Raw genomic sequence first — 702,203 nt, 5'->3', positions numbered from 1 at the left:
TGTCTGGCAAATGCCTTGAAATCAAATTCATCTCCGTTTTCTTTCATAGTCAAAATTTAATAAATTAAACATTGACACAGTTAATTGAACAGTCTCATCAGTCCCGACAACCCGACAACTTGATAACGCGCAGCTGACAACAATTACAACCACTAAAACAATTACAACCATTAGAACCTAGAGATTCTTCGCTACACTCAGAATGACGCATCCCAACCCGATAACCCGACAACCCGACAACGCGCAGCAGTCCACAATTACAACAATTAAAACAACTACAACAATTAAAACCAAGAGACCCTTCGTACCTCAGGGTGACGGTTCCCAACCCGACAACCTGACAACGCGCAGCAGACAACCACTACAACAATTACAACTATTAGAACCTAGAGATTCTTCGCTACACTCAGAATGACGCATCCCAACCCGACAACTTGACAACCGACAACCCGACAACGCAAAGCAGACAACAATTACAACCATTAGAACCACTACAACCATCACAACCTCTTCCACCATTTTTTTTCAATTGGTTGCTAGATAAGTGAATAATAATATCTTTGTCGCATCAAAAATTTTAGGGTTAACCCAAGATAATTTATGGAACAAGCAATTGTATATCTCGTCCCCGCTATGGGGATTATCGGCCTCATCGTGATGGCCATCAAATCGGCCTGGGTGGTCAAACAAGACCCGGGAGATGCAAACATGGTTGAGTTGGCGGGTCACATCGCCAAAGGTGCCATGGCATTTTTAAAGGCAGAATGGAAAATTCTCTTCTATTTCGTAGTCATTGCCGGTATTATTTTGGCATGGTCAGGAACATTGGTTCCAAATTCCAGCTGGATCATTGCCGTATCCTTTGTGATCGGAGCGGTGCTTTCCGCTTTTGCCGGATACCTTGGAATGAACATTGCCACCAAGGCCAATGTCAGGACTACCCAAGCTGCCAAAACAAGTTTGAAAAAAGCACTTGATGTCTCATTTACAGGAGGTTCTGTGATGGGTATCGGTGTTGCCGGTCTAGCCGTTTTAGGTATGGGCTCGCTCTTTATCGTGTTCTACAACATGTTTGTAGTCTCTACCGGAGGAGATGTCAACGGTGCTGCCATGGCAACAGCCTTGGAAGTATTGGCAGGATTTTCCCTGGGTGCTGAATCCATTGCCCTTTTTGCAAGAGTCGGTGGAGGTATCTATACCAAAGCAGCTGACGTTGGCGCTGACCTCGTAGGAAAAGTAGAAGCAGGTATTCCTGAAGATGATGTAAGAAACCCGGCAACCATTGCGGATAACGTTGGTGACAACGTCGGTGACGTGGCAGGTATGGGTGCTGACCTTTTCGGTTCTTATGTAGCTACAATTTTGGCCTCCATGGTTTTGGGAAGAGAAATTGTTTCCAATGATAATTTTGGAGGAATCGCTCCGGTATTGTTACCATTGGTAATCGCCGGTATGGGATTGTTGTTTTCCATCATTTCTACCTTCTTTGTCAAAATCAGCAAAGACACTGACAGTGTACAGGGTGCTTTGAACAAAGGAAATTGGATTTCTATATTATTGACTGTATCAGCATCTTATTTCTTGATTGACTATATGTTGCCTGCAGGTGAATTGGTACTATCCAGAGGTGGATCCATAGCATTTACCAAAATGGGTGTTTTCGGAGCAGTGGTGATCGGTTTGATCGTAGGTGCACTGATGAGTGCGATTACTGAATATTACACATCTATGGGCAAGCGTCCTGTGAATTCAATTATCAAGCAGTCTTCCACAGGTCATGCAACCAATATTATTGGGGGTCTTTCCTTGGGTATGGAATCCACTGTTGCTCCGATTTTGGTATTGGCAGCAGGTATTTATGGTTCTTTCTTGAGTGCCGGTCTTTATGGTGTGGCTATAGCTGCTGCCGGCATGATGGCTACTACCGCGATGCAATTGGCTATCGATGCATTTGGACCAATTGCCGATAACGCAGGTGGTATCGCTGAGATGTCAGGCTTGCCAAAAGAAGTAAGAGAAAGAACAGACATTCTTGATGCTGTAGGTAACACCACTGCAGCAACAGGAAAAGGTTTTGCCATTGCCTCAGCGGCATTGACTGCTTTGGCCTTGTTTGCAGCTTACGTGGGTATGGCAGGAATTGATTCTATCGATATTTACAAGGCAGATGTATTGTCAGGATTGTTTGTCGGGGCGATGATTCCGTTTATCTTTTCTTCCTTGGCCATAGCGGCAGTGGGAAGGGCAGCGATGGACATGGTCAACGAAGTGAGAAGACAGTTCAGGGAAATTCCCGGTATTATGGAGTACAAAGCCAAGCCGGAATATGAGAAGTGTGTGGAGATTTCTACCAAAGCTTCTTTGAGGGAAATGGTTGCTCCGGGAGCAATTGCCTTGCTATCTCCGATCATTGTTGGTTTTGCCTTTGGCCCCGAAGTATTGGGCGGGATGTTGGCAGGTATCACTGTTTCAGGCGTGTTAATGGGTATCTTCCAAAACAATGCCGGTGGTGCATGGGACAATGCCAAGAAGTCCTTCGAAAAAGGAGTCATGATCAATGGAAAAATGGAGTACAAAGGTTCTGACGCCCACAAAGCTTCAGTTACGGGCGACACTGTGGGCGATCCTTTCAAAGATACTTCAGGCCCTTCGATGAACATCCTGATCAAATTGACTTCGATCGTCGCTTTGATCATCGCGCCACATATTTCTGAAGGAGATGGTCATGGTCATGTTCAGATCAAGGCTGAGGATATCAAAGTAACCCAAGAAATTACGCATGAAGACGGCAAGGAAATTGAAAAAATCGTTACCGTGACGATCAACAAATAAAGAAAATTATCCTATTTAGAGGGAAGCCACCTGTGTGAAACGGGTGGCTTTTTTGTTTTTTTTTTTAAAGTCCAAATACGGACATTTTTAAGTTTCTAAAAAGTAATTCTGAAAACGAAATAATTTTTGGGTAATTATCGGTTAATAGAAACATGCTTCTGTAGTTTTTTTTATGTTAAAAGAATCTCTTGAATTTAATTTTTTTTAATTAAAAGTATAGGCTTTTTGTCAATTTATCGATAATATGAGTAATCAAAAGGTGAGATAAACCAAAGCTTATAGAGTAAAAATCTCATTTTTGGACCTTTTTTTAAATTAATAAATAAATAGACTCAAAATAACCAAATAATCGAAATCGATTAGTAATTCGGTCCAGGCGACTGGTATTGGCATTTAATTAAATCAACTTATTTAACCATTTTAAACCAAACTTTATGAAGAAAAGAATTACTCTTATGGTTACTTTTTTCATGTTCATTTTGTTGTCACATCCTATGATTGCGCAGCAAAATACAGTAACAGGTAAAGTAACGACAAAGGAAGACGGACAACCCCTTCCAGGTGTGACGGTATTGGTGCAAAATACCACGATAGGTACGGTAACAGACATTGATGGGGAATATTCCATCAATGTACCTAGTGGCCGTAATGTATTGCTTTTCTCATTTATCGGCTTCAAGGAGCAGGCTGTAGAAATCAACAACCGTACTATCATAGACCTTGGGATGGAGGCAGATATTGAACAATTGTCAGAAGTAGTTGTCACTGCTTTTGGAATTGAAGTAGAGAAAAAGGGCTTGGGTTATTCCGTCCAAAAAATAGGTTCAGAGGATATCATGCGAACCAAGCAGCCCAATCTGGTCAATGCCATGCAGGGACAGATTGCAGGTGTGCAGGTAACCAATTCTGGCGGTGCTCCGGGCCAAAGTGCGAGGATCATCATCAGGGGTGTGACTTCCCTGAATCCGGGTGCAGATAACCAGCCGCTCTTTATTGTAGATGGTATTCAGATTGACAACTCTACCGTCGAATCACCTGGTACCCCAAGGGGATTGTCCAATAGGGTGGCAGATTTAAACCCCGATGATGTAGAATCCATCAACGTCCTCAAAGGTGCTGCTGCAACTGCTCTATATGGCGTAAGGGCTGCAAACGGTGCGGTAATCATCACAACAAAAAAAGGAAAGGCAGGATCAACAAGTGTAAATGTGACTTCTTCAATTGGTTTTGAACAAATCAATAGATATCCTGAATTTCAAGACCAATTTGGACAAGGCTTCAGTGGGGTATATGACCCAAGCAGTTTTTGGCCAGCATGGGGAGCACCTATCTCAGAGGTGAGGCAGACAGTGCCGGATCACAAATACCAAGACAATTGGAGAAGGGCATTTGAGACCGGATCCCAAATCAATAACAATGTCAATATCTCCGGAGGAAATGAAAATGCTACTTTCTTTGGTTCATTTGGCAGACTTGACCACAAAGGTGTCATTCCTTTCAGTGACTGGAACAGGACTTCCGCTAAAGTCAACGGTCAGGTAAAAGTCTCTAATAAATTTGACTTTTCGAGTTCATTGAACTACATCAACTCAGGAGGAAACAGGGTTCCTCATGACAGGTTTATGGAAAGGATGGTATATTGGTCTGAGACAACAGACATCAGGAATTATATCAAACCGGATGGCACGATGGTCAGCGTCGGGGGCAATACCAACCCGATTTATGATGCGCAGTTCAGTACTTTCGAAGACAATGTTAACCGCATTTTGGGAAATGTCACTTTGAATTACAAGCCTGCTGATTGGATCAATTTTACCTACCGGGTGGGAATGGACGCGTATTCAGATAGCAGAACAGAAATCACACCTGGACCTAAAGGAATTGACGGAGAAGCCCCGTTGAGTTCCACAGGTTTTATCAGGGAAATCAGAATCAACAGCAGGGACTTGACTTCCACCTTTATCGTGTCCATGCAAAAGAGATGGAATGAAAACTGGAATACTTCTTTAAGATTTGGCAATGACATCTTCGAAAGGAAATTTGACAGGCTTTCTTCCTTAGGTGAAAACTTCGTGATTCCTGAGTTCTTTAACCTCAACAATACCAGACAGGTATTCAGTGACCAAGGCAAAAGCATCAGGAGATTGGTCGGGTTTTACGGGGATGTGACAGCAGATTATAGAGGGACAGTATTCCTGAACATCACAGGAAGAAATGATATCTCATCCACTTTGCCTACAGAAAACAACTCCTTTTTCTATCCCTCATTCAACTTAAGTTACCTCTTTTCAGAGTCATTTGATTTACCTGCATGGATGACTTTTGGGAAATTGAGAGCTTCCTATGCCGAGGTTGGTAAGGATACCGATCCGCATCTCTTAGGCGCCACTTATCTATCACCTTCAATTTATCCATTGAACGGACAAGTGGGTTTTACCAGAAACGGAAGATTTGGGGATCCAAACCTCAGACCTGAAAGAACGAGTTCCATAGAATTCGGTACCCAGATCGGTTTATTTAAGAATAAGATAGAGCTCGATATTGCCTACTATAAGAACAATACAAAAGACCAGATCATACCTGTTCCGGTTTCTACCACAACAGGTTTTTCCTCTTATGTGACCAATGCGGGCGAAATCCAAAATGAAGGAGTGGAATTCATCCTAAAGGCAATGCCTATCCAACGCAATGATTTCTCTTGGACTATCAATTTCAACCTTTCCTATAACAACAACACCGTAAAGTCTATCAGGGAAGGAATTGACGAAATCATAGTAGGAAGTCAGTTTGGCTATGTCGGATCCACAGTAACCATGAAATTGATAGAAGGAAGACCTTATGGAGACATCTATGGTAGTTCTTACCAGAGGTACTATCAAGGAGGAGTCCCTGAAGGATTGACTACGCTAAACAGAGACCAAGACTTGCTTATCGGGGCAAATGGTTTTCCAATTAGAAACGGTACGCAATTGATCTTGGGAAATGCCATTCCAAAATGGATTGGAGGAATCAGGAATGATTTCAATTACAAAAACTGGGATTTATCTCTGCTAATTGATGGAAGGACAGGCGTTCAGCAATACAACCAATTTGACAATTTCTTGGCTGCATTTGGTATCGCCGGATATACGGCCAACAGGAATGAGACGAGGGTTTTTGAAGGATTCCTTGCTGACGGTTCTGCAAATTCCCAAGAAGTGTGGCTGGGGCAGGGTGTAGGGCCGGACAACAGAAATTATGGAGCGGGATTTTATAGGAACACCTATAGGAGTGTCAGTGAAAACTTTGTTCAGGATGCTAGTTTCCTGAAGTTGAGAAACATCACATTGGGATATACCTTGCCCGCAAGAATTTTGGAAGGAACCTTTATCAAGTCCCTCAGGGCATCTGTTGCTGCCAACAATATCATCCTATATACACCTTGGGACGGATTTGATCCGGAATCTTTCAGTGCCGGCGCCGGTGGAAATGCCATTGGATTTACCGGCCTAGGGTTTCCCGGAGTGCAAAGCCTATTCTTTACTTTAAATCTTGGTTTCTAAATGAAGACGATCATGAAGAATATATCAAAAATCAAAATATTAATGATGTCAGCAGTTATGCTGCTAATAGGAGCATGCGATTCTTGGATTGATGTCAATGAAAATCCAAATAATCCACAGGATGCTCCAATACAGGGGTTATTGACCAATATTACTTTTGAATCTACCCTCAATGTCTACAGGGCAGGTTCTATTTCAAGTAATTATGTCCAACACCTGGCCTCACCCAATCCAGGTTCTTCATCAGATATCATGGAGCCATTGGATTACAGTGGGACATGGGGATCATTTTATTCAGTAATGTCAGACATAACAGATCTAGTAAGAAAATCTGAAGATCTGGGTGCAACCCATTATGCCGCAGCAGGTCAGACATTAATGGCTCTAAACCTTGGTATGGTCGTGGATATGTGGGGAGAGGTTCCCTATTCTGAAGGCTTTGACTTCTCAACAGTCACTCCGGCATACGACGACGACCAGGCTTTATATACTGAAGTGCTTTCACTTTTGGACCAGGCTATTGTTAATTTTGGACTGACTTCTACAGTAACTATTGGTACCGATGATTTTATTTATGGAGGAAATATTGAAAAATGGGTAAAATTTGCTAATTCCCTTAAAGCCCGATACCTGCTTCATACAAGCGGTACTCCGGGTTATAACCCTGCAAATGTCTTGGCAGCAGCCGCAGCCGGTATGACAAATAACCTTGACGATGCCAAAATGAATTTCTTTGACCAAAGGTTTAATCCTTGGGCTCAGGTTGCGATAAATAATGAAAACTTATTGTTGGGAGGTTGGATTTCAACCCAATTCATTGAGGCCTTGGACGGAACTTCTTACCCAACAGTTGATCCAAGATTACAGCTTATGGTTGGAACCACAGATGCAGGAGAATATATCGGCGTAGAAAATGGAGCAGGCAGGGGAAATGCACCTGAACAAGGGGCCAGGTCTACACTCATTCCCGGCCAATATTATACATCAACATTGGGCCCTGTCCTGATCATGACCTATTCGGAATTGAAATTCATTGAAGCCGAAGCGGCATTTTCCACCGACAAACCAAGAGCATATGCAGCTTATCTTGAAGGAATCAGGGCCCATATGCAAATGTTGAGTGTACCCAATGACCAAGTTGTGGCTTATTTGGCTGACCCTTCGGTAAGTATGGGAGTCGGTGCACTAACCATCAATGATGTTTTTAAAGAAAAATGGATAGCAACTTTCCTTCATCCAGAGACTTGGAATGATGCGAGGAGATTTAATTATGCATATAAGGACATGACTCTTCCTCAGAATTTAAACCCGGATTTGAACAATCAATTTATCAGGAGATTGCCTTACCCTGATTCAGAAGTCAGTAGGAATGGAAACAATGTTCCTACTGTCACACTTCTGGATAGGATTTGGTGGAATCAGTAATTTCAACCATTCTTAAAGTCCTCTGCAACTGCGGAGGACTTTTTTGTTTTGGATATAGATGAATTTGATTACCTTAAATAAATCTAACTGCGATATAATGAAAAAGATTTTGATGTGCTTGCCCTTCTTGTTTTTGGGACTGATTTTCAGAATTTATGCCCAATCTTTCACCATGGAACAGGTGTCTTCCTTTTCTTTTCCTTCCGAATTGGTGACTTCAAAGAAAGGAAACAAAATGGCTTGGGCCATGAATGAGAAAGGTCTGAGGAATGTATATGTTGCTGAGGCCCCCGATTTCAATCCCAAAAAAGTCACCTCTTTTGACAAGGACGATGGTCAGGAAATCAGCAGTTTACAGTTTTCTCCGGAAGGTAATTGGCTGCTCTTTGTAAGGGGAGGGGAACATGGCAGCAATTGGGATCCGAATGCTGGTTTCAATCCGGCAAACAATTCAAATATTCCTAAAGTAGAGATTTGGACTGTTTCCCTTGAAGGAGGCAATGCCAAAGCACTGACTGAGGGAGACTATCCCACGATTTCACCTGATAACAAAACCATTACTTTCCTCAAAGGTGGACAAGTTTGGACTGTCGATTACCAAGAGGGAAAAGCTTCTCAGTTGTTTGAGGCCAAAGGAAATATGAACGCCATTGCCTGGTCTCCCGATGGAAAAAAACTATTGTTTGCTGCCAACAGGGGTACCCATTCATTAATCGGAATCTTCAGCGGAAGTGCTAATCCGATCCAATGGATTGCCCCTTCATTCAGCAGGGACGTCAGTCCGAGATGGTCTGGGGACGGTCAGAAAATTGCTTTTGTGAGATTACCCGGTGGAAAGGGTGAGGCTTTGCCTTTATTGGAACCAAGACACAGTCCTTGGGAAATCTGGGTGGCAGATGTCGTTACTGGGATTGCCTCCAAGCGATGGAAAGCTCCTGAAACCCTCAGAGGTTCTGTCCCGACAACCAACGGCGGGTTTAACCTTAATTGGGCAGCTGATGACAAAATAGTTTACCTATCTTATGAGGATGGATGGCCACATCTCTATGCGATGAACGCTGACTCAGGACCATCCATGCAATTGACAAAGGGCAACTTTATGGTAGAGCATATCAGCTTAAGCCAAGATAAGAAATTTCTGGTTTTTTCTGCGAATACAGGACCGGATAAAGCAGACATCGACAGAAGGCATATAGGAATGGTTGCTGTAAATGGAGGGGAAATGACACTCTTAACCCAAGGGGAAGGCATTGAAGCCATCCCAACTGTTTTTGCTGACAACAAAGCAGTTGCCTATTTTTCAGCCACTGCAAATAGATCACTTCTACCTTCGGTGGTGGAGATTAAAAGTAAAAAATCAAGATTGCTGGCTGAAAATCTTATACCTAATGATTTTCCTGCAAAGAGTCTTGTTGTGCCAAAACAGGTAACTTTTAAGTCCCCAGATGGCTTAACTGTCCATGGACAGCTTTTTGAAAAAGAGGGAGGACCCACCAAAAAAGCCGCAGTACTTTTTGTCCATGGAGGGCCACAGCGGCAGATGCTTTTAGGCTGGAGTTATATGGACTATTATTCCAATACTTATGCAGTGAACCAATATCTGGCTGAACTTGGGTTTGTGGTATTGTCAGTCAATTTCAGGTTGGGAATCGGCTATGGCTATGAATTTCATAAGGCGCCGCGTACCTATTGGCAAGGAGCCGAAGAATACCTTGATGTAAAGGCGGCAGGGGAATATTTGGCTGATTTACCTCAGGTGGATAAAAACAGGGTTGGGATTTATGGGGGTTCCTATGGAGGATATCTGACAGCCTTGGCTTTGGGTAAAGATTCAGGACTTTTCAAAGTCGGGGTGGATATCCATGGTGTCCATAACCTGTCTGGCAGGTTGGAAATGCCTGAAGGATATGAAAAGGCTCCTGATTATGATGAAGCGGTAAAGACAGCTTGGTTTTCTTCTCCTCTGGCCTACATAGAAACCTGGACCTCCCCGGTTCTTTTTATCCATGGCGACGATGACAGAAATGTACAGGTCAGTCAGACAACTGATTTGGTCAGGAGATTTGAGGAGCGGAAGAAGCCTTATGAATACCTGATTATCCCGGGGGATAGCCATCATTGGATGGTATTTTCCAATATGGTCAAAGTCAACAGTGCCACAGCTGATTTTCTCAAAAAACACCTTAATCCCTGATGAAAAAAGCATTTTTACTTGTCTTTCTGTCTGCTTTGTTTTCAATACATGCATCAGAAGCACAGAAACTAAACACAAGAAAAGTCCGAAAGATGTTTGAGCAATCCGACATCATGCAGGAGCATTTCGTGGGATTTATCCTTGAAGAACAGGGAGGCAAAATCATTTATGAACAGAATCCTGACAGGTATTTTGTTCCGGCTTCCAATACCAAACTTCTGACATTGTATGCAGCATTAAATATCCTTGGGGATTCAATTCCCGGATTGAAATACCATGTAAACGGAGATTCATTGGTAATTTGGGGTACAGGAGACCCTTCTTTTTTACATCCAAAACTTGATAACCGCAAGGTATTTGATTTTTTGGCAGACAGTCCCTATTCGATATACTTGGCAAAAGATCCTGATGTTGAATTTGAACCAAGTCCCTGGCGTGCGGATTTGAGCCATTTCCCTATTTATGGTAATGAAACAATAATTAAATCAGATTCTAGCCATAAATTGATAGTAAGTCCAATAGGCATATCAAACTATATTAAAATCGATTCTACGCTTATAACCAACAGATTTGCACTTCGCAGGTCCAAATCCGGAAAGGAATTACTGATGCCAAGTCTTCCGGTTCCTGTTGGTTTTGAAAGCCAAATACCATTTCCTATGGATTTGGAGGTAACCAGAATTTTGTTACAGGATACTTTAAAACGCGATGTCACGCTGATCAGAAGGCATAGGCCTGCAGGTATCAAGACCCTTCTGAGTATTCCTTCAGATAGCTTGTACAGGCATATGATGCTGCCGAGCGATAATTTTCTTGCTGAGCAGATTTTACTTCTTTGTTCAGGTCAATTGGGAGATACTCTGGATGTGAATAAAACAATTGAGTATAGCCTTAAAAACTATTTGGTTGATCTTAAAAACAAACCGATTTGGGAAGATGGGTCAGGTTTGTCAAGATTTAATCTTTTTACTCCCAATACGGTATTGGAGGTATTGCATAAACTCGAACAAAAAATAGGAGATGCCGAAAGGTTAAAGACTTTCTTGCCTGCAGGAGGGGTGTCGGGAACGATTAAGAATGCCTATAAAACTGACAATGGAAAACCTTTTGTTTGGGCCAAAACAGGTTCGCTCAGGTACATGCACCTTCAGAGTGGCTGGATAGAAACCAAGAAGGGGAAAGTCTACCGATATGTCTTTATGAACAATAATTTTATCAGACCAACTTCTGAAATAAGAGCCGAAATGGTAAGGTTGATGACAGAAATCCATGAAAAATATTGAAAGAAGAATATTTGTTTAACCCTCCATATATTGAATTTTTTAAAATCAAACTTTGACTTTTACCATCATTTTTTATATCTCTTTTTACTTTTTATGAAATAAATACCCAGTTCTGGGTATTGTTTTGAACTAAAGGGTAAATTAAATTTACCATAATTAGTTATTAAGTTATTGTTTAAAATTGACTTTTATGGATCTGGAAAAAAAGCAATGCTACTATTGTGGTAAATCAATTTTAGGAAGAATAGATAAGAAATTCTGTGATGACTACTGCCGCAACAGCCACAACAACCAAAGAAGGATAGGTGACAGTACTGAAGTCAGAAACATCATGGGATACCTGAAAATAAACAGGAATATTCTTGAAAGGATTCTTGTAGATGGAATTGAAAAAGTAAAGATTCCAAAAGAAAGACTCCAACAATTAGGTTACCATTTCAAATACCATACCCACACGTATATCAATTGGAAAGGAAATGTTTATACCTATAGTTTTGAATACGGATTTGTGGAAATGGAAGGAGGCTGGATTTTAGTGGTAAGGGATTTGGGAGACAATCTTTCGAGAATAGAGAAAAATATTGAATGATTGAAACTTTCAGGTTTTTAAAAACAAATTTCATAAATAGAACCCTAAGGCATCTGATTATGTATACATAAGGGTAAATAAACAATACTATGTCTCAATCTTTGTCAAAATCAATGTATGATGACATTGCCACAGCCGAACTTAATGCATGGCTTGTAAAAACCAGAAAGAAACCTGGGTTTATCAATAAGCTGACAAAAAGCACTCAGGAAGGCATAAATAGCATGATCCCTGAAAAAGTCCATCAGGTTATCACCTATGCGATTGAAAAAATGGTAAAAGGTGTATTATTTGGAACCAAATATATTACCCCTTCACCTTTGATTGGTTCATCATTGGAACAAAGGGAAATTAAAGTAAAAAAAATCATTAAAATATACCAAAACACTGCCTCTGCAGAGGGGGCGATTACCGGTGCCGGAGGAATTTTATTGGGTTTGGCTGATTTCCCTGCATTTCTCACCATCAAAATGAAGATGCTCTTCGAGATTGCTGCAGCATATGGTTATGATGTAAAAAAATTTGAGGAGCGGCTTTACCTCTTGTATATCTTCAAATTGACATTTTCAAGTCAGGAAACCCGAAATCAGACTTTATCCCTACTTGAAGACTGGAATGATTATATCGCCAAACTCCCTGCTGATGTCTCCGATTTTGATTGGAGGGATTTTCAGCTACAGTACAGAGATTACCTGGATCTCGTAAAACTTGCCCAACTAATCCCCATCATCGGGGCAGGTGTTGGAGCAGTAGCCAACTATCAATTGGCAAATAAACTTGGACAAAATGCCATCCAATGTTATCGTTTAAGGTATTTTGATTGGGAAATTTAGAGGATGAAATACTTTAAGGGTTTTCCAATATCTTGAAATTGTTGATTTTAAGTTCTTTTATATTAACTTTGTGGTTATTCAGCAATGTCTTGTTGATTAGCTTAATACCCACCTAAATTAAAATTAGTATGTTAAAGCCCGTGATATTATCGTCAAAATCGGTACTGCCTTTTTTGGTATCTTTATTTATTATTTTCTCTTCATGTGTGAAAGAAGAGAGTCCTGAAAACGTTATTGTAGGTGAACCTTATCAAGGTGGAGTTGTGGCACATATTTTCGAGCCAGGAGAAGAGGGATTTGTAGAAGGTAAGAAAACAGGAATAATCATTGCCCCTGTAGAGGAAGTATTTCAATCGCAATGGGGTTGTCAAGGAACCGCTGTAGGCGGAACTTCCCCGGAAGTTGGATTTGGTAGATCCAACACTGAATTAGTATTGGCGTTTCATGATGCTTTACCGGACTACTACAACAATCCCACCCAATGCCATCCCGAAAATGATGGGTCCGTAGCGGCACGAGTCACTTTGGATTTTAATGTGGGAGGATACGATGACTGGTTTATGCCAAGTCAGGAAGAAATGAATTACTTATATAAAAACAGAGATTTGATTGGCGGTTTTTCTTCAGTTGAATATTGGAGTTCTTGTGAAAGTAATGCTACTAACGCCTGTGTGATGTCTTTTGTAACTGGAGAATTGTTGTCAAAACCTAAGAGTGAGGTTTTGAATGTCAGGGTAATCCGATTCTTTTGATTTGAAAAAAATAAGAAAAACCTGTGGGTAAATCTCACAGGTTTTTTTTTGTCAAAAAATGGGTTAAAATTCATAAAGTATAAGCTTATGTCATTTCAAATTCCCGATTGCTTTTACAGGGTGTCTGTAAAAGCCCTTGTGGTGGATGCTTCACAAAGGTTTCTTCTTGTCAGGGAAGAAAATGGTCTCTGGGAACTTCCCGGAGGTGGATTGGATTTCGGAGAAAGCCCACAGGAAGGGTTACGAAGAGAATTGAAAGAGGAAATGGCTTTGGAAGCAAAATACATTTCAGACCATCCCCATTATTTTTTTTCTGTAATCAATCCTAAAGGTCAATATATTGTGAATGCCGTTTATCCAACATCGCTTTTTCACCTTGAATTCAAACCTTCACCCGAATGCCAGGAAATCAGATTCTTTAGTCCTTCGGAAGTATTTGAAATCAAAGAATGGATGTATCCTAATGTATTGGAGTTTGCCAGGCTATATAAAATCCATTAATTGAAGAATTAGAAATCTGTTCCCATTTCACCAAGATCAGTGGCTTTGATCCAGATATTCCTATATAGCACATTATGTCCTTCAGCTTGTAATTTGATACCTCCCGGACGGTCTGTAATTCCTTTTCCTCCGTCATTTCCTCCATCCTGACCTGAATTTGGACCTCCCCATACCTGGCTAATTGATTTGTCTTCATGGATTTTTTTGCCATTGAAGTAGATGGTCACCCTTGCCTTTTCTACCAACTTCCCTTCTTTGAACCTTGCAGCCTTGAAGTTGATGTCATAGGCATTCCATTTCCCCAATCCATTGTAAGCCTGTACTGTAGGTATGTGCTCGTTGATAATTGCCGCCAATCCATGGTCGCCATAGTCTCCATCGAGAATCTGGATTTCATATCTGTTTTGTAAGTAAACTCCCGAGTTGCCTCCTGCTTCTTGGATTAAAAATTCGACATGTAACCTAAAATCCCTGAATTCCTCTTTGGTGACGATATCGGCAGCACCATACAATCCTCCTGCGGCTGCCGGGTCATTACTGTTCATCGCTGTGCCTTTGTCTACCGGATCTCTCACGATTTCCCATTTGATGGGTAGCGCTGCTTTGAATCTTGGGCCTTCCCAATAAGTCCATTTTTGATCCAGCATTTTCCTGCTTCCATCAAAAAGTTGCTTTGCACCTTTGGGTTTTTTGGTTCCCACGCCTGTTTGGGAGAAAGCCAACATCGGGGTCATAAGGCACATTGCAATAATTGTTATTCTTTGAAATACGTTCATGGTTATTTTGGTTTGAACAATAGATCAAGATACTTACCATTCAGTTCAAATCGAAAAATTTTTATTCAGCTGGAAATTATTTGCTGTCATCACAGTTTCAATCAGGTTAATTTTTTTGGCTAGATGTTTTTGGACGATAAGATTTTTAAATTGCCTTGAAAACCTAGCATACAACCTATGAAACTATCCCGATTCTTATTGATTTTAGCCTATTTCACTTTTGTTTTTTCTTGTGGAAAAAAAGAATCCCAAATCAATCCCGAAGAGCATGCCGTAGAGGTGGAAGCTTGGTACCAGGATCGTGTTAAATCTCTAAAATCAGAAGAGGGTTGGCTCAACCTGATCGGACTACATTGGCTTAAGCAAGGTGAAACCACTTTTGGAACAAGTACTGAATCTACGTTCCGATTGGAATCCGAAGGATTTCCTGATTCGATCGGGGTATTTCTGCTTGAAGAAGGAAAAGTTTACTTCACGCCCCAAACAGACAGTATTTTCTTGGGAGAAAATGAGTTAAAAGAGAAAGTAAAGATTTTTGATGTGGAAACTCAGGAGTTTGAAAAGCTATCATTTAAGAGCCTTAGATGGAATATTATTAAAAGGGCTGATGCCTATGGAGTCAGGTTGAGGGATTTAGAGACGGCTGCTGTCACCCAATTTGAGGGCATTAAAAGGTACCCGATAGACTTGGAATGGAGGCTCGAAGCTAAATTCATACCCTATTCCCCGATTAGGGAAATCCCGATTACGAACGTTTTGGGACAGACAACACCAAATCCATCACCAGGCTACCTTGAATTTCAAAAAGATGGCATAACCTACAAAATCGATGCTTTGGATGCTGAGGATGAATTATATCTGATCCTAGCTGACAATACGAGTGGGGGAGAGACCTATGGTGGAGGAAGGTATATGTATGTCAAAAAGCCTATGTCGGGAGATCTAGTGATTTTGGATTTTAACAAAGCCTATAATCCTCCCTGTGTATTTACGCCACATGCCACTTGCCCACTGCCACCACGACAGAATATGCTTGATCTGGCAATTACAGCTGGGGAAAAGACATTTGGAGAACATTAGTAGAACCGGGAAGCGAGAAGCAAGATGCAAGACATGAGACATGAGAAATGTTTAAACTTTTTGATAAAACAATGATTCCTATTAAATGAAGAAATCGGAATTGCCAACCAAGACTTGCCCTGTCTGCAATCGTCCATTTACTTGGAGAAAAAAGTGGCAGAAGAATTGGGAGAATGTGAAATACTGCTCCAAAAAATGTGCGGGGACAAAAAAGTAAGAGAATTAAAAACCCGGCTGAAATTGAGTTCAGCCGGGTTTTGTTTTTTTTAATATTCAAAGTCACATCTCAGATCGGTAGTTCCGATAGGAGCTCCATCAGGTATAGCAAGTTCCGATGGGATACTGAATTCTTCTTTTTCGTCGAAGAAATGGTTGATTTTGTCAGCCAAGTATCGGTGGAAGTCGTCAGAAGTACTTTTGGCCGCAGTGGATTTGGATGGTCCAGTTTTGTTTTGACCTTTATTCCAATTCCAGTAAGCAATCTCCCTCAATTGGTTTCTTGTGATTCCTTTCACTGTTGCCGTAGCTCTTGGGTCTTTGGCAAGATTGATCAGGTGTTCTGTCAGCTTGTTTTGAACCATCAAGCGGATTTCCCCCTGATAAGTCCCATCATAGCCACTCCCAAAAACCTGTGCGGTAACTTTTTCCAAAACATTTGAAAAAGAAGGTAAACTTGCATCAAACAATTGCTGCTGATGTAATCGGTTTGCTCTGCCTGCTTCAAAAAGTAGTCCGAAAGTCAGGTCGACCACATTTTCTCCCGGAGCCAAAGGATCAAAGTTCAGTCCGTTTCTGGAAGGGAAAGTTTCACGGTTTCTTGAATATCCCATAGGACGTGGAGGCATCCGGTCCAGAATCTGGGTAGGAATGGCAAGCTGTTCCGGCTGAACAGCATAAAGCAAGGCCTCCAATGCTCCGTTTTGCTTGGTAGCTTCCAGCCTGGATTGTACTCTTTGGTTATCTCCTTTGACTTTATAGGTGTAATCCAATCCTCCGACAAGCTTGGTCGTAGCTTCCAATTGATACCTGTGCATCAAGAAAAGGGGAGCCAAAACTTCCTCCATCAATGCTTCGGGTTGGTTTTCATCAATTGAATTTAACCCAAATGAATTTAGCTTTTTGGACCGCATGGCCATCATCCTCATCAATTCATCAGGTGCTGAGGTGCCATTGTCCCAAAGATGGGATGTAGGGTGGCTTCCGCTCGGATGCCTGGAATCCATGTCTGAAATAAATGTATGTCCTGCCGCATAGGTATCTTCTAGGAGCTTGTTCAGGTGGGCTTTTTCTGATTGTCCGGCTGGAATGGTTTCATAACCATAGCGGATTGCCCATTTGTCCCATTCTCCGATTTTGTCATCATAGGCATCAGAGATATCAATGTTTCCATTTTCATCCATCTTGATCATAGGATAAGGATAATCCATGACAGAGGCACGGTTGGTGGGGGAGGAAGCATAAGCATGCGCCAAACCCAAAGTATGTCCGATCTCATGTGCAGAAAGTTGTCTCAACCTTGCCAATGCTAATTCAAGCATCTTAGGGTTTTTTGGTTTTCCATCCTCATATGGTTGAATCAGTCCCTGAGCAATCAGAAAATCCTGTCTTACCCTGAGGCTTCCCAACGTCACGTGGCCTTTGATGATTTCGCCTGTCCTTGGGTCTGTTACCGAAGAACCATAAGACCAACCTCTTGTCGAGCGGTGTACCCATTGGATGACATTATACCTCACGTCCATCAAATCAGCACCTTCAGGCATCAATTCCACACGGTAAGCATTCTTGAATCCTGCAGCCTCATAAGCCTGTGCCCACCAGTTACCGCCTTCAAGCAAAGCAGAACGGACAGGTTCTGGAGTGCCCCTGTCAAGGTAATAGACGATGGGTTCAACTACTTCTGACACTGCGGCTGTTGGGTCCTTTTTTTCTAACCTATGTCTTGAGATATACTTTTTGACCATCGGTTCGCCTATTGGACTGGTGAAATCCATGTAATCAATATGGAAATATCCTGCCCTTGTATCGAATTCCCTTGGGGTATATTTATTGTCAGGCAGTTCAATGAAAGAATGACGCTGCCTTACAGTTACAGATTCCGGAGAGGGGGTAACAGACCTGATATAAGCTCCGGTAGGGGTTCCGGTCAGTGTTACGATTGCTTCCACTTCTGTGTTTTTTGGAAAGTTTTTAGTCATTGGAAAATGAAGTGCACTGCGGGAAGGATCAGGCTTATAAGTCCCTTGTCTCGCTGAACCCAATTTCTCTCCAACCATATGGGCGTCCTGCATGTAGAAGGAGGTTGCGTCGACAAGGTATTTGCCATTTTCACTGTTTGCGATTTCAAAGCCCCAAAGGACAGACTCTGCGAAAGCGTCTCTTACTGATTTGACTTCTGAAGGATTGTCGCTGTAAGCCCTGAACTCGTAATTTTTGTGAACCAGCAAAAGTTTGTTGCCCGCTTTTCTGAATTCTACGATGCGTGTCCTTCCTAATTGACCACGGTCGAGACCAATGTCATTGGATCCAATGCCGGCAGGCATGGAATTCACATAAAGAAATTCAAAGTCTAGCTTATCTACTTCCAGGTAGATTTTTCCTTTGTCTTCATCCGTGTAAAAGGTAAAGAAACCTTCATTTTTGCTGAATTTGCTTTTATCTACTATCTGACCAAAAATAGGTGCAGAAAGGAGGATCAAACAAAATAATTCTAGTAAAAACAGTTTTTTCATATGATGGTGGTTTGATGTCTCAATTTATCAAAAACCCATATGAAGGTTGTACCGATGGTGGAAATTATCTATTGAACTGGTATTGAAGTTGAAAAACCGTTTCTGTAATCTTGTTGCCATTTATTTCTTGTAGGCCACTTCCTATGACTTCTCGATCAGTAAAAATTGTTCTGCCTATTCTTGCCCAAAAAGTCAGTTTGGGATTGATTTTATATTGACCCAAAAGATAATACCGCATCCCCTGACCGTTAAGCGCAGGAATAGAGAATAGCCACAAGACATTCCTTTCATAAATAAATTGCCTGTTGTCATAGTCTTCTGTATCAAAAAGTACGATTCTTCCCGAGAGCCTCCATTTTTCATAGTCAACATTGATATCTTGACTGATGGCAAAACCTCTTGTGGTTTTATTGTTGAAGTCAAACCTGCTAGACATGATTCTAGATTTGATACTCCAATGTTTGTCTAGACTATAATCCAGGTTGAAGGCATAATTCCATTTTTTGCCTTGGGAAAGTTGGTAGCCTGATTGAAAATTATTTTGGAGTTCTGAAATATTTCTTGCTTTGGATTCTTCACGGATTTGGGCAAAAAGCAGAATTTTCCTGGATGGTGAGTAAGTGAACCGAGTAAGCCACTCGTTTCCTGCTGATGGTGCATATACCCGGTATTTAAGCCATGGAAACCTGAAATAGTCATAATAAACTGACCAGGTTATCTTTTGATTGGGTTTGTAATTCAAGCCAAAATAGAGTCCATGTTCGTTGATCGGTCTCGTTCCTTCGGAAAAGGCATTGCCGTAAAAGCTGTGGAAATCTCTGTCAAAACGTCTCCACAATACCGAAAATCCAAGCTTTGGATGCAGGCTGCTCATCATTCCTAAAACCGAACCTTTTCCTCCGCTTTTCGATATTGCAGTTTCTCCGAAGAAAAAATAATTTTGATAGTTGTATGCAAAATAGAGACTTTGCAGGTGGTTTGCTTTACCGTAAAACTCATATTGGTTATAAACCTGCCTGTTTCTTTGAAATGCCTGTCCAAATTGGGTATAAAGGGAATTGACCCCAATTTGAAAATCCCGCTTCCTGCTTTGGTAATGGATATTGGCTCCGAGATTTTTCTCACGGATCCTGTTTTTGTAAGTGATCTCGGTAGCTGTGCGATGGAGCCCGCTGCTTTGCAATGAAGTGATGATTTCCTCCGTAGTTTCTATGGTGTCAATTTGGGCCTGAAGATTTCCATCCCGTGGCGCATTTGAAGCCATTAAGGTAACATTCAATGGGCCTGCTTTATAAGTGGCAGCCATGCCCCTGAAAAAGCCAAATTCTAAGGCTGCAGTGTAAGGTCTTATGCCTATGGCACTTCGCCTGACTGTAGTGATGGTTTCGGCTCCTTTTCCCACCCCAAATCCTGCACCAAACACCAAACCCTGCCCGGTCTGCATCTGAAAATCTCCCAGCGAAATTGCCTTAAAATTACCTTGGTTGTATAAAGTAAAATGATATGACAAAAAATTGAAGCCAAACCTTTTTGAATTGGGATTCCAAATGAATTGCTCCCCGGAATCTTTGTCAATCGTAAATCCAAGACTGAAATCTTTTGAATGTTGGATTCTAAACCTGCCGTAAAGGCTATTGGGATCACCAAGATACCTGCTTGTCAGCTCCCCATTTCCCAAAGTATCAGGAGGCGTATACCCCTTTCGGGTTTCCCAAACCATATTTTGCCTGAAGATAAAATATGCATCTTTTGAAGACAGAACCCTTTCTTTCAACGAGCCCTGCATCTTTTCTGAATCATCCAAAACGACAAATGGTAAGAGCTTATAGATAGTTTCCAGGTCAAAATCAGGAATGGCTTGTAATTCATAGATTGAAATAAATTCCCCAAATTGATTTTGGTATGCAATAAAGCTATTGACCTGTGAAGGCGTCAAAATGAATATCGACTTTAATTCCTCTGCGTTTGTTTTGTTCAGGTTTATGGGATTTAGAAATACCTGCAAAAGACTTTCATAAAGATCCTCATAATTCTCATCTGACCTTTGCATTCCAAAAAGCTCCTCTATAAAATTTTCGATATTGATCTCGTCCTTCCGGTAGGTCTGGGACTCGCTTTGATGGACTACCATAAGCACCAAAATTCCTATGGAAACCAAGGTTTTCATTTGGCTAAAAACAGGTAGCTGAATGAAAAATGATGCGTATTTCCCAGACTGGAATGCTGGGTCAATGCATAATCGATGTGGTATCTTTTGGGACGGAAACCTATACCAAAAAAGAATTTATTGGGTTGTGTATTCATTCCAACCCTAGCCCATACCCTTTCCAAAATATTATATTCCAATCCTAATTTCAATAATGGGTCTAGGAGGATGTCTTTTTCGGCTTCAAGGTTTACCATGACCTTTGAGGCAGGTCGATAAGAAATCCCCGCTTTGATGGTAGTAGGCAAGCGGTCATTCGAATTTTTGCCATATTTCGCACGGGTGATATTGTAGGCATGGGCTCCAAAAAACAATTCAGGTGTCAATTCTGCCACCCCTCCAAATTCTATGATTGCTGCCACGCCCCTTCCAAATCCCTCAATACTCGTCTGTAAATAATTTACTTTTAGCCCAAGACTTGCAATTCCCAATTGATTTGAAAAACCAATTCCGATTTGATTTTGGGAAAAATTCTCCGATCCAAAACTTGAAATTCCTAACCCATAAGCCTTTTGATTACCTTTAATAACAACAGCAGCGCCCAATGTTGTGAGTTCATTGATGCCGAGACGATGGTCATATGAAAATGTAGCTTGGGTATGATCAATCTTTGAGAGTCCCCCAATGTTATTAAAAATGCTCCAAACATCTCCGATTGTCACATTGGAATTTCCCAAACCCATGCTTCTTCCGCCTCTAGGCAATGCTTCTGTACCGGTTTGTCCTTTAGCTTGAGCACAGCCTAAAATCAGACTTAAGAGAAACAAAAATTTGAGAGGACTTGTCATGTCATTAAAAAAACCGAAGGAAAATCGATTCAATTAAAAATACAAGTACAAAAGGAAAGGAAAAAATAACTATCCGATCTTAAACGTTTAAATTCGACTAACTCAAAAAGGTGCCCTGAAGTTGACAAAAAATGCCTGTTCACCTTGGTTGTTGAGGGAGTATTCAAACCTGAATACCATGTCATAAAGCGTCACGATATCGAGGCCTGCTCCATAGCCAAAAAGGTATTTATTCGTCAGACGGGCATTGTCAGGCAGGTTGTTTCGGTCATTGACAAATCCATGGTCAAAATTAAAACCAAGATACATTTTGAGCGGTAGGTAAGAAAATTCCTCCAATGGGACATATTTTCCAATATCATATCCCACGTCAATAAATTTGAATCTGAAGCTGTTTTTGTGTACAAGGATCTGCTGACCTTCCACCACATTCAGTTCATAACCCCTGATAAAATTGGGATTATATCCGATTCCTCTTACCAAAGTGAAAGGCTGTCTTTTTTGAATAAATGAATTGAGTGACAATCCGGAAACAAAATTGAATTTATCGCTTACTTTGATATACTTATTGGCATTGATAGAGATTTCGGTATCATCCATATCATCTGATGCAAAGATGCCATACTTTGTCACACTGATGTTCAATAATTCACCCTCGGTGGCATATTGGATATTATTCCTTTTATCGTGTCTAAAAGTATATCCTAGTACAAAGTAATTGAGTTTGTTGCTTTCATTCAGTAAATAGTCAGGATTTTGGACAAAAACGTCAGGGTTGATAGTTGTATTGTTGTATCCAAAAGTTACAAAATGAAAATTGTAATAACTCCCTCTATAACTATATCTGAAATAGGCGGAAGAATTTTTTCTTAAAACTTCTTCATTTTCGTTGGTATAAAAAACCTGTTTGTTAAATGCTGACTTAACGGGAATGGTCTTTTGGGTGAAATAGGTAAATTGGCCGGAGATGCCATGGTTTTGATTTTTGTCCAGATAAGGGATGCTGTACAGTACTTCAAATGCTTTAACAAAACCAAATTGTGCTCCGACTTTCAGCTTTTCATTCCTGCCGCCAACGTTGTTGTGAACCAACCTTGCTCCGTAATTTACCCTGGAAAAATCCCGGTTTTGGTTAGTCCACCATTCTGCAATGTTACGGTCAGCAAGGTTGAAAATGATGTTTGGGATGATATACCACCTTTCGGTTACTGAGACCAATAGTTCAATCTGTTCATTGTCCGTGATGAGTGGTGTGATTTCCACACTGTTAAACAACTGCAGGTTATAGATTTTTTTTTGATCAGCCTGTATCATCGAGATCAATTCATCCCAATCATAACTGACTCCTGTTTTAAGGTCTATTTCCCTAAGGATTATATTCTTTCGAGTCTTTTCATTTCCTACAATAAAAATATTATTGATGACCACCTTTTCCGGATGGCTGACCGTTGTTGTACTGTCTTTTTCTACTGCTTCAGTCTGGGCAACAGCATAATTTACCTCAAAAAATCCAAGCAATGGAAGGAGGAAAAGAAAGCTATATTTGCGAAAATCTTTCAAGTTAGACAGTACTTATTTTAAATTAAATGAACTTTAGCTTGCTATATTTTTTTATCCCTGAAATATCACTGCTTTGAAAACAATTATCCGAAAGATCGCCATATTTCCGGTTTTGGTGTACCAATATGTGATTTCTCCACTTTTTCCTGCTTCATGCAGGTATACACCCACTTGTAGCCAATATACCAAAGAAGCCATATTGAAACACGGAATATTCAAAGGAGGTTGGCTAGGAATCAAAAGAATAGCAAGTTGCCACCCTTGGGGAGGTCATGGACACGACCCGGTTCCTTAGCTTATTTTACCTTTGAAGCCTTTTTTTAAAGCCAATCCCACTAATATAAAGCCACCGATCACCAATGGAATGCTCAGCCATTGGCCCATGTTTAGAGAAAGTCCCTGCTCAAAGTCAACCTGATTTTCTTTCAGGTATTCCCAGACAAAGCGCATTCCAAATACCAAGATCAAAAACAATCCCAAAAGCAAACCATCAGGAAGCCTTGACTTGTAAGTCATCCATAGCCAAAGTAAAACAAGGAAGATTATAAAATAAGATGCCGATTCATAAATTTGGGTAGGATACCGGGCTATACCAAAAGTATAAATTGTAGCCAGAAAATGGTCTCCCTTATCAGAAAGATCAAAATTCAAGGGAGTATCGGGGTTTTCCGCCATGTATTTCTGAGAACTCTTGAATTTGGTCAAAACATACTTGACATCGGTATTCAATGTAGCCTTGAGATCACCCTCACTGAATCCTCCCTTATCTATTTTAATATCAATATTGACAGGAACTATTCCGGTCCCGGTAAGTTCAGATTCTCTGTTATCAGGTTTGTACGAGCTGACTTCTAAAACCGGAATGCGTAAAGTTTCCAAAATTTCTTCACTATCTCTAGCATATACAAAACCACTATCAGTACCGGTCGGTTTTCCACCTATTTCAGAATTCATCAGGTTTCCCATTCTGATCATGGCACCTGTCATGGCTGTTACAATCACAATGCGGTCTACCACCCATAAATATGTTTGAGTGGGAACCTTCCTTGCATACAGGTATAAGGAAAACAATATTGCAATGGCTGCCCCATGACTCGCAAGTCCTCCTTCCCAAACTTTTAGGATTTCGAGGGGATTGCTGAGGTATTTTTCGGGTTCATAAAAAAGTACATGGCCTAATCTTGCACCGATAATAGTGGCCAATACCATGTAAATAGTCAGCTTGTCAACAAGCCTATCATCCTGACCTTCCTTGCGGTAGATGTAGATCATCACCTGTTGTGATATTATAAATCCAAAAGCAAACAATAGGCTGTACCACCTTAACCTTTCAAAACTTGGAAAAACCGCCGGGTTGGGACTCCAAACGATATAGTCTACTATCAGTTGTAATGTCATATTGTTGTTTTTTTGGATCAGGTGATTTTATTTAATTCAATATTCATCCAATTCTTTCAATTCTTCCGCATATCCTCCTGATAATATCGGGAATCTGTACCAGGTTTTTGGATCGACATTGAATTCATCCAAATGAAAAGAAGGCGCAAAGCGTTCTCTTTTCCATTGGTTTTGGGACCAAAGCCGAAAGAATTTTTTGATATAACTTTTTAGCAATTCTTTTTCTACGTTCAATTCCTCCTTTAGGATTAAAAAGATGTCAAGCGGTGACCTTTTGTCCCGAATAGCTAGCCGCTCGATTTCGACAATTACAGCATAAGGCATGAGGTCAGTCTCGTCTGTCTGTTGGTTTTCAGAAGGTCGGAGTTCAGCTGTAGGTTGGAGACCATTCACTTTATTCAAGCCGGAATAATTAAGTTCTGTTTCGGCCCAACGAAGCCATTGGATGACAAAATGCTTGTCAACCCCAGCTATAGGTGAGATGCTTCCACTTGTGTCTCCGTCCATGGTTGTATACCCTACATCTCCTTCACTTCTGTTTGAAGTGCTCAAAAGAAGGGCGTTTTTTATGTTGGCAAGCATCCAAATGATCGGGGATCTGGTCCTTGCCTGAATGTTTTGAAGCGCTATGTCATCTTCTTTCCAGGTAAGTTTCCTTCCAATGGCTTTTTCTATTTTTTCTGTGTAAGATTTGACTTCATCTGTGATTTCCCAATGAAGGAATTCAGCGCCTATACTTTCGGCTAAGAACTTTGCACTTTGGAAAGTGACAAATGAAGAATTGTCGGACGCCTGATAAGCTGTTGTAAGTAGCTGTCCGGTGATTTCTTTGACCGGATTATTTGTCGATGGCACAAAGGATAATCCCGATTTTTGAAGAAAGAGAGTAATCCCCAGTTCTTCAACCCCACGTCTGACCATTTCCGATACCAAAACTGCAATGGTGGAAGAATCCGCCCCACCGCTAAGGGATAACACAAAGCCTTTGCTTTTACTTTTTCGAAGGTAATCAAAAAGAGCCAAGGCTGAGGCCTTTACAAATTCCTCGTTTTTATCATGCAGGCTTTTAATTTCAAGGTATTCTTCCTTTTTCTTGTCATAGTCAAAAACCAAAACCTGAAAATCTTCAAAGGAAAGAAGCTCGTTTTTTAAAATCAGCTTTCCATGTTTTGAAGCAAGGATTTCTCCATCAAAGATCATTCTTCCTGCTTCATTGCCAAGGAGATTGACATAAAAATAAGTAGCTGCAAATTTCTTGGAGCTTTCATTGACTAGCTGTTCTCTAAGGATACTTTTGCCCATGGCAAAGTGACTTGCACTTGGATTGAAGATAAGGTCTACATTTCTGTCTTTGAGTCTAAAGCCCGGTCTGAGGTCTCCTCTCCAGGCATCTTCACAGATTTCAAAACCATATTTTATCCCGTTTTTCTCCAGGACAAGGTCTCCAAAAGGAATCTGATTTCCCTGAAATTCAAACTGGATCACTTTCCCGTGTTCCCAAGGCGTAAACCAGCGAAACTCATAATGCACCCCGTCTATGGCCATAAATTGCTTGGCTACAAAACCCATAACTTTTTGGTTTTCCAGGACTGCCACACAATTGTAAACCTTTTCTTGGATCCTGACAGGCAAACCAACAGCTATTGTAATTCCTTCTGAATAGGGAAGGAGGTGTGTCAATTGACTGATTGCTTTTTGGGGATACCAATAGCTTAAAAAAAGATCTTCACTACCGTAGCCTGTGATTGCTAATTCAGGAAAACATACAAATTCTACATTCAGGGATTTTGCCTTTATTATCGCCTGCTTGATATGATCAAGATTTCCTGTCCAGTCTAAAGGTGTTTGGTTGACAGTTGCACAAGCGATTTTTAATGTTGACATTTTGCTGATATAAATACTATAAACTGACCCCAAAGATACATTACTATACTGCTATCTTGAGAATTTCACAAGCATTTTTAGCAGCTTCTTGCTCTGCTTTCTTTTTGGTGGCTCCTTTTCCTTCTGCCAAAAGTTTTCCGCTGACATGGAGTTCGACTATAAATTCCTTGAACCGTTGTTCTCCATTTACAGAAATTGTTTTAAAATCAATTTCAGCATTTTCTCTTTGACCCCATTCGATGATTTTACTCTTAAAATTTGTCGTGGTGCTGATAATGTTGTCCAGATCAAAATGGATAATAATCCTTTTTAAGATGAATTTTTTACAAAAATGGAAATCTCTGTCCAAATAAATCGCGCCAACCATTGCTTCCAACGCATCTCCGTACAAAGATTTATGAGCACTTAGATTTTTGCCTTTGTATTCCTCACTAATGATTTTCGAAAGTCCGATTTTGATGGCGATTTGATTGAGGGCTTCCCTGTTTACCATCCGGCTTCTTGTTTCTGTAAGAAAGCCCTCATCTCTGTAGGGATACTTAATAAATAAAAATTCTGCAACTACTGCTCCCAAAACTGCATCGCCGAGGTATTCGAGCCTTTCATTGGAAATTTTCATCCCGTTGATGGATTCCTCTGCCACAGAAGCGTGTTTGATGGCAAGTTTATAAAGAGTCAAATTAAAAGGCTTGCTTCCGACCATATGTTTGATGGAGGAAGCAAGCCTTTTTTCGTATTTATTATAAAACAGAGATCTAAGCCTAAGTAATCTTGACAGTTTCAAAATTATCCTGTTATTTTTTTGAAGATGATGGAAGCATTATGCCCACCAAATCCAAAGGTATTACTCAATGCTGCCCTGATTTCTCTTTTTTGGGCTTTATTGAAAGTCAGGTTCAATCTAGGATCAAACTCCTCATCATCCGTAAAGTGGTTGATGGTAGGGGGAATGAGACTATTTTTAATGGCAAGGATGGAAGCAATCGCTTCAATGGCACCTGCCGCACCCAAAAGGTGACCTGTCATCGATTTAGTGCTGCTTATATTGATGTTATAAGCATGCTCACCAAATACCTTTTGAATCGCTTTTACTTCGCTGATATCTCCGAGTGGAGTGGAAGTACCGTGTACATTGACATAATCAATATCTTCAGGCTGCATTTCTGCATCTTCTAAAGCATGCTTCATCACATTGCTTGCTCCTTCTCCTTCAGGGTGGGGAGCAGTGATATGGTAAGCGTCCGCAGTCATTCCGCCACCTACCAATTCAGCATATATTTTTGCTCCACGTGCTTTGGCATGTTCATAATCTTCTAGGATCAAACACCCGGCTCCTTCACCAAGAACAAAGCCATCTCTGTCTTTATCAAAAGGTCGGGAAGCAGTAGTAGGAGAATCATTTCTTTGGGAAAGTGCTTTCAAGGCATTAAACCCGCCAACACCTGCTTCAGTAATGGTAGCTTCAGTGCCCCCGGTGATGAAGATGTCCGCTTTATTTAACCTGATATAATTGAAAGCATCAATGATGGCGTTTGTGGCAGAAGCACAAGCCGAAACTGTTACAAAATTTGGCCCTCTGAATCCATATTTAATTGAAATGAAGCCTGCGCAGATGTCAGCTATCATTTTGGGGATAAAGAAGGGGTTGAACCTCGGGGTACCATCACCTCTGGCAAAATCAGTGACCTCATCCTGAAAGGACCTGAGACCGCCGATACCTGAACCCATGATTACTCCGGCCCTGTGCAAGTTGATTTTTTCAAGATCAAGACCCGCATCTTTGATTGCCTCATCTGCAGCTATAAGCCCCATTTGAGTAAAAAGATCCATTTTCCGGGCTTCTTTTCTGTCAATAAACTGTTCGACTTCAAGATTCTTGACCTCGCATGCAAATTGGGTTTTGAAAAGGGAAGCATCGAACCTAGTAATAGGCGCAGCACCGCTTACACCATTTGATAGACCATTCCAGAATTCGGGAACGGTATTTCCAATCGGTGTAAGGGCACCTAAACCAGTTACTACAACTCTTCTTAAATTCATAAATGAATTTTGAATGAATATTTTATTTTACGTTTGCCTCCAGGTAGCTGATAGCTTGACCAACGGTGCCGATTTGCTCAGCCTGGTCATCTGGAATAGAAAGGTTGAATTCTTTTTCGAATTCCATAATGAGCTCAACTGTATCCAGTGAGTCTGCACCAAGATCATTAGTGAAGCTAGCCTCAGGAGTTACTTCAGATTCTTCTACGCCTAATTTATCAACGATAATGGCTTTAACTTTTTGTGCAATTTCAGACATTTTTCGAACAGTTTAATTTAAAACACTTCGCAAAGAAATAGATTTAAAACCTTATTGCCAAAAAAATGCCTCACCTAAATTGAAGATATTATTTAGGGTGTCAGAAGTTGATAGATTATTTTTAATTTTGTTTGAGCAAATTCTTCCCCGAATGAAGAGAAATAAATTAGTTGTCGAACACCTGTATGAGTTTGAACTTCTTGGTTTTGTAGCCCCTGTTAAAGACTATAAAATGGCCTGGATCATCAATAATGCTTTGGATTTAAAATTAGCAAAAACAGATGATTATGAGTTGGAATTTATCAGCAGCACCCGCCTTTGCATTTCTCAGTATAAAAGTGAAAAGGAAAATGGATTTATCCAGTTGCTAAAAAACAAATCCTTTGGCCTTGATACCAATTCATTATACCTGATTCCCGAATTAAAAATCATTGACTACTTCCTACTCATCCAAGATTTTACTTCCGAAGTGGATATTAATGACTATATTGAGCGCCTTTCGGGGAATGGATTAATCCAAAATGTAGTCAAACTCGACATCGACAAAATCAAATCAAAAGAAAATCTATTAACCTATTAAAACCCAATATTCTATGAGTATTGCTCTTTATAATAAGACAAAAATATTAGCTACCATCGGTCCAGCATCAAACAATATTGATACTTTAAAAAGTCTCGCCAACGCAGGAGCCAACGTATTCAGACTTAATTTTTCGCATGGTACTCACGCCCAGCATGCTGAAGTCATCAAGATGATACGCGAAATCAATGACAAACTCACCGTCAAAATCGGTATTCTTCAAGATTTACAAGGCCCAAAAATCAGGGTGGGTGAGATGGAAAACGGGGGAGTCCAAATAGTGCCTGGAGGTAAAATCACCATTACCAATGATTCCTTGGTAGGAAACGCTGACATAGTGAGCACAGTCTATGAAAACCTTCCCAATGATGTGAAATCAGGAGACCGAATTTTGATTGATGATGGGAATATTGAACTTGCTGTGAACAGCACAGATGGCAAGAATGTCCGATGCGTAGTAATTCATGGGGGAATATTGAAATCACGAAAGGGTATAAACCTACCCAACACCAAAGTATCGGCACCTTCCCTAACTGAAAAAGACCTTGAAGACCTTGAATTTGGTTTGGCAAATGATGTGGATTGGATTGCACTTTCTTTTGTAAGGTCTGTGGATGACATCATCGACTTAAGAGAAAGAATCACCAAGGCCGGGAAAAACTGCAAAATAGTAGCGAAAATAGAGAAGCCAGAAGCTTTACAAAATATTGAATCCATCATTGAGGCGACCGATGCGATCATGGTAGCAAGAGGAGACCTTGGTGTGGAAATGCCTATGGAAACTGTTCCGCTTTGGCAAAAGAAAATGGTTTCGCTTTGTAAAGTTGCCTGCAAGCCGGTTATCATCGCCACACAGATGCTTGAAAGTATGACCACGCATCCAAGACCTACAAGAGCTGAAACCAATGACGTCGCTACAGCAGTATTGGATGGAGCAGATGCAGTAATGCTTTCTGCTGAAACCGCCTCAGGACAGTTCCCTGTCAATGCTGTTAAAGCCATGAGTACCATTATCAACTACATTGAAACGAACGAGGATGTTTTCCATCACCTTTATAAAATAGAAGAAAGCGATCCGAATTTCCTGAGCAAAAACCTCACTTTAATGGCTGCAAGGCTTTCTAGAAATGTGAAAGCCAAAGCTTTGGTCGGAATTACAACTTCAGGTCAGACTCCTTTGAGATTGGCTTCATTCAGACCTCTTGCCAATCTTTTGATATTTACCAGAAACAAAAACCTGTTGACCCAATTGAGTTTAGTTTGGGGAGTTAGGGCTTATTATTATGAGAGCAACACTTCTACAGATGCCACTTTTATGGATATCCAAGACCAGTTGAAAAAGGACGGCTATGTTAAAAACGGTGATATCATCATCAATACTGCCAGTATGCCTTTGAAGGAAAAAGGAAAAACCAATATGCTTAAAATCCACCTGGTGGAATAAATTAATCAGATTACATCAAAAAAGGCTTCCACCTCGGAGGCCTTTTTTGTTTGTCTTAATGCCGAATTATTTTCTTTCTGATGTTAATTATTGTCTTCTTTTGGTCCGGTAGGCTTTACCATTAGCACATTTTCTTTTTCAACCATTACTGCTCCAGGTGGTGTTCCTTTTACTTTTCTCACAAATTTTGCCGGAGTATACATCACAGGAGAAAGGCTTTCGTTTTTGTTTTTTGAATAATAAGCTGCCAATTCAGCCGCCCTTTCTAAAACTGTTTTCGGAAAATTGATGCCTGAACGGTATTTGATCAGCACATGTGACCCGGATACGTCTTTGGCATGAAGCCATAAATCTTCCTTCCAGGCAAAATTGCGAAGCATATCGTCATTGGATTTTGCTGATTTTCCGACAAGAACCTCAAATCCTTCGATTTCAAATCTCTTGAACGGTACCTGTTCCTCCTGTTCCTTTGATTTTGGAGTCAGGTGGTTGTTTTTGATAAAATCCCGAAGGCTCCTAAAGTCTTTAAACCCTTCGATTTCTTCTAGCCACGAAGCTGTATGTTGGGATAGTTTTTCTTTTTCCGCAAGGTTTTGGGAAAGTTGTTCAATTTCTTTCTTTCTGTTTTTGGATTTGCGATAGAGGTTTTCGGCATACTTTTGAGGACTTTGTCCCAACTTGAGTTTGAAAATTTCCTCTTTTCCTGAGTAGAAATTAAAAAGCGCTATCTGTTCGGCATTGGGTTCTATCGCATGGAGATTGGCCATGATTACATCTGCCACTTGAGAAGGCGGTGTTTCATGGAGAATTTGTTCCAATCTTTCCCCGGTCTTTTGGATGTAGGACTTCGTTCTCTTTTGTTGTTCCTGAAGCTGCTTCAACCAAGCATGTTTTTCTTTTTCAAATGACTGGATGACTACCCTATATCTGAAAAGTTCATTACATGCTTTGATAGGATCAGAAGTCGTAAATATTGCTTCCTTCTCAGGGAGCAAAGACAGGAGATATTCATTTTCATCGCTGATGATGGCATAAAGCGGGCTTTCCAACATATCCAAAAGTTCCTTCATCAACTCCCATTTCTCTTCTAATCCAGCCTCTATATAGCCTTGTTTTTTGAGCCATTCTCTTGGGATTTTTCCCAGAGTCGGCAAGAATTTTGAGGCATTTCCTTCCACTGAGGAGAAAGTGTTCCAGTCTAAATGAAGGTTTTTTGAAAGATCGGAGACCAACAGGTTTTTGTCATCCCTCAGTTCATTTCTAAACAACAAAGACGGTAAGGTTTCATCTTTAGGATAAAAAAGGATGTTACTTCTCGTTCCGTGAATCTTGAAAACTATATTATCACCGGAATCCAAATAGGCTATAAATGCCCTTTCAAAATTGACGACTTCGATCTTGTTGATCTTTTTTCCGATGATTTGAGGGAAAAGGGAGACAGTATTTCTTTTGCTTCTTTTGAAATTGTCGGGAAAAGAAAGACAGGAAATTGAAGGAAGCAGGTTGGCTCGGATGAAAATATCCCCTCCATCTTTGGTACAGCCGATTACCAATTCGTCTTTATTTTGGGAAAAACATTCCACAATCTCAGCGCTTGAAAAGGTTTTATCCAGCTCTGGGCAAAGGAATTTTAAAAAGTGGAAATTGAAGTGCATTGTTAAAGGGAGATTTTCAATCCATCAAAAGCGAGATGGATATTTGGAGGTAATGTTTTTTCCACCTCTTGGTGCGTCCCTAGGCGATGGCTGATGTGTGTAAAATAGGCCAATTCAGGTTTGATCAGGTGCACGAGTTGGATGGCCTCCTCCAAGGTAAAGTGAGAAAGATGGTGTGATTGCTGTAGGGCATTCAGCACAAGGACTTTGGTTCCTTTTATTTTTTCAAGTTCAGTGTCATCGATGTATTTGGCATCTGTGATATAAGTAAAATCTCCAAACCTAAACCCAAATACAGGTAATCTATAATGAAGCACCTGAATCGGGACGACCTGGATTCCTTCTGCGGAAAAAGGTTCGTTGACGATTTCATGGGTAATCACCGAAGGTACTCCCGGGTACCGCACTTCCTCAAATATGTAGGCAAATTCACGCTTGATCTGATTGAGGACTTTTTTGGTCCCATAGATTGGCATGTCTTTTTTCTGAAGGAAATTATAGGAGCGGATGTCATCCAGTCCGCCCGTGTGGTCTTTATGCTCATGTGTAAAAAGTACCGCATCCAGATGATGGATTTTTTCCCTGATCATCTGTTGTCTGAAGTCGGGACCTGTATCGACGACAAGGCTTTTGCCTTCTATCTCAAGATGAATAGAACTCCTTAGTCTTTTGTCTCTGTAATCAAGTGAACTGCACACAGGACAATCACAGGCTATCACGGGTACGCCCTGGGAAGTGCCGGTACCTAAAAATGTGACTTTCAAAGTTTTAGTTCAGTTTGTTGTAATTCAGATATCAAATCCTGAAGTTTTTTATCAGAAAAATCTTTGGGGCTGAACCCCAACTCTTTGATAATTTCCAGTAAGGCATTGATCTTGCCTTCTAAGGTATAATATTTATTGACGATGACGATTTTGTTTTCTTTGAGAACACAATATCCTGATTTGAAATTTCCTTTTTCATACCTCAAAATATATTCTGATGAGGCAAAGAGATCTTCGATTTTGTCCAGAAAATTTTTTGTGTATTTGACTATCATTCCGGTTCTTTCTTTTTAAGAAAGGTGTTTTCTTACAGTTGCAAGTAACAAATCATAATCCAAAGGTTTTTGGATATAGTCATTGAGACCCGCTTTTTTGAAGTCATCTAAAGTATAATTCTTATAATTCCCTGTAATCGCAACAATCGGGATGCTTGCTTTGCTTTTGTTTTCTAGGACTCGGATGGCTTTTGTACATTCTATACCATCCATGATTGGCATATTGATGTCCATCAAAATCAGATCAAAATCCTCATTATTCAATTTTTCCAGCACTTGTTTGCCGTTTTTTACGGCCGTTATTTTGTATTTCTCAAAAAGGAGTACATTTTTAGTAAGATTGATAATAACCGAACTGTCTTCAGCTACCAAAACTTTCTTATTTTCCGTCATGGATTGAGTAATTGAGATGAGATGATTTTTAAGCGAAATGATTGAACTATACTCTTCAAATATATATAATCTTCTAAGGTATTCTCAAAATTGGAAGATTTAATGCTTTTTTCAAAATTCTGACAAAAATTGTAAATTTTCAATGCGCCTAGGGTACCGGAATTACCTTTGATAATATGTATTTTCTCTCCGATTTCGGGATAGTTTCCTGAATCAATTAAGGATTTGGTTTCAACCAATAAATTAATACATTCTTCAATAAACTCCTCATATACTGAACGGATGTTTTCGGCATTGTTAAATTTCAATAAAGTATTTACCACTTTAGGATCCAGTTCTATTTCGTTTGGATTATCAATTCTAATCGGCACTTCATTTTTCCGTAAATGTCTGTCGATGGTTTCTAACAGATTTCGAGGCTTGATAGGTTTGGAAATAAAATCATCGAAACCCGTAGAAATAAAGTAATCCCTGTCTTTTTCATTGGCAAAGGCTGAAACGGCGATAACAGGGATATTAGCAATTTTTTCGTTTTTGATAACATTCAGGGTGTTGATTCCGTCAAGTACAGGCATTTGTATATCCATTAATACTAGATCAAACTTCCCGGTTTTGATTTTTTCCAATGCCTCCCTTCCGTCAGAAGCAGTTCCAAATTCGTAGATTTGGCCGATGATATGCTCAAAAACTTTCCTGTTGAGAGAATTGTCATCTACAATAAGTACTTTTTTGGCTTTCATTGTTTATAATTGATAATTTTGAAATTTACTTATTGCCTTTCTGACACACGCTTTGGATTCTAAAAATAAACATTTATTGGTAATTGCAGGCCCTACTGCTGTGGGCAAAACTGAAATCTGTCTCAAACTCGCTAAAATATTTCAAACCGAAATAATTTCTTCGGATAGTAGGCAGTTTTACAGAGAAACTGAAATCGGTACCGCCAAGCCTACCGTCAATGAAATGGCAGAGGTCAAACATCATTTTGTCAATTCACTTTCAATTTTTGATATGTATGATGTCCGAAAATTTGAAATAGAAACACTAGAGTTGTTGGAAAAGCTTTTTGCCAAACACGATTTGGTAATCCTGACAGGAGGTTCAGGATTATACATTGATGCCATTTGTTTTGGATTTGATGAAATCCCGAATGTAGACCCTTCCATTAGGGAGCAATTGATTTTGGATCATAAAGAGAAAGGAATCCAAAATTTACAATCAAGGCTCAAAAACCTTGATCCTGTATACTTTGAAGAGGTCGATATTCATAATCCCCAAAGGCTGATGAGGGCTTTGGAAGTCTGTATAGGTACAGGTAAGCTTTACAGTTCATTCAGAAAAAAGAAAAAAAATACCAGATTTTTCAATTGTATTTTGGTAGGACTCGAAAGAGACCGAGAAGACCTCTATGAAAGAATTGACAGGAGGATGGACTCCATGATCACAGAGGGGATTTTTGAAGAAGCCGAAAAATTATTTACCCACAGACATCTGAATGCACTTCAAACTGTGGGATATTCTGAGATATTTGGATATTTAGAAGGAAAATACGACAGGGAAGAGGCTGTAAGGTTACTCAAAAGAAATTCTCGGAGGTATGCCAAGAGACAAATGACTTGGTTCAAAAAATACAGTGAAATGAAATGGTTTCATCCTTCAGATCTTCAAGGGATACTGGCTTTGGTTGCAAATACCAAAGAATAAGAAAACCGGTTTAGGGCTTTTGGAAATCAAGAAGACCATTAATTGAGAATTTTAAAATTATACAATCATCCAAGCTGTTTATGCCCCATTCCTTTTGCCACAAAGCTATAGGGTTTTTGGACAATTAGTTTGTTGTATTGGGAAACGGTGATTTTCAATGATTGGTAGATAGGCTTGATTTCCTTTTGAAACGTGGGTTCTGTCTTTGAAGTAAGGTTTGATTTTACCTTTTGGTATTCTGAATCAATCAAACGTAGAGATTCTTTGCTGAGGTTGGCATTGTTTTTTGTCAAAGAACCTGACTTTTCCAAACCATCAAAAAAAGCCTGTTGGAGTTGCAAGATGGATTTTTTCTTGGCTAAAATAGATTGGTTGACCACAAGCCAAAACAATCCTGAAAAACCGGCAAGCATAATTATGATAGGTAGATACCCCATGGTAATTTTAAATACTTAATATTTCGATTAATTTCAAATGGTCGGGATTTAAGGCTTTGCTTTTCCCGATACAATCAGCAAATGGGGTATAGACGACTAGACCGTTCATGACACCTGCCATGCAATTGGATTCTCCTGCAATCAAGCCATCTACTGCAGCCATACCACACCTTGAAGCCAATACCCTATCCCGGGCTGTAGGACGCCCACCTCTTTGGATATGTCCCAATGTGGTGACTTTAAATTCCTTTTCGGGGTCATTGACTTTTTCGCGGACTTTCTGCATTATTTCTTCTGCACCGCCTTCAACATCACCTTCAGCTACGACAATGATACTTGAAGACTTGGATTTTCGGAGATTTTTCAGAGATTTTACCACTGCTTTAAGGTTAGTGGAAGTTTCAGGAACCATTACAAATTCCGCTCCTCCTCCAATACCACATTCCACGGCGATGTAGCCACTGTCTCTTCCCATTACTTCTATGAAGAAAATCCTATCATGAGCCGCTGCGGTATCTCTGATTTTGTCTATGGCATCCAAAGCAGTATTGACCGCGGTATCAAATCCTATGGTATAATCAGTACCGTAAATGTCATTGTCGATAGTCCCGGGACAACCTATGACGGGAATTCCATATTCTTCAAAAAAAATCTTTGCTCCGGTAAAGGTACCATCTCCCCCAATCGCTACCAAACCTTCTATGCCGTTTGCTTTCAGCTGTTGATATGCTTTTGATCTACCTTCCTTGGTCCTGAATTCTTCACTTCTTGCGGATTTTAAGATGGTTCCTCCGCGCTGTATAATATTGCTTACCGAATGGGATTGCATCCTTTTAATGTTACCATTGATCATTCCATCATAGCCGTATGAAATTCCAAATACTTCCAAATCTCTAAAAATCGCTGTTCTGACAACAGCCCTGATGCAGGCATTCATACCCGGGGCATCACCTCCCGATGTGTATACTGCTATTTTTTTCATGTTTAATAGGTTTTCCAAAAGCCAAAATTACTCATATTTGGATGTCATGGTAATACAATCCGAAAATCTTTTGATTTGTTTTAGATTATCTTACAAATAGGGATTTCCTATTCTGACATGAATTAAAAATTCAAAAACCTTGATTTTGTTTTCTTACTTTTTGGGCATTATTCTCTTTTATTTAAAAAATAAGCCGGCATCCTTTTCATTGATTTTGCCAGGATGCCGGTTTGAGGTCATGCGGAGGTCACTTTTTCTCCCAAAAGTAATACCTCTTCAGCTACTACCTCAGTGATGTATTTTTTTGTACCGTCTTTATCTTCATAAGTACGGTTAGAAAGCTTGCCTTCAATCGCGATTTCAGAACCTTTATCAGTGTACTTCTCTACTATTTCTGCGGTTTTTCCCCATGCGACGATATTATGCCAAGTGGTTTCTTCCACTTTTTCACCTTTCGCATTTTTGAAAACATCCTTGGTGGCAATGCTGAAAGTTGCTTTTGCTTTTCCTGAATCAAAATGTTTTGTTTCTGCTTTGGCACCCAATCTTCCGATCAATTGTACCTTGTTTCTCATGTTGCTCATATTTTTTTGTTTTGGTTAAATGAAAACTGCCTGTTTATCAAGCAATAGTTCAAATTTCCGTAATAAGCTTTCTGTTAGTCGGTAGTTTGTCGTTTCTAATCGATTATAAACGTTTGTGAAACGGCTTTGAACATCAACATCTCTGAATTTCTGCCTCTTGGATTTAAAATTTTTGTTCTGTTCTTATTTTGCCTTTAGATTTTATTAGCTTGCTTTTCGAATCAATTCATTTAAAAACCACCCCAAAATGAAAAAATCCATACTATTTGTCTATGTTTTTGTTCTGTTTGCATTCCCTATCAATGCACAGGAAAAACCGGCTGAAAAACCCATACCTGAAGGTGAGGTATTCACTTCTACCCAAACTGTCAAAATCAACGGTACCACCCACAGCCTCAAAACAAGGGCAGGCACACTTCAGCTTAGAGATGAAAACAATGAACCAATTGCCTTGCATGGCTTCACAGCTTATTTCAAAGAAGATGGACCATCTAAGAGACCGATTATTTTTTCATTTAACGGTGGCCCAGGTTCCTCTTCCTATTGGCTGCACATGGGTGTGATGGGCCCAAAAAGAATCGTTGTCAACGATCCGGGATATACCCCGGCTGCACCTTATGAATTGGTCAACAATGATTATTCCATTCTCGATGTAGCTGATGTGGTGATGATGGATCCTATTGGAACAGGGTTGAGCATGCCGATCGGAAAGGCGGAGGGAAAGGATTTTTGGGGGGTGGATCAAGATATCAGATCTACTAGTTTGTTCATCATGCAGTTTTTGAAAGAATATGACCGGATGCAATCACCAAAGTATTTGTTGGGTGAAAGCTATGGAACATTCAGAAATGCCGGAGTCATGAGTTATTTATTGGACAAAGGATATGCCCTCAATGGTGTGGTCATGGTTTCTTCGGTATTTGATATCAGGTCATTGGCTTTTCCTGTCCAAGAAAGTACTTCCTACCTTATTCATTTCCCATCCTATGCTGCTACTGCTTGGTATCATGACAAGATTCCCAACAAAAACCCCAACTTGGAAGCTTTTGTCGATGAAGTGAGAAAATTTACCGAACAGGATTATTTGCCGGCTTTGTTTAAAGGAGGAAGACTCAGTCCTGCAGATAAAAACAGTGTGGCCGAAAAAATGGAAAATTATACAGGAATATCAAAGGATATTTGGAATAGAAATAACCTAAGGATGACAGCCAGTGAATTTTTCAATGAATTGCTCAGAGAAGAGGGCATGACAGTCGGCCGATTGGATTCCAGATTCAAAGGCATCAATCCTATGCCTCAAAATCAATATGCTATTACGGATCCTCAAAGCGATGCCATTTCGCCTGCCTATACCACAGGATTCTTGGATTACTTGCACAGAGATTTGGGTGTAAGCAAAAAACTGACCTACAAAACTTCCGCCTATGCTTCACCTGGATTTAAATGGGATTGGTCACACCGAGGGAATGAAGGTTGGGGCAGTATGATTTCAGTGAATACGGCCATCGATATGGCGGATGCCATGAACAAAGACCCAAATGTAAAAGTGCTGCTTATGAACGGCTACTACGATTTGGCTACTGTGTTTTATGGAGTGGAACACACCATTGACCAAATGAACCTGAGACCTGAAATCAGAAAAAACATCATCATGACGTATTATGAGGGAGGTCATATGTTCTATACCCACATGCCATCGCTCCAAAAATTCAAGAAAGATTTGGCGGACTTTATCAAGGATACGACTCATTGATTTGGGATTTTGATTTTTGATTAAAAGGAGGGCGAGAGATCGCTCTCTTTTTGTTTGTTATGTTTGTAAGGTCAAAATTAAACCCAAGGAATTTTAACATTTAATGATGAAAAATTTTCTTCTTTTGAGTTTATATTTTGATTATTTTTTTTGTTAACTAGCTGACTATAAACCTTTTTAACCATGTCCCTACAAACCACCACCGAAACTGAATTGGTTGACCAATCAGCAAAACCTTCAGTCCTTATTGACCGGATTGACATTATTGACATCATCAGGGGAGTTGCACTTTTGGGAATTCTGATTTTGAACATACCCTATTTTGCCATGGCGGAGTACTTTGATGAAGCTTGGGTGCAGGATACTTCCAATACCAACTTTTGGGTAAATGCTGTCAATACAGTGTTTTTTGAAGGAAAGATGCGTGCGCTTTTTTCAATGGTTTTTGGGGCCGGAATCATACTTTTTACCTCCAACAAAGAAAAAGCAGGGAAATCTGCCACCTGGCTTTTTTACAAAAGGATGATCTGGTTGACCATATTCGGATTGATCCATGCGCATATTCTACTGTGGATCGGAGATATCCTTTATTTCTATGGAGTAATTGGGATGCTGGCTTTTTTGTTTAGGAAAATGAAACCCAAATACCTTGCCTTGGGTGTTCCGATTGTGGCGATTATCGGTTTTGTTGCCAATACCCTATTTATGCAAAATATCAGGGGAACATACCTGGAATACAAAGAAGTGAAAACACTGCAGGACCAGGGAATTGCACTCAGCCCAACTCAGGATTCCATCGTCATGGAATGGACAGAAATCCAGAAAGAGTTTATCCCAAACAAGGAAGAGGCGGCCGAACATACCGCTTTGATGAAAGGAAGCTACCCAGAGGTCGCGAGCTACATCAGGCCAAAATCCTGGGATGGTCAGTTCAAATACCTGATTTTTAGTATTTGGGACATGTTGGCGTTGATGATGCTGGGCATAGCGCTTTATAAATGGGGTTTTCTGACACTCAAATGGACCAAAGCGCAATACAAAAAGACTGTTTTGATTGGTTATGGAATCGGTCTTCCTTTGGTAATTTTCGCCTTTGTTTACAATACAATCCATTTTCCGAATGTCGAGTCGGGATTAAAACACATTGAGGAGCATGCGGTTAATTGGGTTTCTTTAATTTACGATTTTCAACGGATCGCTATTATGATGGCTCATGTTGCTTTGGTGATGTTGATCTATCAGGCCGGTTATCTAACGAGGTTGATGAATGGGCTGAGGGCAGTGGGTCAGATGGCATTTACCAATTATATCATGCATACTGTGATTTGTAGCTTGGTGTTTTTCGGATATGGATTGAACCAATATGCCGAATGGGAATATTACCAACTCTATTATTTGGTCATTGGAATCTGGATTTTTCAATTGATCGTCAGCCCAATATGGTTAAAATATTTTCTTTTCGGACCCTTGGAATGGCTATGGAGGTGCCTCACTTATAGCAGGATTCAGCCTTTTGTAAGAAAATAGACAGCCCAAAAATAGCGCTGTATCCCAAATATCATTTTCCTATATTTGCGCACTATTCTCCAGCAGCTATGAATAAATCAATCCAAACCATTTTAATTATCCTCACAGGAATGAGTATCGCATGTTCCCCGGAAAAACCGGAATCAACTTTACCTGATGTAGCACCGCCTTTGGCTACAGTCAAACCGTTTGAAATCACAGCCAAACACGGACACAAAAGAGTAGACAATTATTATTGGCTCAATGACCGTGAAAACCCTGAAGTCATAGATTACCTGAATGCTGAAAATGCCTATATCGACACCATGATGGCGCACACCAAAGGTTTTCAGGATCAGTTGTTCAATGAATTGCGCGCAAGGATCAAAGAGGACGATTCGTCTGTTCCGTACAAGCTGGATGATTATTATTACTATACCCGCTATGTGGAAGGGGGAGAATATCCGATTTATGCAAGGAAAAAAGGCTCTCTCGAAGGTGCTGAAGAAATCATCATGGATGGCAATGAATTGGGAAAAGGAAAATCTTTCCTCAACTTTTTTTCTTCAGTAAGCCCTGACCATAACCTCGCCGCCATCATCATGGATACGGTGGGTAGAAATTTCTACACCGTGATGATCAAAGACCTCCGTACCGGAGAAATACTTCCTGACAAAATCGAAAACATCAGAAGTTCGGCAGTCTGGACCAATGATAACAAATCCTTTTTCTACTCTATTCCTGATCCGGTTACGCTGAGAAATTTTCAGGTGAAGCGGCATATCCTTGGTCAAGACTCCTCCAAAGATGAGGTAGTGTTTGAGGAAAAAGACCAGACTTTGAGTTGCGGCGTCGGAATCACCAAATCCAAGAAATACATCATTATCGGTTCAGGCCGTACGGATGCCTCTTATTCCCTCTTCATGGATGCAGATAATCCCGGCAAGCCAAAGCTTATCGCTCCGGTGCAGGACAATGTACAATACAGCGTGGACCATGCTATTGGCGATAAATTCAACATCTACACCAACTTGAATGCAGTCAATTACCGATTAGCAGAAGCACCTGTTGCAGATCCAGCCGTCGCCAATTGGAAAGATTTGATCCCACATAGGGCAGATGTTTTCTTAGAAGGCGTGGAATATTTCAAGGATTATTACGCTGTCCAGGAGACCTTAGAGGGCCTTGCCAATATCCGCATCATCAAGTGGGCTGACAATTCGGAACATCAGATGGTATTTGAAGAGCCTGCTTATTCTGCAGGGATCGGTTATAATCCTGAGTTTGAAACTAAGACTTTGCGGTATTCCTATACTTCAATGACCACGCCAAATTCCACTTACGACTATGACATGGAAACCAAGGGAAAAAATCTGATGAAAGAGCAGCCTGTCTTGGGGGATTTTAACAAAGCAAATTACAAGACTGAAAGGATCATGGTTCCTTCCCGTGACGGAAAGCGGATCCCGTTGTCCATTGTTTATAGAATAGATCAATTCAAGAAAGACGGGACCTCTCCAGGATGGATTTATGGTTATGGCTCTTATGGAGCTTCCATGGATGCTTACTTCAGCAGTTCAAGATTGAGTCTGTTGGACAGGGGTTTTGTCTATGCCATTGCGCATGTCCGAGGCGGTCAGGAAATGGGTGGAGATTGGTATGAGGATGGCAAGATGATGAATAAGAAGAATACCTTCAATGACTTCATCGATTGTTCCAAATGGCTTCAGGATAACCAATATGTGGCCAAAGACAAACTCTTTGCCTCGGGTGGAAGTGCAGGAGGATTGCTTATGGGAGCGATCGCCAACATGGCACCTGAGCTTTACCGTGGTATCATTGCCCAAGTAGCTTTTGTCGATGTCATCACTACCATGATGGATGAGACTATTCCATTGACCACTTTTGAGTGGCAGGAGTGGGGAAATCCAAACATTCAGGAGCAATACGAATATATGCTTTCCTATTCTCCTTATGATAATGTGGAGGCAAAGGATTATCCAAATATCTTAGCCACTACCGGTCTTCATGATTCACAGGTACAATATTGGGAACCTGCAAAATGGGTAGCTCTACTCCGAACCAAAAAAACTGACAAGAACCGACTTTTCCTCAAAACCAATATGGATGCGGGACATGGGGGTGCGAGCGGAAGGTTTGAAAGCCTAAAAGAGTTGGCTTTGGAGTATGCTTTTGTGTTTGATATTCTTGGGATTACAAAATGAAATAAGCTCAATCAGAGCGAAATACATAGAAATACGCCTTCGGCGAAATAGTTGTAGCATCAATCCTTTTTATGGGGATTGATGCTTTTTTATTTCAATTTTTTTCTACCTTATTTTAAATTTTAATCCTAGTCAGTCTCATGTCTTAAGTCTTAAATCTCATATCTACAAAAATGTTCCAAAACCAAGTCATCTGGATAACAGGAGCTTCCTCAGGATTGGGGAAGTACATGGCCTTTGAATTTGCAAAGCAGGGGGCAAAACTAGCCCTAAGCGCAAGAAGGGTTGATAAGCTTGAAGAAGTTCTGAATCAAGTAAAGGCATTAGGAGCCGAAGGTTTTTTGGTTCCCTGTGACGTACTTGAGGAATCTGAAATCGAAAAAGCTGTTCAGGAGGTCATCCACCATTATGGGCGTCTGGATGTGGCTGTTGCCAATGCAGGGTTTGGTGTTTTTGGCAAGATTGAAGACTTGTCTGCAAAAGAATGGCGGAGGCAGATGGATGGCAACGTCACGGGACTGGCGATGACAGCCAAGTCTGCGATTCCTCATTTGAAAGCAAGTAAAGGAAGGTTGGTGCTTATTGGGAGTGTGGCCGCTTATGTACCCAATCCCAAAACCGGTGCCTATGGTGCATCTAAAGCTGCCGTCCGTTCTATCGGACAGACTTTGCAGTTGGAATTGAAAGGCACGGGTGTAAGCTGTACGGTAATCCATCCGGGATTTGTAGATTCCGATATCACGAGGGTGGACAATGCCGGTGTGTTTCATCCTGAAATTAATGACCCAAGACCGAAAAATCTCATGTGGCCAACGGACAAAGCCGCGAAGGTTATGGTCAATGCAATATTAAAGAGGAGAAAATCCTTTGTCTTTACCGGACATGGCAAATTTATCGCTTTTATCGGTCAGCATTTTCCAAAATTGGGCGAGTGGATGATTGGGAAAATGGGGAATTAAGAAAACTGCATTAAATATTATTCACAATAATCCTGTAAATTGAGGTCATCAAACCTGTCTCATATGAAATACTTTATTATTATTTTTTTAAGTTGTATAGCGGTTTTTACTTTTTCGTGCCAATCTTCAGAAGAGACCATTAATCCAAAAAGAGAAAGTATCTCGGAATCAGTCTACGCCTCCGGTCTCATCAAAGCTAAAAACCAATACCAAGCTTTCGCCAATGCAAACGGAATTGTTCAGGAGATCTTTGTCAGTGAAGGTGACTCCGTAAAAATTGGAAGCCCGATTTTGGTCATTTACAATGAAACTGCCAGGCTGAATAGGGAAAATGCCGAACTGACACGGGCATTTGCAGACCGAAAAGCGAATCAATCCCGGCTACGAGAATTGGAAAACAACATTGAAAATGCCGAAAATAAATGGCGGAACGATTCCCTGCTTTATGAAAGGCAAAGAAGGTTGAAAGAACAGGGAGTGGGATCCGCTGTTGATTTGGAACAAAGACAACTGGCCTTCGAAAATTCACGAAATGCCTACCAAAGTGCCAAGCTGATCTATCAGGATGTCAAAAGGGAAATAGAATACAACGAAAAAAGCGCTGCCAAAAACCTCTCTATCTCCAAAGCCCTGGAAAGTGACCTTGTCCTGAAAAGTGAGGTAAACGGAAGGGTTTATGATTTGCTCAAAGAAAAGGGTGAAATGGTCAATGCGCAGACCCCCTTGGCTGTGTTGGGAAGTGCTGATGAGTTTGTTTTGGAAATGCAGGTGGATGAATACGATATCGTCAAAGTCAAACATGGTCAAAAAATAATTGTGACCATGGATAGCTACAGAGGAGAGACATTCGAGGCGGTAGTGTCCAAAATCAATCCTTTGATGAATGAATCTTCGAAGAGTTTTTTGGTGGAAGGGGTTTTTGTAAATGCACCTCCTGTTTTGTATCCCAATCTCACCCTTGAAGCTAATATTGTGATAGAAGTAAAGGAAGACGCGCTGATTTTGCCAAGGTCTTTTATCCTGAATGATGCTTTTGTGATCAATGCTGCAGGTGATACCTTACCGGTCAAATTGGGACTCAAAGATCTACAAAAAGCAGAAATACTGGAAGGGATAGATGAGACAACCTCAGTAATCAAACCTGTCAAATGAAAGTTTCCCTCATCATAGAAATAGCCAAGGCGCTGATGCTTGCCCGGTTCAAACAAACCATGATTGCCGCCATCGGGGTGGTTTTTAGCATTACGATGTTTGTGGCTTTGCTGGGATTTATGAATGGCTTGAACAAACTCTTGGATGGCTTAATCCTCAACAGGACTCCGCACATCCGATTTTACAACGAAATCAAACCATCGGTCAACCAGCCAATCGACCTTGCCGATGAATTCAGCAATTTTTACAATATCATCAGGTCGGTCAAACCCGCTGCCAGCCGCTTAAGCATTTATAACAATGAGGCCATTATCAGGACACTTGAAGAGGATCCAAGGGTTTTGGGTGTGGCACCAAAGTTATCCGCACAGGTTTTTTACAATGTCGGAACCATTGATATCACCGGTGTCATCAACGGCATAGATGTCGAAGCTGAAAGCAAACTTTTTGCCTTCACAGATTATGTGACAGCAGGAAATTATATAGACCTTAAAAATACATCCAACAGCATCATTTTGGGAAAAGGGGCAGCGGACCGGATGATGGCCGAAATAGGAGATGTCATTCAAGCGACTACTTCACAGGGCAACAGGGTTCAATTGAAGGTGGTGGGTTATTACCAGTCTGGCTTGGGAGATTTGGACAATGTCCAATCTTATGCCTCCATAGGCACCGTCCAGAAAATGCTTGGAGAAACCGCTTCCTACGTGACTGATATCCAAGTCAAATTGAAGGATTTTAACCTTGCTCCCGAAATGGCAAGAGACTACCGAGATATCTTTGGGATAGATGCGGATGACATTCAAACAGTCAATGCACAGTTTGAAACAGGAACAAATATCAGAACTTTGATCAGCTATGCCGTGGGGATTACGTTGCTGATTGTTTCAGGATTTGGGATTTACAATATCCTGAACATGATGATTTATGAAAAAATGGATACCATCGCCATCCTGAAGGCCATTGGCTTTTCGGGTAGGGATGTGAATAATATTTTCATCACCATCGCCTTGACCATCGGTTTTGTTGGAGGATCCATTGGATTGATACTCGGCTTTATGGCAGGATTAGGGATTGAGCGGATACCTTTTGAAACTGAGGCCCTTCCCACCGTCAAGACCTTTCCGGTAGATTTTAACCCGAAGTATTATATCATCGCGGCGATATTCAGTATTGTGACGACGTATTTTGCCGGATATTTCCCTGCCCGCAAGGCGAGTGGGGTCGATCCGGTTGAGATAATTAGGGGAAAATGAGGGGAGGTGGGAAGAGTAAATTCTGAATTAATAATGAAGAATGGAAAAGAGGCGAGAAACGAGAAAAGTTGGCAGTCGCAGTCAGCAATAACAGCGTTAAGTCAAGAAAGAGCCTACACTAGTCATTTCGAAGGAGGTACGACTGAGAAATCTTTTAATAAATAAAAGAAATGTAAAATAGACCTCTCCTTCGTCGAGGTGACAAGGTAAAGTCTTTGTTGATAAGAATCATTTTCATTTAGATTGTCCGCTTCTCGACCCGATAACCCGACAACGCGAAGCAGACAACAATTAGAACCACTACAACAATTATAACGACTACAACCATTACAACAACTACAACCACTACCATGCAGGAAAAACCTGTCCTAGAAGCACAAAAAGTTAACAAATACTTTTTCAGCCCTGATAAAACCCAGGTGCTCAAGGAGGTAACTTTTAAGGTGACCAGGGGAGAATTCGTGTCCATCATGGGAAAATCAGGCTGTGGCAAATCAACCCTCCTTTATATCCTCAGTACCATGGATACAGATTATGAAGGTAAATTATTGATTGACGGAGAGGTGATCAGTGGGAAAAGCCCAAGCTTCCTTTCCAAAATCCGGAATGAAAAAATCGGATTTGTTTTTCAGTTTCATTATCTGCTCAATGAATTTTCGGTTTTGGAAAATGTCATGATTCCCGGCCTCAAACTCAACAAAAAATCCCGGCCCGAACTCGAACATATCGCCATGGAAAAACTCAAAATCTTTGACATGCAGGACCATGCTTTGAAAAAAGCCAACCAACTTTCCGGAGGACAAAAGCAAAGAGTCGCCATCGCACGATCCCTGATGAATGATCCTCTCATTATCATGGGTGATGAACCCACAGGAAATCTTGATAAGAAAAATTCGGATATTGTATTTAATATTTTTAAAGAATTGGCGCAAGAATTCAAACAGACCATGCTCATTGTCACCCACGATCCTGAGTTTGCAGCCGGAACAGACAGGATCATTGAAATGGAGGACGGCTATATCATAAAACAATAAAATTGCTTTTTTAAACCTTTTAACGCCTGTTTTGTCTAAATTTCAGTTTCATTTTTATCAAAATCTATCTCCATATCCTATGAAAAATTTTCTCTTTTTGATTCTTTTTTTTGCAATCTATTCATGCCAAGAAAAAGAATCTCCCGATCCCAATCCATCTTCATTGTATTTTCCTCCTTTGTCCGGTAATACCTGGGAGACCACCACACCCGCTTCCCTCAATTGGGACTTGGAAAAATTGGAAGACCTCAAGGAGTTATTGGAAAACAACAGCTCCCGTGCTTTCATCATTCTCAAAGACGGGAAGATCGTCGTAGAAGAATATTTCGGAACCAAAATCAGTGGTGGACAGCCTTTTGACCAAAGTTCTCTGTGGTATTGGGCATCTGCAGGGAAGACCCTCACTGCAACCTTGACTGGGATAGCCCAAGAAGAAGGTAAGCTGGATATCCAAAAACCAAGTTCTGATTATATGGGGAAGGGTTGGACTTCACTTACCACGCTACAAGAAGATAAAATCACGGTTTGGCACCATCTCACCATGACCACAGGTCTAGATGATGGAGTGGCAAATAAGGATGATTTTTCGAAGGAAAGTTTGGTTTTCAAAGCTTATCCCGGAACCCATTGGGCATATCATAATGCTCCATATACTTTATTGGACAAGGTGATAGAAGGGGCAACCGACAAATCTTTCAGCCAATATTTCAATGAAAAACTAGCTTCCAAAATCGGAATTAACGGAACTTGGCAGCGGGTTGATTTCAATAATGTTTTTTTTAGTGATGCCAGGTCCATGGCTAGATTCGGGCTTTTGTTTTTGGCAAAAGGTGACTGGGATGGACAAAGCATCATTAATGATAAAAATTACCTGGACGACATGATCAATACTTCCCAAAGCCTCAACGAAAGCTACGGATATCTTTGGTGGCTCAATGGTAAGGGAAGTTATATGCCGCCTGGAGTTCAGATCAAAGTTCCCGGTTCCTATGCCCCGAATGGTCCTGATGATATGTATTGCGGTTTGGGAAAAAACGGACAGTATGTTTGTGTGGTACCTTCCCAAAATCTTGTCTTGGTAAGGATGGGCGAAAGCCCGGATCAGGCTTTGGTTCCTTATGCTTTTTTGGATGATATCTGGGCAATCCTGAGAAATATCATTCCCGCTAATTAAGGACTTCAGTCAAATGATTTGTATCTTCGGGGCGTAACCAAAATACCAGTTTTTATGAGCAAGAAGACCGAATACAGTTTGTTTCAGGATGTTTGTGGGTTTGTGGATGAGGCAGCTAAGCACATGGATATTCATCCCGGATTATTGGAGCAGATCAAAGAGTGTAACAGCATATATAAATTCCATTTCCCTATCCGAAATGATGATGGAACCTATGAAACACTCACAGGGTATAGGATACAGCATTCACATCATAAGCTTCCCTGCAAAGGTGGGATAAGATTCAGCGATCAAGTAGATGAAGAAGAAGTTAAAGGTCTTGCTTCACTCATGACTTATAAATGTGCTTTGGTAAATGTTCCCTTTGGTGGTGCCAAAGGTGGGGTAAGTATAGATCCAAAAAAATACACAGTAAACCAACTTGAAAAAATTACACGGAGGTATACTTCTGAATTGATCAAGAAAAAATTCATAGGCCCTGCCATCGATGTGCCCGCCCCTGATTACGGCACGGGAGCACGCGAAATGGCTTGGATTGTAGATACTTATGAGGCTTTCAATCCGGAGGTTATCAATGCAAAAGGCTGTGTAACCGGGAAGCCACTTTCCCAACACGGAATCGACGGCAGGACTGAAGCGACTGGTCAAGGTGTGTTTTTTGGAATCCGTGAGGCGGTGAGTGTGGAAGAAGATATGACCGCTTTGGGTCTTTCCACAGGTCTGAGGGGAAAAACCGTAATTGTACAGGGGCTTGGAAACGTGGGTTTTTATTCTGCCAAATACCTTAGCGAAGCTGGAGCAAAAGTGATTGGGATCGCTGAATGGAATGGGGGAATCTTCGATGAGAAGGGAATCAATGTTGAGGCATTGAAGAAATACCAAAATCAGACAGGAGGATTTAAAGGATACGGATCAGGAGAATTTATAGAAAAAAGCAAGGAACTGCTGACCTATCCATGCGATATCCTAATTCCCGCTGCCTTGGAAAACCAGATTACCAAAGAAAATGCGGCCAAGATCCAAGCCAAGATTATCGGAGAAGCGGCCAATGGTCCGGTTACCCAGGAAGCGGAAAGAATTTTGACCGAAAATGGAAAAATGATCATTCCTGATATGTATCTCAATGCAGGAGGGGTGACGGTTTCTTATTTTGAATGGCTAAAAAATCTTTCACGTGTGTCTTTTGGCAAACTGGAAAAAAGATATGACCAAGAAAAATACAGGAAACTTCTCGGCACTATCGAAAATGCCACTGGGGAGGAATTTACAGACGAGGAAAAAGCACAGCTGATCCAAGGAGCTTCCGAAAGGGATTTGGTTCTTTCCGGTTTGGAAGAGACAATGGTCAATGCCTACCATGCCATGAATAAAGTGAGGCAGGAAAAAAACATTAAAAGCCTTAGAACAGCCGGTTTTATATTGGCATTGGAGAGAATTTCGGTCAGCTATATGGATCTTGGAATTTTTCCTTGATTAATTTTGGTTAAAAGAAAAAGTTCGAAAGGTTGGAAGGTTTTAAGGTTGAAAAGTTAAGGTCGACCAATATGCTGGCTCTCACGCCTTGGATCTTTTGTCTCCCGTCTCAAATCTCATGTCTCAAATCTCCCATCTAAATAATGTTAACAAAAAGAATAATCCCCTGCCTGGATATCAAAGATGGCAGAACAGTCAAAGGAGTAAATTTTGTTCAGTTGCGCGATGCTGGAGACCCAGTGGAATTGGCAAAAATCTACTCAGATGAAGGTGCCGACGAACTGGTTTTTTTGGACATCACCGCTACTGTCGACAAACGCAAAACTTTGGCTGAACTGGTTACAAAAATTGCAAAAGCCATCAATATTCCCTTTACTGTAGGTGGGGGTATTTCTACCGTGGAGGATGTAAAAGTACTGCTCAATGCAGGTGCAGATAAAATCTCTATCAATTCTGCGGCAGTTCATAACCCGCAGATCATCAATGACATGGCACAGGAATTTGGCAGTCAGTGTGTCGTGGTAGCCATAGATACACGTAATGTCGATGGAATAGACTTTGTTCATACTCATGGAGGAAGGAAACCGACTTTACTCCAAACCCAAGCTTGGGCTAGGGAAGTCTGTGACCGTGGCGCAGGAGAAATCCTCCTTACTTCCATGGATCATGACGGTACCAAAGGAGGCTTTGCCAATGAGATTACGGCGGAGATTTCCTCCATGCTTTCCATTCCTGTCATCGCTTCAGGTGGTGCCGGAAACAGCGAACATTTCAAAGATGTGTTTACCTATGGCAAAGCAGATGCTGCATTGGCAGCAAGTATCTTCCACTTTAAAGAGATCCCAATCCCTGAACTCAAGACTTATTTGAGTTCAGAGGGGATATCAATTAGGAAGTAAAAACTGAAATAAGGTTGAAATATACTGGGTGAAATATTTTGAAATAAGCTTCTCCTTTCGGCCTTATTTCCATTTAAATCAACCTTATTTCCACTTTATTTCAACCATCTTTCTTTTACCTATAAATCACATTGGAATTAAAAAATGAATAACCTCAATATAGATTTTGACAAAGTAGACGGGCTTATCCCTGCCATCATTCAGGATGAAGTGACAGGTGCTGTCCTGATGCTTGGTTATATGAACCAAGAAGCTTTGGACATGACCATTTCTACCCAAAAAGTCACTTTTTATAGCAGGACTAAAGGGAGGCTTTGGACAAAAGGTGAAACATCCGGCAATTTCCTGATGCTCAAATCAATCAAATTGGACTGTGACAATGACACGCTTTTGGTCCGCGTAAATCCTGTTGGGCCTGTTTGTCACAAAGGTGATGATACCTGTTGGGCGGAGAACAACAGCAGTAAAACACTGTTTATCGACAAACTCAGGGACATCATCAAAGACCGCAAAAACAATCCAATTGAAAAATCCTACACCGCATCACTCTTTGCAAAAGGCATCAACAAGATCGCCCAAAAAGTAGGGGAAGAAGCGGTTGAGATTGTCATTGAAGCCAAAGACGACAACAAAGACTTATTTTTGGGAGAAGCGGCCGATTTACTTTTCCACTACCTTATCCTCCTCGAAGCAAAAGAAATCGAACTTGACGAGGTGATGGAAGTGCTGATCAAAAGGCATAAGGGAAACTGAAATTCAAATTTGGAATTTGAATTTTTGATTTTATTAGGAGAGGTATTTATTTGGGTTTATTCTTTAGTTCAAAGGAATCTTGAAGGACAATTACTAAAAACACCAACAATCCTAATATTCCAATCGGTAAAGTGATGAAAGTGAAAAAGGGGAGAACCATCCAACCACAATTGCTTTCATTGCAGGGTTCCCCTGTTGAAAGTTCTGTAAGGTAACTTCCAAGGACTCCTATGAGATAGGGAGAAAGTGCGAAAAAAATAATTACAAAAAACCAAACTGGGAATCGGGTAATGTATTGTCGTTTTCTTTTTATGATTTTTGCCATAAAACGAGTTATACAATTTTAGCCTTAGAATTTTCAGTTTTTCTTACAGAATCCCATCTAAGGTTTTTTTTAAAATTCAAATATGCTTAGGCCAGAACAACCTATCGATTTTACCAATCCCAAGCTACAATAATCCAAACTTCACCGTCTTCATTGGGATAGCGGCTGAGTTCACGGAAGCCGACCCGGTAGTGGGCGGCAAGTGACCGGTAGTTACGCTCGGAGATTTCTGTGATGGCAAAGTCAAAATTTTTGCCGTGAACTTCATGGTATAGTTCGTAGCATTTGTCAAAAATGCCCATTCCACGATAATCCTTTGCAACAGCAACCTGACCAACAACGATGTAATTGTAATCTGAAAGTGGGGTGCCGTTTACTTCGATTTGGTCAAACTGCTCAAACATCGGGATTAACATCGAAATATCGTACCTGCTTTCGACTGTCATGCCGAGGATGTAAGCCACAACTAGGTCGCCATCTTTGGCTATGATATGCGGTGCAAATGAATTCATTTTGGCAAGGTCTTCTACGCTGTGCTCCGCAAAGACAAACCCCTGATCCAAGGATTCTAGATTTTTGATATGATTTTCTTGTTGGAGTTCAAGGATGCCGACAAATTCCTCGTAGGAATCAGCTGTTTTGAATTGGAGTGACATAGGAAAAAACCACGGACTTCTAGCTGTCAATGGTACTGTGAATTTACATCAAAAACCCATTCTCAACGGGGTATGGCTTGGGAATATTTTCATCATCAAGCATTTCCCTCAAATCGATTTCTATGCCACGGGTGATAGATGAAATAGGTACATCATTGTATGCGCCTTCAAATGGATTTTCGGAATAATCTCCAATTTTTTCCATCAGGAAAAATATCCAGATAATCATCCCGGAGAAAGGGATGGTCATCCAAATCCACAATTCATCAGATGTCAAAAAAATGTCCAACAGGCCAAAGGGAATCAATAGGCAAAATACCCAAGTCATCCACAAAGCTACAGATGCATACTGACGGGGAAGAGGGAAATTCTTGATCCGCTCTGACATACCCTGATTGTCATAGAGCCGCCCGATCAATTGGTGAAACCAGACCTGCTTGAAATCACTGATCAATCCTTTGTTTTTTATTTCATTGATGACTTCAGATTGCTTTTTCAAAATCTGCGAAGGTATATTGGATTTTGTTCTGAAATGCGCCAACTCTGATTCAGAAAGATATTCTTTCAATTCTTTGTCCAGTCCGTTGTTCAGTATTTCAGCATATGTGGGAACAAATACAATGTTTTGGGGACCGAACTTGTGTTCCCAAGACTTGGGAATTCGCATCATATACCGCAGGGAAATCACCCAAGCCAAGTGGCGGTAGATGAGACTTTTTTTCAGAATTTCTGTTTCATGGTCGGGATTTTCATTCAGAAGACTGATGACAGCAGTGGCAAAAGTCCGGCTGTCGTTGACTATTGCTCCCCAGATTTTGCGTGCCTCCCAAGTCCTGTCATAGGAGGAGTTGTTTTTGAAACCAAGGTAAAAAGAGACTGCAATACCGATAATGCTGATTGGTTGCCAAGGCAGGGTAAACTTGATTTCTGTGACCTGATAAAGAATGGTAATGATAGCGGCATAGACGAGTCCATAATAAAAAGGTTTTTTGGACCACTTGAAGGTCATCAAAAAGCTGTAATTCCTGTTTACGTACATATCGGTTAGACTTTATTTCTTTCAAAAATCAATTTATTGCCAAAGAATCTTTATTCAAGATGGGTTTTGTGCCTTTTTACTCCAGAATTCTTTCGAATAATTCACGGCATTTGGTCTCTACTTTGGCGGTATTTATCTTTTTATTTTGCTGCAAAGAAGCCAAGAGGTCAATGTATTTTTTGGAAATATCTTCTTTGTCAGTCAAAAATCCGGTCAGGTGCTGTAAAAAAAGCTGATTTTGATACCAAACCAACAAGTCCTTTTGAAGCTCACTCATCCTAACATGGACTTCTTTCACAAAAATAGAATTGAAACCTGATTCTATCCTGAGATTTTCCAAAGCTATAATTACCCGTATTCCTTCGTATATGTCTTTTAGTGCCTTGGTATCGAGTTTCGTTTTGTTGTCAAGGTTAAAAAACTCCAGCTCCTCACTGATTATCTGGGTCGTGGAGGTATTGACCATGAGTGGCTTGAGGCCTCTGCTGTATTGGTAGACTTCATTGTAAAGTTCATCCCAAATCTGAAGCGGGGTGGATACGATAAGGTCATAAACCTCAGCATACACTTTGTTTTTTTCTGATTCAAGGGCTTTGGTGTAGGAATTGAATACGACATTGTCTCTCATCTTGACTGATTCCACCTGCTTCATAATCATCTTCAGGTGTTTGGTTTTCTTAAGTCCTTTAAAGATTTTTTTGAAGGGTGAAAAGAGCTGGAATTTGAGGTTTTCTTCTTTAAAATGAATTCTTGAAAGGAAGTCTACATAGATTTCAAGGAATATCAGCTTCTGTTCCAATTCCATGGATTTTTTCCCCCTATACCTTTTGCTCAATGATAAAAAAGCTGATTTTGCGTCTTCAAACTGCTGTGTGAACAACCTGAAAATAGGGGAAACCTTTCCTTGCATGGCTTAAGAGATTCTGACCAATGTAGCGCCGTATCCAAACCGGCTTTTTTGTGTGTCCTGAAAATACTTAATATTTCCTAAATGACTCAAATACTTGTGGATTTCTTTTCGGAGTACGCCGTTGCCGATGCCGTGGATAAAGGTGATTTCATCCATTCCTGAAGCGATGGCGTAATTGAGGTTTTTTTCGAAGGTTTCCATCTGAAGGCGAACCATTTCACCGTTGCTCATCATCGAGAAATCTTTGGTAAGCTGCTCAATGTGAAGGTCGATTTCTCTAGGAGGCTTTTGAAACTTCAATACAGGAATGGTTTTTTCGGTATTGAGCTGTTCGTTCAATTTTTGAATATCTATTTCTTTGGTTTGATCAGAAAGTTTGAATACATAGCCACTTTTGTCCAAAATTGGAGCAGTACCCCGGCTTTTGAAAAAGGAAGAAGCTTTGAATTTGACTCTTCTCTCGAAAGATGGTTCCATATTTTCTATCTTGGAATGAATGGGGAAAAACTGGACCAAAAGCATCGGCCACTCCTCAAAATCATGTATGGATTTTTCTCCCAGTTTTTGGGTAGTTTTCTTTTTGAGCATCCCTGCAAAAATGGTTTGACCATTGCTGCCATAGACTTCCGTAGCCATCAGGATATAATCACGGTCAGTATTGTTGCTGATGTAAATGCTGTGGTCTTTGTCGTTGAGTGGGATATAGGCTAGGAAAAGACCGCCTTCTTTGGAGGTTTTGACCTTGGAGAATGAACTTGGCTGGTCTGTTACGGCTTCTTTGGACTCGCCAAAATATTGCTTCTCGGCACTGGAAATGACAACGATCTCGTTTTTCATGGCAGGAATCCGGAACCCGTCTTCTATCTCCACTTCCACTCTTCCGCTCCCGGATATTTTTACAATTACTCCTGATTCGTTGCCGTGAAGCAAACGGACTTTGTCTCCTATGTTCATGTGTTCAATGCGGTTTTGTATGTTTCTATGGCCCTTTCTCTTGCGAATTTGTGGTCGACCATAGATTCTGGATAAGCGGATGTCCCGTATTCGGGCACCCATTTTTTGATGTATTGAAGGTCTTTGTCAAACTTCTCGGTTTGGGATTCGGGATTGAATACCCTGAAATATGGCTGGGCATCAGTCCCTGTCCCTGCAGCCCATTGCCAACCCCCGTTGTTAGAAGACAGTTCAAAGTCGAGTAATTTTTTTGCAAAGTACGCTTCTCCCCATCGCCAATCAATCAAAAGATGCTTGGTAAGAAAACTCGCTACAATCATCCTTACCCTATTGTGCATAAATCCGGTAGCGTTGAGTTCCCTCATACCTGCATCTACGATCGGATATCCGGTCATTCCTTGGCACCACTTTTCAAAATCACCTTCATCTGTCCGCCAAGGAATATGGTCGTATTTCGGCTTGAAAGCATGCTCGGTCACTTGGGGATTATGATGGAGGATCATCATGTAAAATTCCCTCCAGATCAATTCGTTGAGGAAGGTATCATTGAGCTTTGAAGCCTCCAAAGCAAGTTTCCTTACACTGATGGTACCAAATCTTAAATGAATTCCCAATCTGGATGTTCCCTTTATTCCGGGAAAATTTCTTTGAGAATCGTATTTCTGGATCAGGGGTTTGTCAATTTCAAGAGGAGGGATTTGGATGTCTGATTTCTCAAAACCCATTTCTTCCAAGGTCGGAACAGGCAGGGGAGAAGTCTGGTGAAAATTGTTCTTTTTGGTATCAAGGTTAAGAAGTTGAATGGATGCTTTGCTGAATTTTTCCAGCCAAACCTTGCTGTAAGGGGTGAAGACTTTGTAAAATTCCCCGCTTCCATTGACGATTTCTTCCTTTTCAAAGATGACCTGATCTTTGAAATCCAAGAACTGGATTCCTTTTTCTTTTAACAAATCCTTGATGGCTTGGTCCCTTTCTTTGGCATAGGGTTCATAGTCCCGGTTGGTATAGACATTTTGGATGTCATATTCGCCGAGTAACTCCCTGTAAATCTCAATCGGTTTACCGTATTTGACCAAGATTGAACTTCCGAATTCCTTCAGGGATTCGCTCAATTTTAAGATTTGGGAATGGATAAATTCTACCCGAGCATCTTTTTTGTCATCAAGTTTGTCCAAAATATCCCTGTCAAAGATGAATAGCGGCAGCACATTTTTTTCCTGTGAATAGGCATAATACAGGCCTGTGTTGTCCTCGAGTCTCAGATCCCTTCTGAACCAAAATAGGCTGATTTTTTCCATACTGTTTGTTTCATTTCAGGTATCAATATCCTGCAGGCAAAATTGTTTTAATCTTGCTTCCCTTTTGGCGTATTTTTTACAGGAAGATCCATCTGATAATCCAAAGGGCTTACCTTCCTTTCCAGGCTGTCCAAAGGAATTGGTGTCCAATTTTCTTTGCCATCATTGTATCTCAAAAAATCATCTTGATCATTGATCCTGAGGCGTTGATTTTCTTTGTTTCTGATTCTGTCCCAAAGCTCACCAAAGGTATTGAAAGAAAGGTTTTGGGAAACGGAGACCCCGTATGTCGCCACATTCCTTGCAAGGGAAAGGGAAGTGAAGGTATTGAAATTATTTCTGTTATACACCCGGACCCTATACCGCCCATCTTGCGTGACAAGGTATTCGGCTTGCCAATCTCCTGCTATACTGTTTAGGTCTGCATTGCCCTGCAAATCGGTAAATCCTCCGTCCCTGGTGACTCTCAGTCTTCCATCCAAAAAAGTATAGGCTACCCTTAGCTGGAAAGTCTCAAGTGCACTTTGGTCTAGGTTGGCCAGGTCTATGTCGACCTCTAGGTTTTGATCCACCTGTGCGATAAAGCTGTTGAGTTGGGAAGAAAGCAGCTGACTCAGGTTAGACGTGGCGATGTTGCTGACGCCGCTGAACTGGCCTTCAGGAGATAGCGACCGCATCATGATGACTGAAAAAACCTGCCTGTTTTTTTCTTGCTCATCATTTGCTATTCTGTTTTGGAATGCTGAGATGTAAGTTTGGATGTTTCCTTCTGTAGGAAATTCCGCAAAGTCAAAATTGAAAGTAATCTCAGGAGAAAGAATCTGACCTTTCAGGTTCATCAGGACCTTAAGAGGGAATCTCCGCCGCATGGCAGGATCTTCCAAAGCTGCATTTTGATTGGTCTGAAGGCTTTGGAGTGATACACTTTCCAAATAATAGGCATTGATGTCCATGATGCCTTCATAGGGATCTCCAAACCATGAAATCCTACCACCGGGCTGCACGATAAATTCCTTTCTCAGGATGTTATACAACGAAAAATTGTATTTGGCTTCAGTGATTTCATAGTTGCCCGACATCGAAAAATTACCTTGGGTATCAATGTTCATCGTCAGCACACCCTTTCCTCTACCTTGAATGGTTTCCCCTGTCCTAGGATCGATCTGAATTTCGGTGTAGGCATCAGGCGTCACATCAAAGGTGAAATTCATCCGCACATTGTTGATGTCAAGTTTTTCGACAGTTTCCTCTAAGGATATTACCCTTGCCGTATCACGGACATTAATGATTTTGATAAAGTCCTCTTGGGCTTCATAGCTTTTAGATCCTAAAGGAATAAATATTCTCGTGTTTTTCTGCGAAGTCGCTCTTGCAGTAATATCCAGGTTATTGGCTGCGCCAAAAATATTAAGGTTCCCGGTCGCATAGGCAGTACCATAAAACTGGTCATTGTCTTTGGAGCCTGTGTTGAGAACTTGGAAATTTTCCAAGTTGGAAGAAATATCCAGGATAAAATCCGAAAAATAATCGTGTGAAATACCGCCCCGCATCCTTGCCCGGTTTCCATTGATATCTCTTACTGTAAGTTCTTTGAAGCTGATTTCATTGGTATTGAAAATCAGATTGCCATCGACAGTGTATTGGGTTTTAAGATAGTTGACGAGTAGTGTGCCTCCTGTGACGATTCCACTCCCCATCACAACAGGAAATGCCAAGGATCCACCAATGTCAAAATCACCTGAAACAGTACCTCCCATTCTGGTGATATAGTTGGATAGAAAAGGCTCCAAAACAGACAAATCCGCCTCATTCAATTTGGCATTCAGGTCAAGTTGGTCATCCGTACTTCCTAAAATTCCATTTATGGCGATCACATTTTTACCGTTCCTGATATTATTGATTTCGACATTGATTACCTTATCTGCGATGAATGTGGCGGCATCGATGTTCCCCACCAAAAAGTTATTGATATTCAATTCATCAATATTCACCTGTCCGTTGATACCAATAGCACCATAGAAATCTGTGAATCCAAAATTCCCGTTTGCAAGCCCTTTGAATTCTTTCGTGCTGAGTGTGTTGAAAAAATCAAGGTTGACATTGTGGATTTCCAAACCGAGCATTTCATTGGGATTTGGGGAAATGGTTCCGTTGAGCGCTATGAACTGATCCTCATTAAAGAGTTTGATGTTGTCAAAAAGAAAAGATTTTTGGGCTATATAGATGCTGTTTTCTGGATCAAAATTCCATGTTTTATCAAGAATTTTAAGTTCTGAAGGCTCAAATACTACTGTCGTATGATCCGGATAAATGGTGATATCGTTTTTGACCCGGACATAGCTTCCTGTTTCCAATTGATCTTGGTCATACCTGAAATCAATACTTGATTCATTCCATATGGCCTCTATCGCAAGGTTGTTGAATTTTAGACCAGTGTTGAGTTCCTGTTTTTTGGAGAAAATATAAAAGGAGGCCAGGACGTCTGAGCTATTGATCAGTTTGGAAGTATTAAAATCCAAATTGGTATCATAAAGGAAATTTCCATCATAATAAATGGTATCGATACTGGAGAAAAAGTTGAAAATTGTATTGTCCGGGGTCTGGTAAAAAGCCCCTTCAATGATTGTGTTTTTAGATATCGAAGCCCTAGGCTCCAGAAGGTTGATGATGGGGTTGATGTCAATAAATTTCAGGTTGAGGTCGATGTTATATGGTTCCTCGTTAGCATCTGCTCTCAATGCAATTTTTTCTTCAGAATTTGTCAGAATTGAAAAATATTGCTGACTTAAATTCTGTATATCGTCGAGGAGTTGCCTCACTTTGAAATTTCCTTGGATGCCTGCTACAAGCAAATCAGAATTCAGTGAGATGAGCCTTGATTCGTCTGTGTATAAAGATTGGAAATAGAAATTGTCCACAAATAGATTTCTTCCCTCATAGCTGAGATCCACATCACTGAACCTTGCGATTCCTTCAATATTATCCAAGGTTACACCTTTGGTATCAATTACTATTTTTCCGCTGACAAAGGTATCTTTGTCCAAAAATTTCAATTCTTTCAGGAATGCGGTGTCAACCTTAACCGTCATTCTAATGGAGTCTTTTCCCTCCCGGACATCCAAAACTCCACTGAGCTCTCCTTTGAGATTGGGGTCATCTACTTTAATGTTTCCACGAAACAAATCTTTGCCATAGGTGGCGTCAGTCACAATATTGGCGTAATTATAGCCATTGATCCCTGCGCTTTTGATATCAGCATCTACTTGAAGTAGGGCTGTTTCCAAAGTCAATCCTGTCCCCTTGACCTGTCCTGTCATGGTTACTTTTTGAAATCTTTCAGGATCTTCGACCAATACACCTATATCAAGGTTTTCAAGCTGAAGCCTGCCAGTGTAGGTAGGTTGACCTTTTTCTGTTTTATAACTGAGGCGGCCGATGATATTCCCGATGCCGGTTCTGAAATTTCCGTTTGCAGTAAAATAATTGAGATATCCTGAAAAGTCAGTGTCAAAACGGACATCTCTGAATTTGTTGATTTCCTTTCTGGCATTTTCGCCGATATAGGGAGAAAGATCGTTGCTGTTCAGCACTGAGTTCATCAGCGACATCTCAAAGAATGTACTGTCGATATTGGGTAAGCCATCGATTTTGAATTTTCCAAAAAGTGCACTTTTTTCCCCAAATCTGATGAGAAGCTCATCAGAGGCAAGGTCATCTACGGTACCTTCGATTTCTCCGCTGATAAATATCCTGTCCTCGATGTTGTTTAGCCCTTCAGTAAAATACTTCAAATCCTGAATATCCAGAGCCGCCTCATCCAACCTTGCTAAAATATTGACTTCATGGATGAAGTTCGAAAGTCCTTTTGTGGATGTGTAACTGAATTTGAGGTAGTCCTTGATTTCGGTATCATTGGATCTCAAAAACAAGTCATCAAATTCCATGAAGGTAGGACTGTATGTAAAATCAGTCTTCAGCTGTTGGAATACTAGTCCTGAAGTGGATTCCAAACCTCTAAAGTAATTCACCTTTATCCCTATCGTCTGACCTTGGAAATAAAAGTCGTCGGCATCAGCTATAAGATCTCTAAACTGAAGTTTATTAAAATCAAAACCGCTTTCGATAGGAATACTTCCATAATTGATGATGTCCAATGAAGTCTCTTTGAGGCTGACATTACCGATATCAAACCTTGAAGCTTTTTGGTTTGGATCCTTTGGCCCACTTGGAAACAGGAGGTTGATTTGATAAAAAAATTCTGCAATGTTGATAAAATCTTCTTCGGGGTGGAAGAGTAACCTTACATTTCCCCTTTCCAGTTTGACCTGGTCCAGTCCGGGGTTCTCACTGTTTAAGAGTCCCGAAATTGAAAAATCTATGTAAACATCCTTTAAATCTACCATCAAACTGTCATGATGGTCATAGATGAGTACATCCTGAAGGCTGATAGCATCCCACCACCTGATCCGCACTTTGGCAATACTGGTTTCGAATCCGGTGTTTTTACTGAGGTAAGAGGTGAATGATTTTGTGATTCTGGTTTGGACTGCAGGGATCTGCAATGCGATCACCAGAAGAAAAAATGCCAGAAAAAGTAAAAGAACCAACCTGAAGACGACCCTTAAGGCTTTCAGTAATTTTTCCGTAACTTTGGGGTTCTTTTCCAAGAGGCAAGCGAAATGAAGATAAATATTCTGGCTATTGAATCATCTTGTGATGAAACGTCGGCAGCGGTCATTTCTGATGGCAAAATACTCAATAATATCATCGCCACGCAATCGGTACACGAAAAATATGGGGGTGTAGTTCCTGAACTTGCCTCTCGTGCCCACCAACAGCACCTTATTCCCGTAGTCCATGAAGCAATAGCCTCATCAGGAATTAGTAAAGAGGAACTTTCAGCTATTGCCTTTACCCGTGGGCCGGGATTGATGGGCTCGTTGTTGGTCGGAGTGTCGTTTGCCAAATCGCTTGCATTTGCTTTGGGGATACCATTGATAGATGTCAACCACATGCAGGCGCATATTTTAGCCCATTTCATCGAAGAACCAAAACCTTCATTTCCATTTATTTGTCTGACTGTAAGTGGTGGGCATACCCAATTGGTCTTGGTCAAGAACTATCTGGAAATGGAAGTGATAGGAGAGACGACAGACGATGCTGTGGGTGAAGCATTTGACAAAACCGCCAAACTCCTTGGGCTACCTTACCCTGGCGGGCCGTTGATCGACAAATTTGCAAAAACAGGCAATCCAAAAGCTTTCAAATTCCCTGTTTCTGATATGCCTGAGTTAAGCTTTTCATTCTCAGGTATCAAAACTGCGGTTCTTTATTTCCTTCGGGACAATCTCAAAGAAAACCCGGATTTCATCAGCGAAAATCTTAACGATATCTGTGCCTCTGTCCAATTTACCCTGATCAAAATGCTTACCCAAAAACTGATAAAAGCAGCCAAAGAACATAAAATCAAGGAAATCGCAATTGCCGGTGGGGTGTCGGCGAATTCCGGATTAAGAGAGGAATTGACACAACTTTCTGCCAAATTTGGTTGGAAAGTATTTGTTCCAAAATTCGAATACTGTACTGATAACGCAGCTATGATTGCCATGGCGGCACATTACAAATACCTTAAAGGGGAATTTTGCGGATTGGATGTCGTGCCAGAAGCGAGGATGAAGATTTGAGGATAGTATCAAGTACTAAGTGTCAAGTATCAAGAACCGAGAGACGAGAGCCGAGAAGCAAAGAGGCGAGAAAATAGAAGAGAGATAGACTGTCAAAATTCATGTTTCAAATACCTGAAGCGTAAGGCAAGCCCTTCGACCTCTACTTTGCTCAAGGGTCGTTTAATCAACAATTAACCAAATAACCATTAACCAAATAACTCAATAACAATTACAATCACTACAACAATTACAACCACTACAAGCATCACAAATAGTAGAACCAAGCATGGCAGTAACCAAAAAGAATAAATTCGATAAAATCATCAACATCAGGAACAAAAAGGCAAGTCATGAATTTGAGTTTCTGGATACCTATACAGCAGGCATTGTCTTAAGCGGGACCGAAATCAAATCTGTGCGTGAAGGCAAAGTTTCGCTTACAGAAGCATATTGTTATTTTCAAAGAGAGGAATTGTACATCAAGCAGATGCATATTGCCCCATATTCTATGGCTGCAAGTTATAACCACGAGGCAGTCCGGGAGCGAAAGCTTTTGTTGAACAAAAGAGAACTGGAAAAAATAGAAACAAAATTTTCCGAAAAAGGCCTTTCTATCATTCCTATCAGGATTTTTATCAATGACAAAGGATTGGCAAAAATTGAAATCGCAGTGGCCCGGGGTAAAAAACTTCATGACAAAAGGGAAGATATCAAAGAAAAAGATGTGAAAAGAGAACTTGCAAAAATGAAGTTTTAAAACATTTGAATTCTACAACAGGTTTTTCCGACCAAAGATTTTATATTAGTGGACTATGGAAAAACGTGTTTTGGTTTTAAATCTTGATCATTCTCCCGTTGCCGTTGTTTCAGTTCAAAAGGCATTTATCCTGACTTATTTGGAAAAAGTAAGCTGCCTGACTTTTTATGAAGACCTCACTATCAGGACTGTAACTAAAAGTTTTCAATATCCCGCCGTCATCAGATTGAACGAATACAAAAATATCCCCTACAAGGGAGTTTTGTTGAATAGGGCCAACATTTTTAAAAGGGACAGTCAGGAATGCCAATATTGCGGTTCTAAAAAACAGCTTACTTTGGACCATGTATTGCCAAGATCAAAAGGAGGAAAATCCAATTGGATCAATCTGGTGACAGCCTGCCACCGATGTAATGTGTACAAAGGAGACAAAACTCCCGAACAAGCAGGTATGCAACTCAGAACCCAACCTTTCAAACCAAGCTTGGGGTATTTTTTGGCAGAATATGCAGAGAGGCATGCCGAGGAGTGGGTCCCTTATCTCGAGTTGAGGCCGGTTTAAAGTAAATCGCTCTCTGATTTTTTTTAAAAAGAATATGGAACGGTTATTGCCTTTTTTGATCCAAAAAGGGACTGATGCGGCTGAAAGGAAAATATCTGGTCAGAAAAAAGGTTGTCTTTGGTTTTGTTTTAGCTTTTATTTTGGTTCTTGGTGTAAGCACGGTTACCTATTTCAGCATCCGTAACTTACTTGATACTGTAGAGGATCTGACTCAACCAAATGAAAAACTCCAGCAGCTTAATGGCCTTATGGCCGATGTTTATGTATTGGACTTTACCAAAACTGAGCGGACTTCGGATAAAGATTCTGTTGCCGAACTCGCTAGAAAAAGGGTCAAAGAAAGGCTGGTATGGCTTAAATTGAACTCTACAGATTCTGCAGAAATAGGGACATATGAAGAGCTCAGCTTGACTATTTCTGAACTGATGGTCGTATTTGCAGGATTGGAAGAAGTCCGGAATTACCTTGCCAACAGGAATTTCAGTGCAGAGGCTTTGAAAGGGATTGAGATCCGGATCAAAAGGCAGCAGGAATTGAGCGATATGCAGTTTTTGGGAAAGCTAAGAACGAAAGAATTACTCTCCTCTTTGTCACCAAAAACCTTAGCACCCGATTCTGTTGGTCCAGAAATCAATGATCTTGGTGAAGAAATTGAATTTGATATTCAGAATGAATTGATTGAAATAGCCGATGACATCAAAAAGTCTGAAAAAGTTTCATTCGAGTCCCTGCCCATTCAGTACAATGACCAAGATTCCACACTTTTGGCCATCCGAAAGTCGGTTGAGATAATTTTCAAAGATGAGCAACGGCTTCAAAACAGGTTTTTAAGATTAGAGGCTAACCTCATTGAAAAAAATACAGCCGTATTTTCACAAATCCAATCCATTGTTTCTGACCTTCAAACGGAAGTGTTGGATGGATATAAAAGCCAAACAAATTCTGCCTACAAACTCACTTATTCCGTCTCATGGATTCTGGGAGCATTGGTTTTTTTGGGTGTAATAGGCTCATTGGGGTTTGCCTATAGTATCCTAAAGGAGGTAGACAAAGAAAACCTTTACAGAGAGAAATTAGAAGAAGCCAAAAAGTATTCAGATAAACTTGCCAAAGCCAAGCAGGATTTTCTCTCCAATATGAGTCATGAAATCCGAAATCCGCTTCATGTTATCCAAGGCTATCAAGAAGCTTTGGGAAAATCCAATCTCATCGGCCAACAAAAAGAGTTTGTCAAGAGAATAGGTTTTGCATCTGATACGCTCAAGTCAGTGGTTAATGATATTTTAGATTTTTCGAAACTGGAAGCCAGTCAGATTAAAATCGTTCAGGAACCTTTTGAACCTGTAGGTTTATTTCTTTCCATCAAAAATTCTTTTGCCTTAAAGGCGGAAGAAAAAACCCTTTTTTTCAATTGGAAACTAGAGATCCCACAAGGTAAATGGCTTCTTGGAGACGAGTTGAGAATCAATCAAATTATGAACAATCTTTTGGGGAATTCCTTCAAATTTACCCAAAACGGAGGTATAAATGTTCATGTCATTTGGGAGAAAAACAATCTCTATATCAAGATTGCCGATTCTGGCATGGGAATGACCCAAGAAATCAGAAAGAATATTTTCAAGGAATTTAATCAAGGTGATTCAGCTGTAAACAGGAAATTTGGAGGAACAGGATTGGGTCTGGCGATTGTCAAAAAACTCGTAGATAAACTTGAAGGAACTATCCTGGTGGAATCAGAAGTGGATAAGGGAACTGTTATTTCGTTTGTACTTCCATGCCCTAGTGTCAATCCTCGTTCTGTAGAAGCAGACCAAACTTCCGATTATTCACTCCGGGGATTTAATGTTTTGTTGGTAGATGATGACCCGCTTGGATTGCAACTGCTCAAATTGGTATTTGAAAACCATGGAGCAAATGTGACGGATATTCAGGGAGGGGAAGTGTTTTTGGAACAATTTATTCCCTTAGAATTTGATGTTGCAATCATTGACATCCAAATGCCTAAAGTAAGTGGTTTGGAAGTAATCAAACTGATCAAATCAAACATAAAATACAAGAACCTTCCGGTTATAGCCATTACTGCCAATGTTTTTGTAGAGGAGGAAAGAAAACTATTGGAGCATGGATTTGATGGTCTGCTATTAAAGCCTTTCAATGAAACCGAAATAATCAACAAAGTCGGGTTAGTGTTGGGTCTTTCCCCGATACCTTCAAAGCAAATCAGCAAGGTTAAGGTTGATCCGGATTTGGTACAAGATGACTATGACCTGTCGGATTTGATGAGGTTTTGTATGGGTGACAGGGAAATGTTGATTGAAGTTATTCAGGATTTTGTCAATGCAACCAACGGTGATTTGAGAGGGTTAAAATCATCATTGCAAAAATCGGATTTCGAAAAAGTGATGGAAATAGTCCACAGGATGTCAAGCCGTCTGGGACAGCTGAAAATCCGTACCTGCCAATTGGCAATGGAAATAGAAAGAGATCTCAAACGAGGAAAAAACATTGAAACAGCCCTATCAATTGAAAAGTTGGTCATGGAAACCAATCAGGTTTTGGTCAAAATTCAAGCTGATTGGCTATTAGAAGCAGCCCAATAAATTATTTGAGACCGTATTTTTCCATTTTGTTATACAGGGTCTTTCTGTCCATGCCCAACAATTGGGAAGCTTTGGATTTATTGAACCTGACTTCTTTCAAAACCTTGTCAATCATTTCTTTTTCTTGGATAACCAGATTGTTTTTATAGTCAAAAACGTTCGGTTCGGATTCCTGTTTGTATTCGAGCAAATCCTGCGGTAATAAATCTTTGGTGATAATCTTATTTTTACACAAAAGAACTGCTCTTCTGACAATATTTTTCAACTCTCGTAGATTTCCTGGCCAAGAATATTCCATAAAAATCCTTTCTACTTCTGCATCAATATCGCTGACATTTCGAGCCAACTTCAAATTACTTTGGTGGATGAAATGAGATGTGAAAAGTTTGATATCTTCTTTTCGGTTTCTCAGTGGCTGAAGATCAATCGTAAATTCATTCAACCTGTGGTAAAGGTCCTCTCTGAAATTTCCATCCTGACTTCCTGATTTAAGTTCATCATTGGTCGCAGCTATAATGCGGACATCAATATCAGTTTCTTTGTTGGCACCGATTTTTCGGATTTTCCTTTCCTCAATGGCCCTGAGTAATTTGATTTGAATCTCATAGCCTAGATTGCCCACCTCATCCAGAAAAATGGTTCCACCATTTGCCTGTTCAAAATGCCCAGTTTTGTTATCCAAAGCCCCTGTAAAAGATCCTTTTATATGGCCAAAAAGTTCGCTTCCCGCAAGTTCAGAAGACAATGCGCCACAATCAATCGCTACAAATGGCTTGTCCCTTCGATTTGAATTTTGATGGATTTTCTTCGCTATGTATTCTTTTCCTGTTCCTGTTTCTCCCAATATCAGAACACTCAGGTCTGTAGGAGCAACAAGACTTATAAATTCCTCCATCTTTGTAGCATTGTGGCTTTTTCCTTTGACATAATCAGGTTCCTTGCTTTCCAAATTTGTTGGGGTAGATTTTGAATTAATAGCGCCTTTTAAAGATTCATTTACTGTTACTAGCAATTCATCTGGATTGATCGGTTTTGTGATGTATTCAAATGCACCCATTTTCATCGCTTTGACAGCTATTCTAATGTCAGAGTAATTGGTTATCAGGATGACATTTATTTCCGGGTTATTCTTGGTGGATTGTTCTAAAAGCTCAAGGCCGGTACCGTCCGGAAGCCTATAATCTGTGATGATAAGGTTGGGCCAGTTGGATTGGATCACCGGCATTGCTTGCGAAATGCTGTTGGCCGATTGGACTTGAAAGTTATTTTTCTCTAAAAAATTTCTGATAATCCTAGAGTAGGTAATGTCATCTTCGATCAAAAGTATTTTTTGCATCTCTATCCTTTCAAGTTTGAATAGAGAGTATAACAAAAAAGACACCAGAATATTTCCGGTGCCTTTTTAATCTGACAATTTAAGATTGATTAGTCTTCAATCACTTCTCCTAGGGCTGTATACTTTTTGACAAGTTCTTCACCTGCATTGTCAAACTTTATCACAAAATGATTCGGTACATTTTCGCCGCTCACCTGCCATGCTTCGCTGATTTTCAAAGCTTTCAAAGCCTCATCTTTTTCGATGGCTTCTTTGACGGGAGCAGGAAGATTAGCCGGATCCACTTTTACTTTTTCTTGTTCTTGCGACATGACCATTCCAGAATTTGCATCTGTAGCGATTGTCGGGTTTGCCATTAATGGAGCTGTAGCCAGTCCGATTGCAAACATTGCGGGGATAATAAATCTGGTTTTCATAATAAATTGGTTTTAGTTAAAATTGATAATTGGTTTTATTTTTTTAAATTTTCTCTTACTAAGCATTTGGCATAGAAATAGACTTTTTTTAATTCTTGTTTTTTTAATTATTAATCGAATTTCACACCGCCGAGGCTTTCTAGAGTCATCATTACCGGACCTTGAAAAGATGCTTTTAATATCGGTTTCATGTTTACCCTATTTGCACATGATGTGCCAAAGGGAAAAATGGTCTTGATTGGCTCAAAAAAAGGTTTTCCTGATTTAAATGTGGGGAGGGTCTTACCCAAACTGTAGAAAAAATCCCCAAACATTGGGGAAATGACCATTTGCAAATCAAGTTACCTACAATTTTCTTTCCTTTATTTCCCATGGTTTTGGTGGAAGATTTGCATGCAGGAATTTTTTAATCGAAAAAGAGGTGAGTGGGCAATACTTTGGCAGGTAACAAAATTTTATATAAACCGAACTTTATTTACTTCTATATCCTTCTAAAAAAGATTTACCTTTGCTTTTCCAGTAATTACTCGTGTTCAAATCCAATGAGTGACCAAATCAAACATGAATGTGGTATTGCGATGATCAGGCTTCGAAAGGAGCCCCAATACTATATAGAAAAGTACGGTTCTCCGCTGTACGCTCCCAACAGGTTGTATGTCCTGATGCAAAAGCAGATCAACCGAGGTCAAGATGGCGCAGGTGTTGCCAACATCAAGCTTGACACCAAACCCGGCACGCGATATATCAGTAGGTACAGGTCAATCGAACCCCAAGCTGTCAATTACATCTTTGACAAAATTTACAAGAAATATAAAAAAGCCAAAAAATTAGGCGGTAAAAAAGGCCTCAACAGTGCCAATTGGCTGAAGGAGAATGTGGCTTTTTCCGGTGAAGTATGGTTAGGTCATCTTCGTTACGGAACCCATGGTGAAAATAGCATTGAAACCTGTCATCCATTTTTAAAGCAAAACAACTGGAGGAGCCGTAACCTAGTCATGGCGGGTAATTTCAACATGACCAACGTGGAGGAGTTGTTCAGCAAGCTGGTTCAACTCGGGCAGCATCCTAAAGAAAAAACGGATACTGTCACCGTCATGGAAAAAGTCGGACATTTTTTGGATGAGGAAAACCAACGGATTTTTGACAAATACAAACACCAATATTCCAACGAACAGATTACTGCCGTCATCGAAAACGAAATCGACGTAGCACGCATTCTGAGGAGATCCTGCAGGGATTTTGACGGAGGATATGCGATGGCAGGGATTATAGGCAACGGATCAAGTTTTGTCGTTCGTGATCCTTCAGGAATCAGGCCTGCTTATTATTATGCTGATGAGGAAATTGTCGTAGTGGCTTCAGAAAAGCCGGCCATCAAATCTGCATTCAATGTAGATTACAAGCAGATCAAAGAAATCAAACCGGGACACGCTCTTGTAATCAATAAAGATGGATCGTATGCCGAGCATGAAATCCTTCCTGCTAGGGAAAAGAAATCCTGTAGTTTTGAAAGGATTTATTTCTCAAGAGGAACTGATCCTGATATCTACAGAGAAAGAAAATCGCTTGGTAGAGCACTTGTGCCTCAGGTACTCAAAGCTATAGATTTTGACCTCAAAAACACAGTTTTTTCATATATTCCAAATACTGCAGAAACAGCTTTTCTCGGAATGATTGAAGGTCTCGAAGATTATTTGAGTGCCAAAAGGAGGGAAGTGCTGTTGGAAGGAAAGCCGCATCTTGAAGACCTTGAAGAACTCCTCAATTTCCGCCCAAGGGTAGAAAAACTTGTAAGCAAGGATGTGAAATTAAGGACTTTCATTACCAATGATTCCGACAGAGATGCCATGGTAGCGAATGTTTACGATACTACCTATGAAGTTGTAAGGGCGGGAATAGATACACTTGTGGTCATCGATGATAGCATTGTCAGGGGAACAACATTGGAAAAAAGCATTTTGACGACTTTGGACAAATTAAATCCCAAAAGGATCATCATCGTGTCTTCTGCACCTCAAATCCGATTTCCGGATTGCTATGGGATCGATATGTCAAAGTTGAAGGAGTTTATTGCTTTCCGTGCTACTGTTGAGTTGCTCAAAGACAAAGGGATGAGTTACCTCATGGATGAAGTTTACGAAAAGTGTAATACCAATCAGATCCTAACGGAAAACTATGTAAAAGCACTTTATGATCCTTTTACTGACCAAGAAATTTCTGATAAAATAGCAGCCATCATTACCACAGAGGAAATCAAAGCTGAAGTTAAAGTCATCTACCAAACAGTCGATAACCTGCACAAATGTATTCCTGATCATTCTGGAGATTGGTATTTTACAGGAGATTTCCCTACATCCGGAGGAATGCGTGTTGTAAATAGGGCTTTTGCCAATTATATGGAAGGGAAAGTGGTCAGGGCTTACTGATATTTTCCAACACATTTTCAAATGACCAAATTTCAAGTCGGCCAAGCCCTTGTTTTTGGTCATTGTTTGTTTTATTAGATATCCAATTGAAAACCTACAATAATCATGGAAGTAAACGTACCCTTGTTGAAGCAGATTTGTGAGATTGCCGGAGCCCCTGGGTTTGAAAAAAGAATCAGGGACATGGTTATAGAACTTGTCACCCCACTTGTCGATGAGGTCAAAATCGACAATATGGGAAGTGTCATTGCCATCAAAAAATCCAAAAAAAATCCTGATTCAAAGAAAGTCATGGTGGCAGCACACATGGATGAGATCGGGTTTATTGTCACCCATATTGATGAAAAAGGATTTGTCAGGTTCCATACACTTGGAGGATTTGACCCGAAAACTCTGACTGCGCAGCGGGTGATTGTCCATGGCAAAAAGGATTTGGTAGGCGTCATGGGTAGCAAACCCATCCATGTCATGACAGCTGACGAAAGGAATAAATTACCTCAGATCACCGACTTTTTTATTGATTTAGGCATGAGTAAAGAAGAGGTTGAAAAATATGTCACAATAGGTAATCCTATCACTAGAGACCGGGAATTGATAGAAATGGGTGCCTGTGTCAACTGCAAATCAATAGACAATAGGGTGGCGGTATTTATACTTTTAGAGACACTGAAAGTGTTGGAAAATCCTGCATTTGATGTATATGCCACATTTACTGTTCAGGAGGAAGTCGGAATTCGTGGAGCAAATGTAGCTGCCCATGGAATCAACCCAGATTTTGGGATAGCTTTGGATACTACCATTGCCTTTGATGTGCCCGGTGCCCAGCCTCATGAAAAAGTCACTGAGCTTGGCAAAGGAACTGCGATCAAAATCATGGATGCTTCAACAATTTGTGACTATCGGATGGTGGCTTTTATGAAGCATACCGCCGATCAGCATCAGATCAAGTGGCAACCCGAAATCCTAACTGCGGGTGGAACCGATACCGCCGGAGTGCAGCGTATGGGCAAGCAGGGTGCTATCGCCGGTGCGATTTCCATACCTACCCGCCACTTGCATCAGGTGATAGAAATGGCGCATAAAGAAGATATCTCCAACAGCATCCTACTTCTGAAGGCTTGTTTGGAGGATATTGATACCTTTGATTGGAGTCATTGAGAAGGTTCTTTAAAAAAATATAATTCAATTCTGAGGTCTGATTAAATCAGACCTTTTTTTTTGTAAAAAATCAGTGGCTCCGTCAAAAGTGATTATCAAGGTTTGAATTTTAATATATCGCATGCGATATAAATTTAATCCCTATATTTGTGTCGCTTACGATATAATAGAAATCAACAATGCGATTTATGAAAAACAGGTTTTATGATTTTTCTGCCAATAACCTTCAGGGCAAAGAAGTATCCATGTCAGAATTTAAAGGTAAGACGGTTCTGGTGGTGAATACCGCAAGCCAATGTGGCTTGACTCCGCAGTATGAAGGTTTGGAAAAACTCAACCAAAAGTACAAAGACAAAGGATTAGTGATTCTTGGATTTCCCTGCAACCAATTCGGAAATCAGGAACCGGGAGATTCCAAAGATATAGCAGAAGGATGTCTTCTCAATTATGGAGTAAGTTTCCCCATGTTTTCTAAAGTTGAAGTCAATGGAAAGAATGCCCATCCTGTATTCAAATACCTCAAAAAGGAATTGGGAGGGATTTTTGGATCTAGGATAAAGTGGAATTTTACCAAGTTTTTGCTGGACAGCGAAGGAAAACCTGTCAAGAGATTTTCACCTATCACCAAACCTGAGGAAATCGATAAATACCTTTCCAAATTCCTCAAAAAGTAATTTTAATTCTACCTATAAATGACAAAAGAAAATCCGCTAAACCTTCCATTTACTCTTCCAAATGGAGTCCTGATCAAAAACAGGCTCTTCAAATCAGCTATGAGTGAAGGACTTGGCAATAAGGATGGTTCGCCCAAGCCAATGCTCGATCTCCTTTATCGTAAATGGGCGAATGGAGGAATTGGTCTATGTGTCACGGGAAATGTCATGATTGACAGAAGGGCACTTGGCGAACCGGGAAATGTTGTCATTGAAGACGCTTCAGGATTGGAAGGATTGAAAACTTGGGCCAAAAACGCCACTTCCAACGGGACACACTGTTGGGTTCAGTTGAACCATCCCGGGAAACAGGCTCCGAAAGGATTGAACAAGGAAACAGTTTCCCCGTCTGCCATTCCTTTTAGAAAGGACATGCAGTCCTTTTTTGATACCCCTAAGGAGTTGACCGAAACAGAAATCCAAGACTTAATCCAAAGGTTTGCATTCGCCGCAAAACTTGTAAAAGAAGCTGGATTTTCAGGTGTTCAGATTCATGGGGCACATGGATATCTGGTCAGTCAGTTTCTTTCCCCCCATCATAATCAACGTACCGACCATTGGGGAGGTGATCCGGAAAGACGCAGAAGGTTTGTTTTGGAAGTTTATCAGGCAATGAGAAATGGAGTAGGAATTGATTTCCCTATCGGTATTAAGCTTAATTCAGCGGATTTTCAGCGGGGTGGTTTTACAGACGAAGAATCCTTGGAAACAATCAAAGCTTTGGAAGCTGCGGGGATTGACCTCATAGAAATCTCCGGGGGAACGTATGAAGCTCCTGCGATGATGGGAGCAAAACGAAAAGAAAGTACGATAAAGCGGGAGGCTTATTTCATGGATTTTGCTGTCAAAGCAAGGCAGGCCGTAAAGACGCCGTTGGTAGTGACCGGAGGATTCAGAAGTTTTGAGGGAATGGCAGAGGCGATCCAATCAGGAAATGTTGACTTTGTAGGCTTGGCTAGGTTAATCGCCGTAGAACCGGATGCATCTCTCAGACTTCTGAATGGACAATCTCCCAAGATATCTATCCAACCAATCAAAACCGGAATCGGACCCATCGACAAAATGGGTGTCATGGAGACGGTGTGGTACCGCGAGCAGTTGGAAAGAATGGGCAAAGGAATGGAACCAAAGCCAAACTTATCAGCCTTTGTCGTATTTCTGAAATTCGCTTATAAACTCATATTCAAAAGAAAAGGGGCACTTAAGGAAAGAGCATCCTGATTTTTATTTTCAATCTAAAATCTCCAATAATTATGGAATCAATTTTCAATCCCACCATTCAGCCCAAAACCAACATCGGACAGACCATCGTCAGGGTCCTGCTAGGCAGTTTTTTGCTTTTTGCAGGCATCAGCCATCTTTCCTTTAATCGGGCAGAATTTTTGGCTCAGGTACCGCCTTGGGTTCCCATGGATCCGGATCTAGTTGTAATCCTATCAGGAATAGTGGAAATCCTCCTTGGAGCATCCTTGCTTTTCCTTGCCTCCAAAAGGGCGCAAGTCGGTTGGGTGGTAGCGCTTTTCTTTGTGCTGATTTTTCCAGGTAACATTTCGCAGTATGTCAATGGGATTGACGCCTTTGGGTTGGATACTGACCGTGCACGGTTTATCCGTTTGTTTTTCCAGCCGGTCCTGATAGTCATGGCATTGTGGTCTACAGGCGCTTGGCAGGCTTGGAGGAAAAAAAATAATTAAAGAAATGGATCAGTTAAAACTTGATAACCAGATTTGTTTCCCGGTATATGCCGCCTCAAGGTTGATTATCAGGGAATACCAGCCCCATCTGGACAAACTTGGGATTACTTATCCCCAGTATTTGGTGTTGTTGGTTCTTTGGGAGGAGGATGGAATTTCTGTCAATGACATTGCCCATAAGTTGATTTTGAATACCAATACAGTGACGCCGCTTTTGAAGCGGATGGAGACATTGGGATTGGTTTCCAGGATTCGATCTGAAGAAGATGAGCGGAGGGTTATCCTCACGCTGACAGCAAAAGGGAGTGCCATGAAATCAGAAGCTGCGCATATTCCATTCAGTTTGATGGCGGACATTTCCCCTGATGCCCTCAAGATGGAGGAATTGGTAGCCATGAAAATTAAACTGGAAGAATGGATTGGTTTTTTAAAAAAGAAATCTGAAAAAGAGTTATAGAATCAATATTCGCTTCTTTGACGGTAAACCAAGAATTTGCTTCCGTCGGGACGGAGGGCGATATACAGGATATATAGGCAAAACCCCGGAGATTTCAAAATCTCCGGGGTTTTGGTTTCTTGGATGTAGTATTAAAGACCGAACCTATATTGGATCCCCGTCATCAACTGGGTTCTGGAACCCAAAAAGCCAACTTCGGCACGAAACATCAGACTTTTATTTAATTGGTATTGAGAACCGACAATAAAATTCCACAAATCAGCAGGTCTTCGTTCCATTGAATATTGGACAGTACTTGATTCCTCATTATTAAGCGCACCGTCCACAGCCACAAGAAAGGTACTGGCTTTTTCAATTGCTAGATTGGCGGCGGTAAACTTTGCAATATTGACAGGATTCAGTCTTTCTACTCTGGTAAGTCCTTCCCACCATTCATCGACCCTTACTTGTGCAAGTTCGACTTTTTCAAAACCCAGATCTACTTTTGGCTGGAGTTGATCAACAGGAAGTACTTCATTTAGGTTTACTGATCCACTTTGTTCATTATTGATGTCTATTCTGAATCCTCCTACCCATACTGCTAGTGCGCTCTCAGGTTTGTTGAGTTTAAAGTTTTTGCCAAACCTGGGGCCAAAAACAAAAGTCCTCGTTGGTACCTGTAATTGCGGTACATCAGTCCAGGTGATATTCAAATCCAAAGCTAAAAACCCACCGCCAACCCCAATAGTTGGGGTCATGCCAATTCCAAAAGTTCCGGCATTGAAATCAACCTTGGAACCCGCCGAGAATACTTCTGAATTGATATTGAGTGAATCAGGTAGCCATACCCCAAATCCAACTTCGGTTGACGCTTGAGTTCTTGCCAGAACACCATAAACATTCAAAAATGGGAATAACCAAACATCCGGCCTTACCGAAATAGCACTCGCCCTCGACACAGCTGTATTGAACCTAACGATGTCATCCACGTCAAGTTTTTGTCCCCCATTAAATCCAACCATCAGGTTTTCCAGGATAAGATCTGACTCTTGCCATAAATAGTTTACACTTACTCCGGCGGAATAAGGGAGAGAAAATCCTGCTTTGGTAGCCCTGTCTCCCCAGATTGGAAGAGCATAAGGGTATTCGGCGGATTTGAGGGAATCAATATAAGATTGGTTTTTTTGACCTACTTCTCGATTTGTAAATACCTGGGAGAAGCCGGTGGTGATGGAAAAAAGAAATACAAACCAAGTAAATAGGGAATGCTTCATAATGGAAAATCAATTTGATTGTTTATAATGATAATATGCTGAGGAAGTTCTTCACTTGTTATTTGTAAACTGAATGGCTAATCGAATCAGGTTATAAAAGGATTGGGGTTAGGATTTGAATCATTTTCCGGTTCCAATAGGAATTCGGAGGTAAACGTTGAGTGAAGAATTTTTCACTATGGCATCGGTATTTTTTTTGACATCGACGAGACCATAATAGTAAAGAACTCCTACGCTCATACTTTTCAATTCATTTTTAAGTTTGTATCCCATTCCTCCCACAAGTCCAAAATCCAATCTTGTGAAATCATCGCTCACATTCTTTCGAAATTCAAGATCACCACCATTACTTTCCAAATTGAAATAGTCAAATGCTCTCGAACGCAACCCCGGTTGAATCCCTCCCTCCAATAACATTCTATTTTTAATCCGATGATGGTACATGATCGGAACATAGAAATAGTTGACTTTGGTGGTCAAAACACCATCCTTGAAGACTTCATCAAAACCCGGGTCGTCTAGCATATAAGTAGGCATTCCTGTGGCACCGACATTTGATCTGATGAGAACCCCGGTACTGACGAAAGAATTTTCTTTGAGCATGACATGAAAGTAAAATCCCAAATTGAAGTTATTCAACCCTTCTGATTCATTGTATCCATTAAAATTTGACCTGTTTAAGCCTCCTGTTAATCCAAATTCAATTTTCTCGGTATTGAGAGCCTCTCCAAATAATAAACCAATGATGATCTGGGCATTGCCCTTGATTGAGGTTAAAAAAAACAATAACAGAATGGAGATTTTTATTTTGTTTGGCATGATGAATTGACCCATAGGAATAAGAATCAAGTTCACCAAAAAACAGATTACATTTTGTGACCAAATAACTTAATTTGCCTCATTTAATGGAATATTTGCAGGTTAATCCCAAAAATAATTTAACGGGGAGTGATAGTGGCTCCTAAAAAACAAGAATCAAAACATTGGTGATTATTCTATACCCTGAAAGACAAATGGAGAAGTAACCTTAAACATTGCAGAAGATTCGCCTGCATAGGTTTCGTTTTTTTCTACACTGAGCTTTTTTGTTTTTGCTCCAGGGTTAAAGTCTAATTTCTTCAGGTCTACCCAAAAAGTATTTGGGGTCAAGGCAGTTTCGAAATAGTAAACGAGGTTTTTTTGATCGGAAACAGACCTCCATCGGGTGGAGGAAATGTTAGGTTCATCAGGCGTCGAAATCCCAAAAGGAACTGAGCAATTCCTGATGACACTGAAGACTGAAGGGATCGCGATTTCCATTTTGTCGGTTTTTGGAATAGCATCGATGTAATAGGAAGCCCTCACAAACCTGTCCGCAGCACGGTTTGTACCCGGCAGCATGATGGTGCCCGGAATGCTCTTCCAGTATTTATTGAGTCCAAGCTGTTCTTCAAAAATAGGGGAATTTGTCATAACGGTATAGGACGGGTCATGGTGGATGACAAGTTTGCCTCCGACATATTCAAAGATAGCATTGTCTCCTGTCGCATCTGAAATTGAAAGGTGGACGGTGGTAAACATTTTTGTTCCTGGAATATAATCAGATACCAAGACAACATTTCCAAATCTGAAATGGTCGACAGCTTCTTTGACGGTAGCAAAATTATCTAACGCATATTGCGCCCAAAGCGAGATTGCCAATCCTTTTTTGCCGGATTTTGGGTCATATTTCGGATATTCAGATTCTACAAGCCACAAAAGATTGGCAACAAGACCTTTTTCATTCATGCCGTCAGCAGATGCAATATCCCAGGCTGTGGTAACAATACTTCCATATTTTGAAGTCCACTCTATTGAGTTTTCCCCTGCACTTCCAGAGCGTTTCGTTGCCCTTGGGAGAACCCATAGGTTGGCAGGGATTTCAGTTTTCCAATCCATGGACCTGGCAGTAATAACGGTTTGGCTTGGGCCTTTGTAAACCACCCTAGTGCATGCATTACCGAAGAAATGATTTCCCAATAATAAAGATGTCACTAGGAATAGGATGATGTTGGTTTTGTGGAACTTAATCATATAAAGCGAATTTAAAGGTTAGTTTTGCCAAATTTTAAAAATTATATTCAGTCATATTTTCGATTCCATCTCTATGGAAAGTGAAAAGATTCCTGATAAAGGAAAATTGAATATACTTAACAATATAATAATTCAATTTTTAAATGGAATGTTTTAAATCAAACCGTTCTATTGATTGTGAATTTGGAATAAAAAGCAATCAGTTTTGTCTATGTTCTAGATTAAAAAACAGCATAAATAATTAGCAATCCGATAACCATTGAAAAAGGTGAAATGATTTGAAAATAGATTGGTTTCAAGATCTCAGCACTTTTTAGGGAATAGCTATGGTGCCATTTTCTTGGTACAAAATAAAGAACAACAGAAGTGCCCAAGATAAACCAACCCACAACACTGAATACCTGCGGAAATCTGGAGTAGTCCGCATAGCCTATCAATCCCATTGCAGGAATCATCCTCACCGTTATTTCAGTATAATTGATCAGGTTGGTGCTTCCGGCTTTTTTTAAGATTTCTCTCGCCTTTTGGGGTGCAAACAGCATCAATAAACCTGTGGCAATGAAAAACAAACCAAAGAGAAGTACAATCCATTTTGAAAGAATTTCAACCATAGTAAATGTTTTGTTTAACAGATAAATATCAATTTAATTGGATTAAAACTGTCATTCAAGTAAAGTCAGTTCACCTCTAAAAATCAGCTTTGGATTTAAAAAAAAGGAAATCCCCAATGCTTTTGAAAATTTGATTTTAATTATGAACCGAATCTCCTGATCAAAATCATTTTTTGACAAAAAGTTTTTAGGTAAGTTGACACCGTATTGGATTTGTATAAGAGTCATAGATTTTATCAATCAAAAAATAAATTCAATAATCCCTATATTTTGTAAATTCGCAAATACATCAAAATAATCAAATCAATCATGGATCATAATACAAATCAAAATGGTGGCGATTTGAGTAAGTGCCCATTTCACAATGGTCAACTCTCTCAAGCCGCGGGTGCAGGACCTAGAAACCGGGACTGGTGGCCCAATCAATTGAAGCTCAATATACTGCGTCAGCATTCCTCTCTTTCCAATCCGATGGAAGAGAATTTCAATTATGCTGAAGCTTTTAAGTCCTTGGATCTTGCCGAGGTAAAAAAGGATATTGCAGAATTACTTCAGACTTCACAGGATTGGTGGCCAGCGGATTATGGCAATTACGGACCATTAATGATCAGAATGGCTTGGCACAGTGCAGGCACTTACCGTGTTCAGGATGGACGTGGAGGCGCAGGATTCGGGACCCAACGTTTTGCTCCGCTAAACAGTTGGCCGGATAATGCCAACTTGGATAAAGCTCGTCTTCTTCTTTGGCCAATCAAGCAAAAATATGGCAAAAAACTTTCTTGGGCAGATTTGATGATTCTCACCGGAAACGTTGCCCTTGAGACCATGGGATTTAAAACTTACGGTTTTGCCGGTGGCAGGGCCGACGTTTGGGAACCAGCAGAGGACATTTATTGGGGTTCCGAAGGACAGTGGATGGGAGATGATAAGAGATATAGTGGAAAAAGAGAATTAGAGCAGCCACTCGGTGCTTCCCATATGGGTCTAATATATGTCAATCCCGAAGGTCCACAAGGTCAGCCTGATCCACAGGGAGCAGCATATGACATCAGGGAGACTTTTGGCCGTATGGCAATGAACGATTATGAAACTGTTGCCTTGATCGCAGGTGGACACACCCTAGGAAAGACTCACGGCGCAGCCGACCCAACCAAATATGTCGGTCCTGAGCCTGAAGGAGCGAGCATTGAAGAGATGGGTATGGGTTGGAAAAATTCTTTTGGTAAAGGGAATGCCGGTGATACCATTACTTCTGGACTGGAAGGTGCATGGACGACTACTCCTACCAAGTGGAGCAACAACTATTTTGAAAACCTATTTGGGTTTGAATGGGAACTGACCAAAAGCCCTGCCGGTGCACATCAGTGGAGGCCTGCCAATAATGGGGGAGCTGGGACTGTACCTGATGCCCACGATCCTAATAAAAAACATGCTCCATTCATGCTTACTACCGACATAGCATTGAGAGTGGATCCGATTTATGAGAAAATCTCTAGGCATTTCTTGGAAAATCCTGAGGAATTCAACGAGGCTTTCGCAAAAGCTTGGTTTAAACTGACCCACCGTGATATGGGACCAAAGTCCCGCTATATAGGACAGGAAGTACCTGCCGAGGATTTGATTTGGCAGGATCCGATTCCTGCAGTCAACCATGAATTGGTAAATGAATCTGATATTGCAGAATTGAAAAAAAATATCTTGGCCTCAGGCTTGACGATATCTGAACTGGTTTCCACAGCTTGGGCTTCGGCATCAACCTTCAGAGGGTCAGATAAGCGTGGTGGAGCCAACGGTGCACGTATCCGTCTTGAACCAATGAAAAATTGGGTAGCCAATAATCCTGCACAACTTTCAAAAGTATTGGGCATACTTGAAAGTATTCAGGAGGAATTTAACAGCCTACAATCTGGAAACAAAAAAGTTTCCCTTGCAGACCTGATTGTATTGGCTGGATGTGCTGCTATTGAAAAAGCAGCAAAAAATGCCGGAAATGAAATCTCTGTACCATTTACTCCTGGAAGAATGGATGCTTCTCAGGAAGAAACAGAAATAGACTCTTTTGCTTTCCTTGAACCTAAAGCAGATGGTTTCCGCAATTATTTCAATGCCAAGAACATGGCTTCTGCAGAAGAAATGTTGGTAGACAAAGCACAACTTCTGAATTTGACTGCACCTGAAATGGCTGTTCTGGTTGGCGGTCTTCGTGTCTTGAACACCAACTTTGACAAATCCAGACACGGTGTCCTTACCAACAATCCTGAAAGTTTGACCAATGATTTCTTCTTGAACCTTCTGGATTTGAGAACTACCTGGAGAGCGACTTCTGACGCACAGAATTTGTTCGTGGGAAGTGACAGGATGACTGGAGAACCTAAATGGTCTGCCACCAGAGTGGATCTTATATTTGGTTCTAATTCAGAATTGAGAGCGGTTTCAGAAGTGTATGGATGCGCAGATGGCAAAGAAAAATTCTTACATGACTTCGTAGCAGCTTGGAATAAGGTAATGAACCTTGACCGTTTTGATCTAGCCTAATTTTAGGATAAGTTTTATTTGATTGAAAAGGTGGTCTGGAAACGGGTCACCTTTTTTATTTATTCAGGTTTTTCCTTAGTGGTATGCGCTATAAACCGCTTTTCAAAACCAGCATCTTCTGTCTTCATCCACACATCCCAAAATGTGAAATACAGGCCGTAATTACAGCGGTACCTCAGGTGGTGCAGGTCATGGTGTGTCGCACCTACCATCCATCTGGCAAGTGGGGAGCGTAAAGTCGAACTTGAGTAGACCTCCACTCCAGCATGATTGATCACGGCGGTAATGGACATGGTCACCAACAAAGCCAACAAGACTATAAAATGCATAGGAAGAAAAAGGACTAAAACCGGTAAAAAGATTGCCTGAAGAAAAGCTTCTATTGGGTGAAAGGAAAAGGAAGTAAAAGAACTTGTGTAAAGGCTATTATGGTGGATATTATGGAAATGCCTGAGGACTTTGGGTCGATGCATCCATCTGTGAAGCCAATAGTAATATGTCTCATGGACAAACATCGCCAGGAAAAAGCTGATTGGAAGCCAAAGGATATCCCAAGTGGTGAGCGCCGTATATAGCTTGGTGTATCCCCGCTGCCAGAAGATCAGCATGACCGTTCCTGAAACAGCAAATATGATCGCCCCGAGAAATGAATACCAGATTTCCGTCTTGACCTGAGGGACTTTTACCTGTTGGTGAAGCCTGCGGTAGGGAAGGGCATCTCCTAGTTTTTTATAGACCAACTCATGGTACACCCAAGCCAAAAGGAGGTATCTACCGAAAATTCCGGCCAATAAAATCGAAAAAATGATGATAAAATTCCCGGGTTCAGTATAATCCGTATCCAAGAGCCAATCGAGGTTGAAATCCATTCTTTGTAATGCGTTAATGCGTGAATTTAAAGAAAAAATGGATGGACATTGTTTTGGGAAGAATTAAAAAATCAAACTTCTTCTTTGATAGTTCTGCTATTCTTTTTTCAAAATCAATCAGGATCCTTCACCTGTTAAGGGCTTACCAATTATAAAACCCAATCAGTGACTGCCAAACTGCCTTAAATGATGATCAAGATGCTTGTATATCATCCTTGACCATTCCTTGCGACTGAGTTCCCAAAAGAATGGATGGGGGAATAACTTGGCTTGGGCTTTTACTTTTTCGAGATAATGCAACAACTCTGTTTTTTGGTTTTCTATCTCAGTCAATAAAAATTTATTTTTTTCCACATTCATTTCGTCTGGCGTAGCGGCTCCTTTGGGCCAAGGAATAGTGGAAAATATGAGCCATTTGCCCAATCTTGTCCGCATAAATGCAGGACCTTGGGCCTTGGAGGGAAGTTCTCCCAACGACATTTTCAATTGTGTGGTGCAATGGACAAGCATTTGCTGTAAGTTCATTTTGCCCCATTTCCTCGGACTTGAGCTTGAAAGTGCCAATATCCTTTTTCTGAGTTCGGTATAATCTGAATCGGTTTGGATATTTTTCATGTCTAAGATATGTCAGTAACTTTCAAAAGTTTTGGAATCAATAATATTTGAAAGTCATATGTTATGGTTTGATTTTAGTTCTCATTATTTTTTATCATTTTCTTTTTTTATTTAATTCTAATTTTGAAAATAACCTCGACGCATTTGAAATAATACGTCTATGGAATAGATAAAAAATGTTAACGAAATATAAAATTCCTTGTATTCTGTTATTTCCCATAAGCGGTCGAAGTTTTCCCCTTTTAGTAAAAACAGAACTTGAGAAGTTGCAATAAGGACTATTGTAAAGAGTAACAGGTACGTTTCATTCTTTACGCTACTGAAAATAGCAAATACAATTAAAATAACGAGGCTCCCCAAAAATGTCATTTGGATGAAAATGATATTCCACATATCGAAGTTATAAGCGCAGGCAATAGATCCGATTACAGCTATAAATGGTCTTGCGATAAAAATTTTCAGATAATTATTGTCCGATATAAATGGGAACAAAAAACGGAAAAACGGAAATAAAACTAAAAAAACAAATGACCCGATGTAGTATAAATTCTCGACAGTGCTTGTAGCAAAATTATGTAAATTCATTTCATTTTGAACATTGCTTTCGAATCCTTTTGGGGTTTCAATTTCCAAAACGCGTTGGAACCAAGAAACCTCTTCCATGGCCATTATAAAAAAAGTGAATGATAAAAACCCTAATGAAACCCTAGTCAACATTGAATCCTTGATTTCATTCTTATATTTTAATAATGCATACAGGGTAATAAAACAACTACCAAAAAGAAAGAGGGCCGAGGCCTGTTCTATCAGACCATCTTCCTTGGATATTGAATTGAATATTGGTGGGTGAAAACTAAATAGGAATATCGTGATCACTGAAAAAAGCAGAACCAATCCTATACTTATCCGCTCCGCCCCGATATTTTCAATTAAAACCAACTTTGGACTACGGTCACTTACCAAACTCCAGAAAATGCCAATGGTAGAAAAAACAACGATTATTAAACGGACCGTGCGGCGAATTGAGAAATTAGGCCATCCTTCATAGAAAATCGGACTGCCCCAGAAGAGTTTCTCAAACGCCATTATGGAGATAATGCAAAGACAGCTGAAAAGAAATACTGCTACCTTGATGTTATCACCTTTGATCAGATTTTTAGTTTCCATATCGCCTATTTATGAATTTGAATAAAAAAGACTTTGATTTTTTCATTCTCAGGTTTAATCAACCATTTAAGAATGATGAATCATTAAAAATTTTACTTAAAGCATATTAATTGGCCACTTAATTAACTTCGCCAGAAGCAATTCTGTAGAAAGTGTTGGGGTGAAACAAAGGCCAATCGGGAGATATTAATGGTGCAGCTACGAACATTATATTCCTGTAAGAGAAAAATAATAATTTATAATTAAAATAAAAATTATTTATGAATTCTATCCCTTTATTCAGTTCTTTAATTGAGGTGATGCGGTCTTTCTTAATACCTAATCTTTGATTTTTAGAAAATAATTACTCAAAAATATTGTAAGAAATTGTAATTATAAGGATTTATAACTTTAGCAAATTCTCATCCACCATCTCCGGCAGCGTCACCTTCAATCCCGGGGTTCTTTCCATTTCTCTTTTTATCGCAAACAATGCTTCTTCATTCCTTGCCCAGGCACGGCGGGAGATGCCATTGTTGACATCGTAGAATAGCATGGATTGCAGCCTGCGGTTGGCTTCTTCGCTTCCGTCAAGTAGCAGCCCGAATCCTCCGTTGATGACTTCACCCCAACCGACACCGCCACCGTTGTGGATCGAAACCCAAGTCGCGCCACGGAAACTGTCTCCAATCACATTGTGGATGGCCATGTCTGCGGTGAATTTGCTGCCGTCATAGATATTGCTCGTTTCCCGGAAAGGCGAATCTGTGCCACTGACATCGTGGTGGTCTCTTCCAAGTACAATTGGGGCAGAGATTTCACCTGATTGGATGGCGGCATTGAAGGCTTTGGCGATTTCGATCCTGCCTTCTGCATCTGCATAAAGGATTCTTGCCTGAGAGCCCACCACCAATTTATTTTTTCCAGCTTCCTCGATCCAGGTAATGTTGTCCTGAAGCTGTTGCTGGATTTCTAGAGGGGCAGAAGATTTGATCTGTTTGAGCACCTTGGCTGCAACTTGGTCGGTCTTGGCAAGGTCTTCGGGATTGCCCGAAGTACAGACCCAACGGAAAGGACCAAATCCATAATCAAAGCACATCGGTCCCAAAATATCCTGTACATAGGAAGGGTATTTAAAATCAATACCATTGGCAGCCATCACATCGGCTCCGGCACGGGAAGCTTCTAATAAAAAAGCATTGCCATAATCAAAAAAGTACGTGCCTTTTGCAGCATGCCTGTTGACTGCAGCAGCATGTCGGCGTAGGGATTCCTGAACTTTGGTTTTGAATATTTCGGGTTCTTTGGCCATCATTTCATTGGCTTCCTCAAAATCCAAACCCACAGGATAGTATCCGCCTGCCCAAGGATTGTGGAGGGAAGTCTGGTCAGAACCGAGTTCTATGGGGATATTTTCCTGATCAAATTTCTCCCAAACATCCACGACATTGCCAAGGAAGGCGATTGAAACCACTTCCTCTTTTTGCTGAGCCTGACGCACCCGGAGCACGAGATTATTCAAGTCAGTTATCAATTCATCCACCCAACCTTGTTCATGGCGTTTATATGCAGCTTTGGGATTGACTTCGGCGCAGACCGTGATGCAACCTGCAATATTTCCTGCTTTTGGTTGGGCGCCTGACATGCCTCCCAAACCTGCTGTCAGGAAGACTTTACCTTTGGGATTTATAGCAGGGCCAAGTTTTTTGCGGAAAGCATTCATCACCGTAATGGTGGTACCGTGGACAATACCCTGAGGACCGATATACATATAAGAACCTGCGGTCATCTGTCCATATTGTGTCACTCCAAGGGCATTGTATTTCTCCCAATCATCCGGTTTGGAGTAGTTTGGTATCATCATGCCGTTGGTGACGACAACTCGCGGAGCATCTTTGGAGGAAGGGAAAAGTCCCATCGGATGGCCGGAATACATGTGAAGGGTTTGTTCCTCGGTCATCTCCGAGAGGTACTTCATGGTAAGGAGGTACTGCGCCCAATTTTGAAAAACCGCACCGTTGCCTCCGTAGGTAATGAGTTCATGAGGATGTTGGGCCACGGCAGGGTCGAGGTTGTTTTGGATCATCAACATGATCGCCGCAGCTTGTTGACATTTAGCAGGATAGTCAGAAATAGGCCTTGCCCGCATCTCATAATCCGGCATAAAGCGATACATGTAAATCCTCCCGTATTGCTGTAATTCTTCGAAAAATTCCTTTACCAATTCCTCATGCCAAGCCTTCGGGAAGTACCTTAAGGCGTTTCTCAAAGCCAATTTCTTCTCTTCAGGGCTTAAAATATCCTTTCTTTTTGGCGCGTGGCTAAAACTAGGATCAGGTGATTTTCTTGCAGGAAGGGTAGAGGGGATGGCTTGGAGGATTTGGTCTTGGAAGGTCATTGGTTGATTTGGTTGTAATTGTTGTAATGGTTTTAATTGTTGTCAGGTTGTCAATGTTGGAGGGTTTTCGGGATTGTCACCCGGAGTTATTAAAATTGGCATTTGCAGAAAGCAGATGTTAATTGGAGTTGCGTCATCCTGAATCTGAGGAACGAGGATGAAGGATCTCAGAATAAAAGAGACCCTTCACTACACTCAGGGTGACGCCCTAGAAATTTGTCATTGGTAACGTAGAGAGAAATCATTTTCTAAAATTGGGATCAAAGACTTCTCCTTTCGTCGAAGTGACAAGGAAAGGTCTTTAGATAGTCTTTAAATGCAATTTTGGGATTGTATGCTTCACCTTTGCGGTGAATATCCATCAATATCCAATATCAATTAATATCTAAATTTTTATTCCCCTTTTAAATACCATCTTCGGTTTCAATTTCCCTTGATGGTAGGTGATTTCCCGGTAGTCCGAAGTTTGGAAAAGAAGGATATCCGCCAAGTTTCCCACGGCAATACTTCCTCTATCCGATAAACCGAGTGCAGCTGCGGCCCGGCAGGTAATTCCGGCGAAAACTTCCGCATTGCTGAGTTTCTCAAATGTTCCCAATATGGATGCCTGCATCAGCAAATCTCCCATAGGTGCCGAACCCGGATTCCAATCTGAAGCGATTGCTAAGGAAGCGCCGGCGTCCAGGAGTTTTCTGGCAGGTGTAAAAGCCATTCCCAAACCGATCGATGCGCCCGGCAATGCCACAGCAACGGTATCCGACTGGGCAAGTAATTCAATTTCCTTTTCGGTACTTGCTTCCAGATGATCTGCTGAAATGGCACCAAATGCCACCGCCACCGCCGAACCGCCAACATGAAATTGGTCGGCATGGACTGTGATATCGAATCCAAAGTCTTTGGCTTTATGGAAATATGCTTCAATGTCATCTGCACTGAAGGCAGAATCTTCTATAAAGGCATCGATCCTGTTGCTGAGGTTTTCAGATTTCAAGATTGGGAACAATTCATTGCTGATTGTTTCAAGGTATTCTTTTGCTGAACCCTCAAAATCCTTTGGGCAGATATGGGCAGCAAGGCAGGTAGGAATCAAGTCTGCTGCAGTTTCCAAATTTGCCTGTTTGATGGCTTGGAGCATTTTAATTTCTTCAGCCACAGAAAGTCCATAGCCGCTTTTGACCTCCATGGTGGTGACGCCATCAGTGAGATGGCGGTTGGCCCTTTTGACAGTGAGTTTTACCAATTGTTCCAAGGCTGATTTCCTCGTTTGGGTCACGGTATCCCAGATTCCTCCTCCCGAATTGGCGATTTCTAAGTAAGATTTTCCGGTATTGCGCATGGCAAAATCTTTGGCCCGGCTTCCGGCAAAACAGATATGCGTATGGCAATCCACAAACCCGGGAAGCGCCACAAAGTCGCCCTGCAAGGTTTCCATTTTGGCACCGATGGACTGCGCCTCAGGATAGATGTCCCAATAACTCCCGATTTCATGGATCTTTTCATCCTTCAAAAATATCCCGGCTTCTGTGATAATTTCAAGTTGGCTGTCTTGCAAAGGGCCTTTTGCTTCCAATCCACGCATGGTCAGGAGTTGTCGTATCGGGCCGATGAGGGTGTAGATGGGCATTTTTTGGTTAATTGTTTATTTGGTTAACTGGTTTGGTTCAAGTTTCAGATGGTTCAAGTCTCTGACTTGGACCCATAAAATGCAGTCTTGGACTGCGAAGTAGTGAGTCCGAGATCCAAGTCTGAAGACTTGAACCAGATTTGAGTCCAAGTCCGAAGACTTGAACCAGATTTGAGTGCAAGTCCGAAGACTTGAACTATTTGGTCGAAGGGAAGTCCAAGTCCGAAGACTTGAACTATGTGGGACTTGAACTAGTACCTATCAAACTCCTCCGACCACTTTGTCTCCAATTCCAAACCTTCTCTTGCAGCTGTTTCTTTGGCTAAAGTTAGCAATTCTCCACTTCGGATGATGTCAATAGCTGTCTCCATGTCTTCATACATGATCTGATCTTCGGTGACATGGTGGATTTTGGTTCGGACGTGTTCATAAAGTGCGGTCATGATTTTGCCCGATTTCAAAGGTGCATGGAAATCCACCGCCTGTGCAGCGCACAAAAGTTCGACCCCTAGAATTTTTTCCACATTCTCAATCACCTGCAATGCCTTTCTCGCGCCGATACTGCCCATACTTACGTGGTCTTCCTGACCCAAGGAAGTTGGAATGCTGTCAGCCGAGGAAGGAAAACACAGCCCCTTGTTTTCACTAGCCAATGCCGCCGTGCTGTATTGGGGAATCATAAACCCGGAGTTCAACCCTGTTTCTTTCAACAACAGTTTTGGAACAACCGGGGTATCGCCTTCCAAAGAAAGGTAAATCCTGCGGTCGGAGATATTGCCGATTTCAGAAGCGGCCAAACAGGCATAATCCAATGGCATGGCAATCGGTTGTCCATGGAAATTCCCCCCACTGATGGTATGGTTTTCGTCAAAGACGACGGGATTGTCCGTGACGGAATTGATCTCAGTTTCGATCATTTGCTTCAGGTGAAGCCATGCATTGCGGGATGCACCGTGAACCTGTGGCATACAGCGCAAGGAATATGGATCCTGAACCCTCGCACAGGCCGCATGGGAATGTACAATTTCCGACTCATGAAGCAAATTCAAGATCGATTGGGCGACATGTTGGTTTCCGGCGTATGGGCGGAGTTGGTGAAGGTCTGCACTGAATGGCTTGGTAGAACCCAACAATCCCTCCAACATCATTGCTCCGGTGATGTCGGAATGGGCAAGGATATTGTAAAATCTGTCCACGACCATCACTCCAAAAGCTGCAATGAATTGCGTTCCGTTGATCAGGGCTAACCCTTCTTTTGGTCCAAGGTGAATGGGTTCCAAATCAAGTTGTTGAAAAAGTTTAGCTGTTGATATTATTTCACCTTTGAAATGGACTTTTCCCAATCCGATCAAAGGCAAAAATAAATGTGAAAGCGGTGCCAAATCCCCTGAAGCACCCACAGAACCTTGTTTTGGCACAACAGGAACAATATTGTTTTCAATGAAAAAAAGGATCCTGTCCAAAGTACTTTCTTTTATTCCCGAAAATCCCTGCGCCAACGCATGGGTTTTCAGCACCAACATCAGTTTGGCGATTTCGATGGGGATGGGTTCGCCGAGACCGACAGCATGGCTTTTCAGGATGTTTTCCTGGAGTTTTTTGGTTTGCTCCGGAGAGATCATCGTGGTGCACAGCGGCCCAAAACCGGTATTGATGCCATATACAGGTTGGCCTTTGCTGACTATTTTTTCGACAGCCTGACTGCTTGCTTTGATTTTTTCCCGGCTTTCAGTTGAGATGAAGCCTTTGACATCTCCCCTGCAAATGGCGAGTGCAAGTGATGCAGTGAGTCGGTCTTGTCCGTAATGGAATGAATTTTTCATTATTCAGATTTTTGTCTCCCACAAAGACGCAAAGGCGCAAAGTTTAGGAGAGTTTCAATTACAAAAATAACTTCTTGCTTTGATAAGTATTGATACCAATTTTATCAATAACTGATAACTTTGAGTTATTAAAAAATTCCTTTTGAATTTGACTTAGAATGCAAAACAGAAAAGTGTTGGAATACTGATTGGGTACAATCGATAGTAATTCAAATTTTGGCGAATGAATATCTATTTAAAAATCTTTGAGACTTTTGGTCTTTGGGAGGAAGAATATGAATTTAGAACTCAGACACTTGGAATATTTTCGAGCCGTGGCCGACGAACTGAACTTTAGAAAAGCTGCTGAGCGGCTCTTTATCTCGCAACCGGGACTCAGCAGGCAGATAAGGCAGATGGAGGAGATTTTGGAGGTGGAGCTTTTTTACCGTACCAAAAGATCTGTGACCCTGACCGGTGCCGGAGAATTTCTCAAAAGTGAGGTTGATTTCATTTTCAACCATTTGGAGCTAACTACCCAACAGGTCAAGAACATCGCATCGGGCAAGATAGGGGAGTTGCGGATCGGATTTTTGGGTTCGGCAGCCCATCAGGTTATACCGGATTTGTTGGTTCGCCTGAGCAGGGAATTTCCCGGAATTCAGACCAATCTGGAAGAATTGAGCAACCACCTTCAGGTGGAAATGCTGGAAAAAGACAAGCTCGATCTGGGTTTTGTCAGGTTGGCTCGGGTACCAGATGGACTCAGCATGAAGGCAGTGAATCGGGATACTTTTTCATTGGTCTTGCCACTTAGCCACCCAATAGATGCGGCTACTTTTGAGCATGTCGGCCAACTTCAGGAAGAGCCATTCATTTTGTTTTCAAGTAATTACAGCAGCATTTATTTTGATAAAATCATGAGTATCTGCGAGGACAGGGGATTTACACCAAAGATTTCGCACAAATCGGTCCATGCCCTGACCATTTTCAAGTTGGTAGAAGCCGGGCTTGGTGTGGCGATTGTGCCGAGTTCGCTGAAGGAAGGTTATGATCTGAAAGTGAAGTTTATCGAGATCAAGGGGATTCCGCAGCATACAGAACTTTTTGCTGTTTGGAAAACCGAAAACCGCAACCCGGCATTGAAGCATGTTTTGGGGATATTGTAAAAGAGAAAAAAAGACACAATTAATTCCGGTTTTTTGATTTTCAGGTTTTTTTAGTTGAAAATTTCATTTAATTTTTACATCAGACATAATTTATATGGAAAATTTTTAATCTATGAAATACAAGTATTTTAAAACCGCCAAAATCTTGACTTCACTTATTATTTGGGCTATTTCTTGCACAGGTCCTGATAAAAAAACTTCAGGATTAATTTCTTTAAGCAAATCTGAAGAGGCTCTGCAACTCGGAACCTATTTTTCAAATTTTGAGACTGTACTTTTTGATCAAAACCAACTCATAGGACAGATCGATAAATTGGTTGTGACCGATTCTTTAATTGTCCTTACTGATTTTGATTTGCTGAAATCCATTAAAGTGTTTAACCGGCAAGGTGAATTCATGGCAAGCAAGGATGATTTCGGAGATGATCCTTTGGCAATGGGTTACTTTGATGATTTTGAGGTATTTGAAGGAAAAATCTATGTTTTGGATGGTAACAAGAGAAAGATTTATGTCTTTGATCTTGGACTTAACCTATTAGATGAAATTGCTATTTCTAATCCGGCATCTGCTTTCTTGATTAATCGCAATGGAATTTTTCTATACCAAATGATCGGGAATCCCGATTTTCCTTTCCAACTGTCATTTTTATCTCATAGTGGAAAAGAGGCAAAGGGTTTGATTTCGTTCAACCCTAAGTTAGCTGAATCACCTTTTTCGGGTAGTTTTTTTGTCAAAATGAATGAAGAACAATTTGTCCACTACAATCCCGGCCTTGATTCTATCTATCTTTTTTCAGGAGAAAAACATGAATCATTCAAAATAGATTTTGGTACTCAATTTATTGACCTCAATCAATCGAAGGATTTACATCCCGTGGAAAGGTTGAGGTTTTACAATGACTTTGAAGGATACAAACAGCTTTCTTTTGGAGTAAAAGTTGGGGAGGGATTGATTTTGTTTGGGCTGAGTTATGAAAACAAGCCCCATTACCTCTTGGTGGATTTGGAAAATCAAAAGTCTACTCTTTTTAAGACCATCAAGAACAACCTAAAGCCATTGCCTTCTACAATTTTCTTTGCCGCCAATTCAGACAAGCATGCTTGGTACTATCAATCTGCGGAACAAATTGAAAAATTTTATGAATTGAATGAGTCAAAAATATCCTTAGAAAATAGAATAGAACTGCCTGAGGATATTGAATCAAATGTTTTGGTATTACTTGACTATTGAAAGTCAAAACAACCTCCCATCCCAATAAAAATCTTCCAAACCGATAAGTTTGACATGGGTGGAGAATACATCATGCTTCGTGTTGATGACAAAATTATGCTCTTGAGGGATCAGTGCTGAAGGGACTTTGAGTATCAGACTTTCTCTTTTTTCAAACCATCCGCTTCCGATTTCCTGAATGCGGGGGTAGGATTGTAGGGTATTCCAATTCGGTGGAAGGTCGGAAAGTTTTATTTCTCGGACCATTTCCGGATTTTCAGTTGGGATTTCTATTACCATTACTTTATAAGTTTCGGATTGGATTATTGCTGACCGATGAACCACCAATTCCAAACTTGCCAAAGCCCTACTTTCCGAAGCATAGATTACAAATTGCCCGGCTTTGTTCCATCTGTTTGCTGCACCCGAAGCTTCAAGTTTTTCGGCATATTTTGCCTTGCTGATTCGATAAGCCAACATATCTACACGTTATCGCCATATTCCATGGCCGTCAACCTGTCATCTGTAAACCTGATTCCGGACGAAGTGCTTAGAAAATCCTTTGGAGCAAGGTTGTCAAAAAAGTAATTCTTGGTATCAAGCCATTTGTCGAAGTTTTCAGCATTTCCAAAAACATCTGTTCCGTGTTGGTACAGGGACAAAAGCAAAACCAAATGTTCTTTTAAGCTTTCTTTCAGTTCAGATTCAGATTTGCGGTAATTCCTTAAGGTCTTGACACTGACATCCAGCCAATGGGCTATCACCTCATCGCTGAATGAAGTAATCTCCTTTAGGTAGTTGAGGTATTGTAGATCCACTTCCTCATTTTTGATAAAAAACAAGATGTCGATGTCATTGCCAATGGCAGGAATATGCGATATACTGTATTTCCGAAATGTAGTCTGGCCCATGTCATAAGAAATTAAGATTCAAATATAGGGAAAATATACCGTTTTTAAAAGGTAAAAATACCAAATTAAGTATATCATCCTCATTTGATAATAAATGACAATTGAAAAGATTTTCAATTCTATGAATTTAGAATTTTTCAATTATTGTTATAACAAGTTATTACATTTTCGTATAATCGTACATGGAAACAAAAGTCAGAAAGATCGGAAACAGCAGTGGGGTGATTTTGCCTAAAACACTGATAGAAAAATATAACCTTACTGATGTGGTCATCGAAGACAATGGAGATGGAATTGTGATCCGACCTGCCAATACTTCCATATTTCAGGTAAAATTGGCAGAGGTCAAAAGGAACAAAGAGAAAATTTATGCAAAAATGGGGGAACAGGCAGGAGAGGAGCGAATTAAAGATTTCTATTCCAAGGAGGAAATTGAATTGGGCAGTATTGACCTCGAAATCCTCGATTTATGAAATATGGGGAAGTTTGGCTTGTCAATTTTGAGCCTCAGGTTGGACAAGAGATTAGAAAAACAAGACCTGCCATCATCGTCAACCATGATTCAGTAGGCAAACTCCCCTTAAAAATTGTAGTTCCGCTTACCGATGCATTAAAAACCAAACAGGAGTGGATGGTGGAATTGAAACCAAGTCAAAGCAACGGGTTAGAAAAAGAGTCTTTTGCCGATTGTTTTCAAATCAAAAGTTTATCAGAACAAAGACTGATTAAGAAAATCGGAATTTTAAATGAAGATGAAATTTCTGAAATTCAGGTCACTTTAGTCAAAGTGTTGAATTTAATCTGATTCGAAATTTTAGAGAATCTCACTTCTCATATCTCACGTCTCACGTCTCAAATCTCATATCTCAAGTCTCATATCTCACATCTAAATCTCAAATGCCGTGTAAATGTCGGGTTTAATCCTCCCCAAATTCGGATTGGTTTTCTGAAATTCAACCCAAATTGTGATGGTAAAACAAAACCCTATTATCATGAAACAGCCGGAACTGGGCCAAAAGATTCTCGAACTGAGAAAGGCCAAAGGATTGACACAGGAAGAACTTGTGGAGCTATGCAACATCAATGTGCGTACTATACAGCGCATCGAAGCAGGGGAAGTGACCCCAAGGAGTTATACGATAAAGAGCATTTTGGAAGTTTTGGGATATGATTTTAAAGAAATCCAATACAACAATGAAGAGCCTGTATCCATCAGTCCTGAAATAATTGGAAAAGCAGCATTTCTAAGAACAGCCTTTTTTGTAGGAATAGTTTATTTCCTATTGGCTTTTGTAGAAGGTGTGTTTGATTACGGACTTTGGGAAGCAGGAGAGAAGATCGGCACTGAAGCAGCACCTTGGTATATCGCCGTTAAGATCGGTATCATGCTCACTTTTGGAGTTTTTACTTTCGGGTATTATAAGTTAAGCATGATCAAGCCAAACATTATTGTCAAAGCTGCCAGTATTTTGTTGATCATTGCTACTTGTTTTGGGGTTGTGGCCGACATTTATGGATATAACAATGCCTCTGTCTGGCAGTCGGTACAGTTTTCCAAGGCCATACTTTTTGGGGCGCTTTATATCGTTTTTGGTTTGGGACTGATCAGGTATCAAACTGAATTCGGGTCTTTGGCCTTGGTCACAGGAATATTAAGCATCATTTCGGGAATCGCTTTCTTGAGTATCATATTGGCTATTCCCGGATTGTTTGTATTCACCATCTTCGAAATCCTCCAACTTGTTTTGCTTTATAAAGCTTATGAATCCGTTTCCGGAAAAAGTCCAAGTCCAAAAAATTTGAATATCCACGCTTTTGGGTGAAAGGAGAGTATTAGGTTATTGAGTTATTGGTTATTATTGTCAACAGACTACTGACGACAGCAACCTCTTCCTAGTTTTCATCCATAATATTGATAAAATCAGCAAAATTTAAAGTGTGGAGAACAGGTCTTAGAATTCAGAATGATCAATTCTTAATAAATATTCCCTTTAATAAATCCCTGCTCTGAAAACCGGAGCAGGTTTTTTTTGTCTCAAATCTCAAATCAAAACTTCAATATAAACTCCTGAAGATTTGCTGTCCTTTCAAGCTGCATTTTTTTGCGAAGGCGGTATCTGGCGATTTCAATACCTCGTGTAGAAATATTCATCAGATAGGCAATTTCCTTGGAGGAAAGGTTCATACGCAAATAAGCACTTAGTTTGATTTCCTGTGGGCTAAGATCTGGGTATTGTTTTTTGAATCTATTCATAAAATCTCCGTGGACCTGATCGAAGTGGATTTCAAACTGTTCCCAATCCTTGTCTCCGGCAATGTTTTTATCAATACTGTTGATGACTTTTTCGATTTCACTTTTGACTTCCTGATTTTTGCTTTTTTTGATGATGGAGTTCAGGTGGTTTTTGGTTTGGTCGATAAACCCGTTTTTATTGATAAGGTGCATGGTTGCGGATGCTAGTTCCTTGTCTTTAGCCTGGATTTCAGATTCTAATTTTTCATTCCTTAATTTTTCCAATTCTTCTTGGGAGGTTTTGAGGGCTGTTTCCTTTTGAATAAGTGCCTTCCTCTGTGAATCTGTAATTCTGATAGTTTTCTTGTGGTATCTTTTTTCCACCAACCTATAAGTTGCAAAGGCTGTGCCTATCACCAATATAAAATAAATCAGGTACGCAAATGCCGACCTGTACCAAGGTGGTAAAATCCTAAAGGAATAGGCATTAGCTTCGCTGATTTGACCATAAATGTTTTTGCTCCTGACATGAAAAGTATATTTTCCTTCCTTCAGATTGGTATAAGCTTTATCTCTTTTGTAGGTCCATTCTCCAAATCCTTCTTCGAATCCTTCCAACCAAAACTGGAATTGGGTGGAGTTTTCATTGTTTGGGATAGGATTGCTGAATTCAAACCTGATATTTGCCAAATCATATTCAAAAGATGGGACTTTTTGATTTTCCTCTCTTTCGGGCGTTATGGGCAAAGGCCTATAGTTTCCATTAAAAACCAGAGAATCTGATTGACCTGTGAGATAAACCGCTCTGATAATGGTTGGAAATGAAGGAGTCGAAGGTGTTTTATTTTCCAATTTGTACCAAATAAAACCGTCATTGGCTGCAAAAAGGACCTCGTTGGACCTGATCAATGAGATGTTTTGTAAGTCATCATTGAGGAAGGGGATGATTTTGTTGAAAATTTGATGGTTTTTGACATAAGTTCCATTGATCTGTTTTTCCAAAACCCCAACTTCTTTGTCCCCGATATAGAAAATATTTCCCAATGGATCTTCCACCATACTTGTTGCCAAAAAATCAAAATCAAAATATTTGGAAAAAAACGAATCTGCTTCAAACTTGTCATTCTCGGCATTGTAGCTGTATATTCCATATTCTGTGGAAAAAATCAATCGGTTGTTGATTTTCCAGACTGAAATAAGCAAGCTCGTGGGTAGTCCGGATTCCGTTCCGTAATATTTTACGTCCAATGAATCAAGTTCTGAATTTAGTCGGAGTCTATAGACTCCTTTATACCCATGGGTCATCCAGATTGTTCCGTCCATATCCTGTTCAAATATCCTCGATGATTCATCAAAACCTTTGAGTTTTCTCAAAAATTTCAACTGATCCCCTTCAAATCTGAAAAGCTGCAAGCCACTGTAGCTTCCTGCAATAACCAAGTCGGGATTGTCCTTTAAAGATTGGAAATTCCAAATCCCGCCCATTCCCCCTGCCGGAATTGCATTAAAATCTTTGATGGTAAATGCCCCGTCATTATGCGCCATCAGCAGGTTGTTCTGGATTTGGTTAATTCTGTAGACCTGCCCGGAGGACCCTGGGACGGCTTCGATTGGCAAACTTTTCCCCTCATCAAATTTTTGAACCGAAAGGCCATTGTTTGTCCCATAATAAATCGCACCCATATGGAAAGCAGCATTGTAACCCGTCCCGGGAAGTCCTGCATATTGATCGATTAGCCTAAATGGTAAGCTGAGTTCTAGCAATGTGATGCCGTTGTTATGGCCGATCCAAAGGTTTCCTGATATGTCTTCAAAAAGGGAAATAATGGAGTTGTTCTGAAGTCCGTTTTCCTTTTCCATCTGCAAAACAATATCACCTGAATCATCGATAACAAAAAGTCCGTTGCTCTGTGTCCCTATGGCAAGGCTTCCGTTTTTAAGCCTGATTGCCTCGTTTATTTTTGCAGGAAAGGGTATTTCATTTTTCCAAGGCACAACACCTGCTGAGCTTGAAGTGTAAATGCCATGATCTCGGGTAAACACCAGTTTTTGGTTATTTCCCTGGGAAATGATACCTGTGACCAGTTTGCCTTTAAAATAATCTCCAAAGTCTTCTGAAATGAATTTTTCATTTTCAAAAATATAAAGGCCATTTTCCAGTTGATTGGCAAAAACTCTGTTATTGGATAAGTGAAAGCTCTCGAATTCGGGTTTGTTTTCGGTGATTGAAATCAATTCATATTTATCTGAAAAAGTAAAAACTTCCTGAAAAGTACAGAAAATGATTTTATTGTGAAGCAGAAAGATTTTCCAGATTTCTTCTAGGTTTTTGTAAGATTCCGGAAGCAGATTCAATAGGGAGTGATATTGCAAAAAACCTTGTTCATCGGGCTTAAAATAGCCAAATTCACCTTGACCTGCCACATAAATTATCCCATTTTCATCGATGGAGACATCCCTGATTTTAGTACTGTTCGGAAGCGAATACCTTCTCCATGTCGTGCCGTCATATTCCAACAGACCAAAGTTGTTGGCGACATAGATTAAACCAGATTCGCTTTGTGATATTGCAAAGTTTTGGATTCCTCCTTGGTATTCTTTGCTGGAATAAAATTTTGAAATAGGAAGGCCGGGTATCTGGCCTGAAAGATCCAAAGCAATCAAGCAAAGGATTGATATTAGACAAACGTATTTCATATTTTGGGCATTGTTAAAACCAAGATATGAATTTTCTGAATGATGTATGTTTTTTTTTGATTTGGTGAGTTGGTATTAAATTTATATATCATGGTCCATTTACTCAAAATTGATATTTTTTATTATGAAGTTGAGTTTTTGTGAAGTAGGTGAAGTAATGTTGATGTAGTATTGATGTAATGCTTTTTTTTGCTTATCTCTTAATTATGACGTGATTTGAGCTAGTTGACATTTAAATCCAAAGTATGTTTATGAAAAAAGTTTTATGGTTGAGTTTTGCCATGCTTATTCATTTTTGTGCAATCGCACAAACGGGGATGATCAAAGGCAAAGTCGTTGACGAAAAGGGAGAAACACTTCCCGGAGTCAACATTTTGAAAGTAGGCACCCTCCTCGGGACCATTTCCGACATGGATGGTAATTTTACCTTAGAGGGTAAAGAAGGTGATGAACTCAAGTTGAGCTTCATAGGTTTCAAAACACAATTGGTCAAGGTGGGTTCTAGCCTACAGGTAGAAGTGACCATGCCCTTTGAAATCAGTTCTCTCAATGAGGTCATTGTAGTAGGCTATGGTACAGCGACAAAAAAGGAACTAACAGGCGCAGTATCCCAAGTCAAAGGGGAAGACATTGCCAAAATGAATATGCCTCGGGTAGATCAGGCACTTCAGGGACAATTGGCCGGTGTCAGTATTTCCACCAATTCCGGGGCTCCGGGTGGAACGTCCAATATTCGAATCAGGGGTATAGGTACTTTCGGCAACAATAACCCGCTTATCTTGGTAGATGGGGTTATCTATGATGCAGCGGGACTCAATGCCTTGAATCCTGATGATATCGAATCCATCAACGTTTTGAAAGATGGAACGGCAGGTATTTATGGCGTTAGGGCTGCAAATGGTGTTGTTTTGATTGAAACTAAAAAAGGTTCAGTTAATACCAAAGCTTCTTTGGATTTTTCTGCCTTCTATGGAGTTCAGCAGACAGCAAGGAAACTTGATCTATTGAATGCAAGAGAATATGCAATCCTTAAAAATGAAGCCTTTGCGGCGGGTGGTCAAGTACCTCCTTTCAATAATACCAACCTTGGTGAAGGTACAAACTGGCAGAACGAAATTTTTGAAACTGCTCCTATCCAAGATTACAACCTAACTGTAACAGGTGGGTCAGCAAAATCTTCTTACTCAATTGGCGGATCTTATTTTTCTCAACAAGGTATTGTAGGCGGGCCAAAAGCGAATTTTCAAAGATACAATGCGAGGTTGAATTTCATCACCGAATTGGCTCCAAAGGTAAAGCTTACGAATGTGTTGTTATATACGCATGAATACAGCAATGGAATCGCTCAAGGTGGAATCGGGTCAGTGCTTTACAACACGGTCAATGCTTATCCTACCGAACCTGTTTTTATTGACGGCAGGTTCTCTTATCTCGACAATGTGGCAGATATTATCAACCCATTGGCACAGTTACAGAATACATACAACGATTCTTGGGTCAACAAACTGGTAGGTAAGGAAGAAATATCTTATGAAATCGATGAGCATTTCACCTTAGTGGGTAGAGCCGGCTATAATTTTGCTATGGTTGACTTCAAAGCTTTCAACCCTTTAGTTTGGTATGGAGCGGGTAAATTTGCCAACTCTGCAGCTAACGCCAATTTGGATCCTGTGATTGTGAATATCGGAAACATTGCGGTCGAAAGAGGTGCAAACGTATTTGAATCAAGAAACACATTTTTGGATTACAACTTTGAAGCATTTTTAAATTACAACAGGACATTTAACAATGTCCACAGGATTAGAAGTACAGCCGGGGTTTCTTATCTTGGAAATAGAAGTCTTGGATTGAATGGCACAGGATTCAATATCCCTAATAATTCTTTGGATTATGCAGATATATCAGCCAATCAGGCTCAAGGTGGATACCTTAATAATGTTGGATCTTTCCAAGGAAGACAGAAGCTCACTTCAGTTTTTTTAAGAGGAGAATATGACTATGAGCAGCGGTATATTTTCTCAGCCATTATCAGAAGAGACGGTTCAACCAATTTTGGTGAAAACAATAGGATCGGTTACTTCCCTTCTTTTTCAGGGGCATGGGTACTTTCTGAGGAATCGTTTTTCAGTTCAAAAGTTATTGACTTTGTAAAATTAAGAGCCAGTTTTGGTATTTCCGGAAACGACCAAATAGGTCTGTTCAGATATAGGGGTCTGCTTAATGGAGAGGGAACCTACGTTTTCAACAATTCGCTTCAAAACGGTGCCGCTATCGGTACGACGAGCAATCCTGATTTGAAGTGGGAGACGACCTATCAGACTAATATCGGAGTAGATTTCACGGTCTTGAGAAATTTTGATTTTACAACAAATTATTTCATCAAAAATACAAGGGATTTACTTTTTCAACCTGAAGTTTCATCACTTATCGGTTCTTATGGTCCGGGAGGGGCACCACCTATCATCAATGCCGGCGATGTTTTGAACAGAGGTTGGGAATTGGAATTGGCATATGCATCAAGCAGGCAGACCGGAGTCAATTTCAGGATGGATTACAATGTTACTTTCCTACACAATGAGGTCACCAAGGTTCCGGAAGGATTTGACTTCATCCCGGGTGCAGGATTTAGCGTAGGTGGTAACGTAGCCACAAGATTCCAAAAAGGCTTCCCAATCGGATATTTTATAGGATATCAGACAGATGGTATTTTCCAGTCAGCCGAAGAAATTGCAACTAGCCCTGTCGTGCAGCAAGGTGCCCAACCTGGTGATTTGAGATTTGTAGATCAAAACCGTGACGGACAGATCAATTTTGGGGATGATTCTGATAGGGCATTTGTAGGTTCTCCAATCCCTGATGTGATTATGGGCTTTAATTTCGGTTTGGACTTCAAAGGTTTTGATTTCTCGGCAAATATTTTTGCGGCATTAGGTCAGGAAATCATCAGAAACTATGAAAGACAACAGCCCTTTGCCAATCAGTTGGCATACAATATCAACAGATGGACAGGACCGGGAACATCAAATGAAGTTCCAAGATTGACCACAGGAGCAACCCGAAATACCGTTTTCTCTGATTTTTATGTAGAAGATGGTTCTTATTTGAGGTTGAGAAACGTGCAGTTAGGTTATACACTTCCTACAGAGATTACAGGAAAAATCGGTCTCAGTTCATTGAGATTTTATGTTGCGGCCAACAACCTCCTGACTTTGACCCGTTACATGGGTTATGATCCGGATGTGGGATCTGGCAACCCTCTTTTTGCAGGTGTTGATGGAGGTATCTATCCTCAAGCAAAAACTATCATGGGCGGTATAAACATTAAATTTTGATTGACATGAAAAAGAAATTTATATTGATTTTGGTAGGCATGAGTATGTTTTTCTCATGTGACCAGTTATTGGACATAGAGCCAGAATATACCCAAGATGCAGAAAACTTCTTCAATACACCGGAGGACTTCAATAGGGCATTGACGGGAGCGTACGATTTGATGCAGGCTTCATACCTTATCCAATGGATAGGAGAGGTCGCATCTGACAATGCCATAGCAGGAGGTGAAAGTGTGAATGACTCACGTGGTTTGCATGAAATAGAGACTATGACCCATGGAGGTGTCAACTCAGAACTTCGTGACCTCATGCGGTTCAATTATGCAGGAATAGCAAGGACCAATTATATCTTTGAAAACAAAGATAAAATCAACTTTGATGGTAAAGATCAAATTTTGGCAGAAGCCTCATTCTTAAGGGCCTACTATTATTTTGTGTTGGTCAGTTTTTTTGGTGATGTTCCTCTTGTAGTGGACAAGAGATTATCAATCAGCGAAATCCCAAATACTGATAGAGCTCCAAAAGCCCAGGTTTATGAACAAATTGAGAAGGACCTTCAAGTAGCGGTGGAAACACTTACTTGGACTAATCCGACCATTGGAAGGATAACCAAAGGAGCTGCTATGGCTTTGATGGGCAAGGTATTGTTGTATCAAGGAAAATATCCAGAGGCTGCTACAATTTTGGGAGACCTGATCACCAACAATCAGGCAGGGTACGGGCTTTTCAACGATTACAGCAGGTTGTTTTTTGTGGCAAACGAAAACATCAATGAAGATGTCTTTACCATCCAATATACAGGATTGGAAGGAGGGGGATATGGATGCCTTGTCTGTCTTGAAGGAAATGCGGCAGTAGGTTTTAATGGAATCCGCCAATACAATGGCCCACTTTACGGTGATGGAAACAGTTACAACCTTCCTACTCAGGATCTATATGATGCATTTGCAGACAATGATCCAAGACGGGCAGCCACATTGTTAGACATAGATGCATTTATCGCTGCCCAGCCTAATGCTGATGACATTACTTATGCCATTGGTGGTGGAGGTCATACAGGATATTACAACAATAAGTACATCAAAAGATTGGATGAAAGAGGATTGCCTGATGATGACCTTACAAGTCCATTAAATTACCGTGTAATCAGGTATGCAGATGTTTTGCTAATGGCAGCAGAGGCATTCCAAAGAACAGGAAATGATGGAAGGGCAAGAACTGAACTCAATAAAGTCAGAGCAAGGGTGAATATGCCTGCGATTACAAGTTCAGGGCCACAGCTTTTGGAAGATATCCTTACTGAAAGGAGATTGGAATTGTCAGGTGAAGGATACAGGTTTTTTGACTTGGTCAGGACAGGAAAAGCAGCCCAAGAAATCCAAGGATTTGTTGTAGGAAAGCATGAATTGTTTCCAATTCCACAAGTAGAAATTGACTTGGCAGGCGGCAAATGGAGACAAAACCCAGGATACTAAAATTGAATCAAACATGAAAAAATATTTAAATTATCTCATTTTATTATTGCCTCTGATCATATTGGGGGCATGTATTGAAGAATATTCTTTGGATGCCTTGCCACCCACAGAAGAAGATGCAGCGTTTACTTTCCAAGCTAGTGCCGAAAGTGATAACATTATCAATTTCACGGCCAATTCGGAGTTTTTTATCATGAATTGGGATTTGGGAAATGGATCCACCGGAACGGGTAAAACAGTGACAGGTACTTATCCATTGAAAGGAACTTATACTGTAACCCTCACCATATTCAATGCAGGTGGGAATGTGACTTCTTCAAGAACCGTGGTTATTGAAGAGACAGATCCTGTTTTATTAGATAAGCCACTTTATAATTTCCTTACAGGTGGTCCTTCGGCAGTTGATGGGAAAATCTGGGTAGTTGATTCAGCATCTGCTGGCCACTTTGGAGTCGGTCCCGACCCTATTCAGGCAGGATATTTCCCTGAATGGTATCAGGCCAAAGCCAATGAAAAAGCTGGTGGTGGAATGTACGATGACAGGTATACTTTCAAACTGGCAGGTTTTGGATTTGATATGAAGACTAATGGAGATGTTTATATCAATGCTGCTCAGGGACCTAATTTTCCGGGAGCTGTTGATTCAGGTGTTGGAGATTTGCGTGCACCGTTTACTGCACCATCGGGACTTTCTTGGACTATCGTCGAACCTGAAACAGGTTTCCCAACTTTAACCATCGCATCGAGTGGATTTTTGGGATATTTTGCTGGGAGCAGGACCTATCAGATCTTAAGTATAGATGATGACCAGATGTTTTTGAGGTATATTGATCAGGCAAATGCAGGTCTTTCATGGTACATTAGACTTATCCGGGCCGGTTACGACAGTACTGCCGGTGGAGGAGGTGGCGATCCTGATCCCGATCCCGATCCAGACCCAAGTGATGGGACACTCACTTTACAGGATCTCATCGGCAATGGCAGCAAAGCTTGGAAATTAAAGCCTGCTGCAAAAGCATTTGGTGTAGGCCCATCTCCGGGAAGTGATGAATATTATCCAAATGGAGAAGATCTTTCTACCGCACGTGCCTGTCTTTTCAATGATGAGTTTATTTTCAATGATGGGGGTGTATTTGAATATGATGCCAAAGGAGATTTCTTCGGGGAGTTTTATATGGGGGTAGATACTGAAGGATGTCAGCCTGAAGCCAACTTGACAGGTAAACCCGGAGAGGCATGGAAATCAGGTTCTCATACTTTTACCTTTGCGGAAGGAAATGAATCCACAAGGTCAAAAATAACGGTTACAGGGACAGGAGCCTTTATTGTTTTGCCTAAAGCATTCAATGGTGGTGAATATACAGCAGGTCCCCCTACAGCAAACAAATCAGTGACATATGACGTTCTGAACTATGTCAAAGATGGGAATAAAGAGGAACTGACAATCATTATTGATGTATCAAATAATGGCACTGTATTCTGGTCATTTATTTTGATTCCTGCTTAAAATTAAATGATTTTAATAATGGCAAAAGTCAAATTGATCTATCTTCTGTTTTTAGCTGTATTTGCATCAGCTTCTTGTTCGCAGGAAGAAGTAGACCAACAGGTGTTGCTTCCAAGTAATCTGCAGGTAACGGTTGAAAAAACCGGTAAAGGTGCTGTGAAGATTGATTTTCAGGCAGTTGATGCTAACTTTTATAAAGTAAGCTATGGTCTTCCAAATCAAGTGCCTGAGAGGGTAGTAGGTACATCTGTAGTATATAATTATAATGCCGAAGGAACCTATACGATCAGGGTGCAAGCTCATTCCACAGAATCGGATTTTATTTCTTCGACTAAAAGTGTGGAAATCACAGGTGCGGAACTTGGAGGGGAGATTCCATTGACAGGATTTGAAAGTCCGCTGACCTATAACGGCTACAATCTGGTCTGGAACGATGAATTTGGAGGTTCAAGCCTTTCTTCAGACTGGGTGTTTGAAATCGGAGATGGATGTCCAAATCTTTGTGGATGGGGAAACAATGAGCTTGAATATTATAGGCAGGAAAACGCTGAAGTGAGAGATGGATACCTTATCATCAAAGCAAAACAGGAAAATTTTGGAAGCAGAAACTATACTTCCTCCAGAATCAAAACCCAAGGTAAAAAATCATTTACTTATGGTAGGATAGATGTCAGGGCTGCTTTGCCAAAAGGACAGGGGATTTGGCCTGCAATCTGGATGCTTGGTGATAATATCACGACTGTCAATTGGCCTGCTTGCGGTGAAATAGATATCATGGAGCTGATTGGTGGTAATGCTGATGGTAGGGATAATACCATTCATGGCACCGTTCACTGGGACAATAATGGAAACTATGCCCAATTTGGCGGAAGTAAGAAAAAAAGCTCTGGCATATTCAACGGTGAGTTTCATGTCTTTTCCATTATTTGGGATAAAAACAAAATTGTCTGGTTGTTGGACAATGTTCCATATCACGAAATAGACATTACTCCTGCTGCATTGGATGAATTTAGAAAACCTTTCTTTTTATTGCTCAATGTAGCAGTAGGGGGTAACTGGCCCGGAAATCCTAACGGGACCACGGCATTTCCACAACAGATGGTAGTGGATTACGTCAGGGTGTTCCAAGAAAATTAGAAATTTATAAGAACATAAAAACCGGAATTTCTTCCGGTTTTTTTTTAAAATAACTCGTTGATTTTAGATTTAACCCATTTTAGGATTTCCGCATTTTTAGAGCTTTCGGATTGGATTTCAAGGATTTTTGGGCTGTCAGATTTGGTATAGAAATCAACGAGACCAATTTTAAGGCTTTCCACGTTTGTTGAAATGTGATACCCAAATCCAAATTCATGTGCCAGACTTTTCCCATCCAACTTCTGATTGGTTTCAAAATATTCCTCTAATTCGGGTTGCTTGGAAGGTCCTTCAATTAGCCTGAATATTCCCCCGGCATGGTTGTTCAATAAAATGATTCGGAGATTGGAGATGCGGTAATTATGCCAAAAAGCATTGCGGTCATAAAAGAATGCCATATCTCCCGTCACAAGGGTAACAAATTCCTCCACGGCAAATGCACATCCAACCGCTGTGCTGTTGCTGCCATCTATGCCGCTTGTGCCTCTGTTGCAAAATATTTCATGTTCTCTCTTTCCGAAAAAGTTGACATACCTGACAGCCATGCTATTGGCAAGGTGGATTTTGGATGATGGTGGAATTGCTTTTAGGCAAGTTGAAATTGCTCGATATTCTCCAAATTCTGCATTTTCCAATATGTTGTCAAAATTTTCCTGAACCGTGTTTTCCAATTTTTTCCAGGAAGAAACAAAACTGAATTCGGATTTTAAGGTTTGATTCATCAAATTCAAAACCTCCAAAATCTGACAATGGATTATTTTGGTCAAACCCCTGTAGGTGTCAGGAACATAGCCTGCAGGTTGAATGTGCCAATGTTCAGCTTTTGAGTTTCTTAGAAAAACCTTTAAATTTTTGGATATGATTGATTTGCCAAAAGTCAAGACCATATCAGGACTCAACAGCTGATTGAGATTCCCAATTCCGATAAAATGATCATGATAATTGATAGTATCATCGGATTGCATATTGGAAATGGTATCAGCTATTACTACGGCTTTACCATTCCTCATCAATTTATCTAAGATATTTTGAATCGCAGCATCAGGCTTTTGCTGGCCTAGCACAATCAGGATTTTTGTGAAAGTTGAAAGCGATGAAACCAAATCCTGTTTATCTTTTTCTGACAAGTTAGCTTTTGAAAAAACGGGCTCTATGATTCTTGGAGTTTTCGAAAAATCAAAAGATTCGGAGTTTTCAGGATAAAAAGGTTCACGTAAAGGGATATTGATGTGCACCGGTCCGGCTGGAAATTGATTTGAAAGATTGATGGCTTCATTCATTATCCTATTTGCATGCCAAACCTTGTCAGGATGCCCAAATTCATCGGGAAACTGAAAGAATCCCTTTACATGCTTCCCATAAATCTCATTTTGTCGGATCGTCTGACCGTCCCACTGATCAATCCACTCAGGTGGTCGATCTGCAGTGATGATAATTAATGGGACATGTTGAAAAAAGGCTTCAGCGATGGCCGGAGCATAGTTGTATGCAGCAGAACCTGAGGTACATACCAAAACAACAGGTTGCTCTAATTGCTGGGCCATGCCAAGGGCGATGAAAGCTGCTGATCTTTCATCTGAGATGGTTTTGCAATTGATATCTGGATGTCTGGAAAAGGATAGGGTGATGGGGGCGCATCTTGATCCCGGGGAAAGGATTGCGTTTTTGATACCCTTTAATGCGCAAACAGAAGCGATATCAATGATGGGCTGAAGGACCAATTTTTTGTTCAGTTAAGGTGTTTTGCAATGATGTCACATTTCATTTCTGTTTCTTCCCACTCATTTTCTGGAATCGAGTCTTCAGTCACTCCAGCACCGGCATACAGTATGGCATTTCCTTGTACCAGCCTGGCTGTCCTAAGATTGACATAAATGGAAGTTTCTTCCTCTACGTTGACAGGACCAATGAATCCTGCATAGAACGACCTGTTGAAAGGTTCGTTTTTATGAAGAAATTCTAGTGCTTTATGTCTTGGCATGCCGCAGACAGCTGAGGTAGGATGCAGAAGTTGAAGCATCACAGAGCCAAGTTGAGGAAAATTTGTCGATTTCATATTGACTTTAAAATCCGACCGTAAGTGAAGGAGATTTCCTGCAAGGACGGTTTTTGGCCCATGTTCATCATATTCCCTCAGCCGGATTTTTTTGAAGCAATCTACTATGTACCTGCTTACTAGTGCCTGTTCCTCAATTTCCTTTTGTGTCCAAGCTGCTGATTTGAGTGGATTTTCTCCATGGGCTTTTTGGGTACCTGCTAGGGACATGGTATAGAATTCATCACCTTGGGTTTGGATCAAAATTTCAGGTGAAGCACCTATCCATGTTCCTACCTCAGGGATATGGAAGAAATTGACAAAAGCATTTGGGTAGGACCTTACAAGTAGGTTGAATGACTTAATCAAATCAAATTCAGGATTCAATTTGATTTTTTTGATCCTGGCAGGGACAATTTTGTGAAGCTTGCCGTCTTCTATGGATCGGATTCCTTTTTCAACCAGATCCATGAAGTCATCTTTGCTTGTTTCCTGAAAAACTTCATTTTGAGCCCCTATGGCTGTTATTATTTTCCTGATTTTTCTTTTCAAATCAGGAATTGGAGAGGAAAACCCAACTTCCTCCAAAGCCCCGCTTTGCTCCTCGAATGGAATGGAAATATCGATTTTGAAATAGGAATCAGCTTCCAAAAAATAAGCTTTTTGATCTAATTGGTCCTCGAATGGATGCACGATAAACCCTGCCGGCAAATCTTCTAGTTGGGGAGACACTCTTTTTGTTATTCCTGATTTATCAATCAAAATTTGGATAAAAGAGGATTTTGGCTTCCTCCAAATAGCTATTTGGTTGCCTTCTTCCATATTTTTGGAAAGGAGACTGACGAGATAGTGCTCCAGATTTTTAAGATGGGTATCTAAAATTATATCCATTTCATCTTTTGTCAATGACGGCCATGGTGATTCTGCTGATACATGAAAGATCTCCTTGGTCTGTATAAATTTTCACTTCCCAAACTTGGGTTTTTTTTCCAAGATGGATAGGTTTGGTTATACCGGTAACGGAACCTTCTTTTACGGATTTGAGGTGATTTGCATTGATTTCCAATCCTACACAATATTGCTTCGTAGTATCGATGGTAAGTGTTGCCGCCACACTTCCCAGGGTTTCTGCCAGTACTACATTGGCTCCTCCATGTAACAGTCCAAGGGGCTGTTTGGTTTTAGCGTTGACAGGCATTGTGGCTTCGAGGTAATCTTCTCCTATTTTTGTAAAATTGATATCCAAAAAATCCGTCATCGTATTTTCTCCCCAACTGTTGAGAACTTCAAGGCTAATGTTTGGTTCAAATATCATGTAATCCGGGATAAAAGTTTTTTCTTTGGACTCAGAAACAAAAATAAGTAATCTTGCTAACTAAAAAAATCTACCTTGTCCGCCATGGACAAACTGATTATAATCTCAAAGGTGTAGTTCAGGGAAGCGGAATTGATGCGCCATTGAATTGGAATGGCCACAAACAGGCTCAAGCTTTTTTTGACTTTTACAAAGATGTCCCTTTTGAGAAGGTTTTTTATACAGGTTTACAGCGGACTAAGCAATCTGTTCAGGGCTTTATTGATTTGGGAATACCACATGAGGCTGTTCCCCAGCTTAATGAAATATCTTGGGGAAGATATGAGGGTGTGCCTATGACTCATGAAGAAAATCATTATTACACAGACATGCTTGAAAGGTGGGCTTCAGGAGATTTGGATTTTGCTATTGAGGGAGGTGAGAGTCCAAATTTAGTGGCAAAAAGATTGGAAAAAGGAATCAAATATATTCTTTCCCAGCCGGAGAAAACAATACTTATCTGCATGCATGGAAGGGCAATGCGCGTTTTGTTGAGTTTGCTGCTAGGTTATGACTTAAAGTATATGGATGTATTTCTACATCAAAACCTTGGTCTTTATCTTTTGCACCAAAATGAAATGGGATTATTCAGGATCGAAAAATACAACAGTGCCGATCACCTTATGGTGTAGGGGTTGCTTTAAGTGCTTTATTGGATTTTTTGAGTTTAAGCATCCTGTCCTCGTATGAAGACAACATTGTGGAATAAGCAGTTTTGCTTTCATCGAGATCGATGATCTGTACTGCTATTTCGCTTAGTGGGGATATCCTTTTGTCATTAACCCTGATGAATAAATCACCAAGCTGTTTTTTATCTATTCCGTCATATGGGATTTTGACCATTATGGCAGCATCAGAATTGCCATTATATGCTTTGGTGGAGAAAAGGTGCATCAGGCTAAGCTCAATAAAATCTGTGGAGGTTTTGTTGGCTTTTAATTCTGCTTTATCAAAAATAAGTAAGAAAGTCTTTCCTTCGGGGTTTTTGGAAAAACCCGAAAAGGTCAAAAAACACAGAAAAGCGATAATAATTCCTTTTTTCACAGAAGCAAACTATAAAAATTATAACTTCTTTGCAACCCCAAAAAAATCTTTAATCGAATATTTTGTATAATCAAAAAAGCCCGAATAAATCGGGCTTTTTTTATGATTTTATGCTCTACTTCTTTTTTTCTTCAAGCCTTCTTCTTCGATCTCATCTTCAACACCGGCAAAAACCCTACCGCAATGTTCGCAGACAATGATTTTTTTCTTTTCTCTGATATCAGCTTGTCTTTGTGGAGGCACTACATTGAAGCAGCCACCACATGCACCTCTTTTTACCATTACTACTGCCAAACCATTTTTGGCATTAGTGCGGATCTTAGTGTAAGATTTTACAAGTCTATCTTCAATTTTCTTGATAGCCTTCTCTCTTTCACTTTTTAATTTGGACTCATCATTTTCGCTTTCGGAAACAATGGTACCCAATTCATCCTTTTTGTTGTTGAGGTCTTTTTGTCTCTCTTTCAAAATTTCCTGAAGTTCATTCACCTCACTGTTTTTGAATTCGATTTTGGCTTGTGCCTCTCCGATTTTCTTCTTGGAGACCTGGATTTCCAAATCCTGCAATTCAAGTTCCTTGGTAATGGCGTCATATTCACGGTTGTTTCTGACGTTCATTTGCTGTTCCTGATACTTCTTGATGAGTTTCTCGGATTCCTTGATGTTATCTTTGAATCTTTTGATATCCTCCTCCAGAGCTACAGTATCCGTATGGAATTTTTGTAATCTGGTTTCGTATCCTGCTATTTCATCTTCAAGGTCTTGGACTTCTTCGGGGAGTGCTCCTCTTACTTTAAAAATCGAATCAAGTCTGGAATCTATTTTCTGAAGGTTTAGTAAGGCTTCAAGCTTCTGTGCAACTGTACTTTCCATTTACTACAGATAAGTTATGGGATTTGTGATGACTTTTGTCAAATAGAGTGCAATATTAGTAAATTTTTGCGACAATACATCCCTGAGTAATTCTTTTGTATAAATTTCACTTTCATAATGACCGATGTCGCAAATAATGATCTGATTTTCAGCATCAAAGAATTCATGGTATTTGATATCTGAAGTAATAAATATATCAGCACCGGATTTTTTGGCATCAGGAAGCAAAAAAATCCCGGCCCCACCACAGACAGCAACTTTCCTGATTTTTTTTCCAAGAAGGGAGGTATGCTTGATTGTACCAAGATTCATCTTTTCTTTTAACATTTTCAAGAAAGCCATTTCATCCATAGATTCTTCCAATTCAGCGACCATCCCTGCACCGATTTCTTGATTTTCATTTTCTAGTTTTTGGAAATAATAGGCTACTTCTTCATAGGGATGTGATTCGCGTAGCGCATGGAGTACTTTTTTTTCCAGGTAACTTGGCAATAGGACTTCAATCCTTGTTTCGGGTTCCCGATGAGCGGATTCTGGAATCCCCTTATGTGGATTGGCTTGTGAAGATGGCGTAAAAGTGCCGGTGCCATCTGACAGAAAACTGCAGCCAGAATATTCCCCTATTTTGCCTGCACCTGCATCGAACAAGGCCTTTAATACTTTTTCTGAAGCTTCATGTGGCACAAAAGTCACTAGCTTAGAAAGGAGATCTTTCTTTGGTTGTAAAATGCGGGTATTGGTCAAACCGATGACCTCACAAATTTTTTTATTTACTCCGTGGGAAACATGATCAAGATTAGTGTGAATGGCATAAATTGCAATATCGTTTTTGATTGCTTTGATGACCGTCTTTTCGACATAATTCCTTCCAGTCAAACTTTTTAATCCTTTGAAAACTATGGGATGATGTGCCACAATCAGGTTGCATCCAAGAGAAATTGCTTCTTCCACCACCTCTTCAGTGGCATCGAGTGAGCAAAGTACACCTTTGAGGGTATCGTGCGGATTTCCTGTGATCAGTTGGGCGTTGTCATAAGATTCTTGATAGGATGGTGGAGCAATTTTCTCCAGATAAGAAACAATATCCTTGATCTTGTAAACCATATTTTTTGTTTTACTTTGTCCAAAACTAAGGAAAAATAGCCAATGCGCTGGTATGAACCATTTCTTTATCCTTTCTCCTTGTTATATGACGGCATCACCCGATACCGCAATGACATGTTTGACACACAGAAAAAGAAAAGTACTGAATTTTTGATCCCAACGGTGGTAGTTGGAAACCTGAACCTTGGTGGATCAGGAAAAACTCCCATGGTGGAATTTTTGATTGAATACTTAAGGGACAAATACCGATTGGCCACTTTGAGCCGGGGATATGGGCGAAAGACCAAGGGGTTTTTATTGGCCGAACCAAAACTTGGACCAACAGACATTGGGGATGAGCCTTTCCAAATTTATTCCAAATTCGGCAAAGATGTTACAGTGGCAGTTGGGGAAGAAAGGGTACTGGCTATCCCACAGATTATTTTCCATAGACCTAAAACGGAATTGATATTGTTGGATGATGCCTTTCAGCACCGATATGTGAAGGCAGATTTTAATATTCTGTTGACAACCTTCCAAAATCCATTTTTTAAGGATAAAGTATTGCCTTTGGGCACGTTGAGAGAAAATGCCAAAGGCGCAAAAAGAGCTGACATTATCATTGTAACCAAATGTCCAGCATCACTTTCTGGTACCGAAAAATCTTTTTTTGAAGCAGGGATCAGGAAATATTCCGAAGCTCCCGTTCTTTTTGCGGGGATAAAATATGGAAATCCTGAGCCATTGTTTCATACAGGTGCAAAAACAAAAAAGAAGGTTATTCTTGTTTCTGGAATTGCAAATGACAGTCTGTTCAAAGAAGCTGCAGGAAAAAAATTTGAAGTGGTAGAAACAATAACTTTTGCAGACCATCATCGGTATACATTAGCTGATGTTCTAAGAATTCTTGAAATGGTCAAAAACAATGGTGAAGCTATGGTGTTGACCACCGAAAAAGACGCTGTCAAACTTAAAGATGCGTCTTTTCATGAATATTTGGTGGAAATTCCGATTTTTGCCTTGCCTATCAAAGTTGATCTGAAAGAATCCGATAGCCAATACCTGATTGAGCGCATCACCAAAACTGTCAAGGACAAAGCCTATATCCGTGAGATTTAAAATTATTCTGTTTCTTTTTTTATTTTCCGGTATTTGGAATTTAAGCCTTCAGGCGCAGGTCAGGCCGAGGATTCCTCAGACGGGTAACCCAACGGGTTTTCCGCCTCAACAAAATCAGGAAGGAGAACAAGAGCAAAAAGAGGAATCCCAAGGCAGGAAAAAGCTGATCGATGACAGTACCAAAATGGTTTTTGGACCAAAGACCAGTCTTTATTTTTTAGAAAAGGATGTCAAGAGAAACCGAATCAGAAAAATTGAAGGGGATACCTCTTTGTATAACTTCCACTATTTTGAACCAATACCAAAGTCAAAGTGGATGTATCAGGATCTTGGAAATGTAGGAAGCGCAGCAAAGCCGATTTTTTACCAAGTACCGGAAATGATAGGGACGACTTCGGGGTTTGAGGTATATGACCCCTATTATTTTGGTCCTGACAGCATGCGGTATTACGATACCAAGTCGCCTTACACGCAGATGAATGCTTTTTTTGGTGGTGGAAACAGAAATATGCTAGACCTGGTTTTTGCGAGAAATGTCAATCCACGGTGGAACATCGGCTTTAATTTTAAGACCATAAGGGCTAGAAAAACCCTTAACCCCAATGCAAGAGATGATAATTTGACTGAGCAAAATGCCTATGCCCTTCATACCAATTACAGATCTGAGGATGGGAAATATTTCCTTATGGGGAGTTTTTCAAGAATGAGGCACCTGGTCAATGAACAGGGAGGCATAATTTCTCCTGACATCGATTCCACTTCTTTACTTTTTGCCTATGAAGATGCTAAGGTATGGTTGAGAGATTCCCGAGCCATTGATTTGCGGCAGGATTATCACCTGTACCATGAGTACGAACTAATCAAAGGTTGGCAGATTTACCATGTTTTTGATAGGAGGAAACAAGAGGTTTCATTCTTTTCGCCTTTGGCTACCTCCTCTGATTCTGCTTTTTTTAATTTAATTTCTCCAATTAGGATTTTGGATAAGGACACTACTTACAATAGAAACAAATTTACGGATTGGAGAAATGAATTTGGGTTTAAGGGCGATTTAGGACCGGTTTATTATAATACCTTTGTAAAATTCAGAAGTGGCAGGATGATATCTCCAGATTTTGTCGAACAGGGATCATTCAGTGAATTTTTTATCGGAGGAGCGCTTCGTGGAGATATCAGTGAAAAATGGCGGTTTGAGGCTGAAGGAGAATATGCATTGCCGGACGCGTTCAGGGTAAAAGGCACTTTTGTATCTCCCTATTTGGAGGCAACTTATACCAAAGCTCTTTACAAGCCTACCGCCGTGCAGCAATTTTATGTAGGAAACCATCACCAATGGGAGAATAATTTTGACAATATTGGAGTTGACCAAATCCAAGGTGTATTGAAGGCTGACTTTAAGAGTCTTTCTCTCCGGCCAAATATCACCTTGAACAGAATTAACAATTATGTTTTTATAAATAACCAACAAGTGGCAACCCAAGCATCAGGAGAAGCTTTTATGGTAATTCCTGGACTGAAGTTTTCTGCAAATCTCAATAAAAAATTGTTTGTGGAAGCCGAAGCTTATTACACCCTTATTACGGGAGATGGAAAAGACAATTTCAGAATACCTGAAGTATTGGTCAATTCCAGGCTCTTTTATGAAAGTCCCATGTTTGATGAGAATATATTCGTTCAGATTGGGTTGGAGGGCAGATATAGGAGCGATAACCTTGCTGACTTCTACAATCCTGCTATTCAGCAATTTCATATACAAAATGTATTCAATGTCTTTGCCTATCCGGTTGTGGATTTTTTCTTGAATGCAAGAATCAACAGAACAAGAGTATTGCTGAGAATGAACCATATCAATATGAATATGATGGATCAGCCGGGGTATTTCGTGACCCCATATTTCACAGGCTTGAGAAGGACCTTGGATATCGGTATCAGTTGGCCTTTATTTGATTGATGATGAATTGGGAAGAAAGCACCAAACAAAAAATGCTGCATTTACAGCTGCCCACAGACCCTAGGTGGGTGAATATAGCCGAAATGAATATTGGTGATATTTTGGTTGACCATGCCTATTGCGAGCAAAAAGCTGCTTCGTCTTGCATTTCTCTCATTGTGAATTTTCACGGTTTCACCGACTTGGTGGATACCTTGACACCTGTAGTAGCAGAAGAATGGAGCCATTTTGAAAGGGTTATGGAACAACTCAGAAAGAGAGGGATTCCATTTGACAAACCTCGCAAAGACGAATACGTAATCAAACTCAGTCAGTTTGTGAGAAAAGGTGGAAGCAAAGTGATGCAACTGACTGAATATTTATTGATGAATGCACTGATTGAGGCAAGAAGCTGTGAAAGGTTTAAGCTGCTTTCCAAAGAAATCAAAGATGAGGAACTCAAAAAGTTCTATTATGAACTGATGGTATCGGAAGCGGGTCACTATGTCAATTTTATTGAATTGGCGAGAAAGTACCAAGACGCCGATAAAGTCAATGCGAGGTGGAAAGAATGGTTGGAATATGAAGCAGAAGTTATCAAAAACCTCGAAATCAGGGGAGATAGGATGCATTAGAATCCCGAAACTTGGGAGAAAGGATTTTTAACAGAAATTATTTTCAGTTTGGGTCTGTTTTTTTCATCATTATGATTATTATTAAAATTGCAATTCAAAAAAAATTATTGAAATTGTTCTAATTCGTACAAATCATGAATCTGGTCGAAAATATTAAAGAAGCTCTAAGGTCTGTCAAAGTAAATCTTTTGAGAACAGTCCTGACAGGAACCATCATCGCTATAGGTATTATGTCTTTGGTGGGAATGTTGACAGCAATAGATGGTATCAAGGCGCAGATAGAAGATAGTTTTTCCGGTTTGGGAGCCAATAATTTTGATATCAGGTCTAAAGGCTTTTCCGGAGGGAGAGGTGTGCAACAAGGCGTTTCTGAAAAAAATTATCCAATAGTAAGATACAAAGAGGCTTTGAGTTTTCAGGATGCGTTCAACTCAACAGGACCTTCCACTGTTTTTTCAACCGTTTCAGGTGCTGCCGAAGTTAAAAGAGGATCAAAAAAGACCAATCCCAATGTCAGGGTTACAGGAGTGGATGATCTTTATTTTAATATGAAGGCTTTAAAAATTGAAAAAGGAAGAAACTTCAGCAACACTGAAGTTAGATATGGTAATAATGTCTGCATCATCGGATTGGATATTGTTGAAACCCTATTTGAAAAAAATGAAAATCCTTTAAATGATTACATTACAGTTTTTGGAAGGAGATATACAGTGGTTGGAATATTGGAAAAGCAAGGAAGTGTAGGAGGTGGTTCCGGTGCAGACAGGGCGATTTTTATTCCTGTTGAAAACGCAAGTAAACTGGACGCAAATGGAACTTTTCGTTTTTCTATTACGGCAAGTGGTTCTGATCCTTTGAAACTTGAATACGAAATGGGACAAGCTACAGGAATGATGAGAAAAATCCGTCAGGACAGGGTTGGACAGGAAGATTCCTTCGAATTGGTAAAAAGCCAATCTGTTGGTGAAAGTTTGGAGGAAGTCGCGGGATATCTTAGAATTGGAGGATTTGGAATTGGTTTTATCACCTTGCTTGGTGCGTCAATTGGTTTGATGAATATCATGTTGGTCTCCGTTACCGAAAGGACGAGGGAGATCGGAATCCGAAAAGCTCTTGGTGCTACACCGCTGAGGATCAGACAGCAATTCCTGATTGAGGCTATTGTTATCTGTATTTTGGGTGGAATATTGGGTGTAATTATTGGAATCGGCATTGGAAATGTCGTAGCTAATTTTATCGGACCGGGAGGGTTTTTGATCCCATGGCTTTGGATCTTTGTTTCATTTGGTATTTGTATTTTCGTTGGATTGGCATCAGGTTATTTCCCGGCTAGAAAAGCAAGTAAACTTGATCCCATAGAATCACTCCGTTACGAATAATTTTTGAAGGGGTATGGAAAACACATTTGATGCAATTGTCATAGGTTCTGGAATAAGTGGTGGTTGGGCTGCAAAGGAACTCTGTGAAAAAGGCCTTAAAACCCTTGTGCTCGAAAGAGGAAGAAATGTAGAGCACAAAAAAGATTATCCTACCATGACTTCGGCGCCGTGGGAAATGCCTCACCGCAATCAGATTCCTTTGGCGGATAAACTGGAAAATCCCGTTGTCAATAAATGTTACGCTTATAAAGAAGATACAGCCCATTTTTTTGTAAAAGATACAGAGCATCCTTACATCCAAGAGAAGCCTTTTGACTGGGTTAGGGGTTATCAAGTTGGGGGAAAATCCCTGATTTGGGCGCGTCAGACCCAAAGGTGGAGCAAATATGATTTTGAGGGTCCTGGCCGAGATGGTTTTGCGGTGGATTGGCCGATCCGGTACGATGACATAGATCCATGGTATAGTTATGTGGAGCGTTTTGTGGGGATCAGCGGTAACAAAGACGGAGTCGACACTTTACCTGATGGGGAATTTTTGCCCCCTTGGGAAATGAACTGTGTGGAAAAGGAAATCAGAGACAAAATAGTGGCTGAATTCAAAGACCGACATGTCATGATCGGGCGATGTGCCCATTTGACCAAACCCCAAGAGCAACATCTCAAGCAGGGAAGGGGACAATGCATGGCGCGCAACCAATGTTACCGGGGTTGTCCGTTTGGTGCCTATTTCAGTTCCAACTCAGCCACTTTACCGGCAGCCGCTGCCACCGGAAATCTTACTTTAAGGCCGGATTCTGTGGTGCATTCCATCATTTATGATGATCAGAAAGGGAAAGTCACCGGTGTCAGGATAGTGGACAGGAATACCAAAGAAGTGAGTGAGTATTTTGCCAAAGTCATCTTTTTGAACGCCGCAGCACTGAATTCCAACCTGATCCTACTCAATAGCAAATCGGCAAGATTTCCAAATGGGTTAGGCAATGACAATGGTTTACTTGGCAAATACGTTGCTTTTCATAATTATAGGGGCAACATATCCGCTTCCTACGAAGGCCATGAGGATTCTTTTTATTTTGGAAGAAGACCTACGGCTGTCATGATGCCTAATTTTAGGAATGTGAAGGCACAGGAAATGGACTTTCTTCGTGGTTACATGACTTTTTATACTGCCGGAAGAGGTGGTTGGGGCGGGGCAGGAGATGTACCATTTGGTGAAGAATTCAAAGAGAAGAATTCAGTTCCGGGTCCATGGGGTGTTTTTATGATGATGCAGGGGGAAACTATACCCAAGGAAACCAATTTTGTCAGCCTGAGCGATACAGAGAAGGATGAATGGGATATACCTCTTCTGAAAATAAAAGTCGATTACGATGAGAATGATGAAAAGATCCTGCGGGACTTTTTTGAACAGGGAACAGCAATGCTAGAAAAAGCAGGTTGTAAAAATATCCGGACTTCAGATTCCATGCAGGCACCCGGTCTTGACATCCATGAAATGGGAGGAGTAAGAATGGGAAAAGATCCCGAAACATCCCTGCTAAATGGCTGGAATCAGATGCACCTCTGCAAAAACGTATTTGTAACCGACGGTGCCTGTATGACATCCACCGGGACCCAAAATCCTTCCATAACCTACATGGCTTTGACGGCCCGTGCGGTAGATTATGCTGTAAAAAGTCTAAAGGATGGTTTGCTTTAATCAGTTGAAGAAGGATAAGGATTTTGTGTTTCAGGCATTATTTTGCATTGGCTGATACCCTATTGTTTGAAATCTAAATTAAAGAAACAATCTTCCCTTTTTTGGGTGAAAACCCTTTTCTCCACTTTACATTTTTACTTCCAATTCCAATAGTAATCGGGACCGTAGACATCGCATTTTTATTACGCAGTCTGATTACAAGTCATCACCCTTTTCGAAAATCCTGAAAATTGTTGAAGATAAATTTTTTTCTCAGTATTCTTTTTTAGATTTAATCTAAATAGATATCTTTGTGTCGGTGTTGATTTTGAATAAACCCTTGATATCAGGATTCAATACCCATTTGATTTTAACACCGATAAATGTTGTTGACAATGACAAATTCCAATAAACCTAAATCCACCTGGGAAAAGACGAGAAAGTTTTTCAATGACATCCACCTTTGGGCTGGACTTATCAGTGGGCTTGTTTTGGTAGTGGTATGTTTCACAGGTACTGTTTATGTATATAATACTGAAATCAGGGAATCTGCTGCCAAACATCTTTATCAGGTTTCACCAGAAAAGGGAGCAGCAAGACTAGGATTAACTTTCATTTTGGAAAGCACCGCAAAGCAGGTTGAAGGCGAAGTCATTTCTGTTACTGTTCCTTTTGAAGCAAATAGGTCAGTGCAGATCAATGTCAAAAAGGAGGGAGACCAAAGCCGTTCGGGTACAACTTATTTTGTGAATCCATACACAGGAGCAATTTTGGGGAATAATTCAGAACCCACTTGGGCGGATAATTTGATGAAGGACTTGTTCAGCCTTCACAGGTGGCTGATGTTGGACAGGATCGAAAAGCCTTTGATAGGCGAACTTCCCAATAGAAATCTTGGGAGCTATATCACAGGTACAGCAACCATTCTTTTTACCATTGGAGTGATTACAGGGATGATTATCTGGTTTCCAAGAAAGATCAAAAACTGGAAACAGGGATTGAAAATTAAAACTGGGAATTGGAAAAGAACAAACCATGACCTGCATAATTCACTTGCTTTCTACTCGATCATTTTCTTGTTTATGATGGGTGCGACAGGTCCATTTTGGTCATTTCCATGGTATAGGGAGGCTTTACAGAGATCACTTGGGACTTACAAAGAACAGCCAACTGAAAACCGTTCTGGTAATGTAAGTACAAAAATGGATTCAGACGGAGAACAATCAGAGGCTTTAGTACCTTTAGATCTTGAAAAAATTGTTCAGGTATCAGACAAAGTCCTTGACTATGAGGGAAGTTATAGAATATCCTTTCCACAAAAACCTGAAGACCTGATCAGTATAAGTAAGTATAAAGTTGGTTTTTTTGCTCCCGCAGCAGCTGACAAAATTCAAATGAAGTCTGATTTGGAAATTGATGAAGTTCAGATATTTAAGGGAAAGCCCTTTAATGAAAGAATTTCTTCCTCGATTAAATCAATCCATATCGGGGACGTCTATGGGTCATTTTCCAAAATCCTCTACTTTTTAGCCTGCTTGGTAGCTACCAGCCTTCCTTTTACCGGCACATTGATATGGATCAATAAAATGAAAAAGAAGAAAAAAACTTCCCGTACAGCAAAAGAGGTCTTGGCATAAGGTTGATTGGCGGGTAAAATTTTTTTTAAGCATGAATCAAAAGCACTATATAATCTCAGAAATCTGAAAATTATCATAGAATGTAATGACTCCTCCTATGAATTAAAAATTATCAGATTATAAATCAATCAGTTATAATTGAGGATCAAAAAATACCCTGTTCTGGGTATTTTTTGTGAACTAGTATGTTTCTAGTTTTCATAGCATATAAATCACCCCATGCTATGAAAAAACTAAGATTTACCTTTTTGGTAATTTTTCTGTCCATGACAGTGTTCAATTCTTTTGCTACTATAAATGAAGGATTGAAGTTTGGTAAAATCCCTGATGAATTAGTAACCATGAAAGTATATGAAGCCGATCCTGATGCAGAGGCGGTCGTGCTTTCCGATATTGGTGATACAAAAATTGCTTTTTCGGCAGGGGCAGGTTTTCAGATTACTTACAGGCTTCATAAAGTAATTAAAATACTGACAAAAGGAGGAGTTTCCTACGGGGATTTCCAGATTCCCTACTATTCCATTCCAGGAAGGACGGACTTGGTTGGTGGTATTAAAGGGTTTGTTTACAATGAATCCAATGGTAGCATTGTCAAGGAAAAAATAGGGAAAGACCATGTGTTTGAAGAGGAGGTTTCCAAAACCTACCGTATCAAAAAAATATCAGCACCTAACATCAAAGAAGGTTCTGTAGTGGAGATTTCTTATGAAATCACATCGGATTTGTTCAGCTATTTGAGAGAATGGGAATTTCAAAACGAAATCCCGACAAGATGGAGTGAATATTCTTTGGAATATCCAGAGTATTTTTCTTTTAGTCAAAGTGCTCAAGGATTTGAGCAATATGCCATCAACGAGCAATCTGAAGGAACAGGAAGTGCAAACTGGTCTGAAACTGAAAGATCCGGAGGAAGGGTTGCACAAAGTACAACCACCAATAATTCAGTCAATTTTTCGACAAAGAAATACCATTGGGCGATCCAAAATGCGCCTGCACTCCGTCCTGAACCCTATATCGACAACCCCCAAAGCTATTCGACCAAAATTGAGTTCCAACTCCAATACTTACAGTTTCCAAACAGTCAGAGACAGACTTTTTCGGGTAGTTGGAATACCATGTCTGAAGAACTGCTCAAAGATCCTGAATTCGGAAAATACCTTGAACGCAATAAGTTCGTCCAGGAAATCGTCCCACAGTTGATCTCCGCAGAGCAAAGTGAACAAGAAAAGCTGATTGCAATTTCGGACCATTTGACCAAAATGGTGAAGTGGAACGGAAGTTATAGCATTTATCCGACTCAATCCTTAGAGAAGGTTTATAATGGAGGGAAGGGAAATTTGGCAGACATGAATTTTTTGTTGATCGCGTTTTTGAGAGAAGCGGGCTTTGACTGTCATCCGGTCGTAGGTTCTACAAGGGGAAGCGGTTTCGTGAACCCCGGAAACCCAGTCATGTACAAGTTAAATTATTTGAGTGCTTTGGTAAAAACCGCTGACAAAGAATTTTTAATGGATATTTCAGACCCTTCTTTACCATTTGGATTTTTGCCCATTAATGGGATGAATTTTAGAGGATGGGCAGTAATCCCCAATAATGCTTCCCGTTGGGTAGACATTTTTAATACCATTCCAACTACCGAGACAGCGATGATTACTGCCAAAATGGAGGATGACCACATGCTATCATCCATTCAAAAAACTACCAAAGGTTATCAATCTTCCCTTATAAAAAACAAAATCAAATCAACAGGCGAGGATAAATACAAGCAAGAAATTACCGATGAATTTACAGGCGGTGAATTGATCTCGATCCAGTTTGAAAATCTTGATGCCAAAGAAAAAGGTATTGTCGAAAAGTATGAAATCAAAACCAACGAAGGAGTGGTCCTTTCAGGTGACAATATTTACCTCAATCTTTTTGAAAACAGTTATCTCTACGAAAACCCCTTTAAACTGGACAATAGGGTTTTTCCCATTGATTTTATCTATCCTCAAAAAAGACAGGTGATTTTGAATTTTGATATTCCGGAAGGCTATGCTGTGGAGGAAATGCCACAATCTATCATGACCCAATTCAATGAAAAGGCTATTGTTTATTCCTTTAGGACAGCCCCACCTTCAAATGGAAGAATCACCATTATGCTGAGTTATCAGGTAAATGAAACATTATTCAAAGCAGAAGAATATCAAAATCTTAAGGAGTTTTTTGACCTGATAGCCAATAAGCAGAAGGAAGCAATCGTCCTTAAAAAGATCTAGGCCATGAAAAGAAATTCGTTTTTAGGTGGTGTTATTGTTTCTTGTATTTGTCTGTTTGCAGGAAATCAGGATTCTTTTGGTCAGAAATATGCAACAGCCACGATAAATCCCGAACAGATTATCAACGCCCCGGCTGTCATCAGGGAAGACATTCAGGAGGTGATAGTGGGAGCATCAGGCGAATTCATATTGAAAAACAAATTAGTAGTCACCATATTTAAGAAAGAGGCCAATGACTTGGCTGTCCTTCAAGTGGATTACGAACCAAAAATCAAAATAAAAAGCATCAATGGCAATGTGTATGATTTGATAGGAAACACTATCAAAAAAGGAAGTAAGAGCGATATCAGTGATTACAGTAATTTCAATTCATTTTCAATATATGAGGATAACCGGATCAAAGTGATGGATCTCCGTCAATTGAATTTTCCATACACAGTGGAGTTTGAATATGAAGTGGAATATCCGAATTTGTTTTTCCTCCCAAATTGGTATCCCCAGTCTTACCCCAAAATCCCTGTAGAAATAGCCCAGGGCAAATATATTTATCCAAAAGCCAGTAAGCTTAGATTTTTCACCCAAACCATCGATGAAAAATACCTCAGTACAAAGGAACTTGAAGGTGGAATGGTTGAGAAGTCTTGGAAAATTGAAAACATTGAAGCTTTTGAACCTGAAATAATGCTACCTCTTGATGAAAATCCAACAAAGGTATTATTTGTAGGAGCTTCGGAATTTGAGTATGAAGGGTTCAAAGGTGACCTGAGTTCATGGGAATCCATGGGAAAATGGATCGGTTCCCTGAATTCTGGCAAGGATGTTTTGACCCCACAATTAAAGTATAAGGTAAATGAACTGGTCGCAGGTCTTGAAACCACGGAAGAAAAAACAAAGGTGATTTATGAATACCTGCAAAAAAATACACGGTATGTGAGTATTCAGCTAGGCATTGGTGGCTTTATGCCTTTTGAGGCGCTGACTGTAGAAAAATATGGTTATGGGGACTGTAAAGCCTTATCCAATTTTATGGGTGCTATGCTGAAAGAAGCAGGAATCAAAAGTAATTATGCCTTGATATATGGTGGCGAAAGCAAGCGCAAGGTTTATGAAGAATTTCCGAGAAGTTACTTCAATCACGCCATTCTAGCAGTTCCTGACGGGAAAGATACCATTTGGTTAGAGTGCACTTCTCAGACCAATCCTTTTGGATACCTTGGGAATTTTACCTCAGACAGGCATGCCTTATTGATTACCGAAAACGGAGGCAAATTGGTGCGAACACCAAAATATGGCAAAGAACAAAATACCCTGTTCCAAAAAGCTGATTTTGAAGTGGATGAAACAGGAAAAGCAACAGGGAATTTACACTTCGAAAATAGTGGTCTTCAGACTGAAAATGGAAGTTTGCTGACTGTGGCAGGATTGTCAGCTACTGAGAAAAAGGATTGGCTGCTGACCAATTTGACACTTTCATCTTTTGACGTTGTCGATTTTAATTTCTCACCTGAAATGAGTTCTCTGCCCACTGTCAAAGTCGATGCGAAGATTATGGTTAAAAGCATAGCCAGCAAATCCGGCACCCGTATTTTTTTACAGCCCAACCAATTGAATGTGTATTCCATGAAGATTTCATCCAAACCAGAAAGGAAAGCCTCTTTTGAAAGGCGCATGGGTTTTATTGACGAGGACTTGATTACCTACAAATTACCTGAAGGTTACAATCCTGAGTCTGTTCCTTCCAAGATCTTATTGGAATCCGATTTTGGGATTTATTCTGCCGAATACCATCTTGAAGAAAGAAGTCTAGTCTACAAAAGAAAACTGGAAATGAATGATGGTGTCTATCAGGCAGGTCAATTTGCTGCTTTTGTGGATTTTGTGACCAACATCGAAAAAGCCGACAAAACCAAGGTGGTATTAAAGAAGGCTCAATAGGCTAAAAAATTCAATGCCTCTCGTACATCATCTCCGGTTCGACGGCTTCCACATTCCCTTTTTCATTGATTTCGCTGAGGGTGACAGTCTTCAGTTCGTTGATTAGAATAGGATCATACTTGGCTGCTACCCTGATATAATTTTCGGTGAAGCCGTGCATTTTTCCGTCTTCCACATCCTCTTCGAATAGGACGGTAAAGGTTCTTCCTAGATTCTCCTGATAAAACTTCCTCCTTTTCTTTTCTGAAAGAATCCTGAGCATTTTGGAACGCTCATTTCTCTTTTTGATTGGGACGATCCCGTCCAATTCTACTGCACGTGTATTTGCCCTTTCGGAATAGGTGAAAACATGGAGATAAGAAATATCGAGTTCATTCAGGAAATTGTATGTTTCCAAAAACAGTTCGTCTGTTTCACCCGGAAATCCCACAATCACATCCACGCCGACACAGCAATGCGGCATCAGGGATTTGATTTTGGAAATCCTGTCTTCGTATAATTCCCTAAGGTACCTTCTTCCCATGCTTCGGAGAATGGTATTGCTGCCGGATTGAAGGGGAATATGAAAATGAGGGACAAATCTTTTGGAAGTCGACACAAATTCAATTACCTCATTGGTAAGCAAATTGGGCTCAATGGAAGAAATCCGGAACCTTTCTATGCCTTCAATCTCGTCAATCGCCATCACAAGGTCTGCAAACCTTTCTTTTCTTTTCCCTTCCTGAATACCAAAATCCCCGATATTGACTCCTGTCAAAACCACTTCTTTTACTTCTGTGGCGGCAATTTCTCTTACTGAAGTCAGGATGTTTTCGATGGTATCGCTCCGGCTTTTTCCCCTTGCCAAAGGGATGGTGCAAAAAGCACATCCATAATTACAGCCATCCTGAACTTTCAAAAAAGTCCTTGTCCGGTCATGCATGGAGTAGGCATTGTTAAAAATATTCGCTTCTTGGATTTCGGAGGCCAAGACTTTGGTTTCCTGTTCTTTGGCAAAACCATCCAAAAGCTCAATCAGCCTGAATTTTTCTGCAGCTCCCAATACAGCGTCTACACCTTCTATTTCAGAGATTTCCTGCGGCTTCAGTTGCGCATAGCAGCCAATTATGGTTACATAAGAGTTGGGAGAAATCTTTTTTGCCTCCCGGACGATTTTTTTACACTTCTTGTCTGCGTTTTCAGTCACAGAACAGGTATTGATGATAAAAATATCAGGCGTATTGTCGAAGTCGACCTTTTGATAGCCTTTCGCTTCAAACATCCTGCTGATGGTGGAAGTTTCTGAATAATTTAACTTACAACCTAAAGTATAAAATGCAACTTTTTTCACGCTAACCTTTCTTTTTACCGATCGCAAATTTAATTATTATCATTCAGTTTTCAATTTTCTATTTTTTGAGATGAAAATGCGATTTTTTCAGCCACATTAAGGATATTTTGAGCCATTTAATTAAAAAAAATGTAAATTTTTCAAAAAACTACCTCATTTGAAACCCTTTTGCTTTGAAATTGATATAATTTCATATTTTTGTGGGTATATAATCAAACCACTTATTGTAGAAAATGGCAACTTTAAGACAAAAAGCGCTACTAATGGCCCAAGGCAGGTCAAAAGTTACTGTAACACCACCTTCGAGCAAGATTTCCGATTATTATGGAAGTAATGTTTTCGGCACCAAGCAAATGAAAGAGTCTTTGGCCCCATCCGTATTCAAAAAGGTAATGGAGGCGATCGACAAAGGCAGCAAGATTGATCCCTCTACTGCAGAAGAAATTGCATCTGCAGTGAAAGTATGGGCGCTATCCAAAGGAGTTACCCACTATACCCACTGGTTTCAGCCTCTTACAGGTTCGACTGCAGAGAAACATGATTCTTTCTTTGATGCCCATGCAGGATTAGAAAAATTCAAAGGTTCGGCTTTGGTTCAACAAGAACCAGATGCATCCTCATTCCCTCATGGCGGTATCCGTTCGACTTTCGAAGCAAGGGGGTATACAGCTTGGGATCCATCCTCACCGATTTTCATTTTTGATAAGACATTGTGTATTCCTACCATATTTGTCTCTTTTACAGGAGAAGCTTTGGATTATAAGACTCCATTGCTGAAATCCATGGAAGCCATTAATTCTGCTGCGGTGGAAGTATGTCAGCTATTTGATAGAAACGTAAGAAAAGTGAGCCCTTCCTTGGGTGTGGAGCAGGAATATTTTGTGATTGACAAAGCCTTGTTTGCTACAAGACCTGATTTGGTGATGTCCGGACGTACAGTTTTTGGACATAACCCAGCTAGAGGCCAACAGTTAGAAGATCACTATTTCGGATCTATCCCTACCAGAGTGAAGGATTTCATGATGGATTTTGAGATCGAAGCCCACAAATTGGGAATTCCTGTCTCCACCCGTCACAATGAAGTAGCTCCGGGTCAATTTGAAGTTGCGCCTCTTTTCGAAGAAATCAACAAAGCCATTGATCACAACCAGTTGCTGATGGATTTGATGGATAAAGTTGCAGAAAAGCATAATCTGAAAGTGTTGTTTCACGAAAAACCATTTGCAGGTGTAAATGGTAGCGGAAAGCACAATAACTGGTCTTTGATCACCGATACAGGGGTCAACCTGTTCCAGCCAAGCAGTTCGGCAAGAGAAAACCTTCAGTTCCTGACTTTTGTGGTCGCTACTGTAAAGGCGGTGTATGACCATGCAGATTTGTTGAGGTCAAGCATCGCTTCTGCCAGCAATGATTTCAGATTGGGAGCAAACGAAGCGCCTCCTGCTATCATGTCTGTGTTCCTTGGCTCGACATTGTCATCTGTTTTGGATGAATTGGAGAAAAATGGAAATGTTAAAATCGAGAAAGGTGATAACATGTATATGAAATTAGGTATCTCTAAGATTCCTGAAATCATATTGGACAATACTGACCGTAACAGAACTTCACCTTTTGCCTTTACAGGAAATAAATTTGAGTTTAGAGCGGTTGGTTCAGGTGCAAATTCTGCAGGACCAATGACGGCTTTGAACGTGATCGTAGCCGAGACATTAAGGAACCTTCTGAAAGACATAGATAAAGAAGTCAATGCTGGCAAGGAAAAGAAAATTGCCATTGTCAATGTATTGAGAAAGTATATCAAGGACAGCAAAAAAATAAGATTTGAAGGTGATGGCTACTCAGAAGAGTGGGCCAAAGAAGCTGAGAAAAGAGGTTTGTCAAACTTAAAAAGTACTCCGGCCGCTTTGGATATTTACCATGATAAGAAAGTAGCTGAGTTGTTTTCCCGACACAATGTTTTGAATTCCAAGGAGCTTCATGCAAGACATGAAATCATGTTGGAAAATTACATTAAGAAAGTTCAGATCGAATCCAGAGTTATGGGAGATCTTGCTTTGAACCATGTAATTCCAACTTCTATCCTGTATCAAAACAAACTGATCGAAAACGCAAATGGGTTGGCAGGACTTGGCTTGGACAATACTGCTGCCATTGAAACCATTAAGGAAATCAGTAAGCACCTTGAATCGATCAATAAGAACGTTCACGACATGACTGAAGCAAGAAAGCAGCTGAATAAAGAAGAGGATATTGTCAAAAGAGCCAAAGGATATTGTAATGATGTCAAAGAAGCTTATTTCGATAAAATCAGGTATGCTGTTGACAAACTTGAATTGGTTGTCGATGATGAATTGTGGCCTTTGGTCAAATATAGAGAGATGTTATTCATCAAATAATTTTAAAAAACCGCCGAAGGGCGGTTTTTTTTTTGTCTTAATCGAGTCAAAAAAAACTACAATTCAAAAAGAAGTCAAAGTTCTTTTTGAATTTTTTTTATAAAGTATATAAAAACCTAGATTACCTTTAAATTGGATATTTGAATTGAAAACGATAGTTGGGCGTAATCAATTGGTTTTGAGCGGGTATTTGACTTTTTAAATGGAGAAAAATAAACAGAAGTATTCCATGTACAAACAGCCCTGCTTAGTAAAGCATATATAAATTTATTTGCTAAACCGATTTATTAAATATAATAAATCGTAAAAGTCTTTGAACTTAATTAAAAAAAATATTTAAATATTTTTAACAATAATTTTTTTTAGATACATTTACAGATAGCAAATCTTTCATTAATTCGATTTTGGCATATAATATTTTACTGTTTGATTGAAAAATATCAGATCATTCTAATTAATACCTAAATCCATTCAAAATAAAAATTTTATAAAAGAAATTAAACAATTATCCAAATACCCTAAACCAATAAAATGTAACCTTTAAATAATTCCTATGAACAGAGTTGTACTATTAATGTTAGCGATGGTCATGATTTTTGCCTCAGGTTTTGAGGCATATGGCCAAAGCCGAGTTCTTACCGGTAGGGTAGTGGATTCTACCGGAGAACCGATTCCAGGGGTAAACATCCTGGACAAGCAAGTAAACACAGGTACTACCACCGATTTGGATGGTAAGTATTCTATCTCGGTGACCAATACATCCGTGTTGGTATTTTCTTTTATAGGGTTTTCCGCCCAAGAGTTTGTGGTTGGTAACAGGACTTCCTTAGATGTTAGCTTGCAAGAGGATATGTCTGATCTTGCCGAAGTTGTTGTCACTTCTTTTGGTATGGAAAAAGACAAAAAAGCACTTGGCTTTTCCGTAACCCAAGTAAGTGGAGACAAATTTACTGAATCAAGAGCGGTTAACTTGGGTAACGCTTTGACAGGTAAAATCGCAGGTGTGAACGTTTCTCCTCCTGCTTCAGGTGCCGCAGGTTCTACCAGGGTAGTGATCAGAGGTGGTTCTTCTTTGACCGGCAATGACCAGCCTTTGTATGTAGTAAATGGTATGCCTATTGAAACAGGTAACCTCGGAAGTGCAGGTATGTGGGGTGGAAATGATGCCGGTGACGGTCTTGCTTCTATTAACCCTGATGATATTGAAAGTATTTCTGTTTTGAAAGGTAATGCTGCGGCTGCACTATATGGAGCTAGGGCTGCTAATGGTGTCGTTTTGATCACTACCAAAACCGGTAAAGCGAGAAAAGGTATTGGTGTAGCATTGAATTCTAATATCACATTTGATAACGTTCTTGACTTTACTGAGTACCAAAGATCATATGGTCCAGGTATAGACGGGGTTATTCCGGCTTCTTCAGGTCAGGCATTGGATGCAGGAAATATTCATTGGGGTGGAAGATATAATGGAACCAGTACTCCTCAGTTTGATGGTGTATCAAGACCATATTCTCATACAGGTGAAGGTTTGAATGCTTTTTATGAAACAGGTTATACCCTGAATAACTCAGTGGCTCTAAGTGGAGGAAATGAAACCGGCACTTACAGATTTGCTTATTCAAACTTGAATAACAGTGACATCATGCCTAATGCAGGATTCAAAAGAGACGTTATCAACTTGAATGTCAACAGTAAATTGAAAAAACTTACTCTTGATATGAGTGGTCAGTATTCAAAGCAAAATGCGCAAAACCGTCCAAGGCTTTCTGATTCTCCTGGGAATGCCAATTTCTCAATGATGACAAGACCTGGAAACCTTCCTCTTTCAGCAATGAGAGGTACTACAGACAAATTGGGAGCTCAAGAAGATGGGTTTGAATTGAGATATCAGCCAAACGTTTTCCAAACCAACCCTTATTGGGCAGCTTATCAGTTCTATAGAGAAGATGTGACTGACAGGATTTTGGGTAAGGTGTCTTTGAGATATGACATTACAGATTGGTTATATATCATGGGTAGAGCAGGTACTGATTATCAAGCAAGAACAGATGACTCATCTGAAGCATATGGTACAGCCTATAAGCCAAGAGGTGACTACAATGTAAGCAAAAGAACAATCAGGGAAGATAACATGGATTTGTTCATCGGAGCTCAAAAACAATTCGGTGACATCTCTTTAGATGCATTGGTCGGTGGAAACAGAATGAGAAGATCATTTGAAAGCCTTTCAGGTGGAGGAAATGACCTTGTTGTTCCATTCTTCAGAAGTGTGAGAAACGTAGCTGCACCTCAAGTAGGTTATGGCTTTAATGAGCAAGGAATCAATTCAGTATTCGGTTATGCTAACGTTGGATACAAAAACTTCCTATTCTTAAACCTTACTGCCCGTCAGGACCAATTCTCAACCTTGTCGCCCGCCAACAGCAAATTGTTTTACCCATCAATAGGTACAAGCTTTGTGCTATCAGATGTAGTTGAATTGCCAAAAGCATTCACTTTTACAAAATTCAGAGCATCTTGGGGTCAAACAGGGGGCGGTGCTCCAAATCCTTATGCGCTTAACTTGACTTATGGTCTTGTTGGATCAGGTCACTTAGGTGGTAGTTTGGGACAAATCAACAACGGTTCAATCCCCAATGCAAACCTTAAGCCTTACCTATCTACCGAATATGAATTCGGTGCTGATTTACGATTCTTCGAAAACAAGATCGGCTTGGACGTGGCTTATTATAGCAGAAACACTACAAATGATATCCTTGCAACCGGTATCTCTGCAACTTCAGGTTTTGGATCTACTATCATCAACATCGGTGAGTTGACAAACAAAGGGGTTGAATTGTTATTAAACGTAGTTGCTTACCAAAGGAAAGATTTCCAGTGGGACTTCTCTTTGAATTATGCCAACAACCAAAGTAACGTAGTAAGCCTTGGAACAAACGCCAAAGGAGAACCAATCGATTTCATCAACCTTGATGAATCCAGATTGAGAAGAGAAAGAATCCGTCACATTGTAGGTCAGCCTTTAGGTATGATTGCTGGTTTCAAACAACTGACAATCGATGGTCAAAAAGTATATGACGACAGAGGTCTTCCTGTACCTACCAATGGATTAGAAACTATCGCAGAAGGTCGTCACCCTATTTCAGCTGGGTTTGTTAATAATTTCAGCTACAAAAATTTCAGGTTGATGGTATTGCTTGATGGTAGATTTGGTGGACATTTGGTTTCTGGAACAAATTATTTTGCCTACAACAACGGATTACATGAGGAAACTTTGGCAAGCCGTGAGAATGGTTTGACTGTTTCCGGTGTAGATGCAAACGGTGAGGCAAGGACTTGGAATATTCCAGCAAATTCTTCTGACCCTACTCAATTCTTGATTGACGATTATTTCAACAGATATGCTCAGATTACTGAGAACATAGTGTATGATGCCTCTTTTATCAAGTTGAGAGAATTCTCTTTTGGATATTCACTTCCTGGAACACTTTTGAGCAAAACACCTTTTACTGCTGCATCGGTTTCATTGGTGGGTAGAAACCTTGCTTTGATTTGGTCAAAGGTTCCTAACATTGATCCTGAATCTGCCTACACTGTCGGAGGTAATTCCCAAGGTTTGGAGTTCTTCGCTATGCCTACAACCAGAAGCTTTGGATTTAATATCAACCTTAACTTCTAATAGGGATGTTTAACAAACTAATTCACGGAAAAATGAAAAGTATATATAAAATAACTGGACTCCTTCTCGCTTTCACTTTGACATTCAGTTCTTGTGATGAGCAGAATTTGTTGGATCTGAATACAGACCCAAATGCAGTTACGGATATGGATATGGCATTCTTGTTTTCTCTTGCTACCTTAAGAATTGGTGGAGAGTATGAGAACACCAGAGCCAACATGCTGTATGCTGCCACAATGATCCAACATTCATCTTCGTTGGCGGGCTATTTTAGCGGTGACAAGTATTTCTATAATGCCCAATATAGTGGTGCTTATATGGAAAGGCACTACACGGATGTGATCAAGCTTTATTCACATGTAATCGACAAAACCAAAGATAGTCCGGAGGATGCTAACCTGAATGCAGCAGCAACTGTATTGAGGATTTATGACCTTCACAGAATGACTGACCTTTATGGAGATATCCCTTATTTTCAAGCAGGTAGAGGTTTGGAAGATGAAGCAAATTGGTTCCCTACTTATGATAACCAAAAGGATATTTACTTTGACATGGTGGATCAGCTTAAAGCCGCAAGGGATAAATTCAGTCCAAGTGCAAAAGGTTTAGGCGTTCAAGATTTTGTTTACGGTGGTAACCTTGATCAATGGAAAAAATTCACTAATGCGCTATTAATGAGAATCGCGATGAGGATGTCCAATAAAGATGCAGCGAAAGCAAGAGAAGTCTTTATCGAGGCAAACAATAGCGGAACTTTCAGTTCTGTTGCGGACAATGGTTATATCCAATACACTACAGGCCCAATCGGAAATAACAGAAACGGTCTAAATGATGGCTATTGGAATACTTACAAGTATTCTCAGGATTGCAAAATCAGCAAAACCTTCATTGATTGGATGAAAGCCAACAATGATCCTAGATTGATGATTGTGTCAGGTGGACTTGGTGACCCTACTGCTTCAGCAGATACTTGGAATACCGATCCTGCTGCTCAGCGTGGTATGCCAAATGGTTACAATACCCAAACGCTAAGGACAATCCTTTCCCCTTCTGAACTTGCTGAATTTGAGGCCCTTCAGCCTAGAGGAAACAGAATGTTTGCTATGCTTAACTTGAAGTATTTAGATTGGGAAGATCCGTATGTATTGATTACCTATGCTGAAACCGAACTTATGAAAGCAGAGGCATCAATTAAAGGTTGGATAACAACTGACGCCAATACCCATTTCAGAAACGGTGTATCAGCAGCTATCACCTCTTGGGTTGATTTCGATCCTACATTTGCAAGATCAACTGCTGAAATCAATGCTTACATTGATGGAAGAGGTTTTGTTGCAGCCTCTGATGCTGATAAATTAAGGATTATCGGTGAAGAGTATTGGGCAGCAACTTGGTTGAACGATATCGAGTCCTGGTCAAACTGGAGAAGAACAGGGTATCCTGTGTTGACTCCAACCCAGGATCCAAACAGATTTGAAGCCAACGAAATCCCAAGAAGGTTACGTTATTGGGAAGCTGAAATCGGTGGAAATCCTGCAAACTATGAAGCTGCCCGTGTAAGAATGGGTGGTGATAACCTGATGACCAAAATGTGGTGGGATGGTGGAAATTGATTTTCCAATAAAAATAAACTTTAAAAAGGTGCCTCTGGGCACCTTTTTTCATTATAACAATCAAGTCATGATTAACATAAAAAGATCATTTCTCTTCCTTCTTTTAATCGGACTTTTTTCCTGTGAATCAAACAATACAACAGTCTCCCTTGTAGCAGGTGAAGAACATAAATATAAAATCATTGGATACATCGCAGGATGGAAAGGTGTCGATACAGCGAAGATAGATGCCGCAAAAATGACCCATATCAATTATGCCTTTGCAAATGTCATTGACGGAAAAGTAATGGAAGGGGAAGGCAGAGAAAAGTCAGACAAAGAAAATCTTACCAAACTGAATTCCCTAAAAAGCCTTAATCCTGATTTAAAAATATTGATTTCAATAGGAGGTTGGACTTGGTCCAAAGGGTTTTCAGACGCAGCCCTGACCGAGGAGTCCCGAAAAATATTTACCGCTTCGGCAATTGATTATCTTGTACGTCATGATCTCGATGGATTGGATTTTGATTGGGAATATCCGGGTTTACCAGGGGATAATAATCCATATAGACAGGAGGACAAAGAAAACTTTGTGCTGATGCTAAAATCAGTAAGAGAGGCTTTGGATAGCCTTGGCTCTATCAATGACACCCATTATTTGAGTACGATTGCTTCGGCAGGATTTAAGGAATACTTAGATGTCAATGATCTCGGTCAGGCCCAGAAGTACCTAGACTTTATCAATATTATGACTTATGATTATATCGTCCAATTTAGCAGTGATACAACAGGACACCATGCCAATTTGTATACAATGAAGCCAAACGAAAGGTCAACTGAAAAAGCTGTTAAAGACCATATCGCTGCTGGTGTTCCTGCTGAGAAATTGGTTATGGGTATGGCATTTTATGGAAGAAGTTGGGAAAATGTTGCTCCAGAAAATAATGGACTTTATCAATTTGGGAAAGGGTCAAAAGGTTATCCTTTTAGTGCAATTTCGGAATTGATGAAAGATTCATTATTTGTAAGACACTGGGATGAAAATGCCAAAGCGCCATTTCTTTGGAATGAGAAAGAGAGGGTTTTTGTAACCTTTGAAGATGCAGAATCAATATCTGAAAAGACCAAATTTATAAAAAAACACAAAATGGGTGGTGCCATGTTTTGGGAATATAGTGAAGATACGGAAGATCATACCTTGCTCAATGCCATTTATGAAAACCTGAAATAGCCATTTTATTTTCAATAGGAAGGATAAATAAACAAAAATCGAGATATTGTCGTCTTGATCGAATGTTAGGGTAGAGTAAAAATGGCAAAGAAAAAGATATCAATTAAAGATATTGCTAAGTCTCTGGGAATATCCATTACCACTGTTTCATTTATTCTCAATGGCAAAGCCAAAGAAAAGAGAATCAGTGATGAGCTGACACTCAGAGTGGAAGATTACATTAAGGCAGTAGGATATAAACCCAGCCATTTAGCTCAAAGCCTACGACTTGGGAAATCGAAAGTAATTGTCTTTATGGTGGAGGATATCTCCAATCAGTTTTTTGCTTCAATAGCCAGAGAAATCGAAGAAAAGGCTTATAAAAATGGATATAAAATCATCTATTGCAGTACAAACAATGACCCTGAAAAAGCCAAAACGCTGATTGATACATTCAAAGTCCGCAGTGTGGATGGCTTTATCATCACACCGACTCCAAATCTTGAAAACACCATTATTGATCTTATCGAGGATGAATTTGCTGTTCTTTTATTTGATAGGTGGATTCCTTCAATTGACTGCAATTATGTGGTTGTGGAAAATGAAAAAAGTGCTTTCGAAGCTACCTTACATTTAATAAATAACGGGTGTAAGAATATTGGATTCATTACAGTGGAATCTGATCAAATCCAAATGAAAGACAGGTTAAAGGGGTACAATGAAGCCATTGAAAATCATGGATTGAAAAGTAATGTTTTAATGTTACCGTTTCAGAATCCTTCAGATCAGGGATTAAGCCAAAAAATACAGCTCTTTATTCAACAGAACGCTGACCTTGACGGCCTGTTTTTTGCCACAAATTACCTTGCTTTTGAGGGTTTGCAAGCATTAAACACTTTGAAAAAACGTATTCCTATTGACTTATTGGTTGTTTCTTTTGATGACCATTATTTTTTCACACTCTTTCAGCCAAATATCTCCGCAATTGAACAACCTTTAGAATCCATAGCCGAAAAATTGATGGAGGGAATGTTGAGAATGCTTGATGGAGAAGGAACCTACCTCAAGGATTTTAAAATTACTTTGCCGAATACCCTTCATGTAAGAGCTTCTTCTGACGCCAAAAAGTAAACTAAATTTTTCGATGTAGTAATATGGGAGAATTTCGATATTTTTGATAAATCCTTTTAGCAGCGTAATTTTATAAATTAATTTGGAACATAGGATTGAGTATTCCGGATTTGAAAAATTGGTTTTAACCTAAGAATGGCAAATAGATGGATAATTTCTGCGGATATAGGTGGTTCGCATATTTCTGTCGCCTCCTTTGTTGAGAGGGAGGATGGATTTGCCTTGGGGCCAATTCATGAAAAAAAATTGGATTCTGGACAATCAAAGGATTTTATCCTTGAAGAATGGGTTTCCCTTTTCAAGGAATTGTCTTTAGATCTTACCAAATGCTGTATTTCCTTGGCTATGCCTGCACCTTTTGATTATTTAAATGGAATTTGTCAGATCAAGGATCAAGGTAAGTTCATTCACCTTTTTGGTGTTAATTTAAAAGATGAACTCGCTGGCAGGATGGGTATAATGCCGACACAAATCCATTTTGTAAATGATGCAAAGGCTTTCTTGATGGGCGAAGCGAAATTTGGGAAGGTATCAAAATTTAAAAATATTTTGGGTATGACTTTGGGAACTGGCCTAGGTTCTTCCTTGAAATTTAATGGAGAGATCGTTGATGCTGCTCTTTGGTCTTCAAAATTCAAAGAAGGTATTGCAGAGGATTATTTGGGCACAGGATGGTTTGTCAATTGGTTCAGACAAAATTTTTCTATCCAAGTCAATGGGGTAAAAGAGATTATTGAAAGCGAGGATTTGCTCCAAATGGCCATTCCTGCTTTTGAGGAATTTTCCTCCAATCTTGCAGACTTTATACTAAAGAGGTCCGAAGAAGTTCCCTTGGATGCTGTTGTCATTGGAGGCAACATCGCCAAAGCACATGGTTTTTTTCTGAATAATACTATTTCGACTTTAAAATTAAAAAATAACCAAACACCTGTTTTCATCAGTGAATTCGGAGACAAAAGCGCTCTTTTTGGGGCCGCGTCTAAGTTTTTTGATCAAAAAGTTTTATTGGGTTTGGATCAAGAATTGTAACTTGAGCAATTATCTCTTTAAAGCAGTATTATATGAAATCCATTTTATCTTTTTTTCTCATCTTCTTGTGTATTTGTGTTAACAATAGGGTCTTTGGACAAGAAGAGACCCAGTTATTGATCATCGGAGGAGGTGCGAGCGGAATATCTGCAGGGATCCAGGCATCTAGAATGGGTGTCAAAACGGTTATTTTGGAAGAAACTCCATGGCTCGGAGGAATGATTACTGCAGCCGGTGTTTCCGCCATTGATGGCAACCATCATATACCGTCCGGGATTTGGGGAGAATTTAGAGAGAAGTTATACGAGTACTACGGCGGGCCTTCTGCGGTAAATACTGGTTGGGTCAGTAATACCCTTTTTGAGCCTTCAGTAGGAAATAGAATTTTTCAGGATTGGATAAAACAAGAACAGAATCTCAAGGTACATTTTGAGGTTCTATGGCAAAACGCTGTTTTTGAATCCGATAGTTGGACGGTTTCCTATCTCGAAAAAGGAAAAAAGAAAATAATAAAGGCAAAAATGCTCATCGACGCCACGGAACTTGGTGATGTTATGGCCTCACTTGGCTACAAGTATTATGTTGGGATGGATAGTCAGGATCGTTTTGGAGAAACATTTGCCCCAAGTCAAGCAAATGATATCGTTCAGGACTTGACCTATGTGGTGGTTTTGAAAGATTATGGAATAGGGAATGACAAAACCATACCAAAACCAAAGGGATATGATCCTGAGATATTTGCCTGTGCCTGCAACCATGCAGACCCGATTTCCTTTGACAGTCCACAAAATGACTGTCAGAAAATGCTCAATTATGGAAAACTTCCTAATGGAAAGTACATGGTAAATTGGCCCAATTGTGGCAATGACTTGTATATGAACATTGTCGAAATGTCTCAAAAGGACAGGGACATGGCACTTGAGGAAGCCAAATTGCATTCTTTGAGATTTATCTATTATATCCAAAACGAGCTTGGCTACAAACATCTAGGCTTGGCGGATGATGAGTTCCCAACTAAAGACCAACTGCCTTTTATTCCTTACCATCGGGAATCGAGGCGTGTTGCTGCTGAATCGATGTTTACCTTACCTTATGTTCTTTCTCCTTATAATCAAGAAAAACCATATTACAGGACAGGAATTGCGGTTGGGGATTATACCATTGACCATCACCATAAGATGAATCCAAATGCACCCGAAATTGACTTCATCAAAATCAGAGTACCTTCTTACAACATCCCGTTGGGAAGCCTTATTCCGAAAGGATCTACACATTTTATCGTGGCCGAGAAAAGTATCGGAGTTTCAAATATTGTCAATGGGGCTAGCCGATTGCAGCCTGTTGTTTTGGGGATAGGTCAAGCAGCAGGAGCTTTGGCAGGAACTGCCATTCTCAATGAGCAAAATTTGCAAGAGGTAAAAATCAGGAATGTTCAGGAAAACCTTTTGGTAAAAAATGCCTATTTAATGCCTTTCAGGGACATTGATGCAAACCACCCACACTTCTTGTCAATCCAAAAAATAGGAGCGACGGGAATATTAAAGGGATTTGGTGTTCCATATAAATGGGCAAATCAAACTTGGTTTTATCCTGAACGGGAAATTTCAGAATTTGAGTTGGTTGAAGGTCTTAGGCCTCTTTATTCACAATATGCTCAATATTGGGACGCTTCTGGTGAGCGGTTGACACTTGGGAGGTTTTTGGACATTATGAAAGTCGTCCGTCCGGAATTAATTGAAAATGACATTAAGTTAATTTGGAAGAATCAAAATCTTAGCGGGACACCTGCGGCAACGAATTTTCTTGATAGGTTATCTGTTGCGGTTTTATTGGACAGCATTTTGGACCCTTTTTCTATTCCTGTAGACTTTAATGGATTGCCGTCAAAACCATAATATTTTCAGCGTTTAGACTCTAGGCTTAAATCAGCCCTGTTCAGTATATATCGGCCGATTTTATCCCCTTGTTTGACACCTTCCTCTATAGCATCCCGGAAGTGGATTCCACCATAAAGTCTTGAAATGGCAGCTTCATCCGCAGCTTGTGAAAAAGATTGGAAAGGTCGTTCGGGTAATCCAAAGTAAACTTCTGAGTTATCGATAAAATCAAAATTTTCACCAAAGTAGTCAGTTAGGATAACGGCACTTGTTTTTGAAATAACACTGTGACCGCTTGTATATTCAGGAAAAGGGGGTGTTTGCAACAAAGGCTTCCAAGATGGATTTAAGTGTCTTTGAATTGCAGACTCTGGCCTGATTCGGTCTGAATCATACTTTTCTTCCCAACAGCTTATGAATGCATCGTGTAATCCCAATGCCACAAGAGCGTGAATATAAATTGTTTCTCTCCAAGGTATTTTAGCTTTTTCAGCTGCTATTCCTGTGATTCCAATCCAATGGCCTCCAGGAGAAATCTTTTTCAATCCTATGGCCATATGTCCTGAAAAACTCACTTTAAACGGGTTACAATCCCAAAAATTAGCGATCAACTGCTGTTCTTCAGAAAGTGAAGAGGTAACCTGAAAAACTTCATCAAGTTGGGTTTTGAATGGGCTTCCTTCGGTTAGATCAAATTTAGCCGGAGGTAAAGGTTTGTAGGATTTTAACTCCTTTAAAAAGAATGTCCTGATTGTTCTCCATTCAGGTTCAACTGCTGCCATGTAAGCAGGAGGAGTAGGATACCAACTTCCTTGATTTTTTTTAGGGCTATATCTCGTCAAGGAGCTCAATTGTTTGTAACCATCCTTATTGGCCAATTCCAAAACCTGGGAAGAAACCTTTTTGGCAAATGCAATATTGACTTCTAAGTCTTTTTTGGAAATCCATTTTGACTTGAGAAATTTACTGGTCAGGGTTTTTTGATTTTCCTCAAGTAGCTTTCCGGAAGGCATGATATTTCTCCCTGTTTCCAACATAGCATACATCGCAACAAACTCCGGAGAAAGGTTTTTTTCTGTTTCCCCAAAGAATTCAAAATTCTCAATATTGGTTTTGGTCAACAAGTTTTCCTCCATTGAAAGCCCAAGCGCTTGGTCCCAAGCAAGGTGTGCTGCTAAGGTGGTATAGGCATAAAATCTGGCTGCAGCAGGAGGAGAGGCTACATCGGTAACCATAATTTCAGTGATGTGAAAAAGATTTTTAGCAAAAAGTTCGGTTGGAGGATTAGCAGTTTTCTGAGAATAACCTTGAAATGTAAATCCACATAAAATCAAGGTGAATATCCCAATCTGACTTAATCTCCTGCTGTTTTTCACAATATTCATTTCAATCTATCATTTGATAAGTGACAATGCCCCGGTTGTTTATACCGAAATAAAGAAGGGTAGGCTGGGAGGGTAGTTGAAGGATAGACTTAACATCCCCCAAAATCGATAATCCGGATACTTTCTGGCTGATATAGTGAAAATTACCTCTTCCATCTCCTCTAAACAATTGTCCAAAATTGGCATCTATCATTCCGAGTCTCAGCCTAGTATATGTCTGATTTCCCGCCAAAAGTAAATCCATATTGCCATCCCGGTCATAGTCAAACACATGAATGGCATGTATCGGGGCAAATTGAGCCTCGATGGGTAATTGATGGGGAATTAACCTTTCAGATTGGTTTTCAAAATACATGCTCCTCAATTCAGTAGCCTCTAATTTTGATGCATTTGCCAACTGGTCTTTAGTCAAAACTTCTGCTATGGTTGCATTGGAATAACTTTCATAATCAGTGAATTTGCTTCTAAATCCGTAAACTTGATCCAATAATTCATCTCTACTTGGAAATGGATAAGGTTTACCTTGCAAGTAACTGACCAAAATGGGATCGGTGGAGGAATTTTCGTCGAAATCCCCAAAGTATAATCTCAATGGTTCGGAACTATTGGTTTTGAATTGTGAATTCAATCCAAAATTTCCAGCCACTATATCCATGTCGCCGTCATTGTCAAAATCCCCGATTTCAAGACTTGACCACCAACCTTTGGTATCATTGCCAACCCATTTTTCGGTCACATCTGAAAAATAAATACCGCCTTCGTTGAGATAAACAGTAAGCGGCATATATTCTCCGACAAGTACCAAATCCTGAAACCCATCCTTGTTTAAATCCAATGATACAGCATCGGTAACCATTCCGATTTTTCCTTCAGCAGGAAGGTATTGACTGGATAAATCTGAAAATTTACCATTCCCATCATTGATCAATATATAGCTTTGAGGGGTTTGTGGATATTTTCCGGGAATGACGCGGCCCCCAACAAAAAGATCCAAATTACCATCATTGTTAAAATCAGCTGTTGAAACTGCAGAAGAACTTGTCAGCATTTTTGGAAGGGAATTGGTACTTAGGTGAAGGTTTCCCATACCGTCATTGATGTATAACCTGTCCTGAAGAGATTCCTCATTGGACAAATAATCATGATAGCCTCCGCTGCAAATGTAAAGATCCTTAAATCCATCCTTGTTGGCATCAAAAAAAACAGCATCTGCATCTGTAAATTCACTTTCAGATTTAAATGAATCCAAGGGTTGCCAAGTTCTGTTTGAAAATTGGAATACTTTTCCGGGAGAGCCTTTTGTTCCCCCCACAAAAATCTCCTCCATTCCATCTGCATTGAGGTCAGCCGCTGCCATTGTAGGGCCTACATATGATGGCATTTCTAGAAGTAAAGGTTGACGCTTGAAATCATTGAAACCATATTCTTGATGAATAAATGGAACCTGACGAGTTATTGGGGTGAAAATTGGATCCTGTTTTGTTGTAGGAATTCTTGTTTCTGACAAGTTGGTTTCTTCAATTTCCGAAATGCGATTTATTGCTATTTCCTGTACTTTCTGGACATTTCCTTTTGGCCAGGTAACCACTACTGAATCTACTTTTGATTTTTCACCCAAACCAAAATGCAACTTTGGAGAAACAGAAGATTGGAAACCACGGGTTGGCATTTGTTCGAGGTATTGAACCTCTCCAGCACTATAGACCGCAACTTTTGCTCCTATTCCCATAGTGTTTGGTGCAATGCCTTTCAAATTGATCTGAATCCAGTTTTGATTTTTTCCACTGTATTCGCGGTATTTGTTTTCGTAGACAAAGGCAGCATGATTCTGATTATTTACCACAAGATCAAGCTGACCATCATTATTCAGATCGGCATAAGCTGATCCACTTGAGAAATTTGGAGAATATATTCCCCATTCTTTTGATTTGTCTTTAAAAATCAGATTTCCCCCATTTTCAAAGATGTAATTCGAAACAGGAGTAGAGGTCATGCTAGTAACAAGTTGAAGGGTATCCGCTTTTTCTTTGGCAACTGCAGATTTGAAATAATAATCTCCCTTGTACTTCAAAAAATCGCGGTTGGTATAGTCTCTATAATAACCATTGCTGATAAAAAGGTCCTTATAGCCGGAGTTAGTGGCATCAAAAAACAAAGCAGACCAACTCCAATCTGTATTGGAAATACCGGAAAGTTGACCGATTTCACTGAATAAGCCATTTCCATGGTTGAGGTGAAGCATATTCCGCATGTGTTGGTGATAAAAACCTCGGTTTACCATCAATGCGTATTGCTCGTAGTTTTCAGGGCCGTAAAGCAGTTTTTGCCTTTTATTATCTTCAGGAAGCATGTCCAAAGTAAAAATATCCATCAACCCATCATTATTGACATCTGAAATATCGGACCCCATAGAAAAATGCGAGATATGCTGAAGCATATCAGTCATCCGGTCAGAAAATGTGCCATCCCCATTATTGATATAGAGATAATCAGGCTCTATATAATCGTTGCTGACATATAAGTCCATCCATCCGTCTCCGTTGATATCTGAAGCAGCGACCCCAAGTCCAAAACCTAAGGCTGTACCCTTGATTCCTGCCTCTTCACTGATATCCTTGTACTTCCCTCCGTCATTTCTATACAGCTTATCCCCGGCAAAGGGATGCCTTACCGCTCTGGCTTGGTCAAATTCAATTTCATTAATTACTTCGATGTGATGATTCAGAAGAAACATGTCCAAATCACCATCTTTGTCAAAATCAAAAAACAAGGATTGGGTACTATTGGAGGGATCGTCTAAGCCGTAGGCGGCAGCTTCCTCCTTAAAAGTCAGATCTCCTTGATTGATATAAAGTTCATTTCTTCTACTGTCAAGATTACCGTTACCCGAATAGCAGACATAAATATCCAGCCAACCATCGGCATTGATGTCTGCCATAGTAACACCTGTTGTCCAGGATTTTTTTCCTTTGATACCTGATAATTTGGAAATGTCTTTGAACTTGAAGTCACCCTGATTGAGATAAAGGACATTGTCGGTCATATTTCCGGTGAAAAATATATCTTCAAGACCGTCATTGTTGATGTCTCCTACAGCGACCCCGCCACCATTGTAAAAATATTCATAGGTTAAAATATTGTTTTTTTGGTCTTCCTTGAGGGTATTTGAAAAAGTCACTCCGGTTCTCTTTTGCGGCAATAGTTCAAAAGCACCTGTTTTGTTTTTTTCTGTTCCTGAAAAGAAAAAAAGACCTACGCCAAAAATCATAAGCAACAAAAACATGACGGATTTTGACATTTCCTGCATCATATTTCTTCTCAAGTAATTCATACTTCCTGTAACTTAATAAGCAAATGGAATTGACACGGTCTTAGAGGAGTACATCGTCAAAGATTTTCTCATTGACCACAGCCACGCCTCCCAGCAGCCCCACTTCCTTACCGAGCTTATACAGTGCCAATTCGGTATTTTCCCTTGCCTTGGCCATGCTGTATATGTTCAAAGCCTGCTGAATCGGGGTAATAAGGTATTGTTTTGCCTCTGCAACAGATCCTCCAATGATAATCATTTCAGGATTAAGGAGCTGAATGAGAATGGAAATTCCTCTCCCAAGATCCAAGCCAACTTCTGACAAAATCGTGATTGCTCTTTGATCTCCTGCTAAGGCCGCATCTACCACTAAGAAAGGTTCTATCTCATTGTTGTTTTCCCTTACCATCCGAGACAATATGGAATCGCTGTCAGTTGCAATTGCTTCTTTGGCCATTCTTACGATGGCTGTACCTGAGGCAACGGATTCTAGGCAGCCTTTTTTTCCACAAGTACAAGAGATGTCGCTTGAATCAAAAATAGGGGAGTGGCTAAATTCTCCTGCAAAACCCGAAGCGCCCTGGTAGATTTTTCCGTCGATGATAATCCCCAAACCAATTCCCCAACCGATAAATATTCCTAGGACATTTTTGTAATTGTCTTTCTGGCCAAATTTAAATTCGGCCAAGGTCATGGACCTGGCATCGTTTTCCAAAAATACCCTTCTTTCAAGTTTAGCCTCAAAGTTTTCCACAAGGCTTTTCTTTCCAAACTTCAGGTAAGTATGGTTGATTCCATGGATTGAATCGATCAGACCTGGCATTGAAATGCCAATGGCAATGATTTTTTCATCAGGAATCCCGGATTTATTTTTATGGGCCAAAATGAAATCACAGATCTGATCAAAAGTTTCCTTTTCGTTATTGAGTGTGATTTTTATGGTTTCAGCTTCAGTGACTGCTTCATTGGCACTGTTATAAATGGACGCTCTAACCCTGAATTTGTTGATATCCACAGACAAAACGTAAAAAGCATCTCCAGCCAATTGGTATAGGTCTGGTTTCCTGCCGCCTTGTGACTCTGCCCTGCCATTTTTGATCACTTCTCCCGAAGACATCAGATCTCCAAGAAGGGAATTGACTGTGGGTAAAGAAATTCCTACTTCTACACATATTTCGCCCGCAGTATTACTTCCTTTTGTATAAAGGTTTTTTATCAATTTTAATTTGTTGGTATAACTTTTAGTCTCTACCACACCCTGGATTTTTTCCAGGTTTTTTTTAGGGTTTATTAGGTTCATTGTTTGGCGTTAAGAAACCCAATTAAATGATTTTTTAAAGCATATCAAAAGGGCTTACTATAAAAAATCAATTATCAATGGTAAATTGTTGTAATTTCTATTCAAAATTGTATGATTTAGATGGTGGGTTATAGAACTTTTTGTTTTATGCCCTTATTTATGGAATCCCCTTTTTCAAAATGAAAATTTTATAATACATTCAAATTTTAAAACTTTACTCATTTGAACTAAGAAAAGATGCAGCAACTGGATTTAAATGCAAAGTCAAGCCCAAAGAAAATTTTTGAAATGCTTGAAAAGGAAGTAGAAGAAATGGGATTTGAAATTGAACAAAAGGATTTAAACAGACCTTGGGGCGGATTTTTTGTTATTTCTGAGAAGCAAATAACCGAATTTAAAAAAAGGTTTTTTCCTGAACTTATCTTGACACAAAGCCAGATAAATCAAAAGCTTAGTCCAAAATTTCTGATAGTGGCTCCTGAAAAAAGGCTTTCATGGCAATATCATTTCAGAAGAGAGGAAGTCTGGAAATTGGTTGCAGGTACTTCGGGCCTTGTCAGAAGTAATACTGATGAACAAACAGATCCTTTGGAAATGAAAATTGGGGAATTGGTGATTTTGGATAAGGGAGAAAGGCATCGGCTTTTGGGAAAAGACAATTGGGGTGTAGTTGCTGAAATCTGGATGCATACAGACCCACAAAATCCCTCTGATGAAGAAGATATCGTCCGATTGCAAGATGATTATGCAAGAAAATAAAAAGAGGCCTTAAAGGCCTCTTTTTATTTTGGTTTAGTTTCCACCTCGGCCACCACCTCTAGATGATGAAGCAGGTCTACTGCCCGAATTCGACTTTTCATCTGAACTTCCCGCCGGCTTGGTTTCCTGTCTTGAATTTACAGCAGGAGCACTTTGTCGACTTGGAGTAGGTTGTCTTTTTATGACTTCTTGGCTTCTTTGGTTAACCTGTTGTCTTGTTGACTCTGCTTGCCTTTTTGAATTTTCTATAGATCTGGAAACATCAGGTTTTTGAGATTGCGAAGCTTGGGACGATCTGGAATTTCCATTTGCTATAGTTGGTGCCGCATTTCTTGATCTTGTAACAGCATTAGGAGCTTGTTGAGGTCTACTTTGAGTTCTTGGCTGAGGTTGTTCATATGAATTACTTCTGCCTGAGTTCTGACTGGTTCTAGATGGACCTGTGGTTTCATATTGGCCAACATTCGAGTTTTCTTGGGTATTTCTTTGGATTCCTCGATCTTGGGTCACCTTCCCTCCATTTGATCCCCGTGAAGATTGTTCTTGAATACCCCTAGGTGAGGTTGAAGCAGACCTATTGCCCATGATGGATTTTTCCTTGTATTCCTCTGCGGTAAATACTCTGGAAGGCCTTGGGCTTTCCCTTTGTTCTTTGACTTCCCTTACTTCCGGTCTGTAGACGCTTATCCTGTTGTTTTGTACAACTGTTCTTCCTGGTTTGGCAGAGTCACTTACTTGGTATACAGGTACTACTGTCCTTGTGGATCTCTCAATATCTCTTCTGGAAGGTCCTGAATAATAGGTGTTATTGTTATACACATAAGTATTTCTGATAACAGTCGTTCTTTGGTAGATATGAGATACATAATAGGAAGGTGCACAATACCTGAAGAAATTACGTGATCTAAACCTTCTCTGTGGGACAAACACCCAATAGTTTGAAGGAATATAAAAGGAGACATTTACCTGAAGTCCCGGACCTAAAGGTGCCCAACCATAATAACCTCCGCCTGTTCTCCAATTGACCCAAGCTGGTCCCCATTCATAACCCGGAACCCAAGCCCATCCTAAATAATCATCCCAAAACCACCGGCCATAATGAAAGGGTGCCCATCCCCATTGGTAGTTTGATACCCATGTATTTCCGAAATTTGTCATTTCCCAATACCCATTTGTTCCATATGGGTGAAATCCTTGTTCTACAAAAGGTACCCATACATATCCATAAGTTGGATCCATGACCCAATCACCGTATGGGCTCAATTCATTGTAAAACACCTGAAAGGAAACACCATGGAAAGGAGTAGCTTTGGATTCCTGGTTTAAAACCATTCCCAGCCCAATTAGGGATAGGAAAAATAGCCGGTAAATAGTTGACCTTTTCATAATTATTTGGTTTAGTTACTTGCTGGGTTTTACGGCAGTTAAAAGAATTAAGTTTTACAATTCAGTGTATGTTAAAATAAAATATTTTAAAAAATCGTTTTAGCAATTTTTTATTTTATTGTCACCAAATAAAAATCACCAGAAAAAGTAAAAAAGTAATTGAAAGCAGTCAAAAAATAAAGCCTGATAGAATCCTATCAGGCTTTATTGACTATGCTTTTTTCTTAAGTAAGTCAATTTTTTTAGCAATTTCTTCGGCTTCTGCAGCCATCTTATCTGCCAAGGTCCTATTGCTATGAGATATTTTATGGGCTTTCTCTAGCATTTCCTTATAACTGTCCTGAAGTTTTTCTAACTCAGTTTTTTTCTTGAATAGTCCAAACATGCTTTTTCTTTTAAAACTGTCAGAACTCAAAAGTGTTTGATAAAATCAAAAATTGAATCCTGATACAAAAGATTCCTGATTTTCAACCACAATCTCGTCTTCTTTATAGTTGATGACTTGCTCTAGTCGTCCGCTGATGTTGTAGTATTTCCAAGGTCCATCTTTTTTACCATCTTTCATCTGTCCTTCCGAGGCTTTTTTTCCTGTATCATGATAATATATCCAAAGCCCTTCAGGCTTTCCGCTAAGGTATGTTCCTTCGGATTCTTTTGTGCCATTGATATAATAGGTTATTCTTGTGCCGTTTCCGTCTTTGAGAGTACCTTTTTCCAATGTTTTGTCCCCTTCATAGGAAAAGTAATCCCCGACATTGTTTAACCTGCCGTTTGTCCAATATTCTTCTTGGGTCAGCTGTTTATTATCATAAAACAAGCCCCAAGTTCCATCTTCAAAACCTAAGAAATAACTTCCCACAGATTTTAATTGACCGCCGTCATAGTAATAAAACCATTGTCCGTTTTCAGAGCCTAAAGTATATTCACCTTCAGCAATCAAAATCCCGATTTTATTGAAATACTTCCAAAGACCTGTTTTTAAATCATTTTTGTATTCACCTATTGAGTAAATAGCTCCTTCAGGGAAATAGCTTTTCCAAAGACCGTCTTTGCCTCCGTTTTGATATTGTCCCTGTACAGAAACATTACCATTGGGGTGATTTTCGATGTAAGTACCTACAGGAAGGCCCAATTCATATGTTTTTCTTTTGGAAAGGGCCCTATTTGGAAAATATTCCTCCCAAGTCCCTACTGGAAGGTCATTTTCATATTTTTCTATTCTTGCCGTTCTTTTGTTTTCGTAATAAAATTTCCATTCACCAGACTTGTTCCCAAGATCATCATAGAACTTTTCAGATTCAATGGTTCTTGTTCCCGGGAAATATGTCAACCATTTCCCAATTCTCCTTCCATTGGCAAATTCTCCTGTTTCTTCAACTATTCCACCAAAAGAATACCTCGTAAATTGACCATGCGGTACATCGTTTTTATAATTGACCTGAAGCATGATATCTCCATCAGGAGAATATTCTATATGTGGCCCTTCTACTTTCCCGTTTTCATAAGTCTGTATGACTGCAAGGTCTCCGGTGTTGTAAAATGTAACCCATTTTCCGTGTCGGTTTCCATTGACATATTGCCCTTCAATTTTCACTTGTTTGGGATTGACAAAATCAGGTTGACCCTCTCTTCCATAAAACTCCCGGTAGGGACCGACTCTGACACTGTCATTAAATACCATTTCTGTTTTTAGGTTGCCTGTCCTATCGTATTCTTTATAAAATCCATTCAGCCTGTTAGCACGATATTCAGCTTCGATATGTTTGTTGGAATTGGGATGAAAACTGACCGTGACACCTTCCCTAAGACCTTGGCTAAAAGTTATGGTTTGAACAAGGTTTTTTGTCTTGGTGTTTTGAAATCTCCAAAGACCTTCCATTTTCCCATCTCTCAAAACACCCGTTCCGATCAATGAGGAATCTGAGTTGAAAAGCGATACCAGATTCTGATTGTCTTGGGCAGTGGTACTTAGAGAAATAATGAGGAAAATAATTCCAAAAATATATTTCATATAGGTTGGCTTCTTGTTTTTGTTGACTAACGGTATCCTCACAAATGAGGTTCTAAATTAGCGCTAATTGTGAAATAAGGAAAGTTTTAATTATGATTATCTAAGATAAACCTAATTTCCCTTTTTAACATTAAATGGCTTTTGGAAAATTCCTGATCTAAGTCAATCTGTTTAAAGATTTGATAAAAATCTTTTTTTTCAGAATCAGCTTGAATATTTGAGGATGAAAGTATTCCGTGATTTCCAATGATTTGTCCATATGCCCAAGGTGAAGGGTGGTTACAATCCGCAAAAGTTTTTAGAAGCGTTTTGATTGATCGGGAATTTTTAACAAAAGTTAGGTTTCCGAAATAGATAAAAATAAAAAGACCATTTCCCCACCAATTTAAAACCCTGATATTGAATCCTGTTTGGTCATCAAAATCCCTTACAATATCAAGAACCTGATAGGGTAAATTTTCCAAATTATAGCCTTTGGAAACTTTTGTTCCTTTGGAATCCGCATGAAACTTTAACAATTCGTTTTGCGGAAATTCATTTGCAAGGTCATGAAAGAGCTCTTCTATTAGACTTGATTGTGCATTGATTTTGTGAAACAAGGTTTTGTTTGTTAACAAATCAAGATCAAATTCCCTTGCAGACATTTTCTTACCAGTTCAGCAAAGCCGAAGCCCACGTAAATCCACTTCCGAATGCTGCCAAGCAAACCAGGTCACCTTCTTTAAGTCTTCCTTGTTCAAATGCCTCACTCAAGGCAATGGGAATGGTTCCAGCAGTTGTATTGCCATAATACATGATATTGTTGAACACCTTTTCGTCAGGCAATCCAAGTTTGTGTTGAATATAATTGCTGATTCTTAGGTTGGCCTGATGGGGAACAAGGAGATCAATATCTTCTTTGGACTTCCCATTTGCTTCCAATGCTTCATTAATTACTTCCGAAAACCTCACCACAGCGTGTTTGAAAACAGCATTTCCATTCATTTTGAGAAAAAAGTCACCCCGGTCAATCATTTCAGTTGAGATTCTGACTTCTTGACAACTACTTGGAGAGGAGCAATATAACTCTTCAGCATGGTCCCCGTCTGCATGAAGGTGGGTAGAGAGAATTCCGGATTTTTCAGAATTAGTTCTGCTCAAAACCACTGCACCTGCGCCATCTGCAAAAATTACCGCACTTGACCTGCCTTCGTCACTTTTGTCCAAAGCCGAAGACTGGATCTCACCGCCTACCACGAGGATGTTTTTATACATTCCTGTTTTGATAAATTGATCTGCTATCGAAAGAGCATAAATAAATCCTGAACAGGCATTCCTTATATCCAAAGCTCCGATTCCCTGCATGCCAAGTTCTCTTTGTAACAATACACCCTCTCCGGGAAGAAAGTAATCTGGCGTGATAGTGGCAAAAACAATAAAGTCAATGTCTTTATTTGTGAGTCCGGCTCTTTCTAATGCAATCTTCGAGGCATTTACTGACATACTGGCCAAAGTGTCTTTTCCGGGAGTAAACCACCTTCTCTCCTGTATTCCGGTCCTCTCTACTATCCATGCATCATTAGTATCCATGATGGTGGATAGGTACTCATTGGTGATGATTCTATCCGGAACATAATGTCCTACTCCTGTTATTTTGGATTTATACATAGCAGTAAAAGTATCTTGGGTTTTGAGGAAAGTACTTAATTGGTACAGGCAAATATCCTACTTCCTTTTTTGAATACCAAAAAACAAAATTTAAACCGCCTTAGAGAAAGTAAATCATACATGAATGGAAGAAATGTGGGATTATTACAGCCTTCCCTGTGCCTTTAATTTCCAGTACCTGTACAACCCAGCCACTGACATCCAGCTTGGGTTAGCATATTCATAGGTATGTATCAATTCAGGGGAACATCCCTCTTTCAAAAATTGTGAATTGGAATATTCCATAAAAAGTGGTACAACTTCCGCCTGGTCCACATTTTTCTCATAATATGGTTTTATCCATTCCGCCCAGTCGTCAAGCTTGTAGGAAAGGCTATCCAAATGGTAGTCTACTGCATCGATGATTCCAAAATGAGTAAGGTACAATTCCTTTGGCTTTTCGCTTTTGATGATGGCAAGGGACTTTTTCCATTCTTCCAGATTGATATCAGGTGGAGGGCAGGGAGGCATCACCGGGCCTCCGGCGATCTTGACGCCTGCCACATCGCCTGTAAATATGATATCACCCATTTTCCAGGCTATGTGGTGGACAGCATGTCCAGGAGTGTGGAGGGATTTAATTTTTGTGGTACCGAATTCAAGTTCTTGCTTGTCTTCTACGCTGACCAATTGGTTGGTTGGGATAGGTTTCATTTTCCCCCAAAGCCTGTCCATGTCATCGCCATAAATTTGGGAAGCAGAATTCCAAAGTTTTTCCGGAGAGCCTAAATGTGGCGCGCCAAAAGGGTGAACATAAATTTTTGCCCCGGCTTCGGCTAGCTTCCACGCAGCTCCTGCATGGTCAAAATGGATATGTGTCAACAATACATGCTTGATATCCTCGAGAGTATATCCGCACTTGGATATCCCGCGGCTAAGTTGGTCAAATGTACTCGCCGGGCCGGTTTCAATGAGTATAGGACCTTCTGTGGTTTCTACCAAAAAGCTTGCGATGGCATCTTTCGTCTTTTGAAAATGCAGGTCAATGATTTTAATTTTTTCCATCATCCGAATAAGGTGTAATTCCCAAATTGGTCCATTGGGGATGTTTTGCGGATTATTCCGGGACTGTCGTTTGTGACCTGATTTACAAGCGGAGATACTGTGTAGCTCAACATGTCATCTGCCGAGTAGGTTGTCAGCATTTGAAGCAGGTTTGATTCCGAACTGTATTTGTCAAGCCACTTTTTCTCGTCTTCTTTTTTCAGAATAACAGGCATCCTGTCATGAACCTCGGAAACAAGCCTGTTGGGTTCGGTTGTCAAAATCAAAAAGGTATGGTTAATTTCCCCTTTTTCGTTTTCATATTCTTCCCAAATACCCGCAAAAGCGAAGGCTTCATTGTTGGCCATGGTGAAGCGATACGGGACTTTGGTTTTCTTCCCCAATTTTTTCCATTCATAAAAACCGTCTGCAGGCACCAGGCATCTTCTTTTTTCAAAAGAAGATTTAAAAGAAATTTTCTCATGTACCGTTTCTGCCTTGGCATTGATAAATTTTTGGGAAACAGGTTTGTTTTTAGCAAAATCCGGGGTAATTCCCCAATAAAAAAATGAAAATCCTTTTGGGCTTTCGGAAGTGATGACCGGCACAAGCTGGGTCGGAGCGATGTTGAAACGCGGTTTGAAATCGACCAGAATCTCTGCCTGAAATCTTTCTTCCAATTCAATTTTACTTTTGCTGAGGGAATATCTGCCGCACATGTTAATGGTTTTTCTGAAAATTACTGATCTGATGTGATAAATTCAAACGCCCTTTTTTCGGACCAATAAATATCGGCCTTCTTTCTCGGACTAAAGCCAACATGTCCACCATATTTTGGAAAATCCATCCATACCTGTTCTAACTTTCTTCCCAAAGATATTGGGAAGCATCGGTCACTTAGAAATGGATCATTCTGGGCATTCAGAATCAAAGAAGGGACTTCAATTTGATCAAGGAAATACAAGGAAGAATTCTGCTCATAATAATCGTGGGCATCATCAAATCCATGCAATGGGCCGGTATAATGATCATCAAAATCCTGAAGTGATTTGATCTTTCTCAACATGCCGGTAGGGATTTCATCAGGAAATTTCATTGCTTTTCTGATAACTTTTTCTTTTAAGGTTTTCAAAAATCTCTTGGCGTACATGATATTTTCTCCTGTAGAGATTTTAATGCATGCGGATTCTAAGTGCAGAGGAACAGAAATAGCCACGGCTTTTTTGATTTTTGGAGTTCTGGCTCTTTTTTCTCCAAGGTATTTTAAGGTAAGATTTCCACCCAAACTGAAACCGATCAAATAGACGGATTCATATTTTTGGGAAGCATGTCCCACCACAAAATCCAGGTCATAAGTGGCTCCTGAATGGTAAAAAATAGGTTTGTTGTTCAATTCTTCACTGCATCCGCGGAAGTTCCAATTAAGCACATCAAATCCATTTGCAAAAAAATGTCTTGCCATTCCCGTCATGTAAGGCCGCTGACTATTTCCCTCCAATCCATGGCTTATTATGATCAGTTTTTTGGAGGAATTTCTCAACCAATCCAAGTCCAAAAAATCCCCATCAGGGGTATTAACTCTTTCTCTTTCAAAAGGTAAGGAGCGTGGATCTCTGAATAAACTTGGGATTATGGTCTGCAAATGACCATTGAAAAGCCATTTTGGATATTCGTAATCTGTTTTTTTTACAACAGGCATTTTAAAACAAAATCATCAATTCTGAACTTATCAAACCTGAAAATACTACTATTATATTTGAATCTAGACATTTTAAGAACTATTTTTGGACTCCTTAAAATTTGACTAGGATATAATCAACTTATGGCCGAGATAATACGAATGCCCAAAATGAGCGATACCATGGAAGAAGGGGTGATCGCAGCGTGGTTGAAAAAAGTAGGAGATGCAGTAAAGCCAGGAGATATACTTGCTGAAGTGGAAACCGATAAGGCCACCATGGAACTTGAATCTTATGAAGAAGGTGTTTTGCTATACATCGGTGTTGAGGAAAAAAACGCTGTGGCAGTCAATGGGGTAATTGCCATTATTGGAGAAAAAGGTGAAGATATAGATTCCTTACTAAAGGATATAGAAGGTGGTGATGCACCCACTCCTAAAGCTGAAGAGAAAAAAGAAGAAAAAACTGAAACTCCTAAGGAAGAAAAAGCTGCCCCTGCTCCTCAAAAAGCTGAAGCTCCAAAGGAATCTATCGATGTCTCCGGGATCAATGCGACCGTATTGACCATGCCTAAGATGTCTGATACCATGACCGAGGGCACGATAGCCTCTTGGTTGAAAAAAGTAGGAGATACCATCAAATCCGGTGATATCATAGCAGAAGTAGAGACTGATAAGGCCACGATGGAACTTGAATCATACGATGATGGAGTATTGCTTTATATCGGTGTGGAAGAAGGTAATGCTGTCGAAGTTGATGGTGTTATAGCTATTGTTGGTGAAAAAGGTGCTGATTATGAGAAATTGCTAAAGGCTCACAAAGCAAAATCCGGAGGTGCAGAAGCTCCTGCTCCTGAGGAGAAGAAGGAAGAAAAGCCTGCTGCTACTGAAGCAAAAGCTCCTGAAACCAAGCCATCAGAAACCAAGCCTGCTGAAGCTTCTGCTCCAACCTCATCATCTGAAAACGGACGGGTTATAGCTTCTCCCTTGGCCAAGAAAATGGCTTCTGACAAGGGAATAGATATTGCTTTGGTAAAAGGAAGCGGTGAAGGTGGAAGAATTATCAAAAGAGATGTGGAATCCTTCGATCCAGCCTCCGTAAAACCTGTCGCTTCTCAAGCAACAGCTGCTACTAGTGCCGCAGCTTCAGCACCTGCATTGGGTCAGGAATCTTTCAGAGAAGAGAAAGTTTCCCAGATGAGAAAGGTCATTGCCAAGAGATTGGCTGAAAGCAAGTTTGGCGCACCGCATTTTTACCTTACCATGGAAATCAACATGGATAAGGCCATCGCCTCAAGACAGAGTATGAACGAAGTTTCTCCGGTGAAAATTTCCTTCAATGATTTTGTGATCAAAGCTTCAGCAATGGCTTTGAAACAACATCCAAAAGTGAATTCTTCTTGGTTGGGGGATAAAATCAGATACAATGACCATATCCATATCGGCATGGCGGTAGCCGTGGAGGAAGGATTATTGGTTCCTGTGATCCGATTTGCGGATATCAAGTCATTATCGCAGATTTCTACCGAAGCCAAGACATTGGGAGGGAAAGCCAAAAACAAAGAATTGCAACCGAAAGATTGGGAAGGGAATACATTTACCATTTCCAACTTGGGGATGTTCGGAATCGATGAGTTCACAGCCATCATCAATCCACCTGATGCATGTATCCTAGCTGTCGGAGGGATCAAAGAAACCGTGATCGTGAAAAACGGTCAGATGCAGATCGGAAATATCATGAAAGTGACGCTTTCCTGTGACCACAGAGTAGTGGACGGAGCTGTCGGTTCTGCCTTCTTGCTTACTTTGAAAGGTCTGCTCGAAGATCCCGTCAGGATGTTGATCTAACAGAAAAAACAAATACTGTCAAAAAGTCCTGTTTTCACGGGACTTTTTGCTTTTGTATGGTTGTTGAGGTTAGAAGGTTTTAAAAGTTAATAGGTTGAAAAGTTGTCGGGATGCCACCTTCGCTCTTCAATCTCATGTCTCACGTCTCATATCTCTTGTCTAATAAATAATGGAAAAAATAAAATCAACAACCGTAGTCGCTATCAAACACAACGGGGAAGTAGTCATCGGTGCAGACGGTCAGGCTACCTTAGGAAATACAATTGCAAAAAGCACGGTCAATAAAATCAGAAAATTACAGGGTGGAAAAATCGTCACAGGATTTGCAGGTTCTACCGCAGATGCATTTACCCTATTGGAGAAGTTCGAGGAAAAGATGGGTGCTTATGGCAACAACATGAAAAGAGCTGCTGTAGAACTCGCCAAAGAATGGCGGACAGACCGCATGCTCAGCAAACTTGAAGCCATGATGATAGTGGCTGATGCGGTGGATATTCTCATTATTTCAGGTAACGGTGATGTGATCGAACCGGACATGGAGATCGCTTCCATCGGTTCGGGAAGCATGTATGCCCAATCTGCGGCCAGAGCCCTCAAGAAATTTGCTCCCCAACTTACTGCAGAAGAGATGGTCAGAGAAAGCCTAGGCATCGCTGCCGATGTCTGTATCTACACCAACCATAATCTGGTGGTGGAAAAAGTGGTGAAATAATTTCTTTTAAATTTTGCCCTTCGACAGCGCTCAGGGAACGCATTTCATAAAAAAAAGTAAAGGAGGAGAATGGAATGGGCTTCGCCCTTTTATTCTCCCCCCTCATTGAATTATAATTGGACCCTGAGCGAAGTCAAAGGGATATTTTTTGAATTTTTGTTTAATATCTATAAAGTGTCGTAAGTCTAAAGGCACATATCGAATTGGATTACCATCCTTTCATGCGAGTTTAACAAAGTTATCTTCAAGTTTTACGTTAAAGTTTATCTCTGCTTTCAAAGCTTTAAACACTTTCAAAATGGTATCAATTGTAGCACTGTTGGCACTGCTTTCAAGTTTGGAAATTTGGGCTTTTTGCACGCCAATAAGCTTCCCAAGTTCTTCTTGTGTCAAATTCCGTTCTTGCCTAGCTGCTTTGATCATTTTCCCCAAAACATCCATACGAAGTTCATATTCGTATTCGTCACGGTCAACCGTTCCTACTTTACCGATATACTTGTCCTTCATTTCGGCAAGCGAGTATGTCTTGATCTGTTTGGTTGTCATATGATTAATTTTTCTATTTGTTTCGAAAATAATTATCCTTTAATCTAATTGCTCTGTCGATTTCGCTTTTTGGCACTTTGTCAACCTTTTTTATAAAACCATGGGTCGCAACAACCAAAGTTTTTTTGTTATTTGATTTATCCCAAAAGGCAAGAAGCCTAATTTGAAGTCCTGCGTATTTTGTACGAAACTCCCAAATGTCATTTTGAAGTTTCTTTAAAAGTTTTGGGTCATTGGTCTGTTCAGCAAGGTCAATATTGTAAAAGATTTTTTTGATGGCCTTAAGATCAAGTCCTGAAATGAACTCGTTTGCTTCTTCTAAAAATTTTGTCTCGAAATACCTCATTAAATATTTGTTAAACATTACAAAAATACATAATGTTTCCATATTTAGAAACCTTAATTAAAATTATTTCTCTCAGCTTTTAATTTTCGAAAGACCTTTTGAATGTGATCATTCAGAATGTCTTTTTTTTGGTTTTTGGAAATTTCTGTCTTCTCAACAATGTCCTTGGAAAATCAACAGGTTTCGTTGTCAAAAGTTGAGGAAATTGTTTTTTTTATTGAAAGAAAGAGAATTAAAAGGATACCAATTCTTCTAGTCAGGAACAAGTTGAATAGCTATTTGCGCAAAGGCTGTCCCTGTGAATCCAACCTTTTTTTCTTACTCCTTCGTAATTAACAACTATAAGAACCCACTCCTTTTTAAAATCTAAAATTGTGATAAATCCTGGATTCCAATTTTTCAGGAGAATTTTATTTTCTTCCTCTATATTCGGATGAGAATACAATAACAAATCCATTGGAAAACGTTCACTCTTATGGTACGCTCCCACATAATCGGCAGATTTTATCCAACCATTTAATTGTTCCTCACTCATTTCTAATCCTATTTGCACTCGGAAAAAGTCCTTCTTAACCTCAATAATTTTAAGGATAATTAGATTTTCGGATATCGTGTCGTTTTGGATTGTTTCAATGAATTTGCCTTTCGGATTATCATAGATTTTTACTTTATCGATAAATTTCCAATTAATAACTGCATCCAATCCTTCATTTTGAGAGAAAGATAAGAAGCTGTGAATTAGAAAAATTGTTATAAAACTGATTTTCATGAGCGCTTTGTCTTCAACTTGCTTTCTCTTGACTATTGGAAAAGCCCTCCAATTTAAAAACCCTTTCCCCATTTCTATAGACCCAACCCCATAAAACTAAAATAATTTTTTATAATCCTGTTGGATTTGTGCTGCTTTTCTAAACTTCATATCCCTTTTCTAGGTTATGTCTCCAGTAAACAATACCAACCATGGAAAAAGCACCCGCCAAGAAAACTGCCAAAGTAGATCAAAAGACAAAAATCATAACCGGATACGTCGAATACGTATTGGAACACGGTAAGCAACCGGCTTCGGTATTCAAGTTTGCCAAGGAATTGAAGATGAAAGAGGAGGAATTTTACACCTACTTCACTTCTTTCGAATCCATCAAATCAGCCGTTTGGGCAAAGCTTTTTGACGACACCATCGGAAACTTGGAATCTCAGGAAGTTTATAAAGAGTATAGCGCCCGTGAAAAACTGCTTGGTTTTCTGTTCACTTTGGTGGAAGAACTCAAGAAAAACAGGTCATATCTGCTGTCTCTGTACGGAGGCAACAAAGGCATAAAAAATATCCTTCCCACTGAAGCCAAAACTTTCAGGCATAAGTTCAAGGACTTTGCCAATGAGATCATTTTGGAAGGAAAAGAAACGGAAGAAATCGCAAGCAGACCGATCATTTCAGACAGATACGATGAAGCACTTTGGCTTCAGGTTTGGTTTGTGTTCCAGTTTTGGATCAAAGACAGTTCCCCTTCATTCGAAAAAACAGACGCGGCCATTGAGAAATCCGTCAACCTTGCTTTTGACCTTATGGGAAAAAGCGCCATTGATTCTTTCATCGATTTTGCCAAGTTTTTGTACCAAAATAAGTAATCAGTAACACCATGGAAAGCAAAGTGAAGGAGCAACAGAGTATCCCAACATCCAAAGTACAGCGTGCGGCGAAGTTTATCAGTACAGGTGCCAAAGTCGGAGGCAATTACATGAAGCATTATGCCAAAAAGGTCGTCAACCCTTCGATGACGAAGGAGGAGCTTCATACCAACAACGCCACCGATATCTACAATTCTCTGAGTGAATTGAAAGGTTCTGCTCTCAAAGTGGCGCAGATGATGTCCATGGACAAGAATATCCTCCCAAGGGCTTATCAGGATAAGTTTACCATGGCGCAATACAGTGCACCGCCTTTGTCTTATCCTTTGGTAGTGAAGACTTTTCAAAAGTATTTTGGAAAAAGTCCGGAGCAGATTTACGATACATTTACCCGGTCAGCGGTCAATGCCGCCTCCATCGGTCAGGTGCACCAAGCGATCCAAAACGGCAAAAAACTCGCAGTTAAAATCCAATATCCCGGTGTGGCGGATTCGGTAAGTTCTGATTTGAAATTGGTTCGTCCTTTTGCCTTGCGTCTTCTCAATATGAATGAAAAGGAACTCGACCACTACATGGCGGAAGTCGAGGAGAAATTGTTGGAGGAGACAGATTATGTACTCGAAGTGCAGAGATCTAAAGAAATCTCCGGTGCCTGCAGCCATATCGAAGACCTCGTTTTCCCGACATATTATGAAAACCTGAGCTCTGACCGCATCATCACGATGGATTGGATAGAAGGAAAGCATATCAAAGAATGGCTTGAAACCAATCCTACCCAAGAGCAAAAAAACAGAATCGGGCAGGCACTTTGGGACTTTTACCACCATCAGGTGCATAATCTGATGCAGGTTCACGCCGATCCACATCCTGGAAACTTCATCATCCAAAACAATGACAAACTCGGAATCATCGATTTTGGCTGTGTCAAAGTCATACCTGAGGATTTCTATAAAGGCTATTTTTCATTGATCAAAAGGGAATTATTGATCAATGAGGATGAATTGAATGAGATCTTCTACGGGTTGGAATTTATCAGTGACAAGGATACTGACGTAGAAAAAGTTTATTTCAAGAATATATTCAAGGACATGATCTCTTTGTTGGGGAAACCTTTCCATGTGGATACTTTCGATTTTGCGGACAACAGCTATTTCGAGCAGATTTTCCAATTGGGAGACAGGATTTCCAATGACAAGATGTTCAGAAAATCCCGTCAGGCCCGCGGTTCACGTCACGGTTTGTATATCAACAGGACTTATTTTGGAATTTATAATCTGTTGAATCAATTGGAAGCCAATATCGTCACCACCAAGCCGGAATGGCTGAAATAATGTACATTAGTTTTCTTTGAATTTCAGTAAAGGGGATTATCTCGAAAATATCGTCAGCTTTTTCATGGACCAAGGATGGTCTCCTTTACTGTTTGTTTCTATTTTTAGGAAGCTTGATTTTCCCTGAGGTTCCCAAGTCAATGTATTTAACCCAGGTCTTCCTTTTTCCTCTGCGACTTTGGTCCAAGAATTCCCATCAGAAGAAATAAATACTGAATAGCTTATAGGGAACTCATCTTTTCCTGAGTCAAATTGAACCTCCGTCAGGGGTTGGGGATTAGGCAACTGGACTATAAACCACATCCCCGGTTCTTGTGAAGTTTCTGTTTTCCAGCCTTTAAATGAAAATGCATAGGATGGATCTTTTGTCGAACCCACCCCTGACAAAGCTGTGCTACTTGCCTTTATTTTCCAGTTGTCCTTATAGTTTAATGACTTAGGAATTTCCCCCATCAACTCCTCAAAGGTATATGGGTTTTTTCTTTTTGCTGTTTCCGTTCTGATTTTGGAGACGAATTCGGGAGTCACAAATGTCCCTGTGTTTCCAAAATCATTTCTAATATAGGAAACAACCGATGCGATATACGCATCGTCGTTGGAATCCATAGCAATCATCACCCCTTCGTATTCTTTGGAATCAATTGCGCCCTTTAGCCCATGCAGCATTACTTTGACGGCATATTCGGGATGACCCAGGATTCTTTGCGAACCTGAAAAAGGAGGTGCGATCAATCGGCCTTCTCCGGCTGGCGATCCCAAACCTTTTGGCCCATGGCAGGTCGAACAGTAATTGTCATAGATAGATTTTCCTTTTACAAAAAGAGCCAACTCATTTTTCTCAAATCTTGTTTCCGATGCTTTTTTGGCCTCCTCCATTTTCTCCAAGAGTTGACTTCCGATAATCTGGATCCCATTAGAAGTATTTTTTTTCATTGTTTCTTTGATCAATTTCTCCAATTGATCAATATTGAGGACATTGGCACTCAGTAGGGACTGAATGGCCACCTCCGGATTATTATCCATAGAGGCATTTACATAAAGTTCAGAAATACTTTTGTCTCCATATTTATAAAGTGTCTCTGAAGCACGCAGTCCTTGCATCCTTATTTTGGGATTTGGATCAAGCCAAAATTTCCTGACCAAGTCAGATTTTAATTCCCCCAACCCTTCCAAGGTCCACAGTGCATGAATTCTAGCCAATTCATTTGATGAAGTGCTTGCGATTTTGATCAAATCTGGAACAATGGATTTGTCCTGATTGAGGATAAGAGTTTGTTGGGCCATGTCCCGCCACCATCCATTCGGATGCTCCAAATGACGGATCAATTCCTTGGATGATTCCTCATACATCCTTGGTTTTTGGGTGTTTCTTGGCATGCCTTCAAAGGAAATCCTCCAAATCCGGCCATTGCCGACGATATCATCCATTTGATATTGTTGGATTTTTGTCCGCAGGTAGCTGCCTTCCTGTGTCCATTCTCCTTCTTGGATTATTCCCCGATACATATCCACGATGTAAAGTGTACCATCAGGTGCGGTTGCCATATCCACAGGTCTAAACAATGGATCTGTGGACTGTATAAATTCTGAACTTTCCTCAACATACCTATTTTGTAGATAAGAAAGCCCATCCACTTTTTCTGTTCCAATTCTTCTCACCAACCTTCCTACAGGCTCACCATATATATAATCTCCCACCAGGTCTTTGGGCAGTCGGTCTCCTCTGAATACATCATTTCCGGCTGCTCCTGTCACATTTGACAATGAACCATCCGGTTTTGCTTCCTGCATTCCCGGCTGAAAATCCGCCAAACGAACAAGACTGTAAGGAATTCTAAATCCATCTTTCAGTGCTCCTTTTACCTGGAAGTTTCCATAGACTATTGGAAACTGAAATCCCTGTAAAACCCCACCTGCTCCATCTTGGAAAAAAACTGTACCGTAGTCATCTTGTGTGACTCCCCATTGTCCCCATGGATTTCCGCTTGGTTCCTGTATCACTCCGGTTGGCGTCCACCGAATCCGCTTATTGTTGTAAGTGCTGTACATCCAATTGTCCAAAGCCCAAGTCATAAAGCTGATCTGATGCTCGACATTGCCTGACCTTCCCAATCCGGATGCAAAAAGTTCTTTTTTATCAGCCTTACCGTCTGCATCAGTATCGGTATATCGGTACACATGGTCTTCATTGGATTCCATGGACAAAATGCTGTTTGGGCCAAAAGGAACCACAAACCTTGGAAATACAAGGCTGTCCAAAAAGACAATACCCGTTTCATAAACCCCATCTTCATCCAAATCTTCCCAACGGGAGATGCGTGAGGTAGGTAAAAGTTCTCCAGTGGCATCCAAATCCTGCATATAGGACCTGAGTTCTAGGACATACATCCTTCCATTTCCATCAAATTGGATAGCAGCAGGTTCGCGTATCTGTGGTTCAGATAAGACAGGATTTATTCTGTATCTCGGTTTTAGGATAAAAGATCTCTTTTGTTCATTGGCGGAGACCGGGACGATTGGTGGTTTTGGGCTGAGGTCTATACCTTTCCAAATTTTTGATTCAAGATCTGCCCCTTCAGGAATGCTGATAATAGGGTAGGGCTCAGATAAGCGCTTTGGATCCATGGATTCAGCGGGAGAAACATCAAACGGTGACCTTTCTGGTTTTTGACATCCAAAAGTAAAACCAATCAGAAGAACACTTGAAACAATTATTTTATTCAGATATCCCATAAATGCCAAACATGAAAGCGGTGAATTTTATTTGTAAAATCCTCATGAATCAATCCCTTGTGGAGAATTACCCAAAACTTATTTCAAGTTATTCCAAGATTTGATAGATAACAAACTTAGATTTTACATCCATTTTATATTCAATAGAAATGTTAAAAGTAAAAATATTTGCTTTTTCTTAATTTTATGATTTTTTTCATAAAGTTATTTAAAGTTTATTAAAAAATTCGATCAACCTATTATCACTTATGATTTTCAAAACAAATTCGATTTTGGCTTTCAGTTTGGTTTTTATACTGCTTTTGGGATGTGAATCCAAAACCATCGAGGAAGAAGCTTCCGAAAACCAAAAAACGGCAGTGATGGCATACTATGTGCCTGAGAAGGATTATAAACCCGAACTGATTCCTGTTGAAAAATTGACCCACATCATTTTTTCATTTACCAAAGTAATTGATGGGGAAATGAAATTCAGTAAACCGGAGATTTCAGGGCCTAAATTGGAAGCTTTGGTCAGACAAAAGGAAAGGAATCCGGGCCTGAAGGTGATGGTGGCTTGTGGAGGTTGGGGTGCCGATGGATTTTCGGATATGGCCTTGACTGCCGAAAGCCGGACAAAATTTATCCAAAGCACCAGAGATTTGATAGAGAAATTCCAAGTGGACGGGATCGATATGGATTGGGAATATCCGGGTATTTCTGGAGCAGGAACCAAAGCAAGGCCTGAAGATACCCGTAACTTTACCCAACTGATGAAAGGGCTCAGGGAAATGCTTGATACTTTTGATGAACCTAAGGTCTTGACATTTGCTTCAGCAGGTTGGGAGCGATATTATGATTTTGTAGATGTAAGTGAAGTCATGAAATATGCTGATTTTATGAATGTGATGACTTATGACCAAGTTTCGGGTGAGTCCATTTATACAGGACACCACACACCCCTAGGCCACGTATCCAATGATGACATCAATGGAACTCCTTTTCAGGCACATTTGGACAGCTTGTTTGAGGCAGGTAAAAGTCCTGACAAAGGACCCCGTTCGGTGGAGAAGATTGTTAATTTCTTGATTCAGAAAGGGGTAAGACCTGAACAGATCATCATCGGGGCAGCTTTTTATGGAAGGGTGTGGAAAGGTGTGCCACCAATAAATCAAGGTTTATACCAAAAGAGCAAGGGTATCCATATAGGTTGGCTCGCTTATCATCAGATCCGCAACAGGTATGAATCTGATAGTAGTTTTCAAAGATTTTGGGATGACAAGGCAAAGGCCCCTTACATGTATCAAAGCTTGGATAGCCTGTTGGTTTCCTATGACGATACCGTATCCGTAGCTCTCAAAACCCGTTTTGCCATGAATAATAAACTTGGTGGCATTATGTTTTGGGAACTTGGAAATGACACCAAGGAGTCAGGCAGTCTTTTGGATGCCATCTTTGTCGAATCCCAAAAATAAATAGGTCAACACACCGTTTGAATTGCTTTAACCGGTATTCCATCCTCTTGATCATTCCAACGGGTTTTCATTGGGGCTTTGGGTTAAAGCTGATTCAATTCAAAATGGATGGATGCTAAAACATATTGGACCTCTCAGGGAGATATATTTATACTTTAGCATCCATCTTTTTTACTTTCCTGAATAGGTGATTTTATAAATGCAATTTGCCATATCATCTGATACCAACATGCTGCCGTCAGGCATCTGAAGGACATCTACAGGTCTTCCCCAGACATCCTGGGAGGCATCATCGAGCCAACCTTCAGCAAAAACTTCCTGCTTTACCACGTTTTGGTTTGCATCCAAGACAACTCGGGTAAGGTTGTAACCCGACTTTTTGCTTCTGTTCCAAGAGCCGTGTTTGGCTAGGATGATGTTGTTTTTGTAGGTAGCCGGAAATTGGTTGCCTGTATAAAACCGCATTCCCAAAGGCGCAGTGTGGGCTCCTAATTTGGCTTTGGGAGCCGTATAGGCAGATTTGTCTTTTCCTTTACTTCCAAACTCAGGATCTTTGACATCTCCGGCATGCCAATACGGGTATCCGAAGTGCATGCCTTTTTGGGGAGCGTGGTTGAGTTCACAGTCAGGCACATCGTCACCCATCATGTCACGTCCATTCTCAGTAAACCAAAGTTCCTTGGAAGTCGGATGCCAAGCAAATCCCACTGAATTTCTAACTCCTTTAGCAAAAATTTCAGGTTGGATATTGGTTGATTTGACATCAATACGCGTGATTGAGGCGAAGATCTCTTCCGGTTCGCAGATGTTGCACGGAGCGCCAATCGGCACATAAAGCAAGCCATCCGGACCAAAAGCGATGAATTTCCATCCATGATGGGCTTTGTCGGGAAACTTGTCATAGACCACTTCAAAAACAGGTTTATCCAGCGTTTTTTCAATATTTCTAAATCTCAAAACCCTACTGACTTCCGCTACATAGAGGTCGCCATCCTTGAAAGCGACACCGTTTGGCATCCGCAATCCTTCAGCAAGGGTATATTTTTTATCAGCCTTTCCGTCCTTGTTGGTATCGATCAAGGCATAGACATTTTTACCTTGTCTGTTGCCTACGAAAATGATGCTGCCGTCGCCATTCATTGCTAGTGAGCGCGCGTCAGGAACATCTTCAGCCCAAACACTGATCTGAAATCCTGCCGGAAGCTTGATTTTTTCCAGTTGGATATCACTTTTTTTGCTGCTTTGGGCATTGCAGGACAGGCTGATGACTGAGAGGCAGAGTATGATGATTATTTTGCGCATGGTGGTTTTGGTTTTTTGGTTAACCCTCCAAGGATTTTGAACCCTTTGGACGTTTTCATTTACAACCTCCAAGTTATCGAAAATTAAAAGTCCAGACACTTTCTCAGTAATATTTGCAACGAAATCATTTATAAACGGGAGTTTGGTTATTTTTGCAGCATGTTATCAATTAATAATCTTTCTTACTTTATCGGAGGCCGGGCGCTTTACGAAAATGCCGCTCTCCATATCAAACCTAAAGACAAAATCGGATTGGTCGGTCTCAACGGAACCGGCAAGTCGACTTTGCTCAAAATCATCAATGGAGATATCCAGCCGAGTTCAGGGGAAGTCCAAAAAGCCAAGGATTGTACCATCGGTTTTTTGAACCAGGATTTGCTTTCTTACCAATCAGAAGACAGTATTTTGGATGTGGCTTTGGAAGCTTTCAAAGAGACACTCCAACTCGAACAAGAAATAGAAAATGTACTCCATCAGATGGAAACGGACCATTCTGATGAGATTATCAATAAATTGGCAAGGTTGCAGGACCAGTTTGAAGCCAATGAAGGCTATACCATCAAGGCCAAAGCGGAAGAGGTTTTGGAAGGGATCGGTTTCAACACAAAAGACCTCGGAAGACCGCTGAAAACTTTTTCCGGGGGATGGAGAATGAGGGTGATGCTTGCCAAGTTGCTTTTGGAAAAGCCTTCTTTGCTGATGCTCGATGAACCTACCAACCACTTGGATTTGCCTTCCATCCAATGGGTGGAAAATTACCTCAAAAATTATGAAGGTGCTGTCGTTGTGGTTTCCCACGATCAGGACTTTTTGGACAATTGTGTCGATATCACTGTGGAGGTGTCAAATGGATCGTTGACGTCCTATTCCGGAAATTATTCTTTCTACCAAGAGGAAAAGAAGGAAAGGATGGAAATTCAGCAAAACGCCTACGAAAACCAGCAGCAGATGATCAAGCAGACGGAACGTTTTATCGAACGCTTCCGTGCCAAAGCCACCAAATCCAATCAGGTGCAATCTAGGATCAAAGCCTTGGACAGGCTCGACCGGGTCAATGAAGTGGTGGATGACAATATCTCTGTGAATTTCAAATTTAAATTTTCCCAAAAATCAGGAAGGGATGTGGTTGTTTTGGACCACGTGTCCAAAGCTTATGGGGACTTGGTGATCTTGAAAGACACCACTGCAAGGATAGAAAGAGGGGATAAGATCGCTTTGATCGGAGCCAATGGAAAAGGTAAATCCACGCTTTTGAGGATTGTCGACGGTACCGAACCGATCAAAGGAAAGCGCGAACAGGGACACAATGTCATCAAGTCGTTCTATGCGCAGCACCAACTCGAGGCATTGAATGTCGACAATGAAATCCTTCAGGAAATGGTGCAGGCCGGTTCCAAAAAGACCGAAACCGAACTCAGAAATGTGTTGGGTTGCTTTTTGTTTACCAATGAAGATGTGTTCAAAAAAATCAAAGTCCTTTCGGGAGGAGAAAAGTCTAGGGTTGCTTTGGCCAAAACGATGATTTCGGAAGCGAACTTTCTACTTTTGGATGAACCGACTAACCACCTTGACATCCAATCTGTCAACATCCTGATCCAGGCGATGGAGCAATATGAGGGAACTTTCATCACCGTTTCCCATGACAGGCACTTTATCCGTGGTGTGGCCAACAAAATCTGGTATATCGAAGAAAACAAGGTCAAAGAATACCCCGGAACTTACGATGAGTTTGTCTATTGGAAATCCCAACAGGTCCCTTCAACAACCGAAACCAAGCAAGATTCCAAACCAAAACAGGATACCCGAAAAAAGGAATTGAGTATCACTGAGGTGAATGAGGCAAAGAAAAACCTGAAGAAGAAAGAACAAGAGCTTGCCTTTATCGAGGAAAAAATCCTTCAGATCGAAACAAAAAAATCAGAGTTGGAGAAAAAAATGGCCGATCCAGTCGTTTTTTCAGACAATAAAAAAATGGAGGAAGTCAATCAATCCTATCAAAAACTCAAAAACCAAGAAGCTGAACTCAACCAAAATTGGGAGACTTTGGTAGAGGAGATTGGTTCTTTGCAGGAGGCGGCTTCTTTGGCATAATTTTTTATATTGAGTCAAAAAAACCAAAGACCATGCGTAAGCCTATCGCCCTTCTGATTTTCTGTTTTACTTTTCCTTCTTTCCTTTTTGCCCAAAAAGTATTCGAGGACAAAGTATTTGAAGAAAATATCCAATCGGTGAGGCTTTTTCCGGCTTCTTCGGAATTTGGAGCGCAGATGACTTCACCAGTGATTGAGTTGAATTCGGGAATGGCAATGCAGTTGGTCTTTGATGATTTGGCCTATGACCCGGATCAGTATTCTGCCAAAATCATCCATTGCAACTTTGATTGGACACCTTCGGACCTCAAAGAACCGGAATACCTGACCCAATACAATGAATTCAATATTCTTGATTTCAGCTATTCAATTGACACAAGAATTCCCTATCTCCAATACAATTTTGTTTTACCCAAGGTTACCAAGTCAGGTAATTATGCCATCATGGTTTACAGAGGGAGAGACCAAAAGCAGGTTGTGTTAACCAAAAGGTTTATGGTATTCCAAAGGATTTTGACCGTAGCTGCAAAGGTTGTTCCGCCAAGCCAAACTGAAAACCGGCGTGAAGTCCAACAGATCAATGTCAATATCAATTATAAAGCTAGGGAATTGTTTGATCCAAAAAACAACCTGAAAGTCATGATCCGGCAAAACCAACGTTGGGACAATACCAAATTGCTTAAAACGCCAACAATGATCCGGGAGGATATCAAAATGATCGAATACCAGCTTTTTGACGGCAGCAATGTGTTTTGGGCAGGGAATGAATTCAGATTTATTGACTTGAGATTTGTCAGGTCAAAAGGCCTGAATGTCAAAGCCATCAAAATGGAGGAGGATGTCGTCTATGCCGAAGCAGGAATTGATAAACCTAGGCCTCAGGGCGTTTATTCAGAATACCTTGACCTCAATGGCCAATATGGTGTAATGAACCTTGAGAGGAGAAATTACGAGCTTGAAAGCGAATATATGTTGGTGACTTTTAACCTACAGGCTGAACCAGGCAATGAAGCTCCATTTATCGTCGGATCAATGACTAAATGGGGAAATGATCCCACTTCAAAAATGGTCTATAATAAGTCCACCAAAAATTTTGAGGCAACTTTACTTTTGAAGCAAGGATGGTACGATTACCAGTATGCCTATAAAACCACGGATGGCTGGAACATGACGCCGTTTGAAGGAAACTACTTCGAAACAGAAAACGAGTATGAGGTATTTATCTATTTCAGAGACATGGGCTCGAGGTATGACGAACTGATCAGCTACACCAACCTCAATCCAAATAAGAGGAGGCTTTAGGGATCAAAAAGTTTAAAGGTTGGGAAAGTTTTAATGTTGGCGAAACAATTGAGTTTTTTTTGAAATGATGTAAATTTCCCCATCTTACGAAGCATTACACACCTTCTGCCAACAACAATCCAATGAAAACCCAAGGCATAAAAGTAAAACCACGTCTAATCCGTGGCCTTTTTTTAGCAATATTTTTTGCCTTATTATTTGGCTGCAAAAATGAAAATACCGGCCAAACTGAGGAGAATAAGCTACCAAACATTGTCATCATTTACATGGATGATTTGGGATATGGTGATCTGGGGGCTTACGGTGCCACCGAATTGCAGACTCCCAATATGGACAGGTTGGCCAATGAAGGTATGAAGTTCACCAATGCCTATGCTACCTCCGCCACCTGTACGCCCAGCAGGTATGCTTTGCTCACCGGAATCTATCCATGGAGAAATGAAAATGCCAAAATCTTGCCCGGTACCGCCCCCTTGTTGATTGGGGTTGATCAGATGACGATTCCAAAAATGTTGAAAACCAAAGGCTATCATACCGGAATTGTAGGCAAATGGCACTTGGGCCTGGGTGAAGGAAATGTGGTTTGGAATCAGCGCGTTTCACCCGGACCCAATGAGGTTGGGTTTGATTATGCCTATATCATGGCTGCGACGCAGGATCGGGTGCCGACCGTTTATATAGAAAATGGGCTTGTAGTCGGTTTGGAAGCCGATGATCCCATTCTGGTGGATTACGACAAAAACTTTGAAGGTGAACCAACGGGTTTGGACAATCCTGAACTGATCAAAATGAAATGGCATCACGGCCATAACAATAGCATTGTCAACGGTATCCCACGGATCGGTTTTATGAAAGGAGGAGAAAAAGCCAAATGGGTAGATGAGGGTATGGCAGACCATTTTCTGATCAAAGCCCAGGAGTATATCCGTGAAAGGAAAAATGAAGAAAATCCATTTTTCCTTTATTTCGCGATGCAGCAGCCACATGTGCCCAGAACTCCTCACCCGAGATTTGTAGGAAAATCAGGAATGGGTCCAAGGGGAGACGTGATTTTGGAAGCTGACTGGGCCATTGGAGAATTGCTGAAGACTTTGGGAGAAGCTGGGATTTTGGAAAATACCTTGGTGATTTTTTCTTCAGACAATGGCCCTGTTCTGAATGATGGTTACTACGATGATGCCGTCGAGAAAATAGGAAATCATAAACCTGCAGGAATCCTGAGAGGGGGGAAGTACAGCCTTTTTGAGGCAGGAACCAAGGTTCCATTTATGACTTATTGGAAAGGGAAAATCAAACCCGGGGTATCAAATGCCCTGGTGTCCCAATTGGACTTGTTCACTTCCTTGTCCAAGCTTGTAGGGAGTGAAATTACCACCGATGACAGCAAGGACTTGCTGTCAGTCCTGATGGGAGAATCAGATCATGGAAGAGAAGAATTGATTTTGGAGGCTACCACCAAGACAGCCCTTCGCAGCGGGGATTATATCATGATACCTCCTTATCAAGGTCCTGCAGTAAATCAATCCGTCAATATAGAACTGGGAAATGATATTGAATACCAACTCTATAACCTCAAGTCAGATCCAGGCCAAAAAAATAACATTGCTGCGGTAGAACCCGAAATGCTTGAGAAACTGAAGAAAAGATTTGAAGAATTGAGAGGTGTTGGATCAGGAAATATTGAACAATTGGAATTGAAATAAACCTTCGATAAAAAAAATTAAGGGCCAAGGATAGCGTACTCTCATCCACTGTCAATGGCCCTCTCGGGAAAATATTTCCCTATTGCCTTAATTGGATTCCAATGGTGAAAGTTCGAAATTCAAACCTTCAACATAATCCCCTTCAGCAAGGGCCTTGATTTCAAACTCGAGGACTTTTTGGACTATTCTTGCCTGCATGAAATCCAACTGTGCTTCGTCAATTTCTAGTGTGTATTTGCCAGGAAGGAGTGAGTAAGTATAGAATCCACCATCAGAGAAGGTCCGGATTGTTTCCAAAATATTCTCTTCCCCTGATTTTTTGAGGTGTATTCTCAAACCCCCAAGACCCTCTTGCCCTCCGTTCTTGTGAATGATTGCCATTCCTTCAATCATTCCTGTTCTATACAAAGGGATATCTATTTGCTTATATCTGTTGGGTTCAGCCACCAAATTAAAGCTGGTTACTTTTGGGGCAAGCGTTGGGTCAGGCAAAGCATTGATATCTATAGTCATCTTATAAGTCCAATAGTTTTGGAGTTGAGACATTCTCAGGATACCATCTGATCCTAAAAGCATATTGGCAGATCTATCTAATTGTACCGCTTTTGCTGGTATGATTTCTTCGCCTTTGTCATATTTTTCATTGTTGTTTTGGTCAATAAACATCCGGACGGAAATACCCGATCTTCCCACCTGATCCCTGTTTGAAGGCAAAAGGATTTTTCCCGCAGGATCGAATCCCAATGAACCACTAAAGCTTTGCCTTGCAGAATAAGTATTACCCCTTTTGTTAAATTGTGAGGATGTCCGGACAGCTGTAAAATCATACAGGAAACCAATCTGCATTTGACCTAGTCCTTTTACTAAATCCCGGTCATATCCCAGAGTTAACCTGCCGAACTTGAACAAGGTTTGGGATAAAAGCATGTTCAAAGCCAAGGGTGCATTTCTGTTGAAATCATACCTCATCTGACCTCTTAAAAACATCCCTCTTACAAAAACCGGCAGACTTGGGCTTCTTGGGAGCATATATGTGAGGGAAGATGTAAGCAAGCTTTTGGCATTCCAAGATTCATCTTCGCTGATTTTGTAGGCTCCGCTGAGGTCACCCCGATAATTTAATCTTGCACTTACTCTGCCAAGCTGTGTATTGAAATCACCCTGAAAATTGCTTCTAAAGCCACCTTCAAGCCAAATTTTTTCTCCGGAAACTCTGATTCCGGTAAACTTTCCAAAAAGTTTGAAAGGTAAAAAGACATTTAGATTGGCATCCCGGAACTGGCCTTCCCGTGTAAATTCGCTTTGACCTTTATATTCTGTAAACTGGGTGCTGATATTTACATTGTTGGCATAAAAAACACTTCCTGAGGCCCTGTAATATCTGTCGGGAATTACATCCACATTGAATAAATATTGTTGGAAAATACGTGTTGAAATTCCATAGTAATTGGATTTCTTTTTTTCGCCAAATGCATTGCCATAATCTATCCCTGCCTTAACTGTTATGGCATTGGACAGGCCTATTGCAATATCTCCATGTGTTGCCAAAGAGGTTGACAGGCTATCCAAACCATTTCCTAGGTATCCAGTCTGGAGATTATAGGTTACAAATCCTTTTGGAAGAAATGTAAATGGAATCTGATACTGCCTGTCTTGTATGATTACATCGCCACTTGGAGTATAGATCCTGATGGATAGAAAGGTAGTTCCAAAGGAAATTGGGGCATTGAAACGGTAATATCCAACCTCATCTGCTCTGGTGAAATCGACTAATTGACCGCCGATCAGCAATTCAACTTCTGAATCCGCTTCTGTATACCCATCAATAATAAAAATGTCAAGTTCCTGACGGGGGACAACAGGATTGTTACTAATCGATATTCCAGTAAGAGCCATGCTATTGGTTTGACTGCTTGTGTTGATCTGTCCTGCAGTGACAGTAGTCAGCAATACATTTTTTTCAGGTTTCAAAGCACCAGGCAATACATACCTCCATCTCAGACCTGAATAATCTAAGTTTATGTTTCTTCCATTTTTGATTCCGGAAATTGATCCTTCTAAGTCGCCTCCCAAAAACTCCATTCCTGTCCTTAGTTGAAAAGAGGTATTGGATCCTTCATTGGATTTGTCATAATTTATGACATAATCTAATAGACCAAGACTCAGGAATTTTCTGTTTCTATCAAAAAGCATGGGGACTGACTCGTCCACTCGTCTTCCTGATTCCAGTTTTTTTCTGATCATTTCTCTTTTCTGTCTTTCTTCAATTGGAAGTGGATATTCAGATTTAAAGCTGGCAGAAAGGTTTATGATATTGACCATAAAGCGGAGTCCAAAGATCCTTAGAAAATAATCGGGGTGGATATATAGATCCATCTCCGCAAAGTAAAATTTGTCAGCAGGTAAGGTTTCTTCCAGACCTTTGATGATGATTTTATTTTCCAAAGGATCTATGGTCCATGGATTTTTTTTATCTGGAAAAAATCCTTGAAGACCTTTGCCAGAGGGTAGCCGTTCGCTTGGAATATATAATAAGCTTAAAACTTCACCAACCGGCAAATAGGCCTCATCTCCAAAAAAGAGGGCATTCAAATAGACTTGTCCGGTAGAAGGATGGGAAAGAATAAGCAAAGCTTCTCCATCTGGTTCTCGCTGAGCTAATATCGGGCTAGAGAAACCCAATATCAGAAGAAGCAAGGATACAAGAGTGACAGGCTTTGAAATCTTCCACAACCATGTTGTGAAGGTTTTCAAAATCAAAAGGATTTATATTCGGGGCTGGGTGACTAAGAGTAAGAATTGATTTAAATAATTCCTAAAATCAAAGGATTTGTACAGAAAACGTTCTGACCAGGGGTGCTGACTGTACCAGGTCTGCAGTGGGGATATCTGACCTTTCAGTTTTGAATAAAACTTCTAAGATATAATTACCCGGCTTGATTTCCTCGGGAAGGTTTATTCCAAATGATCTTTTGCCTTCAAAATACAATGCAAGTGTTTGTTGTTGTTCGGTGACGATTTTGCCAGAGGGATCTTTTAGTACAGCATTGAAGCTACCTAGATATGGGGAATTACCTGCAACTTCAAACTCCGAATTAATCAAAATTGATCCTGATGTTACCTTAGGTTCTATGTGTTTGATATCAAGTCCGGTTGATACTGTTCCTGATTTGTAAAACATGGCTATTACCTGCTCAAACTGAAAGGTAACCTGTGTGGCGATTTCAGCTGTGCTTGTTTGACCAATGTCTGCTGATTGCGCATTGGAAAGGACTTTTACTCGGGTGAAATAAGTGCCTGCTGCTTTGGTTCTGTCAGGCTTTACCTGCAATCTGACCGTTCGTTGTTGGCCTGGGGCCAAGATAAATGATTTTGGAAATGTTCTTACTCTTTCAGTAAGTCCGTATTGTCCTTCTTTGATGCTGTCAGTATAGACCATGGATACATTTCCCAATGAATCACTGGCGGGATATCCAAACAAGAAACTGATGTTAACTTCTTGGGGGGTATCAGAACTATTGGACACAAATAGAGTTCCGACTCCATAAGCATCGGTAAACACCGTTGTTGGGGCAAGAGATACCTGTGCTGTAGCTCCGAAAGCGAGAAAAGACAGGATGAGCGAGTAGAATAATTTTTTCATGAGAGTATTGAAAAAGAACCGGTGGCAATGCTGGATTGCCACCGGGGAGTTGATAAATTAGTTGTAAGTAGCAGTAAGGGTTACAGTACCTGTATATGTTCCGGAAGCTTGATCAGAAGCTGCAGTCACTTTGGCACCCACGTATACAACAATTCCATTCTTGGAATCTATAGTGTTTGTTGGGAACTTGTTTGCAGTTACTCCATCTGCCACAATAGCTGAAAGACTAGAAAACCTTACAGCTGCGGAAGCGTCATCCGGGTCAAGGCCATAACCCACCAAATCATTGGAGCCATCATTGAAAGTGATTGCCATAGTGTTTGAACCTCCATCACTCAAAGTACTGATGTCGGTAAAATCCAAGGTAACATCTGAACCTGCACCGGCAAAAACTTTGAATACACCGACTTGGACACCTGAACCGGATATACCTGCAGAACCTGTGATAGTTCCGTCTATATCTACCGTCTTGACGGTGTTGATCATAACTTGTCCGATTTCAAGGTTCCTAAATCCATCTACTGAAATTTGGTCATAAACCTTAGCTCCAACTGATATAGTAGCGTTATCAGTTTGGGCATTTGCTGAGAAACCAATTGCTGCGAAAAATGCAACTACGAATGAGAATTTTACTAGATTTTTCATGATTTTAATTGTTTTGTTTGTTTTTAATTGTTTTAAATTGTTTTTGTTTTAGATAATTTTTAATTATGATTTATTTTAAGGGTATTCGATTTTAATTATTAAGGACTTGTTACTTGGGATTCCCAACCACGCTTGGAGAAAGGAAACCTTTGGACTGATATTTCTAATCAAGAGGTGCCGGTTATCGATCGTTAGCTGATTTGGTCCTGGGAATAATTCCCTTGCTTCCGACAAATCCCAACCCCTCTGATTGATATAGAATCCTTTTGGTACTTGGCCCTGATTGGTATCCTGATTTTCTATCGAAACCAAAAAACTGAGGTTTTCCATAGATTCCATCGCTATCCAGGTAATCGGGATTTGGTCTTGATTGGCATTTCCGGTCATACCACCAAACACTTTTTGTCCGGGATTTTCAGAAAACATCATTCCGGCAGGTATATTGATCCTGATATTCAGGAATTGGGCCTGTACCTGAAAGCATAATGCACAAGTCAGGAGAATCATGAGAATGCCAATTTTCATATCAGTTTTCATAATTTGAGAAATAAACATTCAGTTGGGCTTCAGCTACATAATCCCCCGCCGGGACATCACCGACCGGTCCAAATGAACCATAGATGTACAGGTAAGCTGTTCCTTTTGGTTTTGCAAAATTTTCATATTCTGGCGTGATGGGAATAGGTGGTGTACCAGCTAGCCTCCTATTGACGGGGAATGTTGCATTGTTGAACCCGTTTGGGATTTCTACCACATTTTGTTTGCCTTGGAATTCATTTTGAGCTCCTTGATTGTTGTATGCCATCCTGAAGGAAACCGGAATTGCTCCTTTATTGGGATCTCCGTCCTTGTACAAATGGGTAGGTGTGTTGATTTCAACTGTCAAATCATAATTTAAGGGAGCCTCAATCTTGAAAACCAGAGCTTGGTCATCGGAAAGCGCTATATCGATTTTTTCAGTTCTGGCTACGATTACTCTTTTTTTGGCATTGAAGGATATCCTGGGATTGACACCGCTTAAAGAGGTTATGATTATATCCTCGCTACCTGTCCAGGTGCTGAAGCTGATTCTCTGTGCACAAGCACAATCTATAGCATTAAAGATCATCATAATGCACAGGCTCATTATTTTCATCATCGAGGCTATATTTTGTTTTTTTGTGGTCATGGGTGCTTCAATCATTTATATTCTTCTTGAGATCGGTTCTTTTTATTTCTGCTGCATTTGAATTGCGGATGTCGCTTACTTGCAGTAGATCTTTGAAAAGCTTTTTAAAATTCTGATACTTTGAGAGATGTTTTGAAATCTTTTGAAATACAAAATTTGTTATGTAAAAGTATTTTTCATTTATTTGAAGTACAAATTATATTTTTGAAAATGCATTTATTTGTATATAAAATGCTTTTATTAAAATTTTTCTTATTTTTTTCAATATATTTATTGACCTCAGCCGTCTATTTTTCATTTGTTGATTAAAGCGCTGTTAAAAAACCAGCCTCTTTTGATCTATTTGCAAGCTTTTTTAATTTCTTTTGGTTTTTTAGATGTATTCGAACTCCAAAACAAATTCAGATAAATACAGGCCAGGGGTTGCTTCACTGACATCCAGTTCTGACCCCAACCAAACGAAAAGGATCCCACTTGTATTTAGGGTGACAATAGCTTCCCCGGGGGTGAGTAAGAAACTCTGGGTTTGATTATCTTCATATCCGGCGCTCAAGGAATATTCTGCTAAGATTTTGCCCAGGCCTTCGTTTTGTTCCTCCAACCATTCAGTTCTCAGGTAGTTTATTTTTATTCTTGTTCCCGGGCTCCCGACGATTTTGAATAATCCCGCATAGCTTGAGAAAATAGGAGACACAGAAATTTTTTGATCTATGATCGGAGGGCTTATCAGGTCTAAATCTCTTATTGAAACCATCTGAAGGTTATCCAAGACAGTCGCCGTTGCTTTGATTTCAACTTTTGCAGTTTGAGCTTTGCTTTGCAGGAAAGCAAGTGGCCCAATGATGAATACAATGAAAAGGGTTAATTTTCTCATGTTTATTTCTTTAAAAGTTTTTGGGTGAGCACATTTTCTTCTGTTATAAGCTGGAGAATGTAAATTCCTGCAGGTAAGGTGTTGGTGGCGGGTGCCCAATCCAACTCATGGATGCCTGAGGGATACTCAGCAGCATCAAATTGTCCCACTGTAATTCCATTGGCATCGAAGATTTTGATTTCTGCTTTTGCAGTAACCGGAAGGTAGAACCTGATGCGGGTCTGGTCTATAAATGGGTTTGGATAGGGTGGGTATATTTTTGGCAATTCAGGCCTGTATTCAGGTTCTGTATTATTGCCTTGGTACCCGATCACTACAGAAAAAGGTCGCTTGGGACTTTCAGGATTGACCCGGGCATTTGGATTGCCGGATTCATATGGACTGGAGAATACCACTGCCTGAGGGTTTTTCATTCCCTGGCCATCAATGCGAAGGTTTGGATTTGAAGTGGAAGGCGCCTTAAAATTGAAGCTGTATTCTGACACCTTTGTCATGTCGATGGCTTTTTCGGAAATGTGATCCATCAGGACGACTTTCTGGTTGGATGGCCATTCTACAGGCAGTTCCCATGTCAGCAAATAATCATCCTTAAAAGTTTTCCCTTCCCATGCTGCGGCAATGTTGAGCGGGATTGTTTTTTCTTCTTTTTCTCCCGGCAGGTTCAGGTGATTGATCGCCAAAGGAGTTTTTTCTTTTGGAGAGCCATAGGAATAAAGTAAAAGCCAGTTATTGCTCAAAGATTCCAATTGATAAGCATCCCACTCGTCTTTTTCATCTTTACCTTCGGGACTGAACCTTAGAATGGATTCAGCATCCATATTGGAACCTGAAATAGTAAACTTGATTTTCAGAGGTTCCTCAATCGGAATATCTTCTATTATTCTTCCATAAAATGAACTTGTCTCAAATGATTTGGCTTCACTGTTCATGGTCAGGACAGGATTTGGTGCATTGGCTTTTATCCAAAATGCCTGGAAAGGAGCAATACTATTGGCAGGGTTGTCCCCCTGAAAGAGCTCAAAGCCTCCGTTGCCGTTGTTCTTATTTTGATTCCATATGTAAATGGTCTGGTCGATGTTGGTTTTTTCCCACCCGGTGGCCTTCTGAAAATCAATGTAGCTGGCAGTAGGATTGGAAATAAGGTTGAAACCTGCATCTGCCATGGAAGCCTCCGTGAAGTTGTTATTCCCTGAGGTCACCTGCTCATTCCTTTGGGTGTAAGAAATATCAAATGTGAATCCTCCTGAATTCAGGTTGAATTCTTGGCCTGTGGTCGCTACGGTCAATGGCAGTACATCCGAATATGATTCGGGACTGCCTCCGGGAAGTTTTGCTCCCCCAAAGACAAAAACATAATGCCCTCTGCCCGGATCCACCTGTTGGCTGATAATTCTTGGGGTTCTCCACCCTTGTGCAGTTGTGCCTCCATCGGTTTCATCCCACCAAAGGACATTGGGCTGAAGATTTGGTCGGGCTGATCCGGGAAATCCCTGACTTTCTATTTCTCCGAGAAAATCCTGATAAGTCGTTTCCCTAACAGGTGCACCGATCATTCTCCATCCACGTGCTCCTGTAAGATCTTGGCGTACTTCTAATCTAGGTGTGCTGATACCGAGATTAAAATATTTGGCTCTGGGCTGTAGGATGATTTTTGAAATTTCATTGGTACTGATATTGGAAAGAAGATCAGCTTGGAGGGTTTTTCCTGTGTTTACAATGAGGTTTGCAGATCCATTGAGGGTCAGTGCCATGTCAACAAATAGGTTTTCTCTCAATTCAATTGTGCCTGAATTCAAGGTTAGGTTCATATTAACCCTTAAGACTTTGTCTATAATCAGATTGCATAATCCTTCTTTGACTAAGTTGCCTACGACAGAGGGAAATCCATCTCCTAAAATCTGTTCTGATGTTCCATTATAGATTATTGTGGCATTGGTACTAAAGGTCCTTGTTCCGGTATTTTGGATAGATCCTGCAGCAGCCGTAGCTTTAATGCCATCAGGTGAGGCGATTTTCATAGTTCCTCCGCCATTCAGTATAAAATTTCCCTGACCTTTGACCGCACTTGATTCTGTCATGCTTAAAATCCCTTCATTGCCGGTAGTCAGGGTTGATCCTAAGGAAAGAATAAAATCTACATTCTGACCCAAAACCAATTCTGCACCGGATACTATCTGAACATCACCTGAAAATGATTGGTCTTCATTGACCAGAACCCTGAGATTGGTTCCCGAAAGAATTACCTGAGAGTTAGTACCCGGCTTTGAATTGATTCTTACCCATTGGCCATTTGTCATTCTCTGCTCCCAAATAGAAGCATCTTCCCAATTTCCGGATGATATTGCTTGAAATTGGTTTACAGGTATAGGATAAGTAATTATTATTTTGCCCTGACCTCCTGATCCACCTGCAAAATCACTTCCGCTTGTGGATAATCCTCCGCTGCCGCCACCGCCCGGTAGACCTCCTGTATTTCCGTTTCCTGCTGAAGTTCTGGCTGAGGCACCAATTCCTAATAACCCACTATTCCCGCCTTTTCCATTATTACTACTATTATTTTCGCTGCCATTTGTACCTGAAAATCCTGCCATCACCACATCGCCTTTAGATTCAAATATCCTTCCTCCTATACCACCGAATGTCGAACTGTTTCCTGAATAGCTTATACCTCCAAATCCTCCTTCTGCATAAATCAAGTTTTGGTATTGGCTGATATATGTTGATTCTCCATTCAATCCGTCTTCATCTATATCAGATGAGCCGCCGTTTCCGATTACCAGGTTCAGAATTTCTCCTGGACTGACCGCTAAAGTTTTTTTGGCATAAGCACCTCCGCCTCCGCCTGCACCATACCTGGTTCTACCGGATCTGCCATTGACACCTCCGCCTGCGCCTCCTGCGCCCCAAGCTTCAACAACAATGCTGGTTACCCCATCGGGAACAGTAAATGTGGAATTGTCCGTGAAAACCGTTTTTTCGTCCTCAGAGCCTATAGCTGTGAAAATTTTGGAGTCCAATCCTTGGGAACTTGCAGTGAGCGTATTTTCACCGGGACTGCTTCCCAATATCCAAGAACTCAAGGCAGCGATACCTTCAGTGTCTGATAAAACATCATTGGTCGGAATGATGCTTCCTCCCCCAGAGTTAACTGAAAAGGTGACAGAAACCCCCGAAACTGGGTTTCCAAAAATATCCATGATGCTAACTGCGGGAGCAATATCTACTGCTTCTCCGACTTGGGCCAGTTGTTGGTCGCCTGTATAAACCACCAACCTGGAAGCTTCTGCTGCAATTATGGAAAACGTCCCGCTTGTTGCAGGGCTCAAGCCATCCGCTTCTGCAATGATAGATTTGTTTTCTCCAATCAGATCAACATTCAATCCTGAAAAAGAAACTATGCCATCAATAGCATTCAATGAAATGGTTCCTCTAAGGTCTCCTGTTCCCTCGGCAATACTTAAACTGACCAAAGTTGTGGCACTTTGAACCCGATTTCCATCAATGTCCCTGACTTCAATTATTGGTTGGCCTTGGAAAGGTTGTCCTGCAATTGTACTTCCAGTTGGGGATTGAATAAAGGCCAATTGTGTTGGCACGGCATCCACAGTGAGAATTTCAAGTGAGGTTCCAAATAATCCTCCGGATCCCGAAGCGGTGATTTTTGTACTTACACCGACTGTGGGAGATGTTGTAAAATCCACTGTTGCAATTCCATTCGCATCTGTCACCGAAGTAGGCGCTGAAAAGCTTCCTGTTGCATTTCCCAACTCGGACCAGGTCACCGTTCTTCCCGCTTCAGGGATGGCACTCCCATTCTCATCTGCCAATTGGGCCGAGATAGAAATTACAGTTCCTGCTCTGGGATTTGTGGCGCTTGAGGTTACAATGTATTGTGAAGGATTAGACCTGATTTCAAATTGAATGCCTGCAATAAACTCTAGGCCGTAATTCCCGCTGGTCGAGCTTACAGTACCCAATGTAATCGGGTAGAAACCTGCAGTTTCTCCCTCATTTCGTGAGAGTTTCCCTGTGAGTAATGAACTGTTGTCTGAGAATTCAAATCCCGTGGCTTCGTAGCTTATGGTTTCAGGATCGGGTTCTCCCATCAATTTAAATTGACCGGTAATTGGTGTAATGGTCAATGTTTTGGGAGTTATTGAGAAATCAGCCGAAGTGAACTCAAGGCTGTAGCCTTGGGCATCTAAACTTCCTAAGGAAATCACATATGTACCGGTATTTTCTCCCGTTTCGCGGATTAGAGAACCTGTCAAAATACTTGCATCGTCACCATTTTCAAAACCGGTTACCGAATAGGCTAACATTGGGTCTGGCTCTCCATATACCTTAGATACTGAGTTTGCCGAAACTGTCAGCTTTTTCTTTTTGCCTTTGATTCCAATAGTAAACGAAGTAGGGTTGGCACCCCCTGAAGAAAAAGAGGAAGGATCCTCTGAACCTGCTGAAGAAAACTTTTGCACTATGCCCACCTCAAAGTATCTATTGCTTCCATTAGAAGTATTTGCGGCAACTATCAGATTTGAAAATCCCGTTGGTGTACCAGAAATGGATTGATCGGATTCCCGGAAAGTTAAGCCCGCTAAATAGAGAGCAGGTGATGCTGCCCATCCAGGATTTAGATTAGGTGGATTTGTTCCACTGCTTGTGACAGCTACTTGTGGTGTGTCCTCCCAATTTGAAATTCGGTAGGAAACCGCAGCAATTCTTGATGATCCTGATAGTCCAATCGAAAAATTTTCAGAGGATCCTTGGGCTGCTTTGTAATAGACATAAGTTCGTCCACTATTATTTGCATCTACTAATTTATTCCAACCTGAGGGTTCTGATGTAACGGTTCTTCCATCCCGGATCCTGAATGTAACCAGGATCAATTCTCCCATTTGGATACCTGTTGGCAATGAAATAGTATGAGAGGAAGTTTCGGAGTTGTTTACGTGGGTCCGTGTTCCTTCAATTACCGGGTACTGGGTATTTTGTAATGTTGAATTAATTGCAATCTGTTGTGCTACCCAAACTGCCGATGAGGAGGAAGTAGCAATTTTATTTCCTGTTGCCCCCTTGTTGATTTGAATATAAGTGGCCAGCATATTTGAAGGTCTGATTCCACTGCTACCGCCAGTATAGGGGTTATCATACCGCTCAGTACTTCCTGAGGGGCTAGTGAAAGACCCTGCGTTTCCATTTGCAAAAAATGATATTACTAACTGATTGTTTTCTATGGTGTTAATTGAAGGTGCTTCTACAGAAGTAGATGAAGAGCCTGAAGAACTCTCATTAAAGATTGTAATTGGTGTATCTGCCGATGCCCCCGTAATCCTTGATATCCCAAGACTCCACCTATTGTTGCTTGTGTATACGCCCCAGCTATAGGAAGATGGCTCCGTACTATTTGCTATTTTGTAATACGTGGCCAGTCCTAAGTTTGAACCTTGATCGGTCCTTGATATAAGCTCCCATCCCTCGGGATTGGTAATAGACAATCCGCTGACATCCAATCGAAAAGTAAGGGAAGCGACAAGTAAATCACCGGAATTGGTGTTATCAGGTCTATTTGCAGATGCGCTTGTTGAAAATCCTGTATTTGTAGTAGAACTTTGCCATACCGCTTGTCCAAAACCATTTTCTGTACTTACAATAAGCAGAATAGCGACTATGCCAATTAAGGTTTTGGACTTACCGGCTACCAAGAAAAATTGTCTTGCCAGTCGGACGCTGTATTTTGAAATATCTGAACCCATTTGATGTTTAAAAATTTACCTGCGAGTAAAATATGGGTCAAAACTTGATTTTTATTATTTATAAAACAATTTAAATGTATTTAAATGCTTTTTTATGTATTTAAAATGTATTTTAGAATTTTTTTGATTCAATTTCTCTTCAGGTTTTTTTATCTGATTACAAAAAATCGACAGAAAGAATATGAGTAATTGTCAGTTAGATCCTAAAAAATCTAGGACTAAAAACCACTAAAAATGGAAAAGGTTGATAGAAGAAATAAAGCAAAAGCCCATTTCTTTCTACCAACCTTTAAACTCTTTTATTTCTTAAACTTAATTTTTCAATCTTCTAATTTTTCAATCTTCTAATTACCTCACTCAAACTTTCCTTTCAAATACCCCAAAGCCATGCCATATGCCTCTTTGGTCAATTCAGGATCATGTTTTGGGTTGGAAGGATTTGAAAATCCATGTACACCGGGGAAGATCTTGTATTCCAGTTCTTTTCCGGCTTTGTCCATCGCACCGGCAAATTCTTCGATGACTGCTTTGGAGATGTATTCTTCAGTGGCAAATAGACCCAAAACATCAGAATTCAGTGTTTTCAATTGCTCCACATCCCTTACAGGCATGCCGTAATAGATGATGGAACCCACGTTTTGTTTGCCTAGTAAAAGTGCCGATTTCAATGACCATCCACCTCCGAAGCACCAGCCTACATTGGCGATTTTAGCATCTTTACCTGCAAAATCCCTAGCACCAAGGACGATAGCCTCCAGTCTTTTTTCGTCAGTTCCACGCATAAATCCGCCGGCTTCCTGTGGATTGGAAGTTACCTTGCCATCATACATGTCGATGGCGATCACGTTGACATTTCCTCCAAGGTCAGTGTAAAATTTGTCTGATTCGGCTTTGATATTGTCATTGAGACCCCACCATTCTTGGTAGACAAAAAGCCAGTTGTTTGATGGTTTCTTTGCTTTGATCAGATATCCATTTGCTTTTTTACCATCGGATGTTGGGAAAGTTGTCATTTCACCCAATGGATCAAAGTCAAAAGGAACAGGTGACGGATGGAATGCCACGAACTTGGGATCGTCAAGGAACGCGATCATTTCGGAAGGACCTGTGTGGCACATGGTGATTTCGTCAGAAACGATTACGGTTTCTTTTTCGGATACTTTCCAGCCAATGAGGCCGATAAGGATCAGATTGAGGTAGATGATGATTTTGTACATAGGGTAAGTTTTTGGTTAGAACAGTATATAATAGATTTTGTTGGCCTTACGGTTAGGAGAAAAGATGCCTACTGCAATGAAAGGAAATAGTAAGATCAAATTTAACCAATTTGAATTTGGAATATGACCAATCAAACCTTTTTCTTTCCGATTACAATCCCGCTTTTGGTTTGGAAAAAGGTCTGTGCTAAATTGAAAAAAATACCTAACAGAAGATACTTATGAGAAAATTTTACTTCTTGTGGGCAATAGTAGGTTTGTTGACCTTTACTACCGCCTTTTCCCAAAGCATCCCCACCCCGAAGGAACATTTTGGTTTTGAGATAGGGGAAGACTACAAATTGGCCACTTATACGGCTACGGATGCTTATTTCAGAAAACTGGCTGCCCTTTCAGACCGAGTAAAGTTCGTCGAAATCGGACCGACGGAGGAAGGAAGACAAATGCCGATGATGATCATCACCTCCCCCGAAAACCATAAGAAATTAGACCGGTATAAGGAGATTTCCCAATTGCTCGCAAGGGCCGAAATCACTGAAGAGGAAGCCAAAAAGCTATCTGTTGAAGGAAAGCCTGTAGTTTGGATTGATGGCGGTCTTCACTCGACAGAGACAGTTGGTTCTCATCAATTGATTCCGACTTACTACGAATTGGTCAGCAGCAATGATCCTGAAATCCTCCGCTTTCTTGACGACCTGATCATCCTTATGGTACAGGTCAATCCTGACGGACAGGAAATAGTGACCAATTGGTACATGGGTCCTTCTGACGTCAAAAAAAGAAATATGAACAGCCCTTATATGTACCAAAAGTACGTGGGTCATGACAATAACAGGGATTTTTTCATGATGAATATGAAGGAAACCACTAACACTTCGCTTCAGCAGTATGTGGAATGGCTTCCCCAAATCATATACAACCACCATCAGACTTCACCTGCAGGTACTGTCGTAGCCGGACCGCCATATAGAGATCCTTTCAACCACGTCTTTGATCCTTTGATCATGACGAGTTTGGATGGAGTCGGTGCCGCGATGATCAACAGACTCAATTTGGAAGGAAGACCCGGTTATACACGTCTCGGTGGATCTGTGTTTTCATCTTGGTGGAATGGTGGCTTGCGTACCACCCCGTATTTCCACAACATGATCGGAATCCTAACCGAAATCACCGGCGGCCCAACACCTTCAGTCATTCCTTTGGTACCCGAGAGGTTGATTCCGACCCATGCGACACCATTTCCTATCGAGCCTCAGCCTTGGAATTTCAAAAGATCCATTGACTATTCTGTTTCGCTCAACTTTGCGATTTTGGATTTTGCAAGCAGAAATGACGATGCCATTCTTTACAACATCTACAAAATGGGTAAAAACAGCATCGAGCGAGGTAATATGGATTATTGGACAAAGTATCCAAAACGATCTGCAGCTGTGCAGGCCGCCTATGACAAAGCCAAAGAAAAGAAGTCAGCCGACGATCCTGAAATGGCATTTTATGGTATGAGAAGCGGATTGCCAAAGCAATATTTCGATTCGGTTTTTCAGGATATGGACCTTCGCGATCCTCGGGGATTTATTCTCCCCTCTGACCAGGCCGACTTTCCAACTGCTGTTAGGTTTGTCAATGCCCTGATTAAATCTGGAATTTTGGTACACAAAGCAACGGCAGATTTTACTGTAAATGGCAAAAAATATCCTGCCGGTTCCTATGTCGTAAAGGCTGCGCAGGCTTTCCGCCCGCACGTTTTGGATATGTTTGAGGCCCAAGATCACCCTAACGATTTCGAATATCCCGGAGGTCCTCCAAAGCGTCCTTATGATGCGGCAGGTTGGACATTGGCATTTCAGATGGGTGTGGAGTTTGATAGAATTTTAGATGGTTTTGATGGACCATTTGAAAGAATAGCTTACGGTGAGATCCAAAGTTTTCCTGCGATGAAAGTCCCTACCGGTTCAGGGTTCTTGATAGATTCGAGAGCTAACAATTCATTTATTGCCGTCAATGATTTATTGAAATCAGGGGTAGATGTTTCAAGGACAACTGCTGTTGCTTCAGGTTTGCCTGCAGGAAGCTTCTATGTTACCGGTGGCAAAGCAGTTTTGGATAAAGCGGCAAAAGAATTTGGAGTCAAATTGGTAGCAAGTTCTAAACCTTCCGGTTCAGTCAAAATCAAGCCTGCAAGAATTGCCTTGTTTGACCATTATGGAGGTTCTATGCCATCAGGTTGGGTGAGATGGATGATGGAGCAATACCATTTTCCTCTCCAAGTTATCTATCCTCAGGATATTGACAAAGGGGATCTGAAAGCCAAATATGACGTTATCTTATTTATAGGTGCAGGAGCACCGGGTACCATCAGAAGCTGGGGTGGCATGCCAAAAGCAGAAGACATCGATGCACAATATCACAAACTCCTTGGCAACCTGACCAAAGACAAGTCAGTACCTGAATTGAAAAAATTCATGGAAGCCGGTGGAAATGTGGTGGCAGTTGGAGCAAGTACTTCACTTGCTTACGACCTTGGCCTTCCGGTGACGAATGCATTATTGGAAAAACTTCCAGATGGCAGAGAAAGACAATTGACAGGTGAAAAATATTACATTCCAGGGAGTATCCTGAAAGCAAACCTTGATCCATCTTCTCCAGCAAACTGGGGAATGGGAGAATCTGCCAACATGGTATTCAACAACAGTCCGGTATTCAATCTAGCCCCTGATGCACTGATAAAAGGCATCAAACCTTTGGCTTGGTTCGGAACAGAATCACCATTGGTGTCTGGATGGGCTTGGGGACAATCGTATTTGAGAAACGGTGTGGTAGCTTTTGAAGCACCGATTGGAAAAGGAAAGCTCGTAGCTTTTGGACCTGAGATCACTTTCAGGGCACAGGCACACAATACTTTCAAGTTGTTGTTTAACCAGCTTTACGTTAAATAGTATTTCTAAAAAAAAAATGAAAAAAGAGGGAAGGGGAACAGGTTTCAGGCTTGTTTCCCTTCTCTATTTAGATTGCTTTTTATTGATTCATATAATTCAAAATAAAAATTCCTTAAATCAAGAAAATTGACCAAAACTGCCTGCTTTTGAAGTTAAACAGATAAGATCAATAGGTATACCAACAATATCCTTAAATTGAGACTGGAATGATACGATCAATTGGAATTTGTAAAATGTGTTTAATTGATTGTCGTTGAAGAACAAAAGCTTAGTATTAAGAATTTCAACTGATTTACTCTTAAATTCTAAAAAGAATAAAATTCCAACTGTCGGGAGATTGACACAAATGACTTGTCCAAACTGCGTAATTCATTTCATTAAACCTTATAAATTCATGAAATCCAATTTGATACCTTCGCTGCTCCTTCTTGTTTTATGGTCTTTTCTCCAATCCTGTAAGCCTGTATCTGAGGCCCAACAAATAGTTGATCGATCAATTGAAGCACATGGAGGAAAGTTATTTGAAACAAGTAATATTAGTTTTGATTTCAGAGACCGGTATTATGAAATCTTCAAAAACCCTTCCAAATTTCAATATTTAAGGGAATTCACAGACTCCACAGGTCAGGTCAAAGACGTATTGAATAATGACGGATTTGTCAGAACAATCAACGGGGAGGAAGTAAGCCTACCAGAAGATAGGGTTAAGGCATTTTCCAACTCAGTCAATTCTGTAGCTTATTTTACTTTTTTGCCTTATGGACTGAATGATGCGGCGGTTTTTAAATCTTATTTGGGTGAGGCTGAGCTGGAAGGAAAAAAGTACCACAAGGTCAAGGTGACATTTTCTGAAGATGGGGGAGGAGAGGACTTTGACGACGTGTTTATTTATTGGTTCAATCAGGAAACCAACCTTATCGATTACCTTGCTTATTCCTACCATACTGATGGTGGTGGGGTGAGATTCCGCAAGGCGATCAGACAGCACAATGTTGGAGGTATTGTCCTTCAGGATTATGAAAATTACCAACCGGCGGATAAAAACACCCCTGTAGAAGATATGGAAAACCTGTTTAAAGAAGGTAAATTGGAATTACTTTCTGAAATCATTTTAGAGAATGTGGTGGTGGAACTACCCGTTACCAAACAATAGCAAAATGAAAAGACCTCTGATCTTGCTTGTGTTGATTTTGCTGAGTCTGGCCATCTGGACTTATCAAAATCAGGCTGCCGAAGAAAATATCGGCATTGTTATCGCCGATAAACACAAGGGAGTATGTTGGGTTGGAAGCAGGAATCCTCTCGAAGGATGGGAATTGGATACATTGGGGAGTTTTGGTGTGAGCCATATTTCCCAAACACCATTTGGATGGCAAGGAGATCCAAACCTTCCTGAAATCAAATGGGAGGAGCATTCTGATAAAATGTGGTGGGGAGAATCTCTCAAGGGGATGAATACAACCACCTCCATTGGCAGGGAAAAGGGAATTGAAAGTATCCTAAAGCCACATCTTTGGGTGAGAGGGAGTTGGCCGGGAACCATCAGCATGAAGACTGAGGCAGACTGGGAAAAATGGTTTGAGCAATACACCGCCTTCATCCTTTATTTTGCACGGTTTGCTGAAGAAAATCAGATCCCGATTTTGTGTATCGGAACAGAATTGGAGATGACAAGTGAGCGTGAGGAGGATTGGAGGAAAGTCATTGAAGAAATCAGGTCTGTGTACAAGGGAGAACTCGTATATGCTGCGAATTTTACAGAATACCAACATATTGAATTTTGGGATGCATTGGATTATATCGGCATACAGGCTTATTTCCCCTTGAGTGACAAGACTAATCCTGATCTTGACGAATTGATTTCTTCTTGGGAAAAGAAAAGTAAAGAAATAGAAAAGACCGTGAGGCAATATCGTAAGCCGGTCATTTTTACAGAAATCGGCTATTGCAACACCGAGGATGCGGCTATCCAACCATGGGTTTGGCCAAATGAAAGAAAGGAAATCCCGCTGTCGGAAGAAGTTCAGGCGCTTTGCTATGAGGCTTTCTTTCAGACAGCTTGGAAAAAGGATTGGTTGGCAGGCGTCTATTTTTGGAAATGGTATCCGCAACCCCGTGAACGGGATCCGGATTTTACCCCGCAAAACAAAAAGGCGCAATTGGTGATGAGAAGTTATTTTTCAGAATAAGACCCATAATTTTTGAACAAGAACTAGCAAAATCAAATAGGCATGCGGTTAAGAAATCTTGGTCAAAAACTCAAAGGGCTACTGAAACAGGGGCTTACACCCAAGGAACTCGCTTTGAGTATTTCCATCGCAGTGCTGATCGGGGTTTTTCCTATTTACGGAACCACTACTTTTATTTTGGCTTTTTTGGCTTTGAGATTGAGGCTGAATTTGCCCATCATGATTGCCGTCAGTTATGTTTTGACGCCGGCCCAAATCTTACTTATTATTCCTTTTGCTAGGTTGGGTGAATTTTTGTTTGGGTTTGAGACTTTGGGAATGGACATGGAAAGCTTGCAAAATGCCTATACTGAGGGTTTTTTTGCAGTCATTTCCAAATATTCCGGGAGGTTGATCTTGGCGGTTGGAAGTTGGCTTATAATTGCTGTTCCGGTGGCAGTTTTCCTCTACATTTTTTTATTCCAGGTTTTTAGGGCAATAAAATCAAGTCGGAAAGGATCTGAAAATAAAATAAGTTCCGAAATAAAATGAAACAGTTTTGAAGATTTTCACCAAGCCTACAAATACCCAAAAACATACCCTTTATGGGTCGGGGTTGTTTGTGGTCCTGTTTTTGGTTTTTGCTTTTTGGTTTCCTGAAGCTTTTAGAGAAAAACTTGGTTTATGGACTTTTCATATTCTTGAGATTTTTGGAACCTTCAATCTGCTGTTGGGTTTGGGTTCGGTTTTGATATTGTTGACCATTGCTTTTTCTCCTTTTGGAAAGAGAAAACTGGGAAAGGAAAAGCCTGAATACTCTTGGTTTTCCTGGATTGCTATGCTCTTTAGCACGGGAATGGGTGCAGGATTGCTTTTGAGGGCAGTTCAGGAACCTGTTTTCTATTATACCCATCCTCCTCGAGAATCAGTGCTTTCACAGGGGGAGTTTGCACTGCAATACACTTTTTTCCATTGGGGGCTTACCCCTTGGGCATTTTATGGATTGTTTGGATTGGTGATTGCCTATAACCTGTATGAAAAAAACGGGACCATCCTCAGTTCCTCAGTTTTAGAAAAGCGCTTTCAAAAAACCATTTGGGCCACAATGATGGATATCCTGACCATCATCTGTACGCTTTTGGGCGTAGTGGCTGCGGTAGGATTGGGCAGCAGGCAATTGCTTGATGCGGCAGCGTATTGGATGGGCTTGGAAGAAATACCTTCCAACCTTACCATTTGGCTGGTCCTTTTGGTTTGCGCTGTTGCTACATACTCGGCTTTCTTGGGCTTAAGCCGTGGAATCAAAATTATATCCAATGTCAATATTGCTCTCGCTTCCCTTTTATTGTTTTTCATATGGATAGTCGGAAGCGAGTGGATGGTGGTCGGGATGTTTTTCAAGTCACTCGGAATCTATTTGTTGGAATTCGTCCCCATGAGTCTCAATATCGGAGATCAAAAAGTTTCGCATTCCTTTCTGACAGATTGGACATTTTTCTATTGGGCATTTTGGTTGGCGTGGGCGCCGTTTACCGGGGTTTTTATAGCGCGGATTTCTAAGGGAAGGACTATCCGTCAATTCATTACCGGAACCTTAATTGTACCCGCTTTGGGTACTTTCATTTGGTTTACTGTGTTTGGTTCCGATGCTTTTGGATTGATCGAAAGCGGCAAAACCACTGCCGAAAGCTTCAGTTCCATTTACAGTGCCCTGTTCAATTTCTTTTCTATTTTTCCCTTTTCCTCGTTCAGTAATACCGTTTCTACGATTCTGATTTTCACTTTCCTGATTACCTCAGTGGACTCAGCCATATATGTGTTGAGCATGTTTACCGACGAAGGAAAGGCCGAGCCAATGAGAAGGTACAGGATATTTTGGGGTATTAGCATTGCCTTGTTCACGGTTGTGGTGATTTTGATGGGCAAAGACAGCCTACTTCAATCTGTCAGTCAGTTGCTTATCATTTTTGCGCTGCCGTTCAGTTTTCTTTTTGTCGGTATGGTTTTTTATTTTCTGATTTCAGTAATTTTCGAAAAGAATAAGGAAGGTTAGTTTTTTGTGTGACAAAAGTCATAAGAATGTAGGTGTGGTTTGATTTAAATTTAATCCAATGAAAACCGCTTTAAAATTGATTGCTGTCTGCACCATTTGCCTGTCAATAATTTTTGGATTGGTTTTTTTATTTCACTCCTAAACACACAAAAATCATGAAAAAGAACATGGGATCTGCGGACAGAATCATCCGTACCATCATTGCCCTTATTGCGGCATACCTCTATTTTGGCGGAATTGTAACCGGCACATTGGGCATTGTACTTGTCGTTGTTGCGGCTGTTTTCTTATTGACCAGCCTTGTAAGTTTTTGCCCGCTGTATTCTATTGTGGGACTCAATACGTGCTCCGTTAAGAAATAAAATCTTGTACTACGTATTTATTGAAAGCAATCCTTTTTTGGATTGCTTTTTTATTTTTTACCAATTTTTAGCTTTGGTTCTTTTTCAAAAAGGAATAAACCCTAAATTCAAATTCTAAACTTGTAACCGCTAATTAAAAATTATCAATGAGCAATAACCGTAGAGATTTCCTCAAGATTGCAGGTCTCGGTTTGGTAGGGTCTGCTTTGCATGATTTTGCTAAAGCTGAAACCCCCGAGCAAGTCCTTTTTCAAAGCCTGAGGACCCATTCCCAGCATTTCAATATGTCAGGATATGCAGCCCCAAAACTTCCAACAGTCCGGATAGGGATTGTTGGTTTAGGTCAAAGAGGACCCGGTGCTGTAGACCGTCTGAGCAAAATCGAAGGTGTGGAAATCAAGGCACTTTGTGACTTGATGCCCGATAGGGTGGAAAAAATGAAAAAGGAGCTTGAAGGGACCAAGCATAAACCCGAAGGGTATTCCGGTTCTGCATATGCCTGGAAAAAAATGGTGGACAGACAGGATTTGGACCTGATTTATATTGCTACGCCATGGGAATGGCATACCCCGATGGCAGTTTATTCCATGGAAGCAGGCAAGCATGCGGCCGTGGAAGTTCCTGCAGCAAGGACTTTGGAGGAATGCTGGCAGTTGGTAGAAACTTCCGAGCGTACAAAAAAACATTGCATGCAGTTAGAAAACTGCTGCTATGACTTTTTTGAGTTGATGACACTCAGCATGAAAAGAGACGGATTTTTTGGTGAAATTATCCATACTGAAGGAGCGTATATCCATGATTTGCTTTGGCTGAATTTTATGAAAACAAGCGATGGTGGGTATCAGGATATGTGGAGATTGAAAGAAAACTACCGCAACGGGAATCTCTATGCCACCCATGGATTGGGACCGATCTGTCAGATCATGGACATCAATAGAGGAGACCAAATGAATTACCTGACCTCATTGTCAAGTGCGGATTTTCATATGGGTGCCAAAGCCAAAGAATTGGCTGAAACAGATGATTTCTTTGCGCCTTTTGCAGAAAAGAAATTTGGGGGAAATATGAATACCACCATCATCAAAACCCAAAAAGGACGCTCCATCATGATCCAACATGACGTGACTTCACCGAGACCTTATTCCCGTTTACATACAGTCAGCGGAACCAAAGCTTACGCACAAAAATATCCAGAGCCAAAAGTCGCACAGGGGCACAGCTGGATGAAGACAGAAGAAATGAAAGCTTTGGAGGAAAAATATACTCCTGAAATCGTCCGGAAAGTTGGGGAACTAGCCAAGCAGATAGGGGGACATGGAGGTATGGATTTTATGATGGATTGGAGATTGATTGACTGCCTGAGAAATGGACTTCCTTTGGATCAGGATGTGTACGATGCAGCGCTTTGGTCGGCTGTTTCGCCTTTGAGCGAATGGTCGGTAGCCCACCGTTCCAACTCCATTGATGTTCCGGATTTTACCGGAGGAAGCTGGAAATCCAATAAACCTGTTGATATCACCCTCAAAGGCGGCGGAACAACCAAGGTAATTGTGTGATTTTCTTAAAACCTATGAGGTTTTTTGAACCTCATAGGTCTTGAATTTTATTTACCATATAGTCATATAGAACACATAGTTTTCCTTTTCAATTACTTTTGATTGAGAAAAGAGAAAAATGATTTCACTATGTGATCTATATGAACTATGCGATAAAAAAAGTTTTACAAATCCTCAAAAGCAGGTTTGATGTTCGCCCAAAAAGCGTCCAAAGCGATGATTCTTGGCTTCAAAAAACTGATGATCGCCGGCCAATCATTTTGGTCAAATACATTCAGCCTGATTTTGACTTTTTGGATGCGAGAAACGACTTTTCCCAAATCATCAAATTGGTGCAGTTGCCAATCCCAAGGTTCTTCAAGCTCAGCTTCCAGAAGTTTGCGGAATTCCACAAATTGCTCAAAGTAAAGCTGCTGCAGTTCATCGTCTTTGTGGCAGATTTCTATACCGATGGAAATGAAATCCCGCTCGGTTTTCATGCGGAAATAGACATCTTTCACCCCGGTTTTATAATTCTGCCAATTGATCCGATATCCTTGGGCGGAAGGTACGGGCTTCATGTATTGGCCAAAAGTAGTCCAAAAATCCTGTCTGATTTTAGAGGATTCGGCAGCAGAGTACATCGGAGGTCAGTAGCTTTTGGGACTATCCATTGGCAATACGATGATGAAATCTGCGATGCCTTTTGATTTTTCTTCCAATTCTTTGATACTTTCCTGTTCCACAGTGGAGATGGTCAGGATCTTGGTTTTTGGGTATGCTTTATTTAGGTACCAAATGATTCCCTCATAATTGTTGGAATGGTAGGAGCCATTGATGTGGAGAATGGAATTGCCTTTTTCAAGATAGTCAAATAAGGAATAAGCCATTGTAGCATCTTTCAGGGCCTGTGCCTCTACCATATAGTCTGCATTCATGCCTGAACCGTGCATCATGTCTTTCATGCCCACGTAACCAGGAAGGGTTTTGTCTACTTCTATCGGCAAAGGTGCAATAGATTTTTTGGCGTCATCCGAGAGGCTGTCCAAAACCAAAAGCCCTTTTCTGCTGACCATGGAAGCATACTTTCGGGGAACATTGGTACCCACAAAAGGAATCTGGTTTTTCTTCGCATAAAGCATCAAGGGCTTATAGTCCACCTGATAATTGGTCCAAAGCTTGGCTTCGGCCTCAAAATTTTTATCCGTCATTTTTCCTGCAAACCATTCCTCTATATTCAATTGGTCATCTCTTTCAAAAAATTCTCCGGCAAGGATTACCCTATTTCCATTTTCCTGAAGGTTCTTTAAAAGCTGCAATTGTAGCCAATGGGCCAGGCTGTTGTTATGGAGTTCACCGAAGAAGATGACCTCAGACTTTTTGGAGTCTTTGACAATATTTTCAAAAGTGACTTCCTTTCCCTTGCCATCAAAGATTTTATAAGGCTCTATTTGGGCAAAAGACGCTTGGAATGCCAATAGGAATAGGAGGGCTAGGATTCGTGTTTTAAACATAATCTTCTGGATAGGTCACTGTCACTACGGAGAAATTGACTACGCCTCCGAGGGCAGGATTGTGTTTTTTGATGGTGACGATTACCGATTTGAGGTCGGGATATTCTTTGAGAATATCCAGGATCATAAGGTGGGAAAGGTGCTCTAATAATTTGACAGGCTCAAGCATATGTGCTTTGGCTATCTTGTACAGCTTGGCATAATCTACCGTGGAACGCAAGTCATCATCCAACATTGCTTTGCGGAAATCAGTCTGCACGTGAATGTCCACTGTAAATCTGTTGCCCAATTTGGTCTCTTCGGAAAAGACACCATGGTAAGCATGAAATTCGATACCTTCAAGCGATACTTTTCCCATCAATCAAACTGGTCAAAAAATGAGCTTCCTTTGTCAGGCTTTGCTTTGGGCTCAGTGGATTTTTCATCCTCCTTCACTTCTTCCAACTCTTCAGCTTTGGATTCTTCCACGACCGTTACAGATTCCTGTATTGGTTCTACAGCATTTGTTTCAACTTGTGCTGTTGCTGATTGGATGGTTTCTATGGTTTCTTCCTCTATGGTCTCTTCGACTGTTTCCTGTGGTTGAATAGGGGAAATTTCTTTTGGTTCCTCGGGCAATACCTGCTTGGTCATCGGCGATTCATCCACATGGACCGAGGAGATGTTGGCAAAGGTAAATGCTTTTGCCCTGCTGAGTTCATCGACTATCTTGGCATGAACCTGCACGTTTACTTTCTTGAAAGACTCATTGGATGTGGTGATCTTGTCATCCAAATCCTCGGAAAGCCGCTTCATGTTTTTGATGATTAGCTCTCTTTCTTTGATGAGTTTTTCATAGCTTTCTACGAGGCTTTTTACATTTTCCTTCAATTCTTCCATGATCTGTTTTGCCTTGGCCTCGGCAGTTTCGATCAGGTTTTGGGAATTTCTTTTCGCCTCATTGACCATTGAATCTGCATTGTGGTGCGCATCGGCCATGATTTCTGAAGCCGCGACACTAGCCTCTTCGATGATGCTGGCGCCGGTATCTTCAGCTGTTTTTAAGGTTCTGAAAAGGGACTCTTCCACGTCTTTGAGTTTTTTTGCCTCCCGTTGACTGGTTTCAAGGGCCCTTTCCAGGTCTTTTTTCTCACCCTGCAATTTATCCCATTGGTCTGCCAATACGCTCAAAAAAGCGGTTACTTCGTCTTTGTCGTATCCCCGAAAGTTTTTTTCGAAGGACCTTTGGCTAATTTCTTTAGAGGTTATGTTCATGTTTTTCAAAATTCTAGGTTCCAGATGGAGATTTTTCTATCGTCACTGATGGAAATAATGTTTTGGTTGTACCGGCTCCAAGCCACTTTGTTGATGGAAGTGCCATGTCCTGCATACCTTGCTTTGTCGATGACTTTGAGGAGTTTATAGGATTCAGCATCCCATACTTTGATGGATTTGTCCATACTACAAGTTACAAAATATCTGCCATCTTCTCGGAAAGCCAAATAATTAATGGCATACAAATGCGCGACGATGCTTTGTTTGAGGCTGTAATCAACAGAATCCCATATTTTGAGGCTTGCATCTCTTCCGCCACTGATCAGGACTGAGTTGTTAGGTTGGTATCCAAGGGCAAATACTGAATTGCTGTGGGATATTAAGTTATGGATAGGCTCGAGTGTATTCAGATCAAAAACCTTGATGCTGTGGTCGCTTAGACCAGCAGCGATGCGGTAGCCATCTGGGCTTAGAGCAAGTACCCTGACACTTTTTTCGGAGATTTTCAGATGTCTTTTGACCGCTTTGGTTTCGGTATCAATGACGATGATCATGCCATCAGCAGTTCCTACAAAAATATTGTTGCCTGAAATCTTGATATCAAATATGGATTGATTTGTAATATTCAAAGACCAGAGTTCCTTTTGGTCAACTAAGTCAATCACATGGATTCCCTCAAAATTATGACCGACAATCAATTGATTTCTTTGTGAATCCACCTCCAAAGCATAGACAGAATGGTTTACCTTGGCAATAAGCTTTCCGTCCTTTGGATCATCCAAATCCCATAAAACAACCATCCCATCTCCTGAACCCGTAAAAAAATACCTTGGGTCAGGTGCTTCTGCCAAGGCATATATACAATCGTTGTGGCCGGTCAATGTATGCAGTTTATTTACTTGGATTTTTACCATATTTTGCTGTGATTAGCGCTTCTTCCCATAATGGGTCTATGCAAACAAAAATAGAAAAAATAAGTCCTTTATCTGCCTTGGCGATAAAGAATATTGATGAAGTTTCCCAAAATGGGACTGATTTTTTAAGCTTTAGGGAAAAACTTTCATTTGCAAATATTTCTCATCCTGAAAAAAAAATGGAATGGAAAGGGGCAAGAATTGCCATCAAAGATGCGCTTGATTGTATTTTATTGCCTTACCCGGGTTTTTATAAAGATGAAAATGGCAAATCCCATCCCATGGATGGCTACGGCCATGTATCCATGACACATACCAAGGGCTTGGCTGCAGCCATATTTCACAAAGAAATGCCAGTCGGAATTGACCTTGATTATGTGAGAGAAAAGGTTGTCCGGTTGGGTCCCAAATTTCTTGACCAACATGAAATTGATTTCCTCGGCAATGACCCACTTATCAATACCATAGCTTGGTCAGCCAAAGAATCCATCTTTAAATGCCAAGGCAGGAGAGGTGTCAGTCTCAAAAACAATATCAGGCTTAATCCTTTCACTTTGGAGGATAAGGTTATCTCAGGAAGGGTTGAAAATACGGAATTTTCGGACCATCACTACAAGGTGAAAATTGAATGGCAAAATGATATTGTCCTCACATATACGGTCTGGTAGCTAGTTTGTCCGTATATTTATTGAATCACGCAATTCATACCCGAAAATGAAAAATACATTTCTGATTTTCCTCGCTTTTATTTTGGTTTCCTCATCTTTTGCCCAAAGGGTAGAGAACTTTAAGCTAAAAGATGCAGTATCAGGAAACGAATTTTCTCTTGAATCCCATGGGGAGGCTAGAGCTGTTGTTTTGATTTTCACAAGTCTCAATTGCCCGTTTTCCAAGTTGTATGAGGAAAGAATCGTCAACCTCAACACTCAATTTGGATCAGAAGGTTTCGTTTTTGCCTTGATTAATCCTCATATCGGCATAGAGGAAGAAGAAACTTCCGCAGGAATGAAGGCGCGGGCTTTGGAAAAAAAGATAGCATTTCCATTTCTAGAGGATGGTGATCAAAAGGTGACTCAGCAGTTTGGAATCACAAAATTACCGGAAGTTGTGGTAATTACTCCTGGTCCAACAGGCTTTGCAGTGGCTTATAGGGGAGCAATAGATAACAATCCCCAAATGGCGCAAAATGCGAATCTCAGGTACCTGGAAAGTGCTTTGACTGCCATCCAAAACAGGCGTAGTCCTAGCCCTGCTTCAAGTCGTGCAGTGGGATGTAATGTTAAGCTGAATTAACCTTCAATAATTTCAAGCAATTCCTTGATTTCTTCGGATTTCTCTATTTCTCCCAATTTTTCGAAAGCCACTATCAGGTTTCTAAGTACCCTGGTGACAATGTCAATATTGGAACAAGGTTCAAAAAACACCTCTCGGGATTCGATGTTGAGATGTTCAAGGTAGTTTACAATATCTTTTCTTGAAAAAATCAAACCTTTGTTAAATGCATTGATGTAAAATGAGGCATCAGATGATTTGTAAGTCAGGACAAACAAATTGGGCAAATTGACACCGTAAATAGGAAGGCCGAGTTTTTTGGCTACTAAGAGGTAAATCGAACAAAGACTGATGGGATTTCCTTTTTTGGTTTCGAGGACATTGCTCAGCATGCTGTTTCCCGGCGAATGAAAATTTTTGGTATTTGCGGAAAACCTAAGTGAGTTGAACAAAACCCCATTAATGATTCTGACCTGCTCGTAAGGCAAAAGGTCGTTTTTGAAAGCTGTCCACACCTCAAAATAAATCTGATGCATGTCTGCATTCAGTTTTTCAAATTCCAAATCGGGATACTGATAGGTATTGATGATCCAAAGTCCTGTCAAAAGGTCTTGGTCAGGAGAGTTTTTCCAATCGACAAGTCTTTCCTTAAGTTGTAAGAATTGAAGCCTGTGGACGAGGTCTTCAATTTCTTTCTGAATTGATGGGTTGAAGCTTTCTTCCCACTTTTTTTCCAAAAACGGAATCACAGGATGGCCAATGGATATCAGCCTGTCAATCACATGGCTTTTCACTTCCCTGTCGGTATCATCCAAAAGGGAAACCAAAGCATGAAGTTCTTTTTCACTGAGTTTTTCCATGGGCAAAATTGATATCCAATTTAATAAAATTTAGCGTGAATGTAAACCCTAAAAAGCTTTCAAATCTCAATTCTCAAGTCTCAAATCTTAAATCTCATGTCTCAAGACTTAAGTCTGTATTACCCCTACATTATACCGCTCTGTAATCGGCGCATGATTTGCAGCTTCGATTCCCATACTGATGACTTTTCTTGTTTCCAAAGGATCAATGACCCCATCCACCCAAAGTCTTGAAGCAGCATAGTATGGACTCAATTCCTCATTGTATTTGTTTGTGATTTCCTGTAGCAATTTTGCTTCGTCCTCAGGTTTGATTTCTTTTCCGGATTTTTGAAGGGTACTGACTTTGATCTGAAGCAAGGTTTTTGCAGCCGAGGCACCGCTCATGACGGCCATCTGTGCTGTCGGCCAAGAATAAATCAATCTCGGGTCATAGGCTTTGCCACACATGGCATAGTTGCCTGCTCCGTAAGAATTCCCAATAATGAAGGTGAATTTTGGTACAACCGAGTTGGCCATGGCATTGACCATTTTTGCACCGTCCTTGATGATGCCTCCATGTTCTGCTTTACTTCCGACCATAAACCCACTGACATCCTGCAGGAATACCAATGGGATTTTGCGTTGGTTACAGTTCATGATAAAGCGGGCAGCCTTTTCTGCCGAATCTGAATAGATTACACCCCCCATCTGCATTTCCCCTTTTTTGGTTTTTACGATTTTGCGTTGGTTTGCGACGATGCCGACAGCCCATCCGTCGATCCGGGCAGTGGCGCAGATCAAAGTCTTACCGTAGTCTTTTTTGTATTCGTCTATTTCAGAATTGTCAACCATCCTCACAATGAGGTCTAGCATGTCATAAGGTTTTACCCTATCAGCAGGCAATAATCCATAGATTTCAGCTTCTGGTTTTGCTGGTTTTTGTGGCTCTATACGTTCAAAACCTGATTTTTCGAATGATCCTATTTTAGAGAAAATCTTCCTGATGGCGTCAAGGCATTCTTGGTCATTGTCGTATTTGTTGTCTGTGACACCTGAGATTTCACAATGGGTACTTGCCCCTCCCAAGGTTTCATTGTCAACCGTTTCTCCGATTGCGGCTTTGACGAGATAGGATCCTGCCAAAAATATAGAGCCTGTTTTGTCTACGATCATTGCCTCGTCTGACATGATCGGGAGGTAGGCACCTCCTGCCACACAACTCCCCATGATGGCTGCCACCTGTATGATTCCCATGGAGGACATGCGGGCATTGTTGCGAAACTGACGTCCAAAATGCTCTTTGTCTGGAAAGATTTCATTTTGCATAGGAAGAAAAACTCCCGCACTGTCTACCAGGTAGATGATAGGAAGTCTGTTTTCCATAGCGATTTCTTGTGCCCTAAGGTTCTTTTTGGCAGTCATGGGAAACCATGCGCCAGCTTTCACCGTGGCGTCATTGGCGACGATCACGCACATTTTTCCGCTTACATATCCAACCCCGGTAACAACCCCGGCTGACGGACAACCCCCTTCTTCCTCATACATACCATCGGCGGCCAAAGCCCCTATTTCTAGAAAATAGGATTCTTTGTCAATCAGGTAATCGATTCGTTCTCTGGCGGTAAGCTTGCCTTTTTCGTGTTCTTTGGCAATCCGGGATTTGCCACCGCCGAGTTTGACGGTGTCTGTTTTACTTTGAAGATGAAAAAGCAGCTGTTTGATCTGATCTTCGTTTTTTTGGAATTCACTGTCCATAAAGTCACTTGGGTTTAGTTTTCTGTGAATGCTAAATAACTTAATTAACCCACAAGAATCAAATAGAAGTTTTTATTTCATTAAAGCTAAAAATTTTAGAAAAGTCATCAGTAACAGTGATCAGTGGCAGTGTTCACTGAAAAAATTCAGGATAAAAAATCAATATGGATTTAGAAACAAAATCAATTTGCGATTATGAATCTAGGTTTTTTGATATCAAAGGGAGTGAAAAGATTTGCGGTAAAAAGAAATACCTTGAGGAGGTAAAGTCTCAAGATACAAGTAGATTGAAGAAAAACCGCTTAAGGGACTTTTCAATAACCAATAACCCAATAACCAATTTACAAAGCCTCTATTTCTTCCTTATACGCCTTCACAGAACGATATATCGCAGAAGAAAGGTAAGTCTGACCGTCTTTGGTATTGAGGTACTTTTCCTCGTTGGTATTGGAGAGAAAGCCCAATTCGATAAGCACACTTGGCATACTTGTCGTCCAAAGTACATAAAGCGGTGCCTGTTTTACACCTCTTGAGTACCTGTTGACACGGTTGCTGAAATCATCTTCCACTTTCGAAGCAAGGGAAAGACTGTTTGACAAAAAAGCTTTCTGCATGAGGTTGAACATCATGTAGGATTCGGGAGAGGAAGGATCAAAACCTTCGTACTGTTCCTCAAAGTTTTCCTCTAGGAGAATCACGGAGTTTTCCCTTTTGACAATATCAAAGTTTGCTTCAAAGTTTTTGGTTCCCATCACAAATGTCTCCGTCCCATAAGCTGCTTTGCTTGGGGCAGCATTGCAATGGATGGAAATAAAGAGATCCGCTTTATTTCGGTTGGCAATGTTTGACCTTTCTTTGAGCTCTATAAAGGTGTCGGTTTTTCTGGTATAGATGACTTCTACACCTGGTAGGTTTTCCTGAATATATTGCCCGACCTGAAGGGCTACTTTGAGTGCAATGTCCTTTTCTTTTGAAATGGCTCCAACTGTACCGGGGTCTTTTCCGCCGTGGCCTGCATCGATGACGATCCTTTTGAGTTTGAATTCGGGGGCTTTTGGTCCTGTGGAACTAAATCCTGAAAGCAGGAAAGAAATCGTCAGGACCGAAATAATAAGAATATTTTTAACTTTGGGGCGTTTCATGCGTGTTAATACTATTAACTTTGCTCAGGCAAATTTTACAAATTTTTAAATTAATTAAAATCACTAAGTGCGGAATAACTGCTTTCTTTTGCTACTCTTTTCACTCTTGTGGGCAATGCCTCACGAAGGCTATTCACAAAAAAAGAGCCAAAGAAATGTAGAGAACAGAATAACTGCGCCGGATTCAGTGCTCATTACTCCAACGTTGAATCCTTTTGTTTTGGATACTTTGCCGGCAATAAAATCCGATACCATTCCTGATAGTGACAGTACAAAGATAGCACCCAAAGGGGATATCCAAACGGAAATCAAGTATTACGCCGAAGATAGTATCATTACAGATTTTGAAACCAAAAAAGTCTACCTGCACAAAGGTGCTTGGTTTGAATATGGTCTGATCAGGTTGGATGCCGATTTGATTATTATTGACTGGGAGAAAAGCGAGATTTTTGCCTCAGGCGTCACCGATTCGCTTGGGAATATTGAAGGAAATCCCTTGTTTAAAGAAGGTGCTGTGTCCTATGAAATCCGCAAGGAAATGCGGTACAATTTCAAAAGTCAAAAGGCGATTATCAAAGATGTAGTCACTGAGCAGCAGGATGGATTACTACGCGGTCAGACTATCAAAAAAGACCGGGATGGCAGTATTTACCTTGACCATGGATTCTATACCACCTGTAATCTCGCCGAACCCCATTGGCATATCAATGCAAACAGGATCAAATCCATACGCGGAAAGCAGGTGGTAACCGGCCCTTTCAACCTATATTTCAATGATATTCCCACCCCGTTTGGACTACCATTTGGAATCATTCCCGATACGCCGGAAGAAAAGGCCTCAGGAATTGTCTTCCCCTCTTATGGGCAAGAACAGGTGCGTGGGTTTTTCCTAAAGAATTTTGGTTACTATTTTGCCTTCAATGACTATATCCATACGAGGGTGACCGGAGATATTTATTCCAATGGTGGTTGGGGTGCAAAAGCCTCTACCATGTATAAAAAGAGATACCGCTTCAGTGGTGGATTTAATGTGGACTACCAAAAATTCAAAAGTCCTGAAACTGAATTGAACAAGGTGGAATACAATACAGTTTGGGTCAATTGGAGCCATTCGCCGGAGTCAAGGGGCAATTCCCGATTTTCTGCTTCAGTCAATGCCGGTACTTCCAACTACAATAACGTGGTCGTCAACCCGAACAGTTTTGTCCAAAATGTCAAATCCGAATTTTCCTCGAATATTTCTTACAGCAAAACATTTTCAGGTACGCCTTTCAGTATGTCTGCCAACCTCCGGCATTCCCAAAACATTCAGTCCGGTGAAGTGAATCTGATTTTGCCTGACATCGCGGTCAACATGAACAGGCAGAATCCTTTCCAAAATGCAAAGTTTGAACCGATCAAAACGCTGAACGTAGCCTGGAATTTCAACCTTCAGAATACCATTACCAACCGGGTAACGCCTCCTTTTGGGGTGTCAAGCGAGGTAGTGGATCAGAGTCAGGGAATCAGTAACAGTCAGAATAACATTCCTTTCAACTTAGCCAATTTGCCTCAACTCCTTAGAGATGCCAACAACGGAGCAAAAAATACCATCCCGATTTCTTCCAATTTCCGATTGTTCAAATACTTCACCGGTACTGCTTCAGCCAATCTGACTGAACTTTGGTATTTGGAGAAAACCAATTTTTTCTACAATCCTGTGGAGGAAAGGGTGGATAAAATTCTGGAGTCAGGCTTCAATAGAGTGACCTTCTATAATTCTTCCTTTGCGATGAACACCAACCTTTATGGATTTTATAATTTCAAAAGGAATAAAAAAATAGAGACTATCAGGCACCACATGCAGCCGTCATTTGGATTTACATTCAGTCCTGATTTTTCCGATCCTTCTTTTGGCTACTACCAAAATGTCCAAATCGATTCTGCAGGTAGGACACAGTTCTTTTCAAGACATCAGGGTTTTGTTTTTGGCGGTGCGCCATTGGGAGAGTCCAAATCCTTGAATATGAATATCAGGAATACATTGGAAGCAAAGTTGAAAAAATATGATGAGTCAGGGGAGATGGAAACAAAAAAAATACCATTGCTGCAAACCCTGAATATCAGTACGAATTACAATTTTGCGGCAGATTCTTTCGAATTGGCCCCGATAAGGATGGATACCCGAACCTCATTTTTTGACAATAAACTGTCACTGAACATCGCGGCCACCTTGGATCCTTACGCCGAATTGGTAAAAATCAACCCTGAAACAGGTGTAGTCACTGGCCGTCGGGTCAACCAATTTGCATGGAAAAGCGGTCAAGGAATCGGGAAATTCAGAAATGTCACCATGAATATCAACGGTAATCTCAATCCCGCCAAGCAGGGCGGACAGGCGGGAGAAATGCGGGACCAAATGACCGACGACTTTTTACAGCAGGGCGGACAGTTGAATGAGTTTGTGGAAAATGAAATCAACCAAATCATCAATGACCCTTCTCAATACATCGAATGGAATATTCCATGGTCTTTTGGATTTGGGTTCAATATCGCTTATAACCAACAGCCTGGCCGCGAGTCAAACATCACTTCTGCCATCAACATCAACGGAGACCTCAGTATCTCCGAAAAGTGGAAAATCACCTACAGTGGCGGCTATGATTTTATGACGGCCCAACTTACCCAATCCATGATCGGTTTGGCAAGGGATCTCCACTGTTGGCAGATGAATGTCAGTTGGATTCCTTTTGGGCGCTTTACCTCTTATAACCTTGATATCCGCGTCAAATCTTCCATTCTTCAGGATTTGAAAGTATCAAGAAGAAGGTCTTTCTTTGATTAGAAACAAGTTTTTTTTAAAAGCATGGGATTTTTTGATCGAAATAATCAGGTACTTTACTACCTTAAATAACAAAAATTTAATCACTGATTTCATAGTCAAATAAAAACTAAAGTTTATATTTGATCGTAGAACTTTTTAAAAGAAATTTTAAAAACCATCCGTTATGAAATCATCTAAAATATTTTTTCTTGTAATTCTTTCAGTTATTGGTTTTCATGGCTGTTTGCCAATGGACGATTTTCAGTTTCCTAAAGTGGAAGAAGATGCTTTGGTGGTTCAAGATACAGTTTACCGGGATTCATTTGTTTGGCCTGATTTTTCTGAACCTACTGATCCGAATCTGGATACAACTTGGACTTGGATGGATGGATTTTACCTAGAAGTTTTTAGCTATCCTCAGAATATTGGCAGTTCAAATAAAATCACCTTTCCCTGGTATACACAGGGAAATCCTATGAATATAAACAATCCTGATATGAAGCCTGAAGATGGATGGCAATTTGCTTTCAGAGACTTCGGAAATTCATCAAGGGTTGTTCCTATGCCATACTTTGCTTTGTATAATTCCGGGCAAGGGATGCTTAAAGTCTTTATTTATAATGCCCAGAACATAAGCACAAGTTATTTTTTGGGGAACATTGCTTTGAAGGTTGGGCCTCAGATTTTCTTCGTATCGGAGGCATCAAGAGCCAAAGCAAATCAATTTGACGGATGGATAAATTTGGAATTCAGCATTCCCAATCTCAAGTTACCTTTCGAAAGTGAAAGTACTTTTGTTCAGGTTACCTTGACAGGAATTCAGGAAAGTGTTGTGTCGATTTCTTCTTCACAATAGGAAAATTCACTTTCCCTTTTTCTCTGATTTTTATTAACTTCCTCTTTATGAACGGAGGAGAAATCATTTCCAGAGTTTTGGTCAATCAAGGAGTAAAGTTCCTTTTTACCCTTTGTGGAGGCCATATTTCACCGATTTTTGTTGGGGCAGAGAAAGCCGGAATCAAGGTCATCGATACACGACATGAGGCCACAGCGGTATTTGCTGCTGATGCGGTGGGTAGATTGACGGGGATTCCAGGAGTTGTTGCGGTCACTGCAGGTCCTGGGCTGACCAATACCATTACTGCCATCAAAAACGCCCAAATGGCACAATCTCCACTAATCTTGCTTGGAGGTGCTGCGGCTACGATGTTGAAAGGTAGGGGAGCACTTCAGGATATCGATCAACTCTCCATCATCAAGCCCATCGTGAAGTGGGCAGTCAGCATAAAAAAAGTAAAGGATATAGGACCGACATTGGAAAAAGCCTTTAGGATTGCACAGGAGGGAGTTCCCGGCCCGGTGTTTATAGAATGTCCGATAGATACATTGTATCCTGAATCCATGGTCCGAGAATGGTATGGCACCAAAAGTAAATCAGGAACCCGATCCCTGAAGGACAATGCACTTCAATGGTACATTGAGAGACATGCCAAGAAGCTTTTTGAGGACAAGGACAAGACTATTTTCAATTCACATCCCGCAAAGCCAAAATTTCCGCTGCATTCTGATTCACAATTGGCGAAAGCTGTTTCCCTGATCCAAAAAGCCAAACGCCCGCTGATGATATTGGGAAGCGGTGCTATGTTACAGCCTGAGTTGGCAGGGCAGCTTTCAGTTGCCATTGATCGCTTGGGAATCCCGGTTTATTTGAGCGGAATGGGCAGGGGATTACTTGGAAGATCTGGAAAACTTCATATTCGGCACAAAAGAAAGGAAGCCATCAAAGAGGCAGACCTGATCATCCTTGCCGGAGTACCAAATGATTTCCGCTTGGATTATGGCAGCCATATCGGTAATAGAAAATTCATCTCCATCAACAGAAGCAAAGCGGAACTTTTTCTCAATAAAAAGCCATCCCTTCCGATACAGGCAGATCCCTGTGGCTTTTTGATAGCCCTTTCTGCTCATTTGAAAATCAATTCACAGGAATGGCTAGATACTTTGCGGAAGAGGGATTCGATGAGGGATGAGGAGATTGGCAAACAGTCTGAAGAAAACATCAATGGTTTAAATCCTTTGAAGTTGCTTTGTGAGCTTGAGCATTTATTGCCCGAAAAAGCGGTTCTCGTGGCAGATGGAGGTGATTTTGTAGCGACTGCTTCTTATACTTTGCGGGTAAGACAACCCTTGTCCTGGCTTGATCCCGGAGCTTATGGAACCTTGGGAGGAGGGGCAGGATTTGCTATCGCGGCGGCTTTGGTCTATCCGGATCGGCCTGTTTGGATATTGTATGGAGATGGGAGTGCAGGATACAGCCTAATGGAATTCGATACTTTTCAAAGACATGGATTGGCCATCACTGCCCTCATCGGAAATGATGCCTGTTGGACCCAGATTGCCAGAGATCAGGTGGAGTTTTTGGGTTCGGATTGCGCGGTGAGGTTGGAAAATTCAGATTATGAAAAAATTCCAATTGCCTTTGGTGTTGAAGGTCAAAAAGTTGAGAATTTCGAGGTATTCAAGTTTGCTGTAAAAAAGGCTTTAGAAGTCAACCAACTAGGGAAATCCTTTTTGATCAATGCCATTATTGGGAAGACGGACTTTCGAAAAGGGTCGATTTCGGTTTGATTTTCATTCCTGTCACCCTTTTTTTTATGTCTTGTTGTACGAAATCTTATCAAGGATAGGGGAAAGTCATTAAATAATACTACTTTTTTAAATACCGACTTTGCCTTATCTTTTGCTTTCAATCCCCAAATACCCACCTTCCTATGAAAAAGCAACTTTCTCTTTTCGGTTTCCTTTTTGTATTACCAATCCTTCTTTTTGCCCAAGGAAAAAGAGCAATCGATTTGGATGCAGTCACCGAAAAAAATTTCCTTTCAGGAATTGCTATCCTTAATGACCTGATTTCCATCCCCAACAATTCCAATATTCCGGCAGAGCTTGTGCCAAACATTGCCTGGTGTGAGGATAATTTTGACAAGCGGGGATGGGAAATAGAAAGGCTGGAGACTTCAGGGTTTCCCATGCTATTGGCTGTAAAAACAGCTCCAAAGGCCCAAAAGACCGTTTTGCTTTATTTTCATGTGGATGGACAGCCTGTGGATAGAAAGCGTTGGGAACAGGAGGATCCTTTCAAGCCGGTATTGAAAAAAATGGCAAACGGCAAATGGGAAATCATTCCAATGGAAACCCTTCAATCCTCTTACGATCCTGAATGGAGGATTTTTGCACGTTCCGCTTCTGATGACAAAGGTCCTTTAGCGATGTTTTTGACAGCTTGGGATGCCCTGGTAGCGGAAGGAAAATCTCCGAATTACAACATCAAAGTTATTCTCGATTTCGAAGAGGAGATAGGTTCGCCAAATCTTCCGGCTGCGGTGGTCAAACACAAAGAAAAGTTAGCGGCAGATATGATGCTAATCATGGACGGACCAAGACACCTGAGCAATGAACCTACTTTGAGTTTTGGTGCAAGGGGAATCTCAGAAATTACGCTTACGGTTTTTGGACCAAGGGCAGCACAGCACAGTGGGCACTATGGAAATTATGCCCCAAATCCGGCATTTAGGTTGGCCCAATTGCTTGCTTCTATGAAGGATGACGAGGGAAGGGTGACCATCCCGGGATTTTATGATGGGATTAAGTTGACAGAAACTGAGAGAGAGATCCTCACTAAGGTTCCAGACAATGAATCCGATATCAAGAAAAAACTTGGAATCGGTAGTACAGACAAAGTTGGCACGACCTATCAGGAATCTTTGCAATACCCATCCCTAAATATCCGTGGAATGTCCTCCGGATGGATCGGGAATGAAGCAAGAACCATCGTGCCTGCCGACGCTAAAGCAGAAATCGACATCAGATTGGTTCCGGAAAGTGATCCCGAGAGACTCTTTGGACTTGTCAGAAAACACATCGAAAACCAAGGTTACCATATTTTGGATAGGGTTCCTACAGACGAGGAAAGGGCAAAATACCCAAAACTGTTGATGTGGAAAGGGAGTATTTCCTATCAGGCTTTCAGGACGCCGTTTGATTCCGAACCGGGTATTTGGCTGAACAAAGCCATGATCAGGGCATTTGGCAAAGACCCTATCAAAATCCGGATCAGTGGAGGTTCGCTTCCTATTTCACCATTTGTGGATGCATTGCAGATTCCTGCTGTGACCGTGGTGACGGTCAATTCTGACAACAACCAACATGGTCCAAACGAAAATATCCGCTTGGGTAATTATAAAGAAGGCATCAAGACGGCATTGGCGATATTGACCCAAGAATTGTAAAAGAGAAGCGAGAATCGAGTATCAAGAAGCAAGTATCAAGAGGTGATAAGCAAGGTGCGAGAAACGAGAGGCGAGAAACGAGAAACGAGATCCGTGAAAATTGAAAACCTGACAACCCGACAACCCGACAACGCGAAGCAGACAACAATTACAACCACTATAACAATTACAACCAATCAAAGGAGAGATTCTTCGCTTCACTCATAATGACGGATTCGCCAACTTGACAACCTGACAACGCGAAGCAGACAACAATTAGAACCAATACAACAATTACAACTAATCAAAAGAGAGATTCTTCGCTTCACTCAGAATGACGGATAAGAGACCCTTTGTCCCTCAGGTTGACGACTCCCTAAATATACCCCACCACCCAATACACCGTAATTCCGATCCATTCTTTGAAGAGTTTGTGCCACATGAAAATGGAATAAGGATCAGGTTGGAGCAATTGTGGGATACTGAATCGGGTGTCTTCAGAATAATAATCCACAGGGAAAGTATCGGTCAATACTCCGGCTTTGTCAAAGCAGCCTTTGGAACGTGGCATGTGAAAAGCGGAGGTTATCAATAAAAAGTTTTGGTCTAAGTTGAATCCTTTTTGGATCAATATTTCTTTGGAGAAAAGCGCATTCTCCCGGGTATTTTTTGCCGCAGGTTCTACCAGAATATCCTGTTCAGGGATCCCTGTCATTACCATAAAACCCCTTAGCAATTCGGCTTCAGTATTGGGATTAGCAGGATTAAGGCCCTGACCTCCTGTGATGAGGATTTTTTTGATTTTACCCAATTTATATAGTTGTACGGCATGTGTGGCACGGTCGGCACCTTTGTTGAAAAAAGTGCGGTCATAGGCGGTTTTGTTCAGGTTCGTTACGCCTGTCAGCACAATGCCGACTTCATACTCAGGTAGTTTGTCAAAGGCTTTGAAATCCGGTTCCCATGCTTTCATGGCTACATTTGCCAAAAACTGATTTGAGAAAAGAAGCAACAGAATGATCCCACTTCCCATTAATTTCTTGCCGTACTTCTTTTTGCGGAGCCAAAATCCTGATATCAATAAAATCAGGATAATGGTCATTGGCATGGCCAGAAAACTCAGAAACTGGGAAAGGTAAAAGAACATGCGGATGGGTTTTTGGGAAAAGAAGTTTTGCTTAAAGAGCAAACCTAATATGTATTTTCGAATTTATTAAAATGATTCTTAAGGCTGTGAGAAAAACAGTTGAAGTTTCTAAAGCTACTTTTTTGCTTGACCAAAAAAGTAGCCAAAAAAGTCAAGACGGCGGAATCCTATCCACCCACAAGGCCGGAGCCGGCCCGGTCCGCCGTCGTCCTACCCACCTCAAAAATACAAGATTCAGTATTAAGTTAAGATTTATGAAAAAAGTAAGATTTGCCTACAGATGGGCACAGAACAATTAACCAATTAACTAAATAACCCCTAACCAAATTAACCAACCCTTCGACAAGCTCAGGGACATAACAACAAATAACCAATAACCAATTAACCATCCAATCACCAGCCTTTATCCAGATTGTTATAGTACTTGATTTTTTCATTCAGCATTTTGTAGTCGAGTTTTCCTTTCACATCTTTTAGGTGTTCGATAATGGCAAGGGACTTGTTGAGCCGTGAATTGGTGTTTTTGACTTTGGTGACAATGTAGATCAGTCCCCGCTGTTTACCTTTGGTCAGTTCATAAAAATAGCCGCTCCCCACTTCATCTTGATCGAGGAGCACCTGCAATTCCTCAGGCATTTCATGTCCATATTCCGATAGGTCCTTTTCCAAGGTCATGGTGATTTTGTCTCCCTCGGCGATTTTGAGCTTTTCCCGGTTGGGCTTATTGAGCAGGATAAACCAATATTCCTTGGTTTTCATCAGGGCAGCAGGGAAGACCGGGATTCCTTCCAAGTGAACCCTGACCCGTCTGTTGTCTCCTTCAATAAACTGCACCGCAATGTCATCCGGCACGGGCAGGTGAAATCTCCAAAGATTGGTATGGAAATCTTCCAATGTGGATAAAAATGAGATCATTTCAGAGAATATTTTTCTCTAAATATCGCAGTTTTTCGGTTAAATTAACAGCATGACAAATGATCCCAAATCCAATTACTCGGTTTCCAAGACGGCCATAACCAAGCTCAAAGACCGGAGCAATGGAATGCCATTACAGGTAATGTCTGAGGCGGACTGGGATTTTTGGATCCACAACGGCTATGTGATTATCAAAAATGCTGTTCCAAAATCACAGGTAAAAAAGTTGGCGGATTTCCTTTGGGAATATGAAGGTAAAGATCCCCAAAACCCGGAGACTTGGTACCGAAAAACCAATCCGGATATGGAGATGAAGGAATTGGTCAATACCGGAATGGTCGAAATCTACCATCACCAATACCTTTGGGACAACAGGCAGACACCCAAAGTCCATCAGGCTTTTTCGGATATTTGGGGTACCGAAAAACTGTGGGTAACCATCGACCGGGCCAACCTCAACTTCCCCATCCGGCCCGGATTTGAGTACAAAGGTTTTATCCATTGGGATTATGACCCCGAAACCAAACCCCAAAATGTGCAGGGTGTCCTTGCCCTCGCAGACCAAACCGATGAAGAAATGGGCGGCTTCCAATGTATTCCGGAGCTCTATCGGACTTATGATACCTGGAAACTTACCCAAGCTGCCGACCGCAATTATTTCCAACCCGACATCAGCGGATTTGAACTGACCAAAGTCAAACTGGAGGCTGGGGACTTGCTGATCTTCAATTCCCTTTTGCCGCATGGAATCCGTGCCAACAAAAGCAAAGACAAAGTCCGCATTGCCCAATACCTCTCCATGATGCCCGCCGAACCCGAAAATGAATCCCTCCGTCAGTGGCGCATCCAAAGTTGGCAAAGCCGTGAAGCACTGAAAGGATATGCCTTTCCCGGTGACCCTTTAAAAAGGGAAAAACAACATCCTGTAGCTGAATTGACAGATTTGGGGATGAGATTATTGGGATTGGAGGAATGGTAGGGGAAGTACGAGAAACGAGAAACGAGATGCGAGATGCGAGAGAGAGTGCCGAGATGAGGATTCAATTCTAAATAAATAATGATGAATGAATTTCTTTGGAAATATAGCTATCACCTACCTTAAGCTGCTTTAGTGAACGGCTCAAAGGTACCTAAGGTGTAACGCAGACACGGAGTATGGGTAGGAGAGACACGGAGTATGGGTAGGAGGGACACGGAGTATCCCTAGGGGAAGGTGGGTGGAACTGTAGCGGGACCTTAGGTAAAGGGTAGGAGATCCTAAGGTGAGAAACAAGGTTGTTTCCCAATATTCTGACATTATTCCTAAATTTAATGGGTTGGCGTTTACAAACTTTAATGGGTAGAATATGATGACTCGGCTTTTTCTTTACATGCTTCTTGGGCTCCACCTTTTTCTGGGTTTGGGAGCATTAGCCGGAGGGGGAATGTTGGTCCTGCAACCGGATGGTTCCTTACTTGGTATGGAACCGGGATGGCTTGCTCAATCGCCATTTAGTTCCTACCTCATTCCCGGTTTTATACTCTTTACTTGTAGCGGCTTGCTTCCTCTGTTTTCCTTTGTTGGGTTACTTTTTAAGCCAAGATGGCGATGGGCAAATGCGCTCAATATCTACCCAAACAGGCATTGGGCTTGGACATATTCCCTGTATTCGGGCATTATTGTGATTACCTGGATTACGGTTCAGATGGTTATGACACAGTATTTTTGGTTGCAACCGGTTATGATTTTCACCGGGTTGCTGATTGTTATTTTCACTTTGACGCCTTCCATCGTGAAAAAATTCGAATTGGAATGAGCGGAAAAATCAATAAAGATTCCCTGATAAGCCTACAAGGCCGAAAAACCCCGTGAGGGATTAATCCCCCAAGTTTATGTGTGCGGAAGTTATCCTTTGGGAAATAAAGGTCATCCAATAAAGTCCGTTTGGGGTTGAAATATTTTTTTAAGATTTAATTTTAAGCAAATGGCGGGCGAGGATTGGGTTCTTTTGAATTCATGAAGAGGACAAAAGTCTTGTCAGCTAAACTTTAAGGTTTTTTCTTTATTTTCGTCCGGATTACCAAATAAAGATATTAAGTTGAAAATTAAGAGCGGAGAGATAGTTCGGAAATATTTTCATTGCTATGCCACGGCAAATGAGTCCCGTCTTTATTCAAAAGACATTCAAAACTTAATGCGCATCAAGAACTGTAATCCGGGATTGGATAAAATAGTCTTGTTTATTGCCATCAGTAAGGTGAAGGAAATCAGTTCTTATGATGAGTTTTTTGTGAAAACTGTTAAGAAAATCTTTCTCGGACATCCTTCCATAGAACTGAGGGAAATCTACTTTAAAGATAATACCGGACGTGATTTCAGTTCATTTCAATCACTGTTTGAAAAAGTAAAAATCACTGCCGATCCTGAGGATTATATCCTGTTCCAAAATAGAAGTGGTTATGGTCCATTTCATGAAAACTGGTACAGCCAATTTGTAAAACAGTTTGAGAAATTTGATTCAATAGCCCTTTGTGGCAGTACCATAAATTTCCTTGACCACCCAAAAAGGAGTTTAAGGAATGATTTACCACATGTACAGACATATTCTTTTTTAACAAAAGTTTATTTCATGGATATGCTTGGAAAGGCCTTTCCTGCTTCAAATGAAACCAAAAAACTGGATATAGTCCTCAACGGAGAAATAGAAATGAGTCAATTTTTTTTAAGAAATAACATTAAAATAACCTGTATGGAATGGCCTGATTTAGCGATTTCAAACCAAACTATCCCCCCTATTTCATCCGACATTAAAACCAAGGTTAAGGCAAGGCATTATTTCTACCACAGGATGTACTTTAGAAAAAACAAAATTAAAAAACTCGGTCAAATATTTCCCGGAATGGTCCTTTGGATGAATTTTGTAAAACAGGGGTTATAAAATTCATTTGAGGTGATTTCATTTATGCATTTTTTTCATCTGTGGAAGTTTTTTTGGTAGTAGTTCTTTTGTTTTTTTAGCTATAGCTGAATCCCAAAAAGGTACCACAATGCCTTCTGAAGTTGGTTAACTTGATTCTTGCTCATCCGTTATTCCATTGGACTACTTTACAATTATTCAGGCCACAACCAATTTCCATAAATTATAATTGTGGAAAATACCCCGTATATTTTTTTATAAGGGTTAATTATTGATTAGTTTTAAGAAAATAAATGATTTATGGTAATTTTTAGAATAAAAATTAGCCCTTTAAAATAGATTTTGATAATAAAAATAAATAAAAGGGTTGTATTATTAACCAATCAGCAACATAAAAGACAAGGCAATTTGGTATTTCTACCAAAAACAGAGAGATAAACGCAGTTGCGGTTATTTTTTGAAATCAGCATTCATTAAAAAGAAAACCATGGGAGGAATTAAGTCAAAACTTACAAAAGTTATTTATAGGAATAAATTCCCTATTCAAGAATACAAGCCGGTTAAAAAAACAATTCCGGATAAAACCATCCAAGTCGCATCTGCATGGAAAGGATTGGAATTAATTATTGAAGATATCTTGGATCAATTTAATATTGAAAGGGACAGTTGTATCGAATTTGGTGTAGAATTTGGATTTTCGGCCGTGGTCTTCTCCAATTATTTTAAAAATGTAACCGGTGTTGATATATTTCTTGGGGATGAGCATACGGTATTTAAGGGAGATCATTACGATAATACCAAGAAATCCTTATCTGAATTTGAAAACATTAAATTGGTTAGGTCTGATTATAAAGAATGGATTAAGAAAGATAATGATCAGTATGATTTTGCCCATGTCGATATTGTCCACAATTATAAAGAAACATATGAGTGTGGCTTATGGGCAGTAAAACACAGCAAATGTTGTATTTTTCATGATACAGATAGTTTTCCTGAGGTGAGACGTGCCGTTTTTGATATTGCCAAAATAACGGGGAAGAATGCATACAATTACCCTTATCACAATGGGTTGGGTATCATAGTTTAATTAGCGCAATATGAATTGTATGAATAAAAATTGTTGGGATGCCTTAAAACAAAATGAATACTCAAGGCAGGATTTCAAAAATGGATTGTAGCGACAACAAAAATCGAATTCAAGTAGGAATTGCAAAATGATTTTGAGTCAGCCAAAATGCATTTGCTCGTAAATAAATCAAGCAAGACTATTTTTACATTAAATCCTTCATTCATTCCTTTTTCCACGCTGCCCTTGTTTTTTATATCGAATGGGATTTCAAAAAATGGACTTCCATGACCGGCTTGATCATTGGCAGCTTGGTTCCTGATTTTGAAAAATTCATCAACATGAGACCGGGAAATACCTTCAGCCATACTTGGGAAGGTATTTTTTGGTTCAGTCTGCCGGTAGGTTTATTGCCCTGATTTTTTTTTGATGGGCTTTTGGCGACTTGTTTGAATTACCAAAAAGAATTAAGTTTAAATAGTTGAAACTTATCCGGAACTTTCGTGCCATGTATGTCATAGGCGAATATGGCGCCATGATTTTGGGTAGCAAACCGGTAATATCTAACCTAACTTCAAAACCACACTGATATGGAAAAAAAGAGCTTCACAGAGATGACTGAAGACGAATTATTGGTAGAAAAAGACAAACTGAAAAAATCGAAAATTTTTCACGCCACCATGATTGGCTTTCTTGCCGGAATCCTCATTTTCGGATTGGTAGGTTGGGGTCTATCTGAAGAAAAACGATTGGGATTTTTTATACCCATGGTAATTCCGATGGTGATCATTTACAGGTTGGTTAAAAACCCAAAAGTGAACAAGGATTTAGAAGAAGCCCTGAAAGAACGTAGGCTGAATTGAGGCTGACCGGTCAAAATACGACCAAGCCTTTTCCTAAGCAGTTTTTTTGTGGATTTCTCTTGAGGGTGAAGTGGATAAATGGGAATTGATTATCACGACCATTTCAGCTTTTAAGATAGGGCTGATTGGTTTTTCGATTTGGAATTAGGTTTTTTATATAGCAGCAGTCAAAAATCTTAAGGATTAACAAACTTAGAAGCTACCACCTTTGAACTGCCATATTTTGATTTAATTTTTGATGAGCTAAAAAGCCTCTTGCTTGAAAAACTAAAAAGGATTAAGTTTAAATAATTGAAATATATCCGCAACTGTTGCGCTATGTATTCCATATGGCATACAAAGCGCAATGATTGCGTGAAGCAAATCGTTACAAGCAAGCCTAACAGACGACACAGCAAGAAATGGAAATTTGGCAATACTTTGAAATTTTAAGACGACCTAACAAGACTTGGTTTTTCTCAAAGGACAACACCGAAGAGAAAATTAACGCCTTGACCAAAATCGCCAATGACGGTTATCCAAGTATTATTTCCAACTTGACAGATTTTCTAAAAGACGACAACAAAGAATTAAGAGAAACCACTTCAAAGACAATTACTCACTTGTTCAAAAAGATTGAAAGCAAAAAAGGATATTACGACACTCTTAAACATTGCGGAATTTCAAAAAGTGATATTGACTTTTACGAAACCAATTTTCCCAAAGAACAATTTGTTGAGTTATTGGCAATAAGTTCATTAAACGGAAGTGGATACGTAAGAGAAAAAGCGGTTAAAAAACTTTCACAGGTTGACAGTTCAAGAGCTATACAATTCTTAATCTATCGTTTAGCCGATTGGGTTTTGCCAGTTCGACAAGCTGCACTAAAAGGGATTGACAACTATAAAACAACTGACTACATTGATAGCTTAATTGAAAATTTACCAATTTTTGAGTGGCTTCAAAAAGTTGAACGGACAGACCTTGGCGGTATTTACCAAGACATTGTTGAGTTCATTGCTTCCACAAACAGGGCATATGTAATTGGCAACTTCAAAAAATATCCAGACAAACTAAGAATTTTATTAGCAAGGCACATTTCAAATTCGCTTAGCGATAATCCACAAGAATTAAAATTGTTCTTAACCGACAAACATTTTTTGATTAGGAACTTATCAATACAGCATTTTGATAAACTTGGTCAATCAGAAATCGAACAATTATTGAATGACAAATCAGCGAATGTTCGACTTCAAACACTTTATTGCTTAAAAGAACAAAACGGCTTTGAAACAATTGCAAAGAAATTTTTAGCGGACAATTCCGCTACAATAAGACATTTTGCAAGGTTCACGCTTAAACAATCAATAAATGACTTTTCTCAATTTTACAATGACAACTTACAAGAAAGCAAACAAGTCATTGGGTCATTAAGCGGACTTGCTGAAACGGAAGGTAAACAGTATTCGGAAACAGTTCAGGCATATTTGAAAGACAAAAAAATAAGAGTTAAAATGACAGCGTTTTTAGCTCTTTGCAAACTTGATGAAGTAAGTGCTTATGACTTTGCATTTATGAACCTTGATAGCCAATATCTTGGACTTAGAAACGTAATCATTGAATTTTTATCACACATTCCGAGACAAGAAGTTTTGACAAAGGCAAAAAGCATTTACGAAACAGGCAATTATGACCTAAAAAAGTCAATGCTAAAACTCTTCAACAAAGTTGGCGGTTGGACAGCAATTCCCGACTTGATGATTGGAACAATTGATGAAAACGAGAACATAAGAAAATTGGCGTTTGGCTATTTACAAATTTGGAGAACACAAGCAGTAAGACTATTCTCAACACCAAAACAGGGGGAAATTGAAAGAGCAAAACAGATTTTCAGCTTCGTAAACGATACACATCAGGACAAACAATATTTTAAAACAAACCCAATAGATGGACTTGACTTTTACTTCAAATAACAGAAGGCCTGCTTGTAACATCACCTATACGCAAGCAGGGGTTTCGTGCTTCGTAGGACAGGAAAGTGCTAAATTTGAAGTTCAGTTCTTCGTAGGAAGTTCAGTGGTAAAAATCCCTGCCTGCGTATAGCTGCAAACCGTTGTGCACAAGCTAAAATGAAGACACTAACGACAATATTATCCCTATTGATTTTGATTGGTTGCGGACCCAAAAACCAAGACCAAAATCAGACAGATAAAAGAACTGAATTAATTCCTGAACCAGACAGGGACACGCAAAGCCAAACAAAGAAGGGTCAGTACGGAAATGAACCGAAAACTAAGTGTAATTGTGACGGACTTGTAGATTGGCGAAAAGATGTGAAGGTCAAACTATTCGACCAACCAAATGGACAAGTAATCAACACCTTAACACATGACATTCAAGGCGAAGACTTTTTGACTTTTACAATTTACGACTCCCAAGATGAATTCTTTAAAGTAAAAATTGGTCGTGCAATCAAAGGACAACAACAAACAGGTTGGATTGAAAAGGAAGATTATCTTGGGACTTATGCAAGAAATTACTCCGACAATGACACCTTGTTTCTATTTACCAACCCTGACCTGAAATCAAAGCCGACTGACACAATAAGTAAATATTACACAGAGCTTTACACAATTACTGACTGCGAAGGAAAATGGGCAAATGTGATTATGAAAACGACTGACAAAGAATTCAAAGGATGGATTGAACCTGAAATGCAATGCTCAAGTCCATACACGACTTGTAATTAAGAAAATGAAAAAAGCCAGTGCACAACATTGTATAAGCGTAATGCGGGCTGAACGTGGAAAATTGAGCATTTTTGCTCCTAATAAACATTGCGGTAGGCAGACAGTGAATCGCTCCGAAACCCCGCACTACGCTTATACTTTACCGTTATGCCCAATGCTAAGAGGACAGTCCGACTAACAAAAACAACTAAAGAATAAAATTGACAAATGTGTTTTGCAGTATACATAGGGACAAATAAAGAATTAGAATTAGGAACTTTCGTTGCTGAACAGACAGACATATATTTTGAGAAACTTAGTGAAGAAGAAGAAATTGCTTTACGACCAAAATTCTCAAAGACAAACATTTATTACGTTGGTTCAGACACAAGTTGTTCTTGCGGACTTGTTTTTGAAAGTGAAAATTTTGACAACCCTGACGAACAAACAAATAAAAAATCACCACAACGACTTATTGACCTTTTAAATGAGTTGACCTTAACAGAGAATATTGAATACTATTGTTGTTGGGAGGGTGATTGGAGTTTGCCGACCGAACATAAAAGAGAAATTGACATTAGAGAAATTTCATTGGACAAAAACTATTTTGTTGGGACAGAAAAAGAGTTTATAAATTTCAGACAACAAAAATGAGACGTATGAAAAGAAGCACAGGGCATAACAGCACCTACCCAAAAGGCGGGGTTTCGTGTTCCAAAGACAGTTTTGTGGTTAATGGAAGTTTAGCCTTTCAAATCAAGTATTGTGGTAAAAGTCCCGCCCTTCGGGTAGCTGCAAAACGTTGTAGGCCATTGTTAGGGAAAGAATAGAATGATCAAAATAGAATTTGAAGAACCCCAGATTGAAAAATGTGATTGTTGCGGACAAGAGATCTTTCGACTGACACGGTTTGTATATCAGGACAACGATGCGTTTGGAGTTTATTACATAAATTTTACACGCGGACATTCTCCAAAAGTAGCATATGGACTTGTGGGACTAGGAGAATGGGGGGATGGTTCGGAACCTAATGACAGAATTGCTTTCCCCTTTAAAATCTGGACAAATGAATCACACTATCAAGTGGGACTGGTTGACGCTGACGAGTCACCGTGGAGTCACGTAACATTTTTAGGACAAATTCTCAACAGAGAAGAAGGATTGAAACATGACTGGATTAAAGATGTTTTTCATGTGACTGACCACATTGTAGCGGATGACAAAATTGTTGTGGATTTCTTTACTGAGCATGATGAATGAACAACGGCCTACAACAACGGCTATAAAGCATTACTTTTGATTAATTATTTTTTAAGGATAAAAGTCACGAATTTATAGCCAGGCGTTAGCACCAATTTTATGACGAAACGAGCAAAGACATTATTTACAATTCTAATTCTGACTGTAACGACTGTTTACGGACAGACTTATGAACCTTTGGACCTAGCAAAAAAGATATTCGGCAAGGACAGTTTACCAAACATGGACAATTTTATCACAGGAGAATATAAAGGGCGACCAAACGGACAAGATTTGCAAAGTGGCTCAACGACAAAGTTCACGTTACTCGGACAGGAAGTGAAAACAGCGGTTGTAGCAATGACAATTTTAGACTCATTGGGCAAAGGACTTGACACTTATTTACATTTTGAGAAGGACACAGTTTGGAAAATGAGTGCATTCAGAGCATTAGCAATGACAGGCATAATTGAAGAAGTAAAAATTGAGCTTGAAAAAATGACTTTACAACAAGTGGACGACATTATTGCCAAATCAAAAAAGAAGAAAAAGGACGACTTCGCAATGTTTACTTCAAGAGAAGATTATAATTTTCAATTAGGCAATACAAAGCTGACACTTGAATTAGACGACAATATTGCTAAACATTTTGTAACTAATCAGTTAGAATTTGAAATACTTAAAAATCTTGCATTGACGCAACTTGAAAAGGAAAAAGTAAATGAAGAGAGAAGTTTAAAACTTATTGAAAATTTAAAAGCTGACTATCAAAAACTCTTCATTTCTTCTTTATCGACAGGTGGTTATGAATTTGGAAACTGCATCAATTTTATAATTGGCGGTATGGTTGACAATTCTGTTGGATACATTTACGTACAAGACAAAAAGGACTTACCCGAAATGAATTCTGACCGAGTAATAATGATAAAAGAAATTGGAAACGGCTGGTATATCTACAAGACGACATAATGACGACAGAAAGAAAAACTGGTGCTAACAGGCGTTTGGCAAAAAAGCGGGTTCAGTGGTTAATTGAACATTCTACCTCATATCAACTTTTGTGGTGAAAGGCAATTTCCTCATCCTATAGCTTAAGAAATAGCCCAAACTTTTCCCCCTCCCTTCCTTGTAGTTTTGACAATAGGCCTTAATATTGTAAAACTAAATTTCAAATTTTAATGAAATCCATCTATCTCCAATCCATTGCCCTATTCTTGGCTGTTGCTATTTTCTTTGCGAGTTGTGGCAGTACGACCATGATCCAATCTATCCCATCAGATGCCAAGCTGTATATGAACGGCGAGTATATGGGGAATACGCCCTACACTTACCGCGATACCAAAGTAGTGGGCAGTTCCACCTTGGTTAAATTGGAAAAAGAAGGCTACAACCCCTTTAATACCTCTTTTTCAAGGGATGAGGAGTTGGATGTCGGCGCTTTGATAGGAGGGGTCTTTTTGTTGGTTCCTTTTCTTTGGATCATGAAATACAAGCCATTCAGGACCTATGAGCTTCAGCCTGCTGCAGAAGGATTTGATACCAACTACTATTCCATCCCAAGCGGTTTGGATAAGACCAAGGCAGATAAATTAAGAGAACTGAAAAAACTGTTGGACGAAGGTGTCATCACCAAGGAGGAGTTTGATGCTGAGAAAAAGAAGATCCTAGAAAGTTAACATTCCTTTTTTTACATAAAATCCATTTTCAAAAAGCGGTTATCCTGAATGGTTTCGGGTAGCCGCTTTTTCTTTTTAGCCTGCCATCCCTCCGCTAAGCGTAGTTTGTAACTACGCTTTTCTATAAAAATGAATTTGTAATTCAAATTATCAGGAATTATCTTTCGTTTGAGCATTTAGTCGGATGGTCCACTTACATCCCGATGGCTATCGTGGATGGTAAGGATAAAAGGGTAGGACATGGCGTTTAGAAATGATCCCTTAAGTTCCGATAGCTATCAGAATTAGCCTTGGGCCAGGTGCAGTTTAGGCAAATTCCACCAAGTCCCAGTATCAGGCGTTTGCCTTCACACAGGTGGAGTAAATGATATTGCACCAAGAGACGAATACCAAAGCCACACATTGATGAATATAAAGAAGGTAACAAGAATAGCTGGAAAGTATTTATTGATTTTCTTTGGAGGATTAATTACACTTTTTTTGTTAGCATTGCTTTTTTTGCATTTACAAAGCCCAGGAAAAGCTAATCCATTCGTTGATGAGAATGGAGAGATAATAAGCAAAAGTATTTCCACGATAGAAAGAATTGAACTTGGAGGAATAGGGCAATATCTAATAATAGGTGGTATAGATTCGACCAAACCTGTATTGCTATTCCTACACGGAGGACCGGGAAGTCCGGAATTAGCCCACGTAAAAAAGTTCAACCCCTATTTAGAACACGATTTTGTGGTAGTACATTGGGAGCAAAGAGGTTCAGGAAAATCATACAATAAAAATATTTCGGTAGAAAGTATGACTGTTGACCAACTTATATCAGACACCAAAGATTTAAGTGAATATCTGATCAATCGCTTCAATAAGGACAAAATCTATTTGATGGGACATTCCTGGGGTTCTTATCTGGGAATAAAAACTATTGAAAAACACCCAGAATTATTCCATTGTTTTATTGGGATTGGGCAAGTAGCAGACCAATACAGAAGTGAAAGAATATCTTATGAATGGGTAAAATACCAGGCAGAGAAAAAAGAAGATAAGAAAGCCATAAAGGAACTGGGGGCGCTTGATTTTCCTGACATCAATGCGAGTAGTGAAGAATGGATTAAGTTTTTAATGGCAGAGAGAAGTTATGTTGATAAATTTGGTGGAGGGGTTTTTCGTGATTACCAGGGTTCTCTGTATATGCTATTGCCAGTCATAAATGCCAAGGAATACACATTACATGACAAAATGAATTATGGATTAGGTGCATTATTTTCATTAGATCATTTATGGGATGACATAATTACCGACAACCTTTTTGAAACCATCGACAGTGTTCAGATTCCTGTTTATTTCTTCCAGGGCGTGTTTGATTATCAAACATCATATATTGTTGCAAAAGAGTTTTATGATCAATTGGAAGCCCCCGAAAAACAATTTTTTACTTTTGAAAACTCTGCACATTGCCCAATTTTTGACGAACCGGAAAGATTCAACAATATATTAAGAGAAATAGTGAGGAAAGAATGAAAAGACAACCCACAACATTTGTTTGAATAATGGCAGGAGAAAATGCTAAATATCAAACTTTGAAACCAGTTCATAATATCAACCACTCAATCTGCCACTACTGATACCATTTGCCGTTAAATTTTATTTTTTTAACAACCCAACACCCACCCAAAAAAATGATCCCAATTGATTTCCTGATCGAACTACAAACAAACAAGGAAACGAAAAGGCTTTCGCTTGCGACAAGGTATTTGGTTCAGGTTAATTTCTTTAAGAAATAAGATTGGGAATCAATAGTATTAACCTTACGAGCGAAATCAAAGTGACTCCCCAAAACTTATTGCCTATTTTTCCCCCTCCCTTCCCTGTATTTTTATCAATATCCCCTAAGACTGTTTTTACATAAATACCATTTTCAAAAAGCGGTTATCCTGAATGGTTTCGGGTAGCCGCTTTTTCTTTTTAGCCTGCAATCCCCCACAAATTCACTTCCTTTTTCCATTAGGGCACGGTTAATGCACTAGTTTGATGCGGTCATTGCGTTCCATGGGCCGGAATGGATTTTTTTGGCCTTAAGAAAACTAGAAAGACAGAGGGAATGATAGTAGATAATAAATTCAGGATCAGACACCTGCCCAGGCTGTTGTGGGAGGCGGGGAAGCTTTGGAATAAAAACAATCCATGGAGATTGGGGGCTGTCGTGGCCTACTATGCGGTACTGTCCATGCCGGGATTGCTTGTGTTGATTATCAGTGCCGTTGGGGCATTTTGGGGACAGGAGATCGTGCAAGGGGAGATTACGGGGCAGATTTCGGAGGCCATTGGTCCGAGTGCTGCAGAGTCTGTCGTCTCCATTATCGAAAATTCGAGTAAAGATAAGAGGACTGTTTTTGCTACCATCATGGGTGTCGCAGTATTGGTATTTGGAGCCACCGGGGTGTTTTACCAGCTTCAGATTTCCATGAATGAGATCTGGAGTGTCAAGGTGGACCCTGAAGCCGGTTGGTGGAAAGTCGTCAAAGACAGGGCATTGAGCCTTGCCTTTGTGATGGTCATTGCTTTTTTGTTGATCATCAGTTTTGTGGTTTCTACAGCACTGACGCTGTTGAGCAGTTTTCTGGCCGGGCTTTGGGAGCCTGCTTACCTGTTTATAGCCCAGTTCTTTGATTTTGCGCTGTCCACCTTTGTCATTGGGCTTTTGTTTGTGTTGATATTCAGGTTTATGCCTGACATGAAGATCAGGTGGAGGTCGGTATGGTTGGGAGGATTTATGACGGCCCTGTTGTTCAATCTGGGGAAGATTTTGCTCAGCCTCTATTTTGGGGCTGCAGATCCGGCTTCAGTCTATGGTGCGGCAGGTTCTGTGGTGCTGATTTTACTTTGGGTATCTTATTCTTGTTTGATATTGTTCTTTGGGGCGGCATTTACCAGGGTGTATGCGGAGAAGTATGAGGCAGCGGTTCATCCTTCTGATTTTGCGATGAAAGTCGTCGAAAAGGAAATCATCATCGAGAAAGGAAACGAGGAAATAAAAACCGAAGGTTGACAATTTGAACTATACAGGTATATATTACCTTATGGTAGAATAGTGATGTTTTTTCGACTCCTTCTTTATAAGGAACATTTTTTTCCAAATATTTTACCATACAATAGCAATGAAGGAGATAGGCAGTAGAGGAATGGGGGCCATCGTAGGCTTAGTAGGCGTGACCTTCAGGGTTTGGGCGCCCAATGTCAACAGTATTTTTGTCATGGGCAGCTTCAATGGCTGGAGAGATAATGAATACCCATTGGAACATGAAAATGACGGCTATTGGGCGGTACATGTAGATCTGGCAAACAATGGTGATGAGTATAAATTCGTCCTTTACAACGGAGAAAACAAAATCACTAAAAACGATCCCTATGCCCGGAAACTGACCAACAGCATGGGTAATTCCGTTGTCATAGACCTTAGAAAAGACAGGGAAGAGCATCATTTTCAAATATCTTCGTTCAATGAGCTGGTCATCTATGAGATGCACATCGGTACATTCAACAGGGACGGGGTTGAAAATGGGGGTGTTGGAAACTTTTTTTCCGCAGTACAGAGATTGGATTATATCAGAGATCTGGGTATCAATGCCATAGAAATCATGCCGGTGATGGAATTTGCCGGGGATAATTCCTGGGGATATAATCCCGCCCATCCATTTGCCGTAGAGTCGGGTTATGGCGGTCCGGAAGGTCTGAAGCATTTTATATCTGAAGCCCATGCCCGAGGAATTGCGGTGATCATGGATGTGGTTTACAACCATTTCGGCCCTTCAGATATTGATTTATGGCAGTTTGACGGTTGGCAGGAAAACGACCTCGGCGGCATTTATTTCTATAATGATTACAGGGCAAAGACGCCTTGGGGTGAAAACCGCCCCGATTATGGCAGGAAGGAAGTCCGAAATTACCTCCGTGACAATGCGCTGATGTGGCTCGATGACTATCAATGTGATGGCTTGAGGTTTGATGCCACAGCAGTCATCAGGTACCTAGATAGCGAAAACACCAACAACAAAGCAGAATTGGAGGAAGGATATCGATTCTTGCAGGAGTTGAACGGGGAGATCCGGGATATTTTTCCCCACAAAATCCTGATTGCGGAAGACCTTAAGGCAGATCCTGTGGTCACTTCCGGGGTCATGCTCAACGGCCTCGGCTTCCATTCTCAATGGGGTTTGGGCTTCGCAAACCAGATCAAAAGGGTTTTGTTGGAGTTAGAAGACAAACACCGAAACCTTCAGCTCGTGGTGGAGTCACTCTTTTTTGCCTTCAACAATGATGTGTTCCAAAGGGTGATTTTCACAGAGTCCCATGATGAGGTAGCCAACGGTTCGTCCCGGTTGCCGGAGGAGATACAGCCCGGAGATGCCAACGGTGAATATGCCAAAAAGAAATCCACTTTGGGAGCCATTGCGCTCCTGACAGCGCCGGGAATCCCGATGTTGTTTCAGGGTCAGGAATTTATCAGTTATGGGCATTTCTCGGATACGGTGGGTTTGGATTGGGAAAGACAAACGATGTTCAATGGGATTTCGGGCATGTACCGGGACTTGATCGGCATGCGAAACGGAAGGGATGAGGCGATGGTGGGGCTGACAGGTCACTTGACCGAGACCTTGCACTTCAACCAAGACACATTGGTTTTGGCCTACAGTCGAAGCCATGCAGATCACCGTGAGCGACCCGTAATCATGGTCCTTAATTTTTCGAATCAGACTTACTACAATTATAAATTCGGTGTCCCGATCGGTGGCAAATGGAGGGTGAAATTCAACAGTAGTTGGAAAGGTTATGACGAGAATTTCTCAGGGACGGAGGTTACCTCCGTTTCTGCAAAAGGACCTTTTGAAGGCAAAGCCCATTCGGTTTTGGTGGATGTCCCTGCCTTTGGGGGGATCATTTTGATCAGGTAATGAGCCAGTTCCTTCATGTTTTTGGAAGAAATAGCGGATTATTGGAAATATTTAGGTGGTATTTATATTATATATTGCAAATGGTTACCAATCGGGTCAAACAAATGGTACCTTGATCCTGTAGAGTCTGCCTACATCACACTCGTTCTTGCTGATGCTGAATATTGCTACCGAAATTAAATCGAAAAAACGGCATGGGACAATCCAAAAAAGACAAAACAGAAAAGGATTCACCCTCGGAACCTACTCATAAAGCTGATTTTCCCATTGTTGCTATAGGCGCTTCGGCGGGAGGATTGGAAGCGGTGTCCGAATTGTTGAAATACCTTGCCCCTGACACGGGCATGGCATTTATTTTTGTACAGCATCTCAGTCCCGACCATAAAAGCATGCTAACGCCATTGTTAGCCAAAATCACCTCCATAGAGGTAAAGGAGGTTGAAAACAAGGTGCAGATCAAGCCCGATACATTTTACATCATTCCTCCGGACAAGGAGATAGCGGTGGAAAAAGACCACATAATCTTGTCCCCTCGACCCGAAACTCCCAAATTCAATTTTCCCATAGACATTCTTTTTACCTCGCTGTCAAAGACCCATAGGGAAAACGTGATTGGGGTAATTCTAAGCGGAAGTGCCACGGACGGTACTATTGGCATGAGGTCAATAAAGCAAGAAGGAGGACTGACATTTGCCCAGGATTCCTCAGCAAAATTTGACAGCATGCCCAAATCTGCCATTACAGCAGGTTTGGTTGACTTTATATTGTCGCCTAAGGATATCGCCCTGGAGCTGAACAGGATCAGCCAAAACCCCTTGATTAGGATATCAGGCACAAAACACAGGGAAGAAGACCTCATAGACGATGCAAACCCTGACTTGGTAGCCATCATCAATAGCCTTTTAAAATTCACAGGCGTGGATTTTTCTGTCTATAAAATGAAGACAATCAAGAGAAGGATCCTCAGGCGGATGCTGCTCAATAAGGTAAAAGACCTCAAAGCATATGTAAACCTCATCGGTGAAAAAAAGGAAGAATTGGATATTCTTTACCAGGATTTGCTGATCAATGTGACCAGTTTTTTTAGGGATTCGGATTCTTATATATACCTGAAGGAGGATCTTCTTCCCAAACTTCTGAAGTCAAAAAAGGGTGAAGAGACCTTTCGGATTTGGGTTCCTGCCTGTTCTTCGGGTGAGGAGGCATTGTCCATTGCCATGATGATTCTTGAAATTCAAGAAAATTCCGGGACCCATATCCCCATTCAGATGTTTGCTACTGACCTGAGTGAAAAGGCAATCAGGAAAGCGCGTGCTGGTGTCTACACCAAAGATGAACTGGAATCTGTTTCACCAAAACGGCTGCAGCGGTTTTTTACAAAATCAGGAAACAACTACAGGATTTCGAAAACGATCAGGGACATCTGTGTCTACGCACCGCATAATGTACTGAAGGATCCTCCATTTTCAAGGATAGATTTTATCAGCTGTAGGAACCTGTTCATTTACCTTGATTCAGCAGCCCAAAAAAGAGTATTGTCAACTTTCCATTATGCCTTGAACGAAACGGGCTATCTGATGCTGGGAAAAGCAGAGACCATCAGTTCTTCGGCAAATCTATTCTTAGAGGTCAACAAAAAGTACAGAATCTATTCAAGAAAAAGCAGCGCCGATGGACGCCTATTATCATTACCGACTTCAAGAATGACTAAAGGAGAAACACAACATACAAAACATGCAATGGATGCTGATACCAAGATCAGTGCAGCCAAAACCACCGCACTTCAAAACAGCAAAAACCTTGACCAAGCTATTGATGCAGTGATAGTCTCTGAATTTTTACCTCCAAGTGCAGTCATCAATCAACAGATGGAAATCCTCCAATTCAGAGGAAAAACAGATTTGTATTTGAGCCATTTTTCCGGAAAAGCTTCCCTGAATATCCTGAAGCTTGTACGCAAAGAAATCGCTTTTCACCTGAGAAGCCTGATTTCCAAATGCATCAAAACCGATCAGCGTGTACGGAAAACCGGAATTGAGATGAATGTCGACAATACTGCCTTTGTCGTCAGTATCGAGGTATCGCCGCTGCTTGTTGAATTTGAAGAAAAGTTGATGCTTGTTGTTTTTTCACAACACGATCAAGTTACTGGATCCCAGCAAGTAAAAGGAAAGGATGAGATCCAAGATTCAATTCTCAGTATTAAGGAACAAAAAATAAAACAGCTTGAGGACGAACTGGCTTTGTCCCAAAAGGATGCCATGGAGCTGTCCCAAGAGCAGGAAGGATTCATAGAGGAGCTCCAAAGTGCCAATGAGGAGGTAGTCTCGAGCAATGAAGAATTGCAGACCGTCAATGAAGAACTTGAAACCTCCAAAGAAGAACTTGAATCATCGAATGAGGAGCTTGTCACCACCAACCAAGAACTCCAAACCCGAAATGACCTGCTCAATGAATCCTATGACTATTCCAATGCCATCATCTCTACCCTTCATGAGCCTATGATTGTTTTGGATAAAAACCTGCGAATCAAGACCGCAAACAAATCTTTCTACAGGATATTCCAACTCAAAGAGGATCAGATAGACGGGAAGAAGTTGTTTGATTTTGAAGAAAAGAGATGGAATATCCCAAGTTTAAGGGAATTGCTTGAGCATATTATTCCCAAAAACTCCTCTTTCAGCAATTTTAAAATAACACATAACTTTCCAAGGATTGGCGAAAAAGTTTTTTTACTTAATGCAAGCCGACTTATCCAAAAAAGCCACGGGGAGCAATTGATTTTACTTTCTTTTAATGATATAACCGATGCCATGCTGACCCAAAAAAATGAATTGGAAGAATACACCAAAGACATAGAAAAAACCAAAAACTACAATATCGAGCTTGAAAAGGCGGTGTTGGAAAGAACCAAACAGCTTGACCTTTCCAATAAAGCCCTGTCTGAAAAGAACAACGAGCTGGGAAAAATGAACAAAGAGCTTGAAGCTTTTGCCTACATATCAAGCCATGATTTGCAGGAGCCACTCCGAAAGATCCAGACCTTTGCTGACCGGATTCTAGAAAAAGAAATGGTGAATTTATCAGCTTCAGGCAAGGTCTACTTCCAGCACATGCAAAAGTCGGCCAATAGGATGCAAAAGCTGATAGAGGAGCTGCTTACTTTTACCAGTCTCAATTCTGCCGAAAGAAAATTTGAAGCATTGCCGCTTGCGGACATTATCAAAGACGTACAGAATGAAATGAAAGAAGCGATAGAGGCCAAAAAAGCCAAAATCACCATCAATAAGATGTGTGATGTCAGTGTCATTCCTTTTCAGTTCAGGCAGTTGATCAATAACCTGATCAGTAATTCTTTGAAGTTTTCCAAACCGGAAATCCCCGTCAAAATCTCCATCTCAGCAGAAATCGTAAAAAAGGATGCTATCAAAACCATCGAAGATCTGAGTCAAAAACTTTATTGTCATATTCAGTTTTCAGATAACGGTATAGGATTTGATCAGGAGTACAGTAAAAGGATCTTTGAGGTGTTTGAAAAACTGCACAGTAAGGATGAATATCCCGGAACGGGAATTGGATTGGCCATTGTCAAAAAAATTGTAGAAAACCACAATGGTTTTATAAGTGCAACAAGTGAACTCAATAAAGGAACAACCTTCGATATCTATTTTCCAGCCAAAAAATGAACGAGAAATCCATTAAAATCCTATTAGCAGACGATGATGAAGCAGATAGACTGTTGTTTAAGGAGGCTTTTGATGAATTGAATGTCGGCACATCTGTAGAAACAGTCAATGACGGCGACGAACTCATGCACCTTATGCAAAATACCGAAGCCGAAAATCTTCCGCAGATCCTTTTTCTCGACATCAACATGCCCAGAAAAAACGGCTTGGAATGTCTTAAGGAAATCAGGGCAGATGTAAAATTCAAAGAAGTATCTGTTGCGATATATTCAACATCTTCTTCCGAAAATGACATGCAAGAGACTTTCCTCAACGGGGCAAATGTTTATATCCATAAGCCCAATGATTTTCAAAAATTAAAGAAATTATTGGAAAAAGCCATCATCTACGCAAATGTGTACCAAGACCCGCCCTTCAATAAGGATAACTTTCTTTTAGTGGCCGAATAATTGCCTATCTCTCAATTAAAGTGGAAAAACACAAGATTCATATTAAGTATATGGTCAGCTATCGCTGCATCATGGTGGTCAAGGAAGAACTGAAGAATCTGGATATACGCTATTCCAATGTCAATTTGGGCGAAGTTGAGGTATCGCAAAAAATCACTGCTTCCCAAAAGGAAGCTTTGAGGCTGAATCTGAAGAAAATCGGACTCGAACTTTTGGATGATAAAAAAAGCATTTTGATCGATAAAATTAAGAATGAGGTGATCAAAATGATCCACCAAGCCGAGGCTCCTCCGACAATCAATTACTCTGAGCATATCAGCGAACAGCTTGGCTATGACTATACCTACCTGTCTAATGTTTTTTCGGAAGTTCAGGGAATCACCATTCAGCAATTCATCATCTTCAACAAAATCGAAAAAGTAAAAGAATTGTTGCTTTACAATGAACTTAACCTGACAGAGATTTCCTATCAATTGGACTACAGCAGTGTGGCCCATCTTTCCAATCAGTTTAAGAAAGTCACGGGGCTGACTCCTTCATTTTTCAAAAGAATGAAAGAAATGAGAAGGAAGATTTCATAAATAGTGGGGTTGTTGGTTTCGGTTTTTACTGACATTTTCGTACTGAAGATCTTCAGCCCCATTATTTTTTATACAGTTTTAGTGGATAGTTGCAAGAGTTTTTGATTTGAAAGAATATCCAAAACATGGTCTGAATGTTGGGCTAAGTTATTTGGTAAATTATTCCAACAATTAAAAAACTTATCATGACACATTTAGAAGAATTGACAAGTACCCTCAATGACCTTGTTTTGATCAATAATGACAGGATCGAAGGTTATCAGAACGCCATCAACTCATTGGAAACTAAGGATGCTGATTTAAAAATGCTGTTTGCCAAAATGATTTCAAACAGCAGAGACCACGTCAGTGTCCTTGGTGACTTAATCCTCGAAGCAGGTGGAGAAATAGAAGAAGGGACTACAGCCTCCGGTAAGATATTCCGTTCTTGGATGAGTATCAAATCTTTATTCTCGGGCAGCGACAGGACAAGTATCCTAGAATCATGTGAAGGCGGAGAAGATGCCGCGCTAAAAGCATATGATATGGCACTTTCTTCAGATGTAGAGATGAACGTGGGAGTCAGACAAGTGCTCATGGACCAAAGGGTATCCCTCAGTGGAGACCACAATCAGGTCAAGAAAATGAGAGATTTAAACAAGACCTTGGCTTAAATCCTTGATTTAAAATCTATACCTCATGTAGGTATGGATTTTATTTTTTTGGAAAAGGCCGGTTAATAAGAAGAATATGAGAATCAGAACTTTTGAACCATTTTGGTTAGTTAAAAACGGCCTTCTGAATAGTTATCCCTCCCTGCAAAAAAACATTGAAACAGAAATAGTGGTGTTGGGAGGGGGTATAACAGGTGCTTTGGTGAGCTATGCCTTGATGGAGGCCGGGCATAAGGTAGTATTGATAGACAAAAGGGATATCGGTCAAGGCAGTACCTCCGCGACGACCAGTATGCTTCAATATGAAATCGATGAACCGCTTGTAGAACTCTCAAAAAAGATTGGGGAAAAGGGAGCTGTTACCTGCTATAAAGCAGGAATCAAAGCAATCCGGACGATCGGCGATTTGGTGGGTAAACTGAACTTGGATTGTGGTTTTGAACTTAAAAAATCACTTTACTTAGCCCATGATATAAAAGCTGCTGATTGGTTAAAAGAAGAATTTGAGATGCGCAATAAGCACCGGATGGGAGTGAGTTGGCTCTCAGACGAACAAGTTTTGAAAACCTTTGGGGTCAGGTCATTTGGTGCGATACTTTCTAAAACAGCAGCAAGTGTGGATGCTTACCAATTGGCGCATGGATTGATCCGCCACAGTTTCAAAAGGGGGATGGAAGTTTACGATCAAACCGAAATTTCCAAAACCGAGCACTGCAAAGATGGGGTAGTACTTCAGACTGCGGAGGGTTTTTCAGTTCAATGCAAGAAAGTCATCTATTGTACCGGGTTTGAATCCACAGACCTATTGAAAGAAAAAGTAGCCAAACTCTTCTATACCTATGCTTCGGTAAGCGAACAGGGAATTGCTTGTGCCAAGCAGCTAAAAGATATCTTGGTATGGGACACAGCAGACCCATATCTCTACATGAGGACCACAGAAGACGGCAGGTTGTTGGTAGGAGGAGAGGATTCTTCCACCAATTTTCCTTTTTTTCAACAGCAGATCAAGGAAAGAAAACATTTAAAATTACAGTCCAAACTTGATGAACTCATCCCCGAAAATGGATTTATTGAGGATTTCAGTTGGGGAGGAACTTTCGGATCGACCAAAGATGGATTGCCATACATCGGAGCCTCTCCCGAATATAAAAACGCATTGTTTGTACTGGGATTTGGAGGAAATGGCATCACGTTTTCTATTCAGGCGATGGAGATCATAGTGTCTATGCTGAAAGGGAAAAAGCATAACCTAGAAAAGTATTATAAATTTGGCAGGTAGGTAAAATCACTTCCACAGTCCCTTCTTTTTATCCCTTGCTTCTTTTTGGAGTTTGACAAATAGGTCAGCATACTTGACGTTGGGTGGGACTGTCATTACCGAAGCATAGCCGTTTTTGATCAGGAAGGCATTGAGGAAAGTCCCGTTTTCAAGATACACATAAGCCAAAGTTCTTTTGTACCTGTCGTATTTGCTGACATCATATTCCAGGCGGACTTTATTGCCTGTTAGGATTTGTGTGAGGTATGCTTTGGATTCCTTGCCATAGTAACCGATTTCTTTTTTGCCGGATTTTCGGGATTCTGGCGCATCTACTCCGATCAAGCGTATTTTTTCTTCCTGCCCATTGGCATTGATGATCCAAAATGTGTCACCGTCTATAATTTTTGAGACAGGGTACCATTTGGAATCGGTCTGAGCAGGTGAGGGGATTATGGAAAAAAAAAGAAAAAAGACGAGTAGGTGGTAATGTTGGGTTTTAAGCATGGGTGAAAATAAGGAATTTAAGTATTAAGTGTCAAGTATCAAGAGGTGAGAGGCGAGATATAAGACACAAGACGCAAGACATAAGACCTAAGACACAAGACTTAAGATCCTAGAATTGATTCACCGAAGGTTAATACATCTTTAGAAATGAGAAGCGAGAAACGAGACTTGATTTTCCAAAAAATTAGGTTCCAGGGAAAAGGGTAGATTTTCTGGTAGAAATCGGTTTATCAATTAATCAATTAACCTGTAATCCCCGATTCTCCGCTTCTTTGCCGATAATTAAGGCCAGAAAAAATGGGGATTGTTTTCAAATGCTATTTCCATAAATATTTTATATTTTCAGAAATCAAACTCCAGACTATGTCCCATAAGCACCATTTCATTCGATTAAATTCTTTTCTTACAAAGCAAATTAAAATGGTAATGCCTGGGAAAAGGGCATTTAATGGGGCTTCAGTTGGCCTTTTGATCGGGTCTTTTTTAATATTCGTGCTCGAGGTAATAGGCTTGATAAACAACTACAGAGATCCGTGGCTTTTAGCCTTGGGAGTGGTGATTTTGTTGGGATCTGTTATTGCGGCCATACTAATCGTTTGGCTGATCGAGCAATCCAATGAAATACCAAAGGGATTCAAAATAGCCCTTTTGATTTCCGTACCGCTTTTGATGATGGTCGGACTATTGGAAAAGAGAATTGGACTGATGTTGATAGTGATCTTTTCGCTGTTGGGAGCAGGAGTTTCTATTTTTAATATTGCCCATTTCCGAAAATTAACTTTGCCTAGAAAGACGATTGCCTTATTGGGTTTTGGAATTGGATTGTTTGGGGCAGGGGCTGCTCTCTATTTTTTGATGATCAGGGGTTTGGAGGTAAAGCCGATCCTCAATGCAGCAAAACTTGTTGAGGACAAAATCACCCCACTTCCTTTCGAATCGCCGGCGACCCCCGGACAATATGAAGTGGAATTTTTTACCTACGGATCCGGCAAAGATCGCCTTAGGGAGGAATTTAGAGAGGGAGTGAAATTTGAGACCAAGTCTGTGGATGGAACTGCGTTTTTGGAAAACTGGAATGGGATTTTAGGCAAGTATAGAACCCATAAATGGGGTTTTGATTTTAAAGAATTGCCCATCAATGGCCGGGTATGGAAACCCAAAGGGGAAGGTCCATTTCCTTTGGTCCTGATTGTCCATGGCAATCATCCCATGCTGGATTTTTCGGATACCGGGTACAAATATCTCGGTGAACTTCTGGCTTCCCGAGGTTTTATTGTTACATCAGTGGATGAAAATTTTCTCAACTTCTTCTCTTTAATTCGCAGAAGGAAGGTTTTGGAAGACGAAAATGATGCTAGAGGCTGGATGTTATTGGAGCACCTGAGGCAGTGGAATGAATGGAATGAGGATACGGCACATCCTCTTTTTGGACAAGTTGACTTTGACAAGCTGGCCTTAGTCGGACACTCCCGAGGAGGAGAGGCTGTGGCGCATGCAGTCATGCTGAATGGACTGGACTATCACCCGGACGATGCTACCATCCCGCTGGGATATCATTTCAACATTCAGTCGATTGTAGCTATTGCACCAGTAGACGGGCAGTATAGGCCCGGAGGAAGTCTCACCAAAATTGAAAATGTAAACTATCTTACAATGCACGGAGCACAGGATCAGGATGTTTTTTCCTATGAAGGCCTCAAGCAATTTGAGCGTGTTTCCTTCACGGATTCTGTATATAGGTTCAAGGCAGGACTCTATATCTCCGGTGCCAATCATGGCCAGTTCAATTCCGGTTGGGGAGACAACGATGCCCATGCTTCGTTTTCAGGATTGCTTAACAAAAAGCAACTCATGGAGGCAAAAGATCAAGAAACCATTGCCAAAGTCTATATCAGCGCGTTTTTAGAAACGACAATTCATCAAATAGACGACTATCTTCCCCTCTTTTCAGATCCAAGAAAGGGTCGAAACTGGTTGCCGGAAACTATTTATCTCAGCCAGTTTCAGGATTCAAAGAGTCAGTTTTGGGCTGGATTTGAGGAGGACTTTGATGTTCTGACTTTGTCCAATGCGCAATCAGCAAAGGGAAAAAATCTTTCTATCTGGCGAGAAGGAGAAGTTTGGCAAAGATATGGTTCAAGAGGAACCAGAGCGCTGTACTTGGGATGGAATTATGGAGAATTCGGTACCGAAAGTCTCGATTGGGATGCTCCAAATAAGCCGATTCTCCCAGAGACTATTCTTGCCAACTACACAGTAATGCTTGGTCAAGGAACCTTTATGCCGGATTCCAGCTCAGTCCTTATTTTCTCTTTAGCAGAATCCGGTGAATCCCCCAAGCCAAGAGGCAAAGGGAAAAAGATTGCAAAAAGTAATGAAAAAGGCGATAAGGATTCCAAAACCAAATTAGAAGCCATGAACAAAAAAGAAGCCTTAAAAGAAGATGAAATACCCTTACCTGTCCTTGATTTTACCCTGGAGCTTGTGGATGAACAAGGCCAACGGATTACTTTTCTTGCAAGTGAATTCTCTCCCGTCCAGCGCCTTATTAAATCCCGTGTGCTTAAAATACAGTTTTTGGACGAAAAGGATGACACCGAACCAATATTTCAACTTTATCAGTTTGATCTGAAAAAATTGGCCTCCAAAAACCCCAAATTCAGAGTTGAAAGTCTCCAACAGATTCGGTTTATTTTTGACCAATCAGAAAAAGGTGCTCTTATGATTGACCAAATAGGACTGATGCCGAGTTTTGAAATGGGCAGGTATAATGACTATTAAAAGAATCCCTAATGATGAATATGTAAGGAAGGATTACTCCAATGACGTGAATATTTGGGTTCTCCCACTGAATGCAGTGAAGTGTCTAGGTTTTGGGAATTTTTTCATCTTCCCAACCTGCGGTTACCAATTACATGATAATCCGGGTCGTCACTCTGATCCGCCGAGGCGGAGAAGAGTCTCTTTTATTCTGAGATCTTTCATCCTCGTACCTCAGGTTCAAGATGACGCAACACCAACCGTCATTACCTTTCTGAACACTTAAAAATGTTGGGCACCACCAATGAAGTAAATCTAAATTACCTCTCGGCATGCTCGGGGAACGGAATATTGGGCCTTTGAGGGTGGGGAGGAAAAAGCGGCGCAGCCGCTTTTTCCTCCCCACCCCTTAACCTAAAAAAACTCGGTGGCCGAGCTTGCCGAGGCCAAATTAGAAAAATCTCAAAGTCATTCCTTTTCTGAACACTTAAAAATGTTTGGGAGTCAGGGTGACGCTTGACAATTGACAATGCGCAACAGACAACAATTACAACTACTACAACCATTACAACATTTCCAACCACTACAACTTTCCTCCAAGAGACCCTTCTTTCCTCAGTGTGACGGTTCCAACTACACCGCCCACTTTCTGTCATTGGTAAAGGCGACGTTGAGCCATTTTTTGAGGGAGATGGGCTTCATTTTGCTCATAATTTCCTCCCGGATATTGTCCTGTTCGGCCAAAGTAGGTTGCCAACCTTCCGGAGATACCACAAAATCAATTTCGATAAAAAGCTTGGGTCCTGATTTAGATACCCTCAAAAAAGACTCTATGAATTGGTATTCTTTTTCAATGTCTGCGACGATCTCCTGACAAAGGTCTAGGTATTTATCATCCGCTTTCATATCGAGTACTTCTCGGATTTGTAATCCCATATTGGTGATCGGCACTTTGAGAAAATATCCCGACACCACAATCACCATTAGCGGATCCATGTAAGGCATCAGGTGGCTGTACTTGGTATAACCCAATCCGATTGACAATAAAAAACCCACCAAAACCGCAAGACTGAGGAAAGTATCCATGAGCCATTGTTTGGATTCTGCATCAATCAAACCTGAAGGAATGGTTTTTTGTTTCTTTTTCAAAACCAAATGGACCGCATAGCAGCTCAATGTTGCAATAAAAGCATAAATCAAACCCGAACCTGCATTGACCTCTTGTCCTCCAGAAAGCAGTGTAGATATCCCTGAGAAAAGCGCAAAAAGACAGAGGATCGTGATGACAAGAAACTTGCCAAGGATGATGATGGGTTCGATCATCTCTTTGCCATAAGGGAAGTGGTCAAAATCCTGCCGTGCCATAAAGGAAGCTGTGATCAATGAAATCATTGAAAGTCCGACACTGATCAAAGAATAAATGCCATCAAAAAGGATGATTTTGGAGTTTTCAACGATTCCCCATACGACCGCCAATAGTGCCGAAAGTAGTGCACCGTAAACAGAGAACTTCAACAGTTGTTTTTCTGTGTTCATAATTTTTATCTGTAGTTTGAGTCTAAAAATTTGCAATCTGGCAGAACCTAAAGGTATTGTATATCCAAAATGAAATCAAGTGGAGGGTTTTTTAAAATTAGAAGTTATTTCGCCCCTTCAGGGCTGACCTGACACAATTGATTTTTTTGGGATGGCCTGCACCCATTCCTGAGTTATCTTGCCCTTTCAGGACTAAGATGAAAAAATGAATTTTAGAAAATTCCACTTTTCTCCTCTTCCCTTGACTCATTTTTCGGTATTGGACCTTCCTGATTATTAAAATCTTGAATTAAATTTTAATTTTGGTGAAATAGAAAAAATTCCCCCAAACACCTCTATGAAGAAATTTTTACTGTTCCTGATCGGTATATCCGTAGTTTTTGTACTGCAGGCCCAAGAAAAAGCAAATACCGACAGACCCAAAATCGGACTTGTTCTCAGTGGTGGAGGTGCCAAAGGAATGGCCCATGTGGGAATTTTGCGGTACATGGAAAAGGCCGGCATCCGACCGGATTTTATAGTCGGAACTTCAATGGGATCGGTTGTCGGAGGTTTGTATGCTTTGGGGTACAGTGCGGATGAATTGGAGCAGATTATCCTGAATATCGATTGGGATATTTTGATTACCAACCGGGTTGGATTCAACGATATTGCTTTTGAAGAAAAAGAATATTACAACAGATATTTGGTCGAATTGCCGGTGATCGAAGGTAAAGTTTCGCTCCCCTCCGGACTGATTCATGGTCAGATGCTTTCTGAAACTTTGCATTATTATACCTGGCCTGCGAATAACATAAAAAGCTTTGACGATTTCCCTATACCGTTCAGGTGTATTACCACCGATGTGAAGACTGGGGAAGGTATTGTACTTAAGGATGGCTATCTCCATGATGCATTGCGTTCGAGTATTGCGATTCCGACTTTTTTTACCCCATTTGACATGGACAGTACTTTAGTGGTCGATGGTGGCGTGGTCAATAATTTTCCTGTGGATGTGGTCAAAGAAATGGGCGCTGACATCGTCATAGGTGTCAATGTGGGAGATGAAGACTTTCTTAATCCCAAAGATATCGGCTCATTTTCAGGGATCTTGATGCAGATCGCCATGTCAAAATCATACAGCAGACTCAGGCAAAATATTCAGGATACGGATATTTACATCAAGCCGGACCTGAAAAACTATTCAACAGGTAGCTTTAGCAAGTTTCGCGAAATCCTGGAATTGGGGGATTTGGCCGGACAAAAGCATGCCCAAAGATTCAAAGACCTTGCTGATAGTTTGGGCGTTTTTGTAGAAACTCCAGGTATAGGACTTGAAGTAGAACCCATCACTATCAGTGATATAGACGTGAGTGGAAATTACCTGTTTTCTGATGTCCTGATTAAATCCAAGCTGGATATCAAGGAAGGTGAAACCGTCTCCCGAAGAGAATTGAGAGAAGGTATGTCGCGGGTTTTTGGGATCAACGGATTTTATAATGTGGATTATTCTTTGATCAAAATTCAGGATGATGAATACCGCCTTGTAATCAGGGCAAATGAGAAACCTAAAAGTTTACTGTTTGCCTCTGTCCATTATGACAATCAATTTTCGGCAGGCATCCTCCTCAACCTGACCATGAGGGATGTTTTGGGCAAATCATCCCGCTCTATCATTTTGGCAGACATTTCCCAAAATCCTAAGTTCAGGTTTGACTACTATAAATATATCGGTCAGCAGAAGCAGTATGCCCTAAATATGAAATTGAATTACCTCAACCAAGAAGCTCCTGTGTATGAGGAAGGTAAAGTGACCGATATCAATGTCAACAGGGAAAGTAGGGTAAGTGCACATATCATGTCTACCCAATCCCTGAAAGAAACCTTTGTTTTTGGAGGATTTTGGGAAAACAACCAATCAAAATCCAGATTCAATGTTGCGACTCCATCAGATATCAAAAACGCCACTAGAAATTTTTTGGGACTGAGGTTTATGTATTACAGAAACTCCTTGAATGACAGAAACTACGCTACCCGTGGTGCAGAGGCGATTGTGGAACCTGTTTTCATGTTCAATAACAATATCAAGATCAACCTCAATGCCGGGGTTGACACCTTGTTTTTGGGTGAGGGAGAAGGTCAGTTTGGGATACCTGCCAACCAACTTCCGTTTTTTGTTGATCTCTTGACTCCAAAAGGATATTTCGCATTTTATTTCAAGTACCTCAAATATTTCCCTTTGGCAAGAAACTTTCAGGTCATGCCGACAGCGGCCACAGGTCTGACGCTTTCCAATGAAGGTGCTTTTAAGGTATTTGACGGTTTTATTGCAGGAGGGCATCAGCGGATCAGGTTCAATGACACCAGGATTTGGGGATTGAACTACCGGGAATTGGAAACTCCCAACTTTGCCAAGTTGGGACTTGAATTACAATTCATCCCGGTTAATAATATCTTTCTCAGGACAGGGGCCAATATTGTCGGGTATAGCGGGCATGTTCCCTTAAAAGGAGGGGAAGGTACCATCATTTCTGAAATGCAATCAAACAATATTTTCGGTTATGGGGCAGACATTACATATAAATCCATTTTGGGACCCATTGTAGCGGGAATCGGGAAGAACAATTCAGATAAAAATCTTAGGGCATATTTTTCTATAGGATTCTCATTTGGATATTCAGACCGTTAATTTTTTATTACTTATTTAATTCCTTTTTGGGTTCTTTGATTTTTTTATCATTTTTGTGTCATTATGAAGGCTTAATTTTTCTCCGGTTTGTTTTGGCCCAGCCCTTTTAGGGATTGCTGCCTATAATTTTCACCTCCCTACGGGATAGCTATTTCATATATGACCATCAAGAACTTTATCCATCATTTCCGTCAGGCTGTAAAGGGCCTTGAAGAAGATTTTACCAATATCAGTATCAAAAAAGCGATTTTCTACCTTTCCATTCCGATGATTTTGGAGATGGTGATGGAATCCTTGTTCGCAGTAGTGGATATCTTTTTTGTAGGAAAACTGGGCGTGCATGCAGTGGCCACTGTTGGGCTTACGGAATCTTTCCTCACCATTATTTATTCCATTGCAATAGGACTCAGCATGGCTGCCACTGCGATAGTAGCCCGGAGGATTGGAGAGAAAAAGGCTAAAGAAGCCTCCGCAGCTGCTTTTCAGGCCATTTTGGTTTGTTCCCTTTTTGCGGTAGCAGTGGCAGTTCTTGGGGTAGTGTATGCCAAGCAAATGCTTGCCTTGATGGGGGGAGAACCGGAAGTGATTGAGCAGGGCTACCGGTATACCCAGATAATTTTTGGAGGTAATGTCTGTGTGATGTTGCTTTTTCTGATCAATGGAATCTTCAGAGGAGCCGGTAATGCTGCAGTAGCCATGCGGACGTTATGGATTGCCAATGCTATAAATATGGTTTTGGATCCCATTTTGATTTTTGGGTTGGGACCGATTCCGGCTATGGGATTGGAAGGGGCGGCCTGGGCGACTACTACAGGCAGGGGAATCGGTGTGATTTACCAGTTTTATATCTTGTTCAATGGTAAATCCATCATCAAGTTCTATTGGGACAGCCTCAAGATGAATTGGAAAACCGTCCTAACGATCATCAAAGTAGCTTCCGGTGGAATGGGTCAATTTCTAATCGAATCAGCATCTTGGATTTTCCTGATGCGGATTATTTCTGAATCCGGTTCTGTTGCTTTGGCAGGCTACACGATTGCGGTGAGATTGATTATCTTTGCACTTTTGCCTGCCTTTGGACTTTCAAATGCCGCTGCGACCTTGGTAGGACAAAACCTCGGTGCCCTTCAACCAGGTCGGGCTGAAAAATCTGCTTGGTTGGCGGCCCATCTTACAGCCATATTTCTTGGGTTTTGTGCCATTATTTTCATCGCCGGAGCAGGGTTTTTTATCGGGATTTTTAATCAGGAAGAAGGAGTTATCGCTGTTGGGACAATGGGTCTGACCATCATTTGCTTGGGGTATGTTTTCTTTGGCTATGGGATGGTGATGAGTCAGTCGCTCAACGGTGCCGGAGATACCAAGACGCCTACGATCATCAACTTGGCCATACTTTGGGGCTTTCAGATTCCCTTTGCCTACCTGCTTGCCAAGACTTTCGGATTCGGAGCAACCGGGGTTTTTATCGCCATTGCTGTCAGCCATTCATTGCATGCTGTCGTGAGTACTTGGGTATTTAATAGAGGAAAGTGGAAGTTGGTGCAGGTTTAGGTTCGGTTCAATAACCTCAAACAAAATGTGGCGTGATAAATCCGAGAATCTCTAAGTCTCAAAATGTCGTTTATTCTACAAAGTAATTTTGTAAATTGGAGTTTCTAAATGAAGCGGAAATGGAAAAGATAATGATTGAGGTGGATAAAGTTTCGGAGAAGGCATATAACCAAATGAGTCCTGAAGCTAAAAAGCAGTTTAATTTTGCTATAAACCTTCTCTTGAAGAAAGCCGTAAATAAAAGCAACTATCAAGAATACCTTGCATTTTTAGATGAAATTGCGAGCGTGGTAGAAAAGAATGGTTTGACAGAAGCTAAACTTCAAGAGCTCTTAGAGGACAATGGTTGATATTTTTGTTTTTGATTCTAATTTATTGAGATAAGTTTCGATAACTCTTTCCTATTTCAATCCATTGCTAATATTTTAAGGCTTCTTTCTCGTGTCACTTTTTGTCTTGAAACAAAAAGTAACCAAAAAGTTCAAGCGCAATAATCCTCCCCCACACTAGGCTACCGCCGTCCCGGAATTGCGCTTCCTCCCCGCGGATGTTCCAGTTGAGGGTTATTTTAAAGTAGGAGATTGAAGAAAAGTACGCTTACCAATTAAAATCCTACGAAGGAGAAATTTCACTTAAAAATCTTTTTTCTTAAATACCCTCATGGCTGCGGAAACAGGCAAAATCATCCAAACAAACATCACTGCGGATGACAGTAGGATTCCCTTTGCTGAACCAAAGAAATCCTGAAAGAAGGCTCCGGTATATCCCATTAAAGCGGAGATGTCCAATTGCATTAACATGATGATTCTTCCCAAATCCACTGGATTCAAAAATACCAAAGCCAAGGTCGGTTTTTCCAATGGGTAATCCGCCAAGCTATAAATCAGGTACAAAACAAATCCATCATAAACCAAAGAGAAATAGATCCAAAACGACAGGCTGATGCCAATGGCTTTGGCTTTGTCTCTCGTCAGAACGGAAGCTAAAAATGCCAATCCGGCAAAAACTATACTCAGACCGATGCCGATTCCCAGCAAGATCAACACCGAAGCATCCGCTCCCCACAGGATCATGGGAACTCCAAAACCTATTACAATGGCCAAGCTCAAGACAAACATGACCGCAAGGATCTGACTCAGAAAAACATCCCTTCTTTTGACAGGTTGGGCGAGCATAAGCTCGGTAAACTCCAGGTTATTGAAAAAATGGGTCGTGGCAAAGATGGCCGAAATCAGAGGAACGATCATCAGCATGATGTTGAGCAGACTGAGGGAAACCTTGCTCATGTCTTCCGAAACCTGGTAAATGGAGATCGCTACCAATACCATAAACAGGGTATAAAGTAAGGCAAACCTAGACTTTACAATATCATACAGGGCATATTTCAATAACTTAAACATGGCTCAATTCAGTTTTAATTTGCTTTTTTTTTAAACTCCATTCCATCAACCTCGCGATGGCGGTGGTGAACTTGGATTCTCCTGTGATATCCTTGAGGCTTTCAGTCGTGTCATTGAAGAATACCTTCCCTTCATGAATATAGATGGCATGGTTGGTCAGTTCATCCAATTCACTCAGGATATGGGAAGTGATCAGGATGAGTTTTCCTTTTTCCCTTTCTTGGATGATTTTGTTTTTCAGGATTTCTACAGCGATAGGATCTAGTCCGGCAGTAGGTTCATCGAGAATCAGAATATCCGGACGAAACATAAAAGCCAGGGAAGCACTCACTTTTTGGCGTGTTCCCCCGCTAAGGGTTCGCATGGGTTTGTCCAAAATGTCCATCAAGCCAAACTCAGAGGCCAATTCCATATCATATTTTTTGATATCCGGCCGCATGTCCTGCATCATCGAGAACAGCTGGCCGATTTTGATATTGTCGGGATACCTTCCGATCTGTGGCATATACCCGATATCGGATCGGTAGGCAAAGCTACCTTTGATGGAATTGCCTTTGACGAGGATGTCTCCCGCATTTGGGATGACCATGCCAAGGATGATTTTGATCAGTGTGGTTTTTCCCGAACCATTAGGACCCATCAGTGCATAGCTTTTTCCCGATTCAAATTCCAGGTTAAAGTCCTTCAGGACTTCAAGCTTGCCAAATTTTTTATGTATTTGCTGTACGGAAATCATAAGGTCTCATTTTTGGGGAGTTGTCGATCATGTTTTCGGGAGTGATGGAAGGGAGCACTTTTTCCATCCTGTCAAGGAGCGTCACCAGAAAACTTCTCCATAGAATCACTGCAGAAGGGATTTTTTCTACGATGACGCTGAATAAACTAATGGGACGGTAGGGGATATCACCTATTCTGTTTTTGTCCAGGTCATAGCCTTCGTATTTATCCCAATAATTATTTTGTAAAGTATTCAAGACTACACTGCCGTTGGTGCTGATGTCAAAGGTGTTGGCTATAAAATTATTCTCTTCGAAAGTGTTTTGGTCACAGCTTGCCATGAGTTTGATGGCCCAGCCATTTTGTGAAAAAGCATTGTTTTTGAATGTGCTCCGGCTGCATCCTTCCATGTAAATCCCGATGGTGTTGTTCCTGAAAATGTTGCCGACTACTTCGCTGTCGGTAATGTCTTTGAGCAAAATCCCATAAGAACTTGCCCCTTCGCCTTGTTCAAAGATGTTTTCCTTCATGAGGACATTTCGGGTGTACATGACAGCCACGCCTGCGCCGTTTTTTCGGAAAGTATTTCGGATATAACTGTTGTCATGGGAAAACATAAAGTGCAGCCCGTACCGTTTGTTTGCCTCGATCATGTTGCTGGTACTGACTGTATTGGTCACAAACTCCAGGTATATGCCATCCCGGTGTCCGCTTACTGTGTTTCCCTCAATGAATGAATCACGACATTTCCAGAGGTGGATGCCGTTGCCGGTTTGGTATTCCCGCTCGGCATGGGAGGAAAGCCTGTTGTTTTTTATGGTTAGGTTGGAGGAATTGGAAAAGTGTAAGCCGAAGAATGTTTCTTCCAGGATGTTGTCTTCCACAGTGCAGTTTTTGGAATCAAAAAACTTGATTCCTGCAGAATCGTCCATATTTGACATTCCGGTATTGATGATTTTAAGACCCCGGATATGCACATTTTCTGATGCTATCAAAAAAACGTTTCCTTTTGCTCTTCCATCAATAATTGGATAGGACTCGCCAATCAGTGTCAGGGGCTTTCGGATGGTAATTTCATTTTCAGCGAAAGTTCCTTTTTCGATGATCAAGGTATCACCTTCAGCTGCGAGAGTGACAGCAGATTGAATGGATTGACCGTTTTTGACCCTGATGGTTGAAGCTTCCAAGGAAACTGTCATCAGGATAAAAAGGGTCAGGAAAAGGAGTTTTACAGTTTTCATTTTTTTGGATTTAAAGTCCGAGTAATTTTTCACTTGAATTGTGTGACCAATTCGCCCCAAGCCAAATACACTCCTCCATGTTCGGATTTGTATGACTCTAAAGTCTTATAATCGGAAAAGGCGATGATGTTGCTTGCCATTGGTGTTTTGAATTTGTCAGACTTCAGGTAAAAAGCAACTGTAGCATCAGTCAGGCTTTCGGGTTTGGTATAGTCAGCGACGAGGATATGTTTGATGTCTTCCTGATTGACTTCATCGGATTCTAAAAATGACATCAGGCAATTGACATCGTCGAAGATGAAGATTTTCCCTTTTTGAGTCACAACTTCAGCCCCATGGACAGGATCCATAAGCTTCATTTTGCAGTGGTGACAATTGTCTTTTCCATAACTGATGGGTCTCGGTTCTGCATTGCAAGACCAGATCAACATAGAGATCAAGAGTATTTTGAGTGCATTTTTCATGATCGGTGTGGTTTATTTTTTTTAGAATGTATGAGTTTTCTTTTTTTTCCTCCATTCGGTAAATACCGCAATTGTCAAAAGCAAGGCAGAAACTCCAAGAATCCATCCTCCCGTATCAGGACCTGAATAAGCTAGGAAGTTGAGGAGTTCTTTGTATCCGAGCAGCGGAGGTTGGTAAGCCATTCCTGGAACTTTGATCGCAGCTGTTTGGTCAAGGTTGTGGCCATAATCATATCCCCATAGGTACATGTCGATCAAAACCCCGATTCCAAGCAGGATGATCATCACAAAGAAGGAATAAAGAGCCCATCTTTTGGCTATGGCAGCCGTCAGCATCCCAAATCCGATAATGAATCCAAAGACATAGATCAGGTAGGTAAATTCGGGAAACATCTCCTCTCCGATATGCTGCATGCCGATGTAGTGGTTGACTCCATTGATGATTTCGACATCTCCGCTGAGGCGGTCTATCCATATTTTCATATTCAATCCTTCGGGGTATTGCGGAGCCCAAAGGCTGATCTGCCACAAAGGAGTAAAGTACGCGGAAACCATCAGGGCAGCTGCGATGAGTGTCAAAATCCGGTTTGTTGGGCTGATATTGTTCATCTTTTTGGATTTTAATCACCGCCGGTTTTGATCCCGGCGGTGAGGATAATGAAGCAATTATTCTGCAATTCCTGTAGAAAACTTGAGAGGCGTATTGCTACCTGCGGGTGATACCCTGAGGTAGCCTTGCATTTCTTGGTGCAATGCCGAGCAGAAGTCAGTACAATAGAATGGGAACACTCCTGTTCTGTCTGGGACCCATTTCAATGTGGCTGTTTCACCGGGCATGACGAGCAGTTCAGCGGTGTTTGCACCTTTGATGGCAAGTCCGTGCGGTACATCCCAATCCTGTTCGAGGTTGGTCATGTGGAAGTAAACCTCATCTCCAACTTTGATTCCTTCGATATTGTCAGGTCTGAAATTGGATCGGATACTTGTCAGGTAGATGTGGACTTTGTTACCATCTCTTTCGACCCTTGCATCATTGATGCCTTTGAGTACGTGTGGGTGATTGTTTTCTTCCAATTTATAAAATTTCACCTGCTTGTCTTTGATCAGAGAAGCAGGGAAGGCTTCTGCGTAATGGGGTTCACCGATGGTAGGGAAGTCAAGAAGCAACTGCATTTTATCACCTGAGATGTCATAAAGCTGTGCGGAGTGGGCCAATTCCGGTCCGGTTGGAAGGTATCTGTCTTTGGTGATTTTGTTGTAAGCGATCATGTATTTGCCATGAGGCTTGCCTGTCGGTCCACCGGGGATGCTCAAGTGTCCTACCGAATAGTAAGTAGGTACCCTGTCTACCACTTCCAATGTTTCGATGTTCCACTTCACGATTTCAGAAGAGACAAACATGGAAGTGTAAGCAAATCCTTTTCCGTCAAACTCGGTGTGCAAAGGTCCAAGACCTGGCTTTGCGACTTCACCGTGCAATACTGATTCATATTTCAAAACCGGCATGCCATCGATGTTTCCTTCAAAATCCTGCTTTTCTATCGCTGCCAGCATTTTGGTAAAGGAGAACACGGGGATGATTGCAGCCAATTTTCCACTTCCGATGATGTACTCACCCGTAGGGTCAGTGTCAGTGCCGTGCGGAGATTTTGGACATGGGATAAAGTAAACGATGTCCTTCAATTCTCTTGGGTCTAAGGAAAGCACCTCGGTCCTAATAGTAGAAGTAGCGGTGTGGGTACTTTCATCCCATTTATTGTGTGCATATTTCACAGGGACTTTTTTCCCTTTGCCTGCTGCAATGTATTCCTCGGCTTTTTTCCAGTTGACCGCCATGATGAAGTCCTTGTCTTTTTGCGAAGCATTCACTTCCAAAAGCGTATGAGCCATTTCGGTATTGTAGGTGGAGAAGAAAAACCAGCCATGTGATTTTTTCTTTCCTGCCCTTGCCAGGTCAAAGTTGAATGGAGGTGCTTCCAATTGGAAAGCAATGTCCATGTCCCCATGGTCTTTGTCAACGCTGATGAAAGAAATCGTACCCCGGAAATTGTCCTTATAAGTGTCTATCCCCACATCCCTGTCATTATCATTTCCTGTCGGAACAGAGAATCTGGTACCTGCTACCACATATTCGGTGTTTTCAGTAATGAAAGGGGAAGAGTGGTTACCGCCTGAATTGGGGATTTCGATGATCTCAACGGTTTTGAAACTTGTCAGGTCCACCCTTGCGATTCTGGGAGTATTGTTTGCATTTCCAAAAGCCCATCTGGCATCATGCTCTGCATTGGTCGTAGAGATGGCGATATGGTGCAAATCATCCCAAGGAACGAACCCATGGGAAGTGTTCAGCATCGGTTTTGTTTCTTCCGAAAAGCCCCATCCATTTTCCGGATGAACCGAAAAGACAGGAAGGATCTTCAATACCCTTCCCGAAGGAAGGCCCATTACGGACATCTGTCCATTGAAACCACCCGAAACGATGTTGTAAAATTCATCATGCTGTCCCGGTGCTACGTATACTTTGGAGGCAGCGTCTCCCGAAATGGCGGTTTGGGCACCTTTGGGTTTGCAACCATAGGCAAAAGCTACTGCAACAGCTACTCCTGCCATCAACCATAATCTTGTTTTCATTTTCTTTGGGGTTTGGATTGTTTATTGTGCAGCAGCATCCATGCTGCCGGTTTTTTCTAAATCATTTTTTCTCATGAATTCCAAAATGTGCCTGGCTTCTTCCTTAGAGATATTTTGGTTTGGCATTCGGGTAAGACATTCCTCCAACAAAGCCTGTGCGGTAGGATCTTCATCCAGCATCACATCGACATTGGTGATCATGTTCATGATCCATTCCGGTCGCCTTCTGTTGGTTACTCCTTGGAAACCCGGTCCTACAAGCCTCTTGTCGTTTAGCTGATGGCAGGCAGTACATTTGAGGTCCAATATGGCTTTGCCTTTTTCGGCCAAAGCCTCATCCACAGTTGCACCCAGTTCTACACTTTTGATTTCGCCTACACCTTTTGGATCGGCTTCTTTCACTTTTTCCTCTGCGCTGGGTGGGGTATAAGTACCCTGGTTTTCACCGCCACCGCCGCAACTTTCCATCAGGAGCAAAGCTGCTCCCATGGTCATGATCATCGTACTTTTCATAGTTTTTGTGTTTTTATGTAATTGGGTTTTGATAGTATTCTCAATTGTGATTTCGGTCTCGTTGAAAGCCGGTTTGCGCCACAATCCCACCCAAATCAGCAACAGACCAAATGGAAATAAGGAAGAGGCTATGAATAGAATCAGGGGGAAGTGGGGGATAAATCCAAGCTGCGCCCAAAGCAAGGTGCCTTGTCCAAGAAGTAAAATCTCCGAAGCCAGGAATGCCAAAGCCAGAAAGTGCCAACCCAAACCTGAAAACCTGTCTGTGGTAAGCCAGTTGTTTTTCAAAGCAAATGCTCCAATGCCAAAAGTGATAGAACCAAGCATTACCAAATGGACAAATCCGATGACATACATGCGGATGGTATAGGCGATAGTAGCCACATCAGGGATGATGAGCGCAGCCTGAATCAAAGCCTTAGCCACCAAACTCATCATTCCGATGTAAAGCATCCTGTCTATCCAGTTTTTGGGAAATTTGAGTCCCTGAAAGAGTTGGGTGAAAGCAGGATTCAGGATCCGGGAATAGGCGATGACTTGGAGGATTACACCTGCAGCATTGATGAAAAACAGGGCTTTAATAGGGGTGCTCCAAGAAACTGCCAAAGCATAAGTCAGGAATAGGGATATATGAAGGATCCATTCGCTTTTTTTGGAAACAGGAATGCTCCATCCGTTTTTTAGCAGGTAAGCAGCCAACAATCCCAAAAATCCATAGACAAACCAGCCATTGAGTTGGAAGTGCAGAAACCATTGCACACTCATGAAGTACAGGGGATGAAGCCTGCCCAACACAGCTCCCAAAGGTCCGATCGCCCAAAGTCCAAGGCTTGAAACAAGCATCCAAATGATGGAAAATCTTACCAATCGGGTAGGGGTAGTTTCTTTGTGCCGGGAAAGGTCCTGGAGGAAGAAGAAAGCAAAGAAATAGCTTGTAATCAGGTGCAGGGATGAAAATGTGATACTATAAAGGCCATAACCTTGGAAAGGAAAACTCAGCATCATGCCTAGCGTGCTCAGGACCGAAATACCAAGAATGACTTTATAAGTCAGCAGCCTTTTGGCATCTTTTACATAGGTGAAAACCAAAGACCCTGTGACCAGTAAATATCCCCAACCCAACAAAGCCAAGTGAGAATGGGTGTGAAGTACATGCTTGTACTCGAAGAAATTGACTTCACCGATATGGAAATACCTCATCAAAAGCCCAAAAAGCGATGCCATCAAAAAGAAGAAAACCGCCCAGAACATCCACGGCTTTGCCAATTGCCGCTCTATGGGAGAGGCAGTAGGTTTTTGGCTTATAAGTTCCGGTGCGGTTTTCATTTTATCAGGGATTCAATTTGTGAAAGAGTTCGGTAGCTTTGGGAAACAGGATGTTGTTTTCCAGATGGATGTGTTTATGTAAATCCTCTTCAAATTCCTGAAGCATGGCAAAGGCTACTTTGTAAGTCTGACAGCCGTCGGCAGGAGTCATATATCCACCTGTGAGTTCGGAAATAAGGCGGAACCTTTCACCTTCTGTATCATGCTCATCTTCCATCATGTGGATAGGATTCTCGATGGTTCCAAAATGAGGTTTTGAAAGGTTGAAGTGGCTGGATTGGGCTTCTTCCATGGCTTTGACATAGGGGAAAAGGATCAATTCTTCTTTCTTCATATGCGATGTCAAAGCATCGGCTGCCTTGAAAAATTCATCCTTTATTTCAATCAATTCCGGATGCTTTCCACCATGTACCAAGACAAGTTTTTGTAGATAAGTCTTCAGCGCAGGAATGCTGTTTTCGACATATCTGTGGTGGGTAGTGGTGATGTGGTTGATCAGGTCAGTCAATCCAAAATCTGTGAAATGAACTTCCTCCGGTGTTTTCACAGCGTTCTTAAGATCCTGCAGGATGTTACCCATAGATACATTATTGACTTCACATGCTTTTTCTAAAGTGATTCCGCCTTTGCAGCAAAAGTCAATTCCATACTCGCTAAAAACTTTTGCCGCACGGAAGTTTTCAGCTACGATTCCTCCAACTTTTCTTTTCGATAGATTTTCCATTTTTATAATATTTAAAGACACTTTTATCCTTTAATTCATTAAATTTTTTTCAATACTTCAAAAAGCTGATTCCGATATTCACCCTGTATGCCACATCTCTCAGGCTTGTTGTCATCAGCATGCCAGTCAGGTGTTCTCTGATAGCCTTGAACTTGTGGTGAACAGGGCAGGGATGGTCTTCTGAGCATTTTTCCAATCCCAATGCACAGCCTGTGAACAACATTTCCCCGTCTATTGCTTCTACAATTTCTGAAAGGAAGATCTTGCTTGGATCACCTTGAACATGGAATCCACCATTTGGTCCTTTGACTGAATGGAGCAAGTTATGCCTGACTAAGTCCTGTAAAATTTTTCCTGTAAATGCTTCCGGGGAGTTGATTGCTTTGGATATTTCCTTCAATCCTGCCCTTTCTTGTCCTTGTGGTAGTGTTGCCATATAGATCATGGCGTTGATGGCGTATTTACAGGCTTTCGAAAACATACATTCTTTAATACAGGACAAATATATCCTTTTTATATTAAAGACAAAAATATCCTTTATTAATTTTTTAAAAAATTGGAATAGTGTCCAGGTGGGAGCTGAGGGATTTAATTTCGGAAAGGGCCTGTTTGAGGTTTCATTACTTATGATTCTTCACGAAATTCTGGATTTGGAATCAATTATTATTTGGGGTGATAAATTTTTGGAACAAATACATAATTATTTAGATTGAATATAAATAAATTATGGGTTTCTTTGATAAAATCCATTAATTTTCGCCCTCTTAAAAAAGAGTAATAAAATGACCGCAGCAAACCTCACCTTACAGCAATCAGCCTTCATAGATAGTATCGGAGATACTGATATTTCCATTAATTTCTTGGAGTTGGGGATATTGCCCGGAAAAGAGATAAAATTGTTGAAGAAAGCTCCTTTTGGTGGACCCATGGCATTTTTGATTGAAGAAAACATCATTGCCCTTAGACAGCAGGAAGCCATTTTGATCAATTTAAAATCCTAAGCTGAATGGAAACTATCCTTGCCACCCAAACAAAAACCATCGCAATTATCGGTAATCCCAATGTGGGAAAATCCAGTATTTTCAATCAGCTGACAGGATTGAACCAAAAAATCGGAAACTATCCCGGAGTAACTGTGGACAAGACGGTTGGTTTTATCCGCATTGGAGATAAAGAGTTTAACCTGATTGACCTACCGGGTACTTACAGTCTCTACCCAAAGTCAGAAGATGAAGTCATTGCTCACAGGGTACTGAATGGTTTGGGTCAAGAAAAACCTGATTTTGCATTGGTTATCCTTGATGCCTGTAATTTGGAGCGGAGCTTGCTGCTTGGTACACAGGTGATGGATTTGGGTATTCCGATGGCTTTTGTGGTGAACATGAAAGACCTGGCCCACAAAAAAGGCATACACATCAAGACTTTTGAATTGTATAAATCCTTGGGTGTACCCTTGGTTTTGACAGATGCGAGAAACAATGAAGGGATGGATTCCATCCGTCAGGTGATGTCTGAAGAAAAATTTGAATCACCCAAACCGCTATTGGTTTCAGCGGATTATGCCAATCCGGAACTGCTCAATCAAGTAAAGCAAAGGTTTGGTTTTGAAAATTCCTATCAGGCATTTCAATTGTTGGTTTTCGGCGAATTTGACAAGACCCTTTCCATCGCAGACAAAGATTGGCTGAATGAAAAATCCAATGTTTTTGACTTTGATAGCAAAAAGCAGCAAGTCCGGGAAACAGAGGCGAGGTATGTGAAAATATCGGAAATATTAAAAAAGGCTGTTTCAAGGGACAAAGTCAAATCCAGCAATGTGACGATTTCTTTAGACAATGTTTTCCTGAGTCCTGTTTTTGGCTTTGTTATTTTTCTTGGAATCATGCTTTTGATATTTCAGGCGATTTTTGCTTGGGCGTCTTTTCCGATGGATTTGATTGATGTGGGATTTGCGGGACTGAGTGGATGGATTTATGAAAATCTTCCCGCGGGAGTTTTGACGGATTTGCTGGCAGAGGGGATTGTCCCCGGCATAGGTGGTGTTGTGATTTTTATTCCTCAGATTGCCATGCTCTTTGGATTTTTGGCCATTTTGGAAGATACGGGATACCTGTCTCGGGTTGTTTTTTTGATGGACAGGTTGATGCGTCCTTTTGGCCTTCATGGCAAAAGTGTCGTACCGTTGATCTCCGGTATGGCCTGTGCCATTCCCGGTATCATGGCGGCAAGGAATATCAGCAATTCCAAAGAAAGACTAATCACCATTTTGGTGACTCCTTGGATGAGTTGTTCAGCAAGGCTTCCTGTCTACATTATTTTGATTGGCTTGACTGTTCCTGATACCCTTTGGATGGGAGTCAGCCTTCAGGCAGTGGGATTATTGGCCATGTACCTTTTGGGTGTGGTTTTTACTTTATTGGGAGCTTTGGCCTTGAAGTTTATTTTAAAGACAAAAGAAAAGAGCTATCTGCTTACCGAATTGCCGATTTACAGGTTGCCGAGATGGAAGACAGTCCTGCTCACCATGTTTAATAAATCCAAGATTTTTGTGTTGGAAGCAGGTAAGGTAATTTTATCCATATCTATTGTTCTTTGGGTTTTGGCGAGCTATGGCCCTTCTGGAAAAATGGAAGCGCTTGAAAATGAAAAAACAGCAATCTTGGAAAATACTCCCGAAGCGGGATGGTCCACTGTTGAGGAGATCTATGCCTCCAAAAAACTCGAGACTTCCTTTATCGGAATTATGGGCAAAGCCATAGAACCTGCAATCAGACCCTTGGGATATGACTGGAAAATCGGGATTGCTTTGTTGACATCCTTTGCAGCAAGGGAAGTTTTCGTCGGAACGATTGCAACGATATACAGTATTGGAGGAGATGTCGAAAACGAGCTGACCATTCGTGAAAAACTTGCAAAAGAAGTCCATTCAGATACCGGAGAAAAGGTTTTTGATAAGGCAACTGGATTTTCACTAATGGTTTTCTATGCCTTTGCGATGCAATGCATGAGTACCTTGGCAGTCGTCTACCGGGAAACTAAAAGCTGGAAATGGCCTATCCTTCAGACTGTGGTCATGACCGGAATTGCGTATTTGGCAGCATTTATCACTTATCAGATTTTCTCTTAATTATGTGGCAGGAACTTGTTGTTTTCGGATTGTTTGCCTTTGTTTTGGGAACTTGGGTTTTCAGGACTTTTATACGAAAACCAAAAAAATCCCAATCCGGTCCAGGTTGCGATAAATGTGGGGTTTGATTTATCCTTTTATACTTTACTGAATTGTGGGTTTAAATGATTTTTTCATAAATATATTTTATATATAAGATTATAAATATAAATACTTACTAATGAATAGTTCTTCGCAATTTTGTAATGTCAAAAGAATCAGACCTTAAACGTTACAAAAATGAGCAGGAATAAGAACATTACTTTGATCAAAGGGGAATTTGAAACCGAAGAGGCAAAAGATATTTTGAGAAACCTGCTCGATTTTAAGATCAGATTTCATCAGATCAAAAGCTTCAATTCTGAATTGAAATACGGAGAAAAAGATGCTCGCTCCCAAGCTAGGATCCTTGAACTGAAAGAAAGCATGCAAAAAATGCTTGAAATCATGGAGGAAGCTGAAGAAAACGGATATAGCTTAAATATTGACGCTAAAATTGAAATTGAATTTCAGCAACAAAAAACAAAGGATTTAGAAAAAGTGGTAATTACCCAATAAAGTAAACATTCAGACCTTTTCGAATAAAAAAAACGGGGAAATTAATTCCCCGTTTTTTTTATTCAGATTTTTTATTCGTCATGTCTTGCCCCTTCCATGACTTTGAAAATATGAAGAACAGCAGGGAAAATGGCATCCATAGATTCTGCAGCTCCTTTTGTCGAACCGGGTAATGCCAACACTAAAGTATTACCAATCAAACCCGCCACACTTCTAGACAACATGGAATAGGGAGTCCGCTGTTGTCCATAGGCACGGATTGCCTCCTCGATGCCCGGAACTTCCTTTTCCAAAAGCGGCTTAATCGCTTCCGGAGTGACATCCCTTGGAGACAAACCTGTTCCCCCTGTGAAAATCACCAAGTCCATTCCTCCGGCACAATACAGCTTCAATTTTTCCTGAATGATGGCAGTTTCGTCAGGAATCACAATATAGTCTCCAATGATGACACCTTGTTTTTCCAACTTTTCGATAATGGCCTTTCCTGCCATGTCCTCTTTGGTTCCCTTTGATATAGAATCCGAACAGACCACCACGGCAGCATTGAGTCCTTGATTTTCCTTTTTGGCAAAATCCGTCTTGCCTCCTTTCTTTTCCAGCAATTTTATCTGATTGATGCTGATACCCTTGTCGATAGGCTTGAGCATGTCATACATCGTCAGTGCTACTACAGAAGCGGCATGCATGGCTTCGACTTCCACGCCTGTTTTGTAGATGGTGTGGATCTCCGCATGGATGTGTATATCCAATCCTTCGATTTTATAGCTGATGGAAGTAAACTCGATCGGGAGAGGATGACAATCCGGTATCATGTCCGAAGTCCGTTTGGCAGCAAAAAGTCCCGCAGTCTTTGCCATTTCGAATACATCACCTTTGGGTACCTTCCGCTGTACGATGGCATCGATGGTTTCCTGTGAACTCACTGAGACAATTGCCTGGGCAATGGCTTTGCGGAGAGAAGGGGATTTGTGGGTAATGTCGACCATTTTTTAGAGTATCAAGATTTTAGTATCAAGTAAACAGAAGCGAGAAACGAGAGCCGAGAAGCGAGATTCTGGAGTCACAGTTGGCAGTGGCAGTTGGCATTGGTTAAGTTTTAAGAAGCGGGAAGCGAGAGCCGAGAAGCTAGATTTTGGAGTAAAGTATGAAGCCTAAGCATCAAAAATTACAACACGAAGCACACAAGCCTTCAACCATTACAATTCGACTGGTTTCAGGTAATGGTTTGGAAATCAGTTAATCAAATAATCAAATAACCAATTTCAACAACCCGACAACCATTACAACCACTACAACCATTATAACCCTTCAAACATTCTCCTTCCAGACCGAGCTGTCGTTGTCTATCAGTTCTTTTCCCCAGACAGGGACTTCTTTTTTGATCCGTTCCACCAATTCTTCACAGGCATCGATTGCTGCTTTGCGGTGCTTGGAAGAGGTGAATACAAAGAGGCAGATTTCACCGACTTTCACCTCTCCGAGACTGTGGTAGATATGCATACAGCTCAAAGGGTATTTGGCAAATATAGCTTCCCTGATCTCAAAGGCCTTTTCCAACGCCATATCTTCATAGGCTGTATACTCAATCGCAGTGACTTTTCCACTTTCTTTTTCATCGGCCCTTACCTGACCGAGAAAGATGCTGTGTCCGCCGATATCTGTTTTGGAACTGTGGTTGGCGATAGACTTGGCGATGGATTCTGGGGAAATAGGTCCCTGAACAAAGATGTTTTTTGGGCTTCTTTTGGTTTCCATGTACTTATTTATAAATCGGTGAATCAGGGGCTTCTATGCCACCTGATATTGAATGAATCTTTTTTCCCGGAAAATATTTCTCCAACATTTTGACTGCTTTCAAACTTCGGACTCCGCTTTGACAAAACAACAGAATCAATTCCGAATTGATCCACTCTTGGTGCTTTTCATCCAGTAAATCCAAAGGAACTGATTGGTATTGATATCCTTTCAGCTTTGGAATTTCATCAGCTTCTCTGACATCGATCAAAGTCCCGTTTTTAGATTTGCCCAATAAAGTAAATGCTTCTTCCCAATCAATAGAGTCACCATCTCCACAAACTACGGCATAATCTGTTGCCTCCAAAGCTTCCATCGAGGAAGGAATCCCCTTCTTTGAATCCGGATTTTTGCTAAGCTCCATTGTGTAGGATTGATGGCTGAGAAGGTTGTAAAACAGCATTTTGCCGACCAAAGTATCTCCGTAACCGGTGATGAATTTAATGGCTTCAGCAGCTTGTAGTGTGCCGATGATACCAGGTAAAACACCCAAAACTCCTGTTTCGTAGCAATTTGGGATCTCATAAGCTGTTGGAGGATCAGGGAAAATATCCCGGTAATTGATGCTCCCTTGTCCTTTGCCATTCAAAATAGCGACCTGCCCCTCATTTTGATACACGGCTCCAAATACCAATGGTTTATCCATCAGCACACAGGCATCATTGACCAAATATCTCGTGGGGAAATTGTCGGAACCATCAATGACGAGGTCAAATTGGGAAAGGATGGCCCTGATATTATCTGTACTGATGAATTCCGGGATGCATTTGATTTTAATGTCAGAATATTTTGACTTGAGAAAGTGGGCGGATGTTTCCGCTTTGTTCAACCCAAGGTCACCTTCTCCAAATAGCACTTGTCTGTTGAGGTTGGACATGGAGACCAAATCTCCATCAATGATGCCAATCTTCCCGACTCCGGCTGCGGCAAGGTAGAGTAGGGCGGGGCAGCCCAAACCTCCTGCGCCGATCACCAAGACTTTGGCCTGCAACAGTTTTTCCTGTGCTGCTTTTCCAAATCCCGGTAAGATGTGTTGTCTTTCGAAGCGGTCCATATCATCTTTTTATTAACCTCCGGAAAAAGGAGGGAGGAGTGCAACTTCTGCACCGACAGGAATGGCTGTCTTTCCGACTGCCATTTTTTTATTGATTGCAATGCTAAACTTGGTATGCTGAAGGTCGGGGTATTGTTGGTAGAGATAGCCTAACAGGACTTCTGTGTCCGGCATGTATTCCAATTCCAATTGATTGATTTTGATTTTTTCGGCAATCATTCCGAATGCAACCACACGGATACTTGTAAGTGTCATAGGTTCTAATTTACATATTAGAATTGGAATAATTAGATTTTCAGCCCGGCCAGATCAACTTTACCGCTGCAATGAACAATACTACGGTAAGGAGGTATTTGATCATGACGGGATTGAATTTTTTTGCACCAAGGTAAGCGCCTAATGCTCCTCCTGCAATGGTCAGCGGCATAACGATCCAAAGTTGTCGGTCGATCTCCACCTGAAAACCATCTGCTCCAAGGAACCCCGATACAGAGTTGAAAAAGATGAACAGCGCTGAAACGGCGGCGGTTTCTTTCATATTGGTCCAACCCAGCATCAGCAAGATAGGAGAAAGAATGATTCCGCCTCCTATGCCTATCAAACCGGAAAAGAAGCCAATAACCAAACCCAAGACTGGTCCCATCCACCACTGCCTTTCCGTGGCAGGACGGTCAGATACTGGAAAAACATTCAAGAATCTTAGGATGGGGAAAAACAACAATACCCCCAAAATCCTTTTGTACAAAACAGTATCCACCAATATACTTCCACCAAAATAAGCAGCGGGTATTGAGAAAATGACCAATGAGATAAACAGGGAAGTCGGGAAAGTGCTTGCCTTCCGAAAAGAAAGAAAAGCCATCAGCGAGACAAACATATTCATGATCAGCGCTGTGGGACGGATTTGTTCAGGTGCAAAATTCAACAAAGCCAACACCATCAGGTAGCTGCTTGCACCACCATGACCCACGGAGGCATACAAAAAAGCCACGATGGGAAGTATGAGGTAAAGTATAAGTTCATTCAATCCTTCTGTCATACTTTACCATTCATAGATATTGACCTTGGTACCTTTCTCCAAAAACTGCACTTCCTCTCCGACTTCAGAGATGCAGTTGGCGGAACCATACGAGATCAGGTTAAAGGATTCCTGACCGGGCAGGATGATCACTTTTTCGTTTTCAAGCTTTGCTTTGAGGAAAAAAGTGAGGCCTTTAGTTTTTTCAAAATTATCAGCCAAGGGATAGGTACCGCTTGGTTTCCAAATATCTGTTTTTCCCATCCATGCCTCAATGCAGGGTTTGACATATTGGTTGAAGCAGGTAAGGGTAGAAGCGGGATTTCCCGGCAAAGCAAAAATCCATTGGTTTTTCCGCTGCCCTACAAAAAGCGGTTTACCGGGCTTTTGCTTCACTTTATAGAAAAGTTCCTGCACTCCAGCTTGGCGCAATCCTTCTTTGACATAATCATATTCACCCACCGAAATACCTCCCGATAGGATCAGGATGTCATATTTCCCTAAATAGTCATTGATTTTTTCCTGCAGTTTTTCAGGTTCATCGATGGCTTTGCCGATTTGAATAGCATGGATTCCAAGCTGATGGAGGTAAGATTCGAGGATGGGTCCATTGGCGTTGTAGATTTTTCCAAACGCCAAAGGCTTTCCGATTTCCTCCAATTCATCACCTGTAAGGATTATCCCAATAGCAGGCGGACTGTAAACGGGGATTTTTTCCATTCCGACCGATGCCAACAAGCCTACCATTCCGGGAGTAATGGGACTACCTATTTTGGCAATGAGGTCGCCAGATTTATTTTGGGCTCCTTTTGCCCGGAAGTTGGCGCCTTTTTTGAATTTCTCAGGATCAAATACCAATTGTCCGTTTTCTGTTTTTACCCACTCCTGAGGAATAACCGTGTCTGCGCCAGAAGGTACAGGGGCCCCGGTAAAGATGCGGATGGCCTCATTTTGATCCAAAGTCAACACCTCCATATCTCCGGCTTTGCTTTTGGAGATCGGACGGAGGTTTCTTATGGGATTGCCTTCCTGCCAAAAAATGGCATAGCCATCCATGGCTGAATTGTCAAAAGAAGGAATATCTATAGGGGAGAAAATATCCTCCGCCAATACCAAACCGTTGGCAGCGCCAAGGTCAACAAAAATTCTTTTGCCGAGAATCAGGTGGTTGTTGAGGATTTTTTTTGCTTCGCTTACTGAAATCATACATAAAGGCTAACCGCCGATTTTGATCATGCTGCGGTTTTCGATTTTGTCTGCTTCGGCTTTGAGGTAGTCAGGTGAAAACTGTCCTCCGAGCATGGCATGTTTTCGGAAAATGGAAAGCCTGATCAGGGGCAAGATGTCCTCACCTTTGCGAAGCGTCCCCAATAGGTCCATTTCCTCTTTGCCAAAAAGGCAATTCTTCATCTTGCCGTCTGCCGTGACCCGCATCCTGTTACAGTCGCCGCAGAAGTGTTCACTCATCGTGGTGATAAAGGCAAAAGTCCCCTCATAACCTACCACTTTATATTTTTTGGCTGTATCATGGACCTGATCCTGCAGTTTGACGACCTCCATTTCGGCCTGCACCACCTCGAGCATCTGCTTAGCGGTGATGACTTTTTCACTTTTCCAATGGTTGCCCGAAAAAGGCATAAACTCGATGAAGCGGACGTGAAGTGGAAGTTTTTCAGTGATCCTTACAAAGTCCAAGAGTTCATCTTCAATGATTCCATTGAGAGCTACGGCGTTGACCTTGACTCGGAAACCATGCTCAAGTAACAGAAGGATGTTATCCCAAACCTGTTGGAATTGGTTTCTTTTGGTTAGTTTGAAGAATGTTTCGGGATTCAGGGTGTCAAGACTGACATTGAGGGAACGGATTCCGGCATCCTTAAAAAGCTGCAAATGCTTGTGCACCAAAACACCGTTGGTGGTCATGGTGAGTTCTACCGGTAACTTGGAAAGCCGCTGTACAATATCAGGAAACTCTTTTCTGACCAAAGGTTCGCCACCTGTCAACCTGATTTTCTTAACTCCGAGGTCCACAAAAGTCTTGGCGATCTGTTCAATCTCTAAGGTGGACATGAGTTTGGAATTGGGCAGGCACTCGATTTCCTCATTGGGCATGCAATAGGCGCAACGGAAGTTACAGCTATCGGTCAGCGATATCCGGAGGTAATTGTGGATTCTGTTATGTTGGTCAATTAGCTTTTCCAAAAGAGGAGTCTTTTTCTGTCAGATTCAAATTTGCCAAGATTTGATTAGAATAAAAAGGAGAATTATATCAAGTATCAAGAACCAAGTTTCAAGAAGTGAGAGACGAGAGACGAGAGGCGAGAACCGAGAAGCGAGAATGAAAAGTATCAAGTTTCTAGGAAGTCGCCAGTCTCAGCAGGCAGTGATCAGTCGAGATTCAATCGTCAATGCGAAGCAGATTATCAGAAAACTGAAAACCTGATAAGACGAAGCATACAACTATTACAACCACTAGAACAATTAGAACCAATCCCCTAGAGACCCTTCGACTTCGCTCAGGGACCACCCTTCGTGCTTCAGGGTGACGGACTCGAAAACCCGACAACCTGACAACGCGAAACAGAGAACCATGACAACAAATACAACCAATAGAACAATTAAATCACTTTGCTAACGAATTGATCCAAGCCGCAATCTTCAAAGCTTCCTCTCTTGGAACCTGAGGCATCGCTGCCATCGGCGTGGCATAATCCGGCCAATTCTCTGGTTTTGGGTTGTAGATCAGTTCCACGATTTTCTCATTGGAATATTTCCTTTTGGCTATTTCTGCATAAGCTGGACCAACTTGTCGCTTGGTGGCATTGTGGCAGGCGGTACAGGTATTTTTAGCAAGCAAGGCATTGATAACCTCAAGTGAAGGAACTTCATTGGCCGCTGCTACCGGTTTGGCGGCAATTGCAACAGGTGCTTTCTTTGGAGAAGCGGCGGCTTTCTTCGCTGCTTCAGCTTCCTGTTTTGCTTTCTCGGCTACGGAGTTGTACTTACTGAGTTCATCCTCTGCCAACTTTGCCCCTTCGGGAATATTGTTCAGTGTGTAATATGCCGTACCATGAACCAGCGAATGGGATTCGATACTCTCCCGGACGCCATCCAAGGATATTTTGTGGATGTGATACCTTCTCAAGCCATCGACTACAATCCTTACTTTCATGCGATCAGCCGATACCTTTACTCCCGAGATGACATTATCCTGAATATTGACAGGAGGACTTCCATAGACCGGATGGTATTTGTAGGTAAAGCTCTGAACGGCATACGAAGCCAAGTCCTCTGCTGAATTGATATTGACAGGCTTGGTAAATTCTATCTCAAAACCATCAGGCATGGCCTTGACGGTTCTCATTTCGAAAGGGATTTCATTGTTCCATACCATACGCTGCAAGCCTTCATTGGCTTCGCCTGCGGAACCCCAACCCCTGTTGGTCTCGCCCACAAAAAGCGACTTGTCCGCTCCGAAGGCAATTCTCATCACGCCGGATTGGAAGCCTGCCCTGAAGTCAATGGAAGCACCCTGATATTGACCGTTTACTTTCTCCAGCATGACACGCATGATCTTGCTCTGACCCTGATCTCCTACGAGGACCTGACCTTCGAATGGACCCAAATGTCCTTTTGGAATCTGCAATGGCTCAGAATTCGAGATGCCGTGGATGCCATGTGGCAACCAAACTGCCGGAAGCTTGATGGATGGGATTTTTTCTTTGGCCTCAAAGAGTGTGATGAATTCCTCGTCCACCACATTTTCAGGCTTGATATACCGGCCGTAAGTGTTTTTGATTTTCCTTGGATCGACTACTGCGTCAAATTGCTCAGATGTCAGCTTGAAGGGTGGTCCCGCCAATCCTGTCCAGGCCAAGCCTGCAGGGTGTCCGGTAAAATCTCCCTTTTCCAAATGCCACAAACCACCTGAAGCCATGTAATCACCCTGGTTGTCGGTGTAAAATAATTCTCCGTCTATGATGCCCAATCCTGCGGGAGAGCGCATGCCTGTGGCCCAAGGCTCCATTTTGCCATCAGGGGAGATTTTCATCACCCAACCTCTGTACGGCACGCGGCTTTCACCTCTCCACCATTCTTCATTGCCAAAGGCCACATTGCCGGAAACAAAGTAATTTCCATCGGTGCTGACTTTGGGCCCAAAGCTATATTCATGGTAATGCCCTGAGATGTCCCAAGCATAGATCGTCTCGTATTTGTCTGCGTATCCGTCTTTGTCTGTGTCGGTGACTTTGGTGAGTTCACCCCTTTGGGCACAGATCCATGAACCGTCCTGATAGGTCAATCCGAGGATTTCGTGAAGCCCTGAAGCAAATTTCCTGAAGTAAGGTCTTGGACTTGTGGGATTTTCTACGATGAAAATATCACCTCTTCTGGTAGCCACGCCAAGGTTACCATTTGGCATCAGAGCCAATCCGCCCACCTCAAGGAGCGTTCCTTCCGGACTGCTTACCTTCATGATTTTGTAATAATCCTCCTCTAATGGAGACTCCTGTGCCATGGCCGGACGGGAAAACAATCCCAAAATTCCGAGTGCCAAGACAGTAATATATGTTGAATAAATGGTCTTCATATTCTAATTGTCAATAAGTTAAAATAAGATGGCATATTGGATTTGGGAATTGAGAGAAACCAAAAGCTGCTGCTTGTCACCGCTGCTTTGGATTACTGGTTTGTTGGCTGACTTGGGGTCTACCTGGATGTAGAAGCCTTTGTCCGTTACCCAATACAATCCGTCTTTGATCAGCTTGATGTCTGCACCTTCTGCGATCGCATATTGCTTGTTGGCCGTGCCTCCGCTGGCGGAAAGTGTCCTGTCCAATCCCTTGCCGTCAGCCCTGCTGATGATAAAGTCCTTGAAGGCAATCCCCTGCATGTCATAAAGAAACTCCACACCCCCGTTTTTAGTTTGGTAACCTTGCGTATCAAAGTTTTGATTGTTAGACTGGAATTCTATTCCCTGAAGGTTCTTTTCAGGATTGCCGATGAATACGACTGCTCCGAGTGGAACGGATGCGCCGTTTCCACGATCATTCCACATAGGCGTGGCATCTAGGAAACCACCTCTCCATACCTGCAACAGGTTGCCTTTGCTCAGGTCATAAGAGTAATGTACCTGCTGCGGACTGGAAACAGACAAAGCATGCGTGATTCTTTTGCCGTCAGGCAGATCCATAAAACTCCTCAGCATTGGCACATCCTGTTGGTCGACGAGGATCGGGTCTACCATCCATTGCTGTCTTGTGGCACTTGTGGACAAAGGCATTTCGCGCAGTCCCGGCCCTGATACATAAAGGTTAAGTCCCGTGTCGGACCAGTCTTTGGTCTTGGAGACAAGTATCTGAACAGGAACTGTTCCTTTGGTCAGGGAGACATTTGCCCTTTGGTATTCTTCGCCCATCCCTGTGACTTTTTTGCCGTCGATGGTAAGCTGACCGGTACCTGAAGAAACAAGAAAATGGAATGTATATTCACCAGTTTCGGGAACGTTTAAATTTCCCATATACCGGGTCAGGTTCTGCCCTGTCGGGGTTTGGATTGGGTCTTTGATGTCTTTGATGATACCTATTGATGCCACATCAATTTTTGAAAAATCAGGTTCTTGGTTAAAGAATCCTTTGTAAGTCTCATACTTCAGGTCAGAAAGGGTAGGCGCCGGTGTATCAAATCTCGTGATTTCGATATTGCGGAAAGCCACCGCTCCATGGTCGCCTTGGATCCGCAGCGGACCTTTGGCAATGTCGTTGGGCATCAGTGAACCGCGGGTAGGACCGAAGAGTTCTAGGTTTTCGTGAATGGTCACGCCATTGAGTTGGATGTAGAGAAACTTCGCATTTTGGGTTTTCTCTCCCTGAGCATTGAACCTAGGGGCTTGGAAGGAAACTCGAAGCTGCTGCCAGATTCCCGGTGCTCGGGCTACATTCTGCCTTGGAGCATAGCCTTCATATCCTTTTTGTCCTTCGGGTTTGCTGTCATCCCATCGCTCATAGACGCCGCCCATGTCTCCGGGTTTGACGGTGGTTTTGGTCCAACTGTCTAGGATCTGAATTTCGTATTGGCCCATGAGGTATACGCCGGAGTTGGAATGGGTAGCCACCATGACCTCAAGCTCGAGGTCGATGTCTCCGAATTCCTCGATGGAGATGAGATCTTGTCCGTTGTTCTTTTTGGTGGGGAGGTTGACAATGATGGCCTCACCTTTGGAGACCTTAAGGAAGTTATCTTGGTTCGGGTCGCCCGAGACATCGCCTGCCATCTGCCAGGTGCCGTTGTTGGGTTTGAAAGCGGAGAGGTCTTTCAGCATGACGGTCTGCTGGGCAAAAAGGGCAGTATTGCCAAAAAATCCAGTCAGTAATACACAGCCTAGGAGGGCTGCGCATTTTTTGAAATAGGAATTGGTCATTTTAATGTTGTGATGGTTAGTAATGGAAGTAGTATGAAAGGGTAAATATGTCCCAAATGGGGTGTTTTTCCAAATGAATGTTTAATTACCGCAATGGACGCGGAGGTTTCGCAATGGTCGCAAAGGGTCTTTAATTTTAACACAGAGCACACAGAGGGCACAGAGAAAAAGGATTCATTTTCTCCCGCAGATATCGCAGATTTACGCAGACCGGAGCTTAAGGCGAAGAAGGGTAAACCCCTCCTGAAATGATCAGAAAATCAATAGAACTTAAGATAATCGATCCACAAATTGAAAGTACCTTCCTGCTTGTCAGCCAAAATAAACCCAATCCGCTGAATTTCTTTTAAGACCTCCGGGTCAATTCCCTTTTGGACCGTGGTACCCATTCTGCTGATTTCAAAATCCCGAAGCGGGATGGTGACGGTTTCCCAATCCTTACCTTTGGCACCAAACTTTACCCTGAATTTTGGAAGGTAAAATGGAGTGTCTTTTTCAATCAACACCTCAAACTTCCTTTGGGTATCTGATTTGAAACGGATTTCACAATACCCGTAAGACGAAAGGTCGTAGCTACCCAATGGACTGCGAAGGGAAACGAATCCGCCATTGTTTTCAAGGGAAACATTTCCTGTAAAAAGTAGTGCGTCTGTTTCCAGACTCGCTTTGGATTGGGAAAGTCCACCCATGACACCATCGTTGACGATGGACCAATTTCCGAAATCCTTTCCTACCCCAAAATCAAATAATAAAGTATCTTTTTTCATAAAGGGATTCGAATAAAAGTAAAATACCAAGAAAAAGACAAGTTGCCACATATTGTAAGAAGTGAATTTGGCAGGTTAATGTTTTAAAATGGATTGGAAAACTTCCTCCAATCCATCATCTTTACCCGTATATGAATTCTGAATTCTTAATTTTGAATTAATAATTAAAGAAAATGACCAACAACGATATCCTCCGCAGCCTGCGTTATACTTTTGATTTTGGAGATGACAAGATGATTGCGCTTTTTGGCTTGGGCGGCAAGATCGTCACAAGGGCTGAGGTGAGTAATTGGCTGAAGCGAGAGGAAGACCCTGAGTACAAGGGGATTTATGACAAGGACTTGGCGTATTTTCTAAATGGCCTGATCATTGACCGCCGTGGCAAGCGGGAAGGCGTGGAGCCGGTGGCAGAGAAGACCCTGACTAATAACATGATCTTCCAAAAGCTCAAGATTGCCTTGAATATGAAAGATGATGAGATCCTCGAGATATTAGCCAAGGTAAATGTCAATATCAGTAAGCATGAACTGAGTGCTTTTTTCCGCAAACCTACGCAAGACCAATACCGCCTGCTCAAGGATCAGATTCTGAGGAATTTTTTGAGAGGAATTCAGATGAAGTTTAGGCCGGATTGATTATTTGGTTAATGGTTAATTGGTTAATGGTTAATTGGTTAATGGTTAATTGGTTAATGGTTAATTGGTTAGGGGTTGTTTGGTTAATGGTTTATTGGTTGGGATGTTTGAATTTTGATTTACGAATTACGATTTACGAGGGGGTCTACACAAATATGGAAGATTCAGATTTTTCTTGGCGGCTTGGCAGGAGGTAAATTTTTTTAACCGCGATGGACCCGAAGGTTTCGCAAGGGACGCGATGGTTTTTCTTTCTGGGTTTTAGGTTTTTTTCTTTGTGGCCTTGCGGGAGTTTAAGGTTTGTGTCTTTGTGGGACAGGGTCTTTTAGTCAACCGAATTGGTCAATTTCTTTAAGCTTTTTGGATTCCTTCTTCTAATTTCAAGCCCCCTTTTATTGAGTTTTTTCTTCAGTAATTGTCTACTTCCATTATTTCTTAAATCAGAAATATCTTGCTGTCTATTGATATTTTATTGATATTGTATCATGAAATATAAGTAAAGTTCAATAGATACATCATTTTGTATTTGTAAATCTGAAAAAAGTATTTTGTAAGTACCTTCTTATTGCGTTAATCACCCGATTCCAATGAAAGGCTTATCTATCTCCTATATTACGCTATTACTGTTGTTCGTTTCTAGTCCTTTGCTTGGACAGACTTACACCTACAATCCTACCAAGACAGGATGTTCCAATTCCTGGACTGATGGCAATTGTTGGGACAAAGTGAACATCGTTGGCTGTTCGTTCAATTCCGGTAGCACCTATCCTCCTTTGGTTTCCTCTGCCTCTTTGCCCGGATACAATTCCATCAAAAACAATTGTACTGTAAATGTGATCATCAATGAGCACCTTACCCTTGACCCCGGATTTGATTTTGCTTTTTTGGGCCCGGCCTATAACATTACCCTTGCGGAGGGGGTCAGCCTCAATATCCCAAGGCATGTTTACCTATTGGAGCGAGGTGTATTGACTTTTCTCCATGCTTCAGGTACAGGTGCGGCCCAAATCAACATTGACGGAAATATTTACTATGAAAAGCAGGCCAATCTGAATCTGAGAGACGGGACAACCTTAGAAGTAACCAATGTCCTCAATCCATCAACTAACCAATATGAAGGGATACTTTTTCAGGTAGATCCACAAGCTACCTTAAGGATAGGCGGTACACTTTCGTTTACCAACGGAAACAGCAATAAGGTGATCGTCGAGGGAACTTTTGAAGTCATGCAGCTTAATCTCGATGCCGGAAACTCTGGGACTACGCCGACAGCAATCGCTTCAAAGAATGCCCTTGTAGTCAAAGGAAGCGGAAGTTCCAATGTATGCTCCGGAATCAATATCAAGGGAGATTCCTATCTCCTCGTGGAGGCAGGAGGAGCTTTGAACCTTGTGTCTTTGGAATTAGCTGGATCTGCTCTGTTTGACATTTACGGGACAACCCAAATCAAATCAATGACAGTATTGGGCGATTCATGGATGCGGATGTTTGCAGGATCTCAGTTTGACAATCAGAGTTTTACGAAGACGTCAGGATCTGCAAAGATTTTTAAATGTGGAACAGAAGTAGCGCTGCCTACTACTGCCGTCGGAGGCTGTACAGCGGGATATACTTTGATTTCGGCCGAGGAGGATTGGGATGAATTTACAGGGGATTGGTGTTTTCGGAAGTTACCGATCAAACTGTTGGAAGAAGAATTGTTGTATCTAGAAGAAAGCAACACTGTCAGGTTAAATTGGGTTACTACAGCAGAGTGGGAGAACAGCCATTTTGAGATAGAAAGGTCTGTAAAGGGGATCGAAGATTTTGTTCAGATCGGAATTGTCAAAGGAGCAGGTTGGTCCAATGAACAAGCCGATTATAGCTTTGAGGATAAGGATTATCCCATGACAGGAGACAAGCTCTATTACAGGATTAGACAGGTGGATGCAAATGGAAGGCATTCTTATGGAAAACTCATGACTGTCACTCCTTTAAGTCTTCACAAAAGCTTCTCGAGTTGGTACCTCTATCCCAATCCCAACAATGGGATTAAGCTTATGGTGAGATTAGGGGAAATCTTGCCCGGCAAGGAGATATCTATACGGTTTAGGATCATCAATACTTTTGGAGGTACTGAAGAATACTTTGTCTCGAGTGAAGGGGAAATGAACGAGGTGCTTTCAGGACTTGTGAGCAATTTGCCTAAAGGAATCAATATCCTTGAGGTTCAAGTGGGAGAGCGCTTTGAAATGATCAAATTCATTGTGGATTGATGTCTGATTTTTAAAAGTTCATGCCAATGTTGATTATGTTTGGTGGTATTGGATTTTCAATTTCCTCATTTTTAATGATCAATACCTATAATTGTCCTGTCACATTGCAGGGATTTCCTGTTTTTTTTGGCGAAAAAAATGTGTTTGACAAAAGATCCGAGCTCTCCTTTGAGACCAATCAGAATTGGTCTAAGGTTGATTTTGAAAGCTATTTTTTTTCCGATACTCCGGATTTATTTTAACATTGATCAGTCTGTTTTTTTAAACTCTCTCCATTCCGAAATCCATTCTTGGGAGGAAAGGTCGTGGTCATAGATGTAATTGACGATGATGGCCAAGTCCTTTTGGTCAATGGACAGGGGAGGCATCAACCTAAAGTTCCGGATGGCTCCGGGCATTTTGGATTTGTCCTGATCGGGATGCTGTACATAGGCAATAATAGGATCGACAAAATCCTCCCTCGAAATCCCTTCCCTGAAATAATGTTCTCGTACTTTGAACATCGGCGGTCCTGTTCTTGAGGCAGGTCCTCCGGTCATTTCGGGATGATGACAGGTAAAGCAATACCGGTCCATCAAGACCATGCCATCTAGGTTCTGTTTGGTATTTTGAAGAGGAATATGGATTTCTTTCTTTTTTTCCTGATTGAAATAGAAGAGAATGACGACCCACAGCAAAGCAGGCAGTAGGGAAAGTATGATTTGTTTTTTGGTAATCATAGACAGAATCATTTACATGGAAAATGGATGTCGGAGTAAGAAATATTATTTGATCAGCTTCAGTCCTTCCAAGGCGGATTCGTCACCGGGATTGTTCAGCAGTACTTTTTGGAACATGACCTTGGCTTCCCTGGATTTCTGCAGGCTGAGTTTGTTCCAAGCTAGGAGCAGCAGTCCGTCATAGTCAAAGGGATAGAGGTTGACGACTTTCTCAAGGAAGGGATCAGCCTTGGCAAAATCCGAACGGTTGTAGTAAATCAATCCCACGCGGTAATTGACAAGACTGTTTTGTGGATCAGTCTGTAGGATTTGTCGGTAGATATCAAGGATTTCGTCCCATTTGCCCTGTACGGAGAGCGGGAGAACCAAGCCAAGCTTGGGTTCGATGGCGTAAGGTTTCAGGGCCACTGCTTTGTTGTAATATCCTGTGGCTTGGTCAAGCTTGGAAGCCTGGTAGTGTAGCCAACCCAACCTGAGGTTGAGTTCATAGGAATCCGCCTGATAGACTGCCATCAATTTGTCAATGGCAGCATTGAAGTTTTGGGATTTTTCGAGGGAGTAGCTCTCTCGAAATGCCTCGGTGACCTTGTCCTGTGCCTGCGCATTGAATGCAGTGAGGAGTGCGATCAGAAATGCCAAAACAAGAATTTCTGTTTTTAGGATCCAATTGGTTTTGGGTCTTGGTTGTTTTGCTAAAATCTCCATGATAAGATGCCGGTTAGGGATTGAATGTTGTATTCCTGTAAGTTGAGGGGTTCAGATTCGGACCCTCCTGTTTTGAATTCACTTTGGTTGGTGAAGAGGGTATAATCCAGGGTAATGCTCCATCGGGGATTGGGGAGGATAATGGCTCTAGCACCGATTCTTTGGGTGATTTTGTCCAGCCTGTTGAAAACGACTATGCCGTCATTGAGCAGGAAGTTTTCCATTTCACCAAAACTGCCATATGCTTCCAGCCACAGGTTGTCGTTGAACTTGGTTCCGATTTGCTGTTCAAAGACGAAGTGGTTGGTCGTCGGCTGCGTGGCGGTTTGCTGTCTTTGGTGGGACAAAACCGAAACTGTGTAGAGATTCAGGTTTCCCTTGGGATAGAGGATGAGTTTGAGGTCCTTTTGGTCCTGCCGTGCATTGGCTAGGGTGCCGTAATAATAGGATGCTCCTAGGGTAACAAAGGACCATCTCTTGTAAAGCGAGCCAAAGTACACCATGTCGGTGTCGGTTTGGTTTATTTCTTGGGTAATCACATTGGGACCTTGACCCACCTGACTTTGGACCGGAAGGGAGTAGTTGATATTGATGTAATGAAGTCCGCCCATCAGGCTGAGTCCTTTTGCCAAAAGCACATTGGCAGCTGCGTAATATTGAAACAGACTGGATTGATAATCCCTGTTAAGCAGGATTTCTCCTTCGGATTGGCTGTAAAGCAGGTGGCTTACCTGAAGGGCCGAAATACCGTGATACAGTGTCAGCCTTGGACTGAATCCATGCTGAAGACCTGCGTAGAAATAGTGGTGCTGGTTTGGGATAAACTGACTTCCTTCCAAATCGGGGCTAAGGGAAGCGGTAAATCCATCTGTCACATTTTGGTCGGAAAGGCCTGTATAGTTGTAGGCGAGATCGAGCTTTTCGATGAATTTGACAGTGCCGATTTTTATCTTTTGCTTCATAGCAGGAGAAAAATCTGCTGCAACGATTTTTGCTTCCGCGGACCTTCCCGCTAAGAGGTAGGCATAGAAAAGGTATTCCTGAAGGTACTCTTCACTTCTGTTCATTTTGATTGCCTTTTCGAAATGTGTCGAAGCCAAATGGTAATTGCCGGTTTCATAATAGGCAATCCCCATCCTGACCCGCAGGTAGTAATAGTCGATGCCGTCCTGAAGCGCTTCATTGCCTTCCTTGATGAGGCCTTGCCATTCCTTTTTTTGGAAAAGGGAATAGGTCTCAGCATCCACTTGGGAGAGGCTTTTTTGCTGTTGGGCATGTGCCAAAGAAGTACAGACCAAAAGCAAAATGATTCCGGGCATTAACTGTCGTAAATACATGTTGCCAGAATTTGGTTTTTGTTGTTTTTAAATCTGAATGTCCTGAGTCCGCCGCCGTCCAATACAAATTCAAACTCCGAAACAGCCAAGGTTTTTCCCCATGATTTTTTGAGGATATGGCCTTTGAGAGAAAGGGGTTTTGAGGAAAATCCTTTGTTTTTTTCAGGATAGGTCAGGGTAAATTCCCCTTTGAGGTATTGGTAAAAAGGGGCGATAAAATCCTGAAGGAAAATGGTGTTGATATTGAATACCATCTGGACCGGAAAGCGGTCTTTGAGTTTGAGTCCATCTGTAAAGCCGAAGCTTACCTTGAAGGCAGAGAGATAGAAGGCATAGAGGAGGGATTTTCTATCTCCCTCAAAGTGTGTGAAGTGAAGCATCGCCTCATCGAGTTTGAAGTAGGCTTTGGAGCCTGTCTGTTGGCATTCGAGGTATTTGTTCAGGCTATAATCCCTTTTGACTTCCCATTCATGCCGCTTTCCGTCTTGGGTTTCGAAGAGGAGTCTGTTTCCTACGACAAAGGAAAAAGCTTTCTTCAGGTCATTTTCAGGCATAAGCGAACTGACCACAGCATCCACCGGTGGATTGGCGGCGGACATCAGTTTTTCTTCGCCCTTGACCCTCATCCACACATCAGTAATCCGGTAGTCGATGGTCTTTGACCCGATATAGGGGGTTGCCTGGATCTGAAAGTGGAGGTGGGGATAGGGTGAATTTCCGGAGTTGCCGCACTTCCCGATAACTTCTCCTTTTTTGACCTTGTCCCCGGGTTTGGGTAATATGGAGCCCTGTTTGAGGTGGCTCAGTTTGCTGTAAAGGAAGTCAGCGTGCTTGATGATGATGGTGTTCCCCCAGTTTTTCTCCAGGTTATTTGCTCCAATGGGATTGTCGGGAATGTCGTTGACCACGGCTTCCACGGTCCCGTCGGCAGGAGCGAGGATGTTTTTGTCAAAGCAGTAATAGTCTGTAGGGAAATCTCCTTCTTCCTTGAAAGTCTTGTTTTGCTCGTCCTTGATTTCAAAATCCCATGCATATCGCCAGGCGTCTTTGTGGGTATAGGCACCATTGTGTCCTTGGGTGACAGTCCATTCTCCAAAGAAGGGAAGGTAAATGGGCACCGGGCTGTCATCCCCAAACCTTTTCTGAAAATTGCTGAAGCTGTAAAGGTTTTTTTCGGGAGAGTTTTGCTGCCAAAAGATCGTGCTGAGACCGATCCTGTTGTCCACCCGGAACTTCAGCGCATAGAGGAAAGTCAGGGTTGCGAGGTTGAATGGAAAAGAGTGGATCGGTAGGTAAATCAGGTTGAAAACCTGCTGCAGTGCAATGCTCAAAATCGTGACCACGGGGATAATGGCGATCAGGCCAAGGTAAGAACTGCGGCTCGGGATGATGAAATATCCCCCGAGGGCAATGGCTGTCAGGATGTAATTGAATCCGATATAGCTGAAGGATACTTCGGAAAATGGAATTCCTAAAAGCAGGTAAAAGACATAAGCAAGGTAAAATCCCCACAGGGAGAGTGTGAAGGCGATGCGGGAATAGATCAGGGTTCCCAAGGCTGCGAGGACTCCTGCAAAGACATTGCTCTGGAAAAATATGGCTCCAAGGGAAAGGAAATAGGCTTTGAGGGAAAGCGGCATGGGGAGTTGGTTCCACCATTCGTACATGTTGACGAGAGATCTGCCACCTAAGAGATAGAGGTCATTCAGGACATAAACTCCTCTTTCACTCAGTCCCAATTCCCCAAACTCCCGCGTGGCGAGCCTGACCATCCAAAAAACAAGGATAAAAGGGATACTCAGGTAGGGGAGGCCATATTTGCCCAAAACCCCTTCCATCGTCACAGCAATAAAGACAGTCAAAATCCCTGCTATCAATACTAGAACAAAGAGCAGGAGTCCTGGCTCAAAGTAAATTCCAAGTCCCACCCCGACAAGGAGGGCATTGAATCCATAATATCCCTGACGGATGTTTGGCTCATACAGTCCGATAAAATAGGCAGTCAACAAAGCAGCCAAGACCGATGTCAACCCAAAGAACCCGACATATACATCCACGAAAGTGATGAATAGCAGGATGATCCCAAACCATTTGTTGTTGGAGAAAAATACCTGCGCATAACTGTTGAACAGGGACTGACCTAACCACTCAAACTTTTTCATGGAAGCTGATTTGGCTTTTTGAGGAAACTTTTAGAGTTTGAATTGCTTCAGGTGCTCGGGCATCACTTCCTGAGAATTGATGGTCTCGAGCACTTCTCTTTTTCGGATCAAATGGGGATTGCCTTTGCTATCGAGCATGACCACATTTGGCCGGAGGGTGATGAATTGCATCCATTGGGTATTGTTGTAAGCGCCCACTCTTTTGATCACATATTGGTCACCTTTTTTGAGAAGGGGAAACATCACATTGCCACGGATGACATCAATGTTCATACAGAGTGGACCGTACAGGGTCGTGTCTTCGGTTTGGTCGGATACCGGTTGGACAGGCCTGACGTCATGCTCATACCAAAAGGCGGTGAAGAGCAGGTTTACCCCGGCATCCAGGATGGTGGCCCTTCTACCGTCTGCAAGTCTTTTATTGGCGATGACTGTGCCGACAAGGTAGCCGGCATCATCGATCATGGCCCTGCCCGTTTCGAGGATCAGCATAGGAAGATGGTCGGGCTTGATGTCTGAGCTCATGAGGACGGAGGTGATGGCCTCGGCAAAATCATCAAAAGAAGGTGCTGTGTCTGTACCCGGATAGTAGGCACCGCGAAGCGTGTTTTTGGAAGCAAAGCCTCCGCCCATGTCGATGTATTTGAGGACATGGCCATGCTTTCGCTCCAGTTTGATGGCAAGGTCTGCCAATTTGCCTGCGGCAATCCTGTAAGCGTCGACACTCATCATGTAGGTACCGATATGGGTATGCAGTCCCATCAGGTCGAGGTTTTTGTTGGCCATGATCCTGTTGAGCGCATCCCAAGCTTCCCCGTTTTCATAATTGAATCCAAACCTGTCCCATTTGGGGTAGATGCCCGTATCCATGTTGACACGGATGGCGACTTTGGGCCGCTCGGTCATTTCCTTGCTGAGGTGGATGATTTCATACAACTCATCAAAGTGGTCGATATGGATCAAGGAATTGTTACGGATGGCTTTTTGGAGGTCTTCGGTACTTTTGTCCGGACCATTGAGGAGGATAAGTTCACCCGGAACACCGTTGGCGATTGCTTTGTCATATTCAAATCCTGAGACCACTTCCGCCCAAGCGCCTTCCTGATGGAAGACATTGCAAACGGCATTGAGGTAATTGGTTTTGTATGACCAGGCAAACTGCACATTGGGGTATCGGCTGCTGAAGGCACGGTGGGCTTCCTTGTAGGTTTTGCGGATTGTGGATTCAGAGAGGACAAATAGCGGAGAACCAAACTCCCCGATCAGGTCCTTGATCGGTGTGCCATCGATGTGGCTGAGCGGTTCCAAGCGGTGCGACATACCGTATTTGCTTGGCAAACCGGCATTGATCCGCTGTATAATCGGTCTTTCAAAAGCTAACTTTGTCATGGGTTTTTAAGTCTTATTGATTCAGAGTTCCCCTTTGGTGGACAACTTTTCAAATTCATTTAATTCAACAATCAGGTCAAATGAGTAGCGGATAAACATTTTGCCGATATCGTATTTGGTGAAAGGTGCAACAGGAATGTCCATGGCCAATTTGACCAAGGCCTCAGGGAGATTTTGGCCCGCTGCCACGGCGAGGTAAACCCAAGCCGGAAGTCTCGGGTTGATTTCTATCATGTAGAGTTCGTTCTTGTTGGTACGGATAAGCTCCAGTTCCATTCCTCCACGCCATTTGGTCTTGGAGATGATCTTGTAGGTGAGGTCCATCATGGTCGGGTCTTCCAAAGTGATTCCTCCCCAGGCTTTTCCTTTGTCCGTGATGTAAGTTTTACGCATGGGAACTGCACCAATGGTATTGCCCTTACCATCCCCCAAAGCGATCACGTTTACTTCGGTACCCCGGACAAATTCCTGGATGACGATGGGAAGACCCCATTTGGCAGCTATTTTATTGAAATACAGCGCCACCTGATCCATGTCATAAGCAATGTAAGCATCATAGAATTTACCTTTGACTACGACGGGGAACTCAAACTTGTCCTGCATTTTCCTGAAGTCTTCCACGCTTGTAATCGGTGCGCTGAAGGGAACATTGACTCCATACTTTTTGCCGTATTCCGGAAGGTTGGATTTGTGTCTTTCTTCGAATTGCTGCAGGGTAGGGAGAAAAGTGCGGATGCCCATTTCGCGCAGGATTTTTTCGGATTTCATAAAAGTGAAAAGCTCCGAATCAAAATTGGGAATGAGGACATCGATCTTTTCTACCTGATGGACGTAGCGGATTCTTTCCAAAAATGGCTCTACCCCATCAGAAGGATAGGGTACTTTGTAGGATTTGTCCACCAAGTCATGCATGTAGGGACCCGGCTCGAGGTTGTCGTAGACCAATCCGATGATTCTCGCATCGATTTCCTTGGAATCCCTCAAGCCCCTGACCACTGGAATTCCGGGACCTGGGCTGTCGATATTGTTCAGTCCCGAGAGGGCGATGGTAAGTTTAATCTTTTCCATTTGGATCGGTGAGATGCAGTTGGTCCAAAGTGGCAACAAAATCATAGTAATACCTTTCGAAACTGTCGCTGTCCACTTCGTACTTTTCGGTAACAGTTTCCAATATTTCCTTAAAATCCTTACCGGATTTGATCAGATGGACAATTTCCAGTCCACTGGGATTCAGTGAATAAGAATCTCCCGAACCGGGATCAAACACAAATCCCGAATCACTGATGGCGATGTTTTTCTTGATTTTTACCATGGTATTTTTGCAATTATTTTGCTTTAACCCAACTACTAAAGCTACAAAAACCATCTCCGGCATTTTATGACATTTATCACCCAATAGATTATAGCCATTATTAAAATTTCACCAATGAGCTAACTGAGAATAGTAGGTTTTTATTTTCTCCCACAGAAATCGCAGATTGACTCAGAAGGCTCCTCCGCCCTTGTTTGTGTCCTCACAAACATTCTTATCTTCTGCATGAGATAATTTTTCTTTTACCGCTAAGGACACGAAGGTTTCGCAATGGGTCCCAATGCAGATTAACTGATTTTACCATAGAGCGTACTGAGGCCGCAGAGAATAGTAGATCATTTTCTCCCGCAGATATTGCAGATTGACGCAGAAGGTCTACAAACAAACAGTCCGCCGCGGCGGAGCGAAATATTAGAAGCCATGGGTAAGGTGCTAAAACAATCTTCATAATACCTGGAATTGCCATGCACCTCAGCCCATGGAAAAAAGAAGTGCATTAGCGCGTTATTTCGGTCACGGATTTTGTAAATAAGAGAATCTTCAATACCGAAATGGTAGGGGTAATCTAGGATGGGACTACAAGGAATAGTGAAGATGGGAAGTAGCTCAAGGGTAACCCAGAGGCGGAGTATCCCTAGCTAGGACACGGAGTATGGGTAGCTAAGACACGGAGTATGGGTAGGGGGAGTATAGGACATGGTGGGCGGGACTATACCTGAGGGGTAGGGGAAGATGACCTGATACCATGAATTGAATAGTCTCCCGGGAGGAGTTTCATATCCATTAATTCTAAATCCACCCTTCCCACATAAAACAAAAAAAGGAGAACCTTTCAGTCCTCCGTTTTGGTTTTGGGAATTAAATTATATTAAGCCGTCCAGTCGTTGTAGCCGCCGGAGTAATTCAGGATATTGTCAAATCCGTTGGCTCTCAGGATGGAGTAGGCAATAGCTGCCCTAGCACCGCCTTGGCAGTGGATAATGACCGGTTTGTCTTTGGATACTTTGTCAAGGTTCAGGTTGAGTTTACCTACAAACAGGTTATCTGAAGAATCGATTTTTCCTTTTTTGTATTCCGCTACCCCTCTGACATCGACTACCTGCACGTTTCCTTTTTCAAGTTTGGCTTTGACAGTTTCTTTGTCGATAGGATTGTAGCTTTCCAGATTTCCTGCTTCGAAGGAAGCCAATTGATCAGGAGTGATAAATCCGTGGATATTGTCCAAACCGATCCGCATCAATTTTCTGGTCAGGTCTTCGATTTCGGATTCGTTGGCGATAAGAACAAAATGCTCTTCATAGTTCAGGTACCAACCCATCCAAGTGGAGAAAGAGTTGTTGTTGCTGATGTTCAAGGTACCTTTTAGGAATCCTCTTGCGTAATCCTCCCAAGGTCTGGCATCGATTATTTTTAGGCCTTCTTTCTTGGCTTTCACAAATTCATCCTTTGTCAGGTTTTTGATCTTTGGTACTTCAGTCAATAGCTTTCTGTCCACCTTGTTGAGTTTCTTCATCATAGCGAAGTACTTTGGTGGTTCGGGCTGGTCAGCGAGGAGTTCCTTTGAAAATGCTGCTTTGTCGTCCAAAAGGTTCAAGGCCCAGTTTCTGATTTTCTCATAGCCGACAGTCGTCATCGGTACTGCACCCAATGCTTTGCCACAGGCCGAACCGGCGCCGTGACCTGGCCAAACCTGAATATATTCCTGGAGTTTGGAGAAAGACTGTAAGGAATCATACATCTGTGCGGCTCCGATATCCTGGGTGCCTTTGATACCTGCTGCCTGCTCTAGGAGGTCTGGTCTTCCTACGTCTCCCACAAACACGAAATCCCCGGTAAAGAGCATTGCAGGTTCGGTGGTAGCCGGTCGGTCAGTCAACAGGAAGCTGACACTCTCAGGTGTATGACCTGGGGTATGGAGTACCTCAAAGGTGATGTTTCCCAATTTGATGATGTCTCCGTGCTTGATTTTGTTGTGTGGAAATTCATATTTCCAGTCCTTGTCACCTTCATCCGATAGGTACATCTCGGCCCCTGTCAATGCAGCAAGTTCTCTTGAACCGCTCAGGAAATCTGCATGGATGTGCGTCTCCAGGATGTGGGTGATTTTAAAATTATTGGCTTTGGCAATGTTGAGGTAAGTGTCCACGTCTCTTTTTGGGTCAATTACAGCTGCAATGCCGCTCGCCTGACAACCGATCACGTAACTCGCTTGCGCCAGACTTTTGTCATAAACTAATTCGAAGAACATATTTCTTTTTATTTTTTTTAATGTTTTGAATAAAAGAAGAGGGAGCAGGTTTTTGATACAGGTCCATCTTTTAATAAAGTACAAGTTTACGGACAATTTAACCTATTTGGTGTGACTAATGGCACGAAACAAATTTTTTGGAATTTGGGTTTAGTGGATTTTTAATAAAAAAAATTAAGCCGCAACCATTAGAAATTCTCAGTTGATTGGTTGGAGATTTCTAAAGATTGCGGCTTTCTTGAGTTTTAGAAATTTCTTTTAAGGATTTCAGGTTGGGAATAAGAATTTTTTAAAAAGCCAGTTTCAGGTTGACCAAAGGATTCGAGATATTGCCATTGGGATTGAGAATACCGGCAGGAACAACCATTTGTTGGTTGACAAAATAGTTTTCAGGTGTCACTTTCATGGAAAATCTGTAAGGTTTATCCTTGTTGATTTTGCCAAGTAAGTTGCCGGCTAGGTTGTCTTTCTTATACTTGTTGAATAGAATCTGTTGTGTCGCCAAAGCCAATACAGAAGGGATACCAACCCACAGAGTAGGGGAGTCAGTTTCGAAGATCGCTGCAAGTCCAAGACCTACCAAAGCTGCGCCACCTGTGGAAAGTCCAATAGTACTTCCCTGCTTTTTGTTGAGGTATACTCCTTTTACGGCTTTTTGACCTAGCATGGTACCGATGACAGTACCTGCAGCGGGAATGAGAAGGACTGCACTTGAAACATCATTTTGAAGGGTTTCGGCAAAAATCGCAAAACCGACTCCCGTTGTGGCCAGGGACAATGCCGAAATGTTATTTACATCCCCTTTGGTATAATCATATTTACTAGAAACTTTATTTGCTATAAGTATTCCGCCTACACCACCTGCCAAGAAGGCGGCACCATAAAGATTGGGATTTTCGGATCCTGCAGCTCCTAAAGTAGCCCCGGCAATCCATGGACCTATGGTTCCATAATGACTGACCAATTCTATATGTCCTTCAGAGAAGTTTCTTTTCTTCTGTAATTTAAAACCCACTTCTCCCAAGGCAATACTTCCCAAAGAAGAAAGAATTAATGCTGTTTGGCCAATGTTATCAGATTCGCCTGCAACCAACAATGCCAATGATCCACCGTAAACAAGTCCCAGAAACTTTCCAGTATTGCTTGCGCGGATGACAGAGCGGTTGATATTTTCATATTTTTTCGGGACTATTACCGGTCCTAAAGCCCATAGTCCTCCTGTCAATAAGGGAATACCGACTGCAGCGGCACTGCTGATTTCCGTAACGGCTACCAAACTGGCGCCATAATAAGCACCATATAAGATATTTGTAGCATAATCTCTTCCTCTCCATTCAAATTCCTCTTCGACTATGGCTGTTTGTTGGGGTCCAAATATCTCCCTGTCCCATTGGGGTTTCATTTTTTCATAAACCGACTTTTCATCATCCGTAAGCCTAGAGAAATAATTGGAAAGGTAGGTTTCATAATCATTCAGGTAAGAGGATTCATCAGCTGATAGGACGATGCCTGTATTGCTTTTTTGTTTGATGATCCTGTAAGTTTCCTTGTTGGATTCTTCCCAATACCCCCTGGCAGTATAAATGCCCTGTGCATTTGCTTGGGAAAAAAGTGAAAGAGTCAAGATGAAAAGAAAAACTGCAGAGGAAAGGAGGTGTTTTGCTTTCATAGTTTTGATTGAGTGTGGGATTGGGGTTCAAATAAAAGAACAATTTTGGTCGAATAAACAAATGAAAATTAAGAATAGCCAAAAATGATACGGAGTTTTTACATTTTAGGTTTTTGATTGGATAGACTGCCTTTTTTTATATCAAAAGCTTTCAGTTTTTAAAGGGTTTTTGATATGCCTGCTTGGATTGGGTTTGATTTATTTCTCAATTTTTATGACCAAAATCATATAGGGAGATGATCCGGGTTTCCTAATCGGGCTGTCAATGCTTTTAGCTTTGCCAGCTTCAATTGGTCTTTACAATTAAAAAAAATAGAAAAGTACCCGCTTATGTTCAATTCCCACACCACTACGCACAGTTTCCATATCCCTGTTATGGGATTGGGTTTTACCGCTGATACACCGATCAAAGTAGCCAAATATGGTATTTCCTCGGTAGTCTCGATCATGGATGACCACATGTTGGAAGACCTTAGGCGCATTTACAGCAGAAAATTACAGATTCCTTACCTACCGATTTCCGACAAAACCGATGATTCCCGTGCCAACAGGATCAAAGCCTACCTCAATTTGATACACGATGCTGTGAGTAAGCAAATAGAAGAACTCAAATCCCAATCATTTGATTACGGTGTAGCCATCAATGAATATTTCACTCTGCTACCAGAAAACCATGGTCTGAAAGTGCTTTATGAAAGAATGAAGCAAGAGGTCGGAGAAGCCAAAGAAGCCATCCAAAACAGGTTGAAAGCCGCCATTTCCCCCGGCAAAATTGATGTCAACATCATGACCAAAGTGGACAAAATCAACTTTGACAAAGAAGGAAATGAACTGCCAAGGGAATATTCAGATGCCCTCTCTGCCCTTAGGGGATTTGCAGAAAGTGATTTGGAATCTTCCGTTGTATTTTCTGCAGGGATGAATCCTGCGCTTTATGGCTATGCTGAGCAGTTCGAAGATTTTTTTCCTGACGAAAATGGAAAAATCAAAAAAGGCATCATCCTGAAAGTAAGTGATTATCGTTCCGCTTTGATTCAGGGAAGGTTTTTGGCAAAGAAAGGATTGTGGGTATCGGAATTCAGGATAGAATCAGGACTCAACTGTGGGGGTCATGCCTTCGCCACAGACGGTCTGTTGATCGGCCCGATTTTGGAGGAATTCAAAAACAACAAGGAGGAATTGAGACAGGTATTGTTTGATACTTGCCAAAAGGCTTTGACTGATAAAGCAACCCATCTTCTTCCTGAAGCTATCATGCCGAAAATCACCTATCAGGGTGGCATTGGTACTGCAGCTGAAGACAAATTCCTGATGAATTATTACCAACTCGATGGTACAGGTTGGGGAAGCCCTTTTTTGCTCGTACCTGAAGCGACGAGTGTGGACAAGGATACTTTGGACAGGTTGATCCAATCCCGAAAATCAGATTATTACCTGAGCCATGCTTCGCCTTTGGGTGTGCCTTTCAATAACCTCCGCAACAGCAGCGGGGAGGAACAGCGGCTTTCGAGGATTGAAAAAAACAGACCGGGAAGCCCATGTTATAAGAAGTTTCTTTCTTTCAGTACCGAATTTTCTGCGAAACCCATCTGCACTGCATCGCGCGAATACCAAAACCTCAAGTTGAAACAATTTGCGACCGGAGACACTACCTTACCGGTATTGGAGGAGGTATTGGAAAAAGACTGTCTTTGTGAAGGGCTAAGTGCTTCAGTCATCCTAAACCAAGGAGAAGAACCAAAAAGAAACCTAAGGGCTGTAACCATATGTCCGGGTCCCAATCTGGCTTATTTTAAAGGGGTTTTTAGCCTTAAAGAGATGTTAGATCACATATATGGGAAAGCCAATATCATACTTGATCCTGAAAGGCCACAGGTATTTGTAAAGGAACTGCAATTGTATGTACAACACCTTCAACATGAAATCAGCAAATCCCTTCCCGAAAAAACGCAGAAGTTTGAATCCTATGTGGATAAATTCAAAGCAAACCTTTCTCAGGGAATTGCCTATTACCAGGAATTGATTGCTTCTTTTCCAATTGATACAGAAGAGGTAGTGGAGAAAATGAGGAATCAGCTTTCAGAATTGAAAGAAAAAATAAGCTCCATGGAATTGGTCAAAGCATAGTAAAAATAATAAAGGATATATTTGTCCGATAATATTTTTCTTTTATATTTGTCTAGCAAAATGGGGAGCAAAAGCTCCCTTCATTTTCCAATAATAAAGGATGGTTATATCCTTTTATAAACAGGTTAATTATGAAAAATTTCAAAGAATTTAAAATGAGGGAGATAGTCAAGACAGACTTGAGAGCGATGGGAGTTTTCAAAAAGCTTGGAATTGATTATGACAATTGTAAAGAAAAAACATTGCAAGAGGTATGCGGCAAGAATCAAATCAATCCCGAATTGGTATTGGACTACATGGCGGAAGCCATTCTTAATGACCTGACTTGGGTAGATCACAAAGGTCCAAATCAAATTCATTGACCACTAGCGGACTTAATTTTCTCCAAAAATCCGACTTAATAATGAAGCTGATCAAACCCATTTATCTTTTTCCTCTTGTTGTTCTAGCCCTGTTGATGGGAGTCGCAGGTGGATGGATCAGAATGGGGTATGTAGGATTTCCCATCCCCGGTACTGCAGCAAGCCATGGGATTTTGATGGTAGGAGGGTTTTTGGGTACGCTGATTTCTTTGGAGCGGGCAATGGTCATGAAAAACAGAATATGGTTGCTTATTCCCTTCATTAGTGGGCTTTCCATCCCGGTTTTGTTGTTGGTACCGGGATGGCCCGCTTTTGGCCACAGCCTTTTATTTGTGGCGAGTCTCGGTTTGATGGCCATTATGTATCTCCAATCCCTTAGGCATCCGGTTATCTATCAGTACGTGATGACGATGGGGGCTGTACTTTGGATGGCGGGAAATTTCATGCTGCTTTATTCCGGATTTGTACCGGCGGCTGTTCCTTGGTGGATTGGGTTTATTTTGTTTACGATAGTGGGAGAGAGGCTGGAGTTGAGCAAATTCCTTCCCACGCCCAACCTTGCAAAAAGTGGATTATTGCTGTTGTTGACTTTGTTTTTTATCGGGATATGGATTCCATTCCATCGGTATGGCAATTGGCTTATGGGTACTTGTGCCATGATGATTTCATTTTGGCTACTCCATTTCGACATGGCCAAGATCGCTGCCAAAAAAGCCGATCAATTCAAATACATAGGCATTGGTCTTCGGGTAGGATATGTTTGGTTGACCTTACACGGGATTGCACTATGTTTCCTTGAGCCGCATGCCCTGTATTATGATTTGTACATCCATACTTTCTTTTTGGGATTTACATTTTCGATGATTTGGGCCCATGCGCCAATCATACTTCCAATGGTCTTGAATATTAGGCATACTCCCTATCATCCCATTCTGTGGGTAGGATGGATTGTTTTCCAATTGAGTTTGTTGGGCAGAATCCTAGTCAGTCTGATAGGTTTACCCGAGTGGAGGACTTACTTTGGAATGATCAATGGATGGACCATTTTGGGCATGTTTGGTTTGATGGCTTTTGTCATTTCGGTTAAAATGGTTTCAGGTCTCAGAGAAATGAAAGGAATATAGTTTGGTCATCAAGGACTTTGATCCTAGGAAAATTCCTTCGCTTTTAAGTATTATTTCAAGAAAATCTAGAGCTGTTTGATTGGTTTGGAAAGAAGGTTTTTAAATGAACCGGTTTCTTATTTTTCAATATTTTCTGAAAGAACAAAAAGTATAATGTTGCCTTACGCCTCCGGGGGTGATATGGTCGGTTTGGAAGCAATTGGTTTTTTGGAAATATGGACTGAAAACTTCCGTCAATTTCTCGATAGAATATTGGGTGACCGGAAGTCCGCTGCAATGTGTAGGGCCCTGGTCAGAGAAAGTCCCGATAAGCATCAATCCGTCTTCGGAAATGGACTCATTGGCTATTCGTACATAGTTTTCTATTTCTTTTGATTCAAGCAAAAAGTGGAAAGCTGCCCTGTCATGCCAAACATCAAATTTTTGCTTTGGCTCAAAGTCTAAAATGTCTGTATTGATCCAAGTAACCTTTGAGGCATCTTTTCCCAATCTTTCTTTGGCTTTTTCTATGGCTTTGGCAGATAAGTCTAAGACATGCACATGCAAGTAACCCAAATCCAAAAGGTGGTCGACTAAAAAGCTATCTCCGCCACCAACGTCCAAAATCTTGGCCTCTTTATGGATTTTGAATTCTTCAAAAAAGGAAAGAGAAACTTTTGGTGTTTTTTGGTACCAACCCACTTCGGTAAAATCCTTTGTTTGGTAAATTTTCTCCCAATGTTTCAATTTATCTAAACTCGAGATGACTTGATTTTGGTCATATAGGTTTTTTCCGGTTTGATTCATATTTCGAAATTCTAAAAAAAACCCAATCAGTTCTGTAATAAATATTACCGATAATAAGATTAAAATATCTTTTATTTGGGTTTCAATTCCTATTCTTGTCACCTGCATTAAATTCCTTCAGCATATGTTTTCAAAAACCTGTCAGTACGCCATCAAAGCAGTAATTTATATCCACAAACAATCTTTGGAGGGTAAAAAAGTAGGAGCAAAAGAGATCGGTCAGGAGATAGATGCGCCTGATGCATTCACTGCCAAGATTCTTCAGATTTTGGTCAGGCAGCAGGTGGTAGGTTCCTTCAAAGGCCCTACAGGAGGTTTTTTTGTTGACAAGAGCCATGAATCCAAAACCTTGAAAGATGTTGTTATGGCCATTGACGGTGACGGTTTATTCCATGGTTGCAGTTTGGGGCTGAAACAATGTTCTGAAGTAAACCCATGTCCCCTGCATTTTGAAATCTCAAATGTCCGTACCAAGATTATCCACATGCTGACTGTAAAAAGTCTGAAACAGCTAGCTGAGGAAGTTGGTGATGGCACGACTGTCTTGGCGAGGTTTGCCTGATATTTTTGTAAATTTTTGATTTAAGGTGATTTAAAAAGTTTTTTGATTTAAAGCCACTTTTAGGGAAATCATGATTTTTATCATAAAAGACAATATTATCCTTTATTATTTTTGTCCTACATTCAAAACCCAAAACATTATGAAATCGATAATTAAATATTTTCCGTTATTGGTCTTGACGCTTATGATTGCGGGCTGCGGCGGTTCCGGTGAGCAGCAACAAAGTACCCCTGATACATCTGCCATGTTATCAGAAGGACAGTCAGCTGTAAAAGATGATATCTCCAATCCCAACATCGTACAGGTGGCAGTGGGATCAGCCGACCACTCCACTTTGGTAGCAGCTCTCAAAGCAGCCCAATATGTGGATGCCTTGACTAACGTTGGTCCTTTTACAGTTTTCGCACCTACCAATGCCGCTTTTGCCGCATTGCCAGCAGGAACATTGGAAACCCTGACCAAACCCGAAAATCAAAGGACTCTGCGGGATATCCTAGAATACCATGTGCTGTTAGGCGTTTACAAACCTGAAACCTTTCTCAATGATAAAAAGTTGGGAACAGCGGATGGCAGGTCACTGATGGTGGAAATGACAGCAGATGGAAGCATCCTGATCAATGGGGGCAAAATTATCGGAACTGTTTCGGCCTCCAATGGTATCATCCACGTAATTGATAAAGTTCTGGTACCGGAAGACAAATAGATAAAGGTTGATTGGATTTTGAAAAGCTGGGTTTCTTGTGAAATCCGGCTTTTTCTGTTTAGTGTTTCTTGATCAAAATTGTAATTTTGGGTGAACAGCCGGTACAGGGACAGCCTATGAATTCACTTTTAAAAATGTTTGTATTCAGTATTTTGACTGGGTTCTTTTTTGTGGCTATCGGACAGGATATTTCACTTTTCGTACTGTTTGGAAGATGGGAGTTTTATTTTGATTGGTTTTGTGTAGTGCTAATAGTATTCTTGGTCACATACCTGATGTCAAGGATCAATACTTACCTGGAAAGAAAATATCCCTGGAACAGTGACTTCAAAAAGAGATTGCTTTTGCAATTCCTCTTCAATGTACTCTTGGTCACTGGAGTGTCTTTTTTTCTGGTTTTTGTGTATATGGAGTTTGTATTGTGTCTGTCTATTGTGGAGACTTCTTACTTTGAATATGAGTTGCCGATCAGTATCGTGGTTATACTTGTAATTAACCTGATTTTTGTAATCCAATATTTTGTAGACAAAGAAAAGTCTGCTGTAAGCCGGGAAAATGCTGTAGTTATGCCCCAAAAAATTATTGGTTTTTCAGGAAAATCCAGGATAGCCATAGATCCAACAAGGATTATTTATATAGAAAAAGAAGGATCCATTTCTTTTCTTTACCTTGAAAGCGGGGATAGGTATGTCTACTATGGTACCTTGGAGGAACTTGAAAGTAAACTGGCCCCAAATAATTTTTTTAGGTCAAACAGACAGACCATCGTGCACCGTGACAATTGTATGGGGTATGATACCGAAAGGTCAGGACAGGTGAACCTGACTTTAAAAATCCCGCATCAAAAACAAGTGAAGATCAGTCAGAAAAAAGCGAAGGATTTCAAAAACTGGCTCTTGGAGTGAAGTGATTTTTACCTGACTTCAGCCCATATTTTCCATGATTGACAATTTTTGTTTAAAAATATGGAAGCAAATGGAAACCTGAAGACGGAATTTTGCATCCTTTAGCAAATAGGAATCGGGCAGTTTTTCATACTTGCTTGATTGCGGTGTGAGTTGTCATTTTCACCATTGGCCAAACTATTATTATGAGAACCTTTTGTATGACTTTCGTGCTTTCCTGTTTTTTGGCATTCTTTGCTTACGGTCAGGAAAATGAAAAGAAAAATGATATTACCATTTATTTTGGGCCCAGCCATCTGATCAGGCAGGACTTGATATTTTCCCCTATGGTTCATCGGGACATGACCTTTCCGGCATTTGGAATTGAATATTCGAGGAGGGGTAAATTTTATCAAAATATTGGGATCCAATATGCCGGATTTGATCCGATGGTATCGGAGCCATTTACTTTCATTTTTGATGGTGAAGAAGAAAACGCATATCCCCATTACTTTACCTTTATAGATCTGGATTATCTGTTGGGAAAGGAGAAAAAATTGGATGGAAAATCAAGTTTTACCTATGGTGGCATGTTTGGTTCCAAAGTTCAGGTGCTGAATTATGTCTATGGAAGGATCAGCAGTTTCGGTTATTTTGCTTCTTTTGGGTTGGGAGGATTTGGGCAATTCAGGTATCGGCTTGGGGAAAAAAGTACCTTGACAGCAGGGCTTCAGCTGCCGGTTTTCTCTTGGGTAGCCCGGTCGCCATATCTTGTCAATGATGATGAATTTATCGATAACATCAGTTCGCATTCGGGGCTGAAGACATTTCTGGCCTTTATTGGAGATGGAAAATTTGCCACTTGGAATAGGATCCAGTATTTTGATTTTGATCTGACATATGATCTGGAGCTTAACCCAAGATGGACTTTTGGTGCCAGGTATTGGTTTGAATTTATCCATTTCAGCAAACCCCGCCCGCTCACATCTTTTAGAAATTCCTTACAATTTCAGGCCACTTACTCCTTTTGAACCATGAAAAAGCTGTTAATACAAATTGGGGCATTGATAGTATTTACTTCCTGCGAATCCATGATGGTGGATCAACCTGCCACCAATCCCGAAGCAATATTTGAAAATATCTGGCAGACTTTCGAAGAAGAATATGCTCCCTTTGATGAAAGAAATGTCGATTGGGAGGCAGAATACCAGAGGTTCCGGCCTATGGTCAGTTCTGCAACTTCTGAGGATGAGCTTTTTGATATCATTTCAGGGATGTTAGAGACTTTGGATGATGGGCATGTGACTTTGACAGCGCCTGACAAAAACCTTTTTGTGTCCAATAAAATCAGAAGAGAAAAAATTGATGATGGCTTATTTGATACTGAAATGATCAGATCCAATTACCTGGAGCCGGGTTTTAGGGTAGGGGATGAGGAAAGCTTTATTTATGGCAAGATCAAAGGGCAAAATATCGGTTATATATTTTTTGATTATGTATCCGACAACCTGTTTGTAATGGATGATTTTTTGGCTGAAAATGAAAACGCTGATGGACTGATCATAGACATGCGGCACAATGACGGGGGAGATTTTACCTATGCATTTTCAGAAATCGGAAGATTGGTGGATCAGACCCGGTTGGTTTTTAGAAGTAAAACCAAAAATGGGAAAGGGCAGAATGATTTTACTCCATGGTTTGATTGGAGTATCCATCCTTCAGGAAATTTTATAGACATCCCAATTGTGGTATTGACAGACCGGTTTACAATCAGTGCAGGGGAGAGGATGGTGATGGCATTTATGACATTGCCCAATGCATTGACTATGGGTGACACCACCAATGGGGCACATGGGACCATGATCGGAAGGGAACTGGCGAATGGATGGTTTTATTCATTAGTTCCCCAAAAAGTGGAGTTGTTTGATGGCAAGTCTTATGAGGGTATCGGCCTCGCACCTGACGTTTTTGTCAAAAACAATCTTCCTGATGTATTGGCCGGAAAAGATGAAACTTTAGAAACTGCCATCGAGGAAATCAATAATTAAAGGATTGGGAACTAAAGGAATTATTTGAATTAACCCGCTGATTTTTGGCAATCTGATATTTTAATGAGATTTGATATTGAGACAAACGGCATAGTAGGGAGTAAATAAAATTTTGTTTATATTTTGGTTGTAACATCCAAACCCAAATACCCATGAACCAATATTTGTCGAAATTGATTTTTAAGGCTTTTGCCGTATCCTTGATTTTAGGGGCAGTCAGCAGCAGCTGTCAGACCAAGCAGGAGGAAGTGGTCGCTAATTCAGAAAAATCAGATACTGTTCTCCAAGATTATGTCCATGCACCCGATTCTGTTTTCCGCTACGAAATCATTCATACTGCCGAGGGAGAAGGGTATGATTACCATGTCATAAAGATGTTTTCCCAGCATTGGCTGACCAAAGACATTGTCGACGAAACAGAGTGGTGGCATTACGTATCAGTGGTGATTCCCAAAGATACACCGTTTGACACCGGAATGATGTATATCGGTGGGGGAAGCAAAAACTCCAAGATGCCTATTGAACCAAATGAGTTGATTTTGGCAGCGGCCATGCAAACTAATTCTATAGTAGCTCAGATCCACAATGTTCCTTTTCAGCCTTTGGTTTTTGCCAATGACACCTTTGGTGAAAGGTATGAAGATGCCATCATTGCCTATGGCTGGAGAAAATTTATGGAAGGTGGAGCAAAAGATGAGGACGCTTTTTGGCTGTCACGCCTGCCGATGACTAAAGCTGTTAAGTTGGCGATGGATGTCGTCACAGAAGTTTCTCAAATAGAGCACAACAAAAAGCTTGACAAATTTGTGGTGGCCGGCGCCTCTAAAAGAGGATGGACCACTTGGACCACAGCGGCAGTTGATGACAGGGTAGTGGCTATTGTACCGATAGTGATTGACCTGCTCAATGTCGTCCCGTCCTTTCAGCACCATTGGAGAAATTATGGAGAATGGTCTCCTGCGGTGGAAGATTATGTAAGAGAGGGAATCATGGAGTGGCAGGGCTCAGCAGAGTATGATCGACTTCTTGAAATCACAGAACCTTATTCCTATCGGGAGCGGTATGATATCCCAAAATTGATGATCAATGCAGCCGGGGATGAATTCTTTTTACCTGACAGCTGGAAGTTTTATTGGGATAGCCTGCCGGGAGAAAAGCATATCCAATATGTGCCCAACTTTGGGCATGACCTGAGTGAGTCAGATGCTTTGCCCAATATGATTTCTTTTTATGCATCGGTTTTGAATAAAACCACACGTCCAAAATATGAGTGGAAGATTGATGGAGAAAAAATACTGATTACCACAGACCCAAGCCAAAAACCTGTATCCATTAAACTTTGGTCTGCCCACAATGAAGAAGCCAGGGATTTTAGGATTTATGCCTTGGGACCAAAGTGGACCTCGACTGAAATATTGGTGAATGAAAGTGGTAGGTATGAAGTGGAAATCAAGGAACCTGAAAAGGGATTCAAAGGATATTTTGTGGAAATCACCTATCCGGGTGAGGCTCCGATCAAAGTTACAACAGGTGTGGAGGTTTTGCCAAGAAATTACCTGTATGAACCCTATGTGGCGAAAGAACCGAAAGGAACCATGTGAAGTCAAAACCAACAACATTTAAGCAAAAAAAGCCGGGGATGTCCCCGGCTTTTTTGATTTTAATTGTGGTAAATGGTTTAGTTTTATGTAGCGTCTCAATTCTCAATCATAGCAAAAAACTTGTCCATGTCCGGAATAAGGACGATTCTGGTTCTTCTGTTTTTTGCCATGTTTTCTTTGGAGTCATTTTCCACCAAAGGAATATAGCTTGCTCTTCCTGCTGCGATCAATTTTTCAGGAGCAACATTGTATTTGGTTTCAAGAATTCGGACAATAGAAGTTGCTCTTTTGACACTCAAATCCCAATTGTCCTGGAGTACGCCTGTCTGAATGGTTCTAGGGTCAGTATGCCCTTCAATCATTACTTCAAGTGAAGGTTCAGAATTGATGACTTCAGCCAATTTCTTGAGCAGACCATCTGCGTTTTTGGACACCTGATAGCTTCCAGTGTTAAACAATAGCCTGTCTGACACATTGATCATGACAACCGTTTTGTCTACTGTGATTTGAATGTCGTCATCCTGTTCGGATGTGCCATCAGAGATGGATTTTTTCAGGTTATGCGAAATCGCCACATTGATAGAATCTTCCAGGTTGTTTGCCCCCTGAAGTTCTTCTGCAGATACATTTGCCAAAGTCGCATTGAGCTTACTTTTAGTATTGGTAGACATTGGAGTTTTTCCGTCCAAAGTGAATTTGGAATCGCTTTCGTCCTTCAAAGAATTGATTCTGTTGTTGTATTCAGCCACTCGGGCTTCAATCCTTCCCATTTTGTCTTCCAAAACTTGCTTTTCAGCTTCCAAGGCTTCTTTTTGCAACTTTGTTTCTGCCAAAGCGGCTTCAGTTTGAAATTTGTCATTCTGAAGTTCTACATATTTCTTTTTAGAAACACATGAAACACTTAAAGTGGCTACAGCCAATGATAATAAGATGATTTTTTTCATAGTTGGAACAGTTTTTCTACCTTACTTCCAAAAATGAAGCCACTGAAAATGCCAATATTGATTTTCACTAAAAATAGGGCTCATTTTCTGGTATTTAGTTTTATATTACTTAATAAACCCCTAAAAATGAAAAACCTAACCTATTTCCTAACACTCACCTTGTTCTTTTGCATGGCTTCCTGCCAAGCGCCCAAGGAACAAAAGACAGAAGAACAAATCAAATTTGAAGTCATGGTAAAAAATATCAAAATGGACGGCAAAGATGCCAAGGTTTTTAACCTGAAAAACGGTAATGGTATGGAAGTGGAATTGACCAATTATGGTGCAACAATTTCAAGGATTCTCGTGCCTGACCGGGATGGCAATTCAGGAAACATTATGCTTACCTATAATAATGTAGAGGACTTCCTCACTGACAGTTACTTTTTTGGAGCCACTGCAGGAAGATATGCCAATAGAATCGCAAAAGGTAAATTTGAATTGGATGGGCAGGCCTATTCATTGGCCACCAATAATGGCGAAAACCACCTGCATGGAGGAGAAGTCGGTTTCAATCAAAGAATCTGGGATGCAGAAATGATGGAATTGGAAAATGCCGTAGGAGTCAAAATGACCTATGTCAGTCCCGACGGGGAGGAAGGTTATCCCGGTACATTGACGACCACGATGACTTTTGTCCTTGCAAAAGACAATAAGCTAACTATTGATATTGAAGCAACTACAGACAAGCCCACCATTGTAAACATCACGCAGCATGGATATTTTAACCTGAGTGATATGAAGGAAGATATCTTAGGTCATGAAATGACGATTTTTGCGGACTACTATACACCTGTGGATGCCGGTCTGATACCGACGGGAGAGATTGCACCTGTTGCGGGAACGCCATTTGATTTTACTACTTCTCACAAAATCGGAGAAAGAATTGCAGACACAGGAAGCGGCTATGACCATAACTTTGTGGTGAAAAAAGAACATGATGGTCAGTTGGCAAAAATGGCTGAGGCTTATCATGCGGGCACAGGAAGGGTATTTACCATGTATTCCAATATGCCAGGAGTACAGTTTTATACAGGTAATTTTCTTGATGGCAAGCAGACTACCAACGGGGTGACTTATGTAAAAAATTACGGATTCTGTGTTGAGCCTCAATTTTTTCCCGATTCTCCAAACCGACCTGATTTTCCATCAGCAAGGTTGAATCCGGGAGAAACTTACAGCCATAAGATTGAGTATGTTTTTGGGGTAAGGTAGATTTGTGAAATCGGAAAAAATAATATCTAATTATAGTTTATGAAAACCTTCAAAGAAATCATGGATGCTTTACAAGGCAAAAAAAAGAGTTTGTTTGAAAGGTATCCAATTGAATCACTTGCTGTTTTTGGATCTTTTTCCAGAGAGGAGCAAACGGAATTAAGTGACATTGATCTTTTGGTGGAATTTAATAGTAAAATTGGTAGTCAGTTTATCGATTTGGCTGATGAATTAGAGTCTTTCCTGGGAGTAAAAGTAGACCTTGTTTCGAGGAAAGGAATAAAGGATAAGTATTTCAATATCATTAAAAATGAATTGAAATATGTCTAAAAGAGATTCAATATTGCTGCTTCAGGATATGATTGATTCGGCTTTAAAAATCAAAAGATATACCCATTGATACAAGTTCGAGGATTTTGTAGAAGATGACAAAACGGTAGATGCAGTAACTAGGAATTTTGAAATAATTGGAGAAGCTGCAAATAAGTTGGAACCGGATTTCAAAAATTTGCATCCTGAAATAGAATGGGAAAAACTAAGGGGATTTAGAAACAGAATTGTGCATGAATATTTCGGTATTGATTATGAAATAGTTTGGACAATTATCGAAGAGGAAATAGATAAATTGATTTATAAATTAGAATCGATAGAAGACTTGAAAAATTAATCTGTTTTTCAATTTGTTTAGTATTCCTGAACGTTTCTTCCTCTTTTGAATCCTTATTAAAACTGCTTTTTCTTCGTTGATGTATCTTCGGGGAGAAAGCAGTTTTATTTTTTGGAGTATTGTGCAATCAATAGCCCATCAGGAGTATCATTTGAAATTCCAACCACTATTGATGCTATTGTCTGATTATTCGAAAAGCAAAAAGCCCAAGCTTGAAAGCATGGGCTTTTTTTCTAATCAAATTGGATAAGTTTTCTAAACTTCTTTAACCTCAGCAGTCAATTTCTGAAGTGTAGCTTTAGCATCACCAAAAAGCATTCTGGTTTTAGGATAGAAGAAGAGTTCATTTTCTATACCGGCATAACCTGCCGCCATCCCTCTTTTGAGGATGATGACGTTTTTTGCCTGATCGACTTCGAGAATCGGCATGCCATAAATAGGAGAGGAAGGGTCATTTTTCGCAGCAGGATTGACCACGTCATTGGCCCCAATAACTACTACTACATCGGTATTGGCAAACTTAGAATTGATCTCTTCCATTTCCTGCATCCTTTCATAAGGCACATCAGCTTCTGCCAAGAGCACGTTCATATGTCCCGGCATACGTCCTGCCACAGGATGGATGGCATAATTGACTTCCACACCTTTTTCCTCTAATAGTTTTTCAAGCTCATGGCAGATATGTTGCGCCTGCGCCACCGCCAAGCCATAGCCAGGGACGATTACCACACTTTGGGAATAAGAAAGCAATACAGCAGTATCTGAAATATTGATTTCCCTTACTGTCTGGTCTCCACTTGCAGATTTTGCTCCACCGGCTGTTGCTCCTCCAAATGCCCCAAGCAACACATTGGTCAGTGACCTGTTCATTGCTTTACACATGAGAATGGTTAAGATTGTGCCTGCTGAACCTACCAAAATACCTCCTGTCAACATGGCTTTGTTTCCATAAAGAAAACCTCCAAAAGCCGCTGCCATACCAGTAAAGGAGTTGAGCAAGGAGATGACCACAGGCATGTCAGCACCACCGATCGGCATTACAAACAATATCCCATATACCAAAGCAATTGCTAAAAGGGCATAAAATAAGAGGGGATCTGACCCGCTGACCATCTGGTAAACAATCAGAACCACGATGGCTCCCAAAATGACCATATTGATCACTTGGTTCATGGGCAAAACTTTGTCCTGGATTTTTCCTTCCAATTTGCCATAGGCAATGATAGAACCTGAGAAAGAGACAGAACCGATCAGCAAGCCCAAAAGCATCACCAACAATTCACCATCAAAACCAGTCACAGTACTGTGTTGGTGATGTTGGAATTCTATGATGGCTATCAATGCCGCACAGGCACCACCCATTCCATTGAAGAAAGATACCATCTGAGGCATAGAAGTCATCTGAACCCTTTTGGCCATAATGGTACCGATAACAGTACCGATGATCAATCCCAAAAAGATCAAACCATAATTGACCAGCTTTTCCGAATCAAAATCCTGATACAAAGTGATAGTAGCAATGATGGCGATCAACATGCCTGCTGCTGCTATCAGGTTTCCCTTTCTTGCAGAATCAGGATTGCTGAGCATTTTCAATCCCAGAATAAAAGTCAGGGATGCAATGAGATAACTGATTTCCAATATGTTGAGGCTCATGATTTCTTAGGTTTTTTCTTAAACATCTCCAACATTCTGTCGGTCACTACAAATCCGCCGATGACATTCAATGTCCCCACCAAAACGGCAAGAAAGCCTACTGACAAAGCAAGGTAATTGTCAGGGGAAGCTTGTAGCATCACGATGATCGCGCCAACTACCACCACGCCGTGGATCGCGTTGGCTCCGGACATGAGCGGGGTATGTAGGATGGCGGGTACATTGGAAATCACTTCCACTCCCAAAAGGATGGCTAATAACAGAAAATATACCATTTCCATGTTTTCACCTATATAACTTAACACTTGTTCCATGGTCAGTTGCTTTGCATTTGAATAATTCTTGGACTTATCGGATTACCGGCATGACACACGCATGTTCCGGTGACAATGTCATCCTCAAAGTTAAGGTGGAGATTTCCGTCTTTGATGATCAGTTTGAGGAAGTTGAGGTAGTTTTTGCCATACATTTTACTCGCATCCTGAGGCATGCTTGCAGCTAGGTTACCTACCCCGACGATACGAACACCGTTGACCTCTACAGTTTGTTCTGGTTGGGAGAGAGCACAGTTGCCTCCTGAAGAGGCAGCAAGGTCGATGATGACCGAACCGGGTTTCATGGCCCTTACCGTCCTTTCTTCTACCAATTGAGGCGCTTTTCGTCCCGGGATCTGGGCTGTAGTGATGATGATATCTGCCTTTAAAGCATGTTCATGAATGGTGTCTTTTTGTTTTTGAAGGTATTCCGCAGATTGTTCTACAGCATATCCTCCTGCACCTTTATCTTCTTTGGCACCTTCCACATCTACAAACTTTGCTCCTAATGAAAGCACTTCCTCTTTGGCAGCCTGCCGGACATCGAATGCAAACACCGAAGCTCCCAATCTTCTTGAAGTGGCGATCGCTTGCAATCCCGCCACCCCTGCTCCGAGGATCAATACCCTTGCAGGGGTGATGCTTCCCGCAGCAGTCATAAACATCGGGAAAAATCTCGGCAAGAGATTGGCCGCCATCAGGACTGCCTTGTAACCGGTAACAGTGGCCATGGAGGAAAGCACGTCCATGGATTGCGCCCTTGTTGTTCTAGGTACCAATTCCATACTGAATGCAGTCTTTTTCTCCTTGATTAGATATCCTGTGAGTTCAGGGTTGAATAAGGCACCCATTTGCCCCATCAGGACAGCCCCTGATTTCAATCCACTGATTTCCGATTGGGAAATCGGCTGGATTCCGATCACCAAATCTGATTGCATTAAGAGTTCTTGTCTGCTGTGGATTTCTGCCCCGGCCTCTTTGTAGAGTTCATCCGATGCATAGGCTCTTGCGCCTGCATTTGTTTCTACCCAAACCGAGACTTTCCAGCTAAGGAGTGTTTTTACCGCTTCCGGCAAAAGTGCTACCCTTGACTCGTCTTGGGGTTCTTTTAAAATCCCTATTATCATTGTATGGAAATGTGATGGCGATAAATATATGCTCAAAAGATTTGAAGACCTGAAACTATCAAAAAGATTGTAAAAATAAAGTGATTTTGATCAGGCGGTGGTTGTTTATTTTGATTTAACCGAATTTATTGGAATATTGTACGAAATCTCGCAAGTAAATTAAAATCACCCCAAACAATTCATTTAGCAATGACTGGTTTTTAGTTCCGACTGTATGACTTCTATGGAAGATACGGTTATTTCACATCAATTTAAACCACAATTAAATTCCTGTTCAATGCCAATTGGACAGGGTATGGCTTTTGGAATAATCCCAAATAGCACCACACCAAGCCCTAGCAATCATGAGCACAAAGTCAGTCATCTCAGGCCTTTTCATGGCAATCATTCTTTTTTTCTTTCAGAAATCCTTTGGTCAAAACCAATATATACACGATGGTATCGTCCGGGGCGACCAATCCAAAAAACAGATTTCCTTAGTCTTTACCGGCCATGAATATGCAGAGGGAGGATGGTATATCCTTAAAACTTTGGAGAAAAATAAAATAAAGGCCTCATTTTTTTTCACAGGGGATTTTTACAGGAACCATGATTTTGAAAGCCTGATCAAGTCACTCAAAACCCAAGGTCATTATTTAGGAGCCCATTCTGACAAGCACCTTCTTTACTGTCCATGGGATGACAGGTCCCAGCCATTGATTGACAGGTATACATTTTCAAAAGACCTGTTAGATAATTATTCTGAAATGAAGCGATTCGGGATCGAACAGGAAGATGCCCAGTATTTTTTACCTCCTTATGAATGGTATAATGAAAATATCAGCGAATGGGCCGGAAAACTTGGCTTTGACCTGATCAGTTTTACGCCGGGGCCAAGGACAAATGCCGATTACACAGATCCGGAGATGGAAAATTACATCGGCTCGGAAGAAATTTTGCAGACTATCTGGCAATGCGAATACAAAAATCCAAATGGATTGAATGGTTTTATTATCTTAATTCACATTGGGGTGGGGGAAAAGCGCACAGATAAATTCTACGAACTCCTTCCCGATTTGATCAAAGGCCTGCAAAAGTCAGGATACGAAATCGTGGATTTGGATCAATTGCTGAAATAAGATCAACGCAATTATTTCTCAAACAAGCCAATTGTACCGCCTACCCAATCTTTGTCCTTGTTGAATTTGACACCGATCATTTCTCCTCGGCTTAGCCTTACCAAGTTACCGATGAGGGTTGGGTTTTCATCCTTTTCAGGCCAAACAGCCAACATCCTCACTTCAGCTTTCACTTTTCCTTCAATAGCTTGAAGCACAGGGACATATTTGGCTTTTTTCTGAAGTATATAAAGGTCTTTGTCCACCACTTCCTCAATGTCTGATTTTTTTACATTAAAAATCACCCCGCTTCCCGAAAAGGAGAACAAAGGTTTCAAAACATAATTTTCCAAATCTTCAGGAATTTCCTTCAGGTCGCTCAGTAAAGTAGTCTCTATAAAATAAGGTCCTTTGAGGTAAGGAAGGATAAATTTACTGATTCGGTAAAACCAATTTGGATGGCCTGCCCATTCTACATCCAATTCCTCCAAAAATGAAAATTCCATCTTAAGGTCTTTTCTTGCCTCAAGTTCATCAAAAATTACCCGATTATAAATTCTTTTGATGCGGATTTCACGGCCTTCTTTGTTGGTGTAAAAAAGCTGTTTTCCTTTTTTGGTCACTTCCGTTACACAGACAAAAGGCACCCCAAGATCTCTTTGGCAGTAATAGAAGTCAATTTTTGTATTTTGTTTTTCGGGTTCAATCTCTAAAAGGATGACCTCTTCAGGAAGGTGGCCTTTCAGGACTGTTTCCTTGAATATAGACAGATAACTATCAGGATTCAGGCTGTTGAAATATGGGGTAAAATTACTGAGATAAGGATAGGCCTTTTTTAATTTTTCAAAGAGATTGTATTGGAAATTAAATACAGATGGAAAACCCTGTACTTCGATCAGTTTTGGAATAATTTTCCCCTCCTCTTCGCAGATTCCAAAGTCGATGGCGAGAAATTGGGTATGGTGATCCTGATTGGGGACATTGAAATTGACACTCAGTGATTTTTCAGTCAGGGAATTGAAATCCTCCCTTTTTATAAAATCAATTACATGCTGACACCCTTCCAAAAGCTGTTGACTGAGTTCCTTTGGAATGAAAAAAGGGGATTCAGCCACTCTGAATGTCGGTAAATAGTCAAAATCTGAGGCAAGGTCTTTTAAAAAAGCCTGGTATTTTTCCACATTGAAGTTTTGGTTAAAAAACTCCCGGTGCTTATGAATCATAAGTTAGAGATTAATGTAATATGGCTTGTTGTTCCTTTATGAAGCCAATAGATTGGCTTAGAAAATTCGGGATCAGGGTTTCATTGGTCTTGTAGATGGTATGTTCCTCTACAATATGTTCCAACATGGCGAGATATCTGGCTTTTCCCCTCAAGTCAATGATTTCATCCCGTACCTCATGTTTTTTGAGGTGGCTTAAAAAACCGACAGGATCGGCTTCTGGATGAAACTGCGTTCCCACCATTTCAGGTGAAAATCTAATTGCCATGATGGCCCTTTCGTATTCTACATGGTTTCGGATTTTTTCCAGAGCGATGATTTCAGCGCCCAATTCTTTGAATCTTTTTTGATGGGGTTGGACAACCTGATAATCCCTGGAATCTATTGCCCAAAATGGATTGTCCAAACTCTCAAAGAGTGGATCGGTGAAACCTGAATCGGTTTTGTGTATCGTCATCACCCCAAAGGAAGTGGATTTCCTTCGAGTCACGTTTGCCAAGCCAAAATGCTGTACCGCCATCTGATAAGAATGACAAATGAAAAGGACATACTTTTTCCTTTCATTGGTTTGGTTCCAAACCCAAATATCATCAATCAGTTGGTAATATTTAGTATCCCAAATCCCATCACCCTCCAAAGGATTTCCTGGTCCACCAGAAGAAATGTAGACGTTGAAGTCTTCAATATTGGGAACCTCGGCGTTTTGCCTTACATCAAAAACCTCAAGGCTGAGTTCGTCTGCAAATCTTCCTACAATATCATGGATACATCTCATGCCCTGATTGGCTTTTCCATTGTACATATCCAATACGGCAACTTTGATTTTTTCTTGCATGGTGATTGTTGGATTTTTTGGGCTGAAAGTTAAGGATTATTGAATGCAGACAGGAGAAATATTTTTCCTGACTTACATTCAATATTCCTCTTGCATCAGATTCCCTTGGTGAATTCTCCCACGATGAAGTCCACTACTTTGGACAAGTCATGGTCATTTTCTTCATATACAGCCAATTGTTTGTCTGCTCCGGTTCCGTTTTTGAGGATCTCGTAGACATAATTGATTTCCTGCCTGCTGCCAAGTTCATCGACTACATCGTCGATGAATTCGAGGAGCTCTATCATGAGTTCCTTGTAAGCGACTTCTTTTTTCTGACCAAAATCAATCATCAGACCGTCGGTACCGTACCTTGCCGCCCTGAATTTGTTTTCACGGATCAAGGCAATTCTGTAGATATTGAAGCTCGTGTTCATCATACTCATTTTGTAGAGTTTGGCGACTACAGCTTGGATCAATGCCGTGATACAGATCGTTTCATCCACAGTGAGACACATATCACAAATCCTGAATTCAATGGTACTGAAGAAGGGGTGCATCCTCAGGTCCCACCATATTTTTTTTGGATTGTCGATACAGTTTGTCTTGACCAAAGTCTCCAGGAAATTATCATAAGACTGTACCGAATCAAAATACTCAGGCAAGCCGGTTCTTGGGAATTTGGCAAAAACGTGCGCTCTAAAGGCCTTGAAACCTGTATTTCGACCTTCCCAAAAAGGAGAGTTGGTCGAAAGTGCGTAAATATGCGGAAGAAAATAGCAGGCTTGATTCATGATTTGAAGGGCCAACTCTCTGTTTTCGATCCCCACATGTACATGCAATCCGAAAATCAGGTTAGACCTTGCGGTATCCTGAAGTTCTTTGACAATCATATGGTAGCGCGGATCGTCAGTAATGGGCTGTTCCTGCCATTTTGAAAAAGGATGGGTTCCTGATGCCCCGACAATCAGGTTTTGTTCGGAGGCAAGGTCTACGATTTTCTTTCTCAAATAAGAAACTTCATTTCGTGCATCTGCGATGTTTTGACAGATATTTGTTCCTACTTCGACTACAGACTGGTGCATTTCTGCTTTGACCTGTTCTTTCAGTATGATTTTGGCGCCATCTACAATTTTTGACATATGGGACCTCAGGTCCCTTGTGTTGGGGTCAATGATTTGGTATTCCTCCTCTACGCCCAATGTAAAAACAGGTAGTTTTCTCATAGATCAGAATCTTTTTGCCGAACTCACTGCATCTTTCATAAAAGTCCCCCAGGTAAGGTTGATCTTTCCGGGTTTATGGGATTTGGCATAGGAGATCGCCATTTTGGCTGCTTCTTCTACTACCCAATCAAAGTTGGCCTGACCTACTGAGTTGATATCGGCGTCCGGTGCAGGGTTTCCAAAATCAATTGCATAAGGAACACCGTCTTTGACGGCAAATTCTACGGTATTGAAATCATACCCAAGACCATGACAAAGTTTGAGGGTATAATCCTTTACTGTTGCCAATAGCTTTTTGGAAGCGGGAGGCCCATCTATCACATAGCGGAGATGGTGGGGATTGCGGGGTTCATATTGCATGATCCTCACTGCTTTTCCACCAAGGCAGTACACCCTAAAATATTCCTGAAATACGATTTCTTCTTGGAGCAGCATGACCAATTGGCCTGTTTCCCTATGTTTTTGAAAAAATTCCTCTTTATTTTCCAAGCGGTAGACATTTTTCCAGCCACCTCCTGCATAGGGTTTCATGTAAGCCGGAAATCCGACATAATCAAAAATCCCCTGCCAGTCCAAAGGCATTTTTAAATTTCTAAAAGACTTAGCCGTTGTGTCGGTGGGGTGTTCCGCGGAGGGCAAAATCACTGTGTTGGGAAGAGGGACTCCCAATTGGTCCGCGAGGGCATTGTTGAAAAACTTGTCATCTGCACTCCACCAAAAGGGATTGTTGATGACTGCCGTGCCTGTCAGGGCGGCATTTTTGAGATAAGCCCTGTAAAAAGGTACATCCTGAGAAATTCTGTCAATGATGACAGCATACTCAGAAAGCTGGTTTTGGATTACCTTATCGATCAAAACAGGTTCTGCAACAATTCCTTTTTCATTTTTTTCATTGACTCTTTCTACAAATGCATGGGGAAAAGTGTCTTCCATGCCAAACAGAATTCCTATCTTTTTCATATATGGTTGGTATTTGGTTAATTAAATTTGATTCTTGATAAATAATGGGGGAACATTTCTTTCCAGATCGGCCAATCATGGTGCTTGTCTTTGCGGACGTCAAGCCAGTGGCGTATTCCCTTTCCTTCTAAAGAATCGCTCAGCTTCACATTGGCATCATAGCAAATATCCCAATTGGAAGTACCCAGGACTATGTCCATTTTCCACAGATCCCCATCATGGTTTCCGGGTAAAAATTCAAGTGGAGAATTATAAAAGATATCTTCGTGGTTATAACCATTCATGAAATTTCTGATTTCAAAAGCCCCGGACATCGAAAACATGTGGCTGACATAACCTGGATAACGGAAGCCGAAATTAGCAGCATGGTAACCTCCAAAACTGCATCCTGCCATCACCACTTTTCCTACTGAAGTATTAAATCTGATTTTTTCTACGATTTCATGACGGATCATGTGGTCATAGGCAATGTGATTTTGAATTCGCTGATGGGGGTGGATTTGCTTATTATAAAAGCTGTCCCTGTCATTACTTTCCGGACAGAATATCTGAACCAAGCCTTGTTCTATAAACCAACTCGCAGCACCTATCAATCCCATGTCTCTGTTTTCGTGAAATGATCCCATGGAAGTTGGGTACAAAACAACAGGATATCCCGCATGACCAAAAGCAAGCATTTGCACATCTCTGTGCAGATGTGGGGAGTACCACTTAAAATATTCCTCTTTCATATACAAAATTTTCTTATCTGAATAAAAATAGTCCGCTTTTGGTGAATCACAAAAAAATATGGTCAAAGTTTTCTGACAGCAACCAAATAAATAATCAATCGGGAAATTTTAAATCTTATGCTTCCACTGAACTGATTTTGAAATGAAGGGATTTACTTTCAGGATTTTTTTTCCAAAGTCTTTTTTCCAAATCCAATTACAACAAAAATCAAAGTAATGGCCGTAAAGAACCATTTTAAACTTGTAGAGATACCTGCCAATGTTCCCCAAAAAATGGATTTTTCGGGAAACAAACCCAGCATGGTGATGATGGAAAAATTTTCGATAAAATCGAATACAAGAATCGTAAAAGGCAAAAGTGCAATCATTTCATTTTGCCAAAGTTTAAAAATGATAAAGGAGAAAAGTAAACTGTAAACTATCGGATATATCATGTCCGAAACCATCAGACCCATCCTGTAGCTTTCGCGGATTTCTTCCGAGAACCGACTCAGTCGTGAATAAGCTTCTTCTGCAGTATAATTAATCTCCAGGTCAAGGGGTTTTTCTCCCGTCATCATGCCGGGCAAGATCCAAAGATTAAATCCCAAGAACAGTACAAAAAGAAAAAAGATGTTTTTGTAGCTGCCGAATCGGACCAAGAACTTCCTCATTTTGTATCGCTTTCTTGAAACCATGTAGCATACATGGGGTAATTTCGCGCTGTTCTTTCAATAATTTCGAGCATTTCGGGACCGGTATCCTTTACTTTTTTGGCTGGCATGCCTGCATAGATGGAATTAGGCTCCACTATTGTTCCCGCCAAAACCACCGCTCCTGCAGCGATAACTGCACCGGAATGTACCACGGCATTGTCCATAATGATTGCACCCATACCGATCAGCACATTGTCGTGTATGGTACAGCCATGTACCACTGCATTATGGGCGATCGAAACTCTGTTTCCTATAACTGTCCCGGATTTTTGGTAGGTACAGTGGATTACCGCGCCATCCTGGATATTGGTGTCATCCCCGATCCTGATGTGATGTACATCACCCCGGACCACGGCATTGAACCAAACGGTGCAATTTTTACCCATGATCACATCTCCTACGACAGTGGCATTTTCTGCCAGCCAGCATTTGTCCCCAAAACTTGGGCTAAATCCCCTTACACTTTTAATCAATGCCATTTTTTTTTGTTTTTAAATCTGATGGTGTACAAATACCTGAAGATCAAATTTATTTTTTTTTGGATTATCTGAACTTTTTTATCTGAAAATAGTTTTACGTGTATATACATCAATGTGTATACATATAATCTATTTAAAAAATCAAACCATTCCCACAGTATGAAATTATTACAACAAACAGGTTTAATTATTGCGCTTGCACTGATTGTCGTGTCTTGCGGCAAACCAAGTGACACAGTTGATGCTACTGAAGCTGCTGAAGTAGCTGAGGCAACAGGCAAAACACTCGCTATTGACCCTTCTACCAGCACAATCAACTGGAGAGGTTATAAGCCGACAGGTCAGCATTATGGAGTCATCCCTGTTACTACAGGTGAAGTGACTGTTCAAGGCGAAGAACTTACCGGTGCCAAATTTGTATTTGACATCACAGGATTGAAAATCCAGGATATGGAAGAATCGAATGAATTTTATGGAAAACTTTGGGGTCACCTTCAGTCTCCTGACTTCTTTGATGCGGCTAACCACCCACAGGCTACTTTTGAATTGACTTCTGTAGAGCCTTATGCTGCAGGTGCCATTGCTGACAAAGAAGAATTCGCTTCTGAAAATACACCAAAGAAAGATTCTGAAGTAGCTCCTTCCAATCCCACCCACTTGATTTCTGGAAACCTGACGATCAGAGGTACTACCAAAAACATCAAATTTCCAGCTTCTGTGTCTATTGTAGACGGTGCAGTGAATGCAACTGCAGGTTTCAATATCGACAGAACGGCTTGGGGATTGTCTTATGGTGATGAAGCCACTGCAGTGGACAAAGCCAAAGATCAGTTTATCTACAATACAGTTTCTGTAGGTTTTGATATCAAAGCAAACTAATCCAACTCAGTATATATATCCTGAAGAGGAAGCCGAAAGGTTTCCTCTTTTTTTTGTGCCAATGCGTTACTTTTGTTGCATGTCAGAAAAATTTGAATTCCCAATTCCTGATTACCCTGATTGGAAAAACCATTTGCTCAGGTGGTTTGACTTGAATTATAGCTACTTTTCTTTTTTTCAAAACAATCAAATATCCTATCCCTACGGTGGTTTTTCAAATGAGATTTTGGGAGGACAGCAGACGATGACTTTGGAAGAAGCAGACCAATATTACGGCAAAAAAGAGCTGGTGGGTATCATCAGCTATGATTTCAAAAACAATGTTGAAAAGCTATTCAGCAACAATCCCGTTCCGGTTGATTGTCCCGAATCACTGTTTTTTATTCCTGAAATCAGCATAAAATTTGATGAGCTTCACTTCACGGTATTTCATCCTGAAGGCAAAAGAATAGGGGAAGAAATCATCAAATCCTTCTATCCTGATTCCTCCAACCCAAAAGTCAAATTCAGCCCCTCGACCGATCAGGAAGCCTATTTTTCTGCAATCCATGCTATTCAAAACCATATCGAAGAAGGAGATATGTATGAGTTGAATTATTGTATGGCATTTACATTTGAAGACAAAAAGTGGGATCCGATTATCGGTTTTAGTGATTTGATGAAAAAATCCCCGATGCCTTTTTCCTCCTTATTCAAAGCAAAAGAGAAATACCTTATCGGAGCCTCTCCTGAGAGATTTCTCAAAAAAGCAGGAAATCAAATTATCGCCCAACCCATCAAAGGAACCATAAGAAGGGGGAAAGATGCTGAAGAAGATCTTTCTTTGAAAAACCAACTTCTCAACTCTGAAAAGGAGCGGGCGGAAAACCTCATGATCGTGGACCTCATGCGTAATGACCTCTCCAAAATCTCTGAAACAGGATCAGTGGAGGTGGAGGAGCTTTTTGGCGTGTATCCTTTTGCCAAGGTCCATCAGATGATCTCTACTGTGACTTCTACCATCAAGAATGATGTTGGACTGAAAGAAATTTTCCATGCCACATTTCCAATGGGAAGCATGACAGGCGCACCAAAAATCAAGTGCATGGAGTTGATTGAGAAATATGAGAATTTCAGGCGTGGATGGTTTTCAGGGACTTTGGGTCATATTCAGGTCAATGGCGATTTTGATTTCAATGTGATCATTAGGAGTATTGTTTTTGATAAAAATTTCGGAAAGGGATACTTTGCGGTAGGTTCGGCGATCACCTATGATGCCGATCCAGCCTATGAATATGGAGAGTGCCTGCTCAAAGCCTCAGCCATCATGGAAGTATTGGAAGGGAAATGACGATGGAAAACGTCAGGAAAATCATACATGTCGACATGGACGCATTCTATGCATCCGTGGAGCAGATGGACAATCCTGACCTCAGGGGAAAGCCCCTTGCAGTTGGCGGCAACAGTGAAAGGGGAGTGGTGGCTGCAGCCTCTTACGAAGCAAGGAAATTTGGTGTCCGATCGGCTATGTCTGGCAAAATGGCTGCACTGAAATGTCCACACCTTATATTCGTTCCTCCCAGATTTGATCGATATAAAGAGATTTCCAATCAGATCAGAGAGATTTTTTATGCTTATACAGATCTGGTGGAGCCCCTTTCTTTGGATGAGGCTTTTTTGGATGTGACCGAAAACAAAGTGAACAACCCATCTGCAACAAGAATTGCCCTTGAAATCCGAAAACGCATCAAAGAAGAAGTTGGATTGAATGCCTCGGCGGGAATTTCTTACAACAAGTTTTTGGCAAAAACAGCTTCTGACATCAACAAACCCAATGGTCAGGCCGTTATCTTGCCCAAGGATGCAGAAACATTTTTGGAGAAGTTGCCGATAGAACGGTTTTTTGGAATTGGGAAAGTGACTGCCGATAAAATGAAAGCATTGGGCATCCACAATGGGTTTGATTTGAAACAATTTTCCCTGCAATACCTAACCAAAAGGTTTGGTAAATCAGGACTCCATTTCTATAATATCGTCCGTGGCATTCACCTGAGCGAGGTCCAACCCAACCGAATCCGGAAATCCCTGAGTGCAGAAAATACTTTTGAAACTGATCTGGCAAAAATGGAAGAATGGCTTACTGAACTTGAAGAGATTTTCGAAGAACTCAAGCGACGCATCAGCCGAAGTGGGATCAAAGGAAGAACGGTCACCCTCAAGATCAAATACCACGATTTCACGGTTCAGACCCGGAGCAAGACCTTTGAGCAGTTTACCGAACCTGAAAAAATCTGGGAAACCACCTTGGAACTCCTCAATCAAGAAGAACTCAAATCCCCAGTCCGCCTCTTCGGCATCGGCATCTCCAACCTCAATGTCGAAGAAGAAAGTCTCTATGAAGGCAAGCAGTTGTGGATTGAATTTGGGGAGGTTTGAGTAGACAGTTTTCAGTCGCAGTTGGCAGTGAACCAGTAGTTTGTCCTAAGTCTCAGGTGGCCGTGAAAAGAGTTATGGGTTCTCTCAAAACTGAAAAATATAAGACTGCAGTATTTACCAGTTTCAATTTTAACAAATGATTATCAAAATTCTTTTTTTGTTTTCATTTTGAAAACTTTATGTTATATTTAAATGTTAAAAATATAAGCCTTTGAAAAACATTATCGCTTTAAGGAATCTGGTCAGCTTTTACAATAGGCATCCTGATGCAAAAGCAGGTATTGAAACTTGGCTTGCAATCACGAAAAGTTCTGTTTGGCAGAAGTCTTCAGATGTTGTCAGAGATTTTCCTGATGCTGATCCTGTAAAAAATAACAGAGTGGTATTCAACATTGCAGGAAACAAGTACAGGTTGATTGTTCAGATCAGTTATGTTAGGCAATGGGTCTTTATAAAATTTATTGGAACACATGCCGAATACAATAAGGTTGACGCGAACACCATAGATCAGTTTTAAACCTTTAAACAATATTTTAAAAAAATGAAATGGGATAAAATAATTACCACCGAACAAGAATATGAAGCTGCCTTGAATAGGTTGGCCAAGGTTTTTGAAGCTCATCAAGATAGCCCTGAGGGAATGGAAGCGGAATTGTTGGTTACACTGATTGAAAAGTTTGAAAAAGAACACTACCCAATCAATTTACCAGACCCAATTATAGCAATCAGAGAAGCTATTGAAATGAAGGGTTTAAAAGAAAAAGACCTAATTCCTGCAATAGGCAGTAAAACTACTGTTAGTCTTGTACTCAATCGCAAGAGGGCAATGACTGTAGATATGATCAGAAATCTCAAAGAATTACTCGGACTGCCTTTGGAAGTCCTCATCCAACCCTATGAACTGAATGGTGAGCGGGAATTGGTGAAATGAGGATAAGAAAACTTGATTTATTTTGAAATCAGAATTGTGTCCTTAAATCCTTAAATCCTTAAATCCTTCCAATCTTCGAATCTTCCAATTTTTCAATTTTCCAATTCAAACCCATAATCCCTTTCGACCAAACAAATCCTTGTTTTGTAGGAGGAATACCATTTTTCCCTACCCATTCGCTGTGCAAAGAGGTGTTCACTGACCATTTTCCAGTTGCGGATGGCATCGAGGCTTTCCCAATAGCTGACCGTGATGCCAAGTCCATCTCTCGCGGATTCGTGCCCGAGATAGCCTGATTGCTTTTTTGCAAGTTCGACCATTTGATCCGCCATTTCACCATAACCATCATCCACCTCTGTACGGAGGCTGGTGAAAATAACTGCATAGTAAGGCGGGGAAGGTGTATAGGCAATAGCGTTTACTTCTTTATTCATTTCAGAATCTGGGATGTTTTTTCCCAAATTTGGATATTTAATCATGAAATTTAATCTCTTAATCGCTTTGTTTTTTTCATTAGGCTTTTATTTCAAAGCCCAAAATGTCCATTCGATGTGAATGGAAGTAAGTTATGGGTTTATCATCCCTCATTCCCCGGAACTCAGTCAAATTTCCCAATCCAAGTCTTTTGGATTCCCGGTTCATTACTAAAATCTGAATTAAAAGGAATTGAATTTATTCTAGTTTAGTTAATATTTATCACCTTAAAAGTAAGTCTTTTCTGGTATGATTAGATTTGAATTTTTTTCTAACAAAACCGAGTATTACAATGGTCTTTACAAAAAAAATCATTTCGTCTATTAGATTAATGAAAATAACTAATTGTTGGGTTATTCAATTTTCATGGTAGTATAAATATCACATACCTGATACCATGAAATTCATTTCACATTCAGAATGCTGTAAGATTATTTTACTTTGGCACATAGTTTTCATATATTTAAAGAAATCGATTTATCTTTTTGATTATAAAAATTTTTATTGGAGTAAACTAAAGCCTTTACAGATATGAGACTATCCCTCACTTTATTCTTTACTTTCCTATATTTCTTTGCCAATGGGCAGGAAATTAAAGGAAATATCGCAAATCATGAAAAATCCGAAATGGATATGGTTTTGATGCTTTTTGGGATGGATTATCCGATTTCAATAGGGTCTGTTGATAAAAAAGGTCAGTTTACAGCAAATCTTGAAAATATCAGCTTGGATCAAATTCCTGAAGAAAACAGGTCAATGTCAATAGGGCCTCTCTATTTTAATTTTCATTTTAATTGTAATAGTCCTGAGGATTTTGGTGGAAATGCTGAAAAACTGGCAGCAAGACAGGATTATGTCAGGTTGACAGAAAAGGGAGATTGGTCAGGTACAGTTTTTTTAGTTTCTGATGAAGGGATTAAATCCTGGCTTGAAGACCCCGGATATATTAATGCTGTTAAAGGGTCTTTTTATGAAGTGATGTATGTAGATGAGGATATAAGTTTAAATGTAACTTGTAAAAGCAGTGTTTATGCTGCCGATGATGAGGAAGTTGAAACTGAATACAGTTTTGATATCGAATTGAAAAAGGGCTTTAATTGGGTTGAATATACCATTCTTGAAGTGCATGAAACCGACCCTAACATCAGGGCTTCATTTCCTTCCAAAGTAACTATCACCAACATGAGAGATCCTTCCAAGATGATGTGGATAGGCAAGTATTACTGAGATCCAACCCAATTATTTTTAAATTACCTGGAATGGTCTTTAATCAAATAATCTGCATTCAAAGTAATTTTTGCTTTTAGGTAGTAGCCTTTTTTCTATTTTTAGCGCTAGTTTAATAATTTGTCCAAATCATGCAAGGAAAATTCACTTGGATGAGCATTTTCTTGCTCTCCCTTTCATTTCAAATAATAGCTCAAGAATCTCCAAAATGGCTGCGTTATCCTTCCATTTCTCCGGACGGTTCACAGATTGTTTTTACTTACAAAGGCGACTTATACAGCATTCCTTCCTCGGGAGGTAAAGCAATCCAGTTGACTTTCCATGAAGCGCATGATTTTATGCCTGTTTGGAGCAAAGACGGCAGCAAGATCGCTTTTGCGTCGGATCGGTATGGTAATTTTGATGTCTATGTTATGAGTTCTACAGGAGGAGATGCGAAGCGTCTGACCTACCATTCCAATGATGAGATGCCCTATACTTTTTCCGCTGATGACAAGAATGTAATCTTTGGAGGTTTGCGTCAGGACCTTGCTGAACACAGACAATATCCTACAGGTTCGCAGGCAGAACTCTATCAGGTAGCTGTCGGAGGCGGAAGGGTGGATCAGGTGTGGACCATTCCTTCAGAATATGTGCAGGTCAGCGCCGATGGCAGCAAGATGATCTACCATGACAAAAAAGGAGGTGAAAACGAATGGCGCAAAAGACACCAATCAGCCATCACCAGAGATATTTGGATGTATGACGCTGCAAGCAATACCCACAAAATGATTACTGATTTTGGAGGAGAGGACAGAAATCCTGTTTTCGCTCCGGGAGAAAAAGCAGTCTATTACCTCACAGAAGAGAAGGGAAGCTTCAATGTCCAAAAAATGAGTTTGGACAATCCCACCCAAAAAACTGTTTTGACCAGCCTAAAGGATTTTCCTGTCAGGTTCCTGAGTATTTCCAAAACTGGTCTGATGAGTTTTTCTTATGACGGAGAACTCTACACTTTGAAAGAAGGAGAGCAACCTAAAATAGTGGCTGTTTCCATTACCACCCAACGTATTTCGAATGCTGACAGCTACATCAGTATCAATGGCGGCGTAAGGGAAATGTCTATTTCACCTGACGGAAAAGAAATCGCCTTTATCTCTCGAGGAGAGGTTTTTGTGACTTCTGTAGATGGTTCTCTGACCAAAAGAATTACTAATACACCGCAACAGGAGCGTTTTGTACAGTTTGCACCGGATGGCAAATCAATCCTCTATGCAAGTGAAAGGGATGGAAGATGGCAGATTTTCCAAACCAAAAAGATAAGAGAGAAGGAGGAGATGTTCTTTTTCGCAAGTACCTTATTGAAAGAGGAAGTTTTAGTGAGTTCAGAAGTTGACAATTACCAGCCTGTCCTTTCACCTGACGGCAAAAAATTGGCTTTTGTAGAAGGAAGAAGAACGTTGAAAGTCATGGACATGGCTACGAAAACCTCTGTGACCTTGATGACTCCGGAGCAGCTTTACCATATGGGAGACGGTGACCAATATTTTACCTGGAGTCCTGACAACAAGTGGCTTTTAGCAGAATTCAATCCCACCATGGCCAATGGTGAAGTGGTGCTTTTGGATGCCTCAGGCAAAAAAGCCATGGAAAACCTGACCCAAAGCGGTTATGGTGACAGCAGACCCAAGTGGGTCAATGGCGGAAAGCAGTTGATCTGGTTCAGTAACAGGGACGGTTTGAAGAGCTTTTCAACGAGTGGTGCTGCTCAAAACGACGTCTATACCCTTTTCCTGACTAAGGAAGCTTACGACAGATTCCGTTTGAACAAAGAAGAATTTGACCTGTTAAAAGAAATTGAGAAAGCTGGGAAAGAGGAAAAGAAGGACGAGAAAAAGGAAACTCCCAAAGTGGAAGACATCAAAATTGATTGGGAAGATCTGAGGGAAAGGAAAGCCAAATTGACAATCCATTCGTCTTCTTTGGGTGATGCGGTCATTGATAAAGAGGGTGAGAAACTATTTTATCTAGCCCGTTTTGAAAAAGGGATGAACCTTTGGAGTACCGATCTGCGCACAAGAGATACCAAGATGGAATTGAAACTTGATGCGGGATTTGGCAGGTTGGAATGGGACAAAGACATGAAAAACCTGTACCTCCTTGCGGATGGTAGCATCTCCAAAATTACCGACAAAGGCACCAAAAGAGAGCAGATCAAAATCGCCGGGGAAATGACCTTGGATACCGATGCGGAGCGTGCAGAGATGTTTGAGCATATCAAAATTCGCACAAAAGGAGCTTTCTACACCCCGGATTTCCATGGGGTGGATTGGGATGCCTTGACTGCCCAATATGAAAAATACCTTCCTTATATCGGAAACAGCTATGAGTTTGCCGAGATGGTTTCAGAGTTGATCGGCGAACTGAATGTCTCGCATGCCGGAGCGCGGTATAGCCGAAGCATACCTCAGGCTGATGCGACGGCATCTTTGGGGATTTTTATGGACTATTCTTTCAAAAATCCCGGAATCAAAATCGTTGAAGTGCTCAAGGGCGGACCTTTGGACAAATCCGGCATGAACATCCAAAGCGGCATGGTCATCGAGAAAATTGATGGTGAGACCATTGCCTTGGACAAGGACATTGCCCAATACCTCAACAGAAAATCCGGCAAATTCACTTTGATCGAAGTATTGGACCCAAAGACAAATACCCGTCGACAGGTCACTGTGAAGCCGATCAGTTTGGGTGAGGAGAACCAATTGCTATACAAGCGATGGGTAAAGAAAAACCAGGAAGAAGTGGACAGGTTGAGCAACGGGACTTTGGGCTATGTCCATATTCCCGGAATGTCAGATGGGCCATACAGAACCACCTACGAAGAAATGATGGGCAAATACCATGACCGAAAAGGAGTCATCGTGGATACAAGATTCAATGGTGGGGGAGATTTGGTGGCGGATTTGGCCATGTTCTTTACCGGAGAAAAATTCATCACCTATGCCACTGAAAACAGGGAAGTAGGTTATGAACCAACATTCCGTTGGACCAAACCCACCTTGGCGATGTTCAATGAAAGCAATTATTCCGATGGACATTGCTTTGCCTGTGGTTATACCGATTTGAAAATCGGCAAAACCGTCGGAATGCCTACTCCGGGAACCTGTTCTTTTGCAGGTTGGGAAATGTTGCCGGATGGCGGCAGATGGGGAATGGTTCCGATTTCTGCCAAAGACAAATCAGGCAATTGGATGGAAAACAACGAAACCAAGCCGCAGTTCCAAGTCAAAAACATGCCGGGACAAATCGACAAAGGCAAAGACCAACAGTTGGAAAAAGCCGTGGAGGAATTGATGAAGGATGTGAAGTAAACTTTGAGAAGCGAGATGTAAGAAGCGCGACGTACCCGTCATTCTGAGGGAGGAACGACCGAAGAATCTCTGACTAAAACCGAGTGGAAAGACATGAAAAATTAAGTAAACAAACATTATCTATCAATTCCTCTTTTAGGGTTTTAGAGCCCTTCCTAACCATTCGTGCTTACATAGATCCCCTTTCAAAACCTTGGTTAAACAGTGGTTTTGGAAGGGTTTTTTATCAAAAAATAAAGAAGCACCATCAATACCTGAGTATTAAGTATACCTGATTAGAATTGTTTTTTTGGTGAAAAGATGTTGATTTTAAGTTGGTAAATTGATCCCCTGCATTAGGATAAATCTCCCTGATCTATTTCCTCCTCTACCGATTTCAAAAGTTTATACAATGGAGCACTTGAAAGAATGGTTGACAATTGCCCAAGAAGGAGTTTGAATTCCTGTTGGAGCATCCGGTCTTCTTTGCCATAATCCCAAATCGGGAAGATCACCCTTGCAAAGAGCTCATCAAAGCTCAGTTCCTTGCGATAAACCATATGAGGAATATCATTCCGACTCAAGGCAGAAGGAGGGAAATGTTTGGCACGGTAACCCAGCAAATTAAACAAAGCCCTAAGACTGATGATGGCAGTTCCCGGGTCATTGATTCCTGGACTGAGGGCTTTGATTGCGATTTCTGAAAGCTGTCTCAATCCATATTCGTAATTGCGGCTTACGGATTCCTGTTGGCTCAGAATGACCCCTTCCTGTGCATCTTCCGTTTTGGATTCTGCCAAAACGCGGCTACAGAGGAGGATTGGCTGCCCCCGGAGGACAAAAGTACCCATAGGATAGATAGCTGATAGACTGCACGCATTTTCTTTACAAAAATCCATGATTTCTTTGGTGTCAAAACCTTCAAATATTCCTGATTTGGAAGTTTTGATTACCGATAAAGCTGAAAATCCAATTTTTTTATCTTCCTCAACCATTTCTATGCAGAATTCCTTTAGCCCGTCAAAAGTTGCAGATTCAATGCGCGAAATCACTACATCATATTTGACCGATTGGGTAATAAAATGTAAGAAATAAATGAACAGGAAAATGTCAAAAACGGTGATTGCAGTAAGAGTAATAATGCTTATTGATGGAATCTGGAATGACCCTCCTGTGTCCCTGATAGTACTGAAAAGGAAGAAGGAATAGACTATCGTACCTATATAGACCCCGAGAACAGTTTGCTGAAATCGGTTGCCGATGAGCTTGTCCAATACCCGGTTGCTCATTTGTGAGGCCGCTTGATTGAGTACGATCATCACCATAGAAAAACTGAAAACCGTAAGCGAAATCACCCCTCCGGCTATGGTACCCAATATGCTTCTCGCCGTAGAAGGATCTTTTAATGTCAACCAAGGAAGATCGGTTTTTAGCTGACGACCTGCTTCCGAAAATTCAACTATTAAGAGTAAGATTGCAAAAACCAAAAATAATATACTGATGATTCCCGGTATAAAAGCGATGCTTGAAACAATGAGCCTGTACCTAGCTATCAACCATAACCTGATTTTATCCATAAGTTTAAGGTAATAAATGAACAGCATATTATCTTCAAAATCTCTTGAATTTATTATCTTCGATAAGTTGCAGGAGAACAGGATATATGGCAATTTTCTTGATCGGAGACCGAGGGTGTCAAGAGGACAGGTTTTTGGAGTTCCAATCGGAGGCTTACAATATTGAAATCTTCACCGCTTAAACAGAGGGATAATTCTATTGTTTTTCATTTTCAGCAATTTGAATTATTTTTTCTTTTTGGAATTTTAAAAAGAATTTTTTGAAAAATCCCCAAACAATTTATCACATCTCACCCGAAAACCTGATTATTCAAATTTTTATTCTATATTCAAAGTACATTTTTATAAGTAAAAGATAAAGATTTTAAGATGTTTTAGCCTATGAAAATCAAAAATCTTGCCCTCAAAGGTGGTGGAGTCAAAGGAATCGCTTATGTAGGAGCCCTAAGGGAAATGGATCGTGCCGGCCTGCTTTCGGGAATCGAGAGGGTAGCAGGGACATCGGTTGGGTCTTTGTTGGCAGGGATGATTTGTGCAGGCTATTCAGTTGATCAGGTTGAAAATTTGCTCAAGCACCATTTTGACCTTAAGAAATTTAAAATAGGTTGGAACCCGCTTCGGATTTTCAAATTTTATGGGCTTTACTCAGGAAAATATATTTTGGATTTTATCCATTCTTATCTTGTTGGATCTCCAAAAAACCTTCCTCCCAATGTTACCTTCCGTCAGATGAAGGAGGCAGGCTGCAAAGAACTTTATGTTTTTGCCTGCGACCTCAACCTCCATACGATTCAGGAATTTTCTTTCCTTAAAACCCCTGAGGTGGTTGTCGCAGAAGCAATCCGTGCTTCGATGTCCATTCCTATGTTTTTCAGGGCATGGAAGTTTAGGGATTCCAATCCTAATGACCATATTTTCGTTGACGGCGGCATTGCTTTCAATTATCCTTTGGGATTTTTTGACAATGAACGATTTGCTCCTTCCCCGGATTTCATATGTGAGGAAGCTATCGGGCTGTACCTGCATGACAAATCAAGCGACAAAGAAGTTGACCTACGTTTTTCCCACCCCTTGAATTTTCTAAAGCAGTTGTTTGAAACACTACTGAATGTCCAAAACATCGATATCGGGTTTGAAACGGCCGAAGGAAACCGGTCTGTCAGGATTGACGGATTGGGGATTCCTTCCACAGATTTCAATCTTTCCCTGCATGATATGGATAGGCTGATCCGCTCAGGTGCAGACCATACGAGGGATTTTTTGAGAAAAAATACAATCATAAATTAAAACATACTTTATGAGGCAAAACTCCATCACCACCATTGTCCCTGTTAAAAAAGATAAGATAGAACTCTTATTGAAATTGCTTGACGGGATAAAAACCGATCTTGATCTTGGAAATCCACCCGAATTTGAAAAACTGAATGTTATCCATTATGCACGATGGGTAGTCATCGACTATGGCAAATCATGGATCGATGATCTCACTCCACGGATTCCCAAACTAGTTTTTGTGGTGGATTTTGATGGAGATGTGGATGTTTTTTTAAAGAGCTTTTGCTCAGATACCTCGGATATCTTGGACAAGGTTTATGGATTTTGTGAAGGATTTCCTGAGGGAGAAAAAAGGACTCCGGAAAGTAGGTTTTCATTCCTTAAAAATAATGTGGTAAAAGACGCGGCCGTTTATATCGGAGCCCCCGGAAGGACAGTGCAACAGATTAAGGACGAAAATAACCTAAGGAATTTTATCAGGAATTACCTTGATTCCAGGGATTGGAAGGATGTTTCAGCGCATACCATCCACAAAAAAATCAAAGAGGAAGTGCTCAAAAAAGAGGAGTTTTTATTTCTCCGAAAAAAAACCAAAATGCCCGGGATCAATTGGCTTGGACTTGTTTTTCTCGGTTTGGTTCTGATTGTATTACTTCCTTTGATTATCGTTTGGCTGCTTATTGTCCATTTTTTCTATGAAAGGAAAGATGTGAACTTCACCAAAAAGAGGAGTGGACTGGACAGTGCCTATTTGGACGAACTTGAAAAATATGAGGACTGGAAAAACCAAAATCAGTTTACCCAACTCGTGGACATGAAGGAAGGAAAAGTAAGGCTGATTACCATCAAGGCTATGTTTGCCCTGTCAAAAGGGTTGATAAAATTTGTCTTTGTCCAAGGAAAACTGATGGGGATCCCTACCATCCATTTTGCCAAATGGGTGATGTTTGAAGACAACTCAAGGGTTTTGTTTTTCAGCAATTTTGACGGAAGCTGGCAGCAATATCTTGGGGACTTTATCGACAATAGCGGGTGGGGTCTGACCGGGATTTTTTCCAACACCAAGGTATTTCCGAAAACCAATTTTTTATTGACTGGAGGGGCTTATGATGAGGAACATTTCCTGGCTTGGAGCAGGAATTCAGAACTGATTACCAATGTCTGGTATTCTGCCTATCCGGATCTTTCGATCAAAAATGTCAATAACAATACTAAAATCAGGGTACAGCTCATGAAATCCCTTTCAGAACGAAAGGCTGCCAAATTCCTCAAACTCATTTGATATTCTTATGACAAAATTAGAACTAGAAGATATTCAAGGCTATATCATCCGCGGTTATGCACATATGATGTATTCGCGATTTGTGTACATCAAAATTACAAACCGCAAGGCTGCCAAAAAATGGCTTGCCAAATCTTGGGCATCCATGACTACTGCAGTCCATGTCCATGACAAATCCAAGATTTCAAGCACCCATTTGAACATAGCTTTTACACACAATGGTCTTGGAGCTCTTGGGATGTATGAGGAAAACCTTAATGCCTTTTCAAGGGAATTCCGTCAGGGAATGATCACCCCCCACAGGACAAGGCTTTTGGGTGATTCAGGTAACAGTGATCCTATCATGTGGAATTGGGGAAATGAAAATATAAAAACCCAAAACCCAGAAATAACCGACCAAGAAGATAAAACCATTCACCTTTGTTTGATGATTTTTGGTAATGACAAAGGAAGTGTTGATGACATTGAAAAAGATAAAATTGTCTGCCTTGATTATTACAAGGAGTTAGAATCACAATTTGAAGAAAATGGTTTGAAGGAACTGTTTTTTATAGATGGGGTTACACAGCCGGAAAACAAGGAGCATTTTGGGTTTAGGGATGGGATTTCGCAACCGATCATAGAAGGTTCGGGAAGGGTAGGTTCCAAAGATGATGTGGTAAAGGCAGGTGAGTTTCTCTTTGGCTATCAAAATGAATTTGGTGTGTATCCCGACACCCCGCTAGTCGTCAAAGATCAGGGAAACCTCAACTTCCTTGCATCCGATGCAGGAGGAAGCGGATTGAAGGATATTGGACGAAACGGGTCTTTTCTAGTAATGCGACAGCTTGAACAGGATGTGAATGGTTTTTGGACCTTTATGAATGAAAAGACAAAGCATCCTGATGGTACTATCAATGTGGAAGAAAGTCTAAAGTTGGGGGCAAAAATTGTGGGAAGATGGCAAAGTGGGGCGCCAATCACACTTTTTCCTGATAAAGACCCCGGAGTCATCAGTGATATCAATGATTTTGGCTATTCCAAATTTGATCCTGACGGATTGAAATGTCCCTTCGGTTCCCATCTTCGGCGTTCCAATCCCCGAGACAGCGTGGATGACCATGGTGTAAAGGAATCGCTCAAGCTAAGCAAACAGCATAGGATTATCAGAAGGGCAAGGCTTTATGGACATGTTTTTGAAGGTTCTCCTACCAATAAAAACCCGAAAGGAGAAGTCGGATTGCTGTTTGCCTGCTTCAATGCAGACATCAGCCGGCAGTTTGAGTTTCTCCAATATACTTGGGGAAAGCTCCCCAAAGTCAAAGAACTCTATAATGATCCCGATCCGATCATTGGAGTTAAAGAAAATCCCGAACCTGGAGAAAAACAGAATTTTACTATCCAAGATTGTCCTGTCAACCGGACCATCTCCGACCTGCCAAGATTCATTACTGTCAAAGGCGGTGGATATTTCTTCTTTCCTTCTATTAGCACACTTAGGTATTTGGCTACGATTTAATGGGGATTTTAAACTTTGGGTTGAATTTGAAGTATTTGGAGTGTACAGCAATTAGAAATTGCTCAGATAGGGTAATGGCGGTTGTTTATCCATCAATCTTAACCGCAGCCTGCGAAAGTGAGGAATCTCTACCGACAGAGACACTTCACCTCATTTCATCGGACCTATAATCAAAATAATCTTTCAAAAAATCAATCCTCCAAATAAGCCTTTGCATTGTTCAAGCCGTTTTGGAGGTATTTTTTGAGAAATAGAGGAATGAAAAGCATTAGAAACAGTTTGGCAAAAATATTTTTGTAAGTGAATGTATATACCCACCGCAGCCTTGTTTGGTCATCTATGGTATCGAACCACATCTGTCCGTAGGTTTTATTGGTCAGGCGCTTGAAAATGTCACTGAAGTCTGTGGTCTGGTACGCATAATGGGAATATTTGCACACTGTGATTAATTCCTCCACCAGCTTGGCAGAATCACCTCTTTCGATTCTCCTGTTGTCTCCTACGTATTCCCAATTTCCTCTCAGTGTGGTCACATTGATGACGCCATATATGGGCCCTGTTTTCAAAAGCCAATTGGGAAGTTCCTTGACACTTGATACATACTTATAGGCTTTTTCTTTGTTGCAGTTGACGATCACTTCTGCGGATGTCTGAAGTATTTTTTTGCTTGGAACCTTCTGGACAATGGTTACTTTTTCGTTTAACTTATTAAGGTCTGAATAAAAATCATGAGAGTGTTTGGGTTCAAGAACAGGCAATTTGTTTTTGTCGTGACGGAATTTGGACATGACTTCATACACCCTTTTTCTTACCCTGTTGAAACTTCCCAACGGTCGGTGCTCGGGCAATGAATGCCATGGGTTGAAAGAAAGGTTGTCCCCAAACTCCATCCGTGCATTGGAATCAAAAGTCTGTGGATGGATAGTAAGGGAAGCTACTTTGATATATTGCGATGTCCATACCACGGTCGGATCTTCGATCGGCATGGCTTCCGCATCAGTTTGGAATTGGACAAAAAAGTCAAATTTGGCTTCATTGCTGTATAGAGTTTGTGCTAGATTGTAACGCAGGTAATCATAATCCTTGGTGTTTTCTACCACAATAATATTGCTTGGAGAGGGTCTGAGGTGGTATTTTACAGCCCTATCCACTGTCCCAAACTGGTAAGGCTGTGTACTCCAATAAGGAATGCTGAGCGGATTGTCGCAGGCTACCATACTTTTCTTTATCCGCATAAGGGTAGGTAAATGAAAGGGATTTAGAAAGTAAAACAATGACTTGATTTTACTCGCTGAGGTGATAGCAGCTAATAGGGTGTTAAGTTCTTTGATGGTTTTTGCAAAAAAAGTCTCGCTGCTCATCAGCAAAAAATCCTGAGTTTCCTGAAAATGGGCATCGTTTAGGATCTTTTCTCCCGTCACTCCCATCAGTTTGATGGCGGCACCTCTGATATCTTTTTTCTTGTCTTTTTGTGTTTGGGTGTTGCCATTAGAAAATCTAACCCATGCTTGGTATTCTTTTTCATGCTTAAATACTCCAACTTTCAATTCTTCAGGCAGGTCTTTCTCTACCTTAAATGTAGCTTTTACACATCCATGCATTTTGGTATGGACTTGTCGCAGCATTTTTTTGTCCTTATACATTCTGGTGACTTGGGCTTCAAATTCGTTGACCATCTGAGCGGCAATGCTGTCTTCGTCAGCAGTCACATATTCATGCCCTAATTTTTTACCTGAAAGTAGATCTGACATAAAATTTAAGAGTTTTGTAATTGAAATTTCAATAAAACTGTGAAATGAAACCATCTGAAAGTAATTAAAAATAAGGTAAAGTTTCTTGAAAACAAAATATTATTAGGTAGTTTGGATATTAAAAAATGTATTATATTTAAGACAAAACCTATTGATGCCTTTTGAAGATAATTACCCGATTTCCTTGAAAATAATTTCTTTTCAAATTACCATCAAAAATTTATCCTAAATGGAGTGGCATGTTTTGTATGCAGGAAAAATTCATTCTATTCTGAGGTCAGAATCGTTTTTTGAGCAAAATTTTGTCATCAAAAAAGCTTCCCTTACTTCCTTATCCCAAATAGATTCTCTAAAATCAGGAAATGAAGCCTCTTTTGTAGACGAGTCAATAGAAGGATTCAGAAAGGTTCTGGCAATTGAAAACAGTAATGCAGAATCCCATCTAAAATTACAGTTTATAAAAGGACAAAATCTTAAGGAGCATAATTCGAATTCGCTAAGCGTTATCGATAAATTAAAAATCTGTATTGCCATCACCAAAAGACTTGCCGAAGTTCACCGTCAAGAAATTGTTCATTTGAACCTTAATCCCGAGCATATCCTTATTGAATCGGGGACAAACAAGATTTTCTTTATCAGTTTAGGATTAGCTACCAGGATTCAGAGAAAAATAGGGGTACAGAGTAGGTTGATTTTTTCGGAGGCAGACTATGATTTTATAGCGCCCGAACAGACAGGTAGAATCAGTACCGACATCGGTTATTATACAGATATCTATTCATTAGGGGTTGTTTTTTATTGGTTGTTTACCTCAAAGCTTCCATTTGGATCGAAGGAAGGTTCCTCCAAAATCCACGCCCATATCGCCCTGACTCCAAGAAGTCCCGCAGATATGGCAGATATCCCAAAAATCATTTCAGACCTGATCCTGAAAATGCTTGAAAAAGATATTCAGACAAGATATCAGTCTGCAGCAGGTGTTTTGTATGATCTGGAATTGATCTTGAATGGTCTTCAAAGAAAGGGAATTGCACCCAACTTTGAACTTGGAACCAATGATTCTTCAGGCGTGCTCAGATTCTCAGATGAGCTATATGGCAGAGAAAATCAAATTCTTCAGCTGAAAGATGCATTCCAACGGGTTTTGGAAGATGAAAAAATCCTCATGCTTGTCTTTGGGAATTCCGGAGTGGGGAAGTCAGTTTTGGTAGACCAACTTTATAGGCCTGTAATCAAAGACGGAGGATTTTTCATTTCCGGTAAATTTGACCAATTGAGAACAGATGTGCCTTATTCTGCTTTTTCCCAGGCTTTGGGAAGGCTCGTAAGTCAGATTTTGCTATTGAATGAAAAAGACCTTGGACATTGGAAGCATGAGCTTCATAGATTGCTCCATCCTATAGGGAGGGTTTTGTTCGACATCATTCCGGGGCTTGAAAAACTCCTTGAAAATGAGCCCGAATTGCCAGTACTCAACGGTGTGGAGGCACAATTGAGATTTAACTATGCCCTTAACAATTTCTTTCAGGCTTTTTCAGATTCGAGCAAACCCCTCGTTATTTTCATTGATGACCTTCAGTGGTGTGATCTTTCATCTCTTAATCTCATCCGGAATATCCTCACCAACAAAGACCTAAAAAACATCTTGATCATCGGGGCTTACCGGGATAATGAAATCACTACGGGCCATTTATTTCTTCAATTCAAAATGGAAATCGAAGAACTTGGAATCCAACCCGAAGAAATCTATCTGGAAAATCTTCAGTATGAGGACATACAGAGGCTTATTTCCAATACTTTGGGAAAATCCAAAAGCCCTTTGGATGAATTGGTGAAGATCGTAGATAAAAAATCCGCAGGAAACGCATTGTTTGTAAACCAGTTTTTGAGAGCCGTTTACAAAAATGAAATGCTTCATTTTGACAGTGCTGAAGGGAGTTGGAAATGGGATGCGGATGAATTGATGGGGTATAATGTCGAAGGGGATATTGTCAATCTCTTTTTGGAAACCATCAATAAATTACCCACAGCATGTATAAATGTCTTAAAACTTGCTTCCTGTATCGGGAATAAATTTGGCTTGGGAGAATTGGCGATCATCACCCGAGAGGGCAAATACAATGTCTACCAAGCACTAAAACCTGCACTTGATCTTGACTTGATCATAGAAAGCCGTGATGGTAACCTTTATTTTGTTCATGACAGGGTTCAGCAAGCTTTTTATTCATTGAATGATGACCTTGGCAGGCAGGAATACCACCTCAAGATTGGCAGACTTCTTTTAGAAAATACGCATGAGGAAGACCTGAGGGAAAGCATATTTGATATTGTAAACCAGTTCAACTTTGCAAAGGATCTGGTCTCGGACCCTTTGGAATCTAAGAAACTTTGCGAGCTCAATATCATCGCCGGTCAGCGGTCACAAAGTGCCACCGCTTATTTGCTAGCAATCCAGTACTTTGAAAATGCCATCCAGTTTCTTCCCGCAGATGCTTGGGAAAAAGATAAAAAATTTACTTACAACCTGTATTTGAATGCCGCCATCGCTGCCAACCAATCCAACAAGCGGGACCGATTCAAAGAATTTACACTCCTCCTTGATGCCAATGCGACGGATATTTTGGACAAGCTACGCTTGGCTGAACTCAAAATCCAAAATGCAAATGTTGAAAATGATCAAAAGCGGGTCATTGAAATCGGACTTGAAGCACTTCATTTTGCCAATATCCATTTAAAACTTCACCCAACTCAGCTTGATGTGCTTTTTGGATACCTGATGACCAATTCGCGCTTGGCTTTTTTTAAGGAAGATGCCATCGAAAAACTGCCCAAAATTGAAGATGAGAAGCTGATCATCAGCATGTCCATCATGCACCATATGTCTTTGGCAGCATACTTTTTAGAGCCCAATATGGTACCACTTATCATGTTCGAGTTAATTCGGCTTACACTCAAATTTGGTTTGGGTCCAAAGACTCCCTTTGCATTTGTGGTTTTTGGCTATATCAATATTGCCTTTATGGGTAAAATGGAGAAGGGACTCAAAATGGGTCAGCTTGGTAACCGACTTGGCGAAATTCTCAATAACGAAGATCAGTTTGTATCCCTCAAGCAGGTCTATGTCATGTTTATTTCCCAATGGCTGACGCATTTGGCAGGCACAATTCCTGATCTGGAGGAGGCTTTGAAAAAAGGTCTTGAAACCGGAGATTTTGAATTTACCTCTATCATTGGGCAGCTGATCATTTATTGGAATTTTTACGGAGGTGAGCCTGTCGACAAAGTCCTCAAAAGAGGAGAACTCCTCAGCATGCAAGTAGCCCCTCTCAATCAAATCATGCAGATCAAACGGATTGACCTGTTCAGGCAATCCACTTTGGGTCTGGTGGATGGAGTAAGAGACTTCGAGGTCTTGGCTGGCGAAATTTTTGATGAGCAAAAAATAGATTTTCCTAATGAACCGGCTTTTGGACTTTATTTCCATAACCTGTATGCCCAGAAAAAATTTCTGGCAATGGTCTATAACCAAAATGAGGCCGCTTGGAAATTCTGTTGCAAGGAAAAAGAATACCTGATTCCGGTCAAAGGTTCAGTGACAGAGATGTTGTTTTATTTCTATGAAAATCTCTGCATTACTCCCATTTATGCTTCCAAAGAATCGGAAGAACGTAAAAAATTACTCAAAATCTGCAGGAAAAACATCAAATTGATCAAAGGTTTGTTGAAATATTCAGAGGTCAATTACCGGCACAGGTATGAATTGATGAATGCAGAGTACGAAAACCTGAAAAATAACTTTGACACAGCAGTCAAAGCCTATACCTATGCTATCAGGTATGCGCGCCTCAACAAGTATATCCATGAAGAGGCCTTAATTTGGGAGAGGGCAGGATTGTTTTTCAAATCACAAAACCAACCCGAGGCCGCCCAATTCTATTTTTCCAATGCCTACAAGGCCTATGCAAAATGGGGTGCTAAAGGAAAGCTGGAGCAGATGAAAGAGGAATATTCAGGTTTTATTTCGCTTGAAGAAATCGGACTCAAATCCAATAACCTCGACTTGGATACCATCTTAAAGACCATTAATCTTATTTCAGGAGAAATGGTATTGGAAAACATCCTTACTGGACTGATGAAACTTGTAACCGAAAATGCAGGAGCTGAAAGGGCATTTTTGGTCACCCGTGAAAAGGACAGAAAAGTCATCAAAGCATCTTTGGATATTTCAAACAATGAAATACAGGTTTTGCAGGATATTTCTTTTGATACGTTTGATGAAATAAGCCATTCGGTAGTCAATTTTGTCATGAGGACAGGGGAGACCCTCGTCTTGGAGGATGCTAGTTCAAGACTGCCTTACTCAAATGACGAATATATTTTGAGGAATAAAATCAAATCTGTCGTTTGCCTGCCTTTGAAGCATGCAGGTGAAGGATTTGCATACCTATATCTGGAAAACAGGCTGCTGTCCGGAGCATTTACCAAAGAAAGAATCGAAATCCTTCAGGTGATGGCAACCCAAACAGCTATTTCACTACAAAATGCCATGCTTTTGGATCAGACTACCCGACTCAACAGGGAATTGAAACAAGAAGTAGAAGTAAGGAAAGCTGTCGAAGAAAATCTCAGGATCAATGAAAAAAGGCTGGAAGAATATAATGCCAACCTAGAATATAAAGTCAATGAAAGGACAATAGACCTCCAATCTGAAAAAGAGAAAACAGATGAATTGCTGTTGAACATTCTGCCTTTGGACATAGCCCGGGAACTCAAGGAAAATGGGACCGCACAAGCCAAAAAATTTGAAAGTGTCAGCGTGCTATTCACTGATTTTGTCGGGTTTTCGATCATAGCAGAAAACATGAGTGCAGATGAGCTTGTTTCAGAGATCGATTATTGTTTCAAAGAATTTGACAGGATTATTCAGAAGTACCCCATTGAGAAAATCAAAACGATCGGAGATGCTTACATGGCAGTGGGTGGTCTTCCTGTAACCAATAATTCCCATGCGGTCGATGTCATCAATGCAGCCTTGGAAATAAAGGATTTTATTGAAGCCTACAAACAGAAAAAGATAGCTCAAAACAAACCGGTTTTTGAAGTCCGAATCGGGGTCCACACGGGAAATGTGGTCGCGGGAATAGTGGGACTCAAAAAATTCGCCTATGACATTTGGGGAGATACTGTAAACCTTGCTTCACGGATGGAAAGCAGTAGTAAACCCGGTAAAATCAACATTTCGGGAACAACATATGAACTTGTCAAGGACAGGTTTGATTGCACCTATCGGGGAAAAATCATGGCCAAAAACAAAGGGGAGGTCGATATGTATTTTGTGGAGGGAGTTAAATAAGCCACTTTCCTTCTTATTGAAAGAAGTCTTCGATAAATAAAGATTCCTTAGAAATCCACAATTTTCATTAACTATTTCCAAGACCTTTATAATTGCTTCCAAAAGGGGTAAATTGTTTCAGGTTTTTATTCAAAATCAAATCAAAAAAATATGAAATGGCAAGGAAGACGTAAGAGCAGCAATGTCGAAGACAGAAGAGGACAATCTTCCGGAGGTGGGGGAGGAATAAATCCGATGTTACTGGCCCCATTGGTGAGGTTGTTGTTTTCTAAAGCCGGAATAGTAATAGTTGGTGGTTTTTTCTTGCTGATGTGGATTACCGGAACCAATCCGATACAGTTAATTTCACAATTTACAGGAGGGGGACAAATGTCCCAAGTCGCCTCTGACTATGCTCCGAGCGCAGAAGAAGAGCAGCTTGCAGAGTTTACCGCTGTGGTACTAGCCGAAACAGAGGATGTGTGGCATAGGTTGGTGGAGGATTACAGGGAACCCGGCTTGGTATTATTTACAGGTCAGGTCAGTTCTGCCTGCGGCAATGCTTCAGCTGCTACCGGGCCTTTTTACTGTCCGGGAGATGAAAAAGTATATATCGACCTCAGCTTTTTTCAGGATATGGGAAAGAAATTGGGTGCACATGGAGATTTTGCCCAAGCATATGTTATTGCCCATGAAGTAGGCCATCATGTCCAAAGATTGGATGGGACTTTGGAGCGTGTACAGTCTCAGCGTGGTAATCTCCCCGAAGCGGAATTTAACAGACTGATGGTCATGTTGGAATTGCAGGCTGATTTTTATGCAGGAATATGGGCACATCATACCCAAAAAGTAGCAAAAATACTGGAGCCAGGAGATCTGGAAGAAGCGCTGAATGCCGCTAGTTCTGTAGGTGACGATAGACTTCAGAAGCAGGCAACAGGAAGGATTGTCCCTGATTCATTTACCCATGGAACTTCCGAACAAAGGGCAAGATGGTTTAAACTTGGATTTGATACAGGCGACGTAAGCTTGGGGGATACATTCAATGCAAGAAGACTGTGACTTCCTTGAGTTTATTTTTTCATCAGCCTTTGAAATTAATGGGATTTCAAATGGTTCTTGTGGTTGTGTTTTCCATGGGGAATTTCAGCTTTGCCCAAGATGCGGACGAAAATTTCAATATCCTTTTGATCCATGTAGATGATTTGGGTTGGACCGATATTGGTGTATTAGGGAGTGATTTTTATGAAACGCCAAATATTGACAAGTTGGCTGCGGAGGGGATATTGTTTACGAATTCTTACGCAGCTGCTGCAATCTGTTCACCAACTAGGGCAGCTTTGCTGACAGGAAAATATCCGGCAAGGACAGGTATCACGGATTGGATCCGAGCAAAATTTCAAGGTGGAAGCGGGATGGCCCTCCCCTCTGACTATGAAGAAAACGAGGGAAAAGAATGGAAGACACCAAAAAATCAGGGCTTTCTCGTCCATGAGGAAATCACATTGGCTGAGAGGCTGCTGCCATATGGCTATACCAATCTTCATGTGGGCAAATGGCATTTGGGAGAAGAAGGGTATTATCCGGAAGATCAGGGCTTTCATTTCAATATCGGCGGTAATGATTTGGGACAGCCACCGAGTTACTTTGATCCCTACCTTCCCGAAAATCTGGTGGAATATTATGAATTCAAAAATCTTCCACCCAGAAAAACAGGAGAGTTCTTGATGGATAGAGAAGGCGATGAGGTGGTGGCTTTTATTCAAAAACAAGGGGATAAAAAGTTTTTTATCCATTGGGCACCCTATGCTGTCCATACACCGATTATGGGTAAAGGTGGACTGATTGAAAAATACAAGCAAAAGGAAAAAGGAAATCAGGGCAATCCTGTCTATGCGGCCCTTGTAGAAAGTCTTGACCAAAACATAGGTAAGGTAATTGGAGAGCTGGAAAGATTGGGTTTGACAAGAAAAACAATGGTCATTTTCACTTCTGACAATGGTGGATTGATCGGGAATCCAACACAACCTATTACCAACAATTACCCTTTACGCTCACAAAAAGGATATCCTTATGAAGGTGGAATCCGAGTTCCGACGATTGTAAGGTGGCCTGGAAAAATCGCACCGGGTCAGGTAAGTAATACTCCCATCATCTCAATCGACTGGATACCGACAATCATGGAGTATGTGGGAGAGAAAACCACCAAAAGGACTTTGGACGGAAAGAGCTTGGTTGCTGTTTTTCAAAACCCCGAACATACCATTCCAAGGGATTTATTTTGGCATTTTCCACATTATAGAGGTTCAGATGTGGTTCCTTATGCCATTGTCAGGTCGGGCGATTTTAAATTGATTCATTATTTTGATGGAAGTGAAGCTGAGCTATTTGATCTGAAAAAAGATCCAAAGGAAAGCCAAAACCTGATCAATTCCGATCCTATAATAGCGGAGGAACTTATTGGGAAATTGAATACCTGGTTAGCCCAAACAAATGCGAGGCTTCCTGTAAGGCTTGACTGAATTACAGAATTCCTTTTATCCTAGATCTCTGGATAGATTTCAAGCTTGGTTCAACTTTTGCATTTGGATCCCCGATGATGACTTTCATAAATTTCTTTAATCAAATATTCCCAACTCTGTATAACTTCGCACGTCTTATTGGCTCATTCTAAACTAAACCACACATGGAAATCTTTCTTCAAACCGAAACCTGGATTGCATTATTGACTTTGACCTTTTTGGAAATAGTCCTCGGGGTTGACAATATTATTTTTATCTCCATTGTATCCAACAAACTTCCGGAATCCCAACAGGGAAAAGCTAGGACCTTGGGTTTGGCATTTGCATTGGTTTTTAGGATTTTACTCCTTTTGGGGATTTCCTATATCATTCAATTTACCCAACCACTTATTTCGGTTCGGGGTTTTGACATGAGCGGCAGGGATTTGATTCTTGCAGGTGGAGGATTGTTTTTATTGTTCAAATCTACCCTCGAAATCCACCATAAGATGGAAGGCAAAGCAGAGGAAGTCAAACCGAATTCAGCCAATAATTTTGCAAAAGTGGTTTTTCAAATCATCCTATTGGACTTGGTGTTTTCCTTCGACAGTATTTTGACAGCTATTGGATTGGTCAAAGAAGTGCTGATCATGATCATAGCAGTGACCATTTCTATTGGAATCATGATGGCATTTGCAGGGAAAATCAGCCGATTTATCAACAAACACCCGACGTTACAGATCTTGGCGCTTTCCTTTCTGATCTTGATTGGATTTATGTTGCTCGTAGAAGGTTTCCATGTAGAAGTGCCTAAGGGCTATATCTATTTTGCTGTTTTCTTCTCCTTGGCTGTAGAAATTATCAATATGAGAATGAGGAAAAAAGGAACCGAAAAACCGGTCAAATTGAATCCACGACTCAAAGAAGGGAAATAGCAGTAGGCGGTCTCAGTGGGCAGTTTTTGGTTCAAATAGATGACAAGTGAATTATGGAAATTGAGAAAAATGAACCAAGCATTATGTACCAAGTACCAAGCCTTTATTTCCTCAACCTTGATATATTTTATTTAAAGATGCTTTTTGAAGCTGACAACAATTAAAACCAATACAACAATTACAACAACCTTTCCCTCAAATGAAAGTCCTAATTATCGATGAAATGCACCTGAGCATTATTCCATTGTTGGAAAAAGAAGGGTATTTGGTGGACTATAAGCCTGTGATCAAAAGAGAGGAGATCATGGAAATTGTCCATGAATATGAGGGATTGATCATTCGGTCCAAAACCCCGATGGATCGACCATTGTTGGAAAAGGCTGTCAAACTCCAATTTATCGGCAGGGCAGGTGCAGGTTTGGACAAAATAGATTTGGAATATCTTAAAGAAAGAGGAATCCACTTGTTTCATGCAGCTGAGGGAAATAAAGACGCCGTCGGGGAACAGGCCATCGGGATGCTATTGGCTTTATTTAACCATATCGGTAAAGCAGATCTGGAAGTAAGAAAAGGAATCTGGAAAAGGGAGGAAAACCGTGGGGAGGAACTTCAGGGTAAAACAGTTGGCATCATTGGCTATGGCAATATGGGTTCGGCAATGGCTAAAAAACTGACCGGATTCGATGTCAGGATTTTGGCCTATGACAAATACAAAACCGGTTTTGGAAATGAATTCGTGGAAGAAGCTGATTTTCAGTTACTCCTTCAGGAATCAGATATAGTCAGTTTACATGTGCCATTGACACCCGAAACAAGGATTTTTTTGACTTTGGAAGTCCTCAAGAAGTTCAGAAAACCCATTTATCTGATAAATACAGCGAGGGGAGAAATCATTTCCTTTGAGACCTTGAACCAAGCCTTGGATCTTGGGATTTTGAAAGGTGCAGTACTCGATGTATTGGAAAACGAGAAATTCAACACCTTTACTGTTGACCAAAAAGCGGAATTTTCAAAACTGGCTGCCCGGGACAATGTGATTTTCAGTCCCCATATTGCAGGATGGACACATCAGTCCTATGTCAAAATCAATGAGGTGCTGGTGGAGAAGATAAGACAATCATTGAAATAGAAGTTTTCATTTATAAAATCCAAAAAGTTTTCTTTTTGCTTATGGATTGCTTTCTCTGACTGATTTAATTACATTTGTATCATCACATAAGAAATTAGATTAGAAGCAACGGTTTCAGCAATGAGACCGTTCTTTTATTTTTCATAGGCATAGTAAAATTTAGAATACCATGGGACAGATACAGTATTACACTGAAGAAGGCTTGAAAAGGCTAAAAGATGAGCTTCAGGAATTGAAAACAAAAGGCAGGACAGATATTGCCAAGCAGATCGCTGAAGCAAGGGACAAAGGGGATTTGAGCGAAAATGCAGAATATGATGCCGCCAAAGATGCGCAGGGATTGCTTGAGCTGAAGATTGCTAAATTGGAGGCTGTTGTCGGCAATGCCCGTGTCATGGATAATTCCAAAATGGATGCTTCCAAAGTTGGGATTCTCAGTACTGTAAAAATCAAGAATATCAAAAACGGCATGACCGTTTCTTATACATTGGTATCAGAAGAAGAGGCAGACCTCAAAGCGGGTAAGATTTCTTTGGCTTCGCCTTTCGGAAAAGGATTGAATGGAAAAGCTGTCGGAGAAATAGCCGAAATCAAGGCGCCGGCGGGTGTATTGCAATTTGAAATCCTGGATATTTCCTATTAAAAAAACCAACTCCCGATGGATTCTCCTTCGGGATTTTTTATTTTTATCCCATGGCAACCATCTTTACCAAAATCATCAACAGGGAAATCCCTGCAGAAATCATCGCTGAAGATGAAAATTATATTGCATTTTTGGATATTATGCCCTTGGTCAAAGGACATGTGCTAGTCGTCCCAAAGCTAGAGGTGGATTATATTTTTGATCTCGATGATGAGACGCTTTCCGGATTACATATTTTTGCAAAGAAAGTAGCCCAAGCCATAGACAAAACCATCAAATGTACCAGGGTGGGCGTCGCAGTGATCGGGTTGGAAGTGCCACATGTTCATATCCATCTTGTCCCGCTACGAACGATGGATGATATCAATTTCACAAGGCCTAAACTTAAGCTAAGCAAAGAGGAATTGGCAGAAATTGGGGAGACAATCAGGAAGGGGTTTTGATTCAGTGATCACTGATTTCTTACCACCCTCCAAACCTCACTCTCCTCATACCTCGGAGTTCCACCTTTTTTGGTAGCCACAAAAGCCCCCATGGCACAGGCAAAATCGAGTATCTCCTTGGGCGATTTACCCTGCAGATAGGTTTTGACAAATCCCGCAAGGAAAGCATCTCCCGAACCGACAGTATCTTCTACTTTGACCTTGTAGCCTGGATGTTTGATGATTTCTCCGTTTTGGTAGATCATTGCCCCTTTAGACCCTAGGGTCACGCATACCATCTTGATCGGGAAGTAGGTTGTCAAAAGCTTACAGCAACTTTCGACATCAGAAGGTACGCTAAAATAGTCAGAGACAATCTCCAATTCATCCTCATTGATTTTCAGGATATCCGTAAATCCAAGTATGAGTTCGATTTTCTCAAAATCAAAAAACGGTGCTCTGAGGTTGATGTCAAAAATTTTCAAAGTTGGCAAATGCAGAAGTTGGTACAAAGTTTCCCAACTCACGGTATTTCGGACAGCCAAAGATCCAAATATAAATGCATCGGCATCTTTTACGGCGTTTTTGTTATCGTCAGTCAAACTGATGAAATCCCAAGCAACCGGGGAAACGATGGTGTATTTGATATTTTCCGGGTCTTCATTATGGACCGTCACTGTCCCTGTCTTGTGCTCCAAATCTTCTTGGACCAATGTTGTGGGGAAATCATACGAATTGATGAAATCAAGGTACTTTGTTCCATAATCATCTTTTCCCAATCGGGAGATCATCTGTACATCAAGTCCAAGCTGATTGAGATGAAGGGCGACATTCATAGGTGCGCCACCTGGGATATCGTGGTCAGGAAAGCAATCCCAAAGCATTTCCCCAAAACATATGACTTTTTTAGACATGGCTTTTTTGTAGTTCTTTTTGAATTTCTTCCAATGATTTTCCTTTGGTTTCAGGCATTCTAAAGAAAACCCACAGCAATTGTAATACCATCATCAAGGCAAAAAAGGCGAAGATATTTCCTGCTCCGTAGGTGTTGGCAAAATACGGGAAAACATTAGCAACGACAGCAGCCAAGATCCAATGGGTAAATGACCCCAATGACTGACCAAATGCCCTGAGTTCGTTGGGGAAAATCTCCGCAATAAACACCCAAATCACTGATCCTTGGCCTATGGCATGCGAGGCAATAAAGCCAAAAACGAAGTAGGGGAGGAGCTGTGGGGGAATGAACCCACCGAAATAGCTGTATGCCATCAATGAAAGTGAGATGATATAGCCCACTGAACCGATGTACATCAACATTTTTCTTCCTATCCGGTCAATAAGATAAAGCCCAAGCATTGTTGCCACAAGATTGATAACGCCAATCCCGATTGTGGAAAATAATGCATCTTCAGTAGAAATCCCTGCTGATTCAAATACCCGTGGGGCAAAATATATGATCGCATTGATTCCTGACATCTGATTGAAAAAAGCCATCAGGAAAGCGAAAAATGAGATTTTCCTAAACTTTGAATTGAAAAGGGCAGAGACGGAGATTTTTCCTCTGATTTCTTTACTTTTGGCGATAGCGAGTTCCATGGCTTCATCTACACCTTCAGGGTCCGTCCTCGTGAGAATTTCTCTAGCAGCTTCATAATCCTGCTTTTTGGCGATCAGCCACCTTGGGCTTTTGGGTACTTTCAAAATCAGCACGCTATAAATCAAAGCAGGTATGGCTTCCACTCCAAGCATCCATCTCCACGCTTCATTGAGATTGGCGGTACCGATCAGGTAATTGGAAAAATAAGCCATCAGGATTCCGAAGACAATATTGAATTGGTACAAAGCAACCAATTGTCCTCTTCTCTTAGCAGGGGCGATTTCTGATATGTACATAGGGGCAACAACAGAAGATGCACCTACTCCCAAACCACCAAGAAAACGGTAAAACATAAATGTGTTGACATCGTTTGCCAATGCCGAACCTACCGCTGAAACAAAATAAAAGACACCGATCCAAATCAGGGAATTTTTACGGCCAAACTTATCAGCCGGGATTCCACCAAACAAAGCTCCGAAAACTGTCCCATACAGCGCGACAGCAACAGCCATTCCATGGCTCCAATCGTCAAGGTTCCAAAGTTTTTGGATATCGCGCTCAGCTCCTGAAATCACCGCAGTATCAAATCCGAATAAAAATCCACCCAATGCTGCAGTGATGGATAAGAACAATACGTAGTTTTTACTTTGCATAAATAGGTTGTTGGGTTTGCTGTTTAAAACTAAACAGAAGTATGGGATTTCAAAAGGTTAATCAAATCCTGTCTTCTGGATTTTTTGGTGGATTTCAGGAATTATAACCAAAGCCGCCGATCCATACCATTCTTTCAATTCCATTTTCAATACTCCGGCCTTGATGGCAGGGTCGGTATTGGTGAGCGATTCTGCTTCCTCGATGGAAGTGACATCAAATATAAAAATACCCCGCATGGCGTCGGTCCCGAAAAATGGACCAGCCAAAATAAGTTTGCCCATATCTGCCAATTTGGTAATATTTGCCATATGTCCTTTTTGGATTTCAGCCCTTTCTTCTTTGGAATATTCGGATACTCGATCTCCGGAATAAAGGAATGCCATGACATATTTTTTCATTCCGAGATCATCTGCCTTGAGTTTTTCGGCTAGTTGGGCATCATAATTTCCAGTTTGGGCCTTCAGTTCTGTATAAAGCACAGAAAAAAAGAGAATGAATAGAAAGAAGCAGTATTTTTTCATAGCTGTATTTTTTTATTGGATGATGAGTGAAATGGTATCTGCTTTAGTTCTTAATTTAAGCCAAATCAGAAACAGGTTTTTTTCTTGAGTCGAAGGGGCTTTATTGAATTTGGCAACTGCCAAAAGCAAGGTGTCCTGCCTATTGTCTTTGAGGTTGGCTATGATTGACCTGTTGATGGTAAAATGGTCAAGGTTTGTATAATGTACTTTTGCTTCTTTAGCGATGTCCGTCACCTGCCTGTTGCTAAAGCTATATTCATTCAATTCTCTTTCCAACAAAGCGATTCGCATATCCTTATCTTTAATCAAGGCTTCGTTTCTTTCGTACAAATCCTTGAGGATGTTAGAACGAAGGATATTGATGTCCATTCCTTTATCTCCACTTTGTCTTACTTTGAGGAAAGTTCTGTCAAGTTTGAAGTTATGTAGCTTTTTTTCGATCTCGGCGATTTTTTCCTCTTCGATTCTTTCACCGATCAATGAAACCTCAATCAAGCTGCTGTCTGAATTGTAGAAATAATCGCTGGCAATCACCTGTGTCCCAGATAGGTCAAATTCAGTTTTAACAAATTGAGTGGCGGATTTTTGCCAAATGGTCCTTGTGACAATATTGTAGGCAAGGTAGATGCTTGGAATAATTGTCAGCAATGTGAAGATTGAAATATAGGTTCGAACTGTTTTTTCTCTTTTGGCATCAATGAATTCCTTTTTGGGGAATTTCATAAACCTTACAATCAAATAAGTAGAAAGACTGATAAAAACAGAATTGATAAAAAAGAGGTAAAATGCCCCAAAGAAGTAATAGACATTACCGGTTGCCAAGCCATAACCGGCAGTGCAGAGTGGGGGCATAAGGGCCGTTGCTATGGCCACTCCGGGAATGGCATTACTTTTTTCTTTTCTTGAACCTGCGACGATGCCGGCCAAGCCACCAAACAAAGCAATCAATACATCCCAAATCGAAGGTTCAGTCCTGGCAAGAAGTTCAGATTGAGCATCATTCAAAGGGGTAAATGAAAAGTAAATGGTGGAGGTGATGATACTTATGGCAATAGCTATTCCAAGATTTTTCAGTGATTTTTTGAGCAGTTCAAAGTCGTTGATTCCTGCCGCAAGACCAACACCCATGATCGGTCCCATCAATGGGGAGATGAGCATGGCGCCGATGATGACAGCAGTGGAGTTGACATTCAAACCTACAGAAGCTACAAGAATTGCAAAGATCAAAATCCAGAGATTGGCACCTTTGAACTCTACATTTTTACCAATATAGTCGATGGTTTCCAGTTCATCCTCCTTGCCTTCATGGAGGTCAAACCTGTCTTTAAAAAAAATCAGAAGCGAAAAAATCCTGTTCCTTCGACTGGTAGGTTTTGGGCTTTCTTCCATAATAATGGGGTTGATTTAAAGAGCAATCTAAGAAAAATAAATTAAGGAAAATGGATTTATTTCTTTTCATCTGAGTGAATTCAGAATTTCGCTTCATATAAAAAATAATTCGAAAGCACTAAAATATGGGCGTTAGTGGGGATAGCAAAATTGAAATAATAAGATTACATAAAATAATGTAAGTATCTCATTTTAAATGTAATAAAACAAATTTAGATTTATCTAAATTTGTATACCCTAAAAAAATTAGATTAATCTAAAAATTCAATTTATCAAAATCTTTCCATGACGAGTAGATTATGTTGTTATATTTGTGCATAACCCAATCCGTTTCCTGACACTGTCAAAATTTCAATGACTCGCGTAGTTTGGAAATCGGATTTGTAATGGTTAATTCTTGTTTAGATTAATCTTTTTACCAAATGACGAAGCCAATTAGCAAATTGATTTTTGTGGATGATGACAAGATCCAGCATATGATCAACCGCAAAAATATTTTAAGAATCAACCCTGAAATCGACCTCCTATTTTTTGAAAATCCTTATGAAGCTTTGGGCTGGCTCAAGGACAATGACACAGACCTTTTGATTTTGGATGTAAATATGCCCGAAATGCAAGGTTGGGATTTTCTCGACGAGCTCAACAAGATGAACAAGACCACCAAGGTAAAAATGCTAACCTCCTCGATGGATCCAATGGATGTGGTGAAAAGCCAAGTTTATCCACAGGTTTCAGGTTTCTTGGTCAAGCCCTTGAGCAATGAGGTATTAACCGAAATATTGGGAATTTAATCTTAAGATCCGATTGGATTTGTTTAGATTAGTCAAATGAATTTTAACTGTTTATGTCAAAAATCAAAAAGGTAGACAAACCTGTAATTACCAAAAATCTGGATGAGTTTTTTAATGGCTTGTCAAAGGCTTTTGCATTCGTCAAAAGGTTTTTTAAGGAGGTATGGTTTCCACCGTATGAGTTTAAGGAAGTGTTGAGACAGTGCTATGAAATCGGCTACAGGTCCCTACCTCTAATTTCTCTTACCGGATTTATCATTGGCATTGTATTTACCAACCAATCAAGGCCATCGCTTGCGGAATTCGGGGCTACATCTTGGTTGCCTTCTTTGATTTCCATTGCTGTGGTCAGGGCATTGGGTCCATTGGTGACAGCTTTGATTGCCTCAGGTAAAGTAGGTTCAAGTATCGGGGCCGAAATCGGTTCCATGAACGTGACCGAACAGATCGATGCCATGGAAGTCTCCGCTATCAATCCCTTTAAATTCCTGGTGATTACAAGAACTTTGGCAGCGACATTCATGATACCTGTATTGGTCATGTACACGGATTTTGTGGCATTGATGGGATCTTTTGCAAGTGTCAATGCCAATGAGTTGGTCAGCTTGTCAACTTTCTTTGTACAGGTATTCGAGGCCGTTTCCTTTTTGGATATTTTCTCTTCGGTGATTAAGTCCGTGGTTTTCGGGTTTACAATTGGTATTGTTGGTTGCTACAAAGGATATAATTCATCCAGGGGTACTGAGGGGGTAGGACAGGCGGCTAATGCGGCAGTTGTCATGTCGATGTTTTTGATTTTTGTGGAAGAACTTTTGATCATGCAAATTGTAAATGCGATCCGATATGCTTAGTGAAAGAGAAAAAGTTGTTGAGATCAGGGGCTTGGTCAAATCTTTTGGAGAAAACCATGTGCTCAGAAATGTGGATCTGGATTTATATAAAGGAGAAAACCTTGTCGTTTTGGGCAAATCAGGAAGTGGTAAATCAGTTCTGATCAAATTGATGGTGGGTTTGCTCAGGCAAGATGAAGGAAGTATCAAAATATTCGGCATTGATACCCTTAAGCTCAATTTGAAAGAACTCAACAAACTCAGGTTGAGAATAGGGTTTTCTTTTCAGGCGTCTGCTTTGTACGACAGTATGACCGTAAGGGAAAATCTTGAGTTTCCATTGGTACGAAATGTCAAAAACCTGACCAGGAAGGAAATTGACTTCAAGGTGGAAGAATTGCTTGATGCTGTTGCCTTGCCCAATACAATCAATCAGATGCCGTCGGAACTTTCCGGAGGTCAGAAAAAAAGAATCGGCATTGCAAGGACACTGATACTGAATCCTGAAATCATGCTTTACGATGAGCCTACGGCAGGTTTGGATCCTGTGACATGTATAGAAATCAACAACCTCATCAATGAAGTGAGGGAAAGATATAAGACTTCCTCTATTGTAATCACACACGACCTTACCTGCGCCAAACAAACAGGAGACAGGATGGCTGTATTGATCAAAGGGCATTTTAAAGCAGTCGGAACTTTTGAGGAAGTTTTTGAAGAAGCCACCGACAAACAAGTGAAATCATTTTACGACTATAATTTTATCAGGTAATGAGAAATGACAATAAAAAATCTGTGATCGTTGGTGTGTTTGTCCTGATCGGGATCATCATCTTTATAGCAGGGGTCCTTACCATGGGAGGGCAACAGAAGAAATTTGTTAGAAGTATCAAATTGAATGCGGTTTTTGATGACATCGGCGGATTGCAGACTGGTAACAATGTCTGGTTTTCGGGTGTCAAAATCGGAACAGTCAGGAAGATCAATTTTTATGGGGAATCCCAGGTGGAAATTGTGATGAGTGTGGAGGAAAAGGTAAAAGACTACATCCGCAAAGATTCCAAAGCTACCATCGGTTCTGATGGTCTTATCGGTAATAAAATCATCGTCATCTATGGAGGGACTACCAATGCACCCGCTGTAGAAGATGGGGACAGACTCACAGCAGAAATGCCTCTGGATACAGACAAAATGATGGAAACTTTACAGGAAAACAATAAAAATCTTGTTACTATCACAGAAAACCTAAAAGTATTGACTACCAAAATCGCTGAGGGGAAAGGTATTGTAGGGGCTGTCATGACGGACAGTGTCATTGCTGAGAATTTCAAAAATACACTTTCCAACCTTGAGGCCGCTTCAGCCAAAAGCAATAAAATGATGGGAGATATTGGGAAATTTACTTCCGGATTAAATCAAAAAGGAACCTTGCTTTATGATATTACCAATGACAGGGAAACTTTTGCCAATATGAAGACTACAGTGACTGAGCTTCAGGCTACCGCCGAAAATGCCAAAGTGCTGACAGAAAATCTTAATAAAGTGTCAGAAAAGCTCGAAAGTAAAGACAATACATTGGGTCTGCTTTTGAACGATCCTGCCTTTGCGGATAACCTTAAAAGCACCATGGTCAATGTGGATAGCTCAACTATGAATCTGAATAGAGGTTTGGAAGCTTTGGAATATACCTGGCCTTTTAGAAAAGGTTTCAAAAGAAAAGCCAAAGCTGAAGCAAAAGCTTCAGGGAACAATTGAAAATCAATAAAATATTCTAAAACAGCTCTTCTGAGATATACTCGGAAGGGCTTTTTTTTACTGGTCGATCTGCATCTCCTCCATCAGTTCCAAACCATAGTTTCTAATTACTTCAATTACCGGTATGGCTTTCAGTCCCCTTTCGGTGATGGAATATTCTACTTTTGGTGGAATTACGGCGTAGACTTTTCTAAAGATAAAACCTTCTTCTTCTAATTCCCTAAGTTGACTCGTCAGCATTTTGTGGGTTATGTGTGGAATGTCTTTTTTAAGTTCTCCATACCGCATTGTTTTTTCTTTCAGTCTCCATAAAATCGGCATTTTCCAAGTTCCACCTATCCTGTCCATAGCAAATTCCACAGGATTGTAATAGAGTTTTTTGTTAAACAGAAAATCAGGCATGTTCGTATACGTTGAAATTTCCCATTACTTTCCAAAAAGTGTGTATGGTTCTTATTGGTAAGTATATTGATTTAAAGACTATATAAAATCAAATTTGAGACATAATTATTAAAATCAAAATCCATACAAATAATAATCTTATGTCACAGGTAAAAGAATTACAGCATTATGTGCACAGTCACGGTATGCCAACTAAAGGTAGAATCCTGTTGGTAGCAAGCAGCCCTTCTGTTTCTAAGCAGACAGGTTGGCCTATTGGTTTTTGGGCTGCAGAATTGACCCATCCCCTCCACGTTTTTCAGGAAGCTGGTTATGATGTAGAATTGGTTTCCACGGCAGGAGGTCCTCTTGAGATGGATGGCTATTCCAATCCAACTGATCCGAGCGGTTATTCAGCACATGATGTGATTTCATTGGGCTACATGCAAAAAGATTGGTTTAATGAAATGTTGTCTGAAACCAAAAAACTTACGGAAGTCAACCCCGAAGACTATGCAGCTATTTTTTTGGTTGGAGGTCAAGGCCCTATGTATACTTTTAGAGCCAATCCTGAACTTGAGCAACTCTTCCTTGTTTTTTACGAATCTGGGAAACCTTCTGCAGCAGTTTGCCATTCTACAGCCTTGCTTTTGGATTTAAAAAAATCCAATGGAGAGCTTTTGGTCAAAGGCAAAACCTGGACAGGATTTGCTGATGCAGAGGAAGAATATGCAGATCAGGCTGTGGGTATGAAAATCCAGCCATACAGGATTGAAGAAGAAGCAAGAAAGATTTCCGGGACTATTTTCAAAGTTGCTTCTCCATTTTCCTCTTATGCGATACAAGACGGGAATTTGGTGACAGGTCAGCAACAAAACTCCGGCGCTGCGGCAGCGGAATTGGTTGTGGGAATGCTTGATGGTAAACCATAATTATGAGGCCATGGTTTTTGTTTCTGATTCTGTTTTGGTGTTTTGTCAATATATCCCAAGCCCAATTGGATGAAAGCGACTCTGCAAAAAACCAGGTAAGGCTTGTTTTGAACGGCAACAGACAAAAAGGAAATGTAAATATGGCAATGGTTAGGGGGAGAATGGATTTTCTTTTTCGGATCAATCCTGACTTCATTTTCAAAACCCAAAACAGCCTGCTTTACCAGGAGTTTTTTGAGAAAAAAGTCGACCGGGATTTTTTCAGCAGAAACTATCTTTATTTCAAACCCCAAAACAGATTTTATCCCTATGCCATCGGTTATGTCTCCACCAATTTTCGAAGAAGGATCGACCACAGGTATTTTGCCGGAATAGGTGTTACCTGGCAAATGATTCTGACTGGATTGCATTCGGTCAAGTTGTCGACCAATACCATTTATGAATCGACTGTTTTTGACAGCCAAGTTTTCAATTTCCCGGAATTTGACGGGAAGGATAATATCCGGCTTTGGCGTCAGTCGATTTATTTGAGGGGAATCCACCGGGTTTTCGAAAAGAAGCTGACGGTGTTTTATGATGCTTTTTGGCAACCACATTTGCTAAGAAGTAAGAATTTCAGGTATCAGGCCAATATCGGTCTAGACTTTCCTGTATGGAAAGGTTTTAATCTGAATGCCAATTACCTCATGACATTTGAAAATGTGGTGGCTGAAAAAGTCCTTCAAAGAGATTCAATTTTCAGCTTTGGATTAAGCTACCAAATAAAAAAATTATAGAAAATGATAGTAAAGAAGAATTTCAGCCCTTTCAAAATATGGCAATACATCAAATCCCCGATGTATTTTGTCTTATTTTGGTCATTTGCAGTTTGGATGTTCTTTTTCGTTTTCGATTGGAAATTTCTCACCCTGAACTTTGCCCCGATTGGAATATTAGGGTCAGCTTTGGCGATTTTTATAGCATTCAGAAATAATTCCTCCTATGCCAGATGGTGGGAAGCCCGCACCATCTGGGGAGGAATTGTCAACTCCAGCAGGGTTTTGGCGAGATTGGTAATCACATTTACAGACAGCCATTCCCATCAGCCCAATTATGAAAAACAAAGGAGTGAGGACTTCAAAAAAGAATTGGTCAAATTATCCATCGCATGGGTACATTCTCTGAGGCTTCATCTCCGCAACCAACACGATTGGGAGCAATTGGAAACCTTTATGGATGAGGCTTATTTCCAGCAATTGATTTCTGTCCAGAACAAGCCTAATTTCCTTCAATTGCAGATTGGGAGAAAAATCTACGGAGGGATGGCAAATGGCATTTTGGGCGGATTTGACAGTTTTCAGATGGAAGGACAATTACTCGCATTGGCCAACTATCAGGGAGGCTGTGAAAGAATCAAAAACACCCCTCTTCCGCGGCAATATGATTTTTTCACAAGGATGTTTGTTTTGGTATTTTCAGCTTTATTGCCATTTGGAGTAATGGGTTTTTTCACAAATACTCCAAATCTTTCCTGGTTAGTGATCCCGCTTTCTGTGATTATTTCAGGGGTATTTATCATTATGGAAAAAACAGGTGCTGCCAACGAAAACCCATTTGAAAATCAGATTACCGATATTCCCATGAGCGCTTTGTGCAATACCATTGAAAGGGATTTGTTGGAAATGCTGGAGGAGAAAAAATTGCCTGAAAAGCTTGTTCCTAAAAATGGATACCTTTTCTAGAAATTGAGGATTTATGTCTAAATTAATTGAAGTAAAATAATATAACACCATGAATATAGCCATCATAGGAACAGGAAACGTAGGCGGCACTTTAGCTACCAAATGGGCGAAATCAGGCCACAGGATTTATTTGGGAGTCAAGGATACATCAAATTTTAAAGGGAAAGAACTGCTTTCCAATCCAAATACTTCCTTGCATAGCATCAAAGAAGCTGTCTCAGCAGCTAAGGTCATTTTGGTTGCCGTACCGGCAACAGCAGCGGTGGAAGTCGCGCAATCACTCGGAGATACAGAAGGAAAGGTGATCATTGATACAATGAATGTGGTGATGGGAAGAGGCCCACAGGGGTTTTCCAATACTGCGGATGCCATCCTTGCACATACGGCGACTAAAGATGTGGTAAAAAGTTTCAATACGACAGGATTCAACAACATGACCGATCCCCGTTATGGTGACATGACTTTGGATTTGTTTACAGCAGGTGACAGCATAAAAGGAAAAACCATGGCTATTCAATTGGCAAAAGACGCCGGATTTGCAGCTTGCTACGATATCGGAGGCAATGATAAATTTGGACTGATGGAGCAGTTTGCATTTTTTTGGATCAACCTCGCCATGATGCAGGGACAGGGAAGAGAAATAGGGTTCAAACTTTTGAAAAGGTGAGGTATTGGCCTATCTCGAATTAGTTAAGGGCAAAAAAGTCAAAGACCTCCTGTGATTTGGGTATTGGATTCTGAATTCAAACCTGATCCACAGGAGGTCTCTTGATAATTAAGAAAACGAGATTGATAAGTATCAATATCAAAAATGGAAAGCAAATCGGATAGCTCTTAGTGGGGACATAGACAAGCCAACACTATTGAAGTTTTCATTGATGGTAGGAAAGTTGGGCCTTTCGATTCTGTTTGTTCCAGTATTAAAATTCAAAGCAACCGAGGTCTCAGCTGATAATGAGAAGTGTTTTGAAAAATGATATCGCATACCAAGAAAACCTGTCGAGTTCAAATTGAAGGAAGTGCTATTGATCGTATTGTTGCCTTGGTATGTATTCCTGATTTCATTCCGTCCAAATCCAGCCCCAAAATCCACTCCGTAATAGCCTATAATTCTTGGATGAAATGTTTTTTGCCATTCTTTTCCAACATAGAGATTGATCCCTTGATTGTTTCTGTTCAAATCATTTAGGCTTCCAGTTCCAGTTGTTGAACTGAAATCAGCATTAATGATAGCACCCAACCTTAAAGCCACATTTTTGCCATTCTCACTTACATAATGATTTCTATAGAGAAGGCTACTGGGGTAATTCCCTTGGATAATCGGAGCAATATCTAAGGAAAATTCATGTTTGGTTTCTGAATAGTCAAAAACGGTTTTTTCTTTGGATTCCTGTGCAGAGACTTGGGTGAGGAATGTGCAAAGGAATAGGAATAAAATAGACAATTTCTTCATAGAAGATAAGTTTTAGTGAACAATACCCCGTTTACGAATAAATTGATTGTTTAGTTTTTTGCTTTTGGTTTTGACTTTTTAAGTGTTTACAAGCCAAAGGATTAATTTTGACCGGTAAGGAAATTTCTAAATTCTTCCGTATCGAAATTGCTCATTCCTTCCTGATAAAAAATGATTTCTCCTTTTGGGTTGACCACCAAAGTGGTAGGGATTGATTCGCTTTGAAGAGAATTATTGATGCCATAGCTCGCATGGACGACAGGGAAAGTAAAACCTTTGTTATCAATGAATGACTTGCTTTTTTCCAATTCTTTGTCAAGAGCAATCATCAGAAACTCTAGGTTTTTGGTGTCTTTGACTTTGGCATACATGTCTTCAATATGTGGCATTTCTGCCCTACAGGGTGGACACCAAGTGGCCCACAGGTTGATAAAAACGGTTTTTCCCCGGTAATCTTCCAGTATGACGGGATTCCCTTCCATATCGACAAACCTTCCAGCATAGTCAAAAGTCTGGTTTTCCTTATTGACCAAAGTGATTTTTGGTTTTTTGATTCCTGTGGCCAAAAGAAGCGACTGCAGTCCTCCCATTATCGGTGTAATCAACCCTGTAAAATAAAGGAATGCAAACACTGAAAGTATCAATCCCCAACTTTTCAATTCCTTTTTCCAATCCATTTTTGGTTTTTCTTTTTATCCGACTCTGCAAAAATAAAATCTACAGAAAGGAAAGTTTGTGATTATGAACACAAAGTTTTTAGGGATGATGGGTCTTTTTTATTTAATGGCCTGTTTAATTTGGGTCTTTTGAATTGTTGATTTCCAGCAAGGTAAATTAATCCGGTTTGAAATCTGGTTGAAGGTATTAATTATTCAATTATTGGGCCGAAGAAATAAGAAAATTTCTAAAATGGTCGGTATCAAAATTATTGGTTCCGTTGAGGTAATAAATGACTTTTCCCTCAGGGCTTACCACCACAGTCGTAGGGATTGCTTTGGTATAAAGTGAGGAATTCAAACCCTCATCGGCGTGGTAAACAGGGAAAGTGTACCCTTTGTCTTGGATGAAAGTTTTGCTTTTTCCAAAGTCATTGTCAGTAGCTACCATCAAAAAAGCAATTTCTTGGTTGTCTTTCAGTTTATCATAAAGACTATGAATATATGGCATTTCTATGCGGCATGGACCACACCAAGAAGCCCATATATTGATGAACAAAGTTTTTCCTTTAAACTGATCTAAACTCACTCTGTTACCATTCATGTCCAAAAATGTTCCTGAGTAGTCAAATTCAGTTTCTTTATCCTTTTGCGGTTCATTTTTTGGACCGATTAAGTTCATTCCCACAAGTTCCAACCTGACTCTCCTTTTGATCGATTTTCCTCTTTCGGTAAAGTAGAAAAAACTGATTCCCACCAATAAAAACCCTAAAACGAGCCATAAAATCTTCTTATTGAACATAACAAAGTGAATTTTTGAGATACTACTAATTGAGAATTCAATTAAATATTCATTGCAAATTTATGCAATGACAATTGAAATACTTAGTGACTTGCGGTACAAAGGTAGATGATCTATTTTCCGGGTAAGCCAGTAGCAGTATTTTAATATTTATTTGATAGTTGCTAAGTTGAAAATAATATATATTTTTATCTAATTCTTAAATAGCCAATAAGAGTTGTTCTTGGGATCAATTGGCGTGAAAATCAAAATTTCAAATTTGGAACAATCAAATCATATTGTTTCCCCAAAAATGTTTTTAGATAGATTTTCCAATTTTTTCAACCGAACCAATCTTATTTCCTTACCAAAGAATTTTTAAATGTTTATCAATTAATTTAACTATTAAAAAAATGAAAAACAAATTGATGATTGCCACAGCTTTAGGAGCAATGACTTTGTTTAGCTCCTGTAACCCTCAGCCGGAAACCAAATTGGAAGTTACAGTTAATGAAGTAGCTGAGCCCACCTTGACAGTTGCAGAAATAAACGCAGCGCAGCAGGCTTGGTGTGATGCATTGGTAGAAATTGGCAGGTTGCATTCTACAGGTGGAGATTACAAGGCTTTTGCAGAACAGGTTTTGACAGATGCTTATGATTACGACGAAGGAAGGGTATTTTTCAAACCTACTTTGACTACAGGAGATCAAGTATTCAGAAAAACAAAAAAAGGAGCTTTGGCTTACTTTGTAGGAGGTGATCCGGAATACCCAAATGACAATGGATTTGCTTTGAAGCCTTGGGTTGAAGTCAGGTATGACAATGATGAAAGAGGTGCAGAAGAGGTGATGATTTTGGGCAATATCGGTATTGCTATGGGATCTGTTTACTTCAAAGACAAAGACGGAAATGAAATTTTTGTTGACAAGACCTTTGTTTTCAAAAAGGGAGATGACGGAAAAATAAGATTGATCCTTCATAAATCAGCACTTCCTGTAATGTGATAATTGCCAAAGATTGACAGTATAACTAAATTTGATATTTTATGCATTTGGGAATGAAAAAAAATTCTAATCTTTGTTTATACAGCAATTAAAATCTGACTTCTGCTATGAAAAAATTATTGATTTTATCCTTTCTAATAGTAATCTCTATCATGGAGGTCCGGGCACAAGGTGTCGAGATCACGCCAATTACCGGTTATACTTTTCCTGCATCTTACCGCATCAGTTCAGGGACTGCTAGGTTAGGTGATGGCCAAAATTGGGGAGGTAATCTTGGATTTTCACTTAATGAATTTATGGAAATCGAAGTTTCCTATAACTACATGGCTACTAGGGCAACAGCCTCCTCACCTTTGTTAAATGACAGGGTTGATGTAAGGACTCAAGTTCACTATGCAATGATTGGAGCAAACAGGTTGTTTCCGACTTCAGATGCCATGACATTTTTTGCGGGCATGAAAATGGGAACAGGTACATTAGCATTCCCTGACGGGGAATACCGAAACATCACCAAGTTTTCAATAGGACTTCAAGGAGGTATGAAATATTTCGCTTCAGAAAGGGTTGGAATCAGGTTGCAGGCAAACTTAATGATGCCGGTATTGGCTGCAGGGGGTAGTTTGTGGTGGAGCCCGGGAGGAGGGACAGCAGTAGGTGTTTCTACATTTTCGCCGATAGTTCAGTTTGGATTTACAGGAGGTATTATTTTAAGATTACAGAAAGAATAAATGAGGTACATCTCTGAAAAACCTGCTTGGTAACAAGCAGGTTTTTTTATTGTCCAAGAAAAAAAAACATTCTCCCAAAGTATCAAAAACTTAGAAGAAGGAAGGCCGTATTTTATGAATCATTCATAGGAGTATTTTTTAAAGCTTGCTACTTTGCAGGCTTATCTTCATTTTCGAAACAGTAATGCTTTCAAATCATTTTGTTCAAGTTGCCGAGGAACTCGGAATCAAAGTCAAACAAGTCACCGACACAATAGAATTATTGGATGAAGGAGCCACAATTCCTTTTATTTCCAGGTATAGAAAAGAAGTTACCGGAAGCCTCGACGAGGTTCAAGTGGCTGCTATCCGCGATAGAATTCAACAATTAAGGGACTTGGAAAAACGCAAGGAGGCAATCCTAAAATCAATACAGGAGCAGGGAAAACTCACTCCCGAACTGGAGAAAAAAATTCTTGCAGCAGAAACCATGTCGCTTTTGGAGGATTTGTATCTGCCTTACAAACCAAAAAGAAGAACGAAAGCCACAATCGCCAGGGAAAAAGGATTGGAACCATTGGCATCCAAGATTTTTGAGCAAATTCCATTTGACCTTGAGTCAGAAGCAGCCTTATATATTGATACAGAAAAAGAAGTAAATTCTACAGAAGAAGCACTTCAGGGAGCGAGAGATATCATTGCCGAATGGGTAAATGAAAATGTAGAGCTGAGGAAAAAGATGCGTGACCTTTTTATCAAGGAAGGACAGTTTGTTTCCAAAGTAATTCCCGGCAAAGAAGAGGAAGCAATCAAATACAAGGATTATTTCGATTGGACTGAGCCTGTCAAATCTGCGCCTTCCCATAGGGTTTTGGCAATGAGAAGGGGAGAAAAAGAGCTTTTCCTGATGTTGGATACCTGTCCTGATGAAATCTCAGCCATAGCATTGATGGAAAAAGAGATTCTTCAAAATGCCGCAAACTCCTCGGTCGAGCAAGTGAAATTTGCCATCAAGGATTGCTACAAAAGATTATTGAAGCCGTCGATGGAAACAGAAGTAAGGCTTTTTACCAAAAAGAAAGCCGATGAGGAGGCTATCAAGGTTTTTGCGGACAACTTAAGACAATTGCTATTGGCAGCACCTTTGGGAGAAAAATCCGTTTTGGCACTTGATCCCGGATTCAGAACAGGCTGTAAAACCGTCTGTTTGGGTCCGCAGGGACAGTTGTTGAGTTATGATGCTATATATCCCAATGAACCACAAAAGAGGACTGCTGAAGCCGGCGCAACCATCAGACATTTGGTAGAAAAACACCATGTGGAAGCCATCGCCATTGGAAACGGTACCGCAAGCCGCGAGACTGAAGCTTTTGTCAAATCATTGGGTTTGCCAAAAAATGTCATAGTTACCATGGTCAATGAAAGCGGTGCTTCTATTTATTCCGCTTCCGATGTGGCAAGGGAAGAATTTCCGGACCACGATCTTACCATCCGCGGAGCAGTTTCTATCGGACGCAGGTTGATGGATCCCTTGGCAGAACTGGTGAAAATCGATCCAAAGTCAATCGGTGTCGGCCAATACCAACATGATGTAGATCAGGGAGCGTTGAAGAATTCATTGGACGATACTGTGATGAGTTGTGTGAATGGCGTTGGAGTGGAGGTCAATACCGCATCCAAGCAATTGCTGACTTATGTCTCGGGTCTAGGTCCGGTTTTGGCACAGAACATTGTAAGTTACCGAGAGGAAAACGGTCCCTTTAAAACCAGAAGTGAAATCCGTAAAGTTCCTAGGTTGGGCGAAAAGGCATTTGAACAGGCGGCAGGATTCCTGAGAATCCGAAATGCCAAAAATCCATTAGATGCTTCCGCTGTTCACCCTGAGCGCTATGAGATGGTCGAGAAAATGGCAAAAGACATCGGTGCCAAAGTGGCTGATTTGATGACCTCAGTGGAACTCAGGTCAAAAATCATTTTGAAAAATTACGTTTCTGAGACAGTTGGTTTGCCGACCTTGCAGGATATCATGGCTGAACTTTCCAAACCAGGAAGAGATCCAAGGGAAAGTTTTGAGGTATTCAATTTTCAGGATGGTGTCAATGAAATGAAGGACTTGAAAGTAGGTATGAAACTTCCGGGTATCATTACCAACATCACCAAATTTGGTGCTTTTGTCGATATAGGGGTTCATCAGGATGGTTTGGTGCATTTGAGTCATTTGGCGGATAAGTTTGTAACTGACCCTGCAACGGTAGTCTCTGTCAATCAAAAAGTACAGGTCACAGTCATGGAGGTAGACATTTCCAGAAAGCGGATTGCCTTGAGTATGAAATCGGATCCATTTGCTGCTAAGGGAACTTTCAGCCCAAAAGAAAAACCTGAAGAAAAGAAAAAGAAAGAAGTGGAAGTAGATGGTGATTTGGCTGCAAAGTTGGCGCTTTTGAAGGGAAGGTTTCGGTAGGAATGGAAAATTGAAAGATTGAAAAATTGAAAAATGGCCTCTGGAAGCAGAGGCTTTTTTGTTTCAAAAGATCCGTAATCCATGAAAGTAGCTACTTCTGTGGATCGTAATCCATAAAAGTAGCTACTTTTGTGGACCGTATTCCATAAAAGTAGCTATATTTGGAATAGCATGATTGGCCACTATATAAAATCCCGGGAATAATGGATATTGAAAGGTTACAAAAACATTGGATTGGAGAAAAGCTTCATAAAGGGAAAGTCATAATTGTCATTGGTCCAAGACAGGTTGGAAAAACCACCTTGGTCAATGAATTATTGAAATCCGAGAGCTTTTTGTTTTTGGATGGGGATGACCCGACCGTTCGGGAACTTCTTAATTCTCCTAACACTGAACAATTGAAGAGTATTTTGGGAAATTATTCCTTGGTTTTTATAGATGAGGCGCAAAGAATCAAAGACATTGGAATTACCCTTAAAATAATCCATGACAGGTTTAAGGATGTACAGTTATTGGTCAGCGGGTCCTCTTCTTTTGAGCTTTCAGGATTAACCCAAGAACCTTTAACCGGAAGAAAATGGACATTTTTTTTATATCCGATCAGTTGGGAAGAATGGGAAAAACAAGTAGGCTATGTGAGGGCTGAGCAGAGTATTGAGGAAAGATTGGTATTTGGTATGTATCCAGAGATCCTCACAAACGTGCCTGACCAAAAGGAGTTGCTTTTGGAACTTTCAGAGAGCTATTTATATAAAGACATTTTTTCCTTGGGGCTTATCAAGAAACCTGATGCCATTCATAGATTGCTACAAGCCTTGGCCTACCAAGTTGGAAATGAAGTTTCATTCAATGAGTTAAGTAATCTTTTGAAAATTGATGTCAAGACTGTTATCAGTTATATAGAATTATTGGAGCAGGCTTTTGTGATTTTCAGATTAGGAACCTTCAGCAGGAACCTACACAATGAAATAAAAACAAATAAAAAGATATATTTCTATGACAACGGAGTTAGAAATGCTTTGATAAATAATTTCCAACCTGTTTCACTGAGAAATGATATCGGTGCACTATGGGAAAATTTTCTGATAAGTGAACGGGTAAAATTGTTGGAATACCATAAAATGAACAGGGATATATTTTTCTGGAGAACCAAATTTCAACAGGAAATAGATTTTGTCGAAACATTTGATGGAAAAGTGCTTGGATTCGAATTTAAATGGAATCCCAAACAAAAAGTGAATTTTCCTGCCTCATTTATAGAAACCTATCAGGCAGAGACTAAAGTCATCCATAGAGACAATTTCAGAGAATTTGTGATGGGAATTTGAAATAATAGGAATTTTAATTTATTTAGATTGTTTTAGTTGATTAAATCATTTTATGTTACAAAACACAGATTATCTCAAATCAACCATTCTTTTAACAATTATTTTTTCGTTAATTTTAATTATTTGTCCTGTCAAAATATACTCTTTTGAATCCATTGATTCCATTAAACCAGAACTTCAGGCTCATGATACTACTTTCCAAAAAGAGGATTTGGATACTTTGGAAATAAGCGAAAATGGTTTCGATTCAATAGTAAAAGACAAGTTTATTGAAGGGCCTGATTTAGGAATGTATTTTAGGTTAGGGATTCTTATTGTAATCCTTTATTTGGGTTATCGAATGGTAAGGAAAGTATTCTCTAATAAAACCTAACCATCATTTCTACAATTTTTCCAATCCCAATCTTCCAATTACTCCGACAGTATATGTCGAATAAAGGTTATTTTTATGAACATGTATATGTTATTTAAAATAACATTTTTATATTAGCTCCTGTTAAATCGCTATGGACATGGAAGCTATCGACAAAATCAGTGTAACTCAAAAAGAACTTCCTTCGGGAAATTGTCAGGTGAAGTTTTTTATCGAAGATGAGAGGAAGCCTCAATACGGTTACCTTTTGGTCAACGAACCCAAGCCGGTAGGGGAGATCATCGCCGAAATCCAAGAGCGGTTAGAGAGGAGAAGGATGGCAACATCGGGTTTGAATCCATTCTCGGTAATGCACCAACAAAAAGAGGATAACAATTTTTATTTGTATTCAGCTTAAAAGAATTCATATGATACTCGCCAAGAATCTTAGATTTCTCAGGACAGAAAAGGGATTGACCCAAACTGACCTCGCCGAAAAGCTTGGTGTGCAGCGCACCATGATTTCAGCATATGAAGACGGAAGATCCGAACCAAAGCTTTCAGCCTTGGATATCATTTCGGAACTGTTTGCGGTTAGTATAGATGAATTGCTCCACCACGATATCCAACAGTTTGGAAGAAAGGCATCAAAAAACAAAGAAATCAAAATCCTGACAATTGCTGCCGATGAAAGCGACCGCGAGAACATCACTATGGTGGGACAAAAGGCATCAGCGGGATATCTGAATGGTTTTGCGGATCCTGAGTACATGGAATCTTTGCCGCAGTTTCATATTCCGACCCTCTCGAGAAGTGCGACTTACCGGGCGTTTGAACTCAGCGGAGACAGCATGCTTCCCTTGGTCGCCGGCACGGTGATTATCGGTTCTTATATCGAGCAATTGAGAGATATCAAAAGCGGCAAAACATACGTTCTTGTCACTTCTTCCGAGGGGGTGGTTTACAAAAGGGTGTTCAATTACCTCGAAGAAAATGGCAAATTATTTTTGGTTTCGGACAATGAACATTACAAGCCTTATGAAGTCAAAGCCGAAGATGTTGTTGAAATATGGGAAGCGAAGGCATTTATCAGTACAGACTTCCCCAATCCAAAAGACAAAGCCAAGCCGGTAAGCTTGGATGATATTTCCCAGATGATCCTGGATTTGAAGTCTGAAATTATTCGATTGAGATAGGTTTTTTTTTATCCTCTTTAAATCAATCCTAAACAATTGGTTCAAACACCAAACACTAGTCTTCATAGGTTTTTGAAGAATCCGCAATTAATCTGTTCACTTCAGCCATTTCTTTTTTGCTCAGGTCGCGCCATTTGCCGATTTGCTGATCGAGGATGATGTTCATGATGCGGATGCGCTTGAGTTTGGTGACTTTATAGCCAAGATAATCGCACATTCTCCTGATCTGCCTGTTGAGGCCTTGGGTCAAAACAATATTGAATTTGTAAGTATTGATCTGCCGAACTTCACATTTATTGGTGATGGTGTCCAAGATGGGAATCCCACTCCCCATTTTATGGATAAAAGTTTTGGTAATGGGTTTGTCCACTGTCACCACATATTCCTTTTCATGGTTGTTTTTGGCGCGGAGGATTTTGTTGACAATATCTCCATCGCTCGTCAGGAGGATAAGTCCTTCACTTTCCTTATCCAACCTGCCTATCGGAAAAATCCGCTTTGGATGGTTGATATAATCGATGATGTTGTTTTTCTCGGCTTTGATATCCGTTGTACAGACGATGCCGATTGGTTTGTTGAATGCAATGTAAACATGTTCTTCCTCCGGCTCGGAAATCAGCTTCCCATCTACCCTGATTTGGTCTCCAGGATTGATCTTTGTTCCCATTTCAGGAACTTTTCCGTTGATGGTCACCCTTCCCGCATCAATGAGTTTGTCTGCTTCCCTTCTAGAACAAAACCCCACTTCACTAAGGTATTTATTGATGCGCGTGCCGTTGGATTCGGTCATTTTAGCTTTGATTTGAGTCTGCAAAGAACAGGCATTTAGAATAAAAATGAAAGTCAGAAGCCTAAGTGATTTCTGTCATATTATTTTTTGGATATACAAAGTAAATTATCCTCATCAATACACCAACTTAAACAACCTGACCATGAGGTACGCCATTCCTTTTAAAGATATCCGAAACAAAGATATTGCAATAGTAGGAGGTAAAAATGCCTCATTGGGAGAGATGATCCACGAATTGGGTCCGCTTGGTATCAGGATTCCGGATGGCTTCGCGACGACAGCAGAGGCATTCAGGCTATTTTTAAAAGACAACAACCTGATCGATTCCTTGAACAAGGAATTGGAAAAACTTGATACCAAATCCTTGGATAATTTACCCGAGATAGGAAAAGCCTGTAGGAAACTGATGCTTTCAGGAAAGATTCCGGAAGCAGTGAAGCAAGATGTTCTTTCTGCTTTTAAAGAATTGAACAATGGTCAAGGGTTCTCTTTTGCTGTCCGTAGTTCTGCTACGGCAGAGGATTTGCCGACGGCGAGTTTTGCCGGGCAACATAGCAGTTTTTTGAATGTGGCCGGTGAAGAAAAAATCCTTGAGGCAATTCATATTTGTTACGTTTCCCTTTTCAATGATAGGGCCATCAAATACCGAATTGACAATGGTTTCGACCATATGCAGGTGGCCTTATCCGCCGGTGTGCAACGAATGGTCAGATCGGATATCAGCAGTGCTGGCGTTGCTTTCACCATTGACCCCGAGTCAGGATTCGCAAATGTGATTTACATCACCTCAGCTTGGGGATTGGGTGAAAACATTGTTCAGGGCGCGGTCAATCCCGATGAATTTTATGCCTTTAAACCTTCTATAGAAAAAGGTAAAAAGGCCCTTTTTACCAGGAGATTGGGGGCAAAAGAAAACAAGATGGTCTATTCTGTCGGTACTGAAAGGCCTATCGTCAATGTCAAAACCAGCCCGATGGAGCAAAACATTTTTTCTCTTTCCGACCAGGAAGTAGAGTCATTGGCCAAATGGTGTTTCCAAATTGAAAAACATTACAAGCTTCCCATGGATATCGAATGGGCAAAAGACGGTCTGACAGGCGAGATGTTTATAGTGCAGGCCCGGCCCGAAACCATCCATGGAAAGGATCAAAAAATCACTACCAAAGAATACAAGTTGCTTTCCAAAGCTGACCCGATCACGAAGGGAAAGGCAGTAGGAAGGTCCATTGCAAGCGGACCCGTTCGTATCATCCATTCTGTCAAGGATGTGGGTAAGGTAAAGGATGGCGACGTCATCGTGGCCGACATCACCAATCCGGATTGGAATGCCATGCTTAGAAAGGCAATATGTATCGTGACCAATAAAGGAGGACGAACAAGCCATGCATCCATTGTGGCAAGGGAACTTGGAATCCATGCCGTGGTGGGGACGGGAGACGCTACCCAAAAACTGAAAGATGGGCAAATGATTACCGTTTCATGCATTGAAGGAGATGAGGGAATGGTGTATGATGGGAAGTTGGAATGGTCAGAAAAAATTATTGACCTTCAGAAAGTGCCGCCGACTAAAACCAAGCCGATGTTTATCTTAGCCGACCCTTCCAAGGCTTTTCGGTTCTCTTTTTTTCCCAATGAGGGAGTGGGACTGCTCAGAATGGAATTTATCATCAGCAATGAAATCAGGATTCACCCCATGGCTTTGGCCGATTTTGATAAACTTCATGATTCCAATGACAAAAAATCCATCGCCGCCATCACCCAACAATATCCCGATAAAAAGAAATATTTTATTGAGAAGTTATCCGAATCTGTTGCGATGGTGGCCGCGGCTTTTTACCCCAAAGATGTGATTGTCAGAATGAGTGATTTCAAATCAAATGAATATGCGCAGCTGATTGGTGGAAAGGTTTTTGAACCGGAAGAAGAGAATCCCATGATCGGATTCCGCGGAGCGTCCAGGTATTATAATGAGCGATACAAAGCAGGGTTTGGATTGGAATGTGAGGCGATGCTTGTCATCAGGGAAGATATGGGTTTCACCAATGTCAAGCTGATGGTTCCATTTTGCAGGACTGTGGAGGAAGGAAAAAAAGTCCTTGAGACCATGAAAGAATTTGGATTGGAAAGAGGCAAAAATGGATTGGAAGTCTATGTCATGGCAGAAATTCCAAGTAATGTCATCCTTGCCAAAGATTTTGCGGAGATTTTTGATGGATTTTCCATTGGTTCAAATGACCTTACCCAACTGACTCTTGGGATTGACCGGGATTCAGAAATAGTCTCTGACATTTTTAACGAGAACAATGAGGCCGTCAAAAGCATGTTATCTATGGTAATCCAAGCAGCCAAAAAAGCCAAAGTCAAAATCGGTCTTTGTGGGCAGGCACCGAGTGATTACCCGGAATTTGCAGGTTTTTTGGTGGACGAAGGCATAGACAGCATTTCTTTCAATCCTGATGCGCTTTTGAAAGGAATAGAAAATATTGCACTTGCAGAGTCAAAAAAACACACGAAAATCAAAAATTAAGAGCTTCAATTTAAAGGAACATTGGCCCTAAAACAGTAACTTAAACTCGGGATTTAAAATAAATTTAAAACTGAGAAATGAACATTTATATCAATAAAACCCAAATAATATGAACAGCAATTCATTTAAACAAGTAGGCGTGTGGATAGACCACTCTAAAGCACATTTTGTTGGATTCAATGAGGGGAACACCGTTTTGATCGAGACAATTGAATCCCCTTTTGAAAGCATGAAGCGGGAAGTTGGGGAAGGAAGTGACAAAACTAGATTCTCTTCCTCAAATCTCCATTCCTCCAACAATGAACACCGAAAGCATAACATTTCCCAAAAGGAACTCAATGAATATTACAAAATGATGGAAACCAAACTTCATTCTTTTGATGATATTCTTCTGTTTGGTCCTGGTGTAGCCAAAGAACAAATGCGGAATCGCCTGCGCGAAAACAAATCTTTTGATGGGAAATGGCTATCTGTACAGACGAGTGATAAGCTTACCGATAACCAACTCTTGGCCTTTGTGAGGGATTTTTACATCAATGCCAATCCTGATTTCAAATCAGTCTGAGAAAGCCTTGTTTAATTTTACTTACTGCATCAAAGGAGTCGTCAATATTGAAGACTCCTTTTTGCATATCATGCCAATACCCATCTCCGCACTCGATAAAATGACCTTTTTGGGTTGGCTTTGAATCGGTTGCGATTCCATAATCATAGTCAGGTAAAAAAATAAAGGAAAGCAATTCTTTGGTTTGGTCCCAATCGGCTTCTTTGGTTTTTCCATTCACAGTTGCCTCAATTTTTCTGATCGAAAATTTCACTGTCAAACTGATTTCATATGACAAGTCTTTTTCCCGGATCAGGTAATGAATGGTAAGTGGGGCTTCTTTTTGGGTGATTTCATAAATAGCCTGAATGTAATCTTGTGAAAGAAATTGCCATTCTTCCTGATTTAGAGGTACGGTCCGAACAATTTGTCCCTGCGAATCTTTTACCAGGAGTTTGATGCCACCCTCTTCGTCCAGTTTTTTATTGGACCATTTGGACTTTGCATACAAGTCCCTGAGTGGTTTTTCCCACACTTTTGGAATTTCTCCCTGAAAATGAAAATCATCATCTATTGAAAAACCCTCATTAAGAATTTCATCCTCGGTGATATCTTCACGGTCGGTATACACCAAATCCAATTGGGTATCCATAAAATTCTTTCCAAAACCGATTTTTAACTTGAATATATGACTGTATGGCGGGGGCATTACGCCTGAATCATATTCAATTTCGATTCTTGTCAAGTCTTCTGTTCTGAGATGCATTGCTTTTGGATTCAATTTAGGGATTTACTTAACTCCAAAATTAAGGGATTCTTTTGATTTTGGGTATGAAGGAAATAACCCTTAATAAAAATGAATTGGTTCAATAGCACATTTATTCCTTGATTTTTAATATTTCTATGATAATTTCTTGTCAATATTTATCAGAAAGATTATGCCAACAGTTCTTTGTTTTTGACCTCCGGTTTGAGTTGGATATATTTTTTGAGATCTGAATGAAGAATTTCTGTCAGCTCGGATTCATTTCCCTCAGAAGTTTCGCTAAATAAAAACCCAAAAACGCCGAACTTGTCCAAGTCGATTTTTCTCAGGTGCAGCGGGTTTTCAAAATCTGACAGTAGCACATCATAATCAAATCCTGCGATTTCTTGAGGCTCAAAGCCGGTTGTATTGTCCAAAAGGATCAAACTGTATTTTTTTCCTTTTCTTGTTTTGAAGATGGCTTCCCAATCCGGCTTTTTGGAGTAAAAAAAATGTTCATAGGAATTGATTTCATATGCAAACCATGAAAGGTCTCCGGTAGTGCACCATCCTCCAAATCTCATTGGATTGACTTCAATAGGAAAAAGTTTTCCCTCGTCGTCAATCCTGATTTCAATATGCAAAGGGAAATTTCTGAGTTTCACTTTTGACCCTATAACTCCGAGAAAGTCCAAAATAGGACTTTGAAGTTTTTGGATGATTTCGGGGGAACTTGAATAAACCCGATCGCTGACGTCATTTTCTGAAGTGAAGACATGGTGCAGAATGTTTAAAACCACAGGATTGCCTTCTCCATCAAAATAACAATCAAAAGCATATTCTTCTCCCCTGATGTATTGTTCTATGATAAATTCGGTATTGTCTATGACCTCCTTGGGATATAGAGATTGAGTCCTGATAATGTCATGTTCAATTTTTGCAATTGTGCCTGTCCACGCTTCGGGGCTATCCACTTTGTATACCGCAATGCTGAAAAAACCCACTGCAGGCTTGATGATAAACGGAAATTTGAATCCGGAAACATCCATACTTCTCAGATTTTCCGCTGCCACAGCTTCGAAAAAGTAATCAGGATAAGCCGATTTTATAAGGTTTCTAAACTTATACTTGTTTTTGAAAAGGTCTATGATTTCGGGAAGATCCGTTCCTTGGGTATTTTGTTGGATCCAACTGATGCTGTTCTCCGAATTCGTGTAGATAGGAGTGTGGGGATTATCCTTGAGAATGCGGGCCGCATCTTCCTCAGCCACCCAATTGATGGCTTTGTTGCCTCCAATTTGCTTTGCTTCTTTGGTGGCGATGACCGGGAATTTATTTTCAATAATCGTCTGTAGCAGGAAATCTGATACATAAGGGTAATCAAGCAGGATCATTTTGAAAGGGTTTATTGACGCAAAAGTAATTTCATCTCAGCTTGATGCTGACATTATTTTTACCGGCGGTTACTTTAAAGGCAGCTTTTTCAAAATGAGGTGGTCCAAACATGCCCATCGCGTCATTTGAAAAACCATATCCATCCCTTGGGATTCCAAATGCATTGGTTCTCAATTTGCCTGTATTCTGACTGTCATGAAATACCGAAAGTGCATAAGTCCCTTCCGGAACAGGTCCAAAATCAACCACCGCCTTCCCGTCTTTGATCTTGACAGAGGCACTTTTGAAGGCTTTAGCTTCATCATCAGGAAATCCTGACTCACCTTTGAAAAGCAAGACCCTGACTAATCCTTGGTCGCTTTTGACGTGGGTGACCTGAAGGGAAAGTGTTGTTGGATTTTGATTTACGAGCAAAAATGGGAACATGATCAAAAAAAGAATTAGCAGTTTCATTTTGCGGATTTAATGGTTTCTGATTTATTGATTTTTCCGGAAGGGGTCTTAACAAATTCCTTAACGAAGATGACTTCTTTTGGGATTTGGTATTTGTGGACCAAGTCGGAAATGGAATACAGCAATTTTCCTGCCTTTTCATTATCTGTCCGGTTAGATTCGATGACCAAGACCAATTTTTGACCCAACTTCTCGTCATCCAGTCCGAAAAGAAAAAACTCTACCTTTCCATAATAGGCTTCAATAGTAGGAGCAATTTGGGACTCCAAGTTTTCCGGTTGGATTTTGAATCCTCCGGAATTGATGGTGAAATCTGATCTCCCGATCCACATGAAATGCTTCTCATCCACGATATCTACCAAGTCATTTGTTTGCAACCTTTTTTCTTTTGACATGGGCGCTTCTATCCAAAGCCTTTTGTCCAGATCTATACCAATGGTTACCCCGGGAAGTGTTTCATAAACCAACTCAGTTCCTGCTATTTTGGCCAAAGCAATATGGGAAACAGTCTCGGTCATTCCGTAAGTCTGGAAAGCAGAGATATTTTCCTTCGAAACAAGTTCAAGAAGTGATTTAGGAGAAGGTGCTCCGCCGATCAGAAGAGTTTTGATTTTTCTCAGTTTTTGGAGGGAGGGGTTTTGGGAAAGGCATGAAGCTACCTGCATCGGGACCATTGCCACTAAGTCAAATTCGCCATCCACCAATTCTTCTTCGAGAGGATTTTCTTTTGGCTTGGTCAATATCAAGTCCGCATCCCACATCATTGCCCTCACCAACATCATTTTGCCGGCTATCATTTGGGTATTGAGGCAGCAAAGCAGGCGGGGATTTTTTGCCATTCTGAAGAATTTTCTTGTAGCTGTTGCTGAATTCTCCATCTGTATCCGGTCTACAGTAATGGTCTTTGGGATTCCTGTCGAACCTGAGGTTTGGAGCAAAAAGGAATCCTGCCCCTGCAACCAACTTTGGCAAAAGTGAAGTGCTTCATTAAAATAAGTATCCCCTTCCTCCCAATTTCCTTTTAGGATTTGGTCAAAACTGTATGCATTTTTTTCAAGAATGATTTTTCCCATTGTAAGCATTGCCTTTTCAAAAATCAACAAAATTCCTTTAAGGCTGTTATCTTGCGTAAAATAATTAAACCAAAAAACAGCATGGAGATCAATTGGAAAACCGCTAAGGTATACGAAGACATAACCTATAAAAAATGTGATGGCGTGGCAAGAATTGCTTTTAACCGGCCTGAGGTAAGGAACGCTTTTCGCCCAAAAACCACCAAAGAACTTTATGATGCTTTTTATGATGCTCAGGAGGATACCTCGATAGGTGTGATTTTACTTTCAGCGGAGGGTCCTTCTCCAAAAGACGGGATCTACTCTTTTTGCTCTGGTGGTGACCAAAGGGCCCGTGGTCAGCAGGGCTATGTCGGGGAGGATGGCTACCACAGACTGAATATCCTGGAAGTTCAGCGTTTGATCCGGTTTATGCCAAAAGTCGTCATTGCCGTAGTCCCCGGTTGGGCGGTAGGAGGAGGACATAGCCTACATGTGGTCTGTGACCTGACTTTGGCGAGTAAAGAACATGCTATTTTTAAGCAGACCGATGCGGATGTGACGAGTTTTGATGGTGGATATGGTTCGGCGTATCTTGCCAAAATGGTGGGACAGAAGAAAGCCCGCGAGATATTTTTCCTCGGCAGAAACTATTCTGCACAGGATGCCTATGATATGGGAATGGTCAATGCCGTGATTCCACATGCCGAATTGGAGGATACCGCCTTTGAATGGGCGCAGGAAATATTAGCCAAATCTCCCACTTCCATCAAAATGTTGAAGTTTGCGATGAACCTGACAGATGACGGTATGGTCGGACAACAGGTTTTTGCAGGGGAAGCGACGAGGTTGGCCTACGGCACAGAGGAAGCAAAAGAGGGAAGAAATGCCTTTTTGGAAAAGAGAAAACCGAATTTCAAAGACATCAAATGGATCCCTTAATGAAACATCTGGAGACAAGTTATTCGACACATGATGGCTTGAAGCTTTACCTACAGGCTTGGATGCCGGAATTACCCAAAGCAGCAGTCCTGATTGTTCATGGTTTGGGGGAACATTCTTCCAGGTATGCCCATTTAGCCAAAAAGTTTGCAGATAAAGATATTGCCGTTTTTACTTTCGATGGGAGGGGACATGGCAAATCCTGTCTTCCAAAGCCGGATGCCTACTTTTCCGATCATGAGGATTACCTCAAAGACATCGATGCTTTGTTTGGTAAAGTAAAAACTTACGTTCCCAATGTCCCTGCATTTATTTTTGGACACAGTATGGGTGGCGGATTGGTTGCCGCCTTTGTGTTGAAATACCAGCCCAATGCAAAAGGGATTGTCCTAAGTGCTGCTGCTTTGAAGCCTGCTGATGATGTCTCCAAATTACTTATAGCAGCTTCCTCGGTGGTCAGTAAATTAGCTCCAAGGTTGAAGGTTTTGAAATTGGATAGCAGCAAAGTTTCACACGATCCTGCAGAAGTTAGAAAATATGATGAAGATCCGTTGAATTACCATGAGGCAATTCCAGCAAGGACAGGCTATGAACTGCTCAGGATGATGAAAGAAATTGATCAAAAATCGAAAGAATTCAAACTTCCGGTTTTGTTGCTCCACGGAACAGGAGACATGCTGACCAATCCAAAAGGATCGGAGGAGTTTTTTGGGAAAATCTCATCTCATGATAAATCCTTCAATAAATATCCAAGCCTTTTCCATGAATTGGTCAATGAATATGAAAAGGAGGAAATCATGGGAGATATTGTCAAGTGGATTGAGGAGAGGGTGGATGCTTAATTCTTGGATAAAGATTATTGGTTAAAATGGTAAGAAGTAAAAGGTAAGAGGTAGAAACCGATTACCTTTAACCATTCACCTTTTTCACTTGATCACCAAAAGCGGAACATGGGTATGGTAAGCCATCTCCAGACTCGTGCTTCTGTTGAATAGGTATTCAAAAAAAGATTTGTTTTTGTAAAACATCACCAAAATAGCGCCTTTGTTTTTGTTAAGGTAAGATTCCATTCCTGTATTGACATCGGCAGCAGATTCCACCATAAAGTTGATTTCTTTACCCCCAAATTTTTCTTTTAACAACTCCTCAAGTCCAATCAATCCAAGATCTTTTTCAAAACTATTTTCAGTCTTGACATGAAAAAATTCGTAAGGCAAGTTCATGTGACCTGTAAGGTTGAACAATAAATTGAAGAATTTTTCATCTTCTTTATCCAACTCAAGAGCTATAGAGAATTTTGACCAGTTTTCCCATTTCGCATTCTGGGGGACCGCCAAAATTGGTACTTTACTTTCCTTGATGACATGTCCTGTATTTGATCCGATAAGTGCTTTTTTTATTCCGCTGGCTCCTTGGGTTCCCATTACAATAAGGTCGAAATCATCCCTATACGCCAAGGCAGTTACAGTAGATGCCACAGTTCCCTGGACAATTCTATAATCAAATTCAATTCCTTCTTTTCGACCTAATTCGGAGGATTTTTTTAGGGCTTTTCTTGCATCTGCTTCTATGTGGCCTACTATTTCGGTCGCCTGAGCAGCAAAATCATAAACAGCATAAAAGGCAAACATCAGCGTGATCGAAGCCTTCTCTTTCAAAGCAATTTTCTTCGCAAATTCGAGCGCATTGTTTGCATTATCTGAAAAGTCGGTGGGAACAAGGATTTTCATGGCCATGTCAGGTTAGGGTTTAGCTATTGTAAGCTTTATGGGCTTTTATTTGGTCTCAATTTAAGAGAATTTAAAAAACAAAAAGCTGATATTCATCAGTTTATAATTTGATTTTTTTCCCTACCAATCTGATAACATGTGCCTCACCGACGTGGCCGATACCTTCATTCAGTTGGATTATCCCGTCAAATTCGACTTCCCATTTTAGGTTTTTAAAAATTGATTTTAAACTTGAAAGTTCATAAAGCATGTCAAGATTTTTTGGACCACCTGATTGGTATTGGAGCTGGTTTTTCCCAAAACCTTCAATGATCAATGTACCGCCAACTTTCAGGGCTTTTTCAAATTTGGAATAAACTTTAGCCAAAATCTCCTTTGGAAGGTGAAAATACACCAAGGCCATAACATCAAAAGATTCCGGTTCGGGCATATAGACCAAAGCATCACATACATAGTAATCGATCTTAAGTCCGAGTTTATCAGCTTTTTGCAGACAGTGTTTTTTTCCGATCTCACTTTGGTCAATTGCCGTTACCCTCCAACCCAATGAAGACGCATACAGGGCATTCCTGCCTTCTCCTTCACCCGGAAAAAGGATTTTGCCAGGTACGATAGAAGCGATATTTGATTTTACAAACTCATTGGGATGTTCTCCGTATAAATTAGGAGATTGTAAAAATTTATCATTCCAGAAAATATTGTTCATTTTTAGTTTTTGCCCAAATAACTCCAAAAATTTTCATGAGTTCAGTAATAAAAGGTACTTTTTCGGATTAAAATCATGAATAAATGTAACATTCGTCACATTTTTTTGTGGTGCTTGTGATTACTTTTGAATTGTAATAATAAAACAGTTAATATTTCAGACTCTGAGTTTTGGGTAATTGGAAATTGGCTTTTATTATTTCCGAATAAGTTAATTGGAATTCTAAGTTGGTCAAAAAAAAGTAAGCTTGGGAAAAAGGTGAAAATCCCTCCAAGCCGAAAACAAAGATAATTAGTTGTGGTTTATGGGAGTATCGAAAGAGGGCAATCATGTGGATTGTCCTTTTTCTTTTAAATGAAAAAAGCTAGAATATGGAATTGGAGAAATACATCAAAATCATCGGGGATTCCTACTATGGTTATTGGAATTACCTCATCAGCGAAATGTTTTACCCTTCCTGGCACAATTACTTTTGGTGGTTATTGGGACTATCGGTAGGGGTTTGGCTATTGGAAATTTTTCGTCCCTGGAGGGAAAATCAATCAGTCTTCAGAAAGGATTTTTGGCTGGACGGATTTTATATGTTTTTCAACTATTTCCTGTTCTCCCTGATTGCCTACAATGCCATTTCCAATGTTGCGGTAGAAGCATTCAATGACTTCTTGGGATTATTCGGGATTGAAAATATGGTGGCCTTACATATAGAAACCTGGCCAAGATGGTCCCAATTTTTGCTGCTATTCTTGGTTGCGGATTTTATTCAATGGAATGTCCACAGAGTATTGCATAGGGTTCCGATCCTTTGGGAGTTTCATAAAGTCCATCATTCTGTTGAAGAAATGGGTTTTGCGGCACATTTGAGATTCCATTGGATGGAAACAATCCTGTACAAATCAGCCATGTATATCCCTTTGGCCATGATTGGGTTTGGATTAGAGGATTTTTTTATCGTGCATATTTTCACAACAGCCATTGGCCATCTGAACCATGCCAACCTAAGAATCACGTATGGTCCACTGAAATATATTTTCAACAATCCCATCATGCATTTATGGCATCATGTGAAAGTTTTGCCCAAAGACAGGCCTTACGGAGTCAATTACGGCATCACCCTCAGTGTTTGGGATTACCTTTTTAGTACCAATTATATTCCCCATGAAGGCAGAGATGAACCATTGGGTTTTGAAGGAATGGAAGAGTTTCCCAAGACTTTCTTCCAGCAGATCACTTACCCATTTATAAAGAAAAAGCAACATGAAAGCAACCATCAATAATTGGCGATTTGTCATTATCCTCAGCCTGACGTTGGGTTTGGCCCCATTTGTCCCTGAGCCACATATATGGGGCAAGATCAAATGGATAGCAGGTGGTGCCAAAGGGATGGCTGCTTTAGATTGGTTTGATTTTTTATACCATGCCATTCCTTGGGCATTGTTGATCAGACTTTCCATCCTCCAACTGACCGGTAAGCTCCCAAAACCGGTAGAGAATCGAACAGAAGCAAAGAATCCTATGTGATTTTGGTTACGGTTTGGCAATATTTCTGACCATAACTTTGTAATCATAATAAAACGAAAAAAACATGTTTGATTTCTTTAGAACTAAACCAAAAAAATATACAGACCTATTTTGTGAAGATTTCCAAAAAGGTATGACTGCCAAAGATGCTGTTATCCTTGATGTAAGGACAGCAGGAGAGTTTCACTCCGGAAAATTGAAAAGCGCAAGGAACATTGACATGATGAGTCCAAACTTTATGTCCCAAATCCAAAATCTTCCCAAGGATAAAAAGTATTATATCTACTGCCGAAGTGGAAACAGGAGCGGACAGGCTTGTGAAATCATGAGTGAAATGGGATTTGAACACACTTATAATATGGCCGGAGGAATTATCAGATGGCCTTACGAAATCGTTTAAAATATTGATTGGGTTGAATGGTGTTAAAGTCCATCGGCAGGCAACTGACCGATGGATTTTTTTTTCCTTCAATCTGTCATTGCTCTTCCCATCCATTTTTGTTGACTGAGAATCCGAGTTTTTCCAAGCCTGATGAGATTTCGGGAGCCTGCATGAAGAGCTTCCAACCCAAGCCTGTGCGGTAATTTTCGATCATGCCTACTATTGGTCCTTGGTCAATTGCAAGATATCTTTTTGGGAAAAATTCATGTTCCAGACTCATGGCATCATAGAAACCATATCTTCCAAAAACCTTGTCACCGTAGTTGAAATATAGGTTTTTCAAGACTTTCATAGATTCTTCATAGGAATAAGGAATGGAAGAAAGTGCCGCAGTCGGAGAAATAACCCCCGTATCATTTCCCGGATGGTGGGCATTATAGCCATTGATAGAGTAGGAGGCAGTCAATCCCCAAAGATCTTCTCCATATCCTTTAAAGTTTCCTGGATTTGCTATACACCAAGCCCGATTGATCAGGGTTTGGTTTTGGTTTTCCTGCCAATAATCGGCATACTCATCATTCAATCCCCTTGGATCCAAGCCCATGTAAGAGTAATGGGCCCAAAACAAAGGACCTCCCATTTTTTCTGCATAATTGTGTCTGAGCTGTAAAGGAAATCCGAATGCTTCTACTGGGTTTTTGATACTTCCGGACCGTGCCCATCCTTCATGGTATGCAGCAGAGTCAATGGAAAAAGTAGGGGAAGCTGCCGCCAGGACATAGGTGATCAGACATTCATTGTATCCTTCCAAGGGGAAATTCATTTCCCAGCCAAAGTTGGGGGACCAATGCCAATACAATTTGTTTTCCCCGTTTTTGGTATGAAAATTCCATTGCATCTCTTCCCAAAGTTTGTTGATTCTTTGTGATAATGCTTTCTCGTCGTCACTCCCGTTTCGGTAATATTCCCTTACCGCTAGGAGTCCCTGCATCAGGAATGCGGATTCCACCAAGTCTGCGCCATCGTCTTTTGGGGAAAAAGGTTTGGTTTTGCCTGTTTGGCCATCGATCCAATGTGCCCATATACCGTGGTATCGGTCAGCTTTTTCCAAAAAAGTGACCATTTTTTCAAAGTGTGCTAGTCCCTGTTCTTTGCTTATCCAACCTCTTTCAATTCCTGCGATTAATCCAAAAATCCCAAATCCCGTTCCACCTGTGGTGACAATATGGGCATCATTTTCAGGGTATTCGCCATCGATATGAATCCTTTCAGGCGCCATGCCGGAGGTAGGTTCTGCACCGTAATAAAAATACCTAAAGGTGTAAAATTGAACCATGTCCAATAATTCTTCCTCATTCATTTCACGGGTTTGGGTGCTTATCTGAGCGATTTCCTTCTTCCCATTGTTGGTGACTGCTTCAATTTTATAGTCTATTGGCTTTCTTCCATCTTCCTTATTCATCCAAAAATCCATCAGCAACGTGTCCGAAGTTTCTGCCCTTTGGGCAAATTCGCTTCCTTCGGTTCTGGCAAAAATCAAATAAGAATTTGCTCCTTCAATTTTTGGCCATTGGAGTTCAATGTGGCTGTCATATGGAAAAACAAGGATTTCAACCTCTTTTTGATTGCAAGAATAGAAACCAGATAAAGCAAGCAGGCAGCTGATAAAAATATGTCGGATTTTCATGGGTTCATTGGTTTTAAGTAGATTCGCTCCATTGCATTTTTTTTGATTCTATCGTATCCGAAAGGTATATTGACAACCTCGTCTGCCGCCCAAATAGGAAATAGATTTCTATAAAATGGACTATTTGGATTCCCAGATTGTCCGGGAGTATTGATGCCAATGGTTTTTTCCCAATCGCCGGTATCGACTACAATCCTGAATGAAGCACCTGAAGTATTTTTGTCTCCATAGGCATTTGCACCGGGGGTAAAACTGTAGCCTCCTCTCGCCACCGGACCTGCATCCAATTTTTCCTTCCATTCATCCGACAAGGCCGGGCTCAAAGGATGAGTGATGTAGGCGTGTTTGTAGGAAGTCTGACCGTATTGCCAGTTGTTACTGTTTTTTCCAAGTTTTGACTCGAGTTCCTGAATTGCCAACTCAAAGCAATTTACGAGAAACTTATCCCTTTCAATATCAGCATTCCTTGAAAATAAGTGGTCAGGATGCTCTATCCAACTTATCACACGGGTCATCTGTATACTGCCCACCAAATCCATCACCTCTTTGGGAACTGATATTTCCTTTATTTTTTCTCTGATTTTTCTTTCCCACATGACATAAATTCCTGCGGGAATAGAGTTCTTTTCCAACTTATAATCCCAATCTAATAGCATACCCCTCAATTTCCCAGCTTCATTTTTCTCGAAAACAAGATCCTTTAAGTAGGGTACCAAGGTTCTTGCAGGAAGCGACAGGTAGTCATTTTGAAGCTTTCCCATTTCTTCAACAGAAAAATTGGTTCCTTTTCCGAGAACTTCTCTGACCCGGTCACCGCGAAACGAGTCAGACCATTCATAACCTAGGGCATTTTTGTGTGGATAGTCCGCCGGAGTTACGTTTTCATTGGCGGTGGCTATAAAACCATTTTCAGGGTTATAATCATGTGGTCTCTCCGAAATGGGTAAGTAGCCGTCCCATTCCTTACTGCCATCTCCCAACGTCACAACCAGACCTGAAAAACCATTTCTGACCGGAGTGATTCCTGTTGCCTGCCAACCGATATTCCCTTCCCTGTCTGCCCAAATCATATTTTCGGCGGGAATGTGGTTGTAAGTACAAGCATCCCGAAACTCCTCCCAAGTAGTCGATTGGTCCATTCTCAGGCTTGCCAAATAGGGTGCACCTCCTTTTTCTAACCAAGCACATTGCACTGCCACTGCTTTTTTCAGATCCAGGTCTACGAATGTCACCGGACCATGGATAGTATAGAAATGTTTCACAACAGCATCGGATTTCCCTTTTACTTTGATAGTGTCGGTAATTACTTCCATCTCATGCCATTTTCCTTTATGGAAATATAGTTGCGGGTTTTCGGGATGAATGTCATAGATGCGCATGTCCTCGTTATCTGTTTCGAAAATCGTCAGACCCCAAGCTCCAAATTGGTTATGACCTATCGATACTCCGGGAATCACAGGTTCTCCGGCGCCCACCACATCCCAACCGGGCGCATGAAGGTGAACCATATACCTAAGAGAAGGAACTGCGATCAGTCTATGGGGGTCATTTGCCATGATGGGATAACCACTTTCAGTTAATTTGCCACTGACTACCCAATTGTTGCTTCCTATGGAGAATTTCTCAGTCTCGAGGGTTTCCTGAATATCTGTTTCATATTCCAGTAATTGGGTCATGAATTTTTCGGGATTGTTTCGGGCTTCCGGGATGATGTATTCAGGATAATAGGTCAGGCTTTTGCGAAAAGCATTGTAGGGAGCAAGAATATCCTTGAACAGTAATTCCTTCGGGATAGACTTGTCAAGATCCAAAATGGGTTCATTGGGGTGGAAATAGTGGATTTCTTTTGTTTTTTCAGCGCCGATTAGACTTACTATCCTGCTAAAATTCAGTTCATCCCTGACGTTTTCGAGCAGTCCTTGATGGCGGGAAATGACTACTTCCCAAGTCCATAATTCAGGCAAAATGCCCAAAAGCCTGAATTCGAAAGGAAGGTTTTCCGGCGATTGGAGGGCTTCTGCAATGTAGGCGTTGACTCCTTCCACAAAGGAATCAATGATCAATTCACCCCTTGGATGGTAATGGGCCAATTCGGATTTTTTATCTCCTCGAAATTTGAAAAGCCTGACTCCTTTATCCCGATCCAATTCTTTTTCCCCGAAGATTTCTGCCATGGTTCCCGTGGCCTGCCTTCTCCAGATTTCAAACTGGAATAAGCGGTCCTTGGCAGCCATGTAGCCTTGGGTGAAAAAAAGGTCATGCTCGTTTTTGGCAAAAATATGGTTGATCCCGCTACTGTCCCGAAATACTTCGACTTCCCCGTGCAGATTTTTTATGCTGAGTTGTTGTGAAAAAGAATTTTGGTTTATTACTATGAAGAGGAGAAGTATAAATAAGATGTTTGGTTGTTTTTGGAGTTTTCTCATTGTTCTTAATTTCTTGCCTGATACAAATAAATGGTCAGGGAGTTTTAATGTCATTTTTAAGTTCTGAAAATATTTTGAATCCAATAAGAAAATTGGATAAACGGTCGAAACCATTCATCTTTATTTTTCAAATTGCCACCATAACCAAAAACCTTCAACCATGAGAAACTTAATGATTTTGGCTTTTTCGCTGCTGTTGTTTGCAGCTTGCCAAGCTCCCCAAAAAGAAGAGAAAATTATTGAAAAAGTAATCGAAAAAGAAATAGTGACTATGGACAAAGCACTGCGACATGTTGTTTTATTTAAGTTCAAAGATGGTACCGCTGAGGAGGATATTCAGAAAGTGGTAGATGCCTTCACCGCACTTCCATCAAAGATTGATGTCATCAAGTCAATCGAATGGGGAACCAATAACAGTCCTGAAGGATTGGATCAAGGCTTTACGCATTGCTTTTTTCTAACTTTTGCCTCTGAAGCAGACAGAGACATTTACCTTCCACATCCTGACCATAAGGCTTTTGGTGCAGTATTGGGGCCACATTTGGACAAAGTATTGGTAGTGGATTATTGGACTAAATAGTCAGAATGTAGAAAAATAAAAACTCCAACAGGTTCATTTCTGTTGGAGTTTTTTATTTGATTTTTTTGGAAAATTTAGATTCTCAGGTCAGTTTTTATTCATGGGCAACTCGGTATTGACCTCGCCCCTTCCGCCTATTTCGATGATTTCATAGACTACAACTTCGCTTGCGCCTCTCCAAGGTAATGAATTGAGGTATTCCTTATAACGCAATTCTACAAATTTTCCACCTGCACGCTCAAGCTGCTCAACAAGAGCTTCATTCTGAACACTGAATCTAAACTCGTTGCTTTGAAGGGCACCGGCAGTAGGACTTTGGAAACCTTCCTGAACGATACGGCCTTCCCAGGTTTTGAAGACGTATCCTTTTTTCTCAAAATAATTGAGCGTGCCGCCTTTGACACCTTCACTGAACACAAAGTAATACCTCCAATAGAATACTCCTGCAAGGATAATGATGAGGGCAAAAATGCCGATTTTTACGAATTTGTTCATGTTGGTTGGTTTTTAGATGCTTTAAACAATTACAGAAATTGTGCAATTTAAACTATAAATCTGAAAACCAATTTCTCATAAATGCTTCAATTAAACAACAATTTGTTTTGGCATTTATTTTTACATCATCCAAAGCCAAAAATCATTAATCCCTGAGCATAGAAAGGTGATCTCTAGGTGTAGACTCTGCCTATACCTTTTTATTTAGTAGAATTTGCAATTCATTTTACCAAGAATTACCTTTCGTTTGCTTGGTTGGTAGATTAGTCCAATTGCAAATTGGTAGGGATAGAAGGGTTGAATTACAAATTCATACCAGTCGCAGCATCAGGCATTAAACTACACCTAGTTGGGGTCGAAAGAATGATACTTAAATCTGGCCTAGACGAGCCCACTATATTCTTGATGCCCAAATAAAAAAAACTCAATTCTGGCGTCAAATTCGCGGTAGATCAATCTAAAAAGACTAAAGGTTATGAACAAGATAATTGGAATTATTATGTTAGTGGGAGTTTACTTTTTGGCTAAGGATGTTCTAAAAAAGGTCAAACCAGAAGATAAAAGAGAAGGTATAAAGATCGAAAAAATTAGAACTGCAGGAGGAACTATTATGTTGGCATTTTTAGCGCTGCTGCACCTATTTACTAAAGAGCCCTTTTGCGAATATTACCCTTCTTTTTGTGATCGGTTTCCAGGCTTCTGTGAGAATTTTCCCTATTTGTGCCGATGATTGTCCCATTCTGGGAGTAGAGTGGCTTAATCTCTAAGGGTAGGCAAATTCCATCCAGTCGAAGCATCAGAGGTTTGACTACTTCAAGGGTGGGCAGGAAATCAAATAGCTGACGGAATATTTAATTATAAAGAAACCAACAAACGATGAAATACACACTAATCATACTTTTGATTTTTCATGTGAATGCGGCATTCTCTCAGAAGGTTTCCACCTTAGATGAAGCAACACAATTTTTTATTTCTCTGCTAATGTTGCATGAACTAAACCCGATTGAGACATATGAGTCTCAAAAAATTAATGAAATCCTGAAAAATTCAGCCAAACAATATTTAGAAAATGAAAGCGCAGTCAATGAAGAAAAAGAGAAGATTTTATTAACTCTCTATGAGAACGGAAGGTCTGAATATGATGATTCAATTGATGAAAGAAGAATGAGAACAAGACGAGCAATATGCTTTATAGCACTGGCTTTCCAATCAGATCCATCTTGCAGGGATATTTTTGTCGAGTTTGCAAAATTTTCATTATCCTCGTGCGATCAATTTTCCGAAGACAAATTGCTGGCAGAGGAGAAGCTGGGAATACAATTGGTTGAATTGTTGTTTAAATTCGAGAACAATCAGCTTCAAAGACAGGATGTAACTAGTGTTGAAGAATTTCTAAGGGCTAACTCAACCAACTTAGCTTCAGATGTGAAACATAGAACATCATTATTTTTGGAGTATTTTATTGACAATTTAGCTAGGCATTAATTCGCTTCCCAGTTAGGGAATCCCACATTTTAGTAGAATTCTTAATTGAAACACTAGTGGGGAAGATCCGCCGCGGCGGACCGAGCCGGCGATGGCACTGTGTGTGGGAGGATTAAAATTTCTTGTCCCGATAATTATCGGGATGGTTACTTTTTGTGGCAAGACAAAAAGTGACTTGAGAAGGAAACGTAAAGAAAATCCTTTGGAAAAGATATTGAATTGAATTCTCAACCTTCCCCCTTTGGGCTAGAAAGGCGTAGCCACTAGGAGTAGATTGTATCTACTCCCTTCCATCAACCATAAAATGCTTTGAGTAGAGGGGAAGTTATAACAAAGGCTAACAATTTGGAAGCTTTTGGTTTATTCAGGTATATTTTTTAGGAGCTCGTCAAGTTCTTTATCGGAAAGGGTTTCTTTATCAGATTTATCATAAATAGAGAGAAGGAAAACAGTCTCTTCTGCAATGACAATATTTGTTATAACCCTTGAACCCCCACTTTTACCTTTGCCTTTTGAGGATATTGAAAGACGTATTTTATAGCAATTTCTACCCAAAGAAGTTCCTTGAACAGGATTTTCTTCCAAGCTTTCAAAAAGTATTGCTAAATCTGTTTTTAAAGAAGGATATTTCTTTGCCAACTTTTTCAACTCTTTCCTAAAAGTAGGAACAGCAATAATATTATAGCTCATCTAATAACTGCTTTGCGGGTATGCCTTTCAGTTTGCCTTCTCTTACTAGTTTGAGTTCTTCCACTGCTTCTTTAATCTCTTCCATGAGTAAAGCCTTCTCGTCAGATATTGTTGTGGCTTTTACATACGATAAGCCTTTAAGCACTTCGAGTAAGGGTTTGGCCTTATCGTCTTTTATGTCTAATAAAACTTTCATATTTCAAATTTTGAAGGATTGACACTCATTGCCTTGTTCGTTTTTGTTTTGAACGTCTGCCGGCAAGAATTGCTTCAAAGTTACATAATAAGCCGAGATACTCAATTGAATTGAATTCTCAACCTTACCTGTTTTTGGTGTAAACACAATTCCAATCTTGACCTTTTTGCTCCCAATCCCGATATTAACCGGGACCAACAGACTCTATTTTTCAATACCCCGGGCGGCGGTGCATGGGGATTTGTTGAAATATAGAAATCAGAGAACCACCTTGTAGGGAGCGATTATTATTTCGCTCCGCCTCGGCGGACTATTTGTAGAAGATGAGTTAGAATTTAAAATATGGAATGACTGAGGAATTCGGAATTTTTTACTCTAGAATAAAACTTAAAATGAAACACCCACAGGGAGGAAGAATTCTCCCTCCTTTGTGCTGGTTATTTTTAATCGACTACCCAAAGCCAATCTTTGTAACCTTCTTTTTCCATGTCCTTTTTTGGGATGAATTTCATGGCAGCTGAATTCATACAATACCGAAGTTTGGTAGGCTCAGGTCCGTCATTGAATACGTGCCCAAGATGGGAATCACCGAGTTTGCTCCTCACTTCCACACGCATCATTCCGTAGGCGGTATCGGTCGGTTTGCCGATGACGCGGGCATCGATCGGTTTGGTGAAACTCGGCCAACCTGAATAGGACTCATATTTATCCGAAGAACTGAACAAAGGAACTCCCGAAACAATGCAGACATAGATTCCTTCTTCTTTGTTTTCATTGTAATCGTTGGTAAAAGCCCGCTCAGTTTCTTCATGCATGGTGACTTGGTATTGAAGTTCTGTGAGTCTTTTCCTTAACTCTGAGTCAGAAGGTTTTTTGTATTTGTCTTCCAATTTTACGGGCCAATGTTTTGCAATAAATGCATCCCTTCCCGAACCTGTTCTGTAAGCATAATATTCTGTCGGGTTCTTCTTATAATAATCCTGATGGTAATCTTCCGCAGGATAGAAGTTAGTAAACTTGATCAAAGGAGTGACTATGGGTTTATCAAATTTACCTGATTGGGAAAGCTTTTGAAGGGAAGCTTCTGCAGCCGCTTTTTGGATTTTGTCATGGTAAAATACCGCAGATGTGTATTGAAATCCCCTATCATAAAAGGAACCACCTTCGTCCGTAGGGTCAAACTGTTGCCAGAAAATTTCCAATATCTCCGAATAACTGATGATATCAGGGTTGTAAGTAACTTGTACAGATTCTCTGTGGGTTGTTTTTCCTCCTGATACATCCGAATAGGTTGGATTTTTTTCTTTGCCACCGGCATAGCCGGAAACCACAGATACAATACCGTCAACTCCCTCAAAAGGAGCTTCTATACACCAAAAGCATCCACCTGCAAAAGTGGCCAAAGCTGTAGGTCCATCATAAATTTCTTCAGGAACATCGGAATTTTCACTTTTTTGTTTTCCATTTTCTGCCTGTGAGCAGGAAAACACCAAAAGACTGAAAGTAGGTATTAATACCAGATAAAGGATTTTTTTTGAAAAGGCCATGATCTTATTGACTGTTTTGACTATTGAATTTGAATGGGGCATGATTTTAGATAATTGACATTCTTAGGATTCTGTAAATGTCTATGGAGACGATTGAATGACGGACATTTTATGGACATTCAAATTATACAAGAATCCGGAAGATATACGTTTACTAACAGCAAATCAGATGAATGTGTTTGCAAAGATTAACAATTGCTCAAAAAAGAATTGTCAGATATGCGTCAACCATGACATCATTTGCAGAAAATATATTTCAATTCACATAAACCAACTATTATGAAAACTACATTGAAAGCCAGCGTAATCATGTTTGTCTTGATGGTATTTTGCCACTCAGGGTATTCTCAAACCGGTGGAGGGTTTGGGATCAAAGGAGGAATGAATTACAATTCAAACGGACAGTATTTTAAGGATGCTGAGGCGATTTGGGGATCTCCAAAAAATAACCTTGGTTACCATTTGGGATTATTTGGGAAGGTAAATGCAGGACCTGTTTTTCTCAGACCGGAACTCAATTATACCAATTTAAAATCAGAAATCAATTCAGTCCAACTTCAAACCCAAAGACTTGATGCTCCGGTTTTGGTAGGAATCAATCTTCTCGGGCCTCTGGTTTCGGTATTTGCAGGGCCTTCTTTGCATTACTACATAGAAGACGAGTTGCGGGACTTCGAATATGACAAATTCAATGCAGGGTATCAATTTGGAATCGGACTCAATCTTGGGAATGTCGGATTGGATCTCAGGTATGAAAGAGTTCTAAACGGGCAAACCGTAGACATTGATAATGTCTTCACAGGAGATGGTGATTTCAGATACCAACAATTGATGCTCGGTCTGTCATTTAAATTTTAATTACTCCAAAATCCATTTGTTAAATCCCCTAGCCTCTAGGGGATTTTTTTATTTGTTTAAACCTTATTTTCTATATCTTGGTCTTATCTCAAACCATTAAGGCCCATGAAACCACTTTTACCCACAATTCTTTTTTCAGCGATGGTTATTGTTTTTGCCTCCTGCCAAACTGAAGAGGAAAAATTTGTCACCGAAAAGCCGGAGGATAGCCGCTTTACCAAAATCGCCTTGGTGGAAAAACTGGATGAACCCATGGAATTGGAAGTTCTCAGTGATGGCAGGGTAATTTTTATTGAAAGAAAAGGCAAAGTAAAAATGTATGAGCCATCAAATGGCGCCACCAAAGAAATAGGCTTTCTTGATGTTTTTTATGAAAGCGAGGATGGATTGTTAGGTTTGGCCAAAGATCCTGGATTTGATAAAAATCAGTGGATCTACCTTTATTATTCGCCTTCAGGTTCAATCAGTATCAACCGCCTGTCGAGATTTACGCTTGTAAATGACATGATTGATATAGCTTCAGAAAAAATCATGTTGGAGAACCCGCATTATAGAGGTTGTTGCCATAGCGGTGGATCCCTTGAATTTGATAGTAAAGGAAATCTTTTTCTTTCTCTTGGAGATGATACTACCCCTTTTGAATCTGACAATTACAATCCCATTGATGAACGAAAAGGAAGACCTGAAAATGTGGATGCGCAGAGAAGTTCCGGCAATAGCAATGACCTGCGTGGAGGTATTTTGAGAATCACACCTCAACCTGACGGTACTTACACCATTCCCGAAGGCAATCTTTTTCCCGTTGGAACTCCGGATACCCGTCCAGAGATTTATGTCAAAGGAAATAGAAACCCATTCAGAATCTCGGTAGATCAAAAAAACGGGAATTTGTATTGGGGAGAAGTTGGACCTGATGCATCTAATGATAGCCTTCAAAGGGGGCCAAGAGGTTACGATGAAGTCAATCAAGCCAAGAAAGCAGGATTCTTTGGTTGGCCTTATCTTATCGCCAATAACAAACCTTACTGGTATTACGACTTTGAAAAACAGGAGAGTATTTTTGAATATGATCCCAATGCACCGGTCAACAATTCTCCAAACAATACCGGAGTCAAGCAACTTCCACCTGCCCAACCGGCATTTATCTGGTATCCCTATGCTGATTCTGAGGATTTTCCACAATTGGGTTCAGGAGGTCGAAATGCCATGGCAGGACCGGTTTATTACCACGATATGTTTCCAAAAACTGAAGTGAAATTTCCAAAATACTACCATGGTAAACTGTTTATCTATGACTGGATGCGGAATTGGATCTTTACTGTCACAATGGATGAGAATTCCGATTTGGATTCCATGGAAAGATTTCTTCCCAATGTAGTTTTTGATAAGCCGGTGGACATGCAGTTTGGGCCTGATGGTGCACTTTATGTGCTTGAATATGGCACGTATTGGTCTGCTCAAAACGATGATTCAGGATTGTACAAAATAGAATTCAGTGCCGGAAACAGAAAACCTATAGCGAAAGCTTCTGTTGAAAAAAACCAAGGTGCAGCGCCCTTTACCGTTCAATTCTCGAGTGAAGGAAGCATGGATTTTGATAAGGAGGATAGTTTGTTGGTATATGAATGGGATTTTGAAGGAACAGGCAAAGTGCAGTCCCGTGACCCTAATCCATCATTTACCTTTGAAAAAACAGGGATATTCAAGCCGATTTTAACTGTCCGTGATGGTGATGGCAAAACTGATACTTATCAATTGGAAGTAACAGTTGGCAATGATCCTCCTCTAATTTCGGTAAAAATGGACCATAACCAATCGTTTTATTGGGGAAATCCATCGATTGATTACAAAGTAATGGTTACGGATAAAGAGGATGGAGAAATCCAAGAGGAAAAGATCTTGGTAACTTGGGATTATTTAGAAAATGGTTTCGATAGGGTTGAGGCCGCAGAAGGGCATCAAATAAAATTACCTTCAGCTACTTTGATGGGACAAAACCTTACCGTAAAGAGTGGCTGCAACGCCTGTCATGGTATCGATAACCCATCCATAGGACCAAGTTATGTTTCGGTGGCGGTCAAATATGAAAGTGATCAGGAAGGGAAAAATTACTTGATTCAAAAAATCACAAATGGTGGGGGCGGAGTATGGGGTGAGCGCCAAATGCCAAGCCACTCCCATCTTCCAAAAGGAGACATTGAAGCGATGGTAGATTATGTGCTTTCCCTATCTCCAAATAAGCAATCAAGTCCCAAAAACCGAATTGCGGCTCAGGGTAGTTTAAAACTAGACCAACATTCCAAAACGAATCAAAACGGGACGTATTTATTGACAGTGAGCTATCAGGATAATGGTTCAAAAGGGATTTCGCCAATTTTGAGAAGGGATCAGATAGTGCTGAGAAATCCGATGCTTCAGGCTGCTGATGCTGATTATTTCAAAGGAACTGCAAAAGCCAATTGGGAGGATTCAAAATTGGTCAAGTTTACAGAAAATCTTTCCTATATCGGATTCAGTGGAATTGACCTTAGTGAGGTAAAAAATTTGGTTCTTTCTCTTGATCCGAATAAGAAATCAGGGTGGTTTGAGGTGAGAGTCGGTAATGTAGATGGGAAATTAATTGGGAAAACTCCGGTTCTCAGCGAAGAAAACAGGCCAAAAAACAAACAGAATAAATGGTTTGATTATAGTCTGCAAATAGAAGAAACGAATGGAAGGGAAGATCTGTACATTATTTTCAAGACCGAAACAGGCGTAGATATTTGGGGGTCATTTCTGATGAACACAGTCAGTTTCACATCAGATTGAAAAATTAGAAAAGAAGCTGTTTGAAAAGTAAGTAAACAATAAAACCGGCTTGCGGCCGGTTTTATTGTTTTAAAGTTCCTCTTGTCCTTCTTCCATTTCCCCGGACTTAGGTCTGTCTTGGGCTTTGTAAGGGATGAAACCTTCTCTTTTGAACTTATATGGTTCAGCACGTTGGTTAGGAGCGTGGTTTGCAAGGTCTAGCATACCAAATCCTTTGTGGGTGAAAGCACCCAAGCCGCACTTAAACACGAAGTCTTGTACCTCTGGAGCGGCATACAAAGTAAAGGGAAGTGTATACCCTCGTACCTCATATTTCACATCCATGTCGTAAACGGAGTAGATTCTGGCAAATTTCTTTTGCTGCTCTCTCAGCTTATTAACATAATTCATGTCAGGTACAACTTGGAATTTGTAAAAAGATTCCATTTGTTCTTGGTTGTACCATCCTGATCTTTCCATCCTAGTAAGGGTAGATTCATACAAAAGATCAGAAAATTCATCTGTATCCGGGTTGATAAATCTTTTCCCTGATTCATCATTGAAAGCAGGAGTCAACAATACCAAAGGAGAAATACAAACAAATTTGTTTGATACCTCTAATGTTGGTTCTGTTTCCTGTTCAGTGTACTCAGGGGAAAGGATTAGGTTTCCTAACTCAATTTTAGGAGTTTCGAATACCTGCTCCAGCAAATAGTCCATAAATTCTTCATTGGGTGATGAAAGCACTAGAGTGACTAAGCTCGAGTAGTAGTGAAGTCCGCTTCGACTAACTTTGGTCTGACCTTTTAGACCAGAGAAATTGAAGTAATTGTAGTTAAAAAACTCCTCCCTTCCACCTTTGACAATCAATCCCTTCAGGAATTGGGCCAAGATGTACTGGTGGTGAAAGGGTAAGTAAGCCCCTTTGTTTTTTAACGAAAATATTAATCTTATTCTCACGGTTTTAATAAAAATAGAAATGAAACAATAATTTAAATTTTGCTTTTATTTGATATTCACACTAATCACGGTTCTTGCAAAAGTACAAATTAATTTTACAAATTTTGTTATACATTGAATCTAAAATGCATGATATCCCCGTCCTGAACTACATATTCTTTGCCCTCAATCGATATTTTTCCATTTTCCCTGCATCCTGCTTCTGATTTATACATTTCGTAGTCCGAAAGTTTGATTACTTCAGCTTTTATAAACCCTCTTTCAAAATCAGTATGGATGACACCGGCAGCTTGAGGGGCTTTCCATCCTTTTTTGATGGTCCATGCCCGGACTTCTTGGACACCTGCAGTAAAATATGTGATCAGGTCAAGTAATTTGTACGCTCCTGAGATCAATTTGTTTAAACCGCTTTCGTCTAAACCATATTCGCCCAAGAACATTGATTTTTCTTCTGCATCATCCAATTCAGCGATTTGGGACTCAATGGCGGCACAAAGAATGATGACATCAGCATATTCTTCCTTTACTTTTTCTCTTAATTGATCCACATATTTATTGCCGGTCAACAAACTTTTTTCATCTACATTGGCAACATAGAGTACAGGCTTGATGGTCAAAAGATGAAGGTCTCTTACAGCTTCGAATTCTTCTTTGTCAATTGAAACCGCTCTTGCATTTTTTCCGGCTTCGAGTTCAGATTTGAATGTTTGGAGGACTTCAAGGTCTTTTCTTGCCCTTGCATCTCCGGATTTTGCTATTTTTTCAATCCTTGCTATTTTTTTATCTATTGATTCCAAATCCTTGAGCTGCAATTCAGTGTCAATGACTTCCTTGTCAAATTCCGGATCCACACCACCTGCCACATGGACAATGTTTTCGTCATCAAAGCATCTGATCACATGGATGACAGCATCCACTTCTCTGATATTGGCCAGGAATTTATTTCCCAAGCCTTCACCTTTACTTGCGCCTTTGACCAAGCCTGCAATGTCCACAAACTCGATGACTGTGGGAACGACACGATTTGGTTTGACAAGTTTTTCCAAAATGGTCAATCTTGCATCAGGAACAGTCACTACCCCGACATTGGGTTCTATTGTACAAAAAGGAAAATTAGCAGCTTCAGCTTTAGCAGAAGAAAGTGCATTGAATAAGGTTGATTTTCCAACGTTGGGTAAGCCAACGATGCCACATTGTAAAGCCATTAATATTTTTTTTACATTTTAAAGATTCGGTATTCTCGGTAACCTCTATAAAATTCCAATACAGATACCCTGAATATGGTATAAACCGGTATTGCAAAGATCATCCCAAGGATACCGGCGATTTTCGCACCGGCAAAGATAATCACAAAAATTTCAAGCGGATGTGCTTTTACAGATTTGGAGAAAATCAATGGCTGCAAAATGATGTTATCTGTTAATTGAACAACTCCAAATACGGAAAGAATTTTAACAACCATAAAGGTAATCTCGTTTGAATTTTCAAAACTTCCAGTCGAAAGTCCGACGATTACCCCAAATGTGGCACCCAAGATCGGACCTGCATATGGAATCAAATTGGCCACAGCAGCAAACATAGCTATAGTCAATGCATAATCAATTTCCATCAATGTAAGCCCAATTGCTGCCAGGGAAAAAATGCAGGTGATCTGTATCAAAAGCGCTACAAGGTAATTGGAAAGCAATCTTTCAACCTTATTGAAGGTGGAAACAGATAATTCAAAATAAGGATTGGGAATCAAATCCATGATATTCCTTCTCAAAAGTCCATTTTCTAGCAATAGGAAAAAAGAAATGAAACCAACCGCCATGATTCCTACCAAAAATGAACTTGTGGTATTGACAATGGTATTGACTATCCCTTGATAATTAATTGATCCAAAACTTGAAATCAGTGTCTCCCGCACCTGCAAAATCAAAAATCCCGGATCACTTTTTACAATTTCATATTTGATCAATAAATCCTCAACTTTTCCAACAGGATTTTGGATTTGTTCATATAGGTAATCAAGGTCGTAGGATGAAATGACTTTTATTTGGGCACTTATCAAGGGAATGAAAAGTAAGCTTATCAGAAAAATCAATGTTAGGACCATCCCAAATGACAATAAAATTGCAAGCCACCTGGGAGTATGCTGTCCGATGACATGAAATGAATTAATCCTATTGGTCAAAGGCCGAAGAATGGCCGCTAAAACCAATGCAAAAATGAAATAGAAAGTGATGTTTGAAAAATACCAGCCAACAACGCCTAAAAGGGCTATAAAAAATAAAATGATAAAAACAGGCTTTTTCATATGTAGACGAAAGATAGGAAAAAGAAACAACCACTAGGGCATCTGCAATTATGGAATAATGCAACCGATTTTAAATCCCACTAAAGTTGATTCTTTTTCCTTTTAATAAAAAAGTTGGGACTATTCCCACTTTAACTCGTCATCTAATTCGGTTTCGGATTCCTCGACATCATATTGTGAGAAATCAACCTCAGGCATCAAATCATGCTTGACATGGTCTACGGCATTTTGCAAAGCTTCAATGAACTTCCCGAAATCTTCTTTGTAGAGAAAAATTTTATGCTTTTCAAAAACAAAGTTATCACCCTGCATTCTTCTTTTACTTTCAGTAATCGTAAGGTAATAGTCGTTTGACTTTGTTGACTTTACATCAAAAAAGTAAGTTCTCTTACCTGCTTTTACTCTTTTTGAGAAGATTTCTTCTCTGTCATTTCCTCTGTGATCTTCCACTTGTCAAAGTTTTTGTTTGATTAAGCTGTTATTTTGAGGACAAGTTAAATCAATTCAAAAATCATATTCAAGGGATTATCTAGATTTTTTTAACAGAACCCTACCATTATCTGATTATTTAGGCAGTTTCAGGTGATTCTTTGCTTCGAAATTAAATTGCCAGGGTTTATCAAGATGGCTTTGGCCGCCCAGTAATGAAAAGTTGTAGCGATTTATTTGAATATTTCTTCCGGGAAGTTGATAAACTTTGAGTATTTCTTGAACAAAAAAAGAGGGAATCTCCCTCTTTTATTCACCATGCATGAAAAGTTTTTTAGACATCAGATCTTCCTCTGATTCTCTGTGATCCGGATCGTCTACACAACAATCTACCGGGCAAACTGCAGCACATTGAGGTTCTTCATGAAATCCTGTGCATTCTGTACATTTTTCAGTGACTATATAGTAAAACTCATCTGATACGGGTTCTTGCTTTTCATTGGCATCTACTACAGTCCCATCGGAAAGTGTGACTTCCTTTAACTTGGTACCGCCTGCCCAAGTCCATTCAATTCCACCTTCGTAAATGGCAGTATTAGGACATTCTGGTTCGCATGCACCGCAATTGATGCATTCATCGGTTATCATTATAGCCATAATCCTTATTTTTTGTTGCCCAAAATTAACAATCAAATAACCAATCCTGCAATAAAAAGTTGTTATGCTAAGTAATTTATTTTCAATCCGGCCAAAATCATTTTTATAATGAATTGGATATCTTTGCCAAAATTACCAAAAACAATGACCCTCGAGGAGAGAATTGACGCATTTGCAAGGCTGGGAGATTTTATCGAAAAAATTTCATCAGAGGAATTATCCGATTTATACAGAAGGGTAGAAAACAACAACAATTGGTTTACTCCTGAGCAGGTAAAAAATTCGCTTGACGCTCTTTTGCTTTTTCTAAATAAAGAAAAATTAGCGGATTGGCTTTTTAAATATGACCTGTCTGAAGTAAGAAATCCCAAATCTGTAGGAATTCTTATGGCTGGAAATATACCTGCAGTTGGGTTTCATGACATGATGTGTGTCCTTTTAAGCGGACATCGTGCAAATGTCAAAACAAGTTCTTCGGATCAAATACTGATAAATTGGTTAATTAATAAGCTAATTTCAATTGAACCAAGATTTGGACAATTTATTCTTGTAGAAGAAATGCTTAAGAATAAAGATGCTTACATCGCCACAGGTAGTGATAATTCTGCTAGATATTTTGATTATTACTTTGGAAAATATCCCAATATCATCAGAAAAAACAGGATATCTGTAGGAATCTTGGATGGAAGTGAGACAAAGGAGGAATTTCTTGAATTGGCCAAAGATGTCTTCCAATATTATGGCTTGGGATGTAGGAATGTTTCCAAAATCTTTGTTCCCAACCGGGAAATTCTTATCTCATTCTTGGATTCAATTGAGGATTTTAGAGAAGTTGCAAGCAACCATAAATACTTTCATAATTATGAGTATAACAAGTCCATTTTGCTGGTTAACAGAGAAATGCACCTAGATAATGGATTTCTAATACTTCAAGAAAGCAAAGGACTTGTTTCTCCTATTTCGGTTCTTTTTTATGAAGTTTATGAGAGTCAAAATGATCTCAATGAGTTGATTTTTTCTGTAAATGACAAAATTCAATGCATTGTGTCCAACAACGGTTGGTTTCAAGGTAGTCTACCGTTTGGCAAAGCCCAATGTCCTGCTTTGGATGAATATGCCGATGGGATTGATACCATGGCGTTTTTGAAAAATCTATGAATTTTCATTTTTGGGGAGGCTGAAGCTGAATTCACTTCCTTTTCCATGTTGGCTTTGAATTTTTAATTCCCCTCCGTTTTTTATGACATAATCATGCACCAATAGCATCCCAAGACCTGTTCCTGATTCTTTGTCTTTTCCGATCGTAGTAAACGATTCACGGTTTCTAAGTTTTTGCAGATTTTCTTCTGAAATACCAAGACCTGTGTCTTTGATTTTTACTGTGACATTATCCTCATTTTCTTTTAGAAAAACAGTTAACAAATCACCTTTGCCTGAAAATTTTATAGCATTACTGATAAGATTTCTAATAGCCAAATCAATCATGTTTTTATCAGCATATACCTGAAGGTTACCATATTTTTGAAGTGAAAGTGTGATCCCCTTTTCTTGGGTCTTTTTCTCAAAAAGAGAAACCTGTTGGTCCACTAATTTGTCAAGTTCAAAAATCCTTTTTTCTAAAAATTCCCCTTTCAGTTGACTGCTTGTCCATGCAAGCAAGTTTTCCAAAAGAATGGAAACTGAATCCATGTTTTTATTGATTTCGGGAAGAATGTCTAAAAATTCCTTTTGACTGATGACACCTTCAAATGAAAGCTTGATCAATTCTCTGATTCCGAAAATTGGACCTTTTAAGTCGTGAGAGATGATTGTGAAAAGTTTGTCCTTAAGCGAATTTAAATTTTTGAGTTCTTCAGCTTGGTTTTTTATTTGGTTTTGGATTGATTTTTTTTGGGTGATGTCCTCAAAAATAATCATCATTCCCAATGAATTCCCTTTTTTATCGTTTATAGGCACATATTCTACGGAAAGGTCTTTTTGCCCGGAAGTTAAACTCAAAGAAGATTCTATGCTGATCTTTTTTTGCTCATTCAGCTGGATTTCAAATTGAGAATCTTTTCCAAAAATATCTTCAAGCCTTTTTCCAATAAAATTTGAAACGGGACGCTCGAGAATTTTTGTCATGAAGGGATTGAAATCTATGATTCGGGAATTAGGATCTAATACAAGTATTCCTTTGCTGATTACTTCAAAAACCTTGTCCCTTGCAATCGGTTTTATACTGAAAAGATCAAATCTGATCAGGCCTATCCCGACAAAAATATACATGATCAAGAAAGCATAAGGTGTAAGGTCTATGTGGCCGAAAGGTCTAAATCCAAGCAGATAAAAAATATTGAAAGCCCATGGGAAAAGACCGGCCAAGAGTAAAAGGTTGTTTTGTTTCTTGAAAACCGGATCTGCATTTTTGAATTTGTAAAGCAGAATAATTATTCCAAAGAAAAGAGAGATATAAAAAAAGGAAAGATGTATGAAATACCATGGTCCCGGCTGTATAGCTAACAATGGAAAAGGACCAGAATTATCCACCATTACATTCCTGTAGTGCAAATGATGAAAAGAATTGGTAAAGACCATGAAGTAGGTAATTACCGGTATTCCAAAAACCAGTAGAGCAAACTTTGTGTGGGTATACCTTTCCAATCCGGTATATTTCAGACAAAACCAAAGCCAAGCCCCCGGAGCCAAAGCAATCCCTATATATTCGATTTTTATCCAAAAAAGCATGGTTTCGAGGTTTTTGCTTGATAATTCAAAACCATATGCAAGCGCCCAAATGGACACAAACAGCATCGTAAAAGCAAACCACCTCACAGAATCCCCCAACCTGTAAATGATTACAGTTGAAATTGCTGCTACAATGATTCCCGAAAACAGGAGGCTAACAGAAAAAATATTTAATTCCAAAATTATTTGGATTTGATTTTACTAGAAATGTAAACATTTTTAGAACCAAAGGACAGGACTTTTTCAAACCTAATTTTAGATTTATTATTATCGGGCAAGATATTTAGTTAGGTATGTTTGGCAATTTTTTGACAAAATGCATTTATCCAAATACTAAAAAGGAATTTTTTAAATCAAATGCAAAACCTCATTCTTTGATTTATTCTCATTAGGAGATAGAATTTATATAAAAAATTTGATAAACGGGAAAGAGATTTTGTCAAAAACTTAAAAACTCAACAACGAACAAAGTTTACCACCGTAAGTATGGTAACGCTTGGATAGTAGACAGGCCAAAACCTAATTCAGAAGGCACCCGGTGTTTCGAATCTTTTTGGCTAAATAAAAAGAACAGCTTACATGAAAACACTTCCAATTTTGCCCTGTTTTTTTATCTTTGCGAACGATTCAAATAACCTTTTCAACATTTAAATACAATTCCCAATGGCATTTGATATAGAAATGATCAAGGCGGTCTACTCCAAATTTCCTTCAAGGATAGAAGCTGCCAGGAAAGCAGTAGGAAAACCACTTACCTTGACCGAAAAAATATTATATGCACACTTGACTTTGGGCGAAGCAAATTCGTCTTTTGAAAGGGGTGTGTCATACGTCGATTTCAACCCTGATAGGGTAGCCATGCAGGATGCAACTGCTCAAATGGCACTTTTGCAGTTTATGCAAGCAGGGAGAGATAAGGTTGCTGTCCCCTCCACGGTACACTGTGACCACTTGATCCAAGCAGAAATCGGAGCTTTGGCCGACTTAAAAAAAGCAAACGACAAGAATAAAGAGGTATATGACTTTCTTTCTTCTGTTTCCAATAAATATGGTATAGGATTTTGGAAACCTGGAGCAGGAATTATACACCAAGTGGTTTTGGAAAATTATGCTTTTCCCGGTGGAATGATGATCGGAACTGATTCACATACTCCGAATGCAGGTGGTCTTGGGATGATCGCAATAGGGGTAGGTGGTGCAGATGCCTGCGATGTCATGGCCGGATTGCCTTGGGAGTTGAAGTTTCCGAAGTTGATTGGAGTGAAATTGACTGGAAGACTTTCAGGTTGGACTTCAGCCAAAGATGTTATCCTTAAGGTAGCGGGTATTCTTACAGTAAAAGGTGGAACAGGTGCAGTAGTAGAATATTTTGGAGATGGTGCAAGGTCGCTTTCTGCAACTGGAAAAGGTACAATCTGTAACATGGGAGCTGAAATCGGTGCTACGACTTCAATTTTTGGTTATGATGAAAAATCAGAAGCATATTTGAGAGGTACCGAAAGAGGCGATATTGCTGATATGGCAAATACCATTAAGGCTCACTTAACAGGCGACCAAGAGGTGTATGCCAATCCTGAGAAATATTTTGATCAAGTGATTGAAATTAACCTTTCTGAACTTGAGCCTCATGTCAATGGACCATTTACTCCGGATTTGGCTTGGCCAATTTCAAAATTTGCGGCAGCTGTAAGAGAAAATGGATGGCCTTCCAAATTAGAGGTTGGTTTGATTGGTTCATGTACCAATTCCTCTTATGAGGATATTTCTAGAGCAGCTTCATTAGCCCAACAAGCAGTAGATAAAAAACTAAAAGCCAAATCTGAGTACACCATAACTCCGGGTTCGGAACAGGTTAGATTTACAGTTGAGAGAGATGGATTCCTAGGTATATTTGAAAATATGGGTGGAGTAGTTTTGGCTAATGCTTGTGGGCCATGTATCGGTCAGTGGGCAAGACATGGTGCTGAGAAGCAAGAAAAAAACTCCATTATAACCTCTTTTAACAGAAATTTTGCTAAAAGAGCGGATGGCAACCCAAATACACATTCATTTGTAGCTTCTCCTGAAATAGTAACTGCATTGGCCATTGCAGGTGACTTGACTTTCAATCCAATGACAGATTCACTCGTCAATGAAGAAGGAAATTCAGTCAAATTGGAAGAGCCAAGCGGACTTGAATTACCTACCAAAGGTTTTGCGGTAGAGGATGCAGGTTATCAAGCTCCTGCAAAAGACGGTTCAAAAGTAAGTGTCCTTGTAGATCCAAAATCTGAAAGATTACAGTTGCTCGAACCATTCAAAGCATGGGAAGGAACTGACCTGAAAGGTTTAAAGCTTTTGATCAAAGCGAAAGGAAAATGTACCACTGACCACATTTCCATGGCCGGACCTTGGCTTAGATTTAGAGGTCATTTAGACAATATATCTAACAACATGCTTATAGGTGCAGTCAATGCTTTCAACCTAGAGACAAACAAAGTTAAAAATCAACTTACCGGAAAGCATGGTGAGGTTCCGGCCGTACAGCGTCATTACAAGAAGCATGGGATTGGCTCAATAGTAGTAGGAGATGAGAATTATGGAGAAGGATCTTCAAGAGAGCATGCTGCCATGGAACCAAGGTTCTTGGGTGTTAGGGCAATTTTGGTTAAATCATTTGCCCGTATTCATGAAACTAACCTCAAAAAACAGGGAATGTTGGCCTTGACATTTGCCAATCCATCTGATTATGATTTAATCCAAGAGGATGATGCGATCGATATTGTAGGTTTGGCTGATTTTCAGCCTGGTGTTCCATTGACAGTTGTGTTAAATCATTCTGATGGAACCAAAAATGAAATTGAAGTCAATCATACATATAATGAAGGTCAGATTGGTTGGTTTGTTGCAGGATCTGCATTGAATTTGATTAAGGAAGAAATTTGATCTCAAAAAATTAAAATAAAATAAGGCTGTAGATTCAATTCTACAGCCTTTTTATTTGTCAAAATTTCCTCAAAAATCAAGGCAAATAAATGCTTGAAACAAATCAAGTAAAGCAGTAAATTTTCTGGTCTATTTGTTTTTAAATTGAGGAGGTAGAAAAATGGGATTTTTTGTAAATTCATGTTTGATTCTGTAAATGTCAATCTAAGAATTTCCAAGTAATGCAACCGACGGTTATGTTGTAATTAATTATTCTAAGCTTAGCAATTGAATATTGATGCTATGAAATATCGATTATAGATGGCTAGTAGAGCTTTTAGCCTCTGAATGTTACAAGATCCTTGATTTGGTTTGTTCCGAAAATATTTGTTACTGATGTAAACAACATTTTTTTATATATTTAATTACAATTTACTTGTGTCAAAAAACAATTTAATGTATGTTTACAGCATGAGTTCCAAAAGAGCTTAACACCCATTACAAAGAAAAATTATTTAAGTTTCCAGCGCATTGTTTCTCATGAAGGAAAGAGGTATAAACAATACATTCAAGAAGATTATATACGAATCCTCGGAGATGGTTTTCTTGGCTGATGATACTTACCCTTACAATATTTTTTATACCAATGAAGCATTTGATAAAACAATTGGAGAAAAATTAGAGGACAATACTTTGGTCGGTTTGGGATTGGACATCAACTCTTACATTTTCAGTGAGGAAATGATCATCAATTTTCTAGATCAAGAATTTGTATTCAATATAGAATTGCCTCAGGAAAATGGGTCAAATTATTTTCTTTTTTACAAAGGAAAAGAAATGAGGGCTCAAGGAATGCCTACTAAAAAGCAGACAGGATTATTTTTCAAAAACGTTCAAGACCTTATTGGGATTGGCCAAGAAAATTTTCTGACATGGATAAGCAATTCAGTAAAAGACATTCTTGGATATTCTCCTGCTGAAATGACCAACGTAGAATTATGTCAATTTTTTCATCCCGAAGATTTACCAAAGGTTCATCAACTGGTATTGGCCGGTAAAAATGAAATCACAAATAGTCATTTTGAAGCGAGAATGCTTTCATCGCGTGGAGATTATAAATGGATAGACTGGAATGTCAATTTTGTTGCGGGTGAATTTTATGCAGTAGGAAGGGATATCACCGAGGAAAAACTTGCCCAAGAAAAAAATGATTGGAAAAATGAATTGACCAATTTAGGTGAAATTGTTTCTAAATCAGGTGTTTGGGAGATAGCTATACCTGAAAACAATGTAATTTTAAGTGATGGACTTTATGCGATTTTTGAGACTGAAAAGGGGCGAAACTTTAATATAGATCAAATTATTACTTTTTTCTTACCGGAATTCCGGTCTGTTTTTCAAAAATCATTAACCGAATTAATGGCAATTGGAAAGGATTTTGACTTAAAACTCAAGATAAAAACCAATTCATCAACTGAAAAGTGGGTAAGAATTATCGGTAAGGGGCAGTTCAAAGAAAATTCCGTTTCCAAAGTATTTGGCACAATAAGAGATATTTCTGATGAAAATGACTTATTAACAGAACTTGGGCTATATAAGGAAATGTTTGAACATTCACCTGAATCAATTTTGATATCCAACATTTCTGGAGAGATTATTTTTACAAACCAAGAAGCCAATAAAAAGCTGGGTATTGTTCCAAAATCGGGATATTCCTTTAAAATTGGAGATTTTGAAACCAAGTTTAGTGTAGAGGCTGATTGGGAGAGTCATATTCACCAATTGACAAATGAAAATAACCTCATTTATAAAACCCAATATACCAATCTGGACAAAACAGAAATTCACATGGAGGTGAACTCCTGTCTTGTGGAAATCAACCAAATAAAATATATTCTTTCATTTGCAAGAGATATCACTGAGAGGGTAGGTTTAGAAAAAACACTCCAAGAGTCTTCTGAATTTTTACTTCATTTGACAGAACAGGTTCCGGGAGCTCTATATCAGTTTGTTCTTGATAAAGAAGGACAGATGAAATTCTCTTACCTGAGTCCGGGCATCAAAGAGTTGCTTGGTATAAAGGAAGGTGAATTGAAGGATTTCAGCGATATCAGTCTTGCTATCAACAAAGTTCATTCGGAAGATATTGCTCTTGTCCTGACATCGACAGTTACTTCAGCAAGGACCTTAAAGCCATGGAATTGTCAATTTAGAGTAAGGGAAAAAACCGATGGTCAATTCAAATGGGTATATGGTGCAGCTAAACCAGAGCAATTGGAAAGTGGAGATGTGGTTTGGTACGGTTATCTGACAGACATCACCGATCAGAAAAAATTTGAAGAAAATCTAAAAAGTGCCCGTGAACAGGCAGAAAGAGCAAGTCAGATCAAATCGGAATTTTTATCGATGATCAGCCATGAATTGAGAACTCCACTCAATGCAATATCTGGTTCCGTATATACCCTACTTCAGGATGACCACACTTCCCATCAGGCCTCAGCATTGAATACGATCAATTTTGCGGTCGATAACTTAATCATTATGATCAATGATCTACTTGATTATCAAAAAATCGAAGCTGGGAAACTTACCTTAGAAAACAACCCGATGAATTTGAAAGAGGTTGTCAATCAGGTGGTCAAAGGTCTTGAATTCCATGCAAAAGATAGTAGAAATAAGCTTGTTTTGAACATTCAGGAAGAATTGAATCAAGATGTCAAAGGTGACAAAGTAAGGCTTGCCCAGGTTTTAAATAATCTGGTGACTAATGCCCTAAAATTCACCAATAATGGAGAAGTCGAGATAAATGTAAGGCTCAGTGAAAATTCTGAAGAAAAAATTAAAGCATATTTTTCTGTAAAAGATACAGGAATAGGAATTGCCAAAGAACATCAGTCCAGAATTTTCAATCAGTTTGATCAAATCCAACATTCATTCAGCAAGAAATATGGTGGTACTGGTTTGGGGCTTTCCATCACCAAAAGATTGCTTGAACAGATGGATAGTCAGATAGGGCTTGAATCGGAATTAGGTTTGGGATCTACTTTCTTCTTTGAAATTGTTTTTGAAAAAACCAAAAAACAGTTAATTCCAATACAACAGAAGGAAAACGTTTCCTTATTGCCTTTCAGTAAAATCAAATTATTGATGGCTGAAGACAATGATGTAAACGCTCTTGTGCTCGGGAAAATCATCAAAAAATGGGGCATTGATTATGATAGGGTAAATAATGGTCAAGAAGCTGTGGATGCTGTCAAAAATGAAAAATATGACTGTGTTTTAATGGATATTCAAATGCCTGTCATGGATGGTTTTGAAGCAACCAAAATCATTAAAACTATTTCCAATATTCCAGTTCTTGCACTTTCAGCCGCAGCCAAACAGGATTTAATTGAAAAAATTGACCAAAGTGGATTTACGGGGTATGTTTCAAAGCCTATCGATGCCTCTGAATTATTGAAGAAAATAAAAGAGGTCTTAAATCAATCTTGATTACATTTTGCAATATATTCTTTGACCATTTCCATGTCAGGATCTTTTTTATTTACCTCATCAAAATAAGTTAAAGCCAATTCTTTTTGACCTTTATAAAAATAGTAAATCCCTTTATTTCTAATGGCATACAGGTTTTTGGGATTTTGCTTCAAACTGTAATTGATGTCTTCTAGCCCTTTTTCATATTCCCCCAAATATATATGATACAGTCCACGGTTATTAAAATAAAAAGCTTCTTTTGGATTTAAGCTGATAGCTTTTTCTATCCATACCATTGCCTTTTCAAAATCTTTTGATTCAAAAGAAAGCATAGCCCTGAGGTTATAAATGTTTGGTTCTTGGGGATTTAGTTTTTCTGCTCGATCCAGAGCAAAATAGGAAGCATCAAATTCTTTTAAATAATAATGGAGTGTGGCTTTGTTGATCAAGACTTCATAATTTTCGGGTTGCAGTTCAAGTGATTTCTCGAATTCCTCAAGTGCAGCATCGTAATTTTTCATTTTTTCCAATATCAAACCAGTTAAAAAATGACCTTTCCAACTTTTTGGAATAAATGAGAGAAGATTTTTACTGTCTTCCAAAGCTTTATAATATTCACCATTATCCATAAGGCTTACTCCACGCTGAAAAAGGGCCAAAGAGTCGCCGGGATTTTTCTCTAGTATTGCCGAAAAATCATTGATTGCCTCATCAAACTTGTTGAGCTGTTGAAAAACCAAAGCTCTGTTATACAAAGCGTCTTTGTATTCAGGGTCAATCAATAGTGCTTCTGAATAGAAATCGATGGCAGTTTGAAGGTCATTTTCCTTCAGTTTTTCATTCCCTTTAAGTAGAAACCTTCCTTTTTTGGTTTCTACATTATCACATGAAAACGCTAGCAACGTCCCCAAAAGAAAGATGGTGGTTATTTTGAGTTTATTCTTTAATGGATTCAATGTTGTTTTTTTCTTCGCCCAATAATAAAGCATAAGGTTTTGTTGCATCAGTAAGTTCAAATATTTCCCTTAAAACCGCCAAAGAAGGTATAATAAGAATCATTCCGACTACACCCCAAATTGATGCACCCACCAAAAGACCCAAAAAAGTAGCAAATGCATTCAGGTTGACATTTCCACCTACAATTTTTGGGGTTAAGAAATTTGCTTCGATTGTCTGGATCAATTGGAAGCTCACAACTATAGCAATTGGGTAAAATAGGCCATCTTTGGTTAAGAATGCAAAGACAACAGGTAAAATCAAAGCAATAAAGGGTCCCAAGTAAGGAACGATATTAAGTACCGCTGCAAATACCCCGAAAAAAATCGCATGCTTGATTCCTAGTCCAAGTAACACTGACGTGTTTAAGATGGCCAAAATCACCATTACTTTTAATACGCCAACTACATAACTCTGAACAACTTTTCTCAAAATTAGTATTTCCTTTTTCACTTTTTCCTTATCGTGTCTTGGGAAGAGCCCTGCTAGGAACAAAGTGAGGTGGTCACGATAAAGAAGGAAAAAGAAGCTGAAAACAGGTAACAAAATTACTATAGACAATGACCCAATCGTTCCGAACACAAATTCAGCTAAACTTGAACCATGGGATTGTATCCAATCTATCAAATAATGTTTGTCTATTCCATTTCCAATTCCGGATTCTATTTGAAAATTCTCCAAAATATACTTGTCAATCTGAGTAAGGTAAACATTAAGCTTTTCCCTTACATTTCCAATGTCTTTACTGAAAGAACCAATTTGAAAAACGATAAAAACCATTAGCCCTAAAAACAAAATCAAGCCCGATAACAATGAAATGACGGTACTAAATACCCTGGAGATCTTTTTTGTTTCAAAAAAATCTGACATCGGTGTAAGTAGAATGGATATCAGTCCCGCTAAAAACAAGGGCACTAAGAGACTTTTTCCAATTATCAAGATAAAAACTATAACTACTATCAACAGCAAAACTGCAAGTGCCTTAAGGTAGGGCGGTAAATTTATATTGCTTTGGCTCATAAAATATTATAAATGAAATAATTAAAAGATTTAAATAAAGCATATGGCAGTTTCTTTTCATGAAATTCTATCAAATCAATTATGAAAATGAAAACCGATTAAATTTAATTCTATTTTTAACAGTTCAAAAACATTGAAGTGGAAAGAGAAAAGACTATTTGGATCAGGATTTCGTTTATTGTCAGTTTTGTACTCTTGATAATTAAATTTTATTCCTATTACATTACCAATTCTACTGCGATTCTTACCGATGCTTTGGAGAGCATTGTAAATGTAGTGGCGGCAGGATTTGCAACATATAGCATTTATCTTAGTTCGAAACCAAGGGATGAGAATCATCCATATGGACATGGAAAAATTGAATTTTTTAGCGCAGGTGTTGAAGGAACCCTAATTATATTAGCAGGCCTATTTATTATTTATCAATCGATTTATAGCATTTTTTTTCCAAGTACTTTAGACAATTTGTTTGAAGGTATTTTACTGATTACGATTTCCGGTACAGTAAATGGAGTTTTGGGTTTGATTCTTCAGAGAAGAGGAAAAAGCCTCAATAGCATAACTTTGGAGGCAAGTGGCAAGCATCTAATGACAGATACTTTGACAAGCTTTTTATTGATATTGGGGGTTTTGGTTATCTTAGTGACAGGTTATCAGTTTTTGGATTCGATAATTGCTGTGGTCTTTTCTTTATACATATTGTATTCGGGATATGGCTTGGTAAGAAAATCTGTGGCAGGATTAATGGATGAGTTGGATCCAACGGTAATTGACTCTACGGTGAAAACAATCAATCAAAAACGAAAGCCAAGTTGGATAGATATTCACAATATGAGAGTGCAGCAATATGGTGGGGATAGACATATTGATTTGCATCTGACATTGCCTTACTATTATGACCTTAAACAAGTGCATGATGAAGTTGAGGAGCTAGAACATGCTTTGGAGGATGCCTGGCCAGGAATCATGGAAGTGTTTGTTCATGCTGACCCTTGTATTCCGGATAAATGCTGCCATTATTGTCAAATCAAAGATTGTCAAGTTAGAAAAATCCCAATTGACACAAAAATTGAATGGACTTCTTTGAATATGTCTAAAAATCAAAAGCACTACCATGACATAATCAAACAATAAAATTCTAAAACGTAAAAAAAAATAAAATATTTTATCTCTATTTTCAAGATTACAATTAACTTAGTATATTCAACAAAAAAAAAGCTATGAACGAGGACAAACAATTTCGGGTACTGTTAGCGGTAACTTCCGTCGTATGGTTAATTCTAGTTGGAGTTCTAATCATAATCTAACGAGATATTAAGGTTTTAAGCTGTACCTACTCATACAGCGAATGCTTTTCAAATGGATTAAGGAGTTTAAAAAGGGATATGTATAAACATATCCTTTTTTTATTTTTTTATTTTGGCGATTTCTGTTTCGTTTTAATTCCCCTATACTTATTTTTAAAATACTTAATCAAAACAAATTTTATATAAACATAATCGGTATGAAGAGAATATTACTTGGATTATTTGGGCTAATAATTTGGTTTCCAATTCTAGCTCAAGAACCATCACATGAAGCATTTATTGTAAAGCAATTGGATGCAAATACTGAAAGGTTTTCCAAAGCAGCCAGGGAGATTTGGGAAAATCCCGAATTGGGGTTTTTGGAAGTTACTAGCTCAAAGGTTTTGATCGACGAATTAAAAGCTTCAGGTTTTAACGTTGAGGTTGGTGTTGCAGGAATGCCTACGGCTTTTGTTGCAACATATGATAAGGGCGGTCCTGTCATTGGTTTTTTGGCTGAATATGATGCACTCCCCGGATTGTCTCAGGATGCAGTTCCCTACAGGTCAGTCATTGTGGAGGGAGGTAATGGGCACGGATGTGGTCACAATCTTTTCGGGACCGCAGTAGTTGCTTCAGGTGTGGCTTTAAAAGAATGGATTGATGCAAACAATATCAAAGCAACCATTAAAATCTTTGGTACCCCGGCTGAGGAAACTGGAGGAGGGAAAGTCTACATGGCCCGTGATGGCATTTTCAATGGTGTGGATGCTGTCATCAACTGGCATCCGTCCGATAGAAATGCAGCTAACGCCTCTACCTGTAATGCAGTAATCGGTGGCAGATTCAGGTTTTACGGAGAGACAGCCCATGCCGCAGGATCGCCACAAAGAGGAAGATCAGCCCTAGATGCCGTAGAGGCTATGAACATGATGGTAAACATGATGCGTGAGCATGTGGATCAAGAAAGTAGAATCCATTATATTATTTCGAGTGGAGGGTTAGCACCAAATGTTGTTCCTGATTTTGCCGAAGTGAGGTACATGATCCGCCATCCTGATATTACAGAATTGAAAGATATGTGGGCGCGAATCGGAAGAGCTGCCGAAGGTGCAGCAATGGGTACAGGTACAAGGGTTGAAATTGAATTGGCGTCTGGGCTTTATGGCTTACTGCCAAATGAAACTTTGGCAAAGCAGATGCATAAAAACCTGAGCTCACTCGGAGGAGTTGAGTATGATGAGGAAGAAATTAAATGGGCTACAGAAATCCAAAAAACCTTTAACTCCCCCAAAGTACCTTCTTTGGATGTCGCAAAAAAAGTCCAGCCTTATGCACTGAATTTCTTTCCCGCATCCACTGATGTCGGTGATGTAAGTTATGTAGTGCCGACAGTCGGTTTGGGAACAGCTACCTGGGTGCCTGGAACTGCCGCACATACCTGGCAGGCTGTTGCTGCCGACGGAATGAGCATAGGATTTAAGGGAATGATGCTTGCAGCAAAAACCATGGCCTTGACAGGAAAGGACTTGATTTTAAATCCGCTGATCATCCAAGAAGCAAAAAAAGAGTTTGACGAAAGATTGGGAGGTCTGAAATATGAAGCGCTAGTTGGCGACAAAGTGGTTCCTCTTGATTTTAACGTGACTAAGTGACGATAAAAATTTTTTCGAATTTTATCCTAAAACTTTATTTGTATTAAGGTAAATTTTCAAAAAATCCATTAAATATTAAGCCTGCCCTCAATTCAATTGAAGGCAGGCTTTTGCTTATTTAACCAATCCTGCTCTTTTGAGCAAGGCATCAGGTTTTGGTTCTCTTCCCCTAAATCGCTTGTATAGTACTGAGGGATGTTCCTTTCCTCCTGCTGCTAAAATATTTTCTTTAAATGATGTAGCTGTTTCTCGATCGAAAATCCCTTTTTCAAGAAACATTTCGAAAGCATCTGCATCCAATACTTCTGCCCACTTATAGCTGTAATATCCGGCTGCATATCCCCCTTGGAAAATATGGGAAAAGGATGTACTCATCAAAGTGCCTTCCACCTCAGGAAGAAGGGATGTCGGTTTTAGGATTTCTTTTTCAAATGCGAAAATATCTGAAATCAAAGATGGGTCTGTTCCATGATAAGCCATATCAAGTAGGCCAAAACTGATCTGCCTGACTGTCTGATAACCTTGTTGGAAATTGGCTGCGTTTTTTATTTTTTGGATCAACTCAGAAGGTATAATTTCTTCTGTTTCATAATGCTTTGCAAAAAGATCCAAACATTCTTTCTCGTAACTCCAATTTTCAAAAATCTGGGAGGGAAGTTCTACAAAGTCCCAATAAACACTCGTGCCTGTCAGCGATTCATAATTGCCCTTTGCCAGCATGCCATGCAGTGCATGTCCAAATTCATGGAAAAGGGTAGTCACTTCATTGAATGTCAAAAGGGAAGGCTTGGTTTTGGTAGGTTTGGTAAAATTGCAGACTATCGAAACATGAGGTCTTGATTCTTTTCCGTTCACTGTTTTTTGTCCCCTGAAACTAGTCATCCACGCTCCGTTTCTTTTTCCTGCCCTTGGAAAAAAATCAGCGTAAAAAACCGCCACATGATTGCCTTCGGTGTCAATGACTTCATAAGTTGTCACCTCAGGATGGTATTTTGGAATGTTTTGGTTTTCTATGAAATGGATGCCATATAATTTTTCGGCTGTAAGAAATACCCCTTCAATTACATTTTCAAGTTTGAAGTAAGGGCGAAGTAACTCATCGCTGACCTCATATTTTTGATTCTTGAGTTTTTCAGAATAGAAGGAAAAATCCCATTTTTCAATTTTCTCCAGACCATCAAGTTCCTTTGCAAAATTTTCAAGTTCTTTGATTTCTGCAAGTGCTTTCGGTTTGGCCATTTCCAGAAGGTTGTGAAGAAAATCCATCACTTTTGGAGCACTTTTGGCCATTCTCTCTTCCAGGACAAAATCTGAAAATCTTGGATATCCAAGCAGATTTGCCCTTTCATTTTTGAGTCTCAACATATCTTTAATATGCTGTTGGTTGTCCAATTCGTCTCCCTTGCAGGATTTTGTACTTGAAGCAATGAACATTTCTTTTCTCAAATCCCTATTTTCGGAATACATCATAAATGGGATGTAGCTTGGATAGGCTAGTGTAAAGACCCATTTTCCGGGTTTGCCTTTTTCTTCAGCAGTTTGCGATGCAGCCTCTTTGACAGCGTCCGGCAATCCTGCAAGATCTGATTCTTTGGTGATTACCAATTCATATTTGTTTGTTTCGGCTAATACATTTTCACCAAACTTTAAACCTAATTGGGAAAGTTCCCTGTCAATTTCCCTAAGTCTTTCCTTTTGACTTACATCAAGTTTGGCGCCATTTCGAACAAAACTTTTATATGTCTTATCCAGCAAAGTTTTTTGATCTTCACTGAGTGTAAGGTTCTCTTTTTGGTCATAGACCAATTGGATATTGGCAAACAAGGCTTCATCCAACAATATATCATTGCTGTGTGCTGTCAAAAGAGGTGAGATTTCTCTTGCCAAAGCCTGGATTTGATCATTGGTTTCGGCACTGTTGAGGTTGAAAAATATGGAAGATATGACATTCAGTTTTTCACCGGATTGATCCAAAGCAACTATCGTGTTTTCAAAAGTAGGAATCGGGCTATTTTTTATTTCCTGAATTTCCTCTTTTGCTTTTTTTATGGCTTCCTGAATGGCAGGTAGATAATGCTCAGGGTTTATTAAGTCAAATGGTGCGGTTTCAAAGGGAGTATTGAATTTGTCCAATAATGGATTCATAGATTTTTTGGTTTTTGAATTCAAGGAATTAGTAACAGCAAAGGTAATCAAGTTTAAATCCCTGACGGAAGATACAAATCTTAAAAAGTGTCAATAATCAGATGCTGGATATTGTCGAGTAAATTATTTGTACACCAAACTGTAAAACAACAACCATAACAAAAACATCAAAACATAGCTGAAAAGAATCACAAAGGTAGATTCCGCGATTGTTCTTCTGCTTACTGTATGAAATCCAAAGATCAAAAACACAATGTAGATAACTTCGAATAAATTGATTGCCCTCAATGGGTAATGATATTTGGGAGCTACATTTTCGGGGTCAACCAACGAAAAAAGAGAAAGCGGGTAATAATCTCTTATTTCTTCATAGCTGACCGAATCTGATGGTTTGATATACACCAGCATTTTGATCAGTTCAGGGAAAATAAATATAAATTCTGCTACCATCACAAATTGCCATAGCCTGATAAAAGGAGCTTTATAGCCAAAACCAAATGCCCCTAACCAAATCACAAATGAGGTTGCGGTAAATTTCCAGAGTAAAGCAAAAGGAGTCCACAAATAGTTCAGTGCATTGAAAATATGAAAAATCATGAATGACCCTTCAGATTCCAATTTTTCATATCCAGGAATAGACTGCAGAATCAGGTCATTTGTCACATACCGGACCAAGAGATACAAAATGACCAATATCAAAAAAAACAACCTTTTATCGAAATCTAAATTGGCTTCGATACGTTGGGAGATAGGACTTGAAGTCTGTGACATGATTTGAAATAATTATAGCCAAATCTAAATGATTGTTTGGAATTGCATATAATTTTGGAGGAAATTTAGAATAAGAATGCGAAAAGGAAGATTTTCAGCTGTATTGATAGTGATGTTGCTTGCAAACTTAACATATGCGCAAGATCAGCCTTTGGATCAGGTTGGCAAGAGCCAATCTCCCTATTTATTATTGGACAAAGGACTGCAGTTCAGGATCACAGAAAATGTAAACGCCTTATACAATTTTGATTTTGAGACAGCTGAACGCGGTTTTAGGGTCATGCAGTACCAATATCCTGATCATCCGCTACCATATTTTTTGTTGGGATTGAGCACTTGGTGGAAGATTGCACCTGATGTCGAAAATGATAAGTATGATGACCTCTTTATCGAGCAAATGGATGTCGTCATCGATAAGGCGGATGAATTATTGGATAATGATCCAAAAAACAAAGAAGCGGCTTTTTTCTTGGCCGGAGCATATGGATTTCAGGGAAGGCTTTATAGTGAGAGGAAAAGCTGGACCAGGGCAACTTTTGCAGGGAAAAACGCACTCAAATATTTGAACCTGAGCAGGGGAGAGGAAGAACTTGGGCCTGAATTGCTTTTGGGAGATGCTTTGTTCAATTATTTTTCAGTCTGGATTCCTGAGAATTACCCTTTGTTAAAACCTGTGGTGGCCATGTTTCCAAAAGGGAATAAGGCCCTTGGGCTAAAACAATTAGAAGATGTGGCCCAAAACGCGTTTTATGCCAGAATTGAAGCACAATATTTTCTGTTCAGACTTTATGCTTCAGAAGAAAAGCAACCATATAAAGCACTAGCGATAACAGATTATTTACACAGTAAATTTCCTAATAATCCATATTTCCATAGGTCGTATGCCAGGCATCTTTATACTGTAGGAAGAATTACCGAGGCCAAAGAAATGTCAGAGCAGATTCTCCAAAGGATCGATGAAAAGTGGACAGGTTATGAATCAAACAGCGGAAGATATGCGGCATTCTATATTGCCCAATATTATGATAGGATTGGAGACCAAAGAGAAGCAAAGAAGTATTATCTCAAAACCCTTTCCTATGGCGAGGAATCTGAAAGTCAGGAAAGCGGGTACTATCTATATTCATTGATTGCTCTAGGAAAGATGGCAAATCAGGAGAAAAACAAACCTTTGGCAAAGAGCTATTTCAATCAGGTAAAGAAATACGCCAAGCGAAAACACCCCGCCCACAAGGAAGCAAGAGATTATATCAAAAAGAATAAACTTTAATAAAATTTTTCCGTATAGGTTTTATCAAATTCAGGAGATAATTTGAATAACTTCGCTAAGTTGAAAACAATTCAATGCAAATATTCTGAAAAGTTGTTAATTGTTAAACAATATTTTGCAAACAGGGGTTTATTTTGTAATTAATTGTTTTAAAACAATATCAAATTATATTAACTTTGCACAACATAAAATTTTGAAAATTCAAGAATCATGGATAATAGCATCAAAGTGAAATTCGACAAAATAGACCGCAAGATACTAGAGATACTTCAGGCTAATGCCAAAATAACCAATGCCCAACTTTCAAAAGACATCGGTCTTTCACCTGCTCCGACATTGGAAAGGGTTAAGAAATTAGAACAATCAGGAATCATTAAAAGCTACCATGCCAAGTTGGATCCCGAAAAAATCGGACTTGGTGTGAGTACATTTGTTTTGGTAAGCCTTATCGGTCACAACAAAGGAAACATTGATGCTTTCATGAAAGAAATCAATGAAATCCAAGAAGTGATTGAATGTCATCACATCACCGGAACAGGTGACTTTATTCTGAAAATTATTGCAAAAGACATCACCGCATACCAAAAACTGATGCTTGAGAAAGTCAGTGAAATTAAAGAGGTTGATTCTATGCAATCCATGGTGATTCTTTCTACTTTTAAGGACAGTAAAGTTTTGCCTATCCCTGCTTAATATTTATAAAACATAAATCAAAAGGGTGGCCAAAAGTCACCCTTTTTTTATTTAGAGCGATATATGGAAAATCCCTGGAAAACTAAGTCCAAAGCCACAATTTACCAAAATCCATGGATCAAGGTGGAGGAACATCAGGTAGTGATTCCTTCAGGAAAAGACGGGATATACGGTAAAGTAATCTTCAAGAATAAAGCTTTGGCAATTGTTCCTGTAGACAATGATCTCAATACTTGGCTTGTGGGTCAGTTCCGATATACTTTAGATGAATATTCCTGGGAAATCCCTATGGGTGGTGGACTTCTGGAGGTAGATATTCTTGAATCGGCAAAAAGAGAATTGAAAGAGGAAACAGGGCTGTCTGCAAATAAATGGACGCAAATAATGAGAATCCATACTTCCAATTCTGTGACAGATGAGGAAGGTTTTGTTTTTTTAGCCGAAGACCTTGCGCAGGGCGAAACAGAATTTGAAGAAACAGAACAACTCCAAATTATAAAATTACCATTGAAAGAAGCTATTCAGAAAGTAATGGATGGTGAAATCACAGATGCAATTTCTGTGGCAGGTCTTTTGAAAGTTGCAAGAATTCTTAATCTCTGACATGCGATATATTTAAAATGGTCATTTCAAATTTCAAGGATAATTTTTCAAAGACTTTTTACCTAGCCTACCCGGTGATGCTGAGTCAGTTGGGGCAGGTGTTGGTAGGAGTGGCTGACAGCATGATGGTTGGCCGGCTTGGTGCAGTCCCTTTGGCCGCTGCCTCCTTGGCTAACAGTATTTTCTTTGTGGTTTTGATGTTTGGAATAGGGATATCTATGGCAATGACACCATTGGTAGCGATGGCAGATGGGAAAAACAAAGGAAAAAGGATTGCCCGTTTGTTCAACCATGGTTTTACCATCAATATGGTCGGTGGGATAATCCTGTTTTTTTTGATTTTGATGACCTCTCCTTTTCTCAAACATCTTAATCAGCCGGAGGAAGTTGTCATCTTGGCCATCCCATATCTGGCAATCATCACTTTTTCATTACTTCCATTCATGTTTTTTCAAACATTCAAGCAATTTGCCGAAGGCTTATCGCAAACCAAGCAAGCCATGTACATTACAATTTTCTGCAATGGAATCAATGTCTTTCTGAATTGGGTAATGATCTACGGAAATCTTGGTTTTCCTGCCTTGGGATTAAACGGAGCAGGATGGGCTACTTTGATTTCCAGGATTATGATGGGATTGATGATGGCATATTATGTTTGGAATTCGAAGAGATACAGCACGTACAACCTAAGTTTGGGATTTAAAAAATTAAGCTTCCCTATGTTTTCCAAGCTGATCAAAATCGGTGTGCCAACCGGATTTCAGTTTATTTTTGAAGTAGGGGCATTCAGTGCAGCGGCTATCATGATGGGATGGATTGGGGTTACTGCATTGGCGGCACATCAGATTGCCATCAACCTTGCGTCAATCAGTTATATGATGGCTTCAGGGCTTTCTACCGCAGCGATGGTAAGAGTTGGTAATCAGTTGGGTCGAAAGGACATTAAAACTCTCCGGGAAGCTGGATTCACTGCTTTTGTGATGGTTGCCATTTTTATGAGTGTGTCAGCAGTTATCTTCATTTTATTTAGAGAATTTTTGCCTTCTCTCTACATTGATGATGTCTCTGTGATTCAGATGAGTGCTACTTTGTTGGTTATTGCCGGTTTTTTCCAATTATCTGATGGAATTCAGGTAGTTGGACTTGGGGCACTCCGTGGCATGTCTGATGTAAGGGTTCCTACCATTGTGACTTTAATTGCATATTGGGTAATTGGGTTGCCTTTGGGCTATATATTGGCTTTTTCACTTGGAATGCAAGAAATTGGCATATGGGTCGGACTTTTGATAGGACTTACAGTAACAGGAATAATGTTGCTTTATAGATTCCATAAACTCAGCCAAAGGATATTGGACAAGCAGGAAAGCAATATTTCTGTCAAATAGTTTGTCTTTTTATTATTGAGATTTCTTCCTATTTTCCGAAATTAAATTTGGAAACTGACATGAATAAATTCTTGATTGCCCTTGTATTGTTTGTTAGATTCGGCGGAATCCTATTTGCCCAATCACCACATATCTTGAGTCAAAGAGAACAGGCAGCCGTCATCGATCAATGGTTGGAGGAAAGGATACAGACGCTTTTGCCTTCACTGATGGACAGGTCCGAGATAGATATGTGGGTAATCATTTCTAGGGAGTACAATGAAGATCCGGTAATCAAAACTTTTTTGCCTGCAACATGGCATGCTGCAAGAAGAAGGACCATGTTGGTATTATACAAAGCTCCTGGCTCATCGACTGTTGAGACGTTTGCAGTGGCAAGGTATGATGTGGGCAAATCTTTCAAAAAAGCTTGGGATCCAGATACCCAGCCAGACCAATGGATGCGGCTTTCAGAATTGATCGTCGAGAAAAATCCAAAGAAAATCGGATTGAATATCGCCAAGGATTTTGGTCATGCTGATGGACTCAATGTTACAGAATATAATACCCTTAAATCCTATTTACCAGAGAATTTTCACAGTAAAATTACTTCCGCACAAAATCTGGCAGTGGGATGGTTAGAGACAAGGACACCTTCCGAAATGGCCACTTATCGCCATCTCCAAACAATTGCCAATGACATCATCGCAGATGGTCTTTCTGAGGAAGTGATTACGCCTGGTGTTACCACAACTGATGATGTGGTATGGTGGTATCGGGAAAAAATAAAGGAACTGAAACTGGATACTTGGTTTCATCCTTCTGTTGATATCCAAAGAGCGGATCCTGCATCTCAGGGGCAATTGAGGTCATTTGCTGTGAAGGCGGACTCGGAAGTCATCATGCCCGGCGATATGCTTCACATTGACTTTGGGATTTCTTACCTGAGGTTAAATACTGACACCCAACAACTCGCTTATGTTCTCAAACTTGGAGAAAATGAGGTACCGCAATATCTCAAAGACGCAATGAAAGTCGGTAATAGACTTCAGGATATACTTACGTCTCAGTTTGTGACAGGACGGACAGGAAATCAAATCCTTAGAGAAACAAGAAAAACAATGAATACGGAGGGGATAAAGGGGAGCATTTACTCGCATCCCCTAGGCATGCACGGACATGCTTCAGGACCTACTATCGGCATGTGGGACAATCAGGGAGATACTCCCGGAGCAGGGGATTATCCATTGTATCCCAACACTGTTTATGCCATTGAATTAAATGCAGTCGTTTTCCTAAAAGAGTGGAATAAGGAGTTAAGGGTTCAGCTAGAGGAAGGAGCTTTTTTTGATGGGGAAAAAGTAACCTACCTAAACGGAAGACAAGTTGAGATCATGCCCATTCCGAGGAAAAACGGTTTTTTGAACAATCCTTAAGATTTACTCAAAAATAGATTTTACCGGTATTTCTTTTTTAATAATCTCTCCAATTTGGGTTAGGATGCCGTAGCTGCAAAGGTAATGTCCTCCGGAATAAAAGAGGATTGCCACTGCATATCTGATTTTATTGGTTGCGTATAGATCAAATCCTGTAAGTGAGGCACTTAGAATAAACATAAAAGCTCCAAAAATCACCAAAACAAAACTACGTCTACTTACAAAAAACCTTCTGTTAATAGCCAATACAAACGTAGAAATGCCGAAGAAAGAGTAAAGTAATCCAGGTAAGAAAAACTCGTTGGTATATTTCAAAACAATGGCGGCATAAATTCCCAATAAAACATAAGTGAGAATTTCAGGCCACCTTTTCAAGAGGGTTGGTTTTATTTTAATTTCAGTGAATTGAGTAGAGTAGATATATAATAATCCATAACAAGTTTGGGCTACTATAAATGTGCATATACCTATAGTTTTAAAAAGGCTTTCTTCAATATCGAGCAACATCAAAAAATCTCCTGAAAATGAAAAAACCGAGGCAACAATCATCAACGGCATCAAGGGATGTGGATGCTTCTTAAATTTTAACCATAGTCCAAAAATAAGGATCGGTAATGTCAATAAATTGAACAAAAAGAAAAAAGCTTTGATGTCCAACATTAGGAATGTCAAAGCTAGGATTACGGTAGAAAAATAAAAGGCGGTAAACTTTTTGTTCCAGACAAACATTCAGAGATTCAATTATTAACCAATCCTAAAAATAATCTTAAAAAACAAAATTAAATACTTTAATTGTAAAATAAATTGTTAAAAAATTTTATAATTTACATTTTACCAATAAATTATATTTTTATATACTATTTCAAAATTTATGGCACTTTTTAAACTTAGGATTAGAATATTATTAGTATTTATTTTTGGACAAGTCTTTCTGCATATTTCTCAAAAAAACCAAAATGCCGAAAGCGGCCACTGAAAATATCCCTGCAATCGAAAAAACCAATGGGAAATTCTCTGATTTGTTGGCGTAGACAAATCCCGAAATTAATGCTCCAACACCTATTCCGGATTCCATTGCAATATACATAGTAGCCAAAGCCCGTCCCCTGAATTTATCCAAAGAAAGATCAATAGTCCATGCCGAAATGGTGGGAGAATTCATTCCTACAGAACAACCAAAAACCACAGCAGCAAAGAGAAACATAGTTTTTGATTCGGAAAAACCTATCAGAAACATAGATAAAGCCATGAAAAAAGTAGCTATCAGCATTACAGGAATTCTTCCAAATTTATCAGAGGCTCTTCCGGCTATGATTCTGATTCCTAAAGAAGAAAGTGTAAATACCGCAAAGAACAACCCTTTGTTAAGAATCCCCAAATGCTCAGAAAAATCAGGGATAATCGTAAGAACAGCTCCGAAAGAAAAAATGGTTAAAAACAAAACGAGAGATGGGGCCAATACCCTTTTTTCGATCAATTCATCACGATTCAATTTCAATAACTTCGGATGGAATTTTTCGGGTTGGGCGACGGTTTCTTTGAGTCTGGACAATATCAAAATGGAAAGTATAGCTGTAAATGCTGAAGTATAAAACAGTGGCTGAATCCCCCAAATTGATCCGATATATCCTCCTGTTGCAGGACCGGCTGCCATTCCCAATGAGCCAAATAAAGATTGGATTCCCATAGCCTCGCCTCGTCTGTTGAAGGGTACGATGTCTGCCACGTAAGCAGAAGTGCCAGTAGGAGTGAACCCTGTAGAGAATCCATGCATAAATCTCAAGAAAAGAAATCCTGCCACTGAGGTGACAATAGGATAAGCCAAACTTGCGATGATGCAGACTACGGCGCCAAAAACCATTACCGGTATCCGGCCGATTTTATCTGCCAACTTACCGCTAAATGGACGAGAAAGTCCCGCTGAAAGTGTGAATAAGGCAATAATCAATCCTTTGTAATCCTCACCGCCCAAAGAACTCAGGTAGGAGGGGAGCTCAGGGATGATCATATTGAAACTTGAAAAAAACAAAAACGAACTCAGGCAGAGGAGAAAATAATCCAACGTAAAGAATGGAGGCAAAAATCTCATGAAGGAGTTCGGTTAGAAATAAAACAATCCTGATCCAGAACAAGTCTGAATCAGGATTTTGTAATCAAAAAGATCAATCTTGGTTGGCTTCTTCTTCGCTTTGGGCAAGCAAAAAAGCCTTTATGAATTCATTGATATTGCCATCCAAAACACTTTGTGTATCTGAAGTTTCATATCCCGTTCTGGCATCTTTTACCAGTTTGTAAGGATGAAGGACGTAGTTTCTGATTTGTGAACCAAAGTCAATCCTCAATTTTCCGGATTCAACTTTCGCCCTCTCGGCATTCCTTTTTTCCATTTCCATTTGGTAAAGTCTAGACTTCAACATCTGCATGGCTTTTTCCCTGTTGGCTAGCTGTGAACGCTCAATCTGACAGACAACCACGATGCCCGTAGGCTTGTGGGTAAGCTGAACTTTGGTTTCGACCTTGTTTACATTTTGTCCACCTGCTCCACCTGAACGTGATGTATGAAGCTCCACATCTGCCGGATTGATGTCAATCTCGATAGTATCATCAACTTCAGGATAGGCATATACAGAGGCAAATGAAGTATGTCTTCTTCCATTGCTATCGAAAGGCGAAATTCTTACCAAACGGTGAACGCCTATCTCAGATTTTAAGAAACCGTAAGCCAATGGACCCTCAAATTCCAAGGTACAGGATTTGATTCCAGCGACTTCACCTTCCTGCAAATCCACCTCACGAACTTTGTAACCATTTTTTTCACCCCACATGATGTACATTCTCATCAAAATGGAGGCCCAATCGTTACTTTCTGTTCCGCCTGCACCGGGATTGATTTCAAGTACGGCATTGAGTTGGTCTTCCTCGCTGCAGAGCATTTTTTTGAGTTCAAGGTCTTCCACCTCTCCCAAAACTTTTTTGTATTCGGACTTCATTTCCTCTTCAGAAACTTCGTCCATAGAATAAAAATCAAAGAGAACTTCCAGATCCTGAAGGCTGGTTTCTACTTTTTCGTATGGAGCAGTCCATCCTTTTTTGGACTGGATTTGCTTCATGGTCTTCTCCGCTTCATCAGAATCATTCCAGAAACCGGGCTGTGACGAAACAGCCTCCAAATCTTCTATTTCTGCTTTCTTCTTATCGTAGTCAAAGATACCTCCTCAAAGCCGAAACGCGGGCTCTCAAGTCTTTCAACTGGTCTGATGTCATAATTTATTTAGTTTTTGAGGTGCAAAAGTCGTAAAAAATCCCCGCTTTACCTATTCCTTTTCAATCTCCATATAGAATTACAATTTGGATTTTGTTATCCCCTTTGTGGCGGAATTCTTTGTACTTCAGTTTTGAAATAACATATCCCCCTGCCAAAAGCCCTGCGGATAAAGCCCAAGACTGTTCTAATCGTGACAGGTCCCTTTCCTGATACAAACTATTAACAGTGTTTACCAAAAGAAAAACCACTCCTGCACCCATACTTAAAAATGAAAGGTTTTTGATCGTTTGGTTTCTTGGGTCTTTGTTGCGGATGTCGACAACGGTGATATCCTTTGGTTGGAGCACATTTTCAGAAAGGACAATAATATCTGTTTTGATATCTACGATCAAATCAGTGACATAATAATCAAACTTGGTGGATTTGTAGGTAATTTCTTCACCGACCTGGAACCTGAGTGCTGTCTTGGTATTTGAACCCTTTTGAAGAAGGAGAAATTTTTGGGCAAAGGAATTATTGGCTATTGAAATCAATAAGATCAAAGTCATCAAGAGTACTCCCGATTTTGAAAAAGTGCCTTTCATATAAATAGCTTTCTTTGCGGTATTTGGTAAAACGATGAAACCAACATTAGTCTTATTTTATATAGATGATTTTAAGCTAATATAAGTAAATGAAAGAGATATAGATTCCTGAATAATTTTTGAAACAAAAATTGGTGAAGTATCAATGTTATACTTCTTAAGTAGTGATTTTTTCCCCAAAAAATTTTGAAAGATTATTTTTTTCGGTTTGGCTAAGATGGCTTTCAGATATCCTAACCTTAGGCTAGATGATTTTTTTTCGCATAAAAAAACCACCCGTTGGTGGTTTTCAAATTATGATTTAGCATAAAACATCATCTAAAATTTTATGATCCATCCATGGTTATCTTCTTTTTTGCCATACTTGATGTCATCGAGGGTTTTTAGTACCTGATTCGAAAAGGCGTTTGAAGGTTTTTCAGGAAGAAGATAATCCTGTCCATTTATATTGATCTTAAAGATGTGCGCAATTGTTGCTGCGGTACCCGTACCAAAAGCATCCTGAAGCTTTCCTTCAACAACGGCTTTTTCAAGTTCTGTTACACTCAAAAACCTTTCTTCAACACCATATCCCATTTCTTTGGCCAAAGTCAAAACAGAGTCTCTTGTGATGCCTTTCAGGATGGTACCGGTGTGAGTTGGGGCAGTGATGAGGGTATTGTTGATCATAAACATCACGTTCATTGTGCCGCTTTCCTCGATGAATTGATGGGTTTTTCCATCCGTCCAAAGCAGTTGGTCGTAGCCTTCCTTTTGAGCCAAAAGAGCGGGATAAAGCGAACCGGCATAATTACCAGCAGCTTTTGCCTGACCTGTACCGCCTTCAATAGCCCTTGTATATTTCTGCTCCACTTTTACTGCCACAGGCTTGGAATAGTAGTTTCCAACAGGGCAGGTAAAGATCATGAACTTATATTTTTCTGATGGTCTGACACCGATATAGTCATCCGTGGCAAATACAAAAGGCCTGATGTAAAGTGAATAGCCGGGTTTATTCGGAATCCAGGATCTGTCCAGATCCAAAAGTGTCATCAGTCCTTCCATAAAAATCTCCTCAGGAACTTCAGGAATGCACATTCTTCTTGCCGATTCATTCAGCCTTTTTTGGTTGGCATCTGCCCTGAAAAGCAATATTTCTCCTTCTTCATTTTTGTAGGCTTTCATTCCTTCAAAAATTGATTGGCCATAATGGAGTGTAGCATTGGATGGATTAAGCAAAAGTGGTGCATATGGCTCAATGCGCAGGTCTGTCCACTCGCCATCTACATAATCAGCCACAAACATGTGGTCGCTGATGGTTTTTCCAAACACCAAATTGTCAAAATCAGTCTCTTGGAGTCTGGATACTTGAGTTTTGGTAATGTCTATTTGAATTGTTGTTTTCATGGTATTAGATTCTAGGCTTCCAAGTAACCTCCTCAACTCCTAATTCTTGGGCAATTAATCTTCCCAAAACAAAAAGATAATCAGAAAGCCGGTTTAAATATTTTACGATTATTTCATCTACATGCTCTATCTCCATAAGGTCTATAACGCAGCGCTCCGTTCTCCTGCATACTGTTCTGGCCACGTGGCAAAAGGATACACTTTGGTGTCCTCCGGGTAATATAAAATGCCGCAATTGTGGCAATTGGGATTCCATTTTGTCAATTTCCTTCTCCAACAAAACCAGATCATCTTCATGAAGATCAGGTTTTTTAACATTTTCTTTTCCCGGTTCGGAGGCCAAGGTAGCACCGATAGTAAAAAGCCTGTCTTGGATTTCTTTGAGAAGAGCCTCTCTTTTTTTGTTGATTTCCTGATCCCGGAGCAATCCGATGAAACTGTTGAGTTCATCTACTGTGCCATAAGCATCAATTCTTAATTCTGCTTTTGAAACCCTCCGGCCTCCCAACAATGAAGTCTTTCCTGTGTCTCCGGTTTTGGTATATATTTTCATGGAAGCAAGATTGTATTTAAGTTGACCTTTATTCAATCAAGCCACAAAAATAACATAAAGAATTTATAAAATCTTAAGGAATTTACTCTTGGACAAGCATGGAAATTCCTCTGGTCGGATTGGGGTTCAGAGTATCCGATTCTACAAGTCCGTCTCTTAATCTGATAATCCTGTGCGCATAATGTGCAATGTCATCCTCGTGTGTCACCATGATGATGGTATTACCTTTTTGGTGGAGTTCGTGGAAAAGCTCCATAATTCCATAAGAAGTTTTGGAATCCAAGTTACCGGTAGGTTCATCGGCCAAGATGATACTTGGGTTATTGACCAAGGCACGGGCGATGGCGACCCTTTGTCTCTGACCACCTGAAAGTTCATTTGGCTTATGGTGGACGCGGTCACCAAGCTCTACATTTTTCAAAGCTTGATTTGCCATTTCCTGTCTGTCAGACTTATTATAACCCGCATAGATCAGTGGAAGGGCCACATTATCTAGGCAAGTTGCGCGAGGCAGAAGGTTAAAAGTCTGGAAAACAAATCCTATTTCTTTGTTTCGTATTTCGGCTAGTTCATTTTCTGTCATGTCACTGACATCTTTTCCATTCAAAACATAGGAGCCGGTAGTGGGAGAATCCAAACATCCTATAATATTCATCAAAGTGGATTTACCTGATCCTGAAGGTCCCATAAATGCAACATATTCACCTTTGTTGACCGTGATTGAAATGGATTTGAGCGCTTCTACTATCTCTGCGCCCATTTTATAGGTTTTACTGATTGCGGTGGTTTCAATTATCTTAGTCATCGGTGGAATATTTTAAAGTCTTAAATTAATGGAAAAGATTTAGAGCTAAAAACTTTACTTTCAAATTACGACAAAAGGTGCTATAAGTTTTCGAATTGCAGTTTTTCAATTTCAGAAATTGTCAGCCATCCTTGCATTTCCATCAATGCATTGCTTGCATAGCTGTCTAATCCCAGTTTCCTGCTTTGCTTTACATATTGAATCCAAAGCATTGGATCTTTGGAAAACTGTATAGCATCCTGAAGGATTTCATATTTTTTCAGGTCATCAGGTTCAGCATTGACTTTTTTCAAAACCAATGGCACCCAATAGGCATTTCTCCCTAGATCGAGTTCGGGTTTGATCAAAGCGTTGATTTTTTCGGTAGGTTTTGTGGCTTCTTCTTTTGTCACAAAAGAATACCAAGAGTCCAGATCTTCTGTAGTCCAAACCTCTCCCGGTTTTTGAAGGATGATTTTTTTGACTTTGCCAAAATCATTGACATCTAACCAATGCATTTTATGGAGTGCGATTTTGAAAGCGAATTCTGATTGTAGATTTGGATCTTGAATTTCTTCAAGGCTTTTCATGAAATCTTCAGGCATCATTCTGTGAAGATTTGCTGATTTTTGAAAATATACTGTCTTTACATTCTCTTCCAAAATTCCATTTTCATCCAAAATCATCCAATCCGGAAACCTAACATTTAATCTTTGGTGGATTGAGAGCGCTTCTCCAGGTTTTCCTCCAAAATAAAGAATAGCCAAATGAATGGGTTGAAAGTTTTGAAAACCTCTTTCCTGAGCAACCATAATATCAATAGCAGATTTTTCAAAATCCAATTCTCCAAACAAAATTTTCGCTGAAAGGGAATGGTAATATCCTGCAGCATTTGGAAGTGCCATAGCAGTCCCATTGAGGTATTTCAATGTTTCATTGATGTAATTATCCTGAAGTGTCCTCAGAATTCTTGTTTCGCGAAAATTCATCTCTTCAGCACTTATCTGCGATTTGACCACAAGCGAATCAATGATGCTAAGGTCTGATGACAATGGCGTGGTAACCTTATTGGTCCATTGGTTTCTGAGAATAGCTGTTTTCAAGGAATAATTTTCAGAAAGGTTTTCTGTGCTCAATTCAAAAGGAGCAAAATTTCCTTTCTTATTTTCAAAAACCAAGTAATTGATTCTAAAAATCTGATCTTCCGGAATTGGTTCAACCTCTTCTTGCCCGGCATGATGTTTGACTTTTAAAGCAAGAAGATTGGACTGAAGCACCGTATTTTTATCAGCAACGGCATCCATCATGGATATTGCTTCGGCAGGTTTGTTGAGTTTGGAATATAGGAGGGAAAGGTTATTGACCAGATAAGGGTTGTCAGGGAAGTAATTCAAAGCCCTTTCCAAATAAAAAACAGCATCAAAGATTTTTTCCTGTTGATGAAGTTTTGAGGAAAGCAATAAGGTATTGATTATGGAAGGAGAATTGTCAAATGCTTGGTAAAGATTTTCCATTCCGAGGTTGGTTTGGTTTAGGGAAAATCTCAGATGGGCAGCTGTATTTTTGGCTTTGTCGTTTTTTCGGTATTGTGTCCATGAACTTTCATAAAGAATGGCAGCCTGAAGCGGACGATCAGTTTGGTAATAATATTCTGCATTGATGTTAGAACTTCCGGATGCCAACTGCACCCCAATAATTCCATCTGCATATATTGTCAAAACAACCACAGCCATGATCGCTCCGATCCGCATGTGGAAATAGGCGAAAAACTGAGGTTTGAAAATTATTTTCTCAATATCCTTACCGGAGTTGAGTATTTCAGAAAAGTTAGCCATTAAGTAAAGAAAAAACAGCAAGCTAAAGGCCACCTGCCCATAGATGAAAACATGGTTAAAAAATTCAATCATGGATTGGTTTTCTTTAAAAATTACCCAAGCCCAAGTCATTGTCGAAAGTGCAAAACCGGTCCAGAAAAAAGATTTTCCGATGTCAGGATGGTTATAGAATTGATCTGTTTGGTCAATTTTGTAGCTTAAAACATAATAACCCAACAAACCTCCTAAAAGCATCAAAACTGCAGGTGGGAGAATAGGGAAGGGGAGTTGCACTTCTCCTGTAAGGTCAAGGAATGAAAAGAAGACCAAAGAAAAATAGATAAGAAAGATAAACAGGATATGCCAAGTAATTTTGATTCCTGTGCCCTTGTTTAATTGGATCAGGAGAATTGAACTCCCTGAGATAAATGCATGGCCAATATGCAGAAGGAAAATAACCGAAACCATTGTCGCTGGGAAAACACTGTTTTCACCCAACCAAAGCCATGGAGAAGGTATTTCGGAAATTTCTGTCAAAAGGAATAGTGTGACAGATCCTGAAAAAAGGATTAGGAGGAACCTTTTCAAAATCCCCCATGAGGGCGCAAAGAATGATATTCCTATCAATGGTGTCAAAATACCAACCATTAATCCAATCAAGGCATAGTTACTGGAAATACCTCCGATATTCAATCCGTTGATCCCGCTGAATGCAAGTAAAAAAATCACCAATGCTGATGCAGCGGTAAAATAAAGTTTTTTGAGGGTGCTGATCAGCGCAAGCCCCAAGGCAACCAGAATCCATACCAAGCCTCCAAAAAGGATACTGAGAGAAGGATAGGACAAAGCGGGCAGGGATTCAAAGTTTTGGAACAAAAGGAAATTGTCCATTTCAATCCTTACCAATTCTCCTCCCACCTGCACCAATTTCACCGGAACAGAAATGGTTTCGGAAAATATTCCCGGCAGGACGGGCATGATTGCTCTGTCCCAAATGAAGCTGCTGTACAATAGGAAAAGGCCTCCTGCCACTGCTAGTGATATCGGAAGGCCTTTCAAAATGAATGTGCTGATTCTTAAGTCGCTTTTTGCAGGCATTATTCAAGCACCTTTGGAACCCTGAAGTAATCCGAATCCCGCTGTGGGGCATTGAGCAAACCTGCTTCATGCGAAAGGTGCTCGCCAACGACATCTTCTCTCATGACATTGACTTCTGAAGACATGGTGGTGATAGGCTCTATTCCGGTTGTATCGACCTCATTGAGTTGCTCGACCCAATCAAGGATCTGAGTCATGTCTTTTTGGATTTTTTCTGCTCCCTCTTCGTTAAACTCAAGTCTCGCAAGGTGGGAGATTTTCTTTACGGTATTCAAATCAATTTTCATAAAGTCTGAATTATTGTTTTTTCAGAATCCAAGAGGTTGTTGTCCTTCCAAAGTTGGTCCTGAATGGTATAATAACTTTTGTTTTTTATGCTTGGAAGGTCTTTGACAGTCAATCCAATTGTTTGGATGGGAGGATGGATTACGATTTTTCCTTTTTTGAAATTCAATAAGAGCTTTCCATCGTCGGGCAAAATTAAATGATTAAACGATAAAGTGACAGGAATCAATGGTATTTGTTTGTCTATTGCGAGACTAAATGCGCCATCTTTGAACATATTCATATGTGGAGGCATTCCTGTGGTGATTCCCCCTTCAGGAAAAATCACAATACTGCTTCCTTTTGAAATGGCATTTTTTGCCCTTACTAAAACCTCACTTCGGCTTTTGATACTAGATCTGTTGACAGCGATATGTAGTTTCTTAAAATAATACCCAAAAAGAGGGACTTTCCTGATCGAACTTTTGCCGACATAGACCACATCTCCCGGGATAAAACCCATCATAGCAATATCCAGGTAGGAAAAATGGTTAGCTGCGAAAATATAAGGTTGGCCGGGTTTGATATTTTCCTTTCCTTCCACTTTGATGGGCATCAAGATCAGGAAGAAAAAAAGATTTGCCCAAAACTGATTGATTTTCCGACCGTATTTTTCCCAATTAGGAACCCAGATACAAACCAGAAAAAGAGGGAAAAGGAATAGAAAAGTAAGCATGAAAATCAAAAAAGCATAAATAGAATATAACCTCTTCAGTATTGTCATAGCTTATTGATTGATCATATGGTTAGCAACTTTGACAAAATATCCTTGCATTGCTTCTTTTATCTCTGTTTCCATTTCTACCTTATCCAAAGCTGATAGCATACAGTTAAGCCAAGAATTTCGCATTTCACTGTCAATAGGCCATTGGAAATGTCTTTTTCGTAACATTGGATGTCCCCGCTGCTCCAAATAAGTATGTGGTCCGCCAAAAACATGGATGAGAAACAAAAATAGTCTTTCTTCTGCAGGTGCCAAATCCTCAGGATATAGCTTTCTCAATCCATCACTATTCTCCACATTCCTGTAGAAATTATGTACAATAGATTTAATTTTTTCCTCACCGAGGGCTTCGTAAATAGATTGTTGAGAATTCATTAGGAAACATAATTAAAAAGGTCTGAGAATCGATAAAAACCGGTTCCCAAACCAAAAGTAATCAAATGGAATACTATTCTTGGGCCTGTATTGCGGTGATGACAACGGTGTTGAACACATCATCAACAGTACAACCACGGCTGAGGTCATTGACAGGTTTGTTCAGACCTTGAAGCATTGGGCCTATGGCTACAGCTCCTGTTTCTCTTTGGACGGCCTTATAAGTATTGTTTCCTGTGTTTAGATCCGGGAAAATCAGCACAGAAGCATTTCCTGCTACTTCCGAATTTGGCATTTTTTGGCGGCCTGTTACAGGATCAACAGCAGCATCATATTGGATAGGTCCTTCAACTTTGATATCAGGCCTTTTTGATTTGACGATTTCGGTGGCTTTCCTTACTTTCTCTACGTCTTCCCCCGAGCCTGATGCTCCGGATGAATAGGAAAGCATGGCTACTCGTGGTTCTATTCCAAATCTTTTACTTGTATCTGCAGAGGAAATGGCTATTTCTGCCAATTCCTCAGAGGTTGGGTTGATGTTGATCGCACAATCCCCAAAAACTGTAACCCTGTCAGGAAGGCACATGAAGAATACGGAAGAAACCAACGAGATGCCCGGCTTGGTTTTGATAAACTGGAGTGCAGGCCTGATGGTATGTGCGGTGGTGTGGATTGCTCCTGAGACCATTCCGTCTGCATGCCCTTTATGAACCATCATTGTGCCGAAATAAGCTCCGTCAGTCATCAGGTCTTTGGCAACTTCCAAAGGCATGTTCTTGCCTTTCCTTAGCTCATAGAGTGTGTTGCTGTAATCCTCATAATAGGAAGAATCCTGCGGGTTGATGATCTGACAATTGTCTTTGTTGAGGTTTAGCCCGAGCCTGCTGATACTTGCATTGATCTCCTGCACATCTCCAAGGAGGGTAATTTTCACGATTTTTTGCTTGACAAGCCTATCTGCGGCTTTTAATATCCTATCGTCTTTGCCTTCTGGCAGTACAATGTGTTTTTTCTTGTTTTTTGCCCATTTGACTAACTGAAACTGAAACATCCTTGGCGTCATTCCAATCCCGACGAAATTGATCATTTCTTTTTCGAGGGCTTCAGTATCGATGTATTTTCTAAAAGTATTGATTGCCCCCAAGATTTTGTCAGGACAATCAGGGCTTATCTTTGAATGAATACCTGCTACTTTGGTCGCCGCATAGAATGAAGGATCATCGACTGTCAGCACAGGAAGGTTCACATCCGAACCATCGATCAGTTTGATCACTGATTCGGCAATTTCAAAACCTCCTGTAAGTACCATGCCTGCTATCCTCGGAAAGTTTTTAGAATGATTGGCCTGCAAAGAAGCCAAAATGATATCAGCCCTATCTGCAGGCGTTACGATCAATACGTTTTTCTTGATATGTTTTAGAAAGTTTGAAATCTGCATGGCACCAAAGATGAAATGGTCCGCAGGATTGGAGAGAAAATTTTCGCCAAACATGACCTCTGCCCCGAGATGTTCTTTGATTTCTTTCATTGAAGGGCTTTTCAATTCCTGGATTTTCGGAATTACTGCCAAGATGATTTCTTTGTTCAACTGGTTTTGAAGGCTCTTTTTGATTTCTTTTCTGTCCCCTTCTTCCACTTTGTTGATGACCACAGCCAATACTTTAACTTTCCTGTCAAGAAAATTATTGATTGTCACCACAGCGGAAGTGACAGCTTGAGAAACTGATTTGCCATCTCCTGACAAGACTATGATTACCGGGGAACCTAGATTTTTCGCGATTGCCAGATTGGCATCAAATTCAAACGCCGTCCCTTCTCCCAAAAAATCACTTCCCTCTATGATGGTAAAATCATTTTCTTCCTCTAGAACCTTGTATTTGCTTATAATGGTGTCTATTATTTCTCCCTGCAATCCCGATTCAATGAGCTGATTTGCCTGATCTTTGGTATAGCCATATGATTTCTCATATTGGATAGGCAGTTTGAAATGTTGGATCAAAGTTTCAAAAGGGGAGTCTTTTTTTACCTCGGGAGGGTTGTTGATAATGGGCTTGAAATACCCGATTTTATGTGCTTTGGCGAGTAGCATATCCACCAATCCAAGGGCTACTATTGATTTTCCGCTAAAGGGCTGAGTCGTGGCAATAAAAATACTTTTGTTGGTTTCCATAGAAATCGGTTTTGAATCGGTTGCAAAATTAGAACGGCGGAAGGACTCCAAACTTGATGAAAATGTCATTCAATCATGATAAAAATCATGAATTTTCTTCAGAAGATGATTTGGTCACAAGGTGCCGTCCGGCAGCTTTGTCCAGACTGACATTTATTTCGAAGCTTACCAAGATGATCAGGGAAGTGATAAAAAGCCAAAGCATAACCGCAATCATGGCTCCTATGGATCCATAGAGTTTGTTGTATGTGGCAAAATTATTCAGGTAAAATGAAAACAGGTAAAACCCAAACGTAATCAAAATACCTCCTGTAAGCGATCCTGTAGAAAAGAACTTCCACTTGTCATGCACTGCCGGTGCAAACCTGAATATAAATGCCGTAGCGATCAAAAATACAGAAAGCAAAACCAGGAATCTAAAAAATGTCAACATATAAACATATAGATTGCTCGATACCATGTCCCATTCCGAAATCCGGTAAAGAATACTTCCCCCAAGAATCATAATCAAGACTGCACCGCATATCGCCAAAACCAAAACCAAAACGATACTTACTGCTATCAGCCTAGTCACCCAGAAGGATCGGTTTTCTTTGGTCCTGTAGACTGCATTGAAGGCATTCATCATAGAAACCACGCCATTGGTCGATAAGAATAATGCAAGAAAAAAACCCAAGGACAATAAACTTTGTCGTGGCTTGCTGACAATATCCATAATGGTAGCTTCAGCTTCCTGATAGACACTCGATGGAATAAATTCTGCGATGAAAAGCAGGATGTTTTGGGTAGTTACATTGGGAAAAAACAACCCCACATAGGGGATCATGTTCAAAAGGAATAACAAAAGCGGAAACATCGCAACTGTAAAGCTAAAAGCCATGGCACCGGCTCTTTCAGTAATTTCATCCTTCCGCATCTGAAACATGAAGATTCTGCCCACATCGTACAGGTTTTGGTCAGGATTTCCAAGGTGGAATTTTCTAAGAAACTTAGCTTTTCTTGTAAATCTGATTGAAAGTAAGCGGATCCTCTTTTTCACTTAAAAATGGATTACTGGAAATATGGACGTAATAAATCTAACAAATATTGGGATGGTCTGCAGGGTTTGTGACTTTCTTTTTTCAAAAAAGTCAGTGTAGTCCAGCCTTTGGTAATTACCTCATTACTTTCATTTACTACTTCATATTCAAATTTTATTCTGATTCCGGGCATTTCCGGAATACAGGTTTTAATGGTCAGAAGCTCATCATATTTTCCCGGTTTGAGGAATTGGGTATGGAGGTCCAATACAGGCATGATGATTCCATCATCTTCCATTTGCTTATATGAAAAGCCTGCTGTCCGGAGTGCTTCGACCCTGGCTACTTCAAAATACATGGCGTAGTTTCCATAATAAACATATCCCATTTGATCTGTCTCTGCATACCGTACCCTTACTTTTGTTTCTGCTCGGAACATTTCAGTATATTTTTGATCTATTCAATGCTGCCTGATACCTTCGGGCATTGTTCATGTGTTCATTGTAATCTTTTGCAAAAGCATGATAACCTGAAAAATCTTCTTTTGCGCAGAAATACAAATAGGCATGATCTTCATAATTCAATACTGCCTCGAGGGCTGATATCTCAGGCAGATTAATAGGTCCGGGTGGTAATCCGGGATACTTATAGGTATTATAAGGGCTGTCGATTTCTTTATGGACATTCAATACTCTTTTGAGATTGAAATCTCCTACGGCAAATACCAGCGTGGGATCAGCCTGAAGCGCCATATTAATTCTAAGTCTGTTGATATAGACGCCTGCTACCTTGGGTCTTTCATCTGCTTTTTGGGTTTCTGCCTGTACGATTGATGCCAATGCCGAAACCTCATTTTGGGTCAAACCCAAATTTTTGGCTTTTTGCAACCTCGCTTCCGTCCAAAAATTCCCATATTCCTTATACATTCTGTCAAAGAGATTTTCAGCACTGGTATTCCACCAGATTTCATAGGTATTTGGGATAAACATTCCCATTACAGTTTCTTCCTCAAATCCAAATTTGCGGATGTAAGCCGAATCTTTTAGCAAAGCAAGAAACGTTTCAGGGCTGATTTCAAGGTTTTTGGTGATTTTTTCTGCTAAATCTTCTTTTGTTCTTACATTGTTGAAAGTCAGTTTTACAGGCGTCTGTCTGCCGGACCTTAGGAGCCTTACCAGGTTGAGGTTACTCATTTTGGCAGGGATGGTGTATAATCCAGGCTTTACAGCTTCTTGATAACCCAAGACTTTTGCTACAAAGCTGAAGGTGATCAGATCATGGATTACCTCATTTTGGTAAAGGCTGTCAGAAACCATCTGAAAAGTGGCATTACTTGGGATTTTCAAGGTGTATGAATCTTCTTTGTCGGTAAGGGCATTGGGGCTGAAAAATGCCTGATAAAAATAAAAGGACAAAGATGTGAGAAGTACCGAAAAGGTTACCACCGCGATGAGATAATACTTTGTTTTGTTGTCTTTGAACATAAATTTTGATACTAATTACAGTATAACCGCAAAAATAGAGATTTTTGTTCAAGGGCTGGTAATTCCTTTATACCTATGGCAAAAACCATTCGAGTGACATGTGCAATCATCCATGATAAGGGTAAAATCCTCGTTGCTCAAAGGGCTGAAAATATGGATTTGCCTCTGAAATGGGAATTTCCCGGCGGTAAAATAGAGGCGGAGGAGTCTCCTGAAGCTTGTTTGATAAGGGAAATCAAGGAGGAGTTGAATCTCCGAATTACAGTAAAAAAGGCTTTCAAAAGTAATTTTCATTCATATGTTGAAGGAAAGGAAATTGAACTTATTCCTTTTCTTTGTGGCTATATAAGTGGACATTTGGTCATCAGAGAGCATCGCAAGATACTTTGGGTTGAACCTAAAAATCTTACAAAATTAGATTGGGCTGATGCAGATGTTCCGATAGTAATTGACTTCATAGATTGGTTTAATGAAAACCAAGAACCTAACCTTTGAATTCCCTTGATGCCATGGCAGCCGAATTTATTAAGCTATATCCCGAAAATCCTGACCCACGGAAAATCCAGAAAATCGTCAACGTTCTTCTTGATGGCGGGGTGATCATTTATCCCACAGATACAGTTTATGGGATGGGTTGCAATATCCATAACCTTCGGGCTGTAGAGCGGATTGCCCAAATCAAAGGAATCAAGGTGAAAAAGCATAATTTTTCATTTATCTGCTATGACCTGAGTAATATTGCTGAGTATACCCGAGCATTGAGTACACCGGTTTTTAAAATGATGAAAAAGGCATTGCCGGGACCTTATACCTTTATTTTGGAAGCCAACAATTCTGTTCCAAAAATCCTCAACAGCAACAAGAAAACCGTAGGCATCAGGGTTCCTGATCATGCCATTCCAAGACTTTTGGTGAAGGAGTTGGGATCTCCCATATTGACTACATCCATTCATGATGAAGATGATGTGATAGAATACAGCACTGATCCGGAATTGATCTATGAAAAATTCAGGGATTTAGTCGACGTGGTCATTGATGGAGGATATGGAAATAATGTGGCTTCGACGATATTGGATTGTACCGGAGATGAAATAGAAATAGTACGGCAAGGTTTGGGATCTGTGGAGGATATCATGTGATCCATGGATTCATCTAAAGGATTGGAAAACATGCCTGAAATTTACCCAATGAACTATCAAACCTTAAAATCCGGGATCTTTTGAATCAGGAAAAAGCAATAATTACCGATCTTTTTTATTTGCCCCCCATCGAATATTTCGTTGCTACTTTGGGTTTTGAAGAAATTCAGATAAACCAAACAGAGATATTTCAAAAACAGACTTTAAGAAACAGGACAAATATTTTATTGGCAAATAAAATAGAAGTGCTATCTGTTCCTGTCATGGGAAGCAGTAAAAAACAGTTTTATAAAGATGTAAAAATAGATTATAACCAAAAGTGGAAAAATGTCCATCTGAGGGGAATTCAAAGTGCTTACGGAAAGGCTCCCTTTTTTGAATATTTCTATCCGTATTTTGATCAGATTTATGAAAAAAACCTGACGTTTTTGTTTGACTTAAATCATGACCTACTGACAGTTTGTCTGAAACTGTTACGGGTGAAAGCAAATTTGAAATTGGTTGGGGATTATGATTTGGAGCAGGAATCGATCGATTTAAGATGGGTAATACGCACAAAGGAAGAATTTACCCAAAGAGACATCATGACACCCTACGATTACCCTCAAATGTTTGGCTTAGACTTTGTTCCAAACCTCAGCATATTGGATTTGTTGTTTTGCATGGGTCCGGAATCTTTACAAGTACTCATGCATTCAAAAAAAAATCATTGAACATTCTGCAAATAGATTGTGTTTTTAAAACAAATTCGGTAACATTATTACAGATTTAAAATAAAATTTAGAAAGGAAATACATGGAAGCAAAATTTTCAAACAGGGTCAAAGAGGTGATCTCTCTCAGTCGTGAAGAAGCATTGCGGTTGGGACATGATTACATCGGTACAGAGCACCTCTTGCTGGGTATGATTCGAGAAGGGGAAGGAGTGGCTGTTTCCATATTGAAGAAGTTGGGTGTACCACTTGATGAGCTTCGCAATTCAATTGAAAGGGCTGTCAAGGGAACCGCAACGCATAATGTAAAAAACCTCGCCAACATACCGTTGACAAGGCAATCTGAAAAGGTTTTGAAGATCACCTATTTGGAAGCAAAAATATTTAAGAGCCAACTTATCGGAACTGAGCATTTGTTATTGTCTATTCTCAGGGATGAAGACAATATTGCTACCCAGATCCTTCATAAGTTTGATACCAACTATGACTCTGTGAAAGAGATGTTGGAATTCCAGACAGATTCTGCACCCCGAGCCAAAGCAGAAGCAGATGATCCGGATGAGGATGGATCAAAACTGTTTGGCTCATCATCAAGCGGTGCCTCAGGAGTATCCAAAACCACAGGTGAAAAGTCAAGAACTCCTGTATTGGATAATTTCGGAAGAGACCTTACCAAAATGGCTGAGGATGACAAGCTAGATCCAATCATTGGCAGAGAAAAAGAAATAGAAAGAGTGGCTCAGATTCTTTCAAGAAGAAAGAAAAACAATCCAATCTTAATCGGTGAACCCGGCGTTGGAAAGACAGCCATTGCAGAGGGACTTGCTTTGAGAATTGTACAGAAAAAAGTCTCCCGCGTATTGTTCAATAAGCGCGTAGTTACTTTGGACTTGGCATCGTTGGTGGCAGGGACAAAATACAGAGGTCAATTCGAAGAGAGAATGAAAGCCGTTATGAACGAGCTTGAGAAATCTCCCAATGTGATCTTGTTCATAGATGAGCTTCATACCATTGTGGGTGCGGGTGGCGCTAGTGGTTCATTGGATGCATCCAATATGTTCAAACCGGCTTTGGCTCGCGGAGAGATTCAATGTATAGGTGCTACTACCTTAGACGAATACAGACAATATATCGAAAAAGACGGCGCATTGGCCAGGAGGTTCCAAATGGTGATGGTAGATGCTACTACACCTGAGGAGACGATCCAAATCCTCAATAACATCAAGGACAAATATGAGGACCACCACAATGTAATCTATACTCCTGAAGCTATTGAAGCCTGTGTGAAGCTTTCTGACAGGTATATATCCGACAGGTTCCTTCCTGACAAAGCCATCGATATTCTTGATGAAGCAGGTGCGAGGGTTCACATCAACAATATCCATGTCCCGGAAGATATTCTCCGACTTGAAGAAGAAGTTGAGAAAATTAAGGTCGAAAAAAATCGGGTAGTCAAAAGTCAGAAATACGAAGAGGCTGCGCAATTGAGAGACAAAGAGAAAAAACTCCTTGAGCAACTCGAAAATGCCAAAGTCAAGTGGGAAGAAGACAGCAAAACTAAAAGGTATACCGTTGAAGAGGACAATGTAGCTGAAGTGATAGCTATGATGACAGGTATTCCTGCCAAGAGAATTGCACAGAACGAAGGTTTGAAACTTCTCAATATGAACGAGGAACTTCAAGCCAAAGTAATCGGTCAGGAAGATGCCATCAAAAAACTTTCAAAAGCTATCCAAAGAACTAGGGTGGGATTGAAAGATCCTAAAAAGCCTATAGGTTCATTCATTTTCCTTGGCCCGACAGGTGTGGGAAAAACAGAGCTGGCAAAGATGTTGGCCACCTATCTTTTCGATAAAGATGACGCACTGATTAGAATTGACATGTCCGAATACATGGAGAAATTCAGCGTTTCCCGACTTGTGGGAGCTCCTCCGGGATATGTAGGATATGAGGAAGGTGGACAGCTTACTGAAAAAGTCAGAAGAAAGCCATATTCAGTCGTTCTACTTGATGAAATCGAAAAAGCACACCCTGATGTATTCAATATACTTCTTCAAGTGTTGGATGACGGTATTCTGACGGATGGTTTGGGAAGAAGGGTAGATTTCAGAAATACCATCATTATCATGACATCCAATATAGGTGTCAGAGACTTGAAGGATTTTGGTGCGGGCATTGGTTTTGCTTCCAAAGCTAAAACAACGAGTATGGATGATGTGATGAAGTCTACTATCCAAAGTGCATTGAAAAAGGCATTCAGTCCTGAATTCTTAAATAGGTTGGACGATGTGGTAGTATTCAATTCGCTTGATAAAGAGCACATCCATAAAATCATTGATATCAGCTTAAGCAAACTCTTCAAAAGAATCACTGATTTGGGTTATTCCATACAGTTGACTGAGAAAGCAAAGGATTTCTTAGCTGACAAAGGTTATGACCAACAGTACGGAGCAAGACCACTGAACAGAGCTATCCAAAGATATTTGGAAGATGCATTGGCTGAGGAAATACTCAAAGGAGAGCTTTCTGAAGGGGATATTATTATGGCAGATTATTCCGGTGAAGGTGATGAATTGACCATCACAGTTGATAAAAAAGAGAAAGCTGGATAATACTAAATAACTTTAATTTTGAATAGGCGAACATTTTGATGTTCGCCTATTTTTTTTGGAAATACCTAATTATCAGAATAAAATCCACAGAAAGTCACTGGAATTTATTTCATACCTTGCATTTATAATTCTACTTGAAAACCCGATGAAATTCAATTTTTATTTAACACTATTGGCAATTCTTGTTTTTTCATGCAATGATAAAGAAGCTCCTGAAAATGATACAAATGGAAATTTTCCATTCAAAACAGTTTATAAATTAAGTGAATTAGAAACCGCTGAAATTTTTGAATCAACACCTGAAATAATGGGAAAAGTTGGATTAAGAGAAGCTTCAGGATTGGCATTTAGTAGAAAAAACCTTGGATTTGTTTGGACTCTTCAAGACAGAGGAAACAATAACAGTATATATCTTCTCGATGCCAATACTGGCAAAACTGTCGCGGAATATACAATCAAAGGTACGAAGAACAGGGATTGGGAGGATATCGAAATCAGTATTGGCCCCGAACCGGGAAAAACCTATTTATACATTGGAGATACAGGCGACAATAACCTTGACTATGAAGATTATACCATTTATCGAATAGAAGAGCCTAAGTTTGAAGAAAATCATAGAAACCAAACGCTTGAATTGGAAACCGCTTTTGATAAAATAGTTTTTGAATATCCTGATAAAAGCCATGATGTGGAAGCTTTGTTGGTTGATCCAAAATCAGGAGATATTTTTATGGTTACTAAAAGAGACCTTTACTCCTTGCTTTTTACCTTGCCGTATCCCCAAAAGACAGATGGATTGAACAATGCGGTACTAACAGGTACATTTCCTTTTAGAATAGCAACTGCAGGATCAGTCTCTGGAGATGGAAATGAGGTTTTGATTAAAACTTACGATTTGATTTTTTATTGGAAAAGATCATCTGATCAGTCTTTTTCTGATCTATTGGCTACAAAACCATTAATCGCTCCTTACCAAAAAGAAGAACAAGGTGAGGCAATTTGTTTTGATGACCAAGGTGGTTACTTCACTCTTAGCGAATTAACCAATGACATCATTCCGGATCTGAATTATTATAAAAAGAAAAATCCTTAGGATTGGTTGAATTAAATTCAAGAGGTTTTGTTAAAGGGTAAGCATTAGAAGGATTTTGTTAAACTATCCTACAAAACTTATTTAAAACATAACAATAATTAACTTTGCAGTACCCCAAAAAGCCTGACCTTTGTTAACATCAATTAAGAAAGACTGAAGAAATGAGTCATTACATGAAATTGCTATTGTTTTTATATTTTTTCCCATCCATGCTGATGTTGAATATTCCACAACCTGATTTGGTCCAACTTGAAAAAAAATCTGTCCAAAATATATTTACCAACCAAATCAACATTGGGCTTTTAGAAAACAAAGAAATAGATGAAGCAAGTGGTATGGCCTTTTCAAGGACTCATGATGGTTTGATCTACACGCATAACGACAGTGGGGGAGGAAGAAGGGTTTTTGTCATTGATTCATTAGGAAAGGGTTTAGGTGTATTCAAACTCAAAGGAGTTTGGAACAGAGATTGGGAAGATATAGCCGTAGGTCCGGGTCCTGACCCAAAGCTGAATTATGTTTATGTGGGGGAGATTGGTGATAACCAAGAGAGATACACGAATATATTCATTTATCGATTTCCTGAACCAGAGCAATTTTTAGAAGGAATGGAAGTGGCACCTGAAATTTTGAAGCTGACTTACCCTGATGGCGCAAAAGATGCAGAGACTTTAATGGTAGACCCCATTTCAAAAGATATCTATATTCTTTCAAAAAGAGACAGTTTGAATATCCTATATAAGACTACCCAAGATGCATTTGAAAAGAAAGAGGCTGTTTTGGAGAAATTGATGGAGCTGCCCTTTACCATGTCTGTTGCAGGGGATATTTCGGTAGATGGCCGTGAGATTTTGATCAAAAATTACTTCACCGTTTATTATTGGACAAGAAATGAAAATGAGACAGTTGAGCAGGCGCTGTCCCGTGACCCTTTGATTTTACCCTATAAACCTGAGCCACAGGGGGAGGCAATCGGATTCCATCCAAATGGAAAAAGTTATTTTACACTCAGTGAGAAAAGATTCAATATCGAACCGGTTTTGTATCGATACAACCGAATGTAGTTTTAATAAAAATACCTTTATGACAAATCAAACTACTTCCCACATCTTAATGGTCAGGCCGGCCAATTTTGGGTTTAATGCTGAAACAGCGGAAAATAATTTTTACCAACAAAAAGATGACCGTAATTCAACTGAAATAAATATTCTGGCTAGGAAGGAATTTGATGCTTTTGTTGGGCTGCTTGAAGAAAAGGGGATTGATGTTTTGGTTGTCGAGGATACAGATTTGCCAAAAAAAACTGATGCTGTTTTCCCAAATAATTGGTTTAGTACCCACCAAGATGGCAGATTGGTTCTTTATCCTATGTTTTCACCTACGAGGAGATTGGAACGGAGAAAGGATATCATAGAAATATTGATTAAGAAAGGATTTAGGATCAGTGAAATAGTGGATTTGACTTTTTTTGAACAGGACAATCAATTTCTTGAAGGTACGGGAAGCTTGATTTTGGATAGAATAAATAAAGTAGCTTATGCCTGCAGGTCACAAAGGACTCATCAAATACCCTTGGGATATTTTGGAAAATTAATGGGATTTGAAATTGTTGACTTTGACTCAACTCAGGTAATCAACGGTGCAGTTTCACCTATTTATCATACCAATGTCATGATGCATATCGGCACTGAAATATCTGTGGTATGTCTTGACAGCATTCCGCTTGCTTCTGAAAAATTGAAAGTACAGCAATATCTTGAAAAAACAGGAAAGAAAATGATTCCGATTACTGCTAAACAGAAATTTCAATTTGCCGGGAATATGCTAGAAATCCAGAACAATAAAGGAGAAAAATTTACAGTGATGTCAGATTCAGCTTTTCAATCCCTTGGAGATGTTCAGATCAATACTATAAGGAGGTACTCAGAAATCATTATTCCAAAAATACCTACTATTGAAAAAATCGGCGGTGGAAGTGTCAGGTGTATGATGGCAGAGATATTTCTCCCTTTAATGTAACCCCTTTGATTTGATTGATTTTATTTTGATGGTATCCACATCTATTTTTCGGGAACCGGCATTGGTTTTGAAATTTTCAATTACCTCCAAAACATCATAATCGATAACCCTTGATTTTGATCCGTCAATAATTACATGTTTTCCTTCAGGGATTTCTTCAAGGGCTTTGATCAATGCACCTTTATTGAGGAAACTCACCTCTTCTGAAAGCACTATTCTGATGGAGCCGTCAAGTTCTTCCTTTTTATCATCGAGTAGATATGAATTTTGATAATTTCTTAAAAGGATAAATACCATAGCTATTCCCATCCCCAATCCTATTCCTATCAGTAGGTCGAATAGAACGATTCCCAAAATGGTAATGATAAAAGGGAGAAATTGGTCCCAACCTAGTTTGGCCTGATGTCTGAAAAGGGAAACTTTTGTAAGCTTATAACCTACCATCAGCAATATCGCAGCCAGGCAAGCCAATGGGATCAGATTGAGTAGTCCGGGGATAAATATGACACTTGCAAATAGCAGTATCCCATGAAATACTGCCGATATTTTTGTCTTGCTTCCTGCTGTTACGTTCGCAGAACTCCTGACAATGACAGCTGTTACAGGTAGTCCGCCTATAAATCCATTGATTACATTTCCCACGCCTTGTGCCAAAAGTTCTCTATTTGGTGGAGAAATCCTTTTTAACGGGTCTATTTTGTCAGCAGCTTCCAAGCTCAACAATGTTTCTAAACTCGCTATGATCCCTATAGTTACTGCCGCAAGCCAAACATCGCTGTTGCCCAATTGTGAGAAATCAGGAAATGTGAACAAATCGGTGAACCCAACAAAGGAATCAACAACGGGAAGGACCACTTTATCTTCATTGCTTAAGTACAAAGTGGGGACAAAAAATTTAAAATATTTATTTAGACCAATGCCCAATAAGACCACTACCAAAGGACCGGGAATCAATTTGGTAAATGAAAGTTTTTTGATGAATGATTGTTCCCAAAATATCAGGATGCCAATGGATACAGCTGAAATGATTATTGCCCCAAAATCAAATGTTTTGGATAAATTTCCCAAACTCAGGACAGTATCCCAGTCATTTACAAAAGGGATATACTTTTCTAAATCTTTTGTTTCATTGACTCCAAAAGCATAGGGTATCTGTTTTATAATCAATATAATACCTATGCCTGCAAGCATACCCTTAATCACCGAAGTCGGAAAATAGTATCCGATTACCCCTGCTTTCAATATTCCAAAACCAATCTGTATAATTCCTGCCAAAACCACCGCCGAAAGGAAAACTTCAAATGTTCCAAGCTCGGTAATGGCATTGAGAACTATGACCGTCAATCCTGCGGCAGGACCTGATACTGAGGTGTGCGAACCTGATAATGAACCAATAACAATCCCTCCGATGACCCCTGCAATTATCCCTGAAAAAAGTGGCGCACCTGAAGCAAGAGCAATCCCAAGACACAGCGGGAGTGCTACCAGAAAAACGACCAAACCTGCCGGTATATCATTACCTAGGGTTGAAAAAATATTTTTTTGCATTGGATTGGGATGAATTTTTATAACCTTAAAGCTAAAATAGCATTTTTAGCTAAATCTCAATGTACATTTTTGATTAAATGAACCGCTAGGTCGTCTAAAGAAAATACTTGAAAGTTAAAATCCAATCTCAATTACCAAGACAAACATCTTTTTACTAATACTTTCCTGTAAAATTAAATGGACTGATTTCATACAATTCAGATTTGATTGAATCAGAAACATTAAGCCCTCCGATAAATTGTTTGATCGAAGCTTCGGTTATTTTTTCGTTTGTTCGGGTTAATTCTTTGAGGGCTTCATAAGGTTTTGGATATCCTTCTCTCCTTAGGATTGTTTGGATTGCCTCAGCTACTACAGCCCAGTTTTCCTCCAAATCCGCGTCGATAGCAGCACGGTTTAGCTGGAGTTTACCAAGTCCTTTCTCCAAAGATTCCAGGGCAATCAACATGTGTCCCAATGGAACGCCGATTATGCGCAGCACTGTGCTGTCAGTAAGGTCTCTTTGTAAGCGGCTGATGGGGAGTTTGGCTGCAAGATGCTCCAATAATGCATTGGCAATCCCAAGATTTCCTTCCGCATTTTCAAAATCGATCGGGTTGACTTTATGAGGCATGGCAGAAGACCCGATTTCGCCGGCCTTGATTTTTTGCTTGAAATAATTCATTGCCACATACTGCCAAATATCTTTTGAAAGGTCTAAAAGGATAGTATTGATTCTTTTTAGCCCATCAAAAAGTGCCGCCAGATTATCATAATGCTCGATTTGGGTTGTTGGATAACTTCTTTCCAAACCCAGATAATTTGACACAAAATTATCTGCAAACCCATGCCAATCTGTCGAAGGATAAGCCACAAAATGTGCATTGAGGTTTCCTGTCGCTCCACCAAACTTTGCCGAATAAGGAACTTGACCAAGTAATTCCAATTGTTTTTCCAATCTCACTGTAAATACCCTGATCTCTTTACCCAATCTTGTCGGAGATGCAGGCTGACCATGGGTTTTGGCAAGCATGGGAATATCTTTCCAATCGTCTGCCTGTGCAGCCAATTTGGAAATGACCCGATCCAAAGAAGGTAAAATGACTTCATTGAGTCCGTTTTTTAACATCAGAGGAGTTGCAGTATTATTGATATCCTGGGAGGTCAGGCCAAAGTGAATAAATTCTTTGAATTCCTGCAGTTGCAGATTGTCAAACTTTTCTTTGATAAAATACTCCACGGCTTTTACATCGTGGTTGGTGGTCTTTTCTGTTTCTTTGATGACTTCAGCATCTTCCATCCGAAATCCTGAAACAATATTTCTCAAGGCAGGAAAAAGTGATTTGTCAAAATCTTTCAGTTGGGGCAGGGGCAGTTCACATAGCGCGATGAAGTACTCTATTTCCACATGAACTCTATATTTTATCAAAGCAAACTCAGAAAAATAAGGACGCAAGGTTGCAGTTTTGTTTCCATACCTTCCGTCAATAGAGCTTACAGCTGTCAGATTTGTCAATTCCATAAGGGTTGTTTTTGAATTAGGCTTGCAATTTAGGTTTTCAGCATGAAATACTCTTTTTATTTTTCAATTATTGGTTTTACATCAGCATCAAAGGCCGGATTTTGCTATATAAATTCACTTTATTTTGAAGTAATTTAAATTCTTTTCAAAATCCAGCTGGCAGAATCGAACCTGTTTCCCATTAATTTGTTGTGATGTTGGTGATTATTCAGTCATGGAGTTACATTAATACCAAACAGTAGCTTAATTTTGACCGAGCCAAAATATTACGTTTTTAAACAGAATTAGAGAATGTTTAATTTATTTAAGAAAAAGAAAGAGGATAATAAAAGGGGGGACCATTATTTATCTTTGAAAGTAAGGGAAGTAGTCAAAGAAACCCCTGATACTGTCACTATCTATTTTGAGCAGCCTGAGCCTTATTTGGACTATAAGCCTGGTCAGTACCTCACGGTGATTTTGGAGTTGGGGGGTAAAGAAGTCAGAAGGTCATATAGCCTTTGTACCTCTCCATTTACAGATCCGCATCCGGGAATTACTGTCAAACGAGTCAGTGGTGGCTTGGTATCCAATTACCTCAATGACCAAATCAGACCGGGAAAAACCATTGAAATTATGAAGCCTTTGGGGAATTTCACCACTGAGTTTCATTCCAAAAATAAAAACCATTTCGTAATGGTGGCAGGTGGTAGTGGCATAACCCCGATCATGGGCATCGCCAAATCGGTTTTTGTCAATGAACCTGACTCAAAAGTAACCCTGATTTATTGCAGCAGGTCCGAAGAGCAGATTATATTCAAAAAAGAACTCGATGCGTTGAAAGAAAAGTATGGAGAGAAATTGAACCTGATCCATAACCTTAGCCAACCGTCTCCTCTTTGGACCGGATTAAAGGGACGTTTAAATGAAGAAAAAGTCAAAACTATCCTTTCTGAATCAAATTTTTCCGAGTTGGCAAATACTAAATATTTTGTCTGTGGGCCTGATGGCGTGATGGAAACAGCTCTCTTGGCCTTGGAAGAAATTGGTGTTGATCAAAAAGCTATCCATAAGGAAAGTTTCTACCTAGACTTGGAGGCAAAGGAAGAAGAGCTCAAATCTAAAGGCAAATTATCTCCCGAATTAACAAGGGAAATTGAAGTTGTTGTAGAAGGCCAATCATATTCTTTTGAAGTTCCCGCCGGTAAAACCATATTAGAAGCAGGTCTGGACAAAGACATCAATATGCCATATAGCTGCCAAAGTGGACTTTGTACAGCCTGTAGGGGAAAACTGATCTCCGGTAAAGTGGATATGATTGAAGATGCAGGTTTGAGTGCGAGCGAAATAGAATCAGGATACATCCTATGTTGCTCCTCAAAACCGGCAAGTTCTGATATCAAAATTGTAATCGAATAGGCTCTTGGAAAATTCCCAAATAAGAAAAATATATGATAAAATGGAGCGGAATGTGCTGATAATGATCGCCATTCCGATTCCATTTTTTGGTTTTGTTTACTTAAATACCGAGAATCCCATCTTTTTTTTTGAAGTGCCTCAGTTAACGGGTTTTTGGGAATACTTCGGACTGGGCTTGGTTTTTACTTTTTTGATTGCCCAATATTTTGCTTTTCAAAAAGATTCAAAAAATATCGAAAAATCTTCCTTTGGTCTTGAAAAAAAGCTTGAAGCTTACTCCAAAGCTTCATTTAATAGGTTTAGGATTTTATTTGTTTGTGGATTGGTCGCTGCAGCAGGTTTGTTTTTGTTTGGCAATGCAGGCTATACGATTGCTTTTGCGGTGACTTTGGTGTTTTTTTCAGCAGCCAAACCTACACCTGAAAGGATAATCAGGGCTTTGAAACTGAAAGGAGAGGAAAAAGACCAGGTGATGGGTTTAAAAAGAAGGGAATAAGAATTTTTTAACAATAGTTATTTATTTTCCGCATCGTGTCTTTTGGGGATATCCGGATTGACAAAAGTAAAACCCCTTGCTTCATCCCCTTCAAAAAAATCAACCTGCATTCCCATCAAAAACATGTAATGCTTTTTTTCAATCAATACCCGAATTCCGGCTACTTCAAATTGTTGGTCGCCTTCCTTAGGCTTATCAAATCCCAATAGAAAGGACATGCCTCCGCATCCGCCCCCTTTGACACCCACTCGGAGAGAATAATCCATGGGTATGTTCTTATTGGCAATGATATCTTTGATCTCAGCTTGTGCTTTTTCAGTGATATGTATTGGAATCAACATGCCTATTTAATCCGAATTTTGATTGGGAAGTTCAAATTTAAGTTTTAAAAATATCAATTGTCAATGTTTTATTGCGTCTATTAATTTCTGATATTCGGATCAAATTATTGTAATTATATGGCGTATTTCGCAGATTTATTAAAAATAGTATTGCCGGCTGGTTTGGTTATTTATGGCATGTACCTGACGATCATGTCTTTTATGAAAAAAGAGAGGGAAAAAATGCTCTTGGATTTAAAAACCCAAAATACCAATACGGTTCTTCCCATCAGGCTTCAAGCCGGGGAAAGATTATGTCTTTTATTGGAAAGAATCACTCCAAACAACCTGGTCAGAAGGATAAATAATCCTGAATATTCTGCCAAAGAATTTTACAGCCAACTGCTTCACGAGGTTAGAGAGGAGTTTAACCATAACTTATCGCAGCAGGTTTACTTCTCTGATGAGACTTGGGAAAGTGTCCGCCGGGCAGCTGAAAGCGTCGTGACTATTATCAATACAGCCATGCAGGATATGCCGGAAGAAGCGAGAAGCATCGATCTTGCCAAGCGGGTTTTTCAGCTAACATTGGACCAGAAAAATGATGCCATCCAAATGGCCTTGAAATCCGTTAAGTCTGAAATAAGAATATTCTTCTAAAAACATGGCATCATTAAGGGAAAAGACAGTTGATTTTTTTGGTAAGGCCAAAATCCTTTACCTCGAAAAAGCAAACCAAATAGCAGGGGAGGACAGTAAGCTTCAAAAGCTTCTAAAAAATGTCGGAGAAAGATTAAATGCGGTTTCCCAAAACCCTAAAGTTCAGACAGCTTTGGAACCGATCTTGATTTTCAAAAGGATGATCCAGGCCCACAGAAGTGGAAAATTTAAAGTTTCATCCAAAACCCTAGGTCTCATCGTTTTGGGTTTGGTGTATTTTGTCACCCCAATAGATATTATTCCTGACTTTATGCCGATTTTGGGTTTTACCGATGACCTTTCAGTGATTTTAGCTGTTTTTAATTCGGTAAAGCACGAAGTGGAAGATTTTTTGAATTGGGAAAAGACGCAGGCTTAATGACCTTGAACTTTTGCTTTTCATCTTTTTGGGCGTACTTTACCTGATATGAAAAAAATAGCATTTCTCGCAGGTACATCGGGTTTGATCGGCATGCAGCTGCTTCACCAATTACTACAAGATAATTCTTACGATTACCTCATTTCGGTTGGTCGACGCAAGCTTGCTTTAAAGCATCACAAGTTGGTACAGGTTGAAGGCGATTTCAGCAAAATTCAGAGTTGGGACATAGAATCCAAACTCCGGGAGGAGGACTTGGGCGGGGTGTTTTTTCCCATTGTAGATGCCATCAATAAAAAATCCTGCGAAATGCATGCTTTCTGTTCCTTGGGAACCACCATCAAAGTTGCCGGATCAAAGGATAAATTCTACGAAATTGACCATGATTATGTCATAGGATTTGCGAAATGGACCTATGGTTTGGGAGCGAATAAATTTTTGTATGTGAGTGCCATGGGGGCCAATCCCCAATCTTCGGTTTTTTACAACAAAGTGAAAGGTGAAGTGGAGGAAGATCTGAAAGTCATCCCTTTTGATTATTTAGGTCTGTTTCAGCCATCCTTATTGGTTGGAAACAGGAAGGAATTCCGGTTTGGGGAAGAAGTTGCTAAAATATTGACAAAGCCTTTGGTATGGCTAAAGATTGGAAAATCTTTCCGACCCATCAATGACAATCAGGTTTCGAAGGCAATGATTCATCATGCCAACCAAACCAAACCGGTAAAAGTTGAGGTTATTTCCTCTAAGAAAATGCAGGATTTTTGAGGTATGATAGCAGTGATTCAACGGGTATCTGAGTCCACAGTCAAAATAGAAGGACAGATCAAAGGCCAAATCGGGACAGGATTGATGGTCTTATTGGGAATAGAAGAGGCAGATGGCAGTGAGGATATAGAATGGCTAAGTAAAAAAATCGTTAACCTCAGAATTTTCCCTGATGAAAATGAGGTGATGAACAGAAGCATTCTTGAGGCCTTAGGAGATATTTTGCTTATCAGCCAATTCACACTCCATGCAAGTACCAAAAAGGGCAACAGACCCTCTTATATCAAAGCCGCAAAACCTGACATCGCCATTCCGCTTTACGAGAAGTTTATCAGTTACCTTGAAAAGGATTTGGGAAAACCTATCCAAACAGGGGAATTCGGTGCCGATATGAAAGTAGCCTTGGTCAATGACGGTCCGGTCACGATCATTATGGACAGCAAAAATAAAGTTTGAAGAAGTAAGAATTAACGGTTAACAGTCGCGGTAGGCAGTTTGGCAAAACCCAAAAACTCGACAACGCGATAACTTGACAACAATTACAACCACTACAACCAACACAACCCCCTTCATGTCCTCGCTAATTTCCATCCAAAAAGCCACTGTCAGACAATTTGATAAAGTAGTTTTTGAAAACCTGGACTTTGAATGGGAGAGGGGGCAACATTGGGCAATTTTGGGTCAATCTGGTGTAGAACTCACAGCATTTTTAGATACGATATTAGGCAAAACCATGGTGACATCTGGTATTATCCAAAGGGCCTTTGCCAAAGAATACCAAGAGCAAAAGTCAGAAGCAGGCGAAGTAAACTCATTCAGGGATTTGATAGCGACTGTTTCTCAGCAATACAGTTTCAAGAATAAGTCCAATATTCAGAATTTTTATTATCAGCAACGATTCAATTCCATGGAGTCGGATGAGGCCCTGACTGTGGAAGATTATCTTAAAAGCATAGAAATAGAAGTAAAAGTGCCCGGTTCCTGGAACTTATCAAAAGTAATCAGGTTCATGAATTTAGAGCATCTTAAAGACAAATCCCTTATCAAATTGTCGAATGGAGAGACGAGGAGACTTTCTTTTGCCACTGCTTTGATCAAGAATCCAAAAATTCTTTTGATGGACCAACCGCTTACGGGTTTGGACAAAGAAACGAGAGGTGATTTTGGAGGTATGCTTTCTGATATCATTGCCTCGGGGATTCATGTCTTGATGAGTACCCACCATGACGAGATTCCATCCGGAATCACCCACGTAGCTATATTGAGCGAAAATAAAATCTTCAATGCCGACAAAGCGGAAACAATAAAAGGAGTGCACCAAAGCATGCGGTTTGAGAATGACGTTGATCCTGAATTTGTAAAAAGGCTTTTGGTTAAGAATTTGGCATTTTCTTGCCAAAAAATCCTGGAGTTTAAAAATATTGCGGTAAGGTATGGGGACAAACAGATCCTGGATGGCATCAATTGGACGATTCTTCCCAATGAAAAGTGGGCTTTAAAAGGAGAAAACGGTGCAGGAAAATCCACTCTTCTCAGTTTGGTATTGGGTGAAAACCCTCAAGCCTATGCCAATGAAATATGGCTTTTTGACCGAAAAAGAGGATCGGGAGAGAGTATTTGGGATATCAAAAGACAAATTGGATTTGTAGCGCCGGAGCTTTCGAGGTTTTTTCCTCCCAATCAAACATGTATCAAGGTGGTGCTATCGGGATTATTTGATACCATAGGTTTGTTCAAAAAAGTCACTCAGGATCAGGAAAAATCGGCAATGGATTGGTTGGGATTGTTTCACTTGGAAAATATAGCCAATCGATTGTTAAGTCAGGTTTCACTCGAAAACCAAAGGTTTATCTTGCTTGCCAGGGCTTTGATCAAAAATCCCGAATTATTGGTTTTGGATGAGGCTGCCCAGGGAATGGATGACTTACAAAGGGTCAGATTCAGAGAAACTGTCGATCTTGTTTGCAAAATCCTACCGGTTTCTATGATTTATGTGAGTCATTATGAGGAGGATATTCCAAAATGCGTAGATAAAATTTTTAGATTAAAAGGAGGAAAAGCGGCTTTTTGATCCTTAGAGAAGGTCGCTGGCTTCTGTTGGAATTGAAATAGTCTCTATGAAAGTGCCATCATCTTCCAATCTGATTCCTGTCAGGCAGACACCGCCATAGGCTCCTGTGTCAATATTCCAGGAATTTGATTCCTTGCTGTATTTGGGAACTCCGTCCCAATTTGGTGTATGCCCGATTATCTGAATTTTCCCCGTATTGATCAATGGCTTTCTGTTCCATAAAAGTCCGTTTGTATTGGATTGGTCGTAGGGATCCCCAAGTCCTGAAAATCCAGCGTGTGAAACCTGAACATAGTCATTTTCCCAAATTAAAGGGAAATCTGTTAACCAAGTGGAGTAGTTGTCCAGATCTATTTGGTCTACTTCAAATTGCCTTAGGGTTTTGCCACCTCCGTTGGAAAGCCAAATACCCTTCGGATCTTCTCCCTTCATATAGTTGATCATCAACTGCTCGTGATTCCCTCTCAAAAAGTGGGCTTCCTTTTTAAAATTCATCTGCAACTCAAAAGCCAGATGAATGACCGAGGGAGAAAATGCCCCTCTATCTACTAGATCTCCTACCTGAACTAAGGTTTCAGATTTTGGATCCCAATGGTCCAAAAGGTTCAAAAAGGTATTGAGACATCCGTGGACATCTCCTACAATAAATATTCCCATATACTTAGAACGAATAAAAATTAGCCGACATATTAAAATTGTAAAAAAACCAATAAATGATTCAATTATTTACTTGTTCTGTTCAATATATTTAATTATAATCACTTCATAATCAATTTTATATCTATTAAACATTCTTTACCAAATTAAGTTTTATTGTGACTTCATTATTAATCAAAAATTAATTCCCAACCAATAAACATTAAACGTCTTCAATTCCACTAAAGGTTGTTTGTTATGAAAAATTCCGTTTTTATGCTCTTCCTCCTTGCATTGGCGTTTTCTGCCTGCATGAGCCAAAAAGATTACCTTGCAGAGTACGATTTTAATTATGCAGGAAATTTCAAAAAATACAAAACTTTTGGTTTTGTAAACAATCCGTTTCCGGATACGACATCCCATCATTTAGCGATTGAAAGGACAATTACCAATAGACTCGGCTCTCAAGGCTTTAAATTACAAGCGGATAAACCGGATATTTTGATCAACTATAAACTTTTCCTGGATGAAGTAAAATACCGTGGCTATGAACAGCCGAATTTTGATTATTGGGTTCAGAGAAGAAGTGCCGACTTTGAACTTACTGAGGAGGAAGAAAAGAAAAACCGTGAAAAAGATGAGAATTATAATCAGGTCAAATTCACTGAAAACAACGGGATGTTGGTCATTTTTGTAATTGACAACAAAAGAGGAAACACCATTTGGCAGGGATATACAGCAGCAAGTTTTGATTTGTTTTCCCCAGAAGTCAATACAGAATTGACCAAAGCCACTTACCGTGTCATGGACCAATTTAAGTTATTGACAAGAAATTAGACAGACTCAATCCAATTTGCCCTCGGCTTCCATATTTCCCTGGAAGTGGAGGGCACTTACTTTTTGAGCAGAATCAAAAGTTTGGAAAGCACAGATGATTCTACTGAATTTTTGAAAATTGCCGATTTCATTCAGTGATAGGGGAGACCCGAACAGATAGAGTTGACAGTTTTTATTTTCTATATGGTTCAAAAGCTTTTTGATCATTTCGATGTCCATCCCAAAATGATTCACAGGCTTGGCCGATGGCACAAAAACCGCGATCAGAAGGGAGTCAAAATCCTTTAATCTTTCCCAGCTCGGATCTGTGGAGGAAGTCAAGCCAATTGATGGAGACGAAGTGACTTTGTCCAATTCTGAAAAGAAAACATTTTCATTTTCTTGAAATAAAGAAACCTTCGCAAACTTGGCTTCTGATAAATCAAGGGAGTTTTGAAGGTTTTGGTTGGAAATTTCAGTGATATAATGGCGTGGAAGCTTGTCATTGAAAGCAATATGATCTGACCAATTGAATTCTATTTCTTTTGGAAGATGATCAGAATAGATACCGAGTTTTTCTTTAAGTAGGATCACTTTTCCAAAACTCTCCAATATCTTTTCTTCTGTTCCATTTTTCAAAATCATTTCAATTCCTTGCTCTACATTTTCTGAAAAACAGAGCAAGTCATTTCCTGCCTTGAATGCTTCCCACTCCAACTGTCCCGGTTCGGGAAAAAGGTCAGAGACACTTTTCATATTCAATGCATCAGAAACCACGATTCCTTTAAATCCCATCTCTTCTTTTAACAAGTCGGTAATGATTTCTTTTGAAATGGATGCGGGAATAGTTTTTCCGTTGGAAAGTGCCGGTGCAGCCAAATGCCCCACCATGATCATGTCGATACCTGCTTTGATCCCATTGGCAAAAGGATAAAGTTCTTCGGAAATCAATTCTTCTTTTGTTTTGTTTATCACAGGAAGTCCAAGATGGGAATCAGTGTCTGTATCTCCATGTCCCGGAAAATGCTTGTAACACGCCCCAATTCCGGCTTTCTCCATACCTTGATACATTGCCAAGGCAAATCTGCTCACCTTCTTTTTGTTGGGTCCAAAGGACCTGTATCCGATCACAGGATTTTTGGGATTGGTATTGATATCCGCTACCGGGGCGAAATTCAGGTGAATTCCAGTCTGCTTGAGGTCTTTTCCCATCCGGTAACCTGTTTCAAAAACCAAATCCTCATGTTCAATCGAAAGTGCTCCCAATGTAATGGCGTAGGGATATTGTGGCGTATTTTCTATCCGCATTGCCAATCCAAACTCCGCATCAATACTCATCAAAAGTGGTTGTCTAGAAATGGATTGGTACCGGACGATCAATGCCCGAAGTTTTTCAAGCGTATTTTCGTAAGTCAGCTTTTCCTGTCTTTTCTCAAAATTGGCTGCGGCACTGTGGCGGCTATGGAAAAAAGTAAGGCCACCAATGTGTTGGTTTTTGATCAATGATTCAATCGCAAGGTAATTTTCCTCCGTATCATGGATAAATGCCGCCGGCGAAAAAAGCTGTCCTATTTTTTCTTTTAAAGTCATTTTAAATAATTTCTAATTAATTCATCATTTTTCATTCTGAATTTCCTCCACTTTCTTCTTCCCATATTCCTTCGGAAATTTCACATACCTGATCATCAGAATTCCAGGAACTGCTGCAGCTACAACCCAAAGGAAAAACCCCTCATATCCCAACCATTCCTGCACAAAACCACTTGCCATTCCCGGTAACATCATACCCATTGCCATAAAACCCGTGGCAATAGCATAATGGGAAGTTTTGGAAGGACCTTCAGAAACATATATCAAATACATCATAAAAGCCGCAAACCCAAACCCGTACCCCAATTGCTCTACCACCACCACAAACCCAGCCCAAAATGCAGATTCAGGTTGGAAATAAGCCAAAAGGTAATAGAAAAAATTGGGTACGTTCAATGCTAAAATCATGGGCAACATCCATTTGCCCAAGCCATCTTTTGAAATGACAATTCCCCCAATTATTCCTCCGATTGAAAGTGCAATGATGCCAAAAGTTCCATAAATCCAACCCACTTCCGATGTGCTGAGTCCAAGTCCGCCTTCAGGCCGGCTGTCTAAAAGAAAAGGGGATGCCATTTTTACCAATTGGGATTCTCCCAAACGATAAAAAAGTATAAAGGCCAAAGCTGCCCATATCTCTTTTTTCCGAAAAAAGGAGCTAAATACTTTTCCAAAGGTCAATTGAACTTCTTTGACATAAGTACTGCTCTTTTCGATATTGGGAGTTGTCCATAGATTGATCAGCGTCAAAATAAACATTAGACCTGCTACAATGACCATGGTCAAGGACCAAGCTTTGGTATTGTCCCCGTATTTGACTTCAAGGTATCCGGCCACTATTACAAACAATCCCTGACCGGTTACCATCGCAACGCGATAGAATGTACTTCTCAGACCGATGAAGAACGATTGTTGTTCTTCCTTCAAAGCCAAGAGGTAAAACCCATCCGAAGCAATGTCATTGGTCGCAGAGGCAAAAGAAGCCAACCAGAAAAAAGCCAGAGTCAGTACAAAAAATTGATCTGTAGGTACACTGAGGCCTATGCATAGAAAGGCAAAAGACAATACCAATTGCATTGCCAAAAACCATTTTCGTTTGGTCCCATAAAGGTCCACCAATGGACTCCAAAGTGGTTTGATGACCCAAGGGAGATAGAGGAAACTGGTGTAAAGGCCAATGTCTGAATTGTCAACACCAAGCTTTTTGTACATGATCACAGAAACCGTAATGATCAACACGTATGGGATTCCTTCGGTTAGGTATAGTGGCGGAATCCAATACCAAGGGTTGTTTTTGATGGTTTTGCTCATGGCTTCTTTCTGATGAGGTTTTGGTAAATGCTGATTTCAGAACCTTCGATGATACTTGCCCCAACAGTATTTTTATAAAAATCAGCAGGTCCCACACCCCCGATGACGGCATAGGCATATCCCATTTCCTTCATGGATTGAAGGCTTTTGACCAAAAGGACTTTTCCTATTCCTTTTCCCCTCATGGCTTCCAGAGTGCCTGTTGGCCCAAAAAAGTTCTTTGCTGTAGATTCAAAACAGGCAAAACCCAAAATCTCATATCCATTTTGGGCAATCCAACAATTTACAGGAAGCTGACTAAAGGCGGATTCAACTTCATTAGCCCAATAAATCCCAAAATGCTCAAATACCCAATCCCTAACAAATGACTTTTCCGGAGGTATCGGTTTTCGAAACACGATATTCTCCTTTGCCAAAATGGCTTCATTGGCTGAAATATCCGGAAGTTCCATCAACCGGACAAGCATGTCTTTCATGGGGTCTGCGTTTTTGGGTTTGCTTGAATTTCGAAAACTTGTGGGTTTGTTTCTTTGCCAAATCGGTCCAGAAAACTGATGGCCACGAATTTTTGGTTGATTGAATTCAAAACCGGAAGCAACATCCTGTTGCTTTCATCCAGATATATCCTTTGGGAGGAAACATTCTCTTTGCGTTTTTGCAGATCAGGGAGGGTCGGCGCGGTGTAGATCAATGCAAACCGAAAATCCGGCTGTATACCCCGCTCAAACTGAAAAGCAAATCCGTCGCCATGTGGGATAAGAATCGGAGTTTGGCCTGTTGGATTGCCATTGGGATTTGGAAGTACATCAGGAGGCAATGCCGTGAAGTGGTAGTGGTTTTTGTGCAGCAAATCGGCGACATCCTTATTTTTTACATACATCGATTTGGCGCTGAAGTAAGCGTTGCCGGATATGTTTGGAGTGATCTTGGACAGTCCCACCTGATTGGAGATTTCCATAGGGTTTTCCCAGGCTTTGTCTGCATTGTCCCGGATTTTGTAGGGGCCGTTTCCGATATAAATTTTGGTGTTGTAGTGGTTTTTGGACCACCAGTTTACCAATTCCCTGTGCGAAGCAAGGTTATAATCCATGCTCCAATACAATTGGGGAATAAGGTAATCGATCCATCCGTTTTTCATCCATGTTAGGACATCGGCAAAAAGATCGTCAAAGTTGGTCTGTCCGGCCCTTGTCTTGGATCCTGATGGGTCTTTGTCGATGTTTCTCCAAACCCCGAAAGGACTGATACCGAATTGAACCCAAGGCTTTTCTGCTTTGATTGTTTCATTTACTTCTTTGACCAAAAGATTGACATTTTCCCTTCGCCAATCATCGAGTTTTTGCCCGGGCTTCCCATACTTCTTGAAAGAAGCGGCATCGTTAAAGACTTCCTTTTCTACTTTGTAAGGATAGAAATAGTCATCAAAGTGGATGGCATCAATATTGTAATTTTGGACTACTTCTTTGATGATTTCTACCAGATGAGCCCTTACTTCGGGCAAGCCGGGATTGTAATAGTACTTCGTGGCATACTTGATCATCCAATTGGGATGCTTGACAAAATCATGGTTTGGGCTGAGGTCTTTGGTTTCCATGGTCATGGTAGCCCGGTAGGGATTAAACCATGCATGGAATTCCAATCCCCGTTTGTGCGATTCCAATATCATCCAGGAAAGTGGATCTTCCATGGTGTTTGGTTTTTGGCCTTGTTTCCCTGTCAGGTATTTGGACCATGGGGAATATTTGGATGGATAAAATGCATCGCCGGCTGCACGAACCTGCACAATCACCGCATTGAAATTGAGTGATTTGTAATATTCCAGAAGTTTGATGAATTCTTCTTTTTGCTTTGAATAAGGGTCTGTGGAAGATGTTGGCCAATCAATGTTGGCCACCGTTGCGATCCAAACTCCTCTGAATTCCCTTGGACTCGGTCCCAATTCAATTTCCAAAGGTTTGTAAAAAGAAGAAGGACCTGGTGCAGTAACGGTTTTGGGAGGATAGTTGCTGTTGCCGTCAGGTTTAGCAGGAACAGGGACTTGCGGACTTGTTTTCGTTCTGGAAGTGGGGACCGGTGTCACTGTCTTGCAGGACTGTATTCCCAGAACGATGGCAAGAAAGAAAGCTAAATGAAATATTCGGGATTTATTCAATTTGAAAGGAGGCTTCATGTTTGGTTAAGGATTGCTTTTGAAATTCAGATCTGCCAGTTTTTTTCTTAGCTTTTTCATGAATTTTGGTCCTGGATCCTGTTTTTGGGTCAGGTAGTTGGGGTCAGTTTCTTTCCAAATGGATGTTCCCTGAAAGGCATAATATTCGTGGTGTCCGATGACATAGGTCAGCTTATATTTTCTGTTGAGGTACCTGATCAATGCAGCATTGGATTTGACTTGCGCTTTGGTCAGCGGCGCATCCGGGCCTCCGATATTTTCGATACCTATTGCAGTATAGTTGAGTCCAATGGTATGTCTTGCAAAGGTCGTGTCAGGAAGTAACCTGAAGATTGTTCCGTCCCGGTCAACCAAAAAATGCGCCGAAACATTGAGGTTGCTCGCGGCAGTCAGTTCGGGTCGGCCACCAAGATAGACCGGATTGAAAACATCAAAAGTCGATTCCAAGGAATTGATTGCAGTCCAATGCACTACGACCATGGTCGGAACAATTGTCGCGGTTTCCTTTTCAATCCCGTGTCTGTTTTTCAGGTATTCAATAGAGAGTTTTTCTCTTTCCTCGTCCAAAATAATGGGCTTGTCAAAGATCCGAAAAGTCTGCGCTTGGACTCCTGATACCAAAGCAGTAATGAAAATGACCGATAAATAGACCAAAAGACCTTTTTTATTCATGGTTTTTGTTGTGAGGGTGTTGAATTTCAATTTTTACTCAAAATAAAGGAATTTATTGGTAGGTATATTCCAATCATCAAAACTTTGGACAATACAACACTACTCCATAAACAAAAAGCCCCAGCCTTTGGGGACTGGGGACTTGCATACGTAGGAAAAAATCTTAACCTACCGAAATGGCTTTTTTGGGTTTGTCACTTTCAATAACCTTCTTGGGGAGGACTACATTCAAAATACCGTTGTCATATTTGGCATCTATTTTTTCGTCCATCACATTCTCAGGAAGGCTGAAAGAACGCCTAATACTTGAATAAGAGAATTCTTTCTTACGGTAATTTTCTTTTTTCTCCTCTTTCTTTTCTTCTTTTTCGGCGCTGATATTCAGCATTCCATCTACTACTTCGACTTTAAAATCTTTTTTGTCAAAGCCCGGTGCAGAAAGTTCAAGTTTGAACTCTTTGTCATTTTCAATCACATTGGTGGAAGGAATTTCCACCCCTTTTTCAGGAAGCCAGAATTTTTCATCCAAATCAAAAGGGTTTTCTGTTCCGAAGAAATCCTGGACCAATTTTGGCCAAGCGCTTCCGTTTTGCTTAGTTAGTAATCCCATGGCTATAAGAATTTAGGGTAAATTGGATTTATTTAACAGTACCAAATTAATATTGTTCCAATTAAAACCACATGACAATAGTCACATTACCAACTGATTGTGATCAAAAAATGCAATTCAAGAAAGCTTTCTTACAATATATTCAATACATTTTGAAGCCAATCTTGCTGTGCTGTTGTCTTTATCAAAAATCGGATTGAGTTCGACAATATCCATGCTTATCAGCTTACCTGTTTTGGCCAAATAATCGAATATCCTGAAGGCCAACTCAGGTGAAAATCCCAATGGAGAAGGCGCACTCACCCCGGGCGCATAGGCTGATGAAAAACCATCAAGGTCTACACTGAGGTATATTTTATTGACCTTCAGACAAAAATCATCCAAGGTCTGGGCAATGGTTTCCCAATTTGCCAAAGTGAATTCCTCCATTTCCATCCATCGGACTTTATGTTTTAAGGCAGTTTCAAAAAGCACTTTTGGATTGGATGATTGTTGGATACCAAGGCATAGGTAATGGAATTGGCTTTGGTAATCATTGGCCAACTGAAAAAATGGTGACCCTGAATGTCCTTTGCCGCTGTTCAATTCCCTGAGGTCAAAATGTGCGTCCAGATTGATGATGCCTAATTTTTCTCCTTTGGGAATCAAATACTCCAATATCCCGCGACCATGGGCAAAAGCAAGGTCGTGTCCACCGCCCAATAAAACCGGGAAATAGTGGTTTTGGAGTAATTCGGTGACGGTTTTGGAAATGAGGGCATGGCTGGATTCCATGTCTTCCCCTTCTGTGAAAATATTCCCCAAATCATTAATCCCAACTTCCTCAGGCAGGTGAAAGGCCATCGGACCCATCATTTTCCTGATAGCTTTCGGACCTTTGGCTGCACCCGTTCTTCCCTGATTTCTACGTACGCCTTCATCACCTGCATATCCTAGGATTGCAATCCCTTTTCCATTTGCAGGTTGATCGATGTGCAGATTATCTGCACAGGTCACAGCCTGATACCAATATTGAAGGGAATCAGAGGGACGTCCTGTCCAGATATGGGGTGGGGTAGGATGGTGAAGAAGAGTCATTTTTAAGGATTGAAACCGGTTTTCTTTTGAAGTTTTTTCAAAAATATCGGTTATGATTTGGCAAGATAAAGGTTGAATTCCAAGGCATTGCCGGCTACAAATTCATCCACAGCGAGGTCTTCCATGATTTCATCATCAAACTCCATTTCGGTTTTTTCCACTTTTCCGTCAGGATGGATAATCAGTTCAGTCCCAGTCCAATCCTCAGGATTGACCTTGACCAAAACCTGGTAATCGTCAAATACCCTTTTGAAATATTTTGGCATCGTACCCATAGCGTCAATTTTTTTATTCAAAATTACCGATAATTTTTATTCAATAATTTTTTGTTAAGCAAAATGCATTTTTAACTTTGTCCCACTGAAAAAAATGAAAACAACTCAAAACACATATTGGTGGTGGCATTGGACTTCTAAAATAGAAGAACCAGTTGTTGTTGCCTAAATTTTGTGTTGCTATAACATATCGATAGGGCTTACTGGTTTTTCCAGTAAGCCCTTTTTTTATTTCTTAAAAACCGATTGACATGGAAAACTTCAAAATCATTACCCATCATAAAAAGCGCTTGGCTGATACCATCACGCCGGTAAGCATTTACCTTCAGATCAGGGACAGGTTTGCCAATCCCATTTTGTTGGAGAGTTCTGATTACCATGGGCAAGAGGACAGTTTTTCCTATATCTGTTTCAATCCGATCGCATCATTCTCTTTCAATGCCGGTCAGGTGAAGGAAACACTACCTTTTGGCGAGTCCATATCCTATCCTGTTGGGCCTGAATTGAGTCTTGTGGATGCACTGCGAAAATTCTCAGGTAGATTTCAGGATGACAACGGGAAGCACAAATTTATCAGCAATGGCCTTTTTGGGTATATGCAATATGATACATTGGCTTATTTTGAAGATATCAAGCTGGAAAATTCTTCTCCGGATTCGGTTCCGATGCTGCATTATGCGGTTTACCAAAATGTGATCGTAGTTGACCACTTCAAAAATGAAATGCATCTTTTTGAACATCAGGTGGAGGGAATCGAAACAGAAGTGCAGCTTCCGCTTTTGGAGACGCTTCTTAATAACAAAAACCTTCCTTCATATTCCTTCAAATTGGTGGGAGAGGAATCTTCCAATTATACCGATTCGGAATTTTTGGATATCCTCAAAAAGGGTCAGGAGCATTGCTTCCGTGGCGATGTATTCCAGATAGTGCTTTCGAGGAACTTCTCCACCCAATTCAAAGGAGATGAATTCAATGTCTACCGCGCACTCCGTTCGGTGAATCCTTCGCCTTATCTGTTCTATTTTGATTATGGATCTTACAAGGTTTTTGGGAGTTCACCGGAGGCGCAGATTGTGGTCAAAAACAACAAAGCCACGATTTATCCTATTGCCGGAACCTTCAAGCGGACAGGAAATGACATGGCTGACGCAGACTTGGCAAGGAAACTTTATGACGATCCAAAAGAAAACTCCGAACATGTCATGTTGGTAGACCTTGCGAGAAATGACCTCAGCCGGTCTTCCGAAAAAGTGGAGGTGGAGGTTTTCAAAGAAATCCAATACTATTCACACGTCATCCATTTGGTGTCCAAAGTGACCGGTATCCTTCCCGAAGGCACCAACCCACTGCAATTGGTGGCCGATACATTCCCGGCAGGCACGCTGTCCGGCGCTCCCAAGTACCGAGCGATGGAGCTCATCGACCAACTTGAAAACACTTCCCGTAAATTCTATGGAGGTGCTATCGGATTCTTAGGGTTCAACGGTGACTTTAACCATGCCATTTTGATCCGGTCATTTGTTTCCCAAAACAACAGACTGCGGTTCCAAGCCGGTGCCGGAGTCGTAGCCAAATCTTCCATTCCTTCCGAACTCCAAGAAGTCGCCAACAAACTCGAAGCACTCAGGGTAGCGCTCAAGACGGCGGAGGGGATATAAAGAATTTAAACAAAGAAAGATCAGAATAAACGGAATTTAAATTTTCTAATTTTTCAGTCTTTCAATTTTCCAATCAAAAAAATGAAAATCCTCGTCCTCGATAATTACGATTCATTTACATATAACCTGGTGTACATCATCAGAGCTTTGGGCTATGGTCCAAAGATGGATATTTTCCGGAATGATAAAATCAGCCTTGAAGATGTTGCTGCCTACGATAAGATTTTGCTTTCACCCGGCCCGGGAGTTCCGGCTGAAGCTGGGATTATGCCGGAGTTGCTGAAAACATATTCCGCTACCAAAGATATCCTCGGGATCTGTCTTGGACATCAGGCGATCGGAGAGGCTTTTGGTGGGACTTTGATCAACCTTTCTGAGGTAGTACACGGACTTGCTTCTGAGGTAAAGGTCGCAGAAGACCTGATCTTCAAAGGCCTTCCCGAAAAATTCAAAATAGGCAGATACCATTCTTGGGTGATCAATGAACAGACTCTTTCTCCTAATTTGGAAGTAACTGCACGAACCCCAGATGGACAAATCATGGGTGTGAGGCACAAAGAATTCAAAGTCCGAGGTCTTCAGTTCCATCCCGAATCCGTATTGACAGAACACGGCGTAGCCATGATGAAAAATTGGCTGGAAAGCTAAGGGAGGTGGGAAGTCGGGAAGCCGGGAAGTAGGATGTACCAAGTACCAAGTAAAAAGTACGAAAAATCCAAAAAGAGACCCAAAACCATTAACCCATTAACCAAATAACCAAATAACCAGATAACCAATAACCTATTAACCACCAAGCATGAAAGACATACTCAACCACCTGATAGAACACCGGAGCCTTTCGAAAGACCAGGCAAAGGAAGTTTTGAAAAAAATCACTTCAGGTTCATACAACTCCAGTCAGATTGCGGCTTTCCTGACCGTATACCTGATGAGAAGCATCACCGTAGAGGAATTGGGCGGATTTAGAGAAGCGATGTTGGAGTTGTGCATTCCGGTGGAGATATCCGAATACGATGCCATGGACCTTTGCGGCACAGGCGGTGACGGAAAGGACACTTTCAATATCTCTACCCTTGCCTCTTTTATCGTAGCAGGTGCAGGACAAAATGTAGCCAAACACGGAAACACCGGCGTGTCTTCGATCTGTGGTTCTTCAAACCTTTTGGCGTACTTTGGCTATGAGTTTACCAATGACATCGGCAAGATCAGAAAGAGCCTTGATGAAGCAGGAATCTGTTTTCTTCATGCGCCGCTTTTCCACCCTGCCATGAAAAATGTCGGTCCAATCAGAAAAGAATTGGGTGTCAAAACATTTTTCAATATGTTGGGTCCGATGGTCAATCCGAGTTTCCCGAAAAAACAATTGGTAGGGGTTTTCAGTCTTGAGTTGGCTAGACTCTATGCCTACCTCTATCAGGAGCACGATGGCAACTTTAGTATTTTACATGCCTTGGATGGCTATGATGAGATTTCCCTCACAGGGGATTTCAAGATGATTTCCAATTCGGGAGAAAAACTCCTCAGTCCGGAGAGTATTGGTTTGCCCAAAATATCTCCCGATTCCATCTTGGGGGGAGAAACCGTTGAAGAGTCCTCCAGAATATTTGACAACATTTTAAAAGGAAAAGGTACAGTTCCGCAAAACTCTGTTGTCCTTGCCAATGCCGCTGCAGCGCTGGTAACGGCAGATCCTGAATTGGGATTTGAATCTGCTTTGGAAAAAGCAAAGGATTCCCTTTATGGAGGTAGTGCGCTGAAAGTTTTCAATGCCTTGGTCAATCCAAAAACAACTGTTTCATTTTCAAACTGATCATGATGAATATTTTAGATAAAATTATTACGCACAAAAAAATAGAAGTTGCTGAAAAAAGCAGCCTTGTACCTGTAAAGTTGCTTGAGCAAAGTGTCTACTTTGACAGCAGTGTCGTGTCGATGACAAAGTATATCAAACACGAAGACAAAACTGGCATCATCGCCGAATTCAAAAGGAAATCCCCTTCCAAAGGAGCAATCAATACCACTGCCTCGGTGGAGACAGTCAGTATTGGTTATATGCAGGCAGGTGCTTCTGCATTGTCCATTTTGACTGACAAAGAGTTTTTTGGCGGAAAAAATGAGGACCTGACTACTGCTAGAAAATTCAATTTCTGTCCAATCCTTCGAAAGGATTTTATCATCGATGAATACCAGATCATCGAAGCCAAGTCAATTGGAGCAGATTGCATCTTGTTGATAGCGGCGGCATTAGAACCAAAAAGACTTAAAGAATTGGCAGTTTTTGCGCATTCTTTGGGATTGGAAGTGTTGATGGAAGTACATGATGGCGAGGAATTGGATGCTTCTCTGAACGAGCATTTGGATCTGATCGGAGTCAACAACAGAAGCTTAAAAACCTTCGAAGTTTCTTTGGAAACATCCTTTGGTCTTGTGGATAGAATTCCTTCAGAATTTATCAAAATCTCAGAATCTGGCATATCACAGCCCGAGACCTTGATATCGCTGAAAAATGCCGGATTTGATGGATTTCTTATTGGGGAAAATTTTATGAAATCCGCGCGACCTGAGCAGGCTGCTTATAATTTCATGCATGAATACAGAAGGTTATTGTTAGAAAATCAAGCAATTTCTCAATAAAATGAAGCTAAAAGTCTGTGGCATGCGAGAATCCGCCAACGTCCGAAATCTGTTGGGCCAAGTCCAACCGGATTGGATGGGGCTGATTTTCTATCCGGCTTCACCAAGGTTTGTGGACGATATCCAAGCTGATTGGATTAGGGACACAGACATCAGAAAAGTAGGTGTATTTGTTGATGCCTCTCTTTCAGATATTGCAGACAAGGTTCAAAAGTTTGGACTTTCAACAATCCAGCTTCATGGAGATGAAAGTGTCGAGGGGGTAAGAGAAATAAAAGAAAAAACCCGTCTGGAAGTTTTCAAGGTATTCTCCATCGACAAAAACATCGATTGGAAGCATATGGAGGGTTATCTTACACAGGTGGATTATTTCCTTTTCGATACATTCACCCATGCCTATGGTGGTAGTGGTAAAACTTTTAATTGGCAAATCCTCCTAGATTATCCTTTTGACAAACCCTTTTTGCTCAGCGGTGGTTTAACCATAGGACACATGGATGCAATCAGGGATTTGAAATCCAAAGTTCCCCAATTGACAGGTTTGGATATCAACTCCAAATTTGAAATTGAACCAGGACTCAAGGATATCGACTTGGTCTCTGAATTCAAAAAAAAATTAAATGGAGAAATGGGAAATTTAGGATGATCTTTTACCTTCTCATGTCTCCCATCTCATATCTTATGTCTCACGTCTCATATCTAAAATAAAATGATCAAAATCGACGAAAAAGGCTTTTATGGAAAATTCGGCGGGGCGTATATCCCCGAGATGCTCCATCCCAATATTGAAGAACTCAGGGAAAATTATGAGCCAATAATGGCCACACCAGAGTTTCAGAAAGAATTTAGAGGCTTACTCAAGGACTTTGTCGGTAGACCGACTCCTCTGTATTTTGCTACGCGGCTCTCAGAGAAGTATGGCGCAAAAATCTATCTCAAAAGAGAAGACCTTTGCCATACCGGAGCTCATAAAGTGAACAATACTGTTGGGCAAATCATTATGGCCAAAAAGCTCGGGAAGAAGCGTATCATCGCCGAAACCGGTGCCGGCCAACATGGTGTCGCCACGGCAACGGTCTGTGCGCTGATGGGGATGGAGTGCACGATCTATATGGGCGCCGTGGATATCCAAAGACAGCGACCGAATGTCGAGCGGATGAAAATCCTTGGAGCCAAGGTAGTGCCTGCGACATCCGGAAGCCAGACTCTCAAGGATGCCACCAATGAAGCAATGCGCCAATGGATCAACAATCCTGTCGATACACATTATATCATCGGTTCTGTAGTTGGACCACACCCGTACCCGGAGATGGTCGCAAGGTTCCAGTCTGTCATATCTGAGGAAATCAAATGGCAGCTCAAAGAAAAAGAAGGTACCGAAAACCCTGACATTGTCATCGCTTGTGTAGGTGGTGGAAGCAATGCTGCGGGGACATTTTTTCACTATTATAATGTTCCCGAAGTAAGATTGGTTGCGGCAGAAGCTGCAGGATTGGGCATAACCTCAGGAAAATCCGCAGCAACAACTGCATTGGGAACTTCAGGAATCCTTCATGGCAGCAAGACGCTCCTGATGCAAACAGAAGATGGTCAGGTCGTTGAACCCCATTCAATTTCTGCAGGATTGGATTATCCGGGAATTGGGCCTGTGCATGCTCATTTGTTTGATATTGGAAGAGCTGAATTTGTCGCTGTAGAGGATGAAGACGCCATGAAGGCGGGGATCGGGCTGAGCCGTACGGAAGGGATCATTCCTGCTATCGAATCTGCCCATGCTATCCATGCATTGAACATGATCGAATTCAGCAAAGATGACATCATCGTTATCAACCTTTCGGGTAGAGGAGACAAGGATTTGGATACGTATATCAAATGGGGAGGTTATTAAGAAGGATGAAGGAGGAAGGAAGAAGTATGAAGTTCGGAAGACGAATAGTCATAAGTTTTTCATCCCTCATCCCTCATCCTTCCTCCTTTTCAAGTCTCATATCTCATATCTCACGTCTCAAGTCTTAAAAATGAATCGGATAGATAATTTATTTCAAACCAAAAAAGAGCGTGTGCTCTCTATATATTTTACTGCAGGTTTTCCAAAACTTGAAGACACTCTGCCGATCATGCAGGCTATTGAGTCTGCCGGGGCTGACATCATAGAAGTGGGAGTTCCCTATTCCGATCCGATTGCTGACGGGCCTACGATTCAGGACAGCAATCAAATTGCCTTGGACAATGGCATGAGCCTGAAGAAGCTTTTTGAGCAATTGCAGGAAATGCGCCAAACTGTTTCTTTGCCGGTAATCCTGATGGGCTACCTCAATCCGATAATCCAATACGGAATGGAAGCTTTTTGTAAAAAGTGTCAGGAAATCGGTGTGGATGGACTGATTCTCCCTGACCTTCCAATGCAGCAATACCTGGATGAATTCAAGGAAATTTTTGATAAATACGATCTGCGTAATACTTTTTTGATTTCTCCACAAACCAGTGAAAAAAGAATCCGGGAAATTGATACCCACTCCAATGGGTTCATTTATATGGTTTCTGCCCATAGTATCACCGGCGCAAGGACAGGGATTTCCGAGGAACAGATTGCCTATTTCCAACGAGTGGAGGCCATGAACCTTAAAAATCCGAGATTGATTGGATTTGGGATTTCCGATTCAGAGACATTTACCACCGCTTCCAAATATGGAAACGGAGCCATCATTGGCAGTGCTTTTATCAAAAAAATCAAAGACAGTCAGGATCTAAAGTCCGACATTGAATCTTACATCCAGTCCGTAATCCATTGAACATATGATTGTCCAGTTAAAAGAAGAAATTACCGATTTGCAAAAAGACAAACTGATCAACGAGATCAGCCAGATCGGTTATAAAATCACCGAAGTCAAAACCCAATTGGGAGATTACCTGATCGGGATCGGAAAGAATGATTTTGACATCCGCAAAATCGGTCAGCAGGAGGGTATCAAAGACATCCATATCGTTTCGGACGAGTACAAGCTTGTCTCCAAAAAGTGGAAAGTCAAACCGACTTCGATTGACCTTGGCGATGGCATATTTATCAAAGATGGCGATATGGCGATCATGGCCGGACCTTGTTCCATTGAGTCGGAGGATCAAATTGTCAAAATCATCAACCACCTCAAGGCTACCGGCATCACCATGATGCGTGGCGGTGTCTTCAAACCAAGATCAAGCCCTTATGCCTTTCGGGGTTTGGGAATTGACGGTTTGAAATTATGGTATGGTTTGGCGAAAGAAGCCGGAATCAAAATCGTCACCGAAGTCATGCAGGTTTCACAGATCGAGGAGATGTACCCTTACGTCGATGTGTATCAGGTAGGGGCGAGAAATACCCAAAACTTCAATCTCTTGGATGAATTAGGAAAAGTGGACAAAGCCGTTATGATCAAAAGGGGTATTTCCGGTACCATTGAAGAATTGCTCCAATCTGCGGAATACGTTTTTTCCGGTGGAAATGAAAAACTGATTCTATGCGAAAGGGGGATCCGAACCTACGAAAGGGCGAGCAGGAACACTCTGGATCTGAATGCAGTTCCGATATTGAAAGCAAAATCCCATCTTCCTGTGATTGTTGATCCTTCGCACGGGATAGGAATAAGGGAATACGTTCCCCAAATGGCACTTGCAGGTGTAATGGCAGGCGCAGACGGGATCATCTATGAAACCCACGAGATTCCTGAAAAAGCCTATTCAGATGGTCAACAGACTTTGGATTTTGCACAAAGTACCTTGTTGGCAGATTGGATCAGGAAGACATTTGCTATGCGGAAATCCTTTACCTTAATTTGATTGGTAATAGTTTCTGATTTTGAGTAAGGTTACATGTTTTGTTAATTTTGAAAAATAGGAATCAAACAGAGGTTTTGAATCTTATAACCACGGGCAGTCGACTGTCGTCTATTGACTATGGACATTTTATCCGCTAATTAATCGATTGAATTTCTTTTAATTTAATGCGGATAAAAAATTAGAATATACAACCCAAATATAGAATAATGAATAAACCCAAAGATTGGGTCTTTTCAGACCCGAGATTGCAAAAGTTGGAGCAGGACTATGCAGCATACAAAAAGGAGGATTTCGAAGTATGGAGGATCCTTTTTGAAAGACAGATAGTCAATCTTCCAAAAGCAGCTTCCAAAGCCTATTTGGAAGGGATCAAAGAAATCAACTTCACTGCAGACAAAATTGCTGACTTTGAAGACGTAAACAGGAGACTGGCCTACACCACAGGCTGGCAAATCCAGGTAGTTCCGGGCTTGATTGACGATGACCTTTTCTTCGGCCTGATGAATAACAGAAGATTTTGTTCTTCTACATGGTTGAGAAAAATGGAGCAGCTTGATTACCTAGAAGAGCCCGACATGTTTCATGATGCCTTTGCGCACATGCCGATGCTGACAAACCAGCCTTATGTGGATTTTCTTGAAAATCTCAGCGGATTGGCACTTAAGCATATTGATAACAAATGGGCGATTGAATTGCTATCGAGGATCTATTGGTTTACGATTGAGTTTGGATTGATCCGGGAAGAAGGCCAACTCAAAATTTATGGTGCAGGAATTTTGAGTTCCGCGGGAGAAACCAAATACAGCCTTTCGGATGTACCCTCCCATTATGAGTATGATGTCAAAAAGATTTTGAATACGCCTTATTGGAAGGATAAATTCCAGGACAAATACTTTATCATTGAAAGCTATGAGCAGTTGTTCGAATCATTGCCTGAGATTGAAGAAGTCTTAGAGGAAATGGTGTCAGAAGAAATGAATAAAAATTAAGAATGATGAATTCTGGATTTTGGAAAGAAGTGAAAAGTAGGACGAAATAAGTAAAATGGTAAGAGGAGGAAGGTAATAGGAATTAATTCAGTGGAAGTTAAGAATTCGCCTATCAATGAAAAAAACCAGTCCTTGTCACTTTAAACGCAGAGTAAATTCTTTGGTGTTTTCCTCAAGAATATAAATCTAATAAAATTAAAATTTAGGCTCAGGTTAGGGATGTCTCACATCTCAAATCTTATGTCTCACATCTCAACATGAAAGTAGCAGTCATTAAGTACAATGCAGGCAACGTGCAGTCCGTCCTTTATGCTTTGGAGCGGTTAGGGGCGGAGGCTGTCCTAACAGACCACCTCGAGGAAATAGCAAAGGCTGACAAAGTCATTTTTCCCGGACAGGGAGAAGCAAGTACTGCCATGCGCTACCTCAAGGAAAAGCAATTGGATAAACTTATCCCAAACCTTACCCAACCGTTCTTTGGCGTTTGTCTTGGACAGCAGCTGCTTTGTGACTATTCAGAGGAGAATGACACAACTTGTTTGGGGGTATTTCCTGTCAAAGTCAAAAAGTTTATACCCGAAAGCTATGTAGACTTTAAAGTCCCTCATGTGGGTTGGAACAATCTTTCTGATTTGAAAACCCCATTGTTGGAGGGTTTGAATGACGAATCTTTTGTCTATTATGTACACAGCTTTTACTGCGAATTGAGCGATTTTACCATTGCCAAAACCCATTATGTACTTGATTTTGCGGGATTGATGCACAAGGATAATTTCTACGCCATGCAGGCCCATCCCGAAAAAAGCGGTAAAGTCGGGGAAAGGATATTGGAGAATTTCTTGAGGATTTGAAAATTGAAAGATTTGAAAATTGAAAAACTGTAAGATTGGAAAATTGAAAAATTGACACTTTTACCCTTAACCTTTAACCTATTTCTATCCTTTTGCCTCTAACTTTCCACTTCTCACTTCCCAACTTCCCACTTCTGACTTATTACCTTTAACTTCTTACATCCTTACATCCTTACTTCCCACTTCCCAACTTCCCCATGAAAATCATCCCAGCCATTGACATTATCGGAGGCAAGTGCGTCCGGTTAACCCAAGGAGATTACAGCCAAAAAAAAGAATACCATGATAGTCCTTTGGAGATGGCAAAGCGATTTGAGGGAGTCGGGATCGATCGTCTTCATTTGGTTGATCTGGACGGCGCAAAGGCAAAAAAAATCATCAACCTTGAAGTTTTAAAAAGTATTTCAGAGGGAACTTCCCTCAAAGTGGATTTCGGTGGAGGTATTCAGTCCGATTATGATATTAATCAAGCATTTGAATCAGGTGCAAATCAGGTCACAGGTGGAAGCATCGCTGTCAAAAACCCTGCAATGTTCGAATCTTGGATAGCAAATTTTGGGGGAGAAAAAATCATTTTGGGCGCAGATGCCAAGGACCGGAAGATTGCAATCTCAGGTTGGGAGGAAACCACAGCGATGGACCTGATCGAGTTTATCAAATCATATCATGCCAAAGGAATCCAATATGTAATCTGTACTGATGTGGCGAAAGACGGATTATTACAGGGTCCCTCAGTGGAATTATATCAGGATATATTGGCTGAAATTCCTAGTATTAAATTGATTGCAAGTGGGGGAGTGGCCGGAGTAAAAGACTTGGAAGAACTTCAAAAAATAGGAGTTTATGGCGCTATTGTCGGGAAAGCTTATTATGAAGGAAGAATTACTCTTGAGCAATTAGGGAAATTTGGTAGATGAAATTGAAGAATTTGGAATTTTTTACCAAATTTAGGTACCTGTTTATTTAATATTCTTTTAAATCCTCTAATCCCTAAAATTTCTATGAAATCCAGACTCTTAGCTTTTCTCTTTTTAATATCCCTACACAATGCATTTGCGCAGACAGATGTCAGTTTCCATGCAAAAGGAATAGAGGGTTGTTATACTGATTATTACATTGCCTTCACCGAAAGAGGCGCGAATCCTGTAACAGATGGACAGCATGATGTAGTCGTAACTGTAATTCACCAAGGAAAGAGTGAGTGCTATCTTGGTAAAGCAACAGTAAAAGGAGGAAAATTTACCAATCCAGTAATGATCCAAAAAGATGATATGACTTTTGTACCCTTAAATACCATATTCAAAAGTCTGGATCAAAACTGGCTTGAAGAGCAGGACATGGCAACCATCAATGATATTACTGATGGCATGAGTAATGTTTTTGTTACAAAAGATAATTATGAGTTGAGGATGTTCTTTTACACATTTGTTCATCCCAATGTCAGGGCAAACAGGAAAGCACCTCCTGCTGATGTATTATTGAAAAAGTAAACCTAGGAGAGTGCTCAGCTTTTAAAACAAATTCCCTGCTTCTAAAATATGAGGCAGGGAATTTTAGTATTATTTCTTTTCAATTTTTTCATAGGAAGCCAACACTCCCCGCACCATGGCTGCAGAAAAACCTTGGTGCTCCATTTCATTTAATCCGACGATGGTGCAGCCTTTAGGCGTAGTGACTTTGTCGATGGCTTCTTCGGGATGGATGTTTTTTTGGATCATTAATTCCGCGGCGCCTTTCACTGTTTGGTTTACAATTTTGCTTGCAGTCTTGGCATCAAATCCAATTTGGATTCCTCCCTGAATCATCGCCCTCATAAATCTCAGTACATAAGCAATTCCACAGGCACCAAGGACAGTAGCCGCCTCCATCAGACTTTCATCAATGGTGATACTGAACCCGACACTGTTGAATAAATCCTTCACTTGTGTTTCAGTCGATTCGGTGATATTCCTTCCGCAGATGCAGGTTACGGATTCTCGGATATCGGCAGCGATATTGGGCATGGCCCTAAATGCAGTCGTCTTCGGGTCTATTTCTTGAAATATTTCATCCAAAGTGATACCTGTCGCGACGGATACAATAATCTGTATTTTGGGGTCAAGTGCCGGTTTGATTTCTTTCAAAATAGCCGAGACATTATATGGTTTCACGCCAAGAATTACAATGTCCGATTCCTTGGCAGCGATCAAATTATCCGAATGAACCCGTACACCTTTGTCTTGGAGATAAAGGAGGTTGGCAGGGTTTCTTTTGGTGACGTGGAGGTTTTGAGGCAAAAAATCAGCCTGTTCCAGCAAGCCGTTGGCGATGGAGGTCCCGAGATTTCCGCAACCGATGATTGCGATTCTGATATCTTTCAGCATGTGGTGTTTTCGGTGTTTTAGGTTTGATTATCAAAGGTAACTAGGAATACGTGTTTTTTTGGTGTTTTCCTTTCAATTAAAACAGACGATCGGCAAATATCCTATTTGATTTTTTTCTATTTAAATAATTTCATTTAAAAATATTTATCAAATTTGTTTGACTATATGTAAAACAAACTTTACATTTGGTAAAAATATCTTTACAATTATGAAAAATGATGATTTAATGTATGTACCGATGTTGGAAAGGAAGTGGAGGCCTTTGTCGTTTCTCTTTTTTCCATTGCCGGTGGTTATCGTGATTGTCTTGGCTTTGTTGCAATTGGGATTGAGTCCTGACAATGCAGCCGAAATTATCTATGGAAGTTGGGCGGTGGGTTTTACGCTGTTGAACCTTACCAAAGAAAAAATAGAGGATGAGATGGTCAAGACCTTTCGGTTGCAGGCATTTCAGACCGGTTTTTTTTGGTTGATGTGTGGCTTGGTCGCTATCATGGTGGTCAATTACCTTCGGTTTGAAGATATTAGACAAGAAATATTTTCAGCGCCATTGGTCTTGTTTCTTCTCAACGGCTATGTATTTGCAGCATTTGAATACCAAAAATGGAAAGCATCTAAAGAACTTTAAAAACCTTAAGACCATGTTGACGAAAATATTATTACCCCATAAGTTTCAGTTGATAGGATGGATCCTCTTTTTCCCTTTGGCCATTCTATTGATATTGAATAGCTTTTATGACTACGAAATCGAATGGCTGACTTGGGAGGGATTTAGGATCGGAGATATTTTTGCTCCGAGTAATGAGAATTTTACAAATGAAGTTTCAATTGTAGGAACATTCCTAGCCTTATTTTTTGTCGCTTTCTCTAAAGAAAAACAAGAAGATGAATACATTCAGAAGCTCAGGTTGGACAGCTTGCTGATCGCATTTTATATCTATGGACTGCTCACTGTATTGGGAACTTTGGTTTTTTACAGCACAGGTTACCTCGAATTCATGGGATTCAACATGTTTTCGATCCAATTGGTGTTTATAATCAGGTTCAGGTGGGTGATGTATAGACAACAGGAAACCCTCACTTTGATTTAAACTTGGCAATATGAAAAACACAGTCAAAGTAGAACGTGCCAAGAAAGACATGACCCAACAGGACCTTGCGGATAAGATCGGTGTTTCCCGGCAGACGATCAATTCCATAGAAGCGGGAAAGTACGTTCCTTCTACTGTCCTTGCGCTCAAAATAGGGCGTGTGTTTCAGACGCCATTGGAATTGATTTTTGAATTGGAGGATGGGGATTGAGGAGGAGGAAAGTTAACTTTAGTGAAATAAGTAAAAATCTTGGTAGCTTTTTTTGACATTTAAATCCGAACTAAAAACAATAAAAAGTTATATTTGGCATTTTAAACGCAAAAAACTGAATGTCAAAAATCATCCGAATCACCACAGTACCTATTTCATTAAAGCTTTTACTTTCAGGACAAATGAAGTTCATGAAGGATGCCGGATGGGAGGTATTGATGGTCAGTGCTGATGGCAAAGAAATAAATGAGGTAGTCAAAAAGGAAGGATGCCAGCATGTTGTGATTCCTTTTACACGAAAAATTACCCCCTTTCATGACCTTGGCTGCTTGTGGCAGCTATATAATCTGATCAAAAAAGAAAAGCCTGACATTGTCCACACCCATACACCCAAAGCAGGATTGCTTGGGATGTTGGCAGCAAAGATGGCAGGAGTCAAAACAAGGATTCATACTGTGGCCGGCTTGCCGTATATGGTGGCCGAAAAGCAGAAAAAGAGCCTTCTTGTCAATATCGAAAAGCTCACCTACTCATGGGCTACCCAAGTATGGCCTAATTCGCCTTCTTTGAAAAAATTCATTGTCGAGGAAGAATTGGTTGGACAGGAAAAATTGAAGGTGATTGGATTTGGTTCTTCCAACGGCGTAGACTTAAATAACTTTAACCGCGGTGTATTGAAGGAAAATCACCTTGTGGCAGCTACCATGAGAATTATGCCCGGAGACAATGATTTTATCATTTTAAGTGTAGGGAGGTTAGTGAAAGATAAAGGCATCGAGGAACTCGTCACTGCATTTTTGGAATCAAAAATTTCCGAAAGGTCTAAGCTTGTATTACTCGGTTCTTTTGAACAGGAACTCAATCCAATAGATGAGGAAATAGTCCGAAAGATCAAAGACCATCCAAGAATTGTCCAAATCGAATGGACAGATCATGTCGCGCATTACCTTGCATTGGCTGATGTTTTGGTTCACCCTTCGCACAGAGAAGGATTTCCCAATGTGCTTTTGGAAGCCGGTGCCATGCAGGTTCCGATTATTTGTTCGGATATTATCGGAAATACCGACATCGTGACCAACAAAAAAACAGGATTGGTATTTCCTGTTAAAAACAAAGAGGTTTTAAAAGACGCTTTGGAATTTGCCTATGTCAAGCGTGATTTTATGCAGCAATTGGCAGATAATTTGTACGCTGAAGTGGAGGAAAAGTATCAGAGGAAGAAAATGCATCAGTTGATTTTGAAGGAATATCAATATTCTTTGCACTTAATCGAAGGAAATTAAATTTGTCAAAAGTAAAAATCCTTAGAAATAAAGAGGACTTAGGTAAATTAATTTAAATTTTATTCGTTTTTTAGCAATTAAATTAAGCAAAAGGAAATGAAATATCTTGTTACAGGTACTGCAGGTTTTATCGGCTTCCATGTCGCATTGTATCTTCTTAATAGGGGAGAGTCTGTAGTAGGGGTTGATAATATCAATGATTATTATGATGTCAACCTGAAGTATCAAAGGCTTGCCGAATGTGGAATCGACAGGGGAAATGTTTCTGATAACAAGAAAGCAGTCTCTTCTAAATATCCTGAATATTCATTTTATAAAATGGACCTTGCAGATAAGGCTGTTTTGATGGATATTTTTGAAAAGGAAAAAATTGATGTAGTCATCAATCTTGCTGCACAAGCTGGAGTAAGATATTCACTGACCAATCCTGATGCCTATATCACCGCTAACATTCAATCATTTTTGAACATACTTGAAGCTTGCAGGGCTTATCCTGTAAAACATTTGGTATATGCCTCTTCAAGTTCTGTGTATGGAGCCAATACCAAGATGCCTTTTTCGACTTCTGATAATATAGACCATCCTGTCAGCCTCTATGCCGCCACCAAAAAGTCAAATGAACTGATGGCGCATACCTATAGCCACTTGTTTAATATCCCGACTACAGGACTGAGATTCTTTACGGTTTACGGACCTTGGGGCAGACCCGATATGGCTTTGTTTTTGTTTATCCAAGCCATTGAAAAAGACCAACCGATTCAGGTTTTCAATCATGGAAAAATGAAAAGGGATTTTACTTACATTGATGACATAGTGGAAGGAATCATCAGGGTTGCTGACCGACCTGCAAAGCCAAATCCGGCATGGACAGGCCAAGATCCTGATCCGGGATCTTCATATGCTCCTTTTAAGGTGTATAATATTGGTAATTCCCAGCCCGTGGAGTTGATGGATTATATAGGTGCTCTGGAGAAAGCCATGGGAAAAGAAGCCATCAAAAACATGCTTCCTTTGCAGCCGGGTGATGTGCCTTCCACCTATGCTGATGTCACCGATCTTAAGCGTGATACCGGATATCAGCCACAGACCTCTGTAGAAGATGGCGTTGCAAAATTTGTAGCTTGGTATAAAGAATCTTACGGGAAATAAGCCGCTACAAGTAATTCGCTGATAGTCAAATTGCTTTGGAGTAAAAAACTGTTACTTCTTCAATTTTCCATCTTTTCAATTCGCAAGTATGAAAAAAAACATCCTCATCACAGGAGGTGCGGGATTTATTGGCTGTCATGTTGTTCAGCTTTTTGTCCAAAAATACCCCGAATACCATATCATCAATCTGGATTGCCTGACTTATGCAGGCAACCTTGAAAACCTAAGCCAAATCGAAAATGCTCCAAATTACACTTTTGAAAAAGTCGATATTTTGGATGTAGAGGCTTTGACTTCTGTTTTTGAAAAATATCAAATTACAGACGTGATCCATTTGGCAGCAGAATCCCATGTAGATAGGTCTATTACCGATCCTTTGGCATTTGTCAAAACAAATATCATCGGCACCGTCAATCTACTGAATGTCGCAAAGTCATATTGGAAAGATCTGGAAAACCACCTTTTCTACCATGTCTCTACAGATGAGGTTTATGGATCCTTGGATCATGGAGGATTCTTTACAGAAACTACACCTTACGATCCTCAATCTCCTTATTCAGCTTCAAAAGCAGCCTCGGATCATTTTGTAAGGGCTTACAGCAATACTTACAAATTAAAAACCGTCATTACCAACTGTTCCAATAATTACGGGCCAAACCAATTTCCTGAAAAGCTGATTCCGCTTTGTATCAACAATATAAAAAATAACCGACCGCTCCCGGTGTATGGAAAAGGTGAAAACATCAGGGATTGGTTGTATGTCGTGGACCACGCAAGAGCCATTGACATGGTGTTTCACAAAGGAAAAAGCGGGGAAACATATAACATTGGGGGTTTCAATGAATGGATGAATATTGACATTGTGAAACTTCTCTGTCAAAAGATGGACGAAAAACTCGGAAGGGAAATAGGGACATCTGAAAAGCTAATCACCTATGTCAAAGACCGCGCAGGACATGACCTGAGGTATGCCATAGACGCTTCCAAAATCCAAAAAGAGCTAGGATGGGAGCCAAGTCTACAGTTTGAAGAAGGAATCAGCAAAACCATAGATTGGTATTTGGAGAATGAAACTTGGCTTGATAATGTGACTTCGGGGAATTACCAAAAATATTATCAGGACCATTATGGTAAATGATTTTCCCATTTGACTATAAACGAAAAACACCCGGCCATTTGGCCGGGTGTTTTTCGTTTTAAGGATAAGTTGCTTTTACTTTACCTCAACTTTTTCGATTTCCTTGAAGATATCAATCTGAGTGGCTTTTGCTTTTTCCTCAAATTGCTTCCAGTCATTTTCGAAGAAATCAGTCCAGACTTTCATTGCGGACTCTGCACTTTCTTTAGCCTGTTGCAATAACCTCATTTCAGTTGGTCCAGGAGCAGAGTTTGAAGAATTGGCATAACTTCTTGGAGCAAAAAGTCTTGTCATGGTGCTTGGATAAAGGTTTCGCACAATTCCCTGGCCTTCTCTTGTTGGTCCGTAGAATTCTTCCCTTGTAGAATCCACTTTCTTTTTCGTTTCATTGGCTAATTTGACCAAAGCTTTCACTTCCTCATTATCCACATCTTTGGCATAAGCCAATAGCTTGTCTATAGTTTTTTTGACATCATCCAATTGTCTGGTTGCTTTCATGACCTCTCCAGTAAGGGCCTCGGTCTGTTTGATAAATTCCTCTCTTGCTTTCAGGTCCGCCAAGTTTGGTTGGATTCTAGGGTCTGAATACACCATGATAGAAGTTTCGGCCGTGTCTTCTCCATATTTGAATACTATTTTATATTTGCCGGGTAATGCATCGCCGCCACTGGCTTCATAGAATCCACGGGACCTACCACCTTGGCCTCCGCCACCGCCACCAAATGAAGGTGTTTCAACTGAGGACTTTCTGTCAAGATTCCAAGAAACCCTATTTACTCCTTGATTTGGAAGTCGCTTGATTGTTCGGATCTGTTCACCTTGTTCATTGAAAATAGATACTACTACTGAATCAAGTTTTTCTTTGCCGGGATCATTGAGAATAAAACTCAACCTTCCGCCAAAATCCCTGTTTTCAGCTGCATATTTACCATCAGCAGGAAATCTTTCCCCATGAGGTTGATGGATTTCTGCTTGGTAGGCATCAGGTGAGGAGATAGCGGTAAGCTTATTTGTAGGGGTTTTTCCCATATTTTTCGCAAATTCCCTTAAAGGTCTGATATCATCAAGGACATAAATTGACCTTCCAAAGGTTCCGATCACCAAGTCTGCTTCTCTTTCCTGAATGACTATATCATAGGTAGAAACAGCATTTGGATAACCATGCCTCCATTTATTCCAGGTTTTGGCATTGTCAAAACTCACATAAAGTCCGTATTCAGTTCCCAAGAAAACCAGGTTTGGTTCTACCGGATCCTGGACTATTGATAGAGTATAGCCCCAAACTTTGGTATCATCTGCTATCCTTTCATAAGTACCTCCATAGTTTTTGGTTCTGTATGCATAGGCAGAAAAGTCATTGTTCCGGTAGTTGTTTGCAATGATCCAAGCTTCACCTGCATCGTATTTGGATGCCTGAATTTGTGGAATCCAACTTGCTTTGGGAAGTCCCGTCAACTTAGCGGAGGTATTGGTCCAGGTTTTTCCACCGTCTTTGGTTACCTGTACATTTCCGTCATCTGTACCAACCCATATCACATTTGGATCCACCGGGCTTGGAGCGATGGCAATGATGGTGGTATGATTTTCCGCGCCGGTTACATCAAAGGTCAAACCTCCAGTTTCTTGTTGCTTTTGTTTTTCAGGATCATTGGTGGTCAAATCAGGGGAGATAATCTCCCAGGTCTCACCACGGTCTGTACTTTTATGCAAAAACTGACTTCCATAATAAATCGTAGTCTGACTGTATGGATCCTGTGCGATGGCAGCATTCCAGTTGAATCTCAAAAAGACATCCTTGTCAGGATGGGTCGGTCTGACGGTTCTTGTATGCCCTGTTTCTTTGTCATATCGTCCTACATTTCCTCCTTGGGACATGGCGTATCCATATCTGGAATCAGCAGGATCTGGTACTACATCGAATCCATCGCCAAACATGATTTCTTGCCAGTAAGTGTTTCTGATCCCATCTCTTCTCCATACATATGAAGGGCCAACCCAGCTCCCATTGTCTTGAAGGCCACCATAAATATTATATGGAACTTCATTGTCAACATTGATATGGTACCATTGTCCTACCGGGATATTTTCGGCAAAATACCAGGTTTTTCCTCCATCCCGGGTGATATTCAATCCTCCGTCATTCCCGTCGATCATCAATTTTGGATCATTGGGATTGATATACCAAGCGTGGTGATCCGGATGAACACCCTCATAAGAAAGCATTTGGGTAAAGGAACGTCCGCCATCCTCGCTCATTCCGACTCTTGAATAAAGCGTATATATTCTGTCAGCATTTTTTGGATCTGCATGGATTTCAAAATAATAGAAAGGCCTGTCTCCAATTTCAGGTTTGTCGTTGACTAACTTGAAATTACTTCCTCCATCCTCAGATACATACAATGCATTTTTGGAAGATTCGATCAATGCATATACCTTTTGGCTGTTTGCCTGGGACATGGCCAATCCCATCCTTCCAAGATCACCTTTAGGCAATCCGTTTTTATCATCCAGTTCTTTCCATGTTTCCCCTCCGTCTATGGTTACATGAAGTCCAGAACTGGGACCTCCGGATTTGAAAAACCAAGGATACCTTCTGTGTTCCCACATATTGACAAAAATCTTGTTGGGGTTGTTAGGATCCATGATCATTTCACCTACACCTGTTTTGGCATCGATGTAAAGTATTTTTTTCCAGATTTTACCTCCATCAGTAGTTTTGTATACGCCACGGTCCTCTTGCTCTCCCCAGGGAGAACCGATGGCACCGACGTATACTGTATTGGGATCATCAGGATGCACGATGATTCTGTGGATGGCTTTGGTCTTTTCCAAGCCCATTGACTGCCAAGTTTGACCGGCATCCATGGAACGGTATACACCAAGACCCATGTTGAGTGAGTTTCTTGGATTTCCTTCTCCTGTTCCTACCCAAATGATGTTTGGGTTTTTTTGATAAATGGAAATTGCGCCGATAGAATGTACTTTTTCTTCATCAAATATCGGAGTCCAGGTGATTCCTCCGGATGTGGATTTCCATAGCCCACCGGACGCTGAACCGGCATAAATAATTTGAGGATTTTCATCAACCGCATCTATGGCTGTGATCCTACCGCTCATGGCAGCAGGCCCCACACTTCTGGCTTTCATGGATTTGAACTGATCCATGTCCACCTTCTGGGCAAACAACGGCGGTTGAAAGGGGAACATCAGCAGTATCAACAAACTCAGAAAGCCCATTTGGGTTAGTATTCTTTTTTTCATAGGGACAAATTTTGTTTTCTAGATATTAAATAAATCCAAATCATTCAGGTAAAATATTCTTTTGATACAAGGGGGGTAATGGTTTGATGGATGGAGGATTGATTTTTCCGTTGCCAAAATAATTACCGGCGGATTTCTTTGATCAAGGATCATATACAGGGAAATTGAATTTTGAAGGATTCCTAAACAAGTTTTTATTGAAGGAAAAAGATATTCCATTTTCATTTTTTTTGCCTTTATTCCTATAATAAACCTAAGTTTAACCGTTGATGATCCATGGGAAAGATTGTCCTTGGCAAGTGAAAGTTTCCTTGCAAATGAAAAAATAAATCTGAACTTTGTACGCAAATAAGTAGGTTACACATACATGAAGAAGATTGCAATTTTAGGATTTTGTCTGGCTTTTGGGTTTCAGGTCAATGCAAAAGAATTAGTATCAAGAGATTCCGTAGGGATTGAAAAGGTGGGAAATAAGACTTTTATCATCCACCAAGTTGAAGAGAAAGAAACACTTTTTGGGATATCAAGAAGGTATCAGGTAGCAGTCAACGATGTTATCGAAAGCAACCCGCTTCTTTCTGAAGGAATAAAAATAGGTCAACGGATCAGAATTCCTTTTATCACAAAATCAGCAATTCCTTCAGGTTCAACACTTCATAAAGTAATTCCCGGAGAAACAATGTTTTCTATTTCAAAAAAATACGGCGTATCTGTAAATGATATTTTGAGCTGGAACAGCCTCCAAGGAGCTGACCTGAGTGTGGGACAATCTCTCGTAATCAAAGGTGTAGAGCAAAAACCTGCGCCTATACAAGCGGAAACTTTACCTGCCGCACTACCCAAGGAGCAAAAAACAACTCCTGCTGTTACCACGACTCCTGCTCCGGCAAAAACAATAGCAGAAGCAAAACCTGAAGTAAAAAAAGAACCAACAACTGCTACGACAAACTCGACGGCTCCTGTAAAGACGAATGTTAATACAAATTTGCCGGGAGATTGGATAACCCATACAGTGGTTCAGGGCGAAACACTTTTTTCCATTTCTCAAAAATATAATGCCAACGTAAAGGACATCCAATCTTGGAATGGTTTGGGCTCAAACAGTATTTCGATAGGGCAAAAACTCAAAGTGGGTAGAGAAGCAAATTCAAACGTTCCTGTGGTCACTTCCTCCGTTCCTGTTATCATCAACAATGAGAAAACCAATGCCACATTGAATACTACAAAATCTTCGGAAAGTAACTCAGAGGCAAGTACTGCTTATAAAAACATCAAAGAAACAGGATTAGCTGAAGTTATAGAGGGAACGGCCAACCATAAAAAATACCTTGTCTTACACAAAGAAGCTCCCGTAGGTACCATCATGAGAGTAAGGAACGAGGAAAATGACATCACTATTTTTGCAAGGGTGGTGGGAAAACTTCCGGATACAGGCGACAACAGCAAGCTAGTGGTGAAGTTGTCAAAAGCAGCATATGACCAACTTAGAGCGGTTAATCCAAGATTTCCCGTTGAGGTTTCTTATTGATATTGCATGAACAAATTCCAACTGATATTCCATCACTTTTTCAGGTTTATATGGAACACAATATTTGTGTTGACATACCCCATTTTGGCTTCATTTGGATTGGTCTTTATCGGGATAACATACATTTTTTCCTTATTGTCGCGTATTCTTGCCGGCATTAGAAAGGGCAAAAAAACAGAAATTCTAATGAATTCAGATTGGCTTGTTTTGCCTCAGACAGATGGTTTGTTGGAGGCTAAAATGTATAAACAAATCATGTTTGGACCATCTTGCTTTCAGTTGAGAAGGATAGATGGAGTACCCTCAGTCCTTCAGGACCATTATTTTGGAAACAAGGTCAGGTTTATTGAAGAGGGAATTTTACTTGAGAAATGGAACAGCACTGATTCCAAGGAATTGCCTGATTTTGATATCTGCCTTTATAATCCTGATGAAGACAGCCTTACTTCCCTGACCAACATTAAATGTTTTGATTGGCATCTATCCGAAAAAGAAAACAATAATCTTTCTTTTAAATGGTTTGATGGTATTCAGGGCGGAGAGGTCAAAGTGGCACTCTAAGATGGATCTAAAATCTTTTTTGGATCAAAAAACAGATCAATACAATAGGTTGGGATTTATTGAGCTCGACCCTATTTCTATCCCACACCGATATACTGGCAAACAGGACATTGAAATAGCGGGATTTTTTGCAGCCACCTTGGCTTGGGGCCAGCGAAAAACCATCATCAGCAAATGCCTTCAGTTATTGGAAATGATGGATCATTCGCCATATCAATTCATGATTCATCATACTGAATCAGACCTGAAGCCTTTTTTGAATTTCAAGCACCGAACTTTCAATGATCTGGATACGCTGTATTTTATTCAGTTTTTCTCTTCGTTTTACAAAGAACATCAATCATTAGAAAGTGCTTTTGTCATTGGATGGAATGAAGATGTAGAAATCATGTCAATTCTTTTGAAGAATTTTCATCAGTATTTCTTCCGGCATCCATTTGCTCCTAACAGAACAAAAAAGCATGTCGCCACTCCTGATCGAAATTCTGCTTGTAAGCGGTTGAATATGTTTTTAAGATGGATGGTGAGAAAAGATGAGAAAGGGGTGGATTTTGGACTTTGGAATACCATCCAACCCTATCAGCTGATTTGCCCTTGCGATCTACATGTAGATAGGGTAGCAAGAAAATTGGGATTGATTACCAGAAAGCAGACGGATTGGGGTACTGCCTTGGAACTTACCAAAAAGCTCAGAGAATTTGATCCCGTGGATCCTGTAAAATATGACTTTGCTTTGTTTGGATTGGGAGTAGAGGAGAAGTTTTAGGTATCTTCCCCTCTAATCTATTTTTATTTAGGCCATTCTGATGGATTTTTTCTCCATTCTACCAGAGATGCTAATGTATAGTCATCAATAAAATCATCTGCAAGGGCCTGGGGAAGCATTGAAGAATAATCACTAAGACAAACCAATTTCACTCCTGCCTCCTCAAAGTTTTGCTTGGCTACATCAAATCCATATGTGAAAATCGCCATCATTCCCAAAACCTCAAAACCGGCAGCTTTCAAGTCTGCCACAGCCTTCAAAGAGCTTCCGCCGGTGGATACCAGGTCTTCGATGACTACTACTTTTTGACCAGGAGTGACTTTACCCTCAATCATATTTTCCATTCCGTGTCCTTTGGCCTTGGATCTCACATACAAAAAGGGAAGATCCATTTTGTCGGCAAGAAGGGCACCCTGTGGTATGCCTGCTGTGGCCACTCCTGCAATGGCTTCCACGTTGGGGAAATATTCCTGTACCGCTTCAATGAGCTTGTTTTTGATGAATTTCCTGACCTTCGGATAGGACAAGGCTAGCCGGTTGTCACAATAGATGGGAGATTTCCATCCCGAAGCCCATGTAAAGGGATTGTTTGGCTGAAGTCTGATTGCCTCAATTTCCAAAAGCTTTGCAGCCACTTCTGAGGCTGTTTTTTTGTCAAATATTTCCATGGTCTAAAATTAAGGTATAAATTCTAAGTGGGGATTGTGCAGGCTTAAAAATTTTATGCATTTTTGGCCAACTTACATTCAAAACCGAGGAACAGGATTTTCATCAAATGAGAATTTTCATCAACGACAAACCACTTGAGCTTTTTACTCCTGAGGAACTGCCAAAAGACAGAACTTTTGAAGTAGTATATGACCACCCCGCTGATATTCCCGGTACAGGAGAATTTCACGATGATGTATTGATTGTTGAGCCATCCAAAGATGTGATCATCAAATTACTTTATCTGCTCAGAACACGAAAACTCAAAAACCTGGATTCTGTCAGCCTTGTCTGTAAAGATAAACCCGGAATGAAATCATTTATCAAAAGCAGGTTTACTGTCATTAAGGCTGCAGGAGGTATCGTGGTCAAAGATGACAAGGCACTTTTCATTTTCAGGTTGGGCAAATGGGATTTGCCAAAAGGAAAATTTGACAAAGGAGAAACTCCCGCTCAATGCGCTCTCAGAGAAGTAGAAGAGGAGTGTGGTATCAAAGTCAAACTTGGACCCAAAATCATCAATACTTGGCATACCTATACCCAAGACAGGAAAAGTATCTTGAAAAAGACATATTGGTATGTTATGGAAAGTACCAATGATTCAGGCATGAAACCTCAGAAAGAAGAGGGAATCGTTGACATAAGATGGATGGGACATCAGGAAGCAAAAACAGCCTTAGTCAATTCCTATCCTTCTATGCGGTATTTATATAAGCAATTTTTGAAAATTATCCCTAAAATTCACAATTGATAGGGAAGATATTCTGATACATCCCCATTGTATCGGTGGACTTCACGGATGATGGTAGAACTCACAGCAGCATACTTGGATGAAGTGATCAGAAAAACAGTCTCCAAATCAGGATTGAGGTTGCGGTTCATCTGGCTGATAGTATTTTCATATTCAAAATCAATTATATTTCTTAATCCTCTGACCAAAAAATTTGCTCCTTGGGTTTTTGCAAGTGATGAGGTGAGTTCATTATATACCAAAACTTTTACCCTATCATTTCCAACATAAAGACTGCTGATTTTTTCCACCATTATGTCAATTTCGAAATACCTGTTTTTTTTGGCAGAATTGTAACCGATAGCAACGATTACCTCATCAAAAAGCTTCAGACTCCTTAAAACAATATCATGGTGGCCTTTGGTAAAAGGATCAAATGAACCTGGAAACAGGGCAATTTTTTTCATCTGTTGTTAGTTTAGGGTAATTCCCAATAGGATTCAAATATCTCAGGTTTTTGAAAAATCTCGGCACCTTCATGGTACTGGATATTTGAAAATGGGGTAGAGATTTTAAAATTTTTGAAATATAAATTCCCCCAAAGTTCATCAATGCCATAACGCATAGAATCACCAAACACTGAAATCCGACAAAAAGCCCTATTGAAATTGAGTTGATGTACCACTCCAAATAAGTATTTTAAAAAATCTTCTTTGTTTTGAATTTCAAATTTATTGAATAACGATAGTTCTTGATTGGTGAAAGCTATCAGGTAGAAAAATCCTTTTTGTACCAAAACCATGATTTCTTGGTTAAGTAAGTTGAATTTTTCTTTTACTGCAAAGGAAAGGAAGGAGGAAGCACCGTGGTGGAAAGTGATATCTGATTTGTCTTGAGACAATATATCAGCCAAGTCTTTATGAATGCTACCTACTAAATGGAGGTTATTGCTCGAAAGTGTGGTTTCGAATACATGGGTGTTTTCCTTTGGTTTTTCGGCAAAAAAAAGAAAAATCGAAGACAAAGAACTTTCAAACACTACTCCAGGTACCAAAGAAAATGAGGCAAGGTGATTAAAAACTTTGATTGGAACGTCAAGTTTAAGTAGTTTTTCGTCCTTCAGTTTGAAAGCCAAAAGCCTTGGACTCTCGAAAGATTGGCTATGAATGGCTAAAATCTTCCCGTTTTGGTCTTTGGCAAAATAAAAATAAAAACCATCAAATAAGAAAAGCGATAAACTTGACACCGCTTGGGCATCAAATTTATCGCATTGAATTTTTTGTTGGATACTATATTCAGTCTGGATGGCCAAAATTACTCCCAGTTACCTGAAGTAGAAGAATCAGTTCTAGATCCAACTCGAAGTGCTTTTTCTTTGTTGTTCAGTCTTCTTTTGGGGTTGATTGGATCAGGATCCCTAATTTCGAATACAGGGATTTCTCTTTGGGTTCTTTCTACTTTGTCAGCAAAAAACTCGAACTGCTTTCCGCCTGAACCCGGCACAATATGCATGTTATCAATATTGAAATTCGGATATTTCCTTTCATTGAACAAGGAATCAATTACTTCCACGGATCCTAGGGTGTCATATTGAACCGAAATTTCTTCTTTACCGTATTCAAGAAGTTTGGTTGTTTCGGTTCTTTGAACAAGCCAGATTTTACCCTCTTCGATAAATTTCTTTAAATCATTCCAGTTTCCGGCATATACGCCGTTTGATGCCAAATATGCGACTTGGGCATCTCTGAGCATCTGAAGTTTTTCGATAATCCTAGCTTCGGTAGCTATGATCAGTTTTTCTTGCTGCATTACATCGTCCACACTTTTGTAGAGGAAATACCCAAGGGCAAGAGCGGAAATTAAGAAGACAATCGATAAAATTCTGGATAGTGTCATTTTTTGGATTGATTAGAACTTTTAATTAGGTTGATGGTGTATAATCAAGATGCTATTTTATAGAATTATTTTCAAAATTAAAATAACCTTTCCATAATCTCGCATCATTCACGGATTTTATTCCCCAAAAAAGGCGGTGTTTCTCCTCATTTTTGATGGATGACAATATATCGATGTCGAGAAACTGTATTTCAGTGATCAACTGCTTGTCATTTGGCAGCTCCGGATCTTTGCCAATTATCAGTTTTCCTCCTGTTTGCCTCACTTCAAAATAAAGTTCAACCGCATGGAGTGGTGGATTTAAATATTCGTAATTGCATAAAAAATTTTCAACAGATATTTCAATACCTGTTTCTTCAAGAAATTCCCGCTTTAAGTTTTCGCTGCTTGAGCTACCATATTTCATTCCTCCTCCAGGGACATTCCAAAAGTACTTTCCGTTACCCATGTCGTGTTTGATCATCAGGATTTTTTCATCATGTATCAAAACCCCATTGACTCTTGTCCTCAACCTGCCCCCAAATTTCTCATGAAGTTCCTTTTCCGAAATTGTCATATTAGCCTTAGCTTCGTCTCTGATGATGGGTAAAGATAATCAAGACACTTTAAAGCCTTCCGCCTTATTAAAAAGAAATTTTCCTTTTGAGCCTACATCGGGTCAAATGGATTTTTTCATGCATATGGATGGATTTTTAACCCTGAAGTCTGCCGGAAGTAAGACTTTTTTGCTAAGGGGATATGCCGGTACGGGAAAAACATCCCTTGTTTCTGCCTTGGTCAAAACCCTCCCGAGGATCAAACTCAAATCACTTTTGCTTGCACCCACAGGAAGGGCAGCCAAAGTTATGGGAAACTATAGCAATAAAGCAGCATTTACCATCCACAAAATCATCTATAAGCCAAAAGGGGAGGCGGGTGATTTGGGACAGGGATTTGTGCTTCAGAAAAATTATTTCAAAGATACACTGTTTATAGTCGATGAGGCTTCCATGCTTTCCGATGATTCCACCTCAGGGCGGAGTTTGTTGCGGGATTTGATACAATTTATATTTCAGGAATCAAGCAATCTTTTAATATTGGTTGGAGACATTGCCCAATTGCCCCCTGTGGGAAGTTCATCAAGTCCTGGATTGGATAAAGATTACTTAGTCAGAAACTTCAGACTAGAGGTAAATGGAGTGGAGTTGAAGGAGGTAATGCGGCAGCAGTTGACTTCGGGGATTTTATATAATGCCACACAACTTAGACAAACACTCACCAAAGAAACACCTTCTGTTGAAATGGTGACTTCAGGGTTCAGGGATTTTTACAGGATGACCGGGGAAAGATTGGAAGATGGCCTTCGATATGCCTATGAAAAATACGGGATCGAAAATACAACGATCATTACCAGATCAAATAAATCAGCCGTCCAATACAATCAATATATAAGAAGGACCATTCACTTTTACGAGGATGAAATAGCTGCCGGAGACATGCTCATGATAGTCAAAAACAATTACGTGTATATGGCAGAATCCGAGAAAGTGAACTTTCTTGCAAACGGCGATTTTGCTGAGGTAGTCAAAATCAGGTCATTTGAAGAAATGTATGGTCTGAGATTTGCTACCTTGGAATTGAGGCTTATCGATTATCCCGATGAACCTTATTTTGAAGCAAAAGTAGTCCTCGATACTTTGTATAGCCCACATCCCGCTTTGAGTCCGGACCAATACAGGGAATTGTACAGACAGGTTTCGGAAGATTATGCAGATGTTGCAAACAAGACTGAAAGAATGGAATTGATAAAAAAAGATTCTTATCTTTCGGCCTTACAGGTCAAGTTTGCGTATGCATTGACGTGTCATAAAGCACAGGGTGGACAGTGGGATGCCGTATTTGTAGATCAGGGTTATCTGACCGAAGACATGGTAAATCAAGACTATATCCGATGGCTTTATACAGCAATGACCAGGGCAAAGAAAGAGCTGTTTATGGTGAACTTTCACCCGAAATTTTACCTTAATGTAAATGATTTAGAAGTATAACACCTAAATACAATCAAAAATGAAAAAGACCCTTTTATTCGTGGTGGCTGTCCTGATGACATTCACCGTTTACTCGCAAGATCAAAAAGGACCCGTAATCGAGTTCCAAGTCAAAGAAAAAGACTTTGGCAGCATTACCCAAGGTGACAAAGTGGAGCATGTCTTTACTTTTAAGAACACGGGGGATTCACCTCTCAAAATCCAAAATGTGGCAGTCACTTGTGGCTGTACCGCTCCAAACTGGCCTAAAGATGCCATTGCTCCGGGAGCGACAGGAGAATTGAAAGTAGTCTACAACTCAGCTGGCAAAATGGGAACTCAGAATCCCATAATCAGGATCTATTCCAATGCCTCAGAACCTATCGAAAAGGTATCTTTGAAAGTAAATGTGCTTCCTAAAACTTAAGTGATTTAAAAATCAAATGTAAAGCCGATAACAAAAAATGTTGTCGGCTTTTTTTATGATTTTTTAATCCACATTGCGTAATATCATCAAAGGAGTGCCGTCATTTGTGGACAAATAAAGCCTGTTGTTTTCAATCTTGTATTTTTTGATTTCACTAAAAGCCTGCGTCACTCCCCTTTCCAAAATCATTTCAGCTTGGGGACAGGCCATCATCGTACTCATCAGATTTCCGAATTCAATTTCTGTTTCTGTCAGTTTTGTGATGGGTCCCCTTACCGTGTTGCAACCCGAAAACCCAAAAATACCCCCTTCTTCAGCATTGAATTCGAAAATCAAGGGTTTGTCCATTCCTGTGGGATTTTTCATTTCACCAATACTTTCCAACCTCCAAATATTCGTTATCCGCAAGGTCAAGTCGGGTTTTTCAGAAATCACTTCTATTAAAGTGTATCTTAGACTTGATGCATCAGCAGGAATGGGAGGAGGGAGTTGCTCTACATTGACTTTGATGCGGTAAATGTTTCCGAGTTTGTAATCAAATCCTTCGATATTACTGAAAAAATTCAACCATTTTCCTTCCTCGATTTCTGCACCTTCCTGGATCTGAAGGCAAGTCATCGGGCCAACTCCCTGACAGGGAAGTTTTGTGCTGTTTATCCAAAATACTTTTTCTTCCATATTCTGGTTTTCAGATAATTTGGTTGATTTGCAGGAATACATTATGATTAAAAATATTCCAAAAGAGAAGATCAGAAGACGTTTCATTTTTATACTATTTGGTTTGTTCTTGATCCAAGACGAAGGTTAACACTCTTTTGATTGAAGATTTTACCCTTCAGAAAGTTAAAAAGTCCTAAATGCGATTTTCCTTAGAAGGTCATATCAGTGAGAATCACATTTACCAGTTTCTCCGCCCAGGATTTGTAAACCAATTCACTTGGATGGAGCTTGTCTTCGACGACCATTTCGGGCAAAGCACCGACTTTTCTGTATTCTTCCGTGATATCGATGTAATACACGCCTAATTCTTTGGAAATTCGTTCCTTGGCTATATTGTAAGCATCAATTTCCTTGGCTACTTTTTCCCTGTCTGTACCCCTGTCAGTTGCAAAAGGAGTAACTCCCCAATCGGGAATGGAAATGACCACAACACGCTTTGGGTTTCCTTTGGCAAATCGAATGGTTTTGGTCAGCATTTTCCTGAATTCAGTCTCGTAATCAGAGACAGGTCGCCCCCTGTATTGGTTGTTGACTCCGATCAAAAGCGTGACCAAATCATAGGTTTTGCCTTGGATCCCTGCTGCCTCAATACCTTGGTCCAATTCGTCGGTCGTCCACCCGGTTTTTGCTATGATGGTTGGTTTTTCAAAAATCATGCTTTTTGATTTCAGGATTTCTACAGCTTGGTTAGGGTATCTTCCTGATTCTTCGACCCCCTCACCGATTGTATAGGAATCTCCCAAAGCCAGATAGGTGTATGTTTTTTCTTCCATTATGTCAGTTTTTTCTTTTTCTATGCAGCCTAGATAAAGGCCTGAAATCATTAAAATAATGAGTGCGAATGGTTTCATGTAAAGATTATTTAGATTTAAAAATACCTTCAGTCAAGGTAAATGTCCCAGCATCAGCATCCATTTCTACATTTGCGCCGCAGGGAACAATAAACTGCTTCGCAACATGCCCGATCATCGCACCCCGGTAAGAGGGGATATTCAGCGGGAGAATGTAATCATCCAAAATATCATCCAAAGTCAGCGAACCATAACCTCCGCCGGGATTGCAATCCGTACATTGCCCAAAAATAAATCCTTTGATCTTGGCCAATGTCCCGTTGAGTTTTAATGTGCTAAACATCCTGTCAATCTTATAAGGATCTTCTCCGATATCTTCCACAAAGAGGATTGCATCTTTGAAATCAGGATAATAAGGTGTCCCAGACAAGGAACTCAACACGGTCAGGTTTCCTCCCAGGATCTTTCCTGAAGCTTTTCCACCTATTAATGTCTGGATCCGGTTTTGCTTTACTATCAAATCATCTCCTTTGACTTGTTCATTCTGAAAAACAGGCAATGTTTTGTCAAAGAACAGTTTTTGAAATTGGCTTACATTGAAATTGTTCCAGCTTCCGGTACCGTTAGGTCCGTGGAAAGTGATCAAACCTGTCTGTGAATGGATGGCACAATGTAAAGCGGTTATATCGGAATAACCCAAAATCGGTTTTGGGTTCTTTTTGATCAAGTTATAATCGATCAGATCAAGAATCCTCGCAGCGCCTGAACCTCCCCGAATGCATATGACCGCTTTGACTTCCGGATCGGCAAACATTCTGTTGAGGTCATCCGCGCGCTCCTGATCTGAACCTGCAAGGTGGCCACGCCTGTTTTTAAGATTTTCCCCAAGTTTAACCTGAAGGCCTAAAGCTTCTAAAGACTCTTTTGCAAACTCAAACTGAATACGCTCTGAGGTAGCGGCAGAAGGACTGATCAAACCGACCAAATCACCTTTACCAAATGGCATTGGATGAAGACTTTTTTTCGGGTCCTCAGATTTGGGAAGGAAAGAAACAAATGGTAAAGTACCGACACCAAGAAGGGCTGATTTTATAAAGTGGCGTTTGTTCATTTGATTTTTCTATTTAAACTAGTTTTAAATCTCAAATTTCAACCTAAGAAAAGCGAATTTTATTCCAATGTTGCTTTAATGCAGTAGTAAAACAGGGTATTCTAGAATTAGAATTTCTCCTTGATATATAGCATGACCTTTTCCATCTCTCTCCGTACTTCCGGGGCTTTGTTGAGGTAGTTGTTATTCATAAAGGCAAATGAATACACCTTTCCCGAGTCAACTTTGATATAGCCCACAAGGGCATGGTTGTTGGCCACGGTACCTGTTTTTGCAAAGATGTAAGGAGTTCGTGCTTTGTAATTGTTTTTTAAAGTGCCGCTGATGCCACCCTGTGGGAGGAGTTGCATTACTTGATTCCGGGGTATCTCTTTTTCTATTTTGACCAAAAGGGAAACCATGGACCGCGGCGTAATCAGGTTATGCCGGGAAAGTCCCGATCCATCTACCCATTTTGGCCGGTCAGCAAGATCCGACAAATAAGTTTTTTGAATGTATTCAATGATTCTTTCCGAATTGAGTTCCAAAAACTGTTTGTCAGACATCATCAAGAGCAGCTGCTCGGCAATGAAATTGTCACTTTCCTGAAGCATTTCTATCCAAAGCGGTTCAAGGGCTCCTCCATAAAAAACCTGATGATCCATTGGGAGACTTTCATCCGCAACAGTGATGTTTTTTTTCAATTCTTCCCCAGCCAAAAATGCAAATGTCACAGCCGAAGTGATAAAAGGGATTTCAGACTTGGTTTCTGTATAAGTGTCAGGATTGAAATAAAAGGCATTCTCATGCAATTGCCTTTCTACGCCTTTGTTTGTTTTGTCCGGGTTGATGGAGACTTTCCCGAAATATGGGATATTGGCTTTGGGAACCCTCTTTTGGTTGGTGAAGGTGACAAAATTCCCATAGATGGGAAATGGGGATTTCTCGGCAGAATAGTAATAATAATAATCGTCCCACTGCCAACCGTAGCCAAAAGCTTCGTCTTTCCAGTTTTTGTCAGAGAATTGGATGGTTTCAAATTTTTGAAGAAATCCATCAATATCAGGTTGCGGGAGTTTACTGTATTTCCATCCCGGATATCCTGTTCCCCAAATTGTAATTTGCTTTCCGTTTTCTACATATCGGAATGCAGGTAAGCTGTCGTTCAGCATCATGATGCTTCCATAAAAAGTCAGGAGTTTTGTGGTGGAAGCCGGGATGAAATTCATGTGGCTGTTTTTTTCAAAAATGACCCTTTGGCTGTCCGGTTCAAAAAGAATGAATCCTGTCAGGTGATTTCCAAAAAATGATTTCTCATTGAGAAGACTATCCAAGCCTGCATATTTAGCCCTGAAATCAGCTTCCTGTCCCCAAAGAGGGGAGAGGAAGAAAAATGCGAGGAATAAGGGGAGGATGGTTTTTTTAATATCCATTGAAATCAGATTCCTTGTTTTTTTCCAGCCCAAAACAAAAACAACCAACCCACAATAAACGCAACTCCGCCCAAAGGCGTAATGGCGCCAAGCCAAGTGATTCCGGTCAGTGAAAGGACATACAGCGAACCTGAAAAAATGAGGATTCCTAATAGAAAGGACCACATGGCTTTCACTAATATTTTTCTTTCGGGCTGAAAATGATACCAAACAGCTACTGCCAACATGGCCAAAGCGTGGTAAAAATGATATTTGACGGCCGTTTCAAAAGTTTCCAACCTTCCATTGGATTCCAAAATCGGCTCCAAACCATGTGCCCCAAAAGCACCTACTCCCACTGCCGTCGCGCCAACAATTGCTGCTATTTGAATAAAATTAACCTTCATAATCTATTTGTATTCTCTTTCGCCAAAAATGGCAGTTCCGATCCTGACCATGGTACTGCCTTCTTCTTGGGCTATGATGAAGTCCCCGCTCATTCCCATGGAAATCTCTTTCAGGTCAAAGTTTGGCGGAAGGGCTTTGTTTTTTAATTTGTCGAATATTGATTTCAAATACCGGAATTCCTGTCGGACAATTTCCTCATTGTCAGTAAAAGTAGCCATTCCCATCAAACCTACGACTTTGATGTTTTTCATATTTTTTACAGCTTCACTCTGAACCAGTTCCTCCAGTTCTTTTTCGTCTAGACCGAATTTGCTTTCTTCTTTTGCAATGTACACCTGCAGAAGACAATGGATAACCCTGTCTGCTTTTTCAGCCTGTTTGTTGATTTCTGTAAGGAGCTTCAGGGAATCCACGCCATGGATCAGATAAATGAACGGGGCAATGTACTTTACTTTGTTGCTCTGCAGGTGTCCGATAAAATGCCAACGGATATCCTTTGGAAGCGCAGCCTGTTTTTCTTCCAATTCCTGTACTTTGTTTTCGCCAAAATCCCTGACTCCAAGTTCATAGGCTTCCCTAATGGCATCTACGGGATGGGTCTTACTGACTGCCACCAATAGACATGCGGGATTTACAAATGTATTTTTTAATGATAGGAGGTTTTCTTTGATACTCATTCTGTATTTTTGGCCTATTCAACTCAAACAAAGATATGGCGATATTGGGTACATTGCTAAAAAAAGGTATCAGATTAAGGGATTCTTTGGTTCAGGAATACAGTTCTCCTTTGGACCTTCAAAAAGAGGAACTCAAAAAATTACTGATCAAAGCCAAGGATACCGAATTTGGGAGAAAATATAATTTTGACCTTATTTTGAGGGAGTTTAAAAAAGGCGATACTGATTTTTATAGCATATTTTCCAAGCAGATTCCGATTTACAGTTACAATACAATATACAATGAATGGTGGTACAGGCTCAAAGGAGGGGAAAAGAATGTCACCTGGCCTGGAGCAATCCGTCATTTTGCGTTGACTTCGGGAACCTCGGGTGCTGCTTCCAAATATATCCCGATTACCAAGGATATGGTAAAAGCCATCAGGAAAACCGGAGTTCGGCAGATTTTGTCTCTTTCTAAATATGACCTTCCTGACAAATTGTTTACCAAAGGGATTTTGATGTTGGGTGGCAGTACTGACCTGGAGTTTAACGGCACTTACTTTTCGGGAGACCTCAGCGGAATCACGACAGGCAGGTTGCCGATATGGTTTCAGCGCTTTTATAAACCCGGAAAAAAAATTTCCAAAAATAAAAACTGGGGTGATAAGCTCGATCAAATAGTAGAAAAAGCGCCTGATTGGGATATTGGTATCATCGTAGGTGTGCCAGCTTGGCTTCAGATTTTACTGGAAAAAATCATCAAGCGGTATAAGCTCAAGACCATACATGACCTATGGCCAAACCTCAAAATCTTTGTTCATGGCGGGGTTTCCTTTGAGCCATACAAACACGGGTTTGAAAGACTTCTTGAGAAACCTTTGATATACATGGAGACCTATCTGGCTTCTGAAGGTTTTTTGGCTTTTCAGGCTTTACCCGACAGGAGAACAATGAGGCTGGTCCTGAACAATGGGATTTTCCATGAATTTATACCCTTCAACGAAGATAATTTTGATGCTGACGGAGAAATACTTCCAAATGCCAAAACACTTAAAATCGATGAAGTAGAAGAGGAAGTCGATTATGCTTTGCTCATCAGCACATGCGCCGGTGCATGGCGTTATTTGATCGGTGATGTCATCCGCTTCGCGTCCAAAGATGAATGTGAAATTTATATCACAGGTAGGACCAAGCATTTTTTGAGCCTTTGTGGGGAGCACCTTTCGATGGACAATATGAACAGGGCCGTAGAATTGGTCTCCGAAGAACTCAACTTGAATATCAGAGAATTTACCGTGATCGGTCTGCCACATGGTTCGCTCTTTATGCACCATTGGTTTGTGGGGACTGATGACCTGATAGATAAGGCATTGCTTCTCCAAAAGATTGATGATAGCCTCAAGCAACTTAATGATGACTATGTTGTAGAGAGGAAGCATGCCCTGAAAGAAGTGAAGCTGACGATGCTGTCTCCTTCTGTTTTTTACGATTGGCTCAAATCCAAAGGAAAAGAAGGAGGACAGAATAAATTTCCGAGAGTATTGAAAGGGGAGAAGGCGGAGCAATGGATGGGTTTCTTAAAAGAAAACGGCATCATAAAATGAGTCAGGCGCTTTGGGAAGGCATCAGCATGGGGCTGGTATTGTCGGCAATGATAGGTCCGGTATTTTTTGCTTTGGTCCAAAAAAGCCTTGAAAACGGCTTTAGGTATGCAGCTATCATGGCGCTGGGAATTCTGCTTTCAGATTTGATTTATGTGTTGATTACCTATTTCAGTGTTTCTTTTTTTGCGCAATATCCTTACTTCGAAATCATCCTCGGTTATGCCGGCGGGACGGTGTTGATAGGCTTTGGGATTTCCAGTATCCTGAAAAAAAACCAAAACCGGCCCAATACAGGAGGCATTCCATTGCCCAAAGCCAAAAAAAGAAACGGATTTATGAAAGGTTTTGGCATAAACGGCATCAATCCTTTTGTGTTACTTTTCTGGGTCTCGATTGCCAGTCTTGTCAACCTCAAACAGGAGTATAGGAGGATTGATATTTGGTTCTACTATGCAGGGATCTTACTGACGGTATTCAGCATTGACCTGCTAAAATCCTTTATCGCCAAGCAGCTTTCCGGTTTTGTCACCCCAAAACTGATGTTCAGGCTAAATATCTTGGTAGGATTTATCCTGATTTTCTTCGGAAGTAAATTGGTAAAGTTTGCTTGGGACAAACAGGTTTTGATGGGTTGAGCTGGATTTTTAAATTTCTCAATCCACTTCCACATCAAAAGCCCCGTTGACGATTTTTCCATCGATTTTTACCTGTACCCAGATCCTGTAATTGCCGGGTTGGGGAAAGGCATAGGGGAAGCTTACCATTCTGTGTTCGATATGTTCAGGATCGGTAGGGTCAAGGTGGACCATATTTCCCATCAGAAGACTGTCACGTTCCTGTTCAGGCATTTGGTTCAAAACCTTGATTACGCCGTCAATGCTGTCCTTAAAGCTTAGCCCTGTCGGCAAGTTTTGGAAGCCTATTTTGCCTGATTCAAATCTATCGAGCAACATCTGCTGCGAACCCATGGAATAATTACCGGTGGGATGGAGATGGATATAAACAGATCCGTCGTGTTTCAAAACCACAGCATGACCCATCATCCCAAGGTAAGGCTCAAGTAAGGCCGGATTTCCTTCGTCATCAAAAAGTGCAAAATCAAGGTTGTAGAGGGTGCCGGTTTCAAAATTTTCTCCATCAGTTTCCCAAACTGCCGAGTATCCTTCAGGCAAATCGGTTTTGATTCCCGGCTTGCCACAGATCATGATATCTCCATCCAAGGAGGTCTTTTTGCCCGAAATAGGATTGGAAAAGGTATAGGTATCGTCCCGTCCCAATGCGACATCTGTATTGGATATGAGCTGGAAATTTGAATTTTCAGGAATGGTAAAATCTGAGATGATCGTCTCTGAAAAACCTGTGTAGCGTGTGATGTCTGCATACACATGGTAATCCCCAGCAGGGATGGAAGGCAATTTTACCTTGAAGTTTAGGGAGTCAATCCGCTCCGGATGCAGGTGTGCAAACACATCCAAATCTCCCTTTCTGATCAAAAACAAATGCATCAACTTGCCATGGTCAGGCACGATAAAGCTGAGTTTTCGTGTTGTTTTACCTTGGCTGAGTGTATTGGTATCTATTTCGAGGTGAAGGTAATTTCCATCGGATTCAGGTTCAAGGCGTGATTTGGCTTCGATCGGTTTAAACAGGAAATTGTTGTACTGCTCGGATTCTGTGTCCCACCAGGTTTTTCCGCCCCAAAGGATCAATAGCATGATTGTGGATCCGATGATAATGCCAATTTTTCTTCTTTTGTCAGCTGCAGGGTTTCTTTCTTTACCAGGATCATTGATGCTGTCACTCATGGCGGAAGAGATGATGGTCACCATCAGGATGACCAAAAATATTCCCAGGATTGTCAGCGGAATGCCCAATTCGGAGGTCATGGAATTCTTGGCTGTAGGCCAAGCCATAACCGGAACGATTGCTTCAAAAATTTGCCCATTGGCTTCCAACATCACCTGCACGCTGGAAGTACCCGAATTCATAAACCACAATTCGCCTTCATATTTTCCCGGTTCTCCGACAACAGGGGTCATGGGGTCGGCTTTGGGCGTACCTTTGAGACCCGCAGACCAATAGACAGGCCGAACCTCAAGGGTAATATTTTCAGGATTTTCGGGAATGATGATAGTCACCCTCGCGATTCCGGGGACAACTTCAGCCGGTTGGATATTGGCGAGGATTATGTAGGGTCCCAAAAGACCTTCATAGATGACTCCAGGACTTCCAATATGGCTGCTCGACAAATACCAAAGCAAAATTAGAATAGGAAATACTGATTTTCTTTTCATATTCTATCTCTTCACCTGCTTCATCCAATTTCCCCATGAAAGTCCAACCCTTGAAGTCAGCGTTCCTATCCCTACCGCTATCAACAAACCTTTGATCAAATCCCAACCCTGAGATATGGAATCGGGATGAAACCGGAACCTGAATTCATAATCCGGATTGGCAAAATAAGGCCAGGAGAACCTTCCAAAGAACCAACCCCTGCCGATTTCAGAAATCAAAACTTCAGAAAAGTACCATTGTACAGGGGTGAAACTGACCACAAAGATCAGGGAAAGCAGGACTGCCAAAAGCCACTTGTGGGAATTTCTCCATTTTTCGATGGCATAGTCAATAGCTATCGCCGGCACAATCAAGAGGATAGGAAAATGAAAAGGCTGGAACCGCGTGATGTAATTGAAGACTGGGCTGAGCTTGGGTTCGGCAGGAAACAAAGGCATGATCCATACCATGGCAGCCATGACAAAGGTGTAAATCAATGCCATTTTAGTAGCGGCAAATCGATAAGGGGAGGCAAATGATATAGAAATCAAAAAAAGCGGAAACATCAAAGCGGCGATCTGATACGGCAAGACCCCATGCAGCATATTCAAAAAGTAATACTCAGACACCAAGGTATAGACCATCACCAACAAAAACCCTGCGGACAAGGCGTACATCCATTGGAGGTGGGATTTGGTGCGGGCATCCATTTTTTCTCCCAATTTGTTTTGGGCTGCAATCACCGAAATCATAGCGCCGAATTGGATCATCATCATCCCGAGTCCCAACAAAGCATGGGGAGGGGAGAGGATTTTGACATCAAGACCATAGGTATTGTGCCACCAATCGTCAAAAGGAGCGGAGGTCAACATCGCAAATGCCCCCCACACGCAAAACATCGCTCCCAAAGATCCATGGAAAACCCCCCAAAATCTGATGCTTTGGGACTTTTCTTCTTTGGAACCCCAAAAGCTGGTTTTCAACACTTTGATCCCAGAAAACACCCCCGCAATCACTGCACCCAAATAAATCAGGATATGTGGCGGAGAAAACAAGCCATCTCGGCCCACACTCATGTGCCATGAAATGTCCCACTGCAATCCCACCGCGATGCACAGGGAAGCAAAAACGGTCGCATAGACATAAGTCGGAATCACTCGGGTGACCGTGGCGGTGTCAAATGCCGCCGACTCAGTCAGGGTGGTGGAGGTGAAGTTTTGGTTCATAAAAGTCTGATTTTGTTCTAAATATAGAAGTATTGGTTCCTAGATAGAAATATTCTGATGTTAAATTTTCTATGCAAATTGGTAAAACTACCTTCTTTAAATACAGGTTTCCAAGACTTTGATTTGGAAGAATTATTTGACTGACAAAAGATTAATCAAGCACTTGGCGAAATATGAAAATACGCCTTGCTATCTTTTTGAGTTTTAATCCAATTTTTTAAAGTTAGATGAGGAATTGTCTAGATACTGCCAACTGCAACTGGCAACTGATAACTACTCCATCACACCCGGTCTATACCTTTTTCTCGCATTTTTCAGCACATCTTCCCGATAGAAATTGACGTCTTTGAATTCGCCTTGGCTGTATCTTTCGGCTTGGTCTACAAAGTGGGGGGAAAAGGGATTGCCGCTTTGTCCTCCGGCAAGGAGGCTTTTGGCTTTGACTTTGTCTCCGAATTCGACTACTGCCACAAAGCTGTTGCCTACATTTCCGTACCATCTCTTCGTATTGGGATATGCCCTGCTGCCATAGGCCGCCAATGAACCCCAAAGTGAAGAATTATAGCCGATGGGGAGGCTTGGGAGCTTGTCGTCATACCTTCCCTGAATGTCATTGGTAACCCGCTGAAACCTGTTGATCTCTCCCCAAGGGGTATTCCATGTTCCAAAATCTTCTGTCAATTTGTCCACGGCTTTTTCAAAAGCAGCAATCTTCATGTTATCAGGAGCTTCTTTGGCAAGCAGATCAAAGATATAAGCATCCCAAGGTCTGTCCATATCTCGGGCTTCCATCAGGAGTTGGTTTCCCCAAAATACCGCCAAGGACGTTCCCACAGAACCCACTCCGGTATTTCTATCCCAATCGGAAAGGACTTCCATAGGCTTTTTTAGCTTCTCCTTTCGTGGATCAGTATCCGGCAGATTCCTATAAGCCTGCTCCAAAGAAGGGATCAAAGGTTCAAATGCCATCAACTTAGGGTCATAGGCAGTGGCTATCAATGATTCCAAAGTGAAATCTTTTTTGCCAGTCAAAACTCTCACTGCATTCAGTCCCCGTGCATTTTCTACATCCCATGCCATGTAGGCAGGAAAGCTTTCCCTCTTTGGAGAAAAGGGTCCTGCGGCAGTAAAAGGATCTGAGTTACAGTTTTGAATCCATCCGTTTTCAGGATTCTCGATCAAGAGCATTTCGTCGACTTCATGGAGTCCTTTCCAATCTGTGGAAGGATTGCTGCCGTCGACAGTATTTCTCCAATCAAATTTCGGGTCCCGTTTTGGGATAAAATTACCGTGGTAGTAGGCGATATTTCCATCCCTGTCTGCATAGACGGTATTGTTGGAGGAGTTGGTTTTGAGTGCCATGGTGGCTTTGAACTCTTCGTGGTTTTTCGTTTTTGTCCTAGAATAAGATTGGATCAGTGCTTTTTCTCTTTCTACCATCAGGGCTATTGCGATCCATTTTCCGTTTTCTTCCTTGATTACCGGACCATGATGGCTGTAATAAGCGGTGATGGAATGTTCCTTTATTTGATCACCTTCTTTGTATTTGAGTTTGATTTCTTTCTCAGTCAATGGCAACCACTTTTTACCAAACTGATAATGGTATTTTCCTTTTCTGTTTTCCACCGTTAAAGCGAAATGGTCTATCGCATCTGCTTTGCTGGAAGTATGCATCCAACCGTTGTATTCATTGAATCCCTGGTAGATAAAAAACTGTCCCCAAGTCACCGCGCCGTAGGCATTGAGTCCTTCTTCGCTGACCATATGGACTTCCGGACGGAAATAAAAGGAAGTGTGTGGATTGATCAAAAACAGCGCATTTCCGCTTTTCGAAAGCTTTGGTGCGATAGCAAAGCCATTGCTGCCTCTTGGTTCAGTATCCCAATCCCTTTCCTCCAACACAAGGTCGGAAAGCATTTCTTTCCCGTAAAATGCCTTGAGTTGGTTGGTAGAAATGGTTTCAATATCACCTCCGATACTGCCTTCACTGAATGCCAAAGCCATCCAAGGTTCGAATTTGGTCAGTAATTTGGGTTTGACCTCAGGATGGGTATGCAGGTAATAATTGATCCCATCAGCCCATGCATTCATCAATTCCTTAAGCCAATCAGGGGAGTTTTGGTATTCTGATTTTAATACTTCCTCATCAATATACAGTTTCATCCTAAAATCATTGTAAAGCAGGTTGATTCCTTCCACTTCCGCCATTCTTCCCATGGCATTGATAAAGTTGACTTCCACCCGGTTGAAATCGTCTTCACATTGGGCATAAACCATCCCAAAAACCGCATCTGCATCTGTTTTTCCATAGACATGGGGAATGCCCCATTGATCCCTGATGATTTCAGTATTTTGGGCCCTAAGCTGCCATTTTGAAATATCGTTTTGGGAGAAAGAATTAAAATAAAGCCCAAAGAGGGAAATAATCAGTATTGCTTTTTTTATCATTTTGGGGTTTATTTTTAGAAAAGCTAAAATAGGTAATTGACTTTTTCTATCAATGATAAAATGTATGAATGCGAAAAACCTTTTTTTGTTACTTTCAAAATTATTCAACATTTGCGAGAGAAATTTTGAAAAACAATAAATGTTCGATTGATAAAATTAATCTTGTTAATTTTTTACTTTATATAATCAATTTAATAGTTAAATTATCATTTAAAATCAATGATGATGAGATCGTTTTCTTAAGAGGAAATCAGTTAAAAACGAACAAAAAATATGGCTAAAGCTAAAAAAGGAAGTTCTGATGTGATTCATTTACTGGATAATTTGTCGGGTGGAATTTTGTTGTTGGATAACATAGGGGAAATTATTTACATCAATAAAACAGCTGCTTTTTTTCTGGGGATTGATCCAATATCTTCTCGTGGTTTGGATTTTAATACCCTGAAAATAAATGGGTTGATCTATAATTTGGTTGAAGAATTTAAAAGAGATTTTTTGCCTTCATGTACTGAGCTTCAGATTGAAATTGATCAAAATCTATTTTGGATTGAGGTTAAAATCCATAGTCAGGAAGAAGCTTTGATTCTTTATTTAAGGAACATAACAAAAAGAAAGGAAGTTGAGGAAAAGTATAAGGCCTCATACGAATCCATCAGAAATCTGAATTCTCATTCCCAAAAAATCAGAGAGGATGAAAGGTCTTTACTTTCGCGTGAGATTCACGATCAATTAGGGCAACGGCTTACGGGGATGAAGATGGAAGTTGAATATATTTTGAAAAAAAGTAACCATCTGGATGATTTTGCAAAAGAGAAACTTCAGGTAATCCTCAAGCAGATAGAAAGGACCGTCGGAACTATCCGGAATATATCAAGAAATTTGCGTCCAGGCATTCTTGATGATTTTGGTATTTTGGCAGCATTGGAATGGCAGGCAGATGAATTTACCAAATCAGCAGGTATTCCGGTTTTCTTTAAATATAAGGGTGAAGAAAGATCAATGGAAAATCAAAAAGCAACTGCGGTTTTCAGGATTTTTCAGGAATGCATGACCAATATCATGAGACATTCAAAAAGTACCCATGTTAATGTCGAGGTGGTATTTGATTCTGAATCGATAATGATCACCATTATAGATGATGGGGCAGGTTTTGATCAAGAAATCCTAAAAAACACAAAATCACTTGGTATTTTGGGAATGCGGGAAAGAACGGAAAGTTTTGGGGGAAATTTCAATATTCAAAGTGCTCCCGGTAAAGGAACAACAACCATTTTAACCATACCTTATTAATATTCAAAAATGAAAGCATTGATCGCAGACGACCATCCGATAGTAAGAAAAGGAATAGTACAATTGTTGAAAGATGCTTTTCCAAAGATAAAAACCGAAGAAGTAAATTCCGGTATTGAAGCTGTCAAAAAGATAAATGGGGAAGTATGGGACCTTATTGTTCTTGATATTTCCATGCCGGGAAGAAATGGAATCGAAGTTTTGAAACATGCCAGAAACTCGGGAGTCAAGACTCCAATACTTATTTTGAGTATGCAGGCAGAAGAGCATTATGCATTGAGGTCATTAAAAGCCGGAGCTTCAGGATATGTGAGTAAAGAAAGTGCCGGAGATGAATTGGTAAAGGCAGTAGAAAGGGTGATGAAAGGTAAAAAATACATCAGCCCAAAAGTAACTGAAATTCTCGCGGAAAACCTGGGGGAGGAGCCTGAAATTATCCATGAAAAATTATCTGATAGGGAAATGGAAGTAATGATGCTTATAGCTTCCGGAAAAGCAGTGTCAGATATCGCCAGTGATCTTAATCTAAGTGTCAGTACAGTAAGCACATATAGATTGAGGATTTTGGATAAACTCCACCTTCATAATAATGCTGAAATTTTGAGGTATGTTTTTGAAAATGGGCTGAAGTAATTTTTTGTAGTACAAACCACTACATAAGAATAGCTTTTTTAACTATAATGTAGGCTTAGGTCATGGCGTAATTTTGAGTTCATAAAATAGCTCATATGTTACAAGCCAACGAATCTCGCATCAAAGCAATTGTTTATGATTTTGCCCCAAGCAATACGGTAAAAATTTTGGACATGATTAATAATTTGCCTTTTGTGGAAAATCTGGGGACAGTCTACTCTCAGGATTCTATTGAAGAAAAAATAATTGAGCATAAAGCCAATCTGGTTTTTGTTAATATATGTTACAAAATGAGATCAGGAAAATTTTCACCGGATCAGGTTATCGAAAGAATTAAAACACTGAATCCATTGGCGAAAATCATTCTTTGCAAATCACATATAGGTCCCTTATTGAGGCAACTTTACCTCCACCAAGGATTTGACTTCGTGATAGACAAGGTAAATGACTTTGATAAAATCCCTGATCTGCTGCATAGTATATCAGCAGAAAAAGAATCACAAAACGCAGCTATGGTTGCTTAATCAATACCCGATTGATGAATAATAAGTGGTAAGGTAAGGCCTCGGTCCAATACTGCCAGGTATGTGCGCCAGGTCTCTCGGTATATTCGTGAGGAGTTTGGTTTTGAAGAAGCAATTGATGAATCTGTCTGTTAGTTTCCAACAAAAAATCATCCACCCCACAATCGATTATCAAAGAGATCCCATTGTCTTTCATTTTTTCTACCAAGCCTACCACCGTGTACTCAGTGAAGGGGGAATCATAGTTGATTTCCCCCAACATTGCTTTTTGACCTGAAAGCCTAAGTTTTCTGAATTCATCACTTACCTTCCACATCCTCGTATCAATATTCATTACACCACTCATACTTCCTGCTGCAATGAATAACTCAGGATGTTTTGCACTCAGCATCAAGGAACCGTGGCCTCCCATAGACAAGCCGGTAATGGCACGTGAATTCCGGTTATTAATTGTCCTATAGTTTTTGTCGATAAATGGGATCAGTTCCTCAATGAAGTAAGTTTCATATTTGACAGAATCAAGAATCGGACTATCATAATAATAGGATGAAGGACCTACACCCGGAGTCACGATAATCACTTCATATTGATTTGCCAGCTTGTGCAAGAGATTGGGCTCAGTCGTTTTTTTATGCCAATCAGAAAAACTTCCGGAACCTCCATGTAGTAAAAATATTGTTGGATATGATTTGTTATTTTCTGAGTATCCTTCAGGCTTAACGACAGCAGCTTTAAGTGATTTGTTCATTGCCTGGCTAAAGACCTCAATGGTGTCAACCTGTGAAAAAAGAATGTTTTGGAAAAGGAGAAAGATCCAGCTTGTCAAAGAAATTTTTTTGATCATGATTATGGGTAGTTTTTCTGAAAAGTACCTTAGAGAACCAAAAAATCAAAAACATTTTACATAAGGAGTAAAATCAAAAATAAAAACAAAGAAAAAAGCATCAGGATCTAAAATGGTTTCCTGAGGCTGAAGTGAAGTTTTTAATGGAATTTTTTGATTTTTTCTTGTTCGGCCACCGAAGAAACACCTTTGCTCAACCTTTCTGCATAATCATCCAGCAATTCCCTTATCCGGGCATGTTTTTCTGATTTGACTATCATTCCTGCATGGTAATCTAAGGGAACTCTAAAGCAAACTTCCGGATCGTTGAATGAGGAAAGGTCCGGATCCTGAAACTTGGATAATGTCAGTACAATTCCGGCATAACCTTTTTTCACTTTTGGCAAAGTATATTTTTGACCTTTAACTACAGAATCTTCGATTTTTGCCCATTCAGTCCATAGGTTGATATCGGTAGCTCCTTCTACCATTTCGGCAAGGTGGGCACCGCCTACTCTTGAAGAGGTCTCTAGAAAGTAAACTTGGCCATCATCCCGCCCTTTGATGAATTCTGTATGGCTTGCTCCATTTTTCATCCCAAATGCCTTCATTACTTTTTGATTGGCTTCCCGCATCGAATTGTCATCTTCTGAGCCATAAGGAACATTGGCGCTTCTGAATATTCCTCCTCCCTGAGAGATTTCCATTGGTGTTGCTAGGTATTTTGAAACTGTACAAAAAAGGTTTTTCCCGTCAAGATTCAGTCCATCAGCGTGGTAGACATCTCCGGGTTTAAATTGTTCTACAAGGTACCTTAATCTATTATCACCCATTTCATGGATGTTCTGCCAAAGACTTTCTTTGTCGTATACTTTAATAATTCCATGCGCAGAGGCTTCGGATCTAGGTTTCAATACCCAGGGTGGAGGCACTGTGTCGGCAAAGTGGTTGATTTCCTCATCATTGAATAGAGCTGAAAAAGAAGGTACCAAGACCCCGGCTTCTTGCGCTCTCATTCTCATGGCAAGTTTGTCTCTAAAATACCTTCCTGTAGTCTGGCCCATTCCCGGAATGCGGAGATTTTCCCTCAAAAAGGTAGCTTTTTCCACATCATAATCATCCAAAGCAACAATGGCATCTATTTTTACGCCTTTCATCAATCCGCCTACCCCAACCAATAATGTTTCAAGATCCCAATCAAGATCTTGTCCGGGCATGAAAAAAATCTCATCGATATATTCCCTCGGCCAATTGTTTTCTTTCAGTTTTTCTGAAGTGATCAAATACACCTGATTACCGGCTTTTTTCAGAGCAATCAAAAAAGCGCTTCCCTTGAAATAATTGGAAATGCACAAAAAGGTTTTGTGATTATCTACCATAGTTTAAAGATTTTCTATCAATTTAATCAATAAATGTACGCCGTAAGCGGTGGCATGCTTTGTTTTTGCAAACTCAGAATCTCCAAATGCGGTGCCTGCTATGTCTATATGGGCCCATGAGGGATGGTTTTCAGTAAAGAACTCAAGAAATTTCGCTGCGGTGATAGCACCGGCAAAGGGTTTTCCATGGTAGTTTTTGATGTCAGCGATTTCTGAATCCATCTCAGTTTTGTACTCATCCCACATCGGAAGGGGCCATAATCTTTCGCCGATGAATTCTCCGCTTTGTTGCAGTCTTTTTGAAAGTTCTTCGTTTTTGGAAAATAAAGCCGCGCATTCATAGCCAAATGTCCCCACTGCACTTCCGGTCAAAGTTGCAAAATCAATAATAGTGTCAGGTTTGAAATTTTGGATCAAGTAGGAGAGGCCGTCTGCTAAAATCAGCCTTCCTTCTGCATCTGTATCTATGACTTCTATGGTTTTGCCGCTGTAGCTACCTATGATATCCGAGGGCAAAAAGGAATTGTTATCGACTGCGTTTTCAACACAAGGAACTACCGCAGTAATGTTTATATCCAATCCAAGGTCTGCGATAAGCTGCATAGCGCCCAAAACGGTAGCGGCGCCTCCCATATCACATTTCATATGGACCATCCCTTGGGTTTTGATATTTAGACCTCCGGTATCGAAGGTGACTCCTTTTCCAACCAATCCAACATGCTTTTCAGCTGCTTTGGACCTATATTTCATGACAATAAACTGGGGTTCCCTTTGACTTCCCTGACCGACAGCCAAAAATGCCTTGAGGTTCTCTTTTTCTGCTTTCTTTTTATCCAAGACTTTGACATCGAAACCGAATTTTTTTCCCGCATCAGATGCCCAATCAGCAAGGTATTTAGGTGTTACTTTATTGGGTGGAAGATCTACCAATTGGAAAGCCTCAATCTGAGCATTCGCAATTTTTTGGGCTTTTTCGATGGTTTTTTTTGGTTCTTTAATTCCCGACAATATTGAGATGTTGACCTTTGACCAGTTTTTTGGGGATTTATCTGGAGTTTTGTAATGTCCAAGGCGGTAAGTGCCAAGCAATAATCCCGAAACTGCAGCTTCTAATAAGTCAGCATCCATTTTGTCTTCCAGCCAAACCAAAACTTTTTTTTCAAAAAGCATTTCCTGTTTGGCAGTCAGTCTGCGAAATGATGTTTTGACTGTCTTGTAACTAGGCTCTTTTCCAAGTCCTACCAAAAGAAAAATCCTATCTGAATCTTTATCCTCAAAAACGAACTGACTGTCTTTTTTGCCCAAAAACAGATTTTTTGAAATGGAGTATGATTCAAAATTAATAGCAGGATCACGTTCTCCTACTTCAAAAAAAGGGATGACTACCAAGCCCTTAAATTGTTCAGGAGATTTTATTGGGGATATTTTCATATGTAAATGGGAAAAATATGATTATGGAAATAGAGGATTTTTTAGGAAAATCTGATGTCAGTTTTGTTTTGAACAATAGAAACAAGATAAATTGATTTTTCAGGATAATAAAATATTCAAGTAATTCTTCAATATTATTTATCCTGATACCGTTTTTTAAGCTTTCCTAAACATCCCCTTTTCGGTTGCTGAAGAAGAGCCATTCTATTGCTTTTGGAAATTCATCACTCCAGTAGGTTTCATTGTGCCGGCCTTGTTCGTTGATACTGAGTTGTATTTCCATTTTTTCACGGAGGGAATCTCTTTTGAGGAGTCTTTTTTTGAATTTTTTTATATGAGCGACCATTGTAGCACTTTCTTCTCCTCCTGCATATAAGTAGATCTTAGTTTCTTTAGGTTCGAAAAAATCCAAAAATGAAAATTTGATCTTTGGAATTACCCAAAGAGAAGGGGAGAAGATCATAAGTTTTCCATATACCTCGGGGTATATCAGGCCGCTAAAAAGGCTTACCAAACCACCCATAGAACTCCCTCCGATACCTGTAAATTCCCTTTCAGGTTTGGTCCGGAAGTTTTTGTCAACGAATGGTTTGAGAGTATCTGTTAGGAACCGGATGTATTGTTTTCCTTGGCCTTCACCAAGTAATGTTTTGCCTACATTGTATTCCAAAACCCTTTCTTTTTCAGCATGTTCTATGGCAATGATTATGATCTTTCCAATACCATAATCAGACATCACAGCGAGCTTTTTGTCAATTTGCCAATTGCCGAAAGGTGATTTTTCATTGAAAAGATTTTGGGCATCCTGAAGATAAAGGACAGGGTATGTTTCTTCAGATGTATTATAATCATGGGGTAGTAGAGCCCATACTTTTCTGGTTTTATTGAGCTGAGGAATCTCAAATTCTTCTGAAATCAAGTGCACCTGTGGCAGTTGGCTTGCTCGGTAGGGAAGCCAGTTTTGACGCCATTTGGACACATGTTCTTTTTGTATTCCTGATCTTTTCTTAGAATGCCTGTTTGGGGTTTTGTTTTCGAATTTATCAATTTCGACTTCTGACCAATCCCCTTTGGTAAATTTGTAAATCAGTTCTTCAGGGTACGAAAAGTCTGCAGGAAAGGTGAATGTATACTTTCCTTTTGCCTGTTTTGACATCTGATATTTCCTGTCTTGGGTTATCCATTGGTTGAAATTCCCTGAAAGGTATACAGGCCGGTCATCGTCTTCATCCGTTGAGAGTAATATCGTCAGGCCTTCTAACTCTTTGGCTTCTTCCTTCTTCACTATCGTATTTTCATCACACTCCATCCGAGTTGTTTTAATTATTTTCTTTTGATCTAAATTAGTAAAAATAGGTTTTTGAATGGGGCAATTAAAGAAGAATTTTCATTTTTCTTGTATAGAATTCTTCCTTTTCACTCAAAATATTTTATCGGATATTGAGATTGGAATTGATCATTTTGTTTCAAGTCCATTGAGTAATTGCAAAGTGTGGACAGCTGTTAAACCTGCAGTTTCTGTCCTCAATCTACTTTTTCCTAATGAACAGGGGAGAAAGAAATTTTTGAATGCAAGGTCGATTTCATGGGAAGAAAAATCCCCCTCAGGCCCAATAAGTACTATATAAGCTGAATTTGGTTTAGCCTTTTCAAACAAATGTTGGCGGTTTTCACTATCTACATATGCAATAAACCTTTGGTAACTGTCAAATTTTTTGTCGCAAATTAAATCTTCCATTTTACAAATGGGATTTAATTTTGGGATTCTCGTTTTTAAGCTTTGCTTACAAGCCGCTACAATTTTTTTTTCTAATCTGTCAAGTTTCAAAAAGGACCGCTCCGAATGTTCAGATTCCATCAAGGTGATTTCGTGGACTCCTATTTCCGTGATTTTTTCAATCATCCATTCCATTCGATCCGGATTTTTTGTAAGACAGATTGCCAAGTGGATATAATAATCGTCTTCCGGATCAAAAAAACTTTCAACAACTTTAATCTCGGCTTTTTTTTGGTTTGCATCCAATATGATACAGTGGTACAAAAATCCTAGTCCATCTGTGAATACCACTTTGTCTCCCTGATTTTTTCTCAATACCTTGATCAAATGTTTGGATTCTTCCTGATCTAGGTGGAAGGTATCTTCGGTGATATTATCGTGGAAAAACAGCTGCATTGAAGAAGTTTGGAATTATTTGCTAAAGTACATATTCATCTTGTGGGCTTTATAAATATCAATAAAAAAAGCGCAATCTCGTGGAGACTGCGCTTTCAATTTTTGAATTTAAAGCTTTTGATGAATTGTATAATTAAGCTTTAGAGATTTCCATATTTACAGTAATACCTTTGATGGTATTATTTTTCATGACTTTGATTACGTGTTCTGCATCCTTCGAAGGTACATCAACAAAAGAGAAGTTGTCAAATATATCGATTCCACCAATGCTTCTTCCCGGTACACCGGTTTCACCTGCAATGGCACCGACGATATCGTTTGGTCTGATTCTGTCCTTCTTACCAAGATTAAGGAAAAGACGGGCCATTCCCGGCTCTCTAACTCCTTTTTCTCTTGAAGCACCTCTGTCAGCACCTCTTTCGCCTCTGTCACTTCTGTCAAAAGATCTTTCGCTTCTTTCGCCTCTTTCAGGTCTGTCTCCGCGATCGCTTCTTTCAAATCTTCCTCCACGTTCTCTGCTGCCGCTTCTTCCTGAATCTCTTTCTCTACCTCTTCCTGAATCCCTACCGAAATCTCTTCCTTCTCTTCTTCCTCTGTCTCTGTCACCACTTCTTTCGCCACCTCTTCCGAGGTCAAGATCGAAGTTTTGGTCTTCCATTTCATGGACAGCATCTGCCATTTGGATTTTTGCAAGACCAAGGACAATCTGCTCCATGGTTAAGCCTTCAGTGAGCATCTGACCAATAGTATCTTCATAGAAGCTATTGTCTTCAGTTTTATTTAACTGACGGTATACGTCTTTGATCAATTGGTTCTTTTTCAACTCAACCAAATCAGCAACAGATGGCGGAGCCATTTTTGTGATTGAGGTTTTGATGAATTTTTCCAAATCACGTATCCTGAACATGTCTTTTCGGCCTGTTACAAAACTGATAGCAGCTCCCGACTTTCCAGCACGGCCTGTTCTTCCGATTCTGTGTACGTAATTGTCCTCATCCAAAGGAAGGTCAAAATTGAAGACAACTTCTACATTGTCTACATCAATTCCTCTTGCAGCCACATCTGTAGCCACCAAAACAGAAACCTGTCCTTTTCTGAACTTGTTCATTACTTTGGTTCTCTGTGCTTGGGAAAGATCTCCATGTAGTGCTTCAGCAGTGATGCCACGGGCTAAAAGTTCTTCAGTAACTTCGTCGGTTACCCTTTTGGTGTTACAGAATACTATGCCAAGGTTGAATTGGTTCAAGCTAATCAACCTTGTCATCAATTCAATTTTGAGAGGTGATTTTACTTCATAATAGACCTGAGAGATGTTTTCTACAGTCAGTTCTTTTCTTAAAACCTTGACGATTTCAGGATTCTTTTGATATTTTCTAGTCAAATCCATGATAGGCTTTGGCATTGTCGCTGAGAAAAAGATCGTCTGTCTTTCCTCAGGACATTCGCTTAGGATGTTTTCGATATCATCTCTGAAGCCCATGTCAAGCATCTCATCAGCCTCATCCAATACGATGATACCGACGTTTTCTAATTTTAATGTACCACGGTCCATATGGTCCATGATTCTACCCGGAGTACCGACCACGATTTGAACACCTCTTTTGAGGTCTCTTACCTGTCTGTCCATCGAATCACCACCATAGATACAAGTTGAGGAAATCCCTCTTTTGTACTTGGCAAGTTTTACGATTTCGCCTTCCACCTGAACAGCAAGTTCACGAGTAGGGCAAAGGATCAAAGCTTGTGGTTTTTTGATGCTCGCATCAACCTTGTCGATTATTGGAATACCAAAAGATGCAGTCTTGCCGGTTCCCGTCTGGGCCTGTCCGATGACGTCTTTTCCTTCCAATAAGAAAGGGATAGATTGTGATTGAATGGTAGAAGGTTGGGTATAACCCATATCTTCCACCGCCTTGAGGATTTCTTCTGAAATCCCAAGGTCTGAGAATGTTAATTCTTTTTCCATGAAATGTTTCCTTACTTCTTCTAGACCATGATTTTCTTTGAAGCAACCCAAGTCAAGCGACAGTAAGGAAACCCACGGTTAGAAAAATGTTATATAATTAATTCGGGTGCAAAGGTAAAATAAATAATATTGATTTGCAAGGATGGATTGAATATTTTTAGAATATCCTTAAAAAAATCAACTGTTTTTTAATTTTTTATTCTGTTTTTGGAGTTATTCTTATCCGTTACATATACTTTGTTGCAAGCTGATTTACTAAATTAACATACTCTAAGGAGGCGTCGTCTTTTGATTTTCCTTTTAATGCCAACCAAGAATTATATTTAGCAGCAGCTACAAAGTCAAATCCTCCGGGACGGTCTTCATGGTTATCTCCTTCTGTTGCTTGCTTATACAGGCTATATAATTTTAATAATTCCTCATTTGAAGGTTTACTTGTAAATTTTTTGGTCAAAGCGATCGCTGATTCTAAGGTATTTGCTTCCATATGTAAACTCAATTTTGATTTTTAGTTTCCAAATATAATTAAAGAATCTATACTTGAGAGGTGATTTGGAAAATTTGACGTAACAACAATTTGATTTTTCTCAAAAAAAAACCAGACTCAGGGATAAAACCTAAGTCTGGATTATTTAATAATTATGAGGGATTGTTAACCTCTCTTATTCATAGAAACATAATTTCTATCTACAGCACCGGTATAGATTTGACGTGGTCTACCGATAGGTTCACCGTTTTGCCTCATTTCTTTCCACTGTGCAATCCAACCCGGTAGACGTCCCATGGCAAACAGCACTGTAAACATATCTGTAGGAATGCCTAATGCCCTATATATAATGCCTGAGTAGAAATCAACATTCGGGTAAAGATTTCGCTCTACAAAATATTGATCATTTAGCGCTGCATATTCAAGTTCTTTGGCAATTTCCAGAACCGGATCTTTTACCCCTAGTTTAGCAAGTACATCATCAGCCGCTTTTTTGATGATTTTTGCCCTTGGATCAAAGTTTTTATAAACCCTGTGGCCAAATCCCATCAATCTGAAAGGATCGTTTTTGTCTTTTGCTTTGTCAAGGAATTTTTTGGTATCCCCTCCGTCCGCCTTGATGGCTTCCAGCATCTCAATTACAGCCTGATTGGCACCACCATGAAGTGGTCCCCAAAGGGCATTGATCCCGGCAGAAATAGAAGCATAAATGCTAGCCTGTGATGAACCTACAATTCTCACTGTTGAAGTTGAACAGTTTTGCTCGTGATCAGCATGTAAAATAAGGAGTTGATCCAATGCTTTTGATACTATTGGGTCCACATCATATTTTTCAGCAGGCAATGCGAACATCATTTTTAGGAAGTTGGAGCAATAATCAAGGCTATTGTCAGGATAGTTTACAGGATGTCCCACTTCATTTTTAAATGCCCAAGCTGCAAAGGTTGGCATTTTAGCCAATAACCTAATGATGCTCAGATTTACTGCATCTTCGTTTCTAGTTGGATCCAAGGATTCAGGATAGAATGCAGTCAAAGAACAAATCAATGAAGAAAGCACCCCCATAGGATGAGAATTGGAAGGAAAACCATCAAGGATTTTCTTGATATCTTCATGTACCAAAGTATGGGTAGTAATTTCTCTTGTAAATTTCTCGAATTGATGCTGTGTAGGAAGGTCACCATAGATCAACAGATAAGCTACTTCAAGGAATGTAGACTTCTCAGCAAGTTCTTCAATATTATATCCTCTGTACCTTAAAACGCCAAGCTCACCATCCAAAAAAGTGATCGAACTGGTTGTTGAACCTGTGTTTTTAAATCCTGGATCTATTGTAATCAATCCGGTCTGAGCCCTCAATTTTGCTATGTCAATAGCTTTTTCATTCTCAGTTCCTTCAATAATTGGGAGTTCAAAATCTTTTCCTCCGTATGAAAACTTAGCGGTTTCGGACATAAGTATTGTTTTTAATTTATCTGTTTATAGATTCAAAGTGATTAACTTCTTTTACTGCGCTTAAGTTAGTAAAAACGTGTATTTTTTACATGTTTAATTACATCAATAGCGAATTAAAGATTATGAGTTTATTAGATGCTTTCTTTTTTGAAATTTAAAAACTTCAAAGGTTTTTTTAAATTTATATTCGAAATACGTAATTTTTATTGCTCAATGATATATTACTCAAATTAATATTTTTTTCACTTTGTTTGAAGGTCATTTTTTTTAACAAAAAAAAAGCCCCGAAGGGCTAATTATTATTTACAGAAATGTTCAAAAACTTCAACGAGGTGTTCGCCTATCATTTTGGCATTTCTTCCTTCGATGTGGTGTCTTTCAATGAAGTGTACTAACTCCCCGTCTTTGAACAATGCCATAGCAGGTGAGGAGGGAGGGTAAGGTAAATGATGTTGACGTACTTTTGCGACAGCAGCGGCATCATTACCCGCAAATACCGTGGCGAGCACATCCGGTTTGACGTCACTTTGGTCCAATGCAAATCTGACACCTGGTCTAGCTGCGCCAGCTGCGCATCCACATACTGAATTGATAACAATGAAAGTAGTTCCTTTGTGGTCTTTCAAATGATTTTCTACTTCTTCGGCTGTTCTGAATTCTTGGAAGCCAACGTTGGTCAATTCAGAACGCATGGGAGCAATTAATTCCTCTGGGTACATATGTTTTGATTTTTTATTTTAAAGAAAACCTAATTCAAGTTTTGCTGCTTCGGACATCATGTCCTGAGAATAAGGAGGGTCAAAAGTCAGCTCCAACTCAACATGGTTGATGCCCTGAATCTGTTGGATTTTATTTTTTACCTCCGAAGGAATGAATTCAGCAGATGGACAATTGGGCGAAGTAAGTGTCATCATGATATATACATTGTTGACAGGATAAACACTGATTTCATAGATCAGTCCCAATTCGTAAACATCTACAGGAATTTCAGGATCATACACTTGCTTGATGGCATTGATTACTTTATCCTTAAGTTCTTGCGAAGGTATTTCCTTTATTTCTTCTGTGGTTTCTGACATATTTTTATACATTTTGCTTCGCCTGATAAGCCAAAGCGTATAATTTCATCTGTTTGATCATGGCTGTTAAGCCGTTGGACCTTTGGGAACCAATGATGTTTCCCATTCCTATTTTGTCAATAAAGGCAAGTTCGGCCTTAATGATTTCTTGGGGAGTCCTATCCGAAAGAACTCTTATCAATAAACTGATTAATCCTTTGGTAATATCGGTATTTGAATCAGCCAAGTACTTGATTTTATCTCCGTTTTCCACCGTAGTCAGCCACACTTTGGATTGGCATCCTTTGATGATATTTTCTTCCACCCTTTGATCTTCCGGAAATTCAGGAAGTTGGCTGCCGAGTTCCATGATGTAGTATATGGTTGATTCTTTGTCATCCCCCAAAATGCCGAATTCTTCTATGATTTCGTCTTGTATTTCCTTTATACTACTCATTTATTTTTGATTTTGGCTATTTTGGAAAGGCTTATCGCCATTTGATCAATCTCTTTTTTGGTATTGTAAACAGAAAAAGAGGCCCTGACAGTTCCTTCCAAACCTAATCTCTGCATTAACGGCTGTGTACAATGGTGTCCTGTCCTCACAGCGATTCCATTAGCGTCCAACATCACCCCCACATCAAAAGGATGCATCCCCATTATGTTGAATGACAAGACACTTACTTTCTCAGCAGCTGTTCCCACAGGAACAAATCCCTTAATCTGTCCAAAAGCAATATTAGCATGGTCAAGAAGTTCATCTTCATGCTTTTTGATATTTGCCTTTCCAAAGCAGGAAATAAAATCCAAAGCTTTCTGAAATGCTATTACATCAGCTATGTTTGGGGTTCCTGCTTCAAATTTGAAAGGGATATCATTGTATGTAGTTTTGGCAAACGTGACTTCTTTGATCATTTCACCACCACCTTGATAAGGAGGCATTGTTTCAAGAATACTTCTTTTTCCGTATAGAATCCCCAATCCTGTTGGTCCGTATAATTTGTGTGCAGAAAATGCAAGAAAATCACAATCCAAATCCTGAACGTCAATTTCCAAATGATTGGTAGATTGAGCACCGTCTAAAAGCACTTTTGCACCAACTTGGTGCGCCAATTTGATTATTTTTTTGACTGGATTGATTGTACCCAAAGCATTGGAAACATGAACAATACTGACAAATTTTGTCCTGTCAGAAAGCATTTTGTCAAATTCCTCAAATAGGATTTCGCCTCGATCATTGATCGGAATTACTTTCAATATTGCTCCTTTTTCCTCGCATAGCATTTGCCAAGGAACGATGTTGGAGTGATGCTCTAGAGTAGAAATAATGATTTCATCTCCCTTGGTTATGAATTTTCTACCGTAAGAGGAAGCGACCAAGTTGATACTTTCTGTAGTACCTTTTGTAAAAATTACTTCCGCTGTTTCTTTGGCGTTGATAAAATCCCTTACACCTTCCCTTGTTTCCTCATAAAACCTTGTTGCACGATCTGCTAAGGTATGTGCACCTCTATGGATATTGGAATTGTCATGTTCATAATATCCCGTAAGTGCATCTAATACGGATTGGGGTTTTTGGGTGGTGGCAGCATTGTCAAAATAAATCAAAGGTTTGCCGTTGACCTCTTGATGGAGGACAGGAAACATTGCTCTGATTTCTTCGATATTCAATGACATGGATTGATTTAGAAGTTACTGCCCAACCTATTTTGAACGATACTTACAATATGGTTTTGAAAAGCTTCATCTGCGATATGGTCCATGACTTCACCTGTAAAAGCATATAGCAACATTCCTTTAGCCTGTTCTTTTCCCAATCCTCTTGCTCTTAGGTAGAACAAAGCTTCTTCATCCAATTGACCTGTGGTACAGCCATGAGAGCATTTGACATCATCCGCCCAGATTTCCAATTGCGGCTTGGTATTGACAATTGCATCCTCTGACAAAAGGATATTGTTGTTTTGCTGGAAGGCATTTGTCTTTTGAGCATCCTGTCTTACGAAGATTTTACCATTGAAAACCCCTCTTGAACTATCAGCCAATACTCCTTTGTACAATTCATTAGATTGGGCATGTGGCTTGGTGTGATCCACGTTTGTGTGGTTATCTACGTGCGTTTTCCCATTCAAAAGATAAAGACCATACATATTTCCTTCGCAACCTGAGTCGAGAAGATTTAAACTGAGGTTATTTCGCACCATATCTCCTGAAAGGGAAATAACCACAGAAGTAAAAACTGCATCTCGGTGGATATCAGTTTCAGTATTATTCACAGAAATTGCGTTTTTGCCTTCATTTTGAAGCCTGTTGTAATGGACTTGTGAATTTTGTCCAACTTTAATTTCAGTAACTGTATTGCTGAAATAAACATTGTCATCCAATGAAATGCTGTTCTCCAAGAATGTCACCTCAGCATTATCCTCAACTTCAATCAAAATCCTTGGTTGAATAACCTGACCTTCATTTGATTGGTTTAGGAAAAAAAACAAGATCGGCTTTTCTACTTTTTGGTTTTTTGGAACTTTAATATAAATACCGGCCTCAAAAGAAATGTTATTAAGTGCTACAAAAGGGTCTTTTTCTGAAGAGGCAATTTTTCCCAATAGTTTCGGATTGGATTCACTGATCAATGAAAGTACATAGCCTTTATTAGAGAGGGAGGAAAGCTCCGTTTCGAAAAAACCATTGTTAAACACAACAAGATCTCCCTCAAATCCTTCGAAAACATGTGATTTTACAAGGTCAGAATCCAAATTGGTCTTTTTTGCAAAAGAAAAATCAGAAATTGAATTCTCTAATTTCTTGGTGATCGAAGTAAATTTGTACTCCTCATTTTTGATAGCCGGAAGTCCTGTTCTTTGGAGTGATTCGATACTTGAATTTCTCATATCCATGAAAGATGGCTTGCCGGATACTTGGCTTAAAATAGTGTCAAGTATTTTATTTTTTGATGTTGTCGTCATTGATTTTAAAAGATTTTGGTAAAAAAATGGATTTAAACAGAAGCGGCATTCACTTCCTCTTTGATCCAATCATACCCTTTTTCTTCTAATTCCATCGCCAGTTCCTTGGTTCCTGATTTTACAATCCTACCATTGTAAAGAACATGGACAAAATCAGGTACAATGTAATCTAACAACCTTTGGTAATGAGTTACAACTATAGTAGCGGTCTTATCTGATTTTAATTTATTTACACCGTTAGAAACAATTCTCAATGCATCAATATCGAGTCCGGAATCAGTCTCATCTAATATAGAAAGTGTCGGCTCCAACATGGCCATTTGAAATATTTCATTCCTCTTTTTTTCGCCTCCGGAAAAACCTTCGTTCAAAGAACGGCTCAATAGTTTTTGATCTATTTCTACCAATTTCATTTTTTCTTTCATTACAGAAAGAAACTTGACTGCATCTAAAGCAGGCAAACCTCTATATTCACGGACTTGGTTTACTGCAGTTCTCAAAAAATTGGTTGTACTCACGCCGGGGATTTCAACAGGATATTGGAATGCCAAAAATACACCTTCCCTTGCCCTGTCTTCGGGAGCCAATTCCAAGAGATCTTTACCTTGAAATATAACCTCACCTTCGGTTACTTCATATTCTTCTCTTCCTGCCAAAACAGAAGCCAAGGTTGATTTTCCTGAACCATTTGGACCCATGATGGCATGAACTTCACCTGCTTTTACTTCCAGGTTTATACCTCTTAATATAGGAGTGCCTTCAATAGAGGCATGCAAATTCTTGATTGTTAACATTGGTGATTTGAAGTTTGAAATTTGAAATCTTTTATCCGACGCTTCCTTCTAAAGTTAATGCAAGTAGCTTTTGTGCCTCTACTGCAAATTCCATTGGAAGTTGGTTTAGCACTTCTTTTGCATAACCATTTACAATTAGGGCTACTGCGTCTTCGGTACTAATTCCTCTTTGGTTGCAATAGAATAATTGATCTTCTCCGATTTTGGATGTAGTAGCTTCGTGCTCAACCTTAGCTGTCGGATTTTGAATATCTATGTATGGGAATGTATGCGCCCCGCAACGGTCACCCATTAATAATGAATCACATTGGGAGAAATTCCTAGCATTGGATGCCCTTTTCATTACCTGAACCTGACCTCTGTAAGAATTTTGTGATTTACCTGCTGAGATGCCTTTGGAAACGATCCTTGATCTTGTATTCTTTCCGATATGGATCATTTTTGTACCCGTATCAGCCTGTTGGTAATTGTTGGTGACAGCTACGGAATAGAATTCACCGATCGAGTAGTCGCCTTTTAAGATGCAGGAAGGATATTTCCATGTCACTGCGGAACCGGTCTCGACTTGCGTCCATGATATCTTAGAATGGTCGCCTGCGCAGATTCCTCTTTTGGTTACAAAATTGTAGATACCGCCTTTTCCTGATTTGTCGCCTGGATACCAGTTTTGGACTGTGGAATATTTCACTTCTGCATTTTTGGCAGCATATATTTCAACCACTGCTGCGTGGAGTTGATTTTCATCTCTTTGTGGTGCTGTGCATCCCTCTAGATAGGAAACATAAGAACCTTCGTCTGCCACTATCAGCGTTCTTTCAAACTGTCCGGTGTTGGCAGCATTGATTCTAAAATATGTGGAAAGTTCCATGGGGCATCTTACACCTGAAGGGATGTAGCAAAAAGATCCATCAGAAAAAACAGCAGAATTAAGGGCTGCATAATAATTATCTGTCATTGGGACTACTGATCCCAAATATTTTTTGACCAGTTCGGGGTGTTCATGGACAGCTTCGCTGAATGAACAAAAAATAATTCCCAATTTGGATAGAGTTTCTTTAAAAGTCGTTCCCACCGAAACCGAATCCAATACCGCATCTACAGCAATTCCCTGAAGTCTTTTTTGTTCGTTGAGATTGATTCCGAGCCTTTCATAGATTTGAAGCAGTTCAGGATCAATTTCATCCAAGCTTTTTGGCTTGTTACTTTTTTTAGGTGCAGAATAATATCTGAGTCCCTGAAGATCGATTTTGGGATAATGCACATTGGCCCATACCGGTTCGGTCATTGTCAACCAATTATTAAAAGCTTTTAACCTCCATTCGAGAAGCCATTCCGGTTCTTCCTTTTTTGCAGAAATCCAACGAATGATATCTTCATTTAAACCAATTGGAGCTTCATCCGCTTCTAGATTGACCGACCAGCCGTGTTCGTAGTCTTTGGAGGTTAATTCTTCTAATATCTTATTGTCCTTGCTCATTTGTTTGAGTAATTTAGACTAATTATAGTTTGTGAGGCGAAGATACAACATTAAACCAAAATATAATGTTCAAATCAATAGGAAAAATTGATCATTCAAGCTGAATAGTGAGCTTATTTCTCAGAAATTCAACTATTTAAAAATGAATATAGCTGAGATTTACCTTCTCAGCTATATGATAAAAAGCAAAGTATATCTTGTTTAAGTTATAATTTTTATTAAAATGGATTTAATCTAAATAATGAATTTATATGAGGAATATCATTTTTTTGGGTGTTTTAGCAATTATTTTTCAAAAAACTGAATGGGCCTATTGATACTTTCTTCCAAGACAATCAAGGTTTCTGTTCTGTCTATCCCATCGACTTTTTGGATTTTGTCCAATACGGTTCTTAAGTGATTCGTGTCTTTGCAGATAATTTTTGCAAAAATACTATAGTTGCCCGTAGTGTAATAGGCATTGATTACTTCCGAAATTTCTTTGAGCCTTCCTATGACAGTATCATATAGAGAACTTTTCTCCAAGTAAATTCCCAAAAAGGCAGAAATATCATATCCAAGTTTTGAAAAATCAATATTGAGTGTGGCGCTTTTCACGATTCCCATGTCCTCAAGTTTTCTCATTCTCACATGCACTGTTCCCGAAGAAACGTAAACTTTTTTGGCTATTTCTGTATATGGGGTTTTGGCATCATCATTCAACAATGAAATAATCTTAAGGTCAACATTGTCAATATCTAAAATTTTGTCCATTTTTTTCGGGTTAATTTGAGGCTATGTTAATATATGTGGTCACAAATTATGAAATAGTTAAAAAATTGCAAAATAAATTTTTCAATTTGTAAAATTCGGTAAAATGAAGTTACTTTGGTGCGTTCGATTACAAGTTATATAATATTTGGTTATTATATCCTTTGATCAAATAAATGTTTGAAAATATAATTTTTACTTTATTTCGGACAATCTTCACATCGAAACTTTTAATCTCTAAAGTTATATTTGGGTTTATATTCTGAAAAGGGTCTTGCTGATGGCAAGACTTTTTTGTGCCCTTAGAAAAATTTAAAATGCAAAAATTTGCATATAAAAAATATTTATCTGTATATTTGAAAAAAATATCTCGCATATGTACAGACTTTCTTTCATCCTCGCATTATTCGTAAGTGTTTCACTAGTTGGATCACAGGTTCAAGCCGAATCTCTTTTTTCTGAAAAAGAAAATGATAAAGAAATAAAAAGCCTTGCAAAAGAAAATGAAAAGGCTCTTGTCACTTTAAAACCTTTTGTTGGGGTTTCCGGAGAAAATCAAAATTCAGGATTGTCTAGTGATTTGATTATAGATGTCCTTGATCCTGTTGAAGGATTCGGTTCTGACTATGCCCCTTGGTTTTGGTCCGAAGAGACATTTTCAATGCTCGATGGTTATGCTCCATTTATTTTTAGGACAAAAAAGAGTTCATCTGCGATTGATGAACTGAGAGTTGTGATTACCATCAATGAATTTGGAAAAGTTATTGCCTACAAAATCCTCAATGAGTCAGTTGATAAAGGGTTGAGAGAAAGGGTTGCCCACGTTGTAAGAAAAATGCCTGATGCCATACCTGTTCCCGGATTCAATTCATATGAATCTATGGAATTTGAGCTTGTCATGGGTTATTGATATTTGTTCAGATTAACTCTTCGGTTAATTTTTCCCCGTCAATTATTTGACGGGGATTTTTTTTGAGCGGTTAGGAATGGGGTGCTTCATATCCTAATTTTAACCTGATCATCAACTTAATTAGAAATGAAAAAGAACATATTCATGCTTGCTTTTGGGATGCTTGTTTTGACAGGCTTTTTGATGGCACAGGAAGTATCTCTGTCCCCTGAAAAAAAATGGCCTGAACAGGATAAAAAGTCAAAATTCTATACAATTTCCGGAGAAAGACATGGACAGTCTTTTTTTAAGAAATATGAGTTTCCGGAGGTACAATATACCCCGGGCGAAAAACTTACTTTCGATATCTATCACACTCCGGATGTAATGTATCATTGGTACAAATTATGGTCTGAAAAATATCCTGAAATTACAGAACTCTACGACGTGGCTAAATCCTACGAAGGACGGCCAATTCTTCAAATGACCATTACTAACAAAAAAACAGGAAAGCACACCGACAAACCAGCGGCATACTTTGAAGGAGGAAGGCATGGTGGGGAAGTGACCGCTAGTGAATCGGTTTTTTGGTTGACACAGTATCTTCTTGAGAATTATGGAAAAGACCCGGAAGTCACGAAGCTCATAGATACAAAAACTGTTTATGTAAGGCCTCAAAATAACCCTGACGGGACCAATATGTATCTCTTTTCTGAGCAGAGAAACAGAAGTACTGTTCGTCCTCATGACACAGATCGCGATGGTCTGCTGGATGAAGATCCTGAAGAAGATCTAAACGGTGACGGTATTATCCATATGATGAGAAAAAAAGCTGTAACTGAGAAGGAAAAGGAACAGGCAAACTTAATCATTGACCCAAGGGATCCAAAAGGGCGCCTAATGAAAAGGGTTTTTGAAGGCAAGGGTGAATACCTGATGTATAGCGAAGGAATCGACAATGACGGAGATGGTAAATATAATGAAGATGGTATTGGTGGATTGGACTTGCACAGAAATTATCCTGAAAATTGGAGACCTGACACAGGCGGTGATGAGACGGGTAGGGGATATACACAGTTTGGGGCAGGTGAATATCCATTAAGCGAAATAGAGACCCGCTCAACAGTACTTTGGTTGCTTTCTCATCCAAACATTTCTGTGGTCAATTCCTTGGATACGAGGGTTCCTATGCACCTTAGACCGCCTTCCACATCTTCAAGTGCAGAGTCTATGTTCCTCAAGGACAGGTTGATTTATGAATATTATGACAGCCTTGGAATGACCATAACAGGGTATCCTTGGGCAGGTGATGTATACGAAACATATAGCACTCGTGGCGGTACAAACCGACTCACAGGAGATCCTTTGAAGCCAACTCCTTTGTTTGGCCATGGACCTGACTTTGGTTACTTCTACTATGGTGCTGTTTGGTATGGTGATGAGTTGTGGAATAACGGGGCCATGAAAGATTATGACGGTGATGGACAGCGGGATGACTATGACGGGATGAGATGGGATGATGAAGAAAACGGCTCCAAAGGTTTCAAGAATTGGGAAAAGTTCAACCATCCTCAGCTAGGCGAAGTTGAAATAGGGGGATCTCATCCTAAGTTTTTCAGCCAAAACGGACCCCCTTGGCAACTTGAAAGTTGGATCAAAAAGCAATCTCTTTTCAATCTTGCGATGGCGATGGACCTTCCTCAGATTGAAATCAAAAATGTAAATATTTCAAAATCCGGAGATGTCTATGAAATCAAAGTTTCCTGGACCAATTCAGGCAAACTTCCTGTGGCATTAGATCAGGCAAAAAGGGTCAAAATCGTACAGGAAGATAGGTTGATGTTAGAGTTTGACAAAGAACTTACCAAGGGTTTTGAAAATGCAAAAGTTCAGATAACGACCCCTGAACTATATGAAAAAACAATTTATTCAGGATATACTGAGGCAGGAGAGACTAAAGAAGCAGTATTTAAAGTAAAAGTCAACCAAAAAGAGCCTGTAAAAGGAAAGTTGAAACTGATGTCAACCAGAGGAGGATACCTTGAAAGAGAATTTACTTTAGGGAACTAACAGTTAGTTTAATTTGAGTTTAAATTGCCACAAATTACGAGTGAATTGGAGTTTTTCTCTGCTTCATTATCTGATTTGTGGCTTTTTTTATAACATCAGTATTCCATTGGAATAAAACTTAAGTAATCCTTTCTTGTTCTTTCTTTTATTTGAATCAAATCAAATTTCGATTATAATGAAAAACCTTATCAAATTTCACTTCACCATACTTCTTTGCTGCATCTCAGCTTTTGCTTTAGCTCAGGAAAAAAGAGCTCTTAACCATCAGGATTATGATAGATGGGAATCAGTTTCTTCTGAAAAGATCTCCAAATCCGGCAAATGGATAGGTTATACTGTTAATCCTCAAGATGGTGATGGTAGGCTGGAAATAGTATCCCACCAAAATCAGGATCAAAGATTCATAGTTCCAAGAGGCAGCCAATGGGTTTTTTCTAATAATAGCCAATTTGCCATAGGCAAAATCAACCCACAAGCGGATACGGTACGTTTTCTCAAGTTGAAGAAGAAAAAATCAGATGAATTGCCTAAGGACAGTGTTTTTATTATGAACCTGGCAAGTGGGGAATTAGATAAACTAGCTCGGGTTAAATCATTCGCTATTCCTTCGAAGAAAGGAAATTGGGTAGCTGTCCACTTTGAAAAGGATTTGCCAAAAAAAGCAGAAAAGAAAGAGACAGGCGATACCACAAAAGTAGATGGGCCAAAACCCGAAAAGCCTAAGAAAACTGATGGCACAAAATTATTGGTAAAAGATCTTGACGGAAGTCAACCTTATGAATTTGACCGGATTAAATCTTACGGTTTCTCTGAAAACGGTGATTATCTATTCTATACAAAAGCCCAAGAAGATACCCTGAAAAATGCAGGGATTTTCTTGCTGGAATTAAAAACCGGCGTTTCTAAATTAATAGATGAAGGAAAAACAGAATATGTTTCTACGGTTTTTTCCCCCGAAAACAAGTACTTGGCATTTTTGACAACTGAGGATTCCGCCAAATCCAAAAAGCCATATTACGACCTTTATCTTTTTGATATTGTCAAGGAAAAGAATCAGAAAATTGCATCAAAAGGAATGACCGGGATCAATGGAATGGTAAGTAAAAATGGCCGATTGTTCTTTTCAAGTGATGAAAACCGATTGTTTTTTGGTAGTGCACCGGATTACCTAGCTTTTGAATATGAAGATGACACTACCATTTTGGATGAGGATAGAGTCAGTTTGGATATATGGGGATGGCAAGACAACGAGATTCAGCCAATGCAGTTGAAGAATAAAGACAGAGATCAGAACAAATCTTTTCTCACTATTTACAACATTAAATCCAAGTCTATCACAGCGGTTGGGGATGAATCCGTTTCTCAGTTTGCTATTGATAAAAAAGTTAAAAATCAATTTGCACTCGGTTTTGACGATAACCCATACCGAAGAAATTACAGTTGGGACATCCAGATAGGAAGTGATTTGTATTTGGTGGATTTGACGACAGGATCCAAAAGTCTCATTAAAAAAGATGTATCCGGAAATCCAAGGCTTTCTCCTGAGGGTAAATATGCCTATTGGTATGATGAGCGGGACAGTTCTTGGGTGGCATACGATATCAAATTAAAATCTTTCAGTAACCTGACGCAAACCATTGAAAGCAATTTTTATGATGAACTCCATGATTCCCCGTCTTTGCCTTCCAGCAATGGTGCGGCGGGATGGGTCAAAGGCGATTTGGCTTTTTTGGTATATGACAGATATGATATTTGGAAAATTGATCCAACAGGCAAGTCGACCCCCATCAATTTGACAAAAGGTGAGGGAAAAAAGCAAAAGATTATTTTCAGAAGAGAACAGGTTGACAATGAGGAAGAAAGCATTGATCCCACAAAGCCTCTGATACTATCTGCTTTTCATGAAATAAACAAAAAGAACGGTTTTTTTAGAGGAGATATCAACGGAACAAATTCTCCACAATCGATCATTTTCTCTGACCATAGGTATTCAGGTCTGACCAAGGCAGAGGAAACAGACAATATTATCATCAGGAGATCTACGTTCAGGGAATATCCGGATATCTATGCTTCTGATTTGAACTTGACCTCTTTGAATCGTGTCTCGAATGCAAACCCTCAACAAAGCCAAGTTAAGTGGGGATCGGTAGAATTGGTCAATTACCTCGCAAATGATGGTGTTCCGCTTCAAGGCCTCCTATTCAAACCGGAAAATTTTGATCCGAATAAAAAGTATCCCATGTTGGTTTATTTCTATGAAAGGAATTCTGACGGATTGCACTCCTATAGAGCACCCGCACCAAGTGCGTCTACGATTAACATTCCTTATTTTGTAAGCAATGACTATCTGGTTTTTGTACCTGATATTAAATACGACTTGGGATTGCCGGGACCAAGCGCTTATAATTGCATCATTCCGGGCGTTCAGGCTTTGGTATCAAGGGGATTCGTGGATGCCTCAAATATGGCCATTCAAGGCCAATCTTGGGGAGGTTACCAAGTCGCCTATTTGATTACCAGGACCAATATGTTCAAAGCCGCAGGCGCGGGAGCACCTGTTGTGAACATGACTTCGGCTTATGGTGGCATCAGGTGGGGTACCGGAATGAGCAGGATGTTTCAATACGAGCAAACCCAATCAAGAATAGGAGGGACACTATGGGACAAGCCACTCTATTATATTGAGAATTCTCCGCTGTTTACCATGGATAGGGTAAATACACCTGTTCTTATCATGCATAATGATGAAGATGGATCAGTTCCATGGTACCAAGGTATAGAAATGTTTATGGCTTTGAAAAGATTGAATAAGCCTGCTTGGCTACTCCAATACAACGGCGAAGATCATAACCTCAGATTGAGAAAAAACAGAAAAGACCTTTCTATCAGGTTGTCACAATTCTTTGATTATTATTTAAAGGGAGCCCCGGCACCGCTTTGGATGACTGAAGGGCTTCCAGCAGTAGAAAAGGGTAGAACCTTAAAATATGAGCTTTCAGGAAACTAGAATGTTGCTTACTCCTGATATCGAAAAAGCCATTGGATAAATTTCCAATGGCTTTTTTCTTGGTAAAATGATTCATTTATCTATTGATGTATCTTCTGACAATGAATTGAAAATTGACCATTACATCAGGATAGATTAATTTGTTTTGCATGTTGTTTCCATCCACATTTGAGTTTGTAAGGAACATTGATGAGACCTCAAGACCCAAATCCCATTCGTATTCAAAATTGGAAATAAAACCAAATTTCAATGGCACATAAGCTGCCACGGTGTTTTGGGTGCTTCTTTCTACAAATCCCTGAACATACATTCCGTTTTCAAGAACTCCATCTCGCATTACTCTTTGGGCTCTTTCTGAATACATTGCACCAAGACCCAATCCAAAATAAAAATTAACCGGCTCACCCACTCCGCCTGAAGTATTGGGGTTGAAATAATAAACCGGCATCACATCTAGAAAATATCCCACACCTTTGAAGTAATACGCTTGACCATTATCTCCCCATTGGATAATGATTGGATTGTTTAAAGGTCTAAATTCACCGCTGTTTAACATTTGCGCACCGGCAGTGACCCTTAGATCAAATCGTTCAGAAAGTTCTTTGCTATAAGATACAGAAAATGTCGGCTCTAATTTGAATTCCATGTATTTGTAAATTCCTGCGTTTTCGGCATAAATCATTCCCCAACCAAATCCGCCTGTGATATTATCGCGCGAGCCTTGGGCATTTATCAACCCAATTAATGAAAAACTTAAAATAAGAGTAAAAAGAATTCTTGGCATAAATAACCTCATGTTGATTTTGACCACGAATATACAAGATTTGAATTTCATAATCCAAAGTAGTTCGCTAAGGCTAGGTTTATCAATGTAAACCCCTGAGTGAAAATTCAGATTAACATACAAAAGTGTTTTTCTGAAATACAAAAAAATACTTTTTTAAAAATTCACAAAAACACCCCAACTGCTTCATATTTAATTGATTTACTTCGGTAATTCCTGTTTTTCTAGTGTGAATCGTGCCAATGGTGCCATTTTGGCTTTTTGAATTGACAATGTACTGTCTCCAACACTATAATTGTCTACCATTCTCAAAACTTCCAAAAATTCCTTTTCAACCTGCATATCTAGGCAAGCCATCATGGTTGAGGCTGTATTTCCGAAGGCAATCTTGTTGCCTTCCAAAAGTTCATAAGGACCAAAGAAATTGTTACAGGATCCGTTGCCATTGAATGATGCAGTTTCCATTTCAAATAATATAAAAGCTTCTTTTAAACCTTGTCCTTTTGTTACCGGAACTCCCCTTACCTCTTCCAAAACCCATTTTTTATCCTCAAGGCTAGGGTCAGTCAGATTTTTTAAAAGGCGGTATTTATCTTCCAAATCGCCGGTAATTCTATTTCCTTGTTTATCCAAATGGTACAATGCATTTTCACCTACAAGATACAATTGGCTGTCTCCTTCTTCAGGCTGTAGTGAAACTTTCGAACCATTTTCATTCCACTTAAATGCTCCTTCGTCTGAAAAAACCCCATTTTCTTTTCCAAGATAATTTAGGGATCTCCTAAAAGTATCATCCGATTTCAGAATGATAGTCGTTTCTATTCCTTCGCAATCTGCACAGGGCAAAGTTCCTTTATACACGCCTTTCCAATCGAGGCTTGTTTGACTGTTGTCACCTAATGGAATCGAAGAAGATATTTCCACGGATTCTCCCTGCTCGATTGATTTTTCTGAACTACAGGAAATGGAAGATGCTATGAATATGGCCATCGAAAGTAAAATCAATACTCTTTTCATAATAGTTGATTTGATGAGTTTAAAATTTCCAAAATGCAAAGTTTAAAACAAACCGGTAATATTTCCATCTGCATCAATATCAATACTTTCTGCGGCAGGTTTGGAGGGAAGACCCGGCATCCTCATGATTGTCCCTGCTATCGGAATGATAAAACCTGCGCCTGCGGCAATGTCAAATTCACGTATTTTTATGGTAAACCCCGAAGGCCGGTTGGTGAGTTTAGGATCATCAGATAGGGAATATTGAGTTTTGGCGATACAAACTGCAAGCTTATCCAATCCTATTTTTTTGAAAAGCTTGATTTGCTGTTTTGCTTTTACGCTATATTCAACCTCCGCAGCGCCATAGATTTTTCTTGCAATGATTTCTATTTTTTGCTCTATGCTCCATTCAAATCGGTAAAGAGGAGTGAAGTTGCTTTTTCCTGATTCTGCAGCTTCTTTTACAGCCAATGCAAGATCTGTTGCACCTTCTCCGCCTTTTTCCCAAGCTTCACAGAGAGCAACTTTTACACCTAATTTTTCACATCGGTCAATAACCACCTGGATTTCTTCTTCAGTATCAGATGCAAACTTATTGATCGCCACCACAGGCATAAGCATAAAATGCCGCATGTTTTCGATATGCTTTTCGAGGTTAGGGAGACCGAAAGCAACTGCATCAGCATTCGGGATTTTCAGATCTGGGAAAGGGATGCCCGAATGGCTTTTTAAGGCCCTGATCGTTGCCACAATTACTACAGCATCGGGTTTAAGATTTCCATATTGGCATTTCAGATCAAGGAATTTCTCACCTCCAAGATCCGAGGCAAAACCGGCTTCGGTCACGACATAGTCCGCCAGAGAAAGCCCCATTTTAGTCGCAATGATCGAATTAGAACCTTGGGCTATATTTGCAAATGGTCCGCCATGAATAATTGCAGGATTTCCTTCTATGGTTTGTACAAGATTTGGCATGATGGTATGCTTCATCAATGCAGTCATAGCACCTTGTGCTTTGAGTTGATAGGCCCTAACCGGTTCATCGTCATAAGTATAACCTATGATGATATTTCCAAGTTTCTGTTTTAAGTCCATCAGGTCATTGGAAAGACATAAAGCAGCCATAACTTCCGAAGCAGCGGTGATGTCAAAACCCGACTCTCTTGGAATTCCTTGTGCCGATCCTCCAAGTCCAATCACAATGTCCCGCAGGGCACGCTCATTCATGTCCATTACCCTTTTCCAGATTATCTTTCTAGGATCAATGTTCAGGGTGTTTTTTTGATTGTGGATATGGTTGTCCACCAGAGCTGACAAAAGATTATGTGCTTTTTCGACAGCAGCAAAATCACCTGTAAAGTGGAGGTTGATGGATTCCATAGGCAGCACTTGGGCATAACCGCCACCTGCAGCTCCACCTTTCATCCCAAAGACAGGCCCTAAAGAGGGTTCGCGGAGTACGACTGCTGTTTTTACACCGATTTTGTTGAGTCCTTCTGCCAACCCTATACTTGCGGTAGTTTTGCCTTCCCCGGCCAAAGTAGGGGTAATGGCAGTGACAAGGATCAGTTTCTTTCCTTTGATTTTGGATTCATTGATTAGCCTGAGAGGAAGTTTGGCTACATATTTCCCATAGGGGCGAAGGTCATCTTCTTGGATACCAAGCTTGGCAGCAATTTTGGAAATCGGTTGCATTTTGGATGCATGGGCAATTTCAAGGTCGGATTTGGTCATCATCATTCTCTTTTTGGTATAATTTGGGTTTTAGCAGATTCAAAATTTCCGAAACATTTTATTATTTAATTATGGCTTGATTTATTCCGAATTTTTGAAAATTGGATTTGCTTATTTAGGGCTAAAATAGTGATTTTCGGTTAAGGAGCTTGAGAATGGGCTGTAAAAACAATGAATAAAAAAAGTCTCTGAACAATTTTGTTCAAAGACTTTTTTTTAAAATCAGAAAGATATTTCAGAAGGCTATTTTTCAATAAAAGTTGCAAAATCATCCAAAATCAAATTTTCGATGTTGGCACTTTTGGCATATCTAAGAAGATTTTTTTCGTGTTTGGAAATAGTGGTAGTAAATTTATTTTGCGACTCTTTCAGTTTTTCATTCAAGGTATTTTTGTTTTCCTCCTGAATAATGGATGGCCTGTCAAAGTTAGCGATCACAACACCATACAATTGAGATATTTTTTCCCTTAATTCAGGTTCTGCAGTATCTACATAATTATCACCGGTTGTAATGACCAATCTTTCTTTGAGTTTATTTAGTTCATTGATGAATGCAGTCATAGATTTGCTTGATTTTGGATCTGAAGCTTTGATTTTTTCTGCATAATCCAGGTAACTATCCACCTGATAGACCAAATAAGCCAGATCCTGAGTCATATCAAACAGTTCCTTGGCCATTTTCCCTTGGGCTTTTCTACTTTCTAGAGAAATCCCTGCCCTTTCGTCATAAACCAGTTCTAGGGTGGTTTCAAATTGTTCCTTTCCTTTTTTCATCACAACTTTATAGGTGCCTGCAGGTACTCTTGGTGCTCCAAATCCTCCAAAAGAGAAAGTTTTTCCTTTGGCCACTTTGGGAGCTTTTCCTGTAAAACCCCACCTGACGATGTTTATTCCTTTTTGTTTGCCCGGGTCCAGACTGATGATCTTACTATCATTTTCATCAAAGATTTCAAGCGTCATTGCTCCAAACGTATGTCGCTTCTTGAGGTAATAGATGATTTTCCCGGATTTGTCAGGGTTAGGCCCAACGAAAGTGACGGCCTGACTTGATCCACCGAAATCACTTTCTTCCCACATCACCATAGGAGGAGATTTGAGAAAATAAACCTCTTCATTAAGCATTTCGGGCCTAATCTGCCTTAATGGGCTGATATCATCTATAATAATGATTCCTCGACCGTGAGTGGCTAAGACCAAATCATTGGTTTTTGGATGAATGGCCATATAGTGTACAGAAGCAGAAGGCATATTATTGGTGAATTTTGACCAATTTTTTCCTCCGTCAATACTTATAAAAAGGCCCAATTCAGTTCCTAAGAACAGAAGGTTTTCATTTTCAAGATCTTCAAGGATATGTCTTGCAAAACCATGTATATCTTTGCTGATCACAGAAGTCCAGGTCAATCCAAAATCCGTCGTTTTGTAAGCATAAGGCTTAAAATCATTTTGGGCATGTCCATCAAATACCGCATAAGCAGTTCCTTTACCAAAATTTCCAGGCTGGATATGATAAGCCCAAGTGTTTTTTGGTAAGTCCGGAATATTGGCAACAACATTTGTCCAAGTCTTACCCCCATCTTGAGTGACCTGTACATTGCCATCATCGGTGCCTACCCAAATAATATTTTCGTCAATTGGTGATTCTGCAATGGTAAATATGGTGTTGTGATTTTCTGCACCTGAATTATCCGTGGAAATCCCCCCCGAAGACGACTGATTTTGTTTAGTAGGATCATTCGTAGTCAAATCGGGAGATATCCTTTCCCAATTGTTTCCCATATCATTTGACCTTAACAAAAACTGACTGCCGACATAAATCCGATCTGGATGATGGGGGCTTATTTGTATTGGGGTGTTCCAGTTGAAGCGGTATTTAGGCTCATCTTTTCCCGGAAAAGGTCGGATATTTTTGATGGTGTTTTTTTCAACATCATAGCGCCAGATATTGTCAGCTCCCTGCATTTCGGAATAAACAATTTTTTTGGTTGGATGTCTGTACACTCTAAATCCATCCCCTGCGCCCACTGACACCCAATCTCCTGGCTCAATTCCTCCGGGACTTGAAGATGGGCCAAACCATGAACCATTATCCTGAAGCCCTCCATAAATCTTATAAGGCTCATCATTGTCCAAACTGACATGATAAAACTGTGAAACCGGCAAACTCTCGACCATTTCCATGGTCGTTCCTCCGTCCCATGTCCTATACAATCCACCGTCGGTAGCTACATAAAACCTGTCAGAATCATGGATATCAAACCATACATCATGAATATCTGAGTGCATGGCACCTAGATTCTTGAAAGTTTTTCCTCCATCTCGGCTAATACTTCCTGACAAACCTGCTTTGACCAGTACATCAGAGTTTTTAGGGTCAACTACTATTCTTGAGAAATAAAATGGCCTGACAGCAAGTTCAAAATCCCCGTTCATAAATGTCCAGGATATACCGGCATCTTCTGAGCGGTATAGGCCCTTTTTCTCTTTGGATTCAATGACGCTATATAAAATATTGGGATCTGAAGGTGCTACTCCAATTGCTATTCTTCCCAAATCCCCACTTGGGAAACCATTGTGGATTTTGTCCCAGGTTTTGCCCCCGTCTGTTGTTTTGTACAGGGCACTTTTAGGTCCTCCCGAACTAAAGGAATATGCCGTTCTCCTTACCTGCCAGAAAGCAGCATATAGGGTGTTGGGATCTTTTGGGTCCATAAACAAATCAGAACAGCCGGTATCTTTCATTCCTGCGAGGATATTGGTCCAAGTCTGACCTCCATCGGAGGTTTTGTATACACCACGGTCATCACTGTCACCCCATAAAGCTCCCAACACCCCCACATAAACCTCATCTGAATTATTGGGATTGATGGCAATACCACTGATTCTATCGGAGTTTTCTAATCCTATTTTGTTCCAGGTATTTCCTCCGTCGACAGTTTTGTAAAGGCCATCTCCGTACGAAACACTGTTCCTTACCCATGTTTCACCTGTTCCAACCCATACCACATTATCAGGGTTGTTTGGATCAACTTCAATAATTCCAACAGACTGATTGTAATCATCGAAAATTGATTTGAAGCTGGCACCACCATTTGTTGATTTCCAGACTCCGCCACCTGCTGTACCTGCATAGATAATTCTGTTGTTGGAAGGGTGACCGGCAATGTCAGTGATCCGCCCACTCATCACAGCAGGTCCGATTTGTCTAGCTGACAAAGACCCAAATAGCTCATTTCCTTTTAAAGTAATGCTCTCTTGCCCATATGAAATGCTCGCAATTATGAAAAAGCAGACCGATAAGAAACTGTAAATAAATTTCCTTGTCATGATATATCTTCAAATAATTAATAAGATCAATCCTTGAAGGCAAATGCAGAAGGATCCAAAGTGGGATTCAATTCTACTTTGGTGATATTAATGGCCTGACCTTGAGGTGTACCTTTAGCTTTTTCTGTGATGGAGAAAGGGAAATATAATCCTTCGACTTCTTGATAATCACTCATCAAAGTCTGGGTTGTTATACCTTTTGCAGGACCGGTTTTCATTTCTTTTTCTACCATGATAGGAACGAAGTTTTCGGTATCAAAAAAATAAAACGAGATGTTTTCAACTTCCGCACCATCCACCAATAATGGTTTTTTTGTCAATTTAACTTTGAAACACTCTGTTCCCTCTACATTTTCTTTTCCCAACAATTCGGCTTTGTATCCTTTGCTTTTAAGGTTCAAAAAAGGATCAGGGAAATCGCCTATTTCACGCTTCATGTTTTCGGTAGTTTCACTGTCGCTTTTTTCAGGTTTCATTGTCATAAAATTGACTCCCCATGCTTCTTTGCCATCAAAAGCCTGCTGAACCATTTCCTGGCCTTGAAGCTGGAATTTCATATACATTTTACCCTCCTTGGTTTGGGCAATTTCTATCGGAATATCCATTCCTTGGGTGCTTACCTTGCCCTCCATTTTTATTGAGGATAATTTGGCCCATTCTGATGCACCTCCTGTATTCTCAAGATATTGTGCAATGATCTCATCGACAGTTTGTGCTTTTACAATGCTTGAAAAGCAGAATAATGCAAGAATCAGTAATGTCTTTTTCATTTGGTTGTAGTTTTTTTTAATGTTAGTAAGTTTTTTTATAAAAATAAAAGTATTAAAATTTAATATCCAAGTATTTGATCTTTTTTGATCTCCTAATTTTACTGATGAATAATGATTTTTATTGATGATTTTTATTTTGCTCAAAGAAAGCCTTGAAAAATTGTTATAAACGTGAATTCTATTCTGAATCCAAGGTGGGACTAAAGGAAATTGTGACAGTGTTTTTGAAATTCTTATGAATTTTTATTTTTTATTCTATATTTGTAGAATAACCTCTATATATATAGAACATGAACCTTTCCAACGGTGAAGAACAATTGATGAATATAATTTGGGAAAAAGGAAAAGCATTTATGAAGGATCTTTTGGAATCCCTTCCTGAACCAAAACCAGCAGTTACTACTGTTGCTACCCTTCTCAAAAGACTTTCTGACAAAGGAGCAATAGGATACACCGTATTTGGTAATTCGAGAGAATATTACCCCCTCATCCAGAAGAAGACCTATTTTTCGACCAAAGTAAATGAGTTGGTAAAAAACTTCTTCAATGATTCCCCTTCTCAGTTTGCCTCATTCTTCGCCCAAGAAACTGATATGTCACAAAAGGAATTAGAGTCCTTGAAAAAAATAATTGAGGATCAACTTAAAAACAAAACAACATGATTTCTTTTCTCATTAGCTCGACGATTTGCCTTTCTGTTTTGCTTCTTTTTTATCATTTTGTGCTAAGGAAGGAAAGCATGTTTGTATTCAATAGGTTTTTTCTCCTTGGGAGTTTGGTTTTTTCTTTGATGATTCCCTTGATTAATTTGCCTCCTATTTTTCCAACCTTAAATTCCTCCAGCCAAAATGCAGGTGTCGAAATTCAACAGGCTTTTTTGAAAACAGTTATTCAGCCTTCCGATGAAAAAAATCCTGTCATCGCACCAAATTCTGTTCAGCCAAAACATGAAAAGCAAGTTCTAGATTGGTCTTGGTTTTTGGTTTCGGTTTACCTGGTTGGTTTGGTGTTTTTTATAATGAGGTTCATATTTCAAATCTTCAGCTTATCCGGATTGGTAAAAAAAGGGGCTGTAATCCAAAAAGAAAGGTATCGATTGGTTTTAATTGGCCTTGAAACTATGCCCTTTACTTTTTTGGATTACCTTTTTGTAAATGAAATAACCTACCTCACTGATGGCTTAGAGCAAGAAATTCTCCAACATGAATTGACCCATATTAAGGAAAAGCATAGCATAGATATTCTTTTTGTAGAGGCTTTAAAAATCATTTTCTGGTTTAATCCAATTTTTCTTTTCTACAAAAAAGCCATTCAGCTTAACCATGAGTTTTTGGCAGATAGAGAAGTTGTTGCATGTTCTGATGATGTGCTTCCTTACCAAAAACTCCTGATTTCGAAGGTTTTGGGAAAAGAATTTGTGTACAATCTAAGTAGCCCGATCAATTATTCGGTGACAAAGAATAGGTTGATCATGATGAAAAAATCCACTTCAAAACAAAAATCCTTTCTCCTTCGCATTTCCCTGATTCCACTTTTTGGGTTTTTGCTTGGGTCTTTTAGTCAAACCACCGCAAGCCAAAGCAACAATCTTTTTTCTCAGGGCTATCCTGTTAAAGATTTTGAAAGTTATATCCAAGAGGCTTTGAGCGAAGAATCTGACTTTGTGGTTGCATTGGAAAAATTGGACATAGAGGGTGCCAAAACGGCTTATTTGAAATTGACTGAAGATGAAAAAGCCAAAGTTACCGAGTTTCCAATCTTAGAGGATGGTGCATTGACCTATTTGATAGGACTTCAGAATGCAAAAGACAGCATCAAGGTTAAAATCAACTTTTCACCCCCTCCCAAAAAAATGAGCATTTCTGACGAGGTTTGGACCAATTGGATAAAGTCTAAAAATGTGGAATTAATAGTTGATGATAAGAAGGAGGATATTTCCAATCTCAGCAATTTTTCACAAAATGATTTTGCATTATTTGAAGTTCGTGGAATTGAAAAAAAGAAATTTTTAAAGCCTGAGAAATATCAACTGACTTTGACAACTCACGATCATTTTGAAAACAAGTTTGTCACCTCAAGGAAGAAAATACAAACAATTAGTGCATCCTATCCCAACGGTGATATCGCAGAAATTCCCTATTTTATGAAATATGTGTTGATGAATCAAAAAGGGGAACTGGAAGAATATTTTCCTGAAAATTACCTTCAGCGCGCACTTGAGGCTATTTTGACCCAAGAGTTTAAAGATTTGCCAAGCGCAAACGCAATCATGGATATCAGAAAAAGTTTCTGGATCAATGTCACCAGAAACGGACAAAAAGAAATGGTGGTGGTATCATACAATTGATCGCAGGTAACTTGAAATGAGAAAATTCCTAAGGAAGTTTCAGATTGCCTGAATCAAAATTAATTGAAGGTTAATAGGCAAAGGTGGTCAAATGCGTAGCTGAAAATGTTTCGAACACTTTTTCCATATACTCACATTGTTGCCCATAGATGCCCGGATTGGTGCAGTCCAAACCTCCCAATGTAGCTGTGAGGATGATGAATTCCGCAGGAATCGGGATTGTGGCTATGGACATAAAAGTTTTTTCACTTGACATCAATACAGTCATGTAGACATAAACAACGTAGGTGAGCCCATCCTGCCCTGTAATTCCTTCATTAGCTGCAGAAAGCACCCAAGCGATTTTTCTGTCAGGGCCAAAATCCAAGGTGTAGGAATATTCTTCATCTATTGTGAATCCGCTCAAACCATACCGTTCCGCAAAATTTGTATTGATCAGCGCTCCGACAGAAGTAAGCAATTCGTCGAAATCAGTCTCTGAAAAATCATCTTTCAAGCCTATATGATAAATATTAATGCCGTCATCAATTCCCGAAACAACCTGAAAAGCTTCTTCTTCATTACTGTAGATCAGTTCCTGTTCTTCCGGAATAGCTAAGACTACGCCGTTATTGATGTCTTCAAATATATTGAACCGCATACCTTCATAATCGAGGGTAATTTTGATGTCCTCTTCCAATTCATCGGCAAATTTCATCAGGTTTTCGGGATCATCGGAAGTTTCGACCATTTCCATCAACGACCTGTTTTTGGTAGGATAAAATTCAAATTCATCCGTTTCTATAGGTTCTGCAAAAGTTTGATTGAATAATTTTTCTTCAATAACATCAGTGTTTTCAGCAACAGTTTCAATCCTCACATCTGCAGAAAACAACTGTGACAAAGTCTCAAAATTAGGAGGGAGGGAAGTGATCGTAGAGCTTTCAAGTTCCGTAATGTATTTGGCCGGGATGATCCAACTGACATTGCTTGCTCCTTTTTCCAAACCTCCGTCTCCTACACCGATCAACCGCCCCTGAGAATCAAATACAGGTGCTCCTGAAAATCCAGGTAATAAACTTCCTTCAAGGTAGAGAATGTTGAGGTCCAAAGCAGGAAATCCAATTTTTGCCAAGGCAGCTTTATCTTTTGCCGGTATGAGACTATTTAATGTTTCGGGACTGACATCTCCTTTCCTGAGAATTCTCGAAGAACTTCCCGGAGCTCCACTGTTATATCCAAAAGCATACACGTCTGAGCCAAATTTGATGGGTCCAACGTGGAAATTGTTGATCGGAGCTACCCCGATGGGGACGGCAGGCTCGCCTGGCAGTACTTCAAGCAATACCAAATCGGCTTTTTGGTATACCTTTTTTATTTTGACTTTCCTCCAGGCCTGATTCATATAAAGCACTTTTATACTCCCTGTCTTGCTCATCCCATGAAGAGAGGTCACGACTTGGTTGGGTGTTTTCCAAACAAAGCCTGTCAATACTTTAGATTCTCGTTCATTGACTGTGACCACCACCCTCACAAGGGAATTTTTGATCTGGTCAGGATCAAACTGTTGTCCCTTGGAAAAAAATGAAAAGGACATGAGGATCAGGAAAATTTGTGTTGCTTTTTTCATCACTCAAAAACTTTTTGAATTGCCTTATAAATTTGGAGTCTTTCGGATTCAGAAAACTGACTTTGGGCCATTGAAACAAGGTTTTTCCAATTTTCACCGGAAGCTGAAATTTGTGTTTCCATTTCTTCAAGTGAAAATTTTGGATTGATTGCTTTGATTTTCTCAGTATTTGAAATCGTGTATGGTTCCGAAGAAGAAGAATTACAAAAACTGTCTCTGACCAATAGAAGAGATTTCCCTTTCATTTCATCCGGAAGTTCGGTTTGAAAAGTATCAGCAAATTTTCTCCAAATCCCCTCAGTTGACCTGAATGTGTTGACCATTTCCGGTACGGGGGTTTCAGCTGTCATGTAGTAAAGTACGTCGCAATCCGAAGAATTGACAATGGTCGAATACAAGAGACTTGCCTCTCGTTGGGCTTTGGAGGTATCGGACTTGATGAATCCTATAATCAGATTTCGTGCTTCTTCGTCCGAGAATCCTATGGACTTGTATTCCTCCATTTTGTCTTTTAGGGTTGGGGCAAAGGGATTGTTTGCCCTCAGGTAAAGTCCCGCAATGATCCCCGCTACCGTGAAAAGCCCAAAAGACCCTATCCTGAGGCTTTTGATCGGATCCAAATATTTCTCGTTTAATCCTATCAAAACTGCCAATAGAGAAGAAACCGTCGCAATGACTCCACTGACAACAGGCGATAAAGTGGTGGACAACAATATTCCCAACAACAGGCCTATTCCCAATCCATTGAATATTGCCGAAAAGGCATTCAGGAAAGTCATTTTCTTGGGTTCTGCATTTTCTCCTCCAGTAATGAGTTGACTTCCGGATTGAAAGGTTTCGATGATCGAACCTACTTTTGAGTCATTTTCTTCCATAAATTTTAAATAGAAACGGTTAGTGAAAAAAATCGATTGAAGCTTTGTCGAAGAAAGACCATAGAGAATCTTTCATTTTTTTGAACGGATTGGAATCATTGCTTAAGTTCATAATTCTAAATAGTTGGCTATACTATTCGAATCAGAGTTAAAGTTCCTTATTGTAAAGTGTTACTTTAATGAAAAAATCAGAATAAAATTTGATTATTCCTAGTACTTAAAAATGTATTGTTTTGTTTAATCTTCAATTGATTGCATAAAAATGGGGATTTGGCAAAATTGATTTTGCCAAATCCCTTCTAAAAATTTGTACCTAATCTGAATTCCTCCAATAGGAGAATTGGTAATTTACGATCAGCGGACCGATCTGCTTTCTATGATTTCCTTGATAACATCAGATTTTTCATCATAATTTCTATCAAATGGCAAGGGATAGGCAGTTCTTCCTCTCATTGGCCAATTATTTAACCAACTTCCTCCATCATGGATTCCCCAAAAGGTTATTCTGGTGATTTTGTCACTGTGTTTGTTAAAAAGTGCAAACAATTCCCCGTATCGCTTGGCAAGTTTTTCCTGCATTTCCTGTGGAAGACCATCTTTAAACGGATTGTATTTCTCATCTGAAGCAAAAGTAGCGTCTATGTCGGCACCGGATCTGTTGGCGGGATTGGGTAGCACATCGATGTCCAATTCTGTAAACATCACTTTAAATCCCGCTTCAGAAATTGCTATGATAGAAGCCTCTATCTGTTCAATGGTCGGAGATTCAAGTCCATAATGTCCCTGCATACCTATCCCATCTATCCGAATCCCCTCGGCACGGAGTTCTTTTGCCAGTGCGATTGCAGTGTTTCTTTTTTCAGGTTTCCACATGTTGTAATCGTTATAATACAGTTCTGCTTCAGGATCTATTTGGTTAGCTTTTGTAAAAGCACGTTTTATAAAATCCTTTCCGGCTGCATTATACCATTTGGAAGTTCTCATTTGACCATCATCAAATATGGCCTCATTGACTACATCCCAACCATGAACCTTACCTTTGTATCTTCCGACCACGGTTTCAATATGATCTTCCATTTTTTTTATCAATGCTTCTTTCTCCAGGAGATTTTTATCAGCATCCTCAAATACCCAATCAGGGGTTTGATTGTGCCATACCAAAGTATGACCCACCACAAAGGCTTTCATTTTATCACCTAAAGCCACAAATTTGTCTGCAGGCTCAAAATTATACTTGTCGGGTTCGGGGTGAATTGGGCCCCATTTCATAAGATTCTCTCCTGTGATACTGTTAAAATGCTTTTCCAAAATATCCAAAGCTTTTGTTTCCTGTCCATTGACTTGTCTGTAATTGAGGGCGGCACCGACATGAAAGTATTTTTCAAAAGCATCCTTCATTCCCGATTGGGCTTGGGAGGATAACTGAAAGACAAACAAGAAGATCGCAATTAGAAGTATTGGTTTCATGGTAAAATGGTTTAGATTCCGGGTACAAAATTTCTTTTAAAATTCAGATAGTATTTCAGGACATGTTTTGGTTTTTCAACTCCTGGAGGTAATGGCATTTTGGAAAACTGCTGAAAATAAAGCAGACAGGAATCTCTCCACCATTCTGCTTCGGATACCTGGATTTTAAAAAATGAACTGATGTGTTCATATCTTTCTTGGTCTATCTTTCCTTCCATTTTGGCCCATTGGGATTGCATCCACCTAGCACCTTCCACTCCTTTTTGGTAACGCAAAGCCATTTCTGTCCAAAGGTTATTTCCTGTCGAAAGTTTTTTGTCCCATGAAACACGGTGAAACCATAGCAAATATTCTAAGGGAATCTTGTCGGCATCTCCCCATGTTTTTTTCCATTCAGGCGCATATTGGGCCAATGCATTGCTGCCTTTTTCGGTCCTGTCAAATCCAATCTCTTCTTCCGAAGCTTTGTGATAATAGGTGGCTGTCCAATCTTCCCTTCCGCCACCTGTCACCCAAGGACCCGGCCCCCAATGGTGGCTTCTTGCCATGATGTGGTGCAATCCCAAAGGAGTCATGTAATTGACAAGTATTTCATGAGATTGAAGCATGATTTCTTTGGAGGTGGCGACAAAATCAACATCATTGGAAAATGTCATTTTTAACCAATTTTCAGCGATTTCATCAATGTTACTATCCGGATTCCAAGCGAGTTTTCCAAAAGCATACCAATCCGCCTGCGCAGTCTGATGCCCTGTCCAATTTCTGTCTGTTCCTATATTGGCAACGCCGGCTATTCCTGTTAGTTTATATCCGTGAAGACTTCCGTCAATCACTTTGCTGACGGTACTTCCTTTTCCTTTGGCATAAGTATCAGATTGTAGGATTTCTCTCCACATCGTAGCGAGGTTGACCCAATGCGTCTCTTGGCCTAGGTATTCTTTTGTAATCTGGAATTCCATCATCAGAGGAGTTTTTGGCATGGCTCCGAATAATGGATGAAATGGTTCTCGGGGTTGGAAGTCCAGAGGACCGTTTTTGACCTGTACGATTACATTATCCCTGAATTTTCCATCCAATGGCTTGAATTCATCATAAGCCTGTCGGATCCTGTCTGTAGGCGTTTTTTCATTATAAACAAAAGCACGCCACATCACAATACCTCCAAAAGGTTTGACTGCATCCGCCAGCATATTTGCTCCGTCTGCTTGGGTACGCCCATAATTATGAGGACCGGGCTGTCCTTCGGAATCTGCTTTGACCAAGAATCCTCCAAAATCAGGGATATAAGAATATATTTCCTCGGTTTTCTTTTTCCACCAGATCTGCACGTCAGGATCCAAAGGGTCTGCAGTAGGCAAACTGTCCAAGATCATCGGAGCATTGAATCTTGCTGTTAGGTATATTTTGATCCCATATGGCCTGAATGCATCTGCTAAGGCTTTGGCTTTTGCGAGGTATTCAGGCGTCAAAATCAATGCATTGGAATTCACATTGAAGATCGAAGTCCCGTTGATTCCAATCGATGCATTTGCACGGGCATAGTCTATGTATTGTTGGTCGATATGATTGGGAAGCCTGTGCCAGTTCCAGATGCTAAATCCTGCATATCCTCTTTCCACCGTTCTGTTGAGGTTATCCCAATGGTTGAGAAGCCTTTTTTGGATTTTTGGATTTTCTAGCCGGTCAAGGTTTTCCAGTTTTTCTCTTGTCTGAATGGCCTTCAAAAAAGCAAATGTTCCATAAAGCAATCCGATATCTGTTTTGGCTGTGATGATGATTTTTCCCTGATAGGATTTCAACCAATATCCTTCTTCTTTGACTTCAGAAAGTTTGGTCCCTAGCTTACCTTTGATTTCTTCGGGCAAATCTTCTGACCGGATGATCCAAGTCAAATTGGAGTCCGTGGTTTTTGAAAATTCGGGTAGGACTTGTTGGTCAAAAAAACCTTCCGATGCAATAATCAATTCTTTTTGTATGATGTCTAGGGTAGGGGACTCTCCTGATATGGATATGTTTTCTAGGTAATCTCTGTAATAGTCACTGACTGCTTTGTTTTCAAATGGAAGGTATTGAAGCCAAAGCTTATAGCCATCATTGGCATAACCAACACTTATCAATATAAAAAATACAATCGTGGCCCCGGATTTTTTGATGCTCATTTGTGGAATAATAGGTTTAATTGGTTTCTTGGATAGAAAGCTAAAAAAAATCCCACAAAAGAAATCTACAATCTTGATAAGCGGAGTTCATTTTATCCGGCCAAATGAGTCTTTGTCTCTGGAAACTCATTGTCCATGTTCAAAATTTATTCCTTCCGATGCACATATTTGTCTAATGACCTCGCGGCCTGAATAAGCAGCCGGTGGCAAGCCACCTCCTGTTGCTACCCAATGCCCTGCCATATAAAATCCCTTAAGGTTTTCAAAATGGCTTGAGATTTTGGTTTTGATAGACCCGGGGGTAGGAAGCCAACCTTTATAGCTGCCATTGTGATTTCCGGTCCAGTTTTCAAAAGTAATGGGAGTGGCAATATCCATGAAGTCCACATTTTTTGATATTCCGGGAAATTCTTTCTCTAAAGTTTTTAGTAATTCCCTTTCGATGTGTGACCTTTCCTCCCTGTAAGGTTTTTCTCCCTTTTGATGGAGTTTTTGCCAAAATTCAAAATCGGTATCAAGCATGGCAGTAACTAAAGTTTTTCCAATGGGAGATATTGTATTATCAAAATTATAAATCTGAAAAGAGACCCTTTCGTGCAGAAAATTCCCCACCTGAAGCTTTTTGTCAAACGGGATGTTGAGTCCAATAATAGATGATCTAAGATCATCAAAGGTCCTGTTTAACCCTGCGGAAAAAAATACCAGAGATGGGAAAGTTTCTAAAGTCCTGTAGGCGTCCAATGTCTCATTGTCAATATAGCCCGGATCCAACAACTTGAACAGTACACTGTATCCATCGCAGGCAGAGACCACAAAATCAGAATAATGGAATTTTGAATCAGCGCTTTGGATACCAACGGTTTTATTTTTTTCAACGATGACCTTGCTGATTTTTTGTCCCAATTCCAGTTTGCCCCCAAGGTCCAAATAACGTTTGGTAAGTGCATCCATAAATTTACCGGAACCTCCGATAGGATACCCTCCAATTCTGTTTGCCGCATAGCTCAGCTGGAGCAACAAAAAACTCATAGACATATCGGGTGACCAAAAATTCCGGAAAGCTTTTCTCAGAATTTTGGACTTGAATTTTTTTGCAAATTCCCATACCGACATGTTGTTGTATTTTCCCAAAGCAACCACTGCAGGCATGTTGTCCATGAAGACTTTGCTCCAATCCCATGCATGTAGCAAGCCGAATGCCCTGTCCATCGTGAAATTGGCATTTGACAGTAATTTGATATGGTGGATCAACTCTCCGATCAACCTTGAGTCTACAGGTGAAATACTCAATAAATGCTGCTGAAGTTTGTTTGGGTCGGTATAGAAATGAACCTCGACACCATCAATGTCTTTGAATTCAATAAAACTATCATGATAATAAAAGTCAATTTCATCCAAAACTCCAAGATCGGACCACATACTATAAAAATCAATCCCTGGAGCTGAACCGATCAGCCAATGAATAGACCCATTGACTTTAAATCCGGCTTTTTTCCAAGAAGTACAGACCCCGCCGGTACGCTTTCCCATTTCAAAAACGGTAACTTCAAATCCGTTTAGCCTTCCGTAAATTCCGGCAGCGAGGCCTGCGACACCACCGCCTATGATGTTGACTTTTTTTGAATCTCTCATGGTATTTTGGGTTTGGTAAAAGATGCAAAAAGTTGTGGCAGAGGGTTAGTATAAAGTTAACCTGAATCGTAACCAGTAAAAATTATTTGGGGTAAAATATCTATTGCTTTCAATGATTTTTAAACCTTAAAAATTTATCGTGTTTGAGAAGGCTTAAAAATGAAAAAACTGGATCAAAAAATATCTTTTTGATTCAGTTTTGCTTTGATACGTCCTGAAAATTGATTTGCTGCGCTTTATCTACCACATCTTTGATGATTTCATCCAGTTCATATGCTGAATTGATAATATGACCTAGATATTCCTTGATCTCCGATAACTCTATATCTTCCCTTTTTATCATTTCTATGATGCCCATCATTCTCGAAAGAGGCGCTCTTAGTATGTGGGATTGGACCCAGGCTATATCCCTGAGTTTTTCATTTTGGGTTTCTATGGCTTCAAGGTATTTAAGCTTGGATGTGATATCATTGGCTAAAATGATTCTACATTTTCGTCCCTGAAATTCTATTGGATTGGAAAGAACTTCAACCCTTATTTTTGTCCCATCTTTTTTAATGTGATTGAGAATATATTTTAAGTGGCTGGGATTTTCAATTCGGATAGAATTCAGAATTTTTTCTGTAAAAGACCATTCTTCCACAGGCCTTATATTCATGATAGTCATTTGCATAAATTCTTCCAAACTGTAACCATAATGTTGGATTGCAGCCTGATTGACATTCAAAAAAACCAAAGTCTCCATATCAAAAACCCACATGGGTTGGGGACTAAGTTGAAACAAGTCAGCGTACCTTTGCTCGGATTCCTGCAGCCTGACAATTGTTTTGTTTCTCTCGATATTATAAACAATACTTTTGTGGAGGATGGGTGGGTTCAATTCATCTTTTAGCAGATAATCCGCAACCCCCATATTTAAAGACTTGATGGCAAATTTGGCGTCAGAATAGCCGGTCAGCACGATGACAGGTACATGTACTGCTATGTCCATCATTTCAGAAATCAGCTGCTCACCGCTTTTGTCAGGGAGGGTGATGTCAAGAAGAATGACATCAAATACTTTCTGAGTATCAGTCAAAACCTCTTTGGTTTCTTTGAAATTTTCTGTCCTGTAGATTTGTGGGTCAGAAATCATATCATCCAAATATTCCTCGACAAGTACATAATCTCCAAGATTATCCTCAACCAACAAGATTCGATATTTCTTTTTGTCCTTTTCCATTTACATCATTTAATGGGAGGAAGGGAAACAATACTCAACCAAAACTCCTCTATAGAAGTGATGGCTTTCATGAATTCATCTGCCTCTACCGGTTTGGTAATAAAACAGTTCGCACGGTTTTGATAAGATAATGTAATGTCTTTCTCCGAAGAGGATGTCGACAGCATGATAACAGGGATGTGCTGGGTTTTTGGATTTTCTTTTATAGATTTCAAGACTTCATGCCCGCTCTTTTTAGGCAGATTTATATCCAAAATTACCAAATCCGGTTCTTCAATTTCCTTGTATTTGTTCTCTTTCAAAAGAAAATCAATAGCCTCTTTCCCATCATTGGCTACAGAGATTTTGTTTTTTATCTTGAAGTCTTCAAATGCCTCCCGAATCATAAAGATATCCCCTTCATTATCTTCGACTAATAGTATGTGGATGGGTTTCATTTTGTTTTAGGTTTTTATATTTGGGTAATAAATTTTATTTGATTTTTGGAATAGTGAATTTGAAGGTGCTTCCTTCGCCGAAATTGGATTCAACCCATATTTTGCCTCCCTGTTTTTCAATTATTTTCTTCACAATGGAAAGCCCCATACCGGTACCGCTATATTCATTTTTTTTGTGTAGCCGTTGGAACAATGTGAAGATTTTATCAAAATAATCTTTTTCAATCCCAATTCCGTTGTCACTGACGGAAATCTCCCATTCATTTGCAAATTCTTTGCCTGAAATATGGATTTCAGGTTTTATTTCATTTCGCGAATATTTGACTGCGTTGTTAATCAGGTTATTGAAGACTTGGGTGTATGGCAAGGAATAGGAAATGATGGTTGGGAGATTTTTTGTACTGATTACTGCCCCACTATCAGTGATTATTTTCTTTTGAAGTAAAAGGACTTCGCCTACCACCTCTTCCAAGTTGATTTTTTGGAGTTTTAAGTCATCCTTCCCGATTCTGGAATACTCCAAAAGATCTAAAATAATCTGTCTCATCCGTGTGGATCCATCCACAGCAAAATCTATATATTGAATTGCTCTGGCGTCAAGCACATTGGAATATTTTTTTTCCAGAAGTGTCAAAAAACCCGATACCATTCTCAAGGGTTCTTGAAGGTCATGCGATGCGATATAGGCAAATTGTTCAAGCTCGGAATTTGAAACTTCCAAGTCTCTGGCTTGTTTTTTCAGGTTTTCATTTAATAGTTGTAATGATTCTTCATATTCTTTTTGTTTGGTCAAATCCGACATCGCTCCGACCATTCGGATTGCCTTGCCTTTCGGATTTCTGATGATTATTCCTCTATCGACTACAAAGGCATATTTTCCGTTTTTCTTTTTGTATCGATATTCCTCTTTCCATTTGAAGACATCTTTGTCGTCGAGTGCATTTTTAAGACTTGATTGAACAAAGGGATAATCAACAGGATGAATACTATTGATCCAATTTTCTACTTTTATCTTATCCCTTGCTGTTTCCTGTCCAAAAAGTTTCTTAAATCCTTCTCCCCAAAACCTTTTTCCACCTTCAATATCCCAATCCCAAATAGCATCGTTAGTTGCTTCGGCAACTTTTTCAAACCTGCTGTTTGACTCTTTGATTTCCTCAAGATAATTTTTTTGTGGGGTAATATCCCTAAGGTAGACAGAAAGTCCTTTCTTGTTTGGATAGACACTGACTTCAATCCATAAATTTAATTGATGGAAGAAGTGTTCAAAATGAAAGGTTTGTTGTTGATTTTTTGAATCCTTTAGTTTTTCTTTTACTCCCAGATCAAGTGCATCCGGAAATTCACTAAAAATATTTTTACCCAAGATTTCCTCCCTTTTGACTGAGAAAATTTCTTCTGACTTTTTATTCCAATAAGTAATATTCCAATCCTCGTCCAAATTAAAAAATGCATCACCGATACTTTCAAGAATATCTTCTTTTTCTGCATAGGATTTCAAAAGAGATTCTTCTGCTATTTTCTTTTCGGTAATGTCTATCCTGATAGCAAGATATTGCTTGATCTTTCCTTTTTCATCTTTCAAGGGTGCAATAATGGTATCTACCCAATATTCATCTCCCTTTTTGGTTTTGTTTTTCAAATCTCCCCGCCATATTTCTCCTTTCGAGATTGTCTGCCACATCTCTTTGTAATATGACTTGGGATGGTATTCGGACTTATTGATTCGGGTATGGGTTCCGATGAGCTCTTCACGGGTATAACCTGACAGAGTGCATGTATGGTCGTTTACCTCAAGAGCAATTCCCTGAAGGTCCGTTACGGTTACGTTGAAGGATTGGTCAAGGGCAGTTTTATAATCCTTGATGGCTTGTATGGATTTATTAAGATTGATTTCAGCCATTTTTTGAGTATGGATATCCTGAAAACTTCCCAATAACCTAACACATATTCCATTTTTGAATTCAGGTCTTCCTATCGCACGTACCCATTTTTCATTTCCTTTGGCAGTAATTAAAGGGAATTCAAATTGGAAGGGTATGCCATTTTTTATAGTTTCTTCCAATATTTCAGAAATCTGTTTCCTATAGGCAGGATGATAAAAATTGACACCGGCTTCAATGGTAGGAGGTACATCATCACTTTCCAATTCGTGGATCTCTTTGGTCATTGATGACCATACTATTTTTTGCTTGATCAGGTCTACCTCCCATCCCCCGATTTTTGATAATTTGGTGGCATTTTCAAGTAATTCCTGAAGATCCTTTTGCTTAGAAATGTCTTTTGCGACAGCGTATATAAGACCCTCTTCCTCAGAAAGTATCGCTGACCAACTTAGCCAGATTGGTTTTTCAGATTTTGAAATTACCCTTATTTCAAAATATGGATTCGTTTTTGATTTATATAAACCTTCAAATTCACTTTGGAATATTTTTAAATCCTCGGGATAAACAAATTCTACAAAAGGTCTTGCCAATAATTCTTCCTCGGTGTATCCGGTCAGTTCAACTGCTGCAGGATTGATTTTTTTGAAATACCCATCTGTACCCGCAATACAAATGATGTCTGGGGAAGCATTGAATACCCCGCTGAGTTGATGTTCAACCTGTTTTCTCCTAAGCTCAGATCCAAGAAAAGTTTCTAATTTTGCGAACAAAGAGGTAAAAAATGTGATTTTTTTAAAATTTTCACCCCCGGCAAACAGAATCACACCGATAACTTCGTTGTTGAATTTTACCGGGATTCCCAATGCCTTATTCAAACCTGTTTTTTGCGCCGCTTCCTTCCGTACAAAGTTTGGGTGCTTATCTAGATTATCCCAAATTTCTGATTTTCCTTGTTTCCAGATTATCCCCGGTAATCCTTGACCAAAATCAAAAGATTTGATTTTTCTGGTATCTTCCCGGAATATGTCATATTCATCTTTTATAGGAAAGGTGGACACGAGATTTACTGTTTGTTTGTCTGATGAAATCAGCCAAGCTTCAGAATAGCCAAAATTTCCAAAATTTGTAAGGTGCTCCAAAACCATGTTGAGGGTAATCAACAAATTTTCATTTTTATTAAAAATAAGTCCAAGTTCTGAAAACAAGCTTTTTTGAATGAGTTCGTTTTGAGTTTCTGTAATGTCTCTTTGAATAAATATCCATTGGGAAATATTACCGCTGTCATCCCTTACAGGACTGGCAGAAAGGTTATTCCAAAATTCATCCCCATTTTTTTTAAATGAAATTATAGTGGTTTCGAAAGGTTCCCCACTTTTCAACATTTCCCTTAATGTTTCTTCTTCCGACTGATCGAGACCTTTATCTATTATTAATTTTGGTGATTTACCAATAACGTCCTCTGAGGAATATCCGGTCATTTTGGTAAAAGCAATATTGGAATAGATGATTTTTATATCTTTTCCTTCATAATCTCCTACGTCCGTGATCACCACAGCATCGCTTGTATTTTTGACAACACTTTCGGCCAATCTCAACTGCTGTTCTTCCAAGGTCTCCTTGGTAATGTCACTCAAAACTCCGATCATTCGCACTACCTTGCCTTTTGGTTCTCTTACGGCATAGGCTCTTTCTTCCACAAAGGAATATACACCATCAGACTTTTTGAGCCGGTATTTTGAATTCCAGTTTTCCTGCTTTTTATCTGAAAAAAAACTTTTCAATGATCTGTTGACTTCATCAAGATCTGCAGAATGAATCAGGTCTTCTTTTTGGTTGATTTCAAAAGGTGTAGAATCTAAAGTGTATCCGAACAGGTCTTGGAATCCTTTACCCCAAAGAATGTTGCCGGTCAAAATATCCCAATCATAAATGGCATCCTTTGTAGCAAGGGTGACATACTTATATCTTTCATTGCTTGACTTAATCTCATTGGTTTTTTGGTGATTTTCCAATATCAGGCTCAGTAAAGAGGCAGAGCGGCTCAAAATATCCAATTCTTCTTCGGATGGGGTCCATACCTCGGAGGTATAGCAGGCAAATGTCGCTATTACATTATCTTCAGAATTGAAAACAGGCTGAGACCAACAGGACTTCAAACCGAAAGACGAAGCCAAATCTTTGTAATCTTCCCAAAGTGGATCTTTGCTGATATCAGATACAATTATTCTCTTTTTTAGGTAGGCTGCTGTACCGCATGAACCGGCTTTTTGGCCAATCGGTGCCCCATGGATGGCATCCATATAAGCTTTTGGTAATGTTGGAGCCACCAGGTTCCATACTTTTCCATCTTCTACTTTGAGTAAAGATGCCCTGATGTAAGGGAATTCGATTTCCAATCCTGCCAGATAATCAAAAAGGTAATTTTGATTGTTTGATTTTTGGGAAATGGACCTCTCCAAAAGATCCATTTCAAGTTTGTTAAGATTTTTCTGACGCTCTTTTTTGGTGACATCATGACAGGAAACCATCCTGCATTTTTTACCAAGGTATTCTACATATTGGCTGCTAATTTCAACTTTGATCTTGCTGCCATCTTTTTTTAAATGGGTATATACTCCAAAATTTTTGTTGTCCCCTTCTCCATTTCTATTTTGAATAGCTGAAAAAAGCTTTGGGTATTCTTCTTTTGGTCTCAAATCCAAAAGTGTCATATTTAAAAATTCCTCTTTGCTGTAACCGTAATGAGCTATTGCAATATCGTTTACTGTGAGAATCCGCAAAGATTCCGTTTCATAAATCCACTTGGGCAAAGGGCCGGCATTGAATAATCTTTTAAATTCTTTTTCTGATGTTTTTAAAGCCTCCTCTATTTTTTTTGCCTCGGTGATATCGTTGACTACAACAATGCAGGATTTTACTCCTTTATACTCAATGATGTTTGCTTTTATTTCTACATGGATCTTTTGTCCGTTCTTTTTCTGATGGGTCCAATATCCTTTATGTGCTAAACCGCCCATGTTTGAAAAGGCTGATTCATCAGAAATAATGGATTCAATTTTATTAATTTCCTCTTTTGGACGGATGTCTTTCACGTTCAAAGACAAAAATTCCTCCTTTTGGTATCCGTAAAGAAATAGGGCTGCATGGTTGCATTCCATAAAATTGCCTGAAGAAAATTCCCATATAAACATGGGTGCAGGGTTGTCTTGAAAAAGTAATTCAAAATTCACCTCAGATTTATTTGTTTTCACCTTATGAAAATTTATGGTGATTTGGTTTTGATAATTTCCCAAAATTTTAAAAGCGTATTTCAGACTTCCCTTAAAACTATAAATATTTTATTAAAATTCTATACCCTTAAAGCAAAAAAATGATTGAATTTTGCAAAAAAATTCTCGGGTTTCTAAACAATAAATTAATTTAATATTACTAAGATTTAGTTTAAAATGATTTTTAGACTAATTAAATGAGTAAAAAAGTAAACAAAAAGTAAAATAAGAGATATTTTTGTCTGAATTTGGATTCTAATAAAATTTCAGGTAATCCGTTTTTCTCATTAATAAAAAAATTAAAATTAAAAATTAGTTATTTTAGAGCTAATGGGAATTTTAATACTTCGGTCTCCAAAAGCTTTTCATTATTTGACAAAGGAGGAAGAAACAGACAACCTAACCTTTCCTTTTGCCGCAGGTATAAATATTCAAAAACAGTATTGAGATTGGCCGAAAACATTATATTTGAAATTAATTCGCTTAAAAATTGAAATTATCTTCTGCAATCGATTACGAATAAAAATCATTTACAATAAACCATAACCTATGTTATTAGAACCCTTAGACCTCGCCGTATTTATCGGATATTGTTTGCTGATAGTTGGCATGGGCCTTTTTGTTTCCCGGGAGAAGAAAGGCCATATCAAAGATTCAAAAGATTATTTTCTTGCCTCCAAAGCGCTGCCGTGGTGGGCAGTAGGGGCATCCCTTATTGCCTCAAACATATCTGCTGAGCAGTTTATCGGTATGTCAGGCTCTGGATTTGCTTTGGGATTGGCAATATCCACCTATGAATGGATGGCTGCAGCTACACTTGTGGTGGTGGCTATTTTCTTTTTACCTGTCTATATCAAAAAAGGGATTTACACCATGCCGGGCTTTTTGCTTGACAGGTACGATACCAGGGTGAGGACCACTATGGCCATATTTTGGTTGTTGTTGTATGTATTCGTTAACCTGACTACAGTACTTTATCTGGGTGCTTTGAGTTTGAATACCATCCTTGACGTTCCTATGACCTATGGAATTATAGGATTGGCTTTGTTTGCAATGGTCTACTCTATATATGGGGGATTAAAAGCGGTTGCTTGGACTGATGTGGTTCAGGTAGTTTTCCTGATCGCAGGTGGTCTTGCCACAACTTATATAGCCCTTCAAATCGTTGGTAGCGGTGATGCATGGGACGGTTTGAGTTTATTGAGAAGAGAAGTCCCAGGTCATTTTTCCATGATTTTGTCCGAAGGTGAAATGATGGTTTCCGATGGTAAAGGTGGCATGAGAGATGCTTATCTTGATCTTCCAGGTATCAGTGTTTTGGTAGGTGGAATGTGGATTACCAACCTGAGTTATTGGGGATTTAACCAATACATCACCCAGCGTGCTTTGGCAGCAAAGAATCTTGATGAAGCCCAGAAAGGGATGATTTTTGCCGGTTTTCTTAAATTACTCATGCCATTGATCGTCGTGATTCCCGGAATCGCTGCTTGGGTAATTGTAAAGAATGGAATTGATGCAGATTTTATTGCATCTATGAATGACCCTGTTACGGGGTTGATCAAATCAGATAGGGCTTATCCTACCTTGCTTCAGATTTTGCCTGTTGGTTTGAAAGGTTTGGCATTTGCAGCATTGACTGCTGCTATTGTTTCTTCCTTGGCTTCAATGGCCAATAGTACATCGACGATATTTACGATGGATATCTATAATCAATATATTAATAAAGGTGCATCTGAAACAAAGCAGGTAAAGGTCGGCAGGATAACTGCTTTGGTCGCGTTTGTGATAGCTGCCATTGTGGCCCCGGCATTGGGGACACTTGATCAGGCATTTCAGTTTATTCAGGAGTATACAGGATTTGTTTCTCCGGGTGTTTTGGCGATTTTCTTCTTTGGTGTTTTCTGGAAAAAAGCCACTTCAAATGCAGCATTGACAGCAGCTGTTCTGACTATTCCATTGTCCACTGCTTTGAAATTTGGAATGCCAAACCTTCCATTCTTAGATAGAATGGGCGTGGTGTTTTTGATTATTTCTGCCTTGATTATTATTATCAGCTTAATAGAGGGTAAAGGAAAAGACCATCCAAAAGGTATTGAGATTACCAAGGAACTTTTCCGAACAAGTATGGCCTTTAAAATCGGTGCAATACTTATAGTGGGAATCTTAGCAGCTCTTTACACTGTATTCTGGTAAAAACTATAAAGTATGAGAAGATTATTGATTGGGTATGATATTGGAAGTTCTTCAGTAAAAGCAACCCTTCTGGATGCGGATACAGGCAAAGTCGTTGCCTCAGAAGGTTTGCCTAAAGTTGAATTGACCATATCCGCCCCTCAAAAAGACTGGGCGGAACAAGACCCTGACATGTGGTGGAAGTATATTATTGATACCACCCATGCCATAGTCAAGGGAGGAAATATCCAAAAGGGAGAACTGAAAGCAATCGGAATTTCCTATCAGATGCATGGATTGGTTTGTGTGGATAAAAATGGAAAAGTTATCCGTCCTTCCATCATTTGGTGTGACAGCAGGGCTGTAGGGATAGGAAACAAAGCCTTTGAGGAATTGGGAGAGGAATATTGCCTTCCCCATTTGTTGAATTCTCCGGGAAACTTTACGGCATCTAAGCTGAAGTGGGTCAAGGAAAACGAGCCTGAGCTTTTTGCCAAAATTCATAAAATCATGCTTCCCGGTGATTACATCGCCATGAAGCTTTCCGGTGAAATCAAAACTTCGGAGACAGGTCTTTCAGAAGGGATTTTCTGGGATTTCAAGTCAAATGGATTGTCTAAAAAGCTATTGGAATACTACAGGATCGACGAATCCCTGATCGCAGACGTGGTACCTTCTTTCTCTTTTCAGGGAAAGGTGAATTCCGAAGCTTCGGAAATTTTGGGAATAGAATCGGGCGTACCGATTACCTACCGGGCCGGCGACCAACCCAATAATGCCTTTTCTCTAAATGTATTGGAAGAAGGCGAATTGGCAACGACTGCAGGTACAAGCGGGACAGTATATGGAGTAAGTACACGAGCGGTATATGACCCGAAATCCAGAGTAAATACCTTTGTCCATGTCAATCACAAGCAGGAAGATCCAAAATATGGTGTTTTGCTTTGTGTCAACGGTACAGGAATTTTGAATTCCTGGCTCAAAAAACTACTGGGAGGTGAAAGTATTTCCTATCCTGAAATGAATGACATGGCAGCGCAGGTTCCGATAGGATCTGAAGGTCTGAAGTTCATTCCATTTGGAAACGGTGTGGAAAGGATCATGGAAAACAAATCCGTGGATGCGCATCTTTCAGGCATCAATCTTCTCAAGCATGACAAGAGACATGTTCTCCGGGCAGGGCAAGAGGGGATAGTTGCTTCGCTGACTTATGGTTTTAGCATCATGAAAGACATGGGCCTAAATCTGAACACTGTCAAAGCGGGAAGAGCAAATATGTTTTTGAGTCCATTGTTCAGAGAGGCTTTTGTCAATATGAACGATGTCACTCTAGAACTCTATGATACTGACGGTTCGCAAGGTGCAGCCCGAGGTGCCGGGATCGGGGCTGGAATTTATGCCTCTCCAAAAGAAGCATTTCAGGGTCTTGAAAAATTAGCATCAAAAGAACCTGACCCTTCTTTGGGCAGTGCCTATAAGGAAGTCTACGAAAGTTGGTTGGATGCATTAAAAAAAGTGCAGTGATCGGTTTTTGCAGTTTACAGTACATAGTTTACAGTGTGCAGTCTCAGAGTTTATTGAGTACATACCAGTTACTGAATACTGCTTACTGAACACTGCCAACTGACCACTGAATACCGTACACTGCTTACTCAAATCTCACGTCTCAAATCTCAAATCTAAAAATAACCTATAAATACCATGTCAAAAACCTATTTTCCAAACATCGACAAAATAAAATTTGAAGGAAAAGGATCAAAAAATCCATTTGCTTTCAAATATTATGATGAAAATAAAGTTGTTGGAGGAAAGACCCTCAAAGAACATTTTAAATTTTCGATTGCCTATTGGCATACGTTCTGTGCCACCGGTGCGGATCCTTTTGGTCCGGGAACAATGGTCCGCCCTTGGGATGCCAACGCAGATGCAGTCCAGAGGGCCAAAGACAAAATGGATGCTGCGTTTGAGTTCATCACCAAAATCGGCGCTCCTTACTATTGCTTCCATGATATTGATTTGATAGATGAAGGAAATTCCCTTTCGGAATATGAAAACAGGATGCAGATCATCACTGATTATGCCAAGCAAAAACAAGCTGAGACTGGAGTAAAGTTGCTTTGGGGAACTGCAAATGTATTTTCCAACCCAAGGTATATGAATGGTGCATCCACCAATCCTGATTTCAATGTGGTGACTTGGGCAGGAACACAGGTGAAGAACGCCATCGATGCGACTATCAAACTGAACGGTGAAAATTATGTTTTCTGGGGAGGACGTGAAGGATACATGTCATTGCTAAACACTGACATGAAGCGGGAAACTGAACACCTTGGAAGATTTTTGACCATGGCAAGGGATTATGCAAGAAAGAACGGTTTCAAAGGAACATTCTTCATTGAGCCAAAACCGATGGAACCTACCAAACACCAATACGACTATGACTCCGCGACAGTGATCGGTTTCTTGAGACATTTTGGATTGGATAAAGATTTCAAATTGAACATCGAAGTCAACCATGCTACTTTGGCTGGACATACTTTCCAACATGAATTGCAGGTAGCAGCTGATGCAGGGATGTTGGGGTCCATCGATGCCAACAGAGGAGATGCGCAAAACGGATGGGATACCGACCAATTTGCCATCAACCTTCAGGAATTGACTGAAGCGATGTTGGTGATCCTTCAAGGCGGAGGCTTACAAGGTGGAGGAGTAAACTTTGATGCGAAAGTAAGAAGGAATTCCACAGACCTTGAAGATCTTTTCTTGGCACATATTGGCTCCATGGATGCTTTCGCAAGAGGCATGTTGATCGCCAATGATATTTTGGAAAACTCAGCTTACCTAGATCTGAGAAAGCAGCGTTATGCTTCTTTTGATGCTGGAAAAGGAAAAGAATTCGAAGAAGGAAAGCTGACTTTGGAGGATTTGAGAAGCTTGGCAGTTGCCAACGGCGAACCAAAACAAACAAGCGGCAAGCAGGAATTGTACGAAAATATCCTGAATGAATTCATTTAGGATTTAACCCATCATACATGAAAAAACCGTCTAGTGTCAACTAGACGGTTTTTTTATTTGGTGCTAGGCGTAACCGATAGGCGGATCCGCGAAAATTGTCGGGATGCAATTAAGCCCCGAGAATAGAAGTTTCAATGGTTTACTAATAAAGAATCTTATACTTCAGGGAAATCTTTTATTGGAACAACTGTGGGGAGGAGGTCGGCGGACCGGGCCGGCGGTGGCTCTGCGCGCGGATAGGATTCCGCCGACTTGCCTTTTTTGGTTACTTTTTGTGGTAAGACAAAAAGTGACACGAGAAAAGATCGTCGAGATTTAGTAAAATAATTGAAAAAGAAAAAGGCGACCTTCCAAATTAATTGAACCTTCCCTGTTTTTGGTGCGAAGCCAATTCCTGACTTTCCCTTTTTGCTCCCAAAAACTAACGACATCCATTTTCTATAACCCCGAGCTGCGGTGCAAGGAAATTGGTTTGAGTATAAAAATCAGAGAAGCACCTTGCACGGGGCTATTATTATTCAGCCCGCTTCGGGGCTATTGTTGGTAAAAGGAGAACCGAGAATAGGAATTTCATTGGTTATACAATTCATGAACCTTATACTTCAGGGAAATCTTTTATTGGAACACCTGTGGGGAGGAGGTCGGCGGACCGGGCCGGCAGTGGGACTGAGCGTGGATAGGATTCTGCCGACTTGCCTTTTTTGGTTACTTTTTGTGGTAAGACAAAAAGTGACACGAGAAAAGATCGTCGAGATTTAGTCAAATAATTAAAAAAGAGAAAGGCGACCTTCCAAATTAATTGGAATCTTGACCTTCCCTGTTTTTGGTGGGAAACCAATTCCAATATTTTCTTTTTTGCTTCCAAAAGCCAAAGGCAACTCATTTTCTGAAACCCCGAGCTGCGGTGCATGGAAATTTGTTTGAGTATAAAAATCAGAGAAGCACCTTGCACGGGGCTACTGATATTCCGCCCGCTTCGGGGCTGTTTGTCGAAGGAGCTAAAATCAGAATATTTCCCTCCCATTTGATTGTTGAAAAGTGCAATCATAAATAAAAAAACACCGTCAAGAATCACTTGACGGTGTTTTTTTCTCAAATCTCACGTCTCACATCTCAAATCTCCATTACTTCCTCATCGGCTCAATGGTCTGGATCGTGCCATCTTCATTGTGTACCAATTCGGTCATTTTGATATTGCGGAGGTGAGTTTTGTTTGCGAGTTCGGTGTCATGGTAGAAGAGATACCATTTGCCTTCGAACTCTACTATCGAATGGTGGTTGGTCCATCCCTGAACAGGATTAAGCACCACTCCTTGGTAGGTGAAGGGTCCATAAGGATTGTCACCTGTTGCATAGGCAATGAAATGGGTATCCCCTGTTGAGTAGGAGAGATAATATTTTCCATTATACTTGTGCATCCACGCTGCCTCAAAAAACCTTCTGTTGTTATCTCCTGCCAAAATTGGATTTCCCAAGGAATCCAAAATCTGAACAGGTTTTGCTGCCTCTGCTAGTTCCATCATGTCATCAGCCAACTTTGCCATTTGGGGCATGAGCGAAGGTTGGTCAGGAGCAGGAATTCCATCTGTAGGTCCTGCCCCGACAGGTTGGTGCTTACCGTCCCGATATTGCTGCAATTGTCCACCCCAGATTCCTCCCCAATACATAAAATAGCTGCCATCGTCATCTTTGAAAACTGCAGGGTCTATACTGAAGGTACCTTTCATCGGTTCGGGATTGGCAACAAAAGGACCATAAGGTTCATCAGAAACTGCGACTCCGATTTTGAATATGTCATTGGCATCTTTTGCAGGAAAATAGAGAAAATACTTTCCGTCTTTTTCCGCTGCATCAGGGGCCCACATTTGTCTTTTTGCCCAAGCCACGTCTGCCACATCCAATACTTTGCCATGATCTGTGATCACCCCACCGGGCTTTTCCATAGAATATACATGGTAATCCACCATGTTAAAGTGAGCACCCATATCATCCTCTTTTACATCAGATTCTACATCATGGGAAGGATAAATGTAGATTTTTCCCTCAAATACATGGGCAGACGGGTCAGCGGTAAACAAATCACTAATTAATGGTGGATTTAAAAATTTGGAGGTTTCTGTTGATTCTACTGCCTTTTCCTCTGTTTTTGGTCCACAAGAAAAAATCACAAAAGGAAGTAAAGCGGTAAGTAGAAGGGTTTTTTCTAATCTTGTTTTCATAGGTTATAGGTTTTTTGTCCTCTAAAAATAGGGATAAGCATTGATATTCTTTGATGTTTTTCAATAATTTCAGGTATCTTGATTGTAAGATCCAAAACCTGAATGACCATGAAATTCACGCCCTCATTATGTTTTTTACTTTTGTTTGCTTGGTTATTCTTCAGTTCATGTCAGGTAAAACCCACCCCTCCAAAACCTAATGTTTTACTCATCATCACGGATGACCAAGGTTGGGGAGATTTATCATTCCATGGCAATAAGCTGATCGAAACCCCCAATATTGATTCTTTGGCTTCCCAATCCATAGTTTTTGACAGGTTTTATGTTTCTCCAGTCTGTGCACCTACAAGGGCAAGTCTTCTTACAGGAACATATCATCCTGCAACCGGTACCACTTGGGTGACACACAGGATGGAAGTGATGAGGGAGGAAGAGGTGACGATTGCTGAGATCCTTCAGTCCAACGGGTATAGGACAGGCTTATTCGGTAAATGGCATCAGGGGAAACAATTCCCGCATGACCCAATCGGTCAGGGTTTTGAGGAGTTTTTGGGATTTACAGAAGGTCACCTTAACAATTACTTTGACAGCAAACTCACTCATAATTTTGAGGAAATTTCTTTCGAAGGTTATTTACCTGATTTCTTGACTGACAAAACGGTGGATTTTATGCAAGGAGAAGCTCCTTTTTTTGCGATGCTTGCCTTCAATACTCCCCACAGTCCTTTTCAGGTTCCTGACATTTATTTTGACAAATACAAAGTCAAAGGCCTCAGTGACAAGGACGCTGCGGTTTACGGAATGGTTGAGAATATTGATGACAACATCGGTAAGCTGATGTCTTTTCTCAAACAAAGCGGGAAACTTGACAATACCATAGTCATCTTTATGACAGACAATGGACCCAATGGCGTGAGATTCAACGGCGGCATGAAAGGTACCAAAGCCCATTTGGATGAAGGAGGGGTGAGGGTGCCGTTTTTTATGCGGATTCCGGGTCGAGATACCTTATTGATCAAACCTTGGGCAGCACACATTGATGTGCTTCCGACTTTGATGGATATTTTGGAAATAGAGATCGCTAAAGAAATTGAAGTTCACGGCAAAAGTCTATTGCCGTTGATCAAGGGTAATCCGCTATGGGAAGACAGGTACTTTTTTACACATCATGTCAATCAGGAATTTGATACGATTCCTGGAGCGATCCGAAATCAAAAGTATCTTTTGACCCTGCAAAAAAACAAAAAAGAGCTCTATGACCTGGAAAACGATTATTCCCAAACCCAAAATATTATCGCTGAAAATCCCCAATTGGTGGAAATGATGGAGCGGGAATATTTGGCTTGGTTTCAAAATATAACAAAAAAAGGCATAACTCCGCCTTTGATCCAAGTTGGACATCCCCAAGTTCCGAATATCGAACTCCCTGCACCGGATGGAAAAATGGAGGGAGGAGTCATGTTCAAAGGAAAAATGGGCTGGGCCAATGATTGGTTTGTGGGATTTTCCTCTGAAGAGGATCGGGTATCTTGGAACATTGAGACAGTGGTGGAAACTGACTATGAGATTTATCTCCAACTTTCAAATACTTCTCCTTTCGAATTATTCCTTGAAATGAATGAAAAAAAATGGGTTATAGAGGTCCCTGAAGTTCATATTGCTCAGGAGATTTCAAGTCCGGATCGGGTGCTGAGGGGAGAAGTGTATGAAAATACATGGCCGTTGGTCCCTTTAGGTAAAAAGAGGTTTGAAAAAGGACCGCTGAAACTTACCTTAGGGACAAAAGGCGGAGCGGATGCCAGCCTTGAGATAAAGTCAGTTATTTTGAAAAGAGTAGATTGAAAAAAAACAAAAGATGCTATGAATAAAATATTTGCCTTGTTGATTGTAGTCTTGATGGTAACGGAAACAACCGCAAAGATGGACAGCCTTGGGTCCAATCAGGAAAAAGGAAGACCAAATATCATCTTTATCATGTCGGATGACCATGCCTATCAGGCCATCAGTGCCTACGATGACAGGCTGATCCAGACCCCAAATATTGACAGGATTGCCAATAATGGAATGCTTTTTTCCAATGCCTGCGTGACCAATTCCATTTGTGCACCTTCTCGTGCGACGATTTTGACAGGGAAGCATTCCCATCTCAACGGCAAAACTGACAACCATTTCCCCTTTGATACGACCATGGTCACTTTTCCCCAACTGCTAAAAGCCAATGGTTATCAGACTGCCATGTTTGGGAAACTACATTTTGGTAACAATCCAAAGGGCTTTGATCAATTCAAGATTTTGCCGGGACAGGGGGCTTATTACAATCCGACTTTTATCACCAAAAACGAAGGTACCATCGAGGTAGAGGGCTATGTCACTGACTTGATTACAGACTTTACTTTGGATTGGTTGGAGAATGAAAGGAAGGAGGAAGAGCCGTTTTTTTTGATGTATCTCCACAAGGCCCCTCATCGGGAGTGGCTACCTGCTGAGCGCCATCTAGAGGAATTCTCCAAAAAAACATTTCCTGAGCCGGCCACCCTTTTTGATGATTATTCTGGAAGAGGTTCTGCTGCAAAAGAGGCTGAAATGAATCTTTTGACCCATATGAATTGGTCAGGGGATTCCAAATTGTATCCGGAAGTGATGGATCAGTTGGGAATTCCGGATGCATCGGGTTGGGACAAAGGAGCTTTTCAAAGAGAGGTTGGGAGGATGAGTCCTGCTCAAAGAGCCAATTGGGACAAAGTTTATGGCCCAATGAATGATTCATTTGTCAAATCATATCACTCTATGAATGAGGTAGATAAAATGAAATGGCGGTATCAAAGGTACATGCAGGATTACCTTGGAACCATTGCCGCTGTCGACGAAAATGTCGGAAGGGTTTTGGACTACCTTGAGGAAAATGGTTTGATGGAAAACACCATCATCGTCTATACTTCGGATCAAGGATTTTATCTAGGAGAACATGGTTGGTTTGATAAGAGGTTTGTCTATGATGAGTCTTTCAAAACCCCATTGATGATCTCATGGCAAGGAAAAATCAAGCCTGCGAGCAAGTCAGATGAAATGGTTCAGAACCTTGATTTTGCGCAGACTTTTCTCGAAGCAGCCAATATCGAAGCACCATCAGACATGCAAGGAGAAAGTCTGATGCCTTTGCTAACAGGGCAGTCGGATAAGTGGGACAGGGATGCCGTGTACTATCATTATTACGAGTACCCCTCTATCCACATGGTCAAAAGGCATTACGCCATTGTGACCAAGGAGTATAAGTTGATCCATTTTTATTATGATGTGGATGAATGGGAATTATATGACAGGAAAAATGATCCAAAGGAAATGAAAAACGTCTATGAAGATCCTGCCTATGCTTCTATAAAAAAGACGCTTCATGGACAATTGAAAGCCCTTAGAATTAAATATGGCGACTCTTCCCAAATCAGTCAAGAACTGCTAGAAAGGTATCTCAAAGAAGTAGGCAATACACAAGGTTCTTTTGTACGGTCCTTTAAGAAAGTAGGGAATGAATGAGGTTAATTTCTTTGCTTTAGTGCTAATTTTATAACAATCATGAAATGATCCTTTCCATCAATTTGATAGATGTTATATCAGTGTTTATGAATTGATTTTAAATGATTTATCAAAGGATTTTGAATTATACCTGCTCATTTATTTTTAAGCCTCAGCAAAATGGATTGACCTTTATTCCAAAAAATATCATTTTTTTGCCGGAGACTAGGGTTGATTATCCTGAATAATTTGCTTCTTTTTCATGGAACCCGCATTGTGTTACTCCTGAACCAAAACGATCCTGACTAAATTGAACCATCAATGGAAACCCAAAAGTAAAGACATATTTGCCAAGAACAAGTCTTGCATATATAATGGTAAGATTCTTTGAAATATTGTTGCAATATGGATTAAAAGAAAAACCAGTGTTTCATTTGAACAGTGGTTTTTTAGTTGATTTTATGGCCAACTTTATCCAAAAGTCTTTATATTTATTTAAACTAAACCAAAAATAGCTTATGGAACAGGTAGGAGAATTTATTTCTAAACTATTTTCCGCTGAGGATTGGCCTGCGAGGTGGGTTTGTGGAAAGTGGTCATCTTTTCATGGTTGGATTTATATTACAAGTGATATAGCAATCTGGTTGGCATATTTTGTAATTCCGGCTATCATTATTTTTTTCGTCCAAAAAAGACACAACCTTCCATTTTTACCTGTTTTTTGGTTATTCGGGGCTTTTATCATCCTCTGTGGAAGTACACATTTGATGGATGCCGTGATGTTTTGGTGGCCTGGATATAGACTAAGTGCACTCTTGAGGGTAATGACTGCCCTGGTAAGCATGGCAACGGCGCTTATGCTCATTAGAGAATTACCAAAATTAATAGAAGAAAGACCGGAGGATGAGTTGAAAACTTATCAACTGGAAAAACAATTGAAGCAGTATGAAGCGGAGATTTCTGAGTTAAAAGAACTGCTGAAAAATAGGCCAAAATAATGCTTTCCAACCGCCAATCAATGTTGTATTTACAAAACGCTGCTTTGATTTTCATTGCTGGAGTGATTGCAGGTATAGTGTTCATTGTGGATTTCAACACAGACCTAACAATAGCGGTAGCGAGTATGTATTGTATGGTGATTTTATACAGCTGGTTATTGCCTGGAAAATACTCGACGATTTTTGCTGCATTGATATGTACTTTGCTCACTATAATCTCTGCAATTCATACAGATGGGATAGGTAGGAGCGATAATGAACTATCAAAATTGAATGTTATTATTTCTTTGGTTGTAATTTGGGTATGTGTAATCCTTGTTTTTATTGCCAAGAGCAGTTTTTCAAGTATTGAAAAAATCAACAAACAGTTGTCAGAAAATGCCTATAAGCTTTTTGAAACTGTGAAAGAATTAGATGTCCAAAAAAAAGAGCTGTCAGAGCATAAAATCCAACTTGAAAAACTAAACACCCATCTTGAAGTTAAAAACAGAGAATTGGAGCGGTTTACCAGTATTGCAAGCCATGACCTTCAAGAGCCACTTAGAACTATTGGAAATATGAACCAGCTGATCAAGAAAAAGTACTATTCAACTTTTGATGATCAAGGAAAAAAAATTTTAGAATATGTATCAACGGCTACCGTAAGAATGATCAACCTTATTAAAGGGCTTTTGGAATTTAGCAGAATAGGAAATAAAAGGGAATTAACAGATGTAGATATTCACGAACTTGTACATATGATTACTTTGGATTTTGGAATGGCGTTGAAAACAGTCAATGGAAGTATTGAAGTTGGTGAATTACCGGTGGTTCAAGGAAATCAAGTGGAGCTCAGGATGCTTTTCCAAAATTTAATAGGAAATGGTTTGAAATTCAATAAACCGGATGTTCCGCCAATAGTTCAGGTTTCTTTTACAGAATCAGGTTCTCATTATCAGTTTTGCATAAAAGACAATGGCATCGGAATAGATAAAGATGATTATGAAAAAATATTTCTGATCTTCCAAAGGTTACATTCTGTGGAAGAATATGAAGGTACCGGACTGGGTCTTGCCTACTGCCGAAAAATAGTTGAATTGCACGGTGGAAGAATTTGGGTTAACTCAAAAAAAGATGTTGGGAGTTCTTTTAATTTCACAATTGAGAAAAGAAAATGAGTAAAAAAATCAAAAATTTGGATTGCGTATTGTTAATTGATGACGATCATGCCACAAACTTTTACCATACGCTTATAGTAGAGGAAGAATGGGCTGGGTTGCCTGTACAATCAGTGTCCTCTGCCAAAGAAGGACTTGACTTTCTGCTTTGCAAAGGTCGATATTCAAATTGTCCAAGACCGGGCATTATATTTTTGGACATCAACATGCCAGGCATGTCAGGCTGGGATTTTATGGAAAAGTATAATGAACTATCCAAAGATATTCATGACAGGGCTGTTGTAGCCATGCTTACGACAAGTATTAATCCAGATGATCTCAATAGGGCTGCAAAAGTCCCTAGAGTTAAGGAATTTATTTCTAAACCTTTGACTCCTGAAATTTTTTGGAAGGTGGTCAACGAAAATTTCATTTGAAAAGAAGATTAGATATTTGGAAGATTTTTCTGGGTTGTAAAATTGATTGATTTATGGTTTTGATTTTTTCTGTAACAGCAATAGCTATGTGGTTTTTTATTTAACCCCAATAATTATTTGGTAATGCAGTTCCTTTCATTTACCAGAAATTTGATGTTTTGAAATTTTTTCAACTATGGACAGCGGTTATTTGACGATACAGATTCAGTTCTCATTCTGGTTCTGTGTTTTTTCTGAATCCTTAATACTCGGTGCTTTAGTGACTTTATTTTTGGATCAAAAGATTTAGCGGTCTGCCTGCTTATCTTATTCCGAAACCAACATTGATCAGAGAAATCGTTGGACTATTTATTTCGCCTTCGGTCAAAAACAATAAACCAATCGAAAAATATTGTTTTCCGAGCCGGTTAATTTGGAATAATTTGAACCATATATTCCCTTTATGAGCATTTTCAATTTTAAGGTGTTGAGGGACAAAATTCGTGGTTATCGATTCTTTCCATATGGCGCTTCTGATTCCTTATTTAAGTAAGACCGCAAACCATGATGTTGAAGTTCAGAAACAGGATTTGCTATCAATAATGCCTCTGAAATAAATTTTGTATCTTCTCCCCAAAACCCCAACAAATGAACAGGTCAATAAATCTTACTTTATCTTCAATAATAATTATGACCGTGTTGTCATGTGGAGAAAGCAAAACCAATGAAAGTGAATCAGAATCATGGCAATCCCTCTTTGATGGAGAAAGTCTAAACGGATGGATTCCTAAATTCCACAAACATGAGGTAGGCGACAATTTCGGTGAAACCTTTAGGGTCGTTGATGGATCGATTCAGGTTAACTATGACCAATATGAAGTTTTTGAGGAAAAATATGGACATCTATTCTACAAAGAGCCCTTTTCATCCTTTCATCTCAAATGGGAATATCGGTTTACCGACCAATGGATGGCTGATGCTCCGGATTTTACTTTTCGAAACAGTGGTGTCATGTTTCATTCCCAAGATCCCAAAACCATACTCAAAGATCAAGATTGGCCTGTTTCGGTAGAGTATCAGATGTTGGCCGATGCCGAAGATGGCAAACCTCGACCAACTGGAAATATGTGTTCTCCCGGCACCCAAGTTTATTTTGAAGGAGAGTCCGATCCGCGACATTGCATCAATTCCAATTCTGCCACTTTTCCCTGGGACGAATGGGTCAAGGCAGAACTTATTGTTTATGGGGATTCTTTGGTTTTTCACCTGGTCAATGGCGATACTGTTCTTCAATATACAAAACCACATCAAAAGCTTTCCGGAGGTGTGGCCAATGGATATCAAAGTGATTTATTTGAAGAAGACAGGCCTTTGAAATCCGGATATATAGGATTGCAGGCTGAAGGCCAAGGAGTTGAATTCAAAGAAATCAAAATCAAAAAACTGTAATCCAATTAACCCCTAAACATTTAACCAATTACTTGTTCTGAGCGCAGTCGAAGTAACCATTAACCAATAACCTAATAACCAATGTCCAAAACCCTCAATCTCCTAATAGCAATTCTTCTGATAGTGTTTTCTGGCTGTAAATCAGAAAACGATTCTTCTTACGAAGCCGATCTTATCATTTACGGTGGTACTTCGGCAGGAATCACTGCGGCTGTTCAAGCAAAAAAGATGGGAAAAACAGTGATTGTAGTTTCACCTGATATTCACCTTGGAGGATTGTCAGCCGGCGGATTGGGCTTTACCGATACAGGGGACAAATCTGTGATCGGAGGTTTGTCAAGAGAGTTTTACCATCGGGTTTATATGCACTACCAAAATGATTCGGCTTGGAAATGGCAAAAAAGGGAAGATTATGGTAACAAAGGACAAGGAACTCCGGCCATCGATGGCAATGCCCGAACAATGTGGATTTTTGAACCGCATGTAGCGGAGATGGTTTTTGAAGATTTTGTCAGAGAACATGAAATCACTGTCCTAAGGGATGAATGGCTGGACAGGGAAACCGGTGTCGTAAAAGAAAAAGGAAAAATCATTTCCTTCAAAACGCTTTCAGAAAAAACCTTCAAAGGAAAAGTATTTATCGACGCGACTTATGAAGGAGATCTGATGGCTGCGGCAGGCGTCAGTTATCATGTAGGAAGGGAATCCAATGAAACCTATGGCGAAACATGGAATGGAGTTCAGGTCGGAGTATTCCAACACAGGCATTATTTCAAGGAACCTGTGAGTCCTTACGTCATCCCTGATGATCCCAATAGTGGACTTTTGCCTGAAATTTCTGATTTGCCACCTGGAAAAAACGGTGAGGGGGATCAGCGCCTACAGGCATATAATTTCCGCATGGCGCTGAGTCAGCATCCCGATAACCGGGTTCCTTTTCCAAAACCGGAGAATTATGATCCTAAACGATATGAGCTTTTAGCCCGGGTTTTTGAAAGTGGCTGGGATGAGACTTTTGACAAGTTTGATGACATTCCCAATCTAAAAACCGACACCAATAACCATGGTCCTTTCAGTACTGATTATATCGGGAAGAATTACAGCTATCCTGAAGCCAGTTATGAAGAAAGGAAAATGATGATCAAGGAGCATGAAGATTACCAAAAAGGATTGATGTATTTCTTGGCAAATGACCAAAAAGTACCTGCCAAGGTGAAGGAAGAAATATCAAAATGGGGATTGGCAAAAGATGAATTTATGGATAACGGAAATTGGCCACATCAGATTTATGTCCGTGAAGCAAGACGCATGATCGGAGATTATGTGATGACCGAACATGATGTGTTGGGAAGAAAAGAGGTGCCAAAATCTGTAGGCATGGGCTCTTACTCCCTGGATTCACACAATGTACAGCGTTTTGTGACCGAGGAGGGATTCGTTCAGAACGAGGGTGATATCGGCGTTCATCCCGAGAATCCTTACAGCATTTCTTATGGAACCATTGTTCCTAAAAAACAAGAATGCGAAAATCTTTTGGTTCCTGTCTGCGTCTCAAGTTCCCATACCGCATTCGGCTCCATTAGAATGGAACCTGTTTTTATGATTTTGGGACAATCAGCGGCTACAGCGGCAGCATTGGCGATTGACGGAAATATGGCGGTTCAGGATTTGACTTACGAAAAAATCCAAGCTAGACTGAAGGCAGATGGGCAGGTAATGGTCTTGGAAGAAAGATTAAAATAAGCCTAACTTTTTTAATCTATATGAATACCTTTAACTTTAAATATTATTCAGAGTAAACCCAAAATGCAAGACCTCCAAAATAGCAGAGAATTTGAAAACCCTTTCTCCTTTTCCAAGGACAATGGGCATTTAGCTGATGATGCTTCAATTTGGAACCTTTTTAAATCCGGAAATGAGTCTGCATTTATAAAAATATATGAAAGCAATTTTGATCGGCTTTATGCTTATGGGCTGAGGATTACCAAAGACAAAGACTTGGTCAAGGATTCTATTCAGGATCTTTTTATTGAATTGCGAAAAGGAAGAAATAACCTTGGAAACACCGATAATATCAAGTTTTACCTTTTCAAATGCCTCAAAAGAAAGATCATCAAGGAATCGGGTAAATGGTACTCCAACCTTGAAGACATCAATGACAATTATTTTTTTTCATTCAACTTTTCTCATGAACACCATCTGATCAACAGACAGATAGATGAGGAACAGGTTATGAAATTGGACCTTGCTGTCAAAAAACTCAGTCCAAGAAAGAAGGAAGTGATTTATTATTTTTTTTATGAAGGATTAAGCTACCAACAGATTCAGGAAATCATGGGTCTTGAAAATATCAAATCCGCAAGAAACCTGATCTATAAGGCATTGGATTTTTTGAGAGAGGTGTTAAAATAGGTTTTTTGAGGAATAACAGAATTTTTACCAAAGTAAATCAGTGATTTTAGTAAGAATAATCCCAAAGATTATAAGCACATACTTTTTGTATTTAAGTATTTTTAGTAATTGGTTGGTGGCATATGTTCCTAAAAAAGGTTAAACCTTCGTTCAAATTTTTTTAATTTTTTTAGGAAAGATAGGTGTCATTTGAGCTTTTTTTTTCTTTTGGTTTAAAGTAGGGATCATCAATATGAGCAAAATTGAATTTTTCTTGACCAACCCTGAATTCGTTCGATGGGTCAAGGAATCTGATAAAGATTTGGATGAATATTGGGAAATGTGGATGGAGGCCAATCCTGAAGCATTTCAGGATATTTTGGCAGCAAAGGAAATCATATCTTCAATAGATTTTGGGAAAATCAAACCTGAGGCCGGTGTCAAGGAAGATATTTTATCCAAAATTTTGAAAGACAACGAGATTGAAAGCAAAAAGCAAATGTCTGTTGGAAGCGTTCAGAATACACAGAAGAAGGGACTTTGGGACAAGTTTGGTCAGGTGCCGAGAATCGCGGCTATCTTGTTTATTTCCCTTTCGATTCCAATGTATTTTTTGAAATCAAACCTCGAAAAGTCAGAAGAAATAGTTGAGGAAGTCATTCCGACTTTGGTAAAAAACATAGCCAAAGGAGAAAAATTGAGTTTTACACTTCCTGACGGGACAAGGGTCTGGCTCAACTCAGGTTCGACCATAGCTTATCCCGAAAAATTTGGTGCAGATCAGAGGCTGGTAAAAATGGAAGGTGAGGCTTTTTTCGAAATCGAGAAAGACAGCTTAAGACCCTTTCGGATTGTGGCAAACGGTTTTGTAACCACCGCTTTGGGGACATCCTTTAACCTAAAGGCCAAAGAAACCTCAGGCTTACAAGTTTCTTTAATCACTGGAAAAGTGAAAGTAGAGGAGGAGATTTCTAGAGTGGAATTCTTTCTGGAACCCGGATTGGAGTTTCTCGATGACCGAAAATCGGGAAAAAGGACAGTCAGAAAATTCAAAGCTGAAAATGTTCTTGCCTGGAAGGAAGGGAAAATCATTTTTCAGAATGCGGGTCTTCCTGAGGTTGTTAGCGCATTGGAGGATTGGTATGGTGTAGAGATCAAGTTGGTCAATTCAGATAAAGTGACCTGGAAGTTTTCCGGCGAATACCAAAATCAAATATTAGAAAATGTACTCAACAGTATGGCATTTATTGAAAAATTCAAATACAAAATAAATGGTAAAAATGTAGAACTGATATTTTAACAAATTATGGTAAAAAAAGACAGCTCATAAAAAAAGCCGACAGATTGGGAAATCTATCGGCCCGATTTGGTTTTTTGATGTAAAACATTGGGGAATGAAACCATCAAATCACCATGCTTAGTGAATAGTTCAATTCAATAAACCTTTCAATAATATGAAAAATAATCTACAGAAGATAATATATATGTTATCCAAATTCTTCCTATACGGGTTTATTGTCCAGTTGCTTGTACTCAATTTTACATTTGCTACAAATGCCAACGGACAATACAAAAGCATAGATGAGGTAAGTATCAATTTCCAAAAGAAGTCTTACAGCCTCGGTCAGTTTTTTAAGCAAATAGAAGGTCAGACTTCTTTCAGGTTTTCTTTTGACAAAAGAGATGTTGATGCTTCGATTCCAATTGTCCTCACCCAAAAGGAAGGAACAGTTGAAGAGTTTTTAAAAGAAGCAGCAGTACAGACAACCCTTTCTTTTCGTCAAATCAATAACAACATAGACGTCAGAAAGGAGACCACGCCAAAGCCGATGGTGAGTTCCGAAAGAGTGGAAATTACTGTTTCAGGGATTGTATATGATGATTTAGGGTTGCCATTGCCCGGTGTGACCGTACTACTTGAAGGAAAAGGAACAGGGACGGTTACCGACATTGATGGCAAATATTCCCTCTTGGCAGAGCAGGGTGATGTTTTGGTTTTCTCATTTGTGGGATTTGTCAAGCAATCAGTTACCATCGGCACTTCCAATATTATCAATGTCAATCTTGTCCAAGACACTGATTCTTTGGAAGAATTTGTAGTCATAGGTTATGGTGCATTGAGGGAAAAGGACCTTACCTCTGCCATCACCACCATCAAATCAGATGTGATCGTAAAAACGCCTGCAGCCAATGCTATGCAATCTTTGCAGGGACGTGTGGCAGGTGTTCAGATTGTCAGCAATGGAGCACCGGGTGCAAGTCCGACAGTTAGGGTTAGAGGGGTAGGTTCCTTTGAAGGTAATGCAGCACCACTTTATGTGGTAGATGGAATGTTTTTCGAGAACATTGACTTTCTTAATCCAAATGACATCGAAACCATTTCTGTTTTGAAAGACGCTTCTGCTTCAGCAATCTATGGTGTCAGGGCTTCTAACGGGGTGGTTTTGATTGAGACCAAATCCGGCGGATATAACCAAAAAACCGAAATCGTCTACGATGGCTACTATGGGATGCAGGTTCCTCAGAATGTATTGAAAATGGCCAATACACAGCAGTTTGTCCAATATGTAAATGAAACAGGGGCACCTGCGGACATCGCTTTCGTCAACAATGCCATGCAACGATATGGCAGAAGCCGTATCGATCCCAACCTTCCTGACGTCAATACAGATTGGTATGCGGAAATCATGAGTCCGGCCGCCATCCAAAATCACAATCTTTCTTTCAATGGAGGTGGTGAAAAGACAAGGTACTCCATAGGAGCAAGTTATTTTGACCAAAAAGGCCTTCTTAACGATACAAGAAACGAATTCAAAAGGATCAATTTTAGAACAAAAATTGATTCAGATATAAATGACCGTTTAACTGTTGGGACTAATTTCAATTTCAGCGTCGCCCAACAATTCAATGGAGATGATGGAGCATGGTTTAGGTCTTATTTTGCTGTTCCGATCATTCCTGTTTTTGACCCCCTCAATGCGAATGCATCACCATTCCAACTGTCGAATGCGCAACAGATCGGATACAGGGGAAATCAAAACCCATTCTATAGCTTATTGTATTCGGACAATAGAAATCAAATCGGAAAGGTTTTGGGAAATATTTATGGAAACATAGAGATTATCCCAAGCAAGCTTTCTTTCAAAACTGCATACAATTACAGTTTGGAAGTAGTCAATACCAGGAATGTCGGATTTGATTATAATGATGGAGTGACAGCTTTTCAATCTTCCATCAGAAGACAGAATTTCTCAGGCTTTGATCAGATTTGGGATAACTTCTTCACTTACACCGATAACTTTGATAAGCACAATATCACCGCTGTGGTAGGTCAATCATTCCGGAGTGAATACAGCGAAATCCTCTTTGCCCGAGGTACAGGCATCACGCCAATTCCGGACAGAAGCCGGGAGCACTTTTGGTATATTGACAATGCCACAAATATCGACATCAACGATGTAGGTGATGGGGGTGGAAATACCATCAATTCCCGTTTATTCTTCATGTCTTATTTTGCTAGGTTAGCATACAATTTCGATGACAAGTACTTGGTCTATGGAACTTTCAGAAGAGATGGTAACAATAAATTTCAAAAGCAATGGGGTAATTTTGCCACTATAGGTGCCGGTTGGGTATTGTCCTCTGAGGATTTTTTCAATGTCAGTGGTATAGACTTTCTCAAGCTGAGAGCATCTTGGGGACAACTTGGAAATGATGGCATCCGACCTTCAGTAGGTGCACCGACATTGGGTGAAACCAACACAGCCATCAACGATGTATTGACTATCGGTAGAAATCTGAACCCAACTTTTGACTTGATCGATCAATGGGAAACTACTGTGGAGCAGAACTTTGGATTGACTTCAAGATTCTTTGAAAACAGACTTTCTCTTGAGATGGATTATTTTATCCGTGACACTAGAAACCTTGCTGTCAGTATCATTCCGCCTGTTTTCAGAGCTACCGAAAGAAGGTCAGTAGGTGAAATCAGGAACCAAGGAATAGAAGTAACCCTTAATTGGGAAACCAGAGTGAACGAAAATTTCTCTTATTTCATTGGTGGTAATTTCGCCACATTGAAGAATGAGGTCCGGGGACTTGGTGGAGCAGATGGCTTGGATGGCGGTTCTGCCGAATTCCGACAGAGATCGATCATCGGTCAGCCTTTTCAAGCCTTTTATGGTTATCAGGTCAATGGTGTTTTTCAAAATCAAGAGCAGATCAACAACAGTGGCTACACGCCTGAATTTATCGCTTCTACCAATTTGGTACCAGGAGATTTCAATTTCAAAGACCAAAACGGTGATGGAGTCATCAATGACCAGGATAGGGTGGTGTTAGGTTCCTTTTTACCAAAATTGACCTATGGCTTCAATATGGGTTTCACCTTCAAAAACTTTGATTTTGCAGCTTTGATCCAAGGACAGTCAGGTTATGATATCCTTAACAGGAAAAGAGGGGAAATCATATTTACAAACGATACCAACCTTGATGCCGAATTGATCGAAAACTTGTGGAGAGGCGAAGGTACTTCAAACAAATACCCTTCAGCAGCAGGTTTGAGAAAAGGTTGGAACCAGAATATGAGTGAGTATTTTGTTGAAGACGGTTCATACTTCAGAATCCAAAATGTCAGATTATCCTATTCTATTCTAGAAAAGCAGCTTTTTGGCCTGTTGATGCCAAATACAAGGGTGACCTTTACCGCAGAAAGACCGCTGACGATCTTCAATTACAACGGGTTTAATCCAGAGGTGGCAAATGGAATTGACCGTCAGGTGTATCCGATTCCTGCCATCTATACTTTGGGTCTGAATATCAAACTCTAAACCGAAAAAATCATGAGAACTTCAAAACATATAAAATATATACTGTCCATGGCAATGGTGATTTTCTTCACCACTTCCTGTTCAGATCTCTTGGACGAACCCCTAGAAAACCAGATTATAGCAGAGAACACTGACTATACTCAGTCTGAAAATATGGTCTTGATGCTATATGGTGCCTATGCTGAATTGAATTCACTTCAGTGGGAAACACTTCCTATCATAGCTGTAAGAGGAGATGATGTCAATGCAGCTGGAGATCAGTTTCCATTGCTAGAAACAGATGCATTCAGATACAATAGAAATTTTTGGATGTACAATTCGACTTGGCTAAACCTTTACACTGATCTGCTTTATTGGCATGGTGCCATGGAAGAAATTCAAAAATACCAAGACGCTGGTGCAAGTGCCACTACTGCGCAGCAGTACATTGCTGAAATCAAAGTAATGAGGTCATTTGAATTGCTTCAGCTGGCAAGACTTTGGGGCAATATCCTGATTACAAGATCTTCCCAGCCAAGTGATTTGTTCAACGTGGAGGTGTCTACATTCCAGGAAGTAATGCAGCATATTTCGGAGCAGATGGATGAAGCTATTCCACTGTTGCCTGCAGTCCATCCCAATCAGCGTTCTGATGTAAGAGGTGGTATCACCAGATTTACAGCTTTGGCGGTCAAGGCAATGGCCAATCTGGAATTGAAAGATTACCAAGCTGTGGCAGATGCCACCGGACAGGTCATCAGTAGTGGTTTGTTTGCACTGGAGCCTGATTACTACCAATTGTTCAAAATTCCGGGAAAATTAAATAATGAAAATGTTCTGGAACTTCAATACTCTGATTTTGGGACACCGACAGGTACTTCGACACGTTATCTATGGGATTTCTTTGGACCGGCAAGCTGGACTCCGGCAAGATCAGGTGCAGGTGGAGGATGGGGTTTCTGGGAGCCAAGCCAGAAATACATCAAGTTTATGCTTCAGAGAGGAGAACAGGAAAGAATTCAGACTTCAGTCTTATTTACTCCTGCCGGCATGGCCGCCATTCAGGCAGATCCAAACTTTGCCACTTTGCCAAGCTGGGTTTCCAATGTGACACCTGATGGTGATGTATTCAACAACCACCCAAGGTACCTTTTCTTAAGTGGAAAGTTTTATTTGCCTTCTACCCAACTGACCCAAGGAAGATTTACCTATGGTGAAAATAAAAATCTTCCTGTCATCAGGTATTCGGAAATCTTGCTGATGCATGCAGAAGCATTGGTCAGCGGAGCAAACAGTTCGGTGAGATCAGCTGATGCCGCCGTCAATGAGGTAAGGGCGAGAGTAGGGTTGAATCCCATTTCAGGAGCAAACCTTGACGTAGTTTTGGATGAAAAATATGCGGAGTTTGGTACAGAGTGGGGTATCAGATTCTATGATCTGGTAAGACATGGACGTACTACAGAGTTGAATTATGATGGCAGAAACTTCCAGTTGAATATCCATAGGTTCCTGCCTTATCCTCTTGAGCAGCAAGATATATTGCCGCAAATCAAAGGAGCTTCAAATCAGGGATAGAAATTTGTCAATCAAAAATCTAAAAAAATGAAAAATATAAAATTATCAATCATAGGATTGCTTTTGGTCAGCTTTGGCTGTACCGATAGTTACATAGATGAAATAGTAAGGGTTGATCCGGGACCGGATGTAACTGCTCCGGAGGTGAATATCAGTTTTCCTCTTGAAGGTACTTTGATAAGGGTAGTGGAGGACGTCACTCCGATAAACATCAATTTTGAAATCTTGGATGACATCGAAATCGAATCTATCCAAGTAAGTTTGGATGGGACGCAAATTGCTTCATTTGAGGAATTCTTGGATTTCAGAAGATTTGTCAAAACCTACACTTATCCAAATCTTTCCAATGGCAACCATGTCCTGACCATTACAGGAAAAGATACCTCCGGAAAAACGACCACCAAAACGGTCAATTTTGAAAAAGTGGAACCTTATACTCCTGTATATGATGGGGAAATCTTCTACCTTCCATTTGATGGAGATTACACGGAATTGGTCACTATCACCAATCCGACTGTAAACGGTAATCCGGGATTTGCCGGAGGGGTAATTGGAATGGCTTATTCAGGAGCTAACAATGCCAATATCGCATTCCCAACTACAAACTTGCAGAACCCTGAATTCAGTGCTGTATTTTGGTATAAAGTAAATGGATCACCTGACCGTGCAGGGATCATGGTGATGGGTCCACCGGACACTAATAATCCAAATAATATGAACAACAGAACAGGAGGTTTCAGATTATTTAGGGAAAATGCGGGTGGCAAACAAAGGGTAAAACTGAATGTAGGCAATGGTTCATCAGACAATTGGTTTGATGGAGGTCCTGCTGCAGATATCGATCCTGCAGCCGGAGAATGGGCGCACGTGGCATTCACCATCTCAGGAAGCAGTTGTGCTGTATACATCAATGGACAGGTGGCTAGCCAAGGTAATTTTTCAGGTGTGAGTTGGGCAGGATGTAATATCCTTTCTATAGCTTCCGGTTCACCCAGATTTACTGAATGGGGACACTTGTCAGATGGAAGTTTGTTTGATGAGCTCCGAATTTTCAATAAGGCGCTTACCCAAACAGAAATCCAAACCATCATCGCAGCCGAAAAACCATAATCTTAACACAAGTTTCTATTAATTGAATGAGGATTCCTAAAGTCAGGAATCCTCATTTTTCTGTCTTCGTTTATGAAAAAGCTCCTTTTTTTATTTTATGTCCTTTTGATTTTCAGTTGTGATGAAAAAGAAACGGATGCTACAGCATTAACACTTGATAAAGTAGAAATCGGAGACATACAGATTAATCTGACTGGGACAATCTCCGAGAATCTACCTTTTGACCGTCCCATTACTTTGGGTTTTTCTTTACCCATAGATCCATCTACGACTGCAAATTCTATTTTTCTTCTTGAAAATAACCAAGCAGTAGACATTAGCATTAGCTTTAATTCCGGGAATAAAAACGTTGTGATTTTCCCTGTAGGTATCCTGAAAACAAACACAGAATATACCATTTCTATATCAGGAGGTATTAAAGGAACTAACAATAGTACATTTGCTGGTAAAGAAATCAAATTCAAAACCAATGCAGGAGACCTTCAGATTCTTTCTTTGGTTTTTGAAAATTCCGAACAAACCAAAACAGGCAAGACAGTCAATGTTCCCCTGGATTTTTCTTTGACCATAGATTTTTCCGGCCCGGTCAGCCGACAATCTCTAATTTCAGCCACCAAAATTACAGGGGTATCATTACCCACTCTCCAATTTACATTTACGGAAAATGACCAAAAAGTCAAAGTTGTAGCATCATCACCATTAACAGATCTTACGAAATATTCGATTGAGATTTCCAATGCCTTGAAAGGCGTGGAAGGTCAAAGTTTTGCGGGAATAAAAAAAGAATTCTTCACCACCTTTCGCTCAGACAATGCTTTTCCTGTCCTTTCTGAGGAGGAACTGCTAACCAAAGTTCAGGAGCAAACCTTCCGGTATTTTTGGGATTTTGCCCATCCCAACAGCGGTATGGCAAGGGAAAGGAACACCTCAGGAAATCTTGTGACTTCTGGAGGAACAGGATTTGGCTTGATGGCTATTTTGGTAGGGATAGAAAGAGGATTCATCACCCGCCAACAGGGCATTGAAAGGATTGTCAAAATCATAGATTTTCTTGGGCAGGCAGACCGCTTCCATGGCGCTTGGGCCCATTGGATGGATGGGAATACCGGAAAAGTAATCCCTTTCAGTGCCAAAGACAACGGAGGGGATTTGGTAGAAACAGGATTGTTGGTACAGGGATTATTGACTGTCAAGGCCTATTTGAATCCAGGTATTCATTCGGAAAATTCTTTGACCGAGAAAATAGATGTGCTATGGCGGGGTGTGGAGTGGGATTGGTACACCCGCGGAGGTCAGGATATTTTGTATTGGCATTGGTCACCGGAATTTGGTTGGGACATGAACCTACCCATCCGTGGATACAACGAATCACTCATTGTCTATGTTTTGGGAGCAGCTTCACCGACGCATCCCATTGATTTGTCAGTGTATGAAAAAGGCTGGGCAAACAACGGGGCCATGAGAAATGGAAAAATGTTTTATCAGATTCCTTTGCCATTGGGATATGATTTTGGCGGGCCACTTTTCTTTGCCCATTATTCGTTTCTCGGATTGGATCCCAGAAACCTTTCTGACCAATATGCCAATTATTGGACCCAGAATGTAAACCATTCCCGGATCAACCAAGCCCATGCCATCAGCAATCCACTTGGTTTTGCAGGATACTCGGAGTCAAGTTGGGGATTGACAGCAAGTGATAACCATCTCGGGTATAACGCCCATTCTCCGACAAATGACCTTGGGGTGATTTCGCCCACCGCGGCTTTGTCCTCTTTTCCTTACACGCCGACCGAGTCCATGAAGGCGCTCCAATTTTTCTATTACAAAATGGGAGAAAAGCTTTGGGGACAATACGGATTTTATGATGCATTCAACATCACCGAACAGTGGTACGCCGATTCGTATTTGGCCATAGACCAAGGTCCGATTATCATCATGATAGAAAATCACCGATCTGGTTTATTATGGGATTTGTTTATGAAGGATCAGGAAGTTCGTGCTGGATTGGATAAGTTAGGTTTTACATACTAATAATTTACCCTCATTTATTCCTTTATATCATCTTATTACTGTCTATAATTTCCGAAATTAGACCTTGATTCATAAACCGGGAATATTTTAAAGACCAACCCAAATAACTATCAACATGAAAAAATTACACCAATTTTTAGTTTACATGGTATTGCTTTCATTGGTTTTGGCTTGTAATCCATCCAAAGAAAATATGTCCTTGGAAGAATTGTATACTTACAAAGCAGATTCCATCATTTCCATCATGACTTTGGAGGAAAAAATCGGACAGCTGAATCTTCCCGCCTCAGGTGATTTTACCACAGGTTTGGCTTCAAGTTCCAACATCGCAGAAATGATCAAAGCAGGAAGTGTAGGTGGATTGTTCAATATCAAAACCGCTGAAAAAATAAGGGCTGTTCAGAAAATTGCGGTAGAAGAAAGCCGACTGAAAATCCCATTGATTTTTGGGATGGATGTCATCCACGGATACGAAACCCTTTTCCCGATTCCGATCGGAATGTCAAGTATTTGGGATATGGAATTGGTTGAAAAGTCCGCACGGATCGCTGCCATTGAAGCTAGTGCAGATGGGATCAACTGGACTTTTTCGCCGATGACGGATATTTCCCGTGACCCAAGATGGGGAAGGGTGTCTGAGGGTAGTGGTGAGGATCCATACCTTGGTGCACAGATAGCCAAAGCCATGGTCAAAGGCTATCAGGGAGATGACCTCAGCCTGAACAATACGATTATGGCCTGTGTCAAGCACTTTGCCTTGTACGGTGCACCGGAAGCTGGAAGGGATTACAACACAGTCGATATGAGCCGCATCAGGATGTATAATGAATACTTTTTACCCTACAAAGCTGCGGTGGATGCTGGCGTTGGGTCGGTGATGACATCATTTAATGAAATCGAAGGCGTCCCTGCCTCAGCCAATAAATGGCTGATGACGGATGTCTTGAGAGACCAATGGGGTTTCAATGGTTTTGTGGTGACTGACTACACTTCTATCAATGAAATGGTAGAACATGGAATTGGTGACCTGCAAAAAGTATCAGAACTTTCACTCAAGGCAGGTGTAGACATGGACATGGTGGGAGAAGGTTTTTTGACCACGCTAAAGAAGTCATTGGACGAAGGAAAAATAACAGAAAAACAGATAGAGAATGCTTGCCGGAGGATACTGATTGCCAAATACAAGCTTGGTTTGTTCGATGATCCATACAGGTATGCAGATCCTGAGCGTGCAAAGAAGGAAGTGTTTAATGCGGAACACCGTCAAGTTGCAAGAGAAATTGCTGCCCAATCTTTTGTTTTGCTCAAAAACAAAGACAAAATTTTACCTATCCAAAAGAAAGGAACCATCGCCCTCATCGGGCCGCTTGCCGACAACAAGGAGAATATGGCCGGAACCTGGAGTGTGGCAGGAAGATTTGACCAAGCTGTTTCTTTGTCTGAAGGATTGAGGAAAGCTGTCGGAGACAAAGCCAATGTCATTTATGCCAAAGGTGCCAATGTGGTGGTCGATTCTTTATTGGAATCCAGGGTCAGCATTTTTGGAAAACCAACTTACCGGGACAACCGCCCGGCAGAGATGCTCATTCAGGAAGCTTTGGCCGCTGCAAAAAATGCAGATGTCATCGTGGCAGCTTTGGGTGAATCAGCTGAGATGTCAGGCGAATCATCCAGCAGGACTGATATCGAACTTCCCGAAAATCAAAGGGATTTATTGAAGGCATTGCTCAAAACGGGCAAGCCGGTAGTGATGGTCTTGTTTACAGGAAGGCCTTTGGCTTTGACTTGGGAAGAAGAAAATGTGCCTGCGATCCTGAATGTATGGTTTGCAGGAAGTGAGGCGGGGGATGCCATCGCCGATGTGTTGTTTGGAGATGTCAATCCATCCGGTAAACTCTCCGCTACTTTCCCCCAAAATGTCGGTCAGATCCCAATTTATTACAACCACAAGAATACCGGACGTCCGCTTGCTGAAGGACAGTGGTTCTCAAAATTCCGGTCCAATTACCTTGATGTTTCCAATGAACCGTTATATCCTTTTGGATTTGGTCTTAGCTACACCGATTTCAATTATGGTGAAATCAAATTAAGCGGAACTGCCCTTCAAGGAGACCAAACATTGACTGTAAGTGTGGAACTCACAAATTCCGGTAAGTATGATGGTAAAGAAGTGGTCCAATTGTACATCAGGGATGTCGTGGGTTCAGTGACCAGACCTGTCAAGGAATTGAAAGGTTTTCAAAAAGTGCTGTTGAAATCCGGTGAAACCAAAACCATAACTTTTGAAATTACACCTGAAGACCTCAAATTCTATAATTCTGACCTGAATTTTGTCTGGGAACCGGGTGAATTTGAAATCATGGTGGGAGGAAATTCACGGGATGTGAAGAAGGCTAAGGTGGATTGGAAGGAGTAGGTGGAAGTATTCAGTGGTCAGTTTTCAGTGATCAGTCGCAGTTTGCAGAACAGTTACTTTTGAGGTTTTTTTTGAACCTCGTAGGAATTTAGGAAGAATGAAGTCACTCTCAATAAACAGTCTCAGCGGTGGCTTAGGAGTCTCTGCGAGAGGAACAAACTTATTTCCTGTTCTAAATAAAAATTGAATTAAAATCCTGCCCAATATCCGAATGGATAAAAAGGCAGGATTTTTTATTGTTTGTTTTGCACTTGTTTATTTTCAGTATTTGACGGATATTATTGCTTTACAAACCCAATAAACCATGAAAATCCGTCTTTTTTTATTAATCCTATTTTTTCACTTTTCTCAAATCTCATTTTCCCAATCTCCCGAAAAGCCCAATATACTTTGGATTTCGGTGGAGGATATCAGTCCTCTGTTGGATGTGTATGGTGACAACAGCATCAAAACACCCAATATCAGCCGATTAGCCAAGGAGGGGATTGTGTTTACCAATGCATTCGCTACAGCGGGGGTCTGTGCACCAAGTCGGAGCAGCATCATTACGGCGATGTACCCTGTGAGTATCGGAACTCATAATATGCGCACAGGCCCTCATTATGCTTACCGGGAACCTGAGGCTGAGGTATACCAGACCTACTACAAACAGAAAGACATCAATGGAAAAAATGTCCCTGAATATGCAGCTGTTCCCCCTCCATTTGTCAAAGTTTTTACAGAATACCTTCGTGCTGCAGGTTATTTCACCACCAATGCCGCCAAGACCGATTACCAATTCAACTCTCCAATGACCGCTTGGGATGAAATCGGAAGGGAGGCACATTACAAAAACCGCGCTCCCGGTCAGCCATTCTTCGCTGTTTTCAACCATGAAATAACCCATGAGTCGCGGGTTTTTGGAAAGAAAGCCGATCCAATGCTTTCAGATACTCAGAATATCAAAATACCCACCTATTTCCCGGATTTGCCTGTGGTGAGACAGGACGTCGGGCGTGTTTATTCCAATATCATGGAATTGGATCAGCAGGTCGGAACATTGCTGAAGGAACTCGAGGATGCAGGATTATTGGAAAAGACCATCATCTTTTTTTGGTCGGATCATGGCGGACCTTTGCTGAGGCAAAAGCGAGCCGTCGGGAATTCGGGACTGCGTGTCCCGTTGATCGTCCGCCTACCAAATGGGCAAATGGCCGGTACAAAAGTAGAAGACATCGTTTCACTGATGGACTTGGGACCCACGGTGATGTCATTGGCAGGAATTGAACCGCCGGATTACATGCATGGGAAGGCTTTTTTGGGAAAATACAAAAGCAAAAACCCACACCAATATGCCTTTGGTTCTGCTGACCGTTTTGATGAAGCAGTGGACATGAGCCGCTCCGTGATGGATGGGAGATTCGTTTATATAAGGAACTTCCGGCCGGAATTACCGCTGATTTACCGGAATGCTTACCGGGAGCAGATTGACATGACCAAGGCTCTGATTGAAATGGACCAGGAAGGGCAGCTGACAGGAGGAGCAGCTTATATCTTTATGAAAACCAAGCCGCAGGAAGAATTGTATGATTTGGCCAAAGATCCCTACGAAATTCACAACCTCGCCCAATTGCCTGAATACAGGGAAAAGTTGATGGAAATGCGTACTGCATTGAGCAAGTGGCAATTGGAGGTAAAGGATTTGGGATTTGTACCGGAATCTGATCTAGTCAATATGATGTGGCCGGGGATGGTGCAGCCTGAGACAGCAAAGGTTGAATTTGAAAAGTCAGGAGGAAAAATGACCTTGACTTCTGCCACTGAAGGAGCAAGTATCGCCTATCAGGTGGATGATGAAATTGGAGGGAAGCGGTGGAGGTTGTACCATGAGCCTATTCCTGAAGCCAAAAACATTGCCGCTAGGGCAGTTAGAATCGGATACAAAACCTCTGAAATCAGCCATTTTAAATAAGCCAACATGAAATCGAAAATCAGTTTTTTCCTTTTGCTTCTTTCTTTAACAATGAACCTTATGGCACAGATCCCCGCTAATTATGACGAAAGCAAAGTTCCTGACCTGATCTTGCCTGATCCATTTGTCAGCCTTAAGGGAAATCCGATACTGACTGTCAAGGATTGGGAAAATATCCGAAGACCTGAGATTTTGATGCTTTTTGAGCAAAATATTTATGGACAAGTTCCAAAGGATTTTGAAACGATTTCTTTTTCTGAAGTAAAGGAAAAGGATAATGCGTTTCCTGATATAGCAATTTTTAAAGAGATTGATATTCTGGTTATGCGTAATGGCAAAAGCCATAAGATGCGTTTGAATGTATATATCCCCAAAAAAGGAAAAGGACCTTATCCGGTTTTTATGCTGATCAACCACAGGTATCAAGAACCTTTGAGCGAACTGGTTGAAACAGGATTTTGGCCGATAAGGGATTTAATCGAAAAAGGATATGCTACTGCTTCATTTGATGTAGATACAGTTGCCCCAGATGATCCTGAAAAATTTACAGAGGGAATTCTTGAGACACTTTATCCTGAACAATTGAGTAAGAAAGACGGAATGCGAGCATTGGGAGCATGGGCTTGGGGAGCAATGCGGGCGATGGATTATTTTGAAAAAGAGGCAATGATTGATGCTGCCAAAGCCATTATAGTAGGACATTCCCGGGGAGGAAAAGCCGCACTTTGGGCAGGAGCAAATGATACCCGATGGGCAGTTACTGTCTCAAATGAATCTGGTTGTGGAGGAGCGACATTGTCCAGGAGAAAGTTTGGAGAGACTGTCCATTTGATCAATAACGGTTTCCCCTTTTGGTTCAGTGAAAATTTTAAAGCATTCAATGGCAAAGAAGAGATGTTGCCTGTCGATCAACACATGCTTGTTTCCCTGATTGCACCTCGGGCGGTTTATTTTTCCAGTGCAAGGGAAGACAGGTGGGCAGACCCCAAAGGTGAGTACCTTTCTATCAAATTGGGAAGTAGGATATATCCATTGATTTATGGCAAAGAAGTAAATTTCCCTTTAGATTTTAAGGAACAAAAAGAGCCAATAATTCAACCATATGCGGGCTACCATATCCGTGAAGGTAGGCACAACCTTACCTTGGAAGATTGGAGTAGTTTTATGGATTTTGTGGAAATGAATTTTGGGAAAAAGTGAGTTTTTAAAAACCATAGTAGGTAGTCCATAGTCCATAATTCGTCAGGGTCTTTGCACTTTAGCGTGAAACAAATCCAGCTTCTGGAGAAGCAGGATAGTAGAAAACCTTCCTTAGTGGCTCTGTGTCTTAATGAGCTTTTTATCGTTTTGCGTCTTTGAGTCTTTGCGAGAGACATTTATAATTTTCCTTTGTGCCTCCGTGTCTTTGTGGGCTGTATTTTCTTTCTTTGTGTCTACCTTATGAAAAACCAAAAACACCTTTTCCAGATCCCTGAGGACATCCATTACCTAAACGGCGCTTACATGTCGCCAATGCTCCGATCAGTGGAAGAAATCGGCATTGAGGCCTTGATCCGAAAAAGAAATCCCACTAATATCCAACCAAAGGACTTTTTTGAAAATGCCGAGATTCTTAAAAGCAATTTTGGGAAGTTGGTAAACTGTCCGGCAAAACAAGTCGCCATCATCCCCGCTGCTTCCTATGGATTGAGTACAGCGGTCAAAAACCTTCCAAAAGACAACGGAAACACAGCTTTGGTCGTCTCTGAGGAATTTCCGAGTGGCTATTATGCGATTGAGAAATGGTGCAGAGACAACCATAAATCCCTCCAAACCATCAAAGCACCGGAAACTTTGGAGAAAAGAGGTGAAAAATGGAATGAGGCAATCCTCGAAGCCATCAATGAAGACACGGCTGTCGTCCTTATGTCGACAATCCATTGGACAGATGGAACACTTTTTGACCTTGCCGAAATAGGCCGGAAATGCAAAGAAAACGACGCATTCTTCATCCTGGACGGAACACAGTCTGTTGGCGCTTTGCCGATCGATGTGGAAGCATGTCAGATTGATGCGCTGATTTGCGCCGGGTACAAATGGTTGATGGGACCATATTCGATCGGGTTGGCGTATTATTCGGAGTATTTTAATAATGGGATACCATTGGAGGAAACTTGGGTCACTAGAAGCAATGCACAAAATTTTTCCGGCTTGACCAATTATGTGGATGATTATGCACCCGGTGCAGGAAGGTACAATGTAGGGGAATACGGCAACTTTATCCTGCTGCCGATGATGAACGCGGCCATTGAGCAGATTTTGGAATGGAAAACAGAAAACATCCAATCTTACTGCCATGAACTTACCCAACCTTTGATAGCCTACCTGAGAGAAAATGGCTATTGGGTTGAAGAGGATGAATTCCGGGCAAAGCACCTGTTTGGGTTTTTGTTGCCTCAGTCAATTTCTCAAGAAACCTTGCTTCTTAAGCTGCAGGAAAACAAAATCTACGTCTCAGTCCGCGGCAAAGCCATCCGCGTTTCTACCCATTTGTACAATACAGAAGAGGATATTGCCATGCTGATCGAGACATTGAAAGGACTTTGATCAGCTAAAAATTATTTTGACTTTTATTTTAAAGGGAAAAATGACTTTGTGACTTTTGTCCGCAATTGTCAAATAGGTTTTCAAGTATCTTTGGTATCCAAAAATCTCAAACACTATGAAACAAATTTTCATTTTCCTTTTTTTAGCGGCCATTTTGGTAAGCTGCAATTCAAATACTTCGGATACTTCATCTGTTTCCGGTAAGATGGAAGAAGTCGACGCAGCCACCTTCAAAAATCTAATGGCTTCCGGAAATGGGATTGTTTTGGATGTGAGAACTCCTGAGGAAGTGGCACAGGGAATCATTCCTGATGCTTACGTGATCGATATTTACCAAAGTGGTTTTGAAGAAAAACTCCAAAGCCTTCCCAAAGACAAGGAAGTCTATGTCTATTGTGCAGTAGGGGGCAGAAGCAGACAAGCTGCCGAAATCCTTTTGAACAATGGATTTACTAAAGTCTATAACCTCAGTGGTGGAATTGTGGATTGGAGAAGAAATGGGTTTGAAGTGGTGAAACCGGATTAGAGAAACGAGAACCAAGGAGAGAAGCGAGATACGAGAAGCGAGAGACGAGTGGCAAGATCCTACAGTCGAGTGCCCTGGTCCCATTCAAAAACTCTAGAGTAATCCCCTTATTTTTTTCTAAACAAATATCCTCTAACCAATTAACCCAATAACCATTAACGCAATTACCCAATAGCCACCTTCCAAAATCGGCCTCCCAAATAAATTCCCCCTTTGGGTTCTATATATTTTTTGTAGCTTGATATTTCATTTAAATCCAACCACCATGAATAGATTTTATCGCCTTGGGGTATTGCTTTTTTTTATAGCAATACTTCCCCTGAAGGCACAAAAAATCGATGAAGTTTACAACCAAAAAATCAGGGAATTTACCACAGACAAGCGCTTTCTTCCCGAATTCCTTTTAGATGTAGTCGACCATCCCACGATTCCTTCCCCACTCAAGCATTTTGGACATATCATCGGTGCCGAAGGTCATGTTCACCGCTCGGACGAGATTTACGGTTATTACCAAAAACTCGCGGAAACTTCCCCTTTGGTACACATGCAGGAGATGGGAAAAACCGAGGAGGGTAGGCCTTTTTACCTGATTGTGATTGGAAATGAGGATGCCATTCAGCGGATCGATCATTACAAAAGCCAACTCGCAAAGTTAGCCGATGCAAGGAAAACCGATCCCAAGCAAGCTGAAGCCATTATTTTGGATAGCAAGCCGGTCTATTATGTCAGTGGAGGAATGCACGCTACCGAGATGGGTTCTCCGGAAATGTTAATGGAACTTGCGTACAGATTGGCAACATCCCAAGCTTCAGACATCCAAGATATCAGGAACAATGTGATCACCGTGATCAATCCAATTTCTGAACCGGATGGCTTGGACAAGCAGGTCGATTGGTATTACCGCTATTCCAAAGGAAGAAAAGAATTTGATGATGGGTTTCCAAGGTCTTCTCCTTATTGGGCCAAATATGTCTTCCATGACAATAACAGGGATGGTTTGCAGGTTTCACAGGAAATCACCAAATCCATCTTCAAGGGCTTCTTTGAGTTCCATCCAACGGTGATGCTCGACTTGCATGAGTCGGTTCCATTGCTTTACATTTCTACGGGGACAGGTCCTTACAATGATTTTGTAGACCCGATTACTGTCAGCGAATGGCAGATCATGGCCAACCATGATGTGGCCAAAGTAGCATCTGAAGGAATGCCGGGAGCTTTTACCTGGGCATTCTATGACGGTTGGTGGCCAGGTTATGGCATTTGGGTAGCGAACAACCACAATTCCAACGGCCGCTTTTATGAAACTTTTGGCAATGCCGGAGCAGATACTTACTTAAGAGATTTGAGCAATGCGAGATTTGCTGGAGATCTTGTCACTTCCAAAGAATGGTACCGTCCAGATCCTGCCACAGGAAAGGTCTATTGGTCATTCAGAAATAACATCAACTACACCATGACCGGTGTCATCGCTTCGCTGTCCTATGCCGCCAATAATGGTAAAATGCTGCTTCAGAATTTTTATAAAAAAGGATATAACAGTGTCGAAAAGGGGAAAACTGAAGGTGCAAAAGCTTTCACCATCGCCAAGGAACAACGTGATCCTGCCATGGTGGCTTACCTTGCGAAGCAGCTGATGCTTCAGGGTATCGAAGTCCATGAGTCAGACAGTAATTATGTAGTATTGTCAGAACAGCCCTATAGAAATCTTGCTGTGTCACTTTTGACGCCTCAAGCCTATCCGAAAGATGCCAAATATCCTCCTTACGATGCGATTGCATGGACATTGCCTTATCTCTACGGCGTAAAAGTAGAGAAAAAAGACAGCATCGATTTTGACGTTAATACGCTGAGATTACTGATCGAAAACCCAAAATATATGGGTAAGGTCAATGGACAGGGCAGTTCGTATATCTTGAAATACAAAGGTCAAAACACGGTTCTTCCTGCATTGTATGCCATCAAAGCGGCAAACAAAAATGCTGAAATAACCATTCTGCCCAAGCAGACTGTTGTCGATGGAGATACCGTTTCGGCAGGAGCCATTTTGATCAAAAAAATCAATGCAGACCTAGCCAAAAAGGTAGCTTTGAATTTTGGATTGGATCTGAAATCAGGAGGTGCCAATGTCTCTGCGGCGGATCAGCAGGCTGTTAAATTGCCTAAAGTAGCCATCTACCACACGTGGTACAATACCCAAGATGAAGGTTGGTCTAGATATACGTTCGAAGAAAGAGAAATACCTTATACTTCCATTGACAAGGATGATTTAAAAGCTGGCAATTTGAAAAGCCGTTTTGATGTCATTCTTTTGCCAAGGGTTCGAGGTAATGCCAAGAATTTTGTGCACGGTGTAGACAATAAATTTGGACCCATGCCTTTTACCAAAACTGCTGAATTTCCTTCCCACGGGTTTCCTGATTTTACTACTGACATGACCGGAGGGCCTGGCTTTTTGGGTGTTGACAATCTGAAAAAATTCGTAGAAGAAGGTGGTTTGTTGATCACTTTGGACAATACAAGTTCGATTATGGCTGAGCTTGGTATTGCTTCTGAACTCAGTCCTGCAGATCAGGGAGCCTTATTTCATCCCGGTTCTATTGTTCAGGCAAAGGCAAGAAATACAGGCCATCCGGTAATGTATGGGTATCCTGAAACCTTCTCCATTTTCCGTGGAAATGGGCCTTTGCTACAAACTGACAAGTATAACCGTAACCTGATGCTCGTGCAATACGGTAATAAACCATTGAAAGATGAACTGGAATTTGAAGGTCCGATAATGGGGATGCCTGATAAGCCCAAAGTGGAGAAACCTGCCAAATCCGAAGGAAAAGATGTCCCTTATGTGGTTGCCGGTATGGTGAGAAATGAAGATAAAATCATCGGTCATGGCGCTGTCTTTAATGTTCCTGTCGGAAAAGGAAACGTCCTTGCCTTTACTTTCGATCCTCTCCACCGGTACCTCAACCATGCCGATGCTCCCATGGTTTGGAATGCTATCATCAATTGGGATAGGTTAAGATAAAGGGGGTTTTTACATATTGATCCTGCAGTAGATTTTGATGATCCCGGTGTTATATATCATTGGATTTCAAGTATACTGCGGGATTTTTTTTTGAGATTCCAAGTTTGGTCTGGTATTTGGACTTAACGGTAAGTACTAGAGGGATAGCTTTATTTTAAAAATTAAAAATAAAGTCATTTTTCTAATGTATGATTATTGAAATCAATAAACTCTGAATAAAAAAATATGAAAGCAATAGGGATAATTTTGGTGATTTTAGGTGTAATTGGAACAGTGATTTTCGGATTTCAGGCGATGCAGGATTCGGAAAGTTTTAAATTATTTGGGATGGATATTGCTGTGAGTACTGCCAATTGGACACCTGTAATTATCAGCCTCGCAATGTTGGTAATTGGAGTAATCATGTCTAGAAAGAAATAATTCCTTTCTGCTAAGTCCTGCCCAAGACATAGGATTTGAAATAAACATTCATTTCTTGGGATTTGGGATTTGGCAATTTTTCAAGATGGATCAGTAAATCATTCACCTCTCCTTACTTTTTGGATAAATCTACTTATTTATCAATAAATTTAAATATCTATTAATTAGATGATATTTTGAAATATCGATTAAATAATAGCATATTTGGTTATGCTTGCCGTCATCACAGGAGATATCGTCGATTCAAGAAAGTTAGCCAATCAACAGGATTGGTACCTTCCTTTGGAATCATTGTTCAATTCATGGGGACCCAAAAATGAAACTTGGGAGATTTTCCGCGGGGACAGTTTCCAAGTCGAAGTAGCAGATTCTTTGGAGGCGCTTAAAAAAGCAATGTTTATAAAGGCCACGTTGAAATCCATCAAATCCCAAAGCCAACAGAAAAGAACTGCCCCCGTAGACGTAAGGATGGCTATTGGCATAGGGGAGAGGGAACAAAATGCCGAAAGCCTAGGCATGCGCACAGGATCTGCTTATATAAATTCGGGTGAGGCATTTGAGCAATTGAGAACAAAGGAACAGAACTTATTGGTCCAAACCCCATGGGAAGATTTTGACAAAGAAATGAACCTGATGCTCAAGCTTGCTTTGATTGTCATGGACAATTGGTCAAATAATTCGGCAGAAATAATGAAAATTATCTTGGAAAGACCTGGTTTAAAACAAGTAGAAATCGGGGAAATCCTTGGAATTGAACAGAACTCAGTAAGTGCAAGATTGAGAAGGGCATATCATTCCGAAATGCTGGAACTACACGATCTTTATAGAGAAAAACTAAAGAGACTGATGCCATGATCATTTTTATCAAAATCCTCTTAGCCCATATTCTGGGAGATTTTTTGCTCCAACCCAAGTCTTGGGTAATTGAAAAGGAAAAGAAAAAGGCAGCTTCTCCAAAATTATATTTTCATGTCCTGATTCATGGGATTTTGGTTATGGTTTTTTTATGGAACTTCCAATATTGGCTTTTGGCCTTATTGGTTTTGATTTCCCATTTTTTGATCGATTGGGCAAAACTGGAATTCCAGACTAAGAAAAGTAAGACAGCTTGGTTTATAGCTGACCAAATTCTGCATGTAGCTGTGCTTATAAGTCTTGCCCTTATCTGGGATTATCCTCAAACGGACCGGCTGTGGAAGATTGAAGAATTCCCTGTTTGGACAGTGGTCACAGCTGTGAGTTTTCTGAGCTTTGGAGTTCCTGTGATAATGAATGCCTTATTGGAACCTTGGTCTTCCAAAATCGCTGATGGCCCAAAAAATTCCCTTCCCAATGCAGGGAAATATATAGGGATATTGGAAAGACTTTTGGTGTTTGTTTTTATCCTCACTGACCATTGGGAGGGCGTAGGATTTTTGATCGCTGCCAAATCCGTTTTTAGGTTTGGTGACCTGAAAGAATCCAAAGACAGAAAGTTGACCGAATATATCCTGATCGGAACTTTGCTGAGTTTTGCCATGGCAATAACCACGGCTTTGGCTTGCATCTATCTGATAAAAACCTTCTCACCATGAACAGGCGTCCTTTCCTTAAAAAATTGACTTTAGCAACTTCTGCTGTTTCGGCGCTGCCTTTTTTTGCTTTTGGAAAAATGGATTTTCCTGAAAATAACAGCTTAAAGTTTATCATTGCCTCCGATGGACATTATGGACAGCCAAATACGGATTTTGAAGGAATTCATACAAGACTGATAGAGGCCGTTAATGGTGAAAAGGACGTGGATTTTGTCGTATTCAATGGAGATCTGATCCACGATGATCCGGCTTTGATGCCAAAAGTCAAAGCAGTTTACGACACATTGAAAGTGCCTTACTTTCCGGTCAAAGGAAATCATGACCGGGTTTCAGAGGCTGAATGGAACCGGATTTGGGGTATTCCTGCTGATTTTGCCTTTAAAGTAAAAGGAAATTATGGAATGATTTTGGCCAATAGTTCCAATGAGGAAGGAGATTACCTTTGTGCAAATACCGAGTTTCTTAAATTCAAATTGGAAGAGTTCAAAGATCTATCCCATGTATTTTTATTCATCCATATTTCCCAAAATGACTGGACAAAACATGGTGTTTCCTGCGGAGAGGTATTGGAACTGATAGCAGCTTACCCAAACGTCAAAGTCATATTTCATGGCCATGACCATGATGTGGACGGCATCATGTTCAACAGTAAAAAACCCTATTTATGGTCGGGACATTTTGGGGGAAGTTGGGGATCGCCTCATCCGGGATATCGGGTTTGCGAAGTAGGGGAAGATGGGAAAGTGGTCACTTATCTCAAAGCAATGAAAGATGGCTTGATATTAAGCCGACATACGCTTTGAATCCATACCGAAATAGTAAAATCAATTTAAGGGTGTAATGGTGTGATTTTGTCAAAAATTCACAAGGCTTGTTTCAAATATTACTGATTTTTAAGTCGACATTTCCATTTTTCTCAAACTGATAATTACCCATCCTTAACAATTACTCCAACCTTAGAAAAAGAATTGTTTAAATTCCTTGGGGCTTGGAATACTTTCGCATTGCTCGCCTATATTTCCCCAAAATCCATGAAAAAAGCCATTTTGATGGTCTTAATTTGCTTTGGTCTAATATCCATCTCTTTTTCCCAAAAAATCAATGATGCATATCGGCTGAATATCCGCAAGACCACCGATCCCATTGTGATCGATGGGGTATTGGATGAGGTATCATGGAAGGAGGCAGAAGTAGCGACTGATTTTTTTATGATTACTCCGATGGATACGAGCTACGCTGATGTCAGAACGGATGTCAGGATGGCTTATGATGACAAACATCTTTACTTGATTGTCGTCAATTACCACGCCATGGAAGGACCATATATGGTAGAGTCTCTCAGACGGGATTTTAGTTTTGGGAAAAACGACAACTTCCTGCTCTTTATGGATCCTTTTGATGATCAAATCAACGGATTTTCTTTTGGAGCCAATGCAGCAGGTGCACAATGGGACGGCATCATGTACGATGGCGGAAAGGTGGACTTGAGTTGGGACAATAAGTGGGAATCAAAAGTAAAAAATTATGAGGACAGGTGGGTTTTTGAAGCATCAATTCCTTTCAAATCTATCCGTTATAAATCAGGAATTAAGGAATGGGGGATCAATTTTAGCCGGCTTGATCTAAAGACAACAGAAAAATCAGGTTGGGCACCTGTACCCCGCCAATTCCCATCGGCTTCCCTTGCCTATACAGGTATTCTTGTATGGGACAATCCCCCTCCTGCAGCAGGTCCCAATATTTCTGTAATTCCTTATGGATTGGGTGGTCTTTCCCAAAACCGGAAAGAAGGGGAGGATCCAGTTTATAGAAACTCTTTTGGGATGGACGCCAAAATCGGTTTAGGGTCTGCCCTTAACCTTGATCTGACTGTCAATCCTGATTTTTCACAGGTAGAAGTAGACAAGCAGGTTACCAATCTTGACAGATTTGAGCTCTTTTTCCCTGAGAGGAGGCAGTTTTTTCTTGAAAATGGAGACCTCTTTGCCAACTTCGGATATGAAACCATTCGGCCTTTTTTCTCAAGGAGAATCGGTCTGAAAGCACCCATTCAGGCGGGTGCCCGGCTCAGTGGCAAATTGAACAAAGACTGGAGGATAGGCGCCATGACCATGCAAACAGGACAGGTGGAAGAGGAAAACCTCGATGCACAGAATTTTTCGGTTCTCACCTTACAGCGCAGGGTATTGGCAAGATCAAACTTGAGTGCGATCGTTGTCACGAGGCAGGCTGGTATGTTTACACCACCTTTACCGGAAGATTCCGTTTCCACTTCCGAATATGACCGAAATGTAGGACTTGAATTCAATTATGCATCCTCTAACAACCTTTGGACAGGAAAAGCCTTTGTATTGAAGTCGTTCAACCCCATGACCGGTGGTGACGGCCTTGTCTATGCTGCAAACCTGAGGTATACAAGCGGGAATCTTTATTGGAATCTCCAGCATGAATATGTCTCTGAAAATTATACTGCCGAAGTGGGTTATGTCCCAAGAACAGGTTTCTACAAGATTAATCCTCTTGTTGGGTACCTGTTTTTTCCGGAAAGCAAAAAAATTCTCAGTCATGGACCTGAATTCAGTACCAAATCATTTTTTGATACCAAAATGAATCAGACTGACAATGAGACCTATGTGTCATATAAGGTGAGGTTCAGGACCCAAAGTGTCTTTACCACTTGGTTTGCACATGATTATATCAAGCTACTTAAGCCATTTGATCCTACAAACCTTGGAGGAGAAAAACTGCAAGCAGGTACGGAACATCAGTGGTTTGCCTGGGGAACTGAATTTACCTCCAAGCCTCAAAGCATTTTTACCTATGCTTTTGCGAGTAGGCTAGGAGGATATTATGCCGATGGAAACAGGTACAATGTCAGTGGGGAATTGGGGTATAGGTTCCAGCCTTATTTCAGTATGACCTTGAATGCCAACTACAATGAAATCCACCTAACCGAACCTTGGGGAATTACCACTTTTTGGCTGGTAGGTCCCAGATTAGATTTGACCTTGACCAATAAATTCTTTGTCACAGCATTTGTTCAGTACAATGAACAAGTAGATAACATCAATCTAAACACCCGAGTGCAGTGGAGATTCAAACCTGCTTCTGATATCTTTCTTGTATTTACCGATAATTATCTTCCCGCTCCTTTTTTTGCAAAAGACAGGTCTGTGGTACTTAAATTCACTTATTGGTGGAATATTTAATTAAGTTTGTACAGCCCAACTAAAATTGTGATATCGTTATGTTACAAAAAGTATTCAAGTCAGTCATTCTTTCTTGGCTCTTATTGATGTTTTTTTGCCTTATTGGAGGTGTCCCAAACAATGAAAATGACCTTCAGATTATACTTCCTATGATCATGGTACCTGCTGCAGGGGGAATTTCAGGTTTTGTTTTTCACCTTATTGACAGGTCTCAATCCAAAAGCAATATCAAACCGTATTTATTGATGGCTATAAAGGCGATGGTGTTTATTATTTTAGTGGGTGGAGCATTTTTCCTTGGAATGAACGGACATGATTGAATCCTAATATCCGCCATCTTTTCTATTGTTTATTTGATATTGAAATTCAAAAATCAAATAAAGTTTCTTATCAAATTAATCTATTGGATGAATAGACCAACTTATATTGGTGGTAAAGTGATATAGGCTTATTATATTTAATGCAAAACCTAACGCAACTTTGCCAAAACTCGAAAGATTTAAATTTTTTCTAAGAAACTCACGCAGGATATTGACACCTGAGCGGTTTGCATTGGCATCAGTTTGGGTGCAATTGATAGCGATTTTTCTAACAAGTGCTGTCATTATCATTGTTTTTTCTCCATTTGTGGGAGACTTGCCTTTGACATACAAGATTTTTGCTGATCCTTCTTATTACTCTGATGCCAAAGGTCCTGTCCCCATCGCTTCAGGACTGATCCTTGTTTTATTGGGACTTGTTTTATTTTCTTTCATCATTTCGGTTTTGTCAGCTGCATTGATCAAATTAATCGATAATATCAAAAGTGGCTCTTTGCCCTACAAAGGCACCGGACATACTGTTTTTATCAATTACAACATCAAACTTCCTTTAATCCTTGATCAATTTAATTTAAGGGCAAAGGAAAAAGGATCGATTGAAAATGTGGTTCTTCTTTTTTCTGATAACAATATAGTGTCCTCTTTCAGGACTTTGCTCGACAAAGACCGATGGGGAAATCTTGATATTTTTATAAGACAGGGAAATCCACTAGCGTTTCAAACCTACGAAAAGCTGTCAATTACAAATGCCTTAGGGATCGTTATTTTATTGCCAGAAAGGGAAGGGGATGATTTTGCAGCAGATAATTTTAACCTCAAAATCCTAACAACCCTTACAAATAATCAGACTTTTTTTAAGTACCTATCTGACAGGCAAGGTTCAAGACACCCTATCAAATGCTCCATCGAATTGTCAAACAGTCCTGACAGCAGGGAAATTGCTTTGGAACTGACTTCCCATGGCGCAGGAGCCTTATTTGCAGTCATCACACCGGGAGATGTCATCGGCAGCATTTTGGCAAGGGCTAAAGTGGATGTGGTTTACTATAAAGCCTTTTTTGAAATTTTGTCATTTGATGGGTCCACCATTCATTTTGTTGACCCTAAACGGTTTTTGGATAAGGGAGATTTTGGAGGGGTTTATTATGAACAGCTGTTGTTCAGTTTTGAGGGTGGAACCTTGCTGGGTTTTTCTGGTGTCAACAAAGAAGGAGGCTTTGAAATGAGCCTTTGCCCATTTGGAGAAACTGCAAAATCTACAGATTGGATGTTGTTTTTAACCAAAAACATCAAAGATCTCCATTATAAATCTTTGACATCCAAACCATTGTTTGTCAAAAACGAAGCAATCATTCCACCTAAAGAAGCTGCAAGTAAAAAAATCTGTGTGGTAGGCAATGCATGGCCCCTGGGGAACATTGATGATTTTATGGATGTGTCCAGCTTGGCCTCTTTAGAGGAATCACATTTTGTATTTGAGGAGCCTTCAGAATATTTTATGCCTGCTTTTCTCCAGGGTCTCCATGAAGTCGATTATGATAATATTATCATCAATCTTGATGATGAACAGGGATTTAGGCTGACTATGTTATTGGTTTCTAAAAACAGAAATGACCAGAGTTTTATGACAAAAATTGTTACCATTCTTGGAGATCCGGTCACAGAACAGCTTCTCAATACCAATGTGCTTAAAAGCAATACCGTGCTTTCCCACAAACTTGCGGCAAGGTATATCGCACAGATTTCTTTTCAGAAAAATCTCGATAGGTTATTTACCGAACTTGCTTTTGCAGAAGGAGCGGAGTTCAATCTTTTGGAGGTAGGTAAGCATATCCCTGCAGATCTTTTGGTAGATTTAAGTGAGTTGAAGAAAATGTTGGCCGCTCACAAAATGGTCTATATCGGCACAGTGGACAATGAAAAAAATGTTTTTTTGGAGGCTTCTACCTTTTCAGATACTAAACAGATTCTTGTTTTGAGCTTTGGGGAAATTGTCGATTGACCTATCTGCAGCACCAATCGCTAATTTTCGGTTTTCCTGACTAAAAATCAGGAGGTTTGTATGCGGAACCTTTTTACAATAAATTTGCCTCCATGGAAAAAGATAATAACTTGAACGGTGCTGAAAAACAGCTGAACAATCCTCTTCATGGCGTCCGATTGGCAGATATTTTGGATTATTTGGTTAAAAAACACGGATGGGAATACCTTGGCGACAGATTCAATTTCAGATGCTTTACGCATGATCCTTCTGTAAATTCAAGTTTGAAGTTTTTGAGGAAGACAGATTGGGCAAGAAAAAAGGTGGAGGATTTTTATATTAAATCCATTGAAAGAGAAAGGCGAGCTTAATATTTATCAAGAACATATGCCCTCATTTATTTCCATTGACCCAACTGAAATTATTCCTGTATAGTAAGCTGTTATTTTTCAGATTTTGACAATCAAAGGATATATTTCAAATTATTTTTAAAAAAAATAAATTTTTTTTCTAATTCCCGAAATGACCATATTAAGCATTTTAAAAAGTAAAATGCAGTTTTTTTGAATCGATTTACAATAATCAAATGATGTAATGGGAAGTGTTTTAATTACTTCATTTTCAGGTATTTTTAACTCAAAGCAAGACGGATTAAAGAGTTTGTATTTTGATTTTTTTGTCCCATATTAGAATCGAAATAGAGATTTTGATCACCCAATGAACACTTATTTCTTTTCGTTTTCGTATTTGAAGTATTGTTTAATCCCCACCCGAATTGTTATGAAAAATAAAACAAAATTTATTAAAGCAAATTTGTATGCACTGTTTGCAGTCCTTTCGATCCTGACATTTTATGACATGGTCGGGATTGAAATCGGTAAAAATGTTTCATCCATCATTCCAAATGCATTTTTGATGATTGCGCCGCAACTTGGCTTTGTTTGGTATTATTGGAGGTCATACAGCGTAAAAAACAAGAAAGTGTCTGTCTAAACTGACACTTTAGAATTGAAAAGATTAAAGGATTAAATTCTAGTTTAGTACAGGTTTTTGGTTTTTTGGTAATGAACTTTCTATGTTCATTTGATTAAAAGGTTAAATGGTTGCATTTTGGTCTGGGGATTTTTGAGGTTAAGAACTTCAGAAATCCCCGGTTTTTTTTAGTGGTAAGGGTTGTTTTTTTTAGTCTTAACCCATTATTTGGAACGGGAAGTTTTTTTCCAAACCTTATTTTCCCAAAATAGAAAGCATTTTTTCACCATATCTTGTTCCTAGTATTCGGTAACCTTCTGCTGAAAAATGGAGACCATCTGAAACTGCAGGGCAGTCTTCAGACGAAATCACAAATGAATTGGGAATATGCCTTGGGAGTGTTTGGATGATGGGGTTCATGCTTGCACATTTACCACCTTGGGCTGCTCCGACTAATTCACCTGCAAGTAAAGGGACTGAGTTTGCTTCCAATCCCAGATCATTAAGTATGTTATCATAAACCCCCTTCACTTTGTTTGGCCATTCCTTGTCGCCGGTATTTGATTCTCCCTGATGCAATAAAATGCCTTTGATCACACCGTCTTTTTGAGCGGATTTGGCAAGTTCCAAGAGCCTGCCATATGGATCGCCATCATATTGCGCGATCATGTTTTTCATCCATCCGGGAGCTGTTTCAGAATAGGTTTGGTAATTATCCTTGTCAAACAATTCGATCTAGCAGCCTCCCACAGAGACATTGATGATCCCGACTTTGATGCTGTCAGGTAGACCTGCGATTAAGGTCTTTCCAAAATAATCACCCGGAGTGAGCCCGGTATTGCAGCGGCTGAGTGGAGGAACAGCATAGTACCAATTCCCTTTTTCTCTATGAAGATTTGGGCAATCAGCAGCCTGCATGAGCATAAACCTTTCATTGGAGATAGTATCCTGCGGCTCAAACCTCGCATGCCCTTCCATATTGGACTGACCAAAACTCAGGAAGATGTAGAAGTTTGGATCCTGTGCTTGGCTTTTTGTTCCGGTAAATAAGATTGTAATTAGGAATAGAGCTGCTAGTTTTAATTTCATATTATAATGGTTTTGAAATTTTATATCTCAAGGATTTGACTTTGGGGACAGTGGTCTGATTTTAGATCCTGCCAAAAATTAGGCTATTGATTTTATGAAAGTTAATCAACCTTAAGCTATGATAGGTGTGAAAAATTGACCAAATGTCTTCAAAACTTATCCAAGTGGTTTATCCAGAATTTGATTGCCCAAATAATTAAAATATAATGGTTAATTTTTGGATTCTAAATCAACCTATTGAACCCATGAACTTCAAAAGAATTTCGAAATCCATTTTTTGGGGACTGTCAGTCCCTTTGGTATTTGTCATGATGCAATGCACCTCATCTGCTCCTGATTGGGATAGCAAAAACAAAGAACTGATCCATCAATATAACTTGACAGAAAGGAGTCTAAATCTTCCGGAATCAACAGTATCATCAAATCTTGAGGCTGCTCAGCCAACAAAGATTGAAAGCATCGAATCTGTTGAACTTTATCCCGGTGTGATGGCAAAAGTGTTTTGGGGTAGCGGTGCGATGGGAAGTATTGTGGAGCTTCAACCCAATGCAGCCATTCCTGAAGAAATTCTAACTGCCGACAGGATCATGATGGTGATGGAAGGCGAGGTCCAACAACTCATCAATGGCTCTATGAAAGAAATGGTTGCCATTAAGAGACAAGCTCCGGATGGGGTAAATGGAGGTACGCCCAGAGCGGATTTTATTTATTTGGAAAAAGGGAGTAAAAATGCCATTACTGCCGGATCAAATGGTGCCAAGTTGCTAGAAGTCTACAGTCCCTTGCGCTTGGATTATCTCCAAAAAGCAGGTGTAAAAGACCTTCCTGCAGAAATTGCTGACATAGAATCCCCACAAAATCCAAACCTGAGTCCAAACAAAGTGTATGACCTCTATGATATACAACTTACTGAATTGGCACCCGGAGCTTTTACGAGATTGATTTCCGGCAAGAACATGTTGCTGAGCTTTATCTCGATGGATCCGGATTCTGTCTTTGGGCATCATAACCATCCCGAAGAGCAAATGATGATGTTACTGAGGGGTTCTGTAAATCAGATATTGTTGGATGAAAAAAAGCAGATGGGAATCAATGACCTTGTAAGGATACCGGGAAATATGGTGCATGGATCTGAAATCGGTGAGCTTGGTGCTGATGTGATGGATATCTTCTGGCCTTCGCGGGCAGATTACATGGAAAAAGAAAAAGAGAAGAAAGCTGCCTTTCATGCCATTATTCCTGAAGATGCAAAGTTGGAATTGCTCATTGACGGAAAGAAAACCCAACCGGAACTGTTTTTTACCGAAGGACCAAAATGGATGAATGGCAAAGTCTATTTCTCCAATATGTTTTTTGACAAGGATTTTAATGCAGATCCAAAAAGGAGTTCGACAGTAGAAATGGATCCTGATGGAACTTACCGCAACATCACAGCAGGGAAGATGCAGACCAATGGGCTTTATCCTTATAAAAACGGAAACCTGATCGTCTGCGACATGATGGGACATCAGGTCGTCGAAATGACCATAAAAGGAGAAGTTGTGAGGGTTCTTGCTGATAAATTTGGTGGAAAACCGATCGATGGACCCAACGATGTCATTACGGATTCCAAAGGTGGTTTTTACTTTACTGATCCGCAATTCACCATGGAACCTGAGAAATTTCAACCTGGACGTGCAGTATATTATGTGAACCCAAAAGGTGAAATCTCAAGGATTACCGAACCCAATGAATTTGCCATGCCCAATGGGATTTTGTTAAGTCCTGATGAAAAAACACTTTATATCAACAACTGCTACGACAAAGAATCGTGGTTTCCAGTCCAAAGTGAAAAGGACAATTTCATCTGGGCGTATGATGTGAACGAGGACGGCTCGGTCAGGAATGGGAGGAAGTTTGCAAAAGTATTGCTCAACGGAGAAGTATTGGACAGGAAAGGAAGATCCTCAGGAGCCGATGGCATGGCTATCGACAAAGAAGGTAATGTCTATGTCGCCACTTACAATGGGGTGCAGATATTTAACAACCATGGTACTTATGTCGGAATGATCAACTTGCCCACTTTTCCTGTCAGTCTTTGCTTTGGGGGTGATGATATGAAGACATTATTTATAGTAAGTTTCAGCAAAGTCTACAAGATCAAGACTAACAAGGAGGGGTATGTGAATTATTTGGAATAAATAATTGAATATAATTTTCAAAAATTGATATTAATGGATACTGGATATTTACCACAGTTGAAACGCTTATTTCTGAATCAATATCTACTTATATCAATTAATATCATTTATAAATATCTATTACATATCCATCAATATCATTTCCAATATCATTCCAATTACCAGGTTCTCTTACTCATCATCTGATCCAATTCTGCGGAAGTCATGGTTCCCAATTCAGGATGCTTTTTGAGCCAAATCAGGAATGCAGCTTTGATTTCTGGAGTCCATTGGCTGTCGATTTCTCCAGTGCTATAGATACCCTCGCGAACCATTTCGAAACCAAACTGGTCTTTCCTGATGACAAATTCAGCAGTGCTGACAACCTGCTCTGCCATGTGAGCGGGAACAAAAAGGACTCCCTCTATTGTAGCGATTACCAAGTCACCTGGAAGTACAATTGCATTTCCGATTCGGATTGGAGTATTCAATCCCATCAGAACCATTTCCTCTGTAAAAGAAGGATGAAAGTCACGGACAAAAGCATTGAATCCTTTTATATTCCGGATTTCCTGAAGGTCTCTCGCAGCCCCGTCAAATACAACCCCGTTTCCTGATTTACTCAAAATAGAATTGGCCAAAGTAGCTCCCATGATACTTCCTCCTGAGATTTTGCCATAAGCATCTGCTACGTACAAGTCACCTTTGGTGAGGATATCGATGGGCCAAGCATTGGTATTTCCTTTTCTGCCTTGGGTTGCTCCCCGGGCTTTGATGTTTTTTTCTACATCCGGACGGCTTGGCAAATACATGGCCGTCACTGCCCTTCCGGTCATCATAATATCGTTGACTGTTTTCCAGCCTCCTTCATATTGGTTGAGATAGCCTTCATTTTTCAATACCGTCCATGCATCATCGACCATGATGTGTTTTGCCCTCTCCAAAAGCTCATCGGAGATTTTTGGCCTGCCATCCGGAAACCGTTCTCCTTTCCATTCAGAGGTAAGGAATATGATTTCTTCTTTGGAGATAGTCTGGGCCGAAACGGTACTTGTCAATGAGACAATAACCATTGAAAAAAGTAATAAACAGAATTTCATAATTAACTTGGTTTATGTTTTACTTAGAAACGTAAGGATCTCATTTCTGGTCATCATCGCCCATCACTTCATAGCCTTTCCATTTGAAACTCGTCGCAAGTCCAGATGCGGCAGGCCAGGCAATTTGGTGCTGATCACTCGCAACCCATTTTCGGCGGCTTGCTTCTGTATCAAATTCGATCATGATCTGGTAATTGTGGGAGGTCTGTTCGGCTTGGATTTCCTTGGAGATGGTTTCCGGGAATATCCTCAGCAATTTTGAACTGAGGTAACCCTGCTGCACGGTCATGGCAGGGACATAGATAGAATAATACATTTGTTCAAAGGCCTTTGCATTTTCGGCAGGCACGACAAATTCCATTTGAAGGGCCACGGATTTTGGTTCGACCAATGGTTTTTGTACCGCCAATCCCTTTTGTTTGGAAGGAGCGATACCGATCACCAAAAGCTCAAGGTCTTCTGTTCCGGAATTGGAAAGGGTAAGGCTTTCCCCCAACAGGCCATAGAATGCATCATTGGCTTTGATGTTTCCATTTTCTCCGCCCAAAGCAATTGTTCCGGTTCCTTTGGTTACATAATATACTTCTTCAAGACCTTCTAATTTTCTGCTTATGCCTTTACTCCCGGCAGGGATCACCACATGATCGACGTGGTTCCAGTCTGTGGTAAACACTTCGGGACCCAGAATCCTTCGGTACAAGACATTTTCTCCGGCATAGGCTGGATTGTTTGGTTTCATTTTTTCCTTTTCGAGCCTTCCGTATACAAAAGTCGGGACAGGATCAAGCGTAGCACCAACTCGGGTATCTCCAAGGTCAAAGGCATCGGTTTTTCCTTTGGTCAGGCTTACCGCAAAGTTCATCCAGGTCAGGCTTTTGTCAGTGGAATTATAGATCGCATGCGAATCACCCATTTTGCAGGGAACGATTGCAGGGGCTTTGATTAGTGAGGTTTTACCATTGACGGTGAATTCGGCTTCACCATCCAAGATCACAAACATCTCCTCAATCGAATGGTGGAAATGGTGGCCTATCCCTGATTTGGCTTCAATCTTACCAGCATGGAGATAAAGGAAGTTGGTTGAAAGCTCGGTTCTCCCAATCAGTTGGGTAAATCCCATTTTGCCTGCACCTGCATGCACCCCGGTTAATTCCCGGTATTTAGCAGGATCATTGGGGACAATCCGGTCTTTGAGTGACTGCGCCGATACCTGAAAAGTCAGGAAAAAGGCGATTAAATAAACAAGTTTCTTCATGGTATTTCTGGGTTTTGATGTCTGATTTGAATGATCTACTCTAAAGGTATTTAGAATTTATTTCTTATCCGGAAGTGCATATACGATATAGCCTTTGGGCAAAGCACCTTCCTTCTTGGAATGGTTGTAACTGTCCTTTGCAAAATTGGAAGTAGCATTGATGACAAGATATTGTTTGCCATTAATTGTGTACATACTTGGCTGGGCATTTGATTCGTGGCTGAGTGTTTCCTCCCAAAGGATATTTCCGTTCTCAGCATCGAAGGCATACAGTTTTCCTCCCTTTGCGGTAGCAAATACAATACCTGTCGAAGTCACGACCATCCCTTTTCTCAAAACACCCCCCGGAGCGCCTTTGGACTGATCGCCCTGCACATAAAGAGAATCCTGCCCGACAGGTTTGCTCCATTTGATGGTGCCATTATTTAAGTCATAAGCCAATAAGGATGACCAAGGCGGAGCCGCTAAACCGGGCCATTCAAGTCCATACTCGGTCGTATAGCGAGCCTCAGGGTGTTCAACTCCCTCGGGATAGTCTGACATGGGCGCTCTTTTCACTGAATCCGGCTTTATCTTGGCCCCTCCGGAAGCCACCACGTTGCCTTCCGGTGTTTTGGTTTCTGTATTTCTTCGGAAATTGAAAGTAGCAGGATTTCCTCCAAGGTACCTGTACAATGCCTTCAGCGTCTCTTCATCCACATGCACAAAACCCGGCATTTGCCCACGGCCATTGATGACTGTACTTCTGAATTCATCATAGATCACATGTTGGCCGACATTCAATAATGAAGGTCCGACGCCACCCGACATGTCTTCGCCATGGCAGGTTTTGCAGGTAGTGGCATACATGGTTTTTACCCTTTTCAGCTCATTGTCTGAAAGGTTGATTTTTGGTGGCTCCACCTTATTTAATCTATACAAAGAAGCATGTTCCTGTGTCAGGATAAACATGATCCCGTTTTCAGGATCAGCGGCGGTATTTCCATAATTGGACCCACCCAAGGCTCCCGGCATCATCACTGTTTCATACTTGTCAGAAGGAGGGAGGTATAAACCGGATTTACTTGTCTCCAGTCTTTTATTCCAAGCCTGTTTGATACTATCAGGGAAATAAGGATTTAAATTATCTCTTGTGACTTCATGTTTTGTAAACCTCGGTAAAGCGGGGATAGGTTGGGTTGGCCAAGATTCCTCGCCGGGCATTTCACTTTTTGGAAATGGTTTTTCTTCAATCGGAAATACCGGTTCACCGGTAACCCTGTCAAAAACAAAGACAAAACCATGCTTGGTTGCCACAGCGACTGCATCAATTTCCTTTCCATCCTTCTCAACCGTCATCAGCTGAGGTGCGGGTGAAAGGTCATAGTCCCACAGGTCATGGTGCACAGTCTGATAGTGCCAAATTCTCTCACCGGTCCGGGCATTGATTGCTACCAATGAATTTGCAAATAAGTTGCTGCCGATCCTGTCTGCGCCATAATAGTCATAAGTCGGTGAACCGATGGGTAAATAAGCAATGCCTCTTTCTGGATCAACAGAAATCTCGCTCCAGACATTGACGCCACCTACGTATTTGTAAGCGTCTTTTGGCCAGGTTTCATACCCGTATTCTCCCGGATGCGGGATGGTATGGAAAGTCCAGACATGTTGTCCGGTCACGACATTGTATGCACGGACATATCCGGGAGGAGAAAAGTAGCTTTCCCCCGGCGCTGAACCCAATATCAAAAGGTCATCAAATAAAACTCCGGGCATCATGGCCTGCATTCTTCGGATGGAAGTTGGGTCCCTATCAAGTCCTTCCCTTAAATCTACATAGCCATTGGTACCAAAATTAAGAATGGATTGTCCGTTGACGGCATCAATCGCCTGAAGGGTATTGTTAATGGTAAACAATAAGCGCTTGTCGGTTTTATCTTTGCTTTCCCAATAATTTATCCCCCTTCTTGTGATGCCATTCAAGTTTGCATGGATCCAAATTTCCTTTCCCGTTACCACATTCACAGCGATCAGGGAGGAATTTTTCCCCATCAGGTACATCGTCGTATCAACAATGATTGGGCTGAAGAAATAGGGTGATTCGTCTCCCGTAGGAAACATCCATGCTACTTCAAGTTCTGAGACATTTTCTTTGGTGATTTCCTGGGCATTGAAAAACCTGGATTGGTCAGGAGATCCTCCATAATGTGTCCAAGAGGTATGGTGATCTAAATCTTCTTTTTTACAACCGGTAAATAATCCGATAGCCAAGGGAATGGCAATAATCAATAATGATAAGTAGCGTGGTTTTTTTGGGTTTTGTAACATTTCAAAAGAAGGTTAATAGGCACTTTACATTTTAATTACAAAGTTCATGTTCCATTTATTGAACGTTTGGATTTTGTAACAATATGCAGGATTAAATATATGTGCAGAATCAATTATAGCAAAGAATGTCAAAAGGAGGATTGACCGCTTGTAATACTTTTAGTGTAAAATTGACACTAATTAAGGAAATAGAAGCTCAACCTTTTCTATCTGTGTGAATTTCGGGATGACTTAAATAATGTTGATGAATATTTTAAAGAATATCGGCCTTATTGCTCTTGACAGTCAAATCCCTCAGTTTCAACCTGATTGATCCAAGATTTCCAATTCAGTATTTCCGGTATTTCTCAATTTAGTTTTGGAACAAATTTTTTTCTAAATGATAATTAATAAGATTAAAAAAATGGAATTCAGTTTAGTATAGGTTCTAATGGAATTTAAAACTCATAGAATGAATAAGGCAGGTCTATCAGGCCTGCCTTATTTGATAAATAGCTCTAACAAATCTTCATTTGGTCAGTGTCCGAAACAAAGAACCAGGAACAATTCTCTACCAATTTCCTTATTTAATTGATGTTAGATGCCATTTTGTAACTTGTTGTAAATAATTTGTGTAAAAATTTTTCATTACCTAATAAGATTTGAAATCATTCTGTTTGTATTCAATAGTCCCTCCAGTTATGATTTTCAAAATCTAACCTTATTTTTCGTGGGACAGAGGAATCAATTTTGGACTTAAGTCAGGATTTTCCATGTCCCTGTCAAAAGGAAACATAGGCCTGTTTATCCTTTTGAATTCCATCCTTTCCAGATCCTGATCCACGCCTCCCGGAGTAAGGGCCATGATCCAATCTCCTCGCATGTCATAAAGCTCGGGTACGAGGTAGCCGATTTTGACCACCACAATATCAGTTTGCCTTGGATTCAAATCCAACCTCGTGAAATCGGATTCCAAGTGGTAAGGTTTTCTTTTTTTGGTTACGATCACTAAGACGGAGCCTCTTTTGACTACCACTTCTGCCACGGCATGTTGATCGCCTTCGACGATGGAAGTTATTGTGCCGGATAAGAAAATCGGTGGGGAAAACCTCGAATCCACAGCCGCACCCACATAGCCTTCGACCTTTCCTCCAATGCCGGCAGCTATAGCTTCTTCCACAAACTCTGGACCGGGAATAGAAGCATAAATCAGTGAAGGACCATCGGCACTTTTGAATTCAGGCCGCTTCAGGATTTCATTTAAGGTCCAGGTAACATCCCCTGCACCTCCGGCTGTGGGATTATCACCCATGTCGCTGATCATAAATGGACGCTTGTCACTGGAAATCGCCTTATTCAGACTTTCCTCCAAAGTGGCAGTCGGTGCTATAAAATCAAATTCATGCCTGACATCCCAAAAGCTTTTGGCAAGTTCTGCTGCAGTTTTCTTTACCAATTCACCATCATCTCCTGTAACCATGACATAAGCTTGATTTCGGGGTTCATCGGCCCATGCATAGCCAATCCAAATGCCTGCATCGGTAATCCCTTCCTGAGCTGCAGCTGGTGCGACCTTGGCATACAGGCTTTTGGCAGGATCTATTCTTGTACTTGTTTTTTCACCCGGCAATAAGATAGGAACCGCAATCCATGCTTTATAAGCAGGTTTTCCCATTCCTTTTTCCAAACGGTCCAAAAGATTGTCCACCGTTCTTTTTTTGGATTCCATGGCATCTTCATGGGGTGCCAAACGATAGCAGGTGATCAAATCTGTATGCTTAGCCAACCTTGGAGAAACGCTCCCGTGCAGGTCCATGGAAGTAGATATCACTGTTTCGGTACCGATGACTTCTCTGATTCTCATGATCATATCGCCTTCAGGATCATCAAGGCCCACCACACTCATCGCACCATGTATATCCAAAAAAAGACCGTCATAAGGCAAATTTTTTCTAAGGGAATCCAACATTTCCGTGACCAAGGATTCATACGTTTCCCGGGTGACAGCGCCTCCGGGAATAGCCCTTGCATACAGAGCAGGAAGCCAATTCGCACGTTTTCGGTTGGTAGAATCCTCGGAGAAAAAAGGATATAAGTTGAAGATTTCTTTTCCACGACTTACCCGAAAGGCATCCATTTCACTGACGGCAGGAGAAAAAGTACTCGATTCAATAGCAATGCCTGCAATGCCGATCCGGGGTAATTTGTCATGGTTTGATTTTTGGCTGCAAGCAACCACAAAGAGTAGGAGGGTAGCAAAAACGGAGAGGATTGGATTTATCTTATGCATGGTTGTTTTTTGAATTTGGAACTGTATAAAAGTATTCAATTATGCGAATACAAAAAAGCCAATAAATCTATAGAACTTTCATTAAGGAGGATTCGAGTCATTGGAATTTTCCTGCAAGGCAAAGGGGTAAAGTCTATTTAAATATTCAAAAAAAGGTAAGATATCGTACTGTCTTCTGTTGATTTGGGATTTGCAATTTCTCCTTTTCGGCATTACCTTAGTTGTCTTTGGGATATTTTGGACTCCAACTTCATCCTGATTGATACCTTCGCGGTTTAGGGTATGTGAGTGGATTCGCCATTGCATTCAATGCCGTTTCCAAACATTAAACCACGCACTGAAGACAGGATTTCTAATTCCCCATCCATTAAAGCGGAAAAAACATGGAAAATATTACCAGAAGAACATTAATAAAGAACACCAGTCTGCTTTTTCTTGCAGGCCTGATTGATCCATTTGCAAGCTTTTCAGTAACGCTCAAATCAGCAAAAACCATTTTATTGGTTTCAGGATGGCAAGATGTTAATATCGGGGATATTGCCCACACGCCGGGGCTTCTGAATGTTTTTGAAACCTTTATGCCTGATGCCAAAATCATTCTTTGGAAAAGAAGTAAAGGGGAGGAAGTGGGTAAACTGCTAAAAAAGTATTTTCCGAAAGTGGAAATCATTTATGGAAATGTCGATAAGGAAAAAAATGTAGATAATCCTGAAATCATGGAAGCGTTGAAACAAGCTGATGTAATGGTGCATGGATCAGGACCATTGCTGGTAGCTGCGGATAACCTTGCTTTTTGGATGAAAAATACGGACAAACCCTTTGGTGTTTTCGGAACGACGCTGCAGTCCCCAAATGAGTATCACCAAAGTATCCTCAAGGAAGCAAGTTTTATTTATACCCGAGAAACTCTTTCTATCGAGCATCTCGAAAGGGTCGGAATAGCCGGTTCTCATATCCAGTTTGCGCCGGATGCAACATTTTTTATGGATATCAGAAATGATGAGAAAGGAGATCAGTTTTTGAAAGAGGCTGGACTTGAAGACAGGAAATTTATCTGCGTCATTCCCAGACTTCGATTTACACCTTACCACGAATTCAATCCAAACAAAAACGGTTGGTCAGATACTAAAATAAAAGAGGTTGAAACTGTAAACGCAGCCAAGAAGGAAGAAGACCATGCCAAGTTGCGTGAAGCAATGATTGCCTATGTAAAAGAAACGGGAAATAAGGTCTTGGTATGCCCGGAAATGACCTATCAGGTGGATATTATGGACGAACTGTTGATAAATCCGCTTCCTGAAGAAATCAAGCCTTTTGTTATCAAGCGGGGCTATTGGTTTCCTGATGAAGCTGCATCTGTTTATCGAAAAGCACTTGCAGTGCTGAGTTTTGAATGTCATTCTCCTATCATAGCAGCTGTCAATGAAACACCGTTTTTCTACCTCCGCCAACCAGAAGATACCATCAAGGGCCATATGTACTATGACTTGGGTTTTAATGATTGGATATTTGAAATCGAACAGACAGAGGGAAGTCAGATTACAGAGGCACTAAGGGAAATTTGGACGAACTTCACAGCTGCGCAACAATATCTTAAAATAGGTATGGATCAGGTTAGTGATATCTATAAACAAAGAGTCGAAAGCGTAAGGGCATTAATTTGATTTCCAAAAGGAATTTTGATTGAATGGCCCAAAACCATCCCGACAATTGTTGTGAAGGAAAAGAATGAAATGGTGAAATTACAAACTGATAGCGATCAGAATCCACTCAATCCCACTTCCTGGCATTTGAACTTAACCCGGCAGCTGTAAAGAAAAAAGGGATCGTCAAATGGAAAATCCAATGATTTACTTTGAACCACCATTCAATGGCTCATACGTCATCCAATCTACCTCCAATTCGAATGGCTGAATGGGTTTTTCAAGAGAATTAGGATTAGTCTCCACAGCCCAGTCCTTTGTATGCCAAAAGTTCATTCTGTACTTGGTTCGGTGTTGAGGTATTCCTATGGTAGTGCCTTGATAATCCCACAACACCAATTTCTTCCCACTGACAGGATGCATCATCCACCAAGTGATGCGGTCCTCGTACCAATCAAAACCATAAGTATAAAATTTTGCTGAAGCGTCATAATCCTCAATGGGTTCAATGGTTGCAGGCTGATTTTGGATTCCTGATAATGGCGTCCTAAAGCCGGTATCGCTTTCCCTGTAAATCGTCTCATAGACAATTCCTTTTGCAAGGTTGATGATGCGGCCAACTCTCCTCAACGCACCGGATTGCCCGGTCCATGTGCCAACATATATGATCGTCGGATCGGCAAGAAGCCACTCAAAGTCAATCTCACTCAATCCGGGAGCACTGTCTACATGGTAGGTGAAATAGCCGACAACTGCACCCACGTTTGGCTGAATGGACACTGCCTCAGGAACTTTCAGCCGGGCGGAATAGGTCCCAAAATGAGTGAAGTCTTTAGAGATGATTTCCGGTCCACGACCTGCTCCTGCGTTTTCTTCTGGATCAATTTTGAAGGAGAGGATTTTGGTGCCGGGCTCTGAAGGAGAGTCCACCCCAATTTTATATTTAAAATCAGATTTGGTTCCGGTTGAGCCATACCTAAAGTGAATTAAAGTAGAGTCCGAAAAATTCTCCTTAAATGAACTGTGGTACTTGTCGGTTTGGGAAATAGCGATAAATGGAATTAAAAATAATATTGCTGATAAGTTCCGTAGTTTCATAATGGCTTCCTGAACGCGGTATAGCCAAATCTACAAAAAAAATCAAAGGTTTTTTGTTTGCTGTCGGTAGGAGTAGGTACTATCTACACCTTTTTATTTAGTAGAATTTGTAATTCGAAAGATCTGGAACCATCTTTCCCTTGAGTGTTTGGATAAATGGTGCAATTACATCCCAATGGCTAACTGGAGATTTTCTACTTTAAAGAAAACTTACAATGGAACACTTGCGGGCGGGAAGAAATTTTTCCGGGCCGGCGTGGCACTGTGTGGGGGAGGATTAAAATTTCTTGAACTTTTTGGTTACTTTTTGTTTCAAGACAAAAAGTGACAAGAGAAGAAAAGGGACAAAATATGGTGGAGTGATTGAAATTTAGAAACCATCAAATTTCCGTAGGTTATAGTTTGGTCTCGATTCTAGGTTTGTTTCCTAAAAATTACCTGAACTTAGGATTGGAATTATTAAAAGCAAATTGAATTTTAAGCCTTCCCTGTTTTTGGTGGAAACTGCAGCTAGGCGTAGTTTGTAACTACGCCTTCTTATGATTTTGAATTTGTAATTCAATAAACTAGAATTACCTTTCGAGTGAGTGTTTTGTATACAAGACCAATTACAAATTGGTAAGGATAAATGGGTGTAATTACAAATTACACCCAGACCACCATCAATCGCAATATTCATCTAGGGGAAATAAACAACAATTTCCAATGATCAGAAAGATATTTATGCTTACCCGTTCTCTATTTGTTTTATGCATCTTTACTTGCTTATCCTGCAAAAATGATTTCAAGGAAGCTGTTAAACTTAGGGTAACGTATATTCAACCATTCACTACTGTAATGGTACCAGTGGATTGCAAATCAATTGACCATATGTTGGACTTTTCGAAAAGAAAAAAAATCGTGGATCAAACGTTTCTAAATTCATTTGAGAATGAATTGGAAAACCTAAAGGAAAAAAGTGTATATCAACCCATTGATGTCAGGATAAAGATCCTTATCGATTACGCTGACAAAACAGATACACTTTGTCTTGGAGAATTTTTTGGAGTAGTATACAATGGAAGGTCTTTTGAAGATAACTCAAGGTTATTGGACCTCATTAAATCAAATATATATTTGGACTAAAGCATTGATCCCAGTCTTCATCAAATGTTCAAAAAAGGGAAGAAATTTAATCCTCTATTTCTCCTTTTCCTATATTTGAATTCACTTTCACATGGATGTAGCTTCCGTCATAAAATTCTTCCCTTGATGTGAACTCTCCTGTACTTTCCAAACATTCCTCAGGTAAGTCCCAAACTTCATCCAAATTATAAATATGAACAGCATAACCCCATTTGTGATTTTCATCTTCAGCCATACCAAGCACAGCTCCTTTCAACCCGGATATACCATGATTTGAGGTAAATATGGTTTCCTTTACTTTGACTATTTCGTAAAAATTAAATCGTGACTTCATTTTTATATATGGGATTTGTCCTGTAGATGAAGGGTTTAAGTGACTTCACCTATCTGATAAATATCCAAATATTGGAGTTGAAAAGTTATTTAATTTGACAATATACAAGAACGGGCTGGATTTAATTTCCAGCCCGTTTTCATTTCTTACCTTTTTATTTACTGAGGCACTGCATCATTCGCCGCAGTGGCATATAATCCAAGCAGGGTTCCTGTAAATCCACCTGCTACATTGGTGGATAAAATATCTCCTGAAACAACTCCTCCAAGATTTTTCATTGCGCCGCCATCAAGGCTATAGCTGAATTCATGGTCATCTCCTTTTGCTTTCACTTCAAGTTGGATGGGTCCTTTCAACTCAATTTTTTGGCTGGCGATGATGGTGGAAGTTCCCTTTTCTGTTCTTTCAAGGACGATATAGAAGTCGCTTCCTTTTTTGGTGACTCCAAAAACATAATGGAATTTCTCACTTTGCAGACAAGTAATTCCTGCAAGATCTTTTTCCGAAGCAGGTTTGTAATCCATGGTGGTGGAAAAGGAGAAATCTTTATGCTGTTGTCTGTAGAATAAGGTAGAGATTGGTTTTACTTCCTTGATATTCACTGCAAAAGGTTTGATCTCTACGCCACTTTTGGTAATGGTCATAAAATCCTCCCTCGGACCTCTCAAACCGATCCATCTGTAATCCAACTTTTCTGATTTGAATTCTTCGGTATAGGTGAAATTGCCATTGGGGAAATAGCCATCCTTTCCTGTTTTGTTTTCTGTTATTCCCTTTGGCATTTTGATTTTGGGTTCCATGGGGATTAGGCCATTCTCAAAAACCGGGAATTCTCCTGACCAATCCACTGGCAAAATGAAAGTCTCACGACCTGAATTCACCCTGTCCTTGGTATTTGGTCGGATTCCCAAAAAGACTCCGTAGTATTTGTCATCCGGTCCTAAAACCAAGTCTGCATGACCAGCCCAATCCACTTTGTTTTTTCGGTCTTTGGCAAAATACCTTTGTGTCAAAATCGGATTGCTCGGAGCGGGGATGTATGGGCCCTTGGGATTATCACTTACAAAAATCACTTCGCTGTGCCAGCCACCTGTTCCGCCTTCAGCACACATCAGGTAATATTTTCCGTTCTTCTTGTAGATATGTGGCGCTTCGATCCAGATTGGTTTTTGTTTGATATCCACCCCACCGTCAACAATGATCTTGTCAGATCCCTCGATGACTTGGTCTGCCGCCATATCGTATTCCCAGATTTTGATCACGCGGTGACCGTTGTAGAGTTCCTTGCCTTTGTCCGGTGCATCATTATGGACGACGTATGCTTTCCCGTCTTCATCAAAAAACAATGCAGGATCAATACCTGAAAAATTAAGTTTGTTTGGATCGCTCCATCCTTGTTTCGGGTCTTTGGTCTTCACAACGATATTTCCCATTCCTCCCGAAAACTGCGTGGTAATCATATAAAAGGTATCATTGTATTGGTTGTACAGGATATCAGGAGCATAAATACCTGCACTGATTCCTGAATCTTCCACTTTAAGTTGGGATTTCCTGTCCAGTACGTGACCGATTTGGGTCCAATTGACAAGGTCTTTGGAATGGAAAATCGGTACACCGGGAAACATGGCAAAGGACGAATTGACTAGGTAATAATCTTCTCCTTTTCTTGTGATGGAAGGATCCGGATAGCAGCCTTGCAATATGGGATTATAAAATTCATCTGCTGCCAATGGATAATCCTTGTAGACTTGGTCATTTCCCTGATAAGTAGTTTTGGAAAATATGGGTCCATTGCTCTTCTGACTGAATGCTCCTGAAAAAGAAAGCAACAAAGCCAAGAAGCTCAATAAAATAGGTTTGGATTTTTTCATATTGATTGGATTTATTGTTCTGCGGTATTGATTTGATAATATTTATGGAAAGGATATTCAAGATTCAATAGGAAATAGTGATTTTAGTTATTTACCGAGTATCCAAAATATCAATGAATATCCAGTATCAATTAATATCGGAAGTAGGAAGGAAGTCATAAATGAATGAGGAGAATTTATTTATCTTCAATATTTATTTTAAAATAATCGAAATCCACAAATCCTCCGATTTCCTTTGTGGCATAATTGAACAATGCAAACCTATAACCCATAAAATGGGGAAGCGTGTACTTCATTTGCAAAACATCTCCAATTTGTATCCAATTATTCCCATCTAGGCTGTAATAGAATCTGGCTTTGTCAATTTTATTTTTGAAGTCACAGACTGCTTTTAAATAAATTGTTTCTTGAAGGAGCCGAATGGATTGGATTTCAATTTCACTTCCATTTTCTGCCCTCTTCATCACAATATTTTTCCTTCCATTCAGAAAAGCGACTCCTATTGTTCCATAATCCCTCTGCAAAAGCCCCAAACCGGCAAAATCTCCTTCCTTCATATTCGAAACATCCACCATCACTTCTCCGCTGCTTTCAGGACCTACAGTCCTTTGGGTCAAGGTGTTCCTAGCTGTTAAAAAACTATCATCAACTCGGCTTGTTTTCAATCTCAAAAATCCCTTTCGCTCGTCCAATGACCAAAATTCTCGAACAGGATTATGGTTCCATTGCCAAACCAAAGGCAATTCTTTGTCTCCTGCATTTCTTTCAAAATCATCTGAAGCGACTATTCCGGGTAACAAGCTCTTATTTGGAGAAAGATCCAAAAAATCCGGAACCAGTCCGTCAGTTCCCATTACCGGCCAACCGTCTTCCCATTTCACCGGAACCAGGTAAGGTATCCTGCCTACAGCTCCATAATCGCGGAAGAGATAAGCATACCAATCGCCTTCCGTAGTATTAATTAACCCACCTTGTGCAACTCCTTTGTCTTGAAGCATCACTTTTCCTTCATAGGGTCCATTGATGTTGTCTGCTCTGTGAACAATGACGGTTCTCATGCCGCCTTTTGGCCAAGCGATGTTGAAGAGGTAATACTTGCCATTGACTTTGAAGAGTTGTGAACCTTCTGCAGGCAATCCGACATTGTCTCCGGCAGGGGCAGTGGCATTTTCGATCAAAACTCTTTCGGTTCCGGGTTTGATGCCGGACAGGTCAGGTTCCAATTCCAGGATTTTCAATGTTCCCGTTCCCCATATCAGATACACTTTTCCATCTTCTTCAAAAAACAAAGTCAGGTCATGAAGTGAAGGTGGAAATGCAATTGATTTCCAAGGTCCTGTTTCAATGTTTTCTGTGGTGTAGAGGTGGGTTTTGCCTGTAGTCTTTGCAAATGTCATGACATAATATGTGCCATTGTGGTATCGGAGCGAGCTAGCCCATGATCCTCTTCCATACCCATTTTCCCCGTTTTCCAGACCCATGGCTTTCCCTGCATCCAGGATGTCATAGGCATAATTGACGATCTCCCAATTCACAAGATCTTTCGATTTCATGATTGGTACTCCCGGACTCATATGCATCGTGGTGCTACTCATATAATAAGTATCACCAACTCTAACCATGGACAAATCAGGAACATCAGCATGGATGATGGGATTCGTAGCTTTTGGGTTTTGGGCAAACAGAAAATTGAAACATACCAATTGAATCAAAAATAAGAGCAGAAAAGCCTGATATATTGGTTTAGATTTTATGTTTCTATTGAAAAGGTATACCTTATGAATTCCGGATCTGATATCAAATTTCATTGAATTGACCATTATGCATCATGTCTCATTTGAGATAAGTGTGAATTTAACACTTAAATTTAAAAAACAACTCTCGAACCTGACCTAATTGTGAGATAGTAAAAATGCCAAAATAAGCGTGTTGCTTTTAATTCAGAGTAGGGAAGGACTGTTTTAGGTCAGGGCCGGGATGCAGGTGTGCTCCCGAGGACTCAAACACAAAAAGCCCGGCATCAGCCAGGCTTTAAAGTGCAGAGGAGGAGGGATTCGAACCCCCGGTACCTCACGGTACAACGGTTTTCAAGACCGCCGCGATCGACCACTCTGCCACTCCTCTAAGTTTATTCTAAAACGGATAGGTCGTTTACGGATTGCAAATGTATGCCTTAACTTTGAATTTGCAAAACCGGCAACTTCAAATTACAACTGATATTCCCTAATCTCCTGATTTTCTGATTTATTATTTTTTTGTTGGTTTCATTTCTCATTTTCAATCTGTCCTCTCGCATCTACTCTTTTCATTTATCTGCATTATTTCATCCCAATTTCCAATTAACCAATACTTATTGACCTGATTACTTTTTTCTGATTGTCATTTTTTTCTTTCCCCATAATCCAAAAAGGCCAACCACTTCGTATTTGCCTTCATCTAACCAAATTTTACCAACTATGATCAAATTAAACAAAGCAACCATGGCGAGAGTGCTTTTTCTCTTTGTGGTTTCAGGATTGACTTTTTCCTGTGAAAGAAAAAATGAGGGAATGCCTGTTGTGGACTTGCCTGAAATGGCCCCTGATGTCATGTTTACCGCCTTGACCGATGACAACCTCGTTGTGAAGTATCAGGCTAGAAACCTGGACTTACCGGTTGAAATATTGGATATTTCAGGATTACCTGATTCTGAAATGATTATCAGCATTGATTATCGACCTGCCACAGGCCAATTGTACGCTTTAGGTTCGTCAAGTCGATTATATATCATCAATGAAAATTCCGGTGTGGCTACTGCTTTGGGGATTAACTCTTTCAGCCCTGCCATATCAGGAGAAAATGCTTCTATAGATTTTAATCCCACAGTTGACAGGATCAGATTAGTCACTGAATCAGGTCAAAACCTGAGGCTTCATCCTGAATTGGGAACAGTGGTTGCCACAGATGGGAATATCAATGGAGGAATGAATCCAAAAATCGGTGCTGTAGCTTATACCAATAGCGTAGCCGGAACAACAATGACAACTTTGTACGACATCGATTTTGAAGGGGATAAGCTATTTATCCAAACTCCTCCCAATGATGGCGGTCTTCAGGAAGTTGGGGATCTTAAAATCAACATTAAAGGCATGGGTGATTTTGATATCAATCCGGATAATTCAGCAGCTCTTTTGGTAGCAATTGAGAATAATCAATCGAGACTTTTTTCTGTCGATTTGTCTTCGGGAAGGGCAAAGTGGGCAGGAAAATTCAAAATGCCGATTATTGGCATAGCATTCAAAACCAATCCGGTAGCATATGCAGCCAATTGTGATAATGAATTCTTTAGGTTTGATCCATTATCCCCATCGGAGAATAAAATAAATTTGGTAGGTATGATGGCTGAAGAATACATAGTAGGCTTGGACTTTAGACCTATCAATGGGGCCCTTTATGCAATTACAAACAAAAGTAGGTTGTTAACCGTAAATACATCCAATGGGCAAGTTACACCAATAGGTTCAGGACTAAATCCGATGCTTTCAGGTACAACTTTTGGATTTGATTTCAATCCTACCGTAGATAGAATCCGTTTGGTGAGTAACACAGCACAAAACCTCAGGTTGCATCCTGATCTGGGATCGGTGGTCTTCACTGATGGCAACCTCAAGCCAGGTTCTCCAATGGTTAATGGAGCTGCATACAACAACAGTTTCGCAGGTTCTACAAATACGACACTATATGTGTTAGATTCAGAAACTGACATGTTATATATGCAGGTTCCTCCGAATGACGGAGTATTGGTACCGGTTGGTTCATTGGGAATCAACTTCAAGGATGAAAATGGATTTGATATAGGTGGAGCATCCAATTCAGCATTTGCTCATTTAAAAGTAGGGGATATGTCTGCCATTTATACCATTAACCTAAGTACTGGGGCAGCGACAAAAATATCAGATTTCAATGTGCATGTGACAGCCATGGCTTTAGGGCTAGGCTTTTAACGAAAAATTTTACTAGGGCTTATTATATTAAAAAAGTCTTCGGTTTTCCGAAGACTTTTTTTACGTCTATTTTTGGTTTCCAATTAAATTTTTCATCGCCTTAATACCTCGATGATTTTTTCCAGATCCTCGCTGATCGTAATGATACCAATTACCGGTTCATCCCTTCTACCATTTTCTGTAATCAATAATGCTTCAGCGGGATGGGGATTGCCTAGACTTTCTACGAAATATTCCCTTGCTGTCACAAAATCGGTTTCTTTCTTGATGATCCGATAATTTTTAAGTTTGAGGGTTTTGGTAATGATGTCTTTGACATATGAATCTTTGAAAAGCTTTAGTGGCTCCTCTGTTTTGGTCAATTCTGCCATCCATCTGGCAATGGCTTCAAAATTGATCAATCCTAGAATGAAGCCGTCTTGGATGATTGGTGCTTGACAAAAATCTTTTTCCACAAGAGTTTGTAAAACCTCAACGAGACTGTCATCCGGTGAAACAGCATAAACCGAAGTCAAAAAATGCTGGTAAACCAAAGGAGGATTCATTAGAATGGCTGATATTTTTTCAATTTCCAGCACCACATCCTCTCTTGGGTCTGCGACCGGTTTGCCCTGCTTCCTTTCAGAATGAATTATGGCATTTCGAAGATTCCCAAAAAGGCGAAGCTGATCTCTATATTGTCTGACGATGAGGTTGGATTCGCTCATATCATCAACCAAGTTGAAGTAGCTGATAAAATTCCTCGCCTCTAAATTTCTTCTAAGAAAATTCTCTATGGCATTAAAGGCTTCCAAAAACCTGTCTGCATTGCTCATTTCCATAAAAATCATATTTTGATTTTAAAATCACCTTTCTTTCAACCGGGATCTAAACACTTCCCACAAATAATTTTCACAAAAGCTTACCTTTCACCTTTTACCTCTTACTTTTCTCCAAAAACCAATAACCCAATAACCATTAACTATCATCCCTTAACCAATTCAAAAGTCTGTTTTCCGATCTCCAATTCCTCATTGGTTGGAACCACCAGAATTTTGACTTTGGATCCTATAATATTGATTTCCCGGATTTCAGCGCTTCTTGTGCTGTTTTTTTCTTGGTCAAGATGAATCCCAAAAAACTCCATATCCTGACAGACAGCCGCACGCATTTCTGTGTCATTTTCTCCAATACCTGCCGTAAAAACGATAGCATCCAAACCATTGAGTGCGGCGGAAAATGTCCCTATGTATTTTTGGATCCTGTAGGCGTAAAGTTCATAAGCCAATTTGGCATCCTCATTTCCATCAAATATTGCCTGTTTTACATCCCTCATGTCACTGTGCCCACAAAGTCCCAATAATCCACTTTTTTTATTCAGTATGTCATTGACTTCTTTGGAAGTATAGCCACGCTCATGGATAAGGTGAAAAATAATGGATGGATCGATATCCCCGCAGCGTGTTCCCATCACCAGGCCGCCCATAGGACCAAGACCCATAGAATGGTCAATGGATTTACCGTTTTTGATAGCTGTCATGCTGCTTCCGTTGCCAAGGTGGATGGTGATGATTTTGGGTTCGGGAATATTCAGGTATTCATTTGCTTTTCGGGACACATATTGGTGGCTGCTGCCATGGAATCCATAGGAACGGATACCCAATTGGGTGTACATTTCTTTTGGAATAGCTGAGCGATAAGCCCTTGGAGGCATGCTTTGGTGGAAAGCGGTATCAAACACTGCTACTTGTTTGGCGAATGGAAAAACCCTTTCTGCAACTGTTATTCCAAGAAGATTAGGCGGATTATGCAATGGGGCCAAAGCAAACAATTCTTTGATTATCTTTTTGACTTCATCAGTGATCAAAGTAGTAGAAGCAAACTGCTCGCCTCCATGTACTACCCGATGGCCAATTGCCTTGACTTCCGACATGTCTGACAAAACGCCTTTTTCAGGATCTATCAAAAGCGCAGTCACAGCCAAAAGACCGGCTTCATGATCTTTGATGTCCTTTTGGAATTTAAAAACTTCTTCTGATCCATGGATGAATACTTTGTGGGTCAAGGTGGCATTTTCCAGCCCAATCCTGTCTACCAAGCCACTACACACCGGAGATTCATTGGGCATGTCAAAAAGCTGGTACTTTAGCGAACTGCTGCCCGAGTTCAAAACAAGAATTTTCATTTTCAATTTATCTTAACTAATTACTTTTAACCTTAAATAAGATTCTCGGATTTAAATTTTCTTCACTTTCAAAGATGTTCCTTCTGTACTGATTACTTTGATTTTTTCACCCTGATCGATGAATTCACCCCTGGAATAGGCATCATAGACTTCATCCCCGATAATAACTTTGCCGCTAGGCATCAACCGGGTGTGGGCAATTCCTTCTTTACCCAAAAGGCTGTTTTCATAGACTGAAGAAGTGTAACCTGCAGTCCTCTGTTGGGTTGTAGCGAGTGCAATGGTGCTGAATGCTCCCCATTTATTGACCTTTGGTGCCAAAAAGAAGATCAGCCCAAGGGCCGCAATAGCAGCCAATATCACCGTCAACAATGCTACAAACAAATCTCCTGCGGGAACGAAGGAAAAATCAAAGGAATCATTAGGAATCATCCCGAGGGTAAGACCGGTAAGTATACCAAGGATTCCCAATATCCCAAAAACCCCAAATCCGGGAATCACAAATATTTCTATCAATAGAAGAATAACACCAATGATGAACACAGCGATTTCCCAATTTTCAGCCAAACCACTGAGGTAATAAGGAATAAAGTATAAGATGATAGCAGTAATCGAGGCAGCCAATGGAAAGCCAACGCCGGGAGTCTGCAATTCGAAATAAATCCCTGCAAAAATAATGAGGATCAAAAATCCACTTACAGCAGGATTTAAAAAAACAGAAATTATTGACTCGACAGTGGAAGTTGTTTGCTCGATGATCTCATAATCTGACACACCCTGCTTGGTGATGACCTCTTCGATAGAATCAACTTCACCTTCACAAAACCCGTTTTCAATTGCTTCAGAAACTGCAAATGTGATCACTGAACCTTTTTCGCTTATTCCTTCGATTTCTATTTCCTCATCGACCATGGCTTCGGCGATTTTGGGGTCCCGGCCTTTGGCTTCTGCAGTGCTGCGCATCATGGAGCGCATATAGGATTGATATTTGTCTGGAGCAGCTTCACCGCCACCGCCCATGACTACGGTAGCTGCCCCGATGCTTGCTCCGGGAGCCATATAAATGCTGTCGCAGGCAATGGAAATCAATGCGCCTGCAGATGCAGCATCCTTATTGATCCAGACATGGACAGGGATTTCTGACTCCAGAATCATGGTTCGGATATCATCAGCATCATTGACCGCGCCTCCATAGGTATCCATTTCAATGATTACCATGGCGGCAGATTCTTCCTTGGCTTCTTCAAGAGCCAATTTTACTTTACGGTTCATCCGAGGATCAATGTTGTCGTCTATCTTAAAAACATATATTTTCTTTTTTTCTGAGGAAGAATCAGCTTGGCTCAAAACTTCAGATGACTGCAAAACAAAAATAAAGACCAATAAAATTGATGTTAAAAGGGATTTCATAGGATGTGCTATTTGAGTTTTGAATATACCAAATAATCCAATACCAGCCGCAAACACTAATTATATCATTGGTTTGTGAAGGATAGGTATTTTGCCTTATTTTAGAGCCAAAACAATTCAATTATGATTAAAAAATTCAGTTTGTCAGTTATGACAATTGCTTTCTTAAGTGTCTTTTCCACCCTTCAGGCCCAAACGGATAGGTGGCAGCAAAAAGTCAAATACATCATGGATGTCACTATGGATGTAGAGAAGAATACCTATCTGGGTACACAAAAATTACAATATACCAACAATTCACCTGATACCCTGATTAGGGTATTTTACCATCTTTACTTTAATGCTTTTCAGCCAAACAGCATGATGGATGTGCGTTCGCGTACCATTTCCGATCCTGACAGGAGGGTGATGGACAGAATTCAAAAACTTACTCCTGCAGAAATCGGTATCCTGAAAGTAAATAAGCTGACAATGGATGGAAAAAAAGTCGTTTTTGAACATGTGGAGACGATTTTGGAAGTGGATTTGCCTAAGCCAATCCTTCCCGGGCAGACTGTAGTATTTGACATGGAGTTTGAAGGACAGGTTCCGCTTCAGGTAAGAAGGGCAGGCAGGGACAATGCCGAGGGAATACGGTACTCTATGTCACAATGGTATCCTAAAATGGCTGCTTATGACAGGAGAGGTTGGCATTCCAATCCTTACGTTGGGAGAGAATTCTATGGAAATTTTGGAGATTTTGATGTGAAAATTACCATTGACAAAACCTATATTCTTGGCGGAACCGGATATCTACAAAATGCCAATCAGATCGGGCATGGCTATGAAGACGAAGGAGTAACTGTCCCAGTTGCCAAAGGAAAAAACCTAACCTGGCACTTCATAGCACCGAATGTCCATGATTTTATGTGGGCGGCAGACCCAAAATATACCCATGAAAAAGTGAAAATGGAAAATGGGCCAATGGTTCATTTCTTATATGTAAAAAATGACAAAACCCAAGAGAACTGGGCCAAGCTAAAGGGCTACACTGTAGATGCGATCCAATATATGAGTGATAATTTTGGAAAGTATCCTTATGAGCAATATTCTGTCGTGCAGGGCGGTGACGGAGGTATGGAATACCCAATGTCAACTCTGATCACTGGACATAGAGGGCTTCAGAGCCTAGTAGGGGTGACGGTGCATGAGCTCATTCACAGCTGGTATTACGGTGTTCTTGGATTTAATGAATCATCAGAACCTTGGTTGGATGAAGGATTCACCACTTGGGGCACGAGTGTGGTCATGGATGTTGTTTTTGCCAAGTCTGACAAATTTGTGCAAAATGGGGCCTATACTTCCTATTTTAGGTTAGCAAAAGCCGGATACGAGGAGCCTTTGACGACTCATGGCGATCACTACAACCTCAATTCTGCTTATGGACCTGGCACATATAACAAAGGCGCGGTTTTCGTAGAACAGCTTGCCTATGTGATCGGAAAAGAAAATTTTGATAAAGCAATGTTGAGATTATGGAACGATTGGAAATATATGCATCCAAATGGCCATGATGTCATCCGTGTGATGGAAAAGACCAGTGGATTGGAGTTGGATTGGTATTATGATTATTTCATTGCTTCCACCAAGACCATCGATTATGGAGTCAAATCCGTCGAAGGAGTGGAAAATAAAACAAAGATAACTTTTGAAAGAGTTGGTCTTATGCCTATGCCTTTGGACGTGGTGGTAACCTATACCGATGGATCGAAGGAGATGATCTATTTGCCCTTGGTAATCCAAAGAGGTAATAAACCTGAAGAAAAAGGAATGCCCTCACTCGTAATGACTGTGAGATGGCCTTGGACAAATTATTCCCAAGAAGTTCAGCTAGACAAGCCAGTTTCATCGATTGAGTCGGTGGAAATTGATCCAAGTCTGAGGTTGGCTGACGTGAATAGGGGAAACAATAAAGTTGATGTCACCACGCTTCTTGACAAGAAGTAATAAAAAAGCCTTCAAAAATAATTTTTGAAGGCTTTTTTATAAATGTCCAATTCAAAAAAAAAGGTGCTGTTTGGCACCTTTTTTTATTTTTTGAATCATCCTGCGTTTTTCTTCTCTTGAACCTCGGTACGGATTTCCTGTGCCAAGTTTTTAAGATCCTGCATACCTTTTCTTACACGGGTACCTGCAGCTTGATTGCCTTTGTCATAGAATTTTTCAAAATCTCCTTCAAGTCCAAGGACGAGATCTTTTAGTTCGCTAAATCTGCTCATATTAAAAGTCAGTTTTTAAGGTTGATGATAAGTTTATTTGTGCGGTCAATATAGCTAAATTGTTTATAAAACAACACAACAAAGCCCTTTTTTGCCTTTAATTATTCTCCAAAAGACATTGCCAATTCTGTATTTCTGTAATAACCGCTTGTTAGTTTGTCTTTTACAGCTTCGAAGGCAGCAATTGTTTCATTCACGTCTGCAATGGTATGTACAGCGGTTGGGATCAATCTTAGGATGATCATTCCTTTTGGAATTACCGGATAAATGACCACCGAGCAGAAAATGTTGTAGTTTTCTCTCAAATCTCTTGTCAAAGTGGCTGCTTCACCTACAGTTCCGTTTAGGACTACAGGGGTCACAGGAGAGTTTGATTTTCCAGTACTGAATCCTTTTTCTTTCAGACCGTTTCTCAATGCATGGACGATTTTCCAAAGATTTTCTTTCAATTCGGGTTTTGTCCTGATCAAATCCAATCTTTTCAATGCACCTTCAACCAAAAGCATCGGTAAGGATTTGGCAAAAATCTGTGACCTCATATTGTATTTAAGGAATTGGATGACATGTTTTTCTCCGGCAATAAATGCTCCGATAGAAGCCATTGACTTAGCAAAAGTGGAGAAATACAAATCTATCTGATCCTGTACACCTTGTTCTTCACCCGCACCCGCACCTGTTTTACCCAATGTTCCGAATCCGTGCGCATCGTCTACCAAAAGCCTGAACTCATATTTTGCTTTCAAAGCCACGATATCGGCTAGTCTGCCTTGATCACCGGTCATTCCAAATACACCTTCTGTAATTACAAGTACGCCGCCTCCGGTTTCTTCAGCGAGCTTGGTAGCTCTCTGCAGTTGCTTCTCGCAGCTCTCTATATCGTTGTGTGGAAATACATATCTTTTTCCTAAATGCATCCTCAAGGCATCGATGATGCAGGCGTGGCATTCGCTGTCATATACGACCACATCTTTTCTATCCAAAATAGAATCAATGACAGACATGATACCCTGATATCCGTAATTGAGCAGGTAAGCGCTCTCTTTACCAACAAACTCGGCTAGTTCCCTCTCCAACTGCTCGTGAAGGTCAGTTTGACCTGACATCATCCTCGCGCCCATAGGATAAGCTGCTCCCCACTTCGCAGCTGCATCGGCATCAGCTTTTCTCACTTCGGGATGGTTGGCGAGACCCAAGTAGTTGTTTAAACTCCAGGTCAAGACTTCCTTGCCCTTAAATTTCATCCTGGGTGCGATTTCTCCTTCTAATTTTGGAAAGGCGAAATAGCCTTCTGCAAGCTCTGAGTGCTTGCCTAAAGGGCCAAGGTTGGTTTGTAATTTTGCGAATAAATCCAAGGCTAAATTCTTTTAGGTTTTACAAATTTGTGAATGGATGTGTCCTCCATTAAATCGGGCAAAACTAACACAAATAGTCCAGCCTTGCAAAAATCCAATTCCAAATCAAATATTCTTTTACTAACTCACATTATTTTACTTACTTCGCAGGACATGCTTCTTATAAGAAATAAACCCAATTATGCATAAAATCAAAAAACTTTTGGTAGCAAACCGGGGAGAAATAAGCCTTCGGATCATGCGTACAGCCAAAGAAATGGGTATCAAAACGGTTGCGGTATATAGCGAAGCTGACCGCAATTCCCCCCACGTGAAATTTGCCGATGAAGCTGTTTGTCTTGGACCTCCGCCGTCCAACCAATCTTACCTTCTTGCAGACAAAATCATTGAAGTAAGCAAAGAAATGGGTGTGGATGCAATCCATCCGGGTTATGGGTTTTTATCTGAAAATGCGGCTTTTGCCAAGAAAGTGACTGATGCGGGGATCATCTTTGTAGGGCCATCACCTGAATCAATAGAGGTTATGGGAAGCAAACTTGCCGCAAAAAATGCTGTATTAAAGTATGGTATCCCAATGGTACCGGGTACTGACCATGCCATCAGTGATATTCCCTCTGCCAAACATAAGGCTAAAGAAGTAGGCTACCCTATTTTGATCAAAGCAAGTGCCGGTGGCGGTGGAAAAGGCATGCGTATCGTGGAGGAAGAATCGGAATTTGAAGAACAAATGCTCCGTGCCATTTCCGAAGCGCAATCAGCCTTTGGGGACGGGGCTGTTTTTATTGAAAAATACATCACATCACCGCGGCATATTGAAATCCAGGTTTTGGGAGACCAACACGGAAATGTAGTCTATTTGTTTGAACGAGAATGTTCTATCCAAAGAAGACACCAAAAAGTAATCGAAGAGGCGCCTTCAGCGGTTGTTTCTCCTGAGATGAGAAAAGCAATGGGGGAGGCTGCCGTCATGGTTGCCAAAGCATGTGATTATTATGGTGCGGGCACAGTAGAATTTATAGTAGACGAAAACCTCGATTTTTATTTCCTTGAAATGAATACGAGACTTCAGGTCGAGCATCCTGTGACAGAAATGATTACGGGGAAAGACTTGGTACAAGAACAAATCTGGGTGGCTGAGGGAAAACCACTTTCTTTCAAACAGGAAGATTTGAAAATCAATGGACACTCCCTTGAAATCAGGGTATATGCGGAAGATCCAAGGAATAATTTTCTCCCGGATATCGGCAAACTTCAAACTTACATCAGGCCTCAAGGCCCTGGAATACGTGTCGATGATGGGTTTGAACAGGGAATGGATATTCCTATTTATTATGACCCGATGATTGCCAAACTGATTGTGCATGACGAGAGCAGGGAAAAAGCCATTCAGAGGATGATCAGGGCGATAGATGACTATCAGATTACGGGCATTGAGACTACTTTGGGATTTTGCCGGTTTGTATTGGAGCATCATGCTTTCAAATCAGGAGCTTTTGACACCAAATTTGTGGAGAAATACTTTTCTCCGGACAAGTTAGACATCCAATGGGATGATGAGGAACAGATTTTATTGGCAGGCTTGGCAATAGAAATTTTTGAAAAAAATAAGTCTAGCCTTAAAGATTCCCATAAAAGCCAATTGGCAGGAAACAAAACCAATTGGAAAAATAGGTTGATCTGATGGCAGAAATTCTACCGATAAAGGCTTGGCGTTATCACGATAGCCTCAAGGACCGCATGGAGGATATGATCTCTCCGTTATTCGATGTAGTTTCTCAAAAGCAGAGACAGGCACTTTACGAAAATCCTTTCAACAGCATCCACTTATCCGTTCCATTGGGTGAAAATCCTGCGCTTTCTGCCAAAGCCATTCTTGAAAACTGGAAAAATGAAGCTGTGATTACCCAAGATCAGATCCCGGGAATCTATGTTTATTACCAATATTTTAAATTACCGGGAGAAGAAAAGGAGTTTTGTAGGAAGGGATTTATCGCCCAAATCAAGGCTTATGACTGGCATGAGGGTGTGGTGCTGCGCCATGAAAACACCATCCCGAAATCCGTCAATGACCGGGTGGAAATGTTAAAATCCACAAAATTTCAACCCAGTCCTACGCATGGATTGTATGAAGATCCAATGCACATATTGGAACCCTTTATGGATGAGGCCATTCAAGACCCGATTTATGATCTGGAAGATTACCAAGGAGTAAGGGAGGTTTTGGCTGTGATTCATGACTTGCCTACCATTAAGATTTTCTTAGAACAAATCGCTTCCAAATCAATCATACTCGCGGATGGGCATCACAGGTATGAGGCTGCGATAAAATACCGAAATGACATGACTGCTTCAAATCCAGAACATAGGGGAGATGAAGCATACAATTATCATTTGATGTATTTTACCAATGCACATTCTAAGGACTTGAGAATTCTTCCTACGCACCGGCTTTTTACCGGAATTTCATTGGATGAAAATGATATCCTCTCCAAAGCCGAAGATTGGTTTAACATAAGAAAGGTTTACGACTCAGATGAAATTTCAGAATTGATTCTTCACAAGCAATGGGCTTTCGGACTTGTTTTTAAAGACAGTGCTTATAAAATCAGGCTTAAACCCGAAAAATTTGAAGAATTTGAATTGGCTATTCCTGATGTGGTCAAATCAGTTGACCTGATGGTGCTCCATTATTTTTTCATAGAAAAAGTAATGGGGATCAAAATGGAAGAACAACGCTTTTCGGAAAAGTTGGAATACGAAAGAAACCTGAGAAGATGTGTGGGTAGAGTAGGAGAGGGTTCTGCTGATTTTGCGGTTATCACCAAAGAAGTCTCTATGTCTCAGGTTTTGGAAGTCTGCAAAAGTGGTTTTATGATGCCACAAAAGTCTACCTATTTCTATCCAAAAACTGTATCGGGTTTATTGTTTGCTTCTGTTGATGAACAGGAATTCAAATTTCCATACCAAGCATTTCGGCCATGATAAACTTAGGTGCAAAAAAGCTCATTCTCGCATCCCAATCTCCAAGGAGAAAAGAGTTATTGAAAGGATTGGGATTTGATTTTGAAGTAAGGTCAAAGGATACGAGTGAGGATTTTCCTATAAATCTTGACCCATCCGAAGTTGCGGGCTTTTTGTCCGCAAAGAAAGCAGCGGCATTTGCTCACGAAATAGGTCCCAATGAAATCGTTTTGACCTCTGATACTGTGGTAATTCTGGAGGGCAAGATTTTGGGAAAACCGGCTAATGAGGAAGAAGCATTTGAAATGCTTTTCGCACTTTCAGGAAAAACACATCTCGTGACTACCGGGATTACTTTTTTGACTTTAGAAAAAGAATTGACGCTTTCAGATACCGCAAAAGTTTTTTTCAAGGAATTGTCAGGACAGGAAATCGAATATTACATTTCCAATTTCAAGCCTTTTGACAAAGCAGGAGGATATGGAATTCAGGAATGGATAGGATTTGTCGGGGTTGAAAAAATTGAAGGCTCCTATTTTACTGTCATGGGATTGCCCATTCATCTGGTTTATGATGTTTTGAAAAATTTGTAAAAAAAAACATCCTCAGAATCATTTCTGAGGATGTTTAGAATTTATTGGAATTGAATGAAATTATTTTTTATTAGGATTCATATCGGCCTTGTCCACTTTTTTGACGGGATCATTGTCTTTGAGTTGCTTGGAAACAACAAAATATGGACCTGATATAATTTCCTGACCTTCTTTTAGACCTTCCAAGACTTCAATATTGTCAAAGTCAGAGATTCCGGTTTTGATTTCGGTCTGTTTTGCTCTGTTGTTTTCGATGATGAAAACTAGTTCTTTTGCCTTTGTTCCTTCAGGATTTTTGGCAGTAGAATCTTCTCTTGTAGTCACAGCAGCTAAAGGAACTGCCAGGACATTGTCTTTCTTTTGGGTAATGATGTCCACACTTGCAGTCATTCCCGGACGGAAAGGATATTTCATTTTTTCAGTGATCAAGTCAGCATAAGAATCATTTAGGATTCGTATTTTGACCTCAAACTCCGTCACAGCATCAACACTTGCTTTTGTATTGGCTGAGTTTGCGATAGAAGTAACGACACCTTTGAATTTTTTACCAGAGAAAGAATAGGAATCCACATCAATAATGGTAGTATCGCCTTTACTGATTCTGACAATGTCATTTTCATTTACATTGACACGCACTTCCATTTTGTTCAAATCAGCCAATCTGAGCATTTCAGTTCCTGCCATTTGTTGGGTACCAACTACCCTTTCTCCCTTTTCAACCAAAAGCTGGGATACAACACCACTAAAAGGTGAATATACATTTGTTAACCTCAAATTTTCAGAGGCTTCATTGACAGTTGCTTGAGAACTTTTGACAATAAATTCTGCAGCTACTACTTGCTGTTTGGCAGCATCGAGGTCATTTCGGGCGGTTAGGTAAGTAGATTGGATTTGTTCCCAATCAGCATCAGAAATAACTTTGTCTTGATGAAGTTTTTCGTTCCTATTATATTCCAACTCAGCCCTTACAAATTGTGCCTCTGCTCTTTTTAGGTTTGCTTTAGATTGAGCAAGATTTGCCATATTTTGATTTAGGTTTGCCTTAGACCTGTCGAGTGCGGAGATAAAATTATCAGGTCTGATTTTGACCAAAAGGTCACCAATCTTTACAGAATCGCCTTCGAGGACGTTAAGTTCAATGATTTCACCTGCCACATCAGGGCTGAGTTTGACTTCTGTTTCCGGTTCGATCACCCCTGAGGCGCTCACTTTTTCGATAATCGAAACTTTCTTGGCTGTAGATGTTTCTACGTTGGTTTCCTTTTCACCACCGATCCATCCAGCGGATCTACCGATGATGGCGAATATGATGACGACGGCCAACACTCCTAATAGGATATAAATAAGCTTATTTGACTTTTTCTTTGCCATTTTGATTTGGTATTTTATTAAAGTTTGAGTGGGTTACCTAGGTAAAAATCAAGGACTTTTACCCTGAATATGTAAGTATATTTTGCTGTGACTAGGTCTGCCTGTGCATTGAAGAAATTGTTTTGTGCCAATTGGAAATCTGCAAAGTTGATTGCTCCTGCATCAAACCTTTGTTGGGATATCCTGAAAGCTTCTTGCAATGAAGCCACCCTGACCAAAGATGCTTGGTAGGATTGTCTTGCAGCATAAGCACTAGTATAGGCACTTTCTATGTCTTGTCTGAGTTGGTTTACAGTCTCAACTTCCTGGATTTCGCTTAATCTTTTTTGAAGTCTTGCCCTCTGTACATTAGCCCTATTTCTCATATTGGACAAGATTGGAATGTTCAGCTGAAAATTTCCCGAGTAGGAAAAGTTATTTCCGATTTGGGTTCTAAAATCATCTCTTACTCCCAGAAAATTAGCCTGGTCTACATAGTTAGAAAATCCACTTCCTCCGACTCCGATTGTTGGAAAATAACCTCCCTGCGCAATTTTAACTCCTAACTCAGCACTTTCTACTCCTAATTCAGCAGATTTTATTTCCGGCATCAAAGCAAGTGCAGTTTCAAAAACTTCATTGACTTCTTTATCAATCATAGAATAGTCATCAGCTTCCAATTCAGGAATTACAATGTCGAAATTATCATTGAATGGAATCTGCAATGCTTGAGAAAGGTTGAGCTTTGAAATTCTGAGGTTGTTGGTTGCATTGATTACCTCAAGTTCATTGGTTGCATTCTGCGCTTGAATATCAAGTTTATTTGCCAAGGGAAGAGAACCTGCGTCTACCAATTTGGTAGTGTTTGCTAATTGCTGACGCGTGCTTTCCAATTGATTTTCAGCAATTTTTAACTGCTCTGAGTTGAATACCACATTGATAAAGAAATTAATCACATTCAATGTTATGGTGTTTTCTGTAGCCTTTACATTAAACTGGGCTGCTTCGATATCGATCTTACTTTGCTGAATCGAATTGGTAATCTGCTGACCCGCAAACAAAGTAAGATTTGAATTCGTAAAAAGGTTGATGTTTCCGATACGGTTGTTTTCAAACAAGTTGGTCACCGGGTTAATTGAACGACCCCATCTGTATCCCGAGCTTGCGCCCGTAGACCAAGTCGGAATCCTTTGGCCACGGTTACCGATAAGATTGGCCTCTGAAATACCTAAGTTTGCCTGACTCCGCTGGAGTGTCAGGTTATTTTCCAAGGCGATTTCGATACAGGTTTCCAAATCCAACCTGCTGAAATCAACATCTTGGGCTTGTAAAGTAGAAATTGAAAGCAGCAAAAAAGCAACTGCCATTAAGTAATATTTTTTCATCATGGGTTAATCTATGTCAGGTATGTAAATTAATTCTTTGATCCAAGTCAAGCTTTTGAGGTATGCAATAGTAGTAGGCCTGATTCCGCTGTCCATTTCTATTACATGGCAGGCAATGTCATTCTTCCCCTTTCGGGAAACAGACATCGTAGCAATGTTTGTTTTTTCTTGTGCTATTACCGAGGAAATAAATGCAATGGCTCCGGAAACATCCTCGGCTTTGATGATGAGCGTATGGGATTGGGCGGAGAAGTTTGCATTAAATCCATCTATTTCAGCAATGTTTATTACACCACCACCTAGACTTTCACCGATAACTTCCACTTTTCTTTCCCCTTTGGTTAGGTTCAATTTGATAGTGTTGGGGTGGTAAACAGAGGCATTTCCGATTGATTTGAAGTTAAATTGAAGTCCTTTTTCTTTTGCAAGTTCAAATGATTGTTTGATCTTGGCATCGTCAGTTTTGAAATCAAGAAGACCTCCTATGATTGCTTTATCGCTTCCATGTCCTTCATAGGTGCGGGCAAATGAATTGTAAAAAGTGATGATAGCAGCATCAGGAATTCCACCCAAAACCCTTATAGAGGATCGGGCTATCCTGACAACCCCCGCGGTATGGGAAGAGGAAGGACCAATCATAACCGGACCGATCATATCAAAAATACCACTTTTTGTTCCCATGGAAAAGTCTAGTTTCAATTAGCATGCTAAAGTAAGAAGGATTTTAATTTGAAAAAGACATTTTCAGGAAGTTTGCCATTATTAAGGATTAAATCATGATTATTTAATTATTTTTAACGCGTCTTAATAATTACAAATATCTGTTTTGTTCAATAATGAACAGTGGTATGGTCGGATTTGATACAATTTTTCTTTATAAACACAATGACGGGATTTGGGCTGATGGCGCTGAAGAATTTCATAATAGAGGCTTTTTGTTTGGTGATGGACTTTTTGAAACAATGGTTTACTCTAATGGGAAAATCAGGTTTGGAAATGAACACCTCGAAAGGTTAAATGAAGGTTTAAAGATCCTTTTCATCGAAAATGATGGACTCTCAAGGCTCAATGAAATAGAAAATCTCCTTCATGAAATTTGGGGTAACAAAAAAAGCTTGAGGGTAAGATGGAATGTTTACAGGTCGGGATTGGGAAAGTATACACCGGAGGAAAACCATGTCATTGAGAGTCTTCAGGTTCAGTCTCTATTTCCCACCCCAATACAGAAAGAAAAAGCCTATTTAAGTCAATATGTATTTATCCAAAAGACTCCTTGGAGCCATTGCAAAACCTTAAGTGCAATCCATTATGTTATGGCCAATCTGGAAAGAAAATCCAAAGGATTAGATGAGGTGATTTTGAAAAATTCAGAGGGATTTGTTTGTGAAGGTGGATCTTCCAATATTTTTTGGATTAAAAACGGACAATACTTCACGCCATCTTTGGATGCAGGTTGTATAGCAGGCGTCGGAAGAAGGATGATTATTTCTTATCTAAGAGAAAACAATATTCCTATTTTGGAAGGATTATTCAGAAAGGAAGAGTTATTCCTGGCAGATCAGGTTTTTACAAGTAATGTGACAGGAATAAGCTATATAAAGTCCATCGATGATAAAGTCTTTGATAGCCAAAGGAATGAGTATTTAGCCTCGATTTTTGAGGACTAATACAATCCAATAAAACAATCAGATCGCTACAGCTGCCTTGATATGTGGATGCGGATCGTAATTCAGCAGTTCAAAATCTTCATATTTAAAAGCGAAAATATCTTTCACACTCGGATTGATTTTCATTGTGGGTAGGGGTCTCAAATCCCTGCTGAGTTGGAGATTTGCTTGTTCGATGTGATTGCTGTAAAGGTGTGCATCCCCAAAAGTGTGGACAAATTCACCCGGCTCAAGGTCGCATACCTGTGCAACCATCAAAGTAAATAGGGCATATGAGGAAATATTAAATGGAACTCCCAAAAACACATCCGCACTTCTTTGGTAGAGTTGGCATGATAGTTTGCCATCTGCTACATAGAATTGGAATAATGTATGGCAGGGAGGAAGTGCCATGTGGTCAACATCTGCCACATTCCAAGCGCTTACAATATGCCTTCTGCTATCAGGTTTGGTTTTTATTTGATGTATCAAATTCTTGATCTGATCTATTTCTCCACCTTTGCCATCCGGCCAATGTCTCCACTGATAGCCGTAAACAGGACCAAGATCCCCGTTTTCATCTGCCCATTCATCCCAAATACTTACTTTGTTATCGTTTAGGTATTTGATATTGCTGTCACCATTTAGAAACCACAGCAACTCGATGATAATGGATCGGAGGTGAAGTTTTTTGGTAGTGACTACAGGGAATCCATCCGCAAGATTAAAGCGCATTTGATAGCCAAAAACACTTATTGTTCCTGTGCCTGTTCGGTCTGTTTTTTTGACACCGTTATCCAAAATGTGCCGCATCAAATCATGGTATTGCTTCATAGTCAGGGAGGAGAATTTCTAGGGAGCAAGATAGGAAGATAAGTAAAAATAGGAAAGCAGGATTTTGCTTTTATTGCTGAAAGAGAAATTTTTTGGTTCTCTAATTTTTACTTTATAATCAGTATGTGTTCTATTTTTTGACAAAATAGTTTTGTGGGAAACTTTACTTTCCTGTGATTTGTAAACAAAACCAAGCCTTACCTGTATATTTCATTTCAAATATGTTTACTAAAAAGAATTCGTTTTGGTCCTTGGGAATGGCATTGCTGATGACTTTGGTAATTTTGATTTTTAGGCCAAGCGTTGTTTTTGATTATGATTTCGAAAGTTTTTTTCCCCAGGAAGATGAGGAGCTTCTCTTCTATCAGGATTTTAGAGGCAAGTTTGAAAATGACAATGATTACCTTCTCATAGCACTTGGCGGCAATACCGAAGTCTTTGATTCGGTTTTTTTGTCTGCGGCAAATTCTTTGAACAAAAGTCTCAAAAAATTAGAAAAAGTGGAAAGGACAATCTCCCTGCTTGACTTGGAGGAACCAATTGTAAATCCCTTTGGAATTAGGTATCGGAAAGTTTTGGATTGGGAAAACGCCGAGCGTCTCCAAAATTCAAGGAAGACAATATTAGGTTCGCTGCAATATCAGAAAGGGCTGATCAGTAAGGATGGAAATTATCTTTTGATCCTATTGAAAAATAAGCAAAGGATCAGTAAAGAGGACGGTGATGAGTTGTATCAAGAGATAAAAAATCTTGTCGCCAACTCAGGGATCAATGAATATCACTTGGCAGGGAAAATACGTGCCCAAGGAGAATTTGTGAATTTGCTTCAGGAGGAATTTACTTTCTTTTTGGGAATTTCGCTTATTTTAATTGTATGCTTACTCATAATCATATTCAGGACTTGGTGGGGTGTTTTGGTGCCGCTGACTGTCCTAGCCCTCGGGATTTTGTGGACGATATCCTTGTCCCTATATTTTAATAAACCCTTGGATGTGATGTCGGTGATGCAGCCTACGATACTTTCTGTAGTTGGATTGGCCGCATTGATCCACTTTTTCAACCATTACCTAACACAGATCAGAAATGGACATCCCAAAGATGAGGCTATCAGGATCTCATTTTCAGAATTAGTAACCGCTGTATTTTTGACATGTATTACTACTTCTTTGGGCTTTGTTTCGCTCTTTTTTACCAATATCCACAGCTTAAAGTTTTTTGGATTATTTACAGGTCTTGGGGTAATGTTGATGTTTTTGGCAGTTGTAATGATAGCGCCGGGAATGTTGTACCTATTGACTCCATTCAAAGTTTCGGAAAATGATTCATTTTCTGTGATGTGGCGAAAGGGAATGAGGCTCGCTTTTTTATGGACCTTAGCCCACACCAAATCTATCGTTTGGGTTTTTGTTCTGATCACTTTGATTTCTGCTTATGGCCTGTCCAAGCTGCAAGTCAATGGATATATTTTGGATGATTTACCGGAAAATAATTCTCTTATAAATGAGTTCCGTTTTTTTGATCAGGAATTTGGCGGATCTAAGCCTTTGGAATTTTCCTTGTCAGCAGGGCCAAAGGCAAAGGATTTGATGCAATATGAAGTTTTGAAAGAGCAGGAAAAGTTAGAGAGTTTTATAAAGGAAGCATTTGGCGCATCAGCAGTTGTTTCACCTTTGACTTTGGCCAAAAGTCTGAATAAGGCATTGAACAGTGGAAGTGAAAAGGCGTTTGCTACGCCAACTATTGGGCAGGTTCGTCGGATTGAACCCTATTTGGGGAAGGCCGTTGAAGAATCGCCTGTCAGGGTTTTGACTTCAGATTTCAAATCCGGGAGACTTTCCGGCAGGACAGAAGATATGGGGAGTCTTGAATCTTCAGCTATGAAAGCCAAACTTTCAAAGTTTTTAGAAGAAGAAATCAATCCTGATTTACTTTTGGTCCGGATTACCGGAACATCCCATCTGATCGATATCAGTCATGAAAGTGTGACTGCCCAAATGGCAAAAGGACTTGGGTTTGCATTTTTAATCGTGGCTTTGATTGTAGGATTTTTGTTTAGGTCATGGAAAATAGCAGTGATTTCACTGATTCCAAATGTTATTCCTCTGCTTTGGGTATGTGGGTTAATGTTTGTATTTGGGATTCAATTAAAACTAACCACGGCAATCATTTTTACAGTGGCATTTGGCATTGCGGTAGATGATACCATTCATTTTATGGCAAAGCTTAAAATGGAACTTAGCAAAGGGAAATCATGGCTATATGCCATCAAAAGGACATATTTGGAAACCGGAAAAGCAATCATACTTACTACCCTGATTTTGGTTTCGGGCTTCTCTATATTGACTTTAAGCCAGTTTGGGGTGACTTTTTATTCAGGTTTATTGATCGGAATGGCTTTGTTTTTTGCTTTGATTGCTGATTTGATCCTGCTTCCTGTTTTATTGATTTTACTAAAAAAAGAACCTTAACCGAACATTATTCTTCAAACTCCGCTTTGGTCTTCTTGATGGGTTTGTTTAAGGAAAAAACTGCAGAAACAGGATAATGATCCGAATAATCGACCTCAGAGTGAGTTTTGAAATCTAAAATTTTCAATGCTTTGTCAAAAAAGACATTATCAATCCTCAAAAAGAAAAGAACCTTATTGTAAGTAAATCCAAATCCTTTTCCTGCTTTCTCAAAGCCGTTGTTCATGATGTTTCGGAGTGTGAAATAGGTATAGCTATAAGGAACATCATTGAAATCCCCGACCAAGATATTGGCATAGGGACTGTTTTCCATGTGTTCCATAAGAATTTCCAATTGTGAAGCCCTTGCCACCTGTCCCCGTTTAAGTTTTCTGAGCGTTTGTCTGTAATTTTCTTTGATTCCATCAAAATCTGAGAGCTCCGCAGAAGGGATATTCATGGATTCAAGATGTGCATTATAGATTCTGATCGTATCTTTTTCGACTTTGATATCTGCGAAAATTATTCCATTCGTACTTCGGGAATCCAAAACAATCCCTTCATTGATGATTGGGTATTTGCTAAATATCGCCATGCCAAATGTACTTGACTTTGGATTGCCCTGAATGACTTGATAAAAATGGTGGTAGCCGGTTTCTTTTCCAAGTTGCTTAATGGAATTCCTGGACGGCGTAGTGGGGTCTTGGTAAAACTCCTGAAAGCACTTGATATCGGCTGGATTTTCTTTGAGCCATTGGATCAAATTTTTGGAAGTGCTGTTCTTAAGGTCCCCATTTTTATTGTAGCTGAACATGTGGACATTGTAACTCAATACCGATAGCCCATTTTCCACTTCGGGCTGAGTTCTTAATTGAAAAGTGACTCCGACAAACTTCCAACCAATCACCAGAGCAATCAAAGGAAGAAGTGCCAATTTCCTTTTAGCCAAAACCAAAGCAATAAAAAGAAATCCGTTGATGACAAGGAGTAGTGGGATGGTTAGGGTAGCAAGTCCAACATAAGGAAAATATTCAGGGGAAATATAAACACTAAAAAACAAAGCCAAGGAAACCAAAAAAAAGAAGGAAGTAAGAAATCTTATCATTGGCTAAAGCTATTTTTGGCGAAAATAACGGTAATTCAATCCTGTTGCAAATGAATATAGGGGGGAATCAAATTAAGGAACTGAACACCAATCCTTTTTTTGATTTCCCCCTTTAAATTATTTGATAAGAATAAGCTCACTTTGCGGCTCCATTAAATACCTCGCCCCATCCTTGGTTACCACTGCAGTTTCTTCTACTGACATGGTTTTGGTTCCTGTTTCAGGAAGTTTCCAAGCGTGAAAGCCATCAAAAGCGAATAACATACCCTCTTTCAATGGCTTCATCGCAGCGGGTCTCACTGTGGGATCAGGAAGAAGTCCACCTCCGAGATTTGGTCCAATATCGTGGGCGACATACCCAACCGAATGACCGGTGCTCCACATGACCGGTTCTGAACCGCGTTCTGCCATCCAGTCTCTCTGTGCTTTATCGACTTGATATCCCAAGACACCTGGTCTCATGGCTTCAAGTGCAATTCTATTTCCGCCAATAGAAGATTCAAAATAAAACTGTACAGAATCCGGGGCCTTTGTTTCCCCTTCCCTCAGTACATAGGCGAACCTTTGGATGTCCGAAACCCACATATCATACACCCGAATGCCAAAATCAGTTTGGATCACATCTCCTGGCATGATCACTTTGTCAATAGAGTGGGAGTGACCACGGTCTGGTCCTGAATTGACATTTGGATTTTGGTCAGGTGACCACCCGTCTTTGACGCCATATTCTTCCATTTTTTTCTTCAGAAATTTGGCAATATCGGCATCGGTACTTTTACCCGGAATGACACTTGCATAAGCTTCATATTGCCACTTTGAAGTCAAGATTGCTGCTTGGGTCATAATTTCCACTTCTGCAGGAAGCTTAACAGAAAGCCATTCATATATCAGGTCATCTGCGGACACCAACTTTCCGGTTTCGGGACCCAAAGATTCTTCTAAAGTTTTTCTTTGGCTGAAGCTCAATCCGTCAGCCAACTCATTTTCAAAAGAACTGTTGATGGCGATTTTTTTAAATTGTTTTGCCTTTATATATTCTGATGCATCAGAAATGGATGAATTGCCCCTTTGGACAGGGATCACTTCATCATGGATCTTCAAATCCGCCAATGCTGTAGCTTCACCTATTGGGCAAAACACAACTGATTTTACGTTTTCCCCTTCAAGATAAAACAAAAATAAAGCCTGTCCTCCAGCATTTTCTCCACCGATATGGTGGGCAATAGGGTCATTGTTATTTTCCCTGCAGAGAATTATCCATGCGTCTGTGCCTGCAGTTTTCATAGCCTCAGGTAACAATTTCTGAATTCTTTCTTTCCGGATTTCTGGCCATGGGCTCGGTCCTGAAAAAGGATTTTCAATGGTTGCTTTGTCATTTATTTCTTGGTTGCAAGAAAACGAAAGCAGAATAAGAATTGATAAAAAAGTGCTGAGAGTGTAATATCTGTATTTTCTTGTTGTCATGGAAGTTTGGGGTTTGGAATAATTCAGGAAATTAATCACAGGTAGAGAAAATAAAAAGCCTTTTTTTATACTTAGATATTTTTTTGAAGATATGAGGTTCTTTTTTAATCAACTGTTGCCAAATTACTCTTTCATTAAGCACTATGAAAAGTAGGATATGGATTTAGATTTGGGTTTGTTGAAAAAAAAATAATTATCTTCGAAGCGTAAAACTACAACTTTATGAAAAAATCAAACTTGTTCACCCTTGCTGTTTTTACGGCTACAACCTTGTTTTTTGCAGGTTGTGGAGCTGAAAAAAGCACAGAGACTACCGCAACTGAAGAAGTCGCAACTGAAGAAAAACCGGCTTCTGAAGAAAGACCAAGTCCTTTAAGAACCCTCGAAGGCAATGTTGGAGCCTCTAAATTAATGATTCAATATGGCGCACCTTCTATCAAGGGAAGGGTTGTTTGGGGAGATTTGGTGCCATATAATGAAGTTTGGAGAACAGGGGCTAATGAGGCTACTTATGTGGATTTCAGTACTGATGTGACAGTAGAAGGACAACCATTGAAAGCAGGAAGGTATTCTTTGTTTACCATTCCAAAAGCTTCCGGTGCTTGGACAGTAATTTTCAATTCCGAATGGAACCTTGAGCATGGGCATTTTCAATACAAGGAAGAAAATGATGTGCTTCGTGTGGAATCTACTCCTGAATGGGTTGAAGAAAGCCAAGAGCAGTTATCAATAGCCATTGAGACTCCCGGTATAGTAGTAAAATGGGAAAAGCTAAAACTGCCTATTGCCATCCAATAATATAGATTTTGAAAAAGACCCTGACAAAATTTTTTGGCAGGGTCTTTTTTTGTTTTTTTGAATTCATTTTTTTTATCAAAATTCATCAAATGATTTATTTCAGAATTTCCTACATAAAGATTTCTATATGAGATATCTAGGCTTCATCCTTGTTTTCTTAATCACAATGGGGTTGGGGATTTCCCTTTCCATGCAATTTGGGACTATTCCTCCTATCGGAAAACTGCTTGACCCTAACCATGGATTTTGGCAAAATTCTTATAGTGAGGATATGGATTTTGAGGATGAGCTAGATCTAAATAACCTTAGCAAACCTGTTAAGGTAATTTACGATGAAAATCTAATTCCTCATGTTTTTGCAGAAAATGACAAAGATTTGTATAGGGTTCAAGGTTTCATTACGGCCAAGCACAGACTGTGGGAGATGGAGTTCCAAACCATGGCAGCAGCAGGAAGGATTTCGGAGATAGTAGGGCCAATAGCCATTGAATTGGATCGAATGACCCGAAGAAAAGGACTTGCATTTGCCGCAGAAAATTCACTTCAATTTATTCAAAAAGAACATCCTGATACTTATGAATTATTAGAGGCATATGCAGATGGGGTAAATCAGTACATAGAAAGTCTGAGTGCAGGAGAGTTACCCATTGAATATAAAATTCTTGATTACAAACCTGAAATGTGGAGCGCCTACAAATCTCTGCTGCTTTTAAAATACATGGCAGACATGTTGGTAGGGGATAGGGATTTGGAATATACCAATTTAAGAAATCAAATTGGACAGGAAATGCTGGATAAGCTTTATCCTGATTTTCCAGAAGAAAATGATCCGGTCATAGAGGCGGAGAGGATTTGGGATTTTGTACCATTGGAAATTAAAAAACCTGTGGACAAAAGGTATCCTGATGAAGATGTTTTTGTCAATACATTGCCCCAACCTGTTGAGGGAATAGGCTCCAACAATTGGGCGGTTTCCGGTTCAAAAACAAAAAGTGGAAATCCTATTTTGGCAAATGATCCGCATCTAAGTTTGAACTTGCCATCGCTTTGGTACGTGATGCAGCTTTCAACACCTGCACAGAGTGTAAAAGGTGCCACCCTTCCAGGGGCTTTGGGGATTATTTCAGGATTTAATGAGAACATTGCTTGGGGAGTTACCAATGCCACTAGGGATACGAGAGATTGGTATGCCATCCAATTCAAAGATGAAAGAAGAGAAGAGTACTTATATGATGAAGTTTGGGTAAAAAGTACATTTCGTGTAGAGGAAATAAAAGTCAAAGGGCAAAGTTCGTTTTTGGATACTGTGGTATATACCCATCATGGTCCGGTGGTCTATGATAAGAATTTTAGATCTGATAGGAAGGATGTTAATTTTTCACTCAAATGGACTGCACATCTTGAGTCAAACGAGCAAAAAACCTTCCTTTTGCTCAATAAAGGAAAAAACCATGGTGACTACATAGAGGCTCTAAACCATTATACCTCACCTGCCCAAAACTTTGTTTTTGCATCAAAAGACGGTGACATCGCAATGAAAGTTCAGGGACGGTTTCCATTGAAATGGGAAGGACAGGGGAAGTTTTTGATGGATGGTAAAAATCCTGATTTTGAATGGCAGGGTTTTATACCTAATGAGCACAACCCATCTACGCTGAATCCGGTTCGTGGATTTGTATCTTCTGCCAATCAGCATCCGGTAGATCCCTCTTACCCTTATTATACTTTTGACCATAGTTTTGAGCATTATCGAAATAGGCGGTTGAATGATCGTTTGAAGGAAATGAATCAAATTACTTCAAAAGATATGATGGCCCTCCAATTTGATAATTTTCATCTTCATGCGAGCGAAGCCCTTCCGGTTATGCTTGGTTTGTTGGATTCCACTGATTTAACTCAGATGGACGAATTTGGAACAAAATATCTTAACCAGTTAAAAAAATGGAATTTCAACGCTTTCCCCAATCAAGAGGAACCTACATTGTTTCAGGTTTGGTGGGAAAATCTCTATCAGGGAATATGGTCCAAATTGAAAACAGATGGTATTCCAATTGTATTGCCCAACAAATATCAAACAACAAAATTACTGTTGAATGAGCCAGAAAATGAGATTTTTAATAATCCCGAAACGCCTGAAAGAGAAACTGCAAGATCATTGCTGAGATCCTCTTTTTATGAAATGGTAGAAAAAATAAAAGAGATAGAAAAAGCTGAAAAAGATTACACATGGGCAAATTATAAGAAGACTTCGATTTTGCACCTTGTTCCCAATTTCAGATCATTCAGTCATACCAATGTCTATACAGGTGGAGGAGCCGGGATTTTGAATGCTACAAGTGAAAGGCATGGAGCAAGTTGGAGGATGATAGTAGAAATGGGAAAGGGAGGAAGTGCATTTGGGATATATCCCGGTGGCCAATCTGGAAATCCCGGGAGTAAATATTATGACAATCTGATCAAAAAATGGGCTAACGGAGAATATGTTGATGTTTCTATTAAATCTGAAGAGAATTTTTCAAATCCTCTTTTTTGCACCCTATTTAAAAATTGATATATGAGAAAATCTCTTCTTTTATTTGTTTTTGTTAGCATTTTAGTCTTGGTAGCTGGGCCATACATGCCGTATTGGGTTTTGATGATAGGTGTTGCGGTTGTTTCCTTTTTTATAGAAGCAGGTAAAATGCCGACATTTATTTCCGCAGGTCTTTCATTTGGTTTGACTTGGTTGGCGCTAACAGTATACATATCAATCAGGACAAATTCAGTGCTACCAAAAAGGATGGCTGAATTAATGGGCTTAGACAACGATAACTTACTCTTTTTAGGGACCGGAATTTTAGGCTTTTTAATTGGTGGATTCGGCGGACTGGTAGGGACTATGGTAAAAAAGTTGTTAGATAGAAAATATTGAAATCCTATTGAATCAGAGAATATTCTATCACTTTATTTCAGTATTATTTGTATTTAAAATCCTGTTATTTGCGAGTTGTAAAAACCGGGTCAAAAAAACTTAAAATATTTTGCTTTTAGTGTCGGAGCGAGTACTTTTGTTGCTCGTTTTGTGCATATCACTTTTATGCTTGATTATTTAATTACGTCCAAGACCCGCCTAAAACTTTTGGTTAAGTTTTTCAGCAATGCCGAAAATCAGGGACATTTGCGTGGTCTTGCTGACGAGTTTGGAGAATCCACCAATTCAATCAGAAAAGAGCTAAACCATCTTTCGGAGGCTGGTTTTCTGGTAAAAGTGGCAGATAAGAATAGGATTGAGTACCAAGCAAATACACATCACCCAATGTTTTCTAATCTTCAGGAAATAATTAGAAAATACTTAGGATTTGACAAATTATTAGAGGCTGTTTTGGAAAGGATGGGGGAAGTCAATGAAGTTGTATTAGTGGGAGATTATGCTCAAGGAATTGATTCAGGAACAATACAAGTAGTGATTAATGGAGAATCTTTGAATAAAGATTATCTTGGTCATTTAAGCAATAGGATTGAAGAATTGATAGATCGGAAAGTCCATTTTGATATCAACAAAAAATTTACTTCGAAAGACACATTAGTTTTGTTTAAGAAGTAGGGGTTAAATTCTTCGCGTGATTTATTGAAGAGATGTTTTTAATTGGAAGTGCATAAAATGTGACTGAAAGGGCGAAGCTGTGTCAACTAGAAGAAGTTAAATGATTTATTTTCTGAATAATTTAAGACTTTGGTTTAATTTTCGGAATGTGCATGTTAAAAATTCGATTATCATTTTAGTACAGGGATAAAAAATCCTTTGTTATTTCCCACAGTGGCTAATATTTAAAAAATGAGCAAAAAAATAATAAATCAAATCTCGGTTGTAAAGTTGTTTTTTACCGCGCTTTTGTTTGTGGTAACTGTGGCAACTCTGTATGGCCAATCGATTTCTGATATACAAAACGTCAAAGTTGATAATCTTTCAGATGCCCAATTAGAGCAACTTATCAAAAGAGCTGAATCCTCGGGGATGACGGAACAACAGCTTGAAGCAATGGCGAGGGAGCGAGGAATGCCGGCTACCGAGGTAGCTAAGTTAAGGCAAAGGATCAATCAGATCAGAAATAAAGGAAGTGTAGTATCAGGCGATCCTTCTCAAAATACGACTGAAAGAAAATGGGTTCAAAATGAAGAATTTTTTCAAGAGAAAGAAGTGGTGCTGACAGAAAACGAGAAGAAAATTTTCGGTTTTTCATTGTTTAGAAACAACAACCTTACTTTTACCCCAAACTTGAACATTCCGACTCCTCAAAATTACATTTTGGGATCAGGTGATCAGATTTTGGTTGACATATATGGAGCTTCTCAATTTGAATATGATCTGAAAGTTAACAATGAAGGATTGATTTTTATTCCTAATGTTGGCCCCATTAATGTTGCAGGTTTGACTGTGGAAGCAGCTACAGCGAGGTTGGCGAACACTTTATCAAATATTTATTCAGGGTTAGGTGGTCCATCAGCAAATACCTTTATGCAGCTTAGAGTTGGAAACATCAGATCAATTCAAGTTTCAATAGTAGGCGAGGTTTTTAAACCAGGAAATTATACTCTTTCATCTTTTGCAAGTGTATTTAACGCAATTTATGCTTCAGGAGGGATAAATAAGGAGGGCTCTTTTAGAAATATCCGAGTATATCGAAACAGTAAGATGGTTGCTGAAATGGATATTTATGATTTCTTGGTAAATGGAAATCAGTCTGAAAATGTAAGACTTGAGGATAATGATGTGATTATGATTCCTCCATTTGAAAAAAGAGTAGAAATCACAGGGCCTGTAAAAAGGCCAGGATTATTTGAAATGAAAAGTGATGAAAATCTTAAAGACCTAATAAAATTTGCAGGAGGTTTTTCCAACACAGCTTATCAAAATATAGCAACGGTTTTTAGAACAACTGAAAAAGAATTTAAAGTTGAGAATATTGACAATCAGAATTTCGGAAATTTCATTCCCAAAAGTGGGGATACCTTTGTTTTTGGAGAGCTGTTGGATAGGTATGAAAATAGGATTCAAATATCTGGAGCACTTCTAAGGCCCGGTACATTTGCTTTGGAAGAAGGGATGGGAATCAACGATCTGATCAAAAGAGCGGGAGGATTGAGAGAAGATGCATTTATGAATAGGGCGGCTCTTTACAGGACTAGGAATGATTTTTCTTTGGAAATGGTAACTGTAAATATTAGTGAAATTGTAAATGGTAACGAAGAAGATATCACTTTGAAAAGAGAAGATGTATTGTACATTCCAAGTATTTATGACCTTAGAGAAGAATTTTATGTAATTATCAGTGGTGAGGTAAATAATCCAGGATCGTTTGCATTTGCAGAAAATATGAGTGTTTCTGACTTGGTTTTTAGAGCAGGTGGTTTAAAAGAATCTGCAACGTCCTCCCAAATTGAAATAGCGAGAAGGGTTAAGGATGATGTTTCTGGTAAGTTGGCTGAAATCATTCATATTGATATAGATAAGGAATTAAAGATTTTGGGTGATGATTCAAATTTTACTTTGACACCTTTTGACCACGTTATCGTCCGAAGAAGTTCTGGATTTCAAAGAAGCCGATTTGTTAGTGTAGAAGGAGAAGTTTATTTCCCCGGTGAATATGCTATTGTCTACGCTAATGAAAGAATTTCTGATTTATTGAAAAGAGCAGGAGGATTAAATCAATTTGCCTATCCAAAAGGTGCTACGCTGATAAGACGAAATGAATTTTTTGAAGGACCAAGCGAGAATGAAATTAAATCAACAAATCTGATAGGTGTAAAAAGTAATCTTCAACGAATCAAAAGAGATACTACTGAGGCTGAGAAAATTTTATTAAATAGAATTGATCAAAAAATTGAAGAAAAAGGCGGTGGTATATCCAATAAACAAGGAGGATTGTTGATTGATGAATTTAGGAAAGAAACCATTGAAGAATTAGTTTCGGAAAATGACACTCTGGATTTTAGTATTGTAAAGACTCAAGATATGATAGGGATTAACCTCTCGGAGATCATTGACAAACCCGGAAGTGAATTTGATTTGATTTTACAAGAGGGGGATATTTTGAGCATTCCAAAACAATTGCAGACCGTCAGAATGAGGGGTGAAGTTCTGTTTCCAACAACTGCCCGGTATAGAGAGAAGGGTGGATTTAAATCATATATATCAAGAGCGGGAGGTTTTACAGAAAAATCCAGGAAAAAGAAATCTTATGTTGTATATGCCAATGGTGACGTAAGAAGAACATCTAACTTTTTGTTTTTTAAATTTTATCCAAAGGTAGAACCTGGTTCTGAAATAATTATTCCAACAAAAAAGGAAAAGGAAGCAATGCCTTTACAAGCTTGGTTAGCTATTTCAACAACATTGACAACCTTGGTATTGTTGTGGAATAATTTAAGTCAGTAATTAAAAGTCCTATAAAAATTCTATACAAATAGTTTAATGGAAGAACCTAAATTAAACTCAACAATTCAATCAGATGAAATAGACCTCCTTGAACTAGCTAAAACCGCATGGACAAGTAGAAAGATAATTTTTTCCATTACGATGATTTTCACAGTGCTTGGTTTGATTGTGTCTCTTGTTTTAAAAAACGAGTATACAGCAGGATCCACGTTTGTCCCTCAAACGTCTGAGCCAAACAAAGTTGGAGGGAGTCTTGGAGGATTAGCTTCTTTAGCAGGGATAAATTTAAGCGGAATGGGAGGAGGTAATGAGATCCCGCCGACTTTATATCCTAAAATTGTAACTTCAGTTCCATTTAGGAAATCATTGATAGAAGCCAAGATTCAGCCTTATGGAAGTGACAAACCAATTACTTACCGATATTATTTCGATAGTGTGTATCGTCCAAGCATTTTGACCGTAATGGGTAAATATTCAATTGGTTTGCCGGGGTTATTAATTAAAGCACTTAAAAGAACAAATAACCAAAATATTGAATTGAATAAATTTGGATTAATAAATATTTCTGAAAATGAATTTGAACATTTCAAAAGACTAGAAAATCAAGTTGCTATCCAATTTAATGAAAAAGAGGGATTTGTTTCTCTGTCTTTTTCGATGCCTGAACCAAGGATCGCTGCGCAAATGGCAAAATTTGCTGAAGAATTGCTTCAAAAAGAGGTGATTGAATTCAAAATCCAAAACGCAAGGGAACAATTAAAGTTTACGGAGGAAAGATTTCAAGAAAAGAAAACAGAGTTTGAATTGATTGAAAATAGATTAGCCAATTTTAGAGATAGAAATCAGAACCTTTCTTCTGCAATTGTAATTAATCAATTACAAAAACTTGAAGCTGAATATAATTTTGCATTTAACGTTTATAATGAATTAGCAAAACAGCTGGAGCAAGCAAAACTTCAAGTTAGCAAAGACACTCCGATTTTTTCTATAATTCAGCCAGTAACTGTTCCTATTGAAAAATCAGCCCCCAAAAGACCTCTTATTTTGGTTGGTTTTGCGTTTGTAGGATTTTTACTTTCAATCGGTTATGTATTTGGCAACCAATATTTTTCAACGATAAAAGAAATGTGGAACAGGTAGATTCTATTTTAAACAAAACCTCATAATTAAGATTAAATGAAGAGATACACCGAAAATAAAATTTAAAATACAAAAAAAAGTTTTTCAAATATTTTTTTTTGTATTTTAAATCATTTTATTTGTAAAAAAAAAAATCTATCTCGGTAGAATTATCTGTCAATAAACCCAAAATGGTAAAAAGTATAATTCAATAATTTATTAAACATAAAATTTTTAAAAAATGAAAATTACAGTAGTAGGTACAGGGTACGTAGGATTAGTATCCGGAGCATGTTTTTCCGAAGTAGGCATTGAAGTAGTCTGCGTAGACATTGATCAGAAGAAGATCGACAATTTGAAAAACGGTATTATGCCGATTTACGAACCTGGTTTAGAAGAAATTGTAAAAAGAAACTTTGCAAGTGGAAGACTTCAATTTTCAACCAATCTCGGAGAAGCTATTCAAGGTTCTCAAGTAGCATTTATTGCAGTCGGAACACCTCCGGGAGAAGATGGTTCAGCTGATTTGAAATATGTGTTGGCAGTTGCAGATGAAATCGGTCGAACCATGACCGATTATATTGTTGTAGCTACAAAAAGTACCGTTCCTGTGACGACAGGCGAAAAAGTCAGAGCTGCTATAAAAGGAGCTTTGGATGCAAGAGGAGTTGATATTCCTTTCGCAGTAGCTTCAAATCCTGAGTTTCTTAAAGAAGGAGCAGCCGTTGATGATTTCATGAAACCTGATAGAATTGTAATCGGAGTTGAAGATGAAAGGGCTGAGGAAATAATGAAAAGATTGTATAAGCCTTTTCAATTGAACGGAGATAGAATCATTTACATGGATATTCCTTCCGCTGAGATGACCAAATACGCAGCAAATGCGATGTTGGCAACCAAAATCTCCTTTATGAATGACATTGCAAACCTATGCGAGTTAGTAGGTGCCAATGCCAATATGGTCCGAAAGGGAATTGGGTCTGATCCTCGAATTGGAACTAGATTTATTTATCCTGGTGTAGGTTACGGTGGTTCTTGTTTTCCAAAAGATGTAAAAGCTATCGTAAAAACCGGAAAAAAATATGGGTATGATCTTCGTGTCCTTCAAGCAGTTGAAGATGTAAACGATGACCAAAAACATGTTTTGGTAAAAAAGGTCAAAAAGCATTTTGGAGATGACCTCAGTGGAAAAACATTTGCAATATGGGGTTTGAGTTTCAAACCTAATACAGATGATATGAGGGAATCACCTTCTATTGTTATAATTGATGAGCTAATAGCTGCTGGTGCAAAGGTAAAAGCCTATGACCCAATCGCCATGAAGGAAGCTCAGCATATTTACATTGGAGATAAAATTACCTATGCAAAAGATTCTTACGATGCATTGGTAGATGCTGATGCATTATTATTGGTGACAGAATGGTCTGAATTTAGGATTCCAAGCTGGTCTGCTGTGGGTAAATTGCTCCATAACAAAGTGGTCTTTGACGGTAGAAACATCTATGATAGAGAATACCTCTCTGAACTTGGATTTACCCTTTACGGGATTGGGATTTAATTTATTAAAATGCGTTTCAAGATGTTAAAATCTAGAAACGCATTTATTTTTTCGTTAATACTTATTTTGGAAACCACAATTCAAATTATTTATTTCAATTTTTTTTGAAGGAATCCCGCCGATTCTTATTTAAATGTAATTTTTTTAATTAAAATATTTATTCATTCTGAAAATTAGAAAATGTTAAAACCGATTTCAGAATCCAAAATAGCAATTGTTGGGTTGGGATATGTTGGGCTACCTTTAGCTGTTGCATTTGCAGAGAAACTCCAAACCATAGGTTATGATATTGATTCAAAAAGAGTTCTTGAACTCCAAAATGGTCATGATAGGACATTAGAAATAGAAGATAATGAATTAGCCAACGTTCTTGTTGAATCAGTCGATCAACTTCAATCTGATAAAAGAGGACTTTTGGTGACTGATGAAATTATTAATATTACCACTTGTAATATTTTCATTGTCACCGTACCAACACCTACGGATAAACATAATAGGCCCGTATTGACCCCAATGCTCAAAGCATCGGGAATGATCGGAAAAATTTTAAAAAAAGGAGATATAGTTATCTATGAATCCACAGTATATCCAGGTGTAACTGAAGATGAATGTGTTCCGGTTTTAGAAAAAATTTCAGGATTGAAGTTTAATGTTGATTTCTTTGCAGGCTATTCTCCAGAGAGGATTAATCCGGGGGATAAGCAACATACAGTTACAAAGATTTTAAAGGTTACTTCCGGTAGTACTCCCGAAATCGCTGACTATGTGGATAAATTGTACAGATCTGTAATTGTTGCGGGAACGCACAAGGCTTCTTCAATAAAAGTGGCGGAGGCTGCAAAAGTTATTGAAAATTCTCAAAGAGATATCAATATTGCATTCGTAAATGAACTTTCCAAGATATTTAATTTATTGGAAATAGATACCCATGAAGTTTTGGCAGCCGCAGGAACAAAATGGAATTTTCTTCCTTTTAAACCGGGATTAGTTGGAGGGCATTGCATCGGAGTTGATCCTTTTTATCTTGCCCAAAAAGCTCAGGAAGTAGGTTATCATCCTGAGATTATCTTAGCAGGGAGGAGATTAAACGATTCTATGGGAAAATATGTCGCAACTGAAGTGATCAAATTGATGATGAGGAAAAATCTCAAAGTCATTGATTCAAAAGTATTGATTCTTGGTTTCACATTTAAAGAAGATTGTCCTGATGTGAGAAATACAAGGGTGATTGATATTTATAATGAGTTGAAATCATTTGATATGGAAGTTGACGTGTATGACCCATGGGCTGATTCAAAAGAAGTAATGCATGAATATGGAATCAATATTTTTAACCAAGAAGACAAACCAAACCTATCAGAATATTCGGCAATAATTTTAGCAGTAGCCCACAAAGAATTCCTTAAGCTTGAAATTCAAAAATCTGAAAACCTAGTTGTCTTTGATGTAAAAGGTATATTTAGTAGATCAAAAGTTGATGCGAGATTGTGACTTTAAAAATCAGATTATCTTCAAAAAGTAGGATTAGATTAAATTTTTCTGAATTATTTATTCAAAAAAATTTAAATCTTTCAAAAGACAAAATTTTATATTATTTTTTAATTTTTAGATGAAATTATTTTCCAAAATTTTTAATAAGTATAAAGATTTATTTTTATACCAATTTGCTATCGGTTACAATGCGGTAATTAATCTGTTAGCAATTATAGTATTTACAAGGATCATGTCAGCCAAAGATCTTGGTTTGTATTTTTATCTAATCGCCATAATCAACTTTTTATCAATAATTACAGCTTTTGGATTTCAACAAGGAATATTAAGGTATAACCCAGGTAGGAAATTGAGAAATGATACTACGTTAATAATCCTATATTCGAACTTTTTAATTGTATTCATCACAATTCTGTTTTTAATAATGTTATTGTTGAATTTTAACCAACTATTTGAAATTGAAGTAAAACTGTTGGTTTTAATTTATTTAGGATTAATAGTGGATTCGATTTATAAAATAATTCTATCTTTTTACCAAGCAAAAAAATTAGTTAATGATTATAAATTGGCAACAATCATAGCCAGTAATTTTAGATGGATTTTTGGTTTTTTTTTGGTTTATTTTTTTGAATTTGACCACCTAGGTCTAGTTGGCTCATTTATACTAGGGGAATTTATCTGTATCCTAATTTTCCTTCATAAGGAGGCTATATCAATTGGTTTACATTTTACCATATTTGGGTTTAAAAAGGTAAAACTCTATATGAAATATGGCCTCCCTTTAATCGGCTATAGCCTCATAACTTTTCTTAAGCCGTTGTTAATTAATTTTTGGATAAAAATTAATGAAGGTGAAGCTGCAATTGGAATCTTCAATGCCAATTTTATTATGGGTTTAAATGTTATTGGATTATTAACAACTCCATTTTTATTATATATGCAGCCAATTATGGTTGAAAAATTTCATATAAGTCAATCCAATTTTTTTAAATACTTAAAGCTTTTTTTTAGGCTATTCACCTTTTCCTCATTAATTATTCTTTTAACCTTCATTATTTTTCAGGAGACAATTATCGAAATATTAATTGGAATTGAGTTCAGGTCTGGAGGGATATTGATACTTTTTGGAGTTTTTTCGGCGGTACTTAATGGCTTGATTCTTATTTTGATAAAGCCTTATGAAATGTGGAAAAAAACCAACTCGATAATGAAATTAAATTTTGCAAGTTTTTTTGTTTTTATAACATTAGGATATTTTTTGCACTTAAAATACTCATTAGAAGGGATAGCCTATGCTTACATTTTATCTAATTTAGTTACCTCAATCTATCTTTGTTTTCTATTCAGAACAGAAATCCAATTTGAAAGACAAATAATACTTGACTTGATTTGGCTTTTCATATGTATTTCAACTTCAATTTTAATCTATAATTTTATCAATTTTGAGCAAACTTTTTATTTCCTTCAGATTGGCGCAATTATAATCATAGTTATTTATTCAATAACTAATTATAAAGATTTAAGAAAATTATGGTTGGAACAAAAAAAATATTAGTAATAGTTGTTACATTTTTATTTGCTCTGAATTATATATGGTTTGGTTTTGATGCGTTTTCCGGATTTTTTCTTTTTTTTATAATTTCCTCCGTGTTTTTTAATCTGGTCACAAAAACAAATAGCCTTTTTTTAATCATCATGATTTATTTTTACTTATGGCTTCTATGGGGAAATCTCACCTATAATATTTTTTCTACAATATGGATAATTGATGGTGATATTGTAATGGTAAATAATATGTATTCTCTATTCATTTTTACATTTTCAATTTTGGGGTTTCTATTTGTAAAAAATCAAGAATCTCTTTTTGAAAAAAGCAAATTTGAATTGGATTGGGATTTCTCATTAAAAAAGGCAATTTTTTTTACAAAAATTTTAATTGGGCTACATTTGGTTTTTTTCCTACCCAATATAAGTCTAGGGATAGAGGAGAATTACAGTGATTTTTCTCAAAATATTGCACTCAGAGTCCCATTTATTAATAGACTCATTTATATCTATCCGATATTTTTAATTTTGACTTATTTAAGATTTCAAAAAAATGAATTAAGCTTAAAATGGCTGATTTGGAATATTTTCATTTCTAGTTTGGTGCTGACTTTGACAGGTTCAAGATTTCTTTTAATGACTACAATGATATGTTTATTTTTTATTCATATTATTTTATTGAAAAGGTTAGAAAAAAAGTTAAATCCCAAACTCATTTTATATGGTGGGATATTTGTTGGTTTAATTTATTTCATTGTGCCTCTATTGAGGGCAAGTACTGTAACTGAATCAAATCAAACAGAATTGGCAAATGAATATTTTGTAATTTTTACAAAGTTTGGTGGAGAATTTAGAGACGGGGTTTGGTCCACAAAAGCGTTGTCCGAGGCAAGCAAGGAATTAATTTCAAATCATTATTTGGAAACGGTATTTTTCCCTTTGTTTCCAAAACCTCTTATTTCCTTATTAGGTTTAGATTATAATATTGTTTTTGAAATGACTTCAAGTGTTATTATGGCCAATAGTATTGATGTGGAAGTTAAAGGGATTAGAATTGGAGGTGTATTGGAATTGTTTTATTGGAATGGATATTTAGGTGTCATCATAGGAAGTATTCTTCTTTTTATTATTTCAAACGTTGCAATTAAACAGTTATATGGCAATAATTCGGTTTCTTCTATTGCAATGTACAGCTACTTACTCATTCTTCCCTTTTACTTTAGTTTTGCTCAATCCAATTTACTATTCACGCCGTTGATCAGCTTTTATTTGTTGTTTCTGATCATTTACTTCTTTTCAAAAAATAAAAATGAAAAAAGTATTATTCTTGACGCCTAACTCTTTCCCTGCAGAGACGGGAGGATCCGTTTTATTTAGGAAATTGATTGGTTCATTAGATTTCTTAGATTTTTCTTGGATAAGCATTGATAAGTCAAAAGTTCAAGGCCTAAATATAAAAAATGCGAATTTTGTTAATTTTTTACCTATTGTAAAATCAGGCTCTTTTGACAAAATAGGTAGGAGAATTCCTTGGATAGGAAAATTTTGGTTTAAAATTAGGTATGGATATTTGAAAAGAAAAGGGGAAAATCTGAATCTTAAGGATTTCTCAACTTTTGATTTAATTTGGGTATATGTATCAACTCAAGCTATACCTTTTAGTAGTGCAGTTTTTAAAAGGACAAAAGTAAAGTTGCATATTTCCGTTCAAGATGATATTTACGGACATTTACCTAAATGGGAAGCGAAAATATTAGAGGACGATTACATTTGGTTGTTGAAAAACGCAACTACTATTGATTTTGCTTCTGAAGCTTTGAAAGATTATTTGTTTACGAAATACAACTTTTCGAACCGCTACAAAATTGTATGCTTTGCAGATGAAACTGAAGTTCCGTCTCCGATCCTCAATAATAATATTTCCAATATCGGATTTGCCGGAAATGTCTGGAGTCCAAAAAATTTTAACACTCTTCTATTGAATTTAAATAATCTCAATAAAACAGGGCGAAACTTAAAACTTCATGTTTTTTCCAATAATTTTCCTAAATCATTAGAAGATAATTTTTCTTTCGAAATCGAAAATAGGGGTTTGATGAAAAATGAAGATTTAGTAAATGAATTGCAGAAAATGGATTTAGTATATGTTCCAATGTCCTTTGAGGAAAATAAAAAGATTCTTTCATCTACTTCATTCCCATCCAAGGTCTTTACCTATTTGAATACAGGAATTCCTATTCTTTTCCATGCGCCAAAATATTCATCAGTTTTCAAATTCATTGAAAAACATAATACAGGATTTGTAATTTCTTCCAATGATGAAGAAGAATTCAAAAAAGATTTTGAAAAAATTTTAAATTCAAAAGTGGGAGAGAGAAGAATGATCTCCGAAAATGCAATCAGATTATTGAAAAATAAATATGCTTTTTCTAATCAAAGGCTCGAATTTATAGATTTAATATTAAACTGAATGAGTAATCCTTCACCTATTTGCTTATTTGTCTATAAGCGACTCCTAGAGACAAAATTGACAATTCAGGCTCTTGAAAAAAACCATCTTGCTAAAGAATCTGAATTATATATTTTTTCAGATGGACCCAAAAATGAGAAAGATATACAGCAAGTCGAGGAGGTTAGAAATTATATAAAGGAAGTAGTAGGATTTAAAAAAGTTGTAATTAATATATCCAACGAAAATAAAGGTCTTGCGAAGTCAATTATCAATGGAGTTTCCTCAATCCTTGAATTAAATGAAAGTGTTATAGTTTTGGAAGATGATCTATTGACCTCTCCAAATTTTTTAATTTTCATGAATGAGGCTTTGACTGCATTTGAACATAGAAATGATATCCAATCAATAAATGGATATTCTCCATTTATTAAAGCTAGCGATACATTAGAAAGTGATGTTTATCTCCACTACAGGACTTTTTCCTGGGGGTGGGCTACTTGGAGATCAAGTTGGTCACCTGAAATTTTTTTAAAACAAAAAATTAACCATGAAATAAATCAGCAAACTTTAATTGATTTTGATCTAAAATGCGGTCATGATATGTCTGTAATGTTAAAGAGTGCTTTGGCGGGCAAAATTGACTCATGGTATATTTATTGGGCATATGACCATTTTAAAAATAATAGGCTAGCAGTATATCCTTACCTTTCAAAAATTGATAATATAGGATATGGTGTTGAGAGTACTCACTGTGATGGGGTTTTAACCATTATTTCGAAATTTGATACGGCTGGAAATCGGGAATTTAAATTACCAAAAAATATAAGTAAATACGATCAAACGATAAAAAACGTTAATTATTACTTTACCAAAAAGCATAAATTTTTATTTAGAATTAAAATGCTTCGTAAGCTGAAAAACTACCCAATTCTTTTTAGAGAAATTAAAAAGAAGTTTTTGAAATAATATGAAAAATAAAATCACTGAAATATTAAGAAGGATTTACTACTTGAATTATTATCTCAATTTTAAAAAAAAAGGGAATCAAATAATATTATCAAAGGGTGGATTAATAAATAATCCTTCAAAAGTAGATCTTGGTAGCAATATTTATATTGGAAGAGATTTTAAAATCAATTCAAATGGAGGGGTTAAAATCATGGATAATGTAATGATTGGTCCTAATCTTTTAATCGAATCAGATGACCATGTTTATAGCAAAGTTGGTGTACCAATGTTTTTCTATAGAAATGAAAAAATAAATGGGCAAGTAATTATTGAAAAAGATGTCTGGATTGGGGGGAATGTCACAATTTTGAAAGGAGTTACCATAGGGGAAGGTTCAATTATTGGGGCATGTAGTTTAGTTAACAAAAATATTCCTCCATATTCTATTTCGGTGGGTATACCCTGCAAAAAAATTAGGCCAAGATTTAGAAAAGAAGAATTAGAATTGCATTTGTTGAAAACTAATTCAAATTATTCAATTAAAGATTTAGAAATTTTATTTAATTAAATCACAATGATAATAAAAGGAAGTAAATTGCTCATTACCGGAGGAACGGGTTCATTTGGAAATGCAGTGTTAAACAGGTTTGTTAATACTGAAATGTTTGATGAAATAAGGATTTTCAGTAGAGATGAAAAAAAACAAGATGACCTTAGAAAAAAGATCAACAATTCCAAAGTTAAATTTTACATAGGAGATGTTAGAAATAGTTCAAGTGTTGAAACTGCTGTAAAAGGTGTTGATTATATTTTTCATGCTGCTGCATTGAAACAGGTGCCTTCATGTGAGTTTTTTCCCCTTGAAGCTGTTAAAACTAACATACTTGGAACTGATAACCTTCTCTCAGCTGCGGAAAAATTTGAAGTAAAAAGAGTGGTTGTATTAAGTACCGACAAAGCCGCGTATCCAATAAATGCTATGGGAATGTCCAAGGCTTTGATGGAAAAAGTGATGGTGGCTAAATCAAGAGGATTAGAAGATGATAAAACAATTTTTTGTGGAACCCGATATGGCAATGTAATGGCTTCAAGAGGTTCGGTCATACCATTATTTATTGATCAAATAAAAAAGGGTCAGCCACTTACGATTACTGATCCAAATATGACACGTTTCATGATGACTTTAGAAGATGCCGTAGATTTAGTTCTTTTTGCATTTGATAACAGTAATCAAGGAGATTTATTTATTCAGAAGGCTCCTGCTGCCACAATTGAGGTACTCGCTAAAGCATTGTTGGAATTATATGATTCAAAAAATGAAATCAAAACAATTGGTACCCGTCACGGAGAAAAGTTGTTTGAAACTTTGGTTAACAGAGAAGATATGGTAAAAGCCCAAGATATGGGAGATTATTTTCGAATTCCGGCTGATACTCGGGATCTTAATTATGCACAATTCTTTTCAGAAGGAGAACCAAATGTTTCAAATTTTGAAGAATATCATTCTCATAATACCCATAGACTTGATATAGAGGGTACGAAAAAATTGCTTTTAAAACTTCCAATAATCAGAAAAGATATTTTGGGAGAAGTTAACGTTGAACAATACCCGGATTAATACAAACATGTCTTTGAAAATAGGGATAACCGGTCAAAACGGTTTTGTAGGTGCACATTTATATAACACTCTAGGACTTTTTCCAGAGGAGTTTGAAAGAATTGAATTTGACAGAGAGTGGTTTAGTGAAAATGAAAAACTTGATTTATTTGTTGGCCAATGCGATGTGATCGTCCATTTGGCAGCACTAAACAGGCATAATGAACCTGAGGTTATCTATTCTACCAATGTCGCTTTAGTCAAAAAGCTCATTTCCTCTTTTGAAAGGACAGGCTGTAAACCTCATGTCTTAATTTCCTCCTCTACCCAAGAAGAGAGGGATAATTTGTATGGAAAGTCGAAAAAAGAAGGAAGAAATTTATTTGCAAATTGGGCAATGGGATCCGGTTCTATTTTTACTGGACTTGTAATTCCCAATGTTTTTGGGCCTTTTGGAAATCCATTTTATAATTCTGTAATCGCGACATTTTGCCATCAAGTTAGTCGCAATGAAATGCCAAAGATTGAAATTGATGGTGATTTAAAGCTTATTTATGTCGATGAATTAGTGTCCGAAATCATAAAGGCTATTCGGCTTAAAAAGAATGATTCATTATTTACAGTTAATCATACATCAGAAGCAAAGGTTTCAGAGATTTTGGAATTACTCAAAATGTATAAATCGGTATACCAAGATTCAGGAATGATACCCAAAATGAATAATTCTTTTGAACATAATCTTTTCAATACTTACCGATGTTATATGGATATTGAAAACTATTTTCCCCGTAAATTTATAAAACATGCTGATCCGAGAGGCGCTTTCGTTGAGGTTATTAGGTTAGGAATTGGAGGCCAAGTATCATTTTCAACTACTTTCCCAGGAATTACTAGAGGCAACCATTTTCACACCAGAAAAATAGAAAGGTTTGCAGTAATTAAGGGTAAGGCTCTAATTCAACTTAGGAAAATCGATAAAGATGAAGTTATGGAGTTTTTTTTAGATGGGAATGAACCCGCATATGTTGATATGCCGATTTGGTTTACTCATAATATCAAAAACATAGGCGAAGAAGAATTGTATACCATTTTTTGGATCAACGAACATTATGATGAAAAAAATCCTGATACTTATTTTGTTACCGTTTAAAATTGATTAATTACCCTATTTATATCTTTAAAAATAATAAATGAAAAAGATCAGAGTAATGACAGTGGTGGGTACCCGGCCGGAAATTATTCGGCTTTCGAGGGTTCTGACTGCACTCGATGAATCAGATGCTATAGAGCACATATTAGTTCATACGGGTCAGAATTATGATTATGAACTGAATCAAATATTTTTTGATGATCTTCAAATCAGAAAACCGGATTATTTTTTAGATGCAGCTGGTACCACAGCCACAGAAACAGTTGGGCAGATTTTGATTAAAATTGATCCTTTATTGGAAAAATTGGAACCGGATGCATTTTTAGTCTTAGGGGATACAAACAGTTGTCTTTGTGCCATTCCGGCTAAAAAAAGGCATATTCCCATTTTTCACATGGAGGCAGGAAATAGGTGTTTTGACCAAAGGGTACCTGAAGAAACTAACAGAAAAATAGTGGACCATATATCCGATATCAATCTTACATATAGTGATATTGCAAGAGAATATCTCCTTCGTGAAGGCTTATCCGCGGACAGGATTATCAAAACAGGTTCTCCAATGTATGAGGTTTTGAATTTTCATTTAAACAGAATAAACAATTCCGATGTCATATCAAGGTTGGGCTTGCAAAAAGGAGAATTCTTTGTGATATCCTCTCATCGTGAGGAAAACATTAATAGCGAAAAGAACTTCAAAGGATTGATTGATAGTTTGAATTTTTTGGCTGAGAAATATCAATATCCGATAATTGTAAGCACACATCCAAGGACAAGAAAAATGATAGAATCAAAAGGTGTCGAGATTCATCCCCTGATTCAGTTGTTAAAGCCTCTTGGTTTTATTGATTACAATGCTTTGCAAAAGAACTCTTTTGCAGTATTATCCGACAGCGGTACGATTTCAGAGGAGTCTTCTATTTTGAATTTTCGTGCTTTGAATATTCGGGATGCCCATGAAAGACCCGAAGCTATGGAAGAAGCATCTGTGATGATGGTCGGAATGAACACAGAAAGAATAATTCAGGGAATTGTTCAACTTGAAAAGCAAAAAGTAGGAGAGGAAAGGAATTTTAGAAAAGTTGCTGACTACAGTATGCCAAATGTTTCTGAAAAAATGGTAAGGATCATAATTTCTTATGTTGATTATATCAAGAGGGTCGTTTGGGGTGAAAAATGAAATTCAAAAAATTTGGGGGATTAATTTTCTTTTAACAGATCAAAAAGATTATTTGGCTTATTTAGAAAATTGTCTTTCATCTGAAAATAGAATTATTCTTAATGGAGTAAATCCATATAGCTTAAGCTTGGTTAAAAAGAACCCTGAAATATTGGATGCCTTAAAACAATCTACTATTGCTAATGTAGATGGCATTCTTTTAAAATTCGCATTGCAATATTTAGGATACAAGGTCCCTGTCAGGCTCGATACTCCAAGTATCTTTGAAGGCCTTATGGAGATTTGTGTTAAACAAAAATTCAGCATATTTCTTTTAGGGTCCAAGGAGGAAGAGCTTCCAATAATTATTGACAATTTAAAAAATTCGTTCAAAGATTTAAATATTGTTGGATCACATAATGGTTTTTTTTCTGCAGAAGATGATCATCAAATAATTGAAAACATAAAAAATTGTTCTCCAGATATCATTCTTCTTGGAATGCCAAGCCCCAAAAAAGAGGTTTTTATGTATAAAAATAAAGATAAATTTCTTTTTAAAGCGTCTCTTGGGGTTGGAGGCGTGTTTGATATTATTGCGGGGAAAAAGAAACAGGCCCCTATATGGGTTAAAGACCTTAAAATCGAATGGTTATATAGGTTTGTTCAAGAACCCTTCAGGCTTTTTGAAAGGTACTTAGATATGTTCCTTTATTTTTTCAAATTTATATGGGATTCAAGGGAAACTGAAAGAAAAAGAAATTCGTAATGAAAAATGCCAATTAATCATCCGATTGATCTATAAAAAATTGATTTGAAAAATATATTTTCTAAGAAGTATTTATATTATTTAAAGATTATTTCTTTAATCACGCTTCAATTTTCTTTTCAAAGTGCCTTCGGTCAGTTTATTCCGGCAGGTACACCTATGGTTGAGGAATTCATCAGAAGAAATCAAATAATTTCAGATAATACCAAATCATCTTTCTTACTCCGACCAATTTTACTCGATCAAATTGATTCTTCCAGCAATTTGGTAAGTTTCGAAAATTCGAAAAACGGAGTTGAAAATTTTATTCTTCCATTTCAAAGTATAACTACTTTTAATTCAGATAGACCTTATGGTAGGAGTGATTTTGGAATGATTCCCAATGTTGGTTTACAACAATACATAAGTGGTGGGATTTTTGTCAAATGGAAATTTTTGAATTTTCAATTTCAGCCAGAAATTGTAATAGCACAAAACCGGGCATATAAAGGTTTTTCAGATGATTTCGAACAACCTATATTAGTAGATAGGTTTCATTATTGGAATTATGATGATAGCCCTGAAAGATTTGGGAAAAACGAGTTTTTTGAGATTTGGTTAGGACAATCAAACTTTACAATTAATCATGGTGCATTTGAATTGGGGATTTCTTCCAGAAATATTTGGTGGGGACCTGGTCAATGGAATTCCTTGACTTTTTCTAATAATGCCAAATCATTCCCTCATTTCTCCCTTAATACCACTAAACCCGCGAAAACATTTTTGGGAAATTTCGAAGGACAGGTTGTGGTTGGTAAACTCAAAAACTCAGGATTAGGACCTTCTCAAAACCAAAGTTTAAATGACCAATATTTTGATCAATTTACCGGTGACTGGAGGTATTTGAATGGTATAACAGTTTCGTATAATCCTAAATGGATTCCTGGTTTATTCTTTGGAATTTCAAGAACATTTCAGCAATTTAACAAAAATAGAGGAAACACATTTGATGATTTTTTTCCCATCTTTCAGGTATTTCAAAAGGAAAAATTTATTAACAGCTCCAACCCTACCCAAATTGATGACGAAGCAAGAGATCAACAGGCAACTATATTTGGGAGGTTTTACAATGTAAATGCTAAATTTGAGATTTATTTTGAATATGGTAGGAGGGACCATGCTTTCAATTGGAGGGAGTTTTTAATAAATCCGGAACATGCCCGTGCTTATTTAATCGGATTTAAAAAGTTAGTAGCACTCAGAAAGAATAATAAATTTTTACAATTACGCGGTGAAATCACGCATCAGCAAGAATCAGTAAATAGATACATAAGATACCTTGGATTAGGAGGAGATGCTTCTTGGCATACACACTATCAAGTTCGCGGTTTTGTAAACCATGGACAGCCATTAGGGGTCGGAATAGGTACAGGTTCAAATATCCAGACCTTAGAATTTGCCATTGTTGAAAATTTCAATAAACTCGGGGTTATTTTTGAAAGATTAGAAAACCACCAGGATTTTTATTACAGAGCATTTGGCCAACAAAATGAACATCAGCCATGGATAGATTTAAGTATTGGGTTTTTATTTGATAAAAGATGGGAAAACCTACTATTTAGTTCAAGGCTTCAAGTAATTAATGGAAAAAATTATCAATGGCAACTAGATGAAAAAAGTACTCCTGAATTCCCAAAAGGAGAAAATTTGTTATCTCTACATTCCCAAATCAGTTTGGTTTATTTTTTTAATAAACAAAATTAAATGATCAATATTACTGTAGTTGCAGGAGCCCGTCCTAACTTTATGAAAATTGCGCCTATTCTAAAAGCCATCCAGGACAAAAAGGAGACAGGGACAGCAATAAATTTTAGACTAGTTCATACCGGTCAACACTATGATAAGAAAATGTCGGGTGATTTTTTTGAACAGTTGAATATTCCTAAACCTGATATCAATCTGGAGGCGGGAGGAGGAAGTCAGGCCGAACAAACTGCAGCCATTATGGTGGCTTTTGAGAAAGAATTGATAGCCAAAAGGCCCGATTTAGTTATTGTTGTCGGAGATGTAACTTCAACTTTAGCCTGTTCTATTGTGGCCAAGAAATTGGTAATCGATGTGGCGCATGTGGAGGGCGGGATTCGGTCCGGAGATATGAGTATGCCAGAAGAAGTCAATAGGATTGTTACAGATAGTATTACTGACCATTTTTTTACAACTTCAGAGATAGCCAACAAACATCTGTTGTCAGTTGGAGTAGCTGAGAATAGGATTCATTTCGTGGGGAATACAATGATTGATACATTACTTTCCAATCAAGATAGGTTTGTAAGTCCTAGAGGGAATATGTTCGATGATCTTATTGAGAAGAGTTACTTTGTGATAACAATGCACCGGCCTGCCAATGTAGATGGAGAACAACAGCTTAAAGCCTTGATAGATGCTATTATGAATGGAACAGGTAATTTTCCTGTAATTTTTCCGGTTCATCCTAGGACTGCAAAAAATCTCGAAAAAATAGGGATTAATCATCTAAGACTAAGGATGGTTGAACCTCTTTCTTATCTAGAGTTTAATTACTTGGTCAAAAATGCTAAAGGCGTAATCACTGATTCAGGCGGCATTACAGAGGAGGCTTCTGTGATGAACATTCCCTGTATCACTATGAGAAACAATACAGAACGACCTGAAACAGTTACTTTAGGCACAAATGAGTTAATTGGTACTGATCCTTCTAACCTTAAAGAACCATTAGGGAGAATACTTAAGGGAGAATGGAAAACTTATAAGGGAATACCTCTATGGGATGGAAAATCAGCTCAAAGAATTGTTAATAAAATTATTGAGATTTACAGCTGATATATGATTTCCAATTACTTGAACTCAAATCTATGAAAGGTATAATCCTTGCCGGAGGTTCTGGAACCCGGCTTTATCCCATTACTAAGGGAACTTCCAAACAACTGCTTGCGATCTATGACAAGCCTATGATTTACTATCCAATGTCTGTGCTGATGTTGGCTGGGATAAGGGAGATTTTAATCATAAGTACGCCTCATGATCTTCCTAATTTTAAAAAATTGTTTGGCGATGGATCGGATTTGGGAATACAACTTTCATACGCAGAGCAACCTTCACCTGATGGTTTGGCCCAAGCCTTCATCATTGGGGAGAGATTTATTGGAAATGATTCGGTTTGTCTGGTTTTGGGTGATAATATTTTTTATGGTCATGGATTCACCAAGTTACTCAAAAGCTCAGTAGTAACAGTTGAAAAAGAAAACAAAGCAACTGTTTTTGGATATTATGTCCAGGACCCTCAAAGATATGGTGTTGTTGAATTTACTGAGAAAGGGGATGCTGTAAGTATTGAGGAAAAACCCGATGTTCCAAAAAGTAATTATGCTGTAGTTGGTCTTTATTTTTATCCAAATTCAGTTATTGAAATTGCTAAAAACATAAAACCGAGCCAAAGAGGGGAGTTGGAAATTACTACTGTAAACCAAAAATATTTGAAAAATGGTGAACTTAAGGTTGAACTTATGGGTAGGGGATTTGCTTGGCTAGATACAGGAACCCACGAATCAATGCTTGAAGCTTCTAATTTTATCCATACCATTGAAAAGCGACAAGGACTTAAAGTTGCCTGTTTGGAAGAGATAGCTTATGATATGGGATTTATTGGAATAGAAAAATTGAAAAAGTTGGCTCAAAATTTGAGGAAAAATGAATACGGTGAGTATCTGCTGAGAAAGGCTGGCCTAAATTAATTTGGTATTTTATTGGTAATTAATTGATTAATATTCATCAGTTTTAATAGTAAAAAGTTGAATATTAGTTGTTTATAGTTAAATTTGTAAAAAATAATTTTTATGATAATTTTCCTAGCAGTTAGTACAGCGTTTATGGTTGGTTTTTTACTGACTCCAATAGTGATTCTTCTTTTAAAAAAAATGGAGCTTGTCGACAGCCCTGGGGGTAGAAAGATCCATAATGGTTTTATTCCCTCGATGGGAGGTATAGCTTTTGTATTAGCTAGTTTTGTCTCGGTTTTGGCTTGGCTTGATTCCCAATTAATCATGGAAATCAGGTTTTTGCTAGCTGCATTTGGCTTGATGTTTTTTGTAGGGCTTAGAGATGACATGGTCAATATGAGTGCATTTCAAAAATTGGCTGGTCAGTTTATATCTGCATACCTTGTTGTTGTGATGGCTGATATTAGGTTGACAAGTCTTTATGGATTTTTTGGAATTTATGAAATCCCTCTTTGGATAAGTTATGGTATCTCATTTTTTACAATTCTAGTTTTAACAAATTCCTTCAATCTTATTGATGGTTTAGATGGCTTGGCGGGTTCTATAAGTCTGGTAACTTTTATGTTTCTTGGATGGTGGTTTTTGGAAGCAGATCTTACTAGTTATTCTGTATTTTCATTTATTCTAGTGGGCTCGGTACTATCTTTCCTGGTATATAATTGGCATCCTGCCAAAATATTTATGGGGGACACAGGTTCTTTAAGTCTTGGGTTTGCTTTAGCAGTTTTGACCATCCTATTTATAGATAAAAATGGTACAATGGCAAACTATGAAGGATGGAAATTTAATGCTCCTATAGCTTCAGGTATAGCTTTATTGATAATACCTATTTATGATACATCTAGGATTTTTATTAAAAGAACATTAAAGGGGAAATCTCCGATGGCTCCTGATAAAAGTCACGTGCATCATTTTCTTTTGAGGATGGGGATGAGGCATGACCAAGTTACATTAACTCTTGTAGCTGTTAAAATCGGTTTTTTTGCCTTGATATTTTTGGGATCTAACCTTAATGACTATGTTATGTTGCCTATTGTTATTTTACTGGCAGTGGTCCTTGGGTTAAAAATGGATTCCATGACATTGAAAAGAGTCCGAAAAATAAATAAAAACACTCCGCCTATACTTTCTAAAAGACTGAAACGGAAAACACACCAAAGACCCAATATTCAGGGTGATGTTTTAGAAAAAGTAAAAATCAGCGATAATTAAAATTTAATGGTTATATATTGAAAAGCTCCGAAGTCAAAATCTTCGGAGCTTTTTTTGTTTTCAACTGTTAAAGTTTTATTTATTTTATTGTCCATTTTTGTTTTTTTGATTAACCAAACTTTCCAATAGTTTTGTCTTTGGTTTCACTTTATTTTGACATGTTAAAATCTATCCCACTTTCATCTCCGGTTTTTAATGGAAATGAAAATAATTTTTCTCTTGAGGCTTTGGAATCAAATCAAATTTCAACCGCAGGGAAATTCATCAATGAGTTTGAAGAAGAAATAAAAAAAAGAATTGGAGGCTTTGAAGTAGCAGTTACCAATTCCGGAACCTCCGCCATCCATCTTGCTTTACGGTTACTTGGTATTGGTCCAGGTGATGAGGTTTTATGTCAATCTTTCACTTTTTGTGCTTCAGCAAGTCCGATCCAATATTTGGGAGCCAAACCAATTTTCGTTGACAGTGAGTCGACTACTTGGAATATTTGTCCTGAAATATTGGAAGAATCAATCTTGGAAAGAATTAAAAAAGGCAAAAAGCCAAAGGCAATTGTCGTTGTTGACCTTTTTGGAATGCCTGCAAAATTTAAAGAAATCAATGTAATTGCTGCAAAATATGGAATTCCTATTGTGGAAGATGCTGCGGAAGCTTTGGGATCTGCTATAGATGGGAAAGCAAGCGGAACTTTTGGGGAATTTGGGATCTATTCTTTTAATGGAAATAAGATTATCACCACCGGTTCAGGAGGTGCATTGGTTTCCTCAGATTCAAATGCAATAGAAAAAGCCAAATATTTGTCCGTCCAAGCCCGTGAAAATTATAAATATTACTTGCATAAAGAAATTGGTTATAATTACCGTATGAATAATATGGCTGCAGCCATTGGCCTTGCACAGATTCAAAATTTGGATAGAAAGATTTCTTTTAGAAGAAATATATTTGAAAATTACAAAAGGTTGCTTCTTGATATTCCGGGTATTTCTACAATTCATGAGCCCGATGGATTCTATTCAAATAGGTGGCTTTCGACGTTTTTGATAAACAAACTTGAGACTGGAATTTCCATTGAGGACCTCAGACTTGCACTAATAAAGGAAAATATTGAATCGCGTTACCTTTGGAATCCATTGCATCTTCAACCTGTATTCAAAGATGTTCCATTTTATGGAGGCGGAAGCTCAGAAAAACTTTTTGGAGAAGGAATTTGCCTTCCAAGCGGTGAAAATCTTACAATGACAGATCAGGAAAGAATTGTTGAAATAATTGTTAAAACTCTTTCAAAAAGGTGATTTAATGTATTCTGTATTCTTCAAAAGACCAATAGATTTATTTTTAAGCTGTTTATTAATTATTCTCCTTTTTCCTATAATGGTAATTGTAGGGTTGCTTTTGGCTATTCACAATAAAGGAAATCCATTCTTTATCCAAAAGAGGCCTGGGAAACATGGAAAGTTATTCAGGCTGATTAAATTCAAGACTATGGCATTTGCGGTAAATAGCCATGGAGAATTACTTTCTGATAAGGAAAGATTAAAAGGATTGGGTAAAATTATTCGAAAATCCTCACTTGATGAACTTCCTCAGTTATGGAATGTCCTAGTAGGAGATATGAGTTTGATTGGTCCCAGACCTTTATTAGAAGAATACTTACCACTGTATAACGCTGAGCAGTCACGAAGGCACTTAGTTCGTCCAGGAATTACAGGATTAGCACAAGTAAATGGTAGGAATTCAATTTCTTGGGAGAAAAAATTTGAATTCGATGTTTTCTATGTAAATAACCTTTCTTTAAAGTTAGATATAGAGATTTTAATTTTGACTTTAATGAAGTTTTTTAGACCTGAAGGGATAAACCAAAAAGGACATACAACTATGCCAAAGTTTAAAGGTAGCAGATAGAATTTTGGTTGTCGATTTCAATCAACTTTTAAATAATATCTAAAAAAAATGTTTTAAGGGCTATCATATTTAGAATTATTTTTAGAAAACAAGAACCTTACAAACGCATTATTGAAGGCCGTATTTTTAATGAAATGTTCTTTTTTCCTGATTTTTTTAATGTTAAAAGTAAGGTTAAGTTAGTTTTAAAGTAGTTCAAACTTCAAAAAATGAAAGCTGTATAATGAAAATTGTATATTTTTTAAAATGCTGAAAATACCTTGGCGAAAAGTATATTTATGTAAAATTCAATGATATATTTGACATCAGTATTCTATTACTTAATTGAGTAAAAATTGAATAATATACATTATAATTACCCCAACCAATGAACTTTTTAAAAGACTTAAGGATACTCCCAAGATGGGTTATAGTTTCTCTGGATTTGGTTATTCTATTTCAATCAACCTTTTTCGCATATTTAGTAAGGTTCAATTTTGACCTTGAACTTGTTGAGAAAAGTAATGCGGTAACAGGGAGTTTTGTTTTTTCAGGGTTATTATTTGGGGTAATGCTTATCACTAAAAGCTATAAAGGAATTGTAAGACATACTGGACTAAAAGATAGTGTCAATATTTTCAAAACAGTAATTATAGGTTTTTTCATTGTGCTTGCGGTCAATTTTGGTTTTGAAAAAATAATATCAAGCTCTTATGTTATTCCTAATTCCATATTAATAATTGCTTCACTCACTGCACTTTTTCTGTTGATTTTGTATCGTTTCCTTGTCAAGGAATTATTTATTTATCTCAAAAGTGGATTTATTTCTAATGAGGTTAGGGTAGGGGTTATTTTTGGAGCTAGTGAGGCTGGTATTACAGCCCTTGACGTAATCAAAAGGGACAATAAATCAAACCTGCATATTGCCGCTTTTTTAGATGATGATCCCAAAAAAGAGGGTAAAATAATCGGCGGTAAAAGGATTTTCAAAGGGCTTTTTAATCTTAAGAATTTGGTTGAAACCCAAAATGTAACTGAGCTGATTATTGCTGTCAAAGATTTATCCGTTCATAGAAAAAAAGAAATAATTGATGAATGTTACAAATACAACATTCATGTGTCCATCGTTCCTCCTCTAAATCAATGGATCAATAGAGGTCTAAATACTGAGGCTATCCGGGATCTCAGGATTGAGGATTTGCTTGGAAGAGATCAGATTTCATTGGAAAATCAAAAAATAAAGGAAGAACTTGTCAATAAGGTTGTTTTGGTAACCGGGGCAGCAGGCTCTATTGGAAGCGAGCTTTGTCGACAGATAATGTATTATAATCCCAGATTGTTAATCCTATTAGATTTTTCCGAATCAGCCTTATATGACCTTGACATTGAATTTAGAGAATCAGGTATGGTTACTCCTCATATATCAGTTTTAGCGGATATAAGGGATTTAAATACCATGAAGGAGGTGTTTAGAAAGTATAGCCCTGAAATTATATTTCATGCCGCAGCCTACAAGCATGTACCAATGATTGAAAATTATCCTGAACAGGCTATCAAAAGCAATATTCTTGGAACAAAAATCTTAGCTGACTTATCGGTTTTGCACCATGTAGAAAAATTTGTTTTGGTAAGTACCGATAAGGCTGTAAATCCTACCAATGTCATGGGCGCTACAAAAAGAGCAGCGGAAATGTATGTTCAATCCCTGAATATGTATTTACAAAACCACCATGTTAACAATTATACTAAATTTATTACCACTCGATTTGGAAATGTCTTAGGTTCAAACGGATCTGTCGTCCCACTTTTCAAAAAGCAAATTCAAAAAGGTGGCCCAATCACTGTTACACATCCCGATGTGACGAGGTATTTTATGACTATTCCTGAGGCTTGTCAGCTGGTGCTTGAAGCCGGGTGCATGGGAAATGGTGGAGAGATATATGTTTTTGATATGGGAGAGCCTATAAAAATCGTTGATTTGGCTATCAATATGATCAGACTAACAGGCAAAAAAGAAGGTTCAGATATCAAAATTATTTTTACAGGTTTGAGGGAAGGAGAAAAACTTTTCGAAGAGCTATTGAATGATACTGAGGTGATTAAATTTACCCATCACCCAAAAATAAAAATCGCACAAGTTGCACCCGTACATTTTTTCAAAATTGAAGGTCAAATTGAAATGTTTGAATCCCTCATCGGTAAAAATTCAGAAAATGAAATTGTATTTCATTTGAAATCAATGATACCGGAATACAAGAGCAACTCTTCTAGATTTGAGGTTTTAGACAGGTTGAATTGATAGGGAGGATAAAGATCAACCTCTTTTACTTATTTTATTATGCGTTATTGGGCGTTGAAGATTGCATTTGAATCTTTCTGATTCTACCCCAAACTTTTTTTGATGTTTTGTTTTTCGCCCACTTACTCTTGTTCTCCAAAGCTTAAAGGATGAAAGTTTCAATTCTTTTCTCATCAATTTGATTACATCTTCTTCAGCAATTCCAAATTGATTTTTTATCGCTTCGAAAGGCGTACGATCCTCCCAAGCCATTTCGATTATTCGGTCTTTATCAATTGAATCCATAACATTCTTTAAGGTCCAAACAAAGTCTAGAATCTAATGTTTTTAAGATGATGGAAAAAATCAATATTGTTTGGTTTAAAAGAGATATAAGGACAAAAGATCATTTACCTTTAAAATTAGCTTTAGAAAGTGGATTACCTGTTTTTATGGTTTATTTTTTTGAACCTAGTTTGGTTAATTCGCCTCAGTATGACTTGAGGCATTGGAGATTTGTTTACCAAAGCATTCAGAGTTTTAATCAATCCATAAAGGCTATCAATTCTGAAATTTTTGTCCATCATGGTGAAGCAATTGATTTCTTTGAAAGAATACTGGCCCTTGTAAAGGTTGAAACAATCTTTTCACATATTGAAACCGGTATCTCAATTTCCTATGAAAGAGACAAAATTGTAAGCCGGTTTTTTAAAAAAAATGATATCAAGTGGAAAGAATTTCCTCAAAATGGTGCCATAAGAGGAATTAAAGATAGGGCTAATTGGGCAGAAAACTGGGTAAAATTCATGAACTCCCCTCTAGAAGATCCTGATTTTTCCAAAGGCTTTTTTTTTGATTTTAATTTCCTAAATGAAATTAAAGAAAGGGATCTTCCCAAAGATTGGAAAGTCCGTCATCCAAATATGCAGGAGGGAGGGGAGTCAATCGGGAGAAGGTATATGGAATCGTTTTTTCGGGGAAGGGTATTGAATTATAGCAAGAATATCAGCAAACCTGATGAAAGTAGAAAGTCATGTAGCCGATTATCCCCATACATAGCTTGGGGAAATTTGTCGATAAGGCAAGTCTACCAGGAAGCTGAAAAATATAAATCTGAGAATCCTTCAAAAAGTAATGTTAAAAATTTCCAATCAAGACTTCAATGGCATTGCCATTTCATTCAAAAGTTTGAAATGGAATGTAGAATAGAATTTGAAAACCTAAATAAGGGTTTTGATAAATTTGAAAAACAAAAAAATAAATCCAAACTCATTGCTTGGAAAGAAGGGAAAACAGGATTTCCTTTGGTTGATGCATGTATGCGTTGCCTGAAAGAGACTGGATATTTGAATTTCCGAATGAGGGCCATGTTGGTTTCATTTTTAACACATCATTTACTAATGGATTGGCGAGAGGGTGCAAATCATTTGGCAAGATATTTTTTGGATTTTGAGCCGGGCATTCATTATCCCCAGCTTCAGATGCAGGCTGGGGTTACAGGTATCAATACGGTCAGGATTTATAATCCTATCAAACAATCCCTTGACCATGATCCAAACGCAAATTTTATAAAAAAATGGGTTCCTGAACTTTCTAAATTGCCAGCCGGTCAAGTCCATGAACCTTGGAAAATAACAAAACTAGAACAAGTGATTTTTGGCTTTGAATTAGGGGTTGATTATCCTTTACCTATTGTTGATCCGGAAATCTCGGGAAGAATTGCCCGTGTTCAGTTGTGGCAAGCACAACGGGATGATGAAGTGATTAAGTATTCTAAAATGATTTTGAAAAAACATACGCTAGCTTCAAGAAAAATGTAAGGCAAAAAAAAGCCCCTCTGATAATTTCAAAGGGGCTTTTCAAAATGTTTCAAACGATATTAATCAGCCAAATACTTTTCTACCGGCACATAATCCATATTGAATGCTTCAGCAACAGCCTTATAAACGATGTCTCCGTTGATGACATTCAATCCTGGGATTAGATCATTATTTTGTTGAGCAGCCTTTTTCCATCCTTTGTCGGCCAATTGAATAGCGTATGGTAGAGTAGCGTTAGTTAATGCCAAGGTAGAAGTATATGGGACAGCACCCGGCATATTGGCTACGCAATAATGAACAACATCATCAATGATGTAAGTTGGATTTTCGTGAGTAGTCGGTTTGCAAGTTTCAATGCAACCACCCTGATCTACTGCCACATCTACTAAGACAGTTCCCGGCTTCATTATTTTCAGCATATCTCTCGTGATCAAATGGGGAGCTTTTGCTCCCGGGATCAATACTGCACCGACTATAAGATCTGAATGTTTTACCATTTCCCTGATGTTATACTCATTTGACATCATGGTTTTGACATTTGCAGGCATTACATCAGCAAGGTACCTCATTCGAGCAAGTGAAACGTCCATAATGGTCACATCAGCACCTAATCCGGCGGCCATCCATGCAGCTTGGGTTCCCACAATACCACCACCAAGAATCAATACTTTTGCAGGTAAAACTCCTGGTACTCCACCTAATAGAATTCCTCTTCCCTTCAAAGGCTTTTCAAGGTAATTTGCGCCTTTTTGTATTGCCATTCTTCCTGCTACTTCTGACATCGGAATTAATAGGGGAAGGCTTTTGTCTGTTTTTTCAACAGTTTCATAAGCTAGACATACAGCTTTGCTCTCAACCATAGCTTTTGTCAACGGTTCATAAGAAGCAAAGTGGAAATAAGTAAACAGTAATTGTTTTTCTTTGATCAGTTTATATTCGGGTTCAATCGGTTCTTTCACTTTTATGATCATATCTGCTATCGCATATACCTTTTCGATTGTAGGTAAAATGGTCGCTCCAGCAGATACATATTCTTCATCACTAAACCCGCTTCCTATTCCGGCAGTATGCTGTACAAAGACCTGATGGCCTCTTTTTACCAACTCCTTGGCTCCGGCAGGGGTCAATGCCACCCTGTTTTCATTGTTTTTGATTTCTTTTGGGGTACCGATTATCATATTGTTAAAATTTGGGTTCTCTAATTAGAAGCCCAAAGATAATATGTGGCTATTATTAAAAACCATTATCCATTCAATTATTTTGAATGCTGTAAGAAATAGAATAAAAAATAAAATATTATTCTATTATATCTCACTTTTCTTAATAAAATTTCAAAAAAAATATTATTTGGATCAAATATTTTGGAGGTTTTTTTTTAATTGATTTTGCTGATAATTTAATCTGTGGAATTCGGATTTCATAATTTATTTAGATTGCATTTTTTACTTAAAAGAAATTTTATTTTGTAAAACACATATTTAATATCTTTAATCAAAATTTTTTATTGAAATTAATCAAAATTATTCTGTTTTTAAATTTGTAAAAATGTCAATTTTCTTTATTTTTGAAATACTTGTAATTGATTAGTAATTAACCCAACTAGCTTCTAGATTAAAAAAAATGAATGAATTGGTAACATATTCCAAACAGAAAAGCCCTACCGTGTTTGAGAGAGAATCTTTGCTTAAAGAATACCGAATCGCTCAGGAAAGCCGTCAAGCATCCTTGATGGGCAGAAAAGAAGTGTTTATGGGAAAAGCTAAATTTGGAATTTTTGGCGACGGGAAAGAGCTCGCCCAAATTGCGATGGCCAGGCATTTTCAAAAGGGTGATTTTCGGGCTGGTTATTACAGGGATCAAACTTTCATGTTTGCGATTGGTGAATCGACCGTAAAGGAATATTTTGCCCAACTCTATGCGCATACAAATGCCGAATTGGAGCCGGCCTCTGCTGGAAGGCTGATGAATGGGCATTTTGCCACTAGGTCTTTAAATGACGATGGGTCATGGAAGGACCTGACTTCAATGAAAAACTCTTCAGCCGATATTTCTCCTACAGCAGGTCAGATGCCTAAATTGCTTGGTCTAGCATATGCTTCCAAGTTGTTTAGAGAGAATCAGGATTTGAAAGGCCTGAGTCATTTCAGTAATAATGGAAATGAAGTTGCTTGGGGTACGATAGGCAATGCATCTACTTCTGAAGGGATGTTTTTCGAAACTATCAATGCTGCCGGTGTTTTACAGGTTCCTATGGTTGTTTCAATTTGGGATGATGGGTATGGCATATCTGTGCCAAATGAATACCATACTACCAAAGGAAGTATTTCCGAAGTTTTGAGGGGTTTCCAGAGAAATGATGACCAAAAGGGATTTGAGATATTTGTTGTAAAAGGATGGGATTATGAAGCTTTGGACAAAGCTTATGAAAACGCGTCTAGAATTGCCCGTGAAGAGCACGTACCTGTTATCATCCATGTGATTGAAATGACCCAACCACAGGGTCACTCTACTTCTGGTTCTCACGAAAGATATAAATCAAAGGAACGTCTCACTTGGGAAAAAGAGAATGATTGTATACTTAAATTCAGAGAATATCTCATTAATACTGGGAAAGTCACTGAAGAAGAGCTAAATGAAATCGATGTTGAGGCTAAAAGCTTTGTGAAAAGCCAAAAGGAAATGGCTTGGAAAGCTTTTGCAGGTGAAATAAAATCAGAATTGGAAGAAGCTTCCAAACTTCTACTTGCGTTGTCCAAATCCACAACTGAGTCTGTTCAGGTGGATCAGTTGAATGAAGAATTGACCAAAGCATTGAATCCTATTAGAAAAGACGTCATAAGCACTGTTAGAAGAGCTCTTTGGACTACAAAAAAGGAGAATTCAGATGCTAGGGAAAAATTATTAGCTTGGTATTCTGAGCAACAAAGATTGAATGAAGACCGGTATAACTCTCATTTATACAGCCATTCATCTTGGAAAGCTGAAAATATAGTACCTGTCAAAGCAGAATATCCTGAAGATGCAGTAATGGTTGACGGAAGGGAGATTCTACAGGCATGTTTTGATCATCTATTAAAAACTGAACCCAAATTTTTTGCATTTGGCGAAGATGTTGGAAAAATTGGAGACGTTAATCAGGCCTTTGCTGGATTACAGGCAAAATATGGAGAAAATAGGGTTACAGATACCGGAATTAGAGAAGTTACTATCATTGGTCAAGGCATAGGAGCAGCACTGCGAGGTCTAAGACCTATGGCTGAGATCCAATATTTGGATTATATTCATTATGCTTTAATGACCTTAGCTGATGACCTGGCTTGCCTTCAATACAGGACAAAAGGAGGCCAAAAGGCACCTTTAATTGTCAGGACTAGAGGACATAGGTTGGAAGGCGTTTGGCATGCAGGTTCCCCCATCGGAATGCTTTTACATTCTTTAAGAGGGATGCTGATTTGTGTGCCACGAGACATGACGCAAGCTGCAGGGATGTACAATACTTTGATGGAAGCTGATGAGCCGGCCTTGGTTATAGAATGCTTAAACGGATATAGATTGAAGGAAAAAATGCCTTTAAATATTGGTCAGTTCAAGGTCCCTCTCGGTCAGCCAGAAGTGATAAAATCCGGTAAAGACTTAACAGTTGTCACTTATGGGTCCATGTGCAGGATCGTGTTGGAAGCAGCCGAAGAACTTACTCAAATGGGAATTGACATTGAAATAATTGATGTTCAGACTCTGTTGCCTTTTGATGTCGATCACAGGATTGTGGAATCTTTGAAGAAAACCAATAAAATTCTATTTACTGACGAAGATGTTCCGGGTGGCGCTACTGCATTTATGATGCAGCAGGTCATAGAAGATCAAAAAGGATACTATTACCTAGATGTGGAGCCAGGCACATTAGCCGGGAAAGCACACAGACCTGCATATTCTTCTGATGGAGATTATTTTTCCAAACCATCAGTGGATGATGTAGTTGAAAAAGTATATGCAATGATGAATGATTCAAATCCGAATCTGTTTCCCAACATATTTTAACCTTCCACCTAGGGCAAAAAAATGGTCTCCATTATGATATTGGAGACCATTTTTTATGATTTTTTGATTTGAATTTATTCTCTGCGGATTTGATTTAGGGTCACTTCTGGACTCGAAACGATATTACTCCTATTCAGTGATCTGTCTTGAATTTCTACATCTATCCTCAAGGTGTCATTTCTGAAAATAGAATTCCAACCAAAAGAAAGCATTGAATATTGAATGCTTCCTTCAACAGGCAAAGCTTCATTTCCATTGATAATCCTAGGAAAACGACCATTGAATGTGGTAAAAAAAGGAGGGTCTTGCCATCTGAATTCAGTATATACCCCATTCCTTTTGATGAAAAATCTCACAAAGATATTGTTATGGTCTTCGTTTTGTTCTACCCAAACGGTATCACGTACCGTCGCATTGTTAACAATTGGATTGATTACCCAATCAATCGGGTTGAAAGATGGAGCTTCAGGAGGCCTTGCACTGTAAACTATGAGATTTCCTGAATTATCTCTTTTGAAAGTTACGGGATTAAATGGAGGGTCTACGTCACTTGGATTTAATCCTAAATCCCCTTCGGCATCCTTAAAATTAATCGATAGAATTAAAGAATCGGCCCCATCAGATGAGGAAAAATTCAAATCTTTGAATGATATTTCAGGAGTAGAAGGGAAATTGTCAGGAGGTGATATACAGGACCCCGATACAAAAAGGATAGATAATAAAATCAGATAGTTTTTTACATTGCTCATGCCGTTGTAAATTTACAAGAAATTCTACGAGGTCAAAATATCTTAACTTTTGAATGACAATTAATAAAACGATCAATTATTTTAAATGTTTTGGCAAGAAAGTTCTGACTCTCGATTCAAATGAATTTGAGGAAATTGCACTTGAATTATACAAATTTCAATTGGAAAACAATGCCATTTATAGGCAATATGTCAAAGCAAGAGGTTTATTGGAAAAGAAGGTAATTGAAGTAAAGGATATACCTTTTTTACCGATCAGTTTTTTTAAAAACCATCAGATAGTTTCTGGATCAATGGATAATTTTGAGGATTTCTTCTCCAGTAGCGGAACAACGGGAGCTATTACCAGCAAACATTATTATTGGTCAGAGGAATTTTATTTGCAACATTCCCTTAATCTATTTGAAGCAGAGTATGGGAATATCAGTGAATATCATGTTTTGGCTTTATTACCATCCTACCTTGAAAGAAAAGGAAGTTCTTTGGTGAGTATGGCGAATTATTTTATTTCCAGGTCGGGATCCGAAAATTCGGGATTCTACCTATACAATTACCAAGAGCTTGGATCTAAATTAGAAAAGCTCGCTACAAAGAAGGAAAAAGTATTGTTGCTAGGAGTAACTTTTGCATTGATAGATCTTTTGGAGCAGGTGGGTTCAATGCCTAAAAACGAAAACCTGATTGTAATGGAAACAGGGGGGATGAAAGGAAGACGAAAAGAAATGATCAGAGATGAACTACATCATATTTTAAAATCCGGCTTTCGTTTGGATAAAATCCATTCGGAATATGGAATGACAGAGCTTATGTCCCAGGCGTATTCCAAAGGAGAGGGAATATACAATTTACCGCCCTGTATCCGCGTTTACATCAGGGATGTAAATGATCCTTTTTCTTGGTCTGACCGTTCTCAAGGTGGTATTAATATCATTGATTTGGCAAACTTTCATTCTTGTGCTTTTATCGAAACGCAGGATTTGGGTAGAAAAATTGCTGAGGAAAAAATAGAAGTTTTGGGTAGATTTGATAACAGTGAAATCCGAGGCTGTAATTTAATGCTAAATTAATTTTGTATTCCTTTTATTATTAAACATATTTGGATTTAAAACTCTAACATTTATGAGAAAAGTAGCAATTATTGTAATGGCAGTAGGTCTTTTGGCCTTGGGTGCATGTGCTTCAAGCAAACCATGTCCTGCATATGCCAAAGCTTTGGATAGTAAAGAAATTAAAGGATAAAAAGTATGCTGACCTTTAATAGTCAGCATATTTCTTTATGTCATTCAGACTGATTGTTTTTTCACCCAGGATTATCAATCTTTCAACCACATTTCTAAGTTCGCGTATATTTCCTGTCCAAGGAAATTCCTGAAGTTTGGAAATAGCCTCTTTTGATATTTCTTTTTTGGCAGTTCCATATTCAGCAGCGACATCTTCAAGGAATTTTTCCACCAAAAGCGGGATGTCTTCTTTGCGGTCTTTTAATGCCGGTACCTGAATCAGGATTACGCTAAGTCTATGGTAAAGGTCTTCCCTAAAATTGCCTTCTTCGATGGCTCTTTTGAGATCTTTATTTGTGGCGGCTAGTACCCTGACATCCACTTTAATGTCTTTATCCCCACCCACACGGGTGATTTTATGGTCTTGTAGTGCCCTCAATACTTTTGACTGGGCTGACAGACTCATGTCTCCTATTTCGTCAAGAAATAGCGTTCCACCATCGGCCTGTTCAAATTTCCCAATTCTTTGTTTAACTGCTGAAGTAAAAGATCCTTTTTCATGTCCAAACAATTCACTTTCAATTAGTTCAGAAGGTATGGCGGCACAGTTGACAGCTACAAAAGGAGCACTTGACCGATTGCTTTTTTGATGAAGCCAATGTGCTACAAGCTCCTTGCCCGTTCCGTTAGGTCCTGTGATTAAAACCCTGGCATCCGTTGGGGCTACTTTTTCAATAGTGTCTTTCACGTGCATGATGGCTTGTGAGGCGCCCACCATATCCAGTTTTTGGGAAAGTTTCTTCTTGAGAACCTTGGTTTCAGAGACGAGATTCTTTTTATCCAAGGCATTCCGCACAGTCAACAAAAGGCGGTTTAGATCCGGTGGTTTTGGAATAAAATCAAAAGCCCCCTTTTTAGTGGCCTCTACTGCTGTTTCTATTGAACCATGTGCAGAGATCATTATAAACTGTGGGGACTTATCGAGTTCTCCGGCCTTTTCCAACACCTCGATACCATCCATCTTTGGCATTTTGATATCACAAAGGACGAGGTCGTAGTCCTCTTCTTGCATCATTTTCAGGCCTTGCTCTCCATCCTGAGCTTCAGAGATTTCATATTTCTCATATTCAAGTATTTCCCTAAGGGTTGACCTGATTATTCTTTCATCGTCGATGATAAGGATTTTGGACATATTTGGTTTTTAATGATGAATAAAAAAAGTGCAAGCCTGTAAGCCGGGTTCTGTTCAACATCCTTAATGGATGAATCTCCTGCCATCTATCTAGGCCTGATTTTGCAACCAGGCTCAATCGATCTACCCATCCCGCATAAAGACGAGCCACCTTTTATGAAACTAGTTTCATTGCGGGACCTATTTGATCTTTCAACCCATAAGGTTTGCCTTGCCTCTCCCATCACTGAGAAAGCGGTGGGCTCTTACCCCACCATTTCACCCTTATCCCGATAGGTATCAGGACGGTATATTTTCTGTGGCACTTTCTGTTATCAAACCGTCTCCAGTTTGACACCTTCCTGTTAGGAAGTATGGCGCTCTATGTTGCCCGGACTTTCCTCTTTTCCGAAGAATTAACCTCAGACCAGCGGCAAGTCGGCTTGCACTTTGCAAATTAAGTTAAATTCTCCAAAGTTGGCTAAGGAAGTTGATTGGGTGGTAGGATTCAATAACCAACCAATAATCAAATTAACATGTGTCCAAATATCAATAATTGATAATTTTGAGAAATAATTTATGGTTTTGAAAAAAATCAAAAAAATACTAAAACAATATGGAGATCACTGTGTTTGTATTCTAAAGGCTTAAATAGCTTTTCTTCATAGTGCTGGGTTGAGCCGTTCCATGAAAATGGGACGGTTCTTTTTTTAAACCACAGGTAAAATCTACTTTAGGATGCAGACCAATAAAGATTGGATTTTTTAAGTCTTTGAATTTCCTTCTTTGTTTATTTGTAGTCAAAATAGCGATGAAATGATTTTAGTAGGAAATGCCGTAATCAGTGATGATATCAAGGAACAGTTTTTTGTCTGTGATTTGGAAAAATGTAAAGGGGCGTGCTGTGTGGAAGGTGATGCAGGGGCTCCTTTGGAAGATGATGAAACCGAAGTTTTGGAAAAAATCTACCCCATTATCAAAGATTATATCACACCTGAAGGAAGGGCAGCCATTGAAGCTCAAGGAACTTGGGTTATTGATAAAGACGGGGACAAGGGCACTCCAACCATCGGTGAAAATAGGGAATGTGCCTACGCTTTGTATGATGACAGGGGAATTCTGAAATGTGGTATCGAGCAAGCGTATTTAGATGGGAAAACAGGCTTTAAAAAACCGATAAGTTGCCATCTTTATCCTATCCGGATCAAGAAATATGACGAATTTGAAGCCCTTAACTACGACAGATGGGATATCTGCAGTGCAGCTTGTGTCTTGGGAAGCAGTTTGGGAGTACCTGTATATAAGTTTCTAAAAGATGCCTTAATCAGGAAATTCGGTCCTGGATGGTATGCTGAACTGGTAGCTGAAATAGAAGGCACGTTCTGATCCGAGGTCTGATAACCTTATAACTTTTGACCATTGTAACCTTCCAATTCCTTTCTCAGACCTTGACGTAGATTTTTTTCCTGTCCATCCAATATCCGATCAACCAAATCAAAATCATGTATGAGATGGCAAATAGGAGAGAAGCGGTTTTATCAGAAAGCCAACTTGTATAAGCAGCTTCATAGATGATACCTTTTAGGCTTTCACCTCCTATTTCAATGGAGTAGAATATGGTAATCACGACACCGGAAAGGACGTAAAGGATCAATGGATTTCTGCCGAAAACTTCAAAAGAGTATGTCCAGTTTCTTTTTTTCCATACTTCAATAACCATAATCAAAGATCCGATCAAGAATAAATCAAGTCCAACTGTCAAGAGCACATAGGAACTTGTCCATAATTTTTTGTTGATGGGAAAAGCCATATCCCAAATCAGGCAAAGAACGATCAGAATCAATCCTCCAAAAAACAAGGATTTGACTGTTTTCATGTTATTCCCAATTTGTTGGATCAATTTTCCTGCAAAATAACCCGCAATGACATTGACTACAGAAGGAAAAGTACTTAACAATCCTTCAGGTTCGAAGGGGACTCCTTCTCCCATATAGAGATTCCGCTCCCCAATGAGCAAAAGATCGAGTTTTGACCCGAAATTGCCCAACATGGAGTAAGGGTCTGCAGGATCTCCAAAGAAATACAGGACCGCCCAATAGCCAAACAAGGAGACGATACAATAAAGGATTGCCCCTTTTTTTCCAAAATAAAAAAGGATCAGGGAGGCTAAAAGATAACAAAGAGCTATTCTTTGAAGAACACCGAGAAGCCTTACCTCTGCCCAATTGATCATTACAATTTCCCCGGATTCATTGTATTCGAAGAAAGGAAAGGCATTCAACCCCCATCCAATCAGAAAAATCAGTGCAGCTCTTTTGAAAACCTTCTTCAAAAAAACACCCTGTTCCATTTTCTTCATACTGAAGCTCATGGCATTGCCTACTACAAAAAGAAAAGTCGGAAATACAAGATCAGTGATGGTGAATCCATGCCATTCAGCATGGGCGAAAGGCGCATAAAGATGGCTCCAACTTCCCGGAGTATTGACAACAACCATCAAAGCGATGGTCAGTCCGCGCAGTACATCTAAAGCTAAATAGCGTTCCTGAATTGGGATACCAATCGGTGATGCAGTCATAGATTTTGGGTTTTGGGATTAATTATTCAATCAAAATAAACATAATGTAAATTTTTTGAAAAGCGATATGCCAAACGAAAAAAAATCCTTGTCTTGCTATTTATGCATTGCTTCAACCTAATTACCATTTGTATTGTCTATGGAATTGTTTTTGTCTATCAAATTTCCTGAAGATATTACTTAACCTCACTGATCTGTTTTTCAAATTCTCATCTTTTTTGATAAATTGAATTCTAAAATTTAGGTTTTTTTTCATCGCAATACCCAATCAAAATTAACTCAACAGGAAATGAATCCAATATTCAAAAAAATTGCTTTAGCCCTGCTTTTGGTTCATGTCTTTAATTCTTGTCAGTCAAAAAAAGAGAAATTCAATCCAGATGAATTTAGGATTTATTGGGAACTTGAACAAAACCAAATCTCTCCTGAACAATTTCACCGGGCAAAATTCCTGCTTACCAATAACGGGGACCAACCTTTGAAACCGGATTGGGAAATCTATTTCAACACAATTTTTCTATCGGTAAAACCTCAGGTTTTGGATTCTTTGGTTTCAATAGAACACCTTTCGGGCGATTTTTTCAGGATCAAACCGAAAAATGGATTTCCTGTTTTGGAGAAAGGGGAGACTTATTCATTTTCCTATTCTTCTGATAATTTTTTATTGAAAAACAGCCACACGCCTACAGGAATTTATATAGTTTTTGGCGATAGTGAAGAAAGCCATCCGATAGTGGATTTTACAGCCTCACGAATCGAAATTCAGGACCAATTGAACGCTGTTGCAGGAAGCAATTTACCGATTCCTGATCCTGCTTTCCTTTTTGAAAGGAACAAAAACCTGAGCCTTCTTTCCGAAAAAGACTTCAGTCCCATCATCCCCACTCCAAAATCTTTCCAATTGGGAGAGGGTGTATTGACACTTTCAGACAATATTTCGATTTATGCTGATCCTGATTTTGAAACAGAAGCCTGGCTCCTTAAAGAAAGACTTTCAACCTTTTTTAAAGGAAAAATTGAAATATCATCCTCAAAAGATGCATCCATTTTAATCCTGAAAGATCCATCCAAAGTTTCTCAGGAAGCATACGCCTTGAATATTGGTAAAAAAATAGAAATCAGCTCTAGCAATCCAAAAGGAGCTTTTTATGGAATCCAGTCTTTGTTGGCTATGCTGCCCTTGTCTTCTTTTACTTCTCCTGCGGATAAATTGGAGTTACCTAAGATATCCATAGAAGACGAACCGCGGTTTGAATACCGTGGTTTTTTCCTTGATGTTGCACGCAATTTCCAATCCAAAGAAGCCATCCTCAAAATCCTTGACCTCATAGCTTTTTACAAATTGAATGTTTTTCATTTCAATCTGGCCAACGACGAAGGTTGGAGAATTGAAATTCCCGGTTTGCCGGAGTTGACCGAAGTTGGCAGCAAACGGGGCCATTCCAAAGATGAATCCCAATTTCTTTGGCCATATTATGCATCTGGTGCTGACAAAGATAAATCACCGAATGGCACAGGATTTTATTCAACGGAGGATTTTAAGGAAATTTTAAGGTATGCAAAAGAACGCCATATCGAAGTAATTCCCGAAATCGGAGCTCCGGGCCATTCCCGTGCTGCAATTATTGCCATGAGAAAAAGATACCATGACAAGATGAAATCCGATGATAAAGAGGGGGCTTTAGAATATCTTCTGGAAGATTTTGCTGATCAATCCGAATATCTATCCGCCCAAAATTTCAGAGGCAATACCATCTGTATCTGTCAGGAATCCGCATTCACTTTTTATGAGAAAGTGGTGGATGAGATTCTGGCAATGTATAAGGAGGCGGATGTTCCAATCCGCACTTTTCATACAGGTGGGGATGAAGTGCCAAAAGGAGCTTGGACCAATTCGCCGGTTTGCGAAAAATTCATTGCTGATACAGAAGGGATAGATACGAGAAATGACCTTCAGAATTATTTTTATAACCGAGTCAGCAAAATGTTTGAAGAAAGAGGAATCCAGACTGCAGGTTGGGAAGAAATCGGACAATTGGAAGTACATGAAAACGGAAAGGAAGTCATCCGACCTAATCCCGTCTTTGCAAATAAAGGATTCAGGGCCTATGCCTGGAATGCAGTAGCAGGATGGGGTGGAGAAGATATGGCTTACCAATTGGCCAATGCAGGCTATGAAGTAATAATCTGCAATTCTTCGAATTTCTATTTTGACCTTGCTTACAATATGGATCCTGATGAACCCGGCCATCAATGGTCTGGATTTGTGGATACGAAGACAGCTTGGAGAACGGTTCCTTTAAATAACTTTAATTCAAATGAAACCGACATGTATGGCAATCCTATTGATATCGAGACTCTGTCAAAGAATAAAGCCATGCTGACAGCAGAAGGAAGGAAAAAAATCAAGGGTGTTTCCGGTCAGTTGTGGTCCGAAACCATCAAAGGCCAAGAAATGATGGAATATTACATTTTGCCAAAAATGTTGGGATATGTAGAAAGGGCATGGTCTCAGGATCCTGAATGGACAGCAATTGCTGACACTGAAAAAAGGAAAATTGAGATGGAAAAAGATTGGAATTTATTTGCCAATGCTCTTGGACAAAAGGAGATTCCCCGATTGGAATACCTCTTTGGAGGTTTTAACTACCACTTGCCAAAAGTCGGGGCCAAAGTCAGTGACGGTAAGCTTCATGCCAATGTTGAAAATCCCGGATTGACTATCCGGTACACAGAAGACGGCAGTGATCCTGATGGCAATTCAAAAGTTTATGAAGGTCCAATTCCATTCAAAGGTCAGGTGAAGCTTCGAGCTTTTTCAACAACAGAAAATGGCGGGGGTATTTCAGAGATCAAATGATTTGAAACAACTATTCTGAATTTGGATTTTCATTCTTCAAATCCTGAGCATAAGTCACTTCTGAATTATTGTAACAGAAGGGTCTCAATTTATCTTTAAATGGAAAGGTTTTTAAGCCTACCTTTATCAAAAAAACAATTAAACATGGATTTTTCTTCCCTCGGACTTTCAGTCAGCTTACTTGATGCCATCAAGAAGGCAAAATACGAAAGTCCATATCCGATTCAGATCGAAGCCATTCCTGCTATTTTGAAAGGAAAGGACATCTTGGGGATTGCTCCGACAGGTTCGGGTAAAACAGCTGCTTATGTGCTGCCTATTTTGCAGCAATTACAGCAGACCGAATATGTCAAAACACGGAATATCCCTGTATTGATTTTGGTACCTACCAGAGAATTGGCTACGCAGGTGGAGGAAGTGATCAAGGTGTTTAGCAATTTTTTACCTCGGAAAATAAAAACCATGGCGGTTTTTGGTGGTGTTTCTTCCAATCCCCAAATGAGAAATTTATTTGGAACAGAAGTAGTCGTTGCCACGCCTGGAAGGTTGTTGGATTTGGTGGATAAAAATTCCATTTCTCTATCTGCTGTGAAAGTTTTGGTTTTGGATGAAGCAGATAAAATATTGAATTTGGGATTCAAAGAGGAAGTGGACGAAATTCTGTCCAAATTACCCAAAAAGAGGCAAAACATCCTTTTTTCAGCCACCATGGAAGAAACAGTGGAGGAACTCATCAACCGAATCCTGCATAATCCTGAGAAGATTTCTGTGGAAGTCGAAGGGATTGCTCCTGAATTGATCGCCCAATCAGCTTATTTGGTACCCATGGAATATAAAGGACCACTCTTACGCCACCTGATCAAATCAGGGAATTGGAATCAGGTATTGGTATTTACTTCCTCGATCCGGACCGCGGACAATGTTGCAGGAAAGCTCAATAAAAACGGAATCGAGGCTGTGTCTTTTCACGGAGATAAAAGCCAAGGCGCAAGGACAGATGCTTTGACAAAATTCAAAAATGGAAAGCTCCGGGTTCTCGTTGCAACTGATTTGGCCTCAAGGGGAATAGATATCAAGTTTTTGCCTTTCGTTGTCAACTATGAACTGCCAAGGTCCCCAAAAGATTATATCCACAGGATAGGCAGGACAGGACGTGCAGGCGCGGAAGGGGAAGCTATTTCTTTGATCTCAGAAGAGGAAGAGCATCACTTCAAGGTGATTCAAAAAAAGATGGGTAGGAGAGTGGAGTTGATTGATGCTAAGAATCTGGATTTTTAATTCAGTCTTTCAACCACATCATCCTTTCAGCCCAATCCAAAAGAAAATCTTTACGAAATCTATTGACTGTTTTGGCTCCTTGACGGTTATTTTCAATTAGTTTAAGACCGGGGTTATCTGTCCAATAATTTGGGCCATGACCTGTTTTAATAAATGAACCTCCCCAACTTTCTCCTTCTGGATTATCCGGATCTCCTTTTAAAAAGTAAAGAACGGAGGGCGTATCGCCCATTTTGATGTCTTGTTTTTGCTCCCAATAAAGCTTCCCTAAATATCCGTTATTCTTCACAAATGTTTCCACAAAGGTTTGGTTACCCAAATTCCCACTTTGGTCACCACCCATATACATACCCCTAAAGGTTGTATTATTTTCAATCCACCAAAGATCAGGATGTTTATTGAAAAGGTAATCGCGGGACTTCGGATCTTGAGCTGTATTCCATGATCCAATCGAATAGATGCGTAATTTGGTTTTTATAGAAGGATCTACATGAACTGCCTGCGCCACATCTGTCATCGATCCCCAAACCAAAACATAAATGGGGCTATTTGATGCATTCACTTTTTCAATGATCCACTTGGCACCCTCGCTCACATTTTCAGGAATTTCAGATTGTTGAATATCCAAAGCGCCTTGTTTTGTAATACTTCTAAGATATTCAGGCGTAGGGAATTCCGTATTTTTTGCTTTCAATTTGGGGAAGTCTTTTTCATAAGCTTCCAAACTTTCCATGATATTGGAAATCCTGCCATTTCCCGGAGGAGAACTAATCAAACCCAAAATATCAAACCGATCTGCATATACTAGCAGGTGAACCATAGATTGATAGTCGTCAGGATCGTCACCCCCGATATCGGTTGAGATAATTATTTGGGGTTTTTGACTATCACTTTCAGATGATTTTTGGGATAAAGAATAAGTTGAAAGAAAGCTAAACAACAGAAGTAGGAATGTTCTAAAACTTGCCATCAACCCAAATCTTCTACAGTTAAAAACTTTCATGATCTTATTATTCTATAGTATAAAGGTTAATCCAAAGTAGCTTCATGAATCACATTATGGATATACCTCAGTTTTTCCTTGACATTCAAGTTGATCACAAATGGATATAAATCCCGTAATCCCATACTCCTGTTGATGCTGTTCATCATAAATGACAATGGCAGCCATTGGTCGAAAATCGTTTCAAAATTTCTACAGTAGTAGGCATTTTCTGTGATGTTGGCTGTTTTGACCAAGATGCTTTCATGGACTTTAGGATTGATGGAGAGCCCGTAGAAGTAAGCAGTTTCCAACGTGTCGACGATATGCATGTAATGTGCCCATGTTTCCGCCCAACTTTCCCATGGATGCATCGTGGCGTAAGCACTGATGAAGTTTTGGTTCCAGTCTGCCGGTGCACCATATTTGTAGTAATGGTTGAGGGCTTCCTGATAGCTGTAAGTTTCATCTCCAAAATTTGCCCGAAATGAATCTATCCTGTCTGTTCCCCAAATCAGCCTTTCCCAATAATAATGGCCGATTTCGTGCCTGAAATGACCCAAAACTGTCCTATAAACCTCATCCATATTATTTCTAGCCACCTCCCTTTCTACATCATCTGCTTCGGCAATGTTCATCGTAATCAGACCATTGGCATGCCCGGTCATCACTCGAAGCCCATCAGGCATGGTAGAATCCGATTTGAAATTGAAAGCCAAGCCTTTTTCATAATCAATAGCTTTAGAAAGGATGGGTAAATCCCATCTTAGCAGAGCGTAAATCAACCTGTGCTTGGCCGATTCAATTTTTTTCCACCTTTCTAGGTATTCGGGTCTGGAGATATCGGGGATAATCCGGTTGAGGGAACAAGCAATACAGACCTCGGAAGTGTCTTCATCTGAAATCACCCAATTGCAAACATCGTGGTCATGGTTTTTGCAAAAATGGAAGCCTTTCGCCGTAGTAGTTTCCATAAAGTTTCCAGTATCATTTCTCCGCAAAGAAACCATTTTGAGGTTTTTGGCATCAAATCCTAGGATGTTATGACACTTAAGACAAATATTGTTATCAAAATAGACTGGATGGCCACAATTGTCACATTGAAAAATTTGCATGGTGTGTTGGCAAAGAAGTTGTTTTTATTTCGAAAAAGGAATGATTGAATTTAACTCAATTCAACTTAAAAAGTAAATTTTTATTTAATTGAAAATGGATTTTTATCCGAATGTAAATTCCCCAAACTGAAAGTTTACAACCCTTTAATTTTTCCCTTGTATTTCCGGATAAGGAACTCATTATGTTCTTCCCCCTCATCGGAATTAGAGCTGCTGAAAATTTCGGGGACGATCCCTCTTTGAATCAAGTTTTCGGAAGCCTGCACCATGATACTTTGCAAAATAACCGCGCCTGCGGAGGTGGAAGTTGCCCCTACCTTAAAATCCAAACCTTCCAATGCCACTGAAGCGTCACCGATTTCTCCGCCATTGTCAAAATACAAGTCAGCGATTTCAAAAAGCCGTTTGCCGGAAGGATGTCGTGAATTGACTGATTGGGTATGTTTCAGGTTGGTAATGACGATGACTTTGGCTCCTTTTTCCTTTGCTATCATTGCCATTTCTATACTTACCGTATTTCGGCCGGAGTTGGAGGAAATGATAAAAACATCTTTTTCTGAAAGGGGAAATCCCTCCAAAAGCCTTGCTGCATATCCTTCTTGTCTTTCCACTTCGGTACTGAAGGAAGCATTTTTGTGGAGCATCAGAGCTTCATCCAAAATAGCTACCACACGCGCAAAACCTCCGGCCCTATAGAAAATCTCCTCGGCAAAAATATGGGAATGTCCTGTGCCGCTTGTATAGATAAATCCTTCATTTGCCAGGCAATCGGCGACCCAATCAGCTGCCTGTTCGATTTTTTCTTTTTGGCTAAAGACGATCTTTAGCTTGGATTGAACCTGATCAAAATACCGCTGATAAGCTTTCATATCAATTGATCAGAATTTCATCAACGAATACCCAACCTTTGCCACCCGCTCCCGGGTGCCATTTGGGCAAAGGATTGACAGGAGTAAGTTTTGCTTTGATGGCCAAAATACCATTTTGGTTGATTTTGGATTCATACATCTGAAGCATCCTGTCACGGTTTCCTGTGGGTTGCTTGGGTTTTTGTGTATCAATCAACTTCCAATCTGTGTTTTGTGTTTTGATCCAAACTTCAACCTTGGAGGGAGGGAAAATATGAGATCCCTCAGCTGCCAATGTGCTGAAAGCAATATTTTGAATATTTTGTGGGGATTTGAAATCCATTTGAATTTCAAAGGGAGTATCCTGAAAGCCCAACCACTTTCCTGTACCAAAGTCTTCATCTCCTTTTTCAAGGTCAAATAAAGTCAAGGCACCTGAGCCTTTATATGACTTGCTTGGTTCGAAGGCAAGTTTGTAGCTGTCAGGCTGAATTTTTGACCTGAAAAAAACAGCTTGTTTTTCTGTACTTCCGAGCCATCCTTCAGCAAAAGCCCTCGCCCGCAAAGTGGTGTTTTTATCTAAACTTATTGGACCTGAATACAACTGATGGTTGCTGCTGTCTGGCAAAGTATTGTCGAGGGTGTAGAAAATTTTCACAGATCCGATAGGATGCTTGAGCGTAACGTCTACTTTGTCTGTGAAAATTGACTTTTTAAACTCTATTTGTGGAGCATTCAATTGATACAAAGTGCCATTATCCTGAAATCCCCCCTCGATTTTTGTATTCGGCAGGTTGGTTTTTAAGGCGGCGATGGCATCAGCGTTTTTATTGGTCCATACATAGAGATTTTCCAGTTGTTTGAAATCTTTAAGGCTTTCAAATGCTACTTCAGATAGGGGATTGCCGCTGAGGGAAAGGTGCTTCAGGTTTTTGAGATTTTCCAGGTCTCCCAAATTGCTTCCCTCGATGCCTGTGAAATTCAGGTTAAGGATTTCAAGATTGGGGTAATCTGAAAGTTTTTTTATGTCCTCATCCTTTAGTGGCATGTTTTGAAAACTCAGTTCTACGACCTGTTCTTTGACTTTTTTTAGGTCATCAATTGTGTTGGGATCAAACTGGTTTTTTCCAAAAAATGTAACCCTTAGACCGGGAGAATCAGGATAAGTAGCTACTACTTTTCTATAATCATTGTTCAGACCGGCAATGGTTTTGGCACTTGCTGCTTCAAAGGAATAAGATTTAGAATCTTGGGAGGTAAACTTCTCCTTAGCCAATGCAAAAAATTCACTTTCAGGATTGTATGATGTCAGTTTTTTGTCAAAATGGGCGGAATCCAAAATCCAGCTTTGGATCAATGCAAGTTCTGTTTCTGTCAATTGCGGCTTTCCCTTAGGCGGCATATGGAATTCTTCCTCCAAAGGAATCAGGATATGGACAAGAATCTGGGAATTTTCAAGATCTTCCAAATCCACAGCAGGACCCATTTCGCCGCCTTTCAGGATGTATTCGACCTCATCCATTCTTAGCTCACCTTTGACTTTTCCGGCTTTATGGCAACTGATGCATTTTTGTTGCAGGATGGGTTTGATGACATGGTCGTAGGCTAAAGCTTCCTCGAAACTTACCTGAGGAACATCAATTTCGCTTTGCAAAGGTTCAAAAAGAAAATCCTCTCCATGTGTCAATGAGGCTCCAAAATGTCCTGTTGCCAATACCAAAGCCAACACAACTACTGAAAAACCTTTGGCAACTTTCAGTTTGTCTTTCACCCAAAACCAATACCATAATGTTCCGAGCCAAAATACCAATAAGCCGGTCCATTGGTGGTTTTCAAAATCCTCTTTGACATAGCCGTCTTCCACACTGAGAAAAAGTCCCGCCAAAACAGTGACTCCGGTAAAGAAAAGTGCTGAAAGCAACATCCATTTCATGGCAACCTTAGAATTGACTCCCAAGGAATCAGGAAACCAAAACAGCAAAGCAGCCAAAAACAGCATCACTATGGGGAAATGGAGCAAAAGCGGGTGCATCCTACCGACAACTTCCAAGAAAGCCGGCAGTTGGATATTATCTTGTCCAATGACAAGAATAAGAATCAATCCATGAAGGACAATCAGTGAATTTTCAAGAATCGTGAAGATCTTTTGGCTTTTGGGCATACTGTTAAAACTGTTAAACCAAAATATCTTTTACTACTTTACCGTGTACATCGGTCAACCTGTACCTTCTCCCCAAGTGTTTGTAGGTAAGCCTTTCATGATCTATCCCCATCAGATGCAGGATAGTGGCTTGGAAATCATGGACATGAACCGGATTTTCTACAATGTTGTATCCGAATTCATCTGTTTCTCCATAGACCATTCCTGACTTGACACCGCCGCCGGCCATCCAAATGGAAAATGCCCTCGGATGGTGGTCACGGCCATAGTTATCCACTTGGATTTTGCCCTGACAGTAGTTTGTTCTTCCAAATTCCCCACCCCAAATCACAAGCGTTTCATCCAATAAGCCTCTTTGCTTCAGGTCTGTGATCAGCGCTGCTGAAGCCTGATCCACATCCTTTGCCTGACCGACCATCTGATTGGGCAGGTTGTCATGGGCATCCCATCCCTGATGGTAGAGCTGTACAAATCGGACTCCGTTTTCAGAAAGTTTTCTAGCCAAAAGGCAGTTGGCAGCGTATGTTCCCGGTATCAAGCAGTCCGGACCATAAAGTTTGATGATGCTATCAGGTTCTGACTTGATATCAGTCACTTCCGGTACAGCAGTCTGCATGCGGAAAGCCATTTCATATTGTTGGACTTTGGCTTGGATTTCGGGATCACCAAAAGTCTCATAATTCATATTGTTCAGTTCGGCCAACTTATCCAACATCCTTCTTCTGTCTTCCCGGTTCATCCCTTTGGGATCTTTGAGATATAGGACGGGATCTTCACTAGCGGAAAATTGAACTCCTTGATGGACAGAATCCAAAAATCCATTGGTCCAAAGTTTGGAATATACGCCTTGCCCGTTTCCTTTTCCACGGCTCAAAAGCACACAAAAAGAAGGAAGATTGCTGTTTTCACTTCCAAGTCCATAACTCAACCAAGCTCCCATACTTGGGCGGTTGCCCACTTGTGCACCTGTCTGGAAGAATGTCAAGGCAGGATCATGGTTGATGGCTTCCGTATGCATGGACTTGATGATACAGATGTCATCCACTACTTTGGCGGTATGGGGGAATGCCTCAGAAATCCAGGCGCGGGATTCACCATATTGGTTAAATTTGAAGAAAGAACCTACTAACGGAAAAGAGCTTTGACCAGCTGTCATGCCTGTCAATCTTTGACCTGCCCGGATGGAGTCGGGTAGTTCCTGTCCGATCTGTTGGTTTAGCAATGGCTTGTAATCAAATGTCTCCAACTGAGACGGTGCACCGTTTTGAAAAAGGTAAATCACTCTTTTTGCCTTCGGAGCAAAATGAGGTAAAGCTTCCATCAAGGCATCTTCACCGCTTTTGCCTTTGAACAAATCAGGAATCAATAGACTTCCCAAAGCAATACTTCCCAAACCCAAACTGACCTTTGAAAGAAACTTTCTCCTGTTCTCGTTTAATCCGTGTTCAAATTGTTCTTTTTCCATCTCAAATTTTGGTTATTGCTTCTTCAAGGTTATACATCGCCAGGATTACCTGCATCATGGCAGCGGTGTTTGGGGCTATTTTTTCCTCTTTGATCGGGTATTCACCCACTCTGAATAAATCATCAGCGGAAGCCTGGTCTTTGCTGAATCGTGACAATTCTTCTTCGAAATAACCGGAAAGAATGTCCAATTCCTTCGAATTTGGCGCCCTGCAAAGGATTCTCTTGAAAGCCTCTTCTATGGCTGTTTCCGGCTCGGATTCTTTTTCGGTCAACTGACTTGCCAAAACCCGTGAAGCTTCCATCACCAAGGGATCATTCATCATGACCAATGCCTGAAGCGGGGTGTTGGTCCTTCCTCTGTTGACTTCACATTGGTCTCTGTTTGACCCATCAAATATGATCGGCATCGGAGGTGGTGAAGTGAGCTTGATAAAGGTGTAAAGGCCTCTTCTGTAAAGCTTTTCTCCTTTGTCCTGTTTGTAGGTTTTGAGTTCTCCTCGCCCTGATGTGGCTGCTTCCCAAAGCCCTTCAGGCTGATAAGGCTTCACGCTTGGCCCACCTATTTCAGGTACAAGCAGGCCCGAACTCGCCAAAACCAAATCCCTGATATTCTCGGCAGGCAATCTCAATCTAGGTGACCTAGCCAAATAAATATTGTCAGGATCTGTATTCAAATGCTTCTTGGTAACCTTCGAAGACTGCATGTACGTTGCCGAAGTCATTATTTTTTTAAGCAGGCGCTTTACATCCCAATCATTTTCCATGAAATCAACAGCAAGCCAGTCTAAGAGTTCAGGATGGGAGGGGAGATCTCCCTGCATCCCAAAATCACCCGTAGACTTGACAATGCCCACGCCGAAGATTTCCTGCCACATCAGATTGACAAAAACCCTCGCAGTAAGCGGGTTGTTTTTGTCTACAGTCCACTGTGCAAGTCCAAGTCTGTTTTTGGGCAGATCATCAGGAAAGGAAAAAATACTTTCGGGCGTATTTGGAGTGACTGGCGTGGTACGGGCGTCATATAAACCCCGGTTTAGAATATAAGTAGTTCTTAAGGTATCCAATTCATCCATCACAGAGACCATCAGTTTACTTGTATCCTGATGGTTGATAAATGTGAGGAGTTCGTTGATATCGTCTCTTGCTATCCAAAGAATCGGAGTTTTGGCCGGTTTTGATTGGGAGACGTCACCTTCATATCCTTTTTCGGGAGTATTGTTAAAGAAGGCAAACATCTCGTAGAAGTTTTTCTGAGAAATCGGATCGTACTTATGGTCGTGGCACTGAGCACATTCCATGGTAATTCCAAGGATTCCTTTGGTAAAAGTATTGGATTTGTCTAGGACATATTCCACCCTGTATTCCTCAGGAATTACTCCTCCTTCTTCGGTATATTTATGATTTCTGTTGAAAGCTGTGGCTAAAATCTGTTCTTTGTTTGCATTTGGAAGCATATCACCTGCCAATTGCCACGTGATGAATTGGTCGTAGGGAAGGTTTTTATTGAAGGCATGGATGACCCAATCCCTATAAGGCCATTGGGTTCGGATATTATCATCCTGATAGCCATAGGAATCCGAATACCTGGAGATATCCATCCAAAGAACAGCCATTTTCTCCCCAAATGTGGGCAGGTTCATGATTTTGTCAACAGCTTTTTCGTAAGCTTCAGGGCTGTCGTCTTTTTCAAAGGCATTGATCATTTCAGGGGTCGGAGGCAGACCTGTCAGGTCAAGACTTACCCTTTTCAGTAATTCGTGCTTTTCTGCCTGATCATTTGGATCCAAGCCCAATTTGTTCATTTTGGCCAAAGTGAAATAGTCTATTTCATTTCTAGGCCATTCTTTGTCTTTGATTTTGGGTAATTCGGCTTTTTTGGGACTTACAAAGGCCCAATGTGGTTCATACTGTGCCCCCTGTTCGATCCATCTTTTGATCAAGTCAATTTCACTTTCAGTCAGGGAAAGATTTGACTCAGGCGGAGGCATCAGTTCATTGGGATCAGTGCTGACTATCCTGTGGTAAAGCTGGGAACCGTTTAGGTCATTGGGAATGATAGCATACTTTCCGGGGCTTTCTTTCAAGGCAGCATAGGCTGTTTCAGGAAGATCTAATCTCAAACCTGCTTCCTGCTTATTGGCATCAGGTCCATGACAGGCAAAACACTTGTCAGAAAGTATCGGTCGGATATGGAAGTTATAACTTAATTGCTCACCTTCCCCAAAACTCACTTCGGAAGAATTGTTTGGTTTACAAGCTACAAAAAGGTAGAGAAGCAGAAAGAGAAAGGGACTGAGGTACTTCATGGTTATCTTTGGCATTATTCTATTCGAGTCAGTAATTTCGTAAAAAAATTAATAAACTTCAATTTCTTATTCTAAATTTTTATAAATAGACAGAATAAATAAATTAAATGGATATCAGAATTGCGGCTTTAAATAAGCTTTCTCTAATATCCTGATTTTTCTCTGATTTTTTGTTCCCTGTTTAAATTCTATCTTTAGCCCAAGAACAAATTTTTAAGCATGAGTGAATTATCGGCCATTCCAATGAAAAGTTGGGTACAGATTCCAAAAGATTCAGATTTCAGCATTTATAACCTGCCATTTGGGATATTTCAGACCAAGAGGATTTCTCCGAGGGCAGGCATTGCTATCGGAGACAAGATTGTGGACTTGGCAGTATTGCACGAGGAAGGTTTTTTTTCCGACATGACGCAAATGTCTCACGGGGTTTTCCAAAAAGATACATTGAATGACTTCATTGCTTTGGGTAAGTCCACTACCAAAAGGGTCAGGGAAAAAGTACAGGAACTGCTCAAAGAGGAAAACGGTGCACTGCGCGACCATCAGAGTCGGGGAAAAGCCATCGTTAGCAGGAGTGAAGCACAGATGTTGCTTCCTGTCAAAATCGGAGATTATACCGATTTCTATAGCAGCCTCGAGCATGCGACCAATGTAGGAAAGATGTTTCGTGATCCTGAAAATGCGCTGTTACCCAATTGGAAACACCTGCCCGTTGGATACCATGGAAGAGCGTCTTCTATAGTGCCTTCCGGTACGCCTATCATCAGACCCAAAGGTCAGTTCAAAGATCCGGACATGGAGAAACCTGAATTTGGGCCGAGCAAAAGATTGGATTTTGAATTGGAAATGGCTTTTATCATCGGTAAACCCACGAAAATGGGCGACAGTGTCAGCACCGAAGATGCCGAAGATTACATCTTTGGTATGGTGCTGTTTAATGATTGGTCGGCACGGGATATTCAAGCTTGGGAATATGTGCCTTTGGGCCCTTTCCTTGGTAAAAATTTCGCATCAAGCATTTCTCCTTGGATCGTGACTTTGGAGGCATTGGAAACCTTCAGGCTTGCAGGACCAAAGCAGGAACCGGAAGTGTTGCCTTATCTTCAATATAAAACTGACCATGCTTTTGATATCAAACTTGAAGTTTTGATCCAACCCGAGGGACTCAAAGCCACCAAGGTCTGTACTTCCAATTTCAAGTACATGTATTGGAATATCGCCCAACAGCTTGCCCACCATACTATCAACGGCTGTAATATCAATGTCGGGGACATGATGGCATCGGGAACGATCTCGGGCCCGACCGAAGACAGCTTTGGTTCCATGCTTGAACTTTCATGGAAAGGAACAAAACCGGTAATACTGGAAGAAGGAGGCGAACGCAAATTTATCCAAGACGGAGATTCCGTCATCATGAAAGGCTATGCCGAAAAAAATGGAATCCGGATTGGTTTTGGGGAAGTGGAGGGAAAAGTTTTGCCGGCGAAGTGAATAGAAAATGAAATATCGAAAAATTAAAAAAGCCTCCTTTGTAAATTTGGAGGCTTTTTTTGATTCAAGTATAAAATGAATATTATCCTCTTTTAAAAGCAATCGGTATAGTCATTTTGGTCTTTTCGGGAATTCCATTGATAGTCAAAGGAATCCAACCATTTTTGAATGTTTCTACCATGCGTTTGGCTTCATCTTCCAAGGAAGCATGGCTTTCTCCTTTATTTTTGATTTGGACATTTTCGGCTTTCCCCGTTACGTTTATATCAAACTCTACCAATACTCTTCCTTCAGCTTCCGCATTGATAGCCGCTTTGGGATATTTTAAATTATTCCGTAAATGCATGCTCCAAGCCTGGATTCCTCCTTTTGCTTCAGGTTTTGTGATTTTATCTACTGATTCCAATTCTCCAAACTCATTGAAATGTGATCTTGAGCTGATCATTCCCGCAATTTGTTTTTCAACAGATTTTTTCATTCCGTTTTCATGGAAAAAAGTGATTTCTCTATTATTTTCAGTAATGATTAATGTTTCTTTGGAAGCTCCACCAGGATAAAAAAGTTCGATTTTTCTTTCACTGACTAAACCTGAATTTTTATCGATTTTCCATGATTCTTTTCCGATTTCATTTTCCAAAGAGTCCAAAATCGTAAAACTCAATTCTTTTTTATCAAGAGGGTTAACACGAAAATAGAAGCCTGATGATGAGGAATTTCCTAACTCATTAAAATCCTTATCCAAAACAGTTTTTTCTTGGCTGAATACATTAGAAATAGTGAAACAGAAAATAAGGGAAAAGAAGCAGCTTTTTACCATGGTGATTTGATGAAATTGTTTTTAAATATTAACATTTAAGGTGAAATGAAAAAATTTTTTCCAATTATTATCCATTGGACATTCTTCCTTTACCAAAACTTCATTTCATCCCCTCATATTAAATCTTATTTTTGCACCGCATATCTTTTAAAACCTATTTGAGATGAATCATATCAATCCCACCACCACACAAGCTTGGTCCAAACTCCAACAATTGGCTGATGCCAATAAGGATACCCATATCAAAAATCTATTTGCTGACAGTTCCCGCTTCGAAAAATTCTCCATCAAGCTTGAAGATATCTTGGTGGACTTTTCCAAAAACCGTTTCGACGATAACATATTTTCTGAATTGCTTGAGCTTGCCAAAGAAACAGGCCTGAAAAAAGCCATCGAAGCGATGTACTTAGGGGAAAAAATCAACGGAACCGAAGGCCGGGCCGTATTACATACCGCATTGCGGAACCGTTCCAATTCCCCTGTTTATTTTGAAGGAAAGGATGTGATGCCTGACATCAATGATGTTTTGGCTCAAATGAAAGGTTTTGCAGACCAGATTTCGAGTGGAAAATGGTTGGGATATACCGGCAAGCCCATCAAATCCCTTGTCAACATCGGAATCGGAGGCTCGGATTTGGGTCCTGTGATGGTGACTGAAGCTTTGAAACCTTACCAAAACCCCGACTTGGAGATTTTCTTTGTTTCTAATGTGGACGGAACACACATCGCGGAGACTTTGAAGAAAGTGGACGCAGAGACGACCTTGTTTTTTATCGCATCCAAAACTTTCACCACTCAAGAAACCATGACCAATGCCCATTCAGCTAGGAATTGGTTTTTGGAACATGCCAAAGCTGAAAGTGCAGTTGCCAAGCATTTTGTGGCCTTGTCCACCAATGCCAAAGCAGTCACCGAATTTGGAATCGACCCTCAAAATATGTTTGCTTTTTGGGATTGGGTAGGAGGAAGGTATTCTCTTTGGTCAGCCATCGGATTGCCTATCGCCTGTGCGATTGGATTTGACAATTTCGAGAAATTGCTCGCCGGTGCACACAGCATGGACCTGCATTTTAGAAATACTGATTTTGACAAGAATATTCCGGTGATCTTGGCTTTGATCGGATTGTGGAATACCAATTTCTTGGGTGCGACTTCTGAAGCAATCTTGCCTTATGACCAATATATGCACCGATTTGCCGCATATTTCCAACAGGGAAACATGGAATCCAATGGGAAATATGTGACTCGGGATGGCCAAAAGGTCAATTACAGCACGGGACCGGTGATTTGGGGAGAACCGGGAACCAACGGTCAACACGCTTTTTACCAGCTAATCCATCAGGGAACACATTTGATCCCCTGTGATTTTATTGCTCCGGCGATTTCCCATAATCCCATTTCTGACCATCATGTGAAGTTGCTCTCCAATTTCTTTGCACAGACTGAGGCCCTTATGAATGGGAAGACCCTTGAGGAAGTAACTGCCGAAATGACCAAAGCCGGAAAACCTGAAGCGGAAATAGCCAAAATCGCTCCTCACAGGGTTTTTGAAGGAAACCGACCTACCAATTCTATTTTGGTAAAACAGCTTACACCTTACACTTTGGGGCAGTTAGTAGCGATGTATGAGCACAAGATTTTTGTGCAGGGAGTGATTTGGAATATATACAGCTTTGACCAATGGGGAGTGGAGTTGGGTAAAGTTTTGGCCAATGCTATTTTGCTTGAACTGGTTAATGAAAATAAAGTAAGCAGCCATGATGCATCCACAAACGGATTGATCAATGCTTACAAAGAAATGAGAGGGTAGGAAGGAAGTACGAAGTTGGAAGTAAGAAGTAAAAATGTAAGACCTTTGAGGTTTTTTCAAACCTCGAAGGTCTTTTTTTTACAGGAAATCATCCTGAGTAAATAGGATTTATTGTTACTTCAAAAAAATGCAAATCGGATTATTTAAATTCAACTCAAAATACACTAATTGTCTGATTTATAATCAATCAGCCTTTTGAGATTGGATTGTAGGTCGGGGAAATCCTGCTGTTGCCCTTCGTATACGACATTATCAATTTTCCACTTGTTGTTTTCTTTGATCATAACTATTTGGTCTCTCCAGCTTTGGTTGTATGCAGTGTTTTGGAACATTACTTTGACATGGGCAACTTGTCCTTCCATAGATATTTCTTCGATACTTGCACTGTTATGACCTTCATAAAGACTTGTAAAAACATCCCCTTCGATCATCATCGGTTTGTCGGTGGGAAAGTCACTTTCTTTCATTTTTTTGGCTTCATAGATTTCCTTCTCAATTGCCTTACTGATCAAATTCTGTAATTCCTTTGAAATCATTGCAGTATCAGCTGTTCGGAAGTTGCCGTCATAACCTGAGTAAAATCCTTCTACGACGTTTTTTATCTCAGCTTCTTGATTATTGCCACAACCCATCAAAATGTATATAGAGCAAACAAGGATGAAATATGGAAATTTGAAATTCATAGTCCTTAGCTGGAAATCAATTTGGGACTACAAATGAAACTGCTGCTACAGTGGTGGGGTTGATATTGGGAAATACTTCAACGCCTGAGGTCGGGTCCTCCCAATTGTTGGATATGAAGGAATCGCCATACATCCTGACATAAACTGTCTGTCCGGCTGTAAAGCCCATTTCCAACAGCTTTTCTTTGGTAAATCCTGTATTGGCACTCAAACTCGAAAAACTCAAAACCTCACTTCTCGCCGTAAATTTGGTGTTGGAAACATCTGCAAATGGACCTAAAAAGTAGCGGACAAAAGCTTTGTTGGAGGAAGTTGGTACAGGTGATAAATTATAATCAAAACTTACACCGACTTCACCATTTAATAAAAACTCACTGAATGTCAATCCTGTTACGGTGGTTGTGGAATTTTTTCCAAAAGGAATATTTTGAACCACAGTAGAGATTACATCTTTAACATAGACATGAGAAATTCCAAAAACCTTCAAAGTTCCATAGCCGGATTTGCTGATTTCAAACTGGTAACTGTCATAGGGGAGGTCATTGAAAGTATACCTTCCGGTGTTGTCAGCAGTTGCTGTGAATGTTTGACCTGTAAGGTTGGAAGCTGTAATTGTCACTCCCCCGGCATCATTAGTGATTATTAACTTGTCATCAAAAGTCTGGATATTTCCTAACAAAGTACCTTTGGTAGGAATAGACGGAGTGTCATTATCATCAGAACATGAAGAAATAAAAGCTGCAGAAAAAATACTAAGTGCAATAAATGCAGCCTTAAAAATTGAATTTAGATTCTTTTTCATAAATGTTTTATAAGATTTTGGTTGTGGTTATATCTATTTACAAATAGAAATAAAAGTATGAAATATATAAAATTTCAGACTAAAAAGTTTGTGGATTAAATTATGAAAATATAAAAAATAATATTTTTGGCAAAAATTAGATATTTATATTTTGCTTAGAGTGTCTCTTTTTTGAGATAAGGTTTGAACCGAATCCCAATCCCAACAATCCTAAAAATGGACCAAGTCCCAAAACCGGAAATAAATAGATGGGATCAAGGTGGAGGGAAAGGAAATTGAGGAGCTGAATGCTGATGATCGTGATGCCAAAGCCGACACTGTTGACAATTGTCAGGGAGGTTCCTCGTGTTGCCTCAGGTGCATTTTGGGCGACCATGGTCGAAAACATCGGTGAATCCGCCGTGACCGCCAATCCCCAAACCATCAAAAATACCAACAGCACTTCCTGAGAATCTTGAAAAATAAGCAGGGGGGAAATAAAGCAACAGATCCCTGATATGGCAAGTGCAAAGGAAGCTATTGCTTTTGGAGTGAATTTCCCTGACAATATTCCCGCTACACTACATGATATTGCACCAACAGCTATAATCGTAAACGACCAAAACGCAGCATCCAATTGCAATTCGTGGATTGAATTATAATACTGAAGGATGAAGGGTAAAAAAGCCCAAAAAGCATAAAGCTCCCACATATGTCCAAAATACCCATAGGCCGCTGATCGGATTGATTTAGTTTTAAAAACTTTAAAGAAAACAGTGAAATCAAAACCATGGCTTTTTTTCCGGTAAGGGCCGTTTGGTACGAATGCAACGATTGTCAACCCACCAATCAAAGCCAAGACTGTAGTGGCGTCAATTACATATCTCCAGGGAAGCGGATCCAGAATACTTCTTACCAAGTGGGGAAAAGCAGTTCCCAAAACCAAGGCTCCAATCAAAAAACCCAAAGATTTGCCTAATCCTTTTTGGAAATAATCTGAGGCAATTTTCATTCCTACCGGATATATCCCCGCAAGAAAAAATCCGGTTCCGAACCTGAAAAGCAAAATTTCCAAGGCACTGATATCCTCGATTCGGATAGCAAAGTTAAATGCAGATGCTACCACCGAACTGCAAAAAAACACCCAAGATGGGGAGAATTTGTCTGCGACAGTCAGAATGGAGAAAACCAAAGTACCTGCGATAAATCCAAACTGCACTGCACTTGTCAAGTGACCAAGGTATTCCGGCGCAAGCTTGATTTCCTTTGCGAGATCGGGTAACACTGCATTTCCTGCAAACCAAAGCGAAGTACTCAAAAACTGTGAGAGGACAATCAGCGGCAGGATTTTTTTCATCTACAAGTATAGACTTCTTTTTAAGAAAATCACTTTCCTTTCATCACTTCTGAGTCCCATGCATGGTCGTTGAGTGTGAACTTTCTATGGAGTTCAGATGAAAGTAATGCCTCCTGCATTTCAATCTGTCTCCTTACTGCGGAAATATATTCTTTTTGGTCGTGTTTTACTTTGACCAATTCACTTAAAGCTGATTCATCATATTTCAGGAAACTTTGCCCCAAGCGGTGGACAGTATGGGACCGAAAACCAAGTTTTGTCAGGACTTCCTTTCCTAACCTGATCGATGTATCCAGATGTTCCCTATAAATATTGGGTACATCCATTTCCATCAATTCGAATGCATCCACTCTGTTTTTTGCACGGATCATCATTTCCAGATTTGGGAAATGTTTCTTTACCGTCTCGACCAATAGGTAATTGGTTTCGGGGCTGTCTATGGCAGAAATGAGGATTTTGGCATCGTGGGCCCCTGCAGCTTCCAACAAATCTGCCCGTGTGGCATCTCCGTAATACACCTTAAATCCCATTTTTCTTAAAAGGTCCACCCTATCAGAATCATTGTCCAAAATAGTCGCCTTTACACCGTTGGCTCGGAGAAATCTCCCGATGGTGCTTCCAAAATGTGAAAAGCCGACGATGATCACGCTGTGTTTTTCCTCAACTGTATCTGCTTCTTTTTCCTCTTTTTCCAAAGTTCCAACCCGGGGAAGGATCAATTTTTCGTTCAATAATATTAATAGAGGAGTTACTGTCATACTGATGGCAGTAATGGCCATGAGCATTTCGGTGGTGGGTTTGTCCAAAATTTGTAGCTGACTCGCAAATGAATAAGTCACAAAAGAAAACTCACCCACCTGACTTAGGCCTATCGAAAAGATAAGGTTTTGGTCCAAACTGAGTCTCGCGTATTTGCCGATTCCGATCAAAATCAATGTTTTGATCAAAAGGATCCCCAAAGTGATGGAAATGATCAAACCTGCATTTTCGCCGATCAGTCCAAAATTGATGGATGCACCGACTGCGATGAAAAACAATCCCAACAACAATCCCTTGAAGGGATCCAAATCACTTTCCAATTCATGTTTGAATTCTGAATTGGCCAAAACAACTCCTGCCAAAAAAGTACCCAAAGCAGGACTGAGGCCTACCAATTCCATCAGAAAGGCGATGCCGACCACGATTAGCAAGGCTGAGGCAACAAACAACTCTCTCAACCGTGTTCTTGCGATGATCCTCAATATTGGTACAAAAGCATACCTACCCAACAAGACCACCAAACCCACTGCGCCGATTACGAATAAGGTCTGAATCCATCCGGCAAACTGCTCGACAGGACTTCCATGATGATCACTTGATAGGGCTTCGCCTGCGACCACCAACAATGGAATGATAGCCAACATCGGAATCACCGCAATGTCCTGCATCAGAAGAACCGCAAAAGAGTTTTTTCCGGCTGCGGAATCCAATTGGTTTTTTTCTTTTAAAGACTGCAATACTATCGCAGTAGAGGAAAGGGATAGGGACATAGAAACAGCCAGCGACACTTGCCATGAAAATCCAAAACCAACCATGATCCCAAAAAAAGCCACTGTTGTAAGCAAAACTTGAGACAATCCGATCCTTGTAATCATGGCGCGCATTTGCCAGAGTTTGGCAGGTTCTAATTCCAGACCTATTAGAAAAAGCATCATGACCACGCCAAATTCCGCAAAATGCATGATGTCTTCCCCTTCCTCCCCAATAAACTCAAGGACATAAGGTCCGATGATGATTCCTGCCAATAAATAACCCAATACAGATCCCATCCCTAATTTTTTGGCTATAGGAACGCAGATGATGGCTGCTGCCAAATAGATGATTGCTTGAAATAAAAAACTGTCTTCCATGGCTTATATGCTAAGTTGGTTCAAACTGTCCATCGACATTATTTCCTCAGATAATGATGTGGAATCACGAAGAAAGATCAGCAATCTTCGGTAAGCGTCACCGACAGATTTCAATTCCTCATTAATTATTTTGTGGGTACCATTGACCTGAAATGGCGGAAGGTAAGTCATATTACAAAGTTTGGCTGTCTGGTAAAAAGGCAAGAAAAATTCCTTAATAGTAAATCCATGTTTGCCTTCTTTAGAATATGCATCCTTGGCACCGCCCGAACTCACTGCGTTGAGTATGTATTTTCCTTTTAGAAATACTCCTCCTGGTCCATAGGCCCATCCAAATTCCAAAACCAAATCAATCCATTGCTTGAGTAATGGTGGAGCTGAATACCAATAGACCGGATGTTGCCAGATGATGATATCAGCCATAATCAGGGTTTCTTGCTCAGTCTGAACATCAATGTTAAAATCTGGATACAATTCATATAAGTCCCTGATTTCGACATTTTCAAGATTTGAAACCGCATTGACCAAAGTTTGAGTCACCACTGAATGCTCGTATTTTGGATGTGCCAATAAGATCAGTACTTTTTTCATATTTATTAAAAACAAAATTCCGGTATTCTCATTTGGAAAATTTCCAAACCACGATTTGGCCAAGCAACATAGTTCATCAAAGTCTTAATCCATTAAATATCCGACTCGAATTCAATTCATCAATTAAGCCCCTTAGGGACCTTTCCATGATACTGATATCGTTTTTGGTATGCCTCGGCCAAAGCAAGGATTTTGGCTTCGTCAAAATAATTGCCTACCAAAGTGATGCTTGTCGGCCTTCCTTTTTTATCAAATCCATTTGGTACACTGATTACAGGATGACCTGTAAGGTTGGTGATGAGCATCTGCCTTCCTCCAAAAGTAGGAGAGATAACGACATCATAATCTTTAATCAGCCTGTGCATTTCTTCAATTAGCATCCTTCTATGCCGGTTTGCCTGAAGGTATTCTACAGCAGGAATAAACCTGGACTGACGAAGGGAATTTGCCCTTGAACCTTTGTCTTGCTCTACCATCAAGCTATCTCTTCCAGACAAAATCAATTGATCAAAAAATGCTCCCGATTCAGCTCGGAGAATGATATCAAATACGTTGAAAGGATAATCCTTTGGCAATTCTACTTTTCCCAGGTTAATCCCCATTTTTCTAAATTCTTCCAAAGTCCGTTGGTTATGGATATGGTTTGAAGAAGTATCCGATTCAAATTGGCTGTAGAAGTAACCGACCTTTAGGTCTTTCAAGTCTGCTTCACTTAACAATTCAAAGCTGACATTTTGGACAGAGCGGTCCTTGCCATCCTGCCCGCGGATATAATCATATACAACGGCACAATCAGCAGCATACCTGCACATCGGTCCTACTTTGTCCATACTCCATGAAAGCGTCATAAAACCTGACCTGCTCACTGCTCCAAAAGTAGGCCTCAATCCGGTCACTCCGCATCGAGTGGAGGGTGAAACAATCGACCCGAGTGTTTCTGTTCCTATCGAAAATCCTACCAATCCTGCCGAGGTAGCCGAACCTGAACCTGCAGATGAACCTGTAGCTCCTTGCGTCAGGTCCCAAGGATTTTTGGTTTTCCCGCCAAACCATACATCTCCTCTTGCCAAGCTACCTGAGACAAGTTTGCCCAAAAGGACTGCTCCTGCTTCTTCCAGCTTTAAAGCCACGGTAGCTGTTTCGTTGATGACTTGATCTTTGTATGGTGCTGCGCCCCAAGTTGTAGGGTAATCCGGAACTGCTGCAAGGTCTTTGATTCCATAAGGAATGCCATGCAGCGGCCCTTTGTAATTTCCCGAAGCAATCTCTTCATCTGCCTTTTGGGCTTGGGACAAAGCCAAATCCTCAGTCACGGTAATAAATGCCTGCAGTTTTGGATCGTATTTTTTTATTCTTTCAAGGTAAATCTTTGTTAACTCAACCGATGAAATCTGTCCTGATTTGATCAAACCGGCTAAATCCATGATTGCCATAAAAGCTATCTCTTCGGGATTTTTTGGAAGTTTTATGTTTTCATTTACCTTCCATTCTACCAATCCTGAGCTAGTTTTGAAATTCAAATCCAAGGGGTAGGGATCAAATGAAACAGCAGGCTCAAGGTTATTGTACAAAGAAAAAGTCCGCATGCTGTCAAATCCTTTGCGGTTGCCTTCAAGGTAAGATAACATGGTGTCAATTTCTGCGTCATTAAAGTTCAGATTGAAAAGCCTTTGAGCAGCTTTGACATCTTCCCTTCCAATAGATGAAGTGTTTTTAGCAAGGACAAAGCCAACTATAACTCCAAATAAGGCGCCTAGGAGAATCAGTAATCCAAATTTATTTTTCATTCTTTTTTATAAGGATAACAAATGGTCACTGAAAGAGGGGGGGGGGATCCTTGCAGAAATGATTAAAATAAAATCAACTTACCTGTTTACAAAAGGGAGATTTAACGGAAGTATTATTTGGTATTTAACCTTCGAATCCGATTTTTTTATGGCTTCCATCGCAAAAAGGTTTGTTTCCTGAAGCCCCACAACGGCAAAAAGCCGTCACTTTGAATTTCTTTTCAGATTTTCCATCCTTGAATTTGACTTCAATATTGCCATAGACCATCAGAGGGCCATTTGGCATTACTTCTACAAGCTGCTCAGAAGAAGCACTTTCTAACTCTCTGGCTTCATCGTTATAATAAAATCCCAAAGCCCCTGATGGACATTTCTTGATTTGTGAGACAATCGCTTCGGTATTCGCTCCATTTTGGTCAATCCAAGGCCTTTTTTCGAAATTAAAAACCCCTGGCAGCCCGGTTACGCAGTTTTTGGAATGGATGCATTTGTCAGGTTCCCAAGTGATGGTGACTTCTCCGTTTGAATATTCTTTCTTGATCATGATTTGTGGTTTTGGTGTAGTATTGGTTTTAATTTAATAAATTATTTCAAACCAATACATCTCTTAAGTCCTTATTTCTTGCAAATACTCCACGGGCGAATGGGCAGAGAGGAAGGATTTTTATATTGTTTTGCCTGGCAAACTCTACTCCTGCAACCACAAGTTTTTTACCAAGGCCGGTACCGTTATAGGCTGGGCTGACTTCTGTATGGTCGATGATGATTTTGTCTTCACCGGCTATCGAATAGGTCATTAGACCTGCTTGGATTCCATTGTCGATGGCGGTGAATTTACCTTTGTTTCCGGATTCTGTTTGAATTATTTCCATGGTGTAGTTGTGGTTTGGTGCAGTTGTTACCAATTTAATGTATTTTGGGCTTTTCTTGCCTTATTTTAGAATTGTATTTCAAACACAAAACAATAGGTAAATAATTCAAAAAAATGAGTATCTTTTACCAATTATTCTATTGTTTGAATTAAATCCAAATTATGTTTGAACCCACGTTTTTTATGGATGCTTTTTTTTCGGTCCATTCCTTATATACCAAAAATTCTGTTCTTGGGTTTGTTACCAATCAGGATGAATCCGCCCTTCAGATAGAAAGAGCAGTACTTTTAGCATTGGTTCCGGTGGTGGTGGCATTCTCTTTTATTGTATTTGTTTTTTACCGTGCTAAAAGGGAGTCCTTTTTTAAGCAAAAAGAAACAGAAATGAAACTCGCCGTAGCCCAGGTAGAACTCAAGGCCCTTAGGGCACAGATCAATCCGCATTTTATTTTCAACTGCCTCAATTCCATCCACCATTATATGCATCAGCAGGATGCGGCAGTAGCGGGAAATTACCTTGTGAAGTTTTCCCAACTTATCCGCCACGTACTAGAAAGCTCCACACAAAGGATCGTACCCCTGAGCGATGAAATTGAAGCCAACAGAATATATATGCAACTGGAACAGCTGAGGATGAACAATGCCTTTGATTTCAGTATAGTATGGCACGATGAAATCAAACCTGAGGAGGTTTGCATCCCTCCAATGTTGATACAGCCATTTTTGGAAAATTCTATTTGGCATGGGGTTTCCAATGGAGGCAAAATAGAGGTGGAATTTGGGCTATTTGACCGTGACCATATCCGCTGCACCATCAGGGACAATGGAAAAACCGATTACGAAAAGTCAAGTATTGACTTATCAACAAAAGTGAAAAAGACATCTCTTGGAATGTCTTTGATGCGCGAACGTTTTGATACCCTTAATCTGGTAAGTACAGGAAAAGCAGGATTTACATTCACCTCAAGAGAAGATGGCTTGACTGGAAAGCAGGTTACAATTATGATACCTTTTGAAGATTAAAGATTTTTATGAAATACAAAGTATTGATTTTAGAAGATGAAAAGCATGCCCAAGAGACGCTAGCGGGGTATTTGAAAGGGTATTCCGATTTTGAATTGATGGGAATAGCAAGCGGAATAGGGGAGGTGCAACACCTCGTGGACACCCTTAGTCCTGATTTGCTTTTTAGCGATGTGATGTTGCCGCCACACACCTCTTTTGACTGGTTACAGACTTTAAGCCATTTTCCTTTTGAGATCATTTTCACTACTTCCTTTGAGGAATTTGCCATCAAGGCATTCCGTTTGGCCGCAGTGGATTACTTACTGAAACCGATCGACAAATCCGAATTTGAAAAAGCATTGAATAAATTCAGGCAAAAGAAGAAATCTGGAGAGGATTCTGACAATATTCTCCATCTAATCAATAACCTAAAGGAAAAAACAAGTCAAACCCGGATCGCTTTGCCGACGATGACTGGATTTTTGTTTGTGGCGATCAAGGACATCATCAGGTGCGAGTCGGACAATACCTATACGACATTCCATATGTCGGACAAAAGAAAGCTTGTTGTTTCTAAAACTCTCAAGGATTGCGAACAGCTACTTCAGGACTACCGATTCTTTAGGGTGCATAATTCTCATCTGATCAATCTGGAATATATCACCGAATATATTAAAGGAGAAGGAGGCTTGGTAAAGATGGCCGATGGTTCCCATGTGGATGTGTCCCGGAGGAGAAAGGATGAATTTCTGAAAGTGATTAGGTAGCCGGATTCCAAATTCTTTCTGGTTCCAGCCGGTCTCAATCAGGATGCCACCGATTTCTAATTCTTGATGTCAAAAGCGGAATTCCTGAAGTACATTCATAGTATTCTTTTGATGGTATGACAAAACTGGTGGTATCTACATTTATCGGCAATGGCAAAATGAAACTGTACCTGGATGACAAAGCCATCCTGCACAATTCGGATGCTGCAACAGTGGAAGTCAACGGTGACAGGGAATATGTAATCCATTGGTTTGTAAGAGGAGATGCCGACACAAGCTATTCGATTACCATCTCTTCCCCAAAAGAAGCCGAATTCCAGCTTACCCGAAGTATTGGAAAAGGAGGGAAGGATTGGGGAGGGATTAGGTTTTAAATTACTAAAACTACACACTTTAAAATTATATTAATATGGAAAAAGAAAAAAACAAATTTGGAATTAAGGATCACTATAAGATTTCTCTTAAAGATACAGTAGCTCTTATTTATGCATTTTTGAAACAGAAACCATTACATGAAATTGCAAGAAACGAGGCTATTGGCGGGACAATTAGTAAGGATTTTTTCGACAAAAACAAAATTATAGATTACATAGGAACTATGGGCTGGTTTTGTAGAAATTCACAAAATGAAAATTTTCCAAAGTTTTTTTTAGCATTTGAAACAGGAAATTATAATCCTTCGAATGTCCCAAGGGTGCCCCAATCTGATCATTTAAATTTTCCACATCACACTTTTGTTTATGAAAGTAAATATGAAGATACAGAAGCTGGAATTTATTCTATGCTAAATTGTCTTCAATATAAATGGTTAAGTGATGGGCAAATTCCTAAAAAAGAAGTAAAATCATATTTAAAAAACAAACCTCGAGATATTAGAGGTAAAAAATACAATAGATACCGATGTAATTTTTTCGAAAATAGCGCAACGGTTTTAAATGACATTGATGAATTTTTAAAGAATGATGAAATTGAAGCAATTAGATATTTCTTTGGTTATGATGATAGTGACTTGGATCATTATAATTCAAATAGAATTAGAGTTATTTTAATGGGAGTAGATAAAGAGGGAAAGAATATACTACCTGTAGACACAGTTAAAGAGACATATTCCTTGCTCCAAAATTCTTGGCCTCCACCACCACCAAAAATTCAAACTATTGAATAAATGGATTTAAGGAAAAAAGACCGAACTATTTCGGTCTTTTCATTTGTTTTTTTTAATGTAGAATTGAAATGGAACAGGATTGGTTTTTTTACTTGCAGTTGATATCCACCTTTTTGGTATTGTTTCCTATTGGTATTGGTGGGATTTATTATCAGGAAATCCGTTCCGTTTTCAGATACTTTATTGGTTTTCTGATTGTTGGATTTGCGGTAGACTTGGCAGGTTGGATATTTTACCTAACAGAAAACCAAAGCGGAAACCAGGTAGTCAGATATGCATACAACCTTTTTGAGCCAATTTTTTTGATTTGGTTTTTGAGGCATTTCAGTTCAAATAGCAAATTGAAGTTTCTTCTCATAAATGCTTGGATGATAGTTATTCCATTATGGTTGATTTCGGTATTCTTCAATGAATTTTTTCCGGTCTATAAAACCATAACCCAAATTATTATTGCTTTTACATCGTGTTTCTTCATTTTGCAGGTTGTTGAAAATGATTCAAAAATGATTCGCAATATTTCATTTTGGGTCCTGTTTGGGATATTTTTCTATAATTTCTGTACTTTCTTTTTTATGAGTTTCCTAAATACGACCCTTGGCTTAAACTTATGGTATTTGCACAATGTGATTAATGTGGCAACAAACCTGATTTACTTTGCCGGATTTTATTTTTCTTTCAAACCCCAAAACAGATTGGGGCGAGATTAAGAACCCTTATTATTGAATGCCATTCATTTTACCTTTTGGAAGTAGTACTTTTTTACCAAGTCATTTTATCCGTTTCATGGGAAAAATGATTTTTTGATCCCACCGAATTCTCTTTATAACCCCCCGTTATCAAATCCAGACCTACCTGCTACTAGCTGTTGGTATCCTTAAGTTAAGCAATTAGGTAAATTCATTACATCATTTACTTGACTGATACCTAATAAACTAAATTTTAATATTATGAAACCAAGTTTAAAAATTTACCTTTTGTTCTTCATGTTTTGTTCTTTCAATCTTTTTGGACAAGATCTGATTATTACCAATTCAAAAGAAGAACTTAAAACCAAAATCATTGAAATAGAAGAACTGCTTATCAAATACAAAAAATTTGATTTTCAGGATGGACCGATTTATTCAATCAAAAAATCTGAAGTTTTTCTAATTATTTACTCAAATGGAACCCGGGAAACTTTCAATGAAAAAGTTGTAGAAAGTGAAAACCAGAATTTAAAAAAAGGGAAAAATGTTTCTGACTACGAAAAGGAGGATCAAAGTCTAGCTTCATCTAGCATTAAACTAAAATCCGCTTCAATTGGGGATCGGACTCAACTTGACAATAAAGAATCAGCTGGGTCAAACTTGATGCTTTTTAATAAAGGCGACAAACTTTTTGGTATCGGAATAGGAACAGGTATTCTTTTAGGAAATTCAGGAGGAGTTGCCAAAGTCAGTATTCCCTATGGAAGTACCCGATTTGACAAGATACATATGGAATTTGGCGAAAATATGGCTGCAGGAGGCGGATTGTTTGCCTCTTATCATTCCTACTCAATCGGTATTTTAGGCAGTGAAGTTAATTCAAGCGTAATCTCAGGTGGTCTTTCCGGTACTTTTTATTATGGGATTTCAGAAAAGCTCTCTGTAGGGGCCGGGTTAAGAATTTTATACGTCAGCTTCAGTTCTTCTAATAATTATGGATATGCTGCTGACCCGGTTGGTAGTATTAATCTAAATGTTTTTGGCGCAGCATATTATAAAGTTGCAAAAAAACTGAACCTGTTTTCTGAGTTGAGTTCAGGAATTTCGAATGTTAATCTAGGTGTTCAATTTCATCTTTAATCCTCACTGATTTACATCATCATTATTACTTATCACATAAACTAATCCTAATTATGAAAAATTTAATTGTAAAATTAAGAACCTTGTTCTTTTCGTTAGTTCTTATATTGCTTTGCAGTAATTCATGTTTTGAATCTGATCCTCCAGATAGGTGCAATTGGGAACAAGAGTATACCACTTATTCTAATACCATCGACGCTTTTTTGAATAACCCGACACCTGCTACCTGTCAGAATCTAAAAACAAAAGCACTTCAAATGATAGATAAATTTGAAGACTGTGAGGACTTTACACCATATGTAACTGACCTACGATCAACTTGGAATTCCATCGACTGTTCTGACTTTTAAATCAAAAAAATCATGAAAAAATTAATCTTTTATTCTCTGCTATTCTCTATGTTTTTGGTTTCTTGCTTGCCAGATCCAAAACCCAGAAACGAAGTAAGTATTATTCCTGAATCATTTAATGGAAGGGATAATGTTGATTTAGGTACTGTCAATATAAATAACACCAATGTGACCATTAGTGTCTGGGATCATGGGCAAATAGATGGAGACATTGTTTCCATTTATGTCAACGGTAAATTGCTTGTAGATCAGGAAGTTTTGGATGGCCCTAATTTTCCAATAACCTTCTCAACGGATCTAGAGTATTCAGGATATAATTATGTTTTATTGTATGCCCATAATGAGGGTTCTTTACCACCAAATACTTGTACTATTTTAATTAATGATGGAGAAGTGGATGAAGAATTTGAACTAAGATCTGATTTATCGACAAATGGAGCTGTAAATATTGTAGTCAATTGAAACATGCTTTAAAAGCCGACATTTTACTATGTCGGCCTTTTTAATGGTTTCAGGTCTGAAATAAATGGGGATTTTCTGGGTGTGGAGGATCAAGGTGTATGGTAGAGTTCTTCACCTACTTACATCTTTAATTTTTTGAAAAGGAAATTGTCGGGTTCTCATAGAAGATTGGAAAGGTCACATTATGGAATGGCTCATGGTTTTAAATGCCGCTGCTTTAAGGATTGATCGAATTTAAAAACTCAATCATCAACTATGGATACCGAGAATAACCGAATTCCCTTTTCTTTCCTCCACTTTCTAGCCAGTCAAAGCCGATAACTAATTGTAGTTCGCTTTCACGTTTTTTCAATAGTAGCTTTCATTAACAAATTTCAGATTCCTTGGATCTGGGATAATTATTGGAATTTACTCTTCATCAACATTTAATCTCTTTTACAAATGAAATTAATTTTTAAAATAAGTTATTTCTTTTTTCTCATGATCGTTTTTGCCTGTGGTGTTCCTCCTGAAGAGCCAAGTGTCTTAGACCTCGAGGGTAGTCCCGGCAATCCCCGCTTCAACCTCCAGTTTACAAACCATGAAAATGTGGATCTTGACCTGATAGTCGAGACTCCGGGAGGAAGTTTGATTTTTTGGGACAATCCCACTGCTGAAAATGGTATGTTGGATTTGGACTGCTTTTGTGGGGAATGCGAAAATGGGCCTAATGAAAACATTTTTTGGGAGGACGGCTCAGCACCAAGCGGAACGTACACTTTTTGGGTCAATTACTACCAAAGCTGTAACGGAAAGAATGAACCTTCAGAATACACATTGCATGTGGTTAAAAACAATAAGATCATCGATACTAAAAAGGGTGTTCTCGGATCCGGGGCTACCACAACATGGACACATATTCAACCTTAAGAAACTATGAAAACCTATATTTTGCTTTTTTTATCATCCTTTTTAATGGTCAACATTGCCACCGCGCAGGACATCATTTACAAAAGAAATAGAGAAGAAATCAAAGTTTCTATCATGGAAATTGATTCCCTGGTTTTGAAATATAAAATCTATGACTTCTCAGAAAGCCCCGTCTTTACCATTAAGAAAGCTGAGGTAGAGAAAGTAATGTTTGAAAACGGATCCGTTTTGTATTTTGAATCAACCACCAATCAAATTCCTGTGGCTGTGGATACAGCTGCAATTTTAGCCCAAAAATTAGTGGTTGATCCAATTTCTGTTACCAAAAATACAGAAGATTCAGAGGAGGAACCCGATAAAATCAAGGAGAAAAGAAGGGCATCAGGTGGAGGATTTGGGGTCAAAGGTGGACTGAATTACAATTCCAACGGAGACTACTTTAATGATGCCCAGGTCGTTTTCGGGGATCCGATGAAAAACCTGGGATTCCATGCCGGATTTTTTGGCAAAATAAAATTTGGGCCTTTCTACCTCAGACCTGAGTTGGTTTACAGCCAATTAAAAACAGAGCTGGATAACGAAGTTTTTGTAACCCGAAGATTGGATGCACCTGTTTTACTGGGTTTTGGAATATTCAGGCAGTTCGTAAGCGTATTTGCCGGTCCATCATTTCATTACAGACTTGGAGATGACCTCAATAACATTTCGATTTCAGATGTTACCAATAATTTCAATGTAGGTTACCAAATGGGATTTGCTGTTAACATTGGAAAAGTGGGAATGGACCTGCGATACGAAAGAGAAATGGTGGGTAAGGAATTTGATTTAAACCAGGTTGTGAATGGAACCGGAGAGTTTAATTTTCAGCAATTGATTCTAGGTGTTTATTTTAAATTCTAACCCGATATGAGAACTTACTTAACTACTATAAATCGATTTTTTTTAAGCACTCTTTTTATTCTTTCACTGCCAATCCATTTGCAGGCTCAGAATAAAATCAAAATAGTCTGCAACTACGATGACGCCATTATATCAAAAGTTGATGATGCCTCAGATGCAACCTTGACCCGTTTGGGAATAGGTTCAGTGGATTTCAAACTTGAAAAGGACTCCAAAAACAAGCTTTTAGTAACCAAAGAGGGATATGAACCGGTTTATGTGGAGTTTCCCAAAACTGACAAATATGAAAAGGAGCACCTTGTATTCTTGGAAAATAGAGAGGTCTTGATCGAATCTGACCATGAGGACGCCATGATATTTAGTGGCGATGCGCATGTTGGCACCAAAACCGCGAAAATTATCATCCCTAAAGACGAATCCGTCGCTGTCTTTGTCAATAAGAGTGGATACGTTACCCAAAAGTTTGAATTTCACAATAAGCCTGATAGCCAATCCCCACCCATCAAACAGCAAGTGCTCCTGAAGGACAGGATTGTCAATCTTGAAAATCTACCCGAAGGCGCATTGGTTGCGCTAGGTGATGGTGAGCCTTTGCCAAAAATTTCAAAAATTGAAGTTCCTTTTGGCAAATGTGTAGAAGTTCACATCAGTAAAGAGGGTTTTGCAGGTGTTACAAAGGAGTTTTGCAACATCGCAGGTGCGGACAATGCACCTCCTATCAACCAAAAAATAGTAATGGATGACAGGGTTGTCAAAATAAGTGCGAGCCCGGAAGATGCTTCCATTGCTTTGAATGGAAAAATGGAAGGGTTTGGAAGCCTGGAAATCTTAATCTTAAAGGGTAAATGTCAGAGGGTTACCATTGCCAAAGATGGTTATATTACCTTTTCCAAAAATTATTGTAACCAGCCAAACGCTGAGGCATTGCCGGTGTTGGAAGATGTTGTTCTATTGGAAGATGAAGCTTACGGCTTATCTGTTCTTTCAGAAAAAATCAACACAAGATTACCTTTGGCTACAAGGGCTTCAATATCTTCTGCAGATGCATGGAAAATACTTATCTCTATTGTCACCAAAGAGTTTGATGTTTTGGAAACTGTGGATTTTAACGCCGGTTACCTGATTACAGCATGGAAGGTAGACACCTTCAATAATGAGACACTCACCATAAGGTCAAGAGTGATAATCACCCACAATGGTGATACCTCCGAAAATAATTATTCTTTAAAAATGGTTTCTCAATATGGAAACGGTGGCCCCGATAAATTAGAGGATTCAAATTTCAAAGACTGGAATAGAATCTTGAAGAAATATTTTGATATCTTGGATGAAATAGAAATGCGTTTGCAATAAAGCAAACGCATTGATTTTTACCCTTCATTCAATTTAAATGGAGGCAATTTATAAAATACTATTTATTACAAATACCTGCTTTTCACCACCATCAGCTTTTCTCTTGTCATTTCCCTCATAGTATAAGGTATTCCTCCCAATCCTTTTCCTGAAGCATCCCTGCCACCAAATGGCATCCAATCCACCCTGAATGCCGTATGGTCATTGACCATCACCGCGGTGGCATTGAGTTTTTGGACGGTATCAAATGCAACGTCAATGTTTTTGGTAAATACAGCCGCCTGAAAATGGTAATCCAAAGCATTTGCGAGACGGATGGCCTCTTCTCGGTCGGAATAAGGATAGACACTTACAACCGGACCAAAAATCTCTTCTTTTGATACTTTGGAATCTTGAGATGGATTCCATAATACGGTCGGTTCATAGCATGTCGCAGAAATCCTCTTGCCGCCGCACAAAATCTCAGCACCGTGTTTTTTGGCTTCTTGAACCCATTCTTCAATGCGGTCGACCTCTTTGGGATGAATCAGAGGCCCAACCTCTGTCATTTTATCCAATGGATCTCCTACTACAAGTTTTTGTGCCTCCGATGCTATTTCTTCAGCTAACTTTCGCGCGATGGATTCATGGGCAAATATCCTCTGAACTGATACACAAACCTGTCCTGCATGATAAAAACCTCCTTTCACCAAAGCGGGTACCATCTCCTTAAAATCAGCATCGGGCTCTACTATTACGGGTGCAGCACCGCCATGTTCGAGGGCACATCTTGTGCCGGGAGCGAGCTTGGATTTGAGATACCAACCCACTTTTGCGGAACCGATAAAGGTTAGGTAATTGATCCTTTTGTCCATAACCAGCAATTCGGAAGCCTCATTGTCCATGACCAATACCTGGACCCAATCTTTGGGTACTCCGGCTTTGTACAAAATCTCAACAAATGCCAGGCAAGTCAATGGGGTAGTGGAAGCAGGCTTGACAATCACAGGGCAGCCTGCTGCAAATGCTGTTACGGTCTGGTGCACAATGAGGTTTAGAGGATGATTGAAAGCCGAAATCGCGGCTACAACGCCTATGGGTTCACGTGTGGTGAATGCCATTCTGTTGACTGAAGATTGTGTCAATCCCATCGGAATCTGTTCCCCGGTCAATCTCCCGATTTCTTCCGCCGCGATTTTGACACCATTTATGGCACGCAGGACTTCTACTTTTGAATCCTGATAGGGTTTTCCTCCTTCACTGATGGCTGTTTTTGTCAATTCTTCCAAATCATCTTGCATCAATTTTCCTACTTTTTCCAAAATAGCAATTTTTTCATAGGATGGAATCCATTTGGTCCGGTCCGCAAATAAAGTATTTGCTTTTTTTAATGCCTTTTCAACCTCCTCTTTACCCGAAAGGGGTATTTCTTTTAAAAAGGATTGGTCAAATGGAGCGTATACTTTTAAGGTTGTATGGTTCATAGTTTTTCGGTTTTTTCTTTCAACATCACATTTAAAATGGCATGATTCAAGGAATAATCTATCGGAAGATCGATGATATGCACCGAAGGGATAGTTAAACAATGTTCCAATATTTCCTGAAAATCAGCGTCATTATTGGGCCTATGTCCTTTGGCCCCATAGCTTTCCGCATATTTAACAAAATCAGGATTATTGTAGTCCAACCCAAAATCATCAAACCCCATATCCTCTTGTTTCCATTTGATCATGCCATATCCACGGTCATTGATTATAATTACTGTAAGGTGCAAACCAAGGCGAACTGCAGTTTCTATTTCCTGTGAATTCATCATAAAACCCCCATCCCCACATACCGCAATGACATTTTTGTCAGGATTGAGCATTTTTGCCATCATCCCGGAGGAAAGACCTGCACCCATGGAAGCCAAAGCATTATCCAAAATCAAGGTATTTGGTTGGTAGCAGGTGTAATTTCTTGCAAACCATATTTTGTAAACACCATTATCCAAGGTGATAATATCCTTGGAATCTAATCTTTCCCTCAACAGGTACACCAACCGCTGAGGTAATATTGGAAATCTTTCATCATGAAAATAGGTGGAAAGGTGTTCACCAACCTCTATTTTAACTTTTTTGAAATAGGCAAAATCCCAATCTTTCTGTTTTTGGATTTTTTCTACCAATTTAAAAACCGATCCTGTGATGTCACCTACCACATTTAATTGTGGAAAATATACCGGATCCACTTCAGCAGGGGAAAAATTGACATGGATTACTTTTTTTCCTTCAGGTTTCATGAAAAAAGGAGGCTTCTCAATCACGTCATGTCCGATGTTAATAATCAGATCCGAATCCTCTATGGCAGCATGAACAAAGTCATTGCTTGACAAGGCAGCTGTTCCAAGGTATTGAGGATGTCGTTCATCAATTACACCTTTTCCCATTTGAGTGGTGAAAAAATAAATACCTGTTTCATCCACAAATTTCCTTAATGCCTCACATGTTACTTTTCTGTTAGCCCCAGCACCTATCAGCAACAATGGTTTTTTGGATTGATGGATCATATCTACTGCAAGATCTAAAGCCACTTCATCAGCCTTTGGGATAATATGGCCTACCACATCAAAGACATGTGATTCACAATCCTCTTGGGCAATATCTTCGGGCAATTCGAGATGCACAGCCCCGGGTCTTTCTTCTATGGCAATTATAAATGCCTCCCTGATACTTGAGGCTATATGGTTTCCGTTGACTATCTGCTTGGTATATTTGGTTACTGACTGCATCATGTCCACGACATCTATGATCTGAAACCTAGCCTGCTTGCTTTTTTTGATGGGTTTTTGTCCGGTGATCATCAACATGGGCATTGCCCCTAATTTGGCGTATGCTGCGGGTGTCATCAGGTTTGTAGCACCCGGACCCAAGGTAGAGAGGCACACACCCGGTTTTCCGGTCAGCCTTCCATAGGTTGCGGCCATAAATCCCGCGCCTTGTTCATGTCTTGTCAAAATGAATTTGATGGAGGAATTTTTAAGGGATTGTAACAAGTCAAGATTTTCTTCTCCGGGAAGGGCAAAAATGTATTCAACTCCTTCATTTTCCAATGCCTTGACAAAAAGATCAGATGCTTTCATAAAATAGTTGTGGTTAATTAAAAGTTGTTCTTCTTAGTTATTAACCACAAAAAATCCAAAATAATTTCACCCCCCTAAGATTCAATATGTCAGATTAACGGTTGTTTCAATTTCATTAATCGATTTTTTAATGTTTTGGCCATTATTCGGATAGGCAAAGTATATTGAAAATTTATCTTGGATTAAGAATTTATTTAAATTAGATTTTATATGTAAATAATTGAAAAACAGTATCTTGACTCTAAATAATTAAATTAGTTTCTTTAGTAAATAATGAATTAAAAATTATAATTAATCTTACTTTTTGCAAATAATATTTTTTTATATTTATAAGAATAATATAAATTTTTATGATTCACCATTTTAACAAAATCATATTATGAACCTTACCAAAAACTTTTATCTTGATGAAATGTTGGCCAGCCAATCTGCTGTTAGGCTTGGCTTTGACGAGCAGTTTACCCCAGACCAAGCTGTTATCGATAATCTTAGAGCCTTATGCCAGAACGTCCTGCAACCATTAAGGGATGGACTTCAAAGGGCTATACTTACTAGCAGCGGATATAGGTGCCC

The 702,203-nt window shown here is 40.0% G+C and carries 584 protein-coding genes, 1 tRNA gene, 1 other RNA gene and 3 pseudogenes (1 of these 589 cut by a window edge); 317 read left to right on the top strand and 272 right to left on the bottom strand.

What is annotated here, in order from left to right:
* The first annotated feature begins 600 nt into the window (after positions 1–600).
* From NK987_RS04585 to NK987_RS04545, 9 genes are all read left to right on the top strand, one after another.
* On the top strand, positions 601–2,832 hold the full coding sequence (locus NK987_RS04585) for a sodium-translocating pyrophosphatase (protein ID WP_259262901.1): 2,232 nt from the start codon (positions 601–603) through the stop codon (positions 2,830–2,832).
* Positions 2,833–3,266: 434 nt separating this feature from the next.
* Positions 3,267–6,374, top strand: coding sequence for a SusC/RagA family TonB-linked outer membrane protein (locus tag NK987_RS04580; RefSeq protein WP_259262900.1), 3,108 nt, complete (start codon positions 3,267–3,269; stop codon positions 6,372–6,374).
* Between the two features lie 12 nt (positions 6,375–6,386).
* Positions 6,387–7,799 (top strand): SusD/RagB family nutrient-binding outer membrane lipoprotein, encoded by a 1,413-nt coding sequence (locus NK987_RS04575; protein WP_259262899.1) that lies wholly within the window; start codon positions 6,387–6,389, stop codon positions 7,797–7,799.
* 97 nt (positions 7,800–7,896) lie between these two features.
* Positions 7,897–9,993, top strand: a complete 2,097-nt coding sequence (locus NK987_RS04570) for a S9 family peptidase (protein ID WP_259262898.1) — start codon at positions 7,897–7,899, stop codon at positions 9,991–9,993.
* A complete protein-coding gene (locus NK987_RS04565) occupies positions 9,993–11,276 on the top strand; it encodes a D-alanyl-D-alanine carboxypeptidase (protein ID WP_259262897.1) in 1,284 nt (427 codons plus the stop codon). Before NK987_RS04570 ends, NK987_RS04565 begins: the two co-directional genes overlap by 1 nt.
* A 190-nt stretch (positions 11,277–11,466) precedes the next feature.
* A complete protein-coding gene (locus tag NK987_RS04560; protein WP_259262896.1) occupies positions 11,467–11,865 on the top strand; it encodes a DUF2116 family Zn-ribbon domain-containing protein in 399 nt (132 codons plus the stop codon).
* Positions 11,866–11,954: 89 nt separating this feature from the next.
* Positions 11,955–12,698 (top strand): EcsC family protein, encoded by a 744-nt coding sequence (locus NK987_RS04555; RefSeq protein WP_259262895.1) that lies wholly within the window; start codon positions 11,955–11,957, stop codon positions 12,696–12,698.
* 206 nt (positions 12,699–12,904) lie between these two features.
* On the top strand, positions 12,905–13,450 hold the full coding sequence (locus NK987_RS04550; protein WP_259262894.1) for an Lcl C-terminal domain-containing protein: 546 nt from the start codon (positions 12,905–12,907) through the stop codon (positions 13,448–13,450).
* A gap of 87 nt (positions 13,451–13,537) precedes the next feature.
* The gene (locus NK987_RS04545; protein ID WP_259262893.1) at positions 13,538–13,951 is read left to right on the top strand and encodes an NUDIX hydrolase; all 414 of its coding nucleotides are present in this window, start codon (positions 13,538–13,540) and stop codon (positions 13,949–13,951) included.
* An 8-nt stretch (positions 13,952–13,959) separates the two neighbouring features.
* On the opposite strand, the gene NK987_RS04540 is transcribed toward NK987_RS04545, so the two are convergent.
* A complete protein-coding gene (locus NK987_RS04540) occupies positions 13,960–14,727 on the bottom strand; it encodes a 3-keto-disaccharide hydrolase (protein WP_420841158.1) in 768 nt (255 codons plus the stop codon).
* A 177-nt stretch (positions 14,728–14,904) separates the two neighbouring features.
* On the opposite strand from NK987_RS04540, the gene NK987_RS04535 reads away from it, so the two are divergent.
* Together NK987_RS04535 and NK987_RS04530 are read left to right on the top strand one after the other, a co-directional pair.
* Positions 14,905–15,807, top strand: coding sequence for a DUF1684 domain-containing protein (locus NK987_RS04535; RefSeq protein ID WP_259262892.1), 903 nt, complete (start codon positions 14,905–14,907; stop codon positions 15,805–15,807).
* An 85-nt stretch (positions 15,808–15,892) separates the two neighbouring features.
* Positions 15,893–16,024, top strand: a complete 132-nt coding sequence (locus NK987_RS04530) for a DUF2256 domain-containing protein (protein ID WP_259262891.1) — start codon at positions 15,893–15,895, stop codon at positions 16,022–16,024.
* A gap of 49 nt (positions 16,025–16,073) precedes the next feature.
* Here NK987_RS04530 and NK987_RS04525 read toward each other — a convergent pair whose 3' ends face one another.
* The 4 genes from NK987_RS04525 to NK987_RS04510 form a co-directional block, all read right to left on the bottom strand.
* Positions 16,074–18,536, bottom strand: a complete 2,463-nt coding sequence (locus NK987_RS04525; protein WP_259262890.1) for a zinc-dependent metalloprotease — start codon at positions 18,534–18,536, stop codon at positions 16,074–16,076.
* A gap of 64 nt (positions 18,537–18,600) precedes the next feature.
* A complete protein-coding gene (locus NK987_RS04520; RefSeq protein WP_259262889.1) occupies positions 18,601–20,703 on the bottom strand; it encodes a ComEA family DNA-binding protein in 2,103 nt (700 codons plus the stop codon).
* Entirely contained in the window at positions 20,700–21,530 is an 831-nt protein-coding gene (locus NK987_RS04515; RefSeq protein ID WP_338021191.1) for a PorV/PorQ family protein, read from the bottom strand. The genes NK987_RS04520 and NK987_RS04515 overlap by 4 nt, the downstream gene beginning before the upstream one ends.
* Positions 21,531–21,632: 102 nt before the next feature.
* A complete protein-coding gene (locus tag NK987_RS04510; protein WP_259262888.1) occupies positions 21,633–23,090 on the bottom strand; it encodes a POTRA domain-containing protein in 1,458 nt (485 codons plus the stop codon).
* Between the two features lie 73 nt (positions 23,091–23,163).
* Between NK987_RS04510 and yidD the strand changes: the two genes are divergently transcribed.
* Positions 23,164–23,385: a membrane protein insertion efficiency factor YidD gene (gene yidD, locus NK987_RS04505; RefSeq protein WP_258421534.1), complete on the top strand. Its 222-nt coding sequence runs from the start codon at positions 23,164–23,166 to the stop codon at positions 23,383–23,385.
* Here yidD and NK987_RS04500 read toward each other — a convergent pair.
* From NK987_RS04500 to NK987_RS04480, 5 genes are read right to left on the bottom strand one after another with little or no spacing between them, the layout of a single operon-like run.
* Entirely contained in the window at positions 23,382–24,488 is a 1,107-nt protein-coding gene (locus tag NK987_RS04500) for a prolipoprotein diacylglyceryl transferase (protein WP_259262887.1), read from the bottom strand. The two genes, yidD and NK987_RS04500, sit on opposite strands and share 4 nt — an antisense overlap.
* Positions 24,489–24,524: 36 nt before the next feature.
* Positions 24,525–26,372, bottom strand: coding sequence for an NAD(+) synthase (gene nadE, locus NK987_RS04495; protein ID WP_259262886.1), 1,848 nt, complete (start codon positions 26,370–26,372; stop codon positions 24,525–24,527).
* A gap of 43 nt (positions 26,373–26,415) precedes the next feature.
* Entirely contained in the window at positions 26,416–27,156 is a 741-nt protein-coding gene (rnc, locus tag NK987_RS04490) for a ribonuclease III (protein WP_259262885.1), read from the bottom strand.
* Between the two features lie 2 nt (positions 27,157–27,158).
* Positions 27,159–28,412 carry a beta-ketoacyl-ACP synthase II gene (gene fabF / locus NK987_RS04485; RefSeq protein WP_258421538.1) on the bottom strand — a complete coding sequence of 418 codons (1,254 nt, stop codon included), beginning with the start codon at positions 28,410–28,412 and terminating at the stop codon, positions 27,159–27,161.
* Positions 28,413–28,434: 22 nt separating this feature from the next.
* Positions 28,435–28,671, bottom strand: a complete 237-nt coding sequence (locus NK987_RS04480; protein WP_113925470.1) for an acyl carrier protein — start codon at positions 28,669–28,671, stop codon at positions 28,435–28,437.
* Between the two features lie 151 nt (positions 28,672–28,822).
* On the opposite strand from NK987_RS04480, the gene NK987_RS04475 reads away from it, so the two are divergent.
* A complete protein-coding gene (locus NK987_RS04475) occupies positions 28,823–29,251 on the top strand; it encodes an IPExxxVDY family protein (RefSeq protein ID WP_259262884.1) in 429 nt (142 codons plus the stop codon).
* 13 nt (positions 29,252–29,264) lie between these two features.
* Positions 29,265–30,695, top strand: coding sequence for a pyruvate kinase (pyk, locus tag NK987_RS04470; protein ID WP_259262883.1), 1,431 nt, complete (start codon positions 29,265–29,267; stop codon positions 30,693–30,695).
* Positions 30,696–30,778: 83 nt separating this feature from the next.
* On the opposite strand, the gene NK987_RS04465 is transcribed toward pyk, so the two are convergent.
* The 5 genes from NK987_RS04465 to NK987_RS04445 are packed head-to-tail and all read right to left on the bottom strand — an operon-like array spanning position 30,779 to position 34,522.
* Positions 30,779–32,350, bottom strand: coding sequence for an NFACT RNA binding domain-containing protein (locus NK987_RS04465; RefSeq protein WP_259262882.1), 1,572 nt, complete (start codon positions 32,348–32,350; stop codon positions 30,779–30,781).
* A gap of 2 nt (positions 32,351–32,352) precedes the next feature.
* Positions 32,353–33,114 (bottom strand): MBL fold metallo-hydrolase, encoded by a 762-nt coding sequence (locus NK987_RS04460; protein WP_259262881.1) that lies wholly within the window; start codon positions 33,112–33,114, stop codon positions 32,353–32,355.
* Positions 33,111–33,389: a hypothetical protein gene (locus NK987_RS04455; protein ID WP_259262880.1), complete on the bottom strand. Its 279-nt coding sequence runs from the start codon at positions 33,387–33,389 to the stop codon at positions 33,111–33,113. Before NK987_RS04455 ends, NK987_RS04460 begins: the two co-directional genes overlap by 4 nt.
* 15 nt (positions 33,390–33,404) lie before the next feature.
* A complete protein-coding gene (locus tag NK987_RS04450) occupies positions 33,405–33,782 on the bottom strand; it encodes a response regulator (protein ID WP_259262879.1) in 378 nt (125 codons plus the stop codon).
* Complete coding sequence (locus NK987_RS04445; RefSeq protein WP_258421544.1) at positions 33,779–34,522, bottom strand: response regulator; 744 nt, start codon at positions 34,520–34,522, stop codon at positions 33,779–33,781. The genes NK987_RS04450 and NK987_RS04445 overlap by 4 nt, the downstream gene beginning before the upstream one ends.
* Positions 34,523–34,598: 76 nt before the next feature.
* Here NK987_RS04445 and miaA point away from each other — a divergent pair, with 76 nt between their 5' ends.
* The gene (gene miaA, locus NK987_RS04440; protein WP_258421545.1) at positions 34,599–35,486 is read left to right on the top strand and encodes a tRNA (adenosine(37)-N6)-dimethylallyltransferase MiaA; all 888 of its coding nucleotides are present in this window, start codon (positions 34,599–34,601) and stop codon (positions 35,484–35,486) included.
* 65 nt (positions 35,487–35,551) lie between these two features.
* On the opposite strand, the gene NK987_RS04435 is transcribed toward miaA, so the two are convergent.
* The 3 genes from NK987_RS04435 to NK987_RS04425 form a co-directional block, all read right to left on the bottom strand.
* On the bottom strand, positions 35,552–35,923 hold the full coding sequence (locus tag NK987_RS04435) for a hypothetical protein (RefSeq protein WP_258421546.1): 372 nt from the start codon (positions 35,921–35,923) through the stop codon (positions 35,552–35,554).
* A gap of 7 nt (positions 35,924–35,930) precedes the next feature.
* Positions 35,931–36,905, bottom strand: a complete 975-nt coding sequence (gene pfkA / locus NK987_RS04430; protein WP_258421547.1) for a 6-phosphofructokinase — start codon at positions 36,903–36,905, stop codon at positions 35,931–35,933.
* Positions 36,906–37,141: 236 nt separating this feature from the next.
* Positions 37,142–37,489 (bottom strand): single-stranded DNA-binding protein, encoded by a 348-nt coding sequence (locus NK987_RS04425; protein WP_258421548.1) that lies wholly within the window; start codon positions 37,487–37,489, stop codon positions 37,142–37,144.
* A 247-nt stretch (positions 37,490–37,736) separates the two neighbouring features.
* Between NK987_RS04425 and NK987_RS04420 the strand changes: the two genes are divergently transcribed.
* The 11 genes from NK987_RS04420 to hisIE all read left to right on the top strand — a co-directional run bounded on the left by NK987_RS04420 (position 37,737) and on the right by hisIE (position 51,673).
* Positions 37,737–39,242: a S10 family peptidase gene (locus NK987_RS04420; RefSeq protein WP_259262878.1), complete on the top strand. Its 1,506-nt coding sequence runs from the start codon at positions 37,737–37,739 to the stop codon at positions 39,240–39,242.
* A gap of 183 nt (positions 39,243–39,425) precedes the next feature.
* Positions 39,426–40,769 (top strand): DUF418 domain-containing protein, encoded by a 1,344-nt coding sequence (locus tag NK987_RS04415; RefSeq protein ID WP_259262877.1) that lies wholly within the window; start codon positions 39,426–39,428, stop codon positions 40,767–40,769.
* Between the two features lie 68 nt (positions 40,770–40,837).
* Positions 40,838–42,973 (top strand): S9 family peptidase, encoded by a 2,136-nt coding sequence (locus NK987_RS04410; RefSeq protein WP_259262876.1) that lies wholly within the window; start codon positions 40,838–40,840, stop codon positions 42,971–42,973.
* A 173-nt stretch (positions 42,974–43,146) separates the two neighbouring features.
* Complete coding sequence (locus NK987_RS04405; RefSeq protein ID WP_258421554.1) at positions 43,147–43,932, top strand: SDR family NAD(P)-dependent oxidoreductase; 786 nt, start codon at positions 43,147–43,149, stop codon at positions 43,930–43,932.
* 63 nt (positions 43,933–43,995) lie between these two features.
* Positions 43,996–45,084 (top strand): efflux RND transporter periplasmic adaptor subunit, encoded by a 1,089-nt coding sequence (locus NK987_RS04400; RefSeq protein WP_258421555.1) that lies wholly within the window; start codon positions 43,996–43,998, stop codon positions 45,082–45,084.
* Entirely contained in the window at positions 45,081–46,340 is a 1,260-nt protein-coding gene (locus tag NK987_RS04395) for an ABC transporter permease (protein WP_259262875.1), read from the top strand. Before NK987_RS04400 ends, NK987_RS04395 begins: the two co-directional genes overlap by 4 nt.
* 350 nt (positions 46,341–46,690) lie before the next feature.
* Positions 46,691–47,374: an ABC transporter ATP-binding protein gene (locus NK987_RS04390; protein WP_259262874.1), complete on the top strand. Its 684-nt coding sequence runs from the start codon at positions 46,691–46,693 to the stop codon at positions 47,372–47,374.
* 79 nt (positions 47,375–47,453) lie between these two features.
* Positions 47,454–48,548: a serine hydrolase domain-containing protein gene (locus NK987_RS04385; RefSeq protein ID WP_259262873.1), complete on the top strand. Its 1,095-nt coding sequence runs from the start codon at positions 47,454–47,456 to the stop codon at positions 48,546–48,548.
* A gap of 54 nt (positions 48,549–48,602) precedes the next feature.
* A complete protein-coding gene (locus tag NK987_RS04380; protein WP_259262872.1) occupies positions 48,603–50,021 on the top strand; it encodes a Glu/Leu/Phe/Val family dehydrogenase in 1,419 nt (472 codons plus the stop codon).
* Positions 50,022–50,164: 143 nt separating this feature from the next.
* Positions 50,165–50,920, top strand: coding sequence for an imidazole glycerol phosphate synthase subunit HisF (hisF, locus tag NK987_RS04375; protein ID WP_259262871.1), 756 nt, complete (start codon positions 50,165–50,167; stop codon positions 50,918–50,920).
* A 144-nt stretch (positions 50,921–51,064) separates the two neighbouring features.
* A complete protein-coding gene (gene hisIE / locus NK987_RS04370) occupies positions 51,065–51,673 on the top strand; it encodes a bifunctional phosphoribosyl-AMP cyclohydrolase/phosphoribosyl-ATP diphosphatase HisIE (protein ID WP_259262870.1) in 609 nt (202 codons plus the stop codon).
* A gap of 435 nt (positions 51,674–52,108) precedes the next feature.
* On the opposite strand, the gene NK987_RS04365 is transcribed toward hisIE, so the two are convergent.
* The 6 genes from NK987_RS04365 to NK987_RS04340 form a co-directional block, all read right to left on the bottom strand.
* Positions 52,109–52,654: a GNAT family N-acetyltransferase gene (locus NK987_RS04365; protein WP_258421563.1), complete on the bottom strand. Its 546-nt coding sequence runs from the start codon at positions 52,652–52,654 to the stop codon at positions 52,109–52,111.
* 43 nt (positions 52,655–52,697) lie between these two features.
* Positions 52,698–53,693, bottom strand: coding sequence for a bestrophin family protein (locus tag NK987_RS04360; RefSeq protein ID WP_259262869.1), 996 nt, complete (start codon positions 53,691–53,693; stop codon positions 52,698–52,700).
* 76 nt (positions 53,694–53,769) lie between these two features.
* Complete coding sequence (locus NK987_RS04355; RefSeq protein ID WP_258421565.1) at positions 53,770–54,603, bottom strand: hypothetical protein; 834 nt, start codon at positions 54,601–54,603, stop codon at positions 53,770–53,772.
* Between the two features lie 3 nt (positions 54,604–54,606).
* Positions 54,607–55,557: a Smr/MutS family protein gene (locus NK987_RS04350; RefSeq protein WP_259262868.1), complete on the bottom strand. Its 951-nt coding sequence runs from the start codon at positions 55,555–55,557 to the stop codon at positions 54,607–54,609.
* The gene (locus NK987_RS04345; protein WP_259262867.1) at positions 55,554–56,855 is read right to left on the bottom strand and encodes a cryptochrome/photolyase family protein; all 1,302 of its coding nucleotides are present in this window, start codon (positions 56,853–56,855) and stop codon (positions 55,554–55,556) included. Before NK987_RS04345 ends, NK987_RS04350 begins: the two co-directional genes overlap by 4 nt.
* 47 nt (positions 56,856–56,902) lie before the next feature.
* A complete protein-coding gene (locus tag NK987_RS04340; protein ID WP_259262866.1) occupies positions 56,903–61,522 on the bottom strand; it encodes a translocation/assembly module TamB domain-containing protein in 4,620 nt (1,539 codons plus the stop codon).
* 12 nt (positions 61,523–61,534) lie between these two features.
* Here NK987_RS04340 and tsaD point away from each other — a divergent pair, with 12 nt between their 5' ends.
* The 4 genes from tsaD to NK987_RS04320 all read left to right on the top strand — a co-directional run bounded on the left by tsaD (position 61,535) and on the right by NK987_RS04320 (position 66,440).
* Positions 61,535–62,539, top strand: coding sequence for a tRNA (adenosine(37)-N6)-threonylcarbamoyltransferase complex transferase subunit TsaD (gene tsaD, locus NK987_RS04335; RefSeq protein WP_259262865.1), 1,005 nt, complete (start codon positions 61,535–61,537; stop codon positions 62,537–62,539).
* 268 nt (positions 62,540–62,807) lie between these two features.
* Entirely contained in the window at positions 62,808–63,278 is a 471-nt protein-coding gene (gene smpB / locus NK987_RS04330; protein ID WP_259262864.1) for an SsrA-binding protein, read from the top strand.
* Positions 63,279–63,333: 55 nt separating this feature from the next.
* On the top strand, positions 63,334–63,840 hold the full coding sequence (locus NK987_RS04325; RefSeq protein ID WP_258421571.1) for an HNH endonuclease: 507 nt from the start codon (positions 63,334–63,336) through the stop codon (positions 63,838–63,840).
* Between the two features lie 74 nt (positions 63,841–63,914).
* Positions 63,915–66,440 carry a hybrid sensor histidine kinase/response regulator gene (locus NK987_RS04320; protein ID WP_259262863.1) on the top strand — a complete coding sequence of 842 codons (2,526 nt, stop codon included), beginning with the start codon at positions 63,915–63,917 and terminating at the stop codon, positions 66,438–66,440.
* A 1-nt stretch (position 66,441) separates the two neighbouring features.
* Here the strand turns inward: NK987_RS04320 and NK987_RS04315 are convergent, their stop codons facing one another.
* Positions 66,442–67,776, bottom strand: a complete 1,335-nt coding sequence (locus tag NK987_RS04315) for a sigma-54-dependent transcriptional regulator (RefSeq protein ID WP_259262862.1) — start codon at positions 67,774–67,776, stop codon at positions 66,442–66,444.
* Between the two features lie 89 nt (positions 67,777–67,865).
* Positions 67,866–68,192, bottom strand: coding sequence for a hypothetical protein (locus tag NK987_RS04310; RefSeq protein WP_259262861.1), 327 nt, complete (start codon positions 68,190–68,192; stop codon positions 67,866–67,868).
* Positions 68,193–68,734: 542 nt separating this feature from the next.
* Between NK987_RS04310 and NK987_RS04305 the strand changes: the two genes are divergently transcribed.
* From NK987_RS04305 to NK987_RS04280, 6 genes are all read left to right on the top strand, one after another.
* Positions 68,735–70,618, top strand: a complete 1,884-nt coding sequence (locus NK987_RS04305) for an amidophosphoribosyltransferase (RefSeq protein ID WP_258421575.1) — start codon at positions 68,735–68,737, stop codon at positions 70,616–70,618.
* 105 nt (positions 70,619–70,723) lie between these two features.
* Complete coding sequence (locus NK987_RS04300; protein ID WP_259262860.1) at positions 70,724–71,776, top strand: M42 family metallopeptidase; 1,053 nt, start codon at positions 70,724–70,726, stop codon at positions 71,774–71,776.
* Positions 71,777–71,964: 188 nt separating this feature from the next.
* Positions 71,965–72,450, top strand: coding sequence for a glutathione peroxidase (locus NK987_RS04295; protein WP_258421577.1), 486 nt, complete (start codon positions 71,965–71,967; stop codon positions 72,448–72,450).
* Positions 72,451–72,468: 18 nt separating this feature from the next.
* The gene (locus tag NK987_RS04290) at positions 72,469–73,710 is read left to right on the top strand and encodes an NADH:flavin oxidoreductase/NADH oxidase family protein (protein ID WP_259262859.1); all 1,242 of its coding nucleotides are present in this window, start codon (positions 72,469–72,471) and stop codon (positions 73,708–73,710) included.
* 32 nt (positions 73,711–73,742) lie between these two features.
* Positions 73,743–74,183, top strand: coding sequence for a DoxX family protein (locus NK987_RS04285; RefSeq protein WP_259262858.1), 441 nt, complete (start codon positions 73,743–73,745; stop codon positions 74,181–74,183).
* A 4-nt stretch (positions 74,184–74,187) separates the two neighbouring features.
* A complete protein-coding gene (locus NK987_RS04280; RefSeq protein ID WP_258421580.1) occupies positions 74,188–74,640 on the top strand; it encodes a MarR family winged helix-turn-helix transcriptional regulator in 453 nt (150 codons plus the stop codon).
* Between the two features lie 131 nt (positions 74,641–74,771).
* Here the strand turns inward: NK987_RS04280 and NK987_RS04275 are convergent, their stop codons facing one another.
* The 4 genes from NK987_RS04275 to NK987_RS04260 all read right to left on the bottom strand — a co-directional run bounded on the left by NK987_RS04275 (position 74,772) and on the right by NK987_RS04260 (position 78,556).
* The gene (locus NK987_RS04275) at positions 74,772–75,893 is read right to left on the bottom strand and encodes a hypothetical protein (RefSeq protein WP_259262857.1); all 1,122 of its coding nucleotides are present in this window, start codon (positions 75,891–75,893) and stop codon (positions 74,772–74,774) included.
* A gap of 120 nt (positions 75,894–76,013) precedes the next feature.
* Positions 76,014–76,727, bottom strand: a complete 714-nt coding sequence (locus NK987_RS04270; protein WP_259262856.1) for a porin family protein — start codon at positions 76,725–76,727, stop codon at positions 76,014–76,016.
* A 156-nt stretch (positions 76,728–76,883) separates the two neighbouring features.
* Entirely contained in the window at positions 76,884–77,945 is a 1,062-nt protein-coding gene (locus NK987_RS04265) for a linear amide C-N hydrolase (RefSeq protein WP_259262855.1), read from the bottom strand.
* Positions 77,946–78,166: 221 nt separating this feature from the next.
* Positions 78,167–78,556: a hypothetical protein gene (locus NK987_RS04260; protein WP_259262854.1), complete on the bottom strand. Its 390-nt coding sequence runs from the start codon at positions 78,554–78,556 to the stop codon at positions 78,167–78,169.
* A gap of 309 nt (positions 78,557–78,865) precedes the next feature.
* On the opposite strand from NK987_RS04260, the gene katG reads away from it, so the two are divergent.
* Positions 78,866–81,091: a catalase/peroxidase HPI gene (gene katG, locus NK987_RS04255; protein WP_259262853.1), complete on the top strand. Its 2,226-nt coding sequence runs from the start codon at positions 78,866–78,868 to the stop codon at positions 81,089–81,091.
* A 59-nt stretch (positions 81,092–81,150) separates the two neighbouring features.
* Here the strand turns inward: katG and NK987_RS04250 are convergent, their stop codons facing one another.
* The 6 genes from NK987_RS04250 to hutH form a co-directional block, all read right to left on the bottom strand.
* A complete protein-coding gene (locus NK987_RS04250; protein WP_259262852.1) occupies positions 81,151–81,960 on the bottom strand; it encodes a sterol desaturase family protein in 810 nt (269 codons plus the stop codon).
* A 162-nt stretch (positions 81,961–82,122) separates the two neighbouring features.
* Positions 82,123–82,575 carry a DUF1569 domain-containing protein gene (locus NK987_RS04245; protein WP_259262851.1) on the bottom strand — a complete coding sequence of 151 codons (453 nt, stop codon included), beginning with the start codon at positions 82,573–82,575 and terminating at the stop codon, positions 82,123–82,125.
* Between the two features lie 117 nt (positions 82,576–82,692).
* Positions 82,693–83,742 carry a hypothetical protein gene (locus NK987_RS04240; RefSeq protein ID WP_259262850.1) on the bottom strand — a complete coding sequence of 350 codons (1,050 nt, stop codon included), beginning with the start codon at positions 83,740–83,742 and terminating at the stop codon, positions 82,693–82,695.
* A 382-nt stretch (positions 83,743–84,124) separates the two neighbouring features.
* Positions 84,125–86,119: a urocanate hydratase gene (locus NK987_RS04235; RefSeq protein WP_259262849.1), complete on the bottom strand. Its 1,995-nt coding sequence runs from the start codon at positions 86,117–86,119 to the stop codon at positions 84,125–84,127.
* A gap of 385 nt (positions 86,120–86,504) precedes the next feature.
* Complete coding sequence (hutI, locus tag NK987_RS04230) at positions 86,505–87,743, bottom strand: imidazolonepropionase (protein ID WP_259262848.1); 1,239 nt, start codon at positions 87,741–87,743, stop codon at positions 86,505–86,507.
* Positions 87,744–87,994: 251 nt separating this feature from the next.
* Positions 87,995–89,566 carry a histidine ammonia-lyase gene (gene hutH, locus NK987_RS04225; RefSeq protein WP_259262847.1) on the bottom strand — a complete coding sequence of 524 codons (1,572 nt, stop codon included), beginning with the start codon at positions 89,564–89,566 and terminating at the stop codon, positions 87,995–87,997.
* A gap of 275 nt (positions 89,567–89,841) precedes the next feature.
* Here hutH and NK987_RS04220 point away from each other — a divergent pair, with 275 nt between their 5' ends.
* Entirely contained in the window at positions 89,842–90,714 is an 873-nt protein-coding gene (locus tag NK987_RS04220; RefSeq protein ID WP_259262846.1) for a LysR family transcriptional regulator, read from the top strand.
* A 112-nt stretch (positions 90,715–90,826) separates the two neighbouring features.
* A complete protein-coding gene (locus tag NK987_RS04215; protein WP_259262845.1) occupies positions 90,827–91,945 on the top strand; it encodes a 6-bladed beta-propeller in 1,119 nt (372 codons plus the stop codon).
* Between the two features lie 3 nt (positions 91,946–91,948).
* Here NK987_RS04215 and NK987_RS04210 read toward each other — a convergent pair whose 3' ends face one another.
* Entirely contained in the window at positions 91,949–92,404 is a 456-nt protein-coding gene (locus NK987_RS04210) for an RES family NAD+ phosphorylase (protein WP_259262844.1), read from the bottom strand.
* A 2-nt stretch (positions 92,405–92,406) separates the two neighbouring features.
* Complete coding sequence (locus tag NK987_RS04205) at positions 92,407–92,835, bottom strand: antitoxin Xre/MbcA/ParS toxin-binding domain-containing protein (protein WP_259262843.1); 429 nt, start codon at positions 92,833–92,835, stop codon at positions 92,407–92,409.
* A 182-nt stretch (positions 92,836–93,017) separates the two neighbouring features.
* Here NK987_RS04205 and NK987_RS04200 point away from each other — a divergent pair, with 182 nt between their 5' ends.
* The 3 genes from NK987_RS04200 to NK987_RS04190 all read left to right on the top strand — a co-directional run bounded on the left by NK987_RS04200 (position 93,018) and on the right by NK987_RS04190 (position 94,658).
* On the top strand, positions 93,018–93,308 hold the full coding sequence (locus NK987_RS04200) for an AbrB/MazE/SpoVT family DNA-binding domain-containing protein (RefSeq protein ID WP_259262842.1): 291 nt from the start codon (positions 93,018–93,020) through the stop codon (positions 93,306–93,308).
* Complete coding sequence (locus NK987_RS04195; RefSeq protein ID WP_113925542.1) at positions 93,305–93,640, top strand: type II toxin-antitoxin system PemK/MazF family toxin; 336 nt, start codon at positions 93,305–93,307, stop codon at positions 93,638–93,640. The genes NK987_RS04200 and NK987_RS04195 overlap by 4 nt, the downstream gene beginning before the upstream one ends.
* Before the next feature lie 187 nt (positions 93,641–93,827).
* A complete protein-coding gene (locus tag NK987_RS04190; RefSeq protein WP_259262841.1) occupies positions 93,828–94,658 on the top strand; it encodes a helix-turn-helix domain-containing protein in 831 nt (276 codons plus the stop codon).
* Positions 94,659–94,882: 224 nt separating this feature from the next.
* On the opposite strand, the gene NK987_RS04185 is transcribed toward NK987_RS04190, so the two are convergent.
* A complete protein-coding gene (locus NK987_RS04185; RefSeq protein ID WP_259262840.1) occupies positions 94,883–97,765 on the bottom strand; it encodes a two-component regulator propeller domain-containing protein in 2,883 nt (960 codons plus the stop codon).
* 251 nt (positions 97,766–98,016) lie between these two features.
* Here NK987_RS04185 and NK987_RS04180 point away from each other — a divergent pair, with 251 nt between their 5' ends.
* From NK987_RS04180 to NK987_RS04165, 4 genes are read left to right on the top strand one after another with little or no spacing between them, the layout of a single operon-like run.
* On the top strand, positions 98,017–101,097 hold the full coding sequence (locus NK987_RS04180) for a SusC/RagA family TonB-linked outer membrane protein (RefSeq protein ID WP_259262839.1): 3,081 nt from the start codon (positions 98,017–98,019) through the stop codon (positions 101,095–101,097).
* Positions 101,098–101,102: 5 nt separating this feature from the next.
* Positions 101,103–102,572 (top strand): RagB/SusD family nutrient uptake outer membrane protein, encoded by a 1,470-nt coding sequence (locus NK987_RS04175; RefSeq protein WP_259262838.1) that lies wholly within the window; start codon positions 101,103–101,105, stop codon positions 102,570–102,572.
* Between the two features lie 13 nt (positions 102,573–102,585).
* Entirely contained in the window at positions 102,586–104,079 is a 1,494-nt protein-coding gene (locus tag NK987_RS04170) for a PKD domain-containing protein (protein ID WP_259262837.1), read from the top strand.
* An 18-nt stretch (positions 104,080–104,097) separates the two neighbouring features.
* Positions 104,098–105,216, top strand: coding sequence for a glycoside hydrolase family 16 protein (locus tag NK987_RS04165; protein ID WP_259262836.1), 1,119 nt, complete (start codon positions 104,098–104,100; stop codon positions 105,214–105,216).
* A 44-nt stretch (positions 105,217–105,260) separates the two neighbouring features.
* On the opposite strand, the gene menD is transcribed toward NK987_RS04165, so the two are convergent.
* The 3 genes from menD to NK987_RS04150 are packed head-to-tail and all read right to left on the bottom strand — an operon-like array spanning position 105,261 to position 108,566.
* Complete coding sequence (menD, locus tag NK987_RS04160) at positions 105,261–106,937, bottom strand: 2-succinyl-5-enolpyruvyl-6-hydroxy-3-cyclohexene-1-carboxylic-acid synthase (protein ID WP_259262835.1); 1,677 nt, start codon at positions 106,935–106,937, stop codon at positions 105,261–105,263.
* A gap of 8 nt (positions 106,938–106,945) precedes the next feature.
* Positions 106,946–108,142 (bottom strand): chorismate-binding protein, encoded by a 1,197-nt coding sequence (locus NK987_RS04155; RefSeq protein WP_259262834.1) that lies wholly within the window; start codon positions 108,140–108,142, stop codon positions 106,946–106,948.
* A gap of 1 nt (position 108,143) precedes the next feature.
* Complete coding sequence (locus NK987_RS04150; protein ID WP_258421617.1) at positions 108,144–108,566, bottom strand: hotdog fold thioesterase; 423 nt, start codon at positions 108,564–108,566, stop codon at positions 108,144–108,146.
* A 53-nt stretch (positions 108,567–108,619) separates the two neighbouring features.
* Here NK987_RS04150 and NK987_RS04145 point away from each other — a divergent pair, with 53 nt between their 5' ends.
* Positions 108,620–109,237, top strand: coding sequence for a histidine phosphatase family protein (locus NK987_RS04145; RefSeq protein ID WP_259262833.1), 618 nt, complete (start codon positions 108,620–108,622; stop codon positions 109,235–109,237).
* On the opposite strand, the gene NK987_RS04140 is transcribed toward NK987_RS04145, so the two are convergent.
* The 3 genes from NK987_RS04140 to NK987_RS04130 all read right to left on the bottom strand — a co-directional run bounded on the left by NK987_RS04140 (position 109,227) and on the right by NK987_RS04130 (position 111,626).
* The gene (locus NK987_RS04140) at positions 109,227–109,649 is read right to left on the bottom strand and encodes a hypothetical protein (protein WP_258421619.1); all 423 of its coding nucleotides are present in this window, start codon (positions 109,647–109,649) and stop codon (positions 109,227–109,229) included. The genes NK987_RS04145 and NK987_RS04140 overlap by 11 nt on opposite strands.
* A 108-nt stretch (positions 109,650–109,757) precedes the next feature.
* Complete coding sequence (locus NK987_RS04135) at positions 109,758–110,522, bottom strand: zinc ribbon domain-containing protein (protein ID WP_259262832.1); 765 nt, start codon at positions 110,520–110,522, stop codon at positions 109,758–109,760.
* 3 nt (positions 110,523–110,525) lie between these two features.
* Positions 110,526–111,626 (bottom strand): Nif3-like dinuclear metal center hexameric protein, encoded by a 1,101-nt coding sequence (locus NK987_RS04130; protein ID WP_259262831.1) that lies wholly within the window; start codon positions 111,624–111,626, stop codon positions 110,526–110,528.
* 42 nt (positions 111,627–111,668) lie between these two features.
* Here NK987_RS04130 and lpxK point away from each other — a divergent pair, with 42 nt between their 5' ends.
* The 8 genes from lpxK to NK987_RS04090 all read left to right on the top strand — a co-directional run bounded on the left by lpxK (position 111,669) and on the right by NK987_RS04090 (position 124,176).
* Positions 111,669–112,724 carry a tetraacyldisaccharide 4'-kinase gene (gene lpxK / locus NK987_RS04125; protein ID WP_259262830.1) on the top strand — a complete coding sequence of 352 codons (1,056 nt, stop codon included), beginning with the start codon at positions 111,669–111,671 and terminating at the stop codon, positions 112,722–112,724.
* On the top strand, positions 112,714–114,675 hold the full coding sequence (locus NK987_RS04120) for a putative porin (protein WP_259262829.1): 1,962 nt from the start codon (positions 112,714–112,716) through the stop codon (positions 114,673–114,675). Before lpxK ends, NK987_RS04120 begins: the two co-directional genes overlap by 11 nt.
* A gap of 32 nt (positions 114,676–114,707) precedes the next feature.
* Entirely contained in the window at positions 114,708–115,289 is a 582-nt protein-coding gene (locus NK987_RS04115) for a MiaE family protein (protein ID WP_259262828.1), read from the top strand.
* Positions 115,290–115,423: 134 nt separating this feature from the next.
* Complete coding sequence (locus NK987_RS04110; RefSeq protein ID WP_259262827.1) at positions 115,424–116,668, top strand: ABC transporter permease; 1,245 nt, start codon at positions 115,424–115,426, stop codon at positions 116,666–116,668.
* A gap of 13 nt (positions 116,669–116,681) precedes the next feature.
* The gene (locus tag NK987_RS04105) at positions 116,682–118,367 is read left to right on the top strand and encodes a GMC oxidoreductase (protein WP_259262826.1); all 1,686 of its coding nucleotides are present in this window, start codon (positions 116,682–116,684) and stop codon (positions 118,365–118,367) included.
* A gap of 374 nt (positions 118,368–118,741) precedes the next feature.
* Positions 118,742–119,983: a PepSY-associated TM helix domain-containing protein gene (locus NK987_RS04100; RefSeq protein ID WP_259262825.1), complete on the top strand. Its 1,242-nt coding sequence runs from the start codon at positions 118,742–118,744 to the stop codon at positions 119,981–119,983.
* A 224-nt stretch (positions 119,984–120,207) separates the two neighbouring features.
* Positions 120,208–122,241: a transglutaminase family protein gene (locus NK987_RS04095; protein WP_259262824.1), complete on the top strand. Its 2,034-nt coding sequence runs from the start codon at positions 120,208–120,210 to the stop codon at positions 122,239–122,241.
* 3 nt (positions 122,242–122,244) lie between these two features.
* The gene (locus tag NK987_RS04090) at positions 122,245–124,176 is read left to right on the top strand and encodes a DUF3857 domain-containing transglutaminase family protein (protein WP_259262823.1); all 1,932 of its coding nucleotides are present in this window, start codon (positions 122,245–122,247) and stop codon (positions 124,174–124,176) included.
* A 10-nt stretch (positions 124,177–124,186) separates the two neighbouring features.
* Here the strand turns inward: NK987_RS04090 and mtaB are convergent, their stop codons facing one another.
* Positions 124,187–125,506, bottom strand: a complete 1,320-nt coding sequence (mtaB, locus tag NK987_RS04085) for a tRNA (N(6)-L-threonylcarbamoyladenosine(37)-C(2))-methylthiotransferase MtaB (protein WP_259262822.1) — start codon at positions 125,504–125,506, stop codon at positions 124,187–124,189.
* A 233-nt stretch (positions 125,507–125,739) separates the two neighbouring features.
* On the opposite strand from mtaB, the gene NK987_RS04080 reads away from it, so the two are divergent.
* From NK987_RS04080 to NK987_RS04050, 7 genes are all read left to right on the top strand, one after another.
* A complete protein-coding gene (locus tag NK987_RS04080; protein ID WP_258421633.1) occupies positions 125,740–127,902 on the top strand; it encodes a glutamine synthetase III family protein in 2,163 nt (720 codons plus the stop codon).
* A 553-nt stretch (positions 127,903–128,455) separates the two neighbouring features.
* On the top strand, positions 128,456–131,581 hold the full coding sequence (locus NK987_RS04075) for a SusC/RagA family TonB-linked outer membrane protein (protein WP_259262821.1): 3,126 nt from the start codon (positions 128,456–128,458) through the stop codon (positions 131,579–131,581).
* A gap of 32 nt (positions 131,582–131,613) precedes the next feature.
* On the top strand, positions 131,614–133,194 hold the full coding sequence (locus tag NK987_RS04070) for a SusD/RagB family nutrient-binding outer membrane lipoprotein (RefSeq protein ID WP_258421635.1): 1,581 nt from the start codon (positions 131,614–131,616) through the stop codon (positions 133,192–133,194).
* Between the two features lie 67 nt (positions 133,195–133,261).
* Positions 133,262–134,404, top strand: a complete 1,143-nt coding sequence (locus NK987_RS04065) for a glycoside hydrolase family 18 protein (protein WP_259262820.1) — start codon at positions 133,262–133,264, stop codon at positions 134,402–134,404.
* A gap of 81 nt (positions 134,405–134,485) precedes the next feature.
* A complete protein-coding gene (locus NK987_RS04060) occupies positions 134,486–135,514 on the top strand; it encodes a LacI family DNA-binding transcriptional regulator (protein WP_259262819.1) in 1,029 nt (342 codons plus the stop codon).
* 135 nt (positions 135,515–135,649) lie between these two features.
* The gene (locus NK987_RS04055) at positions 135,650–136,543 is read left to right on the top strand and encodes an ROK family protein (RefSeq protein ID WP_259262818.1); all 894 of its coding nucleotides are present in this window, start codon (positions 135,650–135,652) and stop codon (positions 136,541–136,543) included.
* A 32-nt stretch (positions 136,544–136,575) separates the two neighbouring features.
* Positions 136,576–138,438, top strand: coding sequence for an FAD-dependent oxidoreductase (locus tag NK987_RS04050; RefSeq protein WP_259262817.1), 1,863 nt, complete (start codon positions 136,576–136,578; stop codon positions 138,436–138,438).
* 5 nt (positions 138,439–138,443) lie between these two features.
* Here NK987_RS04050 and NK987_RS04045 read toward each other — a convergent pair whose 3' ends face one another.
* The 3 genes from NK987_RS04045 to NK987_RS04035 are packed head-to-tail and all read right to left on the bottom strand — an operon-like array spanning position 138,444 to position 144,415.
* Positions 138,444–139,805 (bottom strand): vanadium-dependent haloperoxidase, encoded by a 1,362-nt coding sequence (locus NK987_RS04045; protein WP_259262816.1) that lies wholly within the window; start codon positions 139,803–139,805, stop codon positions 138,444–138,446.
* 1 nt (position 139,806) lies between these two features.
* The gene (locus NK987_RS04040; protein ID WP_259262815.1) at positions 139,807–143,136 is read right to left on the bottom strand and encodes a VCBS repeat-containing protein; all 3,330 of its coding nucleotides are present in this window, start codon (positions 143,134–143,136) and stop codon (positions 139,807–139,809) included.
* A gap of 40 nt (positions 143,137–143,176) precedes the next feature.
* Positions 143,177–144,415 (bottom strand): ROK family protein, encoded by a 1,239-nt coding sequence (locus NK987_RS04035; protein WP_259262814.1) that lies wholly within the window; start codon positions 144,413–144,415, stop codon positions 143,177–143,179.
* Between the two features lie 237 nt (positions 144,416–144,652).
* Here NK987_RS04035 and NK987_RS04030 point away from each other — a divergent pair, with 237 nt between their 5' ends.
* A complete protein-coding gene (locus tag NK987_RS04030) occupies positions 144,653–145,174 on the top strand; it encodes a cupin domain-containing protein (RefSeq protein WP_259262813.1) in 522 nt (173 codons plus the stop codon).
* 33 nt (positions 145,175–145,207) lie between these two features.
* Here the strand turns inward: NK987_RS04030 and NK987_RS04025 are convergent, their stop codons facing one another.
* The 7 genes from NK987_RS04025 to NK987_RS03995 form a co-directional block, all read right to left on the bottom strand.
* Positions 145,208–146,560: a DUF6600 domain-containing protein gene (locus NK987_RS04025; protein ID WP_259262812.1), complete on the bottom strand. Its 1,353-nt coding sequence runs from the start codon at positions 146,558–146,560 to the stop codon at positions 145,208–145,210.
* Between the two features lie 211 nt (positions 146,561–146,771).
* On the bottom strand, positions 146,772–146,945 hold the full coding sequence (locus NK987_RS04020; RefSeq protein ID WP_258421645.1) for a Lacal_2735 family protein: 174 nt from the start codon (positions 146,943–146,945) through the stop codon (positions 146,772–146,774).
* A gap of 45 nt (positions 146,946–146,990) precedes the next feature.
* Positions 146,991–148,571 (bottom strand): toxin-antitoxin system YwqK family antitoxin, encoded by a 1,581-nt coding sequence (locus tag NK987_RS04015; RefSeq protein ID WP_259262811.1) that lies wholly within the window; start codon positions 148,569–148,571, stop codon positions 146,991–146,993.
* Positions 148,572–149,219: 648 nt separating this feature from the next.
* Positions 149,220–150,218 carry a 3-oxoacyl-ACP synthase III family protein gene (locus tag NK987_RS04010; protein ID WP_259262810.1) on the bottom strand — a complete coding sequence of 333 codons (999 nt, stop codon included), beginning with the start codon at positions 150,216–150,218 and terminating at the stop codon, positions 149,220–149,222.
* A 144-nt stretch (positions 150,219–150,362) separates the two neighbouring features.
* The gene (locus tag NK987_RS04005) at positions 150,363–151,265 is read right to left on the bottom strand and encodes an MBL fold metallo-hydrolase (RefSeq protein ID WP_338021190.1); all 903 of its coding nucleotides are present in this window, start codon (positions 151,263–151,265) and stop codon (positions 150,363–150,365) included.
* On the bottom strand, positions 151,262–151,960 hold the full coding sequence (locus NK987_RS04000; RefSeq protein ID WP_259262809.1) for an SOS response-associated peptidase: 699 nt from the start codon (positions 151,958–151,960) through the stop codon (positions 151,262–151,264). The genes NK987_RS04005 and NK987_RS04000 overlap by 4 nt, the downstream gene beginning before the upstream one ends.
* 20 nt (positions 151,961–151,980) lie before the next feature.
* Positions 151,981–152,940 (bottom strand): YheT family hydrolase, encoded by a 960-nt coding sequence (locus NK987_RS03995; RefSeq protein WP_259262808.1) that lies wholly within the window; start codon positions 152,938–152,940, stop codon positions 151,981–151,983.
* Between the two features lie 123 nt (positions 152,941–153,063).
* On the opposite strand from NK987_RS03995, the gene NK987_RS03990 reads away from it, so the two are divergent.
* Positions 153,064–154,767, top strand: a complete 1,704-nt coding sequence (locus NK987_RS03990; RefSeq protein WP_259262807.1) for a pyruvate dehydrogenase complex dihydrolipoamide acetyltransferase — start codon at positions 153,064–153,066, stop codon at positions 154,765–154,767.
* 169 nt (positions 154,768–154,936) lie between these two features.
* Positions 154,937–155,479 (top strand): ATP-dependent protease subunit HslV, encoded by a 543-nt coding sequence (hslV, locus tag NK987_RS03985; RefSeq protein ID WP_113924262.1) that lies wholly within the window; start codon positions 154,937–154,939, stop codon positions 155,477–155,479.
* A 219-nt stretch (positions 155,480–155,698) separates the two neighbouring features.
* Here the strand turns inward: hslV and NK987_RS03980 are convergent, their stop codons facing one another.
* The 3 genes from NK987_RS03980 to NK987_RS03970 form a co-directional block, all read right to left on the bottom strand.
* The gene (locus tag NK987_RS03980; RefSeq protein WP_259262806.1) at positions 155,699–156,025 is read right to left on the bottom strand and encodes a helix-turn-helix domain-containing protein; all 327 of its coding nucleotides are present in this window, start codon (positions 156,023–156,025) and stop codon (positions 155,699–155,701) included.
* A 13-nt stretch (positions 156,026–156,038) separates the two neighbouring features.
* Positions 156,039–156,413, bottom strand: coding sequence for a type II toxin-antitoxin system RelE/ParE family toxin (locus tag NK987_RS03975; protein WP_317047882.1), 375 nt, complete (start codon positions 156,411–156,413; stop codon positions 156,039–156,041).
* A 214-nt stretch (positions 156,414–156,627) separates the two neighbouring features.
* On the bottom strand, positions 156,628–157,140 hold the full coding sequence (locus tag NK987_RS03970; protein ID WP_259262805.1) for a hypothetical protein: 513 nt from the start codon (positions 157,138–157,140) through the stop codon (positions 156,628–156,630).
* Between the two features lie 191 nt (positions 157,141–157,331).
* Between NK987_RS03970 and NK987_RS03965 the strand changes: the two genes are divergently transcribed.
* Complete coding sequence (locus tag NK987_RS03965; protein ID WP_259262804.1) at positions 157,332–157,997, top strand: TetR family transcriptional regulator C-terminal domain-containing protein; 666 nt, start codon at positions 157,332–157,334, stop codon at positions 157,995–157,997.
* An 11-nt stretch (positions 157,998–158,008) separates the two neighbouring features.
* Positions 158,009–159,328 carry an ABC1 kinase family protein gene (locus NK987_RS03960; RefSeq protein WP_259262803.1) on the top strand — a complete coding sequence of 440 codons (1,320 nt, stop codon included), beginning with the start codon at positions 158,009–158,011 and terminating at the stop codon, positions 159,326–159,328.
* Positions 159,329–159,364: 36 nt separating this feature from the next.
* On the opposite strand, the gene NK987_RS03955 is transcribed toward NK987_RS03960, so the two are convergent.
* Positions 159,365–162,061 carry a DUF7133 domain-containing protein gene (locus NK987_RS03955; protein WP_259262802.1) on the bottom strand — a complete coding sequence of 899 codons (2,697 nt, stop codon included), beginning with the start codon at positions 162,059–162,061 and terminating at the stop codon, positions 159,365–159,367.
* Positions 162,062–162,309: 248 nt separating this feature from the next.
* Here NK987_RS03955 and NK987_RS03950 point away from each other — a divergent pair, with 248 nt between their 5' ends.
* The gene (locus NK987_RS03950) at positions 162,310–163,515 is read left to right on the top strand and encodes a glycoside hydrolase family 18 protein (protein WP_259262801.1); all 1,206 of its coding nucleotides are present in this window, start codon (positions 162,310–162,312) and stop codon (positions 163,513–163,515) included.
* Between the two features lie 171 nt (positions 163,516–163,686).
* Here the strand turns inward: NK987_RS03950 and NK987_RS03945 are convergent, their stop codons facing one another.
* On the bottom strand, positions 163,687–164,817 hold the full coding sequence (locus tag NK987_RS03945; RefSeq protein WP_259262800.1) for a PQQ-dependent sugar dehydrogenase: 1,131 nt from the start codon (positions 164,815–164,817) through the stop codon (positions 163,687–163,689).
* Between the two features lie 159 nt (positions 164,818–164,976).
* Between NK987_RS03945 and NK987_RS03940 the strand changes: the two genes are divergently transcribed.
* From NK987_RS03940 to NK987_RS03930, 3 genes are all read left to right on the top strand, one after another.
* On the top strand, positions 164,977–166,908 hold the full coding sequence (locus NK987_RS03940; RefSeq protein ID WP_259262799.1) for an ABC-F family ATP-binding cassette domain-containing protein: 1,932 nt from the start codon (positions 164,977–164,979) through the stop codon (positions 166,906–166,908).
* A 32-nt stretch (positions 166,909–166,940) separates the two neighbouring features.
* Positions 166,941–168,209 carry a type IX secretion system plug protein gene (locus NK987_RS03935; protein ID WP_259262798.1) on the top strand — a complete coding sequence of 423 codons (1,269 nt, stop codon included), beginning with the start codon at positions 166,941–166,943 and terminating at the stop codon, positions 168,207–168,209.
* 122 nt (positions 168,210–168,331) lie between these two features.
* Complete coding sequence (locus NK987_RS03930) at positions 168,332–169,912, top strand: sulfatase family protein (RefSeq protein WP_259262797.1); 1,581 nt, start codon at positions 168,332–168,334, stop codon at positions 169,910–169,912.
* An 87-nt stretch (positions 169,913–169,999) separates the two neighbouring features.
* On the opposite strand, the gene NK987_RS03925 is transcribed toward NK987_RS03930, so the two are convergent.
* The 8 genes from NK987_RS03925 to NK987_RS03890 all read right to left on the bottom strand — a co-directional run bounded on the left by NK987_RS03925 (position 170,000) and on the right by NK987_RS03890 (position 183,215).
* The gene (locus tag NK987_RS03925; protein WP_259262796.1) at positions 170,000–172,666 is read right to left on the bottom strand and encodes a hypothetical protein; all 2,667 of its coding nucleotides are present in this window, start codon (positions 172,664–172,666) and stop codon (positions 170,000–170,002) included.
* A 67-nt stretch (positions 172,667–172,733) separates the two neighbouring features.
* Positions 172,734–173,555: a fimbrial biogenesis chaperone gene (locus tag NK987_RS03920; RefSeq protein ID WP_258421662.1), complete on the bottom strand. Its 822-nt coding sequence runs from the start codon at positions 173,553–173,555 to the stop codon at positions 172,734–172,736.
* A gap of 57 nt (positions 173,556–173,612) precedes the next feature.
* On the bottom strand, positions 173,613–174,200 hold the full coding sequence (locus NK987_RS03915) for a DUF4402 domain-containing protein (protein WP_258421663.1): 588 nt from the start codon (positions 174,198–174,200) through the stop codon (positions 173,613–173,615).
* Between the two features lie 75 nt (positions 174,201–174,275).
* Positions 174,276–174,737, bottom strand: a complete 462-nt coding sequence (locus NK987_RS03910; RefSeq protein ID WP_259262795.1) for a hypothetical protein — start codon at positions 174,735–174,737, stop codon at positions 174,276–174,278.
* The gene (locus NK987_RS03905) at positions 174,727–175,311 is read right to left on the bottom strand and encodes a hypothetical protein (RefSeq protein ID WP_259262794.1); all 585 of its coding nucleotides are present in this window, start codon (positions 175,309–175,311) and stop codon (positions 174,727–174,729) included. The genes NK987_RS03910 and NK987_RS03905 overlap by 11 nt, the downstream gene beginning before the upstream one ends.
* Before the next feature lie 430 nt (positions 175,312–175,741).
* Positions 175,742–176,242, bottom strand: coding sequence for a hypothetical protein (locus NK987_RS03900; RefSeq protein WP_258421666.1), 501 nt, complete (start codon positions 176,240–176,242; stop codon positions 175,742–175,744).
* A 2-nt stretch (positions 176,243–176,244) separates the two neighbouring features.
* A complete protein-coding gene (locus tag NK987_RS03895) occupies positions 176,245–181,998 on the bottom strand; it encodes an MBG domain-containing protein (RefSeq protein ID WP_259262793.1) in 5,754 nt (1,917 codons plus the stop codon).
* Positions 181,999–182,351: 353 nt separating this feature from the next.
* Positions 182,352–183,215, bottom strand: a complete 864-nt coding sequence (locus tag NK987_RS03890) for a dienelactone hydrolase family protein (protein WP_259262792.1) — start codon at positions 183,213–183,215, stop codon at positions 182,352–182,354.
* Positions 183,216–183,436: 221 nt separating this feature from the next.
* On the opposite strand from NK987_RS03890, the gene NK987_RS03885 reads away from it, so the two are divergent.
* The 7 genes from NK987_RS03885 to NK987_RS03855 all read left to right on the top strand — a co-directional run bounded on the left by NK987_RS03885 (position 183,437) and on the right by NK987_RS03855 (position 192,290).
* Positions 183,437–186,151 carry a M14 family metallopeptidase gene (locus NK987_RS03885; protein ID WP_259262791.1) on the top strand — a complete coding sequence of 905 codons (2,715 nt, stop codon included), beginning with the start codon at positions 183,437–183,439 and terminating at the stop codon, positions 186,149–186,151.
* Between the two features lie 394 nt (positions 186,152–186,545).
* Entirely contained in the window at positions 186,546–187,304 is a 759-nt protein-coding gene (locus NK987_RS03880) for a DUF6503 family protein (RefSeq protein ID WP_259262790.1), read from the top strand.
* A gap of 4 nt (positions 187,305–187,308) precedes the next feature.
* On the top strand, positions 187,309–188,340 hold the full coding sequence (locus NK987_RS03875; protein ID WP_259262789.1) for a glycoside hydrolase family 113: 1,032 nt from the start codon (positions 187,309–187,311) through the stop codon (positions 188,338–188,340).
* Between the two features lie 42 nt (positions 188,341–188,382).
* Positions 188,383–188,871 carry a DUF2062 domain-containing protein gene (locus NK987_RS03870; protein ID WP_259262788.1) on the top strand — a complete coding sequence of 163 codons (489 nt, stop codon included), beginning with the start codon at positions 188,383–188,385 and terminating at the stop codon, positions 188,869–188,871.
* A gap of 7 nt (positions 188,872–188,878) precedes the next feature.
* On the top strand, positions 188,879–190,372 hold the full coding sequence (locus tag NK987_RS03865) for a BCCT family transporter (protein ID WP_259262787.1): 1,494 nt from the start codon (positions 188,879–188,881) through the stop codon (positions 190,370–190,372).
* A gap of 155 nt (positions 190,373–190,527) precedes the next feature.
* The gene (locus NK987_RS03860; RefSeq protein WP_258421674.1) at positions 190,528–190,734 is read left to right on the top strand and encodes a YgaP family membrane protein; all 207 of its coding nucleotides are present in this window, start codon (positions 190,528–190,530) and stop codon (positions 190,732–190,734) included.
* 146 nt (positions 190,735–190,880) lie between these two features.
* Positions 190,881–192,290 (top strand): Gfo/Idh/MocA family protein, encoded by a 1,410-nt coding sequence (locus tag NK987_RS03855; protein ID WP_259262786.1) that lies wholly within the window; start codon positions 190,881–190,883, stop codon positions 192,288–192,290.
* 164 nt (positions 192,291–192,454) lie between these two features.
* On the opposite strand, the gene NK987_RS03850 is transcribed toward NK987_RS03855, so the two are convergent.
* The 5 genes from NK987_RS03850 to NK987_RS03830 are packed head-to-tail and all read right to left on the bottom strand — an operon-like array spanning position 192,455 to position 195,951.
* Entirely contained in the window at positions 192,455–192,913 is a 459-nt protein-coding gene (locus NK987_RS03850; protein ID WP_259262785.1) for a DUF4268 domain-containing protein, read from the bottom strand.
* A gap of 6 nt (positions 192,914–192,919) precedes the next feature.
* Positions 192,920–193,783 (bottom strand): ChaN family lipoprotein, encoded by an 864-nt coding sequence (locus NK987_RS03845; RefSeq protein WP_259262784.1) that lies wholly within the window; start codon positions 193,781–193,783, stop codon positions 192,920–192,922.
* Entirely contained in the window at positions 193,776–194,141 is a 366-nt protein-coding gene (gene folB, locus NK987_RS03840) for a dihydroneopterin aldolase (RefSeq protein WP_113924281.1), read from the bottom strand. Before folB ends, NK987_RS03845 begins: the two co-directional genes overlap by 8 nt.
* Positions 194,141–195,037: a DivIVA domain-containing protein gene (locus NK987_RS03835; RefSeq protein ID WP_259262783.1), complete on the bottom strand. Its 897-nt coding sequence runs from the start codon at positions 195,035–195,037 to the stop codon at positions 194,141–194,143. The genes folB and NK987_RS03835 overlap by 1 nt, the downstream gene beginning before the upstream one ends.
* Positions 195,038–195,042: 5 nt before the next feature.
* Entirely contained in the window at positions 195,043–195,951 is a 909-nt protein-coding gene (locus tag NK987_RS03830; protein WP_259262782.1) for a WD40 repeat domain-containing protein, read from the bottom strand.
* Positions 195,952–195,989: 38 nt separating this feature from the next.
* On the opposite strand from NK987_RS03830, the gene NK987_RS03825 reads away from it, so the two are divergent.
* Both NK987_RS03825 and NK987_RS03820 read left to right on the top strand, forming a co-directional pair.
* A complete protein-coding gene (locus NK987_RS03825) occupies positions 195,990–196,619 on the top strand; it encodes a 4'-phosphopantetheinyl transferase family protein (protein WP_258421682.1) in 630 nt (209 codons plus the stop codon).
* Positions 196,620–196,665: 46 nt separating this feature from the next.
* Positions 196,666–197,244: a redoxin domain-containing protein gene (locus NK987_RS03820; protein ID WP_259262781.1), complete on the top strand. Its 579-nt coding sequence runs from the start codon at positions 196,666–196,668 to the stop codon at positions 197,242–197,244.
* On the opposite strand, the gene NK987_RS03815 is transcribed toward NK987_RS03820, so the two are convergent.
* From NK987_RS03815 to NK987_RS03805, 3 genes are all read right to left on the bottom strand, one after another.
* Positions 197,241–198,083: a transglutaminase-like domain-containing protein gene (locus NK987_RS03815; protein ID WP_258421684.1), complete on the bottom strand. Its 843-nt coding sequence runs from the start codon at positions 198,081–198,083 to the stop codon at positions 197,241–197,243. The two genes, NK987_RS03820 and NK987_RS03815, sit on opposite strands and share 4 nt — an antisense overlap.
* Positions 198,084–198,191: 108 nt before the next feature.
* The gene (locus NK987_RS03810; RefSeq protein WP_259262780.1) at positions 198,192–199,820 is read right to left on the bottom strand and encodes an acyl-CoA carboxylase subunit beta; all 1,629 of its coding nucleotides are present in this window, start codon (positions 199,818–199,820) and stop codon (positions 198,192–198,194) included.
* 341 nt (positions 199,821–200,161) lie between these two features.
* The gene (locus NK987_RS03805) at positions 200,162–200,962 is read right to left on the bottom strand and encodes an N-acetylmuramoyl-L-alanine amidase family protein (protein ID WP_259262779.1); all 801 of its coding nucleotides are present in this window, start codon (positions 200,960–200,962) and stop codon (positions 200,162–200,164) included.
* A gap of 115 nt (positions 200,963–201,077) precedes the next feature.
* On the opposite strand from NK987_RS03805, the gene NK987_RS03800 reads away from it, so the two are divergent.
* The 4 genes from NK987_RS03800 (at position 201,078) to NK987_RS03785 (ending at position 208,054) form a co-directional block, all read left to right on the top strand.
* A complete protein-coding gene (locus NK987_RS03800) occupies positions 201,078–203,786 on the top strand; it encodes a putative LPS assembly protein LptD (protein WP_259262922.1) in 2,709 nt (902 codons plus the stop codon).
* A 163-nt stretch (positions 203,787–203,949) separates the two neighbouring features.
* On the top strand, positions 203,950–204,621 hold the full coding sequence (locus tag NK987_RS03795) for a hypothetical protein (RefSeq protein WP_259262778.1): 672 nt from the start codon (positions 203,950–203,952) through the stop codon (positions 204,619–204,621).
* 47 nt (positions 204,622–204,668) lie between these two features.
* On the top strand, positions 204,669–206,393 hold the full coding sequence (locus NK987_RS03790) for a thiamine pyrophosphate-binding protein (RefSeq protein WP_259262777.1): 1,725 nt from the start codon (positions 204,669–204,671) through the stop codon (positions 206,391–206,393).
* Positions 206,394–206,536: 143 nt separating this feature from the next.
* Positions 206,537–208,054 carry a M20/M25/M40 family metallo-hydrolase gene (locus NK987_RS03785; RefSeq protein ID WP_259262776.1) on the top strand — a complete coding sequence of 506 codons (1,518 nt, stop codon included), beginning with the start codon at positions 206,537–206,539 and terminating at the stop codon, positions 208,052–208,054.
* 355 nt (positions 208,055–208,409) lie between these two features.
* Here the strand turns inward: NK987_RS03785 and NK987_RS03780 are convergent, their stop codons facing one another.
* Complete coding sequence (locus tag NK987_RS03780; RefSeq protein WP_259262775.1) at positions 208,410–209,180, bottom strand: YdcF family protein; 771 nt, start codon at positions 209,178–209,180, stop codon at positions 208,410–208,412.
* A gap of 86 nt (positions 209,181–209,266) precedes the next feature.
* Here NK987_RS03780 and NK987_RS03775 point away from each other — a divergent pair, with 86 nt between their 5' ends.
* Positions 209,267–209,479 (top strand): hypothetical protein, encoded by a 213-nt coding sequence (locus tag NK987_RS03775; protein WP_258421692.1) that lies wholly within the window; start codon positions 209,267–209,269, stop codon positions 209,477–209,479.
* 94 nt (positions 209,480–209,573) lie between these two features.
* Here NK987_RS03775 and NK987_RS03770 read toward each other — a convergent pair whose 3' ends face one another.
* Positions 209,574–210,095, bottom strand: a complete 522-nt coding sequence (locus tag NK987_RS03770) for a YdeI/OmpD-associated family protein (protein ID WP_259262774.1) — start codon at positions 210,093–210,095, stop codon at positions 209,574–209,576.
* A 52-nt stretch (positions 210,096–210,147) separates the two neighbouring features.
* On the opposite strand from NK987_RS03770, the gene NK987_RS03765 reads away from it, so the two are divergent.
* The 22 genes from NK987_RS03765 (at position 210,148) to NK987_RS03660 (ending at position 232,138) form a co-directional block, all read left to right on the top strand.
* Positions 210,148–211,074 (top strand): phytanoyl-CoA dioxygenase family protein, encoded by a 927-nt coding sequence (locus NK987_RS03765; RefSeq protein ID WP_259262773.1) that lies wholly within the window; start codon positions 210,148–210,150, stop codon positions 211,072–211,074.
* Between the two features lie 367 nt (positions 211,075–211,441).
* The gene (locus NK987_RS03760; RefSeq protein WP_259262772.1) at positions 211,442–211,891 is read left to right on the top strand and encodes a hypothetical protein; all 450 of its coding nucleotides are present in this window, start codon (positions 211,442–211,444) and stop codon (positions 211,889–211,891) included.
* 378 nt (positions 211,892–212,269) lie between these two features.
* On the top strand, positions 212,270–213,013 hold the full coding sequence (locus NK987_RS03755; protein ID WP_259262771.1) for a hypothetical protein: 744 nt from the start codon (positions 212,270–212,272) through the stop codon (positions 213,011–213,013).
* 466 nt (positions 213,014–213,479) lie between these two features.
* Positions 213,480–214,079, top strand: a complete 600-nt coding sequence (locus tag NK987_RS03750; RefSeq protein ID WP_259262770.1) for a class I SAM-dependent methyltransferase — start codon at positions 213,480–213,482, stop codon at positions 214,077–214,079.
* A gap of 167 nt (positions 214,080–214,246) precedes the next feature.
* Positions 214,247–214,477 (top strand): DUF4184 family protein, encoded by a 231-nt coding sequence (locus NK987_RS03745; RefSeq protein WP_338021192.1) that lies wholly within the window; start codon positions 214,247–214,249, stop codon positions 214,475–214,477.
* Between the two features lie 171 nt (positions 214,478–214,648).
* Positions 214,649–214,921, top strand: coding sequence for a hypothetical protein (locus tag NK987_RS03740; RefSeq protein ID WP_259262769.1), 273 nt, complete (start codon positions 214,649–214,651; stop codon positions 214,919–214,921).
* 401 nt (positions 214,922–215,322) lie between these two features.
* Entirely contained in the window at positions 215,323–216,873 is a 1,551-nt protein-coding gene (locus tag NK987_RS03735) for a HEAT repeat domain-containing protein (RefSeq protein ID WP_259262768.1), read from the top strand.
* A complete protein-coding gene (locus NK987_RS03730) occupies positions 216,848–217,003 on the top strand; it encodes a hypothetical protein (protein ID WP_259262767.1) in 156 nt (51 codons plus the stop codon). Before NK987_RS03735 ends, NK987_RS03730 begins: the two co-directional genes overlap by 26 nt.
* A gap of 26 nt (positions 217,004–217,029) precedes the next feature.
* Positions 217,030–217,650 carry a hypothetical protein gene (locus tag NK987_RS03725; RefSeq protein WP_259262766.1) on the top strand — a complete coding sequence of 207 codons (621 nt, stop codon included), beginning with the start codon at positions 217,030–217,032 and terminating at the stop codon, positions 217,648–217,650.
* A gap of 207 nt (positions 217,651–217,857) precedes the next feature.
* On the top strand, positions 217,858–218,283 hold the full coding sequence (locus NK987_RS03720) for a hypothetical protein (RefSeq protein WP_259262765.1): 426 nt from the start codon (positions 217,858–217,860) through the stop codon (positions 218,281–218,283).
* A 5-nt stretch (positions 218,284–218,288) separates the two neighbouring features.
* Entirely contained in the window at positions 218,289–218,459 is a 171-nt protein-coding gene (locus NK987_RS03715) for a hypothetical protein (RefSeq protein WP_259262764.1), read from the top strand.
* Between the two features lies 1 nt (position 218,460).
* The gene (locus tag NK987_RS03710) at positions 218,461–218,889 is read left to right on the top strand and encodes a hypothetical protein (RefSeq protein WP_259262763.1); all 429 of its coding nucleotides are present in this window, start codon (positions 218,461–218,463) and stop codon (positions 218,887–218,889) included.
* A gap of 222 nt (positions 218,890–219,111) precedes the next feature.
* Complete coding sequence (locus NK987_RS03705) at positions 219,112–219,837, top strand: hypothetical protein (RefSeq protein ID WP_259262762.1); 726 nt, start codon at positions 219,112–219,114, stop codon at positions 219,835–219,837.
* Positions 219,838–220,046: 209 nt separating this feature from the next.
* Positions 220,047–220,544: a PEGA domain-containing protein gene (locus NK987_RS03700; RefSeq protein WP_259262761.1), complete on the top strand. Its 498-nt coding sequence runs from the start codon at positions 220,047–220,049 to the stop codon at positions 220,542–220,544.
* A 405-nt stretch (positions 220,545–220,949) separates the two neighbouring features.
* Positions 220,950–222,059 (top strand): alpha/beta fold hydrolase, encoded by a 1,110-nt coding sequence (locus NK987_RS03695; protein WP_259262760.1) that lies wholly within the window; start codon positions 220,950–220,952, stop codon positions 222,057–222,059.
* A 580-nt stretch (positions 222,060–222,639) separates the two neighbouring features.
* Positions 222,640–223,587, top strand: coding sequence for a YihY/virulence factor BrkB family protein (locus NK987_RS03690; protein WP_259262759.1), 948 nt, complete (start codon positions 222,640–222,642; stop codon positions 223,585–223,587).
* 109 nt (positions 223,588–223,696) lie between these two features.
* Positions 223,697–225,490, top strand: a complete 1,794-nt coding sequence (locus NK987_RS03685; protein ID WP_259262758.1) for an alpha-amylase family glycosyl hydrolase — start codon at positions 223,697–223,699, stop codon at positions 225,488–225,490.
* Between the two features lie 194 nt (positions 225,491–225,684).
* Positions 225,685–229,176, top strand: coding sequence for a CheR family methyltransferase (locus tag NK987_RS03680; RefSeq protein ID WP_259262757.1), 3,492 nt, complete (start codon positions 225,685–225,687; stop codon positions 229,174–229,176).
* The gene (locus NK987_RS03675) at positions 229,173–229,625 is read left to right on the top strand and encodes a response regulator (RefSeq protein ID WP_258421708.1); all 453 of its coding nucleotides are present in this window, start codon (positions 229,173–229,175) and stop codon (positions 229,623–229,625) included. Before NK987_RS03680 ends, NK987_RS03675 begins: the two co-directional genes overlap by 4 nt.
* A gap of 20 nt (positions 229,626–229,645) precedes the next feature.
* Positions 229,646–230,206 carry a helix-turn-helix domain-containing protein gene (locus NK987_RS03670; protein ID WP_420841157.1) on the top strand — a complete coding sequence of 187 codons (561 nt, stop codon included), beginning with the start codon at positions 229,646–229,648 and terminating at the stop codon, positions 230,204–230,206.
* 185 nt (positions 230,207–230,391) lie between these two features.
* Positions 230,392–230,859: a ferritin-like domain-containing protein gene (locus NK987_RS03665; protein ID WP_259262756.1), complete on the top strand. Its 468-nt coding sequence runs from the start codon at positions 230,392–230,394 to the stop codon at positions 230,857–230,859.
* Between the two features lie 76 nt (positions 230,860–230,935).
* Positions 230,936–232,138 carry an NAD(P)/FAD-dependent oxidoreductase gene (locus NK987_RS03660; RefSeq protein WP_259262755.1) on the top strand — a complete coding sequence of 401 codons (1,203 nt, stop codon included), beginning with the start codon at positions 230,936–230,938 and terminating at the stop codon, positions 232,136–232,138.
* Between the two features lie 6 nt (positions 232,139–232,144).
* Here the strand turns inward: NK987_RS03660 and NK987_RS03655 are convergent, their stop codons facing one another.
* Positions 232,145–232,624, bottom strand: a complete 480-nt coding sequence (locus tag NK987_RS03655) for a thermonuclease family protein (protein WP_259262754.1) — start codon at positions 232,622–232,624, stop codon at positions 232,145–232,147.
* 426 nt (positions 232,625–233,050) lie between these two features.
* Between NK987_RS03655 and NK987_RS03650 the strand changes: the two genes are divergently transcribed.
* Entirely contained in the window at positions 233,051–235,405 is a 2,355-nt protein-coding gene (locus NK987_RS03650) for a poly(ethylene terephthalate) hydrolase family protein (RefSeq protein WP_259262753.1), read from the top strand.
* Between the two features lie 612 nt (positions 235,406–236,017).
* Here the strand turns inward: NK987_RS03650 and NK987_RS03645 are convergent.
* Positions 236,018–236,920 (bottom strand): cation diffusion facilitator family transporter, encoded by a 903-nt coding sequence (locus NK987_RS03645; RefSeq protein ID WP_259262752.1) that lies wholly within the window; start codon positions 236,918–236,920, stop codon positions 236,018–236,020.
* Between the two features lie 337 nt (positions 236,921–237,257).
* Between NK987_RS03645 and NK987_RS03640 the strand changes: the two genes are divergently transcribed.
* The 3 genes from NK987_RS03640 (at position 237,258) to NK987_RS03630 (ending at position 241,489) form a co-directional block, all read left to right on the top strand.
* On the top strand, positions 237,258–239,588 hold the full coding sequence (locus tag NK987_RS03640; RefSeq protein ID WP_259262751.1) for a patatin-like phospholipase family protein: 2,331 nt from the start codon (positions 237,258–237,260) through the stop codon (positions 239,586–239,588).
* Positions 239,589–239,747: 159 nt separating this feature from the next.
* Positions 239,748–241,139 (top strand): MATE family efflux transporter, encoded by a 1,392-nt coding sequence (locus NK987_RS03635; RefSeq protein ID WP_259262750.1) that lies wholly within the window; start codon positions 239,748–239,750, stop codon positions 241,137–241,139.
* A gap of 119 nt (positions 241,140–241,258) precedes the next feature.
* Positions 241,259–241,489, top strand: coding sequence for a hypothetical protein (locus NK987_RS03630; RefSeq protein ID WP_259262749.1), 231 nt, complete (start codon positions 241,259–241,261; stop codon positions 241,487–241,489).
* A 282-nt stretch (positions 241,490–241,771) separates the two neighbouring features.
* Here the strand turns inward: NK987_RS03630 and NK987_RS03625 are convergent, their stop codons facing one another.
* From NK987_RS03625 to NK987_RS03585, 9 genes are read right to left on the bottom strand one after another with little or no spacing between them, the layout of a single operon-like run.
* Positions 241,772–242,539: an ABC transporter permease subunit gene (locus NK987_RS03625; RefSeq protein ID WP_259262748.1), complete on the bottom strand. Its 768-nt coding sequence runs from the start codon at positions 242,537–242,539 to the stop codon at positions 241,772–241,774.
* On the bottom strand, positions 242,532–243,275 hold the full coding sequence (locus tag NK987_RS03620) for an ABC transporter ATP-binding protein (protein WP_259262747.1): 744 nt from the start codon (positions 243,273–243,275) through the stop codon (positions 242,532–242,534). Before NK987_RS03620 ends, NK987_RS03625 begins: the two co-directional genes overlap by 8 nt.
* A complete protein-coding gene (locus NK987_RS03615) occupies positions 243,250–244,497 on the bottom strand; it encodes a nitrous oxide reductase family maturation protein NosD (protein WP_259262746.1) in 1,248 nt (415 codons plus the stop codon). The genes NK987_RS03620 and NK987_RS03615 overlap by 26 nt, the downstream gene beginning before the upstream one ends.
* A gap of 29 nt (positions 244,498–244,526) precedes the next feature.
* The gene (locus NK987_RS03610; RefSeq protein ID WP_258421718.1) at positions 244,527–244,961 is read right to left on the bottom strand and encodes a nitrous oxide reductase accessory protein NosL; all 435 of its coding nucleotides are present in this window, start codon (positions 244,959–244,961) and stop codon (positions 244,527–244,529) included.
* 21 nt (positions 244,962–244,982) lie between these two features.
* Positions 244,983–245,570, bottom strand: a complete 588-nt coding sequence (locus NK987_RS03605; RefSeq protein WP_259262745.1) for a hypothetical protein — start codon at positions 245,568–245,570, stop codon at positions 244,983–244,985.
* A gap of 57 nt (positions 245,571–245,627) precedes the next feature.
* Positions 245,628–247,592, bottom strand: coding sequence for a Sec-dependent nitrous-oxide reductase (gene nosZ / locus NK987_RS03600; protein ID WP_259262744.1), 1,965 nt, complete (start codon positions 247,590–247,592; stop codon positions 245,628–245,630).
* Between the two features lie 21 nt (positions 247,593–247,613).
* Positions 247,614–249,431, bottom strand: a complete 1,818-nt coding sequence (locus NK987_RS03595) for a c-type cytochrome (protein WP_259262743.1) — start codon at positions 249,429–249,431, stop codon at positions 247,614–247,616.
* 4 nt (positions 249,432–249,435) lie between these two features.
* The gene (gene ric, locus NK987_RS03590; RefSeq protein ID WP_259262742.1) at positions 249,436–250,155 is read right to left on the bottom strand and encodes an iron-sulfur cluster repair di-iron protein; all 720 of its coding nucleotides are present in this window, start codon (positions 250,153–250,155) and stop codon (positions 249,436–249,438) included.
* A 49-nt stretch (positions 250,156–250,204) separates the two neighbouring features.
* Positions 250,205–250,636, bottom strand: coding sequence for an RrF2 family transcriptional regulator (locus tag NK987_RS03585; protein WP_259262741.1), 432 nt, complete (start codon positions 250,634–250,636; stop codon positions 250,205–250,207).
* 301 nt (positions 250,637–250,937) lie between these two features.
* Here NK987_RS03585 and NK987_RS03580 point away from each other — a divergent pair, with 301 nt between their 5' ends.
* The 3 genes from NK987_RS03580 (at position 250,938) to NK987_RS03570 (ending at position 253,879) form a co-directional block, all read left to right on the top strand.
* Entirely contained in the window at positions 250,938–251,156 is a 219-nt protein-coding gene (locus NK987_RS03580; protein WP_258421724.1) for a FeoA family protein, read from the top strand.
* Between the two features lie 5 nt (positions 251,157–251,161).
* On the top strand, positions 251,162–253,282 hold the full coding sequence (gene feoB / locus NK987_RS03575; RefSeq protein WP_259262740.1) for a ferrous iron transport protein B: 2,121 nt from the start codon (positions 251,162–251,164) through the stop codon (positions 253,280–253,282).
* Positions 253,283–253,561: 279 nt separating this feature from the next.
* Positions 253,562–253,879 carry a hypothetical protein gene (locus NK987_RS03570; RefSeq protein WP_259262739.1) on the top strand — a complete coding sequence of 106 codons (318 nt, stop codon included), beginning with the start codon at positions 253,562–253,564 and terminating at the stop codon, positions 253,877–253,879.
* Between the two features lie 71 nt (positions 253,880–253,950).
* Here NK987_RS03570 and moaCB read toward each other — a convergent pair whose 3' ends face one another.
* The 10 genes from moaCB to NK987_RS03520 form a co-directional block, all read right to left on the bottom strand.
* A complete protein-coding gene (gene moaCB, locus NK987_RS03565; RefSeq protein ID WP_259262738.1) occupies positions 253,951–254,865 on the bottom strand; it encodes a bifunctional molybdenum cofactor biosynthesis protein MoaC/MoaB in 915 nt (304 codons plus the stop codon).
* 322 nt (positions 254,866–255,187) lie between these two features.
* Complete coding sequence (locus NK987_RS03560; protein WP_259262737.1) at positions 255,188–255,634, bottom strand: molybdenum cofactor biosynthesis protein MoaE; 447 nt, start codon at positions 255,632–255,634, stop codon at positions 255,188–255,190.
* Positions 255,635–255,638: 4 nt separating this feature from the next.
* Positions 255,639–256,727 carry a HesA/MoeB/ThiF family protein gene (locus NK987_RS03555; protein WP_259262736.1) on the bottom strand — a complete coding sequence of 363 codons (1,089 nt, stop codon included), beginning with the start codon at positions 256,725–256,727 and terminating at the stop codon, positions 255,639–255,641.
* Positions 256,728–256,739: 12 nt separating this feature from the next.
* Positions 256,740–256,982, bottom strand: a complete 243-nt coding sequence (locus NK987_RS03550; RefSeq protein ID WP_259262735.1) for a MoaD/ThiS family protein — start codon at positions 256,980–256,982, stop codon at positions 256,740–256,742.
* A 40-nt stretch (positions 256,983–257,022) separates the two neighbouring features.
* The gene (locus tag NK987_RS03545) at positions 257,023–257,766 is read right to left on the bottom strand and encodes a sulfite exporter TauE/SafE family protein (RefSeq protein ID WP_259262734.1); all 744 of its coding nucleotides are present in this window, start codon (positions 257,764–257,766) and stop codon (positions 257,023–257,025) included.
* Positions 257,767–257,769: 3 nt separating this feature from the next.
* Entirely contained in the window at positions 257,770–258,951 is a 1,182-nt protein-coding gene (locus NK987_RS03540; protein ID WP_259262733.1) for a molybdopterin molybdotransferase MoeA, read from the bottom strand.
* Positions 258,952–258,960: 9 nt separating this feature from the next.
* On the bottom strand, positions 258,961–259,947 hold the full coding sequence (moaA, locus tag NK987_RS03535; RefSeq protein ID WP_259262732.1) for a GTP 3',8-cyclase MoaA: 987 nt from the start codon (positions 259,945–259,947) through the stop codon (positions 258,961–258,963).
* Positions 259,948–260,368: 421 nt separating this feature from the next.
* Positions 260,369–262,336 (bottom strand): c-type cytochrome, encoded by a 1,968-nt coding sequence (locus NK987_RS03530; protein ID WP_259262731.1) that lies wholly within the window; start codon positions 262,334–262,336, stop codon positions 260,369–260,371.
* An 18-nt stretch (positions 262,337–262,354) separates the two neighbouring features.
* Positions 262,355–264,166, bottom strand: a complete 1,812-nt coding sequence (locus NK987_RS03525) for a 3-keto-alpha-glucoside-1,2-lyase-like domain-containing protein (RefSeq protein ID WP_259262730.1) — start codon at positions 264,164–264,166, stop codon at positions 262,355–262,357.
* 260 nt (positions 264,167–264,426) lie between these two features.
* Entirely contained in the window at positions 264,427–264,933 is a 507-nt protein-coding gene (locus NK987_RS03520) for a CIA30 family protein (RefSeq protein WP_259262729.1), read from the bottom strand.
* A gap of 173 nt (positions 264,934–265,106) precedes the next feature.
* Between NK987_RS03520 and NK987_RS03515 the strand changes: the two genes are divergently transcribed.
* Both NK987_RS03515 and NK987_RS03510 read left to right on the top strand, forming a co-directional pair.
* Positions 265,107–265,568 carry a YehS family protein gene (locus NK987_RS03515; RefSeq protein ID WP_259262728.1) on the top strand — a complete coding sequence of 154 codons (462 nt, stop codon included), beginning with the start codon at positions 265,107–265,109 and terminating at the stop codon, positions 265,566–265,568.
* 587 nt (positions 265,569–266,155) lie between these two features.
* Positions 266,156–267,823 carry a T9SS type A sorting domain-containing protein gene (locus tag NK987_RS03510; RefSeq protein ID WP_259262727.1) on the top strand — a complete coding sequence of 556 codons (1,668 nt, stop codon included), beginning with the start codon at positions 266,156–266,158 and terminating at the stop codon, positions 267,821–267,823.
* Between the two features lie 248 nt (positions 267,824–268,071).
* Here the strand turns inward: NK987_RS03510 and NK987_RS03505 are convergent, their stop codons facing one another.
* The 9 genes from NK987_RS03505 to NK987_RS03465 all read right to left on the bottom strand — a co-directional run bounded on the left by NK987_RS03505 (position 268,072) and on the right by NK987_RS03465 (position 279,364).
* Positions 268,072–268,542, bottom strand: coding sequence for a hypothetical protein (locus NK987_RS03505; protein WP_258421739.1), 471 nt, complete (start codon positions 268,540–268,542; stop codon positions 268,072–268,074).
* Positions 268,543–268,587: 45 nt separating this feature from the next.
* Positions 268,588–269,247 (bottom strand): tetratricopeptide repeat protein, encoded by a 660-nt coding sequence (locus NK987_RS03500; protein WP_259262726.1) that lies wholly within the window; start codon positions 269,245–269,247, stop codon positions 268,588–268,590.
* Positions 269,235–270,584, bottom strand: a complete 1,350-nt coding sequence (locus NK987_RS03495; protein WP_259262725.1) for a tetratricopeptide repeat protein — start codon at positions 270,582–270,584, stop codon at positions 269,235–269,237. Before NK987_RS03495 ends, NK987_RS03500 begins: the two co-directional genes overlap by 13 nt.
* Positions 270,566–272,746 carry an urea transporter gene (locus NK987_RS03490; protein ID WP_259262724.1) on the bottom strand — a complete coding sequence of 727 codons (2,181 nt, stop codon included), beginning with the start codon at positions 272,744–272,746 and terminating at the stop codon, positions 270,566–270,568. The genes NK987_RS03495 and NK987_RS03490 overlap by 19 nt, the downstream gene beginning before the upstream one ends.
* A 30-nt stretch (positions 272,747–272,776) precedes the next feature.
* Positions 272,777–274,135 (bottom strand): alanine racemase, encoded by a 1,359-nt coding sequence (locus tag NK987_RS03485; protein WP_259262723.1) that lies wholly within the window; start codon positions 274,133–274,135, stop codon positions 272,777–272,779.
* Between the two features lie 21 nt (positions 274,136–274,156).
* Positions 274,157–275,203 (bottom strand): ATP-grasp domain-containing protein, encoded by a 1,047-nt coding sequence (locus NK987_RS03480; RefSeq protein WP_259262722.1) that lies wholly within the window; start codon positions 275,201–275,203, stop codon positions 274,157–274,159.
* Entirely contained in the window at positions 275,190–275,447 is a 258-nt protein-coding gene (locus tag NK987_RS03475) for an HPr-rel-A system PqqD family peptide chaperone (RefSeq protein WP_259262721.1), read from the bottom strand. The genes NK987_RS03480 and NK987_RS03475 overlap by 14 nt, the downstream gene beginning before the upstream one ends.
* Before the next feature lie 868 nt (positions 275,448–276,315).
* Positions 276,316–277,695: an MBL fold metallo-hydrolase gene (locus NK987_RS03470; protein ID WP_259262720.1), complete on the bottom strand. Its 1,380-nt coding sequence runs from the start codon at positions 277,693–277,695 to the stop codon at positions 276,316–276,318.
* A 289-nt stretch (positions 277,696–277,984) separates the two neighbouring features.
* Positions 277,985–279,364, bottom strand: coding sequence for a hypothetical protein (locus tag NK987_RS03465; RefSeq protein WP_259262719.1), 1,380 nt, complete (start codon positions 279,362–279,364; stop codon positions 277,985–277,987).
* Positions 279,365–279,694: 330 nt separating this feature from the next.
* Between NK987_RS03465 and NK987_RS03460 the strand changes: the two genes are divergently transcribed.
* The 3 genes from NK987_RS03460 (at position 279,695) to NK987_RS03450 (ending at position 282,977) form a co-directional block, all read left to right on the top strand.
* The gene (locus NK987_RS03460) at positions 279,695–281,491 is read left to right on the top strand and encodes a hypothetical protein (protein ID WP_259262718.1); all 1,797 of its coding nucleotides are present in this window, start codon (positions 279,695–279,697) and stop codon (positions 281,489–281,491) included.
* Positions 281,492–281,622: 131 nt separating this feature from the next.
* On the top strand, positions 281,623–281,853 hold the full coding sequence (locus NK987_RS03455; protein ID WP_259262717.1) for a hypothetical protein: 231 nt from the start codon (positions 281,623–281,625) through the stop codon (positions 281,851–281,853).
* Between the two features lie 41 nt (positions 281,854–281,894).
* Entirely contained in the window at positions 281,895–282,977 is a 1,083-nt protein-coding gene (locus NK987_RS03450) for a hypothetical protein (protein ID WP_259262716.1), read from the top strand.
* 123 nt (positions 282,978–283,100) lie between these two features.
* On the opposite strand, the gene NK987_RS03445 is transcribed toward NK987_RS03450, so the two are convergent.
* Complete coding sequence (locus tag NK987_RS03445; RefSeq protein ID WP_259262715.1) at positions 283,101–283,763, bottom strand: class I SAM-dependent methyltransferase; 663 nt, start codon at positions 283,761–283,763, stop codon at positions 283,101–283,103.
* A gap of 124 nt (positions 283,764–283,887) precedes the next feature.
* On the opposite strand from NK987_RS03445, the gene NK987_RS03440 reads away from it, so the two are divergent.
* The 6 genes from NK987_RS03440 to NK987_RS03415 all read left to right on the top strand — a co-directional run bounded on the left by NK987_RS03440 (position 283,888) and on the right by NK987_RS03415 (position 289,561).
* A complete protein-coding gene (locus tag NK987_RS03440; protein ID WP_259262714.1) occupies positions 283,888–284,325 on the top strand; it encodes an RrF2 family transcriptional regulator in 438 nt (145 codons plus the stop codon).
* A gap of 139 nt (positions 284,326–284,464) precedes the next feature.
* Complete coding sequence (locus NK987_RS03435) at positions 284,465–285,028, top strand: fasciclin domain-containing protein (protein WP_259262713.1); 564 nt, start codon at positions 284,465–284,467, stop codon at positions 285,026–285,028.
* A gap of 116 nt (positions 285,029–285,144) precedes the next feature.
* The gene (locus NK987_RS03430; protein ID WP_259262712.1) at positions 285,145–285,933 is read left to right on the top strand and encodes a LytTR family DNA-binding domain-containing protein; all 789 of its coding nucleotides are present in this window, start codon (positions 285,145–285,147) and stop codon (positions 285,931–285,933) included.
* A 185-nt stretch (positions 285,934–286,118) separates the two neighbouring features.
* The gene (locus NK987_RS03425) at positions 286,119–286,943 is read left to right on the top strand and encodes a hypothetical protein (protein WP_259262711.1); all 825 of its coding nucleotides are present in this window, start codon (positions 286,119–286,121) and stop codon (positions 286,941–286,943) included.
* A gap of 3 nt (positions 286,944–286,946) precedes the next feature.
* Positions 286,947–287,960, top strand: a complete 1,014-nt coding sequence (locus tag NK987_RS03420) for a S41 family peptidase (RefSeq protein ID WP_259262710.1) — start codon at positions 286,947–286,949, stop codon at positions 287,958–287,960.
* Positions 287,961–288,112: 152 nt separating this feature from the next.
* Positions 288,113–289,561, top strand: a complete 1,449-nt coding sequence (locus NK987_RS03415) for a PhoPQ-activated pathogenicity-related family protein (RefSeq protein ID WP_259262709.1) — start codon at positions 288,113–288,115, stop codon at positions 289,559–289,561.
* 95 nt (positions 289,562–289,656) lie between these two features.
* On the opposite strand, the gene NK987_RS03410 is transcribed toward NK987_RS03415, so the two are convergent.
* Positions 289,657–290,505, bottom strand: a complete 849-nt coding sequence (locus NK987_RS03410) for an OmpA/MotB family protein (protein ID WP_258421781.1) — start codon at positions 290,503–290,505, stop codon at positions 289,657–289,659.
* 126 nt (positions 290,506–290,631) lie between these two features.
* On the opposite strand from NK987_RS03410, the gene NK987_RS03405 reads away from it, so the two are divergent.
* From NK987_RS03405 to NK987_RS21465, 3 genes and pseudogenes are all read left to right on the top strand, one after another.
* Positions 290,632–291,759, top strand: coding sequence for an aldose epimerase family protein (locus NK987_RS03405; RefSeq protein WP_259262708.1), 1,128 nt, complete (start codon positions 290,632–290,634; stop codon positions 291,757–291,759).
* A gap of 39 nt (positions 291,760–291,798) precedes the next feature.
* Positions 291,799–292,089 carry a nucleotidyltransferase family protein gene (locus NK987_RS03400; protein ID WP_258421783.1) on the top strand — a complete coding sequence of 97 codons (291 nt, stop codon included), beginning with the start codon at positions 291,799–291,801 and terminating at the stop codon, positions 292,087–292,089.
* An 85-nt stretch (positions 292,090–292,174) separates the two neighbouring features.
* Positions 292,175–292,426, top strand: a pseudogene (locus tag NK987_RS21465) (HepT-like ribonuclease domain-containing protein); the annotation flags it as partial.
* A 255-nt stretch (positions 292,427–292,681) separates the two neighbouring features.
* Here the strand turns inward: NK987_RS21465 and NK987_RS03395 are convergent.
* The 3 genes from NK987_RS03395 to NK987_RS03385 are packed head-to-tail and all read right to left on the bottom strand — an operon-like array spanning position 292,682 to position 295,523.
* The gene (locus tag NK987_RS03395; protein ID WP_259262707.1) at positions 292,682–294,082 is read right to left on the bottom strand and encodes an NAD(P)(+) transhydrogenase (Re/Si-specific) subunit beta; all 1,401 of its coding nucleotides are present in this window, start codon (positions 294,080–294,082) and stop codon (positions 292,682–292,684) included.
* Positions 294,079–294,396: an NAD(P) transhydrogenase subunit alpha part 2 gene (locus tag NK987_RS03390; protein ID WP_113924364.1), complete on the bottom strand. Its 318-nt coding sequence runs from the start codon at positions 294,394–294,396 to the stop codon at positions 294,079–294,081. The genes NK987_RS03395 and NK987_RS03390 overlap by 4 nt, the downstream gene beginning before the upstream one ends.
* A 2-nt stretch (positions 294,397–294,398) precedes the next feature.
* Entirely contained in the window at positions 294,399–295,523 is a 1,125-nt protein-coding gene (locus NK987_RS03385; RefSeq protein WP_259262706.1) for a Re/Si-specific NAD(P)(+) transhydrogenase subunit alpha, read from the bottom strand.
* A gap of 344 nt (positions 295,524–295,867) precedes the next feature.
* On the opposite strand from NK987_RS03385, the gene NK987_RS03380 reads away from it, so the two are divergent.
* On the top strand, positions 295,868–296,641 hold the full coding sequence (locus NK987_RS03380; RefSeq protein WP_258421787.1) for a polysaccharide deacetylase family protein: 774 nt from the start codon (positions 295,868–295,870) through the stop codon (positions 296,639–296,641).
* Positions 296,642–296,652: 11 nt separating this feature from the next.
* Here the strand turns inward: NK987_RS03380 and NK987_RS03375 are convergent, their stop codons facing one another.
* The 7 genes from NK987_RS03375 to NK987_RS03345 all read right to left on the bottom strand — a co-directional run bounded on the left by NK987_RS03375 (position 296,653) and on the right by NK987_RS03345 (position 302,748).
* Positions 296,653–297,843 (bottom strand): hypothetical protein, encoded by a 1,191-nt coding sequence (locus NK987_RS03375; RefSeq protein ID WP_259262705.1) that lies wholly within the window; start codon positions 297,841–297,843, stop codon positions 296,653–296,655.
* 10 nt (positions 297,844–297,853) lie between these two features.
* The gene (locus NK987_RS03370; protein WP_259262704.1) at positions 297,854–298,678 is read right to left on the bottom strand and encodes a type 1 glutamine amidotransferase; all 825 of its coding nucleotides are present in this window, start codon (positions 298,676–298,678) and stop codon (positions 297,854–297,856) included.
* A gap of 95 nt (positions 298,679–298,773) precedes the next feature.
* The gene (locus NK987_RS03365; RefSeq protein ID WP_258421790.1) at positions 298,774–299,883 is read right to left on the bottom strand and encodes a carboxylate-amine ligase; all 1,110 of its coding nucleotides are present in this window, start codon (positions 299,881–299,883) and stop codon (positions 298,774–298,776) included.
* Between the two features lie 3 nt (positions 299,884–299,886).
* Complete coding sequence (locus NK987_RS03360; protein ID WP_258421791.1) at positions 299,887–300,843, bottom strand: ATP-grasp domain-containing protein; 957 nt, start codon at positions 300,841–300,843, stop codon at positions 299,887–299,889.
* A 17-nt stretch (positions 300,844–300,860) separates the two neighbouring features.
* Positions 300,861–301,574: an alpha/beta hydrolase-fold protein gene (locus NK987_RS03355; RefSeq protein ID WP_259262703.1), complete on the bottom strand. Its 714-nt coding sequence runs from the start codon at positions 301,572–301,574 to the stop codon at positions 300,861–300,863.
* A gap of 158 nt (positions 301,575–301,732) precedes the next feature.
* A complete protein-coding gene (locus tag NK987_RS03350; protein ID WP_259262702.1) occupies positions 301,733–302,227 on the bottom strand; it encodes a hypothetical protein in 495 nt (164 codons plus the stop codon).
* A complete protein-coding gene (locus NK987_RS03345; protein WP_259262701.1) occupies positions 302,224–302,748 on the bottom strand; it encodes a gamma carbonic anhydrase family protein in 525 nt (174 codons plus the stop codon). Before NK987_RS03345 ends, NK987_RS03350 begins: the two co-directional genes overlap by 4 nt.
* A gap of 159 nt (positions 302,749–302,907) precedes the next feature.
* Between NK987_RS03345 and NK987_RS03340 the strand changes: the two genes are divergently transcribed.
* The 5 genes from NK987_RS03340 (at position 302,908) to NK987_RS03320 (ending at position 306,973) form a co-directional block, all read left to right on the top strand.
* Positions 302,908–303,627 (top strand): YceI family protein, encoded by a 720-nt coding sequence (locus NK987_RS03340; RefSeq protein ID WP_259262700.1) that lies wholly within the window; start codon positions 302,908–302,910, stop codon positions 303,625–303,627.
* Between the two features lie 79 nt (positions 303,628–303,706).
* The gene (locus tag NK987_RS03335) at positions 303,707–304,957 is read left to right on the top strand and encodes an anthranilate synthase component I family protein (protein ID WP_259262699.1); all 1,251 of its coding nucleotides are present in this window, start codon (positions 303,707–303,709) and stop codon (positions 304,955–304,957) included.
* Positions 304,958–304,959: 2 nt separating this feature from the next.
* The gene (gene dinB / locus NK987_RS03330) at positions 304,960–306,042 is read left to right on the top strand and encodes a DNA polymerase IV (protein WP_259262919.1); all 1,083 of its coding nucleotides are present in this window, start codon (positions 304,960–304,962) and stop codon (positions 306,040–306,042) included.
* 211 nt (positions 306,043–306,253) lie between these two features.
* Positions 306,254–306,559 carry a type II toxin-antitoxin system HigB family toxin gene (locus NK987_RS03325; protein WP_259262698.1) on the top strand — a complete coding sequence of 102 codons (306 nt, stop codon included), beginning with the start codon at positions 306,254–306,256 and terminating at the stop codon, positions 306,557–306,559.
* A 24-nt stretch (positions 306,560–306,583) separates the two neighbouring features.
* The gene (locus NK987_RS03320; protein ID WP_259262697.1) at positions 306,584–306,973 is read left to right on the top strand and encodes a helix-turn-helix domain-containing protein; all 390 of its coding nucleotides are present in this window, start codon (positions 306,584–306,586) and stop codon (positions 306,971–306,973) included.
* A gap of 92 nt (positions 306,974–307,065) precedes the next feature.
* Here the strand turns inward: NK987_RS03320 and NK987_RS03315 are convergent, their stop codons facing one another.
* The gene (locus tag NK987_RS03315; protein WP_259262696.1) at positions 307,066–307,407 is read right to left on the bottom strand and encodes an antibiotic biosynthesis monooxygenase family protein; all 342 of its coding nucleotides are present in this window, start codon (positions 307,405–307,407) and stop codon (positions 307,066–307,068) included.
* A gap of 571 nt (positions 307,408–307,978) precedes the next feature.
* Here NK987_RS03315 and NK987_RS03310 point away from each other — a divergent pair.
* Both NK987_RS03310 and NK987_RS03305 read left to right on the top strand, forming a co-directional pair.
* Positions 307,979–308,674 carry a hypothetical protein gene (locus NK987_RS03310; RefSeq protein ID WP_259262695.1) on the top strand — a complete coding sequence of 232 codons (696 nt, stop codon included), beginning with the start codon at positions 307,979–307,981 and terminating at the stop codon, positions 308,672–308,674.
* A 131-nt stretch (positions 308,675–308,805) separates the two neighbouring features.
* A complete protein-coding gene (locus tag NK987_RS03305) occupies positions 308,806–312,024 on the top strand; it encodes a S41 family peptidase (protein WP_259262694.1) in 3,219 nt (1,072 codons plus the stop codon).
* Between the two features lie 335 nt (positions 312,025–312,359).
* Here the strand turns inward: NK987_RS03305 and NK987_RS03300 are convergent, their stop codons facing one another.
* Positions 312,360–313,580 (bottom strand): DUF2254 domain-containing protein, encoded by a 1,221-nt coding sequence (locus NK987_RS03300; protein WP_259262693.1) that lies wholly within the window; start codon positions 313,578–313,580, stop codon positions 312,360–312,362.
* Between the two features lie 381 nt (positions 313,581–313,961).
* Here NK987_RS03300 and NK987_RS03295 point away from each other — a divergent pair, with 381 nt between their 5' ends.
* Genes NK987_RS03295 through NK987_RS03285 form a run of 3 tightly spaced genes read left to right on the top strand, consistent with a single transcriptional unit; the run spans position 313,962 to position 317,635 of the window.
* Complete coding sequence (locus NK987_RS03295; RefSeq protein ID WP_258421805.1) at positions 313,962–314,867, top strand: patatin-like phospholipase family protein; 906 nt, start codon at positions 313,962–313,964, stop codon at positions 314,865–314,867.
* A gap of 10 nt (positions 314,868–314,877) precedes the next feature.
* Positions 314,878–316,137 carry a hypothetical protein gene (locus NK987_RS03290; RefSeq protein WP_259262692.1) on the top strand — a complete coding sequence of 420 codons (1,260 nt, stop codon included), beginning with the start codon at positions 314,878–314,880 and terminating at the stop codon, positions 316,135–316,137.
* A gap of 7 nt (positions 316,138–316,144) precedes the next feature.
* Entirely contained in the window at positions 316,145–317,635 is a 1,491-nt protein-coding gene (locus tag NK987_RS03285; RefSeq protein ID WP_259262691.1) for a Dyp-type peroxidase, read from the top strand.
* A 191-nt stretch (positions 317,636–317,826) separates the two neighbouring features.
* Here NK987_RS03285 and NK987_RS03280 read toward each other — a convergent pair whose 3' ends face one another.
* Entirely contained in the window at positions 317,827–319,386 is a 1,560-nt protein-coding gene (locus tag NK987_RS03280; protein ID WP_259262690.1) for an SRPBCC family protein, read from the bottom strand.
* 229 nt (positions 319,387–319,615) lie between these two features.
* Between NK987_RS03280 and NK987_RS03275 the strand changes: the two genes are divergently transcribed.
* From NK987_RS03275 to NK987_RS03245, 7 genes are all read left to right on the top strand, one after another.
* The gene (locus NK987_RS03275; protein WP_259262689.1) at positions 319,616–324,739 is read left to right on the top strand and encodes an adenylate/guanylate cyclase domain-containing protein; all 5,124 of its coding nucleotides are present in this window, start codon (positions 319,616–319,618) and stop codon (positions 324,737–324,739) included.
* A gap of 150 nt (positions 324,740–324,889) precedes the next feature.
* Positions 324,890–325,780 carry a KPN_02809 family neutral zinc metallopeptidase gene (ypfJ, locus tag NK987_RS03270; RefSeq protein ID WP_259262688.1) on the top strand — a complete coding sequence of 297 codons (891 nt, stop codon included), beginning with the start codon at positions 324,890–324,892 and terminating at the stop codon, positions 325,778–325,780.
* A gap of 38 nt (positions 325,781–325,818) precedes the next feature.
* Positions 325,819–327,240, top strand: a complete 1,422-nt coding sequence (locus tag NK987_RS03265; protein WP_259262687.1) for a sulfatase — start codon at positions 325,819–325,821, stop codon at positions 327,238–327,240.
* Between the two features lie 164 nt (positions 327,241–327,404).
* Positions 327,405–328,154, top strand: a complete 750-nt coding sequence (locus NK987_RS03260) for a TerC family protein (protein WP_259262686.1) — start codon at positions 327,405–327,407, stop codon at positions 328,152–328,154.
* Between the two features lie 199 nt (positions 328,155–328,353).
* Positions 328,354–329,283 (top strand): 2-hydroxyacid dehydrogenase, encoded by a 930-nt coding sequence (locus NK987_RS03255; RefSeq protein WP_259262685.1) that lies wholly within the window; start codon positions 328,354–328,356, stop codon positions 329,281–329,283.
* A 169-nt stretch (positions 329,284–329,452) separates the two neighbouring features.
* On the top strand, positions 329,453–329,926 hold the full coding sequence (gene greA / locus NK987_RS03250) for a transcription elongation factor GreA (protein ID WP_258421814.1): 474 nt from the start codon (positions 329,453–329,455) through the stop codon (positions 329,924–329,926).
* 50 nt (positions 329,927–329,976) lie between these two features.
* Positions 329,977–330,369 (top strand): HIT family protein, encoded by a 393-nt coding sequence (locus tag NK987_RS03245; RefSeq protein ID WP_259262684.1) that lies wholly within the window; start codon positions 329,977–329,979, stop codon positions 330,367–330,369.
* 8 nt (positions 330,370–330,377) lie between these two features.
* Here NK987_RS03245 and NK987_RS03240 read toward each other — a convergent pair whose 3' ends face one another.
* From NK987_RS03240 to NK987_RS03225, 4 genes are read right to left on the bottom strand one after another with little or no spacing between them, the layout of a single operon-like run.
* Positions 330,378–331,262, bottom strand: coding sequence for a carbohydrate kinase family protein (locus tag NK987_RS03240; RefSeq protein WP_259262683.1), 885 nt, complete (start codon positions 331,260–331,262; stop codon positions 330,378–330,380).
* Complete coding sequence (locus NK987_RS03235; protein WP_259262682.1) at positions 331,255–332,598, bottom strand: sugar porter family MFS transporter; 1,344 nt, start codon at positions 332,596–332,598, stop codon at positions 331,255–331,257. The genes NK987_RS03240 and NK987_RS03235 overlap by 8 nt, the downstream gene beginning before the upstream one ends.
* Positions 332,599–332,655: 57 nt before the next feature.
* Positions 332,656–333,120, bottom strand: a complete 465-nt coding sequence (locus NK987_RS03230) for a YciI family protein (RefSeq protein WP_258421818.1) — start codon at positions 333,118–333,120, stop codon at positions 332,656–332,658.
* Between the two features lie 12 nt (positions 333,121–333,132).
* A complete protein-coding gene (locus NK987_RS03225) occupies positions 333,133–334,509 on the bottom strand; it encodes a TIGR00341 family protein (RefSeq protein WP_258421819.1) in 1,377 nt (458 codons plus the stop codon).
* Between the two features lie 422 nt (positions 334,510–334,931).
* Between NK987_RS03225 and NK987_RS03220 the strand changes: the two genes are divergently transcribed.
* From NK987_RS03220 to NK987_RS03205, 4 genes are read left to right on the top strand one after another with little or no spacing between them, the layout of a single operon-like run.
* On the top strand, positions 334,932–335,300 hold the full coding sequence (locus tag NK987_RS03220) for a response regulator (RefSeq protein WP_258421820.1): 369 nt from the start codon (positions 334,932–334,934) through the stop codon (positions 335,298–335,300).
* A 53-nt stretch (positions 335,301–335,353) separates the two neighbouring features.
* Positions 335,354–336,151, top strand: coding sequence for an MlaE family ABC transporter permease (locus tag NK987_RS03215; RefSeq protein ID WP_258421821.1), 798 nt, complete (start codon positions 335,354–335,356; stop codon positions 336,149–336,151).
* Positions 336,144–336,902, top strand: coding sequence for an ABC transporter ATP-binding protein (locus tag NK987_RS03210; protein WP_258421822.1), 759 nt, complete (start codon positions 336,144–336,146; stop codon positions 336,900–336,902). Before NK987_RS03215 ends, NK987_RS03210 begins: the two co-directional genes overlap by 8 nt.
* The gene (locus NK987_RS03205; protein WP_259262681.1) at positions 336,902–337,885 is read left to right on the top strand and encodes an MlaD family protein; all 984 of its coding nucleotides are present in this window, start codon (positions 336,902–336,904) and stop codon (positions 337,883–337,885) included. The genes NK987_RS03210 and NK987_RS03205 overlap by 1 nt, the downstream gene beginning before the upstream one ends.
* A 57-nt stretch (positions 337,886–337,942) precedes the next feature.
* On the opposite strand, the gene NK987_RS03200 is transcribed toward NK987_RS03205, so the two are convergent.
* Positions 337,943–338,287: a winged helix-turn-helix transcriptional regulator gene (locus NK987_RS03200; protein ID WP_275982488.1), complete on the bottom strand. Its 345-nt coding sequence runs from the start codon at positions 338,285–338,287 to the stop codon at positions 337,943–337,945.
* Positions 338,288–338,427: 140 nt separating this feature from the next.
* Here NK987_RS03200 and NK987_RS03195 point away from each other — a divergent pair, with 140 nt between their 5' ends.
* Genes NK987_RS03195 through NK987_RS03180 form a run of 4 tightly spaced genes read left to right on the top strand, consistent with a single transcriptional unit; the run spans position 338,428 to position 341,586 of the window.
* Positions 338,428–339,198 (top strand): type 1 glutamine amidotransferase domain-containing protein, encoded by a 771-nt coding sequence (locus tag NK987_RS03195; RefSeq protein ID WP_259262680.1) that lies wholly within the window; start codon positions 338,428–338,430, stop codon positions 339,196–339,198.
* A 2-nt stretch (positions 339,199–339,200) separates the two neighbouring features.
* Positions 339,201–339,974 carry a DUF481 domain-containing protein gene (locus NK987_RS03190; RefSeq protein ID WP_259262679.1) on the top strand — a complete coding sequence of 258 codons (774 nt, stop codon included), beginning with the start codon at positions 339,201–339,203 and terminating at the stop codon, positions 339,972–339,974.
* A gap of 3 nt (positions 339,975–339,977) precedes the next feature.
* Entirely contained in the window at positions 339,978–340,919 is a 942-nt protein-coding gene (locus NK987_RS03185) for a bestrophin family protein (protein ID WP_259262678.1), read from the top strand.
* Between the two features lie 49 nt (positions 340,920–340,968).
* Positions 340,969–341,586, top strand: a complete 618-nt coding sequence (locus NK987_RS03180) for an NADPH-dependent F420 reductase (protein ID WP_259262677.1) — start codon at positions 340,969–340,971, stop codon at positions 341,584–341,586.
* A 138-nt stretch (positions 341,587–341,724) separates the two neighbouring features.
* On the opposite strand, the gene NK987_RS03175 is transcribed toward NK987_RS03180, so the two are convergent.
* The 3 genes from NK987_RS03175 to NK987_RS03165 all read right to left on the bottom strand — a co-directional run bounded on the left by NK987_RS03175 (position 341,725) and on the right by NK987_RS03165 (position 343,830).
* Entirely contained in the window at positions 341,725–342,372 is a 648-nt protein-coding gene (locus NK987_RS03175; protein ID WP_259262676.1) for a hypothetical protein, read from the bottom strand.
* A 101-nt stretch (positions 342,373–342,473) separates the two neighbouring features.
* Positions 342,474–343,049, bottom strand: coding sequence for a TlpA family protein disulfide reductase (locus tag NK987_RS03170; protein ID WP_258421831.1), 576 nt, complete (start codon positions 343,047–343,049; stop codon positions 342,474–342,476).
* Positions 343,050–343,248: 199 nt separating this feature from the next.
* Positions 343,249–343,830, bottom strand: coding sequence for a TlpA family protein disulfide reductase (locus tag NK987_RS03165; protein ID WP_258421832.1), 582 nt, complete (start codon positions 343,828–343,830; stop codon positions 343,249–343,251).
* Between the two features lie 392 nt (positions 343,831–344,222).
* Between NK987_RS03165 and NK987_RS03160 the strand changes: the two genes are divergently transcribed.
* The 7 genes from NK987_RS03160 (at position 344,223) to NK987_RS03130 (ending at position 350,857) form a co-directional block, all read left to right on the top strand.
* Positions 344,223–344,813, top strand: a complete 591-nt coding sequence (locus NK987_RS03160; RefSeq protein WP_259262675.1) for a hypothetical protein — start codon at positions 344,223–344,225, stop codon at positions 344,811–344,813.
* Between the two features lie 107 nt (positions 344,814–344,920).
* Positions 344,921–345,541 carry an outer membrane beta-barrel protein gene (locus NK987_RS03155; protein ID WP_258421834.1) on the top strand — a complete coding sequence of 207 codons (621 nt, stop codon included), beginning with the start codon at positions 344,921–344,923 and terminating at the stop codon, positions 345,539–345,541.
* A 184-nt stretch (positions 345,542–345,725) separates the two neighbouring features.
* The gene (locus NK987_RS03150; protein WP_259262674.1) at positions 345,726–347,981 is read left to right on the top strand and encodes a Tex family protein; all 2,256 of its coding nucleotides are present in this window, start codon (positions 345,726–345,728) and stop codon (positions 347,979–347,981) included.
* A gap of 203 nt (positions 347,982–348,184) precedes the next feature.
* Positions 348,185–349,309: an ATP-binding protein gene (locus tag NK987_RS03145; protein WP_259262673.1), complete on the top strand. Its 1,125-nt coding sequence runs from the start codon at positions 348,185–348,187 to the stop codon at positions 349,307–349,309.
* 52 nt (positions 349,310–349,361) lie between these two features.
* Positions 349,362–349,682, top strand: a complete 321-nt coding sequence (locus NK987_RS03140; protein WP_258421837.1) for a hypothetical protein — start codon at positions 349,362–349,364, stop codon at positions 349,680–349,682.
* Between the two features lie 139 nt (positions 349,683–349,821).
* Complete coding sequence (locus NK987_RS03135) at positions 349,822–350,079, top strand: hypothetical protein (protein ID WP_113924905.1); 258 nt, start codon at positions 349,822–349,824, stop codon at positions 350,077–350,079.
* Positions 350,080–350,089: 10 nt separating this feature from the next.
* Positions 350,090–350,857, top strand: a complete 768-nt coding sequence (locus NK987_RS03130) for an XRE family transcriptional regulator (protein ID WP_259262672.1) — start codon at positions 350,090–350,092, stop codon at positions 350,855–350,857.
* A 55-nt stretch (positions 350,858–350,912) separates the two neighbouring features.
* On the opposite strand, the gene rluF is transcribed toward NK987_RS03130, so the two are convergent.
* A complete protein-coding gene (rluF, locus tag NK987_RS03125; protein ID WP_258421839.1) occupies positions 350,913–351,647 on the bottom strand; it encodes a 23S rRNA pseudouridine(2604) synthase RluF in 735 nt (244 codons plus the stop codon).
* A 46-nt stretch (positions 351,648–351,693) separates the two neighbouring features.
* On the opposite strand from rluF, the gene ppsA reads away from it, so the two are divergent.
* Together ppsA and NK987_RS03115 are read left to right on the top strand one after the other, a co-directional pair.
* Entirely contained in the window at positions 351,694–354,174 is a 2,481-nt protein-coding gene (gene ppsA, locus NK987_RS03120; RefSeq protein ID WP_338021189.1) for a phosphoenolpyruvate synthase, read from the top strand.
* A gap of 109 nt (positions 354,175–354,283) precedes the next feature.
* Positions 354,284–354,739, top strand: coding sequence for a hypothetical protein (locus tag NK987_RS03115; RefSeq protein WP_259262671.1), 456 nt, complete (start codon positions 354,284–354,286; stop codon positions 354,737–354,739).
* On the opposite strand, the gene NK987_RS03110 is transcribed toward NK987_RS03115, so the two are convergent.
* The 4 genes from NK987_RS03110 to NK987_RS03095 form a co-directional block, all read right to left on the bottom strand.
* Positions 354,726–355,484, bottom strand: coding sequence for a hypothetical protein (locus NK987_RS03110; protein WP_259262670.1), 759 nt, complete (start codon positions 355,482–355,484; stop codon positions 354,726–354,728). The genes NK987_RS03115 and NK987_RS03110 overlap by 14 nt on opposite strands.
* A gap of 170 nt (positions 355,485–355,654) precedes the next feature.
* Positions 355,655–356,857, bottom strand: coding sequence for an ATP-grasp domain-containing protein (locus tag NK987_RS03105; protein ID WP_259262669.1), 1,203 nt, complete (start codon positions 356,855–356,857; stop codon positions 355,655–355,657).
* 31 nt (positions 356,858–356,888) lie between these two features.
* Positions 356,889–357,311 carry a DUF2141 domain-containing protein gene (locus NK987_RS03100; RefSeq protein ID WP_258421843.1) on the bottom strand — a complete coding sequence of 141 codons (423 nt, stop codon included), beginning with the start codon at positions 357,309–357,311 and terminating at the stop codon, positions 356,889–356,891.
* Positions 357,308–358,384: an AMP-binding protein gene (locus tag NK987_RS03095; RefSeq protein ID WP_258421844.1), complete on the bottom strand. Its 1,077-nt coding sequence runs from the start codon at positions 358,382–358,384 to the stop codon at positions 357,308–357,310. The genes NK987_RS03100 and NK987_RS03095 overlap by 4 nt, the downstream gene beginning before the upstream one ends.
* A gap of 81 nt (positions 358,385–358,465) precedes the next feature.
* Here NK987_RS03095 and NK987_RS03090 point away from each other — a divergent pair, with 81 nt between their 5' ends.
* Positions 358,466–359,305, top strand: coding sequence for a 1,4-dihydroxy-2-naphthoyl-CoA synthase (locus tag NK987_RS03090; protein WP_258421845.1), 840 nt, complete (start codon positions 358,466–358,468; stop codon positions 359,303–359,305).
* Positions 359,305–360,147, top strand: a complete 843-nt coding sequence (locus tag NK987_RS03085) for an alpha/beta hydrolase (protein WP_259262668.1) — start codon at positions 359,305–359,307, stop codon at positions 360,145–360,147. The genes NK987_RS03090 and NK987_RS03085 overlap by 1 nt, the downstream gene beginning before the upstream one ends.
* Positions 360,148–360,231: 84 nt before the next feature.
* Here NK987_RS03085 and NK987_RS03080 read toward each other — a convergent pair whose 3' ends face one another.
* Positions 360,232–361,035 carry a universal stress protein gene (locus NK987_RS03080; RefSeq protein ID WP_259262667.1) on the bottom strand — a complete coding sequence of 268 codons (804 nt, stop codon included), beginning with the start codon at positions 361,033–361,035 and terminating at the stop codon, positions 360,232–360,234.
* 100 nt (positions 361,036–361,135) lie between these two features.
* Positions 361,136–361,741 (bottom strand): class I SAM-dependent methyltransferase, encoded by a 606-nt coding sequence (locus NK987_RS03075; RefSeq protein ID WP_259262666.1) that lies wholly within the window; start codon positions 361,739–361,741, stop codon positions 361,136–361,138.
* Between the two features lie 377 nt (positions 361,742–362,118).
* Between NK987_RS03075 and NK987_RS03070 the strand changes: the two genes are divergently transcribed.
* The 3 genes from NK987_RS03070 to NK987_RS03060 all read left to right on the top strand — a co-directional run bounded on the left by NK987_RS03070 (position 362,119) and on the right by NK987_RS03060 (position 363,659).
* Complete coding sequence (locus tag NK987_RS03070; protein WP_259262916.1) at positions 362,119–363,015, top strand: sterol desaturase family protein; 897 nt, start codon at positions 362,119–362,121, stop codon at positions 363,013–363,015.
* Positions 362,996–363,259: a hypothetical protein gene (locus NK987_RS03065; RefSeq protein WP_259262665.1), complete on the top strand. Its 264-nt coding sequence runs from the start codon at positions 362,996–362,998 to the stop codon at positions 363,257–363,259. Before NK987_RS03070 ends, NK987_RS03065 begins: the two co-directional genes overlap by 20 nt.
* A gap of 64 nt (positions 363,260–363,323) precedes the next feature.
* Positions 363,324–363,659, top strand: coding sequence for a rhodanese-like domain-containing protein (locus NK987_RS03060; RefSeq protein WP_258421850.1), 336 nt, complete (start codon positions 363,324–363,326; stop codon positions 363,657–363,659).
* Positions 363,660–363,735: 76 nt separating this feature from the next.
* On the opposite strand, the gene NK987_RS03055 is transcribed toward NK987_RS03060, so the two are convergent.
* Together NK987_RS03055 and NK987_RS03050 are read right to left on the bottom strand one after the other, a co-directional pair.
* Positions 363,736–365,328 (bottom strand): glucoamylase family protein, encoded by a 1,593-nt coding sequence (locus NK987_RS03055; RefSeq protein WP_259262664.1) that lies wholly within the window; start codon positions 365,326–365,328, stop codon positions 363,736–363,738.
* The gene (locus tag NK987_RS03050) at positions 365,325–367,808 is read right to left on the bottom strand and encodes a penicillin acylase family protein (protein WP_259262663.1); all 2,484 of its coding nucleotides are present in this window, start codon (positions 367,806–367,808) and stop codon (positions 365,325–365,327) included. Before NK987_RS03050 ends, NK987_RS03055 begins: the two co-directional genes overlap by 4 nt.
* A gap of 106 nt (positions 367,809–367,914) precedes the next feature.
* Here NK987_RS03050 and NK987_RS03045 point away from each other — a divergent pair, with 106 nt between their 5' ends.
* Positions 367,915–368,334: a Dabb family protein gene (locus tag NK987_RS03045; protein ID WP_258421853.1), complete on the top strand. Its 420-nt coding sequence runs from the start codon at positions 367,915–367,917 to the stop codon at positions 368,332–368,334.
* Between the two features lie 87 nt (positions 368,335–368,421).
* Here the strand turns inward: NK987_RS03045 and NK987_RS03040 are convergent, their stop codons facing one another.
* Positions 368,422–368,829, bottom strand: a complete 408-nt coding sequence (locus NK987_RS03040; protein WP_113924426.1) for a hypothetical protein — start codon at positions 368,827–368,829, stop codon at positions 368,422–368,424.
* Between the two features lie 475 nt (positions 368,830–369,304).
* Here NK987_RS03040 and NK987_RS03035 point away from each other — a divergent pair, with 475 nt between their 5' ends.
* Complete coding sequence (locus NK987_RS03035) at positions 369,305–369,559, top strand: hypothetical protein (protein WP_259262662.1); 255 nt, start codon at positions 369,305–369,307, stop codon at positions 369,557–369,559.
* Positions 369,560–369,705: 146 nt separating this feature from the next.
* Positions 369,706–370,314 (top strand): hypothetical protein, encoded by a 609-nt coding sequence (locus NK987_RS03030; protein ID WP_259262661.1) that lies wholly within the window; start codon positions 369,706–369,708, stop codon positions 370,312–370,314.
* A gap of 360 nt (positions 370,315–370,674) precedes the next feature.
* Here the strand turns inward: NK987_RS03030 and NK987_RS03025 are convergent, their stop codons facing one another.
* The 3 genes from NK987_RS03025 to msrB form a co-directional block, all read right to left on the bottom strand.
* Positions 370,675–371,004, bottom strand: coding sequence for a type II toxin-antitoxin system RelE family toxin (locus tag NK987_RS03025; RefSeq protein ID WP_259262660.1), 330 nt, complete (start codon positions 371,002–371,004; stop codon positions 370,675–370,677).
* Positions 370,994–371,200 (bottom strand): hypothetical protein, encoded by a 207-nt coding sequence (locus NK987_RS03020; protein ID WP_259262659.1) that lies wholly within the window; start codon positions 371,198–371,200, stop codon positions 370,994–370,996. Before NK987_RS03020 ends, NK987_RS03025 begins: the two co-directional genes overlap by 11 nt.
* Positions 371,201–371,643: 443 nt before the next feature.
* Positions 371,644–372,789 (bottom strand): peptide-methionine (R)-S-oxide reductase MsrB, encoded by a 1,146-nt coding sequence (gene msrB, locus NK987_RS03015; protein WP_338021188.1) that lies wholly within the window; start codon positions 372,787–372,789, stop codon positions 371,644–371,646.
* A gap of 237 nt (positions 372,790–373,026) precedes the next feature.
* Between msrB and NK987_RS03010 the strand changes: the two genes are divergently transcribed.
* A complete protein-coding gene (locus NK987_RS03010) occupies positions 373,027–373,605 on the top strand; it encodes a porin family protein (RefSeq protein WP_259262658.1) in 579 nt (192 codons plus the stop codon).
* Positions 373,606–373,710: 105 nt separating this feature from the next.
* Positions 373,711–376,413, top strand: coding sequence for a PQQ-dependent sugar dehydrogenase (locus tag NK987_RS03005; RefSeq protein ID WP_259262657.1), 2,703 nt, complete (start codon positions 373,711–373,713; stop codon positions 376,411–376,413).
* Positions 376,414–376,482: 69 nt separating this feature from the next.
* On the opposite strand, the gene cas6 is transcribed toward NK987_RS03005, so the two are convergent.
* The 5 genes from cas6 to NK987_RS02980 all read right to left on the bottom strand — a co-directional run bounded on the left by cas6 (position 376,483) and on the right by NK987_RS02980 (position 380,737).
* Positions 376,483–377,352, bottom strand: coding sequence for a CRISPR-associated endoribonuclease Cas6 (gene cas6 / locus NK987_RS03000; protein ID WP_113924433.1), 870 nt, complete (start codon positions 377,350–377,352; stop codon positions 376,483–376,485).
* 107 nt (positions 377,353–377,459) lie between these two features.
* Positions 377,460–378,557 carry a redox-regulated ATPase YchF gene (gene ychF / locus NK987_RS02995; RefSeq protein WP_259262656.1) on the bottom strand — a complete coding sequence of 366 codons (1,098 nt, stop codon included), beginning with the start codon at positions 378,555–378,557 and terminating at the stop codon, positions 377,460–377,462.
* Positions 378,558–378,568: 11 nt separating this feature from the next.
* Complete coding sequence (locus NK987_RS02990) at positions 378,569–379,651, bottom strand: AI-2E family transporter (protein WP_259262655.1); 1,083 nt, start codon at positions 379,649–379,651, stop codon at positions 378,569–378,571.
* Between the two features lie 120 nt (positions 379,652–379,771).
* Positions 379,772–380,101, bottom strand: coding sequence for a DUF3276 family protein (locus NK987_RS02985; RefSeq protein WP_258421859.1), 330 nt, complete (start codon positions 380,099–380,101; stop codon positions 379,772–379,774).
* A 288-nt stretch (positions 380,102–380,389) separates the two neighbouring features.
* The gene (locus tag NK987_RS02980) at positions 380,390–380,737 is read right to left on the bottom strand and encodes a 4Fe-4S dicluster domain-containing protein (protein WP_258421860.1); all 348 of its coding nucleotides are present in this window, start codon (positions 380,735–380,737) and stop codon (positions 380,390–380,392) included.
* Between the two features lie 108 nt (positions 380,738–380,845).
* Between NK987_RS02980 and NK987_RS02975 the strand changes: the two genes are divergently transcribed.
* Complete coding sequence (locus tag NK987_RS02975; RefSeq protein ID WP_338021187.1) at positions 380,846–381,895, top strand: acyl-CoA reductase; 1,050 nt, start codon at positions 380,846–380,848, stop codon at positions 381,893–381,895.
* On the opposite strand, the gene NK987_RS02970 is transcribed toward NK987_RS02975, so the two are convergent.
* The gene (locus tag NK987_RS02970) at positions 381,890–383,644 is read right to left on the bottom strand and encodes a sensor histidine kinase (RefSeq protein ID WP_259262654.1); all 1,755 of its coding nucleotides are present in this window, start codon (positions 383,642–383,644) and stop codon (positions 381,890–381,892) included. The two genes, NK987_RS02975 and NK987_RS02970, sit on opposite strands and share 6 nt — an antisense overlap.
* Before the next feature lie 483 nt (positions 383,645–384,127).
* Between NK987_RS02970 and NK987_RS02965 the strand changes: the two genes are divergently transcribed.
* Complete coding sequence (locus NK987_RS02965; RefSeq protein WP_259262653.1) at positions 384,128–386,389, top strand: aconitate hydratase; 2,262 nt, start codon at positions 384,128–384,130, stop codon at positions 386,387–386,389.
* 519 nt (positions 386,390–386,908) lie between these two features.
* Positions 386,909–389,860, top strand: coding sequence for a PAS domain S-box protein (locus NK987_RS02960; RefSeq protein WP_259262652.1), 2,952 nt, complete (start codon positions 386,909–386,911; stop codon positions 389,858–389,860).
* Here NK987_RS02960 and NK987_RS02955 read toward each other — a convergent pair.
* Together NK987_RS02955 and NK987_RS02950 are read right to left on the bottom strand one after the other, a co-directional pair.
* A complete protein-coding gene (locus NK987_RS02955; protein ID WP_259262651.1) occupies positions 389,851–390,831 on the bottom strand; it encodes a tetratricopeptide repeat protein in 981 nt (326 codons plus the stop codon). The two genes, NK987_RS02960 and NK987_RS02955, sit on opposite strands and share 10 nt — an antisense overlap.
* Positions 390,779–391,858, bottom strand: coding sequence for an AI-2E family transporter (locus NK987_RS02950; protein WP_259262650.1), 1,080 nt, complete (start codon positions 391,856–391,858; stop codon positions 390,779–390,781). The genes NK987_RS02955 and NK987_RS02950 overlap by 53 nt, the downstream gene beginning before the upstream one ends.
* 138 nt (positions 391,859–391,996) lie before the next feature.
* Here NK987_RS02950 and NK987_RS02945 point away from each other — a divergent pair, with 138 nt between their 5' ends.
* Together NK987_RS02945 and NK987_RS02940 are read left to right on the top strand one after the other, a co-directional pair.
* A complete protein-coding gene (locus NK987_RS02945) occupies positions 391,997–392,992 on the top strand; it encodes a cation diffusion facilitator family transporter (protein ID WP_259262649.1) in 996 nt (331 codons plus the stop codon).
* Between the two features lie 370 nt (positions 392,993–393,362).
* Positions 393,363–394,799, top strand: a complete 1,437-nt coding sequence (locus NK987_RS02940; RefSeq protein WP_259262648.1) for an amidohydrolase — start codon at positions 393,363–393,365, stop codon at positions 394,797–394,799.
* A 114-nt stretch (positions 394,800–394,913) separates the two neighbouring features.
* On the opposite strand, the gene NK987_RS02935 is transcribed toward NK987_RS02940, so the two are convergent.
* Both NK987_RS02935 and NK987_RS02930 read right to left on the bottom strand, forming a co-directional pair.
* Entirely contained in the window at positions 394,914–396,944 is a 2,031-nt protein-coding gene (locus NK987_RS02935) for a M3 family metallopeptidase (RefSeq protein ID WP_259262647.1), read from the bottom strand.
* A 123-nt stretch (positions 396,945–397,067) separates the two neighbouring features.
* Positions 397,068–397,715, bottom strand: a complete 648-nt coding sequence (locus NK987_RS02930) for a sulfate ABC transporter permease (RefSeq protein WP_259262646.1) — start codon at positions 397,713–397,715, stop codon at positions 397,068–397,070.
* Positions 397,716–397,791: 76 nt separating this feature from the next.
* Here NK987_RS02930 and NK987_RS02925 point away from each other — a divergent pair, with 76 nt between their 5' ends.
* The 5 genes from NK987_RS02925 to NK987_RS02905 all read left to right on the top strand — a co-directional run bounded on the left by NK987_RS02925 (position 397,792) and on the right by NK987_RS02905 (position 403,081).
* Positions 397,792–398,985 carry a tetratricopeptide repeat protein gene (locus tag NK987_RS02925; RefSeq protein ID WP_420841156.1) on the top strand — a complete coding sequence of 398 codons (1,194 nt, stop codon included), beginning with the start codon at positions 397,792–397,794 and terminating at the stop codon, positions 398,983–398,985.
* A gap of 210 nt (positions 398,986–399,195) precedes the next feature.
* Positions 399,196–399,678, top strand: coding sequence for an Lrp/AsnC family transcriptional regulator (locus NK987_RS02920; protein ID WP_113924451.1), 483 nt, complete (start codon positions 399,196–399,198; stop codon positions 399,676–399,678).
* A gap of 63 nt (positions 399,679–399,741) precedes the next feature.
* Positions 399,742–400,281 carry an NUDIX domain-containing protein gene (locus NK987_RS02915; protein WP_259262645.1) on the top strand — a complete coding sequence of 180 codons (540 nt, stop codon included), beginning with the start codon at positions 399,742–399,744 and terminating at the stop codon, positions 400,279–400,281.
* A gap of 17 nt (positions 400,282–400,298) precedes the next feature.
* Positions 400,299–401,666, top strand: a complete 1,368-nt coding sequence (locus NK987_RS02910) for an MATE family efflux transporter (RefSeq protein ID WP_259262644.1) — start codon at positions 400,299–400,301, stop codon at positions 401,664–401,666.
* A gap of 59 nt (positions 401,667–401,725) precedes the next feature.
* A complete protein-coding gene (locus NK987_RS02905) occupies positions 401,726–403,081 on the top strand; it encodes a M24 family metallopeptidase (RefSeq protein WP_259262643.1) in 1,356 nt (451 codons plus the stop codon).
* A 3-nt stretch (positions 403,082–403,084) separates the two neighbouring features.
* On the opposite strand, the gene NK987_RS02900 is transcribed toward NK987_RS02905, so the two are convergent.
* The 15 genes from NK987_RS02900 to mltG all read right to left on the bottom strand — a co-directional run bounded on the left by NK987_RS02900 (position 403,085) and on the right by mltG (position 418,661).
* Positions 403,085–403,741 carry a lysoplasmalogenase family protein gene (locus NK987_RS02900; protein ID WP_259262913.1) on the bottom strand — a complete coding sequence of 219 codons (657 nt, stop codon included), beginning with the start codon at positions 403,739–403,741 and terminating at the stop codon, positions 403,085–403,087.
* 244 nt (positions 403,742–403,985) lie between these two features.
* Positions 403,986–405,170 carry an MFS transporter gene (locus NK987_RS02895; protein WP_259262642.1) on the bottom strand — a complete coding sequence of 395 codons (1,185 nt, stop codon included), beginning with the start codon at positions 405,168–405,170 and terminating at the stop codon, positions 403,986–403,988.
* A gap of 73 nt (positions 405,171–405,243) precedes the next feature.
* Positions 405,244–406,345 (bottom strand): peptide chain release factor 2 gene (prfB, locus tag NK987_RS02890; RefSeq protein WP_259262641.1). Its coding sequence is split into 2 segments (ribosomal slippage): positions 405,244–406,284 and positions 406,286–406,345, totalling 1,101 coding nucleotides; the frame shifts between segments, so codons are not numbered across the junction.
* Between the two features lie 60 nt (positions 406,346–406,405).
* Positions 406,406–406,930 (bottom strand): hypothetical protein, encoded by a 525-nt coding sequence (locus NK987_RS02885; protein ID WP_259262640.1) that lies wholly within the window; start codon positions 406,928–406,930, stop codon positions 406,406–406,408.
* A 318-nt stretch (positions 406,931–407,248) separates the two neighbouring features.
* Positions 407,249–408,316 (bottom strand): branched-chain amino acid aminotransferase, encoded by a 1,068-nt coding sequence (locus tag NK987_RS02880; protein ID WP_259262639.1) that lies wholly within the window; start codon positions 408,314–408,316, stop codon positions 407,249–407,251.
* A gap of 4 nt (positions 408,317–408,320) precedes the next feature.
* On the bottom strand, positions 408,321–408,869 hold the full coding sequence (locus NK987_RS02875) for a cob(I)yrinic acid a,c-diamide adenosyltransferase (protein WP_259262638.1): 549 nt from the start codon (positions 408,867–408,869) through the stop codon (positions 408,321–408,323).
* An 82-nt stretch (positions 408,870–408,951) separates the two neighbouring features.
* Positions 408,952–409,674, bottom strand: a complete 723-nt coding sequence (locus tag NK987_RS02870; protein ID WP_275982327.1) for an ABC transporter ATP-binding protein — start codon at positions 409,672–409,674, stop codon at positions 408,952–408,954.
* A gap of 80 nt (positions 409,675–409,754) precedes the next feature.
* A complete protein-coding gene (locus NK987_RS02865; protein ID WP_259262637.1) occupies positions 409,755–412,565 on the bottom strand; it encodes a hypothetical protein in 2,811 nt (936 codons plus the stop codon).
* Positions 412,565–412,852 (bottom strand): Asp-tRNA(Asn)/Glu-tRNA(Gln) amidotransferase subunit GatC, encoded by a 288-nt coding sequence (gene gatC, locus NK987_RS02860; RefSeq protein WP_241142641.1) that lies wholly within the window; start codon positions 412,850–412,852, stop codon positions 412,565–412,567. The genes NK987_RS02865 and gatC overlap by 1 nt, the downstream gene beginning before the upstream one ends.
* Positions 412,849–413,613, bottom strand: coding sequence for a lysophospholipid acyltransferase family protein (locus NK987_RS02855; RefSeq protein ID WP_259262636.1), 765 nt, complete (start codon positions 413,611–413,613; stop codon positions 412,849–412,851). The genes gatC and NK987_RS02855 overlap by 4 nt, the downstream gene beginning before the upstream one ends.
* Positions 413,614–413,616: 3 nt before the next feature.
* Positions 413,617–413,988: a globin domain-containing protein gene (locus NK987_RS02850; RefSeq protein WP_259262635.1), complete on the bottom strand. Its 372-nt coding sequence runs from the start codon at positions 413,986–413,988 to the stop codon at positions 413,617–413,619.
* A gap of 73 nt (positions 413,989–414,061) precedes the next feature.
* Positions 414,062–416,158 carry a phosphate acetyltransferase gene (gene pta / locus NK987_RS02845; protein ID WP_259262634.1) on the bottom strand — a complete coding sequence of 699 codons (2,097 nt, stop codon included), beginning with the start codon at positions 416,156–416,158 and terminating at the stop codon, positions 414,062–414,064.
* An 85-nt stretch (positions 416,159–416,243) separates the two neighbouring features.
* The gene (locus NK987_RS02840; RefSeq protein ID WP_259262633.1) at positions 416,244–417,197 is read right to left on the bottom strand and encodes a YihY/virulence factor BrkB family protein; all 954 of its coding nucleotides are present in this window, start codon (positions 417,195–417,197) and stop codon (positions 416,244–416,246) included.
* An 11-nt stretch (positions 417,198–417,208) separates the two neighbouring features.
* Entirely contained in the window at positions 417,209–417,616 is a 408-nt protein-coding gene (locus tag NK987_RS02835) for an acyl-CoA thioesterase (protein WP_259262632.1), read from the bottom strand.
* A gap of 1 nt (position 417,617) precedes the next feature.
* Positions 417,618–418,661, bottom strand: a complete 1,044-nt coding sequence (mltG, locus tag NK987_RS02830) for an endolytic transglycosylase MltG (protein ID WP_259262631.1) — start codon at positions 418,659–418,661, stop codon at positions 417,618–417,620.
* Between the two features lie 75 nt (positions 418,662–418,736).
* Between mltG and NK987_RS02825 the strand changes: the two genes are divergently transcribed.
* From NK987_RS02825 to ctlX, 7 genes are all read left to right on the top strand, one after another.
* Entirely contained in the window at positions 418,737–419,156 is a 420-nt protein-coding gene (locus tag NK987_RS02825; RefSeq protein WP_259262630.1) for a (deoxy)nucleoside triphosphate pyrophosphohydrolase, read from the top strand.
* Between the two features lie 14 nt (positions 419,157–419,170).
* Entirely contained in the window at positions 419,171–419,800 is a 630-nt protein-coding gene (locus NK987_RS02820) for an L-threonylcarbamoyladenylate synthase (RefSeq protein ID WP_259262912.1), read from the top strand.
* 80 nt (positions 419,801–419,880) lie between these two features.
* Positions 419,881–420,513, top strand: coding sequence for a WbqC family protein (locus tag NK987_RS02815; RefSeq protein ID WP_259262629.1), 633 nt, complete (start codon positions 419,881–419,883; stop codon positions 420,511–420,513).
* A gap of 82 nt (positions 420,514–420,595) precedes the next feature.
* The gene (locus NK987_RS02810) at positions 420,596–423,124 is read left to right on the top strand and encodes an ATP-dependent Clp protease ATP-binding subunit (protein WP_258421890.1); all 2,529 of its coding nucleotides are present in this window, start codon (positions 420,596–420,598) and stop codon (positions 423,122–423,124) included.
* A 145-nt stretch (positions 423,125–423,269) separates the two neighbouring features.
* Positions 423,270–424,217 carry a hypothetical protein gene (locus tag NK987_RS02805; RefSeq protein WP_259262628.1) on the top strand — a complete coding sequence of 316 codons (948 nt, stop codon included), beginning with the start codon at positions 423,270–423,272 and terminating at the stop codon, positions 424,215–424,217.
* Positions 424,218–424,390: 173 nt separating this feature from the next.
* Positions 424,391–425,281 carry a hypothetical protein gene (locus NK987_RS02800; RefSeq protein WP_259262627.1) on the top strand — a complete coding sequence of 297 codons (891 nt, stop codon included), beginning with the start codon at positions 424,391–424,393 and terminating at the stop codon, positions 425,279–425,281.
* Positions 425,282–425,300: 19 nt separating this feature from the next.
* On the top strand, positions 425,301–426,236 hold the full coding sequence (gene ctlX / locus NK987_RS02795) for a citrulline utilization hydrolase CtlX (RefSeq protein ID WP_259262626.1): 936 nt from the start codon (positions 425,301–425,303) through the stop codon (positions 426,234–426,236).
* Here ctlX and NK987_RS02790 read toward each other — a convergent pair.
* Positions 426,228–427,784: a SulP family inorganic anion transporter gene (locus NK987_RS02790; RefSeq protein ID WP_259262625.1), complete on the bottom strand. Its 1,557-nt coding sequence runs from the start codon at positions 427,782–427,784 to the stop codon at positions 426,228–426,230. The two genes, ctlX and NK987_RS02790, sit on opposite strands and share 9 nt — an antisense overlap.
* Before the next feature lie 154 nt (positions 427,785–427,938).
* Positions 427,939–429,285, bottom strand: a complete 1,347-nt coding sequence (purB, locus tag NK987_RS02785) for an adenylosuccinate lyase (RefSeq protein ID WP_259262624.1) — start codon at positions 429,283–429,285, stop codon at positions 427,939–427,941.
* A gap of 291 nt (positions 429,286–429,576) precedes the next feature.
* Between purB and NK987_RS02780 the strand changes: the two genes are divergently transcribed.
* Together NK987_RS02780 and NK987_RS02775 are read left to right on the top strand one after the other, a co-directional pair.
* Positions 429,577–430,683 carry a ferredoxin--NADP reductase gene (locus NK987_RS02780; protein ID WP_259262623.1) on the top strand — a complete coding sequence of 369 codons (1,107 nt, stop codon included), beginning with the start codon at positions 429,577–429,579 and terminating at the stop codon, positions 430,681–430,683.
* 40 nt (positions 430,684–430,723) lie between these two features.
* Positions 430,724–431,179, top strand: a complete 456-nt coding sequence (locus NK987_RS02775; RefSeq protein ID WP_259262622.1) for a hypothetical protein — start codon at positions 430,724–430,726, stop codon at positions 431,177–431,179.
* Between the two features lie 17 nt (positions 431,180–431,196).
* On the opposite strand, the gene NK987_RS02770 is transcribed toward NK987_RS02775, so the two are convergent.
* A complete protein-coding gene (locus tag NK987_RS02770; protein WP_259262621.1) occupies positions 431,197–431,520 on the bottom strand; it encodes a HesB/IscA family protein in 324 nt (107 codons plus the stop codon).
* Between the two features lie 117 nt (positions 431,521–431,637).
* On the opposite strand from NK987_RS02770, the gene NK987_RS02765 reads away from it, so the two are divergent.
* The 5 genes from NK987_RS02765 to NK987_RS02745 all read left to right on the top strand — a co-directional run bounded on the left by NK987_RS02765 (position 431,638) and on the right by NK987_RS02745 (position 435,413).
* Positions 431,638–432,159 (top strand): DUF7935 family protein, encoded by a 522-nt coding sequence (locus tag NK987_RS02765; protein WP_259262620.1) that lies wholly within the window; start codon positions 431,638–431,640, stop codon positions 432,157–432,159.
* Between the two features lie 4 nt (positions 432,160–432,163).
* Positions 432,164–432,577: a YkvA family protein gene (locus NK987_RS02760; RefSeq protein WP_259262619.1), complete on the top strand. Its 414-nt coding sequence runs from the start codon at positions 432,164–432,166 to the stop codon at positions 432,575–432,577.
* 48 nt (positions 432,578–432,625) lie between these two features.
* Positions 432,626–433,342 carry a Rossmann-fold NAD(P)-binding domain-containing protein gene (locus NK987_RS02755; RefSeq protein WP_259262618.1) on the top strand — a complete coding sequence of 239 codons (717 nt, stop codon included), beginning with the start codon at positions 432,626–432,628 and terminating at the stop codon, positions 433,340–433,342.
* Positions 433,343–433,345: 3 nt separating this feature from the next.
* Positions 433,346–433,798, top strand: a complete 453-nt coding sequence (dtd, locus tag NK987_RS02750) for a D-aminoacyl-tRNA deacylase (RefSeq protein WP_258421902.1) — start codon at positions 433,346–433,348, stop codon at positions 433,796–433,798.
* Between the two features lie 115 nt (positions 433,799–433,913).
* Positions 433,914–435,413 (top strand): ATP-binding cassette domain-containing protein, encoded by a 1,500-nt coding sequence (locus NK987_RS02745; RefSeq protein ID WP_259262617.1) that lies wholly within the window; start codon positions 433,914–433,916, stop codon positions 435,411–435,413.
* Positions 435,414–435,416: 3 nt separating this feature from the next.
* Here the strand turns inward: NK987_RS02745 and NK987_RS02740 are convergent, their stop codons facing one another.
* The gene (locus tag NK987_RS02740) at positions 435,417–436,070 is read right to left on the bottom strand and encodes a metallophosphoesterase family protein (protein ID WP_259262616.1); all 654 of its coding nucleotides are present in this window, start codon (positions 436,068–436,070) and stop codon (positions 435,417–435,419) included.
* A 237-nt stretch (positions 436,071–436,307) separates the two neighbouring features.
* Between NK987_RS02740 and NK987_RS02735 the strand changes: the two genes are divergently transcribed.
* On the top strand, positions 436,308–436,886 hold the full coding sequence (locus NK987_RS02735) for a DUF4136 domain-containing protein (protein ID WP_259262615.1): 579 nt from the start codon (positions 436,308–436,310) through the stop codon (positions 436,884–436,886).
* Between the two features lie 6 nt (positions 436,887–436,892).
* Here the strand turns inward: NK987_RS02735 and NK987_RS02730 are convergent, their stop codons facing one another.
* The 8 genes from NK987_RS02730 to NK987_RS02695 form a co-directional block, all read right to left on the bottom strand.
* Positions 436,893–438,455 carry a glycoside hydrolase family 3 protein gene (locus tag NK987_RS02730; protein WP_259262614.1) on the bottom strand — a complete coding sequence of 521 codons (1,563 nt, stop codon included), beginning with the start codon at positions 438,453–438,455 and terminating at the stop codon, positions 436,893–436,895.
* A gap of 24 nt (positions 438,456–438,479) precedes the next feature.
* Entirely contained in the window at positions 438,480–439,766 is a 1,287-nt protein-coding gene (locus tag NK987_RS02725) for an MFS transporter (protein WP_259262613.1), read from the bottom strand.
* Positions 439,763–440,242 (bottom strand): GNAT family N-acetyltransferase, encoded by a 480-nt coding sequence (locus NK987_RS02720; RefSeq protein ID WP_259262612.1) that lies wholly within the window; start codon positions 440,240–440,242, stop codon positions 439,763–439,765. The genes NK987_RS02725 and NK987_RS02720 overlap by 4 nt, the downstream gene beginning before the upstream one ends.
* Positions 440,239–441,936: a glycoside hydrolase family 10-like protein gene (locus tag NK987_RS02715; RefSeq protein ID WP_259262611.1), complete on the bottom strand. Its 1,698-nt coding sequence runs from the start codon at positions 441,934–441,936 to the stop codon at positions 440,239–440,241. Before NK987_RS02715 ends, NK987_RS02720 begins: the two co-directional genes overlap by 4 nt.
* A 6-nt stretch (positions 441,937–441,942) precedes the next feature.
* Entirely contained in the window at positions 441,943–442,608 is a 666-nt protein-coding gene (locus NK987_RS02710; protein ID WP_259262610.1) for an N-acetylmuramoyl-L-alanine amidase, read from the bottom strand.
* A 163-nt stretch (positions 442,609–442,771) separates the two neighbouring features.
* Complete coding sequence (locus NK987_RS02705; protein WP_113924489.1) at positions 442,772–443,218, bottom strand: Hsp20/alpha crystallin family protein; 447 nt, start codon at positions 443,216–443,218, stop codon at positions 442,772–442,774.
* Positions 443,219–443,335: 117 nt separating this feature from the next.
* On the bottom strand, positions 443,336–444,295 hold the full coding sequence (gene hutG, locus NK987_RS02700) for a formimidoylglutamase (protein WP_259262609.1): 960 nt from the start codon (positions 444,293–444,295) through the stop codon (positions 443,336–443,338).
* Between the two features lie 50 nt (positions 444,296–444,345).
* Entirely contained in the window at positions 444,346–444,570 is a 225-nt protein-coding gene (locus NK987_RS02695; protein ID WP_113924491.1) for a hypothetical protein, read from the bottom strand.
* A gap of 251 nt (positions 444,571–444,821) precedes the next feature.
* Between NK987_RS02695 and NK987_RS02690 the strand changes: the two genes are divergently transcribed.
* The 12 genes from NK987_RS02690 to NK987_RS02635 all read left to right on the top strand — a co-directional run bounded on the left by NK987_RS02690 (position 444,822) and on the right by NK987_RS02635 (position 456,008).
* On the top strand, positions 444,822–446,228 hold the full coding sequence (locus NK987_RS02690; protein WP_259262608.1) for an anthranilate synthase component I family protein: 1,407 nt from the start codon (positions 444,822–444,824) through the stop codon (positions 446,226–446,228).
* 81 nt (positions 446,229–446,309) lie between these two features.
* Positions 446,310–446,876, top strand: a complete 567-nt coding sequence (locus NK987_RS02685) for an anthranilate synthase component II (RefSeq protein ID WP_259262607.1) — start codon at positions 446,310–446,312, stop codon at positions 446,874–446,876.
* A 148-nt stretch (positions 446,877–447,024) separates the two neighbouring features.
* Positions 447,025–448,038: an anthranilate phosphoribosyltransferase gene (gene trpD / locus NK987_RS02680; protein WP_259262606.1), complete on the top strand. Its 1,014-nt coding sequence runs from the start codon at positions 447,025–447,027 to the stop codon at positions 448,036–448,038.
* A gap of 5 nt (positions 448,039–448,043) precedes the next feature.
* A complete protein-coding gene (gene trpC / locus NK987_RS02675) occupies positions 448,044–448,862 on the top strand; it encodes an indole-3-glycerol phosphate synthase TrpC (RefSeq protein ID WP_259262911.1) in 819 nt (272 codons plus the stop codon).
* Position 448,863: 1 nt separating this feature from the next.
* Positions 448,864–449,508 (top strand): phosphoribosylanthranilate isomerase, encoded by a 645-nt coding sequence (locus NK987_RS02670; RefSeq protein WP_259262605.1) that lies wholly within the window; start codon positions 448,864–448,866, stop codon positions 449,506–449,508.
* A 63-nt stretch (positions 449,509–449,571) separates the two neighbouring features.
* Entirely contained in the window at positions 449,572–450,750 is a 1,179-nt protein-coding gene (gene trpB, locus NK987_RS02665; protein WP_259262604.1) for a tryptophan synthase subunit beta, read from the top strand.
* Between the two features lie 130 nt (positions 450,751–450,880).
* The gene (gene trpA / locus NK987_RS02660; RefSeq protein WP_259262603.1) at positions 450,881–451,654 is read left to right on the top strand and encodes a tryptophan synthase subunit alpha; all 774 of its coding nucleotides are present in this window, start codon (positions 450,881–450,883) and stop codon (positions 451,652–451,654) included.
* 4 nt (positions 451,655–451,658) lie between these two features.
* Positions 451,659–452,678, top strand: a complete 1,020-nt coding sequence (aroF, locus tag NK987_RS02655; RefSeq protein ID WP_259262602.1) for a 3-deoxy-7-phosphoheptulonate synthase — start codon at positions 451,659–451,661, stop codon at positions 452,676–452,678.
* A gap of 206 nt (positions 452,679–452,884) precedes the next feature.
* Positions 452,885–453,667, top strand: a complete 783-nt coding sequence (locus tag NK987_RS02650; protein WP_275982487.1) for a phenylalanine 4-monooxygenase — start codon at positions 452,885–452,887, stop codon at positions 453,665–453,667.
* A 257-nt stretch (positions 453,668–453,924) separates the two neighbouring features.
* The gene (gene hisH / locus NK987_RS02645; protein WP_338021186.1) at positions 453,925–454,518 is read left to right on the top strand and encodes an imidazole glycerol phosphate synthase subunit HisH; all 594 of its coding nucleotides are present in this window, start codon (positions 453,925–453,927) and stop codon (positions 454,516–454,518) included.
* 197 nt (positions 454,519–454,715) lie between these two features.
* Positions 454,716–455,435, top strand: a complete 720-nt coding sequence (gene hisA / locus NK987_RS02640) for a 1-(5-phosphoribosyl)-5-[(5-phosphoribosylamino)methylideneamino]imidazole-4-carboxamide isomerase (RefSeq protein ID WP_259262601.1) — start codon at positions 454,716–454,718, stop codon at positions 455,433–455,435.
* An 84-nt stretch (positions 455,436–455,519) separates the two neighbouring features.
* On the top strand, positions 455,520–456,008 hold the full coding sequence (locus NK987_RS02635) for a hypothetical protein (protein ID WP_259262600.1): 489 nt from the start codon (positions 455,520–455,522) through the stop codon (positions 456,006–456,008).
* 69 nt (positions 456,009–456,077) lie between these two features.
* Here the strand turns inward: NK987_RS02635 and proC are convergent, their stop codons facing one another.
* A complete protein-coding gene (gene proC / locus NK987_RS02630; RefSeq protein WP_259262599.1) occupies positions 456,078–456,881 on the bottom strand; it encodes a pyrroline-5-carboxylate reductase in 804 nt (267 codons plus the stop codon).
* 208 nt (positions 456,882–457,089) lie between these two features.
* On the opposite strand from proC, the gene NK987_RS02625 reads away from it, so the two are divergent.
* From NK987_RS02625 to rfbB, 6 genes are all read left to right on the top strand, one after another.
* Complete coding sequence (locus tag NK987_RS02625; protein WP_259262598.1) at positions 457,090–457,509, top strand: hypothetical protein; 420 nt, start codon at positions 457,090–457,092, stop codon at positions 457,507–457,509.
* Between the two features lie 13 nt (positions 457,510–457,522).
* Positions 457,523–457,972, top strand: coding sequence for a hypothetical protein (locus tag NK987_RS02620; protein WP_259262597.1), 450 nt, complete (start codon positions 457,523–457,525; stop codon positions 457,970–457,972).
* A gap of 10 nt (positions 457,973–457,982) precedes the next feature.
* Complete coding sequence (locus NK987_RS02615; protein WP_259262596.1) at positions 457,983–458,183, top strand: helix-turn-helix transcriptional regulator; 201 nt, start codon at positions 457,983–457,985, stop codon at positions 458,181–458,183.
* A 119-nt stretch (positions 458,184–458,302) separates the two neighbouring features.
* Positions 458,303–459,466 carry a glycosyltransferase family 4 protein gene (locus tag NK987_RS02610; RefSeq protein WP_259262595.1) on the top strand — a complete coding sequence of 388 codons (1,164 nt, stop codon included), beginning with the start codon at positions 458,303–458,305 and terminating at the stop codon, positions 459,464–459,466.
* Positions 459,467–459,562: 96 nt separating this feature from the next.
* Positions 459,563–460,615, top strand: a complete 1,053-nt coding sequence (locus NK987_RS02605; RefSeq protein WP_259262594.1) for an NAD-dependent epimerase — start codon at positions 459,563–459,565, stop codon at positions 460,613–460,615.
* An 88-nt stretch (positions 460,616–460,703) separates the two neighbouring features.
* Entirely contained in the window at positions 460,704–461,753 is a 1,050-nt protein-coding gene (gene rfbB / locus NK987_RS02600; protein ID WP_259262593.1) for a dTDP-glucose 4,6-dehydratase, read from the top strand.
* A gap of 75 nt (positions 461,754–461,828) precedes the next feature.
* Here rfbB and NK987_RS02595 read toward each other — a convergent pair whose 3' ends face one another.
* A complete protein-coding gene (locus NK987_RS02595; protein WP_420841160.1) occupies positions 461,829–464,990 on the bottom strand; it encodes a WD40/YVTN/BNR-like repeat-containing protein in 3,162 nt (1,053 codons plus the stop codon).
* A 391-nt stretch (positions 464,991–465,381) separates the two neighbouring features.
* Between NK987_RS02595 and NK987_RS02590 the strand changes: the two genes are divergently transcribed.
* The 3 genes from NK987_RS02590 (at position 465,382) to NK987_RS02580 (ending at position 467,869) form a co-directional block, all read left to right on the top strand.
* Positions 465,382–466,542, top strand: a complete 1,161-nt coding sequence (locus tag NK987_RS02590) for a LysM peptidoglycan-binding domain-containing protein (protein WP_259262591.1) — start codon at positions 465,382–465,384, stop codon at positions 466,540–466,542.
* Between the two features lie 186 nt (positions 466,543–466,728).
* Positions 466,729–467,103, top strand: coding sequence for a hypothetical protein (locus tag NK987_RS02585; protein ID WP_338021185.1), 375 nt, complete (start codon positions 466,729–466,731; stop codon positions 467,101–467,103).
* A gap of 1 nt (position 467,104) precedes the next feature.
* Entirely contained in the window at positions 467,105–467,869 is a 765-nt protein-coding gene (locus NK987_RS02580) for a TIGR02757 family protein (protein ID WP_259262589.1), read from the top strand.
* 23 nt (positions 467,870–467,892) lie between these two features.
* Here the strand turns inward: NK987_RS02580 and pyrE are convergent, their stop codons facing one another.
* Complete coding sequence (pyrE, locus tag NK987_RS02575) at positions 467,893–468,537, bottom strand: orotate phosphoribosyltransferase (RefSeq protein ID WP_259262588.1); 645 nt, start codon at positions 468,535–468,537, stop codon at positions 467,893–467,895.
* Between the two features lie 107 nt (positions 468,538–468,644).
* Here pyrE and NK987_RS02570 point away from each other — a divergent pair, with 107 nt between their 5' ends.
* Complete coding sequence (locus NK987_RS02570) at positions 468,645–469,328, top strand: NUDIX hydrolase (protein WP_259262587.1); 684 nt, start codon at positions 468,645–468,647, stop codon at positions 469,326–469,328.
* Here the strand turns inward: NK987_RS02570 and coaD are convergent.
* The 4 genes from coaD to NK987_RS02550 are packed head-to-tail and all read right to left on the bottom strand — an operon-like array spanning position 469,319 to position 471,759.
* On the bottom strand, positions 469,319–469,774 hold the full coding sequence (gene coaD, locus NK987_RS02565) for a pantetheine-phosphate adenylyltransferase (protein WP_258421937.1): 456 nt from the start codon (positions 469,772–469,774) through the stop codon (positions 469,319–469,321). The two genes, NK987_RS02570 and coaD, sit on opposite strands and share 10 nt — an antisense overlap.
* An 11-nt stretch (positions 469,775–469,785) precedes the next feature.
* The gene (locus NK987_RS02560) at positions 469,786–470,619 is read right to left on the bottom strand and encodes a DUF3822 family protein (RefSeq protein ID WP_258421938.1); all 834 of its coding nucleotides are present in this window, start codon (positions 470,617–470,619) and stop codon (positions 469,786–469,788) included.
* 2 nt (positions 470,620–470,621) lie between these two features.
* On the bottom strand, positions 470,622–471,203 hold the full coding sequence (locus NK987_RS02555) for a hypothetical protein (protein ID WP_258421939.1): 582 nt from the start codon (positions 471,201–471,203) through the stop codon (positions 470,622–470,624).
* A gap of 52 nt (positions 471,204–471,255) precedes the next feature.
* Positions 471,256–471,759, bottom strand: a complete 504-nt coding sequence (locus NK987_RS02550; protein ID WP_259262586.1) for an NUDIX domain-containing protein — start codon at positions 471,757–471,759, stop codon at positions 471,256–471,258.
* Between the two features lie 25 nt (positions 471,760–471,784).
* On the opposite strand from NK987_RS02550, the gene NK987_RS02545 reads away from it, so the two are divergent.
* Positions 471,785–473,230: an ATP-dependent DNA helicase gene (locus NK987_RS02545; RefSeq protein ID WP_420841159.1), complete on the top strand. Its 1,446-nt coding sequence runs from the start codon at positions 471,785–471,787 to the stop codon at positions 473,228–473,230.
* Between the two features lie 19 nt (positions 473,231–473,249).
* Positions 473,250–473,636: a DUF1573 domain-containing protein gene (locus NK987_RS02540; RefSeq protein ID WP_258421942.1), complete on the top strand. Its 387-nt coding sequence runs from the start codon at positions 473,250–473,252 to the stop codon at positions 473,634–473,636.
* A gap of 63 nt (positions 473,637–473,699) precedes the next feature.
* Here the strand turns inward: NK987_RS02540 and NK987_RS02535 are convergent, their stop codons facing one another.
* The 6 genes from NK987_RS02535 to NK987_RS02510 form a co-directional block, all read right to left on the bottom strand.
* Positions 473,700–474,314, bottom strand: a complete 615-nt coding sequence (locus NK987_RS02535) for a DUF4377 domain-containing protein (protein ID WP_259262584.1) — start codon at positions 474,312–474,314, stop codon at positions 473,700–473,702.
* Positions 474,315–474,505: 191 nt separating this feature from the next.
* Positions 474,506–475,207, bottom strand: a complete 702-nt coding sequence (locus NK987_RS02530; RefSeq protein WP_259262583.1) for an SGNH/GDSL hydrolase family protein — start codon at positions 475,205–475,207, stop codon at positions 474,506–474,508.
* Between the two features lie 7 nt (positions 475,208–475,214).
* Complete coding sequence (locus tag NK987_RS02525; RefSeq protein WP_259262582.1) at positions 475,215–476,258, bottom strand: S66 peptidase family protein; 1,044 nt, start codon at positions 476,256–476,258, stop codon at positions 475,215–475,217.
* Between the two features lie 107 nt (positions 476,259–476,365).
* The gene (locus NK987_RS02520) at positions 476,366–477,670 is read right to left on the bottom strand and encodes a D-alanyl-D-alanine carboxypeptidase (RefSeq protein WP_259262581.1); all 1,305 of its coding nucleotides are present in this window, start codon (positions 477,668–477,670) and stop codon (positions 476,366–476,368) included.
* A 5-nt stretch (positions 477,671–477,675) separates the two neighbouring features.
* Complete coding sequence (locus tag NK987_RS02515; protein ID WP_259262580.1) at positions 477,676–478,056, bottom strand: DUF423 domain-containing protein; 381 nt, start codon at positions 478,054–478,056, stop codon at positions 477,676–477,678.
* A 3-nt stretch (positions 478,057–478,059) separates the two neighbouring features.
* The gene (locus tag NK987_RS02510; protein ID WP_259262579.1) at positions 478,060–478,734 is read right to left on the bottom strand and encodes a YggS family pyridoxal phosphate-dependent enzyme; all 675 of its coding nucleotides are present in this window, start codon (positions 478,732–478,734) and stop codon (positions 478,060–478,062) included.
* Positions 478,735–478,769: 35 nt separating this feature from the next.
* On the opposite strand from NK987_RS02510, the gene NK987_RS02505 reads away from it, so the two are divergent.
* Both NK987_RS02505 and NK987_RS02500 read left to right on the top strand, forming a co-directional pair.
* On the top strand, positions 478,770–480,320 hold the full coding sequence (locus NK987_RS02505) for a GH3 auxin-responsive promoter family protein (RefSeq protein ID WP_259262578.1): 1,551 nt from the start codon (positions 478,770–478,772) through the stop codon (positions 480,318–480,320).
* On the top strand, positions 480,317–480,955 hold the full coding sequence (locus NK987_RS02500) for a LysE family translocator (RefSeq protein ID WP_258421950.1): 639 nt from the start codon (positions 480,317–480,319) through the stop codon (positions 480,953–480,955). Before NK987_RS02505 ends, NK987_RS02500 begins: the two co-directional genes overlap by 4 nt.
* An 18-nt stretch (positions 480,956–480,973) precedes the next feature.
* On the opposite strand, the gene NK987_RS02495 is transcribed toward NK987_RS02500, so the two are convergent.
* The 3 genes from NK987_RS02495 to NK987_RS02485 all read right to left on the bottom strand — a co-directional run bounded on the left by NK987_RS02495 (position 480,974) and on the right by NK987_RS02485 (position 486,268).
* Positions 480,974–482,614, bottom strand: a complete 1,641-nt coding sequence (locus tag NK987_RS02495; RefSeq protein WP_259262577.1) for a hypothetical protein — start codon at positions 482,612–482,614, stop codon at positions 480,974–480,976.
* Between the two features lie 3 nt (positions 482,615–482,617).
* Complete coding sequence (locus tag NK987_RS02490) at positions 482,618–483,820, bottom strand: hypothetical protein (RefSeq protein ID WP_259262576.1); 1,203 nt, start codon at positions 483,818–483,820, stop codon at positions 482,618–482,620.
* Positions 483,821–484,093: 273 nt separating this feature from the next.
* Positions 484,094–486,268, bottom strand: a complete 2,175-nt coding sequence (locus tag NK987_RS02485) for an acylase (protein WP_259262575.1) — start codon at positions 486,266–486,268, stop codon at positions 484,094–484,096.
* 273 nt (positions 486,269–486,541) lie between these two features.
* Here NK987_RS02485 and NK987_RS02480 point away from each other — a divergent pair, with 273 nt between their 5' ends.
* From NK987_RS02480 to NK987_RS02470, 3 genes are all read left to right on the top strand, one after another.
* The gene (locus NK987_RS02480) at positions 486,542–487,558 is read left to right on the top strand and encodes a PAS domain-containing sensor histidine kinase (protein ID WP_258421954.1); all 1,017 of its coding nucleotides are present in this window, start codon (positions 486,542–486,544) and stop codon (positions 487,556–487,558) included.
* 9 nt (positions 487,559–487,567) lie between these two features.
* Positions 487,568–488,191: a response regulator gene (locus NK987_RS02475; RefSeq protein WP_258421955.1), complete on the top strand. Its 624-nt coding sequence runs from the start codon at positions 487,568–487,570 to the stop codon at positions 488,189–488,191.
* Positions 488,192–488,286: 95 nt separating this feature from the next.
* Positions 488,287–488,715 (top strand): hypothetical protein, encoded by a 429-nt coding sequence (locus NK987_RS02470; protein ID WP_258421956.1) that lies wholly within the window; start codon positions 488,287–488,289, stop codon positions 488,713–488,715.
* Here the strand turns inward: NK987_RS02470 and NK987_RS02465 are convergent.
* From NK987_RS02465 to NK987_RS02390, 16 genes are all read right to left on the bottom strand, one after another.
* Complete coding sequence (locus tag NK987_RS02465; RefSeq protein ID WP_259262574.1) at positions 488,702–489,559, bottom strand: alpha/beta hydrolase; 858 nt, start codon at positions 489,557–489,559, stop codon at positions 488,702–488,704. The two genes, NK987_RS02470 and NK987_RS02465, sit on opposite strands and share 14 nt — an antisense overlap.
* A gap of 140 nt (positions 489,560–489,699) precedes the next feature.
* Positions 489,700–490,917, bottom strand: a complete 1,218-nt coding sequence (locus NK987_RS02460; RefSeq protein WP_259262573.1) for an ATP-grasp domain-containing protein — start codon at positions 490,915–490,917, stop codon at positions 489,700–489,702.
* 3 nt (positions 490,918–490,920) lie between these two features.
* Positions 490,921–492,348 (bottom strand): leucyl aminopeptidase family protein, encoded by a 1,428-nt coding sequence (locus NK987_RS02455; RefSeq protein WP_259262572.1) that lies wholly within the window; start codon positions 492,346–492,348, stop codon positions 490,921–490,923.
* A gap of 166 nt (positions 492,349–492,514) precedes the next feature.
* Entirely contained in the window at positions 492,515–493,657 is a 1,143-nt protein-coding gene (locus NK987_RS02450; protein ID WP_259262571.1) for an alpha/beta hydrolase, read from the bottom strand.
* A gap of 147 nt (positions 493,658–493,804) precedes the next feature.
* On the bottom strand, positions 493,805–494,521 hold the full coding sequence (locus tag NK987_RS02445) for a 16S rRNA (uracil(1498)-N(3))-methyltransferase (protein ID WP_259262570.1): 717 nt from the start codon (positions 494,519–494,521) through the stop codon (positions 493,805–493,807).
* Between the two features lie 133 nt (positions 494,522–494,654).
* Positions 494,655–496,487 (bottom strand): DEAD/DEAH box helicase, encoded by a 1,833-nt coding sequence (locus tag NK987_RS02440; RefSeq protein ID WP_259262569.1) that lies wholly within the window; start codon positions 496,485–496,487, stop codon positions 494,655–494,657.
* Between the two features lie 226 nt (positions 496,488–496,713).
* Positions 496,714–496,974, bottom strand: a complete 261-nt coding sequence (locus tag NK987_RS02435; RefSeq protein WP_258421965.1) for an acyl-CoA-binding protein — start codon at positions 496,972–496,974, stop codon at positions 496,714–496,716.
* A gap of 165 nt (positions 496,975–497,139) precedes the next feature.
* The gene (locus tag NK987_RS02430) at positions 497,140–498,429 is read right to left on the bottom strand and encodes a citrate synthase (RefSeq protein WP_258421966.1); all 1,290 of its coding nucleotides are present in this window, start codon (positions 498,427–498,429) and stop codon (positions 497,140–497,142) included.
* A 299-nt stretch (positions 498,430–498,728) separates the two neighbouring features.
* Entirely contained in the window at positions 498,729–499,148 is a 420-nt protein-coding gene (locus NK987_RS02425; protein WP_258421967.1) for a BrxA/BrxB family bacilliredoxin, read from the bottom strand.
* Between the two features lie 18 nt (positions 499,149–499,166).
* Entirely contained in the window at positions 499,167–499,508 is a 342-nt protein-coding gene (locus NK987_RS02420; protein WP_258421968.1) for a DUF59 domain-containing protein, read from the bottom strand.
* Positions 499,509–499,512: 4 nt separating this feature from the next.
* Entirely contained in the window at positions 499,513–499,944 is a 432-nt protein-coding gene (locus NK987_RS02415; protein ID WP_258421969.1) for a SufE family protein, read from the bottom strand.
* A complete protein-coding gene (locus tag NK987_RS02410; protein ID WP_275982329.1) occupies positions 499,941–501,164 on the bottom strand; it encodes a cysteine desulfurase in 1,224 nt (407 codons plus the stop codon). The genes NK987_RS02415 and NK987_RS02410 overlap by 4 nt, the downstream gene beginning before the upstream one ends.
* An 8-nt stretch (positions 501,165–501,172) precedes the next feature.
* A complete protein-coding gene (sufD, locus tag NK987_RS02405; protein ID WP_259262568.1) occupies positions 501,173–502,450 on the bottom strand; it encodes a Fe-S cluster assembly protein SufD in 1,278 nt (425 codons plus the stop codon).
* Positions 502,451–502,482: 32 nt separating this feature from the next.
* On the bottom strand, positions 502,483–503,244 hold the full coding sequence (sufC, locus tag NK987_RS02400; protein ID WP_258421971.1) for a Fe-S cluster assembly ATPase SufC: 762 nt from the start codon (positions 503,242–503,244) through the stop codon (positions 502,483–502,485).
* Between the two features lie 31 nt (positions 503,245–503,275).
* Positions 503,276–504,721, bottom strand: a complete 1,446-nt coding sequence (gene sufB, locus NK987_RS02395; protein WP_259262567.1) for a Fe-S cluster assembly protein SufB — start codon at positions 504,719–504,721, stop codon at positions 503,276–503,278.
* Positions 504,722–505,006: 285 nt separating this feature from the next.
* Positions 505,007–505,474 (bottom strand): Lrp/AsnC ligand binding domain-containing protein, encoded by a 468-nt coding sequence (locus NK987_RS02390; RefSeq protein ID WP_113924546.1) that lies wholly within the window; start codon positions 505,472–505,474, stop codon positions 505,007–505,009.
* A gap of 373 nt (positions 505,475–505,847) precedes the next feature.
* Here NK987_RS02390 and NK987_RS02385 point away from each other — a divergent pair, with 373 nt between their 5' ends.
* The 3 genes from NK987_RS02385 (at position 505,848) to NK987_RS02375 (ending at position 511,437) form a co-directional block, all read left to right on the top strand.
* Entirely contained in the window at positions 505,848–506,381 is a 534-nt protein-coding gene (locus NK987_RS02385; protein WP_258421973.1) for a hypothetical protein, read from the top strand.
* A gap of 126 nt (positions 506,382–506,507) precedes the next feature.
* Complete coding sequence (locus tag NK987_RS02380) at positions 506,508–508,430, top strand: M14 family metallopeptidase (protein WP_259262566.1); 1,923 nt, start codon at positions 506,508–506,510, stop codon at positions 508,428–508,430.
* A gap of 175 nt (positions 508,431–508,605) precedes the next feature.
* On the top strand, positions 508,606–511,437 hold the full coding sequence (locus NK987_RS02375; protein WP_259262565.1) for a S9 family peptidase: 2,832 nt from the start codon (positions 508,606–508,608) through the stop codon (positions 511,435–511,437).
* Positions 511,438–511,513: 76 nt separating this feature from the next.
* On the opposite strand, the gene NK987_RS02370 is transcribed toward NK987_RS02375, so the two are convergent.
* The 5 genes from NK987_RS02370 to NK987_RS02350 all read right to left on the bottom strand — a co-directional run bounded on the left by NK987_RS02370 (position 511,514) and on the right by NK987_RS02350 (position 519,051).
* Positions 511,514–512,272, bottom strand: coding sequence for a hypothetical protein (locus NK987_RS02370; RefSeq protein WP_259262564.1), 759 nt, complete (start codon positions 512,270–512,272; stop codon positions 511,514–511,516).
* A gap of 150 nt (positions 512,273–512,422) precedes the next feature.
* The gene (locus NK987_RS02365) at positions 512,423–513,238 is read right to left on the bottom strand and encodes a copper resistance protein NlpE N-terminal domain-containing protein (protein WP_259262563.1); all 816 of its coding nucleotides are present in this window, start codon (positions 513,236–513,238) and stop codon (positions 512,423–512,425) included.
* A gap of 42 nt (positions 513,239–513,280) precedes the next feature.
* Positions 513,281–514,960, bottom strand: a complete 1,680-nt coding sequence (locus NK987_RS02360; protein ID WP_338021184.1) for a formate--tetrahydrofolate ligase — start codon at positions 514,958–514,960, stop codon at positions 513,281–513,283.
* A gap of 237 nt (positions 514,961–515,197) precedes the next feature.
* A complete protein-coding gene (locus NK987_RS02355; protein WP_259262562.1) occupies positions 515,198–518,281 on the bottom strand; it encodes a VPS10 domain-containing protein in 3,084 nt (1,027 codons plus the stop codon).
* Positions 518,282–518,307: 26 nt separating this feature from the next.
* On the bottom strand, positions 518,308–519,051 hold the full coding sequence (locus NK987_RS02350) for an outer membrane lipoprotein-sorting protein (protein WP_258421979.1): 744 nt from the start codon (positions 519,049–519,051) through the stop codon (positions 518,308–518,310).
* 290 nt (positions 519,052–519,341) lie between these two features.
* Here NK987_RS02350 and NK987_RS02345 point away from each other — a divergent pair, with 290 nt between their 5' ends.
* Together NK987_RS02345 and NK987_RS02340 are read left to right on the top strand one after the other, a co-directional pair.
* Entirely contained in the window at positions 519,342–519,713 is a 372-nt protein-coding gene (locus NK987_RS02345) for a BlaI/MecI/CopY family transcriptional regulator (protein WP_259262561.1), read from the top strand.
* Entirely contained in the window at positions 519,710–521,398 is a 1,689-nt protein-coding gene (locus tag NK987_RS02340; protein WP_259262560.1) for a M56 family metallopeptidase, read from the top strand. Before NK987_RS02345 ends, NK987_RS02340 begins: the two co-directional genes overlap by 4 nt.
* Before the next feature lie 70 nt (positions 521,399–521,468).
* On the opposite strand, the gene NK987_RS02335 is transcribed toward NK987_RS02340, so the two are convergent.
* The 8 genes from NK987_RS02335 to NK987_RS02300 all read right to left on the bottom strand — a co-directional run bounded on the left by NK987_RS02335 (position 521,469) and on the right by NK987_RS02300 (position 535,936).
* Positions 521,469–523,007 carry a S1 family peptidase gene (locus tag NK987_RS02335; RefSeq protein WP_259262559.1) on the bottom strand — a complete coding sequence of 513 codons (1,539 nt, stop codon included), beginning with the start codon at positions 523,005–523,007 and terminating at the stop codon, positions 521,469–521,471.
* Positions 523,007–523,882, bottom strand: coding sequence for a hypothetical protein (locus NK987_RS02330; RefSeq protein WP_259262558.1), 876 nt, complete (start codon positions 523,880–523,882; stop codon positions 523,007–523,009). Before NK987_RS02330 ends, NK987_RS02335 begins: the two co-directional genes overlap by 1 nt.
* A gap of 354 nt (positions 523,883–524,236) precedes the next feature.
* Entirely contained in the window at positions 524,237–525,349 is a 1,113-nt protein-coding gene (locus NK987_RS02325; RefSeq protein WP_259262557.1) for an endo-1,4-beta-xylanase, read from the bottom strand.
* 11 nt (positions 525,350–525,360) lie between these two features.
* Complete coding sequence (locus tag NK987_RS02320; RefSeq protein WP_259262556.1) at positions 525,361–527,508, bottom strand: alpha-glucuronidase family glycosyl hydrolase; 2,148 nt, start codon at positions 527,506–527,508, stop codon at positions 525,361–525,363.
* 126 nt (positions 527,509–527,634) lie between these two features.
* Positions 527,635–529,140: a phytoene desaturase family protein gene (locus tag NK987_RS02315; protein ID WP_259262555.1), complete on the bottom strand. Its 1,506-nt coding sequence runs from the start codon at positions 529,138–529,140 to the stop codon at positions 527,635–527,637.
* Between the two features lie 193 nt (positions 529,141–529,333).
* Positions 529,334–530,362: a PAS domain S-box protein gene (locus tag NK987_RS02310; protein WP_259262554.1), complete on the bottom strand. Its 1,029-nt coding sequence runs from the start codon at positions 530,360–530,362 to the stop codon at positions 529,334–529,336.
* A 5-nt stretch (positions 530,363–530,367) separates the two neighbouring features.
* On the bottom strand, positions 530,368–530,799 hold the full coding sequence (locus tag NK987_RS02305; protein WP_259262553.1) for a response regulator: 432 nt from the start codon (positions 530,797–530,799) through the stop codon (positions 530,368–530,370).
* Positions 530,800–530,833: 34 nt separating this feature from the next.
* On the bottom strand, positions 530,834–535,936 hold the full coding sequence (locus NK987_RS02300) for a PAS domain S-box protein (protein WP_259262552.1): 5,103 nt from the start codon (positions 535,934–535,936) through the stop codon (positions 530,834–530,836).
* A gap of 567 nt (positions 535,937–536,503) precedes the next feature.
* On the opposite strand from NK987_RS02300, the gene NK987_RS02295 reads away from it, so the two are divergent.
* From NK987_RS02295 to NK987_RS02280, 4 genes are all read left to right on the top strand, one after another.
* Complete coding sequence (locus tag NK987_RS02295; protein ID WP_259262551.1) at positions 536,504–538,147, top strand: sodium/sugar symporter; 1,644 nt, start codon at positions 536,504–536,506, stop codon at positions 538,145–538,147.
* A 12-nt stretch (positions 538,148–538,159) separates the two neighbouring features.
* On the top strand, positions 538,160–539,650 hold the full coding sequence (locus NK987_RS02290) for a xylulokinase (RefSeq protein ID WP_259262550.1): 1,491 nt from the start codon (positions 538,160–538,162) through the stop codon (positions 539,648–539,650).
* A 177-nt stretch (positions 539,651–539,827) separates the two neighbouring features.
* Entirely contained in the window at positions 539,828–541,141 is a 1,314-nt protein-coding gene (gene xylA / locus NK987_RS02285; protein WP_259262549.1) for a xylose isomerase, read from the top strand.
* Between the two features lie 588 nt (positions 541,142–541,729).
* Positions 541,730–541,900, top strand: coding sequence for a hypothetical protein (locus NK987_RS02280; protein WP_259262548.1), 171 nt, complete (start codon positions 541,730–541,732; stop codon positions 541,898–541,900).
* A 365-nt stretch (positions 541,901–542,265) separates the two neighbouring features.
* Here NK987_RS02280 and NK987_RS02275 read toward each other — a convergent pair whose 3' ends face one another.
* The gene (locus NK987_RS02275) at positions 542,266–543,360 is read right to left on the bottom strand and encodes a glycoside hydrolase family 43 protein (RefSeq protein ID WP_258421994.1); all 1,095 of its coding nucleotides are present in this window, start codon (positions 543,358–543,360) and stop codon (positions 542,266–542,268) included.
* Between the two features lie 108 nt (positions 543,361–543,468).
* On the opposite strand from NK987_RS02275, the gene NK987_RS02270 reads away from it, so the two are divergent.
* From NK987_RS02270 to NK987_RS02135, 28 genes are all read left to right on the top strand, one after another.
* Complete coding sequence (locus NK987_RS02270) at positions 543,469–545,202, top strand: arylsulfatase (protein ID WP_259262547.1); 1,734 nt, start codon at positions 543,469–543,471, stop codon at positions 545,200–545,202.
* A gap of 54 nt (positions 545,203–545,256) precedes the next feature.
* Positions 545,257–546,891 carry a sulfatase family protein gene (locus NK987_RS02265; protein ID WP_259262908.1) on the top strand — a complete coding sequence of 545 codons (1,635 nt, stop codon included), beginning with the start codon at positions 545,257–545,259 and terminating at the stop codon, positions 546,889–546,891.
* Positions 546,892–547,388: 497 nt separating this feature from the next.
* The gene (locus NK987_RS02260) at positions 547,389–547,868 is read left to right on the top strand and encodes a hypothetical protein (protein ID WP_258421996.1); all 480 of its coding nucleotides are present in this window, start codon (positions 547,389–547,391) and stop codon (positions 547,866–547,868) included.
* 20 nt (positions 547,869–547,888) lie between these two features.
* Positions 547,889–549,025, top strand: coding sequence for a sensor histidine kinase (locus NK987_RS02255; protein ID WP_258421997.1), 1,137 nt, complete (start codon positions 547,889–547,891; stop codon positions 549,023–549,025).
* A complete protein-coding gene (locus NK987_RS02250) occupies positions 549,022–549,441 on the top strand; it encodes a response regulator (protein WP_258421998.1) in 420 nt (139 codons plus the stop codon). The genes NK987_RS02255 and NK987_RS02250 overlap by 4 nt, the downstream gene beginning before the upstream one ends.
* Before the next feature lie 627 nt (positions 549,442–550,068).
* Entirely contained in the window at positions 550,069–550,869 is an 801-nt protein-coding gene (locus NK987_RS02245; RefSeq protein WP_258421999.1) for a 3-keto-disaccharide hydrolase, read from the top strand.
* An 81-nt stretch (positions 550,870–550,950) separates the two neighbouring features.
* A complete protein-coding gene (locus tag NK987_RS02240; RefSeq protein WP_259262546.1) occupies positions 550,951–552,612 on the top strand; it encodes an FAD-dependent oxidoreductase in 1,662 nt (553 codons plus the stop codon).
* Between the two features lie 63 nt (positions 552,613–552,675).
* Positions 552,676–553,281, top strand: a complete 606-nt coding sequence (locus NK987_RS02235; RefSeq protein WP_258422001.1) for an RNA polymerase sigma factor — start codon at positions 552,676–552,678, stop codon at positions 553,279–553,281.
* A 232-nt stretch (positions 553,282–553,513) separates the two neighbouring features.
* The gene (locus NK987_RS02230; protein ID WP_259262545.1) at positions 553,514–554,560 is read left to right on the top strand and encodes a FecR family protein; all 1,047 of its coding nucleotides are present in this window, start codon (positions 553,514–553,516) and stop codon (positions 554,558–554,560) included.
* Positions 554,561–554,714: 154 nt separating this feature from the next.
* The gene (locus tag NK987_RS02225; RefSeq protein WP_259262544.1) at positions 554,715–558,089 is read left to right on the top strand and encodes a SusC/RagA family TonB-linked outer membrane protein; all 3,375 of its coding nucleotides are present in this window, start codon (positions 554,715–554,717) and stop codon (positions 558,087–558,089) included.
* A gap of 12 nt (positions 558,090–558,101) precedes the next feature.
* Positions 558,102–559,643 (top strand): RagB/SusD family nutrient uptake outer membrane protein, encoded by a 1,542-nt coding sequence (locus NK987_RS02220; RefSeq protein ID WP_259262543.1) that lies wholly within the window; start codon positions 558,102–558,104, stop codon positions 559,641–559,643.
* 27 nt (positions 559,644–559,670) lie between these two features.
* The gene (locus NK987_RS02215; RefSeq protein WP_258422005.1) at positions 559,671–560,753 is read left to right on the top strand and encodes a LamG-like jellyroll fold domain-containing protein; all 1,083 of its coding nucleotides are present in this window, start codon (positions 559,671–559,673) and stop codon (positions 560,751–560,753) included.
* 72 nt (positions 560,754–560,825) lie between these two features.
* Positions 560,826–562,784: a glucoamylase family protein gene (locus NK987_RS02210; protein ID WP_259262542.1), complete on the top strand. Its 1,959-nt coding sequence runs from the start codon at positions 560,826–560,828 to the stop codon at positions 562,782–562,784.
* Positions 562,785–562,899: 115 nt separating this feature from the next.
* The gene (bglX, locus tag NK987_RS02205) at positions 562,900–565,200 is read left to right on the top strand and encodes a beta-glucosidase BglX (RefSeq protein WP_259262541.1); all 2,301 of its coding nucleotides are present in this window, start codon (positions 562,900–562,902) and stop codon (positions 565,198–565,200) included.
* Between the two features lie 304 nt (positions 565,201–565,504).
* On the top strand, positions 565,505–567,151 hold the full coding sequence (locus tag NK987_RS02200) for a sulfatase family protein (RefSeq protein ID WP_259262540.1): 1,647 nt from the start codon (positions 565,505–565,507) through the stop codon (positions 567,149–567,151).
* A 60-nt stretch (positions 567,152–567,211) separates the two neighbouring features.
* Positions 567,212–568,351, top strand: a complete 1,140-nt coding sequence (locus tag NK987_RS02195; RefSeq protein ID WP_259262539.1) for a glucuronyl esterase domain-containing protein — start codon at positions 567,212–567,214, stop codon at positions 568,349–568,351.
* Between the two features lie 240 nt (positions 568,352–568,591).
* Entirely contained in the window at positions 568,592–569,737 is a 1,146-nt protein-coding gene (locus tag NK987_RS02190) for an aminotransferase class V-fold PLP-dependent enzyme (RefSeq protein ID WP_259262538.1), read from the top strand.
* 115 nt (positions 569,738–569,852) lie between these two features.
* Positions 569,853–570,263 (top strand): rhodanese-like domain-containing protein, encoded by a 411-nt coding sequence (locus tag NK987_RS02185; RefSeq protein WP_259262537.1) that lies wholly within the window; start codon positions 569,853–569,855, stop codon positions 570,261–570,263.
* A 265-nt stretch (positions 570,264–570,528) separates the two neighbouring features.
* Positions 570,529–573,285: a M14 family zinc carboxypeptidase gene (locus NK987_RS02180; protein ID WP_259262536.1), complete on the top strand. Its 2,757-nt coding sequence runs from the start codon at positions 570,529–570,531 to the stop codon at positions 573,283–573,285.
* A 225-nt stretch (positions 573,286–573,510) separates the two neighbouring features.
* Complete coding sequence (locus NK987_RS02175) at positions 573,511–573,705, top strand: hypothetical protein (RefSeq protein ID WP_259262535.1); 195 nt, start codon at positions 573,511–573,513, stop codon at positions 573,703–573,705.
* A 210-nt stretch (positions 573,706–573,915) separates the two neighbouring features.
* Positions 573,916–574,560, top strand: a complete 645-nt coding sequence (locus NK987_RS02170; RefSeq protein ID WP_259262534.1) for a SatD family protein — start codon at positions 573,916–573,918, stop codon at positions 574,558–574,560.
* The gene (locus NK987_RS02165) at positions 574,557–575,279 is read left to right on the top strand and encodes a DUF3307 domain-containing protein (protein WP_259262533.1); all 723 of its coding nucleotides are present in this window, start codon (positions 574,557–574,559) and stop codon (positions 575,277–575,279) included. Before NK987_RS02170 ends, NK987_RS02165 begins: the two co-directional genes overlap by 4 nt.
* Positions 575,276–576,082 (top strand): metallophosphoesterase family protein, encoded by an 807-nt coding sequence (locus tag NK987_RS02160; RefSeq protein ID WP_259262532.1) that lies wholly within the window; start codon positions 575,276–575,278, stop codon positions 576,080–576,082. The genes NK987_RS02165 and NK987_RS02160 overlap by 4 nt, the downstream gene beginning before the upstream one ends.
* Positions 576,083–576,310: 228 nt before the next feature.
* Entirely contained in the window at positions 576,311–578,488 is a 2,178-nt protein-coding gene (locus NK987_RS02155) for a carbohydrate binding family 9 domain-containing protein (protein WP_259262531.1), read from the top strand.
* A 38-nt stretch (positions 578,489–578,526) separates the two neighbouring features.
* Complete coding sequence (locus NK987_RS02150; protein WP_259262530.1) at positions 578,527–578,808, top strand: hypothetical protein; 282 nt, start codon at positions 578,527–578,529, stop codon at positions 578,806–578,808.
* Between the two features lie 160 nt (positions 578,809–578,968).
* Complete coding sequence (locus tag NK987_RS02145) at positions 578,969–580,810, top strand: hypothetical protein (protein WP_259262529.1); 1,842 nt, start codon at positions 578,969–578,971, stop codon at positions 580,808–580,810.
* Between the two features lie 92 nt (positions 580,811–580,902).
* Positions 580,903–581,160: a VF530 family protein gene (locus tag NK987_RS02140; protein ID WP_259262528.1), complete on the top strand. Its 258-nt coding sequence runs from the start codon at positions 580,903–580,905 to the stop codon at positions 581,158–581,160.
* A gap of 409 nt (positions 581,161–581,569) precedes the next feature.
* Positions 581,570–581,782, top strand: coding sequence for a hypothetical protein (locus tag NK987_RS02135; protein WP_258422021.1), 213 nt, complete (start codon positions 581,570–581,572; stop codon positions 581,780–581,782).
* 234 nt (positions 581,783–582,016) lie between these two features.
* On the opposite strand, the pseudogene NK987_RS02130 reads toward NK987_RS02135, so the two are convergent.
* Positions 582,017–582,850, bottom strand: a pseudogene (locus NK987_RS02130) (sialate O-acetylesterase).
* A gap of 245 nt (positions 582,851–583,095) precedes the next feature.
* Here NK987_RS02130 and NK987_RS02125 point away from each other — a divergent pair.
* The gene (locus NK987_RS02125) at positions 583,096–585,030 is read left to right on the top strand and encodes an SMP-30/gluconolactonase/LRE family protein (protein WP_259262527.1); all 1,935 of its coding nucleotides are present in this window, start codon (positions 583,096–583,098) and stop codon (positions 585,028–585,030) included.
* Positions 585,031–585,188: 158 nt separating this feature from the next.
* Here NK987_RS02125 and NK987_RS02120 read toward each other — a convergent pair whose 3' ends face one another.
* From NK987_RS02120 to NK987_RS02105, 4 genes are all read right to left on the bottom strand, one after another.
* Positions 585,189–586,109 carry an RraA family protein gene (locus tag NK987_RS02120; protein ID WP_259262526.1) on the bottom strand — a complete coding sequence of 307 codons (921 nt, stop codon included), beginning with the start codon at positions 586,107–586,109 and terminating at the stop codon, positions 585,189–585,191.
* A 40-nt stretch (positions 586,110–586,149) separates the two neighbouring features.
* Entirely contained in the window at positions 586,150–587,364 is a 1,215-nt protein-coding gene (locus NK987_RS02115) for a cupin domain-containing protein (protein WP_259262525.1), read from the bottom strand.
* A 57-nt stretch (positions 587,365–587,421) separates the two neighbouring features.
* Positions 587,422–589,671 (bottom strand): outer membrane protein assembly factor BamB family protein, encoded by a 2,250-nt coding sequence (locus NK987_RS02110; protein WP_259262524.1) that lies wholly within the window; start codon positions 589,669–589,671, stop codon positions 587,422–587,424.
* Between the two features lie 700 nt (positions 589,672–590,371).
* Complete coding sequence (locus NK987_RS02105; RefSeq protein WP_259262523.1) at positions 590,372–591,940, bottom strand: M81 family metallopeptidase; 1,569 nt, start codon at positions 591,938–591,940, stop codon at positions 590,372–590,374.
* A gap of 383 nt (positions 591,941–592,323) precedes the next feature.
* Here NK987_RS02105 and NK987_RS02100 point away from each other — a divergent pair, with 383 nt between their 5' ends.
* A complete protein-coding gene (locus tag NK987_RS02100; RefSeq protein WP_259262522.1) occupies positions 592,324–593,604 on the top strand; it encodes a polysaccharide pyruvyl transferase family protein in 1,281 nt (426 codons plus the stop codon).
* Positions 593,605–593,790: 186 nt separating this feature from the next.
* On the opposite strand, the gene NK987_RS02095 is transcribed toward NK987_RS02100, so the two are convergent.
* Positions 593,791–594,681, bottom strand: a complete 891-nt coding sequence (locus tag NK987_RS02095) for a glycoside hydrolase family 16 protein (RefSeq protein WP_259262521.1) — start codon at positions 594,679–594,681, stop codon at positions 593,791–593,793.
* An 870-nt stretch (positions 594,682–595,551) separates the two neighbouring features.
* Here NK987_RS02095 and NK987_RS02090 point away from each other — a divergent pair.
* Positions 595,552–595,806 (top strand): hypothetical protein, encoded by a 255-nt coding sequence (locus NK987_RS02090; RefSeq protein WP_259262520.1) that lies wholly within the window; start codon positions 595,552–595,554, stop codon positions 595,804–595,806.
* Positions 595,807–595,852: 46 nt separating this feature from the next.
* Here the strand turns inward: NK987_RS02090 and NK987_RS02085 are convergent, their stop codons facing one another.
* The 4 genes from NK987_RS02085 to NK987_RS02070 all read right to left on the bottom strand — a co-directional run bounded on the left by NK987_RS02085 (position 595,853) and on the right by NK987_RS02070 (position 600,135).
* On the bottom strand, positions 595,853–596,140 hold the full coding sequence (locus NK987_RS02085) for an Imm31 family immunity protein (RefSeq protein ID WP_259262519.1): 288 nt from the start codon (positions 596,138–596,140) through the stop codon (positions 595,853–595,855).
* A gap of 158 nt (positions 596,141–596,298) precedes the next feature.
* Positions 596,299–598,011 (bottom strand): glycoside hydrolase family 43 protein, encoded by a 1,713-nt coding sequence (locus tag NK987_RS02080; protein WP_259262518.1) that lies wholly within the window; start codon positions 598,009–598,011, stop codon positions 596,299–596,301.
* 176 nt (positions 598,012–598,187) lie between these two features.
* The gene (locus tag NK987_RS02075) at positions 598,188–599,819 is read right to left on the bottom strand and encodes a glycoside hydrolase family 43 protein (RefSeq protein ID WP_259262517.1); all 1,632 of its coding nucleotides are present in this window, start codon (positions 599,817–599,819) and stop codon (positions 598,188–598,190) included.
* Positions 599,820–600,050: 231 nt separating this feature from the next.
* Positions 600,051–600,135 (bottom strand) — tRNA-Ser (locus NK987_RS02070).
* A gap of 332 nt (positions 600,136–600,467) precedes the next feature.
* On the opposite strand from NK987_RS02070, the gene NK987_RS02065 reads away from it, so the two are divergent.
* The gene (locus NK987_RS02065; protein WP_259262516.1) at positions 600,468–601,994 is read left to right on the top strand and encodes a DUF4394 domain-containing protein; all 1,527 of its coding nucleotides are present in this window, start codon (positions 600,468–600,470) and stop codon (positions 601,992–601,994) included.
* 92 nt (positions 601,995–602,086) lie between these two features.
* Here NK987_RS02065 and NK987_RS02060 read toward each other — a convergent pair whose 3' ends face one another.
* The 3 genes from NK987_RS02060 to NK987_RS02050 all read right to left on the bottom strand — a co-directional run bounded on the left by NK987_RS02060 (position 602,087) and on the right by NK987_RS02050 (position 605,568).
* Entirely contained in the window at positions 602,087–602,815 is a 729-nt protein-coding gene (locus tag NK987_RS02060) for a CBS domain-containing protein (RefSeq protein WP_259262515.1), read from the bottom strand.
* 143 nt (positions 602,816–602,958) lie between these two features.
* Positions 602,959–604,158, bottom strand: a complete 1,200-nt coding sequence (locus NK987_RS02055) for an acetate/propionate family kinase (RefSeq protein WP_259262514.1) — start codon at positions 604,156–604,158, stop codon at positions 602,959–602,961.
* Between the two features lie 51 nt (positions 604,159–604,209).
* On the bottom strand, positions 604,210–605,568 hold the full coding sequence (locus tag NK987_RS02050) for an NfeD family protein (RefSeq protein WP_258423299.1): 1,359 nt from the start codon (positions 605,566–605,568) through the stop codon (positions 604,210–604,212).
* A 123-nt stretch (positions 605,569–605,691) separates the two neighbouring features.
* Here NK987_RS02050 and NK987_RS02045 point away from each other — a divergent pair, with 123 nt between their 5' ends.
* A complete protein-coding gene (locus tag NK987_RS02045) occupies positions 605,692–607,554 on the top strand; it encodes a M1 family metallopeptidase (RefSeq protein WP_259262513.1) in 1,863 nt (620 codons plus the stop codon).
* A gap of 95 nt (positions 607,555–607,649) precedes the next feature.
* Here the strand turns inward: NK987_RS02045 and NK987_RS02040 are convergent, their stop codons facing one another.
* Together NK987_RS02040 and NK987_RS02035 are read right to left on the bottom strand one after the other, a co-directional pair.
* Positions 607,650–607,826, bottom strand: coding sequence for a histone H1 (locus NK987_RS02040; protein WP_241124126.1), 177 nt, complete (start codon positions 607,824–607,826; stop codon positions 607,650–607,652).
* Between the two features lie 101 nt (positions 607,827–607,927).
* On the bottom strand, positions 607,928–609,178 hold the full coding sequence (locus NK987_RS02035) for an aminotransferase class I/II-fold pyridoxal phosphate-dependent enzyme (protein WP_258423301.1): 1,251 nt from the start codon (positions 609,176–609,178) through the stop codon (positions 607,928–607,930).
* Positions 609,179–609,359: 181 nt separating this feature from the next.
* Here NK987_RS02035 and accC point away from each other — a divergent pair, with 181 nt between their 5' ends.
* From accC to NK987_RS02020, 3 genes are read left to right on the top strand one after another with little or no spacing between them, the layout of a single operon-like run.
* Complete coding sequence (accC, locus tag NK987_RS02030) at positions 609,360–610,859, top strand: acetyl-CoA carboxylase biotin carboxylase subunit (RefSeq protein WP_259262512.1); 1,500 nt, start codon at positions 609,360–609,362, stop codon at positions 610,857–610,859.
* On the top strand, positions 610,859–612,160 hold the full coding sequence (locus tag NK987_RS02025) for a DUF1015 domain-containing protein (protein WP_259262511.1): 1,302 nt from the start codon (positions 610,859–610,861) through the stop codon (positions 612,158–612,160). The genes accC and NK987_RS02025 overlap by 1 nt, the downstream gene beginning before the upstream one ends.
* Entirely contained in the window at positions 612,157–612,732 is a 576-nt protein-coding gene (locus NK987_RS02020) for a Maf-like protein (protein ID WP_259262510.1), read from the top strand. The genes NK987_RS02025 and NK987_RS02020 overlap by 4 nt, the downstream gene beginning before the upstream one ends.
* A gap of 60 nt (positions 612,733–612,792) precedes the next feature.
* On the opposite strand, the gene NK987_RS02015 is transcribed toward NK987_RS02020, so the two are convergent.
* Genes NK987_RS02015 through sdaAB form a run of 3 tightly spaced genes read right to left on the bottom strand, consistent with a single transcriptional unit; the run spans position 612,793 to position 616,148 of the window.
* A complete protein-coding gene (locus NK987_RS02015) occupies positions 612,793–614,103 on the bottom strand; it encodes an efflux RND transporter periplasmic adaptor subunit (protein ID WP_259262509.1) in 1,311 nt (436 codons plus the stop codon).
* A 17-nt stretch (positions 614,104–614,120) separates the two neighbouring features.
* Positions 614,121–615,467, bottom strand: coding sequence for a TolC family protein (locus NK987_RS02010; protein ID WP_258423506.1), 1,347 nt, complete (start codon positions 615,465–615,467; stop codon positions 614,121–614,123).
* Positions 615,468–615,473: 6 nt separating this feature from the next.
* Entirely contained in the window at positions 615,474–616,148 is a 675-nt protein-coding gene (gene sdaAB, locus NK987_RS02005) for an L-serine ammonia-lyase, iron-sulfur-dependent subunit beta (RefSeq protein WP_259262508.1), read from the bottom strand.
* A 155-nt stretch (positions 616,149–616,303) separates the two neighbouring features.
* Between sdaAB and NK987_RS02000 the strand changes: the two genes are divergently transcribed.
* Positions 616,304–617,134, top strand: coding sequence for an aminotransferase class IV (locus tag NK987_RS02000; RefSeq protein WP_259262507.1), 831 nt, complete (start codon positions 616,304–616,306; stop codon positions 617,132–617,134).
* An 18-nt stretch (positions 617,135–617,152) separates the two neighbouring features.
* Here NK987_RS02000 and NK987_RS01995 read toward each other — a convergent pair whose 3' ends face one another.
* Positions 617,153–617,947, bottom strand: coding sequence for a thymidylate synthase (locus NK987_RS01995; RefSeq protein ID WP_259262506.1), 795 nt, complete (start codon positions 617,945–617,947; stop codon positions 617,153–617,155).
* 221 nt (positions 617,948–618,168) lie between these two features.
* Between NK987_RS01995 and NK987_RS01990 the strand changes: the two genes are divergently transcribed.
* Positions 618,169–620,415 (top strand): efflux RND transporter permease subunit, encoded by a 2,247-nt coding sequence (locus NK987_RS01990; protein WP_259262505.1) that lies wholly within the window; start codon positions 618,169–618,171, stop codon positions 620,413–620,415.
* Between the two features lie 7 nt (positions 620,416–620,422).
* Here NK987_RS01990 and NK987_RS01985 read toward each other — a convergent pair whose 3' ends face one another.
* On the bottom strand, positions 620,423–621,499 hold the full coding sequence (locus tag NK987_RS01985) for an endonuclease/exonuclease/phosphatase family protein (protein ID WP_259262504.1): 1,077 nt from the start codon (positions 621,497–621,499) through the stop codon (positions 620,423–620,425).
* A 117-nt stretch (positions 621,500–621,616) separates the two neighbouring features.
* Positions 621,617–622,963, bottom strand: coding sequence for a M24 family metallopeptidase (locus NK987_RS01980; protein WP_259262503.1), 1,347 nt, complete (start codon positions 622,961–622,963; stop codon positions 621,617–621,619).
* A 222-nt stretch (positions 622,964–623,185) separates the two neighbouring features.
* On the opposite strand from NK987_RS01980, the gene NK987_RS01975 reads away from it, so the two are divergent.
* The 24 genes from NK987_RS01975 (at position 623,186) to NK987_RS01860 (ending at position 653,144) form a co-directional block, all read left to right on the top strand.
* Positions 623,186–623,761: a DUF2911 domain-containing protein gene (locus tag NK987_RS01975; RefSeq protein ID WP_258423312.1), complete on the top strand. Its 576-nt coding sequence runs from the start codon at positions 623,186–623,188 to the stop codon at positions 623,759–623,761.
* A gap of 127 nt (positions 623,762–623,888) precedes the next feature.
* Positions 623,889–626,312: a penicillin acylase family protein gene (locus NK987_RS01970; RefSeq protein WP_259262502.1), complete on the top strand. Its 2,424-nt coding sequence runs from the start codon at positions 623,889–623,891 to the stop codon at positions 626,310–626,312.
* 3 nt (positions 626,313–626,315) lie between these two features.
* On the top strand, positions 626,316–626,672 hold the full coding sequence (locus NK987_RS01965; protein WP_258423314.1) for a hypothetical protein: 357 nt from the start codon (positions 626,316–626,318) through the stop codon (positions 626,670–626,672).
* Positions 626,673–626,879: 207 nt separating this feature from the next.
* Positions 626,880–627,344, top strand: coding sequence for an ArsR family transcriptional regulator (locus NK987_RS01960; RefSeq protein ID WP_338021183.1), 465 nt, complete (start codon positions 626,880–626,882; stop codon positions 627,342–627,344).
* 231 nt (positions 627,345–627,575) lie between these two features.
* Positions 627,576–630,176, top strand: coding sequence for an SLBB domain-containing protein (locus NK987_RS01955; RefSeq protein WP_259262501.1), 2,601 nt, complete (start codon positions 627,576–627,578; stop codon positions 630,174–630,176).
* Between the two features lie 36 nt (positions 630,177–630,212).
* The gene (locus NK987_RS01950; RefSeq protein ID WP_259262500.1) at positions 630,213–631,316 is read left to right on the top strand and encodes a Wzz/FepE/Etk N-terminal domain-containing protein; all 1,104 of its coding nucleotides are present in this window, start codon (positions 630,213–630,215) and stop codon (positions 631,314–631,316) included.
* Positions 631,317–631,536: 220 nt separating this feature from the next.
* A complete protein-coding gene (locus NK987_RS01945) occupies positions 631,537–632,853 on the top strand; it encodes a UDP-glucose dehydrogenase family protein (protein ID WP_259262499.1) in 1,317 nt (438 codons plus the stop codon).
* Between the two features lie 180 nt (positions 632,854–633,033).
* Positions 633,034–634,344: a nucleotide sugar dehydrogenase gene (locus tag NK987_RS01940; RefSeq protein WP_259262498.1), complete on the top strand. Its 1,311-nt coding sequence runs from the start codon at positions 633,034–633,036 to the stop codon at positions 634,342–634,344.
* A gap of 118 nt (positions 634,345–634,462) precedes the next feature.
* Positions 634,463–635,899 (top strand): oligosaccharide flippase family protein, encoded by a 1,437-nt coding sequence (locus NK987_RS01935; RefSeq protein WP_259262497.1) that lies wholly within the window; start codon positions 634,463–634,465, stop codon positions 635,897–635,899.
* Positions 635,875–637,227 carry an O-antigen polymerase gene (locus tag NK987_RS01930; RefSeq protein ID WP_259262496.1) on the top strand — a complete coding sequence of 451 codons (1,353 nt, stop codon included), beginning with the start codon at positions 635,875–635,877 and terminating at the stop codon, positions 637,225–637,227. Before NK987_RS01935 ends, NK987_RS01930 begins: the two co-directional genes overlap by 25 nt.
* Complete coding sequence (locus tag NK987_RS01925) at positions 637,199–638,359, top strand: glycosyltransferase (RefSeq protein ID WP_259262495.1); 1,161 nt, start codon at positions 637,199–637,201, stop codon at positions 638,357–638,359. The genes NK987_RS01930 and NK987_RS01925 overlap by 29 nt, the downstream gene beginning before the upstream one ends.
* Complete coding sequence (locus NK987_RS01920) at positions 638,360–639,307, top strand: glycosyltransferase (protein ID WP_258423323.1); 948 nt, start codon at positions 638,360–638,362, stop codon at positions 639,305–639,307.
* Position 639,308: 1 nt separating this feature from the next.
* Positions 639,309–639,857: an acyltransferase gene (locus tag NK987_RS01915; RefSeq protein WP_258423324.1), complete on the top strand. Its 549-nt coding sequence runs from the start codon at positions 639,309–639,311 to the stop codon at positions 639,855–639,857.
* Positions 639,858–639,863: 6 nt separating this feature from the next.
* Complete coding sequence (locus NK987_RS01910; protein ID WP_258423325.1) at positions 639,864–640,907, top strand: polysaccharide biosynthesis protein; 1,044 nt, start codon at positions 639,864–639,866, stop codon at positions 640,905–640,907.
* A gap of 7 nt (positions 640,908–640,914) precedes the next feature.
* Complete coding sequence (locus tag NK987_RS01905) at positions 640,915–642,036, top strand: polysaccharide biosynthesis C-terminal domain-containing protein (protein ID WP_258423326.1); 1,122 nt, start codon at positions 640,915–640,917, stop codon at positions 642,034–642,036.
* A gap of 40 nt (positions 642,037–642,076) precedes the next feature.
* On the top strand, positions 642,077–643,213 hold the full coding sequence (wecB, locus tag NK987_RS01900; RefSeq protein WP_258423327.1) for a non-hydrolyzing UDP-N-acetylglucosamine 2-epimerase: 1,137 nt from the start codon (positions 642,077–642,079) through the stop codon (positions 643,211–643,213).
* On the top strand, positions 643,203–643,958 hold the full coding sequence (locus tag NK987_RS01895) for a WecB/TagA/CpsF family glycosyltransferase (RefSeq protein ID WP_258423328.1): 756 nt from the start codon (positions 643,203–643,205) through the stop codon (positions 643,956–643,958). Before wecB (NK987_RS01900) ends, NK987_RS01895 begins: the two co-directional genes overlap by 11 nt.
* A 45-nt stretch (positions 643,959–644,003) precedes the next feature.
* Positions 644,004–645,701 (top strand): capsule assembly Wzi family protein, encoded by a 1,698-nt coding sequence (locus tag NK987_RS01890; RefSeq protein WP_259262494.1) that lies wholly within the window; start codon positions 644,004–644,006, stop codon positions 645,699–645,701.
* The gene (wecB, locus tag NK987_RS01885) at positions 645,702–646,796 is read left to right on the top strand and encodes a non-hydrolyzing UDP-N-acetylglucosamine 2-epimerase (protein WP_259262493.1); all 1,095 of its coding nucleotides are present in this window, start codon (positions 645,702–645,704) and stop codon (positions 646,794–646,796) included.
* 32 nt (positions 646,797–646,828) lie between these two features.
* Positions 646,829–647,707 (top strand): glucose-1-phosphate thymidylyltransferase RfbA, encoded by an 879-nt coding sequence (gene rfbA / locus NK987_RS01880; RefSeq protein WP_259262492.1) that lies wholly within the window; start codon positions 646,829–646,831, stop codon positions 647,705–647,707.
* A gap of 102 nt (positions 647,708–647,809) precedes the next feature.
* Positions 647,810–648,964, top strand: a complete 1,155-nt coding sequence (locus NK987_RS01875) for a glycosyltransferase family 4 protein (protein WP_259262491.1) — start codon at positions 647,810–647,812, stop codon at positions 648,962–648,964.
* A 158-nt stretch (positions 648,965–649,122) separates the two neighbouring features.
* Positions 649,123–650,256, top strand: a complete 1,134-nt coding sequence (locus tag NK987_RS01870) for a DegT/DnrJ/EryC1/StrS family aminotransferase (protein ID WP_259262490.1) — start codon at positions 649,123–649,125, stop codon at positions 650,254–650,256.
* A gap of 4 nt (positions 650,257–650,260) precedes the next feature.
* Positions 650,261–650,866, top strand: coding sequence for a sugar transferase (locus NK987_RS01865; protein ID WP_259262489.1), 606 nt, complete (start codon positions 650,261–650,263; stop codon positions 650,864–650,866).
* Positions 650,867–651,416: 550 nt separating this feature from the next.
* On the top strand, positions 651,417–653,144 hold the full coding sequence (locus NK987_RS01860) for a polysaccharide biosynthesis protein (RefSeq protein WP_338021181.1): 1,728 nt from the start codon (positions 651,417–651,419) through the stop codon (positions 653,142–653,144).
* Between the two features lie 15 nt (positions 653,145–653,159).
* Here the strand turns inward: NK987_RS01860 and NK987_RS01855 are convergent, their stop codons facing one another.
* On the bottom strand, positions 653,160–653,429 hold the full coding sequence (locus NK987_RS01855; protein ID WP_258423336.1) for a TIGR03643 family protein: 270 nt from the start codon (positions 653,427–653,429) through the stop codon (positions 653,160–653,162).
* Between the two features lie 47 nt (positions 653,430–653,476).
* Here NK987_RS01855 and NK987_RS01850 point away from each other — a divergent pair.
* Both NK987_RS01850 and NK987_RS01845 read left to right on the top strand, forming a co-directional pair.
* Positions 653,477–653,860: pseudogene (locus NK987_RS01850) on the top strand (deoxyribodipyrimidine photo-lyase); the annotation flags it as partial.
* Between the two features lie 69 nt (positions 653,861–653,929).
* Entirely contained in the window at positions 653,930–654,943 is a 1,014-nt protein-coding gene (locus NK987_RS01845; protein ID WP_258423507.1) for an FAD-binding domain-containing protein, read from the top strand.
* Between the two features lie 59 nt (positions 654,944–655,002).
* Here NK987_RS01845 and ald read toward each other — a convergent pair whose 3' ends face one another.
* Positions 655,003–656,121, bottom strand: a complete 1,119-nt coding sequence (gene ald, locus NK987_RS01840; protein ID WP_259262487.1) for an alanine dehydrogenase — start codon at positions 656,119–656,121, stop codon at positions 655,003–655,005.
* Between the two features lie 442 nt (positions 656,122–656,563).
* On the opposite strand from ald, the gene NK987_RS01835 reads away from it, so the two are divergent.
* The gene (locus NK987_RS01835) at positions 656,564–658,981 is read left to right on the top strand and encodes an alpha-ketoacid dehydrogenase subunit alpha/beta (protein WP_259262486.1); all 2,418 of its coding nucleotides are present in this window, start codon (positions 656,564–656,566) and stop codon (positions 658,979–658,981) included.
* A 74-nt stretch (positions 658,982–659,055) separates the two neighbouring features.
* Here the strand turns inward: NK987_RS01835 and NK987_RS01830 are convergent, their stop codons facing one another.
* A complete protein-coding gene (locus NK987_RS01830; RefSeq protein WP_259262485.1) occupies positions 659,056–659,730 on the bottom strand; it encodes a hypothetical protein in 675 nt (224 codons plus the stop codon).
* A 53-nt stretch (positions 659,731–659,783) separates the two neighbouring features.
* On the opposite strand from NK987_RS01830, the gene NK987_RS01825 reads away from it, so the two are divergent.
* The gene (locus tag NK987_RS01825; protein ID WP_275982484.1) at positions 659,784–660,797 is read left to right on the top strand and encodes a LuxE/PaaK family acyltransferase; all 1,014 of its coding nucleotides are present in this window, start codon (positions 659,784–659,786) and stop codon (positions 660,795–660,797) included.
* Between the two features lie 187 nt (positions 660,798–660,984).
* On the opposite strand, the gene NK987_RS01820 is transcribed toward NK987_RS01825, so the two are convergent.
* Together NK987_RS01820 and rnpB are read right to left on the bottom strand one after the other, a co-directional pair.
* Entirely contained in the window at positions 660,985–662,142 is a 1,158-nt protein-coding gene (locus NK987_RS01820; RefSeq protein WP_258423341.1) for a sigma-54-dependent transcriptional regulator, read from the bottom strand.
* A gap of 23 nt (positions 662,143–662,165) precedes the next feature.
* Positions 662,166–662,571: RNase P RNA component class A (gene rnpB, locus NK987_RS01815), an RNA gene on the bottom strand.
* 366 nt (positions 662,572–662,937) lie between these two features.
* On the opposite strand from rnpB, the gene NK987_RS01810 reads away from it, so the two are divergent.
* Complete coding sequence (locus NK987_RS01810; protein ID WP_259262484.1) at positions 662,938–663,507, top strand: DUF3109 family protein; 570 nt, start codon at positions 662,938–662,940, stop codon at positions 663,505–663,507.
* Between the two features lie 55 nt (positions 663,508–663,562).
* On the opposite strand, the gene NK987_RS01805 is transcribed toward NK987_RS01810, so the two are convergent.
* Positions 663,563–664,699 carry an acyltransferase family protein gene (locus NK987_RS01805; protein WP_259262483.1) on the bottom strand — a complete coding sequence of 379 codons (1,137 nt, stop codon included), beginning with the start codon at positions 664,697–664,699 and terminating at the stop codon, positions 663,563–663,565.
* A gap of 289 nt (positions 664,700–664,988) precedes the next feature.
* Here NK987_RS01805 and NK987_RS01800 point away from each other — a divergent pair, with 289 nt between their 5' ends.
* A complete protein-coding gene (locus tag NK987_RS01800) occupies positions 664,989–667,559 on the top strand; it encodes a family 20 glycosylhydrolase (protein WP_259262482.1) in 2,571 nt (856 codons plus the stop codon).
* A 144-nt stretch (positions 667,560–667,703) separates the two neighbouring features.
* A complete protein-coding gene (locus NK987_RS01795) occupies positions 667,704–668,837 on the top strand; it encodes a DEAD/DEAH box helicase (RefSeq protein ID WP_259262481.1) in 1,134 nt (377 codons plus the stop codon).
* A gap of 1 nt (position 668,838) precedes the next feature.
* Here the strand turns inward: NK987_RS01795 and NK987_RS01790 are convergent, their stop codons facing one another.
* The 6 genes from NK987_RS01790 to NK987_RS01765 form a co-directional block, all read right to left on the bottom strand.
* Positions 668,839–669,840 (bottom strand): DUF1593 domain-containing protein, encoded by a 1,002-nt coding sequence (locus tag NK987_RS01790; protein ID WP_259262480.1) that lies wholly within the window; start codon positions 669,838–669,840, stop codon positions 668,839–668,841.
* Between the two features lie 26 nt (positions 669,841–669,866).
* Positions 669,867–670,934 (bottom strand): zinc-binding metallopeptidase family protein, encoded by a 1,068-nt coding sequence (locus tag NK987_RS01785; RefSeq protein ID WP_259262479.1) that lies wholly within the window; start codon positions 670,932–670,934, stop codon positions 669,867–669,869.
* A 134-nt stretch (positions 670,935–671,068) separates the two neighbouring features.
* A complete protein-coding gene (locus tag NK987_RS01780; protein WP_259262478.1) occupies positions 671,069–671,803 on the bottom strand; it encodes an SIS domain-containing protein in 735 nt (244 codons plus the stop codon).
* A gap of 1 nt (position 671,804) precedes the next feature.
* Positions 671,805–673,943, bottom strand: a complete 2,139-nt coding sequence (locus NK987_RS01775; RefSeq protein ID WP_259262477.1) for a chitobiase/beta-hexosaminidase C-terminal domain-containing protein — start codon at positions 673,941–673,943, stop codon at positions 671,805–671,807.
* A 13-nt stretch (positions 673,944–673,956) separates the two neighbouring features.
* Positions 673,957–675,408, bottom strand: coding sequence for a DUF1501 domain-containing protein (locus NK987_RS01770; RefSeq protein ID WP_113924669.1), 1,452 nt, complete (start codon positions 675,406–675,408; stop codon positions 673,957–673,959).
* Between the two features lies 1 nt (position 675,409).
* Positions 675,410–677,716: a PSD1 and planctomycete cytochrome C domain-containing protein gene (locus NK987_RS01765; RefSeq protein ID WP_259262476.1), complete on the bottom strand. Its 2,307-nt coding sequence runs from the start codon at positions 677,714–677,716 to the stop codon at positions 675,410–675,412.
* 243 nt (positions 677,717–677,959) lie between these two features.
* Between NK987_RS01765 and fahA the strand changes: the two genes are divergently transcribed.
* Positions 677,960–679,207 (top strand): fumarylacetoacetase, encoded by a 1,248-nt coding sequence (gene fahA, locus NK987_RS01760; protein WP_259262906.1) that lies wholly within the window; start codon positions 677,960–677,962, stop codon positions 679,205–679,207.
* Between the two features lie 82 nt (positions 679,208–679,289).
* Here the strand turns inward: fahA and NK987_RS01755 are convergent, their stop codons facing one another.
* The gene (locus NK987_RS01755; RefSeq protein WP_259262475.1) at positions 679,290–680,024 is read right to left on the bottom strand and encodes an energy transducer TonB; all 735 of its coding nucleotides are present in this window, start codon (positions 680,022–680,024) and stop codon (positions 679,290–679,292) included.
* Between the two features lie 163 nt (positions 680,025–680,187).
* Between NK987_RS01755 and pgi the strand changes: the two genes are divergently transcribed.
* The gene (gene pgi / locus NK987_RS01750) at positions 680,188–681,834 is read left to right on the top strand and encodes a glucose-6-phosphate isomerase (protein ID WP_258423355.1); all 1,647 of its coding nucleotides are present in this window, start codon (positions 680,188–680,190) and stop codon (positions 681,832–681,834) included.
* A gap of 164 nt (positions 681,835–681,998) precedes the next feature.
* On the opposite strand, the gene NK987_RS01745 is transcribed toward pgi, so the two are convergent.
* From NK987_RS01745 to NK987_RS01710, 8 genes are all read right to left on the bottom strand, one after another.
* A complete protein-coding gene (locus NK987_RS01745; protein WP_259262474.1) occupies positions 681,999–682,517 on the bottom strand; it encodes a DUF3828 domain-containing protein in 519 nt (172 codons plus the stop codon).
* A 16-nt stretch (positions 682,518–682,533) separates the two neighbouring features.
* Positions 682,534–683,319 (bottom strand): carboxypeptidase regulatory-like domain-containing protein, encoded by a 786-nt coding sequence (locus NK987_RS01740; protein ID WP_258423357.1) that lies wholly within the window; start codon positions 683,317–683,319, stop codon positions 682,534–682,536.
* Between the two features lie 136 nt (positions 683,320–683,455).
* Positions 683,456–684,655, bottom strand: a complete 1,200-nt coding sequence (locus NK987_RS01735; protein WP_259262473.1) for an MFS transporter — start codon at positions 684,653–684,655, stop codon at positions 683,456–683,458.
* 29 nt (positions 684,656–684,684) lie between these two features.
* Positions 684,685–686,544, bottom strand: coding sequence for a monovalent cation:proton antiporter-2 (CPA2) family protein (locus tag NK987_RS01730; RefSeq protein ID WP_259262472.1), 1,860 nt, complete (start codon positions 686,542–686,544; stop codon positions 684,685–684,687).
* A gap of 3 nt (positions 686,545–686,547) precedes the next feature.
* A complete protein-coding gene (gene kefF, locus NK987_RS01725) occupies positions 686,548–687,135 on the bottom strand; it encodes a glutathione-regulated potassium-efflux system oxidoreductase KefF (protein ID WP_259262471.1) in 588 nt (195 codons plus the stop codon).
* Positions 687,136–687,254: 119 nt separating this feature from the next.
* Positions 687,255–688,922 carry an amidase gene (locus tag NK987_RS01720; RefSeq protein WP_258423361.1) on the bottom strand — a complete coding sequence of 556 codons (1,668 nt, stop codon included), beginning with the start codon at positions 688,920–688,922 and terminating at the stop codon, positions 687,255–687,257.
* A gap of 124 nt (positions 688,923–689,046) precedes the next feature.
* A complete protein-coding gene (locus NK987_RS01715) occupies positions 689,047–689,466 on the bottom strand; it encodes a (4Fe-4S)-binding protein (protein WP_258423362.1) in 420 nt (139 codons plus the stop codon).
* A gap of 46 nt (positions 689,467–689,512) precedes the next feature.
* Positions 689,513–689,794, bottom strand: a complete 282-nt coding sequence (locus NK987_RS01710) for a GNAT family N-acetyltransferase (protein ID WP_258423363.1) — start codon at positions 689,792–689,794, stop codon at positions 689,513–689,515.
* Positions 689,795–689,955: 161 nt separating this feature from the next.
* Here NK987_RS01710 and NK987_RS01705 point away from each other — a divergent pair, with 161 nt between their 5' ends.
* The 9 genes from NK987_RS01705 to NK987_RS01665 all read left to right on the top strand — a co-directional run bounded on the left by NK987_RS01705 (position 689,956) and on the right by NK987_RS01665 (position 698,530).
* Positions 689,956–690,816: a sensor histidine kinase gene (locus NK987_RS01705; protein WP_259262470.1), complete on the top strand. Its 861-nt coding sequence runs from the start codon at positions 689,956–689,958 to the stop codon at positions 690,814–690,816.
* An 8-nt stretch (positions 690,817–690,824) separates the two neighbouring features.
* Entirely contained in the window at positions 690,825–691,565 is a 741-nt protein-coding gene (locus tag NK987_RS01700) for a LytR/AlgR family response regulator transcription factor (protein WP_259262469.1), read from the top strand.
* 116 nt (positions 691,566–691,681) lie between these two features.
* A complete protein-coding gene (locus tag NK987_RS01695) occupies positions 691,682–691,939 on the top strand; it encodes a hypothetical protein (protein ID WP_259262468.1) in 258 nt (85 codons plus the stop codon).
* A 35-nt stretch (positions 691,940–691,974) separates the two neighbouring features.
* The gene (locus tag NK987_RS01690; protein ID WP_259262467.1) at positions 691,975–692,730 is read left to right on the top strand and encodes a hypothetical protein; all 756 of its coding nucleotides are present in this window, start codon (positions 691,975–691,977) and stop codon (positions 692,728–692,730) included.
* Positions 692,731–693,677: 947 nt separating this feature from the next.
* Positions 693,678–694,556, top strand: coding sequence for a porin family protein (locus tag NK987_RS01685; RefSeq protein ID WP_259262466.1), 879 nt, complete (start codon positions 693,678–693,680; stop codon positions 694,554–694,556).
* A 362-nt stretch (positions 694,557–694,918) separates the two neighbouring features.
* On the top strand, positions 694,919–695,368 hold the full coding sequence (locus NK987_RS01680; protein WP_259262465.1) for a hypothetical protein: 450 nt from the start codon (positions 694,919–694,921) through the stop codon (positions 695,366–695,368).
* A 441-nt stretch (positions 695,369–695,809) separates the two neighbouring features.
* Positions 695,810–696,277 carry a hypothetical protein gene (locus NK987_RS01675; RefSeq protein ID WP_259262464.1) on the top strand — a complete coding sequence of 156 codons (468 nt, stop codon included), beginning with the start codon at positions 695,810–695,812 and terminating at the stop codon, positions 696,275–696,277.
* A 6-nt stretch (positions 696,278–696,283) separates the two neighbouring features.
* Complete coding sequence (locus NK987_RS01670; RefSeq protein ID WP_259262463.1) at positions 696,284–697,177, top strand: PorT family protein; 894 nt, start codon at positions 696,284–696,286, stop codon at positions 697,175–697,177.
* A 6-nt stretch (positions 697,178–697,183) separates the two neighbouring features.
* On the top strand, positions 697,184–698,530 hold the full coding sequence (locus tag NK987_RS01665) for a peptidase associated/transthyretin-like domain-containing protein (RefSeq protein WP_259262462.1): 1,347 nt from the start codon (positions 697,184–697,186) through the stop codon (positions 698,528–698,530).
* A 65-nt stretch (positions 698,531–698,595) separates the two neighbouring features.
* Here the strand turns inward: NK987_RS01665 and NK987_RS01660 are convergent, their stop codons facing one another.
* On the bottom strand, positions 698,596–699,993 hold the full coding sequence (locus NK987_RS01660) for an aldehyde dehydrogenase family protein (protein WP_259262461.1): 1,398 nt from the start codon (positions 699,991–699,993) through the stop codon (positions 698,596–698,598).
* Positions 699,990–701,630, bottom strand: coding sequence for an acetolactate synthase large subunit (locus tag NK987_RS01655; protein WP_259262460.1), 1,641 nt, complete (start codon positions 701,628–701,630; stop codon positions 699,990–699,992). The genes NK987_RS01660 and NK987_RS01655 overlap by 4 nt, the downstream gene beginning before the upstream one ends.
* A 379-nt stretch (positions 701,631–702,009) precedes the next feature.
* Here NK987_RS01655 and NK987_RS01650 point away from each other — a divergent pair, with 379 nt between their 5' ends.
* On the top strand, positions 702,010–702,203 hold the 5' end (the start) of the coding sequence (locus NK987_RS01650; RefSeq protein ID WP_259262459.1) for a D-Ala-D-Ala carboxypeptidase family metallohydrolase. The gene runs 256 nt beyond the window's last position; only the first 194 of its 450 coding nucleotides appear in the window; it begins with the start codon at positions 702,010–702,012; its stop codon lies off the right edge, out of view.

The sequence above is a fragment of the Aquiflexum gelatinilyticum genome, from assembly GCF_024813435.1.
In the GTDB taxonomy this organism is placed as follows: Bacteria; Bacteroidota; Bacteroidia; order Cytophagales; family Cyclobacteriaceae; genus Cognataquiflexum; species Cognataquiflexum gelatinilyticum.
Note: the sequence above shows the minus strand (reverse complement) of the source record. Positions and strands in the feature narration are given on the sequence as shown.

What these genes read in the sequence shown, in the direction of transcription:
- NK987_RS04585 (WP_259262901.1), top strand. Translation starts at nt 601, where the DNA reads ATGGAACAAGCAATTGTATATCTCGTCCCCGCTATGGGGATTATCGGC.
- NK987_RS04580 (WP_259262900.1), top strand. Translation starts at nt 3,267, where the DNA reads ATGAAGAAAAGAATTACTCTTATGGTTACTTTTTTCATGTTCATTTTG.
- NK987_RS04575 (WP_259262899.1), top strand. Translation starts at nt 6,387, where the DNA reads ATGAAGAATATATCAAAAATCAAAATATTAATGATGTCAGCAGTTATG.
- NK987_RS04570 (WP_259262898.1), top strand. Translation starts at nt 7,897, where the DNA reads ATGAAAAAGATTTTGATGTGCTTGCCCTTCTTGTTTTTGGGACTGATT.
- NK987_RS04565 (WP_259262897.1), top strand. Translation starts at nt 9,993, where the DNA reads ATGAAAAAAGCATTTTTACTTGTCTTTCTGTCTGCTTTGTTTTCAATA.
- NK987_RS04560 (WP_259262896.1), top strand. Translation starts at nt 11,467, where the DNA reads ATGGATCTGGAAAAAAAGCAATGCTACTATTGTGGTAAATCAATTTTA.
- NK987_RS04555 (WP_259262895.1), top strand. Translation starts at nt 11,955, where the DNA reads ATGTCTCAATCTTTGTCAAAATCAATGTATGATGACATTGCCACAGCC.
- NK987_RS04545 (WP_259262893.1), top strand. Translation starts at nt 13,538, where the DNA reads ATGTCATTTCAAATTCCCGATTGCTTTTACAGGGTGTCTGTAAAAGCC.
- NK987_RS04540 (WP_420841158.1), bottom strand. Translation starts at nt 14,727, where the DNA reads ATGAACGTATTTCAAAGAATAACAATTATTGCAATGTGCCTTATGACC.
- NK987_RS04535 (WP_259262892.1), top strand. Translation starts at nt 14,905, where the DNA reads ATGAAACTATCCCGATTCTTATTGATTTTAGCCTATTTCACTTTTGTT.
- NK987_RS04530 (WP_259262891.1), top strand. Translation starts at nt 15,893, where the DNA reads ATGAAGAAATCGGAATTGCCAACCAAGACTTGCCCTGTCTGCAATCGT.
- NK987_RS04525 (WP_259262890.1), bottom strand. Translation starts at nt 18,536, where the DNA reads ATGAAAAAACTGTTTTTACTAGAATTATTTTGTTTGATCCTCCTTTCT.
- NK987_RS04520 (WP_259262889.1), bottom strand. Translation starts at nt 20,703, where the DNA reads ATGAAAACCTTGGTTTCCATAGGAATTTTGGTGCTTATGGTAGTCCAT.
- NK987_RS04515 (WP_338021191.1), bottom strand. Translation starts at nt 21,530, where the DNA reads ATGACAAGTCCTCTCAAATTTTTGTTTCTCTTAAGTCTGATTTTAGGC.
- NK987_RS04500 (WP_259262887.1), bottom strand. Translation starts at nt 24,488, where the DNA reads ATGACATTACAACTGATAGTAGACTATATCGTTTGGAGTCCCAACCCG.
- nadE (WP_259262886.1), bottom strand. Translation starts at nt 26,372, where the DNA reads ATGTCAACATTAAAAATCGCTTGTGCAACTGTCAACCAAACACCTTTA.
- fabF (WP_258421538.1), bottom strand. Translation starts at nt 28,412, where the DNA reads ATGAATTTAAGAAGAGTTGTAGTAACTGGTTTAGGTGCCCTTACACCG.
- NK987_RS04480 (WP_113925470.1), bottom strand. Translation starts at nt 28,671, where the DNA reads ATGTCTGAAATTGCACAAAAAGTTAAAGCCATTATCGTTGATAAATTA.
- NK987_RS04475 (WP_259262884.1), top strand. Translation starts at nt 28,823, where the DNA reads ATGAAGAGAAATAAATTAGTTGTCGAACACCTGTATGAGTTTGAACTT.
- pyk (WP_259262883.1), top strand. Translation starts at nt 29,265, where the DNA reads ATGAGTATTGCTCTTTATAATAAGACAAAAATATTAGCTACCATCGGT.
- NK987_RS04465 (WP_259262882.1), bottom strand. Translation starts at nt 32,350, where the DNA reads ATGCACTTCAATTTCCACTTTTTAAAATTCCTTTGCCCAGAGCTGGAT.
- NK987_RS04455 (WP_259262880.1), bottom strand. Translation starts at nt 33,389, where the DNA reads ATGATAGTCAAATACACAAAAAATTTTCTGGACAAAATCGAAGATCTC.
- NK987_RS04450 (WP_259262879.1), bottom strand. Translation starts at nt 33,782, where the DNA reads ATGACGGAAAATAAGAAAGTTTTGGTAGCTGAAGACAGTTCGGTTATT.
- NK987_RS04445 (WP_258421544.1), bottom strand. Translation starts at nt 34,522, where the DNA reads ATGAAAGCCAAAAAAGTACTTATTGTAGATGACAATTCTCTCAACAGG.
- NK987_RS04435 (WP_258421546.1), bottom strand. Translation starts at nt 35,923, where the DNA reads ATGGGGTATCTACCTATCATAATTATGCTTGCCGGTTTTTCAGGATTG.
- pfkA (WP_258421547.1), bottom strand. Translation starts at nt 36,905, where the DNA reads ATGAAAAAAATAGCAGTATACACATCGGGAGGTGATGCCCCGGGTATG.
- NK987_RS04425 (WP_258421548.1), bottom strand. Translation starts at nt 37,489, where the DNA reads ATGAGCAACATGAGAAACAAGGTACAATTGATCGGAAGATTGGGTGCC.
- NK987_RS04420 (WP_259262878.1), top strand. Translation starts at nt 37,737, where the DNA reads ATGAAAAAATCCATACTATTTGTCTATGTTTTTGTTCTGTTTGCATTC.
- NK987_RS04415 (WP_259262877.1), top strand. Translation starts at nt 39,426, where the DNA reads ATGTCCCTACAAACCACCACCGAAACTGAATTGGTTGACCAATCAGCA.
- NK987_RS04410 (WP_259262876.1), top strand. Translation starts at nt 40,838, where the DNA reads ATGAATAAATCAATCCAAACCATTTTAATTATCCTCACAGGAATGAGT.
- NK987_RS04405 (WP_258421554.1), top strand. Translation starts at nt 43,147, where the DNA reads ATGTTCCAAAACCAAGTCATCTGGATAACAGGAGCTTCCTCAGGATTG.
- NK987_RS04400 (WP_258421555.1), top strand. Translation starts at nt 43,996, where the DNA reads ATGAAATACTTTATTATTATTTTTTTAAGTTGTATAGCGGTTTTTACT.
- NK987_RS04395 (WP_259262875.1), top strand. Translation starts at nt 45,081, where the DNA reads ATGAAAGTTTCCCTCATCATAGAAATAGCCAAGGCGCTGATGCTTGCC.
- NK987_RS04390 (WP_259262874.1), top strand. Translation starts at nt 46,691, where the DNA reads ATGCAGGAAAAACCTGTCCTAGAAGCACAAAAAGTTAACAAATACTTT.
- NK987_RS04385 (WP_259262873.1), top strand. Translation starts at nt 47,454, where the DNA reads ATGAAAAATTTTCTCTTTTTGATTCTTTTTTTTGCAATCTATTCATGC.
- NK987_RS04380 (WP_259262872.1), top strand. Translation starts at nt 48,603, where the DNA reads ATGAGCAAGAAGACCGAATACAGTTTGTTTCAGGATGTTTGTGGGTTT.
- hisF (WP_259262871.1), top strand. Translation starts at nt 50,165, where the DNA reads ATGTTAACAAAAAGAATAATCCCCTGCCTGGATATCAAAGATGGCAGA.
- hisIE (WP_259262870.1), top strand. Translation starts at nt 51,065, where the DNA reads ATGAATAACCTCAATATAGATTTTGACAAAGTAGACGGGCTTATCCCT.
- NK987_RS04365 (WP_258421563.1), bottom strand. Translation starts at nt 52,654, where the DNA reads ATGTCACTCCAATTCAAAACAGCTGATTCCTACGAGGAATTTGTCGGC.
- NK987_RS04360 (WP_259262869.1), bottom strand. Translation starts at nt 53,693, where the DNA reads ATGTACGTAAACAGGAATTACAGCTTTTTGATGACCTTCAAGTGGTCC.
- NK987_RS04355 (WP_258421565.1), bottom strand. Translation starts at nt 54,603, where the DNA reads ATGCAAGGAAAGGTTTCCCCTATTTTCAGGTTGTTCACACAGCAGTTT.
- NK987_RS04350 (WP_259262868.1), bottom strand. Translation starts at nt 55,557, where the DNA reads ATGAACATAGGAGACAAAGTCCGTTTGCTTCACGGCAACGAATCAGGA.
- NK987_RS04345 (WP_259262867.1), bottom strand. Translation starts at nt 56,855, where the DNA reads ATGGAAAAAATCAGCCTATTTTGGTTCAGAAGGGATCTGAGACTCGAG.
- tsaD (WP_259262865.1), top strand. Translation starts at nt 61,535, where the DNA reads ATGAAGATAAATATTCTGGCTATTGAATCATCTTGTGATGAAACGTCG.
- smpB (WP_259262864.1), top strand. Translation starts at nt 62,808, where the DNA reads ATGGCAGTAACCAAAAAGAATAAATTCGATAAAATCATCAACATCAGG.
- NK987_RS04325 (WP_258421571.1), top strand. Translation starts at nt 63,334, where the DNA reads ATGGAAAAACGTGTTTTGGTTTTAAATCTTGATCATTCTCCCGTTGCC.
- NK987_RS04320 (WP_259262863.1), top strand. Translation starts at nt 63,915, where the DNA reads ATGCGGCTGAAAGGAAAATATCTGGTCAGAAAAAAGGTTGTCTTTGGT.
- NK987_RS04315 (WP_259262862.1), bottom strand. Translation starts at nt 67,776, where the DNA reads ATGCAAAAAATACTTTTGATCGAAGATGACATTACCTACTCTAGGATT.
- NK987_RS04310 (WP_259262861.1), bottom strand. Translation starts at nt 68,192, where the DNA reads ATGAAAACCAGATTTATTATCCCCGCAATGTTTGCAATCGGACTGGCT.
- NK987_RS04305 (WP_258421575.1), top strand. Translation starts at nt 68,735, where the DNA reads ATGAGTGACCAAATCAAACATGAATGTGGTATTGCGATGATCAGGCTT.
- NK987_RS04300 (WP_259262860.1), top strand. Translation starts at nt 70,724, where the DNA reads ATGGAAGTAAACGTACCCTTGTTGAAGCAGATTTGTGAGATTGCCGGA.
- NK987_RS04295 (WP_258421577.1), top strand. Translation starts at nt 71,965, where the DNA reads ATGAAAAACAGGTTTTATGATTTTTCTGCCAATAACCTTCAGGGCAAA.
- NK987_RS04290 (WP_259262859.1), top strand. Translation starts at nt 72,469, where the DNA reads ATGACAAAAGAAAATCCGCTAAACCTTCCATTTACTCTTCCAAATGGA.
- NK987_RS04285 (WP_259262858.1), top strand. Translation starts at nt 73,743, where the DNA reads ATGGAATCAATTTTCAATCCCACCATTCAGCCCAAAACCAACATCGGA.
- NK987_RS04280 (WP_258421580.1), top strand. Translation starts at nt 74,188, where the DNA reads ATGGATCAGTTAAAACTTGATAACCAGATTTGTTTCCCGGTATATGCC.
- NK987_RS04275 (WP_259262857.1), bottom strand. Translation starts at nt 75,893, where the DNA reads ATGAAGCATTCCCTATTTACTTGGTTTGTATTTCTTTTTTCCATCACC.
- NK987_RS04270 (WP_259262856.1), bottom strand. Translation starts at nt 76,727, where the DNA reads ATGGGTCAATTCATCATGCCAAACAAAATAAAAATCTCCATTCTGTTA.
- NK987_RS04265 (WP_259262855.1), bottom strand. Translation starts at nt 77,945, where the DNA reads ATGATTAAGTTCCACAAAACCAACATCATCCTATTCCTAGTGACATCT.
- NK987_RS04260 (WP_259262854.1), bottom strand. Translation starts at nt 78,556, where the DNA reads ATGGTTGAAATTCTTTCAAAATGGATTGTACTTCTCTTTGGTTTGTTT.
- katG (WP_259262853.1), top strand. Translation starts at nt 78,866, where the DNA reads ATGGATCATAATACAAATCAAAATGGTGGCGATTTGAGTAAGTGCCCA.
- NK987_RS04250 (WP_259262852.1), bottom strand. Translation starts at nt 81,960, where the DNA reads ATGGATTTCAACCTCGATTGGCTCTTGGATACGGATTATACTGAACCC.
- NK987_RS04245 (WP_259262851.1), bottom strand. Translation starts at nt 82,575, where the DNA reads ATGAAAAATATCCAAACCGATTCAGATTATACCGAACTCAGAAAAAGG.
- NK987_RS04240 (WP_259262850.1), bottom strand. Translation starts at nt 83,742, where the DNA reads ATGGAAACTAAAAATCTGATCAAAGGTGATAACATCAAGGTAGCAGTA.
- NK987_RS04235 (WP_259262849.1), bottom strand. Translation starts at nt 86,119, where the DNA reads ATGACCTTCCAAGACCAAATCCTCCAAGCCATCCCCTCTACCCTTCCT.
- hutI (WP_259262848.1), bottom strand. Translation starts at nt 87,743, where the DNA reads ATGCCCATCTACACCCTCATCGGCCCGATACGACAACTCCTGACCATG.
- hutH (WP_259262847.1), bottom strand. Translation starts at nt 89,566, where the DNA reads ATGAAAAATTCATTCCATTACGGACAAGACCGACTCACTGCATCACTT.
- NK987_RS04220 (WP_259262846.1), top strand. Translation starts at nt 89,842, where the DNA reads ATGAATTTAGAACTCAGACACTTGGAATATTTTCGAGCCGTGGCCGAC.
- NK987_RS04215 (WP_259262845.1), top strand. Translation starts at nt 90,827, where the DNA reads ATGAAATACAAGTATTTTAAAACCGCCAAAATCTTGACTTCACTTATT.
- NK987_RS04210 (WP_259262844.1), bottom strand. Translation starts at nt 92,404, where the DNA reads ATGTTGGCTTATCGAATCAGCAAGGCAAAATATGCCGAAAAACTTGAA.
- NK987_RS04205 (WP_259262843.1), bottom strand. Translation starts at nt 92,835, where the DNA reads ATGGGCCAGACTACATTTCGGAAATACAGTATATCGCATATTCCTGCC.
- NK987_RS04200 (WP_259262842.1), top strand. Translation starts at nt 93,018, where the DNA reads ATGGAAACAAAAGTCAGAAAGATCGGAAACAGCAGTGGGGTGATTTTG.
- NK987_RS04195 (WP_113925542.1), top strand. Translation starts at nt 93,305, where the DNA reads ATGAAATATGGGGAAGTTTGGCTTGTCAATTTTGAGCCTCAGGTTGGA.
- NK987_RS04190 (WP_259262841.1), top strand. Translation starts at nt 93,828, where the DNA reads ATGAAACAGCCGGAACTGGGCCAAAAGATTCTCGAACTGAGAAAGGCC.
- NK987_RS04185 (WP_259262840.1), bottom strand. Translation starts at nt 97,765, where the DNA reads ATGAAATACGTTTGTCTAATATCAATCCTTTGCTTGATTGCTTTGGAT.
- NK987_RS04180 (WP_259262839.1), top strand. Translation starts at nt 98,017, where the DNA reads ATGAAAAAAGTTTTATGGTTGAGTTTTGCCATGCTTATTCATTTTTGT.
- NK987_RS04175 (WP_259262838.1), top strand. Translation starts at nt 101,103, where the DNA reads ATGAAAAAGAAATTTATATTGATTTTGGTAGGCATGAGTATGTTTTTC.
- NK987_RS04170 (WP_259262837.1), top strand. Translation starts at nt 102,586, where the DNA reads ATGAAAAAATATTTAAATTATCTCATTTTATTATTGCCTCTGATCATA.
- NK987_RS04165 (WP_259262836.1), top strand. Translation starts at nt 104,098, where the DNA reads ATGGCAAAAGTCAAATTGATCTATCTTCTGTTTTTAGCTGTATTTGCA.
- NK987_RS04155 (WP_259262834.1), bottom strand. Translation starts at nt 108,142, where the DNA reads ATGGATATAATTTTAGATACCCATCTTAAAAATCTGGAGCACTATCTC.
- NK987_RS04150 (WP_258421617.1), bottom strand. Translation starts at nt 108,566, where the DNA reads ATGATATTTGAACCAAACATTAGCCTTGAAGTTCTCAACAGTTGGGGA.
- NK987_RS04135 (WP_259262832.1), bottom strand. Translation starts at nt 110,522, where the DNA reads ATGGAAAGTACAGTTGCACAGAAGCTTGAAGCCTTACTAAACCTTCAG.
- NK987_RS04130 (WP_259262831.1), bottom strand. Translation starts at nt 111,626, where the DNA reads ATGGTTTACAAGATCAAGGATATTGTTTCTTATCTGGAGAAAATTGCT.
- lpxK (WP_259262830.1), top strand. Translation starts at nt 111,669, where the DNA reads ATGCGCTGGTATGAACCATTTCTTTATCCTTTCTCCTTGTTATATGAC.
- NK987_RS04115 (WP_259262828.1), top strand. Translation starts at nt 114,708, where the DNA reads ATGCTGCATTTACAGCTGCCCACAGACCCTAGGTGGGTGAATATAGCC.
- NK987_RS04110 (WP_259262827.1), top strand. Translation starts at nt 115,424, where the DNA reads ATGAATCTGGTCGAAAATATTAAAGAAGCTCTAAGGTCTGTCAAAGTA.
- NK987_RS04105 (WP_259262826.1), top strand. Translation starts at nt 116,682, where the DNA reads ATGGAAAACACATTTGATGCAATTGTCATAGGTTCTGGAATAAGTGGT.
- NK987_RS04100 (WP_259262825.1), top strand. Translation starts at nt 118,742, where the DNA reads ATGACAAATTCCAATAAACCTAAATCCACCTGGGAAAAGACGAGAAAG.
- NK987_RS04095 (WP_259262824.1), top strand. Translation starts at nt 120,208, where the DNA reads ATGAAAAAACTAAGATTTACCTTTTTGGTAATTTTTCTGTCCATGACA.
- NK987_RS04090 (WP_259262823.1), top strand. Translation starts at nt 122,245, where the DNA reads ATGAAAAGAAATTCGTTTTTAGGTGGTGTTATTGTTTCTTGTATTTGT.
- NK987_RS04080 (WP_258421633.1), top strand. Translation starts at nt 125,740, where the DNA reads ATGGCAACTTTAAGACAAAAAGCGCTACTAATGGCCCAAGGCAGGTCA.
- NK987_RS04075 (WP_259262821.1), top strand. Translation starts at nt 128,456, where the DNA reads ATGAACAGAGTTGTACTATTAATGTTAGCGATGGTCATGATTTTTGCC.
- NK987_RS04070 (WP_258421635.1), top strand. Translation starts at nt 131,614, where the DNA reads ATGAAAAGTATATATAAAATAACTGGACTCCTTCTCGCTTTCACTTTG.
- NK987_RS04065 (WP_259262820.1), top strand. Translation starts at nt 133,262, where the DNA reads ATGATTAACATAAAAAGATCATTTCTCTTCCTTCTTTTAATCGGACTT.
- NK987_RS04060 (WP_259262819.1), top strand. Translation starts at nt 134,486, where the DNA reads ATGGCAAAGAAAAAGATATCAATTAAAGATATTGCTAAGTCTCTGGGA.
- NK987_RS04055 (WP_259262818.1), top strand. Translation starts at nt 135,650, where the DNA reads ATGGCAAATAGATGGATAATTTCTGCGGATATAGGTGGTTCGCATATT.
- NK987_RS04050 (WP_259262817.1), top strand. Translation starts at nt 136,576, where the DNA reads ATGAAATCCATTTTATCTTTTTTTCTCATCTTCTTGTGTATTTGTGTT.
- NK987_RS04045 (WP_259262816.1), bottom strand. Translation starts at nt 139,805, where the DNA reads ATGAATATTGTGAAAAACAGCAGGAGATTAAGTCAGATTGGGATATTC.
- NK987_RS04040 (WP_259262815.1), bottom strand. Translation starts at nt 143,136, where the DNA reads ATGAATTACTTGAGAAGAAATATGATGCAGGAAATGTCAAAATCCGTC.
- NK987_RS04035 (WP_259262814.1), bottom strand. Translation starts at nt 144,415, where the DNA reads ATGAACCTAATAAACCCTAAAAAAAACCTGGAAAAAATCCAGGGTGTG.
- NK987_RS04030 (WP_259262813.1), top strand. Translation starts at nt 144,653, where the DNA reads ATGCAGCAACTGGATTTAAATGCAAAGTCAAGCCCAAAGAAAATTTTT.
- NK987_RS04025 (WP_259262812.1), bottom strand. Translation starts at nt 146,560, where the DNA reads ATGAAAAGGTCAACTATTTACCGGCTATTTTTCCTATCCCTAATTGGG.
- NK987_RS04020 (WP_258421645.1), bottom strand. Translation starts at nt 146,945, where the DNA reads ATGTTTGGACTATTCAAGAAAAAAACTGAGTTAGAAAAACTTCAGGAC.
- NK987_RS04015 (WP_259262811.1), bottom strand. Translation starts at nt 148,571, where the DNA reads ATGAAATATATTTTTGGAATTATTTTCCTCATTATTTCTCTAAGTACC.
- NK987_RS04010 (WP_259262810.1), bottom strand. Translation starts at nt 150,218, where the DNA reads ATGTATAAATCCAAAATAACAGGAGTAGGACATTATGTTCCGGATAGA.
- NK987_RS04005 (WP_338021190.1), bottom strand. Translation starts at nt 151,265, where the DNA reads ATGATGGAAAAAATTAAAATCATTGACCTGCATTTTCAAAAGACGAAA.
- NK987_RS04000 (WP_259262809.1), bottom strand. Translation starts at nt 151,960, where the DNA reads ATGTGCGGCAGATATTCCCTCAGCAAAAGTAAAATTGAATTGGAAGAA.
- NK987_RS03995 (WP_259262808.1), bottom strand. Translation starts at nt 152,940, where the DNA reads ATGCCTGTTGTAAAAAAAACAGATTACGAATATCCAAAATGGCTTTTC.
- NK987_RS03990 (WP_259262807.1), top strand. Translation starts at nt 153,064, where the DNA reads ATGGCCGAGATAATACGAATGCCCAAAATGAGCGATACCATGGAAGAA.
- hslV (WP_113924262.1), top strand. Translation starts at nt 154,937, where the DNA reads ATGGAAAAAATAAAATCAACAACCGTAGTCGCTATCAAACACAACGGG.
- NK987_RS03980 (WP_259262806.1), bottom strand. Translation starts at nt 156,025, where the DNA reads ATGACAACCAAACAGATCAAGACATACTCGCTTGCCGAAATGAAGGAC.
- NK987_RS03975 (WP_317047882.1), bottom strand. Translation starts at nt 156,413, where the DNA reads ATGGAAACATTATGTATTTTTGTAATGTTTAACAAATATTTAATGAGG.
- NK987_RS03970 (WP_259262805.1), bottom strand. Translation starts at nt 157,140, where the DNA reads ATGAAAATCAGTTTTATAACAATTTTTCTAATTCACAGCTTCTTATCT.
- NK987_RS03965 (WP_259262804.1), top strand. Translation starts at nt 157,332, where the DNA reads ATGGAAAAAGCACCCGCCAAGAAAACTGCCAAAGTAGATCAAAAGACA.
- NK987_RS03960 (WP_259262803.1), top strand. Translation starts at nt 158,009, where the DNA reads ATGGAAAGCAAAGTGAAGGAGCAACAGAGTATCCCAACATCCAAAGTA.
- NK987_RS03955 (WP_259262802.1), bottom strand. Translation starts at nt 162,061, where the DNA reads ATGGGATATCTGAATAAAATAATTGTTTCAAGTGTTCTTCTGATTGGT.
- NK987_RS03950 (WP_259262801.1), top strand. Translation starts at nt 162,310, where the DNA reads ATGATTTTCAAAACAAATTCGATTTTGGCTTTCAGTTTGGTTTTTATA.
- NK987_RS03945 (WP_259262800.1), bottom strand. Translation starts at nt 164,817, where the DNA reads ATGCGCAAAATAATCATCATACTCTGCCTCTCAGTCATCAGCCTGTCC.
- NK987_RS03940 (WP_259262799.1), top strand. Translation starts at nt 164,977, where the DNA reads ATGTTATCAATTAATAATCTTTCTTACTTTATCGGAGGCCGGGCGCTT.
- NK987_RS03935 (WP_259262798.1), top strand. Translation starts at nt 166,941, where the DNA reads ATGCGTAAGCCTATCGCCCTTCTGATTTTCTGTTTTACTTTTCCTTCT.
- NK987_RS03930 (WP_259262797.1), top strand. Translation starts at nt 168,332, where the DNA reads ATGAAAACCCAAGGCATAAAAGTAAAACCACGTCTAATCCGTGGCCTT.
- NK987_RS03920 (WP_258421662.1), bottom strand. Translation starts at nt 173,555, where the DNA reads ATGAAAAAATTATTCTACTCGCTCATCCTGTCTTTTCTCGCTTTCGGA.
- NK987_RS03915 (WP_258421663.1), bottom strand. Translation starts at nt 174,200, where the DNA reads ATGAAAAATCTAGTAAAATTCTCATTCGTAGTTGCATTTTTCGCAGCA.
- NK987_RS03910 (WP_259262795.1), bottom strand. Translation starts at nt 174,737, where the DNA reads ATGAAAACTGATATGAAAATTGGCATTCTCATGATTCTCCTGACTTGT.
- NK987_RS03905 (WP_259262794.1), bottom strand. Translation starts at nt 175,311, where the DNA reads ATGATGATCTTTAATGCTATAGATTGTGCTTGTGCACAGAGAATCAGC.
- NK987_RS03900 (WP_258421666.1), bottom strand. Translation starts at nt 176,242, where the DNA reads ATGAGAAAATTAACCCTTTTCATTGTATTCATCATTGGGCCACTTGCT.
- NK987_RS03895 (WP_259262793.1), bottom strand. Translation starts at nt 181,998, where the DNA reads ATGGGTTCAGATATTTCAAAATACAGCGTCCGACTGGCAAGACAATTT.
- NK987_RS03890 (WP_259262792.1), bottom strand. Translation starts at nt 183,215, where the DNA reads ATGTACAAAATCATCATCTACCTCAATCTGATCCTTATCGGCCTCATT.
- NK987_RS03885 (WP_259262791.1), top strand. Translation starts at nt 183,437, where the DNA reads ATGAGAAAATTTTACTTCTTGTGGGCAATAGTAGGTTTGTTGACCTTT.
- NK987_RS03880 (WP_259262790.1), top strand. Translation starts at nt 186,546, where the DNA reads ATGAAATCCAATTTGATACCTTCGCTGCTCCTTCTTGTTTTATGGTCT.
- NK987_RS03875 (WP_259262789.1), top strand. Translation starts at nt 187,309, where the DNA reads ATGAAAAGACCTCTGATCTTGCTTGTGTTGATTTTGCTGAGTCTGGCC.
- NK987_RS03870 (WP_259262788.1), top strand. Translation starts at nt 188,383, where the DNA reads ATGCGGTTAAGAAATCTTGGTCAAAAACTCAAAGGGCTACTGAAACAG.
- NK987_RS03860 (WP_258421674.1), top strand. Translation starts at nt 190,528, where the DNA reads ATGAAAAAGAACATGGGATCTGCGGACAGAATCATCCGTACCATCATT.
- NK987_RS03855 (WP_259262786.1), top strand. Translation starts at nt 190,881, where the DNA reads ATGAGCAATAACCGTAGAGATTTCCTCAAGATTGCAGGTCTCGGTTTG.
- NK987_RS03850 (WP_259262785.1), bottom strand. Translation starts at nt 192,913, where the DNA reads ATGTACTCTGCTGCCGAATCCTCTAAAATCAGACAGGATTTTTGGACT.
- NK987_RS03845 (WP_259262784.1), bottom strand. Translation starts at nt 193,783, where the DNA reads ATGTTTAAAACACGAATCCTAGCCCTCCTATTCCTATTGGCATTCCAA.
- folB (WP_113924281.1), bottom strand. Translation starts at nt 194,141, where the DNA reads ATGGGAAAAGTATCGCTTGAAGGTATCGAATTTCATGCTTACCATGGT.
- NK987_RS03835 (WP_259262783.1), bottom strand. Translation starts at nt 195,037, where the DNA reads ATGAACATAACCTCTAAAGAAATTAGCCAAAGGTCCTTCGAAAAAAAC.
- NK987_RS03830 (WP_259262782.1), bottom strand. Translation starts at nt 195,951, where the DNA reads ATGGTAAAAATCCAAGTAAATAAACTGCATACATTGACCGGCCACAAC.
- NK987_RS03825 (WP_258421682.1), top strand. Translation starts at nt 195,990, where the DNA reads ATGCAAACAAAAATAGAAAAAATAAGTCCTTTATCTGCCTTGGCGATA.
- NK987_RS03820 (WP_259262781.1), top strand. Translation starts at nt 196,666, where the DNA reads ATGAAAAATACATTTCTGATTTTCCTCGCTTTTATTTTGGTTTCCTCA.
- NK987_RS03815 (WP_258421684.1), bottom strand. Translation starts at nt 198,083, where the DNA reads ATGGAAAAACTCAGTGAAAAAGAACTTCATGCTTTGGTTTCCCTTTTG.
- NK987_RS03810 (WP_259262780.1), bottom strand. Translation starts at nt 199,820, where the DNA reads ATGGACAGTGAATTCCAAAAAAACGAAGATCAGATCAAACAGCTGCTT.
- NK987_RS03805 (WP_259262779.1), bottom strand. Translation starts at nt 200,962, where the DNA reads ATGAAACGCCCCAAAGTTAAAAATATTCTTATTATTTCGGTCCTGACG.
- NK987_RS03800 (WP_259262922.1), top strand. Translation starts at nt 201,078, where the DNA reads ATGCCTCACGAAGGCTATTCACAAAAAAAGAGCCAAAGAAATGTAGAG.
- NK987_RS03795 (WP_259262778.1), top strand. Translation starts at nt 203,950, where the DNA reads ATGAAATCATCTAAAATATTTTTTCTTGTAATTCTTTCAGTTATTGGT.
- NK987_RS03790 (WP_259262777.1), top strand. Translation starts at nt 204,669, where the DNA reads ATGAACGGAGGAGAAATCATTTCCAGAGTTTTGGTCAATCAAGGAGTA.
- NK987_RS03785 (WP_259262776.1), top strand. Translation starts at nt 206,537, where the DNA reads ATGAAAAAGCAACTTTCTCTTTTCGGTTTCCTTTTTGTATTACCAATC.
- NK987_RS03780 (WP_259262775.1), bottom strand. Translation starts at nt 209,180, where the DNA reads ATGTTCTTTTACCTTTCCCAGTTTCTGAGTTTTCTGGCCATGCCAATG.
- NK987_RS03770 (WP_259262774.1), bottom strand. Translation starts at nt 210,095, where the DNA reads ATGATCTCATTTTTATCCACATTGGAAGATTTCCATACCAATCTTTGG.
- NK987_RS03765 (WP_259262773.1), top strand. Translation starts at nt 210,148, where the DNA reads ATGACAAATGATCCCAAATCCAATTACTCGGTTTCCAAGACGGCCATA.
- NK987_RS03760 (WP_259262772.1), top strand. Translation starts at nt 211,442, where the DNA reads ATGATGACTCGGCTTTTTCTTTACATGCTTCTTGGGCTCCACCTTTTT.
- NK987_RS03755 (WP_259262771.1), top strand. Translation starts at nt 212,270, where the DNA reads ATGCGCATCAAGAACTGTAATCCGGGATTGGATAAAATAGTCTTGTTT.
- NK987_RS03750 (WP_259262770.1), top strand. Translation starts at nt 213,480, where the DNA reads ATGGGAGGAATTAAGTCAAAACTTACAAAAGTTATTTATAGGAATAAA.
- NK987_RS03740 (WP_259262769.1), top strand. Translation starts at nt 214,649, where the DNA reads ATGGAAAAAAAGAGCTTCACAGAGATGACTGAAGACGAATTATTGGTA.
- NK987_RS03735 (WP_259262768.1), top strand. Translation starts at nt 215,323, where the DNA reads ATGGAAATTTGGCAATACTTTGAAATTTTAAGACGACCTAACAAGACT.
- NK987_RS03730 (WP_259262767.1), top strand. Translation starts at nt 216,848, where the DNA reads ATGGACTTGACTTTTACTTCAAATAACAGAAGGCCTGCTTGTAACATC.
- NK987_RS03725 (WP_259262766.1), top strand. Translation starts at nt 217,030, where the DNA reads ATGAAGACACTAACGACAATATTATCCCTATTGATTTTGATTGGTTGC.
- NK987_RS03720 (WP_259262765.1), top strand. Translation starts at nt 217,858, where the DNA reads ATGTGTTTTGCAGTATACATAGGGACAAATAAAGAATTAGAATTAGGA.
- NK987_RS03715 (WP_259262764.1), top strand. Translation starts at nt 218,289, where the DNA reads ATGAAAAGAAGCACAGGGCATAACAGCACCTACCCAAAAGGCGGGGTT.
- NK987_RS03710 (WP_259262763.1), top strand. Translation starts at nt 218,461, where the DNA reads ATGATCAAAATAGAATTTGAAGAACCCCAGATTGAAAAATGTGATTGT.
- NK987_RS03705 (WP_259262762.1), top strand. Translation starts at nt 219,112, where the DNA reads ATGGACAATTTTATCACAGGAGAATATAAAGGGCGACCAAACGGACAA.
- NK987_RS03700 (WP_259262761.1), top strand. Translation starts at nt 220,047, where the DNA reads ATGAAATCCATCTATCTCCAATCCATTGCCCTATTCTTGGCTGTTGCT.
- NK987_RS03695 (WP_259262760.1), top strand. Translation starts at nt 220,950, where the DNA reads ATGAATATAAAGAAGGTAACAAGAATAGCTGGAAAGTATTTATTGATT.
- NK987_RS03690 (WP_259262759.1), top strand. Translation starts at nt 222,640, where the DNA reads ATGATAGTAGATAATAAATTCAGGATCAGACACCTGCCCAGGCTGTTG.
- NK987_RS03685 (WP_259262758.1), top strand. Translation starts at nt 223,697, where the DNA reads ATGAAGGAGATAGGCAGTAGAGGAATGGGGGCCATCGTAGGCTTAGTA.
- NK987_RS03680 (WP_259262757.1), top strand. Translation starts at nt 225,685, where the DNA reads ATGGGACAATCCAAAAAAGACAAAACAGAAAAGGATTCACCCTCGGAA.
- NK987_RS03675 (WP_258421708.1), top strand. Translation starts at nt 229,173, where the DNA reads ATGAACGAGAAATCCATTAAAATCCTATTAGCAGACGATGATGAAGCA.
- NK987_RS03665 (WP_259262756.1), top strand. Translation starts at nt 230,392, where the DNA reads ATGACACATTTAGAAGAATTGACAAGTACCCTCAATGACCTTGTTTTG.
- NK987_RS03660 (WP_259262755.1), top strand. Translation starts at nt 230,936, where the DNA reads ATGAGAATCAGAACTTTTGAACCATTTTGGTTAGTTAAAAACGGCCTT.
- NK987_RS03655 (WP_259262754.1), bottom strand. Translation starts at nt 232,624, where the DNA reads ATGCTTAAAACCCAACATTACCACCTACTCGTCTTTTTTCTTTTTTTT.
- NK987_RS03650 (WP_259262753.1), top strand. Translation starts at nt 233,051, where the DNA reads ATGCCTGGGAAAAGGGCATTTAATGGGGCTTCAGTTGGCCTTTTGATC.
- NK987_RS03645 (WP_259262752.1), bottom strand. Translation starts at nt 236,920, where the DNA reads ATGAACACAGAAAAACAACTGTTGAAGTTCTCTGTTTACGGTGCACTA.
- NK987_RS03640 (WP_259262751.1), top strand. Translation starts at nt 237,258, where the DNA reads ATGAAGAAATTTTTACTGTTCCTGATCGGTATATCCGTAGTTTTTGTA.
- NK987_RS03635 (WP_259262750.1), top strand. Translation starts at nt 239,748, where the DNA reads ATGACCATCAAGAACTTTATCCATCATTTCCGTCAGGCTGTAAAGGGC.
- NK987_RS03630 (WP_259262749.1), top strand. Translation starts at nt 241,259, where the DNA reads ATGGAAAAGATAATGATTGAGGTGGATAAAGTTTCGGAGAAGGCATAT.
- NK987_RS03625 (WP_259262748.1), bottom strand. Translation starts at nt 242,539, where the DNA reads ATGTTTAAGTTATTGAAATATGCCCTGTATGATATTGTAAAGTCTAGG.
- NK987_RS03620 (WP_259262747.1), bottom strand. Translation starts at nt 243,275, where the DNA reads ATGATTTCCGTACAGCAAATACATAAAAAATTTGGCAAGCTTGAAGTC.
- NK987_RS03615 (WP_259262746.1), bottom strand. Translation starts at nt 244,497, where the DNA reads ATGAAAACTGTAAAACTCCTTTTCCTGACCCTTTTTATCCTGATGACA.
- NK987_RS03610 (WP_258421718.1), bottom strand. Translation starts at nt 244,961, where the DNA reads ATGAAAAATGCACTCAAAATACTCTTGATCTCTATGTTGATCTGGTCT.
- NK987_RS03605 (WP_259262745.1), bottom strand. Translation starts at nt 245,570, where the DNA reads ATGAACAATATCAGCCCAACAAACCGGATTTTGACACTCATCGCAGCT.
- nosZ (WP_259262744.1), bottom strand. Translation starts at nt 247,592, where the DNA reads ATGAAAACAAGATTATGGTTGATGGCAGGAGTAGCTGTTGCAGTAGCT.
- NK987_RS03595 (WP_259262743.1), bottom strand. Translation starts at nt 249,431, where the DNA reads ATGAAAACCGCACCGGAACTTATAAGCCAAAAACCTACTGCCTCTCCC.
- ric (WP_259262742.1), bottom strand. Translation starts at nt 250,155, where the DNA reads ATGGAAAATCTATCGAAAAGAAAAGTTGGAGGAATCGTAGCTGAAAAC.
- NK987_RS03585 (WP_259262741.1), bottom strand. Translation starts at nt 250,636, where the DNA reads ATGTTTTCGAAAGCCTGTAAATACGCCATCAACGCCATGATCTATATG.
- NK987_RS03580 (WP_258421724.1), top strand. Translation starts at nt 250,938, where the DNA reads ATGACCGCAGCAAACCTCACCTTACAGCAATCAGCCTTCATAGATAGT.
- feoB (WP_259262740.1), top strand. Translation starts at nt 251,162, where the DNA reads ATGGAAACTATCCTTGCCACCCAAACAAAAACCATCGCAATTATCGGT.
- NK987_RS03570 (WP_259262739.1), top strand. Translation starts at nt 253,562, where the DNA reads ATGAGCAGGAATAAGAACATTACTTTGATCAAAGGGGAATTTGAAACC.
- moaCB (WP_259262738.1), bottom strand. Translation starts at nt 254,865, where the DNA reads ATGGTCGACATTACCCACAAATCCCCTTCTCTCCGCAAAGCCATTGCC.
- NK987_RS03560 (WP_259262737.1), bottom strand. Translation starts at nt 255,634, where the DNA reads ATGGAAACCAAAAGAAGCCCAAAAAACATCTTTGTTCAGGGACCTATT.
- NK987_RS03555 (WP_259262736.1), bottom strand. Translation starts at nt 256,727, where the DNA reads ATGGACCGCTTCGAAAGACAACACATCTTACCGGGATTTGGAAAAGCA.
- NK987_RS03550 (WP_259262735.1), bottom strand. Translation starts at nt 256,982, where the DNA reads ATGACACTTACAAGTATCCGTGTGGTTGCATTCGGAATGATTGCCGAA.
- NK987_RS03545 (WP_259262734.1), bottom strand. Translation starts at nt 257,766, where the DNA reads ATGACAGAAGGATTGAATGAACTTATACTTTACCTCATACTTCCCATC.
- NK987_RS03540 (WP_259262733.1), bottom strand. Translation starts at nt 258,951, where the DNA reads ATGATTTCAGTAAGCGAAGCAAAAAAAATCCTCAACAACCACCTGATT.
- NK987_RS03530 (WP_259262731.1), bottom strand. Translation starts at nt 262,336, where the DNA reads ATGAAGACCATTTATTCAACATATATTACTGTCTTGGCACTCGGAATT.
- NK987_RS03525 (WP_259262730.1), bottom strand. Translation starts at nt 264,166, where the DNA reads ATGACCAATTCCTATTTCAAAAAATGCGCAGCCCTCCTAGGCTGTGTA.
- NK987_RS03520 (WP_259262729.1), bottom strand. Translation starts at nt 264,933, where the DNA reads ATGAAAAAAGATACTTTATTATTTGATTTTGGGGTAGGAAAGGATTTC.
- NK987_RS03515 (WP_259262728.1), top strand. Translation starts at nt 265,107, where the DNA reads ATGACCAACAACGATATCCTCCGCAGCCTGCGTTATACTTTTGATTTT.
- NK987_RS03510 (WP_259262727.1), top strand. Translation starts at nt 266,156, where the DNA reads ATGAAAGGCTTATCTATCTCCTATATTACGCTATTACTGTTGTTCGTT.
- NK987_RS03505 (WP_258421739.1), bottom strand. Translation starts at nt 268,542, where the DNA reads ATGATTACCAAAAAACAAATCATACTTTCCCTACTGCCTGCTTTGCTG.
- NK987_RS03500 (WP_259262726.1), bottom strand. Translation starts at nt 269,247, where the DNA reads ATGGAGATTTTAGCAAAACAACCAAGACCCAAAACCAATTGGATCCTA.
- NK987_RS03495 (WP_259262725.1), bottom strand. Translation starts at nt 270,584, where the DNA reads ATGTATTTACGACAGTTAATGCCCGGAATCATTTTGCTTTTGGTCTGT.
- NK987_RS03490 (WP_259262724.1), bottom strand. Translation starts at nt 272,746, where the DNA reads ATGAAAAAGTTTGAGTGGTTAGGTCAGTCCCTGTTCAACAGTTATGCG.
- NK987_RS03485 (WP_259262723.1), bottom strand. Translation starts at nt 274,135, where the DNA reads ATGACAAAGTTAGCTTTTGAAAGACCGATTATACAGCGGATCAATGCC.
- NK987_RS03480 (WP_259262722.1), bottom strand. Translation starts at nt 275,203, where the DNA reads ATGGAAAAGATTAAACTTACCATCGCCCTCTCGGGACTGAACAATATC.
- NK987_RS03475 (WP_259262721.1), bottom strand. Translation starts at nt 275,447, where the DNA reads ATGGTAAAAATCAAGAAAAACATCGCCATCAGTGATTCGGGATTTGTG.
- NK987_RS03470 (WP_259262720.1), bottom strand. Translation starts at nt 277,695, where the DNA reads ATGTTCTTCGAATTAGTTTATGACAAAAGTCTGGCGCAAGCGAGTTAC.
- NK987_RS03465 (WP_259262719.1), bottom strand. Translation starts at nt 279,364, where the DNA reads ATGAAAGCAAAACACCTCCTTTCCTCTGCAGTTTTTCTTTTCATCTTG.
- NK987_RS03460 (WP_259262718.1), top strand. Translation starts at nt 279,695, where the DNA reads ATGTTCAATTCCCACACCACTACGCACAGTTTCCATATCCCTGTTATG.
- NK987_RS03455 (WP_259262717.1), top strand. Translation starts at nt 281,623, where the DNA reads ATGAAAAATTTCAAAGAATTTAAAATGAGGGAGATAGTCAAGACAGAC.
- NK987_RS03450 (WP_259262716.1), top strand. Translation starts at nt 281,895, where the DNA reads ATGAAGCTGATCAAACCCATTTATCTTTTTCCTCTTGTTGTTCTAGCC.
- NK987_RS03445 (WP_259262715.1), bottom strand. Translation starts at nt 283,763, where the DNA reads ATGAATCAAACCGGAAAAAACCTATATGACCAAAATCAAGTCATCTCG.
- NK987_RS03440 (WP_259262714.1), top strand. Translation starts at nt 283,888, where the DNA reads ATGTTTTCAAAAACCTGTCAGTACGCCATCAAAGCAGTAATTTATATC.
- NK987_RS03435 (WP_259262713.1), top strand. Translation starts at nt 284,465, where the DNA reads ATGAAATCGATAATTAAATATTTTCCGTTATTGGTCTTGACGCTTATG.
- NK987_RS03430 (WP_259262712.1), top strand. Translation starts at nt 285,145, where the DNA reads ATGAATTCACTTTTAAAAATGTTTGTATTCAGTATTTTGACTGGGTTC.
- NK987_RS03425 (WP_259262711.1), top strand. Translation starts at nt 286,119, where the DNA reads ATGAGAACCTTTTGTATGACTTTCGTGCTTTCCTGTTTTTTGGCATTC.
- NK987_RS03420 (WP_259262710.1), top strand. Translation starts at nt 286,947, where the DNA reads ATGAAAAAGCTGTTAATACAAATTGGGGCATTGATAGTATTTACTTCC.
- NK987_RS03415 (WP_259262709.1), top strand. Translation starts at nt 288,113, where the DNA reads ATGAACCAATATTTGTCGAAATTGATTTTTAAGGCTTTTGCCGTATCC.
- NK987_RS03410 (WP_258421781.1), bottom strand. Translation starts at nt 290,505, where the DNA reads ATGAAAAAAATCATCTTATTATCATTGGCTGTAGCCACTTTAAGTGTT.
- NK987_RS03405 (WP_259262708.1), top strand. Translation starts at nt 290,632, where the DNA reads ATGAAAAACCTAACCTATTTCCTAACACTCACCTTGTTCTTTTGCATG.
- NK987_RS03400 (WP_258421783.1), top strand. Translation starts at nt 291,799, where the DNA reads ATGAAAACCTTCAAAGAAATCATGGATGCTTTACAAGGCAAAAAAAAG.
- NK987_RS03395 (WP_259262707.1), bottom strand. Translation starts at nt 294,082, where the DNA reads ATGAGCCTCAACATATTGGAAATCAGTTATCTCATTGCATCCCTGACT.
- NK987_RS03390 (WP_113924364.1), bottom strand. Translation starts at nt 294,396, where the DNA reads ATGGAACAAGTGTTAAGTTATATAGGTGAAAACATGGAAATGGTATAT.
- NK987_RS03385 (WP_259262706.1), bottom strand. Translation starts at nt 295,523, where the DNA reads ATGATAATAGGGATTTTAAAAGAACCCCAAGACGAGTCAAGGGTAGCA.
- NK987_RS03380 (WP_258421787.1), top strand. Translation starts at nt 295,868, where the DNA reads ATGAGCACAAAGTCAGTCATCTCAGGCCTTTTCATGGCAATCATTCTT.
- NK987_RS03375 (WP_259262705.1), bottom strand. Translation starts at nt 297,843, where the DNA reads ATGATTCATAAGCACCGGGAGTTTTTTAACCAAAACTTCAATGTGGAA.
- NK987_RS03370 (WP_259262704.1), bottom strand. Translation starts at nt 298,678, where the DNA reads ATGCAAGAAAAAATCAAAGTTGCCGTATTGGATATGTACAATGGAAAA.
- NK987_RS03365 (WP_258421790.1), bottom strand. Translation starts at nt 299,883, where the DNA reads ATGAGAAAACTACCTGTTTTTACATTGGGCGTAGAGGAGGAATACCAA.
- NK987_RS03360 (WP_258421791.1), bottom strand. Translation starts at nt 300,843, where the DNA reads ATGAAAAAGATAGGAATTCTGTTTGGCATGGAAGACACTTTTCCCCAT.
- NK987_RS03355 (WP_259262703.1), bottom strand. Translation starts at nt 301,574, where the DNA reads ATGAAAGAGGAATATTTTAAGTGGTACTCCCCACATCTGCACAGAGAT.
- NK987_RS03350 (WP_259262702.1), bottom strand. Translation starts at nt 302,227, where the DNA reads ATGAGGAAGTTCTTGGTCCGATTCGGCAGCTACAAAAACATCTTTTTT.
- NK987_RS03345 (WP_259262701.1), bottom strand. Translation starts at nt 302,748, where the DNA reads ATGGCATTGATTAAAAGTGTAAGGGGATTTAGCCCAAGTTTTGGGGAC.
- NK987_RS03340 (WP_259262700.1), top strand. Translation starts at nt 302,908, where the DNA reads ATGAAATTATTACAACAAACAGGTTTAATTATTGCGCTTGCACTGATT.
- NK987_RS03335 (WP_259262699.1), top strand. Translation starts at nt 303,707, where the DNA reads ATGTCAGAAAAATTTGAATTCCCAATTCCTGATTACCCTGATTGGAAA.
- dinB (WP_259262919.1), top strand. Translation starts at nt 304,960, where the DNA reads ATGGAAAACGTCAGGAAAATCATACATGTCGACATGGACGCATTCTAT.
- NK987_RS03320 (WP_259262697.1), top strand. Translation starts at nt 306,584, where the DNA reads ATGAAATGGGATAAAATAATTACCACCGAACAAGAATATGAAGCTGCC.
- NK987_RS03315 (WP_259262696.1), bottom strand. Translation starts at nt 307,407, where the DNA reads ATGAATAAAGAAGTAAACGCTATTGCCTATACACCTTCCCCGCCTTAC.
- NK987_RS03310 (WP_259262695.1), top strand. Translation starts at nt 307,979, where the DNA reads ATGAGACTATCCCTCACTTTATTCTTTACTTTCCTATATTTCTTTGCC.
- NK987_RS03305 (WP_259262694.1), top strand. Translation starts at nt 308,806, where the DNA reads ATGCAAGGAAAATTCACTTGGATGAGCATTTTCTTGCTCTCCCTTTCA.
- NK987_RS03300 (WP_259262693.1), bottom strand. Translation starts at nt 313,580, where the DNA reads ATGGATAAAATCAGGTTATGGTTGATAGCTAGGTACAGGCTCATTGTT.
- NK987_RS03295 (WP_258421805.1), top strand. Translation starts at nt 313,962, where the DNA reads ATGAAAATCAAAAATCTTGCCCTCAAAGGTGGTGGAGTCAAAGGAATC.
- NK987_RS03290 (WP_259262692.1), top strand. Translation starts at nt 314,878, where the DNA reads ATGAGGCAAAACTCCATCACCACCATTGTCCCTGTTAAAAAAGATAAG.
- NK987_RS03285 (WP_259262691.1), top strand. Translation starts at nt 316,145, where the DNA reads ATGACAAAATTAGAACTAGAAGATATTCAAGGCTATATCATCCGCGGT.
- NK987_RS03280 (WP_259262690.1), bottom strand. Translation starts at nt 319,386, where the DNA reads ATGTCAGATCTACTTTCAGGTAAAAAATTAGGGCATGAATATGTGACT.
- NK987_RS03275 (WP_259262689.1), top strand. Translation starts at nt 319,616, where the DNA reads ATGGAGTGGCATGTTTTGTATGCAGGAAAAATTCATTCTATTCTGAGG.
- ypfJ (WP_259262688.1), top strand. Translation starts at nt 324,890, where the DNA reads ATGAAATGGCAAGGAAGACGTAAGAGCAGCAATGTCGAAGACAGAAGA.
- NK987_RS03265 (WP_259262687.1), top strand. Translation starts at nt 325,819, where the DNA reads ATGGGATTTCAAATGGTTCTTGTGGTTGTGTTTTCCATGGGGAATTTC.
- NK987_RS03260 (WP_259262686.1), top strand. Translation starts at nt 327,405, where the DNA reads ATGGAAATCTTTCTTCAAACCGAAACCTGGATTGCATTATTGACTTTG.
- NK987_RS03255 (WP_259262685.1), top strand. Translation starts at nt 328,354, where the DNA reads ATGAAAGTCCTAATTATCGATGAAATGCACCTGAGCATTATTCCATTG.
- greA (WP_258421814.1), top strand. Translation starts at nt 329,453, where the DNA reads ATGGGACAGATACAGTATTACACTGAAGAAGGCTTGAAAAGGCTAAAA.
- NK987_RS03245 (WP_259262684.1), top strand. Translation starts at nt 329,977, where the DNA reads ATGGCAACCATCTTTACCAAAATCATCAACAGGGAAATCCCTGCAGAA.
- NK987_RS03240 (WP_259262683.1), bottom strand. Translation starts at nt 331,262, where the DNA reads ATGTCTAAAAAAGTCATATGTTTTGGGGAAATGCTTTGGGATTGCTTT.
- NK987_RS03235 (WP_259262682.1), bottom strand. Translation starts at nt 332,598, where the DNA reads ATGCAAAGTAAAAACTACGTATTGTTCTTATCCATCACTGCAGCATTG.
- NK987_RS03230 (WP_258421818.1), bottom strand. Translation starts at nt 333,120, where the DNA reads ATGAAAAAATACTGCTTCTTTCTATTCATTCTCTTTTTTTCTGTGCTT.
- NK987_RS03225 (WP_258421819.1), bottom strand. Translation starts at nt 334,509, where the DNA reads ATGGAAGAAAGCCCAAAACCTACCAGTCGAAGGAACAGGATTTTTTCG.
- NK987_RS03220 (WP_258421820.1), top strand. Translation starts at nt 334,932, where the DNA reads ATGACGAAGCCAATTAGCAAATTGATTTTTGTGGATGATGACAAGATC.
- NK987_RS03215 (WP_258421821.1), top strand. Translation starts at nt 335,354, where the DNA reads ATGTCAAAAATCAAAAAGGTAGACAAACCTGTAATTACCAAAAATCTG.
- NK987_RS03210 (WP_258421822.1), top strand. Translation starts at nt 336,144, where the DNA reads ATGCTTAGTGAAAGAGAAAAAGTTGTTGAGATCAGGGGCTTGGTCAAA.
- NK987_RS03205 (WP_259262681.1), top strand. Translation starts at nt 336,902, where the DNA reads ATGAGAAATGACAATAAAAAATCTGTGATCGTTGGTGTGTTTGTCCTG.
- NK987_RS03200 (WP_275982488.1), bottom strand. Translation starts at nt 338,287, where the DNA reads ATGCCTGATTTTCTGTTTAACAAAAAACTCTATTACAATCCTGTGGAA.
- NK987_RS03195 (WP_259262680.1), top strand. Translation starts at nt 338,428, where the DNA reads ATGTCACAGGTAAAAGAATTACAGCATTATGTGCACAGTCACGGTATG.
- NK987_RS03190 (WP_259262679.1), top strand. Translation starts at nt 339,201, where the DNA reads ATGAGGCCATGGTTTTTGTTTCTGATTCTGTTTTGGTGTTTTGTCAAT.
- NK987_RS03185 (WP_259262678.1), top strand. Translation starts at nt 339,978, where the DNA reads ATGATAGTAAAGAAGAATTTCAGCCCTTTCAAAATATGGCAATACATC.
- NK987_RS03180 (WP_259262677.1), top strand. Translation starts at nt 340,969, where the DNA reads ATGAATATAGCCATCATAGGAACAGGAAACGTAGGCGGCACTTTAGCT.
- NK987_RS03175 (WP_259262676.1), bottom strand. Translation starts at nt 342,372, where the DNA reads ATGAAGAAATTGTCTATTTTATTCCTATTCCTTTGCACATTCCTCACC.
- NK987_RS03170 (WP_258421831.1), bottom strand. Translation starts at nt 343,049, where the DNA reads ATGGATTGGAAAAAGGAATTGAAAAGTTGGGGATTGATACTTTCAGTG.
- NK987_RS03165 (WP_258421832.1), bottom strand. Translation starts at nt 343,830, where the DNA reads ATGTTCAATAAGAAGATTTTATGGCTCGTTTTAGGGTTTTTATTGGTG.
- NK987_RS03160 (WP_259262675.1), top strand. Translation starts at nt 344,223, where the DNA reads ATGAAAAACAAATTGATGATTGCCACAGCTTTAGGAGCAATGACTTTG.
- NK987_RS03155 (WP_258421834.1), top strand. Translation starts at nt 344,921, where the DNA reads ATGAAAAAATTATTGATTTTATCCTTTCTAATAGTAATCTCTATCATG.
- NK987_RS03150 (WP_259262674.1), top strand. Translation starts at nt 345,726, where the DNA reads ATGCTTTCAAATCATTTTGTTCAAGTTGCCGAGGAACTCGGAATCAAA.
- NK987_RS03145 (WP_259262673.1), top strand. Translation starts at nt 348,185, where the DNA reads ATGGATATTGAAAGGTTACAAAAACATTGGATTGGAGAAAAGCTTCAT.
- NK987_RS03140 (WP_258421837.1), top strand. Translation starts at nt 349,362, where the DNA reads ATGTTACAAAACACAGATTATCTCAAATCAACCATTCTTTTAACAATT.
- NK987_RS03135 (WP_113924905.1), top strand. Translation starts at nt 349,822, where the DNA reads ATGGAAGCTATCGACAAAATCAGTGTAACTCAAAAAGAACTTCCTTCG.
- NK987_RS03130 (WP_259262672.1), top strand. Translation starts at nt 350,090, where the DNA reads ATGATACTCGCCAAGAATCTTAGATTTCTCAGGACAGAAAAGGGATTG.
- rluF (WP_258421839.1), bottom strand. Translation starts at nt 351,647, where the DNA reads ATGACCGAATCCAACGGCACGCGCATCAATAAATACCTTAGTGAAGTG.
- ppsA (WP_338021189.1), top strand. Translation starts at nt 351,694, where the DNA reads ATGAAAGTCAGAAGCCTAAGTGATTTCTGTCATATTATTTTTTGGATA.
- NK987_RS03115 (WP_259262671.1), top strand. Translation starts at nt 354,284, where the DNA reads ATGAACAGCAATTCATTTAAACAAGTAGGCGTGTGGATAGACCACTCT.
- NK987_RS03110 (WP_259262670.1), bottom strand. Translation starts at nt 355,484, where the DNA reads ATGCATCTCAGAACAGAAGACTTGACAAGAATCGAAATTGAATATGAT.
- NK987_RS03105 (WP_259262669.1), bottom strand. Translation starts at nt 356,857, where the DNA reads ATGATCCTGCTTGATTACCCTTATGTATCAGATTTCCTGCTACAGACG.
- NK987_RS03100 (WP_258421843.1), bottom strand. Translation starts at nt 357,311, where the DNA reads ATGAAACTGCTAATTCTTTTTTTGATCATGTTCCCATTTTTGCTCGTA.
- NK987_RS03095 (WP_258421844.1), bottom strand. Translation starts at nt 358,384, where the DNA reads ATGGGAAAAATCATTCTTGAAAAAAATGCATACAGTTTTGACCAAATC.
- NK987_RS03090 (WP_258421845.1), top strand. Translation starts at nt 358,466, where the DNA reads ATGGAGATCAATTGGAAAACCGCTAAGGTATACGAAGACATAACCTAT.
- NK987_RS03085 (WP_259262668.1), top strand. Translation starts at nt 359,305, where the DNA reads ATGAAACATCTGGAGACAAGTTATTCGACACATGATGGCTTGAAGCTT.
- NK987_RS03080 (WP_259262667.1), bottom strand. Translation starts at nt 361,035, where the DNA reads ATGAAAATCCTTGTTCCCACCGACTTTTCAGATAATGCAAACAATGCG.
- NK987_RS03075 (WP_259262666.1), bottom strand. Translation starts at nt 361,741, where the DNA reads ATGAACAATATTTTCTGGAATGATAAATTTTTACAATCTCCTAATTTA.
- NK987_RS03065 (WP_259262665.1), top strand. Translation starts at nt 362,996, where the DNA reads ATGAAAGCAACCATCAATAATTGGCGATTTGTCATTATCCTCAGCCTG.
- NK987_RS03060 (WP_258421850.1), top strand. Translation starts at nt 363,324, where the DNA reads ATGTTTGATTTCTTTAGAACTAAACCAAAAAAATATACAGACCTATTT.
- NK987_RS03055 (WP_259262664.1), bottom strand. Translation starts at nt 365,328, where the DNA reads ATGAAAATCCGACATATTTTTATCAGCTGCCTGCTTGCTTTATCTGGT.
- NK987_RS03050 (WP_259262663.1), bottom strand. Translation starts at nt 367,808, where the DNA reads ATGACATTAAAACTCCCTGACCATTTATTTGTATCAGGCAAGAAATTA.
- NK987_RS03045 (WP_258421853.1), top strand. Translation starts at nt 367,915, where the DNA reads ATGAGAAACTTAATGATTTTGGCTTTTTCGCTGCTGTTGTTTGCAGCT.
- NK987_RS03040 (WP_113924426.1), bottom strand. Translation starts at nt 368,829, where the DNA reads ATGAACAAATTCGTAAAAATCGGCATTTTTGCCCTCATCATTATCCTT.
- NK987_RS03035 (WP_259262662.1), top strand. Translation starts at nt 369,305, where the DNA reads ATGAACAAGATAATTGGAATTATTATGTTAGTGGGAGTTTACTTTTTG.
- NK987_RS03030 (WP_259262661.1), top strand. Translation starts at nt 369,706, where the DNA reads ATGAAATACACACTAATCATACTTTTGATTTTTCATGTGAATGCGGCA.
- NK987_RS03025 (WP_259262660.1), bottom strand. Translation starts at nt 371,004, where the DNA reads ATGAGCTATAATATTATTGCTGTTCCTACTTTTAGGAAAGAGTTGAAA.
- NK987_RS03020 (WP_259262659.1), bottom strand. Translation starts at nt 371,200, where the DNA reads ATGAAAGTTTTATTAGACATAAAAGACGATAAGGCCAAACCCTTACTC.
- msrB (WP_338021188.1), bottom strand. Translation starts at nt 372,789, where the DNA reads ATGCCCCATTCAAATTCAATAGTCAAAACAGTCAATAAGATCATGGCC.
- NK987_RS03010 (WP_259262658.1), top strand. Translation starts at nt 373,027, where the DNA reads ATGAAAACTACATTGAAAGCCAGCGTAATCATGTTTGTCTTGATGGTA.
- NK987_RS03005 (WP_259262657.1), top strand. Translation starts at nt 373,711, where the DNA reads ATGAAACCACTTTTACCCACAATTCTTTTTTCAGCGATGGTTATTGTT.
- ychF (WP_259262656.1), bottom strand. Translation starts at nt 378,557, where the DNA reads ATGGCTTTACAATGTGGCATCGTTGGCTTACCCAACGTTGGAAAATCA.
- NK987_RS02990 (WP_259262655.1), bottom strand. Translation starts at nt 379,651, where the DNA reads ATGAAAAAGCCTGTTTTTATCATTTTATTTTTTATAGCCCTTTTAGGC.
- NK987_RS02980 (WP_258421860.1), bottom strand. Translation starts at nt 380,737, where the DNA reads ATGGCTATAATGATAACCGATGAATGCATCAATTGCGGTGCATGCGAA.
- NK987_RS02975 (WP_338021187.1), top strand. Translation starts at nt 380,846, where the DNA reads ATGAATTGGATATCTTTGCCAAAATTACCAAAAACAATGACCCTCGAG.
- NK987_RS02965 (WP_259262653.1), top strand. Translation starts at nt 384,128, where the DNA reads ATGGCATTTGATATAGAAATGATCAAGGCGGTCTACTCCAAATTTCCT.
- NK987_RS02960 (WP_259262652.1), top strand. Translation starts at nt 386,909, where the DNA reads ATGAAGGAAAGAGGTATAAACAATACATTCAAGAAGATTATATACGAA.
- NK987_RS02955 (WP_259262651.1), bottom strand. Translation starts at nt 390,831, where the DNA reads ATGCTTTATTATTGGGCGAAGAAAAAAACAACATTGAATCCATTAAAG.
- NK987_RS02950 (WP_259262650.1), bottom strand. Translation starts at nt 391,858, where the DNA reads ATGAGCCAAAGCAATATAAATTTACCGCCCTACCTTAAGGCACTTGCA.
- NK987_RS02940 (WP_259262648.1), top strand. Translation starts at nt 393,363, where the DNA reads ATGAAGAGAATATTACTTGGATTATTTGGGCTAATAATTTGGTTTCCA.
- NK987_RS02935 (WP_259262647.1), bottom strand. Translation starts at nt 396,944, where the DNA reads ATGAATCCATTATTGGACAAATTCAATACTCCCTTTGAAACCGCACCA.
- NK987_RS02930 (WP_259262646.1), bottom strand. Translation starts at nt 397,715, where the DNA reads ATGTCACAGACTTCAAGTCCTATCTCCCAACGTATCGAAGCCAATTTA.
- NK987_RS02925 (WP_420841156.1), top strand. Translation starts at nt 397,792, where the DNA reads ATGCGAAAAGGAAGATTTTCAGCTGTATTGATAGTGATGTTGCTTGCA.
- NK987_RS02920 (WP_113924451.1), top strand. Translation starts at nt 399,196, where the DNA reads ATGGATAATAGCATCAAAGTGAAATTCGACAAAATAGACCGCAAGATA.
- NK987_RS02915 (WP_259262645.1), top strand. Translation starts at nt 399,742, where the DNA reads ATGGAAAATCCCTGGAAAACTAAGTCCAAAGCCACAATTTACCAAAAT.
- NK987_RS02910 (WP_259262644.1), top strand. Translation starts at nt 400,299, where the DNA reads ATGGTCATTTCAAATTTCAAGGATAATTTTTCAAAGACTTTTTACCTA.
- NK987_RS02905 (WP_259262643.1), top strand. Translation starts at nt 401,726, where the DNA reads ATGAATAAATTCTTGATTGCCCTTGTATTGTTTGTTAGATTCGGCGGA.
- NK987_RS02900 (WP_259262913.1), bottom strand. Translation starts at nt 403,741, where the DNA reads ATGTTGGACATCAAAGCTTTTTTCTTTTTGTTCAATTTATTGACATTA.
- NK987_RS02895 (WP_259262642.1), bottom strand. Translation starts at nt 405,170, where the DNA reads ATGAGATTTTTGCCTCCATTCTTTACGTTGGATTATTTTCTCCTCTGC.
- NK987_RS02885 (WP_259262640.1), bottom strand. Translation starts at nt 406,930, where the DNA reads ATGAAAGGCACTTTTTCAAAATCGGGAGTACTCTTGATGACTTTGATC.
- NK987_RS02880 (WP_259262639.1), bottom strand. Translation starts at nt 408,316, where the DNA reads ATGAAAACAACAATTCAAATAGACATTACCAAAACTCAAGTATCCAGA.
- NK987_RS02875 (WP_259262638.1), bottom strand. Translation starts at nt 408,869, where the DNA reads ATGAAAATATATACCAAAACCGGAGACACAGGAAAGACTTCATTGTTG.
- NK987_RS02870 (WP_275982327.1), bottom strand. Translation starts at nt 409,674, where the DNA reads ATGACTAAGATAATTGAAACCACCGCAATCAGTAAAACCTATAAAATG.
- NK987_RS02865 (WP_259262637.1), bottom strand. Translation starts at nt 412,565, where the DNA reads ATGCCTGCAAAAAGCGACTTAAGAATCAGCACATTCATTTTGAAAGGC.
- gatC (WP_241142641.1), bottom strand. Translation starts at nt 412,852, where the DNA reads ATGAAAATTGATTTGAATACCGTAAAGAAAATCTCCCACCTTGCGAGA.
- NK987_RS02855 (WP_259262636.1), bottom strand. Translation starts at nt 413,613, where the DNA reads ATGACAATACTGAAGAGGTTATATTCTATTTATGCTTTTTTGATTTTC.
- NK987_RS02850 (WP_259262635.1), bottom strand. Translation starts at nt 413,988, where the DNA reads ATGAATTCTCAACAATCTATTTACGAAGCCCTCGGTGAGGAAAAAATT.
- pta (WP_259262634.1), bottom strand. Translation starts at nt 416,158, where the DNA reads ATGGAAACCAACAAAAGTATTTTTATTGCCACGACTCAGCCCTTTAGC.
- NK987_RS02835 (WP_259262632.1), bottom strand. Translation starts at nt 417,616, where the DNA reads ATGTTCCGAGCAGAAACAAAAGTAAGGGTACGGTATGCAGAGACAGAT.
- mltG (WP_259262631.1), bottom strand. Translation starts at nt 418,661, where the DNA reads ATGTTCAAAGACAACAAAACAAAGTATTATCTCATCGCGGTGGTAACC.
- NK987_RS02825 (WP_259262630.1), top strand. Translation starts at nt 418,737, where the DNA reads ATGGCAAAAACCATTCGAGTGACATGTGCAATCATCCATGATAAGGGT.
- NK987_RS02820 (WP_259262912.1), top strand. Translation starts at nt 419,171, where the DNA reads ATGGCAGCCGAATTTATTAAGCTATATCCCGAAAATCCTGACCCACGG.
- NK987_RS02810 (WP_258421890.1), top strand. Translation starts at nt 420,596, where the DNA reads ATGGAAGCAAAATTTTCAAACAGGGTCAAAGAGGTGATCTCTCTCAGT.
- NK987_RS02805 (WP_259262628.1), top strand. Translation starts at nt 423,270, where the DNA reads ATGAAATTCAATTTTTATTTAACACTATTGGCAATTCTTGTTTTTTCA.
- NK987_RS02800 (WP_259262627.1), top strand. Translation starts at nt 424,391, where the DNA reads ATGAAATTGCTATTGTTTTTATATTTTTTCCCATCCATGCTGATGTTG.
- ctlX (WP_259262626.1), top strand. Translation starts at nt 425,301, where the DNA reads ATGACAAATCAAACTACTTCCCACATCTTAATGGTCAGGCCGGCCAAT.
- NK987_RS02790 (WP_259262625.1), bottom strand. Translation starts at nt 427,784, where the DNA reads ATGCAAAAAAATATTTTTTCAACCCTAGGTAATGATATACCGGCAGGT.
- purB (WP_259262624.1), bottom strand. Translation starts at nt 429,285, where the DNA reads ATGGAATTGACAAATCTGACAGCTGTAAGCTCTATTGACGGAAGGTAT.
- NK987_RS02780 (WP_259262623.1), top strand. Translation starts at nt 429,577, where the DNA reads ATGTTTAATTTATTTAAGAAAAAGAAAGAGGATAATAAAAGGGGGGAC.
- NK987_RS02775 (WP_259262622.1), top strand. Translation starts at nt 430,724, where the DNA reads ATGGAGCGGAATGTGCTGATAATGATCGCCATTCCGATTCCATTTTTT.
- NK987_RS02770 (WP_259262621.1), bottom strand. Translation starts at nt 431,520, where the DNA reads ATGTTGATTCCAATACATATCACTGAAAAAGCACAAGCTGAGATCAAA.
- NK987_RS02765 (WP_259262620.1), top strand. Translation starts at nt 431,638, where the DNA reads ATGGCGTATTTCGCAGATTTATTAAAAATAGTATTGCCGGCTGGTTTG.
- NK987_RS02760 (WP_259262619.1), top strand. Translation starts at nt 432,164, where the DNA reads ATGGCATCATTAAGGGAAAAGACAGTTGATTTTTTTGGTAAGGCCAAA.
- NK987_RS02755 (WP_259262618.1), top strand. Translation starts at nt 432,626, where the DNA reads ATGAAAAAAATAGCATTTCTCGCAGGTACATCGGGTTTGATCGGCATG.
- dtd (WP_258421902.1), top strand. Translation starts at nt 433,346, where the DNA reads ATGATAGCAGTGATTCAACGGGTATCTGAGTCCACAGTCAAAATAGAA.
- NK987_RS02745 (WP_259262617.1), top strand. Translation starts at nt 433,914, where the DNA reads ATGTCCTCGCTAATTTCCATCCAAAAAGCCACTGTCAGACAATTTGAT.
- NK987_RS02740 (WP_259262616.1), bottom strand. Translation starts at nt 436,070, where the DNA reads ATGGGAATATTTATTGTAGGAGATGTCCACGGATGTCTCAATACCTTT.
- NK987_RS02735 (WP_259262615.1), top strand. Translation starts at nt 436,308, where the DNA reads ATGAAAAATTCCGTTTTTATGCTCTTCCTCCTTGCATTGGCGTTTTCT.
- NK987_RS02730 (WP_259262614.1), bottom strand. Translation starts at nt 438,455, where the DNA reads ATGACTTTAAAAGAAAAAATAGGACAGCTTTTTTCGCCGGCGGCATTT.
- NK987_RS02725 (WP_259262613.1), bottom strand. Translation starts at nt 439,766, where the DNA reads ATGAGCAAAACCATCAAAAACAACCCTTGGTATTGGATTCCGCCACTA.
- NK987_RS02720 (WP_259262612.1), bottom strand. Translation starts at nt 440,242, where the DNA reads ATGAAAGACATGCTTGTCCGGTTGATGGAACTTCCGGATATTTCAGCC.
- NK987_RS02715 (WP_259262611.1), bottom strand. Translation starts at nt 441,936, where the DNA reads ATGAAGCCTCCTTTCAAATTGAATAAATCCCGAATATTTCATTTAGCT.
- NK987_RS02710 (WP_259262610.1), bottom strand. Translation starts at nt 442,608, where the DNA reads ATGAATAAAAAAGGTCTTTTGGTCTATTTATCGGTCATTTTCATTACT.
- NK987_RS02705 (WP_113924489.1), bottom strand. Translation starts at nt 443,218, where the DNA reads ATGGGATTACTAACTAAGCAAAACGGAAGCGCTTGGCCAAAATTGGTC.
- hutG (WP_259262609.1), bottom strand. Translation starts at nt 444,295, where the DNA reads ATGACTCTTCTTCACCATCCTACCCCACCCCATATCTGGACAGGACGT.
- NK987_RS02695 (WP_113924491.1), bottom strand. Translation starts at nt 444,570, where the DNA reads ATGGGTACGATGCCAAAATATTTCAAAAGGGTATTTGACGATTACCAG.
- NK987_RS02690 (WP_259262608.1), top strand. Translation starts at nt 444,822, where the DNA reads ATGGAAAACTTCAAAATCATTACCCATCATAAAAAGCGCTTGGCTGAT.
- NK987_RS02685 (WP_259262607.1), top strand. Translation starts at nt 446,310, where the DNA reads ATGAAAATCCTCGTCCTCGATAATTACGATTCATTTACATATAACCTG.
- trpD (WP_259262606.1), top strand. Translation starts at nt 447,025, where the DNA reads ATGAAAGACATACTCAACCACCTGATAGAACACCGGAGCCTTTCGAAA.
- trpC (WP_259262911.1), top strand. Translation starts at nt 448,044, where the DNA reads ATGAATATTTTAGATAAAATTATTACGCACAAAAAAATAGAAGTTGCT.
- NK987_RS02670 (WP_259262605.1), top strand. Translation starts at nt 448,864, where the DNA reads ATGAAGCTAAAAGTCTGTGGCATGCGAGAATCCGCCAACGTCCGAAAT.
- trpB (WP_259262604.1), top strand. Translation starts at nt 449,572, where the DNA reads ATGATCAAAATCGACGAAAAAGGCTTTTATGGAAAATTCGGCGGGGCG.
- trpA (WP_259262603.1), top strand. Translation starts at nt 450,881, where the DNA reads ATGAATCGGATAGATAATTTATTTCAAACCAAAAAAGAGCGTGTGCTC.
- aroF (WP_259262602.1), top strand. Translation starts at nt 451,659, where the DNA reads ATGATTGTCCAGTTAAAAGAAGAAATTACCGATTTGCAAAAAGACAAA.
- NK987_RS02650 (WP_275982487.1), top strand. Translation starts at nt 452,885, where the DNA reads ATGAATAAACCCAAAGATTGGGTCTTTTCAGACCCGAGATTGCAAAAG.
- hisH (WP_338021186.1), top strand. Translation starts at nt 453,925, where the DNA reads ATGAAAGTAGCAGTCATTAAGTACAATGCAGGCAACGTGCAGTCCGTC.
- hisA (WP_259262601.1), top strand. Translation starts at nt 454,716, where the DNA reads ATGAAAATCATCCCAGCCATTGACATTATCGGAGGCAAGTGCGTCCGG.
- NK987_RS02635 (WP_259262600.1), top strand. Translation starts at nt 455,520, where the DNA reads ATGAAATCCAGACTCTTAGCTTTTCTCTTTTTAATATCCCTACACAAT.
- proC (WP_259262599.1), bottom strand. Translation starts at nt 456,881, where the DNA reads ATGCTGAAAGATATCAGAATCGCAATCATCGGTTGCGGAAATCTCGGG.
- NK987_RS02625 (WP_259262598.1), top strand. Translation starts at nt 457,090, where the DNA reads ATGAAAAATGATGATTTAATGTATGTACCGATGTTGGAAAGGAAGTGG.
- NK987_RS02620 (WP_259262597.1), top strand. Translation starts at nt 457,523, where the DNA reads ATGTTGACGAAAATATTATTACCCCATAAGTTTCAGTTGATAGGATGG.
- NK987_RS02615 (WP_259262596.1), top strand. Translation starts at nt 457,983, where the DNA reads ATGAAAAACACAGTCAAAGTAGAACGTGCCAAGAAAGACATGACCCAA.
- NK987_RS02610 (WP_259262595.1), top strand. Translation starts at nt 458,303, where the DNA reads ATGTCAAAAATCATCCGAATCACCACAGTACCTATTTCATTAAAGCTT.
- NK987_RS02605 (WP_259262594.1), top strand. Translation starts at nt 459,563, where the DNA reads ATGAAATATCTTGTTACAGGTACTGCAGGTTTTATCGGCTTCCATGTC.
- rfbB (WP_259262593.1), top strand. Translation starts at nt 460,704, where the DNA reads ATGAAAAAAAACATCCTCATCACAGGAGGTGCGGGATTTATTGGCTGT.
- NK987_RS02595 (WP_420841160.1), bottom strand. Translation starts at nt 464,990, where the DNA reads ATGGGCTTTCTGAGTTTGTTGATACTGCTGATGTTCCCCTTTCAACCG.
- NK987_RS02590 (WP_259262591.1), top strand. Translation starts at nt 465,382, where the DNA reads ATGAAGAAGATTGCAATTTTAGGATTTTGTCTGGCTTTTGGGTTTCAG.
- NK987_RS02585 (WP_338021185.1), top strand. Translation starts at nt 466,729, where the DNA reads ATGAATTCAGATTGGCTTGTTTTGCCTCAGACAGATGGTTTGTTGGAG.
- NK987_RS02580 (WP_259262589.1), top strand. Translation starts at nt 467,105, where the DNA reads ATGGATCTAAAATCTTTTTTGGATCAAAAAACAGATCAATACAATAGG.
- pyrE (WP_259262588.1), bottom strand. Translation starts at nt 468,537, where the DNA reads ATGGAAATATTTGACAAAAAAACAGCCTCAGAAGTGGCTGCAAAGCTT.
- NK987_RS02570 (WP_259262587.1), top strand. Translation starts at nt 468,645, where the DNA reads ATGAGAATTTTCATCAACGACAAACCACTTGAGCTTTTTACTCCTGAG.
- coaD (WP_258421937.1), bottom strand. Translation starts at nt 469,774, where the DNA reads ATGAAAAAAATTGCCCTGTTTCCAGGTTCATTTGATCCTTTTACCAAA.
- NK987_RS02555 (WP_258421939.1), bottom strand. Translation starts at nt 471,203, where the DNA reads ATGACACTATCCAGAATTTTATCGATTGTCTTCTTAATTTCCGCTCTT.
- NK987_RS02550 (WP_259262586.1), bottom strand. Translation starts at nt 471,759, where the DNA reads ATGACAATTTCGGAAAAGGAACTTCATGAGAAATTTGGGGGCAGGTTG.
- NK987_RS02545 (WP_420841159.1), top strand. Translation starts at nt 471,785, where the DNA reads ATGGGTAAAGATAATCAAGACACTTTAAAGCCTTCCGCCTTATTAAAA.
- NK987_RS02540 (WP_258421942.1), top strand. Translation starts at nt 473,250, where the DNA reads ATGAAAAAGACCCTTTTATTCGTGGTGGCTGTCCTGATGACATTCACC.
- NK987_RS02535 (WP_259262584.1), bottom strand. Translation starts at nt 474,314, where the DNA reads ATGGAAGAAAAAGTATTTTGGATAAACAGCACAAAACTTCCCTGTCAG.
- NK987_RS02530 (WP_259262583.1), bottom strand. Translation starts at nt 475,207, where the DNA reads ATGAAACCATTCGCACTCATTATTTTAATGATTTCAGGCCTTTATCTA.
- NK987_RS02525 (WP_259262582.1), bottom strand. Translation starts at nt 476,258, where the DNA reads ATGAACAAACGCCACTTTATAAAATCAGCCCTTCTTGGTGTCGGTACT.
- NK987_RS02520 (WP_259262581.1), bottom strand. Translation starts at nt 477,670, where the DNA reads ATGGATATTAAAAAAACCATCCTCCCCTTATTCCTCGCATTTTTCTTC.
- NK987_RS02515 (WP_259262580.1), bottom strand. Translation starts at nt 478,056, where the DNA reads ATGAAGGTTAATTTTATTCAAATAGCAGCAATTGTTGGCGCGACGGCA.
- NK987_RS02510 (WP_259262579.1), bottom strand. Translation starts at nt 478,734, where the DNA reads ATGAGTATCAAAGAAAACCTCCTATCATTAAAAAATACATTTGTAAAT.
- NK987_RS02505 (WP_259262578.1), top strand. Translation starts at nt 478,770, where the DNA reads ATGGCGATATTGGGTACATTGCTAAAAAAAGGTATCAGATTAAGGGAT.
- NK987_RS02500 (WP_258421950.1), top strand. Translation starts at nt 480,317, where the DNA reads ATGAGTCAGGCGCTTTGGGAAGGCATCAGCATGGGGCTGGTATTGTCG.
- NK987_RS02495 (WP_259262577.1), bottom strand. Translation starts at nt 482,614, where the DNA reads ATGAAAAGAAAATCAGTATTTCCTATTCTAATTTTGCTTTGGTATTTG.
- NK987_RS02490 (WP_259262576.1), bottom strand. Translation starts at nt 483,820, where the DNA reads ATGAACCAAAACTTCACCTCCACCACCCTGACTGAGTCGGCGGCATTT.
- NK987_RS02485 (WP_259262575.1), bottom strand. Translation starts at nt 486,268, where the DNA reads ATGATAAAAAAAGCAATACTGATTATTTCCCTCTTTGGGCTTTATTTT.
- NK987_RS02480 (WP_258421954.1), top strand. Translation starts at nt 486,542, where the DNA reads ATGGCTAAAGCTAAAAAAGGAAGTTCTGATGTGATTCATTTACTGGAT.
- NK987_RS02475 (WP_258421955.1), top strand. Translation starts at nt 487,568, where the DNA reads ATGAAAGCATTGATCGCAGACGACCATCCGATAGTAAGAAAAGGAATA.
- NK987_RS02470 (WP_258421956.1), top strand. Translation starts at nt 488,287, where the DNA reads ATGTTACAAGCCAACGAATCTCGCATCAAAGCAATTGTTTATGATTTT.
- NK987_RS02465 (WP_259262574.1), bottom strand. Translation starts at nt 489,559, where the DNA reads ATGATCAAAAAAATTTCTTTGACAAGCTGGATCTTTCTCCTTTTCCAA.
- NK987_RS02460 (WP_259262573.1), bottom strand. Translation starts at nt 490,917, where the DNA reads ATGGTAGATAATCACAAAACCTTTTTGTGCATTTCCAATTATTTCAAG.
- NK987_RS02455 (WP_259262572.1), bottom strand. Translation starts at nt 492,348, where the DNA reads ATGAAAATATCCCCAATAAAATCTCCTGAACAATTTAAGGGCTTGGTA.
- NK987_RS02450 (WP_259262571.1), bottom strand. Translation starts at nt 493,657, where the DNA reads ATGGAGTGTGATGAAAATACGATAGTGAAGAAGGAAGAAGCCAAAGAG.
- NK987_RS02445 (WP_259262570.1), bottom strand. Translation starts at nt 494,521, where the DNA reads ATGCAGCTGTTTTTCCACGATAATATCACCGAAGATACCTTCCACCTA.
- NK987_RS02440 (WP_259262569.1), bottom strand. Translation starts at nt 496,487, where the DNA reads ATGGAAAAAGAATTAACATTCTCAGACCTTGGGATTTCAGAAGAAATC.
- NK987_RS02435 (WP_258421965.1), bottom strand. Translation starts at nt 496,974, where the DNA reads ATGGAAGCAAATACCTTAGAATCAGCGATCGCTTTGACCAAAAAATTT.
- NK987_RS02430 (WP_258421966.1), bottom strand. Translation starts at nt 498,429, where the DNA reads ATGTCCGAAACCGCTAAGTTTTCATACGGAGGAAAAGATTTTGAACTC.
- NK987_RS02425 (WP_258421967.1), bottom strand. Translation starts at nt 499,148, where the DNA reads ATGTACCCAGAGGAATTAATTGCTCCCATGCGTTCTGAATTGACCAAC.
- NK987_RS02420 (WP_258421968.1), bottom strand. Translation starts at nt 499,508, where the DNA reads ATGTCAGAAACCACAGAAGAAATAAAGGAAATACCTTCGCAAGAACTT.
- NK987_RS02415 (WP_258421969.1), bottom strand. Translation starts at nt 499,944, where the DNA reads ATGAGTAGTATAAAGGAAATACAAGACGAAATCATAGAAGAATTCGGC.
- NK987_RS02410 (WP_275982329.1), bottom strand. Translation starts at nt 501,164, where the DNA reads ATGTCATTGAATATCGAAGAAATCAGAGCAATGTTTCCTGTCCTCCAT.
- sufD (WP_259262568.1), bottom strand. Translation starts at nt 502,450, where the DNA reads ATGACGACAACATCAAAAAATAAAATACTTGACACTATTTTAAGCCAA.
- sufC (WP_258421971.1), bottom strand. Translation starts at nt 503,244, where the DNA reads ATGTTAACAATCAAGAATTTGCATGCCTCTATTGAAGGCACTCCTATA.
- sufB (WP_259262567.1), bottom strand. Translation starts at nt 504,721, where the DNA reads ATGAGCAAGGACAATAAGATATTAGAAGAATTAACCTCCAAAGACTAC.
- NK987_RS02390 (WP_113924546.1), bottom strand. Translation starts at nt 505,474, where the DNA reads ATGGACAAAATTTTAGATATTGACAATGTTGACCTTAAGATTATTTCA.
- NK987_RS02385 (WP_258421973.1), top strand. Translation starts at nt 505,848, where the DNA reads ATGTACAGACTTTCTTTCATCCTCGCATTATTCGTAAGTGTTTCACTA.
- NK987_RS02380 (WP_259262566.1), top strand. Translation starts at nt 506,508, where the DNA reads ATGAAAAAGAACATATTCATGCTTGCTTTTGGGATGCTTGTTTTGACA.
- NK987_RS02375 (WP_259262565.1), top strand. Translation starts at nt 508,606, where the DNA reads ATGAAAAACCTTATCAAATTTCACTTCACCATACTTCTTTGCTGCATC.
- NK987_RS02370 (WP_259262564.1), bottom strand. Translation starts at nt 512,272, where the DNA reads ATGAAATTCAAATCTTGTATATTCGTGGTCAAAATCAACATGAGGTTA.
- NK987_RS02365 (WP_259262563.1), bottom strand. Translation starts at nt 513,238, where the DNA reads ATGAAAAGAGTATTGATTTTACTTTCGATGGCCATATTCATAGCATCT.
- NK987_RS02360 (WP_338021184.1), bottom strand. Translation starts at nt 514,960, where the DNA reads ATGATGATGACCAAATCCGACCTTGAAATTGCCCATGCATCCAAAATG.
- NK987_RS02355 (WP_259262562.1), bottom strand. Translation starts at nt 518,281, where the DNA reads ATGACAAGGAAATTTATTTACAGTTTCTTATCGGTCTGCTTTTTCATA.
- NK987_RS02350 (WP_258421979.1), bottom strand. Translation starts at nt 519,051, where the DNA reads ATGAAAAAGACATTACTGATTCTTGCATTATTCTGCTTTTCAAGCATT.
- NK987_RS02345 (WP_259262561.1), top strand. Translation starts at nt 519,342, where the DNA reads ATGAACCTTTCCAACGGTGAAGAACAATTGATGAATATAATTTGGGAA.
- NK987_RS02340 (WP_259262560.1), top strand. Translation starts at nt 519,710, where the DNA reads ATGATTTCTTTTCTCATTAGCTCGACGATTTGCCTTTCTGTTTTGCTT.
- NK987_RS02335 (WP_259262559.1), bottom strand. Translation starts at nt 523,007, where the DNA reads ATGAAAAAAGCAACACAAATTTTCCTGATCCTCATGTCCTTTTCATTT.
- NK987_RS02330 (WP_259262558.1), bottom strand. Translation starts at nt 523,882, where the DNA reads ATGGAAGAAAATGACTCAAAAGTAGGTTCGATCATCGAAACCTTTCAA.
- NK987_RS02325 (WP_259262557.1), bottom strand. Translation starts at nt 525,349, where the DNA reads ATGAAACCAATACTTCTAATTGCGATCTTCTTGTTTGTCTTTCAGTTA.
- NK987_RS02320 (WP_259262556.1), bottom strand. Translation starts at nt 527,508, where the DNA reads ATGAGCATCAAAAAATCCGGGGCCACGATTGTATTTTTTATATTGATA.
- NK987_RS02315 (WP_259262555.1), bottom strand. Translation starts at nt 529,140, where the DNA reads ATGAGAGATTCAAAAAAAGTCAACATCATAGGCGGTGGTGTCGCAGGC.
- NK987_RS02310 (WP_259262554.1), bottom strand. Translation starts at nt 530,362, where the DNA reads ATGGAAAAGGACAAAAAGAAATATCGAATCTTGTTGGTTGAGGATAAT.
- NK987_RS02305 (WP_259262553.1), bottom strand. Translation starts at nt 530,799, where the DNA reads ATGAAACCCATCCACATACTATTAGTCGAAGATAATGAAGGGGATATC.
- NK987_RS02295 (WP_259262551.1), top strand. Translation starts at nt 536,504, where the DNA reads ATGTTATTAGAACCCTTAGACCTCGCCGTATTTATCGGATATTGTTTG.
- NK987_RS02290 (WP_259262550.1), top strand. Translation starts at nt 538,160, where the DNA reads ATGAGAAGATTATTGATTGGGTATGATATTGGAAGTTCTTCAGTAAAA.
- xylA (WP_259262549.1), top strand. Translation starts at nt 539,828, where the DNA reads ATGTCAAAAACCTATTTTCCAAACATCGACAAAATAAAATTTGAAGGA.
- NK987_RS02280 (WP_259262548.1), top strand. Translation starts at nt 541,730, where the DNA reads ATGAACCTTATACTTCAGGGAAATCTTTTATTGGAACACCTGTGGGGA.
- NK987_RS02275 (WP_258421994.1), bottom strand. Translation starts at nt 543,360, where the DNA reads ATGAAAACAAGATTAGAAAAAACCCTTCTACTTACCGCTTTACTTCCT.
- NK987_RS02270 (WP_259262547.1), top strand. Translation starts at nt 543,469, where the DNA reads ATGAAATTCACGCCCTCATTATGTTTTTTACTTTTGTTTGCTTGGTTA.
- NK987_RS02265 (WP_259262908.1), top strand. Translation starts at nt 545,257, where the DNA reads ATGGTAACGGAAACAACCGCAAAGATGGACAGCCTTGGGTCCAATCAG.
- NK987_RS02260 (WP_258421996.1), top strand. Translation starts at nt 547,389, where the DNA reads ATGGAACAGGTAGGAGAATTTATTTCTAAACTATTTTCCGCTGAGGAT.
- NK987_RS02255 (WP_258421997.1), top strand. Translation starts at nt 547,889, where the DNA reads ATGTTGTATTTACAAAACGCTGCTTTGATTTTCATTGCTGGAGTGATT.
- NK987_RS02250 (WP_258421998.1), top strand. Translation starts at nt 549,022, where the DNA reads ATGAGTAAAAAAATCAAAAATTTGGATTGCGTATTGTTAATTGATGAC.
- NK987_RS02245 (WP_258421999.1), top strand. Translation starts at nt 550,069, where the DNA reads ATGAACAGGTCAATAAATCTTACTTTATCTTCAATAATAATTATGACC.
- NK987_RS02240 (WP_259262546.1), top strand. Translation starts at nt 550,951, where the DNA reads ATGTCCAAAACCCTCAATCTCCTAATAGCAATTCTTCTGATAGTGTTT.
- NK987_RS02235 (WP_258422001.1), top strand. Translation starts at nt 552,676, where the DNA reads ATGCAAGACCTCCAAAATAGCAGAGAATTTGAAAACCCTTTCTCCTTT.
- NK987_RS02230 (WP_259262545.1), top strand. Translation starts at nt 553,514, where the DNA reads ATGAGCAAAATTGAATTTTTCTTGACCAACCCTGAATTCGTTCGATGG.
- NK987_RS02225 (WP_259262544.1), top strand. Translation starts at nt 554,715, where the DNA reads ATGAAAAATAATCTACAGAAGATAATATATATGTTATCCAAATTCTTC.
- NK987_RS02220 (WP_259262543.1), top strand. Translation starts at nt 558,102, where the DNA reads ATGAGAACTTCAAAACATATAAAATATATACTGTCCATGGCAATGGTG.
- NK987_RS02215 (WP_258422005.1), top strand. Translation starts at nt 559,671, where the DNA reads ATGAAAAATATAAAATTATCAATCATAGGATTGCTTTTGGTCAGCTTT.
- NK987_RS02210 (WP_259262542.1), top strand. Translation starts at nt 560,826, where the DNA reads ATGAAAAAGCTCCTTTTTTTATTTTATGTCCTTTTGATTTTCAGTTGT.
- bglX (WP_259262541.1), top strand. Translation starts at nt 562,900, where the DNA reads ATGAAAAAATTACACCAATTTTTAGTTTACATGGTATTGCTTTCATTG.
- NK987_RS02200 (WP_259262540.1), top strand. Translation starts at nt 565,505, where the DNA reads ATGAAAATCCGTCTTTTTTTATTAATCCTATTTTTTCACTTTTCTCAA.
- NK987_RS02195 (WP_259262539.1), top strand. Translation starts at nt 567,212, where the DNA reads ATGGCACAGATCCCCGCTAATTATGACGAAAGCAAAGTTCCTGACCTG.
- NK987_RS02190 (WP_259262538.1), top strand. Translation starts at nt 568,592, where the DNA reads ATGAAAAACCAAAAACACCTTTTCCAGATCCCTGAGGACATCCATTAC.
- NK987_RS02185 (WP_259262537.1), top strand. Translation starts at nt 569,853, where the DNA reads ATGAAACAAATTTTCATTTTCCTTTTTTTAGCGGCCATTTTGGTAAGC.
- NK987_RS02180 (WP_259262536.1), top strand. Translation starts at nt 570,529, where the DNA reads ATGAATAGATTTTATCGCCTTGGGGTATTGCTTTTTTTTATAGCAATA.
- NK987_RS02175 (WP_259262535.1), top strand. Translation starts at nt 573,511, where the DNA reads ATGAAAGCAATAGGGATAATTTTGGTGATTTTAGGTGTAATTGGAACA.
- NK987_RS02170 (WP_259262534.1), top strand. Translation starts at nt 573,916, where the DNA reads ATGCTTGCCGTCATCACAGGAGATATCGTCGATTCAAGAAAGTTAGCC.
- NK987_RS02165 (WP_259262533.1), top strand. Translation starts at nt 574,557, where the DNA reads ATGATCATTTTTATCAAAATCCTCTTAGCCCATATTCTGGGAGATTTT.
- NK987_RS02160 (WP_259262532.1), top strand. Translation starts at nt 575,276, where the DNA reads ATGAACAGGCGTCCTTTCCTTAAAAAATTGACTTTAGCAACTTCTGCT.
- NK987_RS02155 (WP_259262531.1), top strand. Translation starts at nt 576,311, where the DNA reads ATGAAAAAAGCCATTTTGATGGTCTTAATTTGCTTTGGTCTAATATCC.
- NK987_RS02150 (WP_259262530.1), top strand. Translation starts at nt 578,527, where the DNA reads ATGTTACAAAAAGTATTCAAGTCAGTCATTCTTTCTTGGCTCTTATTG.
- NK987_RS02140 (WP_259262528.1), top strand. Translation starts at nt 580,903, where the DNA reads ATGGAAAAAGATAATAACTTGAACGGTGCTGAAAAACAGCTGAACAAT.
- NK987_RS02135 (WP_258422021.1), top strand. Translation starts at nt 581,570, where the DNA reads ATGAAAAATAAAACAAAATTTATTAAAGCAAATTTGTATGCACTGTTT.
- NK987_RS02125 (WP_259262527.1), top strand. Translation starts at nt 583,096, where the DNA reads ATGAACTTCAAAAGAATTTCGAAATCCATTTTTTGGGGACTGTCAGTC.
- NK987_RS02120 (WP_259262526.1), bottom strand. Translation starts at nt 586,109, where the DNA reads ATGAAATTCTGTTTATTACTTTTTTCAATGGTTATTGTCTCATTGACA.
- NK987_RS02115 (WP_259262525.1), bottom strand. Translation starts at nt 587,364, where the DNA reads ATGAAGAAACTTGTTTATTTAATCGCCTTTTTCCTGACTTTTCAGGTA.
- NK987_RS02110 (WP_259262524.1), bottom strand. Translation starts at nt 589,671, where the DNA reads ATGTTACAAAACCCAAAAAAACCACGCTACTTATCATTATTGATTATT.
- NK987_RS02105 (WP_259262523.1), bottom strand. Translation starts at nt 591,940, where the DNA reads ATGCATAAGATAAATCCAATCCTCTCCGTTTTTGCTACCCTCCTACTC.
- NK987_RS02100 (WP_259262522.1), top strand. Translation starts at nt 592,324, where the DNA reads ATGGAAAATATTACCAGAAGAACATTAATAAAGAACACCAGTCTGCTT.
- NK987_RS02095 (WP_259262521.1), bottom strand. Translation starts at nt 594,681, where the DNA reads ATGAAACTACGGAACTTATCAGCAATATTATTTTTAATTCCATTTATC.
- NK987_RS02090 (WP_259262520.1), top strand. Translation starts at nt 595,552, where the DNA reads ATGTTGGACTTTTCGAAAAGAAAAAAAATCGTGGATCAAACGTTTCTA.
- NK987_RS02085 (WP_259262519.1), bottom strand. Translation starts at nt 596,140, where the DNA reads ATGAAGTCACGATTTAATTTTTACGAAATAGTCAAAGTAAAGGAAACC.
- NK987_RS02080 (WP_259262518.1), bottom strand. Translation starts at nt 598,011, where the DNA reads ATGAAAAAATCCAAACCTATTTTATTGAGCTTCTTGGCTTTGTTGCTT.
- NK987_RS02075 (WP_259262517.1), bottom strand. Translation starts at nt 599,819, where the DNA reads ATGAAATTTGATATCAGATCCGGAATTCATAAGGTATACCTTTTCAAT.
- NK987_RS02065 (WP_259262516.1), top strand. Translation starts at nt 600,468, where the DNA reads ATGATCAAATTAAACAAAGCAACCATGGCGAGAGTGCTTTTTCTCTTT.
- NK987_RS02060 (WP_259262515.1), bottom strand. Translation starts at nt 602,815, where the DNA reads ATGGAAATGAGCAATGCAGACAGGTTTTTGGAAGCCTTTAATGCCATA.
- NK987_RS02055 (WP_259262514.1), bottom strand. Translation starts at nt 604,158, where the DNA reads ATGAAAATTCTTGTTTTGAACTCGGGCAGCAGTTCGCTAAAGTACCAG.
- NK987_RS02050 (WP_258423299.1), bottom strand. Translation starts at nt 605,568, where the DNA reads ATGAAATCCCTTTTAACATCAATTTTATTGGTCTTTATTTTTGTTTTG.
- NK987_RS02045 (WP_259262513.1), top strand. Translation starts at nt 605,692, where the DNA reads ATGATTAAAAAATTCAGTTTGTCAGTTATGACAATTGCTTTCTTAAGT.
- NK987_RS02040 (WP_241124126.1), bottom strand. Translation starts at nt 607,826, where the DNA reads ATGAGCAGATTTAGCGAACTAAAAGATCTCGTCCTTGGACTTGAAGGA.
- accC (WP_259262512.1), top strand. Translation starts at nt 609,360, where the DNA reads ATGCATAAAATCAAAAAACTTTTGGTAGCAAACCGGGGAGAAATAAGC.
- NK987_RS02025 (WP_259262511.1), top strand. Translation starts at nt 610,859, where the DNA reads ATGGCAGAAATTCTACCGATAAAGGCTTGGCGTTATCACGATAGCCTC.
- NK987_RS02020 (WP_259262510.1), top strand. Translation starts at nt 612,157, where the DNA reads ATGATAAACTTAGGTGCAAAAAAGCTCATTCTCGCATCCCAATCTCCA.
- NK987_RS02015 (WP_259262509.1), bottom strand. Translation starts at nt 614,103, where the DNA reads ATGGCAAAGAAAAAGTCAAATAAGCTTATTTATATCCTATTAGGAGTG.
- NK987_RS02010 (WP_258423506.1), bottom strand. Translation starts at nt 615,467, where the DNA reads ATGAAAAAATATTACTTAATGGCAGTTGCTTTTTTGCTGCTTTCAATT.
- sdaAB (WP_259262508.1), bottom strand. Translation starts at nt 616,148, where the DNA reads ATGGGAACAAAAAGTGGTATTTTTGATATGATCGGTCCGGTTATGATT.
- NK987_RS02000 (WP_259262507.1), top strand. Translation starts at nt 616,304, where the DNA reads ATGAACAGTGGTATGGTCGGATTTGATACAATTTTTCTTTATAAACAC.
- NK987_RS01995 (WP_259262506.1), bottom strand. Translation starts at nt 617,947, where the DNA reads ATGAAGCAATACCATGATTTGATGCGGCACATTTTGGATAACGGTGTC.
- NK987_RS01990 (WP_259262505.1), top strand. Translation starts at nt 618,169, where the DNA reads ATGTTTACTAAAAAGAATTCGTTTTGGTCCTTGGGAATGGCATTGCTG.
- NK987_RS01985 (WP_259262504.1), bottom strand. Translation starts at nt 621,499, where the DNA reads ATGATAAGATTTCTTACTTCCTTCTTTTTTTTGGTTTCCTTGGCTTTG.
- NK987_RS01980 (WP_259262503.1), bottom strand. Translation starts at nt 622,963, where the DNA reads ATGACAACAAGAAAATACAGATATTACACTCTCAGCACTTTTTTATCA.
- NK987_RS01975 (WP_258423312.1), top strand. Translation starts at nt 623,186, where the DNA reads ATGAAAAAATCAAACTTGTTCACCCTTGCTGTTTTTACGGCTACAACC.
- NK987_RS01970 (WP_259262502.1), top strand. Translation starts at nt 623,889, where the DNA reads ATGAGATATCTAGGCTTCATCCTTGTTTTCTTAATCACAATGGGGTTG.
- NK987_RS01965 (WP_258423314.1), top strand. Translation starts at nt 626,316, where the DNA reads ATGAGAAAATCTCTTCTTTTATTTGTTTTTGTTAGCATTTTAGTCTTG.
- NK987_RS01955 (WP_259262501.1), top strand. Translation starts at nt 627,576, where the DNA reads ATGAGCAAAAAAATAATAAATCAAATCTCGGTTGTAAAGTTGTTTTTT.
- NK987_RS01950 (WP_259262500.1), top strand. Translation starts at nt 630,213, where the DNA reads ATGGAAGAACCTAAATTAAACTCAACAATTCAATCAGATGAAATAGAC.
- NK987_RS01945 (WP_259262499.1), top strand. Translation starts at nt 631,537, where the DNA reads ATGAAAATTACAGTAGTAGGTACAGGGTACGTAGGATTAGTATCCGGA.
- NK987_RS01940 (WP_259262498.1), top strand. Translation starts at nt 633,034, where the DNA reads ATGTTAAAACCGATTTCAGAATCCAAAATAGCAATTGTTGGGTTGGGA.
- NK987_RS01935 (WP_259262497.1), top strand. Translation starts at nt 634,463, where the DNA reads ATGAAATTATTTTCCAAAATTTTTAATAAGTATAAAGATTTATTTTTA.
- NK987_RS01930 (WP_259262496.1), top strand. Translation starts at nt 635,875, where the DNA reads ATGGTTGGAACAAAAAAAATATTAGTAATAGTTGTTACATTTTTATTT.
- NK987_RS01925 (WP_259262495.1), top strand. Translation starts at nt 637,199, where the DNA reads ATGAAAAAAGTATTATTCTTGACGCCTAACTCTTTCCCTGCAGAGACG.
- NK987_RS01920 (WP_258423323.1), top strand. Translation starts at nt 638,360, where the DNA reads ATGAGTAATCCTTCACCTATTTGCTTATTTGTCTATAAGCGACTCCTA.
- NK987_RS01915 (WP_258423324.1), top strand. Translation starts at nt 639,309, where the DNA reads ATGAAAAATAAAATCACTGAAATATTAAGAAGGATTTACTACTTGAAT.
- NK987_RS01910 (WP_258423325.1), top strand. Translation starts at nt 639,864, where the DNA reads ATGATAATAAAAGGAAGTAAATTGCTCATTACCGGAGGAACGGGTTCA.
- NK987_RS01905 (WP_258423326.1), top strand. Translation starts at nt 640,915, where the DNA reads ATGTCTTTGAAAATAGGGATAACCGGTCAAAACGGTTTTGTAGGTGCA.
- wecB (WP_258423327.1), top strand. Translation starts at nt 642,077, where the DNA reads ATGAAAAAGATCAGAGTAATGACAGTGGTGGGTACCCGGCCGGAAATT.
- wecB (WP_259262493.1), top strand. Translation starts at nt 645,702, where the DNA reads ATGATCAATATTACTGTAGTTGCAGGAGCCCGTCCTAACTTTATGAAA.
- rfbA (WP_259262492.1), top strand. Translation starts at nt 646,829, where the DNA reads ATGAAAGGTATAATCCTTGCCGGAGGTTCTGGAACCCGGCTTTATCCC.
- NK987_RS01875 (WP_259262491.1), top strand. Translation starts at nt 647,810, where the DNA reads ATGATAATTTTCCTAGCAGTTAGTACAGCGTTTATGGTTGGTTTTTTA.
- NK987_RS01870 (WP_259262490.1), top strand. Translation starts at nt 649,123, where the DNA reads ATGTTAAAATCTATCCCACTTTCATCTCCGGTTTTTAATGGAAATGAA.
- NK987_RS01865 (WP_259262489.1), top strand. Translation starts at nt 650,261, where the DNA reads ATGTATTCTGTATTCTTCAAAAGACCAATAGATTTATTTTTAAGCTGT.
- NK987_RS01860 (WP_338021181.1), top strand. Translation starts at nt 651,417, where the DNA reads ATGCTTATCACTAAAAGCTATAAAGGAATTGTAAGACATACTGGACTA.
- NK987_RS01855 (WP_258423336.1), bottom strand. Translation starts at nt 653,429, where the DNA reads ATGGATTCAATTGATAAAGACCGAATAATCGAAATGGCTTGGGAGGAT.
- NK987_RS01845 (WP_258423507.1), top strand. Translation starts at nt 653,930, where the DNA reads ATGAACTCCCCTCTAGAAGATCCTGATTTTTCCAAAGGCTTTTTTTTT.
- ald (WP_259262487.1), bottom strand. Translation starts at nt 656,121, where the DNA reads ATGATAATCGGTACCCCAAAAGAAATCAAAAACAATGAAAACAGGGTG.
- NK987_RS01835 (WP_259262486.1), top strand. Translation starts at nt 656,564, where the DNA reads ATGAATGAATTGGTAACATATTCCAAACAGAAAAGCCCTACCGTGTTT.
- NK987_RS01830 (WP_259262485.1), bottom strand. Translation starts at nt 659,730, where the DNA reads ATGAGCAATGTAAAAAACTATCTGATTTTATTATCTATCCTTTTTGTA.
- NK987_RS01825 (WP_275982484.1), top strand. Translation starts at nt 659,784, where the DNA reads ATGACAATTAATAAAACGATCAATTATTTTAAATGTTTTGGCAAGAAA.
- NK987_RS01820 (WP_258423341.1), bottom strand. Translation starts at nt 662,142, where the DNA reads ATGTCCAAAATCCTTATCATCGACGATGAAAGAATAATCAGGTCAACC.
- NK987_RS01810 (WP_259262484.1), top strand. Translation starts at nt 662,938, where the DNA reads ATGATTTTAGTAGGAAATGCCGTAATCAGTGATGATATCAAGGAACAG.
- NK987_RS01805 (WP_259262483.1), bottom strand. Translation starts at nt 664,699, where the DNA reads ATGACTGCATCACCGATTGGTATCCCAATTCAGGAACGCTATTTAGCT.
- NK987_RS01800 (WP_259262482.1), top strand. Translation starts at nt 664,989, where the DNA reads ATGAATCCAATATTCAAAAAAATTGCTTTAGCCCTGCTTTTGGTTCAT.
- NK987_RS01795 (WP_259262481.1), top strand. Translation starts at nt 667,704, where the DNA reads ATGGATTTTTCTTCCCTCGGACTTTCAGTCAGCTTACTTGATGCCATC.
- NK987_RS01790 (WP_259262480.1), bottom strand. Translation starts at nt 669,840, where the DNA reads ATGAAAGTTTTTAACTGTAGAAGATTTGGGTTGATGGCAAGTTTTAGA.
- NK987_RS01785 (WP_259262479.1), bottom strand. Translation starts at nt 670,934, where the DNA reads ATGCAAATTTTTCAATGTGACAATTGTGGCCATCCAGTCTATTTTGAT.
- NK987_RS01780 (WP_259262478.1), bottom strand. Translation starts at nt 671,803, where the DNA reads ATGAAAGCTTATCAGCGGTATTTTGATCAGGTTCAATCCAAGCTAAAG.
- NK987_RS01775 (WP_259262477.1), bottom strand. Translation starts at nt 673,943, where the DNA reads ATGCCCAAAAGCCAAAAGATCTTCACGATTCTTGAAAATTCACTGATT.
- NK987_RS01770 (WP_113924669.1), bottom strand. Translation starts at nt 675,408, where the DNA reads ATGGAAAAAGAACAATTTGAACACGGATTAAACGAGAACAGGAGAAAG.
- NK987_RS01765 (WP_259262476.1), bottom strand. Translation starts at nt 677,716, where the DNA reads ATGAAGTACCTCAGTCCCTTTCTCTTTCTGCTTCTCTACCTTTTTGTA.
- fahA (WP_259262906.1), top strand. Translation starts at nt 677,960, where the DNA reads ATGAAAAGTTGGGTACAGATTCCAAAAGATTCAGATTTCAGCATTTAT.
- NK987_RS01755 (WP_259262475.1), bottom strand. Translation starts at nt 680,024, where the DNA reads ATGGTAAAAAGCTGCTTCTTTTCCCTTATTTTCTGTTTCACTATTTCT.
- pgi (WP_258423355.1), top strand. Translation starts at nt 680,188, where the DNA reads ATGAATCATATCAATCCCACCACCACACAAGCTTGGTCCAAACTCCAA.
- NK987_RS01745 (WP_259262474.1), bottom strand. Translation starts at nt 682,517, where the DNA reads ATGAATTTCAAATTTCCATATTTCATCCTTGTTTGCTCTATATACATT.
- NK987_RS01740 (WP_258423357.1), bottom strand. Translation starts at nt 683,319, where the DNA reads ATGAAAAAGAATCTAAATTCAATTTTTAAGGCTGCATTTATTGCACTT.
- NK987_RS01735 (WP_259262473.1), bottom strand. Translation starts at nt 684,655, where the DNA reads ATGAAAAAAATCCTGCCGCTGATTGTCCTCTCACAGTTTTTGAGTACT.
- NK987_RS01730 (WP_259262472.1), bottom strand. Translation starts at nt 686,544, where the DNA reads ATGGAAGACAGTTTTTTATTTCAAGCAATCATCTATTTGGCAGCAGCC.
- kefF (WP_259262471.1), bottom strand. Translation starts at nt 687,135, where the DNA reads ATGAAAAAAGTACTGATCTTATTGGCACATCCAAAATACGAGCATTCA.
- NK987_RS01720 (WP_258423361.1), bottom strand. Translation starts at nt 688,922, where the DNA reads ATGAAAAATAAATTTGGATTACTGATTCTCCTAGGCGCCTTATTTGGA.
- NK987_RS01715 (WP_258423362.1), bottom strand. Translation starts at nt 689,466, where the DNA reads ATGATCAAGAAAGAATATTCAAACGGAGAAGTCACCATCACTTGGGAA.
- NK987_RS01710 (WP_258423363.1), bottom strand. Translation starts at nt 689,794, where the DNA reads ATGGAAATAATTCAAACAGAATCCGGAAACAAAGGTAAATTCACCGCC.
- NK987_RS01705 (WP_259262470.1), top strand. Translation starts at nt 689,956, where the DNA reads ATGTTTGAACCCACGTTTTTTATGGATGCTTTTTTTTCGGTCCATTCC.
- NK987_RS01700 (WP_259262469.1), top strand. Translation starts at nt 690,825, where the DNA reads ATGAAATACAAAGTATTGATTTTAGAAGATGAAAAGCATGCCCAAGAG.
- NK987_RS01695 (WP_259262468.1), top strand. Translation starts at nt 691,682, where the DNA reads ATGACAAAACTGGTGGTATCTACATTTATCGGCAATGGCAAAATGAAA.
- NK987_RS01690 (WP_259262467.1), top strand. Translation starts at nt 691,975, where the DNA reads ATGGAAAAAGAAAAAAACAAATTTGGAATTAAGGATCACTATAAGATT.
- NK987_RS01685 (WP_259262466.1), top strand. Translation starts at nt 693,678, where the DNA reads ATGAAACCAAGTTTAAAAATTTACCTTTTGTTCTTCATGTTTTGTTCT.
- NK987_RS01680 (WP_259262465.1), top strand. Translation starts at nt 694,919, where the DNA reads ATGAAAAAATTAATCTTTTATTCTCTGCTATTCTCTATGTTTTTGGTT.
- NK987_RS01675 (WP_259262464.1), top strand. Translation starts at nt 695,810, where the DNA reads ATGAAATTAATTTTTAAAATAAGTTATTTCTTTTTTCTCATGATCGTT.
- NK987_RS01670 (WP_259262463.1), top strand. Translation starts at nt 696,284, where the DNA reads ATGAAAACCTATATTTTGCTTTTTTTATCATCCTTTTTAATGGTCAAC.
- NK987_RS01665 (WP_259262462.1), top strand. Translation starts at nt 697,184, where the DNA reads ATGAGAACTTACTTAACTACTATAAATCGATTTTTTTTAAGCACTCTT.
- NK987_RS01660 (WP_259262461.1), bottom strand. Translation starts at nt 699,993, where the DNA reads ATGAACCATACAACCTTAAAAGTATACGCTCCATTTGACCAATCCTTT.
- NK987_RS01655 (WP_259262460.1), bottom strand. Translation starts at nt 701,630, where the DNA reads ATGAAAGCATCTGATCTTTTTGTCAAGGCATTGGAAAATGAAGGAGTT.